At 36.9% G+C, this 922,746-nt stretch carries 869 protein-coding genes, 4 tRNA genes, 2 other RNA genes, 13 pseudogenes, 6 riboswitches and 5 other annotated features (2 of these 899 cut by a window edge); of the genes and pseudogenes, 207 read left to right on the forward strand and 681 right to left on the reverse strand.

Annotation, left to right across the window (positions count from 1 at the left end; genetic code table 11):
• The 5 genes from dnaG to fur form a co-directional block, all read left to right on the forward strand.
• Nucleotides 1-1,530, forward strand: partial view of a DNA primase gene (dnaG, locus tag IGJ41_RS06615; protein WP_173963523.1) — the 3' portion only. Its footprint begins 357 nt before the window's first position; the window shows 1,530 of its 1,887 coding nt (coding positions 358-1,887); the start codon falls outside the window, past its left edge; the stop codon is at nucleotides 1,528-1,530.
• A 107-nt stretch (nucleotides 1,531-1,637) separates the two neighbouring features.
• A complete protein-coding gene (gene rpoD, locus IGJ41_RS06620; protein WP_002360364.1) occupies nucleotides 1,638-2,744 on the forward strand; it encodes an RNA polymerase sigma factor RpoD in 1,107 nt (368 codons plus the stop codon).
• 151 nt (nucleotides 2,745-2,895) lie between these two features.
• The gene (locus tag IGJ41_RS06625; RefSeq protein WP_156248696.1) at nucleotides 2,896-4,971 is read left to right on the forward strand and encodes a cell division site-positioning protein MapZ family protein; all 2,076 of its coding nucleotides are present in this window, start codon (nucleotides 2,896-2,898) and stop codon (nucleotides 4,969-4,971) included.
• 73 nt (nucleotides 4,972-5,044) lie between these two features.
• Nucleotides 5,045-5,926 (forward strand): CvfB family protein, encoded by an 882-nt coding sequence (locus tag IGJ41_RS06630; RefSeq protein ID WP_002361792.1) that lies wholly within the window; start codon nucleotides 5,045-5,047, stop codon nucleotides 5,924-5,926.
• A 115-nt stretch (nucleotides 5,927-6,041) separates the two neighbouring features.
• On the forward strand, nucleotides 6,042-6,491 hold the full coding sequence (fur, locus tag IGJ41_RS06635; protein WP_002357640.1) for a ferric iron uptake transcriptional regulator: 450 nt from the start codon (nucleotides 6,042-6,044) through the stop codon (nucleotides 6,489-6,491).
• A gap of 46 nt (nucleotides 6,492-6,537) precedes the next feature.
• Here fur and gap (IGJ41_RS06640) read toward each other — a convergent pair whose 3' ends face one another.
• The gene (gap, locus tag IGJ41_RS06640; RefSeq protein ID WP_002357638.1) at nucleotides 6,538-7,548 is read right to left on the reverse strand and encodes a type I glyceraldehyde-3-phosphate dehydrogenase; all 1,011 of its coding nucleotides are present in this window, start codon (nucleotides 7,546-7,548) and stop codon (nucleotides 6,538-6,540) included.
• A gap of 287 nt (nucleotides 7,549-7,835) precedes the next feature.
• Between gap (IGJ41_RS06640) and obgE the strand changes: the two genes are divergently transcribed.
• From obgE to IGJ41_RS06665, 5 genes and pseudogenes are all read left to right on the forward strand, one after another.
• Nucleotides 7,836-9,152 carry a GTPase ObgE gene (obgE, locus tag IGJ41_RS06645; RefSeq protein WP_002384537.1) on the forward strand — a complete coding sequence of 439 codons (1,317 nt, stop codon included), beginning with the start codon at nucleotides 7,836-7,838 and terminating at the stop codon, nucleotides 9,150-9,152.
• Nucleotides 9,153-9,290: 138 nt separating this feature from the next.
• Nucleotides 9,291-9,593 (forward strand): hypothetical protein, encoded by a 303-nt coding sequence (locus IGJ41_RS06650; protein ID WP_010817272.1) that lies wholly within the window; start codon nucleotides 9,291-9,293, stop codon nucleotides 9,591-9,593.
• Nucleotides 9,594-9,619: 26 nt separating this feature from the next.
• Nucleotides 9,620-10,918 (forward strand): PTS sugar transporter subunit IIC, encoded by a 1,299-nt coding sequence (locus IGJ41_RS06655; protein ID WP_002363934.1) that lies wholly within the window; start codon nucleotides 9,620-9,622, stop codon nucleotides 10,916-10,918.
• A gap of 218 nt (nucleotides 10,919-11,136) precedes the next feature.
• Nucleotides 11,137-11,681, forward strand: a pseudogene (locus IGJ41_RS06660) (TetR/AcrR family transcriptional regulator).
• Nucleotides 11,682-11,823: 142 nt separating this feature from the next.
• Complete coding sequence (locus tag IGJ41_RS06665; RefSeq protein ID WP_002357632.1) at nucleotides 11,824-12,198, forward strand: YxeA family protein; 375 nt, start codon at nucleotides 11,824-11,826, stop codon at nucleotides 12,196-12,198.
• Between the two features lie 43 nt (nucleotides 12,199-12,241).
• On the opposite strand, the gene IGJ41_RS06670 is transcribed toward IGJ41_RS06665, so the two are convergent.
• Nucleotides 12,242-12,991, reverse strand: a complete 750-nt coding sequence (locus IGJ41_RS06670) for a peptidylprolyl isomerase (protein WP_033625667.1) — start codon at nucleotides 12,989-12,991, stop codon at nucleotides 12,242-12,244.
• 181 nt (nucleotides 12,992-13,172) lie between these two features.
• On the opposite strand from IGJ41_RS06670, the gene IGJ41_RS06675 reads away from it, so the two are divergent.
• The 8 genes from IGJ41_RS06675 to IGJ41_RS06710 all read left to right on the forward strand — a co-directional run bounded on the left by IGJ41_RS06675 (nucleotide 13,173) and on the right by IGJ41_RS06710 (nucleotide 21,225).
• Nucleotides 13,173-14,264: a DUF871 domain-containing protein gene (locus IGJ41_RS06675; protein WP_153853791.1), complete on the forward strand. Its 1,092-nt coding sequence runs from the start codon at nucleotides 13,173-13,175 to the stop codon at nucleotides 14,262-14,264.
• A gap of 194 nt (nucleotides 14,265-14,458) precedes the next feature.
• Entirely contained in the window at nucleotides 14,459-15,388 is a 930-nt protein-coding gene (locus IGJ41_RS06680) for an alpha/beta hydrolase (protein WP_010713413.1), read from the forward strand.
• A gap of 167 nt (nucleotides 15,389-15,555) precedes the next feature.
• Entirely contained in the window at nucleotides 15,556-16,446 is an 891-nt protein-coding gene (gene xerD / locus IGJ41_RS06685; RefSeq protein ID WP_153853790.1) for a site-specific tyrosine recombinase XerD, read from the forward strand.
• A gap of 64 nt (nucleotides 16,447-16,510) precedes the next feature.
• Nucleotides 16,511-17,305 (forward strand): segregation/condensation protein A, encoded by a 795-nt coding sequence (locus tag IGJ41_RS06690; protein ID WP_002382313.1) that lies wholly within the window; start codon nucleotides 16,511-16,513, stop codon nucleotides 17,303-17,305.
• The gene (scpB, locus tag IGJ41_RS06695) at nucleotides 17,302-17,907 is read left to right on the forward strand and encodes an SMC-Scp complex subunit ScpB (protein WP_002357625.1); all 606 of its coding nucleotides are present in this window, start codon (nucleotides 17,302-17,304) and stop codon (nucleotides 17,905-17,907) included. Before IGJ41_RS06690 ends, scpB begins: the two co-directional genes overlap by 4 nt.
• Before the next feature lie 3 nt (nucleotides 17,908-17,910).
• A complete protein-coding gene (locus IGJ41_RS06700; RefSeq protein WP_002357624.1) occupies nucleotides 17,911-18,627 on the forward strand; it encodes a pseudouridine synthase in 717 nt (238 codons plus the stop codon).
• 153 nt (nucleotides 18,628-18,780) lie between these two features.
• Nucleotides 18,781-18,900: riboswitch (FMN riboswitch) on the forward strand.
• A gap of 71 nt (nucleotides 18,901-18,971) precedes the next feature.
• Nucleotides 18,972-19,637, forward strand: coding sequence for an ECF transporter S component (locus tag IGJ41_RS06705; RefSeq protein WP_002382314.1), 666 nt, complete (start codon nucleotides 18,972-18,974; stop codon nucleotides 19,635-19,637).
• A 256-nt stretch (nucleotides 19,638-19,893) separates the two neighbouring features.
• Nucleotides 19,894-21,225, forward strand: coding sequence for a zinc ribbon domain-containing protein (locus tag IGJ41_RS06710; protein ID WP_173950674.1), 1,332 nt, complete (start codon nucleotides 19,894-19,896; stop codon nucleotides 21,223-21,225).
• A gap of 22 nt (nucleotides 21,226-21,247) precedes the next feature.
• Here IGJ41_RS06710 and IGJ41_RS06715 read toward each other — a convergent pair whose 3' ends face one another.
• Nucleotides 21,248-21,466 (reverse strand): ferredoxin, encoded by a 219-nt coding sequence (locus IGJ41_RS06715; RefSeq protein ID WP_002357617.1) that lies wholly within the window; start codon nucleotides 21,464-21,466, stop codon nucleotides 21,248-21,250.
• 35 nt (nucleotides 21,467-21,501) lie between these two features.
• Between IGJ41_RS06715 and IGJ41_RS06720 the strand changes: the two genes are divergently transcribed.
• The 10 genes from IGJ41_RS06720 (at nucleotide 21,502) to IGJ41_RS06765 (ending at nucleotide 32,098) form a co-directional block, all read left to right on the forward strand.
• Nucleotides 21,502-22,536: a helix-turn-helix domain-containing protein gene (locus IGJ41_RS06720; RefSeq protein ID WP_153853789.1), complete on the forward strand. Its 1,035-nt coding sequence runs from the start codon at nucleotides 21,502-21,504 to the stop codon at nucleotides 22,534-22,536.
• Nucleotides 22,537-23,979 carry a RecQ family ATP-dependent DNA helicase gene (locus IGJ41_RS06725; RefSeq protein ID WP_173963518.1) on the forward strand — a complete coding sequence of 481 codons (1,443 nt, stop codon included), beginning with the start codon at nucleotides 22,537-22,539 and terminating at the stop codon, nucleotides 23,977-23,979.
• Nucleotides 23,980-24,054: 75 nt separating this feature from the next.
• Nucleotides 24,055-24,687 carry an SAG1386/EF1546 family surface-associated protein gene (locus tag IGJ41_RS06730; protein WP_113803257.1) on the forward strand — a complete coding sequence of 211 codons (633 nt, stop codon included), beginning with the start codon at nucleotides 24,055-24,057 and terminating at the stop codon, nucleotides 24,685-24,687.
• Nucleotides 24,688-24,923: 236 nt separating this feature from the next.
• Entirely contained in the window at nucleotides 24,924-25,604 is a 681-nt protein-coding gene (gene cmk / locus IGJ41_RS06735; protein ID WP_002357612.1) for a (d)CMP kinase, read from the forward strand.
• A gap of 113 nt (nucleotides 25,605-25,717) precedes the next feature.
• Nucleotides 25,718-26,929, forward strand: coding sequence for a 30S ribosomal protein S1 (rpsA, locus tag IGJ41_RS06740; protein ID WP_002360341.1), 1,212 nt, complete (start codon nucleotides 25,718-25,720; stop codon nucleotides 26,927-26,929).
• 173 nt (nucleotides 26,930-27,102) lie between these two features.
• Nucleotides 27,103-28,413 carry a ribosome biogenesis GTPase Der gene (gene der, locus IGJ41_RS06745; RefSeq protein WP_002357608.1) on the forward strand — a complete coding sequence of 437 codons (1,311 nt, stop codon included), beginning with the start codon at nucleotides 27,103-27,105 and terminating at the stop codon, nucleotides 28,411-28,413.
• Nucleotides 28,414-28,660: 247 nt separating this feature from the next.
• Complete coding sequence (locus IGJ41_RS06750) at nucleotides 28,661-28,936, forward strand: HU family DNA-binding protein (RefSeq protein WP_002357604.1); 276 nt, start codon at nucleotides 28,661-28,663, stop codon at nucleotides 28,934-28,936.
• A 306-nt stretch (nucleotides 28,937-29,242) separates the two neighbouring features.
• On the forward strand, nucleotides 29,243-30,283 hold the full coding sequence (locus IGJ41_RS06755) for a hypothetical protein (RefSeq protein ID WP_002363941.1): 1,041 nt from the start codon (nucleotides 29,243-29,245) through the stop codon (nucleotides 30,281-30,283).
• 9 nt (nucleotides 30,284-30,292) lie between these two features.
• On the forward strand, nucleotides 30,293-31,549 hold the full coding sequence (locus IGJ41_RS06760) for a tetratricopeptide repeat protein (RefSeq protein ID WP_002377424.1): 1,257 nt from the start codon (nucleotides 30,293-30,295) through the stop codon (nucleotides 31,547-31,549).
• A gap of 9 nt (nucleotides 31,550-31,558) precedes the next feature.
• A complete protein-coding gene (locus tag IGJ41_RS06765; RefSeq protein WP_016626509.1) occupies nucleotides 31,559-32,098 on the forward strand; it encodes a ReoY family proteolytic degradation factor in 540 nt (179 codons plus the stop codon).
• Between the two features lie 37 nt (nucleotides 32,099-32,135).
• On the opposite strand, the gene IGJ41_RS06770 is transcribed toward IGJ41_RS06765, so the two are convergent.
• Nucleotides 32,136-33,020 carry a YitT family protein gene (locus IGJ41_RS06770; protein WP_002357595.1) on the reverse strand — a complete coding sequence of 295 codons (885 nt, stop codon included), beginning with the start codon at nucleotides 33,018-33,020 and terminating at the stop codon, nucleotides 32,136-32,138.
• A gap of 123 nt (nucleotides 33,021-33,143) precedes the next feature.
• On the opposite strand from IGJ41_RS06770, the gene IGJ41_RS06775 reads away from it, so the two are divergent.
• The 23 genes from IGJ41_RS06775 (at nucleotide 33,144) to queG (ending at nucleotide 55,175) form a co-directional block, all read left to right on the forward strand.
• Entirely contained in the window at nucleotides 33,144-33,494 is a 351-nt protein-coding gene (locus tag IGJ41_RS06775) for a nucleotide pyrophosphohydrolase (RefSeq protein ID WP_016626510.1), read from the forward strand.
• Entirely contained in the window at nucleotides 33,487-34,266 is a 780-nt protein-coding gene (gene dapB / locus IGJ41_RS06780) for a 4-hydroxy-tetrahydrodipicolinate reductase (protein ID WP_016626511.1), read from the forward strand. Before IGJ41_RS06775 ends, dapB begins: the two co-directional genes overlap by 8 nt.
• Nucleotides 34,263-35,483 (forward strand): CCA tRNA nucleotidyltransferase, encoded by a 1,221-nt coding sequence (locus IGJ41_RS06785; RefSeq protein WP_002366680.1) that lies wholly within the window; start codon nucleotides 34,263-34,265, stop codon nucleotides 35,481-35,483. The genes dapB and IGJ41_RS06785 overlap by 4 nt, the downstream gene beginning before the upstream one ends.
• The gene (locus IGJ41_RS06790; RefSeq protein ID WP_016626512.1) at nucleotides 35,483-35,857 is read left to right on the forward strand and encodes a thioesterase family protein; all 375 of its coding nucleotides are present in this window, start codon (nucleotides 35,483-35,485) and stop codon (nucleotides 35,855-35,857) included. The genes IGJ41_RS06785 and IGJ41_RS06790 overlap by 1 nt, the downstream gene beginning before the upstream one ends.
• Nucleotides 35,858-35,946: 89 nt before the next feature.
• The gene (locus IGJ41_RS06795) at nucleotides 35,947-36,402 is read left to right on the forward strand and encodes a hypothetical protein (RefSeq protein ID WP_002357586.1); all 456 of its coding nucleotides are present in this window, start codon (nucleotides 35,947-35,949) and stop codon (nucleotides 36,400-36,402) included.
• Between the two features lie 488 nt (nucleotides 36,403-36,890).
• Nucleotides 36,891-37,757, forward strand: coding sequence for a shikimate dehydrogenase (aroE, locus tag IGJ41_RS06800; RefSeq protein WP_104855744.1), 867 nt, complete (start codon nucleotides 36,891-36,893; stop codon nucleotides 37,755-37,757).
• Between the two features lie 36 nt (nucleotides 37,758-37,793).
• On the forward strand, nucleotides 37,794-38,819 hold the full coding sequence (aroF, locus tag IGJ41_RS06805; RefSeq protein ID WP_002363948.1) for a 3-deoxy-7-phosphoheptulonate synthase: 1,026 nt from the start codon (nucleotides 37,794-37,796) through the stop codon (nucleotides 38,817-38,819).
• 22 nt (nucleotides 38,820-38,841) lie between these two features.
• Nucleotides 38,842-39,918 (forward strand): 3-dehydroquinate synthase, encoded by a 1,077-nt coding sequence (gene aroB / locus IGJ41_RS06810; protein WP_101008434.1) that lies wholly within the window; start codon nucleotides 38,842-38,844, stop codon nucleotides 39,916-39,918.
• 1 nt (nucleotide 39,919) lies between these two features.
• Nucleotides 39,920-41,086 (forward strand): chorismate synthase, encoded by a 1,167-nt coding sequence (gene aroC, locus IGJ41_RS06815; RefSeq protein WP_061101168.1) that lies wholly within the window; start codon nucleotides 39,920-39,922, stop codon nucleotides 41,084-41,086.
• A 33-nt stretch (nucleotides 41,087-41,119) separates the two neighbouring features.
• Nucleotides 41,120-42,214 (forward strand): prephenate dehydrogenase, encoded by a 1,095-nt coding sequence (locus IGJ41_RS06820; RefSeq protein WP_002374855.1) that lies wholly within the window; start codon nucleotides 41,120-41,122, stop codon nucleotides 42,212-42,214.
• 6 nt (nucleotides 42,215-42,220) lie between these two features.
• Entirely contained in the window at nucleotides 42,221-43,507 is a 1,287-nt protein-coding gene (gene aroA, locus IGJ41_RS06825; protein ID WP_002420201.1) for a 3-phosphoshikimate 1-carboxyvinyltransferase, read from the forward strand.
• Between the two features lie 19 nt (nucleotides 43,508-43,526).
• Complete coding sequence (locus IGJ41_RS06830; RefSeq protein WP_153853782.1) at nucleotides 43,527-44,033, forward strand: shikimate kinase; 507 nt, start codon at nucleotides 43,527-43,529, stop codon at nucleotides 44,031-44,033.
• Between the two features lie 7 nt (nucleotides 44,034-44,040).
• On the forward strand, nucleotides 44,041-44,889 hold the full coding sequence (pheA, locus tag IGJ41_RS06835) for a prephenate dehydratase (protein WP_104855743.1): 849 nt from the start codon (nucleotides 44,041-44,043) through the stop codon (nucleotides 44,887-44,889).
• A 143-nt stretch (nucleotides 44,890-45,032) separates the two neighbouring features.
• Nucleotides 45,033-46,205 carry an LCP family protein gene (locus IGJ41_RS06840; RefSeq protein ID WP_002365661.1) on the forward strand — a complete coding sequence of 391 codons (1,173 nt, stop codon included), beginning with the start codon at nucleotides 45,033-45,035 and terminating at the stop codon, nucleotides 46,203-46,205.
• Between the two features lie 75 nt (nucleotides 46,206-46,280).
• Nucleotides 46,281-47,129, forward strand: a complete 849-nt coding sequence (locus IGJ41_RS06845) for a DegV family protein (RefSeq protein WP_002382324.1) — start codon at nucleotides 46,281-46,283, stop codon at nucleotides 47,127-47,129.
• Nucleotides 47,130-47,322: 193 nt separating this feature from the next.
• Nucleotides 47,323-47,517, forward strand: a complete 195-nt coding sequence (locus tag IGJ41_RS06850) for a hypothetical protein (protein WP_002357574.1) — start codon at nucleotides 47,323-47,325, stop codon at nucleotides 47,515-47,517.
• Between the two features lie 11 nt (nucleotides 47,518-47,528).
• On the forward strand, nucleotides 47,529-48,005 hold the full coding sequence (locus IGJ41_RS06855; protein ID WP_002398295.1) for a hypothetical protein: 477 nt from the start codon (nucleotides 47,529-47,531) through the stop codon (nucleotides 48,003-48,005).
• 77 nt (nucleotides 48,006-48,082) lie between these two features.
• Nucleotides 48,083-48,415 carry an ACP phosphodiesterase gene (locus IGJ41_RS06860; RefSeq protein ID WP_002357572.1) on the forward strand — a complete coding sequence of 111 codons (333 nt, stop codon included), beginning with the start codon at nucleotides 48,083-48,085 and terminating at the stop codon, nucleotides 48,413-48,415.
• A gap of 35 nt (nucleotides 48,416-48,450) precedes the next feature.
• On the forward strand, nucleotides 48,451-50,505 hold the full coding sequence (locus IGJ41_RS06865; protein ID WP_002360309.1) for a cation:proton antiporter: 2,055 nt from the start codon (nucleotides 48,451-48,453) through the stop codon (nucleotides 50,503-50,505).
• 110 nt (nucleotides 50,506-50,615) lie between these two features.
• Nucleotides 50,616-52,505, forward strand: coding sequence for an ABC-F family ATP-binding cassette domain-containing protein (locus tag IGJ41_RS06870; RefSeq protein ID WP_173963515.1), 1,890 nt, complete (start codon nucleotides 50,616-50,618; stop codon nucleotides 52,503-52,505).
• Nucleotides 52,506-52,522: 17 nt separating this feature from the next.
• On the forward strand, nucleotides 52,523-53,470 hold the full coding sequence (locus tag IGJ41_RS06875) for a thymidylate synthase (RefSeq protein WP_002369390.1): 948 nt from the start codon (nucleotides 52,523-52,525) through the stop codon (nucleotides 53,468-53,470).
• 17 nt (nucleotides 53,471-53,487) lie between these two features.
• Nucleotides 53,488-53,982 carry a trimethoprim-sensitive dihydrofolate reductase gene (gene dfr / locus IGJ41_RS06880; RefSeq protein ID WP_002357568.1) on the forward strand — a complete coding sequence of 165 codons (495 nt, stop codon included), beginning with the start codon at nucleotides 53,488-53,490 and terminating at the stop codon, nucleotides 53,980-53,982.
• A 23-nt stretch (nucleotides 53,983-54,005) separates the two neighbouring features.
• Nucleotides 54,006-55,175, forward strand: coding sequence for a tRNA epoxyqueuosine(34) reductase QueG (queG, locus tag IGJ41_RS06885; RefSeq protein WP_153853780.1), 1,170 nt, complete (start codon nucleotides 54,006-54,008; stop codon nucleotides 55,173-55,175).
• A gap of 13 nt (nucleotides 55,176-55,188) precedes the next feature.
• Here queG and lexA read toward each other — a convergent pair whose 3' ends face one another.
• A complete protein-coding gene (gene lexA / locus IGJ41_RS06890) occupies nucleotides 55,189-55,809 on the reverse strand; it encodes a transcriptional repressor LexA (protein ID WP_002357566.1) in 621 nt (206 codons plus the stop codon).
• A 150-nt stretch (nucleotides 55,810-55,959) separates the two neighbouring features.
• On the opposite strand from lexA, the gene IGJ41_RS06895 reads away from it, so the two are divergent.
• Both IGJ41_RS06895 and tkt read left to right on the forward strand, forming a co-directional pair.
• Nucleotides 55,960-56,202 carry a DUF896 family protein gene (locus IGJ41_RS06895; protein WP_002382327.1) on the forward strand — a complete coding sequence of 81 codons (243 nt, stop codon included), beginning with the start codon at nucleotides 55,960-55,962 and terminating at the stop codon, nucleotides 56,200-56,202.
• 71 nt (nucleotides 56,203-56,273) lie between these two features.
• A complete protein-coding gene (tkt, locus tag IGJ41_RS06900; RefSeq protein WP_002360299.1) occupies nucleotides 56,274-58,268 on the forward strand; it encodes a transketolase in 1,995 nt (664 codons plus the stop codon).
• 51 nt (nucleotides 58,269-58,319) lie between these two features.
• On the opposite strand, the gene IGJ41_RS06905 is transcribed toward tkt, so the two are convergent.
• A complete protein-coding gene (locus IGJ41_RS06905; RefSeq protein WP_002357563.1) occupies nucleotides 58,320-59,510 on the reverse strand; it encodes an MFS transporter in 1,191 nt (396 codons plus the stop codon).
• 354 nt (nucleotides 59,511-59,864) lie between these two features.
• Here IGJ41_RS06905 and IGJ41_RS06910 point away from each other — a divergent pair, with 354 nt between their 5' ends.
• The 4 genes from IGJ41_RS06910 to IGJ41_RS06925 all read left to right on the forward strand — a co-directional run bounded on the left by IGJ41_RS06910 (nucleotide 59,865) and on the right by IGJ41_RS06925 (nucleotide 64,106).
• The gene (locus IGJ41_RS06910; RefSeq protein WP_002357562.1) at nucleotides 59,865-60,725 is read left to right on the forward strand and encodes a glucosaminidase domain-containing protein; all 861 of its coding nucleotides are present in this window, start codon (nucleotides 59,865-59,867) and stop codon (nucleotides 60,723-60,725) included.
• Nucleotides 60,726-60,953: 228 nt separating this feature from the next.
• Nucleotides 60,954-61,886, forward strand: a complete 933-nt coding sequence (gene cysK, locus IGJ41_RS06915) for a cysteine synthase A (RefSeq protein WP_002357561.1) — start codon at nucleotides 60,954-60,956, stop codon at nucleotides 61,884-61,886.
• Nucleotides 61,887-62,024: 138 nt separating this feature from the next.
• Entirely contained in the window at nucleotides 62,025-62,468 is a 444-nt protein-coding gene (locus IGJ41_RS06920) for a Fur family transcriptional regulator (RefSeq protein ID WP_002357560.1), read from the forward strand.
• Nucleotides 62,469-62,765: 297 nt separating this feature from the next.
• Nucleotides 62,766-64,106 carry an NADH oxidase gene (locus IGJ41_RS06925; protein WP_002369384.1) on the forward strand — a complete coding sequence of 447 codons (1,341 nt, stop codon included), beginning with the start codon at nucleotides 62,766-62,768 and terminating at the stop codon, nucleotides 64,104-64,106.
• A 47-nt stretch (nucleotides 64,107-64,153) separates the two neighbouring features.
• Here the strand turns inward: IGJ41_RS06925 and IGJ41_RS06930 are convergent, their stop codons facing one another.
• Entirely contained in the window at nucleotides 64,154-64,762 is a 609-nt protein-coding gene (locus IGJ41_RS06930; RefSeq protein WP_002363964.1) for an NUDIX hydrolase N-terminal domain-containing protein, read from the reverse strand.
• Nucleotides 64,763-64,938: 176 nt separating this feature from the next.
• Between IGJ41_RS06930 and IGJ41_RS06935 the strand changes: the two genes are divergently transcribed.
• Nucleotides 64,939-65,439 carry a GNAT family N-acetyltransferase gene (locus IGJ41_RS06935; RefSeq protein ID WP_104855741.1) on the forward strand — a complete coding sequence of 167 codons (501 nt, stop codon included), beginning with the start codon at nucleotides 64,939-64,941 and terminating at the stop codon, nucleotides 65,437-65,439.
• A gap of 19 nt (nucleotides 65,440-65,458) precedes the next feature.
• Complete coding sequence (locus IGJ41_RS06940; RefSeq protein ID WP_002357555.1) at nucleotides 65,459-65,986, forward strand: GNAT family N-acetyltransferase; 528 nt, start codon at nucleotides 65,459-65,461, stop codon at nucleotides 65,984-65,986.
• Between the two features lie 54 nt (nucleotides 65,987-66,040).
• Here IGJ41_RS06940 and IGJ41_RS06945 read toward each other — a convergent pair whose 3' ends face one another.
• Complete coding sequence (locus tag IGJ41_RS06945; RefSeq protein ID WP_002369381.1) at nucleotides 66,041-66,859, reverse strand: helix-turn-helix transcriptional regulator; 819 nt, start codon at nucleotides 66,857-66,859, stop codon at nucleotides 66,041-66,043.
• A 136-nt stretch (nucleotides 66,860-66,995) separates the two neighbouring features.
• On the opposite strand from IGJ41_RS06945, the gene IGJ41_RS06950 reads away from it, so the two are divergent.
• From IGJ41_RS06950 to IGJ41_RS06970, 5 genes are all read left to right on the forward strand, one after another.
• Nucleotides 66,996-68,744 carry an ABC transporter ATP-binding protein gene (locus IGJ41_RS06950; protein WP_104855738.1) on the forward strand — a complete coding sequence of 583 codons (1,749 nt, stop codon included), beginning with the start codon at nucleotides 66,996-66,998 and terminating at the stop codon, nucleotides 68,742-68,744.
• On the forward strand, nucleotides 68,737-70,515 hold the full coding sequence (locus IGJ41_RS06955) for an ABC transporter ATP-binding protein (RefSeq protein WP_104855737.1): 1,779 nt from the start codon (nucleotides 68,737-68,739) through the stop codon (nucleotides 70,513-70,515). Before IGJ41_RS06950 ends, IGJ41_RS06955 begins: the two co-directional genes overlap by 8 nt.
• A gap of 88 nt (nucleotides 70,516-70,603) precedes the next feature.
• Nucleotides 70,604-71,029 carry an NUDIX domain-containing protein gene (locus IGJ41_RS06960; protein WP_438714132.1) on the forward strand — a complete coding sequence of 142 codons (426 nt, stop codon included), beginning with the start codon at nucleotides 70,604-70,606 and terminating at the stop codon, nucleotides 71,027-71,029.
• Between the two features lie 139 nt (nucleotides 71,030-71,168).
• Nucleotides 71,169-72,179, forward strand: coding sequence for a hypothetical protein (locus tag IGJ41_RS06965; RefSeq protein ID WP_438714134.1), 1,011 nt, complete (start codon nucleotides 71,169-71,171; stop codon nucleotides 72,177-72,179).
• A 302-nt stretch (nucleotides 72,180-72,481) separates the two neighbouring features.
• Nucleotides 72,482-73,918: a catalase gene (locus IGJ41_RS06970; protein WP_104855734.1), complete on the forward strand. Its 1,437-nt coding sequence runs from the start codon at nucleotides 72,482-72,484 to the stop codon at nucleotides 73,916-73,918.
• Nucleotides 73,919-74,128: 210 nt separating this feature from the next.
• Here IGJ41_RS06970 and IGJ41_RS06975 read toward each other — a convergent pair whose 3' ends face one another.
• The 13 genes from IGJ41_RS06975 to IGJ41_RS07035 all read right to left on the reverse strand — a co-directional run bounded on the left by IGJ41_RS06975 (nucleotide 74,129) and on the right by IGJ41_RS07035 (nucleotide 89,280).
• Nucleotides 74,129-75,562, reverse strand: coding sequence for a cryptochrome/photolyase family protein (locus tag IGJ41_RS06975; protein WP_173963514.1), 1,434 nt, complete (start codon nucleotides 75,560-75,562; stop codon nucleotides 74,129-74,131).
• A 132-nt stretch (nucleotides 75,563-75,694) separates the two neighbouring features.
• The gene (locus tag IGJ41_RS06980) at nucleotides 75,695-76,576 is read right to left on the reverse strand and encodes a helix-turn-helix domain-containing protein (RefSeq protein WP_173963513.1); all 882 of its coding nucleotides are present in this window, start codon (nucleotides 76,574-76,576) and stop codon (nucleotides 75,695-75,697) included.
• 315 nt (nucleotides 76,577-76,891) lie between these two features.
• Nucleotides 76,892-78,313, reverse strand: a complete 1,422-nt coding sequence (locus IGJ41_RS06985; protein ID WP_438714137.1) for a family 1 glycosylhydrolase — start codon at nucleotides 78,311-78,313, stop codon at nucleotides 76,892-76,894.
• Between the two features lie 16 nt (nucleotides 78,314-78,329).
• The gene (locus tag IGJ41_RS06990; RefSeq protein WP_002381902.1) at nucleotides 78,330-80,183 is read right to left on the reverse strand and encodes a beta-glucoside-specific PTS transporter subunit IIABC; all 1,854 of its coding nucleotides are present in this window, start codon (nucleotides 80,181-80,183) and stop codon (nucleotides 78,330-78,332) included.
• Between the two features lie 3 nt (nucleotides 80,184-80,186).
• Entirely contained in the window at nucleotides 80,187-81,044 is an 858-nt protein-coding gene (locus tag IGJ41_RS06995) for a PRD domain-containing protein (RefSeq protein WP_002381901.1), read from the reverse strand.
• A 227-nt stretch (nucleotides 81,045-81,271) separates the two neighbouring features.
• The gene (locus IGJ41_RS07000; protein ID WP_002361843.1) at nucleotides 81,272-81,433 is read right to left on the reverse strand and encodes a hypothetical protein; all 162 of its coding nucleotides are present in this window, start codon (nucleotides 81,431-81,433) and stop codon (nucleotides 81,272-81,274) included.
• A 108-nt stretch (nucleotides 81,434-81,541) separates the two neighbouring features.
• Nucleotides 81,542-82,951, reverse strand: a complete 1,410-nt coding sequence (locus IGJ41_RS07005; protein ID WP_002381900.1) for a glycoside hydrolase family 1 protein — start codon at nucleotides 82,949-82,951, stop codon at nucleotides 81,542-81,544.
• Complete coding sequence (locus IGJ41_RS07010; protein ID WP_010826037.1) at nucleotides 82,951-84,831, reverse strand: beta-glucoside-specific PTS transporter subunit IIABC; 1,881 nt, start codon at nucleotides 84,829-84,831, stop codon at nucleotides 82,951-82,953. The genes IGJ41_RS07005 and IGJ41_RS07010 overlap by 1 nt, the downstream gene beginning before the upstream one ends.
• Nucleotides 84,832-85,169: 338 nt before the next feature.
• Nucleotides 85,170-85,988 (reverse strand): metallophosphoesterase family protein, encoded by an 819-nt coding sequence (locus IGJ41_RS07015; protein WP_002381898.1) that lies wholly within the window; start codon nucleotides 85,986-85,988, stop codon nucleotides 85,170-85,172.
• A gap of 1 nt (nucleotide 85,989) precedes the next feature.
• The gene (locus tag IGJ41_RS07020; RefSeq protein WP_002381897.1) at nucleotides 85,990-86,772 is read right to left on the reverse strand and encodes a PhnE/PtxC family ABC transporter permease; all 783 of its coding nucleotides are present in this window, start codon (nucleotides 86,770-86,772) and stop codon (nucleotides 85,990-85,992) included.
• Complete coding sequence (phnE, locus tag IGJ41_RS07025) at nucleotides 86,769-87,548, reverse strand: phosphonate ABC transporter, permease protein PhnE (RefSeq protein ID WP_002360273.1); 780 nt, start codon at nucleotides 87,546-87,548, stop codon at nucleotides 86,769-86,771. The genes IGJ41_RS07020 and phnE overlap by 4 nt, the downstream gene beginning before the upstream one ends.
• Nucleotides 87,545-88,318: a phosphonate ABC transporter ATP-binding protein gene (gene phnC, locus IGJ41_RS07030; protein ID WP_010827430.1), complete on the reverse strand. Its 774-nt coding sequence runs from the start codon at nucleotides 88,316-88,318 to the stop codon at nucleotides 87,545-87,547. Before phnC ends, phnE begins: the two co-directional genes overlap by 4 nt.
• A gap of 38 nt (nucleotides 88,319-88,356) precedes the next feature.
• Nucleotides 88,357-89,280, reverse strand: a complete 924-nt coding sequence (locus IGJ41_RS07035) for a phosphate/phosphite/phosphonate ABC transporter substrate-binding protein (protein WP_438714142.1) — start codon at nucleotides 89,278-89,280, stop codon at nucleotides 88,357-88,359.
• Between the two features lie 196 nt (nucleotides 89,281-89,476).
• Here IGJ41_RS07035 and IGJ41_RS07040 point away from each other — a divergent pair, with 196 nt between their 5' ends.
• A complete protein-coding gene (locus IGJ41_RS07040; protein WP_010827432.1) occupies nucleotides 89,477-90,142 on the forward strand; it encodes a cyclic nucleotide-binding domain-containing protein in 666 nt (221 codons plus the stop codon).
• A 93-nt stretch (nucleotides 90,143-90,235) separates the two neighbouring features.
• Here the strand turns inward: IGJ41_RS07040 and cls are convergent, their stop codons facing one another.
• Nucleotides 90,236-91,696, reverse strand: coding sequence for a cardiolipin synthase (gene cls / locus IGJ41_RS07045; protein ID WP_002381891.1), 1,461 nt, complete (start codon nucleotides 91,694-91,696; stop codon nucleotides 90,236-90,238).
• A gap of 180 nt (nucleotides 91,697-91,876) precedes the next feature.
• Here cls and IGJ41_RS07050 point away from each other — a divergent pair, with 180 nt between their 5' ends.
• Entirely contained in the window at nucleotides 91,877-92,428 is a 552-nt protein-coding gene (locus tag IGJ41_RS07050; RefSeq protein ID WP_002361848.1) for a DUF2179 domain-containing protein, read from the forward strand.
• A 58-nt stretch (nucleotides 92,429-92,486) separates the two neighbouring features.
• On the opposite strand, the gene IGJ41_RS07055 is transcribed toward IGJ41_RS07050, so the two are convergent.
• The 29 genes from IGJ41_RS07055 to IGJ41_RS07195 all read right to left on the reverse strand — a co-directional run bounded on the left by IGJ41_RS07055 (nucleotide 92,487) and on the right by IGJ41_RS07195 (nucleotide 121,845).
• Nucleotides 92,487-93,371 (reverse strand): DUF1803 domain-containing protein, encoded by an 885-nt coding sequence (locus tag IGJ41_RS07055; protein ID WP_438714144.1) that lies wholly within the window; start codon nucleotides 93,369-93,371, stop codon nucleotides 92,487-92,489.
• Nucleotides 93,372-93,442: 71 nt separating this feature from the next.
• Nucleotides 93,443-94,369, reverse strand: coding sequence for a manganese-dependent inorganic pyrophosphatase (locus IGJ41_RS07060; protein WP_438714146.1), 927 nt, complete (start codon nucleotides 94,367-94,369; stop codon nucleotides 93,443-93,445).
• Between the two features lie 95 nt (nucleotides 94,370-94,464).
• Nucleotides 94,465-95,229 carry a pyruvate formate-lyase-activating protein gene (gene pflA / locus IGJ41_RS07065; RefSeq protein ID WP_002357530.1) on the reverse strand — a complete coding sequence of 255 codons (765 nt, stop codon included), beginning with the start codon at nucleotides 95,227-95,229 and terminating at the stop codon, nucleotides 94,465-94,467.
• Between the two features lie 76 nt (nucleotides 95,230-95,305).
• Nucleotides 95,306-97,552 (reverse strand): formate C-acetyltransferase, encoded by a 2,247-nt coding sequence (pflB, locus tag IGJ41_RS07070; protein ID WP_002357529.1) that lies wholly within the window; start codon nucleotides 97,550-97,552, stop codon nucleotides 95,306-95,308.
• A gap of 289 nt (nucleotides 97,553-97,841) precedes the next feature.
• Nucleotides 97,842-100,304, reverse strand: coding sequence for a DNA topoisomerase IV subunit A (parC, locus tag IGJ41_RS07075; protein WP_002357527.1), 2,463 nt, complete (start codon nucleotides 100,302-100,304; stop codon nucleotides 97,842-97,844).
• A gap of 12 nt (nucleotides 100,305-100,316) precedes the next feature.
• On the reverse strand, nucleotides 100,317-102,374 hold the full coding sequence (gene parE / locus IGJ41_RS07080; RefSeq protein ID WP_002381887.1) for a DNA topoisomerase IV subunit B: 2,058 nt from the start codon (nucleotides 102,372-102,374) through the stop codon (nucleotides 100,317-100,319).
• Between the two features lie 204 nt (nucleotides 102,375-102,578).
• A complete protein-coding gene (locus tag IGJ41_RS07085) occupies nucleotides 102,579-103,007 on the reverse strand; it encodes a CoA-binding protein (protein WP_002377361.1) in 429 nt (142 codons plus the stop codon).
• Between the two features lie 87 nt (nucleotides 103,008-103,094).
• Nucleotides 103,095-103,538 (reverse strand): ethanolamine utilization protein EutQ, encoded by a 444-nt coding sequence (locus IGJ41_RS07090; protein WP_002357522.1) that lies wholly within the window; start codon nucleotides 103,536-103,538, stop codon nucleotides 103,095-103,097.
• 12 nt (nucleotides 103,539-103,550) lie between these two features.
• Nucleotides 103,551-104,651, reverse strand: coding sequence for an ethanolamine utilization protein EutH (gene eutH / locus IGJ41_RS07095; protein WP_153853768.1), 1,101 nt, complete (start codon nucleotides 104,649-104,651; stop codon nucleotides 103,551-103,553).
• Nucleotides 104,652-104,663: 12 nt separating this feature from the next.
• Nucleotides 104,664-104,927 (reverse strand): EutN/CcmL family microcompartment protein, encoded by a 264-nt coding sequence (locus IGJ41_RS07100; protein ID WP_002357519.1) that lies wholly within the window; start codon nucleotides 104,925-104,927, stop codon nucleotides 104,664-104,666.
• Between the two features lie 12 nt (nucleotides 104,928-104,939).
• Nucleotides 104,940-105,539, reverse strand: a complete 600-nt coding sequence (locus IGJ41_RS07105) for a TIGR02536 family ethanolamine utilization protein (RefSeq protein ID WP_438714149.1) — start codon at nucleotides 105,537-105,539, stop codon at nucleotides 104,940-104,942.
• 14 nt (nucleotides 105,540-105,553) lie between these two features.
• Nucleotides 105,554-106,189 carry an ethanolamine utilization phosphate acetyltransferase EutD gene (gene eutD / locus IGJ41_RS07110; protein WP_002357516.1) on the reverse strand — a complete coding sequence of 212 codons (636 nt, stop codon included), beginning with the start codon at nucleotides 106,187-106,189 and terminating at the stop codon, nucleotides 105,554-105,556.
• A 3-nt stretch (nucleotides 106,190-106,192) separates the two neighbouring features.
• The gene (locus IGJ41_RS07115; protein ID WP_438714151.1) at nucleotides 106,193-106,756 is read right to left on the reverse strand and encodes a hypothetical protein; all 564 of its coding nucleotides are present in this window, start codon (nucleotides 106,754-106,756) and stop codon (nucleotides 106,193-106,195) included.
• A gap of 67 nt (nucleotides 106,757-106,823) precedes the next feature.
• The gene (locus IGJ41_RS07120) at nucleotides 106,824-107,114 is read right to left on the reverse strand and encodes a BMC domain-containing protein (protein WP_002357513.1); all 291 of its coding nucleotides are present in this window, start codon (nucleotides 107,112-107,114) and stop codon (nucleotides 106,824-106,826) included.
• A gap of 123 nt (nucleotides 107,115-107,237) precedes the next feature.
• A complete protein-coding gene (locus IGJ41_RS07125) occupies nucleotides 107,238-108,716 on the reverse strand; it encodes an acetaldehyde dehydrogenase (acetylating) (protein ID WP_002357511.1) in 1,479 nt (492 codons plus the stop codon).
• Nucleotides 108,707-109,225, reverse strand: coding sequence for a BMC domain-containing protein (locus tag IGJ41_RS07130; protein ID WP_002357510.1), 519 nt, complete (start codon nucleotides 109,223-109,225; stop codon nucleotides 108,707-108,709). The genes IGJ41_RS07125 and IGJ41_RS07130 overlap by 10 nt, the downstream gene beginning before the upstream one ends.
• Before the next feature lie 13 nt (nucleotides 109,226-109,238).
• A complete protein-coding gene (gene eutL, locus IGJ41_RS07135; RefSeq protein WP_002357509.1) occupies nucleotides 109,239-109,892 on the reverse strand; it encodes an ethanolamine utilization microcompartment protein EutL in 654 nt (217 codons plus the stop codon).
• A 13-nt stretch (nucleotides 109,893-109,905) separates the two neighbouring features.
• The gene (eutC, locus tag IGJ41_RS07140) at nucleotides 109,906-110,817 is read right to left on the reverse strand and encodes an ethanolamine ammonia-lyase subunit EutC (protein WP_002363986.1); all 912 of its coding nucleotides are present in this window, start codon (nucleotides 110,815-110,817) and stop codon (nucleotides 109,906-109,908) included.
• 17 nt (nucleotides 110,818-110,834) lie between these two features.
• Nucleotides 110,835-112,199, reverse strand: coding sequence for an ethanolamine ammonia-lyase subunit EutB (locus IGJ41_RS07145; protein ID WP_104842277.1), 1,365 nt, complete (start codon nucleotides 112,197-112,199; stop codon nucleotides 110,835-110,837).
• A 17-nt stretch (nucleotides 112,200-112,216) separates the two neighbouring features.
• Nucleotides 112,217-113,665, reverse strand: coding sequence for an ethanolamine ammonia-lyase reactivating factor EutA (gene eutA, locus IGJ41_RS07150; protein ID WP_173963508.1), 1,449 nt, complete (start codon nucleotides 113,663-113,665; stop codon nucleotides 112,217-112,219).
• Between the two features lie 66 nt (nucleotides 113,666-113,731).
• Nucleotides 113,732-115,165, reverse strand: coding sequence for a sensor histidine kinase (locus IGJ41_RS07155; RefSeq protein ID WP_002357504.1), 1,434 nt, complete (start codon nucleotides 115,163-115,165; stop codon nucleotides 113,732-113,734).
• A complete protein-coding gene (locus IGJ41_RS07160; protein ID WP_438714154.1) occupies nucleotides 115,166-115,738 on the reverse strand; it encodes an ANTAR domain-containing response regulator in 573 nt (190 codons plus the stop codon). It abuts the gene before it with no gap.
• Nucleotides 115,739-115,765: 27 nt separating this feature from the next.
• Nucleotides 115,766-116,113: an ethanolamine utilization microcompartment protein EutS gene (eutS, locus tag IGJ41_RS07165; protein WP_002345864.1), complete on the reverse strand. Its 348-nt coding sequence runs from the start codon at nucleotides 116,111-116,113 to the stop codon at nucleotides 115,766-115,768.
• 159 nt (nucleotides 116,114-116,272) lie between these two features.
• Complete coding sequence (locus IGJ41_RS07170; RefSeq protein ID WP_153853764.1) at nucleotides 116,273-117,403, reverse strand: 1-propanol dehydrogenase PduQ; 1,131 nt, start codon at nucleotides 117,401-117,403, stop codon at nucleotides 116,273-116,275.
• A gap of 292 nt (nucleotides 117,404-117,695) precedes the next feature.
• A riboswitch (adenosylcobalamin (AdoCbl) riboswitch) is annotated at nucleotides 117,696-117,845 on the reverse strand.
• Between the two features lie 44 nt (nucleotides 117,846-117,889).
• Nucleotides 117,890-118,471, reverse strand: a complete 582-nt coding sequence (locus IGJ41_RS07175) for a cob(I)yrinic acid a,c-diamide adenosyltransferase (RefSeq protein WP_002360247.1) — start codon at nucleotides 118,469-118,471, stop codon at nucleotides 117,890-117,892.
• Nucleotides 118,468-118,911, reverse strand: a complete 444-nt coding sequence (locus IGJ41_RS07180; protein WP_438714157.1) for a EutP/PduV family microcompartment system protein — start codon at nucleotides 118,909-118,911, stop codon at nucleotides 118,468-118,470. The genes IGJ41_RS07175 and IGJ41_RS07180 overlap by 4 nt, the downstream gene beginning before the upstream one ends.
• 141 nt (nucleotides 118,912-119,052) lie before the next feature.
• On the reverse strand, nucleotides 119,053-119,820 hold the full coding sequence (locus IGJ41_RS07185) for an ABC transporter ATP-binding protein (RefSeq protein WP_002357498.1): 768 nt from the start codon (nucleotides 119,818-119,820) through the stop codon (nucleotides 119,053-119,055).
• Complete coding sequence (locus IGJ41_RS07190) at nucleotides 119,817-120,824, reverse strand: FecCD family ABC transporter permease (RefSeq protein WP_438714159.1); 1,008 nt, start codon at nucleotides 120,822-120,824, stop codon at nucleotides 119,817-119,819. The genes IGJ41_RS07185 and IGJ41_RS07190 overlap by 4 nt, the downstream gene beginning before the upstream one ends.
• Nucleotides 120,817-121,845, reverse strand: a complete 1,029-nt coding sequence (locus IGJ41_RS07195; RefSeq protein ID WP_002382345.1) for an ABC transporter substrate-binding protein — start codon at nucleotides 121,843-121,845, stop codon at nucleotides 120,817-120,819. The genes IGJ41_RS07190 and IGJ41_RS07195 overlap by 8 nt, the downstream gene beginning before the upstream one ends.
• A 118-nt stretch (nucleotides 121,846-121,963) precedes the next feature.
• Nucleotides 121,964-122,123: riboswitch (cobalamin riboswitch) on the reverse strand.
• Between the two features lie 205 nt (nucleotides 122,124-122,328).
• On the opposite strand from IGJ41_RS07195, the gene plsY reads away from it, so the two are divergent.
• Complete coding sequence (gene plsY / locus IGJ41_RS07200; protein ID WP_002360243.1) at nucleotides 122,329-122,958, forward strand: glycerol-3-phosphate 1-O-acyltransferase PlsY; 630 nt, start codon at nucleotides 122,329-122,331, stop codon at nucleotides 122,956-122,958.
• Nucleotides 122,959-122,999: 41 nt separating this feature from the next.
• Here the strand turns inward: plsY and IGJ41_RS07205 are convergent, their stop codons facing one another.
• The 12 genes from IGJ41_RS07205 to IGJ41_RS07260 all read right to left on the reverse strand — a co-directional run bounded on the left by IGJ41_RS07205 (nucleotide 123,000) and on the right by IGJ41_RS07260 (nucleotide 136,001).
• A complete protein-coding gene (locus IGJ41_RS07205; protein ID WP_010823702.1) occupies nucleotides 123,000-123,875 on the reverse strand; it encodes an aldose 1-epimerase family protein in 876 nt (291 codons plus the stop codon).
• Nucleotides 123,876-123,908: 33 nt separating this feature from the next.
• Nucleotides 123,909-124,691, reverse strand: coding sequence for a GTP-sensing pleiotropic transcriptional regulator CodY (gene codY, locus IGJ41_RS07210; RefSeq protein WP_002357492.1), 783 nt, complete (start codon nucleotides 124,689-124,691; stop codon nucleotides 123,909-123,911).
• Nucleotides 124,692-124,711: 20 nt separating this feature from the next.
• A complete protein-coding gene (gene hslU / locus IGJ41_RS07215) occupies nucleotides 124,712-126,115 on the reverse strand; it encodes an ATP-dependent protease ATPase subunit HslU (RefSeq protein ID WP_002360239.1) in 1,404 nt (467 codons plus the stop codon).
• 14 nt (nucleotides 126,116-126,129) lie between these two features.
• A complete protein-coding gene (gene hslV, locus IGJ41_RS07220) occupies nucleotides 126,130-126,678 on the reverse strand; it encodes an HslVU peptidase proteolytic subunit (RefSeq protein WP_002357489.1) in 549 nt (182 codons plus the stop codon).
• Nucleotides 126,679-126,706: 28 nt separating this feature from the next.
• Nucleotides 126,707-127,606, reverse strand: a complete 900-nt coding sequence (xerC, locus tag IGJ41_RS07225; protein ID WP_002381875.1) for a tyrosine recombinase XerC — start codon at nucleotides 127,604-127,606, stop codon at nucleotides 126,707-126,709.
• A 211-nt stretch (nucleotides 127,607-127,817) separates the two neighbouring features.
• On the reverse strand, nucleotides 127,818-129,125 hold the full coding sequence (gene trmFO / locus IGJ41_RS07230) for an FADH(2)-oxidizing methylenetetrahydrofolate--tRNA-(uracil(54)-C(5))-methyltransferase TrmFO (protein WP_002357486.1): 1,308 nt from the start codon (nucleotides 129,123-129,125) through the stop codon (nucleotides 127,818-127,820).
• A 107-nt stretch (nucleotides 129,126-129,232) separates the two neighbouring features.
• The gene (gene topA / locus IGJ41_RS07235) at nucleotides 129,233-131,311 is read right to left on the reverse strand and encodes a type I DNA topoisomerase (protein WP_002357484.1); all 2,079 of its coding nucleotides are present in this window, start codon (nucleotides 131,309-131,311) and stop codon (nucleotides 129,233-129,235) included.
• Nucleotides 131,312-131,495: 184 nt separating this feature from the next.
• Nucleotides 131,496-132,149: a CPBP family intramembrane glutamic endopeptidase gene (locus IGJ41_RS07240; protein WP_153853762.1), complete on the reverse strand. Its 654-nt coding sequence runs from the start codon at nucleotides 132,147-132,149 to the stop codon at nucleotides 131,496-131,498.
• 90 nt (nucleotides 132,150-132,239) lie between these two features.
• On the reverse strand, nucleotides 132,240-133,103 hold the full coding sequence (gene dprA, locus IGJ41_RS07245; RefSeq protein ID WP_002393384.1) for a DNA-processing protein DprA: 864 nt from the start codon (nucleotides 133,101-133,103) through the stop codon (nucleotides 132,240-132,242).
• A 60-nt stretch (nucleotides 133,104-133,163) separates the two neighbouring features.
• A complete protein-coding gene (locus tag IGJ41_RS07250; RefSeq protein ID WP_002408462.1) occupies nucleotides 133,164-133,931 on the reverse strand; it encodes a ribonuclease HII in 768 nt (255 codons plus the stop codon).
• Between the two features lies 1 nt (nucleotide 133,932).
• Nucleotides 133,933-134,784: a ribosome biogenesis GTPase YlqF gene (ylqF, locus tag IGJ41_RS07255; RefSeq protein WP_002357480.1), complete on the reverse strand. Its 852-nt coding sequence runs from the start codon at nucleotides 134,782-134,784 to the stop codon at nucleotides 133,933-133,935.
• 275 nt (nucleotides 134,785-135,059) lie between these two features.
• Complete coding sequence (locus IGJ41_RS07260; protein WP_002357479.1) at nucleotides 135,060-136,001, reverse strand: 2-dehydropantoate 2-reductase; 942 nt, start codon at nucleotides 135,999-136,001, stop codon at nucleotides 135,060-135,062.
• Nucleotides 136,002-136,177: 176 nt separating this feature from the next.
• Between IGJ41_RS07260 and IGJ41_RS07265 the strand changes: the two genes are divergently transcribed.
• A complete protein-coding gene (locus IGJ41_RS07265) occupies nucleotides 136,178-137,068 on the forward strand; it encodes a LysR family transcriptional regulator (protein ID WP_002357478.1) in 891 nt (296 codons plus the stop codon).
• A gap of 8 nt (nucleotides 137,069-137,076) precedes the next feature.
• On the opposite strand, the gene IGJ41_RS07270 is transcribed toward IGJ41_RS07265, so the two are convergent.
• From IGJ41_RS07270 to ptb, 8 genes and pseudogenes are all read right to left on the reverse strand, one after another.
• The gene (locus IGJ41_RS07270; protein WP_002384478.1) at nucleotides 137,077-138,129 is read right to left on the reverse strand and encodes a PTS sugar transporter subunit IIC; all 1,053 of its coding nucleotides are present in this window, start codon (nucleotides 138,127-138,129) and stop codon (nucleotides 137,077-137,079) included.
• 143 nt (nucleotides 138,130-138,272) lie between these two features.
• Nucleotides 138,273-139,205 (reverse strand): annotated as a pseudogene (locus IGJ41_RS07275) (dihydrolipoamide acetyltransferase family protein); the annotation flags it as partial.
• 195 nt (nucleotides 139,206-139,400) lie between these two features.
• Nucleotides 139,401-139,571, reverse strand: a pseudogene (locus IGJ41_RS07280) (biotin/lipoyl-containing protein); the annotation flags it as partial.
• Between the two features lie 23 nt (nucleotides 139,572-139,594).
• The gene (locus IGJ41_RS07285) at nucleotides 139,595-140,581 is read right to left on the reverse strand and encodes an alpha-ketoacid dehydrogenase subunit beta (RefSeq protein WP_002357475.1); all 987 of its coding nucleotides are present in this window, start codon (nucleotides 140,579-140,581) and stop codon (nucleotides 139,595-139,597) included.
• A gap of 21 nt (nucleotides 140,582-140,602) precedes the next feature.
• The gene (locus IGJ41_RS07290; protein ID WP_002381871.1) at nucleotides 140,603-141,595 is read right to left on the reverse strand and encodes a thiamine pyrophosphate-dependent dehydrogenase E1 component subunit alpha; all 993 of its coding nucleotides are present in this window, start codon (nucleotides 141,593-141,595) and stop codon (nucleotides 140,603-140,605) included.
• 10 nt (nucleotides 141,596-141,605) lie between these two features.
• On the reverse strand, nucleotides 141,606-143,015 hold the full coding sequence (gene lpdA / locus IGJ41_RS07295) for a dihydrolipoyl dehydrogenase (RefSeq protein ID WP_438714164.1): 1,410 nt from the start codon (nucleotides 143,013-143,015) through the stop codon (nucleotides 141,606-141,608).
• 5 nt (nucleotides 143,016-143,020) lie between these two features.
• Nucleotides 143,021-144,103 (reverse strand): butyrate kinase, encoded by a 1,083-nt coding sequence (gene buk / locus IGJ41_RS07300; protein WP_153853761.1) that lies wholly within the window; start codon nucleotides 144,101-144,103, stop codon nucleotides 143,021-143,023.
• A gap of 18 nt (nucleotides 144,104-144,121) precedes the next feature.
• A complete protein-coding gene (gene ptb, locus IGJ41_RS07305) occupies nucleotides 144,122-144,943 on the reverse strand; it encodes a branched-chain phosphotransacylase (RefSeq protein WP_002364006.1) in 822 nt (273 codons plus the stop codon).
• Between the two features lie 281 nt (nucleotides 144,944-145,224).
• Between ptb and IGJ41_RS07310 the strand changes: the two genes are divergently transcribed.
• Nucleotides 145,225-146,259, forward strand: coding sequence for a YdcF family protein (locus IGJ41_RS07310; RefSeq protein WP_153853760.1), 1,035 nt, complete (start codon nucleotides 145,225-145,227; stop codon nucleotides 146,257-146,259).
• Between the two features lie 57 nt (nucleotides 146,260-146,316).
• Here the strand turns inward: IGJ41_RS07310 and IGJ41_RS07315 are convergent, their stop codons facing one another.
• Nucleotides 146,317-147,039: a TraX family protein gene (locus IGJ41_RS07315; protein WP_085443108.1), complete on the reverse strand. Its 723-nt coding sequence runs from the start codon at nucleotides 147,037-147,039 to the stop codon at nucleotides 146,317-146,319.
• Between the two features lie 104 nt (nucleotides 147,040-147,143).
• Nucleotides 147,144-147,896, reverse strand: a complete 753-nt coding sequence (locus IGJ41_RS07320) for a DUF7006 family protein (protein WP_002385886.1) — start codon at nucleotides 147,894-147,896, stop codon at nucleotides 147,144-147,146.
• 196 nt (nucleotides 147,897-148,092) lie between these two features.
• Between IGJ41_RS07320 and IGJ41_RS07325 the strand changes: the two genes are divergently transcribed.
• The 4 genes from IGJ41_RS07325 (at nucleotide 148,093) to IGJ41_RS07340 (ending at nucleotide 151,032) form a co-directional block, all read left to right on the forward strand.
• Entirely contained in the window at nucleotides 148,093-148,887 is a 795-nt protein-coding gene (locus IGJ41_RS07325) for an SDR family NAD(P)-dependent oxidoreductase (protein WP_033594766.1), read from the forward strand.
• 128 nt (nucleotides 148,888-149,015) lie between these two features.
• Nucleotides 149,016-149,444: a MarR family winged helix-turn-helix transcriptional regulator gene (locus IGJ41_RS07330; RefSeq protein WP_033594768.1), complete on the forward strand. Its 429-nt coding sequence runs from the start codon at nucleotides 149,016-149,018 to the stop codon at nucleotides 149,442-149,444.
• Between the two features lie 10 nt (nucleotides 149,445-149,454).
• On the forward strand, nucleotides 149,455-150,417 hold the full coding sequence (locus IGJ41_RS07335) for a ring-cleaving dioxygenase (RefSeq protein ID WP_002381868.1): 963 nt from the start codon (nucleotides 149,455-149,457) through the stop codon (nucleotides 150,415-150,417).
• A 12-nt stretch (nucleotides 150,418-150,429) separates the two neighbouring features.
• Nucleotides 150,430-151,032, forward strand: a complete 603-nt coding sequence (locus tag IGJ41_RS07340; protein WP_002374756.1) for an alpha/beta hydrolase — start codon at nucleotides 150,430-150,432, stop codon at nucleotides 151,030-151,032.
• A 78-nt stretch (nucleotides 151,033-151,110) separates the two neighbouring features.
• Here the strand turns inward: IGJ41_RS07340 and IGJ41_RS07345 are convergent, their stop codons facing one another.
• From IGJ41_RS07345 to IGJ41_RS07400, 12 genes are all read right to left on the reverse strand, one after another.
• A complete protein-coding gene (locus tag IGJ41_RS07345) occupies nucleotides 151,111-152,079 on the reverse strand; it encodes an NADP-dependent oxidoreductase (protein ID WP_025190916.1) in 969 nt (322 codons plus the stop codon).
• Nucleotides 152,080-152,192: 113 nt separating this feature from the next.
• A complete protein-coding gene (locus IGJ41_RS07350) occupies nucleotides 152,193-152,924 on the reverse strand; it encodes a hypothetical protein (protein ID WP_010826101.1) in 732 nt (243 codons plus the stop codon).
• Nucleotide 152,925: 1 nt separating this feature from the next.
• Nucleotides 152,926-153,780 carry an ATP-binding cassette domain-containing protein gene (locus tag IGJ41_RS07355; protein WP_002360208.1) on the reverse strand — a complete coding sequence of 285 codons (855 nt, stop codon included), beginning with the start codon at nucleotides 153,778-153,780 and terminating at the stop codon, nucleotides 152,926-152,928.
• Complete coding sequence (locus IGJ41_RS07360) at nucleotides 153,777-154,145, reverse strand: GntR family transcriptional regulator (RefSeq protein WP_002357453.1); 369 nt, start codon at nucleotides 154,143-154,145, stop codon at nucleotides 153,777-153,779. The genes IGJ41_RS07355 and IGJ41_RS07360 overlap by 4 nt, the downstream gene beginning before the upstream one ends.
• A 148-nt stretch (nucleotides 154,146-154,293) precedes the next feature.
• Complete coding sequence (locus IGJ41_RS07365) at nucleotides 154,294-154,743, reverse strand: hypothetical protein (RefSeq protein WP_173963502.1); 450 nt, start codon at nucleotides 154,741-154,743, stop codon at nucleotides 154,294-154,296.
• A 114-nt stretch (nucleotides 154,744-154,857) separates the two neighbouring features.
• Complete coding sequence (lepB, locus tag IGJ41_RS07370) at nucleotides 154,858-155,412, reverse strand: signal peptidase I (protein ID WP_002382369.1); 555 nt, start codon at nucleotides 155,410-155,412, stop codon at nucleotides 154,858-154,860.
• An 18-nt stretch (nucleotides 155,413-155,430) separates the two neighbouring features.
• Nucleotides 155,431-156,873, reverse strand: a complete 1,443-nt coding sequence (locus IGJ41_RS07375) for a S41 family peptidase (RefSeq protein ID WP_002361887.1) — start codon at nucleotides 156,871-156,873, stop codon at nucleotides 155,431-155,433.
• A 230-nt stretch (nucleotides 156,874-157,103) separates the two neighbouring features.
• Nucleotides 157,104-157,322, reverse strand: a complete 219-nt coding sequence (locus IGJ41_RS07380) for a YozE family protein (protein ID WP_002357449.1) — start codon at nucleotides 157,320-157,322, stop codon at nucleotides 157,104-157,106.
• Nucleotides 157,323-157,327: 5 nt separating this feature from the next.
• Nucleotides 157,328-157,843, reverse strand: a complete 516-nt coding sequence (msrA, locus tag IGJ41_RS07385) for a peptide-methionine (S)-S-oxide reductase MsrA (RefSeq protein WP_002357448.1) — start codon at nucleotides 157,841-157,843, stop codon at nucleotides 157,328-157,330.
• Between the two features lie 16 nt (nucleotides 157,844-157,859).
• Complete coding sequence (locus IGJ41_RS07390; RefSeq protein ID WP_002381864.1) at nucleotides 157,860-158,513, reverse strand: YpmS family protein; 654 nt, start codon at nucleotides 158,511-158,513, stop codon at nucleotides 157,860-157,862.
• Entirely contained in the window at nucleotides 158,506-159,405 is a 900-nt protein-coding gene (locus IGJ41_RS07395; protein ID WP_162783129.1) for an SGNH/GDSL hydrolase family protein, read from the reverse strand. Before IGJ41_RS07395 ends, IGJ41_RS07390 begins: the two co-directional genes overlap by 8 nt.
• Before the next feature lie 103 nt (nucleotides 159,406-159,508).
• A complete protein-coding gene (locus tag IGJ41_RS07400; protein ID WP_002357444.1) occupies nucleotides 159,509-160,351 on the reverse strand; it encodes a DegV family protein in 843 nt (280 codons plus the stop codon).
• A gap of 131 nt (nucleotides 160,352-160,482) precedes the next feature.
• On the opposite strand from IGJ41_RS07400, the gene trhA reads away from it, so the two are divergent.
• Together trhA and IGJ41_RS07410 are read left to right on the forward strand one after the other, a co-directional pair.
• Nucleotides 160,483-161,136 (forward strand): PAQR family membrane homeostasis protein TrhA, encoded by a 654-nt coding sequence (gene trhA / locus IGJ41_RS07405; RefSeq protein ID WP_002357443.1) that lies wholly within the window; start codon nucleotides 160,483-160,485, stop codon nucleotides 161,134-161,136.
• Between the two features lie 193 nt (nucleotides 161,137-161,329).
• Nucleotides 161,330-161,527, forward strand: coding sequence for a hypothetical protein (locus tag IGJ41_RS07410; protein ID WP_002360203.1), 198 nt, complete (start codon nucleotides 161,330-161,332; stop codon nucleotides 161,525-161,527).
• Between the two features lie 105 nt (nucleotides 161,528-161,632).
• Here IGJ41_RS07410 and IGJ41_RS07415 read toward each other — a convergent pair whose 3' ends face one another.
• From IGJ41_RS07415 to IGJ41_RS07455, 9 genes are all read right to left on the reverse strand, one after another.
• Nucleotides 161,633-162,145: an adenine phosphoribosyltransferase gene (locus tag IGJ41_RS07415; RefSeq protein WP_002357441.1), complete on the reverse strand. Its 513-nt coding sequence runs from the start codon at nucleotides 162,143-162,145 to the stop codon at nucleotides 161,633-161,635.
• Nucleotides 162,146-162,147: 2 nt separating this feature from the next.
• The gene (gene recJ / locus IGJ41_RS07420) at nucleotides 162,148-164,460 is read right to left on the reverse strand and encodes a single-stranded-DNA-specific exonuclease RecJ (protein ID WP_010710304.1); all 2,313 of its coding nucleotides are present in this window, start codon (nucleotides 164,458-164,460) and stop codon (nucleotides 162,148-162,150) included.
• Between the two features lie 154 nt (nucleotides 164,461-164,614).
• On the reverse strand, nucleotides 164,615-165,082 hold the full coding sequence (locus IGJ41_RS07425) for a LapA family protein (protein ID WP_002357439.1): 468 nt from the start codon (nucleotides 165,080-165,082) through the stop codon (nucleotides 164,615-164,617).
• Between the two features lie 16 nt (nucleotides 165,083-165,098).
• A complete protein-coding gene (locus IGJ41_RS07430) occupies nucleotides 165,099-165,887 on the reverse strand; it encodes an SDR family NAD(P)-dependent oxidoreductase (RefSeq protein WP_010827457.1) in 789 nt (262 codons plus the stop codon).
• Nucleotides 165,888-166,829 (reverse strand): ribonuclease Z, encoded by a 942-nt coding sequence (gene rnz / locus IGJ41_RS07435; RefSeq protein WP_002361891.1) that lies wholly within the window; start codon nucleotides 166,827-166,829, stop codon nucleotides 165,888-165,890.
• Between the two features lie 214 nt (nucleotides 166,830-167,043).
• Nucleotides 167,044-167,610, reverse strand: coding sequence for a DUF1269 domain-containing protein (locus tag IGJ41_RS07440; protein ID WP_101008452.1), 567 nt, complete (start codon nucleotides 167,608-167,610; stop codon nucleotides 167,044-167,046).
• A 120-nt stretch (nucleotides 167,611-167,730) separates the two neighbouring features.
• Nucleotides 167,731-167,976 carry a KH domain-containing protein gene (locus IGJ41_RS07445; RefSeq protein WP_002357435.1) on the reverse strand — a complete coding sequence of 82 codons (246 nt, stop codon included), beginning with the start codon at nucleotides 167,974-167,976 and terminating at the stop codon, nucleotides 167,731-167,733.
• 11 nt (nucleotides 167,977-167,987) lie between these two features.
• A complete protein-coding gene (rpsP, locus tag IGJ41_RS07450) occupies nucleotides 167,988-168,263 on the reverse strand; it encodes a 30S ribosomal protein S16 (protein WP_002357434.1) in 276 nt (91 codons plus the stop codon).
• A 146-nt stretch (nucleotides 168,264-168,409) separates the two neighbouring features.
• Entirely contained in the window at nucleotides 168,410-169,213 is an 804-nt protein-coding gene (locus IGJ41_RS07455) for a GNAT family N-acetyltransferase (RefSeq protein WP_162783902.1), read from the reverse strand.
• A 141-nt stretch (nucleotides 169,214-169,354) separates the two neighbouring features.
• On the opposite strand from IGJ41_RS07455, the gene IGJ41_RS07460 reads away from it, so the two are divergent.
• Together IGJ41_RS07460 and IGJ41_RS07465 are read left to right on the forward strand one after the other, a co-directional pair.
• The gene (locus IGJ41_RS07460) at nucleotides 169,355-169,909 is read left to right on the forward strand and encodes an NADPH-dependent FMN reductase (RefSeq protein WP_002357432.1); all 555 of its coding nucleotides are present in this window, start codon (nucleotides 169,355-169,357) and stop codon (nucleotides 169,907-169,909) included.
• A gap of 117 nt (nucleotides 169,910-170,026) precedes the next feature.
• Nucleotides 170,027-170,782 (forward strand): MerR family transcriptional regulator, encoded by a 756-nt coding sequence (locus IGJ41_RS07465; protein WP_002357431.1) that lies wholly within the window; start codon nucleotides 170,027-170,029, stop codon nucleotides 170,780-170,782.
• A 74-nt stretch (nucleotides 170,783-170,856) separates the two neighbouring features.
• Here the strand turns inward: IGJ41_RS07465 and ffh are convergent, their stop codons facing one another.
• The 3 genes from ffh to IGJ41_RS07480 all read right to left on the reverse strand — a co-directional run bounded on the left by ffh (nucleotide 170,857) and on the right by IGJ41_RS07480 (nucleotide 173,166).
• Nucleotides 170,857-172,275, reverse strand: a complete 1,419-nt coding sequence (gene ffh / locus IGJ41_RS07470) for a signal recognition particle protein (protein ID WP_002360194.1) — start codon at nucleotides 172,273-172,275, stop codon at nucleotides 170,857-170,859.
• Nucleotides 172,276-172,279: 4 nt separating this feature from the next.
• Nucleotides 172,280-172,618 (reverse strand): putative DNA-binding protein, encoded by a 339-nt coding sequence (locus IGJ41_RS07475; protein ID WP_002357429.1) that lies wholly within the window; start codon nucleotides 172,616-172,618, stop codon nucleotides 172,280-172,282.
• Between the two features lie 83 nt (nucleotides 172,619-172,701).
• Nucleotides 172,702-173,166 (reverse strand): DUF523 domain-containing protein, encoded by a 465-nt coding sequence (locus tag IGJ41_RS07480; protein WP_002364031.1) that lies wholly within the window; start codon nucleotides 173,164-173,166, stop codon nucleotides 172,702-172,704.
• Nucleotides 173,167-173,328: 162 nt separating this feature from the next.
• Between IGJ41_RS07480 and IGJ41_RS07485 the strand changes: the two genes are divergently transcribed.
• Together IGJ41_RS07485 and pnpS are read left to right on the forward strand one after the other, a co-directional pair.
• Entirely contained in the window at nucleotides 173,329-174,039 is a 711-nt protein-coding gene (locus tag IGJ41_RS07485) for a response regulator transcription factor (protein WP_002364032.1), read from the forward strand.
• Nucleotides 174,036-175,811, forward strand: coding sequence for a two-component system histidine kinase PnpS (pnpS, locus tag IGJ41_RS07490; protein ID WP_002381855.1), 1,776 nt, complete (start codon nucleotides 174,036-174,038; stop codon nucleotides 175,809-175,811). Before IGJ41_RS07485 ends, pnpS begins: the two co-directional genes overlap by 4 nt.
• 41 nt (nucleotides 175,812-175,852) lie before the next feature.
• Here pnpS and IGJ41_RS07495 read toward each other — a convergent pair whose 3' ends face one another.
• The 4 genes from IGJ41_RS07495 to IGJ41_RS07510 all read right to left on the reverse strand — a co-directional run bounded on the left by IGJ41_RS07495 (nucleotide 175,853) and on the right by IGJ41_RS07510 (nucleotide 182,185).
• Nucleotides 175,853-176,743 carry a phosphate ABC transporter substrate-binding protein PstS family protein gene (locus tag IGJ41_RS07495; RefSeq protein ID WP_002357425.1) on the reverse strand — a complete coding sequence of 297 codons (891 nt, stop codon included), beginning with the start codon at nucleotides 176,741-176,743 and terminating at the stop codon, nucleotides 175,853-175,855.
• 125 nt (nucleotides 176,744-176,868) lie between these two features.
• Complete coding sequence (locus tag IGJ41_RS07500) at nucleotides 176,869-178,032, reverse strand: pyridoxal phosphate-dependent aminotransferase (RefSeq protein ID WP_104855391.1); 1,164 nt, start codon at nucleotides 178,030-178,032, stop codon at nucleotides 176,869-176,871.
• 161 nt (nucleotides 178,033-178,193) lie between these two features.
• Complete coding sequence (locus IGJ41_RS07505; protein ID WP_153854290.1) at nucleotides 178,194-180,884, reverse strand: alpha-mannosidase; 2,691 nt, start codon at nucleotides 180,882-180,884, stop codon at nucleotides 178,194-178,196.
• Between the two features lie 11 nt (nucleotides 180,885-180,895).
• On the reverse strand, nucleotides 180,896-182,185 hold the full coding sequence (locus IGJ41_RS07510; protein WP_002357422.1) for a glycoside hydrolase family 125 protein: 1,290 nt from the start codon (nucleotides 182,183-182,185) through the stop codon (nucleotides 180,896-180,898).
• Between the two features lie 156 nt (nucleotides 182,186-182,341).
• Between IGJ41_RS07510 and IGJ41_RS07515 the strand changes: the two genes are divergently transcribed.
• Nucleotides 182,342-183,388: a GntR family transcriptional regulator gene (locus IGJ41_RS07515; RefSeq protein WP_002381851.1), complete on the forward strand. Its 1,047-nt coding sequence runs from the start codon at nucleotides 182,342-182,344 to the stop codon at nucleotides 183,386-183,388.
• 48 nt (nucleotides 183,389-183,436) lie between these two features.
• Here IGJ41_RS07515 and IGJ41_RS07520 read toward each other — a convergent pair whose 3' ends face one another.
• The 16 genes from IGJ41_RS07520 to IGJ41_RS07595 form a co-directional block, all read right to left on the reverse strand.
• Entirely contained in the window at nucleotides 183,437-184,366 is a 930-nt protein-coding gene (locus tag IGJ41_RS07520; protein WP_002361904.1) for a LysR family transcriptional regulator, read from the reverse strand.
• Between the two features lie 18 nt (nucleotides 184,367-184,384).
• A complete protein-coding gene (locus IGJ41_RS07525; protein WP_002382382.1) occupies nucleotides 184,385-185,098 on the reverse strand; it encodes a carbonic anhydrase in 714 nt (237 codons plus the stop codon).
• A 182-nt stretch (nucleotides 185,099-185,280) separates the two neighbouring features.
• Nucleotides 185,281-185,913, reverse strand: coding sequence for an orotate phosphoribosyltransferase (gene pyrE / locus IGJ41_RS07530; RefSeq protein WP_252671800.1), 633 nt, complete (start codon nucleotides 185,911-185,913; stop codon nucleotides 185,281-185,283).
• A gap of 1 nt (nucleotide 185,914) precedes the next feature.
• On the reverse strand, nucleotides 185,915-186,628 hold the full coding sequence (gene pyrF / locus IGJ41_RS07535; RefSeq protein ID WP_002366765.1) for an orotidine-5'-phosphate decarboxylase: 714 nt from the start codon (nucleotides 186,626-186,628) through the stop codon (nucleotides 185,915-185,917).
• Nucleotides 186,618-187,556, reverse strand: coding sequence for a dihydroorotate dehydrogenase (locus tag IGJ41_RS07540; protein WP_252671799.1), 939 nt, complete (start codon nucleotides 187,554-187,556; stop codon nucleotides 186,618-186,620). The genes pyrF and IGJ41_RS07540 overlap by 11 nt, the downstream gene beginning before the upstream one ends.
• Nucleotides 187,553-188,344: a dihydroorotate dehydrogenase electron transfer subunit gene (locus IGJ41_RS07545; protein WP_002365731.1), complete on the reverse strand. Its 792-nt coding sequence runs from the start codon at nucleotides 188,342-188,344 to the stop codon at nucleotides 187,553-187,555. Before IGJ41_RS07545 ends, IGJ41_RS07540 begins: the two co-directional genes overlap by 4 nt.
• Nucleotides 188,345-188,451: 107 nt before the next feature.
• Nucleotides 188,452-191,634, reverse strand: a complete 3,183-nt coding sequence (gene carB, locus IGJ41_RS07550; protein WP_438714177.1) for a carbamoyl-phosphate synthase large subunit — start codon at nucleotides 191,632-191,634, stop codon at nucleotides 188,452-188,454.
• Nucleotides 191,634-192,713, reverse strand: a complete 1,080-nt coding sequence (locus tag IGJ41_RS07555; protein ID WP_202524590.1) for a carbamoyl phosphate synthase small subunit — start codon at nucleotides 192,711-192,713, stop codon at nucleotides 191,634-191,636. Before IGJ41_RS07555 ends, carB begins: the two co-directional genes overlap by 1 nt.
• A gap of 2 nt (nucleotides 192,714-192,715) precedes the next feature.
• Nucleotides 192,716-193,999, reverse strand: a complete 1,284-nt coding sequence (locus tag IGJ41_RS07560; RefSeq protein ID WP_202524591.1) for a dihydroorotase — start codon at nucleotides 193,997-193,999, stop codon at nucleotides 192,716-192,718.
• Between the two features lie 8 nt (nucleotides 194,000-194,007).
• The gene (locus IGJ41_RS07565; RefSeq protein ID WP_002357411.1) at nucleotides 194,008-194,934 is read right to left on the reverse strand and encodes an aspartate carbamoyltransferase catalytic subunit; all 927 of its coding nucleotides are present in this window, start codon (nucleotides 194,932-194,934) and stop codon (nucleotides 194,008-194,010) included.
• Nucleotides 194,935-194,947: 13 nt separating this feature from the next.
• Nucleotides 194,948-196,228, reverse strand: coding sequence for a solute carrier family 23 protein (locus IGJ41_RS07570; RefSeq protein ID WP_002357410.1), 1,281 nt, complete (start codon nucleotides 196,226-196,228; stop codon nucleotides 194,948-194,950).
• A gap of 16 nt (nucleotides 196,229-196,244) precedes the next feature.
• A complete protein-coding gene (gene pyrR, locus IGJ41_RS07575) occupies nucleotides 196,245-196,784 on the reverse strand; it encodes a bifunctional pyr operon transcriptional regulator/uracil phosphoribosyltransferase PyrR (RefSeq protein WP_301280621.1) in 540 nt (179 codons plus the stop codon).
• Nucleotides 196,785-197,122: 338 nt separating this feature from the next.
• The gene (locus IGJ41_RS07580; RefSeq protein ID WP_002371061.1) at nucleotides 197,123-198,028 is read right to left on the reverse strand and encodes an RluA family pseudouridine synthase; all 906 of its coding nucleotides are present in this window, start codon (nucleotides 198,026-198,028) and stop codon (nucleotides 197,123-197,125) included.
• Complete coding sequence (gene lspA / locus IGJ41_RS07585) at nucleotides 198,015-198,491, reverse strand: signal peptidase II (protein WP_002366774.1); 477 nt, start codon at nucleotides 198,489-198,491, stop codon at nucleotides 198,015-198,017. The genes IGJ41_RS07580 and lspA overlap by 14 nt, the downstream gene beginning before the upstream one ends.
• Nucleotides 198,492-198,496: 5 nt before the next feature.
• A complete protein-coding gene (locus tag IGJ41_RS07590) occupies nucleotides 198,497-199,201 on the reverse strand; it encodes a CBS domain-containing protein (protein WP_071981454.1) in 705 nt (234 codons plus the stop codon).
• 104 nt (nucleotides 199,202-199,305) lie between these two features.
• On the reverse strand, nucleotides 199,306-200,976 hold the full coding sequence (locus tag IGJ41_RS07595; protein WP_071981455.1) for a formate--tetrahydrofolate ligase: 1,671 nt from the start codon (nucleotides 200,974-200,976) through the stop codon (nucleotides 199,306-199,308).
• A 178-nt stretch (nucleotides 200,977-201,154) separates the two neighbouring features.
• Here IGJ41_RS07595 and IGJ41_RS07600 point away from each other — a divergent pair, with 178 nt between their 5' ends.
• Nucleotides 201,155-201,361 carry a cold-shock protein gene (locus tag IGJ41_RS07600; protein ID WP_002357404.1) on the forward strand — a complete coding sequence of 69 codons (207 nt, stop codon included), beginning with the start codon at nucleotides 201,155-201,157 and terminating at the stop codon, nucleotides 201,359-201,361.
• A 104-nt stretch (nucleotides 201,362-201,465) separates the two neighbouring features.
• Here IGJ41_RS07600 and IGJ41_RS07605 read toward each other — a convergent pair whose 3' ends face one another.
• On the reverse strand, nucleotides 201,466-201,927 hold the full coding sequence (locus tag IGJ41_RS07605) for an EbsA family protein (protein ID WP_002364050.1): 462 nt from the start codon (nucleotides 201,925-201,927) through the stop codon (nucleotides 201,466-201,468).
• Nucleotides 201,928-202,027: 100 nt separating this feature from the next.
• Here IGJ41_RS07605 and IGJ41_RS07610 point away from each other — a divergent pair, with 100 nt between their 5' ends.
• Entirely contained in the window at nucleotides 202,028-202,435 is a 408-nt protein-coding gene (locus IGJ41_RS07610) for a ribonuclease HI family protein (protein ID WP_002357402.1), read from the forward strand.
• A 127-nt stretch (nucleotides 202,436-202,562) separates the two neighbouring features.
• On the opposite strand, the gene ybaK is transcribed toward IGJ41_RS07610, so the two are convergent.
• The 8 genes from ybaK to IGJ41_RS07650 form a co-directional block, all read right to left on the reverse strand.
• Nucleotides 202,563-203,078, reverse strand: coding sequence for a Cys-tRNA(Pro) deacylase (gene ybaK / locus IGJ41_RS07615; protein WP_025186625.1), 516 nt, complete (start codon nucleotides 203,076-203,078; stop codon nucleotides 202,563-202,565).
• On the reverse strand, nucleotides 203,075-203,836 hold the full coding sequence (gene aroD / locus IGJ41_RS07620; RefSeq protein ID WP_071981456.1) for a type I 3-dehydroquinate dehydratase: 762 nt from the start codon (nucleotides 203,834-203,836) through the stop codon (nucleotides 203,075-203,077). The genes ybaK and aroD overlap by 4 nt, the downstream gene beginning before the upstream one ends.
• Before the next feature lie 155 nt (nucleotides 203,837-203,991).
• A complete protein-coding gene (locus IGJ41_RS07625; protein ID WP_010777673.1) occupies nucleotides 203,992-205,776 on the reverse strand; it encodes an ABC transporter ATP-binding protein in 1,785 nt (594 codons plus the stop codon).
• On the reverse strand, nucleotides 205,776-207,527 hold the full coding sequence (locus IGJ41_RS07630) for an ABC transporter ATP-binding protein (protein ID WP_153854283.1): 1,752 nt from the start codon (nucleotides 207,525-207,527) through the stop codon (nucleotides 205,776-205,778). Before IGJ41_RS07630 ends, IGJ41_RS07625 begins: the two co-directional genes overlap by 1 nt.
• A gap of 197 nt (nucleotides 207,528-207,724) precedes the next feature.
• Entirely contained in the window at nucleotides 207,725-207,943 is a 219-nt protein-coding gene (locus IGJ41_RS07635) for a YneF family protein (protein WP_002357397.1), read from the reverse strand.
• A gap of 193 nt (nucleotides 207,944-208,136) precedes the next feature.
• On the reverse strand, nucleotides 208,137-209,030 hold the full coding sequence (locus IGJ41_RS07640; RefSeq protein WP_153854282.1) for a deoxyribonuclease IV: 894 nt from the start codon (nucleotides 209,028-209,030) through the stop codon (nucleotides 208,137-208,139).
• A 10-nt stretch (nucleotides 209,031-209,040) separates the two neighbouring features.
• Nucleotides 209,041-209,508: a DUF1801 domain-containing protein gene (locus IGJ41_RS07645; protein WP_071981460.1), complete on the reverse strand. Its 468-nt coding sequence runs from the start codon at nucleotides 209,506-209,508 to the stop codon at nucleotides 209,041-209,043.
• Nucleotides 209,508-210,170, reverse strand: a complete 663-nt coding sequence (locus tag IGJ41_RS07650; protein ID WP_002381844.1) for a YdeI/OmpD-associated family protein — start codon at nucleotides 210,168-210,170, stop codon at nucleotides 209,508-209,510. The genes IGJ41_RS07645 and IGJ41_RS07650 overlap by 1 nt, the downstream gene beginning before the upstream one ends.
• Nucleotides 210,171-210,606: 436 nt before the next feature.
• Here IGJ41_RS07650 and IGJ41_RS07655 point away from each other — a divergent pair, with 436 nt between their 5' ends.
• Nucleotides 210,607-210,897 carry a hypothetical protein gene (locus IGJ41_RS07655; protein WP_002393362.1) on the forward strand — a complete coding sequence of 97 codons (291 nt, stop codon included), beginning with the start codon at nucleotides 210,607-210,609 and terminating at the stop codon, nucleotides 210,895-210,897.
• A 255-nt stretch (nucleotides 210,898-211,152) separates the two neighbouring features.
• On the opposite strand, the gene tyrS is transcribed toward IGJ41_RS07655, so the two are convergent.
• A complete protein-coding gene (gene tyrS, locus IGJ41_RS07660) occupies nucleotides 211,153-212,415 on the reverse strand; it encodes a tyrosine--tRNA ligase (protein WP_002377261.1) in 1,263 nt (420 codons plus the stop codon).
• Nucleotides 212,416-212,599: 184 nt separating this feature from the next.
• Here tyrS and IGJ41_RS07665 point away from each other — a divergent pair, with 184 nt between their 5' ends.
• Nucleotides 212,600-215,011 carry a transglycosylase domain-containing protein gene (locus IGJ41_RS07665; protein WP_071981462.1) on the forward strand — a complete coding sequence of 804 codons (2,412 nt, stop codon included), beginning with the start codon at nucleotides 212,600-212,602 and terminating at the stop codon, nucleotides 215,009-215,011.
• Nucleotides 215,012-215,196: 185 nt separating this feature from the next.
• On the opposite strand, the gene IGJ41_RS07670 is transcribed toward IGJ41_RS07665, so the two are convergent.
• From IGJ41_RS07670 to ccpA, 3 genes are all read right to left on the reverse strand, one after another.
• Nucleotides 215,197-216,297 (reverse strand): ABC transporter permease, encoded by a 1,101-nt coding sequence (locus IGJ41_RS07670; protein ID WP_153853972.1) that lies wholly within the window; start codon nucleotides 216,295-216,297, stop codon nucleotides 215,197-215,199.
• Nucleotides 216,290-216,982 carry an ABC transporter ATP-binding protein gene (locus IGJ41_RS07675; RefSeq protein WP_071981464.1) on the reverse strand — a complete coding sequence of 231 codons (693 nt, stop codon included), beginning with the start codon at nucleotides 216,980-216,982 and terminating at the stop codon, nucleotides 216,290-216,292. The genes IGJ41_RS07670 and IGJ41_RS07675 overlap by 8 nt, the downstream gene beginning before the upstream one ends.
• 206 nt (nucleotides 216,983-217,188) lie before the next feature.
• On the reverse strand, nucleotides 217,189-218,190 hold the full coding sequence (ccpA, locus tag IGJ41_RS07680; RefSeq protein ID WP_002357319.1) for a catabolite control protein A: 1,002 nt from the start codon (nucleotides 218,188-218,190) through the stop codon (nucleotides 217,189-217,191).
• A 214-nt stretch (nucleotides 218,191-218,404) separates the two neighbouring features.
• On the opposite strand from ccpA, the gene IGJ41_RS07685 reads away from it, so the two are divergent.
• On the forward strand, nucleotides 218,405-219,508 hold the full coding sequence (locus tag IGJ41_RS07685) for an aminopeptidase P family protein (protein WP_071981465.1): 1,104 nt from the start codon (nucleotides 218,405-218,407) through the stop codon (nucleotides 219,506-219,508).
• A 120-nt stretch (nucleotides 219,509-219,628) separates the two neighbouring features.
• On the opposite strand, the gene IGJ41_RS07690 is transcribed toward IGJ41_RS07685, so the two are convergent.
• The 6 genes from IGJ41_RS07690 to hprK all read right to left on the reverse strand — a co-directional run bounded on the left by IGJ41_RS07690 (nucleotide 219,629) and on the right by hprK (nucleotide 224,626).
• A complete protein-coding gene (locus IGJ41_RS07690) occupies nucleotides 219,629-220,216 on the reverse strand; it encodes a YtxH domain-containing protein (RefSeq protein ID WP_025193784.1) in 588 nt (195 codons plus the stop codon).
• 15 nt (nucleotides 220,217-220,231) lie between these two features.
• The gene (locus tag IGJ41_RS07695) at nucleotides 220,232-220,663 is read right to left on the reverse strand and encodes a DUF948 domain-containing protein (RefSeq protein WP_438714187.1); all 432 of its coding nucleotides are present in this window, start codon (nucleotides 220,661-220,663) and stop codon (nucleotides 220,232-220,234) included.
• Nucleotides 220,664-220,840: 177 nt separating this feature from the next.
• On the reverse strand, nucleotides 220,841-221,737 hold the full coding sequence (galU, locus tag IGJ41_RS07700) for a UTP--glucose-1-phosphate uridylyltransferase GalU (protein WP_002357314.1): 897 nt from the start codon (nucleotides 221,735-221,737) through the stop codon (nucleotides 220,841-220,843).
• Between the two features lie 11 nt (nucleotides 221,738-221,748).
• A complete protein-coding gene (locus tag IGJ41_RS07705; RefSeq protein ID WP_002357312.1) occupies nucleotides 221,749-222,771 on the reverse strand; it encodes an NAD(P)H-dependent glycerol-3-phosphate dehydrogenase in 1,023 nt (340 codons plus the stop codon).
• 68 nt (nucleotides 222,772-222,839) lie between these two features.
• Nucleotides 222,840-223,673, reverse strand: a complete 834-nt coding sequence (gene lgt, locus IGJ41_RS07710; RefSeq protein WP_002381830.1) for a prolipoprotein diacylglyceryl transferase — start codon at nucleotides 223,671-223,673, stop codon at nucleotides 222,840-222,842.
• A gap of 17 nt (nucleotides 223,674-223,690) precedes the next feature.
• Nucleotides 223,691-224,626, reverse strand: coding sequence for an HPr(Ser) kinase/phosphatase (gene hprK / locus IGJ41_RS07715; protein WP_002357309.1), 936 nt, complete (start codon nucleotides 224,624-224,626; stop codon nucleotides 223,691-223,693).
• A gap of 209 nt (nucleotides 224,627-224,835) precedes the next feature.
• On the opposite strand from hprK, the gene IGJ41_RS07720 reads away from it, so the two are divergent.
• On the forward strand, nucleotides 224,836-225,798 hold the full coding sequence (locus IGJ41_RS07720; RefSeq protein WP_071981466.1) for a GIY-YIG nuclease family protein: 963 nt from the start codon (nucleotides 224,836-224,838) through the stop codon (nucleotides 225,796-225,798).
• A 35-nt stretch (nucleotides 225,799-225,833) separates the two neighbouring features.
• Here IGJ41_RS07720 and IGJ41_RS07725 read toward each other — a convergent pair whose 3' ends face one another.
• From IGJ41_RS07725 to IGJ41_RS07810, 18 genes are all read right to left on the reverse strand, one after another.
• The gene (locus IGJ41_RS07725; RefSeq protein WP_002357307.1) at nucleotides 225,834-226,190 is read right to left on the reverse strand and encodes a phage holin family protein; all 357 of its coding nucleotides are present in this window, start codon (nucleotides 226,188-226,190) and stop codon (nucleotides 225,834-225,836) included.
• A complete protein-coding gene (locus IGJ41_RS07730) occupies nucleotides 226,190-226,513 on the reverse strand; it encodes a PspC domain-containing protein (RefSeq protein WP_002357306.1) in 324 nt (107 codons plus the stop codon). Before IGJ41_RS07730 ends, IGJ41_RS07725 begins: the two co-directional genes overlap by 1 nt.
• Nucleotides 226,514-226,587: 74 nt before the next feature.
• On the reverse strand, nucleotides 226,588-228,189 hold the full coding sequence (gene liaX / locus IGJ41_RS07735; RefSeq protein WP_078131206.1) for a daptomycin-sensing surface protein LiaX: 1,602 nt from the start codon (nucleotides 228,187-228,189) through the stop codon (nucleotides 226,588-226,590).
• Nucleotides 228,190-228,398: 209 nt separating this feature from the next.
• Nucleotides 228,399-229,076 carry a phosphate signaling complex protein PhoU gene (gene phoU / locus IGJ41_RS07740; RefSeq protein WP_002357304.1) on the reverse strand — a complete coding sequence of 226 codons (678 nt, stop codon included), beginning with the start codon at nucleotides 229,074-229,076 and terminating at the stop codon, nucleotides 228,399-228,401.
• A gap of 14 nt (nucleotides 229,077-229,090) precedes the next feature.
• The gene (gene pstB, locus IGJ41_RS07745) at nucleotides 229,091-229,849 is read right to left on the reverse strand and encodes a phosphate ABC transporter ATP-binding protein PstB (RefSeq protein ID WP_002357303.1); all 759 of its coding nucleotides are present in this window, start codon (nucleotides 229,847-229,849) and stop codon (nucleotides 229,091-229,093) included.
• 10 nt (nucleotides 229,850-229,859) lie between these two features.
• Nucleotides 229,860-230,669 carry a phosphate ABC transporter ATP-binding protein PstB gene (gene pstB, locus IGJ41_RS07750; protein ID WP_002357302.1) on the reverse strand — a complete coding sequence of 270 codons (810 nt, stop codon included), beginning with the start codon at nucleotides 230,667-230,669 and terminating at the stop codon, nucleotides 229,860-229,862.
• 16 nt (nucleotides 230,670-230,685) lie between these two features.
• Nucleotides 230,686-231,570 carry a phosphate ABC transporter permease PstA gene (gene pstA, locus IGJ41_RS07755; protein ID WP_002357300.1) on the reverse strand — a complete coding sequence of 295 codons (885 nt, stop codon included), beginning with the start codon at nucleotides 231,568-231,570 and terminating at the stop codon, nucleotides 230,686-230,688.
• Entirely contained in the window at nucleotides 231,570-232,490 is a 921-nt protein-coding gene (pstC, locus tag IGJ41_RS07760; protein ID WP_002357299.1) for a phosphate ABC transporter permease subunit PstC, read from the reverse strand. Before pstC ends, pstA begins: the two co-directional genes overlap by 1 nt.
• A gap of 122 nt (nucleotides 232,491-232,612) precedes the next feature.
• Nucleotides 232,613-233,467 (reverse strand): phosphate ABC transporter substrate-binding protein PstS, encoded by an 855-nt coding sequence (locus IGJ41_RS07765; RefSeq protein WP_002357298.1) that lies wholly within the window; start codon nucleotides 233,465-233,467, stop codon nucleotides 232,613-232,615.
• Between the two features lie 175 nt (nucleotides 233,468-233,642).
• On the reverse strand, nucleotides 233,643-234,527 hold the full coding sequence (ftsX, locus tag IGJ41_RS07770; protein WP_002364071.1) for a permease-like cell division protein FtsX: 885 nt from the start codon (nucleotides 234,525-234,527) through the stop codon (nucleotides 233,643-233,645).
• On the reverse strand, nucleotides 234,520-235,206 hold the full coding sequence (gene ftsE / locus IGJ41_RS07775; RefSeq protein WP_002361935.1) for a cell division ATP-binding protein FtsE: 687 nt from the start codon (nucleotides 235,204-235,206) through the stop codon (nucleotides 234,520-234,522). Before ftsE ends, ftsX begins: the two co-directional genes overlap by 8 nt.
• Nucleotides 235,207-235,311: 105 nt before the next feature.
• A protein-coding gene (prfB, locus tag IGJ41_RS07780; protein WP_111997025.1) for a peptide chain release factor 2 occupies nucleotides 235,312-236,413 on the reverse strand; the annotation gives its coding sequence in 2 pieces (ribosomal slippage) (nucleotides 235,312-236,340 and nucleotides 236,342-236,413; 1,101 coding nt in all).
• Nucleotides 236,414-236,489: 76 nt separating this feature from the next.
• Complete coding sequence (gene secA, locus IGJ41_RS07785; RefSeq protein WP_010817353.1) at nucleotides 236,490-239,027, reverse strand: preprotein translocase subunit SecA; 2,538 nt, start codon at nucleotides 239,025-239,027, stop codon at nucleotides 236,490-236,492.
• 255 nt (nucleotides 239,028-239,282) lie between these two features.
• Nucleotides 239,283-239,834: a ribosome hibernation-promoting factor, HPF/YfiA family gene (gene hpf, locus IGJ41_RS07790; RefSeq protein ID WP_002357293.1), complete on the reverse strand. Its 552-nt coding sequence runs from the start codon at nucleotides 239,832-239,834 to the stop codon at nucleotides 239,283-239,285.
• 138 nt (nucleotides 239,835-239,972) lie between these two features.
• The gene (locus IGJ41_RS07795) at nucleotides 239,973-240,659 is read right to left on the reverse strand and encodes a ComF family protein (protein WP_153853969.1); all 687 of its coding nucleotides are present in this window, start codon (nucleotides 240,657-240,659) and stop codon (nucleotides 239,973-239,975) included.
• Nucleotides 240,649-241,965: a DEAD/DEAH box helicase gene (locus IGJ41_RS07800; protein WP_002381824.1), complete on the reverse strand. Its 1,317-nt coding sequence runs from the start codon at nucleotides 241,963-241,965 to the stop codon at nucleotides 240,649-240,651. The genes IGJ41_RS07795 and IGJ41_RS07800 overlap by 11 nt, the downstream gene beginning before the upstream one ends.
• 97 nt (nucleotides 241,966-242,062) lie before the next feature.
• The gene (locus IGJ41_RS07805) at nucleotides 242,063-242,398 is read right to left on the reverse strand and encodes a PTS sugar transporter subunit IIB (RefSeq protein WP_002381823.1); all 336 of its coding nucleotides are present in this window, start codon (nucleotides 242,396-242,398) and stop codon (nucleotides 242,063-242,065) included.
• Nucleotides 242,399-242,518: 120 nt separating this feature from the next.
• Nucleotides 242,519-242,806 (reverse strand): DUF7662 domain-containing protein, encoded by a 288-nt coding sequence (locus IGJ41_RS07810; protein ID WP_002357286.1) that lies wholly within the window; start codon nucleotides 242,804-242,806, stop codon nucleotides 242,519-242,521.
• A 140-nt stretch (nucleotides 242,807-242,946) separates the two neighbouring features.
• Here IGJ41_RS07810 and IGJ41_RS07815 point away from each other — a divergent pair, with 140 nt between their 5' ends.
• The 4 genes from IGJ41_RS07815 to IGJ41_RS07830 all read left to right on the forward strand — a co-directional run bounded on the left by IGJ41_RS07815 (nucleotide 242,947) and on the right by IGJ41_RS07830 (nucleotide 245,347).
• Nucleotides 242,947-243,609: a YigZ family protein gene (locus tag IGJ41_RS07815; RefSeq protein ID WP_002357285.1), complete on the forward strand. Its 663-nt coding sequence runs from the start codon at nucleotides 242,947-242,949 to the stop codon at nucleotides 243,607-243,609.
• Nucleotides 243,599-243,832, forward strand: a complete 234-nt coding sequence (locus tag IGJ41_RS07820; RefSeq protein ID WP_002357284.1) for a DUF2829 domain-containing protein — start codon at nucleotides 243,599-243,601, stop codon at nucleotides 243,830-243,832. Before IGJ41_RS07815 ends, IGJ41_RS07820 begins: the two co-directional genes overlap by 11 nt.
• Nucleotides 243,833-243,894: 62 nt before the next feature.
• The gene (locus IGJ41_RS07825) at nucleotides 243,895-244,680 is read left to right on the forward strand and encodes a 3-oxoacyl-ACP reductase (RefSeq protein WP_173963764.1); all 786 of its coding nucleotides are present in this window, start codon (nucleotides 243,895-243,897) and stop codon (nucleotides 244,678-244,680) included.
• A 145-nt stretch (nucleotides 244,681-244,825) separates the two neighbouring features.
• Complete coding sequence (locus IGJ41_RS07830; RefSeq protein ID WP_002381821.1) at nucleotides 244,826-245,347, forward strand: QueT transporter family protein; 522 nt, start codon at nucleotides 244,826-244,828, stop codon at nucleotides 245,345-245,347.
• A 39-nt stretch (nucleotides 245,348-245,386) separates the two neighbouring features.
• On the opposite strand, the gene IGJ41_RS07835 is transcribed toward IGJ41_RS07830, so the two are convergent.
• The 14 genes from IGJ41_RS07835 to IGJ41_RS07900 all read right to left on the reverse strand — a co-directional run bounded on the left by IGJ41_RS07835 (nucleotide 245,387) and on the right by IGJ41_RS07900 (nucleotide 259,086).
• Nucleotides 245,387-246,121 (reverse strand): TIM44-like domain-containing protein, encoded by a 735-nt coding sequence (locus IGJ41_RS07835; protein WP_002381820.1) that lies wholly within the window; start codon nucleotides 246,119-246,121, stop codon nucleotides 245,387-245,389.
• 20 nt (nucleotides 246,122-246,141) lie between these two features.
• Entirely contained in the window at nucleotides 246,142-246,471 is a 330-nt protein-coding gene (locus IGJ41_RS07840) for a DUF1648 domain-containing protein (protein WP_010708721.1), read from the reverse strand.
• Nucleotides 246,472-246,600: 129 nt separating this feature from the next.
• On the reverse strand, nucleotides 246,601-247,848 hold the full coding sequence (gene purD / locus IGJ41_RS07845; RefSeq protein ID WP_173963765.1) for a phosphoribosylamine--glycine ligase: 1,248 nt from the start codon (nucleotides 247,846-247,848) through the stop codon (nucleotides 246,601-246,603).
• Nucleotides 247,849-247,866: 18 nt separating this feature from the next.
• A complete protein-coding gene (gene purH, locus IGJ41_RS07850) occupies nucleotides 247,867-249,453 on the reverse strand; it encodes a bifunctional phosphoribosylaminoimidazolecarboxamide formyltransferase/IMP cyclohydrolase (protein WP_002369277.1) in 1,587 nt (528 codons plus the stop codon).
• Nucleotides 249,405-249,977, reverse strand: a complete 573-nt coding sequence (purN, locus tag IGJ41_RS07855) for a phosphoribosylglycinamide formyltransferase (protein ID WP_002366811.1) — start codon at nucleotides 249,975-249,977, stop codon at nucleotides 249,405-249,407. Before purN ends, purH begins: the two co-directional genes overlap by 49 nt.
• The gene (purM, locus tag IGJ41_RS07860) at nucleotides 249,974-251,005 is read right to left on the reverse strand and encodes a phosphoribosylformylglycinamidine cyclo-ligase (RefSeq protein ID WP_002408888.1); all 1,032 of its coding nucleotides are present in this window, start codon (nucleotides 251,003-251,005) and stop codon (nucleotides 249,974-249,976) included. Before purM ends, purN begins: the two co-directional genes overlap by 4 nt.
• A gap of 1 nt (nucleotide 251,006) precedes the next feature.
• Entirely contained in the window at nucleotides 251,007-252,446 is a 1,440-nt protein-coding gene (gene purF / locus IGJ41_RS07865) for an amidophosphoribosyltransferase (protein WP_104855520.1), read from the reverse strand.
• Nucleotides 252,422-254,641: a phosphoribosylformylglycinamidine synthase subunit PurL gene (gene purL, locus IGJ41_RS07870; protein WP_104855521.1), complete on the reverse strand. Its 2,220-nt coding sequence runs from the start codon at nucleotides 254,639-254,641 to the stop codon at nucleotides 252,422-252,424. The genes purF and purL overlap by 25 nt, the downstream gene beginning before the upstream one ends.
• A complete protein-coding gene (gene purQ / locus IGJ41_RS07875) occupies nucleotides 254,638-255,312 on the reverse strand; it encodes a phosphoribosylformylglycinamidine synthase subunit PurQ (protein WP_002364085.1) in 675 nt (224 codons plus the stop codon). The genes purL and purQ overlap by 4 nt, the downstream gene beginning before the upstream one ends.
• Nucleotides 255,313-255,564, reverse strand: a complete 252-nt coding sequence (gene purS, locus IGJ41_RS07880) for a phosphoribosylformylglycinamidine synthase subunit PurS (RefSeq protein WP_002357271.1) — start codon at nucleotides 255,562-255,564, stop codon at nucleotides 255,313-255,315.
• A gap of 13 nt (nucleotides 255,565-255,577) precedes the next feature.
• Nucleotides 255,578-256,291: a phosphoribosylaminoimidazolesuccinocarboxamide synthase gene (gene purC / locus IGJ41_RS07885; RefSeq protein WP_002357270.1), complete on the reverse strand. Its 714-nt coding sequence runs from the start codon at nucleotides 256,289-256,291 to the stop codon at nucleotides 255,578-255,580.
• Between the two features lie 151 nt (nucleotides 256,292-256,442).
• Nucleotides 256,443-257,567 carry a 5-(carboxyamino)imidazole ribonucleotide synthase gene (purK, locus tag IGJ41_RS07890; RefSeq protein WP_438714196.1) on the reverse strand — a complete coding sequence of 375 codons (1,125 nt, stop codon included), beginning with the start codon at nucleotides 257,565-257,567 and terminating at the stop codon, nucleotides 256,443-256,445.
• Nucleotides 257,560-258,048: a 5-(carboxyamino)imidazole ribonucleotide mutase gene (gene purE / locus IGJ41_RS07895; RefSeq protein WP_202524596.1), complete on the reverse strand. Its 489-nt coding sequence runs from the start codon at nucleotides 258,046-258,048 to the stop codon at nucleotides 257,560-257,562. Before purE ends, purK (IGJ41_RS07890) begins: the two co-directional genes overlap by 8 nt.
• Nucleotides 258,049-258,219: 171 nt before the next feature.
• A complete protein-coding gene (locus tag IGJ41_RS07900) occupies nucleotides 258,220-259,086 on the reverse strand; it encodes an SPFH domain-containing protein (RefSeq protein WP_002377219.1) in 867 nt (288 codons plus the stop codon).
• A 149-nt stretch (nucleotides 259,087-259,235) separates the two neighbouring features.
• Here IGJ41_RS07900 and IGJ41_RS07905 point away from each other — a divergent pair, with 149 nt between their 5' ends.
• Entirely contained in the window at nucleotides 259,236-260,111 is an 876-nt protein-coding gene (locus IGJ41_RS07905) for an NAD(P)H-hydrate dehydratase (protein WP_202524597.1), read from the forward strand.
• Nucleotides 260,112-260,208: 97 nt separating this feature from the next.
• Here IGJ41_RS07905 and IGJ41_RS07910 read toward each other — a convergent pair whose 3' ends face one another.
• From IGJ41_RS07910 to IGJ41_RS07925, 4 genes are all read right to left on the reverse strand, one after another.
• Nucleotides 260,209-261,849: a peptide ABC transporter substrate-binding protein gene (locus IGJ41_RS07910; RefSeq protein WP_104855523.1), complete on the reverse strand. Its 1,641-nt coding sequence runs from the start codon at nucleotides 261,847-261,849 to the stop codon at nucleotides 260,209-260,211.
• Nucleotides 261,850-261,912: 63 nt separating this feature from the next.
• Nucleotides 261,913-262,233, reverse strand: a complete 321-nt coding sequence (locus IGJ41_RS07915) for a cupin domain-containing protein (protein ID WP_002357264.1) — start codon at nucleotides 262,231-262,233, stop codon at nucleotides 261,913-261,915.
• 133 nt (nucleotides 262,234-262,366) lie between these two features.
• The gene (locus tag IGJ41_RS07920; protein WP_010707490.1) at nucleotides 262,367-263,386 is read right to left on the reverse strand and encodes a branched-chain amino acid aminotransferase; all 1,020 of its coding nucleotides are present in this window, start codon (nucleotides 263,384-263,386) and stop codon (nucleotides 262,367-262,369) included.
• Nucleotides 263,387-263,575: 189 nt separating this feature from the next.
• A complete protein-coding gene (locus tag IGJ41_RS07925) occupies nucleotides 263,576-264,028 on the reverse strand; it encodes a DUF2188 domain-containing protein (RefSeq protein ID WP_153853962.1) in 453 nt (150 codons plus the stop codon).
• A gap of 178 nt (nucleotides 264,029-264,206) precedes the next feature.
• On the opposite strand from IGJ41_RS07925, the gene IGJ41_RS07930 reads away from it, so the two are divergent.
• Nucleotides 264,207-264,818: a lipoprotein gene (locus tag IGJ41_RS07930; RefSeq protein WP_002382413.1), complete on the forward strand. Its 612-nt coding sequence runs from the start codon at nucleotides 264,207-264,209 to the stop codon at nucleotides 264,816-264,818.
• 46 nt (nucleotides 264,819-264,864) lie between these two features.
• Here the strand turns inward: IGJ41_RS07930 and IGJ41_RS07935 are convergent, their stop codons facing one another.
• The 19 genes from IGJ41_RS07935 to IGJ41_RS08025 form a co-directional block, all read right to left on the reverse strand.
• Nucleotides 264,865-265,509, reverse strand: coding sequence for a DUF998 domain-containing protein (locus IGJ41_RS07935; RefSeq protein ID WP_010825302.1), 645 nt, complete (start codon nucleotides 265,507-265,509; stop codon nucleotides 264,865-264,867).
• A gap of 120 nt (nucleotides 265,510-265,629) precedes the next feature.
• The gene (locus IGJ41_RS07940; protein WP_002386882.1) at nucleotides 265,630-266,784 is read right to left on the reverse strand and encodes an AI-2E family transporter; all 1,155 of its coding nucleotides are present in this window, start codon (nucleotides 266,782-266,784) and stop codon (nucleotides 265,630-265,632) included.
• A gap of 240 nt (nucleotides 266,785-267,024) precedes the next feature.
• On the reverse strand, nucleotides 267,025-270,999 hold the full coding sequence (locus tag IGJ41_RS07945) for an endo-alpha-N-acetylgalactosaminidase family protein (RefSeq protein ID WP_173963767.1): 3,975 nt from the start codon (nucleotides 270,997-270,999) through the stop codon (nucleotides 267,025-267,027).
• 149 nt (nucleotides 271,000-271,148) lie between these two features.
• Nucleotides 271,149-271,556 carry a PTS sugar transporter subunit IIA gene (locus tag IGJ41_RS07950; RefSeq protein ID WP_002361967.1) on the reverse strand — a complete coding sequence of 136 codons (408 nt, stop codon included), beginning with the start codon at nucleotides 271,554-271,556 and terminating at the stop codon, nucleotides 271,149-271,151.
• A 19-nt stretch (nucleotides 271,557-271,575) separates the two neighbouring features.
• The gene (locus IGJ41_RS07955; protein ID WP_002357254.1) at nucleotides 271,576-272,385 is read right to left on the reverse strand and encodes a PTS system mannose/fructose/sorbose family transporter subunit IID; all 810 of its coding nucleotides are present in this window, start codon (nucleotides 272,383-272,385) and stop codon (nucleotides 271,576-271,578) included.
• Nucleotides 272,372-273,271, reverse strand: a complete 900-nt coding sequence (locus IGJ41_RS07960; RefSeq protein WP_002357253.1) for a PTS mannose/fructose/sorbose/N-acetylgalactosamine transporter subunit IIC — start codon at nucleotides 273,269-273,271, stop codon at nucleotides 272,372-272,374. The genes IGJ41_RS07955 and IGJ41_RS07960 overlap by 14 nt, the downstream gene beginning before the upstream one ends.
• A 13-nt stretch (nucleotides 273,272-273,284) precedes the next feature.
• A complete protein-coding gene (locus tag IGJ41_RS07965) occupies nucleotides 273,285-273,764 on the reverse strand; it encodes a PTS system mannose/fructose/N-acetylgalactosamine-transporter subunit IIB (protein ID WP_002361968.1) in 480 nt (159 codons plus the stop codon).
• Entirely contained in the window at nucleotides 273,761-275,575 is a 1,815-nt protein-coding gene (locus IGJ41_RS07970) for a glycoside hydrolase family 35 protein (protein WP_173963769.1), read from the reverse strand. The genes IGJ41_RS07965 and IGJ41_RS07970 overlap by 4 nt, the downstream gene beginning before the upstream one ends.
• A 32-nt stretch (nucleotides 275,576-275,607) precedes the next feature.
• Entirely contained in the window at nucleotides 275,608-276,549 is a 942-nt protein-coding gene (locus IGJ41_RS07975) for a hexose kinase (RefSeq protein WP_252671787.1), read from the reverse strand.
• Nucleotides 276,550-276,564: 15 nt separating this feature from the next.
• Entirely contained in the window at nucleotides 276,565-277,560 is a 996-nt protein-coding gene (gene lacD, locus IGJ41_RS07980; RefSeq protein WP_104845996.1) for a tagatose-bisphosphate aldolase, read from the reverse strand.
• 22 nt (nucleotides 277,561-277,582) lie between these two features.
• Nucleotides 277,583-278,755, reverse strand: a complete 1,173-nt coding sequence (gene agaS, locus IGJ41_RS07985; protein WP_142960942.1) for an SIS domain-containing protein — start codon at nucleotides 278,753-278,755, stop codon at nucleotides 277,583-277,585.
• Between the two features lie 11 nt (nucleotides 278,756-278,766).
• Complete coding sequence (locus IGJ41_RS07990) at nucleotides 278,767-279,498, reverse strand: GntR family transcriptional regulator (RefSeq protein ID WP_002360115.1); 732 nt, start codon at nucleotides 279,496-279,498, stop codon at nucleotides 278,767-278,769.
• 279 nt (nucleotides 279,499-279,777) lie between these two features.
• Entirely contained in the window at nucleotides 279,778-280,608 is an 831-nt protein-coding gene (locus tag IGJ41_RS07995) for a manganese catalase family protein (protein ID WP_104855850.1), read from the reverse strand.
• 36 nt (nucleotides 280,609-280,644) lie between these two features.
• A complete protein-coding gene (locus tag IGJ41_RS08000) occupies nucleotides 280,645-281,583 on the reverse strand; it encodes a magnesium transporter CorA family protein (RefSeq protein WP_010777700.1) in 939 nt (312 codons plus the stop codon).
• A 133-nt stretch (nucleotides 281,584-281,716) separates the two neighbouring features.
• Nucleotides 281,717-282,616 (reverse strand): glycosyltransferase family 8 protein, encoded by a 900-nt coding sequence (locus IGJ41_RS08005; RefSeq protein WP_173963771.1) that lies wholly within the window; start codon nucleotides 282,614-282,616, stop codon nucleotides 281,717-281,719.
• Nucleotides 282,606-283,451: a glycosyltransferase family 8 protein gene (locus IGJ41_RS08010; protein WP_002398726.1), complete on the reverse strand. Its 846-nt coding sequence runs from the start codon at nucleotides 283,449-283,451 to the stop codon at nucleotides 282,606-282,608. The genes IGJ41_RS08005 and IGJ41_RS08010 overlap by 11 nt, the downstream gene beginning before the upstream one ends.
• 366 nt (nucleotides 283,452-283,817) lie before the next feature.
• Complete coding sequence (locus tag IGJ41_RS08015; protein WP_252671786.1) at nucleotides 283,818-285,986, reverse strand: L-type lectin-domain containing protein; 2,169 nt, start codon at nucleotides 285,984-285,986, stop codon at nucleotides 283,818-283,820.
• Complete coding sequence (locus IGJ41_RS08020; protein ID WP_174114964.1) at nucleotides 285,983-287,032, reverse strand: DUF916 and DUF3324 domain-containing protein; 1,050 nt, start codon at nucleotides 287,030-287,032, stop codon at nucleotides 285,983-285,985. The genes IGJ41_RS08015 and IGJ41_RS08020 overlap by 4 nt, the downstream gene beginning before the upstream one ends.
• Before the next feature lie 90 nt (nucleotides 287,033-287,122).
• Nucleotides 287,123-287,698, reverse strand: coding sequence for a WxL domain-containing protein (locus tag IGJ41_RS08025; protein WP_010777705.1), 576 nt, complete (start codon nucleotides 287,696-287,698; stop codon nucleotides 287,123-287,125).
• A gap of 202 nt (nucleotides 287,699-287,900) precedes the next feature.
• Between IGJ41_RS08025 and IGJ41_RS08030 the strand changes: the two genes are divergently transcribed.
• Together IGJ41_RS08030 and IGJ41_RS08035 are read left to right on the forward strand one after the other, a co-directional pair.
• The gene (locus IGJ41_RS08030) at nucleotides 287,901-288,740 is read left to right on the forward strand and encodes a helix-turn-helix domain-containing protein (RefSeq protein ID WP_002381794.1); all 840 of its coding nucleotides are present in this window, start codon (nucleotides 287,901-287,903) and stop codon (nucleotides 288,738-288,740) included.
• A gap of 125 nt (nucleotides 288,741-288,865) precedes the next feature.
• Nucleotides 288,866-289,603: a LytTR family transcriptional regulator DNA-binding domain-containing protein gene (locus IGJ41_RS08035; RefSeq protein ID WP_002381792.1), complete on the forward strand. Its 738-nt coding sequence runs from the start codon at nucleotides 288,866-288,868 to the stop codon at nucleotides 289,601-289,603.
• A gap of 33 nt (nucleotides 289,604-289,636) precedes the next feature.
• Here IGJ41_RS08035 and IGJ41_RS08040 read toward each other — a convergent pair whose 3' ends face one another.
• The 9 genes from IGJ41_RS08040 to IGJ41_RS08080 form a co-directional block, all read right to left on the reverse strand.
• Nucleotides 289,637-290,881 (reverse strand): GHKL domain-containing protein, encoded by a 1,245-nt coding sequence (locus IGJ41_RS08040; RefSeq protein ID WP_002381791.1) that lies wholly within the window; start codon nucleotides 290,879-290,881, stop codon nucleotides 289,637-289,639.
• A gap of 90 nt (nucleotides 290,882-290,971) precedes the next feature.
• Nucleotides 290,972-292,699: a hypothetical protein gene (locus tag IGJ41_RS08045; protein WP_153853954.1), complete on the reverse strand. Its 1,728-nt coding sequence runs from the start codon at nucleotides 292,697-292,699 to the stop codon at nucleotides 290,972-290,974.
• Between the two features lie 13 nt (nucleotides 292,700-292,712).
• Nucleotides 292,713-293,750 carry a DUF916 and DUF3324 domain-containing protein gene (locus IGJ41_RS08050; protein ID WP_025190747.1) on the reverse strand — a complete coding sequence of 346 codons (1,038 nt, stop codon included), beginning with the start codon at nucleotides 293,748-293,750 and terminating at the stop codon, nucleotides 292,713-292,715.
• A complete protein-coding gene (locus IGJ41_RS08055) occupies nucleotides 293,743-294,456 on the reverse strand; it encodes a WxL domain-containing protein (RefSeq protein WP_010825313.1) in 714 nt (237 codons plus the stop codon). Before IGJ41_RS08055 ends, IGJ41_RS08050 begins: the two co-directional genes overlap by 8 nt.
• Before the next feature lie 32 nt (nucleotides 294,457-294,488).
• Nucleotides 294,489-295,148, reverse strand: coding sequence for a WxL domain-containing protein (locus IGJ41_RS08060; protein WP_104855853.1), 660 nt, complete (start codon nucleotides 295,146-295,148; stop codon nucleotides 294,489-294,491).
• Nucleotides 295,145-295,474, reverse strand: coding sequence for an LPXTG cell wall anchor domain-containing protein (locus IGJ41_RS08065; RefSeq protein ID WP_002398721.1), 330 nt, complete (start codon nucleotides 295,472-295,474; stop codon nucleotides 295,145-295,147). Before IGJ41_RS08065 ends, IGJ41_RS08060 begins: the two co-directional genes overlap by 4 nt.
• 279 nt (nucleotides 295,475-295,753) lie before the next feature.
• Nucleotides 295,754-297,814 (reverse strand): LTA synthase family protein, encoded by a 2,061-nt coding sequence (locus IGJ41_RS08070; RefSeq protein WP_153853952.1) that lies wholly within the window; start codon nucleotides 297,812-297,814, stop codon nucleotides 295,754-295,756.
• A 41-nt stretch (nucleotides 297,815-297,855) separates the two neighbouring features.
• On the reverse strand, nucleotides 297,856-299,244 hold the full coding sequence (locus tag IGJ41_RS08075; RefSeq protein WP_256891523.1) for an MFS transporter: 1,389 nt from the start codon (nucleotides 299,242-299,244) through the stop codon (nucleotides 297,856-297,858).
• A 381-nt stretch (nucleotides 299,245-299,625) separates the two neighbouring features.
• Entirely contained in the window at nucleotides 299,626-300,480 is an 855-nt protein-coding gene (locus IGJ41_RS08080) for a LysR family transcriptional regulator (protein WP_104855855.1), read from the reverse strand.
• Between the two features lie 391 nt (nucleotides 300,481-300,871).
• Here IGJ41_RS08080 and IGJ41_RS08085 point away from each other — a divergent pair, with 391 nt between their 5' ends.
• Entirely contained in the window at nucleotides 300,872-301,702 is an 831-nt protein-coding gene (locus tag IGJ41_RS08085; RefSeq protein ID WP_104855856.1) for an MBL fold metallo-hydrolase, read from the forward strand.
• A 147-nt stretch (nucleotides 301,703-301,849) separates the two neighbouring features.
• Here the strand turns inward: IGJ41_RS08085 and sprE are convergent, their stop codons facing one another.
• From sprE to IGJ41_RS08150, 13 genes are all read right to left on the reverse strand, one after another.
• Nucleotides 301,850-302,704, reverse strand: coding sequence for a serine proteinase SprE (gene sprE / locus IGJ41_RS08090; RefSeq protein WP_153853950.1), 855 nt, complete (start codon nucleotides 302,702-302,704; stop codon nucleotides 301,850-301,852).
• A gap of 48 nt (nucleotides 302,705-302,752) precedes the next feature.
• Nucleotides 302,753-304,285 carry a gelatinase GelE gene (gene gelE, locus IGJ41_RS08095; RefSeq protein ID WP_080480214.1) on the reverse strand — a complete coding sequence of 511 codons (1,533 nt, stop codon included), beginning with the start codon at nucleotides 304,283-304,285 and terminating at the stop codon, nucleotides 302,753-302,755.
• Nucleotides 304,286-304,520: 235 nt separating this feature from the next.
• The gene (gene fsrC / locus IGJ41_RS08100; RefSeq protein ID WP_153853949.1) at nucleotides 304,521-305,864 is read right to left on the reverse strand and encodes a sensor histidine kinase FsrC; all 1,344 of its coding nucleotides are present in this window, start codon (nucleotides 305,862-305,864) and stop codon (nucleotides 304,521-304,523) included.
• Entirely contained in the window at nucleotides 305,861-306,589 is a 729-nt protein-coding gene (fsrB, locus tag IGJ41_RS08105; protein WP_010824736.1) for a quorum-sensing system protein FsrB, read from the reverse strand. The genes fsrC and fsrB overlap by 4 nt, the downstream gene beginning before the upstream one ends.
• Nucleotides 306,590-306,677: 88 nt before the next feature.
• Entirely contained in the window at nucleotides 306,678-307,409 is a 732-nt protein-coding gene (gene fsrA / locus IGJ41_RS08110) for a response regulator transcription factor FsrA (RefSeq protein WP_153853948.1), read from the reverse strand.
• A gap of 418 nt (nucleotides 307,410-307,827) precedes the next feature.
• Nucleotides 307,828-309,795 (reverse strand): amidase domain-containing protein, encoded by a 1,968-nt coding sequence (locus IGJ41_RS08115; RefSeq protein ID WP_104806307.1) that lies wholly within the window; start codon nucleotides 309,793-309,795, stop codon nucleotides 307,828-307,830.
• Between the two features lie 81 nt (nucleotides 309,796-309,876).
• Nucleotides 309,877-315,504: a TIM-barrel domain-containing protein gene (locus IGJ41_RS08120; protein ID WP_438714212.1), complete on the reverse strand. Its 5,628-nt coding sequence runs from the start codon at nucleotides 315,502-315,504 to the stop codon at nucleotides 309,877-309,879.
• Between the two features lie 505 nt (nucleotides 315,505-316,009).
• Entirely contained in the window at nucleotides 316,010-316,405 is a 396-nt protein-coding gene (locus IGJ41_RS08125; RefSeq protein WP_162783019.1) for a hypothetical protein, read from the reverse strand.
• A 47-nt stretch (nucleotides 316,406-316,452) separates the two neighbouring features.
• Entirely contained in the window at nucleotides 316,453-317,469 is a 1,017-nt protein-coding gene (gene adhP, locus IGJ41_RS08130; RefSeq protein WP_104855860.1) for an alcohol dehydrogenase AdhP, read from the reverse strand.
• A 208-nt stretch (nucleotides 317,470-317,677) separates the two neighbouring features.
• On the reverse strand, nucleotides 317,678-318,658 hold the full coding sequence (locus IGJ41_RS08135) for a DUF916 and DUF3324 domain-containing protein (RefSeq protein ID WP_104855861.1): 981 nt from the start codon (nucleotides 318,656-318,658) through the stop codon (nucleotides 317,678-317,680).
• 98 nt (nucleotides 318,659-318,756) lie between these two features.
• A complete protein-coding gene (locus tag IGJ41_RS08140) occupies nucleotides 318,757-319,308 on the reverse strand; it encodes a hypothetical protein (protein WP_002357217.1) in 552 nt (183 codons plus the stop codon).
• Nucleotides 319,301-319,660, reverse strand: a complete 360-nt coding sequence (locus tag IGJ41_RS08145; RefSeq protein ID WP_104855862.1) for a peptidase — start codon at nucleotides 319,658-319,660, stop codon at nucleotides 319,301-319,303. The genes IGJ41_RS08140 and IGJ41_RS08145 overlap by 8 nt, the downstream gene beginning before the upstream one ends.
• A complete protein-coding gene (locus IGJ41_RS08150; protein ID WP_438714215.1) occupies nucleotides 319,636-322,308 on the reverse strand; it encodes a bacterial Ig-like domain-containing protein in 2,673 nt (890 codons plus the stop codon). Before IGJ41_RS08150 ends, IGJ41_RS08145 begins: the two co-directional genes overlap by 25 nt.
• A 227-nt stretch (nucleotides 322,309-322,535) precedes the next feature.
• On the opposite strand from IGJ41_RS08150, the gene IGJ41_RS08155 reads away from it, so the two are divergent.
• Nucleotides 322,536-323,993 (forward strand): helix-turn-helix domain-containing protein, encoded by a 1,458-nt coding sequence (locus IGJ41_RS08155; protein WP_010710266.1) that lies wholly within the window; start codon nucleotides 322,536-322,538, stop codon nucleotides 323,991-323,993.
• Between the two features lie 108 nt (nucleotides 323,994-324,101).
• Nucleotides 324,102-326,024 carry an FUSC family protein gene (locus tag IGJ41_RS08160; RefSeq protein ID WP_438714217.1) on the forward strand — a complete coding sequence of 641 codons (1,923 nt, stop codon included), beginning with the start codon at nucleotides 324,102-324,104 and terminating at the stop codon, nucleotides 326,022-326,024.
• 184 nt (nucleotides 326,025-326,208) lie between these two features.
• Here IGJ41_RS08160 and larE read toward each other — a convergent pair whose 3' ends face one another.
• The 6 genes from larE to IGJ41_RS08190 form a co-directional block, all read right to left on the reverse strand.
• On the reverse strand, nucleotides 326,209-327,045 hold the full coding sequence (larE, locus tag IGJ41_RS08165) for an ATP-dependent sacrificial sulfur transferase LarE (protein WP_438714219.1): 837 nt from the start codon (nucleotides 327,043-327,045) through the stop codon (nucleotides 326,209-326,211).
• Between the two features lie 105 nt (nucleotides 327,046-327,150).
• Nucleotides 327,151-327,864 (reverse strand): ABC transporter ATP-binding protein, encoded by a 714-nt coding sequence (locus IGJ41_RS08170; RefSeq protein WP_002361995.1) that lies wholly within the window; start codon nucleotides 327,862-327,864, stop codon nucleotides 327,151-327,153.
• A 1-nt stretch (nucleotide 327,865) separates the two neighbouring features.
• Nucleotides 327,866-328,237, reverse strand: coding sequence for a CbiQ family ECF transporter T component (locus IGJ41_RS08175; protein WP_438714221.1), 372 nt, complete (start codon nucleotides 328,235-328,237; stop codon nucleotides 327,866-327,868).
• 62 nt (nucleotides 328,238-328,299) lie between these two features.
• Nucleotides 328,300-328,650, reverse strand: coding sequence for a hypothetical protein (locus IGJ41_RS08180; protein WP_438714223.1), 351 nt, complete (start codon nucleotides 328,648-328,650; stop codon nucleotides 328,300-328,302).
• Nucleotides 328,650-329,636 (reverse strand): cobalt transporter CbiM, encoded by a 987-nt coding sequence (gene cbiM, locus IGJ41_RS08185; RefSeq protein WP_002374603.1) that lies wholly within the window; start codon nucleotides 329,634-329,636, stop codon nucleotides 328,650-328,652. Before cbiM ends, IGJ41_RS08180 begins: the two co-directional genes overlap by 1 nt.
• An 18-nt stretch (nucleotides 329,637-329,654) precedes the next feature.
• Nucleotides 329,655-330,311 carry a Crp/Fnr family transcriptional regulator gene (locus IGJ41_RS08190; protein WP_002361998.1) on the reverse strand — a complete coding sequence of 219 codons (657 nt, stop codon included), beginning with the start codon at nucleotides 330,309-330,311 and terminating at the stop codon, nucleotides 329,655-329,657.
• Between the two features lie 159 nt (nucleotides 330,312-330,470).
• Here IGJ41_RS08190 and larA point away from each other — a divergent pair, with 159 nt between their 5' ends.
• Genes larA through larD form a run of 4 tightly spaced genes read left to right on the forward strand, consistent with a single transcriptional unit; the run spans nucleotide 330,471 to nucleotide 334,522 of the window.
• A complete protein-coding gene (gene larA / locus IGJ41_RS08195) occupies nucleotides 330,471-331,745 on the forward strand; it encodes a nickel-dependent lactate racemase (RefSeq protein WP_002357200.1) in 1,275 nt (424 codons plus the stop codon).
• A 37-nt stretch (nucleotides 331,746-331,782) separates the two neighbouring features.
• On the forward strand, nucleotides 331,783-332,526 hold the full coding sequence (larB, locus tag IGJ41_RS08200; RefSeq protein WP_002362000.1) for a nickel pincer cofactor biosynthesis protein LarB: 744 nt from the start codon (nucleotides 331,783-331,785) through the stop codon (nucleotides 332,524-332,526).
• Nucleotides 332,523-333,797, forward strand: coding sequence for a nickel pincer cofactor biosynthesis protein LarC (gene larC, locus IGJ41_RS08205; protein ID WP_002394542.1), 1,275 nt, complete (start codon nucleotides 332,523-332,525; stop codon nucleotides 333,795-333,797). Before larB ends, larC begins: the two co-directional genes overlap by 4 nt.
• 14 nt (nucleotides 333,798-333,811) lie before the next feature.
• Nucleotides 333,812-334,522, forward strand: coding sequence for a D/L-lactic acid transporter LarD (gene larD / locus IGJ41_RS08210; protein ID WP_002357197.1), 711 nt, complete (start codon nucleotides 333,812-333,814; stop codon nucleotides 334,520-334,522).
• Nucleotides 334,523-334,949: 427 nt separating this feature from the next.
• Here the strand turns inward: larD and IGJ41_RS08215 are convergent, their stop codons facing one another.
• From IGJ41_RS08215 to IGJ41_RS08235, 5 genes are all read right to left on the reverse strand, one after another.
• On the reverse strand, nucleotides 334,950-335,936 hold the full coding sequence (locus IGJ41_RS08215) for a hydroxyacid dehydrogenase (RefSeq protein ID WP_224798938.1): 987 nt from the start codon (nucleotides 335,934-335,936) through the stop codon (nucleotides 334,950-334,952).
• A gap of 75 nt (nucleotides 335,937-336,011) precedes the next feature.
• Entirely contained in the window at nucleotides 336,012-336,881 is an 870-nt protein-coding gene (locus IGJ41_RS08220; RefSeq protein ID WP_002419912.1) for a PTS system mannose/fructose/sorbose family transporter subunit IID, read from the reverse strand.
• Nucleotides 336,856-337,707 carry a PTS mannose/fructose/sorbose/N-acetylgalactosamine transporter subunit IIC gene (locus IGJ41_RS08225; RefSeq protein ID WP_002357194.1) on the reverse strand — a complete coding sequence of 284 codons (852 nt, stop codon included), beginning with the start codon at nucleotides 337,705-337,707 and terminating at the stop codon, nucleotides 336,856-336,858. The genes IGJ41_RS08220 and IGJ41_RS08225 overlap by 26 nt, the downstream gene beginning before the upstream one ends.
• A 33-nt stretch (nucleotides 337,708-337,740) precedes the next feature.
• Nucleotides 337,741-338,238, reverse strand: a complete 498-nt coding sequence (locus IGJ41_RS08230; protein ID WP_002357192.1) for a PTS system mannose/fructose/N-acetylgalactosamine-transporter subunit IIB — start codon at nucleotides 338,236-338,238, stop codon at nucleotides 337,741-337,743.
• Nucleotides 338,239-338,252: 14 nt separating this feature from the next.
• Entirely contained in the window at nucleotides 338,253-338,699 is a 447-nt protein-coding gene (locus IGJ41_RS08235) for a PTS sugar transporter subunit IIA (protein WP_153853941.1), read from the reverse strand.
• 580 nt (nucleotides 338,700-339,279) lie between these two features.
• On the opposite strand from IGJ41_RS08235, the gene IGJ41_RS08240 reads away from it, so the two are divergent.
• Entirely contained in the window at nucleotides 339,280-339,567 is a 288-nt protein-coding gene (locus tag IGJ41_RS08240; RefSeq protein ID WP_153853940.1) for a hypothetical protein, read from the forward strand.
• Nucleotides 339,568-339,813: 246 nt separating this feature from the next.
• Here IGJ41_RS08240 and lacB read toward each other — a convergent pair whose 3' ends face one another.
• Nucleotides 339,814-340,329 carry a galactose-6-phosphate isomerase subunit LacB gene (lacB, locus tag IGJ41_RS08245; protein WP_002374591.1) on the reverse strand — a complete coding sequence of 172 codons (516 nt, stop codon included), beginning with the start codon at nucleotides 340,327-340,329 and terminating at the stop codon, nucleotides 339,814-339,816.
• A gap of 25 nt (nucleotides 340,330-340,354) precedes the next feature.
• Nucleotides 340,355-340,783, reverse strand: coding sequence for a galactose-6-phosphate isomerase subunit LacA (gene lacA / locus IGJ41_RS08250; protein ID WP_002357188.1), 429 nt, complete (start codon nucleotides 340,781-340,783; stop codon nucleotides 340,355-340,357).
• A 222-nt stretch (nucleotides 340,784-341,005) separates the two neighbouring features.
• Here lacA and IGJ41_RS08255 point away from each other — a divergent pair, with 222 nt between their 5' ends.
• The 3 genes from IGJ41_RS08255 to IGJ41_RS08265 all read left to right on the forward strand — a co-directional run bounded on the left by IGJ41_RS08255 (nucleotide 341,006) and on the right by IGJ41_RS08265 (nucleotide 343,302).
• Nucleotides 341,006-341,500, forward strand: a complete 495-nt coding sequence (locus IGJ41_RS08255; RefSeq protein ID WP_002357187.1) for a PTS sugar transporter subunit IIA — start codon at nucleotides 341,006-341,008, stop codon at nucleotides 341,498-341,500.
• A gap of 1 nt (nucleotide 341,501) precedes the next feature.
• Complete coding sequence (locus IGJ41_RS08260) at nucleotides 341,502-341,804, forward strand: PTS fructose transporter subunit IIB (protein ID WP_002357185.1); 303 nt, start codon at nucleotides 341,502-341,504, stop codon at nucleotides 341,802-341,804.
• A gap of 94 nt (nucleotides 341,805-341,898) precedes the next feature.
• Nucleotides 341,899-343,302 carry a PTS galactitol transporter subunit IIC gene (locus tag IGJ41_RS08265; RefSeq protein WP_002357183.1) on the forward strand — a complete coding sequence of 468 codons (1,404 nt, stop codon included), beginning with the start codon at nucleotides 341,899-341,901 and terminating at the stop codon, nucleotides 343,300-343,302.
• Nucleotides 343,303-343,342: 40 nt separating this feature from the next.
• Here IGJ41_RS08265 and IGJ41_RS08270 read toward each other — a convergent pair whose 3' ends face one another.
• From IGJ41_RS08270 to yqeK, 3 genes are all read right to left on the reverse strand, one after another.
• Nucleotides 343,343-344,095 carry a DeoR/GlpR family DNA-binding transcription regulator gene (locus IGJ41_RS08270; protein ID WP_002369238.1) on the reverse strand — a complete coding sequence of 251 codons (753 nt, stop codon included), beginning with the start codon at nucleotides 344,093-344,095 and terminating at the stop codon, nucleotides 343,343-343,345.
• 335 nt (nucleotides 344,096-344,430) lie between these two features.
• On the reverse strand, nucleotides 344,431-345,423 hold the full coding sequence (locus tag IGJ41_RS08275; RefSeq protein WP_438714228.1) for a DUF4767 domain-containing protein: 993 nt from the start codon (nucleotides 345,421-345,423) through the stop codon (nucleotides 344,431-344,433).
• Nucleotides 345,424-345,513: 90 nt separating this feature from the next.
• A complete protein-coding gene (gene yqeK / locus IGJ41_RS08280; RefSeq protein WP_438714230.1) occupies nucleotides 345,514-346,092 on the reverse strand; it encodes a bis(5'-nucleosyl)-tetraphosphatase (symmetrical) YqeK in 579 nt (192 codons plus the stop codon).
• Nucleotides 346,093-346,315: 223 nt separating this feature from the next.
• Between yqeK and IGJ41_RS08285 the strand changes: the two genes are divergently transcribed.
• Nucleotides 346,316-347,221: a polysaccharide deacetylase family protein gene (locus IGJ41_RS08285; protein WP_438714232.1), complete on the forward strand. Its 906-nt coding sequence runs from the start codon at nucleotides 346,316-346,318 to the stop codon at nucleotides 347,219-347,221.
• Nucleotides 347,222-347,395: 174 nt separating this feature from the next.
• Here the strand turns inward: IGJ41_RS08285 and IGJ41_RS08290 are convergent, their stop codons facing one another.
• From IGJ41_RS08290 to IGJ41_RS08310, 5 genes are all read right to left on the reverse strand, one after another.
• A complete protein-coding gene (locus tag IGJ41_RS08290; RefSeq protein WP_010823753.1) occupies nucleotides 347,396-347,812 on the reverse strand; it encodes a hypothetical protein in 417 nt (138 codons plus the stop codon).
• 1,012 nt (nucleotides 347,813-348,824) lie between these two features.
• Entirely contained in the window at nucleotides 348,825-349,172 is a 348-nt protein-coding gene (gene rplS / locus IGJ41_RS08295; protein WP_002357176.1) for a 50S ribosomal protein L19, read from the reverse strand.
• Nucleotides 349,173-349,315: 143 nt separating this feature from the next.
• On the reverse strand, nucleotides 349,316-350,056 hold the full coding sequence (gene trmD / locus IGJ41_RS08300) for a tRNA (guanosine(37)-N1)-methyltransferase TrmD (protein WP_438714235.1): 741 nt from the start codon (nucleotides 350,054-350,056) through the stop codon (nucleotides 349,316-349,318).
• Entirely contained in the window at nucleotides 350,046-350,570 is a 525-nt protein-coding gene (rimM, locus tag IGJ41_RS08305; protein ID WP_010713301.1) for a ribosome maturation factor RimM, read from the reverse strand. The genes trmD and rimM overlap by 11 nt, the downstream gene beginning before the upstream one ends.
• 107 nt (nucleotides 350,571-350,677) lie before the next feature.
• Nucleotides 350,678-352,039, reverse strand: a complete 1,362-nt coding sequence (locus IGJ41_RS08310) for an Nramp family divalent metal transporter (RefSeq protein ID WP_438714237.1) — start codon at nucleotides 352,037-352,039, stop codon at nucleotides 350,678-350,680.
• Nucleotides 352,040-352,235: 196 nt separating this feature from the next.
• On the opposite strand from IGJ41_RS08310, the gene IGJ41_RS08315 reads away from it, so the two are divergent.
• The 3 genes from IGJ41_RS08315 to IGJ41_RS08325 all read left to right on the forward strand — a co-directional run bounded on the left by IGJ41_RS08315 (nucleotide 352,236) and on the right by IGJ41_RS08325 (nucleotide 355,343).
• Nucleotides 352,236-352,610, forward strand: a complete 375-nt coding sequence (locus IGJ41_RS08315) for a VOC family protein (protein WP_002381774.1) — start codon at nucleotides 352,236-352,238, stop codon at nucleotides 352,608-352,610.
• Between the two features lie 221 nt (nucleotides 352,611-352,831).
• Complete coding sequence (locus tag IGJ41_RS08320; RefSeq protein WP_002383106.1) at nucleotides 352,832-353,440, forward strand: TVP38/TMEM64 family protein; 609 nt, start codon at nucleotides 352,832-352,834, stop codon at nucleotides 353,438-353,440.
• Between the two features lie 100 nt (nucleotides 353,441-353,540).
• Nucleotides 353,541-355,343, forward strand: coding sequence for a glycerophosphoryl diester phosphodiesterase membrane domain-containing protein (locus IGJ41_RS08325; RefSeq protein ID WP_002364138.1), 1,803 nt, complete (start codon nucleotides 353,541-353,543; stop codon nucleotides 355,341-355,343).
• A gap of 188 nt (nucleotides 355,344-355,531) precedes the next feature.
• Here the strand turns inward: IGJ41_RS08325 and IGJ41_RS08330 are convergent, their stop codons facing one another.
• The 5 genes from IGJ41_RS08330 to IGJ41_RS08350 form a co-directional block, all read right to left on the reverse strand.
• The gene (locus IGJ41_RS08330; RefSeq protein ID WP_002364139.1) at nucleotides 355,532-356,218 is read right to left on the reverse strand and encodes a Bax inhibitor-1/YccA family protein; all 687 of its coding nucleotides are present in this window, start codon (nucleotides 356,216-356,218) and stop codon (nucleotides 355,532-355,534) included.
• Nucleotides 356,211-356,696, reverse strand: a complete 486-nt coding sequence (locus IGJ41_RS08335) for a MaoC/PaaZ C-terminal domain-containing protein (protein ID WP_438714240.1) — start codon at nucleotides 356,694-356,696, stop codon at nucleotides 356,211-356,213. Before IGJ41_RS08335 ends, IGJ41_RS08330 begins: the two co-directional genes overlap by 8 nt.
• A gap of 196 nt (nucleotides 356,697-356,892) precedes the next feature.
• Nucleotides 356,893-358,230 carry a UDP-N-acetylmuramate--L-alanine ligase gene (gene murC, locus IGJ41_RS08340; RefSeq protein WP_002357163.1) on the reverse strand — a complete coding sequence of 446 codons (1,338 nt, stop codon included), beginning with the start codon at nucleotides 358,228-358,230 and terminating at the stop codon, nucleotides 356,893-356,895.
• A 154-nt stretch (nucleotides 358,231-358,384) separates the two neighbouring features.
• Nucleotides 358,385-359,338, reverse strand: coding sequence for a hypothetical protein (locus IGJ41_RS08345; RefSeq protein ID WP_173963783.1), 954 nt, complete (start codon nucleotides 359,336-359,338; stop codon nucleotides 358,385-358,387).
• 117 nt (nucleotides 359,339-359,455) lie between these two features.
• Entirely contained in the window at nucleotides 359,456-360,415 is a 960-nt protein-coding gene (locus IGJ41_RS08350) for an aromatic acid exporter family protein (RefSeq protein WP_002360063.1), read from the reverse strand.
• Nucleotides 360,416-360,517: 102 nt separating this feature from the next.
• Between IGJ41_RS08350 and IGJ41_RS08355 the strand changes: the two genes are divergently transcribed.
• Nucleotides 360,518-361,129 carry an FUSC family protein gene (locus IGJ41_RS08355; protein WP_002365791.1) on the forward strand — a complete coding sequence of 204 codons (612 nt, stop codon included), beginning with the start codon at nucleotides 360,518-360,520 and terminating at the stop codon, nucleotides 361,127-361,129.
• Between the two features lie 40 nt (nucleotides 361,130-361,169).
• Here IGJ41_RS08355 and IGJ41_RS08360 read toward each other — a convergent pair whose 3' ends face one another.
• Together IGJ41_RS08360 and yidD are read right to left on the reverse strand one after the other, a co-directional pair.
• Nucleotides 361,170-362,051: an ROK family protein gene (locus IGJ41_RS08360; protein WP_002365792.1), complete on the reverse strand. Its 882-nt coding sequence runs from the start codon at nucleotides 362,049-362,051 to the stop codon at nucleotides 361,170-361,172.
• A 2-nt stretch (nucleotides 362,052-362,053) separates the two neighbouring features.
• Nucleotides 362,054-362,356: a membrane protein insertion efficiency factor YidD gene (gene yidD / locus IGJ41_RS08365; protein ID WP_002357157.1), complete on the reverse strand. Its 303-nt coding sequence runs from the start codon at nucleotides 362,354-362,356 to the stop codon at nucleotides 362,054-362,056.
• A 177-nt stretch (nucleotides 362,357-362,533) separates the two neighbouring features.
• Here yidD and IGJ41_RS08370 point away from each other — a divergent pair, with 177 nt between their 5' ends.
• Entirely contained in the window at nucleotides 362,534-362,686 is a 153-nt protein-coding gene (locus IGJ41_RS08370; RefSeq protein ID WP_010827527.1) for an SPJ_0845 family protein, read from the forward strand.
• A 16-nt stretch (nucleotides 362,687-362,702) separates the two neighbouring features.
• Here the strand turns inward: IGJ41_RS08370 and yihA are convergent, their stop codons facing one another.
• A complete protein-coding gene (gene yihA / locus IGJ41_RS08375; protein WP_002357155.1) occupies nucleotides 362,703-363,284 on the reverse strand; it encodes a ribosome biogenesis GTP-binding protein YihA/YsxC in 582 nt (193 codons plus the stop codon).
• A 97-nt stretch (nucleotides 363,285-363,381) separates the two neighbouring features.
• A complete protein-coding gene (gene clpX, locus IGJ41_RS08380) occupies nucleotides 363,382-364,635 on the reverse strand; it encodes an ATP-dependent Clp protease ATP-binding subunit ClpX (RefSeq protein WP_002357154.1) in 1,254 nt (417 codons plus the stop codon).
• A gap of 191 nt (nucleotides 364,636-364,826) precedes the next feature.
• Here clpX and IGJ41_RS08385 point away from each other — a divergent pair, with 191 nt between their 5' ends.
• Nucleotides 364,827-365,855, forward strand: coding sequence for a lactonase family protein (locus tag IGJ41_RS08385; RefSeq protein WP_002366856.1), 1,029 nt, complete (start codon nucleotides 364,827-364,829; stop codon nucleotides 365,853-365,855).
• A 78-nt stretch (nucleotides 365,856-365,933) separates the two neighbouring features.
• Here the strand turns inward: IGJ41_RS08385 and IGJ41_RS08390 are convergent, their stop codons facing one another.
• Genes IGJ41_RS08390 through rihC form a run of 3 tightly spaced genes read right to left on the reverse strand, consistent with a single transcriptional unit; the run spans nucleotide 365,934 to nucleotide 368,777 of the window.
• Nucleotides 365,934-366,422 (reverse strand): GNAT family N-acetyltransferase, encoded by a 489-nt coding sequence (locus IGJ41_RS08390; protein ID WP_078127037.1) that lies wholly within the window; start codon nucleotides 366,420-366,422, stop codon nucleotides 365,934-365,936.
• Between the two features lie 11 nt (nucleotides 366,423-366,433).
• Entirely contained in the window at nucleotides 366,434-367,807 is a 1,374-nt protein-coding gene (gene dcuC / locus IGJ41_RS08395) for a C4-dicarboxylate transporter DcuC (protein WP_078127038.1), read from the reverse strand.
• 16 nt (nucleotides 367,808-367,823) lie between these two features.
• Entirely contained in the window at nucleotides 367,824-368,777 is a 954-nt protein-coding gene (gene rihC / locus IGJ41_RS08400) for a ribonucleoside hydrolase RihC (RefSeq protein ID WP_002399043.1), read from the reverse strand.
• A gap of 146 nt (nucleotides 368,778-368,923) precedes the next feature.
• Between rihC and IGJ41_RS08405 the strand changes: the two genes are divergently transcribed.
• Both IGJ41_RS08405 and IGJ41_RS08410 read left to right on the forward strand, forming a co-directional pair.
• Nucleotides 368,924-370,837 (forward strand): PfkB family carbohydrate kinase, encoded by a 1,914-nt coding sequence (locus tag IGJ41_RS08405; protein WP_194928134.1) that lies wholly within the window; start codon nucleotides 368,924-368,926, stop codon nucleotides 370,835-370,837.
• Between the two features lie 118 nt (nucleotides 370,838-370,955).
• Nucleotides 370,956-372,464: a helix-turn-helix domain-containing protein gene (locus tag IGJ41_RS08410; RefSeq protein WP_173963787.1), complete on the forward strand. Its 1,509-nt coding sequence runs from the start codon at nucleotides 370,956-370,958 to the stop codon at nucleotides 372,462-372,464.
• A 314-nt stretch (nucleotides 372,465-372,778) separates the two neighbouring features.
• On the opposite strand, the gene IGJ41_RS08415 is transcribed toward IGJ41_RS08410, so the two are convergent.
• The 7 genes from IGJ41_RS08415 to IGJ41_RS08445 form a co-directional block, all read right to left on the reverse strand.
• Nucleotides 372,779-373,624 (reverse strand): hypothetical protein, encoded by an 846-nt coding sequence (locus IGJ41_RS08415; RefSeq protein ID WP_078127040.1) that lies wholly within the window; start codon nucleotides 373,622-373,624, stop codon nucleotides 372,779-372,781.
• Nucleotides 373,617-374,165 carry a 5-bromo-4-chloroindolyl phosphate hydrolysis family protein gene (locus tag IGJ41_RS08420; RefSeq protein WP_438714628.1) on the reverse strand — a complete coding sequence of 183 codons (549 nt, stop codon included), beginning with the start codon at nucleotides 374,163-374,165 and terminating at the stop codon, nucleotides 373,617-373,619. The genes IGJ41_RS08415 and IGJ41_RS08420 overlap by 8 nt, the downstream gene beginning before the upstream one ends.
• Before the next feature lie 283 nt (nucleotides 374,166-374,448).
• Nucleotides 374,449-375,168: an MIP/aquaporin family protein gene (locus tag IGJ41_RS08425; RefSeq protein ID WP_162783024.1), complete on the reverse strand. Its 720-nt coding sequence runs from the start codon at nucleotides 375,166-375,168 to the stop codon at nucleotides 374,449-374,451.
• Nucleotides 375,169-375,175: 7 nt separating this feature from the next.
• Nucleotides 375,176-377,005 carry a type 1 glycerol-3-phosphate oxidase gene (glpO, locus tag IGJ41_RS08430; RefSeq protein WP_173963788.1) on the reverse strand — a complete coding sequence of 610 codons (1,830 nt, stop codon included), beginning with the start codon at nucleotides 377,003-377,005 and terminating at the stop codon, nucleotides 375,176-375,178.
• A 20-nt stretch (nucleotides 377,006-377,025) separates the two neighbouring features.
• Complete coding sequence (glpK, locus tag IGJ41_RS08435; protein ID WP_078127043.1) at nucleotides 377,026-378,531, reverse strand: glycerol kinase GlpK; 1,506 nt, start codon at nucleotides 378,529-378,531, stop codon at nucleotides 377,026-377,028.
• 276 nt (nucleotides 378,532-378,807) lie between these two features.
• On the reverse strand, nucleotides 378,808-380,274 hold the full coding sequence (locus tag IGJ41_RS08440) for a helix-turn-helix domain-containing protein (RefSeq protein WP_173963789.1): 1,467 nt from the start codon (nucleotides 380,272-380,274) through the stop codon (nucleotides 378,808-378,810).
• Complete coding sequence (locus IGJ41_RS08445; RefSeq protein WP_078127045.1) at nucleotides 380,264-381,598, reverse strand: FAD-dependent oxidoreductase; 1,335 nt, start codon at nucleotides 381,596-381,598, stop codon at nucleotides 380,264-380,266. Before IGJ41_RS08445 ends, IGJ41_RS08440 begins: the two co-directional genes overlap by 11 nt.
• A gap of 179 nt (nucleotides 381,599-381,777) precedes the next feature.
• On the opposite strand from IGJ41_RS08445, the gene IGJ41_RS08450 reads away from it, so the two are divergent.
• Together IGJ41_RS08450 and IGJ41_RS08455 are read left to right on the forward strand one after the other, a co-directional pair.
• Nucleotides 381,778-382,134, forward strand: a complete 357-nt coding sequence (locus IGJ41_RS08450) for a hypothetical protein (protein ID WP_002365807.1) — start codon at nucleotides 381,778-381,780, stop codon at nucleotides 382,132-382,134.
• Between the two features lie 33 nt (nucleotides 382,135-382,167).
• Complete coding sequence (locus IGJ41_RS08455; RefSeq protein WP_002357133.1) at nucleotides 382,168-382,329, forward strand: hypothetical protein; 162 nt, start codon at nucleotides 382,168-382,170, stop codon at nucleotides 382,327-382,329.
• Between the two features lie 242 nt (nucleotides 382,330-382,571).
• Here the strand turns inward: IGJ41_RS08455 and IGJ41_RS08460 are convergent, their stop codons facing one another.
• The 4 genes from IGJ41_RS08460 to IGJ41_RS08475 all read right to left on the reverse strand — a co-directional run bounded on the left by IGJ41_RS08460 (nucleotide 382,572) and on the right by IGJ41_RS08475 (nucleotide 387,361).
• On the reverse strand, nucleotides 382,572-383,012 hold the full coding sequence (locus tag IGJ41_RS08460; protein ID WP_002385841.1) for a hypothetical protein: 441 nt from the start codon (nucleotides 383,010-383,012) through the stop codon (nucleotides 382,572-382,574).
• Nucleotides 383,013-383,081: 69 nt separating this feature from the next.
• Nucleotides 383,082-383,618, reverse strand: a complete 537-nt coding sequence (locus tag IGJ41_RS08465; protein WP_010827534.1) for a GNAT family N-acetyltransferase — start codon at nucleotides 383,616-383,618, stop codon at nucleotides 383,082-383,084.
• 69 nt (nucleotides 383,619-383,687) lie between these two features.
• Nucleotides 383,688-386,393 (reverse strand): cation-translocating P-type ATPase, encoded by a 2,706-nt coding sequence (locus tag IGJ41_RS08470; protein ID WP_078127046.1) that lies wholly within the window; start codon nucleotides 386,391-386,393, stop codon nucleotides 383,688-383,690.
• 317 nt (nucleotides 386,394-386,710) lie between these two features.
• Entirely contained in the window at nucleotides 386,711-387,361 is a 651-nt protein-coding gene (locus IGJ41_RS08475; RefSeq protein ID WP_002364152.1) for a YczE/YyaS/YitT family protein, read from the reverse strand.
• A gap of 88 nt (nucleotides 387,362-387,449) precedes the next feature.
• Here IGJ41_RS08475 and IGJ41_RS08480 point away from each other — a divergent pair, with 88 nt between their 5' ends.
• The 3 genes from IGJ41_RS08480 to IGJ41_RS08490 all read left to right on the forward strand — a co-directional run bounded on the left by IGJ41_RS08480 (nucleotide 387,450) and on the right by IGJ41_RS08490 (nucleotide 389,873).
• On the forward strand, nucleotides 387,450-388,115 hold the full coding sequence (locus tag IGJ41_RS08480; RefSeq protein ID WP_002381758.1) for a cyclic nucleotide-binding domain-containing protein: 666 nt from the start codon (nucleotides 387,450-387,452) through the stop codon (nucleotides 388,113-388,115).
• 71 nt (nucleotides 388,116-388,186) lie between these two features.
• Nucleotides 388,187-388,582 (forward strand): DUF3224 domain-containing protein, encoded by a 396-nt coding sequence (locus tag IGJ41_RS08485; RefSeq protein WP_002362038.1) that lies wholly within the window; start codon nucleotides 388,187-388,189, stop codon nucleotides 388,580-388,582.
• Nucleotides 388,583-388,691: 109 nt separating this feature from the next.
• Nucleotides 388,692-389,873, forward strand: coding sequence for a multidrug effflux MFS transporter (locus IGJ41_RS08490; RefSeq protein WP_104855793.1), 1,182 nt, complete (start codon nucleotides 388,692-388,694; stop codon nucleotides 389,871-389,873).
• 40 nt (nucleotides 389,874-389,913) lie between these two features.
• On the opposite strand, the gene IGJ41_RS08495 is transcribed toward IGJ41_RS08490, so the two are convergent.
• Nucleotides 389,914-391,746, reverse strand: coding sequence for an LTA synthase family protein (locus tag IGJ41_RS08495; protein WP_104855792.1), 1,833 nt, complete (start codon nucleotides 391,744-391,746; stop codon nucleotides 389,914-389,916).
• 208 nt (nucleotides 391,747-391,954) lie between these two features.
• On the opposite strand from IGJ41_RS08495, the gene IGJ41_RS08500 reads away from it, so the two are divergent.
• Together IGJ41_RS08500 and IGJ41_RS08505 are read left to right on the forward strand one after the other, a co-directional pair.
• Nucleotides 391,955-392,104, forward strand: coding sequence for a hypothetical protein (locus tag IGJ41_RS08500; protein WP_002357118.1), 150 nt, complete (start codon nucleotides 391,955-391,957; stop codon nucleotides 392,102-392,104).
• Between the two features lie 150 nt (nucleotides 392,105-392,254).
• On the forward strand, nucleotides 392,255-392,605 hold the full coding sequence (locus IGJ41_RS08505) for an iron chaperone (protein WP_202524619.1): 351 nt from the start codon (nucleotides 392,255-392,257) through the stop codon (nucleotides 392,603-392,605).
• 10 nt (nucleotides 392,606-392,615) lie between these two features.
• Here the strand turns inward: IGJ41_RS08505 and IGJ41_RS08510 are convergent, their stop codons facing one another.
• The 28 genes and pseudogenes from IGJ41_RS08510 to IGJ41_RS08645 all read right to left on the reverse strand — a co-directional run bounded on the left by IGJ41_RS08510 (nucleotide 392,616) and on the right by IGJ41_RS08645 (nucleotide 421,915).
• Nucleotides 392,616-392,966 carry a DUF2200 domain-containing protein gene (locus IGJ41_RS08510; RefSeq protein WP_002360043.1) on the reverse strand — a complete coding sequence of 117 codons (351 nt, stop codon included), beginning with the start codon at nucleotides 392,964-392,966 and terminating at the stop codon, nucleotides 392,616-392,618.
• A 73-nt stretch (nucleotides 392,967-393,039) separates the two neighbouring features.
• Nucleotides 393,040-394,044: an SIS domain-containing protein gene (locus tag IGJ41_RS08515; RefSeq protein ID WP_438714251.1), complete on the reverse strand. Its 1,005-nt coding sequence runs from the start codon at nucleotides 394,042-394,044 to the stop codon at nucleotides 393,040-393,042.
• On the reverse strand, nucleotides 394,038-395,114 hold the full coding sequence (locus tag IGJ41_RS08520; RefSeq protein ID WP_002370979.1) for an SIS domain-containing protein: 1,077 nt from the start codon (nucleotides 395,112-395,114) through the stop codon (nucleotides 394,038-394,040). The genes IGJ41_RS08515 and IGJ41_RS08520 overlap by 7 nt, the downstream gene beginning before the upstream one ends.
• A 10-nt stretch (nucleotides 395,115-395,124) precedes the next feature.
• Nucleotides 395,125-395,958, reverse strand: coding sequence for a PTS system mannose/fructose/sorbose family transporter subunit IID (locus IGJ41_RS08525; protein WP_002384383.1), 834 nt, complete (start codon nucleotides 395,956-395,958; stop codon nucleotides 395,125-395,127).
• Nucleotides 395,939-396,730 (reverse strand): PTS mannose/fructose/sorbose/N-acetylgalactosamine transporter subunit IIC, encoded by a 792-nt coding sequence (locus tag IGJ41_RS08530; RefSeq protein WP_002357107.1) that lies wholly within the window; start codon nucleotides 396,728-396,730, stop codon nucleotides 395,939-395,941. Before IGJ41_RS08530 ends, IGJ41_RS08525 begins: the two co-directional genes overlap by 20 nt.
• A 15-nt stretch (nucleotides 396,731-396,745) precedes the next feature.
• Nucleotides 396,746-397,216, reverse strand: a complete 471-nt coding sequence (locus IGJ41_RS08535) for a PTS sugar transporter subunit IIB (protein WP_438714254.1) — start codon at nucleotides 397,214-397,216, stop codon at nucleotides 396,746-396,748.
• Between the two features lie 11 nt (nucleotides 397,217-397,227).
• Nucleotides 397,228-397,647 carry a PTS sugar transporter subunit IIA gene (locus IGJ41_RS08540; protein ID WP_002389037.1) on the reverse strand — a complete coding sequence of 140 codons (420 nt, stop codon included), beginning with the start codon at nucleotides 397,645-397,647 and terminating at the stop codon, nucleotides 397,228-397,230.
• Nucleotides 397,648-397,718: 71 nt separating this feature from the next.
• On the reverse strand, nucleotides 397,719-400,490 hold the full coding sequence (locus tag IGJ41_RS08545; protein ID WP_153854418.1) for a sigma 54-interacting transcriptional regulator: 2,772 nt from the start codon (nucleotides 400,488-400,490) through the stop codon (nucleotides 397,719-397,721).
• 143 nt (nucleotides 400,491-400,633) lie between these two features.
• Nucleotides 400,634-400,849 carry a hypothetical protein gene (locus tag IGJ41_RS08550; protein WP_002357102.1) on the reverse strand — a complete coding sequence of 72 codons (216 nt, stop codon included), beginning with the start codon at nucleotides 400,847-400,849 and terminating at the stop codon, nucleotides 400,634-400,636.
• 211 nt (nucleotides 400,850-401,060) lie between these two features.
• Nucleotides 401,061-402,422, reverse strand: a pseudogene (locus tag IGJ41_RS08555) (deoxyguanosinetriphosphate triphosphohydrolase).
• A gap of 16 nt (nucleotides 402,423-402,438) precedes the next feature.
• On the reverse strand, nucleotides 402,439-403,263 hold the full coding sequence (locus tag IGJ41_RS08560; protein WP_016622351.1) for a toll/interleukin-1 receptor domain-containing protein: 825 nt from the start codon (nucleotides 403,261-403,263) through the stop codon (nucleotides 402,439-402,441).
• A 353-nt stretch (nucleotides 403,264-403,616) separates the two neighbouring features.
• Complete coding sequence (gene eno, locus IGJ41_RS08565) at nucleotides 403,617-404,915, reverse strand: phosphopyruvate hydratase (protein ID WP_002357098.1); 1,299 nt, start codon at nucleotides 404,913-404,915, stop codon at nucleotides 403,617-403,619.
• 131 nt (nucleotides 404,916-405,046) lie between these two features.
• Nucleotides 405,047-405,802, reverse strand: a complete 756-nt coding sequence (gene tpiA / locus IGJ41_RS08570) for a triose-phosphate isomerase (protein WP_002362045.1) — start codon at nucleotides 405,800-405,802, stop codon at nucleotides 405,047-405,049.
• 48 nt (nucleotides 405,803-405,850) lie between these two features.
• Entirely contained in the window at nucleotides 405,851-407,044 is a 1,194-nt protein-coding gene (locus tag IGJ41_RS08575) for a phosphoglycerate kinase (protein ID WP_002357094.1), read from the reverse strand.
• A 126-nt stretch (nucleotides 407,045-407,170) separates the two neighbouring features.
• Nucleotides 407,171-408,172 (reverse strand): type I glyceraldehyde-3-phosphate dehydrogenase, encoded by a 1,002-nt coding sequence (gene gap, locus IGJ41_RS08580; protein ID WP_002357093.1) that lies wholly within the window; start codon nucleotides 408,170-408,172, stop codon nucleotides 407,171-407,173.
• A gap of 39 nt (nucleotides 408,173-408,211) precedes the next feature.
• The gene (locus IGJ41_RS08585) at nucleotides 408,212-409,249 is read right to left on the reverse strand and encodes a sugar-binding transcriptional regulator (protein WP_002357092.1); all 1,038 of its coding nucleotides are present in this window, start codon (nucleotides 409,247-409,249) and stop codon (nucleotides 408,212-408,214) included.
• 419 nt (nucleotides 409,250-409,668) lie between these two features.
• The gene (locus IGJ41_RS08590) at nucleotides 409,669-410,547 is read right to left on the reverse strand and encodes a YitT family protein (protein ID WP_173963914.1); all 879 of its coding nucleotides are present in this window, start codon (nucleotides 410,545-410,547) and stop codon (nucleotides 409,669-409,671) included.
• 142 nt (nucleotides 410,548-410,689) lie between these two features.
• Nucleotides 410,690-411,259, reverse strand: a complete 570-nt coding sequence (locus IGJ41_RS08595; protein ID WP_002365825.1) for a TIGR01440 family protein — start codon at nucleotides 411,257-411,259, stop codon at nucleotides 410,690-410,692.
• Nucleotides 411,256-411,762 (reverse strand): ECF transporter S component, encoded by a 507-nt coding sequence (locus tag IGJ41_RS08600; RefSeq protein WP_002357086.1) that lies wholly within the window; start codon nucleotides 411,760-411,762, stop codon nucleotides 411,256-411,258. The genes IGJ41_RS08595 and IGJ41_RS08600 overlap by 4 nt, the downstream gene beginning before the upstream one ends.
• The gene (locus tag IGJ41_RS08605) at nucleotides 411,746-412,582 is read right to left on the reverse strand and encodes a bifunctional hydroxymethylpyrimidine kinase/phosphomethylpyrimidine kinase (RefSeq protein ID WP_002385835.1); all 837 of its coding nucleotides are present in this window, start codon (nucleotides 412,580-412,582) and stop codon (nucleotides 411,746-411,748) included. Before IGJ41_RS08605 ends, IGJ41_RS08600 begins: the two co-directional genes overlap by 17 nt.
• Before the next feature lie 153 nt (nucleotides 412,583-412,735).
• Complete coding sequence (gene aspS, locus IGJ41_RS08610; RefSeq protein WP_438714258.1) at nucleotides 412,736-414,505, reverse strand: aspartate--tRNA ligase; 1,770 nt, start codon at nucleotides 414,503-414,505, stop codon at nucleotides 412,736-412,738.
• A gap of 17 nt (nucleotides 414,506-414,522) precedes the next feature.
• Nucleotides 414,523-415,824, reverse strand: a complete 1,302-nt coding sequence (gene hisS / locus IGJ41_RS08615) for a histidine--tRNA ligase (RefSeq protein WP_002362049.1) — start codon at nucleotides 415,822-415,824, stop codon at nucleotides 414,523-414,525.
• Nucleotides 415,825-415,911: 87 nt separating this feature from the next.
• Nucleotides 415,912-416,119 (reverse strand) — a binding site (T-box leader).
• Nucleotides 416,120-416,181: 62 nt separating this feature from the next.
• The gene (dtd, locus tag IGJ41_RS08620) at nucleotides 416,182-416,628 is read right to left on the reverse strand and encodes a D-aminoacyl-tRNA deacylase (RefSeq protein WP_002357080.1); all 447 of its coding nucleotides are present in this window, start codon (nucleotides 416,626-416,628) and stop codon (nucleotides 416,182-416,184) included.
• Between the two features lie 22 nt (nucleotides 416,629-416,650).
• Nucleotides 416,651-418,864, reverse strand: a complete 2,214-nt coding sequence (locus IGJ41_RS08625; RefSeq protein ID WP_002357079.1) for a RelA/SpoT family protein — start codon at nucleotides 418,862-418,864, stop codon at nucleotides 416,651-416,653.
• A 214-nt stretch (nucleotides 418,865-419,078) separates the two neighbouring features.
• Nucleotides 419,079-419,831, reverse strand: a complete 753-nt coding sequence (locus IGJ41_RS08630; RefSeq protein WP_438714261.1) for a 16S rRNA (uracil(1498)-N(3))-methyltransferase — start codon at nucleotides 419,829-419,831, stop codon at nucleotides 419,079-419,081.
• Nucleotide 419,832: 1 nt separating this feature from the next.
• Entirely contained in the window at nucleotides 419,833-420,780 is a 948-nt protein-coding gene (gene prmA, locus IGJ41_RS08635; RefSeq protein ID WP_002357075.1) for a 50S ribosomal protein L11 methyltransferase, read from the reverse strand.
• Between the two features lie 15 nt (nucleotides 420,781-420,795).
• Nucleotides 420,796-421,281 carry a DUF3013 family protein gene (locus IGJ41_RS08640; RefSeq protein ID WP_002388170.1) on the reverse strand — a complete coding sequence of 162 codons (486 nt, stop codon included), beginning with the start codon at nucleotides 421,279-421,281 and terminating at the stop codon, nucleotides 420,796-420,798.
• Nucleotides 421,238-421,915 (reverse strand): DNA-3-methyladenine glycosylase, encoded by a 678-nt coding sequence (locus tag IGJ41_RS08645; RefSeq protein WP_071981481.1) that lies wholly within the window; start codon nucleotides 421,913-421,915, stop codon nucleotides 421,238-421,240. The genes IGJ41_RS08640 and IGJ41_RS08645 overlap by 44 nt, the downstream gene beginning before the upstream one ends.
• Nucleotides 421,916-422,043: 128 nt before the next feature.
• On the opposite strand from IGJ41_RS08645, the gene IGJ41_RS08650 reads away from it, so the two are divergent.
• From IGJ41_RS08650 to tnpA (IGJ41_RS08670), 5 genes are all read left to right on the forward strand, one after another.
• Nucleotides 422,044-423,321, forward strand: coding sequence for a replication-associated recombination protein A (locus IGJ41_RS08650; protein WP_002360030.1), 1,278 nt, complete (start codon nucleotides 422,044-422,046; stop codon nucleotides 423,319-423,321).
• Nucleotides 423,322-423,393: 72 nt separating this feature from the next.
• A non-coding RNA gene (gene ssrS / locus IGJ41_RS08655) (6S RNA) lies at nucleotides 423,394-423,587 on the forward strand.
• A 7-nt stretch (nucleotides 423,588-423,594) separates the two neighbouring features.
• On the forward strand, nucleotides 423,595-423,915 hold the full coding sequence (locus IGJ41_RS08660; protein WP_438714264.1) for a hypothetical protein: 321 nt from the start codon (nucleotides 423,595-423,597) through the stop codon (nucleotides 423,913-423,915).
• 177 nt (nucleotides 423,916-424,092) lie between these two features.
• Nucleotides 424,093-424,566 carry a universal stress protein gene (locus IGJ41_RS08665; RefSeq protein ID WP_071981482.1) on the forward strand — a complete coding sequence of 158 codons (474 nt, stop codon included), beginning with the start codon at nucleotides 424,093-424,095 and terminating at the stop codon, nucleotides 424,564-424,566.
• 210 nt (nucleotides 424,567-424,776) lie between these two features.
• Complete coding sequence (gene tnpA / locus IGJ41_RS08670) at nucleotides 424,777-425,232, forward strand: IS200/IS605 family transposase (RefSeq protein ID WP_002411089.1); 456 nt, start codon at nucleotides 424,777-424,779, stop codon at nucleotides 425,230-425,232.
• Nucleotides 425,233-425,410: 178 nt separating this feature from the next.
• On the opposite strand, the gene IGJ41_RS08675 is transcribed toward tnpA (IGJ41_RS08670), so the two are convergent.
• The 43 genes and pseudogenes from IGJ41_RS08675 to IGJ41_RS08885 all read right to left on the reverse strand — a co-directional run bounded on the left by IGJ41_RS08675 (nucleotide 425,411) and on the right by IGJ41_RS08885 (nucleotide 458,994).
• On the reverse strand, nucleotides 425,411-426,598 hold the full coding sequence (locus IGJ41_RS08675; protein WP_002357064.1) for an acetate/propionate family kinase: 1,188 nt from the start codon (nucleotides 426,596-426,598) through the stop codon (nucleotides 425,411-425,413).
• A gap of 24 nt (nucleotides 426,599-426,622) precedes the next feature.
• The gene (locus tag IGJ41_RS08680; protein ID WP_438714266.1) at nucleotides 426,623-427,630 is read right to left on the reverse strand and encodes a class I SAM-dependent methyltransferase; all 1,008 of its coding nucleotides are present in this window, start codon (nucleotides 427,628-427,630) and stop codon (nucleotides 426,623-426,625) included.
• A 128-nt stretch (nucleotides 427,631-427,758) separates the two neighbouring features.
• Entirely contained in the window at nucleotides 427,759-428,112 is a 354-nt protein-coding gene (gene comGG / locus IGJ41_RS08685; protein WP_078127058.1) for a competence type IV pilus minor pilin ComGG, read from the reverse strand.
• Complete coding sequence (gene comGF, locus IGJ41_RS08690; protein ID WP_002357060.1) at nucleotides 428,112-428,546, reverse strand: competence type IV pilus minor pilin ComGF; 435 nt, start codon at nucleotides 428,544-428,546, stop codon at nucleotides 428,112-428,114. The genes comGG and comGF overlap by 1 nt, the downstream gene beginning before the upstream one ends.
• Nucleotides 428,536-428,937, reverse strand: coding sequence for a type II secretion system protein (locus IGJ41_RS08695; RefSeq protein WP_438714269.1), 402 nt, complete (start codon nucleotides 428,935-428,937; stop codon nucleotides 428,536-428,538). The genes comGF and IGJ41_RS08695 overlap by 11 nt, the downstream gene beginning before the upstream one ends.
• A gap of 724 nt (nucleotides 428,938-429,661) precedes the next feature.
• The gene (gene hemH, locus IGJ41_RS08700; RefSeq protein WP_002357056.1) at nucleotides 429,662-430,603 is read right to left on the reverse strand and encodes a ferrochelatase; all 942 of its coding nucleotides are present in this window, start codon (nucleotides 430,601-430,603) and stop codon (nucleotides 429,662-429,664) included.
• A 29-nt stretch (nucleotides 430,604-430,632) separates the two neighbouring features.
• Nucleotides 430,633-430,706: transfer RNA gene (locus IGJ41_RS08705), tRNA-Ile, on the reverse strand.
• 612 nt (nucleotides 430,707-431,318) lie between these two features.
• Nucleotides 431,319-431,591 carry a hypothetical protein gene (locus IGJ41_RS08710; protein WP_002378444.1) on the reverse strand — a complete coding sequence of 91 codons (273 nt, stop codon included), beginning with the start codon at nucleotides 431,589-431,591 and terminating at the stop codon, nucleotides 431,319-431,321.
• Nucleotides 431,592-431,662: 71 nt separating this feature from the next.
• Entirely contained in the window at nucleotides 431,663-431,863 is a 201-nt protein-coding gene (locus tag IGJ41_RS08715; RefSeq protein ID WP_002357053.1) for a cold-shock protein, read from the reverse strand.
• An 852-nt stretch (nucleotides 431,864-432,715) separates the two neighbouring features.
• Nucleotides 432,716-433,975: a LysM peptidoglycan-binding domain-containing protein gene (locus IGJ41_RS08720; protein ID WP_002381740.1), complete on the reverse strand. Its 1,260-nt coding sequence runs from the start codon at nucleotides 433,973-433,975 to the stop codon at nucleotides 432,716-432,718.
• Nucleotides 433,976-433,987: 12 nt separating this feature from the next.
• On the reverse strand, nucleotides 433,988-434,368 hold the full coding sequence (locus IGJ41_RS08725) for a phage holin family protein (protein ID WP_002378446.1): 381 nt from the start codon (nucleotides 434,366-434,368) through the stop codon (nucleotides 433,988-433,990).
• A gap of 10 nt (nucleotides 434,369-434,378) precedes the next feature.
• On the reverse strand, nucleotides 434,379-434,501 hold the full coding sequence (locus IGJ41_RS08730) for an XkdX family protein (protein WP_002368228.1): 123 nt from the start codon (nucleotides 434,499-434,501) through the stop codon (nucleotides 434,379-434,381).
• Nucleotide 434,502: 1 nt separating this feature from the next.
• Complete coding sequence (locus IGJ41_RS08735; protein ID WP_002363385.1) at nucleotides 434,503-434,898, reverse strand: hypothetical protein; 396 nt, start codon at nucleotides 434,896-434,898, stop codon at nucleotides 434,503-434,505.
• 18 nt (nucleotides 434,899-434,916) lie between these two features.
• Nucleotides 434,917-435,369 (reverse strand): hypothetical protein, encoded by a 453-nt coding sequence (locus IGJ41_RS08740; RefSeq protein WP_438714273.1) that lies wholly within the window; start codon nucleotides 435,367-435,369, stop codon nucleotides 434,917-434,919.
• A gap of 16 nt (nucleotides 435,370-435,385) precedes the next feature.
• Complete coding sequence (locus tag IGJ41_RS08745; protein WP_002363383.1) at nucleotides 435,386-436,126, reverse strand: hypothetical protein; 741 nt, start codon at nucleotides 436,124-436,126, stop codon at nucleotides 435,386-435,388.
• Nucleotides 436,127-436,131: 5 nt separating this feature from the next.
• Nucleotides 436,132-437,577, reverse strand: coding sequence for a phage tail spike protein (locus IGJ41_RS08750; RefSeq protein WP_010784602.1), 1,446 nt, complete (start codon nucleotides 437,575-437,577; stop codon nucleotides 436,132-436,134).
• On the reverse strand, nucleotides 437,577-438,299 hold the full coding sequence (locus IGJ41_RS08755; protein ID WP_002363380.1) for a hypothetical protein: 723 nt from the start codon (nucleotides 438,297-438,299) through the stop codon (nucleotides 437,577-437,579). Before IGJ41_RS08755 ends, IGJ41_RS08750 begins: the two co-directional genes overlap by 1 nt.
• A complete protein-coding gene (locus IGJ41_RS08760; protein ID WP_033593775.1) occupies nucleotides 438,296-442,750 on the reverse strand; it encodes a phage tail tape measure protein in 4,455 nt (1,484 codons plus the stop codon). Before IGJ41_RS08760 ends, IGJ41_RS08755 begins: the two co-directional genes overlap by 4 nt.
• Nucleotides 442,737-443,042 (reverse strand): hypothetical protein, encoded by a 306-nt coding sequence (locus IGJ41_RS08765; RefSeq protein WP_002364305.1) that lies wholly within the window; start codon nucleotides 443,040-443,042, stop codon nucleotides 442,737-442,739. The genes IGJ41_RS08760 and IGJ41_RS08765 overlap by 14 nt, the downstream gene beginning before the upstream one ends.
• A gap of 68 nt (nucleotides 443,043-443,110) precedes the next feature.
• Nucleotides 443,111-443,509, reverse strand: a complete 399-nt coding sequence (locus tag IGJ41_RS08770; RefSeq protein ID WP_002363376.1) for a tail assembly chaperone — start codon at nucleotides 443,507-443,509, stop codon at nucleotides 443,111-443,113.
• 62 nt (nucleotides 443,510-443,571) lie between these two features.
• On the reverse strand, nucleotides 443,572-443,880 hold the full coding sequence (locus tag IGJ41_RS08775) for a hypothetical protein (RefSeq protein ID WP_002381737.1): 309 nt from the start codon (nucleotides 443,878-443,880) through the stop codon (nucleotides 443,572-443,574).
• A gap of 2 nt (nucleotides 443,881-443,882) precedes the next feature.
• Nucleotides 443,883-444,488 carry a phage major tail protein, TP901-1 family gene (locus IGJ41_RS08780; protein ID WP_002381736.1) on the reverse strand — a complete coding sequence of 202 codons (606 nt, stop codon included), beginning with the start codon at nucleotides 444,486-444,488 and terminating at the stop codon, nucleotides 443,883-443,885.
• 19 nt (nucleotides 444,489-444,507) lie between these two features.
• Entirely contained in the window at nucleotides 444,508-444,900 is a 393-nt protein-coding gene (gene gp17 / locus IGJ41_RS08785) for a tail completion protein gp17 (RefSeq protein WP_002381735.1), read from the reverse strand.
• Nucleotides 444,897-445,235 carry an HK97-gp10 family putative phage morphogenesis protein gene (locus IGJ41_RS08790; protein WP_002381734.1) on the reverse strand — a complete coding sequence of 113 codons (339 nt, stop codon included), beginning with the start codon at nucleotides 445,233-445,235 and terminating at the stop codon, nucleotides 444,897-444,899. Before IGJ41_RS08790 ends, gp17 begins: the two co-directional genes overlap by 4 nt.
• Entirely contained in the window at nucleotides 445,232-445,507 is a 276-nt protein-coding gene (locus IGJ41_RS08795; protein WP_002364301.1) for a hypothetical protein, read from the reverse strand. Before IGJ41_RS08795 ends, IGJ41_RS08790 begins: the two co-directional genes overlap by 4 nt.
• Nucleotides 445,504-445,836, reverse strand: a complete 333-nt coding sequence (locus tag IGJ41_RS08800) for a phage head-tail connector protein (RefSeq protein WP_002363369.1) — start codon at nucleotides 445,834-445,836, stop codon at nucleotides 445,504-445,506. The genes IGJ41_RS08795 and IGJ41_RS08800 overlap by 4 nt, the downstream gene beginning before the upstream one ends.
• A gap of 70 nt (nucleotides 445,837-445,906) precedes the next feature.
• Nucleotides 445,907-446,803 (reverse strand): hypothetical protein, encoded by an 897-nt coding sequence (locus IGJ41_RS08805; RefSeq protein WP_002363368.1) that lies wholly within the window; start codon nucleotides 446,801-446,803, stop codon nucleotides 445,907-445,909.
• A 13-nt stretch (nucleotides 446,804-446,816) separates the two neighbouring features.
• Nucleotides 446,817-447,452 (reverse strand): DUF4355 domain-containing protein, encoded by a 636-nt coding sequence (locus IGJ41_RS08810; protein ID WP_010710204.1) that lies wholly within the window; start codon nucleotides 447,450-447,452, stop codon nucleotides 446,817-446,819.
• A gap of 122 nt (nucleotides 447,453-447,574) precedes the next feature.
• Entirely contained in the window at nucleotides 447,575-448,501 is a 927-nt protein-coding gene (locus IGJ41_RS08815; RefSeq protein WP_033593778.1) for a minor capsid protein, read from the reverse strand.
• Complete coding sequence (locus IGJ41_RS08820; protein WP_002388192.1) at nucleotides 448,494-449,978, reverse strand: phage portal protein; 1,485 nt, start codon at nucleotides 449,976-449,978, stop codon at nucleotides 448,494-448,496. The genes IGJ41_RS08815 and IGJ41_RS08820 overlap by 8 nt, the downstream gene beginning before the upstream one ends.
• On the reverse strand, nucleotides 449,978-451,261 hold the full coding sequence (locus IGJ41_RS08825; RefSeq protein ID WP_002369892.1) for a PBSX family phage terminase large subunit: 1,284 nt from the start codon (nucleotides 451,259-451,261) through the stop codon (nucleotides 449,978-449,980). Before IGJ41_RS08825 ends, IGJ41_RS08820 begins: the two co-directional genes overlap by 1 nt.
• Complete coding sequence (locus IGJ41_RS08830) at nucleotides 451,242-451,676, reverse strand: terminase small subunit (protein ID WP_002364295.1); 435 nt, start codon at nucleotides 451,674-451,676, stop codon at nucleotides 451,242-451,244. Before IGJ41_RS08830 ends, IGJ41_RS08825 begins: the two co-directional genes overlap by 20 nt.
• Before the next feature lie 31 nt (nucleotides 451,677-451,707).
• A pseudogene (locus IGJ41_RS08835) lies at nucleotides 451,708-451,938 on the reverse strand (hypothetical protein).
• Nucleotides 451,939-452,408: 470 nt separating this feature from the next.
• Nucleotides 452,409-452,771 (reverse strand): hypothetical protein, encoded by a 363-nt coding sequence (locus tag IGJ41_RS08840; protein ID WP_224800088.1) that lies wholly within the window; start codon nucleotides 452,769-452,771, stop codon nucleotides 452,409-452,411.
• Between the two features lie 116 nt (nucleotides 452,772-452,887).
• Nucleotides 452,888-453,796, reverse strand: a complete 909-nt coding sequence (locus tag IGJ41_RS08845) for a hypothetical protein (protein WP_050443860.1) — start codon at nucleotides 453,794-453,796, stop codon at nucleotides 452,888-452,890.
• 264 nt (nucleotides 453,797-454,060) lie between these two features.
• Nucleotides 454,061-454,132, reverse strand: a tRNA-Trp gene (locus tag IGJ41_RS08850).
• Between the two features lie 378 nt (nucleotides 454,133-454,510).
• A complete protein-coding gene (locus IGJ41_RS08855; RefSeq protein ID WP_002357018.1) occupies nucleotides 454,511-454,927 on the reverse strand; it encodes an ArpU family phage packaging/lysis transcriptional regulator in 417 nt (138 codons plus the stop codon).
• Between the two features lie 906 nt (nucleotides 454,928-455,833).
• Nucleotides 455,834-456,245, reverse strand: a pseudogene (locus tag IGJ41_RS08860) (RusA family crossover junction endodeoxyribonuclease).
• Nucleotides 456,242-457,099, reverse strand: coding sequence for a helix-turn-helix domain-containing protein (locus IGJ41_RS08865; RefSeq protein ID WP_002364343.1), 858 nt, complete (start codon nucleotides 457,097-457,099; stop codon nucleotides 456,242-456,244). Before IGJ41_RS08865 ends, IGJ41_RS08860 begins: the two are co-directional and overlap by 4 nt.
• Nucleotides 457,099-457,299: a hypothetical protein gene (locus IGJ41_RS08870; protein WP_002357010.1), complete on the reverse strand. Its 201-nt coding sequence runs from the start codon at nucleotides 457,297-457,299 to the stop codon at nucleotides 457,099-457,101. Before IGJ41_RS08870 ends, IGJ41_RS08865 begins: the two co-directional genes overlap by 1 nt.
• Nucleotides 457,300-457,303: 4 nt before the next feature.
• Complete coding sequence (locus IGJ41_RS08875; protein ID WP_002364344.1) at nucleotides 457,304-457,945, reverse strand: putative HNHc nuclease; 642 nt, start codon at nucleotides 457,943-457,945, stop codon at nucleotides 457,304-457,306.
• A 4-nt stretch (nucleotides 457,946-457,949) separates the two neighbouring features.
• On the reverse strand, nucleotides 457,950-458,684 hold the full coding sequence (locus tag IGJ41_RS08880) for an ERF family protein (RefSeq protein WP_002364345.1): 735 nt from the start codon (nucleotides 458,682-458,684) through the stop codon (nucleotides 457,950-457,952).
• Nucleotides 458,677-458,994, reverse strand: a complete 318-nt coding sequence (locus IGJ41_RS08885) for a hypothetical protein (RefSeq protein ID WP_002357007.1) — start codon at nucleotides 458,992-458,994, stop codon at nucleotides 458,677-458,679. Before IGJ41_RS08885 ends, IGJ41_RS08880 begins: the two co-directional genes overlap by 8 nt.
• 219 nt (nucleotides 458,995-459,213) lie before the next feature.
• Between IGJ41_RS08885 and IGJ41_RS08890 the strand changes: the two genes are divergently transcribed.
• Nucleotides 459,214-459,768, forward strand: a complete 555-nt coding sequence (locus IGJ41_RS08890; protein ID WP_002357006.1) for a hypothetical protein — start codon at nucleotides 459,214-459,216, stop codon at nucleotides 459,766-459,768.
• Between the two features lie 284 nt (nucleotides 459,769-460,052).
• Here IGJ41_RS08890 and IGJ41_RS08895 read toward each other — a convergent pair whose 3' ends face one another.
• A complete protein-coding gene (locus IGJ41_RS08895) occupies nucleotides 460,053-460,391 on the reverse strand; it encodes a hypothetical protein (protein ID WP_002364347.1) in 339 nt (112 codons plus the stop codon).
• 36 nt (nucleotides 460,392-460,427) lie between these two features.
• Complete coding sequence (locus tag IGJ41_RS08900) at nucleotides 460,428-460,637, reverse strand: hypothetical protein (RefSeq protein ID WP_002399426.1); 210 nt, start codon at nucleotides 460,635-460,637, stop codon at nucleotides 460,428-460,430.
• A 54-nt stretch (nucleotides 460,638-460,691) separates the two neighbouring features.
• Between IGJ41_RS08900 and IGJ41_RS08905 the strand changes: the two genes are divergently transcribed.
• Nucleotides 460,692-460,880, forward strand: coding sequence for a YegP family protein (locus tag IGJ41_RS08905; protein WP_002364350.1), 189 nt, complete (start codon nucleotides 460,692-460,694; stop codon nucleotides 460,878-460,880).
• Nucleotides 460,881-460,905: 25 nt separating this feature from the next.
• Here IGJ41_RS08905 and IGJ41_RS08910 read toward each other — a convergent pair whose 3' ends face one another.
• From IGJ41_RS08910 to IGJ41_RS08930, 5 genes are all read right to left on the reverse strand, one after another.
• On the reverse strand, nucleotides 460,906-461,631 hold the full coding sequence (locus IGJ41_RS08910; protein ID WP_002364352.1) for a Rha family transcriptional regulator: 726 nt from the start codon (nucleotides 461,629-461,631) through the stop codon (nucleotides 460,906-460,908).
• A gap of 38 nt (nucleotides 461,632-461,669) precedes the next feature.
• Nucleotides 461,670-461,981, reverse strand: coding sequence for a hypothetical protein (locus IGJ41_RS08915; protein ID WP_002381719.1), 312 nt, complete (start codon nucleotides 461,979-461,981; stop codon nucleotides 461,670-461,672).
• A gap of 11 nt (nucleotides 461,982-461,992) precedes the next feature.
• On the reverse strand, nucleotides 461,993-462,160 hold the full coding sequence (locus tag IGJ41_RS08920) for a hypothetical protein (RefSeq protein ID WP_002388204.1): 168 nt from the start codon (nucleotides 462,158-462,160) through the stop codon (nucleotides 461,993-461,995).
• A 417-nt stretch (nucleotides 462,161-462,577) separates the two neighbouring features.
• Entirely contained in the window at nucleotides 462,578-462,775 is a 198-nt protein-coding gene (locus IGJ41_RS08925) for a hypothetical protein (RefSeq protein WP_010712611.1), read from the reverse strand.
• Nucleotides 462,776-462,787: 12 nt separating this feature from the next.
• Nucleotides 462,788-462,970, reverse strand: coding sequence for a hypothetical protein (locus IGJ41_RS08930; protein WP_002358110.1), 183 nt, complete (start codon nucleotides 462,968-462,970; stop codon nucleotides 462,788-462,790).
• A 297-nt stretch (nucleotides 462,971-463,267) separates the two neighbouring features.
• On the opposite strand from IGJ41_RS08930, the gene IGJ41_RS08935 reads away from it, so the two are divergent.
• The 4 genes from IGJ41_RS08935 (at nucleotide 463,268) to IGJ41_RS08950 (ending at nucleotide 465,973) form a co-directional block, all read left to right on the forward strand.
• Entirely contained in the window at nucleotides 463,268-463,600 is a 333-nt protein-coding gene (locus IGJ41_RS08935; protein WP_002392358.1) for a helix-turn-helix domain-containing protein, read from the forward strand.
• Nucleotides 463,601-463,617: 17 nt separating this feature from the next.
• Nucleotides 463,618-463,962: an ImmA/IrrE family metallo-endopeptidase gene (locus IGJ41_RS08940; protein WP_002378467.1), complete on the forward strand. Its 345-nt coding sequence runs from the start codon at nucleotides 463,618-463,620 to the stop codon at nucleotides 463,960-463,962.
• A gap of 34 nt (nucleotides 463,963-463,996) precedes the next feature.
• On the forward strand, nucleotides 463,997-464,725 hold the full coding sequence (locus IGJ41_RS08945) for an ion transporter (RefSeq protein ID WP_010784612.1): 729 nt from the start codon (nucleotides 463,997-463,999) through the stop codon (nucleotides 464,723-464,725).
• Between the two features lie 99 nt (nucleotides 464,726-464,824).
• The gene (locus tag IGJ41_RS08950; RefSeq protein WP_438714288.1) at nucleotides 464,825-465,973 is read left to right on the forward strand and encodes a tyrosine-type recombinase/integrase; all 1,149 of its coding nucleotides are present in this window, start codon (nucleotides 464,825-464,827) and stop codon (nucleotides 465,971-465,973) included.
• Nucleotides 465,974-466,000: 27 nt separating this feature from the next.
• Here the strand turns inward: IGJ41_RS08950 and comGD are convergent, their stop codons facing one another.
• From comGD to IGJ41_RS09010, 12 genes are all read right to left on the reverse strand, one after another.
• A complete protein-coding gene (comGD, locus tag IGJ41_RS08955) occupies nucleotides 466,001-466,444 on the reverse strand; it encodes a competence type IV pilus minor pilin ComGD (RefSeq protein WP_002388212.1) in 444 nt (147 codons plus the stop codon).
• On the reverse strand, nucleotides 466,441-466,716 hold the full coding sequence (comGC, locus tag IGJ41_RS08960; RefSeq protein WP_002356991.1) for a competence type IV pilus major pilin ComGC: 276 nt from the start codon (nucleotides 466,714-466,716) through the stop codon (nucleotides 466,441-466,443). The genes comGD and comGC overlap by 4 nt, the downstream gene beginning before the upstream one ends.
• On the reverse strand, nucleotides 466,716-467,762 hold the full coding sequence (comGB, locus tag IGJ41_RS08965) for a competence type IV pilus assembly protein ComGB (protein WP_078127068.1): 1,047 nt from the start codon (nucleotides 467,760-467,762) through the stop codon (nucleotides 466,716-466,718). Before comGB ends, comGC begins: the two co-directional genes overlap by 1 nt.
• Nucleotides 467,719-468,687, reverse strand: a complete 969-nt coding sequence (comGA, locus tag IGJ41_RS08970; RefSeq protein WP_078127069.1) for a competence type IV pilus ATPase ComGA — start codon at nucleotides 468,685-468,687, stop codon at nucleotides 467,719-467,721. The genes comGB and comGA overlap by 44 nt, the downstream gene beginning before the upstream one ends.
• Before the next feature lie 238 nt (nucleotides 468,688-468,925).
• Nucleotides 468,926-470,254: an APC family permease gene (locus IGJ41_RS08975; RefSeq protein ID WP_173963917.1), complete on the reverse strand. Its 1,329-nt coding sequence runs from the start codon at nucleotides 470,252-470,254 to the stop codon at nucleotides 468,926-468,928.
• Between the two features lie 290 nt (nucleotides 470,255-470,544).
• Nucleotides 470,545-471,618, reverse strand: coding sequence for a 23S rRNA (adenine(2503)-C(2))-methyltransferase RlmN (rlmN, locus tag IGJ41_RS08980; protein WP_002356987.1), 1,074 nt, complete (start codon nucleotides 471,616-471,618; stop codon nucleotides 470,545-470,547).
• Nucleotides 471,619-471,742: 124 nt separating this feature from the next.
• Nucleotides 471,743-473,572 (reverse strand): ABC transporter permease, encoded by a 1,830-nt coding sequence (locus tag IGJ41_RS08985; protein WP_002401809.1) that lies wholly within the window; start codon nucleotides 473,570-473,572, stop codon nucleotides 471,743-471,745.
• Complete coding sequence (locus IGJ41_RS08990; RefSeq protein ID WP_002384339.1) at nucleotides 473,562-474,311, reverse strand: ABC transporter ATP-binding protein; 750 nt, start codon at nucleotides 474,309-474,311, stop codon at nucleotides 473,562-473,564. The genes IGJ41_RS08985 and IGJ41_RS08990 overlap by 11 nt, the downstream gene beginning before the upstream one ends.
• 117 nt (nucleotides 474,312-474,428) lie before the next feature.
• The gene (locus IGJ41_RS08995) at nucleotides 474,429-475,130 is read right to left on the reverse strand and encodes a GntR family transcriptional regulator (protein WP_202524624.1); all 702 of its coding nucleotides are present in this window, start codon (nucleotides 475,128-475,130) and stop codon (nucleotides 474,429-474,431) included.
• Nucleotides 475,131-475,260: 130 nt separating this feature from the next.
• Nucleotides 475,261-477,684, reverse strand: a complete 2,424-nt coding sequence (locus IGJ41_RS09000; RefSeq protein WP_438714292.1) for a DNA translocase FtsK — start codon at nucleotides 477,682-477,684, stop codon at nucleotides 475,261-475,263.
• A 313-nt stretch (nucleotides 477,685-477,997) separates the two neighbouring features.
• Nucleotides 477,998-479,209, reverse strand: coding sequence for an NAD(P)/FAD-dependent oxidoreductase (locus tag IGJ41_RS09005; protein ID WP_002360017.1), 1,212 nt, complete (start codon nucleotides 479,207-479,209; stop codon nucleotides 477,998-478,000).
• A 28-nt stretch (nucleotides 479,210-479,237) separates the two neighbouring features.
• The gene (locus IGJ41_RS09010) at nucleotides 479,238-480,143 is read right to left on the reverse strand and encodes a prenyltransferase (protein ID WP_002360016.1); all 906 of its coding nucleotides are present in this window, start codon (nucleotides 480,141-480,143) and stop codon (nucleotides 479,238-479,240) included.
• Nucleotides 480,144-480,264: 121 nt separating this feature from the next.
• On the opposite strand from IGJ41_RS09010, the gene IGJ41_RS09015 reads away from it, so the two are divergent.
• Entirely contained in the window at nucleotides 480,265-481,245 is a 981-nt protein-coding gene (locus IGJ41_RS09015) for a polyprenyl synthetase family protein (RefSeq protein ID WP_078127073.1), read from the forward strand.
• Nucleotides 481,246-481,324: 79 nt separating this feature from the next.
• Here IGJ41_RS09015 and cydC read toward each other — a convergent pair whose 3' ends face one another.
• The 8 genes from cydC to IGJ41_RS09055 all read right to left on the reverse strand — a co-directional run bounded on the left by cydC (nucleotide 481,325) and on the right by IGJ41_RS09055 (nucleotide 492,112).
• Entirely contained in the window at nucleotides 481,325-483,091 is a 1,767-nt protein-coding gene (cydC, locus tag IGJ41_RS09020) for a thiol reductant ABC exporter subunit CydC (protein WP_078127074.1), read from the reverse strand.
• Nucleotides 483,088-484,821, reverse strand: coding sequence for a thiol reductant ABC exporter subunit CydD (gene cydD, locus IGJ41_RS09025; RefSeq protein WP_078127075.1), 1,734 nt, complete (start codon nucleotides 484,819-484,821; stop codon nucleotides 483,088-483,090). The genes cydC and cydD overlap by 4 nt, the downstream gene beginning before the upstream one ends.
• Nucleotides 484,822-484,825: 4 nt before the next feature.
• Nucleotides 484,826-485,839, reverse strand: a complete 1,014-nt coding sequence (cydB, locus tag IGJ41_RS09030; RefSeq protein ID WP_002356976.1) for a cytochrome d ubiquinol oxidase subunit II — start codon at nucleotides 485,837-485,839, stop codon at nucleotides 484,826-484,828.
• Nucleotides 485,836-487,254, reverse strand: a complete 1,419-nt coding sequence (locus IGJ41_RS09035) for a cytochrome ubiquinol oxidase subunit I (protein WP_002356974.1) — start codon at nucleotides 487,252-487,254, stop codon at nucleotides 485,836-485,838. The genes cydB and IGJ41_RS09035 overlap by 4 nt, the downstream gene beginning before the upstream one ends.
• A gap of 665 nt (nucleotides 487,255-487,919) precedes the next feature.
• The gene (locus IGJ41_RS09040; RefSeq protein ID WP_202524627.1) at nucleotides 487,920-488,783 is read right to left on the reverse strand and encodes an AraC family transcriptional regulator; all 864 of its coding nucleotides are present in this window, start codon (nucleotides 488,781-488,783) and stop codon (nucleotides 487,920-487,922) included.
• A gap of 84 nt (nucleotides 488,784-488,867) precedes the next feature.
• Complete coding sequence (locus IGJ41_RS09045; RefSeq protein ID WP_367885055.1) at nucleotides 488,868-490,949, reverse strand: DNA topoisomerase III; 2,082 nt, start codon at nucleotides 490,947-490,949, stop codon at nucleotides 488,868-488,870.
• Between the two features lie 130 nt (nucleotides 490,950-491,079).
• Nucleotides 491,080-491,445, reverse strand: coding sequence for a DUF1033 family protein (locus IGJ41_RS09050; RefSeq protein ID WP_002356966.1), 366 nt, complete (start codon nucleotides 491,443-491,445; stop codon nucleotides 491,080-491,082).
• A gap of 97 nt (nucleotides 491,446-491,542) precedes the next feature.
• Nucleotides 491,543-492,112, reverse strand: coding sequence for a TetR/AcrR family transcriptional regulator (locus tag IGJ41_RS09055; protein WP_002356965.1), 570 nt, complete (start codon nucleotides 492,110-492,112; stop codon nucleotides 491,543-491,545).
• A 132-nt stretch (nucleotides 492,113-492,244) separates the two neighbouring features.
• On the opposite strand from IGJ41_RS09055, the gene IGJ41_RS09060 reads away from it, so the two are divergent.
• Together IGJ41_RS09060 and IGJ41_RS09065 are read left to right on the forward strand one after the other, a co-directional pair.
• Nucleotides 492,245-492,760, forward strand: a complete 516-nt coding sequence (locus IGJ41_RS09060) for a YbhB/YbcL family Raf kinase inhibitor-like protein (RefSeq protein ID WP_173961869.1) — start codon at nucleotides 492,245-492,247, stop codon at nucleotides 492,758-492,760.
• A 16-nt stretch (nucleotides 492,761-492,776) separates the two neighbouring features.
• A complete protein-coding gene (locus tag IGJ41_RS09065) occupies nucleotides 492,777-494,009 on the forward strand; it encodes a multidrug efflux MFS transporter (protein WP_002369152.1) in 1,233 nt (410 codons plus the stop codon).
• Between the two features lie 187 nt (nucleotides 494,010-494,196).
• Here IGJ41_RS09065 and mnmA read toward each other — a convergent pair whose 3' ends face one another.
• From mnmA to IGJ41_RS09085, 4 genes are all read right to left on the reverse strand, one after another.
• Nucleotides 494,197-495,321 carry a tRNA 2-thiouridine(34) synthase MnmA gene (gene mnmA / locus IGJ41_RS09070; protein ID WP_002362075.1) on the reverse strand — a complete coding sequence of 375 codons (1,125 nt, stop codon included), beginning with the start codon at nucleotides 495,319-495,321 and terminating at the stop codon, nucleotides 494,197-494,199.
• A 225-nt stretch (nucleotides 495,322-495,546) separates the two neighbouring features.
• The gene (locus tag IGJ41_RS09075; RefSeq protein ID WP_438714298.1) at nucleotides 495,547-495,891 is read right to left on the reverse strand and encodes a DUF1831 domain-containing protein; all 345 of its coding nucleotides are present in this window, start codon (nucleotides 495,889-495,891) and stop codon (nucleotides 495,547-495,549) included.
• A 67-nt stretch (nucleotides 495,892-495,958) separates the two neighbouring features.
• Complete coding sequence (locus tag IGJ41_RS09080; RefSeq protein ID WP_078127078.1) at nucleotides 495,959-497,104, reverse strand: cysteine desulfurase family protein; 1,146 nt, start codon at nucleotides 497,102-497,104, stop codon at nucleotides 495,959-495,961.
• A 156-nt stretch (nucleotides 497,105-497,260) separates the two neighbouring features.
• A complete protein-coding gene (locus tag IGJ41_RS09085) occupies nucleotides 497,261-498,235 on the reverse strand; it encodes a ribose-phosphate diphosphokinase (protein WP_078127094.1) in 975 nt (324 codons plus the stop codon).
• Nucleotides 498,236-498,447: 212 nt separating this feature from the next.
• Between IGJ41_RS09085 and IGJ41_RS09090 the strand changes: the two genes are divergently transcribed.
• From IGJ41_RS09090 to IGJ41_RS09100, 3 genes are read left to right on the forward strand one after another with little or no spacing between them, the layout of a single operon-like run.
• Nucleotides 498,448-499,197 carry a metal ABC transporter ATP-binding protein gene (locus IGJ41_RS09090; protein WP_002360005.1) on the forward strand — a complete coding sequence of 250 codons (750 nt, stop codon included), beginning with the start codon at nucleotides 498,448-498,450 and terminating at the stop codon, nucleotides 499,195-499,197.
• Nucleotides 499,194-500,063: a metal ABC transporter permease gene (locus tag IGJ41_RS09095; protein WP_002364373.1), complete on the forward strand. Its 870-nt coding sequence runs from the start codon at nucleotides 499,194-499,196 to the stop codon at nucleotides 500,061-500,063. Before IGJ41_RS09090 ends, IGJ41_RS09095 begins: the two co-directional genes overlap by 4 nt.
• Nucleotides 500,050-500,976: a metal ABC transporter substrate-binding protein gene (locus tag IGJ41_RS09100; protein ID WP_002356954.1), complete on the forward strand. Its 927-nt coding sequence runs from the start codon at nucleotides 500,050-500,052 to the stop codon at nucleotides 500,974-500,976. The genes IGJ41_RS09095 and IGJ41_RS09100 overlap by 14 nt, the downstream gene beginning before the upstream one ends.
• 54 nt (nucleotides 500,977-501,030) lie before the next feature.
• Here IGJ41_RS09100 and IGJ41_RS09105 read toward each other — a convergent pair whose 3' ends face one another.
• From IGJ41_RS09105 to IGJ41_RS09125, 5 genes are all read right to left on the reverse strand, one after another.
• Nucleotides 501,031-502,569, reverse strand: a complete 1,539-nt coding sequence (locus tag IGJ41_RS09105; RefSeq protein ID WP_010827556.1) for an ABC-F family ATP-binding cassette domain-containing protein — start codon at nucleotides 502,567-502,569, stop codon at nucleotides 501,031-501,033.
• Between the two features lie 370 nt (nucleotides 502,570-502,939).
• The gene (locus IGJ41_RS09110) at nucleotides 502,940-504,133 is read right to left on the reverse strand and encodes an amidohydrolase (RefSeq protein WP_064687259.1); all 1,194 of its coding nucleotides are present in this window, start codon (nucleotides 504,131-504,133) and stop codon (nucleotides 502,940-502,942) included.
• Between the two features lie 14 nt (nucleotides 504,134-504,147).
• The gene (locus IGJ41_RS09115) at nucleotides 504,148-504,981 is read right to left on the reverse strand and encodes a MetQ/NlpA family ABC transporter substrate-binding protein (protein WP_002401303.1); all 834 of its coding nucleotides are present in this window, start codon (nucleotides 504,979-504,981) and stop codon (nucleotides 504,148-504,150) included.
• An 18-nt stretch (nucleotides 504,982-504,999) separates the two neighbouring features.
• On the reverse strand, nucleotides 505,000-505,680 hold the full coding sequence (locus IGJ41_RS09120; protein WP_438714302.1) for a methionine ABC transporter permease: 681 nt from the start codon (nucleotides 505,678-505,680) through the stop codon (nucleotides 505,000-505,002).
• Nucleotides 505,681-505,698: 18 nt separating this feature from the next.
• Nucleotides 505,699-506,769 carry a methionine ABC transporter ATP-binding protein gene (locus IGJ41_RS09125; RefSeq protein ID WP_002380455.1) on the reverse strand — a complete coding sequence of 357 codons (1,071 nt, stop codon included), beginning with the start codon at nucleotides 506,767-506,769 and terminating at the stop codon, nucleotides 505,699-505,701.
• Nucleotides 506,770-506,854: 85 nt separating this feature from the next.
• Nucleotides 506,855-507,105, reverse strand: a binding site (T-box leader).
• A 161-nt stretch (nucleotides 507,106-507,266) separates the two neighbouring features.
• Nucleotides 507,267-507,512, reverse strand: a binding site (T-box leader).
• Between the two features lie 263 nt (nucleotides 507,513-507,775).
• Here IGJ41_RS09125 and IGJ41_RS09130 point away from each other — a divergent pair.
• The 3 genes from IGJ41_RS09130 (at nucleotide 507,776) to IGJ41_RS09140 (ending at nucleotide 509,889) form a co-directional block, all read left to right on the forward strand.
• Nucleotides 507,776-507,848 (forward strand) — tRNA-Thr (locus IGJ41_RS09130).
• Nucleotides 507,849-508,005: 157 nt separating this feature from the next.
• Complete coding sequence (locus IGJ41_RS09135) at nucleotides 508,006-509,496, forward strand: glucosyltransferase domain-containing protein (RefSeq protein WP_002396599.1); 1,491 nt, start codon at nucleotides 508,006-508,008, stop codon at nucleotides 509,494-509,496.
• A 213-nt stretch (nucleotides 509,497-509,709) separates the two neighbouring features.
• Nucleotides 509,710-509,889 carry a hypothetical protein gene (locus IGJ41_RS09140; RefSeq protein ID WP_002383739.1) on the forward strand — a complete coding sequence of 60 codons (180 nt, stop codon included), beginning with the start codon at nucleotides 509,710-509,712 and terminating at the stop codon, nucleotides 509,887-509,889.
• Nucleotides 509,890-509,976: 87 nt separating this feature from the next.
• On the opposite strand, the gene IGJ41_RS09145 is transcribed toward IGJ41_RS09140, so the two are convergent.
• The 17 genes from IGJ41_RS09145 to IGJ41_RS09225 form a co-directional block, all read right to left on the reverse strand.
• Nucleotides 509,977-510,942 (reverse strand): hypothetical protein, encoded by a 966-nt coding sequence (locus IGJ41_RS09145; protein WP_002372066.1) that lies wholly within the window; start codon nucleotides 510,940-510,942, stop codon nucleotides 509,977-509,979.
• A 175-nt stretch (nucleotides 510,943-511,117) separates the two neighbouring features.
• The gene (locus IGJ41_RS09150) at nucleotides 511,118-511,408 is read right to left on the reverse strand and encodes a hypothetical protein (RefSeq protein ID WP_002359936.1); all 291 of its coding nucleotides are present in this window, start codon (nucleotides 511,406-511,408) and stop codon (nucleotides 511,118-511,120) included.
• Nucleotides 511,409-511,455: 47 nt separating this feature from the next.
• Nucleotides 511,456-512,694 (reverse strand): aminoacyltransferase, encoded by a 1,239-nt coding sequence (locus IGJ41_RS09155; RefSeq protein WP_002362084.1) that lies wholly within the window; start codon nucleotides 512,692-512,694, stop codon nucleotides 511,456-511,458.
• A 396-nt stretch (nucleotides 512,695-513,090) separates the two neighbouring features.
• Nucleotides 513,091-514,899 carry a glutamine--fructose-6-phosphate transaminase (isomerizing) gene (glmS, locus tag IGJ41_RS09160; RefSeq protein ID WP_002356940.1) on the reverse strand — a complete coding sequence of 603 codons (1,809 nt, stop codon included), beginning with the start codon at nucleotides 514,897-514,899 and terminating at the stop codon, nucleotides 513,091-513,093.
• A 442-nt stretch (nucleotides 514,900-515,341) separates the two neighbouring features.
• A complete protein-coding gene (locus IGJ41_RS09165) occupies nucleotides 515,342-516,175 on the reverse strand; it encodes an energy-coupling factor transporter transmembrane component T family protein (RefSeq protein WP_438714307.1) in 834 nt (277 codons plus the stop codon).
• The gene (locus tag IGJ41_RS09170) at nucleotides 516,172-517,878 is read right to left on the reverse strand and encodes an ABC transporter ATP-binding protein (protein WP_078127085.1); all 1,707 of its coding nucleotides are present in this window, start codon (nucleotides 517,876-517,878) and stop codon (nucleotides 516,172-516,174) included. The genes IGJ41_RS09165 and IGJ41_RS09170 overlap by 4 nt, the downstream gene beginning before the upstream one ends.
• A 100-nt stretch (nucleotides 517,879-517,978) precedes the next feature.
• On the reverse strand, nucleotides 517,979-518,530 hold the full coding sequence (locus IGJ41_RS09175) for an ECF-type riboflavin transporter substrate-binding protein (RefSeq protein WP_002356937.1): 552 nt from the start codon (nucleotides 518,528-518,530) through the stop codon (nucleotides 517,979-517,981).
• Between the two features lie 229 nt (nucleotides 518,531-518,759).
• Nucleotides 518,760-520,115, reverse strand: coding sequence for a phosphoglucosamine mutase (gene glmM / locus IGJ41_RS09180; protein WP_002356936.1), 1,356 nt, complete (start codon nucleotides 520,113-520,115; stop codon nucleotides 518,760-518,762).
• Nucleotides 520,108-521,271 (reverse strand): CdaR family protein, encoded by a 1,164-nt coding sequence (locus IGJ41_RS09185; RefSeq protein ID WP_002362088.1) that lies wholly within the window; start codon nucleotides 521,269-521,271, stop codon nucleotides 520,108-520,110. The genes glmM and IGJ41_RS09185 overlap by 8 nt, the downstream gene beginning before the upstream one ends.
• Nucleotides 521,268-522,152 carry a diadenylate cyclase CdaA gene (gene cdaA / locus IGJ41_RS09190; RefSeq protein ID WP_002389035.1) on the reverse strand — a complete coding sequence of 295 codons (885 nt, stop codon included), beginning with the start codon at nucleotides 522,150-522,152 and terminating at the stop codon, nucleotides 521,268-521,270. Before cdaA ends, IGJ41_RS09185 begins: the two co-directional genes overlap by 4 nt.
• Nucleotides 522,153-522,348: 196 nt before the next feature.
• Nucleotides 522,349-526,080, reverse strand: coding sequence for a pyruvate:ferredoxin (flavodoxin) oxidoreductase (gene nifJ, locus IGJ41_RS09195; protein ID WP_438714310.1), 3,732 nt, complete (start codon nucleotides 526,078-526,080; stop codon nucleotides 522,349-522,351).
• Between the two features lie 257 nt (nucleotides 526,081-526,337).
• Nucleotides 526,338-527,678: a type I glutamate--ammonia ligase gene (glnA, locus tag IGJ41_RS09200; protein WP_002356929.1), complete on the reverse strand. Its 1,341-nt coding sequence runs from the start codon at nucleotides 527,676-527,678 to the stop codon at nucleotides 526,338-526,340.
• A gap of 42 nt (nucleotides 527,679-527,720) precedes the next feature.
• Nucleotides 527,721-528,104 carry a MerR family transcriptional regulator gene (locus IGJ41_RS09205; RefSeq protein WP_002388239.1) on the reverse strand — a complete coding sequence of 128 codons (384 nt, stop codon included), beginning with the start codon at nucleotides 528,102-528,104 and terminating at the stop codon, nucleotides 527,721-527,723.
• Between the two features lie 202 nt (nucleotides 528,105-528,306).
• The gene (gene hflX, locus IGJ41_RS09210; RefSeq protein ID WP_002411409.1) at nucleotides 528,307-529,548 is read right to left on the reverse strand and encodes a GTPase HflX; all 1,242 of its coding nucleotides are present in this window, start codon (nucleotides 529,546-529,548) and stop codon (nucleotides 528,307-528,309) included.
• A gap of 3 nt (nucleotides 529,549-529,551) precedes the next feature.
• Nucleotides 529,552-530,481, reverse strand: a complete 930-nt coding sequence (gene miaA, locus IGJ41_RS09215) for a tRNA (adenosine(37)-N6)-dimethylallyltransferase MiaA (protein WP_002411411.1) — start codon at nucleotides 530,479-530,481, stop codon at nucleotides 529,552-529,554.
• A complete protein-coding gene (locus tag IGJ41_RS09220) occupies nucleotides 530,482-531,228 on the reverse strand; it encodes a glycerophosphodiester phosphodiesterase (RefSeq protein ID WP_010816140.1) in 747 nt (248 codons plus the stop codon).
• A 156-nt stretch (nucleotides 531,229-531,384) separates the two neighbouring features.
• A complete protein-coding gene (locus IGJ41_RS09225; RefSeq protein ID WP_438714313.1) occupies nucleotides 531,385-532,335 on the reverse strand; it encodes a GDP-mannose 4,6-dehydratase in 951 nt (316 codons plus the stop codon).
• 211 nt (nucleotides 532,336-532,546) lie between these two features.
• Here IGJ41_RS09225 and IGJ41_RS09230 point away from each other — a divergent pair, with 211 nt between their 5' ends.
• Nucleotides 532,547-534,094: an oligosaccharide flippase family protein gene (locus IGJ41_RS09230; RefSeq protein WP_002411414.1), complete on the forward strand. Its 1,548-nt coding sequence runs from the start codon at nucleotides 532,547-532,549 to the stop codon at nucleotides 534,092-534,094.
• A 396-nt stretch (nucleotides 534,095-534,490) separates the two neighbouring features.
• Here the strand turns inward: IGJ41_RS09230 and IGJ41_RS09235 are convergent, their stop codons facing one another.
• The 15 genes from IGJ41_RS09235 to IGJ41_RS09305 all read right to left on the reverse strand — a co-directional run bounded on the left by IGJ41_RS09235 (nucleotide 534,491) and on the right by IGJ41_RS09305 (nucleotide 557,597).
• The gene (locus IGJ41_RS09235) at nucleotides 534,491-535,381 is read right to left on the reverse strand and encodes a hypothetical protein (RefSeq protein WP_033919481.1); all 891 of its coding nucleotides are present in this window, start codon (nucleotides 535,379-535,381) and stop codon (nucleotides 534,491-534,493) included.
• The gene (locus IGJ41_RS09240) at nucleotides 535,378-536,838 is read right to left on the reverse strand and encodes an O-antigen polysaccharide polymerase Wzy family protein (protein ID WP_002411416.1); all 1,461 of its coding nucleotides are present in this window, start codon (nucleotides 536,836-536,838) and stop codon (nucleotides 535,378-535,380) included. The genes IGJ41_RS09235 and IGJ41_RS09240 overlap by 4 nt, the downstream gene beginning before the upstream one ends.
• A 27-nt stretch (nucleotides 536,839-536,865) precedes the next feature.
• Nucleotides 536,866-537,843, reverse strand: a complete 978-nt coding sequence (locus IGJ41_RS09245) for a glycosyltransferase family 2 protein (RefSeq protein WP_002411417.1) — start codon at nucleotides 537,841-537,843, stop codon at nucleotides 536,866-536,868.
• A 1-nt stretch (nucleotide 537,844) separates the two neighbouring features.
• Nucleotides 537,845-538,903 carry an NAD-dependent epimerase/dehydratase family protein gene (locus IGJ41_RS09250; RefSeq protein ID WP_002411418.1) on the reverse strand — a complete coding sequence of 353 codons (1,059 nt, stop codon included), beginning with the start codon at nucleotides 538,901-538,903 and terminating at the stop codon, nucleotides 537,845-537,847.
• Nucleotides 538,904-538,915: 12 nt separating this feature from the next.
• The gene (locus IGJ41_RS09255) at nucleotides 538,916-539,620 is read right to left on the reverse strand and encodes an IspD/TarI family cytidylyltransferase (RefSeq protein WP_002378508.1); all 705 of its coding nucleotides are present in this window, start codon (nucleotides 539,618-539,620) and stop codon (nucleotides 538,916-538,918) included.
• 554 nt (nucleotides 539,621-540,174) lie between these two features.
• Nucleotides 540,175-543,318: a GW domain-containing glycosaminoglycan-binding protein gene (locus tag IGJ41_RS09260; RefSeq protein ID WP_102990694.1), complete on the reverse strand. Its 3,144-nt coding sequence runs from the start codon at nucleotides 543,316-543,318 to the stop codon at nucleotides 540,175-540,177.
• Between the two features lie 319 nt (nucleotides 543,319-543,637).
• Nucleotides 543,638-544,480 carry a LicD family protein gene (locus IGJ41_RS09265; protein WP_438714318.1) on the reverse strand — a complete coding sequence of 281 codons (843 nt, stop codon included), beginning with the start codon at nucleotides 544,478-544,480 and terminating at the stop codon, nucleotides 543,638-543,640.
• A 15-nt stretch (nucleotides 544,481-544,495) separates the two neighbouring features.
• The gene (locus IGJ41_RS09270; protein WP_002410862.1) at nucleotides 544,496-545,329 is read right to left on the reverse strand and encodes a glycosyltransferase; all 834 of its coding nucleotides are present in this window, start codon (nucleotides 545,327-545,329) and stop codon (nucleotides 544,496-544,498) included.
• 120 nt (nucleotides 545,330-545,449) lie between these two features.
• Nucleotides 545,450-546,847: a sugar transferase gene (locus tag IGJ41_RS09275; protein WP_002410860.1), complete on the reverse strand. Its 1,398-nt coding sequence runs from the start codon at nucleotides 546,845-546,847 to the stop codon at nucleotides 545,450-545,452.
• Nucleotides 546,848-546,952: 105 nt separating this feature from the next.
• Nucleotides 546,953-548,254: an EpaQ family protein gene (locus IGJ41_RS09280; RefSeq protein ID WP_002410859.1), complete on the reverse strand. Its 1,302-nt coding sequence runs from the start codon at nucleotides 548,252-548,254 to the stop codon at nucleotides 546,953-546,955.
• Between the two features lie 28 nt (nucleotides 548,255-548,282).
• A complete protein-coding gene (locus IGJ41_RS09285) occupies nucleotides 548,283-550,286 on the reverse strand; it encodes a DUF7657 domain-containing protein (protein WP_002383759.1) in 2,004 nt (667 codons plus the stop codon).
• A complete protein-coding gene (locus IGJ41_RS09290) occupies nucleotides 550,287-552,428 on the reverse strand; it encodes a glycosyltransferase family 2 protein (RefSeq protein ID WP_033919486.1) in 2,142 nt (713 codons plus the stop codon).
• A gap of 11 nt (nucleotides 552,429-552,439) precedes the next feature.
• Nucleotides 552,440-555,583, reverse strand: a complete 3,144-nt coding sequence (locus IGJ41_RS09295) for a glycosyltransferase (protein ID WP_173963952.1) — start codon at nucleotides 555,581-555,583, stop codon at nucleotides 552,440-552,442.
• Nucleotides 555,573-556,790 (reverse strand): ABC transporter ATP-binding protein, encoded by a 1,218-nt coding sequence (locus IGJ41_RS09300; protein WP_002356901.1) that lies wholly within the window; start codon nucleotides 556,788-556,790, stop codon nucleotides 555,573-555,575. The genes IGJ41_RS09295 and IGJ41_RS09300 overlap by 11 nt, the downstream gene beginning before the upstream one ends.
• A gap of 12 nt (nucleotides 556,791-556,802) precedes the next feature.
• The gene (locus IGJ41_RS09305; RefSeq protein WP_002356900.1) at nucleotides 556,803-557,597 is read right to left on the reverse strand and encodes an ABC transporter permease; all 795 of its coding nucleotides are present in this window, start codon (nucleotides 557,595-557,597) and stop codon (nucleotides 556,803-556,805) included.
• Between the two features lie 247 nt (nucleotides 557,598-557,844).
• On the opposite strand from IGJ41_RS09305, the gene IGJ41_RS09310 reads away from it, so the two are divergent.
• A complete protein-coding gene (locus tag IGJ41_RS09310) occupies nucleotides 557,845-558,186 on the forward strand; it encodes an EamA family transporter (protein WP_002356899.1) in 342 nt (113 codons plus the stop codon).
• Nucleotides 558,187-558,259: 73 nt separating this feature from the next.
• On the opposite strand, the gene IGJ41_RS09315 is transcribed toward IGJ41_RS09310, so the two are convergent.
• From IGJ41_RS09315 to map, 12 genes are all read right to left on the reverse strand, one after another.
• On the reverse strand, nucleotides 558,260-558,610 hold the full coding sequence (locus IGJ41_RS09315; protein ID WP_002356898.1) for a DUF2304 domain-containing protein: 351 nt from the start codon (nucleotides 558,608-558,610) through the stop codon (nucleotides 558,260-558,262).
• The gene (locus IGJ41_RS09320) at nucleotides 558,610-559,335 is read right to left on the reverse strand and encodes a glycosyltransferase family 2 protein (protein WP_002359897.1); all 726 of its coding nucleotides are present in this window, start codon (nucleotides 559,333-559,335) and stop codon (nucleotides 558,610-558,612) included. Before IGJ41_RS09320 ends, IGJ41_RS09315 begins: the two co-directional genes overlap by 1 nt.
• 58 nt (nucleotides 559,336-559,393) lie before the next feature.
• Complete coding sequence (gene rfbD, locus IGJ41_RS09325) at nucleotides 559,394-560,236, reverse strand: dTDP-4-dehydrorhamnose reductase (RefSeq protein ID WP_002356895.1); 843 nt, start codon at nucleotides 560,234-560,236, stop codon at nucleotides 559,394-559,396.
• 92 nt (nucleotides 560,237-560,328) lie between these two features.
• Nucleotides 560,329-561,357 carry a dTDP-glucose 4,6-dehydratase gene (gene rfbB / locus IGJ41_RS09330; protein WP_002359895.1) on the reverse strand — a complete coding sequence of 343 codons (1,029 nt, stop codon included), beginning with the start codon at nucleotides 561,355-561,357 and terminating at the stop codon, nucleotides 560,329-560,331.
• Nucleotides 561,358-561,381: 24 nt separating this feature from the next.
• A complete protein-coding gene (rfbC, locus tag IGJ41_RS09335) occupies nucleotides 561,382-561,954 on the reverse strand; it encodes a dTDP-4-dehydrorhamnose 3,5-epimerase (protein WP_002356893.1) in 573 nt (190 codons plus the stop codon).
• Nucleotides 561,955-561,966: 12 nt separating this feature from the next.
• Nucleotides 561,967-562,833: a glucose-1-phosphate thymidylyltransferase RfbA gene (gene rfbA / locus IGJ41_RS09340; RefSeq protein WP_002364387.1), complete on the reverse strand. Its 867-nt coding sequence runs from the start codon at nucleotides 562,831-562,833 to the stop codon at nucleotides 561,967-561,969.
• A 122-nt stretch (nucleotides 562,834-562,955) separates the two neighbouring features.
• Nucleotides 562,956-563,669, reverse strand: coding sequence for a glycosyltransferase family 2 protein (locus IGJ41_RS09345; protein ID WP_002384299.1), 714 nt, complete (start codon nucleotides 563,667-563,669; stop codon nucleotides 562,956-562,958).
• A 3-nt stretch (nucleotides 563,670-563,672) separates the two neighbouring features.
• Complete coding sequence (locus tag IGJ41_RS09350; protein WP_002389137.1) at nucleotides 563,673-564,500, reverse strand: glycosyltransferase; 828 nt, start codon at nucleotides 564,498-564,500, stop codon at nucleotides 563,673-563,675.
• Nucleotides 564,500-565,288 carry a glycosyltransferase family 2 protein gene (locus IGJ41_RS09355; RefSeq protein WP_002359892.1) on the reverse strand — a complete coding sequence of 263 codons (789 nt, stop codon included), beginning with the start codon at nucleotides 565,286-565,288 and terminating at the stop codon, nucleotides 564,500-564,502. The genes IGJ41_RS09350 and IGJ41_RS09355 overlap by 1 nt, the downstream gene beginning before the upstream one ends.
• A 120-nt stretch (nucleotides 565,289-565,408) precedes the next feature.
• Complete coding sequence (locus tag IGJ41_RS09360; protein WP_002366956.1) at nucleotides 565,409-566,545, reverse strand: MraY family glycosyltransferase; 1,137 nt, start codon at nucleotides 566,543-566,545, stop codon at nucleotides 565,409-565,411.
• A gap of 110 nt (nucleotides 566,546-566,655) precedes the next feature.
• On the reverse strand, nucleotides 566,656-567,564 hold the full coding sequence (locus IGJ41_RS09365) for a YihY/virulence factor BrkB family protein (protein WP_002383768.1): 909 nt from the start codon (nucleotides 567,562-567,564) through the stop codon (nucleotides 566,656-566,658).
• 15 nt (nucleotides 567,565-567,579) lie between these two features.
• Nucleotides 567,580-568,344 carry a type I methionyl aminopeptidase gene (gene map / locus IGJ41_RS09370; protein WP_002389095.1) on the reverse strand — a complete coding sequence of 255 codons (765 nt, stop codon included), beginning with the start codon at nucleotides 568,342-568,344 and terminating at the stop codon, nucleotides 567,580-567,582.
• A 174-nt stretch (nucleotides 568,345-568,518) separates the two neighbouring features.
• Here map and IGJ41_RS09375 point away from each other — a divergent pair, with 174 nt between their 5' ends.
• Nucleotides 568,519-568,962, forward strand: a complete 444-nt coding sequence (locus IGJ41_RS09375) for a flavodoxin (RefSeq protein ID WP_002356885.1) — start codon at nucleotides 568,519-568,521, stop codon at nucleotides 568,960-568,962.
• 140 nt (nucleotides 568,963-569,102) lie between these two features.
• Here the strand turns inward: IGJ41_RS09375 and tnpA (IGJ41_RS09380) are convergent, their stop codons facing one another.
• From tnpA (IGJ41_RS09380) to IGJ41_RS09390, 3 genes are all read right to left on the reverse strand, one after another.
• The gene (tnpA, locus tag IGJ41_RS09380; RefSeq protein ID WP_002411089.1) at nucleotides 569,103-569,558 is read right to left on the reverse strand and encodes an IS200/IS605 family transposase; all 456 of its coding nucleotides are present in this window, start codon (nucleotides 569,556-569,558) and stop codon (nucleotides 569,103-569,105) included.
• A 211-nt stretch (nucleotides 569,559-569,769) separates the two neighbouring features.
• Complete coding sequence (locus IGJ41_RS09385; protein WP_002356884.1) at nucleotides 569,770-570,243, reverse strand: TspO/MBR family protein; 474 nt, start codon at nucleotides 570,241-570,243, stop codon at nucleotides 569,770-569,772.
• A gap of 157 nt (nucleotides 570,244-570,400) precedes the next feature.
• Nucleotides 570,401-570,973, reverse strand: a complete 573-nt coding sequence (locus IGJ41_RS09390) for a TetR/AcrR family transcriptional regulator (RefSeq protein WP_002356883.1) — start codon at nucleotides 570,971-570,973, stop codon at nucleotides 570,401-570,403.
• Between the two features lie 250 nt (nucleotides 570,974-571,223).
• Between IGJ41_RS09390 and IGJ41_RS09395 the strand changes: the two genes are divergently transcribed.
• Entirely contained in the window at nucleotides 571,224-572,462 is a 1,239-nt protein-coding gene (locus IGJ41_RS09395) for an aminopeptidase (RefSeq protein WP_002389310.1), read from the forward strand.
• A 259-nt stretch (nucleotides 572,463-572,721) separates the two neighbouring features.
• Nucleotides 572,722-573,102 (forward strand): PH domain-containing protein, encoded by a 381-nt coding sequence (locus tag IGJ41_RS09400; RefSeq protein ID WP_002356881.1) that lies wholly within the window; start codon nucleotides 572,722-572,724, stop codon nucleotides 573,100-573,102.
• Between the two features lie 91 nt (nucleotides 573,103-573,193).
• Here the strand turns inward: IGJ41_RS09400 and ffs are convergent.
• An RNA gene (gene ffs, locus IGJ41_RS09405) (signal recognition particle sRNA small type) lies at nucleotides 573,194-573,280 on the reverse strand.
• Nucleotides 573,281-573,319: 39 nt separating this feature from the next.
• Nucleotides 573,320-573,841 carry a tRNA adenosine(34) deaminase TadA gene (gene tadA / locus IGJ41_RS09410; protein WP_438714322.1) on the reverse strand — a complete coding sequence of 174 codons (522 nt, stop codon included), beginning with the start codon at nucleotides 573,839-573,841 and terminating at the stop codon, nucleotides 573,320-573,322.
• A gap of 77 nt (nucleotides 573,842-573,918) precedes the next feature.
• Here tadA and IGJ41_RS09415 point away from each other — a divergent pair, with 77 nt between their 5' ends.
• Nucleotides 573,919-574,770 carry a PucR family transcriptional regulator gene (locus tag IGJ41_RS09415; protein WP_002383772.1) on the forward strand — a complete coding sequence of 284 codons (852 nt, stop codon included), beginning with the start codon at nucleotides 573,919-573,921 and terminating at the stop codon, nucleotides 574,768-574,770.
• Between the two features lie 56 nt (nucleotides 574,771-574,826).
• Complete coding sequence (locus tag IGJ41_RS09420) at nucleotides 574,827-575,672, forward strand: PhzF family phenazine biosynthesis protein (RefSeq protein WP_002389263.1); 846 nt, start codon at nucleotides 574,827-574,829, stop codon at nucleotides 575,670-575,672.
• A 27-nt stretch (nucleotides 575,673-575,699) separates the two neighbouring features.
• Here IGJ41_RS09420 and IGJ41_RS09425 read toward each other — a convergent pair whose 3' ends face one another.
• Together IGJ41_RS09425 and IGJ41_RS09430 are read right to left on the reverse strand one after the other, a co-directional pair.
• A complete protein-coding gene (locus IGJ41_RS09425; protein WP_002356871.1) occupies nucleotides 575,700-576,038 on the reverse strand; it encodes a hypothetical protein in 339 nt (112 codons plus the stop codon).
• An 83-nt stretch (nucleotides 576,039-576,121) separates the two neighbouring features.
• Complete coding sequence (locus tag IGJ41_RS09430; protein WP_002384290.1) at nucleotides 576,122-576,826, reverse strand: zinc metallopeptidase; 705 nt, start codon at nucleotides 576,824-576,826, stop codon at nucleotides 576,122-576,124.
• A 198-nt stretch (nucleotides 576,827-577,024) separates the two neighbouring features.
• Between IGJ41_RS09430 and IGJ41_RS09435 the strand changes: the two genes are divergently transcribed.
• Nucleotides 577,025-577,378: a YxeA family protein gene (locus tag IGJ41_RS09435; RefSeq protein ID WP_002387247.1), complete on the forward strand. Its 354-nt coding sequence runs from the start codon at nucleotides 577,025-577,027 to the stop codon at nucleotides 577,376-577,378.
• A 37-nt stretch (nucleotides 577,379-577,415) separates the two neighbouring features.
• Here the strand turns inward: IGJ41_RS09435 and IGJ41_RS09440 are convergent, their stop codons facing one another.
• Nucleotides 577,416-578,420, reverse strand: a complete 1,005-nt coding sequence (locus IGJ41_RS09440; RefSeq protein WP_002356866.1) for a nucleoid-associated protein — start codon at nucleotides 578,418-578,420, stop codon at nucleotides 577,416-577,418.
• A 127-nt stretch (nucleotides 578,421-578,547) separates the two neighbouring features.
• A complete protein-coding gene (gene treP, locus IGJ41_RS09445; protein ID WP_002388267.1) occupies nucleotides 578,548-580,014 on the reverse strand; it encodes a PTS system trehalose-specific EIIBC component in 1,467 nt (488 codons plus the stop codon).
• A 212-nt stretch (nucleotides 580,015-580,226) separates the two neighbouring features.
• Here treP and gloA2 point away from each other — a divergent pair, with 212 nt between their 5' ends.
• Nucleotides 580,227-580,607: an SMU1112c/YaeR family gloxylase I-like metalloprotein gene (gene gloA2, locus IGJ41_RS09450; RefSeq protein ID WP_002356864.1), complete on the forward strand. Its 381-nt coding sequence runs from the start codon at nucleotides 580,227-580,229 to the stop codon at nucleotides 580,605-580,607.
• A 21-nt stretch (nucleotides 580,608-580,628) separates the two neighbouring features.
• Nucleotides 580,629-581,111 (forward strand): SRPBCC family protein, encoded by a 483-nt coding sequence (locus IGJ41_RS09455; RefSeq protein WP_002356863.1) that lies wholly within the window; start codon nucleotides 580,629-580,631, stop codon nucleotides 581,109-581,111.
• Nucleotides 581,112-581,154: 43 nt separating this feature from the next.
• Here IGJ41_RS09455 and IGJ41_RS09460 read toward each other — a convergent pair whose 3' ends face one another.
• A complete protein-coding gene (locus IGJ41_RS09460; RefSeq protein ID WP_002389175.1) occupies nucleotides 581,155-582,255 on the reverse strand; it encodes an FUSC family protein in 1,101 nt (366 codons plus the stop codon).
• Between the two features lie 172 nt (nucleotides 582,256-582,427).
• Between IGJ41_RS09460 and IGJ41_RS09465 the strand changes: the two genes are divergently transcribed.
• Complete coding sequence (locus IGJ41_RS09465; protein WP_002389127.1) at nucleotides 582,428-584,569, forward strand: GH92 family glycosyl hydrolase; 2,142 nt, start codon at nucleotides 582,428-582,430, stop codon at nucleotides 584,567-584,569.
• A gap of 43 nt (nucleotides 584,570-584,612) precedes the next feature.
• Here IGJ41_RS09465 and IGJ41_RS09470 read toward each other — a convergent pair whose 3' ends face one another.
• The 6 genes from IGJ41_RS09470 to IGJ41_RS09495 all read right to left on the reverse strand — a co-directional run bounded on the left by IGJ41_RS09470 (nucleotide 584,613) and on the right by IGJ41_RS09495 (nucleotide 591,874).
• Nucleotides 584,613-586,091, reverse strand: coding sequence for a response regulator transcription factor (locus IGJ41_RS09470; protein WP_002389323.1), 1,479 nt, complete (start codon nucleotides 586,089-586,091; stop codon nucleotides 584,613-584,615).
• A gap of 11 nt (nucleotides 586,092-586,102) precedes the next feature.
• Nucleotides 586,103-587,833, reverse strand: a complete 1,731-nt coding sequence (locus IGJ41_RS09475) for a sensor histidine kinase (protein WP_438714631.1) — start codon at nucleotides 587,831-587,833, stop codon at nucleotides 586,103-586,105.
• Nucleotides 587,787-588,422: a YesL family protein gene (locus tag IGJ41_RS09480; protein WP_002381610.1), complete on the reverse strand. Its 636-nt coding sequence runs from the start codon at nucleotides 588,420-588,422 to the stop codon at nucleotides 587,787-587,789. The genes IGJ41_RS09475 and IGJ41_RS09480 overlap by 47 nt, the downstream gene beginning before the upstream one ends.
• A 70-nt stretch (nucleotides 588,423-588,492) precedes the next feature.
• Complete coding sequence (locus tag IGJ41_RS09485) at nucleotides 588,493-589,959, reverse strand: ABC transporter substrate-binding protein (protein ID WP_002369012.1); 1,467 nt, start codon at nucleotides 589,957-589,959, stop codon at nucleotides 588,493-588,495.
• A gap of 23 nt (nucleotides 589,960-589,982) precedes the next feature.
• A complete protein-coding gene (locus IGJ41_RS09490) occupies nucleotides 589,983-590,906 on the reverse strand; it encodes a carbohydrate ABC transporter permease (protein WP_002359877.1) in 924 nt (307 codons plus the stop codon).
• Between the two features lie 11 nt (nucleotides 590,907-590,917).
• A complete protein-coding gene (locus IGJ41_RS09495) occupies nucleotides 590,918-591,874 on the reverse strand; it encodes an ABC transporter permease (protein WP_002356852.1) in 957 nt (318 codons plus the stop codon).
• 351 nt (nucleotides 591,875-592,225) lie between these two features.
• Here IGJ41_RS09495 and IGJ41_RS09500 point away from each other — a divergent pair, with 351 nt between their 5' ends.
• Nucleotides 592,226-592,813, forward strand: coding sequence for a CPBP family intramembrane glutamic endopeptidase (locus tag IGJ41_RS09500; RefSeq protein WP_002398566.1), 588 nt, complete (start codon nucleotides 592,226-592,228; stop codon nucleotides 592,811-592,813).
• A 93-nt stretch (nucleotides 592,814-592,906) separates the two neighbouring features.
• On the opposite strand, the gene IGJ41_RS09505 is transcribed toward IGJ41_RS09500, so the two are convergent.
• Together IGJ41_RS09505 and IGJ41_RS09510 are read right to left on the reverse strand one after the other, a co-directional pair.
• On the reverse strand, nucleotides 592,907-597,835 hold the full coding sequence (locus tag IGJ41_RS09505; protein ID WP_438714325.1) for an isopeptide-forming domain-containing fimbrial protein: 4,929 nt from the start codon (nucleotides 597,833-597,835) through the stop codon (nucleotides 592,907-592,909).
• A gap of 472 nt (nucleotides 597,836-598,307) precedes the next feature.
• Entirely contained in the window at nucleotides 598,308-599,123 is an 816-nt protein-coding gene (locus IGJ41_RS09510; protein ID WP_002398783.1) for a MerR family transcriptional regulator, read from the reverse strand.
• A 66-nt stretch (nucleotides 599,124-599,189) separates the two neighbouring features.
• On the opposite strand from IGJ41_RS09510, the gene IGJ41_RS09515 reads away from it, so the two are divergent.
• Nucleotides 599,190-600,917: an ABC transporter ATP-binding protein gene (locus IGJ41_RS09515; protein WP_078126985.1), complete on the forward strand. Its 1,728-nt coding sequence runs from the start codon at nucleotides 599,190-599,192 to the stop codon at nucleotides 600,915-600,917.
• Nucleotides 600,918-600,969: 52 nt separating this feature from the next.
• The gene (locus IGJ41_RS09520) at nucleotides 600,970-602,748 is read left to right on the forward strand and encodes an ABC transporter ATP-binding protein (RefSeq protein WP_071981512.1); all 1,779 of its coding nucleotides are present in this window, start codon (nucleotides 600,970-600,972) and stop codon (nucleotides 602,746-602,748) included.
• A 53-nt stretch (nucleotides 602,749-602,801) separates the two neighbouring features.
• On the opposite strand, the gene trpS is transcribed toward IGJ41_RS09520, so the two are convergent.
• A complete protein-coding gene (gene trpS / locus IGJ41_RS09525) occupies nucleotides 602,802-603,806 on the reverse strand; it encodes a tryptophan--tRNA ligase (protein ID WP_071981513.1) in 1,005 nt (334 codons plus the stop codon).
• A gap of 74 nt (nucleotides 603,807-603,880) precedes the next feature.
• Complete coding sequence (gene lepA / locus IGJ41_RS09530) at nucleotides 603,881-605,716, reverse strand: translation elongation factor 4 (protein WP_002362155.1); 1,836 nt, start codon at nucleotides 605,714-605,716, stop codon at nucleotides 603,881-603,883.
• 246 nt (nucleotides 605,717-605,962) lie between these two features.
• On the opposite strand from lepA, the gene IGJ41_RS09535 reads away from it, so the two are divergent.
• Nucleotides 605,963-607,183, forward strand: a complete 1,221-nt coding sequence (locus IGJ41_RS09535) for a GNAT family N-acetyltransferase (protein WP_078126983.1) — start codon at nucleotides 605,963-605,965, stop codon at nucleotides 607,181-607,183.
• Nucleotides 607,184-607,206: 23 nt separating this feature from the next.
• A complete protein-coding gene (locus tag IGJ41_RS09540) occupies nucleotides 607,207-607,686 on the forward strand; it encodes a nucleoside 2-deoxyribosyltransferase (protein ID WP_078126982.1) in 480 nt (159 codons plus the stop codon).
• Nucleotides 607,687-607,723: 37 nt separating this feature from the next.
• Here IGJ41_RS09540 and clpB read toward each other — a convergent pair whose 3' ends face one another.
• The 12 genes from clpB to IGJ41_RS09600 all read right to left on the reverse strand — a co-directional run bounded on the left by clpB (nucleotide 607,724) and on the right by IGJ41_RS09600 (nucleotide 624,621).
• A complete protein-coding gene (clpB, locus tag IGJ41_RS09545) occupies nucleotides 607,724-610,330 on the reverse strand; it encodes an ATP-dependent chaperone ClpB (protein ID WP_002356811.1) in 2,607 nt (868 codons plus the stop codon).
• A 269-nt stretch (nucleotides 610,331-610,599) separates the two neighbouring features.
• A complete protein-coding gene (locus tag IGJ41_RS09550; protein WP_002362881.1) occupies nucleotides 610,600-610,971 on the reverse strand; it encodes a DoxX family protein in 372 nt (123 codons plus the stop codon).
• A gap of 202 nt (nucleotides 610,972-611,173) precedes the next feature.
• Nucleotides 611,174-615,850, reverse strand: a complete 4,677-nt coding sequence (locus tag IGJ41_RS09555) for a WxL domain-containing protein (protein ID WP_438714330.1) — start codon at nucleotides 615,848-615,850, stop codon at nucleotides 611,174-611,176.
• Between the two features lie 30 nt (nucleotides 615,851-615,880).
• Complete coding sequence (locus tag IGJ41_RS09560; protein WP_142960909.1) at nucleotides 615,881-616,942, reverse strand: DUF916 and DUF3324 domain-containing protein; 1,062 nt, start codon at nucleotides 616,940-616,942, stop codon at nucleotides 615,881-615,883.
• A gap of 385 nt (nucleotides 616,943-617,327) precedes the next feature.
• Nucleotides 617,328-618,623 (reverse strand): adenylosuccinate lyase, encoded by a 1,296-nt coding sequence (gene purB / locus IGJ41_RS09565; RefSeq protein WP_002356808.1) that lies wholly within the window; start codon nucleotides 618,621-618,623, stop codon nucleotides 617,328-617,330.
• A 42-nt stretch (nucleotides 618,624-618,665) separates the two neighbouring features.
• Nucleotides 618,666-619,781, reverse strand: coding sequence for a 5-(carboxyamino)imidazole ribonucleotide synthase (gene purK / locus IGJ41_RS09570; protein WP_438714332.1), 1,116 nt, complete (start codon nucleotides 619,779-619,781; stop codon nucleotides 618,666-618,668).
• Nucleotides 619,782-620,108: 327 nt separating this feature from the next.
• Nucleotides 620,109-621,428, reverse strand: a complete 1,320-nt coding sequence (locus IGJ41_RS09575; protein ID WP_002398789.1) for a nucleobase:cation symporter-2 family protein — start codon at nucleotides 621,426-621,428, stop codon at nucleotides 620,109-620,111.
• 2 nt (nucleotides 621,429-621,430) lie between these two features.
• On the reverse strand, nucleotides 621,431-622,012 hold the full coding sequence (locus IGJ41_RS09580; protein ID WP_002356804.1) for a xanthine phosphoribosyltransferase: 582 nt from the start codon (nucleotides 622,010-622,012) through the stop codon (nucleotides 621,431-621,433).
• Nucleotides 622,013-622,166: 154 nt separating this feature from the next.
• A riboswitch (purine riboswitch) is annotated at nucleotides 622,167-622,264 on the reverse strand.
• 146 nt (nucleotides 622,265-622,410) lie between these two features.
• A complete protein-coding gene (locus tag IGJ41_RS09585) occupies nucleotides 622,411-623,097 on the reverse strand; it encodes a hydrolase (protein WP_002356802.1) in 687 nt (228 codons plus the stop codon).
• A 19-nt stretch (nucleotides 623,098-623,116) separates the two neighbouring features.
• Nucleotides 623,117-623,758, reverse strand: a complete 642-nt coding sequence (locus IGJ41_RS09590) for a glycoside hydrolase family 73 protein (protein ID WP_002366997.1) — start codon at nucleotides 623,756-623,758, stop codon at nucleotides 623,117-623,119.
• A 99-nt stretch (nucleotides 623,759-623,857) separates the two neighbouring features.
• Entirely contained in the window at nucleotides 623,858-624,037 is a 180-nt protein-coding gene (locus IGJ41_RS09595; protein ID WP_002384259.1) for a hypothetical protein, read from the reverse strand.
• 59 nt (nucleotides 624,038-624,096) lie between these two features.
• Nucleotides 624,097-624,621 carry a hypothetical protein gene (locus IGJ41_RS09600; RefSeq protein ID WP_002382789.1) on the reverse strand — a complete coding sequence of 175 codons (525 nt, stop codon included), beginning with the start codon at nucleotides 624,619-624,621 and terminating at the stop codon, nucleotides 624,097-624,099.
• Between the two features lie 166 nt (nucleotides 624,622-624,787).
• Between IGJ41_RS09600 and IGJ41_RS09605 the strand changes: the two genes are divergently transcribed.
• Nucleotides 624,788-625,747, forward strand: coding sequence for a Gfo/Idh/MocA family protein (locus tag IGJ41_RS09605; RefSeq protein ID WP_002382786.1), 960 nt, complete (start codon nucleotides 624,788-624,790; stop codon nucleotides 625,745-625,747).
• Nucleotides 625,748-625,794: 47 nt separating this feature from the next.
• On the opposite strand, the gene asnS is transcribed toward IGJ41_RS09605, so the two are convergent.
• The 19 genes and pseudogenes from asnS to IGJ41_RS09700 all read right to left on the reverse strand — a co-directional run bounded on the left by asnS (nucleotide 625,795) and on the right by IGJ41_RS09700 (nucleotide 655,531).
• Complete coding sequence (gene asnS / locus IGJ41_RS09610; protein WP_025190926.1) at nucleotides 625,795-627,147, reverse strand: asparagine--tRNA ligase; 1,353 nt, start codon at nucleotides 627,145-627,147, stop codon at nucleotides 625,795-625,797.
• A gap of 16 nt (nucleotides 627,148-627,163) precedes the next feature.
• A complete protein-coding gene (locus IGJ41_RS09615; RefSeq protein WP_002359774.1) occupies nucleotides 627,164-628,363 on the reverse strand; it encodes a pyridoxal phosphate-dependent aminotransferase in 1,200 nt (399 codons plus the stop codon).
• A gap of 38 nt (nucleotides 628,364-628,401) precedes the next feature.
• Nucleotides 628,402-628,920: a cell wall elongation regulator TseB-like domain-containing protein gene (locus tag IGJ41_RS09620; RefSeq protein ID WP_002382785.1), complete on the reverse strand. Its 519-nt coding sequence runs from the start codon at nucleotides 628,918-628,920 to the stop codon at nucleotides 628,402-628,404.
• Between the two features lie 75 nt (nucleotides 628,921-628,995).
• On the reverse strand, nucleotides 628,996-631,785 hold the full coding sequence (locus IGJ41_RS09625) for an ATP-dependent DNA helicase DinG (RefSeq protein WP_153853993.1): 2,790 nt from the start codon (nucleotides 631,783-631,785) through the stop codon (nucleotides 628,996-628,998).
• A gap of 180 nt (nucleotides 631,786-631,965) precedes the next feature.
• Entirely contained in the window at nucleotides 631,966-633,342 is a 1,377-nt protein-coding gene (locus IGJ41_RS09630; RefSeq protein ID WP_438714335.1) for a hypothetical protein, read from the reverse strand.
• Nucleotides 633,343-633,561: 219 nt separating this feature from the next.
• On the reverse strand, nucleotides 633,562-635,019 hold the full coding sequence (locus IGJ41_RS09635; RefSeq protein ID WP_002356790.1) for an amino acid permease: 1,458 nt from the start codon (nucleotides 635,017-635,019) through the stop codon (nucleotides 633,562-633,564).
• 210 nt (nucleotides 635,020-635,229) lie between these two features.
• Nucleotides 635,230-639,585, reverse strand: a complete 4,356-nt coding sequence (locus tag IGJ41_RS09640; protein WP_002381593.1) for a PolC-type DNA polymerase III — start codon at nucleotides 639,583-639,585, stop codon at nucleotides 635,230-635,232.
• Nucleotides 639,586-639,827: 242 nt separating this feature from the next.
• On the reverse strand, nucleotides 639,828-640,163 hold the full coding sequence (locus IGJ41_RS09645) for a hypothetical protein (RefSeq protein ID WP_002381591.1): 336 nt from the start codon (nucleotides 640,161-640,163) through the stop codon (nucleotides 639,828-639,830).
• A gap of 3 nt (nucleotides 640,164-640,166) precedes the next feature.
• Nucleotides 640,167-640,457 carry a hypothetical protein gene (locus IGJ41_RS09650; RefSeq protein ID WP_010826188.1) on the reverse strand — a complete coding sequence of 97 codons (291 nt, stop codon included), beginning with the start codon at nucleotides 640,455-640,457 and terminating at the stop codon, nucleotides 640,167-640,169.
• 13 nt (nucleotides 640,458-640,470) lie between these two features.
• The gene (locus tag IGJ41_RS09655; protein WP_010816153.1) at nucleotides 640,471-641,787 is read right to left on the reverse strand and encodes a hypothetical protein; all 1,317 of its coding nucleotides are present in this window, start codon (nucleotides 641,785-641,787) and stop codon (nucleotides 640,471-640,473) included.
• A gap of 13 nt (nucleotides 641,788-641,800) precedes the next feature.
• The gene (locus tag IGJ41_RS09660) at nucleotides 641,801-642,337 is read right to left on the reverse strand and encodes a hypothetical protein (protein WP_317909612.1); all 537 of its coding nucleotides are present in this window, start codon (nucleotides 642,335-642,337) and stop codon (nucleotides 641,801-641,803) included.
• Nucleotides 642,338-642,398: 61 nt separating this feature from the next.
• Nucleotides 642,399-642,722: pseudogene (locus IGJ41_RS09665) on the reverse strand (hypothetical protein); the annotation flags it as partial.
• 12 nt (nucleotides 642,723-642,734) lie between these two features.
• Nucleotides 642,735-643,265, reverse strand: a complete 531-nt coding sequence (locus tag IGJ41_RS09670) for a hypothetical protein (RefSeq protein WP_010707318.1) — start codon at nucleotides 643,263-643,265, stop codon at nucleotides 642,735-642,737.
• Nucleotides 643,266-643,780: 515 nt separating this feature from the next.
• Entirely contained in the window at nucleotides 643,781-645,499 is a 1,719-nt protein-coding gene (locus tag IGJ41_RS09675) for a proline--tRNA ligase (protein ID WP_016614512.1), read from the reverse strand.
• Nucleotides 645,500-645,570: 71 nt separating this feature from the next.
• Complete coding sequence (gene rseP / locus IGJ41_RS09680) at nucleotides 645,571-646,839, reverse strand: RIP metalloprotease RseP (protein WP_002362168.1); 1,269 nt, start codon at nucleotides 646,837-646,839, stop codon at nucleotides 645,571-645,573.
• Between the two features lie 613 nt (nucleotides 646,840-647,452).
• Nucleotides 647,453-648,388 (reverse strand): DUF5655 domain-containing protein, encoded by a 936-nt coding sequence (locus tag IGJ41_RS09685; RefSeq protein ID WP_071981572.1) that lies wholly within the window; start codon nucleotides 648,386-648,388, stop codon nucleotides 647,453-647,455.
• Between the two features lie 31 nt (nucleotides 648,389-648,419).
• The gene (locus IGJ41_RS09690) at nucleotides 648,420-651,527 is read right to left on the reverse strand and encodes a type I restriction endonuclease subunit R (protein WP_080488176.1); all 3,108 of its coding nucleotides are present in this window, start codon (nucleotides 651,525-651,527) and stop codon (nucleotides 648,420-648,422) included.
• A 14-nt stretch (nucleotides 651,528-651,541) separates the two neighbouring features.
• Nucleotides 651,542-652,783, reverse strand: coding sequence for a restriction endonuclease subunit S (locus IGJ41_RS09695; RefSeq protein ID WP_071981524.1), 1,242 nt, complete (start codon nucleotides 652,781-652,783; stop codon nucleotides 651,542-651,544).
• Complete coding sequence (locus IGJ41_RS09700; protein WP_071981525.1) at nucleotides 652,784-655,531, reverse strand: type I restriction-modification system subunit M; 2,748 nt, start codon at nucleotides 655,529-655,531, stop codon at nucleotides 652,784-652,786.
• 934 nt (nucleotides 655,532-656,465) lie between these two features.
• Between IGJ41_RS09700 and radC the strand changes: the two are divergent.
• Nucleotides 656,466-656,887: pseudogene (radC, locus tag IGJ41_RS09705) on the forward strand (RadC family protein).
• Between the two features lie 254 nt (nucleotides 656,888-657,141).
• Nucleotides 657,142-658,406 (forward strand): annotated as a pseudogene (locus tag IGJ41_RS09710) (ISL3 family transposase).
• Nucleotides 658,407-658,486: 80 nt separating this feature from the next.
• Here the strand turns inward: IGJ41_RS09710 and sufB are convergent.
• The 11 genes from sufB to IGJ41_RS09765 all read right to left on the reverse strand — a co-directional run bounded on the left by sufB (nucleotide 658,487) and on the right by IGJ41_RS09765 (nucleotide 668,760).
• Nucleotides 658,487-659,881 carry a Fe-S cluster assembly protein SufB gene (gene sufB, locus IGJ41_RS09715; protein WP_002356769.1) on the reverse strand — a complete coding sequence of 465 codons (1,395 nt, stop codon included), beginning with the start codon at nucleotides 659,879-659,881 and terminating at the stop codon, nucleotides 658,487-658,489.
• 18 nt (nucleotides 659,882-659,899) lie between these two features.
• Nucleotides 659,900-660,367, reverse strand: coding sequence for a Fe-S cluster assembly sulfur transfer protein SufU (sufU, locus tag IGJ41_RS09720; RefSeq protein WP_002411117.1), 468 nt, complete (start codon nucleotides 660,365-660,367; stop codon nucleotides 659,900-659,902).
• On the reverse strand, nucleotides 660,354-661,589 hold the full coding sequence (locus IGJ41_RS09725; protein WP_002415728.1) for a cysteine desulfurase: 1,236 nt from the start codon (nucleotides 661,587-661,589) through the stop codon (nucleotides 660,354-660,356). The genes sufU and IGJ41_RS09725 overlap by 14 nt, the downstream gene beginning before the upstream one ends.
• Nucleotides 661,586-662,872: a Fe-S cluster assembly protein SufD gene (gene sufD, locus IGJ41_RS09730; protein WP_010816021.1), complete on the reverse strand. Its 1,287-nt coding sequence runs from the start codon at nucleotides 662,870-662,872 to the stop codon at nucleotides 661,586-661,588. Before sufD ends, IGJ41_RS09725 begins: the two co-directional genes overlap by 4 nt.
• Before the next feature lie 14 nt (nucleotides 662,873-662,886).
• Complete coding sequence (gene sufC / locus IGJ41_RS09735) at nucleotides 662,887-663,657, reverse strand: Fe-S cluster assembly ATPase SufC (protein ID WP_002356763.1); 771 nt, start codon at nucleotides 663,655-663,657, stop codon at nucleotides 662,887-662,889.
• Nucleotides 663,658-664,026: 369 nt separating this feature from the next.
• A complete protein-coding gene (gene frr, locus IGJ41_RS09740; RefSeq protein ID WP_002356762.1) occupies nucleotides 664,027-664,584 on the reverse strand; it encodes a ribosome recycling factor in 558 nt (185 codons plus the stop codon).
• A 3-nt stretch (nucleotides 664,585-664,587) separates the two neighbouring features.
• On the reverse strand, nucleotides 664,588-665,310 hold the full coding sequence (pyrH, locus tag IGJ41_RS09745) for a UMP kinase (protein ID WP_002356761.1): 723 nt from the start codon (nucleotides 665,308-665,310) through the stop codon (nucleotides 664,588-664,590).
• A gap of 260 nt (nucleotides 665,311-665,570) precedes the next feature.
• Nucleotides 665,571-666,452 carry a translation elongation factor Ts gene (gene tsf, locus IGJ41_RS09750; RefSeq protein WP_002356760.1) on the reverse strand — a complete coding sequence of 294 codons (882 nt, stop codon included), beginning with the start codon at nucleotides 666,450-666,452 and terminating at the stop codon, nucleotides 665,571-665,573.
• Nucleotides 666,453-666,557: 105 nt separating this feature from the next.
• Nucleotides 666,558-667,343: a 30S ribosomal protein S2 gene (gene rpsB / locus IGJ41_RS09755; RefSeq protein ID WP_002356759.1), complete on the reverse strand. Its 786-nt coding sequence runs from the start codon at nucleotides 667,341-667,343 to the stop codon at nucleotides 666,558-666,560.
• Nucleotides 667,344-667,511: 168 nt separating this feature from the next.
• The gene (locus tag IGJ41_RS09760) at nucleotides 667,512-667,964 is read right to left on the reverse strand and encodes a GNAT family N-acetyltransferase (protein ID WP_002381579.1); all 453 of its coding nucleotides are present in this window, start codon (nucleotides 667,962-667,964) and stop codon (nucleotides 667,512-667,514) included.
• Nucleotides 667,965-667,983: 19 nt separating this feature from the next.
• Nucleotides 667,984-668,760, reverse strand: coding sequence for a TrmH family RNA methyltransferase (locus IGJ41_RS09765; RefSeq protein WP_002367051.1), 777 nt, complete (start codon nucleotides 668,758-668,760; stop codon nucleotides 667,984-667,986).
• A gap of 106 nt (nucleotides 668,761-668,866) precedes the next feature.
• Here IGJ41_RS09765 and IGJ41_RS09770 point away from each other — a divergent pair, with 106 nt between their 5' ends.
• Nucleotides 668,867-669,142, forward strand: coding sequence for an acylphosphatase (locus tag IGJ41_RS09770; RefSeq protein ID WP_010706543.1), 276 nt, complete (start codon nucleotides 668,867-668,869; stop codon nucleotides 669,140-669,142).
• A 166-nt stretch (nucleotides 669,143-669,308) separates the two neighbouring features.
• Entirely contained in the window at nucleotides 669,309-670,241 is a 933-nt protein-coding gene (gene yidC / locus IGJ41_RS09775) for a membrane protein insertase YidC (protein ID WP_002356755.1), read from the forward strand.
• A gap of 33 nt (nucleotides 670,242-670,274) precedes the next feature.
• Here the strand turns inward: yidC and IGJ41_RS09780 are convergent, their stop codons facing one another.
• The 12 genes from IGJ41_RS09780 to IGJ41_RS09835 all read right to left on the reverse strand — a co-directional run bounded on the left by IGJ41_RS09780 (nucleotide 670,275) and on the right by IGJ41_RS09835 (nucleotide 681,699).
• Complete coding sequence (locus IGJ41_RS09780; protein ID WP_002356753.1) at nucleotides 670,275-670,466, reverse strand: DNA-directed RNA polymerase subunit alpha C-terminal domain-containing protein; 192 nt, start codon at nucleotides 670,464-670,466, stop codon at nucleotides 670,275-670,277.
• 39 nt (nucleotides 670,467-670,505) lie between these two features.
• A complete protein-coding gene (gene glyS / locus IGJ41_RS09785) occupies nucleotides 670,506-672,590 on the reverse strand; it encodes a glycine--tRNA ligase subunit beta (RefSeq protein ID WP_002370425.1) in 2,085 nt (694 codons plus the stop codon).
• Between the two features lies 1 nt (nucleotide 672,591).
• Entirely contained in the window at nucleotides 672,592-673,500 is a 909-nt protein-coding gene (gene glyQ, locus IGJ41_RS09790; protein WP_010706545.1) for a glycine--tRNA ligase subunit alpha, read from the reverse strand.
• A 900-nt stretch (nucleotides 673,501-674,400) separates the two neighbouring features.
• Nucleotides 674,401-675,195, reverse strand: coding sequence for a DNA repair protein RecO (recO, locus tag IGJ41_RS09795; RefSeq protein WP_002374343.1), 795 nt, complete (start codon nucleotides 675,193-675,195; stop codon nucleotides 674,401-674,403).
• An 82-nt stretch (nucleotides 675,196-675,277) separates the two neighbouring features.
• Entirely contained in the window at nucleotides 675,278-676,180 is a 903-nt protein-coding gene (gene era / locus IGJ41_RS09800; RefSeq protein ID WP_002359745.1) for a GTPase Era, read from the reverse strand.
• Nucleotides 676,181-676,193: 13 nt separating this feature from the next.
• Nucleotides 676,194-676,595, reverse strand: coding sequence for a diacylglycerol kinase family protein (locus IGJ41_RS09805; RefSeq protein ID WP_002382764.1), 402 nt, complete (start codon nucleotides 676,593-676,595; stop codon nucleotides 676,194-676,196).
• On the reverse strand, nucleotides 676,579-677,058 hold the full coding sequence (gene ybeY / locus IGJ41_RS09810; protein WP_002356745.1) for an rRNA maturation RNase YbeY: 480 nt from the start codon (nucleotides 677,056-677,058) through the stop codon (nucleotides 676,579-676,581). The genes IGJ41_RS09805 and ybeY overlap by 17 nt, the downstream gene beginning before the upstream one ends.
• Nucleotides 677,058-679,256: an HD family phosphohydrolase gene (locus IGJ41_RS09815; protein WP_002382763.1), complete on the reverse strand. Its 2,199-nt coding sequence runs from the start codon at nucleotides 679,254-679,256 to the stop codon at nucleotides 677,058-677,060. The genes ybeY and IGJ41_RS09815 overlap by 1 nt, the downstream gene beginning before the upstream one ends.
• A 28-nt stretch (nucleotides 679,257-679,284) precedes the next feature.
• A complete protein-coding gene (locus tag IGJ41_RS09820; protein ID WP_369810298.1) occupies nucleotides 679,285-680,199 on the reverse strand; it encodes a PhoH family protein in 915 nt (304 codons plus the stop codon).
• 242 nt (nucleotides 680,200-680,441) lie between these two features.
• Nucleotides 680,442-680,891 (reverse strand): GatB/YqeY domain-containing protein, encoded by a 450-nt coding sequence (locus IGJ41_RS09825; RefSeq protein ID WP_002356741.1) that lies wholly within the window; start codon nucleotides 680,889-680,891, stop codon nucleotides 680,442-680,444.
• A gap of 25 nt (nucleotides 680,892-680,916) precedes the next feature.
• Nucleotides 680,917-681,093: a 30S ribosomal protein S21 gene (gene rpsU, locus IGJ41_RS09830; protein WP_002356740.1), complete on the reverse strand. Its 177-nt coding sequence runs from the start codon at nucleotides 681,091-681,093 to the stop codon at nucleotides 680,917-680,919.
• A gap of 165 nt (nucleotides 681,094-681,258) precedes the next feature.
• On the reverse strand, nucleotides 681,259-681,699 hold the full coding sequence (locus tag IGJ41_RS09835; RefSeq protein WP_002387080.1) for a Fur family transcriptional regulator: 441 nt from the start codon (nucleotides 681,697-681,699) through the stop codon (nucleotides 681,259-681,261).
• Nucleotides 681,700-681,797: 98 nt separating this feature from the next.
• Between IGJ41_RS09835 and IGJ41_RS09840 the strand changes: the two genes are divergently transcribed.
• Nucleotides 681,798-682,655 (forward strand): pyruvate, water dikinase regulatory protein, encoded by an 858-nt coding sequence (locus tag IGJ41_RS09840; RefSeq protein ID WP_002389973.1) that lies wholly within the window; start codon nucleotides 681,798-681,800, stop codon nucleotides 682,653-682,655.
• Between the two features lie 42 nt (nucleotides 682,656-682,697).
• Here IGJ41_RS09840 and thrB read toward each other — a convergent pair whose 3' ends face one another.
• The 12 genes from thrB to guaD form a co-directional block, all read right to left on the reverse strand.
• Nucleotides 682,698-683,561: a homoserine kinase gene (gene thrB, locus IGJ41_RS09845; RefSeq protein WP_002359743.1), complete on the reverse strand. Its 864-nt coding sequence runs from the start codon at nucleotides 683,559-683,561 to the stop codon at nucleotides 682,698-682,700.
• Entirely contained in the window at nucleotides 683,558-684,613 is a 1,056-nt protein-coding gene (thrC, locus tag IGJ41_RS09850) for a threonine synthase (protein WP_002356733.1), read from the reverse strand. Before thrC ends, thrB begins: the two co-directional genes overlap by 4 nt.
• A 2-nt stretch (nucleotides 684,614-684,615) precedes the next feature.
• A complete protein-coding gene (locus IGJ41_RS09855) occupies nucleotides 684,616-685,908 on the reverse strand; it encodes a homoserine dehydrogenase (protein WP_078126968.1) in 1,293 nt (430 codons plus the stop codon).
• Between the two features lie 51 nt (nucleotides 685,909-685,959).
• Nucleotides 685,960-686,268, reverse strand: coding sequence for an ArsR/SmtB family transcription factor (locus IGJ41_RS09860; RefSeq protein WP_002356730.1), 309 nt, complete (start codon nucleotides 686,266-686,268; stop codon nucleotides 685,960-685,962).
• A gap of 116 nt (nucleotides 686,269-686,384) precedes the next feature.
• Nucleotides 686,385-687,167, reverse strand: coding sequence for a pyrroline-5-carboxylate reductase (proC, locus tag IGJ41_RS09865; RefSeq protein ID WP_078126967.1), 783 nt, complete (start codon nucleotides 687,165-687,167; stop codon nucleotides 686,385-686,387).
• A 106-nt stretch (nucleotides 687,168-687,273) separates the two neighbouring features.
• Nucleotides 687,274-688,998 carry a phospho-sugar mutase gene (locus IGJ41_RS09870; protein WP_438714345.1) on the reverse strand — a complete coding sequence of 575 codons (1,725 nt, stop codon included), beginning with the start codon at nucleotides 688,996-688,998 and terminating at the stop codon, nucleotides 687,274-687,276.
• 120 nt (nucleotides 688,999-689,118) lie between these two features.
• Entirely contained in the window at nucleotides 689,119-690,570 is a 1,452-nt protein-coding gene (locus tag IGJ41_RS09875) for a PLP-dependent aminotransferase family protein (RefSeq protein WP_002409692.1), read from the reverse strand.
• Nucleotides 690,571-690,704: 134 nt separating this feature from the next.
• The gene (locus IGJ41_RS09880) at nucleotides 690,705-691,733 is read right to left on the reverse strand and encodes a permease prefix domain 1-containing protein (RefSeq protein WP_033788117.1); all 1,029 of its coding nucleotides are present in this window, start codon (nucleotides 691,731-691,733) and stop codon (nucleotides 690,705-690,707) included.
• Nucleotides 691,730-692,062 (reverse strand): PadR family transcriptional regulator, encoded by a 333-nt coding sequence (locus IGJ41_RS09885; RefSeq protein ID WP_002362678.1) that lies wholly within the window; start codon nucleotides 692,060-692,062, stop codon nucleotides 691,730-691,732. The genes IGJ41_RS09880 and IGJ41_RS09885 overlap by 4 nt, the downstream gene beginning before the upstream one ends.
• A 161-nt stretch (nucleotides 692,063-692,223) precedes the next feature.
• Nucleotides 692,224-693,201: a GMP reductase gene (guaC, locus tag IGJ41_RS09890; protein WP_438714349.1), complete on the reverse strand. Its 978-nt coding sequence runs from the start codon at nucleotides 693,199-693,201 to the stop codon at nucleotides 692,224-692,226.
• 141 nt (nucleotides 693,202-693,342) lie between these two features.
• A complete protein-coding gene (locus IGJ41_RS09895; RefSeq protein ID WP_002359736.1) occupies nucleotides 693,343-694,674 on the reverse strand; it encodes a nucleobase:cation symporter-2 family protein in 1,332 nt (443 codons plus the stop codon).
• 3 nt (nucleotides 694,675-694,677) lie between these two features.
• Nucleotides 694,678-696,063, reverse strand: a complete 1,386-nt coding sequence (guaD, locus tag IGJ41_RS09900) for a guanine deaminase (RefSeq protein ID WP_153853981.1) — start codon at nucleotides 696,061-696,063, stop codon at nucleotides 694,678-694,680.
• A 219-nt stretch (nucleotides 696,064-696,282) separates the two neighbouring features.
• On the opposite strand from guaD, the gene IGJ41_RS09905 reads away from it, so the two are divergent.
• Complete coding sequence (locus IGJ41_RS09905; protein ID WP_002356716.1) at nucleotides 696,283-696,909, forward strand: MBL fold metallo-hydrolase; 627 nt, start codon at nucleotides 696,283-696,285, stop codon at nucleotides 696,907-696,909.
• A 40-nt stretch (nucleotides 696,910-696,949) separates the two neighbouring features.
• The gene (locus IGJ41_RS09910) at nucleotides 696,950-697,660 is read left to right on the forward strand and encodes a histidine phosphatase family protein (protein WP_002411106.1); all 711 of its coding nucleotides are present in this window, start codon (nucleotides 696,950-696,952) and stop codon (nucleotides 697,658-697,660) included.
• A gap of 49 nt (nucleotides 697,661-697,709) precedes the next feature.
• Here IGJ41_RS09910 and IGJ41_RS09915 read toward each other — a convergent pair whose 3' ends face one another.
• The 5 genes from IGJ41_RS09915 to IGJ41_RS09935 form a co-directional block, all read right to left on the reverse strand.
• Entirely contained in the window at nucleotides 697,710-698,558 is an 849-nt protein-coding gene (locus IGJ41_RS09915) for a MurR/RpiR family transcriptional regulator (protein ID WP_438714352.1), read from the reverse strand.
• 86 nt (nucleotides 698,559-698,644) lie between these two features.
• The gene (locus IGJ41_RS09920; protein ID WP_002356713.1) at nucleotides 698,645-700,099 is read right to left on the reverse strand and encodes a PTS transporter subunit EIIC; all 1,455 of its coding nucleotides are present in this window, start codon (nucleotides 700,097-700,099) and stop codon (nucleotides 698,645-698,647) included.
• A 22-nt stretch (nucleotides 700,100-700,121) separates the two neighbouring features.
• Nucleotides 700,122-701,012, reverse strand: coding sequence for an N-acetylmuramic acid 6-phosphate etherase (murQ, locus tag IGJ41_RS09925; RefSeq protein WP_438714354.1), 891 nt, complete (start codon nucleotides 701,010-701,012; stop codon nucleotides 700,122-700,124).
• Nucleotides 700,987-702,096: a DUF871 domain-containing protein gene (locus tag IGJ41_RS09930; protein WP_438714356.1), complete on the reverse strand. Its 1,110-nt coding sequence runs from the start codon at nucleotides 702,094-702,096 to the stop codon at nucleotides 700,987-700,989. Before IGJ41_RS09930 ends, murQ begins: the two co-directional genes overlap by 26 nt.
• A gap of 151 nt (nucleotides 702,097-702,247) precedes the next feature.
• Nucleotides 702,248-702,808, reverse strand: a complete 561-nt coding sequence (locus IGJ41_RS09935) for a PTS sugar transporter subunit IIA (protein WP_002380597.1) — start codon at nucleotides 702,806-702,808, stop codon at nucleotides 702,248-702,250.
• A 115-nt stretch (nucleotides 702,809-702,923) separates the two neighbouring features.
• Between IGJ41_RS09935 and IGJ41_RS09940 the strand changes: the two genes are divergently transcribed.
• Nucleotides 702,924-703,754: an undecaprenyl-diphosphate phosphatase gene (locus tag IGJ41_RS09940; RefSeq protein ID WP_002356708.1), complete on the forward strand. Its 831-nt coding sequence runs from the start codon at nucleotides 702,924-702,926 to the stop codon at nucleotides 703,752-703,754.
• Nucleotides 703,755-703,792: 38 nt separating this feature from the next.
• On the opposite strand, the gene IGJ41_RS09945 is transcribed toward IGJ41_RS09940, so the two are convergent.
• From IGJ41_RS09945 to IGJ41_RS09955, 3 genes are read right to left on the reverse strand one after another with little or no spacing between them, the layout of a single operon-like run.
• On the reverse strand, nucleotides 703,793-704,578 hold the full coding sequence (locus tag IGJ41_RS09945) for a ChbG/HpnK family deacetylase (protein WP_438714358.1): 786 nt from the start codon (nucleotides 704,576-704,578) through the stop codon (nucleotides 703,793-703,795).
• Between the two features lie 19 nt (nucleotides 704,579-704,597).
• A complete protein-coding gene (locus tag IGJ41_RS09950; RefSeq protein ID WP_002356705.1) occupies nucleotides 704,598-705,221 on the reverse strand; it encodes a DUF47 domain-containing protein in 624 nt (207 codons plus the stop codon).
• Nucleotides 705,222-705,233: 12 nt separating this feature from the next.
• The gene (locus IGJ41_RS09955) at nucleotides 705,234-706,268 is read right to left on the reverse strand and encodes an inorganic phosphate transporter (protein ID WP_002381568.1); all 1,035 of its coding nucleotides are present in this window, start codon (nucleotides 706,266-706,268) and stop codon (nucleotides 705,234-705,236) included.
• A 210-nt stretch (nucleotides 706,269-706,478) separates the two neighbouring features.
• Here IGJ41_RS09955 and rpsT point away from each other — a divergent pair, with 210 nt between their 5' ends.
• Nucleotides 706,479-706,730, forward strand: coding sequence for a 30S ribosomal protein S20 (rpsT, locus tag IGJ41_RS09960; protein ID WP_002356703.1), 252 nt, complete (start codon nucleotides 706,479-706,481; stop codon nucleotides 706,728-706,730).
• Between the two features lie 86 nt (nucleotides 706,731-706,816).
• Here rpsT and IGJ41_RS09965 read toward each other — a convergent pair whose 3' ends face one another.
• Nucleotides 706,817-707,374 (reverse strand): acyl-CoA thioesterase, encoded by a 558-nt coding sequence (locus IGJ41_RS09965; protein WP_002382741.1) that lies wholly within the window; start codon nucleotides 707,372-707,374, stop codon nucleotides 706,817-706,819.
• Nucleotides 707,375-707,542: 168 nt separating this feature from the next.
• Between IGJ41_RS09965 and IGJ41_RS09970 the strand changes: the two genes are divergently transcribed.
• Nucleotides 707,543-708,484: a ketopantoate reductase family protein gene (locus IGJ41_RS09970; protein WP_438714360.1), complete on the forward strand. Its 942-nt coding sequence runs from the start codon at nucleotides 707,543-707,545 to the stop codon at nucleotides 708,482-708,484.
• A gap of 51 nt (nucleotides 708,485-708,535) precedes the next feature.
• On the opposite strand, the gene holA is transcribed toward IGJ41_RS09970, so the two are convergent.
• The 19 genes from holA to IGJ41_RS10065 all read right to left on the reverse strand — a co-directional run bounded on the left by holA (nucleotide 708,536) and on the right by IGJ41_RS10065 (nucleotide 729,660).
• Nucleotides 708,536-709,564, reverse strand: a complete 1,029-nt coding sequence (gene holA, locus IGJ41_RS09975; protein WP_002411100.1) for a DNA polymerase III subunit delta — start codon at nucleotides 709,562-709,564, stop codon at nucleotides 708,536-708,538.
• Nucleotides 709,565-709,621: 57 nt separating this feature from the next.
• Nucleotides 709,622-711,886: a DNA internalization-related competence protein ComEC/Rec2 gene (locus tag IGJ41_RS09980; RefSeq protein ID WP_174119367.1), complete on the reverse strand. Its 2,265-nt coding sequence runs from the start codon at nucleotides 711,884-711,886 to the stop codon at nucleotides 709,622-709,624.
• Nucleotides 711,887-711,920: 34 nt separating this feature from the next.
• Nucleotides 711,921-712,424 (reverse strand): ComE operon protein 2, encoded by a 504-nt coding sequence (locus tag IGJ41_RS09985; protein ID WP_002356697.1) that lies wholly within the window; start codon nucleotides 712,422-712,424, stop codon nucleotides 711,921-711,923.
• A gap of 122 nt (nucleotides 712,425-712,546) precedes the next feature.
• On the reverse strand, nucleotides 712,547-713,224 hold the full coding sequence (locus IGJ41_RS09990) for a helix-hairpin-helix domain-containing protein (RefSeq protein ID WP_438714363.1): 678 nt from the start codon (nucleotides 713,222-713,224) through the stop codon (nucleotides 712,547-712,549).
• A 62-nt stretch (nucleotides 713,225-713,286) separates the two neighbouring features.
• A complete protein-coding gene (locus IGJ41_RS09995; RefSeq protein WP_002382735.1) occupies nucleotides 713,287-714,357 on the reverse strand; it encodes a SepM family pheromone-processing serine protease in 1,071 nt (356 codons plus the stop codon).
• Entirely contained in the window at nucleotides 714,344-714,835 is a 492-nt protein-coding gene (gene coaD / locus IGJ41_RS10000; protein ID WP_002356693.1) for a pantetheine-phosphate adenylyltransferase, read from the reverse strand. Before coaD ends, IGJ41_RS09995 begins: the two co-directional genes overlap by 14 nt.
• 1 nt (nucleotide 714,836) lies before the next feature.
• Entirely contained in the window at nucleotides 714,837-715,430 is a 594-nt protein-coding gene (gene rsmD, locus IGJ41_RS10005; RefSeq protein ID WP_002414371.1) for a 16S rRNA (guanine(966)-N(2))-methyltransferase RsmD, read from the reverse strand.
• A 59-nt stretch (nucleotides 715,431-715,489) separates the two neighbouring features.
• Nucleotides 715,490-715,840 carry a YlbG family protein gene (locus tag IGJ41_RS10010; protein WP_002359714.1) on the reverse strand — a complete coding sequence of 117 codons (351 nt, stop codon included), beginning with the start codon at nucleotides 715,838-715,840 and terminating at the stop codon, nucleotides 715,490-715,492.
• On the reverse strand, nucleotides 715,830-716,264 hold the full coding sequence (locus tag IGJ41_RS10015; protein WP_002356689.1) for a YlbF family regulator: 435 nt from the start codon (nucleotides 716,262-716,264) through the stop codon (nucleotides 715,830-715,832). The genes IGJ41_RS10010 and IGJ41_RS10015 overlap by 11 nt, the downstream gene beginning before the upstream one ends.
• On the reverse strand, nucleotides 716,261-717,385 hold the full coding sequence (locus tag IGJ41_RS10020) for a CAP-associated domain-containing protein (RefSeq protein ID WP_202524646.1): 1,125 nt from the start codon (nucleotides 717,383-717,385) through the stop codon (nucleotides 716,261-716,263). Before IGJ41_RS10020 ends, IGJ41_RS10015 begins: the two co-directional genes overlap by 4 nt.
• A 16-nt stretch (nucleotides 717,386-717,401) precedes the next feature.
• The gene (locus tag IGJ41_RS10025; protein ID WP_438714365.1) at nucleotides 717,402-720,830 is read right to left on the reverse strand and encodes a pyruvate carboxylase; all 3,429 of its coding nucleotides are present in this window, start codon (nucleotides 720,828-720,830) and stop codon (nucleotides 717,402-717,404) included.
• A gap of 32 nt (nucleotides 720,831-720,862) precedes the next feature.
• On the reverse strand, nucleotides 720,863-722,071 hold the full coding sequence (locus tag IGJ41_RS10030; RefSeq protein ID WP_002356686.1) for an FtsW/RodA/SpoVE family cell cycle protein: 1,209 nt from the start codon (nucleotides 722,069-722,071) through the stop codon (nucleotides 720,863-720,865).
• Nucleotides 722,072-722,074: 3 nt separating this feature from the next.
• Nucleotides 722,075-722,380, reverse strand: a complete 306-nt coding sequence (locus IGJ41_RS10035) for a YlaN family protein (protein ID WP_002356684.1) — start codon at nucleotides 722,378-722,380, stop codon at nucleotides 722,075-722,077.
• 226 nt (nucleotides 722,381-722,606) lie between these two features.
• Complete coding sequence (recQ, locus tag IGJ41_RS10040; protein WP_002411096.1) at nucleotides 722,607-724,376, reverse strand: DNA helicase RecQ; 1,770 nt, start codon at nucleotides 724,374-724,376, stop codon at nucleotides 722,607-722,609.
• A gap of 317 nt (nucleotides 724,377-724,693) precedes the next feature.
• The gene (gene typA, locus IGJ41_RS10045) at nucleotides 724,694-726,529 is read right to left on the reverse strand and encodes a translational GTPase TypA (protein WP_002381557.1); all 1,836 of its coding nucleotides are present in this window, start codon (nucleotides 726,527-726,529) and stop codon (nucleotides 724,694-724,696) included.
• Between the two features lie 220 nt (nucleotides 726,530-726,749).
• Entirely contained in the window at nucleotides 726,750-727,532 is a 783-nt protein-coding gene (locus IGJ41_RS10050; RefSeq protein WP_289855444.1) for an inositol monophosphatase family protein, read from the reverse strand.
• Complete coding sequence (locus IGJ41_RS10055; RefSeq protein ID WP_002381554.1) at nucleotides 727,533-727,811, reverse strand: UPF0223 family protein; 279 nt, start codon at nucleotides 727,809-727,811, stop codon at nucleotides 727,533-727,535.
• A gap of 49 nt (nucleotides 727,812-727,860) precedes the next feature.
• Nucleotides 727,861-729,126, reverse strand: coding sequence for a voltage-gated chloride channel family protein (locus IGJ41_RS10060; RefSeq protein ID WP_002381553.1), 1,266 nt, complete (start codon nucleotides 729,124-729,126; stop codon nucleotides 727,861-727,863).
• A 76-nt stretch (nucleotides 729,127-729,202) separates the two neighbouring features.
• Nucleotides 729,203-729,272, reverse strand: a riboswitch (Fluoride riboswitch).
• Between the two features lie 64 nt (nucleotides 729,273-729,336).
• The gene (locus tag IGJ41_RS10065) at nucleotides 729,337-729,660 is read right to left on the reverse strand and encodes a hypothetical protein (protein WP_438714369.1); all 324 of its coding nucleotides are present in this window, start codon (nucleotides 729,658-729,660) and stop codon (nucleotides 729,337-729,339) included.
• A gap of 131 nt (nucleotides 729,661-729,791) precedes the next feature.
• On the opposite strand from IGJ41_RS10065, the gene IGJ41_RS10070 reads away from it, so the two are divergent.
• Nucleotides 729,792-730,085 carry a helix-turn-helix domain-containing protein gene (locus tag IGJ41_RS10070; protein ID WP_048941565.1) on the forward strand — a complete coding sequence of 98 codons (294 nt, stop codon included), beginning with the start codon at nucleotides 729,792-729,794 and terminating at the stop codon, nucleotides 730,083-730,085.
• An 81-nt stretch (nucleotides 730,086-730,166) separates the two neighbouring features.
• Here IGJ41_RS10070 and IGJ41_RS10075 read toward each other — a convergent pair whose 3' ends face one another.
• The 7 genes from IGJ41_RS10075 to pbp4 form a co-directional block, all read right to left on the reverse strand.
• Nucleotides 730,167-730,667 (reverse strand): HD domain-containing protein, encoded by a 501-nt coding sequence (locus tag IGJ41_RS10075; RefSeq protein ID WP_289855445.1) that lies wholly within the window; start codon nucleotides 730,665-730,667, stop codon nucleotides 730,167-730,169.
• A 155-nt stretch (nucleotides 730,668-730,822) separates the two neighbouring features.
• Nucleotides 730,823-732,514, reverse strand: a complete 1,692-nt coding sequence (argS, locus tag IGJ41_RS10080) for an arginine--tRNA ligase (RefSeq protein ID WP_002411093.1) — start codon at nucleotides 732,512-732,514, stop codon at nucleotides 730,823-730,825.
• A gap of 73 nt (nucleotides 732,515-732,587) precedes the next feature.
• Nucleotides 732,588-732,791 (reverse strand) — a binding site (T-box leader).
• Between the two features lie 42 nt (nucleotides 732,792-732,833).
• The gene (gene tsaD, locus IGJ41_RS10085) at nucleotides 732,834-733,880 is read right to left on the reverse strand and encodes a tRNA (adenosine(37)-N6)-threonylcarbamoyltransferase complex transferase subunit TsaD (RefSeq protein WP_002411092.1); all 1,047 of its coding nucleotides are present in this window, start codon (nucleotides 733,878-733,880) and stop codon (nucleotides 732,834-732,836) included.
• Nucleotides 733,877-734,341, reverse strand: a complete 465-nt coding sequence (gene rimI / locus IGJ41_RS10090) for a ribosomal protein S18-alanine N-acetyltransferase (protein WP_002359702.1) — start codon at nucleotides 734,339-734,341, stop codon at nucleotides 733,877-733,879. Before rimI (IGJ41_RS10090) ends, tsaD begins: the two co-directional genes overlap by 4 nt.
• A gap of 7 nt (nucleotides 734,342-734,348) precedes the next feature.
• A complete protein-coding gene (rimI, locus tag IGJ41_RS10095; protein WP_002384199.1) occupies nucleotides 734,349-734,903 on the reverse strand; it encodes a ribosomal protein S18-alanine N-acetyltransferase in 555 nt (184 codons plus the stop codon).
• On the reverse strand, nucleotides 734,875-735,594 hold the full coding sequence (gene tsaB, locus IGJ41_RS10100; protein WP_002362637.1) for a tRNA (adenosine(37)-N6)-threonylcarbamoyltransferase complex dimerization subunit type 1 TsaB: 720 nt from the start codon (nucleotides 735,592-735,594) through the stop codon (nucleotides 734,875-734,877). The genes rimI (IGJ41_RS10095) and tsaB overlap by 29 nt, the downstream gene beginning before the upstream one ends.
• Before the next feature lie 115 nt (nucleotides 735,595-735,709).
• Nucleotides 735,710-737,752, reverse strand: coding sequence for a penicillin-binding protein PBP4(5) (gene pbp4 / locus IGJ41_RS10105; RefSeq protein WP_002356658.1), 2,043 nt, complete (start codon nucleotides 737,750-737,752; stop codon nucleotides 735,710-735,712).
• A gap of 207 nt (nucleotides 737,753-737,959) precedes the next feature.
• Between pbp4 and IGJ41_RS10110 the strand changes: the two genes are divergently transcribed.
• The 5 genes from IGJ41_RS10110 to IGJ41_RS10130 all read left to right on the forward strand — a co-directional run bounded on the left by IGJ41_RS10110 (nucleotide 737,960) and on the right by IGJ41_RS10130 (nucleotide 743,235).
• Complete coding sequence (locus tag IGJ41_RS10110) at nucleotides 737,960-739,192, forward strand: SPFH domain-containing protein (protein WP_002381543.1); 1,233 nt, start codon at nucleotides 737,960-737,962, stop codon at nucleotides 739,190-739,192.
• Between the two features lie 103 nt (nucleotides 739,193-739,295).
• On the forward strand, nucleotides 739,296-740,441 hold the full coding sequence (locus tag IGJ41_RS10115; protein ID WP_002359695.1) for a hypothetical protein: 1,146 nt from the start codon (nucleotides 739,296-739,298) through the stop codon (nucleotides 740,439-740,441).
• Complete coding sequence (locus IGJ41_RS10120) at nucleotides 740,438-741,247, forward strand: TPM domain-containing protein (RefSeq protein WP_002381542.1); 810 nt, start codon at nucleotides 740,438-740,440, stop codon at nucleotides 741,245-741,247. Before IGJ41_RS10115 ends, IGJ41_RS10120 begins: the two co-directional genes overlap by 4 nt.
• 222 nt (nucleotides 741,248-741,469) lie before the next feature.
• Nucleotides 741,470-742,021, forward strand: a complete 552-nt coding sequence (locus IGJ41_RS10125; RefSeq protein WP_010783600.1) for a DUF5067 domain-containing protein — start codon at nucleotides 741,470-741,472, stop codon at nucleotides 742,019-742,021.
• Between the two features lie 101 nt (nucleotides 742,022-742,122).
• The gene (locus tag IGJ41_RS10130) at nucleotides 742,123-743,235 is read left to right on the forward strand and encodes an SHOCT domain-containing protein (protein ID WP_002411090.1); all 1,113 of its coding nucleotides are present in this window, start codon (nucleotides 742,123-742,125) and stop codon (nucleotides 743,233-743,235) included.
• Between the two features lie 24 nt (nucleotides 743,236-743,259).
• On the opposite strand, the gene IGJ41_RS10135 is transcribed toward IGJ41_RS10130, so the two are convergent.
• The 17 genes from IGJ41_RS10135 to IGJ41_RS10215 all read right to left on the reverse strand — a co-directional run bounded on the left by IGJ41_RS10135 (nucleotide 743,260) and on the right by IGJ41_RS10215 (nucleotide 762,513).
• A complete protein-coding gene (locus IGJ41_RS10135; protein WP_002411088.1) occupies nucleotides 743,260-743,991 on the reverse strand; it encodes an HAD family hydrolase in 732 nt (243 codons plus the stop codon).
• A 147-nt stretch (nucleotides 743,992-744,138) separates the two neighbouring features.
• On the reverse strand, nucleotides 744,139-744,366 hold the full coding sequence (locus IGJ41_RS10140; protein ID WP_002362220.1) for a hypothetical protein: 228 nt from the start codon (nucleotides 744,364-744,366) through the stop codon (nucleotides 744,139-744,141).
• An 87-nt stretch (nucleotides 744,367-744,453) separates the two neighbouring features.
• A complete protein-coding gene (locus IGJ41_RS10145) occupies nucleotides 744,454-745,104 on the reverse strand; it encodes a diphthine--ammonia ligase (protein ID WP_002381537.1) in 651 nt (216 codons plus the stop codon).
• Between the two features lie 763 nt (nucleotides 745,105-745,867).
• Nucleotides 745,868-746,668 carry a phosphatidate cytidylyltransferase gene (locus tag IGJ41_RS10150; RefSeq protein WP_002359680.1) on the reverse strand — a complete coding sequence of 267 codons (801 nt, stop codon included), beginning with the start codon at nucleotides 746,666-746,668 and terminating at the stop codon, nucleotides 745,868-745,870.
• A complete protein-coding gene (locus IGJ41_RS10155) occupies nucleotides 746,665-747,480 on the reverse strand; it encodes an isoprenyl transferase (RefSeq protein ID WP_438714374.1) in 816 nt (271 codons plus the stop codon). The genes IGJ41_RS10150 and IGJ41_RS10155 overlap by 4 nt, the downstream gene beginning before the upstream one ends.
• 347 nt (nucleotides 747,481-747,827) lie before the next feature.
• On the reverse strand, nucleotides 747,828-748,646 hold the full coding sequence (locus IGJ41_RS10160; protein ID WP_002411086.1) for a MetQ/NlpA family ABC transporter substrate-binding protein: 819 nt from the start codon (nucleotides 748,644-748,646) through the stop codon (nucleotides 747,828-747,830).
• 14 nt (nucleotides 748,647-748,660) lie between these two features.
• On the reverse strand, nucleotides 748,661-749,347 hold the full coding sequence (locus IGJ41_RS10165; RefSeq protein WP_002356640.1) for a methionine ABC transporter permease: 687 nt from the start codon (nucleotides 749,345-749,347) through the stop codon (nucleotides 748,661-748,663).
• Complete coding sequence (locus IGJ41_RS10170; protein WP_252711313.1) at nucleotides 749,340-750,377, reverse strand: methionine ABC transporter ATP-binding protein; 1,038 nt, start codon at nucleotides 750,375-750,377, stop codon at nucleotides 749,340-749,342. Before IGJ41_RS10170 ends, IGJ41_RS10165 begins: the two co-directional genes overlap by 8 nt.
• 113 nt (nucleotides 750,378-750,490) lie before the next feature.
• Nucleotides 750,491-750,738: a binding site (T-box leader), on the reverse strand.
• A gap of 53 nt (nucleotides 750,739-750,791) precedes the next feature.
• A complete protein-coding gene (locus tag IGJ41_RS10175; RefSeq protein WP_011109554.1) occupies nucleotides 750,792-751,106 on the reverse strand; it encodes a glycine cleavage system protein H in 315 nt (104 codons plus the stop codon).
• 5 nt (nucleotides 751,107-751,111) lie between these two features.
• Nucleotides 751,112-751,471, reverse strand: a complete 360-nt coding sequence (locus IGJ41_RS10180; RefSeq protein WP_002381535.1) for an arsenate reductase family protein — start codon at nucleotides 751,469-751,471, stop codon at nucleotides 751,112-751,114.
• 24 nt (nucleotides 751,472-751,495) lie between these two features.
• Complete coding sequence (locus IGJ41_RS10185; protein WP_002367107.1) at nucleotides 751,496-752,683, reverse strand: FtsW/RodA/SpoVE family cell cycle protein; 1,188 nt, start codon at nucleotides 752,681-752,683, stop codon at nucleotides 751,496-751,498.
• Nucleotides 752,684-752,891: 208 nt separating this feature from the next.
• A complete protein-coding gene (locus IGJ41_RS10190; RefSeq protein WP_225620469.1) occupies nucleotides 752,892-753,293 on the reverse strand; it encodes a hypothetical protein in 402 nt (133 codons plus the stop codon).
• A 407-nt stretch (nucleotides 753,294-753,700) separates the two neighbouring features.
• Nucleotides 753,701-755,137, reverse strand: coding sequence for a helix-turn-helix domain-containing protein (locus IGJ41_RS10195; protein ID WP_002411083.1), 1,437 nt, complete (start codon nucleotides 755,135-755,137; stop codon nucleotides 753,701-753,703).
• Nucleotides 755,138-755,839, reverse strand: a complete 702-nt coding sequence (locus IGJ41_RS10200) for a bacterial Ig-like domain-containing protein (RefSeq protein WP_002381532.1) — start codon at nucleotides 755,837-755,839, stop codon at nucleotides 755,138-755,140.
• 198 nt (nucleotides 755,840-756,037) lie between these two features.
• The gene (locus tag IGJ41_RS10205; protein WP_438714378.1) at nucleotides 756,038-760,342 is read right to left on the reverse strand and encodes a bacterial Ig-like domain-containing protein; all 4,305 of its coding nucleotides are present in this window, start codon (nucleotides 760,340-760,342) and stop codon (nucleotides 756,038-756,040) included.
• A gap of 175 nt (nucleotides 760,343-760,517) precedes the next feature.
• Nucleotides 760,518-761,849, reverse strand: coding sequence for a hypothetical protein (locus IGJ41_RS10210; RefSeq protein WP_002359673.1), 1,332 nt, complete (start codon nucleotides 761,847-761,849; stop codon nucleotides 760,518-760,520).
• Between the two features lie 112 nt (nucleotides 761,850-761,961).
• The gene (locus tag IGJ41_RS10215; protein ID WP_002381530.1) at nucleotides 761,962-762,513 is read right to left on the reverse strand and encodes a helix-turn-helix domain-containing protein; all 552 of its coding nucleotides are present in this window, start codon (nucleotides 762,511-762,513) and stop codon (nucleotides 761,962-761,964) included.
• Nucleotides 762,514-762,726: 213 nt separating this feature from the next.
• Here IGJ41_RS10215 and IGJ41_RS10220 point away from each other — a divergent pair, with 213 nt between their 5' ends.
• From IGJ41_RS10220 to IGJ41_RS10230, 3 genes are all read left to right on the forward strand, one after another.
• Nucleotides 762,727-763,434 carry an AzlC family ABC transporter permease gene (locus tag IGJ41_RS10220; protein ID WP_002381529.1) on the forward strand — a complete coding sequence of 236 codons (708 nt, stop codon included), beginning with the start codon at nucleotides 762,727-762,729 and terminating at the stop codon, nucleotides 763,432-763,434.
• On the forward strand, nucleotides 763,421-763,747 hold the full coding sequence (locus IGJ41_RS10225; protein WP_002362235.1) for an AzlD domain-containing protein: 327 nt from the start codon (nucleotides 763,421-763,423) through the stop codon (nucleotides 763,745-763,747). Before IGJ41_RS10220 ends, IGJ41_RS10225 begins: the two co-directional genes overlap by 14 nt.
• A gap of 305 nt (nucleotides 763,748-764,052) precedes the next feature.
• Nucleotides 764,053-764,334 carry a hypothetical protein gene (locus tag IGJ41_RS10230; protein ID WP_033628162.1) on the forward strand — a complete coding sequence of 94 codons (282 nt, stop codon included), beginning with the start codon at nucleotides 764,053-764,055 and terminating at the stop codon, nucleotides 764,332-764,334.
• A gap of 304 nt (nucleotides 764,335-764,638) precedes the next feature.
• Here IGJ41_RS10230 and IGJ41_RS10235 read toward each other — a convergent pair whose 3' ends face one another.
• Genes IGJ41_RS10235 through IGJ41_RS10250 form a run of 4 tightly spaced genes read right to left on the reverse strand, consistent with a single transcriptional unit; the run spans nucleotide 764,639 to nucleotide 768,249 of the window.
• On the reverse strand, nucleotides 764,639-765,838 hold the full coding sequence (locus tag IGJ41_RS10235; RefSeq protein ID WP_033628161.1) for an ABC transporter permease: 1,200 nt from the start codon (nucleotides 765,836-765,838) through the stop codon (nucleotides 764,639-764,641).
• Nucleotides 765,835-766,518, reverse strand: a complete 684-nt coding sequence (locus IGJ41_RS10240) for an ABC transporter ATP-binding protein (protein WP_032490246.1) — start codon at nucleotides 766,516-766,518, stop codon at nucleotides 765,835-765,837. The genes IGJ41_RS10235 and IGJ41_RS10240 overlap by 4 nt, the downstream gene beginning before the upstream one ends.
• Nucleotides 766,515-767,738 (reverse strand): efflux RND transporter periplasmic adaptor subunit, encoded by a 1,224-nt coding sequence (locus tag IGJ41_RS10245; protein ID WP_050443800.1) that lies wholly within the window; start codon nucleotides 767,736-767,738, stop codon nucleotides 766,515-766,517. Before IGJ41_RS10245 ends, IGJ41_RS10240 begins: the two co-directional genes overlap by 4 nt.
• Nucleotides 767,716-768,249: a hypothetical protein gene (locus IGJ41_RS10250; RefSeq protein ID WP_438714634.1), complete on the reverse strand. Its 534-nt coding sequence runs from the start codon at nucleotides 768,247-768,249 to the stop codon at nucleotides 767,716-767,718. The genes IGJ41_RS10245 and IGJ41_RS10250 overlap by 23 nt, the downstream gene beginning before the upstream one ends.
• An 88-nt stretch (nucleotides 768,250-768,337) precedes the next feature.
• On the opposite strand from IGJ41_RS10250, the gene IGJ41_RS10255 reads away from it, so the two are divergent.
• Both IGJ41_RS10255 and IGJ41_RS10260 read left to right on the forward strand, forming a co-directional pair.
• Nucleotides 768,338-768,580 carry a transposase gene (locus tag IGJ41_RS10255; protein WP_161634111.1) on the forward strand — a complete coding sequence of 81 codons (243 nt, stop codon included), beginning with the start codon at nucleotides 768,338-768,340 and terminating at the stop codon, nucleotides 768,578-768,580.
• A 295-nt stretch (nucleotides 768,581-768,875) separates the two neighbouring features.
• The gene (locus tag IGJ41_RS10260) at nucleotides 768,876-769,103 is read left to right on the forward strand and encodes a transposase (RefSeq protein ID WP_438714636.1); all 228 of its coding nucleotides are present in this window, start codon (nucleotides 768,876-768,878) and stop codon (nucleotides 769,101-769,103) included.
• Between the two features lie 522 nt (nucleotides 769,104-769,625).
• Here the strand turns inward: IGJ41_RS10260 and IGJ41_RS10265 are convergent.
• The 5 genes from IGJ41_RS10265 to IGJ41_RS10285 all read right to left on the reverse strand — a co-directional run bounded on the left by IGJ41_RS10265 (nucleotide 769,626) and on the right by IGJ41_RS10285 (nucleotide 773,061).
• On the reverse strand, nucleotides 769,626-769,820 hold the full coding sequence (locus IGJ41_RS10265) for an uberolysin/carnocyclin family circular bacteriocin (protein ID WP_033628158.1): 195 nt from the start codon (nucleotides 769,818-769,820) through the stop codon (nucleotides 769,626-769,628).
• 54 nt (nucleotides 769,821-769,874) lie between these two features.
• Complete coding sequence (locus IGJ41_RS10270) at nucleotides 769,875-770,363, reverse strand: hypothetical protein (protein WP_033628157.1); 489 nt, start codon at nucleotides 770,361-770,363, stop codon at nucleotides 769,875-769,877.
• An 11-nt stretch (nucleotides 770,364-770,374) separates the two neighbouring features.
• The gene (locus IGJ41_RS10275; RefSeq protein WP_033628156.1) at nucleotides 770,375-770,926 is read right to left on the reverse strand and encodes a stage II sporulation protein M; all 552 of its coding nucleotides are present in this window, start codon (nucleotides 770,924-770,926) and stop codon (nucleotides 770,375-770,377) included.
• Nucleotides 770,913-771,545: an ATP-binding cassette domain-containing protein gene (locus tag IGJ41_RS10280; RefSeq protein WP_033628155.1), complete on the reverse strand. Its 633-nt coding sequence runs from the start codon at nucleotides 771,543-771,545 to the stop codon at nucleotides 770,913-770,915. The genes IGJ41_RS10275 and IGJ41_RS10280 overlap by 14 nt, the downstream gene beginning before the upstream one ends.
• A 181-nt stretch (nucleotides 771,546-771,726) precedes the next feature.
• Nucleotides 771,727-773,061, reverse strand: a complete 1,335-nt coding sequence (locus IGJ41_RS10285; protein ID WP_154224947.1) for a hypothetical protein — start codon at nucleotides 773,059-773,061, stop codon at nucleotides 771,727-771,729.
• A 352-nt stretch (nucleotides 773,062-773,413) separates the two neighbouring features.
• On the opposite strand from IGJ41_RS10285, the pseudogene IGJ41_RS10290 reads away from it, so the two are divergent.
• A pseudogene (locus tag IGJ41_RS10290) lies at nucleotides 773,414-773,911 on the forward strand (DDE-type integrase/transposase/recombinase); the annotation flags it as partial.
• A 432-nt stretch (nucleotides 773,912-774,343) separates the two neighbouring features.
• Here IGJ41_RS10290 and IGJ41_RS10295 read toward each other — a convergent pair.
• The 6 genes and pseudogenes from IGJ41_RS10295 to IGJ41_RS10320 form a co-directional block, all read right to left on the reverse strand.
• A pseudogene (locus IGJ41_RS10295) lies at nucleotides 774,344-774,835 on the reverse strand (ATP-binding protein).
• Nucleotides 774,836-775,037: 202 nt separating this feature from the next.
• Nucleotides 775,038-775,562 (reverse strand): Mu transposase domain-containing protein, encoded by a 525-nt coding sequence (locus tag IGJ41_RS10300; protein WP_241433749.1) that lies wholly within the window; start codon nucleotides 775,560-775,562, stop codon nucleotides 775,038-775,040.
• A 438-nt stretch (nucleotides 775,563-776,000) separates the two neighbouring features.
• Nucleotides 776,001-776,300: a hypothetical protein gene (locus IGJ41_RS10305; RefSeq protein ID WP_241433748.1), complete on the reverse strand. Its 300-nt coding sequence runs from the start codon at nucleotides 776,298-776,300 to the stop codon at nucleotides 776,001-776,003.
• Nucleotides 776,301-776,621: 321 nt separating this feature from the next.
• Nucleotides 776,622-776,741, reverse strand: a pseudogene (locus IGJ41_RS10310) (LPXTG cell wall anchor domain-containing protein); the annotation flags it as partial.
• Nucleotides 776,742-776,852: 111 nt separating this feature from the next.
• A complete protein-coding gene (locus tag IGJ41_RS10315) occupies nucleotides 776,853-777,116 on the reverse strand; it encodes a MucBP domain-containing protein (protein WP_438714386.1) in 264 nt (87 codons plus the stop codon).
• Between the two features lie 12 nt (nucleotides 777,117-777,128).
• Complete coding sequence (locus IGJ41_RS10320; RefSeq protein ID WP_033628151.1) at nucleotides 777,129-777,947, reverse strand: hypothetical protein; 819 nt, start codon at nucleotides 777,945-777,947, stop codon at nucleotides 777,129-777,131.
• Nucleotides 777,948-778,156: 209 nt separating this feature from the next.
• Here IGJ41_RS10320 and IGJ41_RS10325 point away from each other — a divergent pair.
• Nucleotides 778,157-778,501 (forward strand): annotated as a pseudogene (locus IGJ41_RS10325) (ISL3 family transposase); the annotation flags it as partial.
• A gap of 90 nt (nucleotides 778,502-778,591) precedes the next feature.
• On the opposite strand, the gene IGJ41_RS10330 reads toward IGJ41_RS10325, so the two are convergent.
• The 13 genes from IGJ41_RS10330 to IGJ41_RS10390 all read right to left on the reverse strand — a co-directional run bounded on the left by IGJ41_RS10330 (nucleotide 778,592) and on the right by IGJ41_RS10390 (nucleotide 792,523).
• A complete protein-coding gene (locus IGJ41_RS10330; protein ID WP_033628150.1) occupies nucleotides 778,592-779,128 on the reverse strand; it encodes an EF0163 family protein in 537 nt (178 codons plus the stop codon).
• A gap of 100 nt (nucleotides 779,129-779,228) precedes the next feature.
• Nucleotides 779,229-780,257 (reverse strand): phage tail tip lysozyme, encoded by a 1,029-nt coding sequence (locus IGJ41_RS10335; protein WP_033628164.1) that lies wholly within the window; start codon nucleotides 780,255-780,257, stop codon nucleotides 779,229-779,231.
• Nucleotides 780,258-780,298: 41 nt separating this feature from the next.
• Nucleotides 780,299-782,344: a hypothetical protein gene (locus IGJ41_RS10340; protein ID WP_438714389.1), complete on the reverse strand. Its 2,046-nt coding sequence runs from the start codon at nucleotides 782,342-782,344 to the stop codon at nucleotides 780,299-780,301.
• Nucleotides 782,345-782,359: 15 nt separating this feature from the next.
• Nucleotides 782,360-784,864, reverse strand: coding sequence for an ATP-binding protein (locus tag IGJ41_RS10345; RefSeq protein ID WP_033628148.1), 2,505 nt, complete (start codon nucleotides 784,862-784,864; stop codon nucleotides 782,360-782,362).
• 21 nt (nucleotides 784,865-784,885) lie between these two features.
• Nucleotides 784,886-785,275, reverse strand: a complete 390-nt coding sequence (locus IGJ41_RS10350; protein WP_033628147.1) for a conjugal transfer protein — start codon at nucleotides 785,273-785,275, stop codon at nucleotides 784,886-784,888.
• A gap of 8 nt (nucleotides 785,276-785,283) precedes the next feature.
• Nucleotides 785,284-785,508 (reverse strand): hypothetical protein, encoded by a 225-nt coding sequence (locus IGJ41_RS10355; RefSeq protein WP_002394254.1) that lies wholly within the window; start codon nucleotides 785,506-785,508, stop codon nucleotides 785,284-785,286.
• The gene (locus tag IGJ41_RS10360) at nucleotides 785,508-786,494 is read right to left on the reverse strand and encodes a conjugal transfer protein (protein ID WP_033628146.1); all 987 of its coding nucleotides are present in this window, start codon (nucleotides 786,492-786,494) and stop codon (nucleotides 785,508-785,510) included. Before IGJ41_RS10360 ends, IGJ41_RS10355 begins: the two co-directional genes overlap by 1 nt.
• Nucleotides 786,475-786,942, reverse strand: coding sequence for a hypothetical protein (locus tag IGJ41_RS10365; protein WP_033628145.1), 468 nt, complete (start codon nucleotides 786,940-786,942; stop codon nucleotides 786,475-786,477). The genes IGJ41_RS10360 and IGJ41_RS10365 overlap by 20 nt, the downstream gene beginning before the upstream one ends.
• The gene (locus tag IGJ41_RS10370) at nucleotides 786,939-787,481 is read right to left on the reverse strand and encodes a hypothetical protein (RefSeq protein ID WP_033628144.1); all 543 of its coding nucleotides are present in this window, start codon (nucleotides 787,479-787,481) and stop codon (nucleotides 786,939-786,941) included. The genes IGJ41_RS10365 and IGJ41_RS10370 overlap by 4 nt, the downstream gene beginning before the upstream one ends.
• A gap of 139 nt (nucleotides 787,482-787,620) precedes the next feature.
• Nucleotides 787,621-790,368 carry a SpaA isopeptide-forming pilin-related protein gene (locus tag IGJ41_RS10375; RefSeq protein ID WP_033628143.1) on the reverse strand — a complete coding sequence of 916 codons (2,748 nt, stop codon included), beginning with the start codon at nucleotides 790,366-790,368 and terminating at the stop codon, nucleotides 787,621-787,623.
• 159 nt (nucleotides 790,369-790,527) lie between these two features.
• Nucleotides 790,528-791,550: a hypothetical protein gene (locus tag IGJ41_RS10380; protein ID WP_438714393.1), complete on the reverse strand. Its 1,023-nt coding sequence runs from the start codon at nucleotides 791,548-791,550 to the stop codon at nucleotides 790,528-790,530.
• Between the two features lie 91 nt (nucleotides 791,551-791,641).
• Nucleotides 791,642-792,253, reverse strand: coding sequence for a hypothetical protein (locus IGJ41_RS10385; protein WP_033628141.1), 612 nt, complete (start codon nucleotides 792,251-792,253; stop codon nucleotides 791,642-791,644).
• Nucleotides 792,254-792,523: a hypothetical protein gene (locus IGJ41_RS10390; RefSeq protein ID WP_033628140.1), complete on the reverse strand. Its 270-nt coding sequence runs from the start codon at nucleotides 792,521-792,523 to the stop codon at nucleotides 792,254-792,256.
• 27 nt (nucleotides 792,524-792,550) lie between these two features.
• Between IGJ41_RS10390 and IGJ41_RS10395 the strand changes: the two genes are divergently transcribed.
• A complete protein-coding gene (locus IGJ41_RS10395) occupies nucleotides 792,551-792,868 on the forward strand; it encodes a hypothetical protein (RefSeq protein WP_033628139.1) in 318 nt (105 codons plus the stop codon).
• Here the strand turns inward: IGJ41_RS10395 and IGJ41_RS10400 are convergent.
• The 14 genes from IGJ41_RS10400 to IGJ41_RS10465 form a co-directional block, all read right to left on the reverse strand.
• Complete coding sequence (locus IGJ41_RS10400; protein ID WP_033628138.1) at nucleotides 792,865-794,148, reverse strand: XRE family transcriptional regulator; 1,284 nt, start codon at nucleotides 794,146-794,148, stop codon at nucleotides 792,865-792,867. The two genes, IGJ41_RS10395 and IGJ41_RS10400, sit on opposite strands and share 4 nt — an antisense overlap.
• Before the next feature lie 286 nt (nucleotides 794,149-794,434).
• Nucleotides 794,435-794,875, reverse strand: coding sequence for a hypothetical protein (locus IGJ41_RS10405; protein ID WP_010710100.1), 441 nt, complete (start codon nucleotides 794,873-794,875; stop codon nucleotides 794,435-794,437).
• A gap of 9 nt (nucleotides 794,876-794,884) precedes the next feature.
• Nucleotides 794,885-795,172 carry a hypothetical protein gene (locus IGJ41_RS10410; RefSeq protein ID WP_033628137.1) on the reverse strand — a complete coding sequence of 96 codons (288 nt, stop codon included), beginning with the start codon at nucleotides 795,170-795,172 and terminating at the stop codon, nucleotides 794,885-794,887.
• On the reverse strand, nucleotides 795,162-795,440 hold the full coding sequence (locus IGJ41_RS10415) for a hypothetical protein (protein WP_033628136.1): 279 nt from the start codon (nucleotides 795,438-795,440) through the stop codon (nucleotides 795,162-795,164). Before IGJ41_RS10415 ends, IGJ41_RS10410 begins: the two co-directional genes overlap by 11 nt.
• A gap of 18 nt (nucleotides 795,441-795,458) precedes the next feature.
• A complete protein-coding gene (locus IGJ41_RS10420) occupies nucleotides 795,459-796,967 on the reverse strand; it encodes a cell division protein FtsK (protein WP_033628135.1) in 1,509 nt (502 codons plus the stop codon).
• The gene (locus IGJ41_RS10425) at nucleotides 796,968-797,336 is read right to left on the reverse strand and encodes a HepT-like ribonuclease domain-containing protein (protein WP_033628134.1); all 369 of its coding nucleotides are present in this window, start codon (nucleotides 797,334-797,336) and stop codon (nucleotides 796,968-796,970) included.
• Entirely contained in the window at nucleotides 797,320-797,652 is a 333-nt protein-coding gene (locus IGJ41_RS10430) for a nucleotidyltransferase family protein (protein WP_002408323.1), read from the reverse strand. Before IGJ41_RS10430 ends, IGJ41_RS10425 begins: the two co-directional genes overlap by 17 nt.
• Before the next feature lie 59 nt (nucleotides 797,653-797,711).
• Nucleotides 797,712-798,035 (reverse strand): hypothetical protein, encoded by a 324-nt coding sequence (locus IGJ41_RS10435; protein ID WP_033628133.1) that lies wholly within the window; start codon nucleotides 798,033-798,035, stop codon nucleotides 797,712-797,714.
• A 37-nt stretch (nucleotides 798,036-798,072) separates the two neighbouring features.
• A complete protein-coding gene (locus IGJ41_RS10440; protein ID WP_033600203.1) occupies nucleotides 798,073-798,225 on the reverse strand; it encodes a DUF6906 family protein in 153 nt (50 codons plus the stop codon).
• Nucleotides 798,226-798,625: 400 nt separating this feature from the next.
• Nucleotides 798,626-798,787: a hypothetical protein gene (locus IGJ41_RS10445; protein ID WP_002408316.1), complete on the reverse strand. Its 162-nt coding sequence runs from the start codon at nucleotides 798,785-798,787 to the stop codon at nucleotides 798,626-798,628.
• A gap of 22 nt (nucleotides 798,788-798,809) precedes the next feature.
• Entirely contained in the window at nucleotides 798,810-799,226 is a 417-nt protein-coding gene (locus IGJ41_RS10450) for a DUF961 family protein (RefSeq protein WP_002365225.1), read from the reverse strand.
• The gene (locus tag IGJ41_RS10455) at nucleotides 799,226-799,552 is read right to left on the reverse strand and encodes a hypothetical protein (RefSeq protein WP_002365226.1); all 327 of its coding nucleotides are present in this window, start codon (nucleotides 799,550-799,552) and stop codon (nucleotides 799,226-799,228) included. Before IGJ41_RS10455 ends, IGJ41_RS10450 begins: the two co-directional genes overlap by 1 nt.
• Nucleotides 799,553-799,637: 85 nt before the next feature.
• Nucleotides 799,638-799,889 (reverse strand): hypothetical protein, encoded by a 252-nt coding sequence (locus tag IGJ41_RS10460; RefSeq protein ID WP_033628130.1) that lies wholly within the window; start codon nucleotides 799,887-799,889, stop codon nucleotides 799,638-799,640.
• A 770-nt stretch (nucleotides 799,890-800,659) separates the two neighbouring features.
• Entirely contained in the window at nucleotides 800,660-800,839 is a 180-nt protein-coding gene (locus IGJ41_RS10465; protein WP_033628129.1) for a hypothetical protein, read from the reverse strand.
• Between the two features lie 156 nt (nucleotides 800,840-800,995).
• On the opposite strand from IGJ41_RS10465, the gene IGJ41_RS10470 reads away from it, so the two are divergent.
• The 3 genes from IGJ41_RS10470 to IGJ41_RS10480 are packed head-to-tail and all read left to right on the forward strand — an operon-like array spanning nucleotide 800,996 to nucleotide 803,046.
• On the forward strand, nucleotides 800,996-801,376 hold the full coding sequence (locus IGJ41_RS10470) for a helix-turn-helix domain-containing protein (protein WP_033628128.1): 381 nt from the start codon (nucleotides 800,996-800,998) through the stop codon (nucleotides 801,374-801,376).
• Nucleotides 801,373-801,888, forward strand: a complete 516-nt coding sequence (locus IGJ41_RS10475) for an ImmA/IrrE family metallo-endopeptidase (RefSeq protein WP_033628127.1) — start codon at nucleotides 801,373-801,375, stop codon at nucleotides 801,886-801,888. The genes IGJ41_RS10470 and IGJ41_RS10475 overlap by 4 nt, the downstream gene beginning before the upstream one ends.
• Before the next feature lie 18 nt (nucleotides 801,889-801,906).
• Nucleotides 801,907-803,046, forward strand: a complete 1,140-nt coding sequence (locus tag IGJ41_RS10480; protein ID WP_033628126.1) for a tyrosine-type recombinase/integrase — start codon at nucleotides 801,907-801,909, stop codon at nucleotides 803,044-803,046.
• A gap of 126 nt (nucleotides 803,047-803,172) precedes the next feature.
• Here the strand turns inward: IGJ41_RS10480 and IGJ41_RS10485 are convergent.
• Nucleotides 803,173-803,245: transfer RNA gene (locus tag IGJ41_RS10485), tRNA-Thr, on the reverse strand.
• A gap of 158 nt (nucleotides 803,246-803,403) precedes the next feature.
• Between IGJ41_RS10485 and IGJ41_RS10490 the strand changes: the two genes are divergently transcribed.
• Entirely contained in the window at nucleotides 803,404-803,640 is a 237-nt protein-coding gene (locus IGJ41_RS10490) for a hypothetical protein (protein WP_002381528.1), read from the forward strand.
• Between the two features lie 73 nt (nucleotides 803,641-803,713).
• Here IGJ41_RS10490 and IGJ41_RS10495 read toward each other — a convergent pair whose 3' ends face one another.
• The 8 genes from IGJ41_RS10495 to IGJ41_RS10530 all read right to left on the reverse strand — a co-directional run bounded on the left by IGJ41_RS10495 (nucleotide 803,714) and on the right by IGJ41_RS10530 (nucleotide 811,472).
• Nucleotides 803,714-803,986 (reverse strand): membrane protein, encoded by a 273-nt coding sequence (locus tag IGJ41_RS10495; protein WP_002356625.1) that lies wholly within the window; start codon nucleotides 803,984-803,986, stop codon nucleotides 803,714-803,716.
• A gap of 105 nt (nucleotides 803,987-804,091) precedes the next feature.
• Nucleotides 804,092-804,721: a uracil phosphoribosyltransferase gene (upp, locus tag IGJ41_RS10500; protein ID WP_002356624.1), complete on the reverse strand. Its 630-nt coding sequence runs from the start codon at nucleotides 804,719-804,721 to the stop codon at nucleotides 804,092-804,094.
• Nucleotides 804,722-804,852: 131 nt separating this feature from the next.
• Entirely contained in the window at nucleotides 804,853-806,091 is a 1,239-nt protein-coding gene (gene glyA, locus IGJ41_RS10505; RefSeq protein WP_002356623.1) for a serine hydroxymethyltransferase, read from the reverse strand.
• A gap of 75 nt (nucleotides 806,092-806,166) precedes the next feature.
• Nucleotides 806,167-807,189 carry an L-threonylcarbamoyladenylate synthase gene (locus IGJ41_RS10510; protein WP_002368930.1) on the reverse strand — a complete coding sequence of 341 codons (1,023 nt, stop codon included), beginning with the start codon at nucleotides 807,187-807,189 and terminating at the stop codon, nucleotides 806,167-806,169.
• A gap of 43 nt (nucleotides 807,190-807,232) precedes the next feature.
• The gene (gene prmC, locus IGJ41_RS10515) at nucleotides 807,233-808,066 is read right to left on the reverse strand and encodes a peptide chain release factor N(5)-glutamine methyltransferase (protein WP_438714401.1); all 834 of its coding nucleotides are present in this window, start codon (nucleotides 808,064-808,066) and stop codon (nucleotides 807,233-807,235) included.
• Nucleotides 808,059-809,132, reverse strand: a complete 1,074-nt coding sequence (gene prfA, locus IGJ41_RS10520) for a peptide chain release factor 1 (protein ID WP_438714403.1) — start codon at nucleotides 809,130-809,132, stop codon at nucleotides 808,059-808,061. The genes prmC and prfA overlap by 8 nt, the downstream gene beginning before the upstream one ends.
• 11 nt (nucleotides 809,133-809,143) lie before the next feature.
• Entirely contained in the window at nucleotides 809,144-809,728 is a 585-nt protein-coding gene (locus IGJ41_RS10525; protein ID WP_002356618.1) for a thymidine kinase, read from the reverse strand.
• A 226-nt stretch (nucleotides 809,729-809,954) separates the two neighbouring features.
• On the reverse strand, nucleotides 809,955-811,472 hold the full coding sequence (locus IGJ41_RS10530) for a flavocytochrome c (RefSeq protein WP_002356617.1): 1,518 nt from the start codon (nucleotides 811,470-811,472) through the stop codon (nucleotides 809,955-809,957).
• 369 nt (nucleotides 811,473-811,841) lie between these two features.
• Between IGJ41_RS10530 and IGJ41_RS10535 the strand changes: the two genes are divergently transcribed.
• A complete protein-coding gene (locus IGJ41_RS10535) occupies nucleotides 811,842-813,257 on the forward strand; it encodes a Ktr system potassium uptake protein D (RefSeq protein ID WP_002385738.1) in 1,416 nt (471 codons plus the stop codon).
• A 36-nt stretch (nucleotides 813,258-813,293) separates the two neighbouring features.
• On the opposite strand, the gene nifJ (IGJ41_RS10540) is transcribed toward IGJ41_RS10535, so the two are convergent.
• The 23 genes from nifJ (IGJ41_RS10540) to ssnA all read right to left on the reverse strand — a co-directional run bounded on the left by nifJ (IGJ41_RS10540) (nucleotide 813,294) and on the right by ssnA (nucleotide 841,750).
• Complete coding sequence (gene nifJ, locus IGJ41_RS10540) at nucleotides 813,294-816,827, reverse strand: pyruvate:ferredoxin (flavodoxin) oxidoreductase (protein ID WP_438714405.1); 3,534 nt, start codon at nucleotides 816,825-816,827, stop codon at nucleotides 813,294-813,296.
• A gap of 20 nt (nucleotides 816,828-816,847) precedes the next feature.
• Nucleotides 816,848-818,266, reverse strand: a complete 1,419-nt coding sequence (gene gltA, locus IGJ41_RS10545) for an NADPH-dependent glutamate synthase (protein ID WP_002370484.1) — start codon at nucleotides 818,264-818,266, stop codon at nucleotides 816,848-816,850.
• A complete protein-coding gene (locus IGJ41_RS10550) occupies nucleotides 818,259-819,116 on the reverse strand; it encodes a sulfide/dihydroorotate dehydrogenase-like FAD/NAD-binding protein (RefSeq protein ID WP_002365019.1) in 858 nt (285 codons plus the stop codon). Before IGJ41_RS10550 ends, gltA begins: the two co-directional genes overlap by 8 nt.
• Nucleotides 819,117-819,153: 37 nt before the next feature.
• Nucleotides 819,154-819,618 (reverse strand): flavodoxin, encoded by a 465-nt coding sequence (locus IGJ41_RS10555; protein ID WP_438714407.1) that lies wholly within the window; start codon nucleotides 819,616-819,618, stop codon nucleotides 819,154-819,156.
• Between the two features lie 236 nt (nucleotides 819,619-819,854).
• On the reverse strand, nucleotides 819,855-820,685 hold the full coding sequence (yqeB, locus tag IGJ41_RS10560) for a selenium-dependent molybdenum cofactor biosynthesis protein YqeB (protein WP_010707250.1): 831 nt from the start codon (nucleotides 820,683-820,685) through the stop codon (nucleotides 819,855-819,857).
• Nucleotides 820,649-821,404 carry a selenium cofactor biosynthesis protein YqeC gene (gene yqeC / locus IGJ41_RS10565; RefSeq protein ID WP_010707249.1) on the reverse strand — a complete coding sequence of 252 codons (756 nt, stop codon included), beginning with the start codon at nucleotides 821,402-821,404 and terminating at the stop codon, nucleotides 820,649-820,651. The genes yqeB and yqeC overlap by 37 nt, the downstream gene beginning before the upstream one ends.
• Nucleotides 821,392-821,649 carry a DUF3343 domain-containing protein gene (locus tag IGJ41_RS10570; protein WP_010713179.1) on the reverse strand — a complete coding sequence of 86 codons (258 nt, stop codon included), beginning with the start codon at nucleotides 821,647-821,649 and terminating at the stop codon, nucleotides 821,392-821,394. Before IGJ41_RS10570 ends, yqeC begins: the two co-directional genes overlap by 13 nt.
• 20 nt (nucleotides 821,650-821,669) lie before the next feature.
• Nucleotides 821,670-822,257 (reverse strand): sulfurtransferase-like selenium metabolism protein YedF, encoded by a 588-nt coding sequence (gene yedF / locus IGJ41_RS10575; RefSeq protein WP_002367122.1) that lies wholly within the window; start codon nucleotides 822,255-822,257, stop codon nucleotides 821,670-821,672.
• 15 nt (nucleotides 822,258-822,272) lie between these two features.
• A complete protein-coding gene (gene selD, locus IGJ41_RS10580; RefSeq protein ID WP_002362241.1) occupies nucleotides 822,273-823,295 on the reverse strand; it encodes a selenide, water dikinase SelD in 1,023 nt (340 codons plus the stop codon).
• A gap of 15 nt (nucleotides 823,296-823,310) precedes the next feature.
• Complete coding sequence (gene sclA / locus IGJ41_RS10585) at nucleotides 823,311-824,459, reverse strand: selenocysteine lyase SclA (RefSeq protein WP_438714411.1); 1,149 nt, start codon at nucleotides 824,457-824,459, stop codon at nucleotides 823,311-823,313.
• A gap of 13 nt (nucleotides 824,460-824,472) precedes the next feature.
• On the reverse strand, nucleotides 824,473-825,054 hold the full coding sequence (mocA, locus tag IGJ41_RS10590) for a molybdenum cofactor cytidylyltransferase (RefSeq protein WP_010707246.1): 582 nt from the start codon (nucleotides 825,052-825,054) through the stop codon (nucleotides 824,473-824,475).
• Nucleotides 825,055-825,067: 13 nt separating this feature from the next.
• Nucleotides 825,068-827,641 carry a selenium-dependent xanthine dehydrogenase gene (gene xdh / locus IGJ41_RS10595; protein ID WP_438714414.1) on the reverse strand — a complete coding sequence of 858 codons (2,574 nt, stop codon included), beginning with the start codon at nucleotides 827,639-827,641 and terminating at the stop codon, nucleotides 825,068-825,070.
• A 120-nt stretch (nucleotides 827,642-827,761) separates the two neighbouring features.
• Nucleotides 827,762-828,769, reverse strand: a complete 1,008-nt coding sequence (locus IGJ41_RS10600) for an XdhC family protein (RefSeq protein ID WP_002381512.1) — start codon at nucleotides 828,767-828,769, stop codon at nucleotides 827,762-827,764.
• A complete protein-coding gene (locus tag IGJ41_RS10605; RefSeq protein WP_002356595.1) occupies nucleotides 828,766-829,125 on the reverse strand; it encodes a winged helix-turn-helix domain-containing protein in 360 nt (119 codons plus the stop codon). Before IGJ41_RS10605 ends, IGJ41_RS10600 begins: the two co-directional genes overlap by 4 nt.
• 93 nt (nucleotides 829,126-829,218) lie before the next feature.
• Nucleotides 829,219-830,538, reverse strand: a complete 1,320-nt coding sequence (locus IGJ41_RS10610) for a nucleobase:cation symporter-2 family protein (RefSeq protein ID WP_002356594.1) — start codon at nucleotides 830,536-830,538, stop codon at nucleotides 829,219-829,221.
• 93 nt (nucleotides 830,539-830,631) lie between these two features.
• The gene (locus tag IGJ41_RS10615) at nucleotides 830,632-831,012 is read right to left on the reverse strand and encodes a RidA family protein (RefSeq protein ID WP_002400910.1); all 381 of its coding nucleotides are present in this window, start codon (nucleotides 831,010-831,012) and stop codon (nucleotides 830,632-830,634) included.
• A gap of 14 nt (nucleotides 831,013-831,026) precedes the next feature.
• The gene (gene arcC / locus IGJ41_RS10620) at nucleotides 831,027-831,971 is read right to left on the reverse strand and encodes a carbamate kinase (RefSeq protein WP_002359647.1); all 945 of its coding nucleotides are present in this window, start codon (nucleotides 831,969-831,971) and stop codon (nucleotides 831,027-831,029) included.
• A gap of 240 nt (nucleotides 831,972-832,211) precedes the next feature.
• Nucleotides 832,212-833,405 carry a knotted carbamoyltransferase YgeW gene (gene ygeW / locus IGJ41_RS10625; RefSeq protein WP_002359643.1) on the reverse strand — a complete coding sequence of 398 codons (1,194 nt, stop codon included), beginning with the start codon at nucleotides 833,403-833,405 and terminating at the stop codon, nucleotides 832,212-832,214.
• 38 nt (nucleotides 833,406-833,443) lie between these two features.
• Nucleotides 833,444-834,769 (reverse strand): YgeY family selenium metabolism-linked hydrolase, encoded by a 1,326-nt coding sequence (locus tag IGJ41_RS10630; RefSeq protein ID WP_002362247.1) that lies wholly within the window; start codon nucleotides 834,767-834,769, stop codon nucleotides 833,444-833,446.
• Nucleotides 834,760-835,953 carry a diaminopropionate ammonia-lyase gene (dpaL, locus tag IGJ41_RS10635; protein WP_002397104.1) on the reverse strand — a complete coding sequence of 398 codons (1,194 nt, stop codon included), beginning with the start codon at nucleotides 835,951-835,953 and terminating at the stop codon, nucleotides 834,760-834,762. Before dpaL ends, IGJ41_RS10630 begins: the two co-directional genes overlap by 10 nt.
• A gap of 23 nt (nucleotides 835,954-835,976) precedes the next feature.
• Nucleotides 835,977-837,350: a dihydropyrimidinase gene (gene hydA, locus IGJ41_RS10640; RefSeq protein ID WP_002382662.1), complete on the reverse strand. Its 1,374-nt coding sequence runs from the start codon at nucleotides 837,348-837,350 to the stop codon at nucleotides 835,977-835,979.
• A 29-nt stretch (nucleotides 837,351-837,379) separates the two neighbouring features.
• Nucleotides 837,380-840,385: a putative selenate reductase subunit YgfK gene (gene ygfK / locus IGJ41_RS10645; RefSeq protein ID WP_002411334.1), complete on the reverse strand. Its 3,006-nt coding sequence runs from the start codon at nucleotides 840,383-840,385 to the stop codon at nucleotides 837,380-837,382.
• Nucleotides 840,386-840,415: 30 nt separating this feature from the next.
• Nucleotides 840,416-841,750 carry a putative aminohydrolase SsnA gene (ssnA, locus tag IGJ41_RS10650; RefSeq protein ID WP_002411333.1) on the reverse strand — a complete coding sequence of 445 codons (1,335 nt, stop codon included), beginning with the start codon at nucleotides 841,748-841,750 and terminating at the stop codon, nucleotides 840,416-840,418.
• Nucleotides 841,751-842,151: 401 nt separating this feature from the next.
• On the opposite strand from ssnA, the gene IGJ41_RS10655 reads away from it, so the two are divergent.
• The 5 genes from IGJ41_RS10655 (at nucleotide 842,152) to IGJ41_RS10675 (ending at nucleotide 846,789) form a co-directional block, all read left to right on the forward strand.
• The gene (locus tag IGJ41_RS10655; protein ID WP_002381503.1) at nucleotides 842,152-842,790 is read left to right on the forward strand and encodes a helix-turn-helix transcriptional regulator; all 639 of its coding nucleotides are present in this window, start codon (nucleotides 842,152-842,154) and stop codon (nucleotides 842,788-842,790) included.
• Nucleotides 842,791-842,995: 205 nt separating this feature from the next.
• Nucleotides 842,996-844,348, forward strand: a complete 1,353-nt coding sequence (locus tag IGJ41_RS10660; protein WP_002362254.1) for a Mur ligase family protein — start codon at nucleotides 842,996-842,998, stop codon at nucleotides 844,346-844,348.
• The gene (locus IGJ41_RS10665) at nucleotides 844,338-845,030 is read left to right on the forward strand and encodes a type 1 glutamine amidotransferase (RefSeq protein ID WP_002356583.1); all 693 of its coding nucleotides are present in this window, start codon (nucleotides 844,338-844,340) and stop codon (nucleotides 845,028-845,030) included. The genes IGJ41_RS10660 and IGJ41_RS10665 overlap by 11 nt, the downstream gene beginning before the upstream one ends.
• Nucleotides 845,031-845,144: 114 nt before the next feature.
• Nucleotides 845,145-845,189, forward strand: a riboswitch (PreQ1 riboswitch).
• Between the two features lie 77 nt (nucleotides 845,190-845,266).
• The gene (locus IGJ41_RS10670) at nucleotides 845,267-846,241 is read left to right on the forward strand and encodes a nucleoside hydrolase (protein ID WP_438714419.1); all 975 of its coding nucleotides are present in this window, start codon (nucleotides 845,267-845,269) and stop codon (nucleotides 846,239-846,241) included.
• A gap of 2 nt (nucleotides 846,242-846,243) precedes the next feature.
• Nucleotides 846,244-846,789: an ECF transporter S component gene (locus IGJ41_RS10675; RefSeq protein WP_438714421.1), complete on the forward strand. Its 546-nt coding sequence runs from the start codon at nucleotides 846,244-846,246 to the stop codon at nucleotides 846,787-846,789.
• A 55-nt stretch (nucleotides 846,790-846,844) separates the two neighbouring features.
• Here IGJ41_RS10675 and manA read toward each other — a convergent pair whose 3' ends face one another.
• From manA to licT, 10 genes are all read right to left on the reverse strand, one after another.
• Nucleotides 846,845-847,816, reverse strand: a complete 972-nt coding sequence (gene manA, locus IGJ41_RS10680; RefSeq protein ID WP_002356580.1) for a mannose-6-phosphate isomerase, class I — start codon at nucleotides 847,814-847,816, stop codon at nucleotides 846,845-846,847.
• Nucleotides 847,817-847,857: 41 nt separating this feature from the next.
• Nucleotides 847,858-848,901, reverse strand: a complete 1,044-nt coding sequence (locus IGJ41_RS10685) for a serine hydrolase domain-containing protein (protein WP_173961571.1) — start codon at nucleotides 848,899-848,901, stop codon at nucleotides 847,858-847,860.
• A gap of 129 nt (nucleotides 848,902-849,030) precedes the next feature.
• Nucleotides 849,031-849,900: a VOC family protein gene (locus IGJ41_RS10690; RefSeq protein ID WP_202524652.1), complete on the reverse strand. Its 870-nt coding sequence runs from the start codon at nucleotides 849,898-849,900 to the stop codon at nucleotides 849,031-849,033.
• Nucleotides 849,901-850,191: 291 nt separating this feature from the next.
• The gene (locus IGJ41_RS10695) at nucleotides 850,192-852,060 is read right to left on the reverse strand and encodes an ABC transporter ATP-binding protein (protein WP_002356577.1); all 1,869 of its coding nucleotides are present in this window, start codon (nucleotides 852,058-852,060) and stop codon (nucleotides 850,192-850,194) included.
• Nucleotides 852,057-853,784 carry an ABC transporter ATP-binding protein gene (locus IGJ41_RS10700; protein WP_002356575.1) on the reverse strand — a complete coding sequence of 576 codons (1,728 nt, stop codon included), beginning with the start codon at nucleotides 853,782-853,784 and terminating at the stop codon, nucleotides 852,057-852,059. The genes IGJ41_RS10695 and IGJ41_RS10700 overlap by 4 nt, the downstream gene beginning before the upstream one ends.
• Before the next feature lie 20 nt (nucleotides 853,785-853,804).
• Nucleotides 853,805-854,482: a TetR/AcrR family transcriptional regulator gene (locus tag IGJ41_RS10705; RefSeq protein WP_002367146.1), complete on the reverse strand. Its 678-nt coding sequence runs from the start codon at nucleotides 854,480-854,482 to the stop codon at nucleotides 853,805-853,807.
• Nucleotides 854,483-854,629: 147 nt separating this feature from the next.
• On the reverse strand, nucleotides 854,630-855,199 hold the full coding sequence (locus IGJ41_RS10710; protein WP_002367148.1) for a guanylate kinase: 570 nt from the start codon (nucleotides 855,197-855,199) through the stop codon (nucleotides 854,630-854,632).
• Between the two features lie 181 nt (nucleotides 855,200-855,380).
• Nucleotides 855,381-856,826, reverse strand: a complete 1,446-nt coding sequence (locus IGJ41_RS10715; RefSeq protein WP_002400927.1) for a glycoside hydrolase family 1 protein — start codon at nucleotides 856,824-856,826, stop codon at nucleotides 855,381-855,383.
• Nucleotides 856,827-856,850: 24 nt separating this feature from the next.
• A complete protein-coding gene (locus IGJ41_RS10720; protein ID WP_202524654.1) occupies nucleotides 856,851-858,731 on the reverse strand; it encodes a beta-glucoside-specific PTS transporter subunit IIABC in 1,881 nt (626 codons plus the stop codon).
• A gap of 162 nt (nucleotides 858,732-858,893) precedes the next feature.
• Nucleotides 858,894-859,736 carry a BglG family transcription antiterminator LicT gene (gene licT, locus IGJ41_RS10725; RefSeq protein ID WP_002359608.1) on the reverse strand — a complete coding sequence of 281 codons (843 nt, stop codon included), beginning with the start codon at nucleotides 859,734-859,736 and terminating at the stop codon, nucleotides 858,894-858,896.
• A gap of 300 nt (nucleotides 859,737-860,036) precedes the next feature.
• Between licT and IGJ41_RS10730 the strand changes: the two genes are divergently transcribed.
• A complete protein-coding gene (locus IGJ41_RS10730; protein ID WP_002367152.1) occupies nucleotides 860,037-860,663 on the forward strand; it encodes an FMN-dependent NADH-azoreductase in 627 nt (208 codons plus the stop codon).
• Between the two features lie 61 nt (nucleotides 860,664-860,724).
• Here IGJ41_RS10730 and IGJ41_RS10735 read toward each other — a convergent pair whose 3' ends face one another.
• The 28 genes from IGJ41_RS10735 to groES form a co-directional block, all read right to left on the reverse strand.
• A complete protein-coding gene (locus IGJ41_RS10735; protein ID WP_002381494.1) occupies nucleotides 860,725-861,894 on the reverse strand; it encodes an AI-2E family transporter in 1,170 nt (389 codons plus the stop codon).
• A gap of 4 nt (nucleotides 861,895-861,898) precedes the next feature.
• Nucleotides 861,899-862,267 carry a PTS glucitol/sorbitol transporter subunit IIA gene (locus tag IGJ41_RS10740; RefSeq protein ID WP_002356567.1) on the reverse strand — a complete coding sequence of 123 codons (369 nt, stop codon included), beginning with the start codon at nucleotides 862,265-862,267 and terminating at the stop codon, nucleotides 861,899-861,901.
• A 127-nt stretch (nucleotides 862,268-862,394) separates the two neighbouring features.
• Nucleotides 862,395-862,571 (reverse strand): DNA-directed RNA polymerase subunit beta, encoded by a 177-nt coding sequence (locus IGJ41_RS10745; RefSeq protein WP_002356564.1) that lies wholly within the window; start codon nucleotides 862,569-862,571, stop codon nucleotides 862,395-862,397.
• A 13-nt stretch (nucleotides 862,572-862,584) separates the two neighbouring features.
• On the reverse strand, nucleotides 862,585-863,886 hold the full coding sequence (gene murA / locus IGJ41_RS10750; RefSeq protein ID WP_002400933.1) for a UDP-N-acetylglucosamine 1-carboxyvinyltransferase: 1,302 nt from the start codon (nucleotides 863,884-863,886) through the stop codon (nucleotides 862,585-862,587).
• A gap of 102 nt (nucleotides 863,887-863,988) precedes the next feature.
• A complete protein-coding gene (locus IGJ41_RS10755) occupies nucleotides 863,989-864,225 on the reverse strand; it encodes a DUF1146 family protein (RefSeq protein ID WP_002356560.1) in 237 nt (78 codons plus the stop codon).
• 188 nt (nucleotides 864,226-864,413) lie between these two features.
• Complete coding sequence (locus tag IGJ41_RS10760) at nucleotides 864,414-864,833, reverse strand: F0F1 ATP synthase subunit epsilon (protein WP_002356559.1); 420 nt, start codon at nucleotides 864,831-864,833, stop codon at nucleotides 864,414-864,416.
• Nucleotides 864,834-864,849: 16 nt separating this feature from the next.
• On the reverse strand, nucleotides 864,850-866,256 hold the full coding sequence (gene atpD, locus IGJ41_RS10765) for a F0F1 ATP synthase subunit beta (protein WP_002356558.1): 1,407 nt from the start codon (nucleotides 866,254-866,256) through the stop codon (nucleotides 864,850-864,852).
• A 73-nt stretch (nucleotides 866,257-866,329) separates the two neighbouring features.
• The gene (locus tag IGJ41_RS10770) at nucleotides 866,330-867,238 is read right to left on the reverse strand and encodes a F0F1 ATP synthase subunit gamma (RefSeq protein WP_002359606.1); all 909 of its coding nucleotides are present in this window, start codon (nucleotides 867,236-867,238) and stop codon (nucleotides 866,330-866,332) included.
• Between the two features lie 15 nt (nucleotides 867,239-867,253).
• On the reverse strand, nucleotides 867,254-868,810 hold the full coding sequence (atpA, locus tag IGJ41_RS10775) for a F0F1 ATP synthase subunit alpha (protein ID WP_002356555.1): 1,557 nt from the start codon (nucleotides 868,808-868,810) through the stop codon (nucleotides 867,254-867,256).
• Nucleotides 868,811-868,838: 28 nt separating this feature from the next.
• The gene (gene atpH, locus IGJ41_RS10780; RefSeq protein WP_002356554.1) at nucleotides 868,839-869,381 is read right to left on the reverse strand and encodes an ATP synthase F1 subunit delta; all 543 of its coding nucleotides are present in this window, start codon (nucleotides 869,379-869,381) and stop codon (nucleotides 868,839-868,841) included.
• A complete protein-coding gene (gene atpF / locus IGJ41_RS10785) occupies nucleotides 869,368-869,898 on the reverse strand; it encodes a F0F1 ATP synthase subunit B (protein ID WP_002362573.1) in 531 nt (176 codons plus the stop codon). The genes atpH and atpF overlap by 14 nt, the downstream gene beginning before the upstream one ends.
• Nucleotides 869,899-870,035: 137 nt before the next feature.
• Nucleotides 870,036-870,257 carry an ATP synthase F0 subunit C gene (gene atpE, locus IGJ41_RS10790; protein WP_002356552.1) on the reverse strand — a complete coding sequence of 74 codons (222 nt, stop codon included), beginning with the start codon at nucleotides 870,255-870,257 and terminating at the stop codon, nucleotides 870,036-870,038.
• A 48-nt stretch (nucleotides 870,258-870,305) separates the two neighbouring features.
• Nucleotides 870,306-871,025, reverse strand: coding sequence for a F0F1 ATP synthase subunit A (gene atpB, locus IGJ41_RS10795; RefSeq protein WP_002356551.1), 720 nt, complete (start codon nucleotides 871,023-871,025; stop codon nucleotides 870,306-870,308).
• Between the two features lie 302 nt (nucleotides 871,026-871,327).
• Complete coding sequence (gene smpB / locus IGJ41_RS10800; protein WP_002356550.1) at nucleotides 871,328-871,792, reverse strand: SsrA-binding protein SmpB; 465 nt, start codon at nucleotides 871,790-871,792, stop codon at nucleotides 871,328-871,330.
• A 12-nt stretch (nucleotides 871,793-871,804) separates the two neighbouring features.
• Complete coding sequence (gene rnr / locus IGJ41_RS10805) at nucleotides 871,805-874,174, reverse strand: ribonuclease R (RefSeq protein ID WP_002356549.1); 2,370 nt, start codon at nucleotides 874,172-874,174, stop codon at nucleotides 871,805-871,807.
• Nucleotides 874,174-874,947: an alpha/beta hydrolase gene (locus IGJ41_RS10810; protein ID WP_002384145.1), complete on the reverse strand. Its 774-nt coding sequence runs from the start codon at nucleotides 874,945-874,947 to the stop codon at nucleotides 874,174-874,176. The genes rnr and IGJ41_RS10810 overlap by 1 nt, the downstream gene beginning before the upstream one ends.
• A 145-nt stretch (nucleotides 874,948-875,092) precedes the next feature.
• Complete coding sequence (gene secG, locus IGJ41_RS10815; protein ID WP_002356546.1) at nucleotides 875,093-875,329, reverse strand: preprotein translocase subunit SecG; 237 nt, start codon at nucleotides 875,327-875,329, stop codon at nucleotides 875,093-875,095.
• A 167-nt stretch (nucleotides 875,330-875,496) separates the two neighbouring features.
• Complete coding sequence (locus IGJ41_RS10820; RefSeq protein ID WP_002356545.1) at nucleotides 875,497-875,772, reverse strand: GNAT family N-acetyltransferase; 276 nt, start codon at nucleotides 875,770-875,772, stop codon at nucleotides 875,497-875,499.
• Complete coding sequence (locus tag IGJ41_RS10825; protein ID WP_002356543.1) at nucleotides 875,762-876,046, reverse strand: (4Fe-4S)-binding protein; 285 nt, start codon at nucleotides 876,044-876,046, stop codon at nucleotides 875,762-875,764. The genes IGJ41_RS10820 and IGJ41_RS10825 overlap by 11 nt, the downstream gene beginning before the upstream one ends.
• Nucleotides 876,047-876,137: 91 nt before the next feature.
• On the reverse strand, nucleotides 876,138-877,967 hold the full coding sequence (locus IGJ41_RS10830) for a heavy metal translocating P-type ATPase (protein ID WP_002398821.1): 1,830 nt from the start codon (nucleotides 877,965-877,967) through the stop codon (nucleotides 876,138-876,140).
• Between the two features lie 168 nt (nucleotides 877,968-878,135).
• Nucleotides 878,136-878,963 carry an ammonia-dependent NAD(+) synthetase gene (nadE, locus tag IGJ41_RS10835; RefSeq protein ID WP_002381489.1) on the reverse strand — a complete coding sequence of 276 codons (828 nt, stop codon included), beginning with the start codon at nucleotides 878,961-878,963 and terminating at the stop codon, nucleotides 878,136-878,138.
• Nucleotides 878,964-878,965: 2 nt separating this feature from the next.
• Nucleotides 878,966-880,450, reverse strand: coding sequence for a nicotinate phosphoribosyltransferase (locus IGJ41_RS10840; protein WP_002381488.1), 1,485 nt, complete (start codon nucleotides 880,448-880,450; stop codon nucleotides 878,966-878,968).
• Nucleotides 880,451-880,527: 77 nt separating this feature from the next.
• Entirely contained in the window at nucleotides 880,528-880,938 is a 411-nt protein-coding gene (locus tag IGJ41_RS10845) for a GtrA family protein (RefSeq protein WP_002356537.1), read from the reverse strand.
• Nucleotides 880,939-881,156: 218 nt separating this feature from the next.
• Nucleotides 881,157-882,704 carry a glucosaminidase domain-containing protein gene (locus IGJ41_RS10850; protein ID WP_002400942.1) on the reverse strand — a complete coding sequence of 516 codons (1,548 nt, stop codon included), beginning with the start codon at nucleotides 882,702-882,704 and terminating at the stop codon, nucleotides 881,157-881,159.
• A gap of 16 nt (nucleotides 882,705-882,720) precedes the next feature.
• Nucleotides 882,721-883,431 (reverse strand): hypothetical protein, encoded by a 711-nt coding sequence (locus tag IGJ41_RS10855; protein ID WP_002400944.1) that lies wholly within the window; start codon nucleotides 883,429-883,431, stop codon nucleotides 882,721-882,723.
• Nucleotides 883,432-883,454: 23 nt separating this feature from the next.
• Nucleotides 883,455-884,174 (reverse strand): response regulator transcription factor, encoded by a 720-nt coding sequence (locus tag IGJ41_RS10860; RefSeq protein ID WP_002356534.1) that lies wholly within the window; start codon nucleotides 884,172-884,174, stop codon nucleotides 883,455-883,457.
• Nucleotides 884,175-884,475: 301 nt separating this feature from the next.
• Nucleotides 884,476-886,101 (reverse strand): chaperonin GroEL, encoded by a 1,626-nt coding sequence (groL, locus tag IGJ41_RS10865; RefSeq protein WP_002362559.1) that lies wholly within the window; start codon nucleotides 886,099-886,101, stop codon nucleotides 884,476-884,478.
• 57 nt (nucleotides 886,102-886,158) lie between these two features.
• Entirely contained in the window at nucleotides 886,159-886,443 is a 285-nt protein-coding gene (gene groES, locus IGJ41_RS10870) for a co-chaperone GroES (protein ID WP_002356531.1), read from the reverse strand.
• 232 nt (nucleotides 886,444-886,675) lie between these two features.
• Between groES and IGJ41_RS10875 the strand changes: the two genes are divergently transcribed.
• Both IGJ41_RS10875 and IGJ41_RS10880 read left to right on the forward strand, forming a co-directional pair.
• Nucleotides 886,676-886,852, forward strand: coding sequence for a hypothetical protein (locus IGJ41_RS10875; RefSeq protein WP_002356530.1), 177 nt, complete (start codon nucleotides 886,676-886,678; stop codon nucleotides 886,850-886,852).
• 18 nt (nucleotides 886,853-886,870) lie between these two features.
• A complete protein-coding gene (locus IGJ41_RS10880) occupies nucleotides 886,871-887,524 on the forward strand; it encodes a CPBP family intramembrane glutamic endopeptidase (RefSeq protein WP_002356529.1) in 654 nt (217 codons plus the stop codon).
• 42 nt (nucleotides 887,525-887,566) lie between these two features.
• Here IGJ41_RS10880 and IGJ41_RS10885 read toward each other — a convergent pair whose 3' ends face one another.
• A complete protein-coding gene (locus IGJ41_RS10885) occupies nucleotides 887,567-888,217 on the reverse strand; it encodes a redox-sensing transcriptional repressor Rex (protein WP_002356528.1) in 651 nt (216 codons plus the stop codon).
• Nucleotides 888,218-888,430: 213 nt separating this feature from the next.
• On the opposite strand from IGJ41_RS10885, the gene IGJ41_RS10890 reads away from it, so the two are divergent.
• The 4 genes from IGJ41_RS10890 to IGJ41_RS10905 all read left to right on the forward strand — a co-directional run bounded on the left by IGJ41_RS10890 (nucleotide 888,431) and on the right by IGJ41_RS10905 (nucleotide 894,117).
• Nucleotides 888,431-890,377, forward strand: coding sequence for an ABC-F family ATP-binding cassette domain-containing protein (locus IGJ41_RS10890; RefSeq protein ID WP_002365037.1), 1,947 nt, complete (start codon nucleotides 888,431-888,433; stop codon nucleotides 890,375-890,377).
• Between the two features lie 14 nt (nucleotides 890,378-890,391).
• Nucleotides 890,392-891,024 (forward strand): GntR family transcriptional regulator, encoded by a 633-nt coding sequence (locus tag IGJ41_RS10895; protein WP_002356525.1) that lies wholly within the window; start codon nucleotides 890,392-890,394, stop codon nucleotides 891,022-891,024.
• 200 nt (nucleotides 891,025-891,224) lie between these two features.
• On the forward strand, nucleotides 891,225-892,415 hold the full coding sequence (locus IGJ41_RS10900) for a quaternary amine ABC transporter ATP-binding protein (protein WP_002388977.1): 1,191 nt from the start codon (nucleotides 891,225-891,227) through the stop codon (nucleotides 892,413-892,415).
• Entirely contained in the window at nucleotides 892,408-894,117 is a 1,710-nt protein-coding gene (locus IGJ41_RS10905; RefSeq protein ID WP_438714429.1) for an ABC transporter permease/substrate binding protein, read from the forward strand. The genes IGJ41_RS10900 and IGJ41_RS10905 overlap by 8 nt, the downstream gene beginning before the upstream one ends.
• Before the next feature lie 282 nt (nucleotides 894,118-894,399).
• Here IGJ41_RS10905 and IGJ41_RS10910 read toward each other — a convergent pair whose 3' ends face one another.
• From IGJ41_RS10910 to IGJ41_RS10960, 11 genes are all read right to left on the reverse strand, one after another.
• On the reverse strand, nucleotides 894,400-895,134 hold the full coding sequence (locus tag IGJ41_RS10910) for a YcjF family protein (RefSeq protein ID WP_002384134.1): 735 nt from the start codon (nucleotides 895,132-895,134) through the stop codon (nucleotides 894,400-894,402).
• Nucleotides 895,135-895,253: 119 nt separating this feature from the next.
• Nucleotides 895,254-896,156: a diacylglycerol/lipid kinase family protein gene (locus IGJ41_RS10915; RefSeq protein WP_010713166.1), complete on the reverse strand. Its 903-nt coding sequence runs from the start codon at nucleotides 896,154-896,156 to the stop codon at nucleotides 895,254-895,256.
• Nucleotides 896,157-896,278: 122 nt separating this feature from the next.
• Entirely contained in the window at nucleotides 896,279-897,292 is a 1,014-nt protein-coding gene (locus tag IGJ41_RS10920; protein ID WP_002374210.1) for a CdaR family transcriptional regulator, read from the reverse strand.
• A gap of 141 nt (nucleotides 897,293-897,433) precedes the next feature.
• On the reverse strand, nucleotides 897,434-898,582 hold the full coding sequence (locus tag IGJ41_RS10925; protein ID WP_002356517.1) for a glycerate kinase: 1,149 nt from the start codon (nucleotides 898,580-898,582) through the stop codon (nucleotides 897,434-897,436).
• A gap of 21 nt (nucleotides 898,583-898,603) precedes the next feature.
• Nucleotides 898,604-899,896 carry a GntP family permease gene (locus IGJ41_RS10930; RefSeq protein WP_002359581.1) on the reverse strand — a complete coding sequence of 431 codons (1,293 nt, stop codon included), beginning with the start codon at nucleotides 899,894-899,896 and terminating at the stop codon, nucleotides 898,604-898,606.
• A gap of 108 nt (nucleotides 899,897-900,004) precedes the next feature.
• Complete coding sequence (locus IGJ41_RS10935; RefSeq protein ID WP_002368872.1) at nucleotides 900,005-900,688, reverse strand: TVP38/TMEM64 family protein; 684 nt, start codon at nucleotides 900,686-900,688, stop codon at nucleotides 900,005-900,007.
• A 149-nt stretch (nucleotides 900,689-900,837) separates the two neighbouring features.
• Nucleotides 900,838-901,911, reverse strand: coding sequence for an ABC transporter substrate-binding protein (locus IGJ41_RS10940; protein ID WP_002362278.1), 1,074 nt, complete (start codon nucleotides 901,909-901,911; stop codon nucleotides 900,838-900,840).
• Entirely contained in the window at nucleotides 901,908-902,744 is an 837-nt protein-coding gene (locus tag IGJ41_RS10945) for an ABC transporter permease (protein ID WP_202524659.1), read from the reverse strand. Before IGJ41_RS10945 ends, IGJ41_RS10940 begins: the two co-directional genes overlap by 4 nt.
• Nucleotides 902,744-903,550 (reverse strand): ABC transporter permease, encoded by an 807-nt coding sequence (locus tag IGJ41_RS10950; protein WP_002356510.1) that lies wholly within the window; start codon nucleotides 903,548-903,550, stop codon nucleotides 902,744-902,746. The genes IGJ41_RS10945 and IGJ41_RS10950 overlap by 1 nt, the downstream gene beginning before the upstream one ends.
• A gap of 18 nt (nucleotides 903,551-903,568) precedes the next feature.
• A complete protein-coding gene (locus IGJ41_RS10955; RefSeq protein WP_002356508.1) occupies nucleotides 903,569-904,654 on the reverse strand; it encodes an ABC transporter ATP-binding protein in 1,086 nt (361 codons plus the stop codon).
• 25 nt (nucleotides 904,655-904,679) lie between these two features.
• A complete protein-coding gene (locus tag IGJ41_RS10960; RefSeq protein ID WP_002356507.1) occupies nucleotides 904,680-905,222 on the reverse strand; it encodes a helix-turn-helix domain-containing protein in 543 nt (180 codons plus the stop codon).
• 263 nt (nucleotides 905,223-905,485) lie between these two features.
• Between IGJ41_RS10960 and IGJ41_RS10965 the strand changes: the two genes are divergently transcribed.
• Genes IGJ41_RS10965 through IGJ41_RS10980 form a run of 4 tightly spaced genes read left to right on the forward strand, consistent with a single transcriptional unit; the run spans nucleotide 905,486 to nucleotide 908,457 of the window.
• Nucleotides 905,486-906,478 (forward strand): YhdH/YhfP family quinone oxidoreductase, encoded by a 993-nt coding sequence (locus tag IGJ41_RS10965; protein ID WP_002356506.1) that lies wholly within the window; start codon nucleotides 905,486-905,488, stop codon nucleotides 906,476-906,478.
• A 15-nt stretch (nucleotides 906,479-906,493) separates the two neighbouring features.
• Nucleotides 906,494-907,267: a phosphopantothenate--cysteine ligase gene (coaB, locus tag IGJ41_RS10970; RefSeq protein ID WP_078131043.1), complete on the forward strand. Its 774-nt coding sequence runs from the start codon at nucleotides 906,494-906,496 to the stop codon at nucleotides 907,265-907,267.
• Nucleotides 907,264-907,818 (forward strand): phosphopantothenoylcysteine decarboxylase, encoded by a 555-nt coding sequence (gene coaC, locus IGJ41_RS10975; protein WP_104855681.1) that lies wholly within the window; start codon nucleotides 907,264-907,266, stop codon nucleotides 907,816-907,818. Before coaB ends, coaC begins: the two co-directional genes overlap by 4 nt.
• A 3-nt stretch (nucleotides 907,819-907,821) precedes the next feature.
• On the forward strand, nucleotides 907,822-908,457 hold the full coding sequence (locus tag IGJ41_RS10980) for an ECF transporter S component (protein ID WP_002356501.1): 636 nt from the start codon (nucleotides 907,822-907,824) through the stop codon (nucleotides 908,455-908,457).
• Between the two features lie 55 nt (nucleotides 908,458-908,512).
• On the opposite strand, the gene IGJ41_RS10985 is transcribed toward IGJ41_RS10980, so the two are convergent.
• Complete coding sequence (locus IGJ41_RS10985) at nucleotides 908,513-909,718, reverse strand: aminoacyltransferase (protein ID WP_002408714.1); 1,206 nt, start codon at nucleotides 909,716-909,718, stop codon at nucleotides 908,513-908,515.
• A 237-nt stretch (nucleotides 909,719-909,955) separates the two neighbouring features.
• Nucleotides 909,956-910,462 carry a QueT transporter family protein gene (locus IGJ41_RS10990; protein ID WP_173961582.1) on the reverse strand — a complete coding sequence of 169 codons (507 nt, stop codon included), beginning with the start codon at nucleotides 910,460-910,462 and terminating at the stop codon, nucleotides 909,956-909,958.
• A 262-nt stretch (nucleotides 910,463-910,724) separates the two neighbouring features.
• On the opposite strand from IGJ41_RS10990, the gene IGJ41_RS10995 reads away from it, so the two are divergent.
• Complete coding sequence (locus tag IGJ41_RS10995) at nucleotides 910,725-911,684, forward strand: diacylglycerol/lipid kinase family protein (RefSeq protein WP_438714434.1); 960 nt, start codon at nucleotides 910,725-910,727, stop codon at nucleotides 911,682-911,684.
• A gap of 203 nt (nucleotides 911,685-911,887) precedes the next feature.
• On the opposite strand, the gene recD2 is transcribed toward IGJ41_RS10995, so the two are convergent.
• From recD2 to IGJ41_RS11015, 4 genes are all read right to left on the reverse strand, one after another.
• Nucleotides 911,888-914,497, reverse strand: a complete 2,610-nt coding sequence (gene recD2 / locus IGJ41_RS11000; protein ID WP_438714436.1) for an SF1B family DNA helicase RecD2 — start codon at nucleotides 914,495-914,497, stop codon at nucleotides 911,888-911,890.
• 26 nt (nucleotides 914,498-914,523) lie between these two features.
• Nucleotides 914,524-915,168, reverse strand: a complete 645-nt coding sequence (locus tag IGJ41_RS11005) for a histidine phosphatase family protein (RefSeq protein WP_010823103.1) — start codon at nucleotides 915,166-915,168, stop codon at nucleotides 914,524-914,526.
• A 217-nt stretch (nucleotides 915,169-915,385) separates the two neighbouring features.
• Nucleotides 915,386-915,892 (reverse strand): tRNA (uridine(34)/cytosine(34)/5-carboxymethylaminomethyluridine(34)-2'-O)-methyltransferase TrmL, encoded by a 507-nt coding sequence (gene trmL / locus IGJ41_RS11010; RefSeq protein WP_002356493.1) that lies wholly within the window; start codon nucleotides 915,890-915,892, stop codon nucleotides 915,386-915,388.
• A 310-nt stretch (nucleotides 915,893-916,202) separates the two neighbouring features.
• Entirely contained in the window at nucleotides 916,203-917,048 is an 846-nt protein-coding gene (locus tag IGJ41_RS11015) for a methyltransferase domain-containing protein (protein ID WP_173961584.1), read from the reverse strand.
• A gap of 129 nt (nucleotides 917,049-917,177) precedes the next feature.
• On the opposite strand from IGJ41_RS11015, the gene cutC reads away from it, so the two are divergent.
• On the forward strand, nucleotides 917,178-917,807 hold the full coding sequence (gene cutC, locus IGJ41_RS11020) for a copper homeostasis protein CutC (RefSeq protein ID WP_002359565.1): 630 nt from the start codon (nucleotides 917,178-917,180) through the stop codon (nucleotides 917,805-917,807).
• A gap of 117 nt (nucleotides 917,808-917,924) precedes the next feature.
• On the opposite strand, the gene mgtE is transcribed toward cutC, so the two are convergent.
• Genes mgtE through IGJ41_RS11040 form a run of 4 tightly spaced genes read right to left on the reverse strand, consistent with a single transcriptional unit; the run spans nucleotide 917,925 to nucleotide 921,702 of the window.
• Nucleotides 917,925-919,286, reverse strand: coding sequence for a magnesium transporter (mgtE, locus tag IGJ41_RS11025; protein WP_002362548.1), 1,362 nt, complete (start codon nucleotides 919,284-919,286; stop codon nucleotides 917,925-917,927).
• A 30-nt stretch (nucleotides 919,287-919,316) separates the two neighbouring features.
• Nucleotides 919,317-920,210 carry an RluA family pseudouridine synthase gene (locus IGJ41_RS11030; protein WP_010713158.1) on the reverse strand — a complete coding sequence of 298 codons (894 nt, stop codon included), beginning with the start codon at nucleotides 920,208-920,210 and terminating at the stop codon, nucleotides 919,317-919,319.
• A gap of 7 nt (nucleotides 920,211-920,217) precedes the next feature.
• Nucleotides 920,218-921,015: an NAD kinase gene (locus IGJ41_RS11035; RefSeq protein WP_002356486.1), complete on the reverse strand. Its 798-nt coding sequence runs from the start codon at nucleotides 921,013-921,015 to the stop codon at nucleotides 920,218-920,220.
• Between the two features lie 12 nt (nucleotides 921,016-921,027).
• Entirely contained in the window at nucleotides 921,028-921,702 is a 675-nt protein-coding gene (locus IGJ41_RS11040; protein WP_002356484.1) for a GTP pyrophosphokinase, read from the reverse strand.
• A 196-nt stretch (nucleotides 921,703-921,898) separates the two neighbouring features.
• On the opposite strand from IGJ41_RS11040, the gene IGJ41_RS11045 reads away from it, so the two are divergent.
• A complete protein-coding gene (locus IGJ41_RS11045) occupies nucleotides 921,899-922,477 on the forward strand; it encodes a CYTH domain-containing protein (protein WP_002395485.1) in 579 nt (192 codons plus the stop codon).
• Between the two features lie 63 nt (nucleotides 922,478-922,540).
• Nucleotides 922,541-922,746: the 5' portion of a ClpXP adapter SpxH family protein gene (locus tag IGJ41_RS11050; RefSeq protein ID WP_002356482.1), read on the forward strand. Its footprint extends 454 nt past the window's final position; only the first 206 of its 660 coding nucleotides appear in the window; the start codon lies at nucleotides 922,541-922,543; its stop codon lies beyond the right edge, outside the window.

Raw genomic sequence — 922,746 nt, forward strand, 5'->3', positions numbered from 1 at the left:
TTACAACTGCATAGTAAAGCCGCAGAACTTTACCATCATATTTTAGTGAATACTAAAATTGGCGAACCCGCATTAAACTATTTATTAGAGCGGGGGTTAACACAAGAACTAATTGAGACCTTTCAAATTGGATTTGCGCCGCAAAAACGTGATTTCTTAAGTCAAGTTTTTAAAAATGAACAACTGGATGAAACGCTTTTTGAGCCTTCTGGGCTGTTTGTCCAAAGAGATAACGGTACGTTTTTGGATCGTTTCTATCAACGAATCATGTTTCCAATTAATGATCCCCAAGGCAATGTCATCGCCTTTTCTGGTCGCTTGTTAAAAACAGCTGATTTTCCAGGGGATGAGATGCCTAAATACTTGAATAGTCCTGAAACAACACTTTTTAATAAGCGAGAAACGCTGTTTAACTTTGATAAAGCCAGAAAAGAAATTCGTAAAGAAAATACAGTCTTGCTTTTTGAAGGATTCATGGATGTTATCGCTGCTTGGCAATCAGGCGTAAAAAGCGGGGTGGCTTCAATGGGGACTAGTTTGACCAATGAACAAATTCGGCGTTTGGAACGGGTCGCTAAGGAAGTAGTTATTTGTTACGATGGCGATAATGCCGGTGTTCAAGCCACAAACCGTGCGATTCAATTATTGCAAGAAAACAGTCATTTTGACTTGAGTATTGTCAGCATCCCTGAAAAGCTGGATCCTGATGAATATGTGCGGAAATATGGCGCAGAAGCTTTTCAAAATTTAGCCAATCATGGCCGAGAAACAGTTTTTAGTTTTAAAATGAATTATCATCGGTTAACTAGAAACATGAATAACGAAAAAGAACAATTGGATTATGTGAACGAATTGTTACGGGAGTTAACCAATGTTCAATCTCCCTTGGAACGTGATCGTTATTTAAACCAAATTGCTCAGGAATTTCAACTTTCTGTTCATAGTTTAGAAGAACAATTCAATCAATTGAAGCAAGAGCAACGTTCAGTCCAACGGCAAGAAAGGCAACAATTTTATCAAGATGAAATGATGCCACCACCAATGGAAGAACCTGTTTTTGAAGAGAATCACGTCCAGAACAAGTTACCGTTAACCCAAGTTCAAAAAGCAGAACGTTCTTTATTATTTCGTTTAATGAATGAACAAGGAGTACGGCAAACCATTCAACAATTGCCAGATTTTTCATTCGCTCATGATGAATACCAAGAATTATATTTCTTGCTAGAAAGTTATGCGACACTGCATCAAAGTTTCGACATTGCCGATTTTATTAATTTCTTGCAAGATAATCAAACCAAACAATTAGCAATTGAAATTGCGTATCAGAATTTATCGGAAGAAAGCTCTGAGCGAGAAGTTGCCGATTTATTACATGTAATTGCCTTATCAAGTATTGCAGAGGCAATTGAGCAGAAAAAGATTCAACAGCAAGAAGCAAAACGAGTGGGCAACCAACAGCTTGAAGCCGAATTAACAATGGAGATTATCCAATTGGCTCGTCAGCTTAAAGCTCAACGAACATTTACTTAAGCAATAAATGAATAGAACTAAGCGTTTTGTTCATTTTATTTTGATAAGTCCCAGTGATTTATCAGTTATTTCAAGCGTGAACCGAAAAATGAAGGGGGCCTTCTTTCATGGAAAAAGAAACAAGTAAAAAATATGAAGCTGCAGTGGCAGCATTTATCAAAGAAAACAAGCCTAAAGGAACAGTGGTTTATGATGATTTAGCGAATCAATTAGCCACACCGTATACTTTGGATGCAGAAGCTATGGAAAAATTGATCCAAAAAGTTGAAGATGCTGGTATCAGCGTGGTCGATGAAAATGGAGACCCAAGTGAACATAGCTTGAAAAAAGATGAAAAAGAAGCGGAAAAGGCCCAAGCAGAAGACTTATCTGCGCCAACAGGTGTTAAAATTAATGATCCCGTGCGTATGTACCTAAAAGAAATTGGGCGCGTTCAATTGTTAACTGCCGCAGAAGAAGTTGAATTGGCACTTAAAATTGAAGAAGGCGATCAAGAAGCAAAACAACGTTTAGCAGAAGCCAACTTACGTTTGGTTGTTTCAATTGCCAAACGATATGTAGGTCGTGGTATGCAATTCTTGGATTTAATTCAAGAAGGTAATATGGGCTTAATGAAAGCTGTTGAAAAATTTGACTACCGTAAAGGGTTCAAATTCTCTACGTATGCTACTTGGTGGATTCGTCAAGCGATTACGCGGGCAATTGCGGACCAAGCTAGAACGATTCGAATTCCTGTTCACATGGTTGAAACAATCAATAAATTGATTCGGATTCAACGCCAACTATTGCAAGATTTAGGTAGAGAACCAACGCCAGAAGAAATTGGTGCGGAAATGGATTTACCAACAGAAAAAGTTCGTGAAATCCTAAAAATCGCACAAGAGCCAGTCTCTTTAGAAACACCAATTGGTGAAGAAGATGATTCACATTTAGGTGATTTCATTGAAGACCAAGATGCTACCAGTCCTGCTGAACATGCAGCTTACGAATTGTTAAAAGAACAACTAGAAGATGTTCTGGATACTTTAACAGACCGTGAAGAAAATGTTTTACGTTTACGTTTTGGTTTAGATGATGGTCGGACACGTACGCTAGAAGAAGTCGGAAAAGTTTTCGGTGTCACTCGCGAACGTATTCGTCAAATTGAAGCAAAAGCGTTAAGAAAACTAAGACATCCTTCTCGTTCAAAACAATTAAAAGACTTTTTAGAATAAACATACCGTTTAGCGGCTCTTTTCGTGCATGCGAGAAGAGCCGCTTTTGATTTTTAAAAAGTCTCTAAATGTCATTGCTAGTTATTGGAAGAAGGCGCAAGTTGTGGTAAATTAGAAGTAATGGAATATTAGCAGAATGTGAGGCGGAAGAATGACAAAAAAATGTCCGAAGTGCGGGAACGAATTCGATGCAGAATTAACGACCTGCCCAACATGTGGCTATTCACTAACTGACACAACAGTTGATAAAGAAGAAGTGGAAACGACTTCAACAAATATAGATTTTGAAACACAGGAAAATGAACAACACGAAGATCAATTAAATGAGAATATTGAATGGTCTGAGTTAAAAGATATGAGCTTAGGCCATGTGATGGAACTGTTTGGCGAATCACCTGAAGAAGAAAGTAATGATGACAAAAAAGAAGAGTCGATAGAAGATAACTTAATAGTCTCTGATTCAGAGGATGTTTCTGGTCTAGAAACATCGCTTCAAGAAGGGGCTAGTGAGGAGACTCATGATTCGGTGGAGGAGTCGACACCAGCGACAGAAGAGACGCCTACTCATTCAACAGAAGAAAAACTAGCAACGGACGAAGCAGTTAATTTAGAGGAAACAACAGAAGAAACAACGGAAGAAACAACTACTGTTGAAGCAGAAACAGCTGAGGTATCTGAGACGGTGAAGTCAGAAGAGGAAGCTTTAACAGAGATTTCAGGAACTGAAGTTATCTCTACCACTTCTGAAGAAGAAATTTTTTCACAACCACCGATAGAAGATCAAGATGTAACACCAAACGAAACTTTGCAAGCTTATATTCAAGCGCATCGAGCAGATACAGAAATGTCTGAAAATCCATCAGAAGAAACAGCAGAGACCCAAGAGTTAGAAAACAGCGGTGAGGCAGTATTAACCCAAGCCGAAACACCAACTGAATCCATTTCAGATTCTGAAGAAGGGTTAACAAGTGCAGCGTCGCTAGAGGCACCGAGCGACGCTGATGCAACCGAGGAAAAAGTTTCAGATTCAGGTGTGATACCACCGATGAATGAAACTGGGAATGCTCAACCAGCGCCTGCTCCGAAGAAACCATCAAAAAAAGTAGTTTTCGTTGCGCTTGCGGTTGTTTTATTAGCTGGAGGTAGTGCTTGGGCGTATCATGATCAAACGCAAAAAGCTGCCGCACAAGAGGCGGCGGCACTAACCAAGAAAACAGATACGCTGAAAGATGAACTAGCAGCCTTTTATACCACGAAGGAGCAAGTTTTTATTAAACCAGATATGGTGACTGTTAGTCCAGAAAAACTCTCAAAACAAGTCGCGGAAATTAAAGATTCAGAAGAGTATTCTCAATTAAATAAACAAATTCAAACATTGAAAGAGAAGCAACTAACCATTCAACAAATCAACCAATTATTTGAGGCGCCGATTGTCAATGGCAATGAGTTGAAACCGGCGATTTTAGCTGCTGATCAACCAATTTCCGTAAAGAAATTAACAGGAAATGATCCATTTGACCAATTGATGAACCAAGCAATCGATCAAGCGAACCAACAATACAACCAATTACAAAAAGCTAAAAAAGCGGTTGAGGTCATTTATAAAGATGGAAAAACTACCAATCAGCTGAATCGAGACACGTATCAAGCTGCTAAGTCAGAAGTAGATAAAGTAACAAGTGATAAGCTGAAAAAAGAACTGGTCAAACAAGTCACGACAGCTGACCAAGCGTTAACCAAGGTTGAAGAAGAACAGAAAAGAATTGCAGAAGAACAAGCTGCCGCAGAGCAAGCAAAACAAGCAGAAGAACAAGCGAAACAAGCTGCTGCCGCAAAAAAAGAGGACGCTAAGAAGGAAGAAACAGCAAAAACAGAAGCGAATGGCTACACGGCGCCGAATAGTGACGGGGTGTACACTAGTCCGCTTTATGCGCCAGATGCTGCCGATATCGCTGATAGTAGCAATCCAGCGTGGACATGGGCACCAGGTGTGAAAGAAAAAGTCTTAGACACAGTGATTGCTCGTGGCTATGTGGTTCCTGGCGGATATTCTTTAGAACCTGCCAAAATTGTGAATGGCGAAGGTTACTACAATCTTTATGCAACAAACAATCAATCAAAATTATTAGAAGGCACTACAGAGAAAAATGTTCACATGTATTTAGTTACAATCAATGCTAAAACAGGTTGGTTCAAAGGGAACGCTTCTCGTAATGCAGGGCAATAAAAGAAAATAGAAACAATCGAACAAAAGCGGAAATCTTTTGTTCGATTGATTTTCCTTGAGGAGTTAATGATAAATGAGAGAATTACTAGCAACAACATTTACCGGCATTGTGGTCGATGAAAATGAACAATTTTATTTTGTTCAAAAAAATGGCATCACATTCCGTTTAAAAAAAGAAGAAGGTACGCATGCCATAGGAGAGGCTGTAGAAGGCTTTGGTTATTTAAATCAAAAACAAGAGCCAGCACTGACAACTACAATTCCTACTGTGCGCATTGGTAGCTATGGCTTTGGTACTGTCACAGGAACGAGACGTGATTTAGGTGTTTTTGTGGATGTTGGCTTACCAGATAAAGATGTTGTTATTTCGTTGGATGAATTACCAACTATGCGGGAACTTTGGCCTAAAAAAGAAGACCGAGTAATGGTTACTTTAAAAGTGGACAGTAAAGACCGCATTTGGGGCGAATTAGCAGATGAAAAAGTCTTTAAAGCAATGGCAAAACGTGGGAATGCTGAAATGCAAAACCAAAACTTAACCGGGCATGTGTATCGTCTGAAACTTGCAGGAACGTATATTTTAACTGATGATTTATACATTGGATTTATCCATCCTTCTGAACGATTCCAGGAACCACGTTTAGGTGAAAAAGTAGTGGGACGTGTGATTGGCGTGCGGCCGGACGGCGTATTGAATCTTTCGTTAAAACCAAGAAGTCATGAAGTAATCAGCGATGATGCGTTAATGATTCTAACTTTCTTAGAAAGAGCAAACGATCACCAAATTCCTTTCACCGATAAATCAAGCCCTGATGAAATTAAACAAACCTTTGGCATTAGTAAAGCTCAATTTAAACGCGCCTTAGGCCATTTAATGAAACAAAAATTAATTAAACAAGAAGATGGTAAAACAATTCTAATTGGCTCGTTGGAACAATCAAAAGAAAAAAATTAAGGTAGCTAATTGAGAATATCTTGCAAATTACAGTTATTTCTTTTATAATTATTTTAATTTGATTGATAAATTAAGTTTCTTAATTTGTAATCATTCTAAACAAGGAGCTGTAATAATGGATTCGACTGCTGCTTTAAAAAAGACAAAAAAACAATTACATGAATCAGGCTTTAAATTAACACCACAACGGGAAGCAACCGTACTTGTATTATTGGAAAATGAAAAAGATCATTTATCAGCAGAAGAAATTTACTTCTTGGTAAAACAAAAAAGTCCGGAAATTGGTCTAGCAACAGTCTATCGAACGCTAGAAATTTTAACAGACTTAAAAGTCGTTGATAAAGTGAGCTTTAACGATGGTTTAGCTCGCTATGATTTAAGAAAAGAAGGCGCCAAACACTTTCACCACCATTTGTTATGCTTAGAATGTGGCACAATTGAGGAAGTGGAAGAAGACTTGCTTGGTGAAGTAGAGCAAATTGTTGAAAGTCGGTATCATTTTTTAGTCAAAGATCATCGCTTAACTTTTCATGGTATTTGTCAAAGTTGTCAAAGTAAACATTAAAAAAACTGCCTTGCATTAATTTATGCAAGGCAGTTTTTTATTGGCATTATAAATTAGCGAATTTTTCCAATAAGCGAATCATTTGGCAAGTAAAACCATATTCATTGTCATACCAAGCCACAGTTTTCACCAACTGGAAATCGCCAGCTGTCGTTACTTCTGTTTGCGTTGGGTCAAAAATCGAACCTTCTGTCGTGCCGATTATGTCCCCAGAAACAATTTCACGATCATCATAACCGAAAGAAGGGTTATCAATGGTGTGTTTTTTCATTGCTTCATTTACTTGATCAGCTGTTACTTTTGTTTTTAAAATGCTAACTAATTCTGTTAAGGATCCATCCACAACGGGAACACGTTGGGCATGGCCTTGTAATTTTCCATTAAGTTCTGGAATAACTAAGCCAATTGCTTTAGCAGCACCAGTTGAATGGGGAATAGTATTGTCTGCAGCAGAGCGTGCCGCACGAAGATTTCCGCCACGAACAGGGCCATCTAATAGCATTTGTGTTGATGTGTAGGCATGGACAGTTGTCATGGTACCAACTTCAATACCGAATTCATTATTTAAGAAGTAAGCCATCGGTGCTAGACAGTTTGTCGTACATGAACCAGCAGAAATGATTTTATCGTTGGCATCAAGTGTATCATCATTGACGTTGTAAACGATTGTTTTCATTGCGCCTGCAGGAGCAGAGATAACCACACGTTTCACACCTGCATCTAAATGAGCTTGTGCTTTTTCTTCAGAAGTATAAAAACCTGTACATTCAAGGACAATGTCTACTCCGTTTTCTTTAACCCAAGGGATTTTACTTGCATCTGGTTCTGCGTAGACACGGGTTTCTTCGCCGTCAACAACAATGCCATTTTCAGTGGCTGTCACGGTGCCAGGATAGGTGCCATGCGTAGAGTCAAATTGTAATAAGTGAGCCAACATTGTTGGGCTAGTCAAATCATTGATAGCCACAACTTCAATATCATCAGAAACTTCTTTTATTCGGCGAAAGGCTAAACGACCAATTCTTCCAAAACCGTTAATTCCTACTTTGACTGTCATAACAAAAATTCCTCCTTTAGATGTTTGTGTTTCTTTGGACCCTTGCTGAAAAAGTGATTTTCTTCAACTATCTATAGTATGAACCTCTAAAATTTTTTTGTCAAAAGACTGATAGCGAAGCGACAAAAAGAAAGCGAAAGATTTATGAGAAATTTTGCTTTTTCCAACGATAACTAACTAGAATTGCTAGACAAACGGTTGTTTTCCCGATACAATAATAAAGACTTTCGAATCACGCTTTTTGAGGTGATTAAAGATAGTAGAAGTAGAATAGGAGGACAAATTATATGTCCATGTTTTTAGATCAAGTGACGATTGATGTCAAAGCTGGTAAAGGCGGCGACGGAATGGTTGCTTTCCGTAGAGAAAAATATGTACCAGACGGGGGTCCCGCTGGTGGTGATGGCGGTCGCGGTGGCGACGTTGTTTTAGTTGTTGAAGAAGGATTACGCACATTAATGGATTTCCGGTTTAATCGTCATTTTAAAGCGACACCTGGAGAAAATGGTATGAGTAAAGGAATGCATGGTCGTGGTTCAGAAGATTTACTTGTCAAAGTTCCACCAGGTACAACAGTTCGTGATGCAGAAACTGGAGCTTTAATTGGGGATTTAATTGAGAATGGTCAGACCTTAGTAGTAGCAAAAGGCGGACGCGGTGGTCGCGGGAATATTCGCTTTGCTTCCCCAAGAAACCCAGCACCAGAAATTGCCGAAAACGGCGAACCGGGCCAAGAACGTAAAATCGAATTAGAATTAAAAGTCTTAGCAGATGTTGGCTTAGTTGGGTTTCCTTCTGTAGGAAAATCAACGTTACTCTCTGTTATCTCGTCCGCTCGTCCGAAAATTGGTGCCTATCATTTTACGACGTTAGTTCCAAACTTAGGGATGGTGACTACTAGTGATGGTCGAAGCTTTGCTGCAGCAGATTTGCCAGGCTTAATTGAAGGAGCTTCTCAAGGTGTCGGCTTAGGAACACAGTTCTTACGCCACATTGAACGGACGCGTGTTATTTTACATGTCATTGATATGAGTGGCATGGAAGGACGCGATCCTTATGAAGATTATTTGGCAATCAATAAAGAATTGGCTTCACACAATTTACGTTTGATGGAGCGACCTCAAATTATTGTTGCCAATAAAATGGACATGCCTGAAGCAGAAGAGAATTTAGCGAAATTTAAAGAGCAACTTGCGAAGGAACGCACAGATGAGTATGCTGATGAGCTACCTATTTTCCCAATCTCTGGGGTTACTCGTAAAGGTATTGAACCTTTATTAAATGCAACAGCTGACTTGTTGGAAGTAACGCCTGAATTCCCATTATATGAAGATGAAGTAGTAGAGGAAGAAACCGTTCGTTATGGCTTCCAACCAGAAGGTCCAGAATTTACGATTGATCGTGAACCAGATGCTTCATGGGTTTTATCTGGTGAAAAATTAGAAAAATTATTTGAAATGACGAATTTCGATCATGATGAAACAGTAATGCGTTTTGCACGTCAATTACGTGGTATGGGTGTCGATGAGGCATTACGAGCACGTGGCGCGAAAGATGGCGACATTGTTCGGATTGGTAATTTTGAATTTGAATTTGTCGAATAAGCATAAAACCAGTTCACTCAGTGAACTGGTTTTTTATTTTAAAATTAGTATTAAATCAGCGAATAGATTGAAATAATATTTTTAATAGCTTATAATTTTAAATGTAACAAAATAACAAACGAAAGGAGCGAAATTGAAATGGAAAACAATCAAGCAATTGTTCCTAAGTTTTCAGTTAAAAGTGCTGGTTTTCTTTTTAGTATGGGGCTCTTATGTGGTGTCCTGTTGCCGAGTGTTTTATTATGGACTTTCAATCTGCCGTTTAATATTGGTGCCATGATTTTTTTGCCTGTTGGGATTGCTTTTGCGTTAGCGTATAGTCATTATTTTATTGAAACGAAAACAGGTTTTTGTAAGCGTTTTATTTGGTTGTTTTTAATTTCTCTTATTTTATTAGAGCTTATCTCTTATTTATGGCTGATTAAAGGAGTTATTTTTTAAGAGAAAAACAGAGGAGAGTGTTATTTATGTTAGATAAACTGACTGTTTGGATTGAAAATCATCTAGCTGGACCAATGGCTAAAATTGCCAATCAGCGCCATTTACGTGCGGTGCGGGATGGGATTATTGCGACATTACCTTTAATTATTGTCGGTTCTTTTTTTCTAATTATTGCGTTTCCGCCGTTACCAGAATCTTGGGGCATTACTCAATTTTTAACAAGTAATGCTGCTACAATTTTACTGCCTTACCGAATGACAATGTACATTATGGCGTTATATGCGACTTTTGGCATTGGCGCTAGTTTAGCGAAATCATATAATCTTGATCAAGTCTCTGGAGGGATTTTGGCTACGATTGCTTTTTTATTAACATTAGTACCTGTGGCGATTCCTGAAGAAGCCAGTAAAGCAGCTGGCGTTTCTGGGTTTGTTTTACCAATGGCTAATTTGGGTGGTGCAGGGATGTTTGTCGGGATTGTGACGTCAATTATTGCTGTCGAAATCTATCGAGTGACAGATAAGTCTAAGTTCAAAATTACAATGCCTGATAACGTTCCACCTGCTGTTGCTCGTTCATTTGAATCGTTGACTCCGACGTTAATTGTCATGTTATTGATTGGTTCAATCACTTATTATTTAGGCTTTGATTGGCACACATTTGTAGGGAACTTAGTAGGACCACTAGTTCAAGCAGCGGACTCTTTATTGAGTGTCTTGTTGTTAGTCTTTTTAACCACATTTTTCTGGTTCTTTGGGATTCACGGCGCTTCAATCGTAGGATCGTTGGCGCGTCCTCTATGGCTACAACTATTAGAGGAAAACACGACTGCTAAAGCAGCTGGCGAAGCATTACCTCGGATTGCGGCAGAACCTTTTTACCAATGGTTTATTTGGATTGGTGGTGCTGGAGCCACAATTGGTTTAGCTATATTATTAGCCTTTCGGGCAAAATCAGAATATGGTTCAAAACTAGGAAAAGCTATTTTAGCACCGTCTATTTTTAATATTAATGAGCCAGTTATTTTCGGTGTACCGATTGTCTTAAATCCGATTTTAATGATTCCTTTTATCTTTGCACCAATGGTTTTAGCAACGATTGCTTGGTTTGCCACTAAATTAGGTTTAGTAAGTGAAGTTGTCTTTACCGCACCGTGGACCTTACCAGGGCCAATTGGCGCCTTTATGGCGACAGGCGGCGATTGGCGTGCTGCTGTTTTGAATATTGTTTTAATTCTAGTGGCCATCTTGATTTACTATCCGTTCTTTGTAGCTTATGATAAAAATGAGCTTGCCAAAGAACAAGGCAAACAAATAGAAGAATAAAGAGTGCAGCCGTTTAGTGTCCAGAACAAAAGGTGATGACCTTTTGTTCTGGACCTATTTGTTTATAGGCGATGAAAATTCTCAATTTTTTTGAAATGTATAGAAAATTTTGAGAAAAGAAACGCATAAAAAAGTGTAAAATATTATATATATAATGAAAATGGTTTTCTTTTGTGTGAACATAATAAAGTTATTGTTAACTAAAAGAGAAAAGGGGTATGAAAATGGTTAGAACGAAGGTATATACAAAGGAAAAAATCTTAAACGTAGCTGAAAAAATTTTAGTAGATAAAGGTTTTTCTAATTTAACTGCTAGAAATATTGCAGATACTATGGGGATTTCTACGCAGCCAATTTATTTAGAATTTGTCAACATGGACGATTTAAAGCGAACCTTAATTAAATCGTTATTTCATCGTATGCAATTATTTTATAAAGCAGATGTCGGTGCCTCAGACCCAGTGATTGCATTGGGTCTGAACTTTATATTATTTGCCCAAAAACATCAAAAAATCTATACGGCGTTATTTATGAAAGCACATGGTTATGAAGAAGAATTGCAGCAGATGCTTCAATTTTTTTTGAAGAGCGTTTATTATTGGATAAAAAATATGTACAAATGGACAAAGGAAAATTTGTCGAATTATTTCCTAAAATGGTGGTAATCTATTTAGGTTTAGCCACAGCGGTTACAATGAAAACAATTGACTTAACTAAGAATCAAGAAATTCAATTATTAAGTCAATTATTGATAGAAGAGTAGTGTTTTGTTATTTATTCAAAATAACAAAAATACGACATAAGTCTGAGGAAAAACTGGTCGTTGCGCCCGAGGAAGGATTGTTTAAAACTTGCTATACTTTGGAAGAAGTAACAGAGAATAATTACTCGGGAGGATTTATGTGATGAAATTTATTAAATTTTTAGTGGTGACAGCAATTGTTATTGGTGGTGGTTTATTTGGGGCCAAGTTTTACGCAGAGAAGAACTCTGGCGAATTAGCTGGTGTGTTAGATCAATTAAATCCATTGGTTAAAGAAGGAAATGTGTATGTTAAAACAAAGAAAGCCGATAGCGTTAATGGCTATGGAATTGCTAGTTATACGCAAGTAGCCGCAGATGAGGAAGGCAAAACGCGAGAAATAACTTTCACAGCGGACCATGAATTAAAAACAGATCATTATCTAAAAGTCTCAAATAAAGGGGCCCACATCAATACGTATGAAGAGGTCAATCAAGACCAAGTACCAGAAAAGGCATTACAAGCGATTCAAAAATAACAAAAAGTCAGAACGTATCTTCAGCGTACGTTCTGACTTTTTGTTATTTTTTTGCTTCTTGAAGAATATTGATTTTTTCAATTTTAACATCGGTTTTTGGTTTATCGTTGGCACCAACTTCGACTTTGGCAATTTTATCGACAATATCCATTCCTTTGGTTACTTGACCGAAAACAGTATGTTTTTTATCAAGAGAAGGATAGCCGCCTTTTTTGTAAGCATCAATGATTGCTTTTGGATAATCATCATATAAAAGACCATCAGATTGATCATCTGTATTTTGGACAATAAAGAACTGACTGCCGTTAGTATTAGGTCCTGCATTCGCCATTGATAATGCGCCACGAATGTTATATAACTGGTTTGAAAATTCATCTTCAAATGGTTTATTCCAGATGCTGTTTCCGCCAGTTCCATCACCGCTAGGATCGCCACCTTGGATCATAAAGTTATTGATGACGCGGTGGAAAGTCAAGCCATCATAATAGCCATCTTTGGCATGTTTCATAAAGTTCTCGACAGTTTTTGGAGCCTGTTTAGGAAATAATTTGATTTCAATATTTCCCATTGAAGTAACCATTTGGACTAAGTCTTGATCTTCGGCAACTTTGTCATCTAGTTGTGGTAAATCTAGTGAATTTAAGTCGACCGAATCCTTTGTTTTGCTTTCACTGGATTTAGCGATAGAATCACTCGTTGCGGTCGTGCCTTTATTATTGGTTGTGTTACAGCCTGCTAAAAGCAAGGTGAATGCTGCAACTGAAGCAACAGCAAGCATTTTCTTATGTTTCATCTGTTTTCCTCTTCCTTTCACACTGACAATTAGGTTCTTTTTTATCATAACAAAAGAGAAGATAACAAACCAGTGGAATTTTTATAAGATTTCCTATAGGAAAGGTGTAGACCACTTTTGTTTTTTTTGTTACAATGTAAGCAGATACATTATTATGTTTTACAATTTAGGAGGCAATCACATGGGAAAATTAGGTATTTCAATTTATCCAGAACGTTCAACATTTGAAAAGGACAAAGCATATTTGGATTTGGCTCATAAATACGGCTTTAAGCGTGTCTTTACTAGTTTATTGCAAATCAATGATGATCGGGAAAAGGTATTAGCAGAGTTTAAAAAAGTCGTAGATTACGCCAACCAATTAGGTATGGAAGTGATGGTCGATATTAATCCTGCATTGTTCGAACAATTAGGCATCTCTTATGATGATTTATCATTTTTCCATGATATGGGCGCTTACGGTATTCGTTTAGATCTTGGATTTACTGGGCAAGAAGAGGCGAATATGACAAGAAACCCTTATGGCATTAAAATTGAAATTAATATGAGTTCAGGGACAAGCTATGTAGATAATATTATGGCCTACTCACCAAATACAGAAAATTTACTAGGCTCACATAATTTCTATCCACATCGTTATACAGGTTTAGGCTATGAGCATTTTGTTTATTGTTCAGAAAAATTTAGAAAATATAATTTAAATACGATGGCATTTGTGAACTCACACGATGCTACATTTGGGCCATGGCCGACACAAGATGGGTTATGTTCTTTGGAAGACCACCGCGATTTAGAAATTGCAACGCAAGTTAAGCATTTAGTTTTAACAGAATTAATCGATGATATTTCTGTCGGAAATGCTTATGCCTCAGAAGCAGAGTTAGCAGCAATGGCAGAAGCCTTTCATGCACCGTATCCTTCGATCAAAGTGGATACAGAACCAGAAATCACAGAAGATGAAAGAATTGCATTGTTCGATAACTTACACAGTTATCGTGGAGATCGTTCTGATTACGTTTTGCGTTCAACAATGACACGTGTTTACTATAAAGATCGTCCTTTCCCAGCTCATACAACGAGAGATATTGTTCGAGGCGATGTCTTGATTGACAACGTTGGCTATGGACAATACAAAGGGGAAACACAAATTGCTTTAAAAGAAATGAAAAATGATGGCCGTGTAAATGTGGTTGGTCGTATTTCTGATGACGAACGTTTCTTATTAGAATTTTTGAAACCATGGTCAAGTTTTAAACTTATTGAAAATAAATAATTTTTAGTTTCTTATAAATAGATAAGTGGAGCATAGCATAAAAGGCAATATTTTTATGCTATGCTTTTTTTGTCGCAACAAAATTGTCCCATTGTAGTGGTAAAGAAAGATGGTTGAATCCTTGAATGGTAGTTGTCAAAAAAAGGGTGACAACTTATAATGAATCATACAGTTTAAATAAAAGGAGTACGTAGATGAATCGATGGTTAAAAATTTTGATTGCGCTTATTGTAGTAATTGCAATTGGTTTAATTGCGGCAGGCTTATATTTTTATAATTATGCAGTAGTTCCAGGAAAGAAAGACTTTATAAATGAGAATACCCCAGGGTCAAAAGTGGTCCAGACACCTGAAGGCGCATGGTTTAAAGATGACAAAAATCGACAAGAATGGTCAATTACTTCGAAAGATGGGCTACGTCTAAAGGCCATTTATTTACCAGCCGACAAAAAAAGTAATCGTACCGTTATTATGGCGCATGGTTATATGGGTTCGGCAGAAACGATGTCTGTCTTTGCGAAAATGTATCATGATTGGGGCTACAATGTGTTAGCGCCAGATGCGCGTGGTCACGGGAAAAGTCAAGGAGATTATATTGGTTTCGGCTGGCCCGATCGTAAAGATTATGTCCAATGGATTGAGAAAGTTTTAACCGAAAATGGTCAGCAAGAACAAATCACTTTATACGGTGTCAGTATGGGTGCTGCTACAGTCATGATGACGAGCGGGGAAAAATTACCAGATAACGTGAAAGCCATTGTGGAAGATTGTGGCTATTCTACAGTCAATCAGGAGTTGCAATATCAATTGAAAGAGCTTTTCAATTTACCAAGTTTCCCATTAGTTAATGTTACTAGCGGGATTACGAAACTTAGAGCTGGCTATTTCTTTGGGGAAGCAAGCGCTGTTAAGCAATTGCAAAAGAATCATTTACCAATGCTCTTTATTCATGGTGAAAATGATACGTTTGTGCCGTTTAGTATGTTAGACGAAGTTTATAATGCAACCCAAGGACCTAAAGAAAAATATGTCGTGCCTGGAGCAGAGCATGCGAAAGCTTATAATAAAAACCCAGAAAAATATAAGGAAACAGTAGCTGCTTTTCTAGATAAATATATAAAATAACAAATTTATTCTTTACTAATAGTAGCAAAAACAAAAGACTTGTTCTTAAGTTAACGACTTAGTGAACAAGTCTTTTGTTGTCAGTTGATTTTTTTAATAAGTTGGAATTTACCCATGCAATCTAGGGCATAATCTGATAGGATAGTACTAGAAATGAGGGAAGGATAATGGAAGAACAATTAGTCGATTATTTACACTATTTACAAATAGAGCGGGGCTTATCAAATAACACACGACGGAGTTACGAACGAGATTTAAAAAAATACGTAGCCTTTTTACAAGAACAAGGCCTGTATTCTTGGGACGAAGTTGACCGTTACATGATTACAGAATTTTTGCAATCCCTTCACGAAGAACAGCAAGCTTCAGCAAGTGTGATTCGGATGATTTCTAGTTTGAGAGGATTTCATCAATTTTTACGTCAAGAACGCTTAAGCGAACATAATCCGATGCAACATATTGACTCCCCCAAGAAAGTTCAAAAATTGCCAAGTACATTATCTGTTGACGAAGTGACTCGATTAATTGAAACGCCTGATACAAGTAAACCACTAGGTATGCGGAATCGTGCTATTTTAGAAGTGATGTATGCAACGGGCCTGCGAGTTAGTGAGCTAATTGAAATAAAATTAGGGGATCTGCATTTATCCATTGGTTTATTGCAAACAATCGGAAAAGGGGACAAAGAACGAATTATTCCTTTAGGCGATTATGCGATTCAATGGATTGAGCGCTATATGAACGAAGCCAGACCTCAATTGATTAAAAATCATCCGAATGAAACACACCTATTCGTTAACCATCATGGTGAACCGTTATCTAGACAGGGCATTTGGAAAAATTTAAAACAGATTGTTCGAGAAGCCCAGATAGAGAAAAATATTACGCCGCATACATTACGGCATAGCTTTGCGACACATTTGTTGGAAAATGGCGCAGATCTTAGAATCGTGCAAGAATTATTAGGACATGCAGATATCTCCACGACACAAATTTATACACATATTACCAAACAACGAATGGCAGATGTTTATAAGGAACATTTTCCTCGGGCTTAATTTGCGAGAATGCCCACAAACGAATAAATTTATGGTAAACTAGGAAGTCGAGAAAAGAAAGTAGGTGTCGTTTTTGCAAGAAATTAATTTAAAACTAGATGTCTTTGAAGGACCACTGGATCTTCTACTACATTTAATTCAAAAATTAGAAATCGATATCTATGACATTCCCATTACAGCAGTAACTGAACAATACATGTCTTATATTCATGCGATGCAAACCTTAGAGTTAGAAGTCGCTGGAGAATATCTAGTCATGGCTGCCACCTTAATGGCTATTAAAAGTCAGATGTTGCTTCCAAAACAAGAGCTTGAAATCATTGATGATGAAGATTTTTTTGAAGAGGAAGACCCACGGGAAGCTTTAGTAGCTCAGTTATTGGAGTATCGGAAATTTAAATATGCAGCGACTGTTTTACATGAAAAAGAAGAAGAACGTAAACTCTATTATACAAAAGAACCAATGGATATGGATGATTATAAAGAGGAAGATACAACACTACCGCCTAATCAAATCAATACAATTGATTTATTTCTAGCCTTTCATGCCATGTTAGAAAAGAAAAAAAATCGCCAGCCTGTTGAAACAACTGTTGCCAGTGACGATGTTTCCATCGAAGAAAAAATCTCCGCTATTTCAGAGCGTATGCGTCAAGTACAGAAAGGGAAGGCAGTGTCGTTTGATTCTTTCTTCGATTCTTATTCCAAACAAGAAATTGTGACAACGTTCATGGCTCTTTTAGAATTAATGAAAACGGGCGCGATTTATGCTGAACAAGAAAATAATTATAGTGAAATTTTGTTATTTAATACAGAAACCCAGCAGGAAGATACAACAGAGGTGGAGGAAACACAGTGACATTAGTTAGTCAAATTGAAGCAATTTTATTTGTGGTTGGCGAAGAAGGAATTGGCTTGGAAGAGCTTGCGTACTTATTAGAGAAGTCAACAGCAAAAACCTATGAAGAATTAACGAAATTGAAAGAACATTATGCTTCTGACAATAAATCGGCGTTGAATATTTTAGAAGTCGGCAATCATTTTGTCTTAACAACTAAGAAAAAATATGCCTCATTACTAAAAAAATATGCGCAATCGCCTATGTCGAACGCCTTATCACAAGCGGCGCTAGAAACATTATCCATTATTGCTTATAAGCAACCAATTTCGCGTATTGAAATTGATGAAATTCGTGGCGTACAGACTTCCGGCTCTATCCAAAAGTTAGTTGCCCGTCAGTTAATAGAAGAAAAAGGCCGCGTAGATGGTCCTGGTAGAGCGATTTTGTATGGCACAACGAAGTATTTTATGGATTACTTTGGGTTGAAAAGTTTAGATGAATTACCAGATATCCAACAAATGGAAGATGAATTAGAAGAAGAACTACCAATGGATCTATTTTTTGATCGTTATCAAGAAACGAACCCAATGTCTGAAACAACAGAAGGCGAGGAAGCTTAAACAATGGAAAGATTACAAAAAGCAATTGCTCATGCTGGGGTGACTTCGCGTCGCAAAGCAGAGGAATTAATTGTCAAAGGTCGCGTAAAAGTCAATGGCCAAGTGGTCAAAGAATTAGGAACGCAAGTAAGTAAACAAGATACTGTTGAGGTTGATGGTGTACCAATTTATCAAGAAGAATATGGTTATTATTTATTCTATAAACCAAGAGGGGTTATTTCTGCGGTGTCTGACGATAAAGGCCGTAAAGTAGTAACGGATTATTTTACAGATGTTACTGAGCGAATTTATCCAGTCGGTCGTCTGGATTATGATACTTCTGGGTTGTTACTTTTAACGAATGATGGAAGTTTTTCACAAAAATTAACCCATCCTAAACATGAAGTAGATAAAGTCTACGTAGCAAAAATTAAAGGTGTACCAACTAAACGGGATCTATTGCCATTAGCCAAAGGCATTCGCATTGATGGCAAACGCACAGCACCAGCCAATTTTCAAATTCTTTCAGCGGACATTAAAACAGGTAGCAGTGTCGTGGAATTAACGATTCATGAAGGACGTAATCATCAAGTGAAGAAAATGTTTCAAGCTGTTGGTTTCCCTGTTCAAAAATTAAAACGTGAACGTTACGGTGAGTTGACCTTACAAGGTTTGCGACCAGGGCAATATCGTGATTTAACTAAAAAAGAAATCAGTCAATTATTAAATCAAGCTAAATAAGATAAAATGACTCGATCTCTTCGCGCTTATGGCGGAGGGATTGTTTTTTTTTTGAGAAACGAAACAATCAATGAAATTTAATAAAAAAGCTTAGTTAGTTGCATTCATTGTTCAAATCGGTTACACTAAGTAAGTAAAAAAATATAATACAAGGTTCGTCTTCAGGGGCAGGGTGTAATTCCCGACCGGTGGTTATAGTCCACGACTCGTTTTTAACGATTGAATTGGTGTAATTCCAATACCGACAGTATAGTCTGGATAAAGAAGATAGGGCTTATTTGAGACGCTTTTTCATCAGATAATCCTACTCTATTTTTCCCTGCAGAAAAATAGGGTTTTTTTGTATGACAAAGAAGCGAATCAAAAAGTTCGTTGAAGATGGGTCCTTAATTGGAGGATTTCAGATGAACAACAAGGTACAAAAAATGGTCAGCATTGCAATGTTGGCTGCAATCGGTACAGTATTACAATTTGTGGCATTTCCGATTATGCCAGCGTTTAGTTTTTTGAAAATCGATTTTAGTGATATTCCGATTCTACTCGGAATGTTCTTGTACGGACCGTTAGCAGGAGTAATTACTGCTTTTGTTCGTTCGTTGCTACACCTGTTCTTAACCGGACTAGCACCGCAAAATATGGTGGGAGATTTCGCTAGCTTTTTAGCAAGTAGTATCTTCACCTTGCCAATTTTTTATTTCTTTGGTAAAAAGAAAAATATCCGTACAAATCGGATAGTGGGCTTAGTAAGTGGGATTTTAGCCTTGACAATTTTCATGAGTATTGCGAATTATTTTGTCATTACACCCATTTACTTACAATTATATGGTGTGACCACACAACAATTTTTAGGAACATCTTTAGCAAGCTATGTGGCGATTGGTATTGTGCCATTCAACCTTATTAAAGGCCTCTTAGTCAGTGGTGTTTTTCTAGTACTACATGCGAAGTTATTGCCATGGCTATCAAAAAAACAACATACTATTCAGAAAAAAACACCGTTAACAAAATAAATGATAAAAAAACCTGCTGTTGAACAATGTTTGACAGTGGGTTTTTAAAATTTACGCCTAAAAGAAAAGAGGTTGTCACAATCTGTCATCATTCTGTTAAAAAATACTAAACCATCTGCATTGTAATTTTAACTTTCCCTTGGTATGATAGAAATCATCAAAGAAAGAGGAGTTTTCCTGAGTGAAAAAGTGTAAAAATTGTCGTCACGTGAATCGTGATACGGAGTCCTTTTGTGAAGAATGCGGCGCTCCGCTAATGAATGAATCAATGCATCAAGAGGAAAACCAAGCACAACCTTCAATGAATAAAGGGAACGAATCTACTCCTCTCAGATCAAAAAGAAGCTGGATCTGGGTGTTTCTTTTTGTGTTCATCGTTCTTGGAACGGGTAGCTATTTTCTCGGGACGCATTATTTTTCTAAGGAACAACAAATTTCTCATTTTATTGAAGCGATTGAGAATGGTGATGCCCAAGAATTAAGTAAAAAAATGAGGACGAACGAGTCTGAATTTCAAGTGAATCCGCAAAGCATTAAGCCTTTAATCACTTATTATCAAAAAAATCCAACTGAGCTAAAAAAATTAGAAAAAGCGCTATTAAAGGATAAAAAGCTACATGGTTTAACTATTCGTGAAACGAGTCAAACAGCATTTTTCTTTCACCGTTATCAATTCATTTTAACGCCTGTTTCTGTTCAGTTAACGACGAATCAGCGCGGTGTGACGCTGGCAATGAACGGGCGGGAAGTGGGCACTTCCGACTCAACTACTTATCAAAAGGAATTGGGCCCCTTAGCGCCAGGACAATATACCTTTACAGCCACAGTGAAAGATAGCACCGGCGAACCTGTTATCACAGAAGAGTATCGTTTATTAGAAGAAGAGAATTATATTTCTAGTATACCTTTAGATTTTAAACGAATGAATTTTGTTGTGGAGAGCAATCTGCCAGACGCAGATATTTATATTAATGATCGGAAAGTTGGTACGCTAACGAATGGAAGCAAAACGATTGGCCCTTTGTTCTGGTCCAAAGGGATGACGATTCAACTTAAAAAGACGATTAATGGAGAAGAAATTCAAACATCAAAAGAAACGATTGGTGAAAATGATTTTGTCGAAGCGCTCTCCGATAATCCAACGCTACAATTGAATTTTCCGTTAGCTAGCGACTATGATGCCCGCAAAGCACTAGAAACCTTTTATCAAGCATTTGCCAAACAAGTGAAAAGTCATACGGATAGTACAGAATTTGCTAAAAAATATCTCGTTGGTGGGGAAAATAATCCTCAATTTCCTTCTTTTATAGAAGCACTTGAACGATTGCGTGAAAAGAAATCGACCGATGTTTCACCAGATTTTGAAGTGACTATTAATACGCTACAATTGGATGGTAAAGAAAATTACCATGTCAATTATTATTTAGAAGCTAAAAATTCTAAAGCAAAAGAAAATGGTCTTCGTTATGAATGGATCAATGGCCTAAATGATCAAATTCATTTAGTCAAAGAACCGCTAAAAGAAGGACAATTACAGTTTGTTTCGATAGATGAGCAAACACTTGCTTGGCTCGAAAAAATACTCTAAGCAAAAATGAGTGCTAAATTATTTAGCACTCATTTTTGCTTATTTCTATTGCACGTGTGGGACATTTGCGGTACGCTTTTAACACATTCTCGCGTTCGTTTTCTGGAATAAATTGTTGTCGAGCATGCGGCTCGTCTTTAAAAAGGACAATCCCATGATCATCATAATCAAATATATTGGGCGCATAAACTTGACAAAGTCCACAAGCAATACATTTTTCAGGAACTAAACGTGATTGCATAAACAGTGACACATCCTATCTAAAAGAGGTTTACTATGGAAGCAACTTTTATTTTAGCGTTATTATCTCACGGATACAAGGTACGTGCATCAACTTTGTATCATCTTTTAAAAGGCAAACGGACTAGCTCTGTTTTGATTTATGGTTTTTTATATGATTGTTTACGATTCATTGGCTGGTGGCCAACGATTTCCGAACAAGCCTATTTTCAATTTCTTGAAAAACTTTCGAAGGCGAAACAAATTCAGTATCACAAAGAGACAAATGAAATTCAACTAACAAAAGAAGGGCAACTATTTTTAAAGGAGCACCATTTTTCGTTGCTGGATTATCCTGCAATTGATCTTTATTGTTTTGGCAGAAGTGATCGAGAAAGTTGGCAACTCATTCAATTTGCCGTGCAAGTGACTTCGTATTTATCATTTGAGGAAAAACAGTATATTCCACTTTTATCAACACCGATTCCGCAACTATATTTGAAACGATGGTTACAAAAAGACAAGAAAGAGCAGCGCATTCAATCAATCAAAGAAGAACTGTTGCGAGGGTTTGAGTTACTACCTGAAGCAGAAAGCGACTATTTGGTTGCGCAACTTTCTGGTTATCAGCAAACTGGCAAAGTTCCTCAGCAATTAACAAGCCATAAGACAGCTCTTGAACAGCGTTTGTGGCACACGCAAGCGGTTCATCATTTACTGCAGTTGATAATGTACGGAGGAAACTATCCTGCTTTACAAACGCTTGTATGGCCGTATCTAGAAAAAAATCTAAACCAAAGTATGCAAGAAACTCAACGATTGTTAACGGAAGGTAAGACACTTCAAGAAATTGCTGAGCAGCGAAAAATAAAACTGAGTACCATTCATGATCATCTATTAGAGTTGGCTATTCAAGGGCAGCTGCAGGCGTCTGTTTATCTTGAAAAGGAGGCAATACTCCAAAACTTGGCTCAAACAGAACAAGATCCGCGGTTGTGGGTGTATCGGGATTGGCGAGCGCAAGAAGCGACGCTTTCTTATTTAGATTTTCGGTTATATCAAATCCAACAAATTTGGCAAAAAAAGGAGTGAGTGTTGTTGACATTAGAACAAGAATTATTCACTCGATTTGGTTATGCAGCGTTTAAGCCTGGTCAAAAAGAAGTGATTACAAACTTACTTGACGGTATGAATACATTGGCTGTTTTGCCAACAGGCACTGGCAAATCATTGTGTTATCAATTTGTGGGTCAGAAGTTAGAGGGACTAACGGTAATTGTTTCTCCTTTACTTTCGTTAATGGAAGATCAGGTGCGTCAATTACAAAGACAAGGAATTAAAGGTGCGGTTGCCTTAAACAGTACGTTACAATATTCAGAAAAGCGTTATATTTTAGCGAAAATGTTCCAATACGATTATCTGTTTTTAAGCCCAGAAATGCTTTTGCAACAAGAAGTACTTAGTGTGTTACAACGCCAAAAAATTGCATTATTTGTGGTGGATGAAGCCCATTGTGTTTATCAGTGGGGCGTCGATTTTCGCCCTGAATATAGTAAATTAGATCTGGTCCAAAAACAGCTAGACTTTCCTTTGACCTTGGCGTTAACTGCCACAGCGACACCCGTTGTACAGCACGCAATTATAAAACAATTATTTTCTCATGGTAGCTATCAAGAAGTTCTTTCTTCAGTGAATCGAAAAAATATTGGCTTGTTCGTGAAGGAAACGTCAGAAAAAGAAGAAGTGTTACTAGATTACTTATCTAAAACGTCTGGTAAAATCATTATCTATTGCGCCACGCGCAACAAAACAGAACAAATTAGTCAACTTATTCAGGCGAAAACCAGTTTTAAGGTAGCCTATTATCATGGGGGCTTGGAGGCTAGTGAACGTAGTCGCTTGCAAGAACAATTTATTGATAATCAAATCGATATTCTTTGTGCAACGAATGCTTTTGGGATGGGAATCGACAAACCTGATGTTCGTGGAGTGATTCATTTTGATTTGCCTGATAGCTTAGAAAATTACCTGCAGGAAATCGGGCGAGCTGGACGTGATGGTCAAAAAAGTTGGGCGCTATTATTGTATAAAAAAGGGGATGAATTTATTCATCGGTTTTTCTTAGAAGAGACAAGAGCGAATCGAGCGACCTTAAAATCGCTGATTGAAGGAGAAGAACAAGCAGGTTTGTTAGAAAATGCCACCGAGTTACAACAAAAATGGGTCCAAGGCTATTTAGCCAAGGATTATTCTTTTGAAGAGCTAGAGCATCGTTTAGAGGAGAAAGAAAAAGATCGTCAAGCGCAATTAAGAGGGATGCTGACGTATATTGAAACCACAACCTGTCGAAGAACGTTGATTCAAACTTATTTTCAAGAACCGATTGTAAAACAATCACCGGAAACTTGTTGTGATAATTGTGCGTTATTCTTTGACATTTACCAAGATTCAATAGTAAAATCGAACAAGACCAGCAATCAAAATGAAGAAGATTGGCGTTCTAAATTTCTAAAATTATTTAAAGAACGTGATTAATTCATTTTTTTAGTCGGCAGTTGGCAAAAGCTATGATATAATAACAAGCGAGAGAAGTTTAGGAGGAAATTAGCAGTGAGTAAAAAGGACAAAAAGAAAAACCAAGCTCGTGAGCCATGGGAACAATCAATTTATGAACCTGATCAAAATGGTGGTGGTTCTCGTTTAGCAAAACGCCAACAGCAACGAGGAAATTCATTATTTCTAACTGTTTTAGTTATTTTGCTATTATTAATTATTGCCATTCCAATTGGGACTTTCTTATGGATGATGCAAGACAAGAAACCGAACGAAAGTGCTAGCAAAAATAGCCAGCCATCTTCTTCATTAGTCCAATCATCATCAAAAGAGAAGAAAAAAGAAAGTACGTCAAAATCAGTGGAAAGCTCAGAACCAGCAAGCAGCCAACCAGCTGAAAATACAACACCTTCAAGTTCTGATGCTGCTGCACAGCAACAACAGGACCAACAAGCACAACAACAACAGGACCAACAAGCACAACAGCAACAGCAACAACAACAAGAAGCTCAAAATCAACAACAGCAACAAGCGCAGAACCAACAACCTGTTTATGATACCGTTCAAAGTGGTGAAGGGGCACGTCAAGTTGCCGAACGTAACGGAATGACATTAGAACAAATTTTAGCGTTAAATCCTGGGATTGATACATCTGTGTTTTATCCGGGACAACCATTACGTATTAAATAATCCAGAAAAAGAGGTTTGGACAGCACTTTCAAGGGCTAAACCGCGACGGATGATTACATGAGAATGCCAATAAGCAGAAATTTCCGAAAGATGGTTTGCGTCTTTCGAGGGATTTCGGCTTATTGCTTTTTCGTTAGAAACTCGTCATCAGTTTAAATCCAAGTTCTTTTCTTCTGATTTTAATATAAAAGAAGAAGCGCATTTTAAAGGATGCATATCAGTTAAGGAGTTTTTTCATGGGGAAAATCAGTATTGCTATTGACGGACCAGCTTCGTCAGGCAAAAGTACAGTTGCAAAAATTTTAGCAAAACAATTGAATTATGTGTATTGTGACACGGGTGCCATGTACCGAGCGATTACGTATCTGGCCTTGCAAAATCAAATCGACATTCAAGCGGAAGAGCCATTAGTAGCGCTTTGTGTCAACCACACTATTTCTTTTCAGCAAGCAGAGAATGGCCAACGTGTTTTTATCGACGGTCATGAAGTGACCGAAGCGATTCGCCAGCCAGATGTAACGAATGCTGTTTCAGCTGTTTCAAAACATGCAAAAGTTAGAGAAGAAATGGTGGCGTTACAACAGAAAATTGGTCAAGCCGGCGGAGTTGTCATGGATGGTCGAGATATTGGTACTGCAGTTTTACCAAAGGCCGAAGTAAAGATATTCTTGGTGGCTAGCGTTGAAGAACGTGCAGAACGTCGTTTTAAAGAAAATCAAGAAAAAGGGATTGAGACGGATTTTGAAACCTTGAAGGCGGAGATTGAACGTCGGGATTATTTAGATTCAACCAGAGAAGTATCACCCCTTGTCCAAGCAAGTGATGCTGTGAAAATCGATACAACAGGGTTGACGATTGAAGAAGTCGTCGCCGCCATACAAAATGTGATTAAACAAAAAGGTTTTGAACTTTTTTAAAGAATTTTAAGAAAAATAGAAGAAATCGCTTTATTTTTTTACAAAAATCTCGTACTATGTAAGTATATATAGCTAAGTTTTGGAATTTTTGTTGGCATAGGAGGATAAGAGGCATGACAGATTTTGAAGACAAACAAGTAGCAAACAACGAAACAATGGAAGATGCAATGAACAGCGTTCAAGAAGTCAGTGTTGGCGATATTGTTAAAGGCGAAGTTTTAGCCATTGAAGACAAACAAGTTGTTGTCGGCATTGAAGGAGCGGGCGTTGAAGGCGTTGTTCCTGCAAAGGAATTATCGACTTTACCAGTTGAAGATGTACACGAACTTGTGAAAGTCGGTGATGTGTTAGATTTAGTTGTTATCACATCAATTGGCAAAGATAAAGAAAACGGCAGTTATTTACTGTCAAAACGCCGTTTAGATGCTAAAAAAGTTTGGGAAGAAATTGAACAAGATTTCCAAGCGGGCAAAGTAATCGAAGCACCTGTTACAAATGTTGTTAAAGGTGGTTTGGTTGTTGATGTTGGTGTTCGCGGATTTGTTCCTGCCTCAATGGTTGAAGATCATTTTGTTGCAGATTTTTCTGAATATAAAGGTCAAACACTAGCATTTAAAATTATTGAAATCGAACCTTCAGAAAACCGCTTAATTCTTTCACATAAAGCAGTTGTTGAAGCTGAAAAAGAATCGAAAAAAGAAGAATTACTTTCTTCCTTACATGACGGAGACGTTGTTGAAGGGAAAGTAGCTCGTTTGACAGATTTCGGCGCATTCATTGATTTAGGTGGCGTGGATGGTTTAGTTCATGTTTCTGAAATTGCTCATCAGCATGTGGGCAAACCAAGTGATGCGTTAACTGTTGGCGAAGACGTTCAAGTAAAAATTCTTTCAATTAATCCAGAAGAAGGACGTATTTCTTTATCTATTAAAGAAACACTGCCTGGACCATGGACAGATATCGAAACAAAAGCAGCCGCTGGGACTGTTTTAGATGGAACAGTAAAACGCCTAACAAGCTTCGGTGCGTTTGTGGAAGTTTTCCCTGGTGTGGAAGGATTAGTGCATATTTCTCAAATTTCTCACAAGCATATTGCAACGCCTCATGAAGTCCTTCATGAAGGGGATCAAGTACAAGTGAAAGTTTTAGAAGTTAATCCAGAGGAACATCGTATTGCTTTAAGTATCAAAGCGTTAGAACCAAAACCTGAGTCTCAAGAAGAACCAAAAGAAGAACAGGAATATGAATTGCCTGAAGAAAATACTGGCTTTACCATGGGCGATATTTTAGGTGACGCTTTATCTGATGCGAAAGAAGAGGAATAACACGTTACTTTCTTGAAATTTATGAGTTTGACATAGCCGTAAACAGATCGGCTATGTCAAACTCATTTTTTCTTGAATTGGTTAGAAAATCAGCAGAAACTAAAACTTTTCTTGCACTTTAAGGTTTGATTAGGTAAACTAGTAAGGATTGAAATTCTCAAGGAGGGAATCAAATGGCAAATCCAACTATTGCGATTGTCGGTAGACCGAATGTCGGTAAATCGACTATTTTTAACCGCATTGCCGGTGAGCGTATCTCGATTGTAGAAGATACTCCCGGCGTAACACGCGACCGTATTTATACAACTGGAGAATGGTTAGGGCGTGAATTTAGTATTATTGATACCGGTGGGATTGATTTAGGTGACGAACCATTTATGGACCAAATCAAACACCAAGCAGAAATTGCGATTGATGAAGCAGATGTGATTATCTTTGTTGCTAGTGGCCGTGAAGGAATTACTGATGCAGATGAGTTAGTAGCAAAAATTTTATATCGTAGTAATAAACCAGTGATCTTAGCTGTTAATAAAGTTGACAATCCTGAAATGCGTAATGATATTTATGAATTTTATGCTTTAGGACTAGGGGATCCTTTCCCAGTTTCTGGTAGTCACGGGTTAGGCATTGGCGATGTGTTAGACGAAGCAGTTAAACATTTTCCTAACACTTCAGAAGAAGAGGACGAAGATACAATTAAATTTAGTTTAATCGGGCGTCCAAATGTCGGTAAATCATCATTGATTAATGCTATTCTTGGTGAAGATCGTGTGATTGTTTCAGATATTGAAGGAACAACGCGAGATGCAATCGATACGTATTTTGAATCTGAAGAAGGTCAAAAGTTCTTAATGATTGATACGGCTGGTATGCGTAAACGTGGGAAAGTATACGAATCAACTGAAAAATATAGCGTCATGCGCGCAATGCGGGCGATTGAACGCTCAGACATTGTTTTAATGGTCTTGAATGCAGAAGAAGGTATTCGTGAGCAAGACAAGCGTGTGGCGGGCTATGCCCATGAAGCAGGTCGCGGTATTATTATCGTGGTCAACAAATGGGATACAGTCAAAAAAGATACAAATACAATGCGTGATTTTGAAGCGGAAATTCGTGATGAATTCCAATATTTAGATTATGCACCTATTATTTTTGTGTCTGCATTAACCAAACAACGTTTAAATAAACTGCCTGAACTAATTGAAACAGTAAGTATGAATCAAAACTTACGGATTCCTTCAGCGTTGTTAAATGACGTTGTAATGGATGCTGTAGCAATTAATCCGACACCAACCGATAAAGGAAAACGTTTGAAGATTTTTTATGCAACACAAGTGGCAGTCAAACCACCTACATTTGTTATTTTTGTCAACGAAGAAGAACTAATGCACTTTTCTTATGCCCGGTTTTTAGAAAATCAAATCAGAAAAGCATTTACGTTTGAAGGTACACCGATTAAAATCATTCCGCGACGCCGAAAATAGTGCATTCTACCATACTTTTTTTAGATATTCAAATAAATTTATCAACTTTGAGAAAAAATGATTATTTTTTGAAAAAACTGGTTAAAATACACTAAAAACCTTGCTATTACAACTTTCTTATGCTATCTTGTTAACAGAATATTGAACCAGATCAATATTTGCTGTCTGTTTTTGGACCACTCAAAAATAGACGGAACTTTAGGTGTGTAAAAACATCGTATCTCTTATAGAGGAGGTGAAATGATCCATGGCAAATAAAGCAGAATTAATCGAAAACGTTGCATCTTCAACTGGTTTAACTAAAAAAGATGCTACTGCAGCAGTAGACGCTGTCTTTTCAACAATTCAAGAAACTCTTGCTAAAGGTGAAAAAGTTCAATTAATCGGTTTTGGTAACTTTGAAGTTCGCGAACGCGCAGCTCGTAAAGGACGTAACCCACAAACTGGACAAGAAATTCAAATCGCTGCAAGCAAAGTACCTGCATTCAAACCAGGTAAAGCATTGAAAGATGCAGTGAAATAAGACAGACAATTAGAACCCTTGGTTTCCAAGGGTTCTTTTTTGAATCATACATAAAAAATGTTATTTTAAGAGGTGGTCGAAACAGTACGCTAAAAGGCTAAATTGTAACGAACCTTGGGTGAGAAAAACGTGCTTCGCTCCGAGAATCAAGCGGGAACGGTTCGACACTCGCTCCTTGCTTTTTTGATAAAAAGAGAAAGATTTATGAATGAAGGACAAAAATAAGTTGTTGCCAGTAGCTGTTTTTTAGTGGTTATGCTAGACTTGGGGTGAAGGAAGAGGAAACAGTCTTAAGGTGGTGAATCAATGAAATACAACTATTCTAGAGGAGAAAACAAGGTCGCTATTATTTATGGAGAAACATTTGCTTCCGTCCTAAAAAAACGACCAGTAACGACGGAATCAATCGTTGTTTTGGCGAATCAGCGTTACTATGATCTTTTTTCGGAGAAGATTAATTATGCCTTTGGGGAACAGTTGGGATTAAACTGGTATATTTGTCGCAATGATGTTCATTGCAATGACTTATCAGAATTAGAAAGTGTGTTACGTTTCTTAGCTGATTGGCCAGAAAATCAGGATGTTTTATTGATTGGTTTGGGTAATGAAGGGGTACTACAATTAACCGCATTTTTGCATCAAGTAAGTAAGTGTTCCTCCAAATGTTGGCTGATGCCTGTGTCTGTTCAAGCATTACGCCAAGGACTTTTACCAAGTGTCACAATTCAGCAAGCACAGCATGCAACTATGCATATAGAAAATCATTCAGAAGAAATTTTGTTTGATAGTACCTTGACCAATAAAAAAGGTGCCGCTCCTTTAATTGATTTGCTCGTTTTTATTCGAGCGGGTCTTGTCTGTGATTATGCTTATTTACAAATGCTATACCAAACGTATCCAGATAAAAAACGGTTGAATCAAACGTCATTTAATGGTATTTTAGACGAGTTGTTATCCTTTTATGAACAAGCAGGGGAAAAAGTGGATCAATTTGGACGAGTTTTTGAAGCGGCCTTTGCTACAACCGAAAATGGCCATTTGTTATCAGGTCCTATGAAACGATTATTGGGATTATTGTTACAAGTTTTATGGAGCCAGCAAGTCAATCACTTTGACTTTCAATTTAAAAATTTTATCGTTTGGTTTATTCGCTTAGGTTTTCCGGTGGCGTTTCCAAAAGAAATTTTAAGTGCTGATTACGCAGAACAAGTCTTGGCTCACACAGAAACACTAGGTCCTCCTATGGTGTTGGAAAAAATCGGTCAACTAGGAGTAGCTTTAAAGCCAACGCCCGATCAACTGTTAACAACGATTGAAAGATACCAAGAAATTTTAAAAGAGATTTGAGGGGAAATTATGTCATATAGTGAAAAAATGGTTCAAGCATTACAAGCTGAAAATTTAGCAGAAGCACAGTTGATGTTTGAAGAAGCATTAAAGAAAGATGATGAAAATACCTTAGCTGATTTAGGGGAAACGTTATTATCTTTAGGTTTTCTAGAAGAAGCCAAACAAATTTTCCAACAATTGTTGGAACAATTTCCCGATGCAGATGGCTTAAACATTCCATTAGCAGAAATCGCCATTGAAAATAATGAAATAGATGACGCATTCATCTATTTAGAAAAAATTCCAGAAACTAGTGACAGTTATGTCCAAAGTCTCTTAGTTACTGCGGATTTGTACCAAGTTTTAGGGATTCCAGAAGTCAGTGAAGCGAAATTAAAAGAAGCAGCCAATCTTATGCCAGAAGAGCCGTTAATTCAATTTGCTTTGGGAGAACTATATTTTACAAATGGTCAATTTGTCGAGGCTATCACTCGTTATCAAAGCATTGTAGAAAGCGGGACAGCGCAAATCTCTGCTATTTCCTTGAATGAACGCTTAGGAAGTAGTTACAGCATGTTAGGTGATTTTGAAGAAGCAGTTCCTTATTTGGAAGCCGCGGTCAAAGAAGAACAAACAGATGATCGTTTATTCCAATTAGCTTTCACTTATTTACAGTTACATGAGAATCAAAAAGCCATTGCGTTGTTCCAGCAATTAAAAACACTAAACCCACATTATCAATCACTTTATCTATATTTAGCGGAAGCGCTCCAAGAAGAAGAGCAATTAGAGGAAGCAAAAGCGGTGATCGAAGAAGGAATTGCGGAAAATCCCTTCCAAGTAGAGTTATACCAATTTGCCTCTGAAAATGCCTATCGCTTACACGATATTGCTGGTGCTGAAAACTGGTTGTTAAAAGCTTTGGAATTAGGTGAGAAAACAGATGAAAGTCGTTTGACCTTAAGTAATCTCTACATCACGGAAGAGCGTTTTGAGGAAGTAATTACTATCTTAAATGATTTAGAGGAAACGGATCATCCTTATGCTGAATGGAACTTAGCAAAAGCGTACAACGAATTAGAAGACTTTGCCGTCGCTAAAGTTCATTACGAACAAGCAGCGCAAGAATTGTCTCACGAACCAGAATTTCTAAAAGAATACGCATTGTTCTTACGAGAAGAAGGCGAACTTGAAAAAGCAAAACACTTGTTGCACCATTATTTGGAACATGAACCTGGTGATGTAGACATGCAATCTGTGCTAGCAGATATGGAAGAAAGATAGGAAACGACGATGTTTGTTAGTTTATCAGAAAAGAAAAAATTTTTAACTTGGTTAGTGAATACCGTGCCTTTTGGAAGAAGAGAAGTACTGTGGATTTTAAATTACTTATTAACGCACGATGCGATTTTAAATAATGTTCATTTTGTTGAGAACGTAGAGAAGACTGATCGAGGGATCCGCGTGGTAGCAGATGGTTTAGGTAAGGAGCCGTTATTGCTTTTTATCCAAGCACAAGAATTTACAGATCCGGAACAAATTTTTCATGAGATTCGGATGAATTGGCGGAAAGCTCTTTATTTAGAATGTGTATTTCCAGAGGCTTGGCAAACGAGCCAGTATTTATCTGTTTTAGAAGATAATCCGTTTGCGCCATGGAATGAACAACTGGATCAGGAAGTTGCCAGAGCGATTGATCAATACTTTAAGCAAGAAGAACAAACGCAACGAATGGCATTAATTAAAGCTCAAATTGATGATGCTTTAGAAACAGGCAACAAAGAAGCGTTTTTAGAATTATCCGATGAATTAAATCGTTTGAAACAACAATAAATAAAACCCAGCATTTTCAATAAATGCTGGGTTTTATTTATTGTTTTAATTTAAAGCGCCGTTGTTTGCTGGGTTTTGCATAAGTAAAGCCTTCGCCAATTGCTTCATGTACGTTAATGATGGACACAAAGGCTTTTTCATCTATTTCATTAGCAATCCGTTTGACTTCCATTATTTCTCGAGGGCTGACTACCGTGTAGAGAACCCGTTTTTCCACTTGTGAATAAGCACCTTCACCATTTAAATATGTTACCCCACGTTCTAAAGAAGCCATTAAACTTTGACCGATTTCTTCGGAATGATTGGAAACAATTAAAATTCCTTTCGCAGCATAGGCTCCGTCGAGTACAGAATCGACAACACGACTGAAAACAAAGGACACAATTAAAGTATACATCATTCGTTTGACATCAATATAGGTCAACGAGAGGAGTAAGACTGCAACATCAAAAAGTAACAACGAGCGGCCCATGCTAATCCCAAAGTATTTTTCGAAAATGCGGGCAATGACGTCGGTCCCACCAGTGGTTCCGCCTACGCGGTAAACAAGGCCACTCCCGAATCCTGCGGCCAAACCAGCTAAGAGAGCAGCAATCAATAAATCATGATCTAAATTAATTTCAACAGGAAATTTTTGCCAAAACCACAAAAATACCGATAACGACACGGTACCAATTAGCGTATAATAGAGGGAACGTTTGCCTAAAATTTTACCACCAATTAATAAGAGCGGAATATTGATTAATAATGTTGTATATGCTGGGTTAAAATGAAATAAGGCTCTTAAAATCAAAGTAATCCCTGTGACACCACCTTCGGCCAGGTCATTGGCAATATTGAAAGTAACCAAACCAAAGGCATAGATACAGCTTCCTAATACAATAAATAACACATCTTTAAAATAAAATCTTTGTTCTTCCATTTAATCACGTCCTTTTACAGTATAAACTGTATCATTCTCTATATAAAACAACAAGTAGAACCTTTCCAGATAGCCAAGTTTTTGATAAGATGTAGGAGGTAGAGTAAGAAAGGTTGGGGTAAAATGTCAGAATCAGAACAACGTAGTTTGCAATCGATGCAAACAGAAGTTGATGATTATATTCAACAGTTTAAAACAGGCTATTTTTCACCATTAGGACAAATGGCTCGTTTGACGGAAGAGGTCGGAGAATTAGCCCGTGAAGTCAATCATTATTATGGTGAAAAACAGAAAAAAGCAGACGAAAAACCAAAGACAGTATCAGAGGAACTTGGAGATGTCTTTTTTGTATTGATTAGCATGGCAAATTCTTTAGAGATTGATTTAACCGAAGTTTTTGAAGAAAATATGGCCAAATTTAACGAGCGGGATCGCTATCGCTTTGAAAGAAAGGATGGGAAAACACATGATTAAAATAATTGTCGCTGGGTTTAAAGGACGGATGGGCAGTACTGCTACACAAATGGTCTTAGAAACCGCAGACTTTGAATTAGTAGGTGTGTATGATCCTCATGAAGCACAAGAAACTGTTTCTTTCGATGATGAAACCGTAATTCCCGTTTTTCAGCGCTTAGAAGAAGTCCTAGCTGTCAAACCAGATGTTTGGATTGATTTTACGGTTCCTGAAGCCGCCTATCCAAATACACGTTTTGCGTTGGAACACGGTATGGCGCCTGTTGTTGGGACGACAGGCTTTACGGAGGAACAAATCAACGAATTGACAAACCTATCTCGAGAAAAAGCCATTGGCGGCTTAATTGCACCAAATTTTGCAATTGGGGCAGTTTTAATGATGCAATTTGCCCAAAAAGCGGCGCAGTATTTTCCAGATGTGGAAATCGTTGAATTACATCATGATAACAAATTGGATGCACCAAGTGGAACGGCTATAAAAACTGCAGAAATGATTCAAGAAGTTCGGCCAGCAAAAAAACAAGGGAATCCGCAAGAGGTAGAATCAATACCAGGGGCACGCGGGGCTGATTTTGAGGGTCTGCGAATCCATAGTGTCCGCTTACCTGGTTTAGTGGCACACCAACAAGTCCAATTTGGTAGTGTAGGTGAAGGGCTCACTATTCGACATGATTCTTATGATCGGCGTTCATTCATGACAGGAGTGGCGTTAGCTTGTCGGCAAGTGGTACAGAGAACAGAACTACTTTACGGATTGGAACAGATGCTATGAAATTGACAACTATTCCAAACGAATTTAAAGAAGCCGCTCCCGTTATTCGTGAAATCAATGCACAGGGCTTTGAAGCGTATTTTGTCGGGGGCAGTGTCCGTGATGCTTTATTAAATAAACCAATCCATGATGTCGATATTGCGACAAGTGCCTATCCAGAAGAAATTAAGCAAATTTTTAAACGAACCGTTGATGTGGGCATCGAACATGGCACAGTCCTTGTATTGATGGAAGACCAACAGTATGAAGTAACAACCTTTCGTACCGAGTCAACTTATCAAGACTTTCGTCGACCAGATGAAGTCACCTTTGTTCGCTCCTTGAAAGAAGACTTAAAACGGCGAGATTTTACGATTAATGCCTTGGCGCTCGACAGCACAGGCGAAATCATTGATTTGTTTGATGGTATCGAAGATTTAACTAATCAAACCATTCGTGCAGTCGGTAATCCCCATGAGCGGTTTCATGAAGATGCTCTGCGGATGATGCGGGGTTTACGCTTTGCTAGCCAATTAGATTTTAAAATTGAAGAAAAAACCTTAGCCGCTATCGCTGAATTTCATCCTTTATTAGAAAAAATTTCAGTAGAACGCATTACAATTGAATTTGTAAAAATGCTTTTAGGAGTTAATCGACAAGGTGGCTTAGCTCCGTTTATTGAAACAGAATGCTATCAATACTGTCCAAAATTACGAGAACAAGGGGCTGGACTTTTTCGTTTAATGGACTTGCCTGCTCGTCAAATTGAAACAGAAGCAGAAGCGTGGACGTTACTTATCCAATCGTTGAATTTACCAGAAGCAGAAATTCGCTCCTTCTTAAAGGCTTGGAAACTTTCCAATCAATTAATTCAAAACGTTTCACAATTAGTACGTGGTCTGCGTTTTCGCTTGAGTAACGACTGGCAGCCAATGATGCTTTATGAATTAGGCGAAGAATCAGCAGTACTTGTTGAAAGGCTTTTATATTATTACCAACAAGAGAGTCAAGTACAAGTAACAAAAGAGTTAGTTAAGGCATTACCCATCCATCAAAGACATGAATTGGCCATAACAGGAAAAGACCTTTTAGCCATCTTAGAAGAAACACCAGGCAAATGGTTAGGGGAACTGATTGCTGAAATCGAGCAACACGTTGTTGAAGGTAGCTTAGAGAATAAACAAGAAGTTCTGCTTTCGTTTGCCAAAAAACAACGTTCAAAAGGAGAGAAAGCATAATGCCAACAGAAATGTTTACAAAAGAATTTTTGGTGAAAGAATCACAAACGGCTAAAATGCTCGGTTCTGGTGACTTAGAAGTTTTAGGAACCCCTGCTTTAGCTGCCATGATTGAACAAACAGCCAAAGAAGCTGTGAAGGACCAATTATCAGTTGGGGAAACAACTGTCGGAACGGTGTTAGAATTGCGCCACTTATATCCATCCGCGGTAGGGGCAACAATCGTTGTTACGATGACCAGCATTGAACAGACTGCACACAAAATATGCTATGAATTTGTTGCTTATGAAGGAGAACGACAAATTGCCAAAGGTTCTCACCAACGTGCAGTAGTTGAGATTGATTCTTTTTTAAAAAGAATAACAAAAGATTAAGAATCTACAGCGAAAGTTTGTGACCGTTTATCAAAAGTATGGTAAACTAATAATGTAAGAAATTATTTTTAAGTAAGGAGATTTGTGCTATGGCTAGAGAAATGACAGGACTTAAATTTTATTTCAGAAATGGTGAAACTTGGACGATTGATCGTCGTTTTATTGGTGATTTATGGATCAAACATATTACAACAAGTTTTGGCCGTATTCATGGTAGTGAATTTGTTGAAATTCATCCATGTGAAGGGTTCAAAATTGAAATTTTCCAAGAAGGAGATCATGTTCAAACCCACGATATTAACTTAGGTGGCTTAGAATTAGGGATGTTCTCTCGTGCTTTAAAATATGAAGATATCGAACGTATGGAAATTCTTTACAAAAATGGCACACCAGATTTAGTTTATTTCCCTTACAAAGATAAAACAGATGAGGGCTTGGATAACATCTATCAATCTACAAAAGTCAGCGAAAAAACTAAAAACTTATACATTGTTATCGACCCAACACAAACAGTTGATGATGTATACGCTGAAGAATTAAAATAATTTTTGCTCCACAGGAATCAGTGAAATGACTGGTTCCTGTGGCTTTTTTCAGTCTTTTGACGAATAAAATAACATTGTTTTTAATGGAATAGTCGAAAAAATAAGCGAATAAGTGTTGACACATGTTTTTTCTAGCGGTATACTGTTAACAATTCTTAATTAAATCAGTTTTGGAGTGATTCTTATGACGACAACGAAGAAAAACCATACACAACTGAATAACTTTTACTTTAGCTATTTTAGATAGGTTTGTATTCATAACATTATGGGTACAGACAACAAACGTTTGTATCTATAATGGCTAGGGAAATTTAAGATGACTTTCAGCCATGTAGATTTAAGAAAATCTATAGTGGCTTTTATATTGCTTTTTTGTAGGGTATTCACTGTAGATTTTTCTTAAAATTTACTGTGAATATCCTTTTTGTTTGGCCAAAAATTAGGATTTCAGAAACTTACTAAAAAAATTTCGTAAAGGAGCACACAGGATGAAAGAAATAACTGGATCTACTCGTTTAGCTGGGCTATTCGCGAAACCCAGCCGACACAGTATTTCACCGTTGATTCATAATACAGCATTTCAAAATTTAGGAGTTGATGCTCGGTATCTGGCGTTTGACGTTGGACAAGAGACACTGCCACAAGCAATTGAAGCGATTCGAACGTTTCACATGTTAGGGGCCAACTTATCAATGCCCAATAAAGTGGCGGCTGTAAGTTATATGGATGAACTAAGTCCTACCGCTCAACTGGTTGGCGCGATTAATACGATTGTCAACAAAGATGGAAAACTTTACGGAGACAGCACGGATGGTACTGGTTTTATGTGGAGTTTGAAAGAGAAAAAGGTTGACGTTTTTCAGAATAAAATGACCATCTTAGGAACAGGTGGTGCAGCCTTATCAATCATTGCCCAAGCTGCTTTAGATGGCGTGAAAGAAATCGCCGTTTACAACAGGAAAAGCGCGGGGTTTAATGAAAGTCAAAAAAAACTGGCAAATTTCACTGAACGAACCAACTGTGTAATTCATTTAAACGATTTAGCGGATACTGAAAAACTAGCAAAAGATGTTGCTGAAAGCGTCTTGTTAGTTAATGCAACGAGTGTGGGTATGCATCCACATGCGCATAGTAGTCCTATAGAAAATTATGCAATGATTCAACCGAAGTTATTTGTGTATGATGCTATTTATAATCCCAGAGAAACACAGTTATTAAAAGAAGCCCGTTTACGTGGCGCAGAAACAAGCAACGGCTTGGACATGCTACTTTATCAAGGAGCTGCTGCTTTTGAACAATGGACAGGACAAAAAATGCCTGTATCAGTCGTAAAACGTAAAATTGAAAATAGATAAAAAGAGCGCCGTTTAAAGGCATGAGGAGAGAATATAATGATCGTAATTATGAAAGAAAATGCAACCGAAAAGCAAATGAAACAAGTCATTGATTTAGTAACAGGTGCAGGCTTAACTACTCAAACAAGTCAAGATAATGGAAAAACAGTGATAGGCTTGATTGGTGATACAGAAAAATTAGTTGAAGCAGAGTTAACAGCATTAGAAGGCGTGGAGAAAAGTGTCCGCATTTCGTTGTCTTACAAACTAACGAGTCGTTTATTTCATCCAGAGAATACAGTGGTTGATGTGAACGGTGTTAAAATCGGTGACGGCAGTATGACCATGATGGCGGGCCCTTGTTCAATCGAAAGCTTAGATCAGATTCGTGAATGTGCGCGAATTGCTAAAGCTGGCGGTGCAACAATTTTACGAGGTGGTGCATTCAAACCTAGAACGTCGCCATACGCTTTCCAAGGACTAGAAGAAGAAGGACTAAAATACATTCGTCAAGCGGCTGATGAATTAGATATGCAAGTCATTACAGAAGTGATGGATGAAGCGAATTTAGAGCTTGTCGCAAAATACAGTGACATTTTACAAATCGGTGCGCGTAACATGCAAAATTTCAAGTTATTACAAGCGGTTGGTAAAACTGGAAAACCTATTGGCTTAAAACGCGGGATTGCCGGTACGATTGATGAATGGCTAAACGCAGCTGAATACATTGCTGCGCAAGGAAATTTCAATGTGATCTTCATTGAACGTGGGATTCGTACGTACGAAACCGCTACGCGCAATACACTTGATTTAAGTGCGGTGCCTTTAATTAAAAAATTAAGTCATTTTCCAATTATTGTTGATCCGAGTCATGGTGTTGGTATCTGGGATTTAGTACCGCCAATGGCCCGAGCAGGTGTTGCTTCAGGTGCGGACGGCTTGATTGTAGAAATTCACCCAGATCCAGCGAATGCGTGGTCAGATGGGCCACAATCCTTGAATGAAAAAACTTACCTACGTATGATGAAAGAAGTTCATATCATCGAAAAAGCAATGAAAGAAATTAATGCTTTAGAAGATTAGTAAAGACAGAGGAGTAGAGGACATGAAATTAACCGTAACGTTACCTACACATTCATATGATTTAACCATCGAAACAGGTGCCTTAGATAAAATTGGCACCTGGGTACGTAGCCTGTGGCAGCCACAACGGGTAGCGATTATTACCGATGAAACGGTGAATAAATTATATGGCGCAGCTGTTGAGAAAGAATTGCAAGCTGCTGGTTTTGAAACATCATTGATTGCTGTAGCGGCAGGTGAACAAAGTAAGAGCCTCGAAACAGCTCAGCTGCTTTATGATTTTTTAGCGGAACAGCAATTGACTCGAAGTGATGGTCTAATTGCTCTAGGTGGAGGCGTTGTGGGAGATCTAGCTGGATTTGTCGCTTCAACCTATATGCGCGGTATTCACTTTTTGCAAGTACCAACAACCTTACTGGCACAAGTAGATAGTAGCATTGGAGGTAAAACAGCGGTTAATACTAAAAAAGCCAAAAATCTTGTCGGTACTTTTGCCCAACCAGATGGGGTTTTAATTGATCCTAATACACTTAAAACATTAGAACCTAGACGTGTGCGTGAAGGAATTGCAGAAATTGTAAAATCAGCAGCTATCGCTGATGTTGAATTGTGGCACCGTTTATCCTCTTTGGAAAATGAACAAGATTTAGTGGTACATGCAGAAGAAATTATCACGGCCTGTTGCAAGATTAAACGTGATGTCGTCGAAGAAGATGAATTAGATTTGGGCTTACGTTTGATTCTGAATTTTGGGCATACGATCGGCCACGCATTAGAAAATACAGCTGGTTACGGGGTGATTGCTCACGGTGAAGGCGTTTCTTTAGGAATGATTCAAATAACTCAAGTCGCAGAACAACGAGGGCTTTCCCCACTTGGGACTACCCAAGAGTTGGTCACCATGCTAGAAAAGTTCCATTTACCAGTAACGACAGATTGTTGGCCAGAAGAACGTCTCTATCAAGCAATTACACATGATAAAAAAACACGTGGGGGACAGATTAAAATCATTGTCTTAGAAAAAATTGGTCAAGCGAAAATTGTCTCTTTACCAACGGAAGAAATTCGAGCATTTTTGAACAGAGAAGGAGGAATTTAAGATGCGCTTTATTACAGCAGGCGAATCACATGGACCTGAATTAACTGCTATTATTGAAGGCTTACCAGCCGGTCTGCCTTTAAGTAGCGAAGAGATTAACCGAGAATTAGCAAGACGTCAAGGCGGTTACGGTCGTGGGGGACGGATGAAAATTGAAAAAGACCAAGTACGTATTACTTCGGGCATTCGGCATGGTAAAACACTTGGCTCACCAGTAACGTTGATTGTCGAAAACAAAGACTGGAAAAATTGGACCTCCGTGATGTCAGTAGAGCCAGTTCCTGAAAAACAAAAGAAAATCCGCCGCGTCAGCAAACCACGTCCAGGACATGCTGATTTAGTCGGTGGCATAAAGTATCAACATGATGATTTACGGAATGTTTTAGAACGGTCTTCGGCACGAGAAACAACGATGCGTGTGGCGATTGGTGCGGTTGCTAAAAAACTCTTAGCTGAACTGGATATCCAAGTCGCTGGGCATGTCGCGGTATTAGGCGGGATTGAAGCTACGATTCCTGAAAATTTAACGATCCGTGAAATTCAAGAACGGTCTGAACAATCTGCCGTTCGCGTATTAGATCCTTCCGTAGAAGAAAAAATGAAAGAACTAATTGACCAAACCAAGAAAAATGGCGATACAATTGGTGGGGTAGTAGAAGTACTTGTGGGTGGCGTTCCAGCTGGCTTAGGTAGCTATGTTCAATGGGATCGTAAACTAGATGCCAAAATTGCGCAAGCCGTTGTAAGCATCAATGCTTTTAAAGGTGCTGAGTTTGGCATTGGATTTGAAATGGCGCAACGCCCTGGTAGTCAAGTGATGGACGAGATTGTTTGGGACGAAAGTACAGGTTATACCAGAACTTCCAACAATTTAGGCGGTTTTGAAGGAGGAATGACCAACGGAATGCCAATCATCGTTCGTGGTGTCATGAAACCTATTCCAACCCTTTATAAACCATTACAAAGCGTGAATATTGATACAAAAGAGCCTTATAAGGCTAGCGTTGAGCGCTCTGATAGCACGGCGGTACCGGCCGCTAGCGTTGTTTGTGAAGCCGTTGTTGCAACGGAAGTAGCGAAGGCTATGCTCGAAAAATTTGATAGTGACTCATTTGAACAAATGAAAGAAGCAGTGAAACGTTATCGTCTATATACTCAAAACTTTTAATGGAAGAAAGTCGCAAGTATATGGAGGGAAAAAATGAAGAAACGTATTTTAATCGTAGGATTAGGGCTAATCGGGAGTTCACTGGCTTTGTGTATCAAAAAAGGGCATCCAAACAGTGAGATTATCGGTTTCGATAATCAAGCGGAGTCAACTGAATTTGCTAAGAAAACGGGTCTAATTGATGAGATAGCTGAATCTTTAACAAGTGGGGCAAGACGAGCAGAGATTATTTTTCTTTGTTCCCCAGTTAAAGCAACTTTAGTACAACTAGAAGAATTAAACCAATTATCACTAGAAACTGCTCTGATCACAGATGTGGGTAGTACCAAGGTGGAAATTAATCAGTTAGCAACAAAGCTTAACATGAAAAATTTTATTGGTGGTCATCCAATGGCTGGTTCACATAAATCTGGCGTAACAGCCGCTGATGAACGTTTGTTTGAAAATGCCTACTATATTTTTACCGATGACCATGGCGAAAAAAACAAACAGATTCAGGAGTTACAAACGTTACTAAAAGGAACGCATGCGAAGTTTATTACGATGCCTGCACAGGAACATGATGAAATTACTGGTGCTCTAAGTCACTTGCCACATATTGTTGCCGCAGCTTTAGTGAACGAAAGTCAGCAACTGAATACCACTTACCCTAGAGCACAGCAGCTAGCGGCTGGAGGATTTAGAGATATTACTCGAATTGCTTCCTCTGATGCAACGATGTGGACGGATATTTTATTAAGCAATCGCTTAGTATTATTGGACTTACTAGAAAATTGGCAAAAAGAGATGACTACTGTTTGCCAATGGTTAACAGAAAAAAATGCCCCAGCTATTCGTAATTTTTTTGATAAGGCCAAAGAAACACGTGCTCAGTTGCCCATTCATAAAGAAGGCGCAATCCCAGCTTTCTATGATCTGTTTGTTGATGTACCAGATCAACCAGGAATCATTGCTGAAATTACGCAAATTTTAGGCGAAGCGGACCTTTCTCTTACAAATATTAAAATTTTAGAAACGAGAGAAGAAATCTATGGGATTCTTCAATTGTCTTTTAAAAATCAATCAGACTGCCAAGCTGCAAAACAAATTTTATCTAAAAAAACGAACTATACGTGTTACGAAAAATAAGAGGTGATGAGGGTGCAACTACGTACAAATGTGAAACATTTACAAGGGACTCTGATGGTTCCTAGCGACAAATCGATTTCCCATAGAAGTATTATGTTTGGAGCGATTTCTTCTGGAAAAACGACGATTACAAATTTTCTAAGAGGCGAAGATTGTTTAAGTACCTTAGCGGCGTTTCGTTCTTTAGGTGTGAACATTGAAGATGACGGGACGACAATCACCGTTGAGGGGCAAGGATTTGCAGGCTTAAAAAAGGCGAAGAATACAATTGATGTTGGAAATTCAGGGACAACAATTCGTCTAATGCTAGGCATTTTAGCTGGCTGTCCCTTTGAAACGCGCCTAGCTGGTGATGCGTCTATTGCTAAACGACCGATGAATCGTGTGATGCTTCCTTTAAACCAAATGGGAGCGGAATGTCAAGGGGTTCAACAAACGGAGTTTCCGCCAATTTCTATTCGCGGGACTCAAAATTTGCAACCGATTGACTACACAATGCCTGTTGCGAGTGCTCAAGTGAAATCGGCTATTTTATTCGCCGCTTTGCAAGCCGAGGGCACTTCTGTAGTGGTTGAGAAAGAAAAGACACGTGATCATACAGAAGAGATGATTCGACAATTTGGTGGAACACTTGAAGTAGACGATAAAAAAATTATGTTAACTGGACCGCAACAATTAACAGGTCAAAATGTGGTAGTTCCTGGTGATATCTCTTCTGCAGCTTTCTTTTTAGTTGCGGGTTTAGTAGTCCCAGATAGCGAGATACTTCTGAAAAATGTTGGCTTAAATCAAACGCGGACAGGTATTTTAGATGTGATTAAAAACATGGGTGGTTCCGTCACTATTTTAAATGAAGATGAGGCCAATCACTCTGGCGATTTACTTGTAAAAACGAGTCAATTGACAGCTACAGAGATTGGTGGCGCTATTATCCCACGTTTAATTGATGAGTTACCGATTATTGCTTTGTTAGCTACTCAGGCTACTGGCACGACAATCATTCGAGATGCAGAAGAATTGAAAGTCAAAGAAACCAATCGGATTGATGCAGTAGCGAAAGAATTAACAATTTTAGGCGCCGACATCACGCCTACTGATGATGGCTTAATTATACATGGACCAACTTCTTTACATGGTGGAAGAGTTACCAGTTATGGGGATCATCGTATCGGGATGATGTTACAAATTGCTGCATTACTTGTAAAAGAAGGCACTGTTGAATTAGATAAGGCTGAAGCAGTTTCAGTTTCTTATCCAGCATTTTTTGACGACTTAGAACGTTTAAGTTGTTAACGAAGGAGGATAACGAACCATGGAAAGCATTGTTTTAATTGGTTTCATGGGTGCGGGTAAAACAACTATCGGCCAAAGTTTGGCCAATAAACTAAAGATGCCTCATCTTGATTTAGATACAGCGTTAATTGAAAAAATAGGATGCTCAATTCCTGACTATTTCGAAAAATATGGTGAAGCAGCTTTCCGAGAACAGGAAACCCAACTTTTAAAGGAGCTGTCAAAAAATACAGCCGTCCTTTCAACTGGGGGCGGGATTGTTGTCGGACCAGAAAATCGTAGCTTATTAAAATCTTTTCAGCAAGTGATTTATCTACATGCGACACCAGAAGAGCTGTTAAAAAGAATCACAGAAGATACTGAAAACCAACGACCCTTAGCTATAGAACGTTCTTCAAAAGAAATCATTACTTTATTTGAGTCTCGTAAAAATTTTTATGAAGAATGTGCGAAGATGACAATTGATACGACCAATCGCTCGCCAGAAGAAATTATCAATGAAATTCTGCAACAATTAAAGGAGTAGAGAAACGATGAAAGTTGGTTATTTAGGTCCGATTGGTTCCTTTACGTACAGTGCAACGTTGGCTGCTTTTCCTGATGCTACATTGATACCGTACGCATCGATTCCAGCTTGCTTGAAAGCAATTGAACAGCAAGAAGTGGCATGTAGCATTATCCCATTAGAAAACACGATTGAAGGAACCGTTAATGCATCGATAGATTATTTGTATCATCAAGCGCAGTTACCTGTCCAAGCAGAGTTGGTTTTACCGATTCAACAACAATTAATGGTGGCAAAAGAGAATCAAGCGATCTGGCAACAAAGTCAGAAAATTTTATCACATCCGCAAGCATTAGCTCAATCGCAGATGTTTCTAGAGAAAAACTTTCCAGAAGCGATTTTAGAAGCAACGCCTTCAACAGCTTACGCCGCCAAATACATTGCAGAACATCCAGAATTACCTTTTGCAGCTATTGCACCAAAACTTTCTGCGAAAATGTATGATTTGACCATTGTTGAAAAAAATATACAAGATTTATCGGTAAATCAAACCCGATTTTGGGTTCTTGGTTCTGAAAATTTAGCGATTTCTTTCCCGCTATCTGAGAAAAAAATAACGCTGGCGATTACGATGCCAAGTAATGTTCCTGGCTCTTTACACAAAGCATTAAGCGTGTTTAGTTGGCGAGGGATTAATCTTAGCAAAATAGAATCGCGGCCGTTGAAAACAAAGCTCGGAGAGTACTTCTTTTTAATGGACTTAGTGAATGATCAACCAGAAAAACTAATTGAAGCAGCTTTAACAGAACTGGAACTGATTGGCGCAGAAATAAAAATTTTAGGGGATTACCCGATCTATGTTTTGTCCACACTTTAAAGAGTTAAAAATGAAAATGAAGCTTACTTATTAGATAAAGTGAGTTTCATTTTTTATTAAATTACATATTTGTAATAGGAATTTCCTGCGAAATGAGGTATCCTAAGAAAGGTGATAAAACACAGAGGTAAAGGAGTGACACGATGAGTCGTGTAGATCGTTATAAACATATTCATGAAAAATCGAGACCAGCAGAGCATAAAAAGACCTTTAATCCCCGAAAATCAATGGGTGAACATAGAGAAGAAGAACCAGAAGAACTAGCTGAAAGCCTTCAAGAGCCAGTTTACGAAGACAGCTATACTGAGGACAGTCGCAGAAGTGAGAGGCGACATCAAACAGATTCAGGTGGTGGCAACGGTTCTGACCAACCACCCCGCGGAAAAAAAGACAAGAAACCAAAAAAGAAACGTAAAAAATCAAAAACAAAACGCTTTTTCAAATGGCTAGTGATCCTATTGATTCTGTTATTTGCCTATAGTACAGTCATGTTTTTAAAAGGAAAATCTGCAGCAGAACATGATGACTCGTTGCCTCAAGAAAAAGTAGAAACATTTAATGGTGTCAAAAGTAGCAATGGGGCTAAGAATATTTTAATTCTTGGCAGCGATACACGTGGGGAAGATGCTGGACGAGCCGACACAATAATGGTTCTCCAACTAAATGGACCATCAAAAAAACCGAAATTAATTTCATTTATGCGTGATACATTCGTGGACATTCCTGGTGTCGGGCCGAATAAAATTAATGCCGCATACGCTTATGGCGGTGCTGAATTGGTTCGTGAAACGTTAAAACAAAACTTTAATTTAGATACGAAATATTATGCTAAGGTAGATTTTCAATCATTTGAAAAAATTGTTGACTCTATGTTTCCAAAAGGTGTCAAAATCGATGCAGAAAAATCACTGAATTTAGATGGCGTTGATATTGAAAAAGGGCAACAGGTCATGGATGGACATGTCTTACTTCAATACGCTCGCTTTAGGATGGATGAAGAAGGCGACTTTGGTCGGGTTCGTCGCCAACAACAAGTTATGTCAGCTGTAATGAGCCAAATGAAAAACCCAATGACTTTATTAAGAACCCCAGAATCACTTGGGAAATTAGTCGGCTATATGTCGACAGATGTGCCTGTTAGTTTCATGTTAACGAACGGACCATCATTGCTGATTAAAGGAAAAGCAGGGGTTGAGTCATTATCGGTTCCGGTACCAGATTCTTGGAATTTTGGTGAATCCTCTTATGCAGGCAGTATTTTAGAAGTAGATGAACAAAAAAATGCTGACGCCATCGAAAAATTCCTGAACGAATAAGGAAAGCATTTTAAAATATCCTTTTTTATGCTATATTAGAAACAACGTGGAAAATTAGTGAAACGAGGTTACAAAATGAAAATTGCTATTGTGACAGATAGTACAGCTTATTTACCCGAGCGCATTAAAGATCATCCGAATCTTTTTGTAATTCCCATCCCAGTCATTTTAGATGGAAAAATATACAACGAAGGCATTGACATTGAAGCAGATGAATATTATGCATTGCTAAATAATAGTAAAGAATTTCCGACGACTTCACAACCTGCTTTAGGAGAAGTGTTAGAGCTTTACAAATCAATCGCTGAACAAGGGTACGACACCATCATCAGCATTCATCTTTCTTCAGGAATCTCTGGTTTTGTTCATACATTGCACGGACTTACTGATGAAATCCCAGGCGTTGCTTTGTATCCATATGACTCAAAAATTACAAGTATGCCAATGGGACACATGGTAGAAGCTGCTTTAGATTTAACAGAAGAAAAAGCCAGCTTAGAAGAAATTTTTGCCAAATTAGATTTAATTCGTGATAATACGTATGCATATCTAATTGTAGAAGATCTGAACAACTTAGTTCGTGGCGGTCGCTTAACGAATGGCGCAGCCTTGATTGCTGGGCTATTGAAGATTAAACCTATCTTGACTTTTGAAGATGGAAAGATTGTATTATTTGAAAAAATCCGTTCAACAAAGAAAGCTTTTGCTCGTGCAGAAAAGATTATTGGTGAACGAAACGCAGGGATTGAAGCGCCAGTTAAACTGTATGTGATTCATGCCAATAACCGCATCGTTGCTGAAAAAGAACAAGCAAAATTACAAAAGCTATACCCAAATGCAGAAATTGAAATCGGTCATTTTGGTCCAGTTATTGGGACCCACCTAGGGGAAAAAGCAATTGGCTTAGCGATTTCAGCTCAATAATAAAAGATGAGACAAAAGTAAACTACTTCTGTCTCATCTTTTATTCTATTATTTTGTCGTTTGCTGCTGTTACTCAGCCGAATACTTTTTGTTTATAAGAAAATGTAAAATTACTCCTTTTTATTAGAAAATATCTTGCAAATTAAGCAATTCCTTACAAAGTAATGTATACTAAGGAAGAGGAGGCGGTTAAATGAAAAGAAATATAGCCTTGTTGCAAAGCGAAAAAATGAAAAAAGTTCAAGCTTTAGCAAACTACTACCAAGAATCAATTGACTTACCGCCTGGAAAAAACCGTGAGGCGGTTATCAAAAAGATTAACGAATCAAAAAAAGAAATTAAAGAAATAAATGATATATTAACAGATATTCAAAAGAAAAAGAAATAAAGGAGTCGTTTGTGATTATCGATGGATTTACGTTATTGCTATTTTTATTTGTCGTCGTTATGTATGGTTACTTTTACTTCGTACGTAAAAGTATTGTAATTCCGGCTGCAAAACATCCTACAACAAAATATCTAGTTGCTTTTTTTAGTTTAATGATTCTGGCCAATGCATTTTCGGCAGGAGATAAAATTGAAATGATTCGAAGTGTGTTATATATTTTGATTATCTTCAGTTTTCTTTACGATGCAAGAGGTTTTGCGGAGAATTGTATTATTACGCATCCTTTTGACAATCGGGGCACGGCCTTTAAAGATATCGAAAAGATTGTCCTTGTTCAAAAACCGAACGGTATTCGTTTAGGGTATTTAAAAAAAGGCAGAAGAGGGGTGGTTTTACGCTTTTCTGCGCCACTAGAAGAAATGGTTCTTTTTCTTTCAACACGGATGAATGAAGAGGCAGAAATTGATATTATTGTTAATGAAGATTAACCATGTTCAGCTCCTAGAAATCAGCTTTTCCCGCGTTAAGTTTTGTCTGAATTTCTTTTGAAAAAAAGAAAGCAATTTTGCTTGTACTTTTGGTAAAATTTGTTATAATTAGTCAGATTAAATTTTGGAAGGAAGTTGTTTCGGTGAGTGAAGAATTTGAAAAGTGTGTCGCTGACTTGAAAAAGAAATATCAAGCAATCCCTGAAGAAAAACGACAACACTTTGCAGAACGTATGCAAAAGAAAAATTTCTTACGCTACAAAAAAATTGAATTAATTAAAGGAGAACTTCTTCGTTTAGAAGCACGACGCGCTCAATTGGAACTTTGCGAACGCAGTTCTGAGTTAGAAGAAGTCGAAAAGAAAATTATTCTTAAAAAGAAAAAATTACTTAAATGTTTTGATCGGTAAGTCAATAAAAATTTAATATAGAAGGGAATGATAGGATGGAATTTACCTTTCTAATCATTGTTTTTGCACTGTCTATTACCTTCTCAAACATATTCAACCGGATTGTTCCCGTCATTCCGCTGCCAATTGTGCAAATTATTGTAGGCGTTCTAATTGGTTTAACTAAAATGGGGCAGGAAATTGAATTTGAGCCTGAAGTGTTTTTAGTAATGATTATTGCACCGCTTTTATTTAGAGAAGGGGAGCTAATCAATCTGAAAGCAATGATGAAAAATTTCGGGATGATTCTTTTCTTGGCCTTTTTTGGTGTGTTAATTACCTTAGTCGGAGTCGGCTGGACCCTGCATATGATTTTGCCTACTTTACCATTAGCCGCTTGCTTCGCTTTTGGGGCGGCTTTAGGGCCAACGGATGCGGTGGCGGTAGGTTCGTTATCAGGTCGAATTGACATTCCTGAACGTTCGATGAACATTTTATCTGGTGAAGGACTCATTAATGATGCATCAGGCGTTACAGCCTTTCAATTTGCATTAGCGGCTTTATTAACGGGGTCATTTTCGCCGGTGGAAGCGGCAGGGACCTTGGTTATTTCCAGTATTGGTGGAGCGGTAGTCGGAATCGTGTTAGTTCTATTAAAACAGCAAATTGTTCATTTACTTGAAACTGCGGTGGCAAAAGATGTTACAGGCTACTTGTTGATTGAATTACTCTTGCCATTTATTGCTTATTTAATTTCAGAGTTGATTGGCGTTTCTGGAATTATTGCCGCTGTGATTGCTGGAATTATGCAAGCGTCTAGTTTGAAAAAAGTTTCGCTTTTTGAAGCAGAACTGTCAAATGTTGGCGAAAGTATTTGGAGTATGATTGAGTTCACCTTAAATGCCTTAGTTTTCTTATTCTTAGGAATTGAACTTTCTCAAGTGTTTTCGCCAATTTGGATTGACCAACAATATTCAAACTGGTTCCTACTAATGGTTGTTCTAATTATTAGCGCCGTTGTCTTTTTGATTCGTTTCTTAGCCATTTTCAGTGTTTACACGCTTCAACATGGCCTTAAAAAAGTTAAAAACGCAATGAATGAAATGCTGATTTTAACTTTTGGCGGTGTTAAAGGAACAGTGAGTTTAGCCACCATCTTTATTTTGCCAACAGCGATTAACGGCGAGCATTTTAAAGAACGACCGTTATTACTATTCATTACGGCTTGTGTTATTTTGGTGACTCTGATTGGTGGGATTCTAGTTTTACCATTTTTAACTGATTCAGAGACGGAAGTGGAAAATGAAGAGTCAGTCGAAATTGATTTATTACGTGATGTCATTGATGTCTTAAAACAGCAAAATGAAGAGAATCCTCGTGGTGAAATGAATGCGGTCATTGAAAATTATCAAGATCGTTTAAAAGAATTGTATACCGAGCAGCTAAGTGCGGAACGAAAACAAGAAGTGCAAGAGTTGCGGACGTTAATTGTGTCCATTGAACGAGACGGCTTAGAAGAAAGTCTGAAACAAGGAGAAATTAGTGTCAGAAGTTATCGTATGTATCAACGCTTGATTACACGGATGCAACGGTCGATTGCCAAACAATTATTATCGATTGTAGGCTTTTGGTTATTATTTGCTCGACAAATCATTTCAATTCTTTTACATCCTAAGCTATTTTTCAATCGTGGTGAAGCTTCTGAAGAAGAAAAAGAATTACGAAATGAAGAACTAGAAAATATTCGCCAAGTTTTTCTAAGAAATTCTCAAGTTATTCTGAAGAGTTTAGATAATTTGCGCGGTGTCTATGATGATGATTTAATTGATTTCTTCATTGACGGACGCTTGGATTTAGCCCATAAGTTTGAAAAAGGCGAATTTATTGATTCATATATTGTTCATACGGAGACAGACTATGTCAAAGACCTATTATTAGGCTTCCAAGAAGAACGACGGATGATTGATCATTACGAACAATCTGAACGCATTTCAATTATCGAAGCGAACGAGTTACGAAAAAATGTCAATTTATTAGAGAGTTATTCGATTAGCGGCGAAGTGAATAATGTTCCGCTGAAACGATTTGTTAAAAATTTTAATAAAGAATAAGTAATAGTGTATGAGATGAAACCAAGATGATTTTTATCTCATGCACTTTTTTTATAATCCAATTTTTGATACAATAAGCAAGACCAAAATAGAAGGAGTTGGTAGTGTCGGTGAAAGAATTAAAAGTAACAGATTTAACCAAAACATATGGGGAAAAAACACTATTTGATCATCTTTCTTTTTTGATTCATGAAAAAGATCGCATTGGTTTAATTGGGATTAACGGCACAGGGAAAACCAGTTTATTAAATATTATTGCTGGCGTAGATAGCGGTGATGGTGATCTTGCTGCAATTCAGCAGCCAAGTGATTATCAAATTGGGTACCTTTCCCAGAATCAAACATTTGACGAGAATATTACGATTGCAGAAGCCGTGTTTCAGGGAGACAGCCCGATCATAAAAGCGGTCAAAAATTATGAATTAGCGTTAGCTGCTTTAAGTGAGAATGGTTTAGACGAAGGGGTTCAAAGACGTTACACGCAAGCAGAAGAAGCCATGAATAAACAAGATGCTTGGACAGCAGATACCAATGCAAAAATTATTTTACAAAAATTAGGCATTCCCACATTGGAAAAGAAAATAGGTGAGCTTTCTGGTGGACAGTTAAAACGAGTAAGCTTGGCGCAAGTCTTAATTGAAGCGCCTGATTTACTGTTATTGGATGAACCAACGAACCATCTGGATTATGAAACGATTGAATGGCTGGAAAACTTTTTAAATAACTATCGTGGCGCGGTTTTAATGGTGACCCATGACCGCTACTTTTTAGATCGAGTAACCAATCGGATTTTCGAACTTTCTTTTGGAAAACTGTATGAATACAAAGGAAACTATGAAACGTATGTGATGGAAAAAGCCGAACGTGAACGTGTCGCTGTAGAACAAGAAGAAAAAAGAAAACGCCTCTTCAAACAAGAACTTGCATGGATGCGAGCAGGCGTTCAAGCACGAGGAACGAAACAACAAGCAAGAATTGATCGGTTTCAGGATTTAAAAGAAAACTTGCATCAGGTACAAACCAATGGCACCTTAGAAGCAGACTTTGCCACGCAACGTTTAGGGAAAAAAGTTCTGGAAATCAAGGAAGGAAATTATACCATTGATCATAAACAGCTTTTGAAAGACTTTAATTTACTCATTCAAGCAAACGATCGAATTGGCATTACTGGTAAAAACGGTGCAGGCAAATCCACGTTATTAAATATTTTAGCTGGCCGCATTCCTTTAGAGAGTGGCCTATATAGTATCGGTGAAACCGTCCGAATTGGCTATTATACCCAGCAAAACGAAGAAATGGATCCTAATCAACGGATGATTGCTTATTTGCAAGAAGCAGCAGAAGAAGTGAAACGCAGTGATGGAAGCAGCGTTGGGGTCGCTGAAATGTTAGAGCGCTTTTTATTTCCTCGTTTTATGCATGGCACACTGATTGGCAAACTGTCTGGTGGAGAAAAACGCCGGTTATATCTCTTAAAATTATTAATTAGTCAGCCTAACGTGTTATTATTGGATGAGCCAACCAACGATTTGGACATTGATACGTTGACCATTTTAGAAGATTATATTCAAACGTTCAAAGGAGCGGTAATTGCGGTTTCTCATGACCGTTATTTCTTGGATAAAACAATGGATAAATTGTTAGTTTTTCAAGGAAATGGTCAGATCCTATCATTTTATGGCACAATGAGTGAATATTTGGCGAACCAAAAAGAACAAGAAAAGGTCAAAGAAAAACCGCTCAATAAACCAGTAAAAGAAGCATCGACAGAAAAGAAAGAAAAAACAAAGCTGACTTATATGGAACAAAAAGAGTGGGCAACAATTGAAGAAGACATCACACAATTAGAAACGAAATTAGAAACATTAACTGAAGAAATGAATCATCAGGGTGATGATTTTGTTCGTTTACAAGAATTGCAAGAAGCAGTAACAGCAACGGAACAATTGTTAGAAGAAAAAATGAATCGTTGGGAATACTTGAGTGAATACGCAGATTAAGAGACGGAGGGAATAAGATGGAAGAAGCATACTTAGCGCTAGGAAAAAAGATTTTAGAAGAAGGTCATTTTAAAGAAGACCGTACAGGAACTGGGACGTATAGTTTATTTGGCTATCAAATGCGTTTTGATTTGGCCAAAGGATTTCCCTTACTAACAACCAAACGAGTACCGTTTGGCTTGATTAAAAGTGAGTTATTGTGGTTTTTAAAAGGCGACACGAATATTCGCTATTTGTTAGAGCGAAATAATCATATTTGGGATGAATGGGCGTTTGAACGCTATGTAAAAAGCGCAGATTATCAAGGACCAGACATGACGGATTTTGGGCATCGTGTCTTACAAGATCCAGCGTTTGCAGAACAATACAAAGAAGAACATCAAAAATTCTGTGACGCCATTTTAAACGATGAAGAATTTGCAGAAAAATATGGTGAATTAGGGAATATTTATGGTGCGCAATGGCGTCACTGGGAAACCAAAGATGGTAGCTTTATCGATCAATTAGCTAATGTGATTGAAATGATTAAAACCAATCCTGATTCTCGCCGTTTAATTGTTTCTGCTTGGAATCCAGAAGATGTGCCTTCAATGGCGTTGCCGCCTTGTCACACTATGTTTCAATTTTATGTAAATGAAGGAAAATTAAGCTGTCAACTTTATCAGCGCAGTGCCGATGTTTTTTTAGGTGTTCCTTTTAACATTGCAAGCTATGCTTTATTGACACATCTGATTGCACATGAAACAGGTTTAGAAGTGGGGGAGTTTGTACACACGCTAGGAGATGCCCACTTATATCAAAATCATGTGGAGCAAATGCAAGAACAATTATCACGAGAAGTTCGTTCTTTCCCAACGCTCGTTTTGAATCCAGACAAGGCTTCTGTTTTTGATTTTGATATGGAAGATATTAAAGTAGAAGGCTATGACCCACATCCAACGATTAAAGCGCCGATTGCCGTATAAAAAAGGAGAGAGAAGCTATGTTAGCAGCCATTTGGGCCCAAGATGAACAAGGAGTGATTGGTAAAGAAGGCAAATTGCCTTGGCATTTACCCAACGACTTGAAATTTTTCAAGGAAAAAACAATTCATAATACATTGGTCTTAGGACGTGCAACTTTCGAAGGTATGGGATGTCGTCCGTTACCAAATCGAACAACGATTGTTCTTACCAGTAATCCGGATTACCAAGCTGAAGGCGTTTTGGTTATGCATTCCGTAGAGGAAATTCTTGCGTATGCTGACAACTATGAAGGCGTGACAGTTATTGGTGGAGGTTCTGTCGTTTTTAAAGAATTGATTCCCGCATGCGATGTCTTATATCGGACGATGATTCATGAAACGTTTGAAGGCGACACCTTCTTTCCAGAAATCGACTGGTCTGTTTGGGAAAAAGTTGCCACTGTTCCCGGCGTCGTGGACGAGAAAAATCTCTATGCACATGACTATGAAACGTATCATCGAAACGATAAATAATAAAATGAAGGGAGGCATGAGCAATGCCGACATTGAAAGAAAAAATTATTCAAGAGAGTCAACGTTTAGGCATCGATAAAATCGGCTTTACTCATGCTGAACCATTTATTGAATTAGAAGATTCTCTGCATGAACAACGAGAGCGAGGATATAACTCGGGGTTTGAACATCAAAATGTGGAAGAACGAATTTACCCAGAAAAAACGTTTGAGCATCCTAAAAGTATTATCTCCATTGCTTTAGCTTATCCCACCAAAGCTCAGGAAAAAATGCCTAGAGATGAAAAGCGTGGACAATTTGCGCGAGCCTCTTGGGGCATTGATTATCACCACATTTTGCAGGATCGGTTGCAAAAATTAATTGCTTTTATTGAAGAGCAAGCTGCCACTGAAGCAGAAAAAGAACACTGGCGCTTTCGGCCGCAGGTGGATACTGGCGAATATGTTGACACCGCTGTTGCTCAGCGGGCGGGTTTAGGATTCATTGGTAAAAATGGTCTACTGATTACCGAAGAATTTGGTTCCTTTGTATATTTAGGTGAGGTGACCACCAACATTCAATTTGAACCAGATGAACCTGTTCCAAATGGTTGCGGTGATTGTACTCGTTGTATCACAGGGTGTCCTACAGGGGCTTTGTTAGGGGACGGTCGAATGAATGCTCAAAAATGTTTGTCTTATCAAACGCAAACAAAAGGCATGATGCCTGAAGAGTATCGGAAAAAAATGCGTAACGTCATTTATGGTTGCGACATTTGTCAGCTGGTTTGCCCTTATAATAAAGGAAAAGATTTTCATTTTCATGAAGAGATGGAACCAAAGATTGAAGAAGTTTATCCCAAATTAGGACCGTTATTAACTATTTCCAATAAAGAATTTAAACAGCAATTCGGACACTTAGCAGGCTCTTGGCGTGGTAAAAAACCATTGCAACGGAATGCTTTAATTGCGTTAGCGAATTTGGGCGGCCGTGAAGCTATCCCACAAATTATTCTCTGTTTAAATGATCAGCGTCCTGTCATTCGCGGAACAGCTGCTTGGTCGTTAGGTCAGCTCGCAAAAAGGGAACCCGAGCAAAGTTTAGAAGCTTTAAATTATCTACTTTCTGTAGAAACTGAAGAAGAGGTTATCGAGGAAGCTCAAAAGGCTATTCACTTGTTAACAAGCAAAAAAGGAAGCCGCTCAACGGAGTGACTTCCTTTTTTTATTAAATATGATTGCGATATAAACCAACAACTTTACCTAAAATTGTAACGTTATCTAAAAGAATAGGCGCTAATGCATCATTTTCAGGCTGCAAGCGGATATGATCTACTTCTCGGAAGAATCGTTTACAGGTTGCTTCATCTTCATCGGTCATTGCGATTACGATGTCGCCATTATTGGCATTCGATTGCTTACGAACAATCACTTGGTCGCCATCTAGAATACCTGCGTTAATCATACTTTCTCCTCGAATCGTCAACATAAATAAAGCATTTTCTTCTGTACGTAAATCAGGAGGTAACGGGAAGAAATCTGATGCTTCTTCCACCGCTAAAATTGGTTCACCAGCAGTTACGACACCTAACATCGGAATAGTTGTCGGTTGAATTCCGATCTTTTCCAAGCCTTCTGGTGTTAATTCGATTGCTCGCGGTTTTGTTGGGTCACGTAAGATTAGACCCTTTTTTTCAAGACGAGCTAAATGTCCGTGAACGGTAGAAGTTGAGGATAAATCAACAGCCTTCCCAATTTCGCGAACGGTTGGCGGATAACCCTTTAATTCGACTTGTTCGTATATATATTTAAGTACTTCTAATTGTCTTGTTTCTGTACGTTTCGCCAAAACCCGCACCTTCTTTCAATTGATAAAATTAGTGTACCATAAAATGCGAACGAAATCAAACAAGCGTTCGGGTTTTATAAATATCAGAATATAGTTGTTTTTTTAAGGCAGTTCTTATAATATAGACAGTGAGAGTAAGGAGGGATTTTGATGTTATCGAAAGAAAAAATTGCCCGTATAAATGAATTAGCGAATAAAGCAAAAGTGGAAGAACTTAGTGCGAAAGAAAAAGTCGAACAACAAGAATTACGTAAAGAGTATTTAGAAGCATTTCGTGGAGGGATGCGTCACCATATCGAAGGAATGAAGGTCGTGGATCAAGAAGGGACCGATGTGACTCCTGAAAAACTAAAAAAAATTCAGCGTGAAAAAGGACTTCACAACAGAAAGTAATTGCTTTCATTGTCGAAATAAGCTACACTATGAATAAAGGTAAAAAAAACCTAAATTAGGAGATGATTTTTTTGTTTGACAAGACAGATCAATTGGGCGTTAATACAATCCGGACATTAAGTATTGAAGCCGTACAAAAAGCGAACTCAGGACATCCTGGTTTACCAATGGGTGCTGCCCCAATGGCGTATGCACTTTGGACAAAACATTTAAAGGTGAACCCAACAACTTCTAGAAACTGGGTTGATCGTGATCGTTTTGTACTTTCAGCAGGCCACGGCTCTGCAATGTTGTACAGCTTATTACATCTATCAGGATACAACGTAACAATTGACGATTTGAAAAATTTCCGTCAATGGGATAGTAAAACACCAGGGCATCCAGAAGTGCACCACACAGATGGTGTTGAAGCAACAACAGGACCTCTAGGACAAGGGATTGCTATGGCTGTTGGTATGGCAATGGCTGAAGCGCATTTAGCTGCAACTTATAATCGTGATAGTTTCCCTATTATGGATCATTATACGTACGCAATTTGTGGTGATGGCGATTTAATGGAAGGTGTTTCTCAAGAAGCAAGTTCAATGGCTGGTCATATGAAATTAGGTAAATTAATTGTCTTGTACGATTCAAATGACATCTCATTAGATGGACCAACTTCTAAAGCCTTTACTGAAAATGTTGGGGCTCGTTATGAAGCATACGGATGGCAACATATTTTAGTTAAAGATGGCAATGATTTAGATGAAATAGAGGCTGCGATTGAAGCGGCTAAAGCTGAAACGGATAAACCAACATTGATTGAAGTTAAAACAGTCATTGGTTACGGAGCACCAAAAGAAGGAACTTCTTCCGTTCACGGCGCGCCAATTGGCGAAGAGGGCATTACAGCGGCTAAAGCTGTTTATGGTTGGGAATATCCTGACTTTACTGTGCCAGAGGAAGTCGCTGCTCGTTTTAAAGAAACGATGATTGACGAAGGCCAAAAAGCTGAAGAGGCTTGGAATGAGATGTTTAAGAACTATGAACATGCGCATCCAGAATTAGCCAAACAATTTAAAGAAGCTTTTGCCAACCAATTACCTGAAGGTTGGGAACAAGAATTACCTAAATATGAACTAGGAACAAGTGCTGCAAGTCGTGTAACAAGTAAAGAAACGATTCAAGCTATTTCAAAAGTTGTTCCAAGTTTCTGGGGCGGTTCAGCCGATTTATCTGCCTCAAATAATACAATGGTTGCTGCAGAAAAAGATTTCGAACCTGGTCAATACGAAGGCCGTAATATTTGGTTTGGTGTTCGCGAATTTGCAATGGCTGCAGCAATGAACGGGATTCAATTACACGGTGGTAGCCATGTTTATGGCGGGACATTCTTCGTCTTTACTGACTACTTACGTCCAGCAATCCGTTTAGCCGCTTTACAAAAAGTTCCTGTAACTTACGTCTTAACGCATGACTCTGTTGCGGTGGGTGAAGATGGGCCAACACACGAACCAATTGAACAATTAGCAAGTGTTCGTTGCATTCCAAATGTTCATGTGATTCGTCCAGCAGACGGCAATGAAACTGTTGCTGCTTGGAAAATTGCTATGACTTCTACGGAAACTCCAACTATTTTAGTTCTAAGTCGTCAAAACTTACCTGTTTTAGAAGGAACGTTAGAACACGCTTCTGATTCTGTTCAAAAAGGTGCTTATGTATTGTCACCACAAAAAGGTGAACAACCAGCAGGGATTTTAATTGCGACTGGTTCTGAAGTAAATCTAGCAGTGGAAGCACAAGCTAAATTAGCGGAAGAAGGCATCGATGTATCTGTCGTGTCAATGCCAAGTTTTGATTTGTTTGAAAAACAATCTGCTGAATATAAAGAAAGTGTGTTACCTAAAGCTGTGACAAAACGTGTGGCGATTGAAGCTGCAGCAAGCTTTGGTTGGGAACGCTATGTAGGAACGGAAGGCAAAACAATTACAATTGATCACTTCGGCGCTTCTGCACCTGGCGGTCTAGTTCTTGAAAAATTCGGCTTTACTCCTGAAAATGTGGTTAATACCTATAAATCACTATAAATAAACATTAAAAAACCTGAATGCTTGTGATAGCATTCAGGTTTTTTTGCTTCATTTCTTTTTGGGAGCAAAAAGCATAAAGTGAAAAAATAATGCGAACAATTGGAACCCAATACCAGTTAAAGTAACACCAGACCAACCATAGTTTTGCCACATTAATGTACCAATCAATGAACCCAGTGAACCACCGATGAAATAGAAAAACATAAAGACGGTATTGTTACGATTACTGGCTTCTTCTCCCAAATTTTGGACGCGTGTTTGATTGGCTACTTGCCCAAATTGAGTACCGATATCTAAAACAATAATTGCTAAGATTAGTAAGACCACATGTGTTCCACCTAGAAAAAGTAAGATAAAACTACCGAACTGCATCAACAGGCCAATCAAAACAATCTTCCGTTCTGGATAATAATCGGATAGACGACCAATGATGGGTGCTACAAAAGCCCCTGACAACCCAAAAATTGCTAAAATACCGACTTCTTTCGGTCCCCAATAATAAGCTGGACTACTAACAAAGAAAATTAATGTAGACCAAAAGATTGAAAAGGTTGCAAACATAAAAAAGCCATTGACAGTTGCTTCTCTTAACAAAGGTTGCGATTTGATTAGCTTAGGAAGACTTTTCAAAGAACCTAAATAAGTTAATCGATTTGAAGTTTGAGTATGTATCACTGTTTTGGGCAATTTTAATTGGAGTAGAACGACCAATGCTAACACGAATATTACGGCGATTAAGTAGACTGTTCGCCAAGAAGCTGCACTAGCAATGAAACCCGAGATCGTTCGAGACAATAAAATCCCTGTCAATAGTCCGCCCAGCATTCGACCTGTTACTTTACCACGGTTCGCTGGCCCCGCCATGACCGCTGCATAAGGAATAATAATTTGGGCGACAATAGAGAGCAACCCAATAAAAAAAGAAGAGAGTGCAAACAGGAGAAAACTTGGTGCAAAAAACGCAGCACTTAGAGACAGCGAGGAGAGCGCAGCTACTCGAATGATTAATTTGCGGCGATCAACGACATCGCCTAATGGAACAAGAAAAAGTAAGCCTAGCGCATACCCTAATTGGGTCAGCATAGTAACAAAACCAATAGAACCAATACTGACTTGAAAGGCCTGAGCAATTTGGGTGCCAATTGGTTGAATATAATACATATTGGCGACCACGACCCCGCAAGTTAACGCTAATAAAAACGTCACTTGATTTGTTAAACCCGATTGTTGTTTCTTCATCTAACCACCTACATTTCTATGTAATTCATTTTGTAATACAACAACTACTCGGCAATAGTTGTTTTGACTACAAAAACAGACTTCTCTTATAAAGTTTGTTCAAAAAGTGACAAGTCCATTAAAAAGTTTATCACAATAAATAAAGAAAAGTAAGAGGATAAATAACAAAAATCTCATCAAAATGAAAAGAAGAAGTGGTTGTTTTCACAAGTGTGAAGAGGGTTAATTAAATACAAACAAGATTTCAATTACATTACAGAAATTTTAAAACTCAAAATTTAATACGTTTATTTCTTGTTTCAATAGGAAATTAACGGTAAAATAGAAAAGTGAGACAGTGAGGAGGAAAAATGAATGAGCGAACAGTTAACAAGAAGTAGTAAACATATTCAAAAAGCTCTTAAAAAGCAAAAAGCTTATAAACGTGCTACCGCCGTTGCGGGGACTTCAATGATTTTAGCACCTGTGGTTGGTGCTGCGGTACCTGCCCAAGCAGAATCAAGCCAGCAAGCATTTATTAATGAAATCGGAAATTCAGCAGCAGCCGTTGCCAATAGCAATGATATGTATGCTTCCGTCATGATTGCTCAAGCGTTGCTAGAAAGTAGTTATGGTAGTTCTGGGTTAGCATCTGCACCGAACTATAACTTGTTTGGTGTAAAAGGAAGTTATAATGGACAATCTGTTTATATGCCAACAAAAGAATATTTAGACGGACAATGGGTGACCGTCACAGCAGCGTTTAGAAGTTATAATTCTTATGCGGAATCGTTCCAAGATCATGCCAATGTTATTCGTTCCACTGCTTTTGGGGATACATACCATTATTCAGGCGTTTGGAAGAGTAATACTAGCAGTTATCGCGATGCAACAGCCGCTTTAGCTGGAAGTTATGCAACTGATCCAGGCTATGCCGAAAAATTGAATTGGTTAATTGAAGCATATAATTTAACTCAATATGATTGGGGAGCACCAGTCGCTCAAACCACTAGTTATTCAGATACAACGGGAACCGTTGATACAACAATCGATACAGCGGCTTCTGCAACAGCAACAGCAGAAACTGTAGCTAGTCAAAGTTACACTGTCGCAAACGGCGACACATTGTGGGACATTGCTGCACGTTTTGGAACGACAGTTGATAATTTAATGTCACTAAATGGATTAACATTGGATTCTGTTTTATCGGTGGGTCAAACCATCCAAATCGGTTAATTTTGCAATTATTTAGTTGAAGAAGGACCTTACAAAAGCGGCAGTTTTTGTAAGGTCTTTTATCGTGAAAATAGGTAGGGCTAGCAGCAATTATTTGATGAGCATAATCCGTTTTTTTATTTAATTTTTCACAAACTAAAATTCGTTTTTCTGGTAGAAATCGTTTTTTTGAGCTATGCTTAGAGAAAGAATTATTATATTGTTTGTAAAATTGGAGGATGTAGGATTATGACTAAAGGTTATGTAAAATCAGTAACAGAGTTAATTGGTCAAAGCCCAGTTGTGAAATTAAAACGGATGGTACCAGAAGGAGCTGCAGATGTTTTTGTTAAACTAGAGTTCTTTAATCCTGGTGGCAGTGTGAAAGATCGAATTGCTTTAAGCATGATCCAACAAGCCGAAGCAGATGGTCGCCTAAAACCTGGACAAACGATTATTGAGCCGACTAGTGGTAATACAGGCATTGGGTTAGCAATGGTAGGTGCTGCGTTGGGATATCCAGTTAAGATTGTGATGCCAGATACTATGAGTATTGAACGCCGCAAATTAATGCAAGCATATGGGGCTGATCTATTATTAACCCCTGGTGCCGAAGGAATGAAAGGGGCAATTGCAAAAGCTACAGCATTAGCAGAAGAACACGGGTACTTCATGCCTTTGCAATTTAATAATCCAGCTAATCCAATGGTACATGAACAAAAAACAGGAAAAGAAATTGTTGATGTCTTTGGTAAACGTGGCTTAGATGCGTTTGTTTCTGGTGTTGGCACTGGAGGAACCGTTACAGGAGTTGGCCATGAATTGAAACGGATTTTTCCAGACATTGAAATTGTTGCAGTAGAACCAACGGAGTCGCCTGTTTTAGAAGGTGGCGAACCAGGTCCACATAAAATCCAAGGAATAGGCGCTGGTTTTGTCCCAGAAGTTTTAGACACCACCGTTTATCAAAAAGTTGCCGCTGTTTCTAGTGAAGACGCATTAGAAACTGCTCGTTTAATGGGGCCAAAAGAAGGCATCCTTGTGGGGATTTCAGCAGGGGCAGCAATTAAAGCGGCCATTGATTTGGCAGTTGAATTAGGCGCAGGCAAACGTGTCTTAGCGCTGGTTCCAGATAACGGTGAACGTTATCTTTCGACAGCTCTTTACGAATTTCCAGAATAAAAAACACGCCAAAAAACGAGCATTTCTCTTAGTTTAGTAAAATGCTCGTTTTTTCCACGAGAATCCTACAATAATTCTTGTCAATCGTAATAAGAAATAGTATTATTTAAGAGAGATAGACAGGGGAGGGATACAAAGATGGACAACGTATTGGTTAAAAATGCACTTGCTGAATTAAAAGAAGCCAATATCCGAATTACTCCGCAACGTTATGCTATCTTGGAATATTTAATCGAAAATCATACACACCCAACAGCTGATGAAATTTATCGCGCACTAGAAGATCATTTTCCAAATATGAGTGTAGCAACGGTTTACAACAATCTACGTTTATTTACTGAAATCGGTTTCGTTCAAGAAATGAGTTATGGCGATGCATCTAGTCGTTTTGATTTTAGTTCGAAGAAACATTATCACGTGATTTGTCAAAAATGTGGTAAAATCGTTGATTTTCATTATCCAGGGTTAGAGGACGTTGAAATGGCCGCTAGTAAATTAACAGGCTTCGAAATTAATGAACATCGTTTAGAATTATATGGATTATGTCCAGATTGCCAACAAGCACAACAGGAGAATGTGTAAAAAATTACATACTGTTAAAAATTTATCAAAAGATAAGTCACTTGTCTAGGCAAATTTCACAAGCGTAAGAGTTTTCACTCTTATGCTTGTTTTTTTGTGTGGTTATTGACTTTTAAATTCTTAAAAACAAAAAATTAACTAGCTATTATTAAGAATTAACAACAGTTTGTGAATTTTTTTATATGCGATTCACAAGCATAGAACTCGAATAAGCTTGATTCCTCTGATATATTTTAAACAGACAGAGGGAGACGTCACCTCTGCAAAACAAAGATTGTGAAAGAAGGGATTTACAACATGAAAGTCGTAGTCGTAGGATGTACCCATGCTGGAACTTCAGCAGTTAAAAGTATTTTAGCAAATCACCCGGAGGCGGAAGTCACTGTATATGAAAGAAATGACAATATTTCCTTCCTATCTTGCGGAATTGCCTTGTACGTTGGAGGCGTAGTTAAAAATGCTGCTGATTTATTTTATTCAAATCCAGAAGAACTGGCTTCTTTAGGAGCAACAGTGAAGATGGAACACAATGTTGAAGAAATCAACGTGGACGACAAAACTGTTACAGCGAAAAACTTACAAACGGGCGCAACTGAGACCGTTTCTTATGATAAATTAGTGATGACAACTGGTTCTTGGCCAATTATTCCACCAATTCCAGGAATTGATGCTGAAAATATTTTATTATGTAAAAACTATTCACAAGCCAACGTGATCATCGAAAAAGCGAAAGATGCCAAACGTGTCGTTGTCGTTGGTGGCGGTTATATTGGTATTGAATTAGTAGAAGCTTTTGTAGAATCTGGTAAAGAAGTCACTTTAGTTGACGGGTTAGACCGCATTTTAAATAAATATTTAGATAAGCCATTCACAGATGTTCTAGAAAAAGAATTAGTTGATCGTGGCGTTAATTTAGCTTTAGGTGAAAATGTCCAACAATTCGTAGCAGATGAGCAAGGAAAAGTAGCAAAAGTCATTACACCAAGTCAAGAATTCGAAGCAGATATGGTGATTATGTGTGTTGGTTTCCGTCCAAATACAGAATTATTAAAAGATAAAGTTGACATGTTACCAAATGGTGCAATTGAAGTCAATGAGTATATGCAAACAAGCAATCCTGATATTTTTGCTGCGGGTGATAGTGCAGTTGTTCACTACAACCCAAGTCAAACAAAAAATTATATCCCATTAGCAACGAATGCTGTTCGTCAAGGTATGCTAGTAGGTCGTAATTTGACTGAACAAAAATTGGCTTATCGTGGCACACAGGGAACTTCTGGCTTATATTTATTCGGTTGGAAAATTGGTTCAACAGGTGTGACAAAAGAAAGTGCCAAATTAAACGGACTAGATGTCGAAGCAACTGTTTTCGAAGATAACTATCGTCCAGAGTTTATGCCAACAACTGAAAAAGTTCTGATGGAATTAGTCTATGAAAAAGGAACACAACGCATTGTTGGTGGTCAATTGATGTCTAAATATGATATCACACAATCTGCCAATACTTTATCATTAGCGGTCCAAAATAAAATGACTGTCGAAGATTTAGCGATTTCTGATTTCTTCTTCCAACCACATTTTGATCGCCCTTGGAACTACTTAAACTTATTAGCCCAAGCCGCTTTAGAAAATATGTAATTAATAATAGAAAAAGGATGAAGAACAGAAGTTCTTCATCCTTTTTGTTAGTCACTAAGCGCTCCAGTTGTTTGGTTCATTAATGCCATTAATTGCTCTTTCGTTGTTCGTTTGATAGAAAGAGGGGGGAGATTATCTAAAGAAAAATAAGCACAATTCGAGGTTTCAATGTTTTTTTCAAAGGGATGATTTTCTAAAATCTCACAAGAAAAGATCATTTTATAGTACTGAAATAGTTGAGGAATGTCTTTTCGTTTATCTGTATCATAAACAGCAAGCAATTCTTTTGCTGTAACAACTAAGCCAGTTTCTTCCAATACTTCTTTTTCAATATTTTCTTTAGGGGAGCAGCCAATTTCGGCATAGCCACCAGGTAATGACCATTCTTTGGTCCGTAAATCTTCAACTAATAAAAAACGATTCTCTTTTTTTATTAAACCGCGAACATCTACTTTCGGTGTTGGATAACCTTCTTCTTTAGTTAAGATTTTTTCTAAGTCGGGCAAAACAGTCGCTTCGGGTCCGGTTGCGCTAATAAGTTGTAACGTAAGTTCTCGTAGTTCTTGGTAACGTTCTTGATCAAAAGCATCTTTCCCGTAAAAAAGACCTGCATCCGCCAATGCTAGCAACCGTTTATAGGTGTTCAGATAATCCATATACGCACGCTCCTCATAGACTTAATACGTTTAGTTTAACAGAAAAAAACAAAGGAAGGGCAGATTTAGCGAGAAAAGGCGTCGTTTTAAGGAAATAATAAAGAATAAATGACTAACTTACATTTTTAAACTACCTATGCTATTATTTAATAAAAAGGATTGAGTATACAATAATTTTGTTATGTAAACAAAAAGGAGGTTGTGAATTGAAAGAATTTACAATTATAAGGGAAAAAAATGCAGATAAAAAGACTCAGGCAGCACAAGAAGTATTGTTTAATCTTCCAGAATGGTTTGGCCTTGAAAAAGAGACCCGCAAGTATATCGATATAGCTAGCACTTTACCTATGTGGGTGGCAAAGGATGTAGAGAATAAAATACTCGGTTTTATAACACTTTCAGAAACAAGTAAAGATACAGTAGAAATCCATTGTATGGCAGTTAAAAAGCGGTATCATCGCAAAGGTATCGGCAAGTTATTGATAGAAAGCGTGGAAACGTATTCTATCAATAACTATTTTTTTATTCAAGTCAAAACAGTTGACGAAGGAAATTATTCCGTGTACGATCATACTATTCGTTTTTACGAATCATTGGGTTTTAAGCGCCTTGAGGTTTTTCCGACATTATGGGACGCTTGGAATCCTTGTTTAATTTTAATTAAACAGTTGATTTAATCTACAAAGGAGTTTTAGTATGTCAGTATTTATTAGAGAGTGTACCGTCGCAGACGTACCAGAATTAGAGGCCATTTGCCAAGAGACTTTTGCAGATACTTATGGAGATGGCGAAAACGAAGAGGATTTACAGGCACATTATGAGAGGAAATTTAGTCCAGCAGTTTTAGAAAGCGAAATCTTACATAAAGATTCGCAATATTTCTTTGCTTTTTATAATAATGAACTTGCAGGTTATGTGAAATTAAATCACGGTGATGCTCAGATTACCTATCAACATCCACAAGCGTTACAAGTTGAGCGCATTTATATTCGTAAATCTTTTAAGCGTTTAGGCTTAGGCAAACATTTGATTACGAAAGCAATTGAATTAGCGGAAGAAGCAGAAAAAGAGACGGTTTGGTTAGGTGTTTGGGAACATAATCATCCAGCGCAAAAATTTTATCAATCATTAGGCTTCGTCAAAACAGATGAACATGATTTTTATATGGGAAATGAACGCCATACCGATTATACAATGACGAAACAGTTAAAAGAGTCAACGTAAAGCAAAAACAAGGAAACGGACGCAGTGAAGCCGACGATTCCTTGTTTTTTTATCTTAAAATTGTGAAGGAGATTTTCCATAATATTTTTTGAATAATTTACTAAAATGATAGGCATCTTCGTAACCAACCGTTTTTGCTACTTCTTTGACACTTAAGGAATCATTTTTCAGCAATTCTTTCGCATGGTTTAAGCGGATTTGAATTAAATAATTGATTGGCCCAACGCCTGTGGCCGCTTTAAAGGTTTTCGACAAATAAGTCGGGGTAACATATAACATTTCAGCTAACTGTTCCAAAGTAATTTCTTCGTCATGGTGGGTTTCCAGATAATAAATCGTATGATTGACTAAATTTCGTTTTCTTTTTTCCGTTTTCGATAGCCGAGTTTCAATTTTATTTTCTTGATCAACTGCTAAACTTCTTAAAATATAAACCAATAGTTCAATAACTAAAGCTTTAATTTGTAACGCTGATTCAACTTCTTGATGGTTTAATTCATGAACAATTTGCCAAGCTTTTTCTAAAAAAGCACCATGTAAATGACTTAAATCTAATAAAGCTGATTTATTTGGAAATACGTTTCGCGCTAAGCCTTCTAAATAGAGATTTGAAATGCCAATGTGTAGTTGATGTGAGTATGTTCCTACTTTTTGTTGCTCACCATGTTCCGTTCGCGGATTAAAAAGAAACACCGTACCAGCAGTGGCATGGTACTGTTGCCCTTGAACAATATATTCAGATTCACCTTCTAAAAGAATAGATATTTCCAGAAATTCATGATGATGACAATTATAAGGGTGGGTCTCTTCGTTCCAAGGATCGAAGGCATATAAAATTTCAGGATTAAACGTTCGACTATTTGTGTAGTTCATAAAAAATCACTCCTACTTGTATCCGCTTTCTATACTATATTGTACATCAAAATATACAAGAATGCCCATTTCTTTTTCTATAAAAAAACAGTAATCTTATACACGTCCATAAAAACAAGAGAGAGTAGGGGAGAAAATGAATAGTTTTGAATGGATTTGGCAATATGCTAAAAAAAATAAGAATAAGTTACTGCTAGCTGTTATTTTTGTCGTTATTAACGCTATTTTAATTGTTATTATTCCATTGTTGTCTGGCAGAATTGTAGACCAAGTAATCAATCAGGGAAAAACTGAAGAACTTGTCCCAATTCTTGGGATTATGATTGGAGTGACCGTTATTCGGACAGTTGTTCGTTATAGTTATCAAGTCTTGTTTGAATCGGTTGGACAATCTGCGTTATTTGACTTAAGAAAAGATATGTATGTCAAACTTCAAGAATTAGATTTTGATTTCTTTAATCATACACGTGTTGGCGATATTATGGCGCGAATGACAGGGGATACAGACGCTATCCGCCATTTTGTTTCTTGGGTCACTTATAACCTCTTAGAATGTATTTTATGGTTCATCGCAGCCGTGATTGTGATGGGGACGATCAATTGGCAATTGATGCTGACATTAATTTTAATTACGCCTTTGATTTTTCTGTTAACACAAAAAATGTCGAAGGAATCGCATCCGGTATTTTTTGAGATTCGGGAAAGTTTTTCTCGGTTAAATTCAATGGTCGAAGAAAATATTGGTGGAAATCGGGTGGTTAAAGCTTTTTCTCAAGAACCTTATGAAATTGAAAAGTTTAACAAGCACAATGAAGACTATAAAAAATGGAATATGGCTTCTGCAGATGTCTCTAAAAAATATTTACCGTGGTTAGACGGTTTTGCAGGTAGTTTAAATGTTATTGCCTTAGTTCTTGGTGGCCTCTTTGTAATTCAAGGTCGGATGACAATTGGTGATTTAGTGGCCTTTAACGGCTTTCTCTGGATGTTGAACATGCCGATGCGAATGAGTGGCTGGTTGATCAATGATGTGCAACGCTTTACGGCATCGTCCATTAAAATTCGTCAGTTATTAGCAACGAAACCGAAGATTCCCATTGCTCGGGAAAAAGAAGCAGAACCGATCCAAGGCTATGTGACGTTTGATCACGTGTCCTTTCATTTTTCAGATGATCCAGAAACCCCCATTTTATCGGATGTTTCATTTTCAGCAAAACCTGGTGAAACAATTGGTATTTTAGGGGAAACTGGTTCAGGCAAAACCACTTTAGTTAACTTAATCGCTCGGTTCTATGATCCAACAAAAGGCACTGTTTATATTGATGGAAAAGATGCTAAAAGCTATTCTGTTCGTAAATTGCGAGAAAATATCTCCATGGTTATGCAAGATGTCTTTCTTTTTTCCAATACAATAGAAGATAACATTGCTTTTGGTAACACATTGGCTAACTTGGAACAAGTGCAAATGATGGCTGAAATTGCTGATGCCCATAGCTTTATTTCCAGAATGCCCGAAGGTTATGCAACAATTGTTGGTGAACGCGGCGTTGGCCTATCTGGTGGCCAAAAACAGCGGATTTCACTGGCCCGTGCCTTAACCAAAGATCCAGCTATTTTAATTTTAGATGACACAACTTCCGCTGTTGATATGGAAACAGAATCAAAAATTCAAAAAGAACTAGGTCGTTTGACGGAAAAGAAAACGACATTTATTATTGCCCACCGAATTTCTTCTGTGAGAGAGGCCAATTTAATTTTGATGATGGAAAAAGGCCGTGTGGTGGAAAGCGGTACGCATAGCGAATTAGTCGAACAAAAAGGCAAATATTTTGACGTATATCAAAAACAATTAGGTCTGACAAAGGAAGGTGAGTCGCGTGGCTAGAAATACGTTTGATGTGGATGAGACTTTAGAAAAAGAATTTAATTGGTCTCACTATAAACGATTAGGCGTCTATATTAAACCTTACAAAAAAGCTGTTTTTAAAACATTATTTGTCATCATATTAGCTAATCTGGCAAGTATGTTAGGCCCTTACTTTACTAAAATTGCGATTGACCAAGTAATTCCACAAAAGAATCTCTCGTTACTCTTGATACTAGGGGCTATTTTCCTATTTTCCTTGGTGATTATTGGTTGGTGTATGCGTTATCGAATATATGCCATCACAGAAATTGGACAAGATATTTTAAAAGATATGCGTTTTTCAATTTTTGAGCATCTACAAAAATTACCATTTTCTTATTTTGACAGTCGGCCGCATGGAAAAATCTTAATACGGGTGGTCAATTACATCAATACGTTAAGTGATTTACTAAGTAACGGATTGATCAATTTAATTTCTGATTTATTTAATGTGATTATCACCTTAATCTTCATGTTATTTATTGATGTGAAATTAACCTTATACAGTTTACTGCTATTGCCTGTGTTGTTCGTGATGGTTCTATTTATCCAAGGGAAACAACGGAAAGCTTACCAAGAGCTTAGCAATAAACAATCAAACTTAAATGCCTATATTCATGAAAGTATTTCAGGAATTAAAATTACGCAATCTTTTGCACGAGAAGATGAAAATTTCCAAATTTTTAACGAGGTAAGTGAAGAATATCGCCAATCCTTTATGAAAGCTGTGCGTGTCCAGTATTTATTATGGCCAGCAGTGCAAAATATATCCGTCATTACGACTTGTTTTATCTATTTCGTAGGAATCCGTCAATTAGGTGTGTCCGTTACTACTGGGACGCTAATTGCTTTTATCGGTTATATCAATAACTTTTGGAATCCGGTCATCAATATTGGTAACTTCTACAATTCTCTGATTACTGCAACTGCCTATTTGGAAAGGATTTTTGAAACGATGGATGTTGTTCCAGAAATTCAAGATGCGCCGCATGCTATTGCGTTGCCGACAATTAAAGGAACCGTTGACTTTCAGCATGTTTATTTCCGTTATGAAGAAGGAAAAAATATTTTGACCGATGTTAGTTTTCATATTGAGCCAGGACAAACAATCGCCTTGGTTGGGCCAACAGGTGCGGGTAAAACAACAATCATCAATTTGTTAAGTCGTTTTTATGATGTGAATGAAGGGGCCGTTAAAATTGATGGTTATGATGTTCGCGATGTGACACTCCGTTCGTTAAGAAAACAAATGGGGGTAATGCTTCAAGATACGTTTATTTTTTCAGGAACGATTATTGAAAACATTCGGTACGGAAATTTAGCAGCCACAGAGGAAGAAGTTATCCAAGCCGCAAAAATTGTTCGTGCGCACGACTTTATCAAGGATTTAAAAGATGGCTATGAAACAGTTGTGGAAGAGCGGGGTAGTACACTCTCGGCAGGACAACGCCAATTAATTTCATTTGCTCGTGCTTTACTGGCAGATCCCAAAATTTTAATTTTAGACGAAGCTACCTCCAGTATTGATACAAAAACAGAAGAATTGTTACAAGAAGGATTACAACAACTTCTGAAAGGACGGACATCGTTTATTATTGCTCATCGACTTTCTACCATCAAAAATAGCGATAAAATTTTCTATATTGATGGTGGTCGTATTGTGGAAGAAGGATCTCATGATCAACTAATGGCAAAACATGCGTTATATCATCATTTATATCAATCGCAATACGACTTATTAAAGAGCTAGATGATAAAACAGAGAAAATTCTTAGTTGAATCTTTCTCTGTTTTTCTGTATCGTAACCTTAACAAAGGAAAAAATGATGAGGTGCCAAATGAATCGGAATTTTGAAGTGGAATTAACAACATTATGTATGATTAGAAATCAGAAAAATGAAATCCTTGTGCAGGAACGACAAAAAAAGGATTGGCCTGGTTGGACGTTCCCTGGCGGACATGTTGAAAAAAACGAGGGTATGGAAACAGCCATGGTTCGCGAACTCCTTGAAGAAACAGGCTTAGTGCTGAAACCACAATTAGTAGGTGTTGCAGAATGGCTGAATGATTGTTCGGGTGCGCGGGAATTAGCCGCATTATTCATTGCAGAAACAGCGGATGAACTACCAGAAGAAACGGAACAACCCTCGTTTTGGGTCACTGAAAAAGAATTGCGAGAAGGTCCTTTAGCTGGCAGTTTAGCAGAACTTTTCCCAGTATTTTTTGGCGAAAAGCAATTTTATTTTAAAAATAATACAGCTTAATGATTCAAACCTAAAAGATTAAATCAATCCCACTTATTAAAAGAGAGAAAATCTAAAATTAAACATTGCTATTTATAAGCAATGTTTGCTATTCTTAATAAAAGGGAATTAATTTTTTATATAATGAGGGGGAAAAAGTGTGTTAAAAAGAAAAGTGGGGATTATCGCAGGCGTTTTCTGTTCAGCTTTGTTACTGACAGGCTGTGGCAAAAGTGCGAAAGATGAGTTCATTCAAGGGATTGGCAATCAAAACGCACAAGAATCTGGGGTTTGGGATTTCTCTATGTCAATTAGTGACATGAAATTTTCACAAGAAGATGGTGCACAAACGAATCCTATGATGGGGATGCTCATCACGCAAATCAAAGACGCATCGCTTTCTGGGAAGATTCAAGTAGATGCCAAAAAAGAAAAAGCATTCAGCTTAGAGATGAAATTAAAAGCGATGGGCATGGATGTACCGATTTCATTGATTGGATCATTAGATAACGAGGGCAAAGAGCCAAAACTCTATTTAGCAACAGATATGATGGAATATATTGTCGCTGTCGCAGACTCAATGACTGACGGTGCTATTGATAGTTCTCAGTTAGATACAGAAAAACTAAAAGGGAAATACATTGATCTTTTAGCCATGAACGAGGAAAGTGCGAAAGAATGGCAAGATACAATCAAAGAGTATCAAGAATCGGAAAAAGAACGAAAACAGTCTGCTAAGGAATACAAAGAGTTTTTAGAAGGATTAGACAAGGATACGTTTGAGAAAAAAGGGGATACCATTACCCATACGTTTACAAAAAAAGAATTACAAAAGTTAATCAAAATTACGACAGAAGCATCTGAGAAAGGTAAAGAACAAGATCCTTTCGAAAAAGTTAAAGATGTTTCTGCTAAAGTTTCTGTTAATACAAAAGAAAATAAAACAAATATGTTGATTAATGTGAAACCGCAGCAAGACAAGAACGTTGACATGGGACTTGAATCATTATCTAGTAAAATTAGCATTACACAAAAAGCCAAAAAAGCGACGATTTCAATGCCTAAGAAAGAAAATATTTTATCAGAACAAGAAGTTGAAAAAATATTTTCCGATAGCACCTCTATGACAGGTCTATCGACTGAAGAAACGACTGTTGCGATCAATCAATAACGATGAATGACCAATAAAAACGGTCCCTCAAAAAAAGTAACGAAAGACCTAGCATGATTGGGATGCTAGGTCTTTTTTGAATAAAAAAACAGCATTTTAGTTTTCTTTGAATTATTGGTTGTTATTTTTGGTGGTGTAAACATTTTAAAATTAATACATTTGTTTTTGATTTAAATTCTATTGCTATTTTTAATCATTCTATTAAATAACAAATGTTTTTGAGTGTTTTTAAGCATTATTTTTGTTATGCAGAGTGGTTTTTTTATACAATGAGTATAATTTTAGATGAAGGAGTGTTTTAGGTGAAAAATCAACATTTAACTACGTCACAAGGAAGTCCAGTTGGCGATAATCAAAATTCGCTAACTGCAGGAGAATTTGGTCCTGTCCTAATCCAAGACGTTCATTTATTAGAAAAATTAGCTCATTTTAATCGTGAGCGCGTGCCAGAACGGGTTGTTCATGCCAAAGGTGCTGGCGCTCATGGGATTTTCAAGGTGAGCCAATCAATGGCACAATATACTAAAGCAGATTTTTTATCTGAAGTTGGCAAAGAAACACCTTTATTCGCTCGTTTTTCAACAGTAGCTGGAGAGTTAGGTTCATCAGATACATTGCGTGATCCTCGCGGTTTTGCGCTTAAATTCTATACAGATGAAGGAAATTACGACTTAGTTGGCAATAACACGCCCATTTTTTTCATTCGTGATGCAATTAAGTTTCCAGATTTTATTCATAGCCAAAAAAGAAATCCACGGACGCATTTGAAAAGTCCAGAAGCTGTTTGGGATTTTTGGTCTCATTCACCGGAAAGCCTTCATCAAGTAACAATTTTAATGAGTGATCGTGGCATTCCGCTATCGTTCCGTCATATGCATGGTTTTGGTAGCCATACATTCAAATGGGTCAATGCTGCTGGAGAAGTATTTTTTGTTAAATATCACTTCAAGACGAATCAAGGAATCAAAAATCTAGAGAGTCAATTAGCAGAAGAAATTGCTGGGAAAAACCCCGATTTCCATATTGAAGATTTGCATAATGCAATTGAAAATCAAGAATTTCCTTCTTGGACATTATCTGTGCAAATTATCCCGTATGCAGATGCGTTAACAATGAAAGAAACACTTTTTGATGTAACAAAAACGGTTTCTCAAAAAGAGTATCCGCTGATTGAAGTTGGCACGATGACTTTAAATAGAAATCCAGAGAATTATTTTGCAGAGGTTGAACAAGTAACCTTTTCACCAGGGAATTTCGTTCCTGGTATTGAAGCTTCTCCAGATAAATTATTGCAAGGACGTTTGTTCGCTTATGGGGACGCACATCGTCATCGCGTGGGCGCTAATAGTCACCAATTGCCGATCAACCAAGCAAAAGCACCTGTAAATAACTACCAAAAAGACGGCAATATGCGTTTTGACAATGGCAATAGCGAAATTAATTACGAACCAAATAGTTATACTGAAACACCAAAAGAAGATCCTAAGGCGAAAATTAGTTCCTTTGAGGTTGAGGGAAATGTTGGTAATTATAGCTATAATCAAGATCACTTTACACAAGCAAACGCTTTGTATAACTTGCTGCCAAGCGAAGAAAAAGAAAACTTAATTAACAATATAGCGGCATCTTTAGGTCAAGTGAAAAATCAAGAAATCATCGCGCGTCAAATTGATTTGTTCACTAGAGTAAATCCAGAATATGGAGCACGCGTCGAACAAGCTATCAAACAACAAGCATAATTTATATAACGTACGTGACAAACCCAGTCTTTAGTTTATCTAGACTGGGTTTGTTTGCTTTTCAATGCTTCTTACTCTACTTTGTATAATGTATATTATGTAAACTAGAATAAATAAAAAACTTTAGCTGATAAATTGCACCTCTCTTTCGACTAATTAATTACCCAACTAACCTTATAAGTTGTTTGCTAAGCTAGTTGGGTTTACTGTTTATTGAAACCTTGGATTGTTCATTTCTTGATGAATTTCTTTGCTCGCTTCATATAGAAATAATGTTTGTTTTTTACTTGATGCATAATCGACAATGGGTTTTGGATAATTTTCTCCTAAATGTACATGATATTGCGTTTGTAAGGCTTCGTTCATTAGATTTGGTTGATGAATATACTTTTGTGGCACTTGTTTAAGTTCTGGGACATATTTTTTGATGAACTGGCCGTCATTATCAAATTTTTTTGACTGGATAATTGGATTAAAAATCCGAAAATACGGGACAGCGTCCGTTCCTGTCGAAGCAGCCCATTGCCAGCCACCGATATTATTGGCGGCATCATAATCAATCAACATTTTTTGAAAGTATTTTTCACCCCAACGCCAATCAATGTGTAAATTTTTAACTAAAAAAGAGGCAGTAATCATTCTTAAGCGATTGTGCATCCAACCAGTTTGATTCAGTTGTCGCATTGCGGCATCAATTATAGGGTACCCCGTCTCCCCTTTTTGCCACTTGGCAAACATTTCTGGGTCATTTGTCCATTGAATATAACGAAATTTTTCTTGAATAGCTTCCTCTTTTTGTTGTGGAAACGCACTATAGATCATATTGTAAAAGTCACGCCAAGCTAATTCTTTTTTGAAGGTTTCTTTACTTAAGCTAGAAGGCGCAGATACAAGCTCTTGCCAAATGGTGCGAATCGAAAGTTCTCCCGTTCTTAAAAAAGTAGACAGATGACTCGTTTGATCCTGATAAGGAAAATCACGCTTATTTTCATAGGATTGAAGTTTTTGATCAATAAAAGTATTTAAGCGCCTTCTGGCTGTTTCTTCGCCGACACTATAGTGTGTTAAAGGAATTCTCGCAATCTGTTCCCCATATGCTGCTTCCTCTTCTGGAAAAAGACACGCACTAAAAATTTTTTCAGCTGTATAGGAAACAGGAATCGGGGTTTCTTTAGGCGCCTCTTTCCATTTATTGTAATAGGGCGTAAACACTTGGTACTTGCTACCATCGTTCTTCTTAATTTCTTCAGAGCCATGCAAATAGGCATCTTGAAAAGAGAAAGACTGAATATTATTTTCTTCAAAAAAGCGCATAGCTTGCTGGTCCCGCTTTGCCCCAAAGCCACAAGTATCTTCATTAAAATAAATGGCCTGCCAATCGGGTAATTTGCGTTTCAAACGTGAAAATAAATCTAACGGTTCGCCGACCATGATTTGTAAATGTGCCTCTTGATCGATTCGTTCTTTAAACGAGACTAAACTTGCAAAAAAAGCGTTATGATTAGCACTTTCTTGAATAAATTGTTGAGGATTCATTTGGAATAATAAAATCAATTCATCAGCTGCAGAATTTTGTAACGCGTGTGCTAATGCTTTATTATCCTGTAATCGTAAATCACGTCTAAACCACATTACTGTTTTCATTTTTAAATCCTCCTAAATACTTCGTCTTGCTTATCGTAACCGTGACTGCTGATTTTTAAAAGCAACTTGCCTAGACTTTTCAAAAAGCCGATAAAAACTGGATTTTCAGCTTTTATCGGCTTTTTGATTAAATTAATAGGAAATATTAAAAGCTTTCATATCTTTCTCAATATATTGTAGGACTTCTGTATTGCCAAAAAATTGTGTAAAATAATAGGCTTGACGATAATCATCGGCTGTGTCTTCCCCGAGCATTTGTTTGTTAAAGGCTTTTTCATATAAAAGATAATCTAGCAAATAAATGGAGTGTTTGTCACGACAAATCTGAATCCCTTTTTCGCTTAAAATGACACTTTTTTGGTAGTCTTTCATTTCCGAGTAGAATTTAGCAGAATTATAATAAATTCTACAACGCTCCAAGGAACATTCTAATTTAAATTGTTCCAATTCTTGTAATGATTTTTCGTAATACACTTGCGCTTTTCTCATATCTTTTTCCAGTTCGTATAGCGTACCTAGCGCATTCAGGCTTAAAATGTTGTAAATATTGACTTTACGGTCAATTTCTGCGCCTCGGTATAGGTAAAACAAGGCCTCTGCTTTATCTTTTTTTCCTAATAAACAAGTAATTCCCTTATAATATAACAATTTAGTCGTTAGTTCATTATTAGATAAGATAAGGCCTTCAGGCACTTCTTGCAATATATTGTAGGCCTCTAAGTGAAATAACCGTAAAGATAAATCCTCGACTTTGTTTAGTAGATTTTCAATTTTCTTTTCTTCAGAAATCATCATGCATTCTTCTACTTCTAAATCTAATCGGAGGCAAATAGATGAGAAAATATCTAAACTGTCACATAGATTACGGTTTTCAATATTACTAATTGTTGCTTGCGTACAGATGCCGTTAGCCAGCTCTGATTGTGTGATTTTTTTAAGTTTTCTCGCTTGTTTTATTTTGTCTCCTGCTACCTTCACGAACAGACCTCCACTTGTATTATTATGTAAATTCATTAAAAAATGTTATACTTTGATTATCAATTAAAGGAGGTACATGCTATGTTTGATTTACTTGCATTATTGACTGGAACATCAACTTATGGCAACGTTCCCCATGTTTAATTAGTCAATGCGTGTCAAGTATGGTCTTCCATACTTGGCATGTTTCCTTTAAAACTGACTCAATCATACTACAAACGGATAGACAAATACAACCGAAAATCATTGGTTTTTTATTAAGAAAAAGAACAGCAAGAAGTGATAACTACTTCTTGCTGTTCTTTTGTTTAGTTAGGTGTATTTAGGTTTAAAATAATTTGTTTCTTCTTTTTAACAACCTTGCGGATAATCTCTAATTAATTGTTGATACCAATAAAAAGAATCTTTCCGATAACGGTCTAATGTTCCTGTACCATCGTCATGTTTATCCACGTAAATAAAGCCATAACGTTTTTTCATTTCACCTGTTGTGGCACTGACTAAATCAATCGGTGCCCAAGTTAAATAACCAATTACCTCAATAAAATCTTCTGTCATGGCTTTTTGGACTTGCTCAATATGTTGTTGTAAATAATGAATACGATAGGTGTCGTGCACAGTTCCATCTTCAAAAACATCAACCGCTCCTAAGCCATTTTCCGTTATCATAATTGGTAACCCATAACGTTGGTAAAGCATATTTAATAAATAACGAATACCCATAGGATCTATTGCCCAACCCCATTTAGAAACTTCCAAGTGAGGATTTTGAGTGCCACCCCATAGAGAACCTTCAGCGTCGTCGTCTCCTTCAAATTTTGCAACTTCGCTAGCATAATAGTTTAAACCAATCCAATCAATTTTACCTTCAGAAAATGCTTCCTGATCTTCGGGCGAAATAGTAATGTGGAGTCCAAGTTTCTCGTATTCCTTTTGTTTATAAAGAGGAAAGGCTCCATTGCATATTGCATCTATCTGATAAAAATCACGAGTTGTTTGTTTTAATGAGTTTAATGCATTCGTCGGATGGCAATCTTTCGCATAGGCTGGTGTCAAACCAAAAACACAACCAATTTGGAAATCAGGATTAATTGCATGGCCTAATTGAACGGCTTTAACTCCGGCAAGTGTCATATTATAGCCAATTTCAGCTAACACTTGTGATCGATGTTGGATTTTATCGTATTCTAAACCTGTCAAAATATAGGTGAAAGGTTCAGAAGCGTTTGAGGTCGGATCGAGGTGATTCATTTCGTTAAACGTAGACCAATAAGTAACCTTCTCTTTAAACGCTTCAAAAACAGTCTGACAGTAATGCAAATAATAATCAATAACTTTCCGATTTTTCCATGAACCATATTGTTTGACTAAATGAACTGGCATTTCAAAATGATACAAAGTGACAATTGGTTCGATTCCCTGACTGAGTAATTCATCAATGATTTGATGATAGAAAAACAAACCTTCTTCATTCGGTTCGGCTTCATCTCCTTTTGGAAAAATTCGTGACCAATCAATGGAAATGCGGAGTGACGTAAAGCCCATTTCTGCAAATAAGGCGATATCTTCCCGATAGCGATGGTAAAAATCAATGCCAGTATGCGAAGGATAATACTTGTCTGCCTCAATGGTCTGGGTGATTTCTCGCGGCTGATCTACGGCACCCGCTGTAACAAGATCCATGATTGCTAAGCCTTTACCCCCTTCTTGATAAGCGCCTTCTAATTGATGAGCGGCGATACTGCCGCCCCATAAAAATTTTTCTTTTTTCATGATAGGTCTCTCCTTTTTATACCACGATATTTAGCATTTCTTGATCATACGAAGTACATTCTCCTGTAGTTCCGATAACATCTAAAAATTCATTCGTATTGGTAATTACACAAATAACAGTATCTGAAAGTCCCTGTTGGCGAATGTAATCAAAATCAATGGTGACTAATGATTGTCCTTGTTGAACGTGCTCGCCTTCTGTCACATGGACAGTGAAACCTTTACCATTTAAAGAAACAGTGTCAATACCGATATGAATCAATAGTTCTACACCGTCTTCATTTTTAAGTCCGATGGCATGCTTTGTTGGGAAAACCGAAACAACCTCGCCAGAAAAAGGTGCAACCACTTCGGTATCAGTTGGAACGATTCCAACACCTTTACCTAATGCTTCTGTTGAAAAAGCCGCATCTTCTACTTCACTTAGAGGGATGACGGTTCCTTTAATTGCTGCAAAAACAGGATTTTTGGTTAGTAGTCGTTCTTTTTGTGTTGTTTTGTTAGTCGTTGTTTCTTTAGGTAGTTCTTTTTCTTCTGATGGAATCCCTAGGATAAACGAAGCAACCGCTGCACCGATAAAACCGACAATTACTGCGATTAGCATAGCCATAAAGTTCTTCGTATCATTTGTTTTACCTAAATAAGATGGCAAACTAGTTAGGCCCCACACATAGCCATAAGTTTTGACTTTCAGTAGTCCAGCAATTAAGCCTCCTAAACCACCGCCAATCATTACAGCGATAAATGGCCGACGGAATTTTACGAATACACCATAGACAGCAGGTTCCGTTACTCCCATCAACGCAGTAAAACTAACTGAGCCAAATAATTCACGTTGTTTTGCTTGACGAGCACGCAGGAAGTAACCAAACATGGCTCCTGCAACAGCAATATCTGAAATTGTTGAAGCATGTAAAAAGATGCTATCATAACCTTGCTCGCTTAACATTTGCATAATAACTGGCATAACGAAATTACCAGCACCTAGTAAAATTAAGAATGGTTGGCAAGCGGCATACAAGGCTGTTACAGCCCATGAACCAACAGTATTTTGTAAAATATCACAAACGAAGAACAACGCATCACCAATCCATGTACCTAATGGTCCAAAAATCAATAATGTCACTGGTAAGGTAATCAGCATAATTAGTAATGGATTTAAAAAATATTGCAAGGCATCAGGTATCCATTTTTTAAAGCGCTCAGTTAAAATCCCCATAAACCAAACACCTAAAAAAATTGGCACAAAACTATTTGAATACGTAATTTGTGGTAAACCTAACCCAAAAATACTTAGACCTTTGACACCGTCAATTGAATCAGATAATAACGTAACTGCTAACAAAACGGCTAAATAGGGACTTGCTTTGAGACGTTTAGCTGCCGATGCTGCAATAAACACTGGTAAAAATTGAAAAGCGGCCGTACTAATTGTGTTTAACACAATAAACGTTGAGCTGTCTTCTTGAATAATTCCAAGTAATTTAAATAATGATAAAAAGCCTGCCAAAATCCCTGCAACAAAAATCGGTTCGATTAAGGGTGTCATTGTTTCACTCACGACATCCACAATTGCTTTGAATGGATTAGTCTTTTTCTTTGGTGCGTCTGTAGTTGTTTCTCCTATTCCTAACATAGGTAATAATTCTTGATAAATATCTTTCACTTGTGTGCCAACAACGACCTGATAAGCCACATTATTATCGATAACGTCAATCACTTGTTTCATTTCTTGGATTTCGGCTGTTTGGGCTTTACTACGATCTTTTAATTGAAATCTCAAGCGCGTGACACAGTGTGCAACACTATCAATATTTTCTGGTCCACCAACTAAGACAATTAATTCTTTTAAAAATGTTTCATATTTCATTTTCTACACATCGCTTTCTTTTCGCTTTTCTGTTCGTTCAGTCATGCGATGAATGTGCATCATTAAGTATGTTTTTTCATCTTCAGAAATCAGCTTTCCAAAAGTGCCAATGACATACAATTCGATTTTTTTCACCGCACCATAAGCTTCTGGGTAGAGCTGTGAAATTTGTTGATATAACTCAGAATCGTTTTCACTATACGTATCATTGGTTAAAATCCGTTGGACGAAGTATTGTAAATGCTGCATGAAACGCGTGTAATTAATGGATTCATGATTCATTGGCGCACCAAGATGATATTGAACGATGGACACAATATCTTTCATAATTTCTGTGACTTTTTCATTCTCTTGGCTATTTTGTACAGCTTCTTGGATATTTACCAAATGTAACGCAATTGAAGCAGCTTCGTCTTCTGGAAATGAAACGTTGTATTCTTTGTTTAATCGTTCCACCACTTCTACTCCTAATTGATAGGACTTCGGATAATAGCGCCGTACTTCCCAAAGAAGAGGATTGGAAATATATTGGCCTTTCTTACCACGTTTCAGGGCGTAATCAATATGATCTAAAAGCGTTAAATACAGGTAATCAGTTGCTTTTTTTTGAAAAAGCTCCTCCGCTCGTAAAATAATGCTACGAACAATTTCAAATAATGATTCTTCTGTATTCGCTAACAAATAACTAAAATGCTCTAAAACATCTGCCGAGTCTAACACAAAGACTTTGTCTACTTCTTCTTTAGAAACTGATTGGCCTACTTTTTTTCGAAAAGCAATTCCTTTAGAATAGACGATTACCTCATTGGTTCCTTTTGTTAAAATCGCTACATTGTTATTTAGTATTTGTTTGACTTTCATATAACCCCTTCTTCCTATAAAAAAACCGCGAAAAAAACTCAACAAACAAACTGTCATCCTTAACCCATGTAAAGATTTATAACAGTTGTCTGTTGAGTTCTGCCTGGTCGAACCAGTGACATACTCTTTTCTTGCAACCCCTTGTTGCAATCGTTTTCTTCTTACCCTTATAGTAACAATTTTTATTCGAAATTACAACATCTTTTTGTCTGTTTTATCATTTCCCCTTAATTCCAAAGCACAGAGATTAAATAATACAACAACATGATTCCTACAAATACACCGAGCATTAGTAAAACATACCACCAATTTTTGGCGCTATAGGTTTCATTTTTATCTTTTTCGGTTCGTTTCCCGGCAGCCCATTTCCATAAATCGTAATTATTCATCTCTCTCACCACCTTTAATGGGTTTGTTAACTTAAGTCTAACACGGAATGACAGAACTTGAAAACAAAAGGATCACCCTCTTATGCAATGGATGATCCTTTTTGGTCACTATTCTTCTGGTAACCCATTATTTTTAATCACTGATTGGTACCAATAAAAACTATCTTTTTTAATGCGTCGTAAATCTTTTAACTCATGGTCTTCACGATTGACGTAAATAAAACCGTAGCGTTTTTTGAATCCTTGATGAGAACTTAAAATATCCATGACCGACCAAGGGCAATAGCCAAACAACTCAACACCGTCAGAAATAGCCGCATGACAAGCAGCAATATGGTCATGCAAATACGCAATTCGATAGTCATCATGAACTTTTCCGTCCTCTGTTAGGCGATCTGGTGTGCCTAAGCCGTTTTCTGTAATGATTAACGGCAAACGGTATTGACGATAATAATCATTTAAAACTAAACGTAGACCAGTTGGATCAATTTGAGCACCATACTTAGAGGTTTTTAAATGTTGATTTTTTTCGATTTTAAAATAACCGTATAGATCAAAATCAATGTCCTTTTCTTTCGTACCCAATGGGTGTTGCTCGTCTGTCGGTAAATAGCTAGCAACTAACGTCCGATAATAATTAAGGGCGATAAAATCTGGTTTAGCGGCTTTCAGAATTGCTTGATCTTCTGGCTGTGTTTCGGGATAAATGCCGCATTTGGTTAAATACTCTTGATAGTAACCAGGGTATTCGCCAAAACAATACATTTCTAGAGCGTAATTCGTTTTAAAGTTATCATTCATACGAGCCGCCCAAACATCTTCAGGCTTATTAGAACTAGGATAAGTCATCGTTGAGGAAACAGAGGGACCGACTTTTCCCCCAGCGACCAATTGGTGACAATCATTCGTCGCTAGCGCATGGGCAACAAACATATGGTAATCCATTTGTGCACGAATTTTTTCAGTATTTTCTGGTACAACATCGTACATATTCATTCGTTCATCGACACGAATCATTAAGTTTTGTTCGTTCGTAACTTGCCAATTTTTGACTCGATCACCAAACGCTTGATAACAGACTTGCGCATAGCGTTGAAATGCGGAAACGCAGCGACGATCCGCCCAACCATTGTATTTTTCCACCAACGCAAAAGGTAAATCAAAATGATAAAGTGTGACAAACGGCAAAATATCGTTTTCTAAAAGTGTATCAATGACGGCATTATAAAAATCGATGCCGGCTTGATTGATTTCGCCATCACCTGTTGGAATGATTCGTGCCCATGAAAGAGAAAAACGATAGGTTTTTAAGCCTAATTCTTTCATTAACGCAATGTCCTCTTTGAAACGATGGTAAAAATCGCTGGCGACTTTCGTATCTGCTTGTACAGCTGACTTTTTAAAAGAATTGTAATCAGCGACTGTTAGGCCTTTGCCGTCCTCATTCCAAGCGCCCTCAATTTGAAAAGCGGAGGAAGAAGCTCCCCATAAAAAATCGTTCTTAAATTGTTTAACCATTAGTTTTGCTCCTTTACTTGCATGAAAAATAAATTTGTTTGTGGTGTAATCTCTGTTTGTTTGGTTGTCTCAATTACAGCCATTTCCGCAGTATTTGTTACGATGACTAAGACGGTTGGATCATAACCAGCAGCTTGGATGATTTGTTTATCAAAAGAAAGCAGCTTTTGTCCTAGCCTGACTCTTTCTCCTGCTTTTACGAACGCTTCAAATCCTCGCCCTTTTAATTCGACTGTATTGACTCCAATGTGAAGGAGGATTTCAGCACCATTGTCTAACTTTAAGCCAATTGCATGATGAGTTGGATATAAAGCCGTCACTTGCCCATTTCCTGGTGAAACAATTTGTTCCTCTGTCGGATAAATAGCTAGCGTTTTTCCCATTTGTTGAGAAGCAAAGACTTCATCGTTGATTTGGTCTAAAGATACGAGTTGTCCTTGAACAGGTGCTTGAATCCGTTGTTTTTCTTTGACTGTCCCTGCCTCTGTCTTTAAGCCGGGTTCTTGACGTGACTCGTCAAGCGGTAAATCATTAAAGCCTAGAAAAATCGTTAATAGAAATGCACCAAAAAAAGCAATGCCACAACCTAATAAATAACAAATAAAGGCTTTGGTTCCTGCTTCTGCGTAAACTGGGATGGTCAAGAGTCCTTGGTTAGCGAAGGCTGTCCCGTAGGAACCGCCCCAGCCCATTAAGGCCCCGCCTGCTGCTCCGCTAGCCACCGCATAAATCATCGGTTTTTTTAACCGCAAGTTTGCCCCATAAATGGCTGGTTCTGTGATACCAAATAATGCAGTCACTGTTGCAGAGGCAGCAACAGCTTTCAAGTCTTTATTTTTTGTGCGGACAAACACGCCAAATGCGGCGCCCGCTTGAGAAAAGTTTGCTGCACCAGCAAACGCTAGCAAATTTTGCCGTCCTGTTCGAGCGACATCATTAATCCCAATTGGCACAAGCCCACGGTGAGCCCCAAAAATGACTAAGACACACCAAATTCCCCCGATAAAACCGCCTAACAAGATGGGACTCAAATTCATTATATAATAATACAACCAATTCACGCCGTCACCTAAATAAATCCCTATCGGTCCAAATAATAATAAAGTGGCTGGAATCATTAAAAGTAATGACAGCGTAGGAACCATAATAATTTTTAGAACTTCTGGAATGACTTTTTCCAAAAAGCGTTGCACATAAGCTAAAATAAAAATTGCAAGAATAATAGGAATTACTGTGGAAACATAATTGGCTTTGGTCACATGTAATCCAAACAAGGTAACCGCTGATTCTTCAGTCATTAATGAAACGATGGTTGGATAACATAAGGTGGCACCAATTACCATGGCGATATATTCGTTTGTTTTGAAAACCTTAGCAGCTGAATAACCTAAAATAACTGGCATAAAATAAAAAAGTGCATCGGAAGCGGCGCTTAAAATAATATACGTATTCAAAGGTTTTAAATCGACCTGGTAAAAATTGTTTGCGACCATCACAGCAATAGCTAAAATTCCTTTTAACATGCCTGAAGCGGCAATTGCTGGTACGACAGGCGTGAAAATCGCGGCAACAGTATTTAAAATTCGATTACCTAATGAATTTTTTTCTTTTGTAGATGTTTTGGTCGTAAGTTGCTGAGCCAACAAAGGTTCTAGAGCATTATAAACATGCGCGACTTTATTGCCTAAAACCACTTGATACTGCCCGCCACTTTCAACAACAGAAATGACACCTTCTGTTTGTAGTAAGGCTTCTTTGTTCGCTTGTTTCGTATCTTTCAATACGAAACGCAATCGTGTATAACAATGTGTGACATCCACGATATTGTCTTTGCCACCTACGTCTTTCAAAATTTCTTTTGCTATTGCTTGGTAGTCCATGATGACCACTCCTTATCTATAAAATAACAGCTCAATAAAAAAGACCAAATCACACATGCACGTTTCAGCAAACACACTCAATATTTGCTCGTCGTGAATGTCCCTTTGATCTGATCTACGTAATAACTATGTTTCTCACGATAGAATAGCTGATTGAATTTATTTTTAATTTACCATTATTTAGAGGGATTATCAATGAATTAGGTGTACGAACCTAAGATAAGCAGATGAAGATGAAATTGTCGTGCACTACACTCTATTTTAATCTTTTCCCACATAGCAAATACCATAGCAAACTGATTTTTTATGACCAGTTACTATGGTATGTTATTGTGTAATTATAAAACAGAGTTATCTATCTGCATGTTTAATTTAGCTAATAGTTTGTCTGTTCTATAATAATTTACTTGAAAATGGGTAAACCGACCTTTGTCAATAGAATATAGGTTATAGCCATAATTTTCTTCAAACCTTACAATCCCCTGACCTTCATCTTCGCCAACAAAAGACATGCCAGCTACCGTATAATAGGGAATCCCGTTTATGTGGTGTAAATACGGATGATGTGTATGGCCAGTTAATATACCTAAAATATCGAAATCTTTTAATAATTGAATGATTTCCTCTGCTTCTGGCAATGTCGGCATACTACTTTGTTCCCTTAACAAATGATGATGCATGACTAATAGGATAGGCTTATCTGACAATTTTTTTAAAGTTATTTGCAACCAATCTTTTTGTTCCTTATTCATATGGCCATCAGGATTGTCATATTCTGAATTATCTAGACTAATAATGTGAAATTCTGGATAAGTTTGTACAACGTTATATGGTTGTTCACTTCCTATTTGATTAAGCCAACCAATTCGAAAGTTTTTCTTTATATCATGATTTCCTAATGTCACAATCATCGGAATTCCCTGTAAGATAGTTTGTAACTTTTGTTTTAAAAAAGCGTAGTCTTCTGGCTCACCGTCTTCTGTGAGATCACCACTGATAATTACTAAATCAATTTTTTTTATTTTTAATAGACTGGTTAAAGAGGACTCTAAGCGAATCAACGGATTTTCCATTTTGGTTAACATTCCTTTATAACCATCTTTTGCTTTTTCATAATTTCTACGAAAATGAATATCTGATAAATGTAAAATATCCATACTATCTCAATTTCTTTCTAATTAATTCTGTTACTTGATCTAAAACAAAAATTGTCAATACAACACCTATTAATAGAATACTCACTTTACTCCAATTTCTTGTTTGGATCGCAAAAATTAATGGTGCTCCAATGCCCCCAGCACCTACTAAGCCTAAAGTAGCTGCACTTCGAATAGCAATTTCAACATGATTTAATATCAGAGAGCTATAAATAGGTAGTAAAGAAGGGATTCGCACATAAAATAACTTTTGCCAAAAATTTGCCCCCACAGCATCCATACTTTCGATCAATTTTTCATCCATACTTTCTAATTCTTCTGTGAACAACTTACTCAACATCCCAATTTGGTGAACACCAATTGCCATTACTCCAGCAAATGGGCCGGGCCCCAAGACTTTTACAAAAATAATTGCTAAAATTAATTCTGGAAAAGCGCGTAAAATATGGCTACCAAGCTTGCCAATCTTTGTTAAAAAAGGTGCAGATGGCCACAAATTAACGGCACTAAATAAAGTTACTGGTATTGCTAATACAGTTGCAAAAGAAGTACCCAAACAAGCAATTGCAACCGTTAAAATAAGTAAACTTACTAAATCTTCCCCACTCCCATCGTAGACAAAGGACCAATCTGGATGCCCCAATCCAATAAATACATCTATCGCCATTTTTAAAGAAAATGTTTGAAGTCCTGTATAATCGATTCGTGTAAGTGTAATGAAAAATAGTAAAATTAGTACTACTGTTGATACTATTTTCTTTTTACTTATTTCTGTTATGATCATAATAACGTTCTCCTAACATATGCACTCAACCAATCAACAACTATTTCCATTACCAAAATGACTAGAATGATGATACCCACGCGATCATATTTAGCTAAAGAAAGGGAGGTGTTTAAAATAATCCCAATGCCTCCAGCACCTACATAACCCAATACTGTGGATGCACGAACATTTACTTCAAAGGCGTAAAAAGCATACCCAAAAAATTGACTGGCTACTTGCGGGAAAATAGACCATACAGCAATTTGTAATTGAGTGGCTCCTGTTGCTTCGGTAGCTTCAATTGGCCCTAAATCAATTGTTTCAATTGCCTGAAACATTAATTGTGATAACATACCAAAAGTAAAGATGGTAATTGTCAGGACACCTGTTGCTTCACCAATACCAAAAATCGCCACCATTAATGCCGCAAGTAAAAGTGTCGGAATTGTCCGAATCAAACTTAGAAAAAATCTTAATATTAACAACCCTATTCTGTTTTTTGTGACAACATTTGAGGCTAAAAAGCTAAAAGGAACTGCTAAAAGGAATCCTAGTATCGTGCCTAAAAAAGAGATTTCCAATGTCTTGATTAAAGGTGTAATAATTTTGGGTAAAAATGAAAAGTCTGGTGGGAAAAATTGCTGCAAAAAGCGACCAATTTGGCTGAAATTAGTAAGAATTTCAGTAAAATCCGCACCAGTAACAGCAATACTACTTTCTATACAAATAAATATAATAAACAATATAAATAGTTTTTTATACCATAGAAAATGGATAGTATCTTTTATCTTCATACGTTGTTCTCCGCCATTTCTACTTCTTCAAAGATTGCCATTCCGTAAATTTCTTCTAAACGAGTATCAGTCAATTGTTCTGGAATCCCATCAAAAACAACTTCACCACTTTTTAAAGCAATAATTCTTGTGGCATACTCCCGTGCTAAAGAAACAGAATGTAAATTTATAACGATAGTTTTCCCTAGTGTCTGATTAATCGTTTGTAAATCGTTCATCACTTTTTTTGTCATAATAGGGTCCAATGAAGCTACGGGTTCATCTGCCAAGATGATCGGCGCCTGTTGAACCAACGCACGTGCAATAGAGACACGTTGTTGCTGTCCGCCACTTAATTCATCACTACGTGTATGCAGTTTATCCACAAGTCCGACAGCATTTAAAGCTGCCGTTGTTTTTTGATAGTCTTCCTTAGTAAATAAGCCAAAGATACTTTTCCAAGTAGAGTAATAGCCCAAACGCCCAGAGAGAACATTTTTTTGTACAGAGCTGCGTTTTACCAAATTAAAATTTTGTGAAATAAGACCAATTTGTCGGCGAATCAAGCGCAGCTTTTTTTTCTTAGCCTGAGTAATTGACTGATTGTTTATATGAATTTCACCTTCCGTTATTTCCACTAGCCGATTAATCGATTTCAAAAAGGTGCTTTTCCCAGCACCGCTCAAACCAATAATGGCCACAATTTCGCCTTCCTTAATTGTCAAGTTAACATTTTGTAATCCTTTTACCCCGTTTGGATAGGTTTTAGATACATTAGTAAAAACAATCATTTTGATACTCCTTTAATTGATTAGATTAGTCTTAGTGATTATTCTGCTGCTTTTTCTGTATATGCACGGATTGTATTATATGCATCATCTGCTGCTTCTTCATAACCTAAATGCCCCCATAAATTCATAGCTTCTTTTCCTTCAGGGTCATTTTTCATCTCTAAAAATGTTTCTTTGATCTTTTCTTTTAGATCAGTTGACATTTTTGGATTGACTGCAATTGCATCGTTAGGGATATCACCTTTTGTTAAATAAAGGACACGTAATTCTTTGGTTAAATCTTTATCTGGAAAGGCTGCATTAAAAACATTTCGCGCTCCTTCAAAAACAAAGGCTGCATCCATTTGGCCGTTTAAAACGGCAGTAATTTCGCTGGGAATATCATTTACCGTCGTTAAAGTAGCTTCTTGTACGGGATCAATTCCTAAATCTTTTAACTCAGCGACAGGATAAATATAGCCGCTTGCAGAATTAGGATTCAATGTTGCGATTTTTTTATTTTTTAAATCTTTTAATTCTTTTAAATTACTATCATTACGGACTAAAACTTCACCTTTAAAGGTTGTCGATAAAACATTGTCTAAAGGCTCACCTGTTTTTTGATCATAATCTTTCAACTGTGAAGTTAAAATCGCTTGCGCCGCGTGCATATCTTTTGCACGTACGTAGGCTGCAGGTGGCATGATTCCTAAATCTACTTTTCCAGAATCCATTGCTTCAGAAATCGTCGAGTAATCTGTTGCTAAGGTTACCTCCACTTCAAGATCTAATTTTTTTGACAAATATTCTGCAAAAGGTTTTGTCTTCGCTTCCATACTGCCATCATTATTCGTAGGCACAAATTGAACGACTAATTTATCTGATGTTACTTCTTTTTTCTTTGCTTGACTCATGCCACAACCGCTTAACCCTAGAATAAGTAAACTTCCCAAAACAATTGATGTCACTTTTTTTAAACGCATTTTTTCTCCTCCTAAAAATAAATGTTTCGTTTACAAAGGAAATCATAGCAAACTTTTAAAGTATTAAATAGAGACACAAGTCCTTATTTACACTTTATTTACATACAATTAACAAAAATAACAAAAAAATATTCGTTTTTTATCTGGAAATATTTTATAATGAAGCTAACAATAAATAAAGGTGCTGACAGTTTTTATGAAATATTTGAAAAATAGACAGAAATTACAAGAATATATTGATTTATATCAATTGCAGAGTTACATGGATACACCATTAGCAGAAATTGGCCAATTAGTAACATTTGAAAAATCCGAACATTTAATTGAACTCGATCAATCCTCTAACCATTTATACTTTCTTTTGGAAGGAAATGTTATGATTTATACGCCTACATTAGAAGATCAGAAAGTTTGCATCAGCTATACTCACCCAATTGCGCTCTTAGGCGAAGCCTCTTCTTTATGGAAAAAATCACCAAAAAGTAATGTTTTGGCTAATACTGCGTGTCTTTGTTTATGTATTCCGTTAAATGAACACCGCACAGTGTTACAGAATGATTTACTTTTTTTACAAACCATTTGTCTTACCTTAAGTGAGCGACTTAACTCTGGTGCACTTCTGGCTTCCTCTTTGATAGAGCCTGTTGATGTTCGCTTAGCAAAATATATTTTAGCGCATCAAAAGAATAGTTATTTCAATTGTAAACTAACCACTTGTGCAACTACATTAAACGTTAGTTATCGTCATTTAACACGCCTCATTACACAATTTAAAAAAGAGGGCCTCATTCAAAAAGAGAAACAAGAGTACCTCATCCTTAATCCAGAAAAATTGACAGATATAGCAAAAATGAAACGATAAAAAAAACTAAGAAATTAGATTTTTATCTAATTTCTTAGTTTTTTATTAGTTAATCATTCTTTGACTAGCGTACAGCTGTTTAAAAGATATTTTTTACAAGACTGGGGACAACAAGCGTGAAAAGTTTTGCTTGAAGCGTAGCCAGTACCCTTGTTTTTTAATTATCTCGTCGGTTAGTAAGACACTTTTTTCTATATCTTCTTCAAAGACTTGCGCTAACATCCACGCAATGTCGGGATTGTAAATAAACGTACTTACCTCAAAATTCAATGAATAACTGCGAATATCTTGGTTTGTTGTGCCAACCATAGCTAATTCATCATCAATTACCATTGTTTTTGCATGAATAAACCCACTATCATAAATATAAATTTTAATGCCGCGTTTGTGTAAGTAATTCGCGTAATATTGTGTTGCGCGGTAAATAAAGGGATGGTCAGGCATACAAGGAATCATAATTCGTACGTCGACACCCGAACGAACCGCCACTAACAACGCATTAATCATACTATCATCAGGGATTAAATACGGTGTTTGAATCCAGACACTCTTTTCTGCAGAAAAAATCATCCGGACAAACCCGCTTTTCAAAATTTCTTCTTCTGAATCAGGACCATCTGAAACAACTTGTAAGGACAAATGCTCCACTTCATGATCTTCTGGTAATTTAAAATATTTTTCATGATACGTCATACGTTCTTCAGGATATTTGACTGAAGCATTCCAATCCATGATAAATATCTCTTGCAATGAAAATACGGCCGTTCCGACCAAACGAATATGGGTATCTCGCCAGTAACCAAATTTTTCGGTGACATTCAAATATTGATCCCCGACATTGAACCCGCCAGTCCAGCCAATTTTGCCATCGATGACAACAATTTTTCGATGCAAGTGATAATTTAGACGTGTTTTACGGATCATATCGCGTGAAGTAATAAAGGGAGCTACTTTTCCTCCAGCGTCAACGTAACGAGCAAAAAACTTTTTATTTGCGCCTGGTGAACCCCAAGGATCGTAAATTAAGTAAACTTCCACGCCTTCATGCAACTTTTCGATTAATACATCTAAAAATTGATTGCCAATCGTGTCATTAAAAAACGCATAATATTCCACATGAACGGTTTCTTTCGCTGCACGAATATCTTCAAATAATGCTTGGAATTTTTCTTGGCCATCTGTGAATAATTGCAAACTATTTCTTTTGGCCAACGGTGATGCGTCCATATTCCGGAAATAACGATTTAAAACTTTCGCATCATAAAGTAAATCATAACGTTTATCGCGCCCTGCTTTTTTGTTATCAATGTCCACTTTTTCTTTAATTCGTTGAACCATTTGTTTTTCATCATCAGACAATTTAAATACTTCTTGTCCATCGATACCCCGCCCACAGAATAAGTAAATAATAAAGCCGATACCAGGCAAGAAAATCAACGTCATCATCCATGCTAAAACGCTGGAAATACTACGAGGTTTTCTAAAAACAGTAATTAAGGCAGCAATAACGTTAATTACTAATAAAAATAACAAAATCCAAACAAAAATTTTCATCGCTTACCTCCTTCTTACTTCATACTAAGATTATATCAAATAACAGTTAAATTAGGCGAATAATATGAGCGAGTATTCAAAAAAGAATTCATTTCTATAAGTGTTTCGCCTTTGATTCTCAGTTTTTCTGTACTATAATGAGGGCTGGATGTAAAGATTTTGAAAAGAGGTACTTATTTTATGGTCGTTGATTTGAAAATGTTAGCTATGATTTTTATCATTAATTTTGCGTATATTACCTTAAATACTATTCGTTTTATGTTAACGATGAAAGGTTATCGGGTTATTGCACCGCTGGTTAGTATGGCTGAAATAACAATTTATGTCTTAGGGCTAAGTATGGTTCTGAATCGGTTAGACAATCCTTTAAATTTACTTGTTTATGCGCTTGGTTACGCTGTTGGCATTAGTGTAGGAATTAAAATCGAAGACTATTTGGCCTTGGGTTATATTATGGTATCGGTTATCCTCCCTTCTACTACTGAACAATTTCATTTACCAGAAACACTTCGTGAACACGGCTATGGTGTTACACAAAGTGTTGCCTACGGACGCGAAGGAGAACGAATGGTTTTAGAAATCCTTTCCCCAAGAAAAAACGAACGTACATTGTACAAATTAATCAATCAATTAGAGCCGAGAGCATTTATCATTTCCTATGAGCCTAAGTTCATTTCTGGTGGTTTTTGGACGAAAAAAGTTCGCAAAAGAAATGACGCCATTTCTCACTAAGAAGCGGCGTCATTTCTTGTTATTGATTTTTAGTTTACATAATAATATTATCGTAACTTTAATTTATTCTAAGATAACTTAGAGAGTTCGTACCTAGTTGCTCAATCAATTGTTGCATAAAAACTAAGCGTTCGATGGCCGATCGGTTAGCAATTTTTTCATAATAAAATGCTAGAATATCCGACTGTGCTTCTAAAGGCTCGGCTTGTTCCGTTGCTACTGGTAAAAGGAGTTTTAAGTGGTCCTGGTCAATCGTAATCACTTGGGTCAAGTGCAAACTTTCTTGAAAAATATTAGGCACAGTACTGACTTTGCGGCCTCGAAGAGCTTGTTTGATGACTCTTCTCGCTTGCGAAAGATAGTATTCAGGATTTACGTCCCCTAGCAAGTCATATAAAGCGCTGAAGGCTTCTGGCAAGGATTGCTCTTTGCCCAAGTAATCAAAATAACGAGGAATTGTTGGAACCTCTGTCTTTTCTTTTTCAAGCGTAATTATAGATAGTTGTGCCGAGGCCAATTTTTGTTTTTGATAAAATGAGGGGCCACCGCTCACGCCAAAAAAATAGTCTTCCTCTTCTGGAAACACTTGTGGCCAAAAAGATTCAGCTAGCCAAAATAATTGCTCTGTTACAGTTCCTTTAAACTTAGGAAGTTCGTCTTCAGCCATGGTCAAACTCGCAACTTCAGCTGCCGTATAAATAGGAAAATTCAAACGATATTGACGATTTTCCCGAATGATTAACTGACAATCAATCATTTCTGATAAAAATTGTTCTAACTTGGCTTCTGTTGCAAAGGCCACTTTTAATTGTCTTAAAATGATTCTTTCTTCCCGATGTTCATACATAAAAGTAACAAGAGGGAAAAAAAGTGAGTGGTTGAGCAAATGATTGTATTGTTTCGTTTGTTGCGGAGAATGATAGTAAATTGCTAAATCATTCATGTTAACGCCCCTTTACTATTGAAGCGCCTAAGCAACAAGGAATTTATCGCGTTGCTTAGGCGCTTACGGTTTTAGTTAAAGACTTCTGTTAATTGTGGTACTACTTGTTTTTTACGAGAAACAACGCCTGGTAAGAACGCACGATTGTTAACTAATGTTACATTGAACGCTGCTTCAATTTTGGCTTGTTCCGCACCAATCGCTAATAATTCAGAATCACTGTCTAAGATATTCGTAATAATTAAGACAAACAAGTCATAATTATTGGCTGCATTTTCTGCGGCCATAGCTGCTTCTAATTCAGCTTGACGATCTAAAACTTCCGCTAAATCGACGGTATTTACTTGGGCAACGCGAACTGTTTTGCCGTTCATTGGGAAGCTCTTAGCATCTAAATCTAAAAGGACTTCAGCTGATTTATCGCTTAAACTTGTTCCTGCTTTTAATAAGTCAAGACCATAGCCTTCTAAATTAATTTCAGCAATATCAGCTAGGGCGTGCGCTGCATCGATGTCTTCTTGTGTGCAAGTTGGTGATTTAAATAATAATGTATCAGAAATAATCGCTGAGACCATCATACCAGCAATTTGAGCTGGAATTGTCACGTTATTTTCTTTAAACATTTTATAGATGATTGTACTGGTACACCCAACTGGTTCTGCACGATAATACAATGGATCTGCTGTTTCGAAGTTGGCAATCCGGTGATGATCCACTACTGCTAAAATGTTTACTTCAGCGATATCTGAAATGCTTTGTTGGAATTCGTTATGATCCACTAACATGACTTGGTTTGTTTCGCTAGCTGCTTCAGTGACAACACGTGGTGCTTCAATATTGAAGTAATCTAAGGCATATTGTGTTTCTTCACTTGGTGTTCCTAAAGCGACAGCTTCTGTCTCTTTTCCTAATTCTTTTTGTAAGTAAGCAAAACTAATTGCTGCTCCGATAGCATCTGTATCAGGATTTTGGTGTCCAAAAACTAAAATTTTTGACATAATACACACTCCTTGGTTTTGATTCACTCTTAATGATAACAAAAAATAGAAAAGAAACAACAAAAAAATTGTCTTCTTTTCTATTTTTTCGTTTGTTAACGTGCTAGATAACCTTGATAGTCCTCGACATGTAGTAGTTTTTTCGCATTTTCAACACGATCATTTTTAGGAGGCTCAATTCCTTCTAATGGATAAGGAATACCTAGTTCTTCCCATTTGTACTTGCCCATCGTATGGTAAGGAAGCACTTCAACTTTATCTACATTGTTTAATGTTTTTATGAAGGCATCCAGACGGATTAAATATTCGTCGTAATCACTACGTTGAGGCACCAATACGTGGCGAATCCAAACAGGTTTGTCAATTTCAGATAAATAGGTAGCCATCTCTAAAATATTATCATTTGATTGCGTTGTTAACAGTTTATGTTGCTCGTTATCAATATGTTTGATGTCAAATAAGAGTAAATCTGTATACTTCATCAATTCATCAAATTGACTAATGAAGGGTTCTTCCCGAGTAAAAGGTTTGCCACACGTATCTAAGGTTGTATGAATGCCTTGTGCTTTGGCTTTTTTAAATAAATCGATTAAAAAGTCCATTTGCAATAGCGGCTCACCACCACTGACAGTGATACCACCCTTTTCGCCCCAATAAGAGCGAAAACGTAATGCTTCCTCTAATACTTCGTCAGTCGTCACCACACGACCACCGGAACCAATTTTCCAAGTATCTGGATTATGACAAAATTGACATCTCATGCGACACCCTTGTGTAAATACGATAAAACGGACACCTGGGCCATCAACGGTACCAAAATTTTCTGTTGAATGAATTCTACCTGTAACTGGTGTTGTCATAATGATCCCTCTTCTTTCAAACGAAAAGGATGACACGTTAAATGTCACCCTTTCAGTTAAATAATGTAAATGTTTTTTATAGTCTGTCGTGTGAAGTTCTTGAAATAACGTCTGCTTGTTGTTCAGGAGTTAAGTCACGGAATTTCACGGCATATCCAGATACACGGATAGTTAAGTTTGGATATTTTTCTGGATGTGCTTGTGCATCTAATAATAATTCGTTTGTAAATACGTTTACGTTTAAGTGGTAACCACCTTTATCGAAGTAGCCATCTAATACGTTACGTAAGTTGTTAATTCTTGTGTCGTCGTCTTTACCTAAACCATTAGGGTTGATGGTTTGTGTATTAGAAATACCATCTAAAGCGATTGTATATTCTAAACGAGCTGTTGAGTTTAATGAAGCTAACAAGCCATTTTTCTCACCTAAGAATTTACCGTCTTGATAACTTGGGTTCGCACCTGGTGCAAGAGGTTTGCCGGCACGACGTCCGTCAGGCGTGTTCCCTGTTGCTTTACCATAAACAACGTTTGAAGTGATTGTTAATAATGAAGTCGTTGGTTTAGAGTTACGGTATGTGTGTTGACGTTTAATTTGTGTCATAAAGTAATCTAAAATCCAGTTAGCCATTGCATCGGCTTCTTCGTTATCGTTTCCGTATGTTGGGAATTCTTTTGTTGGTACATAATCAATTGCCATACCATCTTCGTCACGGATTACTTCTACTTCACCGTGTTTAATTGCCATGATACTATCAGTCGCATGAGAGATTCCAGCAATACCAGTTGCGAATGTCCGTTGTAAATCAGTATCCATTAAAGCTAATTGTGGTGCTTCATATGCATATTTATCATGCATGTAATGAATGATGTTTAATGTGTTAACGTACAATTCAGCTAACCAGTCTAAGATGTCTTTATAGCGTTCCATGAATTCGTGGTAATCTAATTTGTCACCAGTCATTGGACGATATTTTGGTGCTACTTGCATTTTAGTTTTTTCATCGACTCCGCCGTTAATTGCATAAAGAACAGCTTTCGCTAAGTTCGCACGAGCGCCGAAGAATTGCATATCTTTACCCATAACTGTTGCAGAAACACAACATGCGATTGCACAGTCGTCAGAGCCCCAGTTTTCACGTAATAAGTCATCGTTTTCAAATTGGATAGATGAGCTTTCTTTCGCGATTTTAGCTGCATATGTTCTGAAACCTTCTGGTAAGTGAGAAGAATACAATACAGTTAAGTTAGGTTCTGGAGATGGTCCCATGTTTGTTAATGTGTGTAAGATACGGAAGTCATTTTTGGTAACTAATGAACGACCGTCAATACCCATACCAGCAATAGATAATGTTGCCCAAATTGGATAACCAGAGAATAATTGGTTGTATTCTGGGGTCCGTGCAAATTTAACCATACGTAATTTCATGATTAAATGGTCAATCATTTCTTGTGCTTCGAATTCAGTGATTAAACCAGCTTCTAAGTCACGTTGGATATAGATATCTAAGAATGCTGAGATACGACCAATTGACATTGCCGCACCATTTTGAGATTTAATGGCACCTAGGTAACCAAAGTATAACCATTGGATTGCTTCTTGCGCATTTGCAGCAGGACGAGAAATATCGAAACCATAAGAAGCAGCCATTTGTTTTAAGTCATTTAACGCACGGTATTGTTCAGAAATTTCTTCACGTAAGCGAATAACATCGTCTGTCATTTCTTTGTTACCGGTGTTATCATGATCTTTTTTCTTTTGTTCCATTAAGTAGTCGATACCATATAATGCGATACGACGATAGTCACCGATAATACGGCCACGGCCATAAGCATCTGGAAGACCAGTAATGATTTTGTTTTTACGTGCTAAACGCATTTCAGCTGTGTAGGCATCAAAAACACCTTGGTTATGTGTTTTTCTGTATTCTGTGAAGATTTTTGTCATTTCTTCGTCAGTTTCATAACCATTTGAAACTAAGGCATTGTTCGCCATTTTAATACCACCGAATGGCATAAATGCTTGTTTTAATGGTACATCTGTTTGTAAACCGACAATTTTTTCTTCTTCTTTGATTAAGTAACCAGGTTCATGTGACGTAATAGTTGCTGGGATATCGCTATCCATGTCATAAACGCCATTTTTTTCATGTTGGATTTCAAATAATTCTTGTAGTTTTGTCCATAATTTGTCAGTGCTTGGAGCGATTGGTTCTAAGAAACTGTCGTCGCCTTTGTACTCTGTGTAGTTGTTTTGAATAAAATCACGAGTGTCAACGCTTGTTCTCCATTTGTCGCCTTTAAAGCCTTCCCATTGTTTCATGAAGTGTTTGCCTCCTTAGTTAACTGCTACTTGATTGTATGTAACAGCTTTATGTGATTAGTATAACACATAACCTTTTAGATGCAAGCGTTTTTTTATTATTTATTGCACTTTCTTAATAAATAAATGGGGAGAAAAGATTATAAACACTTATATATAAACATTTATACTTGTGAAAATAAGAACGATTTATAGTTGTTATCACTTGTGAAAAATGTACTTCTGTATTAAAAACAGCAGCCATCTGTATTAATACAGATGGCTGCTGTGGAGATATTTATAACACAGTTCAGTTTGTTTGTTCTTCTTCAATCACTGCAGAATGCATCTCGTGGACTTCCATTACTTGGCCATCTTTTTGTTCATCGATGACAAAGGAACCGTTGGATGTTCGTTCACTGATTGGATAGTTTTTCGACTGAATAACTTCTTGTGTGCCTTTTTGCGTAGTAACTAATAAATCTAAATCGGTACTTTCAGACATAAAGACAACACGATGTGGATTTTTCTTCAATTCCCGTAAGACCATTAATCCACGTTTTGCTCGTCCTAATTGTGTTAATTCTTGGGCTAACATGCGTTTAACACCGCCACGTTGGGTAACGATGACAATCGGTGTATCCCCTTCAGAATGAACCAGTAAACCATTAACGACATAATCGTCTTCTTTGAGGTTCATTGATTTAACTCCAGCCGCTTTACTACCTACGACTGGTACTTCATATAATGGATAGCGTAAGCCAAAACCGCGATTGCTAACGAGGAAAACATCCAATAAGTCTTGATCATTTGTTAAATAAACATTGGTAATTTCATCTTGGTCTGATTTTAATTTCATACAAGATGTCGGGCGGCTCTTATAAGTGCGCCAAGGCTCAAAATCAGCCATTTTGGTTTGTTTAATCATGCCAGCTTTTGTAATGAAAACAAAGGTTTTTGTCGGACTTAACTCTTTATAAGGATATACAGCAATAATCGATTCATCGATAGCAAGATTTAAAATGGTTTGAGAAATATGTTCGCCAATTTCTTTCCAGCGTAAATCTGGCAACTCATGGACGGGGCGATAGATCATATTTCCTTTATTTGTTACTAGTAAAAGATGATCTAATGTATTGACTTCGCCAGCATATAGTAAAAAGTCGCCTTCTTTCATGCCGATTTCTTCTGGTTTTGATGCTGTATAAGAACGAATACTACTCCGCTTGATATAGCCTTCGTGCGTCACGGTTACGACCACGTCTTCCTGTGCAACTAACACGGCTGTTTCAATCTTGATTTCTTGGATTTCCTCTTCAATTTGAGTTAAGCGCGGATTGCCATATTGCTTTTTAACTTCGCGAAGTTCTTTTTTCATGACTGAGAATAGTTCTTTTTCATTGTTTAAAATGTTCAATAACTCAGCAATTTGTTGTTCTAAAGTTTTCGCTTCTTCTTGTAAATCAGTAATATCTGTATTAGTTAAACGGTATAGCTGTAAAGTAACGATTGCTTCAGCTTGTTCTTCAGTAAACGCATAGTCGGATACTAAGTTCTTCTTCGCATCTTTTTTATCTTTACTGCCACGAATTGTTGCAATCACTTTATCTAAGATAGACAATGCTTTAATTAAACCAGCAACAATGTGCTCACGTTTGCGAGCTTTGTCCAACTCAAATTGACAACGGTTAATGATAACTGATTTGCGGTGCGTAATGTAACTTTCTAAAATCCGTTTTAGTCCCACTTGTTGCGGGGTCATGTTGTCGATGGCTACCATGTTAAAGTTGTAATTGATTTGCAATTCAGTGTTTTTAAATAGATAATTTAAAATACCTTCTGCATTGACATCTTTTTTTAGTTCAACAACAATTTGCAAGCCAGTTCTGTCACTTTCGTCACGAACTTCGGCAATACCGTCTACTTTTTTATTTAAACGGATTTCATCCATCTTCTTCACTAGCGTTGCTTTATTGACTTCATAAGGAATTTCAGAAATGACAATTTGTTGTTTGCCGCCTTTTAAGGGCTCAATCTTTGTCTTCGCACGTAAAATTACTTTACCACGGCCGGTTTCGTAGGCTTTTTTAATTTCTGCTTTTCCTTGTAAGATCCCACCTGTTGGAAAATCTGGTCCTGGAATGTATTCCATTAATTTCTCTAAACTTGCATTAGGATGATCAATTAAATACACGGTCCCATCAATAATTTCCGCTAAATTATGTGTAGGAATTTCTGTTGCATAACCTGCTGAAATCCCCGTTGAGCCATTTACCAATAAATTAGGATATTTGGCTGGTAAAACAGTGGGTTCTTTTTCTGTATCGTCAAAATTCCAGACGAAATCGACGGTATTTTTGTCGATATCTTTTAACAACTCACCACTTAACTGTGATAAACGAGCTTCTGTATAACGCATCGCCGCTGGTGGGTCGCCATCCATACTTCCGTTGTTTCCGTGCATTTCAATTAGTACTTCCCGTAATTTCCAGTCTTGACTTAGACGCACCATCGCTTCATAAATACTACTGTCGCCATGGGGATGATAATTCCCCATAATGTTTCCGACAGATTTTGCTGATTTACGAAAGCCTTTATCAAAGGTATTGCCGTCTTTATTCATTGAAAAGAGAATGCGGCGTTGTACTGGTTTTAGCCCATCTCGAATATCTGGTAGGGCCCGTTCTTGAATGATGTATTTGGAATATCTTCCAAAACGATCGCCCATTACTTCTTCAAGGGTTAATTCTTGAACTTCTTGGCGTTTTTCCAAAATTGTCACTCCCTACTCTATGTCAAACAAACTGATTTCAGTGTCATCGGTTTGTTCTGCTTCTTTTGTTTTTTCCGCATCTAAAAGACTTTCTCCTGTTGGTGCAGAAGTGTCTTCTTCTGAACGATCTAAAATACTGCCATCTTCTTCCAACGTAAATTGAACATGTTGCTCAATCCATTTTCGACGAGGTTCGACTTTGTCGCCCATTAATGTGGTCACACGGCGTTCTGCTTGAGCTGCATCATCAATCCGAACACGAATTAAGGTTCTAGTTTCAGGATCCATCGTTGTTTCCCAAAGTTGTTCTGCATTCATTTCCCCCAGACCTTTATAGCGTTGGAGCATATAGCCTTTACCAACTTTATCAATCACTTCTGCCAATTCACCATCGGTCCAAGCATACTCAATGACTGATTTTTTTCCAGTTCCTTTAGAGACTTTATAAAGAGGTGGTAAGGCAATATAGACTTTGCCAGCTTCAATTAATGGTTTCATATAACGATAGAAGAACGTTAATAGCAACACTTGAATATGGGCACCATCGGTATCCGCATCGGTCATGATGATGATTTTATCATAATTACAATCTTCAATTGAAAATTCAGGACCAACGCCTGCGCCAATCGTATAGATCATAGTATTGATTTCTTCATTTTTCAAGATGTCTTGCATTTTCGCTTTTTCCGTATTAATGACTTTTCCTCGTAGCGGTAAAATGGCTTGAAATTTCCGATCGCGTCCTTGTTTTGCTGAGCCACCGGCCGAGTCTCCTTCGACAAGATATAGTTCATTTTTCTTAGGATTTCTAGATTGAGCCGGTGTTAATTTTCCAGAAAGTAACGATTCACCTTTTTTCCGTTTTTTACCGTTCCGGCTTTCTTCACGAGCTTTGCGAGCCGCTTCACGGGCTTCACGGGCTTTAATCGCTTTCCGAATTAATGATTGACTCATTTCACTGTTTTCTTGTAAATAGAAGCCCATTTGTTCGCCTACGACGTTATCGACAACGGTTCTTGCTAAAGGTGTACCTAATTTCCCTTTGGTTTGGCCCTCGAACTGTAGTAAGTTTTCTGGTACTCGAATAGAAAGGACGGCTGCTAAGCCTTCACGGAAGTCGCTACCTTCTAAATTTTTATCTTTTTCTTTTAATAGTCCCACTTTCCGCGCATATTCATTGTACGCCTTTGTCATTGACGTTTTCATACCGACTTCGTGGGTACCGCCATCTTTTGTGCGGACATTGTTAACGAAAGATAAAACATTTTCAGAATAGCCATCGTTGTATTGGTAAGCTAATTCAACTTCAATACCTTCTTTGGCTCCTGAAAAATAAACAACGGGTGTTAATGTATCTTTTTCTTCATTTAGATAGGCAACAAATTCTTTAATGCCTTCTTCGTAGTGAAAGACTTCTTCTTTGGGTTCTTCTCCACGTTCATCTGTTAAAGTAATTTTGACGCCTTTTAATAAGAAAGCTGATTCTCTCAAACGTTCTGCTAAAATTTCGTAAGAAAAATTTGTCGTAGAGAAAATAGTGTCGTCAGGTAAAAAAGTAACAGAGGTACCGTTGCGTTTTTTTGTTTTGCCGATTTTTTTTAAGGTACCAACTGGTTTACCGCCGTCCTCAAATCGTTCCATGTATTCTACGCCATCACGAACAATATGAACTTCTAACCACTTAGATAAGGCATTAACAACACTGGCACCCACCCCATGGAGTCCGCCTGAAGTTTTATAGCCACCTTGGCCAAACTTACCACCCGCATGTAAGACAGTAAAAATAACTTCTACTGTTGGGATACCAGAAGCATGCATCCCTGTTGGCATTCCGCGGCCAGAGTCTGCAACACAAATACTATTATCTTTTTGGATAGTTACGTTGATTTCATTCCCGTAGCCAGATAACGCTTCATCGACTGCGTTATCGACAATTTCATAGACTAAGTGATGGAGTCCACGGCTATCGGTTGAACCGATATACATACCAGGTCTTTTCCTCACTGCTTCCAATCCTTCTAGGACTTGGATAGAGGCATCATTGTACTCATTGTTAATTTTTTTAGCCAAAGAAAAAACTCCTTATACTTAGATTCTCGTTTAGTTAATAAGCGTACATTAACTATTTCTTAAAGAATTAGAAGAAGAGTGAGCCGGTTTCTTGCGTTTTCAGTTCGCTCCTTCTAAAACCATCATTACAATAATACTCTATCTGGGTCAAAAAAAAAAGAGCTTTCCGTTCAGGACGCTCTTTCTTTATAAAATTACACGTGTTTATTCAGCATCTGCCATTTTTGCCAATTCAATTTTAATACAACGGTCCATAATAACTTGACGACCTTCATTTAATAACAAGTTCGCTGCCTCTTCGTTTTCCAAACCTAGTTGGGCCCAAAAGACAGGCGCTTCTGTTTTCAATGTTTCTGCGGCCACTTCTGGCAAAAATTCACTCCGCCGAAAGACGTCAACAATATCAATCTTTTCAGGAATCTCTGTTAATGCCCCATAAACCGTTTCACCAAGCACCGTTTCACCTTTTAAAACTGGATTGACAGGCAATACACGATAGCCATGTTGCTGTAAAATTTCCGCAATTTTGTAACTCGTGCGGTCGGGCTTGTTACTCAAACCAACCACCGCAATATTTTTTGCTTGTTTTAGAATATCAAAAATTTGATTTTGACTTGGATTCTCAAATGTCATTCACTCAACCCCTTTTTTCGTTCTTATTTATTATAACGCTGAGTAAAGGGTTTTGGCAAAATTATTCTCTGAATACCGACAAAATAATTATTGGCTTTGCCAATCTGCTGGATAAGTCACGTAGACAAACCGGGCATCACCCGTCACTGAAAATTGAATTTTGCTACTTTTCGGGATTAAAATAATTTCACCGGCTGTTGCAGAAATTTTACGTCCGTCAATCAGTATATCCAGTTGTCCTGAAATAATATAATCAATTTCATCGTATTCTAGTGTCCAATCGAAGGTGGTATCTTTCATCACCATTAAACCGCAACCAAGGCGCGGGCTTTCTTCTAAAGAAAACAGATCTTTTGTGTAAACAATGTCCGCTGGGTTGCCTGTATCTAAGCGATCGTCTTCTGTTACGTCGATTTCGGGTAATTTGATGGACATAATTCCACTGGGATCCACTTGTTTAGTCGGCATTAATTTTTCTGTGACAATTTGTCGAACAAGCGTTTCAATCATTTCACGATTTAATTCTGTCATATTTACACCTCGTTATTTCACTTCTGTTTCGGGTTTTCCTAGCATTCGATTTGCCATAAAGATAGCCACAAAAATGGCGGTAATCCCTCCAACTAATTTGCCAACAATCATTGGAAAAATCATTTCTTTTGCTACACCTGCAGTAAAACCAAGGTGGTCACCTAAAACGAAAGAAGCCGAAACAGCAAAAGCGATATTAATAATTTTTCCTCGATTATCCATGTCTTTTAACATTTGGAACATGGGAATATTGTTAGCTAATGTAGCAACCATTCCTGCAGCCGCTACTTCATTCATTCCTAAAACTTTTCCTAGTTTCATCAATGGTTTATTAAAGACTTTCGTAATCACAGCTACTAAACAGAAAGCGCCAGCTAAAGTTAAAGCAATCCCGCCAACGACTTCAATTCCTTCAGTAACTGGTGCAATGCCAGGAATCACTGTAATTCCTAATAATAGTTGAATCGCCCCCACAACTAAACCAAAGATAGCGACAATCACTACGCCTTGACCAAAAATTTGGAAGCCTTTAATCATGCCTTTTGGCGCTAACCATAAACCTAAAATAATTAAAGCGGCAACAATAATAATTGGAATTAAGTTAGGAACAATCAATGACAATGGCATGCCTGCTGTTAGGCCACCTGCTAATAAACCAAAAGGAATTGTAATAATCCCGCTCAAAACACCTGTTGCTAAGAATTGTTGGTCGTCTTTTTGGATAATGCCAAGCGCTACTGGAATTGTAAAGACTAACGTTGGTCCCATCATTGCACCTAAGATTGCCCCCGCAAATAAACCAGCTTGCGGATTATTGGCTAATTGTTGCGCTAACGCAAAACCGCCCATATCATTGGCCAATAAGGTTGTGGCAAACATTGCTGGATCAGCCCCTAGTAATTCATAGACAGGAACGACAATCGGACTTAAAAGATTGGCTAAGACAGGCGCTAAAGTGATAATCCCTACCATAGAAAGCGCTAGAGAACCCATAGCCATAATCCCTTCCTCAAATTGCTCCCCTAAACCTAGTTTGTTGCCAATACATTTATCGATTCCTCCAATAATCATGAAAAGAACCATAATATACATAATAATTTCATTAATGCTCATGTCTCGTCCTCCCTATTCTTCCTCTGTAGAATCAATGACACCAACAATCATTGCATCAATTGGGACATTCGGATCTTCTGCCGAAATACGGGCAGCATTGCCTTGACTAATTAACACTTTGTCCCCGACACCAGCTCCAGCGTTGTCAGCAGCAATTAAAAATCCTTGCTTTTCGTCCTCTTGATTCAAAATATCAACCATCATAAATTTCCAGCCATTTAATTTTTCATCTTTTCTTGTTGACCAAAGGCTACCAGTCACTTTTCCTAAAAGCATCGTTTTCCCTCCTTACGTCAGCAATTGATGCTTCCGAGCATAATCTGTCGCTAACGGGGTTAAATAGGCATTTTTACTTAAAGAAACACCTGATTCTGTCATTCTTATCAATTGTTTTTCAGTAATGTAGGTTCGTTTGGTCTCCGCCAAAGAACGAAGTTGTTTTTGACAGGCCGCCTGAAACACAGCGTAATTTTCTGAATCATGATAAAAAATCAGCCCAAACTGTTGGCACATGTCCACGTTTTCCTGAATCGTTTGTTTCAAACGATACTTCAATCGTGAATTTTTAGTCACTGAAGGTATTGGGGTTAAAACCAATACCGGCTTACCTTCAAATAAGAATGCTAAGATGTTTTTAACTAATTCATCCGTTTCCTGTAAATGCGCAATCGCGTTTACTTGGGAAATCGTTAGCCTCTTTACAACCAAACCTCGTGCTTGCTTCTGCTCCTTGGTTACCCAATTTACATCAGGAAAACGAACAAACATTTCTTCAGGAAATGCTTCTTTTGCTTCTGCTAAAGCCACTGAATAATACGACGACAGCAATTGTTGGCAAATTCGATCAGTAATCTGTTGAATCAAATTTTCCATTTCAGAAACGTTCATTGTCCTTCCTCCTTCTACTTAAGAATATAGCCACGAGCTCCTTTGGTTAAGCCGCAAGCGTTGGCTTCATCGTAGTCAATATGCATGTACGTTGCAAATCGCGGACTGATTCGCACAACTACATCATCAAAGATTAACGGACGTGTGCCTTCCACTTTGACTTGCACAATTTGGCTATTGCTTACTTTATTTTTCAAGGCGTCTTCGGGAGTCATGTGAATATGACGTTTGGCAACAATTAAGCCGTGACTTAATGTCACAACTGCTGATCCGTTCATCAACGTGACGCCGGGTGTCCCTTCTGTCTTGCCACTCTCTCTAACTGGGGCATTAATTCCTAAAATACGCGTATCCGTCATAGAAACTTCGACTTGTGATTCGCTACGTTCAGGGCCTAAAATAACCACATTTTGAAAAAGTCCTTTAGGTCCAGCAACCGTAATTCGTTCTTTACAAACGAACTGTCCAGGTTGTGATAAATCTTTCACTTTTGTTAGTTGATATCCTGGTCCAAATAATGCATCAATCTCTTGACGAGACAAATGAACATGTCGGCCAGAAGCTTCAACTTCAAAAGTATTTTGTTGTTGTTGCTGAATTCGTTTAACAACTTCTTCAACAATTTCATTCATTGAATCCAATTTGTTCATCTCCTAGTTTCGTGATATTTCAGTCATGGTGCTAACTAATTCTGTAGCCCAAGCTTGAAAAAGTCCGAACAGTTGTGATTCTCCTTTTAATTGGAGAATAATTTTATCTAGTTGTAATTGAATTTCTTTTGAGGAATAGCGCCATTGTCTCTGTTGGTTAGTTAGAATAGTTACCTTTGATTCCAAAATGACTGGTTCTATTACGAGCGACTGTTCTAAAATAAATTTCTCTAACCACTGTTGTTGTTGTTCGAAATATAACCAACCTTCTGTTGATACCGCTTCATTCGTTAAGAAAGGCAAATACAATAGATGGCTTAAGTGCCGAATCTCATAAATTGTTTCTTTCGATAAATGTTCTTGTTTTTGTGAGGAGGCCTTCACTGAATGAACCTCAGAAAGCAATGGGTTTGTTGAAGAGAAGCTGCTATTAATCCGATGCTCGCGTAGATAGCTTTTGGCGGCTGGCGTCAGAAAACTGCCTACAGGAAACACAAAATCCGTGCCATCTTCTAGTTCTTTTTTAAGCCTTTTGATGCGAAGCATATCTTCTGTAATAACTGTCATAACACCCCTCCTCAATGAAAGTTTAGGACAGAAGTAATGAACCTACCTCTGCCCCAAAAAATCAAAATTATAATTCAGTTGTTGCGTGTGGTAAAATAGCGTCTACTTCTGTATGTGGACGTGGAATTACATGGACAGATAATAATTCGCCAACACGTTCTGCTGCGGCAGCACCAGCATCTGTTGCTGCTTTTACAGCACCAACGTCACCGCGAACCATTACTGTAACTAAACCGCCACCGACTTGTTCTTTTCCAATTAAAGTAACGTTTGCCGCTTTCACCATTGCATCGGCTGCTTCAACAGCACCTACTAAACCACGAGTTTCGATCATTCCTAAAGCATTTGTACTTGACATTATAATTTCCTCCTAAGATGTATGTTTTATTTTTAAAAATTTGGGACAATTAGTAATTTGACTTAGGTCCCAAACCCTAAATCCAATAATTCATTTGTTTTACTCTTACTCGCTCGTTTCTTGTTAGTTTAAGCGAGCTAAAACTTGAGCCACCACGGCATTTACTAGTTCTTCTTGATTGGTTGTTTCGCAAGAAGTAGCCACAGATGTGGTTGATGTTTGACCAAATTCTTGACGAATCTCTTCTAAATCACGCACGCCATATGCAACACGACGTAAATTGAACAGATTTTCAACTCCAATATTATCAGAAGTTGAGCTGCCACCAACTGCGCCACAGCCAAGTGTTAATGCTGGCACTAAGTTAGTTGAAGCACCAATTCCGCCAAGTGTACCAGAGGTGTTAACAAGCAAACGAGAGACGGGTTTTCTTAAGCCAAATTCACGAATGACTTCTTTGTTTTCTGTGTGAATGCCCATTGTATGACCCGCACCTTCACCTTTCAAAATTTCAATTGATAACGCGCAAGCTGCTTCCCAGTTTTCAACTGTATAGAAAGCAATAATCGGTGCCAATTTTTCTCTTGAAAATGGATATTTCAAGCCTACATGTGTTTCCTCGGCAACAATTAAGCGGCGATCTTTTGGAATAGATAAACCAACTAATGAAGCAATATGTTGAACGGAACGTCCTACGATTTGCGGGTTCATTGTACCGTTTGGTCGTAAAATAAATTTAGCTAATTTGTCGGCTTCGGCTGGACTTAAGAAATACGCGCCCTGCTTAATTAACTCTTCTTTGACCGCTTCACGGTTGACAGTTTCAACAATAATTGATTGTTCCGATGCACAAATTGTACCGTTATCGAAAGTTTTTGAATCCATTATTTGTTTCACTGCATGAGGAACATTTGCGCTTCGTTCGATGTAGGCTGGTCCATTACCAGGCCCAACACCGATTGCTGGTGTTCCAGAAGAGTACGCGGCTTTAACCATTGCGTTTCCACCAGTAGCTAAAATTAAATTTGTTTCTTTATTTTTCATTAATTCGCTGGTCGCTTGCATAGTTGGCGTTTTGATGACCGAGACACAACCTTCTGGTGCCCCCGCAGCAATAGCCGCTTTTTGGATAATTTCCACTGTTTCAATAATCGATTTCAACGCATTGGGATGTGGTGAAAAAACAATGCTGTTGGCAGCTTTTAATGAAATTAATGCTTTGTAAATGACTGTTGATGTCGGGTTGGTAGAAGGAATTAATCCTGCAATCACACCAACTGGGACAGCAATTTCAGTGACTTTTTTGGCAGCATCATCATGGATCACACCAACTGTAGCTTTGTCCTTCATTTCGTCATATACTACTTTTGAAGCGAAAGCATTTTTGATGATTTTATCTTCATAAATACCAAATCCTGTTTCTTCATTGGCCATTTTCGCTAACTTTTCTCGTTGGTTAAACGTAGCCTCTGAAACTGCTTGGACAATCGCATCGATTTGTTTTTGCGAAAATGTTGCTAATACTTGCTGTGCCTCTTTGGCTTTTCTGATTAAATTTCTTGTTTCTTGGATGGAACGTAAGTCTTTATCTACTAATTCCACTCGTCTTCACTTCTTTCTATTTCAGCCATGATTGCTTGAATTAAAGCTTCTTTATTGGCAAATTTAATCTCACTTTTCTTTAAACTACTTAGGTTCATTTTGTAGGCTTGTTTGCGTAAATCAACCACGCGTTGTGTTTCTAATTTTTGGCGTGTGCCCGTGTGTTCTTCCAAATCTGGCGTTTCAATCTCTTCTTCAATTACTTCTACTTGTTCCATCGGTTCAGGTGCTGACTTGGGTTCTGGATCTGATAAAATCACTTCCGTTTGAGCATCAACCCGTGAAATCACATGATGAGCAATTAAACAATTTAATTCTTTAGCTACTTCCGTGCCTACTTCAACGGCAGCTTGGACCGCGGCAACGTCACCAATCAGTTCCACAGTTGTTAAACCGCCATTAATAATTTCAGCTTTTAACAAAGTAACGTCGGCGGCTTTCAATGCCGCATCGGCCACACTAATGGCACCTAAAAACCCTTTGACTTCGACCATTCCTAATGCTTTCATTCAGGTCACATCCTTAATAACTCAACGGATTGTCAGCGATATTTTGAATGACTTGTTCAAACGCACTGCAAGCAGCTTTACATGCAGATTGACTACCTGTCAACAAGGCGCCGCCAAAGTTCGTTTCAGAAGGTGGGCCATAAAAGACACCCATTTGAACATCGGCAGCTTTCATTGCTGCATCTAAGCCAACCATCGCTTCTAGCGGTGGAGCAATCAGATAAGCAATCGCTTCACCTTCAGGAATATTCGCTTGTTCAGACAAAAAGCTACCCGTTCTTGACACTACATGTGCAAAATAAACAATACTGTCATCTTCGTTAGCACTATAGAAGCTGGCTTCTTCTTCAATGACTTGCGTAATGACACTCAAGCCACTATTGACTTCGGCAGGACTCGGACCAGCAATAATGCCAATCACTTCACCGGCTAATTTGGTTGAAGCATTTGCTGCGCCGGCATACATACTTTTACCGTAAACTACAGTAACATCGGCGGCTTTGGTTGCTTCATCTAATGCAACGTAAGTGACATCATCACAATCGGAAGTAACAATTCCTAATGAGCGATGCTCTGGTTTCAATGATAATTCTTTTGCTAATGCCGGATCGACATTGGGAATGACTTTCATACTTAGGACATTTGCGCCTAGACGATCATTTTTCATGAGAAATCCTCCTTTATTCAGCTTCTTTTAAATCAATACCAGATTTTTTCTTGTCTAACATTTTTTTGATAATTTCGGCAATGTAGGCCCCTGCTTCAACAGCCGGTGTCCCACCTTTGTGAATATTTGAAATAACTGTCCGCCGTGCTTCTGGCATACCGACAGTTGGTTTGTAAGCAATGTAGGCACTCATAGATTCAGCTGTTACTAAACCAGGACGTTCGCCAACTAGCAAGCAAACAACATCAGCGTCAGTGATTTCACCAATTTTATCCATTGCTGGCACGCGACAATATTTAACAAAAACAACATTGTCGAAATCTAAGTTGTACATGTTTAATCCTTGTTTAATTGCTGGTAGGACTTCTTTAATATTCGCTTCGATAGCAGCTGAACTAAGGCCATCCCCTACGACCATTTGGATTTTGGCTTTTGGTGTCGTATTTTTCCGAATGATTTCACTATTTTCTTCATCAAATTGACGACCATAATCTGGACGTGTTAAATATTCATCTTTACTATTACAGATTGTTTTTGTAGAAATAAAATTCATTTCTTTTACCAAGTCTTCGCTTACGTCTGAAAAGACCGCATCTTGTGCTGCCGCATGGTCCGCTCGGAAACGTAATGTTGAACTAGTCATATAACGCGTCCCTGCACGACCAACGCCTAAACGAGCTGGCGAGAAAGCTTTCATTTTTAATAGTGCTTCAGGATCTACGGCATTTTTCAATAGTAATTGTTTACGTAAATCTACTTCAGTAATGTCAGGAATTAGGCCTTCTTCAATTTCTGTCGTTTCAGTGACGTGTGTTGTGACTGGTTTTTCTTCAGCAGTCACAGTGGCAGTCGAAACCGCTTGATTGTCAGCGACCATTTCTGTTAAAATTCCGGCAATCATTTCTTTTAATTCTTTTTCGTTCATTTGTATTCTCACCTCGTTTATTTAATAAATACAGATGCATCGCCAGCGCGACTTGTTAATTTTCCGTTTTCCATTAAGCCCATTTTTTCCATCCATTCTTCAAATTCTTTAATTGGACGTAAGCCTAATGTTTCACGAATCGTCGCCGTTTCATGGAACCCAGTTGTTTGATAATTTAACATGACATCATCGCCATGAGGAATCCCCATGATATACGTACAACCAGCTGTTGCTAATAACATGGCTAAGTTTTCCATATCATTTTGATCAGCTTTCATATGGTTGGTGTAGCAGACATCACAGCCCATTGAAATTCCTGTTAATTTGCCCATGAAATGATCTTCTAAACCAGCGCGGATGACTTGTTTTGAATCGTAAAGATATTCTGGTCCAATAAAGCCGACAACGGTATTTACAATATACGGATCAAATTTTTTAGCCAAGCCATAACAACGCGCTTCCATTGTGACTTGGTCTGCGCCAAAGTTCGCTTCAGAAGAAAGTTCTGAGCCTTGACCTGTTTCAAAATACATCACATTAGGACCAGCTGCTTGACCACTGTGAAGCGCTAAATCTTGTGCTTCAGCTAAAATTTCTGCATTTAAACCAAATGCTGTGTTCCCTTTTTCTGAACCAGCGATGGATTGAAAGACTAAGCCAGTTGGCGCGCCTTGACGCATGGCTTCCATTTGTGTCGTTACGTGAGCAAGCACGCAAGTTTGTGTTGGAATTTCCCATTCGCTGCGGAACTCTTCAAATTTGTTTAAGATCCGTTTAACACTTTCTGTAGAATCATCAACAGGATTCAAACCAATTAAAGCGTCACCGGCGCCATAAGAAAGACCTTCCATAACTGATGCCATAATGCCATCGACATTATCGGTTGGATGGTTCGGCTGTAAACGATTTGAAAAAGTTCCGGGACGGCCAATTGTTGTGTTGGCGGTTTTTTCAATATTGATTTTTTTTGCGCCAACAATTAGATCCATGTTGGACATTAATTTACAGACAGCAGCAATCATTTCAGCAGTGAGTCCACGGGAAATTCGTTTGATATCAAAATCGGTTGTTTCCGAAGATAAGATAAATTCGCGTAATTCTGCGACTGTCCAATGTTTAATACTTTCAAAAATTCGCATATTGACTTGGTCAATAATAATGCGTGTCACTTCGTCTTCGTCATAATCAACAACGGGATTGTTAAACAAGTCATTTAAGGACAATTCCGATAAAACGACTTTCGCTGCCACGCGTTCTTCGGCTGAATTAGCAGCTACGCCAGCTAACTTGTCGCCAGACTTTTCTTCATTGGCTTTGGCTAGGACTTCTTTAACGGATGTAAATTGATAGACTTTGCCAAATAGTTTGGTTTTTAAAATCATCTTTGTGTCGCTCCTTTTTAATTAAATACTAAGGTCTTAACAATGACTGGAAGGACGGCCCCTTCTGCCACTGGTAAGCCGATATCTACATAATCACCGTTTTCTACTTTGACAGAGTCAAGACAGATAAACGGATAGTCTTTTGGCAGATGGGCACTTAAGGCATGCCCTAAAGCTTTCGCCATGTCTTCATCCACCATAACAATAATGGGAATTTGTTCAGCAACTAAACTAGCTAATCCTTCCACAATCCCTTGACCATAGCGTTGAATATCAGCAAATGTTGGATTACTCATGCCTCTAATTGCTAAGGCAATCTGAGGTGTTTCTTCAATACGATGCCAATTGAGTTTTTCTTGGATTCGCTGGCCTAATTCTGTCACAGTAAGGGTTTCATCCTCTTGCGCTAATTTTAGAATTGGGATATTTTTTACCGGCAAAATTTGCTCACGATAAGCGATAGTACTTCCGCTAATTTCAGCAGTATGTGAACCTGCTCCGACGACCGTCGCTCGGATTGTTTCTGCGCTTTCTAAGACTTCTTTTTCCGAAAAAATCAGTGACTTTCTCAGGTATTTTCCTAAAAGCAAGCCGATGTCCCCATATTTAAAGAGATTCGTACTTGTCGTATTTAAGCAATCAGCCACACCACCAGAAAATGTTACAATTGGTAAGTTCTCACCTTTTCGTAGTGGATGATTGGTTACTAGTAACTGGTAGAACGGACTTTGTGTCCCCAAGCCAATGCTATTTTCTAACACGGCAACTAATTCCGAAATAATTGGCAGTAAGTTTTGTTCGGTGGCTTGGTCACCAAGGTGCATGGTTAGTCCTTTTTTATTTATAATTTCTTGAATTTTCGGAGCTATATAGGTGATTTTTTGTTGTTGATCTAATTTAATTAAGCGTCCGCCAATGTCAAAACAAGCCGTGTCAATCACTTCACCATCTTTAAAGACAGCTAAATTTGTCGTTCCACCACCAATGTCTAAATTAACCACTGGTTTGCGTTTCGTTTCAGAATAAGTTTGAGCGCCAGCGCCTTTTCCGGCAATGATACTTTCTAAATCGGGACCAGCCGTAGCAACGACAAAATCACCTGCATAGCCACTAAGTGCTCGTAGTACATTGTTGGCATTGCTTTTTCGAGCAGTTTCACCTGTGATAATTACCGCACCCATTTGAATATCTTGTTTATGAATGCCTGCTTGGCGATATTGCTCCGCTACAAACGCTTTGATAGGTTCTGCATCAATTTCTGATTGGTTAAGTAAGGGTGTAAAGATAATGTCACTTCGGTAAATGACTTTTTTATCAGAAATGCTGATACGTGGTACTGTAAACGCAGAGGCAAAATTTTCAACAGTTAATTCTGACAAGACTAATTGGGTTGTAGACGTCCCTAAATCAATCCCTACGGTTAAAAGTGTTTCCTTCGACATCGCCTGACTCGCCTCCTTTTGCATACAAAAAGGCACTTAAAGAATCGTTAGAAAATTTCTTTCTACTTTTCTTTAAGCGCCTTTGCTTAATCAATGAACAACATCACTGGTGTTCTGTTCGAAATAGAAACAGGTTTTAGTTCCCTGTTTATTGGATTCAATTGTAATTTTTCCTTTTAATTTATCTTTTACGTAGCTTTTGACAATCATCAAACCTAAACTGGTCTCGTTACTTTGATGAACGTCATAACCTTTACCATTATCTGTAACAGTAATGGTAATCATTTTATTATCTAATGTTCCACTAAGTTTAACAACGCCACTAGTTTGTGGCTCAAATGCATGATCAAAAATGTTTTGTAATAGTTCGTTGACAACAAGGGAAATGGTGACCATTTGTTCGCTAGAAACCATAATGGCTGGATCAACATCCATCATCATCTCAATGGGTTGTGCGCCTTGAAAAAGATGTCTAAAATTATACATCACTGCTTCCAATGTTTGCCGTAAAGCAACGTCATCTTTGACTTGTTTTGACAGCAATTCATGGGTGGCTGCAATCGCCATAATTCGATTGACACTTTCATGAAGGACTTTTTTTGCTTCGGGGCTTTGCGTTCGCCGTTCTTGAATACGCAATAAGGAAACCACCGATTGCAAGTTATTTTTAACACGATGATGAATTTCACGAATCGCAACAGATTTGGAAATAATTTCCGCTTCTTTTTCTTTAAATTCTGTATTGTCTTGAATAATCATAATCAATTGTTCTTCTGATGCCAACCACACTTTTCGAACCTTAAAATAATAATTAAGGTAGGTCGTTTTGCTTTCAATTGGTTGATTACTCATTTTATATTTCATTTGATACAACACATATTCAAAAGTTGTATAATCGATGGACAAATTGTCGTAACTCATTCCAATGATATTGTCCCGATAACCAAGTTTGCGATAAAGCTCTTGTGCATTGTGATTGGTAATTAATAAGTGCCCTGCTGCATCAAAAATCAAAACGGCTTCTGCCAATTGATCAATAAATAACGCGTCGACTTGACTAGTTGATTTTGCTACTTTTGCTAACTGGCAGTTATTTAGCTCCTCTTTTTGTAAGTCCGCTTGAATCTCTTCATCTGCCGCAATCTCGACAATAATGACACCAATCGTTCGATGTTCATTGCGAATGGGATAGATATTTTGCTTAATCAAACGATTTTCCTGAGTCACTGCTAACAAACCAATGCTATTTAAGCTAGTTTGCATGGTACGCAGAACACCAGGTTCATTTTTTAATAAAGCTTCCATCCCGACGACATCTCCGCTATATAAAGAAGTTGTCTTCGCAGGCGGCTTATGATAAACGACTAGTGCTTGCTGTGACATTTCCTTATACACATCAATAAAAACATCTGCACTTTGATAGAGTGTCGTCGAAGAAAGATAACGTGCTGTACGTTGTAATTCTTTAATGTCTGATTCTGAAAGATTGGTATATTGGTGACATAATTGCTCTAATCGTTTCATTTATTCATCATCCATTACAATCAATTCTGCAATTTCGCTCATACGTGCGCGTTTGTTCATACTTAACGTACGCAACATTTGGTAGGCTTCTTCTTCCGATATATGATTTTCTTTTACAAGAATACCTTTGGCTTTTTCGATAATTTTACGTTCTTCTAATTTTAAACTTAATTTATCGATTTGACTTAGTAACAGCTGCGTTTGTTTGCCTCGTTCAATGCTCATTTCAATTGTAGGTATTAATGATTTTTCGTCTAGAGGTTTAACTAAATAACCCAGTGCACCTAATTTTTTAGCCTTGTCCGTATTTTGTACGTCACTGTATGCAGATAAAAAGACAATACTACTGGCTAGTTGGTCTTGAACAATTTTTTTACCTGCTTTTAGACCATCTAAAATTGGCATTTGAATGTCCATTAATACTAGGTTAGGTTGTGTTTTTTTACATACTTCAATTGCTTCAAAACCATCCGCTGCTTCACCGACTACTTCGTACCCTGCTTCTATCACAATATCACGAATATCGAGTCTCGTAATAGGTTCATCATCGACTATTACAATTCGTCCATCCATTTTCTTCACGCCCTTGTCCTTTCAACGCTATGTTCTGGTAATTTTACAAGTTACAGAAAAGTTTAAAATCTGTTGTAAACCTTCAATCACCGCTTGTAAGGCTGCTTCCACTGAGCTTACGTCACCAGAAATGACTACCGATCCAGAAAAACGATCAATAAAACCGATTTGGATATCTCCGCTTTTAGTCGCAATATCAACAGCGATAATTGCCGCTTCGCTCGGAGTGATTGTCAAAATACCTAGTGCATTGCTGGTGCCTTCTGGCAATCCTAATTTTGTATAAATTTCTTTATTAGGACTAGCAATGATGTGCGCTAACGTTACTTGTTTCCCAGGAACATATTCTTGAATCATTCGTTGTTTTTCTTCCAACCAGACTCGCTCCTTTAATTTAGCAAATAAAAAATCCTCAATAAAAAACGTAAAGGTTCCACTTTCGCTTTCTACTAAGGAGCTTCTTTGCTCTTAAATTTTGAAGCACGCCGTTGTGCTACTCACATTATATGTTATCGATTTCATCCTGTCAATCGCTTATAAGATAGAATTTAAAATTTTTGTCACTTCTGCTGCTGTTGGTTGGACAGGATTTGTTTTGGTGCAGCCATCCATCAATGCGCCTTCAGCTATTTTTGGGATCGCAGCTTGGACTTCTTCTTTTGGTAAACCATAATCACTAAAAGTGGCAGGCATGTTTAATTTTTGACGGAGTTGCTTGATTTGTCGAATAAATTGTTGAACACCAATCCGTGCATTGGTTGTCTGTGTATCATTTAGACAATTTGCTAACTGCGCATAACGTTTAGCTGTTGGTTCGTTGGTGACTTTGCCATTCGCTAAGCCACTGTTATATGCAATGACTTCCGGTAAGAGCATCGCATTCATTCGTCCATGTGGCACATGTAAACGCGCACCGGCCGCATGAGCAATGCCGTGATTCAAGCCTAATGAAGTAACATTAAACGCCATCCCTGCCATACATGAAGCTAAATGCATATTTTCACGAGCTTCTTGGTTGCTACCCTCATTAAAGGCTATTTCTAAATTGTCGAATACCAGGCGAACGACTTTTTCGCACAACGCATCTGAAATCGGATTTGCTTCTGTTGAAACATACGCTTCAATAACATGCGTTAAGACGTCCATTCCTGTATCCGCTGTGATTTTTGGTGGGACACTCATCACTAAATTTGTATCTAAAATCGCAATTTCTGGTTGAATTTCATCCGTTACAAGCGGGATTTTGGTGCCAGTTTCAGCAACCGTAATCACTGAAAAATTCGTAACTTCTGAACCAGTTCCACTAGTTGTAGGAACCGCAATAAACTCAGCAATCTGAGTTTGCAAAGTACGTTTGCCAAAAAATTTCATTGCTTTGGCCGCATCAATAGCGGATCCCCCACCTAAAGCTAATATCGTATCTCCTTGAAATGTCGCTAAATGCTTAATTCCCGCAGCAATCTTATCAATTGGTGGATCGGGGATGATATCACTAAAAATTTGCCATTCACTTTTTGTTAAATGCTTTGTCACTTCATTCACAAATCCAGAGTCAACCATGAATGGATCTGTGACAATGAAAACACGTCTATCATGAAGTGTTTCCAAATTGGCTAATGCGCCTTCTCCTACCCATAGTTCGGTAGGGAAATGAATTGTTTTCATCTCAATTCCTCCTTAATAAAATACAAAAAGACACTTCAAACAAACGAAAAATCATCTGTCTGAAGCGTCTTTGCTTCCTTATGTATACGCCATTGTACACGAAACCTTATCCATAGAGTACAACGCCTTTAATTAATTGTCAATAAAAAAAGGGAATATAGCAGTACGTCATTGTACCTGAAATCTCCTTCAACATTGAAAGACCAGCCCAAAATTCCCAAAAGCACTTCCTCGTGCCATTAATTGGATTAATACAAATATCTTGGGCTGGATTTTCAACACAAGCGTTGTTAAGAAACATCCTGTTTTGCCTCGAAACAGCATGCCCAATAATGAAAAAATGAAAAGACCTGACTTAAAAGCAACCTTGCTTCTTCACAGTGGCGGGACCGTGCCAGATTCTCACTGGCTTCCATTCATATTTTTCATAAAATATTCGTTTAATCTATCTGAAATTTACCATAAGTTTTTTAGAAAAGCAACTGTTTACAATCCATCTTCTTTAATTTTATGGAAAACCTTTTCGCTTCGTTCATAAAAAACATCAGGTCGTTGTGCTTGAACATTTAAATAGCGAGCCAACGCATAAAAATAATCTGATAAACGATTGGTAAAAATTAATACCTCTTCGTTAATTTTGGCTGTCCAATTTAAACGAACAATGATGCGTTCTGCGCGCCGTGCAATCGTCCGAGCCACATGAACCATACTGGCTGCTGGGGTTCCGCCAGGTAAAATAAAACGATCAATATCTGGTGATTGTGCAGTGTAGAAATCAATCCGCTGTTCTAGCCAATGGACACTTTCCTTTTGTAATTTAAATGGTCGTTGTGCTTCAATCGGTGTTGACAAATCTGTTCCCGCATCAAAAAGTAAATGTTGTAAAGCTTCTAGTTCTTCTTTAATTTCTTGATTTTCTTGTGGAAGTTGGCTGATAATATAGCCCACCCAAGAATTCAATTCATCAATCGTTCCATAACTTTCAACTCGATCAGAATCCTTAGCGACGGTTGAGCTGCCGACTAATTTCGTCATTCCCTTATCGCCAGTTTTTGTATAAATTTTCATTCTGCTTCATCCTCCTCTAAATAATCTACTAATTCTTGCAAGCCAATTTTTTCAACAGAAGAAATTTCAAAAATTCTTGTTGCACCCGCACTTTTTAATTGTTGCCGAACAATCTCTAACTGCTGAGAATCTTGTGCTAAATCAATCTTGGTTAAAATACCAATGATTTCTTTCGGGAAAATACTACCAAATCCTGGTGAAAAAACTTGTTGTGTTTCTACAGCACTTTGAACCAAACCGATCACATCTGCTTCTGCCGCTGTGCCGTTTAACGCATTATAATATTGCCGATGCAAAATAAACTCGCCCGGTGTATCAATCATTTCTGTATGAAATTCCACCGCCTGTGTTTTATCATAAATTAATTCTTTGCCTTGCAGAGCTTGACATAACGTGGTTTTGCCACACCCGATAGCTCCCATTAAAATGATTCGTTTCATCGCTACCTCCATAAAAAAGGAGCCCAAAGCAAGTACCATCACGTACTTAGTCTTGGGCTCCTTTGCCGATTTGTTTAAACACGCCATTGTGTTTCTGATTCTTTGCCTTTATCTTACCTGTTTCCAAAAAACTTGTCAAAATTATTGAATAGTTTCCCAAACTTTATGTTGTTTCTGAAAATATGAGACAATATCTGTTTCAAAAATTGTTTGTAAAAATTCTTTGGAAGCCAACGTTTGAAAATCACCTTGCGCGGCCACTTTCCCTTGCTTCATAAACACAATTTTTTCACTTAGCGTTAACGCTAAACGGATATCATGAAACACCCCGATTAACGTTTTCCCTTCTTGCGCACTCCACTCATTTAACTGCTGAATCAATTCTTGTTGATACCGAATATCCAAATGATTATTGGGTTCATCCAATAAAATAATTTCTGGATCTTGTACAAATAATTTAGCCAAAAATACTCGTTGTTGTTGTCCTCCTGAAAGCTGATTGACAACTTTATCTTTTAAAGGCAATAAACCCGTGCGTTCTAAATAATAAAGGACTCGTTCTTTTTCTTGTTTAGAAACAATAGGTAAAAAACGTTGTGCTTGTTGTCGATACGCCCCCATCAAAACTGTTTCGTAAACCGTATAATCAAAAGCAACTGTCGTGAATTGACTCATCATCGCTACTTTCGTTGCCAATTCCTTCCGCTTTTGTCCATGAACTTCTTGACCATCAATTAAAACAGAACCACTATAAGGGACAAGTCCGGCAATCGTTTTTAAAAGTGTCGTTTTACCGCAACCATTTGGACCTAAAATACAAGTTTTACTACCTGTCGGAAAAACGAGGGAAATATCTTTTAAAATGGGGGTTTGTTGGAGTGTTACAGCTGTTTTTTTTAATTCAATCATGCAGCAACGCCCCTTTTTTTAAAGTAAATATACAAGAATAATGGCGCTCCAATCAAGGCTGTTACGGCCCCGATGGGAATTTCTTTTGGTGATAAAATCGTGCGGGCAATTGTGTCCCCTATTACCATGATGGTCCCACCTAAGATTGCTGAACCAGGAATCAGCCAGCGATGAGTCGCCCCTAGATAGCGACGGACAATATGTGGTGCTATTAAATCAACAAAACCAATCACACCGACAAATGAAACCGCACTTCCTGCTAGTAAACTAGCCAAAAGAATAATGCGTAGTTTTGCTGTTTTGACTTCTACTCCCGCTAACATCGCATGTTCTTCTCCTAAGCCAAGAACATCCAATGCGTTGGCATCAAACCAAAGAAACAGACTGCTGACAAGCAAGATTGGACAATAAATAGCAATTTTTTGCCAATTACTGCCAGAAAAACTACCCATTTGCCAAAAGACTAATTGTTTCAAATAATCTTGGAAAAGTGCTGTAATCAACGTCAAAATAGCACCGACAAACAAGGTCATAATCATCCCCACTAAAACAACTGTTTGATTGGACATTTGACTATCCATTGTTTGCGTAAATAACAAAACTAAAAAGACCGTTGCTAAGCCAAAGATAAAACCAGTTAAAGGCAATAAAAATGCCCCTAAGATCGAAGCAGTTACTCCAGTTACCATGATTAACGCAGCGCCTAAGGATGCTCCCGCTGATACGCCCAAAGTATACGAAGAAGCTAAAGGATTACCTAAGAGCGATTGCATCACCGTGCCACTTACTGCTAAGCCTGCGCCCACGAGATAGGCCATCACGACACGCGGTAACCGAACATTCCAGATGATTCCCTCTAAAATCCCGTCTTCTGAAACCGTCTTTTTCACTAAAATTTGAAGCAAATCCGTAAACGAAATCTGAACACTTCCAATTTTAATACCCAAAAAGAGCATGCTCATACTGATCAAGAGCATCAGTATGAGACACGTTTTTTTACTCATCTTTTAAATCCTTATATTCCTCTGGATAAACAGCTTTTGCCATTTGTTTTAATGCTTTGGTAATGTGGTTATTTGGTAAAGAGCTAGACATGTTATCAATTTCGAAAACTTCTTTGTTTTGAACTGCTGGAACGCTTTCCCAGTTTTTACGAGCTAAAATTTCTTTGGCGGGATCTTTCATATAGTTAACATTGGTTAAAATGACTTCTGGTTTTGCAGCAATGGCCGCTTCTTCTGTCACTGGTAACCAGCCTTTTTCATTTGCCAAAACATTTTTTGCCCCAATTGTTTCAATCATTTCATTTAAAAATGTCCCATTACCAAAACTATAAATGTCTGGTAAGGCAGCCACTTCAAACAAAACAGTTTTTGGTTTTTTAATAGTTTTCCCAATTTTGGCTACTTCGTCGATTTCTTGATCCATTGTTTTGATTAACTTTTGTCCTTTTTCATGTTCAGATAAGCTATCCGCGATGAATTGGACGTCTTCTTTGATTGCTTTGATACTTGTACTAGTGGGGATATTAACGACTGTAATTCCAGCATCTTCCACTTGTTTCCAAACACTTTCTGAGCTAGCTAAATTGATGTCATTCACATAAACAATTTGTGGTTTCAAGGCAATCAATTTTTCTGCATCGACAGCCATCATATCCATTTGTGGTAATTTTTTTAAATCAGTCATCATTGTACTACTTTGAGTATCAACTGCGATTAATTGGTCGGTTTTACCTAAGTCTTCAATCACTTCTGTTGTTGATGGCACTAGGGAAATAATTTTGGTTGCTTCTTTGGGTAAAGTAATTTCTTTGCCGCTACGGTCTTTGGTTGGTAACGTTACTTCTGTTTTTTCAGAAGAGGTAGTTGCTTTCTTTTCCTGTTTACCACACCCTGCCAAGCCAAGTGTTGCTACTAAACCTAAAGTCATCATTGTTAAAGTAAATTTTTTCATTTTTTCATCCTCGCATTCGTCTATTTTATTTTGGGGAAAATTTTCTGAAATGAACCTCCTTTGTCTCAACGTCAAAACAATACAAAAAAACCACTTTTTTCTCCAATAGAAAAAAAGCAGTCACTTAACTATGCTAATGATATACTCAGCCAGTTATCTTCAAAGCCCCTTCTTTTTCCTACAAAAGAATGATTAGACTTATCAAGCCGGTATCCTGACTTAGCTTCTTCTTACTCCCAATCCTTCCAGAATAATCTGTGGTCTTATTGGTTTCATCCACCATACAGTAGGTAGGTCTGTAGAGGATTCGCACCTCTTTCCCTGACACTTCATAAGTACATATATATTGTATCTTCGTTGATAACTAATTTTCAAACCAGTGATTAGACGTCTTTGTCTAATGACACACATTTATTATAACGGTTATCAATCATTTGTCAACGCTTCCTCAAGCAAAAGAAAAACTTTTCTTGTTTTAGTTATTAGACGTTGTTCCGTTTTTCTATTCATGATAAAATAAATCCTAGTTTGAATAAGAAAGAGGTTAACTTGATGAAAATCGTCATTTTGTTACTTGTTGCCTATTTATTAGGTTCGATTCCCTCAGGTGTTTGGATTGGCAAACTTTTCTTTAAAAAAGATATACGCCAATTTGGGAGTGGGAATACAGGAACAACCAATACATTTCGTGTCTTAGGGAAACCTGCCGGAATTACGGTATTATTAATGGATATCTTGAAAGGAACGTTAGCCACTTCATTACCCTATTTGTTTGGTTTACAAGGCGTGAATCCGCTCTTCTTTGGGGTAGCAGCTGTTTTAGGGCATACCTTCCCTATTTTTGCCAATTTCAAAGGTGGTAAAGCCGTAGCCACTAGCGCTGGCATGTTATTAGCATACAGCCCCACATTTTTTATTTATTCTGCTCTTATTTTTGTGATTTGTCTGTATCTAACCAGTATGGTGAGTTTAACAAGTATGATTAGCGCTGTACTAATTACACTTTCTACTATTATTTTGCCTTTCACTGTCCCAGCTATTTTACCAACATTTAACTGGTTATTAACTGTGATTGCGATTGCTTTGACTACTTTTATCTTTGTCCGTCATCGTGAAAACATTCAGCGAATTAAAAATGGAACAGAAAGTCGCCTTTCTTTTGGCTTACGTGCAAAAAAATAAAGAAAAAGGCTGTGAACATTATTTGTTCACAGCCTTTTTCTTTATTTTACACTAATCATATACTGTGTTTTAAATAGTTCGTTAGCTGGTAACTTATTGATGCCAAATTTTTCAGCAAGTTGGCCAGTTGTGTCGACAGCATCAGCAATCCCGCACCAAGGTTCGATACAGACAAAAGGCGCTTCTTTCGGTGTCGGTGACCAAATCCCCACAAAAGGCATTTCTGGATAACTCAAAGTGACTTGATGGTCACTTTCGTCTGTGGCAATTGTAATCGCTGTTTGACCTTTTGTTTCAAAAATCATTGCATCATTTTCAAATAATTGATGCGTTAAGTCAAAGCTGGTATTCGTTTGGGCTAGCGTTTTATTCGCTAAATCAATAAACGGGCCTGCTAAGGGAATTTGTGTCCGTGATTTTTTAGGTGAAAAACTTAGATAATAATCTTCAAACGTTAGTGAAGATTCTAAAGGTACATTAAAGGCTGGATGACCACCAATCCCAAAATACATCTCTTCTTTCCCTGTATTTTCTACTTGGTAGTTTACAGTCAATTCTTGGTGTTCTAATGTATAAGTAATCACTAGTTCAAAATCAAAAGGATACTTCTTCTTGGTTTCTTTTGTTGATTTTAGTGAAAAAGAAACTTCTTCTCCACCTTTTTCAATCACATCAAATACTTGATCACGAGCAAAACCATGTTGAGTTAAATGATACGCTTGATTTTGGTACATATACGTATCTTCTTTTAGACGACCGACAATCGGAAAAAGTACGGGCGCATGGCGGGCCCAAAATTCAGGATTTCCTTGCCAAATATATTCAATGCCGGTTTCTTTTGATTGTAAACTTACTAATTCTGCTCCTTCTTCAGCAAATGTTGCGATTAGAAATTCATTTTCAATTTGTACAGTCATTGCGTTGTCCTCCTAGTTGATACGAGCAATTGCTTATTTTTCCAACTCTTTAATAAATTGTTGATTTAATACTTTTAAATAAGTCCCTTTCATACCAAGAGAACGTGATTCAATAATTCCAGCTGATTCTAATTTTCTTAAGGCATTCACAATTACGGAACGAGTAATGCCTATTTCATCTGCAATACTTGAAGCAGTTAAACGACCTTCTTCGCCATCTAAGGCTTCAAAAATGGCATGGACGGCTTTTAATTCACTATAGGAAAGAGTGTTGATGGCCATTTGCACGGCAGTCGCACTGCGAACTTCTGCTTCAATTGTTCTGGATTGATGATACAAAATTTGCATGCCGACAACGGTCGCACTATATTCAGCTAACACTAAATCATCCTCGTTAAAGGATTTTTCAACACGCGCTAAAATAATCGTACCCAAGCGTTTGCCAGCACCGTACAAAGGCACAATAGTGGTTAACCCAAACGGATACAGCTCTCGTGATTCAAAAGGAAATGCAGTTAAATCACTATCTATTGGAATATTGGCTTCGGTTACTTTGAGCATATCCACGGCCTCGGTGTATCCTTGAGGAAATTTTTTCTCTTTAAACATATTTTTGATACGGGCATTATTAACATCTAATTTTTCAGTATACCCCAACAAATCCCCTGAACTGCTAATAATATACGCATTACTTTCTAAAATATCCCCTAAAATCATTGCCATTTTGTTGTACGGAAGTTCTGCTTGTACGTCAAACAAATTATTTTTTTGCAAAAGCTCGTTCACTTGACGTGTTTTTTCTAATAATGTAGCCATCTTTTCTCCTCCAGCCTTTTTTATAAGATGTAACGACTTAAATCTTCATTTTGAACAATGTCATTCAATTTTTCATTGACATATGCTTCGGTAATCGTAATTTCACCCATTTGCATATCTGGTGCTTCATATAATAAATCTTCTAATAAACGTTCTAAAATTGTGTGTAAACGACGCGCCCCAATATTATCTGTATCACGGTTTACATCATAAGCGATGTGTGCTAACCGTTCAATTGCTTCTTTTGTAAAGATGACTGAAACATTTTCTGTGCCAATTAATGCTACATATTGTTTAATTAAAGCATTGTTTGGCTCAGTTAAGATACTTACGAAGTCATCCGCCGTTAAATCATCTAATTCAACTCGAATTGGGAAGCGGCCTTGTAATTCTGGAATCAAGTCACTTGGTTTTGACAAGTGGAAAGCACCTGAAGCGATAAATAAAATGTGATCCGTTTGTAAAGGACCATACTTCGTGTTAACTTGGGAGCCTTCAACAATCGGTAAAATGTCTCTTTGTACTCCTTCACGAGAGACTTCGCCCGAATTTTGTTGACTTTTGGAGGTGATTTTATCAATCTCATCGATAAAAATAATTCCGCTTGATTCAGCTAAACGAATCGCTTCACTATGGATATCAGCGTCATTGACAATTTTTGCTGATTCTTCTTTCACTAATAATTCTTGTGCTTCTTTCACCGTTACAGTACGTTCGATTTTTTTCTTTGGTGACAGAGCGCCTAACGTTTCATTTAAGTCGATACCCATTTGTTCTAGGCCATTGTTCATAGCTGGCATCGTTTTCTTCGGTTCTTCAATTTCAATTGTTACTTCACGATTATCTAATAGACCTTTTTCCAGCTGTTCCAAAATTGTTCGGCGATTCGTTCGAATATCTTCCGTTACTTCTTCTTGTGCTTCTTGCTGTTGCTGAGCCATGTTAAACATGTTCATCATTTGTTCAAATTGATTACCGCCAGCCTGTTTTTGTTCTTTTTTAATTCCAGGCACTAATACTTTGACTAAACGTTGATTGGCCTTTTTTAACGCTTGCGCATACACGCGACTGTATTGTTGTTTTTCAACAATTTGGATCGCATTTTCTACTAAATCCCGAACCATTGATTCGACATCCCGACCGACATAGCCTACTTCTGTAAATTTGGTTGCTTCAACTTTTACAAAAGGCGCATTGACAATTTTTGCGAGACGACGAGCAATCTCAGTTTTACCAACACCTGTTGGTCCAATCATTAGTAAGTTTTTAGGCGTAATATCTTGTTGCATATTTTCTTCTAATTGCAAGCGACGATAGCGGTTACGTAAAGCTACCGCCACTGATTTTTTGGCAGCTTGCTGTCCAACAATATATTGATCTAGTTCTTTGACTATTTCTTTTGGTGTTTTGTTTAATTCATTCATGGATTTTCCCTCGCTTATAATTCTTCTACAATGATATTATGATTCGTAAATACACAGATATCTGCAGCAATATTTAAGGCATTTTTAGCAATCTCTTTCGCTGGCATTTCTTTATCACCAAAGTTTTTCATGGCTCTTGCAGCGGACAAAGCAAAATTACCGCCAGAACCAATTGCTAAAATACCATCGTCTGGTGTAATGACTTCCCCAGTTCCTGAAACTAAGAGCATTTCTTCCTTATTCATCACAATCAGCATAGCTTCTAATTTTTGCATAGACTGTTGTGTACGCCACTCTTGGGCTAACTCAACCGCAGCTCTCGTTAAGTTTCCGTTGTATTCATTTAATTTTCCTTCAAACTTTTCTTCTAATGTAAAGGCATCTGCCACACTCCCTGCAAAACCGACAACGACTTCATCATTGTAAATACGGCGCACTTTTTTGGCCGTACCTTTCATAACGACAGATTCGCCCATTGTTACTTGGCCGTCACCAGCCATTGCAAATTTTCCATCTTTTTCGACTGCACAAATTGTTGTAGAGTGAAATTGTGATTCAACCATTATTGTTCCTCCTAGACGTTTACCTCCATTATGCACGAGGATGAAACGTTCGATAATTTTTTTGTAAACTTTCTTTTGTCACATGCGCATATATCTGAGTTGTTGATAAATTAGCATGTCCTAATAATTCTTGAACTGTCCGCATATCGGCGCCATTATTTAATAAGTGTGTCGCAAATGTATGGCGTAACATGTGGGGATGAATTTCCGCATTTAATGAACTTTTTTTAATTAGTTGGTTTAAGACATATTCAATCCCTGTTGGCGTGATTTGTTCACCATGATGATTAACAAAGACATACGGATGTTTTTTTTGATATTTTGTCATTAATAGCGCGCGGCCATTCTCTAAGTAATCCTTTAAGGCGTCTTGTGCAAATGAACCAAAAGGCACATAGCGATCTTTATTTCCTTTTCCGTGAACCAATAAAACAGAAGCTTGAAAGTCAACTGCGTCCACCGTTAAGTTCGCACATTCACTGACCCGAATACCAGTCCCATACAGAACTTCTAGCAACGCTTTATTTCTCAAATCAAGCGGTTGCTCCCCTTGTGCGCTCTCAAATAATGCATCCATTTCTTTTTCATAAAAAAAACGGGGCAACCGTAACTGTTTCTTTTTCATATGAACATAGGAAAAAGGATTCTCTTGGATTGCTTCATTTTTTAATAAGAATTGATAAAAAGAACGCAAACTGGCAATTTTTCGACTAATCGAATTGCGGCTATATTCCTGATCGTATAATTCGCTCAAATAAGCCCGAACATCCAAATGTTCCACAGTCAAATAATTGTCATTACCTGAAGTCTTTAAAAAAGAAAAAAAATGTTGTATATCTTCTTGATATGCTTTTTTTGTTTTTTCTGAATAGCCTCTTTCGACAATAAGATAACGAGCAAATAACTCAGGCCAATTCTTTTCTTCCATGTGATAGCCCTCCTCATTCGATTACAAAGTAACTTTAGCATAACCTTTTTCAAAAGACAATTAAGTTGTCAGAATTTAATCAATATTTCTAAATATGTTCACAATTTTAACTATTCTTTAGCTTTTGTTATTTTTTTCTAAAAATTAAAAGACTGAGTATCATCGCATTTCTTAGCAATGATGCTCAGTCTTTTCTCATATTTTTTCTAATTTAGTCTAAAGATTGGATAACTTGAGCTTGAACATCTAAGGCCCGATTAGCAATCGCTTCATAGCGTTCTTTTTTGTCACGAATTCGTTCAGGTAACTCTGGGAAAAGCCCAAAGTTTGCATTCATTGGTTGGAAATGTTTGCCTTCTGCATGTGTAATATAATAAGCCATACTTCCTAAAGTCGTTTCGCGAGGGAATTCAATCGGCTCTTCCCCTTTGGCAAGACGAGCTGCGTTAATACCTGCGAGTAAACCACTTGCCGCGCTTTCAACATATCCTTCAACACCAGTCATTTGTCCAGCAAAAAACAGATCGTCACGTTTTTTTGATTGGTAGGTTGGTTTTAGCAACTCTGGAGAATTCATAAAACTATTACGGTGCATGACGCCATAGCGAACAAATTCAGCATTTTCTAATCCCGGAATCATACGGAATACTCGTTTTTGTTCACCCCATTTTAAATGCGTTTGGAAACCAACAATATTGTATAAAGAAGCTGCAGCATTGTCTTGACGTAATTGAATTACAGCATAAGGGCGTTTACCTGTTTTAGGGTCTTCTAGTCCGACAGGTTTCATTGGGCCAAACAACATGGTTTTAATGCCACGTTGCGCCATTACTTCGATGGGCATACAGCCTTCGAAAAACTTCTCTTTTTCAAACGTGCGTAAAGGAACCACTTCTGCATTGACTAGCGCTTCATGAAAAGCATTGAACTCTTCTTCAGTCATCGGACAATTTAAGTAAGCCGCTTCCCCCTTGTTATAACGAGATTTTAAATAAACTTTATCCATGTCAATTGTTGATTTATCAATAATTGGTGCTGCTGCATCGTAAAAATAAAAGCCTTCAGAACCATTAAATTCTTGAATTTTTTGAGATAAGCTTTCAGAGGTTAAGGGACCCGTTGCAATAATTACAATCCCTTCCGGAATATCAGTGATTTCTTCATTTTTGATTGTAATTAATGGATGACTTTTAATTTTTTCAGTGATTGTTTCAGAAAAAGAATCACGGTCAACTGCTAAGGCGCCGCCAGCTGGTACAGCGGTTTGATCTGCACTACCAATAATGATTGAATTTAAACGGCGCATTTCTTCTTTCAAAACACCTACCGCATTGGTTAAACTATTTCCACGTAATGAATTAGAACAAACTAACTCTGCAAAATTTTCTGTTTGATGCGCTGGTGTCTTTTTGACAGGGCGCATTTCATATAAATCAACTGGTACGCCAGCATTGGCCACTTGCCATGCCGCTTCACTTCCGGCTAAACCGGCACCAATAATTGTGACTTTTTTTGTCATGTATAAAAATTCCTTTCTATGTCAAGAAGTTAAGAGCTGTCTCTTACAAACTCAATTCATTTTACTAAAAGAGAAGACCGAAGTAAATTCTTCGGTCTCAATTTTTCTTATTTTTGGACGTTTTCTTCATAATCGCCATTGATACAAACGACTTGTTTGCCGCCTTTAACTTTTTTCTCTACTAAATATTGCCCACATTTTGGACATGGTCGGCCTACTGGTTTGTCCCAAGAAGTGAAGTCACACTCTGGGTACCGACTACAGCCATAGAAAATCCGATTTTTCTTTGATTTGCGTTCGATAACTTGCCCTTCGTGACACACAGGACACGTCACGCCAATTTCTTTGACAATCGCTTTTGTATTCCGACAATCTGGGAAATTACTACATGCATAAAATTTCCCGTAGCGACCCAGTTTAATCACCATTGGATGTCCACATAGTTCGCAGTCAAAACCTGCTGGTTCATCTTTAATTTGGATTTTTTCAATCTTTTCTTCGGCATTTGTTAATTCTTTTTCGAAGGGCTTGTAGAAGCGATCGACAACTTCAACCCATTTTTCTTGGCCTTCACCGACTTTATCTAGGTCCGTTTCCATTGTCGCTGTAAAATGTGTATCGACAATTTGTGGGAAAAACTCTGAAACTAGGGAATTCACAATTTCACCTAATTCCGTTGGTTCAAACCGTTTATTCGTTAGCTTCACGTAATAACGCCGTTGAATGGTTTCTAATGTTGGCGCATATGTTGATGGTCGGCCCACACCATTTTCTTCTAAAGTCCGGATTAACGTGGCTTCACTAAAACGAGCCGGTGGTTGAGTAAAGTGTTGTTTCGGTTCGATATCGACCGATTTAACAACGTCACCTTCCACTAATTCAGGTAAAATATTTTCCTTGTCTTCTTTACCATCATCGCGTCCTTCAACATATACTTGCATAAACCCTTTAAATTTCACTTTGGAGCCATTGGCAATAAACGTTACGCCGTTTTGTTGAAGCGTGACCTTCATGGTATCTAAAATCGCTGGTGTCATTTGACTAGCAACAAAGCGCGACCAAATAAGAGTATATAATTTTAATTGATCTTTATCTAAATACTTCTTCATTTCATCGGGTGTTCTTAAAACGCTTGACGGACGAACCGCTTCATGGGCATCTTGTGCACCTTGCGTATTTTTTGCTTTGCGGCCGCCATGTGCTGAGAACTCATCTCCGTAGGTCTTTTCAATGAATTCAGCAGCTTCTGCTTTGGCGGAATCAGCAATTCTGGTTGAGTCTGTACGCATGTAGGTAATCAGCCCCACAGTGCCTTGTTTCCCTAAAGCAATTCCCTCATACAATTGTTGCGCAACCATCATGGTTTTACGGGTACGGAAATTTAATTTACGTGCCGCTTCTTGTTGTAAACTACTGGTTGTAAAAGGTAATGCAGGATTACGTTTCCGTTCTTTTTTCTCAACTTTTGTAACATCGTAATCTTTACCGTCAATCCGAGAAGTGATTTCTTTCACCGCTTCTGCATTTGGTAATTTTTTCTTTTTACCATCTACGCCCCAGAAATTTGCTTTGAATTTCTTGCGACCTTTTTGGAAATTCCCATCAATGCTCCAATATTCTTCAGGTTTAAATTCTCGAATTTCATTTTCTCGATCAATAATCATTTTTAAAGCAACAGATTGCACACGACCAGCACTCAAACCTTTTTTGACTTTACGCCATAAAATAGGACTAATCGAGTATCCAACTAAACGGTCTAAAATGCGCCGTGCTTGTTGTGCATCAACTAAATCAACGTTGATGGTTCTAGGTTCTTTAAATGCCGCTTTTACCGCTTCTTTAGTGATCTCGTTGAATACCACGCGGTTTTTATCTTTTAAATCAAGGCCAAGAAGATAAGCTAAATGCCAAGCAATTGCTTCACCTTCTCGGTCCGGATCGGCTGCGAGATAGACTTTTTCCGCTTTTTTTGCAGCAGCTTTTAAACTTTTGATGACATCGCCTTTTCCGCGAATCGAAATATAATGAGGTTCATAATTATTTTCAATATCAATCCCCATTTTACTTTTTGGTAAATCGCGAATGTGACCAACACTGGCAACCACCTTGTAGTTTCTTCCTAGATATTTTTCAATTGTTTTGGCTTTGGCAGGTGATTCTACAATCACGAGATACTTATAGGCCATTCAATTAGCTCCTTTCGCGTTCGCTTTCCTACTATATAATATATGTAAAAAACGCACAAATCGTAATACATCATATGCTATATAGAATAGGTTTGTCAAGACTAGGCTTTCTAACATTTCTGTCATTTCTGTTTGACTGTCCGAATTTATAAATAAAAAATGCCTATGATTTATAGATTTTATCCTAAAGCATTAAAATACCCAAAACATTCCAAATAAAATGAGTCAAGACAGCAGCTTCAAAGCGACCCGTGCGTAGATAGACCCAACTTAAAGCTAAACCCATGCCCCAATAAATAACAAAACTACCTATATCTGTGGGTGTGTGTACAAGTGCAAATAAAATAGAAGAAACGAGTATTCCTATTTTTGAAGCTGGCTTGAAAAACGCTTGAATCCCGACACGAAAAATTCCCTCTTCAAAAATTGGTCCAATCACACCTGCAAAAATAAGTATAAGCCCTTTAGGAATGGCTTGAACAATTTCTTCAACACTTTGTTGGTTAGAGGTCGTCTCTAGTCCTTCCAGACGTAATAAGAAATCACCAAGTATTCCCACACAAAAGATTATCACCAAACCTAACAAGACCACTGGCAAGGTTTCTTTGATTCCTAAAAAAGTCCAAGTTATGAGCTTTTTCTTTTTCAAAAAAACAACAAATAGATAGACGAAATAGGCACCAAGTCCAACAGCCACTAATCCACTAACAAAGCGAAACCAAAAGTTTTCTGTAGAAACTTGAACAACTGAGACCATCATCAAAGGAATTTGATCCAAAATCAAAAAGCCCAGTAGCTGCATACCAAACAACCATCTTTTTCTAACAACCGTTTCCATTTAGATACTCCTAACTAACAACCAAAAGATTAAAATCTGATTAAATAGTACCGAAGTGAACGTAGGTTGTCAATTCACAATTAGTAAAAGTCACAATTCTTCACAAATATCATCAATTGTCTGAACACATTTAGCGCCGTCCTGAATTAATTCATGGCAGCCTGTTGAAAAAGACTGGAAAATACTTCCCGGTACGGCAAATACCTCGCGCCCGTAATCCATCGCCGCTTGTGCAGTAATTAAAGAGCCACTATTCTTACGAGCTTCCATCACGCAGACCCCTAAAGATAATCCAGCAATAATGCGATTACGTGCAGGAAAATGATATTTTTTCGGCCCACTTCCATTCACATATTCTGTTAAAACTAGCTGATTCTGCTTCATAGTTTGCTGTAATTCTTTCTTTTCATACGGATAATATACATCTAATCCAGTGCCTAAAATTCCAATTGTCTGACCCCCGCTCTGGATGGCCATCTCATGGCTACGACTATCGATACCTTTGGCAAGACCGCTGACGATTGTGAACCCTTCTTTGACTATTTTAGGAACCAGAGCTTCAGTCACTCTTAACCCATACGAAGTGGCATAGCGAGCGCCGACGATGCCAATTTTCCTTCTGCTTAACAATTGTAAATTTCCTCTATAAAAAAGAATTGCTGGTGGATTATAAATTTCTCGTAATAATTTAGGATAGACGGCATCTAAAATTGTCATAAATTGGTGTTGGCATTGTCGTATATATAACGCTTCACTATGAATCGTATGGTGTAACCAAGATTGTTCAAATAATTCACGATATTTCTTGATTTCAGCAATTCTAATAATTTCTGTACTGGAAAAATCAACACGCTTTTGTGCGATAGCTTCTTGTAACACTTTTAAGATACCTAAATTGCCAATTCCTTGGCATACCGCTAATTTGAATAATAATTGTCGTTGTAAAATTTCCAACAAAAAACACCTCTTTCACATCTTCTTAAAATAAGAATACGTAAAAAAAGTGTTTTATTTTTAAATCATATCTTTTATTGGCGCAAACGTACGTCGATGAATGGGTGTTACACCGTATTTTTCTAACCCGAGAAGATGTTCTTTTGTTCCATAGCCTGCATTGTTTTTAAATCCGTATCCAGGATATAATTCATCATATTCTTCCATTAATCGATCTCTTGTTACTTTTGCAATAATACTGGCTGCTGCAATTGAAATGGACCGTGCATCCCCTTTAATCAAACTTTCTTGTGGTTGGGGAACGTCTAACTGCATTGCATCAATTAATAAATAATCTGGTGTAAAAGCTAAATCGTCAATTGCCATTTTCATCGCTTGTTTAGTTGCTTGATAAATATTAATCTGATCAATGACTCCTTGATCAGCGATACCTAACCCGATAGCGACAGCCTGTTCTTGAATCTGGTTATATAACGTTTCCCGTTTTTTAGCAGATAGCTTTTTTGAATCATTTAAGCCTAATAATTGACAATCCTTCGGTAAAATAACTGCAGCTGTCACAACAGGACCAGCTAATGGTCCGCGGCCTACTTCATCAATTCCCGCAATTAAACGATGGCCTTTTTTATAGGCCGCTTCCTCAAATTGACTCATTTCTTTAAAAAGTTGCCACTCTTGTTCTTTGGCTAACTGGCGACGTTCCCATTGTTTGATCGCTTGTTGCACTCCTGAACGTTCATCTTCTCGCCAGCTTGCTAATCGTTCATCGGTTGCATCAGTGACAGTTAACAACGCTTCTTTGATTGCCTGAATCGACTCTTTTGCCATGTTATTCGTCTCCTAGTTCTTCCCAGCGGTCCAAAGTATACGTACCTAATTTTCCACTGCGAATTTCTAAAATAATCATTTCGCTGGCTCGATTATAATCATCTCTAAAACCACGTTTTTGGCTAATTAACATCAACTGTTCTGGAGCAGGTAAAAATAGCTCTTCCTCTGTTAAACCATATCGTTCCGTCAAACGTTGCGGATAAAAACGTGCAAAAAATTCTAATCCATAAATCGCCAAATCATCTAAATGCAATAATTGATCTTTTATAGCGCCAGTTAAAGCTAATTTTTTCCCAATTTCTTCATCTTCAAATTTTGGCCAAAGAATTCCTGGTGTATCCAGTAATTCCAATTGGGAACCAGAGCGTAACCATTGTTGTCCTTTTGTCACACCTGGCTTGTTCCCAGTTTGCGCAATTTTTTTTCCGACTAAACGATTCATTAAGGTTGACTTACCAACATTGGGGATCCCAATACACATGGCGCGAATCGCACGCGGTTTCAAGCCTTTCGCCTGTTCACGAGCCAATTTTTCTTTTAACGCTTCCTTGGCTGCTGGCACAATTTTATTGATTCCTTTATTTTGTTGGGCATTGATGACTAGGGTTTGGTATCCTTTCTTTTGAAAGTAATGTTGCCATTTTTTATTTTGGTCGTTATCTGCTAAGTCCCCTTTATTTAAAAGGACTAATCGTGGTTTTTGTTGGACAATTTGGTCCATCATTGGGTTACGGGAAGAAAGCGGTAACCGCGCATCAACTAGTTCAAATACAATATCGACATATTTGATTTTTTCAGAAACTTCTCTTCTTGCTTTGGCCATATGGCCGGGAAACCATTGAATGGTCATAATCTGTTCAAATCCCTTCTTTAACACATTGTTTCTTTGATTCAATTCTTCAACGAGTCCTGTGTTCCGCGTAGATTCTTGCGAAAAAACACCTTCTCTAGTTTAACATATTTTTCACGGATTTGATTTATTTTCTGTAGTGTTCTTTAAAAAACAAAAAAGCTGAGACAAACTCACTTTGGATTTTGTCTCAGCCTTGTACACTGGCAAAGTATAGAAAGAAGTAGGTCAAGCTCTTCTCAAGACCGACTCAAGAATATTTCTGTTTTTACTTGTTATTTAGCATGAAGTAAATTTTCTTTACAATGAATTAACTCTGTTAAAAACTGACAGTACGGTGTAGCAATCCCATAGGCTTTCCCTTTGCGAACAATTGCTCCATTGATATAATCAATTTCGGTTAAACGATGATTGGTTATTAAGTCCTGATACATCGATGGATGGTGCAAACCAATTGTTTCTCGATTATAACACGAGCGGATTTGTTGAAGCACTGCTTGTTTATCTAACGTAACTTGTTCCACTTCAGCGACTGCTAAAAATTCATTAACTATTTGTTGAACAATTTGATCTGCTTGCTCTGTTTCGCCAAAGTCTGCCATATTGCAATCCAACAAAGTACATAAACCATTCATTGTTCCATTCACACAGGCCTTCTTATAAATGGATGATAAAATATTCTCAGAATAACGAGCATTTAAGCCAGCGTTATTTAATACCTTAATGACTGCTTCTGCTGCTTGTTCACTTTGCGCTCCTAAATTTTGTAAATCAATCGAACCATTGCCAAATAATTTTACTTTGCCCGGTCCTTCTAACCCAGCGGTCCACATTGTGTTTCCTAATAAAATATTTTCGTATGGCACGTATTTTTTGATAATATCTTCGTGCCCAATTCCATTTAACAAGCATAAAACTTTCGTATTTTTATTAAGGAAATGTTCTAATGCTTCAAGCATTCCTTCCAGTTGCATTGCTTTTGTAAATAGAATAACTAAGTCTGCTGTAAAATCGATGCTTGCTACTTCTGTCTGAGGATAGATAGGAATTTTAGCGGTCACCACTTCGCCATTAAAATCAGCAACTAACCCGTTTTTTCTTATTGCTTCAATATGTTCTGGCCAACCATCGACAAAAATAACATCATTTCCTGCTTGATGTAACATTAGTCCAAAGCGACTGCCCATAGCGCCAGCACCTGCGATAATAATCTTCATTTCTTTTCCTCCGTTCAATTTTTTATTTTTAGGTAAAAATCCGCTAAGAAAATCTCTATCTCTTACTTTTATAGCAATAAAAAGGCAAAATATATGTTATATTATAAGTGATCTATTTGTTATTTTTTATCCAAGCGCATTTATGTAAGCGCTTTTAAAAAGAAAGGGAGTTTCTGATGAATATTCAGCTTTTAAAGTACTTCATTGAAATTGTTAATACCCGCAGTTTATCGGCGGCCGCTCGCAATTTATTTGTCACCCAACCAACACTTTCTTTAGCATTGAAAAAAATGGAATCTGAGTTAGGCACAGCGTTGTTTGATCATTCTGATCAACCGTTTCAATTAACCGATACTGGTGTTTATTTATATGAACATGGCCAAGAAGTTGTTTTTCAATTCGATCAATTGGTAACAGATATTCGTGAAATGAACCAGAAACCAGTCAAAAAGCAATTACGTTTAGGCTTAACTACTTTATTTGCTGTACAATTTATGAAAGAAATTTCACGATTTTTAACAACCCATCCACATGTGAATTTAATATTACAGCAAGATGGCTCGCCAAAATTACAAACGATGTTAGCAAATAAAGAAATTGATATGGGACTAATTTCTTTCCCAAATACCTTACCTGAAATTATTCATATTGAACCTTTAGAAACGACTACCAAGGGCTACCATGTTTATGTCGTGGTACCAGAATCAAATCCTCTCTCCCAATATGAAAAATTAACTTTTAAAGATTTGAAAGATCAACGATTTTCATCGTTAAGTGATAATTTTATGATTGGTCGCCTACTATTAGATCGGACTCGGAGCTTCGGTTATGAGCCGAATATCATTTTGCATAACGATGATTTACAAGTACTTCTTTATAGTTTACAAAAAAACAATTCGATTTGTTTGCTGCCGATTGAATATTATGAAGTGGGGAAAAGTCAGGGACTGAAATGGATTCCTTTAAAAGATAAGTTTGACTATTTCCCCATCGGCATTGCTTTGCGCCGCGATTTTAGTATGACAGAAGATGTTAGAGATTTTATCCAAATCATTAAAGAAAATTAATGGATAATCTAGCCTTGATAAGCAAAGACGACTTTACTATCATAAAGTTTCAACACTTTTTCAAATAAGAATTTTGAGAATAAACCCGCGACAATTGGAACAACAAACCAAGAAAAGAGTAAGGGTAAGATCCCTAAGCCCGCATCCAATGAAGCAAGTGGTCCCACGAGTCCAACCAAGCCAAATCCAGCCGATTGTGGGGTTCCTGAAATGTTGAATAGAACCACAGGAATTGCTGAAATAGTCGCTGTAAATAAACAAGGAATTAAAATAATTGGGTATTTAAATAAGTTAGGCATCATCATTTTCATGCCGCCCAAAGAGACAGCCAGTGTCACTCCTGATTGGTTGACATTCCAAGAATTAATCACAAGAACAACAGTTGTGGCTGCAATTCCCATTGCAGCAGCACCTGCAGACAAGCCATTCAACTGAATCGCCAAACCAATTGCCACAGTAGTGATTGGCGAAATAATCAGTGCAGCAAATGAACAAGCAATTAAAATACTCATGATAATTGGCTGGAAATCAGTAAAATTGTTAATCACTTTACCAATGGCGACCGTGATCTGTGTCACATATGGGTAAATCAACATGCCAAACAAACCTGCACCTACTCCAACAACGATCGGTAAAGCAATGATTTCCACTGAACCGAATTTTTTATCGATGACTAATAAAAGTAACACTGCAACAGAAGCGGTAATCATAATATTAATGATGTCACCAGTGCCTGCACCAATAAAGCCTTTCACTTCTGAATTAAATTTAATCACGCCAGAGCCAGCAAACGCTGCACCGCCAGCAATCATCATTTTCTGTGGCGTTAAGCCAAATTGAAAAGCAATCAGTCCACCGATAATTAAAGGGGTGGCTAGTTGGAAAATTTGCGCCGCATGAATAATCATTTCGATAATTTTGTATTCTGCAAAATATTTTAAAATGGCTCCTAATACAGCATTGGGAATTAAGGCGATAATGGTGCCGGAAGCTGTTCCAGCTAACACTTTGTTAAAAAATATTCTTGGGGTTAATTGAGCATCCAGTTTATCAGTGGGCATTTTCAACACTCCTATTGATTATTTTTGTTTTTTTTAAACAAGTTTGAGAATGATTGAACTTTCTGTTAGATAAAGAGCGGCCTCAAAGAAGAGCGCTTATTTCTTTGAGGCGCTTTTTATTTAACTAAAGCAAGGAACGATTTTTAATATACATCCGTATCCGCATTATATTTCGCTAAATTATCTTTAACATCTCGCAAGAACTTACCTGCTTGTTGTCCATCTAAAATTCGATGATCAATAGAAAGACATAAATTAACCATATCTGCCACCTTAAAGCCTCCATCTGCGGTTGGCACAAGGCGTTTATTAATTGACTCTACTTGTAATATCGCAGCTTGTGGATGGTTAATAATTCCCATCGATTGGACTGAACCTAGTGTTCCAGTATTATTAAGAGTAAAGGTCCCTCCTTGCATTTCCTTGCTTGCTAGCGTTCCTTGTCGGACTTCTTGTGCCAAGCGATTGATTTCTTTAGCTAGCCCTGCAATCGAATAGTTATCCGCTTGTTGAATCACTGGCACATAAAGATGCTCGTCTGTCGTTACAGCTATGGATAAATTAACATCTTTATGATAAATAATTGAGCCATCATCCCAAGATGTATTGATTTTTGGATTTTTCTTTAACGCTTGAATGACTGCTTTGGCAAAAAATGGGAAGAAGCTTAGAGACAGGCCTTCTTGTTGTTTAAATTCATCTTTTAATGAATTTCTAAGTTGGACTAAGTTGGTCACATCCGCTTCCACCATTAACCAAGCGTGAGGGATTTCGTTGACACTTTGGACCATTTTTTTAGCAATTGCTTTACGTACAGGATCTGCAGAGACAATTTTATCTGTGGTTGTTTCAGTTGGACTAGCTATTGCGGCGCTTTCATTTTGCGAAGCAACTGGCTCCTCTGGAATTGAAGGGCTAGTTCCTGGACTCACTGTTTTCTCAGGTGTTCTTGCCTGTGTTGGTGTAAAGTTTGTAACATCTTTTCTAGTAATTCGACCATCACGACCTGTCCCTGTAACTTGTGTTAAATCAATCTTTTTTTCTTGGGCAATTTTAAGGACTGCTGGGGAATAACGACCATTATTTTTTTGATGGGACGTCGCAGTGCTTGTTGTTTCAGCCGTTTCATGTTCTTGCGCTTGTTCCGCACTTGCTTCTTTCACTGGTGCTAAAGTAGCTTCTTCTGTTTTTTCGGTTGTTTCTTCTGTCTCTAACGTCATCACCGCTGTTCCGATGGGCACATCTGTATCTAGAGAAATCAGAAATTCTTTTACTACACCATCAAAATCTGATGGGACTTCCGTGGTGACTTTATCAGAAACGACTTCCATTAAGGGATCATAGCGTTTCACTGACTCTCCTGGTTTAACTAACCATTGGACAATGGCTGCCTCTGTGACACTTTCGCCTAGATGAGGCATTTTGATTTCTTTTGTAGCCATATATTTTTTCCTCCTTGCTTCAATTAAAATTCTGCTAATTCCTTCATTGCTGCTAATACTTGCTCTTCATTGATTAAAAATTCTCTTTCTAAAGGTAATGCATAAGGCATGCTTGGACAATCAGGTCCTGCAAGTCTTTGGATCGGTGCATCTAAATCAAAGAGAGCATCTTCTGAAATCATTGCCGCAATTTCACTCATCACGCTGCCTTCTTTATTGTCTTCTGTTACGAGTAAGACCTTCCCTGTTTTCTTAGCTGCAGCTACTAATGTTTCGCGATCTAAAGGATATAATGAGCGAACATCGACGATTTCGGCATCAATTCCTTCAGCGGCTAGTTTTTCCGCCGCAGCTAAAGCTAATTGCAAGGTCATGCCATAACTAATCACGGTTAAATCACTACCCGTTCTAACGACATTCGCTTTGTCAATTGGTACGATATAATCATCTGCAGGCACTTCATCTTTTAGTAAACGATATAAACGCTTATGTTCGTAAAAAATGACTGGATCATCGGAACGAATCGCTGCTTTAATCATCCCTTTTGCATCATAAGGATTAGAGGGGGTCACCACTCTTAATCCTGGTTGTCCACAAAAAACTTTTTCTGTAGACTGAGAATGATACAGCCCACCACGAACACCGCCGCCATAAGGTGTCCGATAAACGATTGGCGCAGTCCAATCGCCTTTTGTTCTATAGCGCATTGTCCGAGCCTCTGATAACAATTGATTGGTTGCAGGCAAAATGTAATCCGCAAATTGAAATTCACCAATTGCGCGATAGCCCATTAAACCTAAGCCGACAGCTAAACCACCAATTAAACCTTCTGTTAACGGTGTATTAAAACAACGCTCGTCACCGTATTTAGCAGCCAAGCCCTTTGTTACACCGAACACGCCGCCTTTGTCCCCGCCGACATCTTCCCCAAAAATAACTACTTTTTCATCACGAGCCATTTCTTCAGAAATTCCTAAGTTAATTGCTTCTAAATAAGTCATCTCAGCCATTATATTTCTTCTCCTCTTCTCTTATTTTGCATACACTTCTTCTAAAATTGATGTCGGTACAGGATCTGGCATTGCTTCTGCTTCATCCGTTGCTTGATTGATTTCTGCACGAATTTCTTCATCAATTTTGGCAATGTCTTCGTCTGTTAAATAGCCCTCTTCTAATAATTGTTTTTCAAAAAGCTTCACTGCATCGTTCTTTTTCATTTCTTCAATTTCTTCTTTTGAACGATAAACAGATTGATCATCGTCAGCGGAATGAGAAGTCAAGCGAGAAACCATTAATTCAATCAATTTTGGTCCTTTTTTCCCGCGAGCCGCTTTTACTGCTTCTTTAAATGCTAGATAGACTTCAGTAAAATCACTACCATCAACGGTTACACCTTCAAAGCCATAAGCTTTCGCGCGATCGGCCATTCGTTTATTGGCATACTGTTCTTCAATTGGGACAGAAATCGCATATTCATTATTTTCAACAACAAAAATGACTGGTAATTTTTTTACGCCTGCAAAGTTCATAGCTTCTTGGACTTCTCCTTGATTGGCAGAGCCTTCCCCAGTGGTGGTCAATGCAACAAAATCAGCTTTTTGAAGTTGCGCTGCATAACCAACACCTGTCGCTAATGGCATTTGTGTACTTACTGTTGAAGAGAAGGAAACAATATTATGCTCTTTTGAACCATAATGATTCGGCATTTGACGACCATGGGAAGAAGGATCCGCTTCTTTTCCAAAACAACCCATTAAAATATCTTTGGAGGTCATGCCCCAAACCAAGCACGCGGTCATATCACGATAATACGGTAAAAAATAATCTTTTTGAGGATCAAAAGCCATCGCCATCGCTACTTGTGCAACTTCTGCCCCTTGACCAGAAATATTGAAAGAGGTCTTACCAATCCTTGTTAATTGCCACAACCGTTCGTCTAAACGACGTCCTCTTAGTACTTCACGATATGCCTGAATCAATTCTTCTTTTGATAAACCTGATTTTTTAAGCGCTTTCATTTTCATCAACCTTTCTCTATTTGTGAATCGCTAAGCCATAAGTATCTAAGGCTGCTTCTTGCAATACTTCTGTCATTGTTGGATGCGCATGGATTGCTTCGCCAATTTCAATGGGCGCGGCATCTAAATACATGGCAGTACTTGCTTCGGCAATTAAATCCGTGACATGTGGGCCAATCATAGAAACCCCTAATAAATCATCGGTATTCTTATCACGAATTACTTCTATAAAGCCATCTGTTTCTCCATAAACAAGGGATTTACCATTACCATTAAAATTAAAGGTGCCAATCACTACTTCTTTATCTGCTGGTAAAGTTTCTCTAGTATAGCCGACACTTGCTATTTCAGGATTTGTATAAACACCTCGAGGCACGTTTGTATAATTTAAAGGTTCAACTGTCTCGCCTAAAAGATGCTGAACAGCTAGCTCTCCTTCTTTCATAGCCACATGCGCTAGTTGAAGTGTATCGATACAATCGCCAATCGCATAAATATGTCCTTCTGTGGTTTGATAAAATTCATTTACTTCAATGCCTTTGTCAGTATATTTCACTGAGGTATTCTGTAACCCTAACTTATTGATATTGGGCTGACGCCCAATTGCTACCATGACTTTGTCAACGGTGAGGGTTTCTTGTCCTGCAACTTCTACTTGAACCTTTTGTCCAGTAACTTTCGCTTCTTGGACTTTGCTACCTAATAAAATGTTGATTCCTCGTTGCTCTAAACGTTTCTTTAATTCTTTAGAAATTGTTGCACTCTCATTTATAAGTAAACGATCCAAAAATTCAATGATAGTTACGTTGACACCTAAACTATTTAATAAAGAAGCCCACTCGACACCAATAACGCCACCACCAATAATTGCAATTGATTCTGGTAATTCTTCTAATTCAAGCATCCCATCAGAAGATAAGATAAATTCTTCATCCAGTGGCAAATTAGGTAACGTTTTAGGACTAGAGCCTGTCGCAATAATGACATTTTTAGGAACGATAATTTCTTCTTCCCATGTTGGATCATTAAACGTAACTGCCACTGCGCCAGAGACTGGTGAAAAAATAGAGGGACCTAAAATCGCACCTTCGCCTGCTAAAATTTTGATTTTATTTTTCTTGCATAAGCCTTCAACACCTTTGTGTAACTGCTCAATAATTCCTTTTTTTCGTTGTTGTATTTTAGAAAAATCAATGGACGCTGCCTCTGTTTCAATCCCAAAAGAAGCCGCTTGTTTTAAGGTATCAAAAACCTCTGCGCTTCTTAATAAAGCTTTTGTAGGGATACAGCCTTTGTGCAAACAAGTGCCACCTAATTTGTATTTTTCAACAATTGTGACGTTTAGCCCTTTTTGTGCGGCTCGAATTGCTGCTACATAGCCTCCTGTTCCGCCACCTAAAATCAGTAAATCTGTTTGTTCCGCCATTTTGATCACTCCTGCTCAATTTTTGCTTCACTATAATTTAAAGCTTGTTCTTCCCCTGTTAATACTCGATTGACGCCTTCATATAAAGCAGCCATCTCCATTTCACCTGGGTAAACCTTAATTGGTGCAATCCAAGTGACTTTTTGACTAATTTCTTGAACAACGGTTTGCGAATAGGCTGCGCCCCCTGTTAAAATAATTGCATCAATTGTGCCTTCAAGAACCACGGCCATCTCGCCAATACTTTTTGCGATTTGGTAACACATTCCTTTTAAATAGTAATTTGCTGTTTGATCACCTGCAGCTATTTGTGCTTGGATATGCCGTAAATCTGTTTCACCTAGGTATGATTTAAGACCGCTATTACCCGCAATTAGCTTTTTCACTTGGCTAATCGTCAACTCCTGTTCAAGTATCCATTGCGCAAATTCAACGAGCGGTAAGGCGCCACTGCGTTCAGGCGTATAAGGACCTTCACCATCAAGCCCATTTACCACATCCACCATGCGGCCTTTTTGATGCGCCCCCAAGCTAATGCCCCCACCTAAATGAACAACGATAAAATTGCTTTGCTCATATGTTTTTCCTAAATCCTCAGCGATTTTTCGAGCGACCGCTTTTTGATTTAAGGCGTGACCAACGCTACGCCGCTGAATGCCTTTTAATCCAGAAATCCTGGCTAATGGCTGTAGCTCATCTACAACAACAGGATCGACAATAAAGGCTGGTACGTGATATTTTTCTGCAAACTCATTAGCTAAAATCGCCCCTAAATTTGAAGCATGGGTATTAAAGCGTTCTGTCCGCAAGTCTTCTAGCATTTGTTGATCGACAAGATACGTACCGCCAGGAATAGGCTTAAGCAAACCACCACGCCCTACGACAGCGGCTAATTGTGTGATGTTATGTGTTTCTAAAAATTCCTCGATCATTTGTTTTCGAAATGGTGTTTGACTGACAACATTTTCAAAAGGTGCCAATTCTTGGACGCTATGTCTAAGCGTTTCTTCCGCCAAGCAATCATGATTAGCAAAAAGCGCTAACTTAGTGGAGGTCGAGCCAGGATTAATAACCAATACTGTTTCCATTGTTTTCTGCTCCTTTTTTTAAACTTGTCTCATGGCAAATCTTAATGAATGGAATTTGCTTTCTGTCGAATCGCTTCTAGATGTTAAAACGACTGGGACTTTTGTGCCAACAATCGTTCCTCCCACCTTGGCGTGCCCAAACAAGGTTAATGATTTGTATAAACAATTTCCAACATCAATAGTTGGAACCACTAAAATATCTGCATCCCCCATGATAGGACCGCTGTAACGTTTATGCGCAACCGCTTCTTCAGAGGTCGCTAAATCAAGCGAAAGTGGACCAAAAACCGTAGCCTCTTGTTGATTATTAAAATGTGCCGTGACTTCTTTTGCTAAAACAGACGAAGGCATTTTAGGATTGAAATTTTCCGCTGCGCTTAACAAAGCAATTTTCGGGTGGTGCAGTCCCAATTTTTGGGCGACTTCTTTAGCATTTTCAACAATTTCAATGAGGGTCGCTTGAGTGGGGGCGATATTCATCGCACAATCGGTTAACAAGAAGGTTTTTCCCGCAGGCAGCTCCACCATTGCTACATGGGAAAGAATCGGTTTATTTTTTAATTGATGCTCACTTTTCAACATTTCTTTTAGTAATGTGTGGGTCTGAATAATTCCTTTCAATAAAATTTGTGCTTGACCGGTTGCAACTAAACTGACAGCTTCCTGTGCTACCGCGGCCTCATCTGAGCAATGAACATATTTCCAGAGATTTTCAGTATCAAGATTTTCATTTGTATCAAATACAATAAACTGCAACGGTTGCTCGGCTTCTTTTAGTGCTTTTTTAACTAGCTGTAAAATCTCTGGTTGTGAACCTCCTGCAATTGAAACAGTGATCATTTTCTCACCTCATTTTTCTTCTTTACACTTTAAATCTACCTCAGTATGTAAGCGCATACAAATTGTTAATTTTTATGCCCTTATTAATATTTTTTATAGAGAAGGAAAAGCTTAGTAAATCAAGCTTTTCTTTCTCTAAACAATTGTTATCTAATTTACTTTTCATGAAAAAACTTCTTTTCTTAGAATGAAAGGAAAACTTATGCTTCGGCACAGCTGTTTATTTATGTCAGATCCTAAAGCATGTTATACTTTAGATACTTATTTTTAGGAGGAATTAAATGGCACTACTACTATTCTTTTTGTTTATCGCCCTACTAGGATTTGGTATATTAAAAATTAATAACCGCAGTATCCTCGGCGGTATCACTCTGGCTTCTGGCACCTTATTGTCATTAGTCACCTTACTATTTATCGGACTAGACAAAATTTATTTACATTTTAAGAATGGCGACCTAATTACCTTGGCGATTGCTTATCTATTAATTCCCGCTGTGTTTATCGGCATTTGCCTTTACTTTATTTTTAACTCACGTACGATGCAAACGAAAGAAGGCAAAAGTGTCACGGCTAAATTGTCTGCTGGCCTAGGGCTGAACTTATTAATTGCTTTACCCGCCTTTCTATATTTATTATCAGTTGGCACAGCGCAAATACCTTATGTGCTTTTTCTGTTCTTACTTTTTCTATTGTTAATGGATCTTTTACTGACCTTTCTATTTGCTGCTTACGTCTTGTATTCATGGATGTACCAAATGATTCCTTTAAAAAAAGCGGTTGATTATATCATTGTTTTAGGTTCGGGAATTCGTAGCGAGGAAGTGCCTCCACTTTTGAAGAGTCGGTTAGATAAAGGGATTGAATATTATGAAAAAAATCCCACCGCTAAATTTGTAGTCAGCGGTGGTCAAGGTCCTGACGAACCTGTGGCCGAAGCTTTCGCAATGAAAAAATATTTGCTTTCACAAAATATTCCTGCGGAAGCAATTTTGATGGAGGACCAATCCACAACCACTTATGAAAATATGTTGTTTTCTAAAGCAATCATTCAGGCGGATTGGCAAAAGATGCCGTCTGATTCTAAACAACCCTCTGTTATTTTTTCAACAAATAACTATCATGTCTTACGAGGAGCCATGTATGCCCATCGTGTCGGCTTAAAAGCTGAAGGTGTTGGAGCACCAACTGCCTTATATTTTTTACCAACTGCTCTAATCCGAGAATACATTGCCTTACTGGTTCATGATAAGCGAATTATGTTTTTTGTTTTTCTACTTGTCACTCTTCTTTTAGGGATCAGTAGCTTACCTATCTAAAAAACAGCGGCTCACATTTTGGTGAGTCGCTGTTTTTATTCTTTTATTATAAAAAATTTAATGAACGTAATTGGCTATCAATGCAATCAGCCATAAATGAAGCGGATAGAATCCGTAAAATAAATATTTGAAAAACGGTGCTTTGCTCCCTCTCTCACCATTGTAAAGCGATATAAAGGGTAACACAGTGATAAACATAAAATCAGAATTATAAGCTAACATTTCAATTGTCGTTGGCCAATCTCCCAACCATTGAAAACTTGTAACTAAGAAAAAGAGCGCTAATGCACCATATAAACAGTTCCGTAAGACAAGTCTCTTTCTGGCAAGATACGTAATCAACATAAAAGGTAACATCACAACGCCACCTTCAGCAAACATTGCTCCTATTCCTAAAATGGCTAATATACTAATCAATAAAACAATTTTTAAACTGATTTTTGGCATCTCTAGCATCGCTTTTGTCACAATTAACATACTGACACCAAGGGCTAAGGTGAAGAAAATATTGTTGTGAACAGCGACAGCTGGATTATTCACTAAATGATTTAGCAGCGTATTTCCAACAAACATGATTGCTGCCCAAATATACAAACGACCATTGTAACGATAAACATTCCGTGTATAGTTGAACCCTTCTACAGCCATGTAACCAAAAAACACACCGACACAACGAGTAATTACATGAAAAATCAGTGCCCATTCTGGCGGAACAAAATAACTAATATGGTCAAGAACCATTAACCCCATCATCAATAACTTTAAGCGATTTGCGTTCATGAATCGTCTCCTTTATTTTTTCTACAGAAACTATCATATCTTTTTATATAACAGAAAACAACGAACATTCTTGTTAGATTCAACCATTCTTTTTGTCACTTTCGTTAAACTTGGTACCGCAAAGATAAATCTTCAAATAAATAATGTTGGTATTTAAATTGTTCAAAATGAATTTTTCGAATTTCTTGCTTAATGGCTATTAAGCATTCATCGACCGTCATCAATGATTCTTCTTTTAGAAGCGCCTCTTCTATTAATAATTTACATTGGCAATCAATCAATAAAAGTTGACTATAAAATGTGTAAAATGTTTCTTTATTTAATTTTTCAATCAAATTTTTAGCTTGATTCTGCAGCTTTTGATAACATTTGGTCAATTTTTGGTAATCCATTAAATCAACTAACTGACCTTGTTTTAACATGTTACTAAAGTCTAAATCCCAAAGCATTTCTTTAGTCGGCTGTTGCAATAAATAATACATAGAATGACTACTAATAATTTCAGTGGTCGGTTCTTCAATTGTTTCATAAAAAGTCACAAAATATTCTCGCTCAATCACAGTAATAATTTCTTCTTCTGAAAGCTCACAATCTTCTAAATTTTGATAGAATATCAATAATTTAATCCGCTCATCTATTTTATTCAGCGAAGCGACTAATTCAGGAAAAAGAACCGACTGACAATTTTCTACTAATTCTCTTGCCTTATTTTGTTCATTTTTATAAAAGTTGTATAACTTTTTCCGCTGTTTTAACGAGTTTAGTAAGTTATCGGGTATATTCCAGTAATATTGTTTCTTCATAGCATTCCCACTCTTCTTTTTTATGTACAATTTTACAAAATTGGTCTTAGCCAATTTCGTCTCTAGTTATTCTATCAAAAAAGTGACGCTTTTTTACTGACAATAATTACTCGTTTTACGCCCAAAAAGTGAAAATTCAGCTGTTAAGTAATTATTGGGGCTTGTTTCCCGCGGGCCGAAAAAACTTTTTCCTTTTAAAAGTCCAGAAAAAGACCTACACTAGAGATAGACAAACGTTGGAGGGATTTAAATGGATTTACACTTAACGAATAAATTAGCATTAATTACTGGTTCAACCAAAGGAATTGGCAAAGCAATTGCGATTGAAATGGCTCGTGAAGGGACCGATGTCATTATCAATGGGCGCAATGAAGCCGAAGTAATCAAAGTTGTTGAAGAAATACAAACAATGTTTCCAGACACTCATCCTCAAGCAGGAACTGCCGATATTTCCATTGAAAGTCAACGAACTACTTTACTTGAAAAATTCCCTAAAGTCGACATTTTAGTGAATAATATGGGGATTTTTGAACCAATGGAATACTGGGACATCGATGACGCCACTTGGGAAAAATTTTTTACTGTGAACGTGTTGTCAGGCAATGCATTAGCAAAAGCTTATCTACCTAAAATGCTTGCACAAGATTTTGGTCGCATTATTTTCATCGCTAGCGAAGAAGCAGTGATGCCTTCTGGCGAAATGCCCCAATATAGCATGACAAAAACGATGAATCTTTCCTTAGCTAAAAGTTTATCCAACTTAACTGTCGGCACACATGTCACCGTTAACACGGTTATGCCTGGCTCAACCCTTACCGAAGGTGTAGAAAAAATGTTGGAAGATATGTACGCTGGTTCAGACATTCCCAAAGAGGATTGGGAAAAAGATTTCATGAAAAATCATCGTTCTCGTTCACAAATCCAACGGCTCATTCGACCAGAAGAAATTGGTCGTTTTGTTACCTTTGTGGCCAGCCCGGATTCTTCTTCATTCTCAGGCGAAGCCTTAAGAATCGATGGCGGCTTAGTTCCAACGATCTTCTAAATTAAACAAAAAAGACAGCCAGCAAAAATTCACATTTTTTGCTGGCTGTCTTTTTAAGCATATTAATTGATTACTTACCAAAAGTAAGTTATATTTATCTCGAATTCGAAATAAAAAGAGGTGAAACAATGAGCCAACAGCAAGAAGCTTTAAAAGCCTATATCGGTTTATTAAGAACCAGCCATCAACTAGAGCAACTTGCCAAGCAAGATGTTACTTGTTATGACTTAAACATTACAGAATTTTCAGTATTAGAGCTGTTACTCCATAAAGGTCCTCAGACCATCCAAAAAATTAAGGAGAAAATTTTAATTGCTAGCAGTAGCACCACTTATGTTATTGACCAATTACATAAAAAAGGCTATGTAACGCGCACCCCCAGTGAAAAAGACCGACGCATTACTTACGTCGAATTAACAGAAGCTGGAAAAACATTAATTGAAGAAATTTTCCCGACGCATGCAAAGCGAATTGCAGAAGCATTTGAACAACTCTCTTCCGAAGAATTAACACTTCTTCAAAAAACTTTACGAAAAATAACAAATGAAACGAAATGAGGAAATAATGATGAAAAAAGAAGATCAATTATTAGGAATCCACCACGTTACAGCTATGACAAGTGATGCAGAAAAAAACTATCACTTCTTTACGGATGTTTTAGGGATGCGTTTAGTCAAAAAAACAGTAAATCAAGATGATATCTATACTTACCATACCTATTTTGCTGATGATTTGGGTACACCAGGTACAACCATGACCTTTTTCGATTTTCCCAATAACCCTAAAGGATTAAAAGGAACCAATACAATTTCAAGAACAGGGTTCCGGGTTCCTTCAGATGCAGCTTTGACTTATTATGAAAATCGCTTCAATGAATTTGCGGTCAAACACACAGGTATTTCTGAAGAATTCGGGAAAAAGGTCCTTCGCTTTTGGGATTTTGATGATCAAGCGTATCAATTAATCTCTGATGAATTAAATCAGGGTGTTGCAGCGGGCACCCCTTGGAAAAAAGGACCTGTTCCAACAGAATTTGCGATTTATGGATTAGGACCTGTCGAAATAGCTATTTCCTATTTTCATGAATTCAAAGAAGTCTTTGAAGAAATTCTAGGCTTTCACGTAGTGGCACAAGAAGGCAATCGCTATTTACTTGAAGTTGGCCAAGGTGGCAATGGTGCCCAAGTCGTTTTGGTAGACGATGATACTAGCTCACAAGCACAACAAGGATATGGTGAAGTACATCACGTTGCATTCCGCTTAGCGGATCGCAAATCACTTGGGACTTGGCAAGCGCTCTTTGATCATTTAGGATTACAAAACTCTGGCTATGTCGATCGTTATTACTTTGAATCATTGTATGTTCGTATTGGGCATATTTTAGTCGAATTAGCCACCGATGAACCAGGATTTATGGGGGATGAACCTTACGAAACATTAGGAGAAAAGTTATCTCTTGCGCCATTTTTAGAAAACCGTCGTGAGTATATTGAGAGTGTTATCAAGCCTTTCAATACAAAACGAGCCTAAGGAGGAAAAAACATGCATTCAATTTTTAAAAAAGGACATCCTGAAGCACCTGTCTTTGTGCTACTTCACGGTACAGGTGGTGATGAAACATCTCTCCTACCAATTGCCCAAGAACTAAATAAACAAGCTACTGTACTAAGTATTCGTGGTGATGTTTCAGAAAATGGAATGAATCGTTATTTTAAGCGCCTAGCGGAAGGTCATTATGACTTAGAAGATCTAGAAAAACGCGGTGAGGCGCTTCATAAGTTTATTCAACAAGCCGCTAACGAGCATCAATTTTCATTGGATAAAATTATTTTTATTGGCTATTCAAATGGGGCCAATATCGCTATTCAATTATTGCTTACTCATCCCGGCAGCTACCATCAAGCTGTCCTCTATCATCCCATGTTTCCTGTTGAATTGACCAATCAACCAGACTTGACCGCCACTTCTGTTTTATTATCTCTAGGAGAGCATGACCCGATTGTCCCACTTCCTGAAAGTATGCGTGTGATTCAATTATTTCAGAATCATGGAGCAACCGTACAAGAGGTTTGGACACAAAGTCATCAATTAACTTATCAAGAAATTAAGGAAACACAAACTTGGTTGGCACATCTGTCCTCTTAACAAAAAATGGGTCCTAAGTCGAAATGACTTAGGACCCACTTTTTCTATTTTAAGATAATTCACTGTCTGAGCTTCTTTTTATTCTGCCATTTGAACAACTATTTTACCAACTGCATGGTGCGTTTCACTGAGTGCATGTGCATCATAAATCCCTTGTCTAGAAAAAGGGAAAACTTCACCAATAATTGATTTCACTTTTCCAGCTGCCATCAAATCAGCAATTTTTTGTAATTGTTCTCCATTTGGTTGAAGCCAAATACTTTCAGCAGAAATATTTTTTTCGGCTGCCAATTGTTTATCTTCAATGCCCACAATTGAAACAAGACGACCTGTGTTTGGTTTTAAGACGTCAAAACTATTTTTTTGAACCTCACCACCCATTGTATCAAAAACCAAATCAACATCAGTTAATACCTCTGCAAAATTCGTTGTATGATAATCAATCACTTCATCTGCACCAATTTTTTTCAGTAAGGCATGATTTTTTGCGCTAGCGGTCGTGATGACATGTGCGCCCGCTTCTTTTGCTAGTTGAATCGCATAAGTACCAACCCCACCTGCACCAGCATGAATTAAAACAGTTTCTCCTTCTTTAAGGTGACCATGATCAAACAATGCTTGCCAAGCGGTTAAACCAGCCAACGGAACGGCAGCAGCTTCTTCAAAGCTAATTGTTTCAGGGATTTTTGCTAATAAATAATCATCCACAATCGTTACTTCTGCATAAGTGCCAAAACGAGTAGTTTCAGGACGAGCAAAAACTTTATCGCCAACTTGCCAATCCGTTACTTGACTCCCCACCTCTGTAATCACACCAGCGACATCCCAACCAAGAATAATCGGAAAGGACCAATCAAACATCTGTTTTAAATATCCTTCACGCAATTTCCAATCAATCGGATTAATTGATGTCGCGTATTCCTTTACCAACACTTGATGTTCCGATAATTTCGGCAGTGTTACTTCTGCTTCTTCAAGTACCTCTTTACTTCCGTACTGATTAATCACAACAGCTTTCATATACCAACTTCCTCTCATTTGTTTCATTTTTCACACTTTTAGTATACGCCTATTGCCTTCTTTTTATATAAGAATATGCTTTAGTTAAATTGAGAGAAAGTGTATTCATTATTAATCGCAATCTGTTTTAATTTAATTAGTTATGCATTTACGCGTTTAATTTCACGATGTTTATTCAATAAATAGGTCAAACCAAGATTAATGCCCACAAAGCAACTGATTGTCAGAAGAAGTGGCAGGACAGTAAAACCAGTGGATTGATAACCCACCATTGTTTGCAAGACGTGGAGCATTCTCAGGCGCATTGGTGCCCCCCCTAATTGTGCAATCGTGCCCAGTAAAATAGGAATCATTAATAACAGCAATAAAACAATGAGTTTTTTTACGCCATCTATCCGATCATTAAAGACACCTGCTAACAAACCAAGTGAGCCGCTAAGCATTAGTAAGATAAAAAAGAGCAACCACGACATGAAAAAGTTTCCTTGCGCATAGACATCAATTAATTTCATTGATAATTGAAAATGAGAAATGAAATTGCCGCTAAATACTTTAATCAGTACAAGTACAACGAAGGATCCAACCAAAGATAAAATAGCATTACTTACAAAATTCACCAAAAAAATCGTCCAGCGGGAAAGCCCGTTTTGAATAAACAGTTTAAAATCTGTGTTTACCCCTAAAAATGATAGTATCCCCATAAAAACCAGACAAGGAATTACTGCATCAGAGCTGACAGTATTTACGTCGTTAGAAAAGAGCAAGCCAATAAGAGGAAAAAGAATGCCGAACAAAGCATAAAAGCCAAAATAAATTGCTAAAGAACGGACTTGATAAATAACACGATACTGCAAAGCTGTTTTAAATTTCATTTTACTTTTCCTTCTTTCTATTGGTTAATTGCACAAAATATGTTTGTAAATTTAGCGGCGCAATTTGAACCTCTGCTTTTTCAGTCGGCAAGTCGCCGTACACGTAAGCCGTAACTGCCCCACCTAAAGTATCCATGCCTAAGATTTCCAATGACTGAGTATAGCGCTCTACTTGTTCTTTCGGCCCAGAAACAATGCGACCGTTTTTCAAAATTGTTTCAATAGATTCTGCGCGAATCAATTTTCCTTGATCAATGATGATAATATCTTCTAATAAATTCGCAATTTCTTCAATCAAATGGGTGGAAATCACAAACGTACGGGGACGTTCTTGGTATGTCTCAATTAAATAAGTATAAAATAATTCCCGATGATTGGCGTCTAAACCTAAGACTGGCTCATCTAAAAAAATATACTCACAGGGGACGGATAGCGCCACTATTAGTTTAGCAATACTCCGATAACCAGTTGATAATTTTTTGAATGTCTTTTTACCATCTAAACCAAAATCGCTTAACATTTGTTCGGCTAAAGACCAGTCAAAGGATCCATAAAAACCTTCAGTCGTTTTAAAAATATCTTTAATTTTTAACTGAGGAGGAAATAAATTATCTTCACTCATTAAGTAAATATGATTCAAAGCAGTCTCATTATCGGTCACTGTTTCTCCCGCCAATTGAACGGAACCTGAAGTGGCAAAACTTCGATTATTAATGATATTTAATAACGTACTTTTACCAGCCCCGTTTCTGCCTAAGAGCCCATAAATCGTTTCTTTTTCAAAAGTAATTGAAATATTATCTAGTGCTTTTTTTTGATGATATTTTTTGCTTACTGATTCCACCCGCAAACTCATGCGTCATACCCTCTTTCAATTAGTTGTTTTAATTGTTCAGCTGTAATCCCTAATTTTTTTGCTTCTGCGACAACTTCTAAGACTTCTTTATTTAAAAATTCTTCTTTCCGTGCACTTCTTACTCTCTCTTGAGCGCCTGGTAAAACAAACATGCCAATCCCCCGTTTCTTTTCAATCAGCTGTCGTTCTACTAATAAATTCATTCCTTTTAAAACGGTGGCTGGATTGATTTGATAACTTTTTGATATTTCTGTGGTTGAGGGAATTTGTTCGCCTTCTAAGTAAGCGCCATTAAAAATTCCTTCGGCAATCTGATCGGCTACTTGCTGAAATAAAGGCTTTTCCCCCGAAAAATTAAATTCCATTTTTACACCTCACTTAAACGGTTAACTACTTATGTAACTAACTATATATCCTAGAAATTCTTTTGTCAATAAAAAAACCATTGTTTCCAAAGAAATTTTTCTTTGAAAACAATGGCTATACTTTTGAGTTTATTGAATGGTTTCGTTCTTATAGGGTTCCATTGTATAACAATTCATCGGTTGTTTCGTTGACAATTTTTAAGCGATTTTGTTTTTTTATCAAAATACTTTTATAGGTCGTTCCTGTAGCCTTTTCTTCCATCACAAGAATGCGTTTATACTCATTATCAGTGACTTTCTTAATCGTTGTTTGATTTAAGGACGGGATTTTTTCTTTTAGCGTTTTTTCTTCCGCCAGACCTTTTAAGATTTCTGATTCTGTAGTGGAACTTGTGGGTTTATTAGAATCGCTTGATACACCTTCGTTATTAGACACACTTTCAGATGACTTGCGACTTGATTCAGTTACTTTAGGCTGTGATGATTCACTGGTATTGGTTGAATTCATTTGAGTTTGGGTTTGATTCCCACATGCACCAATTAGCAACCCAACGCCTAAGATAGAACTTGCTAAAATTGTTTTTCTAATCATTTGCATGACCTCCTACATCTATCATTACTTTAACCTTAACATTTTTCAGCTAAGAGAACAATTTTTCAGATTAGAAAAGACCACTAGTCGTTATTTAAATAAACGAACTAGTGGTCTTACTTATTTAGGAATGATCTTCATATGAGTGAGTGGGTAATAAACAAATTGTGCTTTCCCTAAGATTTGATCTGCATGTATTGCACCAAAAGAACGGCTGTCTTTGGACATACGGCGATTATCACCAAGCACAAAATAGCTATCTTTAGGTAACTTTTCTTGCATTAACAATTCTTTTGAATCAAAATTCGTAGTGTAAGGCATCGTTTCATGATCTTTTTTTCTGTTTTTAGTTAAATACGGTTCAGCGATTGGCTGATTATTGACATATAATTGATCGTTTTCGTAACGCACAGCTTCCCCTGGTAAACCAATCACACGTTTAATCAGAATCGATCCTGTGTCTGTTTTAAAGACCACCACATCAAACCGTTTAATGGCGGAGAATTTTTCCATCACAATCATATCTCCTTGATTCAAGGTTTTTTGCATAGAATGGCCATCCACCCGAACAGGAATCAGGAAAAATCCTCTTAAAATAAAAACGGCTACGATTGCTGGTACTAAAATTTTCAGAAAGTACATTAAATACCCAACATAATCACGTTTCTTCTTCAACTTCGTGCCACCTTTTTTCTAATTTTTTTGAATTTCTTTGACTGCTGTATCGTAGGCAGCGTCATTTTCAAGAATTAATTTACCTAAAGTGGCTTCAATTTTTGTGGCTGTTTCATTGTCGATTTCTCCAGTTACAGGCAAGCCATTTTTCTGTTGAAGATCGCTAACCGCTGCTTTTGTTTCTGCGGTGTAGTTTGCATTGTTTTCATCAACAGGATACGCTAATACAGCTAAAATAGCATTTAAGTTCTGAATATCTTCAGATTGATCTCCTTCTTTTAGCGTTTTATCGCGAGGAATCAATTTTAAATAGGCATACTCTGGGTAATCAGCTTTGATGGTTGGTTCAATTCCTTTTTCGTTGATCCATTCGCCTTTTGGTGTTAACCATTTTAAAACAGTCAATTTTATTTCGGTTTGGTCATTTAAATCCTTCACCGTTTGGACCGTTCCTTTGCCAAATGTTTTCGTTCCAATTAATGGGACATTCGCAGATTCATGCAGTGCTGCAGCAAAAATTTCGGATGCACTGGCACTATTGCCATCAATGATAACTGCAACAGGTTCTTTTACTTTAAAGCCGTCGTCTAATTCTTTGGAAGCAACTTCTTTCATCGTACGTCCTTTTTTGTCTTCAAATTGAACAATTGTTTCGCCATTTTTTAAAAACATACTGGCCATTCGCTCTGCTTGATCTAGCAGTCCACCAGGATTTTGGCGTACATCAATTACAAAGGATTTAGCTCCTTTGTCTCGTAAATTCGTGATTGTTTCTTTCAATTCTTGATATGTTTTTTTACCAAAGGACGTAATTTTAATCGAGCCAATTTGTGCATCTTTTTTGTCTAACTCACCAGTCACTGTTTTAACGGGAATTTTCCCACGTTTGATTGAGATATTTTTAGTTTCTCCCTCTCTTTGGATAGTCAATTCAACGGAAGTTCCTTTTTTACCTCGGACTTTTGAGACGACTTCTGCTAGTTTCATCCCTTTTGTAGCTGTACCATCAACCTTTTCAATAATATCGCCTTCTTTGATTCCCGCTTTTTCAGCTGGGGAATCTGCTACAGGGGCCTCTGCTACAACTGGTTCGCCATCTTTCATTGTCATAGTGGCACCAATTCCTTCAAAATCACCAGATAAGCTTTCGTTTAAATCATTGGCAGCAGATTCATTTAGATAAGTTGAGTATGGGTCTCCAATGGCTTCAGACATGCCTTTTAAGGCGCCTTCAACTAATTCATTTTTATCTACTTCACCTACATAATTGGTACTAATTTCATTATATAAATCCTGCACTTTGCTTAAATCAGCATTGGTAATTGCCCCTTCTTGACTCATCTTTTTAACACGATGATCAAAATAAATATAACTACTTCCTCCAGCTAAAAATGCGACACAGAGGAGCGAAATAATATATTGATAAAAAGGAACAGTTCGTTTGTTCTTCATAGATTTCATCTCATTTCTAACAAATTCGTCACTACTTTTGTTTACTATAACATGAATGAAAAAAGAGGTCGGGACAGAAGCGTTTAACTCCGAGAAATAAGAAGGAATTTCCAAAAATTGTTCTTTAATTTTTGGAGAATTCCGGCTTATTTCCGAAGGAGTTGCTTCTGTTCCCGCCGTTTATCAGTTTTTGAGCGTGGAGCAAAAATCCAAAGTGATTTTTGTCCCACGCTCTGGATTTATTTATTGTTTTCAAGGTACTTTTCCCATAACTCATCAAAGATGTCCATGTTGCTTAAATAGTCAGCATTCATTTCTAAATAAGAAGAAAGTTCATGATAATCCTCGGTTTGTTTTGGAAACTGAATATCTTTGGCCGCTTCATTGGCAAAATCAGTTTCAGGATCTTTAGCCGGACCTTTTAATGTCATTAAGTAATGGTAAAAGCTTCGTCTCATGTAAATTAGTCACTCCATTTTTCTTCAATAAATTCACTTCTACGTTGATGGGACAATCCATAACGCAAAGCGTCTTTTTTATAAAAGTCTTGATGGTATTCTTCAGCAGGATAAAATGGTGCTGCTGGTTCGATGGTGGTAACAATTGGTTCTGTAAAACGTCCACTATTAGCTAGACGTTCTTTACTTTTCTCAGCAATTTCTTTTTGTTCTTGAGAACGATAAAAAATAACTGGCCGATAATTATCGCCGCGGTCTTGAAACTGACCGAAAGCATCAGTAGGATCCGTTTGTTGCCAATAAATATCCACTAATTGTTCGTAAGAAATAATCGCTGGATCAAAAGTGATTTCTACTGCTTCCGTATGGCCTGTTGTGTGTGTTAGAACCTGTTCATATGTTGGATTAGGCACGTGCCCACCTGTATAACCCGAAACAACTGAGATAATCCCTGGTTGTGTATCAAAAGGCTGCACCATACACCAGAAACAGCCGCCTGCAAAAATTGCTTTTTCTTCCATCTCTAACACTCCTTTTTTATTTCTCTTTTGGCAAGTATATATTCATCCGAATGTCATCGTCAACTAAATTAATCTTTTCTGCTCGAACAAATAGACCATTTTGCATTCTAAACTGATCTAAACGTAATAAAACAGTTTGATCATCTGGATTGATTTCAACCCATTTAGGTAGTTTGTAAGAACGTTTAGCAAATTTCAATACTTCTTTAATTGGCAAGCCTAGCGTTCCTATAGATAAACTTTTTGCTTTTAATTGTACATTGCCATTCGCCATCACGTAAGGATCAAAATATAAGTAAAAAGGAATGTCATGCCCTAACACCTGAAATGTTCCATTTAATAAAGCATCATTTTCTAAATAAAATTTATATTTGATCTCCGAACCTTTTTGAAAGTCAGCTAAATAAAAGTCAATCAGTTTGTTCACTTGTTGTTTTTTTGACTGAATGGTGACGACTGGCTCGCCTTCTTTTTCAACAATTGCTGGTATTTTCTTTAAATCTGGTTCGCGAACTTGTGTTGCTCGAAATGTCACGAAAGCTACACTACCAATGACTAAACCCACTAGAATAAGAAAAGCGATTTTCCAGGGATTTCGTTTAAGATTGGTTGGTTGTGTCTTTTTAATTGATTTACTTGTTTTTGGCTTTTCTTCATTCATTTTATTCACTACCTTCTGATTTGGTTATCCATTCTTTCTCAGTCTTGACCATTTCATCCCGGACAGCTCCGGCCATAATTTGGTAGCCAAGATTATTCGGATGGAAGCGATCTTCTTCATATAACAAATTGTTTAAATCCTCTTTGCTAGCACTACTTCCTGTAGTTTCTGAGTCGCCACCAGTTACGCCAACTTCATCGCCACGACCTTTATAGAGTAAATCATTGATAGGAATGAAATAGGCTCGTTTTTGCTCTTGAACCATTTCTTCGGTTGCTTGATTCCAGTTATCAACGATTTCTTGCATTTCTGTAATTTCGGAAAAGTTTAAGTAGAAGGGATTGTAAATTCCTAAGACATAAATAGGGGCCTTCTTGTTGTACTCTCGGATTTCTTCAAGTAGTCGTCTTACTCGGCGTTGATAGGCTTTTTGTGGACGATTGAACGAGCTGACTTTCAAGTCGAAAATATTACTACTAATTACTTTCATTAAGTCATTTCCACCAACCGTTAGCGTAATCACGTCCGCAGAGGCAAGGCCCTTTTGAATTTCAGGTTTCTCTTTGATTCGTTTTAAAATTTGATCACTACGATCCCCATTTTTCCCAAAATTGTCTGTTTGAACACCGTTCAAGTTGTAGTGTTCTTTTAAATCATCCGCCACAATAGGAACAAAACCTCCACTATTCGTCAAATCGCCAATTCCTTCAGTTAAAGAATCACCAATTGCTGTATAATGAATGACTTCTTTTTGATTTTTTTGAGCAGTTGTGGCCACTTTCTCTTGCTTTAATAGTGGTTTTGCTTTGGGGATGGCCACACTTAACAATGTAAAAACACCTAGCGCAATGAGGATAGGTGTTAAGACGGTCAGCAAAATATGCTGTGTTTGTTTTTTCATCTTCGTCACTTCCTTTTAAATAAACTAACAAGAAATTTTCCTTTTCTTGTTAGAAAGAGGTTGCGTCTACTCATTTAAGAGTGAGACCCAACCTCGTTATTTCTTAGTCTGTATAGTACATAATAGCAAAGGCATTTTTTCCTGTATGTGTTGCAATGACTGGATTCGTATGTAATACGGGAATATCCATGTCTTTAAAGATTGCTTGTAATCCTTCTTTGAATCCATTTGCTAGTTCTAGCCCATCCGCATGAGAAATGCCAATTTGTCGAACATTTGGAATCTTACTTAATTCTGATTTCAATTCGTCAAACCATTTATTAAACGTTTTAACGCCTCGGCCTTTCGCTACAGGAATCAATTCCGTATTTTCAAAGTCCATGACAACTTTCATATTAAAAATGTTTGATAATAATCCTGTTGTACGGCTGATTCGTCCACCTTTAACCAAATTATCTAATGTTGAAATGCCAATGTATAATTTAGTATTTTGTTTGACGCGTTCAATTTCAGCTAAAATTTCTGGAACACCCGCTCCCGCTTGTGCCAATTTTGCTGCTTGAATGACTTGGAAAGACAAACCTTGGTCTGTAAAATCGCTATCAATCACCGTTACTTTACTTGATGATAAGTTGCTAGCTTGACGGGCCGCTTCAACCGTTCCACTTAAGCCTTTTGTCATGTGAATCGAAATTACTTCACTGCCATCTTCACCTAAGCGATCATATAATTCTACAAATTCACCAATTGGTGGTTGACTGGTTTTGGGTAAGGCCTTCGCATTAGCCATCATGTCCATAAATTTTTCGCCTGGCAAATGATCATCATCTGGATAAACAACGCCATCAACCATAATTGATAAAGGCATCATATGGATATTTAATTCATCTCTAAGACTTTTTTCCATCGTACATGAAGAATCCGTTACGATTTTAACGTTTGTCATAAATTTATCACTCTTTCTTTAAAAGGAACCTGTTTTCATGGTAGAATACCATTAAACGGTTAATTATCTAGTTATAGTATAACAGACACTGCCGAATTTTTCATCAAATTAAAATAAAGGAAGTGAATTTATTGGAAAAAACGCATTTCTCAAAAAAATACCTAATCGTGAACGAAGTCTTAAATGCAGTTACACATGGCATAGGCGCAGGTTTAAGTATTGCTGGCTTAGTCATTTTACTTGTTAAAGGAGCTCGTTTAGGTTCACCAATTCACGTGGTATCTTATGCTATTTATGGCTCCATGTTGATTCTACTTTTTTTATCTTCAACGTTATTTCATAGTTTAATTTTTACAAGAGCCAAAAAGGTCTTTCAGGTCTTCGATCATAGTTCTATTTTCTTATTGATTGCTGGCAGCTATACGCCTTTTTGCTTAATTAGTATTGGCGGTTGGTTAGGTTGGACCTTATTTAGTTTAGTCTGGTTAATCGCCATCGTCGGTATTGTCTATAAATCCCTCACGTTGCATAAACAAGAAACAGTGAAAAACATTTCAACGATTATTTATATTGTTTTAGGTTGGCTCTGTATCATCGCTGCTCGTCCGTTATATGAATCTCTTGGATTTACAGGAACAGCGTTATTGGTCGCAGGAGGCGTGTCTTACACATTAGGTGCAGCCTTCTATTCATTGAAAAATGTGCGGTTTATGCATGTAGTTTGGCATTTGTTCGTCATGCTTGCAGCGATCCTCATGTATTTTTCTGTTCTCTTTTATACGTAACCACAGCACAATAAGAACACGATGCTCAAAGCATCGTGTTCTTTTATTGCCCTAAATCTCTTTATTATAAAGGATTATTCTTCTTTTCGAATTATTTTAACATAAATTAGTAGAAAAGACTTTACAAAACGAACATACATTCGTATAATAACAATACGAACACTCGTTCGAATCAAATGAAGAGGTGATACACATGGAAGCAATTCGTCGTGTTGGATTTTTATTTTTTGTATTGGTTATAGGTATTTTTTTGGGAACATTAGGATTACGTCTTGCTTTTATGATCGTGACGCCGTTATTTATTCTTTGGTTTATGTCATGGGATGAGAAGCGTTATACACGTACACGTAAACAACAGCAAGCAAGATACGTTTATCGTAAGTTCCCTTAATAAATAATAAAACGGTGTGTTCCCCCCAAGCTACGCTCCGTTTTTATAAATATGTCAAAGAAAGAGCGAAGGATTAAATCCTTCGCTCTTTCTAATTAAATTAGATTAGTATTCCATTAAGGTAACAATATCGTAGCCATCAATTTTATCGCGGCCATGTAAATCCATTAATTCAATTAGGAACGCACAACCAACCACAATACCACCTAATTGTTCGACTAATTCGATGGTTGCTTTAATTGTACCACCAGTTGCTAACAAGTCATCACAAATCAAAACACGTTGACCTGGTGTGATGGCATCTTTGTGCAACGTCAATGTATCTGAACCATATTCTAAGTCATAAGTCACTTCGATGGTTTCACGAGGAAGTTTTCCTTTTTTACGAACCGGAGCAAAGCCAACCCCTAATTCATAAGCCACTGGACAGCCAACAATAAAGCCACGAGCTTCCGGTCCTACAACCATATCAATTCTTTTTTCTTTCGCGTAATCCACGATTTGTTTCGTTGCTTCACGGTATGCATCCCCATTAGCCATTAATGGAGAAATGTCACGGAACACGATCCCTTTCTCAGGATAATCTGGAATGCTTGCAATGTAATCTCTTAAATCCATTTTTATTTGTCCTCCTCATTCCACAGCCATTGTTGTATTGTTTGACAATCACTGTAAAGTAGAAATTCTTCTGTTTTTATTTTTTTCAATCGTTGTTGGTACACTTGACTTTCAGTCAATGGTCGATTGTCGGGTTTCTCAATACTGTTTAAAACACCGCTTTCTATTGTAACAAATCCTAAGTCAAAAAACACCTGTATCATGAAAATTAATAATTTTTCTTGGATATTTAAGTAATTTGCCACCTTCGATAGCTGGGAACGTAGATTTACTTCTTTTTGCTGCAAAATAAATTTATACAATGTTGCAAATTGTTCACGTGAAGCCATACCGTTTAAATAAGCTTCTTCTGGTGAAATAAACATCATGTATATACGTTGTATCTCAGTCGCTTCAACAATTTCTTTAACCGTGATTGCTTCCACAGGACAGTCGACAAAAACCAGTTGTTCGATTTGATTTTGAGAAACAGCTTCCACCAATTCTTCTTGGTTTGACCAAACAATAATATTAGCGGTTGGATCTGAAATAAATTTTTGATTTTTTTCATCAAACAAAAGATAAGCTGTTGCTTCTGAAGGAATTGGTTTCGTTTGATTATTTTTGCCACGAAAATCAAATAATTGTCTTCCCGATACAGCAAAATCAGTCACCATTAATTGTGGTTTCTTACGACCATTCCATTCATTGATGGAAAGTTGGCCTGCCACATCGGCGGTTCCTTGTGCTAGTTCATCCGCTTGAGGCCCCATTTGAAAAGCAATTGCATCCAATTGTGCCCCTTCTTGATTCATTTGAAATTTCAGATGTGCATTATCTGCACCAATTTGCCGAATTTGCGTAGGCGTGATTTCCTTAAATACAAAAGTTGGAACAGTATTATCAGTCCCAAAAGGCGCCAAAATACGCAATTGATCAATAAAAGTAGTCGTTGCCTGCGAAACCGCTAAGCTCTCACTAATGAGCAACTCTTGTCCATTAGCCATATCAATTTGATTTTTTTCAATAAAGTGTGCCAAATGTTCTTGAACAAAAGGAATATTTTCAACAGGTAAAGTCATTCCCGCTGCCATATGATGCCCACCAAAATGAGTGAATTGCTCACGCACTTCGTTCAACGCCTCATAGAGATTCAATGCGCTAATGCTACGTCCAGAGCCTTTAGCGGTCGTACCAGATTCATCTATTGCTAAAATAATGGTTGGTTTCCCCGTTTCTTGCATAATGCGGCCCGCGACAATCCCCAAGACGCCTTCATGCCAGCCTTGTTTCGCTAAAATATGGACCGGCGCATTCGGGTCGATTAAATCCAGCGCTTCTTTGGCAATCGTCGTTACAATGTCTTTTCGTTCATTGTTTTGTTGATCAATATATTTAGCGATTTCCAGCGCTTGCTCTTCATCAAATGTAGTCATTAATTCAACACCTGGTGCGGCTTCCCCTAATCGACCTAACGCATTTAAACGAGGTCCGATGGTAAAGCCAATTGATTCTTCTGAAACAGCTTCCTTTTTCACACCCGCTTCTTGTAGTAAAACGTCTAAGCCAATTCGATCACCAGTTTGAATCATTTGAAGGCCCATTTTGACAAACGTTCTATTTTCATCGGTTAATGAAACCAAGTCAGCAATTGTCCCAATTGCTACCAAATCTAATAACTCAATTGGCAATTCACCAAGTAACGCAGTAGCGACTTTGAAAGCCACGCCGACACCAGCTAAATCTCCAAAAGGATAGTCTCCTTGCGGATGTCTAGGGTGGACAATCGCATAGGCTCCTGGTAATTGTTCAGGCAATTCATGATGGTCAGTAACGATTACATCTACTCCTTGTGCCATAGCGTAGTTAATTGCTTCATGTCCGGCTACACCATTATCAACGGTTACAATTAATTGGACTCCTTGTTCAATTTGTTCAGCAAATACGTCTTTATTAGGTCCATATCCATGAACAAAACGATTCGGTAGAAAGTACTGAACCATGCCACCGACTAATTCGATTGCTTCTTTCATAACCGTGGTACTAGTGATGCCATCTGCATCATAATCCCCATAGACAAGGATTTGTTCACCCGCTTCGACGGCTTGCTGGATGCGGGCTACCGCTTTCTCCATATCATGCATTAAGAACGGATCATAAATATCTTCGATAGTCGGATGTAGAAACTTACGTAATGCTTCTTCTGTCCGGATATTGCGGTGCCATAAAAGTTGGCCAATTAATGGATTAATTTCTTCTTTTTTTAATTGTTCTATAAATTCTACAGGTAATTCTGTCTTTGTCTGTAACTGCCATTGATAGTTTGATTTTTTCACGACGTCACTCCTAACCAAGTAATTATAGCAAAATTTTTCCAAAAACTAAAGAAAGCATTTTTTTAAATCTGAGAAAAAAACTGTGATATCTGTTAGATAAATAGCAGATATCACAGTTTTATTTTAAAAGAAACTTAGCGATAAAGTCTCTTCCTTATTTTTGTTCCTCTTCATTCACACGAGGTTTCACATAACGATCAATACGACTACCTGACACAGGCGTTGCGTCTACTTCTGTGTTTGATGTTTGTTCGTTGACCACTGGTTCTGCGACTTGTGGTGCTGCCGCTTGTTTGGCTTGCAAATCAGCCAATTGATTATCAAATGAACGTTGAACTTTTTCCGTTTCTTCTTTGACTAATTTATCCATATCATTTTTATAAATATCCAACTCTTTTTGTACAGCTTTTAATTCTTTACGTTGGTTCCAAATAGTGGTTGTGGAGGTTAGTAACCCAACTAGTGCGCCAATAATTGCAGAACCTAAAATAATTAAGATTAACGGTCCACTAATTTTAGTAAAACCAAAGTTTACTGGAACAGCTTGATTATTTAAAACAGCAAAAATAACAACAATTAAGACCAACACAAGGCCCAAAATAACACGCCATTGATTTTTCATGACTTGATCGACTCCTTTATTTTTTATTTAAAATATTTCCCGCTATGAAATCTCCTAAATGTGGAAACAATGTATAAAAGCGGGCAGCCGCTTCCATGACAAATGGACGATTAATCTCACGTCGAGAAGTCCCCATACTCCCAACCACTTCTTTCGCTAATTTCGTAGGGTCCAAAACAATTTTATCCACCGCAGCTAGATATGTGCCTGTCGGGTCCGCTTTATCAAAGAATTCTGTTTGGATTGGTCCTGGATTGACAGTCGTTACTGCTACACCCAACGGTTTCAATTCTAAACGTAAAGCATTTGAAAAACCTAACACAGCAAATTTCGTTGCAGAATAAACGGTTGATTTAGCTGTAGCCATCTTCCCAGCCATTGAAGCAACGTTGATAATATGTCCTTGCCCAGCTTCAATCATTTTAATAGCTACTTTTTGAGTAAACGTCATCATTCCTAGAACGTTGACATCAAACATTTGGCGTGCAACAGCCAAGTCAATTTCAACAAAATTTTCAAACAAGCCAAAACCAGCATTGTTGACTAAAACATCTATAGGACCAACTTCTGCTGAAATAGCTTCAACCACACGTTCAACACTTTCTGGATTGGCAATATCTAATTGATAAGAAAATGCTTCTCGTCCGCTTAAAACAGCACACTGCTCGCGAACTTTACCAATCAAATTAATTCTGCGGGCGCAGACAACGACGACCGCCCCTTGTTTAGCTGCTTCATAACAAATTTGTTCACCTAAACCAGCTGAACCTCCAGTTACGACAACGACTTTATTTGTTAAATCCATCTAAGCTCCTCCTTCATTGGCAAATGGAATCTCAATGATATCCATATCTTTTACGATTTTTGTATTGGGGAAAATTTCTTGGGCTTCTTCTTGAAGCTGATAGGCCTCTTTGGTTAAATAACGGGCACTAATATGCGTTAAGATAAGTTGTTTTACTTGCGCTTCTTTTGCAACTTCAGCTGCTTGTTGACTGGTTGAGTGGAAGTAGGCTTTTGCCATTTTTGCTTCGTGTTTATTAAACGTACTTTCATGGACTAAAACATCCGCTCGTCGTGCTAAGGTTACGCTATTTTTAGTTTTGCGAGTGTCTCCTAAAATCGTCACGATTCGTCCAGGTTTACGCTCTCCCACAAACGCTTGTCCATTAATCTCCTGTCCATCAAAAACAATCGTTTCACCACGTTTGAGTTTGCCATACAATGGCCCAGAAGGAATCCCTAAAGCTTGAAGTTTCTCTACTTGTAATTCTCCTTCATGCGCTGCTTCCTCAATTCGATAGCCAAAGCTCGTGATGCCATGGTCCAAGATATTACAGCGAACAGTGAATTGTTTATCTTTAAAAATAACGTCATTTTCTTTTGTTAATTCAATAAATTTCAGTGGATAGGACAACCGCGATTGCGAGACCCGTAAAGAAGTCTTGACAAAGTCAGCAACCCCAACTGGTCCATAGATTTCTAAAGGTTCTGTCCCGCCCTGAAAAGAACGACTACTTAACAAACCAGGTAAACCAAAAATATGATCCCCATGTAAATGTGTAATAAAAATCTTTTCAATTTTTCTTGGGCGAATACTACTTTTTAAAATTTGCAATTGAGTCCCTTCCCCACAATCGAAGAGCCAAACTGCATTTCGTTCATCTAATAATTTCAACGCAATCCCTGTGACATTGCGATGTTTTGCTGGCACACCAGCGCCTGTTCCTAAAAATTGTATTTCCATCTGCTACCATACTTTCTTTTAAACTTCCTTTTTATTTTAGAAGAAGTTTGCTCCTTTAGCAAATAATAATTTATCTATTTTCTCAAAGTTTTCTTCTTAGTTTACCGCATTTTACGATAAAATAACAAAAAATTAGCAAACTACCATAAAAAAACGTGATTTCTTAGTATTTTAAAAGACTGTTTCCCTTTATTCAGAAAACAGTCTTTGATCCTTATTCTTCTTTCGATGTCGCTTCTTTGTGTTGTTCTTTTTTTGCTTGCCACGATTGTTTCGCTTCATTTGCAACTTCGTTCGCATCGTTAATTTCTTGTTGGACTTCCTCTAAATCAAGCCGCGTGATTTCGCCACCTAAGTCAAACATAACCAATTGGTTGAGCGGACGGTTGTCTTCTTCTTCTGCAATTAATAACAATCCCGTTTGTCCTTCATCAATCTTTTGAATCACATGTTCAAAAACCGTTTGGGCTTCTTGAATTTCTTTGGCGTCTTTGCTCGCACCATACATACTTCCAGCAAACCAGCCAAAAAGAATGCCCAGAGGACCACCTAATATGCCTACTAGCATCCCAATCATGCTATCTTTTGATGTATGATTGTTGCCTGTAAAATCGATAAAATCATTGATTTTAAATTGATGCTGGCCATCATTAACATGCGTAACAACCGCCATTTGCTCACCTTTAAGCTGTCTTTCTGCATGCATCTTTTTTATTTCGGAAAATGCTTGGTACGATTTACTTTCAATATCAAAGTTCATAATGATAATTCGTTTTGCCATACAAATCGCTCCTTTATTCTGGATACATCTATTTTAGCAAGAAAGGCCTGTCTCTAGCAATGAAAACTTTTTGGTTATGTATAAAAAAAGAAGATAGCTAGGCTACCTCCTTGTTAATGCTTATTTACCATCAAGAATATTTAAACGGACCTTTTTCGGACCATCGATACGTACACTATAAACAATTGTCCGAATTGCTTTTGCAACACGCCCTTGTTTACCAATGATACGTCCAATATCTTCTTTGGCCACAGTCAAATTATACTCGAGGAAATCAGTTGATTCCTCAATTTCTAATGAGACTGCTTCAGGTTGACTGACTAACGGACGGACAATAGTTAAAATTAACTCTTTCACATCTGCCATATTCAATCACCTTATTTCTTAACATTTTTAGCTTCATGATGTTTTTTCATAACGCCTTCTTTTGAAAGGATGTTACGAACTGTATCAGAAGGTTGCGCACCTTTAGATAACCAATCTAAAACTAAATCTTCTTTTAAAACTACTTCTGCAGGGTCTTTCAAAGGGTTGTAAGTACCTACAGTTTCGATGAAACGTCCATCACGAGGAGAACGAGAATCAGCTACTACAATACGGTAAAAAGGACTCTTTTTAGAACCCATACGTTTTAAACGAATTTTAACTGCCATTATTAAATACACCTCCATTAACTTAATCACAAGAGTTAGTTTAACAGATTAACAACAACCTGTAAAGAGTTTTTTCTTGACACCTTTACTTTTTTTCAATTTTTTTAGCCAATTTGCAGGAAAACAAACGAAATAATGAAGAATTTTTACAAAATTTGATAATAGTTGTACTGGTTTCTCACTTGAAAGCCTTCTGTTTGATAGAGATGAAGCGCTGCTTGATTTTCTGTTTCAACTTCTAAAAAAATAGTCGCTGAGACTGAATTTTCTAAAATCATTCGGAGCGCAGACTGTAACACTTGACGGCCAAGACCGCGACCTCGTTGCGTTTTTGTCACAACAAAGCCATAAATCCCCCATTCGTTTTCAAAATGATCCAAACGTAGCGTGGCTAAAAGTTGATTGTTTTCTTTATAAATAAGTGTTCGTTGAAGGTCCTCCGGCAAAGGCGTACCTTCGAGTAACCTAGCCAAGGAATGCAAATCAGCCACTTGTGGTCGGAGAAGTGTCAGCTTCGCCAACGCCTGTGAGTAAGTTTCTCTTTGAAAAACCAGATACTGTTCTGAAAAAGCTGGCACAATTCCTTGTCTATTAAAATAATTCAGGCCAACAGATTGCTTGTCGTCCATCACGAGAAAGACTTCTTTCATTCCCCACAAAGCTGCTTGCTTTTCGAGTTCTTGAACAAGTTCTTCAAAAAATGGCCCTACATTTGGCGCAACAATCGTCGCTTCCAAGGTTTCCCCATCAAAACAATACCCTACGATATATGCTTGAATGGTTTGTTCCTTCCTGTATAAACCATAATAAGTATAAGCTGATTCCTCAGGAAATGTTTGTTCCAATTTATAAAAAGTTCCTTGTTTAATCATTTCCTTATTTCTTAATTCAGTCAATGTTTGTTTCTCCAACGGTGTTAACTGTCGGCGCCAATTTATTTTTTTATTCAAGCAGTTGCTCCTTTACTCATCCTTTTACTAGCTATTATACGTGAAGTTACGAAGTTCAACAATGTACAAGGATAAAACGTTTGCGCTTTTTTTGGAAAAGTACTATCATAAAGTAAGTAAAAGAAAAATGGAGGGATTTACATGACAAAAAAAATTGGTATTTTTGTAGGGAGTTTAAGAAAAGATTCATTTAACAAATTGGTAGCAAAAACAATGGCGGACTTATTTCCAGCTGATTTCGAACCTGTTTTTATTAACATTGGTGATTTAGAATTATACAATCAAGATTTGGATGATGAAGGAACCCCCACCGAAGCTTGGACAACATTCCGTGAAGAAGTCAAACAAGTAGATGGTGTGATGTTTGTAACACCAGAATATAACCGTTCAGTACCAGCTGTTTTAAAAAATGCATTGGATGTCGGTTCACGTCCGTATGGCGAAAGCGTTTGGGATAAAAAACCAGGACTTGTGGTGAGTGTTTCACCAGGTGCAATTAGCGGATTTGGTGCAAACCATCATTTAAGACAATCATTAGTCTTCTTAAATGTTCCAACTTTACAACAACCTGAAGCCTATATTGGCGGCATCACGAACTTAATTGGTGAAGATGGTAAAATTATTGATGGCACTGTTGGCTTCTTACAATCAATTGTAGATGCTTACGTGGATTTCTTTAATCGCTTAACTGCCTAATTGAATCAATCGAGAAAAAGTGAGGCAACTTTTTACAGGTTGTCTCACTTTTTTTATTTTTTCGCTTGACCTTCTCGTTACGTAAAGGTTTATGATAGATTTTGTCAGGAGGAATGAATGATGGAATATACAATTAAAAAAATGGCTTCACTATCTGGCGTCAGCGCACGGACGTTACGATATTATGATGAAATTGGTCTTCTTCAACCAGCCAGAATTAATTCTTCTGGTTATCGAATTTACGGGCAAGCCGAGGTGAATCGTTTGCAACAAATTCTTTTTTACCGTGAATTGGATCTGAAACTAGATGAAATTAAAGAAATTTTGGAGCAACCTGACTTTAATGTTGAACAGGCTTTATACGAGCATCAACAAAAACTATTGGAAAAGCGCAATGAAATTGATCGTCTTTTAGCCTCTGTTCAACAAACCTTACACCATTACAAAGGAGAGATAAACATGTCAGATCAGCAAAAATTCGAAGCATTCAAACAACAAAAAGTTCAAGAAAACGAAGAAAAATATGGTAAAGAGATTCGGGAAAAATATGGCAACGAAACGATTGAACAAGCCAACAAAAAATATTTAAACTTGACGGAAAAAGACATGCAAGCAATGCAGAACGTGGAAAAAGATTTATTTTCTAAGTTAGCCATGTATCAAAAATCACCCAAGTTGACTAGCCAACTTGCGCAAGAAATTTTCCAATTACACAAAGATTGGTTAATGTACTCTTGGTCAAGCTATTCGCCAGAAGCACACAAAGGGTTAGGCCTTATGTATGTTGGCGATGAACGATTTACGTCATATTATGAACAACACGGCGCTGGTTTTGCCGAAGCGTTAAACGCAATTATCCAAAACTACGCTTAAACAGAAAGTGCGCCATCAGTCTCTTCGACTGATGGCGCACTTTCTGTTTCTTCCAATAATTAACTAAAGCCTGTTTATCTTTTTTTCTTTTTCTTCTTTTTGTTTTTCTTCATCATACGATTCATGGCCATTTTACCTAACTTGCCTTTAACGCCGCCACCTAGCATTTGATCCATACCAGGAATGTTCATATCCCCTTTGGACATTTGTTGCATCATTTTTTTGGATTCTTTAAATTGTTTAATCATACGATTGACTTCAACCACACTATTTCCTGAACCAGCTGCAATTCTGCGGCGGCGACTAGGATTTAATAGATCAGGATTTTCACGTTCTGCAGGGGTCATTGATAGGACCATCGCCCGTTTCCGTGCCACATCTTTTGGATCGACTTTGACATTTTCAATACCAGGCATGTTACTCATTCCAGGGATCATTTTTAATAAGTCTTCAATCGGTCCCATGCCCATAACTTGATCCAATTGCTCAATGAAATCGTTAAAGTCAAAACTGTTTTCTTTCATTTTTTGAGCAAGTTCTTCTGCTTTTTTCTCATCGTAATCTTGTTGCGCTTTTTCAATTAGCGTCAACATGTCCCCCATACCTAGGATACGACTCGACATACGATCGGGATGGAAAATTTCTAAATCGGTTAATTTTTCACCAGAACCGACAAATTTAATCGGAGCGCCCGTTACTGCCCGAATTGACAGCGCAGCCCCCCCACGAGTATCGCCGTCCATTTTGGTAATAACAACCCCAGTAATTCCAAGCTGTTCATTAAAACTATCTGCAACGTTGACAGCATCTTGCCCCGTCATCGCATCAACAACTAACAGAATTTCATTGGGATTAGCCAACTCTTTAATTTGTTTCAATTCGTCCATTAAAGCTTCGTCAATGTGTAAACGGCCGGCCGTATCAATTAAGACATAATCATTTTTCTTTTCTTTTGCTAATGCTAACCCTTGACGAACAATTTCCACTGGATTAGCATCTGTTCCCATATCAAAAACGGGAACTTCTAATTGTTGACCTAAAACCTTCAACTGATCAATCGCTGCTGGACGATAAACGTCACCAGCGATTAAAAGCGGACGAGCGTTTTCAGTTTTCATTAAGTGTTTTGCTAATTTACCAGTAAAAGTTGTTTTACCAGCCCCTTGTAACCCTGTCATCATAATCACTGTCGGGATTTTTGGAGATTTATTCAGTTCAACCGTTTCTGAACCTAACGTTTTCGTTAATTCTTCATCAACAATTTTTACAATTTGTTGGGCTGGTGATAAGCTTTCTAATACTTCGACTCCTACTGCCCGTTCTCTGACGCGTTTTGTGAAATCTTTGACCACTTGTAAATTAACGTCGGCTTCTAATAAAGCCAAACGGATTTCTCGCATCATTTCTTTTACGTCGGCTTCGGAAACTTTTCCCTTACGACGGATTTTACTCATTGCCTGTTGTAGGCGGTTTGTTAAACTCTCAAAAGCCATAGTTTCATTCCTCTATTTCTTGAATTTGTTCAATATATTTTTTGATTTCACTATCTTTGGGATAAGTTTCTTGAACATACTGCTGTAGTTGTTCAAGATATTCTTTCCGTACAACATAGTTTGAATAAAGATGTAACTTTTTTTCGTATTCTTCTAAAATTTTTTCGGTTCGTTTAATGTTATCATAAACCGCTTGACGACTAACCTCATATTCTTCCGCAATTTCTCCTAAAGAAAAGTCATCAGCATAGTAAAGCTCCATATAATTCATCTGCTTTTCCGTTAATAATGTCGAATAAAATTCAAATAACGCATTCATGCGGTTTGTTTTTTCCATTTCCATGAGCCGTGCTCCCATCTTCAATCCCTTATAGGTTACCGATTTCATAGGGAATAGTCAATCTTTTTTTACTAAGTTTTTACCTTTTAAAAAGAAATGTCCGCAAGTTGCCATGTTTCTTCAGAATAAACGGTCATTCCTTGTTGAATAAAATAAGCAGTTGCGACTCCAACTCCAGCTTTTTTAATGCCAGAAAATTGTCCATCATAAATCAGCTGGCTGCCACAGCTGGGACTTTTTTCTTTCAAAATCAAGGTTGTAATTTGTTGGGCTTTTAATTTTTGATACGCGCGTTGTGCCCCTGCTTTAAATGCCTCAGTGACATCTTCCCCGTTATCCGTATATACATAAGCAGTATTCGCCCAAACATCGAAGCCGTCCCCGCCAATGATTTCTGCTGGCGGACGTGGAATGGGCAACTCTCCTAAAACTTCGGGACAAATCATTATTGCTTTTCCATTAGTTACAAGTTGTTTTAACGCTTCTTGTTCTTGAGATTTTCCATCGTAACGGCAACAAATCCCACCTAAGCAACTACTAATACCAATCATTCGCTTCTCCTCATTTCATTTCTCTATTATACCATGAGTTGACTTTTCTCAAAAGTAGCATTCTCGCTTACTTTAAAGTACGTTCTTCCTCTAAAAATATGTTAAACTAACAATAGTGAAATATACACTTATTTTCAGAAATTTCTTGAAGGAGTTATGTAAATGAAAAAAGTTCTTGTCGTCGATGATGAACCATCGATTTTAACTTTGTTAACCTTTAATTTGGAAAAAGAAGGCTATCAGGTGACTACTTCCGAAAATGGTAAAAACGGCTTCGAATTAGCTTTGTCTAATCAATATGATTTTATAATTTTAGATGTAATGCTTCCTGGTATGGATGGCTTAGAAATTACCAAGGCACTTCGTCGAGAAAAAATTGACACGCCTATTTTGATTTTAACTGCCAAAGATGAACAAGTAGATAAAATCATCGGCTTAGAAATTGGGGCAGATGATTATTTAACAAAACCTTTTAGTCCCAGAGAAGTCCTAGCACGCATGAAAGCTATTTTTCGTCGTTTAAAACCTACCACGACCGAAACGCTTCAAGAGGACACACCTAAAGCTCCGCTTGTGATTGGCGAGATTCGTGTGGATGAACAAAATTATGAAGTCTTTGTGCGCAATCAGCCCATTGAGCTAACACCGAAAGAATTTGAATTACTCGTTTACTTCATGAAACGCAAAGATCGGGTCATTAATCGGGAAACCTTGTTGGAACGAATTTGGCAATATGACTTCGCTGGACAAAGTCGCATCGTCGATGTCCACATTAGTCATTTACGTGATAAAATCGAGCCTGATCCCAAACGGCCCGTTTACTTAGTAACTGTCCGTGGCTTTGGCTACCGTTTTCAGGAGCCAAAACGATGAAAAAGAGACTGCGGATTGAATATTTTTTTGTTGCGGCAGTCATGCTTTTATTATTTGTCGGAAGTATTGCAGCGACCAATTTTTTCTTTCAAAAAGAAATGGTTGCTCAGCAAGAAACCTATTTAAGAAGAAAAAATACCCTTTTAACAGACCAGTTGCCCCCTTCCGTTTTCGAAAAAGGGCAACTGACAAACCAACAACAACTCCTTGTCACCCATGCGTTAGATGATGCAGAAGAACGGGTAACTTTGTTGCAAAAAAATGGTACCGTCTTTTTTGACAGCAGCCAAAATGAACCGCTAGAGTCGCACAAAAAACGACCTGAAATCGCTGCGGTTCTATCAGGAGCTACCTATGGTTCAGCTTTACGAAAGAGTAAAACGTTAAATAAAGAACTTCTGTACGTTGCCACGCCTGTTTTAAAATCAGGAGAAATCGTTGGTATTATTCGGATTTCGGAACAAACCGCGCTATTTTCTAAAAATATCCAATCTTTTCGTCGCTATATTATCTTTACATTTGGCATCTTGTTCCTACTAATTACCTTGTTTATCTTTTTATTGTTACGGCAAAAAAATCAACCGCTAGTGACTGTCTTACCGATTCTGAAACGAATGCTTAAACATCCAGATGAAAATCGATCCATTATCCAGCAATCTTCTGAATGGAATGAACTTTACGAAACTATTAACTTACTGAGTCAACAAGTAAGTCAAACGTATAAAGCGTATACGTCTGCGGATGAGCAATTTCACGAACTTTTAGATGAGTTGATGATTGGTGTCTTTATCATTGATACGCAAGGACGGCTTCGTCTGTTGAACCCTAAAATGCAGGAAATGTTAGGACTCTCTGCTAAAAATATGCAAAGCAATTATCTTGAAGTGATTCAAGACGCCGATTTGATTCATTTAATCCATCAAGTCGTCGCTGAAAAAAACAGCTTACATCAAGAAATCACTGTGACACAGGGACCAACACCTTTACGCTTAGATCTTTCTCTTCGTTACTTGGATGATCAAAGTGCCAATGATTATCAAGTGTTAGGAATTGCCTATGATTTAACGCGCGTTCGCCAACTAGAAAAAATGCAAAAAGATTTTGTATCAAACGTGTCTCATGAATTAAAAACGCCTGTCACTTCTCTTTTGGGCTTTACCGAGACACTCATAGACGGCGCCAAAGAAGATCCGGAAGTCCTTAATCAATTTTTGCACATCATGCAAAAAGATGCCCAGCGTCTGCAACAATTAATTCAAGAAATTTTAGAACTTTCTCGGGGCAGTGCAACAATTCCTTATGCAGAACAAGAAATTACTTTAGAAAAATTTATTACAGAAATTCTCGGTTCTTATCAGCAACAATTGGCAGCAAAACAGCTGAAAACAGTCGTTCATGGTCTGCCAGAGAGCCAGTTTTTCACCAAATACGAATTGTTTTATCCAATCGTGAAGAATCTAATTGAAAATGCCATTCAGTATTCCCAAGAAAATGGACAGATTACTATTTCTTATGCTATTGAAAATCAGCAATTACGTTTATCTGTTCAAGATACTGGCATTGGCATTAGTCAAAAAGACCAAGAACGGATCTTTGAACGGTTCTATCGTGTCGATAAAGCACGTAGCCGTCATTCTGGTGGCACCGGTCTAGGTCTAGCTATTGTCCAAAATTACACAGAATTATTAGGCGGTAAAATCGCCATTGATAGTCACTTAGGCTTAGGGACCACTTTTACAATCACCTTGCCTTTAACAAAAAAAGAAGCCTAAAAAAACTCAACCAATCCTGTTTATTGGCTGAGTTTTTTTGTTTATTTTTCAGTTACTTTTCCATTTACATCACGTTCTACTTGCATGTCTGTGATGGCTAAATAACCTAAGTCTTTGACAATTGTCTTTTGAACATCATCGGTGACCATATAGTCTAAGAAGGCTTTTACTTCTTTATTAGGCTCCCCTTTTGTATACATATGTTCATAAGACCAGATTTTCCATGAATTGTCTTTCACGTGTTCTTCTTTTGGTTCAACACCATCAATGCTTAAGGCAACAGTGGAATCATCCATATAAGAAAAAGCTAAATAGCTGATTGCTCCTGGTGTTTGTTCAACAATTTTACGAACTGTTCCCGAAGAATCTTGTTCTTGTGATTGAACTGGTTTAGCTCCATCTAAGCCCCATTTTTCAAATGTTGCTCGGGTGCCACTTCCGTTTGCGCGGTTTATTACGACGATTTCTTGATCTTTGCCGCCCACTTCTTTCCAGTTTTTGACTTTGCCAGTAAAGACATCAATCAATTGTTGCTTCGTTAAATTCTTCACGCCGACTTCTTTGTTGACCACTGGTCCCATACCAACCACGGCCACCCGATGATCAACTAATTTAGAGGCATCCACGCCATCTTTCTCTTCGGCAAACACATCGGAATTTCCAATGGTCACTGCGCCATCTGCAACTTGCGAAAGTCCTGTTCCGCTGCCGCCACCTTGGACAGAAACTGTATAATTAGGATGTTCTTGTGTAAATTGATCTTTCGCAGCATCTACTAACGGTTGTAAAGCGGTGGAACCAACAGCGACAATTTTAACTGGTTTGTTACTATCCGCTTCGCTGGATTTTTCAGTTGTGCCTCCTTGAGCTCCGCACCCAGTTAATAATAACCCTAGACTCAGCATAGTTGCTGCAATTACACGTTTTTTCATCTTTGCACTTCCTTTTCAATTAGTTACAAGTTTAGTCTACCAAGACTCTGTTAATTCTGTTTCAATTAAATGTAAATAAAAGGTAAAGGTGTGTAAAGAATCTATAAAGGCTAGTGCGTTACGCGTTAGGTCGCCATGTAATGTGCAATTCGTTCCATGGCCGTTGTCAATTTATCCATATCGGACGCATAACTAATTCGGACGTATCCTTCTGCTTCTGGACCAAAAGAAATACCTGGAATCAACGCTACTGCTTCTTTTTGCGCTAAATCAATACAAAATTTCATAGAATCTTGTTCATAACCAGTAGGAATCTTAGCAAAAATATAAAAGGCGCCATTTGGACGTGCAACCTCAAACCCCAATTGAGTCATCTGTTCATAAACAAAATCGCGCCGTTTCCGATACTCTTCTTTCATAATTTCAGCATCATGCATTCCTTCGATTAAGGCACGAACAGCCGCTTTTTGAGACACAGTTGCAGCCGCAGTAACTAAATACTGATGAACTTTAATGATCTCCGCTGTTAAAATCGCTGGTGCAAAAATAAAGCCAATCCGCCAGCCTGTCATAGCATGTGATTTCGACAAACCGTTAATTAAAATCGTTTGGTCACGTAACATTTCAGCAATCGAAACATGACTCTCATCATAAGTTAACTCACTATAAATTTCATCACTAATCACAAAAATGTCGTATTTTTTTAGAACATCAGCAATTGCTTGCAACTCTTGGCGGTTATAGGTGACACCAGTTGGGTTGCTAGGATAATTTAAAATAATTGCTTTGACTTGTTCCCCATGCTCGGCCATTGCCGCTTCAATCATTTCAGGGGTCAAGACAAAATCGTTGTCTCGTGTATCCAAATATACCGGTTCCGCCCCCGCCAATGTAATAATTGGTTCATACCCTGGGTAAATAGGTGCTGGCAATAGCACTTTGTCACCTTGTTCTAAAATTGCTAATAACGAAGCTGAAATCGCTTCTGTTGCTCCAACTGTTACTAAAATTTCTGTCGCAGGCTGGTAAGTCAAATGATACTTTTCTTTCATAAAATAAGCGGCTGCTTCACGGACATCTAATAAACCAGACATCCCTGTATAATGAGAAAAATTCGCATCAATTGCTTCTTTGGCTGCTTTTTTGACATGCTCAGGTGTGTTAAAATCCGGCTCTCCTAGCGTTAATTTTAAAATACCTTCAATTCCTGAGACTTGTTCGTCAAATTGACGAATTAAAGAAACAGCAATTTTATTTACTTGACGATTAAAACGATTGGTTAAATCCATTTAGCTTCACTCCTTCAGTTGACGTTATAGTAGCACAAATTGACCGTAAAATGAATGATTTTCTCATTGTTTCGCTAGATTTTTATTATAAATATCTCAAAAAAACGACAGAGAAGAAAATAGGAGAACTTTGTCCTTTTCAACAAAGTTCTCCTATTTATTTATTTTTCGAAACGCCATGTCCGAATTTCAAACGGACGTAATGGTGCATCAACTTCTATCGCTGGTGTCAACGGTTCTTCTAATACATTTGTTAAACAAGTCGCTGGTTGTGTCTCTTTGTGAAGTTCACAAGGAATATTTTGCGCTGTTAGATTAAAGCCACGAACGACTAAATGATTCGTTTGCTCTTGACGTTTAACGGCTGTCCAACCAATTGGTCCTTCTGCCGTTGTCAAGTAGACATGGTTCGGTGCTAGTTTACCTTCATGACGCGCAGTAGTAGCTGCAGTAAAAGGAATTTGTGCACTATAGGCTTGTTGATACGTAGCAAAGCGTTCTTCTGGTTTTCCATGCAATGACAAACCATATTTAAAGGTATATTCTCCTTGACATTGTGCTTCTGGTGTCGCAAAATAGCCCCAATCACCTAGTTCGCCAACACAACGAATTAATGTGACCGCAATGGTTCCATCTGCCAAGACTTCATACTCATTTAAGCCTTCATTGAAGATAGTCACGCCTTTGTTTTGGTCATGAACATTCACAAACGCTTGTTGGTGCTGCGGGTTTGTTGGATTTTCCCATGTATCGCTTACTTGATTTGGTCGTGTCACGACTTCATAAATACTATCCGCTTCGTGTGTTTCTGTGACCATGCCAGTTGGGAAAAGCACGCGTAAACGATGATCTTTGATTTGATTATTAATGGTTGTTTCAAAGAACAATTGGTTACTTTCTTTGATCATTGTAACCACTGTCGTTATTTCGAACGGGCGAAGCGTCGTTGAACGTTGTGCTTGGCGTTCTCTAAACTCACAAACAGCCTTTTGTTCTTCTTCTAATCGTTCATCTGCTGCAACTGGTAACATGACAGTTTGTTTAATTTGATAACTTGCTTTTACAGGGGAATTTTCTTTATTCGTGATTTCAGCCGTTACATTTTCAGTTGTAATTCCTTGGTCTTCGGTCGGTTTGAAAAAGATATATTCATTCCCAATATCGCCAGTATCTTCAAATGTTAATAATTTTGAAAATGTTTCTCCTGTTTTTTTGTCAGCAATGGTTAAGCTACCATTGTTTTCAATTTTCACTTGAATAAATTCGTTTTCCATTTCATTTGTTGCTGGTTGAGCCAAAAGACTTCCTTCAAAAGCTTTCGGTTCTCCTTGAATCAATGCAAAGCTATCCCAAGAGAATGGCGCCATTTCTTTGACAGATAATTCGACCGTTAAGTATTTAGCCATGTACGGTTGACGGAAGGCATCTTTAGGTAAATCGTAACCAAAACGAACATCTTCTTTGACAACACGGCTTGCAACGGCTTGTCCTGTTGGATCAATCACTTGATAATCTGGGGTGGCTTTTTGTTTTAATTCATGATAAAGATCTTCAGGTTTTCCTGTATAAAATGGCAATCGTTCAATCTCCACTTCCACAGTGACAACCTCCGTTTTCTGATAGCCACTAGTATTAAATAAAACAAACGGGTGCGCTTTTTCTGGGAAAACACTTGTATCAATTGCTTCTGTTAATTGTCGTGTTGCTTCATCTGCTAAGAAATGCCCGACATCATTGGCATTTTCAAAGCGAGTCATCATGCCTCGGTGAACCTCGTCGACAGAACAGCCACAAATACTATCGTGCGGATGGTTTTGAAGCAATGTTTTCCAAGCATAATCAAATTGGTCATGTGGGTAGTCGCCAGTTACTTCGTAAGCCATTGCTGCTAAAGGTTCTGCGATATTTTCTAATTGGCGTTGCACTTTTGTGTTCCACTGTTTTAAATAGACGCGAGCAGAAGAAGTATTGGCTAATGTGTACCAGCCATCCGTTTCTTGACTCGTTAATTCGCCTGTTACTGTTCCTAAATCTTCTGGTAACTCCTCTTGAACAGCTTTCAAATAGTCATCGAAATTGGAATGAATAAATTCATATTCTGGGAATAGTTCATTGGCTAAAGCGATGGCCTTAGTAATATCTCTTTGTACCGGTTGGTGGTCGACCCCATTCATCATCAATAAATGGTTTGTGGAAGCGTAACGTTCCACATCAGCCAATTTTTGTTTCCAAAAAGCGATTGCCGCTTCTTTTTCTGAAGGAATTTCGTTCCCGTTACTATACCAGTTCGCAAAAAGCAAGCCGAAAATTTTCGTTTGGTCAGGACCTTCCCACCACATTTCAGAATATTGTGAGCTATAGTCGCTTTCTAAGACTTGATTATCAAAGCCAATCGGTTTCACCCCGCGTCCAAACGCAGCCGCAGGCAGATTTGCTAATTGCATCATTTGAGGCGTTTGACCCATATTCCCAAATGTATCCGGGAAGTAACCTAATTGAACTGGTGCTCCCCATTTTTGACTTTCTAAATGCCCAATCAGCATGTTTCGAACATTGGATTCAGAGCTAATTAAAAAGTCATCTTGTAAAATATAAAATGGTCCGATTTTTAGTTTGCCTGCTTGGACAGCCTTTTTCACGGCTTCTTTTTTCTCTGGGCGAACTTGTAAATAGTCGTCTAAGATAATCGTTTGTCCATCTAAATGGAAACTGTTAAACTCTGGATCATTTTCAATTAAATCTAATACATTATCCACTAATTCAATTAAGCGCATATGATGTTCTTCATAAGGCAGATACCATTCACGATCCCAATGACTATGGGAAACAATATAGACTTTTTTCTTTGTCATCACTTTTCCTCCTATTTTTCCACTCGGATGTCAAAATAATCCATAACTAATTCACAAAACATCATATTAGCCCATGAAAACCATTCTCTTGTATAATTTTCAGGATTATCTACGTCAAAACCTTCATGCATCAAATGAGTCCCCGCATCTGTGGCAACTAATAAATCTAAAATTCGTTCTTTTTCTGCTTTATCTTTGGTTGTCATTCCTTCCATTGCTAAAGCAATCGGCCACACGTAATTTTCTGGTGTATGCGAGCTACCAATCCCTTTCGCGTATTTGCCTTCATAGAAGTAAGGATTTTCTTTACTTAATAAGGTTTGACGCGTTGTTAAATATTGTTCATCCTCTGTTGAACAATAACCCAGATAAGGGGCTGCTACTAAATTGGGAACATTACTGTCATCCATCACGCTTGCATTGCCTAAGCCATCCACTTCATACGCGTAAATCGTTTCGTTATTTTGATTTTTTGTTCGTCCAAATGTTTGGATGCCTTCTTCAATCTCTTCTTGTAATTTTTTAGCAATCGCCACAATCGTAGCATCTTCTAAAACATCAGAGAAAATTTCTTGAATATAGCCTAAAATTACAACAGCAAACATGTTAGAAGGAACTAAGTAACCATATTGGCAGGCATCATCACTAGGACGGAAGCCTGACCATGTCATCCCTGTTTTCCCAACTGGTGTTCCTTTCCCTGCTTCAACCAACGTATCTTCTTGACGCCACGTATCTCGTTCGAATAAATAAGGTGACTGTGCGTGATCTTGTTCTGTTGTAAAAACGTTGAGAATTTTTTTGACGCCTTCCACAAAGTCTGAATTAAATTGTTCGGTCATCCCAGTATTTTTATAAAGTAAATAGGCTAATTGGACCGGGTAACATAATGAATCAATTTCATATTTCCGTTCCCAAATCCAGCCATTCATTTCTGTCTTATCAGTTTGATGGCCTGCATGATTATCTGTTTCATTAAACGCATTGGCATAAGGATCAATGCAAATATAACGAAACTGGCGCTTAACCAACCCAGCAATCATTTGAGCAAGGTCTTCGTCTTCTTTCGCAATCACTAAATAGGGACGAACTTGCGCTGTTGAGTCTCTTAACCACATTGCTGGAATATCGCCTGTTAATAAAAAGGTAGTACCATCTTCTTGACGTTTCACTGTTGTTAGTAAAGTATTGGCAAAGGCCGCCTGAAAGTTTTTTGCCCAATCTTGATGTGCTTCACCGCATTTTTCTGTAATTGTCTCCATAAATGTTGCTACGGATTTTGGAACTTCTGTATAAACCATTCTCGTCACCTCTTGAATTTGATATATCATTTCACAATTGAATTATAGCGTTTACATTTCACTTTGTCTAGTGATTTCGATCATTTTTTTCATTTTAAAACCAATTAATTTATGGTAAACTATAAATAAGATATATCTTATTGTGAGGTGAAATGAATGAAGCAACCATTATATCAACAAATTATTGATTATTTACAAAATGAAATTGATTCAGGGCGATTGCCTGTTGGAGCGCAAGTGCCTACCGAAAAAGAATTATCGGCTCAGTTTAACGTCAGTAGAATTACGTCCAAACGAGCGCTAACTGAGTTGGAAACGCAAGGCGTAATCCAACGTCACCAAGGAAAAGGAAGTTTTGTTCAAGCACCAAAGCATCCTCTTCATACCTCTTTAAATAAAGTTCTTTTTTTATTGCCTTTTGCAGACGATTTATCAGTAGGAAATTTCTATAGCGGTTTGGCCCCTACTATTCAAGCAGCTGGTTTAGAAGTCTTTATGACCTCGCCTAATTTTTTGAGAGAGAAAAATGCTGCGGACATTGTGAATGAGTTTGCCGGGCTTGTCTATTATGCTGCTACTAGTAATGACTACCTCGACTTATTGTTTGAGTTGGCTTTGATGAATTTTCCAGTCGTTGTCTTGGATAAAAAGATCCATGATTTACCTTTTGCAACCATTCAATCAGACAACTTTGCTGGTGGTAAAACAGCAACCGAACGCTTAATTGGCTTAGGACATACGAAAATTGGATATATCCTTTCAGGAAGTCCGGCCCTACAATCCGTTCGGCAACGTTATTTAGGTTATCTCCAAGCTTTAAAAGAAGCCAATCTGGCGTTCCATACAGCAATCACGGAAACCAATCTCTTAGATGAACACAACTTTAAACATTATTTTGAGGCGCACCAACTCACAGCCGTGGTCTGCGATAATGACTTCAGCGCGTTACATTGTTTACGAAACTGTAAAAACCTAGGTATTCATGTGCCAAAAGAATTATCGATTATTGGTTTTGACGATATTCAAGCAGCAGCATTTGTCGAACCGCCATTAACAACCATGGCACAAGACTTTAAAGAAATGGGAAAACTAGCTGGCGAAGTGTTATTACAAACGATGCAACAAGACCTTCAAATCATAGAAGACATTCAAGTGCCTGTCACATTAATTGAAAGAGAAACCATTTCTACTGTTTCAAAATGAGCCAAAAAAGAAGGGACTATCAGTCAAATCACTGATAGTCCCTTCTTTTTATTCCTTAGTGCTAAATGTTTTGGTATCTACCTCTTTTTTAAACAACGCTTTTAATTCTTTGATAAAGTAGCGACCAATTGGACTGATTTCCCGATTTTTGGGAAAGAGTAAACAAATACGATTTTCCAAAGCTGGCGCCAATGGCACTAACCGAATTTCTTTCTTCGTAAAACCCGTTACGACTCCTGAACCAGAAGCATAAGCATTGGTTTCTACCAACAAATTCATCAAGGTTCCACGATCTGTAGTATGAATGACCGATTCCTGTTCAGGAATTTCAACTAAATCTTCAGAAAAATAGGAAAAATTGCTTCCTTCTTGATTAAAGCGAACTTGTGGATAGGGAACTAATTCCTCTAAATGAATTTCTTTTTGCTTGGCTAAAGGATGATGATTTCCTAAAAAAATGTGTGTATTAAAGGTACTAATTACCTCGTAGGCTAGATTAGCTTGTTCTAAATACCGTTCAATACTGACACTATTTTGTTCATTTAAATAAATAATCCCCAATTCACTGTGAAATCCTTTGACGTCTTCAATTACTTTTAAGGTTGTGGTTTCAAAGACACGAAAATCTTTATATTGATCCCCATACTTTTTAAGAACTTTGGCAATTACCTCACCTAAAAAATCGTAATGTTGCGAAGAGATGGAGAATCGTTCGCTGGTCACTGTCTCGCGATAGCGATTTTCCAATAACTCCATTTGAACTAAGACTTTCTCTGCTTGTTCTAAAAAAACCATTCCTTCTTCTGTTAAAAAAGCGCCCTTATTGGTACGTAAAAAGAGGGAAATCCCTAGTTCTTCTTCTAATTCTCGAATACTATTTGACAAGCTAGGTTGTGTAATAAATAGTTTTTTGGCTGCTTCCCGAAAACTCCCATTGTTAGCTATGGCAGCAACATACTTCATTTGTTGAATATTCAACACTTTTTCCTCCACACACTAATCATTTGAAAAATAAATCTTACGCCCATTCAACGGCTGAAGGGGCCGATTGTTAAAGGCCAACATACCTTCCTTGATCTTATTTAAAAAGGCTTGATCCATTTTTTGAATGGTATCAAATACAAACCATTTCACTGGACCCTTAGTTGGCGGTGTTGTTAACGAGCCTACATAATGGTAGTGTAGACGCTCCTCTGGTAAAAAGATTGACGGATTAAACCATTGTTGGTGCGTGCCGTTTTCCCAGTCCATCGGATGATTCGCTTCTGAAAAACGATTTTCTTCCTCTGTGATGGTAAACAGGCAACCGACAACTAAATTTTCGCCAGCATCATTCATATGAACCAAATGGAATTCTAGCGGATACTGCTTTCCCGACAGCAAATGTTCGCTAGGCATATGAAAATGGATATCGGTTAAATGATACGCAACATTTTCAAACATTACGTAACTTTCCGTATTTGGTGGTACAAAATGAAACGTATTTTTGAATTCCTTTTCAGTGAATTCTTCTTTTTTATAATGAAACGTAATCTGAGAATTTACTGTCTCAGCACTTTCTTTTTCTAAAGCAATTGGCGATTGATAAGCAAACTTAGCACCTTCTGCAAACCAGTCACATAGCGTATGCCAATGTTCTGGTCCATCGTTGCCTGTATAGCTCCATTCAACGTCCATATTTTTTATTTTTTTCATACACTCTTCCTTCATTTCCACATAGTAATCAGGTAAAACTCATGTTAAAACTCTATCCTAACATCTTTTCTACGTCAAACAAAAGAACTTAGATCATTACGCTCCTCGGCAAATGACCTAAGTTCTCCTACCGTTAAATCTGGTTACTGAAAATGACACTAAAAATCAGACGACAAGAACCGTCTTTAGTTCAACGGTTATTTGCCCCAGTTTTCAGGATCTTTTTTCCATTCTTGTAATAAGGTAACATCTTTTTCTTCGATATAATTTGCTTCTAATGCAGCATCAATTAAAGTTGAATAATTGGTTAACGTTAGTAACGTCATCTGTTTATCTGCAAAATTTGCCGTTCCTTTGGGTAACTCATAAGTGAAGATTGCCGCAACGCCTAAAACCGTTGCTACTTCACGTTCCGCCGCTTCTGCCGCTTCTAACACGCTACCGCCGGTTGAAATTAAATCCTCGATAACTACCATTTTTTGTCCTTCAGAAATTCGGCCTTCAATTTGATTCCCTTTGCCGTGGTCTTTGGCTTTACTGCGGATATAAACCATTGGTAATCCTAAAATATCGGCTACCCATGCCGCATGTGGAATCCCTGCGGTAGCTGTCCCAGCAATCACTTCGACTTCTGGGAAAGTTTCTTTAATTTTTGCCGCTAAGCCTTCTGCAATTTCTTTACGCACAGCAGGATAACTCATCGTGATACGGTTATCACAATAAATCGGGCTTTTTATGCCACTAGCCCAGGTAAACGGCTCATTAGGGTTTAAAAATACCGCTTCAATATCTAATAAATCTTTGGCAATCTTTTTTGCTACTTTTGTCATGTTACTTTCCGCTCCAGTCTTTTTTGATTTCTTGATAGGCTTCATAAGGATTTTCTGCTTGGGTAATAGGTCGGCCAACAACGATATATGTGGACCCGATTTCGCGAGCATGTTGCGGCGTTACGACCCGTTGTTGGTCACCTACTGCACTTCCTGCTGGACGAATACCAGGTGTTAAGCAAATAAACGTCTGCTTGGTTGCTTCTTGAATACCACGTGCTTCTAATGCTGAACAAACCACGCCATCCAGACCCGCTTTTTCCGCACATTTAGCATAATGAATGACACTTGTCTCTAAAGAAACGTTGATTAATTGATCGTGGTGCATCTCTTCTTCACTAGTAGAAGTCAACTGGGTTACAGCAATTAACTCAGGAATCTTAGCGCCTGGCTGAGTCCCTTTGATTAGACCTTCCTTAGCTGCTTGCATCATTCGAACGCCCCCTGCTGCATGGACATTGGTAATGGCAACGCCTAATTTTGCTAAATTTGTCATCGCTTTTTCCACAGTATTCGGAATATCATGTAATTTTAAATCCAAGAAAACATCATGTCCTTGTTCTTTAAGCCAGTGAACAATCGCTGGTCCTTCTGCGTAAAAAAGTTCCATCCCCACTTTAACAAACAAGGCTTCTTCCTTAGGAAATTTTTCTAAAAAAACAGCCACTTCTTTTTGCGTGGGAAAATCTAACGCAATAATTGGTCTATCGTGCATTTTGCTGCCCCTCTCTCACTTCTTTAATTAATTGTTCCAACGATTCAATGCCTAACTCTTCCATTCGCTTAGGTAATCCGTCAATCAACTTCGGACAAATATATGGATCTGTAAAGTTGGCCGTACCAACACCGACAGCGCTAGCACCTGCCATGAACATTTCCAAGACATCATCCACTGTTTGAACACCGCCCATTCCAATAATTGGCAACTGAGAAACACTGGCGACTTGTCTGATTAAGCGAATGGCAATAGGTTTAATGGCTGGGCCAGATAGTCCACCAGTTTGATTGGCTAAAATAGGTTTTCTCGTTTTTAAGTCAATGCGCATCCCGAGCAATGTATTAATCATAGAAAAGCCGTCTGCGCCCCCTGCTTCAATTGCTTGGGCGATCGGCACAATGTCCGTTACGTTTGGTGATAGTTTAACATAAATCGGAACAGAGGCGACTTTTTTGACTGCTTGTGTTAATTGAAAAGCAACTTCTGGATCTGTACCAAAAGCTATGCCGCCATGTTTCACGTTGGGACAGGAAATATTCAGTTCAATTGCTTTGATATTAGGCGCTTGCCCAATTTTTGCGCAAACAGCCACATAGTCCTCTTCGCAAGCACCTGCAACATTTGCGATAATCGGTAAGTTAGGGTATTTTTCTAATTTTGGTAATTTTTCTTGCATAACCACGTCTAAGCCTGGATTCTGCAATCCAATGGCATTTAGCATACCACTAGGTGTTTCAGCTACACGTGGTGTGGGATTTCCATATCGTGCTTGGGGCGTTGTTGCCTTAATCATAATTGAACCTAATTGATCAAGGTCATAATAGTTAGCATATTCTTCCCCGAACCCAAAGCAACCACTGGCGGGAATAATTGGATTTTTTAATGTTAAACCTGGAATTGAAACGGCTAAAGGATTTTTCATCATAAGATAACCTCACTTGCTTTAAAAATCGGACCTTCATCACAGACCTTGACACTTTTTGCTCCAGTAGTGTCTCCTTTTTTATGGCAAACGCAGGCATAGCAAGCCCCAATTCCACAGGCCATCCGTTCTTCTAAAGAAAGGTAAACGTGTGGATGTGTTGGAAATAAAGAATCAATTGCTTTTAACATACCATTCGCACCACAAGCATACACTGCATCAGGGATCCGTCCTTTTGCTAACGCTTCTGACAATAAACGGCCCACGTTGCCATGAGCGCCAAACGAGCCGTCATCTGTGGCAAAATGTGTTTCTCCTAATGCCATAAATTCTTGTTGGTAATAAGCAACCTCTTTTGATGCATAACCAAGAAAATGAATCACTTTCACGCCTTTTTCATTGAGTTGTTTTGATAATTCATACAATGGGGGAATCCCGATTCCTCCACCAACGATAAAAGCAGTCTGACCAGCTGCTACGGTAGTTATATCAAAGCCGTTTCCTAAAGGACCTAAAATATCTAATTGTTCACCAGCCTTCATGGTGGCAAACACTTCCGTTCCAGCGCCTTCGACTCGATAAATCAAACGACAGGTTTCATTCGAATGATCAATTTGGTTGATGCTAATCGGTCGCCGCAAAAGTAAATCTGCACGCGGAACCTTGATATGCACAAACTGTCCAGGTCGTGTCATCTCTTTCACTAACTCGCCTTGTAAGTCTAACTGATAAATCCGTGGCGCTAACTGTTTTTGAGCTACAATGGTCATCATTTCTTGCTTTCTCTGCATCAGTATCCTTCACTCCTTTATTCTCTGATTCCCCTATAAATGATTTTCTATTTCTTCGTAAAAGAATCTGGAACAGTCCTCCTCAGACGATTGTTCCAGATTTTTGCTTAAATGGCTTCTGTCGTAAAGGCTCTTGATTCTAAAACTTTTAAAATCGCATTCGCTGTGTCAAGTGAGGTAAACAATGGAATCCCATGTTCGACTGCTTCCCGACGGATTGAAAACCCATCTTGGTTGGCACTGGAACGATTTTTATCCATAGTATTGATTACCACTTGTGCATTCCCATTACGAATGACATCCAGCACGGTTTCCCCTTCAGGATTAGAAATTTTCGTCACTTTCTTAACAGGCAACTGATGCTTCGCTAAAAAGTCAGCGGTTCCTTCCGTTGCGACTAAACTATAGCCAATTGCTGAAAAACGCTTAGCAATTTCTAACGCCTCTTCTTTTGTTTCATCAGCAATGGTGAAAAGTACAGCCCCATAACTTGGTAAATGCAAGCCAGATGCTTCAAAGGCTTTATACAAGGCTTTTTCTAAATAATAATCACTACCCATAACTTCCCCAGTTGATTTCATTTCAGGCCCTAAGTACGTATCTACTTTTTGTAGTTTCGTAAAGGAGAATACAGGGGCTTTCACATGAACTTGTTTACTTTCAGGATATAATCCATCATGATATCCTAGGTCAGTCAGTTTCTCACCAAGAATCGCTTTTGTAGCAACTTGGGCCATCGGAATCCCTGTGATTTTACTTAAGAAAGGAACTGTTCGACTCGCACGAGGATTCACTTCAATCACATAAACACGATTTTCATGAATAACAAATTGAATATTCATCATGCCTACACAGTTTAAACCAAGTGCCAGTTTTTTTGTATAATCGGCAATCGTTGCTTGAATTTCTTGAGAAAGATACTGCGGTGGATAAACCGCCATTGAATCACCAGAATGAACGCCAGCTCGTTCAATATGTTCCATAATCCCTGGAATTAGTACTGTTTCACCATCACAAATGGCATCAACTTCACTTTCTTGTCCCAATAAATAGCTATCAACTAAGACAGGATGTTCTGGAGAAGCTTTGACTGCATGTCGCATATAATCTTCCAAATCCTTTTGATTTTCGACAATTTCCATTGCACGACCACCTAAAACATAACTTGGACGCACTAAAACGGGATAGCCGATACGATCAGCAATCACGACTGCTTCTTCTGCACTTGTGGCCGTATCTCCTGGTGGTTGAGGAATCGCTAACTCTTGCAAAGCTTGTTCAAATAAATCACGATTTTCCGCACGATCTAAATCTTCAATCGTTGTTCCAAGAATTTTAACGCCTTGTTTTGTGAGCGGCTCAGCTAAATTAATCGCTGTTTGTCCACCAAATTGGACGATCACGCCAATCGGATTTTCTAAATCAATCACATTCATGACGTCTTCTAAAGTTAATGGCTCAAAGTATAATTTATCAGAAACAGAGAAATCTGTTGAAACTGTTTCAGGATTACTATTCATAATAATTGCTTCATAACCAGCCGCTTGGATCGCTTTGACAGAATGAACCGTTGCATAATCAAACTCGACCCCTTGACCAATGCGAATGGGGCCAGAACCTAATACTAGTACAGAAGGCTTTTTCGAAACATTGCTTTCGTTTTCCACTTCATACGTGCTATAAAAATAAGGCGTGTGTGATTCAAACTCTGCAGCACACGTATCCACCATTTTATAGACGGGCACAATTTGATTGGCTCTGCGGAAGTCAGCGATGGCTTGTTCTGTTTGTCCCCAAAGTGCTGCGATTTTCCGATCAGAAAAACCATTTTGTTTGGCTTCTTTCAAGACAGCTACGTTGTCCACGTGACTTTCAAGGCTCGTTTCAATTTCGATAATGTGTAAAAGTTTATCCAAGAAGAATAAATCAATTTTCGTTAAACTTTGTAATTCTTCGATGCTATATCCTCTGCGAATGGCTTCTGATAAGTAGAACAATCGATCATCTTGCGCATGGACCATTTTCTTCGTTAATTCTAAATCACTGACATGACTTAGTTCTTCTAACTCGTTGTGATAAGCACCAATTTCTAAAGAACGAACTGCTTTTAATAAGGATTCTTCAATGTTGCGGCCAATTGCCATGACTTCCCCGGTAGCTTTCATTTGCGTTCCTAGTTCTCGAGCACCTTTTTCAAATTTGTCAAAAGGCCAACGAGGAATTTTGGAAACAACATAGTCCAAAGCCGGTTCAAATTCGGCATAAGTGGTTCCAGTAACTGGATTTTTCATTTCATCTAATGTTAAACCAACAGCAATTTTTGCAGCTAACTTCGCAATGGGATACCCTGTGGCTTTACTAGCAAGTGCAGATGAGCGAGAAACACGAGGATTAACTTCAATCACATAATAATTAAAGCTATGCGGGTCCAAAGCTAATTGAACATTACAGCCACCTTCAATTTTTAATGCACGAATAATTTTCAAGGACGCATCTCGTAACATTTGGTATTCATAATCTGATAAAGTTTGACTCGGAGCAAAAACAATCGAATCCCCAGTGTGAATGCCGACAGGATCAAAGTTTTCCATGTTACAAACCACAATCGCATTATCAGCCGAATCACGCATCACTTCATATTCAATTTCTTTAAAACCAGCAATACTTTTTTCAATTAAACATTGTGTAACTGGTGATAATTTCAGACCATTTTCAGCAATTTGGCGGAGTTCTTCTTCCGTATCGCACATGCCGCCGCCTGTTCCACCTAAGGTAAATGCGGGACGAACGATAATTGGATAACCAATTCGTTTGGCAAAAGCCACGGCTTGTTCCACCGTATTGACAATTTCACTTTCTGGAATCGGTTGTTCTAATTCTTCCATCAATTGTTTAAATAAATCACGGTCTTCCGCTTGGTCAATCGCACTGAGCTTTGTTCCTAGCAATTCTACATTTAGCTCATCTAAAATTCCTGATTCCGATAATTCCATCGCCATATTTAATCCAGTTTGACCACCTAATGTTGGTAGAAGAGCATCGGGACGTTCTTTCCGCAAAATTCTTGAGACAAATTCTAAAGTAATCGGTTCAATATAAACATGATCCGCGATTTCTTTATCGGTCATGATGGTTGCTGGATTTGAGTTTACTAAGACAACTTCATACCCTTCTTCTTTTAGCGCTAAACAGGCTTGTGTGCCTGCATAGTCAAATTCTGCTGCTTGTCCAATAATGATTGGTCCTGAACCAATCACCATGATTTTCTTGATGTCCGTTCGTTTTGGCATTAGTTTTGCTCCTTCCATGCATCCATTAATTCCATAAATTCGTCAAATAAATGAAGACCATCGTGCGGTCCTGGAGCCGCATCTGGGTGATATTGCACAGTAAAAGCTGGATAATCTCGATGACGCACGCCTTCAACCGTTCCATCATTGACTTCCACGTGGGTCACAAGTAATTTTTCTGGATCAATTGTTGCTTCATCCACGGCATATCCGTGATTTTGTGAAGTGAAATCAATGCGTCCTGTTGCAATTTCTCGTACAGGATGATTCAACCCGCGATGTCCAAACTTCATCTTATACGTATCCGCACCATTCGCTAATGAAAATAACTGATGACCTAAGCAGATACCGAAAATTGGAACTCTTCCTTGGATTGCTTGAATCATTTCAATAGCTTCAGGCACATCTTTGGGATCTCCAGGCCCATTTGTCAACATGACACCATCGGGACTTAATTCTAAAATCTCTTCGGCCGTTGTATTATAAGGCAACACGGTTAAGTTGCATTGCCGTTTTGATAATTCTCGCAAAATACTATGTTTCAACCCGAAATCAACGACGACTACATTACGCCCAATACCTGGACTCGGATAAGGTTTAGTGGTGGAGACTTGTGCCACTTGATTTTTCGGCATGACCGTCGCTTTTAGTTGATCAAATGCATGCGGCAAATCATCCACGGCATCAATGATGCTCCCCTTCATTGTTCCAGCTGATCGTAACTTACGAGTCAGCGCACGCGTATCAATTCCTGAAATTCCCGGAATCCCTTTGCGCTTTAAAAATTCATCCAAGGTCATTTGTTGACGCCAATTTGAAGCAACCCGCGCATGCTCTTTAACAATGACACCTTTACAGGTTGGTGCAATGGATTCATAATCATCTCGGTTGACCCCGTAATTTCCAACTAATGGATACGTAAAAGTAATCATTTGTCCATTAAAACTTTGGTCAGTAATTGCTTCTTGGTAACCTGTCATGCCAGTAGTAAAAACAACTTCTCCTACTACATTGCCTTCTGCACCAAACGCTTTTCCTTCAAATACTGTTCCGTCTTCTAAAATCAATAACCTTTTCAAACCTACTGCGCCTCCTCCGACCAAGCTAATGCTCCGTCAACAAATGTCATAAGTGTCTTTCCTTTGACTGTCCACCCTGTAAATGGTGTATTGACAGCCATTGATTCAAATGCTTCTGCATCAATTGGTGCAGCTGTTGCTAAGTCAAAAACTGCAATATCTGCTGGTACACCAATTGTTAGTGTTCCTGCGTTTAATCCAAAAATTTCTGCCGGTTTCACTGCCATCCAATCAATCACTTGTTCTAACGTGAAAATGCCTGTTTCGACAAAGTTCGTATAAATCAATTGGAAAGCCGTTTCACTACCGACAATACCAAAAGGTGCATTTAAAAATGATTGTTGTTTTTCTTCTAAACCATGGGGCGCATGGTCGGTAGCAATACAATCAATCGTGCCATCTAACAAGCCGTCAATCAATGCTTGTCGATCTGCTAAACCACGTAATGGCGGGTTCATTTTCCAAAACCCTTCGTCACCAGGAATATCCTCATCGACTAAAATTAAATGGTGTGGCGAAACTTCGGCTGTTACGTGAATCCCTGCTTTTTTAGCATCCCGAATAACGCGCACGCTTTCTTCTGTTGAAACATGACAAACATGATAATGAACGCCTGTTTCTTTTGCTAAAGTAATATCCCGAGCAATTTGTGAAGCTTCCGTTGCACTTAAAATCCCTGGTAGGCCTAATTTCTTAGAAACTTCGCCTTCATGCATCACACCACCAAATAATAAAGATTCATCTTCCGTGTGCGCAACAAGCGCCATATTTAATGCAGCCGCTTCTTTCATGGCTAAGTACATCGTTCCTGCCGTTTGGACACCAACACCATCATTCGTAAATGCAAAGGCGCCCGCTTCTTTTAAGGCCTTCTGATTGGTTAAAACTTCACTCCGTAGCTCTTCTGTAATGGGGGCATATTGTAAAACTTTCACGACTGCATCTTTTTGAATTAAGTCGTAAACCTCACTTAATTTTTCAGCCGTATCTGGTACTGGATTCAAATTGGGCATTGCGCAAACCGTAGTAAAACCACCGCGAGCAGCAGCTTTACTGCCCGTTTTAATCGTTTCTTTATACGTAAAGCCTGGTTCTCTAAAGTGAACATGCACATCGACCAAGCCTGGCGTGATTAGTTGCCCGTTCGCATCAAACACTTGCTCAAAATCTGCTTCGTCAAACGATTCCCCGATTGCGTGAATCACACCATTTTCTAGCCAAAGTGCTGCCTCAATCAATTGATTCTCTTTTTTGATGATTTTCCCATTCTTAATTAACGTCTTCATTTCTCCACCTAGGCCTTTCCATGTAAAATTGCTTCTAAAATTGCCATGCGCATAAAGACTCCATTACTCATTTGCGCGACGATTCTTGATTGCAGACTTTCCACTAATTCATCTGCCAGTTCAACATCCCGATTGACTGGCGCTGGATGCATAATAATTGCGTGTTTCTGTAAACGAGTTGCCCGTTCGTTGGTTAAACCATATTCCAAATGATAGCCTTCTTTTGAAAAACTTTCCTTACCATCATGACGTTCGTGTTGCACGCGCAGCAACATCATCACATCGACTTTTTCAACAATTTCATCTAATGGCACATATTGTCCATAGACATCAAACTGATGATCGTACCACTCTTCTGGACCTGAAAAATAAATTTCAGCGCCTAAACGGTTTAATAACTGCATATTTGATTTAGCAACGCGAGAATGTGTAATATCTCCCACAATCGCCACTTTCAAGCCTTCAAATCCACCAAATTCTTCATAAATAGTCATCAGATCCAATAAACATTGTGTAGGGTGTTGTCCACTCCCGTCCCCACCGTTAATAATAGAACATTGAATCGTTTTACTTTGAATCAATTCATCGTAATAATTTTCTTTACCATGACGAATGACTGCTACATCTACACCAATTGCCGACATCGTTAGTACTGTATCGTATAACGTTTCTCCTTTTTGAACAGAACTTCTACTTGCTTCAAACTCAATCACTTCTAAGCCTAATTTTTTCTCAGCTACCTCAAAACTTTTATGTGTTCGAGTACTATTTTCAAAAAACAAGTTTGTTGCAAAATATTGACGTTCTTCTGGGTGCCATTTTGCCCCCTGTTTAAATTCTCCTGCGCGACGGATTAACCCCATGACTTCACGGTCGGTTAAAGCCTCAGCAGTTAAAAGATGTTTTAAACTAATTCGTTCAGATGTAATAATCATTCGTCCAGTCCTCCTACTGTTCTTCGCTACGTGCGTTTTCCGGTAAAATTAAATTCAAAACAATTCCTAAGACGGTTGCTAATGCCATTGAAGACAATTCAAAGGTTCCTACTTTGAAGACTAAGCCACCAATGCCGATGACTAAAATTACTGAAGCAATCAATAAATTCTTTTTCTTATCAAAATTAATCTTATTATCGATTAAGATTTTCAAACCACTTGCGGCAATCACACCGAACAAGACGAAACTAATTCCTGAAATAACTGGTCCTGGGATACTTAGAATCAAGGCACTTAATTTTCCAACAAAGCCTAAAGCTACAGCGAACACCGCGGCTCCACCAATCACGAAGACACTGTGTACTCTTGTAATTGCCAGCACGCCGATATTTTCACCATAACTTGTAACTGGTGGTCCACCAACAAAACCTGCTACAATTTGCGCTAAGCCATCTCCCATTAAAGTTTTAGATAAGCCTGGGTCTTGGAAAAAGTTGCGCTTGGTTAACTTATTCAAGACCATTAAATGACCAATATGTTCTGTCATTGTTACAAAAGCAATTGGTGCCATTGTTGTAATGGCATTTAAATACAATTTCGGTTCATATTGAACAAAAGGTACTTCAAAATTCGGTAAAGCAAACCACGCAGCTTCTTTAATAGGGGTTAAATCAATAATTCCGAAAGCTAAAGCGACTAGGTACCCACTGACAATTCCCAAAAGAATTGGAATTAATCCTAGGAAGCCTTTGAAAAACATGTTGTAAAAAATGGTTAAGCCTAAAGTAATCAAGGCTACGGCAATATATTTAAAATCATAAACGTTGTTGTTATACATTGCGTTATTTGCGGCATTAGCTGCCAAGCCTAAACCGATAACCATCACGACAGGTCCTACAACGATAGGCGGTAAAATTTTATCCAACCAGTCGGAACCAATTTTTTTAATGATTAATGAAACGATTAGGTATACCAAGCCGGTTGTCATAGCACCTTGGGCAATGGCTGGATAACCATCACTCTTCATTAACATCTGCATCGCTGCAATAAAAGCAAAGCTACTGCCAAGATAAGCGGGGATTTTTCCTTTTGTAGTAATCAGATAGACCATTGTTCCTAATCCTGAACTGACTAAAGCAATCCCTGGGTCAATTCCCACTAAGATTGGTACTAAAACCGTTGCACCAAACATCGTAAATAAATGTTGTAAACTTAGGCCAACCCAGTGAAAAGCTTGCGGTCTGTCTTTAATATCTAAGACTGCATCCTCATTTCGAAATTCTTTTTCTGACAACGTTGTTCACTCCTTTTTATTCGTTTCCTTTACTAATCATAATACGATCTGCGCCGTCACGCTCTTCCATTTCCACAATAATTTCCTCAGTTTTTGATGTTGGAATATTTTTTCCTACATAATCGGCACGAATCGGTAGTTCCCGATGCCCACGATCTACTAAGACTGCTAAAGAGATTTTTCTCGGACGACCTAAATCCATAACAGCGTCCATCGCAGCACGAATGGTCCGGCCCGTGTACAAGACATCATCCACTAAAATAACTTCTTTACCTTCAATTGAGACTGGTACGTCAGAAGAATGTAATTCAGGTTCCTCCATATCTTTCACATCATCACGATACAAAGTAATATCTAATTCACCAACTGGCACGTCAATGTCTTCTAATTGTTTTAAGCGTTCGGCTAGACGCTGTGCAATGTATATCCCACGCGTTTTAATTCCTACTAAAACAATGTCTTGAATTCCTTTGTTTCTTTCAATAATTTCATACGAGATTCGAGTAAGCGCTCGTTTCATTGTGACTGCGTCAACAACTTCTTTCTTTGGCATAATAATTTCCTCCTCATTTCTTTTTTATCTACGTCCTCGCTGTCTTGGGGTCAGCGATTCTTCCTTCAATTGAGCAGCTGAAAAATAAGTGGATTTTTATTGAAATTGTCCTGTTATTTTTTCCAACAAAAAATCCTCCTACCCGTATGAGGATAGGAGGATGTTGGTTACAGTTTAAAAAGGTACAAGGGTACCATGTAGCCCACACAACTTACTAACTAAGCGCACCTAGTGTTCTTTTGCATGATTCCTTCTTAGCCTCACGGGACTAAACTTAAAGGTTACAGTTATTTAGTTATTTTTCTTCTTAAAAAAGAGTTTACCTCTTCTTCAGAAAAAAATCAATGATTATTTCTTAATTGGTGTAAAGTTTTTTCAAAAACTTCTGGTAAAGGTGCTTCAAAGACTAATTGTTCACCTGTAGTAGGATGTGTAAAGCCTAATAACTTCGCATGTAAAAATTGTCCATTGCCAGGCAATGTTTTTTTCGGTCCATATAACGGATCTCCAGCTAATGGATAACCGATATATTTCATGTGAACACGGATTTGATGTGTCCGGCCTGTTTCTAGTTGTAATTCAACTAAGGTAAATGCATCAAAACGCTCTAAAACAGTAAAATGCGTGACTGCTTCTTTACCGCCTTCAATGACCGCTTGCATTTTTCGGTCAACCTTGGAACGACCAATAGGCGCATTTATCTCTCCCTTATCGTGAGGAATAACACCGTGGACCAAGGCGACGTATTTGCGTAACGATGTTTTTTCTTTTAGCTGTTTCGCTAATGATTCATGGGCTTGATCATTTTTAGCCACCATCAATAGCCCCGAAGTATCTTTATCAATTCGATGAACAATTCCGGGTCGCACCACATCATTAATCGCCGATAAGTGATCCGCATGATGAAGTAACGCGTTCACTAATGTACCATTGGGATGCCCTGCCGAAGGATGAACAACCATGCCTTGAGGTTTGTTGACGACAATCACATCATTGTCTTCATAAACAATGGTCAAAGGAATATCCTCTGCTACCATATCTAGAACTTCTGGTTCAGGAATTGTTACAACAATTTCATCGCCTGCTGTAACTTTGTAATTTGCGCGGACCGTTTCACCGTTAACTGTTACGTGTTTTTCTTTTAACCATTGTTGAATTTGCGAGCGGGAATGATTGGGTAAATGTTCACTTAATACTTTGTCAATCCGGCCTTTTTCTGTTTGAATCGTTACGTTAATTTGTTCCATTTTTGCCTTCCTTTGCTGCTTTTTCATCTAAAATCAAATAAATAAATATACAAATAACGCCGACCACTAACGTACTATCTGCAACATTAAAAATAGGAAAGTTCATAAAATCCGTTTGGAGCATGTCCACCACGTAGCCTAAACGTACACGATCAATAAAATTCCCAATGGCACCTGCTAAGACAAAAGACAAACCTACAGAATACCAGACACTTTTTTTATAATTCTTAATTAATAAATAAATAATCACGACACTAACAATTACTGTGATGACATAAAAGAATATCATCTTTCCTTCTAATAAGCTCCAAGCAGCTCCGGTATTTCTTAAATGGGTCAGAGACAAAAATCCAGGAATGAATTCTTTTGTTTCACCCAAAGAAATGTTTTGGACCGTCAAATATTTGCTCCATTGGTCAAGCCCTACTAATAAGGCACTGATTAAAAAATATACTACTAACAATCGCGTCATTCCTTTTCTCTATGAATACTTGCTAAATCTCTTGGTCGAACAATGCCTACTAACTCACCGTTAGGATGGCCACTTTTACTAATAAGCACAGCTTCTAAGCGTGGCTGCTCCCGAAACATTTGTTCAACTTCAAAAACGGTTGCTTCAATTGAAACAAATTGATAGTTGCTGCGTTTATAATTTGATGCCAACAATTCTCGCACCGTTCGGTTGGCAATGTGAACTTCGCCTTTGGTGCTCTCAATGGCAAACCATACACCAATCCCTCGAACCGTGATTAATCCTTTAAATACACCTTTTTCATAAATCGGAAATTGAGAATATTGTTTTTTTGCAATAATCGTTAATAACGTTTCTAAAGAAGTGATGATTTCAAAAGCTGTAACACGTTTCGCAAATTTAGGCACTACTTTTTCTGGTTTTGTTAAAGCTTGTTCAATCGTTTCAATTCGTTGAACTGCCCATTCGTTTGGCTCTGCAATTACAAAATCATCAGCAATTCGCTCATGAACGATGGCATTTCTTAACTGAGCCATTTGAAGCAAATCCTCTTCAAATTGAGCAATCTGTCCTTTTTCTTTTCGGGAAAGACGTCTTGTCATTTCACTGAATCCCATATTGACAGGATTGTTCAGTCTCTCTCTCATCCACTTTTCAATGCGATTAAAGTGTGCTAAAAATGTATCTGCTCGTTCCCCCATAGTCGTTGCTCCTTATAATAAACTACGCAATAAATTTCCGTCATTATTTTTTATTGAGCTACTTTCAAGTATATACTAAAAATAGGTCTCAGGAAAGAGCGGCTTTAAAAGAGACCTCTCGCTTGACCCGTTTCGTCCACATCCATATTTAACGCAGCAGGAACTTTCGGCAAGCCAGGCATCGTTAAAATGTCACCCGTTAACGCCACGATAAACCCCGCACCGATTTTTGGAACTAGTTCACGAATCGTAATCGTAAATCCTTCTGGCCGTCCTAATTTTTGAGGATCGTCAGAAAGTGAATACTGTGTCTTCGCCATGCAAATTGGTAATTGATCCCAACCATTTTTTGTAAAGTCTGCAATTTGCTTTTGTGCTTTCGGAGAAAAAATCGCCTGTTCCCCGCCGTAAATCGTTTGTACAATGGCTTGAATTTTTTCTTCAATTGTTTGGCGAGGGTTATACAAAGGTTGAAACTGCTTTGTATTGGCTTCAATCTCTGCTACCACTGTTTTCGCTAGATTCGTGCCACCTGCGCCACCTTGCGCCCAAACACTTGTTAACTCGACGGGCACGCCTAACGCTTGGCAGGCTTCTTTCAACAGTTGAATTTCCTTCTCTGTATCCTGTGTAAACTCATTAATTGCAACAACTACTGGTACATCATAACGTTGCATGTTTTGAATATGTTTTTCTAAGTTGGCAAAGCCTTTTTGTAACGCTGGTAAATTTTCTTCTGCTAACTGATCTTTCGCCAAACCGCCATGCATTTTCAACGCGCGAATCGTTGCCACAATCACAACGGCATCGGGTGCTTTTCCTAAAGAAGGTACTTTAATATCTAAAAATTTTTCGCCACCTAAGTCGCCACCAAAACCTGCTTCTGTTACAACATAATCCCCTAGATGCAAAGCCGTTTTTGTCGCTAAAATACTGTTACATCCATGAGCGATATTGGCAAAAGGACCACCGTGAACAAAAGCTGGAGTTCCTTCAATCGTTTGAACTAAATTAGGTTTTAAGGCGTCTTTTAATAATAAAGTCAGGGCACCTGCCACGTTTAAATCTTTAACCGTCACCGGCTCTCTTTGGTCATTATAGGCGACAATAATCCGACTTAAGCGTTCTTTTAAGTCCGTTAAATTTTGCGCTAAACAAAGAATCGCCATAATTTCGCTTGCCACAGTAATATCGAAACCGTCTTCTCTTGGTACACCTTGGAAAGGACCGCCTAAACCAACAACGACCTGTCTGAGCGCACGATCATTTAGATCCACTGCCCGTTTCCAAATCACCCGTCGAGAATCAATCTTTAATTCATTTCCTTGCTGTAAATGATTATCTAGTAACGCAGCTAAGGCATTATTGGCTGTCGTAATCGCATGCATATCACCAGTAAAATGCAAATTGATTTCTTCCATTGGTAATACTTGTGCGTAACCGCCACCTGTTGCGCCACCTTTAATCCCCATCACAGGACCTAATGATGGTTCTCTTAGGGCAATAACGGTTTTTTTATTGATTTGATTTAATGCATCTCCTAAACCAATGGTCACGGTTGACTTTCCTTCTCCTGCTGGCGTTGGATTAATCGACGTAACGAGGATTAATTTACCTTCTGGTTGCGCTTCTAAGGATTGAAGCGTTGGAAAATCTATTTTCGCTTTGTATTTCCCATAAAGTTCTAGCGAATCTTCTGAAAGACCGATTGTTTCGGCAATCTCTTGAATAGGTTTTAATGTTGCTGCTTGTGCAATGTTAATATCTGTCTTCATAACGGACCCCTTTTCAATTCTTTATCGTCTTTGTGACACATTGTTTCTTTTAAATTATAGCTTGTATTGAATAGAATGGCTAGAATAACCTTTTTTAAACAACCCAACCATTGACGTTTGGTAGCCTTTTCTCGTATAATGAAAGTGTCTTTACAAATCTAAAAGGAGCGTGAATTGGATGCAAAAAGGAATTGTCAAATGGTTCGATAACAGAAAAGGCTATGGTTTTATCGTTTACAACGAAGAAGATGAGATTTTTGTCCACTTCACTGCTATAGAAGGTGACGGATTCAAATCACTTGATGAGAATCAATCTGTAGAGTTCGAGATAATGGAAGGCAATCGTGGGCTACAAGCAGCACATGTCAAAAAAATAGATAACTAAAAAAGCTGAACCAACAACGCTTTGCTCCAAAAAGTAAGTAAACGTAGCGTTTGTTTCAGCTGATTATTTTAAGATTTTGAGAGTGGGTCACCAGTCGTTTCGACTTATGACTCACTCTTGTTTTTTTCTTCTTTTTTATGAAGGCCCAAAGAATGATCTTCTGCTACCTTCAATTCAGGCTTTTTTATCTTAAGTGCCTCAAGAAATAACGGAATCGTTTTCTTTTTCATTAAAAAGACTTTTGAGCCTTCCTTAAATTCTGAGGAAAAAATTTCGATGCTTTTTTCATTGTAGGTTACTTTTTCTATCTGAGAAAGCGGAAGTGCTTTTTTGCGAAACCATAAAACATCTCTGACAATTAAAGATGTTTCTGTCATGTTAAAAGACCGCGCAATTCCTAGATAAGCAAACACAAAAAATGGAACCATCACCAGATTACTAATCAAGTAAGGACCATTATTTTCCAATGCTAAAATTAAACTAATAAATAATATACAAAATGTGCAAGACCAGTAAATAATTGTTGATGCTAATTCTGGCTGCCAATAGAATTTCTGTTTTTTCATAAAGTGCCCTCACTACTTCTGGATCAACGCCGCTAAATTTAAATATGTTATAATAGTAACATACTTTTTTTAAGAACAAAAAGAAATTAGGAGTAATTTTATGTTAAGAATTTATGTAGATGCTGCAACAAAAGGCAATCCAGGTGAATCTGGCGGCGGTATCGTTTACCTCACCGACCAATCGCGGCAACAATTGCATGTGCCTTTAGGCATTGTTAGTAATCACGAAGCCGAATTTAAAGTGCTGATTGAAGCTTTAAAACAAGCGATTGCCAATGAAGACAATCAACAAACCGTTCTTCTCCACTCAGATAGTAAAATTGTTGTCCAAACAATTGAAAAAAACTATGCTAAAAATGAAAAGTACCAGCCTTATTTAGCAGAATATCAACAACTAGAAAAGAATTTCCCTTTGCTCTTAATCAAATGGCTACCTGAAAGTCAAAACAAAGCGGCCGATATGCTCGCACGGCAAGCATTACAAAAATTTTATCCCAATAAAAAGTAGCACAGATTAGTCAATGCTTTTCCTTTATTAATTTGATAGTTAAGCGTGGAGCAAAAATCCCTAGTGTTTTTTGCTCCACGCTTAAAAACAGATAAACGGTTCTGTCTCAACCTCTTCTTATAACCACTTATTCTTCTGTCGTTATTCCCGCAAATTGTCCATTGGTTAGCGAAAGGATTGCTTCAGGCGCTAATTCAATTTGCATGCCACGTTTGCCTGCAGAAACAATAATTGCAGAATATTGTTGAGCTTCTTCAGCCAAATAGGTGGGAAATTGTTTTTTCATCCCAATTGGGGAACAGCCCCCACGAATATAGCCTGTGGTTGCTTCTAAATCTTTTAAGTGAAGCATTTCTACCTTTTTGTTGCCACTAGCTTTCGCTAATTTTTTCAAATCTAATTCTTGATTACCAGGAATGACAGCCACGACTGGACCTGTTTTATTACCTACTGTAACCAAGGTTTTAAAAATTCGTCCTTTGTCAATACCTAAACTTTCAGCGACACTTTCTGCACTTAAATGATCTTCACTCCAAGCGAATTCATATTCTTTATATGGTACTTTATGTTGTTCTACCATGCGCATCGCATTCGTTTTTTGTTGTGTTTTTTTCTTTGCCACTTTTTTCACCTTCTGAATCACTTGTTTTGTTCGAATGTCTTTAAATAATTTCTTAATACTTGTACGGATAGTTGGCCTGGTGCAGACGCTTGCTGGGCTGAGCCAAAAGTTAGTGCCGACCCGAACAGTTGACCTGTTACGCGACTAATCATCCCTAACTGTCCCATTGACATAGTAACGATTGGGACGGATGCATAATGGGTGTACATTTCATTGGTTGCTGAAAGTAACGTAAGTACATCTGTCGCATCTTGTGGCATCACAGCTATTTTACAAATATCCGCCTGACGCATTTGCATTTGGCGTAACCGCGCGACAATCTCCTCTTGCGACGGTGTTTTCTGAAAGTCGTGATTACAGAGAACAATTTTAATCCCCGCCTTTTTAGCTTCGTGAATTAACGTATCTGCCGCCAGCGGATTCGCAAATAATTCAATATCTAATAAATCCAACGCACCCTTTTTCACTAATTCATGATACAAAGCAAAATAATTTTCCTCAGAAAAAGCCATTTCGCCGCCTTCTTTTTGTGTACGAAAAGTTAACAATAACGGTTTTTGCCCCAACCGTTCCATTACTTGTTGTGAAAGATTACATACATCGGAAAAATCAGCGACATTTTCATAATAGTCTAAACGCCATTCCACCAAATCACAATCTAGTGTTTGGCTCGCCGTTGCTTCGGCCAAAATATCCTCGGCTGTTCGAGCAACAATGGGCACCACAATTTTGGGATTGCCTTCACCTATTCGCACATGTTTGACTATAACTGGCTTCACAGTTCCACCTAACTTCCTCGTTTATTTTTCTCTCTTCATATCATACCATTTCTCTTCTTTTTTGCAATTTAAAGAGCTACAAAGACACCTAGAATTAGGAATTTCCTAACACTAAATGCCTTTGTTTGGGTTATTTAACTCTTTCTGTTGTTACGTTAAACTTCCGTACTTTGTAACTGATACATATCCGCATAAAGGCCACCTTCTGCCAGTAACGTTTCGTGCGTTCCTCGTTCTACAATCTGCCCTTTGTCTAAAACTAAAATCAAGTTTGCATCACGAATCGTCGAAAGGCGATGCGCAATCGCAATTGTCGTTCTCCCTTGACGCATTTTGGCTAATCCTTCTTGAATCAATCCTTCTGTTTCTGTATCAATATTAGCAGTTGCTTCATCTAAAACTAAAATTTTGGGATCAGTCACAATCGTTCGTGCAAACGAAATTAATTGACGTTGTCCGCTAGAATAACTCGCTCCTCGTTCAATGACTTTCGCATGATAGGTATTGGGTAACGTGTGAATAAATTTATCCGCCTGAACAAATTCCGCAGCCTGTTTAATTTGTTCATCTGTAATATTGGGATTCAGTAAACGGATATTTCCAGCAATATCTCCATAAAACATGAAAGCGTCCTGTAATACCAAGCCCATCTTTTCCCGTAATTCTGTCATGGGAAAATCACGAATATCACGATCATCAATTAAAATCTGCCCTTCATAAAATTCATAGAAACGCATGAGTACATTAATAATTGAACTTTTACCACTTCCTGTATGACCGACTAAAGCGACGGTTTCCCCGGGATTTGCGACAAAGCTAATATTTTTCAATACTTCATTTTTGCCGTCATAAGAAAAAGTAACATTGCGAAATTCAATTTTCCCGCGAATAATTTCCCCATTCGCACCTACTGATTGTTGCGGCGTTAATTCTTCCGTATCCATAATTTTTAAAATACGGCTACCTGCGACAATCCCATCTGTGAAGATACTTAGGAAGTCCATCATTTGTGTCATCGGATTAAAAAAAGCTTGGACATACGTTACAAAAGCATAAATCATCCCCGCTTCAACAGGAGAATGTAAAGCATCGATGCCAAACATAGTTAAGGCCAATGCAATCGCCAATGTATACAACAAATTAATGATGGGACTTAATAATAATGAATTCATACGAATCATTGCTACTCGTGTTTTTAAATAATCATCATTGGTTTCCTCAAATTCGTTTTCCAAACGCTTTTCTTGGCGAAATTGTTGAATGATTTGCATACCAGAGATGTATTCATTTAGTTTGGTGTTTAATTGACTTAATTTTTCCCGCATACTGCGATATAATTTTGAACTAAATTTTTGGTAATACCAAATTACAACTAATAAAATTGGCAAGAAAATTAGACAATAAAATGAAATTTCTGGACTGAGTTGAAACATTGCAAAAAATGACGAGATTACGGCAAAAATTCCTGTAATCACCATTAAGAATACATACCAGAATTCAAACAATGTTTCTGTGTCATTTGTAACACGAGACACCGTCGAACCCGCTGGTGTTTGATCAAAATAACGCATACCTAAAGTGTGTAATTTTTCAAATAATTTCACTCGTATATATTGATACGTTTTTAAAGAAGCCATCGAATACAAATACCATTGGAAAAACCAAACAATACTTTTGACAATGACACCAAAAAAATAAATAGCAGCAAAAGTTAGAATCACTTGCATTGTAGCAGTTTTAGGCGTTAAATAATTATCCATAAAAACTTGAATGACTCTAGGCAAAAGAATATTGATAATTGATAAGCCAAACGCAAAGAGAATAGCTGTGTAAAACATGCGCCGAAACGGTTTGGCAAAACGAAACAAACGCTGAACAATCGTTAATTGTTCTTTCAACGGTAATTCTCTGGACCATTCGGATTGATACTTTTCTTCCATTAACTCTCATTCCCTTCAATTTTCGCTTCTAATTGCTGTTTTTCCCACATCCGCTGATACCAACCCTTCTGAGCCAGTAACTCCTGATGCGTCCCCCGTTCAATAATTTCCCCTTCATCCAACACTAAGATTTCTTTTGCATGCATGACACTACTTAAACGATGCGCTGTAATAATAGTGGTTTTTTCTTGGCGCGTTTCTTTTAGATTTGATAAAATCGCCTCTTCAGTCTTCGCATCGACTGCAGATAAGGCATCGTCTAAAATTAACAATTCTGGTTCAACAATCAAGGCCCGTGCAATAGAAATCCGTTGTTTTTGTCCTCCAGAAAGCGAAACGCCACGTTCCCCAACCATTGTGTCATAGCCTTCAGGGAATGCTTTAATTTCTTGGTTAATAAATGCTAATGCTGCCGCTTTTTCAACTGCCGCTTGTTCCAAGTCTGGTTTAGCAAAACGAATGTTATCTCGTACCGTCATGGAAAAGAGAAAATGGTCCTGTGGCACGTAACCCATTGCACCCATCAATGCATCTAATGTGTAATTTTTAATGTCATGTTTTCCAAAGGAAATCGTTCCTTGGTATTGGTCATATTCACGCATCAACAACTTCAAAATAGTGGTTTTACCAGCGCCTGTTTTGCCAACAATCCCCAAAGTTTCTCCTTCTTGCAACGAAAATTGGATATTTTCCAACGCCACTGCCTCTTCTTTTGGATAAGAAAAAGAATCAATCTTCATTGAAATTGTTCCTTGCGCCATTGTTTTGATGGCATCTTTTCGTTCGATAATATGCGTTTTTTCATGTAATAATTCGTTCACACGATCGTAACTAGCATTCCCACGTTCTAACACATTAAATAAGCGCCCAATCGCAAACATTGGCCAAACTAGCATCCCAATATAGGCAATGAAAGAGACCAACTGACCTAAACTAATCGTTCCTTCCATGATGAAACGACCACCAATAATAATTGTCAAAACATAAGAAACACCAATAATCAGCGTAATAAATGGATCAAACAGTGCATCTAAAAAGTTCGTTCGTTTATTTTTGACGATAGCATCATCAATTTTCTCTGTAAAATCAGCAAGATCTTCTTGTTCTTGCCCAAATGTTTTAATGACTTTAATTCCAGTGATACTTTCTTGTGTTTTATCATTAATCGCCGAAAAAGCAGCTTGTGAATCTCGAAAGGCATCATGCAACTTAGAACCTAGAACTCGTGAAGTGACGGCTAATAAAGGCAGCGGTAATAAAGCAATTAATGTTAAGCGCCAATCGACAAATAGAACCATTGCGATAATCGTTGTTCCTCCCGTAATCACAGAGTCGGCAAACGTTAAAATCCCAGCTCCAGCCACATTTTGGATGGCATTTAAATCATTGGTTGCATGCGCCATCAAGTCACCTGTCCGATATTTCTGATAAAAGATGCTATCCATTTTTGTGAAATGATGAAATAATTGAGTCCGTAGCTCTTTTTCCAAACGAGCCGCACTCCCCCAAATATGCATCCGCCAAATATAGCGAAAAAGATATTGGGCAAGCCCAGCACCAATCAAGAGTGCAACCCACACGATAATTTTCGTTAAGCGAATTTCTTTGTTAACGATTTCATCTACAACGACGCCAATAACTTTGGGCGGGACTAATTGAACAAGAGCGACCATCATTAATGAGAAAACCCCAATAATATAACTTTTTTTCTCTTGCTTAAAAAACCAGCCTAATTTTTTGAATATGGACATTCAGTTGTCCCTCCTTTTACTTTGTTGTTCTACGAAGACTACTTTCGAGCTAGAAGGTTTCTTCGTTATTGTTGTTTTTGATTAAACGTTTCGCTCTTTTCCTCCTAGATTATCCTATTCTCCCGCAAAACAACAAAAAAACGGACTGAAAATCAGCCCGTTTTTACACTTATTCATGATTACCTGAATAACCTTTACTATTTTCCTTGGTTTTTCATTTGTTGCATCATTTGTCTAACCTTTTTCTCTGACGGTTTTTGACCCATTGATGCCATCATCATGCGTAACATATCCTCATTAACGGGAGGATTTTTTTTGAAATAATCTTGCATATATTTGCGTGCAAGGAAAAAGCCCCCTGCAGCGCCTACTAATAAAGCGATTACTGCGATTAATACTACCCAACCTGTTGCCATTGAAACTCTCTCCTCTCCGTATAGTTTTGCTCTCAATGAATTATTTTACTAGAAATAGCAAAAAAAGAAAAGTTCTTTTTGCGGGATTTCTCTTAAATAATGAAAAAAGTCTGATTTTTTTGCAAAATAGTGATTAAAAGTCAAAAATATACGCTCTTAAATGTCAATAGGACCTTTAAGAGCGATTGTTGCTTTAGTTTTGTCCTTGAATTTTTTCTAATAATTCTGGATCAAATGTTTGATTTTTTAACATCGCAATTTCAAAGCCGTAAGGGGCCTTTTTATTTTTTTTGTCTTCTCCGACATAAGGTGTTTCTAAAATTTTTGGTAAAGCAGTTAATTTTTCATGGTGAACCACACCGTTTAAAGCTTCAAAACCAATAGTGCCAAAGCCAATATTGGCATGACGATCTTTATGTGAGCCCGTAGGATTTTTAGAATCATTCACATGAATAACTTTTAAACGATCCAATCCGATAATTTTATCAAATTCAACTAATACGCCATCAAAATCATCTTTTACATTATAACCTGCATCATTAATGTGGCAAGTATCCAGAGTGACAGAAAGTTTATCATTTAGCGTAACTCCGTCAATAATCGCAGCTAGTTCATCAAACGTACGGCCAATTTCGGTTCCTTTACCAGCCATTGTTTCTAAAGCGATTTGAGGGATTTGCTCTTTCCACAAGACTTCGTTTAGACCTTTAACAATTTGTTTGATGCCGGCTTCTGGACCTGCACCAACATGCGCACCTGGATGTAACGTGATTTGCGTTGCTCCCAACGCTTGTGCTCGCTCAATTTCTTGATGCAAAAAGTCTACGGCAAAACCGAAATTTTCCGTTTTAATTGTATTACCTAAATTAATAATATACGGGGCATGAACGACGATATTACTTAAATTGTGTTCCTTCATAAAAGCATGCCCAGCTTCAATATTCATTTCTTCAATCGGTTTCCGGCGCGTGTTTTGTGGCGCACCTGTATAAATCATAAAGGTTGTTGAGCCATAACTAGCCGCTTCCTCGGCAGAGCCTAATAGCATTTTCTTGCCACTCATACTAACGTGTGATCCTAATAACATGTGGTTCCTCCTAATAATTCTTCTTTTTCTTTTGGTAGTGTTGATACTGTTGCAGCCATTCTTCAAGCGTGATTTTTGTTACTAATTCGCCAATTAGTTCATAGGGTATTCGCTTAGGATTAGTGAAGCGAAGACAACTTTTCCCCATGTTTAGCTTTGTTGACACTTGTTCCTGATAGGCTTCTTGAAACCAACTTCGGACGGCTTCATTTCCCATTAATCCCATGTGATATAAAGCTACTTGCCTTTTAGTAGCGCCTAAGCTGATAAATGGTAACGGTTCATCACCACGGTTGAGATAGCCTTCTGGAAATACTGAAAGCGGCACAACAAAGGTTGGCATGCCATATTGCATCTTTAATTCAAATCCTGCTGGCAAATTTTTCGAAACGACATCTAATACTTGCTGATAAGCAATTCGCCAGTTTGGTTCAACTGTTTCGATGTATGCTGTAACTGTTTCAATTGACTGCCCCATTATTTCTTCCTTTGCTGATAAAGGGCTTTGGTTTTATAGCCTTCTTTTAAAATGGCTAACATCTCAGTTTGCCGCTTTTTCCGTGTCTCCGCTCGCTTTGCACTAAATACATACCGCGCCCACTCTTTTTGATAACCAGGCGTTAATGCAGCGAATGTCGCTGCAGCAGCTGGTTCTGTTTGTACCAACGCTTCAATTTCTGGTAAATATTGAACATAATCCCCAACAGCAGAACTGGTCTGATTCTTCGCTGGCTTTTTAAGAACATTCTTCATGCCGACAACCGTAAAAGTCTCATCTAAACTAACCATGCGATTAAATTTTAAGGTTGATCCTTTAATATACCCATCTGCCTCGTTTACTTGTAATGTTGGAAAAATTTCATCTCGGTGGACAAAGGTTGGATACATTTTATTGCCTTTTTTCGGATAAGCCACATATAACAACCCATTTTCTACTAAATGTTGACCTTCAATCACCATTGAAACAATCTCTTGAAATTCCGCCATCGTTTTCACAAATGCAAAAATCAGCTCAACTGGTTCTGAGGGTAATTGCTGCGCGGCTGAAGCAAATTCAGATAGATACTCTGCCTGTGGTCTATTTAAAATAACTGGGTGCTGATACTTCGTTAAGTTTAACTTTTCGACAATTGATTTCATAACCTACTCCTTATAGCGACTGCACTTTTTATTCTAGCATAGCACAAGTTATCTGTAATTGAATATGCCCAATAGTAAAAAAGAGTTTTTTGTAACATTTGTCCTTTTGATTTTCAGCTTTTTATTTCAATACTATCTTGACAAAGGACTTTTCTTACAGTCCTCCTTATTGTTGATACAACAATACCCACCCATTACTTTTCTAATATAGTCTATAACAAATTTGAATTTTTATTGTAGACTTTTGTGAACATTGATATACTATCTTTATCGTCTATATGCTTTAACCAATACTTTTCCTTAATGAATCACCATAGAGAGGAATAATAGTCTAACTTTATTAGTGATTAACACTTTGGACATTCACAAAAAGCTTGAAGCAATAAATATATTAGCAATAATAATTTTACTGGAAAGGTGGTGAAATAGAGTGGGAATGTTTACAAAAGGACAAAAAAGTGCTGCAGAATCTATTTATCAAAAAGAAATAAAAAAATTTTTAAAACCTAAAGATGGTTTAACTCATCTAGTTATGGTAAATAGTTTTAGTAAATGGATTAATCAAAATTTTGGCTGTGAGGACAAATACACTACGCAAATTGATGAAATAATATCTTCTATGCAGTTAGATGGTTATGAAATTGTTGATATAAAAATTGATTCACTACAAAATCAAGGTCTGTCAGGATCTATGGAAGGTTTCCATACAGTAATATTATACAAGTAAGGATTGGCTATCTGTAGTGAGACTTAAAAATTAGACAGAATACCGACCAGAGAAACTTGGTCGGTATTTTTATATAATAAACCGTTCAAGATAATGTTGGTGACTATTGATTCTAGTACTATAAGCAAAACTTTATAAAAAGACTTGCTTACATTAAGGTAAACAAGTCTTCCTAAAGCAAAATATTAAGCTAGTATTAACTGTTAACTATTATTTTTAATTTATAAACCGTATAAGATTGAAGTTCACAGTGTTTTAGTATTTTAACAAGAAATATTTTTTCTTCCCGCGACGAATCACAGTAAATTGTCCTTCGATTTTATCAGTTTCTGTCAATTCAGCTGCTAAATCTTGTTTACGTTCTCCATTGACGTAAATCGCTCCATTTTGAACATCTTCACGGGCTTGACGTTTGGATGGTTCTATTTTTGAGGTAACTAATAAATCGACTAAACTTAATTGATCCTCTGGTTGCACCTCGTACGTTGGTACATCTTTAAAGCCTTGTTTAATTTCTTCTGCTGTTAAGCTTTGGATATCCCCGCTGAATAACGCTTCTGAAATTTTAACCGCTTGATGATAGGCTGCTTCACCGTGGACTAAAGTAGTCACTTCTTTGGCTAACGCTTTTTGCGCAGCACGTTGACCTGGATTCGCTGTAAATTCTTCTTCAATTGTTGCAATTTCATCCAATGTTAAGAAAGTAAAGTATTTCAAGAATTTCACGACATCACGATCATCTGTGTTAATCCAGAATTGATAAAATTCATATGGCGAAGTTTTTTCCGCATCTAGCCAAACTGCGTTTCCTTCTGTTTTACCAAATTTGGTACCATCTGCTTTTGTAATTAAAGGCATGGTTAAGCCGAATCCTTGAACTTCTTGTTCTCGGCGTAATAATTCAATCCCTGAAGTAATGTTCCCCCATTGATCACTGCCGCCTAATTGCAATAAACAGCCTTCTGTTTCGTACAATTTCAAGAAATCATACGCTTGTAATAATTGATACGCAAATTCAGTATAAGAAATTCCTGTTTCGATTCGGCGTTTCACGCTTTCTTTACTCATCATATAGTTAATTGTAAAGTTTTTTCCAACATCACGTAAGAAATCAATTAATGAAAGCTCTCCAAGCCAATCATAGTTATTTGCTAGAATCGCTGGATTTTTTTCATCTTCAAAATCGATAAAACGTGACAACTGGCCCTTAATACTTTCAGACCAAGCTTTCACTGTATCAAGTGTGTTTAAACTACGTTCTGCATCTTTGAATGATGGATCACCAATCATGCCTGTTCCGCCACCAACTAAAGCAATGGGCACATGACCATTTTGTTGGAAACGACGTAACATGAGAATTGGCAGTAGATGCCCGATGTGTAAACTGTCTGCCGTTGGATCAAAGCCGATATATAATTTAACAGATTCTTCATTTAATTGTTTTTGTAAGGCTTCTTCATCTGTGACTTGGTAGACCAACCCACGGGCTTTTAATTCTTCAAAAAAAGCTGAATTCATGATTTTCCTCCTATAGTAAAACATAATAATAGATCAAATTCCCCTATTCATAGTAACCGATTCTGTCACACTTGAAAAGTCAAAAAATGAGATTTACCTATTTTCTCTTAAGTTTTTTCAACAAAAAATGGCAATTGGTGTAGAAACTATTCATAGAAGCTTTTTTTTGCTATAATAACACAGAATGTATCATTTTATTGAGGTGAAGCTTTTGAAAAATAATTCAAGTAACAATAAGCAAAAACCAACGACCTCTTCTGGCGGCAATGTCTTTTTACTTATTTTAAATGTCATTATTCGCGTTTTTCAGTCATTAGTGGTTTTTGGGGTTATTCTGATTGTCTTAGGTGGCTCTCTTGGCTTAGGTATCGGAATGGGCTATTTTGCTTTTCTAGTTGAAGATACACAGCCCCCAACGAAGGAAGAATTGCAAAAAGAAATCAGTGATATTACCGAAGTGTCAAAAATGACTTACGCAGACGGTACCCCGATTGCTAACATCAAATCAGATTTAATTCGGACACGAATTAATGGCGATCAAATGTCTCCATTGCTAAAAAAAGCCATTATTTCAACAGAAGATGAATATTTTGAAGAACATCATGGGGTAGTACCAAAAGCGCTAGTTCGAGCGTTGATTTCTGATGCGACAGGTATCGGCGGTTCTTCTGGTGGTTCAACATTGACTCAGCAATTAGTCAAGCAACAGATTTTAACTGATGAAACGACCTTTAAACGGAAAGCCAACGAAATTTTATTAGCTTTACGTATTGAAAAATACTTTTCTAAGGACGAAATCGTGACAACTTATCTAAATGTCTCCCCTTTTGGTCGTAATAACAAAGGTGAAAATATTGCAGGCGTGGAAGAAGCAGCCAAAGGACTCTTTGGTAAAAGTGCCAAGGACTTGAATCTTCCTCAAGCGGCCTTTATCGCAGGACTTCCCCAAAGTCCCATTGTTTACACGCCCTATACTAACACTGGTGCCTTGAAAGACGATTTGTCTTTAGGAATGAAGAGAAAAGATTTTGTTCTTTTCAGTATGTACCGAGAAAAAGCTATTTCGCAAAAGGAATATGAAGAAGCCAAAGCTTACGACTTGAAAAAAGACTTTTTACCAACTGAACAGGCCAATGTCAATACAGAAGGCTATCTATACTATACGGTGTTAGATAAAGCAGTTGAGATTGTCATGGATTTAGATATGAAAAAAGCTAAAGTTAATCGTGATGATTTAGATCAAGTTGGTTTAGATCAATATGAAGAACAAGCACGTCGCGAAATCCAGTCGCAAGGCTATACAATCCAATCGACCATTGATCAGAATATTTACAACACGATGCAAACCGCTGTCGCAAATTATGGTTATTTGCTTGATGATGGAACTGCAGATGTCAATGGGAATACAATGATTGAAACTGGGAATATTTTAATGGATAACGCTACTGGTCGTATCCTCGGTTTTATCGGCGGCAGAAACTTCGATATTAATCAAAACAACCATGCCTTTAATGCCGATCGTCAAGTTGGTTCTACGATTAAACCAATTTCTGTCTATGGTCCTGCAATTGATCAAGGAATCATTGGTTCTGAAAGTCGTTTGGCCAACTACACGACTACTTATTCAGATGGTACTCCTTTTGCTAACTCAACAACTGTGGATTTAAATCAATTTGTAACCGTTCGAAATGCGTTAAACTGGTCTTTTAACATCCCTGTGTATCATGTAAATGAAGAATTGAAAAAGAAAAAAGGTGATGATAATTTTTCTTACAATCACTACTTAAGTAAAATGAACTATCCAGCTTCAGATGCTTGGGCTTACGAATCTGCGCCATTGGGTCCAGTAGAAACAAATGTTGTAACTCAAACAAACGGTTTCCAAGCACTTGCTAACAAAGGCAAATATCAAAAAGCCTACATTATTGAAAAAATTACAGACAATAGCGGACATGTGGTCTACGAACACAAAGATGAAGGAACGCAAGTTTATTCACCGGCGACCGCTTCTATTATGAATGACTTGTTACGTTCAGTGGTGGATTCTGCGAATACAACAAAATTCAAACCAACGTTAGCTGGCTTGAATCCTCATTTAGCTAGTGCTGATTGGGTCGGAAAAACTGGGACAACTGATGACTATAAAGATTCATGGCTGATTGTCTCTACCCCAACTGTGACACTAAGTTCTTGGGCAGGACATGATCTACCAGCGCCAATGACGATGACCAGCGGCGACAATAATGGGAATTATATGGCGAACTTAGCCAACGCGCTGTACTATGCGAATCCAGAATTGTTTGGCATTGGTCAAAAATTTGAATTAGACCCAAGTGTTATTAAATCAAAAGTTTCTGAATTTACTGGTGAAAAACCTGGCTCAATTACCTATAATGGTGCCAAGTTCAATACACCTGGCAAAACAACGACTTCATACTATGCCAAAGATGGTGCACCACAAAGTACCTATAAATTTGGAATCGGTGGAACAGACAGCAATTACGCTTCTTACTGGGGAAATCTTGCTCCACGTGCCACTACAAATAATAACAACAACAATAACAATAAAAACAACGATAATAAAAAGAACAACTAAAGAATTTGATAAGTTAAGCTTGTAACCAAAATTATGTAAAAAAGTAGAGACGTAATCCATCAATTGATGAATTACGTCTCTACTTTTATTGTTTCTCTTATTCGTTACCATCGATACTAGCTCGAGCTATTCAAAAATAGCTCCTACATTTAATGAAATAATATGCAGCAATCAACCTATTTTAACTAAAATAATCCCTTTCTGTTTCTCAAAACAATAGCAGATACTATTAAACTTATTAATACATAGACAACTATCATCTTTAAAGAAAAATCAAATGTGAGACCTATCTCATCCATCGGCTCATACCCATTTCCTCCATTAATAATTTTAGGAAAATTCATATAAGCTGTAAAGAAAAATTTATTGGAAATCAGGCTAACTCCTGAAGATAATACCACACCAACAATTAGCAAGCTATGAACAATCAAATTTCCAGTAAACAGCGAAAGCAAGAAACTGAATACTGTCAATGCTAATAACAGCATACCAAACATAATTAGGCTTCTCAACAAATAGTTAGAAAGAGAAATGATTGTAACACTTTGTCCCTTTTCAATAATCGCGACTGGATAATCAGGGTTTCCCAGACCGTTTTTGAAAAATGCACTGATTACAGAAAGAAAGATTGACAGATAAGAAACCAATCCGACTGTAAACAAAATACTACTTATTTTAATAGAATATTTTTCCCATAGTTTTAAGGGAAGGCCGTTCCATAAAGAAACAGTATTTTTTCTTTTTTCTAAAGTTGCGAGCGCTATAATCATTAAACTAGGGATAATTAATAATAATGTATATGGAAAATCCATCGATAAAAGAAAACCTAGGTAATTCAAAGCAGGCATTTTAGCAACTTCAGAAGAATCCACTTGTTTGATCCTGTTTTCAGATAAATATTGCAATTCTTTGACTCTTTTTTGTTGCTCAATAATTGGTATACTGTACAACGTTCCTTTTAACATTGCGTTTAAATTACTTTCTTCCAATTTTTTCTCAGCTTCTAATAAAGCCCATTCATCACCAATTTTGATGGCATTAATTGCTTTCCTTAATTGCTCACTTTCATCTTCTATCTCATTTAAAGTTTCTTTTACTGCAGGTTCATTTTTCATTTTTTCTTTCGCTTGTTCGTTATTTTTGATTCGGTTTTCATATTGCATTTCTTTAAAAGAAAGTTGTTGGGGTTGAGCTAGCAACGGATAAATTAACATTAAAATAAAGGCTACAAACACAAACCACAGACTCTTCTCTTTCAATATTTTTATCGTTTCTATCTTAAGCATTTCTCTCTTCTCCTCTTAAATATAAGTTATCATATTGTTCACGTAAAGAAAGGTTACGTTGATCGTTCTCAACCAGCTTTTTATTTTTCATAAATAAAATACGTGTACATGTGTGTTCAACATTATACAAATCATGAGAAGATAAAATAACTATTTTATCTTTAGAAACTATTTCTTTTAAGCACATTATGAATAAACTAACACTAGTAGGATCCAAGTCATTAAAAGGTTCGTCTAACAAAAGTATTGTTGCATCACTTGCTAGGTACATCGCTAATAATACATGTTGTTTCATTCCGAGAGATAATTTTTTTATTGTTCTATTTTGGTATTCTTTCATCTTTAATTGTTCAAAAATATGTTCTATATCGCTATTACTTTTCCAAGCGGTTTTAATATATTCAAGATGTTCTTTCGGCGTCAAATAATCATATAAATTTTTACTACTTTCAAGAAAAAATAGTTCTTTTAAATACGTTGCACCTCTACTATTGTAATCAATCTTATTTAAACTAATATTTCCATTTTTTCTAGGGATTAAACCAGATATAGCTTTAAATAACGTGGTTTTTCCAGTTCCATTAGGAGCAACTAAGCCAATTATTTCACCAAATTCAGCTTGCATAGATAAATTTTCTATAATTGTTCTATTACCATACTCGACAGTTAATTCTTTTACCTTCACAAAAACACCTCTTTTTTTAATCTAAAGATACCATGCGCAATGTTTTACCGACCTGTTTTCTAATCAATTTAATCTTATTTTAATTTTTAACCTTACTGTGTATTAATAGCAGAATGCAAGGAAGTAATTCATTAAAAAAAGCACAAGAAGAAATCATTTTCATGATTTCTTCTTGTACTTTTTTGCATTTCTAATAGAATTTTCTCTTATTTTGTTGAACCTTTTTGATCAATTCCATAAGGTAAAACAACTGTTTTTTCTTCAATTTCTTCTTTGTTCATTAGTTTTGTTAATAAACGCATTGACACGGCACCGATATCATATAAAGGTTGTGTAATACTTGATAGACGTGGACGAGAGACTTCTGTAAGCAATGAGTTATTGCTTGTAATGATTTCAAATTCTTCTGGAACTTTCACACCAGCATCTAGCATCCCATCTAATAAACCAATCGCTAGCTCATCATCTGTAACAAAGGCAGCAGTTGCCCCACTATTACGGACACGCTCAGCCAAATTAATCCCTGCTTTAAATTTATATTCAGATTCAAAAACTAAGCCTTCATTATAAGACAAGCCATTTTCCGCTAAGGCTTCTTTGTAGCCTTTCATTCGGTTTTGACCATTAATTGGATCGATTAATGCACCACTAACAAAAGCAATTTTTTTGTTCCCATTTTTCGCTAGAGTCGCTGTTGCATCTTTCGTTGCTTCTGTGTAATCAATATTAACGCTACCAACTTGTTCGTCTGGATCAATTGAACCTGCTAAGACAACAGGTGTTTTTGAACGTGAAAATTCACCACGAATATCATCTGTAATGCGATGACCCATAAAGATAATCCCATCTACTTGCTTGGCAAGTAAATTGTTTAATACAGTAACTTCTTTTTGATCGTCTCCATCTGAATTAGCTAAAATGATATTATATTTATACATTGTAGCCACGTCGTCAATGCCACGTGCTAATGAAGCAAAAAATGCATTACTAACATCTGGAATAATGACACCCACTGTTGTCGTTTTTTTACTTGCTAAACCACGTGCGACTGCGTTAGGACGGTAATCTAAGCGATCAATCACTTCTAAGACTTTTTTACGCGTTGCTGGTTTTACATTGGGATTACCATTGACAACACGAGAAACAGTAGCCATAGATACATTTGCCTCTCTAGCAACATCATAAATTGTAATTGTTTGTTTTTCCATGTTTCTTCTCCTATAAATATGAATTTGTTCTCATTTTCTGAAAACACTGTTTACATTTCTTTCCTAGCCTAGAATATCAAAATTCTTCTATTTTTGCAACCGTTTTATCGTTTTTTCATGAAAATTTACTTTCCATTTCAAAAGGAACTTTTTGTCATTTCATGTTATGATAGTACTGTGATTCACTTCAGAATAAAAGAAAGAAGGATGTTTTATGAATCAAGAAAAAATTGCCGATTTGAAAAATTGGATGCACCAAGAAAAGATTGACTTCACTTATATTAGTGATCCTGGTCATATCGCTTACTTTTCCGGTTACGAAAGCGAACCTCATGAACGCGTGTTAGCTTTGTTTATCGCTGCGGACGACCAATCATTTTTATTTACACCTGCATTAGAAGTCGAAGATGCCGAAAATAGTAGTTGGACTTATCCCGTTTATGGTTATTTAGATAGCGAAAATCCTTGGGAAAAAATTGCGGCTTTATTAAATAAACGAACACAAGGCACACCACGCTTTGCTTTAGAAAAACAAGCTCTTTCTTTAGCTCGTTTTGATCAATTGAAAACCTATTTCCCAGCTAGCGATTTTTCGCATGATGTTACGCCTTTAATTGAAAAACTTCAATTAATTAAAACAGAACCTGAAATTCAACGTTTACTAGAAGCTGGTAGTTGGGCGGATGTCGCTTTTGAGATTGGCTTCAAAGCAATTCAAGCAGGCGTTGCGGAACAAGAAATTGTTGCAGAAATCGAGTATCAATTAAAACGTCAAGGTATTCGCTCAATGAGTTTTGATACGTTAGTCTTAACAGGAAAAAACGGAGCTAGTCCTCACGGGGTACCTGGCGAAACAAAAATTGAGCCTCATGACTTAGTGCTATTTGATTTAGGTGTCGTTCATAATGGCTATTGTAGTGATGCTACACGAACAGTCAGCTACTTGGAACCTTCTGATTTCCAAAAAGAAATTTATGGAATTGTCTTAGAAGCACAATTAGCAGCAACTGAAGCGGTGAAACCTGGTGTTACAGCAGGCGAATTAGATGATATTGCCCGAGGTGTAATCACAAAAGCTGGTTATGGTGAATACTTTAACCATCGCTTAGGCCATGGCATTGGAACCACTGTTCATGAATTCCCATCGCTGGTTCATGGCAATGATTTAGTCATTGAAGAAGGTATGTGTTTCTCTATTGAGCCCGGTATTTACATTCCTGGAAAAGTAGGCGTTCGTATTGAAGATTGTTTACACGTAACAAAAACAGGCTCCGAACCATTCACTAAGACAACTAAAGAATTGCAAATTATTCAATAGCATAAAAATAAAATGAGGCTATCAGTCAACTGGACTGATGGCCTCATTTCTAAATTTTAAGGTAAGCCGCTGAACAAAAGCAACACGATCCGTTGCTAACTTTCATAAGCTAAACGCTTGTTACCCTTTAAATTCTTTTTTTACGTCTTTCGCTGCATCTTTAACATCTTCTTTTGCTTCTGCAGCTTTTTCAGGAACATCTTTGGTGGTTTCTTTTGCTTCAACGACACCAGCAGAAACAGTTTCTTTGGCCGCTGCCGCAGAATCTTTAACGTCAATATAGATATCTTCTGCTGCATCTTCGGCAATTTCACCTAAATCTTCCGCGTGATCTTGAGCATCGTCAGCTGCTTTTTTAAATTGATCAGATAAATCACCTGTTTGTTTTTTAAAGTTATCAAGCATATCGCCAGAAACACCTTGTGCTTTATCCAATGAATCTTTTGTTTTTTCTTTGACAGAACCTGCCAAATCAGAGGCTTGATCTGATAAAACGCCGGCTTTTTGTTTTGCGATTTCTGTTAATTCTGTTCCTTTTTGAACAGCATAATCTGTGTAATCTTGCGCTTTGTTTTTTAAATCATCTGTTTGATTTGATAAATCATCACGTAATTCTTTACCTGATTTTGGTGCAAGTAATAATGCGGCAACGGCTGCTGCTGTTCCACCAATTACTGCTCCTAAGAAAAATCCGCCTTTTTTAGCCATAAAAATCTCCTCCAATTAGTTATTTGTTTTTTTATTTTTTGAACGCATTGCTCTATAAGCAGAACCGCCTACTTTACTCACTAAACCAGCTTTCGCTGTGCCTTTCCCTACGGTTCCTACCTTCGTAATCAAATGTTTACTTGAGGTGTTCAATTCAGAGACACTTTCGCTTAAATCAGCAACGGCCGTAAACAACGGATCAATCGTTGCCACTTTTTGATTCACATCTGTTAATAGTTCATTGCTTTTAACAAGCAAGCCTTCCACTTGGCGACTCAATACATTCACATCGCTAGTCACGACTTTGATTGTTGTATTTGTTTCATCAATTGTATCTTCAATTTTTGAAACAACTTGAGAAACTTTATATAACACTAGTACTAAAAAGATGACTAAAACAACAAATGCTACCGCTGCAATTAAGGCAGCAATTTCCCCACCTGACATATCATTACTCCCCTCTGAAATTTTATTTATAATCTTAGGATAACACCAACTTATATTTTTCACAACTCATAAAGCTAAGAATGACAATTTATTTTATAAAATTCTCATGCCCTTTTCTTTAAGAAAATAAGCGTAAAATTTCCTTCTAACGAATTGAAATTTTACGCTTATTTTTATTTATTTTTCTTTTGGTTGCTCTTTTTTCGCTAATTGAGCACCTAAATTAATAATGTATTCTCGTAAATTATCTTTTACTTCTGGATGAGTCAACCCATATTCAATGCTTGTTTTCATAAACCCAAATTTATCGCCAACGTCGTAACGTTCTCCTTTAAACTCACGAGCAAAAACGCGTTGTGTTTTATTTAAAGTGTCAATCGCATCTGTTAACTGAATTTCGTTACCAGCGCCTGGTTTTTGATTTTCAAGTACATCAAAAATTTCAGGGGTTAATAAATAACGGCCGATAATCGCTAAATCACTTGGTGCTTCCTCAGGTTTTGGTTTTTCAACAAAGTTCTCGACATTGTATAGTCCTTTTTCGATTTCTTTTTCTGGATTGATAATACCATATTTTGAAGTATCTTCATGGGGTACTTTCATTACCGCAATTGTCGAAGCATGTGTTTGTTCGTAATCATCCATTAATTGTTTCGTTAATGGCACTTTATCTTCCATTAAATCGTCGCCTAACATCACGACAAAAGGTTCATTGCCAACAAATGCTTTCGCTTGTAAAACAGCGTGTCCTAAGCCTTTCGGATGGGATTGACGAATAAAATGTAAATTAACATCCGTTGTTTCTTCGACTAATTTCAATAAATCGGTTTTATTTTTTTCTTTTAAATTATTTTCTAATTCAACATTTGAATCGAAATGATCTTCAATCGGACGTTTGGCTTTGCCTGTCACAATTAAAATATCTTCGATTCCTGAAGCTAGTGCTTCTTCTACAATAAATTGAATCGTTGGTTTATCAACAATCGGTAACATTTCTTTTGCCATCGCTTTAGTAGCCGGCAAGAAACGTGTTCCTAACCCAGCTGCTGGAATAACTGCCTTTTTAACTTTCATCTTTTTTCCTCCTAAAAATCAAGTGTAAATTCGTTTTCGGTTTTGCCATCACGCAACATGATTTCTTTTGCTGCTTGTTGTACATCTTCGTCATTGTACAAGACATTGTAGATTGTTTCTGTGATTGGCATTTCGACTTCTAGTTGTTGTGCCAATTCATAGGCTGCTTTAGTTGTTGAAACACCTTCTACAATCATGCCCATGTTTTCTAAGACTTCATCTAACTTATGACCTTTTCCTAATAAATTACCCGCACGCCAATTTCGAGAATGGACACTTGTACAAGTAACAATTAAATCCCCAACACCACTTAAACCAATAAATGTTAATGGGTTTGCTCCCATCGCAACCCCTAAACGACTAATTTCTGCTAAACCACGAGTCATAATTGCCGCTTTGGCATTATCACCAAAGCCTAAGCCATGAATCGCTCCGGCGCCCAAAGCAATAATATTTTTTAAGGCCGCCCCTGTTTCTACACCAATCACATCATCATTCGTATATATTCTAAAGTAATCATTCATAAACAACTCTTGCACATACACAGCGTCTGCTAAATTTTCGCTTGCTGCTGTAATGGTTGTGATGTCATGAACAGCGACTTCTTCTGCATGGCTTGGACCAGATAAAACCACAATCCCTTGCCGTTTTTCTGCTGGAATCTCTTCCGCTATTACTTCTGAAATTCGCTTATGTGTACCTTGCTCGAGCCCTTTACTTGCATGAATAATAATTGGTTTTGTTTTTAAATGTTGGGCCACTTCTTGTGCTACTGAACGAATGGCTTTAGTTGGTACCACAAACAGTACCGCATCAACATCTACTAAAGCAGTGGCTAAATCAGTGGTTGCCTGAATTGAAGTAGGTAAGATTAATTCTGGTAAATAATGTTTGTTGGTATGTTTTGTATTTATTTCATCGATTTGCTCTGGTTTATTTCCCCAAATACAGACCTCGTGTCCATTTTCGGCTAATACTTGAGCTAAAGCTGTCCCCCAGGAACCTGGTCCTAAAACAGCGACTTTTTGTTTCATCGGTGAAACTCTCCTTTCGCTAAACAACGTTGCTTCTCTAGTTTACCATATTCTTCGATCAAGTTGGATTAAGAAGTTGTTATTTTTTTCTTTTGTTTCTCCCGATTGTAAAATTTCAAATTGGGATTCCTTCTACGAACAATCACAATAACAATTGCTGCCACGAACATCACTAAAGACAACAATTGTGAGACACGAATATTACTAAACGCATACAAACTGTCCATCCGTAACCCTTCGATGAAGAAGCGGCCGAAAGAATACCATATTATATAACCTAAAAAGACTTCGCCTTCTTTTAAAAAGTGTGGCTTTTTGCGTAATAACACTAAAACGATAAAGCCTAAAACATTCCAGACAGATTCATATAAAAATGTTGGTTGATGATACGTTCCGTTGATATTCATGTTATCAATGATAAACGTTGGTAAATGGAGATTTTCTAAAAATTGTCTGGTGGTCGCTGGCCCATAGGCTTCATGATTCATAAAGTTGCCCCAGCGACCAATTGCTTGCGCTAAAATCACACTTGGTGCGGCAATATCTAAAAAAGTCCATGTAGAAATGAAACGATGACGCGTAAAGAAAAACAGCGCCAGTCCCCCACCAATAAGACCACCATAAATCGCTAAGCCACCATTTCGAGTAAAGAAAATTTCAATCGGATTGTCTACATAATCTTGCCATTGAAAAGCGACGTAATACAAGCGCGCGCCAACAATTGCTGCAGGTAATCCCCAGAGCATAAAGTCAAAGACATCATCTTCTTTTAAACCAACACGAACGGCTTCACGACTACTTAGCCAAACAGCTAAAGCAATCCCTGAAACAATAATAATTGCATACCAATAGACGGGAATACCGAAAAGGCGAAATGCAATTGAATTTACTTGAGCTAACATCATCACATCTTCTCCTTCTATTCTCCTGAATTTTCTTCAATCAAACGGGTTAAGCGCTCTTCGAACGTTTTTGTTGCATCATAGCCCATTGTCTTCGCGCGGAAATTCATTGCTGCCACTTCAATGATAATGGCCACATTTCGGCCGGTCTTAACAGGAATACGAATCTGAGGGACATCAACGTTAGCTATTTCAACCATTGCATCATCACTACCGAGGCGATCATATTTCTTGTCTTTTTCCCATGCCTCTAAATAAACAACCAGTTGAACTTGCATAAAGCCACGGACCGCACTAGCTCCAAACAGGTTCATGACGTCAATAATCCCGATACCACGAATTTCAATTAAATGCTGCAAAATTTTTGGTGGCTCTCCAACCACGGTTAATTCATCTTGCTGATAAACATCGACGCGATCGTCTGCGATTAGCCGATGTCCACGTTTAATAAGCTCTAAAGCTGTTTCACTTTTACCAATACCGCTATCTCCTTGAATCAAAACACCAAGTCCATAAACATCAACTAAAACCCCATGGACACTTGTCCGAACAGCTAAACGGCCATCTAAATAACTGGATAGTTCCCCTAGTAAACGGGAAGTTGAAATCGGTGAACGTAGCACAGAAACCCCATTTTCTTTTGCTGCTGTAATTAATTCTTCGGGGATTTCTAGTCCTCTGGATACTATAAAGGCTGGAGTATCTTTCGCACATAAACGGCGCATCACTAATAAACGCTCTTCAGGCATCATTCGTTCTGCAAAGGTAATTTCTTTGCTCCCAAATAATTGTAAACGGTCATGGGAATAATAATTAAAATACCCAGTTAATTCTAAACCTGGCCGGGAAATTTCACCAGTTTTAATTGTTCTATTTAAGCTTTCTTCATCTCCGTATACTACTTCTAAAGAAAGATTTTCTACCAGTTGATAAATCTTTACCACTTCTGTCATATCGAATGTCAGTCCTTTCTGCTACTTGTTATATTTTATCATTTAAAAATACAAGTTTCTAGCTATTCACTAGATAATTCCTAGAATTATCATATTTTAAAAAAATGAAACTATTTTTCAGTGAAATTACCTATGCTATTTCTGTTACTTGACTATTTCAGAAAACTTTGTATACTTGAAGCCGATCCTTTTAAGAAAAGAGGAAACTTATGAAAGAATATTTAAAGGAAAAAGCCCATCAATTACCGTTAACACCGGGTGTTTATTTAATGAAAGACGCAACCGACACAATTATTTATGTGGGTAAAGCCAAAAAATTAAAAAATCGCGTGTCGAGCTATTTTATTAATAGTAATCAACATTCTCGAAAGACGATGCGTTTAGTCAAACAAATTATAGACTTCGATGTTCTCCATACTGACACAGAATTGGATGCACTCCTCCTAGAATGTCAACTGATTCAACAGTATCGGCCGCGCTACAATCGCCAAATGAATGCTTATGAACAATATTCTTATGTATCGGTAGCCGTTAATGAGCGGCAATTAGAGATTAAACTCTTAAATATTCCCACTAAAGAGAACTGTTTTGGTCCTTATTCGATTCGCCGAAAATTAAACCGTTTAAAAATAATTTTGGATAATATCTACGATTTCGTCCCAACCAACTACTGGCATCAAACCTTTCAAAAAGAGAGTGCCATTCCGACCGAACTATTTCAACAAGAATTGTTCGACTTTTTCCATAATCAAGGACGAGAACCAATCAAACGAATTGCTCAACAAATGCAAGAGGCTGCTGAAAAACAAGCCTTCGAAAAAGCGGCAAAACTCAAGGAAGATTGGCTCTTTCTGACGCGCTTTGCAAACCAAAATCAACGAATTAGTCAAGCTAACCAACGAGATTGGCAACTGATGTGGTTACCTTGTCAGAAAAAAATCAAATACTATTTAATTTACCAAGGCTTGGTGGTAGCAACACGTGTTGTAACTAAACAAACGTTTCAAAAATATTCACCGCTTGAACTAGCAAAAAAAATCATGCCCAAAAAACCACCGAAAACAATTGAGCATTACTCGAAGCAACAAGTTGATTTTTTAAACATTTTATATGGCTATATCAGCCGCCATCCAGAATGTCACCTAGAAAATTTAACCATCGAAAAAGCCTGAAGAACGCATTTTATGCTGCGCTCTTCAGGCTTTTTTTATTCATATTTCGATAAATTGTGATCCGTAACGATCGTATTGACAATTGACATAATTACAGCCATTAGCACCGCTGCCCAAAAACTTGAGAAGCCAAAGTTCATTTCCCCCACAAAAAACGAGGTCATTTGTAAAATCGCTGCATTGACAACAAAGCTAAATAGACCAAACGTTAATAAAGTAAATGGGAGCGACAAGATTGTTAAGACTGGTTTCACCAACATATTTAGGATTGAGAGAACAAAGGCGGCAATAATTGCAGGCATTATGCCTCTCACATGAATCATGCCAGGAAAAACAACTGATAAAGAAATGAATGTCAGTGTATTAACAACCAATCGCTGAAAATATGTCATTAAAAGTCACTCCATTCGTCATCATCAATTTTTTCCGCTTCTTTACGTTGCTTTTTATTGGCAGCATAAGGATTTTCATTGCGAACATTTCTATTATAAGGATTTTGATGGCCGTAGCCGCGATCGCTTCCTGTTCTTCCAGAAGGGATCAAGACTGCTAAGGCAATGTATAAGAGAATGCCTGGAAATCCTGCTGAGAAAAAGCTGAGCAAGACATAAACGACACGAATAATTGTTGGGTCAATTCCTAGCCAATCAGCAATCCCAGCTAAGCTTCCTGTTAAAACCACGTTATTCGGAGATTTTGTTAGTTTTCTTTTCATATGTTTTCACCTCGTCTACTAAATTTTACACTAGAAAGGCTGATTCGTCAGCCCATCTAGCTTAAAATTATTAATTATTTATCCGTATCTTTTAGGAAAATACTTCCCGTTGTTGTAGAAGCATTAATTTGAGCCATTGATTCTTCCAGTACACGTCTAAAATGTAATTGTTGATTGCCGCGATCTTTCTTTTCACGAACAACTTCAATATCTGTTAAACGGCTGTTAATACTACCTAAATTAGTTTTCACTTGCCCTTCAACACCTAAGTCATTTGGCAAGGCCAATTTGATATTCCCATTTGCAGAGCTTGCTTCAACACGGCGAAGCGTTTTTTCTTTAGCTGTAATGCGGATATCTCCATTAATCAGAGAAACACTTAGACTTTCTGGTGCCGCGGAAATAGACACATCACCATTGACTGTTTCAATAATGTTATCTAAAATCGTTCCTTCTAGGACTTTAATTTCACCATTCACACCTTCAATTTCTAACATAGTTGCATCAATTTTTTTAAACGTAATCGTCCCATTCGTTGATTTTGTGTAAACATCTTTCGCTGTTAACTCTTCTACTAAGACATTTCCGTTTAATAATTTAACAGATACATGATCGTAAGTGCGTTTTGGTAAATAGAACGTTAAATCTGCTTTCACCCGTTTGTTTGGCACTTGGAAAGAAATCGTTTCATCATCCACATCAATGTCACTTCGTTCTAAGAAAGCTTCCATTGGTGAATCTCCTGCCATTTTACCATATAATTTGATTTTTGCTTCGACTTTCACATCTTCTTGATCCCAAGTTTTGAAAACCACGGTACCATTTGCTACCTTGACATCAATTAAACTTGCTTGTGGATTTGGATAGTTAAATTCATGTTCAAACTTAGTTGTTGCCACACCAGGAACTTTCATTTTAATGTCTTTCCATTCCACATTATCATTCATGGTGTCACTGAAAGAATTAAATGTTTTTTTCAAGAATTCTCCCACTTGGCCGCCAACTTCGGCAACTTTGCCGCCGACTTGGTTAAAGGTGTCTGTGGCTTGATCTTTCCACTCTTCAGAGAATTGAGAAGAAACTTTTTCTTTTGTATCATTCCATTGACCTTTCCATTGTTCTTTGCGAATGTTTTTTAGTTCTTCTTCCAGTGCTGTTTTTTCAGTACTTTGAGTCGCTAATTTTTCTTCTAATTGTGCAAGTAAAACGTGCAAGTCTTTTCGTTGAACTTGTTCATCTTCTGTTAATGCATCTAACTCTTCTTTTGTATCTAATGTTCCAATTTCTTCTGCGACTTCTTTAATTTCTTCTTTGATGCCGGCAATTTCTGCGTTGACTTCGTCCAATTCAGCCGAAGCACGATTGGCTTTTGTTGCTAACTCATCAAGAATTCTTTCTAAGTTTTCACGATCTTTTTCTGCACTGTCCTGTGTATTTTCTTCAAACGGATCAACAGTAGGTCCTTCTGATTCGCCTTTTTCTAATGCATCCATTAAATCTGCGACTTGATCTTCTTTATTTGTTGTTCCAATATTTTGTGTATCGACTTTTTCAGCAGCTTTTTCGATTTGTTTTTCATCTTTTTCAGTTGCCATATTTTCTAATAAAATTAACGCTTCTTCTGACGTTAGAATACCTTTTTTCACTAATTCTAATACGCGTTCTCTTTCTTTCATGGATATTGCCTCCTTAGCAAATTTTTCACTCAATAGTGTTTTCCTTACATGCATTATTATGCCTTGTTTTTGATCATTTGTCATAGGACTTAAGAACGATTTCTTCTCATTAGTAAGGACTAGTTTTATAAAATCAGTTCATTTTACGCTAAAAAAACTAGGAATTGGTCTAAAAAAGGCCGTCTCCTAGTTTTTTTTATTTGTTTTTCTTAAAATTGTTCGTCACGATTACTATTCAATTCGGTAATTTTACCAGTTGCCAAGTAAACAATCCACTCACAAATATTTGTGACATAGTCGCCAATTCTTTCCAAGTATTGTGCCACATGTAGATAATCAGTTCCGCTAATGACCGTTTCTGGATTAGCTTTCATTGCTTCTACGGCATGTTTGTAAATACTATCGAAATATTCATTAGTACGATCATCCATTTGTGCAATCATTCGTGCATCTTTTTGATCCGTTTTAACATAGGCGATTAAAACATTATCCACCATTTTTTTCACATAATCAGACATATCTGAAATTTCTTTTTCAATTTCAGGAATACGTGTTTCTCCTTTTAAGCGAATCGTTGATTTAGCAATTGAAACGGCATGGTCCGCCATTCTTTCTAAATCCGAACTAGCTTTCATAACAGTAATAATCATACGTAAGTCTGTTGTCACTGGTTGTTGTAACGCAATCATTTCAAAACTCTTTTTCTCAAGTTTGACTTCCATATCATTAATTTCAATATCGCGATCAATCACTTCTTGAGCCAATTTTTTATCATGATTAATATATGCCTTCACGGATTTATGGACGGCACTACTAACCATCATACCCATTTCATAAAATTGATTGTGCAGATTCAATAGTTCTTCTTCAAATTGTGTCCGTAACATTCTTTTTCCCCCTTTTAACCAAATTTACCAGAAATGTAATCTTCTGTTTGTTTTTCTTTTGGATTTAAAAATACTTTTTTCGTGTCATTAAATTCAATTAAATCACCTTGTAAAAAGAAGGCCGTTTTATCAGAGATCCGTGATGCTTGTGACATATTATGTGTCACCATAATCATGGTATATTTCTCTTTTAATGTTAACAGCATGTTTTCAATTTTACCACTAGAAACTGGGTCCAAGGCGCTAGTTGGTTCATCTAATAAAATAATATCCGGTTCCACAGCTAAAACACGAGCGATACAAACCCGCTGTTGTTGTCCACCAGAAAGTGAAAGTGCACTTTTGTGAAGTTTATCTTTGACATCCTCCCAAACGGCAGCAGCTTTCAAACTGGTTTCAACTGCTTCATCTAAGACTTGCTTGTCTTTGACTCCTTTTAGGCGCAAGCCATAAATCACATTTTCATAAACTGAAAACGGAAATGGATTAGGTTGTTGGAAAACCATGCCAATTTCTTTACGTAATTCAACGTTATCTGTTTTCGGTCCATAAATATCTTTTCCTTTATAGACGACACTTCCAGTAATAGTTACGTCTGGGATTAAATCATTCATACGATTCAAGCAACGTAAATACGTTGACTTCCCGCAACCAGAAGGACCAATCATGGCAGTTAATTCTCCTTGATTAAAAGTTAAATCAATGCCTTTCAATGCTTCTTTTTTCCCGTAATATAAATGTAAATCTTTTGATGAAATAATTTCTTTGCCCATCTTGCTCCTCCTAACCAAAATGTCCTGAAACGTAGTCTTCCGTTGCTTGAATTTTTGGTCGTGTAAAGATTTTTCTTGTATGGTCGTATTCAATGACTTTACCCATATAGAAGAAAGCTGTATAGTCACTAATCCGCGCCGCTTGTTGCATGTTATGTGTCACAATGATGATCGTGTAATCATCTTTTAAATTCACTAACGTTTCTTCAACCGTTCCTGTTGAAATCGGATCTAACGCGCTTGCCGGTTCATCTAACAATAAAATATCTGGTTTCATCGCAATTGCCCGAGCGATACACAAACGTTGTTGTTGCCCACCAGACAGAGCTAAGGCGCTTTTGTTTAAGTTATCTTTCACTTGATCCCAAAGTGCGGCTTGCTTCAAACTTGTTTCAACGATTTCATCTAATTTTTTCTTATCCTTTTCACCATGCTGTTTCAATGCGAATGTGATATTTTCATAGATAGATTTACTAAATGGATTGGGCCGCTGAAAAACCATGCCAATGCGTTTTCTCATTTCGTAGACGTCAACTTCTTTCGTATTGACATCGACATCTTTATACATGATTTTTCCAGTAACACGTGAATTGGCAATGCCATCGTTCATACGATTTAGCGAACGTAAATACGTGGATTTACCGCAACCAGAAGGTCCAATTAAGGCGGTTATTTTGTTCTTTTCAAATTGCAAATCAACACCTTTGATAGCCTCATTGTCCCCGTAAAAGACATGTAAGTCTTCCGTGTGTAACGCAATCGGGTCTTTTTGGCTATCTAGTTGAAGTAAATGGGTATCATTTAAATTGTATTCTTTCATGCTAATTCCCCTAACATTAAGCTGATGTCATTCTCTTATAAAGACGGTTGCCGATAAAACGAGCGCCGAAATTGAAAAGTAAAACTACTAAAATTAACACAGCGGAGGCACCTGCTGAGACCGCAGCGCCATCTGGCATCGTTCCTTCGGTATTAATTTTCCAAATATGCACAGCCAACGTTTCCGCTTGACGGAAAATGCTAATTGGACTTGAAACGCTCAATGGATTCCAATTACTGAAATCTAAGGCAGGTGCGCTTTGTCCTGCTGTATAAATTAACGCAGCGGCTTCACCGAAAATCCGACCAGAACTCAAAATAACACCTGTCAAAATTCCTGGTAATGCTTCTGGCAAAATAACTTTTTTAACTGTTTCCCAACGTGAAAGACCTAAGGCTAACCCCGCTTCACGCTGTGTATAATGAATGGCTTTCAAAGATTCCTCAACATTTCTAGTCAATAATGGTAAGTTAAAAAATGTTAATGCTAACGCACCTGATAAGATTGAAAAGCCATATCCGATTTGTACAACGAAAATCAAGAAGCCGAACAGCCCGACAACAACGGAAGGCAATGAACTTAAAATTTCAATCGAGGTACGAATTAAATCAGTTAACCAATTCTTTTTCGCATATTCCGATAAGTAAATTCCAGCACCTAATGAAATTGGAATACTAATAATCATTGTAATCAATAGTAAATATAGTGAGTTAAACAGCTGAATACCAATCCCACCACCAACTTGATAGGCTCTGGATGGTTGTGTTAAAAATTCCCACGAAATATGTGGAATTCCTCTAGCTAAAATGTAAATCAGTAAGGCCGCCAAAATTAAAACAATGACGCCAGATACGGCATATAAGATACCTGTTGCGATTTTATCTGCTTTTTTTGCATTCATTATTTTAAGGCTCCTCTCTTACCGATAATTCGGATAACAATGTTGAATAGTAAAGACATCAACAATAGAATCAAGGCTAAAGACCAAAGAACGTTGTTTTCAACTGTTCCCATAATCGTATTCCCAATCCCCATTGTCAAAATACTTGTTAGTGTCGAAGCTGGTGTCGTCAAACTAGTTGGCATCACAGCTGCATTTCCGATTACCATTTGGATTGCTAAGGCTTCACCAAACGCACGAGCCATACCAAAGACCACCGCAGTTAAAATACCAGGCACAGCTGCCCGCAAGACAACTTTATAAATCGTTTGCCAACGCGTAGCACCAAGCGCCAACGACGCTTCACGATAATGTCTAGGCACGGCTTTTAATGCATCTACGGTCATCGTAGTGACCGTTGGTAAAATCATGACAAATAGCACAAACGTACCAGCTAAAATACCGAAGCCAGTTCCGCCAAAGATTGAACGGACAAAAGGAACAATGACAGATAAACCAATAAATCCATAAACAACAGAGGGAATCCCTACAAGTAATTCAATAACTGGTTGTAAAAATTTTGCTCCTTTTTTAGGTGAAATTTCTGTCATAAAAACAGCCGCTCCAATCGCAAATGGCGTCGCAACAATCGCTGACAAAAACGTTACAATAAAGGAACCCGCAATCATTGGTAAAGCCCCAACCATGGGTTTACCGTCTGCGCCGATATCACTTGGGTTCCAGTTTGTTCCAAATAAGAAATCAAACACGTTAATCTTATCTTTAAAGAATGTAGCAAGTCCTTTACTTGCAACAAAATAGAAAATTGAAACAACCACTGCTACAATTAAGGCAATACATAGGAAACTAATAAATTTCCCTCGTTGCTCCATCTTGGCTCTTTTCGATTTTGTTAATAATTTTTTCTGTACATCTTCCAAGAATATTTCCTCCTCAAACAATCCAACTTTTACAGATAAAAATAGTGTACCTTTTTTACATCAATTTGTTTTTAATAACATGTAAATTTTATGTTAAGTTTGTAAATTTTGTGTTAAGAGAATTATTTAATGACATTTCCTTGCCAATCCCGTTCAATTTCCATTTTCGAAACAGGAATATACCCTAATTGACCAATCACACGTTCTTGGATATCATCTGACAACATAAAGTCTAAAAACTCTTTGGTTAAATCACTTGGATTTTTACGAGTGTACATGTGTTCATAAGACCAAATAATCCATTTATTGTTCATTACATTTTCATCTGTTGGCTGAACACCATCAATACTTAACGTAGCTACTTCATCAGTAACATATGAAAATGCGGTATAACTAATCGCTCCTGGTGTATCAGAAACAATGGAACGAACCATGCCGCTGGAATCTTGTTCTTGCGCACGAATGGCTGTTTTATCTCCCAAGACCCACTTTTCAAAAGTAGCGCGCGTACCACTACCGGCCGCTCTATTCAAAATAACAATTTTTTGGTCTTTCCCGCCAAGTTCTTTCCAGTTTGTTACTTCACCTAAAAAGATTTTCTTTAAATTTTCCATTGAGATATCTTTGACACCAACATTTTTGTTAACGATTGGTGTAATCCCAACAACAGCAACTTTATGATCAATTAAGTCTTCTGCTTTGATGCCCTTTTTCTCTTCTGCAAATAAATCAGAATTACCAATGTCTACCGCGCCAGATTGGACTTGACTCAGACCTGTTCCGCTTCCGCCACCTTGGACATTAATAAATCTTCCCGGATTTTGGCTTTGATATTCCTCACTCGCTGTCTCTACTAATGGTTGTAAAGCTGATGAACCTACCGCTGTGATGGATTCACCACGATCAATCCATTTTGCACATCCTGTCAAAGTAAGTATACTTGCCAAACCAATAAATAATAGCAATCTTTTTTTCATCGATTCATTATTCCTCCAATTAATTTCAATCCATTCTATTTTACCATTATATGTAGGACTTGAAAATTATATGTTATCAATTTGTTGGTACAACTGAGAAAACTCTTAAATTAAATAACAAGTATTTTAAAACTAAAACAAAAAAAGCTCTCCAAAATGGAGAGCTTTTTTTCGTTTAAATTTTCAAGAAACGACGCATTGAAATAACTGAACCTAGTGATCCAATAATCATTCCTGTTGCAATCATTAATAGATTGACTTTCCAGATAAAATCTTCTGGACGAATTAATGAATAATTCGAACGCAATAACTGCGGGTTAAACATGTTATAAACTTGATGGTAGCCTAACGTCATAATAATGACTGGCACGATTGCGCCAATCAACCCAATCCAAGCACCTTCTAAGAAAAACGGCCAACGAATGAAACTGTTTTTCGCTCCTACAAGACGCATAATTTGGATTTCTTTTTGACGAGATAAAATCGTAATCCGAATGGTGTTGGAAATTAAGAACACTGCAACGAATAAAAGTAATGCAGCAGCTGCTAAGCCCCAAGTTCGAACGGTTTGAGCGATTTTAAAGATTTTGTCTGAGTTTACACCACCGTAATCGGCTTTAAAAACACTTGGGAATTTAGCTGCTTGTTTCGCAATATCTTTCGTGTCTTCTGGTGTTTTCGCACGAACATAATACACATCATATAATGGGTTACTGTCGCCTTCGAAAAGATTCCAGGCATCCCCCATTTGTTCTTGGATTTTTTTCAATTGTTGATCTTTGTTTGAATAAGAAATATCTTCAACATTGTCTAATCCTTTAAGTTGTTTTTCTAATGTTTTCATTTCATTTTGTTTTGTACCAATATCGACAAAGACAGACACTGTCACGTTTTTTTCGATATCATCAGCAAGTTTCGTTGCATTAAAAATAACGCCCATAAAAATACCAACTAAAACTAATGTAATTGTAACCGCACTTGCTGAGGCAACAGTCATCCAACCGTTCCGTTTTAAACTTTTGATACTTTCAAATAAATGAGAAAAGAATGTTCTAATCATCGTAGCCGTATTCTCCTTCCACTTGGTCACGGATAATGCGACCATTTTCAATGGCAATAACACGGTGACGAATCGTATTTACAATTGTACTATTATGCGTTGCCATCACGACTGTTGTTCCTTGTGCGTTAATCCGGTCCAACAATTTCATGATTTCCCATGAATTCTCTGGATCTAAGTTTCCAGTTGGTTCATCGGCAATTAAAACTTTCGGTGTATTTACGATTGCTCGTGCAATGGATACCCGTTGCTGTTCCCCACCAGAAAGTTCGCTTGGAAAAACACGTACCTTATGTTTTAGACCGACTAAATCTAAAACTTCCATCACGCGTTTTTTGATTTCGCGAGGACGTCGTCCGATAACTTGCATCGCATAGGCCACGTTCTCATACACAGTTTTCTTTGGTAATAGTTTATAGTCTTGGAAAACGATGCCGATTTCACGACGTAAATAAGGAACTTCTTTATTTTTTATTTTCATTAAATCATGACCTGCAACTGTCAAATTACCTTTTGTTGCTTTTTCTTCACGATACATTAATCTAATAAAGGTTGATTTCCCTGCACCTGAGGGACCAACCACATAGACGAACTCGCCTTGGTCAATCTCTACTGAAATATTTCGAATCGCTGTTGTACCATTCGAATATTTCTTCATTACATCTTTCATTTCAATCATGGCGTTCTCTCCATCTCTTTTTTCTTCAATCCTACTCATTATAACATGTCAATATTGCAAACTTCTTGCATTAAGTTACATTTTTATTTCAATTTAATGAAGAGCTTAACTTAAGCGCTGTTTTAAGTAGGCATCAATGAAACCATCAAGGTCTCCATCCATCACAGCTTGCACATTGCCAGTTTCGTAATTTGTCCGATGGTCTTTGACCATTGAATACGGATGGAACACGTAAGAACGGATTTGTGAGCCCCAGCCAATTTCCATTTGTTCACCACGTAAACTTGCTGCTTCTTGGGCTTTCTTTTCCATTTCCAATTGATATAATTTGGCTTTTAACATACTCATTGCTTGCTCACGGTTTTTTAATTGAGAACGTTGTGCTTGGCTTGCGACAACGGTGCCTGTTGGAATATGTGTGATTCGAACAGCTGATTCTGTTTTATTAATATGCTGACCACCGGCACCACTTGCTCGATAGGTATCAATTTTTAAGTCATCTGGATTGATCGCAATTTCTATTGTGTCGTCTAATTCAGGCATTACATCAACTGAACAAAACGAAGTATGACGGCGTTTAGCGGAATCAAAGGGCGAAATCCGCACAAGACGATGGACACCTTTTTCTGATTTTAGGTAGCCATAAGCATTGTAACCTTTGATTAATAAGGTGACACTTTTAATCCCTGCTTCATCTCCAGCTTGGTAATCCAACGTTTCAACTTGGAAACCGTGACTTTCTGCCCAACGTGTGTACATTCGTAAAAGCATACTTCCCCAATCTTGTGATTCAGTACCACCGGCACCAGGGTGTAATTCAATTAGGGCGTTATTATGATCATATGGCTCATTTAGTAGTAAGGATAGCTCATAAGTTGTTAAACGTTCTTGCAAGAGATGAATTCTTTCTTCCAATTCTTCTTGAATCTCTGCATCATATTCTTCTTGTTGTAATTCAAACATCACCGTTAATTCGTCAAGTTCCTCAGAGAGCTGATGAAATTGTTGATATTTTTCTTTCAAACTATTGGTTTCGTTAATTAGCTTTTGAGCCGTTTCTGTGTTGTCCCAAAAACCAGGTTCTCCCATCCGATTTTCCGCCTCGGCAATGTCTTCTTCTAACTGGTCTAAGTCAAAGAGACCTCCTGAAGCTAGTAATTTTTTGTGTCATTTCGTCTAATAATGTACGAATTTCTGGGTTTTCCAAAATGATTCCTTCTTTCTCTTTATGGTAAAAAGAGCAAAGGCGGGACAAATTGCCCCACCCTGCGTTTTTTCTTTAATTAAGCGTTTTTCCCATGACAATTTTTGAATTTTTTGCCACTTCCGCATGGGCATAAATCATTACGGCCCACTTTTTTATCTACACGCACAGGTTGACGCTTCGCACTTGTGTTGCTTTGTGCAGCTGCATCTTGTTCTGTTTCTGGATGTTCCGCTTGTCCTTGAGCTACTTGCTCACGTTGGACATTTTGGCGAATTTCCGATTTCATGAATAAACGTGTTACTTCATATTCGATTGAACCCACCATATTGTTGTACATAGAATAACCTTCTGTTTGATATTCTACTAATGGGTTGTTTTGACCGTATGCACGTAAGCCGACAGATTGGCGTAATTGATCCATCGCATCAATGTGATCTGTCCATTTAGTATCGACGACACGCAAGATGACTACTTTTTCAAATTCTAGCAATTGTTCTTGACCATTCAATTGTTGAGATTTTTCTTCAAATACTTCTTGCGCACGTGCCACTAAGTAGTCTTTGATTTCTTCAGCTGATTTATTTTCTAAATCTTTTTTAGAAATCGTATCTTCATGGACAAGTGTTGAGGCTGCAAAATCGACAATCCCATCTAAATTCCATTCTTCTTTTTCTAATTGTGTATGGCTATCCACCACTCGGCCAATCGTCCGTTTTACCATGCCCATCAATACATCAGACAAGTCATTTTCTTCCATAATTACTTCTTGTCGTTGCGCATAAATAACTTCACGTTGCTCGCGCATCACGTCATCGTATTGTAAGACATTTTTACGTGTGTCATAGTTATTTCCTTCCACACGTTTTTGAGCAGATTCTACTTGGCGAGTAAACATTTTACTTTGAATAACTGCATCTTCTTCTTGCACATTCATTCGTTCTAAGAATGTTTTAATTCGTTCTGAACCAAAGCGTTTCATTAAGTCATCTTCTAAAGATAAATAAAATTGTGAAACCCCTGGATCCCCTTGACGTCCTGCACGTCCACGCAACTGATTATCAATACGACGTGACTCATGACGTTCTGTCCCGATAACCGCTAGACCACCTAGTTCAAGTACACCTAAACCAAGTTTAATATCCGTTCCACGACCAGCCATATTTGTTGCAATTGTAACTGCGCCTTTTTGACCGGCATTCATAATGATTTCGGCTTCTTTAAAGTGATTTTTCGCATTTAATACCTCATGAGGAATTTTAGCTGCGTTTAATTTATCAGAAAGTAATTCTGACGTTTCTACCGCAACAGTCCCCACCAACACTGGTTGTCCTTTGTGGTAACGTTCTTTAATATCTTCCACCACTGCATTAAATTTACTTTCTAAGGTTGGATAAAGTAAATCTGGACGATCGTCACGGATAATTGGACGATTGGTTGGGATTTGAATGACTTGAATATTGTAAATTTCACGGAATTCTTCTTCTTCTGTTTTAGCAGTACCAGTCATCCCGGCTAGTTTTTTGTACATCCGGAAGTAGTTTTGGAACGTAATCGTCGCCATTGTTTTTGTTTCATCTTCAATTTCGACGCCTTCTTTTGCTTCAATCGCTTGATGCAAGCCATCAGAATAACGACGACCATCCATGATACGACCAGTAAATTGGTCAACAATTAAGACTTTATTGTCTTGAACCACGTAATCAATGTCTAGTAACATGATATAGTTTGCCCGTAACGCTTGATCTAAATGGTGCGTTAATGCTGTATTTTCAATATCGTAAAGGTTATCCAATCCGAAAGTTTGTTCCGCTTTTTCAATACCTGCTTCTGTTAAACCAATTGTTTTAGACTGAATATCAATTTTGTAATCTTCGTCTTCTTTTAAGCGTTTGACAAAATTATCGGCACGCGTATAGAGTGCTGTCGATTTTTCAGCTTGTCCAGAAATAATTAATGGGGTTCTTGCTTCATCAATTAAGATTGAATCCACTTCATCGACAATTGCATAGTTTAATGGACGTTGAACCATTTGGCTGCGATAAACAACCATGTTATCACGCAAATAGTCAAATCCTAATTCGTTATTTGTACTATAAGTGATATCACAGTTATACGCTTCACGTTTTTCATCAGAAGATTTAGAGTTAATGTTTAAGCCAACGCTTAAGCCTAAGAAATTATATAATTCTCCCATTTCGTTAGAGTCACGGGTTGCTAAGTATTCATTAACTGTAACAACGTGTACTCCTTCGCCAGATAGTGCATTCAAGTATACAGGCATTGTGGCAGTCAAGGTTTTCCCTTCACCTGTTCTCATTTCAGGAATGTTCCCGTCATGAAGCACAATCCCACCCATTAATTGGACACGGTATGGGAATAAACCTAGTACACGTTTAGCAGCTTCACGGACAACCGCAAACGCTTCTGGTAATAGTTCGTCTAAGGTTTCCCCTTTTTGATAACGGGCTTTAAATTCATCTGTTTTTTCACGTAATTGTTCATCGCTTAGTTGTTCCATTGCACTTGCATGTGCATCAATTTTATCGGCGATTTTTTCTAATCGTCTTAATTCTTTTTTATCGTTTTCGATCATTTTTTTCAAAAAATTTGCCATTGGTATCTGTGTTCCTTTCAATTACCTCTTTTTATTTTTGTATCCTTTTTGTACAAGAAGCACAATCTATCCGTTTTATTTTATCATTACTTGACGAGAAAGAAAACCATTTCTCTCTATTTTACAGACATTTTCCTTTAAAAGAGGAACTTTTAAAGTTATTTTATGTATTTCTTTATTTTTTCTTTACTCCGTGCTTTAAAGATGTTTAAAGAGCTGAAATGCACGAAGGCATTTCAGCTCTTATTTTAAGCTTTAGTCTGTTTCAATCAAGCCATATTTGCCATCTTTACGACGGTAAACAATGCTTGTTCCATTTGTTTCAGCATCTTCAAAAATGAAGAAGTTGTGTCCTAACATGTTCATTTGTAAAACAGCTTCTTCACTGTCCATCGGTTTTAATGATAGACGTTTTGTACGAACGATGTCTAATTCTGAAGGTGTTTCTTCTGTTTCTTCACCAACTAAGAAGACAGCGGCTTTTGTATTGTTACGTCCTGTTTCACGAGATTTTCTGTTGATTTTTGTTTTAAATTTACGAATTTGTCGTTCTAATTTATCGACAACCAAATCAATACTTGCGTATAAATCAGGTGACGTTTCTTCAGCTCGTAAAACTAGATAAGGAAGAGGAATAGTAACCTCGACTTTGGCTGTTTTTTCAGTGTACACTTTCAAATTCACATGAACCGTTGCTTCAGGTGAATCGCTGAAATATCTTTCTAATTTACCGACTTTTTTCTCAACATAGTCTCGAATCGCTTCGGTTACCTCGATATTTTCTCCACGTACATTATATCTAAACATAACAATTACCCCTTTCATCTACCAGTAAAGAAAAGATTAAAGGACCACTCTTTAATTCCCTTCTTCTTAATTTCATTATATCGAATAATCTGGGTTTTGCCAACAAAATAGTCATCAAATTTATGAATTCTTTTCTTTTTACCGCGCGAGAGTAAACGTATTCAAACTTTTAGGATAACAGTCATTGATAACAGCAGCTGCGTGGAAAAGAGTTCGTCCAGTGGTATAGATGTCATCCACCAAAATAACAGAACAATTTTTTAATTTTTTTTGGTTTTCTTTTTGGATGGCAAATGGTTGTTGCAACTGCATCCTTTCCTTTCTAGTTTTCTTAGATTGCGGAACATTTTCCTCTTTTCTAATTAAAAAAGGGCTGTACGGAACATCAGCCGCTTCTAGTAAGCCAATTACTTGGTTGAAGCCTCGTTCTTGCATTCGTTTTTCGGATAAGGGCACCGGAATAATATAGTCCGCAGATTGTTGCTGAAAGTAAAAGTTGATTTCCTCGTTAAAACACATTCTTAAGCGGTAGTCTCCTTGAAATTTATAGCGTTCCATCCACTCTTGCATTCCTTCATCATAATGAAACAACGCTGCATTATGAAAAGAATACTCTGGATAAAGCAGCTGCCACCTTTGACAATCAAAACAATAGCGCTCTTGGCTGACGCGACTACAGCCAAAACAAGTGCCTGTCATTGGCAGTTTCTGGAACTTTGCTTGGCAGTGCTGGCAAAGTGAAGGGCTCATCCATTTGTTAAAACGTAAGAGCATTTTTAATGTTATCTCCAAACGAATGGGGCTTGCGCAATTTTTACAATCCATCTAACATCCCTCTTTTGCTAGCCAAGCGATTCATTTGCTTTATTTGCCGAATTGCCTCTTTCATGTCTCTTGTTTCCCCATCATGTAAAAATAAAACTTCGCCGTAATTGAATTCTTGTCTTCGATCGACTCGGCCCGCAATTTGGACAAGTGTTGAAGAAGTGAAGACTCGATGATTGGCACCATAAACAATAACTGAGACTGCATCAAAAGTCACACCACGTTCTAAAATGGTTGTAGTGATCAAAATATCCGTTTTCTGCTGACGCATTGCTTGAACTTTTTCCAGGCGAAGCTCATCACTACCATAAACAGCGACAACTTCTTTGTCGGAAAATCGCTCAGCTATTAATGCATGCAATTGGTGAATTAATGAAATGCTTGGGCAAAATAGTAAAACTGAATTACGCACCAATAAACGTTTCAAATGATGTGCAATGATTTTAATATTTTTGCTAGAAAGACGTTGCCACGACTGAACCCAAAATCGGCGTGGCACAGGTAATGGCCTACGGTGATATCTTGCTGGCAAAATACTGGCTGCTAACTTCTTTTGCTGTAAAAGCTTCCGCAATTCTTTCGTAGGGGTTGCTGTTAAGTACACCAAACTACTTCTTTTTTTTCGTGCGTTACGCACTCCATAATAAAGATGCTCGTTATTAACAAAAGGAAAAGAGTCGACTTCATCAACGATAAGTAAATCAAATGCTTGATGGAATTTCAATAATTGATGCGTGGTGCAAATCACTAGTTTCGTATAACGATACGGCTCTTGACTGTTTCCATGAAGTAAAGCAATTGCTTCGTGAGGAAAAACCGCTTGGATTCTGGGAAACAGTTCTAAGCAAACATCGACACGCGGCGAAGCCAGCGCAATTCGCCCACCTTCTTGTAAGGTTTGGTGCAAAACAGCAAATAACATTTCTGTTTTGCCTGCACCTGTAACTGCCCACACTAAGCGATTCTCTCTTGCTTTTGCTGTCTCACAAAGTTCAACCGAGATCGCTTGCTGTCCCTTTGTTAATTGTCCAGACCACTCAAAAAAGACAGTTCTTGGGCTATTGGGTCTTTCTGGTAAATGGCAAAATTTTTGACAAGAAGTCACACGGCCTAATTGAATGCACGCATGACAGTAGTATACATTTGTCGCCAGTCTGTTTTCTTTTTTGGATACGACTTCCCCGCACCGCTGACATTGAATTGTTAGGGGGGAACGCTCTAACATTGTTGGTAAATAAACCAGTTTTGTCTGTATTGAACGTTCTGATTCTTCAAAAATTATTTTACGTCCATGCAAGTCTTCCATGTTAACCACCTCAATTATAAAATACGCATTTCTCTAGCTTTTTTGCGAAAAAAAGACAAGTTGCTTTTTCGAAGATTCTCGAAAAAACAACTTGTTTTTACTCTTTTTTATCTGCTTGTGCTAACAAATCCAAGGCTTGTTCCAACACTTTTTCCCCGTTCATTAAGCCGTAATCAGACATGCTAATGACATCTGTTGGGATACCTTTTGGTGATAGACGCTTTTCAAAATCACTCTTCATATAACGAACTTGTGGACCTAACAATAACACATCGACTGGATTATTTTCTAAATTCGTTTCTGCTTCCGATGCAGAAGCCGCAAATATATGGGCATCTAAGCCTTGATTAAATGCTGCTTTTTGCATTTTTGTAACAAGTAAACTAGTACTCATTCCAGCGGAGCAAACTAACATAATTGTTTTTTTTGACATTTTAACAGCCCCTTTTACCATTGCCTTTTTCAATTTTCAACATTATCTATTAAAAATATTATAGTGTAAAGTTAATTTTTGTCAATCATTCTTGTTTTTTAAAGCGGATACAACCTTGGTTTAAACGTACCATGCTGATTTCAGTAATTTATTAAATACCACATATTCTTTTTCCAAATTCACTTGAACTACTTGGTAACTCGCATTCAACCAACCATAAGCGCCCTTTTCTGGATGCTTATAATCGTTCGCCCACCAATCGACATCTGTCTTAGCAGTTTTTGGTAAACCAGAATGAGGGAATAACAATTCATCAAACTGGGTAAAGGTCAAGGTAACTTGGGAACCGCCATTCGTTTTCAAATAATGAGTAATTGTATCATATTTTTTCTGTCGTGTATGTACCATTTCCAGCGCCTCCCTTTTCTCTATCATACCTTATTATAACGTTTTTTTCCAAAAATCTCACAAAAAAGATGAGAGAAAAAGTTGCTATTCAGTTGATTCTTTTTTATACTGACTTTATTACGAGAGAAAAGGATGCCCATATGTTAGAAAGCTATATTACAGTCAAACAAGATGGTTTCAGCGAGATTGAAATCAAGAAATCGCGGTTTATCTGTTCTGTAAAGCGCGTAACATCAGAAGAAGAAGCAAAAGCCTTTATCGCCGCAATAAAAAAAGAACATTGGAAAGCCAATCATAATTGTAGTGCTTTTGTGATCGGCGAAAAAAATGACATTCAGCGGAGCAGCGATGACGGCGAACCTAGTGGCACTGCTGGTGTTCCAATGCTGGAAGTCTTAAAGAAAAAAGAGTTAATCAACGTAGTGGCTGTTGTCACTCGTTATTTTGGCGGAATAAAATTAGGCACTGGTGGTTTAATCCGAGCATATAGTCATGCTCTTTCCCACACTTTAGATGAAATTGGTTTAGTCATTGGCAAATTGCAACAAGAGCTATTGATTACGATCGCCTATCCTTTATTAGGAAAAGCCCAAGCCTTTTTGGAACATAGTCCCTACACGCTTAAAGAAACTATTTACACAGAGTCTATTCAGTTAATTTGTTTAGTAGATGAACAAGCAACAGAAACATTTATAGCTGAAATGACGGATCTACTTAACGGTCAGTTGACAATTGAAAAAGGCGCAACGAGCTATCACGAACTACCATTTAACGAAAAAGGAGCACAAGCAAATGACATTTGAAGAAGTATTGCCACAGATTAAAGCAGGAAAAAAAGCCGTACGTAAAGGCTGGAGCGGTTTTGAACTTTTTATTGAATTACGTGATGAAATTGGCACCTCCGAAGGTGAATTTTTACAAGTTACCCCGTATTTTTTAATCAAAACTTCTGATGAAGGCTACAGCATGTTTTCACCAACACCTTGTGATGTCTTAGCAGAAGATTGGGTGATTGTTGAAGCATAACTACACACATAAGGTCTGGCAGATTACGGCGATTGCTCGTTCTTCCAGACCTTAATTTTTAAATGTTTAAAGGAGTTTTTCTTATGCCAAAAGAATTTGAAACAAAACGGGTGCTTGTAACTGGTGCAGCTTCAGGGATTGGCCAAGCACAAGCAATTGCCTTTGCTGAGCAAGGTGCTGAAGTTATTGGCATCGACCTAGACGAAACGGGGTTAAAGCAGACAGCCGCACTGGTTGACCCAGATTCTGCTAAGTCGTTTACTTATTTTGTCGGTGATGTGTCTTCTCCCTCATTTGTGCAAGCCACGATGAAACAAATTGTGAAAAACAACGGCCAAATTGATATTTTATTAAATACGGCAGGTATTTTAGATGATTATCGCCCTTCTCTAGAAACTTCGGAAGCTTTATGGGATCAAATTTTAGCAACCAATTTAAAAAGTGTCTTTTTAGTGACCAATGCTCTATTACCTTATTTCCTCCAACAAAAAAAAGGAGTAATCGTTAATATGGCATCTATCGCTGGCTTAGTAGCTGGGGGCGGCGGCGCAGCGTACACTGCCTCCAAACACGCAATCATCGGGTATACAAAACAACTTTCCTACGATTATGCCAAATTAGGCATTCGAGCAAATGCGATTGCGCCAGGTGCCATCCAAACACCCATGAACGCAGCTGATTTTGCAGGAGAAGGTGAAATGGCTACTTGGGTAGCAAGTGAAACACCTGCGGGCCGTTGGGCACAGCCACAAGAGGTAGCAAAACTTTCATTATTTCTAGCTAGTGATGACGCTGATTATATCCATGGCACAGTTATGACCATTGATGGTGGTTGGACCATGAAATAAAAAGACTTTACAGAGTGTCTGTTCTTCAGTAACATGTAACACAGTGAGGCAACTCACACCATAACACTTCAGTTGGCTTTGCTGCCCTTCCTTTGGTTATGGTTATCACTAAAACACGTCGTTGTTTTATAAAGGAGAATCTTAAATGAATCATTCATCAAATCCACAAACCAGTACGTGGTCAGCTACGGTTTTGGCTAAAATGGCGCTGGTTACCGCTTTGTATGTCGTTGTCACTGTACTTCTCGCTCCGCTTAGTTTTGGTCCGATACAGCTTCGTCTTGCCGAATTATTTAATTATTTAGGCGTTTTTAACAAGCGATATATCTGGTCCATTACGTTAGGGGTTGCGATTGCCAACACCGCTTCGCCTCTTGGTATCATCGATATAGTCATCGGTAGTGCTGGAACGTGCGCAGTCTTATGGATTGCCTATTTTGCGACAAAAAATCAGCAAAATTTATTGATTAAACTAATGCTGACGGCCATTCTTTTTGCTTTGTCCATGTTCACTGTCGCCGGACCTTTAACGTTCTTTTATCAGTTACCTTTTTGGTACACATGGTTGACCGTTGGACTTGGTGAACTTCTTTCAATGACAGTCGGCGGCATTCTGATTTACGTATTAAATAAAAAAATACAGCTTGTAAAACGCATCGAAGAATAAAAAAGCGCTTGGGGTTTAAACCCCAAGCGCTTTTTAGCACTATCCTTTAGGTTGAATGAAGTCTGCTTGCCATTTTCCAAGAGATGGATTGTAATCAAAATACCAAAGTTGTGAAAAATATTGTTTTTGATGCTTGTATCCCGATAAAACACGACCGCTTTGAGTATCTTCCTCGTAGTCAATACAAGAAAAATGAAGCATCAGTGAAAAACTGGTTTCACTAATATGATGATAATTCGAAGCTGGCGCTACTTTCACTTTTTTTACATGATTTCTGATGCCCGCTTGTTGATTTTCTTGTAATACTGCAAGATGTTTTTGATAAAGTTTTTCTGTATAGTTATCTTTGACTACAGACAAATTTTCTTGATCCCACGCTTGTTGTATTTCTAAAAACGTTTGTTGTATTTCTTTTAAGAGTGCCTTTTTTTCTTTTGATGTTCCAGGTAATGCTGCCCACATTTCTTGAAAAGCACCTTCATCGACTGGTTGATTTCTACGGCGTCTTTGCCAAATCATCGCGCCCCCAAAAAGAACAAAAAACACTGTTGAAATTAAGCCTTCCAGTGGCGTTGTGTTGCTGGTCCCGGTCTCGTTATGATGAACATAACTTCTTGATCCATCACCGCTTGGCGAAAAACCATTCGAGGGATTACCTCCGCTAGGACTTTCTACACGTCCGCCGCCATAGCCACCAGCTACAGCCGCCGCTTGATTAGGCCATAAACAAAAGGCCATGGCACAGCCCACAAAAACCAAAATTAACTTTCTCATTCTCTCACCTTTCGACCCCTTCAAACCAACAAATGAATAAATAGACGCAGAATACTAAACAAAGCGCCAAGATTAACAATGATTAATAATACCTTCAGCCATCTGCCATATGGTTGTACTGATTGATAACTTCGTTGATAAATACTTAAGCCAAACAGGACCGCTGGCCACATAAATATACTAGATCTTGGGCCAAATGAATTACCCTCGCCCCAAAAATTCACATGAATGGGCACATGAGCTGGTAAATCAGGATAGACCACCGCACTTAATAATAGTAAACTGACTGCTAAAATACTTGTAACAATAAACAATCCCTGACTAACTTTTTCAATCTGCTTTTCTCTCATTAATTTAGCTTTCTCCTCTAGTTTAATGATGGATATACTATCAGTTTATGCCTCCCTATCTGAATTTGCAATAAAAAAAAAGACAAGGAAACATCCAATTAAATGTCCTTGCCTCTGTTTTTGAAAATCCTAAATCAAGCCTTTCACGCCTATATCTTTTCGATAGTACATTCCAGGAAATGAGTAATTATCCAATGTTTGATAAACTTTTTTGTGGGCTTCTTCAAGAGTCGAAGCAGTTGCTTCTGCTAAAAAGATTCGTCCGCCAGCCGAAACCAAAGCCTGTTCTGAACGAGTTACCCCTGCATAATAGATGGTTTCACCAGACATTTCGGGCAATGGTAGATTTGTCTTGTATTGATTAGGATAGCCTTCTGCTGCTACAACAACACCAACACTCGCTAACTCATTCCATGCAATCGTTGGTTGCTCTTTCGCCAGCAATGAAGAAATTATTTCTGAAAGGGGACTCTCTAAACGTGCCAACACAACTTGTGTTTCTGGATCCCCAAATCGAGCATTAAATTCAATAACCTTGGGGCCAGTTGCTGTTTGGATTAAACCAGCATATAAAATCCCTTGAAACGGACGTTTTTCAGCCACCATTCCTTTAGCAGTCGGTTTCAGGACTTGGCTAATGGCTTGCTGAACCGCTTCTTCTGGGATCTGAGGCACTGGTGTGTAAGCACCCATCCCCCCTGTATTCGGCCCAGCATCCCCATCGAAAATCCGCTTATGATCTTGAGCAATCACCATCGGATATACCTTCTCATTAGAAACAAAGGCCATTAAGGAAAATTCTTCTCCTTGCAAAAATTCTTCGATTACAACCGTTTGACCGCTTGCTCCAAATTGTTGGTCCTCCATCATCGCAACTAGCGCCCGTTTTGCGGCTGTTTTTGTTTCGGCAACTACTACTCCTTTTCCAGCTGCCAAACCATCTGCCTTAATAACAATTGGTACTCCTTGCTGTTCAATATATTCTAAGGCAGGTGCCAAACGTCGAAAGACCCGATATTCTGCCGTTGGAATCTGGTATTTTTGCATAAAATCTTTCGCAAAACTTTTTGAACCTTCAATTATTGCAGCTGCTTTTGTCGGGCCAAAAATCAGTAATCCCGCTGCTTGAAAGGCATCTACAATCCCTTCAATTAATGGCGTTTCCGGTCCGACGAATGTCCAATCAATCTGATTATCCTTCGCAAATTGAATTAGTTCCGTTTGCTGCTCTTCACTGATAGGTACAGTCCGAATATTATCACCACTCATACCAGGATTACCTGGTGCACAATAAACAGTCTTGACTTTGTCTTCTCGCTGTAATTTTTTGGCGATTGCATGTTCACGACCACCACGCCCAATCACTAATATATTCATCGGTTTCTCCTTTAAAAATTAATGTTTGAAATGACGAGTCCCAGTAAAAATCATCGCAATGCCATAATGATTCGCTAGATCGATTGATGCTTGGTCTTTAATGCTCCCGCCTGGCTGAATAATTGCTTGAATACCATGTTGTGCAGCATATTCCACGCTATCTGCCATGGGGAAAAAGGCATCACTTGCTAAGACGGCCCCTTGTAATTTTCCAGCTGCTTGGGCTTGATCAACTGCAATTTTTACTGAACCAATTCGATTCATTTGACCAGCGCCAATCCCCACCGTTTGGCTTTCATTGGCTAAAACAATAGCGTTTGATTTTACATGCTTGACTGCTTTCCAAGCAAAGTTCAAGGCGTCTCTTTCGGCTGGTGTGGGTTGGCGCTCTGTAACAACTTGCCATGCTTGGTCATTTTCAACAACTGTATCTTGTTCTTGAATTAATAACCCGCCCATAACAGAAACTAATTCCACCGCTTTTTTTTCTTGAGCATGAAAATCTAACGTTAACAAACGAAGATTCTTTTTCTGAGATAACAGTGCCAGAGCTTCTTCTTCAAAACTAGGCGCAATAATTATCTCTAAAAAGATTTGATGCATTTCAGCCGCAGTCGCTTGGTCCACTGGACGATTCAAAACAACAATGCCACCAAAAATTGAAACTGGATCTGCTTCAAATGCCTGACGATAGGCTGCCAAAATCGTTTTTCCTGTTCCAATTCCACATGGGTTCATATGTTTAACAGCGACGACCGTAGGTTCTGTAAACTCGCTAGCAATCCGGAGCGCTGCATCAGCATCTCGAATATTATTATATGAAAGTTCTTTGCCATGAAGTTGTCGAGCGGAAGCAATGGATAATGATACAGGTACAACGGATTGATAAAAGGTGGCCTGTTGATGGCTATTTTCACCATAGCGCAATGTTTGCTTACGTTCATAAGTAAGCGTCTGTTTCTCTGGTTCAGTTTCACCCACTTGCGTCGTTAAATAGTCAGCGATAAGCGCGTCATAAGCAGCGGTATGACGAAAGACTTTTGCTGCTAATCTTTTTCTAGTGGCTAACTGGCTAGTTCCAGTGCTGCTAATTTCACTTAATACCTGTTCATAATCACTAGGATCAACCACTGCTGTTACGTCTTGATAATTTTTTGCCGCTGAACGTAACATGCTAGGACCGCCAATATCAATCATTTCAATCGCTTCTGCTTCAGAAATCGCTGGTTTTAAAATTGTTTCTTTAAATGGATAAAGATTCACTACTACAAGGTCAATAAAGTGAATGCCTTGTTCAGTCAGTGCTTTTTGATGCGCTTGGTTTCCCCTTTTTGCCAAAAGTCCGCCATGGATATTCGGATGTAACGTTTTGACACGGCCATCTAACATTTCTGGAAAGCCAGTGATGTCGTCAATAGCAAGTGTCGGTACCCCCGCTTCTTCTAAGACAGTCCTTGTTCCCCCAGTAGAGATAATTTCAAAGCCATTTGCAACTAAGCCTGCTGCAAATGTTGTCACTCCTGTTTTGTCTGAAACGCTAATCAATGCTCTTTTGGTCATTTCATTGTCTCCTTTACAATTTGTGAAATTATTTTTGGGTACCATTCGTGCTCAAGAGCATGAATTTTCTCTGTTAATGTGTCCAATGTATCTTCAGTATCAATCTTGGTGGTTGTTTGGAAAATAATCGGTCCTGTATCAACCCCAGAGTCAACATAATGGATAGTGATTCCTGTTATTTTCACTCCATAATGAAATGCCTCTTCAATTCCGTGAAGACCTGGAAAACTAGGTAACAGCGAAGGATGAATATTGACGATTCTCTTTGGATAAGCCTCCAGTAAAGTCTTGCCGATAATTCTCAAATAACCAGCTAACACGATTAAATCGATCTGATGCTCTTTTAAATGTTTCAATACTTGTTCTTCATACTGCCCACGAGATGGAAAATCAGATGGCGAAAAGCAAACAACGGGAATCTTGCGTTTTTGGGCACGGGTCAATACATAGGCTTCAGGCTGGTCACAAAAGACTAAGCTCAACTGCCCTGCAATTTTTTTTTGGGAAAAAGCTGCAGCAATCGCCTCAAAATTGCTACCATTGCCAGATGCAAAAACAGCTATCTTCATAAGGCTTCCTTAAAAATAACGGCTTTCGTTTTCCTAGGTACCAAACGACCAATTTCAAAAGCTTCTGGCAAAAGCTCCTGAACTTTTTCAACATGCTCTGGACTCACCGCTAAAATCATCCCTAAGCCCATATTGAAAATTTCATACATTTCTTCAGATGGAATTTCACCGTATTTTTGAATCAATTTAAAAATTGGTAGCACTGGCCAACTATTTAATTGAATCTCTGCAGCTAATGAAGAAGGAAACATTCTTGGTAGATTTTCTAAAAACCCGCCGCCAGTAATATGCGCAGCACCATGCACGAGTCCTGCTTTTAACAATGGCAATAATTCCTTCACGTAAATTTTTGTTGGTGTTAATAATTCTTCCCCTAACGTTTTGGGTGCCAATTCTGGAAGCTTGTCCGTTGTTTTAAACGAATGTTTCTTAAAAAAAACATTTCTTACTAAAGAGTAACCATTAGAATGAAGACCACTTGAAGGAAGACCAATCAAGAAATCGCCTTCTTTTACGTTACTTGGAGTCAAGAGTTGACTTTTCTCAGCAATACCCACGGCAAAACCAGCTACGTCATAAGCATCTACTTCATACATATCAGGCATTTCAGCTGTTTCGCCCCCAATTAAGGCTGCATTCGCCTCACAACAGCCAGCCGCAACACCCGCAACAATTGCTTCAACTTTAGCTGGATTAACGGTCCCTAACGCTAAATAATCTAAAAAATATAACGGTTCGGCGCCTTGTGCGACGACATCATTGACACACATTGCTACACAATCAATTCCGATTGTCTCGTGTTTCTGTTCTTCAATTGCCAAGAGTAACTTTGTGCCTACGCCATCCGTTCCTGATACCAAAACTGGTTCTTTAAGCTTGTAACTACTTAAATCAAAACAACCACCAAAACCACCAAGCATGCCCAACGTTCCCGTCCGTTGTGTCTTTTGGCTATGCTTTTGAATTCGTTCCACTACTTCGTATCCCGCCTCAACATTTACGCCAGCTTTTGAATAGGCATTTTCCATGTCAATTCCTCCTAGTTTCTTTTTTCAAGGATGCTTGATATTGTTCTTCATAATCATACAAAGGCGTTGGATAGTCTCCATTAAAGTAAGCCATACACAGCCCAGAATAAGGAGCATCATAATTTAATTGAATCCCATCAATCAGCCCTGCTTCACTCAAAAAAGCCAGCGAATCTGCGCCAATCTGCTCTTTGATCTCTTCAATTGAATAGTTTGCCGCAATTAGTTCGTCCCGCGTCTGTATATCAATGCCATAAAAACACGGATATTTTAATGGTGGTGAAGCAATTCTGACATGAACTTCTTGCGCTTCTGCTTCTTTTAATAAATGAATAATGCGTCGAATAGTGGTCCCGCGAACAATCGAATCATCTACTAAAATGACTTTTTTTCCTTTGACCACGCCACGAACTGCCGATAGTTTCATACGGACACCTTGTTCTCTTAATTCTTGTGTCGGCTGAATGAATGTTCGAGCGACATATTGATTTTTTACTAAACCTAGTTCGTAAGGAATCCGTGCTTCTTCTGCATAGCCGCTAGCTGCAGACAATGACGAGTTTGGTACCCCAATTACCATATCAGCTGCGACTGGACTTTCGATTGCCAAGTTCTTCCCCATTCTTTTACGAGCTGTATGCACATTAACTCCAGCAATAGTTGAATCTGGTCGTGCAAAATAAATATATTCCATTGCGCAAATCGCTGGTTGGACTTCCGTAGTGAAAACCTCTATTTTCAAGCCTTCATCAGAAATGATGACTACTTCACCAGGCGCCACATCTTGAATAAAGCGAGCCCCAACTGTTTCTAATGCACACGTTTCGGATGCCACAACGTACGCCCCATTGTTCATTTGTCCGATGGAGAGAGGGCGAAAGCCATTGGGATCGAGTGCAGCAATCATCATCGTTTCTGTTAATAAAAGATAAGCAAAGCCCCCCTTAACCAAATTCAAGCTCTCTTTTAGTTTATCGAGAAACGAGGCAGCAGTGCTTTTTCGAATCAAGTGCATTAAAATTTCAGTGTCTGAATTGGAATGAAAAATAGCGCCTTCTATTTCTAGTTGTTTTCGTAAACGCTTGGCATTTGTCAAATTGCCATTGTGTGCTAACCCAATTTGACTATCATAAAATTTAAATAAAAATGGCTGAATATTATCCACGCTACCCGTACCAGCGGTTGCATAGCGTACATGACCAATAGCCGCCGTTCCTTCTAACGCATTCAGTTGTTCTTGCTTTTGGAATACTTCTGCTAATAAACCTAAATCACGGTGGCCATCTAATTTCCCAGAATTGTTCGCCACAATTCCCGCGCCTTCTTGGCCTCGATGCTGCAAGCTGTGTAAGCCAAAATAGGTCACGTGTGCCGCATCAGGATGACCCCAAATACCAAAAATACCACACTCTTCATTTAAGCTTTTTGCTTCATAAGACATGGAATCGCATCCTCCCATAAGGCTTTGGCTTCTTTTGTTGAACAATTGATCACATCATCTAACGCATTGATGACCAAACCAGTTTCAGTCACTTTCCCAATGTGTTGGGCTTTTTTTCCAATTAGTGTTTCAAATTCTTCTTGATGCTGGGGACTAACTGAAAGAATAAAACGGGATTGCGTCTCCGCAAATAGATATTCTTTTTTTAATGGCAGTATCACCTGTAACCCCAGTTCGTTAGCAAAAGCCGACTCGGCTAAAGCAACGGCAACGCCGCCTTCAGCGCAATCATGCGCGCTAGCAACTAGGCCTGCTTGAATTGCTTTTAAAACTAATTCTTGGTTTGCTTTTTCCTCTTTTAAATCAAATGAGCGTAATTGCCCTTCAATTCGGCCCAGTTGCATTTTTTGAATTTCTGAGCCGTTAAAATCTGCGTGGGTTTCACCGATGAGATAAATTAAGTCATCCACTTGTTTAAACGCTTGTGTGGTAATTTGTGAAACATCTTCAATCACGCCCACCATGCCAATCATCGGCGTAGGGTAAATGGCTTGACCATCTGTTTCATTGTAAAGAGAGACGTTCCCTGAAATCACGGGTGTTCCTAGCTGACGGCAGGCTGCGGCGATTCCATCCGCCGACGTCCATAATTCCCAAAAACTTTCTGGTTTATCAGGGGAACCATAATTCAAACAATCAGTGATAGCCAAAGGTTGTGCTCCACTTGCTACAATATTACGGGCTGCTTCTGCAACCGCAATTTGCCCACCAATTTCAGGATTTAAATACAAATAACGGCTATTACAATCTGTTGTCATCGCTAAGGCTTTATTGGTGCCCCGCACTCTTAAAACAGCTGCATCACTTCCTGGTTGCACCACTGTATTCGTTTGTACTTGACTATCATAGGTTTCGTAAACTGATTTTTTCGATGCAATCGTTGGCTGTTGCAATAGGCGTTTTAATAATTCCGTACTATTCGTAATTTCTGGAATGAAGGGCGCTAATTTTTTAAAAGCACGCATCCGTTCTGGTTCTTGATAGGCTTTCTGGTAAACAGGTGCTTCTTCTGCCAAAGCATCTACTGGTACATCTGCGACTATTTTGCCACCGTGAAAGACACGATACTGTCCATCATCTGTTACGGAGCCAATCGCTACCGCTTCTAAGTTATACGTTTGAAACAATTCACAAGCTTGCTGTTCTGCTCCTTTTTCCACACAGATTAACATCCGTTCTTGGGACTCAGACAAGAGCATTTCATAGGGGCTCATCTGCGTCTCTCTCTGTGGAACTTTATCTAGCTCTAGAATCAAGCCTGAACCTGCTTTTGATGCCATTTCAGCACTTGAAGAAACCAAGCCAGCCGCCCCCATATCTTGGATGCCGATTAAAATATCCTGATGATTTTTGATTAAATCAAGACAAGCTTCCAATAATAATTTTTCCATAAACGGATCACCTACTTGTACCGCAGATCGTTGCTGTTCTTCACCTTCACTAAATTCTTCTGAAGCAAAGGTCGCACCGTGAATTCCATCTCGTCCTGTTTTTGCACCTACATAAAGAATGCTATTTCCGACGCCTTTTGCTTGGCCTTTTTGAATCTCATCATGACGAATCAATCCCACACACATAGCATTAACAAGTGGGTTTCCTTGATAACATGGCTCAAAAGCAATTTCGCCGCCAACGGTTGGAATACCAATACAATTTCCATAACCGCTAATCCCCGCCACAACTTCTTGAAACAAATAACGTGTTCGTGCATCCGTCAGTTCGCCAAATCTTAACGAATCCAGTAAAGCAATCGGCCGCGCCCCCATACTGAAAATATCGCGAATAATTCCACCAACGCCTGTAGCTGCTCCTTCGTAAGGTTCTACTGCAGAAGGATGATTATGGCTCTCTGCTTTAAAAACAACAGCTAATCCGTCACCAATATCGACAATCCCAGCTCCTTCACCAGGGCCTTGAAGCACTTGTGGCCCTTCCGTCGGAAACTTTTTTAAAACGGGCTTGGAATTTTTGTAAGAGCAATGTTCACTCCACATCACGGAGAATAAGCCAGTTTCTGTATAATTAGGTTCTCTTTGCAAAATGGTCTCAATCTGATGATATTCTTCATCTGTTAGTCCCCATTCTGCATACAACCGTGTCTCCTTGATTTCTTTTGGTGTTGGTTCATTCATCATTGGCTTAATTCCTTTCCAAAGTTTTTAATGATTGAAGCAAAAAAGCTGCGTCCATCTGTTGAACCTAACAATTCTTCCATCGCTCGTTCCGGATGAGGCATCATTCCTAGAACATTGCCCTGTTCATTACAAATACCAGCAATATTCGCAAGACTACCGTTCACCTTTTCTTGATACGTAAAAACAATTTGGTTCTTTTCTTTCAGCTCTTTCAACGTTTTTTCATCACAATAGTAATTCCCTTCGCCATGCGCTACTGGTAAATGTATCGAAACATTTTCAGGATACTCGCTTGTAAACTTTGTGTGCGTATTCACTTTCAATGGGACACTTTTACAAATAAAACGAAGCGAATCATTTCTTAGCAACGTGCCAGGAAGTAAGCCAATTTCTGTTAAAATTTGAAAGCCATTACAAGTACCAAAAACCATTTTGCCTTCTGCAGCAAAGCGAATCACCTCATTGATAATTGGCGAAAACCGAGCAATTGCACCACAACGTAAGTAATCGCCATAAGAAAAACCACCAGGCAATAACACGCCATCAAATTTTGCTAAAGAAGTGGCATCGTGTCGGACAAATTCTGCATCGACGCCCATCACCTCTTTGACAGCCCACAATAAGTCTGCATCACAATTGGATCCTGGAAAAACAATCACTGCCAATTTCATTTAAATTTCCTCCAAAGATAAAATTTCAAAACGATAGGATTCCATATTTACATTGGCTAATAGTTGATCACAAATTTGTTCAATTTTCTCTTCAATTGCTTCTGTCTGCTGGACGTGCATTTCAAAATACTTACCGACACGGATTTCGGCTACTTCTGTAAAACCAAGCCGATGGACTGCTTCCTTAACCGCTTCACCTTGGGGATCCAAAATTGATTCTTTATACGTAACATAGACTTTTACAAAATACATACGCGCTTCCTCCTCAATTAGCTGTTAGTAAACGTTGTAAAACTTCTTCATATACAGGAACTATTTCTCCTAATTCACGGCGATAAACATCTTTATCCAGATGTTCGTTTGTGTTTAAATCCCATAGACGACAGGTGTCTGGAGAAATTTCATCTGCCAGTAACAATTGATTGGCCTTCGTCCGACCAATCTCGATTTTAAAATCGATCAAACAAATATTGAGGCGTTGAAAGAGTTGACTAAGCGCCTGATTAATTTGTAAAGCCAATGCTTTAATCTCCACAATTTCAGCAGGAGTGGCTACTTTTAGAAATTGAATATGGTCTTCGTTAATAAAAGGATCATCCAGACGATCTTCTTTGTAATAAAATTCAATAATGGGCGTCACTAATTTAGTGCCCTCTTCAATCGCTAAACGCTTTGAAAAACTTCCTGCCGCATAATTACGTACGACAACTTCCAAAGGAATCATTTCTACGGCCTGAATTAATTGTTCGTGTTCAGATACTTTTTTGATAAAATGATTGGGAATCTTCTGTTGCTGTAAATGTTCAAAAATTAGACTAGTGATTTGATTATTTAAAGCGCCTTTTCCAAGAACTTTGTCTTTTTTTTGACCGTTTAAAGCTGTTGCTTGATCAAGATATTCCACAAAAAGAACCGCTGCATTTTCTGTTTGATACAACTTCTTCGCTTTTCCTGTATACACAAGTGCTTTCTTTTCCATTCTTTCCCTCTTCTCGTTGGCTTCATGAACCCTATTCTTTCTAACTCAGCTGATTTACATCAGTTAAAAACTTACATTAGTTATAAAAAAACAATAATCGTTCGTGTTTATCGAATATAAAAATAAAAAACTTGCTTGGAGCAAGCATTTATTAAGTTACGTTCCAAATACCAACAGTCTCAATTTCCTTTAACGTTTCTGATAAGCAAGGTGTTGTAATGGTGACGTGGCCCATCTTTCTGCCAACTTTTGATTCGGCTTTCCCATAGTAATGGACTTGCCAAGTGGGTTTTGACGTGCATAACTGGTAGCTTTTTTCTAAGTGTTCGCCTAAGAGATTCACCATAACCACTGATTGAAATAATTGGGGTAACCCAATGCCCCAATTGCTAATCCCTCGAATATGCGCATCAAATTGACTAAATGAGCAAGCTTCAATAGAGTAATGACCTGAGTTATGAGGCCGTGGCGCTAATTCATTGACGTACAACTCTTCTGAATCCGTTAAAAATAGTTCGATAGCTAAAACCCCAGATAAATTTAATTCCTCAGCAATGTGTTGCGCCAATTCCGCTGCTTTTTGTTGCACATTCTCAGAAATTCGAGCTGGCACAATTGATTCATGCAAGATATTCTTTCGATGAATGTTTTCAGATACAGGAAAGCTTTGGTAACCATGCTTATTCCCTGCAACGATGATTGAAAGTTCTTTAGTGAAAGGCACCCACTTTTCTAATTCACAAGTGGCGTTAGCTAATAATTTAGTCGCTTGGGAGAAATCCTCTTCGCATTTTAAGACGACTTGTCCTTTTCCATCGTATCCACCTTGAATAGTTTTTAAGACACATGGAAAACCAATCTTTTCTATTGCTTGTGGCAGCTCTTTCTGGCTTTTTACTTCCGCAAAAGGGGCAATCTTACAGCCAATCGATTGAAGAAACGTTTTTTCAAGCAATCGATTTTGAGTAATTTTTAACAATTCTGTTCCTTGTGGCAGCTTTTCTAGTGGAATGGCCTTTTCTAGGGAGGCCACTTCAATATTTTCAAATTCATAGGTGATCACATCGCATAACTCTGCTAGTTCAGTTAAAGCAGATGTCTGATCAAAGGCTGCCACAATTTGACGGTCAGCTACTTGACCAGCTGGACTATTGAGCGTTGGGTCCAACACAATCATTTGGAAACCCATTTTTTTACCACTCATGACTAGCATTCGCCCTAACTGTCCCCCACCTATAATGCCAATAGTTGCTCCGACTTTTAAAGGTTTATTCAAGTTGTTCCCCACTTTCCATAATCGCTTTTTCCAATGATTGTCGTCTTGCTTGGATTCTTTCTGCTAACTGTAAATCATCAATACTTAGTATTTCTGCAGCTAATAACCCAGCATTGGTAGCACCTGCTGAGCCAATCGCAGTTGTTGCTACAGGAACTCCCCCTGGCATCTGCACAATAGACAACAGTGAATCAATACCGTTTAATGTTCGTGTTTTAACTGGAACACCAATGACAGGTAAGGTTGTCTTTGCAGCTACCATCCCTGGTAAATGGGCCGCTCCACCAGCGCCAGCGATAATAACCTTCAATCCTTTCGTTCGTGATTCCTCTGCAAAACGAAACATCAAATCAGGGGTCCTATGTGCTGATATCACTCGTTTTTCATAAGGAATTTTCAACTCTTCCAACACAAGACAAGCAGCTTTCATCGTTGCCCAGTCTGAGGTACTTCCCATAATCACAGCGACTAATGGTTTCATGAATGTAATAACTCCTTCCACTTTTTTCACTGTTATTCTAACAATGAGAAAAAGAGATGTCAAAGAAAAACCGAAATATTATAGATTAAAATTATATAATGTTCGTGTTTATCAAAAAAGAGTCATCGGAAAGATGACTCTTTTTTTGATATTTTTAATGTTGTTTCCTCTTTAAGAAGAAACGTCGCCTGTATTAATAACTGGTTGTGTGCCCTTATCAGTAATGATTGAGACTAGTAAATTATTAATAAGTTGTACTTTTCGTTCATCGGTAAAATTAATTTCTTGCCCTTCTTCGATCTGTTCTAAGGCCATTTGTGTCATGCTTACCGCACCTTCAACAATTGTTTGTCGGGCCGCTAAGATTGCTTTTGCTTGCTGTCTTTGCAACATGGAGCTAGCAATTTCAGTTGCATAAGCTAAATGATTCAACCGTGTTTCGATAACCTCTACACCAGCCACTGCTAAGCGTTCTTGCAATTCTTTGGTTAACTCCTCGGAAATTTGTTCGGTATTTCCTCGCAGAGTTACATCATTATCTGAAAAAGTGTCATAAGGATATTGTGTTGCTACATGCCGGATTGCCGTTTCACTTTGAATTTCCACAAAGTCTTGATAATAATCGACATTAAATAACGCCTTAGCTGTATCGACTACCCGAAAAACGATGACCGCAGAGATTTCGATTGGATTCCCGTCAGAGTCATTGACTTTTAATAAAGAACTATTGAAATTCCGTACTTTCAAAGAAATGTTCATTTTTTGCGTAAATGGAATGGTAATAAACAACCCATTTTCTTTAATCGTACCTAAGTAGCGACCAAAAAATAAAATCGCTTTCGCCTGGTTGGGACTAACAATAGTCAAGGAACTTAAAAATAAAATAGCGCCAATTAACAAAATAATACCTAAAACAACAAGAAAACCATTGGTATGACTCGCTCCATAAATAAATAAACCAATTCCCGCAATTAAAATAACTAATAAGCTCGCTATTCCTACGTAGCCACTCATATAAAATGTTTTTTTCTCTTCCATCTGTTTCACTCTCCTAACTCATTTATCTGGTCCTTATTATACACCTCATTGCCTTCAATAGAGTAACTTTTAACATTAAATAAACTGATTTTTTCGGTGCTCTTGTAGTATACTGAGAACAAAGAAATCCCAAGAAAAGGAGTGATAGAATGCGCTATTTAAGCAAGGACATTTTAGAGGAAGTCATCACTCAACGCCCCTCCGACTCTTATAAAAGCAATTTTGGGCGTGTCGTATTAATCGGAGGAAACCGTCAATATGGCGGAGCCATCATCATGAGTACCGAAGCGTGTATCAATAGTGGCGCTGGTCTCACCACTGTGATTACTGATGTTAAAAACCACGGGCCTTTACATGCAAGATGCCCAGAAGCGATGGTCGTGGGCTTTGAAGAAACAGTCCTTCTGACGGACGTCGTAGAGCAAGCGGAGGTTATTTTAATTGGTCCAGGTTTAGGCTTAGATGCTACTGCACAACAAATATTAAAGATGGTACTCGCCCAACATCAAAAACAACAATGGTTAATTATCGATGGCTCAGCAATTACCCTGTTTAGCCAAGGCAATTTTTCCCTTACCTATCCTGAAAAAGTTGTTTTCACACCTCATCAAATGGAATGGCAACGTTTGAGTCACTTACCTATTGAGCAACAAACACTGGCAAATAACCAGCGCCAACAAGCAAAATTAGGTAGTACGATTGTTTTAAAAAGTCATCGCACCACAATTTTCCACGCAGGAGAACCTTTTCAAAATACAGGCGGCAACCCTGGGATGGCTACTGGCGGAACTGGGGATACCTTGGCTGGCATCATTGCTGGTTTTTTAGCTCAGTTTAAGCCGACAATTGAAACCATTGCTGGCGCCGTCTACTTACACAGTCTCATTGGTGATGATTTGGCCAAAACCGACTATGTTGTTTTACCAACGAAGATTAGTCAAGCCTTGCCGACATATATGAAAAAATATGCCCAGCCACACACTGCACCTGATTCTGAACTATTAGAACAGAAGCGTTCGAAATAAAACCCTAAAAGGCTAAATGGTGACAAATTTTGGGTTAAAAAGCAGGATTTAAGCCTGGGCCGAAAATCAAAAGCGATTTTCAGCCCAGGCTCTCTTTTTATTTTTCCTTATAAACATTTTTTAACGTTAATGGAGCGCCAAAGGTATGAAAATTCAAGCCTTTGACTTTATCATTTTGCAGGACTGTTTGTTCATTTTGGCTAAGTGGAATCATGCCAGCAGTCGTTTCAATCACTTCTTTTTCAGCTGCAATCAGTGTCGCCCATCTTTTTTCTGGCTCTAAGGCATAGGTTGTGGCTGCTTCATCTAATAATTTGTCATAGACAGGGTTCTGATAATTGCGATCATTGCCCTTGTATAAAGTCATCAGGGTAGAAATAGGATCTTGATAGTCTGGTGTCCAGTAAATTAAGAATAAATCATAATCACTTTCTCGCCCAAAGTTCAATGCAGCTTCGGTCGGCAATGCGGTTAGCTCTATTGTCAAACCAGGAAACAGTTCTTGTAGCGAGCCTTGCAAACTTTCACCAATTTTTTTGTAAGAACCATCATCTGTTACCATCAATTCAACGTTAACCTTTTCTCCTAATTCTGCTTGTGCTTTTTTCCAATAACTTTGCGCTTTTTCTTTGTTATAAACCATTAAATTACCTGCTTCTTGACGAAAATCGAGGCCTGTTGTGGGATTCGCCACAAAACCTTCCGTGATCGCACCATGTAGCGCTTTAGAACCATCTGCAATAATATTATTGACTAGATTTTCTTTATCTATGCCTAAAGCCAACGCTTTACGCAGGTTTTCGTTTGCAAGCGGCGTTGCTTGCCCTTTCCGTTTTTGATTTAAGCGCAAATAGTTCATTGTCGCTGTTGGATACGAATGATACAACGTATTATTTTTATTCTGTTGCGCCAGTTCACCACTTAGTGTAGCCACATCTAATTGTCCATCTTCAAAAAGATTCAATGCGGTAGATGTTTCTTTGATAACCGTATAATTGATAATGTTTGAGCGCACGTTCTGGTGATCCCAATAGCGATTATTTTTTGCTAGTTGCCAGTCCATCTTTGTTTGCTGCCAATCTTTTACCACGAACGGACCATTATAGACGACTTTATCACTAGCAGTTCCATAGTCCGCACCAAATTGTTCGACTACTTTTTGATTTTGCGGGAAAAATGTCGGAAAAGCTAACAAGGACGTAAAGTACGGTTTTGGCTCTTTGAGCGTCACTTTTAATGTATAATCATCCACAGCTGTGACACCTAGTTCATTGGGTGCTAATTTCCCAGCTGAGATTTCTGCACCATTTTGAATTGTTTCAACGATGAGGAAGCTATAAACAAAGCCGTTTTTAGGATCAATCATTTTTTTCCAAGCATATTCAAAATCATGTGCTGTGACAGGATCATCGTTACTCCAAACCGCTTCTTTTCTCAAAGAAATCGTGTAAGTTTTTCCATCTTCTGAAATCGTCGGCAATGCTTTCGCTACGGCTGGTACCAATTGGTCTTGTTCATCTAAACTATATAACCCTTCAAACGCTGCAGTTTGGACAATAGCATCTGGAAAATCCAATAATACAGAGGTGTTGAGCGTTGTTAGTTCTGAAGGTGACATCAGTTGAACGGCTTCTTTGGTATTTTTCTGTTTCTTTTTATTTTCATTTTTATTGGTACACCCAGCTAAAAATCCTACCAATAAAACACAAACTATTGTGATTTTTAAATACATTTTCATCTTCTTTCTCCTATAACTCTTCATTTTTTTATACTCTTACTTACAGAAAGACAGCTTCCCGTTTTATTCTGTTCTTTCCACAAGCATCCAGACAACGACCGCCGGCTCCAACCCATCATTATAATTAATGTGCCCCTCACCAGCTTCAATTAATTGGGCTTGTCCAGCTTTTCCAACTAAGTCTTGACCATCTTCTAAAATCGTATGTGCTTCGCCAGAAATCACATAAGAATATTCATCCTGTTCATGGCGAGCATATCCAGCTAAAGGCCGTTTTTCACCAGGCTGTAATGTAATAATGCCCATTTGAACTTGTGCATTTGGTTGGTTTTCTTTATCAAAAAAAATCGTCATTTCTTCTGATTCTGCTGATTTAATAAGCAATAGCTTTCCCTCCTTTTTTAAATCTTGTATCTTCCATTATTCCTTTAAATAGTATCAAAGTCAATCTTTTTATAGAAAATTCTGAATATTCTACACAAAAAAAGAGAGCATGAATTCTCTCTTTTTTATCTCTTTAAACTTTTACAATCCAGCCTTCTGGCGCTTCTTTGTCACCAAACTGTATGCCAACCAGTTCATCATATAGTTGCTTAGTCACTGGTCCAACTTCCGTTTCACTATAAAATACATGGAAATCTGTGCCGTTTTGAATCCCACCAATAGGAGAAATAATCGCCGCTGTGCCACAAGCACCCGCTTCGGAGAAGTCCGCTAATCGATCAATGTAAACGTCTCCTTCAAGCGCCGTCATCCCTAAACGTTCTTTTGCTAGCGTCAATAATGAATATTTAGTAATACTTGGTAAAATAGACGCTGATTTCGGCGTAATAAAAGTACCCTCTTTGGTTATACCAAAGAAATTAGCTGCACCAACTTCTTCAATTTTCGTATGCGTATACGGATCTAAATAAATACAATCACTAAATTCTTTCTCATGTGCTTCTGCACCTGGTAAAAGACTAGCTGCATAATTGCCCCCCACTTTAGCGGCCCCAGTTCCTCGACCCGCTGCTCGATCATATTCAGAAACGATAAAGTTAGTTGGTGCTAAACCATTTTTAAAATACGAACCAACCGGCACGCAAAAAATAGAAAAAATGTATTCTTTGGCAGGTGCTACGCCAATATTATCGCCGACACCAATCATATAAGGGCGAAGATACAACGTGCCGCCCGTTCCATATGGCGGTAAATAAGCAAGGTTGGCTTTCACCACTTCTTGGCATGCAGAAACAAAGGTTTCTACTGGCACTTGTGGCATCAGTAGACGCGCACAACTTTTTTGTAGCCGTTTGGCATTTTCATCAGGACGAAACAAATTGACAGAACCATCTGCACATTGATACGCTTTTAACCCTTCAAAACATTGTTGGCCATAATGTAAAGCAGGCGAACCTTCACTAATCGTTAACTGATTGTTATCCGTTAACGTGCCTTCTTCCCATTTGCCATCTCGCCAATAACTAATATAACGAAAGGGCGTTTTAATGTAAGAAAATCCTAAATTATTCCAATCAAGATTGGCTTTTTCCATTGTCGTAGCACCTCAATTATTTTGATTTATTATCTTAATTAGTGTAATTGTACCCATCAAAAACTAGAAAAGCAAGCCTTATTCTCATTCTTAACTTTTGTTATTTTTTCTTACTTGTCCCTATTTCCCTCGCAAAAAACCTTGATAACCGTTTCTTCAATTGCAACGGAATATCAAGGTTTCGAAAAATTATTCAGTATACTCTTTGGTTTCTTGTAACGTACCATCTTGCTTATAGATTTTCAGCTTTGTTTGCTTATTCCGAGCAATTTCTTGAGCTCGTTCAACCGCCTCTTGTTTGTGGGTAAATGTATTACTTGCTTTTTCAGCGTTGTCTGAAATCACCAACCATTGGTCGTCTTTATATTTAACGTTGACAGCCGCCGTTAATAATTTCCCAGCATGTTTATCCTGTTTATGCGAATCTTGTTTCGTGGGATTTGCTTCTTGTTCGAAGGCCTTTTTGTCTGCTGCACTTGCCTCTTGATACCATTTCTCCGCTTGACTAATCGCAATTGGAATGGCACGATCATCAGGGTAGCCATCCGCAAGCAACGCATTGCCAATATCTATCGCTTTTTTCCGAATCAAAGGTGCTAAATTTTTCATTGATGTAGGATAATCATTCATATTCCAAGGCATCAAAATCTCCTCCTTAAATTCTGTCTATTACTAGCTTACTACAGAAAAGGAACATTTGAAAAAGAAATGATTACTTTGAATACTTCCTGAACCTTCTTGAGAGAATAAACCTAATTTCCCGTTGGCCAAACTTCTCAATCTTTGAGTGTATGATTACTCATTTCCCTTTGAATCAGTTATGATAAAGGAAGAAATAAATAAATTTTTTGGAGGGATTTTCATGAAAATGTCTAAAGTACTCACCACTGTTTTGACGGCAACTGCTGCTCTTGTGCTGCTTAGTGCTTGTTCATCTGATAAAAAAACAGATAGTAGTTCTAGTAGCAAAGAAACAGCTAATTCAAGTACAGAAGTAGTCTCTGGTGCTTCAATTAGTGCCAAGCCTGAAGAGCTCGAAATGGCGTTAAGTGATAAAGGAAATTGGATTGTCGCAGCTACTGACAATGTCACTTTTGATAAAGAGGTAACAGTTGCTGGTACTTTCCATGATAAGGGGAAAGATTCCAACGATGTCTATCGCAAATTAGCGCTTTATTCTCAAGATGATAATAAAAAAGTAACTGCTGAATATGAAATCACGGTTCCTAAACTAATCGTTTCTTCTGAAAATTTCAACATCGTTCACGGGACTGTCAAAGGTGATATTGAGGTGAAAGCAAATGGCTTTACTTTAAATGGTACCAAAGTTAATGGCAATATTACTTTTGATAAACAAGAATACAAAGATTCTGCTGACTTAGAAAAAGATGGTGCCACTGTTACTGGTGAAGTCACCGTAGCCAATAATTAAGTTATTACCAGACAATTTTAACTAGTAAAAAACCAATGACAAATGTTCAATCAAATTTGTCATTGGTTTTAGTTTGTAAACACAGTGCCAGCATTGGTAGATAATTACAAAATGAACTCACTCTTTGCCATAAGCCTAAATAATTAAATGGTTTTACCTGTTGCAACTGTGGAATCCTTGCTAAGCCATATAAGCCGGCTGCAAGCATACATAAAATAAACAAAAAGCCAAAAAGGTTTTTATTTTTTTGCGAACCGTCTTTACTATAGATAATGGTTAAGACGCCCGATAATAACAAAAAGCCTGTATAACCGACTGCTGATCCTCCGTTATGAAGCGCGGCAGCAACTGTGCCAGCGCTTGAAGTGTTTACGCTGAAGAGACCACTGAAAATACAATCAAATAAACCATAAGCGCCAATCATTGCCACTACTAACCAAGCACCTTTTTTCGTTTTTCTGGAAAAAATAGCATAAATCCTAGGTAAACTTGCTAACATCAACATTCCCGCAATGATAGTTAACCGATTAAAGGTTTCCCTAACTGGACTATTCACATCACCTAATAAGCTAATTACTTCTGTCAATTGATTGTAACCTTGATCTTTGAATCCGACATAATAAGGTGTAAAAAAATCAAGTAAGACCCCTAAAACTAAAAAATAGCCGCCATATTTTTTTAAAAACTGCATCTATTCACCTCAATTTTGATTTTCTATTTACTTCAAGTATAGCATATCAAAAATTCCAAATAATGAAACTTTCTTTCTCACTAAAAAACTTTTCGTCAACGCGAGACGAAAAGTTTTACTTTAGGATTCAATAGAATCTACAATCTTATCATTTTCTTTTGATTCATTTAGCCACTCCGAGACAATAATTTTAATGATTGCAGCAACAGGAACTGCTAAAAACATCCCTAAGACGCCGAAGTACGCTCCCCCAATCGTGATTGAAACAATAATTAAAATCGGATTGACATTTAGGGCATCTCCCATAATTCGAGGACCAATAATATTGCCGTCAATTTGTTGTAAAATTAATAAAACTAGTAACACCGTAATGGCTTGAGTAACACCACCTGTGAAAAGCGTAATCACACCAGCAACAATTGACGCAAAAATCGAACCAAAATAAGGAATCATATTACAAATACCTAATAAAATCCCCAAAGTCACAGCAAATTTCACATTCAAAATACTTAACAAAATCGTTGATGAAACGCCAATTATACAAGCATCAAGAAATTGGCAACTGATAAATTTATAGAAAATTTTATTCGTTGTATTTAACCAGGTTTGTGTTTGCTTGTACACTTTTTCAGACAGCAATTTGTGGGCAGCCTTTTCAACAAATGTCAAAATAGATTGCTTAAATACCAGCGCATAGATTGAGATAATCAACGTTAAAAATGCATTTAAAAAGAATGAGGAAACATTTTTAGTCAACGTTCCTAATGAAAATAACGCTTGTGTCCATTGATTTAAAAAACGTTCTGGCGACAAATCTTTAAGGACACTATTTAAATATTTTTCAATCGCGGCTGTTTTTAAAATCCCTTTATCTTCTAAACTCATCACAAACTGAACCATGTGATCATAAAAAGTGGGTAAAGAGTTTGCTAAATCTACTAAATTACTAATGAGTAGCGGAACGATATAGTTTAATGTCAAGACAAAAATAAACAAAATAATTAGGTACAAAAGGAGTACGCTCAAGCCGTGTTTCGCTTTTTTTACAACTGGTAAAGGAACTCTTTCTAGTAATCCCTCGATTTTTTTCTGACTTCCACTCAATAAATAAGCAATCACAAACCCAGTAATGAATGGGGATAAGATGCCTAATAAACCCGAAACACTATGGACAAAGTGCTGATAATTCGTGATTAATAAATAGCCAACAATCAGCGCCATTACAAATAAAAAGCGGACAACCCAGTAATTCCAATCAACATTGTATTTCTTCAATCACTTCACCTCTAAATAAATTATGCCTATCATTGTAATTGTAAACGATTTGTGGCAAAAGGCAAGTTTGTCCATTCGTTCTTGATGAAATACACAAAGAAGCCTGACACTTTAAAAAATGTGTCTGTTTATTCTGCAGTATAAAAATGAGGCACTAGACCTTGCTTCTTTTCATAAAAGAAGCAACTTGGGCTACAAATACGTTTAACTTGTAGACCAAGTTGCTTAGATAGACTAAATTTATTTTTTCGATTCCACTGTGACCGTAAAGTTATCCATAATGAAATCTTTATCGGCACCTGTTGTAAAAATACCAAACGTAGTGTTTCCTGAAGCATCCCCAATTATTTCTGCTTCATAATGCTTGGTTTGACCATCTGCTGCTGTCGAAGTCAACTCACCGACTGGCTTAAAGTCATTGCTATTTTTCAACTCCCCATTAATGGTCCCAGCAGTAAAGACATTTTCACCATCAGTTTGATAATCAAATTGGACCGTATATTTCTTGTTCGGTTCAAATTTAATATTTTGCGGAATTGTTTGAAGCATCAAACCTGCTCCTTGTTTATGGGCTTTCAAGGACCAGTTGCCTTCTAATACATCTGAAACAAGGTTTCCATTCCAACCATATTGTGTGTAAGGTTCATTTCTTTCTGATAAATGAATCCGTGGATCTTCTACACCACCAGCTGAGCCTTTAACAAACGGATATAACCCAACTGCTTGTGTGTCTTCAAAATCTTGCTTAATAACTGTTTGTTTGTCTAGGTTCATGATATCCGTTTGACGCTCAACAATTCGTAAATCATCAAATTTTGTAACGGAATTACCTTTATCAACCGCTAATGTCACCGAGCCTTTTTTGGCATTATCTGGGATTTCAAAATCAATTCGCATATTTTGCATATACTGCGGATTTTTCCTGCTTGTATGGTTAATATCTGCCTGAATGTAGTTTTGGGCAACCGAATTATTCACTGTCCGCGTATATTTTTTACCACCAATTTTAACAGTTACTGTGGCTTTACGATCATGTGTTTCTGTGTTTAGATACAAACTATATTTTCCTGGTTTAGGAAGATTGATGTCTTGTTTGATTTCGGTTCTTTCTTTTTCTGAACTAAAGACATAATCACCGTTAGCATCTTTTTTAACCTCTCCATCACCTCGGAAAACTTTCCAGTTATTTTTTAAGGTATTGGCTTCATTAAATCCAGGATCTTTAAATGGTGTTCCTGTTCCGAATGTCATCGGTTCAATACTGTCAGGTTCAGCAATGACATACGGTGTATTAGCCTCGGCTTGGATGGTCACTTGGTTATTTGTAGTGGCAATTGCGCCTTTGTCAATACGCCCTTGATCTGTTAATTCATATAAATGTAAATTCGTTTTTCCTTGCATTTTCTTATCCAATGACCAAGTGCTGGTACCGCCTTTTGGATTCCAGTGATATAGTTTGTCTTGACCATTGACATTCCAAGGCAGTAGATACGCATCACCTTTTAGAACTTCTGTCTCATTTAACGTAATGCTTCTTGGCGAATTAGCATCTGCTTGAGTAACGGTCACTTTTTCAGCACCGTTCGCTAATTTAATCGTGCCATAGATTTGACCATCTTCTGCTGTTGTAGTTTCCCAGTTCGTAATTTGGTAATGCTGTAAGAACTTAGTTGGGACATTAATGGCAAAAGTTTTTTGGCGATAGGTATTAAAATTGGTTTTACCCACCCAACCTTCATAGGCTTCAAATTCAGCTCCACCTAATAAAGGGTTGTCGGAAATAATCCAAGTGTCTTTTTGATGATTCCGAATAAAACGAACGATTGTACTGTTAAAGCCTTTCGTTGTTGTACCGCCGTAATCTTTTTCTGCAGACCAATGGTTCCAAACCGAGTCATACTCTAAAGCATTCGGAAATTCATTGGTTGTAAACCAACCGAGTGAATTAATTTCTTTACTTAGTTGACGACTTGCCCAACCTGATTCGCCTTGGTTGCCCCAAACATCAACATAAATATAATCTAGATTCGGTGCTTTTTGTTTTAATTCTTTAAAGCGCTCATAGCGACGACCACTCAATGCATCGGGTCTTTGTTTAATAAAATAAGACGGATCTAACCAATCCCAGCCACGCTTCGTTGGATCAACTAATTCCTCATTAAATCCTTTTGCTTCTGGGTAAGACTCGGTGTCATTAATATGCACACCGAAAACGGCATTTAATTTATGGCCTTCGTCAATTAATTGATTCAACGCTTGTTCCCCGCCAGGTCGCTGACCAATAGCACCGTAATCTGGATGCGCAGAATCATGTCCTTCATTTTGATACCCTTTTAGTAAATTCATTTGTCCTAATCCATCTGTTAAATTGTAAATGCGTTTTGATTCGTCTAACGTCACTAAGAATGGATTTGTCGCCTGACTAGCAAAGTTAAAAGGAATCCGTTGGTTGACTAATTCAGGGACTTTTTCCGCACCCATTGGGTTATTCATAATTGAACGGAACCCAATTGCCGCATCTTGCCAATCCACCCGATTGTCGTCGTTGCTATCTTTTGAGAATTTAACTTTCACTTCTGGCCTTTCTCCAGTTGTGTAATCTTCCGGTGCATCAAATGGCCGATAGGTCCATGCCCCACTTGACAAGGTTGTTACAAAACCAGTCGCCGCTTCTTTTGTTTGTTTATGGATTCGATTGTTATCACTACCATCGACAGAGCCGTCTCCATAGGCGTTCGTCCAAAAACTTGCAGCATAATTCGCCGTATTTAAGAAACCATACATATATTTTTTCGTTTCTTCTTGGCTTGTTGTAGTTAAATCTTGGATAGTATCACCATTTTTATTTCCGTTATTTGCATTTGTCCCAGTATTCATCACAACGCCAGCAAAAGTCGCCCCTTCATCTGTACTATTGACAGAAATCAAGCCTTGATTTGGAATTGAAATTGTGTGTATTTTGGTTCCTTCTTCACGAATATCTGAGAGTTTCATAGCTAATTCTTGGCCTTCGGAAACAGTCAATGTCGTTGTGAAACGCAAACCAATTTCTGGGACAGCTACGTTATAAACGGCTTGATTTGCTTCACTCTTTTGTTTTTCAGCAGTTGCTTTATATGCTTTGCCATCAGTCATTACTTGGTCAATTTTCTCGTGTTGGCCATTAAAAATCACTTGATTACTCTGAGGGTCTTCGTAGCGAATAATTCGTGGAAATTGTGGATCAACCACGGCTGTTAAATCTGCAGAAGAGATTTTGTCGCCTTTTTCAGCTTCATTGTCTTTAGCAACAACAACGCTGGCTTTTGCTTTGATATTTGTATTTTCCAAAGTACCGTCGACTTCAAAAGTTCCTGGTTCTTTGTATGCATCAGGATCGATTTCATCCCAACGGACTGCTTCATTGGCTTCTTTACCAGTATTATAGGTCACTTTTACTTGTTTCGGTAATTTTGGTGCGACACCAATTTTTGTAAAAACTTTGACTGGCGCAATTTGTGTCACTTCTGGCACAATTTCCGGAATGCTATCTACGGGGCCATTTTTAAAATAGTCATAACTGACAATTTTTTTGTCGTACCACAAACGGACACCCACATGTCCGGCTTCTGTTGGAATTTTGTCTCCATTGGCTAAAACAGGTTCTCCTTCGTAAATCAACGTGGTGTTAAGCCAGATAGTAATTTTTTCACCAACATAACGTACTTTCAACAAATAATTCGTATCTTCATTTAACGTTGGTCCAGAAATCGAATCATTCCACGAATTAGGACTTTCAACTAACCATTTGCCATTCGCGTTGTAGCCTACAAAAACCCAGCTATCTTTGGTATTACCACGAATAATCACACCCGTTCGACCGCTTCCAGCAGTGTATTTAAACTTTGTTTCTACTTCACCATCAGCTAATTTAGGGGAATCTAAATTTAAAGATACGGCATTATTACCTGCTGCTGCATCTCGTGAAATCGCCAATGACTCTCCTGCTAATTCTCGATTTGTTTTACCAATCACATCTTGCCACTCACCAATTTTCCCTCCTGGAAAATCAGATTGCCACAATTTTTCTTCTGTTGCGGCAGGTTCCACCATTGATGAGCTTGTTTCAGTGCTGCTGTTTGTTGTTTCTTCTGCAGACGTACTTAATGGTACTAAAATCGTTGCGCTTGCCAATAGTGTCAATGTACTAAATCGTTTTATTTTTCCATGTTTCATCTGATAAATCAGCCCCCTAACATTTTTGAACACGCTTTCATTACTAACAATTAAAGGGGCGTTCCAAAAATAAATTCTTTTATTTTTGGAACGTCCATCTCTAAATCATTCTCTTAAAAACTGTAATAGCTTACGACAACAAGTCAGAATTATTCATCCTCATCATCTACTGCAACATTTAGCAGCAATTCGTTGACTTTCACAATACTTTCTGCTGATTCCTTAACATAGTCACCTTCGATTGCTAATAAACTTGCATTTACATAGCTGATAACCATCGGTAAATTCATCCCAGTATATAAGTCAAACGAAGCACCTTGCATAATTTTTTTGGATAAAATATTACAAGGTGTCCCCCCTAATAGATCAGCAAAGACAACAAAATCTTCTAGCGATTCCGTAATCGCTTCAAATTTTTCTAAAAAGTCAGCTTCACCTTCTTCTGGTAATAAAGCAACAGTGGAAATTGTTTCTTGCGGTCCCATAATCATCTCCGCACTTTTCTTCAATTCCTCGCAAAAACGGCCATGACTTACTAAAACTAAATGTTCACTCATCGATTTTCTCCTGTCTTACTTATTTTGAAATAACACCTAACGCAGACAATGCGACACAGACAATTAATACGATAAAAATGGCTTTAGTAGACGTCATATTCTTTTTACCTAGCATCCAATAAACGCCACCAACAATTCCTGCAGGAAGTAGACGTGGTAAAATCATATCCAAGTTATTTTGCATGTTAAGTGTTACATCCCCAATACTTGGTGCCCATGATAGTTTGACATTAACCATCGTTGCCACTAAAGCGCCAACCATGAAGACCCCTAGTAAAGTTGCAGCATCTGTTAAGGCAGTTAAGCGGTGTTGCATAGTTGTTACCAAAGAAATTCCTTCGCGATATGCAAATTCCAATTGTTTCCAACGGAAGACCATCACGGCAATTTGAGCAACAATCCAGATAAAGATACCAGTTGGGTTACCATTAATCGCCATGTTGGCAGCTAGCGCCCCAAAAATAGTTGGAATTAAAGCGGCGAAAATTGAATCCCCAATTGCTGCAAACGGTCCCATTAAACCAGTTTTCAAACCTGAAACTGTTTGTTTTCCAGCAATGCCTTCTTTTTCTTCAATGGCCAAATCGATCCCTGTAATAATCGTATTAAAGAAGTTTGAAGTATTGAAAAATTGCGTGTGTGTTTTCATCACTTCTTTTAATTCAGGCGTATCATCCCCATAAATTTTACGCAATTGTGGCAAAATCGTATACAAGTAACCTGATCCTTGCATTCTTTCGTAGTTCCAACCTAATTGGAAAGTAAACAAGCTTCTGCGATTAATTTGTTTAAAATCTTCTTTCGTCAATTTATAATTAGATTTCGTCATCTTCAATCTCTCCTTCGTCTGAATCATTCGCTGCATGTTCTTTTTTGGCTGCTGGCCCACTCGGAATCATTTGACCATTTTTGTAGCTAATTGCGGCTAAAGCGAAACCAATTAAAGCGACTGCTAACATTGGTAGTGCGTTAAATACACCACTGAAGTCTTTCACAACGCTCGCAACAGATGTTCCTAAAAGTTGCATGTTTGTAAAGATTGTTCCTAGTAAAGCAGTTACAGTGAAACCAAGAATTAAATAAGGGAAATGTTTTTTCACTGGTAAGTAACGTAGTAAAATTGCAAAACCGACCGCTGGTAAGACCGCCCCAGCAACAGACAAGCCATCACCTAACCATTTCAAATCGCCATTTAGGACAGATACAACTTTTTGTACTAAACCACCACCAAAAGCAAGTGCTAAGAAGACTGGAATCATTCGAGAAAGAGACCAAGGTAAGGCACCCATTAAGAAGTTACGTTCAATTCCTTTGTAGTTCATATCTTCGACCATTTTATCAATCCGATGTGCAAAGTAGGTATTCGCAAAACGAGCCAAAATGTCTAATTGAATCATTAAACTAGCAACTGGTACTGCAATAGCAGCGATTGCTTGTTCAGGGTTCATTCCTAAAGACACAGAAAATGCTGTGGCAAGAATCGTACCTGAGTTAGCATCAATTTTGGAGGCACCCCCGAAAGTCCCAACTCCTAATACAGTTAATTGCATACTTCCACCAATAATAAGTCCTGCTTTAATATCCCCCATCACTAATCCTGCAAAAAGACCTGCAAACACTGGCGCACTTAATGAAGAATAAATTTGTAATTCATCTAAAATTTGGTATCCTGCGTATAATGTTAATAATAAGATCTGCCACCATAAGATATTCATTTTTTGTTCCCTCCTATTTTGTTATCAAACTCATAAAGTCTTCCGCTTTGTCACTTGGCACCATTTGAGCAATCAGATGGACACCTTTAGCATTTAACTCTTTAAAAACCTCAATATCTTGATCGACCACATTGATTGACTTAGTAATCGACCGTGTTTCGTTTGTTTGAGACATGTTACCAACATTGATTTCTTTAATCGGCACCCCAAGTTCTACTAGTTTTAATAAACGATCTGGTTTCCGTACCACAATTAGTAAACGTTGTGAGTCGTATTTTCCTGCTAAAATATTTTGAGCAGCTTTTTCAACTGGTAACACGCTTAGTTTCACGCCAGCTGGTGTTGCTAATTTCAAGCCACTTTTTTCAATGGCATTCCCTGCAACCTCATCATCAACGACCATAATTCTGGAAATATTCAATTTTGTCGCCCATAAATTTGCCACTTGTCCATGAATCAAACGTCCATCAATTCTTACGCCAATAATACTCATTGTAATCCCTCTTTCATTTCTTTATATAGTGGTTCTTTTACTAACTGAATTTCTGGTTGGTACGTTCCTTCCGTTTCAAAAATGACGATCTCATTTTGTCCTTCTTTTAATAATCCTTTGGGAATATATAAGGAAAGCGTGGGACCAACATTCCAGAAACGACCAAGATTGGTTTGGTTAACAAAAACAATTCCTTTGCCGAATTTAGAAACATCAATAAATGTATCTTTCACTTCTGCTAACTCCATATGATACTGGTAAAAGCTTGGTTGATCAGGTTGCCATTCTCTTGAATAGTCTACCTGTTCACAGCTTGTCATAGGTAAACAATATTGTTGCCATTGCGTCATAAAATGTAAATCTGCCATGACACCCGTTCGAATCCCTTTTTTCTGAGTATCTGCGAATAGTTTATGCCCGTAATTGACACGACCCATATTTTCCATTAAAACATCGATTTGATTATTCTCTTGCGGCAGTGTAACGTAAATATCTTCGCCAATTTCCGTTTGATATTGCGTTGCTTGATGTGCCTGATTGACAAATAATTGCAGACGATCACGACCGTCAATCACTCTTAGCTTTTCTTCTGCAGCATCTTTTTCAATGCTTGTTCGGTAAAGAAGATAGCCGGTATTTTGTCCTAATTGTTCCATGGTTTGCGGATAAACGCTGACCACTGGCTGACTAATCGTTTCTAAAGTCGCAAACAAACTCACTTTGTTGGTTAAAGGAATTGCTGTTTGCGCAAAAGAATCTTTTACTAATGGCTCAGCTTGTGGTAACGCAGGATACTCCTCGTGAAGCATTTTTTGTAACGCAAAATACTTTTCGGTTGGGTTCCCTTGTTCATCAAGTGGCGCATCATAATCATAGGAAGTGATTTGTGGCAAATCAATGGTTCCTCGTGCGGAGCAGCCATTCATAAACCCAAAATTGGTGCCGCCATGAAACATATATAAGTTGATACTGCCTAATGCTAATGCTTCTCTAACTGATTCAGCCAAGTCTTGCGGATCTCGTTTAATAATTGGCTCTTTCCAACGATTAAACCAGCCATCCCAAAATTCCATACACATTAACGGCCATTTTTTACCATGTTCTTCAAAAAAGGCTTGCATCATATCGAAATTTTCTTTGGCTTTTGAGCCAAAATTCCCAGTTACTAAAATATCATCTTCAATCATGCTGCCTGCCCGCAATGTTGCGCGCCATGGCCCGTCAGAAGTAAAAAATGGTGCTGTCACGCCACGTGCAATCATCAAATCGCGAATCGCCCGTAAATACGCTTTTTCTTCGCCAAATGAACCATATTCGTTTTCGATTTGAATCATTAAAATATTGCCACCGTTAGCAAGTTGATGCGGAACAATTTTTTCCATTAAAACATCATAATATTCCGCGACATGCTTCAGATAGGTTGGATTATTCGAACGCATTCGTCCTGATTCATTTAATAGCCATGCTGGAAAACCGCCAAACTCCCATTCTGCACAAATATAAGGAGAAGGCCGCACAATCGCATATAGTCCAAGTTCTTGTGCTAATTTTAAAAAGCGCTCCAAATCTAATATTCCCTCAAAATGAAATGTTCCTTTTTGCGGTTCATGTAAATTCCATGGTACATATGTCTCAACTGTATTGAAGCCTAAAGCTTTCAAGTTATAAAGTGAATGATGCCAATCTGAGGGATCTACACGAAAATAATGAATGGCGCCTGATAAAATTTTAAATGGTTGACCATTTAAAAGAAACTCCTCTTTAATTTCAAATCTGTCCACATTGCCACCCTTTCTAGTAAACGCTTTCAATTACTGGATAATTGCTAAATAAAGAAAGATCTTTATTTAGCAATTTCAACTACTTGGATGTTCATAAGATGTTTCTTCACGTTCTCTACATCTACATGCCCAGTCATTCTTTCTTGGGCATTAGCCATTCCAGCCGCCATGCCCCATTTTAGCAGTTCGGCAGCTGGGGCATCCTTGGCTAGTCCATATGCAAGACCAGCAATGGTTGCATCTCCTGAACCAACAGGATTTTTAGCTTGAATCGTTGGAATTTTTACACGATAGAACTGATTGTGATGTTTGGCAATTGCACCATCTTTTCCTAAAGATACGACAATCCATTCAATTCCAGCAAACATTGGTTTTGTTAAAGCTGTTTGTACAGCTGCTAATGGATTTTCTGAAAAATCTTGCTCTAGCAATCCTTCTAGTTCCTCTAAATTAGGTTTAATTAAATACGGTTTCCATGGTCCTTGAAGAACTTGCCTTAAACTATCGCCAGAAGTATCTAGTAGCACTTTAACCTCTTGTGCGTGAGCTTTTTGAACTAATTCTTGATAAAAATTTGATGGTAATCCTTTCGCTAAACTGCCAGAAATTGTGACAATTTCTGCTTGCTTAATTAATTGATCGAAATTTTCAAGGAAGTTACTGATTTCTTCTGGGGAAACAGTTGGTCCAGCTTCTAAAATTTCAGTTTGATTCCCCTCGTGCAAAATCGCAATCGAATCACGCGTTTCTTCTTTGATTGGCGTAAATGCTTGGGGGATGTTTGCTTTCTTTAACTCGTTTGCAATAAACGCCCCATGAAAACCACCAAGAACGCCGGTAGCGATAACATCTCCACCTAAATCATGAATAACGCGAGTGACATTTAGTCCTTTGCCACCAGGGGTTTTGGTCACCTGACTGGTCCGATTAACGGTATCAAGCTTTAGATGATCTAATAGGTAGGAGATGTCAATTGACGGATTCATTGTTACTGTTACTATCACAGCTATGCCTCCCAATTACCCTTCGTTTACTTGAACTTTCGCATGCCAAGAGCTGGCGGTTGCTGCGATGACTTCATTTAAACTTTCAATGTTTTCTCGGCCTTCTGTTTTTAACCAATCACAAGCCGCAGTTTCTCCTGCTTCAACGAAAGGTTTCACGCCATTTTTCCACGTAGCACGGCCACATAAAACACCATTAAATGTTGAACCAGCTTCTTTAGCGAAACGTAGTGTTTCTTGGAATAGCTCTGTTGAGACACCGGCACTTAAAAAGATAAATGGTAAATCAGTGGCTTGACTTTGTTCTAAGAAATAATTCGCCGCTTCCTCTTTTGTATACGCTGTTTCAGCCGGCGCAAAACCTTCTACAAAATTCATATTAACTGGAACTTCCACTTTCAATACATCTACTTTATATTGAGGTTTAGAAAATTCTTTCATCATTTCATTCACTTTATGCGGTTTAACTTTTGCATATTCTAAAGAAGTCGCATCTGCTATTTGTGCATCGTAAGAAACTAATTCTAAGTAAAATGGTAGGTCTTCTTCTGCACATTCACTTCCTAAGCGTTCAATGAATACATGTTTTTGATGATTGATTTCTGGATCCTCATCCACATCATAGTATAGTAAAAATTTAATCGCATCTGCGCCTTCTTCTTTCAAGCGTAAAACAGACCAATCTGCTAGTAAATCAGGCAATCGTCCCGGAGTTGTTGCATCATAGCCCGTTTTTTCATAAGCGAGTAACAATCCAGCCTCGGTATCGCGTGCTTTTGCAGCAGGCAATCCATATTCTGGATCCAATAAAATGGCGGACGCATAAGGTGTCAATTCTTTCGAGACTAATTTTTTAAACGTTTCAATTTGTGCATCAGTTGGCTCTACATCTAGCGCTTTGATCATTTTTTTCAAGGCACCTCGTTGATCAATGGCTAATGCGCTAATGATTCCTTCTTGGGTTGACAAACGATCCATTGCCGCTTTTTTTCCAGCTGTTAACGTAAGCATAGTTCCTCCTCCAAATGTTGTATTATTTATAGTCATAAATCGTTACGCCTTTAACCACACGATTCACTGTACCTGTCGGTGAAGGGGTATCCGGTTTATTTCCAACTTTAATAGATGTTAAAAGTGCGACTGTTTGGGCTACCATGATATCTGCTAATGCTAAATAGCCATCAGGTAATAGAGCAGTTTCTGCGGAATATTCAATAGTTGAACCTGAGAAATTACGTTTGCCAGGTTGAGCAATCGCAAAAACACCCGCCGCAATTTCGTCACCGTAAACTTCTTCTAAGATATCCAAGTCATAATCTCTTGTGTATGGTGTATTATTAACAAAACCAAACATTATTGTTTTTTCATTAATAAATGATTTTGGTCCATGACGGAAGCCCATAGAAGAGTCAAAAATTGTGGCAACTTTGCCGGCTGTTAGTTCTAAGATTTTTAATTGCGCTTCTCTTGTCAAACCAGCTAAACTTCCAGAACCAACATAAACAATGCGTTCAAAATCAAGGTTAACGATTTCATTTAATTCTTCTTCACGGGATAGCACTTCTTCACCTAATTTAATTAGAGCGTTTACATAATCTTGTTTTTGCTCAAAGGCTGTTTGATCAAAGAGTAGTAATGTACCCAAAGTCATGCAAGAAAAGCTACCAGTCATCGCAAAACCACCATCATTGGAACGTGTTGGCATTAAGAATAAAAAGCTGTTTTCTTCTTTTTGGCTTATTTGTGCCAGTTGTCCTTCTTCGGCACAAGTAATCGCTAAATGATGAATTATTTCAACCACTTGATTAGCTACTTCAACTGCCGCTAAACTTTCAGGACTATTTCCACTTCTTGCAAACGAAACTAACAATGTTGGTTCGTCTTTAATCAGATAATCTTCTGGTTTGGCCACAATATCCGTTGTCCCAATACTTTCGAATGAAAAGGCTTGTGTGTCGCCGTGTGCTCGGAGATAAGGTACAACAGTATCACCGACATATTGCGAAGTCCCTGCTCCTGTAAAAATTACTCTTGTGCGTTTTCCTTGCGCTTTGGCCTGGACTTCTTTTAAAAAGTTTTCCAAAGCTGTTTGATTTTCATGATAAAGTGTCACGGTTTCTTGCCAAAGCTCAGGTTGCTGACGAATTTCACGTGTCGTGATTTCCGCTCCTAGTTGTTCTAGTTCTTCTTTTTCTGCTGTAAACATACTTAACTCTCCTAACTATTCCGAATATGGCGTATCTGATAATGAAATTGATCTGCTCGCGCCACACTCAACGTAAATTCAATAATTTCATTTTTCATGTTATATGTCTGGCGTGCTAAATGAAGGACTGGCGCTCCTTCTGGAATCATCAATAATTTGGCATCTTCTTTTGACGCAATACTAGCGTATAATTCTTCATCAGCTAAACGAACGGTTTGCTTAAAATCTTCCGAAAATAGATCATATAATGGCTTGCTACGTAGTAATTGATCCGTGAGTGATAAGAAAAATTTCACAGGCAAGTATGTGTCTTCAACCATTAATGGCTCGTTATCAGCAATCCGCAACCGACTTAATTTAAAAACTGCCTCTCCTAACGACAGATTCAAATGCTGACAAATAAATTTATCCGCTTCCAATTTTTCGAAGGATAATATACGGGTATGTGGTTTTCGACCCAACCCTTTCATTTGTTCTGTAAAACTATATGCGCCAGCTAAATCAGCGGCCTCTTTTTTTATATCTGAAACAAATGTTCCTTTGCCATGACGACGATAGATGGAACCTCTATTTTCTAGTTCTTGTAGCGCTAACCGGACCGTCGTCCGACTCACTCCATATTGTGCAGTCAATTCACGTTCAGAGGGCAACTTGTCATGAGGAATCATGCATGTTTCGATTCGTTCCTGCAGCAAATCAACAAGTTGATGATACAAAGCTTTGTTTTTAAAGGCATTTTCCATAACTTTCTCCTTTACCCTAACTGGTTATAACCACAAACCAATAGTACGGTGGTTTTTTTTATTTTGTCAATAAAAAGTATTAATAAATATCTTCATACCGCTATAACCTTGAAATGATAACGTTTACATTTTTTTATTTTTCTTTATTATAATATTTTTTTCCTCAAGAAATCATTTTTTTATAAAAAACCACCCTTAAATATGATACCAGTTGATAAAAAAAGATCCTCTAAAAGAGAATCTTTTTTTGCTCATTTTTCATATACAGATAAATATCTTTTATTTTTTTAATTTCGGTGTGCCGTACATTTTAGGTGTAACAGGCTTTAAGTTAGGAGCTTTTCCTTCAATTTTTGGTTCTTTTAACCATTGATATTCTCCTTCTCCATCTAATGCTTTACCACTAGCCCATGAGCCTTGACTGCTTGCATCTCCTTCAGAAAAGTTATAGAAATCATAGGCAATATCTAAACGTTCTTCTTCTCTAGGAAAAGTGCTTGGAACTAAGATAGAGCCCTCTTTTGTTTCCAGTTCCTTCACAGCGCTTGCCCATAAATTTTGATGATAGCTATCTCTAGCTAAAAGAATAGAAAGTAAATCTTTCACTCCACGGTCATCAATCATTTCATAAATTCGAGCAACTTGTAAGCGTCCTTGTGATTCTGCATTTAAATTAGCACGAAAATCAGCTAACATATTTCCACTAGCAATAATGTACCCACCACTCCAGGGATTTCCAACACTATCTGCGGGACGTGGCCCTAAACCAGCGACAATTGCATGTTGGGGATTCATCCCAGAAATAATTGCCCCAATTGTTGGATCTTTTTTCATTGCTTCTTCTTGATCTTCCACTGGTGCTCCTTCAAGTAGACGAGCGACCATTGTTGCAAGCATTTCAACGTGGCCCAACTCTTCAGTAGCGATATCCATTAACATATCTTTATACTTTTCTTCTCCGCGACAACTCCATCCTTGGAATAAATACTGCATTGCTACACTCATTTCACCGTACTGTCCACCAATTAATTCTTGAAGATACTTTGCAATTAACGGATTTGGTTTGTCTGGTTTCGCATCAAACTGTAATTCTTTTTGGTGTCTAAACATGATTCATCCTCCTATATAATAAATTTTAATGCCTCTTTATTTTGAATAATCTTTTTTGTAAAGATGATAACCAAAGGCTACTGAGATAATGAGCGCACCTAGGACGACTAATAAAAACCCTAAACCAGAACTTTTACCTGGTAGGCCGCCAGTATTCATCCCCCAAACACCAGCAATCATCGCTGGAATTGAAATAATTAATGCCGCTGAATCAAGATATTTCATTAAATGATTTAATTGGTTATCCATCATGCCGCTAAAAAGATTGCCAATACTTTCTAAGAGGTCTCTATAAATCGAAATCATTTTTTCGGTTTGTCGTTGTCTTAATTGAACGTCGTAAAGTAGTTTTTTATCGGATAATCGTTGAACAAACTGGGAAGATTGCCAGAGTAATTCTAACGTGCTTTTTTGATCTCTTAACGTATGATCAATGTAAACAATTTCTCTTTCTAAATCGGCTTGTTTGTACAATTCTTCATTTTCTGTAGTCATACGTGCTTTTTTATCTAGACGATCGATCCGTTGTTTCTTTTCCTTTAACTCTTCTACATAATGTGAGTAGATATCTAAAATCGCATACGTTATTAGTTTTTCAAACGTATCTATTTTGCAATCATATTTTTCTAATAAACGATCAAAAAAATGATTGTTCTCGTTAGTGCATGTAATTAAAAGGTTTTCTGAAGAAATAAAGGAAATAGGTGCTAAACGTTCCTCAATGTTCTCGCCCTCTTTCAAAAGGTTCATAAGCACTAGCGAAATCGGTTGTTTCAACGTCGTTCCCGAAAGAGCTTCAAACCGAGAAACTTCTTCTGGATACGACGTACCCACAAAAATATCTTTAGGAAAATTATACTCTTTAATTATTCTTTCAATTACCTGGGTTTCACTAGTGTCAATCACTAACCAATTAAAATCTTTTTCTTCTGTCTCCCTCACTTGTTCCCCACCAATAAAGTAGTACTTGGGCATTATAAATCTCTCCTTCTAAAAAATATTTCGAGTAAACGCACAATGCCTAGCGCAAATTAGTCTTCTTTACGTCTCCACTTTTCTGTAGTAATTAATTGAGGTGTACCTCTATTATTCTAAATAACAAGGGTTATCAAACGTGTTCAACAGCTTTACTATTTTTGGCATAAGAAAGATATTTACTAAATGTTTTTGCACAACGAAAGGCAGTCCTGTTCGCATATTGATCATAATAACGCTTGGTATACCACTGAAATTCTTTCGTCCAAGGTTTGACATGGCCAGTAAAGTGGATAATGGATGGTGCTCTTCTCGTTTCTTCATATTGTCTTTCTCCATAAATAGTCGGATGTTTTTTCGCTTTTGACAGAATATAACCTTGGGCATTCCACTTAGGATGTAACTGGGTCCAACGGTCGTGTAAAACCGCATTCAATGCATCTTGATCATGGAAACGTAATTTATCTGGATTTTCTTCAATAAATCTTAAGACTTTAGTGGTTACATCTAAATTCAACCATTTTTTAACATCGATTAGCAACAAGCCTGAGTTAAAATAACACATAGATTCTGCAGGAATCGCCATTTTTTCCAAACGTTGATGGAACCCTGCATCTTCCACAGCGGCGATGATATTTTCACCTAAATCAACTGTCCATAATTTTGCGATATCATCTAAGGCAATCATGTCACAATCCATATACAACAGCCGTTCGATCTGGCTTCCTCTAAACAACTCTGGAATAGCAATCCTGTAGTAAGCTGTTTTGGGGATTCGCTCACTGGTTACAACATTTTTGAAAAAATGGGGGTTGATTTTTAAAAATGTTAACTCTGCATTGATTTGGGTATGTTTAATCGTAAAATACAGTAGTTGCTTGCTTTCAAAATTAATATTGTCATCAATCACATAAAAATGAACAGCTGCCGCTGAAGGACTATTTTCTAAAATTGAAACAAACATAGCAGCAAGATGCGGCACAAAGTTGGTATTGCAACAGGAGACAATCGCTAATTCTTTTCTATTTTCCATTTCTTGCACCTACTTTCTTTAACTTGTTTAGATAAAGAGCTGTATAAGGATGATTTTCTAACGTATTCCAGGGTTTATCGTGACCAGTAAAATGAATAATCGCTGGCTCTTGATTTCCCGCTGCATATAATTTTTGGTAAGCCTCATTAGGCGCTTCATGACGATTAAAAACTAAAGACGTCTGCATATTCCATCTTGGTTCTAAAGCTAGCCAATCTTCATAAAGAACGGCGTTTAAAGCATCTTGGTCATGATAAACTATGCGGTCCCCATTTTCTTCTAGATACTGAATTGTTTTTTGAGTGATTGCTTTCTCGTTCCATCGGTCAATATCAATAATCATGACTCCTGAATTAAAATAATAATCGGAGGAATGGATGCCCAAACGTTTCAAGGCATATGCTTGACCAGGATCAATAACCGCGCCAATCGTTTGGTTCACTAATGGCGTATCATACAACTGGACAATATCATCTAAAACAAGCGTATCTGCATCTAAATAAAGAACCTTTTTATAGCTATATTTTTGTAAAAGTGACGGTAAAGAAATGCGTAAGTAAGCGGTCGTTGTAATATGATCACTCACTAAAAAATTTTGATAAACTTCTTTGTCTGCTGTTAGAAATTCAACAGTCGCACTTTGTGAGTTACTACTAACCGTTTGTCGGAGTGCTTTTTTGCTAGATAGCGACAGCCCATCATCAATCACATAAAAATGAACAGGTCTCTCCGCATGACAATTTTCTAAAACAGTTGTCATCATTACATTCAGATAAGGAGCATAATTTTCGTCTGAAGCTGTCACAATTGGCACAATCTTCTGAGTTTTTCTCATCAAAACCACTCTCCTCTTTCATCTTTTTATAGCTAAGTTCATAACCAGAATAGGACCGAAAAAATATTTATGCAAATCATACGCTTTAATAAACATAATTAAATTATAAAAAAAATATATTTTATTGCTATTAAAAAATATTTATGAGGAAACAAAAATAAATAATAGACCTCTAATTTAGGGATATATTAAGCAAAACAAAACCTACTTAATACTGCCACTACTATTTTTTTACTTCGGATAAAAGTATTGCTTCTAGATTTTCTTATTTGTTTTAATATTAAAAAAAATATTACCAATAAAAAACTGACTACTCAGTTAAGTAGTCAGTTTTTTGTTTAATAATCTTTAAAAATATTCTCATTTTCAAGGCTTAACTTCTGATAACCGCCATCTAACATTTCCTGAGTATCGTCCTGGTACAACCTTTAAAGGATCAGCTTTAAAACGAAAATAGAGATCATAATCATTGAGACTTTTAGTTACATCCTTACCCTCTACTTCTTGCTTTAGAATTAACTGTTCATCTTTGGTTAATTGAAAAAGCAATGTTTGAGTATTCTTTTCAAAAAAACAAAGAGAGACCTCTTGTCCCCAGCTTTCTAGTTGTTCAACGATAGTTGCTAGTTGTCCGCTTAATTCCCAAGAGTAACTACTTGTATTTGTAATTGTCAACGAATCATTCTCTGGTAAATTTTCTATTTTCATATAGAAATAACCATCTTCACGCTTCGTTTGAACTAATTCGTTGATTGTCAAAGTGTTTCCAACAAAAGCAGTAGGAACTGTAGTTAATTCTATAATTCCTTTAAAATCAATGGCTTGAATTTTGGTTTCTGATTGATTTCCTTCAGCATCTACTGTATACATACCTACGTAATACATTTTTTCAGGTTGAAGCTGTGAAGTTTCGTATTCAATAGTTGTTTCAAAATTCTCCGTTAAATTTTCTCTCGAAAGATGTGCTTTTTCAATAAAAGTAGTCGTAGCTAATTCTTCTTCTGAAACAATAGGACTCATAAATAGTTTAGTGGACGTAGAATTTTCATCTTCAATTTGAACAGGAAGGTAGGCCTTACGTTTTTGTCTTACAATTTGGGGAGACTGAGCTGCCTCCGTTGCAGAAGAATGACCAGTTGTAATTGTCGGCATCCATTTACCTGTTAGCTTGTAATAATGGGCAGCGGGATCACCGGTAGTCACTGGTTTAGAAAAAGCATTCCCGGAAAAAGTACTAGAAACAGGAACAGTTAAATCCAGCAGGCTATTTATTTGAACGAGCTTATTTTTTACTTTGAAATAAAGACCATACAACGTGCCTCTTTCAAGTTCCGGCAATATAATGACTATTTTGTCTTTTTCTCTTGTAAAAGGAAGTGCTTGTCCTCCCGTTGGTTGAGCGCCTGTCCCAATTTCTTGAGCACTCCCGAAGTAAACCTTATTCTCCAGCACTTCAAAGTTATCTGGGAGTGTCATTTGGATCCTCGTCCCGGCTTGTAAACGAAGTAAATCACTTGTTTGTAAATAATCAATCGCTGTCATATACGTGATTTCTTGACTTCTGTCGACAGAATGAACTTCGTTTTGAGGAATCCCAGTGTCTGCTAGCAATTGGTTATCCGCTGATTGTGCAACACCCGTACGTAATTGCAAATCTACCAGCCCTTCCACATTTGTAAATGAAATAGCTTTTGCTTGTGCATAGCCCCCATTTGCTCCAGTAAACCCAAAATAAACACGTTTATTTTCATTTAAGCCTAAGTTATTTTTAAACTCCGTATCCACAGGAATCGTAATATTTAAGGCATAATCAGGAACAGAATAGGTAAATGTTCCCGCTTCTCGTTTAAATTCCACGACAAATTTATGCCACTTACTATCAGATAAATCTGCCACTCCTTTTTCATTTCGGTGATGAAGAACTTTGTCAATCTTAAAAATACCATCTTTTGTATAGGAAGTTTCTGCCCCTGGATAAGCCCAGGCAATATGATGACCTTTGGAACTTGTATCACGATCCATCATGCCATCGTTTGCAATAAGATTACTATTATTGTTATAGAAAGTGTCAAATTCAATCGCCAAACTGTTAGGAATTGCCCCCTTACTTAGTGGTGTAGAATCTCCTGTGTTTGCCCATACTCCAATCGTTGGACCAGCTTCTGCGGCTATTGCTGTCGGACCATTACTTTGCATAACAAATGTTAATCCATCACTATCATTTGTTACGTTTTCAATATAAAAAGCCATCTCAATTTTAAAATCATTTGTAAAACTCACTGGGTTATTAAACCAAACTGCCCCACTAGAATTCGGTGTTGTATCATTAATCTGAACATAGCGGTGATTTTCAGATCCACTTGGACTTCCCGCTTTTCCTACCGTCGAAATCATCGTTTGATCAATTGGTAATGTCTCAAACGCTGGTTCAATGATTGCTGCTAACCCTTCACCGGGAAAGAAAAATAGGCCACCAAAGAAAAGTAGTAAATAGGAAAGTAAAAAAAACAAGCCGCCTAATTTGCTGGGCTTCATTCTTGATTCACCCTCTTTTTATTTTTTAATTGGTAATATTTCCAAAGTAAGCCCAGAATTGCTAGTAAAAACACAAATAGCATTCCAACTAAAATTGAAAATATAATAGATTCATCTTTCTGTTTGGCAAAAAAGACTGTTTTTTGATTAATTGCTTTCGCTTGAGCAGCAGAAACAGTAAACGAGTCATCGAACACCCAGTTGCCTTTTGAGGAATGAATTGCGATATGAACATTATATGTTCCAGATTTTAAGGTTTCTTCCTTTAACTCTGTTAAAATTGGAATCAAGGAGTTAGGAGCAATTTGATAGTTGTCTGCTTTTTTCGTACCAATTATTTTTTTATTTGTTTTATCATAGACAGTTGTCTCAACGTTTACCTTACCAAATGCGGTAGGCTGGTTGTTTATCAAGGTACTTTTGATAACTACAGTATCATTTTTTATGACTGGCTCAGTTTTGTCAAAAAGTAAATTAGGCTCAGGCAGTGAACCCAAATCGGTGCGTAACCTGACACCGATTTGGGTTAGATATTTTGCCTGAATCATTGAATGCATTGCTTTTTCTTGGTTTGGGGAAGTAATTGTTTCAAAAGCAAAAGCACCTAGCACTTCACCAGTAATTTTTTGTCGTTGACTGTCTAACTGAAACGAAACTTTTTTACTTTCAGAAGGCTTCAGACTTATTATTTGTTGTTTTGGTTCAACAAATTGAGTAAATGACTGCCCCTGATACATTTCTGCAGTTTCACGGCTTTGATAAGCAATTATACCCGTAGATGTTGTATAACTGTTTAAAGCACTCGCTTTTACTTGCAATGTTTGTTCAGATGTATTTGTAACTAGAAGAGTCAACGTTTGTTTATTTTCCTGAAGATATAAATCAAAATATGTAGCTTCCGACACTTGATTTTCAGGATACTCGGGTGTCACAGTAAAAGCGGTCGTTTCCGCCTCTACAGACAGTACTTTACTATTTATGCAAAAAAATATGCTACATAATGTGAAAAAAAATAACAAAAAAGTAGTGTTACTTTTAACCGTCATGCTCTCTCCTCCTAACAGCCAAAATTTCAACTCTATTGTTGAGCCATTTAACTTACAGACAAAATATTAAATTTTTTTGTCTAGATTGCTTCATTCAGGGGTATAAGCGTTTGTTAACACCCAAGTAACCGTCCCTCTGTAGCGGCCACTATTAATATTTTGTTTAGGAAAAGTTAACGTTGTGTTTGATAAATCAAATTCATTCGCTGCCAATCCAGTTGTTCCGTTTGCACTAGCTACAAGTGTTGGCTCAGTCGTGCCAGCATCAATTGTTGTCGTAGCAGTAACTGTCGCATCACCTTTTGCCCGTGTGGTTGCTAAATTCAATTTCGCAGATTGTAATTTTACGTTATTTTCATTTTTAATATCTGATAGTTTTAACGACAACATCCAGCCGGATTCGTTTGGCCCTCGATAATCAGATACTTTCGTTATCTCTGGTGTTCCAGTCAATGTTTGATCAGATTCCGCAACATCTTGAATCGTTAGCTCTCCAAAATTAAAGTTAGAAACTGCATCTAAATTTAAGATTCCTGGTTGAATTGTCAAAGATGCTTCACTTGTCAATTCAGCTGTTGGGTTCGCTTCAGCGGCATACGAATTGATTGCTCCATCTCCCAAAGTCACTCCCAGTACTGCTATTGTTGATAAAATACTTTTTTTCATCCTATCCCATCCTTTTTAAAATTTTCAAAAAATGACCTTAACCATCTAAAAGATAATTAGCCTGAATTGGAGCATAACACAAGATGTTTTTCCTTTTAAAAAAAGATGTACTATAAGTCATTTTCATTAGAGAAAGACCTTTCTATGATGGTATAATAGGGAAACAGAAAGAAACTTTCAGAGACCAAGGAGGAAAACTGGCGTGTATGGTCAAACAATCAGAAAAATTCGAAAAGACAAAGGGTTAACTCAAAAAGATGTTTGCCAAGGAGTTGTGACACTGAGCTATTACAGCCGAATTGAACGAAACATTAGTACCCCTACCATCGATATATTTATGGAGATCATAAAAAATTTGAATGTTCGATTAGAAGAATTTATGTATATTCACAATGACTATCAGAAAGCTTTAAAAGATCAGACTTGGTTTGAGATTACCGAACTTTATCATGCAGGAAATATGAAAAGTCTCGAGGACTATAAAACAGCGATTTTAACTGGAAAACTGCCACACGAAGAAGAAATTACGATTCAATTAATTAACCTGTTTATTTATCGTTTGGGTGGCAATGTCGTCGCCGAAAATATAGCTCATATTGTTCAAAACTTGATGAACTTAGAAAATTGGACTAGTAGGGAAGTCACGATGTTCATTACGATTATGGACGAAATTCCTATCGAAACCTTGTTAATTATTGTCAATCGATTGCTCAAAAAAAGAAATCTTTATTCTGCTTCTGATGGCTACAATTCTCCATATAGCAAAATACTCATCAATACCATCCTTCTCTGTGTAAACAACAAGTATCTCAACGAAGGGCTAAGTTATTTGAAACAGTTTCGAGAAATGTTAGAAATTCGAGATTTATACGGAAAAACAATGGCTTTATTCTTAGAAGGATTGCTTTGCTATGCCAAAGGAGCACAACTTGCGGGTACAAAAAAAGTTAATGAGGCCTTTCAAATTTTTCATTTATTAGAGATGGATAATTTTTCTCGCAAATATCAGCAATACTTTGAGTATATTAAAACTATCTATTAATAGGTTCATTTTTGTGACTTTTACAGTATTAGCCTTATGGAAGAAAGTATACGTAGCACTTTCTCTTCCTAACTTATTTCTGTTATACTTAAGTAAGAAATATGTAGGTAGGAGAGCGTAAATTTATGAAAATTTATTACATTGAAGACAATCCTTTTCATCAAGAGCGATTTAAAAAAGAACGCCACAACTATGAAAGTTTACGTTCTGTTCCTGTAGAGATATTTCCCAATAATAAATTAGAAAGTATTTATAAAAAACTAGATACTTTTGATTTTTCAGTCTCCGATATCTTCTTAATTGATATTGATTTGCAATCCCTTCATTCTGGTATTGATTTTGCAAAAAAGATTCGACTAATTAATCCTGATTGCTACATCATCTTTTTATCAAATGATACAACTAAAGGTTTAGAAATTATCAATCAACATATTCGACCTGATTTATATCTCTCTAAAAATGAAATGAGCAACGTATTTTTAGCTTTGGAAAATATCTTGGTATCTAGATTAAAAAAAGTTAATAACACAACTGCTCTTATTGAACTTAAAGGTTCTTCAAAAGTCTATCTGATTCATCCAGATGAAATTAACTACCTCTCCACTATTAAAGGATTTCGTTCGTCTATAGAATTTTTCGGTACAACAGAAAATTTTATCATTCAAGATAAAATGAAAAATTTAAAACAATTACTTGCTCCTTATCATTACTTTAACGATTTAAAAAGCTTTTCCATTAATCCGTATAATATTAAAGAAATAAATAAAAATACATTAGAAGTTATTTTTAAAAACGAAGAGTGTTTGTCATTGAGTGCTACCAGCATAAAGAAATTACTTACGTACATTGATGCTCTAAGATAAACAAAAAGCAGGCAAAATATGCCTGCTTTTTGTTTACTTAAAAGAAATAGTTAAAGATAATTCAAACAGTTTCTCTTGTTTATCATAACGCAAATCATAATTAATATTGTTATACAGGTTAACAATTCTTGAAAAATTATAAAGCCCTAGTCCTCCTGCTTTTTTCTCGGAATGACCACGTTTTAAAAGTACCGTTAAATTGCCACCATGGTCAATTATCGCAGGATTTCTAACTAAAAAATGAAAAGCCTGATCTTTCTCGTTTAAACAGATAACAATCGGTTGAGCATTATCTGTTGCCGAATAATGCTCAATGGCATTATTTAAAGCAATAGAAAGTAGACGGATCAAGTCGATATAGTCCACAGCAACCGTTGAAATCACATTTAAAACTTGAATAGAGTATGATCTATTATTCTTTTCTGCTTTATCGATAAAATCATAAAGTAAACCTTTAATCACTGGGTCTGTAATCTTTTTCATTGGATTATGTCTAGCATCTTCTATCCTCTCTAAAGAATACTCTTTAAAATGAGTTACCAGTTCTCGCGCCTCTTCTGGTGTCTGATGACTAATTCCATATTCTAAGGCTGCAATAAAATTTAAATAATCATGACGAAATTCATCTAATTTATTGTAATATTCTTGTGTTTCTTTTAAATCTTTTAAGTAAGAAGTAACAAATTCCTTACGTTTTCTGTTAATAATGAACACTATAAAAGCTACACTACTAAAAAGGTTGAATCCTAACATAATAATTGAAGTTAACACGTAATCTAGTGAATATAGGTTCACTTGTGCATGTAGAAAATAAAGTCCTGCCATCATTAAAGTAGACAATAAGGTAATGCTTTTCATTTTTTTCGTATAATCTGTAAAATAGTCAAAAATATGATATTTTTTATCAAGATGCTTCAAGTACAGACATAAAAATACTGTCATAGCGATTTCTAGAAAAACAGTAATATATAAATGATTGAATCCTAGATATCGTGGAAGATCAATACACAAGAAGATAATTAATCCCCCACAACTCATTAAAAAATTATTTAGTAAGATAGAAAGATAAATGTTCTCTACTTTAATATAGATATAGTAACATTGAGAAAAATAGAGCAGAAATAAAAAAAAGAATGTATATTTTATCATAAGTAAATTACAAACCGCCAATAATAAATAAAAGATAGTAAAAAAGTACGTACTTCGCTCCTGAAATAATAGATTGATGCCTATTAAAATATTTACATACACCATACCCACAAATACAATTAATTCCATTATTTTACTTCCACTCCTGACTTGCTAACCTATATTATCATACCAAAAAAGAAAGAAAAACAAAGAATCTATGTTTTCCTTTCTTTTTAACTAGGGCGCTTCAATAATTGTCCATTCTAACTCAGATTGATAATCGCCAATATATGCATTCGATGAAATCGCTAAATCAAATTGATGATTTCCATCTTGTATCAGACCATATTCCGTGTCAGTTTCTTTGACAACAGGTAAGGTAACTTGTTGATTATTCGTAATGACTAAATTATCTCTATTATTTTGATAACTGAGAACAGCTGGAAGTTCTCTTTGCGCATTTTTAAATGTGCTTATTTGGCTGACTACTAATTGCCAGTTTCCTGGTGAACGCGTGGTATCTTCAATTTTTATATCGACTGGTTTTTGAGGAAGAGAGTGAACTGTTTGTCCATTAATAACAGCATCTTGAAAAGATAGGACTGAATCAACAGATTTAAAATGTACAGTGCCTTCCATTAATTGTAAGGTAAAAGTTGCAACATTTGACTTGAGTCCCTCTGTATCTACCACATAAATTTCAACAGCATTCGCTCCAAGCTTTAAATCGGCTAATGGCATTTCTTGTGAAAAAGCATTCCAACTCCCTTTATTTGCATTCGTTACAGAATTTTCTAGTAGATGCTCTACCCCATTTAATTTGTAATAAAGAGTCCCCGTTTGACTCTCAGCGTCTTTCCATTGTCCTTCCACTTTAAAGGATGAAAGGTTCGGTGTTATCGGAATAGTTTTATTTGATAATGCGTCCACCAACTGAAGTTGAGGAGGTGTATTTTTTTGTACCAACGTTAGTATCCCGTTATCGGATGCGGTTTGCCCCATACTATCTTTTATTTCAATCTGTGTTTTATTTTGGCCAATCATTCCTATATTAGTTAAATCAACGGGTATTGAAAATGTTCCCTCTTTTTGAAAACTCCCAGTTGGTATCGCAACAGTTTGACCATTAACAGTTAACGTGGGTTTTAGATCCGCTATATTTCCAGTCCATGTACCGGTTAAAGTTATATGGTAGGAATTTGCATCAGTGATGTCGACTACTTTATTTTTACTTCCGTCATCAAAAGATACATTGATACTTTGAATAGCTGGCATTTTAGTAGTTAAAAAATCCTCCCAATCAAAATCACCTTTAGAGCTGTCATAAATACCTGAATGAAGAGAAAACTCTTTATTTTTTAACGCTTCCTCTGTAACCTTGGCTTTATACGAAAGAATAATTTTATCTCCTTTGTTTATTAACAAATTGGAAATTCGATAAGTGTCATCATAAGGACCATCATCATATTGATTCGTTACTTGAAGTTCTGTCATCCGACCATCATAGGAAACAGTATCATGATACATCACTTGTGCTTCTGCATTAAAGGCCCAAAATATATCTCGATGAAGTTCTTTAGAAGTATTAACGAATGAGCCAGTATCAGATAAACTTCCTCTTTTATAAATAAACGTTGGTTCTCCTTCTAATTTCAATCCTTGTGTTTCATCTGGAAAAAGAACTAACATGGAAGATTGATTAAAAGATTCAGGTAAGACGCCATCATCTAGTTTTTCCAAAGTTGTATTGACTGTGACCGTGTCCCCAACAGCGGTATAGTACGGTGAATGGTCTTTTTCATAAGCAATTGTAGCTTTCACATGACCACCCAAAATGGTTGCTTCTTGATTATCTGGGTAGTCTGCAGCTAAAACATTCCCTGAAAAAAAAATCAGAGAAATAAAAATGGCACACATTAGAACTAAACAATTGGTGGCAAAAAATTTTTTATTAATTATGTTCATTGAATATGCTCACCTACTTCTTTTGTTTAAGTAATTTATAACTTAAAACTAGAATAATCCCTATTAATAATAAACCTACCACGATAATGATCGGTAAATACGGAACTCCTTTGTTTTCTAGAACAGCTTTTTTATTTATTTTTTCTGCTTTTTTAGCTTGTATTTCGAAATCAGTCGTCAAATGCCAAGTTTTATTGGTAGTCCCTTCTTTAGCATCAATTGTGACGGTATAGTTACCTGGTGTAATCTTTTCTTTATTTAAGCCAATTGGAAAGTTAAAATTTGTATTAGGCGCAATGGACATATTTTCTTTTTTCGATTTATAAAGAACCTTTTTAGAACCTTTTTTTGTAATTGTTGCGTCAAAACTTACTTTACTGATAATTGTTGGTGTTGGATTTTGGACATTTGCAAAAATAGTCGTATACGAATTTTCTAAACCGGGCCGCGCAGCTAGTAATTTTAAATCTGGCGTCACTTTATTTGTATTCGTTTCTAATTTCATTCCGATTACATAGGCATATTTATTTCTTATTGCTGTCCCACTAACCTTTTTACTTAGCGTATCTTTTTTAGTGATATGAATGCCGCCAAGAATTATCCCTGTAAAAGCTTGTTTTGGCATCTTTATTTGAAAGGGAATATCTTTTGCTTCTCCAGGTTGTAATGTCACCTCTTGTGTCTCTGGTGAAACCAATTGATTTAACACATAATCAGCTGATACATCTTTTTTTACGTTTTTTTGTCCATAATCAATGACACCATTACTATTCGTTACAGCATTATTAACATCGACAAGGTAAGTCGCCTTCTCTTGACTATTATTCTTTACATGAATAGAAACTTGTTCTTTTTGACTCGGTTTTAATAATAAGTCAAAATAAGAAAGCTTTTTATTATTTTGAAAAGATGGAAGATTTGCGCTAACACTGTATGCTGATTCTGAAGAATCAGCATACACTTTTACATTGTTCATTCCTAAAATAATAAAACTTATTCCGATAAACAAACAACTTTTAATGAGGGAGAAACGAGGTCCGCTCTTATTCATGCGCATCAATTGGACCAGCAGTTAAAGTCCAAGTAATCGTCGCTGTATATTCTTTTGCCTGAGCACTTCCTGAGGGAACGGCTAGTTGAACATCTGTATTATGTCCTTCTTCACCAGGAAACACATCTAGCCAGGTTCCTTCTCCTGCCAGACTAGCTGCTGACATGACATTTTGTGCTTCAGTATTATTGAAAGTTACATCTTCGTTTACAGTAGGTTGTGCACTGGTATTATCTGATTTTTTTCGAGCAACTCCATTTTCAAACGATAAGACGGCCCCTTTTAATTCAGATTGATCCTCTGCTTTAAATTTAGAAGCACTTGCGGTTAAAGTCCACCCTCCTTCAACACCACGTTTATCAGTAATTTGGACATGTGGTTCAGCATTTAAAGCGCTATATACTTGACTATCACTAGAGATTTCTTGGGTCCCAAAACTAATATTAGAGACATAATCAATAGATAAAGGACCATTATCGTCTGTTCCATGATTATCTGGATCATCTGGGTCAACCGGATTGACAGGATTATCTGGATCGTCTGGATCAACCGGATTAACTGGATCATCGTTTCCTCCAGTAAAAGTGACTTTTGCTGTAGTCGTTGTTGCATCACCTGACTCGGCTGCATTTGCTAAAACTCCAGTCAAAAGTGTTGCAGACAATAATGTTGTCGCTGCTAAAGAATATAAGATACTTTTTTTCATATTCATTCTCCTTTATGTGTTTGTAATTTTTTTTAAGCGGGTGCATCCGTTAACGTCCATTCAAGAGTCGCTGTGTAATCCCCAGCCAAATTTCCAGAAGGAACTTTCAAAGAAACATCTGTTGTAGTCATTTGATCTGCCCATGTTCCTAACCCTGTATTCACTGCTGAGGTCATGATATTTTGGGCTTCTGTGTTAACTGTTACAACTGCTGTAGATGGCGTTGCAGATTGATTATCATTCACCGTTTTAGGCGTGCCGTTAGGTAAAGTTAATTGTGCCCCCTTCAATTCTTGCCCACTTTGTGTTTTGAATCCAGCACTTTCGCTATCATAATTGACTTGTAAATTCCAACCTGCACCAGTTCCCCGTAAATCGGATACTTGAGCTTCTGTACGTAAAGAAGGTTTTTGTGCGGCATACGTTTCTGTAGAACCAGAAATTGTTTGCGTACCAAAATCAATATTAGAAATGTAATCGATACGCAAGACCCCAGTGTTTCCTGTTGAATCATTGGAATTAGGATTATCATCTGGATCAATAGGATCAATTGGTCCAACAGGATTATCTGGATCTGCTTGTGAGATGCCGATTTTTGCTATACTTGTAGCATCTTTATCTTCAGCATGAACGACTGTACTACCTAATGTTGCACAACTAAATAATGCCGTAATTAAAATCATTTTTTTCATTGTTCTGTTTCCTTCTTTCTTCTTTTGAAAAATATCCATAATAGTAATCCGCCAATAAGTAACCAACCACTAAGCATAAAAAAATGATTTTTTAGTTCATTAGTCATTGGAAATAATTTCTGGGATTTCATTTCGTGATACTTTTTGCTGTTTTGTGTTTGTACATCTGAATTATTCGTTTTTTGTTGTGGCATATTGCTTTTAAAGGTAATGCCAACGTTACTTTTTTCGCTAATTGCAAAAGCATCCTGTCCAAAACTAGTAGATATTTGAATACATCCAATCATCATTAGCATTATAAGCAATTGTCTACTAAATTTTTTCATTTGTTGTCCCCCTTACCATTAATCGAATAGCACCCCCAAACTGAAGTTTTGATCAATTTAGAATTATTACAATTCAGAACATCCATAGTATACTTAAATCAAAACAACATTTCCTGATTTTGGAATCGCTTTCTTATAAAGTTGTGTCAAAATATCATACAATTTAATATTTTTTCTCTTTCTAAGAAAAAAAATAAAGGACAAAAATCTAAAATGATTTTTGTCCTTCACTTCATATATGATTCTCTTTCCCTTCCAAAATTATCCTTCTTAAATGATCTACGGCGTAGTCGGATAATTTTGGACTGTCGTTTGATTGCCATTTTGACTAAACAAGCTGGTTGATTGTGCATTTTTTTGTTTTTCTACTTCTAAGACTTTGTTTTTTTCAAAAGTCACATCATAGTTGTAGTCCTTTGGTTGCACTTCTTGGAATCCTTGTGGTTTATAAAAACGTAAAAGGTTTTCCTGATTTAATTTGTCAGATAAACTTAACGATTTTTTCACCCAATCGTTATCTTTCGTGACTTCTGCTTTTAAATCTGCTGGAACTTGGTCTAATTTTTTCCCTTGATTGTTGTAGATTTCCCCACCTAGATAAGAAAATTGAGGCGTTACAAAATCGCCATTTCTAAAAGGAACCACTTGTTTATATTGAGGGGATAAAAGGTCCGTGCCAAAATGGATATAATTTTTATCATCGACACCTAAAAGATGGTACAGTGTCGGTAAAACATCAATTTCCCCACCATATTCGTGCATGATTTTCCCTTGCGTATAGCCTGGCATGTAAAACATCAAAGGTACTCTTTGCAATTGCGCATTGTCATAGTTTGTCCACGCTTTTGGATCGCGGTTGAAGGCTTTACATAAGTCCTTGTTGTTCGCATCTGAAATACCGAAGTGGTCACCATAAATAACAAAAATAGAATGATTGTATAAACTTGTTGTTTGCAAGTAATGGAAAAATTGTTCTAGCGATTGATCCAAATAGTGCGCTGTTCGAACATAATCATCCACAATCGAATTGCCTGTGTTCAATTTAGGAAACGGGAAGTTTTGGTCATCCGTATAATAAGGGGTATGATTGGTCACAGTTAAAAACTTCGCATAGAATGGCTGCTGTAAATGTTCAAGCTCACTAGCTGATTCACGCAACAATTGTTTATCTAAAATACCGTAACCTAGCATTTTGTCATCTTTTGAAAAATATGACCGATCAAAAAAGTATTGATAACCTAAGTTTTTATACACATGGTCTCGATTCCAAAAACTCCCCACATTTCCATGGAAAACAGCGGTTGTATAGCCTTTTTGTCCTAAAACTGCGGGAGCCGCTTCGAAAGTATTGTCTGATCCTAATTGTGTAAAAAGAGAGCCTTGCGGTAGCCCGAATGTTCCTGTTTCCAACATGTTCTCCGCATCACTCGTTTTTCCTTGCCCTACTTCATGAAAGAAATTATCAAAACTGATTGTCGCTTTGTTTTGATAGAGCTGATTTAAAAACGGTGTAACCTCTTGGCCTTGGACTTTCATATTAATCAAAAATTGTTGAAAACTTTCTAAATGAATCACAAATACATTTTTTCCTTTGGCAATCCCGGCATACTGCGGATTAAGCGGTAAATTGTTTTGCTTGGTAAATTTCATGATTTCAGGTAATTCGTTTGAACTAGCTTCTGCTCTTACCTCATTTGACATGGCTGTTTTGACACCATCGATGGCTGTGAATGCATCCAAGCCAAGATATTTTACAATATAATTACGGTCAAAAATTCTTTGAAGCAATTGAGGACGATCGGTTTCGCTTAAAAATAAGTTAACCGAAAAGAGCAAGACACTTAAACAACTAATTGAGATCGCCAATCTTCTGTTGATAGGTTTAGTCATGAAGACTTGATGATTCCGTCGCTGTTTAAAAGAGTAAAATACCAAAACGAGCAGCACTAAAGTATCTAGCCAATAAAAGACATCGTGGACCCTCATTAAGGCAAGTAAATCACCAGAAATCCCTTCTGAAACTTTTGAAAAGCCAAAAACAGATTGGATGGTAATAAAGTCAGTGAATTCACGATAAAAAATAATATTCAAATATAAAATTAATGTATTTAAAACATTTAAAAGAGTTAAGCTAAGCATAAATGTTTTATGCTTTTTAAAATACAAACTAAAGCCAAATAATAACAGCGTAGTAGCAACTGGATTGAACCACAAAATTTCTCGTTGGAGACTGCCCTTAACGCCCAATGAGAAATCTAGGTAATACGCCAGAATCGTTTTTGCCCAAAAGAGTAAAACAAAAAATAAAAAGAGTCCTAATCGGTTATTTATTTTTTTCATCTAAGTTTGTCTTCCTTTCCCTTCAAAAAAATCTTGATTTGTTAAAAATAAAACCTAACTCTGCGCAATGACTTTTTCGCTAGCGGAGAATTGGATAAATAACTTAAAAAGATAATCGCAATGGCGCAACATCCAAATAAAAGCCATACGTTTGTAAAAGGTGTTCGAGTAAGGGAACTAGTAATAGGCTTTGTAATTAAAAGACTTGGTAGCGCCACCCCTAAAGAATTGCCAATTTGCTTACATGTCACCGCAATGGCTGCTGCCGTTCCTGACTGAGAAAATGGCATTCCTTCAATCGCTGTAATGGTAATCGGTGAATTTAACATCCCAAACCCAATGCCTAAAAAGATATAAATAACAAATAAAATAATCATAGGCGTTGTTTTAGTTACAAATAATTGTAAAAAGCTAACAGCCAACATTGAAATACCACAAAGCATAATAGGACGTTTCGTCCCTATTCTCCCTACCATTTCGCCGGCTCTCGGGGCAACAAGAAAACTAACAAAAGCCAAAGGAATGGTTGATAAGCCAGCTTCCAACGGGCTGAAGCCTCTCATTTCTTGCAAATATAGCGTGTTTAAAAATAAATAACCGTTATATATGATAAAGCCAAAAATAGCTAAAAAAGAAGCCGATGTAAAGGGAATAGATAAAAAGAAGCGCGGATTGATTAACGGATTGTCAATGTTATATTCATAAATAAAGAAAATAACAATGGCTAAGCAGCCGATTATCCCAGTACTTAAAATATCTGGCGCGAAAAGCCCTTTTCTAGGTAGTCCGATAATGGAATAGATAGAACTAAATAGAAAAAGAATCATCAATGCTTGACCAACAAAATCATTTTTCACCGTCTTCTCTACTTTTGACTCAGGTACAAACTTTTGTGTAAGGATGATTGCCGCAGCAATGATCGGTACATTGACAAAAAAGACATACCTCCAGCTAAAATAAGAAACAATCAGTCCGCCAATAATCGGGCCCATTCCTAAGGAAATCCCTGTAACAGAGCCCCACAAGCCAATTGCTTTCGCTCGTTCTAACTTTTCGGTAAATACCTGTGTAATAATAGACATTGCTACCGGATTTAACATAGAACCACCAATCCCTTGCAACATGCGAAACGCAATCAATTGCCCTGGGGTTTGCGAAATCCCACATAGGAAAGACGCTAAACCAAAACAGGCTAAGCCCAATTGAAGGACTCGTTTACGGCCAATTCGGTCTGCTGTAGACCCAGATAACAATAATAAGGATGCTACCATTAAAGTGTACCCATCTGTTACCCACTGTAATGTAGACAGATTCGTGTGAAAATCACTTTGAATGGATGGTAACGCCACATTGACAACCGTAACATCCATGGTCACTACAAACAAACTCATGCAACAAGTATACAAAATAACTTTTTTTCTATCGATCATAAAAACAGTCCTTTCTAGCAACTACATAAAACAGGAAAAGCAACAATGACACTTAAACTTCTAACGACACGATTATCGCAAGTACTCACGTATCAACAGTTCTTTATATTGCTTGCCATTTAGTTATTTTATACTTAAAAAAGTAAATCTTTAGATAGCCAAACTATACACCAGAACCCCTTTAAATTGAACCGTAATAGATACGATTTATCGATTCTTAAGTTATTAAATAATTGAACATTCCGTTCAGAAATATCGAACAGTCCCATAATTGAGCATTTCTTTTAAACAATGAACAACAAAAATAGCCTTATCCGCAGCAGAAGTAAATCTAAGCGAATAATGCTATTTTTGGTAACTATTCCAAAGTAATTTTAATGGCTAAGTCTCTAGCAACTTTTGTAAAGTTGCCTTGATTTGACCAGGTTGGACAAAAACCGAACTGGAAACATTTCGGTATAAATAAAATTTTTGTTTTCGTTCAATCGGTAAAAAGAAGAGTTTAGAATCAATTTCCTGCAGTTGTTCTTTCCGAAGAGAGATTACCGCATAAACTCCTTTACTTTTTTCAATGAGACGAGTAAGCATCAACGTATCGTAGCAACAAACAAGCGGACTTGTTAATTGCAACATTTCTAGCACGCTCTTGGTAGCTTCTAAATGATCTAAGTGATGAGGCAAAAATAGAAATGGATAGTTGGTCAAACAGGTGAAGCCTTCTTCCTCAATTTCTTGTTTAATTTTTCTTGAAACACAAAGATACATTTTTAGTTCAATTAATTGTTCTTTCTTTAAAACTGGACTATTCACATCTGCAGAAGTAATCACAAAATCCAACTCATGATTCTCCAATTTATTCAATAACTCAAACGATGAACCATGGTAACATTCCCAAAAACGATTCAGTTGATCCTCATTTTCTGTCACTTTATACATCAAGGACGTATTTCCAAAACCTAAACGCATCACTGGATTCTCAATCATTTCATGCAAATTAAGTTTCATTTTCTTGGCCTCGTTTAAAATGATATAGACAGATTGGACGATTTTATCACCATAGGAATTTAACGTCAAAGAATTACCGTTACGGTCAAAAAGTAAATGGCCCAATTCACTTTCCAAATCTTTTAATGACGCACTTAAGGTTGATTTACTAACATGGAGTTCAGAGGCTGCTTTGGAAATACTATTATATTTTGCAATGGTATAAAAATATTCTAATTTTTCAATAGTCATCTTTTGTCATCCCTTTTATTCAAATTCATTTGCCCACGCAACCTGTTCAAAACACGCCTCACTCTTTATCAATAGCGTAGTTATTTTTGCTCTAATAAGCTATGTCCATCTTGTTATTTTTCTATAACTAATAGCAGATGGATATGAAAGTGCCTTTGGTAAAACTTTTTTTCGGAAATAGTACGAGCATTCGCAGTAAATTCAGCTTATTAACAAAGGCGTCTAGCTTTTTCTATTTTACGCAAATTTACTTAAGAAATTCCATTTCAATTCTTTTCTAAAAAAGGTAAGATGGACACAACAAATGTTTCAGTTTCCATGCCCATTTACTTTAAGGTTCAGCGTTATCTACTAAGTATGAAGAATGTCAAAGAAAGGTTAGGTACTCCCAATGAAAATCAATTATTTAGGCACGGGTGCAGCAGAACGGATTCCAGGAATTTTTTGTAATTGTAAATTATGTAAGTACGCTCGAGAGAAAAAAGGACGAGAAATTCGTACACAAACTCAATTAATTATTGATGATGTCCTGCTGATTGATTTTCCAGGGGATTCTTATTTACACTTGTTGCAGTATGACTTGTGTTTTGCAGACTTTAACTCTTTACTAATCTCTCATTGGCATTCCGATCATTTTTACGGCGAGGATTTGGCTTATCGAATGTCTGGTTATGCATTAGATGTTCCCAATCGTTTAACTGTTTATGGAAATGAAGCAGTTAAGACGTTTTATCAGCGCGCCTTTGATTTAGAAGGTCGTCAAGACAATACCCGATTACATTATCAGGTTATTCAGCCCTACAAATGTTTTACTATTGCGAACTATATGATTTATCCCCTTCCTGCACAACATGGAAATTTCAGTGAAGATTGTTTTATTTTCGTTATAGACGATGGTAAAGATGCTTTTTTATCCACCCATGATACAGGTTACTTTACGTCAGAAATGTTTGAATATCTTGAAAAGAGCCACTTACTTCTTAGTATTGTTTCTTTAGATTGTACTAGTCAAACAAACGAAACTGGTAATAGTCATATGAATTGGGAAGAAAATTTAAAATTAATTGCAGAATTAAAAGAAAGAAAACTCGTCACAGATAAAACGATTTACGTTGCCAACCATTTTTCTCACAATGGCGGCTTGTCTTATGCGGAGATGGCGGCTTTATCTCAAAAGCATGAAATCATTACGAGTTATGATGGTTTAGAAATACTAACTTAATCGGATTATTTGCCTTCTTTTCAGCACTATTATATGCTTTTAACCGATAATTACAAGGTACTTATATCGTAACTTACACTATCTTAAAAAACAAAAATACTCGAAATTTCCCGTGATCCTGGAAATTTCGAGTATTTTTATGGTTCTTTACGCTGCTGGCACAGCGGATAAACGTTTATTTTCTTCTTCATTCACTCGATTGACAATAAAGTTATAATTCACTTCATTTAGTCTTTGACCATGGTTTCCTGTTTGCTTAATGCCGCCATTGGAATGAACACCAACTACTTCAAACTGAGCATTATAGATTGGTGAACCAGATTGACCACCTGTTGTATCGATATCATAAAATAGTAATGGATTTTCTAAGTCTGTAAAGTTAGATGTAAACAAATCATTTTCATGAGACCATTGTGTGTGGTTTTTCTCACCTGGATATCCTGATATTGTGACATGGGTATCTGAAGATTCAAACTTTTTCAAAACAAATGGCGTTAAAATTTCTCCCAACTCTGGGCCATCTGGACGATCGTTTTGTTTGCCGACAGTCACTACCGCAATATCGGCGTTTGGAGAAAAAGCTACATCAATCACTTTGAATTTGCCAAATGGTGTCGCACTGCCATCTCGACCTGGATAAAACCAAGCATCATCTTTGGCATTCGGATTTAATACTTTGGCATTCTTAAAACTTTCAGCCACATGATTATTGGTGACAATTGTATTGGTTCCAACAACAAAGCCTGTTCCTAAAGAAATATAGCCTGGTTTACTGGCAGGGGAAATGATTCTTCCGATTGACGCAAAAGGCGCTTCGGTTGTATCTGCCACTTCTTGTCTTCTGTCTTCAGGGTCCAGTAACGATCTTTTTTGTCGTGAATGACTTTCGGCAGGAACGATATACTCTTCTGCATTTGCAGACAGGCTAAAACCGGCTATCAAAGTTACTAAAATCAGAAACAAAAAACTAGCACTAATTTTTCGTATGGAGAACTTTTTCATAAGATTATGCCACTCCTTATCCATTTTTATTTAATTGGGGAATTTTTTTCATTCATTGACCAGAACAGATTCACTTGGTTGGTTTACTTGAATATCCTCTTTAGCTCCGATTCCAGCAGAGTTAAAGGCTGCTGACACCACTGAAGCTGCTTCATCGCCATATTGAACTTTTGCAGCAGCAAGCATCGCATCACGAGCATCACTGAATTGTGCTTTAGGTGTTAAGTAATTTACTAACGAGCTGTAGAAAATAGTCTGTGCTTTTTCAATGCCTAAGTTCTGGATAATGGTGTAACCAATCCGATTAATAATTCCACTATTATAATGAACACCGCCTTGATCATAATAAGGCGTTCCTTTATACCGAGCTCGATCGTCGTATTGAGCCATGGTTTCTGGTTGTCCGTGTTTACTTGGCGTTTGTAAATTTCGAATACCTGTTTTTCGGTCAACACTCTGAGTATCTGCACCAATTTCCGGATTAGATGCACCCGAAATAATATAACCCATCAAATCAGAATAGGATTCATTCAACGCACCTGATTGTCCTAAATATTCTAAACCGGCGGTATGTTCCGTCACACCATGTGTCATTTCATGACCAACTACATCTAAAGAGGAAGCATACGTTTTTCCTGTTGGTGTACTTGTTTCACCATAACGCATTGCTTTTCCATCCCAAAAAGCATTGTCATAAGCATCTGGATGTTGTTCATCAACAACTGACAAGATGGGCATCCCTCGATCATCAATACTGTGTCGTTGGAAATGATCTTCATAATATGTTTTCACAAATTTTCCATGCGTATAGGCGTCAACAGCATTCTGATTTAATGTCGCTAGTGATGGCGCTTGAATAATAGAATAATTATTTTTGCCATCAACTACTGCATGGTAAACCCCTGTGTTATCCGTTCCGTGTAAAGCAATTCCCGTATTGCTTTTTTCAACTGGTACATTAAACGCTACTTGAAAAGAGTTTTTTAACGTTACTTCACTACCGACATGTTCCGTTAAATCTTGTTTTTCCATAATTGTTCCATCTGTAGCGTTCACTTTATAAACCAATGATACGGGGTCACCAGTTGGCGAAGAAGTTACTCTGACTTTATAAAATAATTGCCCTTCATTATTTACACGTTTGTCAATAGCTAAAAAGACAAGATCTTTATTTTCCGGATTATCAGAAGCAATAATTTTTTTAACTCCTTCTTCACCGATTGCATCAACCGATTGAATTTTCACTACTTGATCAACTGGATTTCCTGTAACACTTGTTACTGCACCGTTTTTATCTAAATGAATAATCACATTATCTGAATCAACAGTAACGCCTTCCGTTTGCTTTTCTAACTTAAGATGCTTCATCCCCCACGCATCTTCTTTTCGATCTACAACCGTATATTGTTCAGCAGCTGCCTCAGAAATTGCCTCCTTTTCCAACTTCGATAAAACTGTTGAAACTTCACTTTCTGAATAAACTTGTTCTTCTGCGGCTACAAAAAGTGAAGAAAATAGACATGAACTTCCAACAAAGATGCCTGTACCTAAAATGTATAAAATTTTATTTCCCTTCATCAAACAATTAACTCCTTCCCCAGTTTCCTTTTATTTCTTTTCCCAACAAAAGTATTGCTTTATCCTCCCTAATCTTTCCCGTTAAACGACCGCCCCTTTCCCTGCGTAAATATTTTGTTGCTATTTTCATTATAGATAACTACCTAACCAGCACTATCTAAATTCCTTAATTAGCCGACATTTTTCCCTGGATTGTCCTTCATATCTTAATACCATAGTAAAAAAGTTGTTAACAAATTCATTCGTTAACAACTTTTTTACTGTTATGATTTTTTTCAATAATTAAATGTTGAGTGACCGATCCTTCATTGAAGGACGTTTGTAAATCAAATTGATCTGAAAAATCAACAATTTCTTTTACATATAACAATCCCCAACCATGCTCTTCAGGGTTACTTTTAGAACTAAATTTGTTTTTCTTCATAACCCTAAAATCAAATTCGGCTTGAACACTATTTGTTATCACAAACTCTTGCGTTTCATTTTTATTAAAAATTGAGATTGCGAACATTTTCAATTCTGATTTTGCACTGTTTTCAATCGCGTTATCTAATAGAATAGCCAACAAACGAATCACAACCACTAAGTCGATTGATGTATCAAGAATAAATACTTCTGGCACATCAACAATCACTTTTAGTTTTGCTTGCTTTGCGGTATTAATTTTCATACTTATGAGTGCCTTAAGTTCCATATTTTTCAAACGATTTAACTTCATAAGTTCAAATTCTTCATTATCAATAATTTTTTTGGTTGGTGCAATCGTTTCTTCATAAATTCTTTTGATTTCCAGAATATCTTCGTATGAAATAGCAATTTGTAAACTATACAATAAATTTTTATAATCATGACGAAACATCGCTAGCTCTTCGTTAATGGATTCTATTTTTTCAGTATAAATCGTTAAATTATTCAATAATTGAGTGTTGATACGTTGTTCTTCCAAATAAGCTTCAATGACTAAGCCAATCAGAATTAAAAATAAACCTACACTTATTAATAACTCCAATTTAGAACTATTTACCGTGACAAATCCTCGCATAAAGTCAGGTGAAATCTCTGGCGAAATCAAAAACACAAAAAGTAACAACAGAATCAACAATAAAAGTAAACAACCAAAAAAAATTCGGCTATTTTCTAACACACGATTTAATCTTAAAAAAACACTATTGGGAATTTTTAAAGCAATCCAGATATTTATAAGCAACAGAATAACATTTGAGGCAATCCATAATAATTTATTTTGATAAATCTGTTGAAAAAAAACACTTAAAATCGTTTGCTCCGTGTAATTGATAAATGAAACCATAAGCAATGTAAAAACGGATAAAAATATCGCTTTAAAAATTGAAAACCTCTTTTTGTGAATAAGTAAAAATCCTGTAAAAATAACGACTGTCAGCGCATAAATCAACCAAGAGTAGCCCAACATTAATGCCGCAAACGAACAAAGATTAATGACAATAAGCAATGAAAGTAACGGTATTTTACATTCAATCTTGATCAATGTTACTCGTAAAAAGACAAAAACGATAAAGCTAGATACAAGCAAAACGTTAGTAGCTAATAACAACAAAATCATTTTTCAATATTCTTTTTAGGTTTTTCAGTTTGTCCCATCCATTGTCCAAATATATTGGGCGAATTTTGATTTAATCTAGGCTTAGTTCCCACACCATCACTGACTTTTGCAACTCTTTTTTCAATAACATTTTTAATTATTTTTTTACCAAATTTCATAAAAACACTTCCTTCAATTAAATTTTTTGTTACAGGGAGTATCATCAGACCTTGGATGACGAGACCGTAGAGTATTACTGAAGCAATCTTTTCTTTGACAAACAGACTACATAAAATAAGTAAACACACCCTTATAAGGCTTTGCTTTTTGAGCACGTTTAAATCAGATGGCTGAACAGGTTCGATTGCTGTTCCTTGTGGCGCATACCAATAAAATAATACAACTAAGAGGAAAATCAATAGAATTTTATAAATAAACGGTAAGCTCACAGAAAAATTTTTCAATACAAATGGTATGGCAACATAGATAACAATGCTTTCTAGACGACAGAGCCATTTGGTTTTCGCATGCCAGCCACCTGCGACAGGCCGTAAAAAAATCAGTACGACGTATACAATAAAGGTTTCGCTTAACGTCCCAAATAAAACTGATAAAATCAGAATCATCAGAAAATTAAATAAGCCAGAAAAATAAACCGTTAGATAATACTTTGTCCATTGTGTTTTTCCTGATTGATCTTCCTGATCCATATCCATAATATTTTTTAGAATCCAATCGATTAGCATATCGCCCTCCTCTTCAAGTATTGCACTAAATTATAACGAATATAGTGACTAATAGATAGATAATTCCTTAATTAGTCATTATTCCTCCCTAAGTAAGAAATAGCCCCTTGACCTGAGTATAATATCTTCTTGAGACTGGTACTTCCGTTCCGTCTCTCATAGTTAAAAGATGCGTTTTATAATTTAATTTTGACGCATATTTTTTATTGATGATGATTGATTGATGGACTCTAATCAAATCTGGATGCAGTTGTTCAATTTTTGATAACGTTCCATAAAATTCTCTTTTAAAATTTTTACCAACCATTGACACACGATGATCGTATTCCGTTTGAAAGAAATAAATATCATTAATATCCATTTTTATAGAGGACGCTTTTAAGTTAATGATAATATATTCACTTTTTGTCTTTATATTTTCTTTTTGTTGAATATATGCGTCGACACATGTTTCAACCTCTTTTTGGAAATCTAGAAAATCCACGTTCTTTTGAATAAATTGAAGAGCTGAAACCATATATTTGTAGGAAGTTAAAACTAATTCTGTGTGAGTAGAAATAAATACAATCAGACTTTCACTGTCTGTTTTTCTGATTTCTTTAGCAACCTCAAATCCTGCCTGGATATGATTGTTCATTTGAATATCTAGGAAAAAGATATTTAGTTGGGCGTCCTGGTATGCCACTTGTAATAATTCATCTGAACGTGAAAATAAATGGATTGTTTCATTATAAATATTTCTTGAATGTAGGATATTTGTTAACAATGCTTCTAACGCTTTTGCTTGAATAATTTGGTCTTCTAATATATAAATAGCCATTTGTTCACTCATCCCTTTCTCAAGAAGATATAAAATTACACAACAAAAGACAAATGATTATAATGTTCAATCAATTTATACACCAATAAAAGAGATAAAAAATTGATTGTCTGTTAGTATATTCACATAAATTTAGTATAGCGATTTCAGTAGTTTCCTGCAAACAAAAACATAAAATAACAAAGTATCAAGAAAGAGTACTTTGGACTATTCATCTTTTGCTAACGAATCATGAGGACGATTGTCTCTTCGTTGATGAAAAACAAAGAATCAACCGCCAAACTGTTCTTGTCATTTTATACATGACAAAATCAATTCATTGGTCGATTCTGGTTATTTTAATTTGTTAGTTCACACATGGATCATTGTGCTAATTTTTTACTTAAACATCCACAGTTCTTCCTGTTGAATGAGTCGATTAAGCGCCAATGTAGGTCACGCCACTACTATAAGCAATTACATTAGGTAAGACACGATACGAAATCGTTTGATCATTGATGACATTGCTTTCAGAAATAATGATTCCATCAGAAGTGACCGCTTCAACAAAAGCAACATGTCCATATTGATTATCTGCGCCAGCAACTCCTGGTTGGAAACTAATCGCACGACCAGCTTTAGGCAATGAACTAACTTGATAGCCTAATGCACGTCCTTTTCTTCCCCAGTCACTGCCATTTCCCATAAATTCATCCACAGAAGTGCCCAACTGTTTGAAACGATTATAGACATACCACGTACACTGGCCCACGGGATAGCTACCACTTCGATTATAATTGATCCCATCATAGACTGGAAAATGCATTTGTTGCTGTTCCGCTTCCGACAGCTCATTTTTAGATTGGATAATCAAACCGTCCACTGTTTTTGGTAAATCAAATTGCGTTAAGTTATAAACCGCAATTAACGAATTTAATTTATTATCGTATTGCTTGTCTGTTGCATATTTACCTGTTAAAAAACGCGTTGCTTGAAGGTAGTTTTTGGCTTCCGAACGCCACGCTGGTTTATAAAAATCTTGATTTCCGTCAATCCCTTGTCGGAGTAATTGAACATAATCTTGCAGTGAGTCATTATAGCCACCGTAATCGCGAAACCCAGCGGAAATTGTATAAAGTTGGCCCCTCTGATCAGCCTCTTTTGTTGAAAAGCTGACACTATTTCCTTGGAACGAACCTTTCACGCCAAAGAGATTATAATAAGGTTCTTTGGCTAGTTGACTTTCGCCAGAGCCACTTTCTAAAATAGCCTGAGCTATCATCACTGATGCAAAAACATCGTATTTTTCGCCAAGTTCTCTGGCTGTCTCACCAATTTTTTTAATAAACGCTGTGGTTTGTTCTGACTTCTGCATTTCAAATGATGCACCATATGTTGCTAAAACTTCTTTGCCATACTCCGTTAATGTGAACTCCTTAAAAGGATTAGTCACTACCAAGCGTTTTTCCTCTTTTGAGTCTGGTTGTTGTTTGGCAGTATAGATATTCTCTAACTGAGCGATTACTTCTGGTTTCTCTTTAGAATCCGCTTCCGCTGCGGCAATTAAATATTTTCCTTGGCCAAGATAAACACCATTTTGAAGCGTTTTTCCTTCAGCTGTTTGCCAAAAAATCAGATCACCAGGTTCTGCCTCCTCTATAGAACGAACTTTACCAAATGTCATTTGTTCTTGCGGCGTACTGCCAATGTCTATTTTAAATAATTGTTGGTAAATTTTTTGGGCAAGGAAACTACTGGTCAATACTTGCTCTGTCAAATTAAATTCTTTTTTTGTTTTCCCAACGTGTCTTAATGCTTCAGCCACCACGACTGCCCGTTTCTTTTCGCCAAAAGACGACAACAGTGGAAGTTCGTAGCCTTTTAAATTTGAAGAAGCGATTTCATCTACTTTGAGGGACGGATTTAACGATACAGCCTGATTTTCTTCAACAACGTTATTGGTGGCTTCAGGAACTTGAATAGGTTCTTCAGGTTCTTGCTTGGTCACAGGAACTTGTGGTGGTTGCGATTGTTCAACAGGCTGCGTGATTTCTGATGATACCGTTGACTCTGTAGGTTCTTTTTTTGTTTCAGAACTAGTATTTGTGGTTGTCGTTTCTGTCGTTGAATGACTCGTTGATTCGGTAGTCGTATCGGTAGAACTATTTGATTCAGATGACGAACTACTAGTGGACGTTGTCGATGTAGCAACAGTTGTTTCGGTTGTTTCGGTTGTTTCAATTACTTTTTCTTCCGAAGTAATTGTCGTTTCCGAGGACAGAGCTGTTTGTAGCGAGCTACTTGGTAATTCTGCAGCCAACGTAACAACTGGAGCGACTTCCAAACTCAGAAGAACGAGAATACTTGTTAAAACAAGTAGTTGATTCTTGATTTTCTTTCTTTTCATTCGTAAAAATCCTCTCCTATTACATACTCGCGCATTTGCACACTGTTTTTGTACAAATGCGCCTTGTAAGTTAATGATACGCTAATTTTGGTCTTTTTTATTTTTGAAGAATAATTTTCCTAAACCAATACTTACTATCAATAGAAAACCACTAATTGACCAGATTGGCGAAACAACTTCATTTGCTTTTGGCAAAGTACCAGAAGTGGTGGTTTTTGTTGTCGTTCCACCTGCTGCTGTGCCCTTTCCTGGACTGGTTACACCACCAGTCCCGCTAACCGTGCCATGATTTCCATTGTTGCCTGTAGAGTTGCTACTGATTGGCTCTTCTGCCATTGCTTCAATGGCTTGTGCTAAAATACTTAAACATTTGTCCACAGCTTCTTGCGTCGCACTTGGGTCCTCAACAAGTGCTTTTGCTTGTTTAATTGCTTCAGCTAAAGCTTCTTGCGATGCTTTTGTAAATTGTTTTCCTGCTTTAGGTTTCAATGTTTCTGCTTTTTGAAGCAGTTCTTTCAACTTTGTTTTATCCGTTTGAAGGACTTGTTCCTCTAAACTATCCAAAGCAGTTTTTACATTTTTTTCAGCAGTATCAATTTGTTCTTGCCGAGCATTTTTATCAGCTAAAATCCCTTCCGCTTGGTCAATTGCTTCAGTTAAGCGCGCTTTAGACTCGCTGGTAAATTCTTTTCCGGCAGATGGTTTGATTGCTTTTGCTTTGGCTATCATTGCCTCTAAGGCTTTTTTATCTGTAACTAACGCTTCTTCTTGTAACCCATCGATGGCACTAGTTAATTCAGCAACCGCTTCATCAATCATTTTTTGATTAGCTGCTGGGTTTTCCAATGTGTTTTTAGCTGCTAAAAGCGCTTTTTGTAAATCTTGTAACGAGGAGGCAGTAAATTGGTGCCCTTCACTTGGAGTGACTTGCTGCGCTCGTTTGACAACTTCTTGTAATTGGTCTTTATTTACAAGGGGTACTTCTTTTAATTGAGCCATTGCAGTTTCCAATACGTTTAGAGCCTCTGAGACTTCTTCTTTTGTCGCCGTTTCTTTCGCTACGATTGCTTCAGCCGCTTGAATTGCTTCTTGCAATTGTTTTTCTGTTTCTTTTGTAAATTTGTATCCTTCTTCTGGCTTTTTTCCTTGGGCTTGAGCGATTCGTTCTTTTAAGGTTTCCTTATTAACGGCGACGGGTTGTTCTTTTAATTGTGCAATTGCTTCACGTAATGTTTTAGTCGCTTGGTCTATTTCTTCTTGAGTAACTTTTTCTTGAGCAAATACTTTTTGAGCTGCTGCTAATGACTCTTCAAGAACTTTTTTAGTTTCTTCGGTGAATTCTTGCCCATCACTTGGTTTCTTCGCCAGCCCCTCTTGAATTGCTTTTTCTAAATCAGCTTTATTCGCTACATCAGGCATTTTTTCCAACTGTTCTACAGCCTTTTCTAGATTTTCCACAGCAACAGAAACGTCTGTCTGTGTGGCTTGTTCATTGGCTAGAACAACTACTGCCTCATCTAAGACTGGTTTAAAAATTGCCCAAGTTTCAGGCGTATATTCTTTTTCGACACGTGCTTGATTTAGCGTAATTAGCGCTTGTAATAACTCTTTATCTACTAGCTCTGTTGGCTTCACTGTTACAGAAAAATCTGAAAGTGTGGCTTGTTGGAATCCTTGGCCTACTAATAAGCCTTGACTCATATCAAATTGTAATGGCTGCTCAACAGTTGTCGCACGTTTTACGCGAGTTGTTTCTTTTACTTTAACTTTAAAGGTAACTAAGTCCATTGAACCATTCAACAATTGTTTATTTCCTTGATTACTAAGAACTAAATATAGATTCTCCACATCATTTGAATGTTTCCGATATTTAGAATAATTTTCCATTTGTTTTGTATTATTCGTGGTTGCAGGCTGACCGACAAGTTCAAATTTGCTAGAATCAAAGGACATTTTTGTGCTTAACGCATTAATGTTTTTTAAGTCTTGACCTTTAAGTGTAAAGGTTAATGTATCGCCAGGAAGATAGGTATCCTTGCCATTTTCATTAACCACAGCAAGGGATAAACCGCCCGCAATTTCTTCGACATCAGGTATTTCAATCCCACCATCTAATTGTCGTAAAACATAACTGATATCATAAGCATCAATTACCCCATTTTTATTTAAATCGCCTTTTTCAACATAGCCATTAAAGTCACTGTCCACAGATTCTAAGCCTGTATAGTTTCGATAACTCATTGCATCATTTTCATCAATCGTTCCATCGTTAGTAATGTCTCCATGTAAGATTCCTTCTGTTCCTGGTTGTTTGTAAAAGAGCATCTCACGACCAGAGCCAAAATTACCCACCGATTTTAATACCTTCATTTCAACAAAACGATACGCTTGGTCCTTCGTTTCAATGTTTTTTGTCAAAGCATCTTGCTTCCAGTTAATAGGCTCTGAAAACTCTGTCCAATTAGCTCCATCTTTCGACGTCCGATACTGGAGCTGCAAAATATTTCCGTTGCCGGCATTGTCTCTTGGCAAGTATTCAATTTTATCCATTTGATACTCCGCACCAAGATCAAATTTTAAAGTCAAGAAATTTCCATCACTTGGATTAGCGATGCCGGTTGACCAGTTCGTATGCCAACCTGTACTCAAATCTTTATCTGTTAATTTCTTCAATTCTGCGCCTGGTTGTTCTGGTAAATTACTTGTTGCTTTGACTTGATTAATTGTTTCTTTATAGGGATCATCTTGTGTTTTTCCTTTAATCGGTTCACTCCATTCAGAGACCCCGTTTTTTCCAACAGCTCGAACTCGAAAAGTATGTTCGCTTAGGAAGGAAAATCCATCAAATGTTGCTGTATTCGTTTGAATATTTCCGAAAACAGTCCCGTCACGCTCTACTTCATAACTTGTTGCCTCAGTTACTTGATCCCATTGAAGAGTCAAAGAAGATGGCGTTGTTTTTTCTTCATTGATTGCGACATTTGCCGGAATAGTTAACTGGTCATCGACCGTTGTATTTCCTACGTCAACCGTTCCTTTATTAATGAAACCTTTGACAGTTATTTGAACATCTTTGGCGGTCACAGATTGTTTCGCTAGTTTTACTGATAACGCTGATTGGTTCAGTTTTTCTCCTGAAGCTTCAGAAAGATACTGATTCACTTGGAATTCTTTATCAAAATAATATAGATTTGTGCCAGCTAAAAATTCTTCTTTATTAGCTGCTTGTTTCAAGGTTACTTCTGTTCCCCCCACCATTGCTGTTACGCTTTCGGGCGCTTCTGAAGCTAACAAATCAAGCGTGGTGCTTCGTTCATCAACAAAGTCTTTGTAACTTCCTTTTGTCGGTTCGATAGTAACGGTCAGATTCCCTTTTTCGTTTGATTTAGGGCCTTGACTATTTATTTTAGTCGTAGCTGATTGCCCAGCTTCATAACTAGTTGAAATTCCGTCATCTTCATACATATTAAAAGAAGTGGCGCCATTTGGATAAATCAAGAAAGATCGTTGATCTCGTTGGATTTCCTTTGGATTGTTGTTTGGATTCGTCATTGGGATAATACTGCCATCTTTGACGAAAACGGGCACCTTCCACAGCGGTGTTTTTACTCCATTTAAGATACGGCCACCTTGATATTTTTCGCCTGTAAATAAGTCAACCCAGACTTGTTTTTCATCTGGTAAGTAGATTCCATCACGGATTGAATTTCCTGCCTCATCTTGATTGCCATTATAAATTGGGGCAACGAGTAAATTGGGTCCCCACATATATTGGTATTGAGAATCTTTTGTATATGCTGTTCCTTCATTAGGAAATTCTAAAGCCATAGCCCGTACCATTGGTAGTCCATCAACTGATTCCTTGGCAATACTGTAGTTATAAGGCATCATCATTGATTTTAATTTTAGATACGCTCGGTTCAAATCTGTGGCTTCTTGATCAAAAGCAAATGGCGTTTTCGGATTGGAGCCCCAGCCGTCCATATTTAGCTGTACTGGTGTAAAAGTTTTCCATTGGAAATCACGTATGTTGACCTCTTTATTTTTTCCACCAAAAATTCCATCCATATCTGAACCAACATTTGGTTGGCCAGACAATGAAGTCCCGATATATGTTGGGATATGGAAGCGAATATATTCCCATTGACCACCCGTTTGATCGCCTGTCCAAATACCAGCGTGCCGTTGGGTTCCGGCCCAACCATCTAATGAAACAATCATCGGACGAACTGCGCCGTCTGTTTCTTTTACAAAAACATTTGCAGCATCTTCTACACCATTTAAGCCAAAGGAATACCCATACCCGACCCACGCCACGTCAGTTTTGAGGGCTTTAACACCAGCGACACTAACTTCTTTCGCAATATCCCGTTCTCCTTTTTTAGGATTTTTAGGATCCGCTGGATGGAGATTAGATTGGGTCCACAGCCCCACTTCAACACCATTGGCTTGAGCATACTCTGTAAATTCTTTTAAGTTTTGTACATCGCCGTCCAATGAATCTGTTTGGCCATAGCCAGCACCGTAGCCGTCATTTGGCAAGAACCATCCTAATGGCATATCGTTTTTCTTATACCGATCAATAACTGCGCGTGCAGAAAATTGATAATTCTCTTTTTCTCCATTTAAAGATTCTAGCGTGCCATTTAAGTTTCCTAGATCGCCTGGTTGGTATTCTTTGTAAAAATTACCATCTTCAAACTTAACTGCTCCCGCGGTTCCTTCTGCTACTTTCACCCAATAGTCCCGATTATACGCGTTTAAATGCGCTTCATAGAACCCGTATTCTGGCATCAAAGCTGGTTTCCCGGTTAATTCATAGTAATCTTTTAAAATACCTGCTGAGGAATCATTAAAGAAATAAAAGGCATCAAAATCTGTTCCTTCGTGCGTTGTTGTGGTTGTTTGTGGATCATGACTTCCAAAATCATAGTTGCCAGGTTTCCATGTATTTCGAACAACGCCATACCCTGCAGTTGACCAATAAAATGGGTTAGGCGATGCTACTCCGCCATCTACCCAATTGTTCGTATTGACAATCTGGATAGCTGTTCCTTTATGCGTAAATCGACCATTTTGAGTTCCTCCGCCAAAATAATTTTCTTGACTACTTTGTTTTAACGTTTGTGTAGCTTTATCATTTTTAAAGGATAGCGGAGCGGTTTCTTCTAAAATGACTTGATTCTTTTTCTTGTCTAGAACCTTCATTAAAGCGCTTTCTTTTTCGAATATAATTTTTAAACCATTATTTTCTAGAATAAATTGGTTTCCTGAATCTGTGACGTTCGTTTGCTCAAAGGCTTGTGTTCCATAGTCAGCCATTGTTTTAGCCGTAATTTTCGCAACATGCTTTGGATCATTTGGCGTTGGATATTCTTCAAATTTACCAGTTGGATCTAGATGATAGCGAAAAAGATGGTCGTTTAAAATACTAATTTGTGCTTTTTTTCCAGAAGCATACGTAATGACAAAGTTTTTCTCCGCTTTTTCAATCGCCACAATTGCTCCGACTGACGTTGCTGAATCAGCTACGTCTTCTTTTGCTGTTTGCTCTTGCGCATCAACCACTTGAGAATCCATCGTAACAAACGAATGGAACGCCAATACAGACGAACTCACTAATAAAAATGTCAACCAGTGCTTTTTACCGTAAATTTTTTTACCCTGATACTCTTTGTTCATTTTTTCCTCCTTAAAATTGCTCCCCATAGAATAGTTCCGACACAATTACTCACAAAATCCAAAATCCAACAAAGTTTTATCCAGATGAAAAGTCATAACGATTTTCTTAGTTTACTGAGACTGTTAGAAAGTCAGTTTCAGTAAACCCTTCATAAACACATCCTTTCAATAAATTATTAAATGAAAACAATCCATTTTCATCTTATATAAAAATTTTAGTACAGAATCACAATTTCCTTATGAATGCGCTTTTATTTATTGACTACCAATTTTTCACTTTTTTAATAACATAATTATCGTATGATGGTTTTTTTGTGTTTGTCAACGGTTAATTATAGCAGCCACCATTAACAAGTATTAAGCCTTGATAAACCTGTTAATTCACTTATAATGATGATTTTATTACGAAAATATCTACATCAGAAAAAGAAAGACTTTTTTCAAAAATCTAATACCTGTTGCTCAAATTTAGTCTATTTAAAAATAATCAACACCCTCCTGCTCAGCAAGAGAGTGTTGATTACTCGTTTTTTTAGTGATTGATTTGACTTGCTGGTGTGAAAAGCAAACTAATGATGATGCCAACTATCAGTAACGCTAGCAATATAAAAATTAACTTTCCAAACCTGTGATAGGGATTGATCGAAAGCCCAATTCCATAAACTTTCGGAACCCACAAAGGAGGCGTTGGATTATCTTTTTGATCTTTATAGGCTATCTTTAAAATCTGCCACGCAAAATACAACAATGGTAAAACCATAATTACCCCAACTATACCTAGCCATTTTGCTAATAAATCACTGGTATGCAAAAGACTGATTGTCAGAATTGGTACAAACAAAAGAATAAAGCTAATTGTGGCTCCCACTTGTGCTTGCTTAAGCAGTCGTCTCTCACGGAGAGTAAGATTCGCAAACATTCCATCCATCCTTTCATGGTTTTCAGATTAAATCAACGAATCACTAAAAAACTAAATTAACTGCGAAAATCAATGACCATTCGCCCGCGAATTTTTCCTTGTTCCATTTCTTCAAAAATAGCATTAATTTCTTCTGGTTGGCGTGTTTGACAAACAGGAACAACTTTTCCTTCTGCACCGAATTGGAAAGCTTCGCTTAAATCTTGACGGGTTCCAACTAACGATCCGACTACGTGAATGCCATCAAGAACAAGACGTGGAATAGATAAATCCATTGTCTCAACAGGCAATCCAACGGCGACAACCGTTCCTCCCGCACGGACTGCATCTACTGCGCCATTAAATGCTGATTTAGCTACCGCAGTGACTACTGCTGCATGGACACTACCAATTTCTTTTTGAAGTTGTGCAGCAAAATCAGGATCTTTAACTGGATTAATTAAAAGATCAGCACCCATTTCTTTCGCAAAAGCTAACTGATCATCATTCACATCAACAGCTACTACTTTTGCATTAAAGACATGCTTGGCATATTGTAAAGCTAGATTACCTAGCCCACCTAATCCTGAAATCATTAGCCATTGACCTGGACGAATCCCAGATTCTTTTATCGCTTTGTAGGTTGTTACCCCTGCACAAGTAATAGAGGAAGCTGGCTCTGATGCTAAATTTTCTGGCACTTTCACTGCATAACCGTCTGTGACGATGCATTCTTCGGCCATGGCACCATCAACTGTATATCCAGCATTTTTTACTGAACGACAAAGCGTTTCTCGACCAGAAGTACAATATTCGCAATGCCCGCAGCCTTCATAAAACCATGCAACAGATGCACGATCACCAATTTTTAAACTAGTAACGTCTTTTCCAACCTCCGTCACAATCCCAATTCCTTCGTGACCTAAGGTACAACCGCTAACATCGCCAAAATCTGCATTCTTAACGTGTAAATCCGTATGACAGACACCACAGACTTCCATTTTCAACCGCGCTTCATTATCTTTCAATGGACGCGATTCTTTTTCAACAATTTTTGTTGTTTTTCCTTTTGCTGCGACAATTGCTTTATACATGGTTCTTTCCTCCTTGTTTCCATTGTGAATCATTGAACAATAATAGTATAATACTACTTTCCAAAATAAGGAACACCAATGACTTGCGTAAATTAACGCTAATTTGACAGTTTATCCTTGCTAGACAGCCCTTCTTCCCTTATATCATAGATAATTCATACTAGCATGATTTTTTCTGCATAATTGTCAACTATTTTAAAGGCAGGTTTTACAACCTCATTTTTCCCTTCTTTTTTCCCAAGATATAGCAGACGGTACCTAAAATAACTAGAATTAAAAAGGCCATGAGGTACTTAAGCCAGTAAAGGTTTTTGGCTTTATGATCAACAGAACGCTTATTATACTGATCAGCTTGCTTCTTGTTTATCGTGAAATCTTTTGAGAACGTCCAGTTCCCCTCATGATTTTTCAACTTAATGGTATAGGTATAGTCTCCAGGTTTAAACGAATCTTTCAGTAAAATAGGCAGGTCAAACCTTGTGTTTGGTGCAAAACTCAGATTATTTTTCTTTTCGTGAATGATCGTTTTGTTTGTTCCTTTTTCTTTAACAAAAAAATCTCCTTCGACTTTTGACAATAACTTCCGCTGTGGATTTTTAATTTCCATCGAAACAGTATTGTGGCGGTTAATTTGCCCAATTTTAACAGAACCACTTTCCAATTTTGCAGGTATGGTCTCTGCTGTTTCATTCACCCGAATAGCAATCGTATGCATATAAACATTTTGAATTCCACCCTTGCTTTGGTCCCCAGCTATCTCTACAGGTCGAATCGTCACTCCACCTAATAAAATTCCTGAGAATAACTTTTCTGGCATCGTTATTTGAAAATCAATCGTTTGTGATTGTTTACCAGGAACACTAATGTCCTTCCTATTGGGACTAATCAAATCACTAAGTACCAAACTCATCGATGGATCTTTTTCAAAGCTACTTTTTGTATAGTCAACTATCCCATTACTATTTGTTGTTGCTGTATTTACCTGAACTTTAAATTTTTGAGGGTTCGGCGTAGTATTGGTTATCGTTAATTTGAATGTATCTTTTTGTTTCGGAGTTAATGTCATATCAAAAAAATTACTGGTTTTGTTATTTTGAGTTGCTCCGAAAACGGGTGTGACTGTATACGCATTCGCATTGTCAATTGTTGCTGAACTATTGGTATTAGACGGATCTGCCCAGGCACGCATCGCTCCACCTAAACAGAGAATAGTCAATATAAAAAGTATCTTTAAAATTCTTTTCAATTTATCTGCCTCGTTTTCTTACATCGTTTTATGTTAAATTCTTAGGCGGGTGCTCCATCGATGGCATTCCAGACGATGGTCCCAGAGTAGGTATTTGCAGCAATACTTTTAGGTATATTTAACGTTGCATTTAAATCGGCTGTCGTGACAGTGTCTGATAAACGGATATCACTTTTATCTAGCGAAATAATGGTTGAAGCATCTGTGGTTAAATCAACGCCCGTAAAGGTACCTTTTTCAGAAGATCCGTCAGGTTTTTTAGTGTCTAAATGAAGTGTCATTCCGTCTAAGCCAGTGACACCTTTTCCTTTATCTTCTAAATTCGCTGTCAGATACCAACCTGTATTCGTTGTCCCACGATTATCATTAATGATAAGTTGCGACTTGCTTTGATCTGGTTGCGTATGATCTTGGCCGTCTTTTGTCACCGTCCCAAAGTTAATTTGTGCTAATGGTGTAATGGTTAATCCGCCACCCAAAACCGACACATTCGCTGTGGTATTGGTATTATCAGCCGCATTCACAGTTTGTTGTCCAATTAAAAAGATCCCCGTTCCTAAAGTGACAGTTAAACCAATTATTTTTTTATTCATTATTTTTCCTCTTTTCTTTATAAAGTCCAACGATTAATGTACTTCCGAGTACCACGATTCCTAAAAGCGTCTCTTGAGACGTAATCTCGTTTGTTTTTGGTAAAAAATTAGGTTGTCCTCGTGAAGTTGGCATATCGTTAGTCTGCGGTATAAGCTCATTGGGATGTGGAACAATATCCTCACTCTCTTTCACTATTACCATGACTTTTGTGCCAGCTTGTGCGTCAGTTGTCTTGTCTTCAGCTTGTACTTGAATTGGCAAACCGAGAATAAAGGCAACAAACAATAAATCATAGATAAACCATTTCACAGCTATTCCCTCTTCCCTTACGGTGTTGCTTCTAAGTTCCAAATTAACTGAGCTTCATATTTACCAGCAGGTGTGACTTTTGAAATAGTTAATGTGGGCAATAATTGTAATTTCGTCAAAACTTTTTTATTTTTGATAGATTGGTTACTTACGCCAGCTACTAATTGTTGCTCATCGTTAACCATGATATTTTGCTCAGTTGTTACATAATCGACTGACTTTGGATTTAGCGTGAGATCAAGCCCTGCGTCTTTCCACGCTTGTGTTTTCTGATCATTTAAATTATAGGCTACTTCAAGCTGCCAGCCAGTTGTCCGATTAGGATCCCCCGTATCTTCAATGTTCATCTCACAACTTTTTAATGTCTGTGTTTGATCTTGGCCATTAAATTTTACATTCTCAAAAGGCATTAGTTGTTCAGATAAGTGATAAAAGTCTAGACGATTAGAGTAATAGTAGGTCCAATCAACGGTAATACTTTTACTAAAACCTACTATTTTAGAGATATCATAAGTAATTCTATAGATGCCCGCTACTTCATCGTTTACCTGCTTAGGCGTATAGCGAATCGTTATCTTACTATAAGGAATGGACTGTCCATCATTATCTGTTGCACTATCAAAAAGACGTTTTGGATCGAAGGGCGTCCCCACAGAAAAGCTGTCGTTATGTGCACCAATATGAGCTGAAGAGGGAATGACTTCTAGTGCAGTCTGCGCCTCCAATCCTAGGTATTTATAATCAATTTCATATTTACCAACCACTTTTGTATCCACTGCATCTACTGGGACCTTTTGCTCTCCGTCCAGTTTATATATGGTGACACTTACGTCTCGAAAATCACCTTTTTTACCATCTGGTGTTTGTAAGCTAGTCACTTCACTTTCTGGTTGCCATTGAGTATATTGATAAATCGTATCTTGAGATTTAACTTTAATTTGCGCTTGATCAATGTGCACAGCTAAACTTTTCTCATTTGAGTAGCTTTTAGATGTATCATCAACATCAAGAATTCTAAATGTTAATGTGTAATCTCCTGAAGTTGGTAAAGCATCTGCTAAACAGTTAAAACTAACGCAATCATCTGTGACTGGTAAATTTTTTAAATCTTGCTCCCCAATTTTATGAAAATCAGTTTGGGCAGCACCTGAAATTTTTTCTTCAATCTGAACTTTTCTAGTTGTCGGAGCCTTAACGGTTAGTTCTACTGGTATCTTTTGTTGTGGGTGAAATGTTGTTTGACCTTTAACAAAAGCTACCTTTTCTAAACTTGGCACTTGGTAGGGATCTGTTGTGACGCGCATATATGTTTTATCTGTGGGCTCTTCAGAATCCGTTCCTGGCGGGTTGACTAACGGCAGCCCACAACCATCTTTGCCACTAAATAAATAGGTTGTTAACCCGTTTTGTTGTTGTGAAGAGACATTCACATTGGCCTTAGGATCAACTGTGTGAGTATGAAAATTAACTACACGCGCAAACCGTTGAGCAACATACCCATCTGTCCAATTAAGCGGATTGTCTTGTCTTTGGTTCATCGTAAACTTTGGTGATAAAAAATCCCCTGGTAACATCGTTTTGCTTTCAGGTATTTCAGGATATTTAGAGGCATCTTGGGTATTGTAATTGGATAATGGATTGTCTTTATCACCGCTGTCCCATGGCGAGATATAAGAAGACCAAGTAGCCACTTTTCCGGTAATTCCAGTGATAATTTGATGATTCAAATTATTTGGATCTTGCTTTGCTGCTGCCGCTAAACTTGTCGCACGTAACCACATGTCTGCACTAGCCGTTACCATATTATGATTAACTGTATTCGTTGTATCTGAAAATCTACCCAATTCATACGTCCGGCCCAAAAAATCTGCCGATAACGAAAATTGATCACTCTCATTACCATCCGACAAAACATTTGATACAGGTAAGCGATGTTTCGTTAAACTTTTATTGAGGGAATAATCCTTCGAATCGCCATATTTCATCAAAGTTGCCACATCTAAATCAAAATGAAGCTCAAATGTTATTTTAGTTTTATCAGGTTCATTACTCCAAATGTCATAAATTTTCCCAAGAGACAAATCAATAGAATCTCCACGTTCACAAAACATCACCTGATGCTCAGTATCAACCCCACTATAGTCTTGTTCGGGATCACCCCACCCTGGTGAACCATCTTCTGAAAAACCGTTAAACGTCCGCATTCCTTTTGTGTTGATGATTGATATTCGTGTATTTTTTTGTCCACTAATTGAATAAAAATTTTCTGGATTATCCGCAAAAGCCTTGTCATAAGCCGCTTTAAAATTATCTGCACTTATATTTTCTGGTAAATGAAACATCAGACCATATTGCATCCCATCGGTATCGAAAGCAAGAGCAGTAATTTTTTGTGTATGAGAAGTGTCCACTGTTCCGGATAATTTTACGTGTAATTTTCCTCCAAATGATCCATCAGGACCACCACCATCGTCATGGCTTATCTCCATTCCATAAGGTAAATCAGTTCTCAAATCAATGGCTATCCCTCCCGCTTGATAGAGTGAAGCTGCCTCACATTCTTGAAAATGCACGCTCAAAAAACAAGAAATCGTTACCAATAGTAGACAAGAGTAAAAGAAATAAGCAATGCTTTTTTTTCTTTTGTAGGTTGGCATTTTCATTTTTAATTGTTCGTTGATTTTTTTCATTGCTTACTCACCTTGACCTTTTTTGGAATTAGAAACTAAATAATAATTATTCTAACTACTGCTAGCTTATCAACATTGAAATTGCTTTGCCACACACAATTAATGTATAAGGCTGTACATTAATTGTGATGGCCGCTTCTTATTGCGCTTGTGTTAACATATCAATACAAAAATTTAAAGAAAGTAGACTACAATGAACCTAAATTTTACTTTTGGAGGTCCATAACATGTTTCCATCCTACCTAACGAATGAGCTAGAAATTTTATTTTATATAGTGAAGCGAGCTCATACGTCATTAAATGAAATTTCTTCCAATTTAAAAATTTCAAAAAGAACGGTCAAGGAAAATCTGATAAAAATAAATCAAGAATTCGAGGATACTTATCAAATCCAACATTTTATTGTCTCTAACAATAATGGTATTGTTTGTGTAAATCCAGCGTACCGAAAAAGCGCGGTCGAATACGCCTACACGTTAAAACTCAATCTTTTAAAAAACAATGTACAATTTAATTATTGCGTACAATTGGTCACACATTCTTCCATTGATAAAAACGAATTAATTAAAGTTTTATATATTTCTGAACATTATCTGGTAAAAATCACGAAACAACTGAATAACTTTTTTAAAATTTTTGATATAGTAATCGTTAGTATTAAGGGTATTTATCAATTAACTGGCAATGAATTATCGATTCGAGTGTTTTCTTTCATTTTCCTACAAGATTCCTTTCAAGAATTGGCTTGGCCTTTTTCTAAAATAAGTCTTGAAGAAATAAAAAAAAGTCTACCCGATGAACTTCTTGAACGATCCTATAAAAATGTCCGAATGAAGAAAAGAGCGTTTTATATTTTATATGCGATATTTAAAACTAGAACAAGTGCACAAAACTTCTTAAAGATGCCGCACTCTAAAAACCTGCATTCTTTTTTTATTCTGATCAATCAATACAGTCATGTGACTTTATTTTTTCTTGAACACTCTTTCGCTGACATTCAATGCGAAACAAGAAAAACTGAAATTTTATACTTTAATTTTTTATCTCGCATTTTTATTCCTTATATCTTTTCGGAAAAGCAAACGAAACAAATAGAAAAATTATTTATAGAATCTAACCATCCTTATTGTGTCTTATCAAAAAAATTATTTAAGCAAGTAGCCTACTTACTGACAAATCAGCATGATTATCAATACGTTTACTACCTTTCTATTTTTAATGCTTGGTACTTTTTAACGGAGGGCAATTATTATACTTTTTTAACACTTTATTTACCGCAGCCAGAAATTTGTACTCCGTCAGATGTGGCATACTTTAATCGAATAAAACGAACGGTGGCAAAATTAGTTCACCAAGAAACGCATTTAGAGTTACTCAGTCAACTGCTTTACACATTGTCTGTGTCCGAAAAAAAAGTACAAGTGAGAATCTATTTACAAATTATCAAAGATTTTTATGCAAGTTATTTTATTAAAACACGGTTATCCTCCTTATATAATACAAACGCAATCTCTATTACCGAAGACTTCACAAATGCGGATATCATCATCACAGATTCCTTCGAAAAAGCTACTTCTAATCAAGATATTTTCTACTTAGATTCCATTGAAAATGAAGAAAGTTGGCATGAGCTTACAGAATTTATTCAACAAAAATATATGGCTAAACTTAATGTTGGCTTATGATTGTGAGTTTTCTTAAAAAGAGCAAATTTGAAAAAAAATTTTAGAGGTGTATACTAGCAGAGGAATAATTTTTTAGCTTTTAATAAATTTTTAAAGAAGGAATGTTTTGTGAAATTATCTATCAAAAAATTTTTTGAGGTCTTCTTAGAATCGTCTTGGGCGTATAGTCGTCCTATACTAACTTTTGATACAAGACAGAACTGGTTTGCTCTTGTTCTTAGTATCATTATTGCAAATGCTGTTGGTGCTGTTCTAACAATAGTCTTTCCTTTCGCTTTTGTTTTAGTAAATGTTGGTAGCTTTTTGGGCACTGTAATTTGTGTCTTGCCACGACATGGCTCTCCACAAAGAAGTGCCATAGATGGTATTTTAATGATTTTTCTTGGTGCCAGTCTGGGGATACTTTTACAGTCGTCAAGTATATTCATTATTTTATTATTCGTCCTTGGTTTGTATTTTTCAGGGATTGTAAGAAACTTTAGTATTGGTCTGTATATTCGATGTCTCTTTGGGACCATTTCTTTACTAGCTGGTGCGCAATTAAAAGGCAATTTGTCTATTGGTCAAACTTTTGAAGGTCTGGGTGCAATAATTTTAGGTATGTCCATCCTTTGTTTGTTCTATTGTCTTTATTCTAAGCCGCAAAATAATGAAGCACGAAAATTAGTAGCCGATTTATATGAACAATTATATTTATTAGCACAAGGAAAACCCGCACGCTATGTCCATTTCAGAATAAAAGTACGCGAATCTGTTGAAACGATGCCATGGGTCAATCATCAAAAAACACCATGGATTTATCCCTTGGTTTCACAAGCAGATGCAATTGCAGGCTCGTTAGATTCAACCAATGCAGCTGAAAATCTTCCTGCTTTAAAAGCAATTCTACTCTTTTTAAAAGGAGAACAATTAACCCTGCCTCTTCAAGAATTTGCTTCAGCAAACACCGAAATAAAATCAGCAATCCTTTTGATACAAAACAAACAAACCTCTAAAAAAATCTCATTTAAATCTTTCTTACCCACAAAAGAAGGACTTGCAGAAGCCAAAGAGATCCTTCATTCTTACAAAGGCAGCTCTGCTAGATTCGCAATTCGTTTAGCTTTAACAGGTTTAGTGTGTCATTTTTGTTCGCTTATACTTAATTACATGTACCCTTTGCCTTTAGCTAATCACGAATTCTGGGTAGTTATTTCTGGTTGTTTGATGGTTATGCCAGGTTATCATGGTACACTCGGCAAAATCACTTCAAGAACTATTGGTTCTATTTTAGGTGGTTGTTTAGGCATCTTTTTGTCTCAATTAATTGCTAACTTAACAAACCTAAATCCTTTATGGACAATGCTATTGTCTTGTTTGCTAGTTATATTGTATGAAACCGTCCGTAAATTAAGTCAAGCATTTCTAATGCTAAGTGTGACCACTTGGTTAACTTTCACATTAGGTGGTAGTTCTGCAGGCTATACAAGAGTTTTTGATGTAATTATTGGTGCGCTGATTGCTTTTGTTATGTTTTTTATTTTCCCAACATGGCATAGTCAAGTATTACGTAAAAATATCAATAGTTGGTCAAAAACGATCAGCTCTATTTTGCTAGCGTTAATCAATGAAGAGACCACGTTACCAAGTGATGCTTGGGTACTAGCTTATCGAGTACAACGTAGAGTAAACTATTCTATTCAAGAAATTGTTCTTGAATCTCCTATTTATAGTAACGATGCCTCTGCTGAAAGCTTAATGCAACAAAAACAACTAAATGATCAACTGTTGGAAATGCAAACTGCTATGGAAGAGCTTCTTTTAGAACTTATGAAAACACAATACTACTTAAAAAAATTAACGCCAGTTAGGCCGGACACACTAAACACTGAGTTATTTAACTATTCACAGCAAATACTTTCACTCACGAATCCCAAAAATAATCGACTAATCAACCAGTCCAAACAATCCATTTATTTTCCTCAAATTGAACAATCACTGGTAATCTTAAAAAATTCTACAGCTAATTTCTTTTTAGCAAATATCAAATGATTAAATAGACAAAAAGCCTAGGAAAAATCCAAAGGGAATTTTTCCTAGGCTTAAAAGTTAATAAACTACTGGCAGAGTAATCAATGAAAACAACCGACCTAATCGAGCAGAAAACTTGGTTTTTGTAACGGAATACCCCTGTCCTGACTCCGTTACACCGACTCAATTTTATAAACTTATCTGTCTAACATTCACAAAAAACTTTTTTTTCATTTTCTGTGAGGATATCATTCATTCGGCCAGATTTAAATCCTTCTAAGTCAAAAGTTACATAATTAAATCCTTGTTTTTTAAGATAATCTGCAATTTTTTCTCTGTTTTCTAATAACAGAGAAAGTTTGTCTTCTGGAATTTCAATCCGTGCTAAATCATGATGTGCTCTGACACGGACAATTGGAAAACCTATTTCCCGTAAATATTTTTCACTAGCAAATACTTGATCAATAGCTGAGCGTGTTAACTTAATGCCATAAGGAATTCTTGAAGCAATGCTACATGAGGCAACTTTACTCCAATTGGAAATACCTGCGTCTTTAGCAAGTTGACGTATTTCAATTTTATATAATTTAGCTTGTTGTAGCGGACTGATGACCCCTTCTTGATCTCTTGCTCTTAATCCAGGACGAAAGTCAGTATTATCATCCATAATCATCCCATCGGCCAGAACATCAAATCCCTCTTTCTGAATAGCCGAACGAATAGTTTTATATAATAATTTTTTACTGTAGAACCAGCTATTAGGGTTATTTGCAACAATTCTATCATCCGCTAATTCGCTCATTTCAAGGCCTAACACATTTGCTCCCAACCCATTAGCTAAATCAACCGCTTTATCAAACTCATCATCAGAAAATAATTCTGAATTTACAACAACCGCAAGTACATTTTCAGCACCTAAAGTGTCCAAAGCTTTTTTTAGCAAGTAAGAGCTATCAATTCCACCTGAATATGCAACAGCCAACTTATCCATTTTTTGTAATTCGCGAACTAAATTTTGTTCTTTCGTTTTCATGACAGACATTTAAACCATCTCCTATTGATTTTCTTTTACATAATTAATTATAGACATCTCCACATTAGAAAAAATCACGATTCATAGTATCAATTATTGTCAATATTTGTACACTTAATACCGTTTTAAATGTTGTAACAAGTTAGCATTGGCTTCTATCTCTTCTTTTGAGTACCTTGTAACAGCCGAATCAAACAATAAAATGGAATCAGCTTCCTCGCAAATACTCAAATAGTCATGGGTGGAAAGGATAATTGTTTTACCAAGTTGATGCAGATTTTTTATTATCTTTTTAAATAATTTTTCCGATTCTTTTGTCAACCCAGCAAACGGCTCATCTAATAAATACACGTCTGGATTCATTACTAACAGACTAGCAAAAGCCACTTTTTTCTTTTCTCCTCCCGATAATTGATAAGGTACTTGATTGCTTAAATGGGTAATTTTTAATAAATTCAAACAATCATTAATTCTTTTTGCTGTTTCATGCTCGGATAGTTGGAGCTGTCTAGGGCCAAATGCCAATTCGTCATAAACTGTTGCATTAAATAATTGTGTGTCCGTCTCTTGAAATAATATACCCAAATGAGCATAATACTTCTTTTTATGAATAGGGTCTTTTTTCCAGGCCGTTAATGATTGTTCCATAAAATAAATCGTTCCCTCGGAAGGTTTTAAAAAACCTGCGAGCAAATTTAAAAAAGTGGATTTTCCACTGCCGTTATCTCCCATCAAAACCAGATATTCTCCTCTGGCTATTTCCAAATTACAAGGCGAAAAAACAGGCTTCGTTTGATAGCGATAAACCAAATGATTTACTCGATACATATTAGTTCCTCCCTAAATAAAGCAACCCCCCGAAAAATAAAAGATAGACAATACTAACCAAAAAATCTTTCGTTTTTAATGGTTGCTTTACTCGATAATATTGACCAGTATATCCTCTTGCTTCCATCACCATGTCCAACTTTTTCCCATACGTAAAAGATTTTAAAGAAATAAGACTGATTAAATTACTACCCGTACTCAACTGGATATTCCCACCAACTGCTCTAGCTTCTACAGCGGCAAGCAGTTGGATTAAGAGATTTCCAAAGAAAAAGATATATTTAATCGTAATATCTAATTGTAAAAGTATTATATTCGGAAAATGAAAGATTTTTAATGCTGCTATAAATTGATTCATGTTGGTTGTTTCCATATATTGACTAATCGCTATGGCTAAAAAAAACAAATGAACAATAAATAATAAACTAAATTGACCTAAAAAAAGATCGGTAAATAGATAATCAGCGGCATCAAAATGAGGATACTAGCTTTTTTGACAATGTTTCGTAGAATAGTTGGTTTTTCAACTAAAAGTAACATGCCTAGGTAGATGCCTAAGAGCCACAAAACAAGAACCTTTTGTGTTGTGCTGATTAAAACAATTAGTAAAAAAGTACTGATCAGTTGAATTGCTGGGTGTATATCACTGAGAATAGTCTTATTGCGTTTCCCACTCACCTGAAATTTATTTAATAAAAAAAGGATTCCTTTTCGATTTTTAAGCATAAAGGTTTCTTTTTTATTAGGTTCAAAGGACGTGGAAGATTCTTTCATCCATTCAGGCATCAACTTTGCCTTCTTCCATTAAATAAACGAAAAATGAGTAAAAAAACGATTATGGCTGTTACGCCACTTAAAATATACCCGAGTGCTAATGGCAGTCCTGGAATAAAGTAATCACTGAAAAGTGCATGAAATGAAAAACCATTCACCATACCTTTTGGTTGTACCGCAGGCAAATGATTCTGTTTTAAATTCTTGACTAATTCAGATAAATCCCATTCACCCCAAGCGGTGGCATGATCAATCAAACCTAATGGACATAAAATTACCATAACCAATAACAGTCTCTTTAATCGCAACAACGGAGTCCTTTTCTTCTTTTCTTCGATAAAAATTGCATCTTTTGACACACTTTTTACAAAATTATAGACACACACGGTGAAGAGACCTTCAACAATTCCTATTACTAACAGATGGACACTCATCATTGCTGGTATAGTTATAGAAAGACCATATGGGCTATAAAGTGGCGTACCATTCGCTTCATGGAATAGTAAGGGTTGGATACCTAATAATACAGAAGTAGAAAATGCCGCAACATTTACACCAAGATACCCAGCTAAGAAAAGACCCATTGTTTCAAATTTTTTTACACGCGTAACTAGCTTATAAACTCCATATCCCACGAATGGCATCACAAACGCCATAGAAAAGGCGTTTGCACCAAAAGCTAATATACCACCATCACCAAATAAACAAGCCTGTAATAGTAAAGCCACCGAAACAGACAGCGTCGCGGCCCAAGGTCCCATCAATAATGCGATGAGAACAGCCCCAACAGCGTGCGCAGTTGTTCCACCAGGTACTGGCAAATTAAACATCATTATTAAAAATGACAAGGAGGAGGAAATCCCTAACATGGTCCCTGTATCTTTTTTTAATTTAATTTGAACGTCAACTTTTTTTACAGCGCGGTACCAGACAGGTACCATAATCGCGCCCATCACTGCGCAAGTTTGTGGGCTTAAATAATTTTCTGGAATATGCATGTTCGTCAGACTCCTATCTTATCGATCAATATAATCAGCTAAATAACTTTGATCGTAAATCACAATTTTTTGTTTTTTGATATCGATGACTTTTTCCTCTTTTAAATCATGGATAATTCGGTTTACGCTATTTCTCGTTGAAATCCCGCAAAACCCCGCAATATCCTCATTAGTTACTTGAAAATCAATTAATATTCCTTCCTCTGTCTGTACACCAAACAAATCAATTAATTGGTAAATAAAAGTACAAACAGCCCCTTTCTTACCATTCATTGTCATATTCTGTAAGGAACTAATACTCTCCGATAATTTTGCTCGGTAGTAATCCCGTACATAATCTTGAAGAACAGCATCTTCTCTAACATATTCCCAAAATACAGTCCTTGGTATCCGATAAAAGCTAGCCTCTTCCGACTCAATGCGGATATTAAAAGGAGCAGATGTATAATTTGATACTTCATCACGTAACAATGAAATAATGTCAGGAGACACAATATACGACAGATTAAATTCTCGTCCATCCTTTAAAATAATACTCGTCTTAACGACCCCTTTCTTTAATACATAGGTGTACGCTTCCTCCAATCCATGATAAGCGAGATAAGTATGGCGTTTTTTTTTGATAATCGGCGTCTTCTTTCTATCTAAGAAAGCTGTAAGATAATCTGACTCCATAATTGTCACTCCTTTGACTAAGTTTCTGTTTGATTCGTTAACTATTATAAACACTCTCACCAACCTTTTGTTAGCAAATGTTACCCACAATAAGGACTGTGTGATTTCTAAATTTCATTATACTTAGTCTCGTAAAATATTACTTAGGAGATGATTGCTATGGTAGAAATTAACCTACCTTATGACAAGAAAATGATTACTGCAAGAATTCCCGATAAAAATTTTATTGGGCTTCTCGAATCAAAAGCTGAACATTTTTCAAATCCATATACTGAGAAAGAAACAGTCGAAAAATCGCTGGACAATCCTATTGGAAGCCTTCCATTAGAAGAATTAGCTAAGGGTAAAAAAGACATTGTCCTCATTAGTTCCGATCACACACGTCCCGTTCCTTCACATATTATCACCCCAATTATTTTGCGTAGAATTCGTTCAGTGAACAAAACAGCTAGAATCCGGATTTTAGTTGCTACAGGCTTTCATCGCCCTTCTACACGAGAAGAACTGATTAGCAAATATGGTAAAGAGATCGTAGAGAATGAAGAAATCGTTATGCATATCTCTACTGATGATTCCTCAATGGTCAAAATCGGTCAACTACCTTCAGGGGGCGATTGTATCATTAATCGCATTGCAGCAGAAGCAGATTTACTGCTGGCCGAAGGGTTTATTGAATCACACTTTTTTGCAGGATTTTCTGGTGGACGTAAATCTGTTTTACCTGGAATTGCTTCTTATAAAACCATCATGGCTAACCATTCTGGAGAATTTATTGATTCCTCCAACTCACGGACAGGAAATTTAACGGATAATCCGATTCATAATGATATGGTCTACGCTGCCGCTAAAGCGAATCTAGCTTTTATTGTTAATGTCGTTTTAGATGGTGACAAAAAAATTATTGGTTCCTTTGCAGGCGATATGGTTGAAGCGCATAAAGTTGGTTGTAACTTTGTAAAAGAAATTGCCCGTGTCAAAAAAATACCTTGCGACATTGCGGTTTCAACGAATGGCGGATTTCCACTTGATCAAAACATTTATCAAGCAGTTAAAGGGATGACCGCTGCAGAAGCAACCAATAAAGACGGCGGTGTCATTATTATGGTCGCTGGTTGTCGTGATGGTCACGGTGGTGAAGGTTTTTATGAAAATATTGCCAATGTTAAAAATCCAAACGAATTTTTAGAAGCAGCCATCCATACACCACGATTAGAAACCGTGCCAGATCAATGGACTTCGCAAATTTTAGCGCGAATTTTAGTTCATCATCATATAATTTTTGTTTCAGATCTTGTTGATCCTGAGCTTATCACTTCGATGCATATGGAAATAGCAAAAACGTTTGATGAAGCGTTAGAGCGAGCATTTGAAAGAGAAGGTCTAAATGCAAAAGTGACTGTGATTCGAGATGGCTTGTCTGTCATTGTAGAATAATGATCCTTGAGAAATCAGGAATAAGGAGCGTTGTATTATGCAACCGAAAGAAATTTTAGGAGCTTTTAAAGAGGGAAAATTATCTTTAGAAGAAGCAACAAACAAATTAAATGGCTTTTGCGAATTAGACTTTGCAAAAATTGATACGCAGCGTAAAGAAAGAACTGGTTATCCAGAAGTCGTTTATGGGGAAGGGAAAACAATTGAGCAACTCATCAAAATTATCAATAGCTTAAGAAAAGAAAATAATACAATCCTAGTTACTCGCGTTTCACAACAAAAAGCCCAGCCTTTAGAGTCGAACTTTCCTCATGGAACCTACTATGAACTTGCACGTTGTTTCGTTATCAACCAAATGGAGACTACAACAAAAAACTATATTGCGATAGTTACTGCTGGAACGTCAGACATGTCCGTTGCTGAAGAAGCAGCAATCACTGCAGAAACTTTCGGGAATCAAATAAAACGTATCTATGATGTAGGCGTTTCTGGCATTCATCGTTTGTTCGCTCACCTAGATGAGATTCAACAGGCTTCGGCGGTTATTGTGATTGCAGGTATGGAAGGCGCACTGGTGTCCGTGCTAGGCGGACTAGTTAGCGTGCCAGTGATTGCCGTCCCTACTAGCATAGGCTACGGCAGCAATTTCCAAGGACTGACTGCTCTTTTAGGAATGCTAAATAGTTGTTCCTCTGGCGTTAGTGTAGTCAACATAGATAACGGGTTTGGTGCCGCTTATAATGCAAGTATGATTAATCAAATAAAGGAGTCTTCACTATGAAAAGCTTATTTTTAGAACCATTTTCTGGTCTTAGTGGTGATATGTTAAATGGATTGTTGCTTGACTTAGGCGGGGATTTAAACAAACTGTTAATCGAATTAAAAAAACTTCCCATCGATGGGTTCACCATTCAAGCCCAACGAATTGCTAAAAGTTGTATTTACGGAACAGATTTCGATGTTCTCCTACAACATGGAAAAAAGGATTACGGTATAAAACACAGTCTCTCTCCTGATCACGAAAATGAACATCATGAAACGAAAGAACATGCACATCATCATAATCATTCTAGAAATTTAAAAGATATTTATACATTAATTGAAAAAAGCGACTTGTCCAATTTTGTAAAAAAACATAGTAAAAATGTTTTCTATGACATTGCAAAAGCTGAAGCTGCTGTTCATCAACAAACAATTGACACTATTCATTTTCATGAAGTCGGAGCAATTGATTCAATTGTTGACATCGTTGGCTTTTTTATCTTATGGGAACAGTTAGAGATTGAACAAGTCTATTCAACGCCAATTACAGATGGAAGTGGTACTATCACAATTGCCCATGGAGTCATGCCAATACCAGTTCCCGCGGTGATGGAATTACGTAAAGAAACGAATTTAATCATTCAACAAGACTTTGAGATAAAAACTGAACTTGTCACACCGACTGGCTTAGCTATTTTTAAAGAACTTAGTCCTCTATTTGTCGCACCAGAACAACGATTAATTGAAAAAATAGGTTACGGATTTGGCAAACGGGAAACAGGCAAGTTCAATGCCCTCAGAGGATCAATCTTTACTGAAACACATAGTAAAAAAAAGAGGACAGAACACCATGACCAAGTTTTAAAAATTGAAACAAATATAGACAATCAAACACCTGAACAGTTAGGTTACGTAATGGATCTATTATTGGAGCATGGTGCTCTAGATGTTTTTTTCACGCCCATTCATATGAAAAAAAACCGAAGCGCCATTCTATTAACGGTTTTAACAACAACAGAGGAAAAAGAATATTTTACAGAACTACTCTTTAAACATACTTCTACAATTGGTATGCGTTTTCAAACAATGGAACGTAGTGTGATGGACCGTTCTTTCAAAATCTTGGAAACACCTTTTGGTAAGGTCCATATTAAAAAAAATCATTATCATGGCCTATTGAAAGAGTCTATTGAATACCAAGATTGTGAACGAATTGCTAAACAATATAATTTTACAATTGAGGAAGTCTATCGCCTCGTCCAAACATTAAATAACAAAACTATTGATTAAAGGAGCTTTATCTTATGTTTCATCATATCTTATCAGAATTTATGGGAACTGCATTAATGATCGTATTTGGGGTAGGTGTTCACTGCGACGATGTCCTAAAACGAACAAAATACGCTGGTTCTGGTCACATGTTTGCAATCACTACTTGGGCTTTTGGAATCTCTGTTGTTCTGTTCGTCTTTGGCGGAGTCTGTATTAATCCAGCAATGGCCCTCGCTCAAGCTATTTTAGGAATGATTCCATGGTCTTACTTCATTCCCTATGTCATCGCTGAAATGTTAGGCGGCATTTGTGGCGCCGTCATTGTTTATATTATGTATGCTGATCATTTCAAGCTATCCGCCGATAGTGTCGATCCAATCGCCATTCGTAATATTTTTTCTACAAATCCGAACCAACGAAATTTACCAAGAAACTATTTTGTTGAAACTTTTGCAACATTCATTTTTTTAACATCTATTTTAGCGATTGCACATTCCTACGAAACACAACTACCCATTGCTGTTGGCTTGCTTGTTTGGGCAATCGGCATGGGGCTAGGTGGTACTACAGGATTCGCAATGAATCAAGCACGTGATTTAGGTCCTCGTATCGCCTATCAACTTTTACCAATCAAAAATAAAACCAATAATGATTGGCAATATGGGTTGATTGTTCCCGGAACTGCACCGTTTTTAGGAGCCATTTTTGCGACACTTTTCGTAAAATTTTTCCTAAAATTCTAATAAACCAACTAAATTTCTAAAACAAAAAAATATATAAAATAGAAGCTAGTCTCTAAATTTCTTCTATTTTATATATTTTTATTTTAATCACAAGATTCTTTCTGTGTCTTAGAGAACAATAATTCAATTTATCAGCTTTTCCAGTAGTCTAATTAATTTTTAGATAGGAAAGACATCTTGGACTATTTTATTATTGATCATACTAATATCTACATCCAGCCATAGCTTATCGTGTAAGCGGAAGTTAAAATCATAATTAGTCTTGTAGCAAACTTTTGTATTACTTTAAAAATCCAAAAAGTATTTTTTTAAAGTATCGTTTCTAAATCTAGCAGATCTTGCCTAACTAGTAAAATAGAATTGGAATAGTAAAAGCATTGGAAAACTAATCAGAAAATCTAAATAGCCATAATGAGCTTCTTAGTTTTTATGCACGTAACTCCTTAGCGATTTCAGGGTTTACAGGAAATTTCGGCATTTGACCATTAAAATAATCAATAATGCTGTTTGCAGCCTCTATACCTAATGATTCAATTGCCTCTATAGTAGTTCCAGCAATATGACAAGTCAATAAACTATTTTTTGCTGTAAGTAGTGGATTGTTTTTTTCAGGAGGTTCTGGCAAAAAAACATCTACTGCTGCTCCTGCAATAAGCTCTTCGTTAAGTGCATCAGCTAAATCTTGTTCATTAATAATGCCACCACGACCTGCGTTAATAATAAATGTACTTTTTTTCATGTTTTGAAGTTCTTTTTTTGTTATCATATTCTTAGTTTGGCTAGTAAGAGGCATATTGATTGAAATAAAGTCTGCTGTTTTATAAATTTCTGTTAAATTAGGAATTAACGGTACTGGCGATTTTGTAAGATATGGATCATATGCAACAACTTGGACACCCATCTTTTCTGCTAAGCTAGCTAAAATAATTCCAACTTTGCCAAGACCAAGTATAGCTAGCTTCTTTCCTCGAATTTCACTGCCATTCAAATCATATCGACTGGCCAATGCTGGTAGGGATGACCCTTTCACTGATAGACGCCCTTCCGTAAATAAATGATTAGATTTATATAACTTTCTACTTAAGGTCAGCATTGAAGCCACAACATATTCAGCCACAGAATACGCATTTACCCCGTCAACATTTGTTACTAAAATACCTTTTTTTGTTGCTTCTACAACATCAATATTATCTATACCTGTGCCATGTCGTGCAATAATTTGTAACTTTTTTCCGCTATCCATTATCTTTTTAGTTATAGGAGTAGTTCGGACTAATACCGCATCTACGTCTCTAATTTCTTTTTCCATGACCTCTTCATCAGTTGAAGGAGAAATTTTAACTAAAAATCCTGCATCTTTTAAAAGCTTAATTGCTTTTTCACTTATTTTTTCACTTAATAATAATTTTAACATACATGCCTCCATAGAACTTTTTATATACATATAAGCCAGTTTGCTCTAACACTTAGAGCCCTTTTTGGTGATTATTCAGTAAGTTAATCCTGGATTGAAAACACCTAATAAAACGCCAACGAGAGAAATAACAACTAAAATAAGCATGGTCCAAATAGCGGAAACATGTTTTTTCGACATCAACCACCAACAAAACAAGGTAACAAGTATCGTTAATAATCCTGGATAAATACTGTCAATTTTATCTTGCAGTTTAAGGAAAACTTTTCCGTCAGCACCTATTAATTTAAAAGAAGTAGTTACATTTACCCAAGATGCAAGGACCCCACCGACAACCATACTACCAATAACTCCGATAGCAACTCTAACGGCGGCTCCTTCTTTCCCAACTAAGAAACTTACTGCTTTATCGCCAAAATGATAGCCTCTAAAATACAAAAAGCGTTGGCCAAAATAGGAAATTAACGTCCAAACAATAATATAAAATATGGCACCAATTGGCGAACCGCCCGTGGACATTCCTAAGGAAATTCCTAACAAGATAGGAATCAAGGTACCATCAACTAATGAATCACCAATCCCTGCAATTGGTCCCATTAATCCTGCCCTCATATCATTAATGGTTTCTCCATCAATTTCATTCTTACTTGCTCTAGCCTCTTCCATACTAGCAGTCACACCAACAATGACCGTTCCAAGCATTGGATTTGTGTTAAAAAAAGCTGTATATGCTTGAATGGCTTTCACTTGGTCTTCATGTTTTGGATAAAGTTTTTTGATAATAGGAAGCATTGAAGAAAGATAGCCGAACGTTTGCATATGCTGTTGTGAAAAACAAGTTAACGCTCCCCAAAACCATAAATGAAAAGAATGCTTTAACGTTTTTTGATCTAATTTATTTGCTTTCAACTCTTCCATCTCATATGTCCTCCTCTTCGTCATCATTCGTCAGACTTCCTGTTGAATCAACCAGCTTAGTATTGTTTTTAATCAAAGCAATTTTATAAAAAATTACAGCAAAAAGAAGCGCAATAATCGTTATTGAGACTAAATTGAGTTTTAATGAAGCAGCTAATGTGAACCCTACAAAAAAAGGTACAAAATCAATGTTTTTATTAACAATTTGACGTAACAAAATTGCAATTCCCACACACGGAAGCATGCCACCTACAGTAAAAAGCGTTTTCATTGCAAGACCATCCATAGGTAATGCATCTCTCATTGCTGTAACAGCCGTAGCCCCAAAATAGGTTAAAATCACGGTTGGCAAAAAGGAAAAAAGTAGATGAGAAATCCACGGCCAACCAAAATTAATGGCATATAAATGATCAAGCTTGCCTTTTTTTATATCTTTCCAACCAAACGATTGCCAAACTAAATTTAACGCGGCAACAGAATAAAATAATACCGTTCCGATCGTTCCAACTAATGTGCCGACCGATTTAGCCAGGTCGGCTGCAGAGCCGCCAAGTGGATCTAACCCTTTGGTCGAAATCGCCACCATCGCCAAAGGAATCCCGATATATGAAATTGCCCGCACATCAGCAGACACTGTGCCTCCAGGTGTGACCAAAGCAATGTAAACTAATTGCATTGCTACGCCACAAGCGATTCCTAATTTTAAATCTCCTAAAATAATGCCACAAACTAATCCGCCGACTAAAGGACGCCCAATCGTATAATTTCCCACCGCTTGTCCAGCCATACAAGAATTTGAACACAGACAAGCAAATAGGCCTAAAATAGCCGCTTGTATCCAGTTGATTGTCATAATACTACTCTCCTCTTTTCAAAACTTCTAGAATCAGTAACCAAATTTAGCTTTAAAATGCGCCCAAGAACCAATTCGTTGATCAGGTAACAAGGCAAAATCCACTTTGTAACCAGCCTTTTCAATTTCTTCAAAAGCCGCTGCTTCTTCTGCTGTAAAGGATTGGTTATCCCCTAATTTAATTGTCCCTTCGCGATCATTCCCCGGTCCAACATTAATCATTTTTACTTCACTTGGAACAAAATGCCAATCTACCAAAATTTTTTTCATATCCAAAGGGCTCTTTGTAATCAAAAAGTATTTTGACTTAGACGCTAATACTTTATCCTTTACATCAAAAAAATGCGCCATTGTCCAAATAAAGGTTTTTTTATCTTGTGCAGCTGCTTTATATGCTTCCTTTAAAATAGGGTTACTTGCTGCTTTGTCATTCACAGCTATAATGCCATCACAAGGCATTTCTTTAGTCCAACGTAAAGTAATTAAGCCATGAATCATTCGATCATCGATTCGAACAAAAGAAATTGACATGTTCATCTTCTCCTTTAGATATCCTCTTCAGTTATATCGTTTTCAGTTACATCGTCTTCAGTTACAGTTAACTCTCTAATGCCATGACAAGCATCTGCTACTATCATTTTTTTCAAATCAGATAATTCACTAGTTTCTTTCAATAGAAGCGCATTTAAAGCCATTGGAAAATTCACTCCTCCAACAATCAGAGAATTTTCTAGCATTTTTTGCTTATCTAATACTTTACAAATAGTAGCAAGTGGACTCCCGCCTACAATATCAGCCAAAACGATTAGCCTCGTTTCCTGCGGTAATTTTTCAACTTCACAAAGAAACCGCTTACCAAAATTATCGGTAGATTCACCAGGTTGTAAGCCAAACACTCTGACTGTCTCTAACTCATCGCCAGCAAACATCCCTAATGAATTTTTTAACCCTCTAGCAAAATCGCCATGACTAACCAGAACTAAATAAGTCATTTCCTCTCTCCTTTCTTGACATTTCCACTTCAAATTTTTTAAATCACCTCTTTTTAAGAGTTCATAATACAACTTTTATAAAATGACAATACTTGCTTCGTTCGCCTCACACTCCTTTGATAGCATGAATGTTTAACAACAGTACCTTTCTAAAATTAAAGTCATTCACTAAAAAAGTTCTAATGAATTTGACTGTTGTAGCTTGATGACAAGGAACAATGACTTTCTTTATCCATAAAAACATTTAGTTGATTACGCTTAAAAAAATAAATAATATAGCAATTTCCAAAAAAATTTACGTTTGAATAGTCCCTTTTCTAAATTTATTGATTCATTTTTTCAACTATTAGGTTAGCAAAGTCCCAACACACATTCCACCCACAATAGGTGTACATAGTTGTACATTATTCGGAGTTAATCAACTCATTTAAGCTATGGTAAAATAACTATATATCACTCCAATTTTCTAATTATATAGGTCATTCCAGGTCATGCTCTTTTGGATACAACAAAATGAACTTATATCGAATCTATGGTTTTATGCTCTTAATAAATTAAAAAGTAAAGTAGGGATATTTGTATGTCAGCAAAAGAAAAAACGATGAAATATGGATTGGTAGGCTTCTTTTTGGGGATATTGTTATTAGCTCATCTAAATTTATTAGCTGAAAATCTTAGTTATCTTCTCTTAGGATTATTACTTTTACTTGTTGCATATCTAATCTTGGTAAAAAAATTTTATTTTTTCTCAAACTTGATTCCTAAAAATACTACTGATATACATCTAAGTAAAAAATATGGCATGGCTTCTGGCATCGGCAGTTTAGTTATCGGGATTATTTTAATAATTCTGGGACTATTTTTATAGAAAAATAATTACTAAAATAAAACAAGCAGCGAAACCATAAAAAGTACACGAGTTCTTTTCTCGTGTACTTTTTATGGTTACCTGTATAGCCTTCAATTTGTTCCTTTGTTACTTCTTTTTCTTGATAATGCTCTTTACAGTGCTACGTTAAAACAGCAATAAAAATTAATGAAGGGGAATTCAACTCAAATACCAATGATTATTATTTAAGACCGCTTTTCTCAAATAACCCTCATTGATTACGTACTAATCGTGATAGACTCCTCGTTGCCATTTATCTAAAAATTCATCGAAAAAGTGCGCATCTTGTTGTTCTGGATGTTGTTTTTCAACTTGATTAATTTTTTCAATTAGTTGTTCGTTGTCTTCTGTTGGATGATAGTGTGCTTCAATAAAGGCAGCAGCGATATCACAGATCAAGAACTCTCCTGTTATTTTCCCACCGAAACCAATAACATTTGCGTTCAATTCCTCTTTCGCATACAACGCTGTGGTCATATCGCGAACTAAAGCAGAACGGATACCCGGTACTTTGTTAACCGCATTGTTAATTCCAACGCCTGTTCCGCAAATACATATACCCAAATCAGCCTGATTGCTCATTACGGCTTCTCCCACTTTTTTTCCGAAAATAGGATAGTGGGTTCGAGTAAAATCATACGTGCCTACATCTAAAATTTCATATCCCTTTGCTTTCAAAAAATCAGAAACTGCTATTTTGGTATCTGTCACAATATGATCACAACCAATGGCAATTTTCATAAAAACGCTTCCTTTCTATTATTTGTTAAGCCATTTTATTTAACATATCTACACGTATTTGATGACGCCCGCCTGCATAATGACCTGTTAAGAATTCTTTTATTATGTTTTTGGCTAGTTCCGTTCCAACAATTTTTGCGCCCACCGTGATCATCCGAGCATTGTTGTGTTCTCGCGCCATATATGCAGAACGCTCATCTGACAATTCAGCGACAATCATTCCTTTAATTTTAGCAGCAGTCATAAAACTACCTGCCCCATAACCATCAAAAACGATTCCTAAACTTTCAGTATCCTTTAAAACTTCATGAGCAACAGCAAGCGTTGCTTCTATAAAGTCTTCCGAAGCACTTTCACTTTTATCGATTACCTCAACTTTTTCTTGCAATAAGTATTGTTTCATTTCTGCTTTTAATTTTATTCCATCTAAATCTGAACCAAGTATGACACGCATTTTGTTTTCCTCCTTACCTCGTGTATCTACTATTAAAATTCTGTCCCTTTCTTTAAACTCAAATCCCCTTCTCGAAAACATAATAAAACAATATCGAACTTTATTCAACATTTATTTTCTTTTTTGTTTATTATTGTTTAATATTGTGTTGACATCTTTTTGAAAGCGTTTTATATTATACTTGTAAATAAATAATAATATATTAAAGAAACGAGGGGTTCTATGGTTATTAAAACATCGATTTTTTCATTAGATACTACCTATATTTCAAACAAAAAAACACAAGAAGAAGTTTTTGAAGAAGTTTATTTAGACTTGTTAAAAAAGAAATTAGTTACACCTGATTTTCTAACTAATTTATTGGAACGAGAACACAACTATCCGACTGGTTTAAGTTTAACACCGATTGATCCTGCACTACCGAATATCGCCATTCCGCATACCGAAAGTACCTTTGTACGGACGACAAGAATTATCCCGATTAAATTGAAACAATCCTTATCATTTCATAACATGATTATCCCAGATGAAACGCTCTCTGTTTCCTTTCTTTTCATGATTTTAAATGAAAACGGTATTGAACAAACGGGTCTTTTAGCGACTATCATGGATTTTATTAACACGACAGACCGTTCATCACTATTGGCTTTTTTTCAATGTGAAGATAAAGAAGAAGTTTATCGTTTTTTACAAAAAAATTTTAAAGGAGAGATTTAACATGATCAAAATTTTAGCTGCATGTGGGGCTGGGGTAAACTCTAGCCATCAAATCAAATCTGCATTAGAAACAGAATTATCTAAAAGAGGCTACCAAGTTTCTTGCGATGCCGTAATGATTAAAGATATCAATCAAGAGATGCTATCCCATTATGATATTTTCGCCCAAATCGCCAAAACAGATTTGGGTTTCCCAATCACGATTCCTGTAGTTGATGCAGGCGCAATTCTTTATCGAATTCCAGCAATGGCTGAACCTGTTTATCAACAAATGGAAAGTATCATTCACTCTTTAAACAAATGATTTCCTTTTCAGACTAATTACTTACGCTTCACTGTCAACAATAACAAAACTAAGATAAAAATTTTGTTATCTTAGCTTATGAAGGAGAAAATAAATGAATACGATTATTGACCTAGCAAATACAATTTTTAAACCTTTAATTGATTTAGGTGCTGCTCCTTTAATGACTATTGTTTTAACACTGATTGCCCTTTGTTTTAAGGTAAAACCCACTCGCGCATTAGAAGGTGGTCTTAAACTAGGGATTGCTTTAACTGGTATCAGTGCTATTATAGGAATTTTAACTACTGCTTTCTCAGATGCAATGGCCTCTTTCGTAGAACGTACAGGAATTTCTTTAAATATTACTGATGTTGGTTGGGCACCTTTGGCCACCATCACTTGGGGATCTCCTTACACCCTTTACTTTCTTTTAATTATGGTGATTGTCAATGTCATTATGTTAATTCTAAATAAAACGAACACATTAGATGTGGATATTTTCGACATTTGGCATCTATCGATTGTTGGTTTATTTGCTATTTTTTGTGGCGCAAACTTAATAATTGCAACAATCTTAGTTATTTTCATAGGTGTTTTAAAAATTATCAATTCTGACTTAATGAAACCAACGTTTAACGATTTACTTAACGCCCCAGATACCAATCCTATGACTACCACGCATATGAACTATATGATGAACCCAATCATTATGGTTTTTGATAAAATTTTTGATAAGCTTTTTCCTTGGTTAGACAAATACGATTTTGACGCTGCCAAATTGAATAGTAAAATTGGCTTTTGGGGATCAAAATTTGCCATCGGGATTTACTTAGGGATTTTTGTGGGTCTTTTAGCTGGCCAAACACCCACGCAAATTTTTTCTCTATCCTTTACGGCTGCAGTCTGTTTGGAACTATTCTCTTTAATTGGAACTTGGTTTATCGCTGCAGTTGAGCCTTTATCCCAAGGGATCACTGATTTTGCTTCGAATAAATTAAAAGGGCGTACACTTAATATTGGTTTAGATTGGCCTTTCTTAGCTGGTCGTGCTGAAATCTGGGCAGCAGCTAACGTATTGGCTCCAATTATGCTATTAGAAGCCATTGTCCTACCTGGCAATAAACTTTTACCACTTGGCGGAATTATTGCAATGGGTGTAACCCCTGCTCTACTAGTAGTAACAAGAGGTAAACTCATCCGAATGATTATCATTGGAGCAATCGAATTACCTTTGTTCTTATGGTCTGGTACCCTAATTGCACCGTTCGTTACCGAAACCGCAAAAAAAGTTGGCGCTTTCCCAGCGGGTCTAAATAATAATACTTTAATTTCACATACTACCATGGAAGGGCCAATGGAAAAATTCTTAGGATACTTAGTCGGCAATGCATCACAAGGTCAACTCGAATTTATTTTATACGCATGTCTGGCGCTAGTCGCCTATCTACTGATTTTCATTTGGTATGCAAAACAAATGAAGAAGCGAAATATTATTTATGCTCAAAAAGCTCAATAAGGGGAACTAAAAAGAAGAGGTGCATCTGCACCTCTTCTTTTTAGTAGATCACCCTGACAACTTTTTCCAATACTTTAGATGTGTCAAATTTATCTTTATTTGTAACTACCGCTGTCACTTCTTCTAATTGATAAAAAGAATAAAAATCCTGTTTCTCTACTTTAGAAGTATCCATTAATAAATATTTTTCTATTGAGTTATCTAATGCAATTGCTTGTGTTTGTCCTTCTTCAATAGTGGCTGTCATAATTTTATTATCTTTTAACGCATTGCAACTAAAAAATGCTTTATGGAAATGCATTTCTTCTAATGCTTTATTAGCGATTTCACCAAAAAAAGATTTAGTTAAAAGTCGCATTTCTCCACCAACCAAATAAATGGTCAACGCATTCTTTTTTTTACTTAACGTTTCAAACACAGGCAAACAGTTTGTTACTACTCTTAAATGTTTAAATTCCATTGCCTCGGCCAAAAGTTCAATAGTTGTTCCTGGTCCTAGGAAGATAGTTTCTTCTTCGTGAATTAAACTTAATGCTTTTTGGACAATTTCTTTTTTTTCAACACTATTAATAATTTGTTTATCAGCATGAGACAATTCATGTGGACGATATGTATTTAAACTGCTAGCTCCTCCATGTACTCGTTTTAAACGCCCCGCTGCTTCTAATTCTGTCAAATCTCTACGAACAGTCATATCCGAAACATTTAATCGTTCCATAATTTCAGTAACTTTGATTGCCCCTTTTTGATCTACTAGAGAGACTATCGCATTTAATCTTTCTTCTTTTAGCATTTTCATCGCTCCATTGTTAGTATATCTTTTATTCTACGATAAAATACTTACTATGAATACTAAAACATTTCTCCATTTATTTTAACATGAACGACGATTTTTAAAAAATTGACGATTTAGCCTATCTTTATATAAACAGATATCACTTCAACGATTGATTCAGATCTATTTGAGCCTAGTCAAATAGAGATCTAGCATAAAAACTTCCCAGAAAAACATCCCCTACTCTGAGCACCTCTATCCAAAAAAATAGCACATAGGCAAAGACAGGTTACTTATAAAAAGGTAAGCAACCCGCCTTTGCCTATGTTTAAGTAAACGATGTATTTCCCCTATTACTGATTCAAAGTCCTTAAAACTTTATAATCACTGTTTTTCACGAGTAAAACGCTACTTGGGTTATCGGGATAAGCGGCATTACCATCAAATGATACAACAACAGTATTCGTACCAACTTTCGTGAATTGTGTGTATGAGCCCCCAGCACCGCCCACGTTGGCAAAATGTAATGTCAAAGTGTCGCCTTTTGTTTCTACCTCGCGCCAATTTGCCCGCTGATAGTTATGCCAGTCAATTTGAGTTGAAATTTCGTTTGCCGTGTTTTTATACATTCCTTCGTAAAAATCAATCGCTTCCTCTTTTGAAGACCACGGATTGACTGAAATATTTGGGATTTGTTCTTTAGTAATTGACGGGGCACCTACAATTTTTTCAAACCCAGCCCTCAACTCTGCATTATCTGTTGCTCCAAAATACAGATAGCCATAAGGATCTCCTTGATTTTGCATCGTCACTAAAACTAAGGGATGATTGTTAACGATGGTGAATAAATACAAATGCTTTTGCATTTCTGGTTGCGTTTCTCCATCAGAGTAAACAGCAACTAACGCATATCCATCCTTCACTTGTCCATTTTCAGACCATTCTAAATAAATGGGATGCTGATCAATCGCTGGTTGCATAGTAGCATTTCCTACTAGACCATCAGGCGCTTGGACGCCATTGAAATTGATTGAATTTCCTGGTGTATATTCTTTATACGTTTGGTTCATCCGTTGCCCCCAATCAGCCATAAATTGTTGTAGCTGTGCCTTTTTTTGCGCAGACCACAACTGATTTTCAGCTTTACTAGAAGCAGAAGAATTACTTTGAGTCGTACTAGATTTTGACTCCGTGCTCATTTGACTTGCTTGGCTGTTGTTAACGGTAACAGGTGCTTTCATTTCTGATGTTGCTGTCGGCTTGCTTGCAGTGCTATCACCACTTTTGTTGGAAGAACATCCTGATAAAATACTCAATAAAAGACCTATCAAGATTATTTTTTTCATTGGGAATCCCTTCTTTCTGACAAGAATACTGTACTACTTTTCCACTTTTCTCACCAGCAAAACTCGATTAAAAACGACTATGTTTATTTGTTATTTAATTATCAAATTAAGTTGATTGTAAGCATCCCATAACCAAGGATGCACGACTTTAATATCGTGTTTCAAAATATAATCGATATAGAAATATGCGGCATTTTCTAAAGAACAATTTAAAGCTTGTAATAAACCATCTAAGTATGGTGGCTTCCCTTCTTGATCCCACTTTATTTTATCAGCGACAAACAAAACTAAATCTATGTCCGAATAGTTTTTCTTCAATGTTGTATGGCATTCAATAGCTGATAAAATTTCATTGTCTTCAATACCAAAATCCATTTTCGCAATAGACTTAGAAATTTTTTGATGAATTATCATTGGAAAGGCCATTTCTGCTTCGTTTAATTCAATCCCATATTTTTGTGCGACATTAATTCTCTGATTATTTGGATAAACCGCAGAGATATCGTGTAAATATCCTGCAATACTTACTTTTTCTGGACTAGTTAAATATTTTTCACCAAGTTGATAGGCATACTCTCCAGCTTCCATACAATGATAATACGTCTTCTCACAGTTTTTACTCACTAAATATTGTTTAATTTCATTTTTCAACACCTGTTGATGATCCATTTCCACAGTCCTTTCTCATTCCGATTACTCTTCTAGATAAATAAATTATACTCCTTTCATCCTCTAGCAACCTTTTATTTTTTATTAAATAAACAACTAACTAAATTGAAAAAATTGAAACTTTTTGGTCCTCAAATTCGTCTATAACTAATAGGACGTTCAATTTTGTATAACGTGGAGGTGTATTTTTTAACTTTTTCATTAACCAAAGAGGAGTGAAAGTATGCGACATAAGAAAAGAAAATTCAAAATAAACGGGTATGTATTATTTAGTGCGTTAATCCTCATTGTTCTTGTTTTCATTCAAACGTTCCTATTAACTCAACCCAAGATAACAAGTAAAAATGATGATACTACGCAGACATCGACTAAAAATTCAACTGCAAAAAAAGATTCCCCGACCAAGTTAGAAAAGGAATCAACACACATGACTATTTCATCAAAAAAATATGCTTACTCAGCAGACAAAATCAGAAAATATATAACTGGAGAACAACCTTACAAAGGTGAAAAATTAGTATTCTTAACCTTTGATGATGGCGTTAATAATCAAATAACCCCACAAGTCCTAGATACATTAAAAAAGTATAACGTCCACGCAACTTTTTTTCTTGTAGGAAATACCCTAACTTCCGAAAATCAAAAGATAGTGACACGCGAAGTTGCAGAAGGACATTCAATAGGCTTTCATAGTTCAACTCATGATTATGCAACGTTATATCCAAACGGGATTGTCAACATTGAAGAAATACAAGCGGAAATAGCGGACATGGAGAACTCTCTTAAAAAAATATTGGGCGAAACATTTCAAACAACTCTCTGGCGATACCCAGGAGGTCATATGTCATGGGGAGGTACAGAAAAATCTGATGAATTATTCAAACAACTTGGCATCCATTGGATTGACTGGAATGCGATGGTTGGGGATGCGGAGCCGTTAGACAGACAGCCTACTACAGTCGCAGAAATGCTTGCTTTCCATCAACATTCACTTGAGGTTTATCCGGATTATAATATTAGAGTAGTCTTAATGCATGATTCAGTAGATAAGGAATTAACAAAACAAGCATTGCCACAATTAATAGAGTTTTATCAAGCAAATGGTTATCAATTTGGTGTCTTATATTAGAGCAACTAGGAACAACTATAGAAAGTATTTCTGGTCTTAGTCAATGTTGATTTTTTGTTTAATTACACAAAAACGTCTCTATACTTTCTGATGTTGGTAAAAAAACTAACATCAGAAAGTATAGAGACGAAAAAAATAAAAATTTTTAGCCTTCTTTTTTATGACTTAACTATCCTATTTACCACCAAAATCACCATACACATTACCTTCTGCATCAGATATACGTTTACCTTCATCAACTTTTTTAAACTCTATTTTTTTCGTTTTTTTGTCCAATTGACCTGTAATTTCATAGCTCTCTTTATTTTCTTGTATTTTAATATTTTTATATACCTTTTTTTCTGTTCTACTTGTTTTTTTTGTATCTTCATTATTGGGATTAACTAAATATTCTTTTTCAAGCGTCATGGTTTTGTCCTTGTTGAAAAAAATTGAACCTTTCGTTAGGTCTTCTTCCTTTTCAATAATCGTGGTGAGTATTAAAGGAAACGAACTGGCATTCAAAAGATTGCCGTTTTCTTTTTTGTTATTACTACAACCTACCAAAAACATGAAAAAAATAATACAACTAAAATACCCGATTTTTTTCATGATTACTCCCTCCTATTACATAAAGTTAGAATAGCTATTGTTCATTAATATCGACAATTCTTTGCGCCGTGCTTGAACCATTGGTAACGTAGCCTCCATAAGTACAGATATATCCTCTTATGTTTGGATCTTCTCCGTAGTCTTGCCAACGTTGAAGTTTTAGATTTCCTCTAAATTGACCATCATCATACCAATAGTAATTAGGTATACTTGCACCTTTTCTTATTGTAATGGTTTGGTAAATAAACTTAGTCGTTGTCCTACTTAAAGAATAATTTGTATCAGAAATGAATTATCTCTTGGATCATAAGGTGGCACTTTTTCAAACTCAGGAAGTTTTCTCTGTATTTGTACTTCAGGAGTATTCGCAAAGTAATCTACTATCTTGACAGTTATTAAAAGAATCACTACCCTCAAAACTATAGCAAACATAAAAATTATTCCATTCTAATTCTTCCATAATTATCATGTCCTTTTACAATTAATATACTTATTTTATCGTATATATTTTAAAAGGAAAAGAACACTATTTAAATAGCAAACGATTCTTAATTAAGTTTACTACTATTTTCTTGTATTCTTATAGCACCAACAGTCCTGCTATTTATTGGTTACTTGCTAAAATACTTATCTGTGCTCTTTGTATTTATTTCTTTTTGATTGAATATAAAAGACAAAAATCCTGTAACTATGGCCCTGAATAATTGATTTGCCAATACTATCACCCCATTCTGCTTCTTCTCCAATTTCAACTGATATTGACAAACTAACGTAGTTTTTGTTTCTTGATCCAAGCACTTAACTGAAATTTTGGTTTTCAGTACTCCCTCTTTTTATCTTTCTAAATTTCCTCACACCTTCAATTTTCAAAAGATTTCTGAATCATTGTCCAAAAACCTAATTTTCACACTTATGTGACTTCAAAAAAAAGTCAAAGTGATTTTCCACTTAATTACACACAAAAACACCCTCTTGCTGAGCAAGAGGGTGTTCGTTTGTCGAATAGTAAAGATTAACGACGGATTTCTTTGATACGAGCTGCTTTTCCGTGTAATGCGCGTAAGTAGTAAAGTTTTGCACGACGTACTTTACCGTAGCGAACCACTTCAATTTGAGCAACACGTGGTGTGTGTAATGGGAATGTACGTTCCACACCAACACCATTTGAAACTTTACGTACTGTATAAGTTTCGCTGATTCCAGCACCACGGCGTTTAATTACAACACCTTCGAATAACTGGATACGTTCACGAGTACCTTCGACTACTTTCGCATGAACGCGAACAGTGTCACCAGGGCGGAACGCAGGAATATCCGTACGTAATTGTTCTTGTGTTAATTCTTGAATTAATGGATTCATTTTATCCTTCTCCTTATTCCCAAATATTCTTATGGTCACTTCTGCCACAGCGGAATATTGTAATAGTTAGAGCGCATTGCACTCACCAAATTAGTTTACCACAGACAAAATAAGCTGTAAAGAGAATTTTCTTGAAAGTTCCCTTATTTTTGCTCTTCTTGTTTAATTTCCTCTAATAACTTCAACATTTCAGGCGTCATTTCTACTGATTCCAACATGTCAGGTCGACGCAAAAAGGTCCGTCGTAATGATTCTTTTAGTTGCCATTCTACAATTAATTTATGGTTCCCATTCGTTAGCACGGCAGGGACTTCCATATCATTGAAAATAGCAGGTCTGGTATATTGTGGATGCTCTAATAGGCCAGTGGAATGTGAATCCGTTTGTGCAGAAAGATTGTTACCTAAGACATCAGGTAATAAACGGACTGTCGCATCAATCATGACCATTGCGCCTAATTCGCCCCCAGTTAAAACGTAATCCCCCAATGAAACTTCATCTGTGACCATCGTGCGAATTCGCTCATCATAGCCTTCATAATGTCCACAAATAAAAACTAAATGTTCTTCTTGTGAAAATTCCTCGGCCATTTTTTGATTAAACGGTTTTCCTGCTGGATCTAATAAGATGACCCGTTTTGGCTGCTGGTTTGTCTCTTCTTCAATTGCCTTTAGGTTATCATAGATCGGTTGTACTTTTAAAAGCATCCCCGCGCCACCGCCATATGGATAATCATCGACCGTTTGGTGTTTGTTATCTGAAAAATCGCGAAAATTAGAGACATTCAATTCTAATAACTGCTTTTCCCGAGCTTTCCCAATAATTGATTCCCCCATTGGTCCTTCAAACATTCTAGGAAAAAGAGTTAATACATCAATTCTCATCGTCAATCAATCCTTCTGGAATGTCCACATCAATCCGTTGATTTTCGACATCGACTTTTGTAACAACGCCTTCAATATACGGTAAAAGTAAATCTTTTTTCTTTGGTCGTTGGACGACCCACACATCATTCGCACCAGGAGATAAAATTTCTTTAATTTTTCCCAGATCACTACCGGTTTCATCATAAACAGTGGCACCAATGATTTGGTGATAATAAAATTCGTCCTCTGCCAATTCAGCGAGATTGTCTTTTGCAACTTTTAAAATACCGTCACGATATTTTTCAACATCGTTGATATTTGGATGTCCTTCAAAGCTTAAAATGTCAAAATTCTTATGCTTGCGGTGGGACTTCACGACCAATTCAATTGGTGCTTTTTTCTCTTGAAATAGCAGTAACGTTGCCCCTTTTTGATAACGTTCTTCTGGAAAATCCGTTTTCGAAATGACCCGAACTTCTCCTTTGATTCCTTGTGTGTTCACAATTTTTCCTACATTTAAATAATCTGTCACGTGAAAGCCTCTCTTCCTTGTATTTCATCTTTCCTATTCTACCATTTCTTACGCGCAAATTCTATGAAAAAACAAAGGCCAACTTTTCCAGTCAGCCTTTGTTTTTATTAATTCGTTAAACCAGTTAATGTGCCATAAATTAAAAATAAATTCAATAACGTCAAGGCAATTGCAATAATCCAAGCTAAAAATTTCACCCACGCTGGATTCGCAAATTGGCCCATTAATTTTTTATCACTTGTATACATCGTTAAAGGAATAATCGACACTGGCAAAGCAATACTTAGGAAAACTTGCGTATAAAGTAACAAGTCTTCAACAGCCGTTTCGCTACCGCCATAAATAATGACACAGATAATGACTGGCACAATTGCTAACAAACGAGTTACCACTCGTCGTGCCCACAACGGCATTTTTAAATGGATAAAGCCTTCCATTACAATTTGTCCTGACAGCGTACCTGTAATCGTTGAATTTTGACCCGAAGCCAGTAAAGCAATTGCAAAAAGAATACTTAACACTGGGCTAGCAATATTACCAACAATATCTGGATTTTTCAGAGCATCAAATAAATCAACAAATTTACCTAATTCACTGTTGGTTCCATAAAATAATGCTCCTCCTAAAATTAACAACAAACAATTTACGACAAAAGCGACAGTTAATTGAATATTTGAATCCCAAGTAGTGAAACGAATTGCTTTGGCTTTCTCAGCATCATCGTTACGATCAAATTTCCGTGCTTGCGCAATGGAAGAATGCAAATATAAGTTATGAGGCATGACTGTCGCTCCAACGATCCCCAAGGCTAAAAATAACATGGATTTATCTGTCGCTATTTTTGTGTCTGGAATAAAACCTCGTAATACTTCACCGACATTTGGATCTGCTAATGCCACTTCATAAGCAAAAACAAAAAAGATGACTGCAATTAAACAAGAAACAATTGCTTCGATTTTGCGAAAGCCTAACTTTGTCAGTAGCAAAAGTAATAAAACATCAAACGTTGTTATCAACACACCAATTAATAATGGAAAACCAAATAATAATTGCAAAGCAACGGCACCACCAATTACCTCAGCGATATCTGTTGCCATTATGGCTAACTCCGTCACCACCCACAAGGCAACGCCCGTTCGTTTACTTGTATGCTCTCTAGTCGCTTGAGCTAAATCCATTCCTGTCACGATTCCTAAGCGCGCAGCCATACTTTGTAGTAACATGGCAACTAAACTAGAAAGTAAAATCACACTAAGTAACGTGTACTTATATTCCGCTCCGCCAGCAATTGACGTAATCCAATTTCCTGGATCCATATAACCAACAGCCACTAAAGCGCCAGGTCCGCTATAGGCTAACAAAGTTCGCCAAAAGCTTGCGTTTTTAGGTACCTCGACGGTATTATTTATCTCTTCTAAACTAGGTCCATTTGCATAATTAAGCATTTTTTCCGTTTTCTTTTCTTTCATCCAACATCCCTCAATCTATCTTGTTCACACATTTCACTTTTAGGTACACCTAAAACTAGTTAACATAATTATAGTCTTCTTATTCTTCGTTGTAAACTGTTACATTCTAATTTTTTAAGCACTTTCGCTATAAATCGTTTGGTTTTTACCAAAAAATCCCTTACACTTATTTTATCATAGATCGGAGGTTATGAGGATGAAGTTAGATATGGTCGGTATTATCGTCAACGATATGACACAAGCACTCTCTTTTTACCAAACGCTAGGTTTTAACGTGCTGGGAGAAGCTTCGCCCGATTACACAGAATTACAAAACAATGGCGTCAGGATTTCTTTAAATTCACTACAAATGATTACTGGCGTCTATGGGTTTGCGCCTAGTCAGCAAGGCGATAAAATTGAACTTGCTTTTCTTTGTGAAACGGCCGCAGAAGTTGATAACACCGTGAAAAAAATGAGCCAAGCTGGTTACATTGTTTTTAAAGAACCCTGGAATGCACCTTGGGGCCAACGATACGCAATCATTAAAGACGTGGATGCAAATTTAATTTCACTCTTTGCCCCTCTATAATATTCCTAAAAGATGTGCCACTTTCGTTTCTTCAACTCTCTTTCAAAAGATCAGTGCAGAATGGGTCTTAAGTAGGATGTCTTTTCTGTCTCTTTTTTTGTATAATAAACTTATCAAATGATGCGTATCTTACAACTTTGTTCGTTTGCAGAAAGAACAAACGATGTTTTTTATTGATGAAAAGTTATATACTAAAAGTACGATGAGTATAACTAAAGGAGATGAGAAATGTGAGTGTTACCCTATCTAGAAAAATTGTTAATATTATTTCCATTTTGGGCATTGTTGCAACCATAATTGCAACCATCTATTTTATCCGATTAGGTGTCTTCAAGGACATCAATGCACTAAGAGGACTAGTAGGGCAATCTGTCATTCTCGGTCCGATTATTTTCATGTTAATTCAGATTATTCAAGTGGTTATTCCGATTATTCCTGGTGGTGTTAGCTGTGCTGCAGGGGTCTTGATTTTCGGGCCAACAATGGGCTTCGTCTATAATTACGTTGGTATTGCACTTGGCTCTATTATCATTTTCTTATTAGGTCGTAATTATGGGAAACCATTCATTATGAGCCTTGTCAGTGATAAAACATATAACAAGTATATCGGTTGGTTAGACAATGAAAAACGTTTTGAACGATTGTTTGCTTTAGCAATTTTCTTCCCGATTGCACCGGATGATGCGCTTTGTTTAATGGCCGGTTTAACAAAAATGTCTGTGAAAAAATTTACTCTGATTATTTTATTAGCAAAACCTGCTTCTATCTATTTATATAGTCTTGCGTTAATTTATGGCGGTACATTTTTAACTAGCTTACTGGGAATGTAAAATAAATAAAAAAGCGAACGGACTAAATCAAAACTCTGCCTGTGTCAGTTTGATTTAGTCCTTTTATTATGGAATTTTGGTAGAAACTGGGGGACTTTTGATGTTTAGTTATTTTAAAAATAGTATTGTGAATACGCTAGATTTTCTTAAAGGAACAACGGCGTATTTTCGCGACGTGCTCTTGATGCACGGATTTATGTTATTCGTTCTATTGCCTTTATTGACAAGTTTGTCCAAATTGGTACTCAAAGAAGGTGGGATTGATTATATTTCCTACGATAACTTAGGGGCAATTGCTACGCAACATCCCTATGTCCTTTTGACTTTTCTACTAATTGGGCTATTAATTTTACTGGCGCTCTTTTTTGAATTTACCTTTTTATTGCTTAGTGTTTATTTTATTAAGAAAAAGCAACCAATTACTCTAACGCAATTATTGCACGGCACCTTGCTTCAGATCAAAAAAGTTCGAGGAATTACCTTTCTGTTTTTCCTGGCATATTTCTTTTTGATTTTACCATTAAGTGGGTTAACCTTCCGCTCTTATTTATTAACAAGAGTTAAGATTCCAGCCTTTATCTTAGATTTTATTTTTGCAAATCGCGTCATTATTATTATTGGTTTCGTATTGTTAGAACTGATTATCTTATATTTAGCGATTCGACTTGCTTTTGCCCTTCCAGAGTTGATTTTACGTGATGTTGGTTTTCGTGAGTCTTTAAAACGTAGTTGGCAAATTACAAAGCGGCGCTTTTTCCAGATTTTAGGGCAATTTATTATCATTGGAGGAACTGTTTTAGGGATTTTTACGGCTGGCTATTTCTTGATATTTTTAGGTCAAACCGCCGTTGAAACGTTTAAACCTGAGTGGTCTTTACCTAGCGCTGTCATCGCTATGACACTCCTTCAGGTTATGATGCTCTTAAACTTGGTGTTGTCTAGTGTTGCTATTTTTTACATTATTGTTGATGATATGGAGGATGAAGGGATTTTGCCTGACACGCCAGAATGGTTCACCCCGAAATCAGAGGTTCGGGTAGAATGGACCACCTTCAGAGTCGTTCTTTTTTGTTTGATTGCAATCATCTTCGGAATTGGTGTAGGCACCTATAATACGAATTACTTAAGTCATACACCTGACCGAAAACCGGTTACCATCTCCCATCGTGGTGTTAATGGTAACAATGGCGTTCAAAACACTTTGGACTCTTTAATCGAGACCAATAAGGCAAAACCTGATTATGTTGAAATGGATATTCAAGAAACCAAAGACCATCAATTTATTGTCATGCACGATTTTAATTTACGGGCGTTAACGGGCGTTAATAAACGACCAAATCAATTAACACTTAAAGAATTAACGAACATGAATGTCACAGAAAATGGTCAAACTGCTAAAATGGTTTCTTTCGATGATTATTTAGCCAAAGCCAATCAATTAAAACAACGTTTATTAATTGAAATCAAAACCACGCCTCAAGATAGCCCTGATTTAGTACAGCGCTTTGTCAAACAATACCGTGAAAATATTTTAGAAAACGGTCATATCCTTCATACCTTAACCTATGATACGGCGATGGCCTTAAAGAAAGAAGAACCACGCTTTTATGTAGGCTACGTTATTCCTTTTAACATTGTGGGACCACCTAAAATGCCAGTTGACTTTTTTACTATGGAATACAGTACAATGAATCGTAACTTTGTAAATGCCGCTCATCATGATGGGAAAAAGGTTTATGCTTGGACAGCAAATGATGAAGATGTTATGACGCGAATGATTTTTTATGGCGTCGATGGCATCATTACCGATCAGCTCAGTCTACTGAACGAAACAATGAAAACCGATTTAGAAAATCCAACATACTCCGATAAACTGTTGAATTTCGCTATTGGAATGGGTTAAAAAAAGAGCGTGGGACAAAAATCACTTTGGATTTTTGCTCCACGCTCAAAAACTGATAAACGGCGGGAACAGAAGCAACTCCTTCGGAAATAAGCCGGAATTATCCAAAAATTAAAGAACAATTTTCGGAAATTCCTTCTTATTTCTCGGAGTTAAACGCTTCTGTCCCGACCTCTTTTACGTTCATGTTAGTTGTTTTTACCAAAAATTCTTAAGAAAGCTAAGAATAAGTTGATGAAGTCAAGGTATAATTGTAATGCGAAGAAAACGGCCATCCCAGTGCCTGCTTGATCACCTGTTTGCGCATAGACTTGGCGTATACGTTGGTTATCATAAGCAGTAATCCCTGAGAAAATTAGGACCATTAAAATGGAAATAAAGAATTCTACAGCACTACTGTGTAAAAGGAACATATTTAGCAACATCGCAATGATAATTCCGATTAAGGCACTATAAGCGGCATGACCAACTGCTGATAGGTCTTTCTTCGTAAAGACACCTACTAATGACATCGCGCCAAAGGTAGCTGCTGCACTTAAAAATGCGCCGGCCACTGTTCCACCAGTATACATTAATAACGTCACGGATAAAGTGACACCATTTAATAATGCATACGCAACAAATCCTGCAATCGCAATGGTTGGATTCTTCTGTGCTTTTGCGCCTAGATATAAAACTAAGCCAATTTCAACAAGCCAAATCATCCAAAAAGCTAAGCTTGATTGGAATAAAGTAGCTAGAACAGGTAAAAAGACAGTTGTCATTGCATAAGCCATGATTGCGCTAATACCAATTCCTAACGCTAAAAATCCGTAAATTTTGGCATAAAATTTATTCAAACCTGTGCCAGTTTGGATATACTCTTGATTATTCATAAGTTAAAGTCCCTTCTTTCTCTGTTAGTTCATCAATCGTCACTTGGGGTGGTTGAACCATCACCACTGCATCTAACACGCGATTTTCTTGCTCATTAACAGCCTCAACTGAAATGGTAATCACATCTTTCATTTTGTCGACTTTGATTACGTCTAATTGGAAAGTCAATGTTTCGTAATGAAAAACGGGTTCCACAAAGTTCACAGAGAAATTCACAACATGTGAACCTGGTCCTGGTAAATGTTTTGAAATCGCACTAGTGATAATTCCCATCAGCATAATTGATGGTACGATTGGTTTTTCATATTCTGTTTTTTGGGCATAATCATGTTGGATATATAAAGGATTCGCATCATTGGTCAAGCCCAAGTAAAGTAATAAGTCCTTGTCTTCAATTGACTCTGTCAAGGACAACGAATCTCCCTCTTCGATATCTTCGATGGTTTTGCCTAATTTTCTCGGTTTTCCGATATTCAAATTAGTACACCTCCGTTATTGATAAGATAATTGTACCAAAATGTACTTAAAAGGCAAGTTAAAAAGTAGTCTTTAAAGGATGTTTAAACAAAACCAACTTATCTACCATGCTAGCATTCTAAAAAAACAACGGAACAGGAGCAGCTTCTTATTTTTTGAAGCCAGATACCCCTGTCCCGATTTTGTTTATGTTCTCTTATAAAACGTTTCTAGTTGTGTTACTTAGTAATGTTTCGTAAGCTTGTTCAAATTTCTGAACGTCGCCAGCACCCATAAAGACCACCACTGCATTTTCAAAATCTAGTAAAGGTGACACATTATCTTCGGTAATTACTTGTCCACCTTTTTGAATTTTTTCACCTAAATCTTCAATGCGTACCTCGCCTTGTGTTTCACGCGCAGAGCCAAAAATATTACATAAGAATACTTCATCTGCTAAATCCAGTGCTTCAGCAAATTCATCCATTAAGGCAATTGTTCGTGTAAATGTATGTGGCTGGAAGACAGCAATAATTTCTTTGTCAGGATATTTTTGGCGGGCGCCATCAATCGTTGCTTTAATTTCAGCTGGATGGTGCGCATAATCATCAACAATAATCATGTCACTGACTTTTTTCTCGCTAAAACGACGTTTTACACCTTTAAAACTTAGCATTTCTTCTGCGACTTTTTGCATATCAAGTTTTTCAAAATAAGCCACAGCAATCACACCTAGCGCATTCATGATATTGTGATGGCCAAATGCTGGTAAGACAAAATGACCTACAAAATCATCCTTGTGATAAACATCAAAAGATGAGCCTTCCGTTGTTCGTTGAATATTTCGTGCTTGGATATCATCCTCTTCACTGACGCCATAATAATAAACTGGCACTTCTGATTCTAACTGACGAAGATACTTATCATCACCATAAGCAAAAATTCCTTTTTTGACTTGATGAGCCATTGTTTGGAACGCTGAAAAAACGTCCTCAATGCTCTTGTAGTAATCTGGATGATCAAAATCGATATTCGTCATAATCGCATAATCTGGTGAATAAGCCAAGAAATGACGGCGATACTCACACGCTTCAAATGCAAAGAAATCAGCATCTGGTTCGCCGTGGCCAGTGCCATCACCTATTAAATAACTAGTTGGATTGATACCACTTAATACATGTGCTAGCAAACCAGTCGTACTTGTTTTCCCGTGTGACCCTGTTACAGCAATGCTTGTATAGGGTTCGATAAAACGAGCAATGAAATCGTGGTAACGAATTACTTCTGCGCCTAATTCGATGGCGCGGGCGATTTCCTCATGGGTATCTGGAAAAGCATTTCCAGCAATAACAATCATGTCTTTATCAATATTATCTGCATTAAATGGTAAAATAGGGACACCTGATTTTTCAAGATCCCGTTGTGTAAAGAAATACTCTTCTACGTCTGATCCTTGAACGTTGTAGCCTTTTTGGTGTAAGACCAACGCTAATGAGCTCATGCCAGAACCTTTAATTCCGACAAAATGGTATAATTTGTTCTCTTGATTTCCCATTATAATCCTCTTCTCTGTCACTATATAAAACATACCTTTTTTAAAAAAATTTCAATCATACGAGATTCATTATCGTATAAAACAAAAAAATAATCAACTATTAAAACAGAATAAAAAACTTACATGTTTCAATTCCACATGCAAGTTTCATCTCTTAACTAAAATATTTACTGTTTTCTAATACAGAACTTGAATCTTCTAGCATCCCACTTAATGGTTTATCCAAGATGCCCTTTTTCTTCTCTTCTGTCACAGGTGCTTCCGGTTCCACTTGAGCATTCGCTTTAGCTAATTTTTTCCCATAAGCAGTTTGACTTTTAGCATTTTTCTTTGCGGCATTCAAACGGGAACGCGAACGTAAATCTAACGCATCTTCGCCAAAACGTTCTAAGTCTGGTTTGATTTGTTGATATTGTCGTCTAGTTAAAGGAATCTCAGGTTCTGAGGTTGGAATATTAAACTTCCGCACCGTTGGATCTTCTTCCGTATCTTTCACTTGAAAAGCCGTTGGTTCATCATCAAGAATCACATATGAACGACGATCTTTTTTCATTGCTTTTAGCAACTCTTCTTCAGTAAAACTAGGTTCCTGTTCCTCAGGAATCACAGAAGCCGGGATATATTTAGGAACAAAATAAGAAGGTGTCGTTTTCTGCACTAATGGTGATGCGGCAGGTCTACTTGGTTTCGCTACGACTTCTTTTTTTTTATACGTTTGTGTCCAGCCATTTCCTTTTGGCGTCCCAAAAAGGCTATTATTTTTTTTCGTTGCTTGTTTATTTTTCGTTGCTTTACTAGCATGTTTTGTATAGTCTGGCAAATTAGAACGATGACGTGCTAATTGCTCTTGTTGTGCTGCCGTTAATTGTTGTGTTTGTTTATTTGTAGTTGGTTGATTCGTTGTTGGTTGTTGGACAGATGGTGTGCTTTGTCTAGTATCTTCGGCAGGTGTTGCAGTTCTTCTGCTACCAGACATTGTTTTACCAATCAGATCATCTTGAAATAAGTTACGTTCATTATCTGTTGGTAATTTTACGCCCTGTTCATCATCATACGCTGGAAAACGGAAATGTTTTCTCTTCACTTGAGCATTATCCATTGCGGTCATTCCTTTTATTTTTCTTTCTCATTAGTTTAACACATTCTCAATGAATACTAAAGAACTTGCCTGAATTTTTAAGAGAACAAAAAAAGAAACCTCCGTTTAAAAAGGTTTCTTTTTTGTTTATTTATCTAGTTGTAATTTGGCAAAGTCCGCTTTGACTTGAATGAATGACTGAAACAATTGTAAAAACTGAAAGAGTCGCGCCCGATTTTCAAATTCACTTCTTGTTTGCGGTAATGGTTTTGTGCGATAGGTTTCATAAACGGTCTTAATTCGATTCATAATTTCTTGTCCATCATTATTCTCTGCAAATGTTTCTGCCGTATATTCCAACAATTGTTGAATATAGCGAACTTGTTGCGCATCAACAGTAATATCTTCTAATAATTCCAACATGTTTTTTAGAATATTACTTTGCATTTTTCTCATCGCAAAGTACTCTAAATAGTACGTATTGGTAGACAGCAATTGATTCTCGGCATGATTTTTGGCCCACGTCTCGCCTGTGCGAATAAAGGTTTTTAAATCTGCACAATGCATGACCAAATTTCGCTCTCCTGCAGCGTTGTTTAAATGTAGCGCCATTTCCCTTAAAATTTTACGAAACATTGTTTCAATGACTTCTTGGTCTTCTCTTAAACGTTTTTCTGTATCAGGCATATAAGAATTAGCTAATAACGCTAGTCCCACACCAATACTCATTAATAAAAACTCATTTCCAATAATCGCCCAAGAAAGATTTTTTTCGACTAAATAATGAGTTACCAAAACGGAACTCACAACAATCCCATCAGATAATTGAAAATACACAGCTGCTGGAATAAATAATAACAAAAAAATACCAAAAGCAATCGCTGTAAAACCTAAAAAAGTAAAACAAATATACGCTAAAATAGTTGCTAAAGCTAAGGATAACAAACGATAAATCCCTGTCATGACAGATGTTTTTTTCGTGCTAGTAACACTTAAAACCGAAATAATCCCTGCCGAAGGGGCATAAAGTAATCCCAGTTTTTCCGCAATAATCATTGCTAATGCAGCGCTAATGGCTGTCTTGACTGTTCGTAAACCAATTTTCATGCATACTCCCCTTAAAAAATAATAATTCTTCACTTTTCTCTAGTAATTTTACCTCTATTTCGGTTATCATTAAAGAGAAAAGTTATTTAGGAGCGAATATTTATGATAGTGGGTCGATTTCGTTTAGGCATGCGAACGTTAAAAACAGCAATTGCTGTCATGCTGTGTATTCTTTTATTTCAATTTTTCCATCGTGGCTCACCTATGATTGCCTGTTTAGCAGCTGTTTTTTCATTAAGACAAGATTTAAATACCAGTTTGTCTTTTGGAAAATCGCGCATTATTGGAAACACATTGGGTGGCTTTTTAGCTTTGCTTTATGTATTAGCACAAGATTATTTTCCTAATCAACACTTAGTAGAATTACTGCTACTACCACTTTTAGTCATTATCGTCATCGTTGTTTCTGATGGGATTAATAACAATGCTGGAATCATTTCTGCAACTGCGACACTTTTAATGATTTCTTTAAGTATTCCGCAAAGCGATTCCTTTCAATACGCAATGGAACGTGTGTTGGATACATTCATTGGGACCTTTATAGCGATTGGTTTAAACGTCTTTTTACAACCTAAGCCAGCAGAAGAAGCCCATGAAATTTCTGAAGATTTAGCTGAATTAGAAAAGAAAGAAAAAGAACTAGAAGCTTTACGCCAACAAGTTCAAGCGCGGATTGCTGCAGAAGAAAACACTGATGACAAGGCAAATAAATAAAGAAACAGCCGATTGAAGAGAATAACAATCGGCTGTTTCTTTATAGTTCCCAATTCGTTTTTGCTTGAAAGTTGGCGGCTGCGCCAATCAAGTTGGCATCATTTTGATAATGGCAGGTCACGATTTCTGGAACAAAATCTTTTAATTCAAAGGTTTGTAAATGCGTTAGCATCCGGCGATTAATCTCTGCTAATAAGCCTTCTTTAGCAGAAACACCACCTCCGAGTACAATCATTTCAGGATCATAAGAAAACTGTAAGCCGAATAATCCTTGTGTTAAATAATCATAAAAATTATTGACTTCTTCGCGAGCAACCTCATCCCCTCGTTGTGCCAGTTCAAAAACTTCTTCTCCTGTCACCGCCTGTTTTTCGACTCCAATTCGTTCACAATAGCGCTGAGCCATTTTGACAGCTGTGCCAATTTCACTGAATGTTTGGCCATTACTTAAAAAGTTCAGTCCAAACTCGCCTCCATATAAATGAGCGCCTTTGTACAATTCACCATTGCGAAAAATCGCTCCGCCAATTCCTGTCCCAATAACGACAAAAAGCACTTCTTTTTTTCCTTTCGCCGCGCCTTCATATATCTCAGCTAAACCAGCACAATTCGCATCATTTTCGATAGTCACTGGTAAGCCAAACAACGCTTCTAATTCTTCATAAATGTTAAAATGATGAATATATGGAATGGCGGAAATCCCTAAAATCTGTTGACTTTTTTCGTCAACTACTCCAGGTGAACTAAAAGCAACACCACTAATCGACTCATTTCTTTTGTCTGCATAAACCGAATATAAATGCGCTTTCATTTCTTCCCAAGAGCCAGGTGTTGGAAAGCTCCCTTGATTTGTTAATTCTTTGCCTGTCCAAACGCCGTATTTCACGGAAGAACCGCCAAGATCAAATGCTAAAATTGCCATATTTATCCATCCTTTTCTACTTCTGTTTTCTTATTTCTTCGATACGTATAAGGTCCATGATAGGTCTCATCAGGATTTTTCGTCAAGCGAAATTTCAACGGAACATAGTCAATGCCGCCTTTAACAAAAGGATGACATCGTAAAATCCGTGCTACTCCCATCGTTGTTCCTTTGACACTTCCATGTGTATGAATTGCATCAATCATATATTGTGAACACGTTGGGTAATAGCGACAACGTGCAGGCAATCCTGGAGAAATAAATCGTTGATAAAAACGAACACCGCCGATTAACGGATTTTTCATAAAGTGCCTTCTTTCTAACTAATTCTTACTAAAGAATAGCTTGTTTTTTCATGTTTGGCAAGTCCTAGTTACGAGAAATTACACTAGGCCCAACTATGACGAATTCTTACATTTCTGTTGCTATCCAAATGAAAAAAAACGTGCTACACTATAAAAAAAGGAATGGAGGCTTAGTAAATGGGATTAAAATTTGAACGTTCCAATGACTTAGATAAACTCTTCGATTCTTTCGCCGTTGATCCATTAAAGAAAGAAGTACCTCTTGAAGAACTGGCAAAACAACGACAAGAAACAAAAAAAGAAGAAGCAAAAAAACAAGCAAAAGAGTAATTTTGCTTGTTTTTTTCTATAGAAACTTTTCAATTGCTGTCCAAGCTGCTTCTTTTCCTTCTTTTGTTTCAGAAGAGAAAATAATAAAGTCATCTTGTTTATCAAAATTCAAGGCTTTTTTGATGACACTCTCATGTTTGTTCCATTTGCCCCGCGGAATTTTGTCTGCCTTAGTTGCCACAATAATAACTGGCAAATCATAGTATTTCAAAAATTCATACATTTGGATATCATCTTGGGTCGGCGGATGACGTAAATCAATTAAAGAAACGACTGCACGTAATTGCTCACGTTGCGTGATATACGTTTCAATCATTTTTCCCCACTTCGCACGTTCTGTTTTAGAAACTTTGGCATAACCATAGCCAGGAACATCCACAAAGTGTAAGGCGTCCTCAATTAAATAAAAGTTTAGCGTTTGCGTTTTACCAGGTTTGCCTGAAGTTCTTGCTAAATTTTTACGATTAATCAAGGTATTAATAAAAGATGATTTCCCAACGTTCGAACGTCCAGCTAAAGCAATCTCCGGTAATTGAGATTCAGGATATTGTTTAGGGGATACCGCACTAATCACGATTTCTGCATTATGTACGTTCATTGTTTTCCTCCGTTCTTCTATTCAGTCTTTCATTCAAAAGCTTAACAAAAACAGCTCTTTCGGAGATCCGCCGAAAGAGCTGTTTTCAGCTTCAATCTTATACAGCTTCTTTATCTTTTTTGTTATAAATAATTGTTGGTTTACCGGTACCTTCAGCTGCCATTTTAGTAATGATAACTTTTTCAATACTTTCATCTGAAGGAACATCAAACATTACGTCCATCATAATTTCTTCAATGATTGAACGAAGTCCGCGTGCGCCAGTATTACGTTCAATGGCTTTGGCTGCGATGGCTTTTAATGCTTCTGGTTCAAATTCTAATTTAGTGTCATCAAGAGATAATAATTTTTGATATTGTTTCACCAAGGCATTCTTCGGTTCTGTTAAAATTCGAACCAAATCATCATTCGTTAATTTATCAAGCGCAGCCATTACAGGTAAGCGTCCAATAAATTCTGGAATTAAACCAAATTTCAATAAATCTTCTGGAATAATATGTTGCATGATGCTTTCTTCTTCATTTAAAGCAGAATTGGTTTTACCAAAACCAATAGTTTTTTCGCCTAAGCGATTTTTAACAATGGTTTCAATTCCATCAAATGCTCCACCAACGATGAAGAGAACATTCGTTGTGTCAATTTGGATAAATTCTTGATGTGGATGTTTGCGGCCCCCTTGTGGTGGTACACTTGCAACTGTTCCTTCAAGAATTTTTAGTAAGGCTTGTTGAACACCCTCACCTGAAACATCTCGAGTAATCGAAACATTTTCACTCTTACGGGCAATTTTATCAATCTCATCAATATAGATAATGCCCTTTTCCGCACGTTCAACATTATAGTCAGCAGATTGTAGTAATTTTAAAAGGATGTTTTCAACATCTTCCCCTACATAACCTGCTTCTGTTAAACTGGTCGCATCAGCGATTGCAAAAGGTACATTTAATGTTTTTGCTAACGTTTGAGCCAAGAAAGTTTTACCTGAACCTGTTGGTCCAATTAAACAAATGTTACTTTTTTGCAATTCAACGTCATCTTGAGTTGCAGCTGTTTCTGATTGATTCACACGTTTATAGTGATTGTAAACAGCAACAGAAAGTGTGCGTTTTGCACGTTCTTGTCCAATAACATATTCATTTAAAACATTTAAAATTTCTTGGGGTTTTGGCACATCCGTTAATTCTCGGACTGCTTCATCATAAAATTCTTCATCAATAATCTCTTTACATAGATCAATACATTCATTACAAATATAGACACCCGGACCAGCAACAATTTTTTTTACTTCTTCTTGTGTTTTCCCACAAAATGAACAACGAACGGTCCCGTTATTATCCGTATTGTCGTACATGTTCGTCACCCCTCTAAAAATCAAAAAATGACTGTCATCACAGTCTCTCATCATAATAGCACAAACCACTTTAAAATGCGAACATCTCAGATAGAAAGTTTTATTGTTCTTAGACTTCTTATGGTATACTACATTATATAAAAGCACTTTCATAAAAAGTGATTGTGTTGAAACAAATTGGAGGAATTGTGATGTTAGAACAAATTTTACTAGGTACCTATACTCGAAGAGCCAGCCAAGGCATTTATAAAATTGCATTAGATACGACACAAGGTCGTTTAACAGAAGCGACACTTTTGTTAGAAGAAACGAGTCCTACCTATCTTGCTCTGAGTCAAAAGGGCGAACTTTTTAGCGTCACTAGTGTTGACGGTGAAGGTGGCACTGCCGCTTATCAACCAGAAATGGACCATTTTAACTTATTGAATAAAGTAACTGAGGAAGGTGCGCCGCCATGTTATGTAGCTGTTGACGAAAACCGACAACTTGTCTATGCAGCAAATTATCACCAAGGTATCGTTCACGTGTATCGTATCTTAGAAGATGGTTCTTTGGAAGATGCTGACAAAGTGATTCATACAGAGCCAACTGGTCCTCATGAAAATCAAAACAATGCCCATGTTCATTACACAGATTTGACGCCTGATCAACGCTTAGTCGTCTGTGATCTAGGAACCGATCGCGTGTATACGTATAATGTTAGCTTAGATGGAAAGCTTTCTGAAATCGCTCAATTCGTGACTGAGCCAGGGACTGGTCCACGTCATTTAGTGTTCCACCCAACAAAATCATTGGCTTATTTATTTGGTGAGTTAGATAGCACTGTTTCAGTTCTTTCATATGATGAAACAGATGGTTCTTTTACTGAATTACAAAAAGTTTCTACTTTGCCTGCTGATTATGATGCGTTTAATGGTGGTGCTGCAATTCGTATTTCTTCTGATGGCCGTTTCCTTTATGCTTCAAACCGTGGCCATAACTCAATTGCTGTCTATGCTGTTTCAGAAAATGGCGAAGCGATTGAACGAATTCAATTAATTTCAACAGAAGGCGATATTCCGAGAGATTTTGATTTAGATCCGTCTGAAGATTTCGTTGTTGTCGCTAATCAAGACTCTGATAACTTAACACTTTATCGTCGGAACCAAGAAACAGGCTTATTAGAAATGATTCAAAAAGATGTTGCTGTTCCCGAATGTGTTTGTGTTTTATTTGTATAATTAAGTTGACTATTTCCTTGGAAAATAACAGGAGTCAGATGCTAAATAATTTTTGCATCTGACTCCTGTTTTCTTATTTTAAACGATGGATTGGTTCTCCAATTCTTTAACGTATAAATAAAAAGAGCCAAAATCTAAGCGATTCATTTGTAAAGATTCATGAATTTTTGTGAACCCTTTACTTTCGAAAAATCGAATCATTCTATGGTTTGTATGATTAGTTTGAGCATACATTTTACGTCTTCCTTCCCAGACTGCCCGTTTCTCCAATTCATGGAACAATAAACTGCCATAACCCTTAGCAATATAATTAGGCGAAGTTGCAAAGCGCTTTAACCAAACAAAGTCTTGTTCCTGCTCCATACAGAACGTTGCCATTGAAAAAATCATTTCTTCGTGCACTAGCAAATACAACCGTTTTTTTGTAATGTCTTCTTGGATATCTTCTTGAAAAGGGTAGTCCTTTGTCCACTGCGTAATGCCCACAACGTCCATGTATGCCTTTACTTCTGTTAAAAATTGAAGAATCATCGGTAACTCTTTCTCATCAGCCACTCTAATTTTCATTGTTTATTCTCTTAATAAGGTAACAATAGAATCGACAAGACAATCACACTAATAATGCCAATGATGGTCGGTACACTCGTCCGTTTTAAAATTCTGATGGGACTAACTCCTACTGTTGATGCGACAATCATGACAACTGCTGCTACAGGAGAAATCGTTCTAGTTAAATTCGCGATCATCTGCATTGGCAAGGAAATTAAGATGCCATCAATCCCAGCTTTTTCGGCAATTCCAGGGATTAGTTCGATAACCGCATAAAACATTGCCAGTCCACCACCGCTTAAAATTCCAAAAAGGGTCGTTGCACCGCTGAAAATTAAGGTCGTGACAATTCCTGCTGAACTTGATGCTTCGACAGATGCCATAATACTATCAATAATTCCTAACGTTTGAATCGCAGACGTGAATAATGAACCGCCTACGACAAGCATCACAACTTGACTAAACCCTTGCCCCATTCCTTTAAACATCTCGACAGCTGTATCTTGAACTTTTTTAAAAGATTTCAAGCGAAGCGTCTCAACCAATACCGCAATGAAGAAAGAAATAAATGTAAGAACAAAAATATCCATCGTTATTCCTTTGACAAACATTCCTGCGATTCCCACTCCAACAATTAATAATAACGGTAATATTGGCAATATTGCATAAAATTTAGGAACATCAAATTCTTTTTGTTTGCTTAAGCCTTCTTCATTTAATGAGACATAGGCAGCCTCGCCTTCTTTTTTATCGCAGTATTTTTGCCAGAAGTACTGTGCAACCGCAATGATTAATAACGATGGCAGCGAAATTTTGGCATTCCATACAACATAATTTAACACATCATAACCAAGGGTATTTGCGGCGATTACGTTATCCGCGCCTAAAGGTGTTGGCATGATAGTTGCCGTCATTGCAATCACACCTGCAGCAGTTAATGATGAAATCCCCATGCTGGCTAGCATCGGATATAATATAGACATTAAAATAATCGCTAAGCTTGATGCACTAGGAACTACTAGTGACATTAAATTTCCAATTAAAAAGACCACAGGGACAAATAACGATTTACGTTTAATCTTCATTAATGGTTTCACCAAAAAGTTGACAGCCATCTGATTGGCCCCGATTGCATTCATATAGCCTGAATAACCAAAAAGAATCATAATTACAATTCCTGCTGAACTCACTTGTGCAATAATTGTATCTTTAAACTTCAAGAAAATATCAAATAATCCAAAACCGGTTCCTTCTCCTGCAGGATAAATGGGATGTCCTAATATCCATGCACATGCAAGTAGAACAAGCGCACCAATAATTAAGCTGAGTGCGGGATGATAATTTTTTACAATCAAATAGGCTACCACAACTAAAACGACCAATACCAATAAACTTTCAATCATACTTATCCTCCTTCAGTTAATTAACCGCTTTCATTTTTTCGACAACCCATTTTTGAAAAGCTTCAACATTTACATCTATACAGGCAACGGCATTCGTGTTTTTATGATACTTCATTTTTAAATCCGCAACAGTAGCTCCCGCAGCTGGACCTTCCAAAGCAACTTCAATGAACGTTTCAGTTGTCTCAAATAATTCTGGTGAAGTTAAATAGGCAATCGCACAGACATCATGCATTTTCAAACCTGTAGTTAGACTGCCGCCTCTATAATGACGGAAAAGACCATAAAACATTTCCCCAACTCTACCAAGCGCTCTGATGGCTGTTACTTCATGATTCGTTAACACAGCTTGACTTGTAACATCTAATCCTACCATTGTTAGCGGGACACCTGATTGGAAAACAATTTGTGCAGCGTGTGGATCGACATACGTATTAAATTCGGCACTTGTATTTGTATTTCCCCTTGCTAATGAACCACCCATCATGACGATTTCTGCAATATTTTCTTTGACTTCTGGATAGAGGGTCAGTAACAAAGCAATATTCGTTAATGCAGCAATTGGAACAATGGTCAAAGGAACATCACTAGACAGAATTTCTTTTCGCATAGCTTCCACTGCATGAATATCTAAACACGTAGAGATAGGTTGCGGAAACTCAAAGCCATCCATGCCAGTCTCCCCATGAATCTCAGCAGAATCTTCCAATTGAATAAGTAACGGACAATTACACCCCTTGGCTACAGGAACATTTTTCCCAAAAAAATCGACAAGTTTCAAGGCATTATTTGTTGTTTTTTCTACATCTACATTCCCTGCAACCGTCGTTATTAAGCGAACTTCTAGGTTAGGATGATTCAGTGCAATCGCTAAAGCTACAGCATCATCAATTCCTGGGTCCGTATCAATAATGATCGGTCTTTTCTTTGTATCCATTTTTCTTCCTCCATTCACATTTAGGAAAAACATTTCCGGAAACGTTTTCTTAATTTGAGGTTAACAGCGCTTTCATTAAAAGTCAAGCAGAATTTCTAAATAATAAATAATTAGGCTTTTTCTTGACTTTCTGCTTTTAGAATGCTTACTATAAAAAAGAGTTCAGTGAAAGGACGAAAATGATGAATATTAAAGATATTGCAAAATTAGCTGGCGTTTCCGCTTCAACTGTATCCAAAATTATAAATAATAAAGATCAAACCATTAGTAAAGAAACCCGTGAGCGTGTCTTAAAAATCGTTCGAGATTACAACTACACACCTTACTCAGCAAATCTCGTCACAAATAGTACTACAAAAACCTTCGTGTTATTATTAAATAGCCATGAAACTTTTGAGGCTTGGGTTACGAGCTTTATTGATAAAGCTCAAGAAAATGGCTATAACTGCTTGATTTTAAATAGTCACGGTAGTTTAGAACAAGAACTGAAAAATATTACCTCGCCAACTTTAAAACAAGCCAGTGGCATTATTTGGGACCCAATCAATGAAAACAGTAAACAATACGCGAAATTTATAGAAGAATTAACGATTCCTTACTATTTCGTCAATCACTCAACTAACGAATTACCTTCTCTAGCGGGGCTTTATGAAGAAGCTAGTTATGTTTTAACCCAAGAATTATTACAGAATAACCATAAAAAAATTAGTTATTTCGTCACTAACCCAAAATATAAAGAAGCAATTATTGCAGGCTATAAAAAAGCCTTGTTTGATGTCAATTTACCCTTTAGTAAAGAAAATATTTTAACTACTATCCCTGCTGATTTCAGTAATCAGCTTATCACAGATGGGATTACGGGTATCCTTACTGATGACTATACCCAGGCTGTTTTTTTGGAACAGCTTTTAAAGCAGAGCGGTTTGCGAACCCCCGATAATTACTCTTTACTCGCAATTAAGCGAAAAATTGATCGTTCATTTTTACCTGATCATATTTCTTCCGTCTTATTAGATACAGAGACGTTTGGCAGCCAGTTAGCCTTATTATTGCTTAACAAACGCAAAGAAAAAACAGCCTTGATTAATGAGGCTGAAAAATTGGTGCTAGATCACAAAAATACATTAGGCATGTCTAGTGTTAATCCAGATAGCAAAATGATTGTAGTAGGTAGTTTAAACGTTGATAATTATCTGTATTCAACAAATTTACCACATAACGGCAAAACAAATTTTTTGTCTAGCTATGCTAAATTCCCCGGCGGAAAAGGATTAAATCAAGCTGTTGGCTTAACCAAACTGGGGCATCAGGCCACCTTAATTGGTTGTTTAGGCTCAGACACAGATGCGAATTACTTATATAAAGAATTAGAAAAATACCACGTTACGACAGATGGTATCACACGTATTCAAGATACTGAGACTGGTCAAGCTTATATTTATGTTGAGACAAGCGGCGACTCCATGATTTCAATCTTACCTGGTGCAAACACAGCGCTTACACCTAAAAAAATCGCACAGCAAAAACACCTATTTATGGATGCCAGTTTTTGTCTCATTCAAACAGAAATTCCTTTGTCTGCTGTAGAGAAAGCTTGTGAAATCGCCCAACATTCAGGGGTACCGATTATTTTAAAACCAGCTGCTATTCATCATATTCCAGTGAATATACTAGAAAAGGTTGATTTTTTCATTCCCAATGAAGATGAATTATTGGAACTTCAACCAGATACTGGTACATTAGAAGAGAAAGCGGCGTACTTCTTAGAAATGGGCGTAAAAAATGTCATTGTTACTTTAGGAAAAAAAGGCGTGTTATTAAAAACATCCCAAGTGTGCCACTATTTCCCTGCAACAGAAAATATAGCTGTGGATAGTACTGGTGCCAGTGACAGCTTTATCAGCGCGCTCGCCTCCTATCTTTCGAAAGGTTATCCGACTGAAGCAGCCATTCAAATAGCAATTCAGGCTGCAGGATTTTCAGTTTCTAAAGAAGGGGTGATTGATTCTTTAGTTGATCACGTCACTTTGGAAAATTATTTGATAAAAAAAGAACCCGCTCTTTTTGCTCATCGTAACACCTGTGTCGACTGACACAGGTGTTTTCCTGCTGAATATCTTGTTATTTTCTCATAAACCAATGAGAATTGTTCTTTTTTATTACAATTTATTAGGCGAACTATTATAATAAAAGAGAAGTTATTACTAAGGAGTGAGTCTCATCAAAACACAAGATGCCATAAAAACATTTTTACTTTCAAAGAAAACACAAAAAAAATTGGCTGTCTTTTTATACTTAGCAAAACAAACGAACCTTGATTTATCTAGTGTTGCCCGAAAATTCGATCTTTCTACTAAAAATTTATCAATTTATCTTCGTGAAATTCAAGAAGACTTAGCAACCCTTCCTGAAAACACCTTAGAGATTCAGATCCATCACGGAAAAATTTCATTACATACGACTTCCAATGATTTTCTTTTCCACTATTTTTTATTATTTAATTATTACTGTGTCCATTCTACTGACTTCATTCTTTTTCAAGCAATTATCAAAAAAGAAAACAATTCTGTCTGGAAAGTGAGTCAAGAAACTAATTTTAGCTCATCTTACATTTACAAACGGTTAAATAACATTAATAAACTATTTGGTTTGTATGGAATTTCCGTCCATTTTTCCCCCTCCGCGAGTAAAGTGATTACAGGTTCTGAATTTCAAGTCCTATATGCTTTTCTTGATGTCTACTGGACCATCTTTTTAAATACCTTAGCCTTACCACGTTATACCTCTACTTATTTTGAAGATATACTGACGCAACATATTAAACCAGAAATTCTTGAACGCTTGGAACACGCTTCTCTACTAAAATTAAATTTACTTTTACACATCGCAAAATATCGCTTTCCATATACTTGTGAAGATGATCTCCAAAAAGAATTTGAAGAACATCCTTATTTAAGGCTTTTCTCAGACTCAAAACAAACTATTTTTTGTTCCCAATCAAATTTTTCAGAAGATCAACAGCGGGTTGTAGATATCATTGCACCCATTGCCATTGATAATTTTGATTCAGCAAAACGAGCCAAAGATTTACTGACTGCTCTAAATGAAATTTCTTGCCCAGAATATTTCTACGTTGATTCTTTATTAACCAATTTTTGCGAAGTTTTTCAAATTCCAAAAATGCGTGAATTTGATCGTCATTACTTCTTACTTATTTTATTTAAAAATATTATCTATAACCAATTATTTATTTCACAGCAACCAAATACCGCGATTCTAGATTTTTTAGTCAATAAAAATAGTACTTATCAAAAAGATTTACAGAAAAAAATTTATGCTTTTTATCAAAACTTTTCAGCGCATTCCCCTTATCAGTTAAGATTTAAGGATCAGGAGAACCCAATTTGGACATGTGAATTGTTGTTACGAATTTATAAGCACTATAGTCCCCGCAAAAAAATTAAAATTGGTGTTGCATATTCTCGCGATTTTTACATTGCTAGCTTTATTATGATGAAAATCAAGCAAGCATTTAGTGAGGATATTATTTTTGAACGAACCGATTTTTCTAGTTGTGATATTGTGATTACTGACTATCCCTTATTTGATTTACCAAAAGAAATAGACCGAATTTACATTTTAGAAGAAGAATTAACCCGAGAAGATTGGGAACTAATTTTCAGTAAAATAAGTATCGCCATTTTTGATTTGCAATATTAAAACAAACATCAAGCGCCAACCTGTCTCACCAGCCATAATGAAAACAAGCAACCTACAAACCACTTCTGCCAGTTTTAGTCTGACAGAAAATAGTTTGTAGGTCGCTTGTATATTGCTGTTCTTTTCTACGTTACCTTCAAAGAAAATCTAGTAAGTGGGTACACGTCGTACTTCAGTCCTTAAAGTGCTACGCTTCCACCGCTGATCAGTTTTTAAGCCTGAGACGAAGATCCAAAGTGTTTTTTGTCTCAGGCTCTTACATTTTTTCAACAAAGGTATTGCTAGGCGCTACTTGAAGCTGAAAACTATTTTCTCTATCGAGATTCCTCATCAGTAGACTCAAATTTAAAACTTTTTTCTATAAAAGCGACTTCTTTTGCGTATGTTTTTACAAAAGAAGAATAGTCTTTGGGATCTTTGACCTTTTCCAATTGGTCAACAGAGACTTCTAATTCAAATCCTGTTCCATCTTTAAAGAGATAATATTTTGAGATGTCTGTATATCCTTGATTCCGTTTTAAAATATAGCCGGTTTGTACATCAGCAATTTTATCAATTGGGTATGCTTTGATAAACTCTTTACTTGTATCCAAATAATCAGAAAGACTGTTGACAAGATTGCCAGAAAGGTACATACCTGCCGATGTATAATAGTCTCTTTTTTCATAAAAACTGATATTGCCTAGATATTTTGTATCTGGATACTCCTCTGTAGAAGGTAAAATTAAAAAGTTCTTTCCGCCACTGGTTTCAATATCGGCATCGCCGATAATTTCTATTTGATAGCCTTGATTAAATAAAAGTTTATTTTCTTCTATTGTGACTTTTAGTGGTTTTTCTAAATCAACAGGTCCAGTTGTGGTAAGTCCAGCTTCTTTTAAAGGATAAACATCTTCTGATGAAGCGGAGTAATCCCAATAATCATCTTTCTCCGCAAGATCAATATATACTATAAAGCCAATTGCTACAGCAATGCCTATCCAAATAATTTTTTTGTTCTTTTTTTGTTTTTTCTTTTTTTTCGTCTGTGGTTTTACCACTTTTTTATTTGGGTTAGCAAGTTGCTTTACTGTGTCTGTTCTTGTGACAGGAAAAAACGACCATTTTGGCTTTTGAAAAAGCGCATCATATGTATCATAAAAATTCTTTTGTTTAGCCATTTTTTCTCTCCACTAATTTTTTTGATAAGGCAATTTCTTTTTTTGATAAGGCAATTTCCTCAGATGCTTCGGAGACTAATCTTTCATAATCATCTGTGATACTTTCCGACAACACTCGTATGGTACTTAAGATACCATTGGTTGCAAGTGTTATTTCTTCTGTTGACAATTTATCTTCTTTAATGCTTAAAAACCGTTCTGATGCTCGTAAAATCTCTGGTACCTTATGATATAAAAAATCACTAAAATGAGTAATTGCTTCAGGATACTTCACTAAGTGTTTAAAGATGCCCTTAGCGGAAGCAACACCCAGTTCTACTTGTTCAATTTTTTTTAAATTTCGTGACTTATTCGTTAGTTCGTTTAAATAAATAATTTGTTTTTTTAATTCGTCCATAATTCTTTGGTACATCTCTAGGTCACTGTCCGTTAGATGGTGCGTCGTTTGATATTTTTTTAGATTTTTTTTATAACGGAAATACGTACGACCATTTCTATAAATAACCCAACCAATGTACCCAGTCCCCACTAACAAAACCATTATCCCATTCAAATCATGTACTCCTTTTTAAATTAGTATATATTACTGAACACATTGTCCAGCTTAAAATTGACAAATAAGTATGAAATGTTACTCCCCCAATTACTTGTGCACTTTTATTGTATCATATAGGAAAATTGTTCTGTTCCGCATTTAGACAAATTGTCTAAATGTCTAAGGAAATCTTTTTTTGTTTAATATGTAGCAAAAAACACTTGCAAGAATTGATTACTTCTCACAAGCGTTTTTTATTGTCTAAAACAACTATTTACATTTCATTTTATTAAATAGTGAATAAATAAATTACTGCAGCTAATGAAGCACCTAAGATAGGTCCCACAATTGGCACCCAAGAATAAGCCCAATCAGAATCACCTTTTGTTTTCACAGGAATAATTTGGTGCGCTAAACGAGGTCCTAAATCACGTGCAGGGTTAATTGCATAACCTGTAGGTCCGCCTAATGATAGACCTAGTCCTAAGACCAAAATCCCAACAAGCATTGGGTTAATGCCAGCCGCTAAGTCGTTTTGAGAAAAGGCTAGTAAGCCAAAAACCAAGACAAATGTGCCGATAATTTCTGTTAAAACATTGGCTGGATAGTTACGGACAGCTGGACCAGTGGCGAAGGTTCCTAAAATAGCACCTTTGTCTTCTGTAATGTTCCAATGGGGTAAATAAGCTAACCAGACAACTAAACCACCAATAAAACCGCCTAGGACTTGAGCTACGATATAAGGTAAAACCATGCCCCATTCAAAGTTTCCAGTAATTGCCATCGCAACTGTTACAGCAGGATTTAAATGCGCTGGACTCATATACCCAGACATGTAAACAGCTAATGTAACAGCAGCGCCCCAACCTAAAGCAATAACGACCCAACCAGAAGCAAAGGCTTTACTTTTCTTCAAGTTAACTGCGGCACAGACGCCATCCCCTAGTAAAACTAAAATCACCGTTCCGAAAAATTCACCGAATAATTGTGTCATCATCGAAGTTCCCATTTTTTCTTCACCCTACTTTCAAATTTTTTAAATCTGATTCTTCAATTACTTTTTCTAATGTTTCAATGTGTCGTGCTCTTTCTTCCGCTGTCCACTGATAATGCTGTGCCATTTCTTCAATGACTCCCGCTTTCACTTGGTCCAAACGATCACGCATAAATAATAAGTGGTTGGTCCGTCGCAATAAAAAGTCGACGGGTGTTAAAGCCATTTCTTCTTCCATCGCATAGTTTAAAGAGACAGTTTCTGTTAAGGTTAAACCAGGAATTACTTTGGCATCATCAATCATTTCAAAAACAGTTGGTACGTTGGAGCCATATAAATGAGCTAAGTATAGTGCATCCTTTTCACTTAACCCTTTAGACACGCCATGTTTTGCCAACGCTTCTAATTCTTCGTCTACCGTTGCAGGGTTCAATTTCCCGCCTGAAACTGGATAGTTTTTAGAATCAATTAAGGTGAATTCTTTCTGGTATTCTTCTGCTAAGATGGTTTGAATCATTTTCATCGCACCTTCTGCCATTTTACGATAATCTGTTAATTTCCCACCAGCCAAAGTGAGCAAGCCATCCGCTGATCTTTCCAATGAGCTGCCTCGAGAGACAGCTGAAGGATTGACTTTATTTTCCACCAAACTGTCTTCTAGATGGTTTAGGACTTCTTCAATTTCTCGTTTATCTGTTTGATTTTTTTGGTATCTGTCAACGACATCAATGACTTCATCAATACTTTTATCTGAAAGTTTGCCATTGTTTCCGCCGTTATAATCTGAGCCACCGTTAGCAGAAATTAAAGGTCGTAAGCCAGCCCAGCTGGCTTCGATATCATCAATTGTTAATTGCACCTCTGGATAACGATTATTTACTACTTCCAATAGGTAATCCACATCACTTTGTTCTACTGTTGGATGTTGAAAGTCTCCATGGTAATCTGTATCCGTCGTCCCAAAATATGTTTTTTCTTCTCTTGGAACAACAAAGACCATGCGGCCATCTTGTTTACCTGTATCAAAATACGTTGGTTGAGGAACATTTAAACGGCTTTTGTCGACAACTAAATGAACCCCTTTGGTTGGACGCATTTGTGGTGTAAATGAATCATTTTTGTTTAAGCCTCTTAATTTATCTGACCAAGGACCAGTAGTATTAATCACAACATCTGCGTGAATCTCAAACTTTTCGTCAGTTAGTAGGTCCTTTGCTTGAATGCCAGTAATTTTACCTTCATCATTGTATAAAAAGCCCACCGCTTGAACCCGACTCACAGCATGTGCCCCGTCAGCTACTGCTTGTTTAATATTTTCAATAACTAAACGAGCATCATTATTTCGGTAATCTAAATAAACACCGCCACCTTGTAAACCTTCACTTTTTAGTTGTGGCTCACGTGCCAAAACCTCTTCTTTTGTTAACAAATAGTTGGCGTACTTGGTACCTGTTACATCAGCTAACTGATCATATAAATCCATTGCTATTTTGACAGAAAATAGATTAAATGTTGCATTTGGCTCATCATAAATTGGCAATAACATGGGATCCGCTTTAGGGATGTGTGGCGCAATGGATTGAACGACGGCTCGTTCTTTCACTGTATCTGCTACCACCTCCACGTCAAACGTTTTCAAATAGCGGATACCACCATGAACTAATTTGGTTGATCGTGAAGAGGTGCCCTCTGCGAAATCCTGCATTTCAATTAACCCTGTCTTCATTTTAGCGGCACTGGCTTGCAGAGCAACGCCTGCGCCAGTAATGCCACCACCAATAATTAAGACATCTAAGTGTTGTGTTTTTAAAGCGTCGATTGATTGTCGGCGTGTTTCTATTGAGAAAGTCATAGAAAATTCCCCTTTTCCATTTACTTATTTTTACGTTTAAATTGTTGGGTAGCTGCTACTGCTTGTTGCCAACCTTCATATAAATCGTCTCGTTCTTCTTCCGCCATAATTGGTTCAAATTGTTGTCCTTCTTCTTGGAATGCTTTGATTTCTTCTAAGTCTTTCCAGAAGCCAACCGCTAAGCCCGCCAAGAAAGCTGCGCCCAAGGCCGTTGTTTCTAAGTTATGGGCTCTTTGAACAGCAGTGTTTAAAATATCTGCTTGGAATTGCATCAAGAAATCATTGTTTGCTGCTCCACCGTCTACTTTTAAGACGGGAATATCTATGCCTGTATCTTCTTTCATCGTGTCAATAATGTCACGAACTTGATACGCAACTGCTTGAAGTGTCGCTTTGACAAAATCTTCTCTCGTGGTACCACGTGTCAATCCAAAGACAGCCCCACGCGCTTGTGAATCCCAATATGGTGCGCCCAAACCAGTGAATGCCGGAACCACATAAACTTCATTGTGCCCTGTTGACGCTTTGGCTACTGCTTCAGATTCAGCAGCCGTTTGCAACATTTTTAAGCCATCTCGTAACCATTGAATCGCTGAACCAGCCACGAAGATACTTCCTTCCAAGGCATAATATACTTTGCCGTTAATACCATAGCCAATAGTGGTAAGCAGATTATTTTTAGAAAGTTGAGGTTCTTCGCCAGTGTTCATGACAATAAATGAGCCTGTTCCATAGGTATTTTTAACCATCCCAGGTTCAAAGGCCATTTGACCAAATAAGGCGGCTTGTTGGTCACCAGCCATCCCAGCGATAGGAACTTCACTTCCGTAAAAATGGTAATTTTTTGTTAGTCCATACACTTCAGAGTTCGAAACGACTTTCGGTAACATCACTCGTGGGATATTTAAAAGATCCAAAATTTCTTGATCCCAATCTAAATCATGGATATTAAACAACATCGTCCGACTTGCATTTGAATAATCAGTGACATGAGTATCTCCCGTTAATTTCCAAACGAGCCAAGTGTCAATTGTCCCAAACATCAATTCTCCATTTTCTGCACGTTCTTGCGCACCTTCTACGTGATCTAAGATCCAACGAACCTTCGTTGCTGAGAAATAAGCATCAATGATTAACCCAGTTTTTTCATGAATCATTTCGCTGTAGCCATCTTCTTTTAGTTGATCAGCAATAGGTGTCGTTTGGCGTGATTGCCAAACAATTGCGTTATAAATGGGTAACCCAGTTGCTTTGTCCCAAACAACGGTTGTTTCCCGTTGGTTTGTAATCCCAATTCCGGCAATATCTGTAGGTTTCACTCCTGACTCAATTAAAGAACCTGCAATAACGGATTGAACAGAATTCCAAATTTCATTGGCATTATGTTCCACCCAGCCTGCATTAGGAAAATATTGAGTAAATTCCTTTTGTGAACTACCAATTTTGTTTCCTTTTTTATCAAAAATAATTGCACGAGAACTAGTCGTTCCTTGATCAATCGCCATAATGTATTTTTCTTCTGCCATGATAATTCCTCCTAAACGTTTTTGAAATCGTTTTCTTTATGTCCCTATCTTACAAATAAAAGAATAACTAAACATGTCAAAAACTTTTTTTATTTTAAAAAAATTGAAAGGATTTCTACTAAAACCAACAAAGACAACGCTTTCAATAATACTTTTATTATCTCTAATTTTTCAATAAAAAGAAACATTTTTGTTTAAAAAAGCCTAATTTTCGACTTTTAATTGTAAAAAGGCTGGTGCGAGGATCAGATAATTTCTGTCACACCAACCTTTTGTTTATTTCTCCCGCAAGGTACGTATTTTCTTTTTTAATTGTTGCACATCATAGGTCGAACTTAATTCTGACAAAACATAGACTTCCGGTGTTCCTTGATAGCTCGTTTGCTGATAATTGGTCACAATTAAATCATATGTTTGTTCAGGCTGATACCTCTCCACCAGCGTGCCATTCATATTTTTAAGACTAAGCATTAATACTTGTGTTAACGCCGCTTGATAAAGAGCATCCATTGCTAAATGAATTCCAATTTTTATTTCACCAATCATTTTAAATTCAATTAATGCCAACACGCTTAAATATTTGACCAGAGAAAGTTCATGCAAACTATCTCCTGGTTGATACGTTTCATCAAAACAAGCTAAAGCTTTTTCTAATAACGTTGTTGAAAAAGAAGCTAATTCCCGACTAGATAATTGCTGTTCTTTTTCCCAGATATGGGCCCGATCAAAAACTTCCAATTCTCCTTTAAAAAAATACAGTTTTCCATGAATTTGTGAAAAATAGTAAGCCATGGTTTTCTCAAGAGTAGGTTCAAATTTATGGGGCCGATAATACAAGACCACATTTTCCAAGATAAACGTATCAGCTAAAGAAACAGCGGAACGACGTCCCCGAATTAAGGAATATTCATCAAAAGCTGATTCTGGTAAGACCGACATTGTGATTAGAAAAACAAAATGAATCATGCTTTCTCCTTCGTCTAATTCTAATGAATAGCGACTAGAAAAACGGAAAAACAATTGTCGAACTTGCTTAAATAACGGATCTTCTTTAAAATCAATCATTTTCTTTCTCAATTGTTGATATTTTTTTGAAGTGACCGCTAGGCGCTTTTTCGTAATACTCAACCAAAGGCTAACTTTTAACGCATTATGTTCATTAAAAGTAAAACCTAAGCCAGTCTCAATCCCTTCAATTATCCGTTTATTTAACGGCGACATCGTTTTTTTCTGGTGTATTTCATAGGGAGTAATATACCAATACAACTGAAAGTAAAAGTAACGAATCTGCAATTCTTCTCCCTGTAGTTGTCCATTTTTTATTTGCAAATCAAAGGCGGCTAACAATTGATTGAGTTCCTTAATCTTTCGAAATAAAGAAGACTCACTAATCATAAATTTAGTCGTTAATTGAACAATAGAAAACTCTTTATTACGATATAAATAATCTAAAAGTTGAAATTTAAGAGACTCTTTTACAAATGCTTCAATTAAATGATTCAACGAAAAAAAATCCGATAAGGTGATTGATAGCTGCTGGCCATCATAAGTAAGCTGACAGTCATGTCCAAAAGGTTCCAAAAAATAATGTAAATCCTCTAAGTCTTTTTCAAAGGAGGCTTTTGTGACCGCTAAAAATGCTGTTAAATCAGAGACTGAGCAGGTACCGCCTGCTAAGATGGTTTGTTGCACCGTTAATAATTGTCGCATCGCTTTCTTTTCCAATAACGTCTCAACTTTCATCGTTCTCTCTCCAATAAGCCGAAGCACCCATCAAATTTGTAATATCATAAATATTGGTTAAGGAAGGTTGATAAAAATAATCTTTTTGTAATAGGTCTGTCAGTGTCTGACCTGTTTGGATACTTAATGCTAACGTATTTATTTTTTCTAAACAATTGTTTTTTGAACAAAGCTGTGCCCCAAGGACCCGTTGCGTCACTTTATCATAGATTAATTTGCCTAAAATTTCTGTCCCGTGTTGTAGAGGCGGCGCTGGCTGTCTAACAATTACGGAAGCAAGTGTTTGCGGAAAAAATAAACCTTCCGTTTCGGTTAGACCTGTACTAGCAAGGTAATAGTCCCCCACTTTTGTTCCCATTGTTCGCAAAGAGCCAATGAATCGGTGTGTTTTTTCTTCTAAATTGTTGGCGACTACTAAGCCAGTTCGTACCGCATTGTTCACTAACGGAGCATAAAAAGTTTCCGCGACTGGTTCATTCATAACTGAAATGCAATCTCCGATGGCAAAAACATTCGGCACTGAAGTTTGTAAATAAGAATCCACCGCGATTGTCTGATCCAGATTCCGTTGAATTTTTTTATCCAAATAGGCTAATTGAGGATGTAAGTTTAAAGCAAAAATCCCACTGTCACAAGAAATTTCCTGCTCGCTTGTTTCAAGAACAATACCATTTGCTGTTTCTTCAATTCCTAGGACCGTTTCTTCAAAATGGAAAATTACTGCTTGTTTTTCCAAAGATTTTTGAACTTCTGCAACCATTTCTTTATCAAAATATTTAGGCAATAGATTTTCTAAACTTTCAAAGACATGGACCGTTTTCTTCATTTTCATAAGAAAATCAATAGCTTCCATTCCAATGGGTCCTGCACCAATAACGGCTACTGTGTGGCTTTCTTCCAGTAATGGAACAGCCGCTAAAGCACCTGATAAAAATTTATATTTGAGTAGTTTTTCTGTTTGACTACCACGAATTTGCGTGGAAAACTGGCTCGCACCTGTCGCTAAAATCAATTTATCATAAGAATACCACTGTTGCTCTTCCTTTTGTGCCCAAGCAATCAATTGGTTCTCAACATCCATTGCCACGACTTCTCTATTTAAAAGCAACTGAATCTTTTGACGACGTAATTCCTCTTCCGTTATGTAACGTGCTTCGTGTAATTCATTGATGGTATGATTAAAATACGCACTTAAGCCACCAGATAAATACCCCACTGTTGCTTGCTTGTCAATTAAAGAAATTTCTGCTTGGGGATATTTTTTCCTTGAAGCAATTGCTGCGGAAATACCTGCGAATGATGCACCAATAATCACAATTTTCATTTGTTTCCTCCTCTGTCAGGACCTATTATACTTCTCTCAGTTTATCATGATTAAAAAGAATGCTAAAGCAACAACTATAGTTTTCCCTTAAAATAATTATTTTTGCTGAGCGCATTGCTTTTCAAGCACTTTCATTTTCATTTATAATAAATGTTACTACTGTTTGAGGAGGAGTTTTCATGTCTGCAACAAAAGAGCAATTGGAACTATTTTTATTTTATTTATCTGAAACCCATACAAAAAGTTTATCTTTACATGACTTAGTTACAAGTCGACCACGCCCAGAAGAAGCGCGTATTTTATTAAATATTAACGAGGTTTTCACTTACTACCATAGCGCTCGTGTTCTCTACACAAGTGTTCCTGCTCTTGAAAACAACAAGTCTGAGCCTTTTTTCCAAGCCTTCGAAAATTTTTATTTTGAATTAAAACAACATTTTTTCAATGAAGAAGATGAAACCCATCAATTGAATGAACGTCTAGAGGAAATGAAAATTGCCTTTGAACAATTGACGGATGACTACAATGTTCTATAATAGAAGAGAACAATTCGTTGAGAAGGGGTCCTTATGAAGCAAGAAGAAGTGATTGAACGTTTAAAAGAAGAACTAAATTTGCCATTTTTTAATGGTACGCTAGAAGAAAAGAACTATTCTGAAGCAGATTATCAACAAATCAAGAAAGAGTTAATTCAATACTTTGATGATTATGTGCGAAATGTTGAAAATTAACAAGCTAAAACAACCTTTGATTTTAATAAAATCAAAGGTTGTTTTATTATTAAATAAAAAAAATAACAAAAAAAACCACCGGCAGTTTTGCCGATGGAAAAGGAGTATTTACTCAATAAGAGTAAAATGAAAAATAAAAAGGTTGTTGTTGGTATGAATTAATAATACAATACACTTTCTCTTTTGTCCATAAAAAAGACATGAAAAAAATATTAAATTCGTTAGTTATTTTTATTAGTTTTTTATTTTTTCAAAAGAATGTTGCTCATCCGCGTAATGGCAAAGGTTAATTCATCCGTTGCTTGATCCTGCTTTTCCTCTGAAGCATTAAATAAATCTGCATCAATACCTGTTTCTGGATCTGTTGCTAAAATCATTTCATTGCATCCTGCTACATATTCTGTATAAGCATGTTGAAATTTTTTGTGAATGCCAAGTACTTGTGGCGTCGGTTTTAATGTTCCGACTTTTTTGAGCATTAATTCATATTTTTCAGTACCTTCTTTAAATTTTGCTTGAATTTCTGCAATTCGTTCGGCTGTTAAATCATTCACTTTATTCTTATCGATCGCTTGACGAACTTCTTCGTAATATGGATTCATGACTTCGCCAATGTCTTCTGTTGTTTTAACGATATCATTAATTGTTTGAACGTAAAATCCTAAATTTGGTCTCATAACCATCCCTCTTTTCCCTTTTCTCTTTCACTCCATTTTACACTTTTTCTATTCCATCTGACAAGTGGCACTTTTTCAGTCTTCATTCTTTTGATTTTTAACAGAGAAAACATAGTGAGGCATCGTTTTGCCACGGTATGTTTTAATGTATCGATCCCTAACAAGCATCTGGTTTCGAATAGCGACATTCATAGAGGCTAAGTTCGTATCACGAATCGTTGAAATAACTTCTGGAAAATTTAATACATCGAATGCGTATTGCTTTGTCGCTGCGGCAGCTTCAATCGCATACCCTTTGTGCCATTCTTTCACACATAAATGATAACCAATTTCTGGATAGCTCTTACCTTTTACTAATTGATTGGTGAGACCACACTCGCCGATGACTTCGCCTGTTCGTGTCTTCTCTAACGCCCATAAGCCATAGCCGTATTCTTGATAGGACTGTAAGTTCCACTTTAGCCAGTTTGCAACCTCTTCATCAGAAAAAGCGTGTTCATAGGCATACATCACATTTTCATCTTGCAAAAATTTTTTCAATTCCGCTTCATCTTCCGACTGCCATTCTCTGACAATAAGTCGTTGTGTTTCGAAAATAATTTTCCGTTTCAAGCCCTTTCACTCCTTACATAAAGAAAAATTGACTGGTTTAAGTACCAGCCAATTTTCTTTTCTTATTTATTAAGCACCTTTACCTGCTTTACGTTGGAAGAACTTCACAATTTCCACAATTGGGATGATAGCAAAAGAAGTACCTGCTACAATTGCCCATTGATATGCATCTAAATGTGTAACGCTGAATAAATCATTAAATCCTGGAATAACAATCGTTGCAGCTAATAGCAAGAACGAAACAAGAATCCCATAGTTAAATGATTTGTTGCGGAATAAGCCAACTTTGAAAATTGATTGATAAATCGACTTCACATTAAAGGCATGGAACAATTGAATTAATCCCAAAGTAGCAAAGGCCATGGTTAAAGCATCGCCGTGTTGTAAATCATACAACGCTTGCGCCGATAAGTTTGTGTTAGCTGCGGTATGTGCTGGGAACATAATTGACATTTTATACACAATCAAAGTCAATGCCCCTTGCGTAATCCCTTGATAAACAACACTGCTTAAAACGCCGCCAGAGAAGAAGTTCGATTTTTTACCACGAGGTTCATGGCTCATCACATCACGTTCTGCTGGTTCCACACCTAACGCAATCGCTGGGAAAGTATCCGTTACTAAGTTAATCCACAATAAGTGAACAGGTAACAAGGTATCCCAATTGAGCATTGTTGCAATAAACAAGGTTAATACTTCCCCTAAGTTAGCTGAAAGTAAATATTGAATCGTTTTTTGGATATTTGAGAAGACTTTACGTCCTTCTTCTACCGCTACAATAATTGTTGAAAAGTTATCATCGGCAAGTACCATATCTGAAGCACCTTTTGATACTTCTGTTCCGGTAATTCCCATACCAATCCCGATGTCAGCAGCTTTTAAGGCTGGGGCATCATTTACGCCATCACCAGTCATAGCAACCACTTTTCCTTCTTGTTGCCACGCTTTAACAATCCGAACCTTGTGTTCTGGTGAAACACGAGCATAGACAGAGTAGTGTCCCACGACTTGTGCGAATTTTTCATCTGACAATTCATTTAATTCAGCGCCTGTAATGACTGCATCGTCTTCGCCTTCTTTGATGATGCCTAAACGTGCCGCAATTGCTTCTGCTGTATCACGGTGGTCACCCGTAATCATAATTGGACGAATACCCGCTTCTTTCGCGACTTTTACAGCATCTGCAGCTTCTTTTCTTTCTGGGTCAATCATACCGACTAAACCAGCAAATGTTAAATCTTTTTCCACAAGTTCAGAACTCATTTCGGCTGGAATCGTCTCAACATATTTATAAGCCATTCCTAAAACACGTAAGGCTTGTTTCGCTAATGAGGTGTTGGTTTTCAAAATTTCTTGACGTTTTGTTTCATCTAATGGACTTGTTTCTCCATTTGATAAGATTTCCGTACAACGTTTCAATAATTCATCTGGTGCACCTTTGACAGAAACTAGGAAGCCACCTGTTTTTAATTCATGAACAGTAGTCATTAATTTACGATCAGAGTCAAAAGGAATCTCTGCCACACGAGGTTCAGCTGCTACTTTTTCGGTTACGTTAAACGCATGATCTAAACCAAATTGTACTAAGGCAGTTTCTGTTGGGTCACCAATTAATGAACCATCTTGAGCGATTTTTGTATCATTCGTAAAGTTCATGATTTTTAAAGCCATATTATCAGCAGGGATTTCTGTGGAAGCAGATAACACTTGACCATCTGTATACAACGCTTCAACGGTCATTTGATTTAAGGTTAACGTACCTGTTTTATCTGAACAGATAATATCTGTACTTCCTAATGTTTCAACAGCTGGTAACTTACGGACAATCGCATTTTTCTTGGCCATTTTTTGGGTACCTAAAGCCAAAATAATCGTGACAATCGCTGGTAATCCTTCTGGAATTGCCGCTACAGCTAACGAAATTGACGTTAATAACATGTCAATCCATGAACGACCATTCATCATTCCTACCACAAACATCACCGCTGCAATGACTAAAATGGCAATTGTTAACATTTTACCCAATTGGTTTAAGTTTTGTTTTAAAGGCGTTTCCGTTTCTTGTTCGCTTGCTAGCATGCCAGCAATTTTACCGACTTCTGTATTCATTCCTGTGCCAACCACAACGCCAAGACCACGTCCATACGTCACATTACTATTGGAATAAGCCATATTGATTCGGTCACCGATACCAATATCGGTTCCCTCTAAGATGGTTACTTCTTTTTCAACTGGAACAGATTCACCGGTTAACGCTGCTTCTTCAATTTTTAAGCTATTCGCTTCCAATAAACGTAAATCGGCTGGAACGACATCCCCTGCTTCTAATAAAACAATGTCACCTGGCACTAATTCATCACTTTTAACAGTAATGACGTGTCCATCACGGCGAACATTCGCATTTGGTGAAGACATTTCTTTTAATGCTTCAATGGCTTGTTCCGCTTTAGCTTCTTGGATGACCCCAAAGATGGCGTTCAAGATAACAACCACTAAGATGATAATCGAGTCTACCACATCATGGGAAAAGACGGCTGAAATGACCGCTGCCGCTAATAAAACAATAATCATAAAATCTTTGAATTGCTCAAAGAATTTCACGGCAAGTGATTTTTTCTTCCCTTCATCTAGCACATTTTCCCCGTACGTTTCTAAACGCTTTTGAGCCTCCTGTGCACTTAATCCATCAGTTGTTGTGTTCATTTTCTCCAAAACAACTGTGTCGTCTTGTGCGTAAAACGCTTCAGACAATTGTGTTTTCTTTTCTTCTGACATGTTCTTCCTCCTCTATTTTTTGCAGCATCCTTCAAGTACTATTTTACATTTCATCAAAAATAAATGAAAAAAAATAGACTTGTGTATGCTACTTCGTCGAACATACATAAGTCTCACCGTTTAAGACAACACCAGAAATTGCTTTCGGAGTTGGTGATGTTGTCACAGCATAAATACTGTCAGTTACTCCCTCATGAAAAAACTATTTAACATTGATTGGAGAACCAATGTTATGAATAATTACTTAATTAGTATACCGTTTTCCACTCTTTTTTTCAAATAAAAGTTCTGCTCATTTGAAAAAAACTGAAATCCTTTCATTCGGATTCCAGTTTCTTGATTTGTATTCGTAAAATACGTTGTTGTCCCCGCTTTCTCGACCAACTAATAACCCAAGAAAGTAAGAAAAGACTAATCACGGTTCCCTCACGAACAAAAATCGGCAAATGATAACTAATGGACAATCCTAGTGCTAAACTGACACAAAAAATATCAACTAAATAACGATAAAACTGAAAACTATAGCGCGTTCTTTCAGAAATAAGTGTACAAAATTTTTCAATGGGAAATTGCAAAACACCTAGCGCAACTACCTGTCCTGTCCCGATTCCTGCTATGATTGTCCCTAAAATAAATAGAACAATTTTAACCAAATAATTTTGAAAAACAAGCGAACCAAATAATTGATATAAGAAAAAATTAATGACAAAACCAAAGCCAATTAACGCCACCAAAATAATCAAATAGTCCTGAATTTTACGCTGCTGATCTAACAACCAACACGTGCCTAAAAAAGCTAAATTGATAGCTGTGGTAACAGTTCCGACTTTTAAATGAGTAAGTGTTGCAAAGGTCACATTAAATGCATTAAAACTACTAACTCCAATGCCTGCTTGAATTGTCAAACTGATGCCCAATGCACTAATTAAATAAAAAAGAAACGATAGCACAATTTTTTTCTTCCACATTATAAAAACTCCTCTACTCTTGATACGTCTATTATGTGCTACAATAGAAGAAACAAATAGGAGATATCTCCTATTATAAGGAGAAAAAATGCTTAAAACAGCCTACCAACGATCACCGAAACAAGAATTAGCTAAAAATACGCCTTTTTTTAATGAAACTGATTTAAAACACAGTTTTATTATCGATTTTGAAAATCAAGAATTCATTCATCACCAAGCAGAGCCATTCAATTATCTTTTTTATTTAATCAAAGGAAAAGCGAAAATTTTAAAAACAGAACGCAATGGCCGCCAATCCATTGTTCAGTTTTTAACGACAGGTGATTTAATTGGCGATTTAACATTAGTTCAAGCGGAAACGATAACCAAGGACGTTATCGCCTTAGGTGAAACCTGTTGTTTGGCTGTACCTTTAGCTTACGCAGAAACTGTTTTAAAAAACAAGGTACTTTTTATGCAGCAACTCAGCCATTATCTAGGGAAAAAAATGCTCCAACGGGTGGACCACTTTACAACGAATCAGACCTATGAACTAAGTTATCGGCTAGCGGAATTGCTATTGGTTGCCGCTAATCACGAAGATGTTTATAAAGAAAAACATACTGAGATTGCCGAATACTTAGGGGTTAGTTATCGCCATCTTATTTATACCTTCAAACAATTTCGAGAGCGCGGCTTTATTCAAAAACAAGGAACTGCTTATCACATCAACCGCTTAGCGTTACATTCTTTTGTTCAAAAAATGAAGAGTTAAAGTGGTGGATTGTTGACAAATAGTGCGCTTCCCGCTACCCTATTCTTATTAATAAGAAAGAAGGGACAGCAATGGAGCAAGCATCATTTACTGTATCTAGTTGGCAAGAACAACCAATTGATAATCTTAATGAAAATTTCCCAGTGAATCAAGCGAGCGCTACTTATCAATTGTCAGGCGCCTTATCTGGGACAGCTTCTGTGGAATACTTAATGACTTATCAAGGCTCTTCAATGGCAGATGGGCTTGAAGCTGTGGCTCAAGTGGTCGGTTTCCTACATTTCGAAGGAACTTATTTAGGAAAAAAAGGCACCTTTACTGCTTGCGAAAAAGGGACGTTTACACAGGGTCTTTTAGACTGCCCAGGTGAACTATTTCAAGCATCAGGTGAGCTTGCCGGTTTATCCGGTCGCTACACTTATGAATTTAGTCAAGAAGAAGCGCTTCTTCATTTAGACTTTGTATAATAAAAAATTTCAAGGAAAGTTGGTGACATTATTTTACTTATTTTAAATTTGGCGGTTGTAAAAGACAATGGGTGTTTTTGATTAGATTAAACTTTTAAGGAGAAAAATCATGAAAAACACCCGAAACACCGTCCCATCATTACTAATTATTATTTTGCTTGTGGGATTTCCACAAATCAGCGAGTCGATTTTCACACCCATTTTACCAGCGCTTAGTTCTGCTTTTAACATTCACGATAGCGTGGCACAATTAACCATGAGTATTTATTTTGTTGGCTTTGCCGTTGGCGTTTTATTCTGGGGAATTTTATCCGATACGATTGGACGTCGCCCAGCTATGTTATTAGGAATTTTATGCTATTTAATTGGAAATATTGGCCTTTTTTTGAGTCCGACATTTCCTTGGCTGTTATTCTTCCGTTTAATTCAAGCATTTGGTGCAAGCGTTGGTTCTGTTATTACCCAATCGATGATGCGGGAAAGCTTTAACGATCTTCAAAGAGGGAAAATTTTTGCTCAAACAAGCGCTGCCCTATCGCTATCTCCTGCCATCGGACCCTTAGTCGGCGGACTTGTTCAAACCTATTTTGGCTATCAGCATGTCTTTAGCACCTTAATTGTCATGGCTGTTCTATTACTTTTCTATAGTTTTTATCGTTTACCAGAAACCTTTCACTTAGGAAATACCTTAAAGAAAGCGCCTTTTTGGTCCGTGGCGAAACGCCTTTCCTTCGATTCGAAAGTTTGGTGCTACGGCTTATTGATTGGTGGCATTAATGGTTTATTGTTTAGCTACTATGCAGAAGCTCCGTTTATTTTCATCAATCACTTTGGCTTTAGCAGTGTCCAATATGGCTTTCTTGGTTTAGTTTTAGCTGTGTCTAGTATTCTTGCTGCAGTTCTTATCAATTGGTTGCTAGGATATTGGTCAGCGGAAAAAATTGCCTTTGCTGGTTTGCTGCTAAGTATCTTTGCGGCTTGCTGTTTATTAATAATGACACAATTTGAATCAATCATTGGTCTTATTTTGTTTATTTTTCTCTTTTTCTTAGGGATTAATATTACTTTGCCCAATGCCTTAAGTATGGCCTTAAAAGGCTATGAATCTGTAATTGGTACTGCCAGTGGGATTTTTAGTTTTGTCTATTACTTGTTTGTTAGTTTCTTTACCTATTTGATTAGTTACTTTCACAATGGCACCATTTGGGTCTTACCGCTTTACTTTTTAAGTTTTGCTTGCCTGTTAGCTTTCAGCTATTATGTCATTGTTTATCGTAAAACTTTAAAATAAAAATCAAAAAACACACGAATGTTTCGTGTGTTTTTTTTAGCTAAAAAAATTGATTTTCTAAACTATATTGCTTCCCTGAAACAATGTCATATTGAATCAGTCGATATTCCTCATATAGTTGTTCTTGCTTTTTATTCATTTCTACTGTTTTTTTCCATTCCCCACCGAGATAGTAATTTCCCTTTTCAAAAGCAGGCAATTGTCCTTGTACCTCATTTAGCATAGCGTAAAATCCCGATTGCGGTAAGCCGCTTTGTTGGAAAAGTGAGGGAGCAAAATAAAATGGACTAATAGTTGCTTGATGCTGATTTTTTTCTGTTAACTGGTTCGCCGTATCATACATTAGAAATTCTGTCTGGTGAAGGGCTGCCCCTTCATTCAACGCTTGAATGTTTTCATCATAAATACTTGGTAAGTGATCTCCCCAAAAAACGACTAATGTGCGTTTGGGCATTTTTTCGATTTCTTGTAGGAAATTTTTCAAAGCTTCGCTACTGTAGGCAATATCTTGCAAGTAATTATTGAGCGCGACTTGATTGCCGTTTCCTTGAGAAAAATAATTGGACGTTGTGTATTTGTTTTCATAGGGCATATGTGTTTGCATAGTAACTAAATGAATGAATTGCGGTTGCTCTTTTTCTTTAAGCAGTGTCGTCACTTCCTGATACGCTGCTTGATCTGAAATGTAAGGATTATTTTCTAGTTTATCCGTATAGTTCATTGTTTTTTCATTGATAAATTGATCAAAACCTAAAATTTTATACACATCTTTTCGTTTATACATAGATGTATTGTACGGATGAATAGCCGTTGTTTGGTACTTTTGTTCCTTAAGTAATGAAACAATGGAAGGCAATTCCGTCATCTTAGGAATCATCATTGTATAAGGTGTAGTCATTTGGGCATTCATTAATTCCATCGAAAAACTTGTTAGGGCTTCAAATTCAATATTCGCAGTTCCGCCCCCGTAGTTTTGTGAAAGCATCTGGCCACTGTAAGTTTTATCAGCGATTTGCTGATAATCAGCTAAAGGATTACCAATAATGGACAAACCTTTCAGATGATCTGGATTTGAAAAACTTTCACTCATGACAAACACAATATTTGGTTGCTCATTGCTCGGCACTGTTTTCGCCTCGGCTAACTTTTGATATTTCTGAGTAATTTCTGAAATAGCTTCTTTTGAATAACCCTTTGGTTGGTCCATAGCCTCTACTTTTAAATTATATAGAAAACCACCAATAAATCCCGTATTGTAGTAATTCATTTTTTGGCTGTAAGGAATCCATAACGCGGTTTTATTATAGGCTTTACGTAACAAATTTTGCGGATTGTTAAAATCACCAATATATGAAAATAGACCTATCGAAAGAACAAGACTTAACACACGAATCGTTTGTTTTTTCTTCGATAAAAAGAAACTTTTATAAAAGGCTTTTCCTAAGAAAAAAAGTGCTATACAACCTAACGCTACCACAAAAATAAACGGCCATAAACCAACCATTTCTTTTAATAAACTAACTTCTGTGATCATTTTTAAGTCGTCTGGGTAAATAGGTTCGACACGATAAAACATCTTTTGATAGTCCGCAAATCCTAAAACACCTATTATGACACTATATAAAAGAGCGCCAACTCCTAATGAGCCTGCCAGACTACATAAAAAAAGTAAAAAAACGCTTAGCACAAAACAACCTAAGAAAAACTTTTCCGTATGCCACGAAAAAGCAAACTTGAAGGCTAAATCAGCAGACAAGTTATTCTGACACCATTGCAGATATAAATTACTAAAAATAATTAATATGATGAACCCGATTCCATACAGAAGATAGCGGTAGGACCATCGTTTAAATTTCTCAACTCTCTTTTTCACATCGATCTCCTATTCAAAAACTAGTAATGTATTTATTTTATGCTTCTTGAAAAAGAATGTAAAGAAGTAGCTAACAAAGAAGTCTAAGGAATAGTAAAGAAAAAATGTTATTTGTTGCAAAAATAATTTTCCAGTGGTATAGTAACAATGGAATTTCGTTATCAGTTATCGTCGCCTTTTTAGAGTACTTTATGAAAGGAGAATAACTATGACTTACAAAGTAAAAAACATTCAATACCGTATTCAATTAGACACAGACAAAAATATTTTCATTGTTTTTGATGCAAAAAATGAAAGTAAAACAGCAACTGGTCACACAATTGAAGAAGCAATTGCACACTTAAAACAATTAAACTAAGGAGTGACAAACATTTCCATGCAAGACCCTTTAGGTAGTTATTTAAGCTAAAAGCCGTTTAGTAAAGAAAAAATACTAGACGGTTTTTTTGTATCTTCTTCGCCTTTTATTTTTTACATAGTATACTGAAACAAACGGAGATGTTTTTATATGACCATCATTGCAAACTATATTCGCCAGCAACCCCAACGTCAAACACAGTTAACAGAAATCTACCAAGCAATTTTAGCGGTTGTTCCTCAGGAGACTACTGAAAAAATCGCTTATGGAATGCCGACCTTTTACTTAAATGGCAATTTAGTGCATTTTGCGGCGGCCAAGCAACATTTAGGTTTCTATCCTACGCCATCAGCCATCCAACGTTTCAGCAAAGAATTACGCCCTTTTAAAACCTCGAAAGGTGCCATTCAATTTCCCTACACGCAAGAGTTACCTCTTTCGTTAATACAGGAAATAGTTAAATTCCGTGTACAAGAGAACATGAAAACAGGGGCTCATTGAGCCCCTGTTTTCATGTTCTTAAAATTTTTTCCATCGCTTTTCCCTTGGCCAATTCGTCGATTAATTTATCTAGGTAACGGATTTTTTGCATTAAAGGATCTTCAATTTCTTCCACGCGATAGCCACAAATTACGCCTTTGATCAATTGGGCGTTTTCATTAAAATTGGGTGCTTCTTCAAAAAATGTTTCCATCGTTACTTTTTGAGCCAATTGTTGTTGCAAGCCTTTTTCATCATAACCAGTTAACCAATAAATAATTTCGTCAACCTCCGCTTGCGTTCGATTTTTACGTTCTGCTTTTTGGATGTATAGCGGGTAAACACTGGCAAAGGTCATTGTATAGATTTTCGGTTTTGTCATTGGTTTTCCTACTTTCTGAAGTATTCTCTCTTCAGTCTACCACAGGCTTGCTGGAAAAAGAGGCTATTTTGTCTTAGTAATCAAATTGACGATAATAACGACGAATCTCTAATGGGTGACAATTTAATTTTTCTACATGCGCATCAATGCGTTGCGTTACCGCATGCATTAGGAGAAATGAAACAACTCGGCCACGATATTTTTCACTAATTCCTGGAAGTTCATACGCTTTCGAATCAATAATTGTATAATTGGCACAGATTTTCGGCAATAATTTTGCTACTCGTTCTGCCAACGGTCGCTGCTCGTCTTCTCCAATAAACAACGTTACTGGCGTAGTTTCATCTACAATTTCTAGCGTTCCATGTAAGAACTCTGCTGCATGAATTGATTTTGAACGAAGCCAACTTTGCTCTTCCCAATAGCACATTGCATAAGAATAGACCGCTCCCCATTGGTTCCCTGCGCCAATAAAATAGTGAATGCTATCATGACGATGTTTTTCCGCAAAAGCTAAGCCAAACGCATCGGCACTTTTTTCGGCTTCAGCTAAACCTGTAGGCAAATATTCTTCCAATTCTTGGTAATAATTTTCGTAATCTTTAAATTCGTTGTTTTTTTGCATTAAACGATCAGCTACCATAAAGAACTTGATTTGCTCAGTTCCTGGGGCTGGATAAGTCACCACATAATCACATAAATCTGCTAAAAGACTGTCTTTTGCATCAATAAAACCAAATAACGTCGACCCGACCTTTTTGATTTCTTGAACGGCTTGCACCACCTCTTGTGTTGTCCCAGTAACGGAAGACAAGATGACGAATGATTTTTCTGTTAAACGTTTATTGCCTGTTGTGTAATACTCAGCAGCATGTTGAACATAGATTGGTAAATTACTTTTTCCATTCGCATAAGTAACTGCTTGCATGGCTGAAGCATAAGTACCGCCGATTCCTAAATAATAGACCGCATCAAATCCTTTCGTCCAAACTTGATCAACAACTTTTTCAACATCTGAACGCAAGGCTAAGGCACCTCGTATGTCTTTGATTTGTTGTTCTTCATTAAATTTTAACATGGCTGATTTCCCTCTTTCTTTGCTATTTTACTTTTTAGGACACAATCAAAATCATCAAAAATCCGTTGAGATAAATCAATTCCTTTACTTGTAGCTACTTGATACGCCAAATATTGAAATGGAATAACTAACAATAAAGGACTAATTTTTTCTTCGACATCACTTGCTAACTCTAACGTATTTGATGCTCTCGTTGAACGCGTTGTAATTGTGTAACATTGACCAACATAATTGGCTAGATAGTTTTTCAAGGCTTGGCTACGTGCTTGAATAGGACTTTGATTCTCAATAAAAAACAAAAGATGTGTAGTATCCGCTTCAAGGTAAGGCCCATGCATATAGGCTTCGACTTCAAATCCTTGGGAAGGTAAGCGAACTGTTTCTGTAAACTTCGTCTCAAACTCTTTCGCCGTACCAATATTGGGCCCATAACCAATTGCGATAAATCGTGTCCCCTCTGTTAATTCTTTTTTCGTTTTTTGCCAAAATTGTTCGGTTTTATAAATCACCGAATCGATTTCCTGAATTGCTTTGGCAAGTTTTGCTAATTCTTCTTCAACCTCTACTTTTGTTAATTGATGCTTTTGATAGCCCAGTTTCAAACCAAATAGAAATAAATTTAAAAGTGTTGCCGTATAGCCTTTTGTGACAAAACCAACTGTTTCAAGCCCCATTTTTAAATCCAGGACTTCATCCACAACCTCCGTAATCGGGCTGGTGACATCACTTGTCAAGGCCACTGTTTTTACAGACGTTTGGTTTTTAATTTTTGCAATGGCATCAATTGTTGAAGCACTTTTACCACTTTGCGAAACCGCTACGACCAGATCAAACCGATCATCCACTTTGCCATAATGAGCAAAATTGAACGGCTCTTGGATTTCCACATAAATAGGCGCCACTTCTTCAAGGTAAACTTTAGCCGCCTGACAAGCATTATGTGACGAGCCAGTTGCTAAAATTAGACAGTGCGTGACCTTTGAAACGTCTGTATCAGTTAATTGAAATTGGTTAAGAATCTGAGTTAGGGCTGCTTGCTCCTCATTTATATAATCCAGCATCGTTTTCATATTTTGCCTCCTAAAATAGACCAATTAATGAGCCAAGAATTCCGACAATTGCCATGCCACCTAAAATCGCTAAAGGTTTTACTTCTTTTTTCAATAAATAAAAAACAAAACCAAAGGATGCAAGCGGTAATAATTTAGGCATGATATCGTCAAAGATACTTTGAACCGTGACTGCATTTTTGCCACTTCCGCTGATTGTAATCGGGATAGTTAAATCAATCATGGAGGCGGTCATAGCACCTACCACCATCAAGCCAATTATTGAAGCGCCTAATGTGAGACTTTCCATCATGCCATTTGCTTGAATTTTTTTGAGAAAACCAGTTCCTAATTTATAGCCCCAACGATTCAGTAAATAACGAACAATCACATGGGGGACGTTAAAAATGAGTAAAAATAGAATTGGCCCTAACACATTCCCTTGTAAAGCTAACGAAGTTCCAACACCTGTTGCAATCAAGCGTAAGGTTCCCCAGAAAAAGGAATCACCTAAACCAGCTAAAGGTCCCATTAACGAGGTTTTAATACTATCGATTGTTCCAACTTCAAAATTTTCGTCCAGAACATTTTCTTCTTCCATTGCAGCATTAATTCCTAAAATAAACGTCACGATATGCGGCGTAGTATTAAAGAAAGCAAGATGCCGTTTTAAAGCTGCCGCCATCTCTTCTTTTTGAGGATATAATTTCTTTAAAATAGGGATCATGGCATAGACATAAGCCATATTCATCTGACGTTCATAATTCCATGAAAATTCCATTTGAAATGAACGCCAAAAGACTTGATTAAGTTCTTTTTTTGTAATTAAGTTTTCTGTCTTAGTTTTAGAAGTCTTCGTCATCATCAATTACCTCCCCACTTGTTGTTTGTATTGTTTCATTCTTTCCTTTGGCATAATTCATGATATTCACAACAATTACTGCTGTAATGGCACCCAAAATTGCTACTCCTGTTACAGGTAACTTAAAGTAGGCCATTAAGACAAAGCCTAAAAAGAAATATGGCGCTACTTGTTTGTTAATCAGTAAGCGTGCAAGCATCGCAAATCCTAGCGCTGGAATAATCCCCGTTGCAACAGACAACCCATGTTGAATAAATTCAGGGATCAGATCAAGTAAGCCTTTAATGGTGTTGCTGCCCACGGCAAATGAAATAGTTACAATGAGCGCTAGCATGAACGATAAGCCAAAGCCTGCAAGTAAATGCATGCGCTCCACCCCTTTATATGCTCCTTCTTCAGCATACTGATCAGCTTTTTGACTCATGATTGGGATGAGCAAACCCAAATAAATATTTTTAAGAATCAACGTTAACGTTGCGATTGGCAAGCCTAAGACTAAGGCTGTTTCTGTTCCTGCGCCAGCAGTAATAGCAAACGCTGTACCAAGAATCCCACCAGTCACTACATCAGGTGGGATTGATGCGCCCACTGAAAAAGAACCGATGAAAGCTAACTCTAAGGTCGCGCCCATGATTACGCCCGTTTTAACATCACCTAATACAATTCCGACAAATAAACCGGTTACAATTGGTCTTGAAAGCAACGAGGTACCTAAAGCATATTCCGACTGCGCAATAAAAGCGATGCAACCTAAAAGAATCGCTTGTCCTATCATTTGTATTTCTCCTTTCTACAAGACATTTAATGCTGCTACTTTTTTGTCATTTGGGACTTGTCGAATTTCAACTTCACAATCATTTGCGACCAATTCTTTAACCATTTTTTCTTCATCCGGTGTGATATCAATTGCTTTAGAAATGTTTCGAGTATTTTCCCTTACTTTCATCCCTCCTAAGTTAATTTCTTTTATTTCTGGATAGGCAGTAGCCAATCGATAAGCATCTTCCACACTTTCAACTACAATAAAAAGTTTGTATTTTTCTGTAACACCACTTTTTAGTGCGGCAATCGCATCTTCAATCGTTTTAATGACCAGTTTTACTCCTGCTGGTTTAGCTAGCTTAATGGTTGTTTTTCGAATATCATTTTTAGGTACGTCATCATTTGCGATTAAAATACAATCGGCGCCTAAGCCTTGGGTCCATGAAAAAGCCACTTGACCATGTAACAAGCGATGATCGACTCTTAACAATTTAATCATTTCAATTCCTCCTAAAATTCTTCTTCTAAAATTTCTTTACTAGATAACTCATTACAATAACAAAGACTTTCTTGTCCGTTTTCAACGGCACGTTTTACTAAATCAACTAATGAATCAACAGTATTTATTTGGGTATATATTTCAATTAACGTTGCTAAATTTAATCCTGAAATTAAATGCATTGCTTGTTTCCCCACATAATTAAAGAATTCGTTATTCACGCTTCCGCCAAATAGGTCTGTAATCACAATTAATTCATTTTGTTGATTGTTCTTTAAAATGTCTTTGACCGTCTTGGCTAAATCATAAGGTTGTTCCATATAAGCGCAAAGACATTCCACATTCTTTGTTTCACCACAAATTAAAGCTAATGATGTCTGAATCCCTGCAGCGAAATTACCATGTGTTGCCAGAATAATTTTACGTTCCATTTTCTTCACCTCACTTACTTCTTTATATAGCAAAAAGAGTGCCAAAAAAGTGGCACTCTCTCCTTTTTATTTTAAAAATCGCTTTCTGCGTTGTTAAACTCCGTTTTTCCAAACAACACATCATAAACATAAAAAAGCTCCGATTCAGGTATATTGACACTATAAACTTTTTCAATGACACTAAACGCCTCTTTCAACTCTTGCAAGACCGTTCTTTGACACTGCTTTAGTTGTTCGGCGCCATTATAATTTTCAATAGGTTCATTCCGGATTAATCGTTCAATTAAACAACTGACATGGACATATACCGCCAATTTACGATCATTTTGAATCGTTTGTTGCCACCGCTCTTCTAATTGAATTAAAAAGACTTCTACTTGTCGAATAATTTTTTCTGTATCTAAAATCGTCACTGATTGAATGACCCGATCTAATGAAAAGTTACGAATCAACTCATGATTTACATAGGACAGCATATCTTTAGTTAATTCTCTCTTTGTCCATTCTAAAAGGGTCGTAATTCCTTTTCCTGCAATCAACTCTTCTAAAGAGATATACGGGAGGTCATTTGAAGACGGGTTGTTTGTACCGATGATGCCGACAATCTCATATTCTGGAAAACTTTCTTTGATCGACTCTGCATTACGTAATTGATTATACTCACAAGGAATAATCTTTAATTGTGCTTCCGCAGGTAAACTTTTTTCAAGTAAATCTCTAATTTTAACGGCTGTGCCAATTCCGGTACTACACGTTGTTAAAATGACACGTTCCGTTTTATTTTCAGGTAATATGATTTCCCATTCATTTGGATGAACCGTTAACGCTTTTTGGGGCAATTCTTCAAAAGAAACTTCGTCTTTAATGGCTTCTCCTATAGACAGAGCCAAACTTGTTGTCACATTATTCATTAATAAAAAAGGACCTTCTTCTTCTGCCGGAAAATACTGATAAATTTCTTTCAATGAACCCATATCAAAAAGAATTACTAAACCATTCCTCGTTTCTTGACGTTCCATATAGTGAATTAAGTGTTCGGAAATTTTTTTGGGAGTAACATCTAACGGCATGTCAAACGATTGGAAAATTGGCACATTTAACAGCCGATTTGCAACATTCGCAATACTACTTGCTGTAGCATATCCGTGGGCAACAATCACCGCTTTCGGATAGTGACTTTCCTTTACTGAACCCGAATAGTGAAGATAAATGGTGACAATAATTCGATCCATCTGGGATAGCTCAATATCTAATGAACGTTTCACTAAAGTTAACAGTTGCTCAGCGTAGCCATAACTAGTTGCTAATTTGGTTTGAACTTCTGTTAAAAGTTCGTCAATGACTGTTGTAGGTTCTTTTTCTGGAAACCAATCAATGCATCTTCGTTGAAACAGATAGGTGCTTAATGCATAGACTAAACTGCCATTAAACCGAATTTGATAAGACGATTCAATCGTTTCCAATAATTGACGGATATTTTGCGTAATAAACAATAACATTTCGTGATTTTTCTCTCGCTTCTTTTCAAATAATAAATCATCGAATAAGCGTTCAATTTCTTTCGAGATGTCGTTATTGGCAGTAGAAAGATGATGATGGTGAGAGACATAAAGACGAAGGATTCGTTCATAACTCTGGATAATTCTTCTTTGCGCAAGCTCTGTTTCCTCTAACAAACTAACCAGATTTGTTTGCTCATCTAAACGAATAGGCAATTCATTTTCATCAGGAGCTAGTCTGATCGATTGATCTAGAAATTCTTTCGGTAAGTCGTGCAAAGTGATTGGTATAACACGTTTATCAAGGTTGGCGGCAAAGCTTCGTGCAGTAATAATTTTTATATTATTTCTTAGTTCACCTACATTGCCTACATAATGGTGATTTTCTAAAAGTTGGATAACTTGTGGCGTGATAGTAACTGCTTTTTGAATAGCTTGCTGTTCCTCATAAAATGCTCGCATAATTAATTGTTTTCTTTCCGCTTGGGTGCGTTCAGCAAGACTTGGGATTTTAATTTGAATAGGAATTCGTCTTAAAAATGTCGTTAAAAAGGTGCTAGAAATTTCTTCAGTTGTGGCAAAGCACAACCGACACGTAACAGGAATGGGCCGATTGGTTTCACCCATCCGATAAATGATACCCTGATCTAAAAATGTAAACAATTTTTCCTGCCCTTCAGGACTCAAACGATGAACTTCATCTAAAAATAAAACGCCCCCTTCTGCACTTTGAAAGGCCCCAATTTTATCGGAATCTGCTCCCGTAAAAGCGCCTTTAAGATGCCCAAATAATTGACTAGTTAAAAGCTCTGGATTGTTGGCATATTGCGCACAATTAACTGTTACAAAAGGTGCTGAATCGTCAAGTAGTTCTTTTGAAAGACAAAACTGATAATATAAGGATGCTAAAAAACTTTTACCCGTACCACTTTCACCTGTAATTAAGACAGGCAATCCACCGCCAGGATAAAGCGCTGCCATTTTTAATTGTTCGATGGTCTGGGCTAAACTACCGCGATAACCAATGACCGACTGAAAAAAATCACTTTTGCGATCAAAAACAGGCTGTTCATCGATCATTTCTTGGAAACTTTGATAAACAGTTCTTTTTAAAAGATAGTTTTGTTGCTGAAACGCTTCTTTATGAAAAAAGTAAACTGGTCGTGTATTGATCTTAACTAGAATCCCTTCTTCGTTTAACTGATTTAAATAGTGACTAGCTGTATTTCGTTTGATAGAAAATGTCGTTGCAATATTGCTTGCTGTGAAAATTTCACTGACTAAAGATGGTTCAAAAAAAGCTGTTTGATTGCGTAAATAATCAACAATTTGTGTTTTTAACATAAAATCACCTCTCGTTTATCATAACGTACCTAAAAAAAACGTCAATATTCAAAATTTCTTTTGTTATTTTTCTTTATATAAGGAGCCCATTTTTTATGTTATTTAATCACAGGAACCTGATTCTATCATTGCAGAATAGGCTTTCATTCAGTATACTGTAAATAGAGGAACAAGAAACGAATTGGATAATTAGGCACTGAAAGAACGCACCACCGTTCTGAATGTTTCGAAACACACAACAGGTTATCGAAATGGCCATTGGAGAAAAATTCCTTTTTCTCCGAGGTTAGCGATTGTGACATGTTGCAATCGTTTTTTGTCCTTAAAATGTTGAGAAAAAGAAAAAAGGCACTTTGCATGTCAGCACCACCTGACAAACAAAGCCCTTCATAGACAGCACAACCTATCTATTCCAGTTGCCTTTTTTGCTAGTTACACTAGCTAATTTTAGTGTACCCGATTTTCAGTGAAATTACTAGCATCTTTAAAATTTTTACTGAAACGATCAGCCTGTGCAATGAACTAGTTTTCTTCAGCGGCGGCAACCGCTGAGAAGCTTTTTCTCAAATTTTAAGTGAATAATGTATCATAAACTTTTTTGGCATATCCATCCGTCATATTACATACAAAGTCCACCGCCATTTTCAAACGATAATAGTCTTTTTCTGCTTCTGTAGCGTTCTTTGCTTCTCTTCTATACAACGCTTTCGCGCTTTCCGAAATATTATTAAAGATTCGCTCCTCATACTTATTCATGGAAACTTTTTCGTATTTCAGTACGACTGGAACAAATTCATCTAGTAAACGATTGATGATATTGAAGCCCAATACCTCTTGATCCAAAATTGTTTTTGTTTGAAAAACATAGACTCTAGAAAAGTTTTTTAATGCCTGAAAGCATTTCACTTCATCACAATCTTCAATGATAATTTCATTTTGATAGATACCACTCATAATTAAGTCATAATGATTAGCAAAATTTTTCGCTACGCTTTGACAAACAGCCCTTTGTGTCTTTCTCAAAAATTCTTGTAAGGTAGCTTCTTCTGTTTTATCTTTTTCTAACATTAAAAATTTTTTTGTTCCTGTTTGCGCATCAACAAACTGCTTTAAATCTTGATAGCTGTATAAACCATAATTATAGGCATCTTCGATATCTGAAAAAGTATAGGCGATATCATCTGAAGCTTCTAACAAAAAGACTAATGGGTGTCGCTTATTTTGTGTTCCTGTCGCAAATTTAATGGCGTTAAACACTTGTTTTTCCGAGTAAAAATAGCCAACTTTTTTAGACAAAAGCTGTTGCTTATTTAATTGATCTGAAGATGCCGTATATTTGATAACTGTATCTAATGTCGTGGCGGTTAGTTTCATTCCTGCTTTAGAAGTCCCATTATCATGATGCAGTTTTGTTAAAAGTCGAATGGTTTGAGCGTTGCCTTCAAAGTTAAGAAAATCATTTTGTTGTTGCTCCGAAAAATCAGACCAACAAGCATACAAAGGACCATTTTTTTCAAACCAAATACGAATGGCTTCTTACCCAAAATGTCCAAAAGGGGGATTGCCGATATCATGGATTAATGCAGCTGTTTCTAACAACCGATAGCATTCTGATAATTCCATAACCTCAATGTTTCGTTCGTTCAACTGTGAAATAACTAATCTAAGTATATCCCTGCTATGCATTGCCACTTCTAAGCTATGTGTTAAACGTGTTCTTACAAAATCATTACGTTCTAAAGGAAAAACTTGTGTTTTATCTTGTAAGCGTCTAAATGCATCACTTTTAATTACTCTACGATAGTCACTATCAAAAGATTTACGAAGTTCTGTGGCTAAATCAACTTGCTTATTTAACCAGTCATTTTGATATTGTTTACCATTATCAGAAATACGATATGTACCAACCAACTGACGCCAATTCATTTTCATTTATTACCTCCTCCAATTACTCTACCTTCTCTAAATAAGAGACGTAAATATTTTTACATTTACCAATATCACTAAATTCCCGATTGTTATACGCCTTATCCTTTTTCAATTTAAACCGCACTTTTTCGCCTTCTTGAAAAGTTCCCCACGTAAGAAAAAAGAATAGCCAATGGCTTTCATCCTCTGATAGCGTGTCTAAACCTAAACTTTTAGGCTCAATTAAGCTAGGTAATTTAAAACAGTCATAGACCCCTTTTGCTGTGCCATACACAGGACGATGAGTGCTAAGAATCGTTTCAAAATATCCCTTTTCATCAGGTTTTAAATAACTTGCTTGCCGAATCAGTTGTGTCAGTTTATTTTGGAATGGCTGAATATTTTTCTCAACGTTTAGTTCAAAATCTGGCTCAGCTTGTACATCCGTGTCATGAGATAACTTTTTTAATAAGCAGTTGATTTCATTAGTACTTGTCTTATCATTAAACGCAATCGCCAAACGCTCACTGCTAATAACACCTTTCATATCTTTCATAGAAAAATTATTTAACGCAATTGGATAGTGTTTATCTGATAGCATCCAAGAAGCACCCATTTCGTTTAAGCATGGAATACTCCGATAATAATGATCAGATAAAAAATACAGCATGACAGGTTGATTGGTTAGCTCCCTTTTAATCGTGTCAAAAATTAATTCTCCTGGCTGTACACCTGTTTCAATAGTGGAACTATAAAAAATATCCTGTGTTCGAAACCCAAACTTTTTCAATAATTGGATAAACGCATCCACATATTCTTGATCCTTTGAACTATGACTAATAAAAATCTTTTTCCCGTTGCTCACTACTCAACATCCTCCAAGTTAAATTTGTGTTTTCATTTTTTTGTGAAATTCTATACTATTTCTTTAAGCGTACAGCGTTATCTGAAACCAGTCAATACTAAAATTATAAAATAACAATTATTTTGTTTTATTAAATTTTTATATAATGTTGTTTTGTTAATGTTTTGTTATTTTTAAACAAGTGATTATAGAGCGATGTACGGTTGAAGTTATTTCTAATCTATTTTTTTCAATATTTTTATAAATATAAAAAAACACGCCTTTCTTTGCAGAAAGGCGTGTTTTTACGTCCGAGTATAAGGAGAATTGGTTCATTAACCAATTGTCCCTTTAAGCGTTATTCATTAAATGAATTATTTGTTTTTTAAGTTGTAGAAAGATTTTAAGCCTTTGTATTCAGCTACATCGCCTAATTGATCTTCAATACGTAATAATTGGTTGTATTTAGCAATACGGTCAGTACGGCTTAATGAACCAGTTTTGATTTGGCCAGCGTTTGTTGCAACAGCGATATCAGAGATTGTTGAATCTTCTGTTTCACCAGAACGGTGAGATACAACTGCAGTGTAGCCAGCTTCTTTAGCCATTTCGATTGCTTCAAATGTTTCAGTTAAAGTACCGATTTGGTTAACTTTGATTAGGATTGAGTTAGCGATACCTTTTTCGATACCTTCAGCTAATTTAGTTGTGTTTGTTACGAATAAATCGTCACCAACTAATTGAACTTTGTCGCCTAATACTTCAGTTAATTTTTTGAATCCGTCCCAGTCGTTTTCGTCTAAGCCGTCTTCGATTGAAATGATTGGGTATTTAGAAACTAATTCTTCGTAGAACGCGATCATTTCTTCAGTTGTTTTTTCGCCTTCGCCTGAGTCAGCTAAAACGTAAACGCCTTTTTCTTTGTCGTAGAATTCTGAAGAAGCAGCATCCATAGCAAGAACAACGTCTTTACCAGGAACATAGCCAGCTTTTTCGATAGCTTCGATGATTACTTCGAAACCTTCTTCGTTTGAACCTAAGTTAGGAGCGAAACCACCTTCGTCACCTACTGAAGTAGCTAAGCCGCGACCTTTTAAGATTGAAGCTAATGCGTGGAATACTTCTGCACCCATACGTAAAGCTTCTTTGAATGTAGGCGCACCTACAGGCATGATCATGAATTCTTGGAAGTCAATACTGTTGTCAGCATGTGATCCACCGTTGATGATGTTCATCATTGGAGTTGGTAATACTTTTGTATTGAATCCGCCTAAGTAGTGATATAAAGGCACTTCTAGGTAATCAGCAGCAGCACGAGCTACAGCGATAGACACACCAAGAATAGCGTTAGCACCTAATTTACCTTTGTTAGGAGTTCCATCTAAATCGATCATTGCTTTATCGATAGCCATTTGATCGCGTACATCGTAACCGATGATTGCTTCAGCAATGATGTTGTTTACGTTATCTACAGCTTTAGTAACACCTTTACCTAAGTAACGAGCTTTGTCGCCATCACGTAATTCAACTGCTTCGTATTCACCAGTTGAAGCTCCTGAAGGAACCATTCCACGGCCGAAAGCTCCGCTTTCAGTGTAAACTTCTACTTCGATTGTTGGGTTACCGCGTGAGTCTAAGACTTCGCGTGCGTAAATATCAGTAATAATTGACATGTTTTGTCTCTCCTTTGAGTTTGTATTTATACTAAGGGGATTCCCTCATGTATGATTGTAGTTAATTCTCGCAAACTATGCAAACATTTTTTTGCAAAAGTCATTGAGAAAACGTTACCGTTAGTGATTTCTTATTTTACAGCATCTAATAAAGCTAAGAATGAATCTGCTTCTAAGCTTGCGCCGCCGACTAAAGCACCGTCAACATTTTCTTTTGCCATATATTCAGCGATGTTTTCTGGTTTAACAGAACCACCGTATTGAATACGAACAGCTTCAGAAACTTCTTTGCCGTATAATTTTTCAACTGTTGAACGAACAACACCACAGATTTCATCTGCAATATTAGCATCTGCAGATTTACCAGTTCCGATTGCCCAGATTGGTTCGTAAGCGATAACCATTGAAGCAACTTGTTCGTTTGATAAACCAACTAAGCCGTTAGTGATTTGACCTTCGATCCATTCCGCTGTTTTACCAGCTTCATACGTTTCTAAAGTTTCACCACAACAGAAGATTGGTGTCATACCATTTGCAAAGATTGCTTTGGCTTTTTTATTGATATCTTCATCTGTTTCGTGGAAATATTCGCGACGTTCAGAGTGTCCGATAATCACATAGTTCACACCTAAATCTGCAATTGCAGCTGGTGAGTTTTCACCAGTGAAGGCCCCAGCGTTTTCCCAGTAGCAGTTTTGTGCAGCTAATTTCACTTCAGAATCTTTTAGGTTCCAAGCTAAAGGAGCTAAGAATAATGCTGGAGATCCAATCACAGCGTCAACAACGTCGTTTGATGGAACAGCATTTTTTACTGCTTCTGCAAAGCTTTGTGCTTCGCTTAAAGTTTTGTTCATTTTCCAGTTACCAGCGATAATTGGTTTGCGCATGAAAAGCACATCCTTTTCTTTTTTTAAAAATATTGTCTTTTAAACTGATTATTTATCGTTAATAGAAGCTAAACCTGGTAAAGTTTTGCCTTCTAATAATTCTAAACTTGCTCCGCCACCTGTTGAGATGTGAGAGAATTTGTTTTCGTAGCCTAATTGAATTGCTGCAGCAGCAGAGTCCCCGCCACCGATGATTGTTGTTGCGTCTTCTAAATTAGCAATCGCTTCACAAACACCAATTGTTCCTTTGGCAAAGTTACTCATTTCAAATACGCCCATTGGTCCATTCCAAACAACTGTTTTCGCACCTTGTAATTCGTTAGCAAATAATTCAATTGTTTTTTCACCGATATCCAAGCCTTCTTCATCATCTGGGATTTCAGTTGAAGGAACCGTGTGGAAAGGAGCGTCATTGCTGAACTCTTTAGAGACAACTGTATCAACCGGTAAAACTAATTTGTCGCCAGCTTTTTCCATTAAGCTTTTCGCTAAGTCCACTTTATCTTCTTCAAGTAAAGATAAACCAACACTATAGCCTTGTGCTTTCATGAATGTGTAAGCCATACCGCCACCGATTAAAATTTTGTCGGCTTTTTCAATTAGGTTTTCAATGACAGCGATTTTGTCAGAAACTTTTGCGCCACCCAAGATTGCTACGAATGGACGTTTTGGATTTTCAACAGCTTCGCCGATGAATTTAATTTCTTTTTCCATTAAGAAACCAGCAACTGTTGGGATACCAGTTGAAGCAATTCCAACGTTTGAGGCATGTGCACGGTGTGCAGTACCAAAAGCATCATTGACAAATACATCGCCTAAAGAAGCCCAGTATTTACCCAATTCAGCGTCATTGCCGCTTTCTTTTTTGCCGTCAACATCTTCAAAACGAGTGTTTTCAAATACTAAAACGTCGCCGTCTTTCATATTGTTAACAGCGTCTTCTAATTCTTTACCACGTGTTTCTGGAACAAAAGTAACTGGTTGACCTAGTAATTCGCTTAAACGTTCAGCCACTGGTTTTAATGATTTGCCAGCTTTATCTTCTTCTGTTTTTACACGACCTAAATGAGAGAAAAGAATTGCTTTTCCGCCATTTTCAATCACGTATTTGATTGTTGGTAAAGCCGCTACGATACGATTATCGTTTGTGATCACGCCATCTTTTAACGGAACGTTAAAGTCAACACGGACAAGGACTTTTTTGTCTTTTAAATCTACATCTTTAATTGTCTTTTTAGCCATGAGTAGACCTCCTGTATTGTCAATTTTAGGATTTTTCTTTTTTAAAAAAAGAAAGCGGAGAAGCGCGTTGCTTCCCCGCTTATTATTTCACAATTGTTCAAATTTCACTAATGATAAGAATGAATCTTATAAGTTAGCGAAGTATTCTAAAGTACGAACTAATTGAGCAGTGTATGACATTTCGTTGTCATACCAAGCAACAGTTTTAACTAATTGTTTGTCGCCAACTGTCATAACTTTTGTTTGAGTTGCATCGAATAATGAACCGTAAGTCATACCTACGATATCAGAAGAAACGATTTCGTCTGTGTTATAACCATAAGATTCGTTAGCAGCTTTTTCCATTACTGCATTTACTTCATCAACAGTAACTTCTTTGTCTAATACAGTAACTAATTCAGTTAATGAACCAGTTGCCACAGGAACACGTTGAGCAGCACCATCTAATTTACCGTTCAATTCTGGGATTACTAAGCCGATTGCTTTAGCAGCACCAGTTGAGTTAGGTACGATGTTTGCAGCAGCAGCGCGCGCACGACGGAAGTCGCCTTTAGGATGTGGTCCGTCTAATGTCATTTGGTCACCTGTGTAAGCGTGGATAGTTGTCATTAAACCTTCAACAACACCAAAGTTGTCATGTAAAGCTTTAGCCATTGGAGCTAAGCAGTTTGTAGTACAAGAAGCGCCTGAAATTACAGTTTCTTCTCCAGTTAATGTTTCATGGTTTGTGTTGTAAACGATTGTTGGTACATCGTTACCACCAGGAGCTGAAATAACTACACGTTTTGCACCAGCAGTTAAATGTTTTTCAGCAGCTTCTTTAGAAGTAAAGAAACCAGTACATTCTAATACGATGTCTACGCCTAATTCGCCCCATGGTAATTCTTCAGGGTTACGGTTAGCTAAAACTTTGATTTCTTTGCCGTTAACGTTGAATGAACCTTCGTGAACTTCAACTGTACCGTTGAAACGGCCTTGAGTTGTGTCATATTTTAACAAGTGTGCTAACATTTTAGCATCTGTTAAGTCGTTGATTGCAACTACTTCGATTCCTTCTACATCTTGGATACGACGGAAAGCTAAGCGTCCGATACGTCCAAATCCATTAATACCTACTTTAACTGTCATTAAAGATTTCCTCCTTATGAAAATCAAAAATTTTTTATTTTAAAGGGTTACCCCTTTTAAAATCTCGTTTGCAGCAGCTTCATCTGTGATGAGCCACGTTTGTTTTGGTGCATTTTTCATATATGCGCGAATGGCTTTGGCTTTCGTTTTGCCGCCCGCAATTGCGACGACATAGGGAATTTCTTGTAAGTTTTTTAATTGAAGACCAATTCGTGGGATTTTATAGACCACTTTTCCTTCTTCATCAAAGAAATAACCAAACGATTCTGCCACGGCATTTTTTTGTTTGAGCATAACCATTTCGTCATCAGACATTTTTCGGCGTGCCGCCATGTGCAACGCTCGACCAATACTGTGCACCACACAGTTGGCATGACTAATTAACGTAAGAACTTCTTGAATCGAGGGTTCTTGTAATAAACTATTATACGTTTCACGACTCAATTGTTCTGGGACATATAACGCCCGGTAGTTACCACCCGTTTTGTTGGCCATTACAGCACTAATTGAATTGGCTTGGACAGAAACTGCTTCACCAATCCCTCCTCTGGCTGGAACAAACAAATTATGACGTTTTTCAGTTTCTAGTGATCCCATATTTTCGGCCACCATGGCCATTGTTGTCCCACCCATAACCGCAATTGTATTCTCACCATTTGGTAAGAGTAAATTCAGCGTATTGGTTAAGACATCTCCAAAGTCCGAAAGAACTTTCTTTTGGATATCACTATCTCCTGCAACAACGATACAACGTTGAATGCCAAAGTACTGTGTCATTTCTTTTTCGATTTGGTGCATACCAAGCAATTGATTCATGACTAATTCTAAACCTTGGTAGACTTCCAAACCGCGTTCTGTTAATGTCATCCCGCTTTTTGAAGGTTCAATCAGGTTGAGTTGCTTTAAAACATCTGTTTCTGTACGCAAGACTCGCTCTGTAATTCCCATCGTTTCTGATAAACTTCTACGTCCAATAGGTTGCATCCAATAAATATTGCGAAGGATTTGGAATCTTTCTTGTAATACATCGAGCATATCTGGAGCAACTGCTTCAATCATTTTAAATTCTTTTAACATGATGCGCTCCTTTTGTGGGTCGAAATACGTCCAAGTAAGACTGAAAACGACCTATGAACTTTAAAAAAATAGAATTGATGTTCGTTTTTCCTACTATTTATTCATAACAGTATTAAAAGTACTTATCAATTACACACTTAGTGTACCAGTTTTTTTAGGTCTTTTCAATAAAAATGATTCTTTTTTCATCGTTTTCTTTCAAATCCAAACAAAGCATTCGTTTGTGGGAAACAATAGCGACTTATTTCCGAATAATTAGATCTAATTAAACCAAAAGCAAAGGAATTCACGAACGTCTTTCAATTAACTTCTTGTTTAAATGGGAATTTCAGGTCCTCTCACAAAGCATTTTTTACTTATTTTTCAAAAAAAGCAACGAAGGAATAGACACAGCCATTCTCTCGTTGCTTCATACCCTTTTATTTGTAATCTTCTTCGTAAAAACGTCCTAAAATTTTAACATTATCTGAGATGCTGACAAAGGCATTCGGATCACTTTCTTTCATGGCTGCTTCTAAACTTGGCAACTCAAAGCGTGTCACAATAGTGAGCAAAACAGTTTGGCGGTCGTGGCGATATGCCCCTTCCGCTTCATGAATAATTGTAATACCGCGGCGCATTTTCTTTTGAATCTCATCCACGACTCGATCTGGGTTCTTGGTGACAATCATAACTTGCATTTTCTTTTGCTTAGTATAAACAGCATCTGTGACCTTCCCACTTACAAAAATTGATAACGCACTGTAGAACATGTACTGCCAGCCAAATAAATAACCTGCAACGAAGACAATTAGTGCGTTAAAATAAATTGAAATCGAGCCAACGGAACGCCCCGTTTTTTTCCGAATGGTAATGCTTAGAATATCTAAGCCCCCAGAAGAAACCCCGTTTTTTAAGACAAAACCAATTCCTGATCCAGAAATCGCCCCACCAAAAATAGCACAGATAATTGGATCTTGGGTCATCACCGTTTGCGGAACAATATGCATAAATAATGAAGTTAAAGTCACGGTAATGAAAGTAAAAATTGTAAACTTCTTACCTATTTTCTTCCACGCAATAAAGAATAACGGCACATTTAAAAGATACAATGTAATGGAGACAGGCACATTAAAACCGACAATTTTTGTTGAGAGGGTTGTTAAAATTTGTGCCAAGCCTGTTAAGCCACTGGAATAAATATTTCCTGGTTGATAGAAAAAGTTCATGGCAATTGATGCAAGAATAGCATAGACAATCGACACGGAAAATTTTGTTGTATAGTCATGAACTGGCAGTCCTTCATAAATTTTTTTCATAAATAATAGCCTCGTTTCAGGTTTTCAATAAATTACATTTCTTTTCATATTATACGTGGTTTACCGAGAGAAAAAAAGAGATTCCTATAATAATTACGGAAGATTCATCAAATGTTTATAGAAATGAAAAAAGAACGAAATCTTAACGATTTCGTTCTTGGGTTGTTTCATAATGGGCTCTTGGTCCACCAATATATTTAGGACGAGAATATAATGCTGTAACATGAGCCGCACCTAACGTTCGAATGCTCAAGCGAAGAGGAACTTGCACATGTTTTACATGCATACCGATAGATGTATCGCCAATGTCAATCCCTGCTTGAGCAACAATATGTTCAACTTCCACAGGTTCATCAAATTTTTCAAAGGCAGCCACTGAACAAGAACCGCCAGCATGTAATTGCGGTACTACAGAAACAATTTCAAAGCCTTTCTCTTCAGCCACACGACGTTCCATGGCTAGAGCACGATTAATATGTTCGCATCCTTGCACAGCCAAAGAGATGCCTTTTTTATCTAATTGTTCAATTAAGGTTGAGACAATCCATTGTCCTACTTCGGCGCTGGAATTTTTACCAATGACGCCGCCTACTACCTCACTGGTGGTACAACCTAAAACAAATAGGTCCCCTTTTTGTAAATTTCCTGCTGTAATGACTTCTTCTGTAATTGTCACTAACTGTTCTTTTAACATTTTTTCATCGATAGTCATTTGTTCATCCTTCTTTCTTCTAAACGACCATTTTTTGGTAACACACGTTTTAATGTTTGACTAAGAGGCAATGCTACAATCACCCCAAATAAGGATTGAATGATATTCCCTGGTAAAGAGGCAATCCCCGCACCCACGCCGTAAAGCCAGCTAGTCGCTAAAGCATACCCGCTAATCATGAGGAGACTGGCTAAAAGTAATCCTAGCGTTTGCATCTTTTTATTTTTATTAAAGAAGTGACCTGCTAACCAACCTTGTCCGCCATGAATCAATAACGAAAAAACGAACCATTGTGGATAGCCTGACAATAAATCAATTAAACCACCGCTTAAAGCTCCGACTGTCAAGCCACCGATCGGACCAAAAAGTAAACTAGCAATGTAAATCCCTGCATCCGCCAATGTAACAAAGCCATTTGTTGCTGGGACGGGGATAATAAAGACCATTGACACAGCCACTGTTAAAGCGGTAATTACTGCATATAGACTAATTTTTCTTGTCATTATCCGCCACACCTCCTGCTAGTAATCCTTCATGCCACACACTTCCAAAAGCTGCATTTAGCTGGACCCCAGAAACAATGGCTTCATGAACGTATGTTTTTGCTAAATCAACTGCTTCAATTAACGGATATCCTTTAACTAAATTCGCACCAATTGCAGAAGCAAAGGAACAACCAGCGCCATCAATGGTGTGGGCCATTACTTTTTCTTTGACCAATTGAATATGTTGTTGTCCATCATAAAAAAAGTCACGTGCTTCTTGACCAAGCCAACGATTACCGCCTTTAATCACCACCGTTGCCGCTCCTAAAGAGTTTAACTCTTCCGCCGCTTGTTGGACTTCTTCGACGGTTGTTAATTTTCTGCCAATGAGTAATTCTGCTTCTTTTAAATTAGGCGTTATAATCGTTGCAAATGGAAAAAGTTTTTCAATCAATAACTGCATGTATCTTTTTTCATAAACTGAAGTCGTTTCTTTAAAAGCTAAGACAGGATCCAACACCACCGGCAGACCTGCGTGCTTTTTCAAAAAGGTTGCAATTTGTAACATACTTTCTTCACTGTGAATCAAGCCAATCTTGATGCCGTCTAAACTCCCGGCAGGTATGGAAGCGAGTTGCTCTTTCACCAAAGAAGTCTCCAGGTCATGAATCTGAAAATGATTCTTGGGGGCTGTAGCAAGGCAAGTTAAAGTTGATAAGCCAAAGACTTGATGATTTTCAAACGTTTTTAAATCTGTTTGAATCCCGCCTCCTGAAAAAGGATCGGAACCGCCAATTGTTAAAATTATTTTTGTCATTTGTTTCGCTCCTTTATACACTCAGTTATCATACAAAGTTTTCTAAAAAGAAAAAACAGCCAATTGGCAGATTTTTAGCTCAGCCACTTTTTAAGTCTTTCGTTATCTTTTTCCTTCCCAAAGAAAGAGTGACCTCATCCGTCAATGAAGTCACTCTTTCTTTGGATTTAACACTTATTCGTCAATGGCTGTTACATCAATGTTTAATTCAAACAATTGTAATGGAGAAACTAAACTTGGTGCGTTGTTCATTGGGTCAATTGCTTTCCCGTTTTTAGGGAAGGCAATCACTTCACGAATGTTTTCTTCCCCAGCCAATAGCATTGCTAAGCGGTCTAGCCCTAAAGCAATCCCTCCATGTGGCGGGAAGCCATAATCTAATGCGTCTAGCAAGAAACCAAATTGGTCTTGTGCTTCTTCTTTTGTAAAACCTAACGTTTCAAACATTTTTTCTTGTAATTCTCGTGTATGGATCCGTAATGAGCCGCCACCTAATTCGTAGCCGTTTAAGACAACATCGTAAGCTTCAGCATACACAGAGGCTGGGTCTGTTGCTAAGCGGTCCACACCCTCTGCTTTTGGTTGTGTAAATGGATGATGAGCAGAAACATAGCGACCAGCTTCTTCATCATATTCAAACAACGGCCAATCCACAATCCACAAGAAATTGAATTTCGATTCATCAATTAAACCTAATTCTTTACCTAAACGTGTACGTACCGCACCTAAAGCAGCGGCTACGATTTCAGGTTTATCGGCACCAAACATTAAAATATCACCGACTTCTGCATTGGTAGCAGCAATTAATTCATCACTAACTTCTGTTAAGAATTTAGCAATCGGTCCTTTTAAGCCATCTTCTTCAACTTTTAACCAAGCTAAGCCTTTTGCGCCAAATTGACTCACATACTTACCTAAGTTATCCATATCTTTACGAGAATACTTATCTGCGGCGCCTTTTGCATTCAAAGCCTTCACATGTCCGCCATTTTCCAACGCTGCTTGGAAAACTTTGAAGTCTATGTCTTTCACTACATCTGCAACATCAATTAATTCCATAGCAAAACGAGTGTCGGGTTTATCGCTACCATAGCGTGCCATTGCTTCGTCATAGCTCATTCGTGGAAACGGAACAGAAATCTCAATTCCTTTTGTCTCTTTCATCACTTCAGCCAACATATTTTCTGTATATGTTTGAATTTCTTCTGGTGTTAAAAAGGTCGTTTCGATATCGATTTGTGTAAATTCTGGCTGACGGTCGCCTCGTAAATCTTCATCACGGAAACAACGAACGATTTGGTAATAGCGATCGAAGCCTGCCCCCATTAATAATTGTTTAAAGAGTTGTGGTGATTGTGGCAAAGCATAAAAATGACCGGCATGGACACGAGAAGGAACCAAATAATCGCGAGCGCCTTCTGGTGTTGATTTGCCTAAATAAGGAGTTTCAATGTCTAAAAAGTCATGATTATCTAAATAGTGACGGATTGTTTTCGTTACTTGGTGACGTAATTTAATGTTGTTTGTCATTGATGGACGACGCAAATCTAAATAACGATATTTCATGCGCAATTCGTCATTAACGTTATTGTCATCTTCAATGGTAAATGGCGTTGTTTTCGCAGTATTTAAAATCGTAATGTCAGTCGCCATCACTTCAAACTCGCCAGTTTTCATTTTGGGATTAATCGCTTCTTTATCACGATAAACGACTTGACCTTTAACTTCGATGACGTATTCACTACGACATTTATCAGCAATTTCCCATGCTTCTTTTGACTTTTCTGGGTTAAAGACCACTTGGACGATTCCTTCACGGTCACGTAAATCAATAAAGATAACGCCTCCTAAGTCACGACGTTTTTGAACCCATCCTTTTAATACAACTTCTTTTTCAATAAATTCGGCAGATACATTGCCGCAATAGGTTGTGCGTTTTGCCATTTCTCAATCTCTCCTTTTTATTCTTCAATCATTTTTGTCATCATTTCATCATACACTTCATCAAATGAATCATGAATAGCACTTAACGGGAAGGCTTTTTCTTCGCGTGTTGCCATTGATTTTACGTTGACAATGCCTTCATTCAATTCATTTTCACCGATTGTTAAAACTAATTTTGCTTGTAATTTATCGGCCGTTTTAAATTGCGCTTTTGGTTTGCGATTCATATAATCACGATCAGCTGAGAAACCAAAGTTACGAATGCTTTGAACAAGTTGCAAAGCTGCGACGTTGGTTTCTGAGCCAATACCAACCACATATGCGTCTAATTCAGATAACGCTGGAATCACAACTTCTTCAGCTTCCATTGTTAACAACACTCGTTCAATGCCCATACCAAAACCAAAGCCTGGTGTATCTGGGCCGCCTAATTCTTCAACTAAACCATTGTATCGGCCCCCTGCACAAATAGTTGATTGCGCCCCCATTTTAGGCGCTTCACTCATAATTTCAAAAATTGTGTGTGTGTAATAATCCAGGCCGCGAACCATATTACTATCAATTTCATAAGGAATTTCTAGTAAATCTAACATATCAGTTACTGCTTCAAAATGTGCTTTGGATGGTTCATTTAAATAATCTAAAATGGAGGGCGCTTCTGCGACAATCACCTTGTCTTTTTTATCTTTGCTGTCTAACACCCGCAATGGATTTTCATGTAAGCGACGCTGTGAATCCTCGCTTAATTCTGCCATATGTGGCTCTAAATAATCGATTAATGCTTGACGGTACGTAGCACGTGTTTCTTTATCCCCCAAGGAATTAATAACTAATTTGATTTGTTGGATGCCTAATTGTTTGAAGAAGTCCAAAGCCATAGCCATAATTTCAACATCCAATGCTGGGTTTTCACTACCAAATGCTTCCACACCAATTTGATGGAATTGACGCAAACGACCAGCTTGTGGGCGTTCATAGCGGAACATCGGCCCCATGTAATAGGTTTTGTATGGTTTCGTATATTCCGGACCATATAATTTATTTTCAACGAAGGCCCGAACAATTGGCGCTGTCCCCTCAGGACGTAGCGTCACGTGACGGTCTCCTTTATCATAAAAATCATACATTTCTTTTGAAACAATATCTGTGGTATCGCCAACACTGCGAGATATTACTTCATAATGTTCAAAAATCGGGGTTCTGATTTCTTGGTATTGATAATCTTTAAAAATCAAACGAGCTGTTTCTTCCACAAATTGCCATTTTTCAGAAGTTCCTGGCAAAATATCGTTTGTTCCTTTTGGTTTTTGATAACTCATTGTCTTTCTCTCCTTCTATCATTCCACAAAAATGTGTGCGCCATTTTCTTTTTTCTAAAAATGAAAAAAGCCCTTGTATGTTGAACATACAAGGGCGTAAAAGTCTCTTTTACACGGTACCACCTAGTTTTGAAAGATTTTACTCTTTCCTCAACGATTAACGCTCGTAACGGGACGGCTTTTCTTCCGTCCATCTCCAGAATGTCTTTCACTTTCACTGTTGAAGTTGCTCTCAGCCACGGCAACTCTCTCTTCGCAAACAAATGAAACTTACTCGTTCCTTCATAGATTTTTAATATTATCTATAAACTACTAAAGTTCTCTTAGAAAGTCAAGGGGTTCCGACAGGAAAATCAATTATTTTTCTCGTGTATCAATCACAATGGTCACTGGACCATCATTGGTCAACGACACTTGCATATCCGCGCCAAATTCTCCTGTGGCTACCGCTATTCCTTCTGCTTCTAATTGTTGATTAAATAATTCATACAAAGGAATCGCCACATCTGGACGAGCCGCTTCAATAAAACTGGGACGATTGCCTTTTTTAGTTTTTGCATAGAGGGTAAATTGAGAGATACTCAAAATTGATCCTTCAATCTCTTGAATACTGCGATTCATTTTTCCTTCGTCATCTTCAAAAACACGTAATTTACTGATTTTGCCAACAACATAAGCCACATCTTCTGGCGTGTCTTCTTGATGGATGCCCACCAGCACCATGAAGCCTTGTTTGATTTGTCCCACTATCTGCTCTTCTATCGCAACTTGTGCTTGACTAACTCTTTGAATAACTACTTTCATCTTTTTTGCCTCACTTTTACACTTACCCATTAGTTCGACGAACACTATAAACATCTGGTACACTTTTAATTTTGTCAACGATGGTTTTTAAATGAGAAAGGTTTTGAATTTTTACAGTGACATGAATCTGGGCCATCTTATCTTTGGATGGACGAGCTTCAACACCGACTAAATTTTTTGTCATCGAACTAATGACTTGTAAAACATCACTTAGTAAGCCACTACGATCATAGCCGTAAATCTCCAAATCGGCAGCGTATTCTTTGCGACTGTGCTCGGTATCTTCCCACTCAACTTCAATTAGACGTTGTGCTAGTTCTTCTTGATGTTGTACGTTAGGACAGTCCGCACGATGAATTGAAACGCCACGTCCTTTGGTAATGTAACCAACGATTTCATCACCAGGCACTGGATTACAACAGCGGCTTAAACGAATCAATAGGTTGTCCACCCCTTGAATCACGATGCCGCCTTCATGACGAACTTTCATTTTTTCTGATTCTTTTTTAGCTGGCTGATTTAACAACTCTTCTGCTTCTTGACGTTGACGTTCCAACTCTTGTTCGCGGCGTTCTTTTTCTGTTAAACGATTGCACACTACTTGCGCACTTACTTCGCCATAACCTACTGCCGCAAATAAATCATCTTCCGTTTGAAATTTAAATTTATCTAGCACTTCCGCCATTTTATTCTTCGTTAAAAATTCTTTCGGTGTAAAGCCGATTTCTGTCATGTATTTAATGACAGCATCATGCCCTTTAATAATGTTATCTTCACGGTCTTGTTCTTTAAAGAAACGTTTGATTTTATTTTTGGCTTTACTTGTTTTAACCATTTTCAGCCAGTCGCGACTAGGTCCGAAAGAATTCGGTGATGTTAGGACTTCAATAATATCCCCATTTTTTAGGACATAGTCTAACTGTACCATTTTGCCGTTGACTTTCGCACCGGTTGTTTTATTCCCAATTTCAGTATGGATACTGTAAGCAAAATCTAGTGGTCCGGAGCCTTTTGGCAGTTCGGTTACATCTCCACTTGGCGTAAAGACATAGACTTTGTCGCTAAAAATGTCTTCTTTCACACCTTGCATAAATTCAGAAGCATCATAGCTTTCATCTTGTAATTCAATAATTTCATGGAACCAATCGACTTGCTTCGTCAGTTCATCTGTTTCAATTTTTTCCGCTTTGCCTTCTTTATAGGCCCAGTGAGCCGCCACCCCAAATTCGGCGATTTGGTGCATCTCATGGGTCCGAATTTGGACCTCTACTGGATTCCCTTTTGGCCCAATAACTGTCGTATGGATAGACTGATACATATTCGCTTTTGGCATAGCAATATAATCTTTAAAGCGACCTGGCATTGGTGTCCAACGTGTATGAATCGCCCCTAACACGGCATAGCAATCTTTAATGGAATCGACAATAACACGAATGGCTAATAAGTCATAGATTTCATTAAATTGTTTCTTTTGGTCCTTCATTTTACGATAGATTGAATAAATATGTTTTGGTCGACCATATATTTCTGCGTAAATTTCTAAATCTTCCGTAGCTAAACGAATATCTTCGACTGCTTCTGCCACATAAGCTTCACGTTCATCGCGTTTGCTTTGCATCAAATTAACAATTCGATAGTATTGGTTGGGGTTAATATAACGTAAGGCAGTATCTTCTAATTCCCATTTAATTCGACTAATCCCTAAGCGATGTGCTAAAGGCGCATAAATTTCTAAAGTTTCTTGTGCAATCCGTCGTTGCTTATCTTCACGTAAATGTTTTAATGTGCGCATATTGTGCAAACGATCGGCTAGTTTCACCATAATAACCCGTAAATCTTGCGCCATTGCCAATAACATTTTCCGATGATTTTCAGCTAATTGTTCTTCATGAGATTTATATTTAATTTTTCCTAGTTTCGTCACGCCATCGACTAACATTGCGATGTCTTCGCCAAATTCTTCTTTTAAATCGTCCAGTGTTACGTCCGTATCTTCGACAACATCATGTAAAAATCCTGTTGCTACAGTATGGGGATCCATATGTAATTCAGCCAGAATGCCTGCCACTTGAATCGGATGGATGATGTAAGGTTCACCTGATTGTCGGACTTGACCTTCGTGTGCTTTTTCAGCATAAGTTAATGCTTTTTGAACCAACTCAACATGTTCTGGTCCCATATAGGTACTTACAATTTTGATGACAGCTGGGCCTGTCAGTATTTCTTCTTTTGGCATGGTATTCACTCCTCTATGAAGGTGACCTTTGGATAAAGAACACTTCGTTCACGTATTATCTATTTTAATAAAAAAGAAAAGTACCACTTGAAACAGTAGCACTTTCAACAACTCTATTATACTAAATTTCCCTTAAATTTCAATCACTGTCGCTTTTTTACTCTCTCTTTATTCAAAGAGAATGCCTACAAGAATTTTACAGGCGGGCTTTCGTTTAATTTAAAAGTTCCATTTGGTAGCTAACTGCACTTAAAAGATACAATGGTGCTGTTTCTGCTCGTAAAATTCTCGGACCCAACCCGCAAAGTTTCGCCCCAGCCTGCAGAAATTGTTCAATTTCTTGCGGTGCAAAGCCACCTTCAGGTCCAAAGAGCACACACAAACGTGCGCCTGACTGGCAAGTGGATAATACTTGTGCTAATTGACTTTTTTCTCCTTGTTTTGCTGATTCTTCATACGCAACCAAGACTGTGTCATATGAGTCAAATTGCGCAATGATTTCTTGTGTTTTATCCACCAAAGAAACATTTGGTGTCTGCTGCCGATGCGATTGCTCCGCCGCTTCTGTGGCAATTTTTTGTAATCTTTTTTCTTTGGCTGCTCTTTTTTTGTGGTCCCATTTGACAACAGAAGTTTTCGCAGGAAAGCCGATAAACTGATTGCCACCTAGCTCCGTGCCTTTTTGAACAATCCATTCTAACTTGTCCCCTTTTGGTAACCCACACGCAATCGTCACTTCAATTGGCAATTCTTTGTCCATTTCTTCTTTACTAATTTCTTTAAAGTAAACAGACGTTGGATCAATTTCCACAATCTCAGCTAAAATGGCAGTTTTATTTTGAAATACTAAATAACAACGATCATTCGGCGTCATTCGCATAACTCGCACAATATGATGATAGTTTTCATCTGCGACTTTATACAAATCTTTTTCTTGATAATCTTCTTTCATGAAATACCGTTGCATTTTACTCTTCCTCTGGTTTCTTCAAGATAATCGCATACCAATCGCCTTGATTAAAGAGTTGGTCCACCACAAACCCGACTTTCGTTAGTGCTTCTAAAACCATTGCTTTTTTATCTTCAATAATTCCAGAAATAATGAAGGTACCGTCTTGTTTTAGCAAACGCCAAGCATCTTCAATCATTAACACAATAATATCTGCCAAAATATTTGCGACGATTACATCAGCAGAATGGTCAATCCCTTTTAGTAAATCATTGGCTGACACATGAACATCGGCCGCAATGGGATTTAAATCCATATTTTCTTTTGCCGCTGCAACTGCTACTTCATCTAAATCATATGCGTAGACGTCTTTAGCCCCTAAATAGCGACTTGCAATACTCAAAACACCAGAACCCGTTCCTACATCTAGAACTGTTTCGCCACCACGTAAAACAGTTTCTAAAGCTTGCAAGGTTAAACGAGTCGTTGGATGCGTGCCTGTACCGAAAGCCATGCCCGGATCCAATGTAATAATTTTTTCTGCTTCATCTTGTGCGTGATAGGCTTCCCAACTTGGCACAATCGTTAAGAATCGTGTGACACGGACAGGATGATAGTATTTTTTCCAAGCAGTTGCCCAGTCGCTTTCTGCTACTTCACTAATTGTCATTTCGTTTTTACCAATGGATAAGCCGTACTCAGGCAAGCGTAAAATATTTTCTTTCATAAATGGTAAAATTTCTGGTAAGAAGGTTGTTTCAGGAAAATAAGCCATCACAATCGCCCCTTCTTTAATGTGGGTGAATTGCTCTTTATCTAAAATTTCCCCATACAGATCACTTTCAAAATTTTCAATGTCCAACGCATCTTCAATGGCCACGCCACTTGCGCCAGCTTCCATCATAATGTTTGAAATTGCTTCAACTGCTTCGCTAGCCGTTTCTACTTTTACTTCTGTCCACTTCATGTTCTCACCTCTAAATTAATAACTTGGATACGCAATCCATTGTTCTTTTTCTGTTTCTGCCACTTTTTTAATCATCGCTTCAAAATCTGCTGGCTCCCAATGCAATTCAAAAACTTCCGCTGTTTCATCTGATAAAAAGTCTAACAAATCACTTTGCCCTTCATCTAAAACCACTTTTAAATAGTGAATGAATCCGTCTAAAACTGCTTTGCGTAGCCCTTTTTTTCCTTCATAAGGAATTGTGACTAAATACTCTTCGTCATCAACGACAGACTTTTGCGGATTGTAAAATAACAAACCATCTTCAAATTCAATGAATTCTTCTTCTGAAAGTGTACCATCAACATCATCAATCGCCACTTGCTCATTGTTTTCTGCATATAAACGAACAATGACTTCGATGGTATGGTTTTTGCGATCCCAATCAAGGCCTACTTCGTAATCTCCTAAGTGTTTTTCAAGTTGTTCCTCTAAGTATGTGAGCATTGTTGCTTTTTTCATTTTCTTCATCCTTCCAGCCAAAATCTATTTGGTCTACTGCTGTTCTTTTTTGTTTAGAAATATATGGATTGCCAGCCACGACGTATCTTAAAGGCAACTCTGTCCAACGACCTTTATTGGGAATTCCAATTCGTGGTAGTGCCTCAATTTTTTTCGGGAATTTTCGTTTTTCTGGCACGAGCCGTAACGAACTAGAAAAAATCGACTGCCCATATAATTGCTTATCAATTCCTAAGGCTGCAACTAATTTACCTGGTCCATTAGTCAATTCCACGCTTTGACGTCCTTGGCGATTTTCAATCATTTTGTCGACACCTTCAACAGGTTCAATCGCGCGGATCATCACCCCTTGTGGTTTGCCTTGTTCTTGTGTCACCATATTTAAAATTAAATGCGTGTGCATAGTATATAAATAAATCGTGCCTGGTTTGTCATACATGGCTTGTAAGCGTGGCGTTTTTCTCAAGCCAAAGCTATGGGCCGCCTCATCATCAGGACCTAAATAAGCTTCTGCATCCACAATGTACCCACCTAAAACGCCTGTTGCTGTTTCGTGCTCTAAATACATCCCTAACAAGTATTGTGCCACTTCTTCAGTTGTTTTTGTGTTAAAGATATTTATCGTTTCTTTCATTTCTTTCACCACTCCCTATCATACACGAAACCTTCCGCTATATCCATCTAAAACCCAAAAAACCACCAAAAAGCGAATGTACGTTCTTTATGTTATAATAAGATGATTATGAAAAAGGAGGTCCTTTTATGCAACAACCTTTAGCCTATCGAATGAGACCTCGTCACTTAGACGAAGTGGTTGGTCAACAACATTTAGTCGGCCCTGGTAAAATTATTCGTCGGATGGTCGAAGCCAAAATGCTTTCATCGATGATTCTTTATGGGCCGCCTGGCACTGGAAAAACCAGTATTGCCAGCGCAATCGCTGGTTCAACAAATTATGCCTTTCGCATGTTGAACGCGGCCACAGACACCAAAAAAGATTTACAAATCGTTGCTGAAGAAGCCAAAATGAGTGGCACAGTGATTTTACTGCTTGATGAAATTCACCGATTAGATAAAACAAAACAAGATTTTTTGCTCCCTCATTTAGAAAACGGACGAATTATTATGATTGGAGCCACTACCGAAAATCCATATATTACAATTAATCCTGCGATTCGTAGTCGCACGCAAATTTTTGAAGTAAAGCCCTTAACAGAAACAGACATTCAGCAAGCGATTCAAGAAGCCTTAACCGATAGCACACGTGGCTTAGGCGATTATCCCGTCCACTTAGAAGAAAAAGCATTACAACATTTGACACGCGCAACGAACGGTGACTTACGTAGTGCGCTAAATGGACTAGAATTAGCTGTTAAATCAACACCAAAAAATGAACAAGGCGAAATTAAGATCACCTTACCGATTATTGAAGAGTGCGTGCAAAGAAAAGCCTTAACCCATGATAAAGATGGCGATGCCCATTATGATGTAATTTCCGCTTTCCAAAAGTCGATCCGAGGAAGCGATGTAGATGCTGCACTTCATTATTTGGGTCGCTTAGTTGAAGCAGGTGATTTACCGATTATTTGTCGTCGTTTAATGGTCATTGCTTACGAGGATATCGGTCTTGGGAATCCTGCGGCCGCCGCTCGGACAGTCACCGCTGTTCAAGCCGCCGAAAAGCTAGGGTTTCCAGAAGCTAGGATTCCTCTAGCTAGTGTCGTCATTGATTTATGTTTATCCCCAAAATCAAATTCTGCAGTCACAGCGATTGATGCTGCTTTGGCAGATATTCGACAAGGCTCTGTGGGAGACGTTCCTGATCATTTGCGTGATGCCCACTATGCTGGAGCCAAAGAATTAAACCGTGGTATTGGTTATCAATACCCACATAATTTTGAAAACGGTTGGGTCAATCAGCAATACTTACCTGACAAATTAAAAGAGGCACGTTATTACGAGCCGATTGATATTGGTAAATATGAACAAGCCTTACATCAGCAACTCAAGCGTATCCAAGAATGGAAACAGAAAAAATAACAAAATAATACGCTTTCAAAAAAAGAAACAATCTCGTTGCCGATTTTGAGAGAGTATGCTATTATAAAGATGGTAAATCTGTGATGTACGCGTTGTCCTTTCACTGTGTTGACCGAACATTTTTATTGATATCTAGGGATCCTGCTTGTATCAAAGTTGGTAACATGCCTTTTCTTTTGGTAGTTCAATACTGCGATCGAGGAACCCACCTGCTTATCTTGCGGGTTCAATACTCTAGGACGATTACCGGCATCGACGGATTTTACCATTTTTATGAAGATTTCTAAACAATTTGCTCTGGCAAGTTGTTTTTTTTTGGAGGACAAGATGATTCGTATACTCGTACTATTACTCGCCGTTGTCACAGGCGTAGCCAGTTATTATTTGATGAAGAAAAGTGCAGCTTTTTTACCACTCTTAAAAAAAGAAAGTCAACAGTTTATCGAACGTTTTGGGCGTTATTACTTGATTATCGCCATTCTAGGTGTTCTAGCGGCTATTTTTAATCGCCCGTTATTGTCAATTGGTTTTATCTTTTTTGTTTTATTACTTTCGACGTTGTTTAGTTTAACTTTTGCAAAAAAAATGTCATAAAAGACGATGATTTTAAAACTTCGTTCAAAAAGATTTTTTTGAACGAAGTTTTTTTTACAAAAAAATGGTAATATTCAGAAAAAAAGAAGCGGTTTCAGTTTCTTTTTTTCTTTGTTTGTTTTACAATTATTATAGAAACAATTAATGATTTTTTTTACGCTGAAAGGAGCGGTTATTATGTTACAACAATATCAAAAAATTATGATAGCAATCGATGGTTCTGACGAAGCAGACTTAGCCTTTAAAAAAGCGGTCAACGTCGCTAAACGAAACGATGCTGAATTACTATTAGCACATGTTGTTGATACGCGCTCTTTCCAATCAGTGTCCTCTTTTGATGGTGCGCTAGCAGAAGAAGCAATGTCAATGGCAAAAGAAACCTTAGACACCTACCAACAACAAGCGATGGATATGGGACAAACAAAAGTCTCTAGCGTTCTAGCCTATGGTTCTCCTAAGAACATTATTGCCAAAGAATTACCAAAAGAATACAACATTGATTTAATTATGTTAGGAGCAACTGGATTAAATGCCGTTGAGCGTTTATTTATTGGCTCTGTCTCTGAATCAGTTATCCGTAACGCTAGTTGCGATGTTCTCGTTGTACGGACGGATTTAGACAACAAATTACCAAAAAATGAAGAAAAATAAAAAATAAAAAGAAACTGAGCCAACTATCACTTTTGATAGTTGGCTCAGTTTTTTCTTATTAATGACTTTAGTCAGTCGAAATCTCTAAAGAGATTTCGACAAAAAAACCACGCGTACTGCGCGTGGAGGCCAGAGCTTTAGCGATAAAAACTCCTTTCGATATAATAGATAAAGGCTACCAACCGTTATCAAATCGAAAGGAGTTTTTGAATGTCGAACGACGATAAAAGTTTAGCACATACTCGTTGGAATTGTAAGTATCATCTTGTGTTTACACCAAAATATAGAAGAAAAGTAATCTATGGTCAATTGAGGCGAGATATAGGGAAAATACTAAGGAAATTGTGTGAGATGAAAGAAGTCGAAATCATTGAAGCGCATGCAATGCCCGACCATATCCATATGTTGGTAAGAATTCCGCCGAAGTTGAGTGTATCAGGTTTTATGGGTTTCTTAAAAGGAAGAAGTGCAGTAATCATTCATGAACGTCATGCGAATTTAAAATACAATTATGGAAATCGATCCTTTTGGTCAAAAGGCTATTATGTGAGCACTGTAGGATTGAACCAAAAAACGATAGCTAAGTATATACGAGAACAAGAAGCAGAAGATCGAGTAAGGGATAGTATAAACAAAAGAGAGTATAAAGATCCATTTAGGAAGTAACAACTAGATAAGAATAGAATGGTAGCGGTTGGCAGTCTCTAAAAAAAGCTCCCTTAAAGGGAGCAGCAGGTAGCGAGCCCTTCTAGGGCTATTAAAAAGCCACCCGCTATGCGGGTGGATATTTACTTACCTATTAAGCACACCTTGTGAGAGCGTCTCACAAGGTGTGTTCGTTTAATTATTTTAGACGTTCTACGTCACGGGCAATCATTAACTCTTCGTCAGTTGGTACTAATAGAAGCTTGATTTTTGAATCATCAGTTGAGATAACTGCTTCTTCACCGTGTACATTATTTTTGTCATCATCGATTTCACAACCAAACCAAGTCATGCCATCAATAATATCTTTACGAACACCAACAGCATTTTCACCGATTCCAGCAGTAAAGACAATCGCATCAACGCCATTCATAACAGTGACATAGCTACCAATGTATTTACGAATACGATCGATAAAAATGTTGTATGCTGTTTGAACTTCAGGTTTATCTAGATTTGATTGAATATCGCGCATGTCGCTTGATAAACCATTTGTTAAACCTAATAAACCAGATTTTTTGTTTAAAATATCAACCATGTCTTGTACATCAGTCAAGCCAAGTTTTGTCATTAAATAAGGCAATAGTGACGCATCAACATCCCCTGAACGAGTCCCCATTGTAACGCCAGCAAGAGGAGTGAAGCCCATTGATGTATCGACTGATTTACCACCATCAACTGCAGTGATTGAAGCACCATTTCCTAAGTGACAAGTGATAATTTTTAAGTCTTCAATTGGACGACCTAGCATTTCTGCAGCACGTTGAGAGACATAACGATGACTTGTTCCATGTGCCCCATATTTACGAGCAGCAAATTTTTCATAGTATTCACGCGGTACACTATATAAATAGTTGTGTTCTGGCATTGTTGTGTGGAACGACGTATCAAAGACTGCCACGCTAATGATTTCTGGTAAGATATGTTTAAATGCTTTAATCCCCATTGCATTCGCTGGGTTGTGTAAAGGTGCTAATTCAGATAAAGCTTCAATTTTTTCTAATACTTCGTCTGTAATAACAACAGAATCTTTAAATTCTTCTCCACCAGCAACTACACGGTGACCAACACCAGTAATTTCATCATAAGAACCTAAAATGTTTAAGTCGATTAATTGGTCTAGTAACATTTTTACTGCCACTTCATGGTTATCAATATCAACAATTACTTCATATTTTTGTCCTTCACCATATTTAATTGTGAAGATAGAATCTTTTAAGCCAATACGTTCAACGATTCCTTTAGCGATCACTTCTTCATTTGGCATTTGGTATAATTGCCATTTTAAACTTGAACTACCTGCATTAATTGCAATTGTTTTAGACATAATTTTCTCCTCTTCGTTACTATTTTATTTTAAATTTGAAGCTTTCCAAGCTTCAAATTGTTTAAAGAACTCCGTTACTTTATTGATATCTTTCAAAGAGGCAAGTTTTGCTAACAAAACTTCCTTCACTTGCTCAGCATCTGCGCCCTTGTTTTGAACAAGCAAGATACTTTTACGTGATTGTTCTGACTTAAACAATTCATCAGGTAACTGTATCATTCCTTGTAAATAGACATTTTTTGTCAACCAATTTTTAAAGAATTCACTTTGCTCAGTCTCTAAAATATTGGTCGGGATTAAGAATAAGCCAAAACCTGCTGGCTTCACGTATTTCATGGCTTGCTCCATTAATAAATGATGCGCATAACTATGGCCTTCCTCAGCAGCAGCAGCAAATCCCTTTGCTCGCTCATCATTTGGATAATAGCCAATCGGCAAGTCACTTAATGCTAAATCAACTGGATCCAATAACAAATCTTGCAATCCGTCTTGATGGAACAACTGAATATTGGCTTGTGACCAAGCATTGTTCACAGAAGATACTGCCAAAAGTGTTTCATCGATATCCACACCATAACCAGAAACTTTGTAACCAGCTGTTTCAAGGTTCAGCAGAACCGTTAACAGTAAATTTCCCATTCCTGAAGCAGGATCTAAAATTTCTAATGGCTCTGATTTATTTGTTAATTGTTCTATTAAATAAACAAACAAAAAGCCAATACCGTCTGGCGTCAATTGATGATTTGCTTGAAGCTGCTCTTTTCTCGTTCCTTTTAACAAAAGTAATTGGGACAAGCGTCGCACATCTTCAGGAGCTAAATCAATTTTTTTAATCGTATGATACAGTGTTTCTAATTGTTTCACTGTCTCTGGATTAGGTACTCCGTCAAGTACTCGTACTTGAAAATCATCTAAAATATTTTCACCATTTTCAATATACGCATCTAAAAAAGAAGTATCCAATGACTGTTGCAATAACTGGATTGCTTGTTCCATTGGCTCGAAAGCCTCTTCAATTTTTTCTGGGAACAAATTAGCACCTCTATTCTATTCAAAATGTAACAACTTCCATACCTGTTTTATTTTAACGAAAAAAGAAAGAATAATCAATGCCTTTACTGTCTTTCTTCTAAAATCTAATAATTTGTAGAAAAACAACGCTATTCCAGTATTGTTTCCGCTTTTTTTTGATGAGAAACTCTCTCTTGATATTGGTATTTTCGACCAGATTTGTTTAATAAAACAGTTATTCTTAATTGTTCACTTTTATATGTATAATCGAGGGTTACTTGCTCGTATACGAGCCTTTCTTCTGTTTTTAACTTTCGTCTATTTTGTTTAATATCTGCAAGAAATAAATGAAGGATACTTTTCCCTGCATAGTACTCCTGGGTAGCTTGCGTAAATTTTTGTGTTAACTGACGTTCTTCTAGTAACTGAAGGGCGAGAAAACTCATCAAATAAACAAAGGCCATGGCCGTGAACAATAAGTTTCCTGAATATTTTTGCCTCATTAAAATTCTCCCTTTATCGGAAAAAAACTATCAAATGTTTTTCCAGAAGTAAAAGTAACTTCCAAAGTAAACGATTGTCCTTCATTTTTAAACTGTCCATTTTTGATACCAATTAACAGCGGTTGATAGCCTTTACCATTGACTCGCTTAATAATTTTATCTTCTTTGATTTGAATTGAAATAGTCTTGTTTGTTTCTGAGTCGAGGAAAGAAATCTCTTGAGCAGAGCCTGTTTGGAAAACAAGCTTTTGACATTCTTTTTCTAATTGAATTAAAAAAATATGCCAGGATTTTGAATCATTGTTTTTCAAATATTGATTTCCGATAAAACTTTGTTGAATCATCAACTGAAACAATTGACACATACAACTTAAAACGACTAGTGCTACTAAACACTCTAACATCGTAAAACCCGCATATTTTTTATTCACCAATCAAAATCGCTCCTCTTGAATCTGTGACTTTTAGTATCCTTCTTCCCTCGTTCTCCATCAAAGAAAATCGGTAAGTTTCTCCTTGATATATCCGCTCTTTGAAACGTAAATCACCCGTCTGCTCTAAAAATAAAATTGCTTCGTATCCCAGACGAGTACGCGTTAATTGTTGCTCCCGTTGATAATTTTGCTGAATTAATTGTGTAATAGTCAGGGAGAATATCCCTGCTACCACACATACAACACTAAAACTAACGAGACTCTCTATTAAAATAAAACCGCTATAAATAGTTAATTTTCTTCGTATATTTGCCACTCCCCATCTGAAATTCCGTAACAATTTAAGGAACAAAAACATCATACAATACGCATTAAATAGCTGTTTTGTCATTTTTGATAATCTAAGATATGTAAATAATACCGCAAATCTGTGGTAAATTTTGTGGTAAAAATACACGTATGAGTATTTGACATTTTATTGAGTTTAGAATACGGCTAACTGAAATAGTTTGCCTACAAGGCGACTACGAAAAAAAGACCTTATTCTTAAAAGAATGGAGGTCTTTTTTGTATTATAATAATAAGCACACCAACTGACTTTTAGGCTTTTGTTTCAATTTTGTAAGTCAATCGTTAGATATATCAATGGATAAGTAGAATATTTCATTCTATTCTCTTTTTGAGGTGAATATAATGAAAAAAATAATTAAACATTTTATGAAACCTGTTGAAATTTTTGAAACATTAGATGATGACATTGGGATGTTTTTAATCATTTCTATTTGCACAGCTCTGATCTTTACTTTCTTTAGTAAATAAAAAATGTGTTAAATAAATTCTCAGATACTTTCCGCAGTATATCAAATTAGGAAGTCAAAAATATCTCAAAAGAATTGACTTTTCATACAACGTATTTTTATGGATCATACAGGACTCGAACTGCAGTGCAAAAAAATCAAGCTTTTTTAAGCGGCTTATTTCCTATGCTGAACTGGAGATAAGCCGTTTAATTTTTGCTTAATTCTACTATATGCTATACCAGTAAATATATTCGTGCAAAACCTGAATAAATTGTTTAATAAATTCAAACTAAAATAAAAAACTGAAACAAATTACTACAAAGAAATAATGTCCTTTACTAATTTTGCAAATTCAATATCCCCATTAAATGGATGAACATATTTGTAGAATTCCCCACCATTTTCTAAAAAATAGTTTCTGTTTTCGTGTTCCAATTCTTCTATTGTTTCTAGACAGTCTACAACAAACCCTGGTGCAACAATTAATATATTTTTAATACCTTTTGATGGTAATTTTTTCAAGGTATCATCAGTTGCTGGTTTTAACCATTCAGATGGCCCAAATTTCGATTGATAGGTTTGATAATAAGGAATATCTCCTAATTTATCCATTATTAATTTTGTTGTTTTAGTACATTCCTCCGGGTAGTTATCCCCATCTTTTACATAAGACATAGGAATTCCGTGGTATGAAAAAACGATAGCATCTATTGGACTTTCATTCAAAGCTTCATTTATTTTTTTTGAAAAGTAACCTATATACTGTGGATTATTGTAAAATGATCGAATAAATTTAATATCCACTATCCTATCACTTTTTATAAAATAATTCATAACGGAATCAAACACTGATCCTACCGTTGTCCCAGAGTATTGCGGATACATTGGTATGACATTGAGTTCTTCAATCTCTTTTGATAATAATGTATCTAGAGCAGTTTCTATACTCGGTTCACTGTATGACATTCCAATTGTAACTTCCACTTCTGGACATATATTTTTCAAATTTTCCATTTGTTTCTCAGTATATTCCAAAAGAGGAAATCCATTTTCAGTACAAATTTTTTGATAGAGTTTTGCTGATTTTTTTGGACGTATATTCAAAATAATACCGTTCAAAATCGGTTTCCAAATTATAGGATGTATTTTTATTACTCTTCTATCTGATAAAAAAGTTTTTAAATACTTCCTTACTTCCGTCTTGGAAGAATCTTTTGGTGTTCCTAAATTCACTAAGAGAATTCCTGTTCTTTTCAAAATAATTCACTACCTGTCTAATTCTATTATCGACCATGATGAATTCGAACCATCGACCGAATGGTCATGAGCCTTTTGCTCTAACCAGCTGAGCTAATGGTCCAAGTAATAACTAGCTTATTGGGGATAAAATAGTTCTTACTGGTTATAGCTTAATATATAATAATTTTACTTTACTGATTTTCAATTTTCAACAAAAAAACGACCGTCTTATTGAGAAAAGGCGGTCTGCGTAAAAAATAAGAGTTTAAATATGTATCAATATTTTACAATATCTATTTTTTTAGTTCAATATTTTTATGTAAAAAGATGCCGCCTCATTGGGGAAAGGCGGCAAGAGGTAGTAATAAAATGAAAAATAAAATTGTTTGGTAAAGATATTTTACCGCTTTCTTTTTTAAATTTCAAGTTTTCATTTTACAAAACAATTGTATTTTATTTATAATTCAAATATACAATTATAAATAAACACCTACTAAACATACACAACTTGGGGAAGTACTGTGCGTCTTCAGTAGGTGTTTTCTATATACACATGATAATTTCGTTTTAACTACTATGATAAATTCGAACAATCAACCGAATGATTACGAACCATTTGCTCTAACTAGCTAACAATTTTTAAATAAAAATAACAGATCCTTTAACACGTAAAGAATCTGTTTAGAAAAAAGAGCATGCCATAAATCCTTGTCTTAAGTTTAACACAAAGACCCTAATCTAAACTAGGGTCTTTTAATTGATACATCGATAATAGTTTCTCATAACTAATTACTGTTTTTTCTTTTTTGTTTTTTGGCTTAGAACTGTCTATAATGTTAATTACTGCTGAATTAATTAATAAAACAGCTATTATACCACTTCTAATTTCTTTTCTGTAAATAAATGATACTTTCTGTCCTTCTTCAAACTGTTTACTTTTATCTGATGGTATAACTTCTTTCCATTTTCCAAATCCCATATGATGATCTCCTTTCGTTTTCAACATTCAGAGCCTATCAATTTAATCTTATAAAAAAAACGTTCCAATTAAATTGGAACGTTTTACCAAAACCTTTATTATGCTTTAAAAATATTAACAGCTTGCATACCGCGCTGTCCTTCTTCAATATCAAAAGTTACTGCTTGTCCTTCTTCTAATGACTTAAAACCATCCGCTTGAATTGCTGAAAAATGAGCAAATACATCATTGCCATCTTCACCTGTAATAAATCCAAAACCTTTGTCTGAGTTAAACCACTTTACTGTACCGTTGTTCATATATGTTTCCTCCTTGTGCATACCCTGTATGCGATTTGTTGCAAAAAATGTTTGATAAGCAAAAGGAGAATTATAGTCTTATGTATAGCGCTCTCGTTACATGTCAAAATTGATTACTTATTTATAATACCATACTACTTCATATAAAGCAAATGAGTGTATTAAAACATGATGGATCAATACTATAAAAAGGTTATAATCCATCTACTCTAGACATGAAATATAAATATAAATATACGATACAAAAAACCCCCTTGCACAATTATGATACAAGGGGCCTGTAGTCTTTTACTACAAGTAATTGCTTTATTATTCTAGCAAATTAGTTTTGTTAATTCAACCAATAAAATTATTCACAACTTATTAACATTATTAACAAAATTGTGTTTGGCTTTAAATTAGAACTGGGATATTAAGGAATATCGCTAAAGTAGCTGTACTACAATTTTCCACTTATTTAAAAGGAAACTGTTCTCAAGTAATAGTAGCTTAGAAATAGGCTAATTCTATTTTTTATTAGGATAAATTCCGTACACATTATCCTTTTCATAAATTCAAGCTTAACCTTGTTATAAAAAAAGAAAATCGGTTATGATTAACAAGTAAAATCTAAAAAAATACCTACCGCACAGACAACTGCTTGGGGAAGTACGTGCATCTGTGGTAGGTGTTTTCTTATGTAATACAATAGCTTTAAACTAAGATACGTATGAGTAAAATTAAAATGCTCCTACCTAAGGACTTGGCATAAGATAGGAGCACCTCTTTTCTAAATCGAAAAGAGTCATAATATGAAAAGGTGATTCTATTGTAAATGAGGTACCTCTAAATTTCAACCGATTTTGCAAAAAATCAATAGCTCAATGTTTGACCAGGATAAATCAAGTTAGGATTTGCTAATCCGTTTAATGCAGCTAAGGTTTGATAAGTCGTACCAAGCTTAGCTGCAATGCTTGATAAATTATCACCGTATTGAACTGTGTAAATGTTGCTTACTACTGATCCATTTACTTTCAAAATTTGGCCAGGGTAAATAAGATTTGGATTTGTCAATCCATTTAATGCAGCCAATGTTTGATAGTTTGTTCCGTATTGATAAGCAATGCTTGATAATGTTTCGCCGTATTGTACCACATGAGTCGCTTCTGGTAGTTTATCAGGAACAGTTGCCGCATCTGGCAATAATTCAATATCGCCTTTGCTGATCCATGACAAGATACCTTCAAGCAATACTCTGCTCTCAGTTACTTCTTGTACTATATAGCTGTTTCCTTTTACCCAATCTGGAATAGCTTCGCCTGTTGCCCAAGCATCTACATTAAATTTCACTTTGACGGTATCGCCAACTTTAACATCAGAATTAGGTATTTTTTCAATTTCTTCGCCTGCATCTGTTGCTGGCGTGTCCGTTTCTGGTTTATTGGTATCTGTATAACCACTATCCGTAATTCCTATTAAATCTACGTTACCATCTAACCCACCTGCAATATAAGTGGATGTAAATTGCCAAATACCAATGCCCTCCATACTTGGGAAATAAGCATACAATGGTTCTGGCGTTACTTCATAGCTAGGATAAGCAGCAATCCATAAAGAGTTAGGGAACTCTTTAATAATTCGCTGATAGTCCACATACTGCAACGTAAAAGGCTTGTATGAATAATACATTGGTGTATACCCTGCTTGTTTAATACGGCGCATACCGTACAGGATTGTTTCCGTATTTGCGTTTACGTCAGAACTAGCACCATGCTCAAAGTCTAAAGCAACGATGGAATTTTTAGGCGTTTGAATACGTGGTAAGAAGTAATCCATTGTTGTTTTTGCAATATCCATGTTTCCCCAAGTGTCATACCAAATATAGGTATGCGCACGTTTACCTTGTGCAATAGCACTCGCTACTTGTGATTTATATGTGTATTGTTCATAAATACCGCTAGCATTGTAGCCACCAATCTGGGCAATAGCGAATTTATCATGTGCATAGCCAAAACGGCCTTGTTCGCCTTGATAAATCGCCCAGTCAACGCCTTGATCACCTTTTGCAGCGAATACATTTAAAGGAGTAACTGCTACCAACGCTACAATAATCAACGTTACAATTTTTTTCATAAAGACACCTTCCTATTTTTTATTTTTTAAATTTTTTATGAAATCTTCAAATAGCTCCGTAACTACTCCCATCTTCTGATAGTTCTCAAATATCGATTTAATTTCCATCATCAGATAGCCAACATACAGAACATATAATAGCCCCACACCAGCGCCACCAGGTACTAACGGTGCTAAGGGAATGAAAAAAAGCAGCAAGACAATACTTGCTACTTTCCTTAATATTCCGTTGATCCCTATTTTACTTTTAAACTCAATTTCTGGATTTATCTTGGCTGCGATAGTGCCGCTAATAAAATCAATAGTCATTGCAATACAAATCAACATTAAAACATATACTGCTTTATAATCTGGGTCTGCTACAAAACGCTCCAAAAAATCAAATAACGCCAAACCTACTTACCTACTTTCCGACAATTTCTTTCGCTTCTTTTTCTGTAATGCAAAGTGGGACAAACTCCATTACTTGTTCATCTGTAAAACAGCCCCAGTCATACATCATTTTAATGTCATCAAATGTAAACATTTTATTCCACTCCTTCTGCTAATTTTTCGTTAATTTCTTTTACCTGATTGGTTAATTGATTAATCGCAAGCATTGATTTTGCACTAATTTGCGCAAAATTATCTGCTTTTTTCGTTACTTCTGAAAGCTCTTTTTTTAAATTCACGTCATTAACCATGAGTTTTGAATTCAATTGTTTTAATTCCGCATTTTCGGCTTGTAATACCTCAATGTCGGTTGGTGGTGTTGGCTCTGGTTGTGGTGCATTTTCTGGATCATGAATCAATTGTGCGCCATCATAACGCCAATTCATAAAATCAAACGGTTCTTTTTTCACTTCAAGCTCAACATTATCTGGTTGTTCCATTGTAGAATAACCTTCTAAATAGCCAATTCTATTTTCAATCCAAATTTTCATAGCTAACTTTCTCCTTTCTTAAATTGCATACACCCGTGTCAATACAAAAGTTTTTGAAGCAGTATTATTATTTTTATGGCCTAAAATTTGCGTATTGCTTATATAAATATATTTGTTGTATTTTGCTCCATTCAATGTTTCTAAATGATGAACAACCGCACAACCTCCAAATTCCACTATATGCGTTTTTGGAACAAATACATAGTTCAAATCCCAATTGTCTCCTAGGCTTGTACTTGTGTTATATGGTTGATATAAAAATAACCAGCCAGAAAGACATTGATCCAATGGTAAACTCGGATTAATTGATTGATTTCCCCCCATATACCATGCTCCTGACCAAACTTTTTTACCTACATTTAAAATATTTGTTTCAGATAACTTATTTAGTAACTTTTCAAGACTATCAAAATTTTCTTCAATAGCTTCTGCTCCGTTCTCCATCCCTCGATAAATTCTGGTTAATTCCATATTCTCAACATCCTTTCTATATAATTAAATCAAACACTATGGATCGACTATTTTTTTCATCTATAAGTAAATATTTATATTCATTAATTTTTACTGGTAAAAATTCCGTTGTATAATCCAAAGGAATAGATACAATGCACTCTGAAGAATTAACATGTCTTACAGTGCTTTGAATTGATTGAGAAGCACTACCGCCAAATAACCCTGTTGGTTCTGTACCTAAAGGCAGTACACCTATACCATGTGTCCAAGTACGAACATTAACGACTGGTTGAGCTCCTAAATTGTGAACAATAGTTACATCAAAACCAACTGGAATTACAGAAGCAATAATATTTTCAAAATATTCTAGCCGTTCATCCAACGTTTTAAAATTCCCCAAACGTTCACTACTTCGAGCATCGATAACTTCGCTATCTGTTGTAGCATTTGCGATTACATCTTTAAAACGTTCCTCTAAATTGGTTTGACGTTGTTCTACTTTAGATTGGCGTTTTTCTGTATTTTCAGAAATAGCCTTTATTTTATTAAATAAAACACTGGTATACTCCATCATACGAGCTAAAGATTCTCGAACATGTCGTCGATACATCTTTGTTCGAATCCACAAAGCGAACGTTTGAGAAATAGGATCAATCACACCGTTTTTTATTTCATCTTGCACCTCATCGACATCAGTCGGGTCTTGATAATCAACTGTTGTATTTGGTTCATTTGTTGGTCGAGTATCCTTAAATTCTTGTGCCAACCGTCTCACCTCTCTTATTTTTCTAATTTCTCTACGCGCTTAATTAAATCGTCTAACGCCTTTTTCATCTCAGTTTTAGCAGTACCTACAGATTCGACTGTATTTGTTAAATCACTTGCTAATTGTTTAAAGGCTTCCGTCGATTCTGTCACGGTTGTTGATAATTCACTGGTTAAGTCTTCCAAAGAACTAACTTTACTACTTTGAACAGATAAATCATTGTCAAATTCTTCCTGTCTTTTTATCAACTCTGATATGTTTTGAACTCCTGCCGTCGCAAATTTTTTTACGTTTACTAAATTGGATTGAATAGCTTTTATTTCGTTTTGATAATCGGTCAGTTTTTTCTTTTTCGAACCAATAGTCAAAGTAACCTTTTGCGGTTCTAAAATACTAAATTTTTTCTCAATCACTTGTAATCGTTCTACAGCATAAATAAATTGATTATCTACTTTATAACTGTTTCCTAAAGTGATTAATTCATACCGTTTATCCAATAGCCCTAACTCAATGGCTTCAACTGTCCAAGTTACCAGCATCAAGCTTTGGTCTTTTAGCCATTGCAACCCTCGACGTTTTAAAATTGATGGGTCTTTGACATTTGAAAATTCTACAATACCCGTGTTTAATCCAAATTTTTTGATTAACGCTTCATCATCAAGGTAATTCTTACCGCCATTTACTTTTTCGATGGTGTATTTAGGTCGTGAAAAATCTGTTCCCACTTCAATATCAGTATTTGACGTATCTTCAATATCTTGACCGACGGGCACAATCCTTGTAAACAATTCAGAAATATCAATATCTCGAGTAGCACTTTTTAGATTTTTGGTTAACTGTAAAGGAGTTTCACTGTTCACACCATAATTAGATAGATAATCTAAATAATTTATATTTCCAACGCGTCGAAGTGTTAACGTACCGCCCAGCCTATCCAACAATTTTTCTTTAATGGTATCCGCTGTACTTTGATAGCCTAATCCTCTTAGCAAGTCCCCATTATCTACAACATTCACTTCACCAAGCCGAAACTGCTTATGCGCTTCAACTTGTTTATTGTGTGCATCGAGTATTTTTTGTAAATAAGCAGATACAGTCATCCGTGTTGGTTTCATATAGGTTTGAACAGAATCATATAAAAAAGCTTTCTCATCCTCCGCTAAAAGAGTTTGAGAAAAGCTTCCTGATGCTTCCATTTTATTCGTGATTTTAGCAACTCTACCATAAAAAATTTCTTTATTTCTTGTAACATCCAGAATCTGGATAAAGTGAATAATCGGCTCAATCTTTTGATAGTATTTATTGTTAATATTAAAGGTAAATTCAAAAGTAGAAATTCCTAATCCGTTAAGCGATAAATATACTTCACTATCTTTGATTTTCTCACCATAGCTATATGGCTCATGAACAATCTTTGGATTCTTTCTGTTCGGATTATCAAACAATAATACTCGATACATTAGACCATCACCTCACTAGACATAAAGAAAGAGATATGACCTTCGCCATAAATAGTTAAGTGGTTGGTCCCTCTTTTTAATTTAAAGAAATAATCTTGCGATTCGCCTTTCGGAACTTTTATTGTTGTTCCGTCATCAGTAGTTAATTGCATTGTAGACGTTGCCTTTATTGTTGGACTAGAAGCATTCGCTCCCATATTGATAAGAAAAATTTCTCTTTTTCCGTGAATATAGTAGCCTGTCCAATTGTCGGCGCTATCGTCTGTGAAATAGTCCTCGTCAAAGACATCGGAATAAGAAATATTTTCCCTTAAAGCAAAAGGATACACGTCAAATTCTACGGTTAACGTTAATGAATTACTTGACGAGTCATCTTCTGCTTTCACACTTTTGCATTTTCCATACCAGCGAAGCCCTGAACGTAACCAAGAATCATCAATGTAATCAATTCCATCCATCATCAACTCTTCTTTTACTTTCGCCTCTAATGCCTTTCGTTCTTCGTATGGCGTATTAGGTCGCCAAAAAGTAACAGTGACAATGCGATTACTAAAAATTCGTTCTCCTGTAAGCATGGAAAAATCATACTGACCTTGCATGAAAGGGATCTGTTCAATAATTTCCACTTCTTCCGCTGAAGGAGCATCGTGTTCAATAATGTAGAAACCATGTTCTTTGCTATTAAAACGACCTTTGGCCATATATTCTACAATTTCAATCAACTACGATACCTCCCATCTTGCTTTTGTTGTTCTGCTAAATTAAGATTCATTGGGCTACCTAGCGCTCCCACTACTTGGCCAGTATCCATCACGACAGTTAAATGTCGTATTTCTTCTAAAATTTCTACCATTTTTCCCATTGGCGTATTATCTATAGAGTGTTTTACCTCAATTGCATTTGAACGTTTCATCAAACGGCTATCCGTAATAGATTGATGAATACTTGAAATCATATCTTTTGCACTTTGTACGGCAACCGACGTATCTTCTCGAATACCTGCAGCTACACCTTGTGCAAGGAAAACACCAACATCATATTTCAATAGGCGTGATGGTGATTTAATTTTTGCTTTTTTCTGTGCTTCTGCATTAACGGCGGCTACTAAATTTTGCATAGCAGCCACTGCTTCGCCCTGACTTGCACGAATACCAGAAGCAACACCTCTAGCCATATTTGAACCTACAGGGCTCATATCTACAGAACCTGCACCCTGACTTACCGCATTTCCTAAAGACCTTCCAGCATTATTTGCAGGGGGTAACTGAGTTAAATATCCTTGAATTGTTGCCGCACCTAGCTGACTTCCAGAATTCTTCGCATTTCCTTTTTCAGAATTCATTCCAGCATTTGTCTGTTGAGCATTGCTTTTACCAGCATTTTTATGTTCATTACTTTTACTTCTTGTTCCAGAAGCAGCTGCACTACTATTATCAGCGGCAGCTTTCTTAGAATTAGATTTTTGCGAAGATTGACCACTATTCATCGAAGACATCAATTCTTTACCAACATTATTAAGTTGTGTTTTTCCAGAGTTTAATCCATCAATTAACTGGTTTTTCCCGTCTTGACCATTTCTAAATAAGTCAGGAGGCAACGCTTGTAAAGTATTCACAATGTCAGCTCTTGACATATTCGCCCACTTCGTTGGATCATTACTTTGCAATCCCTGAACCAGTCCGTTAGAGCCATCAATCCCTCGTTGACGTAGCATTCCTGCCAATAAAGCCATTTGTTGGTCAATGCTAGCACCATTATTTACATAAGATTGATAAATGCCTAAAAGCTGTTGGTCTGTAACGCCTTTAAGTTGTGCTAAATTATCAGCTGTCACTGCAATTTTATTTGCACCATTTTGTGAAATAATCGATAGAAGTTGAGCTCCTTGCTCTAATTCACTTTGTCGTATTTGAGCATTTTGCGTTTGTAATTGTGTAATTTGATTTTGGAAAGCTGCTTTTTCAGATTCTGTTTTTGCTTGGTTCTTTTGTGTTTCTAGTTGCTGAATTTGGGCGTTATTTTCTTGCACTTGTTGCGCTTGAATTTCCCCAAGCGTTCGCAAGCTTGTCAAAGTTTGTTCTTTTTCTTGCTCGCTTAATGCTTGTTTATTAGCCAACTTATTCATACCAGCCTCAACAAATTGTTGGTTCTGTTGTAATAATTGATCACGAATAATATTCGTTTGATTTTGCAAAGTAGCTCTTTGCTGTTCTGTCAATTCTTGACCCTCTACTGTTTTATTATTCTTCAATTGGTTAGAATAATCAGTATATACCTTCAACAAATCACTATTATTCGTTTGAACAGCTTTCATATACTGGCTTGAAGCATTGGCAAAAATCTTTTGCTTCTCTGCTTCTGATTTTCCTTCTGCCGCTTCAATTTGCTTGTTATAGGTTTCAACAGCCTTTTTCTGTTGTTCCTTTAAATTCGTAACTAAATCAAGTGTATTCTTGAAATAAGTTTCTACGCCAGCCGTACTACCATTTTGCTGTGAGAAAAGTTCAGTCATTGCCTGTTTAGCTTCATCAAGTTTTGAAGAATAATTTTCAACACTTGAAGAGGATTCTTCCATATTTAACGAAATTGCTTTAGTAGTGTCTTTGGACTTTTTACCTAATTCTTCGGTGCTTTTAGCAGCTTTTTTTAAGGCAGAATCAGAAAACATTGTATCCCAATCTTTTTCAATATCAGATAAGCTTTTCTTCATATCTTTAAATGCTTTATCAGCACCTTTAGAATCGCCTTTTAATCGTTTCCGAAGTCCTTTTACACCGTTTGAAATTGCCATTATTGCATTTACTACCGTTTTTCCTACAGTAACGATAGTACGTAAGCCATCTACAAAACCTGCTATTGCAAAAGTGACACCAACAATTGCGCCAGTACCTAACCATTTAAATGTATTTCCTAATCCTTTTATTGTTTTAGTAACACTCGCAGAGCTAGGAAGTACACTTTTAAACGATTTTACTATTCCGCTAAAAGCAGTTTTCACGTAGCCTTGAATGTTCATAAAATTGGATTTCCAAGCTTGCACTACACCAACTATCGTAGCGGTTATTGCTACTAAAATTGCTGTTATGGGATTGCTCAACATAGCTCCTGTTAAACTAGCTATAGATCGTATACCCGTTACCGCAAATGTTCTAAAACCTCCACCTGCTTTTGAGGTGGCTACGCCAAGCCCTGATAAAACCGTTCCCGATTTGCCAGCTGCAGAGGATAGGTTTCTTAGCGACCCTACAGGATTAATAACAACAGAGGCAAATTTCGCTAATTTGCTGTTAGATAATTGTAAAGAAGCAGAAAAAGAACGGAAAAAGTTAGTAACTTTATTTCCTTCCCCTAGCATATTTAGCTGTCTTTGACTTGCTCGTAGATTTGCTCTAAATGTATCTAGCGTAGGAAAAAGACCTGAAATAGTCTCTCCTAACGTGGTAAATCTTGTTAATACATTTACATTAACTCCTGCGCTTTCAAGCCCTGCTAGATTTGATTTATATTTAGAAACAAACCCTTTTACAGCTTGTAATGCACTACCAGAGCCATTAACAATAGGTTTAGTAATAAATTGCTGCCACTTGCTATCAATATTCCCTGCGGTTTCAAACATTGTCGAAATCGTTTTGCCGAAAAATCTTGTCATTTTCCCAAAAACTTTTAACACAGGGCCAGCAGAAGCGGCTAACGCAGCCATTTTCAAAATGAACTCTTGCGTTTTTGGATCAGCTGATGCAAAAGCTTCTGCCATATTTGCTAAAGCTTCAATCATAGGCTTAGCAGCACTTATCGCGCTATTTAATGCGGCTACTAATGGACCGCCAAACGTAATTGCTACATCATTTAATTGACCACGTAAAATCTTTAACTGTGATTCTGTAGTTCCGTATCGTTTACCAGCTTCTTCTGCTAGAGCTGTATTTTCGTTAAACGCTTCGTTACCTCGTTTTACAGCCCCTTCAAAGACATCACTTGCATTGGCTGCACGTAATAAACTATCACGTAATCTAACTTCTGTAATTCCCATATCGTCGAGCACTTTAATAGCTGATATTCCGTGTTTTTCCGAGTCTTTTAAGCCCTGGATAAATTCAATTAGTGCTTGAGATGGATTGCTTTTGAATAATTGTGCAAACTCTTCACTAGTTCGACCTGTTACATTTGCAAAATCTTCCAGACTACCTGATGCTTTGCTAGCTTCTTTATACATTTTCTTTAATTCTGAGGTAGGTATTCCCATTTGCTTAGAAACTGCCGTCAGTTCTTTTCCACCCCAGTTTACAGCATGCACAAAAGATTCCCAAGACACGCCTTGCTCTGCTACTGCTTGTTTCAGAGGCGCAAAAGCTTCAACTCCTGTTTCAGTTGCTAATTGCATTTGTACCATTAATCTAGAGAATGCCGATCCGCCCGCTTCGGCTTCTATACCAACAGATGATAACGCCGCCGCAAAACCTACAATGTCTCCTTCGGTCATGCCAATTTGTTTTCCTGCACCTGCTAAACGTAAGCCCATCTCTGTAATCTCTGATTCGGTAGTCGCTAAATTATTACCTAAGTCAACTATCGCTGAACCAAGATTGCTAAATTTATCTTGTGACATTTGCGTAATGTTAGCAAAACGAGCTAGGGATGTAGCCGCTGTATCTGCAGACATATTTGTTGATTCGCCCATATCGATCATTGTTTTAGTAAATCCGACAACTTTATCAGTTTTTATTCCTAACTGTCCAGCTGCTTCTGCTACTTTTGCAATTTCTTCATGACTAGTGGGTAATTCTTTTGCTAAATCTCTAAGGCCTTTTTCTAAATCATCATAAGAATAAATGACTTTACCGTTAGAATCGACCATCTCATCGTTGGTCTTTTTAACTCCAGTAAAGGCACTTTCCCATTTTACCGCTGCGGTTGTTACTGCGCCAACGGCACCCGCAATTGGGAGTGTAATACCTTTAGTCATCGAACCGCCGACTTTTTCAATGCTTTGGCCGATACTTGCGGTTTTATCACCGAAACTTTTCATCGCACCATTCACTGTATTCAAATTACTAGGAATATCAGAAGCATTTGAATTAAGTTTTTTTAGCGAAGACACAGCGCCATTCATCGCACTGGTAAAATTGTTATCACGTGCTGTAAGTATGGCTGTTACCGTTTTACTTTGTGTCACGTTGTTTCCTCCTTTCCTCAACAATTTTTCTTGCTTGTTCTAATCGACGAGCGTTTTCTTCTAGCTCACTTAGCTTTTCCACTTCTCGTTGCGAGATTTCCCCTCGCACATCGCGTTCAAGCTTTTCAAAGTCATAGACATCTTTCACTTCGTTAAAAATATAGCGTTGCCCTTTTTCATCTGGTGTTGTAAAAATACGTGTAGCTAATGCGTTAACGTATAGTTTCCTTTCTTCGTTAATTGCACGTAAATTTACAGCTTTTATCCGTAAATTAAATTCATAAGGAGTCATACGCTCAATTTCTTTTAAAGTGATATTGGGGAAATGTTGAAAACAAGTGACAACTATTTCGTCATAATCTAGGCTGTCGTTTCTTGTTGATTGGCTTGTATCTGTTCCATGTAAGCCATGATTTTTTTGATTGCTTCTAGTGCTTTTTTCGTTCGAAGAGCCGTTAACGGTGCTTGCTCCAAGAAAGAGATAAAATTTTCAAACAACGTTAAAGCCTCATCTGACGTTTCTAAGTAGTCGTCAATTTCTTTCGTTGTTAAGTCATCATAAGTAATTAACGCTGCATGCATTAATTTTTGAAAGGCAAAAGCGTCGCCATCTTGTAATCCGCCAACCAATTGAACGAAGCCTTCCACTTCTTCAACGTCAGGTTTTAATGCGTTAATTTCATTTAAAAATTTAAAACCGAAAACCAAAGGATATTTTTTTCCGTTAATTGTTGCGACAGGTTTTACGTTTGTTGACATGTAAAATTCCTCCTAAAAAAGCGACAATGCCTTCACATTGCCGCCTACTTCCTAATTTTTAATTATGGTACTAATGCTAATAAATCTGTTTTCGTTGTTTTTCCTGTAAAATCAATGCTGTGAGCAGTTAACCATTCTTTGATTTCAGGAATAGTATTTGCTTCTGTTGGTTTATTTTCCAAAGAGCGCCCCGCCAATACGGTAAAAGCTGGAATAGCTACTTTTTCAGATTCTTTTTCATCTTGCACACGTACAATATGGTACGTTCCTGCTGCTACTTTTGCTCCTGCATCAAGTCCTGTAATAGTTAATGGACTTGCTCCTTCAACTACTTTTTCACTACCTTTGTAAATACGATAAGTAATTGCCATGATTATTCTTCCTCCTTCACTTTTACAACGGCGCCATCTGATGTCGGCGTTATACTTTCAACTTTAGGTACTTCAATTGTTTTTGGTGTGTATTTTTCTACAGGCTCCTCTGGTTCCGCACCAGCTACAGTGTCGTAGAAGAAAGCACGCGCAAGTTCTTCGTTTTCAGTGTCAACTGTTGCCCATCCTTCCACTAAATCACCATTTAAAACTAGAGTTGGCTTAATGCTTGAATTAGAATCAGATTCAGCAGAATCTCCGAATGAATCCAATAAACCTGTGCCAAATTCCGCTTCGTATTTCCCTGTTTTTGGGTCTTTTTTATCAAAATTAATGCGCCATACATCAATTTCTAGCCCGTTACGGTACGCATATTTCAACATGTTGTAAGTTTCTGTGCCTGTCCGTAAAAATTCCATTTCGATGGAAGCTGACGGCATTCCTGATGTAGGAATATTCCCATCTTTTGTTGATTGCGTATCTGTTTTTGTTTCTGACTTATATTCGTGTGAAATTTCTAAAGCTAATAACTTCGCTGCTGTTGTCGCACGTTCACGTGTTAATCGAAACATTAACTTAATTTTTTTACCTTGGATTGCTTTCTCCATTTCTAGTTTCCTTCTTTCTTTATTCAAATTCTAACGTGATGTCAAGTACACCGTGTGCAAGGCTCGTACCAAAATTGGTTGTATTTTCATAAATCACTTCTGTGCTACTTTCCGTTACTAACCAATTAAAGTTCTTAGTCTGATGCAATTCATGAACGATTTTTCGCACATCGGCTAATACTTGATTTAATTCTCGACGTTTGTCGTCATGATCATAAACATGAATCATAATATTTGTTGAACCTAACGTTCTTGTTTTTGTTTGTCTATCCTTAGACCATTGTTCACCTAAGAAAACAAACGGATAAGAAGCCTCATCATCTGGCAAATGCCCATAGGTTTCATAGCCTGCTTGCTCCAGAGTGATAAATAATGCTTCGTAAAGCTCTGAATACGGATCTTTAAAGGTCATTTTACTAACGCCTCCATATTATCAAGAAATCTTTTAGCAGCTGCCGCATGGCCCTTTTTCATATAGAAACGTCCGTACATATAACGCGTTCCATACTCTACATATGGCGAATAATCAGCCATCGCTTCGACTTCACCAGTCATTCCATCATCTTTAATAGAAGGTGTCTCACTTCGTTTTAAGTATCCACTTCTGACTGGTGTTTCTTCTGCAATTTGATTTGCCATATAAGCAGTATCATTTTTGACGACCTCTTTTACATCGTCTAGCTTTTTCGCTTCTTCAATCGCTTCGATTAAATCATCCAATCCTGAAATATCTACTCGGTAAGTCATCGATATTCGCTTCCATAAACCGAAGTTCCTTTGCTAACACGCAAATTTTTAACAACGGTAAATTTTCGATTTTTTTGTTCTTCTTCATCGTAGTATTCAAGAAATCCTGAACGAATAGCTAGGCGATCTCTAAAACGAAAAATGACCATCTGCTCCTTTATGTTAGGGAAAATGGTCATTTGTTTTTCCGTTCCGACTTCGGTTACATTACCTATCAGTTTTTCCGAAATCAGCTCGTGTTTTTTGTTGTAGTAATTAATGCAGGTTCTCATAAAAAGGACACCTTCCTTTTACGAATCAAGCCTTGTTCTTCAAGATAATCGTTAATCTCATCTTGAAATTCCCCGAAGTCATCCAAATTATAAGAGATTGTTTCTTCTGATTGAGAGTGTTGTTCCATGCCTTCAAAACCTAAACGGTTATATCGTTTCACTACAATTGACGGAACAATATAGTCCAATTTTTCTGGTATTTTATCAGCTTTCAATTTTACTCGCAGCTGTTTTTCAGTAATGTCCCAGATTTTGATAATTTTTGCCTTATCTTTTTCGTAGGTATCCTCTGAAATATCCAGTAGTACGCGATAATCTGAAAGAGTCATTTTTTCACCTACTCTGCTTCAACAACTGCCCCATCTGCCGTTGGTGTTACCTTTTTAACGGTCGGGGCGCTTACTTTGAATCGTAAGAAACGTAAATGGCAGGACGAGCTTTTTCAGTTACGATAGCATCATAATAGTTTAATCCTTTGATGGTATCTCTGTAGCCGTCACGGTCTTGTGAAGCTGGAATTAGATCAATAGAGTTGTATTTTTCAACTGGCGAACAAACCATCAAAGGCACAAGAATATAATTAATTTTCTTCGTAGAATCTACCTGTAAACGAGATTTTGCAACTTTTTGAATAATAGTATCGGAACCGTCTAACTGCGCAACTTTACGGTTAATACCTGAAATTTGTTGCTCGTTCGTAGTAAATGTTTTTGAAACACCTTTTGCATTTTTTAATGCTGAATAGTAGTCAGTGGATGCAAACATAATAAACGGACCGACAATTTCTGCATCTGTCATATACGCTTCTGCTGCGTCATAAGAAGCTAAAGAGTTTTCTGTAGTAATGGTTTCTTTTACCGTTTTTCCAACGTATTTTCCTTCGCTATCATCATCCGCAGCCTCAGCAAATGCCGCTTCTAATAAGCGTTGTACAGCAGTTCGATCTTTTTCAGGAATCGCAATTAAACGAGTATGCTCTTCCACAAGCGCTTGAACTTCGTAGGAAGCATTTTCTGATTGATCTAATGTGTCTAAGTCATATCCAAACCAACGCTCTTTCTCTAATTTGAACGTTTCTTTTGCCACATCAATTTTAGAACGTTTATTGTCTTCGTTACGTTTATAATCACTAGCAGTAAAACCTTTCATTTTGTTGATGCGGACTTCTTTTGCGCCTACAAAATCCGCTTCAGTTACTGCAGCAGCTCCACCTTTCAATAAATCCCAAACTTGCGAACCTGCGGCAAATTCTTTGTCAATTGCTTTTAAATCTTTGCTATCTAAAATAACTGGCATAATTTTTCATCTCCTATTTCTTTTCTAAATTTTTAGTCAAATTGCTGCGCCAATCGGTCTCTTTTGTTGCTGTAGCAACGTTTACAGTTTGACCTTTCAGCAATTCTTTTTGGATACCATCTCTAGCTTTTGAAATAATTTGTTTTAATTCGTCTACAGCTTTCTTTGTATCCTCGTCTGTATCTTTCACAAGCAATAAATCGGCTTGCGCAGCACTTACGTAGTCGGAAAGGCCATTCTCGGATAAATCATTACGAACAGATTCGGCACGCGTTAAACGGTCAAGACGAGCTTGGGCTTCCTTTTCTCGTTTTTCCGCTAGTGCTTCTTTGTCAGCGGCTTCTTGTTCTTTCGCCTTAACACGTTCTTCCGCAGTCATTTGCTCGTAAGATTTTTGCTTTTCCCAATCAGATTTTGCTTGCTCCACTGCTTTCTTAGTTTCTGCTGCAATCATTTTTGATACATCTTCACGGGTAAAAGTCTTTCCAGTTTCTTTTCCGTCTGGATTTTCATTTTTGGGATTTTGAGAATCCTTTGTCGATGAATTCCCAGATTCGTTTGAATTGTCAGAGTTTGGCTCATCAGAATTTGGCTCATCTGCAAAAAATTGTAAATCCATCGGTAATAATAAGTGTTTTTCTTCGTTCATGTTAAAACCTCCAGCCATTACGTGGCTAATCGAAATTAATAGGTTACGCCTATCAATCGAAACAGCTTTCTCTTTAACGCCTGTAAGCAGTAAGAAGGCAAATAAAAAAAGCCTAACTTTCGCTAGAACTTTTTGTCTTTATAAGCAGGTGCAGTACTACACCGACACCAGTTGTGAATAGGACTTGCATTGATTCCTGGGCTCATTTCAGAAACCTTATGTGGATTTGCACTTGCTATTCCTACACAAATAGGACAAGCGCTTGGTTCTACAATTAGATTGTATTCTTCATACCCATATTTTTCGTAGCTTTGCTTTTGTACTTCGCTTTGTATTCTTGCAGATTCACTAATCATTAGCCGACGTGCGACATAATCAGCCGTTTCCTTTCCTCGCAAGCTGTCAATCACAACTAATCTCCGTAGCTCTCTAGCCAGTACATCTGGATGCTTACCTGCTGCTAGCCCAACTGTTAATAAGCGATCGATACTCGCTTTCAAAACATCTTGGTTTGCCCACAAACGTTGAGAAAATGTCGCGTTATGAAACGACCCCTCAATAATCGCTTTAGTAAACAATCGATAAGTTTCTTCGGAAAGAACAGACTCGCCTAATATCCCCGCTTGTCGTACAAACTCCGCTACAGATTCCTCTGTTAACATTGCTGTAAAATAGGTCTGTAGCTGATTAGTGTTGTCTGTTAAATACAAACCTATTTTCGATTTTAAAAGCTCTAAACGATTAACCTTCATAGTTAAATTGTATAACCTTAATTGCTCGTTAGCTTCTTTTGAAAAATCTCTTGTTTGTACATAACGTTTCGCTTTTTCCGCGAAAATTTGTACGTCATGTTTACTTGCACGTCGTTTCGCTTCATCAATGTTAATCTTCTCTTTCCCTGCATAAGCGACGTAAAACTGTTGAATTTCTGCTTCTATCGTTTTCCATAACTGTAAATACCGTCTATGAATTTCTTGTTCGTAATTCACATGTCGTTTCAGCATTTCTTCGATATGTTTTGCTTCTCGTTCCGCCCAATAATTACTCATGTTCTTCGGTCACTTCTTCCGTAGTTCGAGTAAATTTACCGAAATCAACTTGTGGATTTAAACGTTCTTCCGTTTCTTCGTCCTTTATACGTTCCATTTCTTGAGTTACGTCAGGAACAATCGATAATACGCCTAATTGCGTTTCTCTTGAAACAATCCCTTCAAGTTTTTGTGCAGTTTCCGCTTCGTCTTTAATATTGCGCGGAATATTAAAGTCAAAAGTGTATTCTAAATTAAACCATTCCTTAGCTTTATTGGCAGGTACATTCGTAGGCAATGAAAAAATCATTTTGTACATTTGCGCATATGCTTTTTTAAACTTCCTAGCTTTCGCTTGTGCTAAATTCCTAGGATTTTGCATTTTAAATTCTAGCGAAATCCCAGAAGCGTTATTGCTAAAACTTTCATCGTTTGCATTATAAGTCATAGACATTTGATAAATTAACCGCTCTAATCGGTCTAATAGATTTTCTTGTGTTGTATCTGAACTAGGTTTATCTAAAAAATTAATATCTACCGATTCGCCTTCATTTAAAGGCTCAGCACTATTAATCACTCGGTTATCACGTAAATAGGAAGCGACGTTTTCGTCAGCTAAATCTACCCCTATCATTTTTAAGTAGGCATCCGCAAAATAACTCACGTCGTTCGCTTTTTCTGATAGAGCTTCGTTGTAATTATTAATCAGCGACCACACAGACTCAATACGTCCTTGTCGTTCGTCATTTTCCATAAACTCAATCATAGGCACTTCACCGTACGGATTAGCGATTGCCTCTTTTCCACCTAATAAATAAGACAAGGCTTTCTGAAAAACGGTTGGTCCTCTCTTAGTTTCCAATCGTTTAGAAGTCTTGTCTTGTGTAAAAATAAACGTTTCTGTGCTATTTTGTGGATAAACAGTTGCCGTTAACTCGTCCCTTGTCATTTTGTTGTAAAGAACCGCAAACATAGGCGCTTTTAATAAGTCATCTGCGTAAACAATGAATCCTTGTGTAGGTTTTAAATAAGTTACACACGTTTCCGCTTCTTCGTTTTGATATAAAAGCTTATAAGCATGTCCATAAATAGCAGTTAGCTTAGAAAGCTCCGCGTCGTTGTCTTCTTCGTCGTTTCGTTTACGGAAATCTTGAACAAATTCTTTTACCTCACCATCTGGATGAGTAATCTTTGTTGGTTTACCGTTAAAGAAAGCTGCAGAACTGTCTACAACATAACGGGCAAAGTTGACTGCAATTCGATGGTCAGGTTTTCCAATTCCTTTATTTTTTTGATAATAAATATCATGTTGACCGTTGTAGAGCTTTTCTAATTCTTCGTAAAACCCAATTAATTTCCGATGCTTATTAATGTATTTATCCACCAAGCGTTCGTCAATCTTTGCGTTTTTATCACAATAAAAGACACGATTTCCTAAAAGGTCAACGAATTCACGTATTTTACTTTCAGTATTTGGTCTACTTACTTTTTCTGTCATTAAATAACCCCCTTCACGCTCTGTAGCTTAATTCCTCGTGCTTTTTTACTACGATGTTCTACTGCGTATCGTAAAGCATCTATCACGTGATTATAGCTATCAATAGGTTCATTGGTGTACTCCCCTGTTTTCTTGTCTTTAGCCCATGTGTAGTTTTCTAATTCCTCAATCAGTTTTACGCAACGATCGTCTACGATTAGCTCATATTGCAATAAAAAAGAAAGCCCCTGTCGTATTGAATCAGGGCCTTTCTTAGCTGCACGTATTCTAGTAATTCCGTTCTTCTTGATTTCTGCAATAGATTTCTTTTCAGCTGAATCTGCAGTGATAACTTCTTTTGCATAGCCTAAATCTTTAATAACCGTTGAGATTTCATCATTCAGCAAGCCTTTTTTGACGTATTCTTCAAGAACATAAATACGTTTGTTCTTCTCGTCTACCTTTGCATGCACAAAAGCGGAAGGGTCGTTTACATACCCAAAGTCTAAGCCAAAATCTGAATCAATCTGTCTTAACAGTTCGTCGTGCTTGTCTAATCGTTTTCTCTGATAGTTTGGAAATACAAGTTTATCTAGCGTAGCAAATTCTCCTAAAGCATATATGCGATAATACGCTGGGTTTCGTTTGGCTAAATCCTCAATCACCTTTTTATTTTCACTATCAAGAAACCGATTGTCTTTATAGGTGCTGTGATAAATACCCGTTCTTCGTTGATCGACTTCTGCTTCCTCATCAAAGAAAGATTTATATACCCAGTTCAGTTTAGAAACTGGGTTAAACATTAAAAAGATTTGACGTTTCACATGCTTACGTTCACGTAAACGCAAAGTAAGCTGTGTATAATCTTCTAGTGTAAATTCTGTTGCTTCTTCCATCACGACGTCAGACAGCCCTTTGATGGATTTTATTTTCTCTGGGTCATCCATTCCCTTGAAAAGAAACTCTGCGCCGTTTGGTAACGTGATTCTAAAATCAGTGTTATTTACTTTACACTTATCTAGCAGTCCCCAATCAGAAAGACACGCTTTCACATCCTCGAAAATAGAGTCTTTTAAGCTACGCCCTACTTTTCTTGTAAATAAAATCTTTCTTGGTTTCTTCCATCTTTGACATGCTTTAAAAACAACCTTTTGAACGACACCGTGACTTTTGCCAGATGAAGCGCCGCCCCAATAAACCTCGGTGAATTTAGAATAATCCACCAATCGATCATAAAACGATTTGTTAAAAACTCTTGACGGGAAGTTAAACTCTAAAACGATATTACGTTTCTTCGTCTGCATCCCACTCACCAACCTTAATCACAATATCGCCCGTTTGTAAATCGACTTTATCAGTGAACAGCGCATGACGTTTACCAAGAAGCTCGGCTGCTTTTAAACGGTCTTTTGCGCCCACATCGATGTCTACAACGGCTTGTGCGCCTTCGCCTACACCAATTAGCGTTGCTTCTTTGTACTCGCCACGCATAACAGCTGTTAGGTACTCTAGCACCTCTTGGGCATCGGCTGTTCGTTCGTTTTTCAGTTCTGCGAGGCGTTCGTCTATATAAGCTCTGAGGTCAGGTTTAGTCAAGTTTTCCTGTCCTATCTGCTTTGCAGTCTTTTCGCTATATCCCGCTCTGATAGCAGCCTCTTTGGCATTTCCTGTCTCGATGTAAAAGTCACAAAATCGTTTCTGTTTCTCGGTCATTCGCATGTTATTCACCGCCTTTCTGTCTAATAATTTATCACTTCACATACATTTCTATATTCTCTTGTATATGCTTATCTTTCCAACTACCATAACCACAATAAACTAGCTTGCACGCATCAATTTCCTTCGGCGTGGCTTCTCTCGTCATTTCAACAATAGATGCATTCTTTTTTATCTGCACAGACATTACAACACGCATTGAAACAGTTGAGTGCTTCGGATGTGGATATTCATGTGTTAACGATACCTACCAATAGCTTTTCATGTTCTCTCTCCTAATTGTTTTTATGTATATTTGTTTATTGTAAGACAAACACTTTAATCCCTGTTATACTCATTGAAAGACAGCAACTCCTTTTTGCTTCATGTAACACTTCCAGTTATTTCAAAACATAATCTGCTGTCTGGCCACTAGATATTTTATCTGGTGGTTCTTCATGTGAAAACAATCCAAATATCCGACAAAACTTGACAGCTGTGTTACACTTGTTTTAGGTAGCACTCTTTCATAATAGCTAAAGTTCATAAACTACAAGTGACACGAGATTTTCACTAACGCTACCTAGCCACTAGATCCCATTTCTAGTGGCTTTTTTATGTACGAAAAAAGACCACTCACTGAGTGATCTTTATATCGGCGTGGCAGGAGTTGAATCTGCACAAGCACGCATGCACTATTTTAAAAATCAACTGACCTCACTAATTGAGCTACACGCTGTTATTTAAAACAAAAAATTATTTTTTTATTTCTTTGTTAATATTTTTGAATAAATCAATAAATATATCCAACATCCCAAAAAGAGATGTTGCTATTAAAGCTAACCATATCGTATATATAAATTGCCAACCCAGTGTTGCAAACATCTCCATAAAAACAAAGATTAGAGACATTATCGATGTCAAAAAAAATAAAAAAGAGTCTAACATTATTCTTTCTAATACTTTTACATCAGTTTTTAAATTTTTAAAAAGAGGAGATTTTTCAGCCATTACCGGGATAAAAGACACTGTAAAAAAAAGAAATGCTGTCGCCAGAGATGCAAATGATAGTACAGCATCTACAGCACGGTTAAATGTTTCTAATTCATTAGGTTTCATTGTTTTTGGATCTAAATAAAGAAAAAAATGAAATCCTATAAATGCTACAATAAAGATTAAAACTATGTCCTTATTTCTGCAGAGCATCTCACCGTCAACTCCTCTCTTCTTAATTTCTATTTCAGATCCAATGCTAAAATCAATTCGTTATCGTTATAAGCTTGTTCTATTGACATTACCATATTTTCAATAGTAAGTTTTCCTTGCTTATTTAAGGGAATCTTATCATCAACATAGATTAACCTATTACTAATTAAATCTATTACTTGCTCCCTGTCTCCCACCGTCCCTTTCAAAACCAATTTATCTACATCTTCTTTTTTATTTAAAAATCCTTTACAGTAATTGACAACATTATGAATATTTAACTGTCCTGTATAAATTATTTTTTCGCGATTTGCTTCTAGCTTTTCTATAATTTTCTGTTCCTTTTTTGCACTTCTTTTGTTATCTTTCAATTCATTTTCATCTACAACTCTATGGATTGCAATATCAATCTCATGGATACTATCCATATGGTTGATATTTTCTAAGTCAGTATTATTGATAATCGTAGCTAATTCCCCACCCTGTTTTCTGGTAATCCTGTAAAAGAAAGTAACTAACAAATTCTTTCCTATTCCACTTCTATTTCTCGGAATGATAACCACACCTGTTATTGGATTAACCAAAATTACCGTATCTGTTGTAGGACCTTCATCACTCGTTTCTGCATAAACACTTCTGCCACTTTGAACAGATTTAGAAATGCTGTTTACAATAGCTTCTTTTTCAATATCTACCTTTGATAGGCTAAATACCCACACATAACCAGTCGATACCTCTATTTTTTTTATATAACTAAATCCTACATAAATATTTTTGGAGCATTTAACGAAGTTTACGTTCGATTCTTGATTATTACGTATATATCTATAATATTCATCGATTTTTTTGTCAAGTTCACTCAAATCTGTTATTATGTCACCTTTTACTATACGTCTATACTTAAAAAAGTCGTACGATTTGGTAGTTGTTTTCACCATATAAATCACTCCTTATAATAAATATCTACTATAATAATAATTAAATCAAAAAGAAATCAAAAAAACAAGCATTTTCTTGACTTCTTTCTAGTAGATATAATCATAAGGATTACAATTTATATTATAAAAGAGAACAAACGTTTGGTCAAGTGTAACTAGTACTTACAAATAAAAAAGAGACACCAGCTTGCTAGTGTCTCATCATGAATGTAGTAGAAACATCTATTGACGATACTAATTTTATTTAAGTAGCGATGCTACCTACTGGAACAATAGGACTCGAACCTATACCGACGTTTTTGGAGACCGCTGCTCTACCAGTTAAGCTATGCCCCATTAACACTCACAAACCTGTAGAAAAAAGAGAGAGGAATTACACCTCATTTCTTTTAGTTTGAGAACGTCTGATTTGTGAGTGATCATTGCAACTTACATAGCGCTATCTTGACAAGTGCTTTCAGCGTACGTCTACGTGTAAGCTTAATGCCAAGTTTATTGCAATATTTGCTACCTAGACTAAACGAGACAGAAAGAACTGGACTTTCCACATCCTTATTCTTTATTTTTTTGTAGGTAGCCTCCAAAGATAAGCGAAACGGAGCTAAGATAGGTAATGCATGCCTTACCTCGTTTCCTTATCTTTCGACACTACCATAGTAACATCTAAATATTGATAAAAACCGCCAACTTTCCGCCAAAAAACCGCCAAAAATTTTATCTATAGGCGATTATTTTTCCATTTCGATACGCTTCAGCAAATTCAATTAAAGCTTCTGATTTCATACGTTGAATACTTCTTTCAGAATATCCAACTTCTCTAGCAATCTTGTAATTAGAGTAATGATCCTGCACACAAAAACTGTAGTGCAGAATTTGTCTACTAGTCAAACTCAAAGCCATAAGTGCAGATAAAATTGCATCTCTTTCTGCTTCTGCATCAGCTAATTGTACCAGTGCATCTTCTGTTTTGTTTCCGTGGCTTTGGCTTTTAGGCATTTCTGTAATAATTGGTGATTTTAAATCTATCAAAGAGCGACCAGCTATTCGCTCTAAACGTCTAAAACTCTTCAACACATTTCTAGCATTCGCTTTTGTTTGTCGAAAATCTACTTCTTTTAACAATAGAATCAAGTGAAATCGCTCCTTTTATGGTATAATAATTTATAATAAACATATCATCATTTAAGAGTTGCTTAGCGGAAACTAAGTAGCTTTTTTATTTATCCAAACATATATAAGAAATGCTTATTCTTTGCTCATCAGCGACTCTATATGATATAAATTATACTAAGAATACTATTCCAATAGCTATTCACTTCTCAGCCAGTCGGCGGAAACCGACTGGCTATTTATTTATCAAAATATTCATCACTCATACATGTTTGTAGTCAACAAATTATTGGTTGACTATAAAGAAAACAATAATAATTCTACAATATTTTACAATCTTCCATTCGTCATCTTTCACATCATCTTTATTCATTTGATATTTTCCATCTAATAAATATTTTTGGCATAGAAGGTATTTTCAAATCTATTTTTCAATGGTATAATCACTTTAACTTTCTTGGGGATTTTATTTATGAAATAAATTTCCTCCTTTTCTACATTAACTTCTGGTAAACAGTTAATAGTAGTACACGTCTCTGCAAGAGATTTATTGTCGATTTTTAATCGGCTTTTTAATAGCACTTTATTTGGGGAAAGTGCTAACTCACACCTAAAGAACAACTGGCGGAAAACAGTTGTTTCTACCACATAAGTCAGCTAGTGGTCAGCTGGCTTTTTTTGTTGCCTTAAATTTCATAGTAATGTATTATTAATTGTCTCTATCTGAGATGAAAATGTATCTATAACTAGCTAGCGGAAACTAGTTAGTTTTTTTATACTATTTTTTATTGGTTTTAAAACTACTTAGCCTTTTTATATAAATGTGAACGTCGAATAATTGAATATTAAATTCTTTAAATTTAAGCATCTTCTTTACTCGCTTTCTAACCGAATAATTCTCTTTGATCTGTTTACCCGTTTTACCCACTACACTTGTTCCTCCAAACTTGTAATTTCTAGTTCTGTTCGTGGTCGCATACTGTACAACTTTTGACAAACCATTACAGCAATTTGACCATCGTTTTTATATAAAATACCTTCGGCAGCATCAGTGACTGCTTTGAAATAATTATCCAAGTCAGGTTTCTTATCGCAATATTTCCGCTCTAATTTCACTTCTAAGCGTTTCTTTTTAGAACTTAATAGTATTTATTTTAGGGGTAGCGATGTAAAACGTAATATGCGCAAAAATAGCCCCTTTTTCAATCAATTCTGGTTTTGCCTTTTGTTTATAGGCACCCATAGCGCTATCTTCATAGGTTTGGACATAATTCCCACGTCTTGCAAACCTCGGGCGACTTTGCAGTTTTCGTTCAATTGGCAGGATAATTCGCATCATTTCCCCTCCAAGTATTCTTTTATTTGCCTATCAAGTTCAGCTTGCTTTTCTGGTGATAGTTTCTCCTCTTCTTTTTTTGGTTCATTTACCCAATCTGGCAACTTCTCTTGTCTAACTGGATTATTTGAATATCTTACTTGCGTTGCCGTTTCAGACAAGTCGTATTCATCGTTAAAACGTTCATCACGTATCCAGCGGAACAATTCTTGTGGATGATACCAGTCGTTTAATTTGATATACTTAAGATAAGCTTTGTATCCTGTTTTAAACCGTTCGAAGTCTTCATCTGACTTAATTTTCTTTAAGAATTGCTCTTTGGCTTTTTTCTTATTGGTTTTCTTCGGATATGTTTTCCAAACCTTTTCAAATAATTCAGACATGGTTGAACTTTGTTCAACACTATATATATTCTTTGTATTATTCTTTGTATTATTAATTAATGTATTATTCTCTGTGAAGTTTTCTTCACTAGGGGTAGTGAAATTTTCTTCATCCCCCTCCTGATGATTTTTTCCATAGGTGATGAAATTTTCTTCACTAGGGGTGTAAAATTCTGTATCAGTTGGATACGGTAAGATATAGATATGTCTCCGATCTACCATTTTGCTGTTTGGCTTATAAAAAATTTGCATTTTTATATAGTTTCTTTCTTCTAACTGTTTCAGCCATGAAATAATTGTTCGCTTGCTAACGTTATACAGATTTGCAAAATATTGATTCGTTGCCCAACAATAGCCTTTTTCATTTGCTAATGCCGTTAGCTCTCCATACAATAATTTTGCATTCCCATTTAAGTGGTTATCATAGCGAACAATCGCTGGGATAATGGCGTAATATCCTCTATGTTCATTCACTAGTTATCCTCCTCATCAACAACGACCGTATAAACATATTTATGCTTAATTTCTCCGTTAACGACTTTTTTTATTGTTTGTGCTTCAATAGCTATTCCTTTACCATTTCTTGAACCGATATAGACAAATGCTAATAGTTCAAAAAATAGTTTTTGACTCGATGTTAATTGCCTGTATTTTTCAAGTAATTCCTCTACCAAACTGTTAACCTCCGATATTCAACTTCTTACGTTCTTCAACGTTTAGTTTTACTGGTTTAATTTGATACTTGTTTAAAAAGTTCTTAGTACCTATCTGATGTTCTTCTTGATGATGTTGACGACAACCAGCGTAAAAAGTAAATGTTTCGTGATTAATCTTTTGACGATTTCGCCCCATACCGACTACCTCGATATGACAAACATCGGCATGTTTCCCACAAATACAACACTTACGGTATTTAAGGCAGTAATAAAACCATTTGTTATTTTCTAGCAAGTATTGGTATCTCTTTTCTAGTGGTACATCATTTTTCAAAATGAATTCGATTAAAAAACTAATCCATTCTGTTGCTTCATGTCGTGTAGCCTTACTATGTTCAAAATACACGCCACTTTTAGCTTCGTAGTAATACTTTAAAACTTCCTCTATCCATTTGGGTTCGTCATAACTCCAACGAGCTATATCAGCTATTAAAACGTGAGAAAGTGCATTCTGTTTTTGAGACATTTGTCGATTATCTAATAGTTCAACTTTTACTAAATTGTCATCGTTGTTAGCTAGGAGTTTGAGGAAATTCGAGTTGATCTCATCCTCAAACTCAATCGCCAATTTATTTCCTTTGTGTTTTATGATTTTTCCAATCATTCAATCACTTCTTATCTTCTTGAACCTTCTGCCTAGATTCATAAAAATTTATCCACTTCGCAAGCAATTTAGAAATAACACCATAATCATAAGCACTATATTCTTCAAATGCTTTTTTAGGATTCAAATCAGAATCATTTATAGCTAACGATTTCACAGCTTCAAATTCTTGCCCTGCCAGCTCGGCTACTCTACTAATTGATGCGTTCAACATATCAATTTGCCGTTCAGTAATTGCAGTATTTTTTAACTGTTCTTTTTGGTATTTATCAGGATCGTCATCATCTGTTGCGATATTAAAAAATTTCAATAAAAAATATTTTTCCGCATACGTTAGTGCTTTTCCTACACCCTTTTCTCCTTCAATATCTACTCCTTGGCTATACCATGAACAAGCAACAATCTCAGAAGGATTATGAATATTAATCCATGTCATCATTAACTCTAGCTCTGTAAAATACGTTGTACGTTTTTTGGCTACAGGCTCTTTCTTTACTTTATCCGCTTTCCATACCTCATCTTGTGATTCCCGAACTTGATGAGCAACAATTTCTGGCTTCAAAATTAATCCAACTTGATTTATGACTGTATTTAATGCGGATAGTACATCGCTTGACCCCACATAGCTGTACTGCTGGCCACGTTTACTTTTTTGAATATATGGTGCTTTTTGTCTCACATACGCTAATTTTTGATAAACATTCAACTTAGAAAAATCTGTTTTGGTTGCTTCAGCCATTCAATAAGCCCTCCTTATATCTTTTTCCTGAACTCACATATTCAATTAAATACACGTTTTCTTCGCCTAATTCTTCTATCAAATCAACGATTGTATCTTGTGTAGCAATTTTTTTACAGGTGAGTACTGGTTGTCCTGTATAAAGACATTTCATTGCAAAAGTTAGCTCAAACACACCGTCTTCATCAGCAATTTCATTTCCAAAACAATCAGTAGTGTCCACTGGATCATCTTCATAGGTTTCCTTATATAGTTTTTCAGTCGGCTCTGTTAAATATCTATCTAGTACATTAGCTTCTCTACGATTCATTCACAAAACCTCTTTTCTGTGTTAAAATTTTTCTAGTATAATTTTGTATGCGACTATTTGTTTGGCGGCTTAAGTCGCTTTTTTGTCGTCATGCGACACCTCTGCGCTCTTTTTATTGCTGGTACCATAAATCAGCAATTTTTGGGGCTTGCTTTAGTTTTTCTTTTCTTGTCATTTAATTCTACCTACTTTCTTTGCCATACTTTAACTTGAAAGGTGATGAATAATTTGAAAAAATATTTTGATGTTTTTGTAAAATGTGTAACTACTATCGGAGCTTTATTTGCTATTTGGAATGTGATGCAAAACAACAATCAAATAAAAAAAGTTAATTATGAAAATGAGCAAAATATAAAGTTAGAACAATCAAAAAATATTTCTGTTTGGAACAATGAACAATCAAATAAAAATAGCCCCATATCGCTCGAAAAAATTCCAAATGTGATAGCTAATAATTCGAATCAAGCACCAGTATATAAAGTATTTGTTATTTCTATTCCTAATAAAATAGACAATGATTCATTATCTAAAAAAGTATCTTTCGCTTCAGAATTTAACAGCTATAAATATTTAGAAACTCTGCCACCAGGAAAAGTCGAATTAAGTCTTCCTGTTTTACCAAATGCTATGGGGGGCATTCATGGTGTACCTATAATATTTTTTACGGATTTTAGAAATGTTGAATGGTATAGGGATCAACAAGGGCGCCTCATGGAGTATCCCAAATACGAAACTTTTTTAAATAAAAATGGAATTAATCCACCATATCGTTAAAAATTGTCAATATCGCTAAAACAATTAATACAATAGATGCAACCGAAATTAATAAGCCGACAGAGTCATATAAGAAATTTGTAGGACTTTTCTTTATAATATTTATCCATGACACTAGCGAATCCCCTATAAAAAATGCCATGATTAACAACATTGATATTAAAAACGTTCCGATAAATTTTTTCATACAGAAGTACCTACCTTTAATAAATTTGAAATACTCCTCTCTTATAAACAGCTTGGAGTATTTACTTTTTTTGCTTGGTTTAACTTTTCTTTTCTAGTCATTTCAACTCACCTCGAAAAATCTTCGATAATATATCCATCAAATCGTTTGGATCATCTGTGACAAAAGTATGTGTATTTTTAGTCGTAGTTTCTGTTGCAATACCGTACATCTCCTTTAATAAACGATGTTTTAGACAATCACAATCTGATTGTTCCAGTTTTTCTTTTGTTAGTGTATATTGGCTATGTGCAGCAATGGCTACTATCGTGCCTTTTCCAACTTGAGATATTGCCATCTCTCCTTCTAAATCGATAGCTGCCAAAGATAAAGCTACATCTTCTTTCTGGCATTCTTTTGCTAGTTTTTTAATCAATTTTTGAATTTTATCGTTCATTTTGGTATACTCTCCTTAGTTCATTTTGTATGTGTCCTAATCGTTGGCAGACGATTGGGGCTTTTTATTTTGTCTTTTTTGAAAATGCTGATACTCCGCTTCATCCCAGTTGAAAAACCAACGGATAAAAAGAGGTACACTTATTGTTGCCAACACTGGAACTGAAAAGTGGCTTTTCAATAACACACCTAGCGCAATCATCAATAAAAATGCGCCTATCAATCGTGATTCACGTATTGCTTTCATATTTACCCTCCTATAGTTTTTTTGATATAATTCAGTTGAAAGTGGGGTGTCAAAATGTTTTTTGTAATAAAGAAAGCTTCTAATAAAAAATACTATTTTGTAATTAAAACCGAAGAAAATGAAGTAATCGCATCAAGTAAGACTTATTACTATAAATCTTCTGTTTTAGAAATTATTGAATCCATCAAAAGTAATATGGATCAAAAAGCTATTATTGTTGACACTACTTTTAACTGGGGATAAGTTAAGGCTTATCCTTTTATCATTGCTATCCTATTTCTTTAAACATATCTCCATTACCATTAGCCATATCAATTCTTGCTTGTAATTCTAAGTTAGGCTTCCATCTAGGAATTAGAGCTAAAGCTTCTTCATATCGAACTTTTGGAATGTCTACATAAGAGGCTACATCGAATAATGCTTTCAATTGTTTATAGCAATTACTAAAGGCTGATTGCTTAATACTTGAATCCTGATAAGCCAATGTTTTTTTGCCACCTAATACTTTGATAACAGTTGATGAAACTAGCCCTTGTATCTTTCGTTGTTGGCTTCTATTAATTGTAGTTTCTGTTTCTAGCTTATCTAAACGTTGATTTACAAGAGTCAATCCACGTTCATGTTTTAACGCAGCTTCTAATAACAATTCTGTGTTATTAATCGGTAAGTTTGATTGAGTTTTAAGCAATTCCTCCATTTGGTTAAAAGCTTCAATGTATTTCAGTTTGAATGAATCTGCTTTTTTTCCAGTGAATCCAAATACAATGAAAGAAAAGCCATCTCGATTCATGTAGTACAATCTTTGTTTTCTACCTCTTGAATCTTTGTATTCTCCTTCAGCAAACATGTTTTGGTAATAAGCCGAATTTTCGGCCGATTGAATTTTAGCCTCTATTGCTTCAATAACATGCTTATGTTGTTTTTCAAATACTTCAGCAACTTGTAAACTAGTTGTTACTGCTTGTTGGTTTTTCATAATTACTAAGTTGTCCATTTTTTCCTCCTTAAATTGTTTCTGTATCGCTCTTTCCTTTAATCCCAATGATTCATGATGTCATTACAAATTTTTATAGCTTCTTTAGCAGGCCAATATCTTTTTCCCTTGCTAGTACCAGGCTTTCTTTTCTCGATCATTTGCATACGTTTATCTTTTACAAAATTTTGTTCAACTTCAGGAACAGACATTGAATACCTTGACGATAATTGTTTGATGTCTAAATACTCGGCACGTTCATTTAAACCTTGGCTAGCTTCATCTATTACTTGCTCAAACATTTTTCTTAGAATCTTTTCTATAATGTTGTATAGAAAGTTTTTTGAAGATGAATCTAGAAAATTTTCCATTCTAATCACTCCTATCTGATATTTAATATTTTTTGAACTTGCTCTTCTGAACGTCTACGAACACAAAGAATATCTGACAAGTAAGGACTTGAAATTCCCAGTAGTTTCGATAACCAAGATTGGGTTTTCCCTGCGCGAATTAGAGCTGCTCTTACACCAATTTCTAGGTCTTGTGACATTTAATCACTTCGCTTTCTTTTTTGATATAATTTCCTTATCAGCACTAGCATGCTGAAATAATTGATAAGGGGGTGAGGTAATGTATAATGTTGTAGAAAAATCTATTCCCTTTTTAGAAAAATATTCTTTTTGGGTGTCGATAGCGTTATTTTTATTTTGGGTTATCCAAAAGAAAAGTAAGCTGTATATTTCTTATTTAACTAATAAAGCCAAGAACAATTATGAACGGAAGTATTTTGAAATTTTTGCATACAATGAAAAAAATAAAAATCATCAAATAAAATTAACTAGTAGCTGGCTTGACCTTTACAAAAGTTACTGGAAAAGAACGAACAATACTCTACTTTTGTCATTTATTTTTGCGTATATTTCTTTCAATACAACATCTTATTTTAGAAACGATTCAGATAATTTTTTTAAACTATTAACCATTTCCACAAGTCTGTTCCTAGCTGGATTAACATACATCCAACAACTATACCGAGAATAAAGATGAATATTTGAACAAATAAAGATTCTTTATATCTATTTTTCGCCTTAGTATCTTCTGCCAAAGTACTAAGGCTGTTTGCAATGCTTTCCAAAGCCGTTACTATACGCAGCTTAGATTCCATTTAGAACTCCCCCTATCTGATTTTGTAATAAGCAATAATATCGGTCATTTGCTTAAGATGTTTTTCTGGATTGTTAAGGATTTTACGTAGATATTGTTCTGTAATCCCTAAAGCACTTGCTACATCAGGAATCTCCCATTGATTTTTCTCAAAGTGATTCAAAATTTTTTGGCGTGTTTCTTGAATATTTGCCATGCTTTTTTTCTCCTTTATCTAAATTAGTAGACAAATTAATCAACTAATTTCTAAATTTAGTTGACATAAATAGATTAATAATCTATACTAAAAACATAACTAAATAAGACATTGAAACATTGATTTGTAGCTTTCTTGGCGGTTAGCATTTATTTATCAATATTGTTTTTTATTGTCTTTTTAGTTGATTAACTTGTTTACAAAACATAGTATAGATTAATAATATAAATAAGTCAACTTTTTTTACATTATTTATCTAAACTTTTTTTGTGAGCATTCAGAAAGGTTGAAAAATCAATGAATACTTACGAAATAATAAAAGACTTAGCTAAAGAAAAAGGAATTTCTATTAGACAATTGGAAATAAATTTTGGCTACTCTAATGGATATATCGGTAGTTGGAAAAGACAAACACCCAATTCTAATGAATTAAGTCGCTTAGCAGACTACTTTGATGTATCTGTAGATTATCTATTGGGAAGAACTGATAATACTAAAGCAACTGATGAAAAAAAATCTGATGATTTAGATGATGTACTGGATAACGTCATGAGTTTTGACGGTGAACCACTTGATGATCATGACAGAGAAGTTATTCGTGCTTACTTAAAAGGAAGATTCGGAAAATAATTTTAAGGTTGTGCTATATGAAAAGTATCAAAGAGTTGGTGGAAGAATATGAAGTAGAGTTAGTTTTCGCTCCAATAAATAAACGCGCATGTTACGAGCCAGTCAAAAGAATAATTTTCGTAAATCAAAATTTATCTATCGAAGAACAAGAAGAGTCTATATTCCATGAGTTCAAACATGTTGTCTCCCATTCGGATTATATTGAGTTATATAAAATTCCTTCTTTTAGAAATAAGATGGAAGCTGAGGCAGATTATCATATGTTTAAATGTCTTATTGAAAAACATGACGGGCAATTTAATTATTCTAATGTGATTACTCATTACAATTTAAAGATGGGACAGGAAACTTATTTAAATTAAAAAAGCTTGGTATTTAGAGAGTGAGAGAATTTCATTGAAGATAAATCAAAAAATCTATAATTACTCTGTTGTTATCTTAGCATTAATTTCAATTGCTTTAGTTATTTTTGATTTTTCAAATGTTATTAATATTAGTGATCCACCATTTAACATTATTGATAATTTTATCTTAATCACATTTACAATTGACTACATTGTTAGATTCATTATTTCAAAAAATAAAATCAAATTTTTTAAAGAAAATATTTTTGATCTGATTGCAATAATTCCTTTTGATGCTATTTTTTCTTTCTTTAGAATCGCTAGGTTATTTCGAATAGCTAAAATAGCTAGACTTGCAAAGCTAACAAGAGCGATAGGTGTGGTTGGCAAATTAACAAGAAACACTAAATCATTTTTAAATACGAATGGATTTTTAAACGTGATTTATTTAAGCTCAGTTCTTATTGTTATTTCAGCAATGATTTACTCATATGCAGAAAATGTCCCGTATATTGATGCATTTTGGTGGGCTTTAGTGACAACAACTACTGTTGGTTATGGCGATATTTCACCAGCTACGCCATTAGGTAGAGTTGCAGCAATCATTTTAATGATTTTAGGAATTGGATTTATTGGTATGCTTACTTCAACTATTACAGAATATTTTAATAAAAGTAATAATGAAGATGAAGAATCAAATGATAAAATTGAAATACTAATTAATAAAATTGATCAATTAGAAACTACGATTGAACAACTAAAAGAGGAAATAAAAAAATAACGCACCCTCTCCGACCAAGAAGTTAGTGCGTTAAAAATAGAAACAAAATAGGCTTATTTTGTTACGCCTATTTTACCACAAAGAAAAGGACGTGAAAATATGGCGAAACTAAATTGGTCCAAAAAATACAAATATGTTTTTTCTTACTCAAATAAAAAAGGAACTTTTTGGGGATATCGCTATCCTTATTACAACTCTCTAAAACACCGAAAAGAAGCTAGCAAACGTGGATTTGAAAGCGAAAGAGCAGCGAATAAAGCATTGCTAAAAATCCAATATGCTTTAGAAAAACAAAACACTTCCTTCATCGAAAATAAACAACTCACCATAGATGAATGGATCGATGTATGGATACCTTACGCCCAAGACAATTGGAGTGTTTCAACTAAACAAAACATTGAATCTGCTATCAAATTTCACATATCACCATTAATTGGAAATCAAAAACTATCTTCTTTAAATAAGATTACCTATAAACGAGAATTTATTGATAAATTAAGACAAAAAAACAAATATACAGAATCTACCATCCAAACTTGGCATAAAATTGTAATGAGGATGATTAACGCTGCAGTACACAATCAAATCATCCCTAGCAACACTCTAACAGGCTTTAAATTTGATTTAAGTAATAATGTTCGTTCGTTCTCTAAAAAGGAATTACAGCGATTTGTGGCGGTTTTAGAAAACGAAGATATTCAAATACAAGTTATATTTTTGACTCTGCTAAAATCTGGAATGAGAAAAGGTGAATTGATGGGGCTTCGTTGGAATGATATTGATTTAAACGAAAAATATTTCGATATCAATTCTACACGTGGTGATTACGGTGAAAACAAACCTAAAACAAAAACCAGTATTCGTAAAGTTTATTTTGACAACTCATTACTCACTTTAATAAAAAAATACAAAAATCACGAGAAAGAACGGCTTCTTAGAGAAGGTATAATTTTAAGAGAAAAGGACTATTTTATTTTAAGTTCTCGAAATTTACCTATCAAACAATCAAGAATTACGTATATATTTCGCCTGTTATGTGAAAAGGCAGAAGTTCAAAACATAACCGTGCACGGGCTAAGACATACACATGCAACGTTTCTAATTGAAGCAGGAGCAAACATTAAATATGTTTCAACCAGGTTGGGACACAAGAATATTAATATAACTTTGGATGTTTATAGCGATGTATTAAAAGAAGAAGAAAAAGAAACAGCTGATATGATGGATAAACTTATTGAGAACTTGTGATTTGTGGTAAAACTGTGGTAAAAACATTCAAAACCATTGATATATAAGCACTCTACCACTCCCCATCTGAAATTGTAAAATAAGTTGCTGTTTCTTTTCAGTCCAAGTAAAAATATATTTCACTAAACGGCCATTGTTCCCTGACGAATGAAGAAAACTGAGCTTGCTTGGACCACTCACTGTCATTTTTTCAGGTACAGCTAGCGAAGTCCTTCGAGCTGATTGGTTCAATTTATCAGGAAATGAAAAGCTTTGTTGTTCTTCAAAAAACCAAACTTCTTGTGTTTCCTCTAAAACAATTGCTTGCTGTTGCGCAAAACGAAGTTGTTTTTCTACCGTAGCAAGAAACTGTTCAATTTTTAACGTTTCTTGCCAGCGGTGAATAGCGAGTGTTGGGAGCATAGTCATAAAGCAAACAATCGTTAAACTAGCAAGTGTTTCCATTAATGTGAATCCTGCTGACTTGTTCATTGCTTTTCTGCTGTATATTTATCTAACTGCTCTTTAGTAATGTAGCCTTCGTTGACTAATTCATTTAAGGAAGGCGTCTTATTTTTTTCTAGTGTATAGAGCTCGATTTGTGATTCCACAATTTTTACGATTGCTTCATTGCCTTTTTTATCAACTGTTTCTTTATGTTTCGCTAAGTTAGGGACAAAAAGTAAAATCAATACGGAAATAATCAATAAGACAATCAACATTTCTAATAATGTAAAACCTGCGTATTTTTGTTTCTTTTTCATTATAAAACTCCTTCCATATTGCCATAAATAGGCAGCAACATTGCCCCATAAACACCGATAATTAAACAAGCAATTATGATAAAAATAAATGGTTGAACAAGAGTAATGACTCGTTCAATTTTTTTGAAAAAACCTTGGAAACAGACATTACTATAAACCATCAACTCCTTGCCTAATTTTCCTTTTACTTCTCCTTGTTGAATCATTAAACCCAATGCTTTTGTAAAAAAAGGATAAGCAGCTAATTGTCTATGTAAGGTTTCTCCAACTAGCAGACCTTCACTAATTGCTCCAGCTAATTCTTTCATTAAGGGGTAATTGGTTGTATGGCGCATCAAATCGATGACCTCTTTCATTTCTAATCCTTGCGCAAGCAACTTCCCCCATTCTAGTGCAAAAAAAGCACTGACGTATTCCCGATAAAGGCCACGGATAATTGGCAGTTTCAGATATACGAAGGCCCGCTGAATAGCAGACTGATGCTTCAAATAACGGTTTAAAATGAAGAAACTAAATGAGAGGACAAAAACTAAGGTAACCAGAATATATGGACTGTAAACAATCAGAAGAATCCCAATATTTTTAGAATAACTATTGGCATCATTTTCCATTAATTGGGGCAATAAAAATTGCCGAATACCAACAATGACGAGAATCAAAAAAACAATCAGGAGCAGCGGATAACTAATTATTTTATAGAACTGTTGCCGATATTTTTCCGTTTGAAAAAAATGTTTGGAAATCGCTTGTAGTGTCCCTACCAAATCCCCGTGTGCAGTAGCAAACGACAATTGTGCCGAGACCATTGTTGAAAATCCTAATTCTTCGACTAAAGCTTGTAAGGCAACGCCTGAGGAAAAGCCTTCAACTAAAAAAGTTATACTGCGCTGAGGTAAGGCGTTTGATTTTTTCATGAAGGAAAAACTTTCTTGTATATTAAAACCATTTGCAAGCAAATCCGCTAATAGTTTCAGAAAAAGCTGCTGTTGTTTTTTCGTTAATTTATTCGATGGCTTGAAAATACGTTTTTTCTGTAATAAACCCATACGCCCACGCCTTTCTTAGATTCTTTTGCCAACTACTCTTTATAACGGCTTCCTTAAAGAAGAAATAATCATAAAGAATTCCTGCTACTTGTTCCTTATTAATCGTGGTTGTCAAAATCTGTTGATAAATGATACCTTGCAAGCATTCAGCCAATTCATGCTCTGGGCCACCTAATTCTATCAAACGCCGTTGCACTCCCAATAAGTTACGGGCGTGAATTGTCGCAAAAATAGTATGACCCGTTAAGGCGGCTCGAATAACTGCTTGAGCCGTCTCGCCATCACGAATTTCACCAATAATCAAAATATCAGGATGATGGCGCAAGCAAACTTTGATTAAGGCTTCATAAGTTAACTGAATTTTTTCATTTGTTTGCAACTGTAAAAACTGCTTTTCCTCAATTTCAACAGGATCCTCAATTGCTATCACTTGTTGTTCGCCACTTCTTTGTTTAGCCACACGATACATGGTTGTTGTTTTCCCGGAACCAACTGGCCCACTGAATAAATAAAGTCCTCGTTTCTGACAAGATGCTTCAATTTCATTTAGCTGGTGGGGAAAGAAAAAATGTTCAGCTTGTTTACCGAATCGGTGTAAAAAACGAATCACTAAGCTCTCTCGATTCTGAAAATCTCCCACAGATGATAAACGCAAGCGTTGCTTCGTCTCGCCAATTAGATAAGTTGTCGCACCTAATTGTGCTTTTCGTCTTTCTCCGACATCCATGCCGCCTATAAATTTAAAGTGGAAAATTAACTTTTCGCCTATTTCTGCGGAAACTTGTGTGTAAGGTGTCCGTTGCATCCCTGTCCGAAAAGAGATAGCTATTTCGGTATCATTGGGTAAAAAATAAACGTCTTGCGCCCCATGAAGGACGCCCCATTCAATTAATTGATGGGCCAATTTTTTTACATTTTCAGTCATTCATTTCCTCCTCTCACTAATAAACTACGCATTTATTTTATGATTTCAGCAAAAAAAGAACCTTCACCAATAAGATGAAGGTTCTTTTTTGAAGTTTGCGCTGTCCATCTATCTTCCCCAAAATAGTGGAACTACTAGACACTTAGTATTATACTAAAAAAATTTTGCGTTTAGTTTTCAAAAATTTCTCTGAATCACAAAATTTTTGAGAAAAACTATGAGAATCAGATCGGATCGTTTACATTTTTGGCTTCGTTTTTTGTTTATTAACTAAATAAACTGGAATTCCTAAAAGCGTAATCCCTATACCAATCAATGCTAAAATAGGTTGTGTGATACTCGTTGTAACCAAGATGAAGATACCACCTAGACTTGCGATAATTGGAATAATTGGATAGCCAGGAACTTTATACGGACGTTTTAATTCAGGTTCTCGTTTTCTTAAAATAAAAACAGCTAAGAAAATTAATAGATTAAACAGCCACATAACAAAAACTAACATATCCGTCAATAAATCGAAGGTCCCGAAAAACATCATGATAATGGCTACAGCTAACTGGAAAATTCCAGCAACGTAAGGAACAACAAAGCGTTTAGACAACTTTTGAAACTGACGACTAAAAGGCATCAGATTATCTAAGGCTAAGGCATAAGGAATCCGAATCCCTGTCATTGTGTAGCCGTTTAACGCACCATATACAGAGATTAAAATCCCAATAGTTACGATTTTGCCGCCAATTGGTCCAAAAATAGCCACAGAAGCATCCGAAGCTGCATTCAAATTCCCAGCGATTTGCTCAATTGGTAATGTTTTTAGAAACACAAAATTAATTAAAGCATAAATTAAAGTAATCAATAACAAACCAAAAATAATGGCTTTAGGCAAGTCTCTTTCTGGTCGCTTCATTTCACCAGCCACGTTACCCACACCTAGCCAGCCATCATAAGCAAACATGGTGGCAACTAAGGCGCCACTAAAAGCAACTAAAAAGCCAGTATTCGCTGTTGTTTCAATGGGAAAAAGCGAAACATCTACTTGTCCTGGAGTAAATAACCCCACTAAAGAAATCAAGGCAATTGGAATCAGTTTTACCACCAATGTCGTTGACTGGACCAAAGAAGCAATTTTTGTTCCTAATAAATTAATTACGGTGATACTAGTTCCCGCAAGAATGGCAATCGGGATCAATAAATTTGCCGATAGATGAAACAAATTGATTAGTTGTGTACTAAAAATAATGGATAACGCCGAAATGTTGGCAGGATAATAAATGATACTTTGTGCCCACCCTAAAAGAAAACCAGCTAATTTACCATATGTATATTCAATATACTTCACTGCGCCACCTGTTTCAGGGATTGCTGTAGCAAGTTCGGCGCTGGTTAATCCTGCACAAATGGTTAAGGCACCACCTAACACCCAAGCAAAAATAGCTAAACTAGCTGACTGTGCGTGTCCAACGACACTCGCAGCTTTAAAGAAAACACCAGCGCCAATCACCGTACCCATTACCGTGGATAACGCACCAAACGTTGTTATCTCTCTTTTTAATTGCTTTTTCTCCATAGACTCCCTCATTTCATCTAAAATAAACAAGCGTAACAAAATTTCCACTTTCTTGAAAAAATAACGAAAATAATAGCTGTTTTCATGAAAAATTCTGTAACGATCTCTTTTCAGTATAGCTATTTCTTTTAGAATTTCAAGTTTGAAAACCACAAAAAGAAAATTTGTCATAAAAGTTTTAGAGCATTCATCTTTTGTTTATAAGCAAGAATGGAAAAACCGACGATTTTTTATTAAATAAACGAAAAATCGAATCAAAAAGAAACCTTTCTGATCCGATTTTAACTACGTTATTGGTTTTTGACCTTTTCTTTTTTCATTTGTTTGCTGCGTAATTGTCCGCAAGCCGCATCAATATCTGTTCCGTGTTCTTTACGAATAACACAATTGATGCCATTCTTTTTGAGTACATCATAAAATTTTAAAACCGCTTCTTTAGAGCTTCTACTATATTGATCGTGTTCACTCACTGGGTTATACGGAATCAGATTAACATAAGAAAGTTTTTTCTTATTCCGTAGTAAATCTGCTAATTGTTGAGCATGTTCTGGTCGGTCGTTCACTTGACTCAACATAATATATTCAAATGTAACACGTCGGTTGGTTTTTTCAATGTATTCATCAATTGCTGCCATTAATTTTTCAATTGGAAAACTACGATTAATCCGCATAATTGATGTACGAACTTCGTTGTTAGGAGCATGTAATGAGATTGCTAAGTTTACTTGTAGTCCACTGTCTGCAAATTCACGAATTTTTGGCACTAAACCACTTGTTGAAACTGTAATATGACGGGCACCAATAGCCAAGCCTTTATCATCATTAATCGTTCGTAAAAAGTTCATGACATTGGCATAATTATCAAATGGTTCACCAATTCCCATCACAACGACATGGCTAACACGTTCATCCAACCCACGTTCATCGAAATAATGTTGCACCCACATAATTTGGGCAACAATCTCGCCAGCAGTTAAATCTCTTTGTTTTTTTAATAGCCCACTAGCACAAAATGTACACCCAATATTGCAACCAACTTGAGTGGTCACACAAACAGATAATCCATATTCTTGACGCATTAAGACTGTTTCAATCATATTTTTATCTGGTAATTCAAATAAATATTTCACGGTACCATCTTGCGCTTCTTGCACAATGACTTGTTTTAATGGATTTAATGAAAAATTTTCTTCTAATAAAGTCATCAACGATTTAGAAATGTTCGACATTTCACTAAATGAAGCAACACGTTTTGTATACAACCATTCCCACACTTGTGTTGCGCGAAATTTCTTCTCGCCATGGGCTAAAAACCAGTCCACAAGCTGTTCTCTCGTCAGTCCATAAATGGATTCTTTCTGCATTTCTTTTCCTCATTTCTGCTATTACATTCGCTTCATAACTATAACGTATTCTCACTTTGAATGCAATATCACGAAGAACATCAAAAAAAATCGTTAAGCGTGCATGCTTAACGATTTTTTATAATTAATCTTTCACTAAGTGATAAACTTTTTTGAAGTAGAACGTTCTAGCAATTAAATAGTAAACGACCTGAATCAATAAGAAAACGCCTAAAACTTGCCAGCCAGCTAATTGCATTGGCTGATCTAACACGGCATACATTGCTTTCAAAGCAACAGCTCCATGAATAAATGAAACAACAATCGGTGTAAAGAATAAAATACCTACTTGTTGGTAAATCATTTTCTTCAATTCTTTTTTCGTCAAGCCAAGTTTGTAAATCATCTTGAATTTTTCAACGTCCGTATTCATATCACTATATAAACGGAAGTATAAGAAACTACCCGCCGAAACAAAGAACACGATACCGATAAATAGTCCGACAAAAAGAACTGGCGTATAAAATTGCGTAATACCTGCAACTGTAGCCGCGGTTCCTAGTAACATTGGGTATTTTTCACCAATAATATTTTCAGCATCAATTAAGGTTTCTTTATCTGTGCCTTCTTTTGGTTGCCAAATTGTTTCTGTTTCCGCTTTGATTCCATCTGTTGAGGTACTATCTGGGATAACAACCACACCGCCAAAAGTCGGTAATACATTGGTTTCTTCTGTTTTATCAATGTTTAAAACTTGATCATTTGCCAATTGAACAGATTTGACATCTACTGATGCAGCAGAAGGAGCATCTTTTTGTGATAAATTAACTACTTTCTCACCTGTTAAAGTTGGTTCATCTATAAATTTTGCGAGTTTATTATATTCAGATGTTTTGATTAATTGGATACCGGCACTTGTTTTGTACATTGTGTAATCAATCTGATCAAACTGAATATTTTTTTCTTGGAATGTTTTTGTCGCAAATTGTTTCATTTCTTGATTTTCTGGGTTGGTCGAATCAGACAATGTCAGTTCGTACGGTACAGAACTTATTCCTTTAAAAATCATCTCATTCACGCCGTATAACGTTCCAATGGCAGCAAAAGCAACCGTTGATATCACCGAAACCAAGAAGAACGAACGTGCATTATCTTTCATGCGGAATGCTAAATCTGATAAAACGACCATATTGGTTTTTTTCCAAAAGATTTTTGGTTTCCGTTTTAAACGTTCAATGACAGAAACACTCAATTGGTCAAATAAGAATTTTGTCCCTAAAATAACTAAGAAAATTACTGGGAACATCACCATTAAAACTAACTGTCCCTTAGCAACTAAAGCAATTCCGTAACCGACAACTAAAAGCAACACGGCTAAGAAAGATTTAACTTTAGAGCTTTTGATTTCACCTTTACCCATTTCTCCTGCTTTTAATAGCTCTTGAAGTGTCGCTTTTGGCAAGCGGAATTGAATAAAGAAAGAAATTACTAAGAACAAGACCGCAAATGAAATGACAGTAATGATAAACGGCATCACTGGCAAATAAAAACCTAAACCTAGATGCATCAATAAATTGCTAATCCATAAAATAAACTGTGAAAATCCAACACCTAAAATGCTACCAAAAATTGTAGCAAAGAAACCAATCACTAAGTTTTCAATAAAAATCATTTTCTTTAACTGTTTTGGACTCATCCCTTGAATCATCAAGGTTCCAAACTCTTTTTTTCGAGATTGGATAAAGACATCCATCGAGTATAAAACAAATAAGAAAGAGAAACCATAGATTATAATTGCCGCAGCCGTCATTCCCATTTGTGCTTTAGGATTTAAACCATTAGCTAAGGCTGGGTGAAAGACAAAACCAGTGAACGTAAAAAAGATCATCACAGAAAACATTGTACTTAGGAAATAAGCCAAGTATAAATGCTTATTTCGAATCGTGTTTCTTATAACAAACTGATTAAAATTCATTATCGACACCTTCAATCTCAGCCAGTTTCACCATGATTAAATCGTAGAATTCTTTTTGGTTGCCGTTTTGGATAATTTCATCAATTAATTCACCATCTTTAATAAAGACGATGCGCTTGCAATAACTTGCGGCTAGCGGATCATGGGTCACCATTAAAATAGTCGCCGCTTCTTCTTCATTTAATTGTTGTAACAAGCCCATCACATCCTTAGATGATTTCGTATCTAAGTTTCCTGTTGGTTCATCAGCCAATAATAATTGTGGATGATGAATCATTGCCCGAGCAACGGCGACCCGTTGTGCTTGTCCACCAGAAATTTCTGCAATTCGTTTTTTCAACAGATGATTGATACCTAAACGCTCACTTAATTCTGCTAATTGTCGTTTCATTACAGAGACTTTTTCTCCATCAAGTGTCAATGGTAAAATAATATTTTCTTCAACAGTTAATGTTGGCATTAAATTAAAGCTTTGAAAAACAAATCCTAATTCTGTACGACGGAATTTAGCAATTTGTTCTTGATTCAAATTGTTTGGATTTTTTCCATTTAAAAGTATTTCACCGTCTGTTGGACTATCGATTGTTGCCAATAAATTTAAAAGTGTACTTTTCCCACTTCCAGAAGGTCCCATAATACCAATAAATTCACCGTCTTGGACAGTTAAATTAATCCCTTTTAAAGCTTCATATTTAATTTCGTTTCCGTAAACTTTTTTCAAATTTTGTACTTCTAACATATTTTCCACTCCTATTCTTCTCACTCATTTAGTGTATCGAAAACGAAAAAAAACGACAATAGAAAAGAATAACAATGAACTTACATTACTGTAAGTGCACTGTTATTCTTTTAAAAGTTATGCTTCATATTCAATCACATAAGGATGAATCTTCGTATTATAAATAGCTTCTGAATATTCTACGCAACGACCTGTTGGGCTTAACGAACGCCGAATTCTTTTTAAGCCCGTTGTTTCAGTTGTTTGCAACATCTTTTGCTCTGCTTCTGTCAAAGTTGCAACTTCAAAACGGTCTTCAAATTTATAAATTTCAATGGCATGTCGATCCATCAAACGATACAAGGATTCTTCTTTGTATTCAGTCAATGATATGTCTTTCATGGCAGCTGGCAAATAGTAATTAAAATAAATATAGGGTTGTTCATCGATTAGATATAACCGTGAAAGGTGAACCACTTCTTCTCCTAAAAATTGATAAGCCGGCATCTCTTTTGACAACGTCAAGTTTTCAACTTGTAAAACTTTTTTGGTTACTTTCTGACCTGATTCATTCAAAAATTCAGTGAATGTCCCTGCTTTTGATAGTTTATTATAGGGACGATTGCTTAACACAGTTGTGCCTCGGCCACTTTTTTTCTCAACAAATTCTTCTGTTGCTAACATTTCGATTGCCCGCCGAATCGTAATTTTACTAACATTAAACATCTCTTCCAATTCTGTTTCTGTTGGTAAAAACGTTCCTACTGGATACTTGCCACTCAAAATATCTTCTTTAATCTGATCTGCTACTTCTAAATAAAGCACGCTCTTTCTTCTCATGATACGCTCCCTCCCAACCGCACTATTCCTTTCTATTTTACCAGAAAATGATGATTATAACATGATGCTTTGCTGAAATTATAAAAAAAGAACAAAAATAGATAAATTTATCTATTTTTGTTCTTTTTGTTTATTGTTCTGGTGTTTCAGGTGCTGCCTCTTCTGATTCCGCTTGTAGAAAGACTTTTCTTGGTTTGCTACCTTCTGATGGTCCAATAACTCCGTGTGCTTCCAATTCATCTACTAAGCGAGCCGCACGATTATAGCCAATTCTAAAACGTCTTTGTAGCAATGAAATACTAGCTGTTTGCATTTCAACCACCAAGTTTTTCGCTTCTTCAAACAACTCATCTCGAGGAGCTTCGCCACCGCCTGAAGTGGTCGGTTCATCTGTTGGCATCATGCTTTCTTGATATTCAGCTTCTTGTTGGTCCGTTACAAACGCAACCACTCGTTCGACTTCTTGATCAGAGATAAAGGCCCCTTGGATACGAATTGGTTTATTTTCTCCCATTGGTAAGAAGAGCATATCGCCTCGACCTAATAGTTTCTCCGCCCCGTTGGTATCAATAATGGTACGCGAGTCTGTCCCACTTGAGACTGCAAAAGCCATTCGAGAAGGGACATTTGCTTTGATGATTCCTGTAATGACATCCACACTTGGCCGTTGTGTCGCTAAAATCATATGAATGCCCGCTGCCCGTGCCATTTGGGCTAAGCGGATAATCGCATCTTCTACTTCGTTACTTGCCACCATCATTAAATCAGCTAACTCATCAACAATGACAACAATAAATGGCAGAATCGGACGATTTTCGCCATCTTCCGCATTTTTCTGTTGAATTAGTTGATTGTAACCAGTGATATTTCGGACGCCTGTTGCTGCAAATTTTTCATAACGAAATTCCATTTCTTGAACTACTTTTTGCAGGGCTTGTGCCGCTTTTCTCGGATTAGTAACCACTGGCGTTAATAAATGAGGAATCCCGTTATACACATTCAATTCCACCATTTTCGGGTCAATCATCATTAATTTTACTTCATGGGGTTTTGCTTGCATCAAAATACCTGTTATGATGCCATTGATAGCAACCGATTTCCCACTCCCTGTCGATCCCGCAATTAATAAATGCGGCATTTTTGATAGATCCGCAGTTTGAACCATCCCTGAAATATCTCGACCTAAAGGTACTTCTAATAGTTTATCTGGATGACTTGGTTGTGCCTCAACAATATCTCTAAAGGATACTGTACTAATTGCACTATTAGGAACTTCAATCCCGATTAGTGATTTCCCAGGAATCGGGGCCTCCATACGAACATCTTTGGCCGCAAGCGCTAAAGCAATGTCATCCGTCAAGTTAACAATTTTGCTAACTTTTACCCCAACAGCGGGTTGAACTTCAAATTTTGTGACAGATGGTCCTAAACTAGCTTTGACTACTTTAGCATCAACACCAAAACTCTTGAAGGTTTGTTCTAAGACGCCAATGTTTTTTTCGATTTTTTCATATTCACCACTTTGATCCGTTGCTTGAATTGTATCTAACAAATCAGTTGGTGGTAGTTGATAATCACGGTCTTCCGCTTCTTCAGAAATTTCAAATTCGAGAACACCAGCTTCATCTGCCGCTTCTTCTTCCTGCTCTCGTTGCGGTTTTGTTGCTGCAATTGGTGGTACAGGCATCGCCTGATTTTGCTGTTGAAACGAATCAATTTGAACAGGCGTTGGTACGGCCGGTTCTTCCACCATTGGTTGGTGGGTTTCAACTGGTGTTTTTGTTAAGCGCTCGGCTGCCGCTTGTTCCATACGTTCCCGTTCTTGTAATTTTTGTTGGGCAGCGGCTTCAATTTTTGCTTGGCGTTCTGCAGCCCTAGCTTCTTTCTTCGCTGCTCGCTTTGCCTCTTTTTCTTCTTGTCGCGCCTGTGATTTTGCCGAAACATGACTTAGGCGATCTTGAATACTTTGGAAATGATCAACAATTTGCTGAAAATCCCACATACTCATCAAGAAAATACCCGCTAACAGTAGCAATGTGGCAATTAAATAGCTGCCAAATTGTGCCACCAAAAAGTACGTTCCTTGATAAAGCAGCGCGCCAATCATACCACCCCCTACGTTTTGCGTCACTTGGTTGGCTTTTAAATCACTTTGCAAAAATTCCCAAGTGTTACCTAAAATATCTGGTTGACTGCCACTAACATTTCGAAACATAAAGGCATGGAAAAATAACAAAACACTAATATAAATCAGAACAGCCCCAAAAATAGGGCGCCCTCTTTTTAACGGAAAATCTTTCCCATAAATCATGACTAATAAGCCATACAGGATTAGTAAAATCGCTGCAAATGGAAAGGTATTACCTACAACTAAGCGTAAACAATTTGCTAATAACGTGCCTAAAAACCCTAAGCGAAAGAGTCCAAAGACACCGAATAAAATAAATATCAGGCCAAGAAACATATAATTTAAACGTTCTTGTTGTTGCTGTTGTTTTTTGGTCTTTTTCTTTGTCGTACTTTTTTTCTTATTTGTTGCTCTTTTTTGTGCCATTTAACTTCCCTCTTTCCATCACTTCTCATTATACATAAAAATGGAATCGAACAAAAGTGCCCACCTCATTTTACTTAAAAAATCATGGAAATTTTTTAAAAACTTTCATTTAAGAAAAATGAGCGTGGGACAAAAATCACTTTGGATTTTTGCTCCACGCTCAAAAACTGATAAACGGCGGGAACAGAACCAACTCCTTCGGAAATAATCCGAAATTCTCCAAAAATTAAAGAGCAATTTTCGGAAATTTCTTCTTATTTCTCGGAGCTAAACGGTTCTGTCCCGACCTCATTATTTCTTATTTTGCTGATTCTTAATGGTATAAGTCGAAACGACCTTTAGCCATCATTTCTTTGGTACCACCTGTTTCAAAGAGCGCTTTGTTCATGATAATTTTTTTCATGAATGAAGCTGGGTATCCTTTAATGTCTGTTTTACCAACAATTCCTAAAGCACGTGTATTTCCGACAGAACAAACAGAACCTTGTGATTTAAAGCTGAAAGGTTTAGTTGCTTCCCCTTTCAATTGTGCTTGAATATTTTTAGCAGCATGAGCGCCCATCTTCAAGGCGATTTGTGCTGTTGTTGGGTAAGGTCGATTAGTTTCTGTATCCATCACTGCTGAGCAGTCACCAATAATATAGACGTTGCTATGGTTCGCATCTGTTAAATCTGGTTGAACCATGACACGACCACGACGAGCTTCAAAGCCAGAATCGCCTACAACGTGGCTTCCACTAACACCCGTTGTCCAAATAATTGTTTTGGCAGAAAGTTCTGCCAAGTCGCCTGCTTCGTTATCTTGATAAACAACTGCGCCTGGTTTGATTTCTTTAATCGGTTTACCTAATAATAAATGAATAGCTGAATCTTTTAATAATTGCACACCATAGTTCGCAAGTTTTTCGTTAAACATCGGCAATAGGCGAGTAACTGCTTCGACACAATAAATTTGGATTTGATCTGCTGAGACACCTGCGATTTCAGCAAATTTTGGTTTGTTTTCAACAAGAGAACCTAATAATTCAATCCCTGTAAAGCCTGCTCCGCAGACAACAATTTTTAAGAATTCTTCGTTTTGAGTTGCTTTGTATTGACGCATTTGTTCTTGGATATGTTCATACACGTTTAAAGCCGTTTTCACATCTACCATTTGTAGAGCATGTTCTTGCACACCAGGGATACCAAATGATTCTGATTCAAACCCAAGAGAAACAACTAAGTAATCATAATTGATTGTTTGGCCATCTTCTAAAGCAACTGTTTGTGTTGCGGCATCAATTGTTTTAACTGTTCCTTGGATAAAGGTGGTCATTTTTTCATCGACAACATCCATAATATTGTATGTGATTTTTTCAGCTGGTTGTGTTCCAGCAGCAACTTCATGCAAGTCCGTTGCTTCGTAGTGATAGTTATTACGATCCACTAAAGTAATTTCGACGTCTTTGGCGCCTTTTTGTAATTCGCGTAATGTTTTTAAGCCTGCGTAACCAGCACCTAAAATAACAACATGTTTCTTATTCATTTTGATTCCCTTCCACTCTATAAAAAATTTACAGCCACCACAAACCTATGGCAAAAAATAGCACTTGTGCAGTTGCTCCCACAGCTAAGATCTTCACAGCACAAACAAATGTTTTACTCTTCACTTGTTCCTTCAATAAGGCTTGGGTTTGTTTCCGTACAAAAGGTAAAGTTAAAAGCATGAGTAACATTGTTGGCGGGGTTAATCCTAAACCGACAGCTAACAAAATGGCTAACATTGCTATTGTATTTAATCCGACGAATAATTTCAAAGAACTTGCTTTGCCAAGGTAATGAACTAATGTATATCTCTTGTTATTTTCATCTTCCTCTAAGTCACAGATATTATTTGCTAACATTAAGTTAGCAATGTAACAAGTGTTAGGTAAGGCGACTAAGAAAATCCCCCATAAATTAGCTGCTGACCAATTGAAAACTTCAAACGTATTAATGTAGACACAAATAAGGGTAATCATGAACCCCATTGTAAATCCTGAGAAAACTTCCCCTAATGGTAGACTGGACAAAGGTTTCGGTCCTGATGAATAAAAAATACCAATTAAGTAACAATAAAGACCCATAATTAATAACGGCCAGCCGACAATAAATGACAACCCAATCCCCATTAAAGCAGAAACGAGAATCATCCAAAAAATCATTTTGCGTATTAATGGCAAAGATAAATTTTCTCGACCGATAATATTCGTTTTTTCCTTATAATCATGAACTTCTGTGGCATGATGGTAATCATTATAATTATCTAAAATATCGACCGCCATATTGAAAATAAACATCGCAATGAAAAAAATTAAAACATAGCCGACATGGAGCCGCCCATATTGGTACCAACTAAAACAAATTCCTAACAAAAATGGCAAAACACTAGCTGTTTTTGCTTTTAATTCTACTAATTCAAAAAATATTTCTCGATTCAAACTATCCCTCCGCTACTTTTTTACAAACTTTGTTACTTTTAAAACTTAATTACTGTATTTCTGTCGCCAATTCGTATACAATCAAATAGTATTGAACCACTGAAAGGATCGTAGTATATTTATGAACACATTTTGGAAGTCGTTTCCTGACGTTGAACGTTCTTTAACGGAAACATGTGAATTAATTGAACAAACGTTGCATACACGCAACGAAGACATTGAAGAAGCCTTAGTATCTTTGGCTCGTTCTGGCGGCAAATTATTACGCCCCGCTTTTTTCTTTCTTTTTGCTCAACTGGGTGATGAAGAAAAACAAGAGAAACAACAACTAATAAAAATAGCTGCATCTTTGGAAATCCTACATATGGCTACGTTGATTCACGATGACATTATTGACGATTCTCCATTGCGCCGAGGCGCTGTGACTATTCAATCACAATATGGTAAAGACGTGGCTGTTTACACAGGTGATTTACTATTCACTGAATTCTTTACTTTGATTGCAGATGCCATGAATGGCTCTGAATTTATGAAAATCAATGCACAAGGAATGAAACGGTTATTACTTGGTGAACTCGATCAAATGAGTCATCGATTTGACCGCCGCATGTCGATTCCTGCTTATTTAAGAAGTGTCAACGGCAAAACAGCCGAACTTTTTTCACTAAGCTGTCTTGAAGGGGCCTATTTCGGTCATAGTTCAAAAGAAGTCCAACGTTTAGCTAAACGAATTGGCCGTCATATTGGCATTGCTTTTCAAGTCTATGACGATATTTTAGATTATACTGCCGACACGGAAACTTTGAAAAAGCCCGCTTTAGAAGACTTGTCACAAGGTGTTTATACGTTACCCCTTCTCTTCGCTTATCAAGCAGCACCTGACGTATTCAGCCCTTATTTGGATAAAGGACGCGCCATTACCTTAGAAGAGGCAGCTGAAGTTGCGGCGCTAGTCAACGACTATCATGGCGTTACAGAAGCACAAGCTTTTGCTAAAAAAGTAACCAACAAAGCAATCACTGATATTCAACAATTGCCTGATGGCACAGCAAAAGAAACCTTACTTTCCTTAACTGAGCTCTTATTACATCGTTCATTTTAAACGTTTTATGGAAGAATTGCCATTAATTGAAATAGAAAAACGACTGATTGTTTGCTTTAATCAACAACCAGTCGTTTTTTTATTCCTCGAAAGAACTAATGCCACGATCAATTCGGTAAAGTTTCTGATAATGCGCATTGGTTGCAAGTAATTCTTCTGGCGTACCACTCATCTCTAATTGGCCATCTTCAATAAAGATCACTTGATCCATCAAAGTTACGCCTTGCAAATGGTGGGTAATCCAGATGACGGTTTTATCTTTTAATGCCTCAAAAAAGGTTTCCAGCAATTGCTGTTCTGTAATTGGATCTAAACCAGTAGTTGGTTCGTCTAATAACACAATCGGTGTATCTTGCAAAAGAATCCGCGCTAGCGCCAAGCGATGTCGTTCGCCACCAGAAAAACGCAAACCTGCTTCATCCACCATTGTTTGTAAACCTTCTGGTAATTGGGTAACCATTTCTTTTAAGCCAACTTTTTCTAAAACCGCCCAAACTTCTGCTTCGCTTGCTTCTTCTCTACCAATCCGAATATTATTTAAAATGGTTGTTCGAAATAGGTACGGTGCTTGGTGCATAACCCCAATATATTCAGTCATCGTCTCACCAAATGCCTCAGTTGGGATGTTTCCTAAAAGGATTTCTCCCGAAGTAGGCCGTAAATCACCACGAATGAGCGAAGCCAACGTACTCTTTCCGGAACCACTGCGCCCTAAAATCGCTAATTTTTGTTTTTCAGGAATTGTTAACGATAAGTCATTTAATACCTTTTTCTCTTGATTTTCATATGCAAAAGACAAATGTTCTATCGATAAACTGGTGCCATTTGGCTGAACAGGCGTTTCTGTTGAGTCGTCTTCCCCTTCAGGAAGCTCATTAAAACGACGAATGGAATCCTTATAAATCGTTGTTTCCTGTGCTGCAGCAGGTAGCGGAGCAAAAGCATCAATTAACGGAAAAACGGTTAAAACAAAGGCACCAATCCAATTGGCTGCGCCCCCATGATTACCTGGAAACCGCACACTAGTCCAAGCTAAGACAGCAATCGCAATCACACCGAACAGAAGTTGTAAAACAAAGTCTCGGCCACGGTTAAATTGCTTCATTTTTTCATCTAATACACGAACGTTTGCTTCATCTGTTTCATAACGAGCAACGAATTCAGAGCCTCGTTGACTAAATACCCAATCAGACACACCTAGAATATTGTCGGTTAGTGTTTGATATAACTCATTTTTGGCATATTTATGTTTTTCTTGACGCGCACCATTCACTAGAACTGAAACAAGTGGTAATAGAAAAACAACCACTCCTAACATCAGTAACATGCATAAAGCAAACCACCAAGAAAAGAAACCTAACGCAATCACTAAAAAGATATACAAAATCCAAGCAATAACGGTTGGGAAAATCGTTCGTAAATATAAGTTTTGGATATGATTAATATCCTCCGAAAGCAAGCCTAAGATATCCCCAGTGCGATATTTTGTCTTAAAGAAAATCGCATCTTTTTCTAGCACATTATAAAGTTTCAAGCGCAGATCAGAGGTCATTTTTAACACCCAGTTATGACTCGTTAGACGTTCCACATAACGAAAAACAGGACGGCCAATCCCAAATGCTCTTGTTAAAACAATGGGAATATAAATTAATAAAATATTCTCTGGCAAGGAAGCCGCACGACTGATTAAGTAACCAGACGTAAACATTAATGCCCCTGCACTAAAGAACGTCAAGAAGCCTAAAAGTAAGGCAAAATACAAGGTTTTTTTATAGCGTTTTAAGAAAGGACGAACCCATTGATCGTTTTTCCAAACGTCTTTCGTTGTCGGCTGTTTTTCCATCATTGGCGTCCTCCTCTCATTTGATTCATTAATTGAACATAGTAGCCATCTTTTTCAATCAACTCTGCTAGCGTTCCTTGTTCCACTAATTGACCTTTTTCCATCACTAAAATGTAATCCATTTCTTCCATCCAATGCAGACGATGTGTCGCAAAGAAGACAAGATGATTGTTCATTAATGGCAACATGCGCTCTTTCATTTCAACTTCTGTTTCAATATCCAAATGCGCTGTCGGCTCATCAAACAGCAAGACGTGGCGTTTTTGATCGACAAAGGCGCGGGCCAACGCTACTCGTTGCGCTTGTCCTCCACTTAACATTCGACCACTTTCCCCAATCAAGGTATGAATTCCTTCGGGAAGATCTTTAACCAGCTCGTCTAAGCCAACTAACTGAATCGCTTGCTGAATCGCCTCATCTGTTGCTTCAGGTGTATAAAAGCGAATATTGTTTGCCAAAGTATCTTGGAAAATATATGGTGCTTGCGGAATATAAAGGATTTGTTTTTGCCAGTCTTTTTGTAAAAAATGTGGAATCGTTTGGCCATTTATCGCCAATTGACTCGTTTCTTCTGTTGGTAATAAAAAGCCACTTAATAAATTAATTAACGTTGACTTACCAGAACCACTCGCCCCAATAATTCCAATCTTTTTACGACCATCAACAGAGAATTGCAACGATTGAATCGCTTCTTGCGTTGCATCTTCATAGGAAAAATTTAACGCTGTGACTGACAACTGACTTTCTTGATGCCAATCATCTAACGTGAGCACATCGGTCTGTTCTGCTTCTGGCAATGCTAATACCGCTTGGATCGCTTGAAAAGAGTTTTTTCCATCTAAGGTTGCGTGATAATCACTTGAAAAATCACGAATCGGTAAAAAGAACTCAGGTGCTAAAATTAAAGTAACCAAGGCAGGAAATAATAAAATCGTGCCGTTTAATAAACTTAATCCAAGGAAAACTGCCACAACAGCTACCGATAATGTCGTAAAAAAGTCTAACGCAAAGGTTGATAAAATAGCAATTTTCAACGTACTCATGGTCGCTTTTCTGAATCGTTCACTTGTATGGTAAATACTCCCAGCATATTTTTTACTCAACCCAAACAGTTTCAGCGTGTCAATTCCTCGTAAGGAATCAATAAAATGATTGGAAAGCATTTGAAACGCCGCATATTGCTTGTCCGCTTTACTTTGTGCTGCATAACCTAACACAATCATAAAAATAATAATAATCGGAAAAACAATCAGCAATGTTACGCCTGAACGAATATCTTGTGTAAAAACAAAGGCCAAAATAATCCAAGGAATAATCATCATATTCATCATTTTTGTCAAAATCAATTGTAAATAATTTTCGGTTTGACTGATGCCTTCCAAAGCCATGGTAACCATATTTCCAGTCCCATTTTTTTGAACAACATTTGGCCCCAAACGGAAAATTTTAGTTAATAATTGTTCGCGTAATTCTTTCGAGCGTTCATAACTAAATGTATCGAGCATTCTCTCACGAAAATACGTAATAACATGTCGACCAAGATAAAAAATAAAAAAGAGTAAAATACTCTGTAGTTGTTGGTTAAGATGCCCGCCACTCCAAAGGCCGACAATGGCTTTTGAAAGAAAAAAAGCTTGCCCAATTATAAAGACTGCTTGCAGGAAAGAAAAACCTGCAAGCAAGACAAGAATTTTTTTGATTTTAGGCATCTGTAAGATGTCTTTATCAATCATAGATTTAATACCCCTCTGGTACGGCTGTCTGTGAAATACGTTTTCTGAAAATATAATAGGACCAAGCAGTATAAGCTAACACGAATGGTAAAATGCTTAAAGAAATCCACGTCATAATTTTTAGTGTATATGGTGTGCTTGTTGCATCTTTAATCAACAAATCAAAACCTTCACTACCAATCATAACACGTGGGAACAAGCCACTGAACAAGAGAGCAACTAGTACAACTAATGTTAAACCACTCGCTAGAAAAGCTAACATCTCTTTGCGTTTAAACACCCCAACATTGGCAATGACCGTTAAGACCACAATTGCTAACGTTAAAATTAAAGTGACCGCAAAGTTCTTTTCATAAAAGTCCGTTTTGAAGTACATCAACACTGCAAAAACAACTAAACCGACATATAAAACGCCGTATAAGATTTCTGCATAATTTCGAGCACGTTCGCGAATTGGGCCTTCTGTTTTTAAAGCAATATAGTTCATGCCGTGTAAGTAGCAAAGTAATGTTAAGGCTACTCCACCAACAATTGAAAACAGATTAAAATAATCCGTAAATTGCGCATGCATATTGCCGTTTGCATCTAAAGGCATTCCTTGGACTAAGCTGATAAACAAAATACCAAAGAAGAACGGTACAAGGAAACTACCAATTGATAGCGTCCAGTTCCACATCCGACGACGTTTACCTTCCGGCATGTTGTGGCGGAATTCAAAGGAAACTCCGCGAATAATTAAGCCAAATAAAATCGTAAATAGAATTAAATAGTAGCCACTAAATAATGAAGCATACCAATATGGGAAAGAGGCAAACATTGCGCCGCCCGCTGTTAATAGCCAAACTTCGTTTCCGTCCCAGACAGGTCCAATTGTTGCAACGACTTGATCTTTTTCGTCGTCATTGTGTGCCAACGTTTGAACGGCCATTCCAACACCAAAGTCAAATCCTTCTAAGAAGAAGAAACCTGAGAACAAGACGCCGATAAGGACAAACCATAATAATTGTAGTGTACTCATTCGCCAAATACCCCCTTATCAAATGGATCCAACGCTGGTTCATTTTCTTTCGCTAATTTTTTCGCTTCATAGTCTGGTCCTTTACGTAATTCTAAAATGACCAAGTAAACCATGACACTACCTAAACCAGCAAATAATAAGAAATAAATGACATTTGACGTAATTAATGAAGCAACCGATACATTTGGTGAAACACTTTGTTCAATCGTAAATAATCCATAGACAGTCCACGGATAACGACCTAATTCAGTGACTAACCAACCTGTTGTATTCGCAAGAAATGGTGCGAACGTACATAAAGCAACAATCCACAGCATCCATTTCTTCTCGTACAGAGATGGTTTTTTCTTCCTTGTAAAGAATAGTCCTAAGGCAGCAACCAATAACATTAAGGCACCAAAACCAGCCATGATACGGAAGCTCCAGAATAAAGTGTTAACTGGTGGATAATAATTTTTATCATCCCCATATTTTTCTACCAAGCGCTTGTTGACTGTATCCATTCCATCAACCGAACCTGATAATTTGTTATACGATAAAATACTTAGCATATACGGAATATCGATACCAAAAACTTGTTTATGTTCCCGTTCATCTGCCCAAGCAATCAATGTCCAAGCAGCAGGATCATCAGAGTCTTCATAGGCCCCTTCCATCGCCGCAAATTTCATTGGTTGTCCTTCAATTAGAGCTTTCATTTGCAAGTCGCCAGCTAATAAAACGCCGATTGAACCGAACAAAGTAACCCATAAGCCAATGCGCATAGACGCTTTGTGGAATGAAATATCCCGTTTTTTCAACAATTGGAAAGCAGCCATACCAGCTACTGCCATGCCGCCCAATGTAAAGGCGCCCATGATAACGTGTGAAAATTCATACCAAACTTTTGGATTGCTGATGACAGCTACAAAGTCCACCATTTCAGCACGGCCATTATTGATGACATAACCTACTGGATGTTGCATAAAACTATTGGCAACTAAAATCCAGAAAGCAGACATCATTGAACCGAATACGACTAACCAGATAAAGGTTACGTGAACTTTTGGATTCATTTTATCCCAAGTAAAGATCCATAAACCTAAGAATGTTGACTCTAAGAAGAAAGCTAAGAGCGCTTCTACCGCCAACGGTGCCCCAAAAATATCTCCGACGAATCGAGAATAATCAGACCAGTTCATCCCAAACTGAAATTCTTGAATAATCCCGGTTACAACCCCAACAGCGAAGCTTAATAGGAATATATTTCCCCAAAACTTGGCCATTTTACGATAACGTTCCTCTTTTTTCACAACGTACATTGTTTCCATAATTGCTACAACAAGTGCTAATCCTATTGAAAACGGTACGAAGAAAAAGTGGAAAACTGTTGTCATCGCAAATTGGATTCTCGCCAATGTTACAATATCAAACATATTATTTCCTCCCTGATTTGCCTCCACACAAAGAAACAAGCTTACCTGAATTGTTCATTTCCATTAGCGATGACTCCTTTTATCTACGAAACTAAAAGAAAATTCAAGTGAACTTTTCCAAAAAGTGTGAAAATGCATGTAATATAGAATAATTCCAATCTAAGTATACAACTTTCTGAGGCAGAAACCAAACAATACAGAAGCATTTCTCACAATTTTTTTAGGTGCTACCAAGATTTCTTCCCTTTCTTCTATCAATAAAAAAAGCCCTTCCTAAAAAAAGGAAGAACTAATCTCAATCTATCAACATTTTGACTTATCACTTGATTAGTTTTCGAAAATTGAAGTAGCTCGGCTTTGATGATAAAAATTCTAATCTTGTGATGAAAATTACGGATTGCTTGAGGTGATAGTTTGTTTTTTAACAACATGGCTCTAAAACTCTGCAATTGACAGTTCACCTGTTTCGCCAGTTTTGGTACCATTCTAAACAACATGACTCTAAAACCTCGGAGAATTATTTTTTCTCCATGATTCCGTAGTCGCATCACTTATCCATAGCTAGATTTCAGTTTAGAAGGTCTGATTTTTTTCTTCACGTTTATTATACCAAACTTTTTCCTTCTTGGCGGAAAAACCCACCATTTTTCAATGGTGGGTTTTCTTTATTTAGTAGCTGTAACAGCGAGCCAGATTTCACTGTACTTAGCTTCTGCTGGTCCTTGATATTGCGTAAACGAAATTTCTGGTGCTGCAACGACTTGGTAACCAGATGAAGGCAACCATTCAGAGAATATCCTTGCCCAGGTTTCTTGTAAAGTTTGTGGGAAAGGACCTTCATTTGGAAAAACCGCCCATGTATGAGCAGGTACGCTTAGTTGCTCCAAATCTTCATAGGTATTTTCTTGCAAAGTGGCAAAGCCAATCATGTGTGTCATTTCTCCACCTTCTGTTGTTCGTCCCTCTTGAAAGTCAAAAGAAGCATTTACTACTTGATGAGGATATATGTCATCAAATGTATGCATTTCCGCTCGTTGTTGTGGTGTAATGCGCTGTGCCAATTCCATGATTGCTTGATTTTCCCCTTGATACTGCAAAGGAACCTTCTGACTAACTCCGACTATTTGAAACGCTGGTTTTTCAATCAATTTAACATCCATTGATTGTCCTCCTTTAATATCAATATAGAAAGAGAATTTAGGGAACGTTTTTTGGATTTGTGTTTTCATTACTTCAGAAGGGGCTTGTCCTGACCAATCGCGAAAAGCTCTTGAGAATCCTTCAATACTTTGATAACCATATTTAAAAGCTACATCTGTCACTTTTTCACCAGCAAGTAATGCTAAATTTGCTTCCGCCAAACGTCTCTTTTTAATATACTCAGCCAGACTCATCCCCGAAATAAACGAAAAAGTTCGTTTAAAATGGTAAACAGAAATCCCTGTCTTTTTCGCCAATTCATCGAAGGATACTTCTTCCGTTAAATGTTCTTCAATATAATCCATTGCTTGATTCAAATTTGCGAGCATCCGTGTCCCTCTCTTTCTATTTGAAAGTTTACTAAAGACCAACAAGGATGACTTGATTATTTAGAGCCAACATTCGTCAAATCGCTACTCTTGGTTCATAGCGGCTTTTAAGGCCTGTGCTAAAGCACTTTCTTCTGGTTCGTCTGGTTGTGAATATTTTTTCATCAAACGACGTTCTTCATGTTTAGTCATTTTTTGTTTTCGTTCTTTTTTATCGGGAATTTTTTCAGTAATCGAACAGAATTTACATTTGAAAGAACGACCATTTTTTCCTTCTATGATGACCATTTTTTTATGGCATTGTGGGCAACGGTGATTGGATACTTTAGGATCTTTTCGCCGACGATAAGAACATTCTTGGTTTGTACAAACGTAAATCTTCCCATCTTTCGTATTTTTTTCCCGTAAGTTTGAGCCACAATCCGGACATTTTTTGTGCGTAATGGAAAAATCTTGATATTTTTTCTTGCTTTGTTTAATTTCACGGACTAATTTTTTCGTATCCTCTTCAATATCCTTTAAGAAAAGTTGACTCTTTTGTTGACCCGAAGCGATTGCTTCGAGCGACTTTTCCCATTTTTCCGTTAGTTCAGGTGTCACAAGTGATGGATTCACCAAGTCTAATAGTTGCTTTCCTTTGGCAGAGACACTTAAACCGCTATTGGTTCGTTCCATCAATTCTGATTTAATCAGTTTTTCAATAATTTCAGCTCGCGTTGCCGGTGTGCCTAAACTGTGTTTCTCCATTTTTCCTAACAACGTTCCTTCGGTTAATGGTTTTGGCGGCGACGTTAATTCTTTGTTAATGGTAAAGTTTGGCGCAACGGTCATGCCTTTTTGCCATTGGACAGTGGATAGCGGCTGTTCGGCTGTTGTTTTCCAGCCAACAACAACTACTTTATTTTGATGAAAGACAAATGTTTCTTTTCCAAAAGCGACTGTAACTTTTGTTTGTTTGGTTTGATTTGGCTCAGCAAACAAACCTAAGAATCGTTGAACAATCATTTGATAGATTTTTTGTTCATCATTACTTAGCTTTTCATAACGAGGACGTTGTTCAGTTGGAATCAACCCATGGTGATCTGTGACTTTTGCATTTTGGAAAACTTTTTGTTGTTTAACAACGGCCCCATTTTTAAGGTAGCCTTTCACTTCTGGTGAAAAATCAGCAATGGCTTGAAGTCGTTCTTTCATCGTTCCTTTCATATCCGTTGTTAGATATTTGCTGTCAGTTCGAGGATAGGAAACAATTTTATGGGTTTCGTATAAACTTTGTACAAGAGACAACGTTTTCTTTGCAGAAAATTGGAATCGCTGGTTGGCTTCACGCTGGATTTCGGTTAGATCATATGGTAACGACGCGTTTTCTGTTTTAACTTTTTCTTGGATATCGGTAACTAAGCCCTTTTGTTTTGAGAGTTCTTTGACTAATTGTTCTGCTTCCTGCCGTTCTTTTAAAGCGTATGGATTTTTTTGGGTCATCTTTGCTTTTTCTGATTCAACAGATAACGAGATAGTAAAATAAGTTTGAGGCTTAAATTGTTCAATCGTTTTTTCTTGTTGGCGTACCATTGCTAAAGTTGGTGTTTGAACACGACCTGCGGATAAGTTATCTTGATATTTCACTGTCAAGGCCCTTGTGACGTTTAGACCCACTAACCAGTCAGCTTTTGCGCGCGCCAAGGCAGAGTAATACAAATTATCGTAGTCTTTCGCTGGGCGAATTTTCTTAAACCCGTCTTTAATGGCTTTGTCTGTTTGAGATGAAATCCATAAGCGTTTGACTGGTTTGTTAAAACGGACATATTCTAAAATCCAGCGGGCCACTAATTCACCTTCACGACCAGCATCGGTGGCAATCACGGCTTCAGAAACATCTTTACGATTGGCTAATTGTTTAATCGCTTTTAATTGATGTCCCGTTTTCGGTAACGGTTTAATCCCTAAATTCTTAGGAATCATCGGTAAAGTTTCCATTTGCCACGTTTGCCATTCTTTGTTTAAATCTTCTGGCATTTTTAGTCCTAAGAGATGGCCTAAAGCCCAGGTGACAATCACGTTGGGTCCTTCATAATAATTCTTATTTTTTTGATTTGCTCCTAAAACGCGGCTTAAATCTTTTGCTACGCTAGGTTTTTCAGCAATAATTAATTGTTTTGCAACCACTAGTTTCGCTCCTTTTTGAGTGCTATCTTTTCGTATTATACCAAATATTAGCTCGATTTTCTCTAAATTCCGAGAATAGAAAAAGAGTTTAAAGAAAATTCCCTGAGGTTTTTCTTTAAACTCATGCGTTTCAAATAACTTTCCGTTTGCAGAATTTTGTTTTGCCAAAATGATTGGATATTGTGGTAAACTCAGCTTTATTTTCAAAAGTAACCGCATGATGATTTTCTAGTAATGCTAAACCGAAGTATTGTTGTAAATCTTCATCGCATTCTTCACACCAGCGTTCTTCCCCATCATTCCAGAAAGCCGTTAAATAGTTAGGCTTTGTGTTGACGTATGTATAATTCTGAGAAAGTTTTTGCCAAACTTCCACATAATATGTCTCTGCATCGGTCAAGTTATCGAAGGTTTTTTCTTGAACAATGTCCTCTTGCCAATCATCAAAAAACCACCAAGGTTCATTGTCTCCATACATTGTAATTACTTGATACATTGAACCGCTCCTTTTTTTGCTACTGTAGGTATCATAGTCACTTTCTGAAAAAGTTGCAAGGATTTGGTTTCGGACTGAGAAATTTTTGAAATTTATTTTATCCTGCCACTTCTAAAGAAGCAATAAAATCTTCAATCATGCGACGATAACTTTCTTCCGGCGTGGCTTCTTCGCGTTGAAAATAACCTAAAAAACGTAAGGTAATATAACCATGGATTAAGCTACGTAGTTCTCGACTTTTATGCAGTCGTTCTTCATTATTAAATGGATAAAAAGCTAAAAGTTGTAAGATAATTTGATTGGTTTCATGGATGCCTTCAATTAATTGTTGGTTTTGTGTTTTCGGCACACTGATAAGTAATTCATAGACTGCAGAATTTTCAAAAGCAAATTGTTGATACGTTTCAGCATATATCCGAATTGCTTCTGCTCCACTCTTACCCACTAAGGCTCTTCGCAATGCATCATTTAATTCTTGAATTAACAAGTCCACTAGAGCATTTTTTACTTCAGCAATATTTTTAAAGTGATTATAGAGTGAAGGATACTTGATGCCTAAATCAACGGCTAAATTTTGAAAGGTTAATTGTTGAACGCCCAATTCTTCCGCTAGGTTGCGGGCACTTTCAAGGATTTTGGCTTTCGTTAAATTCCGTTTTTTTGCCATCTTTCTGACGCCTCCAATTCTTAAATTTTGGACAATTATTAGTTTATCATATCTATTGACTCTTTTTAAACTATAAATTATAGTTTATAATAATAATTTGTAAACATTATTTTTGAAAGAAGGCTGTTTGGCATGCATATTACCAACCGTTCTCATTTGGCCGATCGTTATGGCAAACGAACCAGTGCAGAATTTTTATTACACGAACGTCCTATTTTATCTTTTCCTATTTCTTTAGCGGACATTCCTAAAGAAGCCCGTTATTTATCCTGGGAATTAATTGATTATGACACGATTCCTCTAATTGGTTTCCCTTTTATTCATTGGTTAGCTGCCAATGTTCCTGTAACCAATGAGATTCCTGAAGACTTTAGTCGAACAGCACTCAAGCCAACCATTCAAGGAAAAAATAGTCTTGCTTCTCCTTTTGGGAAACAGATGATTCCTGCGCTTGCCACTGCAACGTTACCTGAGTTAACCGAACGTTATCTGGGGTTAAGTCCTCGCTCTGGTGTGCACACCTATACGTTATATGTGTACGCTACAAAAAATCCACTAAATTTAAAAGAAGGCTTTTTTGCGAATGAATTGCATCAAGCATTGAATGATCAACGACTCGCCAAAGCCAAATTTGAATTTCTTTACTAGAAAGTGAGGAAATAGAATGTATGAATTAATTAAAAGTAAAATTTTCCGTCCAAGACAACCTTGGGAAAAAAATCTGCTTGTTTTATGGTTTGGCACATTTATGGCTGGTATTGGCTTTAGCTTAGTGATGCCATTCATGCCTCTTTATATCAACACATTAGGTACTTTTACCCACCAACAATTGAATTTTTGGAGCGGAATCACGTTCTCCTCCACTTTTTTAGTCACGACCATTGTTTCTCCTTGGTGGGGCCGTTTAGCCGACCGAAAAGGACGCAAGTTAATGTTATTACGTGCTTCATTAGGGATGGCTATCGTCATTAGTTTAATGGGCGCAGTCACAAGTGTTTATCAATTGATTGGCTTGCGCTTATTACAAGGTGTTTTTTCTGGTTATATCAGTAATGCGACTGCGTTAGTTGCTACAGGCACACCTAAGGAAAAAAGCGGTCAAGTGCTTGGTACTTTAGCCACTGGTTCTGTTACCGGCACGTTGCTTGGTCCTCTTTTGGGCGGTGTCACTGCGTCTATTTTCGGTTATCGGCCAACCTTTTTCATTACTGGTACGATTTTATTACTCGTTTTTGTTTTGAGTCTCGTCTTTGTCCATGAAGAGTTTGTGCCAATTGAAAAAAATCAAGCCGCATCTGGGAAACAAATTTTAAAAAAACTAGAACATCCCCACGTGATTCTTGGAATGTTTATTACGACATTAATCATTCAAGCTTCCAATAATTCAATTAGTCCCATCATCAGTTTATATATTCAACAATTGTTGGGTGGTCACGGAAATGTCACCTTAATTAGCGGAGTCATTGCTTCTATTCCAGGGATTGCAACGTTAATAGCCGCCCCTCGTTTCGGCCGGTTAGGCGATCGTATTGGCAGTGAACGCATCTTGACAATTGGCTTAATTTTAGCCATTTTCGTTTACCTACCAATGGCCTTTGTTCAAAATGTCTGGCAGCTTGCTATGCTTCGTTTCTTAGTTGGGATTTCCGATGCCTGTTTACTACCAGCTGTTCAAACATTGATCACTCGTTATTCCCCAAGTGACGCTGCAGGTCGTATTTTCAGTTACAATCAATCTTTCCAAGCGACAGGAAATGTGATTGGTCCTATGATTGGTTCAAGCGTATCTGCTGCTTTCGGTTATCGTGGGGTCTTTATTTCCACTTCTTGTCTGGTTCTCCTTAACCTTCTATGGGTTCGTCGAAGCACCGCCGAATTAAAAAAAAGAGAAAAATGATGACTAAGTTATACACAGAAAAGTTATCCACAATTTGAATTTTTAATTTTTCTCTTTTTCTTATTTTAAAAAAAAATAGGCATATAAAACAAAAAAGAAAAGCGGATATTTACTGGTTTTACGACCAGCATATCCGCTTTTCTTTTGGTTAACTTCATCCTTTTTGTTTCACAACTCGTGAAACTTTTTAGACGTATTGTAGTTCTTTTTCATCTTGGTAGGCGCGATCAATTAAGCCGCCCCCTAAGCATTCCATTCCATCATAAAAAACAACAGCTTGACCTGGAGTGACTGCGCGGGCTGGTTCCTTAAACGTAACGGTTGCTTTTGTGCCATCTTCAGATAAGGAAACATGCACTGGGATATCTGCTTGACGATAACGGAATTTAGCCGTACAGTCAAACTCTTTTGGCATTGGTGTATCAACAGTAAAATGAACCTCACTAGCTTCTAAATGTGTTGCATATAGTTTTTCATGGTGAAAACCTTGTCCTACATATAATGTATTGGTAGTTAAATCTTTCCCAATCACAAACCATGGTTCTTGTGTTTTACCGCCGCCACCAATTCCTAAGCCTTGGCGTTGACCGATAGTATAATACATCAGACCATCATGTTGTCCTTTGATTTCGCCATCTTCTGTCACCATGTTGCCTTTTTTAGCTGGTAAATAATTACTCAAAAATTCTTTGAAATTCTTTTCACCAATAAAACAAACGCCCGTTGAGTCTTTTTTCTTGGCTGTGGCTAATCCAGCACGTTCAGCAATTGCACGAACTTCTGACTTTTCCATGCCACCCAACGGAAACATTGTTTTTGCCAATTGGGCTTGTGATAATTGGCTTAAAAAATAGGTTTGGTCTTTATTATTGTCAATTCCACGTAACATATGCACTACGCCATTTTCATCCGTTTCTACTTGTGCATAATGGCCAGTTGCAACATAGTCAGCGCCTAGTTGCATAGCATAATCTAGGAATGCTTTAAATTTAATTTCTTTATTACACATGACATCTGGATTTGGTGTCCGTCCTAACCGATATTCTGCTAAAAAATATTCAAACACACGGTCCCAATATTCTTTTTCAAAATTGACCGAATAATACGGAATCCCAATTTGATCCGCTACTTTTGCGACATCTTTATAGTCCTCAGTTGCGGTACAGACACCATTTTCGTCTGTATCGTCCCAATTTTTCATAAAGATCCCAATTACATCATAGCCTTGCTCTTTTAAAAGCAACGCTGTGACAGATGAATCGACACCGCCACTCATGCCTACCACGACACGCGTTTTGCTGTTATCTGCCATTTTATCACCATCATTTCAATTAGATTCTGAAATCATCCACGATTTGAAGGTCGTAACTTTTCAGTGCTTTTCATTATACTATTTTTTTGAAATAAGTAAAGCAAGCCGGGCGTATAATGAGAAAATACTTGGAACAAAGACACAGCCAACAAGCTGTTGCTTTCAAATAAACAGAAAACCTGAAGGAACAAGCTACTTTCACTTGTTTCTTCAGGTTTCTCTAAATTATTCTACTTTCTCTAATACACCACGGCTAATTAAGCCATCCATTAAGAAAAAGTATTTTTCTTTACTCATTTCATGTTGTTCATTCTTGAAAATATTCATTGGTTTTAAACCATTTGCCGTTGTAATGGACATTTTCAACTCTTTTAGATCAGCAGTGATCATAATTTTCAATTTGAAGCCTTCATTTCTCTGAGGCGTTGGATCTAAGGAACGAATCAATTGAAAGTTCCCTGATTTTGTTTCAGTAAAGCCGTTATCTTTTAATGTATAGCGTTTTGCACTAGGATGTACTTTGTAAAAAACTGTTGAGCCTTCAACAGCAGCCGTTGTTGTAAATGCCATGGGTTCCACCTCGTTATTTTCATTGTTATCTTCATTATAGCGAAAACCTGTAGCTGCCGCAATCAGATTATTTTTTCAATTGTTGAATCACTGCAACTAGTACTTCAGAAAAAGTCGCAATTTCTTCTGGTGTGTTCCCGTAGCCAAAACTAATCCGGATTGATTCTTTAATAGCTGAGGAATTTTCTCCATACATCGCTGTCAACACGTGCGAAGGATCCACAGTTCCCGCTGTACAAGCCGAGCCTGTTGAAATCGCAATACCTCTTAAGTCCAAATGCATTAAGAGCAAATCACTGGGAATTCCTTTTAAATGAAGATTTAAGACATGCGCTAAACGATTGGTTGATTCACCATTAATTGAAAAATCAATATTGGCTTCTTCTAACGCTTTTAAAATAATCGTTTGAAAACTTTGATAGGCTGTTTTTCTTGCTTGCTTTTCTGCAGAAGTTAGTAATGAAACGGCAGTACCCATGCCAATAATTCCAGCTAAGTTTTCCGTGCCCGCACGTCGTTTTTCTTCTTGTTCACCACCATGTAAAAGAGGTGGTAATTGGACTGCATCGCTTTTAAATAAAAAACCTACGCCTTTTGGACCATTGATTTTATGAGCGGAAATACTTAATAAGTCGATCCCTAATTCATGAGGTAAAATGACTTCACTTCCATAAGCTTGGACGGCATCTGTATGAAAAATCGCCGAATGATTTTTAAGAATTGCACCAACTTCAGCAATCGGTAATCGATTTCCAATTTCATTATTGCCATACATCATTGAAACCAAGATCGTCTCTTCGCGTAAAGACTTTTTGAATTGATCCATTGAAATCTGACCATTTTCATTCACAGGCAAGTAAGTCACTTCAAAGCCTAACGTTTCTAAGTATTCCATCGTTCGTAACACAGCGGGATGTTCAATTGCCGTAGTAATAATATGTTTTCCTTCCTTTTGACGAGAAAAAGCAACTGCCAAGATGGCTGTGTTATCCCCTTCTGTGCCACCACTATTAAAAATAATTTCGTGGGGTTTGGCTTGTAAGCTCTCGGCAATCGTTTGACGCACTTCTTCCAGAAGACCGTGTGCCTTTCGTCCAAACTGATGAATACTTGATGGATTGCCAAAAGTCGTTTGCATATTTTCAGTCATCGCTTGAATGACCGTTGGATGAAGCGGTGTTGTTGCCGCATGATCTAAATAAATGGGTTCCAAATGACTCGTCCCTTTCCTTATGTTCTGGCGTTATTCTAGCATAAAAAGCTTAAAACACAAAATCAGAATACTTTCTCTTCTATTTATTAAAGAGATAAGAAAAATAGGCCCAACACTATTAAAGTTGTTAGACCTATTTCTAGTTTAAGGAATCACTTATTCTCCTTTTGGTTCTAAACGGAATAATGGACTCATTGGTTTATTTTCATGAATACGAAGTAACGCTTCCCCCATTAACTCAGCGCAAGAAATAATATTCAAGGTTGCTGGTTGGCGGTCTGCTGTCGTATAAACAGAGTCAGTAATACTAATTTCCTTAATTGGCGCATTTTCTAAGGTTGCTTTTGCGCCTTTTGATAACAAACCATGCGAGGCGCAAGCATACACTTCTTGCGCACCATTTTTCATTAAAACTTCCGCCGCTGTGGCTAACGTTTGACCAGTATTCAAAATGTCATCAACAAGAATACATTTTTTCCCAGCGACATTCCCAATAACGTAACCTTCTTGGCGCACCCCATCAATCTCTTCATGGTCGACAATTGCTAAGGTCGCATCTAAGTACTCCGATAAACTACGTGCGCGTTGAACGCCACTGTTTTTAGGCGAAACAATCACAATTTCTTCCCCTACTAATGCTTGTTGACGATAATAATGAGCAAACAAAGGCATTGTAAATAAATTATCTACTGGGATATCAAAAAATCCTTGGACTTGAACAGTATGCAAGTCTAATGTTAACAAACGTGTTGCGCCTGCCTCTACCAACATATTAGCAACTAATTTCGCAGTAATGGGTTCTCTTGGTTTCGCTGTGCGGTCTTGGCGAGCATAACCATAGTAAGGCAAAATAACATTAATTGTTTTTGCGCTAGCACGTTTTAATGCATCAATTAAAATAAGCAATTCCATCAAATGATCATTTACAGGGGCATTCGTTGCTTGGATGATGTAGACATGATCGCCACGAATACTTTCTTCAATATTAATTTGAATTTCGCCATCACTAAATTGGCGCACGGTGCTTTTTCCTAATTCTGTTCCTACTGATGCTGCGATTTTTTCAGCAAGTGGTCGATTTGCATTTAAACTGAAGATGCGTAAGGTGTCATCTTGATAGTTTTCGGTCATGATATCCTCCGTCAATATAAAATAATAGTCGTTTTCATTCATATTCTACCATTTTTTGTCATAAAAATCATGGGATCCTCCTTAATTTATTAAAAGAAACGGTTTTCTTTGTGAAAAAAGCGCTTGTATTTAGGTGCACCTAAAAATTATTTGCATTTTCTTAAACTATCCCTTATACTGATTTTAAGGCAAACCTAAAAAGGAGGAATTTCATGAGAAAAAGCTTTAACTTAGCTGTTCAAGCGTTAACCGTTCAATATCAAGGACGGACCGCTTTAAATAATATCCACGTTACTATTCCCTCCGGTAAAATTACTGGAATTATCGGACCAAATGGTGCTGGAAAGTCAACATTTATTAAAGGGTTATTAGGCTTGATTAAAACAAAAGAACGTGATGTTTTGTTAAATAATCAAGCGATTGACCAACAAAAAACAACCATTGCCTATGTAGAACAACGTAGCGCCTTGGATCTTAGTTTCCCAATTAGCGTTTTTGAAACGGTCTTGCTAGGAACCTATCCAAACTTAGGACTATTAAAACGCCCAGGAAAGAAAGAAAAGCAAGCAGCCATGGCTGCATTAAAAATGGTGCAATTAGAAGACTATGCGCAACGCCAGATTGGCGAACTTTCTGGTGGCCAATTACAACGTGTGTTTATCGCCCGTGTTTTGGCCCAAGGTGCTGAGGTGATTTTTTTAGATGAACCTTTCGTCGGCATTGATATGTCTAGTGAAAAAGTGATTATGGATATTCTTAAATCATTAAAAAATCAAGGTAAAATGATTATCATTGTTCACCATGATTTGCACAAAGTGTCCCACTATTTTGATGAATTAATCGTTTTGAAAAACCGGCTAATTGCTGCAGGTCCTGTTGAACAAACATTTACTGCAGAAACGCTCCAAGAAGCATACGGTGATTTGTTAGGTGATTTATTAATACAGGGGGTTGCAAAATGATTGCTGCATTTATTGATGGTTTATTCCGTTATCAATTTTTACAAAATGCCCTTTTGACGTCTATAATTGTCGGACTCATTTCAGGGGTAATTGGTTCATTCATTATTTTACGTGGGATGTCTTTGATGGGTGATGCGATTTCACATGCTGTTTTACCAGGGGTCGCTGTTTCTTATATGTTTGGTTTCAATTATATTTTTGGCGCTTCTATTTTTGGCTTATTAGCTGCATTATCGATCGGCTTTATTACCCAAAAAAGTCCACTAAAAAATGATACTGCCATTGGTGTTGTCTTTAGTTCTTTTTTTGCTTTAGGGATTATTTTTATCTCTTTTGCAAAAAGTTCCACCGATTTATATCATATTCTGTTTGGAAATGTATTAGCGGTCGCAGATACCGATATTTTAATTACTTGTGTCGTCGGTGTGATTGTTTTGATTTTTGTGGCATTGTTTTATAAAGAGTTGCAACTCACTTCTTTTGATCCCACAATGGCTCAGGCTTATGGTTTAAATATTCAATTTTTCCACTATGCATTGATGTTTTTACTAACATTAGTCGCTGTTTCTTCTTTGCAAACCGTCGGAACTATTTTAGTCATTGCCATGCTGATTACACCAGCGGCAACAGCTTATCTATTAACAAATCACTTACCGACAATGATTGGCTTAGCCTCTACTTTTGGGATTTTAAGTTCAGTGATTGGCCTATTCTTTAGTTATTCTTATAACTTAGCTTCTGGTGCGACGATTGTTTTAACCGCCGCCTTATTCTTTTTATTGGCTTTCTTTTTCTCACCAAAGAAAGGCCTAGTATTTGTAAACCGTGAGAAAGAAATGGAGGAATCAACGAATGAAAAAATTTAGTTTATTTTTTTTAACACTTTTAGCAGGGTTAACGTTAGCTGCTTGCGGGAATCAAGCCGCTGAAAAGAAAGAAAAATTAGCAATTGTGACAACGAACTCGATCTTATCCGATTTAGTGAAAAATGTTGGGCAAGACAAAATTGAGCTGCATAGTATTGTGCCAATTGGGACAGACCCTCACGAATATGAACCGTTACCAGAAGACATTGCGAAAGCTTCTGAAGCGGACATTTTATTCTTTAACGGCTTGAACTTAGAAACAGGCGGAAATGGCTGGTTTAACAAATTAATGAAAACGGCCAAAAAAGTTGAGAATAAAGATTACTTTTCTACAAGCAAAAATGTTACGCCACAATATTTAACAAGTGCCGGTCAAGAACAAACAGAAGATCCGCATGCTTGGTTAGACATTGAAAATGGCATCAAATATGTAGAAAACATTCGTGACGTGTTAGTAGAAAAAGATCCAAAAAATAAAGATTTCTATACAGAAAACGCGAAAAATTATACCGAAAAACTTAGCAAACTACATGAGGAAGCCAAAGCTAAATTTGCTGATATTCCTGATGATAAAAAATTATTAGTTACAAGTGAAGGTGCCTTTAAATATTTCTCCAAAGCTTATGATTTAAATGCCGCTTATATTTGGGAAATTAACACAGAAAGTCAAGGAACACCTGAACAAATGACCACGATTATTGATACCATTAAGAAATCAAAAGCACCTGTGTTATTTGTTGAAACCAGTGTCGATAAACGTAGTATGGAACGTGTCTCAAAAGAAGTGAAACGACCAATTTACGATACACTTTTCACAGACTCTCTTGCCAAAGAAGGAACAGAAGGCGATACGTACTACAGCATGATGAACTGGAATTTAACAAAAATCCATGATGGCTTAATGAGTAAATAAATAATAAAGAAGAAAGAACCAAGTTGACTCCCCCTCAACTTGGTTCTTTCTTCTTTATTTAACTAATTCCTCAATATCAATTACTCGATCCACAATTTCCTCATAAAAATCTGCTTCATGGGAAACCAGAAAAACCGTTCCTGGGTAAACGTGAATTGCTTCTTGTAAACTTTTTTTGGCCGCTTCATCAATATGATTGGTTGGCTCATCTAAAAATAACAAATTACTTGTTTGCATCATTAGTTCCGCTAGTTTTACTTTTGTTTGCTCACCACCACTTAACAGGGCTAACGACTGCATTGCTAACTTATCTGGTAAACCTGCTCTAGCCAAATGACTTCTTCGCTCTTTAATCGTTGTATCTGGAAAACGATCTGATAAATAGTCTAGCGGCGTTAACTGCTCATTAGGCCACGCTAAGTCTTGGGTAAAATAAGCAATTTTTGTATTCAGCGGATAATGAAATTCTCCATCTAATGAAGGAATCACTTTCGTCAATGTTTTAATTAATGTTGATTTGCCAATCCCATTAAAGCCTTTCAATGCGACTTTTTCACCGACATGAACCATTAAATCTAACGGTTCTAACAAAGGTTCCCGATAGCCGACAACTAACTTCTGGGTCGTTAGTGCTTGCGTTGCAACTAACCCTTGATAAGGAAATTCAATCGCTGGCTTAGTCAAGGAACCTGGCGGAGTCAATCGTTCCAACCGGTCCAATTGTTTTTGTCGACTTTTAGCCATCGTTGCTCGATTTCCAGCTTTGTATTTACGAATATAGGCTTCCATTTTTTCAATTTTTTCTTGTTGGGCCTGATACTGTTTCAAATAGGTTTGTTTATTCTGCTCTTTTTGTGCAAAAGATTTTTCTACATTTCCAGTATATTTGGTTAACTTGCCAAACTCAATGTCTGCGATGCAATTCGTCACTTCATTTAAAAATTGATAATCATGGGAGACTAATAGAAAGCTTCCTTCAAAATTATTCAGATAGCGAACAAGCCATTGAATATGTGTATCATCTAAATAGTTGGTGGGTTCATCTAAAAGTAACACATCAGGGGCCTCTAACAATAATTTTGCTAAAATCACTTTTGAACGTTGACCACCGCTTAGCTCCCCTAACTTTTTATCCAAACCAATTGCTTGTAGTCCTAACCCATTGGCTAAATCCTGAATAATCGTGTCGATTTGGTAAAAATTACTTTCATCTAAATCTGTTTGTAACTTGCCTGCTTGTTCTAAAAGTTTTTCCGAAGCCGTTTGACTGTATTCTTCATAAAGTTTTGTCAGTTTCGCTTCTTTATCAAAAAGTTCTTGAAAGGCTTGTTTCAAAAAATCAACCATCATTAGTGATTGTTCTACAGAAACGTGCTGATCCAAGTACCCAATCTTACAATTTTTTTGCCACTGAATCGTTCCTTCGTCTGGCAATACTTCCCCCGTTAAAATTTTAATTAAGGTGGATTTGCCGACACCATTTTGGCCAGTTAAGCCTAAATGATCCCCTTTATTCACTTGCAATGAGGCCTCTTCATACAAGACCTTTTCACCAAATCGATGCGTTAAATGTTCAATAGTTAAAATACTCATTTTCGTCACTTCTTTCTTGTTAACTGATTATTTTGGGACAACAAAAAAAAGAACCACGTCTGCACGTCGTCCATCCTGACAGAAATCCCGACAACCGCTTGTACGTACACTCAAATAAGACTAGCTTTTCTAGTCAAAAAATGTCCTATCAAGCGATGAAGAAATTAATTGCTCGGCTCCACAACAGTGCTTCATCTGTTCTTAAACTATCGGGAGCTACTTTTCTTGTTAATTTATCAGTTAAAACAAAAAACATGTGAATCACCTTTCTTATGCTTGTATTCTACCATAGAATGACAAGAAAGCAAGCCACATTGATTTATAACGAAAGGAGCCCACAAACAATCATTTTGTCGGCTCCCTATCTCTGTTATTCTGATAAATAGTTTAATGCATAGCGTACGTGGTACTCTGCTGCTAAAAGTAAGGCACGTTCATCAATATCAAATTGTTCATGATGGTGTCCAAAATGAGTAGCAGGATTTTCAGGGTTTCGTGAACCGACCCGTCCATAGATACCAGGAATTACCGCTAAGTAATCAGCAAAATCATCCGCCCCTAAACTTTTAGGATGATCGGTCACAACATTTTCAAAACCAACAATTTCACTGGCTACCTGCTGTGCACGGTTGGTTGCTTGTTCTTCATTAATTAATGGATTCGCTGCCGCATAAACAGAAAAATCAGCAATTTCTGTGCGATGAGACTGGGCAATTTCATGGGCAATTTCTTCGACTCGTTGTAAAACAAATTGGCGCGTTTCCTGACTAAATGTTCGAACAGTACCTTCAATGGTTGCCTGGTTTGCTACAATATTATAGCGTGTTCCTGCTTGTAAAACGCCAATTCCTACTACGACAGAATCTAAAGGATCAATCTCGCGAGCTACAATTTTTTGTAATTCCACAACGATACTGGCCGCTGCTAAAACAGCATCTCGGCCATTCTGTGGTTGGGCGACGTGACTACTTTGACCACTGACTTCAATTTTAAAAATATCACAAGAGGCGTTGGTGGCGCCTTTGGTAGCGACTAATTTCCCGACCGGCACACTAGAATCTAAATGAATCCCAAACACTTGGTCGATTGCTTCTAAATAATTTCCTTCCACAAATTGTCGAGCGCCTGCACCAATTTCTTCAGCGGGCTGGAAGGCCAGTTTAACCGTTCCTGAAAAGATATCCTGATGTTTTTTGAGCACTTTAGCTGCACCTAGCAATGCTGCCGCATGACCATCGTGTCCACAAGCATGATTGAGTCCTGGATTTTTAGAAGCATAGGCAGTACCTGTTGCATCTGGTAATTCCAACGCATCAATATCTGCACGTAATAAAATCGTTTTGCCAGCGCCAAGACCTCCTTCAATGGTTGCTAAAACACCCGTTTCCCCTACTTCTACAAAAGGAATAGCTAAGGCTAGTAGTTCTTCTTTAATTCGCTTAATCGTTTCATATTCTTTTAAACTTGCTTCAGGGTATTGATGAAAATGACGTCTTAAATGGATTATCCATTCCTTTTCTGTAGCAATAGCTTCTTGGATTGTTTGAATCGTTGTTGTACTCATTATAAATGCCTCCTTTATTTTTTACCAAATGTTTCCCAGGCTGGAACATTGGCGCCTTTTGATGTTTCTGCAATGACCTTTTTCGTTTCTTCTTGTTGATATTCTTCTACAACTTTTTGATAAAGTTTATTCTCTTGATCTTCTTCTCTGGCCACGACAATGTTCACATAAGGTTTCGCTTTTTCGTTTACAGGTTCTAAGAAAATTGCATCTTTATCTGGTGTATACCCAGCATCGACAGCCATGCCGCTATTGATCACTGAAGCATCGACATCTTGTAAAGCACGCGCTGTTTGCGTAGCATCTAATTCAGTTATTTTCAATTGGCGTTTATTTTCAGTAATATCACTGACAGTCGGTAGTTGCTGTTTCGCAGGATCAACTTTTATCAGTCCTGCAGTTTGTAATAAAATTAACGCCCGCCCACCATTCGTTGGGTCATTAGGAATAGCAATTTCTCCGCCGTCTTTAATTTTCGTGATATCTTTCAATTTATTAGCGTAAATTCCCAATGGTGCATTGACTGTATTGCCAATTGATACTAATTTCGTCCCATGTTCTTTATTGTAATTGTCTAAAAAGATTTGATGCTGAAAGGCATTTAAATCAATTTCTTTTTCTGCTAATGCTGCGTTTGGTTGCGTATAGTCTGTAAATTCTACCAATTGTAGATCAATATTTTTCTTTTTCAAACGCTCTTTGACCGATTCCCATTCATCGTTTTTTGTTCCTACAACGCCTAGTTTAACAGTTTCTGTCTTAGTATCCTTCGCAGTCCCCGATGCACAACCTGCAATCGTAAAAGCTAATACTCCAATAAGTCCAATTAATTTACTAAATTTTTTCATTTGTCAGTTCTCCTTTTTCTAATGTGATGTTTTTTTGATTAATTGATTACTAATGGCTTGACTAATAAATACCATAATTAAAATAATTAACGTGGCCATAAATGTCACATCGGTTTGAAACCGATTGTACCCTCGAGTAATCGCTAAGTTGCCCAGACCACCGGCTCCAATCGCTCCTGACATGGCTGTTAATCCAATCAAATTAATAATTGTCACCGCTGAAACACGAATAATACTTGGTAACCCTTCAATTAGATAAACCCGAAAAATAATCCCTAAGGGACTCGTCCCCATGGCTTCTGCCGCTTCAATAACGCCAGGATCCACTTCTAATAACGCATTTTCAATTTGGCGCGCGAAGAACGGGATTACGCCAATAACTAATGGGACTAACGCTGCGGTTGTACCAATTGTTGTTCCTGCCAAAATTCGTGTTAATGGTTGAATCAGTGCGAGCATAATGATGAAAGGAATAGAGCGGCAAACATTAATAATTTTTTCTAAGACACTATATAGGGGTGGATTTTTCAAAACACCACTGGGGCCAGTACTGACAAGCACGACACCCAACAAGACTCCTAACACACCAGCAATCAATGCTGTCCAAAAAACCATGTATAATGTTTCCCATGTACTTTGAAGAAACTCTTGTTTTAATTGGACAACATTCGGAAAATATTTCTCAAATAATTGATACATTCTCAGTTCACTCCTTTTTTAAATCACCTGTAAATTCTGCTTTCTCTTCGTTTGCTGATAGGTTTTCAAAACATTGGTTCGCACGCCTTGTTTCGCTAAATAAGTAAGGGCTTGTTGACGCTGGGCCTCATCACCAGAAAGCACCACAATTAAATGGCCAATAGGAACATTTTGAACAATTTCGACATTACCATAAAGGATATTCGTATACACCTGATATTGGCTATACAATTGTGCAATTAATGGCTCGTTCGTTTGATCCCCCACATAAGAAAATTCAATTAATTCTTGATTTTTATCTAAATCAGCTAATTTAGGATGTTCAAGAATCGTGGTTAACGCTTGGTCAATATGAGTTGCCGTCCGAATAAAATCTTTGGTTAAAGGTTGTTGGGGTTGACTAAAAATCGAAACAATATCGTTTGATTCGACAACGCAGCCATTTTCCATCACCGCGACTTTATTACAAATTTCTTTAACCACTTGCATTTCATGGGTGATTAAGACAATCGTCAAGTTCAGTTCTTGATTTAACTTTTTTAACAAAGCTAAAATCTGTCCCGTTGTTTTTGGATCTAACGCACTCGTCGCTTCATCACAAAGTAAAATTTCAGGATCATTTGCTAAAGCGCGGGCAATCGCAACCCGCTGTTTTTGCCCTCCTGATAGTTGACTGGGATAAGCATCCCGTTTTTCACTTAGTCCAACTAGCTCTAATAAATGGCTGATTTTTTGACGCCGTTCACTTTTACTTAGCCCAGAATATTTTAATGAAAAATCGATATTACTAAATATGGTCCGCTCTTTCATCAAATTAAAATGTTGAAAAATCATTCCAATCTTTTTTCGTTGTTGTCGTAATTCCTTTTTAGAAAAAGTTAAAATATTTTCTTTGTTAATAATAACGGTGCCCGCTGTTGGTCGTTGCAATAAATTAATTACCCGTACTAACGTACTTTTTCCAGCACCGGAATACCCAACGATTCCGTAGATATCCCCTTTATCAATCGTCAAAGAAACATCTTGGACAGCCTGAATTTCTTGTTTTTTTTGTTGAAATGTCACACTGATATTTTTTAGTTCAATCATTCTTTATCCCCCTTCATTCTTACCAACCTGCATTTTTTCATAAAAAAGAAAAAAGCGTCCTCAACGACACAACTCAAGTTGTATCGTTGAGGACGCTTTTTTGCGTGTTACCACCTCATGTTCAGAATTTGCTCACACAAATTCCCTTTTCAAGTACGGGACAACATGTTCGATACCCTAGCTCGATAACGGGAGCCCCCGTCGCCGCCTTGTGTTTAACACTCGGAGCGCTTGCTCAATAGCCATTTTCCAAAACGTCTTTGTCACCTATTCTCAGCTACCTAGGCTCTCTGTTAGACAAATCAAGTCTTGTACTTACTATATCACTGCTTTTTTATTTCTATTCATTTTAAACTGATTTTCATCCGTTTTCAAAATTAAACAGACTAGAGTTCCTACCCCTTCAAGCATCGAGTAATCGCAGACAGCATCTACTCTGTCGCTTCGCGCCAGTCCTAGTGATTCACAGCAAAAAGCCCTTCACTAGCGTTTTGCTAGTAAAGGGCGAATGATTCGCGGTACCACCTTTTTTCGAAATATAACTGATTCTTTATATCTCATCTCTTATCCAAGTCTTTATTAACTTGGTGCACATGGTAACGGGTGCTTAGCCGAAATTGCTTACTTATCAGCAATTTATTCTCAGAGGCCATCTTCAACTTTTCTGAACCTTGTCCCTTTTCACCAATCAGGACTCTCTTTTGAAGGTCATCAAAATTTACTCTTCTCTTCAACGAATGAATAGTTATCTGTGATGTTGATTTACACTTTACTAGAGAAAAAAGAGATTGTCAACAGTTTTTCTTAGAAAAAAATCATTTTTCTTTTTTTACGAAAGAGCAATTGACAAACTTTCGTCTATACGTTATTCTATTTCTTGTGCACGAGATTTGTACGATTTTTCAAAAGGAACTTTGACGATTACTCGTCGCAGTGTAGCCTTTGAAAGTGAACTCTATGGGTTTCACTTCGTTGCAATCCTCGAGTTAGTTTAGCCTTTGAAAACGCCGCCTTAGCTCAGTTGGTAGAGCACCACCATGGTAAGGTGGGGGTCGCCGGTTCAAGCCCGGCAGGTGGCTTTTTGGTAAAATCCCAACTCTTTAATAAAGAGTTGGGATTTTTTTGTTTTGCCTACCCTTAGTGTTCTGTCAAGATGAGAAAATAACAAAAGCAATTTCTTCATTCCACTCGTTATGGTATATTTTAATTGTTAAATAATTATTGGAGTGGAGTACAATGATGAAACAATTACCTACAGAATCAAAAAAATTTGATTTAAAGAATTGGTGTATTGAAAATAAAGCCTATCTTCTATTGATCATTTTAATTTATCAAGTGGCAGTTTTATCCATCGGCATTATCAATTTCCCTTACTTAGATGATAATGCTCGCCAAGTCGCTGGAATGACAGATTTTGGTACGACTTACGCACGTTGGGGCAGTGAATTTCTCTCATGGTTTGTTCAAGGAAGTCGTCATTTGACAGATCTGGGCTTGACCACACCGATTCTAACAGGTCTTATCTTATCTCTCACAAGCATACTGGCTATTTATATCATCAATGACCAAAAAATTAGCTGGGGTTCCTCTTTAGTAGCTACTTTAATTGGCCTCAATCCTTGGTTCCTTCAATGTCTTAGTTTCAGGTTTGATAGTCCCTATATGGCATTGAGTATTTTTTGTTCGTTTCTTCCTTTTTATTGGTGGCAGCGTAATTCTTTTACGTTTTTCTTGGTTTCTGCCTTTTCACTGTTTGTTATGTTTAATACTTACCAAGCCTCGTCAGGAATTTATATAGTTATCGTCTTATTCCTTACTTTCAAGCAGTTACTTGCTGGAGAAAATTTCATTGCTCTTTGTAAAAAAGTCGCACTTGCTGCTATCGCTTATCTACTTTCTATAGTCAGCTACCTTATCGAGTTAAAATTTGTACCTTCCGCAACAAACAACATTGGGGGCAGTCAGGCCTTACCAAGTTTGCACGATATTCCAAGTGTGGCTTATCAAAATAGTTACCATTATTTTTCAGAGCTATTGAACCAGAGTAATCGTTTATGGCTCTTATTACTGCTCCTACTGCTTGTTTTATTTTTTATTAGTCATCTATCAAATAGCAAAATCAACTTGGGCTTAAGTTTCCTTTATTGTATCTTATATTTAGGACTTGCTTCTCTCTTAAGTTTTGGTATTTTTATTGTCTATTCAAGAAATATCGCTGGTGATGCGCCTCGCTATATTTACGGATTTGCTGTTTTTGTTACAATCAGCATGTTAAGTTTATTTAACAATCGACAAGTGAAAGCAATTTATCTAACTTCGTTACTTGTGGCCAGCTTGTTATCTTATTATATTTTATCGTTTGTTTTGGTGTATTCTTCCACATTAAACTATCAAAAAGAAGCATTCAATCGCCAAGCAGCTGTTTTAACAGATGATTTAAAAAATGTTGTAACAAACGAACGAAAAAAAGTTTATTTAAATACGTTTTTCAAAAATTCAACTGTTTATGCTAATACAAGTCGAAACTACCCAATTCTTTCAAAAATTGTGCCACCAAATGACGGTCTATACTTCCCTAATTACGTTTGGTTCAATACTTCATCGAATTTAGGAGTAGAGATGGCACCACTGACCGATACGGATATGTCTAAAAATCAAAAAGTAGTAAGTAATCACTTTTATGACATTTATACAAACAACAAAGAAATATTTGTGTTTATGAAATAATTTGTTCCATCCAAAAACACTTCTTTTGCAATAAACGTGACTGTATGGTTTGATTAAGATGGATTAAGTATTCTTTTCGGGTACATTTATTACTTCCTGAAACTTGTTTATTTCCCATTTTTCTTATGAAGTAACAAAATTTTTGAGAAAAAACAGCTCGTTTTCTATGTTATGATAGAGAAGTGAAAATCACCAGAAAGGTTGTTGCGGACTATGAGAACTCGTCAGAAAAAATTATTTTTATTTTCAATGATTTTATGGTTAGTTGAATTTTTAATTACACGGATTTCTGATTCTTTTCCAGGAGCAACGCCATTGTTCGTTGTGATTTGCTTGATTCAAGGAATTCTTTTTACTTATTTCTGTCTTGCTTTTTTCTATTATCCGCAATAATCAGTCAAGAAAAGCAATTAGAGCAGATTCAGCAAATTTCTGAAACCGAAAAAATGGCACGTCCTCGTTTTTAGGACGTGCCATTTTTTAAAGCATTATTTGTGTAAAAGCCGTTCGTATCGGCTGTTGAACTTTTTGAACAGCAGCGATTTGATGGCCTTTTGCTTCAGTCAATTCTTTTTCAATATATTCAGGATAGTAGGTTGCCAAATAACCCAAGACCCAGATAGTTGGATCTGAAATAACCGTCTCTGCTAATGGATACAAATAGGCAAGATGCAACCGAATTTCTTCTTCCAAATGCTGCAGCATAATTGGATCATCATTTTCTAAGCGATTCCTAAGTTCAGTACAAATTTCGGAATAGATCGGCGTATTTAACGGTCCAGTTTTTCCTTCTAGTAAGACTGTCTGAGGCTGATTGTCATACCAAAGAAAAGTCAGTGGCTCTGAAAATTGCAACAGTGCTAATTCTTCAATGAACCATTCCCGAGCAAAATAACTAAGTGCTTGGTTCATAACTAAATCTTTTGCGACTTCCACAAATACTGGTTTAGGCAAATATAAACTGGTTTTAATGTTCGCTAATTGTTGATAAACGGGCAATTGATCGCTTACTAACAAGTTCCTTTTAATTGCTTGAATTTGCTGCGTTTCTAATTGTCGATACGCCTCTTCCACTTGCATTAATTGCTGTTCTAACGTTTTTTGTTGTGCTAGCGTTATTTTATTAGTTTGAAGTAGTTGCTTCAATAAAATATATCCTTCAATAAAGCGACGGCTCTGACTATAAATTTGCATATAAATTGCCGCTGTTTCGAGGTTCTCAAAATAAGAATCTTGGAACGCTTCTGCCAATGCTAGTGCTTCGTCAGCTTCATCCATTTCCAACAATAATTGGACAATTTTTTGGTTTACTGGCGGCGTTTGTTGTAGCTGATAGGCTTGTTGAAAATTTTCTAAAGCGGCGATCTGATTATGTTCTACAAGTGCTTCTTCTCCTTTCGCAATAAAACGTTCATAGTTTTTTGGAAATTCATGAATGGTACTCATATCTAACCTCCTTTATTTCTTATTTAAAGCAGATGAGCCTGGGACAAAAATCACTTTGGATTTTTGCTCCAGGCTCAAAACCTGATAACCGGCGGGAACAGAACCAACACTACGCGTTGCTCGGAGCTAAACAGTTCTGTCCCGACCTCGATTTTAACTATTCAAACGGACTTTTTTAGTAAAGATTACGAATAATAATTGCCGTTTCTAGGTCGCCCTCAGCGTTCATCTTCTCCGCCTTTTCTTCTAAACTATACCCAGCAAAACTTTCGTTTGTTAAAACATCTGCTACTGTAAATTTAGCAACTTTTTCAATACTGACTGCATCTGGTGCTACTTCTTGCACGCTATCCCAGCCTGTATCAATAAAGACTTTTGTATCTTCTGTAATCGCTTCGTTTGCTTCTAACGCCTGCATAATTTCTTTTAACTGTGCATACGTCATAACCTCGACTTGATTTTCCATTTAAACGCCTCACTTTGCCATTCCTTTTTAAGGATTAGGTTTTAATTTTAGACTTTTTCTTTAATTGTTTTTAATGCGTGATATAAGGCATATTTCATTGGTTTGGCTTTCCATTGGAAATTGCCCATTAATTCTTCGACATGACCGCCAAAGGATTGTTTGAATTTAAGAACCCCATCACTTCCATCAAAAACACCGTCAACGCCATAAAAATTATATTTGGGAATGTTATTTTCTACTGTGTAAGTTAACATTTTATGTTGAATTAAATACGGTGCATAGTATTGTTTATATTTTTCATACGTACCACTAAACAAGTAAACAACTTCTTGTGGATGAACAATGAATAAGGCACCTGCTAAAATTTCAGGTTCATCTGATGTTTTCATTTCTTTAGCCTCGTCAATCCGTTTGCGCACGGTACGAACTTCATCTTCAAATTCACGTTTCTGGTTATTTTTTTTACGGCTTTTAGGATTGGCAATTAACGCTTCATTGACTTCGTTGAGCGTCTCTTGTAATTTGCGTAATTTCTCATGAAGATTTTCTAAATAAGTAGCAAAGTTTAGTTCCGCCACCATAAATTTTGCTCGTTCGCCAAACTCTTCATAAACAGCTTGGTAATAAGCTAAATCCTTATCTTCAAAATTACGTCGTGCACTTGTTTCTTCCGTTAATTTCTTAAAGAGAGGTAGCTCTTCGTAACGAAGTTCTCGGGTTGTTACTCCATATTCCCATGTTTTCTTGATGTCATATTTAGCATCTTTTCCATAAGATTTCCAGAGCTCTTCTTCTGTTAATCCAGCCATATCTTTGACAAACAGCCAACGTGGCGCGCCATCAAAATTGTGCACATCAAACCCTTGGTGTTCAAAACCAATTGATGTGAAATAGTCAAATGTTTCTTGATTGACCTTTTCAACTTCACCGCCATTAAAATCACGTAAACAAATTTGTTTATTTGGAGTAAAGGTTAAATAAAGGCCATCATTTTTTTTCACATATTTTTTTAAGCCTGTGAAAAAGGCTTCTACACATTTTTTATCTGTATAATCCATCAAAATTCCGCCGTCAATGTCGAAAGCATAACCAATTTTGACTTTTTTCTTGCTTAGGATACACGCAGCAATTAGTTGGCCTTCTCGTTTGACGCCAACGTATTCACAATGCCAGCCACGTCGTTCCAATAAATGTTTCATTTCGGGTGTTTCTAAAAAGTTACCTGCAGGATGTGTCATTGCAAAGGTAGTAAATTCTTGTTCAGTTAATGTACTAAACTGATCCATATCAAACAACTCACAATCTTTTTTTGTTAAATAAATTAGCACTTTTCAGCTTAACCTACTTTTTGCTTTCTTTCAAACAAAGTTACCTCACTGGCTAATTCTTATTTTTCGGTTCTTATTAATTATATCTAATTTTGCTAAAATGCAAACAGTTTTCAACGGAAAAAAAGAATTTCTTTGGAATCTTTCATTTTTGACTGAATATCTTTCTTTTATAAAAAATATCTGAGCGTGGGACAAAAATCACTTTGGATTTTTGCTCCACGCTCAAAAACTTATAAACGGCGGGAACAGAAGCAACTCCTTCTTATTTCTCGGAGTTAAACGCTTCTGTCCCGACCTCAGATATTAAAACTTATGAGAACCCGTTAAACATCTTTCTCTCAGGTTCTTGATTTACTCAACAGTTACACTTTTGGCTAAGTTCCTTGGTTTATCAACATCGTAGCCTCTTTGTAAGGTTGCATAGTACGCTAATAATTGACCTGGAACAATGCTAACTAAGGCAGAAAGTAACGGATGAACATCTGGAATAATCAGTTGATCCTGTGGTTTTGCCAAGGATTCCAAGGCAATCACAATATTTCTTGCTCCACGACTTTCGACTTCCTTTAAATTGCCTCTTGTATGGGCTGCGACTTTGGCATCTGTCACAATCCCAATCACAGGTGTTCCTTCTTCAATTAAGGCAATCGTTCCATGCTTCAATTCACCTGCCGCAAAGCCTTCTGCTTGAATGTAGGAAATTTCTTTCAACTTCAAGGCCGCTTCCATCGACACATAATAGTCGACTCCTCGCCCGATATAGAAGGCATTTCGAGTATACGTCAGATAATCTTCCACTAAGGCTTTCATTTGTTGTTTTTCATCAATCAAGGTTTCCATGACAGCCGCTACCACGCTCAATTCGTGAGCCACATCAAATGAGACGGCTGCTAATGTTTGACGTTCTTCGCCAATTGCTTTTGCTAAAATAGCTAAGACAGCGATTTGAGCAGTATAAGCTTTGGTGGAAGCGACAGCAATTTCTGGTCCTGCGTGTAATAACAAGGTATCGTCCGCTTCACGTGATAATGTTGAGCCAGCAACATTTGTTAATGTAAGTGATGGATGACCTAATTCATTAACCTGTACCAGTACTTGGCGACTATCTGCCGTTTCACCACTTTGGCTTAAGAAAATGAAGAACGGTTTTTCAGATAAAATAGGCATGTTGTAGCCAAACTCGCTTGATAAATGAACTTCCACAGGAATACTGGCAATCGTTTCAATTAAAGATTTTCCGACCCAACCTGCATTATAACTTGTCCCACAAGCAATAATGTAAATTCGGTCACATTGATTAATTTTTTCAAGTAACGCCTCATCTAAAGTCACTTTTTCACCTTGAGTATATGCTTGAACAATTTTGCGCATCACTGCAGGTTGTTCATCAATTTCTTTGAGCATATAAAACGGATATGTTCCTTTTTCAATGTCATTTAAATCTAATTGCGCTTCAAAAGGTTCTCGGTTGATTACTTGTCCTTCTGGCGTTTCGATTACTACTTTATCCGCTGTAACAGTTACAATTTCACCATCAACAATCTCAACAAATTGATTGGTTTCTTTAATCATCGCCATCGCGTCACTACAAATAACATTAAAGCCTTCACCTAGACCGATAAGTAACGGGCTTTTATTTTTCGCTACGTAGATAGTATTGGGATCCATTTTATCCATTAATGCAAAAGCGTATGAACCTTTAATTTCGGCTAAAGCCGCTTTAAAAGCATCTTTTGTTGAAAAACCATTTTCAGCAAAATGAGCAATTAATTGAACGACGATTTCAGTATCTGTATCACCAATTAAGTGAGCACCACTTAAAAATTGTTCTTTTAATTCTTCAAAGTTTTCAATGACACCATTATGCACTAATGCAAAGCGTTGATCGCTTGAAACATGGGGATGTGCATTGGCGACAGTTGGTTCGCCATGAGTGGCCCAACGAGTATGACCAATACCAACTGTTCCATCGATTTCTGGCGTTAATTTTGCTGCTAAATCGGCAATGCCCCCAACTGCCTTAACTACATGGGGCTGTTGGCTTTGATCATTCACACAAATCCCAGCAGAATCATAACCTCTATATTCCAATTTTGTTAATCCTTGAATCAAACTTTCCGTGACATTTTCTTTTCCAATCATTCCGACAATTCCACACATAATGCTAATTCCTACTTTCCAATTGAAATTCTGTATTTACTAGGTCCTGTTTAACTAGCAAATCCCATTATATGTTTCTACCTGCGTGATAACCGCTTTGTTCTAACTTCACAATTAGTTTTTCTTTGTTATCTGTAGAGTGCAGTCCCTAGAGCCACCCGCCGAATCTTCGATAAGCTCTCTCCTCGTCACCTGAACGTTCAGGTCTGGCGCTATCCGATATTGGTCTATATACCTCCTTTGTAAATATATTCCGTAGAAACATAAACAATCATACAATTAAAAGTAAGTACTTGTCAACAAAAATCTAAAAACCGAAAATCGGTCTAGTTCTTTAAAGTTGTAAAAAAAAGAATCTAGTACACTCATAGTAAGAGAAAGTACTAGATTCTTAATAATAAAAAATATCCGCTCTATTTATAGAACCTTATCAATTTGTTATTTATTTGAATGGATTATAAAACCGGCCACCATTCACATGGAACAACCAGAAACTGATTCCTAATAAGCATAAGGCAAGTATCATTACCGAAAAATCACGCAGATGAAAAGGTTGTTGCGCATACCACGTTCGATTTTTCTTTTGACCAAAACGCCTTAATTCCATAGCGGTACTCACAGTTTCAATTCGATCTAAACTAGATAGGATTAAGGGTAAAACGATTTGTGCTACGCCTTTGATTCGTTGGCCTAACCGTCCCTTTTTAGACATCTCATACCCTCGCGCTTGTTGTGCTAAAGAAATATTAAAAAAATCTTCTTGGATATCGGGAATATAACGAATAGCCAGCGCTACTGCATAACTAATCCGATAACTCACACCAATTCGATTCAAGCTGGAGGCAAATTCACTAGGATTTGTTGTTAATAAAAAGATTAATGCCAACGGAATCGTACAGAAATATTTTAAAACTAAATTAAATTCATAAAATAATTCTTCTTGTGTCAAAGTAAACCGTCCGATTCCTTCCCAAATCACGGTACGTGATTGATATAAATCAACCCCATATTCAGGTGCAAAAAGGTAAACCGTTAAGATATTTAACAAAGAAAAAATAGCAATAAATTTAATAACAAAAGATATTTGATGCCATTTAATATTTGATAATTTTAACAAAACAAGCGAAACCACAGACATTCCTAACAGATAATGAGTATCATACGTGGTCATACAAGCCACAGAGACAACGATTAAAAAGACTAATTTGCTTGTGCCGTTTAAGCGATGAATCCAGGTTGAATCAGGATGATAGCCTAACATTTGTCGTTCACTCATCCAAAACGCACCTCACGATCGTAAGCAACAAATTTTTCCGTAAATAGCAAGGGATTTTCCAAGCCTAACGCTTTAGCAAAGGTAAACAAGCTCGTTTCTTTTAAAGAAGCTGCTTGAATTAATTTTTCATCTGTTAAAACAGCAACTGGAGTCGCATCTGCTAGTAAACGTCCATCACAAACTACTAACGCACGTGTTGTATATTCCAACATTAAGTGCATATCGTGAGTGATCATTAAAATAGTCACACCTAAGCGGTTCAATTCTTCTAAAAATGTCATCATTTCTGTATAATGTTTAAAATCTTGCCCAGCTGTTGGTTCATCTAAAATTAATAATTCAGGTTCTAAAACTAAGATTGATGCTATAGTTACCCGTTTTTTCTGCCCAAAACTCAACGCAGAAATCGGCCAGTTCCGGAAGGGATACAGCCCACAAATATGTAAAATATTCGTCACACGTTCCTCAATTTCTGCTTGTGGCACATCTCGTAAAACTAATCCTAAAGCTACTTCTTCAAAAATCATTTTTTTAGAAATCATTTGATTGGGATTTTGCATCACATAACCAATTTTATCTGCACGTTCTTTGATTGAATAATTGGAAAAATCCTGTCCTTCCCATAAAATCTTGCCCGATTGAGGCGTGATGAACCCGCAAATTATTTTAGAAAGTGTAGACTTCCCGGCACCATTTTTTCCTACAATGCTGATCATTTCTCCATGATGAATCGTTACTGAGAAGTCATCTAACACTTTTTCACCATGACGATCATATTGATAGGACACTTGTTCCAAACGTAATAGTTCAGCTCCTTTGACTGCACTAACTGAACTAGGTTGGACAGACCACTGTGTCATTTTAGGCAAAACCATTTCGCCTGATACTTCGGCTAATTTGTCTAAATGACTAACTTGTGTTAAATCAATCCCAGCATATTTCATGGCTGTAACGTACAAAGGTTCACGAATCCCTTGCTGGGTCAACGTATCTTGACGTAACAATTCATCTGGCGTTGTATCAGAAATAATTGCGCCCTCATTCATGACAATAATTCGATCAACTGATTCGCAAAGAACGTCCTCTAAGCGATGTTCTATTATTAAAACGGTCGCTTTTGTTTCTTGTTGAATGGTGTCAATCAAAGTCATTGTTTCTTGTCCCGCTCGTGGGTCAAGATTAGCCAAAGGTTCATCAAAAAGTAAAATTTTTGATTGGTTAATTAGAACGCCCGCCATAGATACACGTTGTTTTTGACCACCTGACAAATCTTGTGGACGGTGTTGTAATAGCTGATTCAGCTCAACAATCTCAGACCATTTGTGGACCGCTTTTTTCATTTCTGCTTGTTCAACTGCATCGTTTTCTAAAGCAAAAGCAATATCCTCAGCAACCGTTAAACCGATAAACTGCCCATCGGTATCTTGCAAAACAGTTCCTACATCAAAAGACAAATCAAATAGACTTGTTTCTTGGATATTTTTACCAGAAACCGTAGCTGTTCCTTGAATCTCACCTTCATAAATATTGGGAATTAACCCGTTGATACATTGCGCCAATGTTGATTTACCACTACCACTAGGCCCAACGATTAAAACCTTTTCTCCTTCATAGATGGTTAATTGAATCCCCTTTAATGTCGGTTCAGATTGGCTATGATATTGAAAGGAAAAATTATTAAAAGTAATGATTGGTTTTTTCATTCGGCCTCACCTCAGTTTCTCCATAAAAGAAAGGGTCTGAGCATTAGCAAAGTAATTACTAGGGCAGACCCTTAACCATTTAAATTATTTCGACAGTTTCTTAATCTTTCGATAAACTGCCTTTCTTTGTTCTTGTTGATGCATAAGCTTTCATCAACAATGTTCCAATAATCCCCACAGCGACAATATTTGAAACAGTCGCGAATACGCCTTGTGTAAATACTTTACTTGCGGGTTCACTATAAATCAAAATATCCAAGCTAGGCGCGATTAAGCCCCAAACGACGATATTACCAAACGCTTGGAAAATATTGAAACGCACCATGTCATTTGTTGTAAATTCACCATGTTGAAGATCCATTTTACGACCAGCGAAGCCAAAAATAATACCAATAATTCCTGAACAAATAATCCAGCTCCACCAAGCGCTACCATACGTGGTAAAATCTTTTAACGTGTGACCGATCAAACCAATTAGCCCTCCAGCTACTGGTCCAAAAACAACTGACATTAAAGCAAGAAATGGATACGACGTTTCTAAGTTCGTATTAGGAATCCCAGTTGGAATTACAACGAATCGACCTAAAATAACAAAAACTGCAGAGCCAATTCCAATTGCTACAATTGTCTTGACGGACATTTTTTCTTTCATTTCGCTCCTCCATTCTATAACTCCATTGATTTACAGCCGCTCCCTTCTTGATTTTATCAAATAAAAAAAGAAGATACGCGGTGCATCTTACTTCTAAAATAGTACCCTTTTAACCGCTCTATGTCAATGATAGACGGAGCTTATTAGCTATTTTCTTTTTTTGATTTCCAACAAAGAAACCAGACACTTAACGCAAGCTAGCATTAAGTGTCTGGTTTCTAATTTGTTCTTATTCAACGCCGATTTCTGCACGTACTACTTCAGCAATTTTATCAACGTAATAATCAACTTTTTCTTGTGTTGGCGCTTCGGCCATCACACGTAACAATGGTTCTGTTCCAGAAGGACGAACTAAAATACGACCTTCGCCATTCATTTCTGCTTCTGCTTGTTCGACAACTGCTTTGATTGCCGGAACTTCCATTGCACCATTTTTATCTGTGACACGAATATTGACTAATTTTTGTGGATAAATCGTCACTTCATCCGCTAATTCAGATAATTTTTTGCCCGTTTGCTTCATAACATTCAACAATTGAATCCCTGAAAGCATGCCATCACCTGTTGTGTTGTAATCTAAAAAGATCATGTGACCAGATTGTTCGCCACCAAAATTGTAATCATTTTTACGCATTTCTTCTACAACATAACGATCACCCACTTGCGTTACCACATCTTTTAAGCCAATTTCTTCTACAGCTTTATGGAAACCTAGATTACTCATCACCGTTGTAACGATTGTATCTTTTTTCAAACGTTTTTTCTCAGCTAAATATTTGGCACAAATATACATGATTTTATCACCATCGATAATTCGTCCTAATTCATCGACTGCAATAATTCTATCACCGTCGCCATCGAAAGCCAAACCAGCATCTGCGCCTTTTTCAACAACCATTTCTGCCAAAGCTTCAGGATGAGTGGAACCCACACCATCATTGATATTCAATCCATTAGGACTTGTTCCCATTGTATAGAAATCTGTCTCTAAATCCGCGAAGACACGATTGACTGCTGTTGCAGTTGCTCCGTTGGCAGCATCTAAACAAACAGTCATATCTGCTAAATCGCCAGGAATACTTTGAACTAAAAATTGCGAATATTTTAGTAAGCCTTCTGGAAATTCATCTAATGAGCCTAAGCCTTCTGCAGAAGGTCTTGGTAAGGTGTCTTCTTCTGCGTCTAACAATGCTTCAATTTCTGCTTCTTGATCGTCTACTAATTTGAAGCCATCTGCCCCAAAAAACTTAATCCCATTGTCTTCCGCAGGATTATGTGAAGCTGAAATCATTACGCCAGCGGATGCTTTTTGTAAACGAGTAAGATATGCTACACCAGGTGTTGAAATCACCCCTAATTGGAAAACTTCAATCCCGACTGATAATAATCCAGCAATCAATGCTTGTTCCAACATCTCACCTGAAATACGTGTATCGCGGCCTACGAGAACACGAGGTTTTCTTGAACTATCTTCATGTTGACTCAACACATAACCACCGTAACGCCCTAATTTAAAGGCTAATTCAGGTGTTAACTCCTTATTTGCAATTCCTCTTACACCATCTGTTCCAAAATATTTACCCATTTTGATTCTCCTTAGTCACTTGATTCTCTGTATTTTCAGTTGAACCAGCAGTTGTACTTTCTACTGTTGATCCCTCACTTGTTGTTTCAGAAGTATTTGATTCTACTTGACTGGATGTACTTGGTTGTACTGCTTGGCTACCTGAGCCAGCCGTTGTTGAACTTGCAGGTTCCCCTGAAGTTTCATTTGTATTTGATGACTGTTGTTGATTGTACACGGGGCTCAAAGAAACGTCAACCTCATCTGGTGTAACTACGTATTCTCCATTAACGGGAATAGTCACTGATTGTTTTGTTTCTTTGCGAATATCAGAAATATCTACCGGTACCTCAATTGATTCTAGCGTATCTAAAATTGATTGCGGACCACTGACCCTAACTTGGTACGTTGATAAACTATAATTGTAATGAGCGATCCCAGCAGGTGGCGTACCTGTCATACTAACATTCAGTGGTACATCTTTTGTTGGCGCAGTTAAGCCTACTGTTACTTTGACTTGTGGTGCTGGATTTTCGATACTTAGGACTTGACCTTTGGCATCTAGCGCTTGGACATTTACCGTTTGTTTAATCGTATCAATTGTTTGTTTGGCACTTGAGACTGGCGCAATCACTTTGTCAATTGCTTTCGCTGTTTCTTCTCCAGTTGTTACTTCTACAGTTTTTGGATCTACAGAAATATTTTTTACTTTGTAGCCTTCTTTTTCAATGTTATCAGAAAGTTGTGCTTCTACATCGAATTTTTTTGTTACTCTCTTTTCAATCGTTACAGTCACTGTTTTCGGTTCAATTTCAGCTGTAACAGCTGAACTTAGTCCCCGAACTGTCAAGGGTACTTCCGAAGTCCCTAATGGCAATTTGGTTAAGTCTGCGACCACTTGGAAATTTCGTGTGTCAGCATTTGATTCCATGTTTAATTGAATGCGGTTCGCACTACGTAAATGAACATTTACACTCTCTTCAAATCCAGAGACATAATATTTGTCTTTATCGTATTGGACTTGGACAGGAATATTATTCAGTGTCTCACTATACGTTTGGCTTGAACCTGAATTGGAGGGATTATTGCCTGTTGCATTGGCATTAAAAAATAACAACAATGCAAACAGCAATGAAAGCAAACCATTAAACCAGCTTTTTTGGGAGGCTTTTCTCATTTGCGTTTAACCCCCTTTGTTACATCATCGATAAAATGCTGCAAAGCACTTTTTTTATCTTCCGATGATTCCGAAATTAACTCCTTACGCAAAATTGTTAAATACTCTTCTTGCGTTAGTCCAGGAATTAATTCATTGTTCAACGTCAAACTAACGTCACCAGTTTCTTCAGAAACAACAATCGTAATGGCGTCACTGACTTCACTGATACCGACTGCGGCTCTATGGCGCGTTCCAAATTCTTTTGGAATTAAATTGCTCTCTGATAGCGGTAAATACGCACTAGCAACAGCAATTTTTTCATTTTTGATAATCACTGCACCATCATGTAGTGGTGTATTTGGAATGAAAATATTAATCAGTAATTCACCAGTAATATCGGCATCCAAATCAATACCTGTCTCAATGTATTCATCTAAACCGGTATTGCGTTCAATGGTTATCAAAGCACCAATTTTCCGTTTTGACATGTACTGAATGGCTTTGTCAAAGGCCTGAATAATACGCTCATCTTCTTGTTGCGCACCTTTATTCGGGCGGAAAAACGAACTTCTCCCTAGATGTTCCAGCCCTCTTCGCACTTCTGGTTGAAAAATAACAACCGCGGCGATTACACCATACATGATGACTTGATTCATTAACCAAGATAATGTATGTAGACCAATTATCTCACTTAGAATGCGGATAATGATAAAAACAGCGACACCTTTTAATAGTTGGACTGCTTTTGTTCCACGAACAAGCATGATTAATTTGTAAACGAGGTACCATACGACTAGGATATCTATGATATTGATAACAAAATCCTTAGATAAGAAATCCGTTGAGATGACTTGCTGCCAATAATTCAAATCTAATAATTGATTCAATTGAAACGACATCATACCCCTCACTTCTCTCTCAAGATTTCCTAACAAGTATACCACATTATTTTCTTTCATCACAGAACGCAAGCGGAAACATCAAAAAAATTTAGGAACTTTTTCAAATAACTTGAAATTTTTCATCAAAAAATCGCATTTCTAACTAAAAAACGTGTCTAAGCAAAAAGCTCAGACACGTTTTTTTGATTTCTATTTAATCTTGCCCACGTTGTTTTCTCTTGGCTGCTCGTTCAGCGCGACGGGCAGCCCTTCTTGCTTCCGCTTCCGGATCAACTACGCGTTCTTTTTTCACTCGTGGCTTCTCGTTCTCTGGCGTATTTATTTCTGGTTCACTTTGTTTTTCTAGTTTTGCTCGAATTTTTTCTTCTTGACCAGCTAAACGAGCATAATTATAGAACCGTCTCTTAGCATCATTAATTGTTTTATTAAATAACAATTCCGCTGTATCTGGTTGACTAGATTCTAAGGATGCAAAGCGAACTTGTTGGCGCATAAACTCTTTCATTAATGAAAAATCTGGTTTTTTGAAATCCAATGTCATTGGTTCTTTGCCCTTTTCTCGCAATAATGGATTATAGCGATATAAAGACCAGTAACCTGAATGAACTGCGTCTTTCGCTTCTTTCAACGTTTGACTCATCCCACCTGCTAAACCATGTGTAATACATGGTGTATAAGCAATAATAATCGATGGTCCAGGGAATTTTTCTGCTTCTTCAAAAGCTTTAATCGTCTGCATTTGGTTTGCACCTGAGGCAATTTGAGCGACATAGACATTTTCATAAGTCATTGCCATCATCCCTAAATCCTTTTTAGAGGCATATTTCCCACTGGCAGCAAATTTCGCAATCGCTGATGCCGGAGTTGCTTTGGAAGTTTGGCCACCTGTATTGGAATAGACTTCATTATCTAGAACTAACATATTCACATCAGCGCCACTAGCTAACACGTGGTCAATACCGCCGTAGCCAATATCGTAAGCCCAGCCGTCTCCACCAATCATCCACTGACTTGGTTTAACAAAAAGATCTTGATCGTCATAAATTGCTTCCAATAAAGGTTGATTCGTTTTTTCTTCAAGCAAAGCTGCACGTAATTTAGCTGCACGTTGTTGCGTACCTTCACTTTCGGACAGATGTGCTATCCAATCTTCCATCAATAGACGCAACGAGTCACTGGCTACAGAAAAAGCTTTGGTCATTTTACTAGCCAAACGTTCGCGACGGGCTTGCGTTGCTAACAACATGCCATAACCAAACTCGGCATTATCCTCTAAAAGAGAATTTGACCAAGCTGGACCTTGTCCTTGTTCATTAGTAGTGTAAGGTGTCACACCCGCTGCAGCACCCCAAATCGATGAACAACCTGTTGCATTAGCAATCAGCATTCGGTCACCAAACATTTGCGTCAATAATTTAACATAAGGCGTTTCGCCGCAACCAGAACAAGCACCAGAAAACTCTAATAAAGGTTTATTAAATTGCGAACCTAAAACAGTATTCGGTTTTGCTGGGTTTTCCTTTTGACGTAACGTCATAGCAAACGCCCAGTTCATAGCCTGCTCTTTTTCTTTTTCATAAGGTTTCATTACTAAAGCTTTGCCTTTAGCTGGACAGGCTTCAACACAAAGTCCACAGCCAGTACAATCTTTGACTGAGACTTGGATACGATATTTCAAGCCGTCGGCACCACGTAGATCACGCACAATGAATCCTTCTGGCGCTTCAGTCATTTCTTCTTCATCGGCTAAGAATGGTCGTATCGCCGCATGAGGACATACAAAGGCACACTCATTACACATAGTACATCGATCGCTAATCCACTCAGGTACTTCTAATGCAACTCCACGTTTTTCAACTGCCGCAGTTCCCAAAGGCATCCGCCCATCTGTCATCCCATTTTTCGCTAGTGTCGCAACAGATAACGCATTGCCTTCTTGACGATTAATCGGTTCAACAATTTCATGAACAAAATCACTAACATTTTCTGAACGTTTTCGCGGTTGAACTTCAAGCGTTTTCCACTCTGCTGGAACAGGTACCTGATGCAACAATTCAACGGTCTTATCGATTGCTTGAATATTTTTTTCGACAACTTTCATGGACTTATGACCATAACTTTTCAATGCTTCGTCTTTTAAAATTGGCAACACTTGCTCAAAAGGCATAATTTCCGCTAATTTGAAGAAAGCTGTTTCCATCGCGGTATTAATTCGCCCGCCTAGTCCGACTTCACTAGCTAATTTCACTGCATTGATTGTATAAAACTGAATCTCATTTTCAGCTAGATACCGTTTTAATTGATTTGGTAAAAATCGTGCTAGTTGTTCATCATTCCAAATGGTATTTAAGAGGAAAGTACCGCCTTTTTTTAACCCTTTTACTAAATCATAGGTATGCAAATAAGCGGCTGTATGACAAGCCACAAAATCAGAATGTTCAATGAGGTACGTTGAGCGAATGGGTGTCTCGCCAAAACGTAAATGAGAAACGGTCAACCCGCCTGATTTTTTTGAATCATAATAGAAAAAGCCTTGCGCATACTTGTCTGTATGATCACCGATAATCTTAATTGCTGACTTGTTCGCCCCTACTGTGCCATCAGAACCAAAGCCCCAAAATTTAGCTTGATAGGTTTTCGGATTCGTCAAATCAAGTGGTTTGCCAACTTCTAATGAAGTATAAGTTAAATCATCATCAATCCCAATTGTAAAGCGCTTCTTCATGGCAGAACGTTCTTTCATTAATTCATCAAAAACCGCAACAATTTGATTTGGCAATACATCTTTAGAACCTAAACCATAGCGCCCACCAATAATCGTCGGGCGAATATCCGTTTCATACATCGCACTTTGGACATCCAATAATAACGGTTCGCCACCAGCGCCGGGCTCTTTCGTCCGATCCAAAACAGCAATTGCTTTAACTGATTGTGGTATTTTTTCGAGAAATGTTTCAACTGGAAATGGTCGATAAAGATGGACATTAAGGAAGCCAACTTTTCTTTCTTGTTCTTGTAAATAATCAACCGTCTGTTCAATTGTTTGTGCAACTGAACCCATCGTGACGATCACTTCTTCTGCATCTTCTGCGCCATAATACGTCACTAAATCATAATTGGTTCCCCGTAACCGATTAATTTCTGTCATATATTTTTGAACAATACCAGGTAATTTTTCATAATAAGGATTTATTGTTTCTCGTTGTTGAAAGTGAATATCTGGATTTTGGTTCATTCCACTAACGGAAGGGTGATTCGGGTTCATGCTCCGACGACGAAATTCGGCTAATTTCTCTTGGTTTACTAAGGGTGCTAATTCTTCATAGTCAAGAACTGCCACTTTTTGAATTTCATGACTTGTTCTAAAGCCATCAAAAAAGTTCATAAATGGAACACTCGCTTCAATCGAAGCCAAGTGAGCCACTGGTGCCAAATCCATCACTTCTTGCACACTGCTTTCTGACAACATAGCAAAGCCTGTTTGGCGTGCGGCCATTACGTCTCCTTGATCACCAAAAATATTTAAAGCATTCGTGGTTATAGCTCGGCTCGCCACATGAAAAACAGATGGTAATAGTTCTCCAGCTATTTTGTACATATTAGGAATCATTAAAAGTAACCCTTGTGAAGCCGTATAGGTCGTGGTAAGCGCGCCTGTTTTTAAAGAGCCATGGACCACGCCGGCAGCACCAGCTTCCGATTGCATTTCGACTACTTTCACAGGTTGACCAAAGATATTTTTCTTACCTTCGGCCGACCACTGATCAACAAGTTCAGCCATCGTTGAACTTGGTGTTATTGGATAAATGGCTGCTAATTCTGTAAAAGCATAGGAAATATAAGCTGCTGCAGCATTCCCATCCATTGTTTTCATTTTCCGCATGTTTTTCTCATCCTTTATATCTAAAAAATAGAATAGTTGCACGCATATTCTTGTTTATTATAGCGGAATTTCACAAATTATGAAAGATTTTGTCAATTTTTTTGCTTAAAAATAAAAGAGAAATTGAGAAAAACCCCCTTTCTCCCCTATAAACAAACTATTTCACTGAATTAAAATTACTTTATTTTGTGAAATAAAAATTATCTATTCATTCACAAACTAAAGAACGAAAGAGGAAGATAAGCGTTTCGACTTATCTTCCTCTTTCTAAACATTAAGATTATTAAAAGTAACGGCTTTTAGTACAACTCCAAATATTGTTCTCTTTCCCATTCAGAAACGGTTTGACGGAAGGCTGCCCATTCCATTCGTTTCGCTTCTACAAAATTGGCAAAAATATGACGACCTAATGCATCAATCATTACTTGATCTTTACGTAATTCTTTGATGGCATTGTGTAAGGTTGATGGCAAATCTTCAATTTGTGCATGTTGACGTTCTTCCTCATTCATCACATAAATATTACGATCAACTGCTGGCGGTGGCGTAAGTTCATTACGAATACCATCCAAACCTGCTTGTAATAAGACTGCCATTGTTAAATACGGATTCGCTGAAGGATCGACAGAACGTAATTCTAAACGAGTCGATAAACCACGAGATTCAGGAACTCGAATGAGTGGTGAACGATTTCTGCCGCTCCAAGCTACATAAACAGGTGCTTCATAACCTGGTACCAAGCGTTTATAAGAGTTCACTGTTGGGTTACATACCGCAGTATAGGCACGGGCATGTTTTAATAAACCACCTAAGAAATGATACGCAGTTTGGCTTAAGCCCATCTCTCCTGACTCGTCATAAAAAACATTACCTTCTTCATTAAATAATGACATATTGCAGTGCATGCCAGAACCATTAATTCCAAATAAAGGTTTTGGCATGAATGTTGCATGCAAACCATGTTTGCGTGCAATAGTTTTCACAACTAACTTAAACGTTTGAATATTGTCACAAGCATCAACTACATCAGCATATTTAAAGTCAATTTCATGTTGACCAGGTGCTACTTCATGATGCGAAGCTTCCACTTCAAAGCCTAAACTTTCTAACTCTAAAACAATATCACGGCGACAATTTTCACCTAAATCGGTTGGCGCAAAATCAAAATAGCCACCTTTATCATTCAAGTCAGTGGTAATTTCACCATTCTCATCTAATTTAAATAGGAAAAATTCTGGTTCTGGTCCTAAGTTAAACGAAGTAAAGCCTAATTCTTTCATATCTGCTAAGGCACGTTTTAAATTACCGCGGGGATCTCCGGCAAAAGGGGTACCATCAGGATTGTAAATATCACAAATTAAGCGCGCAACTTTTCCATGGTCGCTTTCCCACGGAAAAATCATCCATGTAGATAGATCAGGGTATAAATACATGTCACTTTCTTCGATACGAACGAATCCTTCAATGGATGACCCATCAAACATCATTTTATTATCTAATACTTTATCTAGCTGACTCACAGGAACTTCAACATTTTTAATTGTTCCCATAATGTCGGTAAACATTAGTCGTAAAAAACGTACGTTTTCTTCTTCTGCAATATGTTTAATCTCTTCTGCCGTTTTGGCTTTTCTTGTCATCGGTCTGATCCCCATCCTTCATTTTTATTGGCTGCTGAAACGTTAAAGCCTTGGTACATTCGATTGGAACGGATTTTGCTGAGTAAGTCCTCCTTGCGAAAGAATTTCGTCGTATAAAATCTGACGAACATCTGCATCGGTTAATGGACGAGTTGCCTCGGCGGTGTTTTTTTGTTCCTCTAATTTCATTTCATACACACGCTTAATCCCTGCCATGTTCAATCCATCAGATAAATAATCTTTAATTTCTAACAAAACATCAATATCATTTAAAGAATACATGCGTCGGTTGCCCTCACTACGTTCTGGATGAATCAATCCCTGTTCTTCATAGTAGCGAATTTGTCGAGCGGTCAAATCCGTTAGTTTCATAACTGTACCAATTGGAAAAACTGACATGGAACGGCGTAACTCTTTTTCTCTCATCTCCATCCTCCTCTCTTAGTTATTTCTTAGAATAACAATAGAATGACAAATTGTCAAGAACTTATGTTAGATTTTCTAACATAAAACAAAAAACCTGATAAATATGGACTTTCCCATCTTTTCACGGCTGATTTTCTCCTACTAATCAAAAAAATAGAAATGATTTGTTTTTACAAATCATTTCTAATCAACTTACCATTTTTTATTCTTTTTCGGATTCAGCCAACCATTTAGACTCTTTTTTCGCAAATCCTTTCACGATATACCGATTTTCATTTTCAGCATATTCTTCTGAAACCATTAGTGTCATCCGGCGAAGTTCACTTAATAGTTGTCCGTCAGTTGGGCTAATTTCTAATTGATAAGGCTCGAGTAATTCCATCATTTGGGCACGGATAGCTTGAACCAGTCGTTCTTTATCTTCAGAAATTTTAGTTGAGATCAATACATTGGGAAATAAGGTTGGGACAAATTCTTTGCTGTCCACTTGATCTCTTTTATTATAAACCGTCAAGCATGGAATATTTTCCAACGCTAATTCTTTAATCAATGTTTGAACTGTGCGTTCATGTTGTAAACGATCTGGCGCACTTGCATCCACCACATGGAGCAGTAAATCCATCGTCCGACTTTCTTCCAATGTCGACTGAAAGGCTTCAATCAGTTGTGTTGGTAAATCTTGAATGAAGCCAACCGTATCGGTCAGAGTAACTTCCATGCCTTGAGGCAATTGCCATTTTTTAGTTAAAGGATCTAACGTTGCAAACAATTGATCCTCTGAATAAGTTCCTGCTGTTGTCAACATGTTGAGAATGGTTGATTTGCCAGCATTGGTATAACCAATCAAGCCAATTTGAAATAGTTCTGAATTTTGTCTTTTCTGGCGGCTTCGTTCACGATGAGCAGTGACTTCTTTTAACTCACGACGGATGCCTAAGATTTTATTCCGAATGTGTCGGCGGTCCGACTCTAATTTCGTTTCACCAGGCCCGCGCGTCCCAATACCTCCTCCAAGTCGGGACAACTGTTTTCCTTGCCCAGCCAAGCGAGGCAATAAATAATCCAATTGTGCTAATTCAACTTGTAACTTTCCTTCTTTGGAGCGCGCACGCAAAGCAAAGATATCCAAAATTAATTGTACACGATCAATTACTCGCACAGCTAACGCTTCAGATAACAGTTGATTTTGACGCGGTGTGAGCTCATGATTAAAAATCACAAGATCCGCTTCATAGGCATCTGTTAATTGAATTAATTCTTCCAATTTCCCCTTACCAATTACGGTTTGTCGATCGACTTGTGGTCGTTTTTGTGTTAAAACAAACACCACTTCTCCATTAGCGGTTTCCGTTAAATTCGCCAGTTCTTCCATTGATGCAGAAAATGTCTGATAATTTTTTTCCGTCTCAACTCCTACTAGAATCACTTTTTCATGAGTGGTCATCGCCTACTCACTCTCCTTCTGTTGTAGCCATTCCGCTACTTCTTTTTCCAACTTGGGCAAATCTGTTGGCTGCTGAACCAAATCCCACCAATGCGCAGCCATTCGATTTCTAAACCAAGTCAATTGACGTTTGGCATATCGCCGCGATTGCTGTTTGACTGTTTCAACCGCCATCTCTAATGATTGTTCACCGGAAAAATACGGGAAAAATTCTTTATAGCCAATACCTTGAGCTGCTTGTGCATGTGGTTGCTGAAACATCTGTTTTGCTTCTTCCAACAGTCCTTCTGTCATCATTTGATCCACCCGCTGATTAATACGCTCATACAATAAAGCGCGATCTGTTTCCAAACCTAATAAATAATAATCATAGAGACGAGCTGGTTTTTCCTTCGGGGTCAAAATACTATAACCGGTTTTATCAAAGACCTCTAACGCACGAATGACTTTTTTGCGATTATTAAAATGGATACTGTCAGCCGCTAGAGGATCCTTTTGTTGTAATAACTGCCATAAGGCTTGATTCCCTTTTTCTTCCGCAAATAAATTGTACGTTTCTCTAATTTCAGGCGAGTCATCTATCTCACGACTTCCTAGTTGAAAATCATAAAGGAGTGATTGAATATACAAACCTGTTCCTCCAACGATAATTGGTAGTTTCCCTTTTTCAGTAATTTCTTTGATTTTTTGACGACCCTCTTTCTGAAAATCAGCAGCAGAATATGTTTCGCTGACTTCACGGCAATCAATTAAATGGTGAGGAATCTCTTCTTTTTCTGTTTCTGTGACTTTAGCGGTGCCAATGTCTAACGAGCGATAAACTTGCATGGAGTCACCGCTAATAATTTCACCATTAAATTTTTTTGCTAAAGCAATACTTAATGCTGTTTTCCCCACCGCAGTGGGTCCTACAATAACTAATACTTTCTCCAATTATGTTTCTCCTTCTTCTTGCCAATTTTGACGAGCAAATTTTGCTTCTTCAGGAAAATCCGTATGAACACCCGCCAATTTTAGCTGAAAACAATTTTCCATTTCTTCCATCCGATTAACAGTCCACGGCCGCAGCGGTTTGCCAATTGTGATAAGTTCTTTTTCATGAGCCAACATCCAAGACATTTTTGGATGTAAACTATCGACAAGCGCGAATGCCGGTCCTGCTTGACTTAAATCCTCTGCAGATTCATAAATAAAGGCAATTTCTGTCTTAGGATCAGCTTTTTTTAATTTAACTAAACTTGGAAAATAAAAACTGGAATATAAATAACGAAACGGCCAGTTTTTTTGATTCATTTGTTGGACGACTTTTTTCTCAATTCCTTCATAATGGATAATATCCGTTTTAAGTTCAATATTCAAAAAACCATTGAATTGTTCTTCTACAAGACAATTTAAAACATCTTCCAATGTTGGAACACATTGAACAGAAGGATTTTTCTGAAACCAGCTTCCAGCGTCTAGTTGTTTTAATTCGTTTAATGTTAACTGTTGGATTTCACCATGACCATCTGTCGTACGATCCACCGTTTCATCATGCATAACGATTAAATAACCATCTTTAGATAGGTGAACGTCTAATTCAATTCCTTCAGCACCAATACGAACAGCCTCTCTGAAAGCAATACACGTATTTTCAGGATGGGTGCCTTTACTTCCTCGATGTGCAATAATATCTGTCATGCTCTCACTCCAATCTTGTTTATTGTACCATTGGAGTGAGGTGGGTTCAAATATAGGAAAAACGAAAAGAAAGAGTAGGACATCAATCAAAGCGACTGATGTCCTACTCTCTAAGTCTTATAAACAATTTAGTCTCAAATCCGTCTTTTTATTCTCTTAATCTTTTAATTCATAATTAACGTATTTATCTAAACCAGATTGAATACTATATTTCGGTTTATAACCAATGGCACGTAATTTAGATATATCCGCTAAGGAATCTTTGATGTCCCCAGCTCGTGCTTCTTTGTATTCAACTGGCAAAGTGACTTTCATAATATCATTTAAAGAAGAAATTAACTCATTTAAATCGGTTGCTTTCCCTGTTCCGACATTATACACTTCCCCAAGTGATTGGTCAGAATGAGCGACAAGATTCAACGCTTGAACCACGTCCTCAACAAAGACAAAATCACGGGATTGTTTTCCATCGCCAAAGATATTGAATGTCACTTCTTGATTGGCTAATAAGCGTTTGTAAGAGTCCATCACAATCGAAATAACGCCAGAATAAGGCGAATTAGGATTTTGGTTTGGCCCATAAACGTTAAAGAAGCGAACAGCGCTTGTTGGAACATCATATAAATGACAATAGTTTAAAACATATTTTTCAGAAGCAAATTTATCCACTGCATAAGGCGTTAATGGACGAATTACTGATTCTTCCTGTTTTGGTAAAGTTGGCTCATCACCATAAATCGCTGCAGAAGAAGCAAACACCAAACGTTTTAAATCTTTCTGGTATTTCCGAATTAATTCCAGTAATTGTAACACACTCTCAAAATTCACTTGGTGTGTTTCCACTGGACGTGCTACTGAGTCTGCTACACTAGCAATCGCGGCTAAGTGAAAAATGTAATCGAACTGATACTCTCGCAGTACTTTTTCCATTAATTGTTGATCAGTCACGCTACCTTCAATGAACGTGATATTTTCAGATACATTTAAATTTTCAGTTTGGCCCATTGATAAATCATCAATGACCACAACTTGATTGTCTTTACTATAATAATTTGCTAAGGTTGAGCCGATAAAGCCGGCACCGCCTGTGATTAGGAATGATTCCACTTTTGTCCCTACTTTCTAAAATGATTAATTTATTGTATTTTATCATATTTTTAACCATAAAACATCGTTCCTTAACGAATAACAATTATTAATATATTACGAAAAAATCTCTTAGAGAATTGATATTCTTTCTTCATTAAGTTATGATTGCAACTGAATAAAGTTTTTATTTATCTTAGTAGAACCATTTTAATAAGGAGAACAGAACATTATGCAAAAAAAATCACGTTTAGAATATTCTATTATTAATTCTAGCATCTCAACAATAATATTTATTTTGACCATAGGAATTCAGTTTATTTCTAGAACGATATTCATTCGCTTTTTAGGAATTGAATACTTAGGACTAAACGGCTTATTTACAAATATACTTAGTATGTTGTCATTAGCCGAATTAGGTGTTGGAACCTCAATCATTTTCTCATTATACAAACCATTGCAACAAGAGGATACTGCAACAATTAAAGCTTTAATGCATCTATATAAAAAAATATACAATATAATCGGTATAGCAATAGGTATCATAGGTTGTTTACTCATTCCTTTTTTACCTGTGATAGTCGGTAAAGATGTAGGTATCCCGAATATTCAGCTTTTATATTTATTATTTTTAGCCAACTCCGTTTTCAGCTATTTCTTTACTTATAACCGCTCATTGCTTAATGCAGATCAGCTTGGATACCTCAATGTGATTAACACGTTTGCTTATTTAGTTGTCGCTACAGTTATTCAGGTGTTCGTATTATACACAACGGGCAATTACGCACTTTATTTACTTATTCAAATTATTTGTACAGTAATTTCAAACATTGATATTTCTCTGCGAGTAAAAAAAAGATACAAACACGTATTTCAATATCAAGAAATAAAAAAATTGGATAGAGAAACTATTAAGATTTTAAAACAAAATACCATTGGAAATCTTTCTAATAAAATTGGTTCTGTCGTTGTTTTGAGTACAGATAATATCTTAATTTCCATATTTGTTAATTTAGCTGCAGTAGGACGTTACTCCAACTATGTGTTAATTGTAAATAGTATTAAAGGTATTTTCAACCAGTTTACTAATTCTATAACAGCCAGCATTGGAAGCGTAGCCGTCTCAGATGACAGAGAAAATGGTCGTGAAATATTTTTTAGACACTATTTTATAAATTTTATTCTGATTTATTTTGCAACGATTGTTATGTTCTTATCTATACAACCATTCATATCTTGGTGGGTAGGCTCTTCTTACCAACTAGATAATTTCATTTTCACTTTAATCATCTTAAACTTTGTTATTGGCGTTTTTAGAAATTCTGCGCAAGTATTCATAGCTGCATATGGTTTAGCTTGGATTCAAAGATGGAAATCTGTTGTGGAGTCCATTTTAAACATCGTATTTTCTTTAATTTTCTTATTAATTTTCGATATGGGTATCGCTGGAGTTATTTTAGCCACTATCTTATCTTCTCTAACCTCAGTTTCTTGGTATGAACCTTATGTAGTCTTAAAATATGGTATTCATGATAGATTTGGCAAGTATTTGTTTGTCACTTTAAAGTATTGCATAGCCTTAGGATTAGGTATTCTAGCTACTTATCCATTATTTAGTTTGATATCTGCTACAACTCTTTTAAGTATTATATTGAGATCTTTAGCTGGAATTGTTATTGGAGCAATAGTCTTCGTTATTTTATTTTATCGCACAGCTGAATTTAAATTTGTAATAAGTATTTTTAACAGCCTTATCACTAAGCTCAAAAAAAGGCATTAATACGTTTTATTTATTATATGATGAAAAAAAGCTTTTTATTAAATGTTAGTAAATAAATATTGTAGAATCGTATCAAGAGGTCGGGACAGAAGTGTTTAACTGCGAGAAATAAGAAGGAATTTTCGAAAATTGTTCTTTAATTTTTGGAGAATTTCGGCTTATTTCCGAAAGAGTTGCTTCTGCTCCCGCTCTTTATCAATTTTTAAGCCTGGGACAAAAATCACTTTGGATTTTTGTCCCAGGCTCATTTTTACAACTCATCAACCCTTATTAACAAAGAGCAAAAAAACACCCCTATATTCGTTTGTGTTACAGGAGTGTCTTTTTATTTTAAATAATTTCTTAGATTTTAAACATGATAATAATGTGTACAAAATTCAATAGATTTTTGCTAAATTATCCTCTTTCTGAATCTTCTTCATCCTTGTCTAAACTAAAAGTTTTATCTATTAATAAGCTTTGAATGGCAAGCATACTTTTGCCGCGTTCAATACTTGTTAATTCTGGATCCGAAACTAATATTAAAAATTTTTCTTTATCTCTATACGTCCATAAAAAACGATTATTATCAAAAAAATCAATTTGTTTAATCATTTTTTCTTCCGCTGAATCGATAAAATTAGGTCCGTATAAAAAATTTACAGATGAATCTTTATCTAAATCATTATAATTTTTATTTAATGAATTGGATACTTTTTTATTCCACCAATCTAAAATCGATAAATTAGCCTTATTCCAAGACTCTGGGTCTTCAAATAAATAAACTCCTTCTTTTATTGAAGTCCCATCCATTCTTGTTCCTACATTAAAAACTACAGAACTAGTTAAACCAGATAGCTCTGCAACGTTGTTCTCATTATAGTCTAAAAATTTTATATCATATTTATTAAAATAACTAATGATATCACTTGTTCTTATAACTTCAAAATCGTTTTGGACAGCTTCTACTTCAGAAGAATCAATTTTAGTTGTCCCCACAGCAATACGATTCTTTTCATCCTTAATTCCTAAATAAAAATCTGTATCTTTAATGGAATCCATTTGGTATCGAATATGAAAATTCTGATCTTTATCGACTTTAACTTTGCCTGCTTTCCTGTTTATGTTAGCTTCTAAAGTACCTGGTTCACCATTCAAAAATTGTCCTTTGATCTCTACAACACCGTTGCCATCTGCTACAAATTCCTTTTGAGTGAAATGAATAATTGGATATTTTGCTTTACTACATCCACTCAATAAAATACTTACTGTAATAACTGTTAGAATTGTCCCAATTGTTTTTTTCATTTACGACTTACCTTCCTTAACCTCTCCAACTTAGCAAGTAAAAATGAACTGCCAAAACATATAATCATTGGTGCAATAAATGTTGGTTTCATAATAAATTGTAACCAGCTAGTAGCATCACTACGTGGAATAAACAAAATATTAGAAATACAAATCAATGCAATCGTAGATAAAAGTAAATTGTTTCTTTTAAAACTTACTACAAGAAAAATCAAAATAATTCCTAATAAAATACTAGCTATAAAAACCCCTATATATCCGTAATCTGCAAATATTTCTAACAGATAAGAAGAACCATTTCCATTTCCAGCTAAATACTCATCTTTACGATAAACATATGCCAAATTATGTGCCAAACTATTACTAATCATGCCTTTTTCCGGACTATTAGTGCTAGGCAATCCGATACCATTGAATAGCTTTTGACCAATAAATCCATACTTAAAAGAATCAATAAAACTTCCAAATGTATAATTTTTTACATCAATAAATGGTAGTTTGTCCAAAAAATCATGCCCAAATATAATTGTATCAAAAGAGGTTCCTTGTTTGAAGAAAAAATCAACAATTAATGAAAAAAATCCGTTTGTTTCAATTGAAGAATTTGCTCTAATATAGTTAAAAGCCCCCATCAATACAATCATTAAAGGTGTCGCTAGAATAATTACAATTTTTTCAAATTTACTTATCCATTTTTGAGAATCTTGTAAATAGTCTCTAATAATAAAATAAAGTAACGCAAAGATAATTTTTAAAATTAACGGGCCTCGCTGTCCCATTAAAAAAGTTGGAAAAGAGCTTATCACATAACTTCCTAATACCACGTAACTAATGCCTTTTTTGGGCATACAAGCTAAATAAATGCACACAACATAAGGCATCATTAAACCTAATACTTGCACATATGTTGGCAAGTTCGAAGAAAAAGATGCATAGAACTCTTCATATGACGTACTACGTACAAATATTAGTTTTTCCATATCACCATAAACACTTACAATCAATGTTATGAAATAAAAGACTAAACTAAATTTCATTAAATATATTCGATAAGTAGGATACTTTTGTTTTTCCAGCTTAGAATCAAAATCTTTAAGTCCAAACCTTTGAAATAACATCGCACCTATTAAGATGCCAATTAAAGTTAGATACAGAACATTCATCGCAAAATTTGATCCTGAATACCCCCAATGCCACCAAATTCTATTACGAAAGAAACTAATAAATGGACGACTTAATAAGAAGACAAAAATAGTAATATTAAAAAAGAAAAAAACTGATTTTTGTCCGAAATTTTTAAATGAATAAACCAAATTGCCTGTCCAAAAAAACATTACACCAAATAGTTGCCAATTGTACAACATCTTAGCTTTACCATAGAAAAAAAGAATAATCGATACAATTATACAGATGGTTTGAGTAATTGTATATATATCCAGTTTAAGCTTTTTTTTCATAATATTCTCCTAACAACTTTTTAAATTTTAACTATTCTTTTTATTATTTGCTTCTTGTAATTTAGGGAAACAAGAATACGCACACTTACTAAATTGTAGAGCACACATGGCTATCTTTCTAGCCTTAGTAAAATATTTATTTTTCATAATGAACAGAAAATTCTTCCTCAAAAAAGAAATAACCTCTTTTTGAATTATTTTTTCTTCTTCCGTTAACTGACTAGTAACCATTTTATCTAAAACAATAAAATTTGCCCAACATACACGTGTATGAACAACATTAGATAATTCAGGATACCGGTCTAAGATATATTTTTCATTTTCTTTCCAAACATTGATTGTATCTAAATCTTTCTTAGAAAAAAGATTGGTTGAAATACTATTGGCACGGTGAAAATAATAATATTTTTGTTGCGTATCAATAACAATTTTCTCTGTATGCTCTAGAATAGATAAAATAACTGCACCGTCTTCTGTAATCATGCCTACAGGGTATCGGATATCTTCAAAAATTTCTTTTTTATATAACTTATTCACGGCATGAACAGATACAACTTTAGCTTCTAAAATCATTTTCATTGCTGCTACTTTATCTAGTACTATATATTGCTGTTGTTTTTCTACAGGCTCTTTCCCCTCATAGACATCATAAATACCACATATTGATAAATCGGCATCTTCTTTTACGATATTTGTATATAATAATTCATACATATCATCTGCAATGTAATCATCACTGTCTATGAAACCTAAATACTCACCTGTCGCTATTTCAATTCCAGCATTACGAGCATCGCTCAGTCCTCCATTTTCTTTATGGATAACTTTTACCCGTTCATCTTGTTTAGCAAACTGATCACACATTGCTCCAGAACTGTCTGGAGAGCCATCGTCTACAAGAATCAATTCAAAGTCAGTAAATGTTTGAGCTAAAATAGAGCGTACACATTTTTCTAAATATTTTTCTACATTGTATACAGGAACAATAATACTAATTTTGGGCATATCAATTTCCGCTACTTTCTAAAATTTTAATTGTATGTTTTAATGGTTCTTCCATACTGTCGTACAATGGACGCCAACCTAATGCGTAGATTTTTTGATTGTCTAGTAGTGCTTTTGTTGCTTTAGAAAATCCTTGTTTTTCTTGGGCGGTGGCTTCTCCATGAATCACTTTTGTTCCAGCCACATTGGCTAATGTTTCCGCAAAAGTACGTAACGTAATATCGCAATGTTCGTTTGAAACATTGTAAGCTTCCCCTTTTTGCCCTTTAACTAATAAAAACAGAAGAGCAGATACAATATCTGCAACATATGCATAAGAATATAGTTGGGTCCCTGCACTTTTTAACACAATGTTTTCTTTATGGACTGCATTCATAATAAATTGAGAAGAAGCTTTACTATCCGAAAGTAACATCGTAGGCCCGAAAGTACGACTAATTCTTGGAATAACAACATCAATACCATATTTCTGAATATAGGCTTGACATAATGATTCACTTGCTCGTTTTCCTTCTGGATAACCGGCCCGTAGCGTGTTACAGTCAATATAGCCGCAATAGTCTTCCGTAAATTTATCAAGATCTCCACGATTTTCTCCATAGATTTCAACAGTTGATAAAAATAACACTTTTTCACTATTCGCTTTGACCGCATAATCTAAAATATGCTGCGTACCAGCAATATTGGTCATAATCGTTCCAATTGGATCACTGGCATATGATTTAGGATGTGTATTACTAGCACAATGCAACACATAGTCACAAGCTTCTGCTACCTGAATTTCTTCTATGACATCTCCGATAACTATATGGAATAACGGATCTTCTAGATAACTAGTAAATCGCTCTTCTAAACGCGACAATGTTCGTCCCATCGCCCAGATCGAAATATTCGCATTTCTCGTTTTATTTTGGTACATAAGCACATCAATTAAAAAGGTCCCAATCATGCCTGAAGCACCAGTTATAAAAACAGATTTATTAGTTACTTTCGTCCAATCTGGTGTCTTCTCTAAAACTCGTTCAACGTCTGATAAATAATTATCGTCTGTAAATAACATGGTATCCCTCCACTACTCTTCTTTCATTTTCAAGAAGCCTTTAAATAACTGTAAGTCATCTTGTGTAGTTAACTTAATGTTTTTATCTGAGCCTAAAGCAAAATACAATGTTTCGCCTAAATCCACCATCATAGTATTCGTGTATGACGATTCAGAAATACCAATATTCTCACGGAATGCTTTTTCGTAAGCCCAAGTTAATTTTTCAAATTTATAGGCTTGTGGTGTTGACACGCGACGTAATGTTTCACGATTAATATATTGTCGAGTTGTTTCCTCAGTTTCTTTTACAAAAATTTGTTCATTATATGGCAACGAAGTCACTGCATTACCGTATTCTTGACACTTAACAATTACATCAGATAAAACTAATTCATCAACTAATGGACGAATTCCGTCATGGATAACAATAGTATCTTCTGGGTTTGAATGTTCTTTTAAGAAATTAACCCCATTATTAATTGATTCTTGACCAGAATTTCCTCCTGGAATAATCCATTGTAATTTGTCAATATGGTACTCTTTTGCATAGGCATCTAGTGTTTGTTCCCAACCTTTTTTACACACAACTAAGATTCGATCAATGAGTGGATGCTTTTGAAAAGATTCCAATGTGTAGATAATTATCGGTTTTTCCTCTACCATAATAAATTGTTTAGGAATCTCCTGCCCCATTCGTTTGCCGACCCCACCGGCAATAATTAAAGCTGTAATCATTTGATACAAAATCCTTTCTCTAACTAGTCAACCACTAGTTTTATTTCAATTTTGTTTAACTTATATATTCATCAACACAGCCAAAACTGCATTCAATCTTTTATATTTTCTCATAACTAACAGTAAGTTTCAATAATTTATCGTAGACCTTAATCGAACTGTAAATATTTTTGTTCGTTATTTTAATACAAAAATTACGGACAAACGATAAAAACTCTATACTTTTTGATTTACAAAAAACATCTCAAAACTCTGTAGAATTCAAATAGTAGAACTCAAGCCGTATTTAGAAGTGAGTAAAAATAGGCTTAAATGCCATTTGTCACGGATACAAGTATTTCAGAAAATACTATTTTTTATTCAAATACGTTAAATAGACCATAACCATATGTTTGATAAAAAAATAATTTCATAATAAGAATCACTTAATAAAAAATGAAGAAGCCAGAGGGTTTTCTCCTCTGACTTTTACGATGTTCACTATTTTTATTTACCAATACTATTTGACAAAGAACCTCGATAGATTGTTTGTTCGTTACCTTTATAAACTTATTCTATATTTTAAAGGCGCGGCTATCCAACCAACCGATTGTTTGTCCATTTATTTGAAATTGATAAGCCGTAACACCTGTTGATAGTTTAGCGGATTGAATGATCTGCACATTTTGATTTGCATATAGAGAGCCTAAACCTATTTTTTCTCCATCTTCTGCTGTATTATTTGGTTTTGTATATAATCCATGCTTCGATGAAACTGCTACATCGCCTATTTTGGCTCCACGACTCATTTTACTATACGTGGCTTTATCTAGTGTAGCTGTGAATGCTCGTTTGTCCATCCAGCCTGCATCTTTTCCACCTACTGTAAAATGGAGTAACTCTGTCCGGCTTGTTTTGGCATATCCTATGATATGAACGCTTTGGTTCGCATATTTATCTCCCATACCGATATTAACGATTCCAGGAGCTGTATTCATAATCCCATTAAACACGCCATGTTTTCCTGATTCAGCTGCTGGTTTTACTTTTGCCATGTAATCATAGCTTTTTTCATCTAGCAGCTCATCATACACATTGCTGAAGGCACGGCTGTCCAACCAGCCAATTGTTTGTCCATTTATTTGAAATTGATAAGCCGTAACACCTGTTGATAGTTTAGCGGATTGAATAATCTGCACGTTTTGATTCGCATATAGAGAGCCTAAACCTATTTTTTCTCCATCTTCTGCTGTATTATTTGGTTTTGTATATAATCCATGCTTCGATGAAGCTACTGCATCGCCTATTTTGGCTTTGCGACTCGTTTTACTATACGTGGCTTTATCTAATGTAGCTGTAAATGCTCGTTTGTCCATCCAGCCTGCATCTTTTCCACCTACTGTAAAATGGAGTAACTCTGTCCGGCTTGTTTTGGCATATCCTATGATATGAACACTTTGGTTCGCATATTTATCTCCCATACCGATATTAACGATCCCAGGAGCTGTATTCATAATTCCATTAAACACGCCATGTTTTCCTGATTCAGCTGCTGGTTTTACTTTTGCCATGTAATCATAGCTTTTTTCATCTAGCAGCTCATCATACACATTGCTGAAGGCACGGCTGTCCAACCAGCCAATTGTTTGTCCATTTATTTGAAATTGATAAGCCGTAACACCTGTTGATAGTTTAGCGGATTGAATAATCTGCACGTTTTGATTCGCATATAGAGAGCCTAAACCTATTTTTTCTCCATCTTCTGCTGTATTATTTGGTTTTGTATATAATCCATGCTTCGATGAAGCTACTGCATCGCCTATTTTGGCTTTGCGACTCGTTTTACTATACGTGGCTTTATCTAATGTAGCTGTAAATGCTCGTTTGTCCATCCAGCCTGCATCTTTTCCACCTACTGTAAAATGGAGTAACTCTGTCCGGCTTGTTTTGGCATATCCTATGATATGAACACTTTGGTTCGCATATTTATCTCCCATACCGATATTAACGATCCCAGGAGCTGTATTCATAATTCCATTAAACACACCATGTTTTCCTGATTCAGCTGTTGGTTTTACTTTTGCCATGTAATCATAGCTTTTTTCATCTAGCAGCTCATCATACACATTGCTGAAGGCACGGCTGTCCAACCAGCCAATTGTTTGTCCATTTATTTGAAATTGATAAGCCGTAACACCTGTTGATAGTTTAGCGGATTGAATAATCTGCACGTTTTGATTCGCATATAGAGAGCCTAAACCTATTTTTTCTCCATCTTCTGCTGTATTATTTGGTTTTGTATATAATCCATGCTTCGATGAAACTGCTACATCGCCTATTTTGGCTCCACGACTCATTTTACTATACGTGGCTTTATCTAGTGTAGCTGTGAATGCTCGTTTGTCCATCCAGCCTGCATCTTTTCCACCTACTGTAAAATGGAGTAACTCTGTCCGGCTTGTTTTGGCATATCCTATGATATGAACGCTTTGGTTCGCATATTTATCTCCCATACCGATATTAACGATTCCAGGAGCTGTATTCATAATCCCATTAAACACGCCGTGTTTTCCTGATTCAGCTGCTGGTTTTACCCTTGCCGTGTAATCATATTGTTTTTCATCTAAAATTACATCATACTGTTTTCCACCACTAGATGTAAATCGTCCAGTGTAATCAGCATTAATATCAAACACACCTACGCCGATATCAACACCTGGAATCGTTAATAAAGAAGACCATTGCCATGCCGCATAACCTTCATTTTTGTGCCATAACTGATCTGCAGTCGGTTCAAAAGGATACTGAGCAATCCAAATATTTTCAGTCCCTAGTTGTGTAGGCGATAAAACTCCTTCTGTAAACCAGGCTGCCATTGAATAATGTAATACATTCGTAAAGCCTCTTGCTTTTAATTGATTGGCAAAAGCAATTGAATTAGCTGTCAATTGTCCATTATTCATGCTACCTTCTTCTGCATCATTAATCATTAAAGTGTCTTTTGATAATCCAGTATTAATTGCTGTATCGGCAAAGTAGTTTGCTTCTTTTATTGCCTGATCTTTTGTTGTAAAGTGACTATAGTGATAGGCGGATACTTTTATTCCCACTGCATTTGCATTTTGAACTTGTGCAAATCTTTCTGGATTTTGATAAGTTGTCGCTTCGGTCATTTTAACGACCACTCCGCCTATCCCATAACTTTTCATAGTTTGATAATTTGCTACACTTAAACTACCATTCCAAGAAGATACATCGATAAAGTTTTTAGGCGGACGATTTGCCTCTGTTATGCTAATAGGATCACCGTAGGCATATGCGGCTCTTTTTCTTCTCGTTCCTTTCATTCCTGATCCCATAGGTTTGTTCATATCCTCTGTTATTACGATTTCGTCTTCATCTTTCTTATTAGCTTCTGAAGAACTAGTCGTTTCCGAAGTTTCTTCAGCATCTGTTGATTGCCTAGTGTCTGTAGCACCACTCGTGTCCAAACTATTTTTTGTTTCCGAAGGAACTGATGATAAGGTGCTAGAAGAACTTTCTGTCGAAGTTTCCTCACTAGATGACGTAGAGTTTAGTGTTTCTGCTGTATCCGCAGAAATTACTTCTTCTGCACTTTCACTACTTGATGCATCGATTGCATACACTATTGATGAACTAGGAACCAATGTTGTCAGCATTAGCATTGTAATAACAGATATTTTATTTATTCTCTTCATTATTTATTTAACCCTTCTTTTTACGTATTCTTTACAATTAATCCTCATTTAATTATAGTATGTAAATTTTACTTGAAACCAACAATTTTTTACTTTTCAAATTGAAATTTCTCAAAACTGATTAGAATGAGCACTAGTTTCAAATAATTTTCTAATAAATTTTAGCTTACGTCAAGAAAATCTTGCTAACTTTTTTTTACTATTTTATTTCTAAACTTTATCTTTTTATTACATTGATTGTGTTATTTATTTTTTTACAACAAAATGCTGAACGCTATTTATAGATAACGTTCAGCATTAGTATAAATAATTGAAGTTTTTAAATATATTCTGTATACGATTTTTTAGTATCAACAATTAGCGCTTCATGATGAGGTTGACGATCTTCCTCTGGTGGCAATTGCATATAATCTCCAAAAACTTGTGTCAAATAGCGATTGTATCCCACTGGTATTGGCATTTTTGTATCTTCAAATGGAACAAAAATAGCAGATTTAAAATCTTCTAAATGATAAATATTGCCCATGTAGCGTGGTCCGACACATAATTCAGTGACATAAGGAGTTGAACCAAAGGAATACTTGGTCATTCTTTTTTCAGCGAAGCGCCAAATATGATAGCGAATTTTGCTTGAAGAAAAAATCCCTAATAAAACCTTGCTTCCTGTAGCCATCAGACCACCATGTTTTTCTGGAACAACTTGCGAACAAAATAACGCATAAATCAGTGCCCAAAACTTTTGAATTTTTCTTCGCAATTTCCCTTCTGGCGCACCATCTAATGGAAAAATATCAATTGGTAAACCATGAGGGATATCTAAATCCTCTTGATAGGGTTTAATAAAAGTAGTGGCAGTATCCCTAATAGTTATAAATGAATTATGATCATTATATGTTTTAGAAGCAACTAATAATGGATATCTATTTATGTCTGCTTTCTGCGGCCATAGCTTTTTTAATTTTTCATAGTTTGGTCGTGGCATAAAAAAATCCAAATCATCATCCCACGGAATAAATCCTTGACTGCGTACAGCACCAATACAACCACCGCCACAGAAATAACATAATAAATTATTTTCTTGACAAAATTGAACAAAATATTTGGACATAGTTAATGTTACAGCTTGTATTTCTTTTAAATCTGTCTGGGTCATCTCTTGCATAATTTTACCTCAATCTTAATCATTATCTTTCCTTAAAAACTTCTCATAAAATTTACCTCGTAAATTATTCGGCATCAAACTTACGACAACATGTGCACTGGAACTCACAAAAAAATCTTTAAAACTACCAAGTCCTGCTTGATAGATTGCTTTGCGTCCTTTTAGTCCTGACTTAAAATACTGCCAACCACCACGCCGTGCGTACATATCACTGCCTGTTCGAGCATAGACTAAATGTTCAGAAAGGTTCTGAGCTTCCTTTCCTTTTTTCAATAACCGCACCCACAAATAATAATCTTCAAATCCTGACATTGGCAGATAGTTACCGACCTCTAAAATGTCTGACTTCTTATACATGACAGTCATATGATTAAACGGGTTTCTTCTTTTGGAAAATTCACGAATATCCTCATTAGAACTGGGAAGGTTACGATAACCCAAAACATTTTCTATGTTCCCTTCAAATTCGATAATGTTAGAACCAGCAATGACCAAGTTAGGATTTTTTTGAAATAATTGCCACTGCTTTTCAATCCGATCCGTCTTCATAATATCATCTGCATCCATTCGTGCAATCAGTTCATTACGACAAACTTTAACCCCTTCTGCCAACGCTTTACCTAAACCAACATTTTTTTCTAGAGGTAAAACATGAAGCACTTCTGGATACGTTTCTTTATATTTATCTACAATGACTGTCATTTCTTCAGTTACAGGACCATCTTCTACTAATACTATTTCATCGACTTTTACAGTTTGATTAAAAATACTGTCTAAACATGCAATAACATATTCAGGACGCTCTTTTATATAAATGGAAAGTAAGACACTTACTGGTACCTTTTCCATTTCTTCACCCCTATTTCTTTTTTCATCCACGCTTGTATATTTTTACATAGAATACCTAATTTTTCAAGCTTTGTTAGAAGTCTCTCTTTTTTTTCAAAAAAAGAGGAGCTACTGCTCCTCTTAACGGTAAATTCTAATAGCATTCTCTTTACAATAATCCATCGTCAATTCTTCACGTTCTTCAGACTCATCCAATCCTCTTGATGATACTTTATCAAAGAGAATTTTGATGGTTTGAAGCAGAATTTTCATATCCAACAGTAATGAATAATTCTTGATGTACAGTAAATCAAAGTTCAATTTACTATTGTAGTCAGAAGCATACTTCCCATAAACTTGGGCATAGCCAGTAATCCCCGCACGTACATTGTGACGTAAATAGTAATTCGGGTTTTCCTGATTAAATTGATCAACAAAGAATGGTCGTTCAGGACGTGGTCCGACAATGGACATATCCCCGCGAATAACATTGATTAGTTGTGGCAACTCATCAATACGTAAAGCGCGCAAGTATTTACCAACTGTAGTGACGCGACTGTCGTTACTTGTAGATAAGACTGGACCTGATTTTGCTTCCGCTGTTGCCGACATCGTTCTAAATTTTAAAATCGAGAACTCACGTTGATCTAATGTAATCCGAGTTTGTTTGTAAATCACTGGTCCCGGTGAGGTTGCTTTGACTAAAATTGCTGCAATAAGCATTAAGGGGGAGGTAATCACAAATAGGCAAACAGAGACTAAAATATCGAATAAACGTTTAATAAAATTCTCTTCTGGTTGAATTTCAAAATTTGAGACTTCGATAATACTTTCATCTTCAAAGTTCATCATGTTTGGTTTTAACATAATTAGATTTTCAAAACTTGTATCTAAAAAGATTTTTTTCTTGTGTTTGACAATTAATTGATACAATTTTACTTTTTCGTTCTCATCAACATTACTTGAAATATAAACAATATCGATTTCATCGATAATTTTTTTTAAGTTTTCATAGTAATTACTGACAACAACACTCGTTACTTTATGCTTGTTATTTTTATCAGACATAAAGTTTTGAATTGACCGCATGACTTGATTTTCTTTACCTAGTAAAACAACTTTTCGCTCATTGCTGACCTTTAAGTAAAGATAATAAACAAGAATTCGCCAAAAACTTAGAACAATAATTCCGATTATAAAAGAATATCCTAAAACAGAACGCGGGAACGTAAACCAACGTCCGGCAAATGTCACAATCATAATCGTTAAAGTCATTAAAATTTGACCAATCACCGTGACAAAAATGATGTCACTAATTTTGCGATTATAAAAAATATACGCACCTAACAACAAATTCAAAAAGATAAAAAAGATTGAAATATAAATTGCAGATTTTTCATAAGCCACAAAGTTAAATGATGGTATTGCTCGGCCAAATTTCATTATAAATCCTAAGATGATTGATAAATTATAGAGCAAAACGTCTGCTAAAATAATTACAATCCGTCTTGCATTACTCCATTCACTTTTTGATGTCATTAAAAACTTCCTCTCTTCACTTCCAGTAATTACATTATTTGTAATAACATGCAACCCCTATATTACCATAATGTCAGCGGACAAGAAAGTTCTATAGGATGAAAATTATCTGCGATGTCTTTGGACGCGACTTAATTCTTCAGGTTGGTCCCAGCCCTCTTCGTCAACAGGTGCTATCGGGCGCTCTTCATTGCTAACAGGACTTGTTTGTTTCACTCGTTTTCTTCTTTTAGGTGTCGTTGGTCTTTCATGTCTTCCTCGTTTTTTCTCTGGCCGGAAGTAGAAGGCTAGCCCAAGGAAACTATAAACAATCGGCATCCAATGAGGCGCTAATAAAATATCTTCCATAAATGAATGAATCCAGATTAAAAGGAAGCCTAAAAGTAAACTAACTTGCAAACGATCCAATGTTTTTTTGCGGAAACCAATCAATAAAATCATACTGACTAAAAAACCAAATAAAATCAGATAGCCAATGACACCAAAATTACTTAACGTAAATAGAAAAGCATTATGTGTCCCCAGCGGTTTCCATGAGGCCACAAAAGGCTCCATACCGACTTTAATATGTTGAGGATCAGATAACCATTTAGCAAAAAACTCATGCCAAATTCGTTCTCTTCCTGTAAATAAATCCACAGTATCCGATTCCGCACATAAGTAAAATAACAATGGTCCCAATGCAGCTACTCCGACAAAACCAAACAGCCAAACTTTCGAACGTTGCAAGAAACGTTTTGGTAAAAGATTATCCACCAGAATAAAACCAACTAAAATGGCAAAAGAGGTTTTTGATTGACTGACCCATGTACCTAAAACACCACCAATGTATACAGGTAAAAGCAGCAGGTTAAAAACCTTATTTCTATATGCTTTGATCAAACTACTGGCCATCATTGTTGAAAACATCAATGTTGCACCAATCGTATTGGTATTAATCCAAATACTTTCTAGTTTATTTGATTCTTTAAAAATTTCGTCTGCTGGAATCAACTGTGGCAACTCCACGGACATCCGATACAAAGTCGCACTCAAAGCAACTAAAGAGACAATTAATAAAAGCGTTTGATCCATACGGTCAAAGACACAAACTTTAAAACAAAGGACCAACAAAATAATTAAAGGAATCATTGTATCTGTTTGCATCGTGCTATGACGGATTGATTCCGTAAAGTGAAACAAGAGCCAGGTGGCTAGCGCCAACGCTACGGTCAGCCAGTCAATAAATTTTAATTTCGTACAATTTAATAGCAGTACAAGTATTACTGCTATTAATAATAAAATTGAACTATTGGCATACATATATTTTGTGACTGGCGCATCAATTCCTACGACCCACATCGTATACGAGCCGATCATTGTAACTAATAAAATAAGTCGACCGATTCTATTCAATACTTTTCCCATATTCAAACCTCATTCCATGAATGAATCACTAGTCGTTTATTCGATAAATATATGCCCCGTTCTGATCAGGTCCATATAATTTTTCAAAATGAATCGTTGGTGTGTCTAACGGTTCTAATGGTTTATAAACGACCGCATATTTAATCCCATATTCTTTTAATTTTTCTGGAGATAAACGAGCAATAATCGCATCTTTTTGCATCAACTCTAAAACAGGGGTCTGATTTCCTACTTCAACATTGATGTGCGCATAGCGATTATAAATAAATGTGTCTTTTCCTTTTGGATCTAATGGTTTCCAAGCCTCTAAGTCAGGTGTAAAAGCAACACCGTTAAATGTATGCACACCTAACATTGGCAAATAGCCATACATCAAGCGTTCGCCCACCCACAATTGGTTGGGGTCTTTTTTGTTAATTTCTTCCACTTCTACCGCTAATTTTTTTCCATAGACAGCAGAAACGCCTCGAGAAATTGGATTAACAAAGGCACCAGAAACCATAATGATTCCTAATAAGACAAGGACAAATAACGTGCGCCAACGTTTAAATAAAGCAACAATTAAAACGGTAGCGACAACTAAGACACCAATGATGTCCATTCGTGTAACGTATAACCGTAAATTGCCCGTATATAAAACAAAGAAATACAGAACAACATTTAATCCTAGCGCCCCTAACCAGGCCATCATTGGAATTTTTGCTTGGCGATTCCATAAATAATCGATGAACCATAAACTCAACAACACAGCGGCAAACCCGAAGGATAACATCGCCCGTTGTTCTGGCACATAAGACCACAATGTCAACTTAGCAAAAATTGTTGGAAATTGCACGCTCATCCAAACTAAGTTAAATAAACAATACACGAATAAGACAAAACCGTAAATGTTTTCTTTGATTTTTTTATAAAAAATAAATGGTGAGAGCGGCAAAATAACAAAAAATAATTGATAAAAACTACTGATTTCCGAATTATTTGAATATGGAACATCTTGAAACGGCATTTTCCAATTTGTTAAAAATAACAAAATATCGCGTTTAGGCATATCGCCACCTAAACTTACCCGTTTTCCTGGATAAGCGGTATCCATTACTGCTTTTAAGGAATCCAATGAGCCATATAGCGATCCGCCAACAATAATCGCCGTCATCAAGAGTGCACCACCTATCAGGACCCCATCCCACTTATCCAACTTAATTTTTTTACGAAATTCTAAAAAGAATAAAATTAAAAATAATAAAATCAAATAACCAAGTGGTACTTGTAGCGCAGGATAAATAACTAAAACAAATCCTGAGGCCATAATAACAGCCGTTATCGCACAAATGACACGACGTCGAACACTACTATGATAATAGAAATAATTATAAATTCCCACTAAAAAACCTAAGCCAAAAAATACTAAATCTCCAACTGGCGAGACAAACCACCATTGAAGGGCCGAAGAAAACGGAATCCAAACACTTGCTAACAAAGCTAAATATTTATTCCGCCGTGTGACGATCAAACCAATTTCAAAAGAGAATAAAATCAAACCAATTAATTTAAGATTCCAATACCAAGATAAGCCATATTCTTTACCTAGTAGCACGTAGCCCCAAGTAAAAGGTTTCGCTAACGTGGCCAAATTCCACGCTGGCGAATTATAGCCTACCACCATGTCTTGACCATTTAACGTAATCACATCATTATGTGTTTTCAAACCCGTTTGTGTTTGCGACAGACTAAATGGGGTTTGAACGAGCCATTCATCCGAACGAACACCTCTTGGTTCACCAGCAATTAATGAACTTTTTTGGCCATCCGCATATTCAGAAACATACGCATCCCACATGTTTAATGAACTACCATGGACTTTAAAGGCGACCAGTAAAATAAAAATGACTGCCGCTAGCAGATAGCGCCAGCGTAACAAATGATCAACCAAGCGAGCGCTCTGCTCAGCTTGGTTGCGTAATGGTTGTTTTTCTTTTCTTGTAGTTAGTTGTTGTTCCATCTTTTCGCTCCATTTCGTCATCCGCAATTGCATCTAGTCAATTCGTAATGAAAAGTTGGGAATATCCCTTGTCAGATTAGGATTATAAAATGGATCATTTTCAATTAAAGGTCCCCATTTTTCTTCCATCATCACTTTTTCTTGTTCAAAACGTTTTTTCTTTTTGCCTTTATCATCATATCCACGAGTTTGAGATTCAAAATGATAAAGCTCTGCTTCATGAAGCCAAACATTGTCACGTCCTAAAGCTTGGACTTTCAGGCATAAATCAACATCATTGAAAGCTACGGTAAACGCTTCTTCAAAACCACCAACTGCATCAAAATCTGCTTTTTTCATAAGTAAGCACGCGGCAGTTACTGCTGAATAATTAACATTAATAGCTAACCGACCAAAATAGCCTAAGTCACCATGGGGATAACCATAATGACCATGTCCAGCAACACCACCTAATCCTAAAATAACGCCTGCGTGTTGGACCGTATTATTTGGATACAATAATTTCGCACCTACACAGCCAATCCGTTCTTGCTGAGCAAATGAAACCATCAAAGTTAACCAATTCTCTGTAATCACTTCGGTATCATTATTTAAAAATAATAAATACTCTCCGTGCGCTTTTTTCGCTGCACGATTGTTAATAGTTGAGAAATTGAATGGAATATCGATTGATTCAACGAAAAAGCGGCCAGGTAATTGTTGTTCAAATTCTGCATACAATTCGTGCATTTTTGGATCTGTACTTCCATTATCAGCCATAATAATCTCGTAATTTTGGTAGGTTGTTTTTTCAATAATCGATGAAACACAACGTTGTACGTCTTTATAGCCATTTTTAGTTGGAATAATAATTGAGACTAACTTGTCGGATTTAATGTCATAATAAACATCGTATAAGCCATTCGCCGCCCCATGCGTTGCACGACCATTAATACCTCGACGAACGAGCGCATCTTGCACGGCTCTTAGCCCCGCTTCAAAAGCATAACCTTTTGAGCCCTGATCCACCGCTGTTGAGGTTGGTAGCATCCGCCAATAGTAAAGAACTTTTGGAATATGTTTGATGCGTTCTTTTGTCGTTTTTTCAGTAAATCTTAAGACTAAATCGTAGTCTTGAGAACCTTCGTAACCTTTTCGAAAGCCGCCAATTTCTTCTAGAATACTCCGACGATACACGCCTAAATGCGAAATGTAATTCGTTCCTAAAAGTAAATCAGGTGACCAATCTGGTTTAAAGGCTGGATCAGAACGATTTCCATCCATGTCAATCTTATCTTCATCACTATAAATTAAATCCAGTTCTGGGTTTTCATTCAGCACTTTAACCACTTCATAAAAAGCATTGATCGCTAATTCATCATCGTTGTCTAGTAAGGCGACAAATTCTCCGGTAGCAATCGCTAAAGCAGAGTTGGTCGCTTCGGAAATATGACCATTTTGTTCACGAAAGACGACCCGAATTCGCTCATCCAATTGTTGGTACTCTGTTAAAATCTTTTTGACATTGGGATCTGTTGAGGCGTCATCGGCCATACATAATTCCCAATTAGTATAGACTTGATTCAAAATAGAATCAATGCACAACCGAAGCCATTTTTCTTCAACATTATACACTGGCATCGCAATGGAAATTTTAGGTTGATAATGAAATGTTGCGATTTCTTGCGTCATCGCTTCTATGTCTAGTACTTCATTTCTAGCTAACCAGTTAGGATACGAAGCTTGATTTCTTAGTTTCTCAATTTTCGCTCGTTGAATGGTATGAGAAATACCATTTTTAGCCATATACTTAAATCCTTTTTTGGCTTTTATCCAGAGACGAGTCACTTTATCTTCTGTCCCTGGAATCACTGGATATTTTTTATTCAAGGGAAAATCCACTGTTACAACATGTGCTGATGATTGAAAATGAAAAGGGAGTATTTTTTTTTGTTTAATTCCTTCAAGTGTAACAACAAAGCCAGCTTCAATCGCAGGCTCTGTTTGATAAATTTGATTAACATCTTCACGTAAAACGCGCTGAATGTTATAAGCGGACACTTGGTTTTCATTATTAATTGTGAAAGTTGGGCTTTCTTTAGTGATTGTATCCAACGCCCAACCTGTAATGGTTAAATTATTTGTTGTTTTGTCGCGATAGATACTATCAAAGATCACCTTAATGTCTTCATTCATGTGCATTCTCCTTATAGATGTTTCGGATTTCGGTAGGGATCAACTAAAGCTTCCACGGTCCATTTTTCCGCAAATTCTTTATAAGATCCTTTTTTATCATGGTTTTGCATTTTTTCGTCTGCTTTCAAAATTGCATAGGACACATATACATTTCGTTTACCAGCGCTAGCAAATTGTAACGATAAATCGACACCCATCCACTCTTTTCCTAAGTTTTCGTTAATTCCTTCTAAATTTAGGTAAAGTTGTTTGTTGAATAGTAAGCAGTCTTCAGTTGCTGCTTGAATATTTCTTGGTAAAGCAATTCTGTAATAGTAACCTAAGCTTTTACCAGGGGTGCCTTTTTCGGGATAAAGTAATCGACCTTTGTCTGTATCAACTGATACTCCCACCGTTTCCACGCGATAGCGTGCGTCAACTACGCGGCCAGTCACTAAACCAGAGGTCTCTTGTTGACCAATGTTCATTAACTCTTTTAACCAATCATTTTTCGTTGGTACCAATCCAGCATTTAATAAAGCCACATATTCTCCCTTAGCAGCTTGAATCATGCCATGACGAGTTTCTGTTGAAACATAACGAAGACGGTCATTTTGGATATTTATTTGATTCTCGAAGCGTGCAGGCAATAGAATTTCATAATTTGTATAGGCAGTTTTTTCTAATAATTGACGTAAGTAACTACTCATATTCTCTGTATCATTCGTAATAATCAATGATACCATCGGCACATGATCATAAAGATAGTTAATTTTATAGGAACCATAAAATTCGGCAATCTCTACTTGTGCTTTTAAGCCACGGCGTTCCATTGCCGCTTGGACCGCTTTTTGACCAGCTACATAGGCGTAACCTTTGCTTTCAGGGTTTAGAGCAGTCGATGATTCAATGGCACGCCAATGATACATCATACCAGGAATATGCTTGATTTTCGTTGCTTGTTCCGTTGCTCGCAATACGAAATCATAGTCTTGAGCGCCGTTATATGCTGAGTTCAATCCGCCTACTTTTTCTAATAAATCACGTTTCACAACAACAAAGTGTGTAATGTAATTATGGTTTAAAATCAGTTCTGGATTCCAGTCCGATTTGTAAAACGCGTTGAAGCGACGACCATTTTCTGTAATTTTATCTTCATCAGTATAAAGAAAATCAATCATTGGGTCTGTATTTAAAGCTTTGACCACTTCATATAATGCTTGTGGCGCTAATTCATCATCGTTATCCATGAAACCAACAAAATCGCCAGTAGCAATCGACAAAGCTGAGTTAGTTGCTTCTGAAATATGTCCGTTTTCTTCGCGATAAATAACTTTGATTCGTTGATCTAGTTCTTTATATTTTTCTAGCATTGGCTTAATATGTTCGCTTGGCGATGCATCATCTGCTAAACATAACTCCCAATTTTCATAGTACTGATTTTGTAAAGAAGAAACGCACGCTGCAAGCCATTTTTCTTCGACATTATAAACAGGCACAGCGACAGAAATTTTAGGCTGAAATTGGAACGTTTTAATTTCCGCTAAAACTGCTTCCACGTCAACAGGGGCTTCTGCTTTTTCTTGTCGTTTAAAGTACCACTTCACTGAGCCCATCAAACCACGTGTCTGAATCGAACGCCATGCTCGATCAAATTTCGTACCTGGTTGAACCATGTTTGGACGCTCCACCACGTATTGAACCTTCTGACCTGATTTGGTGTCAATGTTTAACGTGTAGGCTGGTAAATCTTCTGGATCTTTAATCGTAATGACAAAACCATAATCTTGATCACCTTCTAATTCAAACATATCAATAACATCACGACGATATTCTGTTTCCACGGTATAAGTGACTGATTCACTAGCTTCTGCAATGCTGAATCTTAACGGATAATTTGTTTGTTTGTCATACGCCCACCCTCTGATAACAGAAACGTTATTTTCTACATCGCGAGCAATATCATCGATGGTTAAATTAATCATTTTATCAAATTTAGTTAACGTGATTCGTTTATATTTTCCAGTAGGCATAGGGGCAGTCTCCGTCTGTTTATTCATTTCTTCTAAAAATTGATTTCTTTCATCTAACAGTGCATGAATAAAGGTATTTTCACGTTCTGAATAGTTGCCTTCAAAGAAATAATCAATGGCTACTGTCAGGTATTTGCCTGCCATTTGTGCCTCGGTTACTTCGATTACAGGTACTTGTGTATCTAAGAAATAATAGATATCCTCTTGTACCAGAAAAGCATTCGTGGCTGCGACTGGGACTGTCTCCCCGTCTATCGTCATGGATAATTTGACAATTGCCCCTGTTAAACTTGGGAATAATTTTATCAGTTGGACGTCTTCTGGTATCTTTAGTTGGAACCGTTTTGTTTCAGGTTTTTGTAAATCAACTGGTTGATCCAACTCAGTCTCTTTTTCTTCGCCGCAATTAATTAAAATATGAACGTTTTTTTCATTGTATGAATTTACTGGTGTCACTCGCTCTGGCTGTTCTACTGGTTCAGCAGTCAAGGCAAAAAAGTACTGATACACTTCGCCAAAGGGACGCGCTTTAAAAGCTGCTTGTACTTCTACAGGTAACGCTTCATACGTCGTAGGAATTTCGTTGTAGCCAACTTGATTAAATGTAAAATCTTCTTTGGCAATGTATAAACCAACTTCTGCAAAAACTTTTTCAAATCCTTCTTGTAAATAGAATGATTTATGCGTAGCATCCAACAGCCCAGTTTCATTCCATGTTAAACGATTATTAAATAAATCAATTAAGACCGAATTATGCGCCAAATTAGGGAAAGTGATTAAGATTTGACCACCTGGTTTTAAAAATGGTTTGACTTTTGCTAAGGCGCTTTGAGGATTCATTAAATGTTCCAACACATCTGCAAAAACGATATAATCAAACGTCTTACCAGCAAAGTATTCGACCCAATCATTTTCATCAATATTGCCATAAAAGGCATCTGTTGAAAATTGACTGACATGATCATAAAGTTCTTTGTCTAATTCAACAATTGAGACCTGGCACTTTTTTTCTTCCATCAAATAGCTAGTCATTCGCCCATTACCTGGACCAAATTCCAAGACATCACTATTTTCTTTGATTTGTGCTACGATTTTCCCAACACTGGTACTCTCGTCTGTTTCCATTTCAAAATCATACTTCATCTTTTGTCGTATCCTTCCATTTATGATCTAAGATGACAATTCCTTCTCCGGCATAACGACCGGTAATAAACATCGTCACGTATTTTGTTTTGTAGACTAATGGGACTGTTGCATGTTCCTCAAAGAAAGCAATATCAAAATAATATTCACCTGTTAATAATGACATTTTTTCATATTCTAAATAAAAAACATTCCGTCCTTTTTTCCAAGGAATTTGCACGCCATCTAACAACGTATTTAAGCCACAGACATAATGATTGTCCACTGTTCGAATAGCGACCCCACAAACAGGCTTCTTAATTTGGTCATTTTTGACAGTATATTCAATTTTTACAATCACTTTTTCATCTTGCGTTACCATTTCTAATGGTTCATAATCCGCATTTAAAAGTTCCGCATGATCCACTTCAATAATATCTGGTGTTGGGGTTTCATCTTTCATGGTCGCTTCGCGGTCAACCGTTTTAATTGATTTCTTTTTCAAAAAGTTTTCGTAGTTGGTCGTCACGTCCATCGTATCTCCATATTCAACGACTTTCCCGTGTTGCAACCAAAAAGTTCTGTCACAAAAACGACGAATGGAGTTTACATCGTGAGAAACAAATAAAATTGTTTTACCAGAATTTTTAATTTCCGTAAATTTTTCCATACATTTTAATTGAAACTCTAAATCCCCGACAGCCAACGCTTCATCGACAATTAAAATATCGGGATCCACGTTAATAGCTACCGCAAAAGCCAAGCGGACAAACATACCACTAGAGTATGTCTTAACTGGTTGATACAAATGATCGCCGATGTCAGCAAAATCAATGACATCTTGGACACGCTCTTCCATCTCTTCTCGGGAAAAACCCAAGACCATTCCATTTAAGAAAATATTTTCATATCCTGAATATTCAGGGTTAAAACCTGAACCTAATTCAAGCAACGCTGAAATTTTCCCATTAATCACCATGGACCCGGAGGTTGGCGTTAATACTCCTGTAATAATTTTTAACATGGTTGATTTTCCAGAACCATTTTCGCCGACAAAGCCAATCATCTCGCCTTTTTTAATTTGCATCGTGACATCGTCTAACGCATAAAACAAATCGTGGTAGGATTTTTTGGTTGGACTAAGCGCTTCTTTAAACCGATCGGACGGCTTTTTATACATGTTGTATGTTTTGGTAATATGTTGGATATCGATTGCATATTCTGACATGTCGTTCTCTCCTTATAGTACATCTGAAAAATGTGGTTTTAAGCGTCTAAACACGGTTGAGCCAATTAATAGTAAAACAATAGTAACTCCCCAGAAATATAAGCTATATTGCCAATGTTCCCAGAACCATGCACCGCCTAAATAAGATTCGCGGTATCCTTGAACAATATAATATAATGGATTGATTTTTAAGATTGTCGCAATCATTCCAGTTGGTTGCCATAAAATTGGTAATGTCCACATAACTGTTTGCATAATGATATTGATAAATTGCATAATATCAGGTAAAAATGGTTGTGTTGAAGCAGTAATCCACGTAATTGCTGTTAAAAAGACTAATAAACAAGCTAAGTAGTAAATTAATTGCAAACTGTACAGACTTGGGTAATAACCGTTAGCTGTAGTAATTACAAAACCAATTAGAATGAAAAACAAGTGGGTGTACAAGTTCGATAAAATTTTAGATGTTGGTAAAATTTGTACATTAAACACGACTTTTTTAACTAAATAACTATATTCACGAAACACATTCGTGGCTGATAATAACGAATCTGAAAAGAAGAACCAAGGTACCATCCCTGTTACTAAATAGACAATGAATGGCATATTGTCGCCAGCTCTAGAACGAAGGCCTACAGAAAAGACAAACCAATACGTCAAAACAGTTACTAATGGCGTTAAAAACGCCCAGACAATTCCTAGTGCTGAACCAGCATACTTGGCCTTAAAATCATTAAATGAAAATTGTAATAACAATTTTTTGTTCTGAAAAATATTCTTGAAAATTGAAAATGTTTCTTTAAACATATACTTATTCCTTCCGTAATAAACTATTTTTATCTAAAATTTTTGGATACAAAAATGCCATTTTAAACAACATTTCTATTTTATCGATAAACGCCTAGCTTTTCAATAGTAGACCCCTTTTTATAAAGAAAAATTTAACTGATTTAGCTATATTAAAAAATCTTGTCCAATTTTTAGGAGATTATGCTACAATAATGGAGGTCTTGCATTTTTTTGCACGGAAACTATTTTTGAGAGAAGGGAAATTATGGTTCTTTTTATTATTTACGTATTTCTGTCTTCTGCTGGTCTGGTCTTATTTAAACTAGGTTCTAGCAGTTTGAACATCCAACTCCAACAAACAATTTTTTCAATGAATATCTCACTTATATCTTTATTAGGTTTATTTTGTTATTTAATTAGTTTTATTTTATGGATGTTAATTATTAGTCGTTCCGATGTTTCTTACATTGTTCCTTTAGGCGTTGCCTGTACAAACATCGCTATTTTAATTGCTTCAAATCTTATTCTAAAAGAGACAATCACAACGAATGCCCTTATTGGTGCTGTGGTTATTATTGTCGGCATTGTGATTATGAATCTTAAATAAAAAAGATCGCTATTCATTGAGCTGACCCTTAAAAATTAGACTTTCAGGTCCAACTTTTAAGGGTCACTACACATTAGCGATCTTTTTTATTTTCTTCAGATTTCATGATAGATAATTCTTGCAATAATGTTTTAATGCGATTTTCGTGTTTTGAAATCAACACAGAATTTTTAATTTCCATGATTAAAAGGACAATCACCGCAGCTGATAATAAGAAGTTTGATGTTGTTTCAAACCCAAAGGCCATTGCTAACCATTCTGCCACATGCGGGAAAATAGCAAAAATAATTAAGACAATTGAGATTAATAACCAAATCAAAGCATTTTTTAGGAGAAAAATATTTTTATTAATCCCTCGAATAATGTATAAGAAAAAGCCAATTGCAAATAAAAATAAAGCTAGCCATAACACGGTTGGTAGCATTAATCTCCCTCCTTCATAAAGGCAGCAATCAGAATTGCTGAGCCGACTTCCAGCATATACTTCACAGAAGCCAAGGCACGAATCGAAGAAACACCACCAAGCCGTTCCATCATATTGACAGGTCTTTCAACAATCACAAAGCGTTTTTTAATTAAGTGAACAATCGATTCTGGCTCGGGATAATTTGTCGGATAACGCTTTGCAAAAAAAGCAATCACTTTCCGATTTCCCGCTCGATAACCAGAAGTCACATCATAAATTGTTTTACCAGAAGCCATTCGAATGCAAAAAGATAACAAACGAATACCAAAACGGCGCATTTTCGTACTTTGAAAAGCCGCTTCGTTTCCAGGAATGAAACGAGAGCCAATCGAAAAATCACATTTACCCTCTGCTAATGGTTCCAGTAAAATAGGTAAACTATTGATATCATGTTGACCATCACCATCAAACTGAACCGCCACATCATACTCATTTTCTAAGGCATATTTATAGCCGGTCTGTACCGCCCCGCCAATACCTAAATTCAACACTAAATGAATGGCATTAATTTGGTTGACTTCTAAAATTTGTTTGGTTCCATCTGTCGAGCCATCATTAATTACCACATAATCCAATTCATGTTGAAAATGCGTAACTTCCTGTTTAAATGTTTCAATGGAAGCAATCGTCCGCAAAATGTTTTCTTCCTCATTGTAAGCAGGAATGATTAAAAGTACCTTCATAAAGAGAAACACCTTTCCACTTTTTCTCTAACAAAACCCCTCACTTACACAAAACAATTTATTGTTGAACATTTTCTAACATTTGTGCTAAGGCTTCTTGCCAAGTAGGAATTTTAAAGCCTAACGCTTCTGTTTTACTTAAATCCATGACAGAATATTGTGGTCTTTGCGCCTTTTGTGGAAATTGAGTTGAATCCACTGGCAGTACTTCCACTTCAGTATCTTTTAAAATTTCTTTAGCAAACTGATACCAGCTACAGCTGTTTTCATTAGACAAATGATAAACACCAAATGGCGCTTTTTCTGCAATAACAAATGCCATAAATTCGGCTAACGTTCTTGTCCAAGTTGGGCGGCCAAACTGATCGTCCACTACCGTTAGTTGGTCTCTTGTTTCCGCTAATTTTTGCATGGTAAAGACAAAGTTATGACCGTATTGACCAAATACCCATGATGTTCGAATAATATAATAGTCGTCCAGGATTTCTTGTACCGCTTGTTCACCTAATAACTTCGTCCGACCATACTCATTTAAAGGATTCGGTTGATCATCAATCGCATAGACGCCTTCTTTTTTAGTTCCATCAAAAATATAATCTGTACTTACATAAACAAGTGTCGCCCCCACTGCTTTAGCAGCTTCTGCAACATGACGTGTGCCATCTACATTCACTTTTTCATCTAATTCCTTGCCTTCGTCTTCTGCTTTATCAACAGCTGTATAAGCAGCACAATGATAAATGACGCTTGGTTGAATTTCTTTCACTTTTGCCAACGTACTATCCGCATCAGTAATATCTAATTCTGTGGAATCCGTTGAAACATACTCAATTCCTTGTTCGTCTAATAGGTGACGTAATTCTGTGCCCAATTGGCCATTTCCACCAGTAATTAAAATCATTTTTTTCGCTCCTTCTTGAAAAAAAGGCAGGGCAAAGTAGCTTTTGTACTTTGCCATCGCCTTTCGACTGTTATCTCACATGTCAGAAAAAATTACTGACCATTTTGTGCATATTTTGCTTCAACAGCTTCTTTATCTGCACGCCACCAGTCTTCATTTTCTGTATACCACTTGATGGTTTCTGCCAAGCCTTCACGGAAATTCGTGAATTCTGGTTCCCAACCTAATTCTTCGCGTAATCTGGTTGAATCAATCGCATAACGTAAGTCATGTCCTGCACGATCGTTGACATGCTCATAGGCATCAACAGGTTGTCCCATTAATTCTAAAATTAATTCCATCACTGTTTTATTGTCTTCTTCACCATCGGCTCCGATTAAATATGTTTCGCCAATTTGACCTTTTGTTAAAATTGCCCAAACAGCCGAAGAATGGTCGTTTGTATGAATCCAGTCACGAACATTTTTACCAGCACCATAAAGTTTTGGTGTAATGCCACTTAAGACATTGGTAATTTGACGGGGAATAAATTTTTCAATATGTTGATATGGACCATAGTTATTTGAACAATTTGAAATTGTTGCTTGTAAGTTAAAAGAACGAACCCATGCTTTGACTAACAAGTCAGATCCTGCTTTTGTTGAAGAATAAGGACTTGAAGGATTGTAAGGCGTTTCGGCAGTGAATTTTTCCCCTTCGCCTTCTCCATGTCCTGGTAAATCTTCTCTTAAAGGTAAATCGCCATAAACTTCATCAGTCGATACATGGTGGTAACGAACATTGTTTTTACGGCAAGCTTCGATCAATGTGTACGTCCCAATCAGATTGGTTTGTACAAATGGGAATGGGTCGTTTAATGAGTTGTCGTTATGCGATTCAGCAGCATAGTGAACAACCGCATCTGTTTCAGCGACTAAACGATTAACTAATTCAGCATCAGCGATATCTCCTACGACTAATTCCACGCGATCACTTGGTAGACCTTCAAGATTTTTTTCATTTCCTGCATACGTTAATTTATCTAATACAGTTACATGAACTTCTGGATGATTCTTTACAACATAATGAACAAAATTTGAGCCGATAAAACCAGCTCCACCTGTTACGATGATTTTTTTCATAATTGAAACTCTCCTACTTTTTTCTTAAATTTCGCCATAGATAAACGGATTTTCCGCTTCAAATTCTTTTAAGGTTGGATGTTTTTGATCCTTTTCTGACGTAATCGCTTTTTCTGGCGCAATTGGCCAATCAATAGCTAACGCTGGATCGTTAAAAGCAATACCGCCGTCTGCTGCCGCATTGTAGTAATTATCACACTTGTACATAAAGTTCACGTTCGGTGTCAAAGTGACAAAACCATGGGCAAAACCTTTTGGTACTAAAAGTTGACGGTGATTATGTTCTGATAAAATGTAGCCTTCCCATTGGCCATAGGTTGGACTCCCTTTACGAATATCAACAATCACATCTAATACCGCACCTGTTACAACACGAATTAGTTTTGTTTGCGCAGCTTCGCCTTTTTGAAAATGCAATCCACGCAAGACACCTGCTTCTGTTGATAATGAATGATTATCTTGGACAAAGTCAAAGTCTAATCCATGTTCTGCAAATTTAGCTTTGGAATAACTTTCTGTAAAAAAGCCACGATGATCACCGAAAACATCCATTTCGATAATTTTGACATCTTGTAATTTTGTATCAATAACTTTCACGTTTCTTCGCTCCTATTCTGCTGCTAAACGTAGCAAGTATTGGCCGTAGCCATTTTTCTTCAATGGTTGTGCCAATTCTACCAATTGTTCTTTTGTAATATAGCCCATTCGATAAGCAATTTCTTCCAAACAAGCGACTTTTAAATTTTGACGTTTTTCAATTGTTTCAATAAATGTTGACGCTTCTAATAAGGATTCGTGTGTGCCTGTATCTAACCAAGCAAAGCCACGGCCCATTACCTCAACAGAAAGTTTATTTTTTTCAAGGTAGACTTTATTAACGTCTGTTATTTCTAATTCCCCACGTTCTGAAGGTTTGATCCCCTTCGCAATTTCAACCACTTCATTGTCGTAAAAATACAAACCTGTCACTGCGTAATTTGACTTCGGTTGTGCTGGTTTTTCTTCAATAGAAAGCGCCCGCATCTCTTCATCAAATTCTACCACGCCGAAACGCTCTGGATCATTTACATGGTAACCAAAGACTGTTGCCCCTGACTCTTTAGAAGCCGCTCGTTGCAACATTTTTGATAAGCCACCACCATAATAAATATTGTCCCCTAAAACTAAGCAGACACTATCATCACCAATAAATTCTTCACCAATAATAAATGCTTGCGCCAAACCATCTGGGCTTTCTTGCACCGCGTATTCGATATGAATGCCTAAATCATGGCCATCGCCGAATAAGCTTTCAAAACGTGGTGTATCTTCTGGTGTAGAGATAATCAAAATTTCATTAATTCCCGCCAACATTAACGTTGACATTGGGTAATAAATCATTGGTTTGTCGTAAATTGGCATTAATTGTTTTGATGTTGCTTTTGTTAACGGATATAAGCGTGTCCCGCTTCCGCCTGCTAAAATAATTCCTTTCATGAACAATCTCCTTAAATAACTTCTATTTTTAGTTTCTATAAAACCAAATATCCTTCCCTATTATCGCATTAAGCATAGGGTTTGTCATGTTTTTTACGTAAATTTTACAAATCTGTAAAAGTTTAGCGCTGTTCCTTTAAACGCTGATGTAAAGCTTTTAATAAATTCACACGCCAATTTAATTTTTGTTGGAAACTTGTTTTGGTAATAATGGGGCTGACATTCGCTCCATGTCTTCGGTAAAGCACTAATGGTTCTTTAATGAGACCCGTTTGCTTCTTCCGTGCAGCTAATAAGCCAATCCACATATCATGCATAGGAACTTCTGGCGGAATGGGTAAAATGACGTTTTTCATTTCTTGACGAAAGGCCATACCTGCCCCAATATAGCCACTTTTTATCGCATTTCGCCAAAACCCTGGTTTGACTTTTCGAAACTTAAAATAAGAGGGATTGGTAACTTGTAAATCCGCATCAACAATTTTCAAGTCACTAATAACCACTTGGATGTCAGGGTGCGCTTCAAAATATTCTGTCACCGTCGTTACTTTATTTGGCAACCAAACATCATCTTGATCTGCTAAAAATATTACTTCGCCTTTCGTATGCGTAAGCGCAAATGCAAAATTAGCAATCACTCCTTGCCCTGGACCTTGTAACAATTGAATTTGGGGATAATTCGCTGCATACGTCCTCAAAATTTCCAACGTATGATCAGTAGAACCATCATCTGAAATAATTAGTTCATCTTCTTCACTGACTTGTAAAAGAATACTATCTAATTGTTCCGCGAGATATTTTTCTCCATTATATGTCGCAATACAAACTGAGATCATAGATTATCCTTTCATTAACTTGAGAAATTCTGCCAATGTTTGCCGCCAAATTTGGCGATTTTTGACAGTTAAAAATTGCTTACTACTGCGTAAAAATAAATGGCGTCGATGATGGGAAAACTTTTCTTGATCATATCGACGATAAAATAACGTTTCTGCTTCAATAATAGAGCGATAACGTTGAGGACTCATTGTACGATAATCTAAAACAGACAATTCTTGTTTTAGGTGGATTGGTAAGACTTCAATCTTTTTATTGGCTTGATTTAATTGATAAAAGAACCAATGGTCTAAATAGTCCAAAGGAAATTCTTCCGAAAATCCTTCCAACCAGCGTAGCGTTTCTGCCGTAATAACTGTACCAGAATTGATAGCCATCAACGGTTGGTTGGCTATCCCTGCTGTTGGCTTTGCTCCTTTAAGCCCAACGTATTGATCACTATATACTGGCGAAATTTGTTGTCCATTTGCTTCTACAATTGGAACATAGACTGCCACAGTCGGATCTAATGGCATGATGATCAACGTATCAAAATAAGAGGCTGGCACTTCTGTGTCTTGGTCAAGGAGCAACAATAATTCACATTGATTCGCTTGACTAAAAGCAATCGCTTCATTATAAGCGGTCGCTAGTCCTGGATTATCAGGATTATGTCGATAAGTAACATTTGGTTGTAAAAATAATGCATCTTCTTGAGGAAGTGGACTGTTGTCATAAATAAATAAGTGCAATTGGGGGTGGTCTACCACTTCTTTTAATAACAAATAATTCGGCGTATCAGCCATTTTCATTTGATATAAGACGATGACTACCGCTAATCTTTGACTCATTAAAAGAACCTCCAGCCCCATTTGTTAAAAAATTTCCCCATTGATTGCATAAAGATTTTAAACAATTTTCGACTTTTATGGGCGCCCTTTTCATACATGTGAACAACCGTTTCAAAAGGCGTATAGAGAATCCGATAGCCTGCTTTGCCAAAGCGTAAACATAAATCGTTGTCTTCAAAGTACATGAAGAAACGTTCATCGAACCCACCAATTTCAACGAATTTTTCACGATCAATCAACATAAAACAGCCTGAGCCCATTTTAATATCCGTTGTTTCTGTATCCGACAAATCGCGACATTCATAAATACTCAAACGTTTATCAAAAATTTTCTTTACAAATTGAAAGGGAATAAAACGTAACATATAATCGAAGACATCTAATTTTTGACGAACTAAATATTGCGTCGTGCCATCTTCATTTAACACTTTAGGGCTAACGACTGCAATGTTCTTATCTATTTTGATACGGTCTAATAAACGATCAAGCACGTCTTTAGTAACCAACACATCGGGATTAAAAATAATTGCATACTTTGTCGAAGCATTGAATAACACTTGATTATGACCATGACCAAACCCTTGATTTTCTTCAGCGCGATGGATAGTAATAAATGGTTCATATGTTGTTAATTTTTCAAGATACGCTGTTTCAGAATGATTGTCATAGATATGAATATCATAGATACTATCAGTACCTAGTTCGGCTTTTAATTGGTCTAGTACATTAAAAATGTAACGACTATTATAAGTGACAATCGAGATTGTTACCATTTCTTGCATGCTCATTTCTCCTTACTACTGAAACATCGTCTTAAAAAAAAGCATATGTTTCACACATATACTTTTTTAAGTTTAATGGAATTATATCATAGGTTTACGCTCTCGCAAAGCAACCTAAAGATTTCTTTACTTTCTCTTAGAATGCTTGCCAAGTCGCTTTTTCATTTGCTCCTGACGATATTCACGATTCCCTAAAATCCGTAACAAATACATCAACGGTTGATGCCCTTCGCCAACTAGACCGATTAGTTCAATGAATAGTTCTAAGCCAATTAAACAAAAGACAATTAATAAAATTGATGCTACTGTACTTGAATAGCTGAACAATAAAGAGACAAAGGAAAAAACTAACGCTAATGCATAAATAGTCATGACCGCCCCTTTATGGGTAAAACCTAAAGATAACAAGCGGTGATGTAAATGCATTTTATCTGCTGAGGAAATGGGCTTCTTGTTCAATAGCCGTCGAATAATTGCATAAACCGTATCCGTAATTGGCACACCTAAAATCACCATTGGCGTAATTACCGTAATAAACGTAGCATTTTTCAAGCCCTGTAACGACATTACTGCAATCATAAACCCGAGGAATAACGCCCCGGTATCTCCTAGAAATATTTTAGCCGGATAAAAATTGTATGGGAAAAATCCCGCAATGCTCGCAACTAAAATAAAAATAACAATTGGGATATAGACCGTTTTAGCATGTAGGAAAAAATACCCTGTAATACCAATCGTGGTTAATCCAATAATGGATACGCCTGATGCTAAACCATCCAAACCATCAATTAAATTTACTGCATTCGTAATCGCTAAAATCCACAATAAAGTTAGTGGTAAACTAAACCAGCGCAAATCAATCATTCCAACAACTGGCAACGTCACAAAATCTATCCGAATTCCAGCAACAAAATAAATAACTAATGCTGCTAACAAAATACCGATTGTTTTTTTCATTGGAGTAATCTCTTTAATATCATCAATGAGGCCTGTCAAAACAACCATTCCACCAGCCAAAATAATCGGCCAAATATAATCTTGTGGGATAATCGAACGAAAAATCAATAAACATGAACTAGCAAAAGCAATGTAGATTGCAAGTCCTCCTGCTGTAGGCATATTTTTGGTATTGATTCGTCGCTCTCCTGGTGCATCATAGGCGCCAATCCGAAACGCTAGAAGCTTAACAAGTGGTGTTAATAGCAAAGATAAGATAAATGTCATAAATAAACGTATCAAAACTTCATAAATAAATAGTGACATAGTCGAACCCACTTTCTTCTCGTTCAGGGTATATTATACCGTAAACTGAAGCATTTACAAGCTGAAACATGTGTTCTGGCAACGGTTTAGACTTTTTTAAAGAAATCCATTTATTTTTTCTTTTTAAACCATCTAAACAAGCGTTGTTCAAAACTTGGTTGTTTTTTTTCTTTATCTCCAGATAAGTATTCATCGACAACAGCGTTGACAATTGCTCCTAAAATAATAATCGTGGCAGCAAAATTCAGCCATAACATTAAGATGATAAAACTCCCGATGATTTGATAACTTGCGATTCTAGAACTAAAATATTTTACGTACAAACCAAAAATTTGTGATAATAACATCCAACCGACTGTCGAAAAAATAGCCCCTGGCAAAATGGAACGTAACGATAATTTCCGATTAGGAACGACCGCATAAATCAAACACATAATCACTAATAAAACAACGGTCGTTAACGGCCATTTTAACGCTTGGAAAGTATCGATCACAGATGTTGAGTAGTGGAAAATTGGTTGCAGTAATTCAATAATGTACTGACCCAAACCTAAAATTACTACTACACCAACAATCGCTACCATAAATAACAAAATAACTAAAAATGAGACCACTCTTACGAGAATAAAATTTTTCCTTTGTTCGACACCAAAAGCTTTATTCATCGCGTTTTGTAGTGCATTAATACTTTGACTGGCACTCCAAAATGCTGCTAAAGCGGAAACAGAAAGCAACCCCCCTGAACGTTGAGTCAATAGTGAACGAATCGCTGGTTCTAAGTTCTTATAAACATCTTTCGGAATGGCCTCTGCAATATAAGGCAACACAGAATTAGGGTCGATTCTTAAATAAGGTAAGACATTGCCCACCGCAATCAGTAATGGAAACAGCGAGAGTAATAAATAATAGGCAACAACCACTGAGCTGTTGCCTATTTCGGCTGTGACCATGTGACTTTGCGTTGTCTCAATAAAACGCATCAAAGATTGATTCTTTTTGATGTTGTCGAGAAACTTCATCACACACTCTCCTTATTAATAAGTCAATTCTTCGCCTTGTGACGTTAAGATTCTTGGACCTTCTTTCGTAATCGCTAATGAATGTTCATATTGACAACTTAGACCGCCATCTTCAGTATAAGCAGTCCAACCATTTGGGTCCATTTTCATGCGCCAAGTTCCTGTGTTAACCATTGGCTCAATGGTAATAACCATTCCCTCTTTTAAACGTAGTCCTTTACCTGCTTCACCATAGTGAGGAATCATTGGACTTTCATGAATAGTTGGGCCAATGCCATGACCTACAAAGTCGCGAACTACGCCATAGCCTTCCCCTTCTACATACGTTTGAATTGCATGACCAATGTCGCCAATTCTATTTCCTACTTGTGCTTGGTCAATCCCAAGATATAGCGCTTTTTTGGTTACTTCCATCAAGCGGTCAATTTCAGGTGTTGATTCACCCACGACATAAGACCAGCATGAATCAGAGATTGCGCCTTTTAAGTCGACACACATATCTACTTTGATTAGGTCGCCATCTTTTAATACTTTTTTACGAGGAAATCCGTGGCAGATTTCGTCGTTGATACTACAACAAGTAGCATATTTGTAACCTTCATAGCCAATTTGAGCCGCCACGCCACCATGACTTTCAATAAAGTCTCTCACAAATACTTCAATATCCCAGCTTGTAATGCCAGGTTTAATAAACGTCCGTAAATGACGGTGAACATCCGCTAATAATTCCCCTGATTCATCCATCATTTCAATTTCTCGTGGTGATTTTAATGTAATCATACTATCTCTCCTAAACTTGTTTCATTCAAATTATTTTATCACATTTTTTGCAAAAAAGATTGTTCAAACACCAATTTTCAAAAAGTCCCTTAATAAAAGCACTCGCTAGTCTTTTATAAGAAATGCGCATCTGCTATAATAAGTGACAGAATTGTATGAGGGGGAAGAAAGTTTATGACGTTAGCTAAAATTGTGTATGCAAGCATGACTGGGAATACAGAAGAAATTGCCGACATTGTTGCAGAAGCATTTGAAGATTTAGAATTAGAGGTCGAAATTGATGAGTGTACGCAAGTCGATGCCGCTGATTTTGAAGAGGCCGATATCTGTGTAGTAGCTACATATACGTATGGCGATGGCGATTTACCTGATGAAATTGTCGACTTTTATGAAGACTTACAAGAGATTGATTTATCAGGAAAAATCTTCGGCGTTTGTGGTTCAGGAGACACGTTTTATGATGATTTTTGTAAATCGGTGGACGACTTCGAAGCAGTCTTTACTCAAATTGGGGCAAAAAAAGGCGCCGACAGCGTTAAAGTTGATTTAGCCGCTGAAGAAGACGACATCCAACGTTTAGAAGAATTTGCGAAAAAATTAGCAACTGCCGCAGAATAACTACGTTGAAATAAGTAAATATCCACCCGCATAGCGGGTGGCTTTTTAATAGCCCTAGAAGGGCTCGCTACCTGCTGCTCCCTTTAAGGGAGCTTTTTTTAGAGACTGCCAACCGCTACCATTCTATTCTTATCTAGTTGTTACTTCCTAAATGGATCTTTATACTCTCTTTTGTTTATACTATCCCTTACTCGATCTTCTGCTTCTTGTTCTCGTATATACTTAGCTATCGTTTTTTGGTTCAATCCTACAGTGCTCACATAATAGCCTTTTGACCAAAAGGATCGATTTCCATAATTGTATTTTAAATTCGCATGACGTTCATGAATGATTACTGCACTTCTTCCTTTTAAGAAACCCATAAAACCTGATACACTCAACTTCGGCGGAATTCTTACCAACATATGGATATGGTCGGGCATTGCATGCGCTTCAATGATTTCGACTTCTTTCATCTCACACAATTTCCTTAGTATTTTCCCTATATCTCGCCTCAATTGACCATAGATTACTTTTCTTCTATATTTTGGTGTAAACACAAGATGATACTTACAATTCCAACGAGTATGTGCTAAACTTTTATCGTCGTTCGACATTCAAAAACTCCTTTCGATTTGATAACGGTTGGTAGCCTTTATCTATTATATCGAAAGGAGTTTTTATCGCTAAAGCTCTGGCCTCCACGCGCAGTACGCGTGGTTTTTTTGTCGAAATCTCTTTAGAGATTTCGACTGACTAAAGTCATTAATAAAAAAAACACCAGAAAAAAATGGCTAGTTCCCATTTTTCTCTGGTGTTTTGATATTCCTAATTTAAAAATAAAATACTGTAATTTAATGCTGCCGCAAAAGTAACCCAAAGAATATAAGGAATCATCAACCAGCCACGCGTTATTAATTTATAACGCAAGTAGTCCCACTGTTGAACTATTAATAATAGCCATAACAATGAGATATCAATCACAGATAATAAATTATTTTGTAAAGAAAAAAAGAAAAATGTCCAGAAAAAGTTCGCAATAAATTGTAAAATAAATAGCGTAATCATCCGTTTTTTCTGTTGTTTATTTGGATGAACTAAGATGAAATAAAAAGTAATGCCCATAAAAATATACAACACCAACCACACTGGTCCAAATAACCAGCCTGGCGGAGCAAAACTTGGTAATCTCAACGCTTGATAATATTCTCTCGCATTTACTGAAAATAAGCCCGACAAGAGCCCTAGTCCGGTAATTCCTACAATACTTAGCCATAAACGCTTATCTTTCACTCGGTTCATGTTTTTTGCCCCTTTCTATTTCTCTTCTTTACTGTAGCATGGTTGCGAATAATCTACCATTAATACACTTAACAAAAAAAGACCGTTCTTTTAAGAAACAGTCTTTTGCTGTAACCTCACAGAAGTTATCAGCATGAGGTTACACTTTTTTTAATTTTTATAGGTCAATATCAATTGGTTCATCTCGTTCAAGAATTGCTTCAATACTATCTTTCATTAAATGAATGATTTGTTCTTCTGAAGGATGGATAATTCCAGAAGTCATCAACGCAGCCACACCAGTAGCGACCACCCATGTTCCCATGTGTAAAGAGTCAATTTGAACATCGTTTAAATTAGCATACTCAGGATCAGCTTTTACCGCTTCAGTAAAATAGTGATAAGAGAATTCTTGCATTTTTTTGCCGCCACCATATTCTTCTAAATAAAGCGCACGGTATAGCTTACTTTCACTTGTCGCAAAATGAATATAGTTTAAAGCCAAATCAACAATTGTATTCCCAGTATGTTTTACTGGAAAGACTTCTTTCGCTAAGTATTTATGAATTTTTTGGAATAAAGCATCGCGTAAATCATCCATGTTTTTAAATTCCAAATAAATCGGTTGGGTGGAACATTTCATTTTATTAGCAATATTACGTGCAGTGAACTTCGAAAATCCTTCAGTGGCGACTACTTCATAGGCAGCTGTTAAAATCTGCTCTTTCGTAATGGTTTTTTTTCTTGCCATAATTCCCTATCCCCTTTATTCATTCATATACAACGCTTCCAAATAAATGCTTATGGTTATTGTAACACGATTTTTCTATTATGCAAAATTAGAACAACTCTTTGTACAAAAGTTCACTGAGCGGGAGCACGACAACTTTTACCCCAACTTAAAATAACAGTTGATAAAGGCTTTATTTCGTTGAGTTCCCCGCTCTTCCGTGTTATGATATGAGCAGTCATTACCCATCAAATTGAAGGAGGAATCACGAATGACCTTAGAGAATTTTAATGAAAATCTAAAGAAATATGCACGTTTAATTGCTGAAACGGGTGTCAATGTTCAGGACAATCATACGGTTGTTTTACAAATCAGTGTCAATCAAGCGCCCCTTGCCCGCTTAATTACGGAAGAAGCTTATCGCTTAGGCGCGGCCGAAGTAATTGTTCAATGGAGCGACGAAACCATTCAACGTGAATTTTTAGCTCATGCTGCAACTGATCGTATTGAAAATGTTCCTCAATATAAAATTGATCAAACCGATGATTGGATTGCCAAAGGCGCAAGCCGAATTAGCGTGGTTTCTTCTAATCCTGATGCATTAGCTGGCGTGGATGCACAACGTGTAGCAGCTTTCCAAGCGGCTAATGGGAAAGCATTGGTCAACCTACGAAAAGCAACGCAAGCCAACAAAGTAAGTTGGACTGTTGTAGCTGCTGCTAGTGAAGGCTGGGCAGCTAAAGTCTTTCCAGAATTAGCAACAAGTGAAGAACAAGTTGATGCACTTTGGAATGAAATTTTCAAAACAACACGAATTTATGAAGAAAACCCAGTCATTGCTTGGGATATCCATGATAAAAAATTACAAGAAAAAGCGGCTGAATTAAACGAACAACAATTTACTGCTTTACACTACACAGCTCCTGGGACAGATTTAACGATTGGTTTGCCTAAAAACCATTTATGGGAAGGCGCTGGTAGTTATAACGCGCGTGGGGAAGAATTCATGGCTAATATGCCAACAGAAGAAGTTTTCACCGCCCCAGATAGTCGCCGCGTTGATGGTTATGTTTCTAGTACAAAACCACTAAGTTATGCTGGCACAATCATTTCGGGAATGAAATTTACATTTAAAGATGGAAAAGTTGTTGACTTCTCAGCTGAACAAGGCGAAGAAGCATTGAAAAATCTCTTAGCTATTGATGAAGGTGCCAAACACCTAGGGGAAGTTGCTTTAGTACCTGACCCTTCACCAATTTCACAATCCGGTTTGATTTTTTATAATACATTGTTCGATGAAAACGCCTCTAATCATTTAGCCTTTGGTTCGGCCTATGCCTTCAACTTACAAGGCGGCACGGAGATGAGCGAAGAAGAATTAGCTGAAGCTGGTTTAAATCGTAGCCAAACACATGTGGACTTTATGGTAGGATCTGACAAAATGAATATTGACGGCATTAAGGAAGACGGGACGATTGTTCCAGTTTTTAGAAATGGCGATTGGGCATAGTCCTACCAAATGTTGAAACCAAAGTTTTTAGCTCCAAGAAATAAGAAGAAACTGCTTTTATTCAGTAGGTTCTTTTAAAATTTAGAAAGTGAGGCCTAAGTTGCAGCGATTTAGGCCTCACTTTCTTATGCTAAAAAATCAATTGCATTCGAAGGACCTTTAACGTTATAATCAAATTGAAAGCGGATTCTTTTACACGATATAAGTTTACTTTTAAATAAAAGAATTTTTTTCAAAAAAGGAGAATTGGAGAATTAACATGGGATTATTTGATGGATTATTAGGGAATGCAACACAAAATAACAATGAAACAGCTGAAAAAGAATTACGGGATGTTTTAATCCCTAACGAAAAAGTAGATATGGCCTTCACTTTAGTAAGAGATTTAATTGTCTTTACAGATAAACGCTTAATTTTAGTCGATAAACAAGGAATTACAGGTAAAAAAGTTGATTATAAATCGATTCCCTACAAATCTATTTCACGCTTTTCTGTTGAAACTAGTGGACATTTCGACCTAGATGCAGAACTAAAGATATGGATTTCAAGTGCTGAGTTACCTTCAGTAAGTCTTCAATTTAGAAAAGATAAAGATATTGTTGCTATTCAACAAGCTTTAGCAGCTGCTGTATTATCTTGAATCCACAAAAAAAGACAGGAAAGCGACCAACTTTCCTGTCTTTTTAATTTTAGATAAAATAAAAAAGGCTTCTCAGCCTTGATACGTTCCTTATTCAATCAGACACATGGCGGCACTTGCTTAGTGCTGCTTCCTTCCGGATCTGACACAATTCACTAGCCCGCCATTGTCCTAGCCTTTCGGCAAAACCTAGTATAACGTATTTTTATTCTTTTGACTAGTCTTTCTTTTGATTTTTTAAAAGTTTCTCTTCTTTTCTCTTTGCCCGTAACTTTTTAAAGAACTGAACTAGCAATAAGCGACACTCTTCTTCTAAAACGCCTGCTTCGACATAGGCCACATGATTGAAGCGTTCATCTTCTAATAAATTCATCAATGTGCCAGCAGTGCCTGCTTTAGGATCGGTTGCGCCATAATAAACTTCTGGAATTCGTGCTAAAAGCATCGCCCCACTACACATTGGACAAGGCTCTAAAGTTACAAATAATTGGGTTTCTTCTAGACGCCAATTTTCTATCCCGCGACACGCTTCTTGGATTGCATACATTTCTGCATGCGCCGTTGCTTCTTGCCGTGCTTCTCTCAGATTATGCCCGCGGCCAATAATTTCCCCTTGCCGAACAATTACAGCTCCAATAGGCACCTCAGCCAAACCTTCTGCTTTTTTCGCTTCTGCAATGGCTTCTCGCATAAAAAATTCTTTTTCTTCTTGTGTTAACGTTGTTTTTTTTTTTCCCAATTAATTTCCACCTTTCGGCTTTTTCCCACTAAACTTCTGTCTTGCTTCATGGTACAATAAATCAGTGAGGTGTGTCTATGATTATTGAAAATTTATCTCAGCTTTATCCCAAAGGCTATTTATCAAAAACAATTGGTTCCGAAGCCACCTATTCAATTCCTGTTGACGACCAATTTTTCATTGTGAATAAAGCTTTCTTAAGTATTAAAGAACAGCATTTGTTGGAAGCGCTTTTCCCAATTTCTGAAAACCCAACAATTACTGGTAACCATCCTTGGTTCAGTTACTTATTTCAACAGGCAAAATTACCTGCCGAAGGGACCTTTCGTATGTTGCAAATTCAAACGAATGTCACAAAAGAATTACAAGCTGAATGGCAATTTAATTTAACAAAGATGTTTCCAGATACAGTTGATTGTTTCAGTCCAAGTAATAATATGTATATTTTAGTTGAAGAACAGTCAAAAAATACCTTTCAACAAGAAGAAATTCAAGGAATCTTTTTAACATTAGATACAGACTTTGATTGCACTAGTGCTGTATTTGTTGGCAATTTTTATTCCTCTGAAGACATTCTCCGGCGTTGTTTCCATGAAGAACAACGTATTTTTTCAGAAGAACTTAATTCCTCTAGTCGGACGACTGTTTTTAGTTTAACCGATGTTGCCCTCCACTATTTTACCAAGGAAGCCATGAGCCAAAATGTACTTGTTGAGTATTATCGTCGTTTATTAAATAAAGACACCGATATTCAGCCAATCATCAGCGCTTTGTGGAAAAATCAAGGCAATATCAGCTCCACTGCAAAAGATTTATTTATGCATCGAAATACTTTACACTATCGGTTGGAAAAGTTTTTTGAACAAACTGGCTTATCTTTAAAAAAAATGGATGATTTAATCTTTTGTTATTTGTTATTAAGAAAGTAGTACGTCCATTTTTTACTCGTATGTTTTTTATTCCCAATTAGAAAGTAGGCATTCCAATGAAAATTACCGCATATGTCGCTAGTGCATTTAGTAAAAACCACGAAGGTGGCAACAAAGCAGGCGTTGTTTTTATGACACAGCCCTTAACGAGAACCCAAAAAATGGCCATCGCCAAAGAACTAGGATTTGCAGAAACTGCTTTTATTTCAGACTCAAAGATTGCTGATTTCCGCCTTGAATATTTTACACCAAAAGAAGAAGTCGACTTATGTGGCCACGCGACAATTGGCGCTTTCACCATTATGAAGCACTTAAATAAATTATTGCAAACAGAATATACAATCGAAACGAACAGCGGTTTGCTCGCAATCACGGCTAACGGTGAACAACTATTTATGGAACAAACTGTCCCAACTTTTTATGATACGCTCACTTTAGAAGAATTGAGCGGCTGCTTTGATTTAAACGCAGTGGCAACTGCTTTTCCTATCCAGATTGTGTCAACGGGCCTAAAAGATATTTTGGTTCCCATTAAAAATGCGCAATTATTACAGGATTTACAACCAAACTTTGAAAAAATTAAGTTACTTAGTCAAAAGTATAGAGTTATCGGGATGCATCTTTTTGCTTTGTCTGAAGAAAATATCATTTGTAGGAATTTTGCACCCCTTTATGACATCGATGAAGAAGCCGCTACTGGTACATCAAACGGTGCGTTAGCTTGTTATCTGCACCATCACCAAATTTTACAAAAAACCAATTACACTTTCGTCCAAGGTTATACCTTAAACGCTCCTTCAGAAGTCTTAGTGTGTTTGAACACTACACCTCAAAAGACAATTGATCAAGTTCTAGTTGGTGGCAGAGGCTATTATGTTGAAACAAAAGAATTATTTTTATAAAAAAAAAGATGGCCTAGGCCATCTTTTTTACTTCATTGCATCTTCAATAAATGTGAAAAAGCGTTCTTTTAAAGAATCTGTATTGTCTTTAACTTTTTCGCCATATTCAGCTAATTTTGAACCGCCATCTTTCACACGATCAACAACATTTAAAACAGAATCTAATTCATCATCGGATAAATCATCGACAATCGATAATAATTTTTGGTTTCCATCAAATTTATCGTCTACAAACTTTTTAACTTTATAACGATTGGAAACATGAGATACCTTCTTAATAATTTTTTCAGAAGCGATGACTGCAACAGAGACACTTGCAACTGCAGCAATGCTTAAACCGATACCAATTTTTGTTGATGCTTTCATTTCCTTCAGCTCCTCTGTTATTTTCTACTTTAATCATAACATATTATTACTTTTATGCGTAATAGAAAGACCTTTACTAGCACTTAGTCCCGTCGGTTATTGCCACCAAATAAAATAACCAAACGTAAAAGTTGTAAAAAGGTCGAAAGCGCCGCTGCTACGTAGGTAAGTGCAGCTGCAAAAAGAACTTTTCTGGCCATTGGAACTTCTTCTTCTGTTAATAACCCACCTTCAGAAAGAATACTTAATGCACGTCTAGACGCATTAAACTCCACCGGTAAAGTCACCAATTGAAAAATCAAGGCTAATGAAAAAGCCAAAATTCCAATGTTGATTAATGTTTGATTCCAACTAAATAAAACACCAATCAAAATTAGTGGAAAGGAAATGGTTGAACCGATGTTGGCAACTGGAACAATAGCTGCACGAAGACGTAAAGGCACATAGTTCGTATGATCTTGTACCGCATGTCCGCATTCATGAGCCGCCACGCCAATAGCCGCAACCGATGTCGATTGAGCAGTGGCTTCGGATAAGCTCAACATTTTGTTTCCAGAATTATAATTGTCAGTTAAATCACCAGCAATTTGCTGAACTCCAACATCATTAATTTGTTCTTTTTGTAAAATATATTGTGCTGCCTGCGTGCCTGTAACATGTTTACTGCTTCGTACTTGATCATATTTACGAAAGGTACTGTTAACATATGCGGAGGCCGCACCAGAAATCGCAATTCCGATAATTACCAATATATAGGTTGGATCGATTCCAAAATAAAAGGGCATCATTGTCCTCTACCTCCATCTTTTTTTCTTTATTGTAGCATGATAGTGAAAAAAAGGGAGCGACAAACGTTGTCTTTTGTTTAAAAAAATGATGAATTTTTCAAGAAAGTGCCGAAACTAACAAAATTGTCACTCAATTAACGGAAAAAAATATGGCAAATTTCCTAAAAAAAAGGCATACTATTCCTTGAGGTGAGGAAAATGAAAACATTACTAAAAATATTAATTCCCATAGTCATTTTAGCCGGTGGTAGCTGGGGCGTTTATAATTACTATTACGGTGGAGAAGCCTATTATACACAAATCACAACATCTGGTGAAAAGAAAGATGAAAAAACAAATTCTGGTGAAGCAATGACCATTTATTACTATCAACAACCTGCGTTTAATAAAAACGGTGAAGAAAAAACCGTGGAATTAAACGAATCCCGTGATCAACCATTGCGTATGAAAGCCTATCTAAAATTGAAAGTTAATCCCCGTAAAGGCGTGATCAGCTGGAATGAAGTGACAGAAAAAGAAGTCCCTGAAAAAGCTTTAGAAAAATTAAAATAAAGAAAAAACCGTTGGCAAGCGACCAACGGTTTTTTCTTTATAATTGATTACTAATTTTTTCGATATTTTTTAGCATAATGGACACTGTGCCATCTGGATTATTAACAAATTCAATTAAATCGCCATTGCGGTAAACATCTAACGGAACAATTAATTCAATACCGTTATCCATTTTTAACTTCTGTTTGCCAAATTTCTTTTCAGAAATTTCGCGAGATTCTCTGACTGGCGGTGTTTTGTCGACAAACTTCGATTCATTCACTTCTTCTTGGTAAGCTAATTTAGCTGATACATTTTCTTTAAACACTTGCTCAGCAATTTGCTCATTGTCAATCGTTCCCGTTTCCTCAATACTATCATATACCGCTTCTTTTACAGAAGCCATTAGTTCAAACTCATCTTCGTTAAATTTCTTTCCAATGCGTTTGACTGCCTTTTTAATTTCTTTGATATTTTCTTCCATGGAAGGTGCCGCTTGCGTCTCAATCACTTTTTCAGAGAAATACCAGATTTTTTCTCCTGAAAATTCATATCTTTTCTCTAGTAATTCAAACGCTAATGTATCTAAGTCAACCGTAATCCCTTCATCTGGTTTTTGTGATTTTGAAGACAAAATTGCTCGATTGATAATCAGTTTGTTATAAACGGATTCTTCTTCATAGTCGACGTAATGCGTGTAACTTTCTTTATAGTTTAATTTAATCATTGCGACATGTAACACCGTATCTAATTCATATAAAATGAACAAAATATCAGCACTAGGCGCATCTTCGCTTCCTGAATAAACATCATACCAATGTTGGGTAACTTCTTGGCTTTTCTTCACAAAATCACTAGGAATCCCACGTAACGTGTCAACAAAGGAACTATTTTCCGCCAATGTTCCAGTCTTTGTTTGTGCAGTCGAAAGTTTTGAAATTTTTGCAGTTAAATACGTTCGAATATACTCAGTGGTTAAATCTAGTTCCTTTTCAGAAAAAACCGGCGTCCCAGTTTCTCGATCAATAATGTGTAAAATTGCTTTTTTTAAATAAATATCCATTTTTACGCTCTCCTTTTCTCAACCTTTTTAGTCTAACTGAAAGAGAGAAAAAAGCCAATAGTTTCTATAAAAAGAAGAAGAATTCGTAGACAAATGTCTACGAATTCTTCTTAACTTCAAAAAGCGATTACCCTTCTTCGCTGTATAACATCCCTGTTGCTTCATCAACTGGATCGACTTTATTAAAGATGCCTTTCTTTCTGAAAATATAAGTTAAGCCCATTGGTACGATAATGGCAATCACCATTGCGACTAAAAACGGCAAGTAATATTGTGGCACAATAGATAAAATTCCTGGCAAGCCACCGACGCCGATACTTGTCGCACGAACGCCCATTAAAGTGGCAAACATTCCTGCCATTGCTGAACCAATCATGCCCGCAACAAATGGATAAACATATTTTAAGTTGATCCCAAACATCGCTGGTTCAGTCACACCTAGGTAACAAGAAATCATCGCTGGAATCGAAACTTGTTCTTCTTTTTTGTTTCCACGATGCATAAAGATAACTGCTAAAACCGCTGAACCTTGTGCAATATTTGATAGAGCAATCATTGGCCATAAGTTGGTTGACTGAAAGTCAGCAATCAACTGTAAATCAATAGCATTACTCATATGATGTAACCCAGTGATGACTAATGGTGCGTACATAAAGCCAAAGACGGCGCCAAATAACCAATTAAATGTTGACGTTAATCCTGCATTTACGATATCAGAAACCCAACTACCAATCGTCCAACCGATTGGTCCTAAAATGACATGTGCAGCCAATACTGTTGGTACTAAAGCAAACAATGGGACAAAAATCATTGAAATTGCTTGAGGAATCACTTTTCTAAAGAAAATTTCAAGATAGGCAAGCAAGAAGCCGGCTAACATAGCTGGGATAACTTGCGCTTGATAACCAATCATGTTAACTTGAGCAAACCCAAAATCCCAGAAAGGAATTTCTGCTGCTTTAGTCGTCGCAACTGAATAAGCATTCAGAAGTTGTGGTGAGACTAATGTAATCCCTAGGACAATCCCCAAGATTTGTGTGGTTCCCATTTTCTTCGTAATACTCCACGTAATCCCAACTGGCAAGAAGTGGAAAATTGCTTCGCCGATTAACCATAAGAATGAATTGACTCCATTCCAAAATTGAGAAACTTCCACGATTGTTTGACCATCAAGAAAGCCAAATGGAACCCCTTCCAAAATATTGCGGAACCCTAAAATCAATCCCCCGATAACAAGTGCAGGAATTAATGGTGTAAAAATCTCAGCTAAAACAGAAACAACTCGTTGAACAGGACTCAAATTACTTTTGGCAGCTGCTTTCCCTTCTTCTTTTGAAACCCCTTCTAAACCGGAAATTGCAGAAAAATCATTATAAAATTGTGGGACTTCATTCCCAATAATTACTTGAAACTGTCCAGCATTTGTAAAGGTTCCTTTTACAGAAGGAATATCTTCAATCACAGGTACATCCGCTTTTTTTGGATCTTTTAATACAAAACGCATTCGAGTTGCACAATGAGAAACAGCTGAAATATTTTCTTTGCCTCCTACTGCTTTCAACAACTGTTGTGCATCGCTTTGAAACTTACCCATTTTACATTCTCCTCTCAAACTTGTATATACAATTAAGTTGTATATACATCATACTTGATTATTCTTTTTTTGGCAAGCGCTTTCTTTCAAAAAAAAGAATTTTATTTTTTTACAAATCCCTTGTCTTTTCTTAAAGAGTCAAACAGAACGCTTTTTTAGCTGCTTCTTTATTGCTATACTACAGAGGGAAAAAACGAAAAGGAGTATGAAAAATGTTTTTTAAAGAAATTCATCATGTGGCAATCAATGCCTCAAATTATCAAGCAACTAAAAATTTTTATGTCGAAAAGTTGGGCTTTGAAGTTCTTCGCGAAAATCATCGTCCCGAAAAAAACGATATTAAATTAGATTTAAAATTAGGCAGCCAAGAATTGGAAATTTTCATTTCTGATCAATTTCCAGCTCGCCCCTCTTATCCTGAAGCTTTAGGATTACGTCATTTAGCTTTTAAAGTTGAACATATTGAAGAAGTGATTGCTTTTTTAAATGAGCAAGGAATTGAAACAGAACCGCTACGAGTAGATGATTTTACGGGTGAAAAAATGACCTTCTTTTTTGATCCAGATGGACTACCTTTAGAACTTCATGAATAATAAATAAAGGAGAGAAACAAAATGAAAGATACCTTTCGCTTAGAAAACCAGACGATTTATTTTGGTACAGAACGAGCAATTTCAGCCAGCCCTCAAACGATTTGGCGCTACTTAACTGAGACAGACAAGCTAAAACAATGGTTTCCAGAATTAGAGATTGGTGAATTAGGTGTTAACGGGTTTTGGCGGTTTATTCTGCCCGATTTTGAAGAAACAATGCCTTTCACTGATTATGCAGAGGAAAAATATCTGGGCGTGACTTGGGATACTGGTATCATCTATTTTGACTTAAAAGAACAAGCACCTCATCAGACCCTGTTAGTCTTTTCAGAATCTCTCCCAGAAAATTTTACAACACCTCGCCATAAAGATATCGCTGGTTGGTCAATTGTTCTCAATCGCTTGAAGCAAGTAGTTGAAACTCCTGATGCAGCACCAGAAAAAATAGATTTTCCGCAAATAGAAAATCATTACTTGGAAAAATTAACGAATTTAGAAAATTAAAAAGTGTGGCACAACGGGTAAATAACCCTCTGTGCCACACTTTTTAAAAACGCAAGATACGCTGATAAACAAATAAACCTAAATCAATTAAGCAAACAACAAAAATTGCCAATAATACAAAAGAGACCCGCAACTCTGCGGCGTACATCCCTCGTAAACTAATTGTTGCCAAACATAACCCAAAAATCGTTGCCATTGTCACTTGTAACACGGTTCCTGGTTTTAGGGCATAAACAAAAATGCCAATAATACTAGAAACAACGAGGTGTGTCAGTGGCAATTGAAGCCAATTGACAACAAACAGACTAAGGAAACATCCTAAAAGAGTCCCCCAAAAACGTGTCTTAATACGCGTGTTCATTTCTGCTTTCACTGGATGCAAGAGTAGAAAAACATTCATCGGAATCCAAATTATTTTAATGCCTCCTACACTCCACATTAAAATAAAACTCAGCGTAATGGTGAAACTCATACGAACAGCTAAACGAAATCGTTGCACCCTTTCGTCAGGACTTTCTAAAAATTGTTTGAAACTTGTAATCCCAAAAAAAGTCTGTTGTAAGTCGTGCCAGAAATTAATAACCGCCAATTTCTGTTGCTTCATATTTAATTGAATACTTTTATGGCCCCTACTCTTTAAGCTGGTTAGCTGACTTAATCCTGTTTGCCACCAAGCATTTAATGTTAAAGCCAATAAAAAAAGACCAATTAAAAAGGCCACAACTTGAGATTGCATCAAAAATGTATTTCCTTTAACCTGGATTAACTGACAAAACGTAAACATCATCAAATAACTATGATACCGCATCGGTGTCGCAGATGAATAAAATAAATAAACAATTAAAAATGTCACACTACTATTTAAAATAATAGACCAGCTAAAGGAACTACTAGCTATAAATGCTAAAAAACTGATCACAAATTGCCTGATACTCATTTTGAGCAGCGCTACAAGCGAATAATCTTTTTTATAGTTAATTTTAAACATAATAGTAAATACAGGCACCATAATTAAATAGCTTGGGGAAAATAAAAAATCCAATGTATAAAAACTAACCAAAAAAAAGGCGATGACTGGGAAAATGGCCCAAACATACGCAAAAAATTGCTGACTTTTTGTACTAAAAAAATAAATAACAATCACTCCAATATCGATTCCTTATCCATTGTAACATGCTTGTCAATTCCCTCTCCAAATTGAATATACCAATTCGTTAAAAATAAATAAAAAAGCAAATAAATACGCTTTCATTTCTCGTTTTTTGTGCTATAATCAGCCTATATGATATATCATTTAAAACAAAGGAGCTACTTTCATGAATATTCAAGCGATTGATACGCGACACGGAACTGCCAACCAACATAGTTTTTCAAATGGAAATTGTCTACCCTATACTGGCGTGCCATTTGGGATGAATTTTTACGCCCCGCAAACAACTGACCAAAAAGGCAGCTGGTGGTTTCATCCAGAAGATCGAACATTTCAAGGCTATCGAGTAACGCATCAACCAAGTCCTTGGATGGGTGATTTTAGCCATTTATTAATGACCCCTGTCAGTGGTTCATTGTCGGAACTTTCTTTATTCCATGCCCAAAGTTCTTATCGTCCAGAAGAAAGCCTTTTTTCTCCTGTCGAAATTAACTTAACTCAATTACGCTATCAAATAACTTCTCAATTAATCCCAAGCATGTATGGTGGTATCTTAACCATTGATTATCACCAAAAAGATAATCACTTACTACTAACTCTGCCTGGACGTTATCAAGTAAAACAATTAGATGACCATCAAGTGGCTGTAAAAGTCATCAACTATTCTGGTTGTGAAGATCCAGATTTTAGTTTTTATTTTGTGCTTCATTTTGAACAGCCTTTAACCAAATGGTTTGCCCCTTCTTCAGGTGAAGATGGCAAAATCCTTCTTTCTTTTGGAAATATTGCTCAACAAGTTGTTCATTTTAGTAGTTCATTTATTTCTGAAAAACAAGCGCAGTTAAATTTAGCGCGAGAAATCTCTTTGCGTTCTACTGAGATGCTGCAACAAGGAATCGCAGATTGGCATAATTATTTCGATCGCCTTAAAGTAACGCATGAAAATCCTGAACATACTAAAACGTTTTATCATACACTGTATCGAACATTCCTATTTCCGCAAACCTTTTATGAATTGGACGAAAATCAGCAGCCGATTCATTATGATACGTTCTCGCAAACGGTTCGTCCTGGTGTACTATATACCAATAATGGCTTTTGGGATACTTATAAAACGGTTTACCCATTGTTCTCACTAATTGCTCAAGAAAAATACGAAGAGATGCTAGAAGGCTTTTTAAATAGTTACAACGAAACAGGTTTCTTGCCAAAATGGTTATCTCCAGATGAGCGTGGTTTAATGCCCGGCACCTTGATTGACGCTGTCATTGCTGATGCCGCCGTGAAAAAGATTCGTCCTGACTTGATGCCTCAGTTCCTAGAAGCGATGAAAAAAGGCGCCACACAACAAAGCGAACGAGAAAATTATGGACGTCAAGGAACTCTGGATTATCTAAAATATGGCTATGTTCCTTCAACCTATCATGAATCTGTCAATCATACCTTAGACTATGCGTACAGCGATTTCTGTATTTCGCAAGTTGCAAAAACACTGAATGATTCAGAGACCGCAACGTTTTATCGTCAACAAGCCTTGAATTATCAACAACTTTTTAATCCTGAAACTGGCTTTATGCAAGCCAAGGATACTGAAGGTAATTTCCGTCCTGACTTTTTAGATATTCGTTGGGGCAAAGATTACGCCGAAGGAAGTGCTTGGCAATCAAGTTTTGCGGTTTATCAAGATTTTGCAGGTTTGATTAAGCTATATGGTAGCGAGTTAGCTTTCGAAAAAAAATTAATTCAGCTCTGCAATCAAGCGCCTAACTTTAACGTTGAAGGCTATGGTTTTGAAATTCATGAAATGAGTGAAATGGCGGCAATTGATTTTGGTCAATTAGCCATCTCAAATCAACCAAGTTTCCATTATCCGTTTCTATTCAGCTACATCGGCAAACCAGAGATGGCTCAACCACTTTTAAAACAACTAATGCAAACATTTGATGCTTCACCAACTGGCTATCCAGGTGATGAAGACAATGGTAGCATGTCTGCTTGGTATATTTTTAATAGCTTAGGCTTTTATCCCGTCACACCAGGAACTGGTGAATATGTAATCGGGATGCCTTTAGTCCAGACGGCGGAAGTAAAACTATCAAATGGTAAACAATTAACCATTCAAACATCACCAAACAAAGTCCAACAACAATTTATTCATGAAATTCAGTTAAACCAAGAAAAACATACTGCGCCTTATTTTACTCATCAAGAACTATTAAACGGCGGGACTTTAGATTATCAATTAGGGATTGTCCCGAATCCACAAAACACAGCAGAACGACCGTTTTCATTAAGTACAGAAAAATAATAAAAAGAAAGATGTTCATAAAAATTGAACATCTTTCTTTTTATTATTCGACACCTGCGTAATTTGATTGGTATTGCTCTCGAAATTCTTTTGGCGTAATTCCATTTAATTTTTTAAACATTTTTGAAAAATAGTTGGTATTGTTGAACCCTACTTTTTCTGAAATTTCGTTGATTGTATCATCCGTGTACAATAATAATTTCTGGGCATGCTTGGTACGCACTTGATTCAAATATTGAGAAAAACTCCGCTTGGTTTCTTTTTTGAAAATTTGGCCTAAATAACTAGGGTTCAAATGAAGTTCATCCGCCACCGTTTTTAAGTTTAATTCTTCTAAATAGCCTTGTTCAATTCTTTCTACAGCTTGGCTAACACTTTCTGAATATTTTTTTATTTTAGGTTTATTTTTCACTTCTGCTAAGACTTGCTGCATTAACGCATACAGTGTATTAAGATTGTTGCTGGCTCGAATTTCTTCCACGATTTTTTCATAGTTTTCTTCTAACACAGTTGGATACTGACGCGAAATATCTGAAAAAAGTAAAAAGACTACATAGCGTACATATTCTGGTGTAGCGTGTTGTTGACTTAACTGATTGAAAATGGCATCTAATTCCCGTTGAATGGTCTGCATATCCCCAATCATCAAGGCTTGGTTAAACGCTAGAAAAGTAAAATCTTCTGCCGAACGATTCATTTGTTCTTTTTGATTATTTGGCAGAAATTCTTGATAGAACGTTTCAATTGCTTGCAACTGTTTTACTTTCTCATAACTTTCATAAACCGTTTCCCATTCATTGACAGATTCCCCTACAAAAATCTGACCTTGACCAGCTAGAATCGCTTCAATTTCACGAATAAATAAGAACGCTTCTTGTCTGGCCCCTTTATAGATAAGTAACAATTGGTGGTACGTACTCATCCAACTTTCAATGAATAACAGTTGGCCTTTTTTCATAAATAGTTCCTTGATTGTTTCTAAAAATGACATCTCAGCTTCAACCAATAAAACGGTAAAATCACCTGGTTTTATAGTCGCAAATTGCTGCATTAACTCTTCGTATTCCCCTTCGCTGATTTCATCATTAAGCCAACGCATCAAGCCATTTTCTAGATATAGACGAACGCGGGCATGGGATTTTTTTTGTTGGTCCAATTCTGTTTTAATTCTCTGGATATTGGCTAATAGTTCTTGCTTATTGACTGGTTTCAAAAGATAATCTTGGACCTGCAAAGCCATGCCTTTTTTGACGTAATCAAACTCTTGATAACCTGATAAAATTAAACTAATAAATTGATGTCCTTTTTTCTTTGCTTGCTCAATTAATTCGATCCCACTCATTTCCGGCATCGTAATATCTGTTAATAAAACATCAATGGATTCTGTTTCTAAAAAAGCCAATGCTTCTTGCGCACTACGCGCTGTTTTAACAATTTCAAAGCCTAACTCTTGCCAAGGAATAATCCATTTTAAGCCTTCTAAAATCATATATTCATCATCAACAAACATCACTCGATACATCTTTTCACCCCTTATGCTACAAACGAAAGACGAATTGTCGTCCCTTCTCCTTCTTTCCCTTTAATGGTTAAACCATAACTCTCCCCAAAAAAGCGTTGTAAACGTTCATGAACATTTCTTAACCCAATGGATTGTTCCGTGTCTATTTCTGTTTGATTTAAACGTGCGCGAATTTCCTCTAACCGATTGGCGGTAATTCCTTTTCCATTATCCACAACAGCCACAATAATTTTTTCGCCTTCTCGGTAGGCGTGGACCTTAATAGCATTGTCTTGTCGTTGATAGTCAATACCATGCACAAAATAATTTTCGACAAGCGGCTGAATAATGAACTTAGGAATTTCAACATCAGCAATTGCTTCTTCTATTTCGAACTTATAGGCAAATTGGTCGGGATAACGCATTTGATACAAATACACATACTTTTCGCAAAATGAGATTTCCTCTGCCAAGGTCGTGGTTTTTTCTTGGTTAATATTATTCCTAAGTAACGTTGAAAAAGCATAGACAACATCAGCTAGTTCTTCTTGTTGCCGACTCAAGGCATACATACGAATATATTCCAACGTATTATAAAGAAAATGAGGATTAATTTGCGACTGTAACGCTCTCATGTGAGCATCGCGTTGCTTAATTTCTAAAGTATAAATATCGTGAATGTATTGATCTAAACTGTCTACCATAAAATTAATCGCGGAAGCAATATCATTCAACTCTTCCTGAACTTGATTCGTGTCAATTCGTTCTTTTAAATTGCCATCGCCAATGGCTCGTGTCGCTTCTAAAATTAATTGGACTTGTTGAGAATAGCGTTTAAACAGGCGGTTTAAGCCCACTAATAAAATAACAATCAAAAGTAACCCAATCCCTAAAATGGCCGCATAATTCATAAACAATTGCTGAAATAAGACTCGGCGGCTTGTTAATAAGAGAATGGTACTCCGGCCACTGCTTTCTATTTCCGTAATATCGTAGCGATTATGAAAAACCTGTTGAATGTCACTATCGGTGTGCATTCTTTTATCTAGTTGCCGCTCTTCTTCTTTGGTAAATTGTGCTTTTTCAGAAAAAATTTGATTTCCAGCACTATCATAGATAAACGCATTAATACCTGATTTTTTCAATAAGTCTGCTTGGTTGCCTAGCAACTCTTGACTTGAAAACACAGTGTATAATTCTCCCAACGGTTGTCCTGTATAAGGATCGGAAATAATTCGCATTAGTTGAAAGCCATGTTTTTTAATTGATGACATATCCATTTTTTTCCCATTTGTAGCTGTGCGATTGGCGAACAAAACCTGATCAAATTCATCTAAGCGAATAATCACTTCTTCTAAGTCAGGAAAGGTGCTAAATAATGTACTTAAATTATTTCCAAAGTGGGTACTGACCCGATCTTCCGACCATTGACTGTAAGTATAGTCAAAATACTCAGGAGGAGAAAGTTCCATATATTTTCGCATGTTTTCAATTTTACTTGCAGAGCCAGCTAATTCATTAATCATATTTGTCGCCGCATTATTTTTATTCGTTACATAGCTGTCAATTTGGGAAATGGCATTATTTTTTTGTGAATCAATTGATAAGTTAATTGTATAAGTAACATAAGCGCACAAAGCAGCCACCGTTAACAAAATAATACTTGTTAACAGTAGACTGTATTTTTGTACTAATCGATTTAATAAATATTTTTTTTTAAACAGTTTTTTGAAGATTCGCTTCATTTTGTTCCAACTTTCCATCAATAAACTGGCGATTTTTACGCGTGACATAGGCACACCACATCATAATTAAGGCAAACGAAGCAAATAGTAGCAGTCCTTTCATTTTCCAAGTTAAAGCAATGATACTAATTACACCGAATAAGACTTTAAAAAATACACCGAGGTTTAAAAAGATACTGATAAATGAAAGCTTCATTAAATCAATAGTTGAGATAAAATAGCTTCCTTCATATAGTAGCATATAAATGTAAAAAATAACGAGTATTAGGGAAACAAAAAATAAAATAAATGTAATAATTAACCACATTATTCCGGTAAATTGAACGGCTAAATAAATATTATAAAAAACAAATCCTAAAGTGAAGAGAAAAAGTAAAAAATAACAGTTACTTCTTTTAAAATGTGCTTTCCATGATTCAAATGCTCGTTTAACGGTGATTGCTTGATAATTCATGCCCTCTTCCAAAATGAAATCAGTCATCATTTGGAGTGCTGGACCAACACCAAAAATAATCCCTCCAGCTAAACTAAATAAAACAAACAGTAAATTTAGTTTGATTACTGTCCAGGAAAGGTAAAACAACCGTTGAATCCCTGTACTTTCCATCTTCCTCTTCCTTTCTATTATGTAAAAGGCTGAGCCAAAAGCGCTCAGCTAATGCCTCAGCCTCCTGTGATTATTTTTGAGATTGGATATATTCGTCTAATTGTGTTTGCATTTCTTTTTGAACTTTATCCCAGCCAGCTGTTTTTAGGTCATCCATTAATTTTGGAAGTGTTTCTTCTGGATCAACAGTTCCTGTATTTAAGCTTGCTGCGTAGCGGTTCATAACTGTAGCAACGTTAGTGATTTCAGTTTTCACTTTATCATTTACAAAAGTAAACCCAAGAATTGGTGAATCTTTTGCTTCTTCGATGCTCTTATCACGTTCTTTAACCATGTCTTCAGTGACAGATTCTTCTGGCCAAATGATTAAGTTGTTTCCTGTGTTCCAAGCACTCAAATGAGTTGTTGGTGTGTAATCTTTCAATAATTTCACGCGATCATCGCCAACTTTTTCATATTGTTTGCCTTCTTCACCATAAACAAGTCCGTTTAACAATTCTGGATTGCTGTTTAATAAGCCTAGCAATTCAACAGCTTTTTCTTTGTTTTTAGACGTATTTGCAACAACATAGTTAGCCATTTGCGCTTGTGCTGTTGTTTTTAATGGCTCTGTTAGTGGGCGAGAAACAAGTGGTTTGCCAGCAGCTTGTGTTAAGATTGTATCACCATAATCCATAGGTCCTTGTGTTTCTTGACGCATGAACCAAGTATTGGTATTTAAGTCATATGGTGTTGTACTTGTAGCAGCATCTGTTGGAATCAAGCCATCTTTATACCATTGATGTAAGACTTTTAAGTTATTAATCATGTCTTTGTCGGCATATTGGTTAATAATTTTTGGTGAGCCAGTATCAGTTGTTTTTACTGCAAATGGATATTGGTTACCAATAGGGAAGTCATAATTACCTGTTGCAAAGAATGTTTGGCCGATAGCAAAAGCAGCAATATTTGGTTCTTTTTTATGGAATTCTTTTAGAACTTCCGTTGCACTTTCATAACTACCATCGACTTTACTAATATCTAAATTGTATTTATCGACATATTCTTTATTAAAAGTTAAAACTTGTTGACCGTAAGAGTTACCTAAAATTGGGAACGCATACAGTTTTCCATTGATCGTATTTCCTTTAATATAGTTATCTGGTAATTGATCATAGGCTTCTTTTGCATATTTAGGTGCTAAATCAGTTAAATCAGCATAGGCGCCTTTTTGTGCATTCGTTGCATAATTTTGTGCTAATGAAATATCATAGCTTTCACCAGAAGCAACGATTGTTGACATTTTTTGGTCCCAATCGCCCCAACCAACAAATTCCATTTTTAATTTTGCCCCAATTTTTTTCTCGATAATTTTATTCGCATTATCGATTAATTGGTCATAATTATCTGGTTTGTCCCCAACACGATACATTAATAACGTTGGTGTACTATCATCACCTTTTGACGCTGCATCTTTTGAAGATTTACCGCACGCGCTTAATCCTACAGCTAAAGCTGCTGCGCCAGCTACGGCTAATCCTTTTTGCCATTTTTTCATTCCTTATTTCCTCCTGTACAATTTTATTCTTTCACGCCGCCGATTGTTAAACCACCCACGAAATATTTTTGGAAAAATGGGTAAGTTAACGCAATTGGTAACGTAGATAAGACAACAATCGCCATTCGAGCCGATTCACTTGGTAGAACGCCTAACCCTTCTTGTGCTGCTGCACCCATATCCGTACTTCTTGATAAGAACTCTAAGTTGTTTTGAATTTTCATCAATAAATACTGTAATGGTACCAAGGTATCTTTTTGAATGTAAAGTAACGCATTGAACCAATCGTTCCAATAACCCAAAGCCGCAAACAAACTAATTGTGGCAATCCCTGGAACGGCTAGTGGTAACACAATGCTGACAAAAATGCGCATTTCACTTGCGCCATCAATACGTGCCGATTCAATAATACTGTCAGGCACGGTTTTCTTGAAAAACGTTCGCATCACTAAAATATTAAATGGTCCTAAAGCTAAAGGCAAAATTAACGCCCAAATTGTATCTTTCAATTGCAATAAGTTTGTCATTACTAAATAGTTCGCAACCATCCCTGGTGAAAATAACATTGTAATTAACGCAAACAATGTAAAGAATTTTTTAAATGGAAAGTTGGAACGAGAAATGACATAGGCATATAATGACGTCATTGTTGCATTGACAATCGTCCCTGTCACCGTAATGAAGACCGTTACCCCTAAGGCATGAATAATGCGTTGACTCATTGCCCCTTGGAAAATGTAACGATAGGCCTCCAATGAAAATTCTTTTGGCCAAAACCGGTAGCCGTTTGCTGCTAATGATCCTTCACTTGTCAATGAAATCATAATAACAAAGAAAAACGGAACCACACAGGAAATAGCAAAAATAGCAATGACAATATTGAAAATCAAATTCGCTGTCGGGTTGAAGGATCGAACGTTAACGCTAGTGACTTTTTTCTTTTTCATAATCCTTCCTCCTAAAATAGTGCTGAATCTGGTTCAATTCGACGAACAACTAAATTCGCAATTAATAATAAACATGCCCCAACGACAGATTGATATAACGCTGCAGCTGCCGTCATGCCTACATCACCAGTAGCCGTTAAGCCATTGTAAATATAGGTATCTAACACACTTGTCACGTTGTAAAGCGCACCTGAATTTCTTGGTACGATGTAGAACAAACCAAAGTCTGCTCTGAAGATACCGCCGATGTTTAAAATTAATAAAACAGACATCATTGGTAAAATTTGTGGAATCGTAACATTTTTTATTTGTTGCCATTTGTTGGCACCATCTACCATCGCTGCTTCATAGTATGTCGGATCAATCCCCATCACAGAAGCATAGTAGATAATACTGTTGTAGCCTAGACTCTTCCAAACATTTAGGAAGACAAAAATTACTGGCCACCAACGTGGATCTGCATACCAGTTAATCATTGTGCCGCCATTACCAGTAATCCATTGATTCAAAATCCCTTTATCTGGACTTAAAAAGGCATAAACAAAATAGTTAATAACCATCCAAGATAAGAAATATGGTAGCAATGACATCGTGTGATAAACTTTAACCAAGCGACGATTTCTTAATTCACTCATAATAATAGCAAAAGCAATCGCGAAGAATAAGTTAAAGGCTAAAAAGACGACATTGTACAAAATGGTATTTCTAGTAATTAACCAAGCATCTTTTGACGCAAATAAAAATTTAAAGTTTTCAAAACCAACCCAAGGACTTTCTCTTAGACTAGCTAAGAAACCATCTGGTGAAATATGAAAATCTTTAAATGCGACCACATTGGCTAAGACTGGTATATAGAAGAAAAATATAAACCAGATAAATCCTGGTAACGCCATAAGGATTAAGGCCTTATAACGCCATACATTTTGAAAAAACCCGTTTTTCTTCTTCATTCGTTTCGCTCCTTTCATAAATATAATAGCGTTTTCATAATATCTTTTTAAGGAACAAATTATAGGATTTGAGAAACAAATTATAGATTTTGTATCATTTTAAGCTAAAAATTTACCGAATTGACTGTTCTTTGTGAAAACGTTTATCTGATATTTTTTTAACAACTGCTTAAGAACCTTAAAAATAATTGAATAAATCTCACTCATAAAGCGATTTCACTAGTGCGTATTTGTTGTATAAAAGCTGAGAACTTGTTATTTTCACAAAGGATATTATCTAATTATTTTTGAGGAGGACTATTTTTGAATTTTATCCGTAAAAACGCCAGAGCAATTAGTTTAATTGTGGTATATTTTTTTGCAGTTTTAATGCAAGCTGGTTCTTTATTATTATTAGCTATCTCACTACTATTTAATAATAATTTAGTAGAATCATCTTTTGCAAATCTCGTAACAGGTTTAACTATTACTGCTATTGTGGGAATAGTTTTATTTTGGAAAGAAATCGTTGCTGGGTTCGACTATTTTAAAGAAGAGACTCTTTGGCGTATTTTTAGCATTTTCTTATGGGTGGGGCTGATTTTTTTAGTCGATGTTATTATTCAAAAAATCATGAGTAATAATCCAATTGCTAATCAACAAGATGTTCTCTCATTTGGTGCACAAGTTCCATTGCTTGTTACTCTATTTTTCTTAGCAATCGTGGGGCCAATTGCTGAAGAACTAGTTTTTCGGCAAGTATTAATGAATTGTTTATCGGAAACAATTGGTATAGCCAGTGCGACTATAATTTCAATTTTTTTATTCACCTTTATGCACACACAACAGCCCCTTGATTTTCTCATTTATCTGCCAGGAGCTATTTTATTATCTGCAGCTTACTTAAAATCAAATCGTTCGCTTGTATTTGTTATGGCTATTCATATTGTTAATAATATGTTGGGTTTCTTGTTATAAATCAAAAAGAGTTGGCGACATAGGTCATTTTGACTTATGTTGCCAACTCTTAAATTTTCAGCTAATTAGTCGTTCTAAAACAATCGATTTTGTTTACTCCTCTTTTTCTTTGTTTCTCTTTATAACATAGAGAATTAATACAATTAAGATCAGTCCTACACCCAGATATGCAAATATTTTTTGGACTTTTTCTCCTGTTTTTGGTAAATAGGATGATTTAGACGTTTCTTTCTTGTTTATGGCAATTTCATTTTTACTATTTTTTGTAGGTTTGTTCTGGTCTGTAACAACTTTTTTTGTTTCCTTTTTATTTTTCGCTGGTTCTTCGGGTGTAATAGGCACCTCTGGTTCTTCGGGTGGATTAACTGTGTCATCTACTTTGGCTTTGTTGAGAATTGTTTCGCCTGCCTTCGCTTCTTCGTTAACGATCACTTTGAAACGAATACTCCGCTCTTTTGTATCGGTGATACTTGGGTATTCCGCTGTGATTGTACCGTTGGCTTCTTTCAAGCTGATCGGTTTTGGTTCATCGCCGACACTTGTTAGGCTATCTTTGACATACGTCAGCCCTTTTGGTAGTTGGTCTGTGATAACTACTTTGTTTAAAACGCCGTTTTCGATGGTGTTGCGGAAGCTGATTGTGTACTCGATAGTTTCGCCTAGTTTTGGTTTAGCGTTATTAACGGTTTTTGTTGCGGTTAGTTTGCCTTCTTTTATTCGAGGTGTGATTGGTTCTTCGGGTGTAATGGGTACCTCTGGTTCTTCGGGCGGATTAACTGTGTCATCTACTTTGGCTTTGTTGAGAATTGTTTCGCCTGCCTTGGCTTCTTCGTTAATGATCACTTTGAAACGAATACTCCGCTCTTTTGTATCAGTGATACTTGGGTATTCCGCCGTGATTGTGCCGTTGGCTTCTTTCAAGCTGGTAGGTTTTGGTGCATCACCGACACTTGTTAGGCTATCTTTGACATACGTCAATCCTTTTGGTAGTTGGTCTGTGATAACTACTTTGTTTAGGATGCCATTTTCGATAGTGTTGCGGAAGCTAATGGTGTATTCGATTTCTTCCCCTAATTTTGGTTTAGCGTTATTAACGGTTTTTGTAGCGGCTAGTTTGCCTGCTTTCGTTTCTGGTACCACAGGCACCTCTGGTTCTTCTGGTGGATTAACTGTGTCATCTACTTTGGCTTTGTTGAGAATTGTTTCGCCCGCTTTGGCTTCTTCATTAACGATCACTTTGAAACGAATACTCCGCTCTTTTGTATCAGTGATACTTGGGTATTCCGCTGTGATTGTGCCATTGGCTTCTTTCAAGCTGGTTGGTTTTGGTTCATCGCCGACACTTGTTAGGCTATCTTTGACATACGTCAGTCCTTTGGATAGTTGGTCTGTGATGACTACTTTGTTTAGGACGCCATTTTCGATGGTGTTGCGGAAACTAATGGTGTATTCGATTGCTTCCCCTAGTTTTGGTTTGGCGTTATTAACGGTTTTTGTAGCGGCTAGTTTGCCTGCGTTCGTTTCTGGTACCACAGGCACCTCTGGTTCTTCTGGTGGATTAACTGTGTCATCTACTTTGGCTTTGTTGAGAATTGTTTCGCCTGCTTTGGCTTCTTCGTTAACGATCACTTTGAAACGAATACTCCGCTCTTTCGTATCGGTGATACTTGGGTATTCCGCTGTGATTGTGCCGTTGGCTTCTTTCAAGCTGGTAGGTTTTGGTGCATCACCGACACTTGTTAGGCTATCTTTGACATACGTCAATCCTTTTGGTAGTTGGTCTGTGATAACTACTTTGTTTAGGATGCCATTTTCGATGGTGTTGCGGAAGCTGATGGTGTATTCGATTGCTTCCCCTAGTTTTGGTTTGGCGTTATTAACGGTTTTTGTAGCGGTTAATTTGCCTGCTTTCGCTTCTGGTACCACCGGCACCTCTGGTTCTTCTGGCGGATTAACTGTGTCATCTACTTTGGCTTTGTTGAGAATTGTTTCGCCTGCTTTGGCTTCTTCGTTAACGATCACTTTGAAACGAATACTCCGCTCTTTCGTATCGGTGATACTTGGGTATTCCGCTGTGATTGTGCCGTTGGCTTCTTTCAAGCTGGTTGGCTTGGGTTCATCACCGACACTTGTTAGGCTATCTTTGACATACGTTAGTCCTTTTGGTAGTTGGTCTGTGATAACCACTTTGTTTAAGACGCCATTTTCGACAGTGTTGCGGAAGCTAATGGTGTATTCGATTGCTTCCCCTAGTTTTGGTTTGGCGTTATTAACGGTTTTTGTTGCGGTTAGTTTGCCTTCTTTTATTCGAGGTGTGATTGGTTCTTCGGGTGTAATGGGTACCTCTGGTTCTTCGGGCGGATTAACTGTGTCATCTACTTTGGCTTTGTTGAGAATTGTTTCGCCTGCCTTGGCTTCTTCATTAACAATCACTTTAAAACAAATACTCCGCTCTTTTGTATCGGTGATACTTGGGTATTCCGCTGTGATTGTGCCGTTGGCTTCTTTCAAGCTGGTTGGCTTGGGTTCATCACCGACACTTGTTAGGCTATCTTTGACATACGTCAATCCTTTTGGTAGTTGGTCTGTGATAACTACTTTGTTTAGGATGCCATTTTCGATGGTGTTGCGGAAGCTGATGGTGTATTCGATTGCTTCCCCTAGTTTTGGTTTGGCGTTATTAACGGTTTTTGTAGCGGTTAATTTGCCAGTTACTTGTTCGTCCGCAATTTTTGCTTCTACTATATTAGAAGTTTCGTTGACTTTTGCAGATGTTAAAATATCTACTGCCTCAACGGTTGCGCTATTAGGCACTAATTCATTTGCTTTTGCTCGTTCATTTATCTGCGCTTTAAATTCGTAAATTGTTTCAGCTGTATCAGCTTTGTAGCTACCTCCTTGTGTAGCAGTTGCACCATTGCCAACACGGACTATAATTTGTTTATTGGTTGCATCATATTCTGCTTGATCATCGCCTGAAGCATCCGTTTTTTCACCAGAATTTAGTCCACTAATAATTTTTAAAGAGCCTGGCAAATAATTTAAGCGACCATCTAGTGCATCCTTCGAAACTGAATTTATCGCTTCTGAATCAGCTTTTGTATTTTTTAGTGAGACACGATACGTGATTGTTTCACCAACTTTGTAAGTTTCTTTTGGTTCCACAATTTCTTTCTTAATTTCAAATTCAGGTGTTTCTGCGTTTACAGCAAAACCAATCGCATTCGTAGAATAATCGTCACCACTACTTGTTGTTCTAAAATTAATTTGGTTTTGTCCAGCATTTAAAACACCTTCGGGAATTGCCATACGATCGATATCAATATCTAAAAAATTAGGATGATCCGGCGCAAATTTACCTGGATACTTGTCTACCATATGTTCATCGTTATCTGTCACAGTTGCGTTCATAGCATTATTAACTGGGTTGAGCGTGTTCGAAATATTTACCCAAGTTCCTGCGCTATTTTTAATTTGTGCGTTGTCTCCAGTCCAGTATTTATCTCCTTGAACAGTAAACCAGGTCACAATTGGATCAAGCTTTCCTTGTTTTGCTGTTAAAAAGTTGCTCATAGTGAATTCATTATTAGTTCCAGCAGCATTGCCACGTGCTCCATAGTAAATACTAAAAGCTCTTGACTTACTTGCCTGATCCTTTGTAACAACAAACAAACTCCAACCGCTAAAGTTATAATATTGATATTGACCATTTAAACTACTTGTCATAGGAATATCTGCTAACGTATAACTTCCTGTCGCACTTTTATCCCCTTGTAAAATTGAAGTTACATCTGCATAATTAGAAAATCCAGTGTTATTGTACCCGAAACGTTGTCCTGGGTTTGTTGCATCTTGATCGATACGATGGTACCTTTGGGGCGAAACGCGCTGTACGGTTCCATTTGGTGTTGTAAATTGAACTGGTGCACTAATTTCTTCATCAGAAAGATTTGTTCCGTAAGCAGGGCCTTTATATCTAGACGCACTCCAAAATAAGCCCGCCCAAGCAATCTCTTTTGCACCATTTAAATCAATATAAGCCCGACTAGAGTTATACGTATTTGGATCATTGTCAACATCTGCAAATTCTAAAGGAAAATTGTTAATTGCATAACCACTACTTGCTCCTCGTGTATTTAAAAATGTTTGCGCAGCCGCCGTATTTTCATTCGCAATTTTTAAGTTGGTATTTCCCGTTGAAAAAAGTTCTCCTTTATGAACGCTTTGATAAATCGGTGTATTAAACCCCCGACCAGGTGTTGGCGGCACTAACGGACCAGTAGGTTGCGCCTTTAATGGAGGTTGCTCAGGACTTTCGGTAGCCTGCGTTAGTGCTGTATCTTGAATACTTTCTGTCGCCTTTCCTGCTTCAGGCTTTGTTTCGTTACTAGTAGTTGCGGTCATTTCATTTGTAGAAGAGGCTGTTTCGCTTGCCTGATTTTCTACTTTTGTTTCTGAAGTTTCCTGTTTTTCCTTCGAAACAAACTCTTTATCTGCTAGCATATCTTTACTAGGTAAATCAATTACTAGTGTTCCTTTTTCATTATCTTCTATTAGTACGCTGACCAATAACTTGCTCGACGCTTTTGTAGTTATTTGCCCATTTATGGTAATCTTTCTTGTCGAATTTGGTTGAAGGTTAAGCAGTTTAATATCGGTTGTTTGATCTTTCTCATTTGTTTCAACCTTTGCTTGTTCTTCTAAAGACGTAGGTCCTCGCTCTTCGCTTAAAGTATCTAATACAAATTTGATTGGACTATCATTGTTATTTTTTTGTTTTAAAATGAGATCTTTGATTGGTACATCTCGTGTATTTGTTACTTCGTAAGTGACCGTTTTAATATCTTCTTGAGACGATGTATCTTCTATTTTCCCTATTACTTTGAGCCCGTCTTTTTCAACAGTATTCTCAGCATCACTTGTTACTTCTTGAGCAAATGCGTTCATCATTGGTAACAAATTTAAAATAAACAGCATTGTGATCATGAGATAGCTGACAAAATTTTTAACTGCTTTATTCATTTACATTCTCCTTCGTTCTTTTCATTTAATGAAACAAATCATCTTCAAACAACTTTTACAATTACTAATTATTTCTCAATATCCACCTCCATAAAATACTTTTTCAACCTTCAATTTTTTATTTATTCAGCCACAACAACTTTTTTAACGTACGATTTTCCGTTTCTCCTTATAACAAAAAAGTAACATATTCTATTAGCTAAAAAAAGAAAAAAGCCCGATATTTCAACGAAAAACCACGAATTAAATAACACGTTTTATATGAAGCAAATATATTGACTTTTCCTAAAAAATACAAGTATAGGCAAGTTCTAGCTTTAAGAGTAATTTTTTTATTGTTTTCCCTTTAATAACATTCGTTCTAAATTGTTTTAAAAACTAAAACTTTTTTCATGTAATTTTCATTATATTTACCAAAAAAAGAAACTAGCTTAGCTACATTTGCTATTGCTAGTTTCTTTTTTTAATTGTTTTACTTTTCCCCTAAAATTTCAATCCAACCATAATAATATTCAATATATTGATTTTCCTCTTCTAGTTGTGTCAAGATATGTTCCCCGACAACGATGCCTGTTTCAAATCCTTGTTTTGCTAAACGCTTTTTTACTTCTTCGATATTATTCAAACGGGTATCTTGTGTATTGACTTTTAAAATAAAGCCTTTGTATTGGCTACTTGGTTCTTTGAGCCAAATCACTTTGTCTAAACTTTTTTTATTCACATGATTTGCCAAACAAATCCCATACGTCAGTTCATTGGATTCACTTAAATCCCCATAGATGCCTAAAGTTGAAATGTGTTCCATGTAAACCTTCATCTCTTCTGGATCTTCAATATCGACAACAACAATTTTATCAAAAGGAATTGGTTCATCTGAAAAAACCAATGTTTCTAAATCAATTAACGCATGTAAATGTAACTTTCTTTTTTTGATTTCTTTGTATTTATGTTGAAGCCTTTTTATTTCTTGACCCAGTTGTTCTTCTGTTGCTTCCATGGTGGCATAGAGATCGGTAGGTGTCTTTTTATATAAATTCAACATATCTTTGATAGGAATCCCCATTTTTCGATAAAAATCAATATCATATATTTTGAACAAATCTTCTAAATCAAAGGTTCGATATCCGTTTTCTTCATTGCGTGTGGTACTAATCAACCCTTGCTCGTCCCAATAACGAATCGTGGACTTAGGGATATTTAACAACTCAGAAACATCTTTTATTGTGTAATTTTTTTCCATCCTGTTCCCTCCATCAAAAAGTTTAGCATTTCTACTGTTGACATTCAAGTTACTTGAACGTGTACAATGACTCCTTGTAACAGCTAAAACGGTATTGTTTAAGGAGGAAATTTCATGAAATTAATGAAAGAGTTTATTAAAGAAAATAAATGGATTGTTCTTGCGACAACTTTAACCATCTGTTTGCAAATCGCAGGAACCCTTGGCGTCCCTAAATTAGTTGGCAAGTTGATTGATGTGGGCATCGTTAGCGGTGACCAACAAGTAATTAAAACGATTGGCATACAAATGTTTCTTGTGGCATTCATTGGAACAATTGCCGCAATTATTTCTAGCTATTTGTCTGCTTTAGTAGCTGCTAAATTTGGTTTTCAAGTTAGAGGATTGTTCTTTAAAAAATTTCAACAATTCTCGATGAAAAATGTTGATAAATTTGGTTCAAATTCTTTGCTAACTAGAATGACCAACGATGTAGATAATGTTCAAACAATGATTGTGCTATTTTGCCAATTAATCTTTCCAGCGCCTATTATTAGTTTATTTGCCTTAGTGATGACATTTTCTTATTCAGTTTCACTCGCTTGGGTAACATTGGCTTCCATCGTATTTTACTTAGTCGTTGTTTATTTTTTAATGAAAAAAGGTACCCCTTTATCTTTAAAAATTCAACCAAAAATGGATCGAATTACTACGACTTTACGAGAGTTCTTTACTGGAATTAATATGATTCGTGCGTTCAATAATCAAGACTTTGAAGAGCAGCGAACCAATCAAACATTTAAAAATTATGCTGAACGCATGAGTAAAGTGAATCGAATCTTTGCTTGGATTACTCCCGTTGCCTTTTTATTAATGGGCGTTGTGTACGCCTCTATTTTGTGGTTTGGCGGTAATTTAGTTGCAGTAGGCACCCTACAAATTGGCACCGTTACAGCTGTGATTGAATATACGCTTCTAACTTTGGCCTACTTAATGATCGCGGCTATGGTATTAGTTGTCATTCCACGGTCCGTTGCTTCCTTGAATCGCTTGCAAGAAGTTTTGTCAGAAGAAATTGAAATTAGCGATCCTCATACTGAAGCAACCATTGCTTATCATCCTGAGAAAGCCTTGATTTGCTTCGATCACGTCACGTTTCAATACACAGAAACAGCTGATCCTGTTTTAGAAAATGTTAGTTTTGTCATCCCTAAAGGAAAAACAACGGCGATTGTTGGTGCAACTGGCGCTGGTAAAAGTACTTTAGTTAAGTTACTTTTACGAATAAATGATGTCACAGCCGGCACGATTAGCTATTCTGGCACAGATATCCGCTCATTATCTCAGCAAACGATTCGCCAAATCATCAGTTATGTGCCACAAAAAGCCTTTCTTTTCAGTGGAACAATCTTATCAAACTTATTAATGGGAAATGCCAAAGCAACTCCAGAAGAAATAAAAACGGCACTAGAAATATCTCAATCTTCTGAGTTCATCGATTCATTACCACAAGGGATTGAAAGTTTCGTAGCACAAGGTGGCTCCAACTATTCTGGTGGTCAAAAACAAAGAATGTGTATTGCGCGAGCCTTAATCAAACCGGCAGACGTTTATATTTTCGATGACAGCTTTTCCGCATTAGATTACAAAACTGATGCCGCTCTACGTGCCGCTTTACATGCACAAATGGCGGACAAAACTTTACTCATTGTTGCTCAACGGTTAAGTACAATCATGAACGCTGACAATATTATCGTCCTAGATGAAGGAAGGATTGTTGGTCAAGGCACCCACGCTGATTTACTTGCCACTAATAGCTATTACCAAGACTTTGCTAAATCACAAGGTATCTTACCCAAATAACTAAAGAAAGGATGTGACTGCTTGAAAGAAAGTTTTCTTTTCAAGCCATACAATGAAAAAAACAATGAATCTTCAAAGCTTTAAACGTTTCTGGAAAATGATTAAACCTGAGCATCCAATCTTTTATGGTCTAATGATCTGCAGTTTAATTGGAAACTTATTAATTGTTGCCATGACCTATATTATGGCAATCGGGATTGATAACCTCTTAGAAGCTATCAAGCGTGTCGGGCTCAAAGGCATGACACTTACTTTAGTTGAAGAAGCGCTCTTAGGTCCCGTCTTACTTTTAATTCTCTTTTCAATCATTAGTAGTATCACTTCTTTTATTCAGGAACGAGCAATGGCTTCTTTAAGCGAACGGGTTACTTTAAGAATTAGAAAAGAAGTGACAAAAAAGTTTAAAACTTTACCAATGGCCTTCTTTGACAATCACCAAGTGGGCGATATCATTAGTCGTTCAACAACTGGCTTAAACCAATTGTCACAAGTTCTTTTAACAGGCATCAACCAATTTTTCACTTCCGTCGTGACTATCCTATTTGCAGGAATCATGTTGTTCTATATTGATGCAAAATTAACCATTTTAGTGTTGCTGCTAATTGGCGGCAGTACTTTCATGACGACAAAAATCGCGAATAAAAACAAGGTGTTTGCTGATCAAAGTCAAGCTGAATTAGGTCAATTAAATAATAAGATGGAAGAATATTTAGCAGGAAATTTGGTCACAAAAACCTTTAATCAACAGCAAAATGCTGAAAAAACAATTGATGCTGTTAATCAACAACATTATCGCGCCTTTAAAAAAGCACAGTTTCTAAATTTTGCGATTTATCCAGCTATTCGTTTTATCAATCAGTTGGCTTTTATTATCAGTGCTATCTTAGGCGCAATGCTCGTTTTATCTGGTGGTATTACGATTGGTTTCTTGCAAGCGTATTTGCAATATATCAACCAAATTTCTGAGCCGATTTCTACTGCTTCTTATGTCATTAACTCAATTCAAGCAGCGATGGCTTCCATTGATCGGATTTTTGTTATCTTAGATGAAGCTGATGAACAGCCAGAAGCAACTCATTTAGAAACTATTTCTTCTCCTAAAGGAGCCATTGAATTTAAAAATGTTCAATTTGGCTACACACCAGAAAAAATTTTAATGAAGAATGTTGATTTTTCTGTTCAACCGAAAAAAACAGTGGCCATTGTAGGACCCACCGGCGCTGGTAAAACAACATTAGTCAACTTATTAATGCGTTTCTATGAAATAAATCAAGGTGCCATTACTTTTGATGGGATTGATATTACGAAACTTTCTCGACAAAATCTAAGAAATTTATTTGGCATGGTTTTACAAAACACTTGGCTATTTGAAGGAACCGTAGCAGATAATATTGCCTATGGAAAAAAAGATGCTTCTCGTGAAGAAATAATTGAAGCAGCTAAAATTGCTCAATGTGATCATTTTATTCGGACCCTTCCTCAAGGATATGACACAATTATTTCTAGCGAAAATGGTGCATTATCACAAGGGCAACAACAGTTATTAACCATCGCCCGAATCATTTTAGCAAATCCGCCCGTTGTTATTCTCGATGAAGCAACTTCGAGTGTGGACACACGAACAGAAGCCCATATTCAAAAAGCGATGGAAACTGTCACAGAAAATCGAACAAGCTTCGTTATCGCTCATCGATTATCCACGATTGAAAATGCTGATTTAATTTTAGTGATGAAAAATGGCGATATTATTGAAAAAGGAACGCATCAGGAACTATTACAAGCTCCGACTCTTTACGCCAGCTTATATAATAGTCAATTTCAAACCACTTAAAAAGAACTGGAACAAGTCATTCTTCTTTTGACTTGTTCCAGTTCTTTTATTGCTTAGAAGTATTGAATTCCCATTGCTTTTTTGACTTCTGTTAAGGTTTGTGCTGCCACTTTTTCAGCAGCAAGACTTCCTTTATGCAACATTTCCATAATCGCTTCTGGATTTTTAGCCAGCTCTTCACGACGTCGACGAATCGGTGCGAGTTCTTCTTCTAGGACATCAATTAAGTAACGTTTAATTTTCACATCTCCTAAACCGCCATGACGATAGTGCTCTTTTAATTCTTCAATATATTCTTTCTCTTTCCCAAAGACATCCAAGTAAGTAAAGACCATATTTCCTTCAACTTGTCCTGGGTCCTCTATACGAATATGATTTGGATCGGTATACATACTCATTACTTTTTTCTGTACCACTTCAGCTGGATCTGAAAGATAAATACCATTGCCTAAAGACTTACTCATTTTTCCGTTGCCATCAATTCCTGGCAAGCGTCCCATGCCTTTTGGTGGTAACACAGCTTCCGGTCTAACTAAAACTTCACCGTACGTCTGATTAAAACTATGCACAATTTCTTGCGCTTGTTCCAACATTGGTTTTTGGTCTTCCCCAACTGGGACTAAGTTCGCTTGAAAGGCAGTAATATCAGCAGCTTGTGAAACGGGATAAATAAAGAATCCTGTCGGAACACCCTCCCCAAATTTTTTTTGCTCAATTTCTGCTTTGACCGTTGGATTCCGACGAACACGTGACGTGGTCACTAAATTTAGATAGTACATTGTTAATTCAGCTAACTGTGGAATTTGCGATTGGATAAAAATTGTTGTTTTCGTAGGGTCTAAACCAACTGCTAAATAGTCCAAAGCAACTTCTAAAACATTGACTGAAACTTTTTCGGGATTTTTTGCATTATCTGTCAATGCTTGTAAATCTGCAATCATGACAAATAATTGATTTGTAGGGTCTGCTTGCATTTCTACTCGTTTTTTTAAAGAACCTACGTAATGTCCTAGGTGCAATTTACCAGTTGGACGATCACCTGTTAAGATAGTATTCATTGTCTACACACCTTTATCGTTTTTAAGTAGTTTAGAAAAACAAGACAACGAAAAAGGTTGTCTTGTTTTTCTGTTTATTTTTTCTGATCATCTTCATCCATTTTCAGAACCGCCATAAAGGCTTCTTGAGGAACTTCCACGGATCCAATTTGTTTCATCCGTTTCTTCCCTTCTTTTTGTTTCTCTAACAATTTACGTTTACGAGAAACATCGCCACCATAGCATTTAGCCAGTACGTTTTTGCGTAAGGCTTTAATATCTGAACGAGCCACAATTTTTTGACCAATCGCCGCTTGAACTGGGACTTCAAACTGTTGACGTGGAATTAGTTTTTTCAGTTTCTCAACAATCGCTTTTCCACGCTCAAATGCGAAATCTCGGTGAACAATAAAGCTTAACGCATCCACTTTTTCAGCATTTAATAGAATATCCATTTTCACTAGGCGGCTGGTACGATAGCCAGCCATTTCGTAATCTAAGGATGCATAGCCTTTTGTACTTGATTTCAATTTATCGAAAAAGTCAAACACGATTTCAGATAACGGAATTTCATAAACTACGTTTACACGATAATCGTCTAAGTAATCCATTGTAATGAATTCGCCACGTTTACGTTGTGATAATTCCATTACTGCTCCTACATAATCGTTTGGCACCATGATTTGCGCTTTAACATAAGGTTCTTCCACAGATTCAATCGTTACTGGTTCTGGAAATTCAGCTGGGTTATCAACAACAACGGTTGTTCCGTCAGTTTTATTAACGTGATAGATTACAGACGGTGCTGTTGTAATTAACTCTAAATTAAATTCTCGTTCCAAACGTTCCTGAACAACATCCATGTGCAGCAAACCTAAGAAACCACAACGGAAACCAAACCCTAAAGCTTGCGATGTTTCCGGTTCAAATTGTAACGCCGCATCATTTAATTGTAATTTTTCTAATGCTTCCCGTAAATCGTTGTAGCGCGACGTATCAATTGGATATAAGCCACAATAAACCATTGGATTCATTTTGCGATAGCCTGGTAGTGCTTCTGCTGCTGGATTGTCGGCCAAAGTCACTGTATCCCCGACACGTGTATCTTGAACCGTTTTAATGCTAGCGGTGATATAGCCCACATCACCAACCATTAAATAATCACGAGCGATTGGTTTCGGTGAAAAAACGCCGACTTCTGTTACATCAAACGTTTTACCGTTACTCATCATTTGGATTTTATCCCCAGGACGAACGACACCGTCAATTACACGGATGTTTAAAACGACCCCTCGATAGCTATCGTAAATAGAGTCAAAAATCAAAGCCTTTAAAGGAGCCTCAATATCGCCTGATGGAGCTGGTACATACTCCACCACTTGTTCTAAAATATCTTCAATCCCAATCCCTGCTTTTGCACTTGCTAAAACAGCTTCCGATGCATCAATTCCAATTACGTCTTCAATCTCTGTCCGAACACGCTCTGGATCAGCGGCGGGTAAATCAATTTTATTAATAACAGGTAAAATTTCTAAGTCATTATCCAATGCCAAATAGACATTTGCTAGCGTTTGCGCTTCAATTCCTTGCGCCGCATCAACAACTAGAACAGCCCCTTCACAAGCTGCCAAACTACGAGAAACTTCGTAGGTGAAATCGACGTGCCCTGGTGTGTCAATCAAATGGAAAGTATAGGTTTCACCATCTTTGGCTGTATAGTTTAATTCAATTGCGTTTAATTTGATGGTAATGCCGCGTTCTCTCTCTAAATCCATTGAATCAAGTAATTGATCTTGCATTTCTCGACTGCTAACTGTATTTGTTTTTTCCAAAATCCGGTCGGCTAAAGTTGACTTCCCATGGTCAATGTGGGCAATGATCGAGAAATTACGAATTTTCTCTTGTCTTGCTTTCATTTCTTTATTGTTCATTTTTTGCCTCATTTCTTTTAAGAAAAGCTAACTCCCTGCTAGCTTCATCAATCAATTGTTATATTTTAGTTGCCTTTTTTATCAAATTATCATGTTTAAAGGTCTAGGATAATCAGCACTTTTCATTATACCAATTTTTGAAGAAGATTTAAAGCACTTCCCTTTTATTCTTTTGGTTTCGAAAGGCTAACAGAGTTTCGAAAAATTTGGTATACTAAAAACAGTAAATTTATTGGAGATGGAAAAATGGATGAACAAGAATTTCGAAAGCAACTGACCTTAAAGCCTGTTGAGGAAGAACACATTGATCAATTTAATGAACTTCTTTCCTATGTTTTTCAAGTGACTGAAGCAGATATTGAAGAAAGTGGTTTTGAAAACAAACGCGCATTTATCAAATCAAAACAACCGATTTTAGAACTTTCAAAAGTATTTGGCTGGTTTCACGAAAATCAATTAATTTCACAAATTGCTATCTATCCATGCGAAGTCAATATCCATGGCGCTTTATATAAAATGGGTGGTGTTACTGGTGTCGGTACCTATCCTGAATATGCCAACCACGGTTTAATGAAAGACTTGATTCAAACGGCATTAGAAGAAATGCGCCAAGATAAACAGTGGATTTCTTATCTTTTCCCTTACAACATTCCTTATTACCGACGTAAAGGTTGGGAAATCATGTCCGACAAGTTATCTTTTAAAATTCGGGATACGCAATTACCAAAAACCGTTCCTGTTCCAGGAATGATTGAACGGTTAGCTGTCGATCACCCAGATGTCTTTGATGTCTATGCGCGATTCGCTCGTCAAAATCACGGCGCACTCATTCGTAGTGCCTTCAACTGGGAAGAATATTGGCGTTTCGAAAACGAGGAAGAACGGACTGCTGCTGTCTATTATGGTGCCAATCAAGAACCTTTAGGAGTACTTTTCTATTGGGTGGCCGATGAGGTATTTCATATTAAGGAAATGTTTTACTTGAACCAAGAAGCCCGAAATGGCTTGTGGAATTTTATTACTGCGCATTTTTCGATGGTTTATTGGGTCAAGGGCGATATCTATAAAAACGAACCATTAGCCTTTCTTTTAGAAGACAGCCAAATTAAAGAAAGCATTGAGCCCTATTATATGGCTCGAATTGTTGATGTCAAAGCCTTTTTAGAAAATTTTCCTTTTGAAAGTACGGCTAAGCCCTTCCATTTTGTCGTTAAAGATCCTGTGGCTGAGTGGAATAATGGTGTTTTTGGCTTAATTTGGGATGAAAATGATCAAGTAACCATTACGGATGAACCTTTAGGTACCGCCGTTCACTTAGATATTCAAACACTAACTTGTTTAGTCATGAATTACCGACGCCCTTCGTACTTACATCGAATTGAGCGCATTGATACAGATAAAGAAACTTTAAATTCTTTGGAACGGATTTTTCCTGACCAAGAAGCTTATTTCAGTGATTATTTCTAAAACCTTGGATTGGAGACAGACAAATGACAAAAATTTATTTTGCAGGACCTTTATTTTCGCAAGCTGACTTACGTTATAATGCCTATTTAGTCGAACAAATTCGACAATTGGATAAAACAATCGATCTTTATTTACCACAAGAAAATGCGGCAATTAACGACAAATCTGCTTATGCCGATAGTAAAATGATTGCCTTAGCAGATACAGAAAACGTCCTTGCTAGCGATTTATTGGTTGCTTTATTAGACGGCCCAACCATTGATGCGGGCGTAGCTTCCGAAATTGGTGTTGCTTATGCCAAAGGAATTCCGGTGGTTGCCCTTTACACAGACAGCCGCCAACAAGGTGCTGATAATCACCAAAAGCTTGACGCTTTGAGCGAAGTCGCTGAAAATCAATTTCATTATTTAAACCTTTACACAGTTGGTTTGATTAAATTGAATGGTCGGATTGTTTCTTCAGAAGAGGATTTGTTGGAAGAAATTAAGCAACGATTGTCATAATAAAAAAAAGAACGAGCGAATTCGCTCGTTCTTTTTTTTACACTTCTTCTATTGGTTCATTTTCAAAAACTAATTGATTGTCTAATAGACTAATCGTGACTTTTGTTTTTGGCATTACTCGTCCAGAAACAATTTCTTTTGCTAATGGTGTTTCGACTTCGCGAGTAATGAAACGTTTTAACGGACGAGCTCCATAAGCTGGCTCATACCCATTTTCAGCAATCCATGTTTTAGCTTCATCAGTGATTTCCAACACAATTTCTTGTTGCTCTAAACGATGAGCAAGTTGTGCGGTCATTTTACCAATGATTCCTTTCACATTATCCAAGCTTAATGGTGTGAATAAAATGGTATCATCAATTCTGTTTAAGAACTCTGGTTTAAAGTGTCCTTTTAGAATATTCATGACTTGATTTTCAACTTCTTCGGGAATTGTTCCTTCAGGTGTCACACCTTCCAGTAAAAGCTGAGAACCGATGTTGCTTGTCATAATTAAAACTGTATTTTTAAAATCAACGACCCGACCTTTAGAATCTGTCAAACGTCCATCATCTAAAACTTGTAATAAGATATTAAAGACATCTGGGTGCGCTTTTTCAATTTCGTCTAATAAGACAATTGTATAAGGGTTTCGACGAACAGCTTCTGTTAACTGGCCACCTTCTTCATAACCAACATAGCCTGGAGGAGCACCAACCAAACGAGACACGGCATGTTTTTCCATGTATTCACTCATGTCAATCCGTACCATATGATCTTCAGAATCAAACAAATCTTCAGCTAAGGCTTTAGCAAGTTCTGTTTTACCAACACCAGTTGGTCCTAAGAAAAGGAACGAACCGAGTGGGCGATTTGGATCTTGTAAGCCTGCTCTTGAACGAATTACCGCATCACTAACAGCATCGACGGCTTCATCTTGACCAATCACACGTTTGTGTAATGTTTCATTCAGTTTCATTAATTTTTCTCGTTCGCCTTCAACTAATTTTGTCACAGGAATGCCGGTTAAACGACCGACCACTTGCGCAATTTCGTTTTCAGTAACCGATTCTTGTACCATTTTGACGTTATCTTTAGCGTTCTTTTCTTCCAATTCTTTCAATTCATGTTCTAATTGCGGAATTGTTCCATGACGCAAAACAGCAGCTCGTTCTAAATCATAATTATTTTCAGCATCTTCTAATTCGTGTTTTGCTTTATCAATCTCTGCACGTTTATTGGAAACCGCATTAACTTCTTCTTTTTCCGTTTCCCATTGCATTTTCATTGAGTTGGCTTCTTCACGCAAATCTGCTAATTCTTCTTGCAAGTTGGCTAACCGTTTTTTACTTGCATCATCCGATTCTTTTTTCAAGGCCGCTTCTTCAATTTCTAGTTGCATTAACCGACGTGTTACTTGGTCGAGCTCTGTTGGCATCGAATTCATTTCCACTCGAATCGTTGCGCTTGCTTCATCGACTAAGTCAATCGCTTTATCTGGTAAGAAACGATCAGTAATATAGCGATCGGATAAAGTAGCGGCAGCAACTAAAGCATTGTCATGAATATTCACGCCGTGGTGAATTTCAAATCGTTCTTTTAAGCCACGCAAAATAGAAATTGTATCTTCTACTGTTGGTTCTTTGACTAATACTTTTTGGAAACGACGTTCTAAGGCTTTATCTTTTTCCATATATTGGCGATATTCATCAAGCGTTGTGGCACCGATTAAATGCAATTCACCACGTGCTAGCATCGGTTTTAATAAATTCCCGGCGTCCATACTGCCTTCTGTTTTACCAGCTCCGACGATATTATGAATTTCATCAATGAATAAAATGATTTTGCCATCACTTTTTTTCACTTCTTTTAAAACAGCTTTTAACCGTTCTTCAAATTCGCCACGGAATTTTGCTCCCGCAATTAAGGCGCCCATATCTAAAGAAAAAATGGTTTTATCTTTTAAGTTTTCGGGGACATCTTTACGAACGATTCGTTGTGCTAATCCTTCAACAATCGCTGTTTTACCAACACCTGGTTCACCAATTAAGACTGGATTATTTTTAGTTTTTCTTGATAAAATCCGAATAACGTCACGAATTTCTTCGTCACGACCAATGATTGGATCTTGTTTTCCTGCTTTTACTTGTTGTACTAAGTCAACACCGTATTTTTCTAGTGCTTTATATTGTTCTTCCTGGTTTTGAGAAGTCACACGATCTCCTCCTCTCATCTCTTCAATATTTTTTCTTAACTCTTTTTCCGTAATGCCTTGTTGCATTAAATATTTTGTTAAACGATAATTTTTCAATTTCATTAAAGCTAAAAGTACAATTTCGGTTGATAAAAATTCATCTTGGAATTCTTCTCGAAGTGAATCAGCTTCTTGCAATAAATGGAACAAATTTTGACTTAAATTTTGACCATATTGCACATTACCGCCCGCCACACTTGGATATTCATCTAACGCGTTATCTACTTCTCGTTCAAATGCGTCAACATCTAAACCAGCATCTGTGTAAAAATTACGTCCAAAATGGTTTGGTTGAAGAAAAATTTTCCATAAATGTGCGATATCAATTTCTTGATGTTGCCGTGTCACCGCAACTTTTTGAGCTTCAGCAATCGCCTCTTGAAGCGTGGTTGTCATTTTTTCAATATTCATAAACGATCCCTCCCGTTTATTATTTTGTCTTTTTTATTTTAACATTCTTTACAATTATTATTATCCGACTTTTGATGGATTTCTTCAAAAGTTAAGGTATTCGTAAACCTTATAAATTTATTATACCCCATTGGTCAGTAAAGGTCAATAAATAAATTGACCTTTTTTGACCTTTTTGATAAAAAAAACCTAAAACAACTAAATATCACTGTTTTAGGGCTTTTTCGCAATCACAACTAGTTTGACCAACTCTTTATTGCTTTGATTTATTAAAAATAAAGTTTTAACGTAAGATACTTTTTATCGGCATAGCTAACCAAAATAGCCAAACTGGTTATCGCTAAAAATAATTCGTACTCATAACCACTAAAACCACTTGCCAAACCAAAAGAAAAAATAGCTCCGACTAAAACTGCTATGAATCCTACTGATACCAAAGGAATTAAAAAGCCAATAATCATAAATAATCCACCAATTAATTCAATTGCTGCTACACCATAAACAAAAAGACTTGGCAAACCAATACTACCAAAAAACGCTAAAGTATCTTCCAATGACGTTACTTTCATCACTCCATGAATTAGCATCGTCACCCCTAGCCAAATTCTAATCACTTGAATGCCTCGCTGTTGTTTATCCATACTTCTCCTCCTTTGTTTGCATTAAATAGTTAATGTAACTATTTAAGTTACATTATAAAGGATAAATCGAAAAAAGTATAGAAAAAAACAAACGTATTTAACAATACGTTTGTTTTTTAATGTTACTGTAAAACTTATATTTTTCTTCAGAAGCATTTCCCCTAATACAATTAACTTTCCTTCTAAGTAAAACATACTAAGATTAGACTACATCGTCCAAGGACCAGATTACTGTAGATTGATATACTTTTGATATTTCTCCTACATTTGCAGGCACAGTTAATTTTATCTCTTCAAAAGGAAAATATAGTTGCCAAGTTCCACTTCCTTGTGTTCCAGTTGCTGTGATTATTGATTGGGCTGTTGCACCTGATCGAAAAGCTTGAGAACCTAACGTCGGTCCATTGGTAAAACTATTAGTTACTGATTCCACGGTTGTATTAGCATATTGAACTTTTTGAAGTTGAGTGTTCGCAAAGTTCAAGGTAATCCCTTCTCCTTGTGGTAAAGATTTACCAGTACTATCTTTAAATTCAGATAAACTAACGTTTAATTTCCAACCTGTGCTGATTGGTCGATTATCTTCTAGACGTAACTTAAAACCAGCTTGTTGTAATTCGGGACTTCCTACATAGTTTGCTGAATTTAATCCGTAATTTTTTGTCATCGGCGAAATAGCTTGTTTCCCAAAATCAAAAGTACTTGGTGTCCCCATCAATACAGGCCGTTGTCCACTCCATTTCGCATATAACGTTACAGTTCCATTATTAGTAGCAGTTAATATTGAAACTATTTGTTTATCTGTATACACAACTTCACTTGCTCGCGTCCTTGCCCAACCAAGAAATGTATTACTCTCTTTTGTAAAAGTATTGGCTGGTAATGGCTTACCTATTCCATAAACAAAACTCGTACTAGGCATCGTACCAGTTCCTCCATTAGCATCAAACTTCACAGTATAGCTATTTCCTTTCCAAACAGCATAATAGGTCCTAGCTGAAGTATAATTAACGAGAGGATTTGTTGTAATATTTGGGGTTGCGGCGTTGGCTGTTGTAGCCCAACCTTGGAAAGTGTAACCTGTTCTTGTTGGTTTCGCAACGGTGCTTAAATTAACTGCCGTCCCAAAAGTATATGCTTTAGCAGCTGTACCACCTGAGCCCCCATTGGCATTAAAAGTCACATTCACTGAGATGGGTTTCCAAATAGCTTTCAGTGTTATTTTTGTAGTAGTTGAAGTAGACGTAAAGTTAATCGTTACACCCGGTTGATACTTTTTGGTTGCCATTGCAACATCTTGCCATTCCACAAAAGTATAACCACTAAGTGTTGGTTTTGTTGTGGGAATAACAACTTTTCCAGCACCATTCACATCTAACTGAATCGTTTGCGGAGAAGGTAGACCTTTAACGCCACTTCCTGGCACAATAACACTTGGTAAATTTTGTTCATAGGCTACTTGAGCAAATTCTGTACTAAAGATAATTTGATCACTGACTGCGGTCAAAGTCGCACCAGCTTTCACTTCTTTAGCAGAATACTGAAATTGATTAAGTGCTTTTTGATTGTCCGCATCGGGTACTAAAAAGTTCATGACTGCATCTAGAGTTTCATTTGGTTTAATAGTAGTTGTACCAAAATCAACATACACAGCCGTAATAGTTGTAGCATCAACGGGTTTCGTTGTGGTAAAGCCTAGACTAGTTAATTTTGTAGCAGTCCAAGTCTGCAAGTCATTGCCAGCATAAGTTGGCAATTGTGAAACTGGCTTGGTTGTATAGTATACTTTCACTGTTCCATTATTACTGGTTAAGTTAGTGAATCCAAGGCTACCCGTTGAACCACGTCCATCTGTTTCTGAAGGTAAAATATTATACAAACGGACACTGGTAAATTCCGTATTTCCAGAATTTTTAATAACTGTTTGCATCTGTGGTGTTCCCTTAGGTTCAACAGCAAAGATATTACTGTTAGACCAAGTTTGAGTCGCCGATCCACGTGCATTCGTCGCGCTATCTAGTTTTGAAGCATCAACGACAGAAAAACCGATGTTGCTACCAGTAGATGCGTTCATCACGTAGCTATTTTCATTAGTGTTATCTAAGCCAATTTTTTTAGCCTCTTCAGCATCTAACTGCCCAGGTACGCCAGTAAAGAAATCAGCTGCCTTAGAACTACTATATGCTACATAAGGAATCTGATAACTTCCAGAAGCGGCTGAACTATCAACTATAAATTCTAAAGGAATCCGAAAAATACTACTCTCTCTCGCTACTTTAGACTTATAAGCAGTGCTGGACGTCTTAAAACGATAATAATTGTAACCAGTGTCCTTGATAGGTAAAGTTTCAACTGTCACCGAAGCTGGATAGGTAATTTGATTACTGTCATCAATAAAATCTTTTTTTGTGGTAGCCTTTAATCGTAACTGTTTGGGAACTTTAATTGTAATAATTGGATTCTCCCAATCCCCAAAAGAAGTAGTTGTATAGTGGGCATTATTTCTCCCAATTATTTCATAGTTAATCGTGTCTCCAGGTAGTTTATTTTTACTATTAGCACTGGTCAAGTTAGCAGAAACATTTAACGTTACTCCTTTATTATAATATACGACGTGATCTCTTAATTTAAATGTTGTAGGAGAACCAGTTGCATCTTGGTACTGCATTGTGGCTCCAAAGGTTATTGGATTGGATTTCTTAGAAAGCATTGTTCCATCTGGCCACCTCCCAGTAGGCCAACTTTTAATGTTATATCTAAGATACATCCCATTCCCTGGAGGTAACGAATTGGCTGTTGTGCCATCGGTTCCCATCGGAATGACATAAATTGCTGAAATATACTCGTTGGCTGCTAAAGTAGGTAAAGCAGGACTAAAGATACCAACCTTAGCTGGTGTACTACTCCAATCAGAACGACCCGCTCCGGTTGTAGCATTTATAATACGATACCAAACACGATAATAGGCTGGTGCACTCACTCCATCAGTAACACCAGTAATAGATAAATTAGCAAAGTTGGCTTTAGCTGATCCTGCAGTTGATTGTTGTAATGTATATTTCACGCCTTGAATCGCCTTAGTTCCAGTATTCTTAATAGTGTAAGAGTAATTAAATGAAGAACGTCCAAAAGCATCATAACTTCCTGCTGTCGCTAAATTGTCTAAGTTATTAACTGCTGTAGTTGAACCTGCAACACCACCATGAGCACCTGTTCCTGACAACTGAAAATCTGGTCTAGAACGTTTTATATAACTTTTCGTACTGGTGAAAGTATTTACTTTCCCATTTAGGTATTTTACCTTCATTCCAAAATTTATGGAAAAAGAACTACCCTCTGAATAAATTTTATTTAAAGTAACTCTTGTATAGTAATAATTTAAAAGAGTTTGAATTGGTGGGTTAGGTTCTAAAACGTTTGGTGAGAGGATTGCTAATTTCTGATAGTACCGAGTGAAACCAACTGGGACACTAGGATCTTGTACATTTGTTATCCCTGTCTTTAGTAAAGCATTGGCAAGCACTCCTGTTAATGTAGCTCCTGTTGGAATTTCAACATAGACTTGATGATCATAACTAGGATCTAACTTCGTACCACTACCGACATAAGTGAACCGATAAGTAATATTTGACATAGTAATATCACCATCAAAATAGCTGTCGTTACTAGGAACTCCATAAGTAGAAGATACACTTAAATGTCCAGAACTCAAGCTATTTTTTACGGTTTTATTTGCCGCTGAACTTGCCATTTGCTTACCGGTATTATCAAATACCTTCGCTTGGAGATTATTCCACACGATTTGTTCAGGAGGGATTTTGGCATCATAGACACTATTAAATTTAAACCGTAAATTAATCGTCTCTAATGTTGTCTTAGTTTCTTTCAAACGAATAATCAACTTTTTGTTGGTGGTATCATTTACATACGACGCCACAATTGAGTTGGCACTAGGGGTACTAGGTGTCACCAACGAAAAAATGGGTGCTGTATTATCAAAGTCTTTAAAAACCGGGTCGCTTTTACTTGGATAAAAGCCATAAGGAAGCTCAATCGAAAGGCCGGTCAGCCCCGCTTGGCTGATGGAAACTGGCAAAGAAACCGTTAAGTAATCTGGTGCTGTTCCGGTCGTAGGGTCGGTATATGTGCGATAAGTGGTGGGCGCAGTCAAACCGACTGTAATCCCATTCGCTTTTGAGGCAATAGTTTTAGATTTAACGACAAGGCTATTTTTTTTGTTTTCCTTCGTTTGCTTCTTAACACTGCTCTCCTGTGTCTTTTGAGGCTCAGGAATTTGCTCTTTCGCAACCATCACTTCTAAATTTTTAGTCAAAATTTCTTGATTTTTATCTTTGACTGACAAGGTGAAGGTTCCTGCTTTTGTTGTAGTTAACAGCAGGTAACTCTCCCTCAACTGCGCTAAGTCTCTTAAAACCAAGCTATGTTGTTCTTGATTATAAGAACTATGCTCCTTCAATTGTTGATTTTTTTGGGGATTATATTGAATTTCCTGAGGCAATTGTATTTCCGCCCAGGTTACATTGCTAGTTATTTTTAGATAAAAATCTGTTCCCGCAGTCACTTGCCGTTCTGGTTCCTGTTGAGACCAAGTAAAAGAAACAGTTTCTACTTCTTTCGTTTCTTGAGTTGTTTCACTTGAAGAATCTGTTGTTTCCGTTGTTCTTGTTGAAGAATCTGTTGTTTCTGTCGCTTGTTGTGATGGCTCTGATAACTTAGGTAATGAATCTTCAATAATTTGTTGCATTTCACTCGTTACTGTTGTCGACTTAGCCCCCTCAGCTAAGCCATTAATTGGTAAAATCATCGTTCCTAATAATATGACTATGACACAAATAAGACAACTCGGTTTCTTATTCATAACCAACACCTTCTTTTCCTTTTTATTCCTTTATTTTGTTCTACTCTTTTTAAGATAAAAATAAACGCTAATTGTAACAAGACACAATGCGCTAAGAACTATTAACGAATGCGGTTGGCTTTTTGCTGAAGATGTACTAGCCGACCATTGTTTTACATGCAATTGTGTGATTGTAAAATCTTTTCGCCAGTGCCATTCTTGATTACCAGCGCTGGCTTGACTATGAAAAGTATACGTTCCCGGTGAAAGGGCGACTTCATTCAATGATAAATCCATAGCTAATAGAGAATTAGGTGCCACTGACACATCCGCTTGTACTTTTTTTAGTAACTCTTTTGACTGACCTTTTTTGGTTAACCAGTTGGTAATTGTTGCTCCTTTCATAACTTTTGGTTGTCGATTTTGGAATGTTGCTTGAACAACAGGTAGGCCACCGCTGATCGTTGTATCAACTTTTTTTAGTTTCAATTCTGCTCCTTCATCAAATGGCTGTTTATCTTCTGTCAGCATGATTGAAATAGTATACGCATAGGTTGATGTAAATTGATTACTTTTTAATGATTCATCCTCTGGTTGTTTGACAAATCGCAGTGCACCTAATTTAACTCCCGGAAATGGCTCTTTAGGCGTTCTAATTTCATAATTTACTATTTTTTCTTCAAAATTTTTTACAGTGACCGTAGCTTCCTTATTTTGTAAATGAACAATTTGCGTAATGGAATTTGTCAAACTAGAATCTAGTGTGGGGCTCGTCTGCGTATAGTCAATCTGTCCTCCCATTCCGTTAACCGCATCATGAATACTTAAAGCGACAGTGACTGGTTCTTTCTGCAAACTTCTGATTTTCACTTGAATAATCTGCTGACTACTTGGCTGAACGCCTAAATAAAAATAAGTTTGGTTCTTATCTAGCTGATTATCTGGTATCACACTTTCAACTGTAAAACCTGCTAGCGGCTTTGACTCAGGTTGTTGCGCTAAAGCAACTTCGAAATGTAAGAAGATTAGATAATAAATAATTATAAAACAGAGATAGCTAAATACTTTCACTCCATCCCCTGTAGTCTTATTTATGACTTGTGACAATTTCATTTCAACCAACTTTCCCCCTTTTTTTTTAAGAATTACCGTTAATAGACTCATTATATCTGAAGACACACAAAAAATAATTTTGAATTTTTAAACCTATAATAAAAAAAACAGTATCTTCTTATACCACAAGGGTTTAGCGACCCTTTCTCCCTATGAAAACGTCTAAATTCCCTCTTGTTTTGAAAAATATCTCCTTTATAATCTAAAGAACAACAAAACAAATAACGAGCAAACGTCAAAAGGTATGAGTCATACATTGACCTTTTGACGTTTGCTCGCTAAAATTTAACACTTTTTCTTCTGATTTCTACTAAATAACTTTTCAACTTTTTTTCTGAAAAAAACAGCCAGAATAAACACGCGGTTCTTTCTGGCTGATTTCTTTTTATCCTAAACCAACACGTTCAAAAATCGTGTCAACGTTTTTTAAATGATAATGGTAATCAAAAGCATCATCTAGTTCTTCTTTTGATAAGACAGAAGTAATTTTTTCATCCGCATCTAACAACGGACGGAACGCCGTTTGATGATCCCATGCGTAAGCTGTTTTTGGTTGGACCAGATCATACGCTTCTTCACGTGTCATGCCATGGTCAATCAATTTTAATAAGACACGTTGGCTGTAAATTAGTCCATAGGTCGCATCCATGTTACGTTTCATATTTTCTGGGAAGACCGTTAAGTTTTTGACAATATTACCAAAACGATTCAACATGTAATTTAGCAAAATCGTCGTATCGGGAATAATAATCCGTTCAGCAGACGAGTGAGAAATATCTCGTTCATGCCATAAACTCACATTTTCAAAGGCAGTAATGACATGACCACGAATCACACGTGCCAAACCAGTCATATTTTCAGAACCAATTGGATTTCGTTTATGCGGCATTGCCGAAGATCCTTTTTGTCCTTTTGCAAAAAATTCTTCTACTTCACGCGTTTCTGATTTTTGTAGACCACGAATTTCTGTTGCAAATTTTTCAATACTTGTCGCAATTAATGCCATGGCAGAAACATATTCTGCATGTAAATCACGTGGTAAAACTTGTGTCGAAATCTCTTGAGCACGGATCCCCAAATGTTCGCAAACATATTCTTCAACAAATGGTGAAATATTGGCAAAGGTACCTACGGCTCCACTGATTTTACCCGCTTCGACACCTTTGGCTGCATGTTCAAAACGTTCAATGTTGCGTTTCATTTCAGAATACCACAACGCTAATTTCAAACCAAATGTAGTAGGTTCTGCATGAACACCATGCGTTCTTCCCATCATGACCGTATGTTTATACTCTTTGGCTTTGGCTCCGACAATCTCCGTAAATGTTTGTAAATCTTTCCGTAAAATATCATTCGCCTGTTTCAATAGATAACCATAGGCAGTATCCACAACATCTGTGCTGGTTAACCCATAGTGCACCCATTTTCGCTCTTCACCAAGCGTTTCTGAAACGGCACGAGTAAAAGCGACAACATCATGACGTGTTTCTGCTTCAATTTCTAAAATACGTGCAACATCAAATGATGCATTTTCTCGGATTTTTTGTACATCTTCTTTAGGAATTTCGCCAAGTTCTGCCCAAGCTTCATCCGCCAAAATTTCAACTTCTAGCCATGCCTTGTAGCGGTTCTCATCTGTCCAAATTGCGCCCATTTCGGGTCTTGTATAACGATCAATCATTGTGCCTTATCCCCTCTTTACTCCTCAATTTTTGAAAAATAATTACGACCAAATCTTTGTTTCTTTAATTTCTTCCAGTGTTTCATCGATTTCTTTGGTTAATATAGTAATATGCCCCATCGCTCGTTGCGCTTTTGCTTCACTGTGCCCATAATAGTGGAAATGCCAATCTGGATGTTCATTAATAATGTCCATCGTTTCATAGGCTTCATTCCCAAGCACATTGACCGTAACCGCTTCTGACAACAGTTGAATCGTTGGCATTAGCCAATTACATAAACCACGAATATGCGTATCATATTGGCTAAAAGAACAAGCATCTATTGAAAAATTCCCAGCATCTTCTGGACGAGGTAAAATTTTATTTACATAAATCCCGCCTGTTTCTGTATAAAACATTTCAATTGAAAGGGTGCCGACTAAACCAACTGCTTTAGCAATCACCTTAGCAATTCGTTGCAACTCGCCACTGACTTCGTCATCAATTCGGGCTGGCGCAATCGTTTCATGTAGCTTACGCTCTTTTTTAATTGTTTCCACAACTGGAAATGTCGCAAATTCGCCACTACCATTACCAGAAATCAGAACAGATAATTCTTTTTCGTAAGGAATCCAAGCTTCCAAGACACAGGTTCCTTCTCTTAGAAGATTCATGGATGGCGCTAAGTCTGAAGTACTATGTAGTACATAACGACCTTCCCCTCGCGTGTTCTTCAAGATACACGGGTAGCCAATGCCATCAATTGCTTCTTGAATATCAGTCGGACTAACAATCGTTGCATAAGGTGCAATCACAATATTATTATCTTCCAAGAAACTTTTTTCCATTAAGCGATCTTGCGTAATCGCTAAAATGTCTGTTCCTTGTGGTATATTCGCTAAATGTTGAATCGCTGTTAACGCATCAACATCTGCATGTTCAAATTCATACGTAATCACTTGGGCACGTTTTGCCAATTTCTCTAACGCTTCAGGATCATTATATGCTCCTAATAATTGCCAATCGGCAACTTGTGCAGCAGGACAATCAATTTGTGGATCTAGCACACCCACTCGAAACCCCATTTCTCTTGCACTAAGGGCCATCATTTTTGCTAAATGTCCGCCACCAATGATACCAATCACTTGACCAGGTAATAGTGGTTTATCCAAGTTCATCACAACTTTCCATCACAGTTTTATCCTTAAAATCCTTCTGCGGTTTCTCGTCGCAGTCTAGCCTTTAAGAGTGCTCTTTTTACATGATACAAGGAAAAAGGCTCAACTTCAAGTGCCAGCAGTGTTTCCATTAGGCTTTCTCATCAGAATTTATTAACTTACTTTAGGATAAAACAGCGGTAACTTACTACTTGTCTCTTTGTAACCAAGCTTTTTTCTCTTATTCTCTTCAAATGGATGAAAACATTAAATTTTTCTAAACGATGATGAGGTCAAAAAAGTATGAAAGAAAAGCCACCTGACCTTATCTATCATACTTTTTTGAAACTATTCGTTACTTTCTGAAGTTTCTTTTAAACCATTGAATAAAAGATTTAAAATAATTGCGGTAATACTGCTCATGACAATTCCATTACCAGTAAACATGCTAACAGTTTCTGGTACTTTATTAAAGAGCGTCGGCATAATATTAAAGCCTAAACCAAAGCCAATCGAGATGGCAATAATTAATAAATTTTTGTCATTTGAGTAGTCAACTTTTGACAACATGCGCATTCCTTGGACAGCCACCATTCCAAACATAACCAGCATTCCGCCGCCTAAAACTGGCTCTGGGATAATTTGGGCCATCGCACCAATTTTTGGTAATAAGCCTAAAATAATTAAGAAAAAAGCAGAAAAATAAATTGGTCGACGTGTTTTGATCCCAGATAATTGAACTAACCCGACATTTTGAGAGAAACCTGTATAAGGAAACGTATTAAAAATCCCTCCTAAAATGACGGCTAAACCTTCTGCATGATACCCACGACGTAAATCATCTTCGCCAATCTTCTTCCCTGTAATGTCTCCTAAGGCAAAATAAACACCTGTTGATTCAACCATACTAACAATTGAAATAATAATCATCAACACAATAGAAGAAAGATCAAACGTTGGTTTGCCAAAATAAAATGGCTGTGGAAAATGAAACCACGTAGCTTGACCAACAGGAGACAAATCCACTAATCCCAGAAACGCAGCTAAAATTGTGCCACCGACTAGGCCGATTAACACGGCAATTGACTTGATAAAGCCACGTCCCCAAACTTGCACAACAATGATTAAGGCAATTGTTACAAATGCGAGTAGCAAGTTTTTAGGATCACCAAAACTTTTGTCCGTTGCTAAGCCGCCACCCATTTTTTCAACAGCAACAGGAATTAAGGTCAAACCAATAACTGTAATGACTGTGCCGGTGACTAAAGGCGGAAATAGACGTTTAATTTTTGAGAAAAATCCTGCAATAAGAACGACAAAAATGCCCGAAGCAATAATTGAACCGTAAATTGCCCCAACCCCTTTGTTCGTACCAATCATGATTAAAGGCGCAACTGCTTGAATGGCACAACCTAAAACGACTGGCAAACCAATCCCAAAAAACTTATTCACCGTTAATTGCAAAAGTGTCGCAACGCCGCACATAAAAATATCGATTGAAATCAAATACGTCATTTGTTGCGAATCAAAATTCAAGCCGGTTCCGATTAATAAAGGTACGGCAACTGCCCCAGCGTACATCGCTAATAAATGTTGCAATCCTAAAACGGCGGCTTTTCCATTTGATGTTTCCGTCTGTTGTGGTGTATTCAATTGTTTTGTTTCCAAGATTATGCATCCTCCTCTAAAAACGTCACCGTTCCTTCACTTAGTGAAGCAATACGTGCTAAAGAGACTACATTTAAGCCCATGTCTTCTAATAACTGACGACCATCTTGGAATGATTTTTCAATTACGATACCAATTCCTTCAACCTTTGCACCAGCCTGTTGGCATAATTCTACCAATCCTTTAGCAGCTTGTCCGTTAGCTAAAAAGTCATCAATAATCAACACTTTATCAGCATCAGATAAAAATTTTCTTGAAATGGAAATTTGACTTGTCACTTGTTTTGTAAATGAATAAACTGAAGCCGTTAAGAGCTCTTCATCCATGGTTAAACTTTTTGCCTTACGAGCGAAGATCATTGGCACGCCTAATTTTTGCGCTGCGTATAAGGCAGGAGCGATTCCTGATGCTTCAATTGTAATTACTTTGGTAATGCCTGCTTCTGCGAAAACCTCAGCAAAACGATTACCCATAGCCTCCATTAATTCTGGATCCACTTGGTGCGTAATAAAACTATCTACTTTTAAAACACCTTCACCTAATACACGGCCATCATTTTTAATACGTTCGACTAATTCCTTCACAATATGAACTCCTTTACTTATTTTTCGATAGATGCTTTGTTCTCATCCTGAGGAAAGGACGGTTCGTTAAAAACGAACGAAATAAAACAAAGTGCTATTTATATTCGTGTTCTAACAAAAGAAAAAAGCCCATTTTGCCAAAGCAAAAAAGGGCTATCCGCTCTTCTTCACTTATAGACCAGCATTTACGGTGCTGGGTAGAGACGGTCAACCGTATTTTGACCTTATACAAGCTTCTATGTTTCTCTAGGATAGTACAAAAATCTCTAACTTTCAATGGTTTAACAACTTTTTTTCATTAGAATTTTCAAATAATTGGTTCATTCTTCCATTGTTCCGTAAAAGCGAACATTAAATAGCCAAAAACGCTTTGGCAGGATCGGCTGCCAAAGCGTTTTTTATTCTTCATCGGTTGCTTTTTCTTGTTCACGATATTTTTTCATTTTTTTGCTGAATAATTCACCGTTACTAGGGGGCGTATATGTAATAGCATTCGCTCCGGCGATAATGGTTTCATGAATACTCGATTCAGTTGGTCCTCCTGTTGCAATAATCGGTAATTCTGGATACTTGCCACGGAAATAGCGTACGGTGGCTGCAGTGTCTTTTCCTGCACTGATATTAATCATATCCACGCCAGCCGCAAGTTTTTCATCAATTGGCGTATGAATAGAAGTTACTGTGCTGATAATAGGAATATCGATTGCTTCATCCACCATTTTAATTGTTTCAATTGGTGTAGGACCATTCAAAACGACACCCATTGAGCCTTGTGCTTCTGCAAATAAACTCATATAAGCAGAACGCATGCCTTGCGTTAAACCGCCGCCGACTCCTGAAAAGACAGGAATATCCGCTGCTTCAATAATGCCTTTTGTAATCGCTGGATGCGGTGTAAAAGGATATACAGCAATCACTGCCTGTGCATCCGTATTGCGGATAATCGCAATATCTGTCGTAAAAATAATTGATTTTATTTTACGGCCAAAAATTTTAATGCCACTGGCTTGCCGAATAATCTCTGGCATTTTTACAATATCTTGTTTCAGCGGCGTCATAATTTCTGGAATCCACTTTTCGCTCATTGTCATCGTTCCTCCATGCTTAACGGTCGTATTTATTTAAATTGTATTCTTCAATTACATGAATGATCTTATCAGCGTATGTAGGATCCGTTGCGTATCCAGCATCTTGAAGCGCTTGTGCAGCCTCTTTATAATTTTTGGCTAACAAGACTTTTTCATATAAATTTGGATCCCAATCGACCCCATCAACAAATAACTTGGTATGATCTCGCATGGATTCTTCCCAATTGTCATAAACTCGAAAATCACCCTGAATCGTAATCCAGACCTCATTGACATACTCTTTTGTTTCTAAATTGACTTTTGGTTGATTGCCATATGCTTTAATCCCAAAAAGATTGTTATATTTCGATGCTAATTGACTTTGTCCAAAATTTGATTCTAAAACTGCTTGCCCCATAATAATACTTGGTAATACCCCGTAAGATTCTTGTAATTCACGTGCATACGGTGTGATTTCAGCAACAAATTCTTCTTTTGAGATGTTTTCATTTTGGCGATTGACTGACTCGCTTTGTCCTTTATCTGAATCAGAAAGGACAGATAACGAAAAGACAAAGGCCAAACCGACGACAACTACGCCTAAGAATAACTTTGGCAAATTCAGCTGCTTTTTTCTTTTTTTCTGATAGTTGCTCACTTCATTAATTCCCCACTTCATCTTTTATTTTCCGACAAAATGTTTCACTATCTTTCACTTTCGTGATTGATTTCATTTGTTACTATAACCGAATAATTGTATCATTTTCACAGAAAATTATCAACTTTCATCACTGCTTACGCTCGTGATTTCAGTACTTGATTCAGTGGTAGCAGTTGAAGAAACTGTACTACTTTCAGAAATTTTAGTGGATGATTTCACTGTTGTTTCAGTTGATGTGTGAACAGATTCTTCAACTGGCTTTTTACCAAAAAAGACAAAAATTACCGCACCAAACATAATAATCACAGATAAAATCCCAGCAATTGTGTATTTCAAAAGACCATCCTTCCTATTCGTTATTCACCTACGTAAGTATCCATCAGATTTTCGTTGACCCAATCTAATAATTCAACTTTTGAACCTTCCAATTGTCGTTGAATCGTAGCTGGTAACCGGAATGTAATAATATCATCAAAGCCCCATTCACCATAGGCCAGCGTCACTTTCAAATCAATATAACCAGCAGCAATTTCTTGTTCCTGTTTATTATTAGGAATCAATTCTACAACGCCCAGATCAGATTGTAACCATTTTTTGGCAATTGTTGTTTTTAACCGTTTATATTCCGAAACAGCTAGGTTGCGTTTTTCCGGAAATAAGATGGTTTGGCGGAGTATTTTTTGAGTCAGCATCCACTCATAATCCGTAAACAAATTCTTAATTTTTTGCATGACTTCATTGTCCAAACCAAATTGGCCTTCTTTCCAAGCTTGCCAATCGGCTGCTTGAATTTGATAAGCGGAGTAAAAATTTTCTTCTGTTTGGTACTGTTCAATAATTGCGTCAACAATAATATCTACATAAACTTGATGCATAATCATTCGCCTCCATTTTCTATTTTACTGAAATTCTCTAAAAAAAGCATCTTTTTATCTCTGGATTTTATCATATTTACAAAATTGTCCTTGTTTTCTAATTTCTCTTGTTTACAGTATAATAAATAATGAAGAAGATTTGAAGAAATTGCATAGATTAGGAGGACTTCTTTTGACAAAAAAATTATATCAATGGGGCATCGTAGGATTAGGTGGGATTGCCCACGAATTTGCTTCAACGTTTAAACAAGAAACTAGCCAACTTGCAGCTGTTGCTTCACGGACATTGTCTAAAGCAGAACAATTTGCCGCTGATTATTCAATCCCTAAAGCCTATGGTTCTTATGAAGAATTGCTAGCAGATGAAACAATCGATGTTGTTTATATAGCAGTGCCAAATAAACAACATGCTGAACACATTTTAAAAGCGCTTCAGGCCGGAAAACATGTGTTGTGTGAAAAAGCTATTACGATGAACGCGGCAGAATTAAAACAAGCCTTGGCAGTTGCAGAAAAAAATGACCTTATTTTAGCAGAAGCCATGACTATTTTTAACATGCCACTATACGACGAATTACGTCGCTTGATGGATGCTGGCAAATTTGGTCAGTTAAAAATGATTCAAGCACCCTTTGGAAGTTACAAAGAACCCGATCCTAAAAATCGCTTTTTTAATCCTGACTTAGCAGGCGGCGCATTGTTAGATATTGGTACTTATGCGGTTTCGTTTGCTCGTTGGTTTCTCAGCTCACAGCCAGACGTTTTAGCTTCTAGCATGGTTCCCTTCTCTACTGGCGTTGATGAACAATCGGTGACATTGCTTCGGAATAAAGAAAATGAGTTGGCGACTATTTCATTAACATTCCAAGCAAAAATGCCAAAGCAAGGAATTGTTGCTTTTGAAGATGCCTATATTACCATTACAGATTATCCACGCGCAGATGAAGCGATTGTTCACTACAATGACGGTACGGTTGAGACCATCGTTTCTGGGTACTCAGCTGAAGCCATGAATTATGAAATCTACAATATGGTTGAAGCAATCAAAGGTACTCAACCCAACCGCTCCTTATTTTTCACGACAGAAGTCATTGATATTTTGGACCAGATGCAAAAATTATGGCAGAATTAAAAAAGAGAACTTCGGCTTTTGCCGAAGTTCTCTTTTTTATTTGTTCTCTATGGATAAATACGGTTTAACATACGTGGGAACGGAATCGCTTCACGAATATGTTCATTACCAGTAATGAACGTAACAGCACGTTCTAAACCTAACCCGAAGCCGGAATGTGGCACAGAACCGTATTTACGTAAATCTAAATACCAGCTGTATTCTTCTTCAGATAAGCCAAACTCAGCTACTTTTTCTTTCAAATAATCATAATCAGTTGCACGCTCTGAACCACCGATAATTTCACCATAACCTTCTGGCGCAATTAAATCGGCACAAATTACAACATCTTCACGTGTTGGATGTGGTTTCATATAGAAGGCTTTAATTGCTTTTGGATAATTTAAAATGAATGTTGGGACGCCATAGTAATTTGAAATAAAGGTTTCATGTGGACTACCAAAGTCTTCGCCCCATTCAATGTGATCATAATCATTGTTTGCTTCTTCTTTTTGTAATAAATCAATCGCATCATCGTAAGTAATACGTTTGAATGGTTCCGAAACATATTTTTCCAGTAAAGCTGTATCACGTTCTAAAACATCCAATGGATATTGTTGATTTTTCAATACTGATTTAATTAAATGTTTTACGTAGGCTTCTTGAATATCTAGTGATTCTTCATGAGTTGTGTATGCCATTTCTGGTTCAATCATCCAGAATTCCGTTAAGTGACGACGAGTTTTGGATTTTTCCGCGCGGAAAGTTGGTCCAAAAGTAAAGACTTTTCCAAATGCCATCGCACCAGCTTCTGCATATAATTGACCTGTTTGTGATAAGAATGCTGGTTGTCCGAAGTAATCTGTTTCAAATAATTCTGTTGTGCCTTCTGGTGCTGAGCCTGTTAAAATTGGGCTGTCAATTTTAATGAATCCTTGTTCGTTAAAGAACTCGTAAGTAGCACGAATAATTTCGTTACGAACTAACATGATTGCATGTTGTTTGCTTGAACGTAACCATAAATGACGATGATCCATTAAGAAATCTGTGCCGTGTTCTTTCGGCGTAATTGGGTAATCTTCTGAAGCGCCAACAACTTCTAAATCAGTGATATCCATTTCATAGCCGAATTTAGAACGGCTATCTTCTTTGATAACACCAGTAACCATGACTGCTGTTTCTTGTGATAAATGTTTAATTTCTTGGAATTTTTCTGTACCAGTTTCTTCACCAAAGGCTTCAATGAAGTTTGGTTTGAACACGACACCTTGGAAAAAGGCTGTCCCGTCACGTAATTGTAAAAAGGCAATTTTTCCGCTTGAGCGTTTGTTAGCAATCCAAGCGCCAATTTTTACTGTTTCTCCAACATGTTTGTTTGAATCAATAATTTGAATTTGTTCCACGTTTGTCTCTCCGTTCATTTCTTAGTTTATTCTTTTAGGCGTTGTGCTGAATCCGTTTCTTTTCTATAAAGTCGTTCATTCGCTCAATCGCTTTTTCTAACGTCATTAAATCTGTCGCATAGCTCATCCGCACATGTTCTGGTGCACCAAAGCCCTCTCCCGTTACCAGAGCAACATGCGCTTCTTGTAATAAATCTTCCACCCAATTAGTCACGTTATCATACCCACAAATTTCTAATGTTTTTTTGACATTCGGGAATAGATAAAAGGCGCCTTCAGGTTTTATTAGCGAAACACCTGGCAAAGCTGCTACTTTTGGATAGATATGATTCAGGCGTTTTTCAAAGGCCTGACGCATGTCTTCAACTGTCGACTGTTCACCTGTTAAAGCCTCAATTGCCGCATATTGGCTAACTGCGACTGGATTACTGGTGGATTGTGAAGCGAGTTGTGTCATTGCTTGAATAATTTTTTCATCACCGACTGCAAAACCAATGCGCCAGCCTGTCATTGCATATGTTTTGGAAACACCATTAATAATGATTGTCTGTTGACGAATTGCTTCTGAGATGGTTGCAATTGGTGTGAACCGATGTCCATTGTACACCAAACGACCATAAATATCATCTGCAATAATGAGGATATTATGAGCAACTGCCCATTCACCAATTTGGCGTAATTCTTCTTCCGTATAAATAACACCAGTTGGGTTAGATGGTGAATTTAGAATGATTGCTTTTGTTTTGTCCGTTCGTACAGCTTCTAATTGTGCAACTGACACTTTAAATGATTGCTCTTGCGTGCTTGATACAAATACTGGCTTGCCTTCTGCTAACTTGACTTGTTCACCATAACTTACCCAATAAGGGACAGGGATAATCACTTCGTCCCCAACGTTCAAAATGGCTTGAAATAATAGATACAGCGCATATTTGGCACCATCTGTCACAATAACTTGCTTGGGTTGATAACGAAGTTGATATTCTCGTTCCACATAAGAAACAATCGCTTGCTTTAATTCAGGAATGCCGCCAGAAGGTGTGTAATAACTTGCTCTTCCATCCTCAATTGAAGCAATTGCTGCTTTTTGAATATTTTTCGGGGTTACAAAATCTGGTTCCCCAACCGTTAAGCTTAAAACATCTACACCTTTTGCTTTTAATGCTTTCGCTTTGGCGGCAGCTGCTAATGTAACAGAAGGAGTCAATTGCTGTGCTCGATTTGATACGTTCATACACCTTTCACTCCCACTTTCATCAAAACCTATCTAAATTAAATATCTTTGACAACGTTGATCTCTTCGCCTTTATCAAAGCTCATAAGATAATATGTTAGTACTCCTTGATCATTTTCGGTGACCACTTCCCATGCAGGGCGCTTATCATAAAGCCCTAACGTAGCTTTCATCACCGATTCATCGGGATGGGCTTTAGCAACAATGTCTGTTATTTGTTGTTCAGTTTGACCATCTTTTTGATTTAAGACCGTGACTTTTTCTCCCGATTTAGGGACAATCACGACAATCTCTGTGCCTTTATCATTTTTGCCGGTTAAAGTAAAATACGTATTTTTACGTGTAAACCAGTAAAATTTATCAACTGTTTCTAAATTAGCAGAAGTTTTGGCAATTGCGGTTGCTTCTTTTTTGGCTTGAGCCATTGGTTGATTGGTTCGTACAAAAAAGATAATTATTGTTACAAGAATTGCTAAAAGGATTGCCAATAGGGTTAAAAGGACAGTAATCCGTTTCTTCTCTTTCTTTTCTTCTAATTCCTCCAAAAATCCTTCCATCCTCTCTAAACTTACTGGGTCTTATTATAGCAGAAAAATAGCGGCCTTTCACAAATATGACCTAAAAATAATCGATTATTTGTTTAAAAATTCCTTTAATTCTTCTAAAATTTCAGGCATGGGCGCTTCTTTTACTGAGAGTCCCTTGGGAAACGCTTTGATTAATCGTTTGCCATATTTTGCAGTGACTAAACGACGATCCAGAATCAGCAATGCCCCTCTGTCTTCTTCAGAACGGATTAAACGGCCCAGTGCTTGTCGCAAACGTAAGGCTGCTTTCGGTACCGCTTCTTGAGCAAATGGTTGTATCCCTTCTGCTTCTAAATACGCATATTTTGCTTGCACAAGTGGTCGTTTCGGGTTTTCAAAAGGCAAACGCGTAACTATCAATAACTGTAAAGCTGTTCCTGGTAAGTCCACACCTTCCCAAAAGCTATCGGCTCCTAGCAAGACATTTGGTTTTCCATTAGAGAACCGTTTAAGAATTTTTTCACGACTGCCGCTAATCCCTTGGGCGAGGACCTCTTGTCCTTTTTCCAATAATCTTGGCTGGACTTGATGATACACGGTGGACAATAATTCATGCGAAGTAAAAAGAACCAACATCGAACGTTCCTCTTGCGCCATCAATTTTTCAATGGTATCTGAAATGTATTGACCCATTTCATAGGAAGAGGCATTTTGAATGGCTACTGCTTCTTCCGGTACATAGACTCGCGCATTTTCTGCATAGTTATATGGCGTTGGCAGGTTTTTGAACATCACCTCTGTTAAACCTAACCGTTGCGGTAAATACTTTTTATTGTTGCCAAACTTCAATGTGCCGCTTGTATAAATAATTCGTTCATACCGCGGATACCACTTTGTTTCAGGAAGCAAACTAGCTTCTAAGTCATGAATTTCAATCAAGCCATGGTCTTCATTTTGTGGTAAATATTCTTTTACCCAACGTGGACGCCAATCATCAAGATAAATGGTAAAACAGTGATGAATACGTTCAATTTCATCAAAAAATTGAAACAAGCGCACAAAAACGATGCGATCAGCCAAACTAAAGGTTTCCAACTGACTCATAATTGTTTGCTGTAACTTACTTTGAATAGTTAACAGCTCCTGCAGTAAAAGCTGGAGCGTTTGACTATGTTTTTCTCCCGCAGCAGATAAATAATCAATACGTTCTTTGGTTAAAAGCAACTCCTGATGGTCTATCCGCTTCTGTGTTTTACTAAATAAACGATGCAATTCAAAAAGAAAATCTTGCCATTCATCCACAAAATCCAGTAAACCTTGCTGATAAATTTTTACAAACCGCTGCTCTTCAGAAAACTGTTGAAAAATTTGCTGTAAAGCAACAAAAAGTTGTTCTTTTTCAATAAAATGTGTGACTTGTTTTTTTAGTATCACACTGTTCACTCGTTCGCTCGCCATCCGACTAGCGATGTCTGGTAAATGATGTGCTTCATCAATAATTAGCCACGGACTTTCAGGTAATAACGGTTGTTTTCTTAGCGACTCTTGCGCCAAAAATGCATGATTAACAATCAACACGTTACTTTGAGCGACTTTTTTATACAGATGTCTTAAAAAGTCAACTTCATAAAGTTCATCTTTTTTTGAAAGAAAATCCAATCCGCGATGTGTAACTTCTTTCCAGAATAAATGATTTAAATTCGTCAATTGTAGTTCATCTAAATCGCCCGTTTCTGTTTCTAGCAACCAGACGAGAACGCCCATTTGATAAAGAGCGTATTGTTTTTGCGGAGTTGGCTGATTCAACGTTGCCTTAAAGCGTTGTAAATCAAGATAGTGTCGATGGCTTTTAATAACAATGCCTCGTAATTTCCCTTGGCAGATTTGATTGGCTAATGGTAAATCTTTTTCCACTAATTGATTTTGTAAAACAATCGAAACTGTTGAAATGATGACTGGTTTTTCTGGCGTTGCTAAATAGCTCATCGGCAACAGATAGCCTAATGTTTTTCCCGTTCCAGTCGCTGCTTCAATAAATAAATCTTTTGTCGTTCCTTCTGTAAAATGATCATAGACTAAATTCATCATCCGACTCTGTTCCGCACGATAAGCGAAACGTTCGCCAAACAGTTTTTCTTTGGCTTTTTTAGTTTTGGGATACGTGCTAGTCTGATAGAACGTTTCTTCAAAAAGTGGAACTTCTTTTTTGCGTAAAGCAATGCCACTGACCACTTGATAAGCTGGATTTAATGGTGTGACTTGTTTTTTCATTTGTTCATACGTTTGTTGAATAAAGGCACTGGTTTCCCGCGCTGTCTGTTGACTTAATTCCGCAATTTTTTCCATAGTGACTAATGGTAAAGATTTCATTTTTTCTTGAATTAATAACAAAAGTTCGGCTGTAACCTGCGCATCACTATCTGCTTGATGGGGATTCTCATGAGACAAACCTAAGCTTTCCGACAAATCACTTAAGCGGAAACTTTTTTCTGTCGGTAAAAAAATCTGTGCCAATTCCACTGTATCAATGGCTGGAATGGTAAGTGGCGGCGTGCCACACCGTACCAGTTCACGAGCTAAAAAATTATAATCAAAGTGGACGTTATGCGCCACAAAAATAGTATCTTCCAGATAATGATAAATTGTATGTGCTACATCTTCAAAATAAGGCGCTTTTTGAACTTGCGTATTACTAATCCCCGTTAAACTTTGAATTTGTTTTGGTACTACTTGATTGGGATTCACATCTGTCGCAAAGTTCGCAATAATCTTTCCATCTTGAACGAGAACGCATCCAAACTGAATGATCCGATCACTTGTAGGATCTGTTCCAGTCGTTTCAAGGTCAACTACTGCATACACTTGTTTGTCTTTCAATGACTTCACGCCTTTCATTCATCTTTGAAAATTATACTACAATTTATAGGATTTTCACTAGTATTTCAAAAATTCTCTTGAAATCTTTTCCAGAGATAATAAGAAAGAGCCTGAAACAAAAATTCAAAGTGATTTTTGTTTCAGGCTTAAAAGCTGATAAACTGAATGGTTTTGTCTTACCTTCTCCTAAATAAACGATTAATAACAGTCAAGGATTTTCTGCATATACTGATTTAATTGCCCATAGCCTTCCAATTCTCTGATTACTGGGAGCGGACAACGAACCTTTTTATTAAATAGTGTCCGCTTTTCAACATATTCTGTAACTTCGTCTAAAAATTTATCTAATCCTTTTTCTAGTTTCATACAGCTTAACTGATTGCAAATTCGCACGTCTCCTTCTTTTTTCTTTTGAACTTGTTTAAATGATTGTGAGAATGCTTTTGCTTCAATCATTTGTGCTTCTAACTGTCTTTTTTCAATCGTTATTTTCGGTACTGCTTGATTTCCATCAGTATCCTCTAACTGGCGACTCATAAAGCGACGATAAATTTCCTCTTCTAATTCGTCCAATTGTCGTTGAAAGTCCGCAGGAATTGTCCGACTTGATGAATTTTCTTTCTCACTTTCCATAGAGACAGCTTCTTTTTCTGACTTCTGCTCCTCCTCTTTTTCGGCAGACTTATTCACTGAATTTAACGAGCTTTTTTCTGTTTCTTGTGGAAAAGTAAATAAAGGTTTTGCCGCAGTACTCTGCTGGTTTTCTTGTTTTTTTTCTGGCTGTGCTTCTTTAATTGGCACTGTTTCAGATAACACTGGTTCTTTCGCTGGTTCTTCAAGCGCTAGTTTGTTAACAGGAAGCACTGCTTCACTTGTTGCTACAGTTGTTTCACCTTCTTGATTTTCCAGATTATCAGGCGATAGATTGACGTCTGGTTGTTCCAGATTAGTATCCTCTGATACTTTCAGCGATGCCTGTTCTGCGGCTATCACAGGAGAAGCTCTTTTCAAATGGATCGTTTTTATTTGTCTAGAAATGACGGGATTTCTCGTTTGATTAACGGCTTCATTTAAGGAGGCTAAATTTTCTTTTAAAAGTGTCAGCATTTCACGTAAGACAGCAATTTCACCAGCTAATTCCGTTAATTGATTTTCTTGCGGCACTACTTGCACATTGGTTTCATTCATACGGACTGTTTTTTTATTTTTAGTTGTTGGTATTTCATACATCCATTGTTTCAGTGCGGATCGTAAGTCACGAGTGGTCGGCTCAAAACTTCCAAAATAAACAGTGTAGTACATTAACTCTGTTTCAACATAGACATAAATCTTTTTAACAATTAACTCTTCAAACTGTTCTGATTCATCCCAACTTTCACATAAAGCCTCAAAAAATTGTTCCCCTTCTGCTAAATTTTGGTACTCTTTCGCTAAATAAAGCTTGCGAATTAAGTAAAAATTATACGGTGTTTCAACATTATCCGCATAAATTTCTCGTCCTAAAAAATCTGGATTCGTTTCTTTACAAAGAAAGACCGTTTTCTCTTCTGGTTGTGTTTCAAGTGTTTTAGTCATGAGGTTCACTTCCTTTTTCTCCGTTAATAACCATTTTTTAATGATAGATACCTTTAGTATACAGGAGAAATTCTTCTGATTTTCTCATATTTTTAAGAGACAATAGAAATTTTAGAGAAAAATCGACAGAAAAAAAACGTGAGATAAACAGTCCTATTGACCATTTATCTCACGCAAAATACTTAAACTGACTATTTTATCCTTGAAACATGCAACCATTTATTCTGCTGAATCAATTGGCAAAATCGTGTCTTTTTTCTCGCGACGTGCAATTGCTGGTAAAATCATTCCTAATAGAATTAAGACGATTGGTGTCACAATGTTAGAAGCTAATTGGAACAACCAGCCTTGAGGGTCTGAGGCATACTCAAATTTAGGCACCATTCCTAGGATACAAGCAAAGGCTGTAAATAGGAAACACCAAAGACCAAACACAAAACCAATTTTAGGATTTTTAACAAATTTATATTCTGAATTAAATTGTTTGTATGCTTTGTTTAGAAGCATATAGGCAAAGAAGACCCACAAGTAACGCATTGGCATAACTACAGAATTTAAGTTAGTTAGCCATTTAACCACTTCGTTCATGTCCTTCAACCCAAACATCGGTAAAGCGATAATAATACTTACTAAAATACCTGTTAATAAGTAACCATTAATTAACGTACCTTTTTTCGTACGTTTACGTAACCAACTTGGAACAAATTCTGGATCTGCTTCAGCTAAAAGAATTTTCAGTGGAGCATCAATTGAAAAGGCTAACGCAGCCACTTGACCCACTGTATTCGTCAAAGCATAAACAATCATTAAGAGATTACCGACACCATAATATGCGCCTAATTTTTGGAAGGCACTGTAGGCACCATTTGCCATTAAATCTTTAGGAATATTGTCACTTGAGAATAACATTCCCATTGCAAATGAACCTAAAACAGCCGATAAACCAACCATTGCCGCTAGGAAAATCATTCCTTTAGGGAACTCTTTGGCTGGATTTTTAGTTGCATTTACGTAAGGAGAAATTTTTTCAGCGCCACCTACCGCAAAAACTAACATTGATACGGTTGTAAAATAACTAAAATCAAATTTAGGAATGTAGGTGCTGACTTGTGACATGTTTGGCGTCGCAAATTCAACCGTTGAATTAATAAATGGTGCGCCTACCGCTAATAAAATGAATAAAATAGACATCACAAACATGGCGGTTCCAGCTAAACCACCAATAACTTTTAAGGTGGTTAACCCTTTTGTTGATAATAACAAGAAAACCAAGAAAATTATTAATGAAATAAATGATACCGTTACGATTGGCATCGTATTGACTAGGTTTCCATTCCCTTGAACTGCCCAACCTAAGGCAATTAAAATTGCTTGTGGTTTTTGTGCCAAGTAAGGAATGTGCACTACCCAATAAGTCCATGCTGCATAATAGGCTAGACGTTTAGTACTGGTGTTTTGCACCCACGAACTAACCCCACCATTGCTGTCTTTAAATGTTGAACCTAATTGTCCTACGATTAACGCATAGGGAATAAAATATAAAACTAAAATCAAAAGCCATGAAGTGACCACTGAAATCCCTTGTTGTGCATAATTATTCACAACATTTCCAAGACCCCAGACCATGTTAAAGGCAATTAACCCGACGGTGAACCATCGTAATTGCTTTTTGTCCATATAACCAATTCCTTTCTTATTAAAAAAATAAAGCTCTTCATTTATCATAAGCATTTTACTTTTTATGCACAAGCTCAACATAATTAAATAAAGATGGCTTTTTAATAAGTAATTAAAACGCTTCTAGCAATGATTTTCTAATTTATTTGATGACTAAAAAAGGCCGGTGAATAAGTTGCTTCACCGGCCTTTTTCTAAAAGATTTTTCTTTTATAACATATCAAATAATGATAATTGGTTTTCATCTGGCAAGTCTTTTAAGACACCATTTTCATTCATGTATTCAATCAACGTTTTAGAAACTTTGCCTCGTGTTGCCAAATCTTCTTTCGACAAGAACGGTTGCTCTTCTCGCGCAGCGACAATGGCTTTCGCTACGTTGAGGCCTAAACTTGGCACTGCTCGGAAAGGTGCAATCAAGGTATCCCCTTCAATCACAAAATTTTCAGCATCTGATTTGTACAAATCAATCATGCCAAATTTATAGCCCCGTTCCAACATTTCATTACATAATTCTAAAACCGTTAATAAGTTTTTCTCTTTAGTGGAGGCGTCCATCCCTTTGTCCGTAATTTCTTTCATTCGTGCTTTCACAGCTTCTTTCCCTTGTGACATTGCCACTAAGTCAAAGTCATCCGCCCGAACGGAGAAAAACGCACAGTAATATAAGATTGGGAAATAAACTTTAAAGTAAGCGACCCGCAATGCCATTAATACGTATGCTGCCGCATGGGCTTTCGGGAACATATATTTAATTTTAGAACAAGAATCAATATACCAGTCAGGGACGTTGTTTTCCTTCATCGCATTTAAATACGTATCCCGTAGTTCATCAGGAATCTTATTCCATTGTCCTTTACGTACCGTTTCCATAATCTTAAAGGCCATCCCACTGTCCAAACCAGCATGAATTAAATATACCATGATATCATCCCGACAACCAATTACTTCAGCAAGATTGGCTTCGCCACGGCGAATCAACTCTTCTGCATTTCCTAGCCACACATCGGTTCCGTGAGACAGTCCAGAAATTTGAAGTAATTCTGCAAAAGTTGATGGATGGGTCTGTTCTAACATACCTCGAACGAAACGTGTCCCAAATTCAGGAATTCCTAAAGTTCCTGTTTTAGAATAAATTTGCTCTGCATCCACACCTAGAACATCAGGTCCTTCAAAAATACGCATCACTTCTGGATCGTCTGTTGGGATGGTTTTTGGCTCAATCCCAGATAAATCTTGTAACATCCGAATCACGGTTGGATCATCATGTCCCAGAATATCAAGTTTTAAAATATTATCGTGAATGGAATGGAAATCAAAGTGCGTCGTTTTCCATTCTGCCTCTTGATCATCAGCAGGGTATTGGATTGGCGTAAAGTCATAAACATCCATGTAATCAGGAATTACAATAATACCGCCGGGATGCTGCCCAGTCGTCCGTTTAACCCCTGTTGAACCTTTAGCTAAGCGATCAATTTCAGCACCACGCAAATGTAAATTATGATCTCTTTCATATCCTTTAACAAAGCCATACGCTGTTTTGTCGGCTACTGTACCAATGGTTCCTGCCCGGTAGACATATTCTTCACCAAAAAGAACTTTCGTGTAGTTATGGGCTTCGGCTTGATAATCGCCAGAAAAGTTCAAATCGATATCGGGAACTTTGTCGCCATGAAACCCTAAGAACGTTTCAAAAGGAATGTCGTGACCATCTTTAAACAATCGAGCACCACATTTTGGACAGGCTTTTTCAGGCATATCAAACCCTGAACCATAGGAACCATCTTCATAGAACTCAGAATATTGACACTCAGGACAATAATAATGTGGCGCTAAAGGATTTACTTCAGTAATCCCTGTCATTGTCGCAACAAAACTCGAACCGACAGAGCCCCGTGAACCAACTAAATAGCCATCTTCATTACTTTTATGCACCAGTTTTTGAGAAATTAAATAAATAACCGAGAAACCATTCCCGTTAATCGAATTCAGTTCCTTTTCTAACCGTTTTTCGACAATTTCTGGTAAAGGATCGCCATACAATTCGCGCGCACGATTGTAGCTTAAATCAGTGATTTCTTGTTCAGACCCAGGAATTTTTGGCGTATACAAATCGTCTTTTACTGGAATAACTTCTTCACATAAATCAGCGACTTTGTTGGGATTTTCTACTACAATTCGCTTAGCGACGTCTTGTCCTAAAAATTGGAATTCCGTTAACATTTCATCGGTGGTTCTGAAATGAACCTTTGGTAAACTATGGCGATTTAACGGATTAGCGCCACCCATAGACCCGACTAAAATTTTCCGATAGATGGCATCTTCTTCATTTAAATAATGAACATTTCCAGTGGCGACAACCAGCTTGCCAAGTTCGTCACCGATTTTCACTAGATTACTAATAATTTCTTCCAAATCTGCTTCATTTTTCACCAATTCTTGTTCAATTAATGGCGCGTAAACTGGTTTGGGCATAACTTCAATATAATCGTAGAATTTGGCACGATTTTTTGCTTCTTCGACACCTTTTTGCATCATTGCTTCAAAAATTTCGCCGTTTGAACATGCGGAACCGATTAAAAGCCCTTCTCTTAACTTCGATAATTGCGAACGAGGAATCCGTGGTACTCGGAAAAAATAATCTACATTGGACATCGAAATCAATTTAAAAAGATTTTTTAATCCTGCTTGAGTTGTTGCTAAAATCGTTGCATGGAAAGGTCGAGCACGTTTGTATGAGTCTCCTTCGCCAATATGACGATTCAAATCATCATGGAAATGCATATCATGATTCTCTTTCGCTTCTTTTAAGAAAATCCAGCACAAATGACCTGTTGATTCTGAGTCATAGATGGCACGGTGATGTTGTTCTAAGTTGACGCCAAATTTTTTCGATAAGGTATTTAGACGATGGCTTTTGAAATGTGGATACAAGAATCTGGATAATTCTAATGTATCGATGACGGGATTAGCCGCTTCAGGTATTCCGTGTTTGCCATAACTTGTATTTAAGAACCCCATATCAAAAGAAGCGTTGTGGGCCACTAAAATAGTTCCTTCTGAAAACTCTTTAAACATGCGTAAAACTTCTTCTTCGGATTTTGAACCGCGCACCATTTCATCTGTAATCCCAGTTAAATTAATTGTCGTTTGAGATAATGGATGGCCAGGATCAATAAACTGCTCAAAAGTCTCAATGACATTTCCTTTGTGCATTTTGACAGCGGCCAATTCAATAATTGTATCATAAACAGCGGAAAGCCCCGTTGTTTCCACGTCAAAGACCACATAGGTAGCATCTGTTAATTCAATATGTTCTTCGTTGTAAGCAATAGGTACACCATCATCAACAATATTGGCTTCCACGCCGTATAAAATTTTAACGCCTGCTTTTTTACCTGCAGCATGGGCATCAGGAAACGCTTGGGCGCCGCCATGATCCGTAATTGCGATGGCCTTGTGACCCCATTTCCCCGCTTGCGCCACTAAGTCACCGACTTTATTGGTCGCATCCATTGTACTCATGTTACTATGCATGTGTAATTCTACACGTTTTTCACCTTCTGGCGCGTAGTCTTTTCTTGGCGCATGGGCGACTTCCATCAAATCTTGAGCATTCATGACTAAATCACGCATGAAGGTATCTTCTTGTACACTACCACGAACACGAATCCAACTTTGTGGTTGAATCGCATCAAAAACTTGTTCATCTTTTTCCCCATTCGAAAATTTCTTCACCACGAAAGAGGAAGTATAATCAGTTATTTTCAAAATTAAAATTTTTCGTTTAGAACGCAATTCACGCACTTCTTTATCAAAAATAAAGCCTTCAATCGTTATCCGACGTTCTTCTTCCAGTATGTTTCCCATTGGCATAATGGGTTCATCATTGGGAATATTCCGCCCTAAACGAATTGGACCATCAAACGCAGGCGCTTGTTGTTGTTTTTCTTTTTTCATTTGTTCATGTTTAACAAGCGATTCAGCAGCTTGTTGTTGAAAGGCTGCGGCTTGTTCTAATTTTTGCTCTTCAAACTTTTTCAGCACTTCTGCAGCTTGCTGTTGATCCATTTTTGGTTCAATATGAAATTTAGGAAACCCGTAAGAGAAATAAAGTTCCTCAATAATTGGTAAATATTGTTGCTTCAAATAAGGAATAACTGCTTCATTATCAACAGGTAAAATAATTTTCCGATCTTCAAATTGTGGTGTCTGTGTTTTTAAGACTTTCTGAACTAACGGCGTATTGCATTGACTATTTAACAAGGCCAACTGCCAATAATCCGTTAATTGTTCCTCAGTAAATGTTGTCTGATTTGTGGTTATTTGAACGGAAACCTGTGCAATTTGTTGAAAAGCTAGTTCCAATTGTTGCATAAATGTTTGATATAGCATCACTGGCATCAATTCATCAAAACTTAAATGAAATTCCCATAAGCGACTTTGTTGGTGAACAATGACCTTGTCAATCCGGCCATTTTGAATTAAGGGATGTTCTTTCGCTGTGTCATCTAACTGAATTTGCGTCATCAGTTTATCAAATAAATCGCGTGCTTTTTCTGTCACAAAATGAACCTCCTTCTATCATTGAAAAAAGGCCCTCAGACAAATCTGTCAAGTGCCTTTTTTCGGTTTCTCTGCATTCGCTTCTCTATTAAGTATACTCGTTTTTTGTAAAAAAACAATCTTGTTCCGTCAATGGCTTGCTAAAAATTAGAGAACAAGAGTAATGTACTCGTGAAGAATTCCATTATTTGTTTGAACATATTGAACAAAAAACATCCTGTCAATCCGTATTTACCAATCCCTTACAAATCCATTCTTGCCATTTCTTCCAATTTCTCAATCTCTTTTCGATAATTTTTCCGCATGGTTTGTTCTGTTTCTTCTAGGATTGAAACAAACCGATTTTCTGTTCGTTTCACTTCATCTAAACTGGTGGCTATTTGATGATGAAACATTCGTTTGTCCCAAGTATCATTTCTAGTAAAATAAGCCACCTTGTCTACTAGTTGGTTCGTTTGTTGTCTAAATCGCTGGATTTCAGCGGAAACATGTTGCTGTTGTTGATTGATTCTGCGCTTTTCTTGATAATAGCTGTCTTCAATCATCTGGTAACTGCGGCGTTTTTCTTCCGGTGTCATCTCCTAACCTCCTTTTGCTGGTGTTTTTAAATTTGCGTCAGGAATCGCTTTCAAATAATGGCTCGCTGCGTCCGCCACTTGCCCTTGAAACGCACCTTTTAAGGAAGATGGCAACGCAGTTTTTGATTGCTTGCTCATTAATTTTGAAAGTTCCTTGATTGTCTGTGTGGAGGTTTGTTTGATGGTTGCGATTCTGGTTTGTTTTGCTGTAATCACAGCTTGAATGGCTTGGCGTTCTTGCATCTTTTGTATGCGTTCTAATTCTAATTGAAGTTCTCTTTCCAGTTCATCCATGTGCGACATCCTTTCATTTCTGTGTAAATAACTGATTCCCTGCTTGGCGATCGTATTCTTGAATATTTTTAGCCGCAGTTGTTAACTTTTCACTAAATGTCATCAGTTTTTGATTATATTGTTGAACTTGTTTCCGATTGTGACTGGCCTGTGCCTCGTCCCACAAACGACTTTTTTCATAGGGTGCAATCATTGCTTGGACCTCAGAATAAGACAAATATTGTCTTATTTCATTGGCACTTGTTAAAATTTCCTTGGAAATTTCTGCTAACGCTTGTTCTGTGTCTTGCTGGCTTTGTTTCAGCAATTTCTCCGCTTCTTCACCGATTGTTCTAGCCTGATTAGCTACCTGTAATGCCAAGTCTGCTCGTAACTTGATTTTTTGACCGCCAGAAGCACTGGCAATTTTTGTATGTAAGGAACGAATAGCTTTATCAGTACCAGATTTTAATTTTTCCAAATTCGCATTCGTTTGCGCAAATTCGCCATAGAGTTCTAAGTACTCCTGCACTCGTTTTTTCGCTTCGGCTTCATTATTTGTGGTGGGATCCCAGTCGCCATTTTTCTTTGCCCAGACTTTCGCTGCTAACTTGACTTGCTCCAAAGTCATATTCGGTGCGAAAATGCCATCTTTGGCTAAACGATCCAAATCCAAGTCGTCCCCGTCAAAATAGTTAGCTAAAGTATTATGTTCACCAACCCCTGAAATCGAAGAAAGCGTGCCATATTTACTATCACGTCCTGACAGTGCTGCCCATGAATCATTTTGGTAGCGAATCAAAAATTCTGGATTTTCTTGTAACCACTGTTTTTCACTCGTCGTTAAACGTTCAAATTGATTGCGGCCCCAATCATCAAAACTGGTGGTACGAAAGCCCATTTCTTGCCCGTATTTCCCTGCCATTTTCATCATGTAGCCACCTGATTGACTAAAGCCTGCAACATCGGTAATTGTGCCGTTTTGCGAGGCGATTTTTTGCTGCGTTTGTTTTAAAAAATTTTCAGCTTCCTGATATTCTTCAGAAAGTCCACCTACAAAAGCTGTCCCAGCTGTCTCAAAGCCTTTTTTACCTTCATCCCCAAAGGAATTGGTACCAGCGTACACGACAGCGACGTTGTTATAGTCAGGTTTACCTTGGTCATCTAAAGGGGCGATGGCCATGGCATTTAGTTGGCTGGATTGGGTGCTGGCGGCTTTGTGGATTATTTTGAAGTCTTGTGTTTTGTCTTGAATTTCTAAAACTACTGTATCACTATTCAATTGAACTGTCTCTTTTGTAGAATCAATTGCTTTTGCTAAGGTCTCTGTTGTAATTTCATCATTACTCAAATTCCTTTCCCTCCTAATATATTAATTCATGAATTTCTAAGTTATAAACTACTTTTGCATTTGGACTTCCTTTATCAGACTTTCTAAATCTCTCAAAAACTTTTTTTTCAGCTTGGTTCAAATCGTATGTCGCATTCCTTAATCCTACTCTAACTGCAACATCTGTATTTTTATCGTTTAATGAGTCTAGCACAACATATTTTTTCAATTCATCATCATATTCTGTTTTATCGGTTAGACGAAAATACATCATGAAATAATCATCTTTAGATACATATACTCTAATTTTACTATTAACATAATTCCCCAACAGCGAAGTCCCATATCCTTTTGCATTCCGCCATTCTACGCCAACGCCTTGCCACTCAATCTTCTCAATGCCTTCGTAGTTTTCCACTAAATAGTTCGACACATATTTTTGAATTAAATCGATTCCTTGTTGGTAATCCTTTTCTATTGCTTTTTTATCCATGTATTGTTTTCCTCCGATTCCTATTATGATTAGTAATGCAGTAGCTAAACCAATTAGCCACCATCTTCCTTTTTTCACTAGCTTCCCTCCTTTCTTTTTATGTACAATCATGTTTTAAAACTCTATGTTAAGATATTCAGGCTTCCTGATATTCAGAAGAAAAGCCACCTACAAAAGCCGTCCCAGCTGTTTCAAAGCCTTTTTTGCCTTCATCACCAAAGGAATTGGTACCAGCGTACACGACAGTGACATTGTTATAGTCAGGTTTGCCTTGGTCATCTAAAGGGGCGATGGCCATGGCATTTAGTTGGCTGGATTGGGTGCTGGCGGCTTTGTGGATGATTTTGAAGTCTGTTTTTTTTCCTTGAATTTTCAATCGTACATTTGTATTCTTTGTTTGAACAGTATCTTTCGTCTCATCAATAGCGTTAGCTAATATTTCCGTTGTGATTTCTCTACTCATAGATTCTCCCCCCTAATAGTTCAACTCATAAATTTCTAAGTTATAAATGATTTTTGCATTATCACTACCAAAAATTGACTTCTCTAGCTTCGTGAATGATTCTTTTTCACTCTGTTTTAAATCATAGGTAGCATTTTCCAAATCCGATTTGATTGAAAAATCAATATTTTCAGAATTCAAAGAACTTGCTTTAACATATTTTTTCAAATTATTGTCATAATCTGTTTCATCTGTCAAAGTAAATCTTACAGAAAAATATTTATCTTCTGATACAAATATATTCACTCTAGTATTCACATAATTCCCCAACAACGAAGGCCCATATCCTTTTGCATTCCGCCATTCCACGCCAACGCCTTGCCACTCAATCTTCTCAATACCTTCATAGTTTTCTACCAAATAGTTTGATACATATTTTTGAATTAAACCGATGCCTTGTTGGTAATCTTTTTCTATTGCTTTTTTATCCATGTATTGTTTCCCTCCAATTCCTATTATGATTAGTACTACAGCAGCTAAGGTACTTAGTTTTCCTTTTTTCACTGGCTTCCCTCCTTTCTTTTTTATGTACAATCATGTTTTAACACTTATTGGATTCGTCCCATAAATTCCTTTCACTAGTACAGCACCAATGCTACTGGGTTCCCTTTACTAGCCTAACTTCATTCAATCGTTTCTTTTCTGAAAGAGTATTTTCTTTAATTTTCTAACCTATTTTTTATTAGTTATAATCTCTTCCATTTAATCTAATGAATTAGCCACTATTTTATAATATCACCAACATATAATTAGTGTAAATATAATTTTAAATTCTATCTATATATGAAAAATTTGTTTAAAAACAAAAAAATATCATTTAATCATCTTAAACCACTTATTTATTTCCTTTATTATTAAAAACAATAAATGAAATAATTTTATATAGATTAATCTTTAAAATCGAATATTGTTTATAGCTTGAGACATTTAAGTTTTTTATTACATTAAAAAAGCTTAAAACAAAATCAGAGAAACTTTGATTTCGTTTTAAGCTTTATACTGTTATTAAGTTTGTTTATTTATTCCGCTTCTGATGTTGTGTTCATCAAAATAGAAAGTGTGCTTTCTAATTCTTCTTTGCGTACTTCCAACATTTCACCAGTACGTTTGATTTTGACTTCTACCACACCATCGACTGCTTTTTTACCGACTGTGATACGGATTGGGCAACCAATTAAATCAGCATCAGCAAATTTTACGCCTGCGCGCTCGTTGCGGTCATCAACTAATACTTCGTAGCCCGCTTCGGTCATCATTGCTTCAACTTCTTGTGATAGTTTTGTTTGATACTCATCTTTCACATTCATTTGGACCACGTGTAAATCAAATGGCGCAATTCCTGTTGGCCAATTAATACCGCGCTCGTCTGCATTTTGTTCAACGATTGCTGAAAGTAAACGACTAACACCGATACCATAGCAACCCATGATCACTGATTTTTCACGACCGTTTTCATCTAAAACTGTTGCGCCCATAGCATCACTGTAACGCGTTCCTAATTTGAAGATATGACCAATTTCGATTCCTTTGGTAAAGGCTAAGACACCATTGCCATCAGGAGAAGGATCGCCTTCTTGAACAAAGCGTAAATCTTCGTAACTAATTGGTTGGAAGTCACGATCTGGATTTACATTTGTCAAATGATAGCCATCTTCGTTAGCCCCAACAATGGCGTTGGCTAAATCTTGAACAGCTAAATCTGCATAAATTTTAACATCTTTGGCAACATTGACTGGACCAATTGAACCAAAGCCAGCTCCTAAGACACGGCGAGCATCTTCTTCTGTTGCTTCATCTAGGAAATCAGCGCCTAAGAAGTTTTTCAATTTGACATCATTGACATCATGATCGCCACGAACCAAGACCATTACTGGCTCTTCATCGGCAATAAATAGTACTGATTTAATAATACGTTGTGGCTCAACTTCAAAGAAGTTTGCCACTTCGGCAATTGTACCCACTTCTGGTGTTGCAATTTTTTCTAAATCTAATTGTGTTTCATGGGATTTTTTCGGCGTATAAAGACTTGTTGCCATTTCTAAATTGGCAGCATAATCACTTTCTGTTGAATAGCAAATAGTATCTTCCCCAATTTCAGAAATCGCCATAAATTCTTTAGAATCTTTACCACCCATGGCACCACCGTCCCCAATAATGGCACGGAATTCTAGTCCACAGCGTTCAAAAATGCGTGAGTAAGCTTTTTCGTAATCACGGTATGATTGATCTAAACTAGCTTCATCGGCATGGAAAGAATAGCCATCTTTCATGATAAATTCACGGCCTCTTAATAAGCCAGAACGCGGGCGTTTTTCATCACGATATTTTGTTTGAATTTGGTATAAATTCAAAGGTAATCGTTTGTAAGAATTGATTTCATCACGAATTAATTCTGTGAAGGTTTCTTCATGCGTTGGGCCTAAGATATAGTCACGGTCATTGCGATCTTTTAAGCGATACAAGTTAGGTCCATAAGTTTCATAACGGCCTGATTCTTTCCAAAGTTCTGCGGGTAATAACGCAGGCATTAACATTTCAACTGCATCAATTTTCTCAAATTCTTCTCGCATAATCGTTTTTAATTTTTCTAAAACACGATTGGCTAAAGGTAAATAAGAATAGATCCCTGCAGCGACTTGACGAATATAGCCTGCGCGCAACAGAATTTGATGACTTAAGACTTCTGCATCATTTGGTACTTCTCTTAACGTTGGAATTAACATTTTTGACTGTTTCATTAAAACTCTCCTCTATTTTAAAATCAACTATTTTTGATTTCTTTACACACTTTTTTACTTAAGCTTTCTCCTTAAAAGAAAAAGCGTTGAATATCGTTCCAAGTAACTAACACCATTAACACCATGACAAACCCAAAGCCAATTAACGTAATGATGCCTTCTTTTTCAGGACTAATTGGTTTTCCACGCACACCTTCAATAATGTTTAAAACAATTTTCCCGCCATCTAAAGCTGGGATCGGCAACAAATTAATAATCCCTAAGTTCATTGACAGCATGGCCATTAAGAATACAACTGTACTTACTCCAGCATTGGATGCTTCTTCCGATAATTTAAACATCATGACTGGCCCACCTAGTTTGTTTAAACTAAAGCCTGTGAATAGTGAGCCGAGTGCTTTAAAAATCTGTGTCGTACTATTTAAAGTATCCTGAATACCGCCCATCAATTTTGACGGTAAATCGGTTTTCATATAAGGATAAACGCCGACTTTACCAATCGTTTGTTTTTCCACTTTTTGTTTTTCTGGTGTCACTGTTAGTTGCTCTTCTTTGCCGTTACGCTCAACTACGAACGTTAACGGCTTTTCGGGGTTCTTCTGCACAATGGTTGTAAAATCTTCGTATTTTTTGATTTTTTGATTATTAATCGATAAGACTTTATCATTTTCTTTCAACCCAGCTTCTGCGGCTGGGCCATTAGGAATCACTTGTCCAATTTGATTCGTGTTTAAATCAGTAACGCCTCCTTGTAGAAAAACCGCTAACGTAAACAGAATAAACCCTAAGATAAAGTTATTCATGGGCCCCGCAAAGTTCGTTAAAATGCGTTGCGATAATTTCGCTGATTGAAATTGAACGTCAAGTGGCGCAATCCGCACCTCGGTTCCATCACTTTCAATAATCGTTGCATCATGGTCAACTTTATAAACGGTTTCTTCTTCCTCGTTTCCATTGACATAGCCCTTGATGAATAATTCTTTTTCAAGATCAAAATCAACGACTTCCATCGGAATACTATGAGGTAATTGTACTTTTTTACTTGTATTAATTTTAACCACATTACCCACGGCATTTAACTCAACAGATAGAGGCATACCTGGTGTGATTTCTGTCATGTCTTCGCCCATCCCAGCCATTCGCACATAGCCACCAATTGGCAATAAGCGAATCGTATAAGTGGTGCCATCTTTTCCACGATGCGCAAAAATCTTTGGTCCCATTCCGATTGCAAACTCACGAACTAAAATACCCGCTCGTTTTGCAAAATAAAAGTGGCCAAATTCATGTACGAGGACAAGAATACCGAAGACAATAATGAATGTGATAATTGTTTTCATAGATGTCCTTCTTCCTTCATTCACTGACGTTCAGTGCTTTTTATTATTACATGGGAAAGTCTCGTAAAACTTGCTCTGTTCCCTTCCCGATAAACCAGTGCAACTGTTTACTGAGAACAGTCGCCACTGTTAGTGAACAAATCTTTCCTTATGTAAGACAAGTTTTATTTTAGCATATTCACTCATAAATAACCATTGGACTTGACCAGTTCGTCTGGATATTTTGTGTTTTTTTAGAAAATCCGTTAATTTGAGAACGTTGCTTTAAAAATTCAATAAGAATGTGGTTTGTTTAGCTCGTTATAGAAAAAAATATAAGCTATAGTTGATTGGTTCTAATAGAAATAACTTTGAGTAGATAAGGGAATTTCTTATTTGTTTTTTGCAAGGCATAACGGTAGTTGTTAAAGAAAGAAACCAGCGTTAGACGCTGGTTTCTTGAAGTATGTTGTTGGTTTGAGTTTTCAGGCGACTGAACCTTTCAGCAAAGGGTTAGTGGTTTCTACAAGTTTCAACAGCTTCTAAATGCTGTTAGCTCAACATCCGTTGTTTTGGGCGGTACCATGAAATTCTGATGATTTTTCGGGATTGGCGCTAGTTTAGGTGTTAGTAATTAACTTAATTGCTGCTTGTGATATCGCCAAGATTCCTTAATTAAACTAGCAATATACTCAATATTTTGATTGTTTTTCATAATAATTTCATAATCACCATTTCCCCAATGACCTGTCTCACTTACATTTCGAGTTATATTTTCAGGATCATTTAGTTCTCCATATTTTAGGTTAATCCAAATTTTTAGAGCTCTTTTCTGAATTTGAATATCTACTATGTTACGTTTTAATTTAAAAGAATTATATAATTTGACAGGCTTGATTCGAATATTACTATCCCAGCTCAAAATAATTTCTTTTAATTCTTCATAAAGTTCTTGAACCTCTGTAGAACCTTTCTCAAGATGTTCGTCTTCTGTATAAACTATAATTTCTTTAGATAAACCTTTCTTGTTTGCTTCTCCCTGATTACTCTGCTTATTAACTTTAGCCTGCTTTAAATTAGTTTTGTTTAACGTTTCAACATCTATCAAGCCGTTTTCATATTTTTTAACTGTCACCAAATCAATAGGTAAATCGGGATTATTAACTGCTCCCTGTTGATAATTAGTGTAATCATTCGCTATAAAAATGACTCTCGTTTGTGACCATTCGATTTCACTAATACGCTTTAGTTGATCTGGATACTGCTCATTATAATTCAAAACGAATTCCCCTTTATGAGCTAATAATGAGTTTAGATAAGCATAGCCTTGATCAATTACACTGAATCGCTTCCCTTTTTTGTACTCAATGATTACAAAACTCTTGGTTTCTTCATCATAAGCTACCGTATCCAGCCGAAAATCATCTACAGAAAATTCAGTAGCCACAAATTTCAAATTGAACAACTTTTCTAAATTTGATTCTACTAAAAATTGTAATTCCTTTTCTTTAGCAAATGGTACTTCTTGAATTTTTACCATCTTATGTTTATTGATATGATAAAGAGCCAACATAACACCTCCTGTAAGGAATAAGTTCTTCCTATTTTTCAAGTATAAATTTTCTCAGACGTTTATCAATTTCTTGATTTATCTTAAACGCTGGTATTTTTTTACCATACTCTTTTTCAAAAAGAATTTTCGCTTTTTCAAAATCAACCATTTTTTTCAAGTTATCAAATTGACCATATTGATTCAAATTAGATTCACTTGTAACTACATTCTTTACTTTTTTCAATTTTTCTGCATCAAGACCTAGAGAATTTGCAATTTCATTCAATTCTTTCATTTCCTGATGGAATTGATACTCACTGATTAATTCTAAAAAGTTCGCATTTTCATTAATTGAAAGTTTTCCATTTTGAATATCTTGAATAACAATTTCAGCATAATCTTGTTGTTCACGAGTTAGAGATGAGAATTTCGAGTGTAATTCATTCAATGCCTCACTTATTACTTCCTCTGAAGAATCTTCTTGACTCAGTTTAACAAACTTAACAAAAAGCTTATTGAAAAAATTACTATCTACAATTGTTTTGTTCAATGGTATTGGGTGATAAGGCACATCTAAAGGAACCTTCCCCACACCTTCTCCACCACCATTACCACGTTCAATTTCATTATACCGAAGAACTAAGACTAAATAGTCTTCTTCAGAAAACTGTAGTTCAATAACTTCACCTTCAAACAGATATTCATTTTTTTCCCATACAAAGCCTTGTAATTTTGCCGCTGTTAATATACCGTCCAATTCGTTAAACAATTTAGCAAATTGATTAATTTCAACTACTTCAGAAGGCAGCTTTTCAAAATTAGTAATTTTATTTTTAAGAAATAGCAATTTTATCTCTTCATACTTTTGATTCATCAATTGAACATTCAATCCTAGCTTAGCTACGTAAAGTAACTCTGGTCGATTGCCTGAATATAAATCTATCGCTTCCTCAATATTTTTATTCATTGTATGAATTCTCTGATAATAGCGAATATTTCCAAAGGGTTTATCAAATCCATTCAAGCGATTCGTCCGAGAAAAAGTTTGAATTACATCAGCATATTCAAGTACTTTATCCAGATAGATTGTATTAATCCATTTAGAATCAAATCCAGTTAAAAGTTGACGTACAACTATTATGACATCAATCTGTTGACCCAACTCTATATGTTGATAAGGTTTTTTATGAGCTAATCTATTGGCAACATCTTTTTTATACTTTTTAAATGAGCCACTCTCTACTGAAAAAGATTGGTTATATTGTTTATTGTAATCCTCTAAAACTTCATGTAATCCCTTTATTTTAGAGAGTGAAGTAAAACTGTTCGAATCATCTGCATCAAAAACAGCTGCCCATTTTATGTTTGGATATTTTTTCTTAGCTTTTTTATAATATTTTATAGCTGTTTCAATTGAAGTAGTTGCCAATATTGCGTGATATTTATTGGCTTGTGACAATACAGGAAACTGTTTAGCAATATCTGTTAATACTGCATCATAATGTTCATCTTTATCTTTGTACTGAGAAGAATTAAGATAGTCTTCAATTCCTTTTTTATATTTACCATCTAGTTTTTCACCAGCCATTTTTACTTTAGCAGGATTCATATAATAATCAAAAACTTTCTTTTTTTGTTCATCACTACTAACTTCTATAAAATCAACTGCTTTTGCCTTATCAAGTGCCACCGCAAGTCGGATATCTTCATCAGAAAATGTCGGAACCTGATCAATCTGAAATCCTAATACATTTTTATCTCGAATGCCATCCGCTAATGAATAACGATGAAGTTCAGAACCAAAAATATCAGATGTTGTATTCCCATTTTTTTCATTTTCTTTCATTATTGGTGTGCCAGTAAACCCAAAAAACACTGCGCGTGAAAACCTTTTTTTGATATCAGTAAGCATATCTCCAAAAGTAGTTCTATGTGCCTCATCAACGATAAAAACAATTCTTTTGTCCGTTATTTTTTCCAAATCTGATAAATTCTTATCATCATTGCTAACAATACTCATTTTCTGTAAAGATGTAACAATTAACGTCGAACTCTGATCAGTATCAATCAGTTTCTTTCTTAATTCAAAAGTTGAATTCGTATCTTGTATATCATTTTCATCATCAGAAAATCCTTGGAAATTTTCAAAAGATTGTGTACTAAGTTCAACTCGATCCAATAGAAAAACAACCTTGTCAGCATTTCCCCAGTCTGCGATTAGTTGAGCCGACTTAAAACTAGTCAATGTCTTTCCCGAACCAGTAGTATGCCAAATAAATCCGCCTAATTTTTCTGGTGCTGACCAATCTGTCTTCTTCATTTGATTAAAAATTGTACTAGCCGCATAAAATTGATAGCTTCTCATTACTTTTAAAATACCATCACTATCATCAGCAACCGTATAATACCCTATTAATGTATGTGCCATTGGTATAGAAAGCAATCTTTCAGCTATATCTTTCCAATAATTTATAGGTTCATTATTAATATCAGCCCACTTGAAAAAATATTTTTCATCAAAAGCCTCTACACTACCAGGATTGGCAAAATAAACTGTTTCCTCTGGCGTCATTGCTATGAAAATCTGAACTAGACTGAATAATCCGGAAAAAGCACCTTCATAGTAGTATTTCTCTATCTGTCCTGTTGCTCTGTAAACTGTTTCACCTGAACGCTTCAATTCAATATTAATAACTGGTAAACCATTAATTAATAACCAAACATCTCCTCTTCTATCTTTAGAAACATCAATTTTCTTCTTATACTTTGGTTGACGAACCAGTTGATAATGACTTTTCCCTGCTGCTATCTCGCGTCTGTCATAGAGCTTCAAACTCACTACTTTTCCTTGATGCAATAAATCTTCAGAATCTTTATCTCTAATAATTTGAATAGATCCGCCATTTATCCATTTGTTTGCTTGATTTGGCGTCTTTATACCATTTAATTGTTCGATAATTTGATCAATTTCACCTTTAGATAAAGGGACTCTATTTAAACGATTTTCACTTTTATTGTTGTTAAAAAGAATGTCGGCCAAGTTTTGAATTAATTCCTGTTCAGTAGGGTTTTCAATAACTCCGCCATCCCATCCTTTATTCTTTAATAATTCTACTAAAGCATTTTCGAAATCAATCTCTCTTGTAAATTGCATCATTCTACCTCCTCTCCTTAAACAAACATATCATTTAATAAAGCTGTTTTTATTTGCTTCAATTTTTCATATTTTTCTTGATGAATAGCAATAGTTTCGTCTAAGTGCTTAAAAAAGTTCCCTATAGCGGTTTGCTCTTCAATAGAAGGTAACTTACCTTCAAAGTTCAAAAGATTTTTAGCACTGATTCCAAATACTTTCATTCCAGTTCCAATTCTGTACCCATATTCTCTAAAAGCAGGAGAATGAATTAAGTAATATAAAAATACAGAATCAATTTTTTTAGGTCTTAAAGCAATTGTATGCAACCCTGCTACTAATTTATAAGGTAACTCTGTTGTGATAACGGCAGGAGTAGCAATGCCTTGATAATCTTCTGAAGCATCCGCCACAACTACATCCCCTTTTTTCAACAACTCATATTGGCCCTCTTTTATGTTAGGTAACTTACTTTTACTATCTATCATGTCCGCAACTTTAGTATGGATATCACCATAATGAATATATCTAAAACCTGTATTATTTTTTGTTTCTACATCTCTGGATAGCGAATAAGATTTTACTTGTTCAACTAACTGACCTAATTGTTCTTCTTTCCAATTATCTGAATACTCACCGATTCTTAACTCAGGAGTATCTACTCCGTCTTTTGGAAACATTTGACTCATCAAAGATTTCTTTATTTGCTTTAGTTTATTCGACTTATGTTGATGAAGAGCAATAGTGTTGTCGAGTTGTTGGAAGAAGGAGCCGATTTTTTGTTGTTCTTTAATGCTAGGTAGTAAAATTGGCATCTTAGCCATCTGCTTACCTGACACTTCCACGAATGTTGAACCGGCGCCATTTGTCTCACCGTAGCATTTTAATTCGTGGGTACGAGAGAATATGAAATAAGAATCAAGTTCAGTTTCATGCGGAACAATAGATTGAAAACCTTGGTTCGTGCAACCTTCTTTAATTAAAATAGCAGTATTTCCGATACCAGCACGAGACGTGAATAATACTGTTCCAACTGGCAACATACGAGCAGAACTTTTTTGTAATCCAAGCTCTGTGATTTTTTTTCGACTGTCTCCCATATAAACTTGATCACCAATTTCAACAGGAGAATACCAGCTTATATCACCACCCCAGTAATCTAGAATACTTGTATTTGGTGTTCCTCCACCAACGATATCTGCTACTTCTCCTAACTTACGCTGTTCCCAAGCGTCAGTAAATTTTTGATATCTTAAAGATGGTTCTTTGCTTTTAGACATTTAATCAAGCACCCCTTTTAGTTCTTCCAATGCTTGAAGAGCATCTTTATTTCCTTTAAATCCATCCAATAAAGGCTTCATTTTATTATTAGCTGCCTTTAGATCTGTTTCAATAGAAATCAGTGTATCTATATACTTATTGTTTAAAGTATCAATTTCAGAAATAATATCACTTATTGCATTAGGAAGCAGTCCATTTATACTTTCTACTATTGGTTGGTTCCATTTAATATCTAACAAATTGAGAGACTCATCAACAGAAAGCGACTCAATTGTCTCTTTCGTTTGATTATGAAGGGTTTCTTCATCAGACTTAATTTGTTTAGTCAATTCAGCTTGTTCTTCCATTAATCTGGATACTTCAGCAAGTTTAGCTGCAAAAGTTCCTTCTGGAAAATCAAAACTGTTTAGCAAATGATTCAGATACTTATTAAGTTCTCCTTTAGTGTAGCCATTTTTACCAAGTGTCATCTGATCCCAATTAATCTCATCATGTTCTTGTACAAAATCTAATTTTTCATTTCGATTTAAAGTTAGATATTTTTCAAAAAGAATTTTTTCTGGTAATTCGATATCTGAGCGATATTCGACTAATTTTTTATTCACTTCAGTCTTCACAAATTTTGAATTATCATTATTTAAGACATCAAATTCCCCATCTTCTTCTGATAACATCTCTTTGATTTCAATTAAGCTATTCTCTATTTCAGATAGCCTTTGTTTTTTATTGTCAATTTCGATCAACTCTGATTTTAACAATTCTTTTTGGACTAGACCAAACGGCAGAATGCGACCTATCCAGCCATCTTGGACAATTACTTTTTTCCCTTTTTTTGTTTTTTCAACTTCATTTGGATCAACTTTTATAATTGATTCAATTCCCTCACTTTGGATGATTTCAAGGTCTTCTAAAATCTTGAGAAAAGAATTTGATAGTAGTTGATAAGCATAATATTTGTCTATTAATTCATAATTTTCTAAGCGCTGAAAAAGATCCACGGTTAATTTATCTACAATACCTGCTTCATTAATTGTCTCAACCTTGTCAATTAAATTACTCCTTAAGTAGTTAGGATAATCTTCAAAATCATGAGAAAATCTACTCTTGTATGACTCAACTTCTTTGTTGGAATTCATTAATGATTTAAGATCTTTCTCTCTAAGGGAAACATAATCAGTATTAACTTCTGTAAATAGTGTATTAAACAATGTGGGGAATGTTTCCCATACATCATTAAAAATCTCAAGTTCCTTTTTAGGTATTCCTCCATAAACAGATGCATATAAATCTACGAAATCCCCACCACCAAAAGAAGATACATATCTTGGTATGTTTAAATTGTAATCATTATTTTTAATTTCTTCATAATTTGCCACATAAGAATAACCTGCTTCTTCTTTACGAGAAATAACTGTATCTACAATTTTTTTTATATCACGTGCTCTTAACACATTTTGATTCTTTTGTTTTTCAAATCCGCTTGATGCATCAATAAATAAAACATCGTTGTTTTTTCGCGTTTTCTTTAGTACTAAAATAACGGTAGGAATTGACGTTCCAAAAAAGATATTTGCTGGCAACCCAATTATTGCATCAATATAGCCATTTTCTATTAATTGTTTTCGAATATTTCCTTCTTCATTCCCTCTAAACAAAACTCCATGTGGAAGAACAATTGTCATTATTCCATTCGTATCTAGATGGTAAAGGTTGTGTAATAAGAATGCATAATCTGCTTTTGACTTAGGAGCTAATCCATAGCCACTAAATCTGGGATCATTTTCCTTTCCCTCTATATCCCACTTTTGAGAATAGGGTGGATTGGCTACTACTGCATCAGCCCTTAAAGTAGTATAAGTTCCCTCAATAGCTCCATTCTCATTCTCGTCAAAGTAAGGCCAATCATCATCAAGTGTATCACCATTTCGAGCAACAATATTATCTGGAATAATACCACGCATAATTAAATTCATCCGTGTTAAATTGTAGGTATTTTCTTTCAACTCTTGCGCATAAAACTTGATAGAATCTTTATTTTTCATATATTTTGCCACTGACGAACCAATATTTATAAGTAAAGAACCCGAACCACTAGCTGGATCATAGATATCGATATGCATTTTATCCAAGCCTTGAACATGGTTAGCAATCAATTCTGCCATCACAACGGATACTTCATGTGGCGTATAAAACTCCCCAGCTTTTTTACCTGCATTAGATGCAAACTGACTAATTAAATATTCATAAACAAATCCTAGTACATCATAAGACTTATTATCAGTCGGAATATCTTTAATAATTCGGATTAATTCACGAATAGACTTCGTACGAGATTGTGCAGTGTCACCTAGTTTTGTAATTCCTTGATCTAAAGTTTTTAAAATACCTTTAAAAACTTTTTTATGGGTTTCCCCAATGTTTTTGTTAAAATCAGAAAGTCCTGTGACAACATTATCCACACTAAAATCATTTCCTAGTTCAATCCAGTGTTGAAATAGGTTTTCATAAGAAATAAAGTATCCAAGATTCTCCTTAATATAGTTCACTTGATCCTGATCTTCTTCTGTCAAATTTTGTATATCTTCATCAGTATAATGTTCATTCTTTAAAAATGTCGTTTCATTATCAGAAAGAAATTTATAAAAAATAAACCCAAGAATATAGTCTTTATACTCATTTGCTTCCATTTTACCACGTAAATTGTTTGCTGATTCCCATATTTTAGCAGCTAATTGTTTCTTATTCATGCTGTCCACCTATTCCTTATAGTTATTTTTCAGTTTAAAAAATGATGAATTTTCACCACTCTAATTTTCTATACAATCCTTTTTATTATAGCACATTGAGTAGTAATTTTTCGATTGCAATATTTTTGTGTTTCTCTTATTATGATAAGGAAAAATGAATGATGAGTGATTAAAATACTACTACTTTGAACAGATAATGATAATCATATTTTCTCGGGACGCATCATCGCTCACACTTAAGACAGGAAAGCTATTACTTTTTAGCTTCTTTATTCTTTATCTCGCTCATCAAGTCAACAAGATTACTTAAAATTACACAGAATTAATTCACTGTTACATTTCGAAGCTCTGTTCCTCCTCATAAACACTATCTTTTCAAATAAAATTACACTTATTACACTTTTTTATAATAAAATATATAAAATTGTGTCTATGAGTGTATATCGAAATAAAATAAGAACTCCCAAAATATGTAATTTTGTAATTCCAACATAAAACCCATTAAAAACACTACCATACCAACCTTTTAATAATTACAGTGAAAGTTAATATTTATTACAAAAATACACTCCTGTCCCTTATTCTAAGTTGCACGAGAATCAAGAAGAAGCTATCTACGCTACTCTGTTCTTACTTTCATCCTCAAACCTTTCTTTTATAAATCAATGCAAGCCATGCTTGCGAAAAAGAGTGATGAATAAATAGAATAGGAATGATTAAAAATGGCAGTAGCAACAGAAAACACTCTAAAAAAGCAGTTAATGACATCTTATATGTTTAACGATCGAATAAGAACGACAAATTCAATAATCTTAGCACTCAAGAATTAATTGAACTCTCATTCAATCTAAAACCTTCAAAAGCAGCTGAAATATTAGAAAGTATAGATACTCTAGCAGATTTGAGAAATGGACTTACCGAATTTCCACCAACTATGGAATTCCAATTCAAGGCAAGCTTTTTTATATCAAAACGTATTTTACAATTTGATATAAAAAAGGAGAAAGTAACTAGCTCGTATGGGCTTTCCCAACACTTAATTCAAGAAACACATAATTTAGAACAAGAACATTTTATTCTCCTAACATTAAACACTAAGAACCAAATTATTAGAAAAAAAACATTATTTATTGGAACTCTAAATCAAAGTATTGTGCATCCTCGAGACATTTTTCGAGAAGCAATAAGAGATAATTCCGCTCAAATTATTGTTGCTCATAATCATCCCTCTGGTGATCCCACCCCAGTGAATCTGATAGTGTATTTACATCAAGATTAACAAAAGCATGCGAGCTTATTGGAATACAAATGTTAGATCATTTGAAAGCCTTCGAGCTATTCACAAATCAAAAATAATGTTGTATTCTAGCCTTAGCTGGTTTAGCTAAGGTTTTTTTGACGTCAAAAATCCTCTATTTCAGCAAATATGAAAGTGATGATTACTTAGTTTTAGAAAAAATAAATAGACTACACAATTGTAATCTTTGAATTTTGGCTCTATGCCTTCTGATGTTGGTATTTTTACCAACATCTTTTTTGTTTCACAAGAAAAGACACCTCGAAATCCTGTAAAATTAAAGTCGTTGAACCCATTCTAAGGAGGAATCAAGATGTCCTATACTGAGCTTATCAAAGAAACCCTAAATATTCTAGACCTAAATGTTACTTTTGAAGAAAATTGTTTGCGAAAAGAAAAAATAAACGGACAAATTTGTAAAGTTTATACAGGGAAATTAACCTACTTGCCAAATTCCTGTGAACATTGTAAAAGTCATTCTACGATTATTCGCTGGGGAATGACAACCGTTCGGTTGTTACTGAATGAAGTCGTAGAGTTCAAAACGTATCTGGAATTGAGAAAACAACGATTTAAATGTAATGCGTGTCAACGGACCTTTGTTGCGGACACAAGTATTGCATAAAAACACTGCTTCATTAGCCAATCCGTTAAATGGGCCATTACTACACGGTTGAAAGAAAATACTTCCATGACAGGCATCGCTCGCCAAAAAAATGTGTCTATTACTTCTGTTTATTGTGTGCTGAAACGCTTTTACCAACCGATGAATCCCTTTAACACAACCTTACCAACCGTTCGTCAGGTTTCAGGCGCCATGAGTTTTATCATTTAAATGGTCAAACAAGAAAATTATTTGATATTGTTGAAAACCGACAACTGCCTTATAGAACGTTATTTTACTTGTTTTCCGCTGTCTGTGCGAGAAAACGTCCAATTTATTGTCATTTATATGTACACACCTTACGTTTCTCTAGTGAAAAAATGTTTTCCTAACGCAAAGATCATCATTGATCGCTTCCATATCGTTCAACACATCGGTCGGACCTTTCGAAATCATCGAATCACTTGGACAAATCGCCTATTAAAAAGTTCAAGTTTAGCTGAAAAACGACAAGGAAAACAGCACAAAAAATATTGGAAGTTATTACAAAAAAATCAAGAAGAGTTGGATAGTTTAAACCGCCGTTGGCGCCCTTCGTTTAAAACGTATTTAACTGAAACAGAGCTTGTGGACAGACTGCTTTCCTATAGCGTTGAATTAACGCAAGGCTACACGTTGTACCAAGACTTCTTGTATGCCGTTCATAAACGCGACCAAACGTATTTTGATGTCTTGCTTACGCAAAATATTTTATTTCTCACTTGCCAGCTACTTATCAAACCACTTTACGAACCTTTAAAAAGTACCAAAAACAAATTCATCATGCCTTGAATTATTCTTATTCCAATGGACAATTAGAGTGTCTAAATAATCATATCAAAGTGTTAAAGCGGAATGCCTATGGTTTTCGTAACTTTTATAATTTCAAGTTGCGGATTCTCGTCCAACAAGGACAAGCCCTACAGACCAAATAAAAAAATCCAGAGGATTTTCTCCTCTGGACTCGACATAATTCTACAATTTCTCTTTACCAACATTATTTGACAAAAAAGGTTTAACCCACACTACCTTCCATCTCATAACTAATCAATCGATTCAACTCAACCGCATATTCCATCGGTAATTCTTTCGTAAATGGTTCAACAAAGCCCATAACAATCATTTCTGTCGCTTCGGCTTCAGACAAGCCGCGACTCATTAGATAATATAATTGTTCTTCAGAAATTTTTGAAACTTTGGCTTCGTGTTCTAAGGACACTTGGCTGTTATGGATTTCGTTAAATGGAATTGTATCTGATTTTGATTTTTCGTCCATGATAATCGTGTCACATTCGATGTGGGAAATCGAGCCTGCGCTGTCTTTGCCAAAAGTCACTTGGCCACGGTAGTTAACTTCGCCGCCGTCTTTAGCAATTGATTTTGAAACAATTGAGCTAGAGGTATTCGGCGCATTGTGAATCATTTTGGCCCCAGTATCTTGGATTTGGTTAGCACCAGCAAAGGCAATCGATAACATCGTGCCACGGGCACCTTTGCCATCTAAGTAAACGCTTGGGTATTTCATGGTTGTTTTAGCTCCTAGGTTCCCATCAATCCATTCGACAGTGGCACCTTCGTAAGCTTTAGCACGTTTGGTTACTAAGTTGTAGACGTTATCTGACCAGTTTTGAATAGTGGTATAACGACAATAAGCATCTTTTCTAGTGAAAATTTCTACGATGGCCGCATGCAAGCTGTTACTTGAATACGTGGGTGCCGTACAGCCTTCGACATAGTGAACGCTGGCCCCTTCATCGACAATAATCAAGGTCCGTTCAAATTGGCCGGTATTTTCAGCGTTAATTCGGAAATATGTTTGTAATGGTACATCGACTCGAACGCCTTTTGGTACATAAATAAAGGTTCCACCTGACCAAACAGCTGAGTTTAAAGCGGCCAGTTTATTATCTGTTGGCGGCACAAGTTTTGAAAAATACTCTTTGAATAAATCAGGATATTCTTTTAAAGCAGAGTCAGTATCTGTAAAAATGATGCCTAATTTTTCAAATTCTTCTTTCATGTTGTGGTAAACAACTTCTGATTCATATTGAGCAGAAGCCCCAGCTAGATAAGCACGCTCAGCTTCAGGAATCCCAATTTTTTCAAAGGTTTCTTTGATTTTATCAGGTACATCATCCCAATCGCGTGCGGGTTTGTCACTCGGTTTTTGGTAATATTTAATTTTACTAAAGTCAATATCTGACAGGTCTGGACCCCATTCTTGCATGGGCATTTTATTGAATTGTTCTAACGATTTTAAACGGAAGTCAAGCATCCATTCTGGTTCGCCTTTCACGCGAGAAATTTCGCGAACGACGTCTTCTGTTAGGCCGTCTCCGGTACTAAAGACTGGTTCCACATCGTCGTGAAAGCCAAATTTATATTCTTCTAATTCAGGTACTGTACTCAATTCGTCGTCACCCTTTCTTTATTTTTCACAATGTAAATGACCGGCTTCGCCTTGGCCGTTATTAGCAACAGCCTGCTCTAAGGCTTTCCAAGCCAAGGTTGCACATTTGATCCGAGCTGGAAATTTAGCTACGCCGCTTAACATTGCTGCATCGCCTAATTTTTCATCTTCGGCCACTTCATTTCCTTGAACAAGTTGAGAAAAATCCTCTGCTAAGGCCGTTGCTTCGGCGATTGTTTTTCCTAATACCGCATCAGTCATCATACTAGCACTTGCTGTACTGATAGAACAGCCACTTCCTTGAAAGGCGATATCTTTAATCACACCGTTTTCAATGGCCACATCCAGTTCAATCACATCTCCACAAGTAGGATTATTCAGTTCAATTGTTTGGCTAGACGCATCTAGCGTTCCGTGGTGATGTGGGTGGCTAGAATGGTCCAAAATGACTTGGCGATATAAGTTATCTAATTTAGAAAGTGCCATGCTGGAAAAACTCCTTTGTCGCTTTAATCGCTTCAACTAAGCGATCTGCGTCTTCTTTGGTATTGTATAAATAAAAACTTGCCCGTGCAGTTGCTGGCACGCTCAGATAGTTTAATAGCGGTTGCGCGCAATGGTGACCCGCTCTGACAGCGACCCCTTCCATATCTAACGCCGTAGCCACATCATGTGGATGTAAACCGTCAATATTAAAAGCAATCACACCTGTGTGGTCTTTTGGATCCTGTGGACCATAAATCGTCAAGCCCTCGATAGCTTGCAACTTCGGCAAAACATAGTGAACAAGGGCTGCTTCATGTTGATGAATGGCCTCTAAACCAATTTCTGTTAAATAATCAATGGCGGCACCTAAGGCAATTGCCCCAGCAATATTAGGTGTGCCAGCTTCAAATTTCCATGGAAGCTCTTTCCAAGTACTTTCTTGAAGATGAACAAAGTCAATCATTTCGCCACCAAATTCCACAGGTTCCATTTGTTCCAATAAATGACGTTTGCCATAAAGGACACCAATTCCAGTTGGTCCACACATTTTGTGACCACTAAATGCATAAAAATCAGCATCGATGGCTTGAACGTCCACAGGCATATGAGGAACTGCTTGCGCGCCGTCTACCACCATCACAGCGCCATTTTGATGAGCTAATTGTGTTAATTCTTCGATTGGATTAATGACCCCTAACACATTTGAAACATGAGCAATCGAAACAATTTTCGTTTTTTCTGTAATTTGTTGACGTGCACTTGCCATGTCTAAAAAGCCGTCTTCAGTGACGTCTATATACTTCAAAATGGCTCCTGTACGTTGGGCTAATTGTTGCCAGGGAATAATGTTTGAATGATGTTCCATGTAAGATATGACGATTTCATCCCCGGCTGTAACTGCCAAGTCACCATAACTTTTGGCAATCCAATTCAAACTGGTTGTTGTTCCTCGTGTAAATAAAACTTCCGCTGTTTCTTTGGCATGGATAAATTGGCGAACCTTTTCGCGGGAGGCTTCATAGTCCTTCGTTGCTCGTTCGGCTAACGTGTGCACCCCACGATGAACATTGGCATTATCGGTTTCATAATAATGTCGTAAAATATCTAACACTGCCGTTGGTTTTTGGGTTGTTGCAGCATTGTCTAAATAAACTAGCGGTTCATCATTAACTTCTTGAAATAAAATAGGAAACGATTGACGAATGGTTGCTGCATCCATCATGCGTTTAACTTCCCTTCAATTACTTCTACAAATTCATTTTGTACTTCTTTAACTGGAATTGCTGTAATGACAGAACCTAGGAAGCCACGAATCACCAAACGTTCCGCTTCTTCTTTACGCAAGCCGCGGCTCATTAAATAATACATTTCTTCTGGATCTACTCGACCAACGCTGGCTGCGTGTCCGGCAGTCACTTCATTTTCATCAATTAAAAGAATTGGATTGGCATCACCACGAGCTTTATCAGACAGCATTAAAACACGACTTTCTTGCTGTGCGTCGGCTCCTTTTGCGCCTTTTAAAATGTGGCCAATTCCGTTAAACGTTAAAGTACCACGTTCACGAATGACTCCATGTTGTAAAATATGACCAATCGAATGTGGCGCTTTGTTTGTCACTCGTGTGTCGATGCCTTGTGTTTGTTTACCTGCACTAATTGCAACGACTTTAACTTCTGAATGAGCACCTTCGCCAACTAAATCAGAATCAAAATCAGCCACAACATCGCCATCATTCATGACGCCTAGAGCCCAATCAACAGAGGCATCCCGCATAATATAGCCACGACGATTCATATAAGTCGTTACAGTTTGCCCTAATTGATCCACAGCTGAGTATTTAACTTTTGCGCCATCTTTGGCAATTACTTCCACAACAATATTTCCAGAAGCTTTCTCTGCGTGATGACCGGTTGATTGAAAACGTTCTAAATAACTGAATTCACTATGATTATCTGCAACGATTAAAACATGTTTAAAGAAAGGTTGGTTGCTATCTGAATCCTGAATAAACAAAGATTCAATGGGCTCTTCAATCACTACGTTTTTAGGAACGTATAAGAAAACGCCACTATTCATGAAAGCCGCATGAGCAGCTGTCAGCTTATCTTCTTCTGGTAATACGGCTTTAGTCATATAGTATTCTTTAACTAATTCTGGGTACTCTTGTAAAGCAGTAAAAATGTCTGTAAAAATTACCCCTTGTTCCGCTAATGAGGCTGGCAATTGCTCAAAAGCATGAAAAGATCCTTGTTGAACAATTAAAGGATTGTCTTTCATTTGATCAAAACTTGCGACATTTCCTTCAGAAGGCACATAACTTTCCATGTGAACATTTAATAAAGGCCAACGATGAAATTTCACACGATCAATATGTGGTAACTCACTTTCGTCAGCGTTTCTTAAAGCCGTTGTTCGCAATTCAGTCATCCAAGCTGGTTCTTCATGTTCTAGTGAAAAAGCGGTGACTTCGTCAAGATAATCCATTAGATTTACTTTTTTCATTTATCTTGTCCTCCTTACGCTTCTTCTTTGTAATCAATACCTAATTCTTGGCTGATACCAGCATAGCCTTCTGTTTCTAAACGTTTTGCCAAATCAGCCCCACCGGTTTTCACAACGCGGCCTTCCATCATGATATGAACAACATCTGGCGTGATATAGTTCAATAAGCGTTGATAATGGGTAATAATTAACGCACCAAAGTTCTCGCCGCGCATTTCATTAACCCCTTTAGAAACAACTTTTAACGCATCGATATCTAAGCCTGAATCAATTTCATCTAAAATGGCAAACGTTGGCTCTAACATCAATAATTGTAAAATTTCATTTCGTTTTTTCTCGCCGCCAGAAAAACCTTCGTTTAAGTAACGCTCAGCCATTTCTTCAGGCATATTTAATAATTCCATTTTGCTATCTAATTTTTTTAAGAACTGCATGACTGACATTTTGTTGTCTTCGTCACGTTTTGCATTGATTGCTGCACGCATGAATTCAGCGTTGGTAATCCCTGGAATTTCACTTGGGTATTGCATTGCTAAGAATAAGCCTAAGCGAGCGCGTTCGTCTACTTCTAAATCTAAAACGTTGACGCCGTCAAACAGAATTTCTCCTTCTGTGACTTCGTAGTTAGGATTTCCCATAATTGCTGCTGATAAAGTAGATTTACCAGTTCCATTAGGTCCCATAATTGCATGGATTTCTCCAGTATTAATTGTTAAATCGACCCCTTTTAGAATCTTTTTATCTTCAATTGATACGTGTAAATTTTTGATTTCTAACACAGACATGTACAATTCCCTCCAACTTGTTTTAATCGTTTTTCCGTTCTCACTCATTTTAGCCTAATTGAGAATGAATCGCAAATTACAATTGCTAAAAATAACAACTCTTATCATCAAATTTTAGGATTCAATTTGTGAAGGAAAATTTTAAAAGGCTGATATTTCAAAGTTTCTCTATATTTTTAAGTGATCCTCCCTACACAAAGAAAAAAATTCTGGTAGAATAAAAAAATTTATTAAAGAAAGCGTTTTCTTAAATAATTACTTTAGAATGACTTTCGCAAAGAGAGCGTTGAGATACGCCTTCATCATCTATACAAAAAAATCCAGAGCATTTGCTTCTCTGGATTCAATAATTTTTATTAGTGATTGGTTTTATACTTCTAAAAGTTCTTGTTCTTTTTCAGCAGTAATCGCATCGATATTTTTGATGCTATCATCTGTTAATTTTTGAACATCTTTTTCAAATGAACGTAATTCATCTTCAGTGATGTCGCCATTTTTTTGAGCTTTTTTCAACTCATCCATTGCATCACGACGAACGTTACGGACAGCAACTTTTGAGTTCTCCGCTTCTTTTTTCACGTCTTTGGCTAATTCTTTCCGACGTTCTTCCGTTAATTGTGGAATCACTAAACGGATGACATTTCCATCATTGGTTGGGCTAATGCCGATATCACTCATTTGAATAGCTTTTTCAATGTCAGCGATAGAATTTTTGTCAAACGGTGTAATCATTAATACACGTGCTTCTGGGATATTGATACTTGCTAATTGGTTAACTGGTGTTGGTGCACCATAATATTCTACTTGAATACGGTCTAATAGACTTGCGTTCGCACGACCAGCACGAATTTGACCTAATTCACGGCGTAAGCTTTCTTCCGCTTTTGTCATTTTTTCTTTGGCTGTTGCTAAAACTTCTTTAGACATTCTTTATTTCCCCCTTACAGTTGTTCCGATATTTTCACCAAGGATGGCACGACGGATATTTCCTGCTTCATTTAGGTTAAAGACAACTAAAGGAATATCGTTATCCATACTTAATGAGCTTGCTGTTGAATCCATTACTTGCAGCCCTTTAGAAATAACATCTAAATGTGTTAGTTCTTCAAATTTTGTCGCTGTTTCATCCACACGTGGATCCGCAGAATAAACACCATCAACATTGTTCTTCGCCATTAAGATGACGTCCGCATCTACTTCTGCAGCTCGTAACGCAGCCGTTGTATCTGTAGAGAAGTAAGGATTTCCTGTTCCTCCGGCAAAAATAACAACGCGGCCTTTTTCTAAATGACGTTCTGCACGACGACGAATGTATGGTTCTGCAATTTGACGCATTTCAATTGATGTTTGAACACGTGTAGGCACACCAAGATTTTCTAATGTATCTTGCAATGCTAAGGCATTCATCACAGTAGCTAACATGCCCATATAATCAGCTTGTGCACGTTCCATGCCCATTTGAGCACCAATTTGTCCACGCCAAATGTTTCCGCCGCCAACCACGATGGCCATTTCGATACCTAATTCATGGACCTCTTTAATTTCTTGGACGATTTCTTTAATGACTGGTGGTTTAATGCCAAAACCGTCTTCTCCGGCTAGCGCTTCTCCACTTAACTTTAATACGACACGTTGATACTTAGGTTTAACCATCATAATTCCCTCCAAGATTCTCTAAAAATCATTCAATTCCTCATTTAGATGACTTTTCACCAAAATGATTTTTTAGACCAAGCAGTGCGATCCACTGGTTTTGCCTAAAAAAAGGGAGCGCATATCAAAGTTATGCGTTCCCAAATGGCTGAAAGACTGCCTTGAATCAAGCAGTAATCAATTTATGCAGCTTCCTTTGGGGATCGCTGTCTGTTTAGATACTTATGATTCACGGCTTTTCAACCGAGCGTTTGATGCTCTTAGTTTTTCATTTGGCTCATTACTTCATCCGCAAAGTTATCTTCACGTTTTTCGATACCTTCGCCAACTTCAAAACGTACGAATGATTTCACTTCGCCGCCTTTAGAAGCAACAAATTTTTCGACAGTCATATCTGGATCTTTAACAAATGGTTGGTCAACCAAAGCGATTTCTGCTTTGAATTTTTGTAGACGACCAACAACCATTTTTTCAACGATATTTGCTGGTTTACCTTCGTTTAATGCTTGTTCAGTTAACACAGCTTTTTCGTGTTCTAATTCTTCTTGAGGAATTTGAGATTCGTTGACATAGCGAGGGTTGATTGCCGCGATGTGCATAGCAACATCTTTCGCTACTTCTTCGTCAGTTGTGCCATCGATAACTGTTAATACAGCAATACGGCCACCCATGTGTAAGTAAGCGCCAAATGCAGCATTGTCAGCTTTTTCGACAACTTCAAAACGACGGAAGCTGATTTTTTCACCGATAACAGTTGTTGCTTCGATTAAATCAGATTCGATTGTGCCTTTTTCAGTTTTAATAGCCATTGCTTCTTCCATCGTAGCTGGTTTGTTTTCAGCAACTTTAGTCGCAATATCTTTAACTAAATCTTGGAACATTTCGTTTTTAGAAACGAAGTCAGTTTCTGAGTTTACTTCAACGATTGCTGCAACGTTACCTACAGTTGCTACGTTTGCTAAACCTTCAGCCGCAATGCGGTCATTTTTCTTCGCTGCTTTAGCCATACCATTTTCACGTAAAAAGTCTACGGCTTTTTCCATGTCGCCTTCTACTTTTACTAATGCTTTTTTAGCGTCCATCATTCCAACGCCAGTCATATCGCGTAATTCTTTTACCATTTTAGCTGTAACGTCTGCCATTATTTGTGTCCTCCTCGGATATTATCAATTCTTTTTAAAAAAGCTATCTCAAAGGAGAATCAGGCTTTTTGTCGCCTAGCCTTTGAGACAGCTCCGTAATCATTATTATTCAGCTGATTCGTTATTTCCTTCAACAACATCAACGATTTCTTCGATTGAAGTTGCTTCTGGTGTTTCTTCAACGAATAACTCTTCAGTTGCTTGGTCTTCCCCTTGGTTACCTTCGATGAAAGCGTCAGCCATTTTAGCAGTGATTAATTTCACAGCGCGGATTGCATCATCATTTGAAGGGATTACAACATCGATCTCATCAGGATCACAGTTTGTATCAACCATTGCAACGATTGGAATGTTTAATTTGTGTGCTTCTTGAACAGCAATGCGTTCTTTACGTGGGTCAACGATGTACATTACATCTGGAATTCTTGGCATATCAGCGATACCACCTAAGAATTTTTCTAAACGTTCACGTTCTTTGTTTAAGCCAGCAACTTCTTTCTTAGGTAAAACTTCAAAAGTGCCGTCTTCTTCCATTGCATTGATTTTTTTCAAGCGAGCAATACGTTTTTGGATTGTATCCCAGTTAGTTAACGTACCACCTAACCAACGATGGTTTACATAGTATTGACCAGCGCGGATTGCTTCATCTTTGATTGCTTCTTGTGCTTGTTTTTTAGTTCCTACGAATAAAGCAACGCCGCCTTCTTCTGCAACGTTTTTCATGTAATCGTAAGCTGCATCTACTAATTTCACTGTTTTTTGTAAGTCAATGATGTAGATACCGTTTCTTTCTGTGAAGATATATTTCTTCATTTTTGGGTTCCAGCGACGAGTTTGGTGACCAAAGTGTACGCCGGCTTCTAGTAATTGTTTCATAGAAATTACTGCCATGTTGTGTTTCCTCCAGTTTGGTTTTTATTTTCCTCTTCTTTTCGTCAACTCCTTGAAGAACTACCGTAGTAGCACCACTTCGCAGATGGAAAAGAATGTGGATTTCGTGTGTGAAAATCACACCTTTAACAGTATAAGATATTTTCAGAAAAATAGCAAGCCTTAAAACTAGAAATGTCGCTCCTGCTGCGCTTGCCAAACAAGATGACATTCTTCGTTTCCCGTTTCATCGATGGTTCGCTTTTGTTGGACAAAGCCTTGTTTTTGATAAAAGGCGTAAGCTGCTTGATTTTCCCTGTAAACAGCCAAAGATAAGACATCCTGTTCTTCTTTTGCTACTTGCAGTAATTTCTGACCGATGCCCTTCCCTTGAAACGCTTTTTTTATAAAAATTCCTGCGATATAGTTATCCATTAAGCCTAAAAACCCAATTATCTGACCCTCTTCTTCCGCTAAGATCAGTGTTGCTTTTGGCAACGCAGCGCGGACAAATGCCTTATTTTCTTGCCAATAAGTTGGTGCGACAAATGGATGAGCTTCTAGATTCGTTTGCAGCCAAATAGCCATAATGGTTTCTAATTCTTTTTCTGTTAACTGGGTTGTCTTTTTGATAGTCAGCATTTTTTGACACTCGTTTCTGTTATTGATTATTTTCAAAATAAAACATTAACACACCCGCTGCGATAGCGACATTCAATGATTCTGCTTGACCTTTCATTGGAATATAAAGATTTTTCGTGGTTTCTGCTAACAATTCTGGCGAAACTCCACTACCTTCATTGCCTAAAATCAACGCATAATTTTCCACTGCCTCTTGTTCATAATAAGCAATCGCAGCTTCATTTAATTCTGTACCGAAAACTGGTAGTCCTTGCTTCTTGAATGCCTGAACCACTTCAGTCAACTCTCGTTGGAGAACTGGTAAATGATAGTGGCTTCCCTGCATTGAGCGCAACACTTTTGTATTGTAAATATCTGCTGTGCCCTTACCTAAAATCACGCCTGCTAAACCTGCTGCATCAGCTGTGCGAATCATCGTACCAACATTACCAGGGTCTTGGATATTATCTAAAAGTAACCAACCACCTTTAAAAGAAAGCGACTGCTCTTGTTGCGTTTCCAAGGTGACAATTGCCAAAATTCCTTGTGAAGTTGGCAGCTCCGACAAGCTATTTAAAACCTCATCACTTACAAAAATTAATTTTTCTGTTTCTTGTTCAGCTAACCAAGTTCTCCATTCTTGTTGACCTCTTTGGTTAAACAAAATCCACTGAACATCGGCGTTGGCCTTCACGGCTTCTTCAACTAAATGAAATCCTTCTATTATATATTGGTTCAGTTCTTCTCGGTACTTCTTTTTGTGTAATTTTTTCCATTCTTTTAATTGGTTATTTTTCGTTGATATAATTTCTTTCATAAGTCACCTCGCCTTTGTATTATAGCATGCTTCTAGCTTGCTTGGATACTTGCTAGAACCAAGAAAAATCGCTATCATAAAGAAAAAAGCAAAGGAAGTGTCTCTCATGGAAAAACTAAGAATGAATGTACAAGGGCGTGTCCAAGGTGTTGGCTTCCGCTACATGACCAAAATGGTGGCAGATCAATTAGGTGTCACTGGTTCAGTGAGAAACGAAGACGACGGGTCCGTTTCAATCACAGCAATTGCACCTGAAGACATAATGGAAACATTTATCAAAAAAATCAAAGATTCCCCCAGTCCAGCGGGACGTGTAACGTATGTTGATATTCAAGAAGACCCTTTGTTAGAAGAAACGGAACAATTTAAAGTGATTCAATAAACTTACTTTCTAACGATTGATTTCTTTGGGAAGAAGCCTTGAACAGCAAGTAGTTCCTGCTTTTTATTGATTTTTGTAAGAGCTTCTTTTCGATTTTGATTGAAAAAGAGCGCTGTTTCAAGTATAGTTAACCATGTAAAAATTTTTTAGAAAAGGACCGAATTACATGCGTAAATTAAACCGATGGCTTTACGGCTCTGGCTTACTATTTTTAGTAATGTTTTTATCAGGCTGTGTGAAAACAGGAGCAGATGGACAACCAACTGGTGAAGGTTTTGTCTATAACTTCCTTGTTTTACCGATGAGTAATGCAATTACTTATCTTGTCGATAACTTTAATTGGAACTATGGTTGGGCGATTATTTTTATCACCATTATTGTACGGATCATTATTTTACCGTTAGGCTTACATCAATCGAAAAAAAGCTTTATCCAAACGGAAAAAATGCAAGCAATCAAACCCCAAGTGGATGTTGCACAAGCAAAAATGAAACAAGCAAGTACGCGTGAAGAACAAATGGCCGCACAAGCAGAACTACAAAAGATTTATAAAGAAAACAATGTGAGTATGGTTGGCGGAATTGGTTGTTTGCCTTTATTAATTCAAATGCCTATTTTCTCTTCTCTGTTCTTTGCTGCTCGTTATACAAAAGGTATTGCCACGGCAAGCTTCTTAGGAATGAATTTAGGGCAACCAAATATGATTTTAGTGGCATTAGCTGGTTTAGCCTATTTAGCTCAAGGTTATATTTCAATGATTGGTATTCCTGAAGAACAAAAGAAAACAATGAAATCAATGCTGATTGTTTCACCATTAATGATTGTTTTCATGTCCTTTAGCTCACCTGCAGGCGTAGCGCTTTACTGGGTAGTTGGTGGTATTTTCACATGTATTCAATCTGCCATCACAAATATCCTCTTACGTCCAAGAATTAAAAAACAAGTACAAGAAGAATTGAAAAATAACCCACCAAAACAAGTGGTTACTCCTATTAAGGATGTGACACCAAAAGAAACAAACAAAGTAACACAAAAAACGAACCAACCAAAAGCAAACGGCAATAAAGGTCGCAATGCTGGAAAACAAAAACGTAAATAAAAAAAGGATCGCCGTTTAGAGGCGATCCTTTTTTTACTTCAATTCTTTCCCAGTCATCTCTTCAATAGTTCGAATAGACTTTGGACCAAAGCCATGCAACGAAAGTAACGCTTTTCGGCCTCGTGCGTAGAGTTCATCCACACTGTCGATTTTTTCATTCGTTAGCGCACGAACAGCTGGCTTTGATAATTGTGTTAAAATTTGTTCAAATGTTGTTTCTAGCATACTGTCGGTTCCTCCTTAGCGGTCGAAAAACAGCGCTTTTTATTTCACAATTAATAAATCTAAGCTAGCAATTGATAACGCCATTTTAGCAATTTGCATTAATTGTTTTAATCGGTTTTGTTTGACTTTTTCATCCTCAACCATAACCATCGTTTCATTGAAGTACGCATCAATTAACGGACGTAGATTTACTAGTGCTTCATAGTTTTCTGCAATCGTGCGTGTCGCAAATGCTTCAGATAAATCGTTAACTGCTTGATACAGTTCTTTTTCTGCCTTATTTTCAAACAGACTTGGATCAATCCCTTCTTCAGTATCACCTAAAAGTTCTTGACCTTTTTTCGCTAAATTAATAACACGCGTTAAGGCTTCCATTGATGGTTTAAAATCTTGATCTTCAAAACGGCTTTTTAAAATATTCGCTGAAGCAAATAATTTTGATAAATCGGCTTGCTCAGCAGACACCACTGCATCGATAATGTCATGGCGAACATTTTTCGTCATTAATAATTGACGTAAGCGAGCTTTCACAAATTCAACGACTTCTGCTTGTCCTTCGTTTAGTAAAACGCCATATTTCTCAACATCTTGATTCACTGCTTCATCAACTTCTGTTTGTAATTGGACTAATGGGAAGGTCCAGCCTTTATCTTCAATAATTCGGATAACGCCATAGGTTTGACGACGAAGTGCATAAGGATCGTTAGAACCTGTTGGAATCATACCAACTGAGAAGAATGAAAAGACGCTGTCAAGCTTATCGGCTAAGGCCAAAACAGCCCCGATTGCTGTTTCTGGCAATTCACCTTCACTGGAAGTTGGTAAATAATGTTCTCGAATCGCCGTTGCTACGGCTGGTTTTTCGCCTTGTAATAAGGCATATTTTTCTCCCATAATTCCTTGTAATTCTGGGAATTCACCAACCATATTTGTTACTAAGTCAAATTTATAAATTTCAGAGGCACGTTTTAAATCTTCCAATTCCTCCTCAGATAAGCCAACTTTTCGACCAATGATTTGTGCAATTAAAGCAACCCGTTGCATTTTTTCATAAATTGAGCCAATCTTTTCATGGAAAGTCACATTTTTTAGTTTTTCAACACATGCTTCAATCGTTAATTTTTTATCTTCATTGTAAAAGAATTCTGCATCTTCTAAACGAGCAATTAACACTTTTTCATTTCCTTTAATCACGTTTTCAAGGTGAACATTATCCCCATTGCGAACAGCGATAAAATGCGGCATTAATAAGCCTTGGTCGTTACGAACTTCAAAGTAACGTTGGTGTTCTTTCATAGAAGTCACTAATACTTCATCTGGAACAGATAAATATTTTTCATCAAAACTGCCTACAAATGCAGTTGGATATTCCACTAAATTCGTAACTTCTTCCAATAACTCTTCATCTAAAGCTAACTGCCAATTTTTTTCTGCAGCGAGTGCGTTCGCTTGATCAACAATCATTTGTTTCCGTTCATTCGGTTGAACCACTACAAATTGTTCTTTTAATTTTGCTTCATATTCATTAGCATGTTGGAACGTCACATCGTCTCCCAAGAAACGGTGGCCACGAGAAGTTTGCCCTGTTGTCACGTCTAACACTTTGAAAGGAATTACTTCATCATCAAGTAGTGCCACAATCCAGTGAATTGGACGAATATATTCGAAATCATAGTTTGCCCAGTGCATTGTTACCGGGAAAGTTAGACTTGTAATCACGTCATTTAATTTTGTTAATACCTCTTTGGCACTTTGGCCTTTGGTAAACTTCGTCACATAGACATATTCGACACCATTTAATTCTTTGAAAACAATGTCCTCAGTTGTAACTCCTTGGCCGCGTACAAAACCTTGTGCAGCTTTTGACCAATTTCCTTCAGCATCTAAAGCAATTTTTTTCGCTGGACCTTTTACTTCTTCTTCAACATCCGCTTGTTTTTCAGGAATCGCAGTTACTTTCACGGCTAAACGACGAGGTGTGGCAAAGGATTGCACTGTTTCATAGTCTAAATGATGTTCATCTAAAAATTTGATTACTTTTTCTTCAAGTTGGATACGGCTTGGTGTGACAACATGTGCGGGCATTTCTTCTAAGCCAATTTCTAATAATAAATCTTTTGCCATGTTATTCTGCCTCCTTGGATACGTGTTGGTCTTTATTTAATAATGGGAACCCTAATTTTTCACGTTCAGCCACAAAAATTTTCGCTACGGAACGAGCCATATTCCGAATGCGGGCTAAATATCCTGCACGTTCCGTTACAGAGACAGCGCCGCGAGCATCTAATAAATTGAATGTATGGCTACATTTTAAAATATAATCATAGGCTGGATGAACTAAACTTTCTTCAATACAGCGTTTAGCTTCTTTTTCAAATTTGTCAAAGTTTTCTAAAAGCATTTCTTGGTTACTAATTTCAAAGGAATATTTTGAATGTTCATATTCAGGTTGAACAAAAATTTCACCATATTTAACGCCTTGTGTCCATTCTAAATCATAGACACTTTCGACTTCTTGGATATATGATGCCAAGCGTTCTAACCCGTAAGTAATTTCAGAAGTGACAGGATGACATTGTAAGCCGCCAACTTGTTGGAAATACGTAAATTGGGTAATTTCCATGCCATCTAACCAAACTTCCCAACCTAAACCAGCACAGCCCATTGAAGGATTTTCCCAGTTATCTTCTACAAAACGAATGTCATGTTCTAATGGATCAATTCCTAATAATTTCAAACTTTCTAGATAAAGTTCTTGGATATTTTCAGGAGAAGGCTTCATTACAACTTGGAATTGATGATGTTGGTATAGACGGTTTGGATTTTCACCATAGCGTCCATCAGCTGGACGACGAGAAGGTTCTACGTAGGCTGCATTCCATGGTTCAGGTCCAATGGCACGTAAAAACGTGTAAGGACTCATGGTGCCGGCTCCCTTTTCTGTATCATAGGCTTGCATTAACATACAGCCATTAGATGACCAAAATTTTTGCAAGGTTAAAATCATTTCTTGTACGGTTAACTTGTTTTTCATTGTTTTCCTCCTTGGAATATTTTTTATAGACATAGGGATTGGCTTTGCTTCGGGAATGTAAATTTAAAAAGGGATACAGAGAAACAATTTTGTAGAATGGGATAATTTTTATGCTGTTCATCATCTACTCTGTCGCCTTTGCGCCAATTGAGCTTTTTTGAATAAACGTTACTATTTTTTCTTTTGGTGTTAACTGTTTGCTTTTTTTATTCGGTTACAACGTTCCCTTTGGTCACCTTGTGCTGTTCATCATCTACTCCATGTTTTTGGCTAAGCAGTTTGTTTTAACATAGAGGAGACAACGTTCCCTTTGGTCACCTTGTGCTGTTCCACATCTGCTCTGTCACCTTTGCGCCAATTGAGCTTTTTTGAATAAACGTTACTATTTTTTCTTTTGGTGTTAACTGTTTGCTTTTTTTATTCGGTTACAACGTTCCCTTTGGTCACCTTGTACTGTTCATCATCTGCTCTGTCACCTTTGCGCCAATTGAGCTTTTTTGAATAAACGTTACTATTTTTTCTTTTGGTGTTAACTGTTTGCTTTTTTTATTCGGTTACAACGTTCCCTTTGGTCACCTTGTACTGTTCATCATCTACTCTGTCGCATTTGCGCCAATCGTAGTGATTCACAGCAAAAAGTCCCCATGCCTATTAATAGACATAGGGACGAATAATTATCGCGGTTCCACCCTACTTCCGATGTGTTCATCGGCAGCTTCGTTTGTCGTACTCCAAAGTGCCTTTCAAAAGTTCCGTGTTTCTGGCTCCCACTCTCCCAGATTCGCTTAACAGAGGGTTCTTTTTACTTCTCTTTTTCTTCGTACGTATTTAACTTCTCTATCATAATACGGTGTCTGAGGGAAGTTGTCAATTTTTTTTTTTAGAAAAATGACTGCTTGTTTATGTTTCTTTTTCTTCCTTCTTTCGTGGCGGAATTTTTAACGTATTTTCCCACGTTTTCATTTGATCAATAAATTTTTTGCTTTTTAAGTGCAACCCGACATATTCATCGTATAACATATCAATCGTTTCTCGAATACTTTTCTTAGTTTCTTCTTTTACTTGAATGTTTTGGACTTTTTCATAGGAGACTTGCGAAAATAAGCGAATAAAATGAATTGCTCTAGGATCTGCATGGTAGCGCTGTTCATCTAAATGCCAATGTTTTTCACAAAGCACACCGCTATACTTTGAAGAGTAGTCAAATTTCCCTTGTGTTTCGCCACAAGCCACACAATGATGCCATTCTGGTCGTACACCAAAGCGTTCTAACAATTGAATTTCAAAAATATTTGTAATGATTTCCGGATCTTTTTGCTCATTTAAAGCGGATAATGCCATGTGGGTAAATTGAAATAAATTAGGGTCATAGTGCTGATCTTCAATTGCTGCATCGACTAAGTTTAAAATATATGTTCCGTATGCGTTAATAAATATGTCTTGTTGAATGTTTCGAAAAGGTTGAACTTCTTTGCTGCTATTGAGAAAAGATAAGCCTTCTTCTCTAAAATTTCCGATGTAGACGGCTTCTGTAAATGGCAGAATCGCTGGCAAAAGAGGATTATTTTTTCGATGCGCGCCTTTCACAAAAAACATCAATTTCCCATAGGATTCTGTAAAAATTTTGACGAGTTTATCCTTCTCTTTAAAATCCTTCGTAAATAAAATAATGCCTTTGGTCTCCCCTAATGCCATTCAATTCACTTCCATTTCTTATGTAAATTAGTGTAGTGTTTGGAAAGTTCGTTTATACACTCGCTTCCCAAACACTACTTTCTTAATATTCTTCTTTGCGATAACCAAAATCTTGTAAATAGATTTTTTTGTCACGCCAGTCTTTTTGGACTTTTACCCAAAGCTCCAAATACACTTTGTCATCTAATAAATATTCAATATCTTGACGCGCCTTGGTACCAATTTGTTTCAGCATTTTTCCGCCTTTGCCAATAATGATACCTTTTTGACTGTCCCGTTCCACAATAATGGTTGCTTGGACATGGACTTTATCGTTTTCATCCCGTTTCATTGAGTCCACAACGACAGCGACAGAATGAGGAATCTCATCTCTTGTTAAAAGTAACACTTTTTCACGAATTAATTCGGAAACGATAAAATATTCTGGATGATCCGTAATTTGGTCATCAGGGAAATATTGTGGTCCTTCTGGCATTTGCTCAACGAGAACATCCATCAAATGCTCAAAATTATTTCCTTCAGTGGCAGAAATGGGAATAATTTCTTTAAAGTCCATTTGTTTCGAATAGTCTTCAATAATACTCAATAAATCATCTGGATGGACTTTGTCAATTTTATTAATAATCAAGTAGACTGGACTATTATTATTTTTCAATCGTTCAATAATAAAGTCGTCACCTTTCCCGCGTTTTTGATCAGCACTTACCATAAATAAAGTAGCATCTACTTCACGCATCGCATTGTAGGCACTTTCCACCATGAAATCGCCCAAGCGGTGTTTAGGTTTGTGAATCCCTGGAGTATCGATAAAAACAATTTGTGCTTCAGGAATTGTATAAATTCCTTGAATCTTATTACGAGTTGTTTGTGCTTTGTCACTCATAATTGCAATTTTTTGGCCGACAATTCGATTTAACAATGTTGATTTTCCAACATTTGGTCTGCCGACAATGGCTACGAAACCAGATTTATGTTCAGTTGTCATTGTATTTCTCCTCTTATTTCCACATTTGAATGATTTGTAAAATTTTTGGTACAAATAGAATTAGTCCTACTAGCACTGCGAAACCGGCTGTTAATAAAACAGCTCCTGCGGCCATGTCTTTGACTTTTTTTCCGATTGGATGAAAGTGAAAATCCGTAAACATATCTACGACATTTTCAAAAATTGTGTTGATAATTTCTGCCAACCAGACAAGAAAAACGGCCAATAACAACCACAGCCATTCAGCAAGTGTTAAGGAAAACAAGAAACCAAACACAATGGCCGTGACGCCAAACGCCACATGTTTGCGCATATTACGTTCTTCTCGAAAAACTGTTTTGATTCCTTGCCAGGCAAATTCTAATGAATTAATAAAATGTTTATTTTTTCCTGTTTGCTCATCTTTTAAGGCCATACGCATCTAAAATCTCTTTCTGTAAACCAAACATTTCTTTTTCATCTTCAGGTTCCATATGATCGTACCCATTCAAATGTAAAAAGCCATGTACTGCCAAAAAGCCCATTTCTCGCTCCAATGTGTGCCCATATTCAACTGCTTGTTCTGCTGCTCGCTCTGTTGAAATAATTAAATCACCTAGATTACGTGGTAGCTCTGCCAACTCTTCATCATCAAAAATAATTGGCAATTCGTCTTCCCCTTCATCCTCTAAAGCAAAACTGATGACATCTGTAGGCATATCTTTGCCCCGATAGTCACGATTAATCACTTGGATACCTGCGTTATCTGTAAAAGTCACCGACATCTCCGTATCTTCGGCAATTTCTAGAAAACCCGCTGCAAATTGCAGCAAATTTTCGATTTCTTTGATTTCTTCTGTTGGTACTTTCTCGGTTTCATCAATGAAAGTAATATCCATTAGTCATCTCTCTTTTCTTGTTCATCTTTCATTTCTTCTGCTTCAGCTTTCATTTTTGGATACTTAATCCGTGAATGGAAGGTACTGCATAATCCATTAATTAATGATTTTTCAATGATGCGAATCTCTTTCATCGTTAACCCGCATTCATCTAATTGGCCATCTGAAATTCTATCTTGAATCACATTATGCACAAAGGCTTGAATTTTTTCGTTGGTCGGATGATCCATCGCCCGCACAGCAGCCTCACAAGTATCAGCAATACTCACAATCCCTGCTTCTCGTGTTTGTGGACGTGGCCCAGGATAACGGAAGTCTGATTCTTTAATTTCAGGATTGCGTTCTTTTGCTTTCACATAGAAAAATTTCATCAATGTTGTGCCATGATGTTGACGACAAATGTCAATCACCATTTGCGGCATATTGTACTCTTCTAAAATTTTGGCGCCATCAATTACGTGGCCAAAAATAATTTGTTTACTATCTTCTGGCAATAAAAAGTTATGTGGATTTTCTGCGCCAGCAGGTAAGTTTTCCACAAAGAAATTGGCGTGTTTAATTTTGCCAATGTCATGGTAATAACAAGCAACTCGTGTTAATAGCGACCGTCCACCAATCTCAGCAACAGCGTTAGCGCTCAAACTAGCCACCATCATGCTATGATGATAGGTACCTGGCGCTTCTTCTAACAGTTGTTTTAACAACGGATGGTTCGGATTACTTAATTCATTCAAGACAATCATACTATCATCAGTCACTAATAATTCGATATATGGATGCAAGCCCATTGTTGCTAAAAATGAAAGTACCGTTCCTGCACCTGCACAAATTAAAGCTGTCCACGTTTTACCATCTGTTAAACTCATTCCTTGATAAATCATTAAGACAACCGCCATGAAAACAGGAAAGACCACTACCCACATTAAAGCTGGGAAAACTTGCTCACTCATCCGTTTCCGTTTAACAACTGTTGCTAGAAATCCTGAGAATAAGTACATAATCAGAATAACCGTCAACGAGTTTGTGCCAATAGAATTATAAAAGATAAATAACGCAAAAACGACTTGGAAAATGGCAGCGATTATCCCTGAACGACGATTTACAAAATGATTTAGAATCAGCGGCGCAAAGGCTGCCGGATAGAACAAGGGAATATACATCAACTGCTCTGTTTGGAAAATCTGGAAGAATTTCATTAAAATAACACTGATTAGCATAGCACCCGTGTAAAAGATAATAAACGAGCGTTGTCGCGAAGGCTCAGTCACTTGTTTTGTAAAGAAAATTAACACTTCAACTTGAAGTAAAATAGCTAATGCTAATGCCACCATCGGAAAAATAGAGGTATTTTGACTAGTCATTCCTAGTAACTCAAGTTTTTCGACCGCTTTTGCATCAATTTGAGTACCTTCACGAACAATAATTTCGCCTTGATAAATCATTGCGGGTTGAACAGCATTCATCGCTTTTTGACGCAGCTCTTCTGTTCGTTTTTCATTGGCAATATCGTTTACCACAATCCCTTGGTTAACAATGTAACGAATGACTTGTTGCATGGTACTCGTAATATCTAAGTATTGAATTTTACCGTTAGCTTCTTGGCGAATTTTATCCAAATCAGATTCTCGAACGTGATTTTGCATTGCGTCATCCACCAACATCAAACTTTCTGAACGAACCTTATCCAATTGCTCAGAGGTTAATGTAAAGATTGTTTGATAAAAAACATTAGGAAAACTTTGATAAAACGTAACTTCATCTTGCGGTAAAGATTCAAACAATGACTTTAAGCTAGCTACTCGTTCTTCCACGGTCGGCGCAGGAATCGTTTCTTCCTTTTTGGCCTTCGCTTGCTTATTGCTGTACTCTTTGTCTACTTTTTCATTCGCAGAATCAATCAATTTAAATAATTTATCAATACGATTATGTTGGACAGATGCCGTATCTTCTTGATAAATATATTCGGGGGTGACAGCTTCTGCTGCCAATTTTTTTCTTTGTTCTGTTTCGTAGGTATTCTCGATATTTTTATTTGCACGAATGGTTTTCTCGGCCAGTTGACCTTCTTTAATTTCTACTCTTTTCTGATGGACACTGCCAAACATAATCATAAATAAAAGAAGAGAAAAAACGGCTAATAAAATAGGTAAGTAGGCCTTACCTAAACGATCCCCTAACTTTGTAAGTACTTTTTTCAAAAGGTACTTTCACTCCTTCCCTAACTGCTTAGGAATGCTTTTGTTGTTCTTTTTCATAGGCTTGAATAATTTGTGCTACAACCGGATGACGCACAACGTCACTGGCTTCAAAATTTACAAAGGCAATTTTTTCAATGTCTTTTAACGTACGCTCGGCGTTAACTAAACCACTTGTTACACCACGTGGCAAGTCAATTTGACTAGTATCTCCATTAACAATCATTTTTGAACTAAACCCTAAACGAGTTAAAAACATTTTCATTTGGGCAACCGTGGTATTTTGTGCTTCATCTAGAATGACAAAAGCATCATCCAATGTACGACCACGCATATAAGCAAGCGGGGCAATTTCAATAACGCCGCGTTCCATTAAACGATTTGTATGATCCATACCAAAAATTTGATATAAGGCATCGTAAACTGGACGTAAATAAGGATCGACTTTTTCTTTTAAGTCACCTGGTAAAAAGCCCAAGCTTTCGCCAGCTTCCACCGCTGGACGAGTTAAAATAATTTTTTGTACTTCGCCTTTTTTCAAAGCTGCTACCGCCATCACCACGGCTAAAAAGGTTTTTCCTGTTCCCGCAGGTCCCACCCCGAAAATGACGTCATGAGTTTTAACTGCATCGATATATTTTTTTTGACCAACATTCTTAATTCGGATGGCCCGACCATGATGGTCCTTCATAATTTCTTCTTCATACATGGCAATAAACGCCTCTAAATTTCCAGCTTTGGCCATTTTTAAAGCAGAAACGACATCTGGCGTATGCACTTTGATGCCTCGTTGAATTAATGTTTGTAGCGCTCTTAACACGGAAGCGACTAACTCTACCTCTGATGATTCGCCAATTAACTGAATAACTTCGCCACGACTATTAATCGTTACGTGGGTATTCTCTTCTAAAAATTTGATATGTTTATCATGTGTTCCTAAAAGCATGTGTGCATCATCAGAATCAGTAAGTATTAATTCCAAAGATTTTGACTGATTATCTGTCAAAAAACGTCCATCTCCTTTATTATATAGTCCTTTACAATGATACCACATTCTTATCTGTTTAAAAAGAAGTCGTACCTGATTTGACTTTGAAAGTCAAAAAAGAGAAAACCGTAAAAAGCTACCGGTTTTCTCTTTACATAAAAAAACTAGGACAGTATACTGTCCTAGTTTCGATAACGCTCTTAGTTTTCTTGTAATAATTCTTTCACAATTGCGTTAACTTGGTTGCCATCGGCTTTGCCTTTGACTTTCGGCATCATAGCGCCCATCACTTTACCAAAATCTTTTGGTGAAGTGGCGCCAGTTTGCGTCATTACCTCTTGAACTAGTTGACGAATTTCTTCCTCTGTTAGTTGTTGAGGCATATATTTTTCAACAATTGCTATTTCAACTTTTACTTTTTCAACAAGATCGTCGCGTCCCGCCTTTTCAAACTCTGATAAAGAATCTTTTCTCTGTTTCATCTCACGAGACAATACAGTGAGTTCTTCTTCTCCGTTCAATTCACGGCCCGCTTTAATCTGATCATTTTGAATGGCAGTCTTTAACATACGAAGTACGGCTAAAGTTTCTTTGTCTTTAGCTTTCATCGCTGTTTTAATGTCGTCATTCAATGTGGTTAGCAATGACATACCACCAACTCCAATTCATTCAAAACTAGAATTTTTTACGTTTTCTAGCTGCTTCAGATTTTTTCTTACGCTTTACACTTGGTTTTTCGTAGAATTCACGTTTACGTGATTCTTGTAAAGTACCCGCTTTTGAAACGGAACGTTTGAAGCGACGAAGAGCATCATCAAGAGATTCGTTTTTACGAACGACTGTTTTTGACATGTTATTCCCTCCCTCCGAGCTTAAAAAGTAACCGTTTTTCTTATTTGTGGGAAAAACCCACAAATTAAAATACTGTCCTTGTTATATTATAGCTAAAGCATAAATAACCGTCAACCACTCTACTGATAAAATACGAAATTTTTGTTTGATTTTTCGTCTTATTCGCTATTTTTCGCAACAATCGGCACAACGACCAAGTATTTCAAAGCGATGTCCTTCAATTGAACAACCTTTTAACTGTTCTTCAAAAAAATTCATCGGACACATGTGAATTTCTTCCGTTTTGCCACAAACCGTACAAATAAAGTGATGATGATGTTCCACCTCTTGGCAACAACGGAAACGAAACTTTTGCTCGCCATTTAATTCTGTTTTTTCCAGTAATTCTAAGCGCTCAAAGTCATGCAAGTTACGATAAACCGTATCATAACTGACTCCTTTAAAGGTTTCATTCATAAATTCATACACTTCACGTGCAGAAACATACCGATTTCGCTTAATCAAATAGCTCATCAGTAATTCTCGTTTTTTAGTATATTTTAATCCACTGGCTTTCATGGTTTCTAAGGCTTGTTCAATATTGGTTTTTACTGGTGCCATCGCCATTTCCTCCCTCACCAACCTAAATCAGAATCATTACGAAATAGATTCTGGACTTATGGTATAATAAAATTATTAAAAATGCAAGAAAGGACTTACCCTCTATGACTATTTCTGAAGAAAAAAAATGTGTGACGATTTTTGTCATCTCAGATTCTGCTGGCGAGACCGCTTCAAAATTGGCGGCTGCTTCAATGGCCCAGTACCCCACTGTTGATTTTACTTTGATTAGACGAACATTCGTTAAAGACGAAGATAAACTGGTGCAAGCGTTAGAAGATGCCAAAAAAGCAGAAGCCATGGTACTGCATACTATTATTAATGATCATCTCGTGGCGATTGCTAATCAATTTTTCAATGAGCATCAATTGTTCCATTTTGACATTTTGACACCACCAGTTGCGGAAATCGAACGATTAACAGGTGTCGCACCCATGCGGGAACCTGGTGCCTTACATCATCTGAATGAAAATTATTTTAAACGAATTGAAGCAATGGAATTTGCTGTCAAATATGACGATGGCAAGGACCCACGAGGCTTTTTAGAAGCGGATGTGTTACTTCTTGGCGTTTCCCGAACTTCTAAAACACCGCTAAGTCTCTTTTTAGCCAACAAGAACTTAAAAGTTGCTAATTTGCCACTAATTCCTGAAGCACATTTACCGAAACAATTATTCGAAATGGACCCTAAAAAAATTGTTGGCTTAACCAACGATCCCAATGTTTTAAACGGGATTCGTAAAGAACGAATGCGCGCATATGGATTGCCTGAAAATACTTCTTATTCAGATATTGAAAAAATTCGGCGAGAACTGGCTTTTGCTAATGATCTTTATCAAAAATTAGGTTGTATCGTTATTGATGTCGCTTCTCTTTCAATTGAAGAAACTGCCTCAATGATTCTTAATGCTTTGAACTTAGAAGATCATAGTTATTATTCCACGGAAACAGCCGAGGATTAAAAAAAACGAGAAAAAATCACTAGTGATTTTTTCTCGTTTTTTTTAAAAGACTTGAACGCCTTCTTGATCAATATTGAAAATTTGGATGCTCGCTTTGGTAGATAATTTCTCCAAACTTTGAACAATTTCGTTGGTTCGTTCTTCTGGCGACAAGATTAGCACAGTTGGACCAGCACCGCTTAAGAAAGAGCCATAAGCACCTTTTTGCTGAGTTAAACGACGAATTTCTTTTAAGTGAGGAACCAATGAACGACGATACGTTTCATGCCATTTATCTTGTTCCATCATTTTGCCTGCTAAAGGTAAATCCCCGTTTAAAATTGCGGCAATCATAACATTGGCAATTGAGCTGGCCGCGACCGCTTCTTTATAAGTCAATTTTTCGGGCAAAACAGCGCGACTTTTTTCGGTAAATAATGGTTCCTCTGGAATAAATGCAATGACATCACACATTGGAAAGTGATGTTTGACATGGTAGACTTGGTTTTCTACATGGCTAGCCACCACGAAATCTCCTAAAATAGCTGGGGCAACATTATCCGGATGTCCTTCCATCTCTGTGGCCAAACGAACTTTTTCTTTAGGGGACAAATTTAAATGTGCTAGTCGGTTAGCTAATTCAATGCCTGCTACAATCACACTTGAGCTACTGCCTAGTCCTCTTGCAAGGGGAATGTCAGAAACCATCCGAATAACTTTTGGTGTTAATTCTGGTGCAATTTTCAATGCCGTTTGAATTAATAAATTCTCTTCATTAGTAGGAATCTCTTCTCCCAAAGTATGTTGAATTTCCCAAAATTCACTTTCACCTAAAACGTTGATTGTTAAATAAGCGGATAATGCAATGCCACATGAATCAAAGCCAGGTCCTAAGTTGGCACTAGTGGCAGGTACTCTTATTTTCATAGTGTTGCGACTCCTTTTCGTAAGTGCAGACGCATTTCTTCCACGTCACTCATTTTTGAAATAGCTACTTCTGTCTCCATTGCTGTATCAGGATCTTTCAATCCGTTACCAGTAAAGACTGCCACGACGGTTTCACCTGCTTTGATTTTACCGCTTTTAACATGTTGAATAACTCCAGCTAATGAAGCAGCCGAACCAGGTTCAATGAAAACCCCATCTTGAGCAGCAATTTTTCGGTAAGCCGTTAAAATTTCTTGATCTGTCACGGCATCAATGAAACCACCGGATTCATCCCGTGCCTGTTCTGCTAGTTGCCAACTAGCAGGATTTCCAATCCGGATCGCTGTTGCCACGGTTTCAGGTTGCTCAATCACTTGGCCTTTCACGATCGCTGCGGCACCTTCTGCTTCAAAACCATGCATTCTTGGTAAAGTTGTTCCTTGTTTTTCATGCCATTCTTTAAAGCCTTTCCAGTAAGCGGAAATATTGCCGGCATTTCCAACTGGAATCGCTAAGACATCGGGCGCTTGACCTAATTGTTCACAAACTTCAAAAGCTGCTGTCTTTTGCCCTTCTAAGCGATAAGGATTCACTGAATTAACTAGCGCAACTGCCTCAGTTTTCGCAATCTCTCGCACCGCTTTTAATGCTTCATCAAAGTTACCTGGAATCGAAATAATGTCCGCCCCATACATAATAGCTTGCGCCAATTTTCCCAGTGCGATTTTTCCTTCTGGAATCACTACATACGCTTTAATGCCTGCTCTTGTGGCATACGCAGCAGCGGCGGCACTAGTATTTCCTGTAGAAGCACAAACAATCGCTTTGGCACCTTCTTCTACCGCTTTTGCTACAGCCATCACCATCCCGCGATCTTTGAATGAGCCAGTGGGATTTAAGCCTTCGTATTTTCCATATAATTGAATACCTAATTCTTTGGATAAATTAGGTAAAGGAATCAGTGGCGTATTTCCTTCGGCTAAAGAAATCATTGGTGTTTTTTCTGTTACGGGCAAATACGCTTGATACTGTTTTAACAAACCTTCATACATGTTTACTCATCTCCTATAACCTTCATTACATTCAATAACTGAAAGGCTTCCGTATTTTGAATAGCTGTCACAACTTGTTGCATTTGTGCTTTTGATATCTGGTGTGTAATGGCAACAATTCTTGCTCGCTGTCCATCTGATCTCTGTTGAACTAATTGATCAAAGCTGACTTCTGCTTTAGTCATTAATTGTGTCAACTGCAAAAATTGTCCTGGTGTATCTGGAACATCTAACGAAAAATAGTACTGCCCAAATACATTTTCGGAACGCGTCAATTGGGTTTTATGTTGATACGAATTGAACATATGGCCAGTCGTTGTCAAGCGAATGTTTTTAGCAATCGTAATTAAATCACTGACAACACTGGTTGCTGTCGGTTTAGCGCCAGCTCCTGGACCGTAATACATTGATTCGCCCACACCTGCACTTTTTATAAATACTGCATTGTACTCATTCCGAACAGATGCAATAGGGTGCTTTTGATTAACTAGCATAGGCGCCACTTCCACCGAGATACTATTCTCATTTTGTTCAGCAGAGCCAATCAATTTGATTTCATACCCCAGTTGTTTAGCCATAGCGACATCATCTAAAGACAATCCGCAAATTCCACGAATATCAACTTGTGGTAATGAAACATTCATCCCAAAAGCAAATTGACTTAAAATAACCATTTTATAGGCTGCGTCAATTCCATCGACATCATTTGTCGGATCCGCTTCAGCAAAGCCCAACGCTTGCGCTTCTGCTAAAGCTTCTTCATAACTTTTATCAGCAGAAACCATTTGCGTAAGCATATAATTCGTCGTACCGTTCACAATCCCTAAAACTTGTTGAATATTGTCTGCCGCTAAGCTATTAGCAATTGTTCTTAAAATTGGAATCCCGCCAGCAACACTTGCTTCGTAATATAAATCACAATGACGTTTTTGGGCTAATGCTACTAATTCACTCCCATGTTGCGCCAGTAAATCTTTATTGGCAGTCACAATATGTTTGCCCTTTTCTAAAGCTTTCATGATATACGTTTTGGCTGGTTCAATGGTTCCCATTAATTCCACAACGATTTGAATCTCTTTATCTTCTAAAATATCATCAATTGAAGTTGTTAAAGACAGACCGTATTCTTCCGCTTGCGCTTGTTTCGTTTCAAGATTTCGGACAAATGCTTTTTCAATGACTACATTCATTCCTGTCACTTGTGAAATTTTCTCTTGATGTTCTTTCAAGAGAGTTAAAACGCCAGTGCCTACAGTCCCTAATCCTAGTAACCCGATCTTTAAGGTATCCTTCATTTTTACCTCCATCAACAGCGTTATTCTAGTTACGCTATTTTTTCCTACTTTTTATCGATGTTCAATATGCTCAAAGGTCTGATTTAAAATATCTATTACATGATGATCATCCAATGTATAAAAAATCGTTTTTCCTTCACGACGTGCCTTGACAACCCGGCTATCTCTTAATAATTTTAGTTGATGAGAAACGGCGGACTGTTCCATTCCCAATTGTTCACTAATCGCCGTTACATTATGCTCGCCTTCTTTTAAAAGTAGCAAAATTCTTAAACGTGTTGGATCACTTAATACTTTATATAATTGACTTACTTGTTTGATTTCTTCCATTTGTTTCATTATAGTCGCCTCACTTTGCACTCATTATAACACAGAGTTTTTTAAAATAAGAACTGCGATTGTTCTTTCCTACGAAAAATATGGCACAAAGAAAGTTGGAAAAATGACAAACTTGTCGATTTTCCAACTTTCTTCATCTATTCGTGGTTGGCTTGCTGAACTGCATCCATCACGGCATAACGGAAGCCATTTTTTTCTAGAGCTACGACACCGCGAATCGTACTTCCTCCTGGAGAAGTCACTTCATCTTTCAATGCTCCTGGGTGTTTTTTCGTGTCTAAGGCTAAGGTCGCCGTTCCTTTTATCATTTGAGCGACAATTTCATAAGATAAGTCCCTTGGTAACCCTTCTAAGACTGCTGCATCTCCCAATGCTTCCATAAAGATATCAACAAAAGCTGGACTGCAACCAGCCACAGTGCCAAAAGTTTCCAGTTGTGCTTCACGAATTTCTTTGACTAACCCTAAAGTAGCAAGAAGTTCCATTACCAGTTCCTTCGTTTGGCCTTCAATTGTTGGTGCCAAAGCTACGCCAATCACGCCTTGGTTCACGCTAACTGGTGTATTAGGAATGGCATGAACAACTTTGGCTTCTTTATTGCCAAGGGCCATTTGTGCTTCTTGTATGGTATGACCTGTTGCAACAGAAACCAATAGACTTTCGTTAGAAAAATGAGGGGCTAATTCCTGAAGGACAGGTAACACGACCTTTGCTCCTGTCGCAATAAAAATAACCTTACATTCTTGGAAAAGTGCATAATCTGTGACAAGTTGAAAGCCCCACTCTTTTTGAAGTGCTTCTGCTGTTCCACTTGAGCCACCTTTCACATATAAATGTTCCTTCTTGACTGCCTCAGCTTTTAGTAACCCTTTAATCATGGCACCGCCCATACTGCCAGCACCGATAAAGCCAATTTTCATAGCATTCCCTCCTTAGTTAAATAAAGTGTTTGTGTCAAAAGTCAATTAGCTTTTGACACAAACACTAACATTCGTACTTTTTTCCGTACAGCCTGTTTCGTTTATTTTATTTTGTTAATTCATTAACGACTGCTTCAAACGCAGCAATTTTTTCAGAAGCTTCTGAACTACTTGTTGCTTTTGTCGCTAGATAGAATTTAATTTTTGGTTCTGTTCCTGATGGTCGGATAGCAATCCAACTGCCATCTTCTAAATGATATTTCAGCACATCAGAAGGAGGCGTTTGTAATTGTTCTGTTTGACCATCTGCAAAAGTGCGTGTTAATTCTTTAAAATCTTCCGTTTGAGCAACTTGAATCCCGGCAAACTCAGTTGGCGCTTGTTCACGACATTTTGCCATTAAAGCTTTGATTTTACCGCTGCCTTCAATTCCGCTCATTGTTACGGAAATAGTTTTTTCTTCAAAGTAACCAAATTCTTCAAAGATATCTTGTAAACCATCGTATAATGTTTTTCCTTGTTTTTTATAGAAAGCCGCTACTTCTGCTAATAAAACTAACGCTTGAATTGCATCTTTATCACGAACAAAAGGTTTCATTAAGTAACCATAACTTTCTTCAAAACCAAACATAAACGTTTGACTGTGGTCTTCTTCGTATTGTTGAATTTTTTCAGCAATAAATTTGAAACCTGTTAAAACATTAAACATCTTCGTATTATATTTCTCAGCAATCGCTGTAGCAAGTTCACTAGAAACGATTGATTTTAGAACCGCAGCATTTTGAGGCAACGTGCCTGCTTGTTGATGGGCTTCTAAAATATAATGAATCATAATTGAACCTAATTGATTTCCTGTTAATACTTGGTAGTCTCCGTTTGGCATCCGCACAGCAGCACCTAAACGATCAGCATCTGGATCTGTTGCAATCAATAAATCAGCGCCTTCTTTTTCCCCTAAACGAATCGCGTATTCAAAAGCTGAATGTTCTTCAGGGTTTGGTGACTTAACTGTAGTAAAGTCAGGATCAGCAACGGCTTGCTCAGGTACTAAAACAAATTTTTCAAAACCGGCTTGTTTTAATGCCTTTTCTCCTAACATTTTCCCAGTTCCATGTAAGGGAGTGTAAACTAATTTTAATTCTTTACCCATTTCGTTAATTAATTCTTGATTAATCGTAACTGTTTTAATTTCTTTCAAATACGCGTTATCGACTTCTTCACCAACAATGTTAATTAAACCGCTGTGGGCAACTTCTTCATCTGATAAGACATCAATTTTCAAAGGATTTTCGATACTACGAACATATTTAGTTAATGCATCTGCATCAGCTGGCGGCATTTGACCACCGTCTTCACCATAGACTTTGTAGCCATTATAGGCAGCTGGATTGTGAGAAGCCGTAATCATGATTCCCGCAAAAGCTTTAAAGTAACGGACCGCAAAAGATAATTCTGGTGTTGGTCGTAAGCTTTCAAACACAAAAGAAGGAATATCATGTTTAGCTAATGTTTTAGCTGCTTCCATTGCAAATTCTGGAGACATATGACGTGAATCATAGGCAATGGCTACACCGCGACGTTTTGTTTCAGGATCTTGCGTATCCATAAAACGTGCAAGCCCTTCTGTCGCTTGACGAACTGTAAAGATATTCATCCGATTAATACCGGCGCCTAAAATCCCGCGCATCCCGGCAGTCCCAAATTCTAATGGTGCGTAAAATGCATCTTCACATTTTTCAGGGTCTGTATTTAAGTCCTTTAATTCATTTTTTAAATTTTCTGGAATATTTTCTTCATTTAACCATTGTTGGTAAACTTGTTCCCAAGACATGGAAAACACCTCATTTGTTTTTTTGTTTTTACTTTTTAAGTATAGCATTGGATATTCGTTTAGAAAAGGGAAGTTGTAGCGTTTTCTCTCAGCAAATGATTTTTATAAGAAAAATCTTACTTAGTGTTCTATTTTTGTTTGTCTATTTTCAGAAAGCTGTCGTGTAATCCGTACCATTCGCTCACAAAAAAGAGGCATTTCTTCTGGTGAAATTCGGGAACAGTTCAAGCGAATACTTCCACGTTTTTCACTAAAAGCTACACTTGGTGCTACCAAAACACCTTCTCGTAAAAATACTTGCCAATCTTCTGGCTTAAGTGCCCCTTGACGCCAATGTGCCCATAAATAAAAGCCGCCTTTTACTGGCGAAACTTCCCATTCTGGCAACGATTTAAATACTTGATATACAGCTGTTGCTCGTTGTTCCACTTGTTTATTTAATAACGTAATTTTTTCAGAAAAAGAAGGATCTTCAATCGCCATTTTAGCGAGCATCTGCGGAAAAATACTCAACGAAACATCCATCATTTTTCTGGCTTCTGCAATTTGTTTCGTCACGGAGGCAGGCGCACTTAACCAACCAATTTTCGTGGTCGAACCTAAAATTTTTGACAACGAACCGATATACAAGACATTATCTGGATCTAATTTTTTTAAAGGAGGAATTTCTGTTTTCGGGATAAAACTTAGCTGCCCAAAAACATCATCTTCTAAAATAGGAACTTGATACGTTTGACAAACTTTCACGAGCTGTTCTCTTTTTCTTAAAGGCATCACTGTCCCAGTCGGATTTTGAAAGGAAGGATTAACCATAACCATTTTGATGCGATGTTGTCGGATTGTTTGTTCTAGCGCTTCAAGATCAATCCCTTCCTCTGTCATGGGCACACCAAATAAGCGCACACCAGCAGCTTGGAAAATTGGTAAGGCATAGAAGAAAGATGGATCTTCTACGGCAACACTATCTCCTTGTCTCAATAAAACTTGCAAAACTAAAAAAAGTGCTTGTTGCGCACCTGAAGTAAGCAATAAACTTTCACTTGGTAAATGAAGCTGATATTCCGTTGCTGTAATGGCTTGGATTTCTTTTCTTAACGGCAAATAACCTAATTCATCTTGTGCTTCCTCTTTTAAAAATTGTTTCCAATTTAATGCTGGAAAATCGAAACTGGGAATTAAGTCTAACGGCAACTCGCCTGTATACATATCTAAGTCAGTCGGCAAATTTTGTTTAGCTCGTAACTCAATCTCTGCCACCAAGGGATGAACTTGTTTGAACACATTTTGTTCTAAATAACGATGCCAATCCGTTCGTGGCGTCATCATTACCCCCCATTTTCCTTCGTTGACAATCGTTCCACTCCCTCTTTTTCGCACAATCCAGCCTAAGTCCACCAGTTCGTCTAATGCATGAACAACGGTTGAACGATTGACAGACAAGTACTCTGCCAGTTTACGTTCCGAAGGGATTTTTTCGCCTGGTAATAATTCGCCTGTTTGAATCTTTTGAACAATCATTTCCATAATACTGCGATAAATGGGAACATTTTGTTCTTTTTTAAGTTGCCACATAGCAATCACCTCAACAATTGGATGAGTTAAAAGTAATCCAGTTTAATGCTTTTGTCAATCGAAAATACAAGAAAAGTGAGACAGCCGTTTTGACGAATGTCCCACTTTTCTGTTTTACTATTAACAGGTTTGTCTCAATACTTGTGTAAAAATGCTTGGATGGTGTTATAAAAGATTCCTGCGAACATAAAGATTAACCAACTAAACCGCCAATCCCCTAAAACAAAACTAATAAATAAATAGAGTGCAACAACTAAGGGCCAATAAACGGATGCAATAATTGCACCGACAGGATTTCCCACAGGTCCTTCCTCTGTTTTTGTTTGCTGAGGGGCAAAATCAGGATGACCAACATGTTCTGAATAAAAATAAGTTTCATTCAACAATTTATTAAAACTTCCTTTAATTACTCCACCAAATATAAACAAGAAGACACCAATCGATACTAAAAAGAAGAGCCAACTAATCCCCATTGTTCCATTATAATATTGTCCGCCCATCATTTGATGCATGGAACGGCGCATCATCAGATGAAGGCCACTACTAAAGACAACAACTGGGATTAAACCCAAAATACAAAAAACGACGCCCGCTGCCATACAAAAAATAAATGATCGTTGAAAACTTTGTTCTCTTTGTGCAACTTCTTTTTTTAACTTAATCGGAATCAATCGTTGCCCCAGCTGTTTGTCCATTGCAACAAACCGATTACCAGCAACAATAAATAATGGAACGCCAATTGCCACACCTATGAAAAGACAAACTAAACCGAGACCGTTAGAAAGAACACCACGCATACCAACCAGCAAGCCAACACCCACCATGATTGCAACAACACCAAGACCAATTTGAATAGCACCTTTACGTTGGACAGCTAAATAGTCAAGTCCTTCCTCCACTGAAATTTCTGGCAAACCGTTCATTGAATCGTTTGTTTCATCCACTTGTTTATTTTCTAAATTCAATTCTTCCATTAATTCATCAATAGTACCAAATTCAGAAATAATTGTACCAATTGCTTCATTTTCCGATTTTCCTTGGCTGAGCAAATCTTCATAACGATCCTCAGCATTTGCTAATAAGTCCGCCTTTAATTGTTTTGTTTCAGATGTTTCAACAACGCCTGAAAATAAGCTATCAATAAATTCTTCTATAATTTTCATTTTCCCATCTCCTTTACAAATGCTTCGACGACGTCTTTTGTTACTTCCCATTCTAGTAACTTTTCCTCTAAATAACGCTCTCCTGCATGGGTTATTTGATAATAGGTCCGCTTTTTGCCATGCGTTACTTCTCCTGGAAATGATTCAATGTAGCCATTTTTCTCTAAACGTGTAAAAGCAGAATAAAGTGTCGTTTCTTTAATCGAATATTGTTCATTAGAAATTTCACGAATGCGTTTAGAAATCGCATAACCATATGAAGCGCCGGATTGTAAGATTGAGAGAATAAAGGTATCGTTGTATCCTCGAATTGCATCACTACCAATCACATAAATTCCTCCCTCAAGTACTTCAACTATCGTACTACGTCTGTCGTTGTAATTATCTTAACACGATTACTACGATAGGTAAAGTAAAAAAAGCACGTAATGCAGAAATCATTTTAATTTCTGCACTACGTGCTGTCTTCTTTTCAGTCTATAGTTGAATGTTAAATGGTATCACCATTAAAAATAGAATTTTTTACAATCACATAATCAACTTTACGAATCGCTTCTAAATCGCTACCTCCCGCGTATGAAATGGAAGATTGTAAATCTTGTTGCATTTCGACTAAAGTATCTGCCAACTTCCCTTTATGGCGTAACCAGATTTTTTTGCCTTCAACGTTTTTCTTTTCGCCTTTTTGGAATTCAGAGGCGCTACCAAAGTATTCTTTGTAAACAACACCATCTTCCACTTTTGTCTCACCTGGTGATTCTTCATGTCCAGCAAATAATGAACCAATCATGACCATAGTTGCCCCAAAACGCACAGATTTTGCAATGTCTCCATGGGTCCGAATTCCACCATCTGCAATAATTGGTTTCCGAGCAGCTTTGGCACACCAACGTAAAGCCGCTAACTGCCAGCCACCTGTCCCAAAGCCAGTCTTAATTTTAGTAATACATACTTTTCCTGGTCCAATCCCCACTTTGGTGGCATCGGCTCCAGCGTTTTCTAATTCGCGAACGGCTTCTGGTGTTCCAACATTGCCCGCAATAACGAACGTTTCTGGTAAAGATTTTTTCAAGTGTTGAATCATATTAATCACCGCATTTGAATGACCATGGGCGATATCAATTGTCACGTAGTCAGGAACTAAACCTTCTCGGGCTAACGTTTCAACAAAAGCGTATTCCCCTTCTTTCACACCCACACTAATTGACGTGATTAAGCCCTTTTGTTGCATTTTTTTAATAAATGGCACTCGCGCCTCTTCATCAAACCGATGCATGATATAAAAATAACCATTTTCAGCAAGGGTTTCCGCAATCGTTTCATCAATAATTGTTTGCATGTTCGCTGGAACGACAGGCATTTTAAACGAATGTTTTCCTAAAGTTACTGTAGTATCACATTCAGAACGACTATTCACGATACATTTATTGGGAATTAATTGGACATCTTCATAATCAAAAACTTTCATACTTACTGCCTCCTAGTTATTTACAAAAATAACGTAAAAACCGAACATTCGGTCATTTAACGTTCGTGTTTACAAACACCATTGTTAATTTACACTATTTACCGCCACTTGTCAAAGGCGTTTTAACGAAAATTAATCTTTTTACCCTTCTTGAACGTTTGGTAAAATGGCCTGCAATAAAATAGCAACAATTGAGGCAGTTGCCACGGGTGAACTAAATAAATATTGTAAAAATTGTGGTAGAGTTTCCAAAAACTCTTTTGGTAACAATGTCAACGCTAATGTCATAATAATCGGAACGGCAATTACATACATCTCTTTTTCATGAATTGTTACATCGCTCATGACTTTCATTCCACTTACAGAAATGATGCCACAAACAACCACAAAAACACCGCCGATAACTGGTGCCGGAATGGCCGAAATCAAGGTGGAAAGTTTTCCAGATAAGCCAAATAAGACAAACCACGCACCTGCAGCCACAAAAACCTTGCGACTAGCAACTCCAGTGATTGAAATAATCCCAGCATTTGTAGAGTAACTAGTTACTGGCGTGCCGCCAATGAATGAAGAAACTAAGCAACCTAAGCCTTCACCAATTACGCCGCGATTAATTTTTTCTTCGGTCAAAGGTTCAGCGACAACATGACTCACAGCAAACCAAGTGCCTGTTGTTTCCGCCATTAAAACCAGATAAATAACTAACATCGTGGCAATGGCTGACCAATCAAATTGGAAAGAAAAGTTAACTAATGGTAACTGAGGCAAACTAAACCAAGCCGCTTCACTAACGGCTGATAAATCAAGTACCCCTAATAATTGTGCCGCGATGCTCCCAAATAATAATGCCAAAATAACAGAAGAAACGCGGAAAATCCGCCCTTTTTTCAAAGCAGAACCTAAGAGCGCAAAGAAGATCAACGTACCCGCTGCTATAAATGCTAATAAAATATTTTGTCCTAATTCCCCTTTTGCGTGGTAAATATTATCCGATAAAGCGACTGGCATTAACGAAAGCCCCACCACAAAAATAATTGTTCCTCCCACAATTGGTGGAACAAATTTAGTGATTAAACGATTAAAGATACCAGTAAATCCTAATATAATAACAACAATTGCCCCCACTAAACTAGCACCTAAAACTGCGCCCCAGCCATTTCCTTGTTGGTTATTGGCAAAATAAATTCCTGCAATTGCCCCGATTGGAATAAATGAAGGGCCTTGCGCAACTGGTAATCTCATACAAAAATGAGATTGAATAATCGTGGCAAGTCCTGCTGCTATGAATGTTGCTTGGATTAAAGAAGACGTTTGTGCTGTGCTAATCCCAATAATTGAAGCAATGATCACAGGTACGACGTACACGTCCATTGCTAAGACATGCTGAATCCCTAACATAGTGGCCTGCCCAAAAGATACTGAATCTTCTGGCCCCACTGTTAAATGAAGATTATTTTGTTTCTTTTCACTCATTTTTTATACTCCTTTAGTTGCTGACATTAAATTTTTATCATGTACTTTTTCACCTTGTACCCAGACTTCTCGAATATTTTCTGGTCGTGCTAAATATAAGATTTTTTGGAAAATATCAAGCAATGATTCCCCTGGATTTTTAGGGATTCGTGCTTGTGACAAGCTTGTATTAATAATTTGAACATCCCAAGCATACCCTTTTTCTAATTTTCCAATTGGTAAACTTAGCGCTTGACCACCACCAGCAGTAGCTAAATAAAACGCTTCATTTACGGTAATCCGTGCTGTTTTAACACCTCGTATTTCTGTTTTTTTTGTAGCATCGACACCATCTTCTAACATTCTAGAAGAAATAACCGCTTGCTTTAAATTGTCAAAAAGACTTGGTGAAAAACCACCTGAAAGATCACTACCTAAACCAACTTCTACTTGATGTTGATGTACTAATTTTGCAATCGGTGTTACTGCATTGCCAAAATAAGCATTAGAGATTGGGCAGTGCGCCACAGCCGTCCCTGTTTCATGGAATAAATTCATATCTGCTTCTTCTAAAAAGCCTGCATGTGCCATCACTGCTTTTTCTGTTAATAAACCAAAATCATTCAATGCTTGAGCATCATTTTTTCCAAAACGTTCTTGAACAAATTGATGTTCCCAATCACTCTCACTACAATGACTTTGAACATGGACTTGATATTTCGCTGCTAATTCTCCTAATCCTTTAAGTGCTTCCTCTGTACAACTAGGAATGAAACGCGGAGTTACAACGGGATACACGCCTTGTTTTGTTTGCTGCGCTAATGTTTGAATTTCTTGAATAAACCGTTCCGTTTCTTCTAATGCTTGTTGCGTTGTTTGATCACGATAGTATTCAGGATTCTCATTAAGATCATCCATTACAACTTTACCAATTAAGCCACGCTGCCCTTTTTCCGCACAAATCTCTGCCAAACGACGGCTAGCTTCATAATGAATGGTTGCAAAATAAAGGGCTGTTGTTGTCCCATTAGCTAACAATTGGGTTACCAATTCATCATAGACTTGTTGGGCAAATGTTAAATCTGCAAATTTGGACTCCAAAGGAAACGTGTACGTATTCAGCCATTCATGCAATGGAATATCCAAGGCGGTCCCTGATTGTGCCCACTGAGGTGCATGGACATGTAAATCAACAAAGCCGGGTAAAAGATAAGAATCTTGGGGCAATTCTTGAAAACGTTGCGCCTCTTTTTGTTCTGCTAGCACAGTTTCATACGCTTCAGCATCTGGTTCAATTATTTCCTGAATTACTCCGGCCTCATCTATACAAAAAAGTGTCTCTTCATAGACTTTAATCTCTTGCAAATTTTTACTAGAAAAACCTGTTCCTTTTATTACAAAATGAAACATTTAATACTCCTCCTTACTATCACATGAAGATTATACATAAACTTTCGTTTAATAACTATAAAAATGTGATTTTTTTAAAAAAAATCCATGTTCAAACAAGCAAAAACCGAACATTCTAAGAATGATTTATTTTTTCTTTGGATAAACAAGAAAACTTTCTATTCTTAAGATTCTTCGGTATACTTGAAGAGAATCGTTAGAACTTTAGGAGGTCCTGAGATGATACAGATCGAACAAATTAGAACAGGTGTTATTCAAGAGAACTGTTATCTTGTTTATAATGAAGAAGCATTATTAATTATTGATCCAGGTGCAGAAGGAGCAAAACTAATTCAAGAAATTACCCGTTTAGGGAAGAAACCAGCCGCTATTTTATTAACACATACTCACTATGATCATATTGGTGCGGTAGAAGAATTGCGCCATCATTATCAAATCCCTGTTTATGTTAGTCCATTAGAACAAGCGTGGCTTTCCAATCCTATTTTGAATCTTTCAGGATTAGGCAGACATGATGATATAGCAAATATTATTGTTCAACCCGCCGAACACGAATTTAAACTAACCGATTATGAAATTGGCGGCATGAAATTTTCCGTAGTCCCAACACCTGGTCATTCAATTGGTAGCGTCAGCTTTGTCTTTGATGATTTTGTTGTTGTTGGGGATGCATTGTTTAAAGGTAGTATTGGTCGTACCGATTTACACACTGGTGATATGCAACAATTATTACACAGCATTACGACCTATCTATTCACTTTACCAGAAGAATTTCCTGTTTATCCAGGCCATGGTGATGCCACAACCATTCAACATGAAAAAGCCACAAACCCATTTTTTAATTAGAGATTTATTCACTATTTAAAGAAACTTAGGAGGAGTAGCAATGACTGAAGCAACGACACTTTATATTATTCGTCACGGAAAAACGATGTTTAATACGATTGGCCGTACCCAAGGCTGGTCAGATACCCCCTTAACCAAACAAGGAGAAGAAGGCATTTATCATTTAGGCTTAGGTCTTAGAGACATAGACTTTAAGGAAGCCTATAGTAGTGATAGTGGTCGTGCCATGCAAACCGCTCAGATTATTTTACAAGAACATCAAAACCACCAAAAGATTCCTTACCTAACCGATAAACGGATTCGTGAGTGGTGTTTTGGTTCTTTAGATGGCGGCTATGATGGTGAACTTTGGGGTGTGGTGCCACGCATTTTAGCTTTTAAAAGTTATGAAGACATGATGACCACGAAGATTACCTATCGCGAGTTAGCAAATGCTATTATTGAAGCCGATACGGCTGACTGGGCGGAGCCTTATGAAGTTATCCGTGATCGTGTTTGGTCTGGTTTCGAAGATATCGCTCATCATCGAGAAAAAAATGGTGGCGGCAAAGTCATGGTGGTTTCCCATGGACTAACAATTTCCTTTTTACTTTCCTTAATTGACGCAAGTTTGCCTATGCAGATGGCACTGGAGAATGGTAGCGTGACGACCTTAACTTACGAAAAAGGAACATTTACCATTCAAGGAATTAATGATATTTCTTATATTGAAAAGGGAAAAAAGATCGCTGAAAAGCGCTGTTTATTGTAAAAAAAGAGAAGGTTATCTGTCAAAATGACAGATAACCTTCTCTTTTTGTTTATTCTTTTAAACGTTCTACATTTTTTCTTGAGATTTGAATTTTTTCTAAGGTTTCCTTATAGTTTTTTGCTGCATAAGCAAAAAATAAAACATCGACTACATACAATTGTGCCACCAAGGAAACAGTAGCCGCACTTCTCAATGGCACGTCTTCCCCACTAGAGGTTTGGAGGACGATATCACTTTTTTCACCAATCACTGATTTTTCATCTTGTGTGATACTAATAATAGGAATCCCTTGCTGCTTCGCTAAATCAGCTAAAGTACTTGCTTCTTTATTCGTTCCAGAATTAGAAATAACAATAAAAACACTAGGCTTTTCTGTTGAGCCTAACATAGAAGCAAATAAATGATGGTCCAATGTTGTAAATACCGTTCGGCCTAATCGCGTAAACTTTTGATAAATATCTTGAGCAACCAACGAAGAGGCACCTAATCCATAGACAAAAATTACTTCTGTTTTTTCCAACAAATCAACGGCTTCATTCACTGCGACATCCTCTAATGTCTGACCGCTTCGCTCAACCACATGAACAAAGCGCGCCTGTAACTTTTGTTTAATATCAGCTGTTGATTCCCCTTTAGTAACTTCAGTATACATTTGCTGCTTCATTTGGCCAAGATTTGCAGATAATAAAAGTTTCAACTCTGTGAAGCCATTCACATCCATAGAATGACAAAAGCGAATAATTGCCGCTGGACTTGATCCTGCTTGTTTCGCTAGCTCTTGCGCATTCATTGAAATAACTGTTTCTGTATTTTTTAAAATATATTCTGCGATTTTTCGTTCTGATTTTGGTAATTGTTGTAGACAATCTTGGATAGATAAAACAATATTTTGTTGCATAAACATCCCTCCTGATACACCATTTCCTACGCAATTAAATTTTAACAAAGAAAAAGGGAGAAGCCAAGTTCTCCTTTTTCTATTTATTATTTAGTTGTTTGCATATCTTTAGGAATTCCAAAGAATAACGTTGCTACAAAACCACCTGCGTAAGCGGCCAATAACCCTAATACATAAGCAAGCCACTGGTTGTTGGCAATTAATGGAATTAAAGCCACCCCACTTGGTCCAATAGCAATCGCACCAACATTACCGAAGGCCCCAATCACCGCACCACCAATACCACCGCCGATACAAGCAGTAATGAATGGACGTCCTAATGGTAAAGTAACTCCGTAGATTAATGGTTCACCAATACCTAAAATCCCAACTGGTAAGGCACCTTTAATCATTTCAACTAATTTTTTATCTGATTTACAACGAATCCATAATGCTAAAGCTGCACCGACTTGTCCCGCACCAGCCATGGCCAAGATTGGTAATAACAAAGTCATCCCTGTTTGATTAATCATTTCAATATGGATTGGCGTCAAAATTTGATGTAAACCAAACATTACCATTGGCAAGAAGGTTAAACCAAGAGTAAAGCCAGCAACCATGCCACCTTTTTCTAAGACAACATTGATAATACCAACTAAGCCATTAGAAATAGCTCCGGCTACAGGCATGATTAAGAAAATAGTTGCTAAGCCAATCACTAAAAGTGAAATGGTTGGCGTTACGATAATATCAATTGATTCTGGGACAATTTTATGCAATTGTTTTTCTAACAATGATAATAACCATACGGCAAAAATAACACCGATAATTCCGCCTTGTCCTGCAGATAATGTTCCCCCAGTGAAAATATTACTGATTGGTGCATCCGGATTCATTCCTGTCAACATTGTGACTGCCCCAATAACACCACCCAACGCTGGCGTTGCACCAAAAACGCTGGCACTGTTAATCCCAGTGTAAAGAGCTAAATAAGCAAAAATCCCATTTTTAATGATATTTAAGACATCAATATATTGTTGCCATGAAGCTGAAATATCACCAGCAACAACTAAGTTAGACATAACAGCTGCAATCCCGCCAATAATACCAGCCCCAACAAAGGCAGGAATCATCGGAACAAAGATACTAGAAATGGCTTTTAACACTTTTTTAAATGGTGAAGTGTTATTTTGTTTCGCTTTTTGTTGTGCTTTCATTTGAGCGGCTTTTTCTTCTACTAAATCTTTTCCAGATTTGCCTGCTGAAGCATCAGTTGCGGTGTCATGATTAAATGGTTCTCCCAATTTGACACCTGCTTGATCTACCATTTCTTGTGCAACCTTGTTAACAGTCCCTGGACCAACAACTACTTGCAACGTATCATCTTCTACGACGCCCATAACGCCATCAATTTTTTTCAATCCCTCAATATCCACTTTGTCATAATCGCGGATATCCATACGAACACGAGTCATACAATGAATGACTTTGTCCACGTTTTCTTGACCACCAACTTCTTTATAAATCCCATCAGCAATGCGTTTAATTCTTTCTTCTGCCATGTTAAAACACCCTCCTAATTCCTTAATTTAATGTATTCTTGATAAATTGATTCCCGTCAATTAATTTTTGTGTTGCTTCTTCTTTAGTACTATCAGTTAAAATCATTACAATTGCTAACTTCACATTTTCTTCTGCTTCTACAAATTTTAGTTCGGCAACTTCATAACTACAACCCGTTGCTTCCATAATAATCCGTTTGGAACGCTCCACTAATTTTTCATTGGTTGGTTTTACATCAACCATTAAGTTATTATAGACTTTCCCAATACCAATCATGGAAATAGTTGATAACATATTTAAAATTAATTTTTGAGCTGTCCCAGATTTCAAGCGAGTCGAACCTGTTAAAAATTCAGGTCCTGCATCTACTTCAATCGGCATTTGCGCATATTTACTAATTTCGGCATTTTTATTACATGCCACAGTTGCGGTAGCTGCTCCCACCGTTGCAGCATATTCTAAACCGCCAATTACATAAGGCGTCCGACCACTGGCTGCAATCCCGACAACAATGTCATTTGCTGATAATTTTAGATCAACTAAATCTTGACGACCTAGTTCTTTTGAATCTTCAGCACCTTCTACTGCGACAGTCATTGCTTTTTGACCACCAGCGATGAGGCCTTGAACCATCTCTGGCTCGACGCCAAAAGTTGGTACACATTCGGCTGCATCTAAGACACCTAACCGACCACTCGTACCAGCGCCCATGTAGATCAAGCGGCCGCCTTGATTGAAGCTTTTGATGATGGCTTCTACCACTGGTTCAATGGCTGCTAATTCTTGACCCACTGCCATTGCAACTTGTTGGTCTTCTTGATTCATTTTTTGTAAAGCTTCTTTGACACTCATCTCATCTAAGCCCATTGTATTTTCATTTCTACGTTCAGTTGTTAAGTTTTCTAAATTCATTTTCTATCGTTCCTTCCGTGACTAGCGTAAATTGATTGCCTGCCTTGATTAACGGCAATATCGTTTGATCTTTTTCAATAATTCGTGTAATCGTATTGACTTTTTCATCTTTCGGCAAGTCCACCAGTGTGACTTGAATTTCTCCCATATAGCGACCATATTTTTCATTATCAATCGTTACGGTTCCCACTGGACGTGCTTCAGTCTGCTCTGACTCAATCGTTGCAATTTCATCTTTTCTGAACATTTCACTCGTTCTTGATAATTCACTTCGCAAAACATCTCTTGCAGCATCTAAACGATTGGTATGAGTCCCAAGTATTCGCTTCAAATAGCGGCTCTCGCTAGGTACTACTTCTAACAGAAATTGATTGGTTTGGTGATAATAACCAAATTGAGCCATGGTTCGCTCACTAATTGTGGGGTCACCAATATAAACAGCATCGACATAAGGATCAGCCATCAAACCAACGGCAGCGGCGAAAGGATTTTGCCCCCGATGTTTTTCTAATGTTGGTAAACCAGCAAAAATTGGGCCTCTTGTTTGCCCATCTCCTGGCACAAAAGTAAAAACTTGTAAGCCTAATTCTTTAAGCCAGCGGTTCTTTTCATTAAAAAATGTTGTTCCAATGCCTGTTTCAGGTCTTGGATAATAATTATGCCAAGCTTCTAAGCGAGAAAAGTCCGCTTGGTGAGCCTTTAACTCAGCCACTTCTTCCAGTGTAATGGTACTAGCATTCAATCCTATATCAATCTTATGTGAAGCATGAGCCATTTGTTCTATCGTAATGCCATAATCCATCCGAAGGCCAGTTACGCCCAACTCGATTAAAGGCTCTAATTCATCGAAAGAAAAACCCGCTCTTTTTAACGCTTCACCTGAAATATCTACCATAATTTTCATTTTTTCTGCCTTAGCAATTGCCCCTAAATCAGTCAAGCGTTGGCGGTAAAGGGAAGTATCATCTTCTGGAATGTGTAAAGAAGTGAAAATACCATCAAATCCAAGCGCTTTCATCTTTTTGATATAAATAATTGTATCGTTTGTAATCTCTTCACCAAGAAAAACTGAAATACCATACATCTTTTTAGCTCCTCTCTAATACGCTTTCATTATAACTTGTTTGAAATAAAATTTCAACTATTTTTCTAAATATTTTTTAACTCCAAAATAAAATTTTATTTCTGTTCAAAAAAAAACAGATATTCCTTTATAGAAATATCTGTCTAATGCATTAATTGGCTGTGGCAGAGCCAACTGGTGTACCAGCTGTAACCACGCCAGTTTTCTCTAACGAAAATTGTGCTACTTTATCCATGTTGGTAATAATAACAACCATTTCAGTTCCTTTACCAGCTGCTTTAATTGCTTCTAAATCAGCAATTGCGACCACCGTATCTGCAGTCACTTGGTCGCCTTCTTTCACTTTAATAGTGAACGGTGCCCCGTTTAACTCTACCGTATCGATACCCATGTGTAATAAAATTTCAAGACCGTTTGTCATTTTTAAACCAATGGCATGTTTTGTTTGGAAAACGCTTAAAACTTCTCCTTCAATAGGTGCATAAATTTCACCATTTTCTGGAACTACTGCGTAGCCATCTCCCATCATTTTTTGTGAAAAAACAGGATCATTCACTTCACTAATTGGGATAACGGTTCCATTGGCAACGGCATACATTGTATTATTTTCGACAACTTCATTCTTTTTCTTCAAAAATCCAAACATTTCTCTTCCCCCATTTTTTAAAGTATCACTAGTATAGAAAAAAGTTTCATGAATTACAAGTGGCACCTTTGTATAATTCTAAAATTTATTTTAAAATAAGAATTTGCATTGGCATTTACTTTGTCAGCGGGTATACTTATACTTGATGTATTTTGCATTTATTTCAGAAAGGAATGGTGACATGCTTTTTGCTAACCTATGGAAAGCAATTATTCTTGGTATTATCGAAGGAATTACCGAGTGGCTTCCAATTAGTAGTACCGGACATTTAATTTTAGTGGATGAGTTTATTAAACTCGATCTAAGTAAAGATTTTATGGAAATGTTCAACGTCGTTATCCAATTGGGAGCGATTATGGCGGTTGTTATTTTATACTTCCACAAATTGAATCCTTTCTCACCAAAGAAAAATGGCGAAGAGAAAAAAGATACTTGGATTCTTTGGTCTAAAGTCTTAGTCGCTTGTTTACCAGCGGCAGTTATTGGTCTAAAATTTGATGATTATTTAGATGCACATTTTTATAACTTTTTAACAGTATCGATTATGTTAATTGTTTATGGGATTGCTTTTATTATCATTGAAAAACGAAATAAAAATGTTGCACCGAAGTGTACTAATCTAAAAGACTTCACTTATAAAGCCGCTTTAATCGTTGGTGCTTTCCAAGTACTGGCATTAATTCCAGGAACTTCACGTTCAGGAGCGACCATTTTAGGGGCAATCTTAATTGGGGCCTCACGTTTTGTTGCAACAGAGTTTTCATTTTTCTTAGGAATTCCAGTAATGTTTGGAGCAAGTTTTTTAAAAATCTTTAAATTCTTGGCCAAAGGAAATACGTTTGGATCAGAAGAAATCATTATTTTATTAACTGGCTCTATTGTTGCCTTCGTTGTTTCCATCATTGCGATTAAATTCTTATTGAATTACTTGAAGAAAAACGATTTTACAGTTTTCGGTTGGTATCGTGTAATTTTAGGTGCGATTTTAATTGGCTACTGGTTATTCTCATAAAAATAAAACCGTTGCTTTCAATAGTGAAAGCAACGGTTTTATTTTTTTAAATCGCCAAACGTTATTCGCTCAATCCCCTGTTCTTCAAACCACTGACGAACACGAGGATCACAAATCGTTGCTAATTCTTTGCAGCGTAAAGTGGTATATGAAGAATTGTCTAAAACAAATTGATCCAAATACCCAACATCAAAATGCATCTCAGCAATTGCCGATTCCGGCATCCGTAATAAACCAAAGTCATCTTTTAAAAAATTCTCCACTGATACGCCTTCGTGAATATAAGATAACGCCCCAGACTCTAACAAATGTGTCACCTGGAAATAACCTTGTTGCGGTGGATATTCTTTTTCCCCACTATATTTCAGGGTTGTATGAAGTCCGTACTCTTCTGCTAATTCTAAAAATACTTGATCAACCACTTCATCACCAATCGAATGGCAATCAAAATGTTCAGGATAATGTTCAGTTAGTTTCTTAAAGCGCGTCAATTGCGCAATCGTTTCAAGTCGTACTTCTTCATATACGAAGGTTACTTGTTTTTGTTGACGATAATAAGAAGAGCGATGAAAATTGCCTTGTTCATCTACCAGTGAAGGAATCATACATGGGTCCGCACAAGGTTTCCCTAATAAAAAATTCGTATGCTGACCTACAAATAAGCCTGGATAATTTTTTGCTAACGCAACGGCATGTTCTGCTGTTGGTAAATTGGGCATCAAAAGTGTCGACGTTGTTAAACCATCGACATAACTTTTGATAATGCCATGATTAATCGCTTCTGACATCCCAAAATCATCAGCATCAATAATTACTTTAACCAACAGCTCCCCCCTCTTTTCTTTACGTATTTTTGATGACAATTCCGACAATAATATTAACAGCTGATTCACAATCATTAATCGTGCGCTCAAGCTGATCATAAACATCTTTCCACTTGATAACTTTTAATAAATCTTTTTCGTTAGTCATCAAATCTTTCATGGCGCTACTGTATAATTTATCGCCTTGAGATTCAATCGTATTGACTTCATCAATCAATGAAACTAACGTTTTAGAATTCTTAAATTTTGCAAATTCCTTCGTTGCTGATTTAACGCCTTCTGTCGCTTTAACAATATAAGCAGTTAATTCTAGCGCGGGCGCAATCATTTCTTCGACAACTAAATGATCAAGTAAATAAGACAAACTATTAATGCTATCGATAATGTTATCTAAGTGATCCGTAATATCGACAATATCTTCTCGATCAATCGGCGTAATAAAGGAAATATAGAGTTCATTTAAAATTTTGCGAACAATTTCATCATTCTCTTTTTCCAATTGATGAATCGCTTCTGATTTTTTTACTAAGTTTTCTAATGAATAATTGTCTACAATTTCTTGCAAAACCTTTGCGGCTTCATAAGCATTTGTTGCTAACTGGTTTAATTCTCCAAAATAATCAAATTGTTTTTTACGTGCCATGTTTTTCTCTCCTTAAAAAATTGCAATAAATAATTTTGACATCACATAAGCGATCAGCCCACATCCTGGGAAAGTTAAAATCCATGCTATCAGCATTTCTTTCACGATACGCCAGTCAACACTTGAGATTCGCTTAGAAGCACCTACTCCCATAATCGCTGTTGTTTTTGTATGAGTAGTTGAAACTGGAATCCCAAAAGCCGATGCTAAAAATAAACAAATAGCCGTGCTTAAATCTGCAGTGAAGCCTTGATAGCGTTCGAGTTTTACCATATCCATCCCGACTGATTTAATGATTCTCATGCCGCCCACAGAAGTTCCAATGCCCATTGTAATGGAACACAGAACCATAACCCATAACGGAATCACAAAACCGCCACCTATTTTTTCGACTAAATTATTATAAAAAAGCACTAACATGAACACGCCCATAAATTTTTGCCCATCTTGCGCACCATGTAAAAAAGCATTAGCTCCTGCACCAAAGGCTTGCCCAACTGTAAAAAATTTGTTGGCTTTTCTTCTAGGCACAGCCGAGAAAGCTTTCACAACAAGTTTGGCAATCAAATATCCGCCGCCAAAGCCCATAACGGTAGAAACAACTAGACCAACAAGCACTTTGATCCATTCCGAGCCATTGACTGCACCCAAACCACCTAATGCCATTGCCGAACCAGTCAAGCCGGCAATTAACGCATGGCTTTCACTTGTGGGAATACCAAAATACCACGCAGCAACTGCCCAAACCACAATTGAAAAAAGCGAAGCAGCCAAAGCCACCTGTGAAGCGTTTCCATTTGCGTCAAAACTAACAATGTTGCTAATCGTTTCAGCTACTTGGGCATTAAAAAAGGTCATGACTAATGCACCTAAAAAGTTCATCACAACAGCCATCCAAATTGCGACATTCGGTTTTAACACCCGAGTCGAGACAGCGGTTGCAATTGCGTTCGGCGCATCCGTCCAACCGTTAACAAAAATTACACCCATTACCAAAGTAATCGTTACCAATAATGCAATACTCACAAAGACACCACCATTTTTCATTTATCTATTTTATCATAGCATGTTTTAAAAAAAATGTATGCTTTTTTCTTAAGGCTCTGGCAAATTTTCTTATTTTTTTCTTGAAATTGTCTGTTAAGGAAAAAAACTTGTCGTCTTTTATTGCAATGGAACAATGGATTAGGTATAATGATTACTGTTGAATTACATTGGCTGACCAGTGTAAAACCTAAATCATCGGAGGTGAAACAAATGCCAAATATCGAATCTGCAATCAAACGCGTACGTACAAGTGCTAACGCGAATGCGAAAAATTCATCTCAAACAAACGCAATGCGTACAGCAATCAAGAAATTTGAAGAAGCTGTAGCTGCTGGAGCTGATAACGTCGATGCTTTATACAACGAAGCTGTTAAAGCTGTTGATATGGCTGCAACTAAAGGTTTAATCCATAAAAACAAAGCTAACCGCGATAAAATTCGTTTAAGCAAATTAGCTAAATAATGTGAGATAGAAGTTAGCATTCATGTTAGCTTCTTTTTTCATCCAAAAATGTCCAAGTCTGTTTTCACAAAGACTCGGACATTTTTTTATAAAGGTGAATCAATCCACGGTAAATCCGTTGTGAGATGTTGACTAAATAATTTAGTCTCTTCTCGCAAAGCTAAACGTTGTTGTCGTCTCGTTTCATAATTGGAACAAATCAACTTTTCTTCTGCAGTTTCTGGGACGACTGCCGCTAATTGGAAGTCACTTTCAGGATTCATATGAGACGGAATGGCTACAAAAGTTGTAAAACAAGTCGCCGCTAAATAACGCTCTCCAGTTGTTAAATCTTCTCCTACAACTTTAACAAATACTTCCATCGATTTATGATGCACACCAGAAACAAACGTTTCAACACACACTGAGTGATTTTCTTTTAAAGGTTTTAAAAAATTCAAGTTATCTAAAGATGCTGTAACTGCCCCTCTCCGACAATGTCGTGAAACGGAAATGGATGCGGCGTCATCAATTAAAGACATTAATTTCCCACCAAATAGTGCACCAAAGGGATTTAAATCAAAGGGAAATACACGATGTGTTTGAATCACTCGTGATTCTCGACAAAATTTTTCTTTCGTCATTAACGATTCCTCTACTTTCATTTATAAACTTTTCCACGCTTTACTTTAGCTTACTTTACCATTTGATGCAATCCTTACTTTTTAGGAAACATTTAAAAAATAACAAATTTGCAAGTCCCATTTATTCATTTTTAAGAAAGTTGCTGTATAATAATAACGGTTAAAGAACTTTTAAGGAGATGGATACACATGAAAATTGCAATTGCTGGTGCCGGCGCTATGGGCAGCCGTTTAGGAATTATGTTGCATCAAGGCGGAAATGATGTAACTTTAATCGATCAATGGCCCGCGCACATTGAAGCCATTCGTAAAAATGGTTTAATCGCTGATTTTAATGGAGAAGAAGTTGTCGCAAAACTACCAATCTTCTCACCAGAAGAAATTGACTATCAAAATGAACAAGTTGATTTAATTATTGCTTTAACCAAAGCACAACAATTAGATGCAATGTTTAAAGCGATTCAACCAATGATTACTGAAAAAACGTATGTACTATGTTTATTAAATGGCTTAGGTCATGAAGATGTACTAGAAAAATATGTGCCAAAAGAAAACATCTTGGTTGGCATTACCATGTGGACAGCTGGTTTAGAAGGACCGGGACGTGTTAAACTTTTAGGTGATGGCGAAATTGAATTAGAAAATATTGATCCTTCTGGTAAAGAATTTGCTTTAGAAGTCGTTGATGTCTTCCAAAAAGCTGGTTTAAATCCAAGCTATAGTAGCAATGTTCGCTACTCTATTTGGCGGAAAGCCTGTGTCAATGGCACGCTAAATGGTTTGTGTACAATCCTTGATTGTAATATTGCCGAATTTGGTGCACTACCTGTTAGTGAATCCCTTGTTAAAACATTAATCAGTGAATTTGCAGCAGTCGCAGAAAAAGAAGCCATTCATTTAGATCAAGCAGAAGTCTATACACATATTGCTCAAACTTATGATCCAAACGGTATTGGCTTGCACTATCCGTCTATGTATCAAGATTTAATTAAAAATCATCGTCTCACAGAAATTGATTACATTAATGGTGCTGTTTGGCGCAAAGGACAAAAATACAACGTAGCAACACCTTTCTGTGCCATGTTGACACAGCTTGTTCACGGAAAAGAAGAACTATTAGGAGCTAAATAATAAGAAAATGCCAGAGACAATCGTTGTATGACGATTGCCTCTGGCATTTTCTTATTTTGCTTGTGCAGTCAATTTTAAAATAAATAATTGGAATAGTAATTCTTTATCCATTTGGCCCGTTTTCATGCGGTAATCATTTTCAACTAATTCATCATAAAGTCTTTCTAATCGAGACAATTCAAATCGTCGGACTTGTTGTAACGCTAACTTGACTCGATAAGGATGAACCTTTAATGTATCAGCGATATTCGCTTGTTGATAGCCCATCTTAGCCAAAATTTTGGTTTGCAGAAAAAGGCGAATCTGATTCAATAAGATTGCATTTAACTTAATGGTTTCTTCTCCTTGTAAAAGTAAATCTTCATACAATTGAACAGCTTTTTCACTGTTTCCAGAAAGTACTTCGTTGGTTAAATCAAAAACATTATGTTCCAAAGACTTAGGGACTAATTCTTGAACCGCACCTCGTGTAATTGTCTTCGTTTCAAGGGCATATAAATACAGCTTCTGTAATTCTCCCATAATTTTTGATAAGTTCAAGTCTGTCAATTGAAGTAATAAATCAAAAGCATCGGAGCGAATAGTGTACCCTTCGCTCTCAATCGTTTGAGAAATATACTGACGAATAGCCTTTTCATCCATTGGATTGACGTCAACTACTGTGGCATTTTTTTTCAATGCTTTGGTAACTTTTTTGCGTTCATCTAATTTTTCATAAGAGGCCATAAAAACAAGAACAGTTGTTGGTGATGGACTTTCCAAATAATTCAATAAAAGATTGACATCATGTTCCACACCGTTTGTTTTTCTTTCGGCAGTTAAAAAGTAAGGATTTTCCACAAAGACAAGGCGATAATCACCAAAAAACGGAATTGTTTCCGCTTCAGCAATCGCTGCACTTAAAGGTGTTTCCTCAATATCAAATGAGAAAAAGTTAAATTGATCATCCTCTTCCGTCAACAATTCTTTCATCAATGTTGTTTTAAATAATTCAGTTAAATAAAGTTCTGTTCCTATTAATAAATACACTGGAGCGATTTTTTGCTCTCGCACTTCTTTCAAAGCTTTTTGTAACTCCATTGGCTCGCTCCTTTTCTCGTTTCTCTTGTTTATCCTATCATGTTACTTCTGGAAATACTAGTCTTGTTCTTTAACAAATTTGGCTTTAGAAAGCCCTTGCCAAGGTAACCATTGATAATAAATCATTCCTTGAAGATCGGTCCGATAATAATTTATTTTTTGCTCCTCCAGCGTCGCTAATGTCTCCTGATGAGGATGTTTAAAACGATTATTCAGTCCAGCTGAAATCAATGCTTCTCGCGGATTAAGCTGTTTGATAAATCTTTTAGTAGACGACGTTTTACTACCATGATGACCGACTTTCAAGATGTCGATTTTCAACTGGGGATAGCGAGCCAACACTTGTTCTTCTCCTTCGGCTTCCAAGTCACCAGTAAATAAAAAATGCCGTCCGCCTAATTGTGTGGAAAACACTATCGAGTCATTATTGCCCCCAATACTGCTCTTATTTGGTGATAAAATTTGAAAAGAAACGGGCCCATTAATTCGCTTGGGCGCTAAAATTGGCCGACAGTCTGTCCCGCTTTTTTGGAGTTGTTTCAAGACTTGGCGAAACGAAAAATTGGCTTCAGCTGCTCCTTTAGGAAAATACAGAACAGAAATTGGAACCTTCTGCGCAATGGCTAATAAATCGCCAAAATGGTCTTCATGTGCGTGTGTGATGATCACTTCATCTAAACGTTTGACTCCTTGACTTTTGAGAAAAGGAATCACTGAATATTCCGCTCCTGATCGACTATTTTTCCGTTGCCGCCAAGCTTCTTTGTCAAAAGACAACCGACCACCTGTATCGATCAATGTATTTTTTCTGTGAAAAGGCGCTTGGATAAACAAACTATCCCCTTGGCCTACATCGATCATTGCAACAATGCCAATTGGCGAAAGGTATTTACTATTTATCAAAACAATTAGTAGTCCGATTGAGAAAAAAATTTTTTTAGACTTGTCTGCTAAATAAATCATTGAAAGTCCGATTAGTAATAACAAACTAATTTGTATCCAAGAATTTAAATAGCCGATGGTCAGCTTCGGATTTAAGTGAACTAGCACCCACTCAAATAAGCCATTCATTGTTAAAAATAGTGGTTCGAGCAAGACTGCTAAATAGCGTGCTGGCATAATAATCACTAGAAAAAAGCTCAACGTCAAAAGCGGTAACAAGAACCGTTCAAAAATTGGTAACAAGAGAAATGTTAAGAAACTTCCTAACAAGGGCCATTCATAAAATGATTGGACTAAAATAGGTAAGGAAGCCACAGCCAATAGGAAAGAGCCTAAACAATTTTTAATGAAAGGCGAAGAATAACCAACCAATGTTTGCTCTAAAAACAGCAGAACAAAAGAAAGTAAGTAACTAAATTGACCGCCGACTGAAAAAAAGAGGGTTGGCTGAACAATCAAGTGCACTAAGAGAGTTAAACTCCAACAATCGAGGGCCGGAACCTGCCAATTAAACCGTCGATTGAACGTATTGAGGTTTGTTTGTAAAAGCGCCCGCATGACACTAACTGAGAATCCTGTTAAACCAGCATATATCAGTGAAAAACCGCATTGCCACAAAAAATAACTTTCTTGCGTTCGGCGAGCAATTCTTAGCATTAGTAAGCGAAATAAACGAAGGAAAAAAGAAACATGCATCCCTGACAAACTAAAAAGATGCAAAATGCCTAATGCTGAAAATTTATCGCTTATTTCAGCAAATTCTTCATTACGAAAACCTAAGAGCAACGCATTCATATACATTGCACTAGTCTCAGCAAAATTTTTCTGAATATGTACCATCGCCCATTTCCGCCAGCCGCTAATGATTTCTTTAAACCGCCAAGAAAAAAAAGGACGCGGTTGTCCTATCTCCTCAATGAATAAAATAGCTTCGATTCCTTGATTCTTTAAAAATAGTTGATAATTGAAGCCATTTTTGTTGGTTTGACCTTGGGGCGAGTCTAAAATACCTACAGCGGTTGCCTGAATGGTTGTGGTTAGTTGTTGCCATTGCTGTTTTTCTTTCACACTTTTTAATTGATAAAATGCCATCACTTTCTGCCTTTTGCCTTTTACGATCCAATTGGCAGGAAATTTTACTTGATCACCATCTACTTGTATTTCATCTGGTAATATCGTTAGCTGTCCTGACAAGCGGACTTCTTTAGGCAACAAAGAGACTGGCTTTAACCACTGGAAAATCAATATGCCCCCTACTATTAAAAAACTGCACAAAAAACCTCCCAATATAACAGGAAAACTTTTTGTACAGACAATACGGATAACAGTGATAGAAAAAAGAAGAGCTCCTAATAGACTAGGTGCGAAAAAACACCACAGCCCACAACTAGTCAGCAGAGCTATGAAGAACCAATTATTCCTCAGCTGAGGAAGGATTGTCCTCAAGTGTGGCAAATTCTTCTCCCCATTGTAATTCGGCAAAATATTTTGGTACTAAAGTCACTTTTTCAACCGTGGCTCCTACTTGTTCAATTAAATTTAGGGCGTACGCATCATTACGGTAATCCTTTAAATAATAAATCTTTTTAATCCCTGCTTGTAAAATCATCTTTGTACATTGCAGGCAAGGGAAATGTGTCACATAAATTTCTGCCCCTTCTGTAGGGACGCCAAACTTCGCACATTGTAAAATTGCATTCATTTCTGCGTGGATTGTTCGAACGCAATGATTATCAACAACATAGCATCCTTCATCAATACAATGCGTTCCGCCACTGACTGAACCATTGTAACCTCCTGCAATAATTCGTTTGTCGCGAACAATGGTTGCTCCGACAGTTAACCGTGTGCAAGTACTTCTTAATGATAATAAGACGCTTTGTCCCATAAAATATTGGTCCCATGGAATTCGTTCCATAATAAACCTCCTTTATTTTTAATGACTCCTGTGTTCGATTTGCCAAATCATTTAATCTTATTACAAATAGTATGTTATCCGCATCCCATAGTCAAGAATTCTCAGGAATTTTCTGTTAAAATTTAGCCAGTCACTGTCAACATGTCTTTTAAACGTTCTACTGTTTTCTCTCCAATACCTGGAACATTTTTCAGTTCCTCGACGGTTTTAAACGGTCCTTGTTCGTCACGAAAGCGAATAATCTCTTGTGCTTTTTTCGCACCGATTCCTGAAATCGTTTGTAGCTCTGCTTCTGTTGCCCTATTAAGGTTGATTTTTTCCTCCTGATTTTGCTGAGCAGGTGCTGATTCCTGCAGCGTTTCTAATGACTGTGGCACTGGTTCTCCTTTTTTGGGCACGTAAATAATCATTTGATCTTTTACTTTTTGAGCGTAATTGACCTGGGTAGTATCAGCTTCCTCGCTCACGCCTCCAGCTAAAGCTAAAGCATCCCAAATCCGCTGCTGATTTTTTAGTTGATAGATTCCTGGTACTTTCACTGCGCCTTTAATATCAACATAGATCATTATTTCTGCCCTTTCTTTTGTGGCATCTGTGGCGAACTCTGCCATAGTGGTCAGACTTGTCTCCTCCCACATTGTGGTGTCTACACGTGGCTCCTTATTAACCATCAAATAAATGCCCACTAATAGAGTTATCAAAATAACTATAGACGCGCCACTACCTAGCAATAGCCACTTTTTAGGTAACTGTTTCAACCAATCCATCGTTTGTCCTCCCTTCAAAATATAATTACGCATTTTTTAACAAAAAAATGCGCCTGGACCAAAAATCACTAGTAATTTTTGGCCCAGGCACACTTTTATTTTAATTTTTCTAGATAGTTCAAGGCATCTTGAACCGTTTTTACTGGGACAATTTTCATTTTTGTCCCAATTTTTTTCGCAGCTTCTTGTGCTTCTTGATAATTCGATTTGATTTTCGGCTCAACTTTTTTCATTTCTGAAGTTATTTCATCATCGGGTGCAAAGAAAATTTCTGCGCCGTTCTCACTGGCAGTTACAACTTTTTTGTCAATGCCACCGATTCTACCAACGATTCCTTGACTGTTCATCGTACCCGTTCCAGCAATTTCATGACCTTTTCGTAAATCTTTATGACTTAATTGTTCATAGGTCTGCAAAGTAAACATTAAACCAGCCGATGGTCCACCAATATCACCCGCTTCAATAGATACTGGGATAGAAGAATCAATTTCTGTATGGTCAGTCAAACCAATACCAATCCCCGCTTTTTTATCTGTTGGCAATTCAATTAATTTACCGGTCGCTTCTTTTGCTTTACCATCTTGAATAAATTGAACAGTGACTTTTTGATTCACTTTTTGTGCTTTAATGTAATTCATTAATTCTTCACTACTTTTAAAAGATTTACCATCCACGCCTGTCACGGTATCACCAACTTCAATTTTTCCTTTAAAACTTGAGTTGTCTTCCATCGCTAACACATAGACGCCTTTAAATTTCATCTCATATGGAACCTTCGCTAATTTTAAGGCTTGCTCAATTGCGGCGTTTTTTGAGGAATCCATATAATATTGTTGAATTCGATTATATTCGCTATTACTACTATCTCCCATTAATTCTTTTTTTGACATGACTTCTTGAAAATCCGAAAAGTTTGCTTTTATGGCAGAAAAAATAGTGGCCGAACGAATGCCCACCGTTGTTAAATAAAAAGCACCAGACTGCGTATCTTTTTTCCCATCAACAGTTACAAACTCTTTTAAATTTTCAGTCGTTCCTGGTCCTTCAATATAATAAGGAATTGGGACGATAAACAAACCAATTAGCAGCAATGCCAATACCATTGGAATAAGTGATTTAAACGAAAATTTTTCTGTTTTTTTATTCATTATTTTAGCTCCAGTCATTCTTCTTTTGTTTTAACGCGTGATAAATATTGGGAGGAAGATAGTCAGACACATCGCCCCCAAAACGTAAAACTTCTTTTAGTAAACTGGAGCTTACATGTGCATATGGTTCTTCTGCTAATAGAAAAACCGTTTCAATTTCTGGCGCCAGATGTTGATTCATTTTAGCAATGTCTTTCTCGTACTCGTAGTCTTTGACGTTTCTAATGCCACGAATCAAAAAATTAGCCCCTAATGATTTTGCACTTTCCACAGTTAACTGGGTTTCTTGCATGATAACACGCACATTTGGCATTTCTTTAGTTGCTTCTTCAATTAAATATTTTTTCTCTTCTGGCGTAAATAATGTTTGCTTACTTGTATTTATAAAAACGCCAATGATGACTTCGTCAAATAACTTCGCACTGCGTTCAATCAAATTTAAATGACCATTTGTCATCGGATCAAAACTTCCGGGAAATAGAGCAATTTTACGCATCTTACGCCTCCTGACGATAAATCGTTACTTGAGTGATTCCGTAAACGGTTTCTCTTGTTTTTTCTAGTGTACCAATCGTTTCCGGTAATTTGACAGTTTTATCTGTTTCACAAACGATAACGGCTTCGTTTGTTAATAACTGCCGTTCTAACATCTTTTCTAATTGTGAAACAATTTCTTGTTTGGCATAGGGCGGATCCAATAAGACCAAATCAAATTGTAGCTTCTCTTCATAAAACTGTTCTAAGGCACGATTAGCATCCATTTTTCTAACTTCAAATTTTTCTGGTTCTTTTGTAATCGCAATATTTTCTTTAATTACTTTTAGTGCAGCAAAATTCTTTTCAATACAAATACTTTTGTCCATTCCACGAGAAACGGCTTCAATCGCTAACCCGCCACTTCCTGAATATAAATCCAGCGCCATTCCACCATCGAAATATGGACCAATCATATTAAAAATAGATTCTTTTACTTTATCTGTTGTAGGCCTAGTATTGTCGCCATCTAACGCTTTCAGGCGCCGTCCACCATATTCTCCAGAAATAACACGCATTGTTTCGACTCCTTTATCAATCATTCTTTTATAATTCATTATAACAAAAAGAGTGAAAAATGTTTGAAATTTCTCATAACATTTCTCACTCTTTTGCATTAGACATTCTCTGCTAAGCGAATCTCTGTAGATAATTCCTCTACTACATAGCCGTCGTCTTCTTGTTCTTGATAAGCCGCTTTGGTACCAATTTTTTCAGCAAAATTCATTTCGACATCTGGTCGATACGATTTATCGACACTACGAACAAAATGTAACTGATTAATTTTTTCCATGTTACTTTCAATATTTTCTTCATTCATGTAAATCACCACATATTTCATTTTTCGTGAAACATAGTGAATCAGTCCATATCGGCGTAACTGTTTTAACGGTTTTAATGTGTATACCCAAACAATTAGGCAACGACGCTCTTGAAGCGTAAATTCTTTTTCTTCTTTAGCTTGCATGGCAGCTTCCTCCACAACCTGAATGTTTCTTTCCTCGTTCAAAGAAAGGATTTCCAGCATCTACTTTAATATCTTCAGAAATTAGTTGCGCAATCTTTAAACCAATTGTATCTAGCAACGTTTGAACGTTTGTCTCAGCAAAACGATAATTTGCAACGATTTCATTTAAATCAAGCGCCCGCTTCGCTTTACGTAGGGCTCGTTGTTTCTCCCGAAAATCGGGTGCATGAATTCCATAAGCCTCAACTCGTTCAAAAGCTGACTTAGCTTCTAAAAATGCTTTTTGTAACTGAGCAACTTCCGCCGAAGCATACATAGCTTTTTTTGTTTCTTTATAGTTTTGAACAGCATCACTTTCTAAAAGTGCTGAAATTAAACATTCTGTTTGATCTTCAATTGCAAATAAATGTTCTGTCACAATCATAACTTTTCACTACTCTCCGTGATTTGCCTATTTTCTGGTCGTTTCTCTAATAAGACTAACACACCTTCATTGGAAAAGGCAACGCCCAATTCTGTCGTTTCTGACTCAGCAAAATAGCTATCATATTGCGGGTCCGAAAACCATGACAAAATAGTAAAGGTACTATCATAAACAGGTTCTTGGAAAATACCTGCTGGTTCTCTCAACGAAAGTTTGCTCGTTTTAACTAATAAAGAAAATTCGTCCTTAGTCAAATGAAAGGGATGAATGGCTGTATGTTCCTCTCTCGTTTGTAACAATTCTGCTTGTCGATTTGCCGACAAAATTGTTAGTGTATGGTTAGCCAGCGTTTGATACAATGTTTGGGCATCTTTTTGGCTTTGTGTAGAAACTGAAAAAGCAGCTTGATTTTCTTGCTGTTTAACCAGATTCATGACATAAATCGCTTGGTTACTTTGAACAGGATCGAAGGTCATTGACTGCGTTATATCAACTGGCAAAGGAGAACCTTCATTTAATTGATACGGCATTTCCGTGAGCAACGTTTCTTTATTGACATAATTAACTGCCATTAAACCGCCCGTCCGCTGATTAAAAAATAACACCGCAAAACTGCCATTATCAAAAGCAACCAGTGGTCGATAGTTCATATCTTCTTCCATCAGCTCGACATCGTAAGCTTCATGATGAAAATTAAATGCAAAATTCGAATAAATCGTCATTAAATCAGACAAGTCAGCAAGCTTCATATCTATTTTAAACGGTTCTATCATTTTGTCATTGTTAAAGGCCTTAATTGCGATGACTTTATTTTCTCGAACGTTGACTTCTAAGTAATCATTCATCGTCAAACCGAACGTCCATAATTCATACGTACGACCTGTTTTAATTTTTTCTTTAGGATTGCCAAACTGGCGGATAAAGGTTTCCACATCTTTCCCTATGTATGCTGCGTAGCCAGAAGCTGGCAATTCTTCATGAGGAACAGCGGTGTGAGCGCTGGATAAGCGCCCACTTTGAGCTGTTTCGGTTGGTTTTTCAGCAGGGAAAAAAACTGGCTCTAAATATCCAATGAGTAGAACTGTTAAAAAAACAGCAGTAAAGGCCCAAAATCGCTTCATTTTTTCCCCTCTCATCTTATTTTTCTTTCACTTCTAATAACAAATCACCTGAGCTGATTGCTTCGCCTTCTTCAACATAAATGTGATCTACCGTGCCCGCAAAACGTGCTTCGATAGTCGTTTCCATTTTCATGGCTTCTGTAATCAGCAACGGCTGACCTTTTTCTACTTTATCGCCACGTTTGACCAATACTTGTAGAACAGAACCAGACATCGTTGCGCCGATTTGTTCTTTATTAGTTGGTTCCGCCTTTTGTTTAACTTGAACAGCTGACTTAATGGAGGCATCTTTAACTAAAACCTCACGACGTTGCCCATTCAAATTGAAGAACAAGACACGGTTTCCGTCAATATCAGGTTCGCCAATTTCATCTAAACGAATAATTAACGTTTTTCCTCGTTCAATTTGAACTTCCAATGTCTCTCCTTGACGAATACCATTAAAGAATGTTGGCGTATCTAATAAGGTTATATCTCCAAAGGTTTCGTATTTTTGACGATACTCTAAAAATACTTGTGGATACATTAAATAACTTAAAACTTCTTCCAATTTAGGTTGATACCCAATTTTTTCGGCTAATTCTTCTTGTACTTTCGCAAAATCAACAGGTGCTGCTAAGTCACCTGGCCGCTCTGTGAAGGCTGGTCGACCTTTTAGAATAATTCGTTGGAGCTCTTTCGGGAACCCACCAACTGGTTGACCTAAATCACCTTGGAAAAAAGTCACAACGGATTCAGGAAAACTTAGTTCTTCGCCACGCACATAAACATCTTGTTCTGTCAGATGATTTTGAACCATGAAGAGTGCCATGTCTCCCACGACTTTTGAAGATGGCGTCACTTTTACAATATCACCAAACATCAAATTCACTGTGTGATACATTTTTTTGATTTCATCCCAACGATGCCCTAAGCCTACCGCTTTTGCTTGCTGCTGCAGATTAGAGTATTGACCACCAGGCATTTCATGCATATAGACTTCTGTTTGCGGGGCATTTAAGCCATTTTCAAATGGTTGATAATACATGCGCACATCTTCCCAATAATGATTGATTTTCTGTGCATTATCAATGTTAATAGTTGGCGTCCGTTCACCATTGACTAAAGCATAATATAGACTGTTCATACTTGGCTGGCTAGTTGCGCCACTCATCGTACTCATTGCGACGTCAACAATATCAACGCCCGCTTTAGTAGCTGCTGAATATGTGATGATCCCATTGCCACTAGTGTCGTGAGTGTGGAGATGAATTGGTAAATCCGTGGCTGCCTTTAATTCACTAATTAAACGATAAGCAGCTTGTGGTTTCAATAAGCCAGCCATATCTTTAATCGCAATGATTTGTGCACCTAAATTTTCCAATTCTTTAGCCATATCAAGGTAATATTGAACATTATATTTTGCTCGGGCTGGATCATTGATGTCCCCAGTATAACAAATTGCTGCTTCCGCAATTTTTCCGGTATCCCGAACGACTTGAATACTTTTTTCCATTTGAGGAATCCAGTTTAAGCTATCAAAGATTCGGAAAACATCGACTCCTTGGCGAGCAGATTCTTTAATGAATTCTTCAATAACATTATCAGGGTAATTTTGATAGCCTACCGCATTAGAACCTCTGAACAGCATTTGTAAAAGTGTATTTGGCATCAACTGACGAATTTTTCTTAAACGTTGCCATGGGTCTTCGGTTAAGAAGCGATAGGCAACATCGAACGTAGCGCCACCCCACATTTCACTAGAAAACAGCTCAGGCAGGGCTACATCAGTTAGACCAGCAATTGCTTTAAAATCTTGTGTTCTCACACGAGTAGCTAATAAACTTTGGTGCGCATCACGGAACGTGGTATCTGTCATTAATACACTTTCTTGATTCTTAACCCAATCGATGACGGCGGTTGCTCCTTGAGCGTCTAGAATATTTTTAGCTGTGATCACTTTTTCTGGAACTTCAATATCTGTCGGCACGCGCGGGGCTTCAAAATATTTTTTCTCCGTTCGTTCAATGCCAGGGAACCCATTGACCGTTACTTCTCCAATGTATTTCATCGTTTTATTGCCACGATCGCGCATACGAGGAAATTCAAATAATTCAGGTGTATTATCAATAAAGGTTGTTTTGGCTTCGCCAGATTGAAACGCTGGATAGCTCACAACATTTTGTAAAAACGGAATATTTGTTTTCACGCCACGAATCCGAAATTCTTTTAAGCAGCGTTGCATTTTACTGATTGCCTGTTCAAAAGAGAAACCATGCGTACAGACTTTAACCAATAAAGAATCAAAGTAAGGCGTCACAGCGTAGCCAGAATAAGCATTTCCTACATCTAAACGCACACCAAACCCACCTGGTGAACGATACGTATCGATTTTCCCTGTATCTGGCATAAACTGGTTCAGGGGATCTTCAGTCGTAATCCGACATTGAATAGCCGCGCCTTTTAATGTCAATTCGTTTTGTTTTGGCAAATGCATATCTTTATGCAAATCAAGCCCTTGTGCAATTTGTAATTGAGAGATCACAATATCAATATCTGTAATCATTTCTGTGATAGTATGTTCTACCTGAACACGAGGATTCACTTCAATAAAATAAAACTGATCCCCTTCTACTAAAAACTCAACCGTTCCCGCATTCACGTAGCCGACATGCGCCATTAACTGCACAGCAGCCGAACAAATGGCTGCTCGTTGTTCTTCATTCATTGATACACATGGTGCGACTTCTACCACTTTTTGGTGGCGTCGTTGAACGGAACAATCACGTTCAAATAAATGCAAGACATTCCCATGATGATCGCCTAAAATTTGTACTTCGATATGTTTAGGATTAGAAATATACTTTTCAACATAAACCTCGTCAGAACCAAAGGCTGCTTTCGCTTCGCTTTTTGCTCTTTCGTAACCTTCTCGTGCTTCTTTGGCATCGTGGGCAACGCGCATCCCGCGACCGCCGCCACCTAAAGCAGCTTTAATCATGATAGGAAAGCCATGCGTTTCACCAAAAGCTACGACCTCTTCCACCGTTGCTACTGGCCCGTCTGAGCCTGGAATCGAAGCAATCCCCGCAGCTACAGCTGCTTCTTTCGCTTTAATTTTATCGCCAAAAATATCTAAATGGTGTGTTTTAGGTCCAACAAAAATGATTCCTTCTTCTTCACAACGTTCGGCGAAGCGTAAGTTCTCTGATAAAAAGCCATAACCAGGATGAATGGCATCTGCTCCCGATTTTTTGGCAATTTGGATAATATTTTCAATGTCTAAATAGGCTTCAATTGGTTTTTTCCCCTTACCAACTAAATACGCTTCATCTGCTTTGAAACGATGAACAGAATACTCATCTTCTGCAGCATAAATCGCTACTGTCTGGATATCTAATTCTGTACAAGCTCTAAAAATTCGAATCGCAATTTCGCCACGATTGGCAACTAATACCTTTTTCATAACGTCACTCCTACCATCAATTTCCTTCAAATTTATTGGTTCTGTTCTAAAGATAAATAGTACTCATTTTCTAATTTCTGACGTGTTTCATCTGCACTGATATTCAGGACAAAGGCTACAGCAATCGAAATAATCAGCAAACTATTCCCACCTTGACTCAAGAACGGGAAAGTAATTCCTGTTAATGGAATAATCCCAGTAATCCCACCAACATTAATAAAGACTTGAATTAATAACATTGTACCAATTCCAATACACATTAGTGAATTAAAAGGTTTCTTCGAGCGTACACCGACTAAAATAATTCGCGCAATCATAAACATCAACAATCCTAAAATCGCTAGACCGCCGATAATGCCTAACTCTTCTAAAGTAATCGCAAAGATAAAGTCCGTATGTGCTTCTGGTAAAAAGCCTTTTTTCTGAACACTATTCCCTAGACCTTTGCCAAACCAGCCGCCATTACTGATTGCATAATAAGAATTAGCTAACTGATGGCCTAAGTTCCGTTCATCTAAAAATGGATTTTTAAAAACAGCAAAACGATTATAAATATATTGATAACGCGCTGGGAAAATTTTCCCTTTAGACATAATTAATAACTGAATAGCCGTGATACTACCTAAAATGCCCAAGCCACCGACCAAGTAGGTATACATATAATTAATCCCACTTGCTAAAACCATCACGATGGTAATTAATGTTAGAATGGCCGCATTCCCGAAGTCAGGCTGGATTGCAACTAGAGCAATTAATACAAAAACGAGCATCAACGGGCGCCCGGCAGCTTGTTTAAATTGATCCATGCCTCCATTAATTGTCTTTTGTCGCCGTGCTAAAATATAAGACAAATACCAGACAACCATGATTTTTAAATACTCAGCTGGTTGCATCGAAAATCCACCAATCTCAATCCAACCACGTGCGCCGTTAATTTCTTTCCCGATACCAGGAATCCGAACGGCTAAAACCATAACCGTAATTACTGCAATGGCAAACATGATAAAACTTCGATTCTGAAAAACGGATGTTTTCATCTTATAAATAAAAAACATTGCAACTAACCCTACTACCCAAAAGGCAACCTGGTTAATAACGAATGAGGTAGGTGAAAAACCTTTCATTACTTGTAATGCGGATGTGGAACTATATACCATAATCAATCCCACGATACTTAAAATTAAATATGGAATAAAAATACTATAGTCTAGCAAATGCCGTTTCTTTACTTTGTTTGGCAAAGCTTAACCCTCCTTGCCAATCTCGTTTTTTTCTTGTGTTTCTTCATAAACATCTGTATATAATTGATTCAATTCGCGTTCTAAATCACTTAGTAAGCGATGTCCTTCATCATTAGTTAAAATCCCCAAACGGGTCGCATAGGTCACTTGTCTTGAAAAACCATACATTTGTGTATCCACCACTTCTTCAAATGCTTTACATTGAGAAATGCACAAACTGTTTTTTTGATTACGAATAAGCATTTTAATGCGTTCTGCATCGTCTTCTAATAATTGAATGGCAAATTTCTTTGAAATTCCTTCGTCCATTTGTACAGAACCTCCCTATCTTAATTAAATAATTATAACATAATTCTCAGTTAGATACATGATGATTTCAGAAAATTTCCTTTAAGAAATTTTCTAAAACCAAGCGATATATTAAGTAAGAAATCTCTTTATATAACAAGCTTATTTTATCAATACAACAACAAATACATTAAAAGACTTTTTCCTTATTTTCTGCTTTTAATTTTAAATAAAATAACAAACTATATCATTTTTTTGTCTCTTGATATTCTTTAATTACTTCTAAAAAGGCGGTGCCATATTTATCTAATTTATTTTGGCCGACCCCTTTTATTTGCAATAATTGAATCGTTGTTTGCGGTAATTTTTCACACATTTCTTTAAGTGTACTATCGGAAAAGACTACATATGGCGGCACGCCTGCCTCTTGAGCCATGTCCATACGTAATTCGCGTAATCGTTCAAACAAGGCATCATCCACTGCTACTTTTCGAACTTTTTGGTCTTCTTTTCGGAAGACTTTCCGTTCCCTTAAAAGCACCTGAACACCTTCTGTCGAGACTGATAACAACGGAAATTGCCCATCAGAAGGAATTAAATAACGTTCTGCTGTCAAATAATCAATCAGCTGTGTGACTTCTTTTTGTGTGCGACCTTTCATTAGTCCGTATGTTGGCAAACGATCAAAATGCCATTGATCAATTTTTTGATCTTTTGAACCAGTCAAGACTTTACCAACTAAGCCCTTACCGAAACGTTCTCCCATACGTTTTACACAAGACAAGACTTTTTGGGCATCGACCGTAATATCGACTAATTCTCGATTATCCAGACAATTCGAGCAGCGACCGCAGTCCGTCCCTTCTTCACCAAAATAGCGTAAAATATATTTTTGTAAACACATTTGTGCATTCGCATATTGTGACATTTCCCGTAATTTCAAGTACTCTTTCTGCTTATAATCAATGGTCATTTCAGATTGTTCAATAAAGTATTGTTGAATTTGCAAGTCTTGTGGAGCAAACATTAACACAGCATCACTAGGCAGACCGTCACGACCAGCTCGGCCCGCTTCTTGGTAATAAGATTCAATATTTCCTGGTACTTGTGCGTGAATGACAAAACGAACATTACTCTTATTAATCCCCATACCAAAGGCATTTGTTGCTACCATCACTTGCACTTGATCATACAAGAATGCTTCTTGATTTTCACTACGTAACTGTTCACTCATGCCCCCATGATACATCCCAGCTGCAATTTTTTTACTTTCTAATAAATGATAAATTCGTTCAACTTCCTTCCGCGTGCTTGCATAAATAATACCTGATTGCCCAGTATTCATCTTTAAATATTCCAAAAGAAAAACGTCTCTGTTTTGATCCTTCACGACTTGAAAAGATAAATTTTCTCGAGCGAATCCTGTTTTGATTTCATTTTCTGATGGAATTCTTAATTGCTTGACAATATCCTCCGCTACTTGTGGCGTTGCTGTAGCTGTTAGTGCAATCACAGTTGGTTGCTGTTGAAATTGATCGATAATCTCTGCTAAACGCAAATAGCTTGGACGAAAATCATGCCCCCATTGTGAAATACAGTGTGCCTCATCTACTGCCAATAAATCAATCGGTACATGTGTCAGCATCTGTTGAAAATCATAAGATTCTAATCGCTCTGGCGCAACATACAATAGCTTGATTTCTTTGTTAACCGCTAATTGAATACGATGATTCATTTCTTGATAGGAAATGGTACTATTGATATATGTAGCTGGAATCCCCATTAAATTCAGGGCATCTACTTGATCTTTCATTAAAGAAATTAATGGTGAAATCACCAATGTTAAATTATCCAAAAGTAAGGCTGGCAACTGATAACAAATTGATTTGCCTCCACCTGTTGGCATAATGCCTAAGACATTTTCTTGTCGCAATACATGACGAATAATCGTTTCTTGTCCTGGCCGAAAATCATCATAGCCAAATGTATCTTTTAATAATTCTTGTAATGCACTCATTTATTGCGCTCCAATCTTTGTTCTACAAGTCATTTTAACACGCTAATCTAACAGGAACAAGGTGTGTTAAAACAAGACACAATCGTGAAACACCAGTTAACGTGAAACATCAAAAAGAATGAAAAATTGTGAAAGCTTGCTATCAAAAGCTTTCAAAAATAGCGACATTTGCTTGTTGTGGATAACGAGTAGTTATCCACACATAAAAAAATAACCTTATCTTAAAATACGCATTAATTCGTTTTTGCCATCAAAAAAACCAACTATTTTCGTAGTAAAACGAGCATAGTTGGTTTAAATGTTTATTTGTAGAAAAATTATTCAGCTTTTTTCTTTTTCTTGCTTGCTTTTTCGCGTTCGTTTTTGTTAAGAATTTGTTTTCTTAAACGGATGCTTTCTGGTGTTACTTCACAGTATTCATCTTCATTCAAGAATTCTAATGATTCTTCTAACGTTAATTTTTTCGGTTTTTTAATGACTGATGTTTGGTCTTTCGTTGCCGAACGAACGTTAGTCATTTGTTTAGCTTTTGTGATGTTCACAGTTAAATCGTTGTCGCGGTTGTTTTCCCCAACAATCATTCCTTCGTAAACTTCTGTCGTTGGTTCAACGAAAACTGTACCACGTTCTTCAATACTCATGATTGAGTAAGTCGTTGCTTTACCAGTATCGATTGAAACTAGTGCACCTTGATGACGGCCACCAATCGTTCCTTGAATCATTGGTAAGTATTGATCGAAGGTGTGGTTCATAATACCATAACCACGAGTCATTGATAAGAATTCTGTTGAATAACCAATTAAGCCACGAGCTGGTGCTAAGAAGATTAAACGCATTTGTCCGTTACCGGCATTAATCATATCTTGCATTTCGCCTTTACGTAAACTTAGGGATTCAATCACGCTACCCATGTATTCTTCAGGTGTGTCAATTTGAACACGTTCAAATGGTTCACATTTAACCCCATCAATTTCACGTTCAATAACTTCTGGACGAGAAACTTGTAATTCATAGCCTTCACGACGCATGTTTTCAATTAAAATTGATAAATGCAATTCGCCGCGGCCTGATACAGTCCAAGAATCTGGGCCAATTGGATCAACACGTAAAGATACGTCTGTTTGTAACTCAGCCATTAAACGTTCTTCGATTTTACGAGCGGTGATATATTTTCCTTCACGTCCCGCAAATGGAGAATTGTTAACTAAGAAAGTCATTTGTAAGGTTGGCTCATCAATGTGTAGAATTGGTAATGCTTCTTGATTGTGAACATCTACAACTGTTTCCCCAACGAAAATGTCTTCCATTCCAGAAACGGCAATTAAATCGCCCGCTCTTGCTTCATCAATTTCCACACGTTGTAGGCCAAAGAAACCTAAAATTTTCGTTACACGGAAATTTTTCACGCTACCATCTAATTTCATCAACGCAACTTGGTCGCCGACTTTCATTGTGCCACGGAACACACGGCCAATCCCAATACGTCCAACGTAATCGTTGTAGTCTAGTAATGAGACTTGGAATTGAAGTGGTTCGTCTGAATTATCAACTGGAGCTGGCACATGTTCAATAATTTTATCAAAAATTGGGGCCATTGTTGGCTCTTGATCTGCTGGATCATCTGATTCACTTGAAGTTCCGTTTAAAGCAGAAGCATAAACAACTGGGAAATCTAATTGATCGTCGTCTGCGCCTAATTCGATGAATAACTCTAAAACTTCATCTACTACGTGTTCAGGACGAGCAGAAGGTTTGTCAATTTTGTTAACAACCACGATTGGTGTTACTTTTTGTTCTAATGCTTTTTTCAATACGAAACGTGTTTGAGGCATTGTTCCTTCATACGCATCGACAACTAAAACAACACCATCTACCATTTTCATGATACGTTCTACTTCACCACCGAAGTCCGCGTGTCCTGGTGTATCTAGAATGTTGATACGTGTACCGTTATAATCTACGGCTGTATTTTTTGCTAAGATAGTAATTCCACGTTCACTTTCAAGTGCATTGGAATCCATTGCACGTTCTTGTAATTGTGTGTGTCCATCTAAAGTGTCAGATTGTTTTAAAAGTTCATCTACTAAGGTTGTTTTACCATGGTCAACGTGGGCGATAATTGCCACGTTACGAATATCATCTCTGTATTTCAATTTAATTGCTCCTTATCTATATACGCTTATGTTACTTAAGTCCATAAAAGCCGACTGCTTATTATAGCAAACTTTTTTCATTAAAAAAAGGCTTTCGCCTGCAAAAATAATGAAAGTTTTAGAAATTATTCGGCTTTTTCTGAAAACAAGGACATTTTTTTACAAATTTTTCTCTTTTAAAAGAGGAAGAGCCTTACCTTTCAGCAACGCTCTTCTTTGATTATTCCGATTCATTTAAATATCGGGTAAATACTTCATCATAGGTTTCAGGAGTTGCTGCAATAAAGTATTCACGACCCGTAAAAGTTAATGGTTTTCCTGTAATACCAGAGTATTTAAACCTAAATTCTTCCAAAAGTACTAAGCCTGCTGCATAATCCCAAGGACTTATATTAGATAAATAGCCATGATGGTTGCCTTTTAACATAGCAATAATTTCCAAACCTGCACAACCGCTAATACGCACGCCCATGCTTGCTTGTCCGATTTCCGTTGCGTGATGAATATTTTTTCCATGCATGTAAGCATTCATGCCCCATAATCCATCTGCCAAGGCTTTCATAGTAGGCGCTTTTAATAATTGATTATTCCGATAAACGCCAAGTCCTTTGCCGCCCCAATAAAGTTCTTCTCGCATCACATCATAGATAAAACCTAATTTACCAATGCCGTCTTCATAAACAGCTAACATAATACAAAAATTTTCTCTTTCCATCACGAAATTCATTGTGCCATCAATCGGATCGATGATCCACACGCGACCAGCAAAACTTTTTAAAGTATTGTAGCCTTTTTCTTCCCCTAAAATTTGATCTTCGGGAAAATTTGTTTGAATTTTATTCATTAAAAATTCTTGGGTTTGTTCATCCATATTTGTCACTAAATCAGTGCGGCCATTTTTCTGTTGAACGGTTAACTCTGATTCCAAGTTCATTCGAATCACATCGGCTGCTTCAAAAAGCCAACTTTGAATTGTTTGAATAAATTTTTGCGTTTCAGTCATCTAATCATCCCCCAGCTTTAATTTACCGCTTCCCTGTTTTTTAGCTTGTTGAAGCGTACGATATAACGAATATCCTGAAGCATTTTCAAATTCATGACCTAAGCGTTTTTCTTCGCCGATACTTTTAACGACCGTTTTAAATTGTTGATAAGTTGTTAAAAATTTGTCAACAGGCAAGCCTGTTTCGTTGGCTTGCTCAACTGCTGTCCACATATTAGTGACAATCACCATTTCCTCTGTCGTCCAATCTAAATCTAATGGATATTGATAGTCTTTCATGTCTTCACCTCATCTTCTCTAGTTTAGCATATTTTCATAAAAAAACATCTTATTTACGTCGATTTTTTAATGCATTAAAGAGAGGATATTCTGCTGTTCCTTTGCGATACAAACTTTGTTGCGAAGCATAAATACCGCTATTTCCTGAACACATAAAACTGATTAAGCAGACCATGAAAAAATAGACTGCCGCTTCACTACCAAATAGTTCAATGCCCATAATGAAACAAGCAATCGGCGTATTCGTGGCGCCAGAAAAAACACCAATAAATCCTAAACCTGCTAAAAAAGGAATTGACAGATGTAACAAAGGGGCCAAAGAACTACCTAACGTAGCCCCAATTTCAAACAATGGCGTCACTTCTCCTCCTTGGAATCCGGCACCCAAGGATAACACCGTAAAGAATAATTTCCCAACAAAATCAAAAGGCTGCGCATTGCCTGCAAATGCATCTTCTAGTAAAGGTAAACTCAAGCCTAAATAACGTTGGTTGTTTAAGACGAGCACAAACAGAACGACAATGGACGCCCCAAGAAACGCACGAAGGTAGACATTAGCAAACCAATTTGCATAGGTCTTTTTTAAAAAGACAATGGAACGACTAAAAACCCAACCTGCCAAGCCAAAACAAATCGATGCCAAAAATAATTTTACAAATAGTTCAACCGACCAAGTCGGAATTTTGCCCATCGGATAATGCGTATGTGTTACACCAAAACTTTCAGTTACAAAATTAGCAAATAAGCCTGCAAAAAAACTTGGGAAAAGTGCCTCTGCACGAACTTTTCCAATCGCCAAAACTTCTAATCCGAAAACCGTTCCCGCTAATGGTGTGCCAAAAACAGAACTAAAACCTGCACTAATTCCGCTAATAATAATTACTTGTCGTTCCAAAGCGGACAGTTTAAAGACTTTTCCTACAGCATTTGCGATTGCGCCCCCCATTTGCACCGCCGTCCCTTCACGACCAACAGAACCACCAAATAAGTGCGTAGTAATCGTGCCAAACAATGTTAAAGGAATTAAGCGCAAGGGAATATCTTCTTCCCCGCCATTGCCTTGTTCAATCACTAAGTTATTTCCTCGGCTAGCATTTTTCCCAAAACGCGTATAGAAATACGTAAAAACGACACCGCTAATGGGGAGGATAAAGAGTAACCAAGGGTTTGCTAAACGAACATCTGTTACATAGGTAAGACTCTTTAAGAAAAAGGCGGATAACGTCCCCATAAATAAACCAATAATTGCGGTAATGAGCAACCATTTTGCCATATAACCGCCGATTGATAGTAGTTGCTTTGTTTCTTTTTTCACTTTACATGCTCCTTTACAATTTTCTTATCGCCAATCCTAGCGTACAGAAAAAGCCTACCAAAGGGTACACTTCTCCCGTTTGGTAGGCGTCATTAATTTATTCGTCCAATAAATAGTTCGTGGTGAACACCATCACCATGTTGCTATTAAACTATTAAAAATAATACCACGCAACTCTGGAAAGTGCAATAGAAGAATAACTCATTACCTTTAACAACCTCCACGTGTCTTTTTAGACACTAGTTCATTAAAAAAAATAACCATGATTTCTTCGCTTTCCAGATCTAACAACTTAGAAATCAATTTAATATCTGAAGATTTAAATACAACCTCTCTTTTTAATTTCTTATAAATTGTTGAAGCTGAGATTGGTTGACCTGCAGCGGTCATTTCACTTGCTAACCATTCAACATTTTTCCCTTTTAATTTCAATTTTGAATGAATTAAATTTGATTCCATTTTACTCCCCCTTTTCACCCCTTTTAGTGTCTTATTAGACACTGGAAGTATATCATTTTGTGAAAAAACCGTCAATATATGCCTATTCAATAGTTATTTATCACTCTATGTATAGAGTAAAACATGTTTCTTTTGCGACACTTTTTGTGCTAGAATGTTTTTACGGAGGTGGTTTTTTGAAAGAGAATTTTTTGAAGCAAAAACGGATGGAGAAAAATCTTACATTAGAACAAGTTGGAAATTTTGTTGGTGTTGGAAAAAGTACCGTTAGGAAATGGGAAACTGGAATGATTGAAAATATGGGGAGGGATAAAATTGTCGCCTTATCTAAAGTTTTAGATGTATCACCTCTTGAAATCTTAGGTATTCCTGAAACGGAAGAAACGCCATTTGTTGTCCCGACCAATATTATGAATGTTTACAAACAATTGACAACTGAAAATCAAGAAGCAGTCTATCGATATGCTCAAAAGAAATTAACAGAACAAAATTACTTTTAATATTTATTTTAAATAGATGAATGCTAGACTTTTTAGTCAACGTCAAACAAAAAAAGCTTATCCTTACGGATAAGCTTTTTATTAGATTGACTGTTGGCCAAAATACTGACGCCATTTGGTTTTCATGGCTGTCGTCATCGGCAACGCCGCTTCTTTCACAGCACAATATTTGTCAACAAAGGTTACAATGTAACTTTCTTTGTATTTTGGTGGTGCAATAGTTGCACCCCACATATGTTTAATAATAATGTCTCGTTCTAAATCAGACAACTCTGTAATTTTTTCAGCATTTTTGGCTGCAATTCGTGGATGAACATAGGCATGAGAGCCTTCGTCAAACTTTGTTGTGCGCCAATCATAGTAAAACAAATCATGTAATAAACCGGCACGAGCTGTTGCACGAGCATTGCCGTTCCAACGCTTTGCTAATTTATAGCTATGATAGGAAACACTAATTGAATGTTCTAAACGAGTTGAATGCATATGTTGTGTGTATTCTGCTAATTTTTGGACTTCTTCGGTTGCTAATAAATCTTCTACATAAGAAAGATATTCTTCGTCTTCACGCCATTTTTCTATCATATAATTGGGTGCCACCTTTTCTAATCCTTTTATAACTTGACTCGAGTATAGCACCCCAGCTATTTAATTACTATGAATTTCTCAATCTGTAACTTAACTTTAATATTTGCTTAATAAGTTTAGCGTTCAACGCAGTAAAATTTTCACAAAAACTTCTACATTTCTTCTGGTGCATGTAATCCTAGTAAACGTAAATCTTCTTTTAAAACAGTAGCTACTGCATAAACTAACGCTAAGCGTGCCTCTTTTTGATCATCTTCATCCAAAATCCGAACATGGGCATAATATTTATTGAACGCTTGTGCTAAATGAATGCTATGTTTCGCAATAACAGATGGTTCATATTTTTCAGCAGCTTGCATCACAGTTTCAGGGAATTTTTGTAACAACTTCACGACTTCCCAGCTATCCTTGTCATTTAGTGCATAACGTTGTGTAGCGTCTGGTGTAAAGTTTGCTTTACGTAAAATACTCATCGCACGAGCATGCGTATATTGAACATATGGCCCAGTTTCGCCTTCAAAACGAACAACTTCATCTAATACAAAATCGAAATTATTTAGACGATCATTTTTAAGGTCATGGAAAATAACTGCACCTACACCTACTTGTTTCGCCACTTCTTCACGATTTGCTAAGTCTGGATTTTTCTCGTTAATTTGATTTCCTGCTAAAGTAACTGCTTCATTCAATACTTCTTCTAATAAAACGATTTTCCCCTTACGTGTGGATAATTTTTTACCGCCTTGAGTAATTAAACCAAACGGAATGTGTTCCATATCATCTGACCAGTCAAACCCTAGTTCTTTCAAGACTGCTTTTAGTTGTTTGAAGTGATTGCTTTGTTCGTTACCGACTACATAAAGTGATTTGGCAAAATCATACGTCCGTTTACGGTAAAGCGCAGCCGCTAAATCCCGTGTGATATATAACGTCGCACCATCTGATTTACGAATAAGTGCTGGATTTAAATTATATTCTGTCAAATCAACAATTTCTGCACCTTGATTTTCTGTTAATAAATGTTTTTCTTCTAATAAAGTAACAATTTCATCCATTTTATCATTATAAAAGGCTTCGCCATTGTATGAATCAAATTCAACTTCTAACATGGAATAGATTTTATCAAATTCTTTTAGAGACTCGCTACGGAACCATTTCCATAATTCATTGGCTTCTTGGTCTCCTTCTTCTAATTTTTTAAACCAAGCACGTGCTTCGTCTTCTAATTCTGGTTTTTCTTCTGCTTCTTCATGAAATTGCACATATAAGCGCAATAATTCATTAATTGGTTGTTGGCGAACTGCTTCTTCAGAACCCCATTTTTTATAAGCTACAATTAACTTACCAAACTGTGTACCCCAGTCACCTAAGTGGTTAATCCGAATTGGCTGATACCCAATTTTTTCTAAAATAAAGGCAATTGAATTCCCGATTACCGTAGAACGTAAGTGTCCCATAGAAATTGGTTTAGCAATGTTTGGTGAAGACATATCAATAGGAACATTGCCATTATTGCCAAAGGTACTGTTTCCGTAGTTATTTTTTTCTTTGACTACTTCGCCAATGACAGCTTGACTGACTGCTTTTTTATTCATGAAGAAGTTTAAATAAGGTCCTACCACTTCAATTTTTTCAAAATTCGTGCCATCAATTTTTTCTGCTAATTCTGCTGCAATTTGTTGTGGTGCTTTACGATAAATTTTAGCTAATGAAAAGGCTGGAAAAGCCACATCTCCATGATCGACAGATTTAGGATTTTCCAATAATTGTTCGATTTGATCCATCGTTAATTCTTCATTTAAAACATCATGTAACGCTTTTGCTACGATTTCTTTGTTGTTCATAAGAACCCTCCTGATTAATTTGTAAGTATTAAAAAAACAAAAACGTCTCTGACAAAACAAAATAATTTGTTTTGTCAGAGACGAGAATTTACCCGCGGTACCACTCTAATTGTCTATACTACTTGGATAGACCTGCTTCATCGATAACGGTGATTGCCGTCTGCTTTCAGCAGAATTCTAAAAGTGCGCTTCCTCATTCCGATCACTCTTGGCTCCCACCTTCCCAAGATCGCTAAGCTGACGTTGAAATAAGTACTCTCTTTATCATTGAATGTCATTGTTAAACTGGCTTCATTATAGCAAATTTTTGTCTAGCTGGCTAGCCTTCTTCACTAATTGTCATAAAACTAACGCCAGGTTCTGCATTTAAGTTATACGAAGCAAAGTGATTCTTTTCAGCTTCGATAAAGGCGGCAGCGCCAATCATCGCCGCGTTATCCCCACAAAGTTTTAATGGCGGAATAAGTAATGTTACTGCTGGTAATTGTTCACTGATTGCATGTCTCATTGCTTCTCGTAATCCTTGATTCGCAGCAACGCCCCCAGCAATTAGCAATTGCTTAACAGGATATTCTTGACAAGCACGAATGGTTTTAGCCACTAATACTTCCACCACACTCGCCTGAAAACTTGCGGCTAAATCCTTTGTAGACAGTGCTTCACCACGTTGCTCTGCATTATGAACCGTGTTAATAAACGCACTTTTTAAGCCACTAAAACTAAAGTCATAGTTATCCTCTTTTAGCATCGCCCGTGGAAATTGATAGGTATCTGTACCTTCATGGGCCAAAGTATCAATCTCTTTACCACTAGGATAAGGCAACCCTAACACCCGTCCGACTTTATCATACGCTTCACCAGCTGCATCATCACGTGTTTCACCAACAATTTCGAAAGAGCCATCTTCTTTCATGTAGACCAATTCCGTATGTCCTCCACTAACGAGTAAGGCCATCAATGGAAATTCGAGCGGTGCCACAAAACGGGCAGCATAAATGTGTCCAGCCATATGATTGACTGGAATAAGTGGTAATTGGTGCGCCCAAGCAAATGCTTTTGCTGCAGAAAGTCCTATTAATAAAGCACCGACTAACCCAGGCCCATAGGTCACAGCAACGCCACTAAGCTCTTCTGGTGTGACTTTTGCTTCTGTTAATGCTTCTTCAATACAGATCGTCACTTGTTCAACATGATGACGACTCGCAACTTCCGGAACGACCCCACCAAAACGTTGATGGCTCTTAATTTGCGAAGCAACGATATTGGAAAGAATTTTGTCGCCATCTTCAATGACAGCCACACTTGTTTCATCACAGCTACTTTCCACAGCTAATAATAATTTACGTTCTTTTGTAAAAATTGTCATTGGGCTTCCTTCCTTAATTTCGCACACATTACAAAGGCATTTTCTTGAGGTTCTTTATAATAATTTTTTCGAACAGCTACTTTCCGAAAACCTGTTTTCTCATAAAGTTTTTGAGCTAATGTATTCGATTCTCTGACCTCTAAGAAAATTTGTGTAATGTCACGACTTTTAACATATTCTTTAAAAGCTTTCATTAATTGACAACCAATTCCTTGGTGTTGTTTCTGACCATTCACAACAACGTGACTAATTTCTGCTTCATCTAAAATAAAATGATAGGCAATATAGCCTAACCACTGGCCATTTTCAACTAAAAAAAGATATTCGCTATTTTCCTGAGCAAAATCTTCCGCGAATTGTGTTTCTGTCCAAGGGGAGCCAGTTGTATAAGAAGAATTACTAAAACGCCATAATTCTTCACCAATATTTGCTACAGATATTTCTTTTTTTGTTACTAACATTTTTTCTTCACTCTTCTTTTAAATCAATTATCATTTCTAGTGCGTCTTCATTATTTTCGTCATAATAGCCTTTTTTCACCGTCTGTGAGGCAAAGCCAATTTTTCGATACAAACGTTGGGCTTTAACATTACTCATTCGTACTTCTAGCGATAAGGTTTCACAACGATTTTTCTTGGCAAAAATTCGCGTTTCTTCTATTAAAGAACGACCTAAACCTAAGCCTTGGTATGCTGTGTGAACAGCGACATTCGTAATGTGTGCATCCGTTCCTTGAATCCGACAGCCAATAAAGCCAACTGTTTTCCCGTTAATTGCCGCTAACAAATAGAGATGCGGCGCTTTTGAGCCAAGTTCTGCCATGAAAGCAGACATCGTCCAAGGAAGTTCCCCAGCATAAACTTCGCGTTCAATTGCAAGTAAATCCTTAATATCTTGGTAAGTGATTTCACGCAATTGAAATTCTTGCTGGTTCATTGCAATGGTTTTAGTTATATACCGTTGCCGTCTTTTTGTAAAGTATTTTGTCACAAAATTAAAGTTTTTCCACATAGCTTTCTCCATTAGGCGTGTGTGTCTTCAACCAATTTTCTTCCGCTTCTACTTTTTTCAAATACGCAGGTAAGAACCCATGAACATTTTCAACAGGTTCAGCCACACTACCTAACGCAGCCAAAACTGCAGCATTAGGAATTTGCCATTGCGGGACATCACAAATTTCTCCATGAGGAATGATTTGAGCTATTTCTTCAGTGAATTTTTCAACATCTTCACCAACAAAAAAAAGATTTGGTTCATTTTTTAGTTGTTCTAATAACTCCCGCAGTGAAATATGTTGGTCCGGTAACTCATTTTGCCACACGCCATCGACAAACCGATAAGCACCAGCATAGACGTTTTTACGACGCGCATCAAAAAGAGGTACAACTAAACCGGTTTGTCCAACACAATTGGCAGCTAACGTTTGTAGACTGGAAATGCCTACTAGCTCTTTCTTTAAAGTATAGGCCAATGTTTTGGCAGTCGTCACGCCTAAACGTAAGCCAGTGTATGATCCAGGTCCTTCTGCTACGACAAAACGATCAATTGCCGTTGGCGCCAAGTTCAATTGACTCATCAAATAGTCAATTGCCGGCATTAATGTTAAGCTATGATTTCTTTTAACCGTTGCTGTATAACTTCCCAGAATTTTTTGATTTTCACACACAGCAATACTCAATGTTTGGTTAGATGTATCTATTGCTAAAATTCGCACACGAATCCCTTTCCTTCTACAATTTAGTCGCTTCATTGTAGCACACTTTCCTTTTTCTAAAAAGGGAAAACGAGGTTTCTTTTTACAGAAACCTCGTTTCGTTCATTTTCTCTTTTTATTTAATGGTTGCTTCTAAGTAATCAATTAATGGTTTACTGATATCTGTTGCAGAACCATTTTCTCCTGAATTTTCAACCATAATCATTGTTAAGAATTTATTGTTACTACGATCTAACGTTAGAAGGAAACTGTTTTCTTTGCCATCTGTATCTTGTTTATCTTTTATTTCAGCTGTTCCTGTTTTAGCAGCCAATGAGAAGTTCGGATTGTACATATTATAAACATAACCTGAAGGATCTTCCACACTACCTAAAAGATCTGTGGCAATTGTATTCGCTGCGTTGGCGCTGATTACATTGTCTTTTTTCTTCGTTTCTTTGTCTAAAACTAATTTTGGATAGACCAATGTTCCATTATTTTGGAAAACACTATACATGGTAGCTTGCTGGATTGGCGAAATTAACAATTGGCCTTGACCGTAGCCCGTATCTGCTAAAAGAATTTCAGAATTAAATTTATCTTCATTTGAAATTTGAGCAGGCGTCATGGCAATTGGTAAATCTAGTTCCTCACCGAAAATGAATTTATTAAGACCCGCTCTAAATTTGTCTTCCCCCATCCGTAATGTTTGTTGGGCAAAATAAATATTATCTGAATTAACTAAAGCGGTACGCAGATTGACTGGACTTGCTTCTTTTACACGTGTCGCAAAATAGCCGCCCCAAGATTTATCTTTTTGCCATTTCAAACCATTAATTTCTAGCTCTTCATCTGGCTTCAATGTCCCTGCATCTAAACCAATGGCACCGGTAATTGTTTTAAAGGTAGAGCCTGGTGCATAGCCTGTCGCAAAACGTGCTGTGAATGGTAAATCTTTGTTGTTATTGTAAGCATCATATTCTTTTTGAGAAATGCCATTGGCCATTTTATTAGGATCATACGAAGGTGAACTAACCGTTGCTAATAAATCGCCTTTTTGAGGATCGGTAATGACCGCACTACCAGGGCGTTTGTCAAATATAGCGAAGGCTTGTTGTTGTACGCCACTGTCAATCGTTAATTTAATCGTTTGACCATCTTTTTTCTCTTTGGTTTGTAAAGCTTTTTTGACATTCTCTTTGTCATCTAAAATAACTAGTGAGCCACCATCTTGCCCTCTTAATTCTTTATCAAACGCTCGTTCTAAGCCAGTTTTACCAATTACGCCCGTACTACTTAACTCTGGATTTTTTTCAATATCTTCTGCAGTAATGGTGCCCGTATACCCGATTAATTGCGCAGCTGCTTCCCCCAGCGGATAATAACGTGACTCTGTATCTTTTGTCGCAGCCCCTGTTGGTAATTCTGTCACTGGTTCAGAAGCGACTGTGATTGGTACAAAGGAGTCTGCTTGGACCCATCCTTGGCTTAACTTTTGATTGATTTCATCAACAGAAACGCCGAATTTATCACTAAAAGCTTTGATATTGGCTGTTTTTTCTGCGCCAGAACCGAGTTTGCCAGGCACTACGCCCACTTCGTCAAACACTTTGTTAATTGCTAGCCCACTACCATTACGATCGACAATTTCTCCACGTTTGGCATTATCTACTTGAATCGAAATTTTATCATTTCCTGACATATCTGGAAAAATTAAAGACGGCTTCCAAGCGATTTGGTAGGTATCGCCTTTTTTGGCGATACTTGATTGATAAGACAAATCTTTCATTTCGCCTAAAGGGGTACTCATCGATAATTTATAGGTAAATGTGTATTGATTGTCTTTCGCCTTTTTGACTTGAACATCACTAGCTTTGACTCCTTCTGCTTGAATCCCTGAATAAATTGCTTGGTATTTTTCAACAACAGATTTAGTATCATAGCCATTTTTCTTTAAGCTAGCTTCTTGAACAACGGACGGTAACTTATCAAATTCCTGTTTTGACAATACGTTTAAAAATGTAGTAGCTGTTTTCTTCGCTTCGGCTAATTCTTGTTTGGCTTGCCATTGACTATAAGCATAATACCCGCCACCGGCAGCAGCGATTAGAACCAAGGCAGAAACACCAAGAATAAGTGGTTTTTTTGAAGATTTTTTATTACGATTGCTTCGTTCCATTCAATAATCCCCTAACTATATAATATGTCTTTTCTTCTATTATACGTAACTTTTTTTAAAATGCTTGTGTTTCACCTATACTTTTTTTAATTTCTTAATAAAGTTTGATCAATTTTTTCCATTTCATCAGGCTTTCGTTGGATTTCTCTGCATTCATTGTGTGGTATACTAGCTGTAACAATTAGTTTTTTATTAGGAGGAATGAACATGGGACTTATTAAAGCAGCAACAAGTTCAGTTGGCGGTGGCTTGGCCGATCAATGGCTAGAGGTTATTGAACCTGATAATATGGGGGACACAACCGTCATGACAAAAGGTGTTTTTGTACGTAAAGATGATAAACGTGGTTCTAATCGTAAAGGAACGGACGATGTTTTAACAGATGGTTCTGTTGTACATGTCTATCCCAACATGATGATGCTTCTTGTTGATGGTGGCAAAATCATCGATTACACTGCTGAAGAAGGCTATTATACAGTCAAAAATGATTCTGCGCCTTCAATGTTTAACGGTTCTTTAAAAGATGCGATTGCAGAGACCTTCAGTCGTTTCAAATTTGGTGGCGTAACTCCACAAAAACAACAAGTTTTTTATATTAATTTGCAAGAAATTAAAGGCATTAAATTTGGAACACCTGCGCCATTAAACTATTTTGATAATTTTTATAATGCCGAACTTTTCTTACGTGCACACGGAAATTACTCAATTAAAATTACAGATCCTTTGCTATTTTATACTAATGCGATTCCTAAAAATCAAACGCAAGTAGATATTAATGATATTAATGAACAATATTTGGCAGAGTTCATTACAGCATTGCAAGCAGCAATCAATCAAATGTCTGCTGATGGGCAACGTATTTCTTATGTTCCCTCAAAAAGTGTTGAATTAAGTAAATATATGCAAACTGCACTTGATGAGGATTGGCGCACCAATCGCGGCATGGAAATTGTTTCTGTAGCAGTTGCGAGCATTTCTTATACAGATGATTCAACTAAATTAATCAACATGCGAAATGAAGGAGCTATGCTCAGCGATCCAGGTGTTCGCGAAGGTTATGTTCAAGGTTCCTTGGCTCGTGGTATGGAGGCTGCTGGTAAAAATGAAGGTGGCGCTATGAGCGGCTTTATGGGCGTTGGTATGGGCATGAATGCAAATGGTAACTACTTTGCGCAAGCGTCTCAAACAAACCAACAACAAATGCAAGAAAAACAAAACCAGCAAAACGCACAAGGGTCTACAGACACTTGGACTTGCCCACAATGTGGGACTGAAAACACTGGGAAGTTTTGTTCAAACTGTGGTACACCAAAACCAACAAACGAGAAGCCAAAATTAGAAATGAAATGTAGTGAATGTAGCGAAATTGTTGACTTAAGTAATGGTATTCCTAAGTTCTGTCCACATTGTGGTAAACCATTCCAAGGGGTTCCTTTATAAGCAAGTAGTGAACAATTAAAGAAAAGGGTCAGGCACAAGTCTACCCTTTTTCTTTGAATCAGATTCCTGTTATTTACTCACTCTATTAGAAAGGACGGTTGCAATGGAAACAACATTTACCCATAAATGCCCCAACTGTGGCGGCCCGCTCTTATTTAATCCCAAAGATCAAAAATTTCATTGTGAATATTGTTTAAATATTTACACGGAAGAAGAAGTGACTCGTTATGAGCAACAGCAACATGAGGCACATTTAGAGAATCCCTCAACAACGACCGCCGAGGAAAATTTGACTTTCACAGCGGAAGAAGAATCCTCCGCCACGCAACAAACAGAGACCACTGAGAATGAAACAACTGCCGATGCAGGCACAATGGAAATTTTTAATTGTCCAAGCTGTGGCGCTCAAATTGTCACCGATGCAACAACAGCAGCCACATACTGTTATTATTGCCATAATCCAGTTGTCTTGGCTGGTCGATTAAGTGGCGAATTTTTACCAGAAAATGTCTTACCCTTTACAATTGAAAAAGACGAAGCGATTGAAAAATTTCTCGCTTGGACCAAGAAAAAATGGTTCATTCCCCGAGATTTTTTCAGCAAAAATCAAATTGATAAATTAACTGGGGTTTACTTCCCCTATTGGGTCGTTGATGCAGAAGTCGATGGACAACTCCAAGCTACTGGCACAAGTATTCGCATTTGGCGCGTAGGTGATATTGAATACACCGAAACAAAACGTTTCAATGTGGGACGTTCAGGAAAATTATCGTTTAAAGAATTAGTTAAAAATGCCTTGTCAAAAAACGTCCAACAAAAAATGGTGGAAGGCGTTCAACCATTTTTAATTGATCAAGCAGTGCCTTTCAAAAGCCAATACCTAGCAGGTTTTCAAGCAGAAAAACGCGATATTGAATATGAAGCAATCAAAAAACACGTCCAACAAGAATTACAAGATTATTCGGAATCATTGTTACGGGACTCTGCTTCTGGTTATACTACGTTGACAAATGTTCGCACGGATATTTCTCTAAACCAAGAAAATAATCACTATATGCTTTTACCAATTTGGTTAGTCACCTATCGCAGTCAGGAACAATCAAAAAAGGTTTATTATTACGCCATGAATGGACAAACAGGTAAAGTAAGCGGTGTACTTCCAATTAGTTACACTCGTTTAGGGCTAGCAACGTTAGGCATTTTCGCTGGACTCTTAGCACTCTTTTTATTAGGAGGTTATTTCCTATGAAAAAACGACTTTTACCTATTTTTTTCCTAATACTTCTTTCCTTTGGCCTTGCCCTACCCGTTTCGGCGGCTGAAAATTCAATTGATGATGGTGCACAATTACTGACACCTGATCAAATCAACCAACTAAAACAAGAGATACAACCTTTAGAAGAAAAGACCAAAGCCTCTGTCTTTATTGTGACCACAAATAATAATACTTATGGTGATGAACAAGACTATGCAGATCATTATCTTTTAAATAAAGTTGGTAAGGATCAAAATGCGATTCTTTTTCTCATTGATATGGACTTACGGAAAGTCTACATCTCTACTTCTGGAAACATGATTGATTATATGACGGATGCACGAATTGATGATACCTTAGATAAAGTAATGGATGGAATGAGTCAAGGAAATTATTTTGCGGCTGCTCAAACCTTTGTTCAGGAAACTCAAGCATTTGTTGATAAAGGGGTTCCTGGGGGTCACTATCGTGTGGACAGCGAAACAGGTAAAATCACTCGTTATAAAGTCATTACCCCGCTGGAAATGGTAATTGCTTTTGCTGCTGCGCTGATACTCAGCTTGGTCTTCTTAGGCATCAATATTTCTAAATATCAATTAAAATTTTCAAGTTATCAATATCCTTTTAGGGAAAAAACAACGTTAAACTTAACCTCCCGCACAGATCAGTTAACCAACTCTTTCATCACTACTCGTCGTATTCCTAAAAACAATGGTGGCAGTGGCGGAATGGGCGGTGGTGGTAGCACCACCCACTCAACTGGCGGCGGTACATTCGGTGGCGGCGGTCGAAGTTTTTAGATTTTTTATCTTTTTTAATTATTTCATAAAAATAATGGTGTTATTTTTATGGAATAATGATAAAATAAGTATACTGTGGTGTGTTATTTTTACACAGGACGGTATACTTATTTTCATTTAAACTAAGTGATTTGTAGTCCAAAGTTATTTAATTGGGGATTGTTTTCAACTATTTAGTAAGCGCTACAAATCATTAACTAAACTATGGGAGGTAAAGTGAAAATGAAAAAATTTTCTATGTTAGGATTAGTTTTAATTAGTACTCTGATTTTAGGTGCATGTGGTTCTGGAACAAACAACACTAATAAAACTAAAAAAACTTCAAGTACTGCTACCGCAACAACTGAAACAAAAGCTAAAGAAGATAAAGGGACTTATAAAGATCGAACATTGACTGTTCCTGATGGTGTATTAAAAATCACCGAATTCCAAAAAGGTACAAGTTTCGATGGTAAACCAATCTTTTATGTACTATTTGATTTGACTAATAACACTAAGGAAGCACAAGATGTACAAATGTTATACTCTAGCTTTGTTAGCGTATCACAAAATACCGGCGATACAACAGAAGATTTAACTTATGGAATTGTTAATGATTCTCCGATTAAAGATAGAATTGACATGTTAAATAAAAAAGTTAATCCTGGCGCAACTGTCCAAGCAGCATACCCTTATGAATTTGCTGATGAAACAAAACCTGTAACTTTTACTTTCAGAGACAGTATGTTCAGCATGGGAGATCCTATCGCTGTTGAAGAAATTACAATTAAATAGTCTGTAAGCAAGTAGGCACTTAGTTCTACTTGCTTTTTTGGTTTGTTCTTCATAGAGTTGAATGGTAAAATTAATTTATCTTAACCAAAAGGAGTCATCCCATGAAAAGTATGTGCGAACTGTGTGATCTAAATCCTGGTAAAATCATCACCTTTGATAATCACGGTATCTGTAAACATTGTGCAGAACATTTAGAGTTAAAACCAAAAGAAATTAAAGATCGAACAATGGAAAGTATTATAAAACGTCAAGAAGAAATTATAAAAAAGGATCAAGCAATGCAAGCAAAGGGAAATTTATGTTATCTTTGCGAAGAGGAAACTGGCAAGTACTTTACGAGTGATTTTTATCGCGTAGGAAAAAGCTGTTTAAAAAAACTTAAAGTATCCACTTGGTCCGTTGATAAAAAAAGTTTAGCTGATTTACAACAAATGCAAAAGTTAATAAACAAGCAGTCTGAAATCGCAAAAGCAAATGAAAAAAATGCTGAAGTTTATGGAAATCTATGTGCTCTTTGTCAGGATAATAAAGGAAAATATTTAACTTCAGATAATTACCAAATCTGTAAGAAATGTGCAGGTCAACTCGGTGTCCAAGGACAAGGATATACCCAAACTTGGACATTGACGGATTTAAGAAATGTCCAAGAAGACAACCGGCTATTCAATCCTACAACAACTATTGCTGGCTCGATTGAATTCGATGAACCTGAAAAAAAATTTCGACTGGTTGGTTCATCAAAAATTTTGCCCGTAAGCATTATCGCTGATTACAAAATTTTAGAGAAAAAAAATACCCATTTCACCGAAGAAAACGTACCTTATGATCGCGTCAGTAGTGTCTATATTTTGATTAATCTAGATGATTTGCAACGTCCAACCATCACTATTTCCTTTTTAAAGACACTTAGTGAGCAAACTACTGAATTTGATCGTCAATTAGCGATCGATAGAGCCCGTTTCAACGCCGAACGAGCCCTTTCATCATTAGACACTATTGTTCGTCGAATAAAAGAAAAAGAAATACCAACTCCTATAAAGAGTGATGAAAACCAACCGATTGAACCAAAGCTATCTGATTCACAAAAAAACTCATCTAGCGCTATTGAAGACGTAATGGCTGAGTTAAGAAATTTAAAACTGTTAGTTGATGAAGGAATTCTAACAGAAGAAGAATTTCAACAAAAGAAACGGCAATTGCTTCAATTAGATTAATAAAAAAAATCCTGAAAAGACTCGTCATCTTTTCAGGATTTTTTTCTTCTTGGTATTTTCCCATAATTCTTGATAAGGTATTTCATGGATATCACGAAAATAAGCTACTTCAAACTTTTCAAAATCAGTTGACTGGCAGTTGCCTGTTAAAACACCAATTCCTGCTTTGCCATGACAAGTTCCCATGAAAACATCCACGAGCGAATCCCCCACCATAATTACTTCTGTCGGCTTCAATTGACATGACTGACAAAAGGCTTGGAGCATGTCCGCATCTGGTTTCGGTAAGTAACGATCTCCTGTCGCAATAAAATCAAACATTTCTGTTAAACCAAGATATTCCATAATCAACATAGTCGCTGGCAAAGTATCTGAAGTTGCTAATCCAATTTTATAGTTCTTCCGTTTCAGCTCAAGAAATAACTGTTTTAAATCGCCAATTGGTTCAATCTTTTTCAGATTTTTTCGTAAATAATCATAAAAAAATTGCTCCAGCCATCGACTGCTGATTCCCTGTTCGACTAATTCCTCAAATTGCGCCAATTCCTGATACAGTTCCTGATAAAGGACTTCATCAAGTAAATGTTTTTGCAAAAAACGTTGCTCCTGAATAGCTAATATCTTTTTTATTTCTGCTGAATGATGAGGGGCTAACATACTTAGTGTTTCAAAACAAGCTTTCAAACCTGCTTGCCAAAGAGTGTCAAAACGAATACACGTACCATCTTTATCAAATAAAATTCCTCGATTTTCCATGAAAGAACACCTCAAAACGTTTGCTTTGCTTCCTATTTGTTTCTTCAAGTATACTAATCATTTATTTGATTTTGATATTCTTTTTGTATCATTTGTGTAAAAAAATATAAAAAAGCAACGAATTTAGAAAAATTCGTTGCTTTTATATTAATCGATTACTTTTTTCACTTTGAATTCTTTTGTTTCAGCAGACGGTTCTGTTTGATCAGCTAATTCAAATAAAATATGGGTACCATTTTCTTCATCTTCAACGATAATCAGTTTTCCTGGAATCTTTCGAGTATCTTTCGCAATTTGGGCTTCTTTAATTAATTCTTTTTGATCTCTTTTTGAAGCAAGGGCATTTCCTAAATTAAAAAAGACAGTTTCTTCCATAATTAACCACTCACTTTCTCTACTTTTCTTAAGTTAATTATAGCATATCCCTAGAAAAAGTGGCAGCTTGTATCCTTTTACTTTCATTTAAGCATCAATAATCAAGGAATAAGCATAAGGACTTTCATAAATTCCTGAAGTATAATAATTGAGCCTCTTTTTAAATAGCGGGCCGTCAATTACCAACGTATGGTACTCCCCGTTTTCTCCGCAAATATCTAATTGATGCTCTTTAAGGTACGTGATAAATGTTTCATTTAACGGTTCTCCTAAAAATTTTATTGGAATACCTGCCTCTTTGCTGACCGTTTTGATAATTGCTGTGTACCCTTTTGCCAAGAATTCTTTCACAAGTGCTTCGCGATTTTCCTGCCAAAGAGGTAATTGTGGTTCAAGTCCAGCACTTAATGCAACTTGGCGATCCCAAGCACCATTTTGTTCAATATCTATATCGCCAAAACAAACCGTTTCTGCACCTAATTTTTGGGTTTCCTGCAGTGCCTCAACCACTTTTTCTGTGTAATTTGTTTCATTGTTATGTGAGATAACAAGTGGTAAATCTAACGCTTCAGCCGCTGCTTCTAAGACGGAGATTGGTATCCCGTGAAACCAAGAACGATTAATTTCATCACTTAGTGTTGTCACTAACGCTACTGGCTGATTTCCTGCTTGTATCAATCGATCCATCGCCAATAAACAATCTTTACCAGAGCTATAACTTAAACAAAATTTTTTCATAAACGTTCCCTCTTTTCTCTATGACTATACCTCAAAATAATACATCCGTATACATATTTATTATTTAAGTATAACTAATACTGAATAGTTATTTGAATCAAAACATGGTATAAAATAGAGGTAAAGCAAGCTTTATTCACTTCTTTATATCTCTTTTCAACGGATGATCAGCTGGCGGAAACCAGCTGATCTTTTTTTCAAAAAACACAGCTATCTTTTGCAGTTTTCTTTTCCTCATGTTATAAAGAGATAGTAGGAAGCATTTATTCACTTCTTTACAAATCTATCTTAATCTTAGACAGTCGGCGGAAAACGGCTGTCTATTTATCTGGAAAAATTATGAACTCGTCAGCTAGTGGTCAGTTGACGAGTTTTATGTTATAATAATTAGAACACGAAAAATATTTTTAAACGAACCATTCAATTGTTTTGATGATTTTATTCAAAACTGGCGTGTCTAGAGAGATACAAGGATGTATTAGAGGTAGGGAATACATCGCTTAAATGAAAAATACTTGAATACTAGAAATAGTCTGATCCAACTTTAAAATAATAATATTGATTCGTTAGATAGCCTTCTCTTTAAAGAGAAGGCTATTGTCAATTAAAGAGTAAAACCACCGTATGTTTAAAATTAAACTTATCTCAAACATACTCTGTCAGTGTTTCACGCATTATCTCAATAAACAGCAAAAATCCAGAAGAGTCTCTCTTCTGGATTTTTGCTTATTTGACGATACTTTTTTAAATTTTGTTAATCAATTTAAAATAATCCACATAAGTGCATAATTGGGAATACAAATAATAAACTATCAAAACGATCTAAAATACCGCCATGTCCTGGCAAGATGTTACCAGAGTCTTTCACGCCATAATGACGTTTGATAGAAGATTCAACCAAATCACCGAATTGCCCTACTATAGAAAATAGAACCGTCAATACGAGCATCACCGGCATCGGATAAGGAAATAGCCCTTTATTAGCTGTGAAAACTAAAAACAACGCTGCTACAACCACGGCTGATAAAATACCACCAAGTGCACCTTCTATTGTCTTGTTGGGTGAAACATCTGGCATCAATTTATGACGACCAAATCGGCGTCCAAATAGATATGCACCAATATCCGTTGCCCAGACAATGAATAAAGCAAATAACAAGACTTCAAAACCTGCGGAACGGGCACTAATAAAGTTCTGGAACCCCATCCCTACATATAAACTGACAATAACTGGAAAGCCAGCTTCTTCAATCGTATATGTATTTTTAGAAATCACCGAAGCACCTAACAACAACATTACAGTGACATAAAATAAAATGAAATTTGTTTGCATTTCCGGCAAAAAGTTTAACCATTTAATTGTCGGGATAACTAAAAAAACGGCCCCTAATGCTGATAAAACACCTTCAAAACTTAATAACGTTAATCCTTTCATACGGAATAACTCGTACACGCCGACTACTGCCAAAGCAACAGCGGCAATCTCAATTGCAAAACCACCATACCAGATAATTGGAATAAAGATGATTAATGCGACGATAGCTGTGATGACACGTTGTCTCACTGCGGATCGCTCCCTTCTGTTTCTGTAGTTTCTTTTAGACCTCCAAAACGACGATTACGATTTTGGAAAGAAGCAATCGCGGTTTCTAAAGTGTCCCCTGAAAAATCAGGCCATAATGCTTTTGTAAAAAACAACTCGCTATAAGCAATTTGCCATAACAAGAAATTACTAATTCTCTCTTCCCCACTTGTTCGAATCAACAATTCTGGATCACGAAGTTCCGTGGGTAAAAAGCCAGTCATTAAGTGATCTGCGATCGTTTCTTCTGTAATCTCATCTGCCATATATGTTTTTTCTGAAACCTCTGCAGCAATCTGTTTCATGGCAGTTAGTAGCTCCGCACGCGCCCCATAATTTAAAGCAAAGTTCAAAACCATGCCCGTATTGTCCTTGGTTTGCTCAATGGCCCGCTTAACAGCATCTTGCGTATGGCTTGGTAGAAACTCTTGGTAGCCCATTACATTGACTTTAACATTTTCCTTAATTAATTCAGGCACGAATGTATCAAAAAAATCAACAGGCAATTGCATTAAGAAATTGACTTCATCTGTTGGTCTCTTCCAATTTTCCGTTGAAAATGCATAAAGTGTTAAAACTTTAACGCCTAAATGACTAGCATGCTTCGTTATTTTTTTGACCGTATCCATGCCTTCTTTATGTCCAGCAATTCTCGGCAGTCTTCGATTCTGTGCCCACCGGCCATTTCCGTCCATAATAATGGCAATGTGCTGCGGAATTTGGCCTTCTTTATCAAAGGCGTACTGGCTTGCTTCTTCTACATATTTATTTTTTTGCGGAAAAAAACGTAACATCTTTTTCCCTCCATTCCAAAAAATCTATCTTAATTATTATAACAATAACTAATGCAAATGCCTATGCATAGTCCCTGAATTTTCCTGATAATTAAGAAATTCCTTGTAACTTTATCATTTATGGTCCTTTTTTAAAAGAAAAAAACTTAGACTTGGCAGGTAAATCAACATGATGTATCTGCCTAGCCCTAAAATTTTAAATAAACAACGGGACAGGAGCAGCTTCTTCGGAAATAAGCTGAACGTCCTTGAGAGACAAAAAGCATCTTTCAGAACTTTCTTCTTATTTCTTGAAGCTTAACACGCCTGTCCCGACCTCAAGTTTTTGTTCTATTGTCTTTTTCTCTTTATTCATTGACTGGAACAATGGCACCGTTCCATTTTTTCGTAATCCAATCTTGGACTTCTTTGCTACGTAACACTTTGACTAATTTTTTTACATTTTCGTTGTTTTCGTCTTCTTTACGAACCGCAATAATATTGGCATAAGGTGAACTTTCTTTTTCTAAGGCAATCGCATCTTTTTTCGGATTTAATCCTTGATCCACGGCAAAGTTTGAGTTAATTAAAACCGCAGCCCCTTCTTCATTGTCATAAAGAGTGGTCATGATTGCTGGATCACTTTCATGATTGAATTTCAACTTTTTAGTATTTTTATCAATATCATCGAAAGTAGCAGTTGTCCGGTCTACCCCTTCTTTCAGCGTGATTAAACCAGCATCTTCTAAAATCGTTAAAACACGTGGCCAATCTGAAACGGAAGAGCTAACGTAAATCGTTGAACCATCAGGAATTTCTTGTAACGATTTGTATTTTTTCGAGTAAAGCCCAACTGGTTCTAAATGAATCGCACCTGCATTCACAAAGTCATAATCATTTTCTTTAACCGCTTCATTAAAGAACGGCACATGTTGGAAATAGTTGGCATCGATATCGCCACTTTCCAACGCCTTGTTAGGTAGCACGTAATCTGTATAAGTCGTCACTTCTAATTTTACGCCTTCTTTTTCTAATAAAGGTTTTACATGTTCTAAAATCTCTGCATGTGGAACTGGTGAAGCTCCAACTTTCAAGACCGAGTCATCACTCTTTTTATTGCCGCAAGCCCCTAAAATTAAGACAGCTGCTGCTACAGTAATTACTGACCATAATGTACGTTTTTTCATCTTATTCCCTCCATTTATCGTTTATCTATTTTTTTAGCGACTGTATCCCCAAGCCATTGAATCGCAAAGACAATAATTAAGATACAAATCGTTGCTACTAAGGTAACTGTATTTTGACCACGTTGGAAGCCATCTTGATACGCCAAACTTCCTAAACCGCCCGCTCCAATAGCAGCTGCCATTGCAGTGTAGCCCACTAAAGAAATGGTTGTAACGGTTAAGCCAGAAACAAGCGCTGGCAGACTTTCTGGTAATAGAACTTTCCAAATTATCTGGAAACGATTGGCCCCCATTGCTTTGGCTGCTTCAATCACGCCTTTATCGACTTCACGAAAAGCAATTTCGACCATGCGAGCATAAAAAGGTGCTGCGGAAATAATCAATGCTGGTAAGGAGCCTTTGACACCAGACATACTCCCTAAAATAATTTTTGTAAAAGGAATTAACAGAACGATTAAGATAATAAACGGAATCGAACGGAAAATATTTACAAAAATGGCCACTAGCCAATACAGTAATCGGCTCAAAATCCCTTTTCTGCCTGACGTTTCAAAAAGTAGTAGTCCTAAAATCAGCCCTAAAATGGCGACCACTATGATTGAAATCCCTGTCATATAGAGTGTTTCAATCGTTTTTTCTTGTAGTTTACTTATATCAATTTGGGAAAAATCAAAGAAACTTGCTAAGCCACGATTATTCATTTCCAATCACCTCTGTTTCTACACGAAGTTTACGTAATCCTTCAATGGCTGCTAGAATATTTTGCTCTTCGCCTAATAATTGAATATAAAGAGAACCCACTGCACCCTGCTTTGTTTGCTGAATGTTCCCTTGAATAATACTGACTTCTACTTGATATTCTTGGACAATATGCGAGATAATTGGCAATTTCGCTTGTTCGCCGTGGAAAAGTAGGCGAACAATTTTTCCATTCGGATATTGTTCCAACATTTCTTCAACAACCAGTTCCGTTTCTTCAATGTTTTTATCCGCTTCTTGTTGGATAAAGCGTTTCGCAATTTCTGTTTGAGGCTTTTTGAAATTATCGATTACTTTACCTTCTTCAACAATTTCACCATATTCCATCACGGCTACGCGATTACAAATTTTACGAATCACGTGCATTTCATGGGTAATTAATACAACCGTTAAATTTAATTCTTGGTTGATTTTTAGTAGTAATTCTAGCACCTCATCAGTTGTCTGCGGATCCAAAGCACTCGTTGCTTCATCACAAAGCAAAATGTCAGGATTGTTAGCTAAGGCACGGGCAATCCCCACTCGTTGCTTTTGCCCACCAGAGAGTTGACTTGGGTAGGCGGTTTCCCGTCCTTCTAAACCAACCAACTTGATTAACTCTTCTGCGCGGCTTTTCCGATTTTGTTTTGGAACACCAGCAATTTCCAATGGGAGCATGATATTTTCTAGGACCGTCCGTGACCATAATAAATTAAAATGTTGAAAGATCATCCCAATTTTTTTACGGAAGTTTCGTAGTTCTTTATTTGGCAACAATGCAATATCTTGTCCTTGAATTTCTACTTCACCTTCTGTAGGTGTCTCAAGCCCATTCAATAGGCGAACCAACGTACTTTTTCCTGCACCTGAATAGCCAATAATGCCATAAATATCACCTGATTCAACCGTTAAATCAATATCTTTTAAAGCCGTGACTTTACCCGCTTTACCGGAAAACTCTTTTTTTACATGACGTAATTCAATTAATGCCATTTTGTTCTCCTCTTCTTTCTGTTCTACTTTCTTATTTTGAAGGTTTCGCACTTTTTATGAAACGAATTTGCTTAATAAAAACAAAAAAACTTCCATCCTTTTGCTATTACAGCAAAAAGGACGAAAGTTTGTCATTTCGTGATACCACCTTAATTCGCTATTATTTCTCAATAATAACCTCATACGGTACTTGATTCTTCGCATACCGTTGGCTGTAACGGGCGCCCCGTAGTAAGTTCACTGCTTCGCTCACTTACTCTGCTCAAAGACCATCTTCCATCTTAAATCTGTTACCCATTCTCAGCAAACAGGGCTCTCTTCAAACGTCCTTAACATGTACTCTTCTTTTCAAAGCTTTCTTTTGATTAGATTGAGAAAATTATAGCAATAAACATTGGCCTTGTCAACGTAAGACTAAAGATTTTCAAATTCTGTTGGTTCAACATCTGCTAAAACAGCAATCCAGGCATTTTCTTCATCTAACGCACTTGGCTCTTGATCAGCCGCTTCATTAATCGCGACTACCTTACCAGATAATGGACTACTGAATTCACTGACTGCTTTTTCTGCTTCTAATTCAATTAAAGAATCACCTTTAGCTAATGTTTGTCCGACTTTTGGAAATGTTGCAAAAGTAATCTTTCCTAAATCCTCTTGGGCTTCGGCGGTTAAACCAATTTTATAACCTGCTTCTGTTGGTAAGATCCATAATTGATCAATTTGTTTCATTTCACTCATTTTCCAAGCACTCCTTCGTAATCTGCTTCTTTAAAACCATTCGTTAGAAATGTATTGTTTTTTAAGAGAATTGGACGCTTAATCAACATGCCATCCGCAGCTAAACGCTGACTTGCTTCTTCAATAGAAAAACTGTCAACAAGATCTTTTAAGCCTTGTTCTCTATATAAAACCCCACTTGTGTTAAAAAAACGACGAACAGGCAAGCCGGTTTCTTTCATCCATTTTGCTAGTTGTTCACTACTAGGCGGTGTTGCTTTAATATCAATTGCTTGGTATTTAACGCCTTGTTGATCTAACCACGCTTTCGCTTTTTTACAAGTTGAGCATTTAGGATATTCATAAAGTGTGTACATTTCTACCCCTTCTTTCTTCTTTCTTTAACGACCACTTCTGGTACGAACCGTTTCTTGTTGGTAACGCATGGACATAATTAAGCCCACCCCAATCATGTTACCTAAAATGGAAGAACCACCTTGACTAATAAACGGTAATGGAATCCCAGTTAATGGTAGTAAACCAATATTCGCTCCAATGTTTTCAAAAACATGGAACAAAATCATCATGATAATTCCTGTGGCAATGTAGGCATAGAATTCATTATTTGTATCAAAACAAACGCGAATCATGCGGTAGATTAAAATAAAATACAACAAAATAATGAAACAGCCACCAATAAAGCCAAAGTTTTCACCAACAACTGTAAAAATCATATCTGACTCACGAACAGGGACATACACATCACTCACGTTAAAGCCTTTTCCGAAAAGGCCCCCAGAACCAATTGCTGTTAATGCTAGCGCTGGTTGGAATGAGCGATCTGGATCTGTATGGAAAGGATTTAGCCATAAATCAATCCGATCAAATTGATAAGCTTTAATGCCAATTTTAGACAATAAGTCTCTTCCTGTTTCTGTTGTTACCAAGTAGATGGTTCCAGCTCCGACTAGAGCAGCTATGATAAAGGCGGGCACAATAATTTTCCAAGTAATGCCAGACATTAAGAAAACTCCCCCAAAAATGGCTAAGAAAACTAACATCGTCCCGAAGTCTTTTTGTAAAAGTACTAAAACAATTACCGGAATCGCGACTAATAGCATTTTAGCGATTAGCCAAAAGTCGCTTTTGAGTGTTCGGTCCACATATTTAACATTATGCATGGTCACTATATAGGCCAACATCAAAATAAACGCAATCTTCATCAATTCCGATGGTTGGAATGTGGTGCCACCAAAGCGAATCCAGTTTTTAGAACCTGTTTGCTCTGCTAGCACGGGATCATAGAATTTCAGTAGTAATCCCATTAAGACTAATCCAAGTGCATAAAAAACGGGCGTTAACCGCCAGAGTAATTTTGAGCTAAAATGCATAATAATGACAATACTTAATCCTCCGACTAAATACCACAGTCCTTGTTTCATTAACAAGCTACCAATTTTAGGTTTGCTTGGATCATTGTAAAGCGCTACGTAAAGCGATAGCATACCAATTAGTGATAAAAGAAAAACTGGTAATATCACGCCGTAATCAATTCGACTATCTAAATTTGTTTTCTCTTTTCTATTCATTCGTCATCCCTTTTCCTTTGTTCATACGTTTTTTATTATATCTTTCTCACAGAAGAAAAGAAAGGAATTCTACTATATTTGAGAAAAACTTTAGAGAATTCAATAAAAATTTTTCTTTTCGATCGCCATTTATTCATGCTTAATTTTTCTACAAAAATTACGTTTCTTCCACTTCAGATAGGTATAGACTGCTTTCTTTCCAAAATAGCTATTGATTGGCTTTCGTATTTGCTTCTGAAAATTGAATGGACCAACTTCCTTCTGCTTTAATTTCTAAAATATACGTATCTGCGTCTTTAGGAATTTGAGCCATTGTTTTTCCAATGTAGTTTCCTTGTGTATCAATTAACTTTGCAATTTCTTGTCCATCACTGTCCACGATCCGAACAACTATTTTTTCCGTTCCTTTGAAAGTAATGTTTGCTATAACTGGCCCCTTTTTAAAAGCTAAGTTTGTAAATACATCATCACCACTTCCTTTTTTTGAAAACATTGTTCCAGCTAGCTTATCATCTACTTCATTAATACTAGTACTTGCCTGGGTTGTCTCACCGTAATTATCATCTCTGGCAGATTGTGGACTATTAATGTTAATTTTACAACCAGTCAAAATTAATAATGCCAGTACAGATAACCAGATATTTTTTTCATTTTCTCACATCCTCACAATGACACAACTAGTTAGAATCAACAATAATATGACTGAGACGAGACTAATTTTTAAAAATTTTTTCATAAAAATACACTCCTTTTTCTTTTTTAAATGAGAATTACCAAAAATAAAACTCATCTATTTTTAATTATATCTATATTTTTTTTGATTCTCAATTCTTACTCGTAAAAAACGAGTGTGGAACAAAAATCCCTTTGGATTTTTGTTCCACACTCAAAACCTGATAAACGGCGGGAATAGCATCAACACTACACGCTTCGATATTTCTCTGTAAAATACGAACAGATAAAATCAGCGTACAACTTGGTCCTCGAAGCTAAACAATTCTGTCCCGCCCTCGTCTATTATTCGCTTTTTCTTTGTTTTGTTTGTTGTAGCTCTTTATTAATTCGGACAATTTCGTTGCCAAAATTTTGCCAGTCACTGGCTCGCGGGGGCGCTAGCCAAATTAAACATTTTACTGAAAATAACGTTTTTGGTAAATAATCCGAAACTACTAAATCAGTATCTGGTCGAATCGCTGAATGAAAGTGAATGCTGAAAGATTCGAATATTTTGATTTGTTCTTTGATAAACTGAGTATATTTTTCTCCTTGCGTAAAATTCACATAAAGATTGATCGTGCTTTTTTCATTCCTTTGATCATAAAGACGGGATAACACTAATAGCAAATCAAAAAATAAAGAAAGCTTACTAAACTCAAACGCCGAACAATCCAACGCAAATAAAAACTGACGACAGCTATCAAAAACAATTGGGTAGCGTTCCTGAAAAAATTCTAAATCCATAATTCGTAAGGTGATATCGATAAACGGCGTAATAAAACGATGTTGATAAATAATCGGAACAATTTCTTGATAAAATTCTTCGTCCGAAATTGTAAACGGCATATAAGAAAAGAATAATGTTTTCGTAGCCGTAATTGCCTCATTGTGAGAACTCAGCAAATGTTCCGAAATAAGTTCACTTTGATAGACCGATAAATTGCCGATAATTCCTTGAATTTCTGCGTTTTTCTCTGCACGAGTCGCCTTCATCACTTCGTTGATCCAACATTGAATTTCTTGATAAATCGAACTTTCTTCGTCAAAAACGAATGGATTTTCTTCTTGGGATAAAAAATAATTAGCTTTTCTCTGCGTTCGCTCTAACGCCACCAATACATAATGTTTAAATAAATGAAAATTAGTGATATTTTCATAAGAGCCTTTCAATTGAGCCAATAATTGGTTCACTGCGCGAAGATCTGTTTGATTATATACTTCTTCAGAATCTTTGTAAATTCGGTAATAGAGCATAGTAAAATATTGTCTAATCGCCATTTCATTGCCGCTAAGTTGTAAATTTTTGGATAACTTGATACCATATTGACCTAATTCTTTCCGGATATGGTCAACAATTTTGTATACAACCGTTCGACTCATCCCGTGCTTTTCACCATATTTTTTGATTGAGGTAAACTGATGAAAGAAAATCGTTTTTAATAGATTAAATTCTAACGAGTCTTTTAAATAATATTCTTCAATAATACTTGAAGAAATACGAAGGCTTTGAGATAACAAAATTTCATTATTTTTTTCACTGATTTCCATCTCATTAATCAGACCAAAGCGTTGCAAATCTGCATTGATTTCTGTTATGTTCCGTTCTAGCAAATAAGGAGAAATAGCTAATTGCTTACATAAACGATCTTTTCGTTCAGAAAATGAATATTGTTGCTCTAACTTTCTAATAATCGCTAATTTTAAATTTTCCCGATCATCTAATAACAAGAATTCCATTTAAACTCTCCTTGTTCCATACAAAAGTGAGCCTGACAGGAAGCTTAAAGTGGTGCCAAATTGAGAGGCCCCACTTGCCGCTCCTCCAGTAATTTCCACTGGGGCTATCGTATCTATTTTTTTCAACAACTCATCATTTAACAGCACCTTTTTATTTACTCGTTCCTGTTCAATTTTATTTTTCTTTTTCTCCTGTTTTGTTTGTTGCTCCTTGTCCTGTCTCGAGGCAATAATTGGTCTTTCTGGCCCAATCATTGCTTGACTATAAGGAAGTTCTGCAAGCATATTCCCCTCTGCAGCAAAATTAGTAGGGTTGACATACACCTTCGCAATAGAAAGGTATGACTCGTAACGGAAGGTTACAAAATAAAGGCCTACTTTTTGAGTATTTACATTATTTTCTATAATTACATTTTCTAAGTTTAAAGGGCGTCCCTCTTTATCTTTTAGAAAAACGACATTGTCTAATGGTGACCATGCTTGATTAACTCCTAAAAACGTGTCTTTTAATTTAAGTTCCGTTTGATTTTCTTTGACCGTAATGGTTGCTGTTTCAATTTTGCCATCCACTTCATAAGTCACGGTGTATTTGCCTGGTGTTGTCGCTTCGTTTGCATAGCTATTCACTGAAGCAATCAACATTCCTGAAGAAAGAAATAAGGCTGTGCCGATACTACCATAATAAATAGTTCGCTGGTTCATCTCGTTTATTATTCCTCCAAACTATTTCATAAAAATAACTATCTTAACAGAAAAACCTGCTAATAGGTGTTCTTAAAATAAAAGTCACTTGTAAAACTTCCTATTTTCCAAGGAAACAGCTACCCTCATTCATGCACTTATTCATCTTTTAAGCGTGGAACAAAAGTTACTTTAAACTTTTGCCCCACGCTCATTTAATTATTTTCGTTTCTTCTTGATGACTATACCACTAATAATCACAATAAGTAATACAACAAGTCCTAGCACACGATATAGACCATTAGTTTGTTCTCCCGTTTTGGGATAACGTCCTTGCTTGTCAGGTTTCACAATGTGTGTGACATACTGACTACGTTTTATCGTGGTTTGATTCGTTGAGGAACTAGTCTGGTTGTTCTCATTTTTATCTGGTAGTGGTGTAGGATTACGATCAATCACATGAACAGTTGCTACTGTCGTCAATTGACGAGGTGTTTCGTTTGAAAACATTGCGAAAAGTCGTGACTGCACAGCTGGTTTGGTTTCATTAACTGGCTCAGTGGTATAGGAAATCTGGTACTCTCCTGTTTTCTTTGTATCAACTTCCCCTTTTACTTGAACCTTATCAAAGGATATAGCATGACCGTCACGATCTGTTGCTGAAACGAAATTATCTTCAGGTTTCCACGAATCACCAACATAAATCGTTGTATCTTTAACCTCTAACTTAGATTGGTCGGGTTTGACGGTCACATGGGCTGTTTCTTCTTTACCTTCGTAACTGTATACGATTGGATAAACGCCTGCTTTGCTAGTATCAACTTGACCTGAAACAGTGATTTTTTCGAATGGGACATCTTGACCTGTTTTATCTGTTGCTGAAACAAAGTTCTCTTCTGCTTCCCATGAATCACCGACATAAATCGTTGAATCTTTGACTTGTAAGCGACTGTCATCACGAACATGAACGATTGCTTTCGCTTCTTTTGTGCCATTTTTATAGACAATTTCATAATCGCCTATTTTATCGACATTCACTGTTCCCTGAACGTCAATTTTTTCGAAGGGAATGTCTTGACCTGTTTTGTCTGTTGCGGAAACGAAATTATCTTCTGGTTTCCATTTATCGCCGATATAAATCGTTGAATCTTTGACCTCTAACTTAGACTGGTCGGCTTTGACGGTCACATTAGCTGTTTCTTCTTTACCTTCGTAACTGTATACGATTGGATAAACGCCTGCTTTGCTAGTATCAACTTGACCTGAAACAGTGATTTTTTCGAAGGGAACATCTTGACCTGTTTTATCTGTTGCTGAAACAAAGTTCTCTTCTGGTTTCCATGAATCGCCGACATAAATCGTTGTATCTTTGACTTGTAAACGACTGTGATCAATTGTTTTAGTTAATGGAATTTTTAGTTGATTGTCTCCTTTGACCAGCTTAATGGCTTTTCCTGTCAAATACTCTTCATCCACGGAATATTCCTGCGGTACATTCGTTACTCGCAAAGTATAATCACCTGTCATGATGGCATCAAAGGAGTATTGACCTTTTTCATCTGTTGTAAATTCGGTTGCTGTATGCGTGACATTATCAATTAGTTCAAAAGAAACCTTCGCAATTGCTTGGTTTTCATCCTCTATGTTATGCGTATAGAATGTGGCAGTTGCTAAATAAACAATGCCTTCCGCATCACCTTCTGAGAATTTCAATGTAATTGGCGCAGTGGTGACTTTTTTCTTGCTAGCAGACATCTGGTCCAATATTTCAGAGTCGATTGTTGTTTCTGTATAGATTTGGCCAGCGTTTGCAGAGACAGTATTGTATTCAATCGTAATGTTTTCTGTCAATGTATAGTCTTTAAAAATAATTTTCGCACCGTTTGTAGTCTTCTCTAATGAATAAGCATCTTCTGGCACGCCTTTCACGGTAATAGAATTCAAATCGATTTGAGCATTGGTTGTGCCTTTTGGTGTTAATTCAATCGTTGGATTTTTCACACGATGTGTTTTATTATCAATATTTTTTGTTGTTACTGTTGTTTTTGTTACATTTTTTAATGTTGGATTCGCCGCTTGTGTTGCACTCAAAATGTCTAACGCTTCATTTTGAACAGAAACCGAAGCAGACCCTTCATTATTATTCGATTGTGGTTCTTTAGCTGTCCCTGTTATATAAAGAGTTGGCACGTCGATCCAGCCATTGGCGTTTTTATACTCAATAATGTAACGTTTGTTGGTTTTTCCAAAATCAAACGTGTAACTATTGGTATTTTCGTCAAAAGTAATCGTTGGGTATCCAGGACTGTCTGGTGACATTGGTTTATCAAAATAATAGCCACGATCCCAGTATTGTGGATAAATTGAATCTACCTGATCGTTTGAAACATCATAAATGTCAAAAAGAACATCGGCGCCAGCTGGAATTTTTGTACGGACGCTTAGTGAGTCAAAAGAATCATTTCGTGCATTGACAAGGAATTGATTTTTACTACTTTGAAGTGTTCGTTCAGAACCACGCTTACTATTAGTAGTTACTGTCGTATCAACTGGAGTTAAACCTTCAGCACTCATTGTTATCGGTATCGTATCGACTGGGATACTTTTATCTTTTGGCAAACTATCTGGCACATAATTAAAACCAATTGGAATTTGGATTTCGTTGGTTATTGGCGTAGTGAACTTAATAACTGAACCATCTGACGTTGGCGTTACTGTATAATCCGTTCCTAACTTGTAATAAAAATAAATTTCTTTTGTAGCTCGCAATGAAAGATAATTAGGATGCTTTACTTTAATTTCTAAATTTTGAATCGGTGTCTCTTTGCTTCCCATAACTGAGACAGTTGTTCTTGATGAATAGGCACCATTTTGATCATAATTACCCCAAGCAGTTTCAGCATTCAAAGGATTAACAACACTAATGGGTTCAATATATTGATCGGATACTAATTGAATGGCTTTATTGGGACCAATTACAGGTGTACTTAATGATAGATTAATGTCCTTCTTGTCAAAATCCATTGTTAAATCAGAAATATTTATTCTTAAATAGCTATCTTTTGTGGCCGTTAAGATGAGCCTGCCACCTTCAGTTTTAATATCAAAATAGTCTTCCAATTTTACATTTTCATATAAAGGTCCATACGCCGTAAATTTAGGATTCTTAATTTCTTGACCGTTTGTACTCTCTAATACGATTTGTTGACCCACTTTTGTTTCTGTTAACGTGCCATAAATTGTTACATAATATTTCCCTTTGCTTTGAAAACTGATATAGGACATACTACGCATTTCACGATCAGCAATTACTTTACTTGTTTGACTCGTCTTAGCAGTAAAATCGGTTGTTTGTTTAGTTCCTGTCGTACTTTTCAAAGAAATTGACCCAATTTTTGTTGTTGGATACTGCTGCGAATATAAGTAGTTATAGTCCGAAGCACTCTCTAAATAAATTGTCCGATTAATCGATAAGGAATAGGCTTTTTGTTGATTCATGTTTGGAACAGTTACAGCAATCCGCCCTAGTGAATTATCGCTTAATGTATAATCTTTGCCAGGTGTTAACAGGGTTTGCGTTTCTGGTAAAATTTGACCATTAATGTCGACATCGTAACTGAAAACTTGAGGTTCCAAGTTATCTTGTTTTCCAAAGACAGCGCCTGGCGTCTCTGTTGTTAATAATTCTAATGTTTGATTGCCAGTTAACGTCCGGTCTAAATTATAAAAAATTTCGCCATCTAACCCTGTCGTTCTGGTTCGTTCGTTATATTGAATTGGTTCTACTTGTTCATATAAATCAAACGAGTAGGTTTTTTTATTTTTTCCTGGAGTTTCAATTTTGATTAATGGTTCCGCCTCTGTTGTTAGATAACTTTTTAGTTCTACTTTAAAGGAGGTATCCGAAACTCGCTGATTAAACGTAATACTTAATGTTTTGGTTGCCGCATCGACTGCCCAAGTTGCGCCAATGCCTGTCACTTCTCCGCTGACAGTTGAATAACCTAAATGTTCTGGTAATTGAACTGTATAAACTGATCCAGGTGCATAACCCGTGTTTCCAACAGCAAATTGGAACGTAGCGGTTACCGGTGTTGTATTTAATTCGCGGTGAACCTCTGTTTGGCTGTATTCTGTTCCACCAATCGGCGCAAGACTCATACTGTCAAGTAGTTCATCTGTAATTGGCGCTTGAACATCTGGTAGGGCTTTTTCATTAAGTGAGGTGTCCTTGCCCTCCGTTGTTTGTTGTTCAGATGGTGTAGCAGCATCACTGGAAGCTGTTGTGCTCGCCTCTGTGGTTTGCGATTCAGTTGTTGCAGTTGGTTGATTCATTTCTGAAGTAGTCGTTGTTGCTAAAGGTAAAGATGGTGTTGAGTTCGATAACTCTGCCTCTTTTTTTGCTGTATCAGTGGTCTCTGTTTGTGCTTCTGTCGTTGTTACAGCATAGGCATTTACGGCAAACCCGAAATTTTGTGCGAGAAGTATACTCAACATCACAAAAGAAAAAGTTTTTTTCTTCATACTAATCCCCTTTCAATAAAATTCATATAACCTAATAATAGCTTGTTAAAAATGAAACAATTGATTAATTTTTTTTGAATCTTCAAAAAAAAAAAACATCTTTTCATAAAAAAATACTTGGAAAATCAGCCACAATCACTGTTTTTCCAAGTATTTTTTTATTAATATTTGTAAATTATCGTTTCTTTTGACGAAAAACGACCACGAAATAAACTGCAATAAACAATAACACTAAGAGCGAGTTACTATTTTTAATAAAAGTTAAAAATTGACTTGTTTGCATTGAAATGCCTTTGCCGCCAGTCAATTCTAATAAAAATTGTGTCGTACCACCTTTGCCTACTACAGTGACTAACATAAGCGCCATCAAAATAAATTGATGGAATAAACTCCCTTTTGTTTGTGTTGTATATTTGATAAGGATGCGGCTATCTTTAGGTAAATCTGTCTCTTGATAATATCGCCTAGCTAAAAAGCTGTTCAATGTGCTTTTGAAAAAACTCAAGAGAAACAGGCCTAAAATAGTCCACGAGGTAAGAAGTAATATTCCCAAACTTCCTGCCAGACCAACCATTGGTATGTTGTTTGACCATTGTTTCGTTTTACTAGCTACAATCATTGCAAAAATCATCCCTAAAACATAAGGTAAATAGAGATAGATGCCCATATGAGCTCTGCCATAAACCCCTGCAACATAAATGGAGCCAAATAAAAATAAATAGTTCCCGACAATCCCGTTAATCAAGGTCGCAAGATTCATTTCTAATGATACTTTATACGCACCGCGTTTGCCATAATGACTAACGAAAAGGACAGCCACCACAAAGAAACAGCAGGCGCCAACAATCGCATAATCAAATTCCACCGCATTCGTTAATAAGCGACCACTTCTTAATAAAAGTAATAACACAAAAAAGATAACAAACAGAATTAATTCTTTTCGTGAAACTTCTGCTGATTCTTCTTCTAGCTCGTTTAATGAAACAGGATAGCTCTTGATTGCTACTAAAGCAACCAGAAAATAGAGCGCGTACACCAATAACGCCAGTCCAATCTCAGTCGCTTTAAAAAATAAAGCGCCAAATAAAACAGCGGTCAATAAGACTGTCGTTAAAAGATTGCTATGACTTATTTTTTGACCTTCTTCTTTTAAGAAAAAGCGAATTGATTGATTACTTGGTGGCAACAATGCCCCACTAAGTCCTAACAACATTCCTGAAATACTATAAAGCGGGAAAGAATAAGCGCCGGCGATCCCAATTAAGGAGCCTGCCAAGCCTAACAATAGAGAAATCTTTAGTAGACCTAGACTAGTTAAAGACAAATTAATTCCTCGAACCAGAAAAATGCCTGTCATACGCAATGTATAAAATAAGACAAATGGTAAAATTGTTAGAAGGTTGTGTCCATCACTCAATTGAATGTAAAGTAAATAAGGCACAACAATAATCGTATTACTTAGTAAACTTAATGCTGTATTACCAAGACTTTCAATTTTTTTATTCATTTTGACCTCTTCTTTTATCTTTCATTTTCTATTATTTTTAGGGTAGCATTGTTTACTTTTTTTGTCCATAAAATAACAGATGTAGCAATTTCCTAATGTTTATTTTCCACTGTTACGTATAATAGTTAATGACAACAGCTTGGACTTTCTCTGTTCCATCATTTATATACGTGTGTACTTGATTAGCATCAAAATACATAGCGGCGTCTTTTGGAAGAAGGTATCTCTGACCGCCCACTTCAATAGCTAATGCTCCTTGAATAACCATGACATATTCTGTCGAACGTTTTGAATGCCCAACAGCTTGATACTTTTTCCCTGGATCTAATTCAAACTGAAAGAGTTCAAAGTTTCTTTCCTGGTTGTCTGAGTAGTAATTAAAGACTCGATAGGAGTGATCTTCAGAATGTTGTGTTACCGTCTCAGTTTTTTTAACCACGGGATTTTCTTTAACATAGTCATCTTCTAATAAATACGTATATGGAACATTGAGTCCATTACTTATTTTCCAAATTGTATTTATGGTAGGATTGGTGGTTCCTTTTTCAATCTGCGAAAGCATCCCTTTACTCACTCCGGTTACCCCAGCTAGTTCATCTAACGTAAGTTTTTTTTCTTGTCTAATTTTTTTTAAATTATTGCCAATAATTGTATTAATCTCCAAAATAGTTGCTCCTTCTGTTTCTTTTTATTATCTAAAAGTTTAATATATTGAACAAAAGTATTCTTTATTGTATTATACAATATATATCTTAGTTGTTCAAAAGGAGTGGTTAATAATGAAAACGCTCATTCGCTCGTTGTGTCTCATTATCGAAGGTCTAGATTTTCAGACACACGTGTTTAAATTTTATACAGAAAGAAGGAAAAAAAGAGAATGAACCACCAATTAGATGCACCCACTGGCATTCGTGAAGCCTTGCCAACGGTTTTTGGCTATATTGGTATTGGCATTGCTTTTGGTATCGTAGGACAAGCAGCAGGTTTTTCCCCTCTTATTGTTAGTGCGATGTCGTTTTTTATTTTTGCAGGATCTGCTCAGTTTGTAACAGTTAGTATGTTGACTGGTGGCAGCCCTATTTTATCTATTGTGTTAGCGACTTTCTTAGTAAATGCGCGTATGATTCTTATGGGAATGACCATTGCGCCTTACTTTAAAGCCGAATCTCTCGGTAAAAATCTCTGGTTGGGAACCTTACTGACGGATGAAAGTTTTGCACTAGGAATGAATAAATTAAACCATACCAAAGGACGTTTAAGTTTTGAGTGGTTTAATGCTGCCAATTTGATTTCCTATGCGACTTGGGTTTTTTCGACGATCATCGGTGCCTATCTAGGGCGCTTTATTGCAAACCCTCAAGCATTAGGTCTTGAGTTTGCGGTCGTGGCTATGTTCATTGGTTTACTCTATCTGCAGATAATTAGTGATCGTTCCATGAAAATCGCTTTACAACTCATCATGGTCCTGATTACTTTTGGGTTGATGTCTATTGGTCTAATTTTTATTCCCAGTAATTTAATTGTCTTAGTTGTCACGTTAATCGGTTGTGGAATAGGAGTGATGATAAAACATGCCTTCTTCTGAGTATCTCTTTTTAACAATTTTAGGCTGTACCGTTGCAACCTGGCTTTCAAGAATACTGCCATTTTTACTTTTAAAAAAAATCAGTCTGCCACAGAAATTATTAGAATATCTAAGTTTTGTTCCCATTGTGATTATGTCCGCCTTATGGTTTAGTAGCTTATTTGAACAAAGAATAGGGCATTTACCAAGCCTCAATCTTCCTTATTTATTCGCTTCATTTCCTACCATTTTAGCCGCAATACTTACTAAAAACTTATTGCTTATTGTACTGGTAGGCATTGCTTCATTTGCACTAATCCAAAATTTTATCTAAAAAAACAGACAGGCACTACCAGATGGTAGTGCCTGTCTGTTTTTTTAGATGCCAGCTGCAGGGATCGAACCTGTGACCTACGCGTTACGAGTAAATAAAAAATAATTTCCTAATTATAAATACTTTTAAATCAATCTTTTTTTACAAATAATCCAATATTTACATCAGATAAAATACATTTTAGGCAGATTTTAGACATACATAAATAACTACTGTAACTACAATAAAACTATTCTTGAAGTTTCTATTACTATAGTAGTTTATATTTATCGGAAAATACTTTTATAATGTAATTACGGACAAAAATGTTCGATATAATACATTATGGGATCCTGTTACAACTAATTCAGACTGGAGACGAAGTTATTGTTTTAACTCTGTATAATTTAGGCAAGAATAATAAAGAAATTCGTAATCGAGTCATTGCCATTCATTCAAAAAAGGCTCGGTTGACAGTTATTGATGCAGAATTTTTGAACTTTCAGACTGAAAACCAGCAGTTTAATGAACTAGGGTTTCAATTATTCGTTGATCTTTTAGAGGAAATTCCACGAATAAAAAAGTTTGGAATAAAGAGCGGCAACTAGAAGGAATTCAGCGAGCAAAAGAAAAGAAAGTCTATAAAGGAAGACAAGCAAAGTATTCCGAAACAACTTCAAATCCAGAAAATCGAACAGTTTATTTTCAGATTAAGGATTTAATTTTAAAGGAGTTTCCAATCACGTCCATTCAAAATATGACTGGGGCAAACCGTATGACTATTTATAGAATAAAGAAAGACCTGGAAAGTTAAAATTCCAGGTTCTTTTTCCATTTTAAACTATTTGAATAATAAACTTAAACTATAAACCACCATTTAAAAAGGAAATTGACATCCTTTGAAACAAGCGCTCACCTTAAAATGTCAATTAAATCTTTTTTAGCTGCATCTGACGCAGGCATTACAGAGAAAACTAGACCAATAACTGAAGAGACGCCCACTGCTAGTATAATAGTAAATAAATCAACTGATACGTGGACCTTTATCAAAGATCCAATACCATAAGCAAAAATCATCCCTAATAAATAACCAATTATTCCTCCAGAAATAGTTAAAATTAAACCTTCTAAAAGGAATTGTAGCATAATAGATTTTCGAGTAGCTCCTAACGCTCTTCTTATACCAATTTCTTTTGTTCGCTCAGATACAGAGATGTACATCATATTCATGACCCCTACCCCCGCAATAAACAATGATATTCCTGCTACAGCTGTTATAAAATAAGTAATTGTACTGAGAATCTGACCAATTCCTTTCGTTAACATTGCTGTATCTAATACTTCATATTCACCCAGATGTCTCAAACTACCCTTATCTTTTAATTGTTTTATTACTTTAGAAGTCACCTTATCGGGTTTAACTCCTTCTTCTAAAGTTAATGTTAGAGAGGAGGTATTTTTATCTGATTTAAAATAATAGTGATACGTATCTTTTGGAATTTCAATATTTGTATTTGACAAGGAAAACAAATTATCTTGCTCTTCTCCAGGAAAAACCCCTACTACTCTAAATAATTCTTGCTCAATTTCAATTCCTTTACCCAATGCTCGTTCTGGTGTATTAAATAACTCTTTGGCTGTAACTGAATCAATTGTTGCTACTTTATTTAATAATTCACTATCTTGACCTGTTAAATTCCTGCCAATAGAAACTTTTTTTCCTTCAGAATCTATAAGTTTAATCTGTCTATTTTTTTTATTTCCTCTAATAGACAAATCTTTGTAGATTTGCTCTTCATCAATTTTAGAATAGTCAGCTTTTTTTACCCCTTCTACATTTCTTACTGTAGATAAGTCTACATCTTGAAAGAATTTTGTATTTGTATCATATAAGGACGTATCACTCGGTGTAAAATTTAATTGAATTTCCACATTCTTAGAATCACTCTTAGTAAGATTTTTTACGGTATCTTTCTCGAACCCTCTTCCAATAGCTAAAATTGTAATAACAGACGATATTCCTATAATAATTCCTATCATGGTTAATACACTACGTTTTCGATTATTTTTAATTGCTTTCCAAGCAGAACGCATGTTTACATAAAGATTCATTGCACCAACTCCTTATCTTCAATAATCGCACCGTCTCTAATAGTAATCAACCGGTGACAATAAGGAACAACTTCAGGGTTGTGCGTAACCATAATAAGCGTTACGTCATCTTCTTTATTTAAAGTAGTAAAAAGCTGCATAATCTCCTCTGAGGTGTGTGTATCTAAAGCACCTGTCGGTTCATCTGCTATAATAAACTTAGGGTGATTAATCAATGCTCGGGCAATGGCCACCCGCTGCTGTTGGCCACCAGACAACTGCTTTGGGTATTTATATTCTTTTCCTTTTAAACCAACTCTATCCAATACGGAAAAAACTTTTTCCTTCGTTTTAAAAGGAGACACCCCATTATAAAGAAGAGGTAGTTCTACATTTTCATAAACTGTGTTACTCTCAATCAAACTAAAGTTTTGGAAAATAAAACCTACTGTTTGATTTCTTATTTTAGAAAGAATGTCATCTGCTGTATTAACCAAAGATCTGCCTTCAAACAAGTATTCTCCCTCAAACTTACGATCGATAAATCCCAAAAGATTAATTAATGTCGATTTGCCAGATCCTGAAGGGCCCATGATCGCTATCATTTCCCCTTTTTTGATGGATAAATGAATATCTTTTAATACATGAAGTGACTCCTCTTCATTTGCATAGTATTTATTTATCTTATTGAGTTCAATCATTGTTTCACCGTCACTTTTTGACCATCTTTCAGACTAGTATCTGGTTTTTCAACAATTGAATCATTTTCTTTAAGTCCAGTCTTTACTACGTATTTATCATTATCTTCTTTTACTTCTATTTTCTGTTTAACGACTTTTCCATCTCTATAAATAAAAACGAATACCTCATTATTATTTTCTTTAACTGTATTCTTTTTAGCCAACTCTAAATTATTCATTGGAACACTGATTTGGACATTATAACCATAATGAATAGGTTCTTTAGGGCTAATTATAAAGGAGAATGTTGAAATTGTACTATTTTTAGTTGATGATGTATTTTGTGGACTGACAGCCATCTCTTCAGGCAGTGCATTTATTTCAGTAATTATTCCGTCTGTTGCTTTTTCTTCATTGATTTGACTAATCGTTACAGGTTGACCCACTTTTACTTTATTATAATCATATTCTGTGACAGAACCTTTTATAACTGTCTCTGGACTCACAATAGTCGCATATGGTACTGTTGCGTCTACTTTCCCTTTATCGTTAATATAGACAATTCCTTTGAATGGTGCTGTTACGGTAGTGGTGATTTTCTTTTTTGTTTGTTCAATAGTATTATTGGCACTGGATAAATCAACATTCGCCGCATCTAACGCTTGTTTTGCTTGTAAAACCGCCTCTTTTTGTGCATCTAACGATTGTTGTATGGTTTCAATTTTACTATCAGCTTCAGCTTTTTCGGATTTTTTCATTTCATCATCCATTTTTTTATTTACAATGGTGGTTTGTTCATTTTTAGCAACAGTTAAGCGATTTTCTAATTCTTGTTGTTTTTGTGTTGCATTATCTAAATTTATTTGAGCATTTGTAACTGCCAGATTCAACTTTTCTAAAGATTGGGTTTGTTCTTCCGCTTGATCTTCAACAGTTGTATTTTGATAAGTAGCAACTACATCATTTTCATTGATTTCTTGACCATTTTTCACGGAAATAGTATTAATTTTCCCAAGGGATTGATCAAAATTTAAATAACTAGTTGCTTTAGGTTGAACAATTCCTTTTAAAACCAAGGGACCACTCTTTTTTACCCTGATAATTTGATAGGGCTTTTCTTCTTTTGGTTCAGTGACGTTCAACTTATAAATAAGGGTCGCGCTGATTAATAGTACTCCAACAAGACAGCCTATGATCGTTAAAGAAACTTGTTGTTTTTTAGTTAACTTTTTCAATATCATTCTCCCCTGTATTTACTTTGAATAAGTAGACTAAAACCATAATTACTGGTAATTTGAACACTAACATGAAAATAATAGTTGTAATTCCGATAATTAGTCCCATAGATTGCATTTCTGAAGTATTTGTAAAACTAGGCGTTGTTAACAAAGAAAATATAATGGACACGACAGTCCATCCCAAATTTAAATAATAAGGATATTTTAGTGGAATTTGATTCTTTTTTATCTTCCTGTGTGAAATAAAAAAGAAAATCACAAAAGTAATTGAAAAAAGAACATTTAAAACTGTAAACACTTTTACTGGCATACTGCTTAATTGATTATAAATGCTCATCCCCTCTGATCCAAAATCTGTGTATAGTGTTTTATCTGGATTTAATGCAGCAGGTAGCCCAATAATTGAAAAAATTGTTCCAACTGAAGTCAATACTAGAGCAATTAAATTCCATACTTTAATTTTTTTTACTTGTTTTTTATAATTGTCCATTAACTTTAAATCCTTTCTTGTCATCACTTAAAAAATCTAATTTTTAAAAATCTAGAGCGTGTTTGAAAACTATCAGTCGTTCATGTTAATCTCTATTCAGAGGTGCCTTAAAATGAGAAAAAAACGTGAATTTTCTGATGTACAATGGCTTCAAATTAAAGGATTATTTCCACCTTATAGAACTGGACGACCCCAAAAAGATCATCGGTTAATGTTTGAAGCAATCCTATGGATTGCACGGAATGGCGTACCATGGAGAGCTCTACCAGCATATAATGGACCGTTTGAAACCGTCTATTCTCGTTCTAAAAACTGGCAAAAATCAGGACTATTGGAGCAGTTATTTCTTAAATAATCAAAAGATCCGAATACAGAAAATTTTAGTATTGATTAAACTTCTATAAAAGTCCATCAGCATAGAGTTGGTGCAAAAAAAGGCTGAAAATTCAGAAGTGAATCAGTACATTGGTTTAAGTAGAGACGGGAAAATAACAAAATCCATGCAATTGTTGATGGATTGGAGAATCTGGTATCCTTTCAACTCTCTTCAGGAAATATTTATGATGGTAGTTATGCCATACACACGCTATCTAATATCAATATCAACGGCTACAATATTCTAGCAAATAAAGCCTATAATTTCTTCTGCAATTCGTGAGTTTATCAACCGCGAAGGAGCGACTTACACCATTTCCCCAAAGTCTAATGCAAAAGAAAAATGGACTGTCGATTGGAACATTTATAAAGAACGACACTTAATAGAATGTTTCTTTTGTAAAATCAAGCAATTCCACAGAATTGCCACAAGATACGAAAAATTAATGGAATCTTTCATAGGATTTATTTATCTTGTCACTATATTTATTCTAACAAAATAAGTTTCAAACACGCCCTAAACTAAATTAGATTTTTTCAAAATATGTTAAGATTGTAAATTTATAATCAATTGAATCTTTTATTAGAAATTTATTTTACTTTTTAATAAGTTTAAGTCTCTTTATAAAGTTTCATTTGTCATCCCTCTAAGTCTACCTGTTTGCCTGCATGATTGGCTTCATAAACAACAATTCATTTTTTGATTACTTGATTAAATGAACTTTTTTGTCAAGATTACTTCAGTACTACCTTCCTTAACAACTAAATTGTATAATGTTATTTAAATAATTCTTCATATTTCATTGAAATATCTACCTCGACTAAGTTGTAGTAAACTTTTAGTATCGGGCTCCTTACACCATAGGACTGATTTGTTTAACACACTAACATACGACGTTGCGGACTTAATGGCAGGGTTCATGTTTTCAATATATGTTATGCATTCATCTTATAACTAAATTCAATAATCAAGACTATCTATAAAATATAGTAGGTAGTTTCAAAAAACATAAAAATTTTTAAAATTATAATTGTATAGCTTTTTTAATTCCTTGTTTCGCAATAGCTGCTTTTACAGCAGCGAATACACCAGCTAAACCAGCGGTTGCCCCACCAATAATCGAAATTATAGATCCAACTGTCAATCCTGCGTTAATTAAACCCACAATTTTTTCAGCTACTCCCTGCGCAATACCATATGCTACTAAGTCATATACCATGAATATTCCTCCTTGTTTATACATGTACCCTGCTATTAAATCCGCAACTAGTTATTACAATAAAGCTATTAACGAAAAAGAAATAATTAATATTACTTTACTCTTCAAGGACACGCTAGATATCCGGCTAAACAATTTGAAATTAGTAAGGCCAATCACTATTATCAAGAATAGTGTAACAGCCCAACTAGAAATCTGATACTTACCAACTATTAATATCAAGTTACTCACAGTGAGAACAATTAACTTGATAGAATAGTCAACAAAAAAAATTCTTTTGAATAAAATTAATGCTCCTTCTTGAAAGATTTTTTTATATAAGTATTTTAATATAATATATTCTAATAAAATTATTACAATTAAAGAAACCATAGAGAATATGGCACCTAATATTATTACTCCTGTTAGTTGTTGTTGGTCGATTGACACCGCTTCTAAAGTATTTTCTGGAAGTTCAATTAACTTCAATATAAGTGTCAACCCGTATATAAATAAGCTAATATAAAAAAATGTTTTAAATAAATTTTTTTCTATCTTTTGCAACGTTTCTCCTCCTAAACAAAATTAAAATAAATTAATGAAGATTCTATAATCGAACTCAGCAGCAATAAAAATATGACAAATATGAAACTAACTGTAATTTTTTTCCCCTTATCATTATAAACATAATTTGATTTGTCTTTTAAATAAGCCATTAAAATATCTGATATATAATATGAAATTGCTAAAGAAATGATTATTGCAGGTAATTCTAAAATGGAATGAGGATATTTAGTAAGGGTATTCTGAATTCCATTTTGAATGGTGTTTATGGTAGCCGAATAACTAAAAATGTATAAATTCACAAAAGTTAACAGTGTTGCTCCGCTATAAAACGTTATGCTTAAAACAATTGTAATTATACTAATCCGAAGGTTATTCATAAATATCTCATATATATTATCCAAAAAATTATAACTAGTTATAATTTGAACTATATTCTCTGAAGAAGATTGTGTTTGAAAAAGCAATCCTAACATGATACCTGAAATAATACCTATAGATGATACAAAAACTGCATATGCAATTTTGTTAGACGGAATAAAATACTTTTCAATGTGATTCAAAATGTATTTCACCGTCCTTAACTATTAATTCTTCGTTAGATAGTTCGTGAAGTATTCTTGTATGTGAAATTAAAAATATAAAATGATTATTTGACAAATCTGTAAGTTTTCTTTTTACAACTTCCATTGCATATTTATCAATATGCTCAAAAGCCTCGTCAAACAATATAATTTCACTATTAGTTATAATTGTAGCAACAAAAGCTAATTTTTGTTTATTTCCTTGAGAAAGATCTTTTATTAATTTATAATTGTAATCTATTAATTCTAGTTCGGATAATAAATTTGTTATCATCAATTCCGTAACTTTTACATTGAAAAGTAATGATATATAAATTAAATACTCTTTGACCTTTAAAAATTCATAACCCACAAATTCATCATTTATACAAACTATTTTGTCTGACCTTTTTTTAATAATAGTATTATCTATATCTACTTTGTGTACCTCAACATCGATATCTCCTAGTAAACTTTTAAATAATGTTGACTTCCCTGAGCCGTTTCTTCCACTTACAAAATAAAGGCCATGTTTATTTAATTTAATGTCTACTTTTTTTAATATTATATTTTTTTTATCATAGCTGCTGTTTCTAATTTCTATCTGTAAAAGACTCATAGTATCTCCCCATTATAAATTCATTAATTGTAAACAAGCCCCTAGAACAATCAAAAATAAAACCATAACAAATATATAGCTCAACCATTTATATTTAGACTCACTTGTTTTGTTGTACATTGTCCTAAATTTCAGTATCAAATGTATTGAATATCCTATAACGATAATATCAAACAAATAATTAAATGTGGTCATATAGTTTCCTCCTCATTTTCAAGTTAATAGTTAGCAAACACATTTTAAAACATGTAAGAACAATTAGTAGTAGAGCAGTAAATAAATAAAAGTAATCTAAATAAATTGAATTTCCTGTTCTAATAATTTGATCAACAATTGCTCCGCATAGAACTAATACCATAATGATTAGAGCATCAAAATTAACGCTGTATTTTATTTCACCAACTATAGATACTGTTTTCCAAGTAACTATTACTAATTTTTCATCTAAGACTGGCAAAAACACTCCCAGAAATACACAAATTGCTAAAAAAACTGAATCTTTTAAAGTTATATTATTAAAACTAAAATAATACGAAAAAAATATAGTACTCATATATAAGCTTTTAGCATATAATAAAAGTTTGATTTTCCATGTGAAAATCTTCAAGTTATTTTTTTGTATTTTTTCAAACGAAATCCTTTCCCTCTCGTTAACAAAAAAGTGAAAAAAATAAGCATATTGATTTAAAAATTGTTTAGTACTCAATATAGCAAATGAACAAGCAATCATGGGGAATACAGCTTGCTTTTCTGAGTAATTCCATAATGTCAAGATAAGTATTATTACTAATAAGTCCAATGGAAAGAAAATCATTAATTTTTTTGTTGCAGGCAGGGTTTTTACGTAATTAATAAAGGATGTATATCCTCTATCTAGACCAAAATGAAATTTTTTTGTAATAGATAGACTTTGTCTTGAGCATAAAATATCTATTACGAATATTAAAACAGCCGAAATAATTACTATGCCTGTAAAAACCGGTAAAAAAGCTTCAGCATTCACATTAAGATACAACAAATATTTATTCATGTTAACTGCATCGGGAATATTCAACATATGATTTTTAATGAATATACTCAAGCTTACAATAGTAATACATAAAATAAGATATATATGCTCTTGTTTACCTTCCATCATAAAATAAATAGAAATGACTATTGATAACAGCATAAACAGATCGCTAATTGACATGAATATAATCGTCCTAGATAAAAAAAACACAATGGTTAATAAAAAAAATAATATGTCTAAAACGGTTACTACCGATAAAATTTTATATATATTACTAGAAGTAGCTCTTTGAATTTTCAAACTATAAAAACTTTCAGGATGAGAAAATTTAAATACAGAAATTTTATTTCCAGTAATGAAAATTTTCCAAAAGACAACTATTACTAATGGATATAATAATTCATTTGTTGAAAGTATTAATAAAAAAATAAACGGAGCAATTGACATGCATAAAAAGAAAAAACTTATTACAAGTGATAACAGTTTAATTTTTTTATCCCCCAAATAGATTAATAATCCCGGTAAAATTTTGTTATAGTAACACTCTATCTTTCTCCTGTAGCAATTCAATAAGTAAAAGAAACTAAGTAACAATTTTTTTAAATAAAAGTAATATGTGTGATTATCAATGACAAACATCCTCCTATTCATGTTATGGCATCTTCCAAGCAATATTTCCTTAAAGTGAAATAGCTATTAATTTATTGACCGTAGAAACAGCTATGAAGAACTCATTTATTTTAGGTCTGTAAGGTGCTGTGTTCTAGAAAATTTTAAATACTCTATTTGTTCGCCGTTAAAATTAAATAGTCTAACTTACATTTAAAAAAGCTAAATTCAAGCTGTCTAAAAACAACGTCAATTTTCACACTGGGAGTCCTTAGAAGTGCCTGTAACAGACTTAATCTATGTTCGTGTGGGTGGCAAATGGTATTACATCTGTTTTATCTTAGATTTATTCAATCGTGAAATTATTGGCTATTCATGTGGCCGAAATAAATACGCAGAACTTGTTAAAAAGACTCTAAGTCGAACTTCTTCTCGCTTAATAGAAGTCCATTATTTCCATAGAGATCGAGGGAAAGAGCTTGATAATCAGGCCATTAAAGTCGTGCTAGATAAGTTTCAAATTGAGCGTTCTTTAATTCGGAAAGGAAATCCCTATGACACTGCGGTGGCAGAATCGACCTATAAATCAAGCAAAGTTAAATTTATTTATCCTAGCACATTTGCAACCTTAGAGGAACCAGACAGCCATTTTGTTGATTACGTTCATTGGCAGAACTATCTGAAACTCCATGGTTCGTGGGGATATGAGACACCCATTGCCTATCGCTACGCTAGGTCTCCTTGATAATGAGCTTGGAGCTGATACAAACGAGGGACCTCAACTAGTACCTTCGCCGCCTGAAAGGGTAATCGGAATAGGGGATCGGCACAATCGTTTACACCTTATAATTTTTGTCACAAAAAGGGGAACCAATTCACATCCAATTATACATGTATATTCACCTTACATAACGTTCTTGAGTAACTATTTTACAAATAGAATTATTTAGTCATAGTAACATATCTTTTTTTCTTATATTATACTCAAATGGTTCAATGGGATAATCTAATATTTCTCTAACAGTTACAGTCTCGTATCCCTCATTAATATACATCAGGCAATGCTTCCGCGGTAGCGGCTTGAATATCGTGCATAAGAACAATCGCTCCTGAATGAATCCCATTCTTTATCTCTTCAATAATAGTGTTAAACGCAACTGAAAAATGGGCCAAAAATTTATTTTAACCATTTCTTTGTATCTTCTACACGAAAAGATGGGCCCAACGGTCCCACCATGGCTGCTGTAAGCATTGGATCTTTAAAAGTTTCTTCCCAGTGATCGAATGACAGGTTCGTTGTAATGAGCATAGAACCGGCAGTTGTTCTATTGGAAAGAAGATTAAACAGTATTTCACTGTCAACTTGATCAAATGAAACATAGCCTAATTCATCTAAGATAACTAAATCATATTTGCCAAACCGGCGTTTATAAAAGTTTAGTTGGTGGGCACTCATTGATTCTTTTAGTTCGATTACTAGATTAGGAATGTAGGTAAACAAAACACTTTCCGCTGATAGTCAGGCTTCCATTCCAAGCACAGTTGCTAAATGTGTTTTGCCAACACCTGGATTCCCCATTAGAATAAGATTTTCTTTTTGCTCGATAAATCGTAATGTCTTCAGTTCTTTTATTTGCTTCTTTAACTTTGTTTCTAAATGACTATCCATATAATCATCAAACGTTACTTTACATGGTAATTTTGACTGACGTATCAATGTTTAGATTCTATTATTTTTTTGTTGTTCAATCTCTACTGTTAGTATCTGTGTAATGAATTCTTCATAACTTTGATCAAGATCAATAGCTTGTTGGATCAGAGTCGAATATTTTTTTAATAGGGTAGTTTTAGTTGTTTAGCGTATGCTTCAATCATTTATTTGTCACCTTTCTCACTCGATGGATCACATTATATTCTTGTAATTGATTTCGCGCTTCATTTACTGCACGAACCGGTGGCGCTTTAAAAACCTTTTGATCTTTTATCGCTTCTTCTTCCAACTGGATAATGAGTTGATCGATATAATCGCCCAAGTGTTGCTCAACAAATTGAAGAAACCTGCGTGGTATCTTTTGGTAATACTGGAGAAAACAGCGGCGAAGATTGGGTGTTTTCTTTAATACAAGTGAATGTTCCAGCGACTTAGTTTTTCGTAAAAAAGTGGTTAAATAGTGTCGAATGTCGACGGAATATTGCTTTTCACCTTTCTGAATTGGATGTGTAGCGATAACTTGACTGGAACCCACTGTTTCTAATTCATTTAGATAACGTTTTACAGTGACTTTTTGGCCAACTAAATAATCTGGTACAGAGTAAGAATTTCCCCATACGTGAACAAAACTGTACTTATCTACAGTTTGTTTTGTTGTTACACCATAATCATAAACACCTCTCAATTCTTGCAGCTACGCTTGTTATGTAGAAATTGTTGAGGTTAAATTCAAGTCAACGATTGCCAGGTCTAAATGCTTTTGAGCGTGTTCAATGGATTCAAATTCATGTTGTTTGATGAATGGCTTTTCTTCGTAGAACCTGTACACTTTTTTTCTACATGTCCTTTTTCATGGCCGCTAAAAGCATTAGTTACCACTAGTTCAAAACGATAGTAGAGCGCTAATTTCACTAATGTGTCATTGAGTTCTTTTTCATGTGGACCGACAAAACGTTTGACCACATTTCGCATATTGTCGTAAACAACTGTTGAGTAGCCGATTCATAAAGTTTCCCCCAGCGATAACCAGAAGCAGGACAAGAACATACAGCGAGAGTTAACGTTCGTTTTTGTTGATTTATCAAGCATTTTACTTCTCAAAAATCAAATTCTTTCCTGTAACCTAAAGGATACAATTGTTTGATATACGCTTCTTTTTTTGCTTGAATTTTTTATCGACCGTCGTCAATTGTTGTTTATGAGGGACCAACTGTTTTGCTTTTAATTGATCAAAGGCAAGTATTTCTTCGACCCGTTGGTCGATTTCATGTGTATATTTTCTTGGCTTTCTATTGCCCGTTGCGCTACTTGATATTGCTCCCACGGTTTTCCGATTTAGACCTAATTCTTTCGCTACAGATCGTTTAGAACGTCCACATTCTAGTAAACGTATGATGGTTAATTTATCCATAAATTTTATCACTCTGGGATCTCCAATAAGTAAGCTGATTCTTTACTTATTGTGAGTTAATAGTTATACCTTTTTAAATTAGCATAAACACCTGTCCTTCCAATATATCTTCTAAAATTTCTAATAACATTTCTTCAGACTTTTTTATCTCTTATAAGAGACATTATTCTAATGTAAACTAAAAGATTTCCATAATATATTCTTTTGTTAGACGCTCTTGATTTAACAAAGATCCAATCAAAAAAGTGGGCCAATAATCAAATTTTTTCTGACTATTGGCCCGCTCTCAATTTTGTTTACATATTGTAACTTCTTATACTAAAGACCTAACGATTAGGATTTTCTATGTTTCCCTTTCTTTTTGAACGGAAACATCCATACACCAATCCCTAGGATTGCCGATCCTAAAGCCGCCAACAATGGACTGTTTTTCGTTCCAGTATGAGGTAAAGCATTCTCTTCTGATCCTTTCTCTTCAGATTTAGATTGACCTTCTTGGTCTTTCTTATTCTGAGGTTGCTCATTTTCTTTGGTTTCTTTTGAAGGAACTTCTTTATCTTTCGTTTACACATCCTTCACTGTTTGTACTTTATCTGTAAACTTACCTGTCGCTGAACCTTCCACTTTACTAAATGTGTATCCTGGGAATTTTTTTCGTTCTGCGGTATACTCTTCCCCTATATTTCCTGACAACGATACAGGATCAGAAAGGTTCTTTCTTGTGCGTTTGTCTTCATAGTAAACAACTACCTGATTTCCCTCTACTGGGCCTTCTGGTTTTCTTGTTTCCCATACGTACGTTCCTGGATGTGTTCCATCATACTGCATTAACCCCTTGTTTCAGACCCCTATCGTTCCTCCCTGAAGCATCCAATTTCCTGTATACGTATCATCTTTTGGTGGGGCTGATAGCACAGCTTCGTTGAGCCTTGCATCTACTCCTAATGACAGCTCTTTTAAAGGCACATGATCCAGTAGAGAAAAAGTGTTTGCTTTTCGCATATCTATACCTCTTAAATCTAATTTCGTTAAAGCCAGATTAAAATCAAACATATGACTCAGATCTGTAGAATTAGACACATCTATTTTTTCTAAGCCCACATATTCAGTTACTCTTTCTAGGTCATAGAACAGCCCCGTTGCAATTGCAGGGGTCTCCACAGCTCCTTCCACTACGACTTTTGTAATTGAATCCTTATAAGAAGACCAAGCCTTACCAGCTGAACCAAGCAAACCCGAATGTATATGCAATGTTCCTTCTGAATCAATTATCCAGTTAGCTGTCCCGTTGGTACCTGAGGCAGTCTGGCCTGATGGTACTCCAGCTGGTGGAGCATCCAATTCATTAGTTACTACTGAATCCGTTGAACCTTCTGTCATTGTAGAAATACTTTGATCCGTAGCAACCGCTCCTTGATCTGCAGATTCCACAACACTATTTGGTTGACTTTCCACTAATTTTGTCCCTAAATCCGCACTAGGTACAGTTCCCTCCGGAATCTGAGAAGTAGTGGTTGGCAATCCATCAGAAGGAAGACTAGTAACTGTTTTATTCTCCCCGTCTTTTTCTATAATTTGTGCATGAACACTTATCCCCTCACTTAGAAATGGTAACATCAACAATAATGTTCCGAAAGTTGTAATATGTTTGTTTTTCATTGACTTTCACCTCTAAATTTTATGATTAAAGCAATTGTACTATTCTACCCCCCCTACACGTTCCTAGGGAACATCAAAAGGGGTGGAAATCTACACTTTCTTATGTTGACATTTTCACCAACATCTTTTTTTGATGTACAAAAAAAGGCACCTCAAAATCCTGTAGAATTAAAGTCGTTGAGCTGCCCCCATTCTAAAGAGTAATCAAGATATCCTATACTGATCCCATCAAAGAAACCCTAGATAGTCTAAACCTAAATATTACTTTTGAAAAACATTATTTTCGAAAAGAAAAAATAAACGGACAGTTTTGTAAAATTTATACAGGAAAATTAACTTACTCCCCAAATTCCTGTAAACATTGTAAAAGTCATTACACTATTATTTATTCGTTGGGGAATGACAACCGTTCGGTTGTTACTAAATGAAGTCGCAGAATTCAAAACGTATCTAGAATTGAAAAACAACGGTTTAAATGTCATGTATGTCAACGGACTTTTGTTGCGGATACAAGTTGTTTCATTAGTCAATCTGTCAAATGGGCCATTACTACTTTTTGAAATTTCAGCTTGGCTTATTACCACTGGACTAACTTATATAAATGTAATACTATTAAACAAAGTATAGAACCATATATATCAAGATTAATACTCTTGTTTCAATGAATTATAGGTCATCTCTGCTACCGTATTATCTTTTACTTTGGCTAATAATAGTACTTTTGTTTTCGTTCCGTTCTGCTCACAATCAAGCAAGACTGCGTATTCCTTTTTATCATTTTGATATATTGAACTTACCTCACCTTTACTTTCCAATTTTGCGCCAGTTTTCACATCAATACCATTTTTCTTTATACATTCAGCAGTCATTAATTTCTTTAATTTTTCGTTACGATCGTTAATACTAGAAAAATTAGCATAAGCATTTCCAAAGTCCTCCACCAACTGGTAAGTGCCAGATACTTTTTCTTCCGCTAATTTATCCTTACTCTGCATGGACTTAGTACTACTTTTTTCAGTCACTTCACTTTTTTTCGTAGAATTTATATCATCAACTGGTTTCATAGTCACCGTTTCAGTTGTTGACGAAGCCAACGTTTCATGCCCTCTAGTAGACCCTCCACAAGCAGTAAATACTAATCCAACACCTAATAATAAACCTACTATATTTAACTTTTTCATTTTCTACCTACTTTCTTTGAAATGCGTTGCACTTCTTTAATATACACAATCTTTGAAAACATTCCTTCAGATTCTTACTCAAAAACGTTCACAATTCCTCCTACTTCCTCACTATGCTGGTCACATATGGAAAATCTAATCCCCAAGTCCGAGAATATTTAGCAACAATTTGACCTTGCTCGGCGTTTTGTTCGTAGCTAGTAAATTTATTTTCACCTTCAACGCTAGCAACAATAGCAGTATGACCATAAATACTAGTAGCCACACCACCTTGACCAAAATTAATGACATCTCCTGCTTTAATATCTGAATAATTTGGATTCTTTATAACTGTCCAACCAATTGAACTCCAAGGATAATCATTACCAATCTCACTCGCAAACATATGTCCCGTACCCATCATTTGAAAACCTCCTTGTTTTTCAACATAATACGCCGTGCCTCCATAACATTGACCACCATTAATCGTTTGTCCTAAAACTTTTTCTAAAACATCAATTTTTCCGCCACCAATATGAGCTGAACCGTTTCCCGTCGAACCAGTTGAAAGTCGCTTATACCAATTGTTAGCACTAGTCTTTCTTTTCACTTGTTCTAAAGGATCATCTTTTGTTCCAGCTCGTTCCCACAGTTTTAAAATATCAACTGCAAGTGTATTCACATCTTTTGATTTAGACATTCTTTTAAGTAAGTCACTATCAGAACCATCCTTATTCCACGCAAAATCCATTTGTAAAGCTACTGATTCCCATTCCTTTTTTTGACTTTTTGCAAAATTTAATAAATTAACTCTTCGTCCTGAATCCCATTGTCCTAATCCAATTCCATAACCGCCTAAACTAGCGTTATAAGCAATAGAAGGATTAAAAGCCAAATCACTTTGAATTCTAGCAGGATTTAATCCACTCTCATGTTCCATATTGCCAATCCAAGCGGAAGCAAACTGCAACGTTCCACCGCGTGACGTCACGTAGTTAGAAACTTCTAATGCTACTTTTTCCTGTGGTGTAGCAGGCTGAAACTTGGAAGAATCTCCGCTTTCACTAGAAGAAAATACACCTAAAAATAATAAAAAAGGAAGAATAAAGACAAAGCAACTAGCAATTAAAACCTTATTTGATTTCTTCATGGTCTCTCCTTTCAAAAAAAAGAAGACTGATAAACATTTCATCAGCCCTCTACAACATCAAAATTATATTCTTCCGTGTTCACACTACCAAAAAATTGTTCCTCTGTTTGTTCTAAATTATTGAAGTTTTCTTCTGTTTGGTAAAATGAATAAACGTTATTTAATGAATCATTATTGTTTGTGATTAATTCGCTATCCTCTCCATCATCAAAAAATGCACGTTCTTCACGAGCAAATGCCAACTCATCAAAATTATCTACTTTAACATTTACATTGTCTGCTATTTCTTGTTCATCAAGTTCTTGAATTGGCATATCTCTATCATTTTCATTCGATTCTATAGTTGCCTCTACATTATCAAGTTCATTTTCAATAATTGGCTCTAATTCAATGTTACTTTCGTCAACTAAAGAAGTATCAAAATCAGATACATTTTCATCTAAAACAGGAACATCAATTTCTTCTAAAGAATTGTCTACTTCATCATCTGTTAAATCTTCAAAATTATCCACTTCATCAGTCAAAGCTTTATCTTCTATTTCTTCTAATTCCTCACTATTAACAGTTCTTGGCTCTTCTACTTCCACAATTCCTTCTTCAGGCAATAAATCGTCTTTAAATGGTTGTTGTTCTTCTTGAGCGGGACGATTCAATAATGAATTCACTCCTGTTCTTACACCGGAAAATTGACCATGATCATCCATGAAATGATCTTTTGCTAAGTTTAATGCTTTATCATTTTTTGGCATTAAATGACTAGCACCGTCAGCAGCCAACGCTAAATTTCCAGTTGAAATACCGATACCTGTCTTTACTGCACCAACACCAATCTCACCTGTACGTTCAACCGTTTCTTTTGTCTTTTCATTCATTTTCGCTTCAAAAGAAGGCTGTTGAACTTGACCATCAGAAAAGAATGACAATATTGTATATCTGCTTTTCCAAATTTTTCGATACAAAACAATTTTTACTAGTGCACTAACAATTAATGTGCCTAAAAGAAAAACACCACCAGACAAAACCATTAATAAGCTACCACTTACCTTATCCATCAATCCTAAAAATGCTTGGTCAATTATCTTATTAATCCAAAACAGCACAGACAAAAAGAGTCCGAAAACTACAGGTAAAAATAAAATGCCAATTAATCCCTTAAAAAATTTAAACATCATCATTTGACAACGAGGGAAGAAAGATACTAACGCAATAATTGGAAAAACAAGAATGAGTAAATCAACAATGATTTGAATAATATTTAGCATAATATTAATATATGTGACAGGCACTGCTAATACTGCCAAATTCACCAATCCAACACCTACACTAAAAGCTTTTTCCATTGTTTTCACGCCATTTTGAGCAAAATATGGATTATCTTTTTCATGTTCACTAATGTATGTTTCTCTAGCCTCTTCAAACTCTTTTTTCTCTTTTTTAGATAATTTAGGCTTCTCTAGTAGTTTACTTTCATCTAATTTCTTACCATTCTCCATTTTCCCATCAAGTGAACCACTATTTACAAAATTAAATGTTTGTTTTACTGTGGCATCAAAAATTGGACTTTGATATATTTCTCCCTCTTTTGATCCTTCTGTTCCTAAATTGGCACTTGCAGTAAACGTACTTTGTACTCCTTTTGCAAATGCGTTTGTTGATTGAATCAAAAACGTTGAACCACTTGTTGTACCTGTTGATGTTGTTACAGAACCAAACCAAAAACCAAACAAAGCAACAACCGCTAAATAATGAAGGAATACTTTTGAAAAACTTCTACGACTAGAAAAGAAATGGTAAAGAAGATAATACGCACTTACAAGAATCGCTAACGCAAGTAAGGAACCATCTGCAAATCCCTTACCACCAAAACCAGTTAGAACATCTTTTGACATATTCAATACCGTTTCTTGTTTTCCTTCAAAGAAACTAGATTGATTTAAGACGTTCTCACAAAAAAGAAAAAAAGAAACAGATATTCGTAAAATAAAGAATGGTATATCTACAAAAAACCAGTTCACTACTTGCCACCCTTTATCTAACAAACCACCATCAACCGTATACGCATTATAACTGTCAATTAGATACTGCATATTCTCACTTCCTTCCTATGCAACAAAGCGGTTCTCCATTTTAGAAGCTTCTGTATCATCAACAGTTTTAAATAGTTCTAGCCATTCTTCAAAAATAACATGAACAACAATTCGATTGGTTTGACCAAACATGTCTTTCATTAAACATTGGCCTTGCACCATATTAGATACCCACTTCATATTAATTTCATTCGACGGAAGATTAAGATACTTCAAAACACCTTCTCGATTTTGAACTTCATCAAAGCAAATCACTGTACCAAAACCAGTACCATCTTCACTATCATCTAAATCATTTGTTGATTGTGTGATCAATACTAAGAAATTATTAAACGAACGACCAATACGTTTCATTGATTTCAAAATCGCTTTACCTTCTGGTGAAGATTCGAAAATCCAAGATTCATCAAAGAATGTTACTGTTTCTTCTTTTGGATTTCTTGAACCAAATTTTGAACAAAATGTCCCCAAAGCAAACATCAATGTAACTGAAGATCGTTTATTTTCATCTAATTTTTCATTTTTATCAGTTGGTAAATCTAAGTCCTCGATTTCCAAAATGGTCACTTTTTTATCGAATGACAAACCTTCCACTTCTCCATGAGAAAACGCCAATTCTAAAACAGATCCTTTAATTGTAGACACTAAAAATCTCCCCATGTCTTTAACATCAGGAATTTCACTTTCAGCTAACAATTCAATAACATGCCAGAATCCAACTTGCTTTCCTTCTTTTCGTTCAGAAATTACTTTTGTAATAGCTTCATTACTTGCTGTTTTCTGTTTTAAGTCCCATGTACCATCATAAATATTCGTTATCATTGCTTTAGCAGTCGACGTGGCTTCCGTCTCATTAAATAGAACAATTGGGTCAAGTACCCCATGATTTTTCGGGTCACGAACATCTAAAGTTACAAAATTAAAGGACTTCACAAAATCAACATCTAAAGGATATTTCTTTTGATATTCAGGGGCATTGATTGTATACATAAATTGCTTTCGCATTTCTTTTTTCGGATCAATGTATAACACTCTGTCTTTTAAAAGTGCCATTTGCATAAACAATGTTTTAGCTGTAACCGATTTTCCGTTCCCAGTATCGCCAGTTAAAGCCCAGTGGGGATTATTTGTTTTCTTCCCATCAACATTTTGTTTATTCGCTAGTAACATATTCATAAAAATTAAATTTTTTGAACTGGAAATAATAGATTTTCTATCTTCTTTTTCTTCTAAAGTTGTATCAATACGTCCAAGGTAAAAGCCTAACTTCGTACCTGCATGAAGTGAAGTAAAGAAATTCAACTCGGCAAACGATTCAATTGTTGACGTGTGTTGCCAACGAGAAGTCTGCATGCGGATAAAATTACCAAACAAAGTGGATTGAAATAAATAAGGATTATCAAACGTTGCTTTAATAAGTGGTATATCTAAACTATCAAAACGATTGATTAAATATTTTTTTCTTGCACGCATTTGTTTTTTTGTACTACCACTAACAACAACCACTGCTTTCCAGTCAATAATATCCACACCATCATCAATTTTTTGGTCTAAATCGTCTAGTGATAATTGACCTTCAACAATCTTTCGTTTTTGTTTAGAACCAGCTAAGTGTGCTTCCTGCATGATATTCTTAGTGCGGGTTCTTGCACGTGACGAACGCCCAGACAGTGCCAATTGCCCTTTACTTTCTGCAAAAGTCGCTTGAATCTTCACTTCAACTGGAAAAGGCATTTTTTGAACAACCTCTAAAAAATGGTTACCATCAAGAAAAACCCCAACATCACCCATAGGAAGATAGGATATATAGCTTTCGCCATAATCACAATTTAAATGAAGCCCTCCACCGAACAATGGTTTAATTTTTGTTGCCATTAAATTATCTAAGTTTTGACTAGAAAGAACATCTTGTCGCTCATGTGGAATATTTTTCAAGAATTGGTAAGCTTGGTAATAATACAATTCATCTTCTGTTAATCGTTCAATTAACAATTCAGATAGATTTTGGTAAACTTCTAATTCTTGTTCTCGATAATCCTTCTCCCAATCTTCTGCTAGTTCCACATCAAAGCCTAGCCCTTTAACAAATTTTTCCGATACGTTGCTAATTGAATTAGTAACGGTTTCTTTTAAATCAACAGCGAGATCTTTCTTGATTAAAGGCACACCAATAATCCACGTATATTCGTAAACCATACCCATTTCTTGTTCTAAAACCATTGCCGTTTTCATCAATTTATCTACGCCTACTTCATAATTATTAGAATCAATTAAAGAACGCATAGCACCCATTTTCCCTCGAATGTCGGCATTAACTGGCAAAAGGTTAATTTCAAATCCATCATTAGCTTTTAAACGATTTAACGCACGAGAAACTTTCCTTTTCGTTTTTAATTTCTTTTCAACATCAGTCAACATTACCGTTTCAGAACGAACACGATAGTAAGCTATCGCTGTTTTTTCCTGTGTTAAAACAATATTTCCTTTCATATGATTCGTTAATGGATATTCTAGTTGCATATTCACACTCCTTTTTATTTTTTATCGTTTAAACGAAAACTCTTCTATTTCTTTTACTCGTTCAAAAGCTACAATTGATCTACTATCTAACACATAATTTTTCACATAGACAAAACCATCTTTTAAAAAACCAAAGCCTGTTTTTCCTTCGAATTCCTTTTCGGAATACCAACGAGCAACTTTATTCGGCACCAACACCATGATTAACAAATTTAAGTTAATTCCTAAAATTTGTGGTAATGGTACTTCTTTCCAAAACAAACCAGTTAACACAATCCCTAAGAATAGAATTAGGAGATAGGATAGGCTAACAGGTTGTGCAAATACCCATACCACTTGACCCTTAGGCGATTTAATAACTTGCATTGAATAAGGGGCTTTTAAGCCCCTTGAATAATCGTAATATTTCATATACTCACCTACATCTTAATTCCAACTAAACTTAATACCCATTTAACAACTGCAAAAATATTTTTTCCTTGATTCGTCGCAAAGTCCTGTAAAATTAAGGCAATGACAATTACTGAACCAATTTTTGCCCATTCGGCACCTTTCCAATGTTTTAAAATCAAGATAATCGCACCAGCCGCTAAAATTGTAATAAAACCTGTACTTAAAAAACTACTCAAATTGCCTGTATTCATTAGTCATTTCCTTCTTTCTCTGTAAAGTAATGTTTCATCGTATTAATAAAATAAGAATTCTCCGTTTTAGATAACCAAAGCGAAAAATCCTCTGTATGCGTTAATGTTGTTGTGTTATCTGAAAAAGTAACCGATACTTGAACCCCTGTTACACCTTTCTGCTTTGTATCAAAAAATTTCATATCACCTGAATCTATTGAAACAAATGAGTCTTGACCAGCTGTCGTTGTTGGATTTTTCATTAACAACATTAATTCTTGTTTGTTCCCAATTGAATATTTTGTAAAAAACATCTTTAAAAATTTCTCTACAGATTGTTTTTCTTTCCCATCAACATCTATTGAATTTTCTGTCTGTTTTAGAGGTACTGTTTTCCCTTGTGGTAAACTACTTGCTACAAAATAAGGACGTCCTACAATTGAAAACAAATTGTCTTTTACTTGAATTGGTAAAACCATATTCTGTGTCACATTTTCAGTCTTTTTATCTTTCTCCAATTCATAATTCACATTTAGATAAACCAAATAACAATCTTCCATTTTCTCTATACGTGATAAAGACGTATTTTTAAACGTACGTAAGACATTCCCTTGTAGATTTTCTGTTTCATCAACATCTTTTACATCTAGTGATAAATATTTAGATAATCGATCAATACGAGCCTTTTTCGCTTCATCACTTGCTTTCGAGTTATAGTTCAAATACTCTTTCGCAAAATTTTCGACATAAAAAGAGAGGGCTGAATAATCAAGCTCCTCTCTATCAACTTTATTCTTTTTTGATTGTTCACTTAATGTATCCACTTTTGAATACAAATTGTCTACATTACTTGCCATCACATTGGCCCGAATCGCACCAACTCCTGACATCACCAGTAAAACACTAGCGCCAATTAACACAACCCGATTCGCTTTCTTTTGAGAAAAAGTTTTAACCTTTGGTGTTTTTTCTTTCTTCTCTTTCTTTTTAATTTTCTTTAAATTCATATTCCCCTCCTACTCTTAATAAGCCCAAACAACTTTCAAACGTTTTTAAAAAAGTAGATTTAATCGCCTTTTCAACATAAACTCTCTCTCTAACATACCCCTTATGTGTTTGAAAGCCTTCTTTATACAAATAAAAATAATACGAATTGTACATTTTATCCCCGTTAGGCTTTCTCAAATATTGACCTTCTGCCATCAAACTAGTTATACCGCCATGAAAAACGTATTGCGCAACAAATTCCTTTTTAAAAGGCGCTTCATCAATAATAATCCCCATTTTAAATAAAGAATTTTTATATTCTTCCATATAAACAATATCTGCTTCATCAATAGGCATTTCATCAACTATGAATCCATGCAATCGAAGCATTTCAGGAACTGGTACATTTGAATACTTTTGGTAAAATTTACTATGCTCTCTAAAAATTGGCATAATATTTTGATTCATAAAATACAACTCCTTTCCATTTTTCTGTAATATTTATGGTATCTTTCCATAAATTCTTCCCTTAACTCTTCCAAGCCTTGGGTAACTGCTTGTTTAGAACGACTTATCATTAGTTCTTCATAACCCATAGGAAAATCATCATGTGCGAAAAAATAATTAATAGCTATCTTCTTTTCTCGTCCTAAAATATAAGATAAATCATCGGATCGATACTTTTCTAATGGCATTTGCTGTTTGACCATTTGTACGTGTAGACCACAAAATTTTTCTTCACTAATCACATCATATTCCACTCGAAATAACTTTAAACGGCCAAGAAAATTTCTTTGAACAATCCTCCCCAGTTCTTTTTCATCAGGCGGATACCCCTTCATTCGTCTATACGTTTCATAAAATAATACAGCGATTTTCTTTTCACATTCCAAGAGTTTTTCTTGTTTAGCTGTTATTTTTTCAGGATTATTGGATTTAAAAATTAATGACTTAAAATCAAACATGTACTGATTGACAAATTCTTCTTTCGACAATTCTTTCACCATATTTATTAGTCAATAACACCTCTTTCGTATTTTTCTACTCCTCCGTTATATGAAGTTTAGTATTCACTATAATTCGTTCAATGAATAATAAAATAGTAGGTAAGAAATTGATTCATTCTTACCTACTATTTGTTTTCTATCATTTATTCATATGTTTTTTTCGTTTTTTGTATTGAACAAGCGCATAGACACTACCTAATAAAACAACCCCTACACCAATTAGCCATATGTTCGCTTCTTCTCCTGTATACGGCAATAGTCCATGTTCAGCTTGTTTCGGATTACTTGGCGTTTTAGGCTCTTTCTTAGGTACCTCTTTAACAGTAGGCGTAATATCTTGTGTTTTTTCCTTTCCACCGATGTTATGCTCTGAATCTTTTTCATATTTATTATTTTTTGTTTTGTTATAACCAATCTCTTTGAAATAGTAGCGAGTACCTTTTAGGTCTTTTTTATAGTCATAATCAGCTTGTACCGTCTGGACTGTATCCTTTTTCGTTACTTTATAATCAACTTTTCCAGAAGTCCAAGCGTCCTTTTCCTTTCCATCAGGCGTGACAGCGACTAGAATGGTTTCAAATGCTCGTTCTGTATCAACATCGACATTTTTATGAGAAATTTTTACATTATCGTATAACTTTACTTTTTCTTCCCAAATAAAAGTTTGAGTTTTATTATCTCCTGTGTGCGCTTGACTGGAGATATTAATTTCAGGTTTATCTGGAAGAGCAGGAATAATTTCCTGATTTTTTTGATTGCCATCAAAATTATGCTCGGTATCTTGTTTATACTCTGTATCAGAAACTTTACTGTAACCAATTACTTTGAAGAAATATCGAGTCCCCTCTGGATCTTTTTTATAATCATAATTCGTTTCTACTCGTTGTGTCATATTTTCATTGGCTACTTTATAATCAATTTTTCCAGAAGACCAAACATCTTTTTCTTGATTATCTGGTGTTACGGCAACTAATATATCCTCAAAAGCACGTTTTGTTCCTAATGGAATATTTTTATGAGAAATCTTTACATCATCGTAAAGTTTAACCTCTTTACCCCAAATAAACGAACGTGTTTTTCCATCTCCAGTATGCGCTATAGAAACAATATCAACCCAAGGTGTATCTATAGGTGTCGCTTTGTCCTTTAATGTATACGTGCCAAGATCAACATTTTCGCCTTTAGATAAGTCTTTTTGTGTAAATTGTTCTGTATTTAATACATTTCCACTTTTTTGGTCAGTCACTGTAAAGGTGAAAGTATCTGATTCTTTATCATAAGAATGCTTCACTTCAATAGGATCAATACTTTGGTAGCCTTCAACACCTTTTGTTTCAGTAATGATATAATCATCAATCGGCAGATTTCCGAATTTAAAGTATCCATTTTTCCCATCAACATTGGCCGTTGTGACAACCGTTTTTTCTTGTGTTCGTTCATTAGTAGCTGTAAATTCTACACCGTTTTTAAAAATTTCATTTGTCTCGTTTTGAATAACTTTCTGACCATCTAAATTCATACGAATAACATCGTCTATACTCTCTGAATCTTTAATTACAACAGGCGTATTTTGATCTTTATATGTCAATTCTACCACGTGTTTTTCTGGATCTAATGTATATCCTGCTGGCGCTTCCGTTTCTTGCCAGTAATACGTTCCTAAGTCTAACTTGTCCATTGAAGCAGTTAGTTTCTCATCTAAAGTAAATTCTTTTAACAAGGTGCCATTTTCCTTAAATAAACCATACTTAGCTCCTACCATTGGATATGTAGGATTTAATGGTTTATCAGAATTAGTCGTTTTATCTTCTTTTATTAAGGTCGTTTTCCCAGTCGCTACTTCATTTTTAAATTCTACTGAAGCTGTTTTTCCAGCTTTTACTACGACTTCTTTGGTATTGTTTTTATCTAGGACATATGGAGCAGGTACAAAAATTTCCGTTGCTTTAACTTTGGCATTATGAGGAATATTTTTTATTATTGCTTCCCCTTTGGTATCAGTTGTGACCGTTTGCTTTTTTCCGTTATACTCTACTTCAAATTTTGTATTTGGAACTGGTTTTCCTGTTTCTTTATCAAATTTAACGATTTTCATTTCACCTGTTGTTACAATCTCAAAATCTATTTTGTATTTACTTGGGTCTGAAACACCAGAACTTATCAGTTCTTGAGACCCTGATTTTTTCCATATAAAAGGAGTTCCTTCACGTAAACTTTTTTTCAAGATTAATGTACCTGAAGAATTTGCCGTACTTTTAGGTGTAATGGTTAACTTATTTCCTGATTGTCTGAAATCTACATTAGCAGTATTTTGTGCTACCACATCAAATTGAGATAAATTCGAACCATTCGTATCTGTTAATACAGTAGATTCGCCTAGAGTTAGTTTTACCTTACTATTATGAAAAGAAGGTTGTTTTTCATAATTTGCAATAACATCATTAATTTTTTTCTTTATTGTCATTCTTTGCTCTTCTGTTAAATCACCATTTGAATGAACAACAGCTCCCACTTCGTTATAAAGCATTTCTTGCGCTACAAACATTGTATCTAAATCAGTACCAGCTAGATTCCACAGAGAGCTTATCAAATTTGCTTTTCGGTTCAAAGCAAAAGGATTACTTGAATACCCTGTCCCTTCTAAAACATGACTAAATGGATCCACGCAAAACACTAATTCTTTTCCAGTACCTTGATCTAAATAAATCGGCGCAGTCCATATATCTCTCGTTTCTCCTTTCCATGTAACAGACATCTCACGCTCGTTATTATGATCAAATGAAACATCTGAAGCGGTGACCGCATTAACTGGAACGGCAGTAAACAAAGTCTGCAGACCAATAACTCCAATCATCGCTAAATTTTTAATTTTTCTTGAAAATTTCATTTCTTTCTCCTTCTTCTTTATATTTATTTTGAAACATCAAAAATATATACAAAAAGAAGGTGCTCGTATCATGGTCAATTACTCACCTTCTTTATATATCTGTAATAAAAAAAACAACTCAGATTAATACATGAGTTGTCTGCTAACAAAAGTATTCATTTATAATTGTGAAGCTCCGTAAGTTCCTACCATTCCATTTGCATCATATAATGATTCAGCTGCAGCTAATGCTTCAGACTGTGAGTTGAATGTTCCTGCACTATGCAATTGCTTACCATCGTTCCACCAACCAACCCATTGTTGACTTGGTGTTGGTTCTGGCGTTGGATCAGGTGTTGGTTCTGGGGTAGGTGTTGGTTCTGGCGTTGGACTCGGAGCTGGTGTCGGATTAGGCGTTGGTTCTGGGGTAGGTGTTGGTTGAATAGTATTTCCCCCAGTTGATCCACCACCTGTATTTGGATTATAATCAGGTGTTATTGAACCAGCGGCTTCGTTATTAGAACTAGGTTGACTATTTGGTTCTTGTTCTGATTCCACACCAGCCTCTTGATTGTCCGATGTAACAGTTGGTGTAGCTTTCGGTTTTTCTTTATTTGTTTTTTCAGGAGTTGCCTCCGCTACATTGCTTTCAGTAGTTGAAGGTTCTTTCTCCTGTTTTGCCTTATCTTCTGCTGATTTTTTCTTCTTTTCAGTTTCTTTTTTCTTTTGTTCCTCAATTGATTTTTTTAATTTATCAAGACGAATTTGGTGTGATTTTTTATCTTTTACTAAATAAACATCTTTTTCAGAATCAATACTTTCCTGTGCTACTTTTACATCACTGTCCTTCTTAGACTTTTCAGCAATTGAAAGCAATTGATCCGTCTTTCTAATTAATGCTAAAAACGATTCTAGCTTTAAAATCTTGTTCATCGGCTCTTTTTTATCTTCATTTTTTAATTGATCAATTGCTTCTTTTGCTAATTTAATCTCTTTAGCACTACGTGTATCATAAGCTTTTTTTATTGCATTATCTGCTTGATCCTGTAACTTTTTGTAGGATTCTATTTCCTGTAATTCAATTTTTTCCGCTTGAACTTTCTGATTATGAACAACTAATCCAGCGCCACCACCAACAACTACAAGCGTAGCCACAACAACCAACATTTTCTTTTTCCCTGACATTTTAGCTTTTTTCTCCATTTTCGTTCCTCCATTTTTTACAATATTGGCTTACTTAATTATACTTGTTTTCTCCAAAAATTGTGTGTTTTATCACAATATTTCTTCTACTTTACACCATGTTAATTAATTTACCTTCCACAATTTCTCCTTCAAACCATTCCGCAAAGTCTTGCTTAAATCCATCTACACTATACAACTCTTGTAAACCAGCTTCTTCTCCATCAGTTGGATCTAAATAAGTTGGCTTATCTTTAGGTCTAGCATAAACACCTATCCATCTTTCAAAATCTCCTTCAAATGGACTGTCAACAATATACCCTTTCTTTTCTAACAACAAACGAGCTTGTTTTTTTAGTTCTTCACTATTTTTAGGCTCAAAATATTTATACTTCTCTTTAAAACTGGCAAATTCTGAAAGCTCTTTATCATACAATTTTTTTATACTGAAAAATTCTTCCCAAATTGCTTTCTCTTTAACCGTCATTTCTGCCTCATGAACCACATAAGTATATTCATATCTTGAAATTTCTTTTAAAAGCTCTTCATTTGATTCTGAAAGCTTTTCAAAAGTAGTCTTTAAAAAAGGAATAGTCAATTCTCCTTGTTCATCTAATTGAACAATTTTTTCTTTTGTTTTTTGTAAATCATTTCTACCTTTTTTCATTTTTCCAGTAATAGCAATTGCTACTTTTGTGTTTCGTTCAATAACTTCTCTACTCATTTATCCATACACCTCTTCGTCATAAATTGGCGTTACTTTTATGTCTTTTCTAAAAATCAAATCAATTCCGTTGGTAGTAGGTATTTTCATTCCACTTTTATCAAAATTTGTCATGGGAGCAATTAACATCAACCAACGTTTTCTTAATAACTTAGGTAAATCTTCTATTTTCTGTAAAGTCATCTGACTTTTTCCATCTGTTATGATAAAATCATTGTGTATAATATGCTCACCATTAATTATCACTGAAAAATCTGTAAACTCATTCATTAAAATCTTCCTTTCGAGGTGTAAATTATGTTAAAAATACAAGACGATATTATTAGTGAAAAAATTTTAGGTTCACTTTGCGAAAACCTTCAAAGCGAATTAAATACTACATACAAACCAAAAGCGTCATTCAAATTATTTAAAAAACACAGTTTATCTATTGGAAACGGTTGGTCTATTGAAGTTTCCTTAACAGAAGGTTATTCAAAAATAAAACATCGTTATTGGTTCAATTGCCACACTTGCAAACCTATGGGTACTATACCGACACCATTTACTAAATACTGTGATATTTCAACCATGCTAAAAAACGCTTTAGAAAAAGAATTTTCAGAGGAAGTCTAAAATGGATATGCTTCCTCTAAATCAAATTCTTGTTCCATATAAGATCGAACACTGCTATTTTGATTAGTGGTAAACAATAAATCTTTTGCATCAACACACACCATTTCAATTATTTCTTCATGTTTCTCTTTTAATTCTGCTAAATCAATACGTTCCATCAATTCATTTGTTCCTAACAGATTATCAATTTCTTTAATCATCTTTAATGAAGGGGCTAAATAATTTGATAACCATCGAAGTGTTTTCTCAATAGACGGTTTTTCACCTTGAACAGACAATTTTAAACCTTCCAATTTATCAACAACATCATACCAAGCTTTGCAATAAACTTTCGTACCATCTTCAATGTCAAAAACTGTCAAAGATTGATTAATAATTTCTTTCACTAGCCAATCCAACGATTCACCACTTGATAGAAAATATTCCACAAATAAAAACGCCTTTTCATCAGAAAGGCGAATTTCATATCGATTTTTAATTTCATGCTTTTCTCTTGCTTCCTCAACACTTATACTTTCTTTTCTTGCTAACTCGTAATCTTTTTGGTAAAAGTTGAAATATAGTGGCGATTGACGACTACCAAAATAAAGAGATAAGCCTTTATTCACCATTTTTTTATTTTCGTAAGCAAAGCCCCCACTAAAATCAAAATTCTTAAATGTTGTATCCACAAGCCCTTGCTCCATTTTTTCTTTCAAAACATATAAATCAAAATTTTCTTGTCCTTTCACAATCAATTCATCAAGAGCAATATCAATTCGTGTAATTTTTGTATCTACCAAAATACCTTGCCCGAAAATATCGTCATCATAAAGAGAGCGAAAAAATTCTGTCCACGATCTATTGTTATCCTCTTCAAAAATTTCTTCTAATTGGCGACAACCTTCACCTGATAAGTCTAACATGATACCCATATTCACATTTTCTGGATTCCGAAAAATCCGAATAGAGCTATATGAAAATGTTTCTGTGTAATGATAAAACCCTCTCGATTCGTGAGTAAACCAGTTCATATCCATGTGCAACAACTTCTCAATAACTGTCCGAACATCTAATGTTTTAAATCTTATTCTTAGAAAGTCAATTTTTGCTTCTACCGAAGTATGGCCACCATCAATATGCAATACTTCCACTATTTTTTTCTCCATCTCTTGTGTAATCGGTCGTTTTCCAGATTCTAAATTAGAATAAAAACCTTTAGTGATAGACAACAATTGACACATTTCTATTTGTTTCAATTTTAATTCTTTTCTATATCGCTTTAAATCAACGCCCCTCACTATTTAACCCTACTTCCAAAAAAGTTTCCAAATATCTACTAAAAAGTTTCCAAAAACAAAATTGCTCAATCCCTTGCGAGACATAGCGTTTAAGCAACTTTTTTATACGGTATGTTAATTTCTACCCCCATGTTATAAAACGGGGGTAGAAACTTTTGAGGTGGGCTTGCCCCACCTCACGACTAGAAGTATTTGGGATATACGTTGCTACTTTTGTTAACGATAGAATAGGGGCGGGCGCCTTGGGGCGCCGCCCCTATTCTATCTACAAATCACGCAACAATCCCTAGCAACTTCTAGTCTGCTCTCCTGCTATTCCTTGCTTCATTTCTAGAACTTTCAGTCGTTTTTTTATCTCTGCATTATCCGACAAGACATCTTTTACTAAATCAATTAGTTCTTTCACCGTTGCTTTATTTTCTTCAAAATCTATTTTTGCAATAGTAATTACTTGTCGTTTTTCTTTTTCTTCTACCGACATAAATACCTCAATCATTGCCTGCTCTAACGGTACGTTTTGTTTCCTTAATTGAACTAATTCGTTAAATTGTTCAATTTGATTCCCACTAAAAACTTTATACGAGTAATTTCTGCCTTGTTTATTTTTAGCATATTGGCGAACAAATTGGACATCAGTTAACTTTTCAATTTTATTTGCCCAATTCTTCAAAGTTTTTAAAGAAATAGCATTATCTAACGCTAAAATTACTTCATCAAATGAAAACATGCTTCACACCTACTTACCAAACATTTCTTTCCAAGCAGAATCCATATGCTCCTTAAATCTTGTTTCTAAATACTTATCAACTTCTTGTGATGTTGAGAATTTCTTTTCCTCAACTGGTCTATCTTCATCATAAACAGCTTCTGCATCTAAAATAGAAGTCACTAAAGACTTATAATCAAGTAATCTATTATCATCTGAAACCCCTTCTTTTTCTGCCCTCCACTCAACTTCTTTAATAATTTTTTGTTCCTTCTCCTTTACATAACTTAGCATTTGTCCTTGCGATTTAAATTTCACTTTCTTTTTCCTCCTTTTTATTCAAAGCAAAGATTACTTCTTCAACAATTTTAGTTCCCTTATTTTCCATAAATTTTTCAAACTCAACAGGATCAACTAATTTTTTTATTCGCTTTCCATTAGAAAATCGAACTAATTTTGCATAGTTTTCTGATTGTTCATACAGAATGTCACGAATACGTGTATCTAAATCAGGCTTTTTATATTGTTTCTTGACTTCAACATACACTCGTTCTCTAACGCGCTTGATTATTTCACTAGAATCCAATAAAAAGCTCCTTTCTTATTACTCAAATTTTTCACTTAACTTAGCTAACTTTGCTTGTCCTGCTTCTAACTCTTCATCAATTTCGGCAAGGGCTTCTTTATCCACATGTTTGGATATTTTTTGAGATACTTCTTCTTGCACTTCTTTTGAAACATCTTCATATCCTAGCTCTTTAGAAATCTTTATAAATTCCTGAATGAAGTCAAAATCTTGTGGTACTTGCGGGCTATAAAATTCTCTTGCTACAGAACCACCTAAAGCAACATACCCGCGACCATAGACTTTTTGACCGTCGATTTTTTCAACATATTTAAAGTTTTTGTTTTTGTTTTCATCGCCAAAAATCATCAAAATACCTGTTTCTGAAAGACGACCAACACTCATTCGAAACATAAATTGGTCTCTTAATGCCGTTTTGATAAATTCACCATCTGGTCGTTGCATTGCTACAATTAAGAAAATACCGCACTGACGAGCCTTTAAAATTAATTGCGTTAAATATTCGTCAACTTCTCCGTCTGTTGCATAATCATTGGCTAATTCTGCTTTAAATGCTGCAAATTCATCAATCACAATAAACTTAGGCTTTAAACCATAGTACGCATAATTTTTACCCATTTTGTAATCAGGGCTATTATTCATCATTTCAAAACGCGCATTCATTAATTCAACTGCATTTTTCAAGCAATTAACAATATCTGTTTTTCCTGTATGCACTTTTCCTGCAAACATTGGTAACTTACCCAGTGCCATCAAGTCAGAATTTTTAGGATCACAAATTTCCATTTCACCCACACGGCAAAGTGCATAAATTAGAGATAAAATGGTAAAAGTTTTACCTCCGCCAGTTCCGCCACCTAATAACAAATGTGGGTCTTTATCAAAGTACCAATACAACCCTTTCATTAATTGAACCTTTCCTTTGTCCGCTTGCATATCCTTTATCCAAATACGTTTATTGTAAACATCAGAAGCTAGTTCATAGGTAATAAAGCCTTTTTCATCAATTTTATTTAAATTATCTGCATGAAACGCTGTTTCCAAAAAACCACCAATGGTTTCAAACTTTTCTTGAAATTTATTACCTGCTGTTTCAAATGAAACGAAAATACTATTTTTTGCAGACTTATAATAAATTTTTGGAAACTTGATTTTTTCTCTTGTTTTACCATCAGAACTTTTCACTTGCTTCTTTGTATAATAGCCATTGTCAATAATCATACGCGCTAATACTTGACGTTGTTCTACTTTAGAAAAATAGCCTGAATTGATAATTGAAGCCTTAACAAGCAATGTAATTAGCACAATTGCACCTATCGAAACACCTACAATGATTAACGCTGGCACAATATAAATTTTCCAATCAGGTGGATTTGAGAGATACAATGGATAAAGCCATTTATAGCCCACAAAATAACCTAAACAAGTAAAAATTGGCATAAAAAATAACACTCGATAGAGTGCCAACAAGTTTCTTGAAGAATAACGGATACGCCTTCCTCTATATCTAAATAATTTTTTAAACATTTACCTACCTTCTTTTTGTAATCGTTCTAATTCTTGTCTACAAAATTCTTCGTAAACAGGAAAAAAGACTGTTGCAAGTTCCCAAACAGTCCGTTTATTAATATTACTATACGCATGTGCAAAAATATTTCTAATTGACCTTAATTGTCGCCAATCAACCGCACCACTATTTCTTTCCTTAAACCCTTCAGAAAAAGAGTTAGCAAGTTCTCCTACCTGCATACAGGACATACTAATTGCATGAAAAAACACTCTATCGTGAGAGAAAACTTCAAAGTTTCTACTACAACGATTGAGTGCCGATTTTACATCTTCACAATATATCAACGTTCCCTTTAGAACACGAATATCTTTATTTTTCTCTTTCAAATACCTTAACTTTCTCCTTCATCATAGTATCGTAAAACTCTTTCTGATATTCTGAATCAATTGGTTGTTCAAATGCTTCAAGCTCTACTAAGTCAATATCATGTTCAACGGCTTCCTTCAATTCATCGAAAAAATCACTATACACAGACCAACGATATTTCTCTGGCAAACCAGTAGTGCCAACCAAAAAGTCAATATCACTTGATTCCTTCGCTTCATCTCTAGCATAAGAGCCAAACACATAAATGACAGGAATTTCATATCGTTCAGCTATTGGCTTCACACGCTCTTTAATTTCATTCATTGTCATTACCATCTGTTTCACCTCTTCTAACGTTTACTCTAAAGCCATTATAAAGCATTCAAAATACACAATCAATTTACCTCACTTATTCTTAATGGATATTCTTCAAAATACACATTCTTTTCAAAATCTTCATGAAACTTCAAATCGTAGGCACGAACTAGTTGATCAAAAAAACTATCTAATAATTTCAAAATAGCTTGTTCACTTTCAAAAAAAGAATCATCTAGTAATAAGAATTGAATAAGACTATTGCTTGTTTCATTAAATAGTTTTAAGTACAAGTCACTGTAATAATTAAAACTTTGCCACCCCCTATATGAATGCAATCTTCTTTCTAAAAAAGCTCGATACCTTACTTGCTTATGCTCCATTTTTTCCGACAGACTACTCATTAACTTACAAGACACCCCCTTTCATTAACATTCCTCCTTAATAAAAAATTTCTTTCAAATTACCACTTTCCTTATGCAGAAAAATGACACTACTCTTCAACCGTCTTTCCACTAACCAATTCATTGCATTTAATCTGCGACTTTTCAGCAATTCTTTTTCTTTCCTAACTGGGCGTTTCCCTTGTTTCATTTAACCACTCCTATTCTTTATTATTAATGTCTGTTAACAAACCTTGTTGACACAAATTAATAATAAAAAGGGCACTCGTTAGAATGCCCTTCACAGCTGTTAAACGGTGCCACCGTTCGTCCGAATATGATATTTACTTTCGTTTTAATTCCCACATCCAATTAATTTTTTCAGAAATTTCTGGTTCAGTGGTAAAATATTAACAAAAGGAGGTGTCCTATAATAATGCTAAAAACAATTGAAAAAGCATGTGAAATAGACATGAAATCCGTAACAATTATTCTTACCAACAACCAAAAACTCAAAATTGAAAAATTCCAATCAATTATTGATGATAAAATTTTAGAGTTTATCAGTTCTAATATTCAATACTACATCCCTGAAAAAAGTATTCTCTATTTTACAACGTCTTAAGAGATACCATTGTTCGTTTCATTTCACAATCTAATTTAATTGAAAGATAATCTAGCGTTACTTTTGCTTGTTCAAAGGTAACGTTTTTTTGTGCCAAAACCTCATACAATTCATCACCTATTTTTTTTAATTCTTCTCTTTTGCTCATTTAATCTACCTCAATCTAACATTTATTTTTGCTCATTTACTTGATTCTTATTTTCTTTTTGTAATGTAGGTTGCGCTGGTTTAACAGCTCCTACTTTTTTAATACCCACTGCACGGACTTTAAATGCTTGTTCTGTTTGTACATTGTCATTAAAACCTTTATAAGCATTAAGCCACCCACGAGCCGTTACATTTCCAGTCAACTCGATCTCATCATCATAATTGATACCACTAACATCATAATCTGGATCAATCGCAATTTCTACTTGGTCATTTAATTTGCTAGAATAAACCGTTACTCGTTGTTCACGAACATCGTCAGTCACATTTCCTTCACCATCACGTTCATTAATTGCAACTACTTCTAAGAAATTCATCGTACCAAATGTTCCTACTACATCAAAATTTTCAATCGTGTTATTTTCAAATGATAATCCCATTATTTATTACCTCCGACTACTTCTAAACGTTTTGCATAAACTACCATGTCAATTGAGCGACTATTTCCAATGTTATTCCGTTTTACATTGATTCGTGCTACTGGATCAATTAATTTTACTTCTTCACGGCCATTCAACATTTGTGAATTTCGTAAATGAGGAACAAAAATCTCAAAATCACGTTGCTTTTCGCTTGAAGCGGTGAACACACGACCACGAACAGGTGCTCCATTTACATAAATATCACGTTCTGTTTTATAAACAGCTTTAATTTTACTTCCTAAATTTTTATCACTTAATGCAATTTCTTGAATTCTATTTGCCAAAATAATTTCCTTCTTTCACTAATTTTTATACAAAAATAAACAGTCAACCATTGACTGCCTTTCTCTCTTTATGCAATTCTTCTTATTAACTAAAAAACACAACTTGACAAGGTTTATGATAACCTGTCATTTTATATGTTCGTTGTAAAATCTGATTTTTTAATAATCGACTTTCAATTGTTAAGCGTTCCATGTTTGTTAACTTAACCGCACTCTTACCTAACTTCTTACGTTCCAAATTATAGTTTTTCTCTATATCTGTAATAGAGAATGCTTTTTTCTGTCGTTTCATAAGTGCAACAAACTTCTCAACGAAAAGTAACAATTCTTCCTTCATTTTTATCCTCCTTATTTTTAATAACAAATTCTATTCTTTCAAAATAAAAAAGCACAACTAGAATACTCCAGTTGTGCATACTTAAACTAAGATTGAATATTCTTTTAGAAAAAATCTTTTCCACTTTTCTAAACAATCATCTTAGTGAGAATACATTTTTGATTCTTACATTCAAAACAATTCCTAGAATCGATCTTCAATGGCTAGTAATTTATACATCACGGCTCATTAATAGAATTGCTTCATACGGTGTCCCTATCCTCCTTTGTAACGATTTCCACATACTTGTTTTCTAGTATGCTTCCATATCCATTTCTAGCGTGTCTCTCGACATGGCTATTAGAAATGAACTGATTATCATAAACAGATACCGATTTACGCTAAGCGGAATCACTTCCAATATTTCCACCATTCAATACGAACAAGAAATCTAGTCCTTAGCAATAAACAAGAAAACTTCTATCTATAAAAAATCACTCTACGTGGCTCTAATTAAAGATACTCGTTACCACCTTACAAGTCATTCATTGGCTGACTTGCCACACCACAAACAGACTTATAACCTCGAACAAAAATTTCATTCTTGTATTATTTCATCAAATCGCTTAAAATAATATTGTCTAGGTATTACTTTAAGTGTTTGCGAAACAGAAATTCATTTTCTTCTCGTGAACGCTTTTTTGTTTATTCAATTTTATTAAGGCTTTTTGCCTTATGAGAATATCCGACATATAATCAGATACTCTAATAAAACAAAATATCCAACTTTATTACTCATGCTCAAAACCAAATTTTTTAGCAAAAAATTGTTCATTTACTCTTCCTGCCGAAGTTTTCATTCCCTGTTCTTTTAATTCGCTATTTAATTCTTTGATAATTCCATAGGCTTTAGCTTTTGAACAATTCATTAATTCACTAACGTCATTTGCTGTCAAAAACTTAATTTCCATAACGTTTTTTACCTCCTACAATTCCTTTATATCGTTTATTACGTTTTAAATATATATCGCATTTTACGTTTTGTCAACGGTTAATATTCTTTTTTTACAAATAAAGTTAATTCATATCACATTTAGTGATATTATTGCAGAAAAGAGGTGAGAAACATGGCATTTTCCGATAAATTGAAAAAGCTGCGAATGAAAAAAGGAATGAAACAAAGTGAGCTTGCAGATATTCTTCATTTAAGACAAAGTTCAATCAGTGACTATGAGAACAATCGTTCTACTCCTAATCCAGAAACAATAAAGAAAATTGCTGAATATTTTAATGTAAGTGCAAATTACTTGCTAGATATATCAGATAAAAATGATACTAAACTGGATAGTACCATAAAAGAAACTATAGAAGAATTAAAAAATGAAGATACTCTTCTATTTATGGGAAAAAATGGAGATATTGACGAAGAAACTGCACGTCTTTTAAAAATTGCAATGAAAAATGCAATAAAAACTGTTGACGATATGACAAAAAAAGACAAGGAGTGAGTCCAATACGTAACATTTACTCAAAAATAAAAAGCAAAGTTGAAGGTATAATTAATTTTTATTCATCCAATGATCCAAAAAGAATTTCCGAATTCTTAGGAATTTATATTTTAAAATCTAACTTAGGCAATGTAGAAGGTTTTCTACAATATTACAATCACACTTACATCATTCACATTAATAGCAATATTACTGATGAAACAACACAAGATAAAATAATTGCTCATGAGCTAGGACATTATTTCCTACACAAACATTTAAATATATTTTGTGTAGATATGCACACCCTAGCTTTTGAGGCTACTTTAGAAAATGAAGCAAATATATTCGCAACTGAATTATTATTGAATGATTCAATGCTGAAAGAAGAATTACCCTTTATCCAAAATATGAATATTTACGAACTATCTTCTTACTTTAATTTAGACTTCGATATTGTAAAAATGAAATATGATTTATTTTTTTTAAACGAAAAAGAACATATGTTCGCAAAAGATAATATGTATTATTAATAAAAAGGAGACCTACATATGATTACAAAAAAAGAAAATGGTTACTTTGTTGACGTTAGTTTGGGAATTGATCCAATATCAAACAAACAACGTAGAAAGAGACTTACAGTTTCAACTAAAAAAGAAGCCCAACAAATTGAATCAAAGTATTTAAGGTTATACCACGAAAATAAATTAACAACTAATTCTGACTTAACTTTGAAAGATATTTACGAAATTTACGAAGAAAAATACACACAAAACCTTAAGCCATCTTACAAACAAACACAAAAAAGAATTTTTAAAAACTATATAGAACCTTATTTTAAAAATACTCAAATCAAGCTAATAAAAAAACAACAAATCTATGATTTCCAACAATTTTTGTTAACAAGTAAACCTAAAAGAAAGGATAACTTATCAAACAAGACTATTAATATGATTATTATTCATCTACAGAAATTATTTAATGTAGCTATAAAAGAAGGATTAACCTACGAAAATCCTTGCAACCAAATAGATAAATTAAAAGTGCAAAAAAAAGAAATTGATTTTTGGACATTAGAAGAATTTACAACCTTTATTTCTCATATTGATAAAAATAAACCATTTTTAAAAGTATTCTACCAGTTTGCGTTTTTTACAGGAATGCGTGCGGGAGAAATGATTGCTCTTACGTGGAGTGACATTGATTTTTATAATCAAACAGTCCGTATAAATAAAAGTGCTAAACTAATAAATGGTAATTACGTAACTACTACACCAAAAACGGAAAGCAGTAATAGATATATTACTATCAATACAAAAATTACCGCCATGTTAAAAAAATGGCAAAAAATACAACCAAAATTACTAATAGATAATTTTCAAAATATTGATAGTGACAAATTACTTGTTTTTCAATACAGTGAAAAACACCCTTCAAGTGATTATTACTCTAAACAAATAAAAAAAATAATTGCAAAAAACAACTTGAACCTTAAACCTATAAGATTACACGACTTTAGACATTCACACGTAGCTCTTCTTATTCACAATAACGAAAAGAATACTACTATAAAAGAACGATTAGGTCATTCTTCAATTACTACAACAATTGATACTTATGGTCATTTATACCCTAATTCTCAAAAATCAATGAGTGACAAATTTGATAATTATGATATTTTTGAGCTATAAAATAACAAGTTTTAAATACTAATTTTTAATAAGTAGGCAATTTTAGGCATCGAAAACTTTCAAAACACAAAAAAGACAAATATACCAATTACCGTTAAACATTGGTGTATTTGTCTTTTCTATCTATGCCAGCTGCAGGGATCGAACCTGTGACCTACGCGTTACGAGTGCGTTGCTCTACCAACTGAGCTAAGCTGGCCTGAAACAAATCTATTATAGGACTTTCTACTTTATTTGTAAAGTATGTTTGTTATTTATTTATGCAAAATCTCTTTAAAATAAGCCAAATAGCGACTTTACAAACTTTTTTCTGAAAATGTGGTATAATAGAGATATCAAGAAAGGATGGTTTTTTGTATGTCAAATTTTAATGGTATGGTTACTCCTGTTGTTCCATCGGATGCTGGTAAGGATTTCGCCGTTGACACCCATGTTACTTTTCTTGTTCACGGACAGCCACAAACAGGCGTTGTTACGAAACAATTAAAAAATGCCGCTGTCGTCGAAATTGACGAAACGCAAAAAAACAATCACTTAATGGTGCACAGCAATGGTGTGATTGTTATTAATTACAAACAATTGAAAAAGATTTAATTCTTCAAGCGTGGGAAATTTCCCCCGCTCTTTTTTATGTACAGAATTGGAATACTTTCCAATTCGTCGGAAACTATAATGCTGTAATAAACGCAAAAAAACCAAAAATAATTCCGGGCACATTAGCAAAAATAATGGACTTATCTCGTGTTTCTCCATCGTCTCCATATAACCCATGAATCGTCCAAAAAATACAATTAATCATTGCCACTAATGGTTGCGTCGGATTGCCTTTTTCCCCATGTAAATTTCCATAAATTTGTGGAATATATGAAACATACATCAAAACTGACATCACACTAGCAATCACAGCGATAGCGTGTAAGACTTTTTTATTCTTTTTCATAGCTCCTCCTTTGTTTTTTTATTTTTTATTATACACCTAGAAAAGTTCTTCAAGCAAAAGAAAACCGTTAGTAACCATAATCGGTTATCTAACGGTTTTTTGTTATTATTTTGTTCCAAATAAACGGTCACCAGCATCCCCTAAACCAGGAACGATATAGCCGTCTTCGTTTAAGCGCTCATCTAAAGCTGCTGTATAAATATCTACATCTGGATGCGCTTCTTGTAAAGCTTTCACACCTTCTGGAACGGCCACTAGACATACAAATTTAATGTTGCTAGCACCACGTTCTTTTAATGAATCGATGGCCATAATTGCGGAACCACCTGTTGCTAGCATTGGGTCAACAACAAATAATTGACGACTTGCAATGTCTTCAGGTAATTTCACGAAGTATTCATGTGGTTGCAATGTTTCTTCATCACGGTAAAGTCCAACGTGTCCAACTTTCGCTGCTGGAATTAATTCTAAAATCCCATCAACCATGCCAATGCCGGCACGTAAAATAGGAATGATTGCTACTTTTTTCCCTGAAAGTGTTTTTTGTGTTGATTTACCCATCGGTGTTTCGATGACAACATCCTCTAAAGGCATATCCCGTGATACTTCATAAGCCATTAACATAGCAATTTCGTTGACAACTTCGCGGAAAACCTTTGTCCCACAGTTCTTTTCGCGAATCATTGTTAGTTTGTGTTGAATTAGCGGATGATCAATTACTTGAAATTTTCCCATATCTATTCTCCTTCATTATTTTATTCTTTCTTATTGTAAAACAAAAGAGCCTAGGACACAAGTTGAATTCCTTAAATCCTAAGCTCCGACTCTTATTTGTACAGAGAATCGCGCTTCAGCTATCCATGATGTTAGTTATATAATGGATATTTTTTAGTTAGCGCTGCTACAGCTGCTTTGACTTCATCATGAACTGCTGTATTTTCTGGATCTTTTAAAACTTGAACGATTAATTTAGCAACTTCTACCGCATCTTCTTCTTTAAAACCACGTGAAGTAATCGCAGGCGTTCCAATACGGATACCACTTGTTTTAAATGGACTTAATTGTTCAAACGGAATTGAATTTTTATTGACAGTAATATTTACACTATCTAAAATAGCTTCTGCTTCTTTTCCATTTAAACCAAAACCTGTCACTTCAATCAGTAATAAGTGGTTGTCTGTTGCCCCACTAATTAAACGAGCTTCTGGCGCTTGATTGAAAACTTTCGTCATCGCTTGCGCATTTGCAATCACTTGCTGACTATATTCAGCAAAACTTGGATCCAATGCTTCTTTAAAAGCTGCGGCTTTTCCGGCAATCACATGTTCCAATGGGCCACCTTGAATGCCTGGGAAAATACTACTATTTACTTTTTTCGCCAATTCTTCGCTATTTGTCAAAATTAAACCGCCACGAGGACCACGCAATGTTTTATGGGTCGTACTTGTTACGATATCAGCATACGGAACTGGATTTGGGTGCAACCCTGAAGCTACCAAGCCTGCAATATGCGCCATATCAACCATTAACTTGGCATCTACTTCATCAGCGATTTCACGGAAACGTTTGAAATCAATCGTTCGTGAATACGCACTTGCGCCAGCAACAATTAATTTTGGACGATGTTCTCTTGCTAAAATTCGCACAACATCGTAATCGATTACTTCTGTTGAAGGATCCACTCCATAACTGACAAAATTATAGGTTTTTCCACTAAAGTTAACGGGCGAACCATGTGTTAAGTGACCACCAGCTGATAAATCCATCCCCAAAATGGTATCACCTGGTTCAACCAATGAAAGGTATGCCGCTGTATTGGCTTGAGAACCTGAATGGGCTTGTACATTCGCGAATTTTGCACCAAATAATTCTTTGGCACGATCGATAGCTAAATTTTCTACGATATCGATAAATTCACAACCACCATAGTACCGTTTGCCAGGGTAACCTTCTGCGTATTTATTCGTTAAAATACTTCCTTGGGCAGCCATAACTGCTTTTGACACGACATTCTCAGATGCGATTAGTTCCAAGTTATTTTCTTGGCGCTCTTCTTCTCTTGCAATTGCATTCCATAAATCTGGGTCATACGTTTTGTAATCCATTCAAACAACACTCCATTTTGTTTTCTTTTGTCTGATTGTATCATACTTCTGTGTCAGCTTCGTTACAAATACCTCTTATTTTTCAAAAAATTTTTGATTAGCTGATTTTTTCAAGCGATTCATGTAAGCAGTGCCTAAACCAGTTTCTGCAAATCCTTGCGCAAAAATCGTGGTAGCTCCTTGCTCATCTAACGCTCTTAACCCTGCAAATAGTTCTTTTGTGGCATTTTCAACCGTTTCTGCACCATAAGAATAAACAAACGCATTTTCTGTATCTAGTTGTGCTGCCTGTTCATCACTTAAAAATAAGCCGATTTTTTCCTGTTGTTCTGTTGCTTGCTGAATCGCCGCTTGCCATTCTGCTGTTTGACCGCTTATAATCCAAACTTCCGCATCAGGAGAATAGTGTTTGTATTTCATCCCTGGCGCTTTGGGTGCTGCATTTTCGCTAATTAAATGTGTATCGATTTTCACTTGGGAAATAATGCTTTCCAACTGCTCTTTGGTAATTGCTCCTGGTCGTAAAATAACTGGCACACCATCTTCCGCCGTTAAATCTAAGACCGTTGACTCCACCCCAATCTGCGTTGGGCCATCATCTAATATGGCAGCAATTTTCCCCTGCAAATCATGATAAACATGCTCTGCAGATGTTGGACTAGGCTTGCCAGAAGTGTTCGCACTTGGTCCGACCAATGGAACATTGGCTTGTTCAATCAAAGCTAAGGTCGCTTGGTTATCTGGCATACGAAAAGCGACTGTCTCTAAACCACCTGTTACTGTTTTAGAAAATGTATCGCTAGGCACATTAAAAATTAAAGTTAATGGTCCCGGCCAAAAGGCAGACACCAATTTTGTAGCGACTTCTGGTAAGGTCGCCACGTATTTTTTGACCATCTCAACGTTGTTCACATGAACAATCAATGGATTATCACTGGGGCGGCCTTTTACTTGGTAAACTTTTTTTACTGCCGCTTCATTTAAGGCATCGGCACCTAAGCCATAAACAGTTTCTGTTGGAAAAGCCACTAGCTCGCCCGCTTGAATGGCTGCTGCTGCTTGGGCTATTTCTTGTTTGGTTAATTTTTTTGTTTCCATTGCAAATCGCTCCTTCTAGAAAAGTGGCGACGAAGAACCTTAGTTACTCGGCTATCGCGAGGCGATCGTTGCCAGATAAATCTTTTTCAATTTTAATTGTTTTTTGTGGATAGACGGCGCTCAATAATTCTTGGAGGGCCGCGCCTTGTTGAAACCCTATTTCAAAATAAATTTTACCGTCTGCTTTAAGCATCGTTTGACTTTCATGAATTAATTGTTGGTATAAGGCCAAACCGTTATTTTCAGCGAATAAAGCGGTTTTAGGTTCATACGTTCGGACACTTGCATCCATTAAATGCCATTCTTGTTCACTAATATAGGGCGGATTAGAAATAAGCAGATCAATTTTTTCAGAAGCAACTGGCTGTAAGCCATTCCCATGATAAAATTCGATGTCAGCACCTAATACTTGCGCGTTTTTTTTAGCGACAGTCAACGCTTCCTCTGAAAGATCAATGGCAATAACTCGCCAGTTGGGCCGTGCCAGTTTCAAGCTAATCGCAATGGCACCTGTCCCTGTTCCGACATCCACGACCGTCAAAGGAGTATCTGGATTGGCTTTTAAGCAACGCTCGACTAATTCTTCTGTTTCTGGTCTAGGAATCAAAGTATGTTCATTAACAATAAAGGAATGTCCATAAAATTCAGCTTGTCCTAGTAAATATTGTGCTGGGTAATCTGTCAATAATTGGGCTAAATCCGTTTTTAATTGTTCCTCTTCTTCTTTGGGCATTTCTTCTTGCATATGCAGGAGCCACTGCGTTTTATCCCAACCTTTACGTTCTAAAAAAACATAGTGAATAGCATAGCCTTCTTTGCCTTGCGTCTCTAAAAAAGAAGAAGCCCAGTTAAGGACTTCAAAGTAACGTTTAGCCATTTTGCATCTCTTCTAATTTCGATGTTTGATCATATAAGACTAATGCATCAATGATTTCATCTAATTTGCCAGCAAGAATCTGGTCTAGTTTTTGGATGGTTAAACCAATACGATGATCCGTTACTCGATTTTGTGGGAAGTTATACGTTCTGATTCGTTCTGAACGATCTCCAGTCCCCACCGCCGATTTACGGTTAGCATCATATTCACTTTGTGCTTCTTGTTGAATTTGGTCATACACACGAGCACGCAAAACTTTCATTGCTTTTTCACGGTTTTTTAGCTGTGAACGTTCATCTTGCATTGCGACTACGATTCCTGTTGGTAAATGGGTTAATCGAACAGCCGAAGCGGTTTTATTGACGTGCTGTCCACCAGCGCCACTTGCATGATAAATATCGACACGGATATCTTTATCAGCTAATTCGATTTCGACTTCTTCCGCTTCCGGCATAACTACAACGGTTGCTGTCGATGTATGAATCCGTCCTTGTGATTCTGTTGAAGGAACTCGTTGCACGCGGTGAGCGCCACTTTCATATTTTAATTTTGAAAAGACGTTATCTCCTGAAATCATCATAATTACTTCTTTATATCCGCCGATTCCAGTGACGTTCGCTTCTAAAACTTCCGCTTTCCACCCTTGTGCTTCTGCATATTTTTGGTACATATTAAATAAGTCGCCAGCAAAAAGTGCGGCTTCATCGCCACCGGCTGCACCACGGATTTCCATGATGATATTTTTATCATCATTTGGGTCTTTTGGTAATAATAAAATTTTAATGCGGTCTTCTAACACTTCTCTTTCTTTTTTCAAATCAGAAAGTTCTTCTTTCGCCATTTCGGCCATTTCCGCATCTAAGTTTTCACTTAAAAGTTCTTCGGCATCGCTAATCCCTTCAACAACTTGTTTATATCGGCGATAAACCTCAACCGTCTCACGTGTATTAGCTTCTTCTTTCGATAATTCCATGAAACGTTTTGTATCGCTAATGACTGCTGGGTCACTTAATAATTCGCCCAATTCCTCATAGCGATCTTCAATAGATTGTAATTGATCGTACATAGTGTCTCTCCTTACTGTTCTTCATTCACTGTTTTTGGATGAAAATAATGTTTGCGACAAACAGGATAGTAGGCTTCATTCCCACCAATTTGGACTTGATCCCCTTCATAAACGGGTTTGCCATCAATATAGTGCAAGTTCATAGTTGCTTTTTTATGACAGAACCAGCAAATCGTTTTTAATTCTTCTAATTTGTCTGCATATAAAAGTAAATACTTTGAGCCTTCAAATAATTCATTTCTAAAATCATTCTTTAGCCCAAATGCCATTACTGGAATATCTAATTCGTCAACAATTCGTGCAAATTCAATGACATGATGCTTGTTTAAAAATTGACATTCATCGACTAATACGCAAAAAGGTTTGTAAGACAAATCATTAATCAAGTCAAAGACATTGGTTTCTTCAAAAATTGGAATAGCATCTCTGCGTAATCCGATGCGACTGGATACTTTCCCGACACCATCACGTGTATCTAGTCCACTGGTCATCAAAACAACTGGTTTGTCTTGTTCTTCGTAATTGTGTGCTACTTTTAAGATTTCAATGGTTTTACCACTGTTCATTGCGCCATACTTGAAAAATAATTGAGCCATGTTCACTACACCTTTCCGTTAGTTCCTTACGTATTTTACTATATTTTCAGCAAAAAAGCAGTATTTTTAGCTAAAATGGTCGTGCATTTTTCTGAAAAAAACAGAATCTACGCCAAAGTCATTTTAGCAGGGCTGTTTATACTCCAACTAATGATCCTGCTAGTATGCAATAAAAAAGCCCGAAATTGTAGTTATTTGACTACAATTTCAGACTTTTTAATGCTAGTTATTTTTGAGCAGAGGCAAATTCTGCTGATTGCGTACCTGCTTGACGACCATAAATGATAATATCGGCGATGGCATTGCCTCCGATACGGTTTTGGCCATGCAAGCCACCTGTTAATTCACCAGCAGCATATAGACCTTTAATTGGTGTGCCATCTTCACGTAAAACTTCTGTTTTCGTGTTGATTTTCACGCCACCCATTGTGTGGTGAATCCCTGGTGCAATTTTAATTGCGTAGTAAGGCGCTGTGCTTAAGTCAGCTTCCATTCCAGTTGTCCGGCCAAATTGTTTGTCATCTTTGGCATTAACATCTTGGTTCCAAGTATCAATCGTTGCTTTCAATGTATCGGCAGGCATGCCAATTTTTTCAGCTAATTCTTCAATCGTTTCACCTTTTTCCACGAAGCCTTTTTGATCATAGAAATCAATGGCTTTTGCACGGTCGCGTACGCCTTGGTCAAAGACTAAATAAGCTGATTTTTCTGGTAAGGCATTGATTGCTGCGGAAACTTTGTCGCGTGTATCTAACTCATTAACAAAACGTTCTCCTTTTTGAGAAGCCAAGATTGCGCCTTCTCCACGAACTGCTTCACCAATTAAGAAAGCATCGCTTTGTTGAACAGTTGGGTGAATTTGAATTTCTTTCATATCCACTAACGCACCGCCAACTTTTTGAATCATTTGGATACCGTCACCTGTTGTTCCTTCTTGGTTCGTTGTAACATAGTTTTTCAATTCTGGTTTGTATTGTGTAATTAATTTTTCGTTGGCACCGAAACCACCTGTTGTGACAACGACTGCTTTTGCTTTAACTGTTTTTTCTTTATCATCTTTCATTTTCACTTTTACGCCATCGATTTGACCGTTTTCTTCAACTAAGTCTGTGACGTCAGCATCAACAAACAATGGAATTTTTTCTTCGCGAACGTTACGTACTAAACCGTCAACTAGATAGCCCCCAATTGCTGATCCGTCAGCAGGTCGGTGTGTGCGTTTTTCGCTCATTCCACCTGTAATCGTTAAATTGCTCAATGTAATTCCTTTTGTATCTAACCAATCAATTGCTTCAGCTGAATGATCAACAAAATAACGTAGTAATTCTTGATCGTTGGTTCCTTTACCGCCTTTTAGTGTTTCTTCAAAGAATTTATCGTTGCTATCTTTAATGCCTTCTTTTTCTTGGAATTTTGTTTGTGAAGCATTCATTCCTGAAGACGATTTAATTGTATTCCCACCTGCAACAGGCATTTTTTCTAAAATAACTGGATTCATGCCAGCTTCTTTGGCTTGTAATGCAGCGGTCATCCCCGCACCACCTGAGCCAACAATAACAACATCATAACTGTCTTTTAGTTCACTTGGATCTGTATAACCATTAGCAGAGGCACCAGATGTTGCTTCTGTTTTTTCAGAAGATGCTTTTGTTTTACCAGCGGCTTTTTCTTGATCGCTTGTACAACCTGTTGCTGCACCTAATAATAACCCTAGGGAAAGAACTCCCATTAACACTTTTTTCATTGTTTTCCCACCTTATAAACTATTGATTTCTACCAACACAATTTCTTATTTTTCATTTGAATAAAAATAACAGTTTGTTACATAAAGTGAACACATTCACATATCAACCGAAATAAAAAAGCTACCACTACTTTTTAAAGTTGTATCGTTAGACAAACTGACCAATTAGCAATAAGTTGTTTGGGGAACAACCTATTTTTCTATTCTTTCATAAAATATCATGTTCTCGCTTGTTTGTGGATGTTTTCCAATTATTTCTAACGAATTTCTTATTTTTATTTGTCATTTCAAGGATTTTCTGGCAGAATTATTCGTTTGAGGCGAAAAGTTTTGGTATACTTAATTTAATTAGAATTGGGAGGTTATCTAGTGAACCATACACGTTTGCTGTGGCTGGCACAGCGAAAAAGCGATCGATTTATTCGCAAAAATTTTTCATCTATTCAAATCATCGTCGCTTATTACATATTAATGACGGTTATTTCTTATTTATTGTTTTGCCTCCCTATTTTCAGAGAACCTGACTCGCATGTTCCTTTTATTGATTTATTTTTCTTAGCAATCAGTACAGTCAGTGTTACTGGACTCACCACAGTCGATATTAATTCGGTTTTTAATGATCGTGGGATCGTCTTATTGGAGGTTCTTTTCCAAGTTGGTGGCTTAGGGATTATGATGATTTCAACGGTCTTTTTTATTTTATCAAAACGGCGAATCACATTAAAGCAACGTCAGTTAATTATGACTGACATGAATCAGCCGCGACTGAGCGGAATTGTTCGACTGATCCGCACTACTTTTTTGATTTTAATTTGGTTCCAAGTAATCTTCGGCTCGCTCTTTTCGCTTTATTTTTATATAAGTGGTTATTATACGAACTGGCGAGATGCGATATTTTATGGATTTTATCAAGCTATTTCTGCAGTGACTAATTCAGGCTTTGATATTTCAGGTGATTCAATTATCCCTTTTGCTCATGATTATCTCTTTTTACTGGCAATTATGTTCTTAATTTTTATCGGCGGAATTGGATTTCCCGTTTTACTGGAAATTCATGAGTGGTTACATTTTAAGAAAAAGAACTTTCGTAAGAAGAAACGAGGCTTGCCTTTCCGCTTCTCATTGTTTAGTAAAATTGCTTTGCTAGCGTTTATTGTTCTGTTTATTGGCGGGACTATTTTGATTTACTTATTAGAAAAAGATCACCTATTTTTGACAATGAATGAAAGTGGCCGTTGGGTAAGTTCGATGTTTTATTCGATGACTACACGAAACGCTGGCCTCCAAATTAATGATTTAGGGGACTTCCAAATCACAACATTGATTATTTTTTCTGTGTTAATGTTTATTGGTTGTAGTCCTAGCTCTGTTGGTGGTGGTGTTCGAACAACGACTGTTGCGATTATTGGTTTGTATTTGTTAGCCTTTTTAAAAAGTGAAGATGATATTAGCGTCTTTAGCCGTAAAATAGATGACGATGATGTCAAAAAATCGATTGTTGTCTTCATGTTATCTTTGATTATGTGCTTTTTCGCTGTCGTCTTTTTGTCAGCCACTGAAAATCTGCCCTTGATTTCAATCATTGTGGAAGTCGCTTCTGCCTTTGGGACAACCGGTCTTTCTTTAGGCATTACAGACGATTTAACAACAGTAGGTAAATTAATGATTGCCTTATTAATGTTTATTGGACGTATTGGTATGCTTTATACCTTAATGATTTTTGTACCAAAAGAAACACGTGACTTAGGCTACGAATACCCTTCAGAAAAAATTATTATTGGATAAAAAAACAAAGCCTCTCAAGTAAGAGGCTTTGTTTTTTTATTTTTTCATGTGTGTGACTAGTTTGTTATAACTTTCAGAGCGTTCAATTGCATCTTCTTTAGTTTTATCAAGTAAATGTTCGACTACTTCTTGATTCTGTTTAATTGTATGCAACGCAGAGTAACGTGTTTGTTTTTCAAGGAAATCACGCATTTTGTCAAAATCTGTTTTCTTGTAGTCAATGACCATCGGATCTTTGCCTTTCTTAACTAACTCTGGATTATAGCGATAAAGTGGCCAATAGCCAGATTCAACGGCTTCTTTGGCTTGATCTAACGTCCGAACCATTCCACCTTTGACCCCGTGATTAATACATGGGGTATAACCAATGATAATTGATGGGCCTGGGTACCGCTCCGCTTCGTCAATTGCTTTAATCGTTTGCATTGAGTTTGCGCCTAAAGCCACTTGTGCAACATAGACATTCCCATAAGTGATTGCCATCATCCCTAAATCTTTTTTAGAGGTATGTTTCCCACCCGCTGAGAATTTGGCAATGGCTGAAGCTGGTGTAGCTTTAGATGTTTGTCCGCCTGTATTGGCATACACTTCGTTATCCATAACAAAAATATTAACATCTTCCCCACTGGCAAGAACATGATCGATGCCGCTAAACCCGATATCATAGGCCCAACCATCGCCGCCGACAATCCATTGACTCGTTTTCACTAGTAAATCTTTTTGTTCGTAAATTTTTGTTAAAAGTGGATCTTCATCGGCTTCTTCACTTAATGCCGCCGCTAGTTTGGTGGCTCGCTGTTGTGTTCCTTCCCCTTCAGCCATGTGTTCCAACCAATCATTTAACAAGGCTTGAAGTGAATCTGATCCGACATTTTTAGCAAGACTTTCTTCAACCAGACTAGCTAAATGTTGACGTTTCGTTCGATTGGCAATATACATACCATAACCATATTCAGCATTATCTTCAAACAGCGAATTACTCCAAGCTGGTCCTTGGCCACATTCGTTCGTTGTATATGGTGTCACTGGTGACGAACCACCCCAAATTGATGAACAGCCTGTTGCGTTAGCAATCATCATTCGATCACCAAATAGTTGCGTCAACAACTTAATATAAGGTGTTTCGCCACAGCCTTCACAAGCACCTGAAAATTCCATCAATGGCTGGTTAAATTGGGAACCTTTAACAGAAAGTTTTTTGACTGGGTTGGCTTTTTGTTTAAGAGTCATCGCAAAGGCCCAATTCATCGCTTGCTCTTTCTGAGTTTCATAAGGTTTCATTAAAATCGCCTTGTCTTTCACAGGGCAAGCCTGAACACAAAGACCACAACCTGTACAATCTTCTAAAGAAACTTGGATACGATACATCAACCCATCTATGCCACGCATTTCGCGCATGGCAAAACCTGCAGGTGCTTCTTTCAGTTCTTCTTCATCCGCTAAAAACGGTCGAATAGCCGCATGTGGACAAACAAAGGCACATTCATTACACATCGTACACTTATCCATTTGCCACTCAGGTACTTCTAACGCAATGCCACGTTTTTCATAAGCCGCAGTGCCCATAGGAATGGCACCGCCCTTCATTCCGTTTTCAATCAAATCTGAAACGGTCAGCTGATCCCCTTCTTGACGATTGATCGGTTCTAAAATATTTGTCACAAAAGCTGGAGCTTCCGACTCTTGATTTTCTGGCTCTAAAACAATGGTTGCCCAATCTTCTGGAACTACAATTTCTTGCAGCGATTCAAAGGTAGCATCAATCGCTTGGTAATTTTTTTCAACAATTTCCATTGATTTTTTTCCATAAGTCTTTTTCACTTCTTCTTTAAGTAACGGTAAATATTGCTCTTTCGTTAAAATATCTGTTACTTCAAAAAAGGCAGTAGACATCACTGTATTAATCCGACGACCTAAGCCTACTTTGCGAGCTAACTCAACCGCATTGATAATATAAAATTTGATTTGGTGCTCCCCAATATATTTTTTTAACTTAGCCGGTAATAAACGATGAACCTTTTCTTGATCCCAAATAGTATTCAGTAAAAACGTTCCGCCATCTTTTAAACCTTTTAACAGGTCGTATTTATGCAAATAGGAAGCATTATGACAAGCGATGAAATCTGCTTGTTCAATTAAATACGTGGAAGTAATTGGCTCTTTACCAAAACGCAGATGCGAAACGGTTAAACCGCCTGATTTTTTAGAATCATAACTAAAGTAAGCTTGTGCATAAAGGTCGGTATGATCTCCGATAATTTTAATCGCTTGCTTGTTTGCTCCCACAGTTCCGTCAGAACCAAAGCCCCAAAATTTTGCTTGGAAGGTAGTATCTGGCGTTAAATCTAAAGTAGGTTCTTCTGGCAATGATTGATAGGTTACATCATCAACGATCCCTACCGTAAAGCGTTGTTTTAATTCTTTAAATGGCAATAACAAATGGTCATAGATCGCTTTAATTTGATTAGGCGCTACGTCTTTAGAACCTAACCCATAACGTCCACCAATCACAATTGGACGATTTTCATGTTGATAGAGAGCGCTTTGAACATCTAGCAATAATGGTTCCCCTTCGGCTCCTGATTCTTTTGTTCGATCTAAAACCGCAACCTTTTCTACTGTAGCTGGTAATTTTTCAAGAAGGTTTTCGGTAGGAAATGGACGATATAAATGAATATTGATAAAACCAACTTTGCGTCCTTGTTGATTGAGATAGTCGACTGTTTGTTTGATTACTGGCGAAGCCGACCCCATTGAAATAATGACTTCTGTTGCATCTTCAACCCCGTAATAATCGGTTAAATCATACGTTGTTCCACGAAGATTGTTAATTTTTTTCATGTATTTTTGAACAATTTTTGGCATTTCTTCGTAATTTTTATTGACTGTTTCTCTTTGTTGAAAATGAATGTCAGGATTTTGAGCGGTCCCTGAAACAGTGGGATGATTAGGATTCATGCCTCCCATTCTAAAACGAGTTACAGCTTCCTGATTCACCATTTCTTTCAGGTCATCATAATCAATCACTTCGATTTTTTGTAGTTCATGGCTCGTTCTAAAACCATCAAAAAAGTTTACAAAAGGTAAACTACCTTCTAAGCTAGCTAAATGAGCAACTGCCGACAAATCCATCACTTCTTGAACACTCGATTCTGCTAACATACAAAAACCTGTTTGGCGGGTAGCCATCACATCGCCATGATCACCAAAAATACTCAACGCACTTGTCGTTACTGCCCGAGCCGCCACGTGGAACACAGAAGGTAGCAATTCTCCTGCGATTTTATACATATTGGGAATCATCAACAGTAAACCTTGTGAAGCAGTATAAGTAGTGGTTAACGCACCTGTTTTTAACGAACCATGAACTACTCCCGCTGCCCCAGCTTCTGATTGCATTTCAATAACTTGAACTTTTTGACCATAAATATTTTTTAAACCACTTTCCGCCCATTCATCTACCAACTCAGCCATTGTTGAACTTGGTGTGATAGGATAAATAGCGGCAACTTCTGTAAACGCATATGAAATATAAGCCGCTGCGGTGTTTCCATCCATTGTTTTTTTCATTTTTTCACCTTTTATCTTTCCTAAACATTGCTTGTGACTGTTGTTTTTTGTGTTTTGACATACTGATCAATTGCATTAGCTGCGATTTTCCCAGCGCCCATCGCTAAAATAACGGTGGCAGCACCTGTGACTATATCGCCCCCAGCAAAAACGCCAGGTATTGAGGTTGCTCCCGTTTTAGGATCAGCTTGAATGTAACCCCATTGGTTTAGTTCTATTTCTGGATATGTTGATAACAAAACTCGATTTGCCCCTTGGCCAATTGCCTCGATTACTGCATCAGCAGGAATGGTAAACGTGCTGTCTGGAACCGGTTCTGGCCGTCGTCTTCCAGACACATCTGGTTCACCTAAAACCATTTTGATACATTCAACACCGGCTAGATTTCCTTGTTGGTCATCTAAATAAGCAATTGGATTCGTTAACCAATAATAGTTAATTCCTTCCTCAAGGGAATGGTGGTATTCTTCAATTCTTGCTGGTAATTCTTCTAACGAACGACGATACACAATATTCACATTTTCAGCGCCTAATCGTTTGGCTGAACGAGCGGCATCCATTGCAACATTCCCGCCGCCAATCACAACAACATTTTTAGCACGTTTAATCGGTGTATCATATTCTGGAAACTCATAGCTATGCATTAAATTGATTCGTGTTAAAAATTCACTAGAAGAATAAACCCCATTTAAACTAGTTCCTGGGATTCCCATAAAGTTTGGTGCCCCTGCACCAACCGATAGATAACAGGCATCAAACTCTGACATTATTTCTTCCATCGTAATCGTTTTACCTACTACCACATTGGTTTCTATTGTTACACCTAAGGCTTCAATACTCGCAATTTCTTGTTTAACAATTTTTTTCGGCAATCGAAATTCAGGTATGCCATAGGTTAATACGCCGCCAGCTTCATGAAGCGCTTCAAAAATAATTACTTCGTAGCCGAGCTTTGCCAAATCCCCCGCAACTGTTAACCCAGAAGGACCAGAACCGACCACTGCGATTTTCCCTTTTGTTGGTTCCGCTGTTTTTTTAGGAAACATGTGATTTTCTAATGCCCAATCGGCAACTAAACGTTCTAATTTGCCAATTGCCACTGGTTCAAAGTTTTTGGCTTTCCCTAATTTACAAACTTGTTCACATTGTTTCTCTTGCGGACAAACGCGTCCACAAATAGCAGGTAAATTCGTATATTTACTTAAAATATCGGCTGCTTGTTCCATGTTTCCTTCACGAATAGCTAAAATAAATCCAGGAATATCAATCATCACGGGGCATTTAGCAATACAAGGTGCATTTTTACATTGTAAACAGCGAATCGCTTCTTCTTGCCCTTCTGCTAATGTATAGCCTAAGCAAACCTCTTCAAAATTATTCTTTCTGATAGTAGGTGCTTGTTCCGCAATCGGTGTTTTTATACGACTTTTTCTAGCCATTTTTCTCCACCTGCTCTTTCAAACGATCTGTAAAGCAAACTGCTTCTTCTTCCTGATATTGCTTCATTCGATTAATGAATTCATCCCAATTTACTTCATTGCCTTTAAACTCAGGTCCATCAACACAGGCAAATTTCATGGTGCCATCAACAGTGACCCGACAACCGCCACACATACCTGTTCCGTCAATCATAATAGGATTCAAGGAAACATAAATTGGTAATTGATGTTTTTCAGCTGTCAAGGTACAAAATTTCATCATGATGCTGGGCCCAATCGCCCAACTGCACGCTACAGATTCACGTGCAATAACTTCTTCCATCGCTTCTGTTACTAAGCCCTTTTTACCTAATGAACCATCATCCGTTGTAATGATTAGCTCATCTGAATAACGACGGCATTCTTCTTGTAACAGAACTAACTCAGCTGTTCGTGCCCCCAAAATCGTAATCACTCGGTTGCCTGCTTCTTTTAAAGCCTTGATAATTGGATAAATAGCTGCGATGCCAACCCCGCCACCGACAACCATCACCGTTCCATATTGCTTCACTTCTGTGGGCATACCTAAAGGTCCAGTGATATCTAACAAAGAGTCGGAAGTTTTAAGTTGGGAAAGTGCAGCTGTTGTCTTACCGATTACTTGGAAAATAATTCGAATACTGCCTGCTTGTGGATTTGTCTCCGCAATCGTTAAAGGGATCCGCTCTCCTTTTTCGTCAATTCTTAAAATAACAAACTGTCCAGCCTGGGCATGTGTCGCTATTCTTGGCGCTTCCAGCCAAAAATCAAATGTATTACTAGATAATTGAGTCGACTGAAGAATATTAAACATTGAAATACCTACCTTCATCATTCCTTTTCATTCTGACTCCTACTTTCTTAAACCTTTAGGCAACGCTATCAGATAAAGTTGCGGCAACACTTTTAACAAATGTTTTTAGCATTTCGATGTCTTCTTCTTCTGCATTGTTTTCAATTTCAACTGTTTCAGCTACTTTTTTAGCACCAGCTTTTTCAAAAGCTCCTACAAAATCATGCGCTGATTTACAGAAAAATTCACCATATTCACGATCACCGGAACCAACAACGCCAAATGGCTTACCTGCTAAATCCTTTTCAGTTAATTCATCAAAGAAATCTTCAAATTCAAAAGGCAGTTCCCCATCACCATAAGTATACGTTGCGATAATACAAGCATCTGCATCATCAAAGAAGTCTACATCAACTTCTGAACATTCTTCACGTTCTACTTCAACTCCAGCTTCTTGAAACTGTTCTTCCAAAATCTCGGAAATTTCTTCTGTGTTTCCAGTCATACTTGCATAAACAATTTTTACTAGTGCCATCTTCATTCATTTCCTTTCTTTTTTCCTAAATATTTCAATGCATTCAAATACAATTGTAACCCTTTACATTAATTCCTAAAAAAATAACTTTTACAAATGATTTTATTCACAAACTAATCTAACTAAGTATGTACTCTTCCCCTTTCGAGATAGAGTATTTTTTACTACGTCTTTACTATACCACATTCCAAACTGTTTTAACAATATTTTTAAGGCAAAAAAAATATTATTTAGGTTCTTTTTTATAAAACATTTTTCCTTCTTCCAATCATAAAAATTGCTTCTAAAACCGCTCCCCCTAATGCACGAGCTTTGTCGGAGATCGTCAAGCAATCGACTTTCTCAACTGGTCGAGGATCTACATCTGCACACTTCAACCCTTGACAGCATATTACCTTTTCTGAAATCAATCCTCTCAAAGTCCCTGTCAAAGGCGAATAAACTGGAACCTGATCGATTAAAAATAATGCTTCCCCTTTCAACACGAGATCCCCTATGTTTTTAAGGTGGATAACTTGTCCTGAAGCAGGGGCATGGACAACTCGTTCCGCACTTTTTCCGCCAATTTCACCTGGAATACCTGTATTAGGTAAAGCTGTTCCTTCAAAGTATAAACGTCCCAACCTATGTCCACGCATTGTCTCAATCACAACATCGACATCTTGCGGTGCTGAAAATCCTGGTCCTAAAGCAATCGTAATCGGTGCCATTCCTCGATGCGTACCTAAATTTTTCTTAGCCAAAATCGCATCGATAACAATCAGTGGTTTCAATTGTTGAATAGCACTTGCTGTTTGATCGACAAAAACAGGCAGCTTATTTTGCTGCCAACATTTCGCGCAATCCTTTAATGAAGTAATTCGAACAGCAACCAAATCTTCCACTCTTTGTTCTTTCTGGAAAATAGCATCACAAACTGAAACAGTCCGCCGAATGGCCAGAGGACATTCTGTTTCTAATACTAGTATTTTAAAGCCAACGTGCCATAATTTTTGGATAACACCTGTCGCTAGATCGCCCCCTCCGCGAACAATCACTAATTTTTCTTGGATGTTTTGACTGATTTCTCCCATAAAATAAGTCCTTTCTCTAATTCCATATTGCAAGCAATAATTTTGTCTAATTTTTCAAAACAGCTTTTGGGTAATTGAAGACAGACATTCATCGCTTGAACGAACTCTCTTCGCGTATGGGTTTGATTTAAACACAAAATTCGTTGGCCTTGGCTCTCTTTAAACAATCCTTTTGGATGAGCAATGAGTTGAGCTAACAATGTTTCTGTGATTGGTTCTTGTTGTTGCGCATCGGTTAATTCCAAAAAAAGCGGCAACCGATGAATGGTCGTTTCATCTATCTTTTGACCAATCACAGAAATCGGAAGCACACCAATTGTGGTGGTTGTTTCTTTTAATATCACGGGTTCATAAGAGGACCAGCCTTTCAAAGGTCGTTGTTTGGATCCATCCGCTTCTAAAAAAACTTTCGTGAAGTGCTGAAACAATGTTTGAAACGAGGTCATTGCAGGCATCGTTAGTTTTGTTTGGTTGTTGATAGCGGTTCCTGCTAAAGTGATTCCGCAGATATTCGGCGTTATTTTTTCAAAATGGTTTGTATAAAAATAATCATACAATTGACGTTGGGGAAACCCAATTTTTGTAGTTGTACTAACCAGAACAGCTTCCTTTCGATATGTTTTTGCTAGCGCCCACATTAAGCTTGTTTTCCCACCACTACCAACAATCGACACAATCTCCTTTCCTTGTAAATCAAAACACTTTTTTAAGGACTCCACAGTTGGTACCTCCTTTCCCCAAGGTCATTTTTCACAGAAAAAATAGAGGCTACGCGTACTTTTGCTTCTTCTAAAAAACATACACTGTGAGTTATTTCCGCTTCATTAATGAGTAAACCGATCCCACAACCATCCGTCAATGATGGTGGCAAAGTAAAGGCGCGAACAGCCACCTTTCTTGCCAACAGTACTTGTTCCGCCTGAACAGCATAATGTGTATTCGGAAAGGTTAGCAAATACTCCATCTTTTCACCTTCTTTTTTTGTTAAAGCGTAATTACTTTAGCCGCTTGATTCATTGTTTCAACAATTTCGTACATATTAGTAATAGAGCCGATAGCTAAGGTGTCTGTTAAATGATAAAAATCTAAACAGGCCCCACACGTTTGAATCGTGGTTCCCTTCTCCGCTAATTGTTGCAAATCAGCTAAGGTGTTCGCTGCTTGATTCGTTAAAAACGCCCCTCGATTAAAGAATAATAGCTGTGTAGGAACAGTTTCTGCTTCTGATAAAGATTGAAGATAACTTTTCATTAATAGTCGTCCTAGCTGCTCGTCTCCAGTACCTAATTGATCGGAGCCAATCGTAATTACTAAATCTGTTGCTGACTGACTTGTTTGTTGAGTCGCTTCTTCAGGTACCGTAATTTTGACAGAGAAAACCGTGGCTTCTATCTGCTTCGCAGTCAAAGTGGCCTGTTTTTTAGCAGCTAATTTTTTCAAATTTTCAACAGCTACTTCGTTATCGACTAAAACCTCGATAGTGCCTCCAGCTAAACCTAACTCCGCCAAAGCTTTTTTTGTTTCAATCACAGGTATTGGGCAAGGTTTCCCCAATGCATCTACTAATTTCATATTTGGCCCTTCTCTCTATAAAAGTACTACTGCTTGTTGTTCTTTTGGCAGAACCTCGCCAATAATTTTGGCAACAGGGTCCTCTTTTTGAATAGCTGCTAAACAGGCTGCCGCTTCATCAGCAGCGACACTAATTAACAGTCCGCCAGATGTTTGTGGATCAAACAAAAGTTCTTGCATTTCCATAGAAATTTTTGAATAATCGATTGTCGTTCCGATTGTTTGTCGGTTTCTTTGCCCAGCTGCAGTGACTAAACATTCTGCGGCGTAGGCCAACGCTCCTGTAATGGTTGGTAATGCTTCTGTATCAATCAGTAATGTTACCTGATTATCAGCCATTTCTTTCGCATGAATTAATAGACCAAACCCAGTCACGTCAGTACAAGCATGTACTGCGTAGGATCGAGCATTCGCAGCGGCATATTTATTTAAACGTTCCATCGAATCTTGTGCGATTTTTTGTTCCGTCTGCTTCGCCAATTGCCCCCGAACAGCCGCTTGAATAATTCCTACACCTAATGCTTTAGTTAAAATCAAGACATCCCCCACCTGTGGCGTATTATTATGCCACAAATTTTCTGGATGAACTTCTCCAGTTACCGCTAAGCCATACTTAGGTTCATGGTCATAAATCGAATGGCCTCCCGCCAGTAAAGCACCCGCTTCCTTTAATTTTAAACTGCCACCCAAGAGCATTTGTTCCAACCATTCTTTTGACATCTTTTGTGGAAAACAAACAAGATTTAGCGCATAAAGGACTGTACCGCCCATGGCATAGACATCACTTAAAGCATTAGCGACCGCAATTTTTCCAAATGATAACGGATCATTGACCATTGGTGAAAAAAAATCAACCGTTGAAATCAAAGCTTTTTCAGGCGTTATTTGGTAAACCGCGGCGTCGTCGGCATGTTCAAATCCGACGAGTAGCCGCTCATTTGCCGGTGTTTCGGGTAAGTGTTGCAACAATTGATTCAGTACACGGGATTCAATTTTTGCCCCGCAGCCACCTGATGTACATTGTGATAAAAAATCCATGCTGTCCGCTCCTTCTCAAATTAGTAGTTCTTGTAAAGCGTGAATTGTCCAAGTAATTTCTTCAGGCGTTGTCTGCCAACCAAAGCTAAAACGTAAGGTGCCAGTTGCTAAAGTCCCAGCTGTTTCATGGGCTAATGGTGCACAATGCAAACCTGCGCGCGTCATAATGCCATATTGTTCTGCTAGTTGCTGTGCCACCACTGTTTCTTCCTGATTCCACAGTGTGATAGAAACAACAGGGACAGTTTGTGCCACGTCCTTGGTTCCTAAAATTGTGACAGGTAACCCTGATAAACCATTTAAAAAATTCTGCATTAAGGTTCGTTCGTGCTTTTGAATCGCTGCTAAACCAATTTTATTCAACTCTTTAACAGAACTATTTAAGCTTAAAATACCTAAACTGTTTAACGTACCAGCTTCAAATTTATCTGGTAAAAAAGAGGGTTGATCAAAGGAATTAGAATGGCTACCAGTGCCGCCCGTTATCAGTGGTTTGACCGCTTCAGCCCCTCGCTCACTAAAAGCTAACCCACCAATACCTGCTAATCCATATAAGCTTTTATGTCCAGTAAAGGCTAGCACATCAATGGCCATCTGAGTCATTTTTATTGGTAGAAAGCCCGCCGTTTGAGCTGCATCCAAAACGGTTAATACTCCTTTCTGTTGGGCCCATTGAAAACATTCTTCAATGGGTAAAATGGTGCCTAAGACATTGGATGCGTGTGTCATCACCAAGGCTTTTGTATTCGTTCGCCAGGCTCGCTGAATATCTTCTACATCTAACAGACCCGTTTTTTGACAAGCAACATACGTCACTGAAATGCCTCGTTCTTTCTCAAGCAAGTGAAGAGGTCTGGCTACTGCATGATGTTCTAACATAGTCGTAATCACATGGTCGCCAGGTTGTAAAATCCCCGCTAATGCAAGATTTAAGGAAGTTGTTGCGTTATTCGTAAACGTAATCTGAGCCGCACTGGGTGCCTGAAAAAAGTCTGCTAACAATTGACGTGTCTCTAAAAGAGGAAGCCCCTCTCTCAGCAAAGGGGCATTTCTTCCGTAATTCATGAACTGATTTTCTGCTAAATAGGCAGTCAAAGCCTCAATGGTTGCTGGAAATTTTTTATAGGAAGTCGCTGCATAATTTAAATAAACCAAATCCTTCATACGATTTTCCTCTCTAACTATTGGTTTCTTGAATTAATTTTCTGTACTCTTCTGGCGTATCGATATCTTTCAAACGGCCAGGAGTCGCTATTCTCAGCATCTGAACTGCTTCTGGAAAGCGTTCATAAATCATGCGTCCGCCTTTTTCACCAGTCAATGTTAATAGTTCTTGTCGAAATTGATTACCGAATAATACTGGACTACTAGGACAGCCATCTTTTTGTAATGGCACTACAATTTTATTTCTCTGACATTTATCTAACACGGGTTGTAGCATTTTAGGTGTTAACAATGGTTGATCACTAGGTAAGTATAAATAGCCAGCTCCCCGAGCTTGTTCGGTTCCTAAACGAATACTGCTACTTTGCCCTTCTTGCCATTGATGATTGAGAATCACCTGAATGTTCTTAGGTAAAGGAAACGCTGGCTGATTCTCAGGCGAAACAACTAAAATCCGTTCTAATACGTCTAATTGATTCACTAAGGTTAACGTGTGCTCTAAAAATGTTTTTCCTTGATATTTTAAGAACAATTTATTTTGGCCCATCCGTTGTGAATTGCCCGATGCTAGAATAATGACACTAACGAGTGACATGAGTTGTCTCCTTTTATCTTTTTTTCTTTTGATAAGGGGTATTTTCTAAAGGCAGACTTGGTCGTAGCTGACCATCCAAGGCAAAATATGCGCCTGCTAAAGCTGGTGCGGTAGGGATCGTTGCTAACTCACCTACGCCTTTAATTCCATAGGCTAAACCTTCGTGAAGATTGTCAGCATGAACCAAAATTGTTTCGATTGGTGGTACTTGAGTGGCGTTCACTAATCCTAGCGTTGCATATTTTGCTTTAACATAGCCTTCTTCTAAGGCAAATTTTTCAGTTAAAGCATACCCCATGCCCATCGCAATCCCACCTTCAATTTGACCTTCAGCAGCTCGTGGATTCACCACTTGCCCCATATCATACGCAGCCACAAATTTAGCTACTTTTCCTTTGTCATCTAGAATAGCTACTTCAGCAGCATAACCATAACCAGCATGACTAACTGGACTTTTTTTATCATTAATTAATGGATCCGTTTTCGCTGAATATTCCCCATAAAATTCTTCACCTTCCAAATCACTTAAAGCACGTCCCATATCAAGTTCATACCGTAATTGCATTGCCGCTCTTCTAGTTGCTTCTCCTGTGAAGAGTGACTGCCTCGAAGCCGTTGTCGTTCCTGAATTCGGTGTTCTTCTCGTATCAGGGGCTTCCGCAACAATCATTTCTGGTGGTAAATTTAATGTTTCACAGGCAATTTGCGTCGTAACGGTTGCCATCCCTTGACCGATACAAGCAGCACTTGTGCGGACATGTATTTTTCCTTCTTCAACAGAAATAATACAACGCCCTGTATCAGGTAGCCCCACACCCACGCCACTATTTTTAAAGAAACTAGAAATTCCAGCAACTTCCGCTTGTTCATAGACGTCTTTAACTGCTAACAAGGCTTCTTTTAACGCCGCATTTTTCGAGACCAATTGTCCATTCGGTAAAGTATCTCCTGGGGCGACGGCATTTTTAAAGCGTATTTCCCATGGTGATAGTCCGACTTTTTCTGCTAACAAGTTTAAATTACTTTCAATTGCAAAAGCCGTTTGGCAAACACCAAATCCACGAAATGCACCTGCTGGCGGATTATTAGTATATACAGCAAACCCTTCCACATCAATCGTTTGATACTTGTAGGGACCTGCCGCATGTGTACAAGCCCGTTGCAATACTGGTCCTCCTAAAGAAGCATAGGCCCCAGTATCCGCATAAATCACTGCTTTCATTGCAGTTAAATTGCCTTCTTCATCACAGCCGGTCGTAAAGTCCATTTCCATGCCATGGCGTTTGGGATGAACCATCAAACTTTCTTCACGGCTTAGCAGTACTTTTACTGGTTTCTTCAATAACCAAGCGGCTAAGGATGCATGATGCTGAACACTCATGTCTTCTTTCCCACCAAAACCGCCACCAACAAGTTTTGATTGAACATGAATTTTTTCCTTATCCAGTCCTAACATCCGAGCCACTTCCCGTTGTTCATCATAGATACTTTGACCCGCACTAAAGAGTAAAATGCCCTCACCTTCAGGCTGTGCAATCGCACACTCGGGTTCCATAAAGGCATGTTCGTTAATTGGTACGGAATAATGTTCTGTCACTACAAACGCAGAATTTGCTAATACTTCATCTGCGTTGCCACGTACCAAGTGTTCATGAGACAAGATATTGCCCTTTTCATGAATAGCTGGTGCACCTTCTGCTAAAGCAGCTTCACAAGAAGTAAGCGGTATCATTCCTTCGCAATCAACTTCCACTAAATTTTTTATCTCTGGTAAGGTTTCTTTTCTTTTTGAAACAACGAGTGCCACTGCATCCCCAACATACCGTGTTATTTCTCCTTCTGGAATCATTACATCCCAATCGGAAATAAATTCTAAATGACCAATTTTATTATTTCCTGGAACGTCTTTAGCTGTGAACACAGCCACACAGTCAGGATGCGCCAATGCTTGGGTACTATCGATTGATAGAACTTTTGCGCGAGGATAGGCACTCCGCAAAGCAGATGCATGAAGCATTCCTTCTATGTCAATGTCATCTACATAAATCCCTGTTCCTAAGGTTTTCTCCACTGCATCGACCCGTTGGAAGTCTTCCCCTAATTTACCATTTGAATGTTCTTCCGGAATGCTCGTTTCTTCACAAAACATTTTAGCAGCTAACTGAATGGCTTCTATTATTTTCACATATCCTGTACAACGACAAATGTTCCCGCGTAAAGCTTTCTGAATGTCTTCTTTTGTGGGTTCGGGTTTCTTGTTCAATAATCCTTGTGCCGAAATAACCATCCCAGGGATGCAATATCCGCACTGAACTGCACCCGTTTTTGCAAACGCATAGGCGTAGACATCTTTTTGCCGTTGGCTTAAACCTTCGATTGTCGTGACTTCTTTACCAGCTAATTTTTCTAAAGTAAACAAACACGCTTTGGAAGCCTTTCCATTTACTAGCACCGTACATGCGCCGCAAGAGCCCTGGTTACAACCATCTTTTGTTCCAGTTAAGCCCAGATCCTCCCGCAAAAAGTCCATTAATTTTTTGTTTGTTTCACAGGTTTCACTTTGACCATTTACAATAATTGAATACATTTCTTGCACCTCGATTTCTGATATAGTTTAGTGTTCAATCACCTAGATTATACCACAAATCTTCGTTCTAAAAATTATTTTTTAGCGAAAAAACTTTTTTATTTAACTTAAAGGTCCTCATTATTGATAGCGTTGTTGAATTAATTCTCCCGCGATGCTAATCGCTAACTCTTCTGGTGTTTCGGCTGCAATATCTAAGCCAATTGGCATGAAAATTCTTTCAATTTCAGTCATTGTATAACCGACCTCTTTTAACCGTCGAACTTGTGAAGCAATTTTGTGTTTGCTCCCCATCACACCAATATATTTGGCTGGTGTTTCCAATAACTGTTTGGCAACGATGAAATCAAAATTGTGTCCTCTGGTAATCACTATACCATAATCGTCCGCCGTTATTTCAATAAACGCAGCTAAATTTTCTAAAGGAATAACCCGTAGTTCCTCAGCTTGTGGAAAAGCTTGTGCCGTCAAAAATTCTGGACGATCGTCCACTACAACGCAATAAAACGATAAATAGTTTAAAATAGGTACCAATGCGCGTGCGACATGACCACTTCCAAAAATATACACTTTCCCTACTTGGAGGATCGCTTCTGTTAAAAAAGTGATTTCCTCTTTTTGCTCACAATGGATACCTTTAGGTAGCAAACTTAATTCCCCCTCCCAAGAAGTGGAACCAATCAATTCGCCTGTTTCACTATAAAAGGATACTTTTCCTAAATTGTTTTGATCTAGTTCAGTCATTAACCAACCTTGTTGATTATTTTGAAAATGCGTTTCTATGGACTCACACAACTCTTTTAAAAATGGCGTTTCCCATGAAAGATAATGGAAAAAAATCGTGACATTTCCGCCACAGACCATGCCTAAATCAGCAATATTATTCGGGGCTAAAATAAATTGACGTTGTGCATTTTCTTTCTCAAGAAGTAGCTTTTTTGCCACTTGTTCAGCCTGAAATTCAACCGCCCCACCACCAACAGTTCCGGCTATTCTACCTTCGGCGGAAACCAGCATTCTAGCCCCTTGACTTCGTGGTGTAGATCCTGAACTTGTACCAATCGTTAATAACATCGTGTCTTGCTTTTCCAATATTGCCTGTTTCAAACGCTGAAATACTTCTCTCATTTCAGTTCCTCCGATACTACATCCTGTTCTTTAAAGATTTCTTCAAAGCATGCCTCTACCTGTTGATACACTTTTTTCTCAAATAAAAGATATTGATCAATCAACTCTTTTCCTTGATCCGTAACAATTGACCCGCCACCATTACAACCACCAACACTTTTGATAATTAATGGAAAAGATAGCTCTTCTTCAGCTACCCGCACAATCCGCCATGCCTTATTATAAGACATTTTCATCTCTTTTGCCGCTAAGTTTAGTGACCCAGTTTGCTGAATTTTTTGTAAAACTTCGACAACGCCAGGACCAAAAAAGTTCCGATCTGTTTTTAATTTTAAGTTTAGGGAATACGTAAACATCTTCTCCTCCTTTATTCGTTCATTTTTTTATAGATAACGTAAGGGAAAAAGGATACGAAAGCTTACTCACTTTCGTATCAAAAAAAGCAATCTTCACTCAAGTGCTACACGCTTTTTTGGTTTTAAAATGACATTTAAAAGGACTGCTACCAAAGTGGTTAAGATAACTTCCGAATTACCGAAAATCGTTGTTACCCAAGTTGGAAAACCAGCTAAGCTTCCAGTAGACAATGTGACACCAATTCCAAATGCTAGAGCTGTTCCGACAACCCCAGTATTTCGAGGAGTCATTTCCTGCGAAGCAATCATCCGAATACCTGTCATAGAAATAGAAGCAAAAACTGAAATCGTTGCGCCACCAATTACCGCGTAAGGAATCGTAGTTAATAACGCAGCTACTTTCGGAACAAAACCAGCAATTAATAATATAACTGAAGCGAAAACCAGAACATACTTATTAATCACTTTTGTTACCGTAACCAGACCAACATTTTGTCCAAAAGTTGCCACTGGGATTGATCCAAATAAACTGCCAATAAAGTTAGTGAATCCACTTCCCATAATTCCGCCAGATAATTCTTCATCCGTTGCATCTCGATCCATTGCTCCAACCGTTGTTGCTGTAAATTGACCGATGGCTTGAACAGCATCAACAATAAACATCACCACAAGCGTAAAGATTGGTACCAGTTGAAAATCCAGTCCAAAATGAAACGGGGTAATTACCTGAACGATTTTAGCATTTTGAACTGGCTCAAAACTAACCATCCCTAAAGCTAAAGAAATCAAATAGCCAATAACCATTCCGTTTAAAATTGCTGATAACTTCAAAAATCCTTTTGCAAAATAATTGAAGTAAAAGACAATCGCAAAGGTTAATAATGCAACTAACCAATTCCGGGCTGAACCAAAATCAGCACTACCAGCTCCTCCTGCCATATACTTAATCGCAACAGGAAACAGGGATAGGCCAATACTTAAAATAACCGTTCCTGTTACTAAAGGCGGAAACAACACACGGATTTTTTTAATGAACAAACCAACAATAATAACAAGAATACTGCCAACTAATTGTGAACCAAAAATTGCTGCAATCCCAAAATCAGCTCCGATGGCCATCAAAATCGGTACATACGCAAAACTTGCCCCCATCATAACTGGTAACCGTGAACCCACTTTTCCAAAAATAGGGAAAAGTTGAATTAACGTTGCAACTGCTGAAAAAATCAATGATGTTTGAATCAAAATAGTCGTATCACTAGGACTTAATTGGCAAACTTTGGCAATCATGATTCCCGGTGTGACAATCCCTACTACTGCTGCGACAACGTGTTGCAATCCCATCGGAATTGCTTCAGAAATTGATAGTTTCGCATCATATTCAAATAATGCTTGCTCTTTTTTTTCATTCATAGGATCGTTTCCTTCTTCTTTTTATTCTAAAAGGATTGTTCCCCTTAATCAGTAAAGAATGCAATCCTTTTTCCCTCAGAAACATCTTAAAAATTATCCTTTGGCAGCAACTGCTTCAATTTCAAATAAACCATCTTTTGGCAACTTGGCTACTTCTACACAAGAACGTGCAGGCAAAACTTCTGAAAAGTAATTCCCATAGATTTCGTTAATTTTGCTAAAATCAGACATATGTTGTAAAAACACCGTTGTTTTCACAACATTATCATAGGTCATCTCGACCTCTTTTAAAATCGAACCTAAATTGATAAAAGCTTGTTTTGCTTGTTCTTCCACTGTAGCCTTCATTTCACCCGATTGCGGATCTAATCCTAGTTGTCCAGAAATGTACAACGTATTTCCCGCTAAGACAGAATGTGAATAAGGTCCTACAGCAGCTGGTGCCTGTGCAGAATTAATCATTTTGTTTGTCATCGTTTTCCTCCATTCTATGATTCTTTATTTTCAATTAAAGTCCCTGTTTTTCCAGATAATCCTTCTTTGGCTTTTTCTAATAACGTAATCAATGTTTTTCGACCTGGCTTAGATTCAGCAAACTTAATCGCTGCTTCAACTTTTGGTAACATTGAACCTGGAGCAAACTGACCTTCTTGCGCATATTGTTTCATTTTTTCTGTTGAAATATTCCCTAGGGCTTCTTGATTTTCTTTACCAAAATTAATACAAACTTTTTCAACTGCTGTTAAAATCACGAGCAGATCAGCATCTACTTGTTCAGCTAGTCGTTCACTACAAAAATCTTTGTCGATGACTGCATTTACACCTTTTAGTCGGTTCCCTTCTTGAATGACTGGGATGCCACCACCGCCGCCAGCAATGACTGTTTGGCCAGCATCAACCAATGTTTGAATCGTGAGAAGTTCGACAATATTTTTTGGTTTAGGAGAAGCGACGACTTGGCGATAACCACGGCCAGCATCTTCCATCACTTGTATATTTTTTTCTTTGACTAATTGTTCTGCTTCTTCTTTTGTCATGAAGCGGCCAATTGGTTTCGTTGGTTTTTTGAACGCCGGATCATTTTCATCCACGACCACTTGAGTGACTATGGTGGTGACGGCTTTACTTATATTTCGCTGACGCAACTCTTCTTGTAGCGCATTCTCTAAATCATAGCCAATGTAACTTTGACTCATGGCTACGCACATGGATAACGGAACAACTGGATATTGTGGATTATTAAAGGAAAATTCTTCCATAGCTAATTGAATCATCCCCACTTGAGGACCATTGCCATGAGATAAAATAACTTCATATCCTGCTTCAATCAAATCTGCAATCGCTTTGGAAGTCTGTTTTACAGCAGTCATCTGCTCCGTCAAATTATTTCCTAAAGCATTGCCACCTAAAGCTACTACGACGCGTTTGCCCATTGCTTCACCTCATTTTCTGTTTTATAAAAAGGACGATGCTTTTTCTTTTTCACAACGAGTTTTCGTATTAACTGTCTGTTGTCGTTGCATGAAGTCAACGCACATGACTAAGCGTTCTTGACTCGAGACAATCACACATTCATGAATAGACTTGGGAAGGTCTTATTTGTTCATGTTGAAGAGGCAACTTCTAATGATTCATTGTGTAAAGAAAAAGCATCTGTCTTCATGCCAAATTCATTATTTTACTTCTCTTGGTGTCGCTTTATCCGCTAAGTCTGTTAAGGTTTTTTGCGGATTTTTTACTTTACTTAAGAAAATCATAGCCGCAATAACATACGGTTTGTAGCTAGCTTCTTTGTAAAGTTCGACCCGATAACGATCGAAAACAGAAGCTTCCACTTCACCTTCTTCACAACTTACACCAGTAATATCAGCTGGTAGACAATGCATATACAAAGCTTTGCCGTCTTTCGTTGTTTTCATCAATTCTTCTGTACATTCCCAATCTTTGTGCTTTTTATTTTGAGAAAGTAATTCTTGTTCTAATTGATCAATTCCTGCTTGGTCACCATTGCCATATAATTCAGTTCGCTTTTCCATTGCCGCAAAAGGTGCCCAGCTTTTCGGATAAACAACATCCGCATCTTTGAATGCTTCTGCCATACTATTCGTTTTAGTAAAGTTTCCACCAAATTCTGCTGCATTTTTCTTCGCAACTTCTTCTACTTCTGGCATAATTTCATAACCTTCTGGATGTGCTAAGACGACATCCATTCCTAAACGGGTCATTAGACCAACAATTCCTTGAGGAACAGATAATGGTTTTCCATAAGATGGTGAATACGCCCAAGTCATGGCAACTTTTTTCCCTTTCAGGTTTTCAATACCACCAAATTCATGAATTAAATGCAACGCATCCGCCATTGCTTGCGTCGGATGGTCAATATCACATTGTAAATTCACTAACGTTGGGCGTTGTTCTAATACCCCATCTTTATATCCTTCTTGGACAGATTCTGATACTTCGTGCATGTAAGCATTGCCTTTACCAATGTACATGTCATCACGAATACCAATGATATCAGCCATAAAAGAAATCATGTTTGCTGTCTCACGAACAGTTTCTCCGTGAGAAATTTGACTTTTTCCTTCGTCTAAATCTTGAACTTCTAAGCCCAAAAGATTACACGCTGAAGCGAAACTAAAACGTGTTCTTGTAGAGTTGTCGCGGAATAAAGAAATTCCCAAGCCACTATCAAAGATTTTAGTTGAAATATTATTTTCTCTTAAATAGCGTAATGTATCGGCAACTGTGAAAACAGCTTCTAATTCATCTCTTGTTTTTTCCCAAGTTAGGAAAAAGTCATTTTCGTACATTTTTTCAAATTCTAATTTATCTAATTTCTCAATATATTCTTTAAACGTTTCCATTCCATCTGCTCCTTTTTTCTTGTCTAATAATCCTTTACTTAACCACAATAGACCGTTGGTAATGCCGCATAAACGGCTGCACAACGAACCAAATCATCTTTCCAAGTTTTTTCATTTGGTGCATGTGCTTGTGCTTCCGCCCCTGGCCCGAAACCAATACAAGGAATACCATTACGTCCCATAATTGAAACGCCATTTGTTGAGAAGGTCCACTTATCTAACAATGGGCGTTCTTCACGCATTTCCACTGTTTCTACAGAGCCTTTCCGTGTTTCTCCATAGAGATTTTTATGCGTTTCCATCAAGGCTTTTGTTACATCATGATTTTCTGGAATTACCCACGTTGGGAAATAACATTCAATTTCATAAGTTAAATCCGTATAAGAAGGACGATCATAGTTGTACATTGAAACCGTCACATCATCTCCATATTTTTTAACAGCTGGTAAATTACGAATTTCTTCTAAACAACTTTCCCAAGTTTCTCCAGCTGTCATTCGACGGTCTAGTGAAACGGTACAGCCATCCGCAACAGCACACCGACTTGGTGAAGAATGGAAAATTTGCGAAACAGTCACCGTACCACGACCTAAGAAACGGGCTTCTTGCCACTCTGGATTGTACTTAGGATCTAACATACGAACTAAACCACGAATCGCTGTGCTTTCTGTATCTCCATTGTTGTTTAAGGCACGAACATCTTGTAAGATATCCGCCATTTTGTAAATGGCATTATCTCCACGTTCTGGTGCTGAGCCATGACACGAAACGCCTTTGACATCAACTTTAATTTCCATTCGGCCTCGTTGACCACGATAAATCCCACCATCTGTTGGCTCTGTTGAAACAACAAATTCTGGACGGATACCGTCTTCTTTGATAATGTACTGCCAACATAAGCCGTCACAGTCTTCTTCTTGGACAGTAACTGTTACTAAAGCAGTATATTTTTCTGATAATAGACCTAAATCTTTCATGATTTTAGCGCCATAAATAGCCGAAACAATCCCGCCTTCTTGGTCAGATGTACCGCGACCACCGATCTCAGTTTCTGTTTCATAACCATCGTAAGGATCAAATTTCCAGTTACTCATTTCACCAATTCCGACAGTATCCATGTGCCCATCAAAAGCAATTAATTTTTCACCAGACCCCATATAACCAAGTAAATTCCCTTGAGGATCAATGTCAATTTTATCGAAACCTAATTTTTCCATTTCGGCTTTTGCTCGCGCAATTTTGTTGCCTTCTTCTGCACTTTCTCCTGGAATTTTGACAAGGTCTCTTAAAAATTTGACCATATCTTCTCTGTAACCTTCTGCTGCTGCATTTACTGCATTAAAATCCATTCCTTTTACCTCCATAAAATTTTTTTATAATTGTCTGGATCAGTGTCCCCTTCGGTAGAAAACATTAAAACGTTTGACGTCTCATCCAGTTGCAATGCCTCACGTAATTCTTGATAGTCGGGATCTTGCATCACTGTAGCTACTAAGCCCATTGCTACTGCCCCAGATTCGCCTGATACAACTTGCGGATCCCCTTTTAATGGCGCTCCCAACATACGCATTCCCTTTTCAGAAACCCAATCTGGTGCTGAAACAAAGAAGGATGTATGATTTTTTAGAATATCAAAAGAAATCGTATTAGGTTCTCCACATGCTAGGCCAGCCATAATTGTCTGTAAATCACCATCGACAAAGCGAATTTCTCCGTCTTTTTTAATTGCTGATTGATATAAACAGTCAGCCGCCTGTGCCTCAACTACGACCATAATCGGTGGGTTTTCTGGAAAAGCATTAGCAAAATAACCAATCACCGCCCCAGCTAAACTGCCGACACCAGCTTGAACAAAAACATGACTAGGTCGTTCAGAGCCAAATTTTCTTAATTGTTGAGAGGCTTCTAACGCCATCGTTCCGTATCCTTGCATAATCCAAGTCGGAATTTTTTCATATCCGTCCCAAGCGGTGTCTTGAACCATGACACCGTTTTCAGTTTCTTCGGCCATTTTATTAGCCATTCGTACACATTCATCGTAATTAACTTCTTCGATTGTGACGGTTGCGCCTTCTTTTTCAATATTTTCTTTTCTCGTCTGTGTTGAACCCTTCGGCATGAGTACAACTGATTTTTGGCCTAATTTATTCGCAGCCCAAGCGACTCCTCGTCCATGGTTGCCATCAGTTGCTGTAAAAAACGTAGCTTGTCCAAAAGCTGATCGTAATTGATCAGAAGTTAATTCATCATATGTTAGTTCCAAAACATCTTTCTTTAATTTTTCGGCAATATAGTTAGCCATGGCAAACGAACCACCTAATACTTTAAAAGCATTTAAACCAAAGCGATAAGATTCATCTTTAACAAAGAAATCATTTAACCCCAGATACGCGGCCATATGATTCAATTCTGCTAATGGTGTTTCTGAATACTGTGGAAAACTTTTGTGAAAAGCCAAAGCTTTCTCAATTTTTTCTTTAGACATCAGAGGTAAGTACTTATCCTCCGTCTTCGGCATTTCATTTGCTGTCCATTTAATTTTTTCCAAAAATACTTCTCCTCCTTCTATTTTTAAGTTGCTTTACGAAAAACAAATTTTCCTTGATTTGCCAAGATGACTTGCCCAGCTTCAGCAACTTTTTGACCTCTTAAATAAACCATTCGAGCCTGTCCTTGTGTTTCAAATCCTTCATACGGCGTATAATCGACATTTTGTAACTGCGTTCTCGCAGCAATCACGCCGGTTGTTCTAGGATCCCAAACAACTAAATCGGCATCACTGCCTTCTTGCACCACACCTTTTTGTGGATACATCGAGAATTGTTTAGCAATATTTTCAGAAAGCAGAGCAACCATTTTTTCCAAGGTGATTCGGCCCTTCGCCACGCCTTCCGTGTAAATTAATTCTGGTCTCGTTTCAACACCTGGCATCCCATTGGGAATTTTACTAAAATCATCTTTGCCAACTGTTTTTTGTCCGTGAAAATTAAAACTACAGTGATCTGTCGATATTGTATTGATTGCCCCCTCTTTAATCCCTTGCCACAAAGCCTGTTGATCCTCTCGTTTGCGTAGTGGCGGTGAGCAGACATATTTTGCTGCTTCAAAATTAGGCGCATCATACAAGTGATCATCTAGTAAAAGATATTGAGGGCAAGTTTCTACATAGACTGATTGTCCTCTTTGACGAGCCCGTTCCACCGCTTCTAACGATCGTTTTGTGCTTAAATGCACAATATTAACCGGCAAATCAGCCATTTCCGCTATCATCAAATATCTTGCTACCGCTTCTGCTTCAACAGCTGCCGGTCTTGATAACGGATGATAGTGCGGGGTTAGCTTTCCTTGAGAAACATATGATTGGATTAATTCATCTACTAAATCACCATTTTCACAATGAACGCCTAACATTCCATTAACTTTTTTTATTTCCTTCATCGCTTCAAAAATTTCCGCATCTGTGGTCCGTAAGTTATCATAAGCCATATACATTTTGAAGGAAGTAATACCTGCAGCAATCATTTCCTGAATTTCAGCAGCTATCGTTGGGTTCCATTCAATCATGGACATATGGTAAGTATAATCACATGAACTCTTGCCTTCAGCCAATTGATTCCAAGTAGCTAAACAGTCTTTCAATGAGCCACCTTTATTAGGTGTAGCCATATCAATAACCGTAGTCGTACCTTTGGCCACCGCCGCTTGGCTTCCAGTAGTAAAGTTATCCGCCGTACTTAACGAACCTTTGCCATTATTTAATTCCAGATGCGTGTGCGCATCAATAAAACCTGGTAATACATAACACCCCGTAACATCCTCAATCTGAGAATTTTCTACTGGTAAATTTGCCCCCATCTCTACAATTTGCTCGCCGTCAATTCGAATATCCAATTGACGACGATTATATGCAGATACGACGGTTCCACCTTTGAGCAGAATAGACATTTATTTATCCCCCAGTCGTAAATTTCCTTTTATGCTTGCATACAATAAGCATATTCTTCAATCATAGTTACCATTAATGCGATTAAATCTTCTGGTACATCTAATCCTTGATCCGTTAATTGAATTGTTGACACCGTTCCCCATAAACGCAGTAAACAAATTTTATCCACAGGATTTTGAACATAGAAACCTGAATTAGTACTGTCATAAAAATCAGATTCACTGTTAAATAAGGTAAATTTGTCTTTGTAAGGGGCACTTGCATAAGGGCAAAATGTTTCACAGTTACCACATTCGTTACACATCCGATCAACATGAACAATTTGTGGTTTTCCTTCGACGTACACAACAATATTTGCTCGGTTTGGACAGACATCCATACAAGATTCACAAATTGTGGAGCATTCTAAGCAACGACTAGCTTGACTACAAGACATCTCGTCTGTCACAAGGATACCTCGTTTGTTTCTAACAAATGCAACATCACTATTTAAATTATCTTTTTCATAGTGATGATTGTGGACAAGACAAATATTATTGGCCGCTTTGGTTGCATCAGCGATTGCTTCAACAATTGTGGCTGGTCCTAAGTTAGCGTCACCAATGACATAGACGCCTGGTATATTTGTTTCCAATGTGTCTTGATTTGAAACGACTTTCCCATAGTTGTCCGTGTGAATGCCTAATGATTGGTAAAACTCTGTATCTACTTTTTCACCAACAGCGGCAATCACTGTATCAGCAGGAATATCAATCATTTCTCCTGTACCAACTGGACGACGGCGTCCAGAAGCATCTCGTTCACCTAGGACCATTTTTTCACAAGTTAATTGTTGATTTTCATGTTTAATTGGCGAAAGTAATTCTAAAAAGTCGACACCATCTTCTAAGGCTAAATAAAGTTCTTCTTCATCTGCTGGCATATTGCGTTTATTCCGACGATAAACCACTGAGACTTTTTTAACACCAGGTAATGTTGTGGCTGCACGAGCACAGTCCATGGCTGTATTTCCGCCACCAACGACGACAATCTGTTCTCCGTAAGGATTAATCGTTGGATTTTCTCGGTTTGCTTTTAAAAATTCTAACGAGTTCAATGCTCGACCAGATTCTAAACGAAGGACCCCATGTTTCCATGCACCAATGGCATAAATAACATTCGTATAGCCTTGGTTTTTCAATTCTGCCAATGATGGCGCCTCTTGTCCTGTACGGAATTCAGCTCCCATAAATTCCGCTAACTGAACGTCTTTTTGAACAGATTCCATAGAAATTCGAAATTCTGGTACAATCTGGCTACAAACGCCCCCAATTGTCTTGGATTTTTCAAACACAGTAACAGGCATGCCTTCACGTGCTAATAAATACCCAGCAGAGATCCCTGCAGGACCTCCACCCACAACAGCTGTTTTAGGTGCATTTTCTTTTGGCTGTGGCTTTTCTAGTGTCGTCAATAATTCATCATAAGCATGTTCAGCTGCTTCTAACTTCACTTCCCGAATATGAATAGATTCTTCATAAAATTGACGTGTGCATTTGGTCATACAAGGATGTGCACAAATGGTTCCAGTAATAAAAGGCAACGGATTTTTATCGACAATTACTTGCAAGGCCTTTAAATAATTGCCTTCACTTACATAACGAAGGTAAGCAGGAATATCCTGATTGATTGGACAACCACCGTCACTTCGACAAGGAGCGATATAACAATCTGTTAGTGGAACTGTTTTTCTTAGTTTGGTACTTTCTGGTAATTTAATTGATTTTTGGTAACGCGCTTGTGTTTTAGCTTTCTCAACAACTTGGGCTAATTTATCCAAGTTGACATGAACCATCTGAGGATATTCTGCTGCGCCCAATACATTAGCAACTTGATTCATTCGTTGATAGCCACCAGGTTTCAACAGCGTCGTTGCCATAGTGATTGGCCAAATCCCAGCATCAAATATTTCTTTACTATTGAAAATATCTGCACCGCCAGAATAAGAAATTTGTAGTTTCCCATCAAATGCTTCTGATAATTTTTGTGCCAATGAAATACTAAGAGGAAATAGCGAACGTCCTGACATGTACATTTCATCACCAGGTAATTCATTTGCTGCAATCGTTACCGGGAAAGTGTTCGTAATTTTAACTCCGAAGCTTAGATTTTTACTATTGGCTAATAATTGTAGACGTTGTAACATCGGTACTGCTTCTTCAAATTGTAAATCTTCTTTAAAATGGTGATCGTCAAAAACCATATAATCAAACCCTAGCTCATCCATCGTTTGACGCGCATATTCATAACCTAACATGGTTGGATTACATTTAATAAAGGAATGGAGCCCTTTTTCACTTAATAAATAGGCCGCAATTCGTTCAATTTCGTCTGATGGACAACCGTGTAAAGTCGACAGCGTAATAGAATGACAGACTTTAGGACTAATTGCTTCGATATATAAGTCATCTACTTTTTTAAAATAAAATAGATATTTTTTGGCAGCTGCTTGGCATTCCGCCCAAATCGGCGTTCCTTCTGCGTTCTGCATTTCGTTAATATAACGATCAATTTTTGGTGATTGAATCCCTGCCAAATCATAGCCAACACTCATGTTAAAAATGAAACCATTCGGGTCACCTAGCTCAAACTCTTTACTCAGTAACTTCAAAACAAACCATGCTTTGACGTATTCATCATAAGCTTGGGGAACGCGCAATTCTGTGGACCACTCAACGTTGTAACATTCATCCGCTGCTGCGATACATGGTTTACTCACTGGTAAATCTTCTCCATCCAGTATCTGGACTGTCTTAACTTCAAAAAAACGAGAACCTGTTAAATAGGCCGCAATAATATTTTGTGCTAATTGTGTATGAGGACCTGCTGCTGGACCACAAGGGGTTTCCATTTTTTCTCCAAATAACGGAATCGTTTTTGTAGGATCCGCATGATAAAATTTACGAATGCCAAAAATTGTGCCATCTTGTTGATACTCACTAAAAATCCAATTTAATAAAGCCTCAATTGAGATGGGATGCATAATATCACTCATTAACGTCACTCCTTTTATTTATAATGAAAGCTATTGATTTACTCGTTTCCAGAAAGATTGTGCTTGCGTTTGCGCATCATGCCAAACTTTCTCTTCGTCAATTCCTTGAACTTCACGATTACGCATCCGAATTTCTCCATTAATCACCGTGTCAGTAACCATCCCACCATTCATGCCGAATAAAATGTGCATGTTATAATTCTCTTTTGTCATTGGTGTCGGGCCATGATAATCAACAATAATGACGTCTGCTGCTGCATTAGGTTCTAAAACGCCTAGCTTTGTTTTAAAATAGCGATTAGCCATTTGCGGATTATTATCAAACAGCATTGTGGGAATTTCTGCCCAAGCCGCATTTGGATCAGCTAAATGATGTTTGTGGATAACATTTCCTACCTTATAAGATTCCGTCACATCATTCGTATAACCATCTGTGCCAAGACCCATCAAAATACCATACTCATTAAACATGCGCATCGCAGGTGGGCAACCGACCGCATTCCCCATATTCGACTCTGGATTCGTGACCACCATTGTGTCTGTATCTCTTAGTAATTCCATCTCATGAGGTCCAATATGGATGCAATGGCCTGCCATTGTCTGTTTTCCTAAAATTCCTAAATCAAATAATCGGTTCACAATCGGCTTCCCATATTTTTTCAAAGAATCATGAACATCGGCTAAATCCTCTGCAATATGAATATGATAACCAATCCCATCTGGCGTATTGGCTGCACATAATTCTAAAGAAGCATCTGATAAAGTAAAGGCTGCATGCATACCCATCATCGCTTTTTGCATATCATCCTTTCTTAAGGAACTGGCTTTAATAAAGGCGGCATTTTCTTGAACTGCTTCTCGCATTTTCTGCTCACCATCGCGATCAGAAACTTCATAACAAAGGCAGGTCCGAATCCCTAACTCGTCCGCTGCATTAGATAATTGGGTTAAACTCCCTGTAATTTCTCCGTAACTAGCATGATGATCAAAGACAGTTGTAACACCGTTGCGAATACTATCTAAATAAGCAACCTTACCACTTTGATAAGTGTCTTCTAATGTCAAGGCACGATCAATTCGCCACCATTGATCTACCAAAATATCCATGAAATTTTTAGGATGATAATTCGTTAAACTTAACCCACGTGCAAAGGTACTATAAATATGATTGTGCATGTTAATAAAGCCTGGCATAATCACTCCACCTTTAGCATCAATAAATGTCGCTTCTGGATAAGCTTGTTTTAAATCTTCTGTCGTTCCGACTTGTTTCACAACTTGACCATCAATCGCCACACACCCATTTTCAAAAAAATGATTCTGCGCATCCCGAGTGATTAAACGCCCATTTCCAATTAATAACATGTATTCTCCTCCTATTTTTCAACCTATTCCCCACAAGTGGCAAACGCTTACAAATATATCGCTCAATCATTCACGAATATAGCTTGACTAGCTTGGCTAATCTATATCCCTACGAAAAGCATTTGAAGCGCTTGCATTTTTTACTAACGAACTCATTAACTTGATTAAAGTATATCACCTTACCTTAAAAAAAACAATGCTACCTAAAAAATATTTTTTAGAATTTTGACAGCCGTTATCTTGTATTATTATTTTTATCATGCTATCATTATTTTTCAGAACAGGTAGTACGCGACATTAAAGGATTTAGCCCTGCCTATTCCATTTAAAAATATTATGTTAAATTTGACACAATCTTATAAAAACTGTTTGTGCCAGGCACATTAGAAAGGAGCTTATTTATGTTATCCGACGAAAAACTTACTTTTTTAACACAAATTGCTAAAGGTTTAGCTGGTCAATTTGGGGAAAACTGCGAAGTCGTTATCCACCAAATCAATGAAGACAATATTAACAATTCTATTGTTTCCATTGAAAATGGTCATGTCTCTTCTCGTCATCTGGGCGATGGACCTTCTCAAGTAGTCTTAGAAGCCTTAAAAAAAGACCCTAGTGAGTTGAATGATCATATTAACTATCTGACCCGCACCCATGATGGTCGTATTTTAAAATCTAGTACAATGTATTTTAAAGATGAGAATGGTCAACTCGATGGTATTTTTGCTATTAACTACGACATCACTACATTGATTGCTGCAGAGTCAAACTTAAAATCTTTGATTTCCACTGCAGAACCTGAAGAAGATAAAGACCCTGATTACATTCCTCAGGATGTTAATGAGTTGTTAGACGATTTAATTCATGAATCAGTCAAATTAGTTGGCAAGCCGGTCCCATTAATGACGAAGGACGATAAAATCAAGTGTATTCAATTTTTAAACAATAAAGGCGCCTTCTTAGTCACTAAATCTGGGGACAAAGTTTCTAACTTCTTCAATATTTCTAAATATACGCTATACAGTTATATTGATGCGAAATAAAAATGGAAATCGATGGACGATTTGTTGTTAAGACAAGTCGTCTATTCTCTTTTTTCCTTCACTATTCTACTTTTTCTAAAAGACTTTTTAAATAATAGTAAGAAAAAGTAAAAGGAATTAATTTTTTATTTTAGTTATGGTATGATAGATTGAGTTTAATTTAAAATAACGAAAAATTAAAGATATAGAAATTGGGGGACAACAAATGGGGATTCGAAGTCATTTAGCAATTGCTGCAGGAAAAACTTCGCAATGGGTTTTACAAACATTTTTTAAAGGCGGCAGTAGCTACCCAGGGAAATTAGCCCTAAAAATCGATCCTAAAATTTTAGATACATTGGCAAAAGACTATGAAATTGTCGTAGTCACTGGAACGAACGGCAAAACATTGACAACTGCTTTAACTGTTAACATTTTACGCCAAGAATTTGATGAGGTATTAACAAATCCAACTGGTGCTAACATGGAGCAAGGAATTGTCTCTACTTTTTTAAATGCCAAGGCGAAAAAAGGACAAAAGAAATTTGCGGTTTTAGAAATTGATGAAGCAAGTTTAAGCCGTGTCACTAAATATATTCAACCAAAATTATTTGTTTTTACGAATATTTTCCGCGACCAAATGGATCGCTATGGTGAAATTTATACGACGTATCGCTTAATTATGGAAGGCGCCGCCGCTGCTCCTGAAGCAACTATTTTGTGCAATGGTGATTCGCCAATTTTTAATTCAAAAGAAACTGTAAATCCTCGCAAATACTATGGATTTAATCATTTACCACCAAAAGAGCAATTGGCTCATTACAATACAGATGGGGTTTTATGTCCAAAATGCAATCATATTCTTCATTATAAAATGATTACGTATGCTAATTTAGGTGATTACTATTGCCCAAATTGTGGCTTCAAACGCCCTGAATTGGATGTGCAGTTAACGGAAATGGTCCGGATGGATAATACATCTGCTGATTTTGTGATTGATGGCGAAGAATACGGCATTGCTGTTGGTGGGATGTATAATGTTTATAATGCGCTAGCGGCCACAGCGGTAGCAGAATACTATCAGGTGGCACCAGATAAAATCCGAGCAGGTTTAGCTTATGATGAAAAAGTTTTTGGGCGTCAAGAAACCATTAAAGTTGGCGATAAAGAATGTACGTTAGTTTTAGTAAAAAATCCCGTTGGTTTAAATCAGGTCATTGATATGATGGGCTTAGCCCCTTACTCTTTCTCGCTGGTTTCATTATTAAATGCTAATTATGCAGATGGAATTGATGTCAGTTGGATTTGGGATGGTAATCATGAAGCCTTTGCTGATATGGACATTCCAAAAGTAATTGCTGGCGGTGATCGCCATGAAGATATGGCCTTGCGTTTAAAAGTTGCGGGTATTCCTGAAGAAAAATTACTAGAAATTCCTGATTTGGAGCAAGTAATTTCAGAAATTAAAACGTTGCCGACAGATCATGTCTATATTTTGGCAACCTATACTGCTGTTTTGCAATTAAGAAAATCATTAACAGCCCAAGGGTATATTCAAGGGGGAATGAATGGTGTCTAAAGAATTAGTCGTTTGTCATTTATATGGCAACTTATTAAATACTTACGGAGATAACGGAAATTTATTGATGCTTAAATATTTAACCGAAAAAATGGGCGTTACCTTCCGATCAGAAATTATCAGTATCTACGAACCGTTTGATCCCGAAAAATATGATTTAGTCTTTGTTGGTGGCGGTCAAGACTTCGAGCAATTGATCATCTCAGAAGACATTCAGAATAAAAAAGAAGCTTTGACTTCTTATATTGAAAATGACGGCGTCTTGTTAGCTATCTGTGGTGGTTATCAACTTCTAGGACATTACTATGTCGGCGCACAAGGCGAAAAAATTAAAGGAATCGGTGCATTAGATCATTACACTTTGAGCCAAGACAACAATCGTTTCATTGGTGATATCGAAATTTATAATGAAGAATTTGATGAAACGTATTATGGTTTTGAAAATCATAATGGCATGACTTTTTTAGGCGAAGGTGAACGACCTTTAGGAACAGTCAAACAAGGCAAAGGCAATAACGGTCAAGATAATGGCGAAGGCGTTGTCTATAAAAATGTGTTTGGCTCCTACTTCCACGGTCCAATCTTAGCACGCAACAAAAATCTAGGGATCCGGTTAATTCGGACCGCTTTAGAGAAAAAATATGGTGAACCGATCGCTATTCCTGAAACGCTTTATAAATAAAAGAAGAATCTAGTTCCTACATATAGGGCTAGATTCTTTTTCATTTCTCCGACAACTATTTACATCTTTACAAAATATAGTAAGATAAAGAGGTGCATTTAAAATCGAGAATTTCTCGGACTGGTTCGGAAACTTCCCAGAATAAAAAACTAAGTATCTCTCAATACTAACTCAAGTCATAGCTTTTTTAACAAGAGTTATCATTTGCAGTTAACGAAAAAGGAGGATTGGAAAAAATGCAAAAAGTAATTATTGATTGTGATCCTGGAATTGATGACACGCTTGCTCTCTTGTATGCACTTGCTTCACCAGAGCTAGATGTCCAAGCGATTACAGTTGTTTGCGGAAACGTCCCTGTGGAGATTGGCGTGGAAAATGTTTTTAAATGTTTGGAAAAAGTTAATCGCTTAGATCTTCCTGTCTACCAAGGGGCTGCTAGCCCTTTAAAACGGCCATTTGTTAGTGCACAAGATACACATGGCATGGATGGTTTAGGTGAAACATATTTCCCCAGAACTAGCAAAATCCAAGCACAAGCGCTTTCCGCTGCTGACTATTTAGCACAAACCTTTCAACAAGCTACCGATTGCTCAATCATTGCCCTTGGTCCTTTAACAAATATTGCTTTGGCTTTAAAAAAAGAACCTCTTCTGGGGCGAAATCTTCAACGTTTTGTCTCAATGGGTGGTACCTTTAAAAGCCACGGCAATTGCTCTCCTGTTGCAGAATTTAATTATTGGTGTGATCCTGATGCAGCAGCTTGGGTTTTTGAGGAATTAGGTGCAAAAATCGAGATGGTCGGCTTAGATGTCACACGAGAAATTGTTTTTACACCAACAATTCTCAATTATTGTCAACGACTCAACCCCAAAATGGGGAATTACCTCGCTGAGATTACTCAATTTTATTTTGATTTTCATTGGAAATATGAACGTATTTTAGGGTGTGTTATCAACGATCCCTTAGCGGTTGCTTATTTTATTGATCCTACGCTCTGCCAAGGCTTTTCCAGTTACGGACAAATTGTTCCTGACGGCATTGCTATGGGGCAATCAATGATCGATCAGTATCATTTCCAGCAGCAACCAGCTAATTGTCATGTCTTGACTACGGTTGATAGTCAACAGTTTTTCGTGAAGTTTCTATCCATTCTTTTAAATGTACAAATAGATGAGATCGAAAGAGATTTCAAAAATTTAAGGATGGGATAACCATGAAAAAAATAACACCACGAATCATTACAATTATCGCTTTTAGTGTTGCTTTAAATTACCTTGGCAGTACCATTGCGTTACTCCTTCGTTTACCAATTTATCTTGATAGCGCGGGAACTATTTTTACAGGTGCGTTATTAGGCCCACTCTTTGGTGCACTGACAGGTATTTTAACAAGTCTAGTAACTGGATTGACAACGGATATCTTTTCTCTGTATTATTCACCTGTCCAACTCTGCACAGGAATTTTAGCAGGCTTGCTCCTTCATCAGCAGTTAAAAGTAACCAAATTACCATTTAAAACGTTGTGGTTAACGATACCAGGAACAGTAATTTCTTCCTTGATTACAGTTTGTTTATTTGGTGGAATAACTTCTGCTGGCTCCAGTATAATTGTCCAATTTTTATATGGTTTAGGCTTAAATCAGTTAGCAAGCGTCCTGTTGATTCAATTGATAACAGATTACGGGGATCGTCTGCTATCAGTCATCATCGTCACAGCTGTTATCGCTGCCTTACCTAAACGTTCCTTTATAACAAAATAAACTGTTTTAATGCCAAAAAAAAGAGGAAATCATCTGTTGATGATCCCCTCTTTTTTTAGCGACTACCAGGTTCTGAAGCTATAATCGTTAGATCACCTTCAAAACGCCAGCTCGGAATATCTGTTGGAAAGATAAAGCTATCGCCTTTTTTCAAATCAAAAGTAGCCACATCTGCTTTTGCAGCATCTTCTGTAATCAATCGACCAACACCTTCAATAACTGTTGCTAATGTATAAGGTGCTTGTTTTTTAACTTTTAGAATCCCACTGACACGCCACTCATAGACATTAAAGAAATCTGTTTTTACATAAGTAACAATGCTTGATTGTCCTTGATTTTCTTGTTGAATAGAGAGGTCAGGATCCTTCGCCGGAACGGTTGTCACATCAATGGATTGTTGAATATGCAATTCCCGGGTCTTTCCTTGATCATCTGTTCGATCATAATCATAAACCCGATACGTAGTATCACTGCTTTGTTGCGTTTCTAAAATTAAAATACCCGAGCCGATGGCATGAATAGTGCCGCTTGGTACATAATAAAAATCGCCTTTTTTCACTGGTACTTTTCTTAAAAGATCGTCCCAACGACCTTCTTCAATCATTTCTGCAAGTTCTTCTTTTGTTTTCGCGTGATGTCCATAAATGATTTCAGCGCCAGGTTCTGCATCAATAATGTACCAACATTCAGTTTTGCCTAGCTCGCCTTCATGTTTTTGGCCATATGCATCATCGGGATGAACTTGCACGGATAAATCATCTTCAGCATCTAAAATTTTCGTTAATAATGGAAAGACAGCACCACCTGCATGGCCGAATAGCTCTTGATGGTCTGCCCACAATTCATCTAATTTTTTTCCTTTAAATTCGCCATTTAAAACAGTACTAACGCCATGTGGATGTGCACTGATGGCCCAATCTTCACCAATTTTATCGCTCGGTAAATCGAAACCAAATAGCGTGTGTAGACGATTGCCGCCCCAAATTTTTTCTTGAAAAACAGGTTGTAAAAATAATGGTTCTTGCATTGACTGTGACCTCCCAAATTGAATTCGCTCTCATTATATCACTAAAAACTAGTCATTTCATCTGAAACTGATGATTTCTCTTTTAAATAGGTTGCCAACAACTGATCTCTTTCTTCGATATAAGTGTTCCGGTGGTCCTCTGGATGGACTCGATTAGATAAAAAGATAAACGCTGATTGTTGTTGCACATCAATTAGCAAAAAAGTGCCTGTATAGCCTGTATGGAATAATAATGGCCGTTGCGTAGCTACATCATATTTAAAATCCCAGCCTAGAGAACGTGGTTTATCTGCAGCTGGCACTTGGTTAAATAGTAACAAATCAATCGTCTCTTTTTTTAAGAATTGGAGATTGTGATAACTGCCTCGATTTAAATACATTCGAACAAATTTTGTTAAATCATAGACATTGCTAAACAAGCCAGCATTCCCTGCATGTTCCCGTAAAACGAATGCCTTAGGATCATGGGTTGCACCTCGAATCAACCCTCTTTGTTCATGTAATTCTGTTGGCACACAGTCTAAAGGATTCTTTGGTAGAAACGTACTTTCGTTCATCCCTAAAGGAAGCAATACTCGCTCAGATAAAATTTCTATCATTGATTTTTGGAACATTTCTTCTAACATAAAGCCTAATAAAATAGTCCCTGCATCTGTATAGACGACTTTTTTACCTATTGCTTTGCCTGCGTGAAATGAATGATTGTAGGCGTCTTTTAATTCTTGGGCATTCAGCTGATCACGATTAGGAATATAGCCTTGTAAATCTGCCGTATGTGTCAACAAATGCCGGATTGTAATATTAGAATCTTGAAAAGAGGAATAATAAGTTTGTAATGATTGATCTAGAATAATTTTTCCTTCTTCCACTAATTGCAAAATAACGGTGGTGGTACCGACTACTTTGGTTAAAGAAGCCACATCAAACAGCATGGCCGAGGTTAATTGTTCTTTGGTGGGTTTTACTTGTGCGAGTCCCCAACAATTGCTCTCCTCTTTTTCACCTTCAATGAAACAAAAACTAGCCCCCGAAAAAACACCTTTTTTCATCAATTTTTGAATTTTCCACTTTGTTTTTTCGTACATTTTTTCACCTTCTATTTTTAATATTAAAGGAAAAGTCTAGAATAAGTTCCGAACAAAAGTAGCGTTAAACTTTTATTCCGACTTTATTCCAGACTTGCTAAAACAAGCTTATTTTATCTGTCTAAGCGTTTATTTTAAGACAAACCACCATTCCAAGCCAATTGGATCAAACACAGTGACAATCGCTTTTTTCTGGTCAATAAAGAACTCTTGATTTTTTGCCGTTAATTGTCGCTCCATTGCTAAAATATGGTCTTGATCAGAGAGCTTAATGGTAAAGAAATCTAAACCTAAGTGTGGATCAGGTAATTGATCCACTTCACTTGTTTCAGGTTTTTGGAATCCAATAGTTGCTTTGCCATCTTCTAAAACAAATTGATCTTTTTCATTGCGTTTTAAACCCAGAACTTCCTCATAATATGCTTTTATTTCTTTTTGATTGTTTGTTTTTAATTGCACATGCGCTAAATATGACCCAGCGGCTAACCCTTGATGTGGCTCTAAGTCCTCACTGATAAGATCTTTGAGCACAATCGGTTGCTTTTCAGAAGTCGAATTTGCTGTTGCTTCATCGTGAAAAATCTCAAATTGATTGCCTTCAAGATCAGTAATAAACATGCTTTGACGTGTGCCAATTTGGAAACTTTCATCAATTGGGTAGTCTTGTTCAAGCACTCGTTGAGCAATTTGTAAAAATTCTTTTTCCGTAGGAACTTTAATTGAAAAATAAGCCATTTGCTTTTCTTCATTATGAAAATCTTCGGCTTTTCTAGTTTCTTCTAAAATTAATAATTGCGTTCCTGCTTCACGTGTACCCCAGATAGACAGGTTATTTTCTTCTGACTTTAAAACAAAACCCATTACTTTTTTATAAAAGTCGACCATTTCGCCAACTTTTTTCGCACGAATGGCAATTGTTTTTAATGTCGCAGCTTTTTCTAATTGAAATTCAGTCATTTTTTCTGTTACCTCCATTTTCTTCTCTCCCATTTTATACATCTCTTGCTATTTCATCAAGTAATATCCTGTTTTTCTCAAAAGAAAATAGAAATTTTTCAATTTCGCTAACTTTTTGTTAAAAAAATAAGACCGTGGTTCAAAAATCACTTTGGATTTTTGCTACACGCTCAAAAACTGATAAACGGCGGGAACAGAAGCAACTCCTTCGGAAATAAGCCGAAATTCTCCAAAAATTAAAGAACAATTTTCGGAAATTCCTTCTTATTTCTCGGAGTTAAACGCTTCTGTCCCGACCTCCCATCATGAATTACTATTTTTTTGCTTCGCCTTTTAGGCTACTTCTTCTGAAAACTGACTGTTATATAAGTCAGCATAAAAACCATTTTTCGCCATTAATTCATCGTGGGTTCCTGTTTCCACAATTGAACCTTCTGCCATAACGATAATCGTATCGGCATCACGAATAGTCGACAAGCGATGAGCAACTACAAAGCTAGTCCGATTTTCCAATAAACGATTCATTGCTGCTTGAATCAGTATTTCTGTTCGAGTGTCCACACTTGAGGTGGCTTCATCCAAAATTAAAACGTCTGGATTTGCTAAGAATGCTCGAGCAATTGTAATTAATTGTCGTTGACCTTGAGAAATATTGCTGGCTTCTTCATTTAAAATCGTTTGATAGCCTTCTGGTAATTTTCTGACAAAATCATCCACATGGGCTGCTTTCGCCGCACGGATCACTTCTTCTTCGCTCGCTTGGTCATTACCATAATGAATATTGTCATAGATACTTCCAGTGAACAACCAAGTATCTTGAAGAACCATTGAAAAGTGTGCTCGCAACTCTTCGCGAGACAAATCGCGCGTATCTACGCCATCATATTTGATGCTGCCGCTACTAATATCATAGAAGCGTTCCAATAAGTTAATTAGGGTCGTTTTCCCAGCACCTGTTGGGCCCACGATTGCTACCATTTCCCCAGGTTTAACATTTAAATTGAAATCTTTCATTAATAATTTCTCTGGTGAATAGCCAAAAGCAACATGTTCAAAAGAAACACGATAAGGACTATCTGTTTCCACTGGTACGCCAGAAGGTTCATCCACCATTTCTTCTTCATCTAATACTTCAAAGACACGTTCTGCCGAAGCCACCGTAGCTTGGATTGTATTCATTAAATTAGCGATTTGAGTAATCGGTTGTGAAAATTGATTGGTATATTGAAGAAATGCTTGGACATCCCCTAAATCCATCATACCATTCGCTACTTTTACGCCACCAAGGACTGCAACAAACACATAGCCTAGATTTTTGATAAAGTTCATTAAAGGCATAATGATCGCTGAAATAAATTGTGCTTTGCGACCAGCATGATATAATTTTTCATTTTCTTTTTCAAATACTTCTTGATCACTTTCTTCGTGGTTGAAACTTTTTACTACTACGTGACCACCGTAGGTTTCTTCGACTTGGTTATTCAATAATCCTAAGCTTTTTTGTTGAGCCGCAAAATGTTTTTGCGAGCGAGGCGCCACAACCATCACAACAATTAAACTTAATGGCACTGTTGCTAAGGCAATTAGTGTTAACTGCCAGCTAATGGTCAGCATCATCCAAAGTACACCCACAAATGTCACGATACTGGTAATTAATTGGGTTAAGTTTTGTTGTAAAGTACTCGCAATATTATCCATGTCGTTAATTGCCCGCGACATGATGTCCCCATTACTATGAGTATCATAATAGGAAATTGGAACTTTGTTCATTTTCGCTTCTAATTCTTGACGTAATTCATAAACTGTTCGCTGTGAAACACGTGTCATAATTACTTGCTGCAAGAAATTAAAGACAGCAGAAATAAGGTACATGGCAATAACAATTAATAAAATTTGACCGATTTTGTCAAAATCAATTGGAAAAGATGTTATTTTTAAGCCTTGTTTCATTTCAGCAGCGCCTTTCATGACGCCTTTAAAAATTTCAGTTGTTGCCTGTCCTAATACTTTTGGTGTTTGAATTTGGAAAACGACGGCTGCGATTGCTAACACTAAGACAGCAATAATTGACAGCATTCGTTTAGACATGTACCGAAATAAACGTTTCACTGTTTTCCAGAAATTTTTTGGTTTTGGCCCTTTTGCGCCAATGTTGCGTCCTGGTCCACCGCCCATTGGTCCGCCTTTTGGTCGACTACTCATGCAAGGTCCTCCTCTCTCAATTGAGAATGTACAATTTCTTGATACGTTTGGTTATTCGCTAATAACTCTTCATGCGTTCCTTTACCAACTAATTTTCCTTCGTCTAATACTAAAATTGTCGATGCTTCCATAACCGTACTTACACGTTGGGCCACTAAAACGACAATTGCATCCGTCATCTGCTCTTTTAAGGCTTTTCTTAAATTAGCATCTGTTTTGAAATCCAATGCAGAAAAGGAATCATCAAAAACATAGACATCTGCTGGTTTTACTAAAGCACGAGCAATAGCCAACCGCTGGCGTTGTCCGCCAGAAAAATTACCGCCGCCTTGTTCGACATGACTATCCAAACCTTCTGCCAATTCTGAAACAAACGCCTTCGCCTGCGCAATTTCTAAAGCTTGCCAAATTTCTTCATCGGTCGCATTTGGGGCGCCGTATTGCATATTTTCACGAATCGTTCCTGTAAATAAAACAGCCTTTTGCGGTACAAAGCCAATCATTTCTCGTAAATTATGCTGTGACGTATCTTTAATGTTTTTACCATTTAGCAAAATCTTGCCAGATTCAACATCATAAAAGCGTGGTAAAAGATTAACCAGCGTTGTTTTCCCAGAACCAGTCCCACCAATAATCGCGACCGTCTCCCCAGATTTTGCTGAAAAATCTATATCTTCCAGTGCTAAGTTTTCAGCATGCTGGTAACGATAATTAACATGTTCAAACGCCAATGTTGCTTTGTCGCCTTTTAGAGAGAGTAGTTCTGGATTGGGTACATCTTTGATTTCTGAATCAGTATTTAGCACCTCATTAATCCGATCAGCAGAAGCTTGCGCCCGCGGTACCATGACAAAAATCATGGATAGCATCATGAAACTCATCAGAATTTGCATGGCATAAGTCATAAAGGCGATTAAGTTCCCTACTTCTAGTTGCATTTCCGCAATATAATGACCGCCAAACCAGGTGATTGCAATATTGGTACCACTCATAATGAGTGTCATTAAAGGAATCATCAAAGCGACAATCGTATTCACTTTAATCGCCGTTTGTGTATAATCCTTATTGGCTTCATCAAAACGTTGTTCTTCATAGTTTGCTTTGCCAAAGGCCCGAATTACACGAACCCCTGTCAGTCCTTCACGAAAAACTAAATTTAAACGGTCGGTTTTCTTTTGCATGCTCTTAAATAACGGAACCGCTAAAAACATGATACCGCCCACTAAAACAGCCATAATTGGTAAAACATATAGAAAAATTTTCGTTAATTGTGGGTCCTTGTTATACGCCATAAAACTTGCACCAATTAACGTTAAAGGTGCGTTAATCATTAAACGTAAAAACATTTGCATAACCATTTGAATCTGATTGACATCATTGGTTGTTCGTGTAATTAGCGAAGCTGTCCCAAATTTGTCAAATTCATTATTAGAAAAATTTTCAACTTTTCGATAAATATCAGTCCGTAATTTTTTACCTAAACTTTGTGATTCTTTGGTGGCAAAAAAGGTATTTCCAATAGAAGCGACAATGCTAATCAAAGAAAAGCCTAACATGACAACTCCTGTACTCCAAATATAGTTAATATCTCCTTTAGCGACACCGTCATTAATGATATTAGATGTTAATGTGGGCAGATATAAATCTGCGATAATTTGCACGATCATAAATAAAACCGCTGCAAAGACCGACCATAACGACATCCGTTTGACTAGTTTAATCAACTAACTTCTCCTCCTTTTTGCTACTTATAAGCGCCATTTTTCAACCAATTTAATTTCATTTTTAATTGTTTGACTGCTTCAGTTGAATCATAGGCGGTATTTTCTCTTTGTTGACGATACCCATCAACAATTGTTGAGAAAACGGCATGCATCGCCGTCTGCATGAACCATGTGAATTCTTTTGGCGTTTCAATGGTTAATTTCGAACGATCAATTATTTGATAAAGATGTTCTGCATAGGCAGCATGGCCTTTTCTTCCTCTATGCTTATGACAGTGCTGTTTCCTATTTTTTTCCTCTTCTCCAGTCGCTAAATTATCCGTCACCCGACGTGAAGCACGATAATCCATGTTGACAAATAAATTCCGATAGAAAGAAGCATTCTCTCCAGTTAGCACTTCGACAATCATTTTGGAGAAATAGACATCCATGGCTTCGATTAAATCACCATTTTCCGCAATAATTTGTTTCTCTAAATCTCGTTCACTATTTTTTCTTAATGTCGCAAAGTAATAAAAATACAAATCTTCTTTGTTCTCAAAATATTGATAAAAGCTACCGCGAGGAATTTCCGCTAATTTAACAATATTTGCAATTGACGCTTCTTGTAAAGAATGGCGCGAAAATTCAATTTGCGCAGCATCTAATAAGCGTTGTTGCTTTTCTTCTGGCAAATGAAAAAACGTATTCGTAGGCATATTTGTGTTCCTCCCTTTTATGACACATTGTCATATGACACCATGTCATTATAGCACTCTCTATTCAGAATGCAAGTTTTTTACAAAAAAAATCAAGCACCTAGCAAGACAAAATTGATGTTAGATTCTGTCTCACCAGTTGCTTGATTAATAATAGTGTTTGATGCATTCTTGTAACAAGCCAGCGACCTCTTTTATAGGTCCATTGGCATCTATTCGTTGATAATTAGGATATTGTTCCAATTGGTTTTTGATAAGAATTTCTTGATCATAAAGGTTTAAACGTTCTTCAATAATTTTAGGATCAGATTCTCGTTGTTTTAAACGTTGATAAATGTTTTCTTTTGAAACGTCAAAAAAAACTGGAATGACGGACTCGCCGAAACGCTCAAAGACCGCTTGAAAGCCTGGAAAAGTTAACGCATTATAGGCTGGATGCTCTTTCGTTGTTTCAACGATGGCAGCTACACCGACACCGTAATAGTTTCCATGGTAAAAATCATACTCCACTAACTGATTGGTTTCAATCAAGGTTTGAAAACTTGCTTTTGTTTCAAAATAGTAATCCACACCATCCACTTCATCCAACCGTTTTTTCCTCGTAGTATGCGAGATAACTTTATAGTTTTTCGGAAAAACCTTACTTGTAATTGCGGTCTTGCCAGAACCACTAGGACCCATAATAACAAAAAATGGATGTTGTAATTGCTTAATCATTAGAAACGCTCCTCTCAGTTGTTTCTATTATAACGTATTGTGCACTATTTTGAAAAATTGACAAAAAAGAGCTTGGGCCAAAAATCACTTTAGATTTTTGGCCCAAGCTTAAAAATTAATAGACGGCGGGAACAGAAGCAACAACCTGCTACGCTTATCTTGTTTTGTTTAATTACAATAACTAGTCTAAGTTTTGTCCATTAGTTTCGATAACTTGTTTGTACCAATTAAACGATTTTTTTTCATAACGGTTTTTAGTACCATTTCCTTCATCGTCTAAATCAACGTAAATAAACCCATACCGTTTACTCATTTCACCTGTGGAAGCACTGACTAAATCAATACAGCCCCACGGCGTATAGCCCATTAAATCGACGCCATCTGCAACTGCTTCTGCCATTGCTTCAATATGACGACGTAAATAATCAATCCGATAGTCGTCTGCCACATAGAAATTTTCGTCTACTTTATCAATTGCACCTAAGCCGTTTTCCACAATAAATAAAGGTTTTTGATAACGATTATATAATTCATTTAGGGCAATTCGTAAGCCTTCGGGATCAATTTGCCAACCCCATTCACTTGCTTCTAAGAAGGGATTTTTAACGCCGCCTAAAAGATTCCCATTTGCTGTATCGTTGGTAGTACCAGTAACATCGACAGCAGTCGACATATAATAACTAAAGCCAATGTAATCCACTGGGTATTCTTTTAATAATTCTAAATCGCCTTCTTCAATGACTAAGTCTTTCACAGCATATTTTTGATATATGCGTTCTGCGTATGCTGGATATTCACCACGAACTTGAACATCTGTACAATAATAATTAAACTCTTGGTTTTCAATCATTGTAGCAACTTGATTGACTGGATTCGAATCAATGCCATACGTTGTTGCGTAAATAATCATACATCCAATTTGTAATTCTGGATTTAATTCATGGCCAATTTTTACAGCTTTACTACTTGCAACAAATTGATTATGCCAGGCTTGGAAAATATTTTGATAATCATTGGCCCCATTGCTTTTCACCAATCCTTGACTAAGTGCTGGGAAATGAAAAGCTGAATTAATTTCATTGAATGTCATCCAATAGTTAACTTTTTGGTGGTAACGTGTTAAAACAGTTTCCGCAAAACGTTCATAAAAGTCAACTAATTGACGATTTTTCCACCCGCCGTATTCTTTCGCTAAATGCAGTGGCATTTCATAATGAGAAATCGTAATTACTGGTTCAATGTTATAGTTTAAGCATTCATCGATAACCGCATCATAAAATTTCAAGCCGGCTTCATTCGGTTGTGTTTCATCTCCTTGTGGAAAAATACGCGACCACGCAATTGAAAAGCGATAACATTTGAAGCCCATTTTAGCAAACAACGCAATGTCCTCTTTAAAGCGATCATAGTGATCAATTCCTGTATGATTAGGGTAGCGATATTTCGTTTCGTCAATCGTCCAATCAAACGCTTCATCTCCTAAAATAGCGAAACGTTGTTTTCCTCCCGGCATCGCATCTGCCACAGATAACCCTTTACCATCGGCTAAGTAAGCCCCTTCTAATTGATTGGCTGCGGTCGCACCGCCCCATAAAAATCCTTTTGGAAATTTTGTCGTTGTTGTCATACTTGTTCCTCCTCCAATTGTCTTTTATTTAATAATGGCTAAAAAGTCTTCACCATGTAACACGTCTGTTTGGTTCATATCCAAAACATCTAAATAATCATTCGTATTCGTTACCACAATCGGTGTAACTACTGGATAACCAGCTTCTTTAATGGCAGCAATATCAAAAGTAACCAGCAAATCTCCTTTTTTAACAGAATCACCTTGTTTCACTGATAATTCAAAGCCTTTACCATCTAATTCGACCGTATCCATGCCAATATGCATTAATAATTCAACGCCCTCTGTTGTCGTCAAGCCAACAGCATGTCCTGTCGGAAATAATGTGGTGATTTCACCATCTGCGGGTGCATATAGTTTGCCTTCAGTCGGCTCAATTGCAACACCTTTTCCTAAAGCACCTGAAGCAAAAACAGGGTCTTGTACTTTTTCTAGCGGTAAAATTTCACCTTGAAGTGGACTTGCTAAAATAATTTTGTCTTCTTGATTCGTTTTTACAGGTGCCACCATCTTATCAGTTGCTGTTTTTTCAGTTGCTGTTTCTGGATTAGGTTGATCTTCAAAACGTAAGACAAACGTTAAGACAAACGCAATGATAAAGGCAATACCGGCACCAATTGCACCAGTAATCATCGGTGCAGTATCTTTTGTCTCTGCAGGAATAAACCCAGGTAAGCTCAACATACTAACCAAGCCAAACGTAAAGTTTTTCACGTGATTCATAGCCACAAATGCACCACCGATACCGCCACCAATACAAGCTGCAATAAATGGTTTTTTCAATGGTAAAGTCACGCCATATACAGTTGGTTCAGTAATTCCAAAAATAGTTGTAATGCTTGAAGACAAAGCCAAACCTTTTAGTTTCACATTTTTTGTTAGGAAAAAGACAGCTAAAGCAGCCCCGCCTTGTGCAATAACGGCTGGTAATAACATTGGTACCATCGTATCGCCACCTTGTGTTAAGTTTAACATCATAATTGGTACAAAGCCCCAATGCATACCAAACATTACCAAGACTTGCCACAACGAACCCATTAATAACCCTGCGATAATTGGACTAAAAACATAAATTGCGTTGTATCCTTGTCCCAACCAATCGCCGATGACCGTCCCGATAGGACCAATAGCTAAGAAGGTAACAGGTGCCATAATAAGGAAAACAGCTAACGGAACGCAGATAATTTGTAGAAAACTCGGAATTACTTTTTTGAAGAAACGTTCCACATAACTTTGTGCAAAAACAGCCAAAATAATTGGTAAAACCGAAGAAGTATAGCCACTTGGCCCAATAATCACTGGAAGACCAGCAAAGCTAATTGTTTTGCCTGCTAAAGCAGTAATGCTGGGATGAACTAAGGCCATCGCCAAAGCAACCGCTAAAAAGGGATTAGTATTGAATTTTTTAGCAGCCGTAAACGCTAACATAATTGGTAAGAAAGTAAATAAACCATCTGCAATCGAAAAGAGAACAAGATATACGCCTGAAGTGTCAGCTAACCAGCCCATAGTTACAGCCAATGTTAAGAAGCCTTTTAGAACCCCAGCGCCGGCCATTGCACCTAAAAACGGTGTAAAAATAGAAGAAATAATATCAATTAAACGGTTAAAGATATTTCCGCCACTTTCTTTTTCTCTATTATCAGAATCATTACCTAGTCCACTGTTGGCCATCAAATCCTTATAGACATCACTAACGTGACTGCCAATAACCACTTGATATTGTCCTGCACTTTGAACTACCTGAATAACATCTGGGTCAGCATTCAATGCAGCTGTATCTGCTTTATTTTCATCTTTTAATTTAAAACGTAAGCGTGTAGCACAGTGAACAACACTATTAACGTTGCCTTCGCCCCCAACAGCTTTTAACACACGTGCTGCAATTTCTTGATTTTTACTCATCTCTAGATCCTCATTTCCATTAATTTTTAATATCAAAAAAACCTACATTGAAAAAGAGCCAGATCCTTCTCTTCACAGCTGCGCAGTCTGCGAAAATCGTTATCGGTTTTTTCAATCTAGGTTTTGCCTGCATTATCAGTAACAATCCGCGATTATTGGTTGTTATGCTTTTTTATCATTGACCACTCTTTGGATATGAATGGTTAAATAAATCATTTCCGCTTGATCAATTGGTCGATCATAGCTTTTTAATAAATACTCATTAATACGTTGGACCGCTTGAAACGCCTTAGGATACTTTCCTTGGACCAATGCAAAAAGAAATTCGTCCTCCTCATCATGCGCTTCTTGTTTTAAATAACGTTGCGCAAAATATTGAAGATGTGTAACAATTCGTTGATAGTTCAATGAATCTTCATCAAACACCTGTCCAAAGTAGCGACTAATAATCGTTAAAATATCACGAACCATCTTGGTTGCTTCCATGGTAACTTCCATATTGCCATTTCCTTGTTCAGCATTCACAATATGAAAAGCAATGAAGCCCGCTTCATTTTCTGAAAATTGAACCCCTAGCTTTTCAGCAATAATCGCTAATGCTTGCTTTGCGATTTCAAATTCTTTAGGATAAAATTTGCGTGTTTCGAATACAAGAGGATTCGGAATATCAATTCCTTCTTTGGCTCGAAGTAACGCATAGTGAATATGATCCGTTAAAGTTAAATAAATATTTGATGAAAGCTCAATCGCTAGCGTTGTTTCTGCTAAATCAACGATTTGTTTAACGACTTCTACTTCTTTGGTGGGGACGTCTTCAAACAGCTGCTGGAATTGCCCTGCCATAGCGGAGTCCTTTAACACGAATTCCTTTTCAACATAATCTGGATTGATCGTGTCTCCAATCTTCTTTTGAAAGGCTAAGCCGCGTCCCATATAAACAATTTCTTCGCCTTGCTCATTTCTTGAAAGCACGACATTATTATTTAAAACTTTTTCAATCCTCATGATGAATGCAACCTCACTTTTTTATAAAAAAAGCCCAGAATCCCTCCACTGATTGTGTTAATGGAAGACTCTGGTTTTGCCTGCAAAGCAGTAACAATCCTTATTTACAAAGTAATAATAGCATGCTTTTTTTTAATATGCAAGCCTTTCCAAAAAAATATTTTTATTTATTTTTTACTCAGTTGATCCATTTTAAAAAAAGTTTACTAAAAGTAAAAAAAAGACTTGCTTTCTCTTACTTTTTATTAGTAAAATAGAGATGTTGAATTTTTAAACTATTTATTTTAAGGAGATTACACAATGTCAAAATTATTAGTTGTTAAAGCACATCCATTAACAAAAGAAGAATCACGCTCAGTTCGTGCGTTAGAAACATTTTTAGCTTCATACCGCGAAACAAATCCATCAGACGAAATCGAAATTTTAGATGTTTATGCACCAGAAACAAACATGCCGGAAATCGATGAAGAATTATTATCTGCTTGGGGTGCACTTCGCGCTGGTGCAGCATTTGAAACATTAAGCGAAAACCAACAACAAAAAGTGGCTCGTTTTAATGAATTAACTGATCAATTTTTATCTGCAGACAAAGTAGTAATTGCTAATCCAATGTGGAACTTAAACGTACCAACACGCTTAAAAGCTTGGGTAGATACAATCAACGTTGCTGGAAAAACATTCCAATATACTGCAGAAGGACCAAAACCTCTAACAAGTGGCAAAAAAGCCTTACACATCCAATCAAATGGCGGCTTCTACGAAGGAAAAGATTTTGCTTCTCAATACATTAAAGCGATTCTAAACTTTATTGGTGTTGATCAAGTCGACGGATTATTCATCGAAGGAATCGATCATTTCCCTGATCGTGCGGAAGAACTTTTAAATACTGCTATGACCAAAGCAACTGAATACGGTAAAACATTCTAAATTTTCCGAGTGATTTACATCAAAAAGAGACAAGCAGTTCATTCACTGCTTGTCTCTTTTGTTACGTAGATTCTTGTTGATCTGGCTTATCTTCATCATACAAACCAGAAACAATTTGGTACCACTCAAAAATGTGTGTAATTATCACCTTAGCTGCGGCATAAACAGGAATTCCTAAAATTACCCCGACAATCCCAAATAGTTTACCAGACGTTAATAAAACAACCAAAATGGTGACTGGATGAATGGATAACTGACTGCCTAGGACAAGTGGTGAAATAAACCGACCTTCGACCGTTTGCTCAATGGCAAAAACAATCAAGACTTTAATTAACAAAGCTGGCCCACTGACAATTCCTAAAAAGACTGCTGGAATCATGGCTAAAAATGACCCTAAATAAGGGATTAAATTTAAAAAGCCTGCTGCAATACCTAAAGTGACTGCATAATCTAAGCCAATGACAGAAAAACCAATCATAAACATAATTGCCACTGCGAAAGCGACAGTTAACTGTCCTCTAATATAAGAAGAGACTTGATCATTGACTTCTGCAAGAACTTTTAAGGTTGGTTTACGCATCTTCACTGGTAAAAACTTCATTAAATATGGCGCTAAGTTTTTGCCATCTTTCAGTAAATAAAATAGAATAAAGGGCATCGTAATGATGGCGACAAAGATCGTAGCCACCGCCCCAAAGAAATTACCAATTCCTTGTACTGTGAACGTTGAGACGTTTTTAATGATGGTACCTAACGAACTGACAACTTTATCGCCTGCCGCTTCAAGTTGTTCTCTAAATTGCGCGAAAAGTGGATCACTTAATATTTCCTGCGATTTTTGATCAATTGTATCAATATATTGAGGAAAATGATTTACAAAGCTGACAGATTGCTCACGAATTTTAGGAACGATTACAATACCACCCCAAATGAGTAGTGCCACAATTAAAATAAATAGGCCGATAATACTCCAGACACGTGAGATTTGTTTTTTCTCTAAATAATCGACAATCGGATTTAATAAATAATATAAAATCCCCGCCATAATTACTGGTAAGCCGACAACGCCGAAAAACTGCCAGACGGGCTTAAATAAATAAGAAACTTTCGTAAAAGTTAGAATAATTAACAGCACCAATAAGACAATCAGTAAGGCTGTTACTACTTGATTATTTAAAAACCAACGCCAAAACCAAGACAGGCGTTTATCAGTCGTTTGTTTTTTATCCATTGATTCACGCTCCATTTACTAAATAATCAATTGTTGTTCCAATAGTTATCTTTGGTAACTGATGGGGCGTTAAATAAACACCATTCCGGATAACATCATCCTCATCGGTTGGTGCATCAGCAAAGATTAAAGTGCTGTGAGCGATACTTTGCAAGTTACTATTGGCAAAAGAACCCACTTTTGTAATTGTATAGTTTGTATCGCCAATTTTCAGATGATCTCCTTCTGCCAAGGTAACTTGGTCTTTTTCTGGGAATGATTGAATAACTGCATGTTGCTTCAAGGTATCGGTAGCAGTTTCTCCAAAAAGAATAATCATTTTTTCTGAATCATCGATTGCATGTTTGCCTATTTCTGTTACGGTTGCTTGCATCTTCCATCCCACTCCTTCATTATCTTACTTCTATTATTATAGCATAGAATAAAATAGATATTCAGGAAAAAGAAAAGGCGGTGAACAATCGTCAATTGACTTTTGTTCACCGCCTTAAAATAAGTTTTTATTTAAAGAAGTTCATAATATGAGTCCAAATTTTTTCATCAAAGACATCCATTGGATTCCCATTTCCAATCAAACCATAACCAATCATTGTTCCCACAACAAATAAGATAATGACTAACGAAATGACCACTAGAATTTTCAATAATGTTACTAAAATATAACGAAATGAACTCATACGTTTGACTCCTTTAGATTACTGTCGTTGCTTGTTTTTCTTCAATTTTTTCATCATTGACGCGTTCAACGTTCGCGCCTAATTTTTGAAGTTTTTTATGGAACTCATAATAGCCACGATCTAAATATTTCAAATTAGAGACACGTGTAATGCCATTTGCACGTAACCCTACTAAAATCAATGCGGCAGCTGCCCGTAAATCAGTGGCTTCCACTGCTGCTCCTTGTAACTCGTTGCCACCATTAATAATCGCAATGTTGCCGTCAATTTTTAAGTCAGCGTTCATTCGACGCATTTCCTCTAAGTGTTGGTAACGATTTTCAAAGACTGTTTCTGTCACGATGCTTGTTCCTTCAGCAAACATTTGGATCGCTGTCATTTGTGCTTGCATGTCTGTTGGGAAACCAGGATGCGGCATTGTCTTAACATCTGTTGGTTTTAGATGTTTTGGTCCAATTACACGGATGCCGTTTTCTTCTTCTTCAATGATTGCACCCATTTCAGTTAATTTAGAAATTAGCGGACGATTATGTTCAGAAATTGCTTCTTCAATTAAAACATTGCCCTCAGTCATTGCTGCAGCTACCATGAACGTACCTGCTTCAATTCGATCTTGAACGATTGAATGCTCTACGGCATGTAATTTATCGACGCCTTCGATACGCATCGTTTCTGTCCCAGCACCGATAACATTGGCACCCATTTTGTTTAAAATGTTTGCTAAGTCAACGATTTCAGGTTCACGAGCAACGTTTTCAATGATGGTTGTTCCTTTCGCACGAACAGCAGCCATCATAATATTTTGCGTAGCGCCGACACTTGGGAAGTCTAAGTAAATAGTGTTACCGATTAGTTCATCCGCAATTGCTTCAATGTAACCATTTTTTTGGATGATTTTTGCACCTAATGCTTGGAAGCCTTTTAAGTGTAAGTCAATTGGTCGTTTGCCAATGGCACAGCCACCTGGCATTGCCACTTTGGCATGACCATTACGAGCCAATAAAGGTCCCATTACAACGATAGAAGCACGCATTTTACTAACGTACTCATAGTTTGCTTCGATCCCTAAAGGTTGTGTTGCGTCTATTGTTACTTCATTCGCGTCTTCATCAAAATCAATGGCTACATTCAAATGCTTAATTACTTGATTCATTGTAAATACATCAGATAAAATTGGTACATTTTTTAAAGTAGTAACGCCTTCTTCAGCTAAAAGAGTAGCTGCTAAAATTGGTAAAACAGCGTTTTTGGCGCCTTCAATTTTTACAGTTCCTTCTAATTTTGTATTACCACCATGAACAATAATTTGTTCCATTTTGTTCCCCCCAAAAAAATGAGAATAGGTATTCCTATTCAAAATCTTTACTATTATACCATTATTCAACTAAAAATTGTACCTTTTTTTATTTTTCAATTTTTAAGGAAAATACACAATGAAAAGATTTCGACAAAGCGCAATCAATTCTAAAGCAAACGAGCTAACTGTGTATCCGATAGCGATGGCGAAAAATACCATCAGCATTCTAATTTGCGGTGTAAATTGGGTTTTGAAAAATTGCTCAATACGCAATGATTGCAACGCCCAAAAACTTATGTAAATGAACATAAGATGACTAACGATTCGAACAATAGCATCTACTCCATAGTATTGCATAAGGAGCCTCCTTTTTTCTAACGTAGGAACATTTTATCACAAAATAATAAAAACCGATAATTAATCCACTTGAAATGCCAAAATTTGACACTATTTATTAAAAAATACGAAGAAATAGAGTTTAAGGCACCTGACTCAATAGCAAGCGCCTTAAACTCTACAAAAGTGACTGAATCCTTCAGCCTTTTTTACCCATGTTTCGATACGTTGATCCGGTTGATTGCACGATGCAAAGCAACAGTCGCACGACGTAGTTGATCGCGGTCGTCTTTTGCTTTGGCTTCTTCAATTAAACGTTCTGCTCGTTGTTTTGCTCGTTCAGCACGAGGTACATCGATATCTCGTTCACGTTCGGCACTATCGGCAATAATAGAAACGACATTATCACGGACTTCCATGATACCACCATTTACAGCTACCCAGTCAACATGTGTATCTGAATCGGTCCGTTTGATGCGGACTTCATCAATCGCTAGCGGAACGATGATTGGCGCATGTTTTGGTAAAATACCAATTTCACCATCTGTTGTTTTCGCCACAACGATTTTTGCATGGTGGTCATAAACTAGACCATTAGGCGTTACTACATTCACAGTAAGACTATCCATTGTGTTTGCCGCCTTTCTAGTAGTTTAATTGTTTCGCTTTTTCGATGGCATCTTCAATTTTACCGACACTCCGGAAGGCTTCTTCTGGCAGATTGTCATGTTTACCTTCAAGAATTTCTTTAAAGCCACGAACTGTTTCCGCAACTGGTACATAAGAACCAGGTTGACCTGTAAATTGTTCAGCAACGTTAAAGTTTTGAGATAAGAAGAATTGAACACGGCGTGCGCGACCAACAAGTACTTTTTCGTCATCTGATAATTCGTCCATCCCTAAAATAGCGATGATATCTTGTAATTCACGGTAACGTTGTAAAATATGTTGCACTTCGGTAGCCACTTCGTAGTGTTCTTCTCCAACAATTTCAGGAGCCAAGGCACTAGAAGATGAAGCTAACGGATCTACCGCTGGATAAATCCCTTGTTCGGTTAATTTACGTTCCAAGTTAGTTGTTGCATCCAAATGGGCAAACGCTGTTGCTGGCGCTGGATCGGTATAGTCATCGGCTGGAACATAGATTGCTTGAATAGAGGTAATTGATCCTTTTTTCGTTGAAGTAATCCGTTCTTGTAATTGTCCCATTTCAGTCGCTAAGGTTGGTTGATAACCAACGGCTGACGGCATCCGACCTAAAAGGGCAGAAACTTCTGAACCGGCTTGGGTGAAACGGAAAATGTTATCAATAAATAATAGCACGTCTTGTCCTTCCACATCACGGAAATATTCAGCAATCGTTAACCCAGTTAAGGCCACACGCATCCGTGCACCTGGTGGTTCGTTCATTTGACCAAAAACCATGGCTGTTTTTTCAATAACGCCTGAATCTTTCATTTCATAGTACAGGTCGTTCCCTTCACGTGTCCGTTCACCAACACCAGTAAAGACGGAAATCCCTCCATGTTCTTGGGCAATATTATGAATTAATTCTTGAATTAAGACGGTTTTACCAACACCGGCACCACCGAAAAGTCCGACTTTACCACCTTTTAGATAAGGTGCTAATAAGTCAATAACTTTAATCCCTGTTTCTAAAATTTCATTACTGGTACTTAATTCATCAAATGCTGGCGCTTTTTTATGAATCCCACTACGTTCAGCATCTGCAGGGAATGGTGCTTCTAAGTCAATTGTGTCTCCTAAAACGTTAAACACACGACCCAATGTATCTTTACCAACAGGAACTGAAATTGATTTTCCTGTATCGATAACTTCCATTCCACGTTGTAAACCATCTGTCGATTCCATAGCGATAGAACGAATCACTCCATCACCTAGTTCTAAAGCGACTTCAAGTACTACTTTTTGTTTTGCTTCGCCATTTTTATAAACGACTAAAGCGTTGTTAATATCGGGTAAGGATTGATCTAATGAAAATTCCACGTCAACAACGGGACCGATTACTTGAACAATCTTTCCTGAACTCATAATTTCTTTCCTCCAGTCTTCATAAAGTCACACGCTTTGAACGTTTTTATAAACGTTCAAACGTAAGACTAGATTATTCTAGTGCAGCTGCACCAGCAACAATTTCTGTAATTTCTTGGGTAATCGCCCCTTGACGAGCACGGTTATAAGAAATTGTTAAATCGCTAATAATATTTTGCGCATTGTCAGTGGCTGTTTTCATGGCGGTCATCCCAGCAGCATGTTCTGCTGTTTTCGCATCAATGATCGCCCCATAAATTAAGCTTTCTGCATATTGTGGTAATAATTGATCCAAGATTGCTTCAGGTGAAGGCTCTAAAAGATATTCTTGTTCGTAAGAGGTCGCCTCTGATGGATCTAAATCAGTAATTGGCAACATTTTTTCCACACGAAACTGACTCGTTAGTGAGTTAACGTGGTGATTATAACAAACATACAATTCATCAAACACTTCGTTTTGGTACATAGTCGTTGCCGTTGTCACAATCTTACGGACTTCTTCAAACGTTGGTTGATCCGTTAAGCCTCTTAGCTCATAGGAAACATCGATTCCGCGTGCTTTAAAGAAATCCGCCCCTGTACCACCAATGGCGATTAAGGCATATTCTTTATTAGAATCATGGTCTTCTTGAATCATACTCATGGTTTGTTTTAAGATTGAGCTATTGTAGCCACCAACTAACCCTTTGTCAGAAGTGATAACGATATAGCCTGTTTTTTTGACAGGTCGTTGTGCTAACATCACATGATAGTTCCCTTCACTAAGAGAAGATTGTTCTGTTTCACGTAATTCACTTAACTGAGCAGCTACTAAATGCGTAACGACACTACGAATTTTTGAAGAATATTCTTGAAAGCTTTTAGAGGCGCCTTCTGACTTGGTCAATTTGGCTGCAGAAACCATTTGCATCGCTTTGGTAATTTGGCTTGTCTTTTTTGTTGATGCAATGCGTTGTTTGATTTCGTTTAATGAAGCACCCAATGTCGCTCACCTCTCTTATGCGTTATCGATTTTTTCTAAAGCTTCTTTGGCTGAATCTCCGCTATTGTTTGCCGCTGCAAACATTTCAGAAAACTCTGTAATCGCTGCATCTAATGCATCAGTATCTGGTAAGTCTTTCGTAGTACGAATGGTTTCCAATAAGTCTGCATGTTTGCCATCAAAATAATCGAATAAATCTTGTTCAAAGTGTAAAATTTTATCTACGCTCACGCTATCTAAAAAGCCGTGTGTTAACGCATATAAAATTAAGACTTGTTTTTCTACAGGCAGTGGCGCATGTAGTTTTTGTTTTAAAATTTCTACCGTACGACGACCACGGTTTAATTTAGCTTGTGTTGCCGCATCTAAATCAGAACCAAATTGTGTAAAGGCTTCTAACTCACGGTAACTAGCTAAGTCTAAACGAAGCGTTCCGGCAACTTTTTTCATTGCTTTGATTTGCGCTGATCCTCCGACACGAGAAACAGATAACCCAGCATCAACGGCTGGACGAGTGCCTGCATAGAACAAGTCGCTTTCTAAGAAAATTTGTCCATCAGTGATTGAAATAACGTTTGTTGGAATATAAGCAGAAATATCGCCTGCTTGTGTTTCAACGAATGGTAAGGCTGTCATTGAACCGCCACCTAATTCATCACTTAATTTAGCTGCACGTTCTAATAAACGTGAGTGTAAATAGAAGACATCCCCTGGATAAGCTTCACGACCTGGTGGACGGCGTAATAGTAGAGAAAGTTCACGATAAGCCACGGCTTGTTTTGATAAGTCATCAAAAATTATTAAGACATGTTTGCCGTTATACATGAATTCTTCACCCATTGCAGTTCCTGCATACGGTGCAATGTAAAGTAATGGTGCTGGTTGTGAAGCCCCTGCAGTCACAACGATTGTATAATCTAAGGCACCAAATTTACGAAGTGTCTCTACTTGGTTACGAACAGTAGATTCTTTTTGACCAATCGCTACATAAATACAAATTACATCTTGTCCTTTTTGGTTAATAATTGTATCAATTGCAATCGATGTTTTCCCTGTTTTACGGTCTCCAATAACTAATTCCCGTTGTCCACGACCAATTGGTACGAGGGCATCAATGGCTTTTAAGCCAGTTTGCATTGGTTCAGCAACAGATTGACGTTGCATAACACCGGGAGCTGTTGCTTCCACAGGACGTGTTTTGTCTGTTTTAATTTCGCCTAAACCATCTAATGGTTGACCTAATGGATTAACAACACGGCCAATCAAAGCTTCCCCAACGGGTACTTCCATGATTTTGCCTGTGCGTTGTACTTTATCTCCTTCACGAATGGTTTCAAAATCGCCAAGGATAATAATCCCTACATCATTTGTTTCTAAGTTTTGTGCCATTCCGTATGAACCGTTTGAAAATTCAACAAGTTCTCCACTCATGGCATTTTCTAAACCGTGGGCGCGGGCAATTCCGTCACCGACGTAAGTGACTGTTCCAACTTCTTCAACAGCAAGCTGTTGTTGATAGTTTTCGATTTGTTCTTTAATCAAGGCACTGATTTCTTCTGCTTTGATAGCCATTCAATTCACCTCTTTGTAGTCCTAAAGATTATTTTAATAACTTCTGCTGCATATGTTCTAATTGTTTGCGGATGCTGCCATCGATTACTTGATGGTTTGCTTCAATAACCACTCCGCCGACAATTGACGGGTCAATTAAATTGACTAAATGCGCTTGTTCATACCCTAATAATTGGGCAGCTTTTTCTTCCATTGCTTGATGTTGTTCTTTTGATAAAGGAATGGCTGTTGTCACTGAACCCAAAATTAGTCCTTGGTGCTCATCATAACGTCGTTCATATTCATCAATCATCAAGAGCAGATCGTACATGCGACGATATTCGTAAACCACTCGCAAAAAGTTTTGCATCATTTCACTAAAACCTGTTACTAGTTTTTCCATGATGCTGTCTTTTTCATAAGGCTCTAAGCGATCATCACTTAAAATATCGCCAATACCAGGTACTTGGTGATAGACTTCGCGAAGCGTCAATAATTCTTGATAAATTGCTTCAGCTTGGTTCTTTTCAACTGCCAACTCAAACAAAGCCTTGCCGTAGCGTTTACCAACTGTATATTTATCTAGTTTCATTTGCTTTACCTAAACTTTCAATATAAGAATCAATCAATGCTTCATGTGCATCTGGTGTTAATTCTTTATTTAAAATTTTGGCTGCAATTTGAAGAGAAAGATCTGCCACTTCATTTTTTACTGAAGACAATGCTTCTTCACGTTCTTGAGAAATATCTGTCCGAGCTTTTTCGCGTAAGCGAGTAACTTCCGCAGTTGTTTCTTTTAATGTTTTTTGGCGAGTCTGTTCTCCACTTTCTTTCGCGTTTTTAATAATTTCAGCTGCTTCTGATCTGGAAGAAAGTAATTGTTGTTGACGTTCTTTTTCCATTTTCGCTGCTGCTACGCGAGATTGTTCTGCAGAGTCTAAATCGTTGGCAATTTTTTCTTCACGTTGTGTCAAAATATCTACGATTGCTCCCCATGCATATTTCTTTAATAAGAGCATCAAGATTAAAAATGCACCACTGACAACAATCATCGTGCCTAGTGTGGTACTAGGAGCCGTTTCACCGACTACCAATATAGTAAGTAGCATGAAGTCTCAACTTCCTTTCTTGCAAAAATCGATTTAGCTTCTTCAACTGCTTTATCACTAGCTATTGAAAAGGCTAAAGATAGAAGAAAGCAGTGACGGTCCCGATAATAATCAGCGTCCTGCCTCCATTTTATTGCTTATCTGAATAAAAGTAATAAAGAAACAACGACACCTAAAATTGGCACAGCTTCGATTAAAGCGACCCCGATAAACATTGTTGTTCTTAATTGACCAGACATTTCTGGTTGACGAGTCATTGACTCGATTGTTTTTGAAATAACTTGTCCGTTACCGATAGCGGCTCCGATAGCTGAACCGAAAATTGCAATTGCTGCTGCGATAAAATTTAATCCTTCCATTGTGTAAAATCCTCCTAAAAGATAATTTTTGTCCTTCGTATTTCTTGATTATTCTTCTGTTTCAATTTTGTGTGACATATAAACCATTGAAAGTGTCACAAAGATAAACGCTTGGATACATCCAATAAAGATTGAGAATGCTACCCAAATCATTTCTAGCGGAATTGCTAGTGGGATAACCCATAATCCGACGCTTGCTACGGTTCCAGCAATTAAGCCCAATAGAACTTCGCCGGCAAAAATGTTTCCGTACAAACGCAAGCCTAATGTTAATAGATTCGTGAATTCTTCCATTAATTTTACCGGTAGTAAGAAACCAACGGGTCTTAAATAACTATTAACTAGATAGCCTTTAAAACCAAAGCGTTTCATACCAAAGAAGTGTGTTAAGACAATCATCATCATCGCTAACGTTAAGGTTACGATTGGATCGGCGGTTGGACTTTTCCAAACGCTGAGATCGTCGCCCACAACGATTTTTGTAACGAGACCCAAGATGTTTGAAACAAGTACAAACATGAACAGGGTAAACGCCATTAAATGAAAATTGCTCACTTCTTTACGAGGTAAATTGTCTGTAATGATTCCACGAATAAAATCCACTAACCATTCGATGACCGTTTGTTTGCCTTTAGGTCGTAGCTTCATATTTCTCGTACAAGCATAGACAAAGGCGAAAACAATGATACACGTCAACAGCACCATCAAAACAATGGTTCCATCAAACCAAATTGGTCCGATATTGAAGAGTAATTTCTTCTCTTCCAAATCAATTCACCTCTTTTCCAACAATCTTTCAGAAGTTTCATCCTACTCCTGAGTGATAATCCCTGGCAAAGCTATCGTACCACCACTTGTTGATAATTTACAAATAGTTTACTTTTAAAATTTCATGTGTTGAAAATTGGTTGGAAAACCTTTTCCATAAACCAATCTAATGCAGGGTGGTACTGCTTTCCGAAGCGATTAAAAAATGAATCATTTACATTCATTTACTCAACACTTACCAGATTTTACACCTAATCCGAAGAAAGGCAAGCAAATATGCGAAAAAGAATAAATTTACATTTTTAACGTCGGTTATTTTTTAATGTTCGACTGATTTGTCGGTCAACTTCCTTACGTTTCAAGTCTTCACGCTTGTCGTACTGCTTTTTCCCTTTAGCTAAACCAATCAAAACTTTGGCATAGCCGTCTTTAATATAGACCTTCAAAGGTACTAATGTGATACCTGTATTTTTGGTTTCGCCGATTAACTTATTAATTTGTTTTTTGTGTAATAATAATTTTCTGGTACGTAATGGGTCATGATTAAAAATATTGCCCTGTTCATATGGACTAATATGAACATTATACAAAAAGGCTTCTCCGTTTCGAATTCGTGCAAAACCATCTTTTAAATTGATACGACCATTTCGAATAGATTTGATTTCTGTTCCTTGTAAAACAAGACCTGCTTCAACCGTATCGATAATTGAATAATCATGTCTAGCTTTGCGGTTTTGTGCGATTAATTTTCCTTCCCCTTTTGGCATAAGCGACCTCCTCTACTTCTTCTTTTTTCCTTTTTTATTTTTTTGTTTCATTGCTTCTTTATAAAAAGGTTGTTTTTTGCCTTTGCCTTTTTTCTTATTTTTCTTTTTCTTACCATCAAATGATTCATCTTTTTTATTTCTTCGTTGATTATTTGAACGAGTTGAAGAATTGGCTTTACCTTTTTTACGTCCTTTTGGTCCTTCTACTGGCGCAACTTCTTCAGCTGAAATCAATTCAAAATCAACTTCTCTTGTTTCTGGATCAGCTTTTTCAACACGGATTTGAACTTTCTGACCAATTTTCAAAGTCATTCCCGTCCGTTCACCAACTAACGCCATATGATTTTCAATAAAGTGGAAATAATCTTGTTTTAAGTTGTTCACGTGAATCAAGCCTTCTATTGTATTAGGCAGTTCCACAAAGATACCAAATTTTGTGACTGAGCTGATAATCCCGTCATACGTTTCTCCCACTTTATCTACCATAAATTCGGCTTTCTTCATGGCGTCCACTTCACGCTCTGCATCAACTGCGCGACGTTCCATACTTGAACTATGATTGGCAATTTCTGGTAATGCTTCGTTCCATTTTTCTTGATTTTTTTCAGATTGATCTTGGCTATAGCTGCGAATCAAACGATGCACAATTAAATCTGGATAACGACGTATTGGTGAAGTGAAATGCGTATAATATTCAGCAGCCAACCCATAGTGTCCGTAGTTGTCTTCTGAGTATTTCGCTTGTTGCATACTTCTTAGCAACATCGTATTGATAACCACTTCTTCCGGCTTATTTTCAACTTGCTCTAAAACTTTTTGTAAATCTTTCGGTGAAATGTTTTCTTTTGTTCCTTTAACAAGAATGCCAAGTACTGCAGCAAAGTCAAAGAAACGTTGCATTTTTTCTTCTTTTGGTTGTTCATGAATCCGATAAATGAATGGCAGTTTTAAGTCATGATAATGACGCGCCACAGTTTCATTCGCTGCCAACATAAAGGATTCAATTAATCGTTCACCCACGCCACGCGTGCGTAAAAGAATATCTTGGGGATGACCATTTTCATCAACTAGGACTTTGGCTTCACGATCTTCAAAAGAAATCGCACCACGGCGCATACGCATCTCTTCTAATATATGGTGCAGCTCGCCCATCTCTTTAAACATGGGAACTAGCTCTTTGTAGCGTTCTAACGTTTCAGGTTTTTGCTCTTCTAAAATTTCATTGACTGCTGTATAGGTCATTCGCTCCGTTGTTTGGATTACACTTTGGAAAATTTCATGCGAAATAACTTCTCCTTCTGGTGTAATTTCCATCTCACAACTCATGGTTAAACGTGGAACATGTGGGTTTAGCGAACAAATCCCATTTGATAATCGCTGCGGAATCATTGGCACAACTCGGTCTGTCAAATAGACACTTGTGCCACGTTCATACGCTTCCATATCCAATTGACTTCCTTCAGTTACATAATAAGAAACATCTGCAATATGCACCCCTAAAAAGAAATTGCCATTTGCTAACTTTTGTACCGTTACTGCATCATCTAAATCTTTCGCATCTTCTCCATCAATCGTCACAATCAACTGATCACGTAAATCCCGACGACCGACTAAATCGCTTTCTGCAATAGTTTCTGGTACTTGGTCCGCTTCAGCCAAAACTTCATCAGGAAATGCTGTGGGAATTCCATGAGCCACCACGATTGATAAAATATCCATTCCTGGATCATTTTTATGACCAATCACTTGTTTGACTAGTCCTTCCATACTCGTTGGATATTCTTGATCTGGATAATAGGTAATTTCAGCAATGACAATGCTACCATCTACTGGCTTAATCCCTTCAGGTGCAATTGATACAGTATACTGATTCAATTTCTTATCTTTGGGAATCATGTAGCCATACAGTCCCATTTCTGCCATTTCTTCTTCACTATATGCCACAAATTCTCCGACAACTTGGCTCACTGCTCGCTCTTTAATTTCTTTTACTTTACCTTCTGCGCCGCGATCTGAAAAAGGATCCGCATGTTGGATCACGTCGATTAAAACCGTGTCCCCATCCATTGCAAAGTTCGTTGCCTCTTTAGGAATGTAAACATCTGGTTCTTCAGGATCGATGGTCACGAAACCAAAGCCTCGTTCATTTGCACGAAACGTTCCTTCTATTAATAAGTCTTTCATTGGTAACAGGACTTTGCCTTTTTTGTTGAAACTAACTGACTTTTCTCGTTCCATTTGTGCAATGGTTTGCACTAAAATTTTAAAATCTGAACTTTTTTCTAAATTCAAGCCTTGTGCAATTTCTTCCATTGAAAAGCTTTTCTTTTTTTGGCTTTCCATGAAATGTAAAATTTGCTCTTTAATTGTTTGTTTTGTCATTATTTCTCCTCATTCCAAGGTAGTGTTGCTAAAAATTGCACCACATCTTGCTCTAATTGTTTGTGTTCTCCACTCACCGTAATGACATGTCCGCTGTTTGGGTACCATTGTAAGGTCACACGTGCTTGTGTTAGCGCTTGGGCCGTTTGATAGACGCCCATTGGCTCAATCATTTCATCTTTGCCAGCTTGCGCTAAGAAAAGAGGTGCGTGGATTTTGTTTAGTTTGTCAGCCGTCTGACTAGCAATCGTTTCAATCGCTCCTAATTGTTGTTTGACTCGTTGCTCAATCGATTGCAACCGGCTTTGTTGTTCCTCTGCAGGAACTTCTGCGATTTTCATCACATTTTCTGCGTATAATACGAAATTTTCTGGGACTTTATTTTCGACAGGGTAAATCGGTGAACAGAAAAATCCACCACCAATTAATCCTGTTAATTGTTCCGTTAATGCATGCATACTGAAAATCCCGCCCATTGATAAACCAAAAATGGCAATTTCTTGGTAACCTCTTTCTCTCAAAAAAGCGACTGCTTCTTGTGTATCTTGCCACCATTGTTCCGTTGTTTGATCTAAAATATCTTCAGGAACTAGCGTGCCATGTCCTGAAAAATTAGGCGAATAGACAGTATAATTTTCTTTTTCTAAACGTCTGCTTAACATCCGTACATCATTACTGCTGCCAGAATAAGCGTGTAATAAAAGGACCGCCCGTTTTCCTTTTTCTGAAAATAACGGCTTTGGTAAATTGATTTTTTTTGCCACTTCGCTCACCTCAGCTTCATTCTATCATATTCTCAAAAGAAAACCTTCCGAAATGATAAGTTTCAAAGACTTTTTCAGAAAGAAAAAGAACAGAAAAATAAGTGTCCGCACTCATCTCTCTGTTCTAAACTTGTCATTTTAAAAGATTACGTACTTATTTTGAAGATAAGAACGCCAAAACAAATAATAAAATCATCCAAATTGCGCCAAGAACTGCTGTTGAGCGTTGCATAACAGCTTCAAAACCGCGCGCTTTTTGCTTCCCAAATAATTTATCTGCACCGCCAGTGAAGGCACTTGCTGCACTGTTTTGTTTGCTTGGTTGCATCATAACAGTAATGACGATTAAAACAGATAAAATGATGACCAACGTTAAGATTAGATTATACATGCGTTAATTCTCCTTTTTATACAAATATGCGAAATTCATCTACTTTAATGTAGCATATTTTATCTGTAAACACCAGTGAAATTTAATGTCTTTCCCTATTTGTCTCTAATAGCAACAGCCGCAAGTAGGAATCAGATTTCTACTTGCGGCTGTTGCTAACTTCTTCTTTATTTTCTCAATACGTCTCCGTATTCAGGTTTAGTATCAAATTCTTTTTTGGCAAATGGACATAGCGGAATAATTTTTTTATGCTCTTTTCTCGCTTTTTCAACACCGGCTAAAACAAGTTTTTCAGCTAATTTTTGTCCACGATAAGTTGGATCAACAAACGTATGATCAATAATCATCATGCTTTCGCCAGCATCTGACCAAGTCATTTCACCAATTTCTTGGTTTTCATCGTTATATAGAGCAAAACGATTGTTTTCTTCTTTAATTTGCATATTCGTTCCCTGCTTTCCGAATATATTTTAGAGCACCACTTGGACATGAATCTACCACAATCATGTCATTTTCAACACTTCCGTTATCTGGAATAATCCATGGTTTCCGACCAACTTCAAAGACTTCTGGATTTCCACGAACACAATTACCAATATGTTCACAAATATCTTTATTATAAAAGATATCAATTCCTTCCCCAGTATATTTACGGTAGCCTTCTTTTAATAGTTGTTCTTCCGTGACTGGTTGCCCATCTATTTGGTTTCCTTTCATTGCACAATCTCTCCCCTGTAACTTATTAATATTAAAAACGTACCTTTATTTTACCACTAAGCTGGACATTCAGGCAATTAATTGTTCCACCTTACTGGCCAATTCGACGAGCACGCAAAGCAGATAAGATTGACACAGTGTCCACGACTTCTTGTAGCATAGCCCCGATTAGCGCCGGAATGATCCCGGTACTAGCAATTAGCATTAGTAAAACGCAGATAAAAATTCCGATTAATACAGATTGTTTGGCAATTTTCATGGTATCTTGGGCAATTTCGACCGCTTGACTGACTTTACTTAAGTCATCTTTTAAAATAACAACGTCAGCAGTTTCACTAGCCGCAGTAGCTCCATGAGCGCCCATAGCAATACCTACGTCTGCAGCGGCAAGCGAAGGTGCATCATTTACACCATCTCCTACCATGATGACTGGATGGTTTTCTTTGGGCAATTCTTTTAGAATAGTTAATTTATCTTGTGGTAAACATTCCCCATGTACTTCGGTAATTCCTACTTCTGCAGCAATCGTTTCTGCGACGGATTCTTGATCCCCCGTCAGCATTAAAATTCGTTGAAGATGTAATTGGTGTAATTTTTCCATAGTCTCTTTTGCTTCTGGACGTACAGTGTCTGTAAAAGTAATTCGGCCTAAATATGTGCCATTACGTGAAATATGAATAGTCGTTTTATCAATTTGTTCAGTTGCTTGAGACTCTTGTGTCACAAAATTCTTTTTACCTACCCGTATCTCAGCACCATCCACAAATGCCTTCACGCCAGCACCAGAAACTTCCGCTAGATCTGTAATATTTTTTAATGGGACATCTTGCTTTCTGGCATAAGCAACAATTGATCTAGCTAAAATATGACTTGATTCTTGTTCCACGCTTGCTGCCAATCCCACTAATTCAGCAGCAGTTATTCCAGCATTGATTGGTTGGACTTGATCAACAGAAAGTTGTCCTTGCGTAATCGTGCCTGTTTTATCAAACGCAATCGTTTTTGCAGAAGCTAATTTTTCGACCATCGTTCCCGATTTAATAACGACCCCATGACGACTTGAACGACCCATCCCTGCCACTAAAGCAATTGGGGCAGATAGAATTAAAGGACACGGCGAAGCAACAACTAAGACTTCCGCAAAACGTGTCGGACTTTTTGAAACAAACCAAGCAACACCTGCAATTAAGTAGGCAATTAGTGTAAAAGGTACCGCATAGCGGTCTGCTAAACGTACAAAATGAGCTGGACGCGCCGCAGATTCTTTCACTAAGTTCACAATTGTTTGATATTGACTGTCGGCTACAGTTTTTTCAGCAACCATTTTCAAAGAGCCATCACCATTCACGGAACCCGACATTAATTCATCCCCAGGATTTTTTTCAATTGGTTTTGATTCTCCTGTTAATGAAGATTCATCGACTGTTGATGTCCCGGTTTTTACCAAGCCATCAACTGGAACTAGTTCCCCTGGTTTTACTACTAATTCATCGCCAACATTGATTTCCTCAACAGAAACATCTTCTAAATTTTCGCCATTCAAGCGATGAGCTTTTTGTGGCGAGTTATCCAATAATGACTTCAGCTCTTGGTTAGCTTTTCCAGCGGCATAGTCTTCTAATGAATCACCACCAGTCAACATAATTAAAATCATCAAACTGGCCCAGTATTCTCCCACAGCTAAGGTTGCAACGATAGCGGTAATCGCTAAAATATCGACACCATATTTTCCTTCACGTAAGGTTTGAATCATTTCCCAGAACATCATTAACGCCATTACTGAACCTGTTATTAAAATAATGCCATACGCCCAATTCGGCTGATGTAAAATAAATTCAAATAATAATGCCAAAACTCCTGTTATAATTGTAATCCCCAATTTTGTTACATGCTTCATCTCTTTTTCTCTCCCATCATTCACTTTACATTATTGAGCGTACCTTTTCTGTTTTGAAAAAGAAAGTGAAAACGCCTAAATGAAAACGACTTTCATTATCATAGGATAGTTGCTGTAGCAACGTTTACTTTCTGAAAAGTAGTTATGTAAAAAAAACACAGACCATCGTTCATTCGCCGATGGTCTGTGTTTTTATTTCCAAAAATCATCAAAAATTGTAATGGGTAAATGCCGTTTGTGTTGTCCTTTTTTATACCAGTTTTCAATTGTTTGTTGATCTGTTTCCGAGACTTTTTTGCCTTCCAAATAGTCATCAATGGCATCATACGTGACACCTAAGGCAACTTCATCTGCAACTAACGGTTTGTCATCTTCTAGATCAGCTGTTGGTATTTTTAGATACAAGGCTTCTGGTGCCCCAAGTTCTTTCAGCAAAGCTTTTCCTTGGCGCTTATTTAAACGAAATAACGGTAAAATATCCGCTCCGCCATCGCCATATTTGGTGAAGAAAGCTGTCACATTTTCGGCTGCGTGGTCTGTGCCAATTACTGCGCCAGCATTTTCGCCAGCTACTGCATATTGTGTAATCATACGTTGACGTGCTTTCATGTTCCCTTTATTAAAATCGCTAATTTGAACACCAGCGTTTTCTAGCGAACCAACCATTGCATCCACTGCTGGTTTAATATCCACTCGTAAAGAAACATCTGGCTGGATAAAGGCTAGCGCGGCTTGTGCATCAGCTTCATCTGCTTGCTCACCGTATGGAAGGCGAATCGCAATAAATTGATACGACATATCTCCTGTTTCTTCGCGCATTTCAGTCATCGCTAATTGTGCTAAGCGACCAGCTAATGTTGAATCTTGTCCGCCACTAATTCCCAAGACAAAGTTTTTTAAAAAAGGATGTTTAGTTAAATAAGCTTTCAGAAAATCAATACTTTTACGAACTTCTTCTTTTGGATCAATTGTCGGTAAAACACCTAACTCTTGAATGATTTTTTCTTGAAGTGTTGTCATTTCTAGGCCTCCTTATTCACCGTTTCCGTTAAATGTTTAACGTCTTTACGCACTTTTTCCAATAAATTCATTTTGTGATTCCAACAATCTGTTGAAAGGTCCACTGGATATTTCTGCGGATTCAAGTCCCGCTTGTATTCTTCCCAAAGTGAATCTAAATTTTCTTTTGCATATTGTTTAATTTCATCTAAAGTTGGTAATTCGTACACACGTTTTCCTTCAACGAAAATATCTTGGAGTACTGGCCGTGCTTCAAAATCACGGACATACTTATTAATAAAGGTATGAACGGGATGGAACATATAAATTTCTTCTTCTTGGCGAGGATCTTCATTCCAAAGTGTCACATAGTCTCCTTCTGACTTTTTATCAGATTTACGTGTAATGCGCCAGACTTGTTTTTTCCCTGGTGTTGTCACTTTTTCAGCATTGCTAGATAGTTTAATGGTATCTTTCATTTGACCATCTTCACCTTCAATTGAAACTAATTTAAACACCGCTCCTAAAGCCGGTTGATCATAGGCGGTAATCAGCTTGGTGCCCACGCCCCATACATCAATTTTTGATTTTTGCATTTTTAGATTCAAAATCGTATTTTCATCTAAATCGTTCGATGCATAAATTTTTGCCTCAGTAAAGCCAGCTTCGTCCAGTTGTTCACGAACTCGTTTAGAAATATAAGCCATATCGCCACTATCAATTCGCACACCTAGAAAATTAATTTTATCCCCCATTTCTCGGGCTACTCGAATTGCGCTTGGCACTCCCGCTTTCAAAGTATCATACGTATCAACAAGGAAAACACAATCCCGATGTGTTTTGGCATACGCCATGAATGCATCATAATCATTTCCATACGACTGAACCAATGAATGAGCATGAGTCCCACTAACCGGAATACCAAAAATTTTACCAGCACGAACATTACTTGTCGCGTCCGCCCCACCAATATAGGCGGCTCTTGTGCCCCAAATGGCAGCATCTAATTCTTGTGCCCGGCGTGTTCCAAATTCCAATAAAGGATCATCGCCTATCACGGATTTAATTCGAGCCGCTTTTGTCGCAATTAATGTTTGGAAATTCACCATATTTAGCAAGGCAGTTTCTACCAATTGACATTGTGCCAAAGGACCTTCAATTTGAATTAACGGTTCGTTATTAAAAACCAAATCCCCTTCTAAAGCAGAGCGTACAGTACATTTAAATTCAAAATTTGCTAAATACGTCAAGAAATCTTCTGGATATTCTTCAACTTCTCGGAGATATGCAATATCAGATTCTGTAAACGTTAAATTTTCGAGATAATTGACTAAACGTTCTAAACCTGCAAAAATTGCGTAGCCATGATTAAAGGGCATCTCTCTAAAGTAACATTCAAAAACAGCATGTAAATCTGCTCTCCCTAATTCCCAGTATGTTTGCATCATATTGATTTGATACATATCTGTATGCAATGTCAAACTATCATCTGCATATGTATAGTCCATCGTTTTCTACCTCTATTCTTTGTATTAAAAACTTGTTTATATTATAACAAAAAAATTTTTTTTAGCCTAAAATCTGCTTAGACCTCTTTTTCTTTAAAAATGAAAAATTTACTGAAGAAATAATTTAAAATCACTACTACAACTTGTGTAATCATTTTCGCCCAAAACGATGAAAAATGAATGCCATCAATTAGGAGAATCATTAAACCCATATCAGCCACAAAAGATAAAATTCGGTACCAATAAAATAAGCCCATTTCTTTAAAAAAACCAGCTATGCTTTCATGCTTACTTGCGAATACCCAATATTTATTCGTGAAAAAGGCAAATAGAACAGATAAAAACCAACTAATTGTGTTACTTATCTTGTAATCCAGCCCTAACACATTTTGACAAACAAAAAACACAACTAAGTTGACGACCGTCGTTGCACCACCAAAAAATAAATAAGCCAGTACTTCTCGGTATTTACGAAATAATTCTTTCAATTTTCACGCATCCTTTCAACTAATCATTTTATCAAACTTCGGCAAGAAAACCTATCTATTTTGTGTAAAGACACAATTCTCTTGCTAATTTTACTATTTATTAAGTATTTATGAAGAACATAGTAAGAGTAGAGGAAAAGTTAATCCATGAATGAACTTACCCTCTACTCTTACTCTAATAATATATTGACTCTATCGACCAATAAGTTAAATCAGCATTAGTCCTTTAGCTTAGGAAGTGCTATCGTTTGTCCTTCGGTTAATACAGAATACGTTAAGTCATTTGCCTGCTTGAGGGCGGTTAAGGAATAGCCCGTTTTTTTTGCAATTTTTGCGAGTGTCTCTCCTCTTTTTACTTCATAATACTCAGTAGACTCTGTTTTTGAGTCATTCGCTGTACCATTTGATTGCTCTGCTGTTTCCAAAGCATTAGTCACCGATTTACTGATTATTAGTGATTGAAGTAACGCTTGTTCTTTCGGTTCTAGAGAAGTCGCCGCTGTATGCTGAGGAATCGTGATTTTTTGGCCAATATAAAACATTTCTTGAGTCTTTGAATTTTGTTTTAATATGGCTGTTGCTGACACACCAAACGTCTGGCTAATGGTGGCGAGAGAATCTCCTTTGCTTACTTCATAGATGACTGCTTCTTTTTTTAGCTGTTCTTTGACTGCTTCCTTATCAAACGAAGGTTTCTTTTCTTCTGCCAAATTAGTCACTACTGGTTTCTTCTTTTCTTGATCGTATTCAGTTAATTGATAGGTTTCAATCAACGCGTTTAATTTTTTATCGTAATATGTATCCGTTGCATAACGACCTGTTAAAAATTTTGTTGCCTGCTGATAATTCGTCGTGTTTGCTTTCAAAACACCGTGATAAAACGTCGGATTACCCGCCAGCCCATTGATAATTAATTTACTATAGTCTGTTAATGACTCTTTATAAGATGGATACTGACGAAAATCGGCATGAATGGTGGTCATCTTCCCTTTACCATCATCTTCTTGTGTGGGAAAGCTGACACTTTGACCATGGTAAGCGCCTTTAATGCCAAACAAATTATAATTTGGCGCCGCCGCTAACGCACTATTGCCCGAGCCACTTTCTAAAATAGCTTGAGCTATCATGACAGAAGCGTATAGATCATGTTGCTGACCAATAACTCGTGCTTCTTCACCAATTTTTCTAATAAACTCAGAAGTAGAAGCATTCCCTTGGACAACAAAATTTGCCTCGGCTTGTTGTTGAATTCCTGCTTGCTTTTCCTTTTCTTGACTATTGTCTATCTCTGAATGTACCAACGGCTCTTTGGTCTTTTCAGTTAATGTAGAATTTTGTGGTTCCTGATTATGAGGCGGCTTTTCAGTGAGTGCTTTACGCTCTTCAGACGCTGGTTGCTCACTTTGTAACGATTCGGTTAGTTTAGTACTAGCAATTGGCTTTTCTTGTGGCGGTAAACTATTTTCAGATTCTGAAGGTTCCACATTATTTTCCTGATGGTCACCGCTGTCATTTTGTGTTGAACTTTCTTGTTGTTCAGACGAACTTATTATTGTTTCGTTCAGCGTTGAAGAAGTAAGGGTTCCTTGATCTTGATTGGCTTGGTCCGCTCTTTTTTCTTCCAGCGATAGCTGTCGACTTTCGTCCCTCGTTTCGGTCTCTTCTTGAGCGATTAATGGTTCCGAATTGTAGTAACTGGCTCCCGCATAAATCCCTAAAATTCCAATACATACCAACTTCAAATATCTTGCCTTTCTTTTTTTCATCGCATTTCTCCTTCATTTACCTCTTTATTTCTGCTAATAACTGCTCTATCTGTTGGTACGTTCCTGTTGATTCATTCTTGATTGTCAGCATTTGTTCACAATAAGCTTGGTACTCTCTTGCCACTTGCTTCATGCGTGTTAAAGTTGCTAAACGTTGTTCCATTTCTTCATGAACTGTTGCAACTTGTTGTTTGGCTTGACTAATTGTTTCTTTTGCTTGACGTTTGGCTTCCAATAACACTTCGCCAATTTCTTTTTGAGAAAGCGTAACGGCTGTGTCTAAATTCTCTTCACTGGTCTGTCTCTGTTGCATCTTTTCTTCAGACAATTGTTTCTGTAAAGAAGTGATAGTTGTTTCTTTATCACTTAATGTTTCTTTAACATGTTTAAGTTGAACATCTTTTTCGACTACTTGTTTTTGTAATGCTTCCACTTCATTGGTTTGCATTAATAATTGCTCCGTTAGCTTTTTAATGGATTGCTGATATAGTTGATTTTCTTCTTCTAGTTTTTCAACAAAAGAAAATGACTCTTCTGACAGTTCAGTCGGCACTTGTTGCTGGACCTGTTTTACTTTTGCGGATTGCTCTTTTGCATAAACGAACTCGTCATCAAAGATTGCTTCTTCTGTTACCGTTGGTTGTGCTTTCATCGATTGTTCATTTTCAAAATCCGGCATCTTCTCATACTCCTCATCTTCATTGTTTTTAGTCAAAAATTGCCACATTTGTTTCTCCTCCTTCGTACCTTTTACACCGTTAACATATAGCCTTTTGAGCGAATTGTTTTGATATATTGTGGTTTGTTCACATCTTGTTCAATTTTTTTACGCAAATGGAAAATCACATTAGCGACACGATATTTTCGTTCATTCGCAGTATCTTTCCAGACATTTTTGTAGAGTTCTTCATATGTAATTGTTTGTCCTGCGTGTTTGTATAAATACTCTATTGTGAAAAATTCCAATTTTGTTAAAAGAATTTCTTCTCCACTTCCCAAGCAAACACTCAAATTTGGCGCAATTAAATACAATCTCTCAGAAAGATTCTTAGTAACTGTTTGTTCCTCGTTTGCAATAGCTAATTTAGGATAAAAACGTCTTTTTACACGTTGCAATAAATTACTCATGCTTAACATGCATTCTTGACGATCATAAGAATGATCAAAAACGCCATCTGCACCTAATTGTAAATAAATAATTCGATTGACTTTACTAATTACTTCTGTCCGAGAAAATAACCAAATCGGTAAATCTGACTGCTTGCGAATCGTCATTAATAACTCACAACAAGTATTTACTTGCTGGTGGTCAGTAACTTCAATCACTAATCCATCAATATGGTGCAAATGAAGAAGTATATTTGTTCCTTGGATGATCTGACATTCTACTTGATTACTAACAAACCAATTTTGACAGTATTCTTTTGTTTCAATTGTCAAAGGAACGACACCAATTGTATATTTTTCCATTTTTCCACCTCAATCTTCCTAATATTCCCCTTCAAAATATAATAATTTTTATTTATATTCTATTAATAAATAAAAATTACCAACTACTAGTTTTCAAAAAATGATTGTTATTACTAAATTTTATCGAATAAAAACAAGGCTGTCTAGCTAAAACGAAGCCTTTAAATTATCATCTTTTTTGTTAAATGAGTAAATATTTGAGAAAATACTATAAGCAAAGATATTATTTAGATTATTTATTCTTTATGTAAAAAAAGCTTACGATTTTTCAATCGTAAGCTTTTAGAATACTTTTTTATTTTTACATCATACCGCCCATGCCCATTGATGGATCCATCATAGGAGCTGGTGCAGCTGGTTCTGGTTTGTCTGCAACAACTGCTTCAGTTGTTAATAATAAAGCTGACACAGAAGCTGCATTTTGTAAGGCAGAACGAGTTACTTTTGTTGGGTCAACAATACCGGCTTCAACCATGTTTACCCATTCACCGTTAGCTGCATTGAATCCGATACCTAAGTCAACATTTTTTAGTTTGTCAACAATCACTGATCCTTCATAACCAGCATTTTCAGCGATTTGACGGATTGGTTCTTCTAATGCACGAACGACAATCTTGATCCCTGTTGCCACATCGCCTTCAGCTTCTAGCGCAGCGACTTTACCAATTACATTGACCAGTGCGGTACCACCACCAGAAACCATGCCTTCTTCTACAGCGGCACGTGTTGCGTTTAATGCATCTTCAATTCGTAATTTTAATTCTTTTAATTCTGTTTCAGTAGCAGCACCGACTTTAACGACAGCAACCCCGCCAGCTAATTTAGCTAAACGTTCTTGTAATTTTTCACGATCAAAATCAGACGTTGTTTCGCCGATTTGGTTTTTAATTAAATGAACGCGGGCATCAATGGCTTCTTTTGAACCAGCACCTTCAACAATTGTTGTGTTATCTTTGTCGACAACTACTTTGCTAGCATTTCCTAAGTTTTCAATAGTTGTGTCTTTTAATTCTAATCCTAAGTCGTCAGTGATTACTGTACCACCTGTTAAAATAGCAATATCTTCAAGCATCGCTTTGCGGCGGTCACCAAATCCTGGCGCTTTTACTGCGACAACATTAAATGTACCACGGATTTTGTTCAATACTAATGTTGGTAGAGCTTCCCCATCAACATCATCCGCAATGATCAATAGTGGACGGCTTTGTTGTAGAATTTGTTCTAATAAAGGTAAGATATCTTGAATATTTGAGATTTTTTTGTCGGTAATTAAGATATATGGATTTTCTAAAACAGCTTCCATTTTATCGTTGTCAGTAACCATGTATTGAGATAAATAACCGCGGTCGAATTGCATTCCTTCAACCACATCTAATTCTGTTTCAATCCCTTTTGATTCTTCAATGGTAATTACGCCGTCGTTACCAACTTTTTCCATTGCATCGGCAATTAATTGGCCGACTTTTTCAGAACCTGATGAAACAGCAGCGACTTGTGCAATCGCTTCTTTTGAATCAACTACAGATGAAATATTGTGTAATTCTTCTACTGCTGTTTTTGTTGCTAATTCAATCCCACGACGAATACCTAATGGGTTAGCTCCAGCAGTTACGTTTTTTAAGCCTTCACGAACAATGGCTTGTGTCAAAACAGTCGCTGTTGTTGTTCCGTCACCAGCAATATCATTCGTTTTAGAAGCAACTTCTGAAACTAATTTTGCGCCCATGTTTTCAAAATGATCTTCTAATTCAATTTCCTTAGCAATTGTTACTCCATCGTTAGTAATCAATGGTGAACCAAATGATTTTTCTAAAACAACGTTACGACCTTTAGGGCCTAATGTCACTTTCACTGTATCTGCTAATACATCTACTCCGCGTAGCATTGCTGCACGTGCATCTTCTGCAAATTTAATCTCTTTTGCCATGATTTCTTCACCTCATAATTTTTTTCTTCTATTATATTATTCTGTAAAAGTTGTTTATTATTCAACAGTGGCAATAATGTCTTTGGCTGATACAATTAAGTATTCTACGCCTTCGTATTTCACTTCTGTTCCTGAATATTTTTCAAACATTACTGTGTCACCAATTTTTACTTCCATCGGAACTTTTGTGCCATTTTCAAGCACACGACCTTCACCTACTGCGATAACTTCACCTGTTTGTGGTTTTTCTTTTGCAACGGATGCAAGAACAATTCCTCCAACAGTTTTTTCTTCTTCTTTCGCGACTCTAATTACGACGCGATCGCCTAATGGTTTTAACACAATAAATCCCTCCAAATAAAAAGTTTTCGCTTATTTTAGCACTCGATACATAAGAGTGCTAACTCACACTATTTATAATACTCATTTCACTCTAAAAATGCAAGTCTTTTCTCTCTTTTTCTTGTCAATTATAAGATACGCATTTTTTATTGAGTATTCTTTTTTCATGGAATGTTTTTCCAATCCTTTAATTCATGGTAAAATAAATTGACTACGATTGGAGGCGAATAAAATGAAACAACGTTTACTTACAGCACTAATAGCAACATTCGTTTATTTTGTGATAGCGAATTTAGGAAATCTTGTTTTCAGTGTCACAGAAGGAATTGTTTCGACACTTTGGGAATCTCTTTTCTTTTTCTTATTCGTTTTTCTTTTATTAGGATATCGCAATAATCGTAAAAAATAATTATAGAAAGGATTAACCATGACCTTAAGAAAATCAAGTTTATTTATTTTAGTCACATACATTATCGCTTTTTTCGGGCCGTTACTTTTTTCGGGTATTTCCCCCAATGCAGCGATTAATGTGACAACTGCTCTCTACATTATTGGCGCCCTTGTAATGATTGGCATCTTTTTAAAAACAACAGAACCTTCTCCTTTAGAGGAAACAGCAACCTTGAAATCACCTATTTTTATTTTTTTACTAGGTGTTAGTGGGATTTTCATTGCCATGCTGATTCAAGGGGTTACTTTTGCCATTGAAGTAGCCATCACAGGAGAACAAGCTACTTCTCAAAATACACAAGCTATTGTAGCGGTGATTTTGGCAAATCCTTTATTTATTTTGGCAACTACTATCGGTGGTCCGATTATGGAAGAATTCGTCTTTCGTTATGCATTTATCCATTTAATCCAGCCTTTTACAAATTTCTGGATTGCGGCTACTGTTAGTTCGGCGATTTTTTCACTCGCACATGCCGATGGTCACTTTTTTGTTTATTTCTTTATGGGATTTTTCTTTGCTCTTTTGTACAAGCAAACTGGAAAAATTTGGACCTCAATTATTGCCCATTGCGGCATGAATACGATTGTGATTATTGTTCAACTACTTTTGCATAATGGTGCAATTCAATAAGAAAAGGGCCTTCGTCTAAACGACTAGGCCCTTTTCTTTTGCTTATTCTTCTTCGTCAATCAATTCATTGTCATGATGTAAGAAATAAATTAATGTTTGTAATTCGTTGGTTAAGTCAACATTTTGAATTAATACTTCAGGTGGCGCTACTAAACGCGCAGCCGTAAAGTTTAGAATTCCTTTAACCCCTGCTTCGGCAAGTTTGTTCACAACTTCTTGCGCTTTGCGAGCTGGAATAGTTAAAATAGCTACTTCGATTTGTTGAACACGGATTTGTTCCATCATATCTTCCATTGGATAAACCGGAATACCGTCAACAATGCGTCCCACAATATCTTCATTCACATCAAATGCGCAACTTACACGAATACTGTTGCTTTGATGGAATTTGTACTTTAATAAAGCACTTCCTAAATTACCAACCCCGATTAATGCGACATTGGTTAACTCATCTTCATTCAATGTTTTTGCAAAAAAGTTCATTAAGTTTTCAACATCATAGCCGTACCCACGTTTACCTAATTCACCAAAATATGAAAAGTCACGACGAATAGTCGCACTGTCTACTTGTACCGCTTCACTTAATTCAGTTGATGAGACTTTATTTTTTCCTGTATCATGTAACATTCTTAAGTAGCGATAATATAAAGGAAGGCGTCGCGCCGTTGCTTTTGGAATAACTTGATCTTTCACAATTGGACCTCCAATACTTTCACTTAAATCTTATCCATTAACATAATAGCAGTTTTTCACAATAAAAAGCAATTCTATGGCTCAAAAATAGCATTTTTCTTCAAAAGTTTGTGATAAAAGGTATAAACCTTCACAAAGCATTTTTTGATACGTGCTATTTTAGCAGATTTTATGCTACACTAAGGGCAATGAATTTAGAAATGAGGACTACTGATGATTTTATTACAAGCAAATCAAGTTGCCCGGCATTTTGGCTCGGAAACATTGTTTGAAAACATACATTTAGAAATTGCAACAAAAAGTCGGATTGCCTTAGTTGGTCGTAATGGTGCTGGAAAATCGACTTTTTTAAAAATCATTGCAGGCATTGATGCTCCCGATAGCGGAACCATTGCCAAAAATAAAACTGCTACGTTAGGTTATTTAGCTCAAAATACCGGCTTAGAATCAGATAAAACCGTTTGGGAAGAAATGACAAAAGCCTTTGCTGACATCCTAGAAATGGAACAGCGTATGCGAGAATTAGAAACCAAAATTAGTGAAATGGAGCCAACCACCTCCGTTTATGAAGGAATTTTAAAAGAGTACGATCAATTGCAACATACGTTTTCTGAAAAAAATGGCTACGGCTATGAAAATGAAATTCGCTCAGTCCTTCACGGCTTTGGCTTTGATGAATCCTTTTACACGAAAGATATTCAAACCTTATCTGGTGGTCAAAAAACCCGGCTTGCATTAGCGAGAATGCTTTTACAAAAACCAGACATTTTAATTCTGGACGAGCCTACAAACCACTTAGATATCGAGACGCTTTCTTGGCTGGAATCTTATTTGCCAAGTTATGCCGGCGCCCTATTAATTGTTTCCCACGATCGTTATTTTTTAGATAAGGTAGTTAATGAAGTTTATGAACTGAGCCGCAAAAAAATGACTCACTACAAAGGAAACTATTCCAAATACTTAGAGTTAAAAGCAGAACAATTAGCCAGTGAATGGAAAGCGTATGAAAAGCAACAAGAAGAAATCAATAAGTTAGAAGATTTCGTTGCCAAAAATCTGGTTCGTGCATCTACAACGAAACGTGCACAAAGTCGCCGAAAAGTATTAGAAAAAATGGACCGTTTAGACCGACCTCAAGGAGATGAAAAATCGGCGCATTTTCTTTTCGATAGTGAAAAAGTTTCGGGAAATGTTGTTTTACAAGTCGAAGATGCCGCCATTGGTTACGACCAAGAACATATTTTATCCGAACCTATTCACTTGGATATTCGTCGCAAAGAAGCCATTGCCTTAGTCGGACCGAACGGAATTGGTAAATCCACTCTCTTGAAATCAATTATTGACCGCATTCCTTTCATTAAAGGAAGTAAAACTTTTGGCACCAATGTTTCTGTAGGTTACTATGACCAAGAGCAAGCCAATTTACATGGCAATAAAACGGTCTTAGCGGAATTATGGGATGAACACCCAACCACACCTGAAAAAGAGATTCGAAGTATTTTAGGCGGCTTTCTCTTCAGTGGAGATGATGTTGAAAAAACGATTCCTTTATTAAGCGGTGGCGAAAAAGCACGTGTGGCATTAGCAAAATTAGCGATGGATCGTGACAATTTCTTGATTCTCGATGAGCCAACCAACCACTTGGATATCGATAATAAAGAAGTTTTAGAAAATGCGCTGATTGATTATGAAGGAACCATCCTCTTCGTTTCCCATGACCGTTACTTTATCAATCGAATTGCAACAAAAGTTGTTGAGCTTTCTGAAAAAGGCAGCAAACTTTATTTAGGCGACTATGATTATTATTTAGAAAAGAAACAAGAGGAAGAAGAAATCGCTGCCCTCTTAGCTAATGAAGAAGCGGCGAAAAAACCCGAACCAGTTACAGCCAAAAATACCTTTTATCAAAACAAGGAGCAACAAAAATTACTCCGTACTTTGCAAAGAAAAATAACACAAGTCGAAGAAAATCTTGCTCAGTTAGATACGACAATTGCACAATTAGAAGCACAAATGAGTCAACCAGACATTCTAGAAAATCATGTTGAATTGCTGGCTTTAAACCAACAATTAGATGACGCTCGTCAGCAACAAGATGAACTACTTGAGCAATGGGAAAATTTCAGTTTAGAATTAGAAGAAATGGAAAATAACAATTAACGGAGGGATTCACTATGGCTTCCAAAAAAATCAGTTTAACGAAGCCCAAATATCAACAAATCGCCGTTGATGTTGCGGAAAAAATTGCAGAAGGCAAATTACATGTTGGAGATAAAATCCATGCCCGTTCCACCCTAGCTAACCAATACCAAGTGTCGCCAGAAACAGCCCGCAAAGCCATTATCGTTTTAGTCGATTTAGAAATCGTTAAAGCCAAACACGGCAGCGGCTTCTATGTGGCATCAAAAGAAAAAGCGCAGGACTTTGTGACACAATATCAAGACGTTCAAACGATTGCTGAAATTAAAGAAGAATTGCTAGATAGCGTAGCGAAACAAAAAGAAGAACTTACTCATTTTTCTAGCATTCTAGATACTCTTGTTGAACAAACAAAGCGTTTTGATTCTTTCAATCCAATGAATCCTTATTCATTAGTTTTAACAGAAGAAGCTGCTTATCTTGAGGCGACGATTAGCGAAATGAATTTTTGGCAAAACACTTCGGCAACGATTATCGCCATCAAACACAAAGAAGAGCTTCTGGTCTCACCTGGTCCATATGCAAAGATTTCGTTGAACGACACACTTTATTTTGTTGGACATGACGAATCAACCTTACAACGAGTGCAGAATTTCTTTTATCCTTAAACAAAAAAGTGACTACTTATCTTGCGGTAAATAGTCACTTTTTTTATTTATTATTTCTATTTTTCATAAAAAACCACTATAAAACCTAGTTAAAATACTGTTTTTCTTCATTTTCAGAAAGATTTTCATCTAATTTGACAAAGTGACAACTTTATAGTAGTCTGATGTAGTCACTTTTTTTAATGAGGAGGAACAATGATTTGCCAAAAGTAAAAGTAAATCACCTTACCAAGATCTTTGGTAAGAAAACCAAACCGGCACTTGAAATGATTCGTGCCAACAAAAGCAAAACAGAAATTTTAGAAAAAACGGGTGCCACAGTCGGTGTTTATGATGTAAATTTCGAAGTTGAAGAAGGCGAAATTTTCGTTATTATGGGGTTATCAGGAAGTGGGAAATCAACATTAATTCGTTTATTAAATCGTTTGATTGAACCAACTTCAGGAAATATTTATATTGATGGACAAGATATTTCTTCTTTAGATAAAGAAGGATTACGTGAAGTACGTCGAAATAAAATGAGCATGGTTTTCCAAAACTTTGGTCTTTTCCCCCATCGAACTATCTTAGAAAATACGGAATATGGTTTAGAAATTCGTGGTGTTCCTAAAGAAGAACGCCAAGCAAAAGCTGAAAAAGCCTTAGAAAATTCTAGCTTAATTGCTTTTAAAGACCAATTACCAAGTCAATTATCTGGTGGGATGCAACAACGTGTCGGCCTTGCTCGTGCCTTGGCTAACGATCCAGAAATTTTATTAATGGACGAAGCGTTCTCTGCTCTTGATCCGTTAATTCGTCGTGAAATGCAAGACGAACTATTAGATTTACAAGAAAATGTCAAAAAAACCATTATCTTTATCACACATGATTTGAATGAAGCTTTACGAATCGGCGACCGGATTGCTTTGATGAAAGATGGTCAAATTATGCAAATTGGGACTGGAGAAGAAATTTTAACCAACCCAGCCAACGAATATGTGCGAACCTTCGTGGAAGATGTGGATCGTTCAAAAGTCTTAACTGCCCAAAATATTATGGTACCTGCTTTAACTACTAACATTGAAATTGATGGCCCAACTGTTGCTTTAAAACGGATGCGTCAAGAAGAAGTGAGTATGTTACTTGCCGTGGATAAAAAACGCCAACTAAAAGGCGTTGTACGCGCAGAAAAAGCTTTAGAAGCGCGTAAAAACGGGACTTCTCTTGTAGAATGTGTGGATCCAGAAATTCAAACAATCGACAAAGATATGTTAGTGAATGATATTTTCCCACTGATTTATGATGCACAAACACCTCTTGCCGTGACTGATAACGGCAAACTATTAGGCGTGGTCATCCGTGGTAGCGTACTTGAAGCACTTGCAGAAACAGAGGTGAACGAACATGAATAAGTATCAATTACCTGTCGCGTCTTGGGTTGAAAGTTTTACTGATTGGTTAACTTCAACATTTGCTGGATTATTCAGCTTTTTACAAACAATTGGTCAAAGTGTAATGGACAACATTACTGCCTTACTAACAGCCGTACCACCACTTGTGCTGATTGTGCTATTAACGATTGCTGCTTTCTTTATTTCTAATAAAAAAATCGGCTTAAGTTTATTCACGTTTATCGGCTTAATGTTTATCTATAATCAAAACTTATGGAACGATTTAATGAGTACCGTTACGTTAGTTTTACTTTCTAGTGTTATTTCCATTATCATTGGTGTGCCACTAGGGATTTTAATGGCGAAAAGTGAAAAAGCCAAGAGTATTATTACACCGATTTTGGACTTCATGCAAACAATGCCTGGTTTCGTTTACTTGATTCCAGCCGTTGCATTCTTCGGAATTGGTATGGTTCCTGGGGTCTTCGCCTCTGTTATCTTCGCTTTACCACCAACCGTGCGCTTTACGAACTTAGGAATTCGACAAGTGCCAAATGAACTTGTTGAAGCAGCTGATTCTTACGGTAGTACTGGCTGGCAAAAATTATTCAAACTAGAATTACCTTTAGCCAAAAACACGATTATGGCTGGTGTTAACCAAACAACCATGCTAGCCCTATCAATGGTAGTTATTGCTTCAATGATTGGTGCGCCTGGATTAGGACGTGGCGTCCTTTCCGCTTTACAACGTGCACAAGTCGGGAACGGTTTCGTAAATGGTGTGGCTTTAGTTATTTTAGCGATTATCATTGACCGTTTTACTCAACATTTAAATAATAAAAAAGCAGCCCCTAAAGCAGCTGGTGCCACCTCTAAAAAGAAAAAATACGGGATTATTGCAGCGGTTGTTGTAATTGTCGCTGGCTTAGTTGGTGCTTCAATTTTTACAACAACAAATGATAAGCAAATTTCCCTTTCTTATGTGGAATGGGATACCGAAGTAGCCTCCACACATGTGGTTACCGAAGTCTTAAAAGATATGGGATATGATGTTAAAACGACTCCTTTAGATAACGCAATTATGTGGGAATCTGTAGCTAATGGTGAAACAGATGCCATGGTTGGTGCGTGGCTGCCAGGAACTCACGCAGAGCAATATAAACAATATAAAGATAAATTAGACGACCTTGGTGAAAACCTTAAAGGCGCGAAGCTAGGAATTGTCGTCCCTTCTTATATGGATGTTGATTCTATCGAAGATTTATCTGATCAAGCTGGGAAAAAGATTACTGGAATTGAACCTGGGGCTGGTGTTGTTGCAGCAGCAGAGAAAACTAAAGAAGCTTATCCTAATTTGAAAGATTGGTCTGTTGAAACTTCTTCATCAGGTGCCATGACTGTCGCCTTAGGACAAGCAATTAAAAACAACGAAGACATCGTTATTACTGGCTGGTCTCCTCACTGGATGTTTGCAAAATATGATTTAAAATATTTAGCTGATCCAAAAGGCACTATGGGCGGCGAAGAAGCGATTCACACAATGGCTCGCCAAGGCCTAAAAGAAGATCAACCAGAAGCTTACAAAGTGTTAGATAATTTCCATTGGACAACTAAGGATATGGAATCTGTCATGTTAGAAATTAACGAAGGCAAAGACCCACAAGAAGCTGCACGTGATTGGGTTGATTCACATAAAGACCAAGTAGCAGAATGGAAAAAATAATTCTTAACAAATGACTTCCCCATCTATTAAAAGAGGGCGTTGAACAAATTGTTCAACGCCCTCTTTTTTCGCAAAAAAACCACTCAGTTGGGTAGACTGAGTGGAAAGGAGTTATTTTTACTTGAGGAGTAAAAATGAAAAGTGTTTATGTTGGGTGTTTTGTTGGTATGCTTATATATTAACGAGAACCTGTGAATAATTTGTGACGAAAACCTTGGAAATTTGCTACGAATTACTTAAAAAAGTTTAAATGTGTCTCACCCTAGTTAATCGATACAGCGATTATTTCTTTTTAGCATTTTGGATGGCTTTAAATAATGTTGAAAATTGTCCTTTGAAAGACATCACATCATCAAAGATATCAACACCATCGTTTAACATTTTGACGGTCACCCAGCCAAGCGCTTCCGTAATTGCTACCGCAACTGAAGCATTGACCATGCCACCAGTCACAGTTCCGACAACAGGAATCACTTTTAGAATATTCCCGACTGCGCTCTTACCTAAACTAACCACTACTAATTCTTTGGTTAAACTTTTACCTAAACTTTCAGACCAAGACTGACCAAAAATTTTATGCAGCCGTGACATCATAGTTAATTGAACAGGTACCAGTAAAAAAGCATCCGAAAATGGAATTGGCGAAAACCCAATAATTGCTGCTGACAATGCAGCAAAATGAATCGTTTGATGACTTTTCTTTTTCACGTCAGGTGAAACACCAGCCAAAAATTCATCAAATACTTTGTCGAGTTGTGTTTGACTGTTCGTCACTAATTGTTCTGCTTTACCTTTAGAAGTTGCGAAAGCATTCATTATGGCCGTAGACGTTTTTTGTGGAAATTTTTTCAAGACATCTTGAAAAAAAGAACGAAATTCTGGGTCTTCGATTTCTTCATTCAATTGCTTAGTTTCTTGTTCTGCTAATTCTTGTTTTTCAATCTCTTCAAAAAGTTCTTGTTTCTTTTTGTTTTTATGTTTTTTTCTTCTCATCTCATTAACTCCCTTATCTATCAATATGTAGAAACAAAGTATAGCATAGCCCCTGATTGATTCTCTTTTAGATGATTTGAAAAGCCAGAACTTATCTGTTTTTTAAACAAATAGAAATGTTCCAGCTTTTCTCAAAAAATCAGCTATTTTGTTTGTTCTTCACCGCAATAGACCGTCAAGTGTTTAGGCAAAATTTCCAGCGTAATTGGCAAAGCAGCTCCTTCATCACCATCCACATTAGTGGTTAATTCTTCTTGGTTTTCTAAGGAGATTGTTCCTTCTTTAAAGGTTAGGTAAACTAAATTATCAGTGGACTGGTCGACACCTTTTAACAAATCTGGGACTGCTTTTACTGCATCCCACAATGATTGATCTTTTAAATAAACTAAATGAAGTTTGCCATCATCCACTTGGGCCTCTGGTAATAATGTTTCAAACCCACCGATTGAATTCGTTAAGCCAACTAAAACGGTACTACTTTCAATGGTTTGTTCTTTTTGATCCAAGCTTAAATGAAAAGGATACGTTTGAGCATTCGCTAAATGTTTGGCACCTGAAATAAAATAAGCGAGTTTTCCTAACTTCGTTTTTTGTTCAACGTCCACGTCGTTAATTGACTCTGGAATCGTCCCAATCGCAACGACATTCATAAAGTAGTCGTCATTGATTTTCCCCACGTCTAAAGCACTGGTTTTTTCTAAATCTAATTGTTGAATCGCCTCTTCAGGATCCATCGGTAAATTCAAGGCTCGCGCTAAATCGTTCACCGTTCCTAAAGGAAAAAAGCCAAATTTTGGGCGGTAAGCTTGTTCTGCCAACCCGCTAATTCCTTCATTAACGGTTCCATCTCCCCCCATTACGAAAACACTGTCGAAGTGACTTTCCGCAGCTTCACGGGCAAATTGTTCTGCATCGCCGCCTTTTTCTGTTTGTTTCACTACAACTTCATCAAATAACTGTTTTAATTTTTCTTCTGCTAACGTTTCAAATTCTTTGGCTTTTTCACCACCAGAACTGGGGTTAACAATTAAAACTGCTTTTTTCACTGGTACCACTCCTCATTGATATCTAAATCGTTTGATTCCTTACAATTATTATAAAAGATATTTTTGATTCTGGCGAAAAATATGCTGACACTTGCTTAACAAACAAGCATTCCTGCTCCTCACTACTTTTCAAAACGTTCTTTAAAGCAATAGGCAAAATAATAGAACAATTTCCAAAAATCTTGCCAAACTTTTGGATCCATCCCCGTCAATTCATGAATTCGTTTCAAGCGGTAATTCAATGTATTTCGATGGATATGTAATACTTGTGAGGTTTCATTGATGTTTAAGTTATGATTGGCGAAAAAAATAACGGTTTCATAGTATTCATCATAAATCGTCTGGATGGTTTCAAAAAAATCCAATTCAATATGAAAAGGAAAATTAAAAATTCCTTGAATGAAAAAATCTTCTGCTTGGTAAAACTTAGCCTTTTCTAATTGGAGAAACGATAGAAGTAAATACGTGTTTTGTGCCTCTTGGACCATTTGTTGAATCGTGGCTTTTTCCGAACTTATTACAAGGTATTCTGTTACTGGCTTTGTTATCTGAGGTGGTTCAGAAGTAATCACCAGATAACAATTTTCCCATTCAAATATTTCATGGCCAGGATAATAACTGGATAATAAGCGCTTGTCCTTGGTTAGTACACAATGATTCTGGTCATCTAATTGAAGGTTATATAGTTCCAACGCTTCAAATTTTAAGGCTTCTGAGTAAGCAGAATCAACATGCATTAAGTGCTGGATAAACTGATTTTTTTGTTTCTTCTTTTTTTCGCGTTCTTGTTGTGTATTTAATTCTTCTGTCAGTAAAAGAACAATCGAGCGCACAAGCTTGGTAAATTTGCGCACCTCGTCTGGTTCTCCTGAAATGCCTACGACACCTAAAATGTGATCATTCAAAATAATCGGTTCATTGGTGCCTTTTTTCTCTAAAGAAGTATCTTTATAAATTTCAATATTTTTCCGTTCATTGATGGCTCTTTCTGCACCACGATGGCGCTCCCCAATTCGAGCAGAATCTCCACTCGCAATAATTTTTCCTCGTTCATCCATAATATTGATGTTATAAGGAATATCCGCCATTAACTTTTCAACAATTTTATTTGCTTGGATTTTGTCTAATTTTAACATTGCTATCGCCAACTTTCTAAAAAGCGAGTAGCGTTTGGGACATAAGCCGCAATGACTTATGTCCCAAACGCTTAATTCTTCAGATCAACGACTGAACATTTTTATTTCAGCTTTCATTACTGATGATACCATGGCTAGTTCTTAGTCACAAGGCACCAGCTGTAATGTACGAGCAATATTTTCAACGGTTCTTTCTAAGTTAACTGGTCCATTTTTCAATGCTGCTTCCAATGGTTCGGCTTTGGCCAAAATTCCAAAAATAGCCGTCATCCCTTCTTCATAGAGGACATCCACATCTTTGCCGATATAGCCAGCACAAGCGAAAACCGGTTTTTGATACTTCTTGGCCAAACGTGAGACGCCATAAGGGGCTTTGCCGAATTTTGTTTGAAAATCCATACCGCCTTCACCAGTAAAGACATAATCAGCAGCTTTTATTTTTTCTTCTAATTGATTCACTTCTACGACAATATCAATCCCTGGGCGTAACTGAGCTTTTGTGAATGCTAGTAACCCTGCACCCAAACCACCAGCAGCTCCTGCGCCTGGCATCATCTCAACATCAATACCGACCTCTTTTTTGATAATCGCTGCATAATGGGCTAAGTTTTTATCTAATTGAGCCACCATTTCTTCTGTCGCACCTTTTTGCGGACCAAAGACATGAGACGCCCCTGTTGGCCCTGTTAGTGGGTTATTCACATCACTTGCTACTAGAACTTCGGTAGCAAAAATACGTTGATCAAACTGTGTTAAATCGATCTGCGCCAGTTTATCTAATGCACCACCGCCACGTGTCAATTCTTGCCCTTCCTTGTCTAACAAACGCGCACCAAGTGCCTGAATCATACCTGCACCCCCATCATTTGTCACGCTACCACCAATGCCGATAATGATTTTTTTTGCCCCATGATTGAGCGCATGTTGAATCATTTCTCCTGTACCATAAGTAGAAGTGATCAAGGGATTACGTTCTGCTGCTTTGACCAATTCAATTCCGTTGGCTTTCGCCATTTCAATGACCACCGTTTCTTGGTCACCTAATAAGCCGTAATAGGTTTCAACGATTTGATCAGGAAGCGGTCCTGCCACACGCACTGGTACTCTTGTGCCTCCTGTTGCATCCACTAAGGAATCCACCGTTCCTTCCCCGCCGTCTGCCATCGGGACGTGTTGAATGTCTGCATCTTTAAATACAGCTAAAATCCCTTTTTCCATTGCCAGACAGGCTTCTTTTGCACTCATACTTTCTTTAAATGAGTCTGGAGCCAAAACAAATTTTTTCGTCATCTTTTCGCGCCTACTTTCCAACTAGTTTAAAATAAAGCCATATAAAATGGTTGCAACAATCGTCATTACCCCACCGACACACATTTCATAAGGAATCACTCGAATTCTTTCTTTAATCGTCATATTCATACTTTGTGCCGTAATATGGAAATAATTGCCTTGAGGAACACTATCAATCACAGTTGCCCCAGTATGCACCATGACTGCTGCTGAAAGTGAAGATGTGCCCATATCTAAAATCGCTGGCCCAAAAGAACCTGTCGCTAAAATAACCGCTGTGGATGTTGAACCAACTGCTAAGCCCATTAAAATACCAGAAATCGGTGCCAAGAAGGTTCCAGAAATTCCCATAACAGAAATTAAGTGGACAATTTGTGTTGATAAATCAGAAACAGAAATTAATCCAGCAATTGCGCCTGCACCAATTAAAATTAAAACGGTATCGGTTACTCTCTTCAAGCCAGAAGATGCATAAAAGGCCAGTTGTTTTGTTTGCCCAATCGCAATTGTCCCAACAACTGAAGCGAACGGCAAAATATACAGAGCATCAATATTCAAACTTTTGATGAAAGAAATATTTAAAACGGCGCCAATCGGATTAAGTAATAATAAGACAATCGCTAACACTGGCGCGATTAACGCCTTTTTCAAAGGTAATAATTCTTTTGTTTGTTCCTCCACAAGATCCGTTTCTTTGACCATTGATCCTTTACTTCTCATGATATTTGCAAGAACAACAGCTGTAATTAAGCCAAATACGGCTGGAATAAAGCCAGCAATCATAACGTCACTTAGAGGTAAATCAAAGCCGTTCGCCGCTGCAATAGTATTTGGATTAGGCGAAATAATATTGCCCGCTTTGCCGCCACCTGATAAGGCAATCAATAATGATAACTTACTGATACCCGTACTTTTCCCAACAGATAGAGCAATCGGGGCAACAATCAACACTGCAACAGGAATGAATACGCCCACAGCTGTAATTACCATTGTAGATAATGCCAAAGATAAAATAGCTTTTTTCTCGCCAAGCTTTTGTACAATGGCGTTGGCAATTGATTCTGCCGCACCGGATTCCATCATCACACCCGCCAACATACCGGCTGCTAAAACACGGATTGCGGTTCCCATAATACTTTGTGTTCCGTTTAATAGAACAGCGACTGTATCTGACAGGGAAGCGCCTCCAATAAGACAACCAACAATTGCACCAAAAAACAAGGAATACACAGGATTAAATTTTTTCAAAATTAATACTATCGCTACAACTAATCCTAAAATTGCAGCAACCCAAGATATTGTAATATCTGGCATTCAAAATCAGCTCCTTAAATTGTTTACGCTTTCATTCTATCAAAGTCCTTTCTTTTTAAAATTGTAAATTTAACAGGATTTATTGTTCAAATGCACAAAAAACCGTTCTTAAAGAACAGTTTTTTGAAATCTTTTTCTATCTTTCTCAATAATAACCACCAAGCCAACGAACAAAAGAACACTCACAATTAACAATACTGCCGTTTTATTATATCCATGAAATAGTGCTTCGCCTCCACATGCGTAAAGTATTGAGGAAGGAATTACACCAATGAATATAGCGGCTATTAAATTTTTTAATGGCAACTGCATAGTATCCGCAGCAAAATTAATCACAGAAGAAGGAATAATTGGAATCATGTAGCCCACCATAATCCCAATTTTTGGATGCTTCATCCGTCGAATGGACTGGACCCAATGATTGGTCTCCGTTTTTCTATCTAAAAATTTTATATGATGCATCAAAAAGATTGCAACTAAATTTCCCAAACTATTCCCTAAAACGTTAATGAGTGTGCCGCTGAAGGGACCAAAACTCAATCCTGCAATCACACCAATTACCGAGGTTGGAATCCCTGGTACTGCACACATGATCGCGGTCAAAAAAACTAACAACAGCGCTGCTGAAAAACCATGTGAACGAATTCGCTCTAATAATTGTGTCTTACTGGCTTTAGGATTCAAAAATAATTGAATATCTGTTTGATATTCTAGATACAAACGGTAACCTACCAGTAGGATTAAAATAAGCCCGCTACTGATTAGTAGTATTCGGATTGTTTTCCTTTTCATTTTCTTTGCTCCTTTTATGCTTTATACAAAGTGTAGCACAGGATTCTTTGTGCCTCAATTAGAAGCTTGTATGAATAAAAGCCGCCCCTAAAAGTTAGACTAAAAATCTAACTTTTAGGGGCGGCTCGAAAGTTACGAAGGTACTTTTTTTATTTCCGATACATCTTAAACTCCAAGAACAGATCGTTATAAATTCCTAAGTATTCTTGACCTAAATCTTGGTAAACTTCTAAATGTTTGATGGTTTCATCATCTGGATAAAATTGTTTATCTTCGGCAACTTCTTTTGGTAATAGTTTTTTAGCTTCTTTATTTGGTGTGGAATAACCAATATATTCTGCATTTTGTGCTGCATTTTCTGGTCGTAACATAAAGTTCATAAATGCATAGGCGCCGTCTTTATTTTTGGCTGTCTTAGGCATCACAATGTTATCAAACCAGAGATTAGAGCCTTCACTGGGAATCACATAATGTAGATGTTCATTGTTTTCTAGCATTTCAGCAGCTTCACCAGAGAAAGTTACAGCAACTGCACTTTCTTCATTAGCCATGTACATTTTGATTTCATCGGCAACAATTGCTTTGACATTGTTCGTTAATCGGTTTAACTTATCGGTAGCCTGACGTAATTGTTGGTCGTTTTTACTGTTTAACGAATAGCCTAAACTGTTCAAAGATAATCCTAACACTTCGCGAGCGCCATCAATCAGCATGACATTATTTTTTAATTCCGGGCGCCATAAATCATCCCAATGTTGGATCTGACGGCCGTCAATAAATTTATCATTATAAATAATCCCCAACGTGCCCCAGAAGTATGGAACGGAAAACTTATTTTGGGGATCGAAGGATTGATCTAAAAAGCGTGCATCAATGTTTTCTAAGCCTTTTAATTTGCTGTGATCAAGTGGTAAAAGCATCTTTGCTTTCATCATTTTTTGAATCATATATTCAGAAGGAATGGCAATATCATAGGCTGTGCCACCTTGCTGAATTTTTGTATACATAGCTTCATTAGAATCAAAGGTTTCGTAATTGACTTTATAGCCTGTTTCTTTTTCAAATTTCTTAATCAAGGCTGGATCTATATAGTCCCCCCAATTGTAAATGGTCAAGGTATCTGCTCCTGCCATGCCACTTGCTTTCTCCAATTGGCGCACGCCAAAAAACAAGATGACAATAATAGCGATAATTCCAATAAAAAGTGACTGTAATTTTTTCATTTTAACTTGGCCACCTCACTTTGTTCCCGACGCATTTTCTTTAAACGTTTTGGCGTATTGTCTTTACTGATAAAGTAATAACCGACAACTAGAATCATTGAGAATAGGAACACTAACGCACTTAAGGCATTGATTTCTAAACTAATTCCCTGACGTGCTCGTGAATAAATTTCAACAGATAATGTTGAAAAACCATTGCCTGTCACAAAGAATGTTACGGCAAAATCATCCAACGAATAAGTAAAGGCCATAAAGTAGCCAGCAATAATTCCTGGCGCTAAAAAAGGCAAAATGATATTTTTAATCACTTGAACATTATTGGCCCCTAAATCCCTTGCCGCATCTACCATAGAATCGTTCATCTCTTGTAGTTTTGGTAAAACCATTAAAACAACAATCGGAATACTAAAGGCAATATGCGACAATAACACACTTGTAAAACCTAAACTGATAAACCCTACTGCCGTGAAGAAAATTAAGAAACTGGCCCCAATAATAACATCTGGTGAAACGAGTAAAATGTTATTAAAGCTAAGCAATGTGTTCCGGTTTTTACGACGTTTTGTATAATAAATCCCCATCGCACCAAATGTTCCAATGATGGTTGCTATTAAAGCCGATAAGAAAGCTAACAAAAACGTATTCAGAACAATGGTTAACAAACGTGTGTCTTTAAAAACGTTCCGATAATTATCTAATGTAAAGCCAGTAAACTGATTCATCGTTTGCGTATCGTTAAACGAATAGAAAATTAAATAAAAGATCGGTGCGTACAGTAACGCAAAGACAACGAATAAATACACATAAGACCATTTAAACTTTTTCTTTTGCATTATTTGCCACGCCCTTTCTTCTTCTCACCCGTCAGCAACATCACAATAAACATGGCAACAATTAAAATCACACCAATTGTTGAACCCATGCCCCAGTTTTGCGTTACTAAGAAGTGTTCCTCAATCGCCGTTCCCAACGTAATCACCCGATTGCCGCCAATTAAACGCGTTAACATAAAGAGCGAGAGCGAAGGAATAAAGACAGCTTGAACGCCACTTTTCACACCGTTTAGGGAGAGAGGAAAAATGACACGGCGGAACGTTTCCGCACTGCTAGCTCCTAAGTCCCGACTAGCACTAATCAATGAAGGATTCATCTCTTCTAAGGCATTAAAAATCGGCATAATCATAAATGGAATTTCAATATACGTTGCGACAAATAAAAAACTGAAATCTGTAAACAGAATCTGGTGCGTGCCCAAACCCATAAAACTCATAAACTGATTGATACTCCCATGAATACTGAAAATCCCAATAAAGGCATAAGCTTTTAATAATAAATTCACCCACGTTGGTAAAATAACTAGCATTAACCATAACTGTTTATGCTTGAGCTTTGTCAAAAAATAAGCCGTAGGATAACTTACCAATAACGTAAAAATGGTAATCAGAAAAGCATACCACACTGAATTAATGGTCATACTTAAATACGTTCCTGATGTAAAATACGTTTGGTAATTCGCCAAGGTAAACTGGCCATTCATATCGAAAAATGATTGATAAATAATCATTAGCACTGGCGCAATGACGAATAAAAGTAACCACATTACATAGGGAATCGAATAAATTCGACGCATTGTTTTCATTTTATTTTCCCCTTTCGTTTACTCGTCGTAACTTTCTAAACGGGCATCAAAGTCTTCTTCTGATTCATTGAAGCGCATCACGTGAATATCTTCTGGCTCAAAGGAGAGCCCTACTTGAGCGCCTTCTTTGGCTTTTCGAGTGGAATGCACCATCCATTCGTTTCCTTGTTCATCAAAACAAATAATTTCATAATGAACGCCGCGGAATAACTGCGTGTCCACCGTTACGGTTAGCTTGCCTTTTTCAAGCGTGGTAATCGTTAAGTCTTCTGGACGTAAAACGACTTCTACAGGTTCATTTTTCCGCATGCCGCCATCGACACATTCAAACTTTTTGCCCACAAATGAAACTAAATTATCTTCCAGCATCACGCCGTCCACAATATTACTTTCCCCCACAAAGTCAGCAACAAAGTGATTAATCGGTTCATCATAAATATCAACTGGTGTGCCACTTTGCACGATATGACCTTTATTCATGACAAAAATTTCATCACTCATCGCTAATGCTTCTTCTTGATCATGGGTCACAAAAATAAAAGTAATTCCTAAACGTTGTTGTAAATCACGTAGTTCATATTGCATCGCTGTGCGTAATTTCAAATCTAAAGCGGATAACGGCTCATCTAAAAGCAATACTTTTGGCTCATTGACAATCGCTCGTGCAATTGCGACCCGCTGACGTTGGCCCCCAGACATTTCACTAATTTCACGTGTTTCGTAGCCCGGTAATTGAACCAAACGTAATGCCTCTTTCACTTTTTTTTCAATTTCTGCTTTGGATAGTTTTTTGATTTTTAAACCAAATGCAACATTATCAAAAACATTCATGTGAGGAAACAAAGCATAATCCTGAAACACGGTATTGACTTGGCGTTTATTGGCAGGTACATCATTTATTCTTTTACCATCAAAATAAACATCGCCAGAAGTCACGTCATTGAATCCCGCAATAATACGCAAAATCGTTGTTTTACCACATCCTGAAGGTCCTAATAAGGTATAAAATTTTCCTTCTTCAATTTCAAAGCTGACATTTTTTAATACTGGTTCATCGTCAAATTGTTTGACAACATTTTCAAATGAAATCACATGGTTTCTCACTGGATAAACTCCTCCATTTCGTCCTTTATAAATACGATTCTGTCGCCACAATTAACGCACGACTTTTTCCTCGACCATTGTTGCTAATTTGGTGAGGTTCTGTTGCTTGGTAATACATGGTTTGACCTTTTTTAGCAATATACGTGGCTTCCCCTAATGTCAAACGAATGGAGCCATCAATCACATAAATAAATGTTTCCGATAGAGAAGGTTCAAACGTTTTATATTCGCCATTTTTATCAAAAGTAATAATGACAGGTTCCATTTCTTTTTCATTTGAGGCTGGAATTAACCATTTTAGTTCATAGCCATGTTCTTCATCATAATAGAGGGTACTTTCTTCTTCATTGTAGACAATTTTCTGTTCAAGCGGTTGCTGACTAAAAAACTGCTCTGGCGTCACGCCTAGTACTTCTAAAATTGAGAAAAATGTTTCCATTGATGGTGAGCTTAAATCCCGCTCCAATTGGGAAATATAGCCTTTGGATAAATCCGTTCTTTCGCCTAATTCTTCTTGTGTCAAATTTTTCTGAATGCGTAAATTTCTCAACTTCTCACCAATTTCCATGGCACACCTCGTTTCTATTTTCAGCTAATCTTTTCAACAAAAGTTTTGTAATACTAAACTTACAGTTTAGTTTTACCTTTTTTAGTATACGAACTTTTTGAAAAATTTCAACCATTTTTCTTTATTTTTCTAGTCTAATTGTCACACAATCTTTCTTTTCTGTATAACTTACTGTTTATAAGAAGAAAAATGATACGAAAAAATCAGAATATGATAAAATAAGACGAGTTGCTTTTTTACATAATTGGAAGGAGAGTTTTTATATGAATTCATTTCAAGCATTTACGTTAAGAGAACAAGATACATCTGTTATTGGTCAACTAGAAACCATTACTTTAGACGATTTATCAGAAGGCACTGTAGTAATCAAAGCAGCCTACTCCTCAGTTAACTTTAAAGACTCTTTAGCTTCAAAAAAAGACGGCGGTGTGATTCGCAATTATCCAATGATTCCAGGAATTGATGTCAGTGGCACTGTTGTCACATCGGAAGATCCTCGTTTCAAAGAAGGCGATAAAGTGATCGTAACAGGTTATCAATTAGGAGTTAGTCATACTGGTGGTTATTCTGAATATGTGCGTGTTCCTGGCGATTGGGTAGTTCCACTTCCTGAAAAAATGAGTCTCAAAGAAGCAATGATTTTCGGAACTGCTGGCTTTACGGCCGGATTATCTGTCACAGCTTTAGAAGACGATGGCTTACGAGACGACAAAGAAGCCCCCATTATTGTAACTGGTGCGACAGGCGGTGTTGCGACATTGTCTATTGCGATGTTGCATCAATTAGGCTACACTTCAATCACTGCATTAACTAGAAAGCCAGATTCTTTTGAGCTTTTAAAAGAGTTAGGTGTTAGTGAATGCTTATTAGTAGAAGATTTCTTAGCAACTCCTGTTAAAGCATTGATGAAACAGCGTTTTGCTTTTGCAATTGATACCACTGGTGGGGAAATTACTTCTGCTGTTTTACCACAACTTCGTTATGATGGCCGTTCAGCCATTTGTGGCCGCGCTGCTGGAATTACATTAGAGACAACCGTTTTACCCTTTATTTTACGGGGCGTTCATTTATTGGGCATTGATTCGGTTAATGTTGGTATGGACAAACGAAAAATAGTCTGGCAACGTCTTGCCACTGATTTAGACATCACTGAAAAAGCTGTGTATCAAGAGATTACTTTAGAAGAACTTCCCCCTGTTTTTGAAGCATTACAAGCAGGCCAACATATTGGACGGACCATTGTCCGAATTTCTTAAGGAGGCGTTTTGATTATGGATGTTTTAGTTACTGCTGGCGGAACGTCAGAACCGATTGATAATGTTCGTTCGATTACCAATCATTCTTCTGGCGGACTAGGAAAAGCAATTGCTGAAAGTTTTTTAGCTGCTGGACACACCGTAACCTACGTAACAACCAAACATGCATTACGTCCAACCCAACAATTGGACTTATCAATTAAAGAAATAGAAACAACGGTTGAATTAGCCACTACGTTAGAACAACTCTTTGCTGAAAAGCAATTTGATGCGATTGTTCACGCAATGGCAGTCAGTGATTTTACGACGGAAACCGCGCAAACGGAAGAACAATTTATTGATTCTTTTGCGCAACAATTAAGCGAACAAACATTGCCAAAGACCAAAGAAGCCTTGGTAACTATCGTTCAAAACACATTGAATCAGATTGCTGATATTCCTCAAACAGCAACAAAAATTTCATCTGATACGGACCGATTATTAATTTTTCTAAAGAAAAATCCTAAAGTCATCCAAATGATTCGTGACAAGCAACCCCAAACTGTTTTAGTGGGCTTTAAATTACTTGTCAACGTTTCACAAGAAGAACTTGTCCAAGTTGCACAAGCCGCTTTGATTAAAAATCGGTGTGACTTTGTCTTAGCCAATGACTTGATGAATGTTCATGAAACAGAACACGAAGGATTATTAATTAACGAAACGGGCATTGTCCAAGAAGCTTGTTCAAAACAAGGGATTGGTTCAATGATCGTTAAAAATGTTGAAAAGAAATGGAGAGAACAACAATGAAAACTATTTTATTAGGCGTCTCTGGCAGCATTTCTGCATATAAAGCAGCAGATATTACAAGTCAACTAGCTAAGCTTGGCTACAATGTGGAAATTTTAATGACTAAAAGCAGCACAGCGTTCATCACTCCGCTGACGTTACAATCACTTTCTAAGAATCCAGTGCATACGGATGTCATGATGGAAATTGATCCCAGTAAAATTAATCACATTGAGTTAGCTAAAAAAGCGGATTTATTTTTAGTAGCACCTGCTTCGGCCAATACAATTGGGAAATTAGCCCATGGGATTGCCGACGACTTACTATCAACAGTTGCTTTGGCGCTTTATCCTGAAACACCCAAAATTATTGCGCCCGCGATGAATACGTATATGTACCAAAACCTCATTGTCCAACGAAATATTGGCATTTTAAAAGAAGTCGGCTATCAAGAAATAATCCCACGTGAAGCTCTATTAGCTTGTGGCGATTATGGTCGTGGCGCACTTGCCACTGTTGAAGATATTCTTCAAACAGTGATGAAAATTTTAGCATCTGATAACAAGGAGTAATTTATGAATAACACGAAAAAATTTACGTTAACAGCCATGTTCTTAGCTATCTTACTTTTACTGGCTTTAACCCCGCTAGGATTTATCACATTAGGTCCTTTAAATTCGACCACGATGCATATTCCTGTAATTATTGGTTCCATTGTTTTAGGGCCAAAAATCGGTAGTATGTTGGGCGGCACGTTTGGGATCATTAGCTTAATTAAAAATACGACAGCACCAACACCTTTGTCGTTTGTTTTTTCTCCATTTATTCCCGTGATCGGTACCGATCACGGTAGTTGGAAGGCTCTTTTAATTGTGCTAATTCCGCGGATTTTAATTGGGGTCGTTCCTTATTTCGCTTACAAATGGCTAAATAAATTAACGAAGGAAAAAGCGCAACCTGTCTCCTTATTTGTTGCTGGTGTTTTAGGCTCAGCAACGAATACCATTTTAGTCATGAACATGATTTATTTTCTTTTTAATTCAGCTTATGCTGAAATTATTGGTAAAGCTGGAACTGCTGTTTACCTAGCTATTATTGCGACGATTTTCAGTTCTGGTGTGCCAGAAGCTCTTGTTGCTGGTGTAGCTGCTTCAGCAATTGCTAGCGTTTTGCTTCGCTTAATGAAACGGAATGCAACGCAAAAACTATAGAAAAAAACACAGGGACTAAAAATCAAGTTTGATTTTTAGTCCCTGTGTTTTTTATTTATTTTTTTTGTTTTCGTAATTTATAGGCATATTCACTGGCCTTAAATAATAATTTATTAACCGGTAAATCGAATTCCCCAATAAATTCATTAATCGTTGGGTTGAAGTTCGCTTTAAACTTAATTAAGCCATCATTTAAACTACCTTCTAAGCCGCCCATATTACAGCTTTCGCAGCCACGGTTAAAACATTCTTGAATGGCATCTCGCCAAGTCACATAAGTTGGCATGTAGCGTTTATAACGATCATCTAAGCCAGCATAAAGGATTTCACTTGTTGGACCAAATGTCACAGCCAAGGCGCCAGCAACCGTGACGATTTCACCAGCTTCTGCGATATTTTCTTCTAATTCTTTTAGTTCCCGAGTCAAGGAAGCATCTAATTCTTCTAAATTATGGCGCTTTTTCACTTGATTTTCTTTCAAATTACTCAAGTCTTTTTGATTTTTGTCATAGCGTTGTCGCGTGCTATCTAAGCGTTCCTTTAAATTGACTTGCGCCAGCATAATAAAGGAGTCTTCTGGGTAAATGTTCAACAGCTTCTTAAAGTAATCACTATTCCGTAAAGAAATATGTTGGCGTTCCATGGTTGATTGAATGACTTTTTCAAATTCATCAACAAAGTCAACATGCCCTTGCTGCACAACGACCCCTTTTTTTTCAGCTGTTTTAATCATTTTCTTGGTGCTTTTTGACAATTGTTCTTCACTAAAATCTTCACGATAAATATTCGCTTGGAAGCGGGGCTGGATGGTGGCCCCCATATCCATTGTCAGTCCTTGATATTTGGCCCCTGCCTTTTTCAAGGTCTCAATAATAGATGTCGCTTCAGCATGCGGTTGATGTTCTTCTCCCAAATGAAAATCTTGATAGTGAACCGCTGGATCCATTTTTATAAATAAAGCTCGTTTTTTCTTGCCAAATTTTTTCAATTCAGCCATAAAGTAGCTGACCAAACGTTCATTTGTATAGTCCATTACTGGACCTCTTGGTGTATATAACATCGTAAAACCGGCTGGTAATGGTTTGATTAAAACTAAACTTGATGCAACTAATGTATCCTTTTCATAAACCCCAACAATTTCAGAACCCCAGTTATCCTTGACTTTTGCCCATGAAGATGACTGTAGTAAATTACATAATGGGTGATTTTTAACAAATGTATCGTGTACTTCTGCCGGAATACCGATTTTAAATGTGTACATGTTCAAACTCCTCTGCTGTGACTTTCCAATAGTCCGTTTATCTTACACTATCATAGTGTATTCCAACAGACTAGTAAAGTTTTACATGAAAATTTTTAGAAAAAATGTAGATCTTATTCTTTATGTAAAAAAGACGAGGTAGAAACAGTTCATTCTATCACTTAGTTCACTAATAGCAACGACACTTTTCTTCACTGCCATTCAAAGGATGAATCATTTCTATCCACATCTTTTCAATTAAATACGTGTTTCAAATTTTAATGACTTGTTGATAAAATACATGATTGGTGCTGAAATCGTCATAATAATCGCTTCACTTAATGCTAACCAACCATAAGTTGTCCAAAATGCTTGACCGCCACTTGGTACTAGCATAAAGGCAATAAAAAACATACTTACAGTGAAAAATAGACTATTTAGACACATTCTAACAGGAATACTTGGTACCTTTTTTTGTAAAAAAGCTGTTAAGCTCAACGCAAATAATGTTTGCGCTCCACCAAACAGAGCATCCATTACACCGAAACCAAAAAATAAGTTAAAAAAGATAACGCCGCCTAAAACACCCCACATCAATTTGCGATTGAAAACGACTAGGTGATTCAAACTTTCTGAAATTCTAAATTGAATCATACCAGAAGAAACTGGCCGAACCAATAAAGAGAGGACAATATATAAGCCCATAATGATACCATTGGCTAAGACTGTTCTTAGCTTTAGATTGGCTTGAAACGAATTTTGCATACTTTTTCCTTCTTTCTCCGAGTTTTTTTACAAGGGATGGTTGATGAACCTTGGTTACAATTGCAACAGTTCACATTCTAATATGGAAAGTCAAAATAGTCAATGAAAGCCCTGTTTTACTTTGCACTTATTTGCAGTTTTCACCTCTCATGCATTGTTTCGTGCCTTTTTCTAGTCATTTTTTACTTTTTTAAGCAATCTTTATTCGCAGAAGTTCCTCCCTCTGGTATAATGGACAATAGCGATTCAAAGGAGGAGCTCAATGAACATTCACTACTATCTTATTATCAACGAGCAGGCAAGTAGCGGCAATGGCCGAAAAGTCGCTAGAAAAGTGATTCAACAACTCAAGCAACAAGAACTTAAATATACGGCTCTTTACACTGATTACGCTGGACATGAAAAAGAATTGACGAAGGAACTTGCAGAAACAACTTTACTTCCTTGGTCTGAAGACTTAGACGTTTCAACTTTTCCAATCCTAGTCGTGCTAGGCGGCGATGGCACACTACATAATGTCATTAATTCATTACTTCCATATGATTCAGCTATTCCTTTAAGCTATATTCCATGCGGCTCTGGAAATGATTTTGCACGAGGGGTGGGATTATCAAGAAATATTGATAAAGCATTGCATCAAATCCTGCGCACCAGACGACCAAAAGAAATTCAAACAATTCATTATGTAGAAGCCAACCAAGAAGAAATCGGCTTAGCCACCAATAATGTTGGCTTAGGGTTAGATGCGGCAATCGTGGAAAAAACCAACGAATCGTCATCAAAAAAAGCCTTAAATAAATTTAAGCTTGGCTCGCTTTCCTATATTTCTTCAATCATTCATGTCTTTTTTAAACAAAAAGGCTTTCCAATTTTAGTTGAAATGAATGGTAAACAATACACATTTAATCGTGCTTTCCTATGTACGGTCACAAATCATCCTTATTTTGGCGGGGGCGTATCAATTATGCCGACGGCCAATCCTCGCAAAGCAGTCGTGGACTTAGTTGTCGTGGAACGAATCAATATTTTTAAAATTTTGTGGCTTATTTTCCTATTGCTTCGCCAAAAACAAGGGAAATCTAAGCATTTTCATCATTTTCAATCAAGCAAAATTCGAATTGTTTCGACGATTCCACAAACCATTCACGCAGATGGCGAAATTTTAGGTAAACGAAGTATTGATATGGTTTATACCATACAAAAACGTTTGTTTTGGTTTTAACTGAGTCCCTTAAGGTTGAAAAAGAGGTCGGGACAGAAGTGTTTAACTCCGAGAAATAAGAAGGAATTTCCGAAAATTGTTCTTTAATTTTTGGAGAATTTCGGCTTATTTCCGAAGGAGATGCTTCTGTTTCCGCCGTTTATCAGTTTTTGAGCGTGAAGCAAAAATCCAAAGTGATTTTTGTCCCACGCTCTTTCCTCTTCTCACATAAATTGATAAGGCGTCGTATCCTTCATTCCAATCATTGGATCAACAGCATTTGTTTGAATAATTTCGACTGTTAGTCGTGGTTCTTTTGGTAATGGTTCTTCGACAACTTTTGTCGCTTTATTTGCTGTTTCTGGGGTTGACATTTCCTCTTCATCAGCAAATAGTGAAACCTCTTGTACCGTTGTGTCAACTAATTGCTCGTCTGTTTCTTTGATCTGATCGGCTTTCGTTGATTGCTGTTCAGTTTCATAAGAGACAGCTTTTGTTTCCTTTTCAGTAAATGGATGGTCTGCCGTTAAACCTTCTTCATAGGCTTCTAACTGGGTTCTAGTTGTTAAGGTCATTTGTTCTGCGTTCACGATTCGTTCTTTTAGCATCGTCATGCGACTAGCCGATTCGTTTTTGACACATGTTTCAAAAGCAGAAACCTCACCTAGTAGAATTAATAATTCTTTACTACGTGTCACTGCTGTATACAGCAAATTTCGTTGCAGCATTCGGCTATACTGATGAACCATTGGCAGTAACACCATGCGGAATTCACTACCTTGCGCTTTATGAATCGAACAACAATACGATAGCGTAATTTTATTCCATTCATTTCTTTTATACGTTACTTCATTATTATCAAACTGTAAAACCAACTCGTCCACTTTGTCCTCTGAGTCTTTGGCTAAAGTAATTCCGACGATTTCTCCCATATCTCCATTGAACACATTTAATTCTGGCGTATTGACTAGTTGCAAAACTTTGTCCCCAATCCGATAGACGGTGTCATTCCACTTGACTTCTTTTTTCTTCCCCTCATTTGGATTGAAGATTTCTTGCATCATTTTATTCAAGGCATCAATGCCAGCTGCGCCACGATACATTGGCGCTAAAACTTGGATATCTTGTGGCGTAAACCCTTTTGCTTTTGCCTTTGTGACGATTTGTCGAATGTATTCTTCAATATGACCAATATCACTTGCAAAGAACGAGCGATCCTTTTGATTTTTTTGAAAATCAGTAGGCAACTTTCCTTCTTTAATTTCATGGGCAAGAGGAATAATACTTGAACCGTCTCCTTGACGATAAATTTCGTTTAACTCCCATTTAGGAATTTCGTTAATTTGCAATAAGTCATGTAAGACTTGACCTGGACCGACAGACGGTAGCTGATCCTTATCACCAACAAAAATCACTTGCATGTTTGTCGGAATAGCTTTTAATAACGTATTGGCTAACCAAGTATCCACCATTGACATTTCATCTACAATTAGCAAACCGCCTTCTAATTCTTTGGCGGTTAAACTCGGATTTTTTTCACGACCTGTCAAGCCTAACAAACGGTGGATGGTACTTGCAGGTAAACCTGTCGTTTCGTTCATACGTTTCGCTGCTCGCCCAGTTGGCGCCGCTAGCAAGATTGGAAACATCTCCTGCGTATAGTCTTTGAGATCTAATGAAAGACCATTTAGTTCCGCAAACAACGAGACAATCCCATTAATAACAGTTGTTTTCCCTGTTCCGGGCCCTCCAGTTAAAATAAATAACGGTGATTTAATCGCTTCTTCAATCGCTGCTTGTTGCGAGTCGCCATACTGAATATTTAAACGTTTCTCAATCATTCGGATATTTTTTTGGACTTCTTCTTCCTCATAATGAATTTCTTTTTTACGAGAAAGTAAACGCTGAATCGAAGTACCAATGCCCCATTCAGAAAAATAGAGACTGTTCTCAAAAAGTTTAGTCTCTTCTTGTTGGATTTTTCCATGTTCGACTAACGTAATGATTTCATTGGCCACTTGATCAGGTGAGATTTCCACTGGGCGACTTGCTTCCAAGGTCCGAATCGCTTCTTCTAATAAAACATCTGCTTGAACATACGTATTGCCTGAACGAATGGAGTGTTCAAACACTTCATGTAAAATCGCCGCTCGAATTCGAACAGCAGAATCCGCCTGAATGCCGATTTGTTCAGCAATATTGTCCGCTCGTTTAAATCCGACTCCCTCAATATCTTCAACTAACTGATAAGGATTTTCTTGAATCACAGAAAGGGTTTCTTCTTGATAGGTTTGATAAATTGAAAAAGCTAACTGACTACCGAAGCCGTATCGATTTAGTCCCACAATCACTTGCTCCATCCCGTGATTCAAGCGAATTGTTTCGACGATTACTTGACGTTTTTTTTCATTTAAAACAGTAACTTCTTCCAAAACACTCGGGTCATCAATAATTCGGTCAATCGCACTTTCCCCTAATACTTCAACAATTTTTTCAGCAGTTCGTTTACCAATGCCAGGAAATTTGTCACTTGATAAATAGTTAACCACCCCACTAGCCGAAGTCGGTCTTTCTTGCTGATAACTATCCACCTGAAACTGTCTGCCATAACGAGGATGGTCCACAAAATGACCAAAGAAACGATAGGGTTCCTCTTCTTGAACTTGGCCAAAACTTCCAGTTACTACAATTTCTTTTTCTAAATAATCTGTATTTGTATCGGTCACATTTACAAGAACGACTTTATAAAAATTACTGGGATTTTCAAAAAAGATTGCTTGTACAGTCCCAACAATAAAGGCTTTTTCTTCGTCTTCACCAAAAAGTGTTACCACTACAAGCCCTCCTTTCTGTTGTGCGCTTATTGTGCTTTTTCTTTAGCTAAAAAAGACGTATCATTCCATAACGTTAAGTCGTACGGCATGTTCCTTGATGCCTCTTTGGTTTCAAGGATTGAGAGGCTATTGTTTAACAGCCCGCCCATTGTCCGTAATTCTGATAATGGTTTACCAGCCATCGCTTGGATTGCCGCCGTCAGCGCTGCTCCGTGTCCGACAAATAGAACTGGACCTTCGTGTTGCTTCGCCGCTTCAGCAACTGTTTCTGAAATCCTTTGAATCGCTTGCTCGATTGGTTCACCATCAAAAATTGTTGGATCATACAAATCTAAACGATGCCGTAAATGATCTAATTCTTCTCCATAAAAATTACGCATTTCTTCAATATATTGTCCTTCTAGACGCCCTAAACCTAATTCTTTTAAGGTATCTGTATAAACAATTTCAACTGGATGATTCAATTCTTGTTGAATTCCCCGCGCAGTATTTTTGGCACGTAATAGCGGACTCGAATAAATTTTTTCAAACGGAATATCTTGTAAATATTGGCCTAATTGTTTAATTTCGTCATAACTAGTTGATAATAACGGCGAATCTCCTGTCATTCCTTGAAATCGTTTCTGTTGATTCCATTCAGTTTTTCCATGTCGTGTAAAATATAATTTCATGTAACTTCTCCAAACTTCTTTATCTCTTCATATGTCTTTCTAGTTTATCACTTCCCTGCGAAAATATCCATGGAAGTTTCTAGTAATCCAAGCAAAATAAGCCTAGAACAAAAATCTAAATTGTTTTTTGTTCTAGGCTTGAAAATTGGGCAACAGTATAAATAAAACCACTTTCTTCTGACATTTTTGAAAAAAAGCGTTACTGTCTTAACTTTTTTTAATCCAATTTATCATTTTCATAATGATGCGTCAGTTCTAAGTTCGGAAAATTTTGCTGACGTAAGGCTTCATAAACAATTAGTGCGGCAGTGTTAGAAAGATTCAGTGAGCGCACATGTTCATCATTCATAGGAATTCGGATACACTTTTCTTCGTTTTCTCGCATAAACGTTTCTGGTAAGCCCGTTGTTTCTTTTCCAAAAAGGAAATAATGGTCCTCGCCATCATTATAATTGACCTCGCTGTACGTTTGGTGAGCAAATTTGGTTACTAAATGCAAGTGTTTGCCTGCCACATGGGCTAAAAAGGCAGCCAAATCTTTATGATACGTAATATTTACATCATTCCAATAATCTAATCCGGCACGTTTTAAGTGTTTATCATCTGTTGAAAATCCTAAAGGTTCAATTAAATGCAACGGTGTATTCGTCGCTGCACATGTCCGTGCAATATTTCCAGTATTTGCTGGAATTTGTGGTTCAAATAAAACAATATGGTTCGTCAACTATCTTCAGCTCCTCAAATATCAATCGTGTTCATTTTAGCATAAATTCAAAATAAATAGCGCCCACAATACTTATTTTCAAAAAAAACCGCATGACGCGATGATGTCAGGCGGCAGCTATTTTAACCAATAAAAAAACGTACCGTCTCGGTGTCTAGCACGGCGAGTCGTTACGTTAGTGAAGGTCTCTTCACTAACTTTTATCAGAACAGGACCCTGATAAAAACCAATGAAAAAACAACTTGTAAGTAATATAACACCAATGTCACTTTATTGCAAGACTTTTTTAGGATTTTCTTCACAAAAAAGTCTATCTTTTACGACCTACTAACAAGCGGACGTCAATCGTGATTTTTTTCAATGGTCGCTGTTGTAGCTCGGCTTTAACTTCTTGAGAAACTTGCCACTCTAATGGCGACATTTCTAATAAATCCAACCGTCTTTCCTCCGGAATGTCAAAGCAATAAGTTATTCGTTCATCTACTTCTACTGCTAATTCCTCGGCAAAACGTTGGACTACTTTTTGATTGGAATAACTTTGTTTCTTTTCGTCATTGGGATAAAAAGCCACTCGTAATTCCTTTAAATAATTCTCTTCAGGAATAATTTTAATCACAGTCCCGTCAGCTTTTAGTACTCGCCGAAATTCTTGATAATGTGAAGGAGAAAAAATATTCAAAATCGTATCAAGCCCTTCATTCGCAAATGGCAAATTCGTTAAATCCGCCACACACCAAAACGCATCAATTGGTTGATTACTTGCTAAATAGATTCCTTCCTTTGATAAATCAAACCCGATTTTCAGTCCAGATAAGCCTGCTTGACTTAACTCAGCTAGAAAACTCCCTTCACCACAACCAACATCGACTACTGTTTTATTTCGAGGAAGATAGTGCATAATTTTGTTTAAAACAGGTGCGTACATGCCACTTTGAATCATTTTTCCTCGAGAAGTAAACATTTTTTTATTATATTCTGTCTGAACGCCATGATTTAGAAAGTATAGCGTGCCTTTCTTGGATAAATCAAATTGATGCCTCTGTTGACAAATCAGACCAACCCCTTCTACATGCATTGGTTCATGACAAGTTGGACAGCGAAATACGGCTGCTTCTTTTTTCAATAATTGTTGTGCTCGTTCAATTTTCTTTAACATTTAAAACTCCTTACGTTCATCAAATGAACATTTTCTCTTATAAAAAGTTGCACTCTTTTTTTCAGGGCTATGGTAGTAAGCAGAATTATGGTACAATGCCTGTGAAGAAAAAGCAAGGAGCGATAAGAAATGATTAAAGAATTCTGTGCCGAAAATTTCACTAAGATTCCCCAAGCCATTCAAAAAGGTGCGAATCGCATCGAATTATGCGATAACTTAGCCGTAGGTGGAACGACGCCAAGTACTGGTGTTATTGAAGAAGTCTTAGCATACGCTGGCGAACATTCTGTACCAGTGATGACAATCATTCGTCCTCGTGGCGGCAATTTTGTCTATAATGATATTGAATTAAAAATTATGCATACCGATTTAATCGAAGCAAAGAAATTAGGAACCGACGGCATTGTTATTGGCTGTTTAACTGAGGACGGTTGGTTAGATGAAGAAGCTTTGGACTTATTCATTGAAACAGCTGAAGGCTTGCAAATCACTTTCCATATGGCTTTTGATGCCTTGTCGAAAGAAAACCAATTTAAGGCGATCGACTGGTTAGCTGAGCGTGGTGTGACGCGTATTTTAACTCATGGTGGGCCAGCTGGTACCCCTATCGAAGACAACTTTGATCATTTAAAAGAATTAATTGCCTACGCAGATCAACGGATTCTTATTTTACCAGGTGGCGGTATTTCCACAGAAAACGTTCAAACTGTGATGGACACTTTAAAAGTCACAGAAGTCCATGGCACAAAAATTGTTTAATTTCTTGTATCTAAAAAAGTGAGGTAGCCGTCGTAGCAACGGCTATCTCACTTTTTTGATTTCAAGCAAACCAACGAATCCTTTTACCTCAGTCTCATGATAAATAAGTGCAATTTTTTAAACAAAATAACGCATAAACATGCTGGCAATATTGAAATAAATTAATACACTGGTTAAATCACTTAAGGTAGTAATAAACGGGCCACTGGCAACTGCGGGATCAAACCCTAATTTATCCATTAACATTGGGATTAAACTCCCTGCTAAATTCGCCACAGTAATTGCACAGAGCATTGCCATCCCAATCACAAATCCAAGCGGAAGATTATGTTGCCACACGCCAACCACAATCATAATGGTTAAACCTGTCACAGCCCCCGTCACTAGTCCCGTGAGCACTTCACTTAAGATTAAGCGACCAAAATTACTATCCTTTTCATCTTTCATAGCCAAACGGCGTACCGCGACCGCCAATGATTGTGTCCCGGCATTGCCGGCTGTTCCGGTAATTAAAGAAATAAAAACGGCTAAAATACTCGCTTCGCTAACTAAAGACTCATAATTACTGATTAACGAGGCCGTAGACATCCCTAAAAACAGCAGCGTAATTAACCAAGGTAATCGTTTAGAAGCGGCTTTTAAAGGGTTCTCACTAACTTCCTCAACGTCGACCCCGGCTAAACCAGAGTAGTCGCTAGCGGCCTCATCATCAATAACATCAATAATATCATCAACTGTTACAATCCCCAACAAATGATCATCATAATCTGTAACTGGCACAGCCAAGAAGTCATAGTCACGAATTGTTTGCGCGACATCTTCTTGGTCATCGCCAACATGAACTGAAATAACCCGTTCATTCAAAATATCAGCAATCAAGGTATCATCATCATTAACAATTAAATCCCGCAACGAAATAACGCCGACTAAATGATTTTCTTGGTCGACTACGTAAACGTAATAGATTGTTTCTGCCATGTCCGCTTGATTCTTTAAGACGTACATCGCAGAACGCACTGTTTGATTCGCCACAATCGAAACAAATTCGGTGGTCATAATCGCCCCAGCAGTTTCATCTTCGTAATGAAGTAACTCTTTAATTTCGCCTGCTTCTTCACTACTTAACAAACTAAGATATTTCGCCTTTTGACTTTTATCTAACATATTTAGTAAATCCACCGCATTATCGGTATACATCTCAGCTAACATATCTGCTGCATAACTTGGACGCATTTCAGCTAAATAATCTTTCATATTCTCATTATCTTCTTCGATAACATCAAACATATCCGCTAATTCTTTCGGAGATAGGTAATTGTATAAATGTTGTCGGTCTTTTTCATCTAACGATTGGTAAAATTGTCCTTGTTCATAAATGTGTAACGCTAAAAATAGCTCACGAAATTCGTTCATTTGTTGATTTTTTAGCGTTTCTAAAAGAAGGGCAAATTGCTCTTCCATTTCTTGGCCTTCATTCATCTTACACTTTCCCCTCCTGCCTCTTTATTATTATAACGTATCATCTACACTTTTCATATCCTCCGCTAGTGGGGAAATCAGATGAACCGTTTCTTTGGTAAAAGGATGAGTAAAAATCAGTTCCATGCAATGCAACGCTTGCCGCTCAATTCCTTGATCCATCTTTCCATGATACATCTCATCCCCTAACAATGAACAGCCAATTGCTTCAAAATGTACCCGAATTTGGTGTGTTCGTCCTGTATGAAGCTGAATGCGCACAGCTGCTGCTTGGGCTCCTCTTTTTGCGAGCCAATATTCTGTACTAGCAAATTGACCCGTTTCGATAACTTGACGTTTTAATAAAGAGGACAAGTCGCGCCCAATTGGCTTTTCAATCAATTGATGCTCGTTTAACTGCTCAATCGCTCCACCAACAAGAGCATAATAAATTTTTGTCACCTTTTTTTCTCGTAATTCTTGATCAATTAAAGCATGAGCAAAGCCGTGTTTCGCAAATAACATCAGCCCAGAAGTATCTCGATCTAAACGAGTCACGACATGAATAACTTGATTCACGTAATTTTGACGCTTGTAATAGCCCTTAACACGATTCGCCATCGTTCCTGAAGGATGATACTGAGCAGGTATCGAGGCAATGCCAGCAGGCTTATTAACTACTAAAAAATGATCATCTTCAAACACAATTTCAATCGGTTCATCATCTGTTAATAATGTCTCATGTTCCGCTTCATCTGGAATCGTCATTTTAACGACATCGCCAGTTTGTAAAGGATAGATGGCATTTTGAGCGGTCCCATTCACTTGAATTTTACCACCCTGAAATTTCACCTTAGCTAATAACCCTTTTGAAACGCCTTGTTCCTTTAAAAAATATTTCACTTGTTGTGTTGTTTCTTTGTCATATGTCCATTGAAATTCCATCGTTTAATTAATCCTCACCAATAAAGGCATCTTTCACTCGATGCCAAAAATGCATGTGCCGATAAGAGGCAAAATGAATCCGTTCGTCTGCAATTCGATAGCAGACGGAAGCGATATTTTCTTGATAAATATCTAATTGGTCCACCGTGACAAAATAATCATCACTTTCCTGTAATTTAATCTCCAGCCACTCCGTATGTGCGATTACAATCGGTGACCCCAATGTTCGAAAGACACGATTGTTTAAGGAGGCGATTTCGGTTAACTGAAACGCATTAATGCTAGGATGCAAAACAGCCCCACCAATACTTTTATTATACGCAGTAGAGCCGGTTGGGGTCGAAATCGACAACCCATCACCACGAAATCGTTCAAACAGTTCGTCTTTAATAAACACATCGCCCACCATCGTCCGGTTTCCTCGTTTAATTGTTGATTCATTTAATGCTAAAAAATGTTTATCTGGTTTCCCATCTCTAAACCGAATCCGCACATCTAATAATGGATAACTCGTACTTTTTTCACGATGAATACACAAACTCTCAACTAGTTCTTTTAATTCATAATCACGCCAATCTGTATAGAAACCCAAGTGTCCGGTATGTACACCTAAGAAACTTACTTCGTTTAACAGATGATTAAATCGATGAAAAGCGGAAAGAAGCGTACCATCTCCGCCGACTGAAATCACAAGTTCAGGTTGACGATTGTCTATTTGAATTTGGTTTTGCTCTAATAGTGTTGTCAGTTGTTTTGTGACTTGTTTCGATTTTTCTTCCGAGTTATGAACAATCGCCACTTTCATAAGCAGACTCCTTTACTGATTTTCTGGTGTTTCGTTTTTAATTTGCTTATAGTATTCGTTTTCTAGCAAGCCACGGCCATGAGAGAAGTAATGTTGTGCTTCTTGAATTTCTTCACGAATAGATGACATTTCTTCATCTAATAAATAGGCTGCCTCTGCCGCTCGCTGAAGGCGTTCTTTCATTTCTTCAGGAAAGACACCTTGATATTTATAATTTAAAGAATGTTCAATCGTTGCCCAAAAATTCATGGAAAGTGTCCGAATTTGGATTTCGGCCAAAATAATCTTTTCCCCGGTGACTAATTGCACAGGATATTCCACCACCACATGGTACGAACGATAGCCACTTTCTTTTTTATTTTCAATGTAGTCCCGTTCTTCCACAATTTTTAAGTCTTTACGATTTCTTAAAAGTGCGACTACCTGGTAAATGTCTTCCACAAATTGGCACATAATCCGCAAACCGGCAATGTCTTGCATTTCTTCTTCAATCCGATTTAAAGGAATATGCCGAATAGCCGTCTTTGTCAAAATACTATCTACTGGTTTCACACGTCCTGTAACGAATTCAATTGGTATGTGTTTATCTTGCTCCCGAAATTGTTTACGAATACCTCGTAGTTTTACTTTTAATTCGCTGACCGCCTGTTCATATGGCGCTAAAAACAGCTCCCACTCTCGTTCCATGGTAGATCCCTCAATTTCCTTGAATTTCATTCACTGATTATTTTACCACAGTCCTCCCTAAAATAGGGTGTTATTCGCTATTTGATTTCCAAACGCCTTTCATTAGAAAAATTTTTCACAGAGAAGACCACTTTTCTTGACGGAAACCTATATAATATGTGAAAATTGGAGTGATTTAAGAAAGAGAGAGAACCCCATGAGTGAGCACTTAGAAATTGAATTTAAAACATTAGTTAGTCCGCAAGATTTCAAACGATTAATCGACCATTTTTCTATTCAAAAAACGGACTTTTTTACGCAAACAAATCATTATTTTGATACGGACGATTTTCAATTAAAAGCACAACGAATGGGCTTAAGAATTCGCGTATTAGCAGATCGTGGTGAGTTAACCTTAAAAGTTCCTGCGCCAGAAGGATTATTAGAAATCAATGACCCTTTATCGCTTGAGACGGCGAACCACTTTATCAAGAGGAATCACCTCCCTACTGAGGGGGCTGTGGCGAAGAAATTACAAGAATTAGGTATTGAAATCGCCTCGATCCATTTGATTGGTTCATTAAAAACAGCACGTGCAGAAAAACAAATTCCTCAAGGACTACTTGCGTTAGACGAAAGTTGGTATAACCAACAGCACGATTTTGAATTAGAGTTAGAAGTTACTGAAGCTGAAAGCGGCAAGCAAGCGTTTCAAACATTAATGGCTGATTTGAACATTCCCATTACGCTTGCACCTAACAAGATTCAACGAATGATGCGGACCACTGCCCCTTAGTATTCGAAGCACTGACGTTCTGGCACCTGTATTTGAAAAAGCATGGCATTGGAGGAAGTATGAATGGTTGAAATTTATTTGTTCGTCAATCCTTTAGGCGGCGTCTGTTTAGAAATTGAAAAAGAAATTATACAATTGTCTGTTAACGACAAGAAGAAAATACAATTGCGCTTTATTCCTTTATTAAACATGAAAACGATCAATGAATTTTTGAGTCGTCAACATATTCCGATTAATGACATTAAACGACGGAATCGAATTTTTGAAGA

It is taken from the genome of Enterococcus sp. DIV1537a (assembly GCF_051712085.1).
Lineage (GTDB): Bacteria > Bacillota > Bacilli > Lactobacillales > Enterococcaceae > Enterococcus > Enterococcus faecalis.

What these genes read in the sequence shown, in the direction of transcription:
- IGJ41_RS09855 (WP_078126968.1), bottom strand. Translation starts at nt 685,908, where the DNA reads ATGAAGGATACCTTAAAGATCGGGTTACTAGGATTAGGGACTGTAGGC.
- IGJ41_RS10205 (WP_438714378.1), bottom strand. Translation starts at nt 760,342, where the DNA reads ATGAAGAAAAAAACTTTTTCTTTTGTGATGTTGAGTATACTTCTCGCA.
- xerD (WP_153853790.1), top strand. Translation starts at nt 15,556, where the DNA reads ATGGAAGAACAATTAGTCGATTATTTACACTATTTACAAATAGAGCGG.
- IGJ41_RS10440 (WP_033600203.1), bottom strand. Translation starts at nt 798,225, where the DNA reads ATGAAACAAGGGAAACGCCCAGTTAGGAAAGAAAAAGAATTGCTGAAA.
- IGJ41_RS08155 (WP_010710266.1), top strand. Translation starts at nt 322,536, where the DNA reads ATGTTTCCATCCTACCTAACGAATGAGCTAGAAATTTTATTTTATATA.
- IGJ41_RS10715 (WP_002400927.1), bottom strand. Translation starts at nt 856,826, where the DNA reads ATGACAACAACGACAAAATTTCCAAAAGGATTTTTATGGGGCGGTGCG.
- IGJ41_RS09240 (WP_002411416.1), bottom strand. Translation starts at nt 536,838, where the DNA reads ATGAAAAAAAAGCTTAAACTGGATATATATACAATTACTCAAACCATC.
- IGJ41_RS09415 (WP_002383772.1), top strand. Translation starts at nt 573,919, where the DNA reads ATGATTATTGAAAATTTATCTCAGCTTTATCCCAAAGGCTATTTATCA.
- hslV (WP_002357489.1), bottom strand. Translation starts at nt 126,678, where the DNA reads ATGGTTGAATCACAATTTCACTCTACAACAATTTGTGCAGTCGAAAAA.
- coaD (WP_002356693.1), bottom strand. Translation starts at nt 714,835, where the DNA reads ATGCGTAAAATTGCTCTATTTCCCGGAAGTTTTGATCCGATGACAAAT.
- yqeB (WP_010707250.1), bottom strand. Translation starts at nt 820,685, where the DNA reads ATGGGAGAAATCAGTCAAAACATCCAAGAAAAATTAGTGATTGTTCGC.
- coaB (WP_078131043.1), top strand. Translation starts at nt 906,494, where the DNA reads ATGGATGTTTTAGTTACTGCTGGCGGAACGTCAGAACCGATTGATAAT.
- gp17 (WP_002381735.1), bottom strand. Translation starts at nt 444,900, where the DNA reads ATGACCTTTAAAGATCCGTATTCAGAGCTTTACGAAGCATTATTTATC.
- IGJ41_RS07720 (WP_071981466.1), top strand. Translation starts at nt 224,836, where the DNA reads ATGAAAGAATATTTAAAGGAAAAAGCCCATCAATTACCGTTAACACCG.
- purD (WP_173963765.1), bottom strand. Translation starts at nt 247,848, where the DNA reads ATGAATATATTAGTGATTGGGCGTGGTGGTCGTGAACATGCAATCGCC.
- IGJ41_RS10115 (WP_002359695.1), top strand. Translation starts at nt 739,296, where the DNA reads ATGGAAACAACATTTACCCATAAATGCCCCAACTGTGGCGGCCCGCTC.
- IGJ41_RS08175 (WP_438714221.1), bottom strand. Translation starts at nt 328,237, where the DNA reads ATGGAAACAACCAACATGAATCAATTTATAGCAGCATTAAAAATCTTT.
- IGJ41_RS10200 (WP_002381532.1), bottom strand. Translation starts at nt 755,839, where the DNA reads ATGAACCAGCGAACTATTTATTATGGTAGTATCGGCACAGCCTTATTT.
- IGJ41_RS08425 (WP_162783024.1), bottom strand. Translation starts at nt 375,168, where the DNA reads ATGGGAACTTCGATGATGACACAATTATTCGGTGAATTTTTCGGAACG.
- IGJ41_RS07920 (WP_010707490.1), bottom strand. Translation starts at nt 263,386, where the DNA reads ATGGAAAAAGCCAATCTTGATTGGAATAATTTAGGATTTTCTTACATT.
- IGJ41_RS09235 (WP_033919481.1), bottom strand. Translation starts at nt 535,381, where the DNA reads ATGAAAAAAACAATTGGGACAATTCTAACAGTTATTACAGTAAGTATT.
- agaS (WP_142960942.1), bottom strand. Translation starts at nt 278,755, where the DNA reads ATGTTTACAGCAGAAAAAGAAGAACTAGAACAACTAGGAGCGGAAATC.
- IGJ41_RS08260 (WP_002357185.1), top strand. Translation starts at nt 341,502, where the DNA reads ATGATCAAAATTTTAGCTGCATGTGGGGCTGGGGTAAACTCTAGCCAT.
- IGJ41_RS08920 (WP_002388204.1), bottom strand. Translation starts at nt 462,160, where the DNA reads ATGTCACAAGACCTAGAAATTGGTGTAAGAGCAGCTCTAATTCGCGCA.
- mocA (WP_010707246.1), bottom strand. Translation starts at nt 825,054, where the DNA reads ATGTCACTCGTTAGTGTCATTATTCTAGCATCGGGCAATTCACAACGG.
- IGJ41_RS10435 (WP_033628133.1), bottom strand. Translation starts at nt 798,035, where the DNA reads ATGAGTAGTCTGTCGGAAAAAATGGAGCATAAGCAAGTAAGGTATCGA.
- lepA (WP_002362155.1), bottom strand. Translation starts at nt 605,716, where the DNA reads ATGAACAATAAAGAAATGAAAGCAAGACAAGAGAAAATTCGTAATTTC.
- IGJ41_RS07350 (WP_010826101.1), bottom strand. Translation starts at nt 152,924, where the DNA reads ATGAAATTTAAAACAGCTTTGCAGTATCGTGTTATTTATCAAGTCCGT.
- der (WP_002357608.1), top strand. Translation starts at nt 27,103, where the DNA reads ATGGCAAATCCAACTATTGCGATTGTCGGTAGACCGAATGTCGGTAAA.
- ffh (WP_002360194.1), bottom strand. Translation starts at nt 172,275, where the DNA reads ATGGCTTTTGAGAGTTTAACAAACCGCCTACAACAGGCAATGAGTAAA.
- IGJ41_RS08065 (WP_002398721.1), bottom strand. Translation starts at nt 295,474, where the DNA reads ATGAAAAAATTTAGTAGACAATTGCTTATAATGCTAATGATGATTGGA.
- ygfK (WP_002411334.1), bottom strand. Translation starts at nt 840,385, where the DNA reads ATGAGTGATATTATGCATCCCATCTCAATTGAGGCTTTATTAAATTGG.
- comGA (WP_078127069.1), bottom strand. Translation starts at nt 468,687, where the DNA reads ATGACTGAAAATGTAAAAAAATTGGCCCATCAATTAATTGAATGGGGC.
- IGJ41_RS08765 (WP_002364305.1), bottom strand. Translation starts at nt 443,042, where the DNA reads ATGACTCCTTATGAATTTAATTTACGGATAAAAGCTGTAAATTTACGT.
- IGJ41_RS08385 (WP_002366856.1), top strand. Translation starts at nt 364,827, where the DNA reads ATGTTAGAACAAATTTTACTAGGTACCTATACTCGAAGAGCCAGCCAA.
- IGJ41_RS07815 (WP_002357285.1), top strand. Translation starts at nt 242,947, where the DNA reads ATGTTAGAAAGCTATATTACAGTCAAACAAGATGGTTTCAGCGAGATT.
- IGJ41_RS08800 (WP_002363369.1), bottom strand. Translation starts at nt 445,836, where the DNA reads ATGACTCTTTCAGATTATCGCGTACTACTGGATATTTCAGAGGATACC.
- IGJ41_RS10330 (WP_033628150.1), bottom strand. Translation starts at nt 779,128, where the DNA reads ATGAAAAAGTTAAATATAGTAGGTTTATTATTAGGTGTTGGATTAGTA.
- rpsP (WP_002357434.1), bottom strand. Translation starts at nt 168,263, where the DNA reads ATGGCAGTTAAAATTCGTTTAAAACGTATGGGTTCTAAAAAGAGTCCT.
- IGJ41_RS07610 (WP_002357402.1), top strand. Translation starts at nt 202,028, where the DNA reads ATGTTAAGAATTTATGTAGATGCTGCAACAAAAGGCAATCCAGGTGAA.
- IGJ41_RS10055 (WP_002381554.1), bottom strand. Translation starts at nt 727,811, where the DNA reads ATGAAAGACTATCAATATCCATTAGATTTAGATTGGACGACAGAGGAA.
- IGJ41_RS08820 (WP_002388192.1), bottom strand. Translation starts at nt 449,978, where the DNA reads ATGACAGAAAAAGTAAGTAGACCAAATACTGAAAGTAAAATACGTGAA.
- IGJ41_RS09500 (WP_002398566.1), top strand. Translation starts at nt 592,226, where the DNA reads ATGCAAGCTGGTTCTTTATTATTATTAGCTATCTCACTACTATTTAAT.
- IGJ41_RS06910 (WP_002357562.1), top strand. Translation starts at nt 59,865, where the DNA reads ATGAGCGAACAGTTAACAAGAAGTAGTAAACATATTCAAAAAGCTCTT.
- pnpS (WP_002381855.1), top strand. Translation starts at nt 174,036, where the DNA reads ATGAAAAAGAGACTGCGGATTGAATATTTTTTTGTTGCGGCAGTCATG.
- IGJ41_RS08875 (WP_002364344.1), bottom strand. Translation starts at nt 457,945, where the DNA reads ATGATTGGAAAAATCATAAAACACAAAGGAAATAAATTGGCGATTGAG.
- IGJ41_RS07495 (WP_002357425.1), bottom strand. Translation starts at nt 176,743, where the DNA reads ATGAAAAAACGTGTAATTGCAGCAACTATGCTGAGTCTAGGGTTATTA.
- pyrE (WP_252671800.1), bottom strand. Translation starts at nt 185,913, where the DNA reads ATGACAAAAGTAGCAAAAAAGATTGCCAAAGATTTATTAGATATTGAA.
- IGJ41_RS08135 (WP_104855861.1), bottom strand. Translation starts at nt 318,658, where the DNA reads ATGCGTGCCTGGGCAGATCCGTCTAATACCAATAGTTCAGCAACAATT.
- IGJ41_RS10160 (WP_002411086.1), bottom strand. Translation starts at nt 748,646, where the DNA reads ATGAAAAAACGTACATTATGGTCAGTAATTACTGTAGCAGCAGCTGTC.
- dtd (WP_002357080.1), bottom strand. Translation starts at nt 416,628, where the DNA reads ATGAAAGTAGTTATTCAAAGAGTTAGTCAAGCACAAGTTGCGATAGAA.
- IGJ41_RS10850 (WP_002400942.1), bottom strand. Translation starts at nt 882,704, where the DNA reads ATGAAAAAAAGAAAGGCAAGATATTTGAAGTTGGTATGTATTGGAATT.
- IGJ41_RS10185 (WP_002367107.1), bottom strand. Translation starts at nt 752,683, where the DNA reads ATGAATAGAAAAGAGAAAACAAATTTAGATAGTCGAATTGATTACGGC.
- rimI (WP_002359702.1), bottom strand. Translation starts at nt 734,341, where the DNA reads ATGTTAGTAACAAAAAAAGAAATATCTGTAGCAAATATTGGTGAAGAA.
- IGJ41_RS10525 (WP_002356618.1), bottom strand. Translation starts at nt 809,728, where the DNA reads ATGGCTCAATTATTTTTCAAGTATGGCGCAATGAACAGTGGTAAAACC.
- IGJ41_RS07725 (WP_002357307.1), bottom strand. Translation starts at nt 226,190, where the DNA reads ATGACATATTTTCAGCGATTGGTTGTTAATACACTGACATTCATTTCT.
- IGJ41_RS10735 (WP_002381494.1), bottom strand. Translation starts at nt 861,894, where the DNA reads ATGGATAAAAAACAAACGACTGATAAACGCCTGTCTTGGTTTTGGCGT.
- IGJ41_RS06770 (WP_002357595.1), bottom strand. Translation starts at nt 33,020, where the DNA reads ATGGAAGAACAAAGATTTTATTTTAAAGATGTGTTATTTATTGTATTA.
- manA (WP_002356580.1), bottom strand. Translation starts at nt 847,816, where the DNA reads ATGCAAGAACCATTATTTTTACAACCTGTTTTTCAAGAAAAAATTTGG.
- IGJ41_RS10195 (WP_002411083.1), bottom strand. Translation starts at nt 755,137, where the DNA reads ATGGAATTCTTGTTATTAGATGATCGGGAAAATTTAAAATTAGCGATT.
- recQ (WP_002411096.1), bottom strand. Translation starts at nt 724,376, where the DNA reads ATGAGTGCATTACAAGAATTATTAAAAGATACATTTGGCTATGATGAT.
- atpH (WP_002356554.1), bottom strand. Translation starts at nt 869,381, where the DNA reads ATGAAACTAGATAAATATACAGTTGGTAAACGCTACGGCAAGGCTTTG.
- IGJ41_RS10405 (WP_010710100.1), bottom strand. Translation starts at nt 794,875, where the DNA reads ATGTTTTCATTTGATGAAGTAATTTTAGCGTTAGATAATGCTATTTCT.
- IGJ41_RS08345 (WP_173963783.1), bottom strand. Translation starts at nt 359,338, where the DNA reads ATGACCGCAATGGATAATGCTCAAGTGAAGAGAAAACATTTCCGTTTT.
- IGJ41_RS08775 (WP_002381737.1), bottom strand. Translation starts at nt 443,880, where the DNA reads ATGGCAATTACTTATCGTATTTACAAAGGTAGTGAAAAAGTAGTTGAA.
- rfbA (WP_002364387.1), bottom strand. Translation starts at nt 562,833, where the DNA reads ATGAAAGGAATTATTTTAGCAGGCGGAAGCGGGACACGCTTATATCCG.
- IGJ41_RS09560 (WP_142960909.1), bottom strand. Translation starts at nt 616,942, where the DNA reads ATGAAATTGTCACAAGTCATAAATAAGACTACAGGGGATGGAGTGAAA.
- glyQ (WP_010706545.1), bottom strand. Translation starts at nt 673,500, where the DNA reads ATGAAAAACAAGTTAACCGTACAAGAAATGATTTTAACCTTGCAAAAA.
- IGJ41_RS07380 (WP_002357449.1), bottom strand. Translation starts at nt 157,322, where the DNA reads ATGAGACGAAGCTTTTACCATTACTTAATGACATTAAAAGGTCCGGCT.
- IGJ41_RS09520 (WP_071981512.1), top strand. Translation starts at nt 600,970, where the DNA reads ATGAAAAAAACAATGAATCTTCAAAGCTTTAAACGTTTCTGGAAAATG.
- trpS (WP_071981513.1), bottom strand. Translation starts at nt 603,806, where the DNA reads ATGAATACTATCTTAACAGGTGATCGTCCAACTGGTAAATTGCACCTA.
- ccpA (WP_002357319.1), bottom strand. Translation starts at nt 218,190, where the DNA reads ATGGAAAAACAAACAATTACAATTTATGATGTTGCTAGAGAGGCAAAT.
- IGJ41_RS08490 (WP_104855793.1), top strand. Translation starts at nt 388,692, where the DNA reads ATGAAAAACACCCGAAACACCGTCCCATCATTACTAATTATTATTTTG.
- IGJ41_RS08840 (WP_224800088.1), bottom strand. Translation starts at nt 452,771, where the DNA reads ATGAAACCTAATGAATTAGAAACATTTAACCGTGCTGTAGATGCTGTA.
- aroA (WP_002420201.1), top strand. Translation starts at nt 42,221, where the DNA reads ATGAGGGTGCAACTACGTACAAATGTGAAACATTTACAAGGGACTCTG.
- IGJ41_RS10615 (WP_002400910.1), bottom strand. Translation starts at nt 831,012, where the DNA reads ATGACAAACAAAATGATTAATTCTGCACAGGCACCAGCTGCTGTAGGA.
- IGJ41_RS09770 (WP_010706543.1), top strand. Translation starts at nt 668,867, where the DNA reads ATGGAAAAACTAAGAATGAATGTACAAGGGCGTGTCCAAGGTGTTGGC.
- IGJ41_RS07695 (WP_438714187.1), bottom strand. Translation starts at nt 220,663, where the DNA reads ATGTCAGGTGGGGAAATTGCTGCCTTAATTGCAGCGGTAGCATTTGTT.
- guaD (WP_153853981.1), bottom strand. Translation starts at nt 696,063, where the DNA reads ATGTTTCATTTTGTAATAAAAGGAACAGGTTTTTCTAGTAAAAATTTG.
- IGJ41_RS09550 (WP_002362881.1), bottom strand. Translation starts at nt 610,971, where the DNA reads ATGGATAAACAACAGCGAGGCATTCAAGTGATTAGAATTTGGCTAGGG.
- pyrH (WP_002356761.1), bottom strand. Translation starts at nt 665,310, where the DNA reads ATGGTTAAACCTAAGTATCAACGTGTCGTATTAAAGTTAAGTGGAGAA.
- IGJ41_RS10930 (WP_002359581.1), bottom strand. Translation starts at nt 899,896, where the DNA reads ATGCCAGATATTACAATATCTTGGGTTGCTGCAATTTTAGGATTAGTT.
- lpdA (WP_438714164.1), bottom strand. Translation starts at nt 143,015, where the DNA reads ATGGCGGAACAAACAGATTTACTGATTTTAGGTGGCGGAACAGGAGGC.
- IGJ41_RS07120 (WP_002357513.1), bottom strand. Translation starts at nt 107,114, where the DNA reads ATGTCAAGTACAAATGCTTTAGGAATGATCGAAACTCGTGGTTTAGTA.
- IGJ41_RS07965 (WP_002361968.1), bottom strand. Translation starts at nt 273,764, where the DNA reads ATGAGTATTATTGGCGTAAGAATTGATGGACGTTTGATTCATGGACAA.
- IGJ41_RS09125 (WP_002380455.1), bottom strand. Translation starts at nt 506,769, where the DNA reads ATGATTGAACTAAAAAATATCAGTGTGACATTTCAACAAAAAAAACAA.
- IGJ41_RS10255 (WP_161634111.1), top strand. Translation starts at nt 768,338, where the DNA reads ATGAGAAAAAAACGTGAATTTTCTGATGTACAATGGCTTCAAATTAAA.
- IGJ41_RS08600 (WP_002357086.1), bottom strand. Translation starts at nt 411,762, where the DNA reads ATGACAAGAAAAATTAGTCTATATGCAGTAATTACCGCTTTAACAGTG.
- secG (WP_002356546.1), bottom strand. Translation starts at nt 875,329, where the DNA reads ATGTATAATCTAATCTTAACGTTGGTCATCATTTTATCTGTTTTAATC.
- IGJ41_RS08315 (WP_002381774.1), top strand. Translation starts at nt 352,236, where the DNA reads ATGAAGTTAGATATGGTCGGTATTATCGTCAACGATATGACACAAGCA.
- IGJ41_RS07960 (WP_002357253.1), bottom strand. Translation starts at nt 273,271, where the DNA reads ATGAATATCTTATGGTGGCAGATCTTATTATTAACATTATACGCAGGA.
- IGJ41_RS09400 (WP_002356881.1), top strand. Translation starts at nt 572,722, where the DNA reads ATGGGATTATTTGATGGATTATTAGGGAATGCAACACAAAATAACAAT.
- rsmD (WP_002414371.1), bottom strand. Translation starts at nt 715,430, where the DNA reads ATGAATTATAAAAGAATGATTGATAAAGGAGTCGAAACAATGCGTGTT.
- IGJ41_RS07500 (WP_104855391.1), bottom strand. Translation starts at nt 178,032, where the DNA reads ATGGATTTAACCAATCGTTTTAATCGTCAAGTAAATAAAATTGCTGTT.
- IGJ41_RS09505 (WP_438714325.1), bottom strand. Translation starts at nt 597,835, where the DNA reads ATGAATAAAGCAGTTAAAAATTTTGTCAGCTATCTCATGATCACAATG.
- IGJ41_RS06850 (WP_002357574.1), top strand. Translation starts at nt 47,323, where the DNA reads ATGAAAAGAAATATAGCCTTGTTGCAAAGCGAAAAAATGAAAAAAGTT.
- IGJ41_RS10705 (WP_002367146.1), bottom strand. Translation starts at nt 854,482, where the DNA reads ATGCCTACGAATACGTTTTTTCATTTGCCAGAAGAAAAGCAACAACGC.
- IGJ41_RS10670 (WP_438714419.1), top strand. Translation starts at nt 845,267, where the DNA reads ATGCAAAAAGTAATTATTGATTGTGATCCTGGAATTGATGACACGCTT.
- IGJ41_RS08265 (WP_002357183.1), top strand. Translation starts at nt 341,899, where the DNA reads ATGAATACGATTATTGACCTAGCAAATACAATTTTTAAACCTTTAATT.
- IGJ41_RS06905 (WP_002357563.1), bottom strand. Translation starts at nt 59,510, where the DNA reads ATGAAGAAACAACAATCGGGTTTAACAAATCAAGTGACGTTTTTATTA.
- IGJ41_RS09115 (WP_002401303.1), bottom strand. Translation starts at nt 504,981, where the DNA reads ATGAAAAAATTTAGTAAATTAATTGGACTTATTGGAGTATTAGCTTTT.
- queG (WP_153853780.1), top strand. Translation starts at nt 54,006, where the DNA reads ATGCCGACATTGAAAGAAAAAATTATTCAAGAGAGTCAACGTTTAGGC.
- IGJ41_RS06930 (WP_002363964.1), bottom strand. Translation starts at nt 64,762, where the DNA reads ATGGATTATCTGAACACCTATAAACGGTTGCTAGCATTGGCGGATGCA.
- IGJ41_RS08455 (WP_002357133.1), top strand. Translation starts at nt 382,168, where the DNA reads ATGAAGCAAGAAGAAGTGATTGAACGTTTAAAAGAAGAACTAAATTTG.
- rpsB (WP_002356759.1), bottom strand. Translation starts at nt 667,343, where the DNA reads ATGGCAGTAATTTCTATGAAACAATTACTAGAAGCCGGCGTACACTTT.
- IGJ41_RS07130 (WP_002357510.1), bottom strand. Translation starts at nt 109,225, where the DNA reads ATGAAAGCATTAGGAATGGTCGAAGTCAAAGGGTTTTTAGGTGCCATT.
- IGJ41_RS10155 (WP_438714374.1), bottom strand. Translation starts at nt 747,480, where the DNA reads ATGTTACGTTTTTTTCCGCAAAAAAATAAATATGTAGAAGAAGCAAGC.
- map (WP_002389095.1), bottom strand. Translation starts at nt 568,344, where the DNA reads ATGATTACATTAAAATCACCACGAGAAATTGAAATGATGGATGAATCA.
- IGJ41_RS10925 (WP_002356517.1), bottom strand. Translation starts at nt 898,582, where the DNA reads ATGACGAAAAAATTTGTTTTGGCTCCAGACTCATTTAAAGAAAGTATG.
- IGJ41_RS09485 (WP_002369012.1), bottom strand. Translation starts at nt 589,959, where the DNA reads ATGAAAAAATGGCAAAAAGGATTAGCCGTAGCTGGCGCAGCAGCTTTA.
- IGJ41_RS09930 (WP_438714356.1), bottom strand. Translation starts at nt 702,096, where the DNA reads ATGTATGGTATTTCAGTTTTTCTTGGTGAAGAGATTACAAACGATACA.
- IGJ41_RS09310 (WP_002356899.1), top strand. Translation starts at nt 557,845, where the DNA reads ATGGTTCTTTTTATTATTTACGTATTTCTGTCTTCTGCTGGTCTGGTC.
- IGJ41_RS07990 (WP_002360115.1), bottom strand. Translation starts at nt 279,498, where the DNA reads ATGGAAAATGCCTTTAAAAACAAAGCTTTGTATCATCAACTTGTTGAT.
- mgtE (WP_002362548.1), bottom strand. Translation starts at nt 919,286, where the DNA reads ATGAATGAAGGCCAAGAAATGGAAGAGCAATTTGCCCTTCTTTTAGAA.
- IGJ41_RS07240 (WP_153853762.1), bottom strand. Translation starts at nt 132,149, where the DNA reads ATGGAAACGGTTGTTAGAAAAAGATGGTTGTTTGGTATGCAGCTACTG.
- ylqF (WP_002357480.1), bottom strand. Translation starts at nt 134,784, where the DNA reads ATGACCATTCAATGGTTTCCCGGCCATATGGCCAAAGCAAGAAGAGAA.
- IGJ41_RS07810 (WP_002357286.1), bottom strand. Translation starts at nt 242,806, where the DNA reads ATGGTACATACACGACAGAAAAAATATGATACAATTACTCATTATTTG.
- IGJ41_RS10075 (WP_289855445.1), bottom strand. Translation starts at nt 730,667, where the DNA reads ATGATAGAAAAATGGCGTGAAGACGAAGAATATCTTTCTTATGTAGAA.
- IGJ41_RS08255 (WP_002357187.1), top strand. Translation starts at nt 341,006, where the DNA reads ATGGTTATTAAAACATCGATTTTTTCATTAGATACTACCTATATTTCA.
- IGJ41_RS09300 (WP_002356901.1), bottom strand. Translation starts at nt 556,790, where the DNA reads ATGTCAGAATATGCAATCGATATCCAACATATTACCAAAACATACAAC.
- IGJ41_RS07540 (WP_252671799.1), bottom strand. Translation starts at nt 187,556, where the DNA reads ATGATGAAAAATCCTTTAGCCGTTTCAATTCCAGGTTTAACATTAAAA.
- IGJ41_RS09995 (WP_002382735.1), bottom strand. Translation starts at nt 714,357, where the DNA reads ATGACTGGAGCTAAAATAATGAATAAAAAAACAGAAAAATTTTCGTTT.
- IGJ41_RS09840 (WP_002389973.1), top strand. Translation starts at nt 681,798, where the DNA reads ATGACTATTTCTGAAGAAAAAAAATGTGTGACGATTTTTGTCATCTCA.
- IGJ41_RS07115 (WP_438714151.1), bottom strand. Translation starts at nt 106,756, where the DNA reads ATGACAGTTATTACAGAAGATATGCTTCGCATCAAAAGGCTTAAAAAA.
- hydA (WP_002382662.1), bottom strand. Translation starts at nt 837,350, where the DNA reads ATGTCTATTCTGCTCAAAGGTGGAACCGTCGTATCTGCATATAATCGT.
- IGJ41_RS06940 (WP_002357555.1), top strand. Translation starts at nt 65,459, where the DNA reads ATGTCAGTATTTATTAGAGAGTGTACCGTCGCAGACGTACCAGAATTA.
- sprE (WP_153853950.1), bottom strand. Translation starts at nt 302,704, where the DNA reads ATGAAAAAGTTCTCCATACGAAAAATTAGTGCTAGTTTTTTGTTTCTG.
- IGJ41_RS09615 (WP_002359774.1), bottom strand. Translation starts at nt 628,363, where the DNA reads ATGAACGTATCAAATCGAGCACAGCAATTGACTCCTTCTGTTACATTA.
- hprK (WP_002357309.1), bottom strand. Translation starts at nt 224,626, where the DNA reads ATGACAGAAGTGGTAAAGATTTATCAACTGGTAGAAAATCTTTCTTTA.
- tpiA (WP_002362045.1), bottom strand. Translation starts at nt 405,802, where the DNA reads ATGCGCAAACCAATTATCGCTGGTAACTGGAAAATGAACAAAACTTTA.
- IGJ41_RS08925 (WP_010712611.1), bottom strand. Translation starts at nt 462,775, where the DNA reads ATGGAATCTAAGCTGCGTATAGTAACGGCTTTGGAAAGCATTGCAAAC.
- IGJ41_RS07825 (WP_173963764.1), top strand. Translation starts at nt 243,895, where the DNA reads ATGTTTAAAGGAGTTTTTCTTATGCCAAAAGAATTTGAAACAAAACGG.
- IGJ41_RS09940 (WP_002356708.1), top strand. Translation starts at nt 702,924, where the DNA reads ATGCTTTTTGCTAACCTATGGAAAGCAATTATTCTTGGTATTATCGAA.
- IGJ41_RS10655 (WP_002381503.1), top strand. Translation starts at nt 842,152, where the DNA reads ATGTTATCCGACGAAAAACTTACTTTTTTAACACAAATTGCTAAAGGT.
- IGJ41_RS06895 (WP_002382327.1), top strand. Translation starts at nt 55,960, where the DNA reads ATGTTATCGAAAGAAAAAATTGCCCGTATAAATGAATTAGCGAATAAA.
- IGJ41_RS09390 (WP_002356883.1), bottom strand. Translation starts at nt 570,973, where the DNA reads ATGGCAAGAAAAAAAACCATTACGAAAGAGCAGATTTTAACAGCTGCC.
- IGJ41_RS09110 (WP_064687259.1), bottom strand. Translation starts at nt 504,133, where the DNA reads ATGAGTACAACAACGATTCAAACAATCCAAGAAGCTATTGCTACAGAA.
- fsrA (WP_153853948.1), bottom strand. Translation starts at nt 307,409, where the DNA reads ATGGCTATTTATATATTAGAAGACCAAATTATTCAAGCAAAAGCGTTA.
- thrB (WP_002359743.1), bottom strand. Translation starts at nt 683,561, where the DNA reads ATGAAAATAAGAGTACCTGCCACTAGTGCCAACTTAGGACCTGGCTTT.
- IGJ41_RS10660 (WP_002362254.1), top strand. Translation starts at nt 842,996, where the DNA reads ATGGGGATTCGAAGTCATTTAGCAATTGCTGCAGGAAAAACTTCGCAA.
- IGJ41_RS10480 (WP_033628126.1), top strand. Translation starts at nt 801,907, where the DNA reads ATGATTACAAAAAAAGAAAATGGTTACTTTGTTGACGTTAGTTTGGGA.
- rfbD (WP_002356895.1), bottom strand. Translation starts at nt 560,236, where the DNA reads ATGATTTTAATTACTGGTGGAAATGGCCAATTGGGCACAGAATTACGT.
- IGJ41_RS10320 (WP_033628151.1), bottom strand. Translation starts at nt 777,947, where the DNA reads ATGAAAAACAAACATATTACAACTTTCGGAACATTATTGTTGATGTTA.
- rfbB (WP_002359895.1), bottom strand. Translation starts at nt 561,357, where the DNA reads ATGAAAAAAATCATCGTAACAGGTGGAGCTGGTTTTATCGGCTCAAAT.
- IGJ41_RS06680 (WP_010713413.1), top strand. Translation starts at nt 14,459, where the DNA reads ATGAATCGATGGTTAAAAATTTTGATTGCGCTTATTGTAGTAATTGCA.
- mnmA (WP_002362075.1), bottom strand. Translation starts at nt 495,321, where the DNA reads ATGGCAGATAACAGCAAAACGCGTGTCGTGGTAGGCATGAGTGGCGGT.
- IGJ41_RS10390 (WP_033628140.1), bottom strand. Translation starts at nt 792,523, where the DNA reads ATGAATGAGTTTACAGATTTTTCAGTGATAATTAATGGTGAGCATATT.
- IGJ41_RS07460 (WP_002357432.1), top strand. Translation starts at nt 169,355, where the DNA reads ATGACAAAAAAAATTGGTATTTTTGTAGGGAGTTTAAGAAAAGATTCA.
- IGJ41_RS07805 (WP_002381823.1), bottom strand. Translation starts at nt 242,398, where the DNA reads ATGTCAAAAAAAACAATTATGTTAGTTTGCTCCGCTGGAATGAGTACT.
- IGJ41_RS11015 (WP_173961584.1), bottom strand. Translation starts at nt 917,048, where the DNA reads ATGTTAAAGAAAATTGAACGAGCACAACAATTATTGAAAAAAGAAGCA.
- IGJ41_RS07035 (WP_438714142.1), bottom strand. Translation starts at nt 89,280, where the DNA reads ATGCGTTTAAAAAAAGTGACATCAATTGTTTTGGGAAGTTTACTTATT.
- IGJ41_RS09440 (WP_002356866.1), bottom strand. Translation starts at nt 578,420, where the DNA reads ATGGATATTTATTTAAAAAAAGCAATTTTACACATTATTGATCGAGAA.
- eutH (WP_153853768.1), bottom strand. Translation starts at nt 104,651, where the DNA reads ATGAGCATTAATGAAATTATTATGTATATTATGGTTCTTTTCATGATT.
- IGJ41_RS07060 (WP_438714146.1), bottom strand. Translation starts at nt 94,369, where the DNA reads ATGTCAAAAATTTTAGTTTTTGGACACCAAAATCCTGATACAGATGCT.
- IGJ41_RS09690 (WP_080488176.1), bottom strand. Translation starts at nt 651,527, where the DNA reads ATGATGCAATTTACAAGAGAGATTGATTTCGAAAATGCTTTAGTAGAA.
- IGJ41_RS08150 (WP_438714215.1), bottom strand. Translation starts at nt 322,308, where the DNA reads ATGAAAAAAATCAACGAACAATTAAAAATGAAAATGCCAACCTACAAA.
- IGJ41_RS09220 (WP_010816140.1), bottom strand. Translation starts at nt 531,228, where the DNA reads ATGACAGATATTATTGCACATCGAGGAAGTAAAGGCACCCATCCTGAA.
- IGJ41_RS10015 (WP_002356689.1), bottom strand. Translation starts at nt 716,264, where the DNA reads ATGATTGTGACAGAACATTTATTTGCAATTGAAGATCAAACAGAATGT.
- rpoD (WP_002360364.1), top strand. Translation starts at nt 1,638, where the DNA reads ATGGAAAAAGAAACAAGTAAAAAATATGAAGCTGCAGTGGCAGCATTT.
- IGJ41_RS08530 (WP_002357107.1), bottom strand. Translation starts at nt 396,730, where the DNA reads ATGATAGGACAAGCGATTCTTTTAGGTTGCATCGCTTTTATTGCGCAG.
- IGJ41_RS06720 (WP_153853789.1), top strand. Translation starts at nt 21,502, where the DNA reads ATGGAAGCAACTTTTATTTTAGCGTTATTATCTCACGGATACAAGGTA.
- IGJ41_RS08475 (WP_002364152.1), bottom strand. Translation starts at nt 387,361, where the DNA reads ATGTGGAAGAAAAAAATTGTGCTATCGTTTCTTTTTTATTTAATTAGT.
- IGJ41_RS08040 (WP_002381791.1), bottom strand. Translation starts at nt 290,881, where the DNA reads ATGGAATTAATTGTATTTGTGGGTATGGTGTATGTAAATATTTTAATA.
- IGJ41_RS09515 (WP_078126985.1), top strand. Translation starts at nt 599,190, where the DNA reads ATGAAATTAATGAAAGAGTTTATTAAAGAAAATAAATGGATTGTTCTT.
- IGJ41_RS09695 (WP_071981524.1), bottom strand. Translation starts at nt 652,783, where the DNA reads ATGTCTAAAAGCAAAGAACCATCTTTAAGATATCAAAAATTTACTGAC.
- IGJ41_RS07950 (WP_002361967.1), bottom strand. Translation starts at nt 271,556, where the DNA reads ATGAGTGAACATTTAGTTTTAGTAAGTCATGGCCGTTTTTGCGAGGAA.
- IGJ41_RS08950 (WP_438714288.1), top strand. Translation starts at nt 464,825, where the DNA reads ATGGCGAAACTAAATTGGTCCAAAAAATACAAATATGTTTTTTCTTAC.
- IGJ41_RS10530 (WP_002356617.1), bottom strand. Translation starts at nt 811,472, where the DNA reads ATGAAAAAAGTGTTAATGGGAGTTCTTTCCCTAGGGTTATTATTAGGT.
- IGJ41_RS06630 (WP_002361792.1), top strand. Translation starts at nt 5,045, where the DNA reads ATGAGAGAATTACTAGCAACAACATTTACCGGCATTGTGGTCGATGAA.
- IGJ41_RS07335 (WP_002381868.1), top strand. Translation starts at nt 149,455, where the DNA reads ATGAAAAAAGAAGATCAATTATTAGGAATCCACCACGTTACAGCTATG.
- IGJ41_RS06750 (WP_002357604.1), top strand. Translation starts at nt 28,661, where the DNA reads ATGGCAAATAAAGCAGAATTAATCGAAAACGTTGCATCTTCAACTGGT.
- IGJ41_RS09185 (WP_002362088.1), bottom strand. Translation starts at nt 521,271, where the DNA reads ATGAGAAAAGCCTCCCAAAAAAGCTGGTTTAATGGTTTGCTTTCATTG.
- IGJ41_RS06875 (WP_002369390.1), top strand. Translation starts at nt 52,523, where the DNA reads ATGGAAGAAGCATACTTAGCGCTAGGAAAAAAGATTTTAGAAGAAGGT.
- era (WP_002359745.1), bottom strand. Translation starts at nt 676,180, where the DNA reads ATGACAACTGAACATAAATCTGGTTTCGTAGCCATTGTCGGCAGACCA.
- IGJ41_RS08805 (WP_002363368.1), bottom strand. Translation starts at nt 446,803, where the DNA reads ATGCCAGTTATTTTAGATAGCAAAGATTTAAAAGCAATTGACAAAGAA.
- tsf (WP_002356760.1), bottom strand. Translation starts at nt 666,452, where the DNA reads ATGGCAGACGTTACAGCTAAAATGGTAAAAGAATTACGCGATATGACT.
- nadE (WP_002381489.1), bottom strand. Translation starts at nt 878,963, where the DNA reads ATGACAACACTTCAAGAAAAAATCATTCAAGAGTTAGGTGTTTTACCG.
- IGJ41_RS06985 (WP_438714137.1), bottom strand. Translation starts at nt 78,313, where the DNA reads ATGAAAAAAGAAAAATTTTTATGGGGCGGCAGTATCGCCGCTCATCAA.
- IGJ41_RS08995 (WP_202524624.1), bottom strand. Translation starts at nt 475,130, where the DNA reads ATGAGAAGAAAGAGCGTGCTTTATTTAGAAGTAGCAGATCAGATTAAA.
- IGJ41_RS09275 (WP_002410860.1), bottom strand. Translation starts at nt 546,847, where the DNA reads ATGACATCAAAAAGTGAATGGAGTAATGCAAGACGGATTGTAATTATT.
- IGJ41_RS07050 (WP_002361848.1), top strand. Translation starts at nt 91,877, where the DNA reads ATGGTCGTTGATTTGAAAATGTTAGCTATGATTTTTATCATTAATTTT.
- IGJ41_RS08125 (WP_162783019.1), bottom strand. Translation starts at nt 316,405, where the DNA reads ATGGATGGAATGTTTGCGAATCTTACTCTCCGTGAGAGACGACTGCTT.
- pstB (WP_002357303.1), bottom strand. Translation starts at nt 229,849, where the DNA reads ATGGGCAAAGAAATTATTTCATCAAAAGATTTACATTTATATTACGGG.
- IGJ41_RS07545 (WP_002365731.1), bottom strand. Translation starts at nt 188,344, where the DNA reads ATGCAGAGAAAGCAAGAAATGATGACCATTGTAGCTCAAAAACAGTTA.
- aspS (WP_438714258.1), bottom strand. Translation starts at nt 414,505, where the DNA reads ATGGCAAAACGCACAACCTATTGCGGCAATGTATCTGCCGAATTTATT.
- IGJ41_RS09150 (WP_002359936.1), bottom strand. Translation starts at nt 511,408, where the DNA reads ATGGAAAATCAAGTCGAGGTTATGACGTATGCACAGTTAAAAGAAATT.
- IGJ41_RS07600 (WP_002357404.1), top strand. Translation starts at nt 201,155, where the DNA reads ATGCAAAAAGGAATTGTCAAATGGTTCGATAACAGAAAAGGCTATGGT.
- IGJ41_RS10940 (WP_002362278.1), bottom strand. Translation starts at nt 901,911, where the DNA reads ATGAAAAAATTACAGTCACTTTTTATTGGAATTATCGCTATTATTGTC.
- fsrB (WP_010824736.1), bottom strand. Translation starts at nt 306,589, where the DNA reads ATGCTAATCGATTGGATTCTAAAAAATATTATGGATATGGATCAGGAA.
- IGJ41_RS08485 (WP_002362038.1), top strand. Translation starts at nt 388,187, where the DNA reads ATGGAGCAAGCATCATTTACTGTATCTAGTTGGCAAGAACAACCAATT.
- IGJ41_RS08350 (WP_002360063.1), bottom strand. Translation starts at nt 360,415, where the DNA reads ATGAAAATTGGTTTACGAACAGTCAAGACAGCCATTAGCGCTGCATTA.
- IGJ41_RS07090 (WP_002357522.1), bottom strand. Translation starts at nt 103,538, where the DNA reads ATGACAGAATTAAATCGTGAAATGATTGAAACGCTTGTTCGACAAATT.
- IGJ41_RS10220 (WP_002381529.1), top strand. Translation starts at nt 762,727, where the DNA reads ATGAACCACCAATTAGATGCACCCACTGGCATTCGTGAAGCCTTGCCA.
- sufC (WP_002356763.1), bottom strand. Translation starts at nt 663,657, where the DNA reads ATGTCTGTGTTAGAAATCAAAAATTTACACGTATCAATTGAAGATAAA.
- aroB (WP_101008434.1), top strand. Translation starts at nt 38,842, where the DNA reads ATGAAATTAACCGTAACGTTACCTACACATTCATATGATTTAACCATC.
- murC (WP_002357163.1), bottom strand. Translation starts at nt 358,230, where the DNA reads ATGGGAAATCAAGAGAACAAATTATACCATTTTGTCGGAATTAAAGGT.
- IGJ41_RS07355 (WP_002360208.1), bottom strand. Translation starts at nt 153,780, where the DNA reads ATGAGTTTGCGGGTGGAATCAGTAAGCAAAAAATATCATCAAAAAAAA.
- IGJ41_RS09700 (WP_071981525.1), bottom strand. Translation starts at nt 655,531, where the DNA reads ATGAATAAGAAACAATTAGCTGCTAAAATATGGGAATCAGCAAACAAT.
- IGJ41_RS07010 (WP_010826037.1), bottom strand. Translation starts at nt 84,831, where the DNA reads ATGGACTACCAAGCAATAGCAAAAGAAATTTTGAAAGACGTAGGTGGC.
- IGJ41_RS10360 (WP_033628146.1), bottom strand. Translation starts at nt 786,494, where the DNA reads ATGAATTTAAAGAAAATTAAAAAGAAAGAGAAGAAAGAAAAAACACCA.
- fur (WP_002357640.1), top strand. Translation starts at nt 6,042, where the DNA reads ATGGATTCGACTGCTGCTTTAAAAAAGACAAAAAAACAATTACATGAA.
- IGJ41_RS07425 (WP_002357439.1), bottom strand. Translation starts at nt 165,082, where the DNA reads ATGAAAAATCAATGGCGTGTTATTTTGGGCCTTGTGTTGGTCTTAATT.
- IGJ41_RS10140 (WP_002362220.1), bottom strand. Translation starts at nt 744,366, where the DNA reads ATGGAAGAAACTGTCTTTTTTAATTTAGGAAATGCCCTTGCTTCAAAA.
- IGJ41_RS08645 (WP_071981481.1), bottom strand. Translation starts at nt 421,915, where the DNA reads ATGAAAGAAACGATAAATATCTTTAACACAAAAACAACTGAAGAAGTG.
- IGJ41_RS08815 (WP_033593778.1), bottom strand. Translation starts at nt 448,501, where the DNA reads ATGAGTAATTATTGGGCGGAACGAGAAGCAAAACATATCGAAGAAATG.
- IGJ41_RS07685 (WP_071981465.1), top strand. Translation starts at nt 218,405, where the DNA reads ATGAATCAAGAAAAAATTGCCGATTTGAAAAATTGGATGCACCAAGAA.
- eutL (WP_002357509.1), bottom strand. Translation starts at nt 109,892, where the DNA reads ATGAAAAATGATCGTCTAGGCGCAAATGTCCTAAGTATGAAAGTCATT.
- IGJ41_RS10315 (WP_438714386.1), bottom strand. Translation starts at nt 777,116, where the DNA reads ATGCAGTATGATGGAACACATCCAGGAACGTACGTATGGGAAACAAGA.
- tnpA (WP_002411089.1), top strand. Translation starts at nt 424,777, where the DNA reads ATGTCGAACGACGATAAAAGTTTAGCACATACTCGTTGGAATTGTAAG.
- galU (WP_002357314.1), bottom strand. Translation starts at nt 221,737, where the DNA reads ATGAAAGTTAAAAAGGCAGTTATTCCAGCAGCTGGGTTAGGAACACGT.
- IGJ41_RS08500 (WP_002357118.1), top strand. Translation starts at nt 391,955, where the DNA reads ATGACTTACAAAGTAAAAAACATTCAATACCGTATTCAATTAGACACA.
- IGJ41_RS10020 (WP_202524646.1), bottom strand. Translation starts at nt 717,385, where the DNA reads ATGAAGCGATTTTGGGCCTTTACTGCTGTTTTTTTAACAGTTCTACTC.
- IGJ41_RS07205 (WP_010823702.1), bottom strand. Translation starts at nt 123,875, where the DNA reads ATGACTGTACAAATTGAAAATGAATTTCTAATCGCAACATTTGCTGAA.
- IGJ41_RS10120 (WP_002381542.1), top strand. Translation starts at nt 740,438, where the DNA reads ATGAAAAAACGACTTTTACCTATTTTTTTCCTAATACTTCTTTCCTTT.
- IGJ41_RS08515 (WP_438714251.1), bottom strand. Translation starts at nt 394,044, where the DNA reads ATGTTAAAATTTAATGAAGAACAACAAATCAAAGACATACGAGGTGCC.
- IGJ41_RS09725 (WP_002415728.1), bottom strand. Translation starts at nt 661,589, where the DNA reads ATGATGGATGCAGCAACCATTCGTCAATCGTTTCCTATTTTATTTCAA.
- IGJ41_RS09455 (WP_002356863.1), top strand. Translation starts at nt 580,629, where the DNA reads ATGAAAGATACCTTTCGCTTAGAAAACCAGACGATTTATTTTGGTACA.
- IGJ41_RS10035 (WP_002356684.1), bottom strand. Translation starts at nt 722,380, where the DNA reads ATGGACGAAGGAATTTCAAAGAAATTTGCCATTCAATTATTAGAAGAC.
- rimI (WP_002384199.1), bottom strand. Translation starts at nt 734,903, where the DNA reads ATGGAGAAAGCTATGTGGAAAAACTTTAATTTTGTGACAAAATACTTT.
- IGJ41_RS10450 (WP_002365225.1), bottom strand. Translation starts at nt 799,226, where the DNA reads ATGGGATTATCATTTGAAAATAACACGATTGAAAATTTTGATGTAGTA.
- IGJ41_RS08060 (WP_104855853.1), bottom strand. Translation starts at nt 295,148, where the DNA reads ATGAAAAAAATGATTTTAATTACGGCATTATTTAGTTGTGCAACATTA.
- IGJ41_RS07630 (WP_153854283.1), bottom strand. Translation starts at nt 207,527, where the DNA reads ATGTCCATATTCAAAAAATTAGGCTGGTTTTTTAAGCAAGAGAAAAAA.
- IGJ41_RS08290 (WP_010823753.1), bottom strand. Translation starts at nt 347,812, where the DNA reads ATGAAAAAAATCGGGTATTTTAGTTGTATTATTTTTTTCATGTTTTTG.
- IGJ41_RS10710 (WP_002367148.1), bottom strand. Translation starts at nt 855,199, where the DNA reads ATGATTAAGCAATTACAACATCCATTTTTTGTTATTATGGGTCCTAGT.
- IGJ41_RS07655 (WP_002393362.1), top strand. Translation starts at nt 210,607, where the DNA reads ATGTTTACAAAAGGACAAAAAAGTGCTGCAGAATCTATTTATCAAAAA.
- IGJ41_RS08630 (WP_438714261.1), bottom strand. Translation starts at nt 419,831, where the DNA reads ATGCAACGGTATTTCATGAAAGAAGATTATCAAGAAAAAGATTTGTAT.
- IGJ41_RS07285 (WP_002357475.1), bottom strand. Translation starts at nt 140,581, where the DNA reads ATGGCTGAGATGACTTATTTAGAAGCAATTAACTTAGGAATTTCTGAA.
- comGD (WP_002388212.1), bottom strand. Translation starts at nt 466,444, where the DNA reads ATGAACAAGTCAGCAGGATTCACATTAATGGAAACACTTGCTAGTTTA.
- IGJ41_RS08275 (WP_438714228.1), bottom strand. Translation starts at nt 345,423, where the DNA reads ATGAAAAAAATAATCTTGATAGGTCTTTTATTGAGTATTTTATCAGGA.
- IGJ41_RS08000 (WP_010777700.1), bottom strand. Translation starts at nt 281,583, where the DNA reads ATGCCCAAGTACTACTTTATTGGTGGGGAACAAGTGAGGGAGACAGAA.
- ssnA (WP_002411333.1), bottom strand. Translation starts at nt 841,750, where the DNA reads ATGTTATTAATTGGAAATGGGCGTTTAATCACTCGGGATGCGCAGAAT.
- IGJ41_RS07310 (WP_153853760.1), top strand. Translation starts at nt 145,225, where the DNA reads ATGGCACTACTACTATTCTTTTTGTTTATCGCCCTACTAGGATTTGGT.
- IGJ41_RS11030 (WP_010713158.1), bottom strand. Translation starts at nt 920,210, where the DNA reads ATGGAATTTCAATGGACATATGACAAAGAAACAACACAACAAGTGAAA.
- IGJ41_RS10820 (WP_002356545.1), bottom strand. Translation starts at nt 875,772, where the DNA reads ATGCAAATTAAAGAAGAAAACAATCGTTTTGCTCTATATAACGATGAA.
- IGJ41_RS09970 (WP_438714360.1), top strand. Translation starts at nt 707,543, where the DNA reads ATGAAAATTGCAATTGCTGGTGCCGGCGCTATGGGCAGCCGTTTAGGA.
- IGJ41_RS08540 (WP_002389037.1), bottom strand. Translation starts at nt 397,647, where the DNA reads ATGGAACGTAAAATTATTCTGGCAACACATGGTAATTTCGCTGCAGGG.
- IGJ41_RS07105 (WP_438714149.1), bottom strand. Translation starts at nt 105,539, where the DNA reads ATGAACGTTTCTGAAATGGAAAATTTGATTCAACAGATTACTGATCGA.
- pheA (WP_104855743.1), top strand. Translation starts at nt 44,041, where the DNA reads ATGAAAGTTGGTTATTTAGGTCCGATTGGTTCCTTTACGTACAGTGCA.
- glnA (WP_002356929.1), bottom strand. Translation starts at nt 527,678, where the DNA reads ATGACAAGAAAAGCCAAAACGGCAGAAGAGATTAAACATATTGCAGAA.
- IGJ41_RS08975 (WP_173963917.1), bottom strand. Translation starts at nt 470,254, where the DNA reads ATGGAGAAAAAGCAATTAAAAAGAGAGATAACAACGTTTGGTGCGTTA.
- IGJ41_RS07145 (WP_104842277.1), bottom strand. Translation starts at nt 112,199, where the DNA reads ATGATTTTAAAAACCAAACTATTTGGCAAAGTCTATCAATTTACATCC.
- IGJ41_RS09490 (WP_002359877.1), bottom strand. Translation starts at nt 590,906, where the DNA reads ATGAAAAAGAAAAAAGTCACTAGCGTTAACGTTCGATCCTTCAACCCG.
- tsaD (WP_002411092.1), bottom strand. Translation starts at nt 733,880, where the DNA reads ATGACAATTTTTACAAAAGAACGTAAATTATTATTAGCTGTGGAAAGT.
- IGJ41_RS07820 (WP_002357284.1), top strand. Translation starts at nt 243,599, where the DNA reads ATGACATTTGAAGAAGTATTGCCACAGATTAAAGCAGGAAAAAAAGCC.
- IGJ41_RS06845 (WP_002382324.1), top strand. Translation starts at nt 46,281, where the DNA reads ATGAAAATTGCTATTGTGACAGATAGTACAGCTTATTTACCCGAGCGC.
- IGJ41_RS09260 (WP_102990694.1), bottom strand. Translation starts at nt 543,318, where the DNA reads ATGAAGAGAATAAATAAAATATCTGTTATTACAATGCTAATGCTGACA.
- IGJ41_RS10380 (WP_438714393.1), bottom strand. Translation starts at nt 791,550, where the DNA reads ATGGAGAAAAAAGCTAAAATGTCAGGGAAAAAGAAAATGTTGGTTGTT.
- IGJ41_RS08740 (WP_438714273.1), bottom strand. Translation starts at nt 435,369, where the DNA reads ATGGAATTAACCAGAATTTATCGAGGGATGGAGAACGGAGCAGAAGCT.
- IGJ41_RS10210 (WP_002359673.1), bottom strand. Translation starts at nt 761,849, where the DNA reads ATGAATAAAAAAATTGAAAGTCTTGGTAATACAGCATTAAGTTTACTA.
- cydC (WP_078127074.1), bottom strand. Translation starts at nt 483,091, where the DNA reads ATGATGGAAAAACAGCCGACAACGAAAGACGTTTGGAAAAACGATCAA.
- IGJ41_RS09290 (WP_033919486.1), bottom strand. Translation starts at nt 552,428, where the DNA reads ATGAATGAAGACATTAAGGTGATCTTTGATAGTATCTATCGCGACAAA.
- IGJ41_RS08180 (WP_438714223.1), bottom strand. Translation starts at nt 328,650, where the DNA reads ATGCCTGAATGGATGAAAGAATCTTCCACGTCCTTTGAACCTAATAAA.
- phnE (WP_002360273.1), bottom strand. Translation starts at nt 87,548, where the DNA reads ATGAAGATAAAAGATACTATCCATTTTCTATGGTATAAAAAACTATTT.
- IGJ41_RS09555 (WP_438714330.1), bottom strand. Translation starts at nt 615,850, where the DNA reads ATGAATAAGAAACCGAGTTGTCTTATTTGTGTCATAGTCATATTATTA.
- IGJ41_RS06945 (WP_002369381.1), bottom strand. Translation starts at nt 66,859, where the DNA reads ATGAACTACACAAATAGTCGAACGTTTAATCCTGAAATTTTATATGCC.
- msrA (WP_002357448.1), bottom strand. Translation starts at nt 157,843, where the DNA reads ATGGAAGAAAAAGCAATTTTTGCAGGCGGCTGTTTCTGGTGTATGGTG.
- IGJ41_RS08735 (WP_002363385.1), bottom strand. Translation starts at nt 434,898, where the DNA reads ATGAAAATTTGGATTGAAAATAGAATTGGCTATTTAGAAGGTTATTCT.
- IGJ41_RS07605 (WP_002364050.1), bottom strand. Translation starts at nt 201,927, where the DNA reads ATGAAAAAACAGAAATTCTATTGGCAGCCAGAATTAGCATCAACAATT.
- IGJ41_RS10860 (WP_002356534.1), bottom strand. Translation starts at nt 884,174, where the DNA reads ATGGAAAAATATACAATTGGTGTCGTTCCTTTGACAATTGAAACAAAA.
- IGJ41_RS06830 (WP_153853782.1), top strand. Translation starts at nt 43,527, where the DNA reads ATGGAAAGCATTGTTTTAATTGGTTTCATGGGTGCGGGTAAAACAACT.
- IGJ41_RS07190 (WP_438714159.1), bottom strand. Translation starts at nt 120,824, where the DNA reads ATGAGTAAAAAAACGTGTCTCATACTGATGCTCTTGATCAGTATGAGC.
- IGJ41_RS07730 (WP_002357306.1), bottom strand. Translation starts at nt 226,513, where the DNA reads ATGAAAAGAAAACTAACAAAATCTCCGAATAACGTGGTTTTAACAGGA.
- purM (WP_002408888.1), bottom strand. Translation starts at nt 251,005, where the DNA reads ATGGAAAATGCCTATTCAAAAGCTGGCGTAAATGTTGAGGCGGGATAC.
- IGJ41_RS09875 (WP_002409692.1), bottom strand. Translation starts at nt 690,570, where the DNA reads ATGTGGCAACTTAAAAAAGAACAAAATGTTCCCATTTATCGCAGTATT.
- IGJ41_RS08895 (WP_002364347.1), bottom strand. Translation starts at nt 460,391, where the DNA reads ATGAACGATAAAATTCAAAAATTGATTAAAAAACTAGCAAAAGAATGC.
- IGJ41_RS07665 (WP_071981462.1), top strand. Translation starts at nt 212,600, where the DNA reads ATGTATCATTTTATTGAGGTGAAGCTTTTGAAAAATAATTCAAGTAAC.
- IGJ41_RS09175 (WP_002356937.1), bottom strand. Translation starts at nt 518,530, where the DNA reads ATGAAAGAAAAAATGTCCGTCAAGACAATTGTAGCAATTGGAATTGGC.
- IGJ41_RS09050 (WP_002356966.1), bottom strand. Translation starts at nt 491,445, where the DNA reads ATGTATCAAGTAATTACAATGTATGGAGACAATGAACCTTGGTGGTTT.
- IGJ41_RS08905 (WP_002364350.1), top strand. Translation starts at nt 460,692, where the DNA reads ATGTTTTTTGTAATAAAGAAAGCTTCTAATAAAAAATACTATTTTGTA.
- glyA (WP_002356623.1), bottom strand. Translation starts at nt 806,091, where the DNA reads ATGGATTACAAAACGTATGACCCAGATTTATGGAATGCAATTGCAAGA.
- IGJ41_RS09535 (WP_078126983.1), top strand. Translation starts at nt 605,963, where the DNA reads ATGGATGAACAAGAATTTCGAAAGCAACTGACCTTAAAGCCTGTTGAG.
- IGJ41_RS10935 (WP_002368872.1), bottom strand. Translation starts at nt 900,688, where the DNA reads ATGAAAAGGAAAACAATCCGAATACTACTAATCAGTAGCGGGCTTATT.
- IGJ41_RS08270 (WP_002369238.1), bottom strand. Translation starts at nt 344,095, where the DNA reads ATGCTAAAAGAAGAAAGATTAAATGCGATAGTCTCTCTAGTAGATCAA.
- IGJ41_RS09135 (WP_002396599.1), top strand. Translation starts at nt 508,006, where the DNA reads ATGATGAAACAATTACCTACAGAATCAAAAAAATTTGATTTAAAGAAT.
- IGJ41_RS09295 (WP_173963952.1), bottom strand. Translation starts at nt 555,583, where the DNA reads ATGAAGTATGATTTTGAAATGGAAACAGACGAGAGTACCAGTGTTGGG.
- IGJ41_RS08780 (WP_002381736.1), bottom strand. Translation starts at nt 444,488, where the DNA reads ATGGAGAAAGCAATCCAAGGTAAAAAAATTAAGTTAATGTTTCGATTA.
- arcC (WP_002359647.1), bottom strand. Translation starts at nt 831,971, where the DNA reads ATGGGCAAACGCGTCGTAGTAGCTTTAGGTGGCAATGCTTTAGGAAAT.
- IGJ41_RS09120 (WP_438714302.1), bottom strand. Translation starts at nt 505,680, where the DNA reads ATGTATCAATTATTTGAGAAATATTTTCCGAATGTTGTCCAATTAAAA.
- IGJ41_RS08320 (WP_002383106.1), top strand. Translation starts at nt 352,832, where the DNA reads ATGAGAAATGTGAGTGTTACCCTATCTAGAAAAATTGTTAATATTATT.
- recO (WP_002374343.1), bottom strand. Translation starts at nt 675,195, where the DNA reads ATGGCATTAGGGGAGACCAAAGGCATTATTTTATTTACGAAGGATTTT.
- IGJ41_RS09035 (WP_002356974.1), bottom strand. Translation starts at nt 487,254, where the DNA reads ATGTTTGATATTGTAACATTGGCGAGAATCCAATTTGCGATGACAACA.
- IGJ41_RS10250 (WP_438714634.1), bottom strand. Translation starts at nt 768,249, where the DNA reads ATGACAAGAAAGGATTTAAAGTTAATGGACAATTATAAAAAACAAGTA.
- IGJ41_RS06665 (WP_002357632.1), top strand. Translation starts at nt 11,824, where the DNA reads ATGAAATTTATTAAATTTTTAGTGGTGACAGCAATTGTTATTGGTGGT.
- IGJ41_RS08450 (WP_002365807.1), top strand. Translation starts at nt 381,778, where the DNA reads ATGTCTGCAACAAAAGAGCAATTGGAACTATTTTTATTTTATTTATCT.
- IGJ41_RS06785 (WP_002366680.1), top strand. Translation starts at nt 34,263, where the DNA reads ATGAAATTGACAACTATTCCAAACGAATTTAAAGAAGCCGCTCCCGTT.
- treP (WP_002388267.1), bottom strand. Translation starts at nt 580,014, where the DNA reads ATGGGTAAGTTTCAAAGCGATGCACAACAGTTGTTGAAAGCAGTAGGA.
- IGJ41_RS08535 (WP_438714254.1), bottom strand. Translation starts at nt 397,216, where the DNA reads ATGATTAAATTGTTAAGAGTCGATCATCGCTTGTTACATGGTCAAGTG.
- IGJ41_RS08235 (WP_153853941.1), bottom strand. Translation starts at nt 338,699, where the DNA reads ATGACTTATTTAGTTCTGGTTAGTCATGGCGATTTTGCTAGAGGGTTA.
- IGJ41_RS07055 (WP_438714144.1), bottom strand. Translation starts at nt 93,371, where the DNA reads ATGAATGATTTAGCAATTTACTATCATTCTCCGCAACAAACGAAACAA.
- IGJ41_RS09100 (WP_002356954.1), top strand. Translation starts at nt 500,050, where the DNA reads ATGAAAAAATTTAGTTTATTTTTTTTAACACTTTTAGCAGGGTTAACG.
- purC (WP_002357270.1), bottom strand. Translation starts at nt 256,291, where the DNA reads ATGGAAAAGAAAGCACTTGTGTATACAGGAAAAGCGAAGAAGTTGTAT.
- rnr (WP_002356549.1), bottom strand. Translation starts at nt 874,174, where the DNA reads ATGACAAAACAAACAATTAAAGAGCAAATTTTACATTTCATGGAAAGC.
- frr (WP_002356762.1), bottom strand. Translation starts at nt 664,584, where the DNA reads ATGTCTAAAGAAGTTTTAGCAACAGCCAAAGAAAAAATGACAAAAGCG.
- lgt (WP_002381830.1), bottom strand. Translation starts at nt 223,673, where the DNA reads ATGTTAGCTCAAGTAAATTCAATTGCATTTCGCCTTTTCGGTATTCCC.
- IGJ41_RS08640 (WP_002388170.1), bottom strand. Translation starts at nt 421,281, where the DNA reads ATGAAAAAAGCAACAATGCTCACATACTTAGAGGAACAACTTGAAAAA.
- hflX (WP_002411409.1), bottom strand. Translation starts at nt 529,548, where the DNA reads ATGACCACTCATGAAAAAGTGATTCTAGTAGGAGTTGAGACGGAAAAA.
- IGJ41_RS08045 (WP_153853954.1), bottom strand. Translation starts at nt 292,699, where the DNA reads ATGAACATAATTAATAAAAAATTTTTTGCCACCAATTGTTTAGTTCTA.
- IGJ41_RS09365 (WP_002383768.1), bottom strand. Translation starts at nt 567,564, where the DNA reads ATGAAGTTTCTCGACAACATCAAAAAGAATCAATCTTTGATGCGTTTT.
- IGJ41_RS07910 (WP_104855523.1), bottom strand. Translation starts at nt 261,849, where the DNA reads ATGAAAATGTATTTAAAAATCACAATAGTTTGTGTTTTATTGGTAGGA.
- IGJ41_RS10600 (WP_002381512.1), bottom strand. Translation starts at nt 828,769, where the DNA reads ATGAGAGAAGTATTTCAGCGTTTGAAACAGGCAATATTGGAAAAGCAA.
- IGJ41_RS08845 (WP_050443860.1), bottom strand. Translation starts at nt 453,796, where the DNA reads ATGGTGAAAACAACTACCAAATCGTACGACTTTTTTAAGTATAGACGT.
- atpD (WP_002356558.1), bottom strand. Translation starts at nt 866,256, where the DNA reads ATGAGTTCAGGAAAGATTGTTCAAGTAATCGGTCCCGTTGTTGACGTG.
- comGB (WP_078127068.1), bottom strand. Translation starts at nt 467,762, where the DNA reads ATGGGTTTATTACAGAAAAAACGTATTTTCAAGCCATCGAATAAATTA.
- IGJ41_RS09880 (WP_033788117.1), bottom strand. Translation starts at nt 691,733, where the DNA reads ATGAAAATTATAGAAGAATTTATTGATAGCTTATTTTCAGGCGTTGTT.
- IGJ41_RS10050 (WP_289855444.1), bottom strand. Translation starts at nt 727,532, where the DNA reads ATGACTGAAACGCAAAAATTTATTCAAACAATTCAAAGTTGGCTTTTT.
- IGJ41_RS10340 (WP_438714389.1), bottom strand. Translation starts at nt 782,344, where the DNA reads ATGCAGTATCTAATTGACAGTTATAATGCGTATACGGTTGATGGTGGT.
- IGJ41_RS10855 (WP_002400944.1), bottom strand. Translation starts at nt 883,431, where the DNA reads ATGTGGCAATTTTTGACTAAAAACAATGAAGATGAGGAGTATGAGAAG.
- IGJ41_RS10110 (WP_002381543.1), top strand. Translation starts at nt 737,960, where the DNA reads ATGGGACTTATTAAAGCAGCAACAAGTTCAGTTGGCGGTGGCTTGGCC.
- buk (WP_153853761.1), bottom strand. Translation starts at nt 144,103, where the DNA reads ATGGAAACAGTATTGGTTATTAATCCTGGCTCGACCTCCACTAAGTTA.
- IGJ41_RS10465 (WP_033628129.1), bottom strand. Translation starts at nt 800,839, where the DNA reads ATGGAAATTAAGTTTTTGACAGCAAATGACGTTAGTGAATTAATGAAT.
- IGJ41_RS09360 (WP_002366956.1), bottom strand. Translation starts at nt 566,545, where the DNA reads ATGTCACTATTTATTTATGAAGTTTTGATACGTTTATTTATGACATTT.
- groL (WP_002362559.1), bottom strand. Translation starts at nt 886,101, where the DNA reads ATGGCAAAAGAGATTAAATTTGCAGAAGATGCACGTGCAGCAATGCTA.
- tyrS (WP_002377261.1), bottom strand. Translation starts at nt 212,415, where the DNA reads ATGAATTCAGCTTTTTTTGAAGAATTAAAAGCCCGTGGGTTGGTCTAC.
- dcuC (WP_078127038.1), bottom strand. Translation starts at nt 367,807, where the DNA reads ATGATTGAAAGTTTATTGGTATTGGTCGTTTTAGTTGTGGTAGCCTAT.
- IGJ41_RS10130 (WP_002411090.1), top strand. Translation starts at nt 742,123, where the DNA reads ATGAAAAGTATGTGCGAACTGTGTGATCTAAATCCTGGTAAAATCATC.
- IGJ41_RS08770 (WP_002363376.1), bottom strand. Translation starts at nt 443,509, where the DNA reads ATGTCAACAAACGTAAAACCTGTCGCAACAATTAACGGAAAAAAATAT.
- IGJ41_RS10950 (WP_002356510.1), bottom strand. Translation starts at nt 903,550, where the DNA reads ATGAAAACAATGCGTCGAATTTATTCGATTCCCTATGTAATGTGGTTA.
- IGJ41_RS09895 (WP_002359736.1), bottom strand. Translation starts at nt 694,674, where the DNA reads ATGAGTGAAAAGAAACAAAATAATCTTCATTTAACAGTGGGGCCAGAA.
- IGJ41_RS09965 (WP_002382741.1), bottom strand. Translation starts at nt 707,374, where the DNA reads ATGAAAGTAGAGGAATCGTTAATGACGAAAGAAAAATTTTGTCGAGAA.
- IGJ41_RS10470 (WP_033628128.1), top strand. Translation starts at nt 800,996, where the DNA reads ATGGCATTTTCCGATAAATTGAAAAAGCTGCGAATGAAAAAAGGAATG.
- hslU (WP_002360239.1), bottom strand. Translation starts at nt 126,115, where the DNA reads ATGAATGAATTAAACAAAACACCAAAAGAAATAGTCAAAGAACTAGAT.
- IGJ41_RS09870 (WP_438714345.1), bottom strand. Translation starts at nt 688,998, where the DNA reads ATGTCTTGGGAACAAGTTTACCAACAATGGTTAAATGAAGAAAATATT.
- prfA (WP_438714403.1), bottom strand. Translation starts at nt 809,132, where the DNA reads ATGTACGATCAATTACAATCTATTGAAGATCGCTATGAGGAATTGGGC.
- pbp4 (WP_002356658.1), bottom strand. Translation starts at nt 737,752, where the DNA reads ATGGAACGAAGCAATCGTAATAAAAAATCTTCAAAAAAACCACTTATT.
- IGJ41_RS07410 (WP_002360203.1), top strand. Translation starts at nt 161,330, where the DNA reads ATGGAAGCAATTCGTCGTGTTGGATTTTTATTTTTTGTATTGGTTATA.
- ygeW (WP_002359643.1), bottom strand. Translation starts at nt 833,405, where the DNA reads ATGGAAACGTTTAAAGAATATATTGAGAAATTAGATAAATTAGAATTT.
- IGJ41_RS07840 (WP_010708721.1), bottom strand. Translation starts at nt 246,471, where the DNA reads ATGAGAGAAAAGCAGATTGAAAAAGTTAGTCAGGGATTGTTTATTGTT.
- larB (WP_002362000.1), top strand. Translation starts at nt 331,783, where the DNA reads ATGCAACCGAAAGAAATTTTAGGAGCTTTTAAAGAGGGAAAATTATCT.
- IGJ41_RS07705 (WP_002357312.1), bottom strand. Translation starts at nt 222,771, where the DNA reads ATGAAACAAAAAGTCGCTGTTTTAGGACCAGGTTCCTGGGGGACAGCT.
- comGC (WP_002356991.1), bottom strand. Translation starts at nt 466,716, where the DNA reads ATGAAAAAGAAACAAAAATACGCAGGTTTTACATTATTAGAAATGTTG.
- IGJ41_RS06715 (WP_002357617.1), bottom strand. Translation starts at nt 21,466, where the DNA reads ATGCAATCACGTTTAGTTCCTGAAAAATGTATTGCTTGTGGACTTTGT.
- IGJ41_RS06625 (WP_156248696.1), top strand. Translation starts at nt 2,896, where the DNA reads ATGACAAAAAAATGTCCGAAGTGCGGGAACGAATTCGATGCAGAATTA.
- IGJ41_RS09425 (WP_002356871.1), bottom strand. Translation starts at nt 576,038, where the DNA reads ATGAAAGCATCAACAAAAATTGGTATCGGTTTAAGCATTGCTGCAGTT.
- IGJ41_RS09205 (WP_002388239.1), bottom strand. Translation starts at nt 528,104, where the DNA reads ATGAGAGAAAAAGAGTTACGCCGTTCCATGTCAGTTTTTCCAATTGGT.
- IGJ41_RS09265 (WP_438714318.1), bottom strand. Translation starts at nt 544,480, where the DNA reads ATGCAAGAGATGACCCAGACAGATTTAAAAGAAATACAAGCTGTAACA.
- IGJ41_RS07430 (WP_010827457.1), bottom strand. Translation starts at nt 165,887, where the DNA reads ATGGATTTAACAAATAAAGTCGTTGTCGTAACTGGAGGTTCAGCTGGT.
- topA (WP_002357484.1), bottom strand. Translation starts at nt 131,311, where the DNA reads ATGGCCTATAAGTATCTCGTGATTGTAGAATCACCTGCCAAAGCCAAA.
- IGJ41_RS10445 (WP_002408316.1), bottom strand. Translation starts at nt 798,787, where the DNA reads ATGAGCAAAAGAGAAGAATTAAAAAAAATAGGTGATGAATTGTATGAG.
- IGJ41_RS08935 (WP_002392358.1), top strand. Translation starts at nt 463,268, where the DNA reads ATGAATACTTACGAAATAATAAAAGACTTAGCTAAAGAAAAAGGAATT.
- IGJ41_RS09005 (WP_002360017.1), bottom strand. Translation starts at nt 479,209, where the DNA reads ATGAATAAGAAACATGTTGTTATTTTAGGTGCTGGTTACGCAGGCTTA.
- dapB (WP_016626511.1), top strand. Translation starts at nt 33,487, where the DNA reads ATGATTAAAATAATTGTCGCTGGGTTTAAAGGACGGATGGGCAGTACT.
- IGJ41_RS08025 (WP_010777705.1), bottom strand. Translation starts at nt 287,698, where the DNA reads ATGAAAAAAAGTATTTTATCAACAATAGCAGTACTGGGAGTGACTTTG.
- IGJ41_RS07945 (WP_173963767.1), bottom strand. Translation starts at nt 270,999, where the DNA reads ATGAAACATGGAAAAATAAAACGATTTAGTACATTGACACTATTGGCA.
- IGJ41_RS07170 (WP_153853764.1), bottom strand. Translation starts at nt 117,403, where the DNA reads ATGAAAACAATTCATTTCCCTACCGAACTATGGGTAGGAGAAGGCGCA.
- atpA (WP_002356555.1), bottom strand. Translation starts at nt 868,810, where the DNA reads ATGGCTATCAAAGCAGAAGAAATCAGTGCCTTGATTAAAGAACAAATC.
- xdh (WP_438714414.1), bottom strand. Translation starts at nt 827,641, where the DNA reads ATGTATTCAATTATTGTAAATGGTCAAAGTGAAACCTGTGAAACAAAC.
- IGJ41_RS08440 (WP_173963789.1), bottom strand. Translation starts at nt 380,274, where the DNA reads ATGAAAGTTGAGACGTTATTGGAAAAGAAAGCGATGCGACAATTATTA.
- purE (WP_202524596.1), bottom strand. Translation starts at nt 258,048, where the DNA reads ATGAAACCATTAGTCGCTGTGATTATGGGAAGTACCTCAGACTGGGCA.
- IGJ41_RS07260 (WP_002357479.1), bottom strand. Translation starts at nt 136,001, where the DNA reads ATGAAGATTATTATCGCAGGTGCTGGCGCTATGGGCAGTCGCTTTGGA.
- IGJ41_RS09600 (WP_002382789.1), bottom strand. Translation starts at nt 624,621, where the DNA reads ATGATTATGCATCAAGTTTATGTAGATATTATTGTTGACGCAATTATT.
- IGJ41_RS09620 (WP_002382785.1), bottom strand. Translation starts at nt 628,920, where the DNA reads ATGGAAGGATTTTTGGAGGAATTAGAAGAAAAGAAAGAGAAGAAACGG.
- IGJ41_RS10280 (WP_033628155.1), bottom strand. Translation starts at nt 771,545, where the DNA reads ATGAGTCTTTTACAGATAGAAATTAGAAACAGCAGCTATGATAAAAAA.
- IGJ41_RS07040 (WP_010827432.1), top strand. Translation starts at nt 89,477, where the DNA reads ATGAAATATTTGAAAAATAGACAGAAATTACAAGAATATATTGATTTA.
- IGJ41_RS08285 (WP_438714232.1), top strand. Translation starts at nt 346,316, where the DNA reads ATGCGACATAAGAAAAGAAAATTCAAAATAAACGGGTATGTATTATTT.
- IGJ41_RS10145 (WP_002381537.1), bottom strand. Translation starts at nt 745,104, where the DNA reads ATGAAAAAATTTTGTTTAAGTTATAGCTCTGGTAAAGATTGTTTATTG.
- selD (WP_002362241.1), bottom strand. Translation starts at nt 823,295, where the DNA reads ATGGATTTTTTATCACAATGTACATCAGGTGGCTGCGGGGCAAAAATT.
- dfr (WP_002357568.1), top strand. Translation starts at nt 53,488, where the DNA reads ATGTTAGCAGCCATTTGGGCCCAAGATGAACAAGGAGTGATTGGTAAA.
- trmFO (WP_002357486.1), bottom strand. Translation starts at nt 129,125, where the DNA reads ATGACAAAAAAAGTCACAATTATTGGTGCCGGTTTAGCCGGAAGTGAA.
- IGJ41_RS07400 (WP_002357444.1), bottom strand. Translation starts at nt 160,351, where the DNA reads ATGACAAACGTTAAAATCGTAACGGATTCTTCATGTACGATGGAAAAA.
- IGJ41_RS08215 (WP_224798938.1), bottom strand. Translation starts at nt 335,936, where the DNA reads ATGTTAAAATTATTATTAAGTGAAAAAATAAGTGAAAAAGCAATTAAG.
- IGJ41_RS10135 (WP_002411088.1), bottom strand. Translation starts at nt 743,991, where the DNA reads ATGGAAAATCGAGGAATTTTATTTGATAAAGATGGTACGTGTATTCGT.
- IGJ41_RS08915 (WP_002381719.1), bottom strand. Translation starts at nt 461,981, where the DNA reads ATGGAAAATTTTCTAGATTCATCTTCAAAAAACTTTCTATACAACATT.
- IGJ41_RS08675 (WP_002357064.1), bottom strand. Translation starts at nt 426,598, where the DNA reads ATGTCTAAAACAATTGCAATTAATGCAGGTAGTTCAAGTTTAAAATGG.
- IGJ41_RS08795 (WP_002364301.1), bottom strand. Translation starts at nt 445,507, where the DNA reads ATGAGAACCTGCATTAATTACTACAACAAAAAACACGAGCTGATTTCG.
- guaC (WP_438714349.1), bottom strand. Translation starts at nt 693,201, where the DNA reads ATGAAAGTTTTTGATTATGAAGATGTCCAATTAATTCCCAATAAATGT.
- IGJ41_RS08115 (WP_104806307.1), bottom strand. Translation starts at nt 309,795, where the DNA reads ATGAAAAGAAAGAAAATCAAGAATCAACTACTTGTTTTAACAAGTATT.
- IGJ41_RS08010 (WP_002398726.1), bottom strand. Translation starts at nt 283,451, where the DNA reads ATGAGAAAAACTCAGAAGATTGTGCCAATTGTGACAGCTTCAGACGAA.
- lacB (WP_002374591.1), bottom strand. Translation starts at nt 340,329, where the DNA reads ATGAAAATTGCCATTGGTTGTGATCATATTGTGACAGATACCAAAATA.
- rplS (WP_002357176.1), bottom strand. Translation starts at nt 349,172, where the DNA reads ATGAATCCATTAATTCAAGAATTAACACAAGAACAATTACGTACGGAT.
- IGJ41_RS10995 (WP_438714434.1), top strand. Translation starts at nt 910,725, where the DNA reads ATGAACATTCACTACTATCTTATTATCAACGAGCAGGCAAGTAGCGGC.
- cydB (WP_002356976.1), bottom strand. Translation starts at nt 485,839, where the DNA reads ATGAGTACACTACAATTATTATGGTTTGTCCTTATCGGCGTCTTGTTC.
- purF (WP_104855520.1), bottom strand. Translation starts at nt 252,446, where the DNA reads ATGTCTTATGAAGCAAAAAGCTTAAATGAAGAGTGTGGTATTTTTGGT.
- coaC (WP_104855681.1), top strand. Translation starts at nt 907,264, where the DNA reads ATGAAAACTATTTTATTAGGCGTCTCTGGCAGCATTTCTGCATATAAA.
- IGJ41_RS08470 (WP_078127046.1), bottom strand. Translation starts at nt 386,393, where the DNA reads ATGTCAGAAGAAAAGAAAACACAATTGTCTGAAGCGTTTTACGCACAA.
- murA (WP_002400933.1), bottom strand. Translation starts at nt 863,886, where the DNA reads ATGGAACAAATTATTGTTCATGGTGGTAATACAAAATTAGAAGGAACT.
- IGJ41_RS09955 (WP_002381568.1), bottom strand. Translation starts at nt 706,268, where the DNA reads ATGAAAAATGGTGGTGTCTTTGTGAGTATTGCATTATTGGTAACGATT.
- glmS (WP_002356940.1), bottom strand. Translation starts at nt 514,899, where the DNA reads ATGTGTGGAATTGTCGGAATGATTGGAAAAGAAAATGTCACGGAAAGT.
- IGJ41_RS10920 (WP_002374210.1), bottom strand. Translation starts at nt 897,292, where the DNA reads ATGTTAAAATTAGACAAAATCCAAGCAAATAAAATTGTTGAAAAGTTA.
- IGJ41_RS08790 (WP_002381734.1), bottom strand. Translation starts at nt 445,235, where the DNA reads ATGACTTACCGAGTAGATATTTCAGGATTGGATGATTTAATCGAAGCG.
- purB (WP_002356808.1), bottom strand. Translation starts at nt 618,623, where the DNA reads ATGATTGATCGTTATACAAGACCCGAAATGGGCGCAATTTGGACAGAT.
- IGJ41_RS07595 (WP_071981455.1), bottom strand. Translation starts at nt 200,976, where the DNA reads ATGAAGACAGATATTAACATTGCACAAGCAGCAACATTAAAACCTATT.
- IGJ41_RS07395 (WP_162783129.1), bottom strand. Translation starts at nt 159,405, where the DNA reads ATGAAAAAACAAACACAGCATATTTTGCTGACCGTCTTAACACCTATC.
- IGJ41_RS07415 (WP_002357441.1), bottom strand. Translation starts at nt 162,145, where the DNA reads ATGGATTTAAGAGATTACATTGCAAGCATTCCAGATTATCCTGAGAAA.
- IGJ41_RS08520 (WP_002370979.1), bottom strand. Translation starts at nt 395,114, where the DNA reads ATGAAAACGATGCTGGATTATATAAATGAGGAGCAAGCAGCCCTAACT.
- IGJ41_RS10125 (WP_010783600.1), top strand. Translation starts at nt 741,470, where the DNA reads ATGAAAAAATTTTCTATGTTAGGATTAGTTTTAATTAGTACTCTGATT.
- IGJ41_RS08230 (WP_002357192.1), bottom strand. Translation starts at nt 338,238, where the DNA reads ATGTCAATTTCTTTTGTTCGAATCGATGATCGAATGATTCATGGCTTA.
- IGJ41_RS08720 (WP_002381740.1), bottom strand. Translation starts at nt 433,975, where the DNA reads ATGAAAAAAATTGTAACGTTGATTATTGTAGCGTTGGTAGCAGTTACT.
- codY (WP_002357492.1), bottom strand. Translation starts at nt 124,691, where the DNA reads ATGGCTACATTATTAGAAAAAACACGTCAAGTGAACGAGCTTTTGCAA.
- yidC (WP_002356755.1), top strand. Translation starts at nt 669,309, where the DNA reads ATGCGTAAATTAAACCGATGGCTTTACGGCTCTGGCTTACTATTTTTA.
- IGJ41_RS09255 (WP_002378508.1), bottom strand. Translation starts at nt 539,620, where the DNA reads ATGATTACAGCTTTAATTATTGCCGGTGGGGTCGGCAAACGAATGGGG.
- IGJ41_RS07290 (WP_002381871.1), bottom strand. Translation starts at nt 141,595, where the DNA reads ATGAAAATGAAAGCGCTTAAAAAATCAGGTTTATCAAAAGAAGAATTG.
- IGJ41_RS09630 (WP_438714335.1), bottom strand. Translation starts at nt 633,342, where the DNA reads ATGACTAAAACACTTGAAACACAACCAGAAGAGAAAACGGTCTTTCTT.
- IGJ41_RS08120 (WP_438714212.1), bottom strand. Translation starts at nt 315,504, where the DNA reads ATGGGGAGCAATTTTAAGGAGGAAAAAATGAACAAAGAGTATCAGGGT.
- prmC (WP_438714401.1), bottom strand. Translation starts at nt 808,066, where the DNA reads ATGGCTAAACGTTACTTTGAAGTCCTTAACTGGGCTTCTTCTTTTTTA.
- IGJ41_RS07330 (WP_033594768.1), top strand. Translation starts at nt 149,016, where the DNA reads ATGAGCCAACAGCAAGAAGCTTTAAAAGCCTATATCGGTTTATTAAGA.
- cdaA (WP_002389035.1), bottom strand. Translation starts at nt 522,152, where the DNA reads ATGTCGTTTCAATTGAATCAATTATTAGATTTGAATTATTGGCAGCAA.
- IGJ41_RS06650 (WP_010817272.1), top strand. Translation starts at nt 9,291, where the DNA reads ATGGAAAACAATCAAGCAATTGTTCCTAAGTTTTCAGTTAAAAGTGCT.
- murQ (WP_438714354.1), bottom strand. Translation starts at nt 701,012, where the DNA reads ATGAATTTAGAAAACTTAACAACTGAACGTAGAAATGAAAATACAATG.
- IGJ41_RS08390 (WP_078127037.1), bottom strand. Translation starts at nt 366,422, where the DNA reads ATGAAAATTAGAGTGGCTGATGAGAAAGAGTTACCGATGATTCTTCAA.
- IGJ41_RS07325 (WP_033594766.1), top strand. Translation starts at nt 148,093, where the DNA reads ATGGATTTACACTTAACGAATAAATTAGCATTAATTACTGGTTCAACC.
- gap (WP_002357093.1), bottom strand. Translation starts at nt 408,172, where the DNA reads ATGACAGTTAAAGTAGGTATTAATGGATTTGGACGTATCGGACGCTTA.
- IGJ41_RS08035 (WP_002381792.1), top strand. Translation starts at nt 288,866, where the DNA reads ATGAAAATTTATTACATTGAAGACAATCCTTTTCATCAAGAGCGATTT.
- IGJ41_RS09065 (WP_002369152.1), top strand. Translation starts at nt 492,777, where the DNA reads ATGTATGAATTAATTAAAAGTAAAATTTTCCGTCCAAGACAACCTTGG.
- IGJ41_RS06700 (WP_002357624.1), top strand. Translation starts at nt 17,911, where the DNA reads ATGGAAAGATTACAAAAAGCAATTGCTCATGCTGGGGTGACTTCGCGT.
- IGJ41_RS09625 (WP_153853993.1), bottom strand. Translation starts at nt 631,785, where the DNA reads ATGAAAGGCGTGAAGTCATTGAAAGACAAACAAGTGTATGCAGTAGTT.
- IGJ41_RS07005 (WP_002381900.1), bottom strand. Translation starts at nt 82,951, where the DNA reads ATGGTTAAACAATTTAAGAACGATTTTTTATGGGGAGCTTCTTCCTCC.
- IGJ41_RS07475 (WP_002357429.1), bottom strand. Translation starts at nt 172,618, where the DNA reads ATGGAAATGGAAAAAACAAACCGCATGAATGCGTTATTTGAATTTTAT.
- IGJ41_RS09270 (WP_002410862.1), bottom strand. Translation starts at nt 545,329, where the DNA reads ATGGAAAAGGTACCAGTAAGTGTCTTACTTTCCATTTATATAAAAGAG.
- IGJ41_RS08885 (WP_002357007.1), bottom strand. Translation starts at nt 458,994, where the DNA reads ATGAATCGTAGAGAAGCTAATGTACTAGATAGATATTTAACAGAGCCG.
- IGJ41_RS07930 (WP_002382413.1), top strand. Translation starts at nt 264,207, where the DNA reads ATGATAAAGGAAGAAATAAATAAATTTTTTGGAGGGATTTTCATGAAA.
- IGJ41_RS07015 (WP_002381898.1), bottom strand. Translation starts at nt 85,988, where the DNA reads ATGGATATTTTACATTTATCAGATATTCATTTTCGTAGAAATTATGAA.
- IGJ41_RS10225 (WP_002362235.1), top strand. Translation starts at nt 763,421, where the DNA reads ATGCCTTCTTCTGAGTATCTCTTTTTAACAATTTTAGGCTGTACCGTT.
- cutC (WP_002359565.1), top strand. Translation starts at nt 917,178, where the DNA reads ATGATTAAAGAATTCTGTGCCGAAAATTTCACTAAGATTCCCCAAGCC.
- yedF (WP_002367122.1), bottom strand. Translation starts at nt 822,257, where the DNA reads ATGAAATTAGTAGATGCATTGGGGAAACCTTGCCCAATACCTGTGATT.
- IGJ41_RS09355 (WP_002359892.1), bottom strand. Translation starts at nt 565,288, where the DNA reads ATGAGCATGCAAGAAATGGTAACAATCTCGATTGTCACTTATAATAGT.
- IGJ41_RS10890 (WP_002365037.1), top strand. Translation starts at nt 888,431, where the DNA reads ATGATTTTATTACAAGCAAATCAAGTTGCCCGGCATTTTGGCTCGGAA.
- IGJ41_RS10685 (WP_173961571.1), bottom strand. Translation starts at nt 848,901, where the DNA reads ATGTACGAAAAAACAAAGTGGAAAATTCAAAAATTGATGAAAAAAGGT.
- IGJ41_RS09350 (WP_002389137.1), bottom strand. Translation starts at nt 564,500, where the DNA reads ATGAGTCAAAGATTAGCGGTAGTCATCGTCTTATATCAAATGAAAATG.
- IGJ41_RS07510 (WP_002357422.1), bottom strand. Translation starts at nt 182,185, where the DNA reads ATGGTTTATACAGAAGTTCCAAAATCCGTAGCAACATTTATGGAGACA.
- IGJ41_RS10965 (WP_002356506.1), top strand. Translation starts at nt 905,486, where the DNA reads ATGAATTCATTTCAAGCATTTACGTTAAGAGAACAAGATACATCTGTT.
- clpX (WP_002357154.1), bottom strand. Translation starts at nt 364,635, where the DNA reads ATGTACGACAATACGGATAATAACGGGACCGTTCGTTGTTCATTTTGT.
- IGJ41_RS09395 (WP_002389310.1), top strand. Translation starts at nt 571,224, where the DNA reads ATGACCTTAGAGAATTTTAATGAAAATCTAAAGAAATATGCACGTTTA.
- IGJ41_RS09055 (WP_002356965.1), bottom strand. Translation starts at nt 492,112, where the DNA reads ATGGCAAAAAAACGGAATTTAACGAAAGCCAAAATCCTTGAAAGTGCC.
- asnS (WP_025190926.1), bottom strand. Translation starts at nt 627,147, where the DNA reads ATGAACGGAGAGACAAACGTGGAACAAATTCAAATTATTGATTCAAAC.
- IGJ41_RS10605 (WP_002356595.1), bottom strand. Translation starts at nt 829,125, where the DNA reads ATGTTTACGTATTCCCTAAACTTAAAATTAAAAACAGATCGGAACTTT.
- IGJ41_RS07175 (WP_002360247.1), bottom strand. Translation starts at nt 118,471, where the DNA reads ATGAAAATTTATACAAAAACTGGCGATAAGGGAATGACGAAATTAGTC.
- IGJ41_RS07375 (WP_002361887.1), bottom strand. Translation starts at nt 156,873, where the DNA reads ATGAAATCTATGAAGAACAAACGAACTGTTCCTTTTTATCAATATATT.
- clpB (WP_002356811.1), bottom strand. Translation starts at nt 610,330, where the DNA reads ATGAATATTGAAAAAATGACAACCACGCTTCAAGAGGCGATTGCTGAA.
- IGJ41_RS09095 (WP_002364373.1), top strand. Translation starts at nt 499,194, where the DNA reads ATGATTGCTGCATTTATTGATGGTTTATTCCGTTATCAATTTTTACAA.
- IGJ41_RS09285 (WP_002383759.1), bottom strand. Translation starts at nt 550,286, where the DNA reads ATGCAATTGCGGATGACGAAATGGAGCGAAAAGATGGAACAACAACTA.
- IGJ41_RS08140 (WP_002357217.1), bottom strand. Translation starts at nt 319,308, where the DNA reads ATGAATAAAAAAATAATTGGTTTAACTGTCACTTTAGGAACGGGGATC.
- IGJ41_RS10165 (WP_002356640.1), bottom strand. Translation starts at nt 749,347, where the DNA reads ATGAATAATCGTGGCTTAGCAAGTTTCTTTGATTTTTCCCAAATTGAT.
- IGJ41_RS10695 (WP_002356577.1), bottom strand. Translation starts at nt 852,060, where the DNA reads ATGAGTAGTCGACCAAAAGGCGGACCAATGGGCGGTGGACCAGGACGC.
- IGJ41_RS07835 (WP_002381820.1), bottom strand. Translation starts at nt 246,121, where the DNA reads ATGAGAAAGTTAATTTTGGTTTTTGTGGGCTGTGCCATGGCCTTTTGT.
- IGJ41_RS09910 (WP_002411106.1), top strand. Translation starts at nt 696,950, where the DNA reads ATGACTGAAGCAACGACACTTTATATTATTCGTCACGGAAAAACGATG.
- IGJ41_RS11040 (WP_002356484.1), bottom strand. Translation starts at nt 921,702, where the DNA reads ATGGAACGAGAGTGGGAGCTGTTTTTAGCGCCATATGAACAGGCGGTC.
- IGJ41_RS09480 (WP_002381610.1), bottom strand. Translation starts at nt 588,422, where the DNA reads ATGGAAAGTACAGGGATTCAACGGTTGTTTTACCTTTCCTGGACAGTA.
- IGJ41_RS10370 (WP_033628144.1), bottom strand. Translation starts at nt 787,481, where the DNA reads ATGGTGAAAGAATTGTCGAAAGAAGAATTTGTCAATCAGTACATGTTT.
- glpK (WP_078127043.1), bottom strand. Translation starts at nt 378,531, where the DNA reads ATGGCAGAAGAAAAATACATTATGGCGATTGATCAAGGAACGACTAGT.
- purK (WP_438714332.1), bottom strand. Translation starts at nt 619,781, where the DNA reads ATGAACTTGGATAAACCACTATTACCTGGTCAAGTGATTGGTATCATT.
- IGJ41_RS10990 (WP_173961582.1), bottom strand. Translation starts at nt 910,462, where the DNA reads ATGCAAAATTCGTTTCAAGCCAATCTAAAGCTAAGAACAGTCTTAGCC.
- lacD (WP_104845996.1), bottom strand. Translation starts at nt 277,560, where the DNA reads ATGCTTACGTTAACAGCTGGAAAAAAAGCGGCAATGGATCGTTTGTCA.
- IGJ41_RS10180 (WP_002381535.1), bottom strand. Translation starts at nt 751,471, where the DNA reads ATGTACACACTTTATGAATATCCTAAATGCTCAACTTGTAAAAAAGCG.
- IGJ41_RS06655 (WP_002363934.1), top strand. Translation starts at nt 9,620, where the DNA reads ATGTTAGATAAACTGACTGTTTGGATTGAAAATCATCTAGCTGGACCA.
- adhP (WP_104855860.1), bottom strand. Translation starts at nt 317,469, where the DNA reads ATGTATAAAGCAATTGTCGCAGCAAAAGGAAAAACAACAAAAATTGTT.
- IGJ41_RS10430 (WP_002408323.1), bottom strand. Translation starts at nt 797,652, where the DNA reads ATGGTAATGACAATGAATGAAATTAAAGAGCGTGTGAAGCCAATAGCT.
- ftsX (WP_002364071.1), bottom strand. Translation starts at nt 234,527, where the DNA reads ATGATTAGAACATTCTTTTCTCATTTATTTGAAAGTATCAAAAGTTTA.
- cmk (WP_002357612.1), top strand. Translation starts at nt 24,924, where the DNA reads ATGGGGAAAATCAGTATTGCTATTGACGGACCAGCTTCGTCAGGCAAA.
- IGJ41_RS08225 (WP_002357194.1), bottom strand. Translation starts at nt 337,707, where the DNA reads ATGACAATCAACTGGATACAAGCGGCTATTTTAGGCCTATTTGCTTGT.
- IGJ41_RS08525 (WP_002384383.1), bottom strand. Translation starts at nt 395,958, where the DNA reads ATGATGACGAAGACTTCTAAAACTAAGACAGAAAACTTAATTACAAAA.
- cysK (WP_002357561.1), top strand. Translation starts at nt 60,954, where the DNA reads ATGACTAAAGGTTATGTAAAATCAGTAACAGAGTTAATTGGTCAAAGC.
- IGJ41_RS09075 (WP_438714298.1), bottom strand. Translation starts at nt 495,891, where the DNA reads ATGGCATTTACAACAACGGCTGCTGTTGAAGGCTCAACAGTTTTTTAC.
- IGJ41_RS10745 (WP_002356564.1), bottom strand. Translation starts at nt 862,571, where the DNA reads ATGAGTTCATTTCGTTATATTTTAGTAACATTATTGAAAATTCTAGTG.
- IGJ41_RS09345 (WP_002384299.1), bottom strand. Translation starts at nt 563,669, where the DNA reads ATGATCTCAGTTTGTATTGCGACATATAATGGAGAAAAATATCTCGCG.
- thrC (WP_002356733.1), bottom strand. Translation starts at nt 684,613, where the DNA reads ATGTATGAAGGTTTGTTAAAACAGTATCAAGCGTATTTGCCCGTAACA.
- IGJ41_RS07000 (WP_002361843.1), bottom strand. Translation starts at nt 81,433, where the DNA reads ATGAATAATTACGATTTATGGAAATGGGCTGCCGGGAAACGAACCGAA.
- IGJ41_RS10665 (WP_002356583.1), top strand. Translation starts at nt 844,338, where the DNA reads ATGGTGTCTAAAGAATTAGTCGTTTGTCATTTATATGGCAACTTATTA.
- IGJ41_RS07155 (WP_002357504.1), bottom strand. Translation starts at nt 115,165, where the DNA reads ATGAAACGATTAGAGCAATTATGTCACCAATATACCAATCTTTCAGAA.
- IGJ41_RS08360 (WP_002365792.1), bottom strand. Translation starts at nt 362,051, where the DNA reads ATGGCAATTTTAGCATTTGATCTTGGCGGTTCTTCCGTGAAATACGGC.
- IGJ41_RS06975 (WP_173963514.1), bottom strand. Translation starts at nt 75,562, where the DNA reads ATGAAAACAGTAATGTGGTTTAGACGTGATTTACGATTACAGGATAAT.
- IGJ41_RS07905 (WP_202524597.1), top strand. Translation starts at nt 259,236, where the DNA reads ATGCGCTATTTAAGCAAGGACATTTTAGAGGAAGTCATCACTCAACGC.
- IGJ41_RS08355 (WP_002365791.1), top strand. Translation starts at nt 360,518, where the DNA reads ATGATAGTGGGTCGATTTCGTTTAGGCATGCGAACGTTAAAAACAGCA.
- IGJ41_RS08900 (WP_002399426.1), bottom strand. Translation starts at nt 460,637, where the DNA reads ATGAAAGCAATACGTGAATCACGATTGATAGGCGCATTTTTATTGATG.
- cls (WP_002381891.1), bottom strand. Translation starts at nt 91,696, where the DNA reads ATGAAAATTTTTGTTTGGATTTTGTTATTTTTATTAGTAATTAACGTT.
- IGJ41_RS07670 (WP_153853972.1), bottom strand. Translation starts at nt 216,297, where the DNA reads ATGCTTAAGATAGAAACGATAAAAATATTGAAAGAGAAGAGTCTGTGG.
- holA (WP_002411100.1), bottom strand. Translation starts at nt 709,564, where the DNA reads ATGGAGTTACAAAAAGCTTTGAAAGAAGTGCGAGAGCAAAAAATCGCT.
- IGJ41_RS11035 (WP_002356486.1), bottom strand. Translation starts at nt 921,015, where the DNA reads ATGAAAGTGGCGATTGTTCATAACTCGGAAGAAAAATCGAAACAAGTC.
- IGJ41_RS09920 (WP_002356713.1), bottom strand. Translation starts at nt 700,099, where the DNA reads ATGGCAGAAGAAAGAATTAAACGCATTGCTGATGGGATTTATAAAGAA.
- IGJ41_RS10235 (WP_033628161.1), bottom strand. Translation starts at nt 765,838, where the DNA reads ATGAATCTTTATGTAAACATGCGTTCTGCTTGGAAAGCAATTAAAAAT.
- IGJ41_RS08070 (WP_153853952.1), bottom strand. Translation starts at nt 297,814, where the DNA reads ATGAAAAAAATAAATAACCGATTAGGACTCTTTTTATTTTTTGTTTTA.
- IGJ41_RS06990 (WP_002381902.1), bottom strand. Translation starts at nt 80,183, where the DNA reads ATGAAATATGAAACATTTTTAAAAGAATTAATTGTCTTAGTTGGTGGA.
- IGJ41_RS09170 (WP_078127085.1), bottom strand. Translation starts at nt 517,878, where the DNA reads ATGAAAAAACCAATCATTACTTTTAATAATTTTTCCTTTCAATATCAT.
- IGJ41_RS06840 (WP_002365661.1), top strand. Translation starts at nt 45,033, where the DNA reads ATGAGTCGTGTAGATCGTTATAAACATATTCATGAAAAATCGAGACCA.
- aroE (WP_104855744.1), top strand. Translation starts at nt 36,891, where the DNA reads ATGAAAGAAATAACTGGATCTACTCGTTTAGCTGGGCTATTCGCGAAA.
- IGJ41_RS10555 (WP_438714407.1), bottom strand. Translation starts at nt 819,618, where the DNA reads ATGAAGATGGCACTAGTAAAAATTGTTTATGCAAGTATGACTGGAAAC.
- IGJ41_RS08930 (WP_002358110.1), bottom strand. Translation starts at nt 462,970, where the DNA reads ATGGCAAATATTCAAGAAACACGCCAAAAAATTTTGAATCACTTTGAG.
- IGJ41_RS07340 (WP_002374756.1), top strand. Translation starts at nt 150,430, where the DNA reads ATGCATTCAATTTTTAAAAAAGGACATCCTGAAGCACCTGTCTTTGTG.
- IGJ41_RS07365 (WP_173963502.1), bottom strand. Translation starts at nt 154,743, where the DNA reads ATGCAAATGATTAGAAAAACAATTTTAGCAAGTTCTATCTTAGGCGTT.
- IGJ41_RS08545 (WP_153854418.1), bottom strand. Translation starts at nt 400,490, where the DNA reads ATGTTAAAAACACAAATTGTTGATTATTTACGCAATCAAACAGCTTTT.
- IGJ41_RS06820 (WP_002374855.1), top strand. Translation starts at nt 41,120, where the DNA reads ATGAAGAAACGTATTTTAATCGTAGGATTAGGGCTAATCGGGAGTTCA.
- IGJ41_RS08510 (WP_002360043.1), bottom strand. Translation starts at nt 392,966, where the DNA reads ATGACAAAACCGAAAATCTATACAATGACCTTTGCCAGTGTTTACCCG.
- IGJ41_RS08085 (WP_104855856.1), top strand. Translation starts at nt 300,872, where the DNA reads ATGAAAATCAATTATTTAGGCACGGGTGCAGCAGAACGGATTCCAGGA.
- licT (WP_002359608.1), bottom strand. Translation starts at nt 859,736, where the DNA reads ATGAGGATTGAAAAAGTTTTAAATAATAATGTCGTGCTTTCAAGAAAT.
- IGJ41_RS09470 (WP_002389323.1), bottom strand. Translation starts at nt 586,091, where the DNA reads ATGTATCGAGTGATGTTTGTTGATGATGAATATATGATTTTAGAAGGC.
- IGJ41_RS10980 (WP_002356501.1), top strand. Translation starts at nt 907,822, where the DNA reads ATGAATAACACGAAAAAATTTACGTTAACAGCCATGTTCTTAGCTATC.
- IGJ41_RS09140 (WP_002383739.1), top strand. Translation starts at nt 509,710, where the DNA reads ATGAGAACTCGTCAGAAAAAATTATTTTTATTTTCAATGATTTTATGG.
- IGJ41_RS07525 (WP_002382382.1), bottom strand. Translation starts at nt 185,098, where the DNA reads ATGAAGGAAGAGTGTATGAAAAAAATAAAAAATATGGACGTTGAATGG.
- IGJ41_RS08695 (WP_438714269.1), bottom strand. Translation starts at nt 428,937, where the DNA reads ATGACAAAACAGCTATTTAATGCGTATTGTATGATGTTTTTGTTCCTT.
- IGJ41_RS09250 (WP_002411418.1), bottom strand. Translation starts at nt 538,903, where the DNA reads ATGTTATTTACAGACGATAATTATTTATCAGACGTTGAACGAGTTTTA.
- smpB (WP_002356550.1), bottom strand. Translation starts at nt 871,792, where the DNA reads ATGCCAAAAGGGGAAGGAAAATTAATCGCACAAAACCGCAAAGCTAGA.
- IGJ41_RS08730 (WP_002368228.1), bottom strand. Translation starts at nt 434,501, where the DNA reads ATGTTTACATTTGATGACATTAAAATGATGTATGACTGGGGCTGTTTT.
- IGJ41_RS09985 (WP_002356697.1), bottom strand. Translation starts at nt 712,424, where the DNA reads ATGGAACGAATTCCATGGGACCAATATTTTATGGGACAAAGCGTCTTA.
- aroF (WP_002363948.1), top strand. Translation starts at nt 37,794, where the DNA reads ATGATCGTAATTATGAAAGAAAATGCAACCGAAAAGCAAATGAAACAA.
- IGJ41_RS06925 (WP_002369384.1), top strand. Translation starts at nt 62,766, where the DNA reads ATGAAAGTCGTAGTCGTAGGATGTACCCATGCTGGAACTTCAGCAGTT.
- phnC (WP_010827430.1), bottom strand. Translation starts at nt 88,318, where the DNA reads ATGATTGTTTTTACTAATGTATCTAAAACCTATCCAAACGGGGTAAAA.
- IGJ41_RS07565 (WP_002357411.1), bottom strand. Translation starts at nt 194,934, where the DNA reads ATGATTATTACATCTGAACGAATTAGTTTAAAACATCTTTTAACTGCT.
- IGJ41_RS09090 (WP_002360005.1), top strand. Translation starts at nt 498,448, where the DNA reads ATGAGAAAAAGCTTTAACTTAGCTGTTCAAGCGTTAACCGTTCAATAT.
- IGJ41_RS08445 (WP_078127045.1), bottom strand. Translation starts at nt 381,598, where the DNA reads ATGAAAATTGTGATTATTGGTGCATCATTCGCAGGTATTTCCGCAGCA.
- IGJ41_RS10460 (WP_033628130.1), bottom strand. Translation starts at nt 799,889, where the DNA reads ATGAAGGAAGAATTGTTACTTTTCGTTGAGAAGTTTGTTGCACTTATG.
- IGJ41_RS11005 (WP_010823103.1), bottom strand. Translation starts at nt 915,168, where the DNA reads ATGAAATTATATTTTACACGACATGGAAAAACTGAATGGAATCAACAG.
- IGJ41_RS09835 (WP_002387080.1), bottom strand. Translation starts at nt 681,699, where the DNA reads ATGGCGATGGCACCAGTAAAAACCAATATTGAACAAGCCTTAGAAACC.
- IGJ41_RS08330 (WP_002364139.1), bottom strand. Translation starts at nt 356,218, where the DNA reads ATGAATAATCAAGAGTATATCCAAACTGGCACAGGTTTGAATAAATTT.
- nifJ (WP_438714405.1), bottom strand. Translation starts at nt 816,827, where the DNA reads ATGAAAAAAACAATGGATGGAAACACCGCAGCGGCTTATATTTCATAT.
- IGJ41_RS07160 (WP_438714154.1), bottom strand. Translation starts at nt 115,738, where the DNA reads ATGGATGGACGAATTGTAATAGTCGATGATGAACCTATTACGAGACTC.
- IGJ41_RS09645 (WP_002381591.1), bottom strand. Translation starts at nt 640,163, where the DNA reads ATGACACCGGAAGAAAAACGCCGCAGTTACCAGATGATTGAAGACAGC.
- rseP (WP_002362168.1), bottom strand. Translation starts at nt 646,839, where the DNA reads ATGAAAACAATTATCACATTCATTATTGTCTTCGGTATTCTTGTCCTC.
- gloA2 (WP_002356864.1), top strand. Translation starts at nt 580,227, where the DNA reads ATGTTTTTTAAAGAAATTCATCATGTGGCAATCAATGCCTCAAATTAT.
- IGJ41_RS07020 (WP_002381897.1), bottom strand. Translation starts at nt 86,772, where the DNA reads ATGATCATAACAGAAATAAGTAAAAAGAAAATAGTATCAACAGTAGTA.
- IGJ41_RS11045 (WP_002395485.1), top strand. Translation starts at nt 921,899, where the DNA reads ATGAGTGAGCACTTAGAAATTGAATTTAAAACATTAGTTAGTCCGCAA.
- proC (WP_078126967.1), bottom strand. Translation starts at nt 687,167, where the DNA reads ATGAAAATTGGCTTTATCGGTGCTGGCAGTATGGGCGGTGCCATGATT.
- eutD (WP_002357516.1), bottom strand. Translation starts at nt 106,189, where the DNA reads ATGAACAAATTGGATTCAATGAATGAAATTGTTGAAGAAGTTGTTAAA.
- IGJ41_RS09760 (WP_002381579.1), bottom strand. Translation starts at nt 667,964, where the DNA reads ATGCTGACTATCAAAAAGACAACCCAGTTAACAGAAAAAGAATTAGAA.
- pflA (WP_002357530.1), bottom strand. Translation starts at nt 95,229, where the DNA reads ATGACAACACCAGTTACAGGTAGAATTCATTCAACAGAAAATTTTGGT.
- IGJ41_RS09145 (WP_002372066.1), bottom strand. Translation starts at nt 510,942, where the DNA reads ATGAGTACCATTCATGAATTTCCAAAAAACTATGAACGTTTTATTGCG.
- IGJ41_RS08220 (WP_002419912.1), bottom strand. Translation starts at nt 336,881, where the DNA reads ATGATGACGAAGAGGAGGACATATGAGATGGAAGAGTTGAAAGCAAAT.
- IGJ41_RS10840 (WP_002381488.1), bottom strand. Translation starts at nt 880,450, where the DNA reads ATGGACTATACATATGCAGATGATAGTTTGACATTGCATACAGATATG.
- IGJ41_RS09430 (WP_002384290.1), bottom strand. Translation starts at nt 576,826, where the DNA reads ATGATGCCCTTTTATTTTGGAATCGATCCAACCTATATATTGGTAATT.
- IGJ41_RS07590 (WP_071981454.1), bottom strand. Translation starts at nt 199,201, where the DNA reads ATGGGGGAACGAGCAGATACATTTTTAGCACACTTTAATCGCATTGAA.
- IGJ41_RS06950 (WP_104855738.1), top strand. Translation starts at nt 66,996, where the DNA reads ATGAATAGTTTTGAATGGATTTGGCAATATGCTAAAAAAAATAAGAAT.
- IGJ41_RS09105 (WP_010827556.1), bottom strand. Translation starts at nt 502,569, where the DNA reads ATGAGTATTTTAACTATTGAACATTTAACGCATCGATTTGGTGAAAAG.
- IGJ41_RS09540 (WP_078126982.1), top strand. Translation starts at nt 607,207, where the DNA reads ATGACAAAAATTTATTTTGCAGGACCTTTATTTTCGCAAGCTGACTTA.
- IGJ41_RS09040 (WP_202524627.1), bottom strand. Translation starts at nt 488,783, where the DNA reads ATGCTCGCAAATTTGAATCAAGCAATGGATTATATTGAAGAACATTTA.
- pflB (WP_002357529.1), bottom strand. Translation starts at nt 97,552, where the DNA reads ATGAAACAATGGGAAGGCTTTAAAGGCGACAAATGGAGAACAAGCGTT.
- IGJ41_RS08460 (WP_002385841.1), bottom strand. Translation starts at nt 383,012, where the DNA reads ATGGTTATGAGACCAAATTTAGGATTTTACGTTCAAACAATTAATGAT.
- IGJ41_RS08585 (WP_002357092.1), bottom strand. Translation starts at nt 409,249, where the DNA reads ATGTTAAAAGAATTTAAAATGATTGAAGCAGTTGCTCCAGATATGCTC.
- yihA (WP_002357155.1), bottom strand. Translation starts at nt 363,284, where the DNA reads ATGAACGTACATAATGCAGAAATCGTGATTAGTGCGGTATCCCCTAAA.
- IGJ41_RS07650 (WP_002381844.1), bottom strand. Translation starts at nt 210,170, where the DNA reads ATGAAATCAATTGTCGAAAAGTTAAACTTAACGAAGTATCAGCACCCA.
- IGJ41_RS10985 (WP_002408714.1), bottom strand. Translation starts at nt 909,718, where the DNA reads ATGTACACATTTAAAATCGGTATTCCGGCAGAAGTACACGATACATTT.
- IGJ41_RS10510 (WP_002368930.1), bottom strand. Translation starts at nt 807,189, where the DNA reads ATGGAAACAAAAAAATTAACCAAACAAGAAATAGCCCAAGCAGCAGCA.
- IGJ41_RS10630 (WP_002362247.1), bottom strand. Translation starts at nt 834,769, where the DNA reads ATGGAGGTAAAAGGAATGGATTTTAATGCAGTAAATGCAGCAGCAGAA.
- IGJ41_RS07955 (WP_002357254.1), bottom strand. Translation starts at nt 272,385, where the DNA reads ATGACGAAATCTAATTATAAATTGACGAAAGAAGATTTTAAACAAATT.
- IGJ41_RS08590 (WP_173963914.1), bottom strand. Translation starts at nt 410,547, where the DNA reads ATGAAAAAAATTTATGAAGGACTGCCAGTTCATGACTATACAACAAAA.
- trmD (WP_438714235.1), bottom strand. Translation starts at nt 350,056, where the DNA reads ATGAGAATTGATGTATTAACTCTTTTTCCTAGAATGTTTGAAGGACCA.
- IGJ41_RS08325 (WP_002364138.1), top strand. Translation starts at nt 353,541, where the DNA reads ATGTTTAGTTATTTTAAAAATAGTATTGTGAATACGCTAGATTTTCTT.
- IGJ41_RS06995 (WP_002381901.1), bottom strand. Translation starts at nt 81,044, where the DNA reads ATGAAAGTCAAACAAATACTAAATAACAATGTAGCGATTTTAACAAAA.
- IGJ41_RS09825 (WP_002356741.1), bottom strand. Translation starts at nt 680,891, where the DNA reads ATGTCATTGCTAACCACATTGAATGACGACATTAAAACAGCGATGAAA.
- IGJ41_RS09475 (WP_438714631.1), bottom strand. Translation starts at nt 587,833, where the DNA reads ATGGAAAGTTGGAACAAAATGAAGCGAATCTTCAAAAAACTGTTTAAA.
- IGJ41_RS08550 (WP_002357102.1), bottom strand. Translation starts at nt 400,849, where the DNA reads ATGCAAAGTGCCTTTTTTCTTTTTCTCAACATTTTAAGGACAAAAAAC.
- glpO (WP_173963788.1), bottom strand. Translation starts at nt 377,005, where the DNA reads ATGACTTTCTCAATAGAAACACGCCGACAATCAATCGACGCTTTAAAA.
- IGJ41_RS10245 (WP_050443800.1), bottom strand. Translation starts at nt 767,738, where the DNA reads ATGATATTGAAAAAGTTAACTAAAAAACAACAAGTTTCTTTAACGATC.
- IGJ41_RS09280 (WP_002410859.1), bottom strand. Translation starts at nt 548,254, where the DNA reads ATGGGAAAAGTATTGAATAGAATCGGTCGACTTATTTTATTAGTTACA.
- IGJ41_RS08825 (WP_002369892.1), bottom strand. Translation starts at nt 451,261, where the DNA reads ATGCAGACGAAGAAACGTAATATCGTTTTAGAGTTTAACTTCCCGTCA.
- IGJ41_RS07440 (WP_101008452.1), bottom strand. Translation starts at nt 167,610, where the DNA reads ATGGCAAAACGAATTATCATTATGAACTTTGATATTGAAAGTAAATCG.
- IGJ41_RS10365 (WP_033628145.1), bottom strand. Translation starts at nt 786,942, where the DNA reads ATGAATCAAAATATTATGCCAATTTTTAGAGAGCATAGTAAATTTTAC.
- IGJ41_RS06765 (WP_016626509.1), top strand. Translation starts at nt 31,559, where the DNA reads ATGTTTGTTAGTTTATCAGAAAAGAAAAAATTTTTAACTTGGTTAGTG.
- IGJ41_RS08750 (WP_010784602.1), bottom strand. Translation starts at nt 437,577, where the DNA reads ATGTATCGAGTATTATTGTTTGATAATCCGAACAGAAAGAATCCAAAG.
- IGJ41_RS07480 (WP_002364031.1), bottom strand. Translation starts at nt 173,166, where the DNA reads ATGATTGGTATTAGTAGTTGCTTAGGTGGGATTTGTTGCCGTTACGAT.
- IGJ41_RS08080 (WP_104855855.1), bottom strand. Translation starts at nt 300,480, where the DNA reads ATGACTATTGAAAAATTAGAATATTTTTATACCATTGCAAAATATAAT.
- pstA (WP_002357300.1), bottom strand. Translation starts at nt 231,570, where the DNA reads ATGAATGCAAAAAAAGCAGATAAAATCGCAACAGGTATCTTATATGCC.
- rpsT (WP_002356703.1), top strand. Translation starts at nt 706,479, where the DNA reads ATGCCAAATATCGAATCTGCAATCAAACGCGTACGTACAAGTGCTAAC.
- IGJ41_RS08055 (WP_010825313.1), bottom strand. Translation starts at nt 294,456, where the DNA reads ATGAAAAAAAGTATCTTATATTCTTTAGCAGCGACAACATTATTGTCT.
- carB (WP_438714177.1), bottom strand. Translation starts at nt 191,634, where the DNA reads ATGCCAAAACGAACGGACATCAAGAAAATCATGGTGATTGGTTCAGGA.
- IGJ41_RS10170 (WP_252711313.1), bottom strand. Translation starts at nt 750,377, where the DNA reads ATGGCATTAATTGAATTACGTCATGTAAAAAAAGAGTTTTCCGGTAAA.
- glmM (WP_002356936.1), bottom strand. Translation starts at nt 520,115, where the DNA reads ATGGGTAAATATTTTGGAACAGATGGTGTAAGAGGAATTGCAAATAAG.
- IGJ41_RS06710 (WP_173950674.1), top strand. Translation starts at nt 19,894, where the DNA reads ATGAATGAATCAATGCATCAAGAGGAAAACCAAGCACAACCTTCAATG.
- pyrF (WP_002366765.1), bottom strand. Translation starts at nt 186,628, where the DNA reads ATGCACGATAGACCAATTATTGCGTTAGATTTTCCCACGCAAAAAGAA.
- IGJ41_RS08015 (WP_252671786.1), bottom strand. Translation starts at nt 285,986, where the DNA reads ATGAAGCCCAGCAAATTAGGCGGCTTGTTTTTTTTACTTTCCTATTTA.
- IGJ41_RS08050 (WP_025190747.1), bottom strand. Translation starts at nt 293,750, where the DNA reads ATGAATAAGAGCGGACCTCGTTTCTCCCTCATTAAAAGTTGTTTGTTT.
- IGJ41_RS06795 (WP_002357586.1), top strand. Translation starts at nt 35,947, where the DNA reads ATGGCTAGAGAAATGACAGGACTTAAATTTTATTTCAGAAATGGTGAA.
- IGJ41_RS09000 (WP_438714292.1), bottom strand. Translation starts at nt 477,684, where the DNA reads ATGGCACAAAAAAGAGCAACAAATAAGAAAAAAAGTACGACAAAGAAA.
- IGJ41_RS10755 (WP_002356560.1), bottom strand. Translation starts at nt 864,225, where the DNA reads ATGCAATACTATGGAGTAGATGCTATTGTTCGAATCGTTAGTCATCTT.
- IGJ41_RS08880 (WP_002364345.1), bottom strand. Translation starts at nt 458,684, where the DNA reads ATGGCTGAAGCAACCAAAACAGATTTTTCTAAGTTGAATGTTTATCAA.
- gap (WP_002357638.1), bottom strand. Translation starts at nt 7,548, where the DNA reads ATGACAGTCAAAGTAGGAATTAACGGTTTTGGAAGAATTGGTCGTTTA.
- lacA (WP_002357188.1), bottom strand. Translation starts at nt 340,783, where the DNA reads ATGCGTGTCATACTTGGTTCAGATTTAGATGGAATAAAATTAAAAGCA.
- IGJ41_RS08310 (WP_438714237.1), bottom strand. Translation starts at nt 352,039, where the DNA reads ATGAAAGAAAAGAAAACGGAAAAAATGCTTAATTATGCAAATGGACCT.
- IGJ41_RS10895 (WP_002356525.1), top strand. Translation starts at nt 890,392, where the DNA reads ATGGCTTCCAAAAAAATCAGTTTAACGAAGCCCAAATATCAACAAATC.
- IGJ41_RS10945 (WP_202524659.1), bottom strand. Translation starts at nt 902,744, where the DNA reads ATGCAAAAGAAAAAGTTTAAATGGTCTTATGTGTATTTATTCGTTGTC.
- yqeK (WP_438714230.1), bottom strand. Translation starts at nt 346,092, where the DNA reads ATGGATCATCAACAGGTGTTGAAAAATGAAATTAAACAATATTTAGTG.
- IGJ41_RS08480 (WP_002381758.1), top strand. Translation starts at nt 387,450, where the DNA reads ATGCTTAAAACAGCCTACCAACGATCACCGAAACAAGAATTAGCTAAA.
- IGJ41_RS08170 (WP_002361995.1), bottom strand. Translation starts at nt 327,864, where the DNA reads ATGTATCGAGTAAATCATTTGGTTTATCGCTATCAAACGAAGCCTGTT.
- IGJ41_RS07580 (WP_002371061.1), bottom strand. Translation starts at nt 198,028, where the DNA reads ATGGAACAAATTAACGTAACGATTCAAACAGAAAAAGGCCGGATTGAC.
- IGJ41_RS09015 (WP_078127073.1), top strand. Translation starts at nt 480,265, where the DNA reads ATGAACACATTTTGGAAGTCGTTTCCTGACGTTGAACGTTCTTTAACG.
- yidD (WP_002357157.1), bottom strand. Translation starts at nt 362,356, where the DNA reads ATGAAAAATCCGTTAATCGGCGGTGTTCGTTTTTATCAACGATTTATT.
- IGJ41_RS09805 (WP_002382764.1), bottom strand. Translation starts at nt 676,595, where the DNA reads ATGGCCTTAAAAGATGAGCAAACAGGAAAAAATAAACATTTTATTAAT.
- IGJ41_RS09420 (WP_002389263.1), top strand. Translation starts at nt 574,827, where the DNA reads ATGAAAATTACCGCATATGTCGCTAGTGCATTTAGTAAAAACCACGAA.
- IGJ41_RS08370 (WP_010827527.1), top strand. Translation starts at nt 362,534, where the DNA reads ATGGGATTAAAATTTGAACGTTCCAATGACTTAGATAAACTCTTCGAT.
- IGJ41_RS08075 (WP_256891523.1), bottom strand. Translation starts at nt 299,244, where the DNA reads ATGATCGATAGAAAAAAAGTTATTTTGTATACTTGTTGCATGAGTTTG.
- IGJ41_RS08940 (WP_002378467.1), top strand. Translation starts at nt 463,618, where the DNA reads ATGAAAAGTATCAAAGAGTTGGTGGAAGAATATGAAGTAGAGTTAGTT.
- ftsE (WP_002361935.1), bottom strand. Translation starts at nt 235,206, where the DNA reads ATGATTGAAATGAAAGATGTAATGAAGAAATATTCGAATGGTACAACA.
- cbiM (WP_002374603.1), bottom strand. Translation starts at nt 329,636, where the DNA reads ATGCATATTCCAGAAAATTATTTAAGCCCACAAACTTGCGCAGTGATG.
- IGJ41_RS10350 (WP_033628147.1), bottom strand. Translation starts at nt 785,275, where the DNA reads ATGAAATATTACGATTATTCAAGGGGCTTAAAAGCCCCTTATTCAATG.
- IGJ41_RS10265 (WP_033628158.1), bottom strand. Translation starts at nt 769,820, where the DNA reads ATGGTATATGACTTAGTAGCATATGGTATTGCGCAGGGAGTAGCTGAA.
- gltA (WP_002370484.1), bottom strand. Translation starts at nt 818,266, where the DNA reads ATGGCTAGAAAAAGTCGTATAAAAACACCGATTGCGGAACAAGCACCT.
- IGJ41_RS09465 (WP_002389127.1), top strand. Translation starts at nt 582,428, where the DNA reads ATGAATATTCAAGCGATTGATACGCGACACGGAACTGCCAACCAACAT.
- IGJ41_RS09590 (WP_002366997.1), bottom strand. Translation starts at nt 623,758, where the DNA reads ATGAAGTGGGGAATTAATGAAGTGAGCAACTATCAGAAAAAAAGAAAA.
- IGJ41_RS07465 (WP_002357431.1), top strand. Translation starts at nt 170,027, where the DNA reads ATGATGGAATATACAATTAAAAAAATGGCTTCACTATCTGGCGTCAGC.
- IGJ41_RS08650 (WP_002360030.1), top strand. Translation starts at nt 422,044, where the DNA reads ATGCAACAACCTTTAGCCTATCGAATGAGACCTCGTCACTTAGACGAA.
- cydD (WP_078127075.1), bottom strand. Translation starts at nt 484,821, where the DNA reads ATGATTGATAAAGACATCTTACAGATGCCTAAAATCAAAAAAATTCTT.
- IGJ41_RS07315 (WP_085443108.1), bottom strand. Translation starts at nt 147,039, where the DNA reads ATGAACGCAAATCGCTTAAAGTTATTGATGATGGGGTTAATGGTTCTT.
- IGJ41_RS07800 (WP_002381824.1), bottom strand. Translation starts at nt 241,965, where the DNA reads ATGGAAGACTTGCATGGACGTAAAATAATTTTTGAAGAATCAGAACGT.
- IGJ41_RS10550 (WP_002365019.1), bottom strand. Translation starts at nt 819,116, where the DNA reads ATGAAGGTAGGTATTTCAATGTTTAATATTCTTCAGTCGACTCAATTA.
- IGJ41_RS09315 (WP_002356898.1), bottom strand. Translation starts at nt 558,610, where the DNA reads ATGCTACCAACCGTGTTATGGCTAGCTTTATTTTTATTTGCAATTGGC.
- IGJ41_RS06960 (WP_438714132.1), top strand. Translation starts at nt 70,604, where the DNA reads ATGAATCGGAATTTTGAAGTGGAATTAACAACATTATGTATGATTAGA.
- rlmN (WP_002356987.1), bottom strand. Translation starts at nt 471,618, where the DNA reads ATGCAGAAAGAATCCATTTATGGACTGACGAGAGAACAGCTTGTGGAC.
- IGJ41_RS10010 (WP_002359714.1), bottom strand. Translation starts at nt 715,840, where the DNA reads ATGCAAGCTAAAGAAGAAAAAGAATTTACGCTTCAAGAGCGTCGTTGC.
- IGJ41_RS10825 (WP_002356543.1), bottom strand. Translation starts at nt 876,046, where the DNA reads ATGAAAGGAAACCAAATAGATGGGCAACCAGTCACGGAAGAACAACTA.
- IGJ41_RS08710 (WP_002378444.1), bottom strand. Translation starts at nt 431,591, where the DNA reads ATGTTGAAAACGAAAGGAGATCATCATATGGGATTTGGAAAATGGAAA.
- IGJ41_RS09780 (WP_002356753.1), bottom strand. Translation starts at nt 670,466, where the DNA reads ATGCTAGAAACAACATTTGAACAAATTTTAACACAATTATCAAAGCCA.
- IGJ41_RS09495 (WP_002356852.1), bottom strand. Translation starts at nt 591,874, where the DNA reads ATGAAAGGAGCGAAACGAATGAAGAAGAAAAACGGGTTTTTTCAAAAT.
- IGJ41_RS07265 (WP_002357478.1), top strand. Translation starts at nt 136,178, where the DNA reads ATGAATATTCAGCTTTTAAAGTACTTCATTGAAATTGTTAATACCCGC.
- larA (WP_002357200.1), top strand. Translation starts at nt 330,471, where the DNA reads ATGGTAGAAATTAACCTACCTTATGACAAGAAAATGATTACTGCAAGA.
- IGJ41_RS08910 (WP_002364352.1), bottom strand. Translation starts at nt 461,631, where the DNA reads ATGGACAACTTAGTAATTATGAAAAACCAACAAGCAGTAACAACTAGT.
- IGJ41_RS09990 (WP_438714363.1), bottom strand. Translation starts at nt 713,224, where the DNA reads ATGCGTAATTATATTTTGAAGGGAGGACAAACGATGGATTGGTTGAAA.
- IGJ41_RS10570 (WP_010713179.1), bottom strand. Translation starts at nt 821,649, where the DNA reads ATGGAGTATTTGCTAACCTTTCCGAATACACATTATGCTGTTCAGGCG.
- purQ (WP_002364085.1), bottom strand. Translation starts at nt 255,312, where the DNA reads ATGAAATTGGCAGTGATTGTTTTTCCAGGATCCAATTGTGATGCAGAC.
- rihC (WP_002399043.1), bottom strand. Translation starts at nt 368,777, where the DNA reads ATGTTTTTCCTAAATGTGAATGGAGGAAGAAAAATGGATACAAAGAAA.
- IGJ41_RS09245 (WP_002411417.1), bottom strand. Translation starts at nt 537,843, where the DNA reads ATGCCCAAAATTAGTATTATTGTTCCTGTATACAATGTAGAAAAATAT.
- IGJ41_RS10760 (WP_002356559.1), bottom strand. Translation starts at nt 864,833, where the DNA reads ATGGATAGTCTTACTGTGAATGTAGTAACGCCTAATGGTCTAGTTTAT.
- IGJ41_RS07625 (WP_010777673.1), bottom strand. Translation starts at nt 205,776, where the DNA reads ATGGAAGAAAAGTATCAATCCGAATGGTCCAGAGAATTACCGTTGAAA.
- aroC (WP_061101168.1), top strand. Translation starts at nt 39,920, where the DNA reads ATGCGCTTTATTACAGCAGGCGAATCACATGGACCTGAATTAACTGCT.
- IGJ41_RS08190 (WP_002361998.1), bottom strand. Translation starts at nt 330,311, where the DNA reads ATGGAGTCAGATTATCTTACAGCTTTCTTAGATAGAAAGAAGACGCCG.
- hpf (WP_002357293.1), bottom strand. Translation starts at nt 239,834, where the DNA reads ATGTTTAGATATAATGTACGTGGAGAAAATATCGAGGTAACCGAAGCG.
- IGJ41_RS07270 (WP_002384478.1), bottom strand. Translation starts at nt 138,129, where the DNA reads ATGCCCACTGATAAACTGGATGCTCAATTAACCCCAAGAATATTTTTT.
- IGJ41_RS07830 (WP_002381821.1), top strand. Translation starts at nt 244,826, where the DNA reads ATGAATCATTCATCAAATCCACAAACCAGTACGTGGTCAGCTACGGTT.
- ptb (WP_002364006.1), bottom strand. Translation starts at nt 144,943, where the DNA reads ATGATCACTGTTTCAATTGCAGGAGGTTCACAACCAGAGATTTTACAG.
- IGJ41_RS10960 (WP_002356507.1), bottom strand. Translation starts at nt 905,222, where the DNA reads ATGGAAATTGGTGAGAAGTTGAGAAATTTACGCATTCAGAAAAATTTG.
- IGJ41_RS07900 (WP_002377219.1), bottom strand. Translation starts at nt 259,086, where the DNA reads ATGGAAGAGAAAAAAACATTTTATATGAGTGGCTACGTAGGAATAGCG.
- IGJ41_RS09230 (WP_002411414.1), top strand. Translation starts at nt 532,547, where the DNA reads ATGCAAAAAAAATCACGTTTAGAATATTCTATTATTAATTCTAGCATC.
- IGJ41_RS07360 (WP_002357453.1), bottom strand. Translation starts at nt 154,145, where the DNA reads ATGGAATTTAATTTTTCGGGGGAAAAGCCTTTATTTCAGCAAGTAGCC.
- IGJ41_RS08005 (WP_173963771.1), bottom strand. Translation starts at nt 282,616, where the DNA reads ATGGAAAATAGAAAAGAATTAGCGATTGTCTCCTGTTGCAATACCAAC.
- IGJ41_RS10335 (WP_033628164.1), bottom strand. Translation starts at nt 780,257, where the DNA reads ATGAAGAAATCAAATAAGGTTTTAATTGCTAGTTGCTTTGTCTTTATT.
- IGJ41_RS10025 (WP_438714365.1), bottom strand. Translation starts at nt 720,830, where the DNA reads ATGAAAAAGGTATTAGTTGCCAATCGTGGCGAAATTGCGATTCGAATT.
- IGJ41_RS06775 (WP_016626510.1), top strand. Translation starts at nt 33,144, where the DNA reads ATGTCAGAATCAGAACAACGTAGTTTGCAATCGATGCAAACAGAAGTT.
- IGJ41_RS08405 (WP_194928134.1), top strand. Translation starts at nt 368,924, where the DNA reads ATGATGAATATTAAAGATATTGCAAAATTAGCTGGCGTTTCCGCTTCA.
- IGJ41_RS09085 (WP_078127094.1), bottom strand. Translation starts at nt 498,235, where the DNA reads ATGACCGAAAACTATCAAGATGACACCTTACGCATCTTCAGTTTAAAT.
- IGJ41_RS09165 (WP_438714307.1), bottom strand. Translation starts at nt 516,175, where the DNA reads ATGAGTGAACGACAAATGTTAGGCTATCATCCTGATTCAACCTGGATT.
- IGJ41_RS07445 (WP_002357435.1), bottom strand. Translation starts at nt 167,976, where the DNA reads ATGGCAGATGTGAAAGAGTTAATTTTAACTATTGTCCGTCCGTTAGTC.
- rpsA (WP_002360341.1), top strand. Translation starts at nt 25,718, where the DNA reads ATGACAGATTTTGAAGACAAACAAGTAGCAAACAACGAAACAATGGAA.
- IGJ41_RS06790 (WP_016626512.1), top strand. Translation starts at nt 35,483, where the DNA reads ATGCCAACAGAAATGTTTACAAAAGAATTTTTGGTGAAAGAATCACAA.
- prmA (WP_002357075.1), bottom strand. Translation starts at nt 420,780, where the DNA reads ATGAAGTGGACAGAAGTAAAAGTAGAAACGGCTAGCGAAGCAGTTGAA.
- IGJ41_RS10495 (WP_002356625.1), bottom strand. Translation starts at nt 803,986, where the DNA reads ATGAAAAAGAATAAAAAAGTCTTACACGCTATCGCTGTGATTGCTAGT.
- IGJ41_RS07505 (WP_153854290.1), bottom strand. Translation starts at nt 180,884, where the DNA reads ATGACAAAGAAAAAAGTCTATATTGTTTCCCATAGTCATTGGGATCGT.
- IGJ41_RS10240 (WP_032490246.1), bottom strand. Translation starts at nt 766,518, where the DNA reads ATGATTGAACTCAATAAGATAAATAAATACTATGCAAATGAAGAGGAG.
- IGJ41_RS08595 (WP_002365825.1), bottom strand. Translation starts at nt 411,259, where the DNA reads ATGACTATCGATGAAAAAATGTTAAAAGAACAGTTAGTGACAATTACA.
- larC (WP_002394542.1), top strand. Translation starts at nt 332,523, where the DNA reads ATGAAAAGCTTATTTTTAGAACCATTTTCTGGTCTTAGTGGTGATATG.
- purH (WP_002369277.1), bottom strand. Translation starts at nt 249,453, where the DNA reads ATGGTACCCAAAAATAATTTCACAAATTGTAAAGGAGACAATGAAATG.
- IGJ41_RS07690 (WP_025193784.1), bottom strand. Translation starts at nt 220,216, where the DNA reads ATGGCTAAAAAAGGCGGATTTTTCTTAGGAGCAGTAATTGGTGGAACA.
- fsrC (WP_153853949.1), bottom strand. Translation starts at nt 305,864, where the DNA reads ATGATTTTGTTGTTATTAGCTACTAACGTTTTGCTTGTATCTAGCTTT.
- IGJ41_RS09305 (WP_002356900.1), bottom strand. Translation starts at nt 557,597, where the DNA reads ATGTTTAAAGAAACATTTTCAATTTTCAAGAATATTTTTCAGAACAAA.
- IGJ41_RS10420 (WP_033628135.1), bottom strand. Translation starts at nt 796,967, where the DNA reads ATGTTTAAAAAATTATTTAGATATAGAGGAAGGCGTATCCGTTATTCT.
- IGJ41_RS06755 (WP_002363941.1), top strand. Translation starts at nt 29,243, where the DNA reads ATGAAATACAACTATTCTAGAGGAGAAAACAAGGTCGCTATTATTTAT.
- ybeY (WP_002356745.1), bottom strand. Translation starts at nt 677,058, where the DNA reads ATGGATATTACTTTCATTGATGAAACCGAGAAAGTACCAACAGAAGAA.
- sufU (WP_002411117.1), bottom strand. Translation starts at nt 660,367, where the DNA reads ATGGCACTTTCTAAATTAGATAACTTATATCGCCAAGTCATTTTGGAC.
- IGJ41_RS09950 (WP_002356705.1), bottom strand. Translation starts at nt 705,221, where the DNA reads ATGGCACGTAAAAAACAATTTGATTATTTTGGAGAATTAAACCAGTTA.
- IGJ41_RS09635 (WP_002356790.1), bottom strand. Translation starts at nt 635,019, where the DNA reads ATGGACAAAAAGCAATTACGATGGTTCACCGTCGGGTTAATTGCCTTT.
- IGJ41_RS08985 (WP_002401809.1), bottom strand. Translation starts at nt 473,572, where the DNA reads ATGAATTTTAATCAGTTTGTTATAAGAAACACGATTCGAAATAAGCAT.
- IGJ41_RS08715 (WP_002357053.1), bottom strand. Translation starts at nt 431,863, where the DNA reads ATGAACAACGGTACAGTAAAGTGGTTTAACTCAGACAAAGGTTTTGGA.
- eno (WP_002357098.1), bottom strand. Translation starts at nt 404,915, where the DNA reads ATGTCAATTATTACTGATATTTACGCACGCGAAGTCTTAGACTCACGC.
- IGJ41_RS06920 (WP_002357560.1), top strand. Translation starts at nt 62,025, where the DNA reads ATGGACAACGTATTGGTTAAAAATGCACTTGCTGAATTAAAAGAAGCC.
- IGJ41_RS09595 (WP_002384259.1), bottom strand. Translation starts at nt 624,037, where the DNA reads ATGTTTGGTGCGGTAATTTTTGTCTTTTTTGGTAAAAAGCCAGTTGAA.
- IGJ41_RS09765 (WP_002367051.1), bottom strand. Translation starts at nt 668,760, where the DNA reads ATGAAAGAAATTATATCAACGAAAAATAACCAATTAAAAGAATGGAAA.
- purL (WP_104855521.1), bottom strand. Translation starts at nt 254,641, where the DNA reads ATGATGAATGAACCAACACCAAAAGAAATCAAGGAGACACGGTTGTAT.
- atpE (WP_002356552.1), bottom strand. Translation starts at nt 870,257, where the DNA reads ATGGAAGGATTAAATTTTATCGCAGCAGCAATTGCAATTTTCGGTTCA.
- IGJ41_RS08625 (WP_002357079.1), bottom strand. Translation starts at nt 418,864, where the DNA reads ATGCCAAAAGAAGAAATACTGACAGGCCCAGCTGTCATCAAAATTGTA.
- sclA (WP_438714411.1), bottom strand. Translation starts at nt 824,459, where the DNA reads ATGAAGGATTTGGTTTATTTAAATTATGCAGCGACTTCCTATAAAAAA.
- IGJ41_RS08830 (WP_002364295.1), bottom strand. Translation starts at nt 451,676, where the DNA reads ATGCGAATGACCGAGAAACAGAAACGATTTTGTGACTTTTACATCGAG.
- atpF (WP_002362573.1), bottom strand. Translation starts at nt 869,898, where the DNA reads ATGCTACTTACTATATTGGTAGTCGGTGAAACGGCTCCTAGTACCACA.
- IGJ41_RS07485 (WP_002364032.1), top strand. Translation starts at nt 173,329, where the DNA reads ATGAAAAAAGTTCTTGTCGTCGATGATGAACCATCGATTTTAACTTTG.
- hisS (WP_002362049.1), bottom strand. Translation starts at nt 415,824, where the DNA reads ATGAGTTATCAAAAACCAAAAGGAACAAACGATATTTTGCCAGGAACT.
- phoU (WP_002357304.1), bottom strand. Translation starts at nt 229,076, where the DNA reads ATGTTACGGACACAATTTGAAGAAGAACTATTGAATCTGCACAATCAA.
- IGJ41_RS07560 (WP_202524591.1), bottom strand. Translation starts at nt 193,999, where the DNA reads ATGAAGACGTTAATTAAGAATGGGAAAATCATCAAAAAAGAGAATCAA.
- IGJ41_RS07645 (WP_071981460.1), bottom strand. Translation starts at nt 209,508, where the DNA reads ATGGGGCAGTCAATTGAAACAGTTACAGCATACATCGAAACAGTTGAA.
- IGJ41_RS07250 (WP_002408462.1), bottom strand. Translation starts at nt 133,931, where the DNA reads ATGGCAAAAGAGTCGATTCAGGCAATCAAAGAAGCGTTGTTAACTGTC.
- IGJ41_RS10345 (WP_033628148.1), bottom strand. Translation starts at nt 784,864, where the DNA reads ATGCAACTAGAATATCCATTAACGAATCATATGAAAGGAAATATTGTT.
- IGJ41_RS07345 (WP_025190916.1), bottom strand. Translation starts at nt 152,079, where the DNA reads ATGAAACAAATGAGAGGAAGTTGGTATATGAAAGCTGTTGTGATTAAT.
- IGJ41_RS07515 (WP_002381851.1), top strand. Translation starts at nt 182,342, where the DNA reads ATGAAGCAACCATTATATCAACAAATTATTGATTATTTACAAAATGAA.
- argS (WP_002411093.1), bottom strand. Translation starts at nt 732,514, where the DNA reads ATGAACAACAAAGAAATCGTAGCAAAAGCGTTACATGATGTTTTAAAT.
- IGJ41_RS10740 (WP_002356567.1), bottom strand. Translation starts at nt 862,267, where the DNA reads ATGCAAGCAACCGTAACAGAAATAGGCAAACATGCAATCGATGATTCA.
- IGJ41_RS09385 (WP_002356884.1), bottom strand. Translation starts at nt 570,243, where the DNA reads ATGAACCGAGTGAAAGATAAGCGTTTATGGCTAAGTATTGTAGGAATT.
- plsY (WP_002360243.1), top strand. Translation starts at nt 122,329, where the DNA reads ATGAAAATCGTCATTTTGTTACTTGTTGCCTATTTATTAGGTTCGATT.
- upp (WP_002356624.1), bottom strand. Translation starts at nt 804,721, where the DNA reads ATGGGAAAATTTCAAGTAATTGATCATCCGCTAATTCAACACAAACTA.
- IGJ41_RS08890 (WP_002357006.1), top strand. Translation starts at nt 459,214, where the DNA reads ATGAATAATTTGAAAAAATATTTTGATGTTTTTGTAAAATGTGTAACT.
- IGJ41_RS09905 (WP_002356716.1), top strand. Translation starts at nt 696,283, where the DNA reads ATGATACAGATCGAACAAATTAGAACAGGTGTTATTCAAGAGAACTGT.
- IGJ41_RS09060 (WP_173961869.1), top strand. Translation starts at nt 492,245, where the DNA reads ATGCATATTACCAACCGTTCTCATTTGGCCGATCGTTATGGCAAACGA.
- IGJ41_RS10675 (WP_438714421.1), top strand. Translation starts at nt 846,244, where the DNA reads ATGAAAAAAATAACACCACGAATCATTACAATTATCGCTTTTAGTGTT.
- xerC (WP_002381875.1), bottom strand. Translation starts at nt 127,606, where the DNA reads ATGGAAGAAAAGAATTGGCCTGAGTTATTTGCTCGTTATCTTATTGTC.
- IGJ41_RS07935 (WP_010825302.1), bottom strand. Translation starts at nt 265,509, where the DNA reads ATGCAGTTTTTAAAAAAATATGGCGGCTATTTTTTAGTTTTAGGGGTC.
- IGJ41_RS10375 (WP_033628143.1), bottom strand. Translation starts at nt 790,368, where the DNA reads ATGAAATTTTCAAGAAAAATTAAAAATTTAGCGATGATTGGAGTTATT.
- IGJ41_RS09375 (WP_002356885.1), top strand. Translation starts at nt 568,519, where the DNA reads ATGACGTTAGCTAAAATTGTGTATGCAAGCATGACTGGGAATACAGAA.
- IGJ41_RS09650 (WP_010826188.1), bottom strand. Translation starts at nt 640,457, where the DNA reads ATGGATGAACTGGAAAGAGAACTTCAATTAGAATTAGAACGCATACAA.
- rpsU (WP_002356740.1), bottom strand. Translation starts at nt 681,093, where the DNA reads ATGTCAAAAACAGTCGTTCGTAAAAACGAATCTCTTGATGATGCTCTT.
- IGJ41_RS08505 (WP_202524619.1), top strand. Translation starts at nt 392,255, where the DNA reads ATGACCATCATTGCAAACTATATTCGCCAGCAACCCCAACGTCAAACA.
- IGJ41_RS07925 (WP_153853962.1), bottom strand. Translation starts at nt 264,028, where the DNA reads ATGCCTTGGAATATGAATGATTATCCTACATCAATGAAAAATTTAGCA.
- IGJ41_RS06980 (WP_173963513.1), bottom strand. Translation starts at nt 76,576, where the DNA reads ATGAATTTACATAATAATACAAGTGGAGGTCTGTTCGTGAAGGTAGCA.
- IGJ41_RS08415 (WP_078127040.1), bottom strand. Translation starts at nt 373,624, where the DNA reads ATGGCTAAACAAAAGAATTTTTATGATACATATGATGCGCTTTTTCAA.
- tnpA (WP_002411089.1), bottom strand. Translation starts at nt 569,558, where the DNA reads ATGTCGAACGACGATAAAAGTTTAGCACATACTCGTTGGAATTGTAAG.
- IGJ41_RS10690 (WP_202524652.1), bottom strand. Translation starts at nt 849,900, where the DNA reads ATGTATAAAATGGGAGAGAAGAAAATGGAGGTAACAGAAAAAATGACT.
- IGJ41_RS07185 (WP_002357498.1), bottom strand. Translation starts at nt 119,820, where the DNA reads ATGATTGAATTAAAAAAAACAGCTGTAACACTCCAACAAACCCCCATT.
- IGJ41_RS07085 (WP_002377361.1), bottom strand. Translation starts at nt 103,007, where the DNA reads ATGACATTTGAGAATCCAAGTCAAAATCAAATTTTTGATATTCTAAAA.
- IGJ41_RS10720 (WP_202524654.1), bottom strand. Translation starts at nt 858,731, where the DNA reads ATGAGTAAAAATCAAGAAATTGCAGCACGTGTGTTAAAAGCTGTTGGG.
- IGJ41_RS07795 (WP_153853969.1), bottom strand. Translation starts at nt 240,659, where the DNA reads ATGGATTGTAAAAATTGCGCAAGCCCCATTCGTTTGGAGATAACATTA.
- larE (WP_438714219.1), bottom strand. Translation starts at nt 327,045, where the DNA reads ATGTCTGTCATGAAAACGAAAGAACAAAATTTAGTTCGCGAATTACAA.
- IGJ41_RS09675 (WP_016614512.1), bottom strand. Translation starts at nt 645,499, where the DNA reads ATGAAACAGTCAAAAATGTTAATTCCAACGTTAAGAGAAGTACCAAAT.
- secA (WP_010817353.1), bottom strand. Translation starts at nt 239,027, where the DNA reads ATGGCAAATTTTTTGAAAAAAATGATCGAAAACGATAAAAAAGAATTA.
- IGJ41_RS08420 (WP_438714628.1), bottom strand. Translation starts at nt 374,165, where the DNA reads ATGGTTTTGTTAGTGGGGACTGGGTACATTGGTTGGGTTATTTATAGA.
- purS (WP_002357271.1), bottom strand. Translation starts at nt 255,564, where the DNA reads ATGTATTTTGTAAAAGTCTATGTTACGTATAAAGAATCAATTTTGGAT.
- sufD (WP_010816021.1), bottom strand. Translation starts at nt 662,872, where the DNA reads ATGAAAAAAGTAAATCTAATGGATTATCTTGACGAAGTCACCGCTTTT.
- rnz (WP_002361891.1), bottom strand. Translation starts at nt 166,829, where the DNA reads ATGGAAATACAATTTTTAGGAACAGGCGCTGGTGTGCCAGCAAAACAT.
- glyS (WP_002370425.1), bottom strand. Translation starts at nt 672,590, where the DNA reads ATGGCAAAAGATTTATTATTAGAAATTGGCTTAGAAGAAATGCCCGCA.
- IGJ41_RS06670 (WP_033625667.1), bottom strand. Translation starts at nt 12,991, where the DNA reads ATGAAACATAAGAAAATGCTTGCTGTTGCTTCAGTTGCAGCATTCACC.
- IGJ41_RS08660 (WP_438714264.1), top strand. Translation starts at nt 423,595, where the DNA reads ATGAAGATTTCTAAACAATTTGCTCTGGCAAGTTGTTTTTTTTTGGAG.
- IGJ41_RS06865 (WP_002360309.1), top strand. Translation starts at nt 48,451, where the DNA reads ATGGAATTTACCTTTCTAATCATTGTTTTTGCACTGTCTATTACCTTC.
- IGJ41_RS10610 (WP_002356594.1), bottom strand. Translation starts at nt 830,538, where the DNA reads ATGAATGAAAAAAAAGAGCAAGCATTATTTGAATATGATGCGAAACTA.
- IGJ41_RS08240 (WP_153853940.1), top strand. Translation starts at nt 339,280, where the DNA reads ATGTCAGCAAAAGAAAAAACGATGAAATATGGATTGGTAGGCTTCTTT.
- larD (WP_002357197.1), top strand. Translation starts at nt 333,812, where the DNA reads ATGTTTCATCATATCTTATCAGAATTTATGGGAACTGCATTAATGATC.
- IGJ41_RS10730 (WP_002367152.1), top strand. Translation starts at nt 860,037, where the DNA reads ATGTCAAAATTATTAGTTGTTAAAGCACATCCATTAACAAAAGAAGAA.
- IGJ41_RS06675 (WP_153853791.1), top strand. Translation starts at nt 13,173, where the DNA reads ATGGGAAAATTAGGTATTTCAATTTATCCAGAACGTTCAACATTTGAA.
- IGJ41_RS06705 (WP_002382314.1), top strand. Translation starts at nt 18,972, where the DNA reads ATGACAAAGAAGCGAATCAAAAAGTTCGTTGAAGATGGGTCCTTAATT.
- eutA (WP_173963508.1), bottom strand. Translation starts at nt 113,665, where the DNA reads ATGCAAAAGGAGGCGAGTCAGGCGATGTCGAAGGAAACACTTTTAACC.
- IGJ41_RS09915 (WP_438714352.1), bottom strand. Translation starts at nt 698,558, where the DNA reads ATGCAACAAAATATTGTTTTATCTATCCAAGATTGTCTACAACAATTA.
- liaX (WP_078131206.1), bottom strand. Translation starts at nt 228,189, where the DNA reads ATGAAAGAAAGAGAACGCGTATTAGAATTAGTGAAAAAAGGTATTCTA.
- IGJ41_RS07995 (WP_104855850.1), bottom strand. Translation starts at nt 280,608, where the DNA reads ATGTTTAGACACCAAAAAGAATTACAGTTTGATGCGAAACCAGACAAA.
- IGJ41_RS07640 (WP_153854282.1), bottom strand. Translation starts at nt 209,030, where the DNA reads ATGTTATTAGGATCACACGTTAGTATGAGTGGCAAGAAAATGCTATTA.
- IGJ41_RS10355 (WP_002394254.1), bottom strand. Translation starts at nt 785,508, where the DNA reads ATGAATACAGGCAATTTGAGTAGTTTTTTAAGTACAGGTTTTATTACA.
- IGJ41_RS07100 (WP_002357519.1), bottom strand. Translation starts at nt 104,927, where the DNA reads ATGCTTTTAGGAAAAGTGACTGGTAGCCTTTGGTCAACAAGAAAAGAT.
- IGJ41_RS09155 (WP_002362084.1), bottom strand. Translation starts at nt 512,694, where the DNA reads ATGGATCAGTTTAGTACATTAACTGAACAAGAATTTACTACCTTTGCA.
- IGJ41_RS10905 (WP_438714429.1), top strand. Translation starts at nt 892,408, where the DNA reads ATGAATAAGTATCAATTACCTGTCGCGTCTTGGGTTGAAAGTTTTACT.
- IGJ41_RS10395 (WP_033628139.1), top strand. Translation starts at nt 792,551, where the DNA reads ATGTTAAAAATACAAGACGATATTATTAGTGAAAAAATTTTAGGTTCA.
- IGJ41_RS10230 (WP_033628162.1), top strand. Translation starts at nt 764,053, where the DNA reads ATGTTCGATATAATACATTATGGGATCCTGTTACAACTAATTCAGACT.
- IGJ41_RS08990 (WP_002384339.1), bottom strand. Translation starts at nt 474,311, where the DNA reads ATGTTAGAAGTACAAAATTTGAAAAAAGTTTACGGAAACGAAATTAAA.
- IGJ41_RS06760 (WP_002377424.1), top strand. Translation starts at nt 30,293, where the DNA reads ATGTCATATAGTGAAAAAATGGTTCAAGCATTACAAGCTGAAAATTTA.
- IGJ41_RS08665 (WP_071981482.1), top strand. Translation starts at nt 424,093, where the DNA reads ATGTTACAACAATATCAAAAAATTATGATAGCAATCGATGGTTCTGAC.
- IGJ41_RS08575 (WP_002357094.1), bottom strand. Translation starts at nt 407,044, where the DNA reads ATGGCTAAAAAGACAATTAAAGATGTAGATTTAAAAGACAAAAAAGTC.
- pstB (WP_002357302.1), bottom strand. Translation starts at nt 230,669, where the DNA reads ATGAAAGAATACAATTTAAATGATACCCATTTACTTCAACTAGATAGC.
- IGJ41_RS07180 (WP_438714157.1), bottom strand. Translation starts at nt 118,911, where the DNA reads ATGAAACGAATCATTTTAATGGGAGCTATCGGGTGTGGCAAAACCACG.
- IGJ41_RS08020 (WP_174114964.1), bottom strand. Translation starts at nt 287,032, where the DNA reads ATGACGGTTAAAAGTAACACTACTTTTTTGTTATTTTTTTTCACATTA.
- IGJ41_RS10875 (WP_002356530.1), top strand. Translation starts at nt 886,676, where the DNA reads ATGAAACAACGTTTACTTACAGCACTAATAGCAACATTCGTTTATTTT.
- IGJ41_RS07765 (WP_002357298.1), bottom strand. Translation starts at nt 233,467, where the DNA reads ATGAAAAAAAGATTGCTATTATTTATTGGTTTGGCAAGTATACTTACT.
- IGJ41_RS10070 (WP_048941565.1), top strand. Translation starts at nt 729,792, where the DNA reads ATGGAGAAAAATCTTACATTAGAACAAGTTGGAAATTTTGTTGGTGTT.
- obgE (WP_002384537.1), top strand. Translation starts at nt 7,836, where the DNA reads ATGTCCATGTTTTTAGATCAAGTGACGATTGATGTCAAAGCTGGTAAA.
- IGJ41_RS09585 (WP_002356802.1), bottom strand. Translation starts at nt 623,097, where the DNA reads ATGAGCGAAAAGTGGATTCCAGAAATTATGACGCCGCTGAAACAAGAT.
- IGJ41_RS08810 (WP_010710204.1), bottom strand. Translation starts at nt 447,452, where the DNA reads ATGAACGAAGAAAAACACTTATTATTACCGATGGATTTACAATTTTTT.
- IGJ41_RS10490 (WP_002381528.1), top strand. Translation starts at nt 803,404, where the DNA reads ATGTCAAATTTTAATGGTATGGTTACTCCTGTTGTTCCATCGGATGCT.
- comGG (WP_078127058.1), bottom strand. Translation starts at nt 428,112, where the DNA reads ATGAGGCAAAAATATTCAGGAAACTTATTGTTCACGGCCATGGCCTTT.
- IGJ41_RS10175 (WP_011109554.1), bottom strand. Translation starts at nt 751,106, where the DNA reads ATGAAACAAATTGATCAATTATGGATCTTACCAACAGAAGCAGGTTAT.
- purN (WP_002366811.1), bottom strand. Translation starts at nt 249,977, where the DNA reads ATGAAGATAGCTGTTTTTGCATCTGGCAATGGTAGCAATTTTGAGGCG.
- IGJ41_RS09435 (WP_002387247.1), top strand. Translation starts at nt 577,025, where the DNA reads ATGAAAACATTACTAAAAATATTAATTCCCATAGTCATTTTAGCCGGT.
- IGJ41_RS09320 (WP_002359897.1), bottom strand. Translation starts at nt 559,335, where the DNA reads ATGAAGGTACTTTTAATCATTCCTGCTTACAATGAGGAAGAAAACATT.
- IGJ41_RS07635 (WP_002357397.1), bottom strand. Translation starts at nt 207,943, where the DNA reads ATGGCAACAGGTTGGGTAGTATTAATCGCAGTAATCGCTTTATTAGTA.
- IGJ41_RS09820 (WP_369810298.1), bottom strand. Translation starts at nt 680,199, where the DNA reads ATGCTTTTAGGAACACATGATAAACATATCAAATTTTTAGAAGAGAAT.
- IGJ41_RS10385 (WP_033628141.1), bottom strand. Translation starts at nt 792,253, where the DNA reads ATGAGTAGAGAAGTTATTGAACGAAACACAAAAGTAGCAATTGCTATT.
- IGJ41_RS10880 (WP_002356529.1), top strand. Translation starts at nt 886,871, where the DNA reads ATGACCTTAAGAAAATCAAGTTTATTTATTTTAGTCACATACATTATC.
- eutC (WP_002363986.1), bottom strand. Translation starts at nt 110,817, where the DNA reads ATGAACGAAAAAGAATTAAAAGAAATGATTGCCGGAATTTTAACAGAA.